This is a genomic window from Streptomyces sp. NBC_01233, assembly GCF_035989305.1.
Lineage (GTDB): Bacteria > Actinomycetota > Actinomycetes > Streptomycetales > Streptomycetaceae > Streptomyces.
The window spans coordinates 2232501-3137235 of record NZ_CP108514.1 but is presented as its reverse complement, the minus strand read 5'-3'; the positions used below and the strand labels follow the sequence as shown (position 1 = coordinate 3137235).

General features: G+C 71.3%; 877 protein-coding genes, 5 tRNA genes, 1 rRNA gene, 1 other RNA gene, 21 pseudogenes and 4 riboswitches (2 of these 909 only partly in view). Of the genes and pseudogenes, 467 read left to right on the top strand and 438 right to left on the bottom strand.

Annotated elements, in window-relative coordinates; genetic code table 11:
• A protein-coding gene (locus OG332_RS14745; RefSeq protein WP_327413913.1) for an ABC transporter ATP-binding protein crosses the window boundary here: on the bottom strand, positions 1–1690 show its 5' portion. The gene continues 44 nt to the left of window position 1, outside the view; only the first 1690 of its 1734 coding nucleotides appear in the window; it begins with the start codon at positions 1688–1690; the stop codon falls past the left edge of the window.
• Positions 1691–1924: 234 nt separating this feature from the next.
• On the opposite strand from OG332_RS14745, the gene OG332_RS14740 reads away from it, so the two are divergent.
• The gene (locus tag OG332_RS14740; protein ID WP_327419062.1) at positions 1925–3088 is read left to right on the top strand and encodes an IS701 family transposase; all 1164 of its coding nucleotides are present in this window, start codon (positions 1925–1927) and stop codon (positions 3086–3088) included.
• Between the two features lie 142 nt (positions 3089–3230).
• On the opposite strand, the gene OG332_RS14735 is transcribed toward OG332_RS14740, so the two are convergent.
• Positions 3231–4682: an FGGY family carbohydrate kinase gene (locus tag OG332_RS14735; RefSeq protein WP_327413912.1), complete on the bottom strand. Its 1452-nt coding sequence runs from the start codon at positions 4680–4682 to the stop codon at positions 3231–3233.
• 98 nt (positions 4683–4780) lie between these two features.
• Positions 4781–5080, bottom strand: coding sequence for a YtxH domain-containing protein (locus OG332_RS14730; RefSeq protein WP_327413911.1), 300 nt, complete (start codon positions 5078–5080; stop codon positions 4781–4783).
• Between the two features lie 145 nt (positions 5081–5225).
• Between OG332_RS14730 and OG332_RS14725 the strand changes: the two genes are divergently transcribed.
• The 3 genes from OG332_RS14725 (at position 5226) to OG332_RS14715 (ending at position 5639) form a co-directional block, all read left to right on the top strand.
• Positions 5226–5298: transfer RNA gene (locus OG332_RS14725), tRNA-Asn, on the top strand.
• A 5-nt stretch (positions 5299–5303) separates the two neighbouring features.
• Positions 5304–5376, top strand: a tRNA-Asn gene (locus tag OG332_RS14720).
• 189 nt (positions 5377–5565) lie between these two features.
• Positions 5566–5639: transfer RNA gene (locus OG332_RS14715), tRNA-Ile, on the top strand.
• A 157-nt stretch (positions 5640–5796) separates the two neighbouring features.
• On the opposite strand, the gene OG332_RS14710 is transcribed toward OG332_RS14715, so the two are convergent.
• Positions 5797–7668: a tyrosine-type recombinase/integrase gene (locus OG332_RS14710; protein WP_327413910.1), complete on the bottom strand. Its 1872-nt coding sequence runs from the start codon at positions 7666–7668 to the stop codon at positions 5797–5799.
• A gap of 171 nt (positions 7669–7839) precedes the next feature.
• On the opposite strand from OG332_RS14710, the gene OG332_RS14705 reads away from it, so the two are divergent.
• Both OG332_RS14705 and OG332_RS14700 read left to right on the top strand, forming a co-directional pair.
• Complete coding sequence (locus OG332_RS14705; protein WP_327419225.1) at positions 7840–8043, top strand: helix-turn-helix domain-containing protein; 204 nt, start codon at positions 7840–7842, stop codon at positions 8041–8043.
• A 107-nt stretch (positions 8044–8150) separates the two neighbouring features.
• Complete coding sequence (locus tag OG332_RS14700) at positions 8151–9122, top strand: recombinase family protein (protein ID WP_327413909.1); 972 nt, start codon at positions 8151–8153, stop codon at positions 9120–9122.
• Here the strand turns inward: OG332_RS14700 and OG332_RS14695 are convergent.
• Positions 9112–9885, bottom strand: coding sequence for a hypothetical protein (locus OG332_RS14695; RefSeq protein WP_327413908.1), 774 nt, complete (start codon positions 9883–9885; stop codon positions 9112–9114). The two genes, OG332_RS14700 and OG332_RS14695, sit on opposite strands and share 11 nt — an antisense overlap.
• Positions 9886–9894: 9 nt before the next feature.
• Positions 9895–10419, bottom strand: coding sequence for a hypothetical protein (locus OG332_RS14690; RefSeq protein ID WP_327413907.1), 525 nt, complete (start codon positions 10417–10419; stop codon positions 9895–9897).
• Between the two features lie 663 nt (positions 10420–11082).
• On the opposite strand from OG332_RS14690, the gene OG332_RS14685 reads away from it, so the two are divergent.
• The 11 genes from OG332_RS14685 to OG332_RS14635 all read left to right on the top strand — a co-directional run bounded on the left by OG332_RS14685 (position 11083) and on the right by OG332_RS14635 (position 19713).
• Complete coding sequence (locus OG332_RS14685; RefSeq protein ID WP_327413906.1) at positions 11083–12207, top strand: ParB/RepB/Spo0J family partition protein; 1125 nt, start codon at positions 11083–11085, stop codon at positions 12205–12207.
• A 58-nt stretch (positions 12208–12265) separates the two neighbouring features.
• The gene (locus OG332_RS14680) at positions 12266–12607 is read left to right on the top strand and encodes a hypothetical protein (RefSeq protein ID WP_327413905.1); all 342 of its coding nucleotides are present in this window, start codon (positions 12266–12268) and stop codon (positions 12605–12607) included.
• The gene (locus tag OG332_RS14675; RefSeq protein WP_327413904.1) at positions 12604–13410 is read left to right on the top strand and encodes a methyltransferase domain-containing protein; all 807 of its coding nucleotides are present in this window, start codon (positions 12604–12606) and stop codon (positions 13408–13410) included. Before OG332_RS14680 ends, OG332_RS14675 begins: the two co-directional genes overlap by 4 nt.
• A gap of 252 nt (positions 13411–13662) precedes the next feature.
• Positions 13663–13854, top strand: coding sequence for a hypothetical protein (locus tag OG332_RS14670; RefSeq protein WP_327413903.1), 192 nt, complete (start codon positions 13663–13665; stop codon positions 13852–13854).
• Positions 13851–13997 carry a hypothetical protein gene (locus OG332_RS14665; protein WP_327413902.1) on the top strand — a complete coding sequence of 49 codons (147 nt, stop codon included), beginning with the start codon at positions 13851–13853 and terminating at the stop codon, positions 13995–13997. The genes OG332_RS14670 and OG332_RS14665 overlap by 4 nt, the downstream gene beginning before the upstream one ends.
• Before the next feature lie 126 nt (positions 13998–14123).
• Positions 14124–14795 (top strand): ParB/RepB/Spo0J family partition protein, encoded by a 672-nt coding sequence (locus tag OG332_RS14660; protein ID WP_327413901.1) that lies wholly within the window; start codon positions 14124–14126, stop codon positions 14793–14795.
• Positions 14788–16197 carry a ParB N-terminal domain-containing protein gene (locus tag OG332_RS14655; RefSeq protein WP_327413900.1) on the top strand — a complete coding sequence of 470 codons (1410 nt, stop codon included), beginning with the start codon at positions 14788–14790 and terminating at the stop codon, positions 16195–16197. Before OG332_RS14660 ends, OG332_RS14655 begins: the two co-directional genes overlap by 8 nt.
• Before the next feature lie 117 nt (positions 16198–16314).
• The gene (locus tag OG332_RS14650) at positions 16315–16773 is read left to right on the top strand and encodes a hypothetical protein (RefSeq protein ID WP_327413899.1); all 459 of its coding nucleotides are present in this window, start codon (positions 16315–16317) and stop codon (positions 16771–16773) included.
• Positions 16774–16926: 153 nt separating this feature from the next.
• On the top strand, positions 16927–17463 hold the full coding sequence (locus OG332_RS14645) for a hypothetical protein (RefSeq protein WP_314250997.1): 537 nt from the start codon (positions 16927–16929) through the stop codon (positions 17461–17463).
• On the top strand, positions 17463–19001 hold the full coding sequence (locus OG332_RS14640) for a terminase large subunit domain-containing protein (protein WP_327413898.1): 1539 nt from the start codon (positions 17463–17465) through the stop codon (positions 18999–19001). The genes OG332_RS14645 and OG332_RS14640 overlap by 1 nt, the downstream gene beginning before the upstream one ends.
• 511 nt (positions 19002–19512) lie before the next feature.
• Positions 19513–19713: a hypothetical protein gene (locus OG332_RS14635; protein ID WP_327413897.1), complete on the top strand. Its 201-nt coding sequence runs from the start codon at positions 19513–19515 to the stop codon at positions 19711–19713.
• Here the strand turns inward: OG332_RS14635 and OG332_RS14630 are convergent, their stop codons facing one another.
• On the bottom strand, positions 19714–20634 hold the full coding sequence (locus OG332_RS14630; protein WP_327411594.1) for an IS3 family transposase: 921 nt from the start codon (positions 20632–20634) through the stop codon (positions 19714–19716). It lies immediately after the preceding gene.
• Positions 20631–21134, bottom strand: a complete 504-nt coding sequence (locus OG332_RS14625; protein WP_327411595.1) for a transposase — start codon at positions 21132–21134, stop codon at positions 20631–20633. Before OG332_RS14625 ends, OG332_RS14630 begins: the two co-directional genes overlap by 4 nt.
• On the opposite strand from OG332_RS14625, the pseudogene OG332_RS14620 reads away from it, so the two are divergent.
• Together OG332_RS14620 and OG332_RS14615 are read left to right on the top strand one after the other, a co-directional pair.
• Positions 21060–22687, top strand: a pseudogene (locus OG332_RS14620) (IS4 family transposase). The gene OG332_RS14625 and the pseudogene OG332_RS14620 overlap by 75 nt on opposite strands.
• A 241-nt stretch (positions 22688–22928) precedes the next feature.
• Positions 22929–24440, top strand: a complete 1512-nt coding sequence (locus OG332_RS14615) for a hypothetical protein (protein WP_327413896.1) — start codon at positions 22929–22931, stop codon at positions 24438–24440.
• Between the two features lie 173 nt (positions 24441–24613).
• Here OG332_RS14615 and OG332_RS14610 read toward each other — a convergent pair whose 3' ends face one another.
• The 5 genes from OG332_RS14610 to OG332_RS14590 form a co-directional block, all read right to left on the bottom strand.
• A complete protein-coding gene (locus OG332_RS14610) occupies positions 24614–24889 on the bottom strand; it encodes a hypothetical protein (RefSeq protein ID WP_327413895.1) in 276 nt (91 codons plus the stop codon).
• 65 nt (positions 24890–24954) lie between these two features.
• Positions 24955–26883 carry an ABC transporter ATP-binding protein gene (locus tag OG332_RS14605; protein ID WP_327413894.1) on the bottom strand — a complete coding sequence of 643 codons (1929 nt, stop codon included), beginning with the start codon at positions 26881–26883 and terminating at the stop codon, positions 24955–24957.
• Positions 26884–26939: 56 nt separating this feature from the next.
• The gene (locus OG332_RS14600; RefSeq protein ID WP_327413893.1) at positions 26940–27653 is read right to left on the bottom strand and encodes a lasso peptide biosynthesis B2 protein; all 714 of its coding nucleotides are present in this window, start codon (positions 27651–27653) and stop codon (positions 26940–26942) included.
• A complete protein-coding gene (locus OG332_RS14595; protein WP_327413892.1) occupies positions 27650–29518 on the bottom strand; it encodes an asparagine synthase-related protein in 1869 nt (622 codons plus the stop codon). Before OG332_RS14595 ends, OG332_RS14600 begins: the two co-directional genes overlap by 4 nt.
• A 118-nt stretch (positions 29519–29636) precedes the next feature.
• The gene (locus OG332_RS14590; RefSeq protein WP_327413891.1) at positions 29637–29765 is read right to left on the bottom strand and encodes a hypothetical protein; all 129 of its coding nucleotides are present in this window, start codon (positions 29763–29765) and stop codon (positions 29637–29639) included.
• 146 nt (positions 29766–29911) lie between these two features.
• Here OG332_RS14590 and OG332_RS14585 point away from each other — a divergent pair, with 146 nt between their 5' ends.
• The 5 genes from OG332_RS14585 to OG332_RS14565 all read left to right on the top strand — a co-directional run bounded on the left by OG332_RS14585 (position 29912) and on the right by OG332_RS14565 (position 34932).
• On the top strand, positions 29912–30859 hold the full coding sequence (locus OG332_RS14585) for a helix-turn-helix domain-containing protein (RefSeq protein ID WP_327413890.1): 948 nt from the start codon (positions 29912–29914) through the stop codon (positions 30857–30859).
• Positions 30856–31419, top strand: a complete 564-nt coding sequence (locus OG332_RS14580; protein WP_327413889.1) for a peptide deformylase — start codon at positions 30856–30858, stop codon at positions 31417–31419. Before OG332_RS14585 ends, OG332_RS14580 begins: the two co-directional genes overlap by 4 nt.
• A 214-nt stretch (positions 31420–31633) precedes the next feature.
• Positions 31634–32092: a hypothetical protein gene (locus OG332_RS14575; RefSeq protein ID WP_327413888.1), complete on the top strand. Its 459-nt coding sequence runs from the start codon at positions 31634–31636 to the stop codon at positions 32090–32092.
• Positions 32064–32702: a hypothetical protein gene (locus OG332_RS14570; protein WP_327413887.1), complete on the top strand. Its 639-nt coding sequence runs from the start codon at positions 32064–32066 to the stop codon at positions 32700–32702. The genes OG332_RS14575 and OG332_RS14570 overlap by 29 nt, the downstream gene beginning before the upstream one ends.
• 418 nt (positions 32703–33120) lie before the next feature.
• Complete coding sequence (locus OG332_RS14565) at positions 33121–34932, top strand: hypothetical protein (protein ID WP_442816152.1); 1812 nt, start codon at positions 33121–33123, stop codon at positions 34930–34932.
• 65 nt (positions 34933–34997) lie between these two features.
• Here OG332_RS14565 and OG332_RS14560 read toward each other — a convergent pair whose 3' ends face one another.
• Together OG332_RS14560 and OG332_RS14555 are read right to left on the bottom strand one after the other, a co-directional pair.
• Entirely contained in the window at positions 34998–35228 is a 231-nt protein-coding gene (locus OG332_RS14560) for a hypothetical protein (RefSeq protein ID WP_327413885.1), read from the bottom strand.
• Positions 35229–35410: 182 nt separating this feature from the next.
• Entirely contained in the window at positions 35411–35929 is a 519-nt protein-coding gene (locus tag OG332_RS14555) for a hypothetical protein (protein WP_327413884.1), read from the bottom strand.
• Between the two features lie 488 nt (positions 35930–36417).
• Here OG332_RS14555 and OG332_RS14550 point away from each other — a divergent pair, with 488 nt between their 5' ends.
• From OG332_RS14550 to OG332_RS14525, 6 genes are all read left to right on the top strand, one after another.
• A complete protein-coding gene (locus OG332_RS14550; protein ID WP_327413883.1) occupies positions 36418–37095 on the top strand; it encodes a hypothetical protein in 678 nt (225 codons plus the stop codon).
• Between the two features lie 126 nt (positions 37096–37221).
• Positions 37222–37638, top strand: a complete 417-nt coding sequence (locus tag OG332_RS14545) for a head decoration protein (RefSeq protein WP_327413882.1) — start codon at positions 37222–37224, stop codon at positions 37636–37638.
• 10 nt (positions 37639–37648) lie between these two features.
• A complete protein-coding gene (locus tag OG332_RS14540; RefSeq protein ID WP_327413881.1) occupies positions 37649–38704 on the top strand; it encodes a major capsid protein in 1056 nt (351 codons plus the stop codon).
• Entirely contained in the window at positions 38704–38994 is a 291-nt protein-coding gene (locus OG332_RS14535; RefSeq protein WP_327413880.1) for a hypothetical protein, read from the top strand. The genes OG332_RS14540 and OG332_RS14535 overlap by 1 nt, the downstream gene beginning before the upstream one ends.
• Positions 38995–39059: 65 nt before the next feature.
• Entirely contained in the window at positions 39060–39386 is a 327-nt protein-coding gene (locus OG332_RS14530) for a hypothetical protein (RefSeq protein ID WP_327413879.1), read from the top strand.
• A 5-nt stretch (positions 39387–39391) separates the two neighbouring features.
• The gene (locus OG332_RS14525) at positions 39392–40201 is read left to right on the top strand and encodes a hypothetical protein (RefSeq protein ID WP_327413878.1); all 810 of its coding nucleotides are present in this window, start codon (positions 39392–39394) and stop codon (positions 40199–40201) included.
• A gap of 87 nt (positions 40202–40288) precedes the next feature.
• Here OG332_RS14525 and OG332_RS14520 read toward each other — a convergent pair whose 3' ends face one another.
• A complete protein-coding gene (locus OG332_RS14520; protein ID WP_327413877.1) occupies positions 40289–41350 on the bottom strand; it encodes a UDP-N-acetylmuramoyl-tripeptide--D-alanyl-D-alanine ligase in 1062 nt (353 codons plus the stop codon).
• Between the two features lie 228 nt (positions 41351–41578).
• Here OG332_RS14520 and OG332_RS14515 point away from each other — a divergent pair.
• The 3 genes and pseudogenes from OG332_RS14515 (at position 41579) to OG332_RS14505 (ending at position 44431) form a co-directional block, all read left to right on the top strand.
• A pseudogene (locus tag OG332_RS14515) lies at positions 41579–43206 on the top strand (IS4 family transposase).
• Entirely contained in the window at positions 43203–43514 is a 312-nt protein-coding gene (locus OG332_RS14510; protein ID WP_327419224.1) for a transposase, read from the top strand. Before OG332_RS14515 ends, OG332_RS14510 begins: the two are co-directional and overlap by 4 nt.
• Positions 43511–44431: an IS3 family transposase gene (locus OG332_RS14505; RefSeq protein WP_327411594.1), complete on the top strand. Its 921-nt coding sequence runs from the start codon at positions 43511–43513 to the stop codon at positions 44429–44431. The genes OG332_RS14510 and OG332_RS14505 overlap by 4 nt, the downstream gene beginning before the upstream one ends.
• On the opposite strand, the gene OG332_RS14500 is transcribed toward OG332_RS14505, so the two are convergent.
• From OG332_RS14500 to OG332_RS14470, 7 genes are all read right to left on the bottom strand, one after another.
• A complete protein-coding gene (locus tag OG332_RS14500) occupies positions 44428–44781 on the bottom strand; it encodes a Mur ligase domain-containing protein (RefSeq protein WP_327413876.1) in 354 nt (117 codons plus the stop codon). The two genes, OG332_RS14505 and OG332_RS14500, sit on opposite strands and share 4 nt — an antisense overlap.
• Positions 44782–44788: 7 nt before the next feature.
• Positions 44789–45412, bottom strand: a complete 624-nt coding sequence (locus OG332_RS14495; RefSeq protein WP_327413875.1) for a C39 family peptidase — start codon at positions 45410–45412, stop codon at positions 44789–44791.
• 19 nt (positions 45413–45431) lie between these two features.
• Entirely contained in the window at positions 45432–46397 is a 966-nt protein-coding gene (locus OG332_RS14490; RefSeq protein WP_327413874.1) for a D-alanine--D-alanine ligase family protein, read from the bottom strand.
• Between the two features lie 136 nt (positions 46398–46533).
• Positions 46534–46992, bottom strand: coding sequence for a hypothetical protein (locus tag OG332_RS14485; protein WP_327413873.1), 459 nt, complete (start codon positions 46990–46992; stop codon positions 46534–46536).
• Positions 46989–47210 (bottom strand): DUF5999 family protein, encoded by a 222-nt coding sequence (locus OG332_RS14480; protein WP_327413872.1) that lies wholly within the window; start codon positions 47208–47210, stop codon positions 46989–46991. Before OG332_RS14480 ends, OG332_RS14485 begins: the two co-directional genes overlap by 4 nt.
• Positions 47211–47352: 142 nt before the next feature.
• Positions 47353–47646, bottom strand: coding sequence for a hypothetical protein (locus OG332_RS14475; protein ID WP_327413871.1), 294 nt, complete (start codon positions 47644–47646; stop codon positions 47353–47355).
• 288 nt (positions 47647–47934) lie between these two features.
• Entirely contained in the window at positions 47935–48315 is a 381-nt protein-coding gene (locus tag OG332_RS14470) for an ATP-binding protein (protein ID WP_327413870.1), read from the bottom strand.
• 413 nt (positions 48316–48728) lie between these two features.
• Between OG332_RS14470 and OG332_RS14465 the strand changes: the two genes are divergently transcribed.
• The 43 genes from OG332_RS14465 (at position 48729) to OG332_RS14255 (ending at position 84772) form a co-directional block, all read left to right on the top strand.
• Complete coding sequence (locus tag OG332_RS14465) at positions 48729–49652, top strand: helix-turn-helix domain-containing protein (protein WP_327413869.1); 924 nt, start codon at positions 48729–48731, stop codon at positions 49650–49652.
• Positions 49652–49855, top strand: a complete 204-nt coding sequence (locus OG332_RS14460) for a DUF397 domain-containing protein (protein WP_327413868.1) — start codon at positions 49652–49654, stop codon at positions 49853–49855. The genes OG332_RS14465 and OG332_RS14460 overlap by 1 nt, the downstream gene beginning before the upstream one ends.
• A gap of 145 nt (positions 49856–50000) precedes the next feature.
• Positions 50001–50783, top strand: a complete 783-nt coding sequence (locus OG332_RS14455; RefSeq protein ID WP_327413867.1) for a glutamate racemase — start codon at positions 50001–50003, stop codon at positions 50781–50783.
• A 95-nt stretch (positions 50784–50878) separates the two neighbouring features.
• Complete coding sequence (locus tag OG332_RS14450; protein ID WP_327413866.1) at positions 50879–51316, top strand: DUF6093 family protein; 438 nt, start codon at positions 50879–50881, stop codon at positions 51314–51316.
• Positions 51313–51735 (top strand): DUF6093 family protein, encoded by a 423-nt coding sequence (locus OG332_RS14445; protein ID WP_327413865.1) that lies wholly within the window; start codon positions 51313–51315, stop codon positions 51733–51735. The genes OG332_RS14450 and OG332_RS14445 overlap by 4 nt, the downstream gene beginning before the upstream one ends.
• Before the next feature lie 41 nt (positions 51736–51776).
• The gene (locus OG332_RS14440; RefSeq protein ID WP_327413864.1) at positions 51777–52184 is read left to right on the top strand and encodes a hypothetical protein; all 408 of its coding nucleotides are present in this window, start codon (positions 51777–51779) and stop codon (positions 52182–52184) included.
• Entirely contained in the window at positions 52168–52599 is a 432-nt protein-coding gene (locus tag OG332_RS14435) for an HK97 gp10 family phage protein (protein WP_327413863.1), read from the top strand. Before OG332_RS14440 ends, OG332_RS14435 begins: the two co-directional genes overlap by 17 nt.
• Positions 52600–52668: 69 nt before the next feature.
• On the top strand, positions 52669–53109 hold the full coding sequence (locus OG332_RS14430; RefSeq protein WP_327413862.1) for a hypothetical protein: 441 nt from the start codon (positions 52669–52671) through the stop codon (positions 53107–53109).
• Between the two features lie 148 nt (positions 53110–53257).
• Positions 53258–53749 (top strand): phage tail tube protein, encoded by a 492-nt coding sequence (locus tag OG332_RS14425; RefSeq protein WP_327413861.1) that lies wholly within the window; start codon positions 53258–53260, stop codon positions 53747–53749.
• Positions 53750–53761: 12 nt separating this feature from the next.
• The gene (locus OG332_RS14420) at positions 53762–54364 is read left to right on the top strand and encodes a hypothetical protein (protein ID WP_327413860.1); all 603 of its coding nucleotides are present in this window, start codon (positions 53762–53764) and stop codon (positions 54362–54364) included.
• Between the two features lie 26 nt (positions 54365–54390).
• Positions 54391–54702 carry a hypothetical protein gene (locus OG332_RS14415; RefSeq protein ID WP_327413859.1) on the top strand — a complete coding sequence of 104 codons (312 nt, stop codon included), beginning with the start codon at positions 54391–54393 and terminating at the stop codon, positions 54700–54702.
• A complete protein-coding gene (locus tag OG332_RS14410) occupies positions 54699–59519 on the top strand; it encodes a phage tail tape measure protein (RefSeq protein WP_327413858.1) in 4821 nt (1606 codons plus the stop codon). Before OG332_RS14415 ends, OG332_RS14410 begins: the two co-directional genes overlap by 4 nt.
• The gene (locus OG332_RS14405; RefSeq protein WP_327413857.1) at positions 59516–60406 is read left to right on the top strand and encodes a phage distal tail protein; all 891 of its coding nucleotides are present in this window, start codon (positions 59516–59518) and stop codon (positions 60404–60406) included. Before OG332_RS14410 ends, OG332_RS14405 begins: the two co-directional genes overlap by 4 nt.
• 12 nt (positions 60407–60418) lie before the next feature.
• Positions 60419–61345, top strand: a complete 927-nt coding sequence (locus OG332_RS14400; RefSeq protein ID WP_327413856.1) for a hypothetical protein — start codon at positions 60419–60421, stop codon at positions 61343–61345.
• Positions 61342–62448: a hypothetical protein gene (locus tag OG332_RS14395; protein ID WP_327413855.1), complete on the top strand. Its 1107-nt coding sequence runs from the start codon at positions 61342–61344 to the stop codon at positions 62446–62448. The genes OG332_RS14400 and OG332_RS14395 overlap by 4 nt, the downstream gene beginning before the upstream one ends.
• A complete protein-coding gene (locus tag OG332_RS14390; protein WP_327413854.1) occupies positions 62445–65381 on the top strand; it encodes a hypothetical protein in 2937 nt (978 codons plus the stop codon). The genes OG332_RS14395 and OG332_RS14390 overlap by 4 nt, the downstream gene beginning before the upstream one ends.
• A gap of 65 nt (positions 65382–65446) precedes the next feature.
• Positions 65447–65767, top strand: coding sequence for a hypothetical protein (locus OG332_RS14385; RefSeq protein ID WP_327413853.1), 321 nt, complete (start codon positions 65447–65449; stop codon positions 65765–65767).
• Between the two features lie 38 nt (positions 65768–65805).
• Positions 65806–66681 carry a peptidoglycan-binding protein gene (locus tag OG332_RS14380; protein WP_327413852.1) on the top strand — a complete coding sequence of 292 codons (876 nt, stop codon included), beginning with the start codon at positions 65806–65808 and terminating at the stop codon, positions 66679–66681.
• A 25-nt stretch (positions 66682–66706) separates the two neighbouring features.
• Positions 66707–66958 carry a hypothetical protein gene (locus OG332_RS14375; protein WP_327413851.1) on the top strand — a complete coding sequence of 84 codons (252 nt, stop codon included), beginning with the start codon at positions 66707–66709 and terminating at the stop codon, positions 66956–66958.
• 151 nt (positions 66959–67109) lie between these two features.
• Entirely contained in the window at positions 67110–67691 is a 582-nt protein-coding gene (locus OG332_RS14370; RefSeq protein ID WP_327413850.1) for a hypothetical protein, read from the top strand.
• Positions 67692–67913: 222 nt separating this feature from the next.
• Positions 67914–68264 carry a hypothetical protein gene (locus OG332_RS14365; protein WP_327413849.1) on the top strand — a complete coding sequence of 117 codons (351 nt, stop codon included), beginning with the start codon at positions 67914–67916 and terminating at the stop codon, positions 68262–68264.
• Between the two features lie 26 nt (positions 68265–68290).
• Positions 68291–69391, top strand: a complete 1101-nt coding sequence (locus OG332_RS14360; protein WP_327413848.1) for an AAA family ATPase — start codon at positions 68291–68293, stop codon at positions 69389–69391.
• Positions 69391–70527: a hypothetical protein gene (locus OG332_RS14355; RefSeq protein WP_327413847.1), complete on the top strand. Its 1137-nt coding sequence runs from the start codon at positions 69391–69393 to the stop codon at positions 70525–70527. The genes OG332_RS14360 and OG332_RS14355 overlap by 1 nt, the downstream gene beginning before the upstream one ends.
• A 93-nt stretch (positions 70528–70620) precedes the next feature.
• Positions 70621–71664, top strand: a complete 1044-nt coding sequence (locus tag OG332_RS14350; RefSeq protein WP_327413846.1) for a helix-turn-helix domain-containing protein — start codon at positions 70621–70623, stop codon at positions 71662–71664.
• A gap of 63 nt (positions 71665–71727) precedes the next feature.
• Positions 71728–72387: a hypothetical protein gene (locus OG332_RS14345; protein ID WP_327413845.1), complete on the top strand. Its 660-nt coding sequence runs from the start codon at positions 71728–71730 to the stop codon at positions 72385–72387.
• Between the two features lie 58 nt (positions 72388–72445).
• Positions 72446–72601, top strand: coding sequence for a hypothetical protein (locus OG332_RS14340; protein WP_327413844.1), 156 nt, complete (start codon positions 72446–72448; stop codon positions 72599–72601).
• 57 nt (positions 72602–72658) lie between these two features.
• Positions 72659–73072, top strand: a complete 414-nt coding sequence (locus OG332_RS14335) for a hypothetical protein (RefSeq protein ID WP_327413843.1) — start codon at positions 72659–72661, stop codon at positions 73070–73072.
• Between the two features lie 53 nt (positions 73073–73125).
• Positions 73126–73611, top strand: coding sequence for a hypothetical protein (locus OG332_RS14330; RefSeq protein ID WP_327413842.1), 486 nt, complete (start codon positions 73126–73128; stop codon positions 73609–73611).
• Between the two features lie 78 nt (positions 73612–73689).
• Positions 73690–75177 carry a DNA cytosine methyltransferase gene (locus OG332_RS14325; protein WP_327413841.1) on the top strand — a complete coding sequence of 496 codons (1488 nt, stop codon included), beginning with the start codon at positions 73690–73692 and terminating at the stop codon, positions 75175–75177.
• 29 nt (positions 75178–75206) lie between these two features.
• Positions 75207–75599, top strand: coding sequence for a hypothetical protein (locus tag OG332_RS14320; protein WP_327413840.1), 393 nt, complete (start codon positions 75207–75209; stop codon positions 75597–75599).
• 12 nt (positions 75600–75611) lie between these two features.
• On the top strand, positions 75612–75854 hold the full coding sequence (locus OG332_RS14315; RefSeq protein WP_327413839.1) for a hypothetical protein: 243 nt from the start codon (positions 75612–75614) through the stop codon (positions 75852–75854).
• 41 nt (positions 75855–75895) lie between these two features.
• Positions 75896–76252, top strand: coding sequence for a hypothetical protein (locus tag OG332_RS14310; protein ID WP_327413838.1), 357 nt, complete (start codon positions 75896–75898; stop codon positions 76250–76252).
• A 63-nt stretch (positions 76253–76315) separates the two neighbouring features.
• Positions 76316–76651: a hypothetical protein gene (locus OG332_RS14305; RefSeq protein ID WP_327413837.1), complete on the top strand. Its 336-nt coding sequence runs from the start codon at positions 76316–76318 to the stop codon at positions 76649–76651.
• Between the two features lie 64 nt (positions 76652–76715).
• Positions 76716–77381 carry a hypothetical protein gene (locus tag OG332_RS14300; RefSeq protein WP_327413836.1) on the top strand — a complete coding sequence of 222 codons (666 nt, stop codon included), beginning with the start codon at positions 76716–76718 and terminating at the stop codon, positions 77379–77381.
• A 114-nt stretch (positions 77382–77495) separates the two neighbouring features.
• The gene (locus OG332_RS14295) at positions 77496–77792 is read left to right on the top strand and encodes a hypothetical protein (protein WP_327413835.1); all 297 of its coding nucleotides are present in this window, start codon (positions 77496–77498) and stop codon (positions 77790–77792) included.
• A gap of 277 nt (positions 77793–78069) precedes the next feature.
• The gene (locus OG332_RS14290; protein WP_327413834.1) at positions 78070–78636 is read left to right on the top strand and encodes a hypothetical protein; all 567 of its coding nucleotides are present in this window, start codon (positions 78070–78072) and stop codon (positions 78634–78636) included.
• A gap of 56 nt (positions 78637–78692) precedes the next feature.
• The gene (locus OG332_RS14285; RefSeq protein ID WP_327413833.1) at positions 78693–79763 is read left to right on the top strand and encodes an N-6 DNA methylase; all 1071 of its coding nucleotides are present in this window, start codon (positions 78693–78695) and stop codon (positions 79761–79763) included.
• Positions 79764–79852: 89 nt separating this feature from the next.
• Positions 79853–80152 carry a hypothetical protein gene (locus OG332_RS14280; protein ID WP_327413832.1) on the top strand — a complete coding sequence of 100 codons (300 nt, stop codon included), beginning with the start codon at positions 79853–79855 and terminating at the stop codon, positions 80150–80152.
• 52 nt (positions 80153–80204) lie between these two features.
• Positions 80205–80876, top strand: a complete 672-nt coding sequence (locus OG332_RS14275; RefSeq protein ID WP_327413831.1) for a hypothetical protein — start codon at positions 80205–80207, stop codon at positions 80874–80876.
• Positions 80877–80956: 80 nt separating this feature from the next.
• Positions 80957–82375 carry an IS21 family transposase gene (gene istA / locus OG332_RS14270; protein ID WP_327411910.1) on the top strand — a complete coding sequence of 473 codons (1419 nt, stop codon included), beginning with the start codon at positions 80957–80959 and terminating at the stop codon, positions 82373–82375.
• Positions 82372–83145: an IS21-like element helper ATPase IstB gene (istB, locus tag OG332_RS14265; RefSeq protein ID WP_327411911.1), complete on the top strand. Its 774-nt coding sequence runs from the start codon at positions 82372–82374 to the stop codon at positions 83143–83145. The genes istA (OG332_RS14270) and istB (OG332_RS14265) overlap by 4 nt, the downstream gene beginning before the upstream one ends.
• 989 nt (positions 83146–84134) lie before the next feature.
• A complete protein-coding gene (locus OG332_RS14260) occupies positions 84135–84368 on the top strand; it encodes a type II toxin-antitoxin system VapB family antitoxin (RefSeq protein WP_327413830.1) in 234 nt (77 codons plus the stop codon).
• Positions 84365–84772, top strand: coding sequence for a PIN domain nuclease (locus tag OG332_RS14255; RefSeq protein WP_327413829.1), 408 nt, complete (start codon positions 84365–84367; stop codon positions 84770–84772). The genes OG332_RS14260 and OG332_RS14255 overlap by 4 nt, the downstream gene beginning before the upstream one ends.
• Positions 84773–85231: 459 nt before the next feature.
• Here OG332_RS14255 and OG332_RS14250 read toward each other — a convergent pair whose 3' ends face one another.
• The 9 genes from OG332_RS14250 to OG332_RS14210 form a co-directional block, all read right to left on the bottom strand.
• Positions 85232–86758 (bottom strand): hypothetical protein, encoded by a 1527-nt coding sequence (locus OG332_RS14250; protein WP_327413828.1) that lies wholly within the window; start codon positions 86756–86758, stop codon positions 85232–85234.
• Positions 86759–87066: 308 nt separating this feature from the next.
• Positions 87067–87219 carry a hypothetical protein gene (locus OG332_RS14245; protein ID WP_327413827.1) on the bottom strand — a complete coding sequence of 51 codons (153 nt, stop codon included), beginning with the start codon at positions 87217–87219 and terminating at the stop codon, positions 87067–87069.
• Positions 87220–87589: 370 nt separating this feature from the next.
• A complete protein-coding gene (locus OG332_RS14240) occupies positions 87590–88753 on the bottom strand; it encodes an IS701 family transposase (protein WP_327419097.1) in 1164 nt (387 codons plus the stop codon).
• Between the two features lie 291 nt (positions 88754–89044).
• Positions 89045–89371: a hypothetical protein gene (locus OG332_RS14235; RefSeq protein WP_327413826.1), complete on the bottom strand. Its 327-nt coding sequence runs from the start codon at positions 89369–89371 to the stop codon at positions 89045–89047.
• Between the two features lie 332 nt (positions 89372–89703).
• On the bottom strand, positions 89704–89835 hold the full coding sequence (locus tag OG332_RS14230) for a hypothetical protein (protein WP_327413825.1): 132 nt from the start codon (positions 89833–89835) through the stop codon (positions 89704–89706).
• Complete coding sequence (locus OG332_RS14225; RefSeq protein ID WP_327413824.1) at positions 89832–90902, bottom strand: hypothetical protein; 1071 nt, start codon at positions 90900–90902, stop codon at positions 89832–89834. The genes OG332_RS14230 and OG332_RS14225 overlap by 4 nt, the downstream gene beginning before the upstream one ends.
• Positions 90899–92797 (bottom strand): hypothetical protein, encoded by a 1899-nt coding sequence (locus OG332_RS14220; protein ID WP_327413823.1) that lies wholly within the window; start codon positions 92795–92797, stop codon positions 90899–90901. The genes OG332_RS14225 and OG332_RS14220 overlap by 4 nt, the downstream gene beginning before the upstream one ends.
• Positions 92794–95184 carry an FAD-dependent oxidoreductase gene (locus OG332_RS14215; RefSeq protein ID WP_327413822.1) on the bottom strand — a complete coding sequence of 797 codons (2391 nt, stop codon included), beginning with the start codon at positions 95182–95184 and terminating at the stop codon, positions 92794–92796. Before OG332_RS14215 ends, OG332_RS14220 begins: the two co-directional genes overlap by 4 nt.
• Positions 95185–95396: 212 nt before the next feature.
• The gene (locus tag OG332_RS14210) at positions 95397–96554 is read right to left on the bottom strand and encodes a carboxylate-amine ligase (protein WP_327413821.1); all 1158 of its coding nucleotides are present in this window, start codon (positions 96552–96554) and stop codon (positions 95397–95399) included.
• Between the two features lie 215 nt (positions 96555–96769).
• Between OG332_RS14210 and OG332_RS14205 the strand changes: the two genes are divergently transcribed.
• A complete protein-coding gene (locus tag OG332_RS14205) occupies positions 96770–98032 on the top strand; it encodes an MFS transporter (RefSeq protein WP_327413820.1) in 1263 nt (420 codons plus the stop codon).
• A gap of 81 nt (positions 98033–98113) precedes the next feature.
• Entirely contained in the window at positions 98114–99277 is a 1164-nt protein-coding gene (locus tag OG332_RS14200) for an IS701 family transposase (protein ID WP_327419120.1), read from the top strand.
• A 653-nt stretch (positions 99278–99930) separates the two neighbouring features.
• Here OG332_RS14200 and OG332_RS14195 read toward each other — a convergent pair.
• A complete protein-coding gene (locus OG332_RS14195; RefSeq protein ID WP_327413819.1) occupies positions 99931–100293 on the bottom strand; it encodes a cupin domain-containing protein in 363 nt (120 codons plus the stop codon).
• A 48-nt stretch (positions 100294–100341) separates the two neighbouring features.
• Between OG332_RS14195 and OG332_RS14190 the strand changes: the two genes are divergently transcribed.
• Positions 100342–101175: an AraC family transcriptional regulator gene (locus OG332_RS14190; protein ID WP_327413818.1), complete on the top strand. Its 834-nt coding sequence runs from the start codon at positions 100342–100344 to the stop codon at positions 101173–101175.
• Between the two features lie 7 nt (positions 101176–101182).
• Positions 101183–101794 (top strand): esterase-like activity of phytase family protein, encoded by a 612-nt coding sequence (locus OG332_RS14185; RefSeq protein ID WP_327413817.1) that lies wholly within the window; start codon positions 101183–101185, stop codon positions 101792–101794.
• Here OG332_RS14185 and OG332_RS14180 read toward each other — a convergent pair.
• Both OG332_RS14180 and OG332_RS14175 read right to left on the bottom strand, forming a co-directional pair.
• Positions 101791–103140, bottom strand: a complete 1350-nt coding sequence (locus OG332_RS14180) for a carboxyl transferase domain-containing protein (protein ID WP_327413816.1) — start codon at positions 103138–103140, stop codon at positions 101791–101793. The genes OG332_RS14185 and OG332_RS14180 overlap by 4 nt on opposite strands.
• Entirely contained in the window at positions 103137–103394 is a 258-nt protein-coding gene (locus tag OG332_RS14175) for a hypothetical protein (protein ID WP_327413815.1), read from the bottom strand. Before OG332_RS14175 ends, OG332_RS14180 begins: the two co-directional genes overlap by 4 nt.
• Before the next feature lie 108 nt (positions 103395–103502).
• Between OG332_RS14175 and OG332_RS14170 the strand changes: the two genes are divergently transcribed.
• On the top strand, positions 103503–103721 hold the full coding sequence (locus OG332_RS14170; protein ID WP_327413814.1) for a hypothetical protein: 219 nt from the start codon (positions 103503–103505) through the stop codon (positions 103719–103721).
• 195 nt (positions 103722–103916) lie between these two features.
• Here the strand turns inward: OG332_RS14170 and OG332_RS14165 are convergent, their stop codons facing one another.
• Positions 103917–104816, bottom strand: coding sequence for a hypothetical protein (locus OG332_RS14165; RefSeq protein ID WP_327413813.1), 900 nt, complete (start codon positions 104814–104816; stop codon positions 103917–103919).
• A 69-nt stretch (positions 104817–104885) separates the two neighbouring features.
• Here OG332_RS14165 and OG332_RS14160 point away from each other — a divergent pair, with 69 nt between their 5' ends.
• The gene (locus tag OG332_RS14160) at positions 104886–105326 is read left to right on the top strand and encodes an Lrp/AsnC family transcriptional regulator (RefSeq protein WP_327413812.1); all 441 of its coding nucleotides are present in this window, start codon (positions 104886–104888) and stop codon (positions 105324–105326) included.
• Between the two features lie 15 nt (positions 105327–105341).
• Here the strand turns inward: OG332_RS14160 and OG332_RS14155 are convergent, their stop codons facing one another.
• On the bottom strand, positions 105342–106991 hold the full coding sequence (locus OG332_RS14155) for a GAF domain-containing protein (protein ID WP_327413811.1): 1650 nt from the start codon (positions 106989–106991) through the stop codon (positions 105342–105344).
• Positions 106988–108025 carry a rod shape-determining protein gene (locus OG332_RS14150; protein WP_327413810.1) on the bottom strand — a complete coding sequence of 346 codons (1038 nt, stop codon included), beginning with the start codon at positions 108023–108025 and terminating at the stop codon, positions 106988–106990. The genes OG332_RS14155 and OG332_RS14150 overlap by 4 nt, the downstream gene beginning before the upstream one ends.
• Before the next feature lie 211 nt (positions 108026–108236).
• Here OG332_RS14150 and OG332_RS14145 point away from each other — a divergent pair, with 211 nt between their 5' ends.
• The gene (locus tag OG332_RS14145) at positions 108237–108947 is read left to right on the top strand and encodes an esterase/lipase family protein (RefSeq protein ID WP_327413809.1); all 711 of its coding nucleotides are present in this window, start codon (positions 108237–108239) and stop codon (positions 108945–108947) included.
• A gap of 13 nt (positions 108948–108960) precedes the next feature.
• On the opposite strand, the gene OG332_RS14140 is transcribed toward OG332_RS14145, so the two are convergent.
• Positions 108961–109518 (bottom strand): hypothetical protein, encoded by a 558-nt coding sequence (locus OG332_RS14140; RefSeq protein WP_327413808.1) that lies wholly within the window; start codon positions 109516–109518, stop codon positions 108961–108963.
• A 78-nt stretch (positions 109519–109596) separates the two neighbouring features.
• On the opposite strand from OG332_RS14140, the gene OG332_RS14135 reads away from it, so the two are divergent.
• Positions 109597–110316 (top strand): SCO2400 family protein, encoded by a 720-nt coding sequence (locus OG332_RS14135; RefSeq protein WP_327413807.1) that lies wholly within the window; start codon positions 109597–109599, stop codon positions 110314–110316.
• 18 nt (positions 110317–110334) lie between these two features.
• On the opposite strand, the gene OG332_RS14130 is transcribed toward OG332_RS14135, so the two are convergent.
• The gene (locus OG332_RS14130) at positions 110335–110760 is read right to left on the bottom strand and encodes a MarR family winged helix-turn-helix transcriptional regulator (RefSeq protein WP_327413806.1); all 426 of its coding nucleotides are present in this window, start codon (positions 110758–110760) and stop codon (positions 110335–110337) included.
• A 95-nt stretch (positions 110761–110855) separates the two neighbouring features.
• Between OG332_RS14130 and OG332_RS14125 the strand changes: the two are divergent.
• A pseudogene (locus OG332_RS14125) lies at positions 110856–111032 on the top strand (NADP-dependent oxidoreductase); the annotation flags it as partial.
• A gap of 1245 nt (positions 111033–112277) precedes the next feature.
• On the opposite strand, the gene OG332_RS14120 reads toward OG332_RS14125, so the two are convergent.
• From OG332_RS14120 to OG332_RS14100, 5 genes are all read right to left on the bottom strand, one after another.
• A complete protein-coding gene (locus OG332_RS14120) occupies positions 112278–112769 on the bottom strand; it encodes a hypothetical protein (RefSeq protein ID WP_327413805.1) in 492 nt (163 codons plus the stop codon).
• Between the two features lie 263 nt (positions 112770–113032).
• Positions 113033–113890 (bottom strand): helix-turn-helix domain-containing protein, encoded by an 858-nt coding sequence (locus OG332_RS14115; protein WP_327413804.1) that lies wholly within the window; start codon positions 113888–113890, stop codon positions 113033–113035.
• Positions 113874–114383 carry a DUF6879 family protein gene (locus OG332_RS14110; protein WP_327413803.1) on the bottom strand — a complete coding sequence of 170 codons (510 nt, stop codon included), beginning with the start codon at positions 114381–114383 and terminating at the stop codon, positions 113874–113876. Before OG332_RS14110 ends, OG332_RS14115 begins: the two co-directional genes overlap by 17 nt.
• Entirely contained in the window at positions 114367–114567 is a 201-nt protein-coding gene (locus tag OG332_RS14105; RefSeq protein WP_442816151.1) for a hypothetical protein, read from the bottom strand. Before OG332_RS14105 ends, OG332_RS14110 begins: the two co-directional genes overlap by 17 nt.
• A gap of 106 nt (positions 114568–114673) precedes the next feature.
• Positions 114674–116248: a recombinase family protein gene (locus tag OG332_RS14100; RefSeq protein ID WP_327413802.1), complete on the bottom strand. Its 1575-nt coding sequence runs from the start codon at positions 116246–116248 to the stop codon at positions 114674–114676.
• Between OG332_RS14100 and OG332_RS14095 the strand changes: the two genes are divergently transcribed.
• From OG332_RS14095 to OG332_RS14085, 3 genes are all read left to right on the top strand, one after another.
• Positions 116229–117221, top strand: coding sequence for an NADP-dependent oxidoreductase (locus OG332_RS14095; RefSeq protein WP_442816351.1), 993 nt, complete (start codon positions 116229–116231; stop codon positions 117219–117221). The genes OG332_RS14100 and OG332_RS14095 overlap by 20 nt on opposite strands.
• Before the next feature lie 64 nt (positions 117222–117285).
• Positions 117286–117708 (top strand): organic hydroperoxide resistance protein, encoded by a 423-nt coding sequence (locus tag OG332_RS14090; RefSeq protein ID WP_327413801.1) that lies wholly within the window; start codon positions 117286–117288, stop codon positions 117706–117708.
• A 77-nt stretch (positions 117709–117785) separates the two neighbouring features.
• On the top strand, positions 117786–118586 hold the full coding sequence (locus tag OG332_RS14085) for an EI24 domain-containing protein (protein ID WP_327413800.1): 801 nt from the start codon (positions 117786–117788) through the stop codon (positions 118584–118586).
• A gap of 31 nt (positions 118587–118617) precedes the next feature.
• Here the strand turns inward: OG332_RS14085 and OG332_RS14080 are convergent, their stop codons facing one another.
• Positions 118618–119505, bottom strand: coding sequence for an NAD(P)-dependent oxidoreductase (locus tag OG332_RS14080; protein WP_327413799.1), 888 nt, complete (start codon positions 119503–119505; stop codon positions 118618–118620).
• 97 nt (positions 119506–119602) lie between these two features.
• Here OG332_RS14080 and OG332_RS14075 point away from each other — a divergent pair, with 97 nt between their 5' ends.
• From OG332_RS14075 to OG332_RS14065, 3 genes are all read left to right on the top strand, one after another.
• The gene (locus OG332_RS14075; protein ID WP_327413798.1) at positions 119603–119941 is read left to right on the top strand and encodes a winged helix-turn-helix transcriptional regulator; all 339 of its coding nucleotides are present in this window, start codon (positions 119603–119605) and stop codon (positions 119939–119941) included.
• Between the two features lie 203 nt (positions 119942–120144).
• Complete coding sequence (locus OG332_RS14070) at positions 120145–121827, top strand: hypothetical protein (protein ID WP_327413797.1); 1683 nt, start codon at positions 120145–120147, stop codon at positions 121825–121827.
• A 13-nt stretch (positions 121828–121840) separates the two neighbouring features.
• Positions 121841–123430 (top strand): DUF2142 domain-containing protein, encoded by a 1590-nt coding sequence (locus tag OG332_RS14065; protein WP_327413796.1) that lies wholly within the window; start codon positions 121841–121843, stop codon positions 123428–123430.
• 9 nt (positions 123431–123439) lie between these two features.
• Here the strand turns inward: OG332_RS14065 and OG332_RS14060 are convergent, their stop codons facing one another.
• Positions 123440–124156 carry a carbon-nitrogen hydrolase family protein gene (locus OG332_RS14060; RefSeq protein ID WP_327413795.1) on the bottom strand — a complete coding sequence of 239 codons (717 nt, stop codon included), beginning with the start codon at positions 124154–124156 and terminating at the stop codon, positions 123440–123442.
• A 153-nt stretch (positions 124157–124309) separates the two neighbouring features.
• Here OG332_RS14060 and OG332_RS14055 point away from each other — a divergent pair, with 153 nt between their 5' ends.
• A complete protein-coding gene (locus OG332_RS14055; RefSeq protein ID WP_327413794.1) occupies positions 124310–124975 on the top strand; it encodes a hypothetical protein in 666 nt (221 codons plus the stop codon).
• Here the strand turns inward: OG332_RS14055 and OG332_RS14050 are convergent.
• Complete coding sequence (locus tag OG332_RS14050) at positions 124972–125550, bottom strand: TetR/AcrR family transcriptional regulator (RefSeq protein ID WP_327413793.1); 579 nt, start codon at positions 125548–125550, stop codon at positions 124972–124974. The two genes, OG332_RS14055 and OG332_RS14050, sit on opposite strands and share 4 nt — an antisense overlap.
• Before the next feature lie 153 nt (positions 125551–125703).
• Between OG332_RS14050 and OG332_RS14045 the strand changes: the two genes are divergently transcribed.
• A complete protein-coding gene (locus OG332_RS14045; protein ID WP_327413792.1) occupies positions 125704–128160 on the top strand; it encodes a beta-glucosidase family protein in 2457 nt (818 codons plus the stop codon).
• A gap of 135 nt (positions 128161–128295) precedes the next feature.
• Here OG332_RS14045 and OG332_RS14040 read toward each other — a convergent pair whose 3' ends face one another.
• Positions 128296–129192 carry an SGNH/GDSL hydrolase family protein gene (locus OG332_RS14040; protein ID WP_327413791.1) on the bottom strand — a complete coding sequence of 299 codons (897 nt, stop codon included), beginning with the start codon at positions 129190–129192 and terminating at the stop codon, positions 128296–128298.
• Positions 129193–129441: 249 nt separating this feature from the next.
• Between OG332_RS14040 and OG332_RS14035 the strand changes: the two genes are divergently transcribed.
• Complete coding sequence (locus OG332_RS14035; protein ID WP_052875531.1) at positions 129442–129936, top strand: DUF3145 domain-containing protein; 495 nt, start codon at positions 129442–129444, stop codon at positions 129934–129936.
• 67 nt (positions 129937–130003) lie between these two features.
• On the opposite strand, the gene fabF is transcribed toward OG332_RS14035, so the two are convergent.
• The 5 genes from fabF to OG332_RS14010 form a co-directional block, all read right to left on the bottom strand.
• Positions 130004–131269, bottom strand: a complete 1266-nt coding sequence (fabF, locus tag OG332_RS14030) for a beta-ketoacyl-ACP synthase II (protein ID WP_327413790.1) — start codon at positions 131267–131269, stop codon at positions 130004–130006.
• A 79-nt stretch (positions 131270–131348) separates the two neighbouring features.
• On the bottom strand, positions 131349–131597 hold the full coding sequence (locus OG332_RS14025) for an acyl carrier protein (protein WP_327413789.1): 249 nt from the start codon (positions 131595–131597) through the stop codon (positions 131349–131351).
• Positions 131598–131652: 55 nt separating this feature from the next.
• Positions 131653–132657 (bottom strand): ketoacyl-ACP synthase III, encoded by a 1005-nt coding sequence (locus OG332_RS14020; protein WP_327413788.1) that lies wholly within the window; start codon positions 132655–132657, stop codon positions 131653–131655.
• Positions 132658–132676: 19 nt separating this feature from the next.
• Positions 132677–133594 (bottom strand): ACP S-malonyltransferase, encoded by a 918-nt coding sequence (locus tag OG332_RS14015; protein WP_327413787.1) that lies wholly within the window; start codon positions 133592–133594, stop codon positions 132677–132679.
• A gap of 89 nt (positions 133595–133683) precedes the next feature.
• Entirely contained in the window at positions 133684–134901 is a 1218-nt protein-coding gene (locus OG332_RS14010) for a PucR family transcriptional regulator (RefSeq protein ID WP_327413786.1), read from the bottom strand.
• Between the two features lie 93 nt (positions 134902–134994).
• On the opposite strand from OG332_RS14010, the gene OG332_RS14005 reads away from it, so the two are divergent.
• Positions 134995–135648 carry a pirin family protein gene (locus OG332_RS14005; protein ID WP_327413785.1) on the top strand — a complete coding sequence of 218 codons (654 nt, stop codon included), beginning with the start codon at positions 134995–134997 and terminating at the stop codon, positions 135646–135648.
• On the opposite strand, the gene OG332_RS14000 is transcribed toward OG332_RS14005, so the two are convergent.
• Positions 135645–136463 (bottom strand): serine hydrolase domain-containing protein, encoded by an 819-nt coding sequence (locus OG332_RS14000; protein WP_327419222.1) that lies wholly within the window; start codon positions 136461–136463, stop codon positions 135645–135647. The two genes, OG332_RS14005 and OG332_RS14000, sit on opposite strands and share 4 nt — an antisense overlap.
• Before the next feature lie 78 nt (positions 136464–136541).
• Between OG332_RS14000 and OG332_RS13995 the strand changes: the two genes are divergently transcribed.
• Together OG332_RS13995 and OG332_RS13990 are read left to right on the top strand one after the other, a co-directional pair.
• Positions 136542–136925: a MerR family transcriptional regulator gene (locus OG332_RS13995; protein ID WP_319721477.1), complete on the top strand. Its 384-nt coding sequence runs from the start codon at positions 136542–136544 to the stop codon at positions 136923–136925.
• A complete protein-coding gene (locus OG332_RS13990; protein WP_327413784.1) occupies positions 136922–137953 on the top strand; it encodes an aldo/keto reductase in 1032 nt (343 codons plus the stop codon). Before OG332_RS13995 ends, OG332_RS13990 begins: the two co-directional genes overlap by 4 nt.
• Before the next feature lie 22 nt (positions 137954–137975).
• Here the strand turns inward: OG332_RS13990 and OG332_RS13985 are convergent, their stop codons facing one another.
• From OG332_RS13985 to OG332_RS13960, 6 genes are all read right to left on the bottom strand, one after another.
• The gene (locus tag OG332_RS13985) at positions 137976–138893 is read right to left on the bottom strand and encodes an ABC transporter permease (protein ID WP_327413783.1); all 918 of its coding nucleotides are present in this window, start codon (positions 138891–138893) and stop codon (positions 137976–137978) included.
• Positions 138890–139738, bottom strand: coding sequence for an ATP-binding cassette domain-containing protein (locus OG332_RS13980; RefSeq protein WP_442816350.1), 849 nt, complete (start codon positions 139736–139738; stop codon positions 138890–138892). Before OG332_RS13980 ends, OG332_RS13985 begins: the two co-directional genes overlap by 4 nt.
• Before the next feature lie 35 nt (positions 139739–139773).
• Complete coding sequence (locus OG332_RS13975) at positions 139774–140160, bottom strand: GntR family transcriptional regulator (protein WP_327413781.1); 387 nt, start codon at positions 140158–140160, stop codon at positions 139774–139776.
• 121 nt (positions 140161–140281) lie between these two features.
• On the bottom strand, positions 140282–141127 hold the full coding sequence (locus OG332_RS13970) for a DUF4429 domain-containing protein (RefSeq protein ID WP_327413780.1): 846 nt from the start codon (positions 141125–141127) through the stop codon (positions 140282–140284).
• A 76-nt stretch (positions 141128–141203) separates the two neighbouring features.
• Entirely contained in the window at positions 141204–142343 is a 1140-nt protein-coding gene (locus OG332_RS13965; RefSeq protein WP_327419221.1) for an alpha/beta hydrolase, read from the bottom strand.
• 218 nt (positions 142344–142561) lie between these two features.
• Complete coding sequence (locus OG332_RS13960; protein ID WP_327413779.1) at positions 142562–143233, bottom strand: TetR/AcrR family transcriptional regulator; 672 nt, start codon at positions 143231–143233, stop codon at positions 142562–142564.
• Positions 143234–143618: 385 nt separating this feature from the next.
• Here OG332_RS13960 and OG332_RS13955 point away from each other — a divergent pair, with 385 nt between their 5' ends.
• Positions 143619–144014 carry a peptidase inhibitor family I36 protein gene (locus OG332_RS13955; protein ID WP_327413778.1) on the top strand — a complete coding sequence of 132 codons (396 nt, stop codon included), beginning with the start codon at positions 143619–143621 and terminating at the stop codon, positions 144012–144014.
• On the opposite strand, the gene OG332_RS13950 is transcribed toward OG332_RS13955, so the two are convergent.
• Together OG332_RS13950 and aceE (OG332_RS13945) are read right to left on the bottom strand one after the other, a co-directional pair.
• Complete coding sequence (locus OG332_RS13950) at positions 143995–144852, bottom strand: potassium channel family protein (RefSeq protein WP_327413777.1); 858 nt, start codon at positions 144850–144852, stop codon at positions 143995–143997. The two genes, OG332_RS13955 and OG332_RS13950, sit on opposite strands and share 20 nt — an antisense overlap.
• A gap of 150 nt (positions 144853–145002) precedes the next feature.
• A complete protein-coding gene (aceE, locus tag OG332_RS13945) occupies positions 145003–147735 on the bottom strand; it encodes a pyruvate dehydrogenase (acetyl-transferring), homodimeric type (protein ID WP_327413776.1) in 2733 nt (910 codons plus the stop codon).
• Between the two features lie 436 nt (positions 147736–148171).
• Between aceE (OG332_RS13945) and OG332_RS13940 the strand changes: the two genes are divergently transcribed.
• The 6 genes from OG332_RS13940 (at position 148172) to OG332_RS13915 (ending at position 152639) form a co-directional block, all read left to right on the top strand.
• Positions 148172–148603, top strand: coding sequence for a DUF3052 domain-containing protein (locus OG332_RS13940; protein ID WP_319721465.1), 432 nt, complete (start codon positions 148172–148174; stop codon positions 148601–148603).
• Positions 148604–148742: 139 nt separating this feature from the next.
• On the top strand, positions 148743–149201 hold the full coding sequence (locus OG332_RS13935) for a peroxiredoxin (protein WP_327413775.1): 459 nt from the start codon (positions 148743–148745) through the stop codon (positions 149199–149201).
• Between the two features lie 138 nt (positions 149202–149339).
• Positions 149340–149915, top strand: coding sequence for a TerD family protein (locus tag OG332_RS13930; RefSeq protein WP_327413774.1), 576 nt, complete (start codon positions 149340–149342; stop codon positions 149913–149915).
• Positions 149916–150057: 142 nt separating this feature from the next.
• Complete coding sequence (locus tag OG332_RS13925; RefSeq protein ID WP_327413773.1) at positions 150058–150633, top strand: TerD family protein; 576 nt, start codon at positions 150058–150060, stop codon at positions 150631–150633.
• 25 nt (positions 150634–150658) lie between these two features.
• Positions 150659–151774 carry a DUF475 domain-containing protein gene (locus OG332_RS13920; RefSeq protein ID WP_327413772.1) on the top strand — a complete coding sequence of 372 codons (1116 nt, stop codon included), beginning with the start codon at positions 150659–150661 and terminating at the stop codon, positions 151772–151774.
• Positions 151775–151898: 124 nt separating this feature from the next.
• Positions 151899–152639, top strand: a complete 741-nt coding sequence (locus OG332_RS13915) for a TerD family protein (protein ID WP_327413771.1) — start codon at positions 151899–151901, stop codon at positions 152637–152639.
• Positions 152640–152678: 39 nt separating this feature from the next.
• Here OG332_RS13915 and OG332_RS13910 read toward each other — a convergent pair whose 3' ends face one another.
• Complete coding sequence (locus OG332_RS13910; protein WP_327413770.1) at positions 152679–153434, bottom strand: TerD family protein; 756 nt, start codon at positions 153432–153434, stop codon at positions 152679–152681.
• A 194-nt stretch (positions 153435–153628) separates the two neighbouring features.
• Between OG332_RS13910 and OG332_RS13905 the strand changes: the two genes are divergently transcribed.
• The 4 genes from OG332_RS13905 to OG332_RS13890 all read left to right on the top strand — a co-directional run bounded on the left by OG332_RS13905 (position 153629) and on the right by OG332_RS13890 (position 158857).
• Positions 153629–154795 (top strand): HpcH/HpaI aldolase/citrate lyase family protein, encoded by a 1167-nt coding sequence (locus tag OG332_RS13905; RefSeq protein ID WP_327413769.1) that lies wholly within the window; start codon positions 153629–153631, stop codon positions 154793–154795.
• 83 nt (positions 154796–154878) lie between these two features.
• Positions 154879–157374 carry a phosphoribosyltransferase gene (locus OG332_RS13900; protein ID WP_327419220.1) on the top strand — a complete coding sequence of 832 codons (2496 nt, stop codon included), beginning with the start codon at positions 154879–154881 and terminating at the stop codon, positions 157372–157374.
• A complete protein-coding gene (locus OG332_RS13895) occupies positions 157371–158201 on the top strand; it encodes an HAD family hydrolase (RefSeq protein ID WP_327413768.1) in 831 nt (276 codons plus the stop codon). The genes OG332_RS13900 and OG332_RS13895 overlap by 4 nt, the downstream gene beginning before the upstream one ends.
• Positions 158198–158857, top strand: a complete 660-nt coding sequence (locus OG332_RS13890) for an O-methyltransferase (protein WP_327413767.1) — start codon at positions 158198–158200, stop codon at positions 158855–158857. The genes OG332_RS13895 and OG332_RS13890 overlap by 4 nt, the downstream gene beginning before the upstream one ends.
• A 29-nt stretch (positions 158858–158886) precedes the next feature.
• Here the strand turns inward: OG332_RS13890 and OG332_RS13885 are convergent, their stop codons facing one another.
• The 3 genes from OG332_RS13885 to OG332_RS13875 form a co-directional block, all read right to left on the bottom strand.
• On the bottom strand, positions 158887–159102 hold the full coding sequence (locus OG332_RS13885) for an FmdB family zinc ribbon protein (protein WP_327413766.1): 216 nt from the start codon (positions 159100–159102) through the stop codon (positions 158887–158889).
• A 77-nt stretch (positions 159103–159179) separates the two neighbouring features.
• Entirely contained in the window at positions 159180–159737 is a 558-nt protein-coding gene (locus OG332_RS13880) for a DUF4383 domain-containing protein (RefSeq protein WP_327419219.1), read from the bottom strand.
• 374 nt (positions 159738–160111) lie between these two features.
• Positions 160112–161356, bottom strand: a complete 1245-nt coding sequence (locus tag OG332_RS13875) for a hypothetical protein (RefSeq protein WP_327413764.1) — start codon at positions 161354–161356, stop codon at positions 160112–160114.
• 105 nt (positions 161357–161461) lie between these two features.
• On the opposite strand from OG332_RS13875, the gene OG332_RS13870 reads away from it, so the two are divergent.
• Positions 161462–161536, top strand: a tRNA-Val gene (locus OG332_RS13870).
• A 68-nt stretch (positions 161537–161604) separates the two neighbouring features.
• Here the strand turns inward: OG332_RS13870 and OG332_RS13865 are convergent.
• Positions 161605–161892: pseudogene (locus OG332_RS13865) on the bottom strand (tyrosine-type recombinase/integrase); the annotation flags it as partial.
• A 239-nt stretch (positions 161893–162131) separates the two neighbouring features.
• Here OG332_RS13865 and OG332_RS13860 point away from each other — a divergent pair.
• The gene (locus OG332_RS13860; RefSeq protein WP_327413763.1) at positions 162132–162269 is read left to right on the top strand and encodes a hypothetical protein; all 138 of its coding nucleotides are present in this window, start codon (positions 162132–162134) and stop codon (positions 162267–162269) included.
• A 640-nt stretch (positions 162270–162909) separates the two neighbouring features.
• Positions 162910–163356, top strand: a complete 447-nt coding sequence (locus OG332_RS13855) for a hypothetical protein (protein WP_327413762.1) — start codon at positions 162910–162912, stop codon at positions 163354–163356.
• Between the two features lie 420 nt (positions 163357–163776).
• Here OG332_RS13855 and OG332_RS13850 read toward each other — a convergent pair whose 3' ends face one another.
• The 3 genes from OG332_RS13850 to OG332_RS47835 all read right to left on the bottom strand — a co-directional run bounded on the left by OG332_RS13850 (position 163777) and on the right by OG332_RS47835 (position 164785).
• Complete coding sequence (locus OG332_RS13850) at positions 163777–164220, bottom strand: hypothetical protein (protein ID WP_327413761.1); 444 nt, start codon at positions 164218–164220, stop codon at positions 163777–163779.
• Positions 164221–164250: 30 nt separating this feature from the next.
• Entirely contained in the window at positions 164251–164586 is a 336-nt protein-coding gene (locus OG332_RS13845) for a restriction endonuclease fold toxin-2 domain-containing protein (RefSeq protein WP_327413760.1), read from the bottom strand.
• 124 nt (positions 164587–164710) lie between these two features.
• The gene (locus OG332_RS47835) at positions 164711–164785 is read right to left on the bottom strand and encodes a 50S ribosomal protein bL37 (protein WP_442816349.1); all 75 of its coding nucleotides are present in this window, start codon (positions 164783–164785) and stop codon (positions 164711–164713) included.
• Between the two features lie 147 nt (positions 164786–164932).
• Here OG332_RS47835 and OG332_RS13840 point away from each other — a divergent pair, with 147 nt between their 5' ends.
• Positions 164933–165157: a DUF2277 domain-containing protein gene (locus tag OG332_RS13840; RefSeq protein WP_327413759.1), complete on the top strand. Its 225-nt coding sequence runs from the start codon at positions 164933–164935 to the stop codon at positions 165155–165157.
• 21 nt (positions 165158–165178) lie between these two features.
• Here OG332_RS13840 and OG332_RS13835 read toward each other — a convergent pair whose 3' ends face one another.
• The 4 genes from OG332_RS13835 to OG332_RS13820 form a co-directional block, all read right to left on the bottom strand.
• A complete protein-coding gene (locus OG332_RS13835; protein ID WP_327413758.1) occupies positions 165179–165697 on the bottom strand; it encodes a hypothetical protein in 519 nt (172 codons plus the stop codon).
• 423 nt (positions 165698–166120) lie between these two features.
• Positions 166121–166750 (bottom strand): DedA family protein, encoded by a 630-nt coding sequence (locus OG332_RS13830; protein ID WP_327413757.1) that lies wholly within the window; start codon positions 166748–166750, stop codon positions 166121–166123.
• A gap of 250 nt (positions 166751–167000) precedes the next feature.
• Positions 167001–168659 (bottom strand): alkaline phosphatase D family protein, encoded by a 1659-nt coding sequence (locus OG332_RS13825; RefSeq protein ID WP_327413756.1) that lies wholly within the window; start codon positions 168657–168659, stop codon positions 167001–167003.
• 95 nt (positions 168660–168754) lie between these two features.
• Complete coding sequence (locus OG332_RS13820) at positions 168755–169399, bottom strand: HNH endonuclease family protein (RefSeq protein WP_327419218.1); 645 nt, start codon at positions 169397–169399, stop codon at positions 168755–168757.
• Between the two features lie 611 nt (positions 169400–170010).
• Here OG332_RS13820 and OG332_RS13815 point away from each other — a divergent pair.
• Together OG332_RS13815 and OG332_RS13810 are read left to right on the top strand one after the other, a co-directional pair.
• Positions 170011–170592 carry a TMEM165/GDT1 family protein gene (locus OG332_RS13815; protein WP_030711384.1) on the top strand — a complete coding sequence of 194 codons (582 nt, stop codon included), beginning with the start codon at positions 170011–170013 and terminating at the stop codon, positions 170590–170592.
• Positions 170593–170828: 236 nt separating this feature from the next.
• Positions 170829–171368 carry a DinB family protein gene (locus OG332_RS13810; protein WP_327419217.1) on the top strand — a complete coding sequence of 180 codons (540 nt, stop codon included), beginning with the start codon at positions 170829–170831 and terminating at the stop codon, positions 171366–171368.
• Positions 171369–171425: 57 nt separating this feature from the next.
• On the opposite strand, the gene OG332_RS13805 is transcribed toward OG332_RS13810, so the two are convergent.
• Positions 171426–172109, bottom strand: a complete 684-nt coding sequence (locus OG332_RS13805) for an HAD-IA family hydrolase (protein WP_327413755.1) — start codon at positions 172107–172109, stop codon at positions 171426–171428.
• A gap of 133 nt (positions 172110–172242) precedes the next feature.
• The gene (locus OG332_RS13800; protein ID WP_327413754.1) at positions 172243–173121 is read right to left on the bottom strand and encodes a peptidoglycan-binding domain-containing protein; all 879 of its coding nucleotides are present in this window, start codon (positions 173119–173121) and stop codon (positions 172243–172245) included.
• Between the two features lie 190 nt (positions 173122–173311).
• Between OG332_RS13800 and OG332_RS13795 the strand changes: the two genes are divergently transcribed.
• Entirely contained in the window at positions 173312–175381 is a 2070-nt protein-coding gene (locus OG332_RS13795) for an MDR family MFS transporter (protein WP_327413753.1), read from the top strand.
• Between the two features lie 50 nt (positions 175382–175431).
• Here the strand turns inward: OG332_RS13795 and OG332_RS13790 are convergent, their stop codons facing one another.
• The gene (locus OG332_RS13790; RefSeq protein ID WP_327413752.1) at positions 175432–175992 is read right to left on the bottom strand and encodes a GNAT family N-acetyltransferase; all 561 of its coding nucleotides are present in this window, start codon (positions 175990–175992) and stop codon (positions 175432–175434) included.
• Between the two features lie 108 nt (positions 175993–176100).
• Here OG332_RS13790 and OG332_RS13785 point away from each other — a divergent pair, with 108 nt between their 5' ends.
• On the top strand, positions 176101–176496 hold the full coding sequence (locus OG332_RS13785) for a nuclear transport factor 2 family protein (protein ID WP_327413750.1): 396 nt from the start codon (positions 176101–176103) through the stop codon (positions 176494–176496).
• A 62-nt stretch (positions 176497–176558) separates the two neighbouring features.
• Here OG332_RS13785 and OG332_RS13780 read toward each other — a convergent pair whose 3' ends face one another.
• Positions 176559–176915, bottom strand: coding sequence for an antibiotic biosynthesis monooxygenase family protein (locus tag OG332_RS13780; RefSeq protein WP_327413749.1), 357 nt, complete (start codon positions 176913–176915; stop codon positions 176559–176561).
• 107 nt (positions 176916–177022) lie between these two features.
• Between OG332_RS13780 and OG332_RS13775 the strand changes: the two genes are divergently transcribed.
• Positions 177023–179035, top strand: a complete 2013-nt coding sequence (locus tag OG332_RS13775; RefSeq protein ID WP_327413748.1) for a bifunctional glycosyltransferase 87/phosphatase PAP2 family protein — start codon at positions 177023–177025, stop codon at positions 179033–179035.
• A gap of 546 nt (positions 179036–179581) precedes the next feature.
• Here OG332_RS13775 and OG332_RS13770 read toward each other — a convergent pair.
• A complete protein-coding gene (locus OG332_RS13770; protein ID WP_327413747.1) occupies positions 179582–180826 on the bottom strand; it encodes a cytochrome P450 in 1245 nt (414 codons plus the stop codon).
• 242 nt (positions 180827–181068) lie between these two features.
• Between OG332_RS13770 and OG332_RS13765 the strand changes: the two genes are divergently transcribed.
• Entirely contained in the window at positions 181069–182238 is a 1170-nt protein-coding gene (locus OG332_RS13765; RefSeq protein WP_327413746.1) for a steroid 3-ketoacyl-CoA thiolase, read from the top strand.
• 140 nt (positions 182239–182378) lie between these two features.
• Here OG332_RS13765 and OG332_RS13760 read toward each other — a convergent pair whose 3' ends face one another.
• The 7 genes from OG332_RS13760 to OG332_RS13730 form a co-directional block, all read right to left on the bottom strand.
• Positions 182379–182822, bottom strand: coding sequence for a transglycosylase SLT domain-containing protein (locus tag OG332_RS13760; RefSeq protein ID WP_327413745.1), 444 nt, complete (start codon positions 182820–182822; stop codon positions 182379–182381).
• 258 nt (positions 182823–183080) lie between these two features.
• Entirely contained in the window at positions 183081–183980 is a 900-nt protein-coding gene (locus tag OG332_RS13755) for an ECF transporter S component (RefSeq protein WP_327413744.1), read from the bottom strand.
• Complete coding sequence (locus OG332_RS13750) at positions 183977–185692, bottom strand: ABC transporter ATP-binding protein (RefSeq protein ID WP_327413743.1); 1716 nt, start codon at positions 185690–185692, stop codon at positions 183977–183979. Before OG332_RS13750 ends, OG332_RS13755 begins: the two co-directional genes overlap by 4 nt.
• Positions 185689–187071: an energy-coupling factor transporter transmembrane component T gene (locus OG332_RS13745; protein WP_442816348.1), complete on the bottom strand. Its 1383-nt coding sequence runs from the start codon at positions 187069–187071 to the stop codon at positions 185689–185691. The genes OG332_RS13750 and OG332_RS13745 overlap by 4 nt, the downstream gene beginning before the upstream one ends.
• 254 nt (positions 187072–187325) lie before the next feature.
• A complete protein-coding gene (locus tag OG332_RS13740) occupies positions 187326–187991 on the bottom strand; it encodes an SCO2322 family protein (RefSeq protein WP_327413742.1) in 666 nt (221 codons plus the stop codon).
• Positions 187991–189256, bottom strand: coding sequence for a prenyltransferase/squalene oxidase repeat-containing protein (locus tag OG332_RS13735; RefSeq protein ID WP_327413741.1), 1266 nt, complete (start codon positions 189254–189256; stop codon positions 187991–187993). The genes OG332_RS13740 and OG332_RS13735 overlap by 1 nt, the downstream gene beginning before the upstream one ends.
• Before the next feature lie 138 nt (positions 189257–189394).
• Positions 189395–189463, bottom strand: a riboswitch (cobalamin riboswitch).
• Between the two features lie 148 nt (positions 189464–189611).
• Positions 189612–190661: an MBL fold metallo-hydrolase gene (locus OG332_RS13730; RefSeq protein ID WP_327413740.1), complete on the bottom strand. Its 1050-nt coding sequence runs from the start codon at positions 190659–190661 to the stop codon at positions 189612–189614.
• Between the two features lie 192 nt (positions 190662–190853).
• On the opposite strand from OG332_RS13730, the gene OG332_RS13725 reads away from it, so the two are divergent.
• Together OG332_RS13725 and OG332_RS13720 are read left to right on the top strand one after the other, a co-directional pair.
• A complete protein-coding gene (locus OG332_RS13725) occupies positions 190854–192317 on the top strand; it encodes an aldehyde dehydrogenase (protein WP_327413739.1) in 1464 nt (487 codons plus the stop codon).
• Positions 192317–192550 (top strand): ferredoxin, encoded by a 234-nt coding sequence (locus OG332_RS13720; RefSeq protein WP_327413738.1) that lies wholly within the window; start codon positions 192317–192319, stop codon positions 192548–192550. The genes OG332_RS13725 and OG332_RS13720 overlap by 1 nt, the downstream gene beginning before the upstream one ends.
• 280 nt (positions 192551–192830) lie before the next feature.
• Here the strand turns inward: OG332_RS13720 and OG332_RS13715 are convergent, their stop codons facing one another.
• From OG332_RS13715 to iscB, 3 genes are all read right to left on the bottom strand, one after another.
• Complete coding sequence (locus OG332_RS13715; RefSeq protein WP_327413737.1) at positions 192831–193205, bottom strand: VOC family protein; 375 nt, start codon at positions 193203–193205, stop codon at positions 192831–192833.
• 71 nt (positions 193206–193276) lie between these two features.
• Positions 193277–193900 (bottom strand): TetR family transcriptional regulator, encoded by a 624-nt coding sequence (locus OG332_RS13710; protein ID WP_327413736.1) that lies wholly within the window; start codon positions 193898–193900, stop codon positions 193277–193279.
• Positions 193901–194004: 104 nt separating this feature from the next.
• Entirely contained in the window at positions 194005–195315 is a 1311-nt protein-coding gene (gene iscB / locus OG332_RS13705; protein WP_327413735.1) for an RNA-guided endonuclease IscB, read from the bottom strand.
• A gap of 571 nt (positions 195316–195886) precedes the next feature.
• Between iscB and OG332_RS13700 the strand changes: the two genes are divergently transcribed.
• From OG332_RS13700 to OG332_RS13690, 3 genes are all read left to right on the top strand, one after another.
• Positions 195887–197200 carry a glycosyltransferase family 4 protein gene (locus OG332_RS13700; protein WP_327413734.1) on the top strand — a complete coding sequence of 438 codons (1314 nt, stop codon included), beginning with the start codon at positions 195887–195889 and terminating at the stop codon, positions 197198–197200.
• A 75-nt stretch (positions 197201–197275) separates the two neighbouring features.
• On the top strand, positions 197276–198010 hold the full coding sequence (locus OG332_RS13695) for a class I SAM-dependent methyltransferase (protein WP_327413733.1): 735 nt from the start codon (positions 197276–197278) through the stop codon (positions 198008–198010).
• Entirely contained in the window at positions 198007–199089 is a 1083-nt protein-coding gene (locus tag OG332_RS13690) for a prenyltransferase (protein ID WP_327413732.1), read from the top strand. Before OG332_RS13695 ends, OG332_RS13690 begins: the two co-directional genes overlap by 4 nt.
• A 13-nt stretch (positions 199090–199102) precedes the next feature.
• On the opposite strand, the pseudogene OG332_RS13685 reads toward OG332_RS13690, so the two are convergent.
• Positions 199103–199430: pseudogene (locus tag OG332_RS13685) on the bottom strand (hypothetical protein).
• A 179-nt stretch (positions 199431–199609) separates the two neighbouring features.
• Here OG332_RS13685 and OG332_RS13680 point away from each other — a divergent pair.
• Together OG332_RS13680 and OG332_RS13675 are read left to right on the top strand one after the other, a co-directional pair.
• Positions 199610–200182, top strand: a complete 573-nt coding sequence (locus OG332_RS13680) for a hypothetical protein (RefSeq protein WP_327419216.1) — start codon at positions 199610–199612, stop codon at positions 200180–200182.
• Positions 200183–200235: 53 nt separating this feature from the next.
• A complete protein-coding gene (locus tag OG332_RS13675; protein ID WP_327413731.1) occupies positions 200236–200637 on the top strand; it encodes a hypothetical protein in 402 nt (133 codons plus the stop codon).
• A gap of 66 nt (positions 200638–200703) precedes the next feature.
• Here the strand turns inward: OG332_RS13675 and OG332_RS13670 are convergent, their stop codons facing one another.
• From OG332_RS13670 to OG332_RS13645, 6 genes are all read right to left on the bottom strand, one after another.
• Positions 200704–200919, bottom strand: a complete 216-nt coding sequence (locus tag OG332_RS13670) for an N-acetylmuramoyl-L-alanine amidase (protein WP_327413730.1) — start codon at positions 200917–200919, stop codon at positions 200704–200706.
• A gap of 2 nt (positions 200920–200921) precedes the next feature.
• Positions 200922–201116 carry a hypothetical protein gene (locus tag OG332_RS13665; RefSeq protein WP_327413729.1) on the bottom strand — a complete coding sequence of 65 codons (195 nt, stop codon included), beginning with the start codon at positions 201114–201116 and terminating at the stop codon, positions 200922–200924.
• A 177-nt stretch (positions 201117–201293) separates the two neighbouring features.
• Positions 201294–202304 (bottom strand): LLM class F420-dependent oxidoreductase, encoded by a 1011-nt coding sequence (locus OG332_RS13660; protein ID WP_327413728.1) that lies wholly within the window; start codon positions 202302–202304, stop codon positions 201294–201296.
• A 114-nt stretch (positions 202305–202418) separates the two neighbouring features.
• The gene (locus OG332_RS13655; protein WP_327413727.1) at positions 202419–203243 is read right to left on the bottom strand and encodes a hypothetical protein; all 825 of its coding nucleotides are present in this window, start codon (positions 203241–203243) and stop codon (positions 202419–202421) included.
• 152 nt (positions 203244–203395) lie between these two features.
• Positions 203396–204400: an N-acetylmuramoyl-L-alanine amidase gene (locus OG332_RS13650; RefSeq protein ID WP_327413726.1), complete on the bottom strand. Its 1005-nt coding sequence runs from the start codon at positions 204398–204400 to the stop codon at positions 203396–203398.
• Positions 204401–204488: 88 nt separating this feature from the next.
• On the bottom strand, positions 204489–205133 hold the full coding sequence (locus tag OG332_RS13645; protein ID WP_327413725.1) for a class I SAM-dependent methyltransferase: 645 nt from the start codon (positions 205131–205133) through the stop codon (positions 204489–204491).
• Positions 205134–205407: 274 nt separating this feature from the next.
• Between OG332_RS13645 and OG332_RS13640 the strand changes: the two genes are divergently transcribed.
• The 7 genes from OG332_RS13640 (at position 205408) to OG332_RS13610 (ending at position 214896) form a co-directional block, all read left to right on the top strand.
• Positions 205408–206256 (top strand): helix-turn-helix domain-containing protein, encoded by an 849-nt coding sequence (locus tag OG332_RS13640; RefSeq protein WP_327413724.1) that lies wholly within the window; start codon positions 205408–205410, stop codon positions 206254–206256.
• Positions 206216–206482, top strand: coding sequence for a DUF397 domain-containing protein (locus tag OG332_RS13635; protein WP_327413723.1), 267 nt, complete (start codon positions 206216–206218; stop codon positions 206480–206482). Before OG332_RS13640 ends, OG332_RS13635 begins: the two co-directional genes overlap by 41 nt.
• A 43-nt stretch (positions 206483–206525) precedes the next feature.
• Positions 206526–208163: a serine/threonine-protein kinase gene (locus OG332_RS13630; protein WP_327413722.1), complete on the top strand. Its 1638-nt coding sequence runs from the start codon at positions 206526–206528 to the stop codon at positions 208161–208163.
• A gap of 155 nt (positions 208164–208318) precedes the next feature.
• On the top strand, positions 208319–209857 hold the full coding sequence (locus OG332_RS13625) for a serine/threonine-protein kinase (protein WP_327413721.1): 1539 nt from the start codon (positions 208319–208321) through the stop codon (positions 209855–209857).
• Positions 209854–211413 carry a serine/threonine-protein kinase gene (locus OG332_RS13620; RefSeq protein WP_327413720.1) on the top strand — a complete coding sequence of 520 codons (1560 nt, stop codon included), beginning with the start codon at positions 209854–209856 and terminating at the stop codon, positions 211411–211413. Before OG332_RS13625 ends, OG332_RS13620 begins: the two co-directional genes overlap by 4 nt.
• Positions 211414–211513: 100 nt before the next feature.
• Positions 211514–213679 (top strand): acyl-CoA dehydrogenase, encoded by a 2166-nt coding sequence (locus tag OG332_RS13615; RefSeq protein WP_327413719.1) that lies wholly within the window; start codon positions 211514–211516, stop codon positions 213677–213679.
• Positions 213680–213699: 20 nt separating this feature from the next.
• The gene (locus tag OG332_RS13610; protein WP_327413718.1) at positions 213700–214896 is read left to right on the top strand and encodes a lipid-transfer protein; all 1197 of its coding nucleotides are present in this window, start codon (positions 213700–213702) and stop codon (positions 214894–214896) included.
• A 127-nt stretch (positions 214897–215023) separates the two neighbouring features.
• Here the strand turns inward: OG332_RS13610 and OG332_RS13605 are convergent, their stop codons facing one another.
• From OG332_RS13605 to OG332_RS13590, 4 genes are all read right to left on the bottom strand, one after another.
• Positions 215024–215452 carry a hypothetical protein gene (locus tag OG332_RS13605; RefSeq protein ID WP_327413717.1) on the bottom strand — a complete coding sequence of 143 codons (429 nt, stop codon included), beginning with the start codon at positions 215450–215452 and terminating at the stop codon, positions 215024–215026.
• A gap of 202 nt (positions 215453–215654) precedes the next feature.
• A complete protein-coding gene (locus OG332_RS13600; protein WP_327413716.1) occupies positions 215655–215954 on the bottom strand; it encodes a hypothetical protein in 300 nt (99 codons plus the stop codon).
• Positions 215941–216486: an RNA polymerase sigma factor gene (locus OG332_RS13595; protein WP_327413715.1), complete on the bottom strand. Its 546-nt coding sequence runs from the start codon at positions 216484–216486 to the stop codon at positions 215941–215943. Before OG332_RS13595 ends, OG332_RS13600 begins: the two co-directional genes overlap by 14 nt.
• Positions 216487–216644: 158 nt before the next feature.
• Positions 216645–216998, bottom strand: coding sequence for a DNA-binding response regulator (locus OG332_RS13590; RefSeq protein WP_327419215.1), 354 nt, complete (start codon positions 216996–216998; stop codon positions 216645–216647).
• A gap of 219 nt (positions 216999–217217) precedes the next feature.
• Here OG332_RS13590 and OG332_RS13585 point away from each other — a divergent pair, with 219 nt between their 5' ends.
• The 4 genes and pseudogenes from OG332_RS13585 to OG332_RS13570 all read left to right on the top strand — a co-directional run.
• A complete protein-coding gene (locus OG332_RS13585; protein ID WP_327413714.1) occupies positions 217218–218072 on the top strand; it encodes a MaoC/PaaZ C-terminal domain-containing protein in 855 nt (284 codons plus the stop codon).
• Positions 218073–218104: 32 nt separating this feature from the next.
• Positions 218105–219181 (top strand): Zn-dependent alcohol dehydrogenase, encoded by a 1077-nt coding sequence (locus OG332_RS13580; protein WP_327413713.1) that lies wholly within the window; start codon positions 218105–218107, stop codon positions 219179–219181.
• 36 nt (positions 219182–219217) lie between these two features.
• Complete coding sequence (locus OG332_RS13575) at positions 219218–220159, top strand: 3-oxoacyl-ACP reductase (protein ID WP_327413712.1); 942 nt, start codon at positions 219218–219220, stop codon at positions 220157–220159.
• Between the two features lie 176 nt (positions 220160–220335).
• Positions 220336–220686: pseudogene (locus OG332_RS13570) on the top strand (transposase); the annotation flags it as partial.
• Here OG332_RS13570 and OG332_RS13565 read toward each other — a convergent pair.
• Complete coding sequence (locus OG332_RS13565; protein WP_327419581.1) at positions 220627–221136, bottom strand: hypothetical protein; 510 nt, start codon at positions 221134–221136, stop codon at positions 220627–220629. The pseudogene OG332_RS13570 and the gene OG332_RS13565 overlap by 60 nt on opposite strands.
• The gene (locus OG332_RS13560) at positions 221136–222365 is read right to left on the bottom strand and encodes an MFS transporter (protein WP_327419214.1); all 1230 of its coding nucleotides are present in this window, start codon (positions 222363–222365) and stop codon (positions 221136–221138) included. The genes OG332_RS13565 and OG332_RS13560 overlap by 1 nt, the downstream gene beginning before the upstream one ends.
• Before the next feature lie 218 nt (positions 222366–222583).
• Between OG332_RS13560 and OG332_RS13555 the strand changes: the two are divergent.
• Positions 222584–223340: pseudogene (locus OG332_RS13555) on the top strand (transposase family protein).
• Between the two features lie 422 nt (positions 223341–223762).
• Here the strand turns inward: OG332_RS13555 and OG332_RS13550 are convergent.
• Positions 223763–224827 (bottom strand): hypothetical protein, encoded by a 1065-nt coding sequence (locus tag OG332_RS13550; RefSeq protein WP_327413711.1) that lies wholly within the window; start codon positions 224825–224827, stop codon positions 223763–223765.
• Positions 224828–225254: 427 nt separating this feature from the next.
• Here OG332_RS13550 and OG332_RS13545 point away from each other — a divergent pair, with 427 nt between their 5' ends.
• The 3 genes from OG332_RS13545 to OG332_RS13535 are packed head-to-tail and all read left to right on the top strand — an operon-like array spanning position 225255 to position 228165.
• Positions 225255–226112 (top strand): Nif3-like dinuclear metal center hexameric protein, encoded by an 858-nt coding sequence (locus tag OG332_RS13545; RefSeq protein ID WP_327413710.1) that lies wholly within the window; start codon positions 225255–225257, stop codon positions 226110–226112.
• Entirely contained in the window at positions 226109–226852 is a 744-nt protein-coding gene (locus OG332_RS13540) for a zinc ribbon domain-containing protein (RefSeq protein ID WP_327419213.1), read from the top strand. Before OG332_RS13545 ends, OG332_RS13540 begins: the two co-directional genes overlap by 4 nt.
• Positions 226852–228165 carry a bifunctional RNase H/acid phosphatase gene (locus OG332_RS13535; RefSeq protein ID WP_327413709.1) on the top strand — a complete coding sequence of 438 codons (1314 nt, stop codon included), beginning with the start codon at positions 226852–226854 and terminating at the stop codon, positions 228163–228165. The genes OG332_RS13540 and OG332_RS13535 overlap by 1 nt, the downstream gene beginning before the upstream one ends.
• 270 nt (positions 228166–228435) lie before the next feature.
• Here the strand turns inward: OG332_RS13535 and OG332_RS13530 are convergent, their stop codons facing one another.
• Both OG332_RS13530 and OG332_RS13525 read right to left on the bottom strand, forming a co-directional pair.
• The gene (locus tag OG332_RS13530; RefSeq protein WP_327413708.1) at positions 228436–228636 is read right to left on the bottom strand and encodes a hypothetical protein; all 201 of its coding nucleotides are present in this window, start codon (positions 228634–228636) and stop codon (positions 228436–228438) included.
• 276 nt (positions 228637–228912) lie between these two features.
• Complete coding sequence (locus tag OG332_RS13525; RefSeq protein ID WP_327413707.1) at positions 228913–229149, bottom strand: hypothetical protein; 237 nt, start codon at positions 229147–229149, stop codon at positions 228913–228915.
• 113 nt (positions 229150–229262) lie between these two features.
• On the opposite strand from OG332_RS13525, the gene OG332_RS13520 reads away from it, so the two are divergent.
• The gene (locus OG332_RS13520; RefSeq protein ID WP_327413706.1) at positions 229263–229493 is read left to right on the top strand and encodes a helix-turn-helix transcriptional regulator; all 231 of its coding nucleotides are present in this window, start codon (positions 229263–229265) and stop codon (positions 229491–229493) included.
• A gap of 426 nt (positions 229494–229919) precedes the next feature.
• Here the strand turns inward: OG332_RS13520 and OG332_RS13515 are convergent, their stop codons facing one another.
• Entirely contained in the window at positions 229920–230114 is a 195-nt protein-coding gene (locus OG332_RS13515) for a hypothetical protein (protein ID WP_327413705.1), read from the bottom strand.
• Between the two features lie 133 nt (positions 230115–230247).
• Here OG332_RS13515 and OG332_RS13510 point away from each other — a divergent pair, with 133 nt between their 5' ends.
• The 4 genes from OG332_RS13510 to OG332_RS13495 are packed head-to-tail and all read left to right on the top strand — an operon-like array spanning position 230248 to position 232282.
• Entirely contained in the window at positions 230248–231519 is a 1272-nt protein-coding gene (locus tag OG332_RS13510; RefSeq protein ID WP_327413704.1) for a Twin-arginine translocation pathway signal, read from the top strand.
• A gap of 1 nt (position 231520) precedes the next feature.
• Entirely contained in the window at positions 231521–231835 is a 315-nt protein-coding gene (locus OG332_RS13505; protein ID WP_327413703.1) for a 4a-hydroxytetrahydrobiopterin dehydratase, read from the top strand.
• Between the two features lie 18 nt (positions 231836–231853).
• Positions 231854–232018, top strand: a complete 165-nt coding sequence (locus OG332_RS13500) for a hypothetical protein (RefSeq protein ID WP_327413702.1) — start codon at positions 231854–231856, stop codon at positions 232016–232018.
• 9 nt (positions 232019–232027) lie between these two features.
• On the top strand, positions 232028–232282 hold the full coding sequence (locus OG332_RS13495) for a hypothetical protein (protein WP_327413701.1): 255 nt from the start codon (positions 232028–232030) through the stop codon (positions 232280–232282).
• A gap of 176 nt (positions 232283–232458) precedes the next feature.
• On the opposite strand, the gene OG332_RS13490 is transcribed toward OG332_RS13495, so the two are convergent.
• Entirely contained in the window at positions 232459–232662 is a 204-nt protein-coding gene (locus OG332_RS13490) for a hypothetical protein (RefSeq protein ID WP_327413700.1), read from the bottom strand.
• A gap of 121 nt (positions 232663–232783) precedes the next feature.
• Here OG332_RS13490 and OG332_RS13485 point away from each other — a divergent pair, with 121 nt between their 5' ends.
• Both OG332_RS13485 and OG332_RS13480 read left to right on the top strand, forming a co-directional pair.
• Entirely contained in the window at positions 232784–233134 is a 351-nt protein-coding gene (locus tag OG332_RS13485) for a hypothetical protein (protein ID WP_327413699.1), read from the top strand.
• 470 nt (positions 233135–233604) lie between these two features.
• Positions 233605–234198 carry a DUF4352 domain-containing protein gene (locus OG332_RS13480; RefSeq protein WP_327413698.1) on the top strand — a complete coding sequence of 198 codons (594 nt, stop codon included), beginning with the start codon at positions 233605–233607 and terminating at the stop codon, positions 234196–234198.
• Between the two features lie 102 nt (positions 234199–234300).
• Here OG332_RS13480 and OG332_RS13475 read toward each other — a convergent pair whose 3' ends face one another.
• Complete coding sequence (locus OG332_RS13475) at positions 234301–234558, bottom strand: hypothetical protein (protein ID WP_327413697.1); 258 nt, start codon at positions 234556–234558, stop codon at positions 234301–234303.
• Positions 234559–234615: 57 nt separating this feature from the next.
• Between OG332_RS13475 and OG332_RS13470 the strand changes: the two genes are divergently transcribed.
• Together OG332_RS13470 and OG332_RS13465 are read left to right on the top strand one after the other, a co-directional pair.
• Entirely contained in the window at positions 234616–235332 is a 717-nt protein-coding gene (locus tag OG332_RS13470; RefSeq protein WP_327413696.1) for a hypothetical protein, read from the top strand.
• Complete coding sequence (locus OG332_RS13465) at positions 235325–236419, top strand: tyrosine-type recombinase/integrase (RefSeq protein ID WP_327413695.1); 1095 nt, start codon at positions 235325–235327, stop codon at positions 236417–236419. The genes OG332_RS13470 and OG332_RS13465 overlap by 8 nt, the downstream gene beginning before the upstream one ends.
• A 95-nt stretch (positions 236420–236514) precedes the next feature.
• On the opposite strand, the gene OG332_RS13460 is transcribed toward OG332_RS13465, so the two are convergent.
• From OG332_RS13460 to OG332_RS13445, 4 genes are read right to left on the bottom strand one after another with little or no spacing between them, the layout of a single operon-like run.
• Positions 236515–236847 (bottom strand): hypothetical protein, encoded by a 333-nt coding sequence (locus tag OG332_RS13460; RefSeq protein WP_327413694.1) that lies wholly within the window; start codon positions 236845–236847, stop codon positions 236515–236517.
• Entirely contained in the window at positions 236837–237271 is a 435-nt protein-coding gene (locus tag OG332_RS13455) for a hypothetical protein (protein ID WP_327413693.1), read from the bottom strand. The genes OG332_RS13460 and OG332_RS13455 overlap by 11 nt, the downstream gene beginning before the upstream one ends.
• Complete coding sequence (locus OG332_RS13450) at positions 237272–237628, bottom strand: hypothetical protein (RefSeq protein ID WP_327413692.1); 357 nt, start codon at positions 237626–237628, stop codon at positions 237272–237274. It abuts the gene before it with no gap.
• A gap of 12 nt (positions 237629–237640) precedes the next feature.
• The gene (locus tag OG332_RS13445) at positions 237641–238210 is read right to left on the bottom strand and encodes a 3'-5' exoribonuclease domain-containing protein (protein ID WP_327413691.1); all 570 of its coding nucleotides are present in this window, start codon (positions 238208–238210) and stop codon (positions 237641–237643) included.
• A 146-nt stretch (positions 238211–238356) separates the two neighbouring features.
• Here OG332_RS13445 and OG332_RS13440 point away from each other — a divergent pair, with 146 nt between their 5' ends.
• Complete coding sequence (locus tag OG332_RS13440) at positions 238357–239568, top strand: tyrosine-type recombinase/integrase (protein ID WP_327413690.1); 1212 nt, start codon at positions 238357–238359, stop codon at positions 239566–239568.
• 84 nt (positions 239569–239652) lie between these two features.
• Here the strand turns inward: OG332_RS13440 and rnpB are convergent.
• An RNA gene (gene rnpB, locus OG332_RS13435) (RNase P RNA component class A) lies at positions 239653–240054 on the bottom strand.
• 77 nt (positions 240055–240131) lie between these two features.
• Here rnpB and OG332_RS13430 point away from each other — a divergent pair.
• Together OG332_RS13430 and OG332_RS13425 are read left to right on the top strand one after the other, a co-directional pair.
• Positions 240132–240875, top strand: coding sequence for a MerR family transcriptional regulator (locus OG332_RS13430; protein WP_327413689.1), 744 nt, complete (start codon positions 240132–240134; stop codon positions 240873–240875).
• Complete coding sequence (locus OG332_RS13425) at positions 240872–241699, top strand: hypothetical protein (RefSeq protein ID WP_327413688.1); 828 nt, start codon at positions 240872–240874, stop codon at positions 241697–241699. The genes OG332_RS13430 and OG332_RS13425 overlap by 4 nt, the downstream gene beginning before the upstream one ends.
• 15 nt (positions 241700–241714) lie before the next feature.
• On the opposite strand, the gene OG332_RS13420 is transcribed toward OG332_RS13425, so the two are convergent.
• Complete coding sequence (locus tag OG332_RS13420) at positions 241715–243157, bottom strand: RNB domain-containing ribonuclease (RefSeq protein ID WP_327413687.1); 1443 nt, start codon at positions 243155–243157, stop codon at positions 241715–241717.
• Positions 243158–243258: 101 nt separating this feature from the next.
• On the opposite strand from OG332_RS13420, the gene yaaA reads away from it, so the two are divergent.
• The gene (gene yaaA, locus OG332_RS13415) at positions 243259–244062 is read left to right on the top strand and encodes a peroxide stress protein YaaA (RefSeq protein WP_327413686.1); all 804 of its coding nucleotides are present in this window, start codon (positions 243259–243261) and stop codon (positions 244060–244062) included.
• A gap of 141 nt (positions 244063–244203) precedes the next feature.
• Here yaaA and OG332_RS13410 read toward each other — a convergent pair whose 3' ends face one another.
• Positions 244204–244953: a bifunctional DNA primase/polymerase gene (locus tag OG332_RS13410; protein WP_327413685.1), complete on the bottom strand. Its 750-nt coding sequence runs from the start codon at positions 244951–244953 to the stop codon at positions 244204–244206.
• A 170-nt stretch (positions 244954–245123) separates the two neighbouring features.
• The gene (locus tag OG332_RS13405; RefSeq protein WP_327413684.1) at positions 245124–245735 is read right to left on the bottom strand and encodes a TetR/AcrR family transcriptional regulator; all 612 of its coding nucleotides are present in this window, start codon (positions 245733–245735) and stop codon (positions 245124–245126) included.
• A 97-nt stretch (positions 245736–245832) separates the two neighbouring features.
• Here OG332_RS13405 and ddaH point away from each other — a divergent pair.
• A pseudogene (ddaH, locus tag OG332_RS13400) lies at positions 245833–246687 on the top strand (dimethylargininase); the annotation flags it as partial.
• On the opposite strand, the gene OG332_RS13395 reads toward ddaH, so the two are convergent.
• Both OG332_RS13395 and OG332_RS13390 read right to left on the bottom strand, forming a co-directional pair.
• Positions 246684–247694: a small ribosomal subunit Rsm22 family protein gene (locus tag OG332_RS13395; protein WP_327413682.1), complete on the bottom strand. Its 1011-nt coding sequence runs from the start codon at positions 247692–247694 to the stop codon at positions 246684–246686. The pseudogene ddaH and the gene OG332_RS13395 overlap by 4 nt on opposite strands.
• A gap of 83 nt (positions 247695–247777) precedes the next feature.
• The gene (locus OG332_RS13390) at positions 247778–249076 is read right to left on the bottom strand and encodes a Bcr/CflA family multidrug efflux MFS transporter (RefSeq protein WP_327413681.1); all 1299 of its coding nucleotides are present in this window, start codon (positions 249074–249076) and stop codon (positions 247778–247780) included.
• A gap of 108 nt (positions 249077–249184) precedes the next feature.
• On the opposite strand from OG332_RS13390, the gene OG332_RS13385 reads away from it, so the two are divergent.
• A complete protein-coding gene (locus OG332_RS13385; protein ID WP_327413680.1) occupies positions 249185–249946 on the top strand; it encodes an SDR family oxidoreductase in 762 nt (253 codons plus the stop codon).
• A 42-nt stretch (positions 249947–249988) separates the two neighbouring features.
• On the opposite strand, the gene OG332_RS13380 is transcribed toward OG332_RS13385, so the two are convergent.
• Positions 249989–250282: a hypothetical protein gene (locus tag OG332_RS13380; protein ID WP_327413679.1), complete on the bottom strand. Its 294-nt coding sequence runs from the start codon at positions 250280–250282 to the stop codon at positions 249989–249991.
• Positions 250283–250402: 120 nt separating this feature from the next.
• Between OG332_RS13380 and OG332_RS13375 the strand changes: the two genes are divergently transcribed.
• The gene (locus tag OG332_RS13375) at positions 250403–251269 is read left to right on the top strand and encodes a PhzF family phenazine biosynthesis protein (protein WP_327413678.1); all 867 of its coding nucleotides are present in this window, start codon (positions 250403–250405) and stop codon (positions 251267–251269) included.
• Between the two features lie 328 nt (positions 251270–251597).
• Positions 251598–252167 (top strand): GNAT family N-acetyltransferase, encoded by a 570-nt coding sequence (locus OG332_RS13370; protein WP_327413677.1) that lies wholly within the window; start codon positions 251598–251600, stop codon positions 252165–252167.
• 45 nt (positions 252168–252212) lie between these two features.
• Here OG332_RS13370 and efeU read toward each other — a convergent pair whose 3' ends face one another.
• The 6 genes from efeU to OG332_RS13340 form a co-directional block, all read right to left on the bottom strand.
• Positions 252213–253061, bottom strand: coding sequence for an iron uptake transporter permease EfeU (efeU, locus tag OG332_RS13365; protein WP_327413676.1), 849 nt, complete (start codon positions 253059–253061; stop codon positions 252213–252215).
• Between the two features lie 24 nt (positions 253062–253085).
• Positions 253086–254408, bottom strand: a complete 1323-nt coding sequence (gene efeB, locus OG332_RS13360; RefSeq protein WP_327413675.1) for an iron uptake transporter deferrochelatase/peroxidase subunit — start codon at positions 254406–254408, stop codon at positions 253086–253088.
• Positions 254409–254439: 31 nt separating this feature from the next.
• Positions 254440–255594, bottom strand: a complete 1155-nt coding sequence (gene efeO / locus OG332_RS13355; RefSeq protein ID WP_327413674.1) for an iron uptake system protein EfeO — start codon at positions 255592–255594, stop codon at positions 254440–254442.
• 199 nt (positions 255595–255793) lie between these two features.
• Positions 255794–256657 carry a heme ABC transporter ATP-binding protein gene (locus OG332_RS13350; RefSeq protein WP_327419212.1) on the bottom strand — a complete coding sequence of 288 codons (864 nt, stop codon included), beginning with the start codon at positions 256655–256657 and terminating at the stop codon, positions 255794–255796.
• Positions 256658–256665: 8 nt separating this feature from the next.
• A complete protein-coding gene (locus OG332_RS13345; RefSeq protein ID WP_327419211.1) occupies positions 256666–257739 on the bottom strand; it encodes a FecCD family ABC transporter permease in 1074 nt (357 codons plus the stop codon).
• A gap of 265 nt (positions 257740–258004) precedes the next feature.
• The gene (locus tag OG332_RS13340; RefSeq protein ID WP_327413673.1) at positions 258005–259021 is read right to left on the bottom strand and encodes a heme/hemin ABC transporter substrate-binding protein; all 1017 of its coding nucleotides are present in this window, start codon (positions 259019–259021) and stop codon (positions 258005–258007) included.
• A gap of 116 nt (positions 259022–259137) precedes the next feature.
• Between OG332_RS13340 and OG332_RS13335 the strand changes: the two genes are divergently transcribed.
• From OG332_RS13335 to OG332_RS13320, 4 genes are read left to right on the top strand one after another with little or no spacing between them, the layout of a single operon-like run.
• Complete coding sequence (locus tag OG332_RS13335) at positions 259138–260508, top strand: HtaA domain-containing protein (protein WP_327413672.1); 1371 nt, start codon at positions 259138–259140, stop codon at positions 260506–260508.
• Between the two features lie 46 nt (positions 260509–260554).
• On the top strand, positions 260555–261967 hold the full coding sequence (locus tag OG332_RS13330; RefSeq protein ID WP_327413671.1) for an HtaA domain-containing protein: 1413 nt from the start codon (positions 260555–260557) through the stop codon (positions 261965–261967).
• Positions 261968–261986: 19 nt separating this feature from the next.
• The gene (locus tag OG332_RS13325; RefSeq protein WP_327413670.1) at positions 261987–262664 is read left to right on the top strand and encodes a PhzF family phenazine biosynthesis protein; all 678 of its coding nucleotides are present in this window, start codon (positions 261987–261989) and stop codon (positions 262662–262664) included.
• Positions 262665–262688: 24 nt separating this feature from the next.
• Positions 262689–262958 carry a hypothetical protein gene (locus OG332_RS13320; protein ID WP_327413669.1) on the top strand — a complete coding sequence of 90 codons (270 nt, stop codon included), beginning with the start codon at positions 262689–262691 and terminating at the stop codon, positions 262956–262958.
• Between the two features lie 46 nt (positions 262959–263004).
• On the opposite strand, the gene OG332_RS13315 is transcribed toward OG332_RS13320, so the two are convergent.
• Positions 263005–263652, bottom strand: coding sequence for a biliverdin-producing heme oxygenase (locus OG332_RS13315; protein ID WP_327413668.1), 648 nt, complete (start codon positions 263650–263652; stop codon positions 263005–263007).
• A gap of 150 nt (positions 263653–263802) precedes the next feature.
• Positions 263803–264660, bottom strand: coding sequence for a type I methionyl aminopeptidase (gene map, locus OG332_RS13310; RefSeq protein ID WP_327413667.1), 858 nt, complete (start codon positions 264658–264660; stop codon positions 263803–263805).
• Positions 264661–264732: 72 nt separating this feature from the next.
• Here map and OG332_RS13305 point away from each other — a divergent pair, with 72 nt between their 5' ends.
• A complete protein-coding gene (locus OG332_RS13305; protein WP_327413666.1) occupies positions 264733–264969 on the top strand; it encodes a hypothetical protein in 237 nt (78 codons plus the stop codon).
• A 43-nt stretch (positions 264970–265012) separates the two neighbouring features.
• Here the strand turns inward: OG332_RS13305 and OG332_RS13300 are convergent, their stop codons facing one another.
• On the bottom strand, positions 265013–265618 hold the full coding sequence (locus OG332_RS13300) for a hypothetical protein (RefSeq protein WP_327413665.1): 606 nt from the start codon (positions 265616–265618) through the stop codon (positions 265013–265015).
• 95 nt (positions 265619–265713) lie between these two features.
• Here OG332_RS13300 and npdG point away from each other — a divergent pair, with 95 nt between their 5' ends.
• Together npdG and OG332_RS13290 are read left to right on the top strand one after the other, a co-directional pair.
• Positions 265714–266418: an NADPH-dependent F420 reductase gene (gene npdG / locus OG332_RS13295; RefSeq protein WP_327413664.1), complete on the top strand. Its 705-nt coding sequence runs from the start codon at positions 265714–265716 to the stop codon at positions 266416–266418.
• Between the two features lie 91 nt (positions 266419–266509).
• Positions 266510–266692, top strand: a complete 183-nt coding sequence (locus tag OG332_RS13290) for a hypothetical protein (RefSeq protein ID WP_327413663.1) — start codon at positions 266510–266512, stop codon at positions 266690–266692.
• A 19-nt stretch (positions 266693–266711) separates the two neighbouring features.
• Here the strand turns inward: OG332_RS13290 and OG332_RS13285 are convergent, their stop codons facing one another.
• Positions 266712–267506: a site-2 protease family protein gene (locus OG332_RS13285; RefSeq protein ID WP_327413662.1), complete on the bottom strand. Its 795-nt coding sequence runs from the start codon at positions 267504–267506 to the stop codon at positions 266712–266714.
• A 73-nt stretch (positions 267507–267579) separates the two neighbouring features.
• On the opposite strand from OG332_RS13285, the gene OG332_RS13280 reads away from it, so the two are divergent.
• Positions 267580–271278: an AfsR/SARP family transcriptional regulator gene (locus tag OG332_RS13280; protein ID WP_327413661.1), complete on the top strand. Its 3699-nt coding sequence runs from the start codon at positions 267580–267582 to the stop codon at positions 271276–271278.
• A gap of 56 nt (positions 271279–271334) precedes the next feature.
• Here the strand turns inward: OG332_RS13280 and OG332_RS13275 are convergent, their stop codons facing one another.
• The 3 genes from OG332_RS13275 to panB form a co-directional block, all read right to left on the bottom strand.
• Positions 271335–272186, bottom strand: a complete 852-nt coding sequence (locus tag OG332_RS13275; protein ID WP_327413660.1) for an ABC transporter permease — start codon at positions 272184–272186, stop codon at positions 271335–271337.
• Positions 272183–273196, bottom strand: coding sequence for an ATP-binding cassette domain-containing protein (locus OG332_RS13270; RefSeq protein ID WP_327413659.1), 1014 nt, complete (start codon positions 273194–273196; stop codon positions 272183–272185). Before OG332_RS13270 ends, OG332_RS13275 begins: the two co-directional genes overlap by 4 nt.
• 162 nt (positions 273197–273358) lie before the next feature.
• The gene (gene panB / locus OG332_RS13265) at positions 273359–274228 is read right to left on the bottom strand and encodes a 3-methyl-2-oxobutanoate hydroxymethyltransferase (RefSeq protein ID WP_327413658.1); all 870 of its coding nucleotides are present in this window, start codon (positions 274226–274228) and stop codon (positions 273359–273361) included.
• Positions 274229–274515: 287 nt separating this feature from the next.
• On the opposite strand from panB, the gene OG332_RS13260 reads away from it, so the two are divergent.
• Positions 274516–275544, top strand: coding sequence for an endonuclease/exonuclease/phosphatase family protein (locus tag OG332_RS13260; RefSeq protein WP_327413657.1), 1029 nt, complete (start codon positions 274516–274518; stop codon positions 275542–275544).
• A gap of 73 nt (positions 275545–275617) precedes the next feature.
• On the opposite strand, the gene OG332_RS13255 is transcribed toward OG332_RS13260, so the two are convergent.
• The 4 genes from OG332_RS13255 to OG332_RS13240 form a co-directional block, all read right to left on the bottom strand.
• Positions 275618–277372 carry an NAD+ synthase gene (locus tag OG332_RS13255; RefSeq protein WP_327413656.1) on the bottom strand — a complete coding sequence of 585 codons (1755 nt, stop codon included), beginning with the start codon at positions 277370–277372 and terminating at the stop codon, positions 275618–275620.
• A gap of 73 nt (positions 277373–277445) precedes the next feature.
• Positions 277446–278807 (bottom strand): DUF4190 domain-containing protein, encoded by a 1362-nt coding sequence (locus tag OG332_RS13250; RefSeq protein WP_327413655.1) that lies wholly within the window; start codon positions 278805–278807, stop codon positions 277446–277448.
• A gap of 187 nt (positions 278808–278994) precedes the next feature.
• On the bottom strand, positions 278995–280611 hold the full coding sequence (locus tag OG332_RS13245; RefSeq protein ID WP_327413654.1) for a multicopper oxidase family protein: 1617 nt from the start codon (positions 280609–280611) through the stop codon (positions 278995–278997).
• Positions 280612–280853: 242 nt separating this feature from the next.
• Positions 280854–281405, bottom strand: coding sequence for a hypothetical protein (locus tag OG332_RS13240; RefSeq protein ID WP_327413653.1), 552 nt, complete (start codon positions 281403–281405; stop codon positions 280854–280856).
• Between the two features lie 73 nt (positions 281406–281478).
• Here OG332_RS13240 and OG332_RS13235 point away from each other — a divergent pair, with 73 nt between their 5' ends.
• The gene (locus tag OG332_RS13235; protein WP_327413652.1) at positions 281479–282180 is read left to right on the top strand and encodes a DUF998 domain-containing protein; all 702 of its coding nucleotides are present in this window, start codon (positions 281479–281481) and stop codon (positions 282178–282180) included.
• Between the two features lie 143 nt (positions 282181–282323).
• Positions 282324–283157 carry an alpha/beta fold hydrolase gene (locus OG332_RS13230; RefSeq protein WP_327419210.1) on the top strand — a complete coding sequence of 278 codons (834 nt, stop codon included), beginning with the start codon at positions 282324–282326 and terminating at the stop codon, positions 283155–283157.
• Here OG332_RS13230 and OG332_RS13225 read toward each other — a convergent pair.
• The 4 genes from OG332_RS13225 to OG332_RS13210 all read right to left on the bottom strand — a co-directional run bounded on the left by OG332_RS13225 (position 283142) and on the right by OG332_RS13210 (position 285592).
• Positions 283142–283561 carry a CBS domain-containing protein gene (locus OG332_RS13225; RefSeq protein ID WP_327419209.1) on the bottom strand — a complete coding sequence of 140 codons (420 nt, stop codon included), beginning with the start codon at positions 283559–283561 and terminating at the stop codon, positions 283142–283144. The genes OG332_RS13230 and OG332_RS13225 overlap by 16 nt on opposite strands.
• A 185-nt stretch (positions 283562–283746) precedes the next feature.
• Positions 283747–284427, bottom strand: coding sequence for a DUF305 domain-containing protein (locus OG332_RS13220; RefSeq protein ID WP_327413651.1), 681 nt, complete (start codon positions 284425–284427; stop codon positions 283747–283749).
• Entirely contained in the window at positions 284424–285125 is a 702-nt protein-coding gene (locus tag OG332_RS13215) for a DUF3105 domain-containing protein (RefSeq protein WP_327413650.1), read from the bottom strand. The genes OG332_RS13220 and OG332_RS13215 overlap by 4 nt, the downstream gene beginning before the upstream one ends.
• A gap of 53 nt (positions 285126–285178) precedes the next feature.
• A complete protein-coding gene (locus OG332_RS13210) occupies positions 285179–285592 on the bottom strand; it encodes a hypothetical protein (protein ID WP_327413649.1) in 414 nt (137 codons plus the stop codon).
• Positions 285593–285764: 172 nt separating this feature from the next.
• On the opposite strand from OG332_RS13210, the gene OG332_RS13205 reads away from it, so the two are divergent.
• Entirely contained in the window at positions 285765–287126 is a 1362-nt protein-coding gene (locus tag OG332_RS13205; protein ID WP_030772013.1) for a glutamine synthetase family protein, read from the top strand.
• 70 nt (positions 287127–287196) lie between these two features.
• Here the strand turns inward: OG332_RS13205 and OG332_RS13200 are convergent, their stop codons facing one another.
• From OG332_RS13200 to OG332_RS13190, 3 genes are all read right to left on the bottom strand, one after another.
• A complete protein-coding gene (locus tag OG332_RS13200) occupies positions 287197–288435 on the bottom strand; it encodes a hypothetical protein (protein ID WP_327413648.1) in 1239 nt (412 codons plus the stop codon).
• Between the two features lie 65 nt (positions 288436–288500).
• Complete coding sequence (locus tag OG332_RS13195; RefSeq protein ID WP_327413647.1) at positions 288501–290561, bottom strand: PIG-L family deacetylase; 2061 nt, start codon at positions 290559–290561, stop codon at positions 288501–288503.
• Between the two features lie 292 nt (positions 290562–290853).
• A complete protein-coding gene (locus OG332_RS13190; protein WP_327413646.1) occupies positions 290854–294339 on the bottom strand; it encodes a PIG-L family deacetylase in 3486 nt (1161 codons plus the stop codon).
• A gap of 169 nt (positions 294340–294508) precedes the next feature.
• On the opposite strand from OG332_RS13190, the gene OG332_RS13185 reads away from it, so the two are divergent.
• The 5 genes from OG332_RS13185 to OG332_RS13165 all read left to right on the top strand — a co-directional run bounded on the left by OG332_RS13185 (position 294509) and on the right by OG332_RS13165 (position 300452).
• Positions 294509–297496 carry a bifunctional [glutamine synthetase] adenylyltransferase/[glutamine synthetase]-adenylyl-L-tyrosine phosphorylase gene (locus tag OG332_RS13185; RefSeq protein WP_327413645.1) on the top strand — a complete coding sequence of 996 codons (2988 nt, stop codon included), beginning with the start codon at positions 294509–294511 and terminating at the stop codon, positions 297494–297496.
• Positions 297497–297622: 126 nt separating this feature from the next.
• On the top strand, positions 297623–298123 hold the full coding sequence (locus OG332_RS13180) for a hypothetical protein (RefSeq protein ID WP_327413644.1): 501 nt from the start codon (positions 297623–297625) through the stop codon (positions 298121–298123).
• A gap of 30 nt (positions 298124–298153) precedes the next feature.
• Positions 298154–299461: a hypothetical protein gene (locus OG332_RS13175; protein WP_327413643.1), complete on the top strand. Its 1308-nt coding sequence runs from the start codon at positions 298154–298156 to the stop codon at positions 299459–299461.
• A 29-nt stretch (positions 299462–299490) separates the two neighbouring features.
• Entirely contained in the window at positions 299491–299985 is a 495-nt protein-coding gene (locus OG332_RS13170; RefSeq protein ID WP_327413642.1) for a hypothetical protein, read from the top strand.
• 2 nt (positions 299986–299987) lie between these two features.
• Positions 299988–300452 (top strand): hypothetical protein, encoded by a 465-nt coding sequence (locus OG332_RS13165; RefSeq protein WP_327413641.1) that lies wholly within the window; start codon positions 299988–299990, stop codon positions 300450–300452.
• Between the two features lie 76 nt (positions 300453–300528).
• On the opposite strand, the gene OG332_RS13160 is transcribed toward OG332_RS13165, so the two are convergent.
• The 6 genes from OG332_RS13160 to OG332_RS13135 all read right to left on the bottom strand — a co-directional run bounded on the left by OG332_RS13160 (position 300529) and on the right by OG332_RS13135 (position 304919).
• Entirely contained in the window at positions 300529–301290 is a 762-nt protein-coding gene (locus OG332_RS13160; RefSeq protein ID WP_327413640.1) for a CAP domain-containing protein, read from the bottom strand.
• 472 nt (positions 301291–301762) lie between these two features.
• The gene (gene merB, locus OG332_RS13155) at positions 301763–302386 is read right to left on the bottom strand and encodes an organomercurial lyase (RefSeq protein WP_327413639.1); all 624 of its coding nucleotides are present in this window, start codon (positions 302384–302386) and stop codon (positions 301763–301765) included.
• A 144-nt stretch (positions 302387–302530) separates the two neighbouring features.
• Positions 302531–302833 carry a transcriptional regulator gene (locus OG332_RS13150; RefSeq protein ID WP_327413638.1) on the bottom strand — a complete coding sequence of 101 codons (303 nt, stop codon included), beginning with the start codon at positions 302831–302833 and terminating at the stop codon, positions 302531–302533.
• Positions 302833–303285 (bottom strand): hypothetical protein, encoded by a 453-nt coding sequence (locus tag OG332_RS13145; protein ID WP_327413637.1) that lies wholly within the window; start codon positions 303283–303285, stop codon positions 302833–302835. The genes OG332_RS13150 and OG332_RS13145 overlap by 1 nt, the downstream gene beginning before the upstream one ends.
• Before the next feature lie 81 nt (positions 303286–303366).
• The gene (locus tag OG332_RS13140) at positions 303367–304251 is read right to left on the bottom strand and encodes a helix-turn-helix domain-containing protein (RefSeq protein WP_327413636.1); all 885 of its coding nucleotides are present in this window, start codon (positions 304249–304251) and stop codon (positions 303367–303369) included.
• A 203-nt stretch (positions 304252–304454) separates the two neighbouring features.
• Positions 304455–304919 (bottom strand): ATP-binding protein, encoded by a 465-nt coding sequence (locus tag OG332_RS13135; protein WP_327413635.1) that lies wholly within the window; start codon positions 304917–304919, stop codon positions 304455–304457.
• Positions 304920–305029: 110 nt separating this feature from the next.
• Between OG332_RS13135 and OG332_RS13130 the strand changes: the two genes are divergently transcribed.
• The 5 genes from OG332_RS13130 (at position 305030) to OG332_RS13110 (ending at position 307664) form a co-directional block, all read left to right on the top strand.
• Positions 305030–305878, top strand: coding sequence for a helix-turn-helix domain-containing protein (locus tag OG332_RS13130; protein ID WP_327413634.1), 849 nt, complete (start codon positions 305030–305032; stop codon positions 305876–305878).
• Positions 305875–306132 (top strand): DUF397 domain-containing protein, encoded by a 258-nt coding sequence (locus tag OG332_RS13125; RefSeq protein ID WP_327413633.1) that lies wholly within the window; start codon positions 305875–305877, stop codon positions 306130–306132. Before OG332_RS13130 ends, OG332_RS13125 begins: the two co-directional genes overlap by 4 nt.
• 121 nt (positions 306133–306253) lie before the next feature.
• Positions 306254–306826 carry a hypothetical protein gene (locus tag OG332_RS13120; protein WP_327413632.1) on the top strand — a complete coding sequence of 191 codons (573 nt, stop codon included), beginning with the start codon at positions 306254–306256 and terminating at the stop codon, positions 306824–306826.
• Complete coding sequence (locus OG332_RS13115) at positions 306814–307152, top strand: hypothetical protein (RefSeq protein ID WP_327413631.1); 339 nt, start codon at positions 306814–306816, stop codon at positions 307150–307152. Before OG332_RS13120 ends, OG332_RS13115 begins: the two co-directional genes overlap by 13 nt.
• Positions 307149–307664 carry a GNAT family N-acetyltransferase gene (locus OG332_RS13110; RefSeq protein WP_327413630.1) on the top strand — a complete coding sequence of 172 codons (516 nt, stop codon included), beginning with the start codon at positions 307149–307151 and terminating at the stop codon, positions 307662–307664. The genes OG332_RS13115 and OG332_RS13110 overlap by 4 nt, the downstream gene beginning before the upstream one ends.
• Here the strand turns inward: OG332_RS13110 and OG332_RS13105 are convergent.
• From OG332_RS13105 to OG332_RS13095, 3 genes are all read right to left on the bottom strand, one after another.
• Positions 307661–308548 carry a phosphatase PAP2 family protein gene (locus OG332_RS13105; protein WP_327413629.1) on the bottom strand — a complete coding sequence of 296 codons (888 nt, stop codon included), beginning with the start codon at positions 308546–308548 and terminating at the stop codon, positions 307661–307663. The genes OG332_RS13110 and OG332_RS13105 overlap by 4 nt on opposite strands.
• A 74-nt stretch (positions 308549–308622) precedes the next feature.
• Positions 308623–309663, bottom strand: a complete 1041-nt coding sequence (locus OG332_RS13100; RefSeq protein WP_327413628.1) for a LacI family DNA-binding transcriptional regulator — start codon at positions 309661–309663, stop codon at positions 308623–308625.
• A gap of 26 nt (positions 309664–309689) precedes the next feature.
• On the bottom strand, positions 309690–312410 hold the full coding sequence (locus tag OG332_RS13095) for an alpha-amylase family glycosyl hydrolase (protein ID WP_327413627.1): 2721 nt from the start codon (positions 312408–312410) through the stop codon (positions 309690–309692).
• Positions 312411–312632: 222 nt separating this feature from the next.
• Here OG332_RS13095 and OG332_RS13090 point away from each other — a divergent pair, with 222 nt between their 5' ends.
• Genes OG332_RS13090 through OG332_RS13070 form a run of 5 tightly spaced genes read left to right on the top strand, consistent with a single transcriptional unit; the run spans position 312633 to position 318489 of the window.
• A complete protein-coding gene (locus OG332_RS13090; RefSeq protein WP_327413626.1) occupies positions 312633–313904 on the top strand; it encodes an extracellular solute-binding protein in 1272 nt (423 codons plus the stop codon).
• A 7-nt stretch (positions 313905–313911) separates the two neighbouring features.
• Complete coding sequence (locus OG332_RS13085; protein WP_327413625.1) at positions 313912–314952, top strand: carbohydrate ABC transporter permease; 1041 nt, start codon at positions 313912–313914, stop codon at positions 314950–314952.
• Between the two features lie 2 nt (positions 314953–314954).
• The gene (locus tag OG332_RS13080) at positions 314955–315794 is read left to right on the top strand and encodes a sugar ABC transporter permease (RefSeq protein WP_327413624.1); all 840 of its coding nucleotides are present in this window, start codon (positions 314955–314957) and stop codon (positions 315792–315794) included.
• A gap of 47 nt (positions 315795–315841) precedes the next feature.
• The gene (locus tag OG332_RS13075) at positions 315842–317491 is read left to right on the top strand and encodes a glycoside hydrolase family 13 protein (protein ID WP_327413623.1); all 1650 of its coding nucleotides are present in this window, start codon (positions 315842–315844) and stop codon (positions 317489–317491) included.
• Positions 317488–318489, top strand: a complete 1002-nt coding sequence (locus OG332_RS13070) for a LacI family DNA-binding transcriptional regulator (RefSeq protein WP_327413622.1) — start codon at positions 317488–317490, stop codon at positions 318487–318489. The genes OG332_RS13075 and OG332_RS13070 overlap by 4 nt, the downstream gene beginning before the upstream one ends.
• Before the next feature lie 65 nt (positions 318490–318554).
• On the opposite strand, the gene OG332_RS13065 is transcribed toward OG332_RS13070, so the two are convergent.
• A complete protein-coding gene (locus tag OG332_RS13065) occupies positions 318555–320360 on the bottom strand; it encodes a multicopper oxidase family protein (protein ID WP_327413621.1) in 1806 nt (601 codons plus the stop codon).
• A gap of 451 nt (positions 320361–320811) precedes the next feature.
• On the opposite strand from OG332_RS13065, the gene OG332_RS13060 reads away from it, so the two are divergent.
• Positions 320812–322509: a carbohydrate-binding module family 20 domain-containing protein gene (locus tag OG332_RS13060; protein WP_327413620.1), complete on the top strand. Its 1698-nt coding sequence runs from the start codon at positions 320812–320814 to the stop codon at positions 322507–322509.
• A gap of 95 nt (positions 322510–322604) precedes the next feature.
• Positions 322605–327950: a pullulanase-type alpha-1,6-glucosidase gene (gene pulA / locus OG332_RS13055; RefSeq protein WP_327413619.1), complete on the top strand. Its 5346-nt coding sequence runs from the start codon at positions 322605–322607 to the stop codon at positions 327948–327950.
• Here pulA and OG332_RS13050 read toward each other — a convergent pair.
• The 8 genes from OG332_RS13050 to OG332_RS13015 form a co-directional block, all read right to left on the bottom strand.
• Positions 327937–328473: a GNAT family N-acetyltransferase gene (locus OG332_RS13050; RefSeq protein WP_327413618.1), complete on the bottom strand. Its 537-nt coding sequence runs from the start codon at positions 328471–328473 to the stop codon at positions 327937–327939. The genes pulA and OG332_RS13050 overlap by 14 nt on opposite strands.
• A 77-nt stretch (positions 328474–328550) precedes the next feature.
• On the bottom strand, positions 328551–329267 hold the full coding sequence (locus OG332_RS13045; RefSeq protein ID WP_327413617.1) for a TetR/AcrR family transcriptional regulator: 717 nt from the start codon (positions 329265–329267) through the stop codon (positions 328551–328553).
• Positions 329268–329290: 23 nt separating this feature from the next.
• A complete protein-coding gene (locus OG332_RS13040; protein WP_327413616.1) occupies positions 329291–330337 on the bottom strand; it encodes a PDR/VanB family oxidoreductase in 1047 nt (348 codons plus the stop codon).
• Positions 330334–331230 carry a metal-dependent hydrolase gene (locus OG332_RS13035; protein ID WP_327413615.1) on the bottom strand — a complete coding sequence of 299 codons (897 nt, stop codon included), beginning with the start codon at positions 331228–331230 and terminating at the stop codon, positions 330334–330336. The genes OG332_RS13040 and OG332_RS13035 overlap by 4 nt, the downstream gene beginning before the upstream one ends.
• 77 nt (positions 331231–331307) lie before the next feature.
• On the bottom strand, positions 331308–332708 hold the full coding sequence (locus OG332_RS13030; protein WP_327413614.1) for a hypothetical protein: 1401 nt from the start codon (positions 332706–332708) through the stop codon (positions 331308–331310).
• Between the two features lie 186 nt (positions 332709–332894).
• Positions 332895–334826, bottom strand: a complete 1932-nt coding sequence (locus OG332_RS13025; RefSeq protein WP_442816150.1) for a hypothetical protein — start codon at positions 334824–334826, stop codon at positions 332895–332897.
• 108 nt (positions 334827–334934) lie between these two features.
• Positions 334935–335732, bottom strand: coding sequence for a tyrosine-protein phosphatase (locus tag OG332_RS13020; RefSeq protein ID WP_327413613.1), 798 nt, complete (start codon positions 335730–335732; stop codon positions 334935–334937).
• A gap of 34 nt (positions 335733–335766) precedes the next feature.
• Positions 335767–336354, bottom strand: coding sequence for a rhomboid-like protein (locus tag OG332_RS13015; protein WP_327413612.1), 588 nt, complete (start codon positions 336352–336354; stop codon positions 335767–335769).
• Positions 336355–336422: 68 nt separating this feature from the next.
• On the opposite strand from OG332_RS13015, the gene OG332_RS13010 reads away from it, so the two are divergent.
• Together OG332_RS13010 and OG332_RS13005 are read left to right on the top strand one after the other, a co-directional pair.
• The gene (locus OG332_RS13010; RefSeq protein WP_327413611.1) at positions 336423–337295 is read left to right on the top strand and encodes a hypothetical protein; all 873 of its coding nucleotides are present in this window, start codon (positions 336423–336425) and stop codon (positions 337293–337295) included.
• 79 nt (positions 337296–337374) lie between these two features.
• Positions 337375–338862, top strand: coding sequence for a PepSY-associated TM helix domain-containing protein (locus tag OG332_RS13005; protein ID WP_327413610.1), 1488 nt, complete (start codon positions 337375–337377; stop codon positions 338860–338862).
• An 86-nt stretch (positions 338863–338948) separates the two neighbouring features.
• Here the strand turns inward: OG332_RS13005 and OG332_RS13000 are convergent, their stop codons facing one another.
• Together OG332_RS13000 and glnII are read right to left on the bottom strand one after the other, a co-directional pair.
• Positions 338949–339542: a winged helix-turn-helix domain-containing protein gene (locus OG332_RS13000; RefSeq protein ID WP_327413609.1), complete on the bottom strand. Its 594-nt coding sequence runs from the start codon at positions 339540–339542 to the stop codon at positions 338949–338951.
• Between the two features lie 585 nt (positions 339543–340127).
• Positions 340128–341147 (bottom strand): glutamine synthetase, encoded by a 1020-nt coding sequence (glnII, locus tag OG332_RS12995; RefSeq protein ID WP_327413608.1) that lies wholly within the window; start codon positions 341145–341147, stop codon positions 340128–340130.
• A gap of 212 nt (positions 341148–341359) precedes the next feature.
• Between glnII and OG332_RS12990 the strand changes: the two genes are divergently transcribed.
• The gene (locus OG332_RS12990) at positions 341360–342277 is read left to right on the top strand and encodes a Gfo/Idh/MocA family protein (protein ID WP_327419207.1); all 918 of its coding nucleotides are present in this window, start codon (positions 341360–341362) and stop codon (positions 342275–342277) included.
• 13 nt (positions 342278–342290) lie between these two features.
• On the opposite strand, the gene OG332_RS12985 is transcribed toward OG332_RS12990, so the two are convergent.
• Together OG332_RS12985 and OG332_RS12980 are read right to left on the bottom strand one after the other, a co-directional pair.
• A complete protein-coding gene (locus OG332_RS12985; protein ID WP_327413607.1) occupies positions 342291–342824 on the bottom strand; it encodes a hypothetical protein in 534 nt (177 codons plus the stop codon).
• A 47-nt stretch (positions 342825–342871) separates the two neighbouring features.
• Entirely contained in the window at positions 342872–343378 is a 507-nt protein-coding gene (locus tag OG332_RS12980) for a MarR family winged helix-turn-helix transcriptional regulator (RefSeq protein WP_327413606.1), read from the bottom strand.
• 240 nt (positions 343379–343618) lie between these two features.
• Here OG332_RS12980 and OG332_RS12975 point away from each other — a divergent pair, with 240 nt between their 5' ends.
• Positions 343619–344293 (top strand): alpha/beta fold hydrolase, encoded by a 675-nt coding sequence (locus OG332_RS12975; protein ID WP_327413605.1) that lies wholly within the window; start codon positions 343619–343621, stop codon positions 344291–344293.
• Here the strand turns inward: OG332_RS12975 and OG332_RS12970 are convergent.
• Positions 344290–344661 (bottom strand): ArsC/Spx/MgsR family protein, encoded by a 372-nt coding sequence (locus OG332_RS12970; protein WP_327413604.1) that lies wholly within the window; start codon positions 344659–344661, stop codon positions 344290–344292. The two genes, OG332_RS12975 and OG332_RS12970, sit on opposite strands and share 4 nt — an antisense overlap.
• Before the next feature lie 107 nt (positions 344662–344768).
• On the opposite strand from OG332_RS12970, the gene OG332_RS12965 reads away from it, so the two are divergent.
• A complete protein-coding gene (locus OG332_RS12965; RefSeq protein ID WP_327413603.1) occupies positions 344769–345020 on the top strand; it encodes a hypothetical protein in 252 nt (83 codons plus the stop codon).
• Positions 345021–345034: 14 nt separating this feature from the next.
• Here the strand turns inward: OG332_RS12965 and OG332_RS12960 are convergent, their stop codons facing one another.
• Positions 345035–346120 carry a PP2C family protein-serine/threonine phosphatase gene (locus tag OG332_RS12960; protein WP_327413602.1) on the bottom strand — a complete coding sequence of 362 codons (1086 nt, stop codon included), beginning with the start codon at positions 346118–346120 and terminating at the stop codon, positions 345035–345037.
• A gap of 89 nt (positions 346121–346209) precedes the next feature.
• On the opposite strand from OG332_RS12960, the gene OG332_RS12955 reads away from it, so the two are divergent.
• The 3 genes from OG332_RS12955 to OG332_RS12945 all read left to right on the top strand — a co-directional run bounded on the left by OG332_RS12955 (position 346210) and on the right by OG332_RS12945 (position 349459).
• Positions 346210–346962, top strand: a complete 753-nt coding sequence (locus OG332_RS12955; RefSeq protein WP_442816149.1) for a VIT1/CCC1 transporter family protein — start codon at positions 346210–346212, stop codon at positions 346960–346962.
• A gap of 163 nt (positions 346963–347125) precedes the next feature.
• Positions 347126–348013 carry a TIGR01777 family oxidoreductase gene (locus tag OG332_RS12950; RefSeq protein WP_327413601.1) on the top strand — a complete coding sequence of 296 codons (888 nt, stop codon included), beginning with the start codon at positions 347126–347128 and terminating at the stop codon, positions 348011–348013.
• A gap of 174 nt (positions 348014–348187) precedes the next feature.
• Positions 348188–349459 carry an NAD(P)/FAD-dependent oxidoreductase gene (locus OG332_RS12945; protein ID WP_327413600.1) on the top strand — a complete coding sequence of 424 codons (1272 nt, stop codon included), beginning with the start codon at positions 348188–348190 and terminating at the stop codon, positions 349457–349459.
• 112 nt (positions 349460–349571) lie between these two features.
• Here OG332_RS12945 and OG332_RS12940 read toward each other — a convergent pair whose 3' ends face one another.
• The gene (locus OG332_RS12940; protein ID WP_327413599.1) at positions 349572–351011 is read right to left on the bottom strand and encodes a regulator; all 1440 of its coding nucleotides are present in this window, start codon (positions 351009–351011) and stop codon (positions 349572–349574) included.
• 174 nt (positions 351012–351185) lie between these two features.
• On the opposite strand from OG332_RS12940, the gene OG332_RS12935 reads away from it, so the two are divergent.
• The 5 genes from OG332_RS12935 (at position 351186) to OG332_RS12915 (ending at position 354605) form a co-directional block, all read left to right on the top strand.
• A complete protein-coding gene (locus OG332_RS12935; RefSeq protein WP_327413598.1) occupies positions 351186–351506 on the top strand; it encodes a hypothetical protein in 321 nt (106 codons plus the stop codon).
• A gap of 76 nt (positions 351507–351582) precedes the next feature.
• Positions 351583–352383 carry a lipoyl(octanoyl) transferase LipB gene (lipB, locus tag OG332_RS12930; RefSeq protein WP_327413597.1) on the top strand — a complete coding sequence of 267 codons (801 nt, stop codon included), beginning with the start codon at positions 351583–351585 and terminating at the stop codon, positions 352381–352383.
• A gap of 110 nt (positions 352384–352493) precedes the next feature.
• Positions 352494–353444 carry a lipoyl synthase gene (lipA, locus tag OG332_RS12925; RefSeq protein ID WP_327413596.1) on the top strand — a complete coding sequence of 317 codons (951 nt, stop codon included), beginning with the start codon at positions 352494–352496 and terminating at the stop codon, positions 353442–353444.
• 254 nt (positions 353445–353698) lie between these two features.
• A complete protein-coding gene (locus OG332_RS12920; RefSeq protein WP_327419205.1) occupies positions 353699–353896 on the top strand; it encodes an SCO2195 family GlnR-regulated protein in 198 nt (65 codons plus the stop codon).
• Between the two features lie 10 nt (positions 353897–353906).
• Positions 353907–354605: a DUF4191 domain-containing protein gene (locus tag OG332_RS12915; protein WP_327413595.1), complete on the top strand. Its 699-nt coding sequence runs from the start codon at positions 353907–353909 to the stop codon at positions 354603–354605.
• A gap of 96 nt (positions 354606–354701) precedes the next feature.
• On the opposite strand, the gene OG332_RS12910 is transcribed toward OG332_RS12915, so the two are convergent.
• The gene (locus OG332_RS12910; RefSeq protein WP_327413594.1) at positions 354702–355169 is read right to left on the bottom strand and encodes an RDD family protein; all 468 of its coding nucleotides are present in this window, start codon (positions 355167–355169) and stop codon (positions 354702–354704) included.
• 184 nt (positions 355170–355353) lie between these two features.
• Here OG332_RS12910 and glnA point away from each other — a divergent pair, with 184 nt between their 5' ends.
• Together glnA and OG332_RS12900 are read left to right on the top strand one after the other, a co-directional pair.
• The gene (glnA, locus tag OG332_RS12905; RefSeq protein ID WP_327413593.1) at positions 355354–356763 is read left to right on the top strand and encodes a type I glutamate--ammonia ligase; all 1410 of its coding nucleotides are present in this window, start codon (positions 355354–355356) and stop codon (positions 356761–356763) included.
• A gap of 222 nt (positions 356764–356985) precedes the next feature.
• Positions 356986–357417 carry a hypothetical protein gene (locus OG332_RS12900; protein ID WP_327413592.1) on the top strand — a complete coding sequence of 144 codons (432 nt, stop codon included), beginning with the start codon at positions 356986–356988 and terminating at the stop codon, positions 357415–357417.
• An 84-nt stretch (positions 357418–357501) separates the two neighbouring features.
• Here the strand turns inward: OG332_RS12900 and OG332_RS12895 are convergent, their stop codons facing one another.
• Complete coding sequence (locus OG332_RS12895) at positions 357502–358155, bottom strand: TetR/AcrR family transcriptional regulator (RefSeq protein ID WP_327413591.1); 654 nt, start codon at positions 358153–358155, stop codon at positions 357502–357504.
• A gap of 87 nt (positions 358156–358242) precedes the next feature.
• On the opposite strand from OG332_RS12895, the gene OG332_RS12890 reads away from it, so the two are divergent.
• Positions 358243–359013 carry an SDR family NAD(P)-dependent oxidoreductase gene (locus tag OG332_RS12890; RefSeq protein WP_327413590.1) on the top strand — a complete coding sequence of 257 codons (771 nt, stop codon included), beginning with the start codon at positions 358243–358245 and terminating at the stop codon, positions 359011–359013.
• On the opposite strand, the gene OG332_RS12885 is transcribed toward OG332_RS12890, so the two are convergent.
• The 6 genes from OG332_RS12885 to OG332_RS12860 form a co-directional block, all read right to left on the bottom strand.
• The gene (locus OG332_RS12885) at positions 359014–359532 is read right to left on the bottom strand and encodes a DUF4240 domain-containing protein (RefSeq protein ID WP_327413589.1); all 519 of its coding nucleotides are present in this window, start codon (positions 359530–359532) and stop codon (positions 359014–359016) included.
• A 114-nt stretch (positions 359533–359646) separates the two neighbouring features.
• Positions 359647–362331, bottom strand: a complete 2685-nt coding sequence (gene aceE / locus OG332_RS12880; RefSeq protein WP_327413588.1) for a pyruvate dehydrogenase (acetyl-transferring), homodimeric type — start codon at positions 362329–362331, stop codon at positions 359647–359649.
• Positions 362332–362551: 220 nt separating this feature from the next.
• The gene (locus tag OG332_RS12875; RefSeq protein ID WP_319725692.1) at positions 362552–363175 is read right to left on the bottom strand and encodes a GntR family transcriptional regulator; all 624 of its coding nucleotides are present in this window, start codon (positions 363173–363175) and stop codon (positions 362552–362554) included.
• A 257-nt stretch (positions 363176–363432) separates the two neighbouring features.
• Positions 363433–365202 (bottom strand): 2-oxoglutarate dehydrogenase, E2 component, dihydrolipoamide succinyltransferase, encoded by a 1770-nt coding sequence (gene sucB, locus OG332_RS12870; RefSeq protein WP_327413587.1) that lies wholly within the window; start codon positions 365200–365202, stop codon positions 363433–363435.
• Between the two features lie 53 nt (positions 365203–365255).
• Positions 365256–366644, bottom strand: a complete 1389-nt coding sequence (lpdA, locus tag OG332_RS12865) for a dihydrolipoyl dehydrogenase (RefSeq protein WP_030707524.1) — start codon at positions 366642–366644, stop codon at positions 365256–365258.
• A gap of 295 nt (positions 366645–366939) precedes the next feature.
• Positions 366940–368475, bottom strand: coding sequence for a leucyl aminopeptidase (locus tag OG332_RS12860; RefSeq protein WP_327413586.1), 1536 nt, complete (start codon positions 368473–368475; stop codon positions 366940–366942).
• 346 nt (positions 368476–368821) lie between these two features.
• On the opposite strand from OG332_RS12860, the gene OG332_RS12855 reads away from it, so the two are divergent.
• The 5 genes and pseudogenes from OG332_RS12855 to OG332_RS12835 form a co-directional block, all read left to right on the top strand.
• Positions 368822–370849, top strand: a complete 2028-nt coding sequence (locus tag OG332_RS12855; protein ID WP_327413585.1) for a hypothetical protein — start codon at positions 368822–368824, stop codon at positions 370847–370849.
• 127 nt (positions 370850–370976) lie between these two features.
• The gene (gene pelF / locus OG332_RS12850) at positions 370977–372512 is read left to right on the top strand and encodes a GT4 family glycosyltransferase PelF (RefSeq protein ID WP_327413584.1); all 1536 of its coding nucleotides are present in this window, start codon (positions 370977–370979) and stop codon (positions 372510–372512) included.
• Positions 372509–374050, top strand: coding sequence for a hypothetical protein (locus tag OG332_RS12845; RefSeq protein ID WP_327413583.1), 1542 nt, complete (start codon positions 372509–372511; stop codon positions 374048–374050). Before pelF ends, OG332_RS12845 begins: the two co-directional genes overlap by 4 nt.
• Positions 374047–374739 carry a spherulation-specific family 4 protein gene (locus OG332_RS12840; RefSeq protein WP_327413582.1) on the top strand — a complete coding sequence of 231 codons (693 nt, stop codon included), beginning with the start codon at positions 374047–374049 and terminating at the stop codon, positions 374737–374739. The genes OG332_RS12845 and OG332_RS12840 overlap by 4 nt, the downstream gene beginning before the upstream one ends.
• A pseudogene (locus tag OG332_RS12835) lies at positions 374736–375548 on the top strand (endo alpha-1,4 polygalactosaminidase); the annotation flags it as partial. The gene OG332_RS12840 and the pseudogene OG332_RS12835, both read left to right, overlap by 4 nt.
• Positions 375549–375914: 366 nt before the next feature.
• On the opposite strand, the gene OG332_RS12830 reads toward OG332_RS12835, so the two are convergent.
• The 5 genes from OG332_RS12830 to OG332_RS12810 form a co-directional block, all read right to left on the bottom strand.
• The gene (locus tag OG332_RS12830) at positions 375915–377126 is read right to left on the bottom strand and encodes a sensor histidine kinase (RefSeq protein WP_442816148.1); all 1212 of its coding nucleotides are present in this window, start codon (positions 377124–377126) and stop codon (positions 375915–375917) included.
• Between the two features lie 30 nt (positions 377127–377156).
• The gene (locus tag OG332_RS12825; protein ID WP_327413581.1) at positions 377157–377858 is read right to left on the bottom strand and encodes a hypothetical protein; all 702 of its coding nucleotides are present in this window, start codon (positions 377856–377858) and stop codon (positions 377157–377159) included.
• On the bottom strand, positions 377855–379768 hold the full coding sequence (locus tag OG332_RS12820; protein ID WP_327413580.1) for a phosphatidylglycerol lysyltransferase domain-containing protein: 1914 nt from the start codon (positions 379766–379768) through the stop codon (positions 377855–377857). The genes OG332_RS12825 and OG332_RS12820 overlap by 4 nt, the downstream gene beginning before the upstream one ends.
• An 83-nt stretch (positions 379769–379851) precedes the next feature.
• The gene (gene cobT, locus OG332_RS12815) at positions 379852–380916 is read right to left on the bottom strand and encodes a nicotinate-nucleotide--dimethylbenzimidazole phosphoribosyltransferase (RefSeq protein WP_327413579.1); all 1065 of its coding nucleotides are present in this window, start codon (positions 380914–380916) and stop codon (positions 379852–379854) included.
• Between the two features lie 157 nt (positions 380917–381073).
• A complete protein-coding gene (locus OG332_RS12810) occupies positions 381074–382288 on the bottom strand; it encodes a bifunctional adenosylcobinamide kinase/adenosylcobinamide-phosphate guanylyltransferase (RefSeq protein WP_327413578.1) in 1215 nt (404 codons plus the stop codon).
• Between the two features lie 103 nt (positions 382289–382391).
• Between OG332_RS12810 and OG332_RS12805 the strand changes: the two genes are divergently transcribed.
• Positions 382392–382604, top strand: coding sequence for a hypothetical protein (locus tag OG332_RS12805; RefSeq protein ID WP_327413577.1), 213 nt, complete (start codon positions 382392–382394; stop codon positions 382602–382604).
• A gap of 197 nt (positions 382605–382801) precedes the next feature.
• Here the strand turns inward: OG332_RS12805 and OG332_RS12800 are convergent, their stop codons facing one another.
• Positions 382802–383509, bottom strand: coding sequence for a class I SAM-dependent methyltransferase (locus OG332_RS12800; RefSeq protein ID WP_327413576.1), 708 nt, complete (start codon positions 383507–383509; stop codon positions 382802–382804).
• Positions 383510–383583: 74 nt separating this feature from the next.
• The gene (locus OG332_RS12795; RefSeq protein ID WP_327413575.1) at positions 383584–384192 is read right to left on the bottom strand and encodes a DUF3043 domain-containing protein; all 609 of its coding nucleotides are present in this window, start codon (positions 384190–384192) and stop codon (positions 383584–383586) included.
• Between the two features lie 261 nt (positions 384193–384453).
• On the opposite strand from OG332_RS12795, the gene OG332_RS12790 reads away from it, so the two are divergent.
• Together OG332_RS12790 and pspAA are read left to right on the top strand one after the other, a co-directional pair.
• Entirely contained in the window at positions 384454–385248 is a 795-nt protein-coding gene (locus OG332_RS12790) for a PspA/IM30 family protein (protein WP_078987145.1), read from the top strand.
• A 13-nt stretch (positions 385249–385261) separates the two neighbouring features.
• Positions 385262–385540 (top strand): PspA-associated protein PspAA, encoded by a 279-nt coding sequence (gene pspAA, locus OG332_RS12785; protein WP_327413574.1) that lies wholly within the window; start codon positions 385262–385264, stop codon positions 385538–385540.
• 96 nt (positions 385541–385636) lie between these two features.
• Here the strand turns inward: pspAA and OG332_RS12780 are convergent, their stop codons facing one another.
• A complete protein-coding gene (locus OG332_RS12780; protein WP_327413573.1) occupies positions 385637–386413 on the bottom strand; it encodes a hypothetical protein in 777 nt (258 codons plus the stop codon).
• Positions 386414–386483: 70 nt separating this feature from the next.
• Between OG332_RS12780 and cobS the strand changes: the two genes are divergently transcribed.
• From cobS to OG332_RS12765, 3 genes are all read left to right on the top strand, one after another.
• Positions 386484–387305 (top strand): adenosylcobinamide-GDP ribazoletransferase, encoded by an 822-nt coding sequence (gene cobS, locus OG332_RS12775; RefSeq protein WP_327413572.1) that lies wholly within the window; start codon positions 386484–386486, stop codon positions 387303–387305.
• 71 nt (positions 387306–387376) lie between these two features.
• A complete protein-coding gene (locus OG332_RS12770) occupies positions 387377–388114 on the top strand; it encodes a response regulator transcription factor (RefSeq protein WP_327413571.1) in 738 nt (245 codons plus the stop codon).
• A gap of 138 nt (positions 388115–388252) precedes the next feature.
• Positions 388253–391390, top strand: a complete 3138-nt coding sequence (locus OG332_RS12765; protein WP_327413570.1) for an efflux RND transporter permease subunit — start codon at positions 388253–388255, stop codon at positions 391388–391390.
• Between the two features lie 99 nt (positions 391391–391489).
• Here OG332_RS12765 and nadA read toward each other — a convergent pair whose 3' ends face one another.
• Positions 391490–392677, bottom strand: coding sequence for a quinolinate synthase NadA (gene nadA / locus OG332_RS12760; protein ID WP_319721042.1), 1188 nt, complete (start codon positions 392675–392677; stop codon positions 391490–391492).
• 293 nt (positions 392678–392970) lie between these two features.
• Between nadA and erpA the strand changes: the two genes are divergently transcribed.
• On the top strand, positions 392971–393327 hold the full coding sequence (gene erpA, locus OG332_RS12755; RefSeq protein WP_030010511.1) for an iron-sulfur cluster insertion protein ErpA: 357 nt from the start codon (positions 392971–392973) through the stop codon (positions 393325–393327).
• 99 nt (positions 393328–393426) lie between these two features.
• Here the strand turns inward: erpA and OG332_RS12750 are convergent, their stop codons facing one another.
• Both OG332_RS12750 and OG332_RS12745 read right to left on the bottom strand, forming a co-directional pair.
• A complete protein-coding gene (locus OG332_RS12750) occupies positions 393427–394875 on the bottom strand; it encodes a hypothetical protein (protein WP_327413569.1) in 1449 nt (482 codons plus the stop codon).
• Between the two features lie 77 nt (positions 394876–394952).
• Positions 394953–395192, bottom strand: a complete 240-nt coding sequence (locus tag OG332_RS12745) for a hypothetical protein (RefSeq protein ID WP_327413568.1) — start codon at positions 395190–395192, stop codon at positions 394953–394955.
• A 131-nt stretch (positions 395193–395323) separates the two neighbouring features.
• Here OG332_RS12745 and OG332_RS12740 point away from each other — a divergent pair, with 131 nt between their 5' ends.
• Positions 395324–396298 carry a carbohydrate kinase family protein gene (locus OG332_RS12740; RefSeq protein WP_327413567.1) on the top strand — a complete coding sequence of 325 codons (975 nt, stop codon included), beginning with the start codon at positions 395324–395326 and terminating at the stop codon, positions 396296–396298.
• Positions 396299–396585: 287 nt separating this feature from the next.
• Here the strand turns inward: OG332_RS12740 and OG332_RS12735 are convergent, their stop codons facing one another.
• On the bottom strand, positions 396586–397965 hold the full coding sequence (locus OG332_RS12735; protein WP_327413566.1) for a cysteine desulfurase/sulfurtransferase TusA family protein: 1380 nt from the start codon (positions 397963–397965) through the stop codon (positions 396586–396588).
• Positions 397966–398256: 291 nt separating this feature from the next.
• Between OG332_RS12735 and ctaC the strand changes: the two genes are divergently transcribed.
• The 4 genes from ctaC (at position 398257) to OG332_RS12715 (ending at position 402728) form a co-directional block, all read left to right on the top strand.
• Positions 398257–399228: an aa3-type cytochrome oxidase subunit II gene (ctaC, locus tag OG332_RS12730; RefSeq protein ID WP_327413565.1), complete on the top strand. Its 972-nt coding sequence runs from the start codon at positions 398257–398259 to the stop codon at positions 399226–399228.
• On the top strand, positions 399225–400958 hold the full coding sequence (ctaD, locus tag OG332_RS12725) for an aa3-type cytochrome oxidase subunit I (RefSeq protein WP_327413564.1): 1734 nt from the start codon (positions 399225–399227) through the stop codon (positions 400956–400958). Before ctaC ends, ctaD begins: the two co-directional genes overlap by 4 nt.
• Positions 400955–401353: a cytochrome c oxidase subunit 4 gene (locus tag OG332_RS12720; RefSeq protein WP_327413563.1), complete on the top strand. Its 399-nt coding sequence runs from the start codon at positions 400955–400957 to the stop codon at positions 401351–401353. The genes ctaD and OG332_RS12720 overlap by 4 nt, the downstream gene beginning before the upstream one ends.
• 127 nt (positions 401354–401480) lie before the next feature.
• A complete protein-coding gene (locus tag OG332_RS12715; protein WP_327413562.1) occupies positions 401481–402728 on the top strand; it encodes a L,D-transpeptidase in 1248 nt (415 codons plus the stop codon).
• 51 nt (positions 402729–402779) lie between these two features.
• Here OG332_RS12715 and OG332_RS12710 read toward each other — a convergent pair whose 3' ends face one another.
• A complete protein-coding gene (locus OG332_RS12710; protein ID WP_327413561.1) occupies positions 402780–403184 on the bottom strand; it encodes a hypothetical protein in 405 nt (134 codons plus the stop codon).
• A 199-nt stretch (positions 403185–403383) separates the two neighbouring features.
• On the opposite strand from OG332_RS12710, the gene ctaE reads away from it, so the two are divergent.
• The 6 genes from ctaE (at position 403384) to OG332_RS12680 (ending at position 410632) form a co-directional block, all read left to right on the top strand.
• Positions 403384–404004 (top strand): aa3-type cytochrome oxidase subunit III, encoded by a 621-nt coding sequence (gene ctaE, locus OG332_RS12705; protein WP_030036314.1) that lies wholly within the window; start codon positions 403384–403386, stop codon positions 404002–404004.
• Between the two features lie 76 nt (positions 404005–404080).
• On the top strand, positions 404081–404890 hold the full coding sequence (gene qcrC / locus OG332_RS12700; protein ID WP_327413560.1) for a cytochrome bc1 complex diheme cytochrome c subunit: 810 nt from the start codon (positions 404081–404083) through the stop codon (positions 404888–404890).
• The gene (gene qcrA, locus OG332_RS12695; protein ID WP_327413559.1) at positions 404887–405945 is read left to right on the top strand and encodes a cytochrome bc1 complex Rieske iron-sulfur subunit; all 1059 of its coding nucleotides are present in this window, start codon (positions 404887–404889) and stop codon (positions 405943–405945) included. Before qcrC ends, qcrA begins: the two co-directional genes overlap by 4 nt.
• Positions 405942–407567, top strand: a complete 1626-nt coding sequence (gene qcrB, locus OG332_RS12690) for a cytochrome bc1 complex cytochrome b subunit (protein ID WP_327413558.1) — start codon at positions 405942–405944, stop codon at positions 407565–407567. Before qcrA ends, qcrB begins: the two co-directional genes overlap by 4 nt.
• Positions 407568–407732: 165 nt before the next feature.
• Positions 407733–408797, top strand: coding sequence for an anthranilate phosphoribosyltransferase (trpD, locus tag OG332_RS12685; RefSeq protein WP_327413557.1), 1065 nt, complete (start codon positions 407733–407735; stop codon positions 408795–408797).
• Positions 408798–408893: 96 nt separating this feature from the next.
• Positions 408894–409010: riboswitch (SAM riboswitch) on the top strand.
• 230 nt (positions 409011–409240) lie between these two features.
• Positions 409241–410632, top strand: coding sequence for an aminotransferase class V-fold PLP-dependent enzyme (locus OG332_RS12680; protein WP_327413556.1), 1392 nt, complete (start codon positions 409241–409243; stop codon positions 410630–410632).
• Between the two features lie 346 nt (positions 410633–410978).
• On the opposite strand, the gene OG332_RS12675 is transcribed toward OG332_RS12680, so the two are convergent.
• Both OG332_RS12675 and OG332_RS12670 read right to left on the bottom strand, forming a co-directional pair.
• A complete protein-coding gene (locus OG332_RS12675; RefSeq protein WP_008738815.1) occupies positions 410979–411260 on the bottom strand; it encodes an Lrp/AsnC family transcriptional regulator in 282 nt (93 codons plus the stop codon).
• Positions 411257–411979 carry a rhomboid family intramembrane serine protease gene (locus OG332_RS12670; protein ID WP_442816147.1) on the bottom strand — a complete coding sequence of 241 codons (723 nt, stop codon included), beginning with the start codon at positions 411977–411979 and terminating at the stop codon, positions 411257–411259. Before OG332_RS12670 ends, OG332_RS12675 begins: the two co-directional genes overlap by 4 nt.
• A gap of 188 nt (positions 411980–412167) precedes the next feature.
• On the opposite strand from OG332_RS12670, the gene OG332_RS12665 reads away from it, so the two are divergent.
• From OG332_RS12665 to OG332_RS12625, 9 genes are all read left to right on the top strand, one after another.
• A complete protein-coding gene (locus OG332_RS12665; protein ID WP_008738811.1) occupies positions 412168–412407 on the top strand; it encodes a hypothetical protein in 240 nt (79 codons plus the stop codon).
• A 40-nt stretch (positions 412408–412447) separates the two neighbouring features.
• Positions 412448–413812, top strand: a complete 1365-nt coding sequence (locus tag OG332_RS12660) for an NYN domain-containing protein (protein ID WP_327419203.1) — start codon at positions 412448–412450, stop codon at positions 413810–413812.
• Positions 413813–414064: 252 nt separating this feature from the next.
• Positions 414065–415093, top strand: coding sequence for a C40 family peptidase (locus tag OG332_RS12655; protein WP_327413554.1), 1029 nt, complete (start codon positions 414065–414067; stop codon positions 415091–415093).
• 221 nt (positions 415094–415314) lie between these two features.
• Positions 415315–416376, top strand: a complete 1062-nt coding sequence (locus OG332_RS12650; RefSeq protein WP_327413553.1) for a C40 family peptidase — start codon at positions 415315–415317, stop codon at positions 416374–416376.
• A gap of 69 nt (positions 416377–416445) precedes the next feature.
• Positions 416446–417564 carry a hypothetical protein gene (locus tag OG332_RS12645; protein ID WP_327413552.1) on the top strand — a complete coding sequence of 373 codons (1119 nt, stop codon included), beginning with the start codon at positions 416446–416448 and terminating at the stop codon, positions 417562–417564.
• A gap of 23 nt (positions 417565–417587) precedes the next feature.
• The gene (locus OG332_RS12640) at positions 417588–418730 is read left to right on the top strand and encodes a glycosyltransferase family 4 protein (protein WP_327413551.1); all 1143 of its coding nucleotides are present in this window, start codon (positions 417588–417590) and stop codon (positions 418728–418730) included.
• Between the two features lie 157 nt (positions 418731–418887).
• Positions 418888–420504: a GMC oxidoreductase gene (locus OG332_RS12635; RefSeq protein WP_327413550.1), complete on the top strand. Its 1617-nt coding sequence runs from the start codon at positions 418888–418890 to the stop codon at positions 420502–420504.
• 106 nt (positions 420505–420610) lie between these two features.
• Positions 420611–421282: an FAD-dependent oxidoreductase gene (locus tag OG332_RS12630; protein ID WP_327413549.1), complete on the top strand. Its 672-nt coding sequence runs from the start codon at positions 420611–420613 to the stop codon at positions 421280–421282.
• A gap of 101 nt (positions 421283–421383) precedes the next feature.
• The gene (locus OG332_RS12625; protein ID WP_327413548.1) at positions 421384–422871 is read left to right on the top strand and encodes a Dyp-type peroxidase; all 1488 of its coding nucleotides are present in this window, start codon (positions 421384–421386) and stop codon (positions 422869–422871) included.
• Positions 422872–422938: 67 nt separating this feature from the next.
• Here the strand turns inward: OG332_RS12625 and OG332_RS12620 are convergent, their stop codons facing one another.
• Positions 422939–423463, bottom strand: a complete 525-nt coding sequence (locus tag OG332_RS12620; RefSeq protein WP_327413547.1) for a Vgb family protein — start codon at positions 423461–423463, stop codon at positions 422939–422941.
• Positions 423464–423638: 175 nt separating this feature from the next.
• Complete coding sequence (locus OG332_RS12615) at positions 423639–425435, bottom strand: AMP-dependent synthetase/ligase (protein ID WP_327413546.1); 1797 nt, start codon at positions 425433–425435, stop codon at positions 423639–423641.
• Positions 425436–425679: 244 nt separating this feature from the next.
• Here OG332_RS12615 and OG332_RS12610 point away from each other — a divergent pair, with 244 nt between their 5' ends.
• The 6 genes from OG332_RS12610 (at position 425680) to OG332_RS12585 (ending at position 430696) form a co-directional block, all read left to right on the top strand.
• The gene (locus tag OG332_RS12610) at positions 425680–426531 is read left to right on the top strand and encodes a metallophosphoesterase family protein (RefSeq protein WP_327413545.1); all 852 of its coding nucleotides are present in this window, start codon (positions 425680–425682) and stop codon (positions 426529–426531) included.
• A gap of 136 nt (positions 426532–426667) precedes the next feature.
• The gene (locus tag OG332_RS12605) at positions 426668–427108 is read left to right on the top strand and encodes an SRPBCC family protein (protein WP_030707427.1); all 441 of its coding nucleotides are present in this window, start codon (positions 426668–426670) and stop codon (positions 427106–427108) included.
• 90 nt (positions 427109–427198) lie between these two features.
• Positions 427199–428332 carry an ArsA family ATPase gene (locus tag OG332_RS12600; protein WP_327413544.1) on the top strand — a complete coding sequence of 378 codons (1134 nt, stop codon included), beginning with the start codon at positions 427199–427201 and terminating at the stop codon, positions 428330–428332.
• A 75-nt stretch (positions 428333–428407) separates the two neighbouring features.
• Positions 428408–428863: a DUF5304 domain-containing protein gene (locus OG332_RS12595; RefSeq protein WP_327413543.1), complete on the top strand. Its 456-nt coding sequence runs from the start codon at positions 428408–428410 to the stop codon at positions 428861–428863.
• 61 nt (positions 428864–428924) lie between these two features.
• Positions 428925–429866 (top strand): ROK family glucokinase, encoded by a 942-nt coding sequence (locus tag OG332_RS12590; RefSeq protein WP_327413542.1) that lies wholly within the window; start codon positions 428925–428927, stop codon positions 429864–429866.
• A gap of 68 nt (positions 429867–429934) precedes the next feature.
• Entirely contained in the window at positions 429935–430696 is a 762-nt protein-coding gene (locus OG332_RS12585; protein WP_327413541.1) for an endonuclease/exonuclease/phosphatase family protein, read from the top strand.
• Between the two features lie 258 nt (positions 430697–430954).
• On the opposite strand, the gene OG332_RS12580 is transcribed toward OG332_RS12585, so the two are convergent.
• Together OG332_RS12580 and OG332_RS12575 are read right to left on the bottom strand one after the other, a co-directional pair.
• Positions 430955–431530 (bottom strand): hypothetical protein, encoded by a 576-nt coding sequence (locus OG332_RS12580; protein WP_327413540.1) that lies wholly within the window; start codon positions 431528–431530, stop codon positions 430955–430957.
• Entirely contained in the window at positions 431523–432302 is a 780-nt protein-coding gene (locus tag OG332_RS12575) for an alpha/beta hydrolase (protein ID WP_327413539.1), read from the bottom strand. Before OG332_RS12575 ends, OG332_RS12580 begins: the two co-directional genes overlap by 8 nt.
• Before the next feature lie 170 nt (positions 432303–432472).
• Here OG332_RS12575 and OG332_RS12570 point away from each other — a divergent pair, with 170 nt between their 5' ends.
• From OG332_RS12570 to OG332_RS12555, 4 genes are all read left to right on the top strand, one after another.
• Positions 432473–433204, top strand: a complete 732-nt coding sequence (locus OG332_RS12570; protein ID WP_327419202.1) for a lysophospholipid acyltransferase family protein — start codon at positions 432473–432475, stop codon at positions 433202–433204.
• 33 nt (positions 433205–433237) lie between these two features.
• The gene (macS, locus tag OG332_RS12565; protein ID WP_327413538.1) at positions 433238–434449 is read left to right on the top strand and encodes a MacS family sensor histidine kinase; all 1212 of its coding nucleotides are present in this window, start codon (positions 433238–433240) and stop codon (positions 434447–434449) included.
• The gene (locus OG332_RS12560) at positions 434446–435123 is read left to right on the top strand and encodes a response regulator transcription factor (RefSeq protein ID WP_327413537.1); all 678 of its coding nucleotides are present in this window, start codon (positions 434446–434448) and stop codon (positions 435121–435123) included. Before macS ends, OG332_RS12560 begins: the two co-directional genes overlap by 4 nt.
• Before the next feature lie 165 nt (positions 435124–435288).
• Complete coding sequence (locus tag OG332_RS12555; protein WP_327419201.1) at positions 435289–436317, top strand: 6-phosphofructokinase; 1029 nt, start codon at positions 435289–435291, stop codon at positions 436315–436317.
• A 186-nt stretch (positions 436318–436503) separates the two neighbouring features.
• Here the strand turns inward: OG332_RS12555 and OG332_RS12550 are convergent, their stop codons facing one another.
• Positions 436504–438408: an anthranilate synthase family protein gene (locus tag OG332_RS12550; protein ID WP_327413536.1), complete on the bottom strand. Its 1905-nt coding sequence runs from the start codon at positions 438406–438408 to the stop codon at positions 436504–436506.
• Positions 438409–438736: 328 nt separating this feature from the next.
• On the opposite strand from OG332_RS12550, the gene OG332_RS12545 reads away from it, so the two are divergent.
• Entirely contained in the window at positions 438737–440092 is a 1356-nt protein-coding gene (locus OG332_RS12545; protein WP_327413535.1) for a class II 3-deoxy-7-phosphoheptulonate synthase, read from the top strand.
• A gap of 157 nt (positions 440093–440249) precedes the next feature.
• The gene (locus tag OG332_RS12540; RefSeq protein WP_327419200.1) at positions 440250–440516 is read left to right on the top strand and encodes a (2Fe-2S)-binding protein; all 267 of its coding nucleotides are present in this window, start codon (positions 440250–440252) and stop codon (positions 440514–440516) included.
• A gap of 57 nt (positions 440517–440573) precedes the next feature.
• On the opposite strand, the gene bfr is transcribed toward OG332_RS12540, so the two are convergent.
• Complete coding sequence (bfr, locus tag OG332_RS12535; RefSeq protein WP_030010525.1) at positions 440574–441050, bottom strand: bacterioferritin; 477 nt, start codon at positions 441048–441050, stop codon at positions 440574–440576.
• A gap of 202 nt (positions 441051–441252) precedes the next feature.
• Between bfr and OG332_RS12530 the strand changes: the two genes are divergently transcribed.
• The gene (locus tag OG332_RS12530) at positions 441253–441885 is read left to right on the top strand and encodes a sulfite oxidase-like oxidoreductase (RefSeq protein ID WP_327413534.1); all 633 of its coding nucleotides are present in this window, start codon (positions 441253–441255) and stop codon (positions 441883–441885) included.
• A gap of 14 nt (positions 441886–441899) precedes the next feature.
• On the opposite strand, the gene OG332_RS12525 is transcribed toward OG332_RS12530, so the two are convergent.
• The 6 genes from OG332_RS12525 to thiO all read right to left on the bottom strand — a co-directional run bounded on the left by OG332_RS12525 (position 441900) and on the right by thiO (position 447638).
• The gene (locus tag OG332_RS12525) at positions 441900–442421 is read right to left on the bottom strand and encodes a DUF4396 domain-containing protein (protein ID WP_327413533.1); all 522 of its coding nucleotides are present in this window, start codon (positions 442419–442421) and stop codon (positions 441900–441902) included.
• 92 nt (positions 442422–442513) lie between these two features.
• Positions 442514–443371, bottom strand: coding sequence for a deoxyribonuclease IV (locus OG332_RS12520; protein WP_327413532.1), 858 nt, complete (start codon positions 443369–443371; stop codon positions 442514–442516).
• Positions 443372–443380: 9 nt separating this feature from the next.
• On the bottom strand, positions 443381–445291 hold the full coding sequence (gene pknB, locus OG332_RS12515; RefSeq protein WP_327413531.1) for a Stk1 family PASTA domain-containing Ser/Thr kinase: 1911 nt from the start codon (positions 445289–445291) through the stop codon (positions 443381–443383).
• Positions 445292–445459: 168 nt separating this feature from the next.
• Positions 445460–446254, bottom strand: coding sequence for a thiazole synthase (locus OG332_RS12510; RefSeq protein ID WP_327413530.1), 795 nt, complete (start codon positions 446252–446254; stop codon positions 445460–445462).
• A 5-nt stretch (positions 446255–446259) separates the two neighbouring features.
• A complete protein-coding gene (gene thiS / locus OG332_RS12505) occupies positions 446260–446472 on the bottom strand; it encodes a sulfur carrier protein ThiS (RefSeq protein WP_327413529.1) in 213 nt (70 codons plus the stop codon).
• On the bottom strand, positions 446469–447638 hold the full coding sequence (gene thiO / locus OG332_RS12500) for a glycine oxidase ThiO (RefSeq protein ID WP_327413528.1): 1170 nt from the start codon (positions 447636–447638) through the stop codon (positions 446469–446471). Before thiO ends, thiS begins: the two co-directional genes overlap by 4 nt.
• A riboswitch (TPP riboswitch) is annotated at positions 447636–447747 on the bottom strand. It overlaps the preceding gene by 3 nt.
• Positions 447748–447828: 81 nt before the next feature.
• Here thiO and OG332_RS12495 point away from each other — a divergent pair.
• The 5 genes from OG332_RS12495 to OG332_RS12475 all read left to right on the top strand — a co-directional run bounded on the left by OG332_RS12495 (position 447829) and on the right by OG332_RS12475 (position 452290).
• On the top strand, positions 447829–449061 hold the full coding sequence (locus tag OG332_RS12495) for an NAD(P)/FAD-dependent oxidoreductase (protein ID WP_327413527.1): 1233 nt from the start codon (positions 447829–447831) through the stop codon (positions 449059–449061).
• Positions 449062–449233: 172 nt separating this feature from the next.
• Positions 449234–449599 (top strand): Rv2175c family DNA-binding protein, encoded by a 366-nt coding sequence (locus tag OG332_RS12490; protein ID WP_327413526.1) that lies wholly within the window; start codon positions 449234–449236, stop codon positions 449597–449599.
• A 77-nt stretch (positions 449600–449676) separates the two neighbouring features.
• On the top strand, positions 449677–450312 hold the full coding sequence (thiE, locus tag OG332_RS12485; RefSeq protein ID WP_327413525.1) for a thiamine phosphate synthase: 636 nt from the start codon (positions 449677–449679) through the stop codon (positions 450310–450312).
• 148 nt (positions 450313–450460) lie between these two features.
• Complete coding sequence (metF, locus tag OG332_RS12480; protein ID WP_327413524.1) at positions 450461–451375, top strand: methylenetetrahydrofolate reductase [NAD(P)H]; 915 nt, start codon at positions 450461–450463, stop codon at positions 451373–451375.
• Between the two features lie 51 nt (positions 451376–451426).
• Positions 451427–452290 carry a hypothetical protein gene (locus OG332_RS12475; protein WP_327413523.1) on the top strand — a complete coding sequence of 288 codons (864 nt, stop codon included), beginning with the start codon at positions 451427–451429 and terminating at the stop codon, positions 452288–452290.
• Between the two features lie 52 nt (positions 452291–452342).
• Here OG332_RS12475 and OG332_RS12470 read toward each other — a convergent pair whose 3' ends face one another.
• From OG332_RS12470 to OG332_RS12450, 5 genes are all read right to left on the bottom strand, one after another.
• Positions 452343–453761 (bottom strand): phytoene desaturase family protein, encoded by a 1419-nt coding sequence (locus tag OG332_RS12470; protein WP_327413522.1) that lies wholly within the window; start codon positions 453759–453761, stop codon positions 452343–452345.
• 37 nt (positions 453762–453798) lie between these two features.
• A complete protein-coding gene (locus OG332_RS12465) occupies positions 453799–454425 on the bottom strand; it encodes a DUF4126 domain-containing protein (protein ID WP_327413521.1) in 627 nt (208 codons plus the stop codon).
• Between the two features lie 126 nt (positions 454426–454551).
• Positions 454552–454953: a DUF3040 domain-containing protein gene (locus OG332_RS12460; protein WP_327413520.1), complete on the bottom strand. Its 402-nt coding sequence runs from the start codon at positions 454951–454953 to the stop codon at positions 454552–454554.
• Positions 454954–455248: 295 nt separating this feature from the next.
• Positions 455249–456007 (bottom strand): class I SAM-dependent methyltransferase, encoded by a 759-nt coding sequence (locus OG332_RS12455; protein WP_327413519.1) that lies wholly within the window; start codon positions 456005–456007, stop codon positions 455249–455251.
• Positions 456008–456095: 88 nt separating this feature from the next.
• Entirely contained in the window at positions 456096–456590 is a 495-nt protein-coding gene (locus tag OG332_RS12450; protein ID WP_327413518.1) for an SAV_6107 family HEPN domain-containing protein, read from the bottom strand.
• Between the two features lie 172 nt (positions 456591–456762).
• Here OG332_RS12450 and OG332_RS12445 point away from each other — a divergent pair, with 172 nt between their 5' ends.
• From OG332_RS12445 to OG332_RS12435, 3 genes are read left to right on the top strand one after another with little or no spacing between them, the layout of a single operon-like run.
• On the top strand, positions 456763–457737 hold the full coding sequence (locus tag OG332_RS12445) for an ATP-binding cassette domain-containing protein (RefSeq protein ID WP_327413517.1): 975 nt from the start codon (positions 456763–456765) through the stop codon (positions 457735–457737).
• Positions 457709–459802 (top strand): YhgE/Pip domain-containing protein, encoded by a 2094-nt coding sequence (locus OG332_RS12440; RefSeq protein ID WP_327413516.1) that lies wholly within the window; start codon positions 457709–457711, stop codon positions 459800–459802. The genes OG332_RS12445 and OG332_RS12440 overlap by 29 nt, the downstream gene beginning before the upstream one ends.
• Positions 459803–459831: 29 nt before the next feature.
• The gene (locus OG332_RS12435) at positions 459832–460464 is read left to right on the top strand and encodes a TetR/AcrR family transcriptional regulator (RefSeq protein WP_327413515.1); all 633 of its coding nucleotides are present in this window, start codon (positions 459832–459834) and stop codon (positions 460462–460464) included.
• A 697-nt stretch (positions 460465–461161) separates the two neighbouring features.
• Here the strand turns inward: OG332_RS12435 and OG332_RS12430 are convergent.
• The 4 genes from OG332_RS12430 to OG332_RS12415 all read right to left on the bottom strand — a co-directional run bounded on the left by OG332_RS12430 (position 461162) and on the right by OG332_RS12415 (position 466717).
• Entirely contained in the window at positions 461162–463582 is a 2421-nt protein-coding gene (locus tag OG332_RS12430; RefSeq protein ID WP_327413514.1) for a transglutaminase family protein, read from the bottom strand.
• On the bottom strand, positions 463579–464955 hold the full coding sequence (locus OG332_RS12425) for a DUF58 domain-containing protein (protein ID WP_327413513.1): 1377 nt from the start codon (positions 464953–464955) through the stop codon (positions 463579–463581). Before OG332_RS12425 ends, OG332_RS12430 begins: the two co-directional genes overlap by 4 nt.
• A complete protein-coding gene (locus OG332_RS12420; protein WP_327413512.1) occupies positions 464955–465965 on the bottom strand; it encodes an AAA family ATPase in 1011 nt (336 codons plus the stop codon). The genes OG332_RS12425 and OG332_RS12420 overlap by 1 nt, the downstream gene beginning before the upstream one ends.
• Before the next feature lie 137 nt (positions 465966–466102).
• Positions 466103–466717, bottom strand: a complete 615-nt coding sequence (locus tag OG332_RS12415; protein WP_442816146.1) for a beta-class carbonic anhydrase — start codon at positions 466715–466717, stop codon at positions 466103–466105.
• A 278-nt stretch (positions 466718–466995) separates the two neighbouring features.
• On the opposite strand from OG332_RS12415, the gene rsmH reads away from it, so the two are divergent.
• The 16 genes from rsmH (at position 466996) to OG332_RS12335 (ending at position 485166) form a co-directional block, all read left to right on the top strand.
• A complete protein-coding gene (rsmH, locus tag OG332_RS12410; RefSeq protein ID WP_442816347.1) occupies positions 466996–467925 on the top strand; it encodes a 16S rRNA (cytosine(1402)-N(4))-methyltransferase RsmH in 930 nt (309 codons plus the stop codon).
• The gene (locus OG332_RS12405; protein ID WP_442816145.1) at positions 467922–468464 is read left to right on the top strand and encodes a hypothetical protein; all 543 of its coding nucleotides are present in this window, start codon (positions 467922–467924) and stop codon (positions 468462–468464) included. Before rsmH ends, OG332_RS12405 begins: the two co-directional genes overlap by 4 nt.
• 138 nt (positions 468465–468602) lie before the next feature.
• Entirely contained in the window at positions 468603–470612 is a 2010-nt protein-coding gene (locus tag OG332_RS12400; protein ID WP_327413509.1) for a peptidoglycan D,D-transpeptidase FtsI family protein, read from the top strand.
• Positions 470613–470656: 44 nt separating this feature from the next.
• Positions 470657–472384 (top strand): UDP-N-acetylmuramoyl-L-alanyl-D-glutamate--2,6-diaminopimelate ligase, encoded by a 1728-nt coding sequence (locus tag OG332_RS12395; RefSeq protein WP_327413508.1) that lies wholly within the window; start codon positions 470657–470659, stop codon positions 472382–472384.
• Positions 472381–473811, top strand: coding sequence for a UDP-N-acetylmuramoyl-tripeptide--D-alanyl-D-alanine ligase (locus OG332_RS12390; protein ID WP_327413507.1), 1431 nt, complete (start codon positions 472381–472383; stop codon positions 473809–473811). The genes OG332_RS12395 and OG332_RS12390 overlap by 4 nt, the downstream gene beginning before the upstream one ends.
• Positions 473808–474878, top strand: coding sequence for a phospho-N-acetylmuramoyl-pentapeptide-transferase (gene mraY / locus OG332_RS12385; RefSeq protein WP_327413506.1), 1071 nt, complete (start codon positions 473808–473810; stop codon positions 474876–474878). The genes OG332_RS12390 and mraY overlap by 4 nt, the downstream gene beginning before the upstream one ends.
• Positions 474860–476353, top strand: a complete 1494-nt coding sequence (gene murD, locus OG332_RS12380) for a UDP-N-acetylmuramoyl-L-alanine--D-glutamate ligase (protein ID WP_327413505.1) — start codon at positions 474860–474862, stop codon at positions 476351–476353. The genes mraY and murD overlap by 19 nt, the downstream gene beginning before the upstream one ends.
• Positions 476354–476422: 69 nt before the next feature.
• Complete coding sequence (gene ftsW, locus OG332_RS12375; RefSeq protein ID WP_327413504.1) at positions 476423–477784, top strand: putative lipid II flippase FtsW; 1362 nt, start codon at positions 476423–476425, stop codon at positions 477782–477784.
• A 6-nt stretch (positions 477785–477790) separates the two neighbouring features.
• Positions 477791–478885, top strand: a complete 1095-nt coding sequence (gene murG / locus OG332_RS12370) for an undecaprenyldiphospho-muramoylpentapeptide beta-N-acetylglucosaminyltransferase (RefSeq protein ID WP_319721756.1) — start codon at positions 477791–477793, stop codon at positions 478883–478885.
• 29 nt (positions 478886–478914) lie between these two features.
• Positions 478915–479769 carry a cell division protein FtsQ/DivIB gene (locus tag OG332_RS12365; RefSeq protein WP_442816144.1) on the top strand — a complete coding sequence of 285 codons (855 nt, stop codon included), beginning with the start codon at positions 478915–478917 and terminating at the stop codon, positions 479767–479769.
• Between the two features lie 279 nt (positions 479770–480048).
• Positions 480049–481254: a cell division protein FtsZ gene (gene ftsZ / locus OG332_RS12360; protein WP_327413503.1), complete on the top strand. Its 1206-nt coding sequence runs from the start codon at positions 480049–480051 to the stop codon at positions 481252–481254.
• Positions 481251–482039, top strand: a complete 789-nt coding sequence (gene pgeF / locus OG332_RS12355; protein WP_327413502.1) for a peptidoglycan editing factor PgeF — start codon at positions 481251–481253, stop codon at positions 482037–482039. The genes ftsZ and pgeF overlap by 4 nt, the downstream gene beginning before the upstream one ends.
• Positions 482026–482745 carry a YggS family pyridoxal phosphate-dependent enzyme gene (locus OG332_RS12350; protein WP_327413501.1) on the top strand — a complete coding sequence of 240 codons (720 nt, stop codon included), beginning with the start codon at positions 482026–482028 and terminating at the stop codon, positions 482743–482745. Before pgeF ends, OG332_RS12350 begins: the two co-directional genes overlap by 14 nt.
• A gap of 149 nt (positions 482746–482894) precedes the next feature.
• Entirely contained in the window at positions 482895–483512 is a 618-nt protein-coding gene (locus OG332_RS12345; RefSeq protein WP_030707332.1) for a cell division protein SepF, read from the top strand.
• A gap of 60 nt (positions 483513–483572) precedes the next feature.
• On the top strand, positions 483573–483869 hold the full coding sequence (locus OG332_RS12340; protein WP_327413500.1) for a YggT family protein: 297 nt from the start codon (positions 483573–483575) through the stop codon (positions 483867–483869).
• An 82-nt stretch (positions 483870–483951) separates the two neighbouring features.
• Positions 483952–485166, top strand: coding sequence for a DivIVA domain-containing protein (locus tag OG332_RS12335; RefSeq protein WP_327413499.1), 1215 nt, complete (start codon positions 483952–483954; stop codon positions 485164–485166).
• A gap of 461 nt (positions 485167–485627) precedes the next feature.
• Here the strand turns inward: OG332_RS12335 and ileS are convergent, their stop codons facing one another.
• Positions 485628–488774 carry an isoleucine--tRNA ligase gene (gene ileS, locus OG332_RS12330; RefSeq protein ID WP_327413498.1) on the bottom strand — a complete coding sequence of 1049 codons (3147 nt, stop codon included), beginning with the start codon at positions 488772–488774 and terminating at the stop codon, positions 485628–485630.
• Positions 488775–489344: 570 nt separating this feature from the next.
• Between ileS and OG332_RS12325 the strand changes: the two genes are divergently transcribed.
• The 5 genes and pseudogenes from OG332_RS12325 to OG332_RS12305 all read left to right on the top strand — a co-directional run bounded on the left by OG332_RS12325 (position 489345) and on the right by OG332_RS12305 (position 494223).
• Positions 489345–490199 (top strand): TraR/DksA family transcriptional regulator, encoded by an 855-nt coding sequence (locus tag OG332_RS12325; protein ID WP_327413497.1) that lies wholly within the window; start codon positions 489345–489347, stop codon positions 490197–490199.
• Between the two features lie 111 nt (positions 490200–490310).
• Positions 490311–490871 (top strand): signal peptidase II, encoded by a 561-nt coding sequence (gene lspA / locus OG332_RS12320; RefSeq protein WP_030707323.1) that lies wholly within the window; start codon positions 490311–490313, stop codon positions 490869–490871.
• 65 nt (positions 490872–490936) lie between these two features.
• On the top strand, positions 490937–491878 hold the full coding sequence (locus tag OG332_RS12315) for an RluA family pseudouridine synthase (RefSeq protein WP_327413496.1): 942 nt from the start codon (positions 490937–490939) through the stop codon (positions 491876–491878).
• Between the two features lie 44 nt (positions 491879–491922).
• Positions 491923–492345, top strand: coding sequence for a GNAT family N-acetyltransferase (locus tag OG332_RS12310; RefSeq protein ID WP_327419197.1), 423 nt, complete (start codon positions 491923–491925; stop codon positions 492343–492345).
• 281 nt (positions 492346–492626) lie between these two features.
• A pseudogene (locus OG332_RS12305) lies at positions 492627–494223 on the top strand (Na+/H+ antiporter).
• Here OG332_RS12305 and OG332_RS12300 read toward each other — a convergent pair.
• On the bottom strand, positions 494220–494723 hold the full coding sequence (locus OG332_RS12300; RefSeq protein WP_327413495.1) for an SRPBCC family protein: 504 nt from the start codon (positions 494721–494723) through the stop codon (positions 494220–494222). The pseudogene OG332_RS12305 and the gene OG332_RS12300 overlap by 4 nt on opposite strands.
• A gap of 62 nt (positions 494724–494785) precedes the next feature.
• Here OG332_RS12300 and OG332_RS12295 point away from each other — a divergent pair, with 62 nt between their 5' ends.
• Positions 494786–495364: a TetR/AcrR family transcriptional regulator gene (locus OG332_RS12295; protein WP_327413494.1), complete on the top strand. Its 579-nt coding sequence runs from the start codon at positions 494786–494788 to the stop codon at positions 495362–495364.
• Here the strand turns inward: OG332_RS12295 and OG332_RS12290 are convergent.
• Both OG332_RS12290 and OG332_RS12285 read right to left on the bottom strand, forming a co-directional pair.
• A complete protein-coding gene (locus OG332_RS12290) occupies positions 495361–496359 on the bottom strand; it encodes an SDR family NAD(P)-dependent oxidoreductase (RefSeq protein WP_327413493.1) in 999 nt (332 codons plus the stop codon). The genes OG332_RS12295 and OG332_RS12290 overlap by 4 nt on opposite strands.
• On the bottom strand, positions 496356–497546 hold the full coding sequence (locus OG332_RS12285; protein ID WP_327413492.1) for a UDP-N-acetylglucosamine--N-acetylmuramyl-(pentapeptide) pyrophosphoryl-undecaprenol N-acetylglucosamine transferase: 1191 nt from the start codon (positions 497544–497546) through the stop codon (positions 496356–496358). Before OG332_RS12285 ends, OG332_RS12290 begins: the two co-directional genes overlap by 4 nt.
• A 73-nt stretch (positions 497547–497619) precedes the next feature.
• On the opposite strand from OG332_RS12285, the gene OG332_RS12280 reads away from it, so the two are divergent.
• Together OG332_RS12280 and OG332_RS12275 are read left to right on the top strand one after the other, a co-directional pair.
• The gene (locus OG332_RS12280; protein WP_327413491.1) at positions 497620–498315 is read left to right on the top strand and encodes a response regulator transcription factor; all 696 of its coding nucleotides are present in this window, start codon (positions 497620–497622) and stop codon (positions 498313–498315) included.
• On the top strand, positions 498312–499703 hold the full coding sequence (locus OG332_RS12275; protein ID WP_327413490.1) for a sensor histidine kinase: 1392 nt from the start codon (positions 498312–498314) through the stop codon (positions 499701–499703). The genes OG332_RS12280 and OG332_RS12275 overlap by 4 nt, the downstream gene beginning before the upstream one ends.
• A 256-nt stretch (positions 499704–499959) precedes the next feature.
• Here the strand turns inward: OG332_RS12275 and OG332_RS12270 are convergent, their stop codons facing one another.
• Entirely contained in the window at positions 499960–501003 is a 1044-nt protein-coding gene (locus OG332_RS12270; RefSeq protein WP_327419196.1) for a mechanosensitive ion channel family protein, read from the bottom strand.
• A gap of 70 nt (positions 501004–501073) precedes the next feature.
• Here OG332_RS12270 and OG332_RS12265 point away from each other — a divergent pair, with 70 nt between their 5' ends.
• On the top strand, positions 501074–501643 hold the full coding sequence (locus OG332_RS12265; protein ID WP_327413489.1) for a dienelactone hydrolase family protein: 570 nt from the start codon (positions 501074–501076) through the stop codon (positions 501641–501643).
• Positions 501644–501737: 94 nt separating this feature from the next.
• On the opposite strand, the gene OG332_RS12260 is transcribed toward OG332_RS12265, so the two are convergent.
• The 5 genes from OG332_RS12260 to OG332_RS12240 form a co-directional block, all read right to left on the bottom strand.
• On the bottom strand, positions 501738–502691 hold the full coding sequence (locus OG332_RS12260; RefSeq protein ID WP_327419195.1) for a zinc metalloprotease: 954 nt from the start codon (positions 502689–502691) through the stop codon (positions 501738–501740).
• A 243-nt stretch (positions 502692–502934) separates the two neighbouring features.
• Positions 502935–504596, bottom strand: a complete 1662-nt coding sequence (locus tag OG332_RS12255) for an alkaline phosphatase D family protein (protein WP_442816143.1) — start codon at positions 504594–504596, stop codon at positions 502935–502937.
• Between the two features lie 128 nt (positions 504597–504724).
• Positions 504725–505519, bottom strand: coding sequence for a DsbA family protein (locus tag OG332_RS12250; RefSeq protein WP_327413488.1), 795 nt, complete (start codon positions 505517–505519; stop codon positions 504725–504727).
• A gap of 76 nt (positions 505520–505595) precedes the next feature.
• Positions 505596–506285, bottom strand: coding sequence for a hypothetical protein (locus OG332_RS12245; RefSeq protein WP_327413487.1), 690 nt, complete (start codon positions 506283–506285; stop codon positions 505596–505598).
• 62 nt (positions 506286–506347) lie between these two features.
• Positions 506348–507682, bottom strand: coding sequence for a DUF2252 domain-containing protein (locus tag OG332_RS12240; RefSeq protein WP_327413486.1), 1335 nt, complete (start codon positions 507680–507682; stop codon positions 506348–506350).
• Positions 507683–507849: 167 nt separating this feature from the next.
• Here OG332_RS12240 and dnaE point away from each other — a divergent pair, with 167 nt between their 5' ends.
• Positions 507850–511395, top strand: coding sequence for a DNA polymerase III subunit alpha (gene dnaE / locus OG332_RS12235; protein WP_327413485.1), 3546 nt, complete (start codon positions 507850–507852; stop codon positions 511393–511395).
• Between the two features lie 87 nt (positions 511396–511482).
• On the opposite strand, the gene OG332_RS12230 is transcribed toward dnaE, so the two are convergent.
• On the bottom strand, positions 511483–511650 hold the full coding sequence (locus tag OG332_RS12230) for a hypothetical protein (RefSeq protein WP_327413484.1): 168 nt from the start codon (positions 511648–511650) through the stop codon (positions 511483–511485).
• Between the two features lie 221 nt (positions 511651–511871).
• Here OG332_RS12230 and OG332_RS12225 point away from each other — a divergent pair, with 221 nt between their 5' ends.
• From OG332_RS12225 to OG332_RS12205, 5 genes are all read left to right on the top strand, one after another.
• Positions 511872–513179, top strand: a complete 1308-nt coding sequence (locus tag OG332_RS12225; RefSeq protein WP_327413483.1) for an NYN domain-containing protein — start codon at positions 511872–511874, stop codon at positions 513177–513179.
• Between the two features lie 28 nt (positions 513180–513207).
• Complete coding sequence (locus OG332_RS12220) at positions 513208–514245, top strand: ABC transporter ATP-binding protein (protein ID WP_442816142.1); 1038 nt, start codon at positions 513208–513210, stop codon at positions 514243–514245.
• A complete protein-coding gene (locus OG332_RS12215; protein ID WP_442816141.1) occupies positions 514242–515057 on the top strand; it encodes an ABC transporter permease in 816 nt (271 codons plus the stop codon). Before OG332_RS12220 ends, OG332_RS12215 begins: the two co-directional genes overlap by 4 nt.
• A 47-nt stretch (positions 515058–515104) precedes the next feature.
• A complete protein-coding gene (locus OG332_RS12210) occupies positions 515105–515740 on the top strand; it encodes a hypothetical protein (protein ID WP_327413482.1) in 636 nt (211 codons plus the stop codon).
• 189 nt (positions 515741–515929) lie between these two features.
• On the top strand, positions 515930–516772 hold the full coding sequence (locus OG332_RS12205; protein WP_327413481.1) for a hypothetical protein: 843 nt from the start codon (positions 515930–515932) through the stop codon (positions 516770–516772).
• Here OG332_RS12205 and ybaK read toward each other — a convergent pair.
• Genes ybaK through OG332_RS12190 form a run of 3 tightly spaced genes read right to left on the bottom strand, consistent with a single transcriptional unit; the run spans position 516769 to position 519645 of the window.
• Complete coding sequence (gene ybaK, locus OG332_RS12200) at positions 516769–517263, bottom strand: Cys-tRNA(Pro) deacylase (RefSeq protein ID WP_327413480.1); 495 nt, start codon at positions 517261–517263, stop codon at positions 516769–516771. The two genes, OG332_RS12205 and ybaK, sit on opposite strands and share 4 nt — an antisense overlap.
• Positions 517264–517274: 11 nt before the next feature.
• Entirely contained in the window at positions 517275–518012 is a 738-nt protein-coding gene (locus tag OG332_RS12195; RefSeq protein ID WP_319721778.1) for an LON peptidase substrate-binding domain-containing protein, read from the bottom strand.
• Between the two features lie 34 nt (positions 518013–518046).
• The gene (locus OG332_RS12190; RefSeq protein WP_327413479.1) at positions 518047–519645 is read right to left on the bottom strand and encodes an oxidoreductase; all 1599 of its coding nucleotides are present in this window, start codon (positions 519643–519645) and stop codon (positions 518047–518049) included.
• Between the two features lie 125 nt (positions 519646–519770).
• Between OG332_RS12190 and hisD the strand changes: the two genes are divergently transcribed.
• From hisD to hisF, 8 genes are read left to right on the top strand one after another with little or no spacing between them, the layout of a single operon-like run.
• Complete coding sequence (gene hisD / locus OG332_RS12185; RefSeq protein WP_327413478.1) at positions 519771–521093, top strand: histidinol dehydrogenase; 1323 nt, start codon at positions 519771–519773, stop codon at positions 521091–521093.
• A complete protein-coding gene (locus OG332_RS12180) occupies positions 521090–522196 on the top strand; it encodes a histidinol-phosphate transaminase (protein ID WP_327413477.1) in 1107 nt (368 codons plus the stop codon). The genes hisD and OG332_RS12180 overlap by 4 nt, the downstream gene beginning before the upstream one ends.
• Positions 522193–522786, top strand: a complete 594-nt coding sequence (gene hisB / locus OG332_RS12175; protein WP_030707279.1) for an imidazoleglycerol-phosphate dehydratase HisB — start codon at positions 522193–522195, stop codon at positions 522784–522786. Before OG332_RS12180 ends, hisB begins: the two co-directional genes overlap by 4 nt.
• 2 nt (positions 522787–522788) lie before the next feature.
• Positions 522789–522956 (top strand): hypothetical protein, encoded by a 168-nt coding sequence (locus OG332_RS12170; RefSeq protein WP_327413476.1) that lies wholly within the window; start codon positions 522789–522791, stop codon positions 522954–522956.
• The gene (gene hisH / locus OG332_RS12165; protein WP_327413475.1) at positions 522953–523594 is read left to right on the top strand and encodes an imidazole glycerol phosphate synthase subunit HisH; all 642 of its coding nucleotides are present in this window, start codon (positions 522953–522955) and stop codon (positions 523592–523594) included. The genes OG332_RS12170 and hisH overlap by 4 nt, the downstream gene beginning before the upstream one ends.
• Complete coding sequence (priA, locus tag OG332_RS12160; protein WP_327413474.1) at positions 523594–524331, top strand: bifunctional 1-(5-phosphoribosyl)-5-((5-phosphoribosylamino)methylideneamino)imidazole-4-carboxamide isomerase/phosphoribosylanthranilate isomerase PriA; 738 nt, start codon at positions 523594–523596, stop codon at positions 524329–524331. Before hisH ends, priA begins: the two co-directional genes overlap by 1 nt.
• The gene (locus OG332_RS12155; protein WP_327413473.1) at positions 524328–524714 is read left to right on the top strand and encodes a RidA family protein; all 387 of its coding nucleotides are present in this window, start codon (positions 524328–524330) and stop codon (positions 524712–524714) included. Before priA ends, OG332_RS12155 begins: the two co-directional genes overlap by 4 nt.
• Complete coding sequence (hisF, locus tag OG332_RS12150; RefSeq protein ID WP_327413472.1) at positions 524711–525466, top strand: imidazole glycerol phosphate synthase subunit HisF; 756 nt, start codon at positions 524711–524713, stop codon at positions 525464–525466. Before OG332_RS12155 ends, hisF begins: the two co-directional genes overlap by 4 nt.
• A 157-nt stretch (positions 525467–525623) precedes the next feature.
• Here hisF and OG332_RS12145 read toward each other — a convergent pair whose 3' ends face one another.
• Positions 525624–526256, bottom strand: coding sequence for a TIGR03085 family metal-binding protein (locus tag OG332_RS12145; RefSeq protein WP_327413471.1), 633 nt, complete (start codon positions 526254–526256; stop codon positions 525624–525626).
• Between the two features lie 91 nt (positions 526257–526347).
• Between OG332_RS12145 and hisI the strand changes: the two genes are divergently transcribed.
• The 12 genes from hisI to OG332_RS12085 all read left to right on the top strand — a co-directional run bounded on the left by hisI (position 526348) and on the right by OG332_RS12085 (position 537027).
• Positions 526348–526716 (top strand): phosphoribosyl-AMP cyclohydrolase, encoded by a 369-nt coding sequence (gene hisI, locus OG332_RS12140; RefSeq protein WP_327413470.1) that lies wholly within the window; start codon positions 526348–526350, stop codon positions 526714–526716.
• Positions 526717–526731: 15 nt separating this feature from the next.
• A complete protein-coding gene (locus OG332_RS12135) occupies positions 526732–528222 on the top strand; it encodes an anthranilate synthase component I (RefSeq protein ID WP_327413469.1) in 1491 nt (496 codons plus the stop codon).
• A gap of 14 nt (positions 528223–528236) precedes the next feature.
• Entirely contained in the window at positions 528237–528923 is a 687-nt protein-coding gene (locus tag OG332_RS12130; protein WP_327413468.1) for a TIGR02234 family membrane protein, read from the top strand.
• Between the two features lie 111 nt (positions 528924–529034).
• Positions 529035–529286: an HGxxPAAW family protein gene (locus OG332_RS12125; protein WP_327413467.1), complete on the top strand. Its 252-nt coding sequence runs from the start codon at positions 529035–529037 to the stop codon at positions 529284–529286.
• A 73-nt stretch (positions 529287–529359) separates the two neighbouring features.
• Positions 529360–529875, top strand: a complete 516-nt coding sequence (locus OG332_RS12120; RefSeq protein WP_327413466.1) for a DUF2752 domain-containing protein — start codon at positions 529360–529362, stop codon at positions 529873–529875.
• A 173-nt stretch (positions 529876–530048) separates the two neighbouring features.
• Positions 530049–530858, top strand: coding sequence for an indole-3-glycerol phosphate synthase TrpC (gene trpC, locus OG332_RS12115; RefSeq protein ID WP_327413465.1), 810 nt, complete (start codon positions 530049–530051; stop codon positions 530856–530858).
• A gap of 9 nt (positions 530859–530867) precedes the next feature.
• Positions 530868–531092: a tryptophan biosynthesis modulator TrpM gene (gene trpM / locus OG332_RS12110; RefSeq protein ID WP_327413464.1), complete on the top strand. Its 225-nt coding sequence runs from the start codon at positions 530868–530870 to the stop codon at positions 531090–531092.
• A gap of 204 nt (positions 531093–531296) precedes the next feature.
• Positions 531297–532538 (top strand): tryptophan synthase subunit beta, encoded by a 1242-nt coding sequence (gene trpB, locus OG332_RS12105; protein ID WP_327413463.1) that lies wholly within the window; start codon positions 531297–531299, stop codon positions 532536–532538.
• A complete protein-coding gene (gene trpA, locus OG332_RS12100; protein WP_327413462.1) occupies positions 532535–533347 on the top strand; it encodes a tryptophan synthase subunit alpha in 813 nt (270 codons plus the stop codon). The genes trpB and trpA overlap by 4 nt, the downstream gene beginning before the upstream one ends.
• A gap of 121 nt (positions 533348–533468) precedes the next feature.
• Positions 533469–534449 (top strand): DsbA family protein, encoded by a 981-nt coding sequence (locus OG332_RS12095; RefSeq protein WP_327413461.1) that lies wholly within the window; start codon positions 533469–533471, stop codon positions 534447–534449.
• Positions 534450–534536: 87 nt separating this feature from the next.
• Positions 534537–535532: a prolipoprotein diacylglyceryl transferase gene (gene lgt / locus OG332_RS12090; protein WP_327419191.1), complete on the top strand. Its 996-nt coding sequence runs from the start codon at positions 534537–534539 to the stop codon at positions 535530–535532.
• 109 nt (positions 535533–535641) lie between these two features.
• Positions 535642–537027: a glycosyl hydrolase family 28-related protein gene (locus OG332_RS12085; protein ID WP_327413460.1), complete on the top strand. Its 1386-nt coding sequence runs from the start codon at positions 535642–535644 to the stop codon at positions 537025–537027.
• On the opposite strand, the gene OG332_RS12080 is transcribed toward OG332_RS12085, so the two are convergent.
• The 7 genes from OG332_RS12080 to OG332_RS12050 all read right to left on the bottom strand — a co-directional run bounded on the left by OG332_RS12080 (position 537017) and on the right by OG332_RS12050 (position 546094).
• Complete coding sequence (locus OG332_RS12080) at positions 537017–537832, bottom strand: HpcH/HpaI aldolase/citrate lyase family protein (RefSeq protein WP_327413459.1); 816 nt, start codon at positions 537830–537832, stop codon at positions 537017–537019. The two genes, OG332_RS12085 and OG332_RS12080, sit on opposite strands and share 11 nt — an antisense overlap.
• A complete protein-coding gene (locus OG332_RS12075; protein ID WP_327419190.1) occupies positions 537829–539004 on the bottom strand; it encodes a CaiB/BaiF CoA transferase family protein in 1176 nt (391 codons plus the stop codon). Before OG332_RS12075 ends, OG332_RS12080 begins: the two co-directional genes overlap by 4 nt.
• Positions 539005–539117: 113 nt before the next feature.
• Positions 539118–540119, bottom strand: coding sequence for a ribokinase (gene rbsK / locus OG332_RS12070; RefSeq protein WP_327413458.1), 1002 nt, complete (start codon positions 540117–540119; stop codon positions 539118–539120).
• The gene (locus OG332_RS12065) at positions 540116–541864 is read right to left on the bottom strand and encodes an ADP-ribosylglycohydrolase family protein (protein ID WP_327413457.1); all 1749 of its coding nucleotides are present in this window, start codon (positions 541862–541864) and stop codon (positions 540116–540118) included. Before OG332_RS12065 ends, rbsK begins: the two co-directional genes overlap by 4 nt.
• A complete protein-coding gene (locus tag OG332_RS12060) occupies positions 541861–543006 on the bottom strand; it encodes an ADP-ribosylglycohydrolase family protein (RefSeq protein WP_327413456.1) in 1146 nt (381 codons plus the stop codon). Before OG332_RS12060 ends, OG332_RS12065 begins: the two co-directional genes overlap by 4 nt.
• On the bottom strand, positions 543003–544427 hold the full coding sequence (locus OG332_RS12055) for an ADP-ribosylglycohydrolase family protein (RefSeq protein WP_442816346.1): 1425 nt from the start codon (positions 544425–544427) through the stop codon (positions 543003–543005). Before OG332_RS12055 ends, OG332_RS12060 begins: the two co-directional genes overlap by 4 nt.
• Before the next feature lie 680 nt (positions 544428–545107).
• Positions 545108–546094: an ADP-ribosylglycohydrolase family protein gene (locus tag OG332_RS12050; protein ID WP_383575509.1), complete on the bottom strand. Its 987-nt coding sequence runs from the start codon at positions 546092–546094 to the stop codon at positions 545108–545110.
• Positions 546095–546354: 260 nt separating this feature from the next.
• Here OG332_RS12050 and OG332_RS12045 point away from each other — a divergent pair, with 260 nt between their 5' ends.
• The 12 genes and pseudogenes from OG332_RS12045 (at position 546355) to OG332_RS11990 (ending at position 560103) form a co-directional block, all read left to right on the top strand.
• Positions 546355–547086 carry a VIT1/CCC1 transporter family protein gene (locus OG332_RS12045; protein ID WP_327413454.1) on the top strand — a complete coding sequence of 244 codons (732 nt, stop codon included), beginning with the start codon at positions 546355–546357 and terminating at the stop codon, positions 547084–547086.
• A gap of 384 nt (positions 547087–547470) precedes the next feature.
• Positions 547471–552009, top strand: a complete 4539-nt coding sequence (gltB, locus tag OG332_RS12040) for a glutamate synthase large subunit (RefSeq protein ID WP_327419188.1) — start codon at positions 547471–547473, stop codon at positions 552007–552009.
• Entirely contained in the window at positions 552002–553462 is a 1461-nt protein-coding gene (locus OG332_RS12035; protein WP_327413453.1) for a glutamate synthase subunit beta, read from the top strand. Before gltB ends, OG332_RS12035 begins: the two co-directional genes overlap by 8 nt.
• A gap of 217 nt (positions 553463–553679) precedes the next feature.
• On the top strand, positions 553680–554516 hold the full coding sequence (locus OG332_RS12030; protein WP_327413452.1) for a helix-turn-helix domain-containing protein: 837 nt from the start codon (positions 553680–553682) through the stop codon (positions 554514–554516).
• Positions 554501–554701, top strand: a complete 201-nt coding sequence (locus OG332_RS12025; protein WP_327413451.1) for a DUF397 domain-containing protein — start codon at positions 554501–554503, stop codon at positions 554699–554701. The genes OG332_RS12030 and OG332_RS12025 overlap by 16 nt, the downstream gene beginning before the upstream one ends.
• Before the next feature lie 33 nt (positions 554702–554734).
• Positions 554735–554893, top strand: a pseudogene (locus tag OG332_RS12020) (VOC family protein); the annotation flags it as partial.
• Between the two features lie 22 nt (positions 554894–554915).
• A complete protein-coding gene (locus OG332_RS12015) occupies positions 554916–555593 on the top strand; it encodes a GAP family protein (RefSeq protein WP_327413450.1) in 678 nt (225 codons plus the stop codon).
• A gap of 406 nt (positions 555594–555999) precedes the next feature.
• Entirely contained in the window at positions 556000–556407 is a 408-nt protein-coding gene (locus OG332_RS12010; protein WP_327413449.1) for a GntR family transcriptional regulator, read from the top strand.
• Entirely contained in the window at positions 556404–557003 is a 600-nt protein-coding gene (locus tag OG332_RS12005; RefSeq protein ID WP_327413448.1) for an ABC transporter ATP-binding protein, read from the top strand. The genes OG332_RS12010 and OG332_RS12005 overlap by 4 nt, the downstream gene beginning before the upstream one ends.
• Entirely contained in the window at positions 556952–557299 is a 348-nt protein-coding gene (locus OG332_RS12000) for a hypothetical protein (protein ID WP_327413447.1), read from the top strand. The genes OG332_RS12005 and OG332_RS12000 overlap by 52 nt, the downstream gene beginning before the upstream one ends.
• Entirely contained in the window at positions 557296–558330 is a 1035-nt protein-coding gene (locus OG332_RS11995) for an ABC transporter permease (RefSeq protein ID WP_327413446.1), read from the top strand. The genes OG332_RS12000 and OG332_RS11995 overlap by 4 nt, the downstream gene beginning before the upstream one ends.
• A 483-nt stretch (positions 558331–558813) precedes the next feature.
• Entirely contained in the window at positions 558814–560103 is a 1290-nt protein-coding gene (locus OG332_RS11990; protein WP_327413445.1) for a DUF1906 domain-containing protein, read from the top strand.
• Between the two features lie 9 nt (positions 560104–560112).
• Here OG332_RS11990 and OG332_RS11985 read toward each other — a convergent pair whose 3' ends face one another.
• From OG332_RS11985 to OG332_RS11975, 3 genes are all read right to left on the bottom strand, one after another.
• Positions 560113–560682, bottom strand: a complete 570-nt coding sequence (locus tag OG332_RS11985; protein WP_327413444.1) for a pyridoxamine 5'-phosphate oxidase family protein — start codon at positions 560680–560682, stop codon at positions 560113–560115.
• A 36-nt stretch (positions 560683–560718) separates the two neighbouring features.
• Complete coding sequence (locus OG332_RS11980) at positions 560719–561447, bottom strand: VWA domain-containing protein (protein ID WP_327413443.1); 729 nt, start codon at positions 561445–561447, stop codon at positions 560719–560721.
• Between the two features lie 223 nt (positions 561448–561670).
• Positions 561671–562264, bottom strand: a complete 594-nt coding sequence (locus OG332_RS11975; protein WP_327413442.1) for a PadR family transcriptional regulator — start codon at positions 562262–562264, stop codon at positions 561671–561673.
• A gap of 255 nt (positions 562265–562519) precedes the next feature.
• Between OG332_RS11975 and OG332_RS11970 the strand changes: the two are divergent.
• From OG332_RS11970 to OG332_RS11960, 3 genes and pseudogenes are all read left to right on the top strand, one after another.
• Positions 562520–562738, top strand: a pseudogene (locus OG332_RS11970) (LLM class flavin-dependent oxidoreductase); the annotation flags it as partial.
• 3 nt (positions 562739–562741) lie between these two features.
• A complete protein-coding gene (locus OG332_RS11965) occupies positions 562742–563473 on the top strand; it encodes a glucose 1-dehydrogenase (RefSeq protein ID WP_327413441.1) in 732 nt (243 codons plus the stop codon).
• A gap of 310 nt (positions 563474–563783) precedes the next feature.
• Positions 563784–564131: a hypothetical protein gene (locus OG332_RS11960; protein WP_327413440.1), complete on the top strand. Its 348-nt coding sequence runs from the start codon at positions 563784–563786 to the stop codon at positions 564129–564131.
• A 6-nt stretch (positions 564132–564137) separates the two neighbouring features.
• Here OG332_RS11960 and OG332_RS11955 read toward each other — a convergent pair whose 3' ends face one another.
• Positions 564138–564599, bottom strand: coding sequence for a hypothetical protein (locus OG332_RS11955; protein WP_327413439.1), 462 nt, complete (start codon positions 564597–564599; stop codon positions 564138–564140).
• Positions 564600–564653: 54 nt separating this feature from the next.
• Here OG332_RS11955 and OG332_RS11950 point away from each other — a divergent pair, with 54 nt between their 5' ends.
• Positions 564654–565385, top strand: a complete 732-nt coding sequence (locus OG332_RS11950) for a class I SAM-dependent methyltransferase (protein ID WP_327413438.1) — start codon at positions 564654–564656, stop codon at positions 565383–565385.
• Positions 565386–565619: 234 nt separating this feature from the next.
• Here the strand turns inward: OG332_RS11950 and OG332_RS11945 are convergent, their stop codons facing one another.
• From OG332_RS11945 to OG332_RS11935, 3 genes are read right to left on the bottom strand one after another with little or no spacing between them, the layout of a single operon-like run.
• Positions 565620–566606 (bottom strand): acyl-CoA dehydrogenase family protein, encoded by a 987-nt coding sequence (locus OG332_RS11945; protein WP_327413437.1) that lies wholly within the window; start codon positions 566604–566606, stop codon positions 565620–565622.
• On the bottom strand, positions 566606–567751 hold the full coding sequence (locus OG332_RS11940) for an acyl-CoA dehydrogenase family protein (RefSeq protein ID WP_327413436.1): 1146 nt from the start codon (positions 567749–567751) through the stop codon (positions 566606–566608). Before OG332_RS11940 ends, OG332_RS11945 begins: the two co-directional genes overlap by 1 nt.
• Complete coding sequence (locus OG332_RS11935; RefSeq protein WP_327413435.1) at positions 567751–568608, bottom strand: enoyl-CoA hydratase; 858 nt, start codon at positions 568606–568608, stop codon at positions 567751–567753. Before OG332_RS11935 ends, OG332_RS11940 begins: the two co-directional genes overlap by 1 nt.
• Before the next feature lie 46 nt (positions 568609–568654).
• Here OG332_RS11935 and OG332_RS11930 point away from each other — a divergent pair, with 46 nt between their 5' ends.
• The 6 genes from OG332_RS11930 to OG332_RS11905 all read left to right on the top strand — a co-directional run bounded on the left by OG332_RS11930 (position 568655) and on the right by OG332_RS11905 (position 573695).
• Positions 568655–568843, top strand: a complete 189-nt coding sequence (locus OG332_RS11930) for a hypothetical protein (RefSeq protein ID WP_327413434.1) — start codon at positions 568655–568657, stop codon at positions 568841–568843.
• Positions 568840–569622 (top strand): SDR family oxidoreductase, encoded by a 783-nt coding sequence (locus tag OG332_RS11925; RefSeq protein ID WP_327413433.1) that lies wholly within the window; start codon positions 568840–568842, stop codon positions 569620–569622. The genes OG332_RS11930 and OG332_RS11925 overlap by 4 nt, the downstream gene beginning before the upstream one ends.
• A gap of 15 nt (positions 569623–569637) precedes the next feature.
• On the top strand, positions 569638–570276 hold the full coding sequence (locus OG332_RS11920; protein WP_327413432.1) for a TetR/AcrR family transcriptional regulator: 639 nt from the start codon (positions 569638–569640) through the stop codon (positions 570274–570276).
• 23 nt (positions 570277–570299) lie between these two features.
• The gene (locus tag OG332_RS11915; protein WP_327413431.1) at positions 570300–571457 is read left to right on the top strand and encodes an acetyl-CoA C-acetyltransferase; all 1158 of its coding nucleotides are present in this window, start codon (positions 570300–570302) and stop codon (positions 571455–571457) included.
• A gap of 247 nt (positions 571458–571704) precedes the next feature.
• On the top strand, positions 571705–571911 hold the full coding sequence (locus tag OG332_RS11910; RefSeq protein ID WP_030707191.1) for a cold-shock protein: 207 nt from the start codon (positions 571705–571707) through the stop codon (positions 571909–571911).
• 101 nt (positions 571912–572012) lie between these two features.
• Positions 572013–573695 (top strand): DEAD/DEAH box helicase, encoded by a 1683-nt coding sequence (locus OG332_RS11905; RefSeq protein ID WP_327413430.1) that lies wholly within the window; start codon positions 572013–572015, stop codon positions 573693–573695.
• A 57-nt stretch (positions 573696–573752) separates the two neighbouring features.
• Here OG332_RS11905 and OG332_RS11900 read toward each other — a convergent pair whose 3' ends face one another.
• From OG332_RS11900 to OG332_RS11880, 5 genes are read right to left on the bottom strand one after another with little or no spacing between them, the layout of a single operon-like run.
• On the bottom strand, positions 573753–574688 hold the full coding sequence (locus OG332_RS11900; RefSeq protein WP_327413429.1) for a tyrosine-protein phosphatase: 936 nt from the start codon (positions 574686–574688) through the stop codon (positions 573753–573755).
• Between the two features lie 30 nt (positions 574689–574718).
• A complete protein-coding gene (locus OG332_RS11895; RefSeq protein WP_327413428.1) occupies positions 574719–575792 on the bottom strand; it encodes an NAD(P)H-dependent flavin oxidoreductase in 1074 nt (357 codons plus the stop codon).
• A 4-nt stretch (positions 575793–575796) separates the two neighbouring features.
• Positions 575797–576543, bottom strand: coding sequence for a CoA-transferase subunit beta (locus tag OG332_RS11890; RefSeq protein WP_327413427.1), 747 nt, complete (start codon positions 576541–576543; stop codon positions 575797–575799).
• Positions 576540–577403 carry a CoA transferase subunit A gene (locus OG332_RS11885; protein WP_327413426.1) on the bottom strand — a complete coding sequence of 288 codons (864 nt, stop codon included), beginning with the start codon at positions 577401–577403 and terminating at the stop codon, positions 576540–576542. The genes OG332_RS11890 and OG332_RS11885 overlap by 4 nt, the downstream gene beginning before the upstream one ends.
• On the bottom strand, positions 577400–578149 hold the full coding sequence (locus OG332_RS11880; RefSeq protein WP_327413425.1) for an enoyl-CoA hydratase family protein: 750 nt from the start codon (positions 578147–578149) through the stop codon (positions 577400–577402). The genes OG332_RS11885 and OG332_RS11880 overlap by 4 nt, the downstream gene beginning before the upstream one ends.
• 56 nt (positions 578150–578205) lie before the next feature.
• Here OG332_RS11880 and OG332_RS11875 point away from each other — a divergent pair, with 56 nt between their 5' ends.
• From OG332_RS11875 to OG332_RS11855, 5 genes are all read left to right on the top strand, one after another.
• Positions 578206–578970, top strand: coding sequence for an SDR family oxidoreductase (locus tag OG332_RS11875; RefSeq protein WP_327413424.1), 765 nt, complete (start codon positions 578206–578208; stop codon positions 578968–578970).
• Between the two features lies 1 nt (position 578971).
• Complete coding sequence (locus OG332_RS11870) at positions 578972–579883, top strand: SDR family oxidoreductase (protein ID WP_327413423.1); 912 nt, start codon at positions 578972–578974, stop codon at positions 579881–579883.
• Positions 579884–579965: 82 nt separating this feature from the next.
• On the top strand, positions 579966–580409 hold the full coding sequence (locus OG332_RS11865) for a VOC family protein (protein WP_327413422.1): 444 nt from the start codon (positions 579966–579968) through the stop codon (positions 580407–580409).
• Between the two features lie 245 nt (positions 580410–580654).
• A complete protein-coding gene (locus tag OG332_RS11860) occupies positions 580655–580912 on the top strand; it encodes a 2Fe-2S iron-sulfur cluster-binding protein (protein WP_327413421.1) in 258 nt (85 codons plus the stop codon).
• Between the two features lie 93 nt (positions 580913–581005).
• A complete protein-coding gene (locus OG332_RS11855) occupies positions 581006–582268 on the top strand; it encodes a Gfo/Idh/MocA family protein (RefSeq protein WP_327413420.1) in 1263 nt (420 codons plus the stop codon).
• Between the two features lie 457 nt (positions 582269–582725).
• Here the strand turns inward: OG332_RS11855 and OG332_RS11850 are convergent, their stop codons facing one another.
• Both OG332_RS11850 and OG332_RS11845 read right to left on the bottom strand, forming a co-directional pair.
• Complete coding sequence (locus OG332_RS11850) at positions 582726–583397, bottom strand: HAD family acid phosphatase (protein WP_327413419.1); 672 nt, start codon at positions 583395–583397, stop codon at positions 582726–582728.
• Positions 583398–583530: 133 nt separating this feature from the next.
• Positions 583531–584457, bottom strand: a complete 927-nt coding sequence (locus OG332_RS11845) for a hypothetical protein (protein ID WP_327413418.1) — start codon at positions 584455–584457, stop codon at positions 583531–583533.
• 173 nt (positions 584458–584630) lie between these two features.
• On the opposite strand from OG332_RS11845, the gene OG332_RS11840 reads away from it, so the two are divergent.
• Both OG332_RS11840 and OG332_RS11835 read left to right on the top strand, forming a co-directional pair.
• Positions 584631–585383, top strand: coding sequence for a S1 family peptidase (locus OG332_RS11840; protein WP_442816345.1), 753 nt, complete (start codon positions 584631–584633; stop codon positions 585381–585383).
• Positions 585384–585624: 241 nt separating this feature from the next.
• A pseudogene (locus OG332_RS11835) lies at positions 585625–586241 on the top strand (response regulator).
• A 133-nt stretch (positions 586242–586374) separates the two neighbouring features.
• Here OG332_RS11835 and OG332_RS11830 read toward each other — a convergent pair.
• Together OG332_RS11830 and OG332_RS11825 are read right to left on the bottom strand one after the other, a co-directional pair.
• Complete coding sequence (locus tag OG332_RS11830; RefSeq protein ID WP_327413416.1) at positions 586375–586737, bottom strand: winged helix-turn-helix domain-containing protein; 363 nt, start codon at positions 586735–586737, stop codon at positions 586375–586377.
• A complete protein-coding gene (locus OG332_RS11825; protein WP_327413415.1) occupies positions 586734–587156 on the bottom strand; it encodes a hypothetical protein in 423 nt (140 codons plus the stop codon). The genes OG332_RS11830 and OG332_RS11825 overlap by 4 nt, the downstream gene beginning before the upstream one ends.
• Before the next feature lie 282 nt (positions 587157–587438).
• Between OG332_RS11825 and OG332_RS11820 the strand changes: the two genes are divergently transcribed.
• The 5 genes from OG332_RS11820 (at position 587439) to OG332_RS11800 (ending at position 594224) form a co-directional block, all read left to right on the top strand.
• The gene (locus tag OG332_RS11820) at positions 587439–587804 is read left to right on the top strand and encodes a chorismate mutase (RefSeq protein ID WP_234323432.1); all 366 of its coding nucleotides are present in this window, start codon (positions 587439–587441) and stop codon (positions 587802–587804) included.
• A gap of 93 nt (positions 587805–587897) precedes the next feature.
• On the top strand, positions 587898–590438 hold the full coding sequence (gene pepN / locus OG332_RS11815; protein ID WP_327413414.1) for an aminopeptidase N: 2541 nt from the start codon (positions 587898–587900) through the stop codon (positions 590436–590438).
• Positions 590439–590787: 349 nt separating this feature from the next.
• Positions 590788–592188, top strand: coding sequence for a pyridoxal phosphate-dependent decarboxylase family protein (locus tag OG332_RS11810; protein WP_327413413.1), 1401 nt, complete (start codon positions 590788–590790; stop codon positions 592186–592188).
• Positions 592185–593594: a lysine N(6)-hydroxylase/L-ornithine N(5)-oxygenase family protein gene (locus OG332_RS11805; RefSeq protein WP_327413412.1), complete on the top strand. Its 1410-nt coding sequence runs from the start codon at positions 592185–592187 to the stop codon at positions 593592–593594. Before OG332_RS11810 ends, OG332_RS11805 begins: the two co-directional genes overlap by 4 nt.
• Before the next feature lie 48 nt (positions 593595–593642).
• Complete coding sequence (locus OG332_RS11800; protein ID WP_327413411.1) at positions 593643–594224, top strand: DUF1963 domain-containing protein; 582 nt, start codon at positions 593643–593645, stop codon at positions 594222–594224.
• 88 nt (positions 594225–594312) lie between these two features.
• On the opposite strand, the gene OG332_RS11795 is transcribed toward OG332_RS11800, so the two are convergent.
• The gene (locus OG332_RS11795) at positions 594313–596115 is read right to left on the bottom strand and encodes a bifunctional metallophosphatase/5'-nucleotidase (RefSeq protein ID WP_327413410.1); all 1803 of its coding nucleotides are present in this window, start codon (positions 596113–596115) and stop codon (positions 594313–594315) included.
• Between the two features lie 128 nt (positions 596116–596243).
• Between OG332_RS11795 and OG332_RS11790 the strand changes: the two genes are divergently transcribed.
• Together OG332_RS11790 and pyk are read left to right on the top strand one after the other, a co-directional pair.
• Positions 596244–596945 (top strand): SIMPL domain-containing protein, encoded by a 702-nt coding sequence (locus tag OG332_RS11790; RefSeq protein WP_327413409.1) that lies wholly within the window; start codon positions 596244–596246, stop codon positions 596943–596945.
• A gap of 146 nt (positions 596946–597091) precedes the next feature.
• Positions 597092–598519 (top strand): pyruvate kinase, encoded by a 1428-nt coding sequence (gene pyk, locus OG332_RS11785; RefSeq protein ID WP_327413408.1) that lies wholly within the window; start codon positions 597092–597094, stop codon positions 598517–598519.
• Between the two features lie 99 nt (positions 598520–598618).
• On the opposite strand, the gene OG332_RS11780 is transcribed toward pyk, so the two are convergent.
• Positions 598619–598870, bottom strand: a complete 252-nt coding sequence (locus OG332_RS11780) for an EF-hand domain-containing protein (protein WP_327413407.1) — start codon at positions 598868–598870, stop codon at positions 598619–598621.
• A gap of 64 nt (positions 598871–598934) precedes the next feature.
• Between OG332_RS11780 and OG332_RS11775 the strand changes: the two genes are divergently transcribed.
• Positions 598935–599390, top strand: coding sequence for a MarR family winged helix-turn-helix transcriptional regulator (locus tag OG332_RS11775; RefSeq protein WP_327413406.1), 456 nt, complete (start codon positions 598935–598937; stop codon positions 599388–599390).
• A 13-nt stretch (positions 599391–599403) separates the two neighbouring features.
• Here OG332_RS11775 and OG332_RS11770 read toward each other — a convergent pair whose 3' ends face one another.
• From OG332_RS11770 to OG332_RS11760, 3 genes are all read right to left on the bottom strand, one after another.
• A complete protein-coding gene (locus OG332_RS11770) occupies positions 599404–599934 on the bottom strand; it encodes a GNAT family N-acetyltransferase (RefSeq protein WP_327413405.1) in 531 nt (176 codons plus the stop codon).
• A 30-nt stretch (positions 599935–599964) separates the two neighbouring features.
• A complete protein-coding gene (locus tag OG332_RS11765) occupies positions 599965–600741 on the bottom strand; it encodes a helix-turn-helix domain-containing protein (RefSeq protein ID WP_327419187.1) in 777 nt (258 codons plus the stop codon).
• A gap of 99 nt (positions 600742–600840) precedes the next feature.
• Positions 600841–600913, bottom strand: a tRNA-Leu gene (locus OG332_RS11760).
• 100 nt (positions 600914–601013) lie between these two features.
• Here OG332_RS11760 and OG332_RS11755 point away from each other — a divergent pair.
• Complete coding sequence (locus OG332_RS11755; protein ID WP_327413404.1) at positions 601014–601667, top strand: ANTAR domain-containing response regulator; 654 nt, start codon at positions 601014–601016, stop codon at positions 601665–601667.
• Positions 601668–601736: 69 nt separating this feature from the next.
• On the opposite strand, the gene OG332_RS11750 is transcribed toward OG332_RS11755, so the two are convergent.
• From OG332_RS11750 to OG332_RS11715, 8 genes are all read right to left on the bottom strand, one after another.
• Positions 601737–602453 carry an ABC transporter ATP-binding protein gene (locus tag OG332_RS11750; RefSeq protein WP_327413403.1) on the bottom strand — a complete coding sequence of 239 codons (717 nt, stop codon included), beginning with the start codon at positions 602451–602453 and terminating at the stop codon, positions 601737–601739.
• Positions 602450–603406 (bottom strand): ABC transporter ATP-binding protein, encoded by a 957-nt coding sequence (locus tag OG332_RS11745; protein ID WP_327419186.1) that lies wholly within the window; start codon positions 603404–603406, stop codon positions 602450–602452. Before OG332_RS11745 ends, OG332_RS11750 begins: the two co-directional genes overlap by 4 nt.
• A gap of 5 nt (positions 603407–603411) precedes the next feature.
• Positions 603412–605133 (bottom strand): branched-chain amino acid ABC transporter permease, encoded by a 1722-nt coding sequence (locus tag OG332_RS11740; protein ID WP_327413402.1) that lies wholly within the window; start codon positions 605131–605133, stop codon positions 603412–603414.
• 5 nt (positions 605134–605138) lie between these two features.
• Positions 605139–606071, bottom strand: coding sequence for a branched-chain amino acid ABC transporter permease (locus tag OG332_RS11735; RefSeq protein WP_266597815.1), 933 nt, complete (start codon positions 606069–606071; stop codon positions 605139–605141).
• 107 nt (positions 606072–606178) lie between these two features.
• Entirely contained in the window at positions 606179–607411 is a 1233-nt protein-coding gene (locus OG332_RS11730; RefSeq protein ID WP_327413401.1) for a branched-chain amino acid ABC transporter substrate-binding protein, read from the bottom strand.
• A 542-nt stretch (positions 607412–607953) separates the two neighbouring features.
• Positions 607954–608352 carry a hypothetical protein gene (locus OG332_RS11725; RefSeq protein ID WP_327413400.1) on the bottom strand — a complete coding sequence of 133 codons (399 nt, stop codon included), beginning with the start codon at positions 608350–608352 and terminating at the stop codon, positions 607954–607956.
• Between the two features lie 176 nt (positions 608353–608528).
• Complete coding sequence (locus OG332_RS11720; RefSeq protein ID WP_327413399.1) at positions 608529–609023, bottom strand: PaaI family thioesterase; 495 nt, start codon at positions 609021–609023, stop codon at positions 608529–608531.
• Positions 609024–609077: 54 nt separating this feature from the next.
• Positions 609078–611348 carry an FdhF/YdeP family oxidoreductase gene (locus tag OG332_RS11715; RefSeq protein WP_327413398.1) on the bottom strand — a complete coding sequence of 757 codons (2271 nt, stop codon included), beginning with the start codon at positions 611346–611348 and terminating at the stop codon, positions 609078–609080.
• A 199-nt stretch (positions 611349–611547) separates the two neighbouring features.
• Between OG332_RS11715 and polA the strand changes: the two genes are divergently transcribed.
• Complete coding sequence (gene polA / locus OG332_RS11710) at positions 611548–614268, top strand: DNA polymerase I (protein WP_327413397.1); 2721 nt, start codon at positions 611548–611550, stop codon at positions 614266–614268.
• A gap of 33 nt (positions 614269–614301) precedes the next feature.
• On the opposite strand, the gene OG332_RS11705 is transcribed toward polA, so the two are convergent.
• Positions 614302–615153, bottom strand: coding sequence for a DUF4184 family protein (locus tag OG332_RS11705; RefSeq protein ID WP_327413396.1), 852 nt, complete (start codon positions 615151–615153; stop codon positions 614302–614304).
• 196 nt (positions 615154–615349) lie between these two features.
• Between OG332_RS11705 and OG332_RS11700 the strand changes: the two genes are divergently transcribed.
• Positions 615350–616567: a lytic transglycosylase domain-containing protein gene (locus OG332_RS11700; protein WP_327413395.1), complete on the top strand. Its 1218-nt coding sequence runs from the start codon at positions 615350–615352 to the stop codon at positions 616565–616567.
• Positions 616568–616611: 44 nt separating this feature from the next.
• On the opposite strand, the gene OG332_RS11695 is transcribed toward OG332_RS11700, so the two are convergent.
• A complete protein-coding gene (locus OG332_RS11695; RefSeq protein ID WP_327413394.1) occupies positions 616612–617598 on the bottom strand; it encodes a hypothetical protein in 987 nt (328 codons plus the stop codon).
• A 226-nt stretch (positions 617599–617824) separates the two neighbouring features.
• On the opposite strand from OG332_RS11695, the gene OG332_RS11690 reads away from it, so the two are divergent.
• Positions 617825–617965, top strand: coding sequence for an SPW_0924 family protein (locus OG332_RS11690; RefSeq protein WP_327413393.1), 141 nt, complete (start codon positions 617825–617827; stop codon positions 617963–617965).
• Positions 617966–617979: 14 nt separating this feature from the next.
• Entirely contained in the window at positions 617980–618960 is a 981-nt protein-coding gene (locus OG332_RS11685; RefSeq protein ID WP_327413392.1) for a DUF3068 domain-containing protein, read from the top strand.
• Here OG332_RS11685 and OG332_RS11680 read toward each other — a convergent pair.
• Together OG332_RS11680 and OG332_RS11675 are read right to left on the bottom strand one after the other, a co-directional pair.
• Positions 618950–621577, bottom strand: coding sequence for an ATP-dependent RNA helicase (locus OG332_RS11680; RefSeq protein WP_327413391.1), 2628 nt, complete (start codon positions 621575–621577; stop codon positions 618950–618952). The genes OG332_RS11685 and OG332_RS11680 overlap by 11 nt on opposite strands.
• A gap of 4 nt (positions 621578–621581) precedes the next feature.
• Positions 621582–622442, bottom strand: a complete 861-nt coding sequence (locus OG332_RS11675; RefSeq protein ID WP_327413390.1) for a class I SAM-dependent methyltransferase — start codon at positions 622440–622442, stop codon at positions 621582–621584.
• Positions 622443–622794: 352 nt separating this feature from the next.
• Here OG332_RS11675 and rpsA point away from each other — a divergent pair, with 352 nt between their 5' ends.
• From rpsA to OG332_RS11655, 4 genes are all read left to right on the top strand, one after another.
• Positions 622795–624303, top strand: a complete 1509-nt coding sequence (gene rpsA / locus OG332_RS11670) for a 30S ribosomal protein S1 (protein ID WP_327413389.1) — start codon at positions 622795–622797, stop codon at positions 624301–624303.
• Positions 624304–624535: 232 nt separating this feature from the next.
• Positions 624536–625474, top strand: a complete 939-nt coding sequence (locus OG332_RS11665) for a PAC2 family protein (protein WP_327413388.1) — start codon at positions 624536–624538, stop codon at positions 625472–625474.
• A 49-nt stretch (positions 625475–625523) separates the two neighbouring features.
• A complete protein-coding gene (coaE, locus tag OG332_RS11660) occupies positions 625524–626132 on the top strand; it encodes a dephospho-CoA kinase (protein WP_327413387.1) in 609 nt (202 codons plus the stop codon).
• A gap of 66 nt (positions 626133–626198) precedes the next feature.
• Positions 626199–626585, top strand: a complete 387-nt coding sequence (locus tag OG332_RS11655) for a tetratricopeptide repeat protein (RefSeq protein WP_327413386.1) — start codon at positions 626199–626201, stop codon at positions 626583–626585.
• 77 nt (positions 626586–626662) lie between these two features.
• Here OG332_RS11655 and OG332_RS11650 read toward each other — a convergent pair whose 3' ends face one another.
• Together OG332_RS11650 and OG332_RS11645 are read right to left on the bottom strand one after the other, a co-directional pair.
• Entirely contained in the window at positions 626663–626923 is a 261-nt protein-coding gene (locus OG332_RS11650; protein WP_327419185.1) for a DUF6343 family protein, read from the bottom strand.
• 66 nt (positions 626924–626989) lie between these two features.
• The gene (locus OG332_RS11645) at positions 626990–627619 is read right to left on the bottom strand and encodes a hypothetical protein (protein WP_327413385.1); all 630 of its coding nucleotides are present in this window, start codon (positions 627617–627619) and stop codon (positions 626990–626992) included.
• 172 nt (positions 627620–627791) lie between these two features.
• Between OG332_RS11645 and OG332_RS11640 the strand changes: the two genes are divergently transcribed.
• The 3 genes from OG332_RS11640 to OG332_RS11630 all read left to right on the top strand — a co-directional run bounded on the left by OG332_RS11640 (position 627792) and on the right by OG332_RS11630 (position 633283).
• The gene (locus tag OG332_RS11640; RefSeq protein WP_327413384.1) at positions 627792–629093 is read left to right on the top strand and encodes a helix-turn-helix domain-containing protein; all 1302 of its coding nucleotides are present in this window, start codon (positions 627792–627794) and stop codon (positions 629091–629093) included.
• Between the two features lie 174 nt (positions 629094–629267).
• Entirely contained in the window at positions 629268–632069 is a 2802-nt protein-coding gene (locus OG332_RS11635) for a DEAD/DEAH box helicase (RefSeq protein WP_327419184.1), read from the top strand.
• Positions 632066–633283: an SWIM zinc finger family protein gene (locus OG332_RS11630; protein ID WP_327413383.1), complete on the top strand. Its 1218-nt coding sequence runs from the start codon at positions 632066–632068 to the stop codon at positions 633281–633283. Before OG332_RS11635 ends, OG332_RS11630 begins: the two co-directional genes overlap by 4 nt.
• Here OG332_RS11630 and OG332_RS11625 read toward each other — a convergent pair.
• The 3 genes from OG332_RS11625 to OG332_RS11615 all read right to left on the bottom strand — a co-directional run bounded on the left by OG332_RS11625 (position 633261) and on the right by OG332_RS11615 (position 643125).
• Positions 633261–635531, bottom strand: a complete 2271-nt coding sequence (locus OG332_RS11625; protein WP_327413382.1) for a UvrD-helicase domain-containing protein — start codon at positions 635529–635531, stop codon at positions 633261–633263. The genes OG332_RS11630 and OG332_RS11625 overlap by 23 nt on opposite strands.
• A complete protein-coding gene (locus tag OG332_RS11620; RefSeq protein ID WP_442816344.1) occupies positions 635531–642367 on the bottom strand; it encodes a DEAD/DEAH box helicase in 6837 nt (2278 codons plus the stop codon). The genes OG332_RS11625 and OG332_RS11620 overlap by 1 nt, the downstream gene beginning before the upstream one ends.
• 326 nt (positions 642368–642693) lie before the next feature.
• Positions 642694–643125 (bottom strand): hypothetical protein, encoded by a 432-nt coding sequence (locus OG332_RS11615; protein ID WP_327413380.1) that lies wholly within the window; start codon positions 643123–643125, stop codon positions 642694–642696.
• A gap of 5 nt (positions 643126–643130) precedes the next feature.
• On the opposite strand from OG332_RS11615, the gene OG332_RS11610 reads away from it, so the two are divergent.
• A complete protein-coding gene (locus OG332_RS11610; protein ID WP_327413379.1) occupies positions 643131–643631 on the top strand; it encodes a hypothetical protein in 501 nt (166 codons plus the stop codon).
• Between the two features lie 41 nt (positions 643632–643672).
• Here the strand turns inward: OG332_RS11610 and OG332_RS11605 are convergent, their stop codons facing one another.
• The 3 genes from OG332_RS11605 to OG332_RS11595 are packed head-to-tail and all read right to left on the bottom strand — an operon-like array spanning position 643673 to position 648419.
• Positions 643673–644830 carry an AAA family ATPase gene (locus OG332_RS11605; protein WP_327413378.1) on the bottom strand — a complete coding sequence of 386 codons (1158 nt, stop codon included), beginning with the start codon at positions 644828–644830 and terminating at the stop codon, positions 643673–643675.
• The gene (locus OG332_RS11600; protein WP_327413377.1) at positions 644827–646143 is read right to left on the bottom strand and encodes a DUF262 domain-containing protein; all 1317 of its coding nucleotides are present in this window, start codon (positions 646141–646143) and stop codon (positions 644827–644829) included. Before OG332_RS11600 ends, OG332_RS11605 begins: the two co-directional genes overlap by 4 nt.
• Before the next feature lie 41 nt (positions 646144–646184).
• Complete coding sequence (locus OG332_RS11595) at positions 646185–648419, bottom strand: hypothetical protein (RefSeq protein ID WP_327413376.1); 2235 nt, start codon at positions 648417–648419, stop codon at positions 646185–646187.
• 133 nt (positions 648420–648552) lie between these two features.
• Between OG332_RS11595 and OG332_RS11590 the strand changes: the two genes are divergently transcribed.
• The gene (locus OG332_RS11590; protein ID WP_327413375.1) at positions 648553–650139 is read left to right on the top strand and encodes an NnrS multi-domain protein; all 1587 of its coding nucleotides are present in this window, start codon (positions 648553–648555) and stop codon (positions 650137–650139) included.
• Here the strand turns inward: OG332_RS11590 and OG332_RS11585 are convergent.
• Both OG332_RS11585 and OG332_RS11580 read right to left on the bottom strand, forming a co-directional pair.
• On the bottom strand, positions 650121–651590 hold the full coding sequence (locus OG332_RS11585) for a hypothetical protein (protein WP_327413374.1): 1470 nt from the start codon (positions 651588–651590) through the stop codon (positions 650121–650123). The two genes, OG332_RS11590 and OG332_RS11585, sit on opposite strands and share 19 nt — an antisense overlap.
• Positions 651591–651608: 18 nt before the next feature.
• A complete protein-coding gene (locus tag OG332_RS11580) occupies positions 651609–652067 on the bottom strand; it encodes an ATP-binding protein (protein ID WP_327413373.1) in 459 nt (152 codons plus the stop codon).
• A gap of 117 nt (positions 652068–652184) precedes the next feature.
• On the opposite strand from OG332_RS11580, the gene OG332_RS11575 reads away from it, so the two are divergent.
• From OG332_RS11575 to OG332_RS11565, 3 genes are all read left to right on the top strand, one after another.
• Complete coding sequence (locus OG332_RS11575; RefSeq protein ID WP_327413372.1) at positions 652185–653018, top strand: helix-turn-helix domain-containing protein; 834 nt, start codon at positions 652185–652187, stop codon at positions 653016–653018.
• Entirely contained in the window at positions 653015–653218 is a 204-nt protein-coding gene (locus OG332_RS11570) for a DUF397 domain-containing protein (RefSeq protein ID WP_327413371.1), read from the top strand. Before OG332_RS11575 ends, OG332_RS11570 begins: the two co-directional genes overlap by 4 nt.
• Positions 653219–654146: 928 nt before the next feature.
• Positions 654147–659021, top strand: a complete 4875-nt coding sequence (locus OG332_RS11565; protein WP_327413370.1) for a DUF3320 domain-containing protein — start codon at positions 654147–654149, stop codon at positions 659019–659021.
• Here the strand turns inward: OG332_RS11565 and OG332_RS11560 are convergent.
• Positions 658984–659550, bottom strand: a complete 567-nt coding sequence (locus OG332_RS11560; protein WP_327413369.1) for a hypothetical protein — start codon at positions 659548–659550, stop codon at positions 658984–658986. The two genes, OG332_RS11565 and OG332_RS11560, sit on opposite strands and share 38 nt — an antisense overlap.
• Before the next feature lie 163 nt (positions 659551–659713).
• Between OG332_RS11560 and OG332_RS11555 the strand changes: the two genes are divergently transcribed.
• Positions 659714–660388, top strand: coding sequence for a chaplin (locus OG332_RS11555; protein ID WP_327413368.1), 675 nt, complete (start codon positions 659714–659716; stop codon positions 660386–660388).
• Here OG332_RS11555 and OG332_RS11550 read toward each other — a convergent pair.
• Positions 660381–661037, bottom strand: a complete 657-nt coding sequence (locus OG332_RS11550) for a DUF2293 domain-containing protein (protein ID WP_327413367.1) — start codon at positions 661035–661037, stop codon at positions 660381–660383. The two genes, OG332_RS11555 and OG332_RS11550, sit on opposite strands and share 8 nt — an antisense overlap.
• A gap of 137 nt (positions 661038–661174) precedes the next feature.
• On the opposite strand from OG332_RS11550, the gene OG332_RS11545 reads away from it, so the two are divergent.
• Positions 661175–661579, top strand: a complete 405-nt coding sequence (locus OG332_RS11545; protein WP_327413366.1) for a cupin domain-containing protein — start codon at positions 661175–661177, stop codon at positions 661577–661579.
• On the opposite strand, the gene OG332_RS11540 is transcribed toward OG332_RS11545, so the two are convergent.
• The gene (locus OG332_RS11540) at positions 661532–662986 is read right to left on the bottom strand and encodes a WGR domain-containing protein (protein ID WP_327413365.1); all 1455 of its coding nucleotides are present in this window, start codon (positions 662984–662986) and stop codon (positions 661532–661534) included. The two genes, OG332_RS11545 and OG332_RS11540, sit on opposite strands and share 48 nt — an antisense overlap.
• Positions 662987–663079: 93 nt before the next feature.
• On the opposite strand from OG332_RS11540, the gene OG332_RS11535 reads away from it, so the two are divergent.
• Positions 663080–663727: a uridine kinase gene (locus OG332_RS11535; protein WP_327413364.1), complete on the top strand. Its 648-nt coding sequence runs from the start codon at positions 663080–663082 to the stop codon at positions 663725–663727.
• Between the two features lie 146 nt (positions 663728–663873).
• Here OG332_RS11535 and OG332_RS11530 read toward each other — a convergent pair whose 3' ends face one another.
• Together OG332_RS11530 and OG332_RS11525 are read right to left on the bottom strand one after the other, a co-directional pair.
• Positions 663874–664773 carry a carbohydrate kinase family protein gene (locus OG332_RS11530; RefSeq protein WP_327413363.1) on the bottom strand — a complete coding sequence of 300 codons (900 nt, stop codon included), beginning with the start codon at positions 664771–664773 and terminating at the stop codon, positions 663874–663876.
• An 11-nt stretch (positions 664774–664784) separates the two neighbouring features.
• Positions 664785–665729: a pseudouridine-5'-phosphate glycosidase gene (locus OG332_RS11525; protein WP_327413362.1), complete on the bottom strand. Its 945-nt coding sequence runs from the start codon at positions 665727–665729 to the stop codon at positions 664785–664787.
• A gap of 82 nt (positions 665730–665811) precedes the next feature.
• Here OG332_RS11525 and OG332_RS11520 point away from each other — a divergent pair, with 82 nt between their 5' ends.
• Positions 665812–666597: a class I SAM-dependent methyltransferase gene (locus OG332_RS11520; protein WP_327413361.1), complete on the top strand. Its 786-nt coding sequence runs from the start codon at positions 665812–665814 to the stop codon at positions 666595–666597.
• A 65-nt stretch (positions 666598–666662) separates the two neighbouring features.
• Complete coding sequence (locus tag OG332_RS11515; RefSeq protein WP_327413360.1) at positions 666663–667031, top strand: cupin domain-containing protein; 369 nt, start codon at positions 666663–666665, stop codon at positions 667029–667031.
• Between the two features lie 6 nt (positions 667032–667037).
• Here the strand turns inward: OG332_RS11515 and OG332_RS11510 are convergent, their stop codons facing one another.
• From OG332_RS11510 to OG332_RS11500, 3 genes are all read right to left on the bottom strand, one after another.
• Entirely contained in the window at positions 667038–668333 is a 1296-nt protein-coding gene (locus OG332_RS11510; RefSeq protein ID WP_327413359.1) for an MFS transporter, read from the bottom strand.
• A gap of 156 nt (positions 668334–668489) precedes the next feature.
• Positions 668490–669053: a methylated-DNA--[protein]-cysteine S-methyltransferase gene (locus OG332_RS11505; RefSeq protein WP_327413358.1), complete on the bottom strand. Its 564-nt coding sequence runs from the start codon at positions 669051–669053 to the stop codon at positions 668490–668492.
• Between the two features lie 87 nt (positions 669054–669140).
• Positions 669141–670049, bottom strand: coding sequence for a glycerophosphodiester phosphodiesterase (locus OG332_RS11500; RefSeq protein WP_327413357.1), 909 nt, complete (start codon positions 670047–670049; stop codon positions 669141–669143).
• Positions 670050–670282: 233 nt separating this feature from the next.
• Between OG332_RS11500 and uvrB the strand changes: the two genes are divergently transcribed.
• The 4 genes from uvrB (at position 670283) to OG332_RS11480 (ending at position 676375) form a co-directional block, all read left to right on the top strand.
• On the top strand, positions 670283–672439 hold the full coding sequence (gene uvrB, locus OG332_RS11495) for an excinuclease ABC subunit UvrB (RefSeq protein ID WP_327413356.1): 2157 nt from the start codon (positions 670283–670285) through the stop codon (positions 672437–672439).
• Between the two features lie 88 nt (positions 672440–672527).
• Positions 672528–673106, top strand: coding sequence for a TerD family protein (locus tag OG332_RS11490; protein ID WP_030762430.1), 579 nt, complete (start codon positions 672528–672530; stop codon positions 673104–673106).
• A 55-nt stretch (positions 673107–673161) separates the two neighbouring features.
• On the top strand, positions 673162–675153 hold the full coding sequence (locus tag OG332_RS11485) for a TerD family protein (protein ID WP_327413355.1): 1992 nt from the start codon (positions 673162–673164) through the stop codon (positions 675151–675153).
• A 238-nt stretch (positions 675154–675391) separates the two neighbouring features.
• A complete protein-coding gene (locus tag OG332_RS11480; protein ID WP_327413354.1) occupies positions 675392–676375 on the top strand; it encodes a TerC/Alx family metal homeostasis membrane protein in 984 nt (327 codons plus the stop codon).
• Between the two features lie 14 nt (positions 676376–676389).
• On the opposite strand, the gene OG332_RS11475 is transcribed toward OG332_RS11480, so the two are convergent.
• Complete coding sequence (locus tag OG332_RS11475; protein ID WP_327419183.1) at positions 676390–677706, bottom strand: MFS transporter; 1317 nt, start codon at positions 677704–677706, stop codon at positions 676390–676392.
• 210 nt (positions 677707–677916) lie between these two features.
• A pseudogene (locus OG332_RS11470) lies at positions 677917–678102 on the bottom strand (MBL fold metallo-hydrolase); the annotation flags it as partial.
• An 18-nt stretch (positions 678103–678120) separates the two neighbouring features.
• Here OG332_RS11470 and OG332_RS11465 point away from each other — a divergent pair.
• Positions 678121–679635 carry a recombinase family protein gene (locus OG332_RS11465; protein ID WP_327413353.1) on the top strand — a complete coding sequence of 505 codons (1515 nt, stop codon included), beginning with the start codon at positions 678121–678123 and terminating at the stop codon, positions 679633–679635.
• A 30-nt stretch (positions 679636–679665) separates the two neighbouring features.
• Here OG332_RS11465 and OG332_RS11460 read toward each other — a convergent pair whose 3' ends face one another.
• From OG332_RS11460 to OG332_RS11430, 7 genes are all read right to left on the bottom strand, one after another.
• Complete coding sequence (locus OG332_RS11460; RefSeq protein WP_327413352.1) at positions 679666–679824, bottom strand: hypothetical protein; 159 nt, start codon at positions 679822–679824, stop codon at positions 679666–679668.
• Between the two features lie 400 nt (positions 679825–680224).
• Positions 680225–680761: a hypothetical protein gene (locus OG332_RS11455; RefSeq protein ID WP_327413351.1), complete on the bottom strand. Its 537-nt coding sequence runs from the start codon at positions 680759–680761 to the stop codon at positions 680225–680227.
• 91 nt (positions 680762–680852) lie between these two features.
• Positions 680853–681215 (bottom strand): hypothetical protein, encoded by a 363-nt coding sequence (locus OG332_RS11450; protein ID WP_327413350.1) that lies wholly within the window; start codon positions 681213–681215, stop codon positions 680853–680855.
• On the bottom strand, positions 681215–681394 hold the full coding sequence (locus tag OG332_RS11445) for a hypothetical protein (RefSeq protein WP_327413349.1): 180 nt from the start codon (positions 681392–681394) through the stop codon (positions 681215–681217). The genes OG332_RS11450 and OG332_RS11445 overlap by 1 nt, the downstream gene beginning before the upstream one ends.
• A complete protein-coding gene (locus OG332_RS11440; RefSeq protein ID WP_327413348.1) occupies positions 681391–681621 on the bottom strand; it encodes a hypothetical protein in 231 nt (76 codons plus the stop codon). The genes OG332_RS11445 and OG332_RS11440 overlap by 4 nt, the downstream gene beginning before the upstream one ends.
• Positions 681618–682013: a helix-turn-helix domain-containing protein gene (locus OG332_RS11435; RefSeq protein ID WP_327413347.1), complete on the bottom strand. Its 396-nt coding sequence runs from the start codon at positions 682011–682013 to the stop codon at positions 681618–681620. Before OG332_RS11435 ends, OG332_RS11440 begins: the two co-directional genes overlap by 4 nt.
• 106 nt (positions 682014–682119) lie before the next feature.
• Positions 682120–682614 (bottom strand): hypothetical protein, encoded by a 495-nt coding sequence (locus OG332_RS11430; protein WP_327413346.1) that lies wholly within the window; start codon positions 682612–682614, stop codon positions 682120–682122.
• 366 nt (positions 682615–682980) lie between these two features.
• On the opposite strand from OG332_RS11430, the gene OG332_RS11425 reads away from it, so the two are divergent.
• A complete protein-coding gene (locus tag OG332_RS11425) occupies positions 682981–684183 on the top strand; it encodes a tyrosine-type recombinase/integrase (protein ID WP_327413345.1) in 1203 nt (400 codons plus the stop codon).
• Positions 684184–684676: 493 nt separating this feature from the next.
• Here OG332_RS11425 and OG332_RS11420 read toward each other — a convergent pair whose 3' ends face one another.
• On the bottom strand, positions 684677–686932 hold the full coding sequence (locus tag OG332_RS11420; protein ID WP_327413344.1) for a hypothetical protein: 2256 nt from the start codon (positions 686930–686932) through the stop codon (positions 684677–684679).
• Between the two features lie 208 nt (positions 686933–687140).
• Here OG332_RS11420 and ssb point away from each other — a divergent pair, with 208 nt between their 5' ends.
• Positions 687141–687611 (top strand): single-stranded DNA-binding protein, encoded by a 471-nt coding sequence (gene ssb, locus OG332_RS11415; RefSeq protein WP_327413343.1) that lies wholly within the window; start codon positions 687141–687143, stop codon positions 687609–687611.
• A gap of 552 nt (positions 687612–688163) precedes the next feature.
• On the opposite strand, the gene OG332_RS11410 is transcribed toward ssb, so the two are convergent.
• From OG332_RS11410 to OG332_RS11400, 3 genes are all read right to left on the bottom strand, one after another.
• Positions 688164–690566, bottom strand: a complete 2403-nt coding sequence (locus OG332_RS11410; RefSeq protein ID WP_327413342.1) for a 2OG-Fe(II) oxygenase — start codon at positions 690564–690566, stop codon at positions 688164–688166.
• A gap of 263 nt (positions 690567–690829) precedes the next feature.
• Positions 690830–691483, bottom strand: coding sequence for an MBL fold metallo-hydrolase (locus OG332_RS11405; RefSeq protein ID WP_327413341.1), 654 nt, complete (start codon positions 691481–691483; stop codon positions 690830–690832).
• A gap of 9 nt (positions 691484–691492) precedes the next feature.
• The gene (locus tag OG332_RS11400; protein WP_327413340.1) at positions 691493–692188 is read right to left on the bottom strand and encodes a maleylpyruvate isomerase family mycothiol-dependent enzyme; all 696 of its coding nucleotides are present in this window, start codon (positions 692186–692188) and stop codon (positions 691493–691495) included.
• Positions 692189–692375: 187 nt separating this feature from the next.
• Here OG332_RS11400 and uvrA point away from each other — a divergent pair, with 187 nt between their 5' ends.
• Entirely contained in the window at positions 692376–695354 is a 2979-nt protein-coding gene (uvrA, locus tag OG332_RS11395; protein ID WP_327413339.1) for an excinuclease ABC subunit UvrA, read from the top strand.
• A 340-nt stretch (positions 695355–695694) separates the two neighbouring features.
• Here uvrA and OG332_RS11390 read toward each other — a convergent pair whose 3' ends face one another.
• The gene (locus tag OG332_RS11390; protein ID WP_327413338.1) at positions 695695–696345 is read right to left on the bottom strand and encodes an NAD(P)-dependent oxidoreductase; all 651 of its coding nucleotides are present in this window, start codon (positions 696343–696345) and stop codon (positions 695695–695697) included.
• A gap of 72 nt (positions 696346–696417) precedes the next feature.
• Between OG332_RS11390 and OG332_RS11385 the strand changes: the two genes are divergently transcribed.
• On the top strand, positions 696418–697029 hold the full coding sequence (locus tag OG332_RS11385; RefSeq protein ID WP_327413337.1) for a TetR/AcrR family transcriptional regulator: 612 nt from the start codon (positions 696418–696420) through the stop codon (positions 697027–697029).
• Here OG332_RS11385 and OG332_RS11380 read toward each other — a convergent pair.
• Complete coding sequence (locus OG332_RS11380) at positions 697019–697900, bottom strand: carbohydrate kinase family protein (protein WP_327413336.1); 882 nt, start codon at positions 697898–697900, stop codon at positions 697019–697021. The genes OG332_RS11385 and OG332_RS11380 overlap by 11 nt on opposite strands.
• A 126-nt stretch (positions 697901–698026) precedes the next feature.
• Here OG332_RS11380 and OG332_RS11375 point away from each other — a divergent pair, with 126 nt between their 5' ends.
• A complete protein-coding gene (locus tag OG332_RS11375) occupies positions 698027–698458 on the top strand; it encodes a Rieske (2Fe-2S) protein (RefSeq protein ID WP_327413335.1) in 432 nt (143 codons plus the stop codon).
• A gap of 11 nt (positions 698459–698469) precedes the next feature.
• On the opposite strand, the gene OG332_RS11370 is transcribed toward OG332_RS11375, so the two are convergent.
• Positions 698470–699399 carry a hypothetical protein gene (locus OG332_RS11370; RefSeq protein ID WP_327413334.1) on the bottom strand — a complete coding sequence of 310 codons (930 nt, stop codon included), beginning with the start codon at positions 699397–699399 and terminating at the stop codon, positions 698470–698472.
• A 231-nt stretch (positions 699400–699630) separates the two neighbouring features.
• Here OG332_RS11370 and OG332_RS11365 point away from each other — a divergent pair, with 231 nt between their 5' ends.
• From OG332_RS11365 to pgi, 14 genes and pseudogenes are all read left to right on the top strand, one after another.
• On the top strand, positions 699631–700227 hold the full coding sequence (locus OG332_RS11365) for a papain-like cysteine protease family protein (protein ID WP_327413333.1): 597 nt from the start codon (positions 699631–699633) through the stop codon (positions 700225–700227).
• A 5-nt stretch (positions 700228–700232) separates the two neighbouring features.
• Entirely contained in the window at positions 700233–701030 is a 798-nt protein-coding gene (locus OG332_RS11360; RefSeq protein ID WP_327419182.1) for a hypothetical protein, read from the top strand.
• A 280-nt stretch (positions 701031–701310) separates the two neighbouring features.
• Positions 701311–702516: pseudogene (locus OG332_RS11355) on the top strand (IS4 family transposase); the annotation flags it as partial.
• A gap of 454 nt (positions 702517–702970) precedes the next feature.
• Complete coding sequence (uvrC, locus tag OG332_RS11350) at positions 702971–704971, top strand: excinuclease ABC subunit UvrC (protein ID WP_327413332.1); 2001 nt, start codon at positions 702971–702973, stop codon at positions 704969–704971.
• 33 nt (positions 704972–705004) lie between these two features.
• Complete coding sequence (gene rapZ, locus OG332_RS11345) at positions 705005–705952, top strand: RNase adapter RapZ (protein WP_030720410.1); 948 nt, start codon at positions 705005–705007, stop codon at positions 705950–705952.
• Positions 705949–707013, top strand: a complete 1065-nt coding sequence (locus tag OG332_RS11340) for a gluconeogenesis factor YvcK family protein (protein WP_030762466.1) — start codon at positions 705949–705951, stop codon at positions 707011–707013. The genes rapZ and OG332_RS11340 overlap by 4 nt, the downstream gene beginning before the upstream one ends.
• A complete protein-coding gene (whiA, locus tag OG332_RS11335; RefSeq protein WP_030009075.1) occupies positions 707004–707999 on the top strand; it encodes a DNA-binding protein WhiA in 996 nt (331 codons plus the stop codon). Before OG332_RS11340 ends, whiA begins: the two co-directional genes overlap by 10 nt.
• A gap of 142 nt (positions 708000–708141) precedes the next feature.
• A complete protein-coding gene (locus tag OG332_RS11330; protein WP_327413331.1) occupies positions 708142–711102 on the top strand; it encodes a M14 family metallopeptidase in 2961 nt (986 codons plus the stop codon).
• A 231-nt stretch (positions 711103–711333) separates the two neighbouring features.
• Positions 711334–712341, top strand: a complete 1008-nt coding sequence (gene gap / locus OG332_RS11325) for a type I glyceraldehyde-3-phosphate dehydrogenase (protein ID WP_327413330.1) — start codon at positions 711334–711336, stop codon at positions 712339–712341.
• Positions 712342–712472: 131 nt separating this feature from the next.
• Positions 712473–713687 (top strand): phosphoglycerate kinase, encoded by a 1215-nt coding sequence (locus OG332_RS11320; protein WP_327413329.1) that lies wholly within the window; start codon positions 712473–712475, stop codon positions 713685–713687.
• An 18-nt stretch (positions 713688–713705) separates the two neighbouring features.
• The gene (tpiA, locus tag OG332_RS11315) at positions 713706–714482 is read left to right on the top strand and encodes a triose-phosphate isomerase (RefSeq protein WP_327419181.1); all 777 of its coding nucleotides are present in this window, start codon (positions 713706–713708) and stop codon (positions 714480–714482) included.
• A gap of 130 nt (positions 714483–714612) precedes the next feature.
• The gene (secG, locus tag OG332_RS11310) at positions 714613–714843 is read left to right on the top strand and encodes a preprotein translocase subunit SecG (RefSeq protein WP_189973883.1); all 231 of its coding nucleotides are present in this window, start codon (positions 714613–714615) and stop codon (positions 714841–714843) included.
• 181 nt (positions 714844–715024) lie between these two features.
• Positions 715025–715360, top strand: a complete 336-nt coding sequence (locus tag OG332_RS11305) for an RNA polymerase-binding protein RbpA (RefSeq protein ID WP_010352468.1) — start codon at positions 715025–715027, stop codon at positions 715358–715360.
• 151 nt (positions 715361–715511) lie between these two features.
• Positions 715512–717218 (top strand): glucose-6-phosphate isomerase, encoded by a 1707-nt coding sequence (pgi, locus tag OG332_RS11300; RefSeq protein WP_327419180.1) that lies wholly within the window; start codon positions 715512–715514, stop codon positions 717216–717218.
• A gap of 58 nt (positions 717219–717276) precedes the next feature.
• On the opposite strand, the gene pgl is transcribed toward pgi, so the two are convergent.
• The 5 genes from pgl to tkt all read right to left on the bottom strand — a co-directional run bounded on the left by pgl (position 717277) and on the right by tkt (position 724168).
• The gene (gene pgl, locus OG332_RS11295) at positions 717277–718056 is read right to left on the bottom strand and encodes a 6-phosphogluconolactonase (RefSeq protein WP_327413328.1); all 780 of its coding nucleotides are present in this window, start codon (positions 718054–718056) and stop codon (positions 717277–717279) included.
• 269 nt (positions 718057–718325) lie between these two features.
• A complete protein-coding gene (gene opcA, locus OG332_RS11290; protein WP_327413327.1) occupies positions 718326–719381 on the bottom strand; it encodes a glucose-6-phosphate dehydrogenase assembly protein OpcA in 1056 nt (351 codons plus the stop codon).
• Positions 719378–720904 carry a glucose-6-phosphate dehydrogenase gene (gene zwf / locus OG332_RS11285; RefSeq protein WP_442816140.1) on the bottom strand — a complete coding sequence of 509 codons (1527 nt, stop codon included), beginning with the start codon at positions 720902–720904 and terminating at the stop codon, positions 719378–719380. Before zwf ends, opcA begins: the two co-directional genes overlap by 4 nt.
• A 5-nt stretch (positions 720905–720909) precedes the next feature.
• Positions 720910–722028 carry a transaldolase gene (tal, locus tag OG332_RS11280; RefSeq protein WP_327413326.1) on the bottom strand — a complete coding sequence of 373 codons (1119 nt, stop codon included), beginning with the start codon at positions 722026–722028 and terminating at the stop codon, positions 720910–720912.
• Positions 722029–722062: 34 nt separating this feature from the next.
• On the bottom strand, positions 722063–724168 hold the full coding sequence (gene tkt, locus OG332_RS11275; RefSeq protein ID WP_327413325.1) for a transketolase: 2106 nt from the start codon (positions 724166–724168) through the stop codon (positions 722063–722065).
• Positions 724169–724501: 333 nt separating this feature from the next.
• Between tkt and OG332_RS11270 the strand changes: the two genes are divergently transcribed.
• From OG332_RS11270 to OG332_RS11260, 3 genes are all read left to right on the top strand, one after another.
• Entirely contained in the window at positions 724502–725443 is a 942-nt protein-coding gene (locus OG332_RS11270; RefSeq protein WP_327413324.1) for a heme o synthase, read from the top strand.
• A gap of 24 nt (positions 725444–725467) precedes the next feature.
• Entirely contained in the window at positions 725468–725836 is a 369-nt protein-coding gene (locus OG332_RS11265; RefSeq protein ID WP_327413323.1) for a hypothetical protein, read from the top strand.
• 94 nt (positions 725837–725930) lie between these two features.
• Entirely contained in the window at positions 725931–727025 is a 1095-nt protein-coding gene (locus OG332_RS11260; RefSeq protein ID WP_327413322.1) for an amidohydrolase, read from the top strand.
• A gap of 56 nt (positions 727026–727081) precedes the next feature.
• Here OG332_RS11260 and OG332_RS11255 read toward each other — a convergent pair whose 3' ends face one another.
• The 4 genes from OG332_RS11255 to OG332_RS11240 form a co-directional block, all read right to left on the bottom strand.
• Positions 727082–728071, bottom strand: coding sequence for a COX15/CtaA family protein (locus OG332_RS11255; RefSeq protein WP_327413321.1), 990 nt, complete (start codon positions 728069–728071; stop codon positions 727082–727084).
• Positions 728072–728075: 4 nt separating this feature from the next.
• Positions 728076–729209: a hypothetical protein gene (locus OG332_RS11250; protein WP_327413320.1), complete on the bottom strand. Its 1134-nt coding sequence runs from the start codon at positions 729207–729209 to the stop codon at positions 728076–728078.
• 68 nt (positions 729210–729277) lie between these two features.
• Positions 729278–730060, bottom strand: coding sequence for an ABC transporter permease (locus OG332_RS11245; protein ID WP_327413319.1), 783 nt, complete (start codon positions 730058–730060; stop codon positions 729278–729280).
• Positions 730057–730983 carry an ABC transporter ATP-binding protein gene (locus OG332_RS11240; protein WP_327413318.1) on the bottom strand — a complete coding sequence of 309 codons (927 nt, stop codon included), beginning with the start codon at positions 730981–730983 and terminating at the stop codon, positions 730057–730059. The genes OG332_RS11245 and OG332_RS11240 overlap by 4 nt, the downstream gene beginning before the upstream one ends.
• Before the next feature lie 389 nt (positions 730984–731372).
• On the opposite strand from OG332_RS11240, the gene OG332_RS11235 reads away from it, so the two are divergent.
• From OG332_RS11235 to OG332_RS47825, 10 genes are all read left to right on the top strand, one after another.
• Positions 731373–732134 carry a helix-turn-helix transcriptional regulator gene (locus OG332_RS11235; protein WP_327413317.1) on the top strand — a complete coding sequence of 254 codons (762 nt, stop codon included), beginning with the start codon at positions 731373–731375 and terminating at the stop codon, positions 732132–732134.
• Positions 732131–733546, top strand: a complete 1416-nt coding sequence (sufB, locus tag OG332_RS11230) for a Fe-S cluster assembly protein SufB (RefSeq protein WP_214930288.1) — start codon at positions 732131–732133, stop codon at positions 733544–733546. Before OG332_RS11235 ends, sufB begins: the two co-directional genes overlap by 4 nt.
• A 60-nt stretch (positions 733547–733606) precedes the next feature.
• A complete protein-coding gene (gene sufD / locus OG332_RS11225) occupies positions 733607–734785 on the top strand; it encodes a Fe-S cluster assembly protein SufD (protein ID WP_327413316.1) in 1179 nt (392 codons plus the stop codon).
• Positions 734785–735102: a bifunctional 3-phenylpropionate/cinnamic acid dioxygenase ferredoxin subunit gene (locus OG332_RS11220; protein ID WP_319723179.1), complete on the top strand. Its 318-nt coding sequence runs from the start codon at positions 734785–734787 to the stop codon at positions 735100–735102. Before sufD ends, OG332_RS11220 begins: the two co-directional genes overlap by 1 nt.
• 7 nt (positions 735103–735109) lie before the next feature.
• Positions 735110–735874, top strand: a complete 765-nt coding sequence (gene sufC / locus OG332_RS11215; protein ID WP_327413315.1) for a Fe-S cluster assembly ATPase SufC — start codon at positions 735110–735112, stop codon at positions 735872–735874.
• Positions 735871–737127 (top strand): cysteine desulfurase, encoded by a 1257-nt coding sequence (locus OG332_RS11210; RefSeq protein WP_327413314.1) that lies wholly within the window; start codon positions 735871–735873, stop codon positions 737125–737127. Before sufC ends, OG332_RS11210 begins: the two co-directional genes overlap by 4 nt.
• A 36-nt stretch (positions 737128–737163) precedes the next feature.
• A complete protein-coding gene (sufU, locus tag OG332_RS11205) occupies positions 737164–737625 on the top strand; it encodes a Fe-S cluster assembly sulfur transfer protein SufU (protein WP_319723175.1) in 462 nt (153 codons plus the stop codon).
• Positions 737622–737966, top strand: a complete 345-nt coding sequence (locus OG332_RS11200; protein ID WP_030388904.1) for a metal-sulfur cluster assembly factor — start codon at positions 737622–737624, stop codon at positions 737964–737966. The genes sufU and OG332_RS11200 overlap by 4 nt, the downstream gene beginning before the upstream one ends.
• 221 nt (positions 737967–738187) lie before the next feature.
• Positions 738188–738634 (top strand): hypothetical protein, encoded by a 447-nt coding sequence (locus tag OG332_RS47830; protein ID WP_442816139.1) that lies wholly within the window; start codon positions 738188–738190, stop codon positions 738632–738634.
• Positions 738613–739056, top strand: coding sequence for a hypothetical protein (locus tag OG332_RS47825; protein WP_442816138.1), 444 nt, complete (start codon positions 738613–738615; stop codon positions 739054–739056). Before OG332_RS47830 ends, OG332_RS47825 begins: the two co-directional genes overlap by 22 nt.
• On the opposite strand, the gene OG332_RS11190 is transcribed toward OG332_RS47825, so the two are convergent.
• Entirely contained in the window at positions 739040–739882 is an 843-nt protein-coding gene (locus OG332_RS11190; RefSeq protein WP_327413313.1) for a hypothetical protein, read from the bottom strand. The two genes, OG332_RS47825 and OG332_RS11190, sit on opposite strands and share 17 nt — an antisense overlap.
• Positions 739883–740008: 126 nt before the next feature.
• Here OG332_RS11190 and OG332_RS11185 point away from each other — a divergent pair, with 126 nt between their 5' ends.
• Together OG332_RS11185 and OG332_RS11180 are read left to right on the top strand one after the other, a co-directional pair.
• Positions 740009–740329, top strand: a complete 321-nt coding sequence (locus OG332_RS11185) for a DMT family transporter (protein ID WP_319723170.1) — start codon at positions 740009–740011, stop codon at positions 740327–740329.
• A complete protein-coding gene (locus OG332_RS11180; protein ID WP_327413312.1) occupies positions 740329–740988 on the top strand; it encodes a TetR/AcrR family transcriptional regulator in 660 nt (219 codons plus the stop codon). The genes OG332_RS11185 and OG332_RS11180 overlap by 1 nt, the downstream gene beginning before the upstream one ends.
• Here the strand turns inward: OG332_RS11180 and OG332_RS11175 are convergent.
• The gene (locus OG332_RS11175) at positions 740985–741860 is read right to left on the bottom strand and encodes a winged helix-turn-helix transcriptional regulator (protein WP_327413311.1); all 876 of its coding nucleotides are present in this window, start codon (positions 741858–741860) and stop codon (positions 740985–740987) included. The genes OG332_RS11180 and OG332_RS11175 overlap by 4 nt on opposite strands.
• A 94-nt stretch (positions 741861–741954) precedes the next feature.
• Between OG332_RS11175 and OG332_RS11170 the strand changes: the two genes are divergently transcribed.
• Both OG332_RS11170 and dapD read left to right on the top strand, forming a co-directional pair.
• Complete coding sequence (locus tag OG332_RS11170) at positions 741955–743184, top strand: MFS transporter (protein ID WP_327419178.1); 1230 nt, start codon at positions 741955–741957, stop codon at positions 743182–743184.
• Positions 743185–743193: 9 nt separating this feature from the next.
• Positions 743194–744174 (top strand): 2,3,4,5-tetrahydropyridine-2,6-dicarboxylate N-succinyltransferase, encoded by a 981-nt coding sequence (gene dapD / locus OG332_RS11165; RefSeq protein WP_327413310.1) that lies wholly within the window; start codon positions 743194–743196, stop codon positions 744172–744174.
• Positions 744175–744388: 214 nt separating this feature from the next.
• Here dapD and OG332_RS11160 read toward each other — a convergent pair whose 3' ends face one another.
• A complete protein-coding gene (locus OG332_RS11160) occupies positions 744389–745072 on the bottom strand; it encodes a TetR/AcrR family transcriptional regulator C-terminal domain-containing protein (protein WP_327413309.1) in 684 nt (227 codons plus the stop codon).
• 144 nt (positions 745073–745216) lie between these two features.
• On the opposite strand from OG332_RS11160, the gene OG332_RS11155 reads away from it, so the two are divergent.
• Complete coding sequence (locus OG332_RS11155; RefSeq protein ID WP_327413308.1) at positions 745217–745921, top strand: DUF4386 domain-containing protein; 705 nt, start codon at positions 745217–745219, stop codon at positions 745919–745921.
• Between the two features lie 163 nt (positions 745922–746084).
• Here the strand turns inward: OG332_RS11155 and OG332_RS11150 are convergent, their stop codons facing one another.
• The 3 genes from OG332_RS11150 to OG332_RS11140 form a co-directional block, all read right to left on the bottom strand.
• Positions 746085–746336 carry a hypothetical protein gene (locus OG332_RS11150; RefSeq protein WP_327413307.1) on the bottom strand — a complete coding sequence of 84 codons (252 nt, stop codon included), beginning with the start codon at positions 746334–746336 and terminating at the stop codon, positions 746085–746087.
• Between the two features lie 143 nt (positions 746337–746479).
• Positions 746480–746998 (bottom strand): GNAT family N-acetyltransferase, encoded by a 519-nt coding sequence (locus tag OG332_RS11145; protein ID WP_327413306.1) that lies wholly within the window; start codon positions 746996–746998, stop codon positions 746480–746482.
• A gap of 70 nt (positions 746999–747068) precedes the next feature.
• Positions 747069–748910, bottom strand: coding sequence for an endonuclease/exonuclease/phosphatase family protein (locus OG332_RS11140; protein WP_327413305.1), 1842 nt, complete (start codon positions 748908–748910; stop codon positions 747069–747071).
• Between the two features lie 392 nt (positions 748911–749302).
• On the opposite strand from OG332_RS11140, the gene OG332_RS11135 reads away from it, so the two are divergent.
• Together OG332_RS11135 and OG332_RS11130 are read left to right on the top strand one after the other, a co-directional pair.
• Positions 749303–750835 carry a hypothetical protein gene (locus OG332_RS11135; RefSeq protein WP_327419177.1) on the top strand — a complete coding sequence of 511 codons (1533 nt, stop codon included), beginning with the start codon at positions 749303–749305 and terminating at the stop codon, positions 750833–750835.
• A gap of 281 nt (positions 750836–751116) precedes the next feature.
• Positions 751117–752556 (top strand): alkaline phosphatase PhoX, encoded by a 1440-nt coding sequence (locus OG332_RS11130; RefSeq protein ID WP_327413304.1) that lies wholly within the window; start codon positions 751117–751119, stop codon positions 752554–752556.
• Between the two features lie 57 nt (positions 752557–752613).
• Here the strand turns inward: OG332_RS11130 and OG332_RS11125 are convergent, their stop codons facing one another.
• The 4 genes from OG332_RS11125 to OG332_RS11110 all read right to left on the bottom strand — a co-directional run bounded on the left by OG332_RS11125 (position 752614) and on the right by OG332_RS11110 (position 756187).
• Entirely contained in the window at positions 752614–752790 is a 177-nt protein-coding gene (locus OG332_RS11125; RefSeq protein ID WP_327413303.1) for a hypothetical protein, read from the bottom strand.
• A 102-nt stretch (positions 752791–752892) separates the two neighbouring features.
• Entirely contained in the window at positions 752893–754155 is a 1263-nt protein-coding gene (locus OG332_RS11120) for a TerD family protein (RefSeq protein WP_327413302.1), read from the bottom strand.
• A 62-nt stretch (positions 754156–754217) separates the two neighbouring features.
• Positions 754218–754451 (bottom strand): hypothetical protein, encoded by a 234-nt coding sequence (locus tag OG332_RS11115; protein WP_327413301.1) that lies wholly within the window; start codon positions 754449–754451, stop codon positions 754218–754220.
• Positions 754452–754663: 212 nt separating this feature from the next.
• Complete coding sequence (locus OG332_RS11110) at positions 754664–756187, bottom strand: aldehyde dehydrogenase (NADP(+)) (RefSeq protein ID WP_327413300.1); 1524 nt, start codon at positions 756185–756187, stop codon at positions 754664–754666.
• Between the two features lie 127 nt (positions 756188–756314).
• Here OG332_RS11110 and OG332_RS11105 point away from each other — a divergent pair, with 127 nt between their 5' ends.
• The 7 genes from OG332_RS11105 to OG332_RS11075 all read left to right on the top strand — a co-directional run bounded on the left by OG332_RS11105 (position 756315) and on the right by OG332_RS11075 (position 762545).
• Entirely contained in the window at positions 756315–757097 is a 783-nt protein-coding gene (locus tag OG332_RS11105) for an IclR family transcriptional regulator (RefSeq protein WP_327413299.1), read from the top strand.
• 110 nt (positions 757098–757207) lie between these two features.
• Positions 757208–758188 carry a hypothetical protein gene (locus tag OG332_RS11100; protein WP_327413298.1) on the top strand — a complete coding sequence of 327 codons (981 nt, stop codon included), beginning with the start codon at positions 757208–757210 and terminating at the stop codon, positions 758186–758188.
• Positions 758188–759471, top strand: coding sequence for a sensor histidine kinase (locus OG332_RS11095; protein ID WP_442816343.1), 1284 nt, complete (start codon positions 758188–758190; stop codon positions 759469–759471). Before OG332_RS11100 ends, OG332_RS11095 begins: the two co-directional genes overlap by 1 nt.
• Positions 759468–760181, top strand: coding sequence for a response regulator transcription factor (locus OG332_RS11090; protein WP_327413296.1), 714 nt, complete (start codon positions 759468–759470; stop codon positions 760179–760181). The genes OG332_RS11095 and OG332_RS11090 overlap by 4 nt, the downstream gene beginning before the upstream one ends.
• A 62-nt stretch (positions 760182–760243) precedes the next feature.
• Positions 760244–761692: a peptidoglycan D,D-transpeptidase FtsI family protein gene (locus OG332_RS11085; protein WP_327413295.1), complete on the top strand. Its 1449-nt coding sequence runs from the start codon at positions 760244–760246 to the stop codon at positions 761690–761692.
• Between the two features lie 66 nt (positions 761693–761758).
• A complete protein-coding gene (locus OG332_RS11080; protein WP_327419176.1) occupies positions 761759–762307 on the top strand; it encodes a GNAT family N-acetyltransferase in 549 nt (182 codons plus the stop codon).
• Positions 762308–762338: 31 nt separating this feature from the next.
• Positions 762339–762545 carry an antitoxin gene (locus tag OG332_RS11075; RefSeq protein ID WP_327413294.1) on the top strand — a complete coding sequence of 69 codons (207 nt, stop codon included), beginning with the start codon at positions 762339–762341 and terminating at the stop codon, positions 762543–762545.
• A 341-nt stretch (positions 762546–762886) separates the two neighbouring features.
• Here OG332_RS11075 and OG332_RS11070 read toward each other — a convergent pair whose 3' ends face one another.
• The 11 genes from OG332_RS11070 to OG332_RS11020 all read right to left on the bottom strand — a co-directional run bounded on the left by OG332_RS11070 (position 762887) and on the right by OG332_RS11020 (position 771507).
• On the bottom strand, positions 762887–763429 hold the full coding sequence (locus OG332_RS11070) for an NUDIX hydrolase (protein ID WP_327413293.1): 543 nt from the start codon (positions 763427–763429) through the stop codon (positions 762887–762889).
• Positions 763430–763433: 4 nt separating this feature from the next.
• Positions 763434–764555, bottom strand: coding sequence for an adenosylhomocysteinase (locus tag OG332_RS11065; RefSeq protein WP_327413292.1), 1122 nt, complete (start codon positions 764553–764555; stop codon positions 763434–763436).
• A 25-nt stretch (positions 764556–764580) separates the two neighbouring features.
• On the bottom strand, positions 764581–764805 hold the full coding sequence (locus tag OG332_RS11060; protein ID WP_327413291.1) for a DUF7848 domain-containing protein: 225 nt from the start codon (positions 764803–764805) through the stop codon (positions 764581–764583).
• A 2-nt stretch (positions 764806–764807) separates the two neighbouring features.
• A complete protein-coding gene (locus tag OG332_RS11055; RefSeq protein WP_327413290.1) occupies positions 764808–764996 on the bottom strand; it encodes a hypothetical protein in 189 nt (62 codons plus the stop codon).
• A 92-nt stretch (positions 764997–765088) separates the two neighbouring features.
• Positions 765089–765937: a helix-turn-helix domain-containing protein gene (locus tag OG332_RS11050; protein ID WP_327413289.1), complete on the bottom strand. Its 849-nt coding sequence runs from the start codon at positions 765935–765937 to the stop codon at positions 765089–765091.
• Positions 765938–765968: 31 nt separating this feature from the next.
• Positions 765969–766499 carry a DUF6879 family protein gene (locus tag OG332_RS11045; RefSeq protein WP_327413288.1) on the bottom strand — a complete coding sequence of 177 codons (531 nt, stop codon included), beginning with the start codon at positions 766497–766499 and terminating at the stop codon, positions 765969–765971.
• Entirely contained in the window at positions 766465–766758 is a 294-nt protein-coding gene (locus OG332_RS11040; RefSeq protein ID WP_442816342.1) for a hypothetical protein, read from the bottom strand. Before OG332_RS11040 ends, OG332_RS11045 begins: the two co-directional genes overlap by 35 nt.
• Before the next feature lie 136 nt (positions 766759–766894).
• Positions 766895–767311 (bottom strand): phage terminase small subunit P27 family, encoded by a 417-nt coding sequence (locus OG332_RS11035; RefSeq protein WP_327413287.1) that lies wholly within the window; start codon positions 767309–767311, stop codon positions 766895–766897.
• 1106 nt (positions 767312–768417) lie between these two features.
• A complete protein-coding gene (locus tag OG332_RS11030) occupies positions 768418–768915 on the bottom strand; it encodes a hypothetical protein (RefSeq protein ID WP_327413286.1) in 498 nt (165 codons plus the stop codon).
• Positions 768916–768917: 2 nt separating this feature from the next.
• Complete coding sequence (locus OG332_RS11025; RefSeq protein WP_327413285.1) at positions 768918–769154, bottom strand: hypothetical protein; 237 nt, start codon at positions 769152–769154, stop codon at positions 768918–768920.
• A gap of 643 nt (positions 769155–769797) precedes the next feature.
• Complete coding sequence (locus OG332_RS11020; protein ID WP_327413284.1) at positions 769798–771507, bottom strand: recombinase family protein; 1710 nt, start codon at positions 771505–771507, stop codon at positions 769798–769800.
• Between the two features lie 324 nt (positions 771508–771831).
• On the opposite strand from OG332_RS11020, the gene OG332_RS11015 reads away from it, so the two are divergent.
• The 4 genes from OG332_RS11015 to OG332_RS11000 all read left to right on the top strand — a co-directional run bounded on the left by OG332_RS11015 (position 771832) and on the right by OG332_RS11000 (position 775993).
• Entirely contained in the window at positions 771832–772530 is a 699-nt protein-coding gene (locus OG332_RS11015) for a DsbA family oxidoreductase (RefSeq protein ID WP_327413283.1), read from the top strand.
• 70 nt (positions 772531–772600) lie between these two features.
• Positions 772601–773659, top strand: a complete 1059-nt coding sequence (locus OG332_RS11010) for an aminotransferase class V-fold PLP-dependent enzyme (protein WP_327413282.1) — start codon at positions 772601–772603, stop codon at positions 773657–773659.
• 29 nt (positions 773660–773688) lie between these two features.
• Complete coding sequence (locus tag OG332_RS11005; RefSeq protein ID WP_327413281.1) at positions 773689–774774, top strand: amidohydrolase family protein; 1086 nt, start codon at positions 773689–773691, stop codon at positions 774772–774774.
• A gap of 280 nt (positions 774775–775054) precedes the next feature.
• On the top strand, positions 775055–775993 hold the full coding sequence (locus OG332_RS11000; RefSeq protein ID WP_327413280.1) for an SCO1860 family LAETG-anchored protein: 939 nt from the start codon (positions 775055–775057) through the stop codon (positions 775991–775993).
• Positions 775994–776166: 173 nt separating this feature from the next.
• Here OG332_RS11000 and OG332_RS10995 read toward each other — a convergent pair whose 3' ends face one another.
• Together OG332_RS10995 and cobC are read right to left on the bottom strand one after the other, a co-directional pair.
• Complete coding sequence (locus OG332_RS10995) at positions 776167–777414, bottom strand: CapA family protein (protein ID WP_327413279.1); 1248 nt, start codon at positions 777412–777414, stop codon at positions 776167–776169.
• Between the two features lie 177 nt (positions 777415–777591).
• Positions 777592–779046 carry an Rv2231c family pyridoxal phosphate-dependent protein CobC gene (gene cobC / locus OG332_RS10990; protein ID WP_442816137.1) on the bottom strand — a complete coding sequence of 485 codons (1455 nt, stop codon included), beginning with the start codon at positions 779044–779046 and terminating at the stop codon, positions 777592–777594.
• A 129-nt stretch (positions 779047–779175) separates the two neighbouring features.
• Here cobC and OG332_RS10985 point away from each other — a divergent pair, with 129 nt between their 5' ends.
• Entirely contained in the window at positions 779176–779901 is a 726-nt protein-coding gene (locus OG332_RS10985) for a ZIP family metal transporter (RefSeq protein WP_327413277.1), read from the top strand.
• A gap of 2 nt (positions 779902–779903) precedes the next feature.
• On the opposite strand, the gene OG332_RS10980 is transcribed toward OG332_RS10985, so the two are convergent.
• From OG332_RS10980 to OG332_RS10950, 7 genes and pseudogenes are all read right to left on the bottom strand, one after another.
• Positions 779904–781322, bottom strand: a complete 1419-nt coding sequence (locus tag OG332_RS10980) for a cobyrinate a,c-diamide synthase (protein WP_327413276.1) — start codon at positions 781320–781322, stop codon at positions 779904–779906.
• Entirely contained in the window at positions 781316–781915 is a 600-nt protein-coding gene (cobO, locus tag OG332_RS10975; protein WP_030716897.1) for a cob(I)yrinic acid a,c-diamide adenosyltransferase, read from the bottom strand. The genes OG332_RS10980 and cobO overlap by 7 nt, the downstream gene beginning before the upstream one ends.
• Complete coding sequence (locus OG332_RS10970; RefSeq protein WP_327413275.1) at positions 781915–784056, bottom strand: putative cobaltochelatase; 2142 nt, start codon at positions 784054–784056, stop codon at positions 781915–781917. The genes cobO and OG332_RS10970 overlap by 1 nt, the downstream gene beginning before the upstream one ends.
• A gap of 130 nt (positions 784057–784186) precedes the next feature.
• A pseudogene (locus tag OG332_RS10965) lies at positions 784187–785704 on the bottom strand (cobyric acid synthase); the annotation flags it as partial.
• Positions 785701–786660, bottom strand: coding sequence for a cobalamin biosynthesis protein (locus OG332_RS10960; RefSeq protein WP_327413273.1), 960 nt, complete (start codon positions 786658–786660; stop codon positions 785701–785703). The gene OG332_RS10960 and the pseudogene OG332_RS10965, both read right to left, overlap by 4 nt.
• Before the next feature lie 58 nt (positions 786661–786718).
• A riboswitch (cobalamin riboswitch) is annotated at positions 786719–786804 on the bottom strand.
• A 159-nt stretch (positions 786805–786963) separates the two neighbouring features.
• Positions 786964–787185, bottom strand: coding sequence for a hypothetical protein (locus OG332_RS10955; RefSeq protein ID WP_030012731.1), 222 nt, complete (start codon positions 787183–787185; stop codon positions 786964–786966).
• A 40-nt stretch (positions 787186–787225) separates the two neighbouring features.
• Positions 787226–788494, bottom strand: coding sequence for an inorganic phosphate transporter (locus OG332_RS10950; protein ID WP_327413272.1), 1269 nt, complete (start codon positions 788492–788494; stop codon positions 787226–787228).
• A gap of 355 nt (positions 788495–788849) precedes the next feature.
• Between OG332_RS10950 and OG332_RS10945 the strand changes: the two genes are divergently transcribed.
• The gene (locus OG332_RS10945) at positions 788850–789980 is read left to right on the top strand and encodes an alpha/beta hydrolase (RefSeq protein ID WP_327413271.1); all 1131 of its coding nucleotides are present in this window, start codon (positions 788850–788852) and stop codon (positions 789978–789980) included.
• A gap of 132 nt (positions 789981–790112) precedes the next feature.
• Complete coding sequence (locus OG332_RS10940) at positions 790113–791615, top strand: hypothetical protein (protein ID WP_442816136.1); 1503 nt, start codon at positions 790113–790115, stop codon at positions 791613–791615.
• Between the two features lie 208 nt (positions 791616–791823).
• Here OG332_RS10940 and OG332_RS10935 read toward each other — a convergent pair whose 3' ends face one another.
• Both OG332_RS10935 and ypfJ read right to left on the bottom strand, forming a co-directional pair.
• Positions 791824–792219 carry a VOC family protein gene (locus OG332_RS10935; protein ID WP_327413269.1) on the bottom strand — a complete coding sequence of 132 codons (396 nt, stop codon included), beginning with the start codon at positions 792217–792219 and terminating at the stop codon, positions 791824–791826.
• Between the two features lie 63 nt (positions 792220–792282).
• Positions 792283–793173: a KPN_02809 family neutral zinc metallopeptidase gene (gene ypfJ, locus OG332_RS10930; protein ID WP_327419174.1), complete on the bottom strand. Its 891-nt coding sequence runs from the start codon at positions 793171–793173 to the stop codon at positions 792283–792285.
• A gap of 290 nt (positions 793174–793463) precedes the next feature.
• On the opposite strand from ypfJ, the gene OG332_RS10925 reads away from it, so the two are divergent.
• From OG332_RS10925 to amaP, 8 genes are all read left to right on the top strand, one after another.
• Positions 793464–795062 carry an ABC-F family ATP-binding cassette domain-containing protein gene (locus tag OG332_RS10925; protein ID WP_327413268.1) on the top strand — a complete coding sequence of 533 codons (1599 nt, stop codon included), beginning with the start codon at positions 793464–793466 and terminating at the stop codon, positions 795060–795062.
• Positions 795063–795457: 395 nt separating this feature from the next.
• A complete protein-coding gene (locus tag OG332_RS10920; protein WP_030010789.1) occupies positions 795458–795679 on the top strand; it encodes a helix-turn-helix domain-containing protein in 222 nt (73 codons plus the stop codon).
• Positions 795680–795846: 167 nt separating this feature from the next.
• Positions 795847–796626, top strand: coding sequence for an enoyl-CoA hydratase/isomerase family protein (locus OG332_RS10915; protein ID WP_327413267.1), 780 nt, complete (start codon positions 795847–795849; stop codon positions 796624–796626).
• 169 nt (positions 796627–796795) lie between these two features.
• The gene (locus OG332_RS10910; RefSeq protein ID WP_327413266.1) at positions 796796–797233 is read left to right on the top strand and encodes an Asp23/Gls24 family envelope stress response protein; all 438 of its coding nucleotides are present in this window, start codon (positions 796796–796798) and stop codon (positions 797231–797233) included.
• Between the two features lie 16 nt (positions 797234–797249).
• Positions 797250–797435, top strand: coding sequence for a hypothetical protein (locus OG332_RS10905; RefSeq protein ID WP_030716925.1), 186 nt, complete (start codon positions 797250–797252; stop codon positions 797433–797435).
• Positions 797436–797440: 5 nt separating this feature from the next.
• Positions 797441–797809 carry a hypothetical protein gene (locus tag OG332_RS10900; RefSeq protein WP_327413265.1) on the top strand — a complete coding sequence of 123 codons (369 nt, stop codon included), beginning with the start codon at positions 797441–797443 and terminating at the stop codon, positions 797807–797809.
• On the top strand, positions 797710–798360 hold the full coding sequence (locus OG332_RS10895) for a DUF6286 domain-containing protein (protein WP_442816135.1): 651 nt from the start codon (positions 797710–797712) through the stop codon (positions 798358–798360). Before OG332_RS10900 ends, OG332_RS10895 begins: the two co-directional genes overlap by 100 nt.
• Positions 798361–798365: 5 nt before the next feature.
• Positions 798366–798923: an alkaline shock response membrane anchor protein AmaP gene (gene amaP, locus OG332_RS10890; RefSeq protein ID WP_442816134.1), complete on the top strand. Its 558-nt coding sequence runs from the start codon at positions 798366–798368 to the stop codon at positions 798921–798923.
• A 50-nt stretch (positions 798924–798973) separates the two neighbouring features.
• Here the strand turns inward: amaP and OG332_RS10885 are convergent, their stop codons facing one another.
• The 6 genes from OG332_RS10885 to OG332_RS10860 all read right to left on the bottom strand — a co-directional run bounded on the left by OG332_RS10885 (position 798974) and on the right by OG332_RS10860 (position 805432).
• The gene (locus OG332_RS10885) at positions 798974–799729 is read right to left on the bottom strand and encodes an SDR family oxidoreductase (protein WP_327413262.1); all 756 of its coding nucleotides are present in this window, start codon (positions 799727–799729) and stop codon (positions 798974–798976) included.
• A 9-nt stretch (positions 799730–799738) separates the two neighbouring features.
• Positions 799739–800527: an SURF1 family cytochrome oxidase biogenesis protein gene (locus OG332_RS10880; protein ID WP_327413261.1), complete on the bottom strand. Its 789-nt coding sequence runs from the start codon at positions 800525–800527 to the stop codon at positions 799739–799741.
• A gap of 125 nt (positions 800528–800652) precedes the next feature.
• Positions 800653–800886 carry a hypothetical protein gene (locus OG332_RS10875; protein ID WP_327413260.1) on the bottom strand — a complete coding sequence of 78 codons (234 nt, stop codon included), beginning with the start codon at positions 800884–800886 and terminating at the stop codon, positions 800653–800655.
• Between the two features lie 107 nt (positions 800887–800993).
• Positions 800994–801971 (bottom strand): DEDDh family exonuclease, encoded by a 978-nt coding sequence (locus OG332_RS10870; RefSeq protein WP_327413259.1) that lies wholly within the window; start codon positions 801969–801971, stop codon positions 800994–800996.
• A 44-nt stretch (positions 801972–802015) separates the two neighbouring features.
• Entirely contained in the window at positions 802016–804667 is a 2652-nt protein-coding gene (locus OG332_RS10865) for an MXAN_6230/SCO0854 family RING domain-containing protein (protein ID WP_327413258.1), read from the bottom strand.
• 141 nt (positions 804668–804808) lie between these two features.
• The gene (locus OG332_RS10860) at positions 804809–805432 is read right to left on the bottom strand and encodes a TetR/AcrR family transcriptional regulator (protein WP_327413257.1); all 624 of its coding nucleotides are present in this window, start codon (positions 805430–805432) and stop codon (positions 804809–804811) included.
• A gap of 125 nt (positions 805433–805557) precedes the next feature.
• Here OG332_RS10860 and OG332_RS10855 point away from each other — a divergent pair, with 125 nt between their 5' ends.
• From OG332_RS10855 to OG332_RS10840, 4 genes are read left to right on the top strand one after another with little or no spacing between them, the layout of a single operon-like run.
• Positions 805558–806355 (top strand): acetoacetate decarboxylase family protein, encoded by a 798-nt coding sequence (locus OG332_RS10855; protein ID WP_327413256.1) that lies wholly within the window; start codon positions 805558–805560, stop codon positions 806353–806355.
• Between the two features lies 1 nt (position 806356).
• Positions 806357–807241, top strand: coding sequence for an SDR family NAD(P)-dependent oxidoreductase (locus tag OG332_RS10850; protein WP_327413255.1), 885 nt, complete (start codon positions 806357–806359; stop codon positions 807239–807241).
• Positions 807242–807253: 12 nt separating this feature from the next.
• The gene (locus OG332_RS10845; protein WP_327413254.1) at positions 807254–808543 is read left to right on the top strand and encodes an amidohydrolase family protein; all 1290 of its coding nucleotides are present in this window, start codon (positions 807254–807256) and stop codon (positions 808541–808543) included.
• Entirely contained in the window at positions 808543–809769 is a 1227-nt protein-coding gene (locus OG332_RS10840) for an amidohydrolase family protein (RefSeq protein ID WP_327413253.1), read from the top strand. Before OG332_RS10845 ends, OG332_RS10840 begins: the two co-directional genes overlap by 1 nt.
• An 18-nt stretch (positions 809770–809787) precedes the next feature.
• On the opposite strand, the gene OG332_RS10835 is transcribed toward OG332_RS10840, so the two are convergent.
• A complete protein-coding gene (locus OG332_RS10835; RefSeq protein ID WP_327413252.1) occupies positions 809788–812910 on the bottom strand; it encodes an NACHT domain-containing protein in 3123 nt (1040 codons plus the stop codon).
• Between the two features lie 114 nt (positions 812911–813024).
• Between OG332_RS10835 and OG332_RS10830 the strand changes: the two genes are divergently transcribed.
• Genes OG332_RS10830 through OG332_RS10815 form a run of 4 tightly spaced genes read left to right on the top strand, consistent with a single transcriptional unit; the run spans position 813025 to position 816039 of the window.
• A complete protein-coding gene (locus tag OG332_RS10830) occupies positions 813025–813966 on the top strand; it encodes a sterol desaturase family protein (protein WP_327413251.1) in 942 nt (313 codons plus the stop codon).
• 50 nt (positions 813967–814016) lie between these two features.
• The gene (locus OG332_RS10825) at positions 814017–814652 is read left to right on the top strand and encodes a lysoplasmalogenase (protein WP_327419173.1); all 636 of its coding nucleotides are present in this window, start codon (positions 814017–814019) and stop codon (positions 814650–814652) included.
• A gap of 55 nt (positions 814653–814707) precedes the next feature.
• Positions 814708–815781, top strand: coding sequence for an alcohol dehydrogenase catalytic domain-containing protein (locus OG332_RS10820; protein WP_327413250.1), 1074 nt, complete (start codon positions 814708–814710; stop codon positions 815779–815781).
• 18 nt (positions 815782–815799) lie between these two features.
• Positions 815800–816039 (top strand): helix-turn-helix domain-containing protein, encoded by a 240-nt coding sequence (locus tag OG332_RS10815; RefSeq protein ID WP_327413249.1) that lies wholly within the window; start codon positions 815800–815802, stop codon positions 816037–816039.
• Between the two features lie 160 nt (positions 816040–816199).
• Here OG332_RS10815 and OG332_RS10810 read toward each other — a convergent pair whose 3' ends face one another.
• The 37 genes from OG332_RS10810 to OG332_RS10630 all read right to left on the bottom strand — a co-directional run bounded on the left by OG332_RS10810 (position 816200) and on the right by OG332_RS10630 (position 843567).
• Positions 816200–816580: a hypothetical protein gene (locus tag OG332_RS10810; RefSeq protein WP_327413248.1), complete on the bottom strand. Its 381-nt coding sequence runs from the start codon at positions 816578–816580 to the stop codon at positions 816200–816202.
• Positions 816581–817157: 577 nt separating this feature from the next.
• Entirely contained in the window at positions 817158–817460 is a 303-nt protein-coding gene (locus OG332_RS10805) for a DUF6415 family natural product biosynthesis protein (protein ID WP_327413247.1), read from the bottom strand.
• Positions 817461–817568: 108 nt separating this feature from the next.
• Complete coding sequence (locus OG332_RS10800) at positions 817569–818753, bottom strand: helix-turn-helix domain-containing protein (RefSeq protein ID WP_327413246.1); 1185 nt, start codon at positions 818751–818753, stop codon at positions 817569–817571.
• A 96-nt stretch (positions 818754–818849) separates the two neighbouring features.
• On the bottom strand, positions 818850–820427 hold the full coding sequence (locus OG332_RS10795; RefSeq protein WP_327413245.1) for a hypothetical protein: 1578 nt from the start codon (positions 820425–820427) through the stop codon (positions 818850–818852).
• Positions 820428–820437: 10 nt separating this feature from the next.
• A complete protein-coding gene (locus tag OG332_RS10790; RefSeq protein WP_327413244.1) occupies positions 820438–820806 on the bottom strand; it encodes a hypothetical protein in 369 nt (122 codons plus the stop codon).
• Positions 820796–821230 carry a hypothetical protein gene (locus OG332_RS10785; RefSeq protein ID WP_327413243.1) on the bottom strand — a complete coding sequence of 145 codons (435 nt, stop codon included), beginning with the start codon at positions 821228–821230 and terminating at the stop codon, positions 820796–820798. The genes OG332_RS10790 and OG332_RS10785 overlap by 11 nt, the downstream gene beginning before the upstream one ends.
• On the bottom strand, positions 821230–821610 hold the full coding sequence (locus OG332_RS10780) for a hypothetical protein (protein ID WP_327413242.1): 381 nt from the start codon (positions 821608–821610) through the stop codon (positions 821230–821232). Before OG332_RS10780 ends, OG332_RS10785 begins: the two co-directional genes overlap by 1 nt.
• A 3-nt stretch (positions 821611–821613) precedes the next feature.
• Positions 821614–822483 (bottom strand): peptidoglycan recognition protein family protein, encoded by an 870-nt coding sequence (locus OG332_RS10775; protein WP_327413241.1) that lies wholly within the window; start codon positions 822481–822483, stop codon positions 821614–821616.
• Positions 822484–822548: 65 nt separating this feature from the next.
• On the bottom strand, positions 822549–823010 hold the full coding sequence (locus OG332_RS10770; RefSeq protein WP_327413240.1) for a hypothetical protein: 462 nt from the start codon (positions 823008–823010) through the stop codon (positions 822549–822551).
• Between the two features lie 66 nt (positions 823011–823076).
• Positions 823077–825806 (bottom strand): hypothetical protein, encoded by a 2730-nt coding sequence (locus tag OG332_RS10765; RefSeq protein ID WP_327413239.1) that lies wholly within the window; start codon positions 825804–825806, stop codon positions 823077–823079.
• 18 nt (positions 825807–825824) lie between these two features.
• Complete coding sequence (locus OG332_RS10760; RefSeq protein ID WP_327413238.1) at positions 825825–828149, bottom strand: phage tail tape measure protein; 2325 nt, start codon at positions 828147–828149, stop codon at positions 825825–825827.
• 153 nt (positions 828150–828302) lie between these two features.
• Positions 828303–828713, bottom strand: coding sequence for a hypothetical protein (locus OG332_RS10755; RefSeq protein ID WP_327413237.1), 411 nt, complete (start codon positions 828711–828713; stop codon positions 828303–828305).
• 8 nt (positions 828714–828721) lie between these two features.
• Complete coding sequence (locus tag OG332_RS10750; protein WP_327413236.1) at positions 828722–829228, bottom strand: hypothetical protein; 507 nt, start codon at positions 829226–829228, stop codon at positions 828722–828724.
• Entirely contained in the window at positions 829228–829638 is a 411-nt protein-coding gene (locus tag OG332_RS10745; RefSeq protein WP_327413235.1) for a hypothetical protein, read from the bottom strand. Before OG332_RS10745 ends, OG332_RS10750 begins: the two co-directional genes overlap by 1 nt.
• 72 nt (positions 829639–829710) lie before the next feature.
• Positions 829711–829902 carry an HNH endonuclease gene (locus tag OG332_RS10740; protein WP_442816133.1) on the bottom strand — a complete coding sequence of 64 codons (192 nt, stop codon included), beginning with the start codon at positions 829900–829902 and terminating at the stop codon, positions 829711–829713.
• Positions 829903–830401: 499 nt separating this feature from the next.
• A complete protein-coding gene (locus OG332_RS10735) occupies positions 830402–831136 on the bottom strand; it encodes a hypothetical protein (protein WP_327413233.1) in 735 nt (244 codons plus the stop codon).
• 4 nt (positions 831137–831140) lie between these two features.
• Entirely contained in the window at positions 831141–831590 is a 450-nt protein-coding gene (locus tag OG332_RS10730; RefSeq protein WP_327413232.1) for a hypothetical protein, read from the bottom strand.
• Positions 831591–831601: 11 nt separating this feature from the next.
• On the bottom strand, positions 831602–832195 hold the full coding sequence (locus OG332_RS10725; RefSeq protein ID WP_327413231.1) for a phage gp6-like head-tail connector protein: 594 nt from the start codon (positions 832193–832195) through the stop codon (positions 831602–831604).
• A 9-nt stretch (positions 832196–832204) separates the two neighbouring features.
• Positions 832205–832495 (bottom strand): hypothetical protein, encoded by a 291-nt coding sequence (locus tag OG332_RS10720; protein WP_327413230.1) that lies wholly within the window; start codon positions 832493–832495, stop codon positions 832205–832207.
• An 11-nt stretch (positions 832496–832506) separates the two neighbouring features.
• A complete protein-coding gene (locus OG332_RS10715) occupies positions 832507–832911 on the bottom strand; it encodes a hypothetical protein (protein ID WP_327413229.1) in 405 nt (134 codons plus the stop codon).
• A 65-nt stretch (positions 832912–832976) separates the two neighbouring features.
• Entirely contained in the window at positions 832977–834245 is a 1269-nt protein-coding gene (locus OG332_RS10710) for a phage major capsid protein (protein WP_327413228.1), read from the bottom strand.
• A 210-nt stretch (positions 834246–834455) separates the two neighbouring features.
• Positions 834456–835127 (bottom strand): HK97 family phage prohead protease, encoded by a 672-nt coding sequence (locus tag OG332_RS10705; protein ID WP_327413227.1) that lies wholly within the window; start codon positions 835125–835127, stop codon positions 834456–834458.
• Between the two features lie 10 nt (positions 835128–835137).
• The gene (locus OG332_RS10700; RefSeq protein WP_327413226.1) at positions 835138–836412 is read right to left on the bottom strand and encodes a phage portal protein; all 1275 of its coding nucleotides are present in this window, start codon (positions 836410–836412) and stop codon (positions 835138–835140) included.
• 13 nt (positions 836413–836425) lie between these two features.
• Positions 836426–837970 (bottom strand): terminase, encoded by a 1545-nt coding sequence (locus OG332_RS10695; protein WP_327413225.1) that lies wholly within the window; start codon positions 837968–837970, stop codon positions 836426–836428.
• Positions 837936–838181, bottom strand: coding sequence for a hypothetical protein (locus OG332_RS10690; protein WP_327413224.1), 246 nt, complete (start codon positions 838179–838181; stop codon positions 837936–837938). Before OG332_RS10690 ends, OG332_RS10695 begins: the two co-directional genes overlap by 35 nt.
• Before the next feature lie 12 nt (positions 838182–838193).
• Positions 838194–838835 (bottom strand): HNH endonuclease, encoded by a 642-nt coding sequence (locus OG332_RS10685; RefSeq protein WP_327413223.1) that lies wholly within the window; start codon positions 838833–838835, stop codon positions 838194–838196.
• 241 nt (positions 838836–839076) lie between these two features.
• Positions 839077–839355, bottom strand: a complete 279-nt coding sequence (locus OG332_RS10680; protein WP_327413222.1) for an HNH endonuclease — start codon at positions 839353–839355, stop codon at positions 839077–839079.
• A 141-nt stretch (positions 839356–839496) separates the two neighbouring features.
• Positions 839497–840081, bottom strand: a complete 585-nt coding sequence (locus tag OG332_RS10675; RefSeq protein ID WP_327413221.1) for a DUF4352 domain-containing protein — start codon at positions 840079–840081, stop codon at positions 839497–839499.
• A 453-nt stretch (positions 840082–840534) separates the two neighbouring features.
• Positions 840535–840999 carry a DUF6221 family protein gene (locus OG332_RS10670; RefSeq protein ID WP_327413220.1) on the bottom strand — a complete coding sequence of 155 codons (465 nt, stop codon included), beginning with the start codon at positions 840997–840999 and terminating at the stop codon, positions 840535–840537.
• Positions 841000–841007: 8 nt separating this feature from the next.
• The gene (locus tag OG332_RS10665) at positions 841008–841145 is read right to left on the bottom strand and encodes a hypothetical protein (protein WP_327413219.1); all 138 of its coding nucleotides are present in this window, start codon (positions 841143–841145) and stop codon (positions 841008–841010) included.
• A gap of 79 nt (positions 841146–841224) precedes the next feature.
• Positions 841225–841467: a hypothetical protein gene (locus OG332_RS10660; protein ID WP_327413218.1), complete on the bottom strand. Its 243-nt coding sequence runs from the start codon at positions 841465–841467 to the stop codon at positions 841225–841227.
• A 20-nt stretch (positions 841468–841487) separates the two neighbouring features.
• Positions 841488–842153 carry a hypothetical protein gene (locus OG332_RS10655; protein ID WP_327413217.1) on the bottom strand — a complete coding sequence of 222 codons (666 nt, stop codon included), beginning with the start codon at positions 842151–842153 and terminating at the stop codon, positions 841488–841490.
• Positions 842150–842419, bottom strand: coding sequence for a hypothetical protein (locus OG332_RS10650; RefSeq protein WP_327413216.1), 270 nt, complete (start codon positions 842417–842419; stop codon positions 842150–842152). The genes OG332_RS10655 and OG332_RS10650 overlap by 4 nt, the downstream gene beginning before the upstream one ends.
• Positions 842420–842427: 8 nt before the next feature.
• A complete protein-coding gene (locus tag OG332_RS10645) occupies positions 842428–842574 on the bottom strand; it encodes a hypothetical protein (protein WP_327413215.1) in 147 nt (48 codons plus the stop codon).
• 50 nt (positions 842575–842624) lie between these two features.
• Positions 842625–842993: a hypothetical protein gene (locus OG332_RS10640; RefSeq protein WP_327413214.1), complete on the bottom strand. Its 369-nt coding sequence runs from the start codon at positions 842991–842993 to the stop codon at positions 842625–842627.
• Entirely contained in the window at positions 842990–843217 is a 228-nt protein-coding gene (locus OG332_RS10635) for a hypothetical protein (protein WP_327413213.1), read from the bottom strand. Before OG332_RS10635 ends, OG332_RS10640 begins: the two co-directional genes overlap by 4 nt.
• Positions 843214–843567, bottom strand: coding sequence for a hypothetical protein (locus OG332_RS10630; protein WP_327413212.1), 354 nt, complete (start codon positions 843565–843567; stop codon positions 843214–843216). The genes OG332_RS10635 and OG332_RS10630 overlap by 4 nt, the downstream gene beginning before the upstream one ends.
• Before the next feature lie 139 nt (positions 843568–843706).
• Here OG332_RS10630 and OG332_RS10625 point away from each other — a divergent pair, with 139 nt between their 5' ends.
• Positions 843707–844033, top strand: a complete 327-nt coding sequence (locus OG332_RS10625; protein ID WP_327413211.1) for a hypothetical protein — start codon at positions 843707–843709, stop codon at positions 844031–844033.
• Complete coding sequence (locus OG332_RS10620; RefSeq protein WP_327413210.1) at positions 843990–844433, top strand: hypothetical protein; 444 nt, start codon at positions 843990–843992, stop codon at positions 844431–844433. Before OG332_RS10625 ends, OG332_RS10620 begins: the two co-directional genes overlap by 44 nt.
• Positions 844434–844485: 52 nt before the next feature.
• Here OG332_RS10620 and OG332_RS10615 read toward each other — a convergent pair whose 3' ends face one another.
• The 27 genes from OG332_RS10615 to OG332_RS10485 form a co-directional block, all read right to left on the bottom strand.
• Positions 844486–845193, bottom strand: a complete 708-nt coding sequence (locus tag OG332_RS10615) for a hypothetical protein (RefSeq protein ID WP_327413209.1) — start codon at positions 845191–845193, stop codon at positions 844486–844488.
• A 403-nt stretch (positions 845194–845596) separates the two neighbouring features.
• Positions 845597–846028: a hypothetical protein gene (locus tag OG332_RS10610; RefSeq protein ID WP_327413208.1), complete on the bottom strand. Its 432-nt coding sequence runs from the start codon at positions 846026–846028 to the stop codon at positions 845597–845599.
• Positions 846029–846224: 196 nt separating this feature from the next.
• Positions 846225–846536 carry a hypothetical protein gene (locus OG332_RS10605; protein WP_327413207.1) on the bottom strand — a complete coding sequence of 104 codons (312 nt, stop codon included), beginning with the start codon at positions 846534–846536 and terminating at the stop codon, positions 846225–846227.
• The gene (locus tag OG332_RS10600) at positions 846533–846925 is read right to left on the bottom strand and encodes a hypothetical protein (RefSeq protein ID WP_327413206.1); all 393 of its coding nucleotides are present in this window, start codon (positions 846923–846925) and stop codon (positions 846533–846535) included. Before OG332_RS10600 ends, OG332_RS10605 begins: the two co-directional genes overlap by 4 nt.
• On the bottom strand, positions 846922–847224 hold the full coding sequence (locus tag OG332_RS10595; RefSeq protein WP_327413205.1) for a hypothetical protein: 303 nt from the start codon (positions 847222–847224) through the stop codon (positions 846922–846924). Before OG332_RS10595 ends, OG332_RS10600 begins: the two co-directional genes overlap by 4 nt.
• A gap of 71 nt (positions 847225–847295) precedes the next feature.
• Positions 847296–847529 carry a hypothetical protein gene (locus OG332_RS10590; RefSeq protein ID WP_327413204.1) on the bottom strand — a complete coding sequence of 78 codons (234 nt, stop codon included), beginning with the start codon at positions 847527–847529 and terminating at the stop codon, positions 847296–847298.
• Positions 847530–847574: 45 nt separating this feature from the next.
• Positions 847575–847898, bottom strand: a complete 324-nt coding sequence (locus tag OG332_RS10585; RefSeq protein ID WP_327413203.1) for a hypothetical protein — start codon at positions 847896–847898, stop codon at positions 847575–847577.
• 10 nt (positions 847899–847908) lie between these two features.
• On the bottom strand, positions 847909–848520 hold the full coding sequence (locus tag OG332_RS10580; RefSeq protein WP_327413202.1) for a zinc finger domain-containing protein: 612 nt from the start codon (positions 848518–848520) through the stop codon (positions 847909–847911).
• Positions 848520–849467 carry a mucin-2 gene (locus OG332_RS10575; RefSeq protein WP_327413201.1) on the bottom strand — a complete coding sequence of 316 codons (948 nt, stop codon included), beginning with the start codon at positions 849465–849467 and terminating at the stop codon, positions 848520–848522. Before OG332_RS10575 ends, OG332_RS10580 begins: the two co-directional genes overlap by 1 nt.
• 97 nt (positions 849468–849564) lie before the next feature.
• Complete coding sequence (locus tag OG332_RS10570; RefSeq protein ID WP_327413200.1) at positions 849565–849852, bottom strand: hypothetical protein; 288 nt, start codon at positions 849850–849852, stop codon at positions 849565–849567.
• Positions 849852–850079 carry a hypothetical protein gene (locus tag OG332_RS10565; RefSeq protein ID WP_327413199.1) on the bottom strand — a complete coding sequence of 76 codons (228 nt, stop codon included), beginning with the start codon at positions 850077–850079 and terminating at the stop codon, positions 849852–849854. The genes OG332_RS10570 and OG332_RS10565 overlap by 1 nt, the downstream gene beginning before the upstream one ends.
• Positions 850076–850684 carry a WhiB family transcriptional regulator gene (locus OG332_RS10560; RefSeq protein WP_327413198.1) on the bottom strand — a complete coding sequence of 203 codons (609 nt, stop codon included), beginning with the start codon at positions 850682–850684 and terminating at the stop codon, positions 850076–850078. Before OG332_RS10560 ends, OG332_RS10565 begins: the two co-directional genes overlap by 4 nt.
• Positions 850681–850953: a WhiB family transcriptional regulator gene (locus tag OG332_RS10555; RefSeq protein ID WP_327413197.1), complete on the bottom strand. Its 273-nt coding sequence runs from the start codon at positions 850951–850953 to the stop codon at positions 850681–850683. The genes OG332_RS10560 and OG332_RS10555 overlap by 4 nt, the downstream gene beginning before the upstream one ends.
• Positions 850950–852236 carry a DNA cytosine methyltransferase gene (locus OG332_RS10550; protein ID WP_327413196.1) on the bottom strand — a complete coding sequence of 429 codons (1287 nt, stop codon included), beginning with the start codon at positions 852234–852236 and terminating at the stop codon, positions 850950–850952. Before OG332_RS10550 ends, OG332_RS10555 begins: the two co-directional genes overlap by 4 nt.
• Positions 852233–852862, bottom strand: a complete 630-nt coding sequence (locus tag OG332_RS10545; RefSeq protein WP_327413195.1) for a hypothetical protein — start codon at positions 852860–852862, stop codon at positions 852233–852235. The genes OG332_RS10550 and OG332_RS10545 overlap by 4 nt, the downstream gene beginning before the upstream one ends.
• A complete protein-coding gene (locus OG332_RS10540; protein WP_327413194.1) occupies positions 852859–853071 on the bottom strand; it encodes a hypothetical protein in 213 nt (70 codons plus the stop codon). The genes OG332_RS10545 and OG332_RS10540 overlap by 4 nt, the downstream gene beginning before the upstream one ends.
• A complete protein-coding gene (locus tag OG332_RS10535; RefSeq protein ID WP_327413193.1) occupies positions 853068–853397 on the bottom strand; it encodes a hypothetical protein in 330 nt (109 codons plus the stop codon). The genes OG332_RS10540 and OG332_RS10535 overlap by 4 nt, the downstream gene beginning before the upstream one ends.
• Complete coding sequence (locus OG332_RS10530) at positions 853397–854224, bottom strand: exonuclease domain-containing protein (protein WP_327413192.1); 828 nt, start codon at positions 854222–854224, stop codon at positions 853397–853399. The genes OG332_RS10535 and OG332_RS10530 overlap by 1 nt, the downstream gene beginning before the upstream one ends.
• On the bottom strand, positions 854221–855264 hold the full coding sequence (locus OG332_RS10525) for a recombination directionality factor (RefSeq protein ID WP_327413191.1): 1044 nt from the start codon (positions 855262–855264) through the stop codon (positions 854221–854223). The genes OG332_RS10530 and OG332_RS10525 overlap by 4 nt, the downstream gene beginning before the upstream one ends.
• Before the next feature lie 2 nt (positions 855265–855266).
• Positions 855267–856106: a hypothetical protein gene (locus OG332_RS10520; RefSeq protein ID WP_327413190.1), complete on the bottom strand. Its 840-nt coding sequence runs from the start codon at positions 856104–856106 to the stop codon at positions 855267–855269.
• A complete protein-coding gene (locus OG332_RS10515) occupies positions 856103–856600 on the bottom strand; it encodes a hypothetical protein (protein WP_327413189.1) in 498 nt (165 codons plus the stop codon). The genes OG332_RS10520 and OG332_RS10515 overlap by 4 nt, the downstream gene beginning before the upstream one ends.
• Complete coding sequence (locus OG332_RS10510) at positions 856597–856914, bottom strand: hypothetical protein (protein WP_327413188.1); 318 nt, start codon at positions 856912–856914, stop codon at positions 856597–856599. Before OG332_RS10510 ends, OG332_RS10515 begins: the two co-directional genes overlap by 4 nt.
• Positions 856907–857404, bottom strand: coding sequence for a hypothetical protein (locus OG332_RS10505; RefSeq protein WP_327413187.1), 498 nt, complete (start codon positions 857402–857404; stop codon positions 856907–856909). Before OG332_RS10505 ends, OG332_RS10510 begins: the two co-directional genes overlap by 8 nt.
• Positions 857401–857874: a hypothetical protein gene (locus OG332_RS10500; RefSeq protein ID WP_327413186.1), complete on the bottom strand. Its 474-nt coding sequence runs from the start codon at positions 857872–857874 to the stop codon at positions 857401–857403. Before OG332_RS10500 ends, OG332_RS10505 begins: the two co-directional genes overlap by 4 nt.
• Positions 857871–858203: a hypothetical protein gene (locus OG332_RS10495; protein ID WP_327413185.1), complete on the bottom strand. Its 333-nt coding sequence runs from the start codon at positions 858201–858203 to the stop codon at positions 857871–857873. The genes OG332_RS10500 and OG332_RS10495 overlap by 4 nt, the downstream gene beginning before the upstream one ends.
• An 80-nt stretch (positions 858204–858283) precedes the next feature.
• A complete protein-coding gene (locus tag OG332_RS10490) occupies positions 858284–858460 on the bottom strand; it encodes a hypothetical protein (protein WP_327413184.1) in 177 nt (58 codons plus the stop codon).
• Complete coding sequence (locus tag OG332_RS10485; protein WP_327413183.1) at positions 858457–858756, bottom strand: helix-turn-helix transcriptional regulator; 300 nt, start codon at positions 858754–858756, stop codon at positions 858457–858459. Before OG332_RS10485 ends, OG332_RS10490 begins: the two co-directional genes overlap by 4 nt.
• Before the next feature lie 279 nt (positions 858757–859035).
• On the opposite strand from OG332_RS10485, the gene OG332_RS10480 reads away from it, so the two are divergent.
• Positions 859036–859479: a helix-turn-helix domain-containing protein gene (locus OG332_RS10480; RefSeq protein WP_327413182.1), complete on the top strand. Its 444-nt coding sequence runs from the start codon at positions 859036–859038 to the stop codon at positions 859477–859479.
• A 221-nt stretch (positions 859480–859700) separates the two neighbouring features.
• The gene (locus tag OG332_RS10475; RefSeq protein ID WP_327413181.1) at positions 859701–859895 is read left to right on the top strand and encodes a hypothetical protein; all 195 of its coding nucleotides are present in this window, start codon (positions 859701–859703) and stop codon (positions 859893–859895) included.
• Here the strand turns inward: OG332_RS10475 and OG332_RS10470 are convergent.
• On the bottom strand, positions 859892–861373 hold the full coding sequence (locus OG332_RS10470) for a recombinase family protein (protein ID WP_327413180.1): 1482 nt from the start codon (positions 861371–861373) through the stop codon (positions 859892–859894). The genes OG332_RS10475 and OG332_RS10470 overlap by 4 nt on opposite strands.
• 8 nt (positions 861374–861381) lie before the next feature.
• On the opposite strand from OG332_RS10470, the pseudogene OG332_RS10465 reads away from it, so the two are divergent.
• Positions 861382–861717, top strand: a pseudogene (locus OG332_RS10465) (IMP dehydrogenase); the annotation flags it as partial.
• A gap of 99 nt (positions 861718–861816) precedes the next feature.
• On the opposite strand, the gene OG332_RS10460 reads toward OG332_RS10465, so the two are convergent.
• Positions 861817–863361 (bottom strand): S8 family serine peptidase, encoded by a 1545-nt coding sequence (locus tag OG332_RS10460; protein WP_327413179.1) that lies wholly within the window; start codon positions 863359–863361, stop codon positions 861817–861819.
• 257 nt (positions 863362–863618) lie between these two features.
• On the opposite strand from OG332_RS10460, the gene OG332_RS10455 reads away from it, so the two are divergent.
• The 3 genes from OG332_RS10455 (at position 863619) to moaA (ending at position 866775) form a co-directional block, all read left to right on the top strand.
• Positions 863619–863984 carry a DUF485 domain-containing protein gene (locus tag OG332_RS10455; RefSeq protein WP_327413178.1) on the top strand — a complete coding sequence of 122 codons (366 nt, stop codon included), beginning with the start codon at positions 863619–863621 and terminating at the stop codon, positions 863982–863984.
• Positions 863981–865606 carry a solute symporter family protein gene (locus OG332_RS10450; protein ID WP_327413177.1) on the top strand — a complete coding sequence of 542 codons (1626 nt, stop codon included), beginning with the start codon at positions 863981–863983 and terminating at the stop codon, positions 865604–865606. The genes OG332_RS10455 and OG332_RS10450 overlap by 4 nt, the downstream gene beginning before the upstream one ends.
• Positions 865607–865785: 179 nt before the next feature.
• A complete protein-coding gene (gene moaA / locus OG332_RS10445; RefSeq protein ID WP_327413176.1) occupies positions 865786–866775 on the top strand; it encodes a GTP 3',8-cyclase MoaA in 990 nt (329 codons plus the stop codon).
• Here moaA and OG332_RS10440 read toward each other — a convergent pair.
• On the bottom strand, positions 866772–867005 hold the full coding sequence (locus tag OG332_RS10440; RefSeq protein ID WP_327413175.1) for a hypothetical protein: 234 nt from the start codon (positions 867003–867005) through the stop codon (positions 866772–866774). The two genes, moaA and OG332_RS10440, sit on opposite strands and share 4 nt — an antisense overlap.
• A gap of 157 nt (positions 867006–867162) precedes the next feature.
• Entirely contained in the window at positions 867163–867441 is a 279-nt protein-coding gene (locus OG332_RS10435; RefSeq protein WP_361757390.1) for a DUF3099 domain-containing protein, read from the bottom strand.
• Positions 867442–867680: 239 nt separating this feature from the next.
• Between OG332_RS10435 and OG332_RS10430 the strand changes: the two genes are divergently transcribed.
• Positions 867681–867956 carry a GlsB/YeaQ/YmgE family stress response membrane protein gene (locus tag OG332_RS10430; protein WP_327413173.1) on the top strand — a complete coding sequence of 92 codons (276 nt, stop codon included), beginning with the start codon at positions 867681–867683 and terminating at the stop codon, positions 867954–867956.
• A gap of 86 nt (positions 867957–868042) precedes the next feature.
• On the opposite strand, the gene tyrS is transcribed toward OG332_RS10430, so the two are convergent.
• The 3 genes from tyrS to OG332_RS10415 form a co-directional block, all read right to left on the bottom strand.
• Positions 868043–869311 (bottom strand): tyrosine--tRNA ligase, encoded by a 1269-nt coding sequence (gene tyrS / locus OG332_RS10425; RefSeq protein WP_327413172.1) that lies wholly within the window; start codon positions 869309–869311, stop codon positions 868043–868045.
• Positions 869312–869376: 65 nt separating this feature from the next.
• A complete protein-coding gene (locus OG332_RS10420; protein WP_327413171.1) occupies positions 869377–870780 on the bottom strand; it encodes a metallopeptidase TldD-related protein in 1404 nt (467 codons plus the stop codon).
• Positions 870777–872339, bottom strand: a complete 1563-nt coding sequence (locus tag OG332_RS10415; protein WP_442816132.1) for a TldD/PmbA family protein — start codon at positions 872337–872339, stop codon at positions 870777–870779. Before OG332_RS10415 ends, OG332_RS10420 begins: the two co-directional genes overlap by 4 nt.
• Positions 872340–872484: 145 nt before the next feature.
• Between OG332_RS10415 and fabG the strand changes: the two genes are divergently transcribed.
• The 3 genes from fabG (at position 872485) to OG332_RS10400 (ending at position 874617) form a co-directional block, all read left to right on the top strand.
• The gene (gene fabG / locus OG332_RS10410; RefSeq protein ID WP_030717003.1) at positions 872485–873204 is read left to right on the top strand and encodes a 3-oxoacyl-[acyl-carrier-protein] reductase; all 720 of its coding nucleotides are present in this window, start codon (positions 872485–872487) and stop codon (positions 873202–873204) included.
• Positions 873205–873209: 5 nt separating this feature from the next.
• On the top strand, positions 873210–873980 hold the full coding sequence (fabI, locus tag OG332_RS10405) for an enoyl-ACP reductase FabI (protein WP_030016880.1): 771 nt from the start codon (positions 873210–873212) through the stop codon (positions 873978–873980).
• Positions 873981–874185: 205 nt separating this feature from the next.
• Positions 874186–874617 carry a hypothetical protein gene (locus OG332_RS10400; protein WP_327413169.1) on the top strand — a complete coding sequence of 144 codons (432 nt, stop codon included), beginning with the start codon at positions 874186–874188 and terminating at the stop codon, positions 874615–874617.
• Here the strand turns inward: OG332_RS10400 and OG332_RS10395 are convergent.
• The gene (locus OG332_RS10395) at positions 874598–875302 is read right to left on the bottom strand and encodes a FadR/GntR family transcriptional regulator (protein WP_327413168.1); all 705 of its coding nucleotides are present in this window, start codon (positions 875300–875302) and stop codon (positions 874598–874600) included. The two genes, OG332_RS10400 and OG332_RS10395, sit on opposite strands and share 20 nt — an antisense overlap.
• Positions 875303–875359: 57 nt before the next feature.
• Here OG332_RS10395 and OG332_RS10390 point away from each other — a divergent pair, with 57 nt between their 5' ends.
• The 4 genes from OG332_RS10390 (at position 875360) to OG332_RS10375 (ending at position 877841) form a co-directional block, all read left to right on the top strand.
• Positions 875360–876700, top strand: coding sequence for a CynX/NimT family MFS transporter (locus tag OG332_RS10390; protein ID WP_327413167.1), 1341 nt, complete (start codon positions 875360–875362; stop codon positions 876698–876700).
• Positions 876701–876705: 5 nt separating this feature from the next.
• Positions 876706–876825 carry an SGM_5486 family transporter-associated protein gene (locus OG332_RS10385; protein ID WP_267882100.1) on the top strand — a complete coding sequence of 40 codons (120 nt, stop codon included), beginning with the start codon at positions 876706–876708 and terminating at the stop codon, positions 876823–876825.
• Between the two features lie 182 nt (positions 876826–877007).
• Complete coding sequence (locus tag OG332_RS10380; protein WP_327413166.1) at positions 877008–877235, top strand: hypothetical protein; 228 nt, start codon at positions 877008–877010, stop codon at positions 877233–877235.
• A gap of 84 nt (positions 877236–877319) precedes the next feature.
• Positions 877320–877841 (top strand): SixA phosphatase family protein, encoded by a 522-nt coding sequence (locus OG332_RS10375; protein WP_327413165.1) that lies wholly within the window; start codon positions 877320–877322, stop codon positions 877839–877841.
• 89 nt (positions 877842–877930) lie between these two features.
• On the opposite strand, the gene serB is transcribed toward OG332_RS10375, so the two are convergent.
• Positions 877931–879130 (bottom strand): phosphoserine phosphatase SerB, encoded by a 1200-nt coding sequence (gene serB / locus OG332_RS10370; protein ID WP_319729030.1) that lies wholly within the window; start codon positions 879128–879130, stop codon positions 877931–877933.
• Between the two features lie 254 nt (positions 879131–879384).
• Complete coding sequence (locus OG332_RS10365; RefSeq protein WP_327413164.1) at positions 879385–880911, bottom strand: streptophobe family protein; 1527 nt, start codon at positions 880909–880911, stop codon at positions 879385–879387.
• Positions 880912–881143: 232 nt separating this feature from the next.
• Between OG332_RS10365 and OG332_RS10360 the strand changes: the two genes are divergently transcribed.
• Positions 881144–883660, top strand: a complete 2517-nt coding sequence (locus OG332_RS10360) for an FHA domain-containing protein (RefSeq protein ID WP_442816131.1) — start codon at positions 881144–881146, stop codon at positions 883658–883660.
• Between the two features lie 136 nt (positions 883661–883796).
• Here OG332_RS10360 and OG332_RS10355 read toward each other — a convergent pair whose 3' ends face one another.
• From OG332_RS10355 to OG332_RS10345, 3 genes and pseudogenes are all read right to left on the bottom strand, one after another.
• Positions 883797–884453 (bottom strand): transglycosylase SLT domain-containing protein, encoded by a 657-nt coding sequence (locus OG332_RS10355; RefSeq protein WP_327413163.1) that lies wholly within the window; start codon positions 884451–884453, stop codon positions 883797–883799.
• A 284-nt stretch (positions 884454–884737) separates the two neighbouring features.
• Positions 884738–885898, bottom strand: a complete 1161-nt coding sequence (locus OG332_RS10350) for an S-adenosylmethionine:tRNA ribosyltransferase-isomerase (protein WP_327413162.1) — start codon at positions 885896–885898, stop codon at positions 884738–884740.
• Between the two features lie 362 nt (positions 885899–886260).
• Positions 886261–886968: pseudogene (locus tag OG332_RS10345) on the bottom strand (SDR family NAD(P)-dependent oxidoreductase); the annotation flags it as partial.
• A gap of 173 nt (positions 886969–887141) precedes the next feature.
• Here OG332_RS10345 and OG332_RS10340 point away from each other — a divergent pair.
• The 3 genes from OG332_RS10340 (at position 887142) to OG332_RS10330 (ending at position 889352) form a co-directional block, all read left to right on the top strand.
• Positions 887142–888302, top strand: a complete 1161-nt coding sequence (locus tag OG332_RS10340; RefSeq protein WP_327413161.1) for a GAF domain-containing sensor histidine kinase — start codon at positions 887142–887144, stop codon at positions 888300–888302.
• Positions 888295–888957: a response regulator transcription factor gene (locus OG332_RS10335; RefSeq protein ID WP_327413160.1), complete on the top strand. Its 663-nt coding sequence runs from the start codon at positions 888295–888297 to the stop codon at positions 888955–888957. Before OG332_RS10340 ends, OG332_RS10335 begins: the two co-directional genes overlap by 8 nt.
• Positions 888958–889106: 149 nt before the next feature.
• Entirely contained in the window at positions 889107–889352 is a 246-nt protein-coding gene (locus tag OG332_RS10330) for a chaplin (RefSeq protein ID WP_319732101.1), read from the top strand.
• A gap of 350 nt (positions 889353–889702) precedes the next feature.
• Here OG332_RS10330 and OG332_RS10325 read toward each other — a convergent pair whose 3' ends face one another.
• The gene (locus OG332_RS10325; protein ID WP_327413159.1) at positions 889703–890476 is read right to left on the bottom strand and encodes a hypothetical protein; all 774 of its coding nucleotides are present in this window, start codon (positions 890474–890476) and stop codon (positions 889703–889705) included.
• 133 nt (positions 890477–890609) lie between these two features.
• On the opposite strand from OG332_RS10325, the gene OG332_RS10320 reads away from it, so the two are divergent.
• The 4 genes from OG332_RS10320 (at position 890610) to OG332_RS10305 (ending at position 893824) form a co-directional block, all read left to right on the top strand.
• Positions 890610–891413: an ABC transporter ATP-binding protein gene (locus tag OG332_RS10320; protein ID WP_030717054.1), complete on the top strand. Its 804-nt coding sequence runs from the start codon at positions 890610–890612 to the stop codon at positions 891411–891413.
• Positions 891414–891464: 51 nt separating this feature from the next.
• Complete coding sequence (locus OG332_RS10315) at positions 891465–891893, top strand: NfeD family protein (RefSeq protein WP_327413158.1); 429 nt, start codon at positions 891465–891467, stop codon at positions 891891–891893.
• 84 nt (positions 891894–891977) lie between these two features.
• Positions 891978–892964: an SPFH domain-containing protein gene (locus tag OG332_RS10310; protein ID WP_327413157.1), complete on the top strand. Its 987-nt coding sequence runs from the start codon at positions 891978–891980 to the stop codon at positions 892962–892964.
• Positions 892965–893053: 89 nt separating this feature from the next.
• Complete coding sequence (locus tag OG332_RS10305) at positions 893054–893824, top strand: sulfite exporter TauE/SafE family protein (RefSeq protein ID WP_327413156.1); 771 nt, start codon at positions 893054–893056, stop codon at positions 893822–893824.
• 59 nt (positions 893825–893883) lie between these two features.
• Here the strand turns inward: OG332_RS10305 and OG332_RS10300 are convergent, their stop codons facing one another.
• From OG332_RS10300 to OG332_RS10290, 3 genes are all read right to left on the bottom strand, one after another.
• A complete protein-coding gene (locus OG332_RS10300) occupies positions 893884–894387 on the bottom strand; it encodes an HNH endonuclease (protein ID WP_030717062.1) in 504 nt (167 codons plus the stop codon).
• Between the two features lie 149 nt (positions 894388–894536).
• Positions 894537–895070, bottom strand: coding sequence for a YbhB/YbcL family Raf kinase inhibitor-like protein (locus tag OG332_RS10295; RefSeq protein WP_327413155.1), 534 nt, complete (start codon positions 895068–895070; stop codon positions 894537–894539).
• Between the two features lie 62 nt (positions 895071–895132).
• The gene (locus OG332_RS10290; RefSeq protein WP_327413154.1) at positions 895133–895915 is read right to left on the bottom strand and encodes a sporulation protein; all 783 of its coding nucleotides are present in this window, start codon (positions 895913–895915) and stop codon (positions 895133–895135) included.
• Between the two features lie 114 nt (positions 895916–896029).
• On the opposite strand from OG332_RS10290, the pseudogene OG332_RS10285 reads away from it, so the two are divergent.
• Both OG332_RS10285 and OG332_RS10280 read left to right on the top strand, forming a co-directional pair.
• Positions 896030–896287: pseudogene (locus OG332_RS10285) on the top strand (DNA-3-methyladenine glycosylase); the annotation flags it as partial.
• Positions 896288–896301: 14 nt separating this feature from the next.
• Entirely contained in the window at positions 896302–896913 is a 612-nt protein-coding gene (locus tag OG332_RS10280; RefSeq protein ID WP_327413153.1) for a DNA-3-methyladenine glycosylase, read from the top strand.
• Positions 896914–897199: 286 nt separating this feature from the next.
• On the opposite strand, the gene OG332_RS10275 is transcribed toward OG332_RS10280, so the two are convergent.
• From OG332_RS10275 to OG332_RS10245, 7 genes and pseudogenes are all read right to left on the bottom strand, one after another.
• Positions 897200–897658: a DUF5753 domain-containing protein gene (locus OG332_RS10275; RefSeq protein ID WP_327419171.1), complete on the bottom strand. Its 459-nt coding sequence runs from the start codon at positions 897656–897658 to the stop codon at positions 897200–897202.
• A 384-nt stretch (positions 897659–898042) separates the two neighbouring features.
• Positions 898043–898858 carry an IS21-like element helper ATPase IstB gene (gene istB / locus OG332_RS10270; protein ID WP_327411501.1) on the bottom strand — a complete coding sequence of 272 codons (816 nt, stop codon included), beginning with the start codon at positions 898856–898858 and terminating at the stop codon, positions 898043–898045.
• Positions 898855–900485, bottom strand: a pseudogene (istA, locus tag OG332_RS10265) (IS21 family transposase). Before istA (OG332_RS10265) ends, istB (OG332_RS10270) begins: the two are co-directional and overlap by 4 nt.
• Before the next feature lie 180 nt (positions 900486–900665).
• Positions 900666–901082, bottom strand: a complete 417-nt coding sequence (locus tag OG332_RS10260; protein WP_327413152.1) for a helix-turn-helix domain-containing protein — start codon at positions 901080–901082, stop codon at positions 900666–900668.
• Entirely contained in the window at positions 901079–901603 is a 525-nt protein-coding gene (locus OG332_RS10255; RefSeq protein WP_327413151.1) for a DUF6879 family protein, read from the bottom strand. Before OG332_RS10255 ends, OG332_RS10260 begins: the two co-directional genes overlap by 4 nt.
• Positions 901587–901793 (bottom strand): hypothetical protein, encoded by a 207-nt coding sequence (locus OG332_RS10250; RefSeq protein WP_327413150.1) that lies wholly within the window; start codon positions 901791–901793, stop codon positions 901587–901589. Before OG332_RS10250 ends, OG332_RS10255 begins: the two co-directional genes overlap by 17 nt.
• 256 nt (positions 901794–902049) lie before the next feature.
• Positions 902050–903498 (bottom strand): recombinase family protein, encoded by a 1449-nt coding sequence (locus tag OG332_RS10245; RefSeq protein ID WP_327413149.1) that lies wholly within the window; start codon positions 903496–903498, stop codon positions 902050–902052.
• Between the two features lie 68 nt (positions 903499–903566).
• On the opposite strand from OG332_RS10245, the pseudogene OG332_RS10240 reads away from it, so the two are divergent.
• Positions 903567–903962 (top strand): annotated as a pseudogene (locus OG332_RS10240) (DNA-3-methyladenine glycosylase); the annotation flags it as partial.
• Between the two features lie 556 nt (positions 903963–904518).
• A 16S ribosomal RNA gene (locus OG332_RS10235) occupies positions 904519–904735 on the top strand (it continues 1308 nt past the right edge of the window).

The following is a 904735-nucleotide window of genomic DNA, read 5'->3' as shown; positions in this document are numbered from 1 at the left end:
GGTAGGTCTCGTTGCCGGCCATCAGCTCGTGGTGGCGTCCCTCGCCCACCACCTGGCCCTCGTCCAGGACGATGATCCGGTCGGCGTCGCGGATCGTGGAGACCCGCTGGGCGACGATGACCACGGTCGCGTCCTCGGTCTCGCGGGAGAGCGCCGCGCGCAGCGCCGCGTCCGTCGCGTAGTCCAGGGCCGAGAAGGAGTCGTCGAAGAGGTAGATCTCCGGGCGCTGCACCAGGGTGCGGGCGATGGCCAGGCGCTGGCGCTGGCCGCCGGAGACATTGGTTCCGCCCTGGGTGACGGGGGCCTCCAGGCCACCCTCCAGCGCGGACACGAACTCCTTGGCCTGCGCCACTTCCAGCGCCTGCCACAGCTCTTCGTCACTCGCGTCCGGGCGCCCGTAGCGCAGGTTGGAGGCGATGGTTCCGGAGAACAGGTACGGCTTCTGCGGAACCATGCCGACCGTCTGGGCCAGCAGCTCCGGGTCGAGCCGGCGTACGTCCTCCCCGTCGACCAGCACCTCGCCGCCGGTCGCGTCGAACAGCCGCGGGACCAGGCCCAGCAGCGTGGACTTGCCGCTTCCGGTGGAGCCGATCACCGCCGTGGTCTCGCCGGGGCGGGCCACCAGGTCCACCCCGCGCAGCACCGGGGCCTCGGCGCCCGGGTAGCGGAAGTCCGCGCCGCGCAGCTCCAGGCGCCCGCGGCGGGCGAGTTCGCGCACCGGGTCGGCGGGCGGCACCACGCTGGACTCGGTGTCCAGGACCTCCTGGATGCGCTCGGCGCAGACCTCGGCGCGCGGCACCATCATGAACATGAAGGTGGCCATCATCACGGCCATGATGATCTGCATCAGGTAGGCGAGGAAGGCCGTCAGCTGGCCGATCTCCATGCCGCCGCTGTCCACGCGCATCGCACCGAACCAGATGACGGCGACGCTGGAGATGTTCACGACCACGATGACCGTGGGGAACATGTACGCCAGGAGCTTGCCGGAGGCCAGCGAGACGCCGGTCAGGTCGGCGTTGGCCTCGCGGAAACGGTCCTTCTCGTAGTCGTCGCGGACGAAGGCCCGGATCACCCGGTTGCCGGTGATCTGCTCCCGCAGCACCCGGTTCACCGTGTCCAGGCGGTCCTGCATCTGGCGGAACAGCGGCCGCGTCTTGAAGACGATGGCACCGACCGAGATCCCGAGCACCGGGACCACGGCGAGCAGGACGCCCGACAGCCGCACGTCCAGAGAGAGCGCCATGGCGATGCCGCCTACGCACATGATCGGGGCCGAGACCATCAGGGTGAACGTCATCAGCACCAGCATCTGGACCTGCTGGACGTCGTTCGTCGTACGGGTGATCAGGGACGGGGCACCGAACTGGCCGAGCTCCCGGGCGGAGAAGCTCTGCACGCGGTCGAAGACGGCCGCGCGGACGTCCCGGCCGAAGGCCGCCGCCGTACGGGCGCCGTAGTAGACGGCTCCGACGTTGCAGACGAGCTGGACGAGGGAGACGCCGAGCATCAGGGCGCCGAAGCGGAGGATGTAGCCGGTGTCGCCGTTGACGACACCCTTGTCGATGATGTCGGCGTTCAGTGTGGGCAGGTAAAGGCTGGCGCTGGTCTGCAGCAGCTGCAGCAGGACCAGCACCGCGATCGGTTTCCGGTACGCACCCAGATGGGTGCGCAGAAGTCGTATGAGCACGCGCAGGCTCCGGTCGGCATGATCGAGGGGGTTCACCCCATCTTGGGCCAACCGGCCCATCGATCCCCACCGGATTTCGCAAAGGCCGGTCAAAAGGAGGAGGCCCCCGGGCGCGGCCCTAGGCCCCCGGGCCGAGCCCCCCGCGCCCCCTAGTACTGCAACCGCATGTGGCGTGACGGTCGGTGAGGTTGCTCGTTGTTGTGACTGTGTGATGAATCGCTGACGGTTGAGCAGATCGAGTCGTGGTCCGAGGGTGTAGCGGGGTTGCATGCCCGGTTCGGGCATCGTTTTGGCAGGTCGGAGCCACGTGATCGGGCTCTGGACTACATGACGGGCCTGCTTGCGCCGCTAGAGAAGAAGAACGGGTGGACGCTGGCCGAGCAGGTCGGCCAGCTCCGCCCGGACGGTGTGCAACGCCTGCTCAACCACTCCGAATGGGACGAGAACGCGGTCCGCGACGATGTCCGGGACTTCGTCGTGGAGACCATCGGCGCCAAGGATGGCGTGCTCATCGGGGACGACACCGGGTTCCTGAAGAAGGGCACCAGGTCAGCAGGGGTCCAGCGGCAGTATTCCGGCACCGCTGGCCGCACCGAGAACTGCCAGATCGGCACCTTCCTCGCCTACGCATCCGCCAAAGGGCGGGCGCTGATCGACCGGGAACTCTACGTCCCGAAGTCCTGGACGGACGACCGCGACCGCTGCCGGGCAGCCGGGATCGACGACACCGTGCCGTTCGCCACGAAGATCGAGCACCTCAAGTGGATGCTGCAACGCGCCATCGACGCGGCTGTTCCCTTCGCCTGGGTGACCGCGGACGAGGCATACGGGCAGGTCAAGCACTTCCGCGCCTGGCTGGAAGAACGCCAGGCCGCGTATGTGCTGGCCACCAAGGTCAACGACACCGTGATCACCGCCGACGGCCGGGACGCCCGCGTCGACGAGCTGATCGCGGCCCTGCCGAAGCAGGCATGGAAGCGGATCTCCGCCGGAGCAGGCGCCCACGGCCAGCGGATCTACCACTGGGCCCGCGTCGCGATCCGGCCCGCCTGGGAGGGCGGATTCGGGCACTGGGTGCTCGCCCGCCGCAACCTGTCCGACCCCACCGACATCGCCTACTACGTCTGCTATGGCCCCGTCACTTCCCGGCTGAAAGACCTGGTCAGGACCGCCGGAGCCAGGTGGGCGGTGGAGGAATGCTTCCAGACCGCGAAGGGTGAATGCGGGCTCGATCACTACCAGGTGCGGCTCTACCGGGCCTGGTACCGGCACATCACCCTGGCCATGGCCGTCCTGGCCTACCTCACGGCCATCCGTGCCGCAGAAGCCGCAAAAGGGGCAGCGGAGATGACGAGCAAGACCTCATACCCCTCAGCGTCCCGGAGATCCGCCGGATGATCGGGCACGTCGTCGTCACGCCCCGCTGCCACAGCAACGAGCACCGTCTGCACTGGTCACGCTTCCGGCGCCGCAGCCAGGCCCGAGCCCGCCGCTGCCATTACCAACGCCGAGGCCACGACCCACACATGCGGTTGCAGTACTAGAAGGCCCCGGGGTGGATCTGCTCCCGCGTCGCGATGTACTGCTGGCGCACCCCCTGCCACGCCGGGAACTCCGCGCCCGGTTCGAAGACCTGCGACGCCGAGGGCGCCGGCCAGACCGGCGGGGTGTGCGGGGAGAGCGTGCCCTGCGCCACCCCGAGCGCCCAGGCGGCCTGCCGCGCCGCGCCCAGCGCCGCGTAGTCCGCCGGCGCCGGTACGACGACCTGCGTCCCGAACAGCCCCGGAGCCGCGGCCTGTACGGCGGGCAGCTCGGCCGCCGCGCCCAGCAGGAACACCCGGCGGATCTCGACCCCGCGCGAGCGCAGCACGTCCAGCGCGTCCACCAGCCCGCACAGCATGCCCTCGAAGGCGGCCCGGGCCAGGTGCTCCGGCTTCATCGAGTCCCGGCGCAGCCCGGACAGGGTCCCGGCGGCGTGCGGAAGGTTCGGCGTCCGCTCACCCTCCAGGTACGGCAGGAGTACGAGGCCGTGCGCGCCCGGCGTCGACTTCAGCGCGAGCTCGGACAGCCCCTCCAGATCGGTGCCGAGCAGCTCGGCGGTGCCGCGCAGGGCCCGTACGGCGTTGGAGGTGTTCACGACCGGCAGGTGCATGCCGGTGGCGTCGGCCAGGGAGGTGATCAGCCCGCCCGGCTCCGACAGCGCCTCGTGGTGCACCGCCATCACCGAACCGGAGGCGCCGAGCGAGACCACCGCGTCGCCGGGGCCCAGACCCAGCCCGAGCGCGGCGGCCATCGTCTCGCCGGTGCCGGCGGATATGAGCAGCCCCTCGGGCGTGGTCCCGGCGGCGTCGGCCGGGCCGAGCACCTCGGGCAGCAGCGCCCGGTGCCCGAGCGCCAGCTCCACCAGGTCGGGGCGCCAGGATCCGGAGGCCGCCGACCAGTACCCGGTACCCGAGGCGCCGCCCCGGTCGGTGGTCCGCCGGGCCGGCCGGCCCAGCAGCTGCCAGACCAGCCAGTCGTGCGGGGACATCAGCACCGCCACCCGGCGGGCCGCCTCGGGCTCGTTGCGGGCCAGCCAGGCGAGCTTCGCGACCGGCTGGGCGGCGTGCGGGACCGAGCCCACCGCCTCGGCCCAGGCGTGCCGGCCGCCGAGGGCCTCGGTGAGGTCGGCGGCGGCGACCTGAGGGCGCTTGTCGTTGCCGACGAGGGCGGGGCGGACCAGGCCGCCCTGCGGGTCCAGCGGCAGCAGGCCGTGCTGCTGTGCGGAGACCCCTATGGCCTGGACCCCTTCGAGGAGCCCGCCGCCGGCGGCCTCGCCGAGGGAGAGCAGCCAGGCCTGCGGATCGGTCTCGTAGGGGTTCGCGCCGTCGGGTTCGCCCGTGGGCTGCGGATGGGGGGCGTACCCCTGGCGCAGCACGGCGCCGGTCTCGGTGTCACAGACGACTATGCGTGTGAAGGCGGAAGAGCTGTCCAGCCCGGCGACTATCCCCATGTGGAGGATTCTGCCGCACGCGGGGCCCGTCTCGACCGTTCCGGAGCCCCCGGAACCTCACAGGTCCCGGGAACCCCACGCCGTGGACTTCGGACGCCTCAGGTGTTGCTCGTGCCCCAGTCGTCCTCGCCGGTCCCGGACCGGTCGCGCAGTCCGCGTACCCGCCCGGCCAGCGAGGCGGGCACGGCGTCGCCGACCTTCTCGCTCACCACGGCGAAGGCCTTGCCGGCGTACTCGCGCCCGGTGTGGCCCGCGGTCTCGGCGGCGTTGCGCACCGCGGGGTTCTGCGCGACTTCGCGCGCCGACTTCTTCATCTGCTCGTAGCGCTCGCGCCCGGCCCGGGTTCCGAGCACGTACCCGAGGGCCAGTCCGACCACGAACGTGACCTTGTACCGCATGCCTGCCACCCTTCGTCGTGTGGTGCCCGGCCTGCTGTCGATACCGATTGGCGGAGCACCCCCCTGCTTGCGCTAATCTATGACTCGCAACGGGCGCTCGCCCCCCGGCAAGGCCGGAGGTGGGCTGTTCGATGCACCGCAGCAATCCCCTGTAGCTCAATTGGCAGAGCAGCCGGCTGTTAACCGGCAGGTTACTGGTTCGAGTCCAGTCGGGGGAGCGCGGTCCCCTGTAGCTCAATTGGCAGAGCATTCGGCTGTTAACCGGAGGGTTGCTGGTTCGAGTCCAGCCGGGGGAGCAGGAAGAAGAAGAGGGCCCCACGGGGTCCTCTTCTTTTCTTTGTTGACCCATTTGGGAACCGGGCAGCCCTCGGCGCGGTCTCTCTGAACAGGCGAAGCCGATCATGCGAGGCATCCGAGGCAGGAGATCGTATGAGCGGCTATGCTGCGGCAGACGGCGCGCACACGTGTACGCGCCACGCCGTGAAGGGGCGGTAGCTCAGCCGGTTAGAGCAGCGGACTCATAATCCGTCGGCCGTGGGTTCGAGTCCCACCCGCCCCACTGCACACCAGGTGTGCAGAAACGATCTGACCAGCATCTTTGCTGGCGGCGCGAGTCGCTACGGTGATCTTGGCGGCCCTCCGGGGCCGCCTTTCGCGTTCCGGGGGCGCTGCGGGGACACAGCGGGGACGCGGGGGCGCGGACGCGGGGACAGGCGTCACCCAGTGCCGACGGAAGCCTTTCCGGTGCCTGCCAGGAACCGGCTCACCGGCTCGTCACCGCTACTTGCCGATGTACGGTCGATCACAAGACGAACCAGCGCCAAGGTCGTCTTCTGGTCCTCCGGGATCCGGTCCACGAGATTCTCGCTTCGGATGACCTCGTAGCCCTGATCCGTGCAGTACGTCCGAAGCCACGCCTGGGCCGCCTCGACTGCACGCTCAGCCGCTTGGACCTCCGTGTGGATCCGGCCGAAGACCTCACCGCCGGCGGTCGCCTGAACCTCAACGGCCCACCGCGACTTCGGCCCCGTGCTGGCCGCGCTGGCGAACAGCACCGCCACATCCTGCGCGAAGACGCTGTTGGGGATCTTGAGGGCCTTCTTGACCGTGTAGGAGACCTCACCGCCGCGAGGCACGACTGCGACCGTCGACTCGGCCTCAGTCCGGAACAGCTCGGGCAGGACGCTGGTGTAGGTGTCCGAGGTGATCTGCCGCGAGCTGTGGCCGAGGCGCTCTTGAACCACCTTGATGTCGGTACCGGCGAGCAGGGCGAGGCTGGCCGAGAGGTGGCGCAAGTCGTGCAGGCGTACGGGCGGGAGGCCGGACAGCTCGACCAGCCGCTTGAACCGCCGACTGATCCAGTCAGGGTGGAGCGCGGCCCCGTTCTCCATGGTGAAGACGCAGCCCGATTCGACCCACGCCTCCTCGCCTTCCCACTCGGAGCGTTCGTGCTCCTGGTGGGCCCGGTGCGTGGTGAGCACTAGGCCGGAGTGCGTGCTGATGCTCATGGTGCGGACGCTGTCGGCCTTTGGTTCCTCGCCGTAGACGCGGTATGCGACTTCAACGAGCTGGGCCGAGATTCGCATGGACAGGGCAGTGAGGCTTACTTCCGTCCAGGGGAGGGCTGCCATCTCGCCGCGGCGCGGGCCGAGGAAGGTGAACGTGTCCCACAGGGCGTAGAGGCGGTCGTCCGCCACGAAGTCCAGGAACGCCCCGGCTTGCTCGGGCGTCCAGACCATCACCGGGCCGGGCTTCTCGCCCGTGCGCTGCCAGTGCTCAACGCGCTCGGGCGTCCACACCAGCGGCTTCGGCCGCTTGACGGGAGGCAGCTCGATGAGCGACGCCCAGTTGGTCTGGTATTCGAGCCGCTTGATCCCGCTGTTGAGGAACGAACTCAGGGTGGCGTTGATGCGGTGGAGCGTCGCCGGCCCTGTGATCTTCCGCAGGCCCCGACGTCCCTCCATCAGCGCAGCGTTGGCGCCGAGGTAGGCACTGCGAGCCTGGCGCCGTTCCTCACCCTTTCCGGAGGCGCGTATCCAGGCTTCCTTTGCGGCGTCGCGTGCCTCGGTGAGCTCTACGACTTGGCCGTGGTGGAGCAGGCGTTCGGCGTTCTCCTTCTTGATGGCGGCGTACATCGCTTCGATGTGCCGAGCGTGGAGGTCCTTGCGCTTGATGTGCCCCAGGTGGGGCATCAGGTAGAGCCGGATGTGCCCCTCGTACCCGTGTGAGGTGGTGCGGGCGAGGCTTCCCTTCCGCTCCACCCAGGCGGTGAGGTCATCTCCCACGGTGGCTGAGCTCAGGACGTCTGTGCCGCCCTCGGCCTTCTTCAGCTCCTTCTTAGCCGCCACCTTGGCATCGTCCTGCGTCTTGAAGCCGCCGCGGCGGAGTCGCCGGCGCTTGCCGTTCTCGCCGGACTCCAGTTCGAAATAGAAGTACCAGGTCGAGTGCCCCTTCTGCTTGAGCTTTGGGCAGGTGGCTCCGACCTCCTTCATCTTGGGCGTGCCGTCGGCCAGGAGCACCGGCTCGCCGGCGTTGTCGAGGATCGGGACCTTGCACGGGCACCTCCGGAAGTAGCTGATGTCGGTCACTGCTCTCCCCCTGCTGATGTGGGCGGCGTGCTGATCTTTGCCGCTCTGTGAGACATGTTGCCCCAACACTGGAGTGTTGGAGTATTCTTATGTCTACGTTGGCGCGGGGGAGAACGCGACGACGAGATGACAGTGAAAGAGAGTTCGGGAACCGGCTCCGCAGCCGCTGGGATGACCTTGGAGGAGCTGCTGGCCCTTCCGCCGACGGTGAACGTGTCGACGGCGGCTCGGGCGCTCGGCATCGGTGTGCACAAGGCCTACTCGTTGATCAGGTCAGGTGACTTCCCCGTGAAGACGTTGCCGCTCGGCGGTACGACGCGCGTGCCAGCTGCTGCCTTGTGGCGTGTGCTGGGCGTTGAACCGCCGGGCCGCTAGCTGCGGCGATGGCTGTCGATCTTGAGGCGGAGCGTGCCATTGGTACGGACCGTGACCTAGGATCGGCCCGCCACGGGGGAGAACAAGAAGAGATCGGACGGAACCGCATGCCACGGCTCTACGGATTCGAGGACAACTCGCGGCGCCGCCTCCACGAAGACGAGGTCGGGCCGCTGCGAGAGATGGCCAGCCGCGCCCTTCTGGACCCTCCGCAGTCCGATGGGGATATCGCCGTGTGGGCCAACGCCCAGGGCTACCGGGGGACCCTCGGGGGTGAGTGGAAGGACGCGAGCATCGGCCGCCTCCTCAAGAACCCCGCCATCGCCGGGCTGCGGCGAGACGAGAACGGCGAGCTGGTCGACGCCGGCCACCCCGGGGCGATCACCCCTGACGAGTTCAAGGCCCTGGAGGAGCGTCACGCCAAGCGGAAGAGGGCAACGCCCGACGCCCCCTACTCCTATCTCCTCACGGGAGACGTAGGCGGCATCGCTTCGTGCGGCAAGTGCAAGCAACACCTGACCGGAGCCCGCAACAACGCGGGGAGCCCCGGGTACCGCTGCCGTCCGAAGGACAAGCAGGGAGCGGGCGGATGCGGAGAGGTCCGTGTGAACGCGGAGCTCCTTGAGACCTACGTCGCCGAGTACCTCGTTGCCGAACTGCTCAAGCCCGACGTGCGGGCGAGCATTGAGGCCGCACAGGAGGCCGCTCGCGCGCAGGTCGAGGACCTCAAGAAGGCGATTGCGGAGCAGGAGGAGCGAGGACGCGAGGTCGCCGAAATGTACGGCCGTCGGCAGATAGGCCGAGACGCCTTCCTCGCTGCTCAGAACGCCGCGACCGACGAGCTGAAGGTGAGCCGAACACGCCTCCGGTTCGCGGAGCAGATGGCCAACTTCAAGCTGGGCGACGCCCAGGACCTCGTTCGGTGGTGGAACACGGCCCCGCACGCCTCCAAGCAGGTCATCGCCTTGCTGCTCCTGGAGGGCGTGCGGGTGTTCCCGGCCAGCGCGAAGGGCGTGCGAACGATCGAGCCCGGCCGCGTGGTGTTGGACTGGCGGAAGGGTCGAGCCGTTACGCGGTGACCTGGTCAGCCTTCCGCTGAGTGAGCCGTCGGCCGACCATGGCCATCGTGAGACCGGTGATCAGAGCCACCGTTGCCAGGCCGGCGAGGAGGGGGGAGATGATCTCTTCGTACCGCAACGGCCAGGGGTGCTGGAGGTAGTGGAGCACCAGGTACGAGCCCTTGCTGATCGCGTAGGCGACGCCGAGGACGGCTGCGGCCGCCGAGGTGGCGAGACCTCGGGAGGTCCAGGTGTGGCCGCGGCGAGACGTCGACAGGGCCATGCCGGAGCAGAGGAAGGCGATTTCGCCGCACGTGATGGCGACGTAGGTCAGGTAGACCAGGAGGTAGACGGTTACGCCAGGTTCCGCCGCGAAGGCGGTGGTGAACTCCATCTCGGGCCCGGTGGTCGCGATGAACAGCGGCAGCATCGCGGCCAGCACGGCGATGCCGAGAGCAACCCGCGCGTACAGGCTGGCCTTGAGCACCTCGTAGTTGTACGACCAGTCCACCAGCATCAGCTGGAGGCTTCCGCACCACAGCACGGCGCAGATGTGCGCGCTGAGCTTGGCCGAGTTGTTCATGCCGGTCAGGTCTTCGAGCAGGCCCTCGACCGCCGGCACGGCCAGGAGGACGCCGACCGTGCAGACACCGAAGGCAACTGCGCGGGCGGCGCGGGCGATTCGGTACTCGCTGCGGTCGCGCAGCCGCCAGGCATCTCGGGCGGAGTACCACGTCCCCACGATCCCGACCAGAGTGCATATGCCAAAGACGATGCCGTCCATGATGGTCTTTCAGAGTCCTTCCAAATCAGAGACGGCCCGATCGGCAGCCTCGGTAAACGACAGACGGCGACGCCGGCCGGGTCGCGGCGGCTCCACTATGGGCGGCAGCTCCGGCACCTCCGGGATGTTGGTGTCGGTCTTACCGTGTCGTATTCGGATAGCGCGCGCGGCCTCCAGCAGCTCCGCGGCGCCCTCTTCCCCCAGGTCGTGGATCAGCCGCAGCGCCTCCCGGGCGTCCGTCTGCCCTTCATAGACCTCCAAGGAGGTCAGGCCGTTGTACCCGGGAAGGAAGAAAGCTACCGGAGCGTCGAATGCGCGTGCGAGTCCGAGGGTCTGTGATGTTTTCGGGTCGGTCTTCTCGCCGTTGAGGAGGTCCGCGATGACCTGGTGGGTCATCGCCGGCTTGCCGCCTGGGGTGGCTGCCGTGGCAGCCTCCAGGGCTCGCAGGCTGGGGCTCTTACCGGCGCGGCCCGCCTTCCGGCGCAGCAGCAGTGCCAGCTTGCTCGCCAGTGGGGTGTCGGGGCCGGGGGGCATAGGCGGGTCCTTCGTGGCGGCCACCCGAGCGGCCGCGATGGATGGTGGCGGTTTGGCTGAGTTGCGGCAGCCAGGGCTAGTTGGGAACCTATCGGTCCGATCTATTGTCTATCTTCATTGACATTAGGTCACTCTCCGAAGCAGGATCGTTGTAGATCCGTTGGATCATGATGCTAGAGGTGCGGGCATGCCCGCACCTCTGGGCTGTGGCGGTGCTGGGTGCACCGATGTACGCCGAGGTGTGCCGCGTACGTAGGTGTGTCGGGATCTATGTCCTGCTGCGGAGGGTGGGGGAAGCGAACGTGCGACACGGAGGGGTGCGGTGTGGCGGTCGAACTGGAAAGGGTGCTCGCGCGACTGGGGGAGTCGCGCGGCGAGCGGTGTGTAGACCTCGGGGGCAATGGGGCGCATGAACTGCTCGGCGCCCTCGCGATCGTCGCCCCTGCGGCGGTTCCCCGCCGACCATCAGGTCCAACCCGCGTGGCTGCTGCGGCGTACCGGGGTACAGAGTGAGCCGGGCCCGGCGTGACCTTCTGGTCGCGCCGGGCCTTTGACGTGCAGAAACTTTCAGGCAAATGTGGACCCACCTCAGGAGTGCATATAGAATAGAACCAGAAGGAGCGGGGAGGAAACCTCACTCCGAACGACCTCTTGGAGAATCAGATGGGTACCAAGAACGCCAGCCTGAAGCTTTCTCAGATCCACCGCAACGAGAGCCAGCCCCGCGAGCACTTCGACGAGGTCGAGCTCCAGGAGCTCGCCGACTCGATCAGCGAGCACGGCCAGCTCCAGCCGATCGTCGTCCGCAAGCGCGCGGCAGGCGGGTACGAGATCGTCGCCGGCGAGCGCCGCTTCCGGGCCCACGAGATCGCGGGCAAGATCACCATCGACGCCCGCATCATCACCGGCGCCAACGGTGAGGCCGTCGACGACGCGGCCGCCTTTGAGAAGGCAATGGTCGAGAACATCAACCGGGCCGACATGCTGCCGCTCGAAGAGGCCAGGGGGTTCAAGAAGCTGGTCGACATGCAGGGCCCGGACGTCGTGCTCAAGGACGCGATTCAGATCGTCGCCAAGAAGGTCTCGAAGACGGTGCAGTACGTCAACGTGCGCCTCGCCCTTCTCGGCCTGAGGCCCGAGGTCGCCGCCGCCGTGAACCTGGGCCACATCGGCACCCAGGCCGCTGTCCAGATCGCCGCGCTGACCAAGGACAACCAGAGGGGCATCTTCGCGAAGTGGAAGAAGGACGACCTGACCGACAACCAGCTCGTCCACATCGCCTTCGCCATGCGCAAGCAGGAGACGGCGGCGACCCAGGAGTCCATGGTTGCCGTCGAGGAGATGACCCCCGAGCAGAAGGCCGAGCGGACCAAGGAGACCACCAAGGTCAAGTCCGCATTCGACGAGATCGAGCGCCTGTGCGGCCTGCTGGAGGGCATCACCAAGACCGACGACCAGCACCTCTCCAAGCTCCTCGCCGGTGAGGTCGGCCAGCGCCTGGAGCAGCTGGACCGTGCCGCCAAGTTCCTGGCGGACGCCCGGTTCCAGGTCCGCCAGGCCAAGGCGCACGCGGAAGCCAGCGACATCATCGTCAACGCCGAGGCGGAGGCGCCTGACCTCGCCGCCGAGGCGGAGGCCCTGATGGCGGCTGCCGCCGAGCCGGAGGGTGACGTCGACGCGGGATCGTCCTCCGAGCAGGAGTCGGAGGACGGCGCCACCCCGCAGGTCGCCGACGAGGAGCCGGACACGGAGACGGTCGACGCGGAGTCGACCGAGACCGCGGCCTGATCGACCAGTCCAGGGTGGGCGGCCTCCGAGGCCGCCCACCCTTTTTAAGGAGCTCGCAGTGATCAACGACATCCACCACATGCGCAACGTCAACCGGTGCCTGTTCTCGACCGCGGAGGCAGGTAACGCCCTCAAGGAGTACGACCCGGAAGCACAGGAGCTCGTCGAGCACGCAGCCGGACGCCTCGTCCTCGCCCGCGCCGGCCAGCGGGACGACGTCGCTCAGGAGGCGGACGAACTCACCCGTGCCGCCACGGCCGAACTCCTGCGCGCGGCCGGTGGTTCCGTCTCCGTGCGATTCGCGCTCATGGTCGCGGCCCGTCTCGTCGAACTCGAAACCGAGCTGATCCAGGCGCGCGCCGCCGCCACCGGCGAGCCCGGGATCGGGGGCCGGTCGTGAAGATCGATGCCGACGTGCTCGATGCCATCAGGGCTGCCCGCTGCGACGGGTCGGCCCTGTTCCTCAGCGGCCAGCTCGCAGACCGTCTGTACCAGCGCGTGAACCTCGCCCTCTCGGCGGTCGGGGGAAAGTGGGACCGATGGAAGCGCGCCCACGTCTTCCCCGCCAACGCGGCTGACGCCGTCGCCGGTCTGCTCGCAGAAGGGGAGGTGACCACGGACGCCGAGCGCGGCTACTTCCCCACGCCGGCCGCGCTGGTCGATGAGATCCTCGACCTCGCCGACCTGAGCGCCGGACACGAGGTCCTTGAACCTTCGGCCGGTACGGGCGCCATGGCCGAGCGGGTCGCGGATCGTGGGGGCGTAGTCGACTGTGTCGAACTGGACCCGGGGCGCGCGAAGGTTATCCGCGACAAGGGCTACGCCCGGGAGGTGATCACCTCAGACTTCCTCACGCTCCCGGTGTCCGCCCGTTATGACCGTGTGGTGATGAACCCGCCGTTCGCAGGGCAACTCGACATCCAGCACGTCCAACGCGCCCTGCGCTGGTTGCGCCCCGGCGGACGGCTCGTGGCGGTCATGTTCGGGAGCCTCACCTTCCGTACGAATGCACAGGCGCTGGACTTCCGCAGCCGAGTGCGCGAGGCCCGTGGCACCATCACGCCGCTCCCGGACCACTGGTTCAAGGGTGTCAGCACGGTCGTGACCGTGATTCCCGTGAGCCCACTGCCTGAGCTGGTAGGGAGCCGCACCACCCAAGTGTCAGCGTCAGGGCAGAAGGCATCTCAGGACGGCCTCTTCTGACACCAAAAGATAGATACCAACACTGCTTAGTGTTAGTATCTACTTGCTGGTCGGCGGTACGAGGACGCCGACCAGCGACGCCGTGGCATGCGGCAACTCCTCGGTGCCTGGCGGGTGGCCAACCCCCCGCGCCCTGCCCGCCAGGCACCGGCCTCGTTCCAAAGCGAGACCAAGGAGCAGCCCGCCACCTTCCTCACGACCGTGATGAATCCGCCCCCATCGGGGGCGGATTCCGCGCAGAAGGAGCGTCACGTGGGCGACGACCACGTCGATCCGAACTACCGCGGCGACCCCGCGGACTACCCGCTCTACCTGCGGCTCCTCGCCGAAAGGGACAGGCTCCCGGCCAAGCTGCGGCCCCGTGAACCTGATCCGGAGGGGCCGCGCAACCTGGCCGCACTCGAAGCGGCGATCAGCACCCGATCCAGGAAACGAGCATCATGACCAAGGGCAAGCCGACCAGCACCTCCGGGGCCGGGCAGATCAGCGCCCCCGACCGGACGCCGCCCGTACCGGGCGCCATGTGGTGCAACTCGTGCTCCTCGTGGTGCCTGCCGCCCGGCATCTGCCGCTGCAACAACCGCTGACACCGAAGCCGCGAAGCGGGCGCCCTGATCGGCGCCCGCTTCCGCGTCCCCGTGTCCAAGCGAGCGCGGCTAGGCTTGATCTTCTGTAGGGCGCGGGGAACGGCCTACAAGAGGGACGCCACGCCCGTGAACGCCACGCCCGCCAACATCCCCGACGAGCTGCTGCCCCTGGCGGTGCCCGTCGCCGACCTCACGCCGTTCCACCGCAACCCCAGGAACGGTAACGTCGCCTCCATCCGCGAATCGCTGACGGTCAACGGCCAGTACAAGGCCATCGTCGTCAACCGGGGCACCCACACCGGGCGCCCCAAAGAGATTCTCGCCGGCAACCACACCTTCCAGGCCGCCATCGAACTCGGGTGGGAGACCATCGCGGCCACGTGGGTCGATGTCGACGACGAGGCCGCCACCCGGATCGTGGTCGTCGACAACCGAACCTCGGACCTCGCCGGCTACGACTCGGCCCTGCTGGCCGAGATCCTCGAGGAACTCCCGGACCTCCACGGCACCGGCCACGACGAGACGTCTCTCGACGAGCTCCTCGACACCTCCCTGCCCGCGGTCCTCCCCGCCGAGACCATCGCCGGCGAGGGAGAGAAGATCAAGGACGAGCACCTCCAGTGGGGATTCATCCAGTGGGGCACCACCCGGGTCCAGATCACCGCGGACGAGGTCGAACGCCTCAACACGACCCACACCGCGTACTACGAGCGGCGCGGCACCGACTCCGGTTTCGGTCACTACCTCCTCGACACCGGCGCGGCCGCCAGCGACGACCAGGAGGCCGTTGATGCCTGATTTCGTCGCGGACTTCCCACTGGCCGGACTTAAGCCCGCTCCCTATAACCCGCGGCGCCTGTCCGAGAACGCTTTCGAACGCCTCAAGCAGAGCCTCGCCCTGTTCGGCTGCGTCAAGCCGGTCATCGTCAACGGCAACGGCATCCTCATCGCCGGCCACCAGCGAACCAAGAGCCTCAAGGCCAATGGCGAACGGACCGTGCCAGCCCTCCTGCTGGCCAGGCACGTGACCACCCACGACGAGGTCCAGTTCAACCTCCTCCACAACTCCGTGGAAACCGATGGCTCTCGGGTCCGTGCCCCTGTCGCAGCCGACGACGTCCACGGGTGGGAGTGGATCGAGCCCCAGGACATCGCCATCGCGGCGCGCGGCAACGCCGCCATCCAGGAAGAGATCCGCCGCCTTGTCACCCGGTACGGGCCTTGGGGATCGATCGTGGCCGACTCCGCAGGTCGCGTCATCCTCAACAACGACTACGCAGTCGTGGGCCACGACCTGAAATACCCGGTGCTGTGCTACCGCGTATCCGTACAGGAGGCAGACGAACTCATCGAATGGTTGGAAGGCGACTACGGCGTCTACGACTACACCCAGCTCGGCATCAAGGCGTACAACCAACACTGGTGCCAGATGCACCGCCTCGGCGGCGACGAAGGGGACTCCCACAAGTCCACCACCTACGAACGCTACGTGCTGCCCGAAATCAAGCGGGGGCAGCGCATCGTCGACTTCGGCGCCGGCGAAGCGGCGTACATCAAGCGCCTCAAGGAACAGGGGCACGACGCCCACTGGTACGAGCCCCACGTGAAAGCCTCCGGCAAGAAGAACGCACTCGACATCGCGGCGACCGTGTCCCACATCCGGGACCTGCAACGCGACGTCCAGGCCAACGGGCTCTACGGCGTCGTCGTCCTCGACAGCGTCCTGAACTCCGTCACCTCGCTGGAGTTCGAAGAGCACGTCATCGCCTCCTGCAACTCGCTGCTCAACGCCTCGGGCGTCTTCTACACCGGCACGCGCTCCCTCGGCTCCGTCGAACGCAAGCTCGCGGGCCGCAAGCACCGGAACAACGGCAACTACCGGCGAGCCCTGGAGTTCCTGGACGAGAACGGCTTCGCCGCGACCTTCCGCAGTGGGGTGTGGACCATGCAGAAGTTCCACACCCCAGAGACCCTGCATTCCCTGCTGTCGAGCTACTTCGCCGACGTGGAGATCCTGGGCAATCCGAACGGCGGGAACATCTACGCCCGCTGTCGCCGGCCGCTCCCCATCGACCCCGCTGTTCGTCGCGAGTCACTCGAAGTCGAATTCAACATGGAGTACCCGCAGGGATACCGGCACAACCGGCACAAGCCGCTTGTGCAGACCCTCTTGGACATGTGTGAGCGACGAAATACATAAATCGGAATTCCCTCCAATTCTTATATAATTAGAGGGTGAATGTTTCATTTCCGAGGGGGGAATTCAGTGAAGTTGCCGACAATTCGAATTGAACGCGGGGAGAGGCTTTACCACTACTTGTGGCTCAAGTACGTCACGGGTATCGACCTCACCCAGCACTGCGCCCGCTCCCTGCACGGCCCCTACAGTCGGGACGTACAACAGGACGGCCCGCAGGACCTCACCACCACGCTCGACGCGAACCGGTACGCCATCGCCTACTACCTGTGTGGCGTCACCACCGGCCCCCACCGATGGGAGGACAACCCACACCTCGCCTTCGAGCGTGCGCCCGGCTATCACGTGGAGATCCAGGTCAAGGACCTCAAGGTCACCCTCACCGACGCCCGGCCGATCCCGTTCACCGACAAGCACATCCCGCCCGACGACCCCAACGCCGGCGACAAGCGGTTCGCCACCTGCCGGAACTGGCAGTTCGCTCACCACCTGCGCGCCACGGGCGTCGTGACGATCCCAGGCGAGCGCCCGCGCGGCCTCGGAACGGGCAGCGTCCCCGGACAGATGACGCTGATGTAGCAGCGGACCGTCCGGCCCCTCCTCCGGGGCCGGACGGTCCCAGCCGCTCTGCCCGAACCGTGAACCTCACCGACGTTCCATCCGGGCAACCCTGTTGGAGTGCGATCATGGTTCCGGGCGCGGGGGCGCACCGAGCTGTGGAGGAGCCCCGCGGTGGGACGCCCTGACAAAGCCGCGCGTGCGGCCATCGCGCGCCGCCGCTCGGACGCCATCGACCTACGCCTCGCCGGCGTCGACTGGCTGACCATCGCCAGGAAGCTGGCCGCAGACCCAGCCGTGAACGCTGACGGGGTGGCCTACCCCCAGGGCTACGGCATCGAGCGGTATCGCAAGGGCCAGGAGCACCCGGACGACCAGGCCCTCATCCACGCCGCCTGCCGGGACGTCCGCAAGGCCCTCGACGACCGGCGGACCGAACTGAACCACGACGTCGACGAGATGCGGGCCCTGGAGGCGGACCGGCTCGACCGTCTCTTCCTGGTCGCATACAGGAAGGTCGTACGCGACCAGGACCTCACCGCGATCGACCGCGCCCTTCGCGTCATGGAACGGCGCGCACGCCTCCTCGGCCTCGACATGCCCACGAGGACCGAGCTCGCCGGCCCCGAGGGCGGACCGGTCCAGATCGCGAACACCACCGTGGACGAACTCGCCGCGCTCATCGACCTCACCGACCAGGCCGACAGCTGATGACCGGCCGAGACCGCGAGGCACTCCTCGCGCACTACCGCACACTGCCCCCAGACCAGCGCCGCGCCATCGCCGCACAAGCGTCCCCGGAACTCCGCGCCCAGCTCGTCGTCGTGGAGAAGTGTCTCGCCATGGACCGCTCTCCGGGCGCCTTGGCCGCCGTCCTCACCGACGGCCGCGAGATGCAGGCTCCGCACCTCGATCTCATCGACAAGGCGTTCATCGACATGGCCGAAGGACGCCTGGACCGCGTCATGCTCACCATGCCCCCTCGGCACGGCAAGAGCCGCCGAGCCAGCCGGTGGGCCCCGCTCTGGTACCTGCGACGCAACCCAGGCCACCGGATGATGATCGCCAGCTACTCCTCCGACCTGGCCGACGACCACGGCCGTTGGATCCGCGATGCCATCCTCACGTGGGGCGAAGACCTCGGCATCCACCTCAAGGCGGGCAGCTCCGCCGCGAACCGGTTCGACATCGCCGGCGGCGAAGGTGGTCTCCTCGCCGCAGGCATCGGCGGCGGCCTCACTGGCCGCGGCGCCCACATCGCCATCGTGGACGACCCCGTCAAAGACATGGCCGACGCGGACAGCCCGACCATGCGCAAGCGGGCGTGGGACTGGTGGACCTCCGTCCTCCAGACCCGCATCGAGCCCAACGGGGCGATCTGCGTCATCCAGACCCGCTGGCACGAAGACGACCTCGCCGGCCGCATCCTCGCAACAGAACGGGAGGCCTGGCACGTCATCGACCTGCCCGCCCTCGCCGACAGCCCCGAAGACCCCCTCGGTCGCCCCCTTGGCCAGCCCCTCTGGCCCGAGCGATTCGACACGACCCATCACGCCAAGACCCGCAAGCGCGTCGGTGAACGAGTCTGGGGAGCCCTCTACATGCAGAAGCCGCGCCCGCCCGAGGGAGGCGTCTGGAAGCGGAAGTGGATCGAGGCCGCCCGCATCAACGCCGTCCAGTTCTCCGGCCTCGACATGGCCCGGATCGTCGTCGCCGTCGACCCCGCCGGAGGCGACTCGACCGTGAACGACGAGACCGGCATCATCGGCCTTGGCCGCGACTTCGACCGGCACCTCTACCTGCTGGCCGACAGGTCCGGCCCCATGGGTGCCAACGACTGGGGCATAGCCGCCTGCCGCCTCGCCCTCGAACTCAAAGCAGATGCCCTCGTGGTCGAAAGCAACTACGGCGGTGACATGGCCAAGCAGATTCTTCGGCAGGCGTGGGAGCAGCTCCGCACTGACGGCGTCACCAAGGGCTTGCTCATGCCGATGATCCTGGAAGTCACTGCCAAGGTCGGCAAGCGGCTCCGAGCCGCGCCCGTGGCGCAGCTGTACGACCAGGGACTCGTCCACCACGTCGGCGAGTACACCGAACTCGAAGACCAGATGGTCACCTGGGTCGAAGGCATGGACAGCCCCGACAGGATGGACGCTGCGGTACACGGCCTGACGGAGCTCGCGGACCCCGACCAACTCGACGTCATCGTCAACGACACCGAGGACGGTCGCTTCGATGGGCGGAGATAGCCCAGGGGAGTCGTGGATATCCCCAGCCCTGTGGAAACAGAGCCGAAACGGCCCGATGAGGAAACGGCCCCCCGTGTAGCGTCGCGATCATGCTGATGAGCGGAAGAGCGGCACGGGCGGCCGCTGTTGGGATGGTCCTCTGGGCAGGGCTGATGGCGTGTGCGGGCGCATCTAGAGAACCCTCCTTCGACGAGAAGCGGGACCGGCACCTTGCCGAGCTGAAGGCTGCGGGTGACCAGGGCCGCCGGGAAGGGCTACTCGCCCAACGTCGCAAGCTGGCCGACGGCGTCCCAGCGACTGCAGCAAGCCCCACCCGCGCCGAGTGCGAGCAGCGGTGGACGGACGCGGGCCGGAAGGAGAGGACGGCCGGCGCACGTGACGCATTTGTCGGCGCCTGCGCGAGCTTCCCCGTCCCCGGCCTGCCTGGCCATCCCGCGGCCGTCGCCGAGGCAGAAGCGGTTACGCCGTAACCTGAACAGGCGGCGCGGGGGCCGACCGCCTGGAGAACGCTGTGGGCCTGCGCAAGCTGATCACCGACGTATGGAGCTGGCTCGACTACAAGCCGGTCATGGCCGACCCCCGCCGCGGCCGCAACGCCTGGTCCGACCTCACGTCGTCATGGGTCCCAGACGAGGACCTGCGGCGCCTGTCCGCCTACCGGCTACTGGCCGCCTACGACTCTGAGGTTCCCCCGCACTGCGGGAGGGGCTGACTAGCTGGTCAGGGTGGGTTGACGTGGTTTCAGGTTCACTTGTTCGGTCGCTGCCTGGTTGGCGTAGTGCTTCTCCTCGTACTCGATGGGGCTGAGGTAGCCGAGCCGTTTCTGGATGCGGCGGGGGTTGTAGAAGCCGTCGATGTACTCGAAGAGCGCGAGGTTCGCCTCGGCCCTGGTGGCGAAGACGCGGCCGCGGATGCACTCGGTCTTGATGACCATCCACAGGTTCTCCGCGAGGGCGTTGTCGTACGAGTCGCCGACCGAGCCCATGGAAGCCTGGATCCCGGCCCTGACCAGGCGTGTTGTGAGCTTCACGGACGTGTATTGACAGCCGTGGTCGGCGTGGTGAATAAGCTCTCCGGGGGCGACCTCGCGGCTGGCCAGGGCGTATTCCAGCGAGGTCAGGACCAGATCGGCGTCGGCGCGGGCGGAGGTCTCCCAGGCCACCACCCGGCGGGAGAACGCGTCGCGGATCGCGGACAGCCACAACGGCCCCTCCCCGGTGGGGATCATGGTCAGGTCGGTAACCCACAGCCGGTTCGGCCCGGCCGCGGTGAAGTCGCGTTGCACCAGGTCAGGGGCCAGATCGGCGTCCGGGTCACGGCGAGTGAAACCCTTGCCCCGGCGGGGACTGATCCCGGCCAGGCCGGCCTGGCGCATGAGCCGCTCGACGCGCTTCCTGCCGACGTGGACGCCCTCACGCTTGAGGACGGCGTGCACGCGGGGTGAGCCGTAGATCCCGCCGGACTCCTCGTGGACCTGCCGGATCCTGCTGGTCAGCTCGGCATCCCGGCGGCGCCGTTCGCACGGTTCGGTCTCGGCCTGGCGCCACCGGTAGTAGGTGGAGGAGGGGATGTTCAGTTCCCGGAGTACGGGCTCGACCCCCAGATACGGGTGCTCGTCAACGAGCGCCGTCACCTGGGCCGGGTCGGGTCGAGCTGGGCCGCGAAAAAAGCCGAGGCCGTCCGCAGGACCTCATTCGCACGCTTGAGCTGTGCATTCTCCTTCCGCAGGGCGGCAAGCTCCTCCCGCTCGCCAGTGGTGAGCACGTCGTCGCGTTCGCCGGCGTCGGCCTCTGCCTGCCGGATCCAGTTGCGCAGAGCCTCGTGGTGCACGCCGAGTTCCTCGGCCATGCGGCGGATCACGGGCTTCGGCTCGGCGGTCCGGTACATCCGTACCGCACGCTCACGCAACTCCAGCGGATACTTCCAAGACCACGGAGTTATGGCTTGTCGGCCGCTGTCAACAGGGGCGAGGTATTTGGGAGAAGTGCCGGTCAGGGCAACGGGACTCCTGGTAGAGCGAGGAAGCCGACCAAGGTCTTCCCGCCTGAAGGAGCCCCGTTGCCCGTTCAGTGTTCCACCGTCACGCTCACGTCGTCCATCACCGTCGCCGACGGGGTCTTCGCTCCGGGGCATCTGGGCGAGCTGACCCGGCACCTGCCCTTTGAACTGGTCGATGACGTGCTGGAACGTACTGGCGGAACCCAGCGGAGGCTGAGGCTGCTGCCGTCGAGGGTGGGTGTCTACTTCGTGCTGGCACTGGTTCTCTTCCCGCAGCTGGGCTACATGCGGGTGTGGGACAAACTCACCTGCGGCCTGCGCGGGCTCCTTCCACCGCGTCCGTCGGAGAAGGCGCTGCGAGAGGTGCGCCGGCGGCTGGGCGCCGCGCCGCTGCGGCTGCTCTTCGAGACACTGGCCGGTCCCGTGGCACAGCCGATCACACCAGGGGTGCGATACAGGTGCTGGCGCACAGTCGCCTTCGACGGCTGCAGCTCCACCAAGGCCCCTGACCGGCCGCGAGTCTGCGCCTGGCTGGGCAAACACAAGCATCGTTACGGCACGGACGGATATCCGATGCTGAAGATCATGGTGCTGTGCGAGACCGGAACCCGGGCCCTGCTCGGTGCGGTCTTCGGACCGACGCCCGAGAAGGAGACCGGCTACGCCGAGCAGCTGCTACCACTGCTGGACAACAGGATGCTGCTGCTCAACGACCGGGGCTTCGACTCCGACGACTTCCTCGCGAAGGCCGCGGCCACCGGCGCCCAGCTGCTGGTACGCCTCAAGGGAACCCGGACACCCGCACGCTGGGCACTACTGCCGGACGGGTCATTCCTGACCAGGATCAACGGGACCCGGCTGAGGATCATCGATGCGCACATCGCGGTGACGACCGCCAAAGGGCTGAGGCTGGAAGGCCACTACCGACTGGCCACCACGCTGACCGATCACCGTCGCTACCCCGCCGCAGAGCTGGTGGAGCTCTACCACGAGCGATGGGAGATCGAGTCCGCGTTCTACTCGCTTCGGCACACCCTGCAGCACGGCCTGGTGCTGCGATCCCAGGACGCGACCGGGATCCAACAAGAACTCTGGGCTCACCTGACCGTCTACCAGGCACTGCGCCGCGCGATGGCCGAGGCCGTCGAGACCCTCCCCGGCACCGACCCGGACCGCGCCTCCTTCACCGTCGCCCTGGAGACCGCAAAAGACCAGCTCATCGCCGCAGCCGACGTACTGCCCGACACCGGACCGGGACGAATCACACCGGCCCTGCTGCACGATCTGCTCCCACCCCGCCGGGCCCGCGTCAACCCACGCCGCGTCAAATGCCCGATCTCCCGCTACGCCGCCCCGCCCCACCAGGCACAAGTCCTGGGCGCATCCAGGATCACCAGCATCAGTGTCACCGTGAACCCCTCCGCTGGCCCAGGCCCCGACGGACGCCGCGACCGCACACTGCAACTCCTGCGAACCGATCCCCACCGCACCTGGCGCGCATGTGAAATCGCCCGCGGTATCGGACTGGAGGATCCCCAAGGACTACGCGCAGAACTGGGACGCTGGGTCCGCGAAGGAATCCTCCGCCGCACCGGCCGGGGCCTCTACACCCTCGACCCCGAGTGGACCACCCCAACCTCCACAAGCCCCTGTCCCCGCCCCTGTTGACAGCGCCGGACAAGCCATAACTCCGTGGTCTTGGGATACTTCCTCGGCGCAGGCATCGTCTGGGCTCCTCTCATGAGACCCATCTGACCCTCTGTCACCCATCCCCGCATCTCGGGGGAAGCTCACTCCAACCAGGCCGGCCAGGTTGCCGCGATCACCGGTGACGACGTCGCGGGCGGGGAGCGGCGGGAGCTGGGTGACGCGAGCAAGCTGATCGATACCGCCCTGGGCTACCTGCTCGGATCGGAGCAGACGATCATCGTGCCCGGTGCGGAGCAGGCCGCCGGCGAGCAGCCCGAAGGGCATGCCGAGACCGCCGCCGTGCAAGAGCGCCTCCGGGACTGGGCGGAGAAGGAGCTTCTGCCGCTGCGCCTCCAGCAGGCCGAGCGGACCGCACTGCTCCTTGGCGACTCCGTCTACTCCCTGGCCTGGGACCCAGCCAAGGGCCGCGTCCTGCTCCGAACCTGGGACCCGGGCCTCTACTTCGCCGAGTGGCCGGACGACGAGCAGGACTCAGGCGAGTTCCCAACGCGCGTGCACCTCGCCTGGGAGATCCCCGAGGACGTACGCCGCGGCACCAAGGCCAGGCTGCGCCGCATCACCTACGAGCTCGCACCGATCGCGCCGGCCAGCCGCCCCGCCATGACCAAGGACGGAGCTCACGTCCGGGAGCCGGTTGCCGGAGACGACGGCATCGCCCTGCTCGTGCCAGGCGATGCCCAGGACGCCAAGACCGGGGTCATCACCCGCACCTACCCGTGGGCGGTAGGACGGCCCTCCGCATACACGTGCTACCTCACCGACGCCGAATGGGACCTCGATGACCTCAAGCACTCCGACCTGCTGTACGACCTGCCCCTCCACAAGGCGACCTTCCGAGCCCGCTCCGACGGCGAAGTCCTCGACCGGCTCGACCTCCAGGTCGACTTCATCCCTCTGATCCACATCACCAACAGCATCCCCCACTCCGGCGACCACTGGGGCAAGCCCACCTTGGCGACCGTCCTTCAGGCCCTCGATGAGCTGTCCGCCACTGACACGGACTCGTCGGCAGCCAGCGCCACGACCGGCTCCCCGATCATCGGGCTCGCTGGCGCCCGGCTCCCCATCGATCGCAACACCGGTCAGCCCCTCCCGGTGAAGGTCCGCGCGGGTACCGTCTGGCAGCTCAACGATGGTGGCCGCATGGACGTCCTCGACACCTCCGCGCAGCTCGCCGAACTCCGGTCCCGCGTCGATCACGTCCTGGACCGCATCGCCGCGAACAGCCGGCTCACCTCGGCCGGACTGGGCACGCTGGACCCGACGGCCCTGCCCTCTGGCTACGCCCTCCAACTCGCCCTCGGCCCACTCGACTCGCTCGTTGCCGCGATGCGGCTGGCCAGGGCCCACAAGTACGTGATCCTGCTGCGCATGGTCCAGAGGCTCCACCAGGCAGGCCAGGCATCCGGCTGGCCGGCGGGCGAATCTGTGCCAGCCCAGCTCGCCTGGGGGCCTCACACCCCCACCGACCGAGCAGCTGTTCTCGACGAAGTGGTGAAGGGCGTGGGTGCCGGAGTGCTGTCCATGGAAACCGGCGTCCGGATGCTGCAAGACGCCGGGTACCCGATCGACGACGCGCAGCACGAGATCGAGCTCATCCAAGCGCGGGCGTTCGACGCGGCCGCGCGTCTCGCTGACGCGACCGCCGATAACGCGGCGGTGCGCGCCTACCTCGGGCTGCCTGAAGCCGATCCGGACACGCTGCGCGTTCCCCTGCCCGAGGCGCAGTGACGCGCGAGGCAGAGATGCGGGGCGCGCGGGCCAGGTCCGAGCCCGCTGTGGGCACGGGGCTTTGGGGTCCCGGAGACACGACAGCGCGGGCCGCCACCGGGTGGTGGCGGCCCGCGCTAGGGCTCGTCAGGGGGTTCTCTCAGGCGGCGGACGTAGACGGGCCGACAGCCGCGCTATGAGTTGACTACCGCTTCCTTCTTGCCCTGCACCTTGGCGAAGGCCTCCAATGCACGATCCTGGGCGAATTTGGCGGCCCCGAACGGGACATTGGGCTTGGCCTGCCCAGCGGCCCCAGCGATGGCTGCTTCGGGCACCTTGTCGGCGGTGATGTCGCCAAGCCCACTGGGGCCGTCGGCGAAGGCAGGAACGGCGACAGTGAGGGGGACTGCGGCCAACAGGGCGACAGCGAGGATGCGCGGCAGGGGCTTCATACGCTGGAAAACGATCAAGCCCCGGGAACGTCACCACCGTTTGGGCGCCATGACGGCTACGTGCCCGCGGAAGCAGGCTGAGGTCAGGCGGTCGCGCCGCTGTAGGTGGCGGCCTGCTTGCGCCACATTGCCGCGTACGCGCCGTCTGTGGCGAGTAGCTGTTCGTGGTTGCCTTCCTCGAGAACCCGGCCGCTGCCGAGGACGAGGATGCGGTCGGCGGTGCGGGTGGAGCCGAGGCGGTGCGTGATGAGGATGACGGTGCGGCCCTGCGCGAGGGATCGGATCCGCTCGTACATCGCTTCCTCCGCGTGCGGGTCGAGGGCGGAGGTCGGCTCGTCGCACAGGAGGACGGGGCGGTCGCGATGGAACGCGCGAGCGGCGGCGAGGCGCTGCCATTGGCCGCCGGACAGGTCCCGTCCGCCCCACTGGGAGGGCGACAGATCGGTGTCGAGGCCGTCGGGCAACTCCGCAAGGACCTCGTCGGCGCCAGCAGCACGGGCAGCTGCGAGCACGGCTGCATCGTCCGCCCCCCCCTGGCCGAGGGTGATGTTGTGGCGGGCAGTGGTCTGCCATCGGGCGATGTCTTGGGGCAGCATCGCGAGCCGGGCGTGGACTTGCTCGGGGTCGGTCTGGGCAAGGTCGGTGTCGTCCCAGGTCACGGTGCCTGAAGTCGGGGTGTAGAGGCCCGCCAAGAGCTTGGCCAGAGTGGACTTCCCGGCCCCGTTGGCGCCGACGATCGCCAGGACCTCGCCGCGATGGACCGCTACGGACACGTCGGTCAGGACGGGGCGGCTGCTGCCGGGGTAGGAGAAGGAGACGTGGTTGGCACGCACCACCTTCGGCCGGTCCGGTACGGGCGTGGAGATAGCGGAGGACCGAGTTCGGGCGGTGGCGTCCGTGATGAAGGTGCTCCAGTCGGCGAGGTACAGGCCGACCTTGTAGCTGGTGTTGATCCCGTTGACCAGGCCGGTGAGCAGGATGCGGCTGGTCTGGGTGGCGATGAGAGCGGCGCCGGCGGAAGAGAGGGGGATGCGTCCGGAGGTCACGAGCCACAGTAGGGACGCGTACACGACGACCATGGAGGCGCCGGCGATGGCGTCGCCGGTGAGCTGGAAGCGGGCGGTGCTGCGCCCGACGCGCGCGGCGTGCCGTTCGAGGCGTCCGGTGACGTCGGAGAACTGGTCCAGCAGCCAGGAGCGCATGGTGTTCACCCGGACGTCGAGCGCGGTGGCTCGACCGGCGGTGTGGTACATGAGCGTGTGCCTCAGGCGCCGGTCGGCCAGGGTGTGGCGCTCGGCGTGGTGCGCGGCGCGAGCTGCGTAGACGGCGGCCACACCGCGGGGGATGACGGCGAGGATGAGCAGCGGCAGCAGCATGGGGTGGAGCGCGGCGAGGATTCCGGCAGCGGCTGCGATCCCGATCAGGGAGGCGGTGACCATGGCCAGTGCCTCGGTCATCAGGTGCAGGTCCTTCGAGGCTCGGTTCGCCGCTTCGGAGTGATCGCACCAGTCGGGATCGTCGTACGAGGCGAGGGGAACCCGGGTAGCGGCATCCAGGTAGGCCAGCTCGGCGCGGCCGTCGACACGCGGTCCGATGCGTGCGTTCACGGTGATTGCGGCGGCGGAGGTCAGGGACCGGGCCGCAGCGGCGGTGGTGATCAGGATCAGCGAGGGCATGGCCTGCTGGAGCCGTTCCGGGACGGGGCCGGCGGCGAACATCGGGGCGAGGGCTCCACGTGTGCCGTAGAGGGCAAGGGCGGTCAGAGCACCGCCGACGAGCTGGAGCACGCCGAGCCACAGCACCGCGCGCCGGTCAGCGGCCCACGCGAGGCGCATGGCGGTGGCGGCGAGCTGGGGAAGTTGCCGCAAGATCACCGGGAACGAGGCGTCGAGGGCGGCGTCGTGCCGCTCGGCGCTCACCTTGTACTGGGGCAGGACATCGCCCGCCCCCGGCTTGCCGGGGCGGGCGGAGGTGCGTGGGCCGGTCGCGCCGGCCGTGGTTGCATCGGTCACGAACGGCTCAACCGGTCACCCTTACGGGTGGTTCTCCTGGCGAAGGGTGGCGAATTTCAGTTCGGATGTTCCACCTGAAGGGCGGCGGCATACGGCCAGACGCGATCCGCCGCGTCCTGACCGATGACGGTGCCCTCCGCCTCGACCCAGGCATGGGCGTTGCGGGGCATGAACGACGCACCGAGCACCCAGCGCACCCGTCGACCGGAGAGCGCGGCGGCGAGGTACACGGCCAGCGACTCCTCCAAGCACGCTGCCCGGCCCGGCCACGCCCGGGTGGCTCGCTGTACGGCGGAGTGGAGCCGTTCGGCGTCGGCGATGGTGGCGTGACGCCCCGGCAACCGGGTAGCAGTCATGGCAGCGGCGATCGTGAAGCGGATCGGCAGGCAGCGCAGCAGAACAAGAGCGAGCGCGAGCCCGCCTTGAGCTGCGATCTGGTCCCGCAGCGTTCCGCCGACGGTCCCGGCGAACCGGACGATGGGGGGATCAGACCGGGGACCAGGGCGACAGGCGGCAACAAGCAGCTCGGCCTCGTGCAACTCGGCGGCCACGCGGTTCAGGTCAGCGCGAACCTGGTCCGGATCCACTCCTCGGAGCTGCCAGGCGTGGACGAGGTCTTCGATCGCCTCATCGGTGGCCTGGCCGGCGGCCACCTTCGACCACAGCTCGGCGCTGACGGGATCGAGGAAGTGCCAGCGGCCCCGACCACGGCGGACATCCATCAGCGCCACACCGTCAGCGGTGACTGCTGCGTGTACGAGCGTGCTCACGCCGCCTCCTTCACCGGAGCCAACTCCCACCACTGCTCGCGGCCGAGGCGGAGCGTGCTCAGCCAGAGCTCGATCACCACCAGGAGGTGCACGGCATACAGGAACGCCGGTTCACCTCGCGCGCCGCTCTGAAGTTCGGCCACAGCCTGACCCGAGTCGATCAGGCCGGCCTCGGCGAGCCGGGAGCCCGCGATGATCCGCTGGAGCATGGGCAGGTTGTCCCGCAGGCCGTCATGTACGCCTCCAACGTGGTGAGTCTTGGTTCGCCGCTGCAACAGGACGGCGGGGACCAGTCCGGTGAACGCGGCGCGGGCCAGGGGCTTGTAGTCACCCGGCACGGAGCGTTGCCAGCCGGGGACCGCGTGGCAGACATCCACCACGGCGTTGTCCATGAACGGTGCGTGGATGGGCAGCGTCCACAGCTGGCGGCTGATCTGGTCGTATGTGGCGTGCTCCTCGCCCATGCGTTCCAGGGAGATTCGCTCGTGGAGCCGCCCGGGCCGCTCGCTGCTCGCGGCGACGGCCGCCTGCTCGGCGACGACGGCAGCCGTCGCCATCCGGCCGGCCGGGGTGAGCCAGGCGGCGGAGGCGAGGGGAAAGCACCACGTCAACAGGTCGGATGGGGGCCGGTGACGGGGAGGAGCCAGCGTGGACGTTCCGCCCAGCAGGGCAGCGAGTCCCGCCAGAGCCCTCGGGTACGGCTCGGCGCAGGTGCGCGCGGCGCGAGCCAGGACCCGGTGAGGGGAGGTGCGACGCGACCGAGCGAATGCCCAGGCCCGGCCCGCAGCCGCGCCGCGATGCCCCGCGAGGTACTGGTCGATGAGCATCGGCGCCACGGCGTCCAGGACATCGTCACCGCCCCGGCCGGTGAGGTGCAGCCGAGAACCGGCGGCAACGGCAGGGGCCAGCTGGGCAGCCTTCAAGCTGAGCAAGCCCAAGGACAGAGAAGGGCTGTCCGTGATCGGCAGGGCTTCCAGGTCGTTGAGCTGGTCGAAGTGGCGTACCTGCTGCGTCGCCCCGTGAACAACGCGATGCGTCAGATGAGGCAGCTCGGCCGCGACCCGGGCGGCATAGACCGGGTCATCGGACTCGGCCATGTGCCGATCGGTGTAAGTGATGCCCAGCAGCGAACCGCGAGCCGCAGCGAGCGCCGCAAGGGTACTGCTGTCGAGACCCCCCGACAGGTCGGACGAAAGGCTCGCCGCGCTCGCAGCCCGGCGGGTAACAGCCGTCGTCAGCGCCTCCCGCAGCATCGGAGCGGCATCAGCGAGCGCCAGCGCCTCCCGGCGGCCGGGAACAGGGACCGTACGAGGCGGCCGGCCAGGCGACAGAACCAGGGCAGAGCCCGGCGGGACGCGGTGGACGCCGGAGAACAGGCTGCCGCTTCCGAGGTGATCGACGCCTCGCACGGTCAAGGCGGCGAGGAGCCGACCGCAGTCCGGCGTCCGGCCGTGCAGCGCAGCCAGAGCCGTGGCCGAGGTAGACCACCACACCAGCTCACCGTCCGCCACCCAGTACACAGGATGGACCCCTGCCCGATCACCGAACACCCACACCGTCGTCCCGTGGCGCACCAGCGCGACGAAGCTCCCGGCCAAGCGGGCCGTGTGCTCCCACTGGCCACGCTCAGCGGCGTCTCTGGCCTCCGACAGCTCCTTCGACGCGGCCAGGCACGACCCGACGCAGACAACCTCGGCGCTCCCGCCAAGCGCAGGACCCGTACGGATGTCGAGACCCGCGTGCCCGACCGTCCACATGCGCAACGGACCCTCAACGGCAACCTCTTCACCGTCCTGCGGTCGCCAGGATCCGGCTTCGAGTAACCCGTCCGGCCCGTGGCCGAACACGCCCGCGGTGAACCTCACGGTGTCTTGCTCCTTTGCGTACGTCGAACCGGACAGACGAGCGCCCGGGACGCAGAGCAGGAGCCTCTGCGTCCCGGGCGCCGGTGTTCAGCTGTTCACGCCCTCGCGGCGCGCGGGATCACTCGAAGTACTGGGTGTCGTCCGCGTTGTTGTTGCCGGCCGAGCCGAGGGTGGCCTTGGTGACGGTGCCGAGGACCTGCACGGCCGGGGTGACGTACACGGGCTTCTGGTCGACGTTCTCGGGCATTGATGCCTCCGGGCTCAGATCGGATAGGGATTGTTCGTACCGGGCCGGTGATTGAAGGAAACAGGCAGCAGCCAGGTTGACGGAATGGTGAACTTGGATCACTCACAGGTCATGCATGCAGTCAACTGGCAGTCAGGGGCAGACCGTTGACCGAGGCACAGGAGCAGACCGCCGCCGAGTTCGCGGCGGAGGTCGCGTTCTGGCGGAAGAAGCGCAAGGTCAGCCAGAAGAAGTTGGCGGCCGACATGGGGTTCGACCCCTCCTACATCAGCAAGGTCGAGGGCGGGCACAGCAAGCCCACGGCCGACTTTGCCCAGCGCGCCGACGGCCGCCTCCAGGCCGGCGGCGCGATCATCGCAAAGTGGCAGGCGTACGAGGCCACGAAAGAGGACGCAGACGGCCCGGTGCGAGCGAGCACCCCGCCCTCCATCGGCAGCTCCGCGCTCGTAGTCGAACAGGACGAGGCCCGGCTCGACTACGACGGCAGCCGCTACACCCTCACCATGCGCCGCAAACTCCGCAACACCGGAGACCAGCCGGTCACCCGCTACCTCATCCGTATCAGCGTCGACCGCTACCCCGAAGACCCTGCCCGCTCGAACGCCCACTACCGCGAGCACCCCCTGACCTGGGACATCCTCACGCTGACCGCGCACTGCGCAGGCGAGCCGATGGCCCAGGCCGTGAAGCTGGACCGTGACGCGACCAAGGAAGTCTGGCTGCTCTTCGAGAACGCCGAAGGCGAAGGGCGCTTCCCCCTCTACCCCGGCGAATCCGTCTGGATCGAGTACAGCTACTTCGTCCCCGACACGCACTGGGGCCGGTGGTTCCAGCGCGCCGTGCGCCTGCCGACGGAGCACCTGCTGGTCGAGCTCGCCTTCCCCGCTGTCCTCGACCCCGTTGTCTGGGGCACCGAGACCTCCATGACTGCCGAGTCAGCCCCACTACGAACAGCCCTCTCGCGTCGTGAAGAGGACGGCGTGCGGATCTTCCGGTGGGAGACAGCCACCCCCGACCTCCACGCCCGATACCGTCTGGAGTGGCGCCTCCGCGCCCGACCGGAAAAGCCCAACACGACACGGGAGTTAACGTGAGCGACGCCCGCCCCAGCGACACCATGCGCGCCCTCGGCGTCGTCCAGGCGGAAGCCCCGATCCTCCACCAGCCGGCCCGCCCCTTCGACCTCCCTGCCGAGCACGACGCCGCTCAGCAGGCCCTCGACGAGCTGTTCGCGGCAGCCGACCGGATCGGCCAGGTCCATCCCTTCGCCAAGGGGATGGGGATCGCTGCCCCGCAGATCGGCCTCGACCGGGCCGCCGCCATCGTCCACCCCGCTGAACCCGGCGCCAGCCCGATCACCCTCCTAAACCCGCGCATCATCAGCCGTTCCGACGAGACGGACGAGCAGTACGAGGGCTGCCTGAGCTTCTTCGACGTACGCGGGCTCGTACCGCGGCCCCTGACTATCACCGTCGAGCACACCAGCCTCGACGGCAGCACGATGGTGACCACGTACCGGCAGGGCTTGGCCCGGCTCGTCCACCACGAGATCGACCACCTCGACGGCCACCTCTACGAGGACCGGATGCGCGACGGCGTCACACCCATCCCGGTCGCCGAGTACCGCCAGACGGGATCCGCATGGAGCTACTGAGAGGTCGCGTCGGCCGGACCACGTTGCAGCGGCGCGAGGCTCAACCCTCTCGCCTCGCTTGCGCCACGGCCGTTCGCGGGTTGGCGGCCGTGGGGCCGGAGATGCCAGAGATCAGCTTCCGCAGTTCGGATTGAAGGCGACGACCAGCGGACTCGTATTGCAACACGCCGCCATGACATCATGACTATCTGTACGCAGAATGAGGGGTTGGGTAATGGCTGACGTGTTGATCAAGCGGGGGGTCTCTGGTCTGCCGAGCGTCTCGCGGGAGGCTCCCGGCAGGTATCCGTATGAGTCGATCAAGGTTGCCAAGCTGCTTCGATCCGCTGGACTGGAAGTCGGCTTTGAGGACGAGCGAGCTGATCGTAGCTACTTGACCCATGACGCTGCAGAGTATTGGCTTCCGGTTCTCGAATTCGCCCAGGGTTTCACAAAGGACATGGTTGTTGGGGTTCTGAGTAGCCTCGTGACGGTCTACATCACAAAGAAGACGGGAAGCGGCGAAGCTGCTGAAATAGCAGCGCCGCCTCCCGTGCTGCATATCGAGGTGACGCGGGAGGGGGATCCCACCAAGATCGTCCTCGACGGGCCAGCCGACGTGGTCCTTGAGGCGATCGCCAACCTTGAGGGATGGGGGGACGGGAGTGTCCGCAGCCAGCCCCCCGAGGCCTGAGCGGGGCCTCTTCCTCCAATGCCAGGAGGAACTCGATCAGGTCCGATCTTCATCTCATCCGGACCCGGCAGCACGGGCGACGCTGCTGAAACTCCGCGGTGAGCTCCGGGAGGTAATGGATCGTTCCGAGGTGCATGCCCCCAACCTCTTCGAAGAAGCGCACATCCTGCTGGATGAGGTGGGGGGACTCCTGCGCCGTAACTACCCTAAATCCTGCGGCCTTGTGTACCAGGAGGGCTCCTACTTTCGGGAGTGCCCGGTCGACCTAGGGCATTTGAGGGTCGGGCTCAGTCCTGAAATGCGTGTGATTGAATCCGAATGCTCGATCTGTCGGCTTGATCCGGAAGAGTGCGATCACATCCCGGGGGAGGTGTACGGCGAGGAAGAATGCCTGAGCATCATCACCAAGTGGGAGTTCGAGGCGGTCGCACTTGTGGCGAACCCGCGATGGCAGATCACGCGGTTTACCAGCTTGGGAGTGGGCACCGCGCAAGAGCTGACCGCAGCTCTGGGAGTTGAGTTCAGGCCGGGGACGAGACTTACCTGTAACAGGTGCCTAACCAGCTGCGGCGGCCTGAACAGGCACTTTGAAGGGGCGACCCATGGCTGAGGGCATGTCAGATGGGCGGGGAACCGCTCCTGAGCCTGGTCGTACCCGTCGGGGGCCTAGGCCTGGTCGGAGTGGTCTCTCCGGAGGCATGGCTTGTGCGTTTGCGGGATGTGCCCAGTCGATGAAGAGTGGGTCTTGATGGCATGGGCACCGTCGAACTGTGGATCTCCGGTGACCTGAGCCCTGTCAGCCTCAAGGGGGCCAAGTCCGCAAGGGACAAAGAAGCACCTCCGAACTCGCATCCGGAACCCTCATGGCACGAACCGCCCGGCGACACGTCTCCCGCGTTTTTGGCGCATCCTGCTTGGCTGCCGCGCTCACGCTGCCGACTGGGGTGACGACTGCTGGGGTGGCGCCACAAGCCCTCGGTGGGGCCACGACCGCAGCACCGGCCCAGACGCCAGAACCCCCTGAGCCCGTGGAGCCGGTCGAGCCCGTGGAGCCGGTCGAGCCGGTCGAGCCGGTCGAGCCGGTCGAGCCCGTGAAACCGGTTGAGCCCGTGAAACCGGTCGAGCCGGTCGAGCCGGTCGAGCCCGTGAAACCGGTCGAGCCGGTCGAGCCCGTGAAACCGGTCGAGCCCGTGAAACCGGTCGAGCCCGTGAAACCGGTCGAGCCCGTGAAACCGGTCGAGCCCGTGAAACCGGTCGAGCCCGTCGAGCCGGTCGAGCCCGTGAAACCGGCCGAGCCCGTGAAACCGGCCGAGCCGGTCGAGCCGGTCGAGCCCGTGAAACCGGCCGAGCCGGTCGAGCCGGTCGAGCCCGTGAAACCGGCCGAGCCGGTCGAGCCGGTCGAGCCCGTGAAACCGGTCGAGCCCGTGAAACCGGTCGAGCCCGTGAAACCGGTCGAGCCCGTGAAACCGGTCGAGCCCGTGAAACCGGTCGAGCCCGTGAAACCGGTCGAGCCCGTGAAACCGGTCGAGCCCGTGAAACCGGTCGAGCCCGTGAAACCGGTCGAGCCCGTCGAGCCGGCCGAGCCCGAGAAACCGGCCGAGCCCGAGAAACCGGCCGAGCCCGAGAAACCGGCCGAGCCCGAGAAACCGGCCGAGCAAAGGGAGAAGCTGGAAGAGCTAACGCCGGAGCTGTACACGGAAATAGACGAGCTGACGGACCAGCAGGGCATCCCCGACGAGCTGCAGGGGACCGTAGAGCAGCTGAATACCACGTTGGAAGTAGTGGAAGACCCGAAAATTCCGCTGGAGGACCGGGTCACGCTCGCGCAGACCTTGCAGAAGGTGACCTCCACGTTGGAGGTAATCGAAGACCCGAAGACGCCATCGGAGGCGAGGAAAGAGCTCACGAGAATCGTGGAGCAGGTGGGCGGCACACTGAAGGTGATCAACCATCCGAAGACGCCGCCGGAGGTGCGGAAGAAGCTCACGCAGATCGTGGCGCCACTGATCGACACATTGTCGATAATTAACAACCCGAAGACGCCGAACAAGCAGCGGGATAAAATTCGGAAGACGGTGGAACCGCTGATCAACACGCTACCGACAATTAACAACCCGAAGACGCCGCCGGAGGTGCGGAAGAAGCTCACGCAGATCGTGGAGCCGGTGATCGACACGCTGCCGATAATTAATAACTCGAAGACGCCGAAGCAGCAGCGGGATAAGCTCACACGAATCGTGCAGCCGGTGACCACTGCGCTGCCGATAGCTATCGACCCGAAGACGCCGAAGAAGCAGCAGGATCAGCTGACAACGATCGTGGAGACGTTGAGCGACACGCTGCTGATACTCAATGGTGCGAAGCCGCTTATTTCGCCGAAAGAGAAAGTAGAGGCGCAGAAGACCGCGGATAAGAAAACCGACGAATTGAACAAGCAGCTGGACAAGGCATTTGGTGAGTCGGTCAATTTCTGCGCTGCTGCGATTTTTAAGGCCGTGGGTAACAAGGCTATCACCCAGGGTCTAGGGAAGCTCCTTCCGGGGACATGGCGCAATATTGGGGTAGATGACGCCATGACGATTGCCTATGCGGGAGATAACCAGGTGAAGCTGATCGTCCAGTGGGAGAACGGGGAGCACGTCAATGCTCTATTTGACGCTGGACAGCTCATCATTAGCCTCGCCGGCATCGTCCCCGCAGGTCTCCTATTCGCAACAATCGGCGCTCCGGCGCTCTCCTGCCTGCAGGCCGCCTGGTACCTTGATCAGCAGTTGGGGATAGCGGCCGGGACCTGGCTCAAGCTGGCTCTCCAGAAGCAGAGCGAAGGGCAAAAGAACTGAGCATCTTCACCAGCGGTCATTGACGGAATAAGCGTGCCTTGGGTGATTCTTTGCCCCAGCTAAGATTATTCGGGTGGGGCCTCCGCGTTCGCCGCCGTCTTCACGGCCTTCTCCACCTCATGCCGGGACTGTCCAGTCTCCTTCGCGTACTTGGTCACCGCGACGTGGACTGCGTCGACGGCGTCCAGCCACGGCTTCCACCCCTCCGCGCTGTACGCATCGGTCGTCGCTTCCCTCCGCGCCGCGTTGGCTGCACGCTGAAGTTGCACAAGTTCGTCTGGAAGTTCGATCGCCACCAGCCGATCGTACGAGGTCGATCACGACGGAAGCCGGAGGCCGATCCGTGCGCGCAGCGCGTCGGCCGCCCACCGCACTTCGTCACAGTGGCCATCGTCGTCCAGCAGGGTGAGCAGGCCGACTCGTGTCGCTTGTCCCGTGCCACTGATCCTTGAGTGATGTGCCAGCGAATGCCGAGACTTCACCGCCGCATCCTCACCGCGGCAACGGCAGCCCTGAGGATGCCTCGCGGCCTGTCGGTCTTCAGCTCAAGACGGATCTGCTTGCGCAGAGACTCGCTGGCTGCATTGCGCGCTTCTACCAACGGCGCGATCTCCAGCTCCTCCCTCTCGGTCGGGTGGAGCGGATCGCCTATCACTTCGCTGATGTAGAAGCTCACGTCGAAGACGCGCTGCACGGTTGTGCTCCACAGTCTCGATACGTGCTCGGAGGCGAAGGCATCGACTCTCGCGGACAGCGACTGAACAAGTGCCCGTTCCTCCGACGTCTGTGGACCGAAGTAGTGTCGAACGGACGGATCCACGTCCGGCTCGGCAAGGTACGGACGCTGGTTAGCGAGTAGATCTACGTACAGCGCCGCCTGCCGTTCCCACAGCCGCGCCTGTTCGCTCGTGCGCTGCTGATGCCGCAGGCTGTAGATGGACGTCGCGGCTGTGGCAGTAATCGCGAGCGCCGGGATCAGGGTCGTATCCACATTCACGCCCGTAGCGTCACACGTCACGGAACGGATGACGATCGTTTTGTCGAATCAAGTGGCCCGTCCCCACGGATTAATGTTCGGTGGCACGCACTCAAGGTTCAGTGGCACAGGACATCGCTGTCCGGTGGCACCCGGGCAGCAGCCCCCGAGTTGATCAAGGCTCCTGTGGTCAAGGGCGGGCAGACGGCTACCGGGCCCCGCAGAACGCCAGCCCTCCTGCCTCGATCGCGGCTGTGGGACAACGGCGGCGGGGGCGGGGCGAGCTTACGACCCCGTTCGGCGCGCTCCTGGTGGAGGAGCGGGTTACTGATGGGCGGCCCTGCCCCCGTCGTCGCACCTCATCGCGACACGATCAAGCTAACAGCCTCGCGAGAATCCGCCGGGCGTGCGCACGCGCTTACGGCCCGATCAGGAAACGGCCCGGTCTGGAGGCGGGGCTAAACTGATCAACGGCGTGGGGGCGCTGGAGACCTTGACGAGGTTCACGCATGACGCGCCCGCTCCCTTCGCCGCTCGCGCCGGTCGGCTACCGCCGAGACGGCCGCCCGATCTACCCGATTCTCGGTGCTGCCCCGAACGACCCCTCGTCCGACCCCGCAGACCCGGCGGATCCGCCCGCCCCGACCGTGTCCCAGGACGACCTGAACCGCCTTCTTGCCCGGGAGAAGACCCAGGGCGGCCGAGCAGCCGTGAAGAAGCTCTTGGGGGACCTCGGATTCGACACCCCGGAGGCACTGGGCGCGTTTATCACCACGAAGCGCGAGGCGGACCAGGCCGCCCTGTCGGAAGTCGAGCGCCGCGAGCAGGCGGCGGCCGAACTGGAGCGGCAGGCCGGCCAGCGCCTCGCCGACGCCGAGGCCCGGGAGCGGGCAGCGGTCCGCCGCGCCGTGCTCGCCGGACTGGGGGCAAGCGGCGAGGACTTGGCTGACGCCGTCGTCCTCGTCGAGCGGGCTCTCGCCGATCAGCCGGAAGCCGACGAAGCCGCCGTCACCGCCGTTGCGGAACAGCTCAAGGAGCGACGGCCGAGCCTCTTCGGGCAGCAGACCCCGCCGCCGGCGCCTGGAGGCTCGCCCGCTGGGGGCCCGCCGAGCCGTGGGGGAGTGCCGCCGCGACCGGGCGCCGCCGGTCTGGAGATGGCCCGCCGCCGCGGTTTCGTTGCCGGGTGAGCCACCCGGCAACCACTCTCACCGGCGGGCAAGCCGGACCAGGGGACCACGCCCCGCTCTTCCGTGGACGACGCCACCGCCCTGGTGTGCGCCTGCCCCGCTTCGCGTCCCACGGAAGGACAGGCTGTGACCATCCAGCCCATTACGACGTCGGTGTCGTACACCGCTGACCGGTCCTGGCTCGGCAGTCTGCACGGCACGGACTCCACCGAGACGATCACCCTCGACGTCTCCAAGCTTGCCGCCGCGCACATCCAGGCATCCACCGACACCAGCCAGCCGTACGGCCGGGTCCTGTCCGGAGCGCCGGTTGGGAAGATCACCGCCTCGGGCCTCTACGGGTCCTTCGACCCGGCCGCAGCCGACGGCCGCCAGAACCTGGCCGGCTTCGTATTCGCCGAGACCCTGTACGCCCCGTCGGCGACGAAGGTGCCCGCGCCGCTGCTGTGGCACGGCGTGGTCGTCACGGCGAAGGTGCCCGGCGGCATCGACACCACCAAGGTCACCGCGTCGGTGACCGGCCCGCAGATCCGGTTCGTGTGAGGAGACGACGATGACCATTCAGGACCTGATCAAGAACGTCTCGGTCAATGACCTGACCACGTTCGCCCGTGCCATCCCCTCGCAGGCGGACCACCTGCTCTCCAAGGCCGGCGGGATCATCCCGACCCTGGAGCAGGACGAGGTGAAGTGGCGGGTCAAGGACAACGGCCGGTACGTCAACGTCGCCAAGTACCGGGCCTTCGACGCGTCCGTGCCGTTCGCGACCCGCGAGGCGTGGCAGACCACCCGCGAAGGCATGCTGCCCCCGCTCGGGCAGAAGCTTCTCGTCGGCGAGCAGGAGCAGATCCTCCTGGAGGCGTCGCGCGGTGCGGACGAGGACCGCTTGATCGAGCTGCTGTACGACGACACCGAACGCCACGTCGAGGCCGTCCGCTCCCGCATCGAACTCGCATGGGGCGACGTGCTGACCGACGGCAAGTTCACCCTCGCCGCCGAGAACGGCCTGACGATCGAAGTGGACTGGGGGGTCCCGGCCGGCAACATGCCCACGGCGCCGAAGCTGTGGAGCGACCCGACGTCGGATCCGATCAAGGACGAGCTGGCCTGGATCCAGTACCTGGACGACCGAGGCGCGCCGGCGCCGGAGATGGTGTTGACCAGCCGCAAGGCGTTCTCGTTCCTCGCGGCCAACAACTCCTACCGCGCGGCGTACTACGGCAGCGTCAACCCCTCCAACACGCCGACAGCGACGCTCACGCCGCAGCAGATCAACGTGGTCCGCGACAACTACGGCCTGCCGCCGGTCACCTTCTACAAGGGCCAGGTCCGTGTCGACGGCGTGCAGACCAAGGTGCTGCCCGAGGACCGGTGGATCCTGCTGCCCCCGGACCGCTCCAAGTGGGGCCAGACCATCTTCGGCGTGACGGCCGAGGCCCTTGCCCTCTCGCGGGGCACGAACCCGGAGATCACGAAGGAGGACCGGCCGGGCATCATCATCACCCGCGGCGCACAGGACGACCCGGTTCAGATCTGGACCAAGGGCGCTGCCGTGGGCATGCCGGTCCTGCACACCCCGGACGCCCACATCGTTGCGAAGGTGATCTGATGGCCCGCCTCTCTGCCGCCGTCCACGTTCAGCACCCGACGACTCGGGAGTGGGTGGTCCTGGAGCCCGGTGAGGAACCGGCACCCGAACTCGCTGCCGAGATCACCAACCCCGACGCCTGGGAGAACGGAGTGCTGCCCGAGCCCGAGGACCAGGCGGAGGACGAGGGACCGCCTCCCTTCGGCTTCGCCCCGGAGGAATCGTCCCAGCCGGAGCCGGAGCCGGAGCCGGACGCCGATCCGGAGTCAGCGCCTGCTCCACCGCGCCGCCGCAAGACCGCTACCACGTAGCCGTACCCGACTGGGACCGCCGACTCGCCAAGAGCGGCGGTCCCCCTGCTACGCAGGGAGAGCCCGTGAACCCCGCCGTCCTCGCTTGGCTCCTCGCCCAGCTCGGGCCCGCCACCGATCAGACCGACCTCATCGCCCGCTACGCGCGACTCGCCAGTGCCCGAGAAGTTGCGCGCGAGGTCCTCTCCGAACGCCGCGCCAAGCTGCTGGCCGAGCCGCTGCGGATGACGGTCGACGGCGTCGTCACCATCGACCAGAGCAACAACCTCCAGGGCCTCGAACGCCAGCTGACCGCGCTCACCCAGACCCCGGCCCCTGACGATCCGGCCGCTGGCGAGCCTGGCATCGAGCTGGTCACCGCGCCGCTCGTACAGGCCCACCGAACTCGGTAACCGACGTGGCCTACGACTGGCCGCCGCTGGTGCCCGGCGACCCAGACGATGTCGCCCGGCGGGTCGCGGCCGTACTCGACGAAGCCTGGCGCCGACTCGCCGCGCAGCAGGAACGCGTACTCAAGACCTTCGAACAACAGCCTCGCGCCCGCCTGGTGTTGATCACATTGGAGGAGTTCAAGCGCGCCGTCCAGGCGTTCCGCCGCGAGGTCGACACCGAGGCCCTCGCCTTCGTTCGCCGGCAGCTTCCGCACCTCTACCAGCAAGGTGCCGAGCAGGCTGCCGTACGGCTCGGCGCCCGGTTCACGTGGACGATGATTCACCGAGACGCGCTGCTCAGCCTGGCCAGCGACTCGTACGCAGACTTCCTCCGCCGATCCGAAGAGGCCGAGCGGATGGCCACTGCGTTCTACCGCGCCGCGCGGGCAGCGGCACGCCGCGAAGTCCCGCTCTTGGCCGCAGGGAACGTCACCGCGAAGCAGGCAGCCGCGAGCCTCGCAGCGCGGCTGCGCGACGATCACGAGCTGGCTCACGTCGTCTACCGCAACGGAGCCCGAGTTCCGGTCAGCGTGTGGGCGGAGGCGGCGACCCTGGCGAAGAGCGCGGTGGCCTACAACGCGGGCACCCTCAACCGCACCCGCGAGGCCGGTGTCAGGAACGTGGAGGTCTTTGACGGTTTGGACTGCGGGTGGGTCAGCCACCAGGACCCCGACAAGGCAGCGCGGACCATCCGTACGGTTGAGGAAGCGGCCGAGTTCCCCATCGCGCACCCGCGCTGTCGCCGGTCCTTCGGCCCGCGTCCGGATCTTGAGTGAAGTAGGCATCCCTGCGCCGGTGTCAGCCGCCGGCAGCCCCGCTGCCCGGACGGCGCAGCGGGGCGGGCACACCAGGGCTGAGACCGACTACCGAGCCGTGGAGGCAGCCAGAACCCGAGCGACGGCTTCGAGCCCAAGTGCGTTGGCGCCCTTGACCAGCACCACGTCGCCAGGCACCAGGACCCGGGTGATCTCCTCCGTGAGCACGTCGGCCTCAGCCTTCGTGGCCGTCAGACCAGCCTTCTCCATCGTGGCGAGCATTCGGTTCATGTGATCGGCACCGATGCCGATCACCACGTCCGGCCGCACATGGACGACCTGCTCGGCGACCCGCGCGTGCCACGCTTCTGCCTCATCGCCGAGTTCGGCCATCTCACCGAGGACCGCGACCTTGCGCCGGGTCGCACCCGCAATGTCGGACAGCGCGCCCAGGGCAGCGAGCACAGACTCGGGGCTGGCGTTGAACGCGTCGTTGATGACGGTGACCCCATCCGATCGGGTGGTCACCTCCATCCGGCCGCCGCTGGAAATCTCTGCCTCCCGCAGGCCCTGCGCGATGCGGTCAGCGGGGATCCCGGCGGCGGTCGCGGTGGCGGCCGCTGCCAGGGCGTTGAGGACGTTGTGTCGGCCGTGGACTCGCAGGTCGATCCGGCGGCGGGTGCCCCCGTGGACGAGGATGAAGTGCGGGCGGCCGTCGAGCTGGATGCCGACCTGTTCCGCTCGTACGTCGCAGTCCTCGCCGAACCCGAATGTGATCACGTTGGCGTCCGTCTCGTTGGCCATGGCGGCCACGAGGGGGTCGTCGCCGTTGAGGACGGCGGTGCCGTGCACGGGCAGGGCCCGGACGATCTCGGCCTTGGCGTCGGCGATGACGTCGCGGGAGCCGAACTCCCCGATGTGTGCCGATCCCACGCCGAGGACCGTGGAGATCGTCGGGCAGGCGATGTCGCACAGGCTGTCGATGTGCCCCAGGCCGCGGGCGCCCATCTCCAGCAGCAGGTATCGGCTGTCCGGCTTGACCCGCGAGACGGTGACGGGGAAGCCGATCTCGTTGTTGAAGGACCTGGGTGTGGCAACGGTGGGACCGTCGAGCTCGAGGATCGAAGTGAGCAGGTCCTTGGTGCTGGTCTTGCCAGCGGATCCGGTCACCCTGAGCTTCCCCCGAGATGCGGGGATGGGTGACAGAGGGTCAGATGGGTCTCATGAGAGGAGCCCAGACGATGCCTGCGCCGAGGAAGTATCCCAAGACCACGGAGTTATGGCTTGTCGGCCGCTGTCAACAGGGGCGAGGTATTTGGGAGAAGTGCCGGTCAGGGCAACGGGACTCCTGGTAGAGCGAGGAAGCCGACCAAGGTCTTCCCGCCTGAAGGAGCCCCGTTGCCCGTTCAGTGTTCCACCGTCACGCTCACGTCGTCCATCACCGTCGCCGACGGGGTCTTCGCTCCGGGGCATCTGGGCGAGCTGACCCGGCACCTGCCCTTTGAACTGGTCGATGACGTGCTGGAACGTACTGGCGGAACCCAGCGGAGGCTGAGGCTGCTGCCGTCGAGGGTGGGTGTCTACTTCGTGCTGGCACTGGTTCTCTTCCCGCAGCTGGGCTACATGCGGGTGTGGGACAAACTCACCTGCGGCCTGCGCGGGCTCCTTCCACCGCGTCCGTCGGAGAAGGCGCTGCGAGAGGTGCGCCGGCGGCTGGGCGCCGCGCCGCTGCGGCTGCTCTTCGAGACACTGGCCGGTCCCGTGGCACAGCCGATCACACCAGGGGTGCGATACAGGTGCTGGCGCACAGTCGCCTTCGACGGCTGCAGCTCCACCAAGGCCCCTGACCGGCCGCGAGTCTGCGCCTGGCTGGGCAAACACAAGCATCGTTACGGCACGGACGGATATCCGATGCTGAAGATCATGGTGCTGTGCGAGACCGGAACCCGGGCCCTGCTCGGTGCGGTCTTCGGACCGACGCCCGAGAAGGAGACCGGCTACGCCGAGCAGCTGCTACCACTGCTGGACAACAGGATGCTGCTGCTCAACGACCGGGGCTTCGACTCCGACGACTTCCTCGCGAAGGCCGCGGCCACCGGCGCCCAGCTGCTGGTACGCCTCAAGGGAACCCGGACACCCGCACGCTGGGCACTACTGCCGGACGGGTCATTCCTGACCAGGATCAACGGGACCCGGCTGAGGATCATCGATGCGCACATCGCGGTGACGACCGCCAAAGGGCTGAGGCTGGAAGGCCACTACCGACTGGCCACCACGCTGACCGATCACCGTCGCTACCCCGCCGCAGAGCTGGTGGAGCTCTACCACGAGCGATGGGAGATCGAGTCCGCGTTCTACTCGCTTCGGCACACCCTGCAGCACGGCCTGGTGCTGCGATCCCAGGACGCGACCGGGATCCAACAAGAACTCTGGGCTCACCTGACCGTCTACCAGGCACTGCGCCGCGCGATGGCCGAGGCCGTCGAGACCCTCCCCGGCACCGACCCGGACCGCGCCTCCTTCACCGTCGCCCTGGAGACCGCAAAAGACCAGCTCATCGCCGCAGCCGACGTACTGCCCGACACCGGACCGGGACGAATCACACCGGCCCTGCTGCACGATCTGCTCCCACCCCGCCGGGCCCGCGTCAACCCACGCCGCGTCAAATGCCCGATCTCCCGCTACGCCGCCCCGCCCCACCAGGCACAAGTCCTGGGCGCATCCAGGATCACCAGCATCAGTGTCACCGTGAACCCCTCCGCTGGCCCAGGCCCCGACGGACGCCGCGACCGCACACTGCAACTCCTGCGAACCGATCCCCACCGCACCTGGCGCGCATGTGAAATCGCCCGCGGTATCGGACTGGAGGATCCCCAAGGACTACGCGCAGAACTGGGACGCTGGGTCCGCGAAGGAATCCTCCGCCGCACCGGCCGGGGCCTCTACACCCTCGACCCCGAGTGGACCACCCCAACCTCCACAAGCCCCTGTCCCCGCCCCTGTTGACAGCGCCGGACAAGCCATAACTCCGTGGTCTTGGAAGTATCCGCTGGAGTTGCGTGAGCGTGCGGTACGGATGTACCGGACCGCCGAGCCGAAGCCCGTGATCCGCCGCATGGCCGAGGAACTCGGCGTGCACCACGAGGCTCTGCGCAACTGGATCCGGCAGGCAGAGGCCGACGCCGGCGAACGCGACGACGTGCTCACCACTGGCGAGCGGGAGGAGCTTGCCGCCCTGCGGAAGGAGAATGCACAGCTCAAGCGTGCGAATGAGGTCCTGCGGACGGCCTCGGCTTTTTTCGCGGCCCAGCTCGACCCGACCCGGCCCAGGTGACGGCGCTCGTTGACGAGCACCCGTATCTGGGGGTCGAGCCCGTACTCCGGGAACTGAACATCCCCTCCTCCACCTACTACCGGTGGCGCCAGGCCGAGACCGAACCGTGCGAACGGCGCCGCCGGGATGCCGAGCTGACCAGCAGGATCCGGCAGGTCCACGAGGAGTCCGGCGGGATCTACGGCTCACCCCGCGTGCACGCCGTCCTCAAGCGTGAGGGCGTCCACGTCGGCAGGAAGCGCGTCGAGCGGCTCATGCGCCAGGCCGGCCTGGCCGGGATCAGTCCCCGCCGGGGCAAGGGTTTCACTCGCCGTGACCCGGACGCCGATCTGGCCCCTGACCTGGTGCAACGCGACTTCACCGCGGCCGGGCCGAACCGGCTGTGGGTTACCGACCTGACCATGATCCCCACCGGGGAGGGGCCGTTGTGGCTGTCCGCGATCCGCGACGCGTTCTCCCGCCGGGTGGTGGCCTGGGAGACCTCCGCCCGCGCCGACGCCGATCTGGTCCTGACCTCGCTGGAATACGCCCTGGCCAGCCGCGAGGTCGCCCCCGGAGAGCTTATTCACCACGCCGACCACGGCTGTCAATACACGTCCGTGAAGCTCACAACACGCCTGGTCAGGGCCGGGATCCAGGCTTCCATGGGCTCGGTCGGCGACTCGTACGACAACGCCCTCGCGGAGAACCTGTGGATGGTCATCAAGACCGAGTGCATCCGCGGCCGCGTCTTCGCCACCAGGGCCGAGGCGAACCTCGCGCTCTTCGAGTACATCGACGGCTTCTACAACCCCCGCCGCATCCAGAAACGGCTCGGCTACCTCAGCCCCATCGAGTACGAGGAGAAGCACTACGCCAACCAGGCAGCGACCGAACAAGTGAACCTGAAACCACGTCAACCCACCCTGACCAGCTAGTCAGCCCCTCCCGCAGTGCGGGGGAACCTCACCCCGATCACTGTTCCGGTGTAGCTGACGGCCACGCGGGCCGCGATCTGCCCCATTGCCAACAAGACGTCGGGGACCACGATGGCAGGGCCTTCGACGGGCTGGTCAGCGAGGACGGCCACCGCACCATCCGCGATGGCCTGTGCGGCGAACGCGTGCCCGTCGACCGAGCGGCCCTTCAGACAGCAGAACAGCGAGCCGGCCGTGATGTCGCGGGAGTCGAACACGAGCGGTCCGGTGATCAGCTGGCCCGGGTCGTGGGCTCCGGTCAGGCGGCCGTTGGTGACGAGCGCGGCGTCTTGGAGGGAAAGGGGGATCACGATGCTCCTACTGGGCGTGGCCCAGGACGACCCCCCGGCCGGCGAAGAACCGACCGAGGTCCGCCTTGGGGACTTGGTGGAACTGCTGTGACTGCTCCGGGAACCCGGAGGGGTTATGGATCGCGATGTGGTCGGGGCCAGAGCCGACGGCGAGCACCAGGTGCCCGCCGCGGGCCTTGGGCTGGGGATCGAGGGTGCGGATGGACTTGTGCACCGACAGGAGCACCAGCCGCCCGCGGGACACCTCGGCGTCCACCTGGTCCACGGACAGCTGCGGCCGGGCTTCGGTGAACAGGCCCCACCGGGAAGCCACCCACGCGGCGAACGGGGCATAGATCAGTCCTTGGACCTGGTCGCCGTCGCGTACGTACGCGCCGGCGGTCAGTGCATCGCGGACCAGCGGCACCGACGGGGGCACAGGCTGCCCGAAGTGGCCCAGAGCCATCCGCAGGCACGCCATGCCGCACATTCGGGGCGCCCAGAAGGCGTACTCCTCGGGCGTGTCAGCACCGGAGGACTCCCACAGCGGATCATGGGCTGCGGCGGTGGTGCCCGAGACGAACTCGGGCACCAGAGCAGCGGACTCCCACTGGGAGAAGTAGGGGACATGATGGGTCGTGGCAACGGTCATGCCGCCTACTCTGCCGTCGTCAAGGCACGTACGAGACCTTGGTGAAAGCCGTGTCCAGCACCCGCTTGATCAGCTCGACGTACGACACGCCCGCCGCGGCCGCCATTGTTGCGAGGTTCCCGTGCTCCGACAGGCCCGGAACCGTATTGACCTCCAGCACCGGGCTCCGGCCGTCCGGGCAGATGAGGAAGTCCACTCGGCTCACCCCGTGCGCGCCGATCAGCCGGTGCACCCGCAGCGCGGTCTCCATCACCCGCTGTTCCACCTCCTCGGGCAAGGTGGCCGGGCAGGTCTCGCGACGAAGCCCCCGGTCGTGCTTTGCCTCGTAGTCGTAGAACGCACGATCCGTCTCGCAGGTCAGCAGCGGCAGCACGACAGGCCCGCCCTGGTCGAGGATCCCCACCGTGCACGGGATCCCGTCGATGTACTCCTCGACCATGTACTCGGCGTACGGCTGATCGCGCCGTGCCCGCAGCAGCTCCGCGAGTTCCTCGGCGGTGCGGGCGATGCCGGCGCCGAGGCTGCCGCCGCCGCCAGCGGGCTTCACGAACACCGGGTAGCCGAGGTTCAGCTCGACCGTGGTCAGCGTGCTCTCCACGGAGTGCTCGGGCAGCACGCTGATGGACTTGGGCGTGTCGATGTTCAGAGCGGCGAGCAGGGTCTTGAACGTCGGCTTGTGCATGCCGAGCGCGCTGGCGAGGACACCCGAGCCGGTGTAGGGGATACCCAGCTGCTCCAGGTGGCCCTGCACCTTTCCGTCCTCGCCTCCCGGCCCGTGGCAGGCAAGGAGGGCGACGTCGATGCGGTCCCGCAGGCCCGCGCCGAGTTCCCGAACGTCGGCGAGGTCGATCATCTCGGCCTGCATGCCGACGTTCGCCAGCGCCTTGAATACGGCTTCTGCGGAGGCCACAGATCCAGGCCGTTCGGGGGAGTCCCCGCCGTACAGAACACCAATCCGGCCCAGGTAGTGGGGCTGGTCAGACATGTACGCTCCTCGTGATTGGGGTGATGCTCCGATCGAAGGCGTCCCGGCCCGGTGCCGTGCCCGCTCATGCGGTGGAAGGCTGACGGGCCGCCTACCCGAGCCGGGACGCCGTGGCTGAGCCCAGAAGGGCGCAGGGTCAGGTGGGTTGCTGCTCTTGGCCCAGGTGCCCCATGGCCCAAGCACGTTTGATTGCGTACGCCGGCCTGTCGGCGGCGTCGAGGGCCTCCAGCAGATCGGCGTAGGCGTCACGAAGCCGGTATTCCGGCCAGGAGACGCGCGCCCGCATGTCGGCTGCGGTCAGCCCCTCGGAGAGGTAGCCCAGCACCTGCATCTGGTCTGCGGACAGCGGTACAGGCTGTTCGGTTGCTGGCGGGGGCAGCTGCTTCGAGGCGTAGACACTGTGGACCAGGGCAGTGGTTCTGGGGGCACCTGACTTCAGCCGGGCGAACTTCAACCTCGACTGCACTGCTCCGTAGGTGACCGTCAGGCGTCTCGCGATCGAGTGGAGCGTCAGCCCGTCGGCGGCCAGGGCCACGGTCTGCAGCTCACGCTCGGTCAGTAGAAATTGGTCGCGGGGTTTCGCTCGTCCGCTCACGCCGCAGCCCTCGCGCCGCCAGTGGGCCGGTGAGGGGCAACCATGCTGCCGTCCGGCAGCAGTTGACCAGTGTCCTCGAACTCCAGTACGCCATTGCAGAGCAGGTTCCACCCCTGTTCAGGGTGCGCGGCCACGATCCTGGCCGTCCCGCGGCAGTGGTCCTCGGGCGGAGGGCAGGGCGGGGAGTGCGGGCACTTCGGTGGTGTGGATTGGTCCACAGGAATCCTCTTCTGGCTGGGTCCGCCCCATCCGAGACGGTGTACGTGGACGCCCGTGCACGTCTGACCGGACGGGGCACGGCCTGCGCGGGCGGCAATTGCGAGGGGTGGCGTCGGCGGTCCGCCCTCCAAGGCGGCGACGCTAGGGGTGCAGCGGAGGTAGGGGCGGCCACGCCGACTTGCCGGTGCCAGCAGCCAACGCGGAGCGCAGCAGGCCTGCACCGACGAGGCGGTGACGGTCCCAGGGCCGGACCCAGAAGGGCCCGGGCGGCCGGTCGCGGTCGAGCGGCGGCATCACCACGCGGCCGTGGGGGACACAGCGGCCGAAGCCGTTCTCCCAGCGACTCGCGGTGCCGGGAGGAACGAGCCAGTAGCGGAACGGGCGGCCCGGGTCATCCACGACGGGGCCGCACCCCTCGGGCTGCCACATGTCCATGAGCGCCAGGGCGTGATCGGAGCGTCGACCCCGAGTGGTGACAACAAGCTCGAAAGTCCGTGTGCCGAGGCGGAGTTCCACTTCGCCACTGGCCTCTTGGTGCAGGAGGCGGCGGACGGCAGCGGCGAGGTCGGCGGCGTCGGATGCCGGTGCGCATGGCGGCACGGCTAAGACTTCCGCAGGCAGACTCATGCCGCTTCCCCATGGTCGACCGACCCCAGGACGCACGGGGTGTTGGCATCCGGGCGTGGCGGGAGGGAGGACTCCGGTAAGCCCTCGGGGGCCTCCTCAGGCATGCCGCCCCTCCTTGGAGATCGGAAAGGTGCACCACGTGGTCGTGCCGTCTTCGCTGAACCCCAAGTCGCCGCCGGCGCCACGGACCAACTGGTCCACGATCTGCATCCCTCTCCCGCGTTCTGCCAGGAGATCAGCTGCCTGGATGCTGGGTTGCTGCGGATTTCCGTCGTCAACCGACAACTTGAGAAGGTCGACCGACGGTTCCAGGCGGAACCGGATGGTGCTGGCAGTGCCGTACCGAATCGCGTTCGTCAGGAGCTCCGTGGCGGCCAGCGCGATCAGGTCAGCGGCTTGCTCCTCGTCAGCCAATCGAAGCCAGGCGCTACACAGTCGGCGAGCGCGGCCGGGGAGAACCGCGTCCACTTCGCCCACCTCGTGGGAGCTCCCACGGCGGCCACGGACCGGGAACTGCAGGTCCAAGCCAGTGGGGAAGCGTCGGGAGGGACTCCCCTGGTGATTGATGTCGCGCAACGGCATGCCGCACCTCGTGTCGGTCGGTGGCGGATCCGGGCGGCCCGCCTCCTTGGATGGCAGGGCACACCACATCTCAAGATCACGTTCAGTCGCGTCACTCGGACCCAACGTGCTGAACGGGGACCAGCATGGCAGCGCAACAGCTACCGTGGAAGCGTTCTCGCAGAATTCTGCGAAGGGGATTTTGCGGTCGAACTTCCGTGCGTGACAAGGCAGTTGCGGCCGCAGCTCGAACATTCCGCGAAATGGTAGAAGTAGCGTTGCGCAGCTCGAATCTTCGCCGTCAGACTGTGGGGAACAAGGAGGGGAGGGTGATCGTGAACGACCTCAGCCCGACGGCTGCTGCTGGAACTTCCGAGGGGCCCGTCATCGAGTCCGCATCTCCTGCGCTGTGTCGACTCCAGCTTGGTGTGGAACTACGTGCTGCTCGCGTGGCCGCCGGCATGAAGGCGGCCGAAGTTGCTCGACACTTCTCCTGGGCAGCGTCGAAGCTGACCCGGCTGGAGACTGCGGACAACGGGATAGTCGAACCGTCCGACGTGGCGGCACTGTGTCAGCTCTACGCCGTCCCGCCTGAGAAGGCCGCCCTGTTGGGCGACTACGCCACGGTCACCAAGACGAAGCGGGACTGGTGGCAGCGCCAGGATGTCCGCGACACGATCCAGCCCGGCTTCAAGGCGTACCTCGGTTTGGAGGGAATCGCGGAGCTGTCCTTCAACTACGAGGGGGAGTTCGTGCCTGGGCTGCTCCAGATCGACGCGTATGCGCAGGCCATCATGGAGCGCGGCAACGAAGGGCTTCCCGCCGATCAGATCGATCTTCGTGTGGCCATCCGCATGACCCGGCAGGAGGTGCTACGGCGCAGTACCTCCCCGATGGAGTTCACGGCAGTCATCAACGAGGCCGTCCTCCGCCGGCAGGTCGGCGGGGCGGAAGTGATGCGCGCCCAGCTGGCACACATCGTTACGGTCGTCGAAGAGCTCCCCAACGTGAAGGTCCAGGTCGTCCCCTTCGACCGTGGAGCCCACCCGGGGATGAACGGCTCCTTCACCTACCTCCGGTTCACTCAGCCTCTGAAGCCGATTGTCTACCTGGAGAACCTGGCGGGCGCCGGCGTCTCGCGAAGAGAAGAGGATGTTCGGAAGTACGAAGCGGCCATCCGAGACCTGCAAGCCATCGCTCCGGGGTACGAGGAATCCCTGGACATGATCAGAAAAGCCAGTAAGGAGCATTAATGTCCATTCGAGCCGACCAGCTGCCCGTCGACTGGTTCTCGTCCAGCTACAGCAACGACCAGAGCGGCCAGTGCGTTCGAGGCGGCCGCTTCGACAACGGAGACATGGCTGTAAGCGACTCCAAGGTCCCGGACGGCGCTGCCTTCGTTGTCGGACCTCAAGCCTGGCGATCCTTCATCGACAAGGTGAAGCACGCCGACTGATCCAGGCCCGAACGACGACCGGGGCCGTCCTCCTCAAATCAGGTGAGGAGGGCGGCCCCACTCAACTCTGAACTGCCTTACGGCTCGTGGCAACTGTCAACCGACCTCCCGGCGCAGAGAGCCGGGAACACCGCCGAGGTGACACATGAAGATCGCGCTCATCGATTCCGGCATCGGCCTTCTCGCAGCAGCAGCGGCCGTAAGGCGCTTACGGCCTGACGCCGACCTGATCCTCGCCTCTGACCCGGATGGAATGCCCTGGGGTCCCAGGCCGCCGCACGACCTCCGACAGCGGGTCCTGGCCACCGCGCTCGCCGCCGCCGCGCTGGAGCCAAACGCCCTCGTCATCGCCTGCAACACGGCCACTGTGCACGCGCTCGCTGACGTGAAAGCGGCTCTCGAACCCGTCATCCCTGTCACCGGCACGGTCCCCGCGGTCAAGACCGCCGCCGCGACCGGCGGTCCCATCGCTATCTGGGCGACTCCGGCCACCACTGGGAGCAGCTACCAGGGCCAGCTGATCGGTCGGCACGCCGCCGCTATCTCCGTCACCCAAGTCGCATGTCCCGGACTTGCGGATGCCGTTCAGCAGGCCGACCCCAGCGCCATCAGTGAAGCCGTAGCGGACGCCGCCCGCCATACGCCGATCGGCGTCACCGACGTGGTCCTCGGCTGCACCCACTACGAGCTCATCGCCAGCACGATCCGGTCTGCCCTCAGCCGCCCGTGCCTTCTCGCGCCGGTCCTGCGCGGCTCCGCCGAAGCCGTCGCGGCGCAAGCCCTTCGCCGCGTCAGTCCTGCTGCGACGGCGCGAAGGGGTAGCGCCTCTCTGCGTGTGCTTCTGAGCGGTAGGGAAGCGTCCCTGCCCGACGCGGCCCGCCACTATGAGGCAGGCCGCCGGCTGCTGAGTGCTGCGGCGGTTGCCTGACTTCCCAGCCCTCAGGGGCCATGCACGTTGGCGGGCCCTGGCAGTCGAAAGCGCCCGTGGCGGGCGGTGTCAGCGGTTCGGCATACCCTCGGATCATGAGCACTCCCACTGAGGGGCTGACTCTGGGGGGCGTCAGCGCGATCGTCGAGAAGAAGATCCTCACCAGCCGGGTCAGGATCGAGCGCAAGGGTGAGCCGGTGTTCAACCCGGACACCGGTCAATACGAACCAGGGCCTCCGGTCGTGGTCTATGAAGGGCCCGGTGCGCTCTTTCCCGCTGACGGGCCTTCCGTGGTTCTCCACCTGGCAGGGCAGGCGTACGTGGACGACACGCGCTCCCGGTACAGGCTCCTGACGCCCCTCGATGCGCCGGTCGCCTCCAGGGAAGACATCGTTCGCGTCATGCAGGCGGCCGACCCGTCAGCGATCGGCCGCACCTGGCGCGTGCTGGACATAGGTGAGACCGCCACCCTCAGCGTGGTCCGCACGACATGGGTCGACCAGGACACGCAGCGAACGGGTGGAACGCCGTGACGACAGGCATCGACCCGGAAGAGGTGCGCCGTCACCTTGAAGCTGCCCTTCTGGTCGACACGGTCCACATCACCCGGCCAACGGGAACCGCTCCGCTTGACCCGGCCACCGGACTCGTGGGCGAGGTGCCGGTAGAACACGTCTACGAGGGCCCCGGTGCCGTCCTGTCCGGGCATGGGCAGGTGACGGCAGAGGGGATCGTCGGACGGCAGTGGCTGGACGACACGGTCTCCTGGTACCGACTGCTCACCCCACTGGGAGCTCCCCTTCCAGGCCGGTACGACCGGGTACAGGTCATCGCCGCGAGATCGGGAAGTCCTGCGACGCTCGGCCGGGTCTGGCAGGTCCTCGACCCGTCAGAGGCATCGACTGTTGAGCTGGTCCGAGTGACTCGCCTCGACGAGGTCACCCCGCCCTAGAGCGAATCCGGGCCGCCCGAGATCGCGCATACGCTCGAATCATGGAGATCGCGAACAGTCCGCTCACAGATCCTCACCACGTCCGAATCACGTCCCACGCCGGCGGCGGGGCAGTCGCCCTCGACGGGGTGGACATCTCCAGCCTCGTCCACGGCTACAGCCTGCACCACGTAGCCGGGCAACCAGCTCAACTGGTCCTCCAGTTCGCGCCCGGGCGTCCTGTCACGGAGTACAACGGTCTCGCCCAGGTCGCAGTCGGCATCCCCCACGAACCCGGCGAGGCAGCCGAACGCTTCCTCGCGGCGATCGACATCCCGCTCCTGGAACAGGCCGCCATGCACCGATTGGACTTGGCCGGCGGGCGGCACGGGTTCACAGCAGCCATCGTCGAACAGCTTCGGCAGTGGGCCCGAGGCGAGGAGGAGGAGCCCGATGCCCTCCGCGTCTAACCCCCACCCGAACGCCCACGGCGCCGCAGGCGTCTACACGAACGCCGCTCAGATCGCGGCGCTCCTGGACGCCCGGGCGGTCCGGACTTTGCCGGAAACGCTCTCGGTCGTCCAGCACCACGCCATGCTCCTTGAGACCCGTATCAAGGCCCGGGCCTCCGGACGGCCGGGGCCCAACGCACCCACCGGCGACTACCGGCGCAGCTGGACCCACGAGGTCTCGACAGACGGCGTCACGGTGACCGCCACCGTCGGCACGAACAAGCCCCAAGCGCGCCGCTTGGAGTACGGCTTCGTCGGCGCGGACAGCCTCGGCCGGATCTACAACCAGGCTCCGCTGCCACACGTCGGACCCGCGATCGAAGAGATACGGCCCATCTTTCTCGCCGCCCTCGGCGACTCAATCAGTGACTGACCGGCCCGACGTGCAGTCGCCTAACGGACCACGCCTGCGGCCAGGTTCCGCAGCCAGATAGGAGGAGCAGTGCCCGTCTCCGGCCGCGAGGTCTCCCTCGCCGTACAGAAGATGCTGGCGACCGCCACGACCAGGAGCTGCGGGTACGGCACCGCGCCAACGGCGTCCAGCACGCCCACCGGTGCCCAAGTCCCGTACGCGGTTCTCTACCCCCTCGGTCTGACAACCGACGGGCCGCCGTACGGCCAAGCCGACGGCGACGCCCGCGCCCTGCTGCAAGTCACGAGCGTGGCCACCACAGCTGAGCAAGCCGAATGGATGGCCGACCGTGTCCGGACCGCCATGCTCGGGCGAAAGAGCAGCGGAAGCGGCGCCTACACCACCGACATCACCATCCCGGGATGCGCTGTGCTCCGCCGTGGACTGGACAAGGAGGAGGGCGTTGCTGTCTCCGGCGGCATATACAGTTACGTGCAGCGGTATGTGGTCGAGGTGACGTCGCTCTCCTGACCAGCACCGCCCTCACCGCGGAGGCCCCCTCGCGGACGTCCGGCCGATTCCGGTACGGGCTGATTCCCCTGTCGCGCTGTGCGCGGCGTCGTGGGGACGGGCCTCCGGTGCGTGCCGCTCCAGGGGTGTCCCCGGAGAGCGAGAATCAGTGGGTACCACCCAGCAGCGGTTCATGCGGCGTGGAACGACGCAGTTCTACTTCCTGAAGGCGATTGCCGCAGCCTCGAACATCCCGACCCGGCCGGAGCTGACTGGCACCAATGCCACAGACCTCGCCGAGGCCATCTCGGACATCGAGGGATGGGCCCTGGAGAACGTCCCCATCGAAACGCCGGACATGGCATCGGAGTTCACGACGTCCATCCCCGGAGAGGACAAGGCGGACAACAGCTCCTTCACCCTCTACGAGGACAAGGTCGACGACACCCTGGAGACCCTCCTGTCCAAGGGCAGCGAGGGGTACGTGGTCATCCTCCGCAAGGGGGACATCCCGCAGTCCAAGTCGATGGATGTCTTCCCGGTGCGTGTGGGCAGCCGGTCCGCCACGTACACCGCCGGCGCCGAGCCCGCCAAGTTCAAGGTCAGCTTCGGCATCACGGCAAAGCCCACCCTCGACGCCGCGATCCCGGCGAAGGCGTAAGGGGGAAGCCGCATGTCCACGCACACTCCGCCCCCTGCCGCGATTGCCCGAGACCCCCACTGGGCAGCGAAGATGGAGCGCCTGCGCGCGCGCCGCCTGGCCGAGCGCACCCTGTCGATCTGCGACGACCCGACGCTCAAGGCAGCCGTCACCGAATCCGCCCTCCGCCTCGCACGTGCCCGCACCGAAGCCGGGTCCGCCTCAATCGAACAGGGCATCGCGGAGGCGGCCCGTTCCGAGTGGGTGGCTCAGCAGCCTGAGGTGCTCGCAGCCGAGGGCGAGCTTGACGACGCCCAGCGCGAACTCGACGCCGCGACGCTACGGCTGACCTTCCGAGCACTGCCGCGTCCGGCGTGGGAGCAGCTGCTGCGGGATCACCCGCCCACGGAAGCCCAGGCTGATACCGGCATGGAGTACAACGTCGAGACGTTCCCCGCCGCCCTGATCGCCGCGTGCCACCTCGAACGCGACGACACTGGCGCCGAGGTGCCGAGCATGAGCGAGACCGACGCCCAGGAGCTCCTCGACGTCTGGGCGGACGCGGACGCCAAGGCGCTGTTCACCACCGCCCTGGTCGTCAACCAGACCCTGCGCGCTGACCTGGGAAAAGGCTGATCGAAGACCCGGCCTTCCGGGCTGAGATGCAGCTGTGCGCCTCATACGGGATCCCGCACAGCCACTTCTCGGGAGCTGGGGACGGCCGCTGGTCGGCGCTGGACCGGGCGAAGGCGCTCGCCTACCTCGCCTACACGCAGGCGTCATGCGACGGCTGCGGCACACGCTCCGCCGAGTGGGACGAGCGAGTGGGTGGGGACCGGTTCGCGTACGTCCCCGAGCCGTACCGCTGCCCGGGCTGCGAGCTGATCGAGATGGAGCGCGAGCAGGTCCCCGATGGGGCCGAGGGCCGGGGGATGAAAATCGGGCTGCGGCCCCGGAAGGACGTGACGCCGTGAGCGGCGCCTACAACCTCTACGTCAATCTCATGGCCAACACCGGCGGCCTGACCACCGGGCTCCGAGGCGCCGCCGGCCAGCTGAGGAGCTTCGACGGCGGGCTGGCCGGAGTCGGCACACGCCTGGGATCGGTACGTGCCGCGACCGAAGCCCTGGCCCGCGCGCAAGCTGCCGCCTCCGCAGAAACGCTTCGCTCGCAGGCCCGCGCCACCCAGGCAGCAGAGCGAGCAGCTGCCGCACAGCAGGTCGTATCCCGGGCACACCGTGCGCAGTCCCTCTCCTTGTCCCTTGCGACCAGGGCGCAAGAGGCGCACACGGCCGCCACCCTCGCCGGCGAGCGCGCCGCACGAGCTCAGGCGCTCGCCCAAACCATGGCGGCACGTGCGCAGGCCGCCGCTGGTAGCGGTGCGGCGGCCGCCGCACGCACGGCGCAGGCCGCCCAGGTCGCCGCCGACCGCGCCGCACAGGCTCACACCGCCGCGCAGAGCCGAGCCGCCGCCGCGACTCTCGCCGCCACCCGCGCCAGCGGGCTGGCTCAGCGCGCCTCCACGGGTCTCGCGGATGCGGAGAACCGCGCCCGCACTGCGGTCACCGCCCGGGATGAGGCCCAGCGCGCCGCAGCACGCACCGCGCAAGCCTCCGCACGCCAGATAGCCGACGCCGAGAGGGGAGTAGCCGCCGCGTCGGCAGCCCGGGCCACAGCCTTCGCCCAGGGCGGGCTCATCATCGGTGCCGCACTGGGCGTGGGCGTCGCCAACGCGATCCAGCTCGAAAAGGCGATGGCGAACGTCATGACGATCTCCCAGGAGATCACGGCGAAGAACGTCCAGGCCTTCACTGACGAGATCGTCCGCCTGTCCACGGAGCTCCCTCAGACAGCAGAGCAGCTTGCCGAGGGCCTCTATCAGATCGTGTCCACCGGCTTCGACGGTGCCGAGGCCATGTCCATCCTGCACGTCTCCGCCCAGGGCGCGTCCGCCGGCCTGACCACAACGGAGACCTCCGCGCGCGCACTCCTCGGGGTGTTGAAGGCGTACGGGCTGCCGGCGTCCGCCGCCACGGACGTGATGGACACGATGTTCCAGACCGTCAACCTGGGTGTTGTCTCCTTCGAGGAGCTCGCCCAGCAGCTCGGCGACGTCGTGCCGATGGCGGCCGCAGCAGGCGTCGAGTTCGACGACCTCAGCTCGGCCCTGGCCGCGATCACCCTGGCAGGCATCCCCGCGGCCGAGGCCGCCACCGCGCTCAACATGATGATGACGCGGATGGTGAAGCCCACCCGAGAGATGCGCGACGCCATCAAGGACCTCGGGTACGAGTCCGTGGCGTCCGCCATCGCCCAGGACGGGCTCTACGTCGTCGTCAACAAGCTCCGGGAGGTCACCGGCGGCTCGGCAGACGCCATCGCCAACATGTTCAAGGACATCCGGGCGACGAGGGCGATGCTGGCGCTGTCCGCCGCGGACGGGAAGAACTACGCCGACACCTACAAGGGCATCGCGATCGAGGTGGCACGGGCGGGCGCCGCACAGAAGGCGTACGCCATCCAGCTGGACACCACCGGCGGGCAGTGGGCGCTCTTCCGCAATCAGGCAACCGCCCTGGGCATCGACCTCGGCAGGGCCCTCCTTCCTGCCCTTCAGACCATCGGCGAGTACTTCAAGGTCCTTGCCGGGGCGATCAACGACCTTCCCGGCCCGGTGAAATCGCTGATCGGCGGGTTCCTCGCCCTCGCCGCGGCGGGTCTCCTCCTGCGCGCGGCCGTGGAGAAGGCCGGCGTGCAGCTCGCCACGTTCCGCACCCAGGTAGCCGCCGCACGCGCGGGCGGGTCGGCACTGCCAGCCGTGCTCTCTGGGGCGGGCCTTGCCGTTACCGGCCTGGCCGCGCTCCTGACGATCGGTGTTGCCGCCTACGCCGCGTACTCGGCCTCCAAGCAGAAGGCGAAGGCTGCAACGGAAGAACTCGTGGAAGCACTCCGAGCCGAGAGGAGCGAAGGAGAACAGGGCGCAGGTCTGCGGAAGTTGACCGAGCAGCTCACGAGCGGCGGCGACGTGGACAAGCTGCGCAAGGCCGGCGTCGAAGTGGAGGAAGCTCTCGACGCGATCCTCAACGGAGGAAAGCGGTACCAGGACCTCCTCGATGAGCTGAACGCGAAGAAGAACGCGTCCGCGCGAGAAGTCGGCAAGGCCGTCACCTACGACGACAGCTTTGACCGGGCCCGGGATGTCCTGACCAAGCAGCACAAGATGTGGGACGACGCGGTGAAGAAGGAATCCGCGCTCGCCGCCAACATGGACATCGTCAACGCCAAGATCAAGAACAACCGGGTCGAACTCGCCGGAATGTGGGACCTGACGGCGACGCTACCCGTCGACAAGAACGGCGCACCCAAGTTCAGCGAAGAGATGCAGGCCATGGGCAAGGCCCTGGCCGACATCGTCGATCCGGCGAAGGCCTGGAAGGCGGCTCAGGACGAGGTCGCAGAAGCCAACCGCAAGGCCGGGCGGTCAGCCGACTCGGCGAAGGCGAGCCTGGCCGACTACATGGAGCAGCTCCGCAAGCAGCTGACCGCGCAGAGGGACTGGCAGAAGAACCTCGGCGCCCTGGCCGCCAGCGGCCGGCTTGAACTTGTCGACCACTTCGCCAAGCTCGGCGTCGACGCCGCCCCGATGCTCGACGAGCTCGTACGCCAACTCGGCAAGGGCGGTACGAAGGTCGCCGACGAGCTGGAGGCGATCATCCAGGAAGGCGCGGCCCGCTCCACACCGGCCTTCCGGGCCGGCCTGGAGCAGCTCCCGGCGATCGCCGAGAAGTACGGCAAGGAGATCGCGCAGGCATGGGCGGACGCCTCCGCCACCAACAATCCCGGGCAGCTCTCCCAGGTCATGCAGCGCATGGCGCTGGCCGACATGGGGCGGGCCGCGCAGAAGCTGCCGCAGGATGCCCGGGCAACGATGCAGCAGGGCATGAAGATGCTGGCCGAGACAGCCGCCCGCGGCGGCAAGGACGCCGCGGAGGCCATGAAGACCGCTCTCCTCAGCGGTGACCTCGAAGGGGTCCGGACACAGCTCCAGAACATCTTCGGCGCCGACATGCCCATCAGCGCGCCGGACCTCTCCGCCGTCGTCACGGCATTCCAGTCCGCCGGCAGCCAGGCGAATATGGAGTGGAGTGGCGCTCTCACGCTGATCCAGACGGCGGCGGCGACAAAGGGAACCGCAGCAGCCCAGGCCCTGACTTCTGCCCTGTTGTCCGGGGACATGGCCGCTGTGAAGTCGACGCTGGACGCCATCGGCTTGTCCGTGCAGAACATCCCGGGCTCGAAGAGCATCTCGGTCAACGTGACCGCCAACCAGCCGCCGCCGGTCGTCATCTCGATCCTGTACCGCCGTACCCCGATGCCGAACGACAAGGACGGCAACGGCATCTCCGACTACATCCAGGCCCCGCAGGCGAACGGCAGTGTGCTGTCCTTCTTCGCGAGTGGCGGAGTCAGAGAGCAGCACGTCGCGCAGATCGCCCCGGCTGGTGCCTGGCGCGTGTGGGCTGAACCGGAGACCCACGGCGAGGCGTACGTGCCTCTGGCGGAGTCGAAGCGCCCCCGATCCAAGTCGATCGTGGAAGAGGTCGTCCGGCGCTTCGGCGGAGAGGTCTCCTGGTACGCCAACGGCGGACTGTCCGGATGGTCCTACCGGCCGGGAGCGGCAGAGCTGTCCTCCCTGTCCTCGATCCGTACGGACTCCATGCGCAAGGTGAAGAAGGGGGGTAAGGAGGAAGAGGTCTTCGACCTGGACCTGTTCGAGAGGAACCTGGACAAGGCTGCGAGCAAGGCCGCCGCCTGGCGCCGTGACCTGGCCACCGTGGCACGACGCGCCGGCCAGGACGTCGCCGACGCCCTTCAGGACATGGGCGAAGACGGTGTCGAGCTGACCAAGCGGATGGCGAACGGCAGCTCGAAGTACATCCAGGACATGACCGACGACCTCCAGGCGCTGGGAAAGGTCGCCCGAGCATCCCTGGGTGACTTCACTACGCAGCTGAAGGCGGCCATCGAGAACCAGGAGGCCTTCGAGGCGAACCTGGCCAAGATCGCTGCCTGGGGCTACACGGATCTGGCGACCCTCTTGGCCGAGCAGGGGGACAAGGCGGCCGAGACGGTGGCCGCCGAGGCCGCGCGTTCGCAGGGAGCGGCGCGGGATGCCAACGACGTGAGCAAGCGGGCCAAGGAAGTCGTATCTGGTGATGCCCTCACCGACCTCATTCAGATCATCGGCGCGATTCGCTCAAGCGGGACAGGCATTCACGACGTCGCCGACGCAACGAAGCTGGACGAGGACCGCATCATCGAGGTCGCTCTCCTTGGTCAGGCGCGCATTCAGCAGGTCCTGGGCAGTACCGCGGCGAAGTTTCTGGAAGACCTCGCGCGGGCGAAGCGCGGGCTGTCCTACGCGAACGGCGGCATCCTCACGCCCGGCGTCTACGCCACGAGCAACGGCATCGTCCGCTTCGCCGAGCCCGCCACGGAAGGCGAGGCGTTCATCCCGCTTGGGGCCTCCAAACGGGGCCCGGCTCAGCGGGTGCTGGCCGACGTGGCTGGCCGGTTTGGATACCAGCTGGGACACGCCGGGGCGAACTCACCTCGGGTGGTGGAAGCCAGGCCCGAAAGCCGAACCGTCGTCATCCTCCGAGACGAACGCCCGACGCCCCTGATCGGGACCCAGCACATCCGCATCGACAGGCCCGGCGCGACCGAGCAGCAAATCTCCGCCGCGGTCGGGTACCAGCTGCGCCGCGCCAAGCGAGGTGGCGTCCGATGAACGCCGTCCTCAAGGATCACCGTCACGAGCTCGGCGGCGTCGCCATCGGCTCCGGAACGCCGGTCGTGATCGCCACAATCGAAGGCCTGGGGCGTCCCGAAGTCCGTACCGGGGACGTGGACCCGCCGCACGCCGACGGCGTCTGGCTCGGCGCCGACTACTACGCTGGCCGAACGGTCCGCATCGACGCAGCAATCAAGACTCCAGGCGACCAGGCAGCCGCCCTCGACATGCTCGCTGCACTTCAGCACGTCCACGACGAACCCAGCCTGCGCCTGACCGGAGGGGCAACCACCGACCTGCGGCTCAAGTTCCCCGGCCGGGACGTACGCATCCTCAAGGGCCGTCTCCGCCGGCTCGACGCCGACCTGACGTCCTTGGCGTACGGCTGGGTACCCCTGGACCTGGAGTTCTTCGCGGCCGACCCGCAGTTCTACAGCGACGCCGTCCAGCAGGTCACCTTGCCGCTCGGCATGATCGCTGACGGCGGCTTCACCGCCCCCCTGGTGCCGCCCATCGTGGTCAACCCTGGCCCAGACGCAAATCGCAGACCAGGGTGGATCAACGTCGAGGGGACAGCACCGGCCTGGCCCGTGCTCCGGATCACCGGTCCCTGCGCCAACCCGTCCATCACGCATGTGCAGACCGGGCGCGTCCTTCAGCTGAACACCGTGATCGACGCCGGCGACTGGATCGAGATCGATACCCGCCCCACCTGGCGATCCGTCCTGCGCCGCAACGGCGGCAGCGTGAACCTCACCCCACGATCACGAATCGACACCTTCAACCTCTTGCCCGGCCGCAGCGAACTGCGCTGGCAGGCCCTCGACCCCACCAATCGCGCTCAGCTGACCGTCACCTGGCGGCCGGCCTGGCCCACGCTCTGATCGGGAGCCTCCGTGACCCTCACCCCCGTCCCTCTTCTCACCAACGGCGGCACCCACAGCGCGCAGAGCTTCCGCATGATGGTCCGCGACCTTGCCCGAGGAGCCGAGGGCGTCACTGAGGGCAGCGACCTGAAGGTCACGCCGCTGACCGTCCCGGCCGGAGGAGTCCTCGTTGGCGACGGCTCCGGAGTCATTCGCGGCCGAGCAGTGCCGTGGCAAGGCCACTACACCGCGTACAACATCGGCACAGAATCCGTTCCGGTCGCCCCCACTGGCGGCACCCCACGCGCAGACATGGTCGTGATGCGCGTACTCGACCCGGAGTACGAAGGCACCCGCAACCCGGCGAAGGACAAGATCGTCGCATTCGAGGTGATCCCGGGTGTCTCTGTAACAGCAACCGCCCCGCCCCCGGGCTTCTCCGCGATACCGCTGGCCCGAATCAACCTGCCGGCCAATACGGGTACTGTCACCGCCGCGATGATCACCGACCTGCGGCGCATCGCCAACCCCCGCAGGGAGCGTCGGATCCAGATGATCCGCGGCTTCCCCTACAGCCAGTCCCCGACTGCCGTCGACAAGTGGGCCGACTGGCCCACCGAGGCGCGCGTCCAGGTCGAAGTCCCATCCTGGGCCGTCACCGCGAACATCGTCACCCAGATCGGCGTGCGGTTTAGCGGAGACCCGCACATACGCTGGCGCCACAAGTTCGGCGCGACGTTCGGCGCCGAGATCACCATGGATGACGACGCTGTCACAGGCTGGTCCCGCGAGAACATCATGCTCGGCGACACCCCGCAGATCACCCCGGCGCTGCGCGGAACCGTCCAGACCCTCAGCCTCCAGACCAACCCCAATGCCGGGTCCACCTTCACCCTGGACGTCAATGGCGGCTCCAACTGTGTCTTCGACGTGGAGTTCGTCGAGGGGGTGCTGTGACGCGCACCGGATACCGCTACATCGCACAGCACGCACTCACCGGCGAAGTCCTGGACCCGGACCTTCCTCTTACCGACGTCGAGTACGGGCCCGAGCTGAACGGCCCGGGAGCCCTCACGGCCACCCTCGCGCCGCGGTTCGGGCGTTCGCGACCCGAAATCGTCGACGAGGGCAACACGCTGCTGTACGTGGAGCGGGAGGGCCATCTGCGATGGGGAGGAGTCCTCTGGCAGGTCACGCCGGAAGACCGCACGCTCTCCCTCGAAGCCGCCGGCTGGTCCAGCTACCTCCAGCGGCGACACGACATCCACGGCGAGTACGACGGACGGGGCCCGTACGTCTACGCGGACCCCTGCCAAGTCATCCGCGACATCTGGGCGTACGCGCAGTCCCTCCCTGACGGCGACCTCGGCGTCGTGGTAGACCCCACCGTGTCGACCGCGAAGGTCGGCACGCCGGCCGATCCGCTCAAATCAGCATGGTGGGAGGAACCGGTCCTCGGCGACGCCGTGGATGACCTTGTTGCCGCCGTCGACTCCCCGGACTACACCTGCGATACCCAGTGGGGAAGCGACGGGACCATCCGCCGGCGGCTACGGCTCGGATATCCCCGCCTGGGCACACGTCGTACGGACATCAGCTTCACCAGCGGAGTCAACATCCTGAACTCCCCAGCCATCCCGCGCTCCGCCGACGAGTTCGCGCAGACCGTCATTGCGACCGGCGCTGGTGAGGGCCGATCCAGGCGGCGGCATATCGACTCTGTCCGCGACGGCCGCCTGCGCATGGAGACAGTCCTTGCCCTGCCGGAGGTGAAGGGAACCGACGTCCTCGCGCGCCGCGCCACAGCGGAACGCACCCGCAGACAGCTCCGTGGCACCGTCGAGCAGATCAGCATCCGCCCCGATCATCCCGCCGCACCGCTCGGCAGTTTCCAGGTCGGGGACGATGTGTTCACGACGGTCAGCAACGACTGGATCGACTTCGCCAGCTGGATGCGGATCGTCGGATGGAGCGTACGGACCGGTGGAGCGGACGGCGAGACCGTCACCGTCCTACTGGCCCGCGCGGACTCCTTCCACTACGGGGAGGCGAGCTCATGAGTAACATCGACATCGGCGGCCGCCTGGCTGCCCTGGAACGGCAGATCGCCAACCTTCAGCGGTCGAGCCGCCTCGGCCACTCCTCCATCGAAGACGCCGCGATCCAGGTCTACGACGACAGCGGCTCCCTGCGCGCCGTCATCGGGCAGCAGGCAGACGGCACCTCCGGCGTCGTCGCCGTCAACGGACCGCAGCCACCCCAGCCGTCGCGCCCGTACGTCTCCTCTGTCCTCGGCGGCATCGCAGTCACCTGGGACGGGACCTTCCTCGAGGCGGTCGCGGCACCGCTCGACTTCGCCCGCGTAGAGATCCACATCGGCGCCACGGACGGCTTCATCATCAGTGAGACCACCCTCCGCGCGACGATCGAGTCCCCGCGGGGCGGCACGCTCATCGTTGCAGCGAGCGCCCCGATGTACTTCCGGCTGATGGCGCGCACTACATCGGGCACAGCCTCCGACCCGTCGCCGCAGGCAGGCCCGATGGGCCCGGCTGCCGTGGTGGCCCAGGAGGTCCTCGACGGGATCATCACCGAAACCGCGCTGGCCGAAGAGGCCGTGGGCCGGATGCACCTCCAGGTGGGCGCCGTTGGGCACACCCAGCTCGGTATCGGAACGGGGAACCTCCTGCCCGACCCGGGCTTCGAGGGGCCCTACACCGACCAGAACCTCACTGGCAAGACCGGATGGAGCCTGACCACCGGCAACAACTCCGCACGAGCCCTGCAGGCGGGGCCGAAGGGGCCTCCCCCAAGCACAGGGAGGGCCCTGATGATCACGGAGCTACCCGTCTCTCCCGGCGACCGCTTCTTCCTTGCCATCGACTACCGAGTGTCGGCGGACTGGGCTGGTGACTCTATCCGGCTCTTCATGGAGTGGCAGGACGCCCAGGGCGCCGTCCTGAGCTACGGCATCCTTGCGGTGACCCCGGCGCCAGGCGGCCCCTGGACGAGGACCAACCGCCAGGTGCAGGCCCCGGCCGGGGCGGTCAAGGCGGCAGTCTGGATCAAGAACCACGAGGCGACCGCCGGGACCGCCGACTTCGACAACGCCGAGGTCCGCACGGTCATCGGCGCCGGCATGGTCCTGGCCGACTCCATCGGCACACCCGAGCTCGCGGCAGGTTCCGTCGTAGCGTCCAAGGTCGCAGCCAAGACGCTCACCGCGCGCGAACTCAAAGCCCTGTCGATCACCGGGGCCGAGATAGCAACCAACACCCTCGTCGCCCGTCACATCGCAGCCGGTGCCCTCACAGCCGCGCACCTGGCCATTGGTGTGGACGGCAACTTGATCGCTGACCCCTCCTTCGAGGGCGCCATCACCACGGGCCGCCTCGGTACCGACTGGACCGTGGTCGCTCCGGGCAGAGACAGCCCCAAAGCCCTGCGTGTGGACTGCACCTCGGCGACGCCGGTCGACAAGACCATCACGCTCGGCACGTTCCCCGCGATGCCTGGCCAGCGTGTTTGGCTCTCCGCCGACTACCAGCTCTCGACCGACTGGGTGGGGACCCGGGTGAATGTCTACGTCCGCTGGGAAGACGCTGCTGGAGCTGTCCTTGCTTACAGCACGATCACCAGCGGCAGCGCCGCGGCGGGGTCCGGCTGGAAGGCGATGTCTGGAGCACCGGAGACGGCCGCTCCCGCTCAGGCCGTGCTGGGGCGGATCAAGCTGGCCGCCGACGACGGCAAGGCCGGGTCGGTCCTCTTCGACAACTCGACTTGCCGCATCGTGATCGGCTCCCAGCCGAGCGGAACCCGAGCCGAGATCTCCCCTGCTGGCCTCGTCCTCTTCGACGAGGGAGGTGACGAGCGCGTCAGCCTGGTCACAGGCAGGGCCAACTTCCTCACGCTGTCGGGCACCAACGGTGGGGCGGTCGCGACGATCGACGAGCGGGGCAACGCTGGCTTCAACGATGTTTCCGTCGCCGGCGGGCTCACCGTCGGCGGCATCCGACTCGACTCGCGCCTCGCGGAGTCTCCCCGCGGTCTGGTCGCGATCAGTCGCGCGTACAGCGCGGTCACCGGCAGCTCCAACGAGATGGGGTTCGTCGAGCTGGCCTTCCAGTCAGACGTGACGCGGATGTACCGCATCGTCGTGGATTGCTCTGTGACCGCGTCAGCCGAGACGGGAGAGGTCCACGTAACCCTCCGCGACGGCGGTGCATTCACTCCCACCGTCAGTAGTCCCGTCATTCAGAATCGTGTTTTCCCGATCAATGGCCTGACCTGGCGGTCGGTCCGGGTCGAGCTGATCAGGTCCGGAGCGAGCCTCGGGGGCGGCCTTCATCGGCTTCTGTCGACGTTCCATGCCCAGTGGGCGCCGGGCGGAACCACCGTGACGCTGTTCGGTAAGAGCGAGCAGCCAGCCCACATGTACGTGGAGGACATAGGGCCGGCGATCCCTGACACGGGCGTTTACAACACCGGTGGTGGCGTGGCGACCCCTCCCAAGCAGCAGTACGAGCGGACCTACACCGCTGCTTGGTCGGGCAGTTACGCCAACCGGGGCGCGTACAACTCGTACTACGGCTCCCAGTGCATTCAGGGGTACTACTCCAGCAACAACGGGGTGCAGGCTGCCCTGATCGGATTCCCGTCGTCCTTGGCATCGGACCTGGCGGGAGCTTCAATTCAGAAGGTCGAGCTGTACCTGTACTACGCCCACTGGTACTACAACGCTGGCGGAAAGGCCGTGATCAAGGCACATGGTCACGAGTCGAGGCCGGGGACCTTCAGTTGCGACGGCGACTCTCGGACGATCGACTGGGGCAAGAACGTCGGCAAGTGGATCGACATCACCTCGATCTTCGACTCGACCAGCTGGAGGGGAGTGGCACTTGACCCCAACAGCACCTCCCTGGACTACTACGGGCGTGCCGAGGGCGTGGGGGAAGAGCACCCGCCGCAGCTCAAGGTCACGTACGTGAAGTGAATCGGCGTGATCGCGGACAGCCGTAGAATGAGGACCGGCGTGGGGCCGACTGACTGGGGAGCATCGTGACCGGCCCGACCCAAGATCCCACGCCCTGGGAGCTGCTGCGCGCGGTCCAGCAGCTGCGTGACGATCTTCGCGCCGATTTTGCCGCTCTGGCCAGCCGGCTGGAGCAGATGGTCACCAAGGACGTGTACGCCGCGGACCAGAGGGCTGTCGAGCAGCGGATCGGCACCCTCGAAGGTGACCTCGGCGAGCTCCGGGAACAGCGCGAACGCGAGGCGGCCGACGCCCGGACCAACCGGCGCCTGGCTCTCTCCGCTCTCGTTGCGCCCGTGGTGGTTGCACTTCTGGTCGCGGTACTGCTGGCCAAGCTGGACATCTAACACCCATCCCGGCGCGGGGGAGTTCGGGAAAGCGCCTGATGGCAACACCGCTCACTGCGGACCGAGTCCTGTCCGCGTTCAAGGCCGCCGGCCTCACCGTCGAGGAGGTGGGCGACTGGCGGAACCACAACAGGAACCACCGAGGGCCGTTCGGCCCCGTCCACGGCGTCATGATCCATCACACGGTCAGCCGGGGCACCGCCTACTCCGTTGAGCTCTGCTACGACGGGCACAGCGACCTGCCGGGCCCGCTCTGCCACGCCGTCATCGACAAGGCTGGCGTGGTTCACCTCGTCGGCCACGGCAGGACGAACCACGCCGGCAAGGGCGACGGTCGGGTCCTCCAGGCCGTCCGCACCGAGTCCGAGCTGCCGACCGACAGCAGGGCCGACACCGACGGCAACACCCACTTCTACGGCGCCGAACTCGTCAACATGGGTGACGGCGAGGACCCCTGGCCGCCGGAGCAGGTCGAGGCGGCCGCGCAGTGGGCGGCCGCCCTGTGCCGGGCGCACGGGTGGACGGCGGCCTCCGTGATCGCCCACAAGGAGTGGCAGCCCGGCAAGGTCGACCCCACCTTCGATATGGATGACTTCCGTGCCCGGGTGTCGGAGATCCTGGCCGACTCCGGAAGCAAGCCGCCCACCGGCACCAAGCCCCCGCAGGGGGGTGGAGCCCCGGCGTTCCCCGGCCGCAACGCGTTCGGCCCGGGGAAGTCCAACGAGCACATCCTGCGCCTGGGCCAGCAGCTCGTGAAGCGCGGCTTCGGCTCGCACTACCGCGTCGGCCCGAGTCCCGAGTGGGGCGAGGCCGACCGGCTCAACACCGCCGCCTTCCAGCGGGCGCAGGGGTGGAGCGGCGACGACGCCGATGGCTTCCCCGGCCCCGAGACGTGGCGACGTCTCTTCGCCTGACCGACCCTAACTTCGAGGAGCAGCCTTGAACCTGTACGCATCCCTGATCCGCACCGGCGTTCCGGCGGCCGTCGGCTGGCTCGTAGCCTTGGCGCTGAAGGTCGGCCTGGACCTTCCCGCCGATGCGGTCACCGGGGTCCTGACCCCGGCGTTCATCTTCGCCTACTACGGCCTGTTCCGTCTCGCCGAGGAGCACGTCTCTCCGCGGTTCGGCTGGCTGCTGGGTTACGCGCGGCCGCCGAAGTACGACGCGCCGAGGCCGACGCCGGCCGCCTGATCCACCTTCGGACATGGAAGAGGGCCCCCGCCTCACGGCGGGGGCCCTCGACCTCTTGGAACCACCACCATACCAAGCTGACCGCCGCATCGGACCCCCCGACACCGTGGATACAATCTATATGCATAGTCGGCGCGTGGGAGGAGCAGCAGTGGTTCGTCAGGCGAAGGACGGCAAGCCGTACCTGGTGGGGGTCAAGGAGTTCGCGGCGCTCTACGGAGTGCGCCCGCTTCAGGTCAGCCAGTGGATCAGCCGAGACAAGCGGCTCGACTACGAGTACGCACGGATTATCTCGGGTTCGCCGTACTGGCTGCTCGACTTCGCGAAGAGGTACGGCACGACGACCCCCCGGCCGAAGCAGCTGGACGAAGCCGTGCTCCAGCGTCTCGTGAAGGAGCAGCAGCCAGGGTATTGGGAGTCGCGCGTCGAAGACCTCCCTGCGCTGGTGGGGCAGTCGGAGATCGCGGTGCTGTTCGGGCTCTCCGACAGCGCGGGCGTCCGCAATGCGGCGAAGACGGGGCGGCTCCGCCCGGCGGACTACACCCTCTCGGGTTCGCCGATCTGGCTCCTCGAACCTCTCATCGAGGACGCGCCGGCGCTCAGGGCGAGCGCCCGCGGCGGTGGGTGGACGATCAACGAGAGCGTCCGTGACGCGCTCCTCGCGGGCATGTACGACGGCCACGGTTCGAGGATCATCCCCCGCGGGCCGGGAGCCGCAAAGGACGCCGAATAAGCACCATTTGAGGCGATCGGTTCTTGTTTCCACCCCCAATTGCATATAGAATAGAGGTACGTTGTCGCGTTCGAGCGGTGGCGTGAGCCGCAAATCGACCGCCATGGAGGCGTGCATGCGAGACCCGCCGGAACCTGTCGAAGCTGTTCGAGATCGACATGACCCCACATCGAAAGATAGATTCCAACACTGAACCGTTGGTCAACATCTTGAGGGGGGATCATGTCGCTTGAGCAGCCCACCCTGTTCGGGCTGGACGACATCCAGCCCGTGCGCCTCCCGGAATCCGTCCGCGATCTCACCATCCAGCAGCGGTTCGAGGCCTTCCACGCCTTGAACCCCTGGGTGATGCGTCACCTGGAGAACCTCGTCCAAGACGCGATCGGCAAGGGATTCCAGCGAATCGGCATCGGAATGCTCTTCGAACTCCTGCGCTACCGATACGGCGAAGCGACGCGAGGCGATGAGTTCCGGCTGAACAACGACTTCCGCAGCCGCTACGTGCGCGAACTCATCGGCGCCCGCCCCGACTGGGCGGACCTCTTCGAGACCCGTGCACTGCGCGCTGCCTGACCCACACCACGACCTCTTGGAGAGACGTGTCCCAGCAGCAGGCGCCGGCGCGACCGGCGTCCCCCAAGCTCAAGACCCGCAAGCCGACCGGCCAGGTCCCATATCCCCTGGTCCTCATCGAGGGCGAGGAAGGGAGCGGCAAGTCCTACGCCGCCGCCCAGTTCTCGGCCTCCCCGCTCACCGGGCAGACCTACTGGATTGACCTGTCCGAAGGATCCGCCGACGAGTACGCCGCCATCGACGGCGCCGACTACCTCGTCATCGACCATGACGGCAGCTACCGCGACATCCTGGAGCAGGTGGAGGCCATCCACGCAGAGGCTTGCCGTGCGGCCGAAGCCGGTGATCCGCCCGTGGTCCTCGTCATCGACTCCGGATCCGCGCTGTGGCGCATGCTCACCAACTGGACCCAGGAGAGGGCCAGGCGGACGCGGAAGAACAAGGTCGTGCTTGCCTCGGACCCCGACGCCGGCATCGACATCCCCATGAACTTGTGGAACGACGCCGTGGACCGCTGGGGGCGGGTCATGCACCTCCTCCAGACCCTTCCCGGAATCGCGATCGTGCTTGCTCGCGGCAAGGAAGTCTCTGCCGTAGACGACAACGGCAACCCCATCTCGGGCCGTAAGGAATGGAAGGTCTCCGGCCACAAGGACCTCGGATTCGACTCCACCGTGTGGGTGCGCATGAAGCGCGACGAAGACCCGCACATCATCAAGGCGAGGTCGCTTCGCCTCCGAGTCGAAAAGCGCCGCCCGATGCGGCTGCCTGACTTCTCCATCGAGGACTTGGTCTTCAACCGGCTGGGCTGCTCCGCGAAGTCCCAGCCTCGCGTCATGCCCGTGCTCGCCGGCGACAGGCTGGCGCCGTGGCTCAAGCGCGTGGAGGAGACCTCGGCGAAGGAAGCCCTCGCCGAGCTGTGGCGCGAGACGCGGCCGGACACCTCGGGCCTCACCAGGCAGGAGGCATCGACCATCCAGGCGGCCATCAGTGACCGACTCGTGCAGATCGAGAACCCCCGTGACGACATGGACCAGGCGCTAGGCGACGACGTCGCCGCAAAGCTGCGTGCAGCCGTCGAGCGCGGCAAGAGCGTCGACGGCGCGTCCGAAGGGGAGGCGGCCTGATGACCGCCCAGCCTGTGAGCAGCCCGTCTCTGTGGCCAGCAGCGCACATACAGGACGCGCGGCGCCCCCGGTCGCAACAGCGTCAGCTGGGAGCTTCCGACACCGTATGCGAGCGCCGAGCCGCCTACATCCTGTCGGGCGCCGAACGTACGGACACCTCCGACAAGCGAGCCGCGATCCTGGGCACTTACCTCCACGAGGGACTCCTCGGATCGGCCCGTTCGGAGTACGGCTGGCTGGTGGAGACGGCGGTGGCCGACGACAGCATCCGTGGCCACGTCGATGCCGTCCACCTCGACGCGTCCACCGCCGCCCGACTTCCCAAACGCCTGCGGCCGACGACGCCGGCCGACGTGGTCACCGTCGAGGACATCAAAACGAAGAGCACCTTCCTGTGGGACCGGGTGATCCGGTACGGCGCCACCGAGGCCGAGATCCGCCAGGCGTACCTGTACGCCGACCTTCTACGCACGGTGGGCTGGTTGGACATCCACGGGCAGAAGCCGATGGCCCGGCTCGGCCCGATCGACGTCCGCCGCATCCGGTTCCGCTTCGTAAACCGGGACAACGGGGCTGAGTACGTCCAGGAGTTCCCCTTCGACAAGGCCGAAGCCACCCGCGCGCGGTGGTGGGTGCAGCGCGTCATGGAGTACGAGAGCCCCGAGGAAGCCACCCGGTCGTTCGACGGGCCGGGGCTGGACCCCATCTGCGACAACTGCCCCTTCCGGACGCCCTGCTGGGGAGAGCCCAAGACTCCCGGAGCCGCCGTGCAAACGGTACTCGTCCACGACGACGCGGACCGCGAGACGGCTCTGTCCGAATACGTACGCGGACACGAGATGGAGGCCGAAGGCCAGCGGGTCAAGAAGAAGGCCCGCGCGAAGCTCGACGACTCACCGGCGGGCATCTACGGCCCGAACCAGCTGAGATGGACCGGAGGCAACCCGGTCCAGGAAGTCGACCGCGAGGCCATGATCGACACCTTCGACGTCCTCGGCGTGCCGATCCCCGAGAAGACCGGCGCCGACTTCCAGCGCATGGAGGCCGTGATGAAGGAGGCCGGGGTCGCGATCCCCATGAGAACGGCCGCGAAGAAGACAACGCGCGCCATCCGGGTCACCGCCGTTCAGCGGTAGCCCAGGCCCCGCCCGCCTTCCAGCCCCGCCACCGCGACTGCCGCGGTGGCGGGGCCCCCTGTCCTGCCAGAAACACCGCCTCCGAGGGGCCCCGTGTCTATCCACCTGATGGTCGTTGCCAGCTACCTGCCGAAGGAAGTGATCACCCAGAGCCAGAAGCTCGCGCTGCAGAAGCTCGCCGACTCCGCCGATGACGAGACCCGTCTGTCCCGTCCGGGCCTGGCGCGGCTGGCCGCGTGGGTCGGCGTCAACGAGAAGCGGGCCATCACTCTGGTAACCGAGCTTGTCGCCAAGGGCCTCGTGGAGCGTGTCCAGACGGGCAAGGCCGGGCGGGCTGCGGTTTACCGCGTCTTCCCGAACGGCATCCCTCCGATCCCCAGCACCGCCGACCTCAAGGCACGCTTGGAGACCCAGCGGGCCGCCCCGAAGAACCCCGCCAAGGCGCGGCAGGGCGTCAAGCGGGCGGCTCCGGCCAAGCCGGCGATGACCGCCCAGGACGTCGAGGACCGAGTGAAAGGCAAGGCGCAGGCCCCGCAGGAGAAGCCTCCACAGGGTGGGTTCCACGAGGGGAACCCTGGGGGAGCCGAGGGTCAGGTTCCACACGTGGAACCCGGGGAGTTCCAAGCGGGGAACCCTGTCGGTTCCACCGGTGGAACCCCTTCCTTCCTTGGTTCTTCCTCTTTTCTTCCTTTCCCCCCTACCCCCGCGGCTGTCGCCGCAGGGGAGCCTTCCGGCGACGTCGGCACCACCGACCAGCAGGCTGCGCCGCAGAAGTCGGGATGCTCCAAGCACGCGGGCAACCCCGCTTCCTCCTGCCGCGCTTGTGGCACGAACCCGCGCGCGGAACGCAAACGGCAGCAAGCCCGGGAGCGCGCCGCCGAGCAGCGGGCCAACGATGACCACTGGGACCAGTGGCACCGGGACGCGGACGAGCGTCGGCGTCGCGCCGACCTCGGCGCCGGCACGGTGCTGGAGGCGCGGAGTGCTGCCAGGAGCGCGGTCCGGAACTGGAAGGACGCGGCCCGGGAAGAAGTTCCGTCCCGGGGGCGAAAGTCCCGCAGGAATGTGGACACCCCCACGGATGCATATAAAATAGAAGAAGCAGGGGAGGGGTTCGGTTCCGCGAAGGCGCCCTGAAACGCCTTCAAAGATAGATCCCAACTCTGTACTGTTGGCCACCAAAGACCTCTTGGAGAGATCATGAACAGCGAGGCTTCTCAGCTCGCCCCGATGCCGGACCACGGCGCCACCGGCGACCCGCTCTGGCAGGCCCTGTGGTCCGCGTACGAACCGGTCATCACCGCGCTGCGCCGCATCCCGCTCATCGCCGACGTCGAGCTGTGCGGAGGGATGTTCGGCATCACCGCCGAACTCTCCGACTACAGCTACCTCCTCATCACGTCGGACGACGTGCTGCCCACCGACCCCAACCGGGTGCGGGGCTGGCACGTGCAGCGCCTGAGCGACCACACCCCGACGATCCGGGAGATCGTCTACGACTCCACCGCGGATGGCCCGCAGGCTGCCTACGGCAACGACCACGTGCCGCTGTTCCATGCGTTCGAGACGTACGTCGCCCGCCGTGGCCTCGGACTCAGCTTCCGCCCGATCAAGGCCGTCAGCATCTCCGGCCTCCGGAGCGACCACTCCGCCATCGAGCACATCTGCGACTGCTTCCCCAGCTCCCTGGACGCTGTCACCCGCTACCACCGGGAGGTGGTCACCCTCCGGGCCATGGGATGGCAGCCCATCCACCAGCAGGGCGGCAACGAATGGCCGCTCTCCGTCTGGGTCCACGACGGGGCGGTCGTCACCGTAGCCGTCACCCTGGCGGGCTGGAACGCGGAGCGTGCGGCATGAGCGACCCCCAGCCCCAGAGTCCCGAGCCCGCCTGCGACGTACGCGACGGGAGGCGACCGTGACCGGCCTCGCCTGGCTCCTCGCCTTCGCCTGCGGCATCGCCGCCGGGCTCGCCGTCCTCGTCGCTCAGGAGCTGCGCTACGAGGCCCGGATGAGGGCCCCGCGCTGCATGACCTGCGGCGGACAGCACCGCATGCACGCCGCTCACAAGTAGAGCCCCGCCCGGCCGCCATCACGGCGGCCGGGCCACACAGACCTCTTGGAGACCCTGATGACCCAGAACGCCGGGCAGAGCTACCAGCTCCCCGACGGCCTCCACCTGGCCCAGGCACTCGATCGTGCCGAGGCACCGGATGCTCCGGCCGCCGACATCGCCCGCTCCATGTGCCTGCTGCTCGCGGCCACGGTGCGCGACATCCTCACCGACCACGACCACAACGCCACGGGCCTGGAACTCCTCTTCTCGCTCGCCAACAGCACCGTCAACGCCTCCGGCTCCTACTGGACCGGCGACGGCACCCGACGCGAGTTCGCGGGGACCGAGGACACCTACCACCTCAACGGCTGGGCCCACTCGCTCGACGAGACCAACCGCGACACGTGGGCCTCGCTGTGCGAAGTCCTCGGCGAGAACGGCCACACGGTCCGCTACCGCCTCGACCTCACCCGCGCCGCCGCGCTCTGACACCCCGCCCGGCCGCTGCGGCGGCCGGGCCCCAGACCTCTTGGAGACCGAACATGGGCTACGACTTCTTCATCGTGGGTGAGAACCGCGCCATACGCGGGACCGGCCCCAACGACTCCCTCTACCTGTCCGCCTTTCAAGGCGCAAGCGTCATCGACACCATGGCCCACTTCGGCATGACGGTCGAGAAGGACCGCCCGCAGTGGCCCACCTTCGAGGAGTACGGCGTGGACCCCGCCGACTTCTCGGACACGGCCGACCTCACCGAGGAGCGGCAGAAGGCTAAGGCCGCGTTCGTAGCCGCCTACCAGGCCGTTCGTGAAGCAGCCGACGACGAACCGGACGCCATCCCCGCGTACAAGCTCCGTTTCTGCGACGGGTTCTGGGTCACGCCGAGCGAAATCGCCGCCGCGCTCAACCGCTACGAGGCGCACCCGAACTACGACTGCGCCGAATTGCCCTTCGGCGACCAGACCTGGGCCCGCTGGATTGCCTTCCTCCGCGTCGCCCAGGCCGCGGGCGGCCTGCGCACCGTCTGACCCCTCACCCGCCTTACCCCCGCCCCGGCGCTTCCCGCCGGGGCGGGGCCCCGGCAGACCTCTTGGAGCACCACCACCGTGAACCGCGTCATAGACCTTCTGTGCGGCGCCGGCGGCAGCAGTACCGGCCTCACCGAAGCCGGATACGAGCTCGTCCTCGGCGTCAACCACTGGCAGCTCGCCATCGACAGCCACGCCGCCAACCACCCCAACGCCGACCACGCCTGCATCGACATCACCGGCTTCCCCATGAAGTACCTGCCCCGCGCAGACGTGCTGTGGGCGTCGGTCATCTGCACCGAGATCAGCCCCGCCGGCGGGCGCCGCCGCGAATCCGAACAGCTCGACATGCTCGACGGCCTCGACGGCTGGAACTCCCTGCCCAAGGACGCCTTCGAGCGGACCCGCGCCACCGCATGGTGTGTCGTCCGCGCGGCCGAGGCCAAGAAGTTCAAGGCCGTCATCGTGGAGAACGTCGTCGAGTTCGGCCTCGACTGGATCCTCTTCCCCGAGTGGATCGCCACCATGGACAAGCTCGGCTACCGCGCACAGATCGTCTCCGTCTCCAGCGCCCACGTCGGAGACGAAACGAATCTGCGCGCCCCGCAGTGGCGCGACCGCATGTACGTCGTCTTCACGCTCAAGACCATGCGCGCCCCGAACGTCGAGCCCCGCCCCCTCGCCTTCTGCATGGACTGCGGCGAGGACGTTCACGCCCGCCAGTCGTGGAACAACGAGAACCAGCGCATCGGCAAGTACCGGCGGGACTACATCTACTGCTGCCCCAACACGGCCTGCCGCCATGCCATGGTCGAGCCCTACGTCCGGCCAGCCAGCGACATCATCAACTGGGGAGACCTCGGAACCCGCATCGGCGACCGCCGCAAGCCGCTGGCGGACACCACCATGGCCCGGATCCGCGCCGGCCTGGCCAAGTTCCCCCACGAACCGAGCGGCATCAACCTCGTCCACGGCAAGAACGGAGGAGACCGCGCGTTCGCAGTAGGACGTCAGCCGCTGCCGACCCGCACCGTCAAGCAGGGCGACGCGCTCCTCGTCCCCACCGGCGGATCGTGGAACACCGAGGCCGCGTCGGTTGACGTCCCGCTGCGCACCCGCCTCACCCGGGAGAGCGAGGCCCTGGTGACCGTGGACCCGTTCATCATCGAGTACCGCAACAACTCCACGGCGTCCCGGGCCACCGACCCGCTGGCGACTGTCACAGCGCAGGGCAACCACCACGGGCTCGTCGTGCCCGGCGGTGTGGCCCCGGCCATCGCCCGAAACGCCCTCGTCATCCCCTACCGCAAGGCCGCCGTCAAGACCGCGGCCGAACCGATCCACACCCTCGCCACCCGCGACTCCGCCGGCCTCGTGCGCACCGCACCCGCCGTCGAGGACTGTTACTTCCGGATGTTGAACCCGCGCGAGCAGCTCCTCGGGCAGCGGTTCCCCGAGAAGTACGTCGTCTACGGCACCCAGGCCGAGCAGACCATGCAGGCCGGGAACGCCGTCTCGGTGAACGTCGCGAAGTGGCTGGGCCAGCAACTGGAGGCCGTCCTGTGACCGGACCACGGCAGACCACCGAAACCCACGTGACCGCTCACGCCCCCTGCTTCGGCGACGACGACTTCTCGCCCGCCGCAGACCGCTGGACGGACATCAGCGGCCTCCGCGACATCTGCGACCCGCTGTTGTACGTCTGCGGCCGCTGCCCGTTCCGCGCCGCCTGCATCCGCCAGGTCAACCCGGCGAAGGCCGCGTTCGACGGCGTGTGTGGGGGCCGGATCTGGAACGACGGAACCATCCTCGCCGCGGTCGACGGAGCTGACGACAGCGAGCTCCTGCCGCCCGTCAGCCGCCAGTCCTGCGGGAGCAAGCAGGGCGTGCGCGCCCACCGACGAGCCGCTGAACGCATGTGCACCAAGTGCGACAACCACCTCAACCGTCACGAGCAGCTCGCGCTCGTCCTCGACGAAGCATCCTGACCAGGAGCCACCATGCCGAAGCACCTTGTACCCGGAACCCCCGTCACCTACTACCCCGGGGGCGGCCACCGTCCGGAGGACTACTGGCTCGGAACCGTGGTCGAGCACCGGCGCGACGCCGACGGCGCTCTGATCGGCCTCACCGACGTCGAATGCACTGATCCGTGCGGCTTCCTCAACAACCGGGTTGGCCTGGTCACCACAGTCGAAACGCGCAAGCTCCGGCCTGCCGATGACGAAGGCCACTCCGCCTGACCGCCCGAAGCATCAACCATCGCCGCATTCAAGGAGCGACCTTGACTGACCTCACCATGCGCGACCTCCTCGCCCCCGTGGCCGCCATAGCCCTGATCGCCCAGGCCAACCCCGACCTTCCGGTTCCTCGGATCGACCTTGGCCCCGTCTTCGACGACACGGACGCCCACTCGATCGGCGTCCACCTCTACTTCGACCAGCCCGCCCCCGGCACGTACGAGCGGTGGGCCAACCTCATCGGCAGCGAGAACCCCGACTCCCACACCAGGCCCTCCAGCGCGTACCCGAACACGCTCATCCGACGCACCTACGGCGCATACGCCGGCGTCGCCATCGAGGCCACCGCTCACCAAGCGGACGACCCCGCAGGGCGAGCCGTCACCGCCGACGCCGCCTGACCTGCTCCACGGCCGCCCCGGGCCAATCCCGGGGCGGCAACCCGAAGGGGAACCTGCCACCCGATGACAGAACATGTTGACCCTGTCGCTGACCCGCAGACCAGAACCGTACGGATCTGCGCCGACCGATGCACCACGTGCATCTTCCGCCCCGGCAACCTGATGCACCTGGCGCCCGGCCGCCTCGCCCGGCTCATCGCCCAAGCCATCGCAGGCGAGGGGCACATCGTCTGCCACGACACCCTCGGCACGGGCGCTGGCTCCATCTGCGCCGGGTACGCCGCCCACCCACAGGGCGCGGAACGCTCCCTGGCACTGCGACTCGTACGCGCCGGCGCACTGTGCGCCACGTTCACCGGGCCAGCCGCCACCGCGATCCCGACCAGCGAAACCCCCTGAGACACCCAGACGGAGGGCCAGAACCCGCCCTCCGTCTACCCCCCTCAGCAGCAAGGAGCTGACCATGACCCACATCTGGCCCGGCCGGACTTTCGTCTCCTGCCACCCGGTGGACCTGGGAGACGTCCGGCTGCGCGTGGTCAGCTACACCGAAGGCGACGCCCGCGCCGTCGTCGTCGACGCCAACACCGGCAAGCGCCGCCGAGAGATCCTCACCGTGTCGCTGCACCCGACCGCACGAACCCGCACCGGCAAGCCGAGGCTGACCGGCTACGCGCCCGCCAGCGAGGACGAGGCCCCGGCCGACCTGCCCGACGCGGGAGCCACAGAGAAGGACTGGTTCGACGGCCTGCCCGGCCGACGCTTCCTTGTCCGCCTCCCGACGGGCCTGGACCTGCTGAACGCCAACGACCGGCTGCACCACCATCAGCGCGCGCAGAAGACCCGCGCCCTGCGGCAGGCCGCGCGCTTCGCCTCGCGCGGCCTGCCGAAGCTCGACCGGGCCCACGTCATAGGCGTATTCCACCCGCAGGACCGCCGGCGCCGCGACCCGGCCAACTGGTACCCGAGCTTCAAGGCGCTGCTGGATGGCCTGGTGGACCAGGGCGTGCTCCAGGACGATGACCACACACGGCTCGTCGGCCCCGACATGCGCATCGGAGAGGTGGCCGCCAGCCCCCGGCTCGCCCTCCACATCCGGGAGCTTGTGGCCTCTGACCAGGGCAAATAAATCTGTCCTCGGGTGAATTTTCTGCCTGGCGATCTTTGTCGACCCGTCGGTTGCATATAGAATAGAAACAGGAGGAAGGGGGGAGCCCTTCCAATATCAGGGGAGGTACGCACGATGATCGGCACCTATCGGCGCGAGGACGTCGAGACCAAGCTGCACGCCGACGCCCGACTCAATGGCCCGGAAGTCGGGGCGCTGGTCGACCTGATCGACGAAGTTCTCACCGAGGCGGCCGAGTGCATGCTCCGCTCCGCCGACGCCGACTGGCAGGGCCTTTTCGCCGACGAGGTGGTCGACATGCTCGTCGAACTCCTTATCCCCATTGCTGACCGCCCGCACGTCTCCGGTGAGCTGGAGTCGGCCGCCGTCATCTTCCGGGCCCTGTGCAACACCCTCATCCGTCGCGGCTGACCCCCGCTCCCGGGCGGCCGCCGCCGGCCGCCCGGGGCCTGATCCGACCGAAAGGCGTCCAGTGACCCTCCAGCAGATCGCCCTCGGCCTCCTGGGCTGGATCGGCATCGACATCCTCATCGTCGCCGCGTACGCCTACATCCGAGCCCGCGAACGCTCCTGACGCCCTGCGGCTCACCCCCTCCGCACCCTTCCGCACGCCGCCCACCCTTGCCCTGAATGCCTATAGAATAGACGTCAGGGAGGGTGGGTGGGCCTCACCCATCCAGGAGTCACCGTGAAGCGGCACGAACCCGCCTCCATCCCCACCCACGCGCACCACCTCGGCACCATGGCCCTACTTCTCTTCGTTCACCAGCCGGACGAGCACCACCTGAAGGCCGCGCTGAGCAACATCGAGAAGGCCCTTGACCGCAGCTGGCGAGACAGCCCCGACGGCCTGGCGAACCTCCCGCTCACCCACTACCGGGACCTGCTGCGCTACTTCGCCGCCCCTCAGCTGCTCGACCTCGCCTTGCAGCTCGGCGGTGCCGACGCCGTCCCCCGCCTGGCCAGCGAGGCGCAGGCCCACCTCGCCGCGGTGCTGGCCCTCTACCCTCCCCGCCCCATCTGGTGGGTCATCTTCCGCGCAGACGGCAACACCATCCGCCCCGTGACCGTCGAGCGGCCGCCGGTCGGGGGTGCCGCCCACGACAGTCGGCTTCAGCAGATCGAGGACGACAGCCTCGCCGTCGCCGCAATCAACGCCCCCACCAAGGAAGACGCCCTCCGCGAGATGACTCGCCTGTGGGGCCAGCTCGTGGCGAACGGAAGCCCCGCCACCCGCCCCCTCGGCCACCAGTAGCCCCCAGGTGAGGGCGGCTGTGGCCCGGCCGCCCTCACCTCAACGAGAGAGACCACATGCAGCTCGATCTGTTCAGCGAAGACCAGCCCCGCAAGGCTCCCGCACCCACCCCGCCGGCCACCTTTCGTCCTGCGCTCGCCGACCTGCCCCCTCCGCCTGCCCCCGTCACCATCGCCATCCCGACTCGCCGCCCGCACCAGGCCGCCAAGCCGACCCCGCCCGCATCCCGCCCGTCGAACCGGCGCTACGTACCCCTCCAGCGCAACCCCCACCACGCCGCACACGACATTGCCGAAGCCGTCGAAGCCGCCTGGTATGGAGCCCAGGGCGGCAACCGGATCGAGATACCCGTAGGTGTCATCGCCGCCCTCGCCCTCTGGCCGCTGCGCGGGCCGGACGCACCCCTGGCCGCCCACTGGTGGCTCGACCTGAGCGACGACGACTTCCTCGCTGCCCTCCGGGAGTGCTGGACCTACTGGTGGATCCGGCGACCCGACCTCATCGACCGATCTGCCGTCCTCTCCGGCTGGCTCGACGACGAACGCCCTGAGCGCAACCGCATCCAAGCCGTCCGCGCGGCCGCCCGCGCCGCCCTGACCGGCGGCCTGCTCCACCTCACCAGCGCAGCCCGAGACGCCGGAGGCAACTCCGACGCGGATGTGCTCGGCGCGGTCATCACCGTCATGAGGTCCCACGGGGCCCGCGACGCGCTCGCGGAGTTCCACACTCCGCCCGAGCTCAGCGACCTGATGGCGCGCATGCTGCTCACCGACAAGCCGCCGACCCCGGGGATGAAGTTCAACGACCCGTGCAGCGGCACCGGAGGGATGTATCGCGCCGCGGCCCAGTGCCTGCGCGACCGGGGGATGAACCCCCATGACTTCGGCTGGGCCATGACGGACGTCGACCCCTTGGCCGCCGCCGGCGCTGCCGTCAACGCCATCCTGTGGGATCTCGGCCCGCACGTCTTGGTGGCCTGTGCCGACACGTTGGTCGAAGGTGACCCGTACGTTCGCGCGGCGACCGAGTATCGGAAGTCGCATGAGCGCCGGGATTGGATGGTGAAGGGCGCTCAGTTCCTGGCGCGCATCCGCCGTCTGGAAGCTGGCCTGACGGGTGCCGCATAGGGCTCTGACCTGGTGAAACTTCTTGTGACACGTTCTTGCGCCCCTCATGAATGCATATAGAATAGAATTAACGAAAGGGAGGGAACCACATGAACCGCAACCAGGCCGTCGCCGTCCAGATCCACGCCGACCGCTACACGATCATCGGCGACAACATCCTCATCACCCCCAGCGACGGCGACATCCGCCGCGTCAAGGCCCGCCTGGCGCCCAACCGCGACGGCGACGTCGCCATGCACCTCGCGCTCATCCACCCCCACCGCGGCCCCATCGACGCCATCGAGACCGCCTACGGCCGCAACACCCCCGCCAGCCGCTTCGCCGGCATCGTCGACGACTACATCGGCTTCTGGTTCGGCGACCAGACCGGCACCTACTCCGAGCTCTAACCCCAACCCGCGGGCCCGCCCCTCCCCGGGGCGGGCCCTCCCGTACGACCTCTTGGAGACCGAAGTGCTCATCAACGACGAAGCCACCCGGCAGGTCGCCGAAACTGTCGGCAACGCCCTGGGTATCGGCTTCACCATCCGCAACGCGGTCCTCGTCGGCGGCGCAGCCGAACTGGGCTACCCGGACGGCCGCGTCCTGGGCTTCCGCCCCATCTTCGGCGGCGCCTTCGTCCAGCTGTGGATCATCGGAAACGCCAAGCCCGCCGGCGAAGGCGAACCTCCCACCCTCGGCCTGCTCGACGGCCAGCTCTACCACGCAGCCATCTCCCTCATCGACGCCGAGGACACCGACCCGGCGGACCTCATCCTCGAGAAGATCACCAACGACCTCCTCCCCGCCTTCGAGTTCAAGCCCCGCTACGTAGGCCACCGCCCCTGGGAGGACGCCTTCAACAACGCACTCGCCGACGCCATCGCAGAGCAGGGCAACCGCAGCCGCAACGCCGACGAAGGCCCGACCGGCGAGGAGGCGCCTGCGAAGCCCCCCATCGACGCCGCCCCCGGCCCTGAGTCGGATGCATCGGCCCCCGCGTCCACTGATGAACCGACGACGGTCGATGAGCCCGCGGCTGGGCCCGATGTGACCGAAGGGGAGGTGCAGGAACCGGTTGTCGGCGTACGGGCTCTGATGCAGAGGTGCGTACGGGTTGATCTACAGAGGTGACTCGGCGTGTCGGGGTGGGGCCCGGCTCGATGAGAGGAGCCTGACGCTGATCTTGTGAAGCGTCGAGGAGGGCCTGTCGGATGTTGCTGGAACCGGGGCGGTGGCTGGAGCTGCGGCGTTTCCGGGCTCTGCATGAGGCGGGCGCGAGCATCTCGGAGATCGCTCGGGAGACCGGTCTGAACTGGCGTACGGTCAAGAAGTATCTGGAGAGCGACGGTCCTCCGGTTCCGCCGGCTCCGGCGCCGCGCTCGGATCTCGGCAACCAGGTGATCAAGCCGTGGGCGCATGTGATTGATGCGTGGCTACGGGCTGAGGTGCTGCTGAAGGCCGCGGTCATCCATGAGCGTCTGGTCGAGCAGTATGCCTTCCCGCACCACTACCAGCGCGTCAAGATGTACGTGCAGCAGGCCCGACCCCGCATCGCCGAGGAGTTGGGATATACCCCGCGCGAGCTGGCGAAGTTGCACCGCCGCTTCGAGGTGGTGCCCGGCGCCCAGGCCCAGGTCGACTGGGGCGACGAGGGCAACATCCTGGCCCATGTCGGCATCCCGAAGGTCTACTCCTTCCACATGACCTTGTCCTACTCCCGAGATCCGTTCTGCTGCTTCACCACCAGCCAGAATCTGGCATCGTTCTTCGAGTGCCACCGGCGGGCGTTCGCGCACTTCGGCGGGGCGCCCGGGGTGATCGTCTACGACCGGACCAAGACTGTCGTGCGCCGTCACGTCGCCCCGGGCGAGGCGGTCCCGTTGCATCCGGAGGCCGTGGCGTTCGCCGGGCACTACGACTTCGACATCGACGTCTTGGCCGCCTACCGGCCGACGGGGAAGGGCCGCGTCGAGCGCCAGGTCCTCATCGTCCGCGATCATGTGCTCGCGGGGCGGTCCTTCTCCAGCCTGGATGACATGGACGGGGCGTTCATGGCCTGGGTGCCCCAGCGCCGGGCGCGTACGCACCGCACCCACGGCGAGGTGATCGGCGTGCGGGCCAAGCGGGATCACGCCGCGCTGCGGGCGCTGCCCGCCAAGCCCTACATCGTGGCCGATCGGCACCTGCGACACGTGGCCAAGGACTGCCTGGTCGCCTTCGACGCCAACCTCTACTCGGTGCCCGCCACCAAGGTCCGCCACCGCCAGCTCGTCGAGGTCAGAGCCTCCGCAGGCACCGTGGCCCTGCATTCCACCGTGCCCGACGCGCAGGGCATCACGCTGCTGGCCGTGCACTCCCGCGCGGTCGGACGCAGCGCGAGGATCGTGGATGAGGCCCACTGGAAGGCCCTGCCCGACGGACACACCCGCGCCACCACCACCGACCTTCCGCCACCCGTGAGCAGGCCGGCCCGCTCCGGCGCCGAGGAACCGGGCGGTCTGATCTCGCTGCTGACCCGGGCCAGAGCCGCGCAAGTCCACGTCGGCACCCGTCCGCTGGCCCTCTACGACCAGATCGCCGGCACCCGCCCGTTCAACCCCGCCCCCATCGACCCCAAGGACATGCGTTGAGCGAGCTGGTCACCGCCCGGATCCGCACCACCGCCACCAAACTCGGCCTGCCCCACCTCACCGAGGCCCTGGCCGAGCACGTCGGCCGGGCCGACGCCGCGTCGATGGCCTACCTCGACTTCCTCGACCTGGTCTTGGAAGAAGAACTTGCCGTCCGTGAAGAACGCCGCTTCCGCCACGCGCTACGGGTCTCCCGCCTGCCACACCACAAGACGATTGAGGAGTACGACTTCTCCTACCAGCCCGAACTCGACCCCAGGAAGGTCAAGGACCTGGCCACCCTCGCGTTCGTCGAGGCCAAGTCCAACGTCGCGCTGCTGGGCCCGCCCGGGGTCGGCAAGACACATATCGCCGTCGCGCTGGCTGTCGCCGCCTGCCGGGCCGGCTACTCGATCTACTTCACCACCCTCGACGACATGGTCCGCCAGCTCAAGGCCGCCGACTCCATCGGCCGCCTGGCCAGCAAACTCCGCACCTACCTGCGGCCTCACGTTCTCGTGGTGGACGAGGTCGGCTACCTCCCGCTGGAGCGTGACGAGGCAAACCTCGTCTTCCAGATGCTCTCCAAGCGCTACGAGAAGGGCTCCACCCTGCTGACCTCGAACAAGAGTTTCAGTGAGTGGGGTCAGGTCTTCGGCGACGACGTCCTGGCCACTGCCATCATCGACCGCCTACTCCACCACTGCGAGATCCTCGCCATCAACGGCGCCAGCTACCGCCTGAAGAACCGCCTCACAGCCATCGAAGGCGGCATCACTGCGGCCAGCTGACACAGGATCAAGCTCTGCACATCAGCCCGTACACACCTCTGCACTACAGCCCGTACGCCGACACCGGTGGCCGAAGAAGTGGAGATGGCGCCGGCCCGACCCCGCAGGTCCCGTCGCCGGACACCGGCCGCGTCCAGCACCAGCTGAGCCGACGGGACTCGCCACGCATGAGTCGTTCGAGATAGGCTGACCGGGACGTGAGGCCGAGCAGGCCATGAGGCTCCACCCCCTCGAACTGAGGGGGTGGAGCCTCTTCGCGTTGGAAGTGGAATCCGCTGCTCGGGAGTTTGGCGCCCGTCTCTGACCGTGGGCTTCCCGAATCGGGGGGGAGCCCGGGGCGCCGCGCGAGGACGTGCAGAGGACGCCAAGGGGACGCTACGGGGACACAAGGACAGGAAGAGACCGGCAAAGACCGGAAAGGGCAGGCGCAGCGCATGTCATCTGACCTGGGAAAACGTCACGAATCGGCGTTGATGCGCAAGGGCCGCCAAGATCCCAAGAGGACTCATAATCCGTCGGCCGTGGGTTCGAGTCCCACCCGCCCCACCACCGCTTGATGGAGCAGAAACGTTCTGACCAGCGTCTTAGCTGGTAGGGCCGGAAGCTCTGGGGAGTCTGATGACTCCCGTCGATCAAAGTTTCATGATCGACAGGACGCGCTGTGGACGCTGGTGTCCGTCATGTCGGATGTAGCCCAAAGGGCCTGAAGCGTGGTCCGGTTGAGGCGGGTCTCACCCGACCGGATCGGGTTCGCTGTAAGCGGGGCGCCTTCGCCGCCGGGTGCCCGAGTCGGACCCCGTGGCCGGCTGGGCTGGGGCTGATCTCCTCCTTGTGAACCTCCATCTCGAACGCGCCGATGGTGGCCGGTCGCGCATCTGAATCACCGGGCCTCCGTCTTCATCCGGCGACGGGGATCTGTCGTTCCCTGCCGCGATGAATGTTGGCGATGTATCGTGGATGCATACATTGCCCTCAGGGAGGTGGTTGCTGTGTCGGTGACCCAGATCGATCTCGATGACGAGGCGTTGGCTGAGGCCATGCGGTTGATGGGCGTCACGACGAAGAAGGAGACGGTCAATGCAGCCTTGAGGGACTACGTGAACCGGGTGCGGCGGCTGGAGGCCGCGGAGAAGCTGGCTGCCCGCGGGGCGCGGGGCGAGTTTGAGCAGGCCGCTGCCGCATACGACGCCGCGAAGCAGGCGCGGCGGGCGACCTTCGAGTGATCTCCTACCTGCTCGACACTTCTGCGCTCTGGTATCTGTTCCGTACTCCAGGGGCGCTGCAGCCTTGGGAGGGGCATATCGCGGCCGGGGTGTTCCGTGTCTGCGAGCCCACGAGGGCCGAGTTCCTGTACTCGGCCACCAGCCCCTCCCACAGGGATGAGCTGGCCGAGGAGTTGGACGCGTTGTGTCCACTGTCCGCGGTGCCGAAGAGCGCGTGGCGCTGGGTGGATACTGCCCAGTACAAGCTCACCCAGCGCGGCCAGCACCGCGCCGCCGGGCCGATCGACCTGTTGGTGTGCGCGACCGCGGTCCATCATGGCCACACTGTGCTCCACGTGGACAACGACTTCGCAGCCGTGGCGAGTGTCCTCAAGGACGTGCAGCAGCGGGACATCCGCACCTGAGCCGGTCGCGGGTGCCGGGCGCCGAGCAAGCCGTCACGCGGCTCCGCGCCCGGTTCGCCTGGACGATGATCCACCGCGACGCGCTCCGCAGCCTCGCCGGCAAACGTGTACGGAGACTTCCTGCGCCACTCGGAACGGGGAAGGCCCGTACTGGCCGACGGCCTCGCCCGCCCAGACCGGCAGGGCTGGAATCGCCCCTCGTGCCACCTCGTCCCGGTAGTCCTGACGGGCTTGGGAGTCGCCGGCCAAGCCCTCCTGGCACTGCTTGGCGGGTCGCACCCCCGAGCTGCCAAGAGGCCCTGTCTTCATGCCCGCACCGCCGGAAGATCGCCCAAGCGGGTAGCCTGTTCGGCCTGCACCTTCCAAGATCGATTGAGGAGCGGCTTCGTACAGACAGCCACTTCGTGACCGGCCCACGACGTTAAGTGCTGGGACCTCATCACGCACATCCATCCCCGGCTACCCGCTGGGAGACGGAGACGATGACGGCGACCCCGTTGAGGGGCTCGGGCATGTTGACCCGCCGATGGACTTCGGGATGTACGCGCCGCCCTTGCAGGAGGCCACTTGGTAGATGAAGAGGGAGCCTTGGGTTCCCATCATGTACACGCGGCCGCCGTAGCCGATGTTGATCAGGCTTCCCGAGGTCGTCGCGGGGGAGGCATCGCCCTGGGCGAGGGTCTTACCGGTCTTCTCGTCCAGCCACATCAGGGTTTCCTGGTAGTTGGAGTCCTCGGCGTATGCCTTCGCGGGCGTGTTGTCGATGACGTTCTGGGTGAGGAGCACCCGCTGGTCGGCCGGCCCGATCGCGACGAAGTAGTCACCCATGGTGATGTCTTCGCGCTGCCACTTGACGTTCATCTCACCGGTTGTCTGGTCGATGTGTACGGCCCAGATGCCCGGCACGAGCCAGTCCTGCATGAAGATCAGGCTGTTCTCGGGGTCGGTGGAGAAGGAGGCCAGGGTGTTGCTCGTACTCGCGCCGCGGACCGGCATCTTCTCGCCCCACGGACACAGCCGGCTGGAGACGTTCGGGTCGTCCTGGCTGACCGCGAAGGCGCAGATGGGAACCGTCTTCGACGGGTTGGCGTTGGAGTTGGCGATGATCCATTTGCCGACCGCCGCGGGGGCAGCCCCCGGGCCCTGGCCCTCCAGCAGGTACGCGGGCGCCCAGGACGTGTCCTCGGTGAGCTTCTTCGCCTCCGGGTCCCACCGAACGTGCATGAGGGTCTTGGTCCCGGAGAGGTAGGCGTAGATCTTGCCCTTGTACGTCGTCACGATCGTCCGGGCCACGATGGCCTGGCTCAGCTTGATCTCGTCGACGACCGCGAGCGTGACCGGGTCGAGAACCGCAATGGTCGTCTTCGGGTTGGCGTCGGGGGCCCCGGGGCACGCGCCCAGCGCGAAGTTGCCGTAGGTGCGGCATCCGGGTACGCGGTTCTGGGTTTTGATCAGGATGTGGCCCTGCGCGTCGGGCACGATGTGGAACCCGTCGAAGTTGGCGTCGGTCTGCGGCCCGTCGAGCATCGGCACTTCCTCGTGGGCGAGGATCGCCCCCGAAACGGGGTCGAGCCGGTAGACGTGCGGGCCGAAAGCCGCGTAGACGCCCTCCTTGCCCACGGCCATGCTCGGGGCGGGGTTCCACTGGCCGTTGACGTTGATGTTCAGCAGCGGCTGACGCCAGATCTCCCGGCCGGTCGAGGGGTTGAACTTCGACACGTACGGTCCGGGCGCGTAGACCTCCAGCCCGCTGCTCCCGGCGATCAGGTAGGCGTCGTTGGGTCCTCCGAAGGTGACGAAGACGATGCCGCCCGGGTAGTTGGACTCCGACTTGTACGAGAAGACCTGGTTGGGGCCCTTGGAGTCGCCGGTCCACGTGGCGCACGGGTAGACACCGCTGTGGATCGCGTCGGTGTGCTCCGGCGCTCCGATCACAGGCGGGTAGTTGACCATGTTGTTGGCGGGGTCGGCCGCATAGCTCTTCATGCACGCGACCTCTTTGGGGATCGCGTTCAGGTCACCCACGAGCGGCCCGGTGTTCGCCAGTGGGCTCTCGGCGAATCCGCTGAGACGAGGGGCCGCGGTCTTGGCCGCGCGTACGGGCTGTAGTGATCGTCACCGCCGGCCTCGGTCTTCCGGGTCTCACCCTTACGCCCCACTCCGGATGCCGCACTCAGCAGGATCCCGCGGTGATCGAGATCGCCGATTCCAGGAGCAGCTCGACGGCACCCGCGGACGGAGCGTCCGCCGGGAGACCCGCTCGGGGAACAGCATGCGCGGGAGGCCTCGAATGGTCACGGCAGCGCCGTCTGCCAGGTGGCATTGACGCCTTCCTCGTCCCGGCCGCCTCGCGCGTCGTCGCGCTCGTCGCCGCGAGAGAAGCCGTCCGGCAGCGGTGGACGGCCCTCACCGGACGGGAGGCAGGGCTTCTTCCATCGGCTCGTCACCCAGTCCACCACGGTGATCAGCGCAGAACCGGCCCCGGCTCGACCTGCCAGCGGTGCTGCTGGACAGCGGTCCGGCGGGCCTGTCCCGGGGCGGTATGAGCAGACCGGGCCGAAACGCCGGAGTACTCCCCCCGCCGCCGGCCGCGCCAGGGGCTGAGCCGCGTCCCTGGGCCGTCGCCGACGGGAGATTCCAGCTCGCCGTCAGTGCGTCCGCAGAGCGCGCCTTAGTACTGCAACCGCATGTGTGGGTCGTGGCCTCGGCGTTGGTAATGGCAGCGGCGGGCTCGGGCCTGGCTGCGGCGCCGGAAGCGTGACCAGTGCAGACGGTGCTCGTTGCTGTGGCAGCGGGGCGTGACGACGACGTGCCCGATCATCCGGCGGATCTCCGGGACGCTGAGGGGTATGAGGTCTTGCTCGTCATCTCCGCTGCCCCTTTTGCGGCTTCTGCGGCACGGATGGCCGTGAGGTAGGCCAGGACGGCCATGGCCAGGGTGATGTGCCGGTACCAGGCCCGGTAGAGCCGCACCTGGTAGTGATCGAGCCCGCATTCACCCTTCGCGGTCTGGAAGCATTCCTCCACCGCCCACCTGGCTCCGGCGGTCCTGACCAGGTCTTTCAGCCGGGAAGTGACGGGGCCATAGCAGACGTAGTAGGCGATGTCGGTGGGGTCGGACAGGTTGCGGCGGGCGAGCACCCAGTGCCCGGATCCGCCCTCCCAGGCGGGCCGGATCGCGACGCGGGCCCAGTGGTAGATCCGCTGGCCGTGGGCGCCTGCTCCGGCGGAGATCCGCTTCCATGCCTGCTTCGGCAGGGCCGCGATCAGCTCGTCGACGCGGGCGTCGCGGCCGTCGGCGGTGATCACGGTGTCGTTGACCTTGGTGGCCAGCACATACGCGGCCTGGCGTTCTTCCAGCCAGGCGCGGAAGTGTTTGACCTGCCCGTATGCCTCGTCCGCGGTCACCCAGGCGAAGGGAACAGCCGCGTCGATGGCGCGTTGCAGCATCCACTTGAGGTGCTCGATCTTCGTGGCGAACGGCACGGTGTCGTCGATTCCGGCTGCCCGGCAGCGGTCGCGGTCGTCCGTCCAGGACTTCGGGACGTAGAGTTCCCGGTCGATCAGCGCCCGCCCTTTGGCGGATGCGTAGGCGAGGAAGGTGCCGATCTGGCAGTTCTCGGTGCGGCCGGCGGTGCCGGAATACTGCCGCTGGACCCCTGCTGACCTGGTGCCCTTCTTCAGGAACCCGGTGTCGTCCCCGATGAGCACGCCATCCTTGGCGCCGATGGTCTCCACGACGAAGTCCCGGACATCGTCCCGGACCGCGTTCTCGTCCCATTCGGAGTGATTGAGCAGGCGTTGCACACCGTCCGGGCGGAGCTGGCCGACCTGCTCGGCCAGCGTCCACCCGTTCTTCTTCTCTAGCGGCGCAAGCAGGCCCGTCATGTAGTCCAGAGCCCGATCACGTGGCTCCGACCTGCCAAAACGATGCCCGAACCGGGCATGCAACCCCGCTACACCCTCGGACCACGACTCGATCTGCTCAACCGTCAGCGATTCATCACACAGTCACAACAACGAGCAACCTCACCGACCGTCACGCCACATGCGGTTGCAGTATTAGGCCGACCCTGGCCAGTTCGGCGGCCGCCTCGACATGGTCCCGGAAGCCGTGCGCGCCGAACGGGCTCCACCGACGCCAGCGTCCGGGCCGCGTCGAGCAGCCCCATGCCGAGTTCCCCCGCACTCCCGTCGCCCGCCGAGAAGGCCAGGGTGCGGGCGACGGACCACAGGTCCAGACCCTGGTCGTCGGCCAGCTCGCGCCCGGGCTCACACCTCCTGCCATGTTCCGTTCGGCCTGGCGCGCGCGACGTACGTCAGCCCGCCGTTGTCCGACTCGATCCGCCCGTCGGCCAGCAACGCCCGCCCGCCCCAAGGCTCGTGGTCGACGTGGCCCACCAGGCGCGCTCCCGGTGAGGTGGCGCCGCCGATCTCGCCCCGCATGCACTCCCGGAACCGCACTCCGCGGGGCGCGTCCCGCATCGCCGTACACGTCGGGTCCTTGGCCACGCCCGAGGGCTCGGCGCTGTCCAGGTAATCCCACGCGTCTCGGTAGCCCATCGCCACCAGGGCGTCCGCCGAGATCCGTCCGGCCATGAACTCCGGGTCGCGCGGCAGCGGGTGCCGCCCTTCACGGAGACCTCGCTGCTCACCGGCAGGTCCACGGCGTGCTGCCCGGTGCCGAACGCGCCGCATGGCAGCCCCGGCAGCAGTGGCGGAGCCGACCGGCTGCCGTGTGTGCAGGCGATCGCGATGGAGTACTCGATGTACCGGCCGATGTCGGTGCGGACGTAGTTGACCACCGTGATGACGAGCAGCCCCTTTCCGGCCGGGAGCGCCATCGGATGCAGCTCGCCACCGGGCAGCAGCCGGGCCGCCGCCGCCGCGAGATCCACGGGGAACCCGGCCATCAGGGCAGGCGTGTCGACCTAGTCGACCGGAAGATCGAACGGGATGTCGTCGACCAGCGCGTGCCGTCCGGAGAGCCGGCGCCGGCGGCGCGGGACGGGCGATGGCATGACCGACATGCCCATCCGGGCAAGGGACGGGATCCGCTTCATCGAGCGAGCTCCTCAAGGATCACCGGGTATGTGTCCACCGCCGCGCGGCGGCCGATGAAGACGTCGAGGTGGCCGTAGCCGGGCAGCAGGTGCAGGCTGTCGCGGCCGGGCCTGTGCCTCTGCAGGAAGTCGAAGGTGCGTCGCTGGCTCTCCGCCGTGAAGCAGTGGTTGTCCTCGCCCGCGAGGAGCACGATCCGTGCGTCGGTCCTCGGCGCCTGCGCGACGAAGGACCGCGGCAGAGACTCGATGCCGTCCGTCGGCACCAGGTGGCCGGCCCGGATGCACCGGTTCATCTGCTCGAAGAACGTCATCGGCACTTCGGCGAACTCGCCCCGGATCCAGTCGTGCGTCGCCTCATCGAGATTCGCGTGGGACCACAGGGCCGGCCAGCCGCTACCGTACGTGAAACTGACCATCCGGCAGACTGAATTGCGGCACTCCGGATGTGTCGCGCGCACGCACCAGACCAGCAGCCGGGGCAGCGGTCCCCGCGGACGGTCTCCCCAACCGGGCGAAAGGTACGGGAGCGCGTGGCGGATGACCGGCGCGAGGTAGCCGATCTTGAACGTCGACAGGCGGGGCACGACCGTGTGCAGCGACACCGCGTTGCTGACCACGGTTTCCACTTGGGGGAGCAACCCGGCCGTCAGCGCCATCATGAACGACGTCGAGCCCTGACAGTGCACGACCGCCTTGAGCCGCTCGGCGCCCGTGGCGGCCAGCACATGGGCCACCGCGGCGGGATGGTCGTACGCCGCCGCCTGATCAAGCGTCCAGGCCATCGGGGCGAGGTCGATCGAAGCGCGCCAGTTGAGCAGCCAGACGTCCCAGCCGTCGTCGATCAGGGCGTCCACGAACGTGCGGGGCAGCGGCGGCCGGAACAGCTCGGCCCGCACCCCCGCACCGTGCACGACGAGGACCGGACCGCGGGTCGGTGGGTGCCTGCCCTGAACGTGCACCAGAGTCAGGGGTCTGCCGTCGAGCGCGGTCAGCGGCTGGACCTCGGTTACGTGGTCACGGCGGGTCGTGGGCTGGGTCGGTGGGTCCGGCTGCGGAGCGCCGGTCATGGGCGTGCCGCCTCTCGATCGATCACGATGGGGGCCTCGATCAGCCTCACGGCTGGCAGCTTCCGGGGCACCGGCCGCATCCCGCCGGCGGAGAGGTCCTGTACGTCCCAGTCGCGGCAGATGCCGTCGAGCGCGAGCGGGTAGAGGGTGAGGGTGCCCGACTGCGCGATGTGGATGCGGACGAACCCCTTGTGGTCCTCGATCGACTGGCCGGACATCGGCCACTCGGCGACCACACCGTCGTGTACCGACAGCGTCCACAGCGCGAAGGCCTCGGAGCCCACGGCCGCGCCCGTCAGGGCGGCGACGAACAGGCACGCCAGCACTACAATCCACCCGGAGCAGGCGGGCGGGAACGGAATCGCCACGGTGATGGCCAGGGCCACCAGCGCGACCGCGAGCTGGAGCAGGACGGCGGTCGTCGTGCGGGACGGTGCGGCGAGCTTACGTTTGCGGATCAGCCGGGCGGCGCAGCCGAGCACGACCAGCACCAGCTCCGCGAAGAGCACGATCGCGACGAATCCGACGATGTCACCGACACCGGCCCTGCGTACTGCGTCGACGGGCTGCGGGGCGCCCTCCGCCAGCGCGAACAGGAAGCTCATGAGGAGGAACAACCCGACGTGCAGCCCCGCGGCGGGCGCGGCGAATCCCGGATTGCGCCAGACCAGCCAGTTCCGGTTCCACGGCAGCGCGATGTGCCGGGCGATGCGGCGGGACTCCTCGGCACTGGGGTAGGTCTCCCGCGCGAGGGCGAACGCCGGCGGCGGGTCGTCCTTGGACCGCATCCGCGAGTCGCCGGGCGGCAGGCGCAGCACGGGTGGCAGCCGGTGCGTCGCCGCCAGGAACGCACCGCCCATGCCGCACGTCACCATCTGGCGCCGCCGGGGGTCCGGCGGCAGGCCGTCGGATCCGGCCGGGTCCTCCCCGGGCAGCTGTTCGGCATACCGGGCGTAGTGATGCTTGTCGCCGGTCAGCCACAGCCGGATCGACGCGCCCGTCGGCACCGGCTCTCCGGTCGTCGGATCGGTCTTGGTCCGGATGATGTTGCGGTCGAACCAGTGCAGCGCGTTGAAGGCATCGGATTTCCGGTCCTCGGCACTCTCTACCCAGGTGGGCTCGGCGGAGCAGACGATCACGCCGTCACCGGGTTGCAGGTTCGCCGACAGGTGGGTCTGGAAGTAGTGCAGCTGGGGGTCGTCGAAGTACGAGCCGAGCTGGCTGTCCAGGCCGATGAGCCACCACTGCTGCGGCAGCCGCACGGCGAAGTAGCTCCGCTTCTGCCGGGTCTGCCAGCCGCCGATGGACCGCTCCTGGACGAACATCCGGAGGAACGAGGTGAGGCCGTCGTACCAGTCGTGGTTGCCCGGCAGCGCGACCATGAGCGGCTGGTCGGCCGCCGTCTCGTGGTTGCCCGGCGGCGCGACCATGGGCGGCTGGTCGGCCGCCGTCTCGTGGTTGCCCGGCAGCGCGGCACGGTACGGGCCCTGCAAGCGGTCCTCGTACCCTGTCGCCGACGCGACCGGGTACACCTGGTCGCCGCCGAGGACGAGCAGCGAGCCCCGGGGCAGCGGCGTCGCGCCGTTCTCGCAGGTGATCATCTGCGCCGCCAGGGTGAACGCCACCGAGCTCGTCGCGTCGAAGCCGTCACCGAGGTCGGCGACGAAATCGATCCAGATCTCCTCGGCATCGGGTTTGTCCGGCGGCGCCGACAGGAGATCTGCCTCGTCGAGCGCGCCCTGGATCTCCCGCTTGTCCGAGTAGTTGGCGAAGACGGCTGCCAGCGCGGCCTTCACCGCCGTACGAGCCAGTTCCTTCGGGGCCAGCCACCGCACCTGCTCCTGCGGGGTGAAGCCGAGCTGCTTGGAGAGCTTGCGTAGCTCGCGCACGTTCACGTCGACTCCTCGGTGGGCATGCAGTGCGAACCGTAGACGGACCACAGCTCGCCGAGGAAGAGCCGGCCGAAGCTCTCCAGTGCCCGCCGGGGATGCGGGCCGACGGCACGGAACGTGGTCAGCTGCCGGACGAAGTCATCGACCAGGATGACGACGATCCCCGCGCCGAGTACCGGGGCGGTTTCGTCGCCGGCCGGCACGACGTGCCCGGCGAGCAGGCGGAAGTAGAGCGTCGAGGTGTCACGCCACACATCGATGCCGGGATCGTCGTGCACCTCCTTGTGCCCGACGAGTGTGAGCGGATTGCCGCCCGGGTCGCGGAGGTGCAGCCGGTACAGCATCCGCCGCAGACTCGGGTCGCCGTCCCGGGTGAACAGGTTGAACCAGCCGCGTTCGACCGGCAGCCGACCGCCCAGGACGTCGCAATCCACGTGGCCGGCGGCTCTGGCCGGGTGGTCCGGGTCGACGACGAAGCGGTCCACGTCGGCGGCGGTGATCGTGAGACGGAACACAAGCCGCTGGTTCAGGGACCGGCCGAGCTCCTGTCCCTCTTCGGGATCGCCGACGTCGAGTGCGACATGTCCTTTCATCTCCTCCGTGAAGGAGAGACTGGTGGGCCGTTCACCGTTCGCGGAAGCGGCCACGTCCGCAAACGGCGCGGGTGCGGCCGCGGCGGCCCGCGGCGTGGAGCGCTCCGCGAGGATGCGGTCGCAGGCGCGGTCGGCGAACGCGGCGATCGTGAGCGAGGGGTTCGCGCCCACCGGCCCGGGCAGCGCCGCGCCGTCGAGTACGTGCAGGCCCGGATGGCCGAAGACCTCGCCGAAGGAATCGCAGACGCCCTCCGCGGGATGTCGGCCGATCGGGGCGCCGCCGAGCGGGTGCACGGTGATCACCCGGCGCGCCCACCACAGCGGGTTGTCGTGGAATTGTCCGCCGAGCGTCTCGGCCATGTCGCGCATGGTCGAGCGGACTCGCTCGAAGTAGCGGCGTGACGTCTGCGTGGTCCAGTCCACGTCGAGGTAGCCCCGGCGCAGGCCCATCCGGCCGTCCGGCAGATCCCGTCCCATGCCGAGCAGCGGCAGCGACGAGTCAGAGAACACTCCGGGTCCGAGCAGCAGGGCGAGTTGCCTGCTGATGTTGCTCTGCGGGCTGAACCCGAGCCGGGACCGCAGCCGGTGCAGGCCGAACCCGGCGGTGCGGCGGATACTTCCGGGCACCTGCGTGGCCTCGGCGAGCCAGTTGACGAACGCCGGGTAGCCGGCGTCCTCGATGTAGAAGCCGCGCCCCGGCTGGCCGTCCTCGTCGAGTTCGTCGGCGACGCGGATGGCGCTGGTGATCACCGGGCCCGTACTGCTCGCGATCGTGCGGGGGCCGTGCACCTCGGCGCCGCCGGTCGCTTTGGCCACCAGCCCGAGCACGTCGCCGTTGCCGCAGAACCGGGTGCCCAGGGCCTGGCTGATGCCAGGCAGCGCGGCGCGGTTGCGCAGCAGCAGGTACGTCGATCCGAACGAGCCGGCCGCCAGCACGAGACGGTTGCAGGTGATCCGCTGCACCGGGAGCCGGCTGGTGGCGGTGCGACGGCCCTCACGGGCCGGGTCGTGGACGACGTACCGGACCTCGTAGCCGCCGCCGGGCAGAGGCGTGAAGCCGCGCACCTCGCAGCGCGTGCGGATGTCGGCGCCGTGGTGTCGCGCGGCCGACAGGTAGGTGTGGTCCAGGGTGTTCTTGGCGCCGAAGTTGCAGCCGATGTCGCACTCGCCGCACAGCCGGCAGGTGTCGCGCGGCAGGCCGTGGAGGTTGCCGTACTCGGGCTCGGGGACCGGTGCTCCCGGAACCGGCCCCTCGCCGGGCCGGGGCGAGAACGTGACGGCGAGCGGCGGACGCGACGCGTGCAGGCCGAGCTTGTCCGCGGCCTCCTCCATCGCGACGGTCTTTGGCGTGTCGGTGTACGGGTACCGCGTGGCGCCGAGCATGCGTTCGACGCGCTCGTAGTGCGGGTCGAGGTCGCCCCGGCCGATCGGCCAGTTCTCGTAGCCGCCGCCGGGCAGCGGTGACTCGTGCACGAACCACCGCTCGTCCTTGCGGAGCAGGACATTGGCGTAGATCAGCGAGCCGCCGCCCAGGCCACTGGAGACGACCCCCTCCAGGCCGCGGAACGACCAGATGTCGAACAGCCCGTGCATGCCCTCGCTCGGGTCCCAGAAATTGCGGCCCATGGCGGCCGGCGTGCGGGGGAAGCTGCCGGGAGGGTACGGCTTGCCGCGCTCCAGAACCACCACGGACAGGCCGTCCTCGGCGAGACGGTAGGCGGCGACGGAACCCCCGAATCCCGAACCGACGACGACGACATCGACTGCGTCTTGGCTACGGACCCGTTCGTTCGCCATCGGGTTTCCTAACAGGCTCTATAGGAACATTCCTATGCGAACCAGGACGTTAGCCTCTTCTTCGTCAGCGCACCAAACAGCCGGTGCGTATGGGGGACGGGGACGTTCCATGAGGCTGAGAGCGAGATCGGGGCACCCCAAGAGGCTCTGCCTCCAGAGAGCGGTGGCAGAGCCTCGACGTATGGGACTGACGGCGTTTCCCCGGTGCCCGGCTAGAAGTCCTCCGTTTCGTCCGCGAGGTGGCGCAGTACGTCCGTCAGGTCCTGGCGGCGGGCGAAGGCCACGCGCTGGCGGTGGGCGCCCGAGCCGTCGCGCAGGAGGCCGGCCAGGGTCTTGGCCGCGTGGTCGAGGTCGCCGGCGGCGGCCAGGTCCGGTGCGACCAGGTCCAGCAGGGCCTCCGCGAGGTCGGCCGCGGGGAGTTCCACGCCCGTGTACGGGTCGAGCCCGAAGCCCTCCAGCCCGTCGTGGGCCGCCCGCCAGCGCGCGAGGTGCAGTACGTCGTCCCGTACGGCCGGCTCGGGGCGGTGCTCGTCGATCTCGCGCAGGGCCGTGGAGACCAGCGCGCGGGCCAGTTCGGCCTGGAGGATGGCGGAGTCGATGTTCGGGGACATGTCGGGCGCCCGGATTTCCAGCGTCGGCCAGTGCCCGGACGGGCGGAGGTCCCAATAGACCATCTTGATGTCCAGGGCCGCCCCGGAGCCGAGCAGGGTCTGTACCGACCGGCGGAAGTGGGCCGTGGACGTGAAGTGCGGCGGCAGCCCCGCCGAGGGCCAGCCGGACCAGGCCATCGCCCGCCAGCTGGCGTGGCCCGTGTCACGCCCGCCCCAGAACGGCGAGTTGGCCGCCAGGGCGATCAGTGTCGGCAGCCACGGTCTGATCCTGTTGGACACCGCCACGGCGGTGTCCACGTCGAGCGTGCCGATGTGGATGTGGCGGCCGCAGCTGACCAGCGTGTCGGTGAGCGCGCCGAAGCGGCGGTGCTGCTCGCGCTGGCGCGGCTCGTCGTCGGTCAGGTGCAGCGGACCCTCCACGGCGACCACCGGCGAGGGCGCGGCCAGCAGCCGGCAGCCGTGGGCGCGGGCCGCCCGGCCGAGGGTGCGCCGCAGGGCGGCGAGCTCGGCGCGCAGCGAAGCTGCCGAGTGGGCTATCGGAGTGGACAGCTCCACCTGGTAGCGGGTGCCCTCGGGGTGCAGCTCGCCCGGCAGCCCGCCGGCCGTCGCGAGGACGAGCGGGGCGGCGGGGACCACCCGGAACGTGCGGGCGTCGACGAGCAGGAACTCCTCCTCGACGCCGACGGTGAGGGGGACGGTGGGGCGCACCGTGTTCTGCGTCGTGCCGGTGCTCGTGGTGCTGTTGCCAGGTTCGATCACTACGCCTCCCTGGACATACGAGTCTTTTCATCATGAGCTGAACACGAGGCGAGGAGCGCACGTCGATTCAGTCAAATGTCAGGTGATAGTGGCGGGTTACCGGCAAGAGGCCATCCGCGGCGGGACCGCGGGGCCGGATGGGGCGACTGTTGCCGGTGTGTGAAGCGGCGGAATAACCCCTCGGGGTGCAGGACGGCCGGCGGTTAGGATCCCCTGTGCCCCCGACGACAGCTCCCACCCGCCCCCGGCGGCGCATATTCGCCGACCTCACCCCTCTGCGCACGTCCGCGGACTACCGGCGGCTGTGGGTCGGCGGCACGATCTCCTGGGTCGGCCAGGCGATGACCGCCCTCGCGATCTCGCTCCAGGTCTACGACATCACCCGGTCCAGCTTCTCCGTCGGGCTCGTCGGGCTCTTCTCGCTCGTCCCGCTCGTCGTCTTCGGGCTCTACGGCGGCGCCATCGCCGACACCGTGGACCGGCGCAAGCTCGGCCTCTACAGCTCCCTCGGCGCCGCCGCCCTGTCGGTCGCACTCGCCGGGGCCGCGCTGCTCGACTACCACCGGGTCTGGTTCCTGTACGGCGTCGTCGCCCTCCAGGCGGTGTGCGGGGCGCTCACGGGACCGGCGCGGGCCGCCATGATCCCGAGGCTGCTGCCGGCCGAGCAGCTGCCCGCCGCCAATGCCCTGAACTCGGTGACCATGACCTTCGGGACGATGGTCGGGCCCGCACTGGGCGGGCTGATCGTCGCGCTCGGCGGCTACCAGTCGGCGTACCTGATCGACGCCGTGACCTTCACCGCCGCCCTCTACGCGATGTGGCGGCTGCCGTCGATGAAGCCCGACCGCGGAGAGGAGGCGCGGGGGCGGGCCTCCGTCGTCGACGGACTGCGCTTCCTCGGGACCCGGCCCAACATCCGGATGACCTTCTTCACCGACATGGCCGCGATGGTGCTGGCGCAGCCGAAGGCGCTGTTCCCGGCCACCGCCGCGCTCTGGTACGGCGGCGACGCGAAGACGGTCGGACTGATGGTGGCCGCGATCGCCGCCGGGGCGCTGCTGGGCGGGCTGTTCTCCGGCTGGCAGGGCCGCGTCCAGCGGCACGGGCTGGCGATCCTGCTCTCCGTCGCCGGCTGGGGACTGGCCATCGCCGTGTTCGGACTCACCCGGAACCTGTGGCTCGGTTTGTTCTTCCTGGCCCTCGCCGGGGCCGCGGACACCGTCTCGATGGTGTTCCGCAGCACGATGCTCCAGGCCGCCACGCCCGACGAGATGCGCGGCCGCCTCCAGGGCGTCTTCATCGTGGTCGTCGCGGGCGGGCCCCGCCTCGGGGACTTCATCGCCGGGAGCACCGCCGACCTGACCTCCCCGACCGTGGCCGTCACGGGCGGGGGGCTGGCGTGCGTGCTCGTACTGGGCCTGCTCGCGCTGCGGTGGCGGAACTTCGCCCGCTATGACGCACGGTCCCCGCAGGCCTAGTACTGCAACCGCATGTGGCGTGACGGTCGGTGAGGTTGCTCGTTGTTGTGACTGTGTGATGAATCGCTGACGGTTGAGCAGATCGAGTCGTGGTCCGAGGGTGTAGCGGGGTTGCATGCCCGGTTCGGGCATCGTTTTGGCAGGTCGGAGCCACGTGATCGGGCTCTGGACTACATGACGGGCCTGCTTGCGCCGCTAGAGAAGAAGAACGGGTGGACGCTGGCCGAGCAGGTCGGCCAGCTCCGCCCGGACGGTGTGCAACGCCTGCTCAATCACTCCGAATGGGACGAGAACGCGGTCCGGGACGATGTCCGGGACTTCGTCGTGGAGACCATCGGCGCCAAGGATGGCGTGCTCATCGGGGACGACACCGGGTTCCTGAAGAAGGGCACCAGGTCAGCAGGGGTCCAGCGGCAGTATTCCGGCACCGCTGGCCGCACCGAGAACTGCCAGATCGGCACCTTCCTCGCCTACGCATCCGCCAAAGGGCGGGCGCTGATCGACCGGGAACTCTACGTCCCGAAGTCCTGGACGGACGACCGCGACCGCTGCCGGGCAGCCGGGATCGACGACACCGTGCCGTTCGCCACGAAGATCGAGCACCTCAAGTGGATGCTGCAACGCGCCATCGACGCGGCTGTTCCCTTCGCCTGGGTGACCGCGGACGAGGCATACGGGCAGGTCAAACACTTCCGCGCCTGGCTGGAAGAACGCCAGGCCGCGTATGTGCTGGCCACCAAGGTCAACGACACCGTGATCACCGCCGACGGCCGCGACGCCCGCGTCGACGAGCTGATCGCGGCCCTGCCGAAGCAGGCATGGAAACGGATCTCCGCCGGAGCAGGCGCCCACGGCCAGCGGATCTACCACTGGGCCCGCGTCGCGATCCGGCCCACCTGGGAGGGCGGATCCGGGCACTGGGTGCTCGCCCGCCGCAACCTGTCCGACCCCACCGACATCGCCTACTACGTCTGCTACGGCCCCGTCACTTCCCGGCTGAAAGACCTGGTCAGGACCGCCGGAGCCAGGTGGGCGGTGGAGGAATGCTTCCAGACCGCGAAGGGTGAATGCGGGCTCGATCACTACCAGGTGCGGCTCTACCGGGCCTGGTACCGGCACATCACCCTCGCCATGGCCGTCCTGGCCTACCTCACGGCCATCCGTGCCGCAGAAGCCGCAAAAGGGGCAGCGGAGATGACGAGCAAGACCTCATACCCCTCAGCGTCCCGGAGATCCGCCGGATGATCGGGCACATCGTCGTCACGCCCCGCTGCCACAGCAACGAGCACCGTCTCCACTGGTCACGCTTCCGGCGCCGCAGCCAGGCCCGAGCCCGCCGCTGCCATTACCAACGCCGAGGCCACGACCCACACATGCGGTTGCAGTACTAGTCGCTGGGACCGCTGGGCCGGGCCGGTCGGCGGCGCCGCTGGTGCGGGGCCGGTTCGTGGGGGGCCGGTTCGTGCGGTGCGGTTCGTGGGGGGCCGGTTCGGGTGGGGGCGCGCGCGCCGGGGCGTCTCCTCGGGCGCCGAACGTGGCGGGGGTTCGGAGGGCCGAGGGGATTGCGTTCGGCGCCCTGCGGGGAGCGCCCCGGCACACGCCCGGCCCGGCTGAACCGGCGGTCCGGGCTCCGGGCGTGTTGCGTTTCGGCCGGCAGGGCCACCGGCACACGCCCGGCCCGGCGGAACTGGCGGTCCGGGCTCCGGGCGTGTTGCGTTTCGGCCGGCGAGGCCATCGGCACACGCCCGGCCCGGCGGAACTGGCGGTCCGGGCTCCGGGCGTGTTGCGTTTCGGCCGGCAGGGCCACCGGCACACGCCCGGCCCGGCTGAACCGGCGGGCCGGGCTCCGGGCGTGTTGCGTTTCGGCCGGCGAGGCCATCGGCACACGCCCGGCCCGGCTACGCGTCCACCGGCTCCCGGGTGCGGTCGCCGCCCGCGTTGCCGGTGTTCGTGGTGCCGGTCGGCTCGAACAGCAGGATCGCCGCCTCCTCGTCCGCCGCCGGGCAGTGCTCCACCCCGCGCGGGACGACGTACATCTCGCCGGGGCCCAGCACCACGTCCCCGTCGCGCAGGCGGATCGTCAGGGTGCCGGCGACCACGAGGAAGAGCTCGTCGGTGTCCTCGTGGCTGTGCCACACGAACTCGCCCTGGAGTTTGGCGGCCTTGACCTCGTAGTCGTTGACGCGGGCGATGCGGTGCGGGGCCCACTGCTCGGTGAAACCGGCCAGCTTCTCGGCGATGTTGACCTTGTGTGTCGTCATGCGGGCAGCCTGCCGGAGCGAACGCGGGCGGTCTTGTACGTTCCTGACATGCCCGCGATACGCCCGCGCAGCACCGTCTCCGCCTGGCAGCCGCCGGTCCCGGGGATCGCCGAGGTCTTCCACGCCCGGTTCACCGACCACGCCTATCCGGCGCACGTGCACGACACGTGGGCGCTGATGATCCTGGACGGCGGGCGGGTCGACTTCGCCCTGGACCGCGAGCGGCACGGCGTCGGGCTCCGGGACGCCGTGGTCCTGCTGCCGCCCGGGGTGGTCCACGACGGGCGGACCGTCACCGAGGCCGGCTTCCGCAAGCGGGTCCTCTACCTCGACACCTCCGTCCTGCCCGAAAGCCTCACCGGCGCCGCCGTCGACGCCCCCCTGCTGCTCGACCCGACCCTGCGGGAGCGCGTCCACGGGCTGCACCGGGCGCTCGGCACGCGGGAGCTGCCGGCCGGGGCGGTCGAGCGGCTGGAGGCCGAGTCGCGGCTGGCCTTCGTACGGGAACGGCTGCACCGGTGGCTCGCGGGACGCGCGCCGGCGGCGTACGGGGCGCCGGGCGCGGGCCTCGCCGTACGGCTGCGCGAGCTGCTCGACGCGCGCGTGACCGAGGGGCTCGGCCTGGAGGAGGCCTCGGCGGAGCTGGGCCGCGTCCACCCCACCCACCTGATCCGGAGCTTCCGGACGGCGTACGGGCTGCCGCCGCACGCCTACCTCACCGGGCGGCGGGTGGCGCTGGCGCGGCGGCTGCTGCTGGCGGGGATGCGGCCCGCCGAGGCGGCGACGGCCGCGGGCTTCTACGACCAGGCGCACCTGACGCGGCACTTCGGGCGGCACGTGGGGATCAGCCCGGCGCGGTTCGCCCGATCCGGCCGGACGTGAAGGGGAGTTGGCCGGTTCGTTGCAGCCCGGGCGGCCGGGGTGTCCCCGCGCCCCACCCGGGCCGCTGGCCGGCGACGGCAAGGACGCGCAGGGGCGCACCCTCCAAAGGATCCAGGCCTGGGAGCGGGGGCGGAATGGCGAGTTCCGGCTGGGGTGCCAGTACGCCTGCCCGGTCGACGCGGCGCGCGGCCTCGTCGAGCTCACGCCGACCCGCGACGGCCGGCTGATCGTCCTGGAGCGGGGCTTCAGCCAGCAGTTCAAGATCACCAAGCGGCTGTACCTCGCCGACCCATCCCCCAGACTCCGTCCGGGGGGACCCCCAGGTGCGACGGACACCTCGAAGGTGGACGTGCTGGCCGAGGGGCCGCGGCTGCGGGTGGCCCGCAAGACCGCGCTCGGGGACTTCGACGACTGCCCGACCCCCGGGGCGCCGTCGAAGCTCCCGCAGAACCACCCGCTGGTGGACAACGCCGAGGGCATGGTGGTGACGGACGCCGACGACACCGGCGGCGTCGGGCGGGTACGGCTGCTGCTGGTCAGCGACGACAACGAGCTCGCACAGCAGGTGACGCGGCTGTACCGGATGGACGTCCGGCTGCCGGCGCGCCGGAGCCGCTAGGGCTGCTTCCCGCCGACGATGCCGCAGGCGACCCCCAGCGCGACCAGGTCCTGGGGGCGGATGCGGAGTTGGTCCGCGGTGGCCGGGGCGGCCGACGGGGGGCGCTTGAGGATGGCCGCCGCCAGTTCCGGGGCGATGACGGAGAAGTAGCTGTCCGGGGTGACCCAGGTGTTGCCCGGCGCGGCCAGGGCGAGGGCGCCGCCCGAACCGCCCTCGCCGATCAGCAGGGTGGTGACGGGGACGGAGGCACCGGCCAGCGCCGCGAAGGTGTCCGCGATGGCCGCGCCCGCCCCCGCGTGTTCGGCGGCGGCGTCGTTGGCCGCGCCGGGGGTGTCCACCAGGGTGAGCACGGGGATGCCGAGCCGGTCCGCGAGGCGGATGACGCGGGCGGCCGTACGGTAGCCCGCCGGGCGGGTGGCGGTGCCGCACTGGGCGGTGTAGGCCACGGCCCGGCCCTCCCGCAGCCCGAAACCGCACAGCATGCCGGGGTCGGTGCCGCCCGCCCGGTCCCCGGAGAGGGGCAGGCGGAGTTCGAAGTACGCGTCCAGGTACGCCCCGGCGCGCGGGCGGTCCGGGTGACGGGCCTGACGGACGGCGTCCCAGCCGGTGGCCGGCGGCGCGGCGTCGGCCAGTGCGGCCGGGGGCTCGACGGGCCCGGAGGGGCGGGGCGCGGCCAGTACGCGCAGCCAGTCGGCGAGGGTGCCGGCCAGCCCGGCGGCGGGGACCACGGCGTCCACGTGACCGGCGGCGTACTGGCCCTCGGCGGAGTAGGCCGCCGGATCCGCGTCCGCCGGGCGCACCCGGGAGCCGGCGAAGCCGACCTGGGCACCGGGCAGCGCGAGGACCACGTCGGCCCCGGCCCCGAGGGTGGCCCAGCCGCCGCCGGTGGTCGGATCGCGCAGGACGGCCAGCTGGGGGAGGCCCGCGGCCCGCGTCAGGACGCTCTGCCGGGCCACGCGCTGGAGCTGGGTCAGCGCGAGCATGCCCTCCTGCATGCGGGAGCCGCCGGTGGCGATGAGCGAGACGAGGGGGAGGCGGTGCGCGCGGGCGTGGGCGTACGCGGCTTCGAGCCGGTCTCCGGTGCGTTCGCCGAGGGACCCGCCGAGGAAGCCGAACTCGAAGGAGACGAGCGTGGCTTCGCGGCCGCCGATGCGGGCGGTGCCGACGACGACGGACTCGTGCTCGCCCGTGCGGTCGGCGGCGCGGGCGCGGGAGTCGTCGTAGCCGTTCCAGGCCAGGGGGCCGTCGGCGGGGGACTCCCGCCGGGGGGCGGGGAGTTCGGCGAAGCTGCCGGGGTCGGTCACGGAGGCGATGGCCGCACGGGCCGAGAGGCGGGTCGTCGTCACGGGGTCACCCTAGGGGGTGGGGTGCCGGTCGGGCCGGGCGCTGCGCAGGGGCAGGGGGCGTCCAGGGGGCGGGCCGCGGGTCGGGTCGGGGGGAAGAGGGCCGCGGCGAAGAAGAGGGCGCCGAGCGGGAGCAGGTCGAGGCTGACGGCGGTGGCGGCCGTGCCCAGCACCACCATGACGGGGCGCCAGGGGCTGATGCGGCGCTGGACGGCGAGCTGGACCAGGAGCCAGACGAGTCCGACGTAGAAGAGCATGGGGCCGACGGTGTAGACGGCGGGCAGCACCCGGGGTGGCTCTGGACCTCCTCGAAGAGCCGTTCCATGCCCGGCCGGTCGGCGGCGCGGAAGCCGACGACGAGGTCGATGACCGCCTGGACGACGACCGCCAGCGTGCCGGCGAGGCCGAACAGGGCGGCGGCGGACGCGCTCAGCCGGCCCGCCCGGGTGGTCGGCCCGGTCATCCGGCGCAGGGCCGGGAAGACCACGGCGAACAGCGACACGCCGACGAGCAGTGCGATGTGGCCCGCGGTCCAGGCGGGGCCCGGGCCGTGGTCGGGGTCGCTGAGCCGGATGATCCCGTAGGCCGGCATGCAGAGGGGTGCGGCGAGGAAGGCGGCCCGTGTGACGGTCGTCCGGCGGTGCCCCTGCGGTGGATTGGGCATGTACCGATCATGTTCGGCGGGGGTGCCGGGCCGTATCCGGCATCGCCCCGAGGTCACCCCCCAGGTCACCCCGAGCCGTCCCCCGGTACCCCCGACCGCCTCCTCCCGAACGCCTTCAGGGGAGGGGCGGGAGGGGGAAAGCGATCTTCAGGGCGTAGGCGGCGACCAGGCCGTAGCCGAGGCGGAAGGTCCAGACGCGGGCGGTGTCGGAGATGCGGGTGCCGGCGAGCGAGCCGAGTACGACGAGGGTCTGCTGCCAGAGGAGCGAGGCCGCGCCGACGCCGAGGAGGAAGGCGGCTCCGGCCGGGCCGGTGCCGAGGGTGGCGCCCTGGGCGGTGGTGAGGGCGGCGAAGTAGAGGGCGGTGGTGGGGTTGAGGGCGGTGAGGCCGACGTAGCGCGCGAATGCCCTTGCCGCGGGGCGCGTGCCGGTGCGGTTTTCCGGGCCGGACCCGGGGCCCGGCCCCGGCCCCCGCGCCACAAGCGCCGGCGGGGCTGCACGATCGGGGCTTGGCCCCGGGCCGGGCGCCTCAAGTGCCGGCGGGGCTGCAAGATCGGGGCTTGGCCCCGGGCCGGGCGCCTCAAGTGCCGGCGGGGCTGCAAGATCGGGGCTTGGCCCCGGGCCGGGCGCCTCAAGAGCCGGCGGGTCGGGGCTCGGCCGCGGGCCGCGCGCCTCACATGCCGGCGGGGCCGGAGCGGCTCCAGGCGAGGTTGGGGTGGCTCCCGACCGGGCTGAGGACGAGAGGCCGTGGGCCGCGATGGTCAGGAGGACGGCGGCCGAGGTCAGACGGACCCAGGCTTCCACCGGGGAGACGTGGGCGGCCACCCATGGGCCGACGGCGGTGGCGAGGGCCGCGTAGCCGAGGTCGACCACCGCGATGCCCGCGGCCGAAGCCATCGCCGTACGGCGGTGCCGCATGGCCTCCTGGAGCAGCAGTACGCTCATCGCCCCCATCGGCATCGCCACGCCCAGGCCCGCGACCGCGCCCGCCAGGGCCGGTGTCATCAGTTCGCTCATACGGCGAGAGTCGGCCCCGGACCTCGCGGGATGCGCGCGAATACCGGGCCCGGCTGCGAGAATCGCGGCATGGACCGCCTCGACAGGGAAATCCTCGGCATCCTGCAGCAGGATGCGCGGATCTCGTACCGGGACCTCGGCGTCCGCGTCGGCCTCAGCGCCAACGCCACCGCCGACCGGGTGCGGAGGATGCGTCGGGAAGGGGTGATCCGCGGGTTCACCGTCGTGGTGGATCCGGCGGCCGACACCGCCGGCGGGCTCGTCGTCTTCATCGACGTCACCCTGCGCCAGGACACGACCAACGAGGAGTTCGAGCGACAGGTCGCCAAGCTCCCCGGGATCACCGAGGCCGTGCACGTGACCGGCGAGCACGACTACCTCGTACGCGCCCGGGCCGCCGACCCCGCCGCCCTCGACGGGCTGCTCCGCCGGCTGAAACGGGAGGCGGGCGTGGCCCAGTCCAACACCCGGCTCGCCCTCCGCGCCGCCAAGCGCCCCGGCCAGCCGTAGGCCCCGCCCGGCTTCCTACAGCGCCGACTCCCACGTCACCGGCGTGCCCCGCGTGCCCGACTCCGTACGGCCGTCGTCCGCCACCGTCAGGCGGACCCGGGACGGGGTCGCGTCCACCACCACCTCGATGGAGGTGACCCCGCTGCGCCGGTGCGCCGCGGCCAGGGCCGTGCGCAGGGCGGCCAGGAGGTCGGCCGCGACCGGATCCGGCAGCAGGGCGTCCACCGCGCCCGCGAAGTGCACCGACGGCTGGAAGCCGAGCAGGACCGCCGCCCCGCCCGTCTCGCGCAGGACCCGCCCCCGGAAGGTGGTCGGGGCTTCGGTCGGCGGCTGCTGGAGGGCGAAGATGGTCGTGCGGACCTCCTGGATGGTGGAGTCCAGTTCGTCGACGGCGTGGCCGAGTTCGTCGCCCACGGTGTCTCCGGACGGGGCGTTCGCGGCGCGCCGCCGGGTGCTCTCCAGCATCATCTCGGTGGCGAAGAGCCGCTGGACCACCAGGTCGTGCAGGTCCCGCGCGATCCGGTCGCGGTCCTCGTACACGGCGAGCTGCTCCCGGTCGTGCTGGGCGTCCGCGAGGACGAGGGCCAGTGCGGCCTGGGAGGCGAACTGCGAGGCGAGCAGCCGGTCCACCGCGTCGTACGGGGGACCGCCCCGGGCGCGCGGCAGGGCCAGGGTGCCGATCAGCTGGCCGCCACTCTGGAGGGGGAGCATCATGCTCGGGCCGAATCGTTCCCGCACGTGCGTGGTCATCCGGGGGTCCGTCGCCGAGTCCTCGATGAAGACCGGCTCGCCGCCGAGGAGTTGCGTGAGGACCGGGCTGCCGGGGGCGATCGCGGTGCCGAGCAGGTCGCCCGGGTCCCCGTGGGTGGAGGCGGCGACGATCTCCATGCCGCCCTCGGGGGTCGGCTGGAGCACCACGCCGGCCGCGGCGTCCGCGAGCAGCCGGGCCCGTTCGGCCACGCACCTCAGGGCGTCGGCCGCGGGGCGTCCGGCGAGCAGGGCCGTGGTCACCGCGGCGGCGCCGTCGATCCAGCGCTCCCGGCGGCGCGCGGTCTCGTACAGGCGGGCGTTGCCGATCGCTATGCCCGCCTGCGAGGCCAGCACGCGCACCAGGGCGAGGTCCTCGTCCGTGAACGGGCCGCCGCCGCGCTTCTCGGTGAGGTAGAGGTTGCCGAAGACCTCCGTGTGCACCCGGATCGGGACGCTCAGGAAGCTGTGCATGGGAGGGTGCCCCGGCGGGAAGCCGGCGGCCCGGGGGTCCTGGGCGAGATCGTCCAGCACGAGCGGGCGCGGGTCGCTGATGAGGGCTCCGAGCAGCCCGGAGCGCCCGTCCGGGAGGTGGGGGATCGCCGCCCGCTCCGCCTCGCTCAGACCGGCCGTGAACAGCTCGGTCAGCCGGGCGCGCTCGGGGTCGACGACCCCGAGCGCGCCGTACCGCGCCGAGCACAGCTCGGTCGCCGAGTCCACGATGTGCTGGAGGGTGGCGTGCAGTTCCAGCTCGGAGCCGACGCTGAGGACGGCCTCCAGCAGCACCGGGAGGCTCGCGCCCTCCTCGTCGAACTCCTCGCCGACCTCCTCGCCGAACTCCGGGTCGAACTCCTCGTCGGGTTCCTTTCCCGGCTTCCCGCCGGGACCTTCCTCGGGCTCCTGCCCGGAGTCCGTCATTCGGCCAGCGGGTTGAGAAGCATGGGGGCGATCTTCCCTTCGAGCATCGCGCCGAGACCGAGCACGGCGCACACGTCCGGCCGTTCCGCGATGGCGACGGGCATTCCGGTGGCGTCCCGCAGCATCTGGTCCAGGCCCGGCAGCAGGGCGCTGCCGCCCACCATCATGATCCCCCGGTCCGTCAGGTCGGCGACCAGGTCCGGCGGGCAGTCCCGCAGCACCTTGCCGATGCCGTCGAGGACGGCGGTCAGCGGCGTGTGGATGGCGTCCCGTACGGCGGCGGTGTCGACGTGGACGGAACGGGCCAGTCCGGTGGCCACGTCGCGGCCGTGGATCAGGGTGGAGGCCGGTCCCTCGGCGGTGATGCCGTTTCCGTGCAGGGCCAGTTGGAGCGGCCGGACGGCCTGGCTGGGCAGCATCAGCTCGTGCGCGTGCCGCAGGTGCTGGACGACCGCGTGGTCGATGGCCTCGCCGCCGACCGGGATCCGCTCGGCGGTGACGATCGAGCCGAGGGAGAGGACGGCGACCTGGGTGGCCGCGGCCCCGCACACCATGATCATCGTCGCGGTCGGCTGCTCCACGGGCAGTCCGCAACCGACGGCTGCTGCGATCAGGGTGTCGACCAGTTCGACCCGGCGGGCGCCGAGCCCGACGAGGGTTTCCACGGTGGCCCGCTGGGCCAGCGGGTCCGCGTCGTGCGGGGTGCAGGCGGCGGCCCGCAGCCGGGGTTTGCGGCGCAGGGCGCGCCGCAGCTTCTCGCCGAGGAGGTGACGCAGCATCCGCTGGGCCATCTCGATGTCGACGACGGTGCCGCCGGAGACGGGGCGCACGACCCGGATGTAGTCGGGCGTGCGGCCGGTCATCCGCTCGGCGAAGGTTCCGACGGCGATGAGTGCACCGGTACGCGTGTTGACCGCGGCGACGCTGGGCTCGTCGACCACGAGGCCGGCGCCCTTGACGTACACGCGGGTCCTTGCCGCCCCCAGGTCGACGGCGACGTGGCAGCGGCGCAACTGCTCAAGACTGACGGTCACGGCAGATCCTCCCGAGAGCGCTGACGCAAGAGGACCGGCGGAAATGCCGGTCATTTTTCATATCATCTCGGACATTTGGGTCTAACCGCCCGTTGGGCTGCTCCGGCCGGGGGTGCGTCGCGCCTGCATGGGGGTGGATTTCTGTACCGACAGGCAGCACCATGCCCGCACCGCACGCGCTACTCACGCGTAACAAGGTAAAGGGGACTCGATGCTGACGGCCCGACAGAGACGGCTGGCACTCCTGACGCTCTGCCTGGCGCTGGCGGCGCCGATCTCCGCCCATGCCGCCGACCGGGTCCCGGCCCCCACCTCTGACCAGGCGTCATCGCGCAATCCGGTGATCTTCGTGCACGGCTACAACGCCGATCCGGGCGTCTGGGGAGCCCTGCGCGGGGACCTGCGCGCCGCCGGGTACGCCGACTCCGAGCTCTTCTCCTGGGGCTACGACACCCACCAGTCCGTCAACGAGGTCCTCGCCGGGCGGCTCGGCGCCTACGTCGACCAGGTCCGCCGGGACACCGGAGCCGCCCGCGTCGACGTGGTCGCGCACTCCTTCGGCTCGCTCGTGAGCCGCTGGTACGTGAAGTTCGCAGGCGGCACGGCCACCGTGGACCACTGGGTGTCGCTGGCCGGCCCCAACCGGGGCACCTCCACCGCGTGGGCCTGCGCCCTGTGGGACCAGGCCTGCCGGGACATGACCCCCGGGTCGTACGTGGTGAAGAACCTGAGCGGCGGCGACGAGACCCCGGGCGCGGTGAAGTACGCGACCTTCTGGTCCGACTGCGACGAGGTGGTCAACCCGGACGACAGCGTCCCGCTGACCGGAGCCGCCAACACCCCGGTCGGCTGCCTCAAGCACAACGACCTGCTCGGCGACGACGGCACCTCGGCGGGCGTGCGCGCCTTCCTCGCCTCCTAGGAGCCGTCCGGTCCTAGGCGCCGTCCACCGCGACCCGCTGGAGCAGGCCGTACGTGAACTCCGCCACGCACGGCCTGCCCCGCGCGGCGAAGGCGAGGCGCCAGCGGGTCGGGGCGGTGCCCTCCATCGGCCGGACCGGGGCGAAGGCCCGCGCCACCTCGTCCACCGTCGCCGACCAGGGCCGCAGGTCGTCCGGCGACTCCAGTACGGGCCCCCGCGCGCCCGGGGCGCGCACCAGCCATTCGTTCCACACCGCCCCGTCCGGCGCGGCCAGCACCTCGAAGCGCAGGTCCGGCCAGAGCGGCAGTGGCCACAGCAGGGCCTCGCACTCCAGATCGCCGATCGTGCGGTGCTCGGCGGACTCCGGCGGTCCGAGCACCGAGCGGTACCGGGCCAGGGCGCCGCGGGAGCGGGGCGACCTGACCATCGCCTGCCAGTGCTTGTTGGCCTCCCGCTGGTCCGCGAGCGAGGCGCCCAGCCGGCGGCGGGCCTCGTCGGCGAGTTCCGGCTGGAAATCCGACATCCGCCGCAACAGCACCAACTGGAAGGCGGCGGGACCGAAGGAAGTCATGGAAGGAACGATTCCACACAGGATCCTTACGTTCTCGGAATGCGGCTGTTGCCGCTCACCACGTAGCCTGCGGGCGCCATGAACTACTGCCACGCATGCCGGAGGCACCTCAACGGCGCACTGGCGTGCGCCGGATGCGGAACGCCCGCCGAGTACCTGATACCCGCCGCGCCCGCCGCCGCGCAGGCCGCCCCCGTGGCGTCCGCACCGGAGCCGCCGCCGGTGCTGGCCGACGTGTTCGCCGACTCGCTGGTCGTGCTGTCCGCCCCGAACGAGCGCAGGCCCGGTGCGCGCCGCCGGGTCACGCACCGCAGACGCCGCCGGACCGTGCTGACCATCGGGCTCGGGCTGGCGGTCGCGCTCGGGGGTTCGCTGGCGGTGGCCCACATCGCCACCGACGGGCAGCGCACCGACCGGGCCGCCAACGTGGTGCTGACCGACGACGGCCCGCAGCAGCCCGCCCCGCTGCCGGACGGGCCGACGGCCGGGGCGCCCACGGGGTCCGGGAAGGCCACTGCGAAGGCCGCCCCCGCGGGCACGAAGAAGTCCGGGTCCGGGGCGCCCTCCGGGGCCGTCACCCAGCCGGGTCCGAGCCCGTCCGCCCCCGCCCCCGCGTCGTCGGGGCCGGCGTCCGGCACCCCCGGCCCGGGGGGATCCGTACAGCCCAGTGCGTCGGGCAGGCCCTCCCAGAGCATCTCCGGCACCGCGCAGACGCCGCCGCCCCCGGTCCCGCCGAAGCCCACGCCCACGCCGCCCAAGGACTGCGGCTTCCTGGGCATGCTCTGCTGGGGCGACTGACCGGGGGCGTCTCGCCCCCTACCCGCCGAGCATCCGCTTGAGCAGGTCCCGCAGCATCGCCCGCTCCGCCGGGGACAGTCCGGCCAGCGGTTCGCGCGCGAACTCCAGCGACTCGCGCAGCCGCTCCGCGGTCTGCAGGCCCTCCTCGGTGGGAGCGGCCATCTTGACCCGCCGGTCGGCCGGGTCCGGGCGGCGCTCGACCAGGCCGCGGGTCTCCAGCCGGTCGACGATCCCGGTCACGTTCGAGGGCTCGCACCTCAGCTTCTGAGCGATGCGGCGCATCGGTGTCGGCTCCAGGGAGAGCATGTTCAGCACCCTGGCCTGCGCGCCGGTCAGCTGATGGCTGGCGGCCGCATGCTCGTACTCCATGTGGTAACGGGCCACGACGTCGCCGATGAGCTCGACGACCTCGACGGTCACTGGGTCTACGCGACGACTGGGCATGGAACCAGCGTACCCATTTACTTGACAACATGAAATATCCAGGCGCATGGTTGTTTCACCTAGTGAAGCAATTTCGTTCTTACCAGGAGCGCCGCATGTCTGAGATCCCCGCCGTGAGCCGCGAGTGGCACCTCGTCCGTCGCCCGCAGGGCTGGCCCGTAGCCGAGGACTTCGCCCTGCGCGAGGCCCCCGTGTCCGCCGAGCCCGCCGCCGGCCGGATCCTCGTACGCAACCTCCACATGTCCGTGGACCCCTACATGCGCGGCCGGATAACGGCACTCTGACAACTTCTACCCAGAGTGACGATGTAACTCACGCTGTGCACATGACTCCTTACGCTCTGTGTATAGACTGGGGGTAATGATCGGAACTCTTTCCGTGTGAACCGCTCGGAGCGCCTTCCCTCGATCCTGTACGGGTTCCAGGAGTTCCGTAACGGCCCCTGAGGGGCTTTCTCCCCCCTACTGTGGCCCTAGCGCCAGCGTGACCCCATAGGCCGCCAGAGAGCCGTACAGGGCTTCCTGTGGCTGTCGCTTGGGCCTGTGGTGCCGACGCCGTGACATCAACCGGCTTCGGCTGACTCCTTCATGTGATCCCTGTCTCCCTTTGAGCCTTGGCTGTCCCAGTTCCCTCCAGAGGACAGGTACGTTTTCTGTGAGGGGTTTTCTATATCTGTCTGTAAGCACTTGAGCCGGCCCCGGGGTACGGACTTCTTTTGGCCCCACCCTCGAACCGATGGTCGACGGCTCACCCGAGCCCCTGACGGCCTCTTCTCGCAGGCCATGTCTGTGCATCAGCCCATCACCGGCCCGGCGGTCGAACGTCCGTCGGAGCCAAAAGAACTCCGTGCACTGGAGCCCAAACAAGTGCTTACAAACACTATATCTATAGATACTTACTAAGTACCTATAGAGGCATCCCCCCAAAGGGATGCCCTCTGTGAGACTCCTCCTCTGAACGTAAAGAAGCCCCGGCTCTAGTGGCCGGGGCTTGCTTGTTGCTTCGACTGCTTGAGAGCTGGGTTAGGTACGACTGAGTGAGAGTGGTTCCAGGAGAACCACCTGACAACCGTTCACGCGCCCGTTCGACGTGTTCCAGCGGATTCCGATTTCACCACCGCCGTACTCTGATCTGTTCGGGCGCATTCCGGCTTCGTGCCACCCGGGGTGATTGAACCGCAGGCCGCAGGTTGCGGAGTTGTTGACCCACCCTTCATAGCGCGGTGTTCCGGGGATTCCGCGCCGAACGGCCCACACCTGATAGGGGTACAGTTCCGCCCAGGCCCCGCACTTCACGGGCTTCTCGATCCTGACACTTACAAGGGGCGTGGACACGTACGTTCCTTCCGGGGAGGACGGTTTCTAGCATTCGGCGTAATACGCCTTCGCTGATTCCAAGCTGTGCAGAAAGGTGGACGTAGCTTTCGCCGTCGGCAAGCCGTTTCCTGAGCTTGTCCTCATGGGCCGCTATGTAGTCGCGGTTCTCTTTCATTTCTTGGGCAGTGAGTCTGGGCATTCTCAACCACGCCCCGAGTGCCTGCCCTCGTGGCCGATCGGAAGATTGCAGCCAAGGCAATAGAAGTCGCGCGGGTGGTTGCACGCGCTGTGTCCACAGAACGGCATCTGACGGACGACCGGTGACCCGCGCTGCCCCCAGATCATCCACAGCGCGCCACGCCCGTGTTCGTTGTCGTAGCTGTAGGAAAAGTGGCTGACGTGCTTCCCCCGGTGCCCTGCCCAAAGAACGCACAACTCGGGGCTGTCCCACGAGGGCATTTCGGAGTCTTTCCCAAGTCCGTAGTCTGCCTTGACGGCATCCATGATGGGTGACATCTGTTTGACGACCTGCTCGGGAATCGCCATGTCAGCGAGGCACGCATTTTCCGCCTGTTCCATCGCTCGGTTCACGGTGGCCTCGTGTGACGAATACGACGGCTGCGCCAACTCGGCTCCCTTAGCCCGGAAGGCGTCCACGGGGATTACCGTCAGCTCCGGCCGTTCATGCGTCATGCCCCTGAGTCCCTTTCTCGGCCGCCTCAGCGGCTGCACGCACAAGGGCAGGGATAGCGGCCCGTACGGCCGATGCCCACTCCTGTGCTTCCCGCTCCGCCAAGATCCGGGCAAGCCCCGCGTCCAGCTCCGCGCGCTCTTCAGCAGTGAAGCGCAACAGGGTTTGTCTGGCCCTCTCCACGGCGTTCACAGCCACTCTCTGCCTCCCCGGCTTGAACATCTCCGGGTTCCATTCTCACCCGCTTCTGAACTACCCAGGGCACCTAGTCACGTTGTCGCATAAAGTCGCCTGCCGCCCTACGCAGAAAGGTGGTTGCATCCGTTCCTCGCAGAGCATGACTTAGGAAGAGGTCAAACAGGCCAAGGTGATGAGAGATGTCCCGAGGGTCACGCAACACCACTTCCCCGGAGAACAGTTCCACGGTCACCAGGCGATCGTCATAGACAACGAACACATTCAAGGGGGTGCCCGGAACCTGGGCAGTCTGCGGAATGATCGCTATCTCTACGTTCGGTTTCAGGGACACGGCTGCCATGTGGTAGCACTGAGCGGCCATGGCCTCTGGAGTGGCCCGACGCCACCTGACAGCCTGCTCAGTGAGTAGGAACGTGAACGAACGGGAACGGTCATCCAAGACGGCCTGACGGTCCATGCGGGCCTGTACGGCTCTCTGTACGTCCCTGGCCGGATCGCTAGCCACCGTCTTGGACAGGGTCTGTTCCGCGTATTCACGGACATGCAGGAGACCCGTCGGGATCGCTGGCAGGAAGTGGCGCATTTCCCGAGAGGAACGCTCAAGCGCCTTTAGCTCTGCCTGCTTGTGATAGAGCCCGACACGGGCATAGGCCCGCCAGGATGCGTAATCGACGTTCGCTCTCCGGGCAAGCCTAAGAATCTCCTGGGCCACCTCTTCGGGCACTTCCAAGGCGCTCAGGATCTGCTCAACTTCAAGAACGGTCGGAATGTGTCTGCGGGTCTCAATCCGACTGATCTTGGTCTGGCTCATGTTGCAGCGAACGGCCAAGCGTTCACCGCTCAGGCCGGAGGCTTGGCGGAGGCCCCTCAGAATCTCCGCCAAGTCCTTCCGTTCTTGTTCTTGACTCTCAGGCTCGATACTCACCGAATGGAACAGCGTTCTCTAGGGCTACGTCTCGCCAACGAAGATACTTACTAAGATCCGGGGACTCGATCAGTTCCCGATTGATCTGTGTCCCGTCCGGGCGGTAGTTGAGGTGGACCATCGTGGACTCATCGAACATCCAGAAGTCTTGGTCCGGTAGGTCCAGGTCCCTGCCTGTGAGGTCAAGCACCTGGATGTCCTCCCCGGCCTGGATGTTGCCAGGGACGCCCCAGGCGAACTGATAGCGCTGATAGTCGGTCAGAGGCTGCCTTACGACTCTCACCCTCCCGAAGCTCTTCCCGGCCTCCACAGCGGCCCTGACGGTCCCGTGCCAGGCAGCGTTGTGGGTCTCCGGCTTGGGCTCTCCCCGCAGGAAGCGGGCCAGGCTCTCAGCCTCTGCGGGCATGGTGTAAGTCGGCTGCACTTCGAGCCGCCACGCCGACCGCTTGAAGTCTCGGAAGTACGCCTGCCAGGCGTCACCATCCAAGAGCACGGAATGCCTCCCTCAGCACGTTCTCAGGGATGGTCACGACGGCTTCCCCCTCGGGGGTCGGGTGGTCGGTCAGGTACCCCTGTACGGCGATCGTGCCCGGCCGGTCCGTGGTGAACACGTTGGCGCAGTCTCCCGAGTCGCACTCCGGGTCTTCCCCGGCAATCTTGGTCAGCTTCATGTCCATGCGCACCCCTCCCGTAGTGGTTGTCTGCAAGCTACGGAGCGACGTACCCAGAGGCAAGGGTGATCAGACCTCTAGTCACGTTCTCGCATAGATCCGTAGGCCCTGGTCACAGGCCCCTGAGGTTGAGAGGGTCGTTTGCCCTGGTGGTGTGGAACGCCTCTACACGTTCCCTTTCCTCATGGGTCAAGGTTTCCCATTTTTCCTTGCGTTCCTGCCAGGTATCCGGCTCCGGCGAAAAGGCGAAAGTCTTCTTACCCACCATGACCTTGTATCCGGATTCGATGAGCTGTTTCCGCCTGCCCTCCATATCGAGCTTAGGCCAGAGTTCCCCAAAGGTCATTCCCTGGTCTTCATCCTCCCATCCGCCGGGTACGACCGGCTGAGACTCCAATTCCTTCTTACGGGCCTTGTACTGGCTCATGCGGAATCGGTAGCCCTCTTGGTCGTCGTCCCAGTCCCCTTCCTCATCCTGCTTCCGCAGCCGTTCCATGCGCTTAGTGATGTCGGTAAGTTCCTTGGTGCTGTCGGAACCCTGGACCCATACCCGCTTGGTTACGCGCACAGCGCTGAACTTCTGAAGGAAATGGATTTCCATCATTTCTTCGATAGCCTCTGCCCGGCAGGAAATCCCGACGCATCGGTCACTCTTAGGCCAAGCACCACAGTTGTAGTAGCGGTAGGTCACGCCCCGGACATGAGAAACCTTGTGTACGGCCTTAGAGCCGCATCGGCCGCAATGGGCAACCCCGTACATGGGGCTAGTGCCGTTGATGCGCCTTTCCTTGGTGTGCGTGCGCCGCTGTACGGCAGCCTGCAATGACTCCCATTCGTCCGGAGTGAACACGGGGTCAGCCATTTGGATAGGCTGTCCGTCCATGCCATAGATGATCTCTCGGCTGTGCTTCTTCCGGCCCATGGTGGATTCGTCGGTAAGCAGCTTCTTTACAGAAGTCTCAGACCAGCGTTCCGGGGTTCCTTCTTCCCCGCCACGTGCCTTTACCGGCTTGCCCTTGGCGACACGTGCCCTATCCCTGGCAGTGAGAACACCCCGGTCATTGAGATCCTTCGCCACCCCTACAAATGATTCTCCGCTGATGACCTGTTCCCGCATGTCCCGTAGTTCAGCGGCCATGTCGTCATCAAGTTCAAGGTGTGCGGCTGTCTTGCCGTCCTCATACAGCTTGACGACACGGTACCCAAAGGGAGCGATACCCCCCGGCCAACGGTTGGTGAATCGCCTACGCTCGTGAGATTCCTTGTTGCGAATCTTGATCCGATCCAATTCCTTCGCAGGGCCAAGGGCCTTTGCGTGAAGGATGAGCCTTCCCTCAGCGGTGTGCATCTGCTCGTTGAACTGAGGGTCATCAAGCACAATGACAGTCTTCTGCCATTCGATGACACGGAACACAAAGGCCATGAAATGCATGTCGTCACGGCTCAACCGGTCCTGAGTGGTTACCCAAAGCTCATCCCACTGGGAGAGCCCTTCCGGCGTGAGCCACTGCCCCAGCTTAGGCCGGTCGAACATGTTCACACCGCCGGATACGGACAGATCAACTGCCGCGCCGACGATCGTCACGTTCCCCTCTGCCACGGCCCTTGTGCGGAGCTTCATGTCTTGAGCCTCTACAGACTCGGAGCGCTCTCCCTTGTCGTCTGAGATCCGCTCTGCAAGCAACACCCGGCGCATCTTGGCTGTCCCTCCCCTTGCACTGCTTCCCGCAGTGCTCCCCGTGCCGTCCCTGTGTCTCTGTGCTGGTCACAGCCTAGTGCATGTTTGTCACTCAGCCAACATCCGGGGCCGGATGAACGACCTGAAGTCCTGCATCCCGCCGTTCCAGCTGGACGAGCCGATGCAGGGCGGCGCCGTCGGTGAGGTCGTCGCCTCCGCCGCCGAGGGCTTCGCCGTCGGCGACCACGTGCTGCACCACCTGGGCTGGCGCGAGTACGCGGAGCTCGACGCGAAGTTCGCCACCAAGGTGGACGCCTCGCTGGCCCCGCTCTCCGCCTACCTCGGCGTCCTCGGCATGCCGGGCCTGACCGCCTACGCGGGCCTCTTCGAGGTCGGCTCCTTCAAGGAGGGCGACGCCGTCTTCGTCTCCGGCGCGGCCGGTGCGGTCGGCGGCCTCGTCGGCCAGTTCGCCAAGATCAAGGGCGCCTCCCGGGTCATCGGCTCCGCCGGCTCGGACGAGAAGGTGACGCTGCTCACGGAGAAGTACGGCTTCGACGCCGCCTTCAACTACAAGAACGGCCCCGTCGCCGAGCAGCTGCGGGAAGCCGCCCCCGAGGGCATCGACGTCTACTTCGACAACGTCGGCGGCGACCACCTGGAGGCCGCCATCTCCTCCCTGAACGTGAACGGCCGGGCCACCCTGTGCGGCGCGATCGCCGGCTACAACGACACCGAGGCCGCCCCCGGCCCGCGCAACCTGATGCAGGTCATCGGCAAGCGGCTGCGGCTCCAGGGCATCCTCGTCAACGACCACGCCGGCCTGCAGCCGCAGTTCGTCCAGGACGTCGCCGGATGGCTGCGTTCCGGTGAGCTCCGGTACGACGAGACGGTCGTCGAGGGCGTCGAGAACGCGACGTCCGCCTTCCTCGGCATGCTGCGCGGCGAGAACACCGGAAAGATGATCGTTTCTTTCACCGGTTAGGCTCACTGCACACCGTCGTGACCGTGGGCGCGAGTCGCGGCGATTACCAGGAGGATTTCCTTACATGTCCATCCAGCAGTCCGACGTCGCGTACACCGCCGTAGCCACCGCCGAGAACGGCCGTGACGGTCGCGTCGCCACCCACGACGGCCAGCTCGACGTCGTCGTGAACCCGCCGAAGGAGCTCGGCGGCAGCGGCGCCGGCACCAACCCGGAGCAGCTGTTCGCCGCCGGCTACAGCGCCTGCTTCCAGGGCGCCCTGGGTGTCGTCGCCAAGAACGTGAACGCCGACATCTCCGGCTCCACGGTCACCGCCGAGGTCGGCATCGGCAAGAACGACGAGGGCTTCGGCCTGATCGTCAAGATCTCCGCCGTGATCCCCAACGTGGACGCCGCCACCGCCAAGGACCTCATCGAGAAGGCCCACGAGGTCTGCCCGTACTCCAAGGCGACCCGCGGCAACATCACCGTCGAGCTCGCCGTCTGATCCGGCACCGCTCGGCGAAGGCCGCACTCCGGCAGGGGTGCGGCCTTCGCCGTGCACCGCAGCCTTAAACTGGCCGCATGCGCGATCTTGCGGGGGGCTTCCGGTATCTGCTGGCCGGACAGCGATGGGTGTTCCGGCACGGCCGGTGGCTCGGGTTCGGGCTGCTGCCCGGGCTCGTCTCGCTGGTCCTCTACGCCGGCGCGCTGATCGGGCTCGGCTACGGGGCCGACGACCTGAGCGCCTGGGCCTCCCCCTTCGCCGACGACTGGTCCAGGCCGTGGCTCGGGCTCTTCCGCGGCTTCCTGACCGCGCTGGTCTTCAGCCTCGGTCTCTTCCTCGCGGTGATCACCTTCACCGCCGTGACCCTGCTGATCGGCCAGCCCTTCTACGAGTCCCTCTCGGAGCAGGTCGACCGCGCCGAGGGCGGCGAGGTCCCGCAGTCCGGGCTGCCGCTCTGGCGGGAGCTGTGGATCTCGGCCCGCGACAGCGTGAAGGTGCTCGCGCGGGTGCTGCTCTACGGGATCCTGCTCTTCGCCCTCGGTTTCATCCCGGTGATCGGGCAGACCGTGGTCCCGGCGCTCGGGTTCTGCGTCTCCGGGTACTTCCTGACCCAGGAGCTCACCGCCGTGGCCCTGCAACGGCGCAAGGTGGACCTGCCCCGGCGGCTGGAGCTGCTGCGGTCGCGGCGGATGCTGGTGCTCGGCTTCGGGGTGCCGCTGGTGCTGTCGTTCCTGGTACCGCTGGTCGCCGTGTTCCTGATGCCGGGCGCGGTCGCCGGGGCCACGCTGATGGCGCGGGACCTCCTGCGGACCGACGAGACTCCGGCTGCCGAAACCACCCCCGCGGGGTTCGGACCGCCGCCGCCCGCGTACTCGTAACCGCCGGGTCGCGGCCCGGGGCCCGGCCCGGCTACCGCTTCAGCAGCAGGATGGCCCCCGTCGTGTCCTCCCCGCCGTGCGCGGCCGGGTCCGCGGCCAGCCGGCGCCGCAGCAGGTCCACGTACGGGGAGATCAGCTCGGTGCTGACGCCTTGCTCCTCCGCCGTGCGCAGCATGGTGGCGCTGCCCGCGACCTGCATCGCAAGGTTGGACACCACCCCCGAGGTGAAGTCGCGCGAGGTCAGTCGCTCGGCGGCGTTGCCGACGAAGAAGCCCATCGCGCCGAGCCACTCGGACAGCAGCGGAGCCAGGTCCTTCGGGGCGATGTCCTCGCCCTCGGTCAGCGCATAGGCCTGCGAGATACCGGCGAACATCCCCCACATCGCGCTGAGCAGCGCCACGTCGTGCAGGGCGGCGTGCCCGGGGTTCTCGCCGACGAAGCGGGCCCCGGCCGGGACCTCCAGGACGGCCCGGTGGGCATCGAAGAGCGCGCGCGAGCCGCTGTAGAAGACGTACCCGCCGGCCTCGGGGACGCCGATCATCGTCGGCGTGGCCATGATCCCGCCGTCCATGAACCGGGCCCCGCGCTCCTCGGCCCAGGCGGCCCGCGCCCGGCCCTCGGCCGGGGTGCCCGTGGTCAGGTTCACCACGTCCTTGCCGGTCAGGTCGATGCCGTCCAGGGCGGAGCCGACGGAGGGGTCGTCCAGCAGGCAGACCACGACGAGCCCGTTCGCGGCGACGGCCTCGGCGGCGCTCGCGGCGACGAGGGCCCCTTCGGCGGCCAGCGCCCCGGCCTTGGCGGCGGTGCGGTTCCAGACGGTGAGCCGGTGGCCGGCGGCGAGCCAGGTGCGGGCGAGGGCGGTGCCCATGTCGCCGAGTCCGAGCAGGGTGAGCGAGTGCTGAGGTGTGTTGTCAGTCATGGCGTTTAGCCTGCTGGCAGGCTGTGAAGCGCTCAAGTACGCACTTTGGAGTGGGTGGTTACCCCAAGGTGAGCGAACAGGTGGGGAGGGGTGCGCGATGGCGGTGACACGAAGGCCCGGTGCCGATCACTGCGGGATCGCCGCGGCGATGTCGGTGATCGACGGCAAATGGAAGGTTTCGCTCCTGTGGGAGCTGGAGCGGAGCCCGCGACGCCGTTTCGGTGAACTGCGCAGGCTCGTCCCCGGCGTCTCCGAGAAGGTGCTCGCCGCTCAGCTGCGTGAACTGGAGACGGACGGCATCGTCCACCGCGAGGTCCACGCGGAGGTCCCGCCGCGCGTCGAGTACTCCCTGACCCCGCTGGGGCAGAGCCTGAACGCGGCCCTGGAGTCCCTGGGGGAGTGGGGTGCAAAGCATCTGCTACCGGACTCCGCGTAGCCGACTCGTGATCGGCCGGCGGCCTCCGTCACCCCTTGGCGGGCCCGTAGTATGCATGGCGGCAGCAAGCGCCGAGGTCGTCTCTCACTGCCCTTGAGTCCGCCCTGGCCGGGAGCTTCGGAAGAAGCCCGGAGCCGGGCAGCGGCTTGCCGAGCCACGACCGGCCGTCGGGCCGAGGACCGACCAGCAGTAGGGACACAGCAGTGACAGTCAGTACCGAGGGCACGGTCACCGTGCTGCCCCCGGGCGGACCGGCCGCGCCCGCCCGCCCGATACCGGCCGTCCGGCGCGGGCTCGGTTCCCGGGGCACGCTCCTGCTCCTCGAAGCCGCCGTCGCGTTCGGCGCGGCGCTCGTGCTCCCGCTGCTGGCCGTCCGCTTCAGACTCGACCCCCTGGACCGGATCGCGCAGGTCAGCGGCCTCGCCGCGATCCAGCTGCGGTTCGCGCTCGTCGGTCTGCTGTTCATCGCCGCGGTGGCCCTGGCCATGCGGCTGCGGGGAGGCCGGCACTTCGACCTGGCCGCCCGGATCGCCGCCGCCGCCCTCGCGGGCCTGGCCAGCGGCTTCGTCGCCGCCGGCGCGGTCGTCGCCCTCCACGGGACGCCCTGGCCGATGTTCGGCCTCAACGGCGACAGCGGCCGCATCGTCGAGTGGGCCCACGCGGTGGCCAACGGCCGCCCCTCGGGCTCGCCGGTCTACCCGCCGGCTCCCCTCTACACCCTCGGCTACTACGCCGAGTGGTTCCGCGGCGGCAACACCGCGTACGCGTTCAAGGACCTCCAGATCCTCGGCGCCGCCGCCTTCGGGCCGCTGGTCTACCTCTGCTGGCGCATGCTCCTCGGCCCGGTCCGGGCCCTCGCCTTCGGCGTGGCCCCGGCCTTCGCGCTGATCGACGCGTACAAGCCGTACAGCCAGACCGTGCTCGTCGTGCTCGTGCCCGTCCTGGTGGCGATGGTGGTGTCGCTGAGCCGCAGCGGCACACAGGCCTGGCGGCCGCTCCTGCTCAAGGGCGCCGGATTCGGCGCGCTGCTCGGCGTGCTGTTCCTCACCTACTCGGGCTGGTTCCTGTGGAGCGCGGCCGGTGTCCTGTTCGCCGCGCTGCTGTACTTCCCGTGGCGGACCGGCCGGCTCGGCCGGCTCAAGGGAGCGGCCTTCCTCGGCGCCTCCCTGGCGGCCTTCCTCGTGGTCGCCGGCCGCTACCTCGCGGTCATGCTGACCGAGGGCCAGACCACCAAGGACTACAACTTCCGGTTCGACAACTTCACCGACCCGGCGTACTACCTCATGTGGCGCACGGACATGCCCGGCAAGGTCGGCGAGTGGCCGCCGCCCGGCGAATACGGCGGGGTCGGCCTGTTCGCCCTGGTCACCTTCGTCTGCCTCGGCGCCGCGATCTGGCTGGGCATCCGCAGGCCGATGGTGGTCACCGTCGCCGCGATGTTCATCAGCGCGTGGGTGATGCGCATGTACATCGCCTCGCACATGTACGAGACGCAGACCGTCCAGCTCTACACCCGCACGAACAACCAGCTCCTCTACTGCGGGCTGCTGCTGTGCGCTCTGGTCGTCCACCTGGCCTCGCAGCGGATGGGCGCGCGCCGGGCGGAGTCCGCGGCCGGCTCCGAGACCGTGAGCGGTACGGCCGGCACCGGCTTCCCCGGCCGCGAGGGCGCGGTGATCGGAGCCCTGTGCGCCCTCCTGCTGCTCCTCGGCACCGTCTCCTCCTCGATGGCCGACCGCTACATGCCGGCCAAGGAGAACACCTACCGGATCCTGCCGTGGGTGTCGCACACCATCACGGAGCAGGACGGCGGCTGCCCGAAGTACGCGCCTGGAGGCACCTGCTCCAAGGACGGCGACCAGAGCTGGCTGAGCTTCATCCGATGACCCGGGGGAACCGATGATCTCCGCACTGACGCGGCTGGCCGACTGGTCCGCCAGGACACCCAGGCGGCTCTGGCTGATCTCGTTCGCGCTGTTCTTCGCGCTCGCGGGCTCCTGGTCCGCCGCCAGCCCCATCGGCGGCTCTCCCGACGAACACGCGCACTTCGTCCGTGCCGCGGCCGCCGCCCGGGGCCAGATCAGCGGACCCCTGGTGATGGTCCCGCACCGGGTGGCGGGAATCGACGGGCAGTTCGCCGAGGCCGGGATGCAGCTCCCGGAGTGGTACGGGAACCTGGCCACGGTGCACGAGTGCTACGCGTGGCGCCAGTCCCAGCCCGCGTCCTGCGCTCCCTCGCTCGGCGGCTCCGAGAAGATCGTCCAGGTCCCCACGGCGGCCGGCCGCTACCACCCGGCGTACTACCTTGCGACCGGCTGGCCGAGCCTGCTCGCCGACGGCCCCAAGGGGCTGTACCTGATGCGCTTCATGTCGGCGCTGCTCTGCTCGGCCCTGCTGGCGAGCGCGGTGGTCACGGCCGCCGAATGGCGGCGCCGCTCGCTGGCCGTGCTCGGCGTGCTCGCCGCTGCCACGCCGATGACGCTCTACATGTCCGGCATGCTCAACCCCAGCGGCGGCGAGATCGCCGCCGGGATCCTGGTGTGGACGGCCCTGCTGTCGGTCGTCCTGTCGCCCGACCCGGTGCTGCTGAACCGGCGGCTGGCCAGGCTGGGCACCGGCGGCCTGGTCCTGATCAACATCCGGCCCCTCGGACTGATCTGGTTCGGCGGAGCGGTGGTCTTCTGCCTGCTGCTGACGCAGCGGCGCGGAGTGCTGGGATCCGTGCTGCGCCGCAAGGCCCTGTGGCTCTGGACGGCCCTGCTGGGCCTGGCGTCGGCCGGTGCGCTGTACTGGGCGGCGAGGCACCCGGACCGTTCGAAGATAGACATCCCCGACTCGCTCACCGCGGCCGTGGCCGCGAAGCGCACGCTCGGCAGCACCGACTTGTACATCAAGCAGATGGTCGGGTTCTTCGGCTGGCTGGACACCCCGGGCCCGGCCCTGCTGTACCTGGTGTGGACGGCGGTGCTCGCGACGCTCGTCGTGCTGGCGCTGGTCTACGGCCACAAGCGCGACGTGGTGGCGGTGCTCGGCATGCTGGTGGCCATCGTGATGGTGCCGGTGGCCGCGCAGGCCTCGGAGGCGGAGCGGATCGGCATGGTGTGGCAGGGCCGCTACCTGCTGCCCTTCGCCGTCGGCCTGCCGCTGATGGCCGTGCTGATCTGCGCCACGCGCGTCCCCGGGCGCGGTTTCCCCTGGCGGCGGCTGGTCGGCCTGTGCGTCGGCGGTCTGGCGCTGGCCAACGTGGCGGCGTTCTACTGGACGCTGCGCCGGTTCGCCGTCGGCAACAAGGCTTCGTGGGTGCCGACCTCGGCGCACTGGGCGCCGCCCGGCGGCTGGGTCTTGTGGACCGGCGTGTACGCGGTGGCGGCCCTCGCCGTCGTCGTGCCCGCCCTGGTCTCGGACCGCAAGGCCGCCGCGCCGCAGCTCCCGGACCTCGACGCCCCGCGTTCGGACCGCGAGGCGACGCGGGTGCCCGAGCCCGCCTGACGCACCCCGTCAGACGGCGCGGCCGACCTCGGCGGTCACCACCGACGGCGTACGGTCGTCCGCCTCGGCGAGCAGGGAGCCGCCCGGCGCCCACACGGCCGCGCGGCCGCAGCCGGTCCACGGGCCCGCCGGGCCGACGTGGTTGGCGAGGACGACGTACAGGCCGTGGTCCTTCGCGATCCCCGGGTACACGGTGGCGCGCTCGCCGATCCCGTCGCCCGTCCCGTACAGGGAGCTCGCCAGGTGCACCCGGCAGCCGTCGGCCGCGCCCCGGCCGGGCAGTTCGGGGAAGTGGTTGTCGTAGCAGACGCCCAAGGAGAAGCGGATCCCGCCGAGTTCGAAGCGCCCGTCGTCCGTGCCGGGCGCGAAGACGTCCTGCTCGCGGCGGAAGAGGTGCTGCTTCGCGTACGTCGTCAGGTGCGCGCCGTCCGCGTCGTGCACCAGCGTCGCGATGGCGGGGCGCGGGCCGGCGGTGGGCAGGGCGACGTTGACGGCGGTGGCGATGCCGGCGGAGCGCAGCGGGTCCAGGCGCGGGTCGTCGGAGGCCGTCCACAGGCCGGGGTCGGAGGCCAGCGCGTCCAGTTCGTAACCGGTGAGCGTGAACTCGGGGAACACCACGAGTTCGGCGCCCTGTTCGCGGGCCGCGGCGGCGAGAGCGGCGGCCCGCGCGACGTTGGCGGGGACATCGGCGGGGACGCAGGTCATCTGGGCTGCGGCGATCTTCATTGGGCCGAGGATGCCAGCCGGGTGGTGCCCGGGTCCTTCCGGGGGGTCGACGTACCGGCGGGGCGCAGGGATGCTGTAACGGCGTGCTCACGGAGCGCGCTCGGCGGTTGCGGCGGGCGGGGGGTATCCGATGCGACGTGACGGTTCGGCCTGGTGACGGCCCCCGACTGGGTCCAGCCGGTCCTCACCGGCGCCTTCCTGGTCCTCGCGTACCGGGTCGTGCGGACTTCCGGCGCGGGGCTGCGGGTGGCCGTGGCCTTCATGCTCGTGCTGAACGTGGGAATGCTGTGGCTGCTGTGGGACGACGGGCCGCCGTGGGCGGTGCCGGCCGTCGTCGCGGTCTCCCTGGTGGCCGCGGTGGTCAACGCCGTCGCCGCGGCCCGGACCGCGCTCGAACGCATCGAACGCGTGGACACCGCCCGCTTCCGGGACCTCGTGGGGCACGTCGCGCGTTCCGAGGGGCCCCAGGTGATGGGCGTGTGCGTGACCTACACGGGCGCTCTGGTCCTCACCGCCTTCGGCAGCGACGCCCGGCCGGAGGGCCGGCAGTTCCACCTGCCGCCCGGCCCGGACTGCCCGTTCTGCCTGGTGGAGGATCAGATACGGGGGTTCCTCGGGGCGGTGGACCCGCTGCTGGGCGAGTACCGCAGGCACCTGGGGGCGGGCAGCAGCCGGCACCTCCTCGTCAGGCGTCCGTCCACCGCGGAGCCCTGGACGGGCCGGTTCCGCGACCGGGCGTACTACCGGGTGCCCCGCCGCCGGCCGTCCTGCCCGGTCCACGACCCGCTGCTCGGCCCGCCCTGGCCCGGCCGCCCCTAGGAGTCCGCGGTGCCCCGCAGGAGGGTCAGGAAGGAGCGGAAGGCGGCGGGCATGTCCACCGACTCGGGGGCGAGCAGCCACTGGTACTGGAGTCCGTCCATGACGGCCGTCAGCAGGGGGGCCGCCTGTTCCGGGGTGAGGCCCGAGGGGAGGCGGTCGCCGAACTCGGCGCGGAGCACCGCCGCCATCTCCGCGCGGACCTGGGCGTAGCGCTCGGTGAAGAACTCCCGCGCCGGGTGCCCGTCCGTGACGCTCTCGCCCAGCAGTGCCGAGAAGGTCTGCACGATGCCCGGGCGCATCGCGTTGTACTCCACCAGCGAGGCCAGCAGGTCGAGGCGCCAGGTGTCGGCCGCGGCGCGCGAGCCGCCGCCGGTGTCCCAGCGGTCGCGCTCCTCCAGCACCGCGACCAGCAGCGCCTCCTTGGTCGGGAAGTAGTGCAGCAGCCCCTGCTGGGTCAGGCCCACGCGTTCGGCGACCGTGCCCAGGGACGCGCCCCGGTAGCCGCGCTCCGCGATCACCTCCACGGCCGCGCGGACGATCTCCCCGCGGCGCTCCTCGCTCCTCGCCCTGACCATCGCCCCGGCACCCCTTCCCGTACGACACCTGCCAGCAGGACCGTACGTCACCCTGATGTCACGAAAGAATTACGAACCCTACCGTTCAACAGGTAACAGGTCCACGATGGGGGCACCGCACCGCACCACCGCACTCAACGAGGAGGCACGGCCGTGACCGATGCCGATCAGGTCCGCACCAGCGTCGTCGAAGTGGCGCTCGGGAGGCTCGATCTCGACACCAAGGCCCGACTGCTGGCCGGGCAGGACATGTGGTCGCTGCCCGCGATCCCCGAGATCGGGCTGCAGTCCCTGGTCATGTCCGACGGCCCCATCGGGGTCCGCGGCGTGCGCTGGACCGCCGACGACCCGTCCATCGCCCTGCCCTCCCCGACCGCGCTCGCCGCCGCCTGGGACCCCGAGCTCGCCCGCCGCGCCGGCCGGCTCCTCGCCCAGGAGGCCCGCCGCAAGGGCGTCCACGTCCTGCTCGCACCCACCGTCAACCTGCACCGCTCCCCGCTCGGCGGCCGCCACTTCGAGTGCTACTCCGAGGACCCGTACCTCACCGGGGTCATCGGCAGCGGCTACGTGAACGGCGTCCAGGACGGCGGGGTCGGCGCCACCGTCAAGCACTTCGCCGGCAACGAAGCCGAGACCGACCGGTTCACCGTCGACTCCGTCATCGCCCCGCGCCCGCTGCGCGAGCTGTACCTGGCACCCTTCGAGGCCATCGTCGCGAACGCCCACCCGTGGGGCATCATGACCGCCTACAACCAGGTCAACGGCACGACGATGACCGAGCACCGGTACCTGGTGAACGAGGTCCTGCGCGGCGAATGGGGCTTCGACGGGTACAACGTCTCCGACTGGATGGCCGCCCGCTCCACCACCGGCGACATCGAAGGCGGCCTGGACGTGGCCATGCCCGGCCCCACCACCGTCTACGGGCCCGCCCTCGCCGGGGCCGTCCGCGCCGGGGAGGTCCCCGAGTCCGTCGTCGACGACGCCGTGCGCAACGTCCTGCGCCTCGCCGCCCGCGTCGGCGCCCTGGAGGGCGCGCCCGCCGTCGTCGAGGCCGCCCCGGCCCCGGTCGACGGCCAGGCGCTGGCCCGCGAGCTCGCCGCCCGCGGCTTCGTCCTCGTGCGCAACGAGGCCGTGCCCGGCAGGAGCGCCGCCCTGCCGCTCGACGCCTCCGCCGGCCGCACCGTCGCCCTCTCCGGCGCCGCGGCCCGTGACGCCCGCGTCCTCGGCGGCGGCAGCGCCACCGTCTTCCCCGAGCGGATCGTCTCCCCGCTCGACGGCCTCACCGCCGCCCTCCCGGACGGGGCCCTGACCTTCACCGTCGGCGCCGACCCCTCCGACGAACCGGTCCCCGCCGACAAGGGCTTCGAGCTCCGCGCCGTCTGCCGCGACGCCTCCGGCGCCGTCATCGGCGAGGGCAGTCTGCCGACCGGCCAGGTCCAGTGGATCGGGGACGACCTGCCCGCCGGCGCCACGTACGAGACCATGGCGAGCATCGAGGTCTGCGGTACGTTCCTCCCGCGTGAGAGCGGCGAGCACGCCTTCGGCACCCGCGGACTGGGCGCCTTCAGCCTCGCGGTCGACGGGCGGACCCTCTGGGAGGGCGTCCAGGAGATGGGCAACGAGGCCGACCCCTTCGAGGCCTTCTTCGGGGCCCCCAGCGAGCGCGCCCGCGTCACCGTCACCGAGGGCGAGCCCGTCGAGGTGTCGCTGACCTACCAGGTCCCCGACGTGTCAGCGCTACCGCTCAAGGCGATCATGTTCTCGCTGCTCCACCTCGGCCCGCGGAGCGACGCCGACGAGCTGATCGCCGAGGCCGTGGCGGCCGCCCGCGTCGCCGACACCGCCGTCGTGGTCGTCGCCACCACCGAGCGCGTGGAGTCCGAGGGCTTCGACCGGCAGGACCTCACCCTCCCGGGCCGCCAGGACGACCTGGTGCGCGCCGTCGCCGCCGTCAACCCGAACACCGTGGTCGTCGTCAACGCGGGCTCCCCGGTGGAGCTCCCGTGGCGCGAGGACGTCGCCGCCGTGCTGCTGACCTGGTTCCCCGGGCAGGAGGGTGGGGCCGCGCTGGCCGACGTACTCCTCGGCGACGCGGAGCCCGGCGGGCGGCTGCCCACCACGTGGCCCGCGCGGTTCGCGGACGCGCCCGTCACCGAAGTCGTCCCCACCGAGGGGCGCCTGGAGTACCGGGAGGGGCTCTTCATCGGCTACCGGGCCTACGAGAAGCACGGCGTGGCCCCCGCCTTCCCCTTCGGGCACGGCCTCGGCTACACCGACTGGGCGTACGAGTCCCTGGAGGCCACCGCCGACACGGTCCGGGTCCGCCTCACCAACACCGGTACCCGGCCCGGCCGCGAGGTCGTCCAGGTCTACCTCGCCCCCGTCTGCGACCCCGTGGAGCGCCCGGCGAGCTGGCTGGCGGCCTTCGCGGGCGTCTCGGCGGGACCCGGTGAGACCGTCGAGGCCGTGATCGCCCTGCCCGCCCGGGCTTTCGAGATCTGGGATCAGGAGACCTCCGGCTGGCAGCGGATCGGCGGCGCCTACGAGGTCCGCGCGAGCCACTCGCACGGTGACACGCGGCTGACGGCCACGCTCGACATCGCGTAACACACCGTAACCGTCGGAAATGGCCGGAAATCACCCCTGAAACACCCCTGAAAGCCGGTCCGGGGGCGAGCCCTGACTCCCCCGGCTACCGCTGGGAGGTGCCCCCAGCCCCCGGGCCCTCCGTGCACAGCGGCGTCAACGTGGCGGTTCGGCGGCCGTCACCTGGCGGTGCGCCAGTTCCGCCAGCCGTGCCTGTCCGTCCTTGCCCGGATGGAACCAGTCCCAGCGGCTCAACTGATCCGCCGCGAAGGGGTACTGGAACACCGCCCCGCCGTCGTAGCGGCACAGCGCGTCCTTCGCGCAGACCTCGCGCAGCACCTCGTTGTACTCGACCACGCGCGCCCGCACCTGCTCGCGCCGGGCCGTCGCCCCCGTCGCCGCCGACAGCGGGTCGGCGAGCATCGACTGACAGATGCCCAGCTTCCAGATCTGCCGCACCATCGGGAGGTCCTTGCCCTGCTCCCACAGCCGTTGGAGGTCCGGCACGCTGGAGACGTACACCTGGGAGGAGGGGGACGCGGCCCGGAGCCCGGCGAGGGCCTTCTCGAATCCGTCCCGGAACTCCGCCACCGGCGTCATCGACGAAGCCGTGGGCCGGCAGGCGTCGTTCGAGCCCACCATGACCGTGACCAGGTCGGGCTTGTGCGCGGCGGCCCCCGCCAGCTGTCCCGGCAGGTCCGCCATCCGTGCGCCGGTCACCGCGTAGTTCCAACTGCGTGCGGGCACCTCGGCGTCCCCGAGCAGCCGGGCGGCGAGGGAGCGGACCGCGGGGTCGTTCCCGGTGGCCCAGGAGACCTCCGGGCAGTCGGCCAGGACCGAACAGGCGTCGAAACCACGTGTGATGGAGTCGCCCACGGCCGCGACCGAGGCCGGCGCCGTGTTCCAGCGCGGAGCGGCCTGCGCCCCGCGCTCGCCCTCGCCGCCCGACCCGCCCGAGCCGCACCCCGTTGCCGTGCCGACCAGCAGCACGACCGCCGCACCCGCGCCCGCGAGGATCCGGCGCGCGCGGCGGCGCGGAGCGGTGGTGCGCATGGGAAGGGTTCCTCCTTGTCGCCCCCGCATCGTTCGGGGGGTCCTGCTGAGTGAAAGCTCTGTGTTTACGGGCCTTGGAGCGACCGTACGTCACACCATGACCCCTGGCGCACGGTAGCTTTTTCCCGTGGCGTTTCGGCCGCAGGTCCCGTAGCGCAATGTCAAATAATTTCCGTTACATTACATCACGTCACATACTGTCCGTTTTCTGGAGTTTATTCCCGACCTCGTCCACCACTGGAGGTCCCGGTGACGACACGTGGAGTTCTGTACGTGCATTCCGCACCGCGCGCGCTCTGCCCGCATGTGGAATGGGCTGTTGCGGGCGTGCTCGGGGTGCGGGTGAACCTCGACTGGATCAGGCAGCCCGCCTCCCCGGGCACCTGGAGAGCCGAGTTCTCCTGGCAGGCCGAAGCGGGCACCGCCTCGAAACTCGCCTCCGCGCTGCGCGGCTGGCACCTGCTGCGCTTCGAGGTGACCGCGGAGCCGTGCCCGAACGCCGAGGGCGAGCGCTACAGCTCCACCCCGGAGCTCGGCATCTTCCACGCCGTCACCGGCATGCACGGCGACATCCTGATCCCGGAGGACCGGCTGCGCGCCGCCCTCGCCCGGTCCGCGCGCGGCGAGACCGACCTGGAGGCGGAGATCGCCAAACTGCTCGGCAAGCCCTGGGACGACGAACTGGAGCCCTTCCGCTACGCGGGCGAGGGCGCGCCCGTCCGCTGGCTCCACCAGGTGGTCTGACCCCGTACGACGCGAAGGGCCCCGCACAGCAGTCGCTGTGCGGGGCCCTTCGTCGTGCAGTACGGGATCAGACGCTGCGGAAGGCGAGCGTCACGTTGTGACCGCCGAAGCCGAAGGAGTTGTTGATCGCGGAGATCGGGCCGTCGGCCGGCAGCTTGCGGGGCTCGCCGCGCACGATGTCCGCGTCGATGTCCTCGTCGAGGTCGTCGATGTTGATCGTCGGCGGGGCCAGCCGGTTGTAGAGCGCCAGCACGGTCGCGACGGTCTCGATACCGCCCGCTCCGCCCAGCAGGTGACCGGTCATCGACTTGGTCGCGGAGATCGCGATGTGGTCGAGGTCGTCGCCCAGCACCTTGCGCAGGGCCTTCAGCTCGGCCGTGTCACCCTGCGGGGTCGACGTGGCGTGCGCGTTCAGGTGGACCAGCTCGGCCGGGTCGAGACCCGTGTTGTCGAGCAGGTTCTGCACCGCGGCCGCGACACCGCGGCCGGTCGGCTCCGGCTGCGCGATGTGGTGGCTGTCCGCGGACAGACCCTGGCCCAGCACCTCGCAGTAGACCCGGGCGCCGCGCGCGGCGGCGTGCTCGGCGGACTCCAGGATGACGACGCCCGCGCCCTCGCCCAGTACGAAGCCGTCACGGCCCTTGTCGTACGGACGGGAGGCCTGCTCGGGGTTCTCGTTGTTCTTGGACATCGCCATCATGTTGGCGAACGCGGCGATGGGCAGCGGGTGGATCGCCGCCTCGGTGCCGCCCGCGACGACCACGTCGGCACGGCCGGTACGGATCATCTCGACGGCGTAGCCGATGGCCTCGGCGCCGGAGGCGCAGGCGCTGACCGGAGTGTGCACGCCCGCCTGGGCGTTGACCTCCAGGCCGACGTTGGCCGACGGGCCGTTCGGCATGAGCATGGGGACGGTGTGCGGGGAGACCCGGCGCACACCCTTTTCCTTCAGTACGTCGTACTGGTCGAGCAGGGTGGTGACACCGCCGATACCGGAGGCGATCACGGTGCCCAGGCGCTCGGGCCGGATCTTCTCGTCCTCGCCCGCCGGGGCGGTGTAGCCGGCGTCGGCCCACGCCTCGCGCGCCGCGATGACGGCGAACTGCGCCGAGCGGTCGAGCTTGCGGGCCAGCGGCCGGGGCAGGACCTCGCTCGGGTCCACGGCGGCACGGGCGGCGATGCGTACCGGGAGTTCGGCGAAGCGCTCGCCCTCCAGGGGCGTTACGCCGGAACGGCCGGCAAGCAGACCTTCCCAGGTCGAAGCGCTGTCGCCACCCAGCGGAGTGGTTGCGCCGATACCGGTGACGACCACGGTGCGATTGGTCGGGCTCACAGGAATTCTTTCTCCACGTCTCAGGGGGTGCTGAATTGTCACGGCGCCACCGCCAGGTGGCGACAAACGCTCGTCAGGCTCAGGCCTGGTGCTTCGCGATGTAGTCCGCGGCGTCGCCGACCGTCTTGAGGTTCTTGACGTCCTCGTCCGGGATCTTGACGTCGAAGCGCTCTTCGGCGGCGACGACGACCTCGACCATGGACAGCGAGTCGACGTCCAGGTCGTCGGTGAAGGACTTCTCGGTCTGGACGTCCTCGACCGGGATGCCCGCGATCTCGTTGACGATCTCCGCGAGACCGGCGACGATCTCTTCCTGCGTGGCGGCCATGTGGCGCTCCTTCTCTGGGTAACTGGGTAGACGGACCGGGATGTGGATCCCGGCCCTAGGGGAGGGTAACGACCGTCGCGGCGTAGACGAGTCCCGCCCCGAAGCCGATGACGAGCGCGGTGTCGCCGCTCTTCGCCGCTCCGGTCGCCAGGAGCCGCTCCATAGCGAGCGGGATCGAGGCGGCCGACGTGTTGCCGGTTGTCTCCACGTCACGGGCGACCGTGACGTGCTCCGGCAGCTTCAGAGTCTTCACCATCGAGTCGATGATCCGCATGTTCGCCTGGTGCGGAATGAAGACGTCCAGGTCGTCCGCGGTGATCCCGGCGGCGTCGAGCGCCTGCTGGGCCACCTTGGCCATCTCGAAGACGGCCCAGCGGAAGACCGCCTGGCCCTCCTGCGTGATGGCCGGGAACTTCTCGGCGGTGTCCTTGGTGCGGAACTCGTCCCACGGCACGGTCTGCTTGATCGTGTCGGACTTGTCGCCCTCCGAACCCCACACCGTGGGGCCGATGGCCGGCTCGTCCGAGGGACCGACGACCACGGCACCTGCGCCGTCGCCGAACAGGAAGGCCGTCGCACGGTCCTCCAGGTCCGTCAGGTCCGAGAGCCGTTCCACGCCGATGACGAGGACGTACTCCGCCGAACCTTCCACCACCATGCCCTTGGCCAGGGTCAGACCGTAGCCGAAACCGGCACAGCCCGCGGAGATGTCGAAGGCGGCGGGCTTGACCGCGCCGATCCGGTGCGCGATCTCGGTCGCGACGGCCGGAGTCTGCTTGAAGTGCGAGACCGTCGAGACGATCACGGCACCGATCTGCTCGGGGGAGACACCGGCATCGGCCAGCGCCTTGCCCGAGGCCTCCACCGACATCGCGGCGACCGTCTCCTCGGGCGAGGCCCAGTGCCGGGTCGCGATGCCCGAGCGGGAGCGGATCCACTCGTCGGACGAGTCGATGGTCTCGAGGATGACCTCGTTGGGCACCACGCGGGTCGGGCGGTAGCCGCCGACTCCGAGGATGCGGGCGTACGGGGAGCCCTTGGCCGGCTTGATCTTGGACATGCTGTGTGGGCTCCTTCTCTCAGGCCGTCAGTTCGGCGACGAGCGCCGCGGCCTTGTCGAGATCGTCCGGGGTCTTCAGAGCCACGCTCGGTACGCCCTTCAGCGCGCGCTTGGCCAGACCCGTCAGGGTGCCACCGGGGCAGAGCTCGATGATCCCCGTGACGCCCAGTTCGGCGAACGTCTCCATGCACAGGTCCCAGCGGACCGGGTTCGCGACCTGGCCGACCAGGCGGGCGACGACGTCGGCGCCCGTGGTGACGACAAGGCCGTCCTTGTTCGAGACGTACTTCAGCACCGGGTCCGCCGGGGAGAGGGCCTCGGCGGCCTTCTCCAGCGTGGCCACCGCGGGGGCCATGTGGTGCGTGTGGAAGGCGCCCGCGACCTTGAGGGCGACGACCTTCATGGAGCCTTCGGGCTTGTCGGCCTCCAGGGCAGCGATCTGCTCCATGGTGCCGGCGGCCACGATCTGGCCCGCGCCGTTGATGTTGGCCGGGGTCAGACCCAGCTTCTCCAGGTGGGCGACGACCACGTCGCGGTCACCGCCGAGGACCGCGGCCATGCCGGTCTCGGTGACGGCGGCGGCCTCGGCCATGCCGAGACCGCGGGTCCGGACGAACGACAGCGCGTCGGCCTCGGACAGCACGCCGGCGTAGGCGGCGGCGGTGATCTCACCGACGCTGTGGCCCGCGACGGCACCGAAGGTCAGGGAAGCGGGCAGCGCCGAGGCGGACAGCAGGCCCGCGGCGACCAGCAGGGGCTGGGCCACGGCCGTGTCGCGGATCTCGTCGGCGTCAGCGTTCGTGCCGTAGTGGGCAAGGTCGAGCCCGATGGCGTCGGACCAGGCGGCGACGCGGTCAGCGGCACCGGGGAGGTCGAGCCAGGGAGTCAGGAAGCCGGGCGTCTGAGCGCCTTGGCCGGGAGCGACGAGTACGAGCACCCTCACACTCTCTCTTGTGGATGGTCCCGGCCGCCGGTGGGGACAGGGACGAAGAACCGTCGGGGTAATTGTTGATGTCCGACAAAAGTCTAGGACTGGAGATCGCCGTCGGCCAGACGCCCGAGAATCAGGGCGATTCGCAGCGTGAACGCCGAGCGGACATCGGAGGGTGACCATCCGGTGACGTCGGTCACACGTCGCAGCCGGTAGCGCACCGTGTTGGGGTGCACGAACAGCATCCGCGCCGCCCCTTCGAGGCTGCTCGCCTGCTCCAGGTACACGCTCAGCGTCTCCAGCAGCGCAGACCCGGCCTCTTCCAGTGGCCTGTAGATCTCCTCCACCAGTTGTTCCCTGGCAGCGGGATCGGAGGCGATCGCGCGCTCCGGCAGGAGATCGTCCGCCAGGACCGGGCGCGGGGCGTCCTGCCAGGCCGTACAGGCCTTCAGCCCGGCCGCCGCGGCCTGCGCCGACTTCGTCGCGTTCAGCAGGTCGGAGACCACCGGGCCGGCCACCACCGGACCGGCCGCGAACGGCCCGATCAGCGACTTCGCCACCTGCATCGGGTTGTCGCTGCCGCCCGCGATGACGACCAGCCGGTCCCCGAGCACTCCGGTGAGGACCTGCAGTTTGTGGTGGCGGGCCGCGCGCCGGATCGCCTCCACCGTCAGCTCGCTGTCCCCCTCCGGCGCGGTGCCGAGCACCACGCACACGTGCTCGGGGGAGTTCCAGCCCAGCGCCGCCGCCCGGGAGAGTGCACCCTCATCGGCCTCGCCGGACAGCACCGCGTTGACGACCAGGGACTCCAGCCGGGCGTCCCACGCCCCGCGCGCCTCGGCGGCCTGCGCGTACACCTGGGCCGTCGCGAAGGCGATCTCCCGGGCGTACACGAGCAGCGCCTCGCGCAGGATCTGCTCGTCACCCGGGGCCGCCACCTCCTCGATCGCGGTCTCCATGACCTCGATCGTGGTGCGGACCATCTCGACGGTCTGGCGCAGGGTGATCGCCCGGGTCAGCTCGCGCGGAGCCGTCCCGAACACGTCGGTGGAGATCGCCTGCGGGGTCTCCGGGTGCCGGAACCACTCGGTGAACGCGGCGATGCCGGCCTGCGCCACCAGGCCGATCCAGGACCGGTTCTCGGGTGGCATCGCCCGGTACCACGGCAGGGTCTCGTCCATCCGCGCGATCGCGTTGGCGGCGAGCCGGCCGGAGGACTTCTCCAGTCGGCGCAGCGTCGCGGTGTGCGGATGGGCGGGAGCGGGATGCGCGGCGTGTGTGGCGGGCGAATGCTCACGTTCGGGTTGAGGCACGTGACAAGACTGCCTTATCGGGACGGGTGCGCGGAGTCCGGTACCGGGCCGGGCCCGCGACCCCGTGCCGCGACTGGGTCTACCGTGGCCCCCATGATTGATGTACGCCGAGCCGCCGACCGGTACGAGGGCGGGGACCCGGCCGCAGGGATCACCACCCGGCACGCCTTCTCCTTCGGGTCGTTCTACGACCCGGACAATCTGCGCTTCGGCCCCGTCCTGGCCTGCAACGAGGAGGTCCTCGCCGCGGGTGCCGGATTCGACGAGCACCCGCACAGTCACACCGAGATCGTGACCTGGGTCTTCGAGGGAGAGCTCACGCACCAGGACAGCACCGGCGAGAAGGGCCTGGTCCGGGCCGGGGACGTGCAGCGGCTGAGCGCCGGATCCGGCGCGCGGCACGTGGAGCGCAACGACGGCGACGGGCGGCTGCGCTTCGTGCAGATGTGGCTCGCGCCCCTCGCCGCGGGCGGCGAGCCCTCGTACGAGGTGGTCCGGGACATCGCCGACGGCACGCCCTACGAGGTCCCCGCGGCCGGCGCCGTACTGCACGTGCGGCGGCCCGGCGCGGGCGAGCGGGTGGTCGTGCCGGCGGCGGAGCGGGTGTACCTGCACGTGGTGCGGGGGGACCTGCGCCTGGACGGGGAGGAACTGGGCCCCGGGGACTCGGTGCGGATCACCGCCGAGCGGGACCTGGAGATCACCGCCGGGTCCCCGGGGGAACTGTTGATCTGGGAACTTCCCTAGGCAGAGCGCAGTTCGGCCAGGACCGCGTCCGTGAACGGGGTCCAGGCCGCCACGGCCCACGGGCCGAAGGCGCGGTCCGTCAGCGCCACGCACGCGGCGCGCGCGTCCGGGTCCACCCACAGGAAGGTGCCGGCCTGGCCGAAGTGGCCGAAGGTGCGGGGCGAGGAGGACAGGCCCGTCCAGTGCGGGGACTTGCCGTCGCGGATCTCGACTCCGAGGCCCCAGTCGTTGGGCGACTGGTGCCCGTACCCCGGCAGGACGCCCTTGAGCCCGGGGTGCACGACGGAGGTCGCCGCGGCGACCGTACGGACGTCGAGCAGCCGGGGCGCCTGCAGCTCGGCGGCGAAGCGCAGCAGGTCGGACACGGTGGAGACGCCGTCCTTGGCGGGCGAGCCCTCCAGGGTGGTCCGCGTCATGCCCAGCGGCTCGAAGACCGCCTGGTGCACGTACTCCGCGAAGGGGATGCCGGTGGCCTTGGCGATGTGGTCGCCGAGCACCTCGAAGCCGGCGTTGGAGTACAGCCGGCGCTCCCCGGGCGGGGCCGACACCCGGTGCTCGTCGAAGGCCAGGCCGCTGGTGTGCGCGAGCAGGTGACGGACCGTCGACCCCTCGGGCCCGGCCGGCTCGTCCAGCTCGATCGCCCCTTCCTCGTACGCGACGAGGGCGGCGTACGCGGCCAGCGGCTTGGTCACGGAGGCCAGCGCGAAGCGGTGGTCGACGGGCCCGTGGGCGCCGGCGAGGCTCCCGTCGGCGCGTACGACGGCCGCCGCGGCCGTGTCCACCGGCCAGGTTTCGATGATCCGCAGGCTTTCCATGCCGTTGACGGCCTCCATGCTCTCCATGCGGCCGAGCCTACTTGCTTGGAGTGCACTCCAGGGTTTTAGCGTGGGGTCATGAGCCAGAGCCTGACGCAGACGCGGTACACGATCAGCGAGGTCGAGGCCCGGACCGGTCTGACCCAGCACACCCTGCGCTGGTACGAGCGGATCGGCCTGATGCCGCACGTGGACCGCTCCCATTCGGGGCAGCGGCGCTTCACCGACAAGGACCTCGACTGGCTGGCCTTCGTGGGCAAGCTGCGCGCCACCGGGATGTCGGTGGCGGACATGGTCCGGTACGCCGAACTGGTCCGTGAGGGCGCGCACACCGTCGGGGAGCGCCGCGAGCTGCTGGAACGGACGCGGCACGAGGTGCGGGCGCGGATCTCGGAGCTCACGGACGCGCTGGCCGTACTGGACTACAAGATCGGCATCTACTCGGGGAAGGCACAGCCATGACGGAAGCCACGAAGATCGACCAGGTCGAACTCGGCAAGGGCGGCCCGCTGGCCGGCGTCCAGGGCCTCGGCTGCATGGGCATGAGCGAGTTCTACGGGGACACCGACGAGGTGGCCGCCCGCGAGACCCTGGACGCGGCGCTGGCCGCCGGGGTCACCCTCTTCGACACCGCGGACGTCTACGGCCGGGGGCGCAACGAGGAGTTCCTCGCCCCGTTCGCGGCCGCTCACCGGGACGAGATCACCCTGGCGACGAAGTTCGCCATAGAGCGCACCGACGACCCCGCCCACCGGGGCGTGCGCAACGACCGCGCGTACGTCCGCCGGGCCGTCGAGGACAGCCTGCGCCGCCTCGGCGTGGACGTCATCGACCTCTACTACATGCACCGGCGCGACCCCGCCGTGCCGTTCGCCGAGTCGGTCGGCGCCATGGCTGAGCTGGTGCAGGAGGGCAAGGTGCGCCACCTCGGGCTCAGCGAGGTGACCGGCACCGAACTGCGCGAGGCGCACGCCGTCCACCCGATCACGGCGCTCCAGTCGGAGTGGTCGCTCTTCAGCCGGAGCGTGGAGCGCAGCGCGGTGGCCGCGGCGGCGGAGCTGGGCGTGGCGCTGGTGCCGTACTCCCCGCTGGGCCGCGGCTTCCTGACCGGGGCCTTCGCGGACGCCACCGCGGAGCTGTCGCATGACGACTTCCGGCGCCACCAGCCCCGGTTCACCGGCGAGAACGCGAAGGCCAACGCGGCGCTGCTGACCCCGGTCCGGGAGATCGCCGAGGAGCTGGGGGCGACCCCGGCGCAGATCGCCCTGGCCTGGGTGCAGCAGCGGGCGCAGGTGCACGGGCTGACCGTGGTCCCCATCCCGGGCACCCGCAAGCCGGGCCGGCTGCGCGAGAACACCGCCGCGACCCGGATCGCCCTCACACCGACGCAGCTGGCCCGCCTGGAGCCGATCGCAGCCCGGGTCGCGGGCGACCGCTACCCGGACATGAGCGCGACCTCGGAGGCCCGCGAGGGCGAGGACCTGAGCTGAAGGCGGGCCCTGGCCGCGCGCCTCAGCGGTGCCGGGTGCGCAGGACCGCGAAGGCGGCCCAGAGGGCGAGGGCGGCCAGGGCCAGGACCACCGCCGTCTCGATGGACTGGGTCGGCCAGTAGTGCGTGGCCGGGTGGTAGTCGAGGTACCACCCGGTCACGTTCAGGTCGTCGGGACACACGTTGCTCCTGTGGGAGCGTGCGAAGCAGGTCCACTCGGGCAGGCGCTCGCCCGAGGCCGTGGTGAGTCCGGAGTCCATCATCAAGGTGTCGCCCGCAGGCATCGGCACCCCGGTCTCGGCCGACGACGTGGTGAGGGTCCGTACCGGCAGGAAGGACCACCGCAGGGCGCCGAGCAGCGCGATCACCAGGCCGGTGACGAGGCCGGTGACCGACATGGCGGCGAGTGTGCGCCGTACGAGCTGGCCGACCAGGGCTCCGACGGCCACGCCCAGGAGGCAGTACGCGACGAGCACCGTGCCGAGCGCTTCGTACGGTCCCCGGTCCGCCCAGGAGAACTGGTGCGTGCCGTCGAGCGGGAACCAGCCGATGCGGTAGACCCCGGCCAGGGCGGCCGAGCAGGCCACCGCGGCCACGGCGGCCACCGTGATCTTCGAGGCGAGCCAGGCCCGGGGCGTCGACGACTGGGTCAGGGCGAGGCGGTAGGTGCCGCTCTCCAGCTCGCGGGCGACCATCGGGCCGGCCACGAAGGCCCCCAGCAGCAGGGGCAGGAGCAGCAACGCCATGCCGGCGTACTCCATCCCCACCCGCAGCGGGCCGTCCGGGTTGTCCGAGCGCAGACCGGACGGGAGGCTCGCCCACCAGCGCAGCGCGACGACGACGGCGAGGCTCACGGCGAACGCGGCGGGCAGCGCCCACAGGGCGCGCCGGTGCTGGCGGACCGTGACCCAGCGCGGGCCCTTCAAGGTCAGCACGCTCATGCTTGCGCCCCTTCGGTGGCGAAGGGACCGATGGTGAGGGCCGGGGCCCCGGGAGAGCGCAGGTGGGCGAGCAGGACTTCCTCCAGGGACGGGTGGGCCGTCTGCCAGGTGTCCGTGTCGACCGGGCCGCGCAGCCTCGCGAGGGCGGTGAGCTGGCGGCCCGCCGTACGGGACTCGACGACGGTGTGCGCGGCGAGGTCGGTGAGGGCCGTGGCGGGCCCGGTGAGCAGGCGGTGGGCCGCGACGACCTCGTCGGCGGGGCCGGAGAGGCGGATCCGGCCGCCGTCGACGAGCAGCAGGTGGTCGCAGGCACCCTCCAGCTCGGTGAGGATGTGCGAGGACATCACCACGGACGTGCCGTTCTCGGCGGCGTCGGCCATCAGCGTCCCCATGAGCTGGTGCCGGGCGAGCGGGTCGAGATCGGCCATCGGCTCGTCCAGCAGGAGCAGGCCGGGGCGCTTTCCGAGGGCGAGGGCCAGCGCGACCCGGGTGCGCTGGCCGCCCGAGAGGGTCCGGACCTTGGCGGTGCGGTCGAGCCCGCCCTCCTCGACGATCCGCTCCGCGCTCTTCGCGTCCCAGCGGCCGGGGTTGAGCTCGCGACCCATGCGCAGGGTCTCGTCGACGGTCAGCTGCGGGTAGAGGGGCTTGTCCTGGCCCACGTAGGCCGTCTCCTCGCGCGGCGGCGCGTCGATGGTGCCCTCGGTCGGCCGGAGCAGTCCTGCCGCGAGGGCGAGCAGGGTCGACTTGCCCGCGCCGTTGTGGCCGACGAGCGCGCAGACCCGCCGGGCGGGCAGCTGGAAGGAGCAGTCGCGCAGTGCCCAGCCCCGCCTGCGTCCGTAGCGCACGCCGAGTAGGGACGCCTCGATCACCGGATCATCCGTCACGCGTCTTCCCCCTTGAAGTGTTGGTCCAGTACGGATGTGAAGAGCGCGGCCACGTCGTCCCGTTCCATTCCGGCGGCGTGCGCGCGCCGTGCCCAGTCGGCCAGTTCCTCCCGCAGGGGGGAGTCGGCCGGCGCGCCGCCCAGGGACCTCCGCACGAAGGTGCCCATGCCCCGCCGCCCTTCCACGAGGCCCTCGCGTTCCAGCTCCCGGTAGGCCTTGAGCACCGTGTTCGGGTTGATGGCCGTCGCCTCGACGACCTCGCGCGCGGTGGGCAGCTTGTCGCCCGGTTCCAGTAGTCCCAGGCGCAGGGCCTGCTTGGTCTGGTGGACGATCTGCAGATAGGTGGCCATGCCGCTGCGCCGGTCGATGCGGTATTCCAGCACGTGCAGCACCCTTTCGCTAGTTAAGTAGTGAAAGAATGCTGCACGAGACGGATGCTGTCAACGGGGCTCTGCGTCGGGCGTGTTGGTACGGACCTCGACGCCCGGACACCCCCTGGCGGGACTAGGCCCGGAAACGGTCCAGCAGCTCCACGTACTCGGCGTCCGTGAGGAGTCCCGCACTGTGCAGCTCGTCCAGGTGTCGCATCCGGTCGCCCCCGGTGCGCGCCGCCGGGACGGATCCCACGGCGGCGACGCGGGCGCGGCCGCGCAGCGCGGCCAGGACCGCGGCCGCGAACGGCAGCGACTCGTGCACCGCCCCGTAGCCCACGCCGAAGACGGCCGCCGTCAGGTCGTGGTCGGGGCGCGGATCGGAGGGGGTGTCCCGCATGCGGAGCCTCAGGTGGCCGCCCGGGCCCTCCGGGGAGTACCACTCGACGCCGGTGAGGGCGGCCAGCGGGACGCGCTGATCGCCGGCTTTCCACTTGGTGCTGGTGGCGCCGGTACGGGACCACTGGAAGGTGACCGCCGATCCGTCGAAACCCACCCGGGCGTCGAACGCCTTCAGGTGGACCGGCGGCTGCGGTACGTCGACCAGGAAGCGGTCGGCCGGTTCGGCGGCCTCCGGCCCCAGCCGGGAGCGCAGGGCGTCCGCGAACGCGGCGGCGTGCGGCGCCCGGTCGCCGGGCAGCACCAGCCGGTACGGGTCGCAGTTCTCCTTCAGCTGCCCGGCGGCGGCCTCCATCAGCGGATCCGCGCCCGGCCGCGGGACGGCACGCAGAACCACCGTGTCCCGCTTCCCGGCGGTCACGGTCACCTCGGACACCACTTCGAGGGGGATCCGGCGCGAGCCGAGGGCGTGCAGGAGCCTCGGCACTCTCGGCGTTCGTATCCCCCGTGAGAAGCGGATGAGCACCGAGTCCGAGTCGAACTCCCAGACGGCATGATTTCCGGCCAGTACGTCACCCATGCGGCACATCGTAAAGGGCGGCGCCCCCGCACGTCCCCCCTCGGTGCCGGGCCCGTTTTCCGCGCCTCTACGCGCGTCAGTCCGCCTCTGTCCCGGAAATTCCACGCCGGCAGGCGTCGTCCCCGGTCGCGCAGACAACGGAAGCGAACGCGCCGGTTCCGATCTTGGCGAAGTTCTCCACCGAGTCCGTCTCTGGCGCGAAATAGCCGGTGTGGCTCTTGGCCCTGGCCGAGGACAGCAGCCGAGCCCCGAACTCCGGGGACACCGGATCGGCGCCGTGGCCGACCCCGCCGACCTCCAGGTGCGGTACGTCCGCGATCCAGTCGCCCTCGTCCCGCGTCGCCCAGACCCGGGCCGAGGTGTGCAGGCCCTCGACGCTCGAAGCGCGCATCCCGGGGCTGCCCGCCACCACCACGTCCGTCACCCGGGCCGGCAGCTCGTGCGCGGCGACCCCGCACACCACCGATCCGTAGCTGTGGCAGAACAGCGCCACGCCCGAGCCCCCGGGCAGGGACGCGGTCAGCGCCTTCAGCCGGACCGCGCCGTCGACGGCCATCCGGCCCGTGGCGGCGTCCACCCCCACCCCGGTGGGCGCGGTGTAGCCAGCCCAGGCGATGACCGCCGTCCGGCTGTCCGGCGCGACCGCGCGCTGCGCCGCGTACAGGGACTCGGCCATGCCGACGGGTGAGGTCAGGCGGCGCTGGGTGCGCTCGAAGGTGAGCGCGTCGGTGTCGACACCGGGCACGATCACCGAGACCCGGCGGGCCCGGTCGAGGTCACCGAAGACCTCGGCCACGCGGCCGCCGCCGGTGGGATCGAAGGTGAGGATCTGCCGGCCGGGGTCGGCGAGCGAGGCGAAGCGGTGGGAGCGACGGGTGGCCTCCGCCCGGTCGGCCGGGGTCAGGGCCACGTCGCGGCTGCGGGCGTCCTCGACCCGGCGGGCCTGCTCCAGGCCGTGCAGGTTGGCCCGGTAGCGGGTGGCGGCGGGAGCCCCGTCGAGGTTGCCCACGACGAAGGGGTAGCCGTCGGCGAGCCGGGCCCGCTGCGCTCCGTCGAGGCCCGCGAAGAACCGGGCCACCGTCCGTACGGGGGCGTCCGCGGGCGGCACCGGGCGGCCGTCGATCCGGGCCTTGGTCCAGGCCTGGAGCGCGGCGGCCCGCAGCGGGGTGCCCCCCTCGGGCCGGTGCACGGCCGTCCAGCCGGTGGTCGCCAGCATGATGAAGACCACCGCCAGCGCGAGCAGCGCGCGCAGGGCGGCAGGGCGCGGGTCGGCGCCGGGAACGGGGGGATGGGCGAGGCCGGACAGATTCACTGGGACCAGCGTAGGAGACCTCCACGGGCAGTGGCGCCCTGGGTGACAGGACTCACGGCCGACCGTGGGACCCCTTACGGAACGCGGGTGATCCGCTACAACTCCCCCGGGAGTCCTGGCGATCAGGTCCCGGCCGCCTCCGGGCGCCAGCCCGCGGCCAGCGACGGGCCGATGCGGTCGAGGTAGGCCTCCGTCAGCCGCCGGATCGCGGCCACGCTGGTGTCGTCGCCCTGCCCCCAGAGCCGCCCCGTGACCCGCATCACGCCGCAGAACGCGGCGACGGCCACCCTCGGCCGCGGATCGGCGTCCACGTCCAGGCCCTCCCGGGCGGCGATCAGCCGGGAGATCCGCTCCTCCAGCTCGGTGGAGCGCCGCAGGTGCACGGCGAGCAGGGCCGGGGTGCACTCGATCAGCCGGCAGCTGCGCATGTAGAGGTCGACGGGGACCACGTCGGCGAGGGCCTCCTCGACGGTGTCCCAGGCGGCGAGCGCCGCGCCCCGCATGGCTTCGAGGGGGCCCTCGGCGGCCGGCCGGGCGTGCAGGGAGGCGACGAAGTGCGCCTCGGTCAGGTCCTGGACGGCGAAGACGACCTCCTCCTTGTTGGCGAAGTAGCGGAAGAAGGTGCGCTGGGACACGTTCACGGCGTCGGTGATCTCGTCGACGGTGGTGCGCTCGTACCCCTGGGAGAGGAAGAGCGGGAGCGCGGCGCGCAGCAGCGCGTCCCGGGTGCGGCGCTTCTTGCGTTCACGCAGTCCGGGCACCGGTGCCGCCGGCGCCGACCGCTCGTCGATCATCACTCCGGGGCTCCCTTCCGACGCCGAGTGGGCGGTCAGCGTACCGGTGACCGGCGGGCCGCGACCGTCGCGTTAAGCCGTTTGCGAAGGGCCGTCCGCCGCCGCGGGCCCGCGCGTGCGACCGGCCGCGCATGACACGTTCGGGTCGGCCGCCGTCCGGGGCGCCACCCCCGCCGGAACGGGCGCGGGCCCGCTCCGACGGCTCCCGGAAGCGTCAACTCCATACGTACGACGGCCCCGCCGGACGGTTCCGGCTGGGCCGTCGCCTATCCGGGTGGACCCGCCCGGGGCCCCTTCCGCCCGCCCGTCACCGCAGGTCAGCGTGGTGTCAGCGAGGCCTCGGAATCGGTCCGGGCGCCCGCCGTCCACAAGGAGTTGACCCGTCATGCGTACGTGTGGAACCACGCGCGTCACCACGGTCCTGGCCGCGACCGTCCTGGCCCTCACCGCCCTCATCCCGAGTACGGCCACCACGGCCCAGGCTGCGGGCCCGCCGACCCTCGGGGCCTGCGCGACCGGGCAGCTGTGCCTGTGGGCGAAACCGGAGTTCAAGGGCACCAAGCGGACCCACGAGCTCAGCACCCTGGCCGTCGACAGCTGCACCGCGCTGCCCGCCGGGACCAGCGCCCAGTCGCTCACCAACCGCACCGGGCGGCCGGTGACCACGTACCAGTCGGCGGAGTGCGCGGAGACCGGCGAGTTCCAGACCTACCCGGGCGACGGGGTCTGGCTGCCCCAGTCGCCCTACCAGGTGCGGGCGTTCAAGGTGTGGGAGAGGTAGCTCCCCGCTGCGCCGGGGCGTTCGGCCGGTCGGGTGCGGGTGCGGGTGCGGGTGCGGGTGCGGGTGCTGGTGCCGGTGCCGGTGCGGCTCCGGCCGCGGCCCCGCCCGTGGCCCCCGCGCCGCCCAGCCGGGCGACCTCGCCGCGCAGCGCCCGCACCTCCTCCCGGAGCTCCCGGATGGCCGCCAGCTGGAGCCGATCCGCCTGGTCGTCGCGGTCGAAGCGGGAGATGAACCAGGCGGCGATGTTGGCGGTCACCACACCGAGCAGGGCGATCCCCGACAGCATCAGGCCCACGGCCAGGACCCGGCCGAGTCCGGTGGTGGGCGAGTGGTCCCCGTACCCGACCGTCGTCATCGTGGTGAAGGACCACCACACGGCGTCGCCCAGGTTCTTGATGTTCCCGTCGGGGGCGTCCCGCTCCACGCTCAGCACCGCCAGCGAGCCGAACATCAGCAGCCCCACGACCGCCCCGGCCACGTACGTCGTCAGCTGGATCTGCGGGGCCATCCGGGCTCGCCGGCCCACCAGCATCAGCGTGGCGACCAGCCGCAGCAGCCGCAGCGGCTGCACGAGCGGCAGCACCACGGCCGCCAGGTCCAGCCAGTGGGTCCGCACGAAGTGCCGGCGGTCCCGCGAGAGCCCGAGCCTGACCATGTAGTCGAGGGCGAAGGCCCCCCACACCACCCACTCCGCGTGCGAGCACGCCCGGTGCACTCCCGCGTCCGCGTCGGGGGCGACGATCGGCACGGCGTACGCGACGGCGAAGGCCAGGGCGAGCACCAGCAGCGGGGCCTGAGTACGGCGTTCCCACTGCGCCTGACGGGAGGGTTCCTTCATGCCGAGCATCGTAGGCAACGCGTAAAGAAGCGCGGGCCCCGGCCGGAGCCGGGACCCGCGCCGGGTCCGCACGCCGTGCGCGCGCGGGGCGGGGCGGGGCGGACCGGGACCCGCCGGCCCGCCCTCACCCCGCCGGGCACGCCGCAGGCGTCAGGCGTCTCCGCCCGCCGCGCCCGGGTCGGCCGCCGCCACGTCCAGCAGCTGGTACCGGTCGACGGCCTGCTTCAGCACCGAACGGTCGACCTGACCGGTCTTCGCGAGCTCGGTGAGCGTCGCCAGGACCACCGACTGCGCGTCGATGTGGAAGAACCGCCGGGCCGCACCGCGCGTGTCCGCGAAACCGAAGCCGTCCGCGCCCAGCGAGGTGTACGGCCCGGGCACCCACCGCGAGATCTGGTCCGGGACCGAACGCATCCAGTCCGAGACCGCCACGAACGGCCCCTCCGCACCCGACAGCTTCCGCGTCACGTACGGAACGCGCTGCTCCTCCTCCGGGTGGAGCAGGTTGTGCTGCTCCACCTCGACCGCCTCGCGGCGCAGCTCGTTCCAGGAGGTCGCCGACCAGACGTCCGCCCGGACGTTCCACTCCGCGGCCAGGATCCGCTGCGCCTCCAGCGCCCACGGCACCGCCACGCCCGAGGCCATGAGCTGCGCCCCGACGATGCCCGAGGTGCCCCGCGACACCCGGTGGATGCCCTTGAGGATGCCGTCCACGTCGACGTCCGCCGGCTCGGCCGGGTGCTGGATCGGCTCGTTGTAGACGGTCAGGTAGTAGAAGACGTCCTCCGCCTCCGGCCCGTACATGCGCCGCAGACCGTCCTTGACGATGTGCGCGATCTCGTAGCCGTAGGCCGGGTCGTACGCCACGCAGCCCGGGTTCGTCGAGGCGAGCAGCTGGGAGTGACCGTCGGCGTGCTGCAGGCCCTCACCCGTCAGGGTGGTCCGCCCGGCGGTCGCGCCGAGGACGAAGCCGCGCGCCAGCTGGTCGGCCATCTGCCAGAACTGGTCACCCGTGCGCTGGAAACCGAACATCGAGTAGAAGACGTAGACCGGGATCAGCGGCTCGCCGTGCGTCGCGTACGCCGAACCCGCGGCGATCAGCGAGGCCGTGCAGCCCGCCTCCGAGATGCCGTCGTGCAGCATCTGGCCGGTCGGCGACTCCTTGTACGCGAGCAGCAGGTCGCGGTCGACCGCCTCGTACTGCTGGCCCAGCGGGTTGTAGATCTTGGCACTCGGGAAGAACGCGTCCATACCGAAGGTGCGGTACTCGTCGGGCGCGATCAGCACGAACCGCTTGCCGATCTCCTTGTCCCGCATCAGGTCCTTCAGGATGCGGACGAAGGCCATCGTGGTGGCGATCGACTGCTGGCCCGAGCCCTTCTTGGCGGCCGCGTACGTCGCGTCGCCCGGCAGCTCCAGCGGCTTGGCGCGCACCACGCGGGTCGGCACGTAGCCGCCCAGTGAGCTGCGCTGGTCGTGCATGTACTGGATCTCGGGGGAGTTGCGGCCCGGGTGGTAGTACGGCGGCGCCCCGCCCTCCAGCTGCTGGTCGGTGATCGGGATGTGCAGGCGGTCGCGGAAGCGCTTGAGGTCGTCGACCGTCAGCTTCTTCATCTGGTGCGTCGCGTTGCGGCCCTCGAAGTTCGGGCCGAGCGTCCAGCCCTTGACCGTCTGCGCCAGGATCACCGTCGGCTGGCCCTTGTGGGCCTTGGCCGCCGCGTACGCCGCGTAGACCTTCTTGTGGTCGTGCCCGCCCCGGCCCAGGTGCTGGATCTGGTAGTCGGTCATGTTCTCGACCATGGCGCGCAGCCGCTGGTCGTCCCCGAAGAAGTGGTCGCGGATGTACGCGCCCGATTCGGTGGCGTACGTCTGGAACTGCCCGTCCGGGGTGGTGTTCATCTTGTTGACCAGGATGCCGTCGCGGTCCTGGGCCAGCAGCGGGTCCCAGGACCGGTCCCAGATCAGCTTGATGACGTTCCAGCCGGCCCCGCGGAACTGCGACTCCAGCTCCTGGATGATCTTGCCGTTGCCGCGCACCGGGCCGTCGAGCCGCTGCAGGTTGCAGTTGACCACGAAGGTCAGGTTGTCCAGGCCCTCGCGGGCGGCGATCGACAGCTGGCCGAGCGACTCCGGCTCGTCCATCTCGCCGTCACCGAGATACGCCCAAACGTGGGACTTGGAGGTGTCCGCGATCCCGCGCGCCTCCATGTACCGGTTCATCCGGGCCTGGTAGATCGCGCCGAGCGGGCCGAGGCCCATCGAGACGGTCGGGAACTCCCAGAAGTCCGGCATCAGCCGCGGGTGCGGGTAGCTGGAAAGGCCGTACGGGGCCTTCGACTTCTCCTGGCGGAACGCGTCGAGCTGCTGCTCGGAGAGCCGGTCCAGGAGGTAGGCGCGGGCGTAGATGCCGGGGGAGGCGTGGCCCTGGAAGAAGATCTGGTCGCCGCCGTCGCCCTCGTCCTTGCCCCGGAAGAAGTGGTTGAAGCCCACGTCGTAGAGGGAGGCGGAGGAGGCGAAGGTGGCGATGTGGCCGCCCACCCCGATCCCGGGACGCTGGGCGCGCGAGACCATGACGGCCGCGTTCCACCGGGTGGCGTTCAGAACCTTGCGCTCGATCTCCTCGTTGCCGGGGAAGAACGGCTCGTCCTTGGTGGCGATCGTGTTGACGTAGTCCGTGCTGCGCATTTCGGGAACGGCCACGCGCTTCTCGCGGGCCCGCTCGATCAGCCGCAGCATCAGGTAGCGGGCGCGTTCACGGCCCCGCTCGTCGACTGCGGCGTCCAGGGAGTCGAGCCACTCCTGCGTCTCCTCCGGATCGAAGTCCGGGACCTGACTCGGCAGGCCGCCAATGATGATCGGATTGCGATCGGATGCGGAAGCCACGCTGTTCCTTCGCTGTCGGGGGAGTCGTGCTGAAGCCGTATCTGGGGGGCGCCGCCTCCCATGCTCTTACGCTCGGCCGAAATCGTCATCTTTACCACCGGGTAATGGCCGGAAGATCGGTGGCGGGTCCAGACAGACCGCGATCTTACGCCCGAGCCGGACGCCGGCTCCGTGAGACCGTTCGTCGCTCAAACAGGTAGGAAAGCCGGCGAGGGCCGCCGATGATGCCGAATGAGCTGGAATGGTGTGGGATGAGTCACCAGAGGTGCACACGGGAACGCTGAAAGTTGCGGCGAGACGGCCGCAATCGTCACCGTTTCGACGGTCTCGGCGGCCGGGTACTTGCGCGATCCGCCGCGCCCGTGTGGACTACGCCCAATGCTGCGCGTACGCGCGCCGCCGAAGACATTCACCGAACATGAGCAGGAGGCACCCCGTGAGCGCGACCGCGGACCACGCGGAGAGCCTGGCCGCCCGGCTGGGTTTCCAGTCCGAACAGGTGGTCCAGGAGATCGGCTACGACGACGACGTCGATCAGGAATTTCGTGATGTCGTCGAGGAGCTCGTCGGCGAACTCGTCGACGAGGACTACGACGACGTCGCGGACGCCGTACTGCTGTGGTTCCGAGAGGAACCCGACGCCGACGATCTGGCGGACGTACTGGTCGATGCCACCGAGCTGATCGAGGACGGCGCACTGATCCTGCTGCTGACCCCCAAGACGGGCCGTCCCGGCTACGTCGAGGCCAGCGACATCCAGGAAGCCGCGGAGACCGCAGGTCTCTCGCTGGCCAAGGGCGCTCCCGTCGGCAAGGAGTGGGCCGCCACCAAGCTGGTGACGCCCAAGACTGCCGCCAAGAAGCGCTGAGCAGCGTCCCTCGAGGACATCTCGTACACCCCGTCGACCCCGGTCGGCGGGGTGTACGCGTTCGAGGCCCCGGCCGCCCTAAGCTGTCTCTCACCCGAACAGCCCAACGCAGTCATGCAGGAACGAAGGGATGCGACAGATGGCGATCGAGGTCGGCGACAAGGCCCCGGACTTCGAGCTCAAGGACAACCACGGCGCCACCGTGCGGCTCTCCGACTTCCGCGGCGAGAAGGCCGTGGTGCTGCTCTTCTACCCGTTCGCCTTCACGGGAGTCTGCACCGGCGAGCTGTGCGAGCTGCGCGACCAGCTCCCGCGCTTCCAGAACGACGACGTGCAGCTCCTCGCGGTCTCCAACGACTCCGTGCCGACCCTGCGGGTCTTCGGGGAGCAGGAGGGCCTGGACTACCCGCTGCTGTCGGACTTCTGGCCGCACGGGGAGACCTCCCGCGCGTACGGCGTCTTCGACGAGGCGAAGGGCTGTGCGGTCCGCGGCACCTTCATCATCGACAAGGACGGCGTGGTGCGCTGGACCGTGGTCAACGGGCTGCCCGACGCACGTGACCTGAACGAGTACATCAAGGCGCTCGACAGCCTCTGAGCGAGTCTGCCCGGGCCGTACGCGCAGTTCCCTGCGAAAACCGCTTACGGGCGGGAACCCGTCACTAGGATCGAAACGTTGATCCGGTAGCAACCGCACGACGGGGCACCGCCCCACACAGAACCCAATGGAGGACCCGTGGGAGTCAGCCTCAGCAAGGGCGGCAACGTCTCGCTGACCAAGGCCGCGCCTAACCTGACGGCGGTCATCGTCGGTCTGGGCTGGGATGCTCGCACCACCACCGGCGTCGACTTCGACCTCGACGCCAGCGCGATCCTGACCACCGACCAGGGCAAGGTCACCAGCGACGCGAACTTCGTCTTCTTCAACAACCTGAAGAGCCCCGACGGCTCGGTCGAGCACACCGGTGACAACACCACCGGTGAGGGCGAGGGCGACGACGAGGCGATCAAGGTCAACCTCGCCGGCGTTCCCGCCGACGTAGCCAAGATCGTCTTCCCGGTCTCGATCTACGAGGCCGAGAGCCGCCAGCAGAGCTTCGGCCAGGTCCGCAACGCGTACATCCGCGTCGTGAACCATGCCGACAACACCGAGCTCGCCCGCTACGACCTCTCCGAGGACGCCTCGACCGAGACCGCCATGGTCTTCGGCGAGCTGTACCGCAACGGCGCGGAGTGGAAGTTCCGCGCCATCGGCCAGGGCTACGCCTCCGGTCTGCGCGGCATCGCGCAGGACTTCGGCGTCAACGTCTGACCCCGAGCAGTCCATCCGTCCGGCGCCGTGCACTGTGTGTACGGCGCCGGACGCGCTTCACCACATCGCTGTACACGTGCACTGCACCGCCACACCGCCACACCGCCACACCGCCACACCGTCGTCCGGGGAGGACCACAACATGGGCGTCACACTCGCCAAGGGGGGCAATGTCTCCCTGTCCAAGGCCGCACCGAACCTCACCAGGGTGCTGATCGGTCTTGGATGGGACGCGCGCTCGACCACGGGAGCCGACTTCGACCTCGATGCCAGCGCGCTGCTCTGCAACAGCGGCCGGGTGCTGGGGGACGAGTACTTCGTCTTCTACAACAACCTGAAGAGCCCCGACGGCTCCGTCGAACACACGGGGGACAATCTCACCGGCGAGGGTGACGGCGACGACGAGTCGATCATCATCGACCTGACCAAGGTGCCGGCCCGGGTGGACAAGATAGTCTTCCCGGTCTCCATCCACGAGGCGGACAGCCGCCGGCAGAGCTTCGGCCAGGTCAGTAACGCCTTCATCCGCGTGGCGAACCAGGCCGACGGCCAGGAACTGGCCCGCTACGACCTCTCTGAGGACGCCTCCAGCGAGACCGCGATGATCTTCGGCGAGGTCTACCGGTACGGGGGCGAATGGAAGTTCCGTGCGGTGGGGCAGGGGTACGCGTCGGGGCTCCGAGGCATCGCTCTAGACTTCGGGGTCAACGTTTCGTAAAGCCGTACAAGACGATGGGGTGCCAGTGGTTCTCAAAACCTTCGGCTGGTCGTTCGCAATCACTGCGCTCGGTCTGGTCGCAGCGGTGTTCTACGGGGGGTGGCAGGCCTTCGGGATCGTGGCGATCCTGTCCGTCCTCGAGATCTCGCTGTCCTTCGACAATGCGGTGGTCAACGCCGGAATCCTGAAGAAGATGAATGCCTTCTGGCAGAAGATCTTCCTCACCATCGGCGTGCTCATCGCGGTCTTCGGTATGCGACTGGTCTTCCCCGTTGTGATCGTCGCGATCAGCGCCAAGATCGGGCCCATCGAGGCCGTGGAACTGGCCATCAACGACAAGGAGATGTACGAGCAGCTCGTCACCGACGCTCACCCGTCCATCGCCGCGTTCGGTGGCATGTTCCTGCTGATGATCTTCCTCGACTTCATCTTCGAGGACCGTGACATCAAGTGGCTCGCCTGGCTGGAGCGTCCGCTCGCCAAGCTCGGCAAGGTCGACATGCTGTCCGCCTGCATCGCGCTGATCGTTCTGGCCATCGCCTCGATGACCGTCGGGGCCAACGCCCACCAGCACGGTGGCATCCACGTGGACAAGGCGCAGACCGTCCTGATCTCCGGCATCCTCGGCCTGATCACCTACATGGTCGTCGGCGGCCTCTCCGGCTACTTCGAGAACAAGCTGGAGGAAGAGGAGGAGGCCGAGCACGAGGCCGAGGAAGAAGCCAAGCGGAGCGGCAAGCCCGTCTCGGCCGTCGCCATGGCCGGCAAGGCCGCCTTCTTCATGTTCCTCTACCTCGAGGTCCTCGACGCCTCCTTCTCCTTCGACGGGGTCATCGGCGCCTTCGCCATCACCAACGACATCGTGCTCATGGCCCTCGGCCTCGGCATCGGTGCCATGTACGTCCGTTCGCTGACCGTCTACCTGGTCCGCCAGGGCACCCTCGACGACTACGTCTACCTGGAGCACGGCGCGCACTACGCCATCGGCGCCCTCGCCGTGATCCTGCTCGTCACCATCCAGTACGAGATCAACGAGATCATCACGGGTCTCGTCGGCGTGCTGCTCATCGGATGGTCCTTCTGGTCCTCGGTGCGCCGCAACAAGCGCCTGGAACTGGAGGGTTCCACCGCCGAGGCATGACCGCGGCGGTAATGCGGAACGCTCAACTGCGGGGCGGTCCACCGGGTCCACGGACCCGGAGGGCCGCCCCGCTTCCGTAGGCTCCACAGGGATCAGGGGACCAGGGGATCAGGGGGGTAAGGGGATGGGCTTCTTCGACGGCATCATGGGCAGCCGCGCCGTGCAGTTCCAGTCGGGCAGCGCCTCGTCGAACGCGATCGAGCTGACCAAGCGGCACGCGACGGTGTCGCTCACCAAACAGGGGGCCGTCCACGGCAATCTGCGCGTCAATCTGTCCTGGCGGATGCGCACCTCGGACATCGGCGGTCGCTCGGGCCAGAGCGGCCAGCTCTTCCGGCACCCGTTCAAGCTGTTCAAGCCGGACATGGTGCAGGCGCACACCCAGGGCATGGTCAACGTCGACCTCGACATGGGCTGCCTGTACGAGCTGACCGACGGCACCCGTGGCGCCGTGCAGCCGCTGGGGAACCTGCTGGGCGACCTCAACGACCCGCCGTACGTCAAGCTCAGCGGGGACGACCGGTTCGGTTCGGCCTCAGGGGAGACCCTCTACATCAACCTCGACCACGCCGACGAGATCAAGCGGCTGCTGGTCTTCGTCTACATCTACGACCAGACCCCGGCCTTCGACCGGACGCACGCCATGGTGACCCTCTTCCCCGTCACGGGGCCGAGGATCGAGATCCCGCTGGACGAGCGGCACCCGCAGGCCCGCTCCTGCGCGGTGGTCTCCCTGGAGAAGGTCAAGGGCGAGCTGGTCGTGCGGCGCGAGGTGAAGTTCGTGTACGGGTTCCAGGCCGAGCTGGACCGGCTGTACGGCTGGGGGCTCCAATGGGGGCGGGGCTACAAGAGCACCAAGAGCTGACCGGAGCCCCGGCGGCGTCACCGACGGGGCGGTACCGGCTCAGCGGCGGATGAACTGCGGACCCTGCACCGGCAGCCGGAAGGACGGGTCGCCGCCCGGACCCGGCACCGGCGCCGGCGACACCGGCTGCGGGTACCCGTAGGCGGGCTGGACGGGCGGCGGGGCCTGCGTGGGCGGAGCCGGCGGGGCCATCGCCGTCGTCTGCTCGGAGGTGGGCCCCGCCGCCGGGCTCGCGGCGGCCTCGGCGGCGTTCTCGTCGACCGAGATCCCGTGGTCGGTGGCCAGGCCCACCAGCCCGTCGGAGTAGCCCTCGCCCAGCGCGCGGAACTTCCACCCCTCGCCCCGGCGGTACAGCTCCCCGCAGATCAGCGCCGTCTCGGCGCCGGTCTCGGGCTGTACGTCGAAGTAGGCCAGCGGTTCGGAGCCACCGGTCGCGGTGGCGTCGTAGAGGAGGATCCGCAGGTCGTGGACCCGCTGGAAGGGGACGTCCTCGGCGGAGGCGACCACCAGGATCCGGTCCACCGTCGGCGTCACCGTCCGCAGGTCCGCCTGGACGGCGTCGGTGATCGCGTCGCCGATCTGCTTCTTGCCGAGCCGCCAGACGGCTCCCGAGGGGTGCCGGGGCTGGTTGTAGAAGACGAAGTCCTCGTCCGAACGCACCCGGCCGTCCGGGCCCACGAGCAGCGCGGAGGCGTCCACGTCCGGCACCTCGGGGCCGCCGGTCCAGCGCAGCACCGCCCGGACCGCCACGGCGGCCACCGGGATGTTCGAGCCCTTCTGCATCGCGTGCGTCATGCACGTCATCCTGCCCTCCCGGGGTGGAGCGGGACAATGCGGCCCCCCGTAGGGCCTTGTCTCGAACGGGAGACCTGGGCATGGTGCAAGAGGGTTACCTGAACTTCATGTGCTTGAGGAACTCTTGACTCACGTTCGTACGTACTATTACCGGCCATGCCAGTTGGGCCGCCGAGGCAGTACGGGGGAAGCACATGCGTCACTTTGGGCACATAACGCCCACCGTCCGTAAGGACCTCTTTCATCAGGAACCGGCGGAATTCACCGGAGCCTCGCCCGCCCGCGTCCTCGCCGCCGCGCTGGGGGCCACGCTCTACAGCCCGGCCACCCGCCCCGCACTCGCCGCGGACATCCGCAAGCAGGCCGGCCGCGGAGTCGTTTCCATGGTCCTCTGCCTGGAGGATTCCATCAGCGACGCCGATGTCTGCGGAGCCGAGGAGAACCTCGTCCGGCAGTTCGCCGAGCTCGACGCCGACGAAGCGGAGCTCCCGCTCCTCTTCATCCGCGTCCGCACGCCCGAGCAGATACCCGACCTGGTGCGCCGCCTGGGAGGCTCCGTGCGGCGCCTGGCCGGATTCGTACTCCCGAAGTTCGACGAGAGCCGGGGCATCGCCTTCCTCGAAGCCGTCGCCCAGGCGGAGGCCGTGAGCGGACTGCCCCGGCTGTATGCCATGCCCGTCCTGGAGACCCCGGACCTCCTGCACCTCGAAACCCGCGTCGAAGCCCTCGCCGGCATCTCCCGCACGGTCAACAGCCACCGCGAGCGGGTCCTGGCGCTCCGGCTCGGCGTGACCGACTTCTGCTCGGCGTACGGACTGCGCCGCACCCCCGACATGACCGCCTACGACGTCCAGATCGTGGCCGGCGTGATCGCGGACGTCGTGAACGTCCTCAGCCGCGCCGACGGCACCGGCTTCACCGTCACCGGCCCCGTCTGGGAGTACTTCCGCAGCCAGCAGCGCCTCTTCAAGCCCCAGCTGCGCCGCAGCCCCTTCCTGGAGGAGGGCGTGGAGGAGCTGCGCACCGCCCTCATCGAGCACGACCTGGACGGCCTGCTGCGCGAGATCGAACTCGACCGGGCCAACGGACTGCTCGGCAAGACGTGCATCCACCCCGCCCACGTCACGCCCGTGCACGCCCTCTCGGTGGTCTCGCACGAGGAGTTCTGCGACGCCCAGGACATCCTCAGACCCGAGCGCGGCGGCGGCGGAGTGATGCGTTCCGCCTACACGAACAAGATGAACGAGGTGAAGCCCCACCGGGCCTGGGCCGAGCGCACCATGCTGCGCGCCGAGGTCTTCGGTGTGGCGAAGGAGGAGGTCGGCTTCGTCGACCTCCTCACGGCCGGGCTCCAGGTGTGAGCAGGCCCTCGGAGCAGCAGAGCCGGACACGGACGAACGCGCCGGCGCAGAGGAACGCGCCGACGACGAGGAAAGGCAAGACGATCGAAGCAGTGTGGTCGGGTACCTGGGTCGCGGAGCGGCTGGGCGTCAGCCTGGAGGACTCCGAAGGGGGTCCGCGGCTGACGGAGCTGCTCGGGCTGGCCCTGCGGCGCAACCCCAAGCGGGCGCACCTGCTCGTGTCGCAGGTGCTGGGCAAGCACGTCCCCCAGTCCCCGCAGACGGTGTACGCCGCCGGGTACGGGCTCGGCGAACGCGTACGGGCGCTGCTCGGCGAGGACGGGGCCGCCACGGCGGTGGTCCTCGGCTACGCCGAGACCGCCACCGGACTCGGCCACTGCGTGGCCGACGGCCTGGGCCGCGCCCCCTACCTGCACTCCACCCGCCGGCCCGTGCCGGGCGTGGAGCCGGCCGGCGGCTTCGAGGAGGCGCACTCGCACGCCACCTCGCACCTGCTGCTGCCCGAGGACCCGCGGCTGCTCGCGGGCAGCGGTCCGCTGGTCCTCGTCGACGATGAGTTCTCCACCGGCAACACGGTCCTGAACACCATCCGCGACCTGCACGCCCGCCACCCCCGCTCGCACTACGTGGTCGTCGCCCTCGTCGACATGCGCTCCCCGGCCGACCGCGACCGGCTCACCGCCTTCGCCGCCGAGCTGGGCGCCCGGGTGGACCTCGTCGCCCTCGCCTCGGGCACGGTCTCCCTCCCCGACGGCGTCCTGGCCAAGGGCCAGGCCCTGGTCGAGGAACACGAGGCGGCCGAGGGCTTCCCCGCAGCCGGGCACATCGAGCCCCTCCGGCGTGTGAAGAGCGGGGGCCTGGGCGCAGCCCCGGCAGACGGCCCGCAGCCGATCACGCGCGTCGACCTGAACTGGCCCTCGGGGGTCCCCGAGGGCGGCCGCCACGGCTTCACCCCCGCCCACCGCGCCCGCCTGGAGGCCGCCCTGCCCGAACTGGCCGGCCAGCTCGAGGCCGCGCTCGGCACCGAACCCGGACGGGTCCTCGTACTCGGCAACGAAGAGCTGATGTACGCGCCGCTGCGCCTCGCGAAGGCCCTGGAGGAGGCGGGGGCGGCCCGCGAGGTCCGCTTCTCCACCACCACCCGCTCGCCGGTGCTCGCCGTGGACGACCCCGGCTACGCCATCCGCACCCGGCTGGTCTTCCCGGCCCACGACGCTCCCGCCGACGGCCCCGGCGACCGCTACGCCTACAACGTCGCGGGCGCCGGCTTCGACGCCGTCGTCGCCGTCGTCGACTCGGCCGGCGACACCCCCGAACTCCACGCCGGGCTGCTCGCGGCCCTCGCCCCGCACACCGGCCGCGTCGTACTGGCCGTCGTCCCGTCCTGCATACCCGGCACGTCAGCCACATCCGGCATATCCGAACGGCAGGAGCCGACCATGCCCGAGCCCCTGCGCGGCCCCGCCTTCTCCTCGTACGCCCCCGAGGACGTCGGCTGGCTGCTCCAGGACTTCTCCGACGTCGAGCTGGAGGCCCCGACCGAGGAGCGGGAGGAGGCCATCCAGGCGGGCGGCGCCCACTACGCCGAATCCCTCCCCGTCGAGTACCAGCCGTCCCCCCAGTACCAGGAGCTTTACCAGAGCGCCCTCACGGCCTCCGCCGCCCGCATCGCCCGGGCCGTCGGCACCGTCACCGAGACCGTCCTCGCCGAGCGCTCCCCCTCCCCGGTCCTGGTCTCCCTGGCCCGCGCCGGCACCCCCGTGGGCGTACTGATGCGCCGCTGGGCCCAGACCCGGCACGGCCTCGACCTGCCGCACTACGCCGTCTCCATCGTGCGCGGCCGCGGAATCGACGCCAACGCCCTGCGCTGGCTCGCCGCCCACCACGACCCCGCCGACGTCGTCTTCGTGGACGGCTGGACGGGCAAGGGCGCCATCACGCGAGAGCTGCGCGAAGCCCTCGCCGAGTTCGAGGGCTTCAACCCGGAGATCGTGGTCCTCGCCGACCCGGGCTCGTGCGTGGACACGTACGGCACCCGCGAGGACTTCCTGATCCCCTCCGCCTGTCTCAATTCCACCGTCTCCGGTCTCATCTCGCGTACGGTTCTGAGGTCCGACCTGGTCGGTCCCGCCGACTTCCACGGCGCGAAGTTCTACCGCGAGCTCGCCGGAGCCGACGTCTCCGTCGCGTTCGTCGACACCGTCGCCGCCCACTTCGACGATGTGGCCGACGCCGTCGACGCAGAGGTCAAGGAGCTGCTCGCGGCCGACCGCACCCCGATCTGGGAGGGCTGGGCGGCGGTCGAGCGGATCAGCGAGGAGTACGGCATCCACGACGTGAACCTCGTCAAGCCCGGCGTCGGCGAGACCACCCGCGTGCTGCTGCGCCGGGTGCCGTGGAAGATCCTGGCGCAGCGCGGCGCCGGGGCCGACCTGGACCACGTACGGCTGCTCGCCGAGCAGCGCGGGGTCCCGGTGGAAGACGTCGACGGGCTTCCCTACACGTGCGTAGGACTCATCCACCCCCGATTCACGCGCGGCGCCACCGGCGCCGACGGAAAGGCTGTGGCCTCGAAGTGACTGTCCTCGTAGCCAGTGATCTCGACCGTACGCTCATCTACTCGACGGCCGCCCTCGGCCTGACCATGCCCGACCCGGTGGCCCCGCGGCTGCTGTGCGTAGAGGTCCACGAGAGCAAGCCGCTGTCCTACATGACCGAGACGGCGGCGGGACTGCTGGCGGAGCTGACGGCCGACCCCACGGTGGTCTTCGTGCCCACCACCACCCGCACCCGCAAGCAGTACCAGCGCATCCGCTTCCCCGGCCGCCCGGCCCCATACGCGATCTGCGCCAACGGCGGGCAGCTGCTCGTCGACGGGGTGCCGGACCGGGACTGGCGGCGGCAGGTCGCGGCGCGCCTGGCACGCGAGTGCGCCCCGCTGGAGGAGGTCCACCAGCACCTGCTGTCCACGGCCGACCCGGCGTGGCTGCGCAAGGCGCGGGTGGCGGAGGACCTCTTCGCGTACCTCGTCGTCGAGCGGGCCCTGGTCCCGGACGAATGGCTCAAGGCGCTGACGGAATGGTCCGAGAGCCGCGGCTGGGCGGTCTCGCTCCAGGGCCGGAAGATCTACGCCGTCCCGCGCCCGCTCACGAAGAGCGCCGCGATGCACGAGGTCGCCCGCCGGACGGGGGCGACCACCACCCTCGCCGCCGGCGACTCGCTGCTGGACGCGGACCTGCTGCTGGCGGCGGACGCGGGCTGGCGCCCGGGCCACGGCGAACTGGCCGACGCGGCCTGGACCGCGCCTTCGGTGACGGCCCTGACCACGGCGGGCGTCCTGGCCGGTGAGGAAATACTCCGCGCGTTCACCCGTGAGGCGGTCCGGCTCGGCAGACTGGGCGCATGACCAAGGGCAACAGCACCAAGATCACGGACGAGCTCTACCGGTACGTGCTCGGCCACAACCCCCCGCTGGACGCGGTCCAGCGGGGGCTGGTGGCGACGACGTACGCGAAGTTCCCCGACGTCGCCGGAATGCAGTCGGCCGAGGAGCAGGGGCCGCTGCTGGCCTTCCTGGTCCGGCTCACGGGCGCGCGCCACATCGTCGAGGTCGGCACCTTCACCGGCTTCTCGGCCCTGTCCATGGCCCAGGCCCTGCCGGCCGACGGCCGCCTCATCGCCTGCGACGTCTCCGAGGAGTGGACGGCGTACGGCAGGCAGGCCTGGGAGGAGGCGGGCGTCGCGGACCGCATCGAGCTGCGGATCGCACCGGCCCTGGAGACCCTGCAGGCGATGCCGGCCGAACCCCACATCGACATGGCCTACGTGGACGCGGACAAGCAGAGCCAGATCGCCTACTGGGAGGAGCTGGTGCCGCGGCTGCGTCCCGGCGGCCTGATCGTCACGGACAACACGCTCTACCACGGCACGGTCCTCGACGAGTCGGCCACGGGCGCGGCCGCGGGCGTCCGCGCCTACAACGAGCACGTCGCTGCGGACCCGCGCATGGAGTCCGTCCTGCTGGCGGTCTCCGACGGCCTCACCCTCTCGCGCAAGCGCTAGGGCGCCCGGGCTTCGGCGCCGGCTCGATCTCAGCCGCAGCCGCCGCCACCGCAGCAGCCTCCGCCGCCCGCCGCCCGGGCGGGCGCGGGGGCACTGCTGGTCCCGCCGACGGCGACGGCGGACAGCAGCTTGACGGTGTCGGCGTGCCCGGAGGGGCAGTCGGCGGGCGCGGAGGACTCCGCCATGGGCCGGCTGACCTCAAAGGTGTCGTCGCAGGTCCGGCAGCGGTATTCGTATCGAGGCATGCGCACAGGCTAAGCGCGCCCGGCTACCGCGCGCTACGTACCGCGCGGCTACGGACAGCGGCCTGCGTACCGCGCGGCTACGGACAGCGGCCGTGCACTACGGGTGCCCGCCCCCGAGTGCGCCCCGCCCGGTCCTCCCGGGCCGCCTGCTCGGGGTGGCGGGCACGCCAGTACGGATTGTCGTGCGGCAGGGCGCTGCCCACCCGCCCGTACATCCCGAACCACATCAGCATCACGCCCACGACGAAGCTGAACAGCACGTTCTGGATCTCGAAGGCCAGGAAGTTCAGCTCCGTGTCCAGCAGCGCCAGATTCACGAACCCGCTCGCGATGAACAGCACGCCCAGCACGATGTTCAGGGTCGAGGCGAAGGTGCCGCCCACCACCATCCCGAAGAACAGCAGCGCACCGATGCAGATCGACAGGACGCTCAGCGCCCCGTTGGTGTTGAGCGCGAGCACCGTGTCCCCACCGGTGTCGAAGAACCCGATCTGATCGATCAGCCCCAGGATCCCGAACACCACCAGGAGCAGGCCCGTCAGACCCGCCCCGACCCGGTACACCTTGCTGAGCTTGTGGTCCGTGGGCAGATGATCGTCGAGCCGCGCGTTGACCGGATGCAGCGCGCGCTGCATGCGTCGGGAGACCGTGTCGGCGAAGCGCGGCGGAGCCGGGGCATCGGGATCGGGCTCGTGAGCGATGTAGGGCGCGTAGTGCTCATGCGGCTCGGTGCACCCGTACGCCGCATGCGCCACGTACGGCCCCGGTTCCCGGGCCGCTGTCGTGCGCGCTGTCGTACGAGGCTTGTGGAAGATGTGGGCAGCCATGGTGCCCTCCTCTGCTCCGTTCCCGGCACCTCCCAGCATCCGCCGCCGGAGGCCACGAAACAAACGGGGCCGCTTCCGGACCGGACAAACGGGGGCCCCTTCCGGACCGGCCGGCGTTGCCGCGCGGATCAGGCCGGGCTCACCGGGCTCACACCGCCCGACACGCATGCCCGTCCCGTCCGCTAGCCCTGCCCGCGCTCGGCCCGGATCCCGCTCACCACCCGGTTCACGGCCGCCCGCACGTCCTCCATCTCATGGAGGAACGCCCAGTAGTCGGGGTGCCGGCCCTCCAGCCCCTCCAGCGCCCGGCCCACCCGCGCCACCGCATCGTCCAGCGGCCGCGCATGCCGCGGATCCGGCACACTGCGGCCCGCCATCGCCAGCCGCTGCGCGTCCCGGATCGCGAACCGGGTCCGGTCCACCTCCGCCTGCGGATCCCGTGCCACCGCCTCCAACCGCGTCAGCCGGTCCTGGGCCGCCGACACCGCCTCGTCCGTCGCGTCCAGCGAGCCGCGGACCGCCTCGATCAGCACCCCCACGTCCGCCCAACGCTGCTCGTCCCGCGCCCGGCCGGCCTCCTTGAGCCGGTCCTCCGCCTCGGCGACGTCCCGTACCGCCTGGTCCGGAACGTGCTGCAGGTCCTGCCAGCACGCCGCACTGAACCGCCGGCGCAACTCGCTCAGCACCGGATCCACCCGGTCCGCCCGGTTGCGCAAGGCCTGCGCCCGCGTCCGCAGGCTCACCAGCCGCCGGTCGATCTCCGCCGCCCGCTCCGGCAACCGCGCCACCTCGGCCCGTATCGCCTCCGCGTCGCGCAGGATCCGGTCGGCGCGCTGCACCGTCTCCTGCACCCCGTGCTGCGCCGCGCCCTGGTTCAGCTTGGTCAGCTCCGGACCGAGCGCCGCCAGCCGCGCCGCCAGATCATCGGCCCGCATGCCCTTGGCCCGTACGGCGTCCAGCGCGTCACTGGCTCCGATCAGCGCGGCCCTGGCCCGCTCCCGGGCCGGCGCGATCCGGGCGAGCTGCGTCTCGGCCTTGTCCAGCAGCGGCTGCAGCCCCTGCGCGAACCGGTCCAGCTCCCCCTTGACCCGCACCAACTCGTCGCGCGCCCGCGTCAGCTCCTCCCGGGCCCGCGTCGCCACGGAACCCTCCAGCTCGGGCCGGTCCAGATCGTGCGCGTCGACCGCCTCGATGTAGACATGACTGACCTGGTCGATCCGCTGCCCGAGCGCGGCGAACCCCTCGGTCGCCTGCCGCGCGGCGGGCGACCCGTCCGCCGCGGCGATCGTCTCGATCGAGATCCGCAGATCCCGCTGTGCCGTATCCAGCTCGTAGAACGCGGCGGCGGCGGCATCTTTCGCCGCCTGCGCATCCGCCCGCCGACTCTCGTCCCGCCCACCGAACCACCGCCGGGATGCCGTCGTCACAATCCCTCTCCCGTACCGCGTCCGCCATGCCCCGATCCATTCTCCCCCACGGCAACGGGTTTGCGTGGGGGGCGTGCACGCCATGTAGGCTGTCCACTCATCCACGGGTGCGTAGCTCAGGGGTAGAGCGCTGCTCTTACAAAGCAGATGTCGGCGGTTCGAAACCGTCCGCGCCCACCAGTGAAAAGGCCCCCGACCAGCAATGGTCGGGGGCCTTTTGCATCCACGTCTGACATCAACGGGAGCAGTCAGGGACGGCCGGGCCGCTGCCTGAGCAGCCGGTCCATATGCCCGATCGCCTCCCTCTGCGTGTCCTGCACGACGTGGGCGTAGACGTTCATGGTCACGGCGATTTGCGAATGCCCGAGGATCTCCATCACGACCCGGGGTGGCACGCCGGCGGCAGTCAACAACGTGGCCGTTCCATGCCGTGCGTCGTGCAGGCGAATCACCCTCAGCCCGGCGTCCTTGGCCACGCGGGTGAAGGACCGGTAGACGTTCCGCGGCTCGATGGGCCGCCCGGTTCCGGTGATGAACCGTCCCGTCCTCCCGCAGGGCCACGGGCACCCGGAGTCCCTCAGAGGGCACGGCCGCCGGCATGCGCACCCGCTTGAGTACGTCGTAGCCGGTCATGCGCAGCTCGACGACGGAGCGGATCTCCTGCGAGACGACGTTGTGGAGGGCGAAGGAGTGCCGCAGCCGGTCGGAGGATGCGGAGAAGGTGAACGCGTCCTGGCCGGGCCGGAGTTTCAGCCGCAGGACCAAGCCTGTCGCAGTGAGCTTCAGCCTCAGGATCCGGGGCGAACGCGCTTCCGGGACAGGACGGTTGGCGACCCTGGCGACCCTGGCGAGCGCCATCCGCCAGCGGGAGGGCGGGACGGTGAGCCCGCAGGCATCCATCACCGAGCGGTAGCGGATCAGGACGCGGACCGTCGCGAAGGTGACCCCGAAGGTCATCCAGTACCAGGTGGGCCACTGCCACTGCCACCGCAGGACGCACGCGACGGCCGGGACCACCAGCAGCGTGATCCATAAGGCGTCCATCGTCAGCCCGCCTTGGCGAGCGAGGTGACGCGACGGCGCGGAAACCAATCCCGTGGCGCCAGGCCTCGACGGAGAGATTGAAGATCATTTCCCCGCTGGGGTGGCGGTGGAAGCTGACGTCTGCCTGACCGTGATCGACGGTCATGAACTGCTGCCCGCCCGGCGCCAGCGGGGCTGCTGCCCCACCCGCCTGCAGCTGGTGTGGCACCACTTCCCCAGAAGTCAGATGCAGGGCGCGGGGCCCGTGCTTCAGAGGCCAGCCTTCCCGGCGGGGGTGGCACAGCCTCCTCGGGATAATCCCGTCGGCCGCTCAGCCACCGACCGGCTACAACACACCAGGGCCCCACTGTCCTCTTCACCTCACTCCCCCTGCCCGAGAGATCGCAGACAAGGACCGGGCGCAGTGCCTGCCTTCCGACGGCTGCCGCCTTGACGATCTCGCCGGCTGGCGGCTACCTTCCCTTCTTTTCGACTATCGCCCCAAATGGGGTGAAGATACGGGGAGTTCTGTGCCCAAGGTCCTGAGAAGCCTTGTCGTCCTGATGTCCGCTCTGACGCTCGCCTTCGTTGCGGCGGGTCCTGCCTCGGCCGCGTCCTGGGGCAGCCCCAATCTCTCGGGCAGCCGGGCGTGCAGCGCGAAGCAGTACCACCGTGGGACCTCTACGGTGGCGATGTACGCCTGCTACGTCCTGCTACCCAACTCAAGGTCCCAGGTCGTGATGATCGTCGGCAACGGCGGAGGCAAAGCTGTCCCGATCGGCGGCGAGATCATTACCATGGACGGTTCGCACGACACCTGCCCCAATAGCTATCTCAGCGCGAAGAAGAGCACCGGGTGTTATGCCCGGGCCACCGAAATCAACTGCAACTACTTGCACGGGACGGTGACGCTGAGGATCAACGGTGTCTCGCACACGATGCGCACCCCCAAATTCAATGCCGGGAACGGTTGCTGACGGTCAGCGCAGTGGCCGGAGGGCTGCAAGCCCGGCTTGAAGCACGGCGGCTTGCTGGCGCGCCGGCACGTACGGCGAAGTAGACAAGAAGCACTGGATTCGCATCCACGTCCGACGGCGCATCGCGGGCGCGGCCCTGACATTTCACGACAGCGCGGGCCGCCACAGGGTGCTGGCGGCCCGCGCTGGGGACGTCGGAGGCGGTCTCTCAAGCGGAGGACCACAGGAGCTTTGACAAAGGGTTTCTGCCCGCCAGCTTGCCAGCTCCAAGGCCAGGTTCGCGTTCGGAGACGCACCGTCCTCCGAAAGCTGGGTGACATCGGCCTTGGGATGTCCGTAGGGGTCTCGACGGCCGCGCCGTCCAGGGCACCCCGCAAGTTCTTGCGCACCGCGGCGGCTGTTGTAGCGCCCCCGGTGCACTCAGTCCAGGCCGAGGGTCTCAGGGTGGGCGAGGAAAGCCGCGACGAGCCGGGGGCGCGTGACATCGGGTACCGGGGAGTCTGGGATCTGTCCTTCGATTCCCCAGTCGGTGTTGAAGGTGATGGCTTTGTCCTGCGGCACCACTGCGTCCCGGAGCCAGACGGCGAAGTTCGCGGCCGCGTGGGCGGTGCAGTCCCTGATGGCCACCCCCTCGGGCGTCAGCGCTGCGAAGCCTTCCAGCACCTCGTCATCCAACGTGATCCCGAAATGCAATGAGGCTCTGCGGACCGGCCCCGTGCGGCCTTCGTCGAGCCGAAGAAACTCGTTCGGATTTCGCGCAAGCAGGTGAGACCTGAACCCCTCGAACGTAAGCCCCCAGGTTTCCCCGTCGGCAGGGCTGAAGACGTACATGGTCCGGAGTTCGGCAAGGTCGGACGGGTCCAATGGCTTTCTCCTGTGACGTGGGGATGTGGATCAGGGAACGTGGCGGGCATAGCCCTTGACAGCGTAGGCGGCCATCATCACGCGCCAGTAGGAAACGGAGTCGCTGTTGTTGGTGGCAACTTCGACTCCACGCATCTCCGTGTTGCGGGGGTCTCGGAGGGCCGCCGCATACTTGGTCAGCTCCTCACGGTCCCCGATGTGGAGAAAGTCCTTCTTGCCAGTCCGATGATTTGCGCGGAGCTCGTCCAACGACCGATAGCACGGCTTGACGCCGACGAGGATCGCCGTACGCGCGTGCCCGTGCGGCGCGGCGCGGCGCAGGGGGTGGCAGGAGGGAGGGGGCGACCTCCTGGAGCAGTCGGACACCTCTGGGCCATCCGTGTGCGGGAGTACGTGAAGGAGCCCGTGCGGCGGGTGGCGGCGGGGCGCGGGTCCCGTTCATGCGAAGACCCCCGGCCGGTGGTGGTCGGGGGTCTTTCGGTGGGGCGGTTCAGGCGTTGGGGCGCTTGCCGTGATTGGCCTTCTTCTTCTTGCGGGTCCGACGCTTGTTGCCTCGTTTGGCCATGGTGCGAGTCTCCTTCAATTGGTGACTTTTCATGACTTCGCCAGTCTAGATTCGGCCCTAGACCTCCGCATCAGCTCCGCCCCGACGGCGACTCGAATCATGAAACTGGGCGGGGCCGAGCTGCGCCGGCAGCGGGATAGTAGGGGTATGTGCCGTTCCATTAAGACCTTGCGCCCGCCCGCCATCCCCGAGAAGGCCACCGAGGAGGAGATCCGCGCCGCCGCCCTGCAGTACGTACGGAAGGTGTCCGGGTTCCGGGTGCCGGCCGCGCACAACCGCGAGGTGTTCGAGGCGGCCGTGGACGCCGTCGCCGAGGTCACCGCGGCGCTGCTCGACGGGGTGCACGTACGGGGGCAGGCCGCCCCGGCATAACCAGAACCCGGCCTACGCCGCCTACGCGGCCCCGGTCCCCGCGGCGCGCCGGCGCAGCACCCAGACCCCGGCGCCGAGCGCGCCCGCGGCGAGGGAGCCGCCGACGGCGATCTGCCCCGGGCTCATCGAGTTGATGCTGCCGCCCGTACCGCCGCGTGCCGCGCCCGCGGTGACCTGCAGCGATACCGTGACGCGCTCGCCGCCCGGGCCGCCGCACTCGAAGGTGACGCGGTGCGTGCCCGGGTTGGCGTCGCGGAAGACGGTGGCGCTGCCGAAGAGGTTGGTGGCCTCCAGGCTGCCGGGGGTCAGCCGTACCTCCCCGAAGGCGGTCGACGTGGCCCGGGCGATCTTGGTCCCGCAGCCGTCGACGTTGAGGGCGACCCGGGCGCCCGGGGCGACGTTGGTGGGGGAGACGCCGGCGGAGGGGGCGGCGTACGCGAGCGTGGCGGGAGCGGTGGCGGCGACGATGAGGGTCGCGGCCGCGACGGTCATCAGACGTCGGGATGTGACGGGTGACGTGGCAGGCGGCTTGGCGGGCATGGAGAGAACTCCTCGGCTCCTCGAAACGGCGCGGCCAGGGCACGGATGTGACGCGGATTCGGTTGCGCACCGTGCTGTGGACGCTAGGAGCCCGGGCCGGGGGCGGCGATCGGGGCCGGGTGAACGGGTGAGCCACTGCTCCGCCCGGGGGAGGCGGCCATGGACTTCCCGCCTGCGGGCGCCTTGCCCGCGGCGTTTCGCCTGCGGGCCCCCTGCCTACGGGGGTCTTGCCTGCGAGCCTCCCGCCTACGGGCGTCTTGCCCGCGGGCCTCCCCTCTACGGGCGTCTTGCCCAGGGGGCTCCCGCCTGCGGGCGCCTTGCCCGCGGGCGCCTCGCCCACGGCGCCTTGCCCGCGGAAGTCGTGCCCGTCGACCTCCGCCCGTCGATGTCCGCCGTGGACGTCCCAGTCCGGGAGGGGCGTGCCTACGCCGCGGGAGCCGTCGTCGTGGTCGGGCGGCGGACGAGGAAGGCCGCCAGGGCGCCCGCCGCGAAGAGGGCGACGAGCGAGAGCGCGGTGCCGAGCCACTGGGTTCCCAGCCACTGGGTGCCGAAGTAGCCGAGGGCGACGCTGTAGCCGGCCCAGGCCATGCCCGCCAGGACCGACCAGGGCAGGAACTCCGCCACCTTGCGCTGCGTCTTGCCCGCGCCCAGGGACACCACCGACCGCCCGGCCGGGGCGAACCGGGCGATCACCACGAGGGCGCCGCCGCCGCGTGCCAGGGCCGTGCCGAGGCGCTCATGGGCCCGGGTGAGCCGGCGGGAGCGGGCGATGGCCCGGTCCAGCCGGGCTCCGCCGCGCCGGCCCAGCCGGTACGCGGCCATGTCACCCAGCACCGAGGCCGTCGTGGCGATGACGAGGAGGAGCAGGATGTCCGGCACCTGCGCGGGCACCGGCACCGGTCCCGCCGCACCGGCGGCCGCGGCGGCCGCCGCAGCGGTGATCACCAGGACCCCGCTCGGCAGTACCGGCAGGAAGACGTCCAGCACGACGGACACCGCCACCAGGGCGTAGATCCATGGGCTCGCGGTCAGCGACCCCAGCGTCTCAAACAAAGCGGGACTCCCCAGTCCGATTGACGTGCTGCGGCATGAAGCGCCGCGACGTCGCGGGGGAGCGGCAGGAGCGGCTGACAGCCATACAGCGTACGCCCGACCCCCGTATCCCGGGTGCCCGGGGCGGTTGCCACACCGCCGCCGCGTCAACTCCACCAACCGAAACCGCCCGAACCCCATCGAACCCGCCGGATCCCCCTACTCCACCTGCTCCGTCGCCCGACCCGCCGAGTCCCTTACTCCGCCGGTCCTACTCCGTAGCCGTGAGGTCCCGGTCCAGCACCGTCACCAGCCGGGCCCCCTCGCGCTTCTTCCGCGCCTGGTCCAGCCGCAGCCGCGCCGACCGTCCCGACAGCGCCAGCGTCATCAGCTGGTTCCCGAACCACGGCCCACCCGTACGCCGCCAGTTCAGCGGCGGCCGCCCCGTCCGCGCGTGCAGCGAGAAGCCGCGCCCCAGCCACCGGCCCGTCCGCGACCAGCCCAGCCGGAATCCCCACTTCACCGCGGTGTGGATGGAATTGTGAACCGGCGAGCACGTCAGTTGGAACACCCGCGCCGTACTCGGTATTCGAGGCTCGGCGACATACGCGTGATGCACGTCCCCGGAGAGCACGCACACCGTCGCCGGTGCCCGCGGCCCCGTGCCCACCTCCTCGATCAGATCGGCCAGCGCTGCGAACGAGGCCGGGAACGCCGCCCAGTGCTCCAGATCGCTGCGCCGGCGCAGATCCTCCCCGATCCGCGCCCACCGCGGCCCCCGGTCCCCACGGCACAGCGCGGCATTCCACGTCTCGGCATCGTGGATCAGCGGCGGCATCAGCCAGGGCAGCGAGGACCCGATCAGCAGGTGGTCATAACCCCCGTGCCCGGCGAGGGCGTTCTCCCGGAGCCACTGCTGCTCCGCCGGATCGAGCATCGCCCGCCCGTCCTCGGCCAGCACCCGCGCGGCCCGGGTGTCCACCATCAGCAGGCGGGTCCGGCCGAAGTCGCGACGGTAGCTCCAGCGCACCGTGCCCGGATCGGCATCCGCCGCGGACGCGAAGGCCCGTAGCGCGTCCGTACCGTCGGGGGTGCCCCGGACCGCCCCGTACAGTTCGTCGGCGGCCAGCTCGGACGGCGAGAGATTGCCCAGGTGCTGGTACACCCAGTACGACATCAGCCCGCTGAGCACGCGCTCCCGCCACCACGGCGTCGCCCGCATCTCCGCCAGCCACGCCGCGCTCGTGTTCCAGTCGTCGATCACGTCGTGGTCGTCGAATATGTGCAGGCTCGGCACGGTCGACAGCAGCCAGCGGATCTCCGGATCGAGCCACGACTCGTAGTAGAGCCGCGTGTACTCCTCGTAGTCCGCGACCTGGGCGCCGGGCGCCTCCCGAAGATCCCGCCGGGCCGCGAGCCACTGCCGGGTCTCCTTGGACAGCGCGTCGGCGTACACCTGGTCACCGAGCAGCAGCAGGACGTCCGGGCGGACCGCTTCCGGATCGGCCGCCAGCCGCGCCGCGAGGGTGTCGAGCGCGTCCGCGCCGTGCGGCCCGTGCCGGCCGGCCGGCGGCGCGGCCTGCCGGCAGGAGCCGAAGGTGACGCGCAGCCCGGGCGCCGGCCGGCCGGGGCCCGCCACCGCCGGAGCGGTGATCGTGCTCGGCGGGAAGCCGCTGTCGGGCAGCGGCCACACCTGGCGGCCGTCGAGCAGCACCTCGTACGTCGTCGTCGCGCCCGGGGTCAGGCCGGTCACCGGCACGAGCGCGTAGTGGTGACCGGCTATCTGGAAGGTACGGACACTGCCGCCCGCCCCGTCGGCGCACCGCACCTCGGCCGTACACGGGCGGTCCGCCTCGACCCATATCGTGGCCGATCCGCCCGTGTCCCAGTCGACGTGGCGCAGCAGTGGCCCCAGACGCAGTCCGGCCATGCAACTCCCCCTCCTCCGTAGCCCCTTCGATCACGGTACGACGGGAGGGGGGAGCGACGCCTCCCCCTGGCGGGGGAAAGATCGGCCGGCTGGGGTCAGCAGCCGTTCAGGATGTTGACCAGGGCCGTCTTCTCGCCCGAGTCCATGCTCAGGCCCCAGTACTGCTTCACGTCGACCCACATCCGTGCGTACGTACAACGGTAGGCCGTCCGCGGGGGCAGCCACTTGCCGGGGTCGAGGTCGCCCTTGGCCTGGTTGACGTTGTCGGTGACCGCGATGAGCTGCGGGCGGGTGCGGTCGTTGGCGAACTGCTGGCGCTTGCTGGTGGTCCAGGAGTTGGCACCGGAACGCCAGGCCTCGGCGAGCGGGACGACGTGGTCGATGTCGAGGTCGGAGGCGGCGGTCCAGGTGGCTCCGTCGTACTCGGAGTACCAGCTTCCGCTCACCGCGGCGCAGGACGAGTCCTGGACGACGTTCACGCCGTCCCGCTTGAGGACGGTCTCGCGGGTGTTGCAGGTGCCCGAGACGGTGCTCCAGTGCGGGAAGAGGTCGCGGCTGTAGCCGCTGGTGGACCCTTCGGTCTTCGGCGTGACCGTGGCCAGGTATGCGCGGGCGGCCGAGGCGCTGATGGGGGTGGGCGGGGCGGCCTGGGCGGCCGGGGCGTTGAGGAGGGAGGTGAGCGCGGCAAGGGCGGCCGCTGACGCGAGCACGCCAACTCGACGCGCGTAGACGTTGGATATGAGTGCCATGAGGGGCTCCCTGGGTGCGGGGGGTGTGGCCGTGCGGCCCCGGCGGGGCGTGGCCATGTTGGCGGCGCCGGGTTTCGCGGGGATGGGCGCCAGGTGACAGCGTGGCGACATGAGCACGTCACATCAAGTCGAGCAAGGGGCCTGATTTAAATGGAAGTTGAGATTCCGCAGCCTTGGGCGGCGGGCGCCGCGGCCGGGAGGCCGGTGCGGGGGCGGCGCTGGAGGCGGTGCGGCGCGGGTCAGGGCGGGGTCAGGGTCGTGCCGGGGGCGGTGCGGCAGCGGAGCGGTGGGGGGCAGGGCGGGACCAAAGGCCCATTCCGGCCCGCCGCGGGCGTCGCGTAGTCTGTTCGGAGCAGAAGGGGAGTAGCTCTTCGCCGGACCGTCGACATACTGCTGGGTCACCCCAGCCGGCGCCCGGAGGCAGGCCGCGCACAGCGGTCGGTCAGCGAGACCTTCGGCCGCAGTGTTCTGTTTCACGCGTGGACGCGTTTCTTACGCGCACACGCATGCCAGGGCGCCGCCGAGCCGAAGCGACCCCTGAAACACCCCAGGTCTCTCGGTACCGATGGCGTCCTGCCCGACCGATTGAGGTTTCCACCCCCGTGTTCAGCTTCAGCATCACGGCGATCGCCTTCGGCGTCGTCTTCCTTGCCGAACTCCCCGACAAGACGGCCCTCGCCGGCCTGATGCTCGGCACGCGCTACCGCGCCTCCTACGTCTTCGCGGGCGTAGCCGCCGCCTTCGCCGTACACGTCGCCCTCGCGATCGCCGCCGGCAGCGTGCTCACCCTGCTCCCGCACCGCCTCGTCCAGGCCGTCGTCGGCATCCTCTTCCTCCTGGGCGCGGCCATGCTGCTCCTGAAGAAGGACGACGGGGAGGAGGAGGTCAAGCCGCCCGCCGACCAGTCCTTCTGGAAGGTCTCGGGGGCCGGCTTCATGCTGATCCTGGTCGCGGAGTTCGGTGACCTGACCCAGATCATGACCGCCAACCTCGCCGCCCGGTACGACGACCCCGTCTCCGTCGGCATCGGCGCGGTGCTGGCCCTGTGGGCGGTCGCGGGCATAGGCATCCTGGGCGGGCGCACCCTGATGAAGTACGTGCCGCTGCGACTGATCACCAAGATCGCGGCCGCGGTGATGGCGGCGCTGGCCGTGTTCTCGCTGTACGAGGCGATCGCGGGCTGACGGGCGGGCGAGGGCGTGCGGGCGAGCGAGGGCGCGAGGGCGGGCTGCGGAGCGGGTGAGGGGTGGCGGCGCGGGTCGAGCCGCAGGTGGCGGGGGATATTCCGTTGCGGGCCGTACGCGTACGGGTCACGCTCGGGCCCGTGACCGACACCGCCGCCCCCACGGGCCCCTCCGCCCAGCCCGCGCCCCAGTCCGTACCCGCGTCCTCCTCGGACCGGCAGTTCGGCTGGTCCAACATGTTCGTCCACCCCGACGAGGACACCCGGACCGACGGGGGGTTCCAGGGCGAACGCGCCGTACTCGCCGGCTACCTGCGCGACCAGCGGCTGACGCTGGAGCTCAAGTGCGCGGGGCTCGACGCGCAGGCCCTGGCGAAGCGCTCGGTGGAACCGTCCAACCTGTCCCTCCTGGGTCTCGTACGCCACCTCGCGGGGGTCGAGCAGCACTGGTTCCGGCAGGTCATGGCGGGCCAGGACGTACGCCGCCACTACCGCTCGGAGGAGGATCCCGCGGGTGAGTTCACCGGCGCGGTGGCCCACCCGGCCGTGGTCGCGGACGCGTGGGCGACCTGGCGAGCCGAGGTCGCCTTCGCGGAACAACTCGTCGCGCAGGCCCCCAGCCTGGACATCACGGGGGACGCCGGGGGCGCGGGGGGCACGGGCGACGAGCCGATGGAACTCCGCGAGGTCCTGGTCCACATGATCGAGGAATACGCCCGCCACAACGGCCACGCGGACTTCCTGCGGGAACGCATCGACGGGAGGGTGGGGCAGTAGGGGCGGGAGCTCCCGCCACCCCGAAACCCTGCCCGGCCGGCCCTCAGGCCCCGATCCTCAGGCCCCCGCTCCCACCGTGATCCGGATCGTGCCGTCCTGGGTGGTCGTCACGGCCAGGGTCGTCAGGTCCGGGACGTGGGTCGTCGGGGCGTGGGCGGCTGCGCGGGGGCCCACGCCGATCACGCGCATGCCCGCCGCGCGGCCGGCGGCTATGCCCGCGGCCGAGTCCTCGAAGACGATGCAGTCGGCCGGGGCCACGCCCAGTGCGGCGGCGCCCTTGAGGAAGCCCTCGGGGTCGGGCTTGCTGGCCCGGACGGACTCGGCCGTGACCCGTACCGCGGGCATCGGGAGGGCGGCGGCCGTCATCCGGGCCGTCGCGAGGGCGGCGTCCGCGGAGGTGACCAGGGCGTGCGGCAGGGCGGCGATCGCCGTCATGAACGCCGGGGCGCCCGCGACCGGGACCACTCCGTCGGTGTCGGCGGTCTCGCGGGCCAGCATCACCGCGTTCTCGGCGTGGTTGACGTCCATCGGGCGGTCCGGCAGGAGGACGGCCATGGTGGCGTAGCCCTGGCGGCCGTGCACCACCTTCAGGGCCTCCTGCGGGTCCAGGCCGTGGGACAGCGCCCAGTCGCGCCAGCAGCGCTCGACCACCGCGTCGGAGTTGACGATCGTGCCGTCCATGTCCAGGAGCAGGGCCTTGGCGGTGAGGACGACGGGGGCGGTGGTGGTGCTGGCCGGCATTGCGGGGCTCCAGACGGGCGGAAAAAGAGAACAAGTGGTTCCGTCCACCGGTCAGGGAATGAGGACGGAACCACTTTGTTCCCACACGATACAAAACGAAGGGCGGTCCGCGCCACCAGCCGAGGTGTGACCCCTATCCCTCCAGCGCCTTGCGGGTCACGGGGCCGTAGACGCCCCACTCCTGGTCGTCGATGCCGTGGTCGTACTGGAACTGCGACAGCGCGTCCTCCACCCGCCAGTCGAACTTCCCATGGATCTTGCCCCGGTACAGACCCTGCGCCGACAGCAGACGTTGCAGCTTCTCCACCTCCGGACCCGAGTCCCCATACCGCAGGATCGGGGCCTGCGAGGCAGGCGGGGCCGACGAGCGGCCCGCGCTGGGCGACGGGCTCGCGGACGGCGGCGTTGACGAGCGGGACGTGCTCGGTGAAGGGGACGGCGAGGCCGACTTCGAGGCGCTCGGCGACGGGGAGGCCGAGGCGGACGGGCTGGCCGAGGCCGGGGTCCGGGTCGGGGACGGCGCGGGCAGGGCGGCGCTCGCCGCCGGGGCCGGCGCCTTCGCGTCGACCAGGGCGGCATCGCTCCCCGAGGGGCTCGGCAGCACCCACACCGCCATGGCCGTCCCACTGAGGGCGACCACCGCCGCGGCCCCGATCAGCAGCGCCAGCGGCCGGCGTGAACCGGAGCCGGGTCGCTTCTCCGGGCCCCCGCCCCCGCCCCCACCCCCTCCGCCGCCTCCGTATGTGTGCTCCGGTTCCGGGATCGCCCGGAGCCGGGCCGTCTCGGCCGGGTGCGGGGCGTGCCCCGGCGGCCCGTCCTGCCACGGTCCCGCTGCCGGCGTCACGGGTATCCCGTACGCCGGGGTGTCGTCCTGTGCCGGCACCGGCACCGGCGCCGGGCGCGGGTCCGGGGTGACGATGCCCGATACCGGCGGCGGGGACACCTCGGTGTCCGGCTCGCCCGGGTCGGACAGCGTCACGTACGGACGGATGCGCAAGGGGTTGAAACCCACACCCGGCGCACACCTGCAGCCGGCGCCGACAGCGCCGCAATCTGGACAGTGCTCACCGCTCACTGGACTCCCTCCCTGGCCGTTGCCTGCGATTATGCAGACCCGCCGGGGCCCTCCCAACCGGCCCGGGAGGCCATAACCGGACACACCGCTCAGTATGGAGATGTTGATCCGGCCTGAGGAGGTATCGATGGCTCAGGATGTGACCGAGGATGCCGTGGACCCCGGTTCCGGCCCGCAGAAGTCCGGCCCCGCCACCGAACACACCTCCCGCGAGGTCCTCGTCTCCATCGGCGCACTGCTGCTGGGCCTGCTGATCGCCGCGCTCGACCAGACCATCGTCTCCACCGCCCTGCCGACCATCGTCAGCGAGCTCGGCGGCATGGCGCACCTGGCCTGGGTGGTCACCGCCTACATGCTCGCCTCCACCGCGGCCACCCCCCTCTGGGGCAAACTCGGCGACCAGTACGGACGCAAGAAGCTCTTCCAGTACGCCATCGTCATCTTCCTGATCGGGTCGGCACTGTGCGGGCTCGCACAGGACATGCCCCAGCTCATCGGCTTCCGCGCCCTCCAGGGCCTGGGCGGCGGCGGACTGATGGTGCTGTCGATGGCGATCGTCGGCGACATCGTCCCGCCCCGCGAACGCGGCAAGTACCAGGGCCTCTTCGGCGCTGTCTTCGGTGCGACCAGCGTGCTGGGCCCGCTGCTGGGCGGTCTCTTCGTCGACCACCTGTCCTGGCGCTGGGTCTTCTACATCAACCTCCCCATCGGTCTCGTCGCGCTCGTCGTCATCGCCGCCGCCCTGCACATCCCGGCACGCCCCTCCAAGCACACCATCGACTACCTCGGCACCTTCCTCATCGCCTGCGTCGCCACTTGCCTCGTCCTCATCGCCTCCCTCGGCGGCACCTGGGGCTGGGGCTCGGCCCGGATCATCGGCCTCGCCGTCCTCGGCGCCGCACTGCTCGCCGTCTTCCTCCTCGTGGAGCGCAAGGCCGCCGAACCCGTCCTGCCGCTGGGGCTGTTCCGCATCCGCACCTTCACCCTCTGCTCGGCGATCAGCTTCGTCGTCGGCTTCGCGATGTTCGGCGCGATGGTCTACCTGCCGACCTTCCTCCAGGTCGTCCAGGGCGTCTCACCGACCATGTCGGGCGTCCACATGCTGCCGATGGTGATCGGCATGCTGATCTCCTCCACCGCCTCCGGCCAGATCGTCAGCCGCACCGGCCGCTGGAAGGTCTTCCCGATCGCCGGCACCGCCGTCACCGCCATCGGCCTGCTCCTCCTGCACCAGCTGCACCGCACCAGCTCCACCTGGGAGATGAGCGTCTACTTCTTCGTCTTCGGCGCCGGTCTCGGCCTGGTCATGCAGGTGCTCGTCCTGGTCGTGCAGAACGCCGTCAGCTACGCCGACCTCGGCGTCGCCACCTCCGGTGCCACCTTCTTCCGCTCCATCGGCGCCTCCTTCGGCGTCGCGATCTTCGGCACGGTCTTCACCGACGGGCTCGCGGACAAGCTCGCCGCCTCCCTCGCGGGTGTGCAGCTGCCGGCCGGGGCCAGCGTCGCGCAGCTGGAGGCCGACCCGCGGGCCATAGCCGCGCTCCCGGCCGATCTCCGTCCCCGCGTGCTCGACGCCTACGCCACCGCCATCACGGACGTCTTCCTGTACGCCGTGCCGATCGTCCTGGTCGCCTTCGTGATCGCCTGCTTCCTGAAGGAGGACAAGCTCCGCACCTCCGTCACCGCACCCGATGTGACCGAGACCCTGGCCTCCAACCCGGTCCAGCGCTCCTCCCGCGACGAGGTCGCCCGCGCACTGTCGGTCCTCGGCACCCGCGAGGGCCGCCGCCACGTCTACGAGAAGATCACCGAGAAGGCGGGCTACGACCTGCTGCCCGCCGCCAGCTGGCTGCTGCTGCGGATCAACAAGTACGGCTCGACCCAGCCGGCCATCCTCGCCGAGCGCACCAACGTGCCGCTGAAGGTCGTCACGGACGCCGCCCGCCAGGTCGAGGAGCGCGGGCTCGCCACCCGGGACGGGCTGGCGCTGGTCCTGACCGACCGGGGACGCGAGACGGCCGCGAGGCTCGCAGAAGCCCGGCAGGAGTCCCTTGCCGAACTGCTCGGCGACTGGTGGGGCCCGGACCGCCCGACCGACCTGGTCAAGCTGGTCCAGGAGATCAACACGGAGCTGTGCGGATCCGACGCGGAGGAGCCCTACGACGCGGCGCCGCGACGGGACCACGCCGCGCACTAGCCCGGTGCCCGGTGCCCGGTGCCCGGCGCCGGGTGGTGGCCCGGGCGGGGTCAGACCAGGCGCTTCTCGAACCAGTGCTGTGCGTAGGGGCCCGAGCTGTACGCGGGTATCTCCGCGTACCCGTGGCGCGCGTACAACGCGCGGGCTTCGACGAGATCCGTCCGGGTGTCCAGCCGGACCCGCTCGGCGCCCAGCGCACGGCCGTGCGCTTCCAGGGCCTCGAGCAGCGCCGCCCCGCCGCCGGTACCGCGGGCGCGCCGGTCGACGTACACCTTGGTGAGCTCGGCGGTGACGGGGTCGAGCAGTCGCAGGCCGCCGCACGCCAGCGGCTCGCCGCCGCGCCGCCCCACGACGAACCGGCCCGTCGGCGGGACCAGATCGCCGTCCGGGAAGTCCAGCAGTCCCTGGTCGATCTCAGCCTCCGTGACCTGCCGTTTCCAGTACCGGCCGGCGACCTCGGCGTAGTAGGCGCGGCGCAGGAGGGTGGCGTCACGGGAGGTGACCGGTTCGGGGGCCACCGTCCACGACGCGGTGGCCGTGTGGTGGTCGTCGAAGGGGTTGTTGAGGTGGTCGCCGAGCTGACTGCCGAGCTGGTCGCTGTAAGTGTTCATGGCGTCATTGTGGGGTTGGCGGCGGATCTGCCGCGTGGAATATCCACAACACCGGGCCGATGATAGGAAAAAGGACAAATCCCGCGTACCTGGAGGGTGTGAAACGCCATGTCAGAGCATCCCGACTGTGCCCTGGTCCGCCGCGGCTACGAGGCCTTCGGCAAGGGCGACCTGGAAACGATGAGCACGCTGCTGACGGCCGATGTCATCCACCACGTGCCCGGCAACAACCCCATGTCCGGGCACCACAAGGGGCGGGAGAACGTCCTCGACTTCTACCGCCGGCTCGGCGAGGAGACGAAGGGCACGTTCCAGGTCCACCTGGAGTCGGTTCTGGCGGACGGGCGGGGGCACGTGATGAGTTTCCACACGGCGCGCGGTGACCGCGGCGACCGCGGCATCGAGATCCGCGAAGGACTCTTCTTCACGATCGTCGGCCACAAGATCACCGACATCGACCAGTGCACCGCGGACATCGACGAGGAAGACGCCTTCTGGAGCTGACGCACCCGGCGAGCCCCCGACCGAAGCGGGGCGCGGGGTCCGGGCCCCGCGCCCTCACCGGGTCAGGCCTTCTTCGGCGCGGCCTGCTGCACGACCTCGAACGACCACACCGTCGACGCCGAAGCCGCCGGCTTCGGCCGCTCGCCGCCGCCCTCGCCGCCCTCGCCGCCCGCACCAGCCGCGCCGCCGCCCTGGTGAGCGGCCTTCATGGGCCCCTCCATCCACGCCTGGAAGTCCTCCTCCGAACGCCAGCGCGTGTAGACGAGGTACTGGTCGGTGCCCTCTACCGGACGCAGCAGCTCGAACCATTCGAACCCGTCCGAACCCTCCACCGTTCCGGCCCGAGAGGCGAAGCGCCGCTCCAGAACTTCCCGCTGTTCGGCGGGGACCGTCAGTGCGTTGATCTTCACGATGCTCATGGGAGCCATCCTAGGTATCCCGCGGGAGATATCGTCGTGCGGGTAATGGAGCGCGGCAGCCAGGCGAAGTCAGGGTTGCGGTCAACAGGGCGGGAGGCCGGCGAGGCGTGGCTAACGCGGCAGAGCACAGCGGTGCGAACGGACATGCCGGGGTCATAGGCGATAACGGCAGGCTCGGGGCGGCACGCCTCCTGCTGTGGGCGCTCGCGGGCGCCCTCGCCGTCAGACAGGCGGCCGCGGTACTGCGGGTGCCACCCGGCGAGTGGCTGAGCGGCCTGCACCTTCCCGCCGCCCTCCCCGGCTCGCTCTACGACTCCGGCCAGTTCGCCGGCACCCCCTTCGCCGGGCTGGTCCTGAAGCCGCTCGTCGGCCTCGCCGCCCCGTCCCTGGAGGTGGCCTGGACCTGCGTGACGCTGCTGTTCGTCGCCGCCATCGGGCTGGTCGCCGCGCGCGGCCTGCCCGATCCCGTGCCGCGACGCACCGCACTGCTCGCCGCGCCCGTGCTGACGGCCCTGCTGATGGTCTCGCTGCCCGTCCGCGAGGCCGCCTCACCGGGCCAGACCGCCGTCCTGCCCGTGCTGCTGGTGCTGCTGGCCGTCTTCCGCGTGCCCGGCGACCGGCCCGCGGGCTTCCTCGTCGGCCTCGCGGCCGCGCTCCAGCCTGCCCTGCTGCTGTTCGCCCCGCTGCTGTGGCTGACCGGGCGCCGCCCGGCCGCACGCACCGCCGCCGTGACCTTCGCCGGAGCCACCGCGCTGTCCTGGGCCGCCATGCCGCGCGACTCGTGGACGTACTGGGCCGAGCACCTGGCCGGCACCGGCCTCGGCGGGGCCCCCGACAGCCGCTCCAACCAGTCCCTGCACGGCGCGCTGCTGCGCCTGGGCCTGAGCGGCCCCGCCGAGATCCTGCTCTACGCCGCCCTCGCCGGCGCCGTCGTCTGGTTCGGCCTGCGCCGCGCGGTCCGCTACGCCCGCGACGGCCAGGTGCTGCTCGCCGTCGCCGTCACCGGCTGCGTGGCCGTCGCCGTGGCCCCGACCGGCTGGCGCCACCAGCTGCTGTGGGTGCTGCTCGCCGTCGCCGGCAAGGTGGGCAAGCAGGCCGCCGACCGGCGCGTGTGGCCGGTGGCCGTGGTCCTCGCCCTGACCCTGCCGAGCTCCGTGCTGCTGCCGAATCTGGCCGCGCTGGCCCCCGTACGCGACAACGTGCTGCTGCTCGCCGCGCTGGCGGCGGCCTGCGCGGTGCCGTTCCTGCCGCGCTCGTCGCCGTACTGGCGCGAGCCCGTACCGACCGCCTACGGGCGGCCCGCCGCCGCCCGCTGGCAGCGCGTGCCGCTGCTGCCGTTCTGGCGGCGCGTGCTGTCCCGCCCGAACCTGCTGCTGGAACTCCTGCTGATAAGGGTCGGATACTCGCTCTACTCGCACATCCGGGCCGCCGCGCCCACCAGCCGCACCCTCGCCGAGGGCAACGGCAGCCAGATCCACGGCATCGAGAAGGCCCTGGGCATCGACATCGAGCACGCCGTGAACCACGCGGTCGTGAACACGCCCTGGCTGGAGGCGTTCTTCAACTTCTACTACACCTCCTTCCACTTCGTGGTCCCGCTGACGATCCTGGGGGTGCTGTACTGGCGGCGCCCCGGCGACTACCGCTGGGCCCGCGCCTCCCTGGGCCTGGCCACGGTCCTCGCGCTCGTCGGCTTCTGGCTGTACCCGCTCGCTCCGCCGCGCCTGATGCCCGGCCTCGACTTCATCGACACGGTGCACGGACCGCAGGACCTGGCCAACCCCTCGTACGGGGCCATGACCGCGATCTCCAACCAGTACGCGGCGATGCCCTCGCTGCACTTCGGCTGGTCGCTGTGGTGCGGGATCGTGATCGTCGTGCTGGCGCCGAAGGGGTGGCAGAAGCTGCTCGGGGCGCTGCACCCGCTGATCACGGTGTGCGCGATCGTCGCCACCGCCAACCACTGGGTGCTGGACGCGGTGGGCGGCGCGGTCGTCGTGGCCGCCGGCTTCGGGCTCGTGTACGTGCTGTCCGGGCCGCGGAGGCTGCAGGTGAGCCTGCCTGGGCAGCGCCGGAGCGACGAGGAGCAGCCGGTGGGGGCTGCGGCGCGGACTGCGTAGGCGGACGTCGTGCGCCGGACTCGGCGGCGCGTCGTTCTCGCCCGTGGCGTCCGGCCCGGGCCTGTTGCGGGCCGAAGGGGCGCCGGGGCGCACGTGCCCCGGCGCCCCTTCGGCTGGATCGCCGCTGTCTGTCAGGATCGCCCGGTTCGGGCGGGGCCGCCACTCGAACGGGCGTGGGCCCGGCGCCTCAAACGCCGGCGCGGCTCAAGATCGGGGCTCCGCCGGCGACCCCTGCCGGCGGGGCTCGGTGGGTGACGGTGGGCTGGAGCGTGCGGCGCCGTTGCGGGGGCGCTGCCCCCGAGCCCCCGCGCCTCAAACGCCGGCGGGCCTGGAGTGGATCGGCGGCGCCGGATCGTGCCTACCAGGCTGGATTGGGTGCCACGGGGCCGGAGGGTGCGGCCTTCAAGATCGGGGCTCCGCCCCGGACCCCGCGCCTCGAACGACGGCGGGGCTGGAGTGGGCCGGCGGGGCTGAAAGCGAGAGGTGGCCAGGGGCGGCAGGGGCCGGGGCGTGGGTGGAGGGGGCCCCTGCCGTCCTGGGGCCGGGTCAGCCGTGGGTGACCCGGAGTTCCTTGATGCCGTTGAGCCAGGCCGCGCGCAGGCGGCGCGGGTCCTCGCCCGTCAGGCGGAGGTCCGGCAGGGCGTCGGCCAGCGCGTTGAAGATCAGGTCGATCTCCATCACCGCGAGGGACTTGCCGAGGCAGAAGTGCGGGCCGCCGCCGCCGAAGCCCAGGTGGGGGTTCGGGTCGCGGGTGATGTCGAAGGCGTCCGGGTTCTCGAAGACCTCGGGGTCGTGGTTGGCGGAGGAGTAGAACATCCCCACCCGGTCGCCCGCCTTGATCTTCTGGCCGCCGAGTTCGGTGTCCTGCGTGGCGGTGCGCTGGAAGGACACCACCGGGGTGGCCCAGCGCACGATCTCCTCCGCGGCGGTGGACGGCCGGGTCGCCTTGTAGAGCTCCCACTGGTCGGGGTGGGTCAGGAAGGCGTGCATGCCGTGGCTGATGGCGTTGCGCGTGGTCTCGTTGCCCGCGACCGCCAGCAGGAGGACGAAGAAGCCGAACTCGTCCGAGCCGAGGTTGCCCTGGCCCTCCGCCGCGACGAGCTGGGTGACGATGTCCTTGGCCGGGCACTCCTTGCGCTGGGCGGAGAGGTTCATCGCGTAGCCGATGAGCTCCATGGCCGCGTTCGCGCCGACCTCCTCGGTGATCGCGTACTCCGGGTCGTCGTAGGCGATCATCTTGTTCGACCAGTCGAAGATCTTGGCGCGGTCCTTCTGCGGTACGCCGATCAGTTCGGCGATGGCCTGCAGCGGGAGCTCGCACGCCACCTGCGTGACGAAGTCGAAGCTGCCGTCGGCGGAAACGGCCAGGGCCTCCTCGACGATCTTCCCGGCGCGGTCCCGCAGTGCGTCCTCCAGCCCGCGAATGGCCCGCGGGGTGAAGCCGCGCTGCACGATCTGGCGCACGCGGGTGTGTTCCGGCGGATCCATGTTCAGCATGATCAGTCGCTGGGCATCTATCGCATCACGCTGGATGTGCTCGTTGAAGCGGATGATCGCCGTGTTGGTGGTGGAGGAGAAGAGCTCCGGGTGCGTGGAGACGTACTTGACGTCCGCGTGCCGGGTCACGACCCAGTAGCCCTCGTCGTCGAAGCCGGTGACGCCCCGCCGCTGCGGGCACCACCACACGGGTGAGGTCTGCCGCAGCTGCGCGAACTCCGGGAGGGGGACCCGGCTTTGGAGCAGGTCGGGGTCGGTGGCGTCGAAGCCTTCGGGCAGCGCGGGACAGGGCATCGGGGCAACTCCAAAGTCTGACGGCCCATCAGAAGTTGGCTTGAAGGTAGTAACGAGTTCTAGAAGTGACAAGGGTCGCGGCGGCAACTGTTGCGTGTGGAATCCGTGCAGGGCGCGTGCAAGACCCTTGCGTGGCGGGGCCCCAGGTCATAAGACTGCGGGGAGAACTAGAACGCGTACTAGTTCGGGCGGGGCGCCGGGACGGCCCGCCGCGCTGGCGCTGTGCAGGAGAGGACGAGCTCATGGCCGCGGAACCCGTCATCGTCGAAGCCGTACGCACCCCCATCGGCAAGCGCGGGGGCGCGCTCGCCAACCTCCATCCCGCCTACCTGCTGGGCGAGACCTACCGCGAGCTGCTGGCCCGTACCGGAATCCAGCCCGACTGCGTCGAGCAGATCGTCGGCGGCACCGTCACCCACGCCGGCGAGCAGTCGATGAACCCCGCCCGCAACGCCTGGCTCGCCATGGGCCTGCCGTACGAGACCGCCGCGACGACGGTGGACTGCCAGTGCGGCAGCTCGCAGCAGGCCAACCACATGGTCGCCAACATGATCTCCGGCGGTGTCATGGACATCGGCATCGCCTGCGGCGTCGAGGCCATGAGCCGGGTGCCGCTGGGCTCCGGCTCCAAGCACGGCCCGGGCAAGCCCTTCCCGGACGAGTGGAACGTCGACCTCCCGAACCAGTTCGAGGCCGCCGAGCGGATCGCCCGCCACCGGGGCCTCGGCCGCGAGGACGTCGACCGGCTCGGCGTGCTCTCCCAGGAGCGGGCCGGGGTCGCCTGGGCCGAGGAGCGGTTCAAGCGCGAGACCTTCGCCGTGCAGGTGCCGACGACCGAGGAGGAGCAGGCCGCCGGGCAGGGCATGTGGCGCCTGGTCGACCGGGACGAGGGCCTGCGGGACACCAGCATGGAGGCGCTGGCCCGGCTCAAGCCGGTCATGCCCACCGCCGTGCACACCGCCGGGAACTCCTCGCAGATATCCGACGGGGCCGCCGCCGTGATGTGGGCCTCCCGCAAGATGGCCCGCGCGCTCAAGCTCAGGCCGCGCGCCCGGATCGTCGCCCAGACCCTCGTCGGCGCCGACCCCCACTACCACCTGGACGGGCCGATCGACGCGACCCGGGCCGTGCTCGGCAAGGCCGGGATGTCCCTCAAGGACATCGACCTCGTCGAGATCAACGAGGCCTTCGCCTCCGTCGTCCTCAGCTGGGCCCAGGTCTTCGACCAGGACCTGGAGAAGGTCAACGTCAACGGCGGGGCCATCGCCCTCGGCCACCCCGTCGGCGCCACCGGAGCCCGGCTGATCACCACGGCACTGCACGAGCTGGAGCGCCGCGACAAGGAGTTCGCGCTGATCACCATGTGCGCGGGCGGCGCGCAGGCGACCGGCACGATCATCCAGCGCCTGTGAGCCTTCCGCGCAGGCGCCTCTGAACCCCGTGGGATGGGATGCAGAAGGCCCCGGCGGCCGGACCTGGGGAGGCCGGCCACCGGGGCCTTCGTATGTCTGCGACTGCCGGTGCTGCTGCGTCTGCTGTGTGCCGGTCGGTCTTAGTACCAGTGGTTGGCGGACCAGAAGTTCCAGGCGCCGACGGGGCTGCCGTAGCGCTCGTTCATGTAGTCCAGGCCCCACTTGATCTGGGTGGCCGGGTTGGTCTTCCAGTCCGCGCCCGCGGAGGCCATCTTCGACGCCGGCAGGGCCTGGGCCAGGCCGTAGGCGCCGGAGGAGGCGTTGGTCGCGGTGTAGTCCCAGCCACTCTCACGCGAAATGATCTTGTCGAAGGCGGCGAACTGGGCCGGGTCCTTGATCATCTGCTGCGCGATCGCCTTGGCGCTCGTCGGGGCAGCCTGCGCGGGAACCGCGGCAAGCATGGAACCGGCGACGCCCAGGGCGAGGACGGAACCCGCGAGGGCCTTCTTCGAAGCGGCGATGCGGCGGATGACGGTGTTGGACACGGATTGACCTTCCGAAGGGGACAGAGACGGTCGCCGCATGCCGAAGACATGCGTGAACCACTCACGCAGTGGAGAGGGGAACCGCAGGCGGCGGGTGAAACACCCGTGCCGCCCGGCGACTCATCCAGTTCTACCGACGGCCCGGCGGCCTGGCAAAGGCCCCGCTTACTAGCCGGCCTCGCAGCCGGGACGGAACGGCCGCTGCGCTGCGTTGCCATGGGCCCTGTACGGCCGACTATCCCGGTTCGTATGTGACCTGGGTCCTGTGGGGCGCCTCACCGCCGAGGGCCCCGAATGTCACGCTCCGCCACCGTCCGTACTCCTTTCGAGGGCAGGCCCGGGGCCCGTGACGGCCCCCGAATCGAAGGAGACGGGTGCGTCGAACGCGGCTTTGCGCGTCGCCCGCCGCAGCGCCTTCAGCAGGGTGGCCCCCAGCGTGAGCGTCAGCACGACGGTCAGCGCCGCCCGGCCCAGGTCCCAGCCCACCGAGGTCGCCAGGCAGTACGCGACGAAGCGCGCCAGATTCGCGGCGACCGGCTCCCCCGGATGGAAGGAGATGCCCTGCCCCATGCCCTGCAGGATCACCCACCCCTGCAGATTCATGACCGTGCCGTACGCGAACGAGCCCAGGAAGCCGTAGGCCGCCAGCATCAACAGCTCCGCCCGGCCGCGTAGCCGCTCCGGACCCGGCAGCAGCCCGGCCCCCAGCGAGAACCAGCCCATGGCCAGCATCTGGAACGGCATCCACGGCCCGACCCCGCCCGTCAGCAGGGCGGAGGCGAACATCGTCACCGAGCCCAGGACGAAACCGAACCCGGGACCGAGGACGCGGCCGCTGAGCACCATCAGGAAGAACATGGGCTCCAGCCCGGCCGTGCCCGCGCCCAGCGGTCTCAGCGCCGCCCCGACCGCGGCGAGCACTCCGAGCATCGCCACCGCCTTGGCGTCCATGCCGTTGTCGGCGATCGTCGCCACGACCACGGCCACGAGGAGGGGCAGGAGCGCGGCGAAGAGCCAGGGGGCGTCCTGGGAGTGGGCGAGCCCCGACTGCCGGTCGGCGAGGAGCGGCCAGCCGAAGGCCGCGATGCCGATGAGGGTGACGAGGACCAGGGCGGCAGCGGCCCGGGGGCCGATGCGGACGGGGCGGACGGGGCGGGCGGGGCGGGTGGGACGGGTGGAACGGGCTGGGCTGGTCACCGGGCCTCCGCCGCATCGAGGGCCGCGGCGACCTGGGCCACCGTGAGCCAGTGACCCGGGGCCAGGATCTTCGCCACCTGCGGCGCGAAGGCGGGCGAGGAGACGACGACCTCGGCGGTCGGGCCGTCCGCGACGACCTCCCCGCCGGCCAGGATCACCACGCGGTGGGCCAGCTCGGCGGCGAGCTCCACGTCGTGGGTGGCGAGGACGATGGCGTGGCCGTCGGCGGCCAGGCCGCGGAGGATCTCGATCAGGCGGACCTTGGCGGCGTAGTCCAGGCCGCGGGTGGGCTCGTCGAGCAGCAGCAGGGCCGGGCGGCCGGTGAGGACCAGCGCCAGGGCCAGGGCCAGGCGCTGGCCCTCGGAGAGATCCCGCGGGTGGATGTCGTCGGGGACGTCCGGAAGCAGCGCCGACACGAGATCCCGGCACGTGCCGGGGGCCGCGCCGGCGTCGGAGTCGGCGGTGGCGCACTCGGCGGCGACGGTGTCGGCGTAGAGGAGGTCGCGCGGCTCCTGCGGGACGAGGCCGACGCGGCGCACCATCTCGGGCGGCGGCGTGCGGTGGGGGGTGCGGCCGCCGACGGTCACCTCGCCGGTGGTGGGGGCGAGCGTGCCGACGAGGGTGGCGAGGAGGGTGGACTTGCCGGCGCCGTTGCGGCCCATGAGGGCGACGGTCTCGCCCGCCGCCACCGTGAGGTCGATGCCGCGGAGCACGTCCGTGCGGTTGCGGCGGACGCCTAGGCCGCGGGTGTGGGCCGGGGCCCCTGCCGGGGCGGGGACGGGGCTCGGGCCCGGCGTGCCCCGGCGCAGCAGGCGCGCGACGAGCCGGGCCGCGCCGCCGCCGGGGCCGGTGGGCTCGGGCGGATGGTGTGCGGGGTTGGCGGCGGCCCCGGCGGGAGCCGACAGGCGGGCCCGGAGCGGAGCGGCGCGGCGGCGGGCGTCGCGGACCGAGAGGGGGAGCGGGGACCAGCCCGCGAGGCGGCCCAGGGAGACCACCGGGGGGTGGACCGGGGAGACGGCCATGATCTCCGCCGGGGGCCCCAGGACGGGCGCTGCCCCGGGGGACGGCAGGAGCAGCACCTGGTCGGCGTACTGGACCACCCGCTCCAGCCGGTGCTCCGCCATCAGGACGGTGGTGCCGAGGTCGTGGACGAGGCGCTGGAGGACCGCCAGGACCTCCTCCGCCGCCGCGGGGTCCAGCGCGGACGTCGGCTCGTCCAGTACCAGGACCTGAGGGTGCGGGGTCAGGACCGAGCCGATCGCGACCCGCTGCTGCTGGCCGCCGGAGAGCGTGGCGATGGGCCGGTCGCGGAGTTCGTTCAGGCCGAGGAGGTCCAGGGTCTCCTCCACGCGGCGGCGCATCACCGCAGGTGGCAAGCCCAGGGACTCCATCCCGTACGCGAGCTCGTCCTCGACCACGTCCGTCACGAAGTGCGCGAGCGGATCCTGGCCGACCGTGCCCACCACGTCCGCGAGCTCGCGCGGCTTGTGCGTGCGCGTGTCACGGCCCGCGACGGTGACCCTGCCCCGGAGCGTGCCCCCGGTGAAATGGGGGACCAGGCCCGAGACGGCCCCGAGCAGGGTGGACTTGCCGACTCCCGACGGGCCGACCAGGAGGGTCAGCTCGCCTTCCGGGATCACCAGGTCGACGCCCTGGAGGGAAGGCCCGGCCGCGCCCTCGTAGGTGACCGACACCTGCTCGAAGCGGATCACAGCGACGCCTCCTTGGGCGGTACGGGTGCCACGAACGCGGGCAGCAGGCCGATCAGGATCGCCGCCGCCGGCCACAGCGGCAGCGTGGGCGCCACCAGCGGGACCACGCCGGGGTGCAGCGCGGCGGGGTCGACGGTGCCCGCGCGGATGAGGAGCGCGGCGACGGCCGCGCCCGACCCGGCCACCAGCCAGGCGCGCGGCCCCCAGCGGTCGGGCCGGTAGCGGGTCCGCACCGACCGGCGCCCGCCGAGGCGCAGGCCCGCGAGGGCCAGGACGGCGCCGATGCCGAGCACGGGGAGTCCGTACGCGGCGCCCTGCGCGGCCAGCAGCCCGTACGTGCCCGCGCACATGCCGAGGAGCCCGCCGAGGGTGAGGACGTTGGTGGTGTGCCGGACGGCCGGCGGGACCTTCGCCGTGCGGCCGTAGCCGCGCGCGTCCATCGACGCGGCGATGGCGACGGAACGCTCCAGGGCGCCCTCCAGGACCGGCAGGCCGATCTGGAGGATGGCCTTCACCCCGCCGGTGGGGCGGCCGCGCAGCCGGCGGGCGGTCCGCAGCCGGACCACGTCGGCGACCATGTTCGGCGCGAAGGTCATGGCGACGACGGCGGCGACCCCGGCCTCGTACAGGGCGGCCGGCAGGGACTTCAGCAGCCGCGCCGGGTTCGCGAGGGCGTTCGCGGCGCCCACGCAGACGAGGAGGGCGGCCAGCTTCGCGCCGTCATAGAAGGCGAAGGCCAGCTGTTCGGCGGTGACCTTCCCGCCGAACCGGATGCCCTGCGCCCAGGCGGGCAGCGGGATCTCCGGGAGCGTGAAGAGGGTGTGCGCGCCGGGGACGGGGGAGCCGAGGAGCACGGAGAAGAGCAGGCGCAGGCCGATGACGACGAGGCCGAGCTTGAGGAAGGCCCCGTAGGAACGCGCCCAGGGCGCGTCCGTGCGGCGGGCCGCCACCACGTACCCGGCGACGCCGACGGTCAGTCCGAGGAGCAGCGGGTTGGTGGTGCGGGAGGCGGCGGTGGCGAGCCCGAGGGCCCAGAGCCACCAGGCCCCGGCGTGCAGGGCGGTGGCCCGGCCGGCGAGCGGTGCCTGCCATTTCCTGTACGTCGACCGGTGCGGCGGGTCCTGCGCCGCGGGGAGGCTCCGGCGGGCCGGGGACGCGTCGTCGGGTGCGGCTCCGGTGGGGGTGCGCCCGGCCTCCGGCCGGCCCGCGTACCCACCCGCACCATCCGTGCGGCTCGCACTCCGGCCGCGGGTGGCCCCGGCGGCTGCCTGAGCACCGTCGGCGGCTGCCGCACCACCGCCCGGTGTCGGGCCGGAGCCCGGATGCGGGACAGGGAGCCGCCGGGCGGCCGTGGCCGACCGCCCGCCGCGGCCCGGCAAGGCTCCGCCGCGCCCGGCCGGCGCCGCCCCAGCCGCCTCGGCTGCGCCCGGTCGGCCCGGCTGGGCCGCGTCAGTCCCGGTGGTGCCCGCCTCGCCCGCCTCGCCTGCGGCGACTGCGCCTGGCGTGCGTGCCTGGGAGTTCTGGGCCGTGCCCGCCTCGCCCGTCACCGTCGCGCCTGCCTCGCCCGTGCCCGGCTTGGCCGTGCCTGCCTCGCCCGTGCCCGGCTTGGCTGCGCCCGGCGGAGTCGGGGCCGTCATCGGGTGCGGCGGCGGGACTGCCAGATGCCGGCTGCGGCCAGGGCGGCCACGGCTGCGAGGCCCGCCAGGAGGCCCGCCGACGGGCCGCCGTCATCCGGGGCCGGGGCGGCGGGCGCCGCCGACGTGCTCGGCGCCGGGGTGTCCGCCATGGGTTCGCCGCAGCCCTGCTTCGGGTAGCCCGAGATCGCGCACAGCAGCGCCGCGCTGTTGTAGCGCAGCGGCTTCGCGACCGAAGCCAGCGCCTCGGCCGCCGTGGCGTCCGGGGGCACCTGCGCGCAGGCCGTGCGCGGCGCGTCCTGCGGCGGGGCCTCGCCCGCCGGGGCGTCCGCCGGGACGCCGAAGTCGATGACGAGCGCGACCCGCTTGCGGCCCTCCGCCGGTGCGGTGGACCCGCAGACGGCCTCGAAGCCGGCCGCGGCGCGCGGCCGGGCCGCCTCGGCCGCCGCGTCCTTGCTCACCGAGAAGCGGAAACCCTGGACGGAGCCGTCCGCCGGGCGGGCCATCGAGGGGCCCTGCGTGGCGTACGACCACTGGCCGCCGCCCGAGCCGTCCCAGAACGACCAGTAGCGGTAGCCCGCCGCCATCGCAGGAGCGGCGGCCAGTACGGCCAGGACGATCCCGAGGGCGAGAACCAGGGCCACGGCGGGCCGGCGGCGGCGCATCAGAGCTGGTTCTTCTTCCGGCGGCCGCTCAGCAGGATGCCGATGCCGACGCAGGCCGCGCCGCCCGCGCCGATGATCCACCAGAGGTTCTGGCCGCCGGACGACTCGTCCTTCCCGCTCTCCACGGCCGTCGCGTCCGCGTCCGCGCCCTGCGGGGCCGGGCCGGTCGCGTTCAGTGCGGCGACGAGGTCGGTGCCGCCGAAGGACTTCGGGTCGGTGCCCGTGGCGTGTGCGGCGAGGACCAGGGTGCCGAGGGCGGCCGGGTTGCCCTTCGCCCACTGCGCGGAGTTGGCCTTCAGCCACTCCAGCGCGCCCGCCGCCGACTGCTTGTGCCCGGCCGCGGCCAGGGCGATCACCGCGTCGACGGTGTTGCCGGTGTCCGGGGTCGGCTGGTCGGCGCCCGGGGTCACGGCCGTCAGGTGGCCGTCCTTCTTGAGGGCCTCGGCCAGGTAGCCCGCCGCGCCCTGGGCCGCTGCCGCCGGGTCCGCGGTGCCCGCCGCCGGGCAGGTCAGCGCCGTGGCGGGGGTGTCCGTACCGGACGGGACGACGGCCGAGCCCTTACCGAGACCGGCCAGCGCGGCCGCGGCCGTGGCGTCGCCGTTCGCGAGCAGCTTGCCGTCGACCGGCTGGAACGCGAAGGCGCCCCGGTCGGTGGCCGGCTCGGCGGCGCAGCCCAGCTGGAAGGAGAGCAGCGCCTCGTAGGGGGTCTTGCCCGCCTTCGACTTGGTCTCGGCCGGCTTCTCGCCGGCCGCGGTCAGGGCGCTGATCACGATGGCGGTCGAGTTGGCGTCGGTGCCGTTGTCCATGGCGCCGCCGGGGTTGGAGTTCCAGCCGCCGTCCTCGTTCTGCACGGACTTGAGCCAGGCGAGCGCCTTCTTGACGCTCTCACCGTGGCCGCCGAGCGCGGTCAGCGCCTGTACGGCGGCGGCGGTCGCGTTGGAGTCGATATACGCCGTCGCGTCGCAGTCCTTGGTGGTGTCCGCGCGGAAGGCGGGGAAGGAGCCGTTCGCGCACTGCTGGCCGACCAGCCAGTCCACGGCCTGCGCGGCGGGCTTGACGCCCACGGTGTCCTGGGCGAGCAGCGCGAAGGACTGCCGCCACACGCCGTCGTACGCGGGGTCGTCCTTGCCGTAGAGGCCGGAGGGGATGACCGGGGGTGCTGAGGGGGAGGCGGGCGGCGCGGTGTCGGCGAGGGCTGCGGGGGCGACACCCACGCAGAGCACGGCGGAGGCGGCGAGCGCGGCTGCGCTGCGGCGGACGTTCATGGGGGAGGGTGCCTCTCCTGCTGGGGAACCGGAGGCGGGCACGCACTGGCACCGGGCTCCGGCTCCGTTTACCTCGACGGTGCCGACCGCCGGAGGATCCGGCGGCGCGAGCCGCGCACTTCCGGTACGGGGCATTCCGGCTCCCCGCCCGGTCGGTGCCGGAGCGGGTCACGGTTGCGGGTCAGCGCCGGATTCGCACCGGCTTCCCCCCGGACGGAAGTGTGGACGACGGCTTCACTCTACCGGCCCGTAGCCTGCGGACTCCGGGGCGCCGGGGGTCCGAGCCCCTTACAGGTCGGGTCCGAGCGCCGTGCCGGGCCGGGCCCGGGCCCCGTACGGCGCCGCGTCGCGGCCCTTACGCGGCCCGGTACGTCACCGGGTCGGTGCCCGGGACGGCCTCCGCGCGGCCCTGCTTGACCAGGCGCCGCAGGTGGGCTTCCGCTTCCGAGACGGCGATGGTGCGGGAGCCGAACGGGATCTGCTCCCAGGGCCGGTTCCACTCCATGCGCTCCGCCAGCCCCCACGGGGTCAGCGGTTCGGCCAGCAGGGCCCACAGCCCGGACAGCCGTTCCTCGTGGTGGTCCAGTAGTTCCCGTACGCGGGCGGGTGCGTCGGTGAAGGCGTGCTGGTGGGCGGGGAGCACCTCGGCGGGCGCCAGCCGGCCGATGCGTTCGAGGGAGTCGAGGTAGTCGCCGAGGGGGTCGGTGACGCGGGTGTCCTCCGGGGCCTCGTACAGGCCGATGTGCGGGGAGATCCCGGGCAGCAGGTGGTCCCCGGAGAAGAGGCGGCCGTTGCCGGGCAGGTTCGCGGGATGGGCCTCCTCCAGGTGCAGGCAGACGTGGCCGGGCGTGTGCCCGGGGGTCCAGATCGCGCGCAGCCGGCGGCCGGCGAGGGGGAGGAGTTCGGCGGGGACGATCTCCCGGTCGGGCACGGCGGCGCGCAGCCCGGGCAGGGTCCGCATGCGGCCGCTCGTGCGGGCGGCGCGCAGGGGGGCGATGTGTTCCTCGGGGGCTCCTGCGGCGGCGAGTTTCGCGCTCATGTAGTCGAACCAGACGCCGGGCTCGGAGGCGCGGGTGCGGACGACGACCTCGGTGTCGGCGGCGTGCATGGCGATCCAGGCGCCGGACGCCTCGCGGACCTGGCCGGAGAGCCCGTGGTGGTCGGGGTGGTGGTGGGTGATGACCACGCCGTGGACGTCGGCGACGGCGATGCCGAGCGCGGCGAGGCCGGCGACGAGGGTGTCCCAGGACTCGGGGTCGTCCCAGCCGGTGTCGACGAGGACCGGGCCGCGGTCGGTGTCGAGGACGTGGACGAGGGTGTGCCCGAGGGGGTTGTCGGGGATGGGCACCTTGATTCCCCACACGCCTCCGCCGTGATCGGTGACCTGTGACGTGTCCTCCGGCATGAGCCCTCCGCCCGTTGCCGCCCTCTGACGAGAACGTGTTTCAGTAGTAGCCCAAGTCGACCACCTCCGGGCTTTTCTGACTAGTCGTTGGATCTTCTCCGCTGTTCCGTCCTGGCCGTGGACTCCTCGAACTAGAACTGGTATCAGTTCTGGAACGCCAAGCCGCAGGGCAAGCCGCAGGAGGCCTCAGCCATGACCGAGCTCGTGGAACACGGACAACTGTTCATCGGCGGGGAGTGGACTGATCCGCTGGGCACCGACACGATCCGGATCGTCTCCCCCCACACCGAGCAGGTCATCGGCTCCGTCCCGCACGCCTCGAAGAGGGACGTGGACCGCGCCGTCGCCGCCGCGCGCAAGGCGTTCGACGAGGGGCCCTGGCCGCGGATGACGCTCGACGAGCGCATCGCCGTCGTCACCCGGATCAAGGACGCCATCGCCGTCCGGCACGAGGAGATAGCCCGCTCGATCAGCTCCCAGAACGGGTCCCCGTACTCCTGGAGCGTCCTCGCCCAGGCGCTGGGCCCGATGATGGTCTACGACGCCGCGATCACCGTCGCGCGCGCCTACCCGTACGAGGAGCACCGCCGGGGCGTGCTCGGCCCGATCCTGGTGCGCCGGGAGCCGGTGGGCGTGGTCGCCGCCGTCATCCCCTGGAACGTCCCGCAGTTCGTGGCGGCGGCCAAGCTGGCCCCCGCCCTGCTGACCGGCTCCACGGTGATCCTCAAGCCGTCCCCCGAAGCGCCGCTGGACTCCTACATCCTGGCCGACATCGCGCGGGAGGCCGGACTCCCCGAGGGCGTGCTGTCGATCCTGCCCGCCGACCGCGAGGTCAGCGAGTACCTGGTCGGCCACCCCGGCATCGACAAGGTCGCCTTCACCGGCTCGGTCGCCGCGGGCAAGCGCGTGATGGAGGTCGCCGCGCGCAACCTCACCCGCGTCACCCTCGAACTCGGCGGCAAGTCCGCCGCCGTGATCCTCCCCGACGCGGACCTCGACACGGCCATCGCCGGGATCGTGCCCGCGGCCTGGATGAACAACGGCCAGGCGTGCGTGGCCCAGACCCGGATCCTCGCCCCGCGCAGCCGGTACGAGGAGGTGGCCGAGGCCCTCGCGGCGGCGGCCGGCGCGCTGGTCGTGGGCGACCCGCTCGACCCGGCGACGCAGCTCGGCCCGCTCGTGGCCCAGCGGCAGCAGCAGCGCTCCCTGGACTACATCCGGATCGGCCAGGAGGAGGGCGCGAAGGTCCTGTCGGGCGGCGGCCGTCCGGCGGGCCTGGACCGCGGCTGGTACGTGGAGCCCACCCTCTTCGGCGACGTGGACAACTCCATGAGGATCGCGCGCGAGGAGATCTTCGGCCCGGTCGTCTGCCTGATCCCGTACGGGGACGAGGCGGAGGCGGTACGGGTGGCCAACGACTCGGACTTCGGCCTGAGCGGCAGTGTCTGGACCGGCGACGTCGAGCACGGCATCGACTTCGGGCGGCGGATCCGCACCGGAACCTTCAACGTGAACACCTTCAGCCTGGACATGCTCGGCCCGTTCGGCGGCTACAAGAACAGCGGCGTGGGCCGGGAGTTCGGCCCGGAGGGGCTGAGCGAGTACCTGGAGCACAAGATGATCCACCTCCCGGCAGGCTACGAGGCGGGTGCCTGATGGGTGACCGCTGGCAGGTCGAGGTGGACCGGGCGGTCTGCATCGGCTCGGGCATGTGCGTGAACCACGCCCCGGACGGCTTCGTCCTGGACTCGGCGCGACAGTCCCACCCCCGCACCGCGCAGTCGGACGCGAACGAACCGATCCTCACGGCGGCGGAGGGCTGCCCGGTGGAGGCCATCCTGATCACCCTGGCCGGCTCGGGCGAACCCGTCTTCCCGCCGGAGGAGTAGGGGCGTCGTGGGGTCGAAGTGGCGCTTCCGGCGCCGCTTCGACCCCACGGGACTCCGGGGCTGGAACCGCTGGTTCCGGCCCCGATCGACATGCCCGGGAACCGTCGTTGACCGGAAACGAGCGCCAGTGGCGCAAGGGCACGGAAAGGTCGCGGCCATGAGATGCCGCCGTCCGCATCGGTTGCCCGGCCGCTCTCGTGGCCTGCATGCGGGAATCCGGGCCCGGTCCCTGATCCCCGTCCCGTCCCGTCCCGCCTCGTGTCCGGGCGTCCGTCGAGGCCTACTTCGCCATTTCGGCGGCGCTCCGCTCGACGCAGAACTCGTTCCCCTCGGGGTCGGCGAGGGTCACCCAGCCGCTCCCGTCGGCCCGCCGGTGGTCGCCGACGAGGGTGGCGCCCAGGGCCACTATGCGCTCGACCTCCTCGTCACGCGTGCGGTCCTGCGGCTGGAGGTCCACGTGCACCCGGTTCTTCACGGTCTTGGTGTCGGGGACCGTCACGAACAGCAGGGTCGAGCCGGGCGCAGTGACCAGTGCCTCGGGGTCCCCGGGGAAGTCGTCGTCGGCGAGCGAGCCGTCCAGGACGGCGGCCCAGAACTGCCCGAGGCGGTAGGCGTCGGAGCAGTCGATGGTGAGGTGTCGCACAAGAGAGGCCATGCGGCGGACTATCGATCACGGGCCCGGCCGCTGTCCACCGAAATTGTCCGGGGCGTGCCCCAGCGGCTGCTTCAGGCCTTTTCCGGGGCCGTCAGGTCGATCAGGCGGCACACCATCTCGATGTCGATCTTGACCTGGGCGATCGAGGCACGGCCTGAAAGCCACGTGATCAGCGCCGAGTGCCAGGTGTGCTCGATGACCCGGACCGCCGAGAGCTGTTCAGCCGTCGGCGGGTGCTCCAGGCCCATCGCGTCCAGGATGATCGCTGTGGTCAGCCGGGACACCGTGTCCACCTCGGGGCTCACGCTACGGTCCGCGAAGGTCAGCGCCCGCACCATCGCGTCGGCCAGCTGCGGTTCCCGCTGGAGGGCGCGGAAGGCCCGCATCAGGGTCTCCGCGACCCGGGCCGCCGGGTCCTCCCCGGCCGGCGGGCGCTTGCGCAGCGTGGTGTGCATGTGCTGGAGCTGGTCCTGCATGGTGGCGACCAGCAGGTGCACCTTGGACGGGAAGTAGCGGTAGAGCGTGCCGAGCGCCACGCCGGCCGCCTCCGCGACCTCACGCATCTGGACGGCGTCGAAACCGCCCCGGCTGGCCAACTGGGCACTGGCGTGCAGGATCCGGCGGCGGCGCGCCTCCTGGCGCTCCGTCAGGGGAGGCGACGCCGGTGTGATGACGGCCTTCACTTCCGCTGGCATCGGCCTTCTTTCGTGGAACCCCCCTGCTTCAGCTGGGGGAGGGAGCGAATCCTTGGGGCACAGGCGCGGAGCGCCGGAGGTCTCTTCGTTGCTGTCGGTGGCGGTCAGGTGGTGTCCGGAGGTCCTTCGGGTCGGGTGGTGTAGGCGTAGCCGTCGGCTCGTTGGATGAGGCGGAAGTGTTTGTGCCCGATGCCTTGGATGAGGCCGTGGGCGGTTTTGATGTTGAACCTGCCGGTGGCGCGGACGGCGATCCGTCCGGTGTGGGTGCCGGCCTTCTTCCCGGTGGGGACGACTGCGCGGGTGAGGTCTCCGGTCTGGTAGCCGAAGAACGTCTTTTGCCTGGGCAGTCGCAGGCGGGGGAAGCCGTACTTGTCGGTGCGGGTGCGGGTGTATGTGCCGCGTCCGGTCGCGGTGACCGCGAGGACGCGGGCCGGGGTGCGGGTGACGGTGTCGAGCACGCCGACGCACAGGGCGTCGAGGGTATGGGTCTTCGAGGTGCCGGTCCGCTGACGGTTCCATTTGGTGCGGCCCCCGGATGCGGTGTGCACCGTGGGGAATGCGGCGCCGAGGGCGCGCCAGAGGGCCCAGCGGGTGGCGTTGACGGCTGCCGCGTCGTTGAGAGGGGCTTTGGCCTGGGCGAGGATCCGGGTCAACGTGCCTGGGGAATGCTTGAGGAAGTCCTTGAGTGGCTGGTTGGACTTCTTCTCGTTGCATGGGATGCACGCTGTGCACAGGTTGGAGATGCGGTCGCTGCCGCCGCGTGAGCGGGGGTGGATGTGGTCGATGTTGAGCGGGACTTCGGTAGCGCCGCAGTAGGCACAGGCCCGGCCCCACTTGGCCAGCAGGTATTCGCGGACTTCTGTGCCGCACAGGGTGCCGTGCTGGTACTCGGCCCCCTCCAGCTGTCCGCCATTGGACATGGCGTGAGTGTCGAACGCGACCCGCTCCACATGCACCGCGCGAACGGGTGCCCAGCGTGCGAGCCGTGTGGTCCACGACATGGTGGTGTCCACACGGTGACGCAGCGACGGCGCGAGCCAGCCCTTGGGTCGGGTGCGGTTGGAGAAGCGCGGAGCGCGATGACGCAGGTTGCGGGTTCGCCTGCCACGCCGGTAGGCGGCGCGAGCGGTGAGCTTGTCCCGGATGCCGCCGCCCCGGTGGGTCAGCTCGACCGCGTACAGGCCACGGCGCTCACCGTCCTTCGCGGTGAACACGGCGATGCCTGTGCACTTCGATCCGGGGTCGATTCCGAGCTCCACACCGTCCACCTGCGACTCGGAGACCGTGCGGTCTTTGAGGCGGATCACGAACGGAGTGTGCCGCGCAACGGCAGCCCGGCCCTTCTTGAGGAGCTCGCGGGCCCTGGCGGGTGTGGTCGGTTGCAGCGGTGTGCCGTGCTTGTCCAGGACGAACACGACAGGGTGGCCATCACGGGCCCTCTCCCCAACCTCGCGGTTGGGGGTGACGTGCCCGCCGCCAGGTGAAGCGTCGGGCATCTCCCCTCGCACATGTACCGCGCCGGGTGCCTCACGGCGTTCGAGTCCCGTTTCGTCCCCGATCCGGGGGGTGTCTGCTGACTCCAATTCGAGAGCAAGCTGCTGAGGAAGCACAGCTCGGTCGGTCTTCTGTCCTACGCGGTACGTAGCCAACTTCGTTCACCTCCACACATGTGTTGGCTGGTGCTGGTAACGGCGGCTCTTAGCCAGTGCGGCTGAAAGCCCCCTCCTTCCGGAGGGGGATCCCGTTACGTGTCCCGTTCCGTGGCCCTCCGTGTCGTTGCGCGGGCTGATTCCGGGCTGAATCCGGCTGGTCCGCAGTCAGCATGGCAGGCGCCGCAGTCGTGGCGCGAATCACCTGCTCCGCCTCTTACGGTGTAGTTTCCGGCCGGTAGATTCAATGCTCTTCGACGGATCAAGTCTGAAACTTGTTCTACATTATCCGAGCGGTTACGCTCCGGCGAAAGTTGCAGGGAGAAGGGGGCCGAGAGTGACCGCTGAGGCCATGGTGACGAGCCCTTTCGCGGGTTCCGCCACCGACGGCGACCGCCCGCTGCGCATTGCACTCCTCACCTATAAGGGGAACCCGTTCTGCGGCGGCCAGGGCGTCTACGTCCGCCACCTCTCGCGCGAGCTCGTACAGCTGGGGCACTCCGTCGAAGTGATCGGCGCGCAGCCCTACCCGGTGCTCGACACGGGCGCCTCGCTCACCGAGCTCCCGAGCCTGGACCTGTACCGCAGCCCCGACCCCTTCCGTACGCCGGGGCGCGAGGAGTACCGGGACTGGATCGACGCCGTCGAGGTCGCCACCATGTGGACCGGCGGCTTCCCCGAGCCGCTGACCTTCTCGCTGCGCGCCCGCCGCCATCTGGCCGCGCGCGCGGGGGACTTCGACGTCATCCACGACAACCAGACCCTCGGGTACGGCCTCCTCGGCGACCTCGGCGCACCGCTGGTCACGACGATCCACCACCCCATCACCGTCGACCGCAAGCTCGACCTCGATGCCGCGCAGGGCCGGGTGAAGCGGGCGTCCGTGCGCCGCTGGTACGCCTTCACCCGCATGCAGGGCCGCGTGGCCCGCAGGCTCCCGTCCGTCCTCACCGTCTCCGGATCCTCCAAGCAGGAGATCGCCCAGCACCTGGGCGTCCGGGACGAGCGCATCCACGTCGTGCACATCGGCGCCGACACCGACCTGTGGTCGCCGGACGCCTCCGTCGCCGAGGTCCCCGGCCGCATCGTCACCACCTCCAGTGCCGACGTCCCCCTCAAGGGGCTCGTGTACCTCGTCGAGGCCCTCGCGAAGCTGCGCACCGAGCAGCCCGAGGCCCACCTCGTCGTCGTCGGCAAGCGCGCCGAGCAGGGGCCGGTCGCCCGCGCCATCGAGACGTACGGGCTCCAGGACGCCGTCCGCTTCGTCAAGGGCATCACCGACGCCGAACTCGTCGACCTCGTCCGCAGCGCCCAGATCGCCTGCGTCCCCTCCCTCTACGAGGGCTTCTCGCTCCCGGCGGCCGAAGCCATGGCCACCGGCACCCCGCTCGTCGCCACCACCGGCGGTGCGATCCCCGAGGTCGCCGGACCCGACGGCGAGACCTGCCTCGCGGTGCCCCCGGGCGACGCGGGCGCACTGGCCGCCGCGCTGGGCCGGATGCTGGGCGACCCGCAGCTGCGGGCCCGCCTCGGCGCCGCCGGGCGCGAACGGGTCCTGACCCGCTTCACCTGGGCCAAGGCCGCCGAAGGCACCGCCGCGCACTACCGCGCCGCCATCGAGCAGGCCGCCCGTACCCGCCGCGCGCGGTGACCTGCCGCGCGCGGTGACCCTCCGCCTCATCCACACCCCCGCCCCACACCCCCGCGACCGCGAAGGCAGGACCCCGTGCTGACCGTCGATTTCTCCCGGTTCCCGCTCGCCGCAGGCGACCGCGTACTCGATCTGGGCTGCGGCGCAGGCCGGCACGCCTTCGAGTGCTACCGGAGAGGCGCCCAGGTGGTCGCCGTCGACCGCAACGGCGAGGAGATCCGCGAGGTCGCCAAGTGGTTCGCCGCCATGAAGGAGGCCGGCGAGGCCCCCGCCGGGGCCACCGCCACCGCCATGGAGGGCGACGCCCTCGCCCTGCCCTTTCCCGACGACTCCTTCGACGTCGTGATCATCTCCGAGGTCATGGAGCACATCCCCGACGACAAGGGCGTGCTCGCCGAGATGGTGCGCGTGCTCAAGCCCGGCGGGCGCATCGCCATAACCGTCCCGCGCTACGGCCCCGAGAAGATCTGCTGGGCGCTCTCCGACGCCTACCACGAGGTCGAGGGCGGCCACATCCGCATCTACAAGGCGGACGAGCTGCTCGGCAAGATGAGGGCCGCGGGCCTCAAGCCGTACGGCACTCACCACGCGCACGGGCTGCACTCCCCGTACTGGTGGCTCAAGTGCGCCTTCGGCGTCGACAACGACAAGGCGCTGCCCGTCAAGGCGTACCACAAGCTCCTGGTCTGGGACATCATGAAGAAGCCGCTGGCCACGCGGCTCGCCGAGCAGGCCCTGAACCCGCTCATCGGCAAGAGCTTCGTGGCGTACGCGACCAAGCCCCACCTCCCCGTCGGCGCGACCCAGTGAGCTCGCCCGGACGCACCGAACACCTGGTCCTGGACGGCGTACTGACCGCCGAGCAGGCCGCCGCGACGGTGGCGGGCATCCTCGCCGCCCAGCGCGCGGACGGGGCCATCCCGTGGTTCCGCGGGCACCACCTCGACCCGTGGGACCACACCGAGGCCGCGATGGCGCTGGACGCGGCCGGCGAGCACGAGGCCGCCGAGCGGGCGTACGCGTGGCTGGCGCGGCACCAGAACCAGGACGGCTCCTGGTACGCGGCCTACGCCGACCGGCCGCAGGGCGTGGACACCACCGAGCCGCAGGACGCCAGCCGCGAGAGCAACTTCACCGCCTACATAGCCGTCGGCGTCTGGCACCACTACCTGTCCACCGGCGACGACACCTTCCTCGACCGCATGTGGCCGGCCGTCTACGCGGCCGTGGAGTGCGTCCTGACGCTCCAGCAGCCGGGCGGCGAGATCGGCTGGAAGCGGGAGGCCGACGGCACCGCCGTCACCGACGCCCTCCTCACCGGCTCCTCCTCCATCCACCAGGCACTGCGCTGCGCCTTGGCCATCGCCGAGCACCGCGAGGAGCCGCAGCCCGACTGGGAGCTGGCCGCGGGCGCCCTGCGGCACGCGATCCGGCGCCACCCCGAGCGGTTCCTCGACAAGAACCACTACTCGATGGACTGGTACTACCCGGTCCTCGGCGGCGCCCTGACCGGCGCCGAGGCCACGGCGCGCATCGAGCAGCGCTGGGACGAGTTCGTGGTCCCAGGCCTCGGCGTGCGCTGCGTCCTGCCCAACCCGTGGGTGACGGGCGGCGAGTCCTGCGAGCTGGCGCTCGCGCTGTGGGCGACGGGGGAGTCCGACCGGGCCCTGGAGATCCTGCGCTCGATCACCCACCTGCGCGCCGACAACGGCATGTACTGGACGGGATACGTCTTCCAGGACGAGGCCGTCTGGCCCGTGGAGCAGACCACCTGGACCGCCGGGTCCCTGCTGCTCGCCGTGGCGGCGCTGGGCGGGGACGAGGCCACCACCGAGGTGTTCGGCGGGACCTCGCTCCCGGCCGGACTGGAGCCGGACTGCTGCGGCTGAGCCGCGGCCGGCGTCAGCGCCGGTAGAGCCAGCCGGCTACGGCGTGGCCGACGAGGAGGCAGACCACGGCGGCCACGCCGTAGCCGAAGACGACCTGGACCCTCCCCCAGCTACCGCTGGGGGTGCCCCCAGTGACTGAAGGTGAACAGGTCGTAGGACCAGCCGGCCAGCCGGCTGGCGGTGTCGTGGACGAACTCCACGAGCTCGTTGCCCCGGTTGGCGTCCAGCAGGTACATCAGGATCCACAGGGCGATGACGAAGGCCAGTACGCCCGCCACCAGTGCGACGGCCCGCCCGGCCTGACTGCTTCCGCGTGCGCTTGCCCGGGTGTGTGTGGGCATGCTCCGCGTGTTGCCGCGTAGGCGGACGGCAAACCCGAACGGGTCCCCGCGAGTGGCGGGGCCGCGGGGCAGGGGTGAGGCTGCGGGGGACACCTCAGTCCCCGGAGGAAACCGTGTCCGTACCCACGACCGTCCGATTCCGTCGCGCCGTCACGGCGGTGGTCCTGTCCACCGCGCTGATGGTCGGCGCCACCGCCTGCGGCAGCGGCGGGAGCGGCCCGCGCGAGGAGCTGTCCGCCGCGTCGATGGGGGAGCTGGCCGCGCTCGCGGCGGCGGAGCCCGTCGCGGCCGAGGCCGACGAACTGGCCGCGGTGGCGCCGTCGCCCAGCACGTCCGCCGAGAAGCAGAAGTTCGCCAAGACGCGCTTCGTCGCCAACGCCGGGCTCGCGGCCGGAGCGACGTACCAGTGGATCATCAAGCCGTACCGTGCGGGCAAGTTCAAGAAGGGCGCCAAGGGCCGTACCTTCGCGCTCATCAAGGCCGGCCTCGCGGGAGCGTTCGCGTACAACCGGCTGAAGGCGGCGGCCGACAACGCCAAGGGCGACCCGCTGCTGTCGAAGGCGATGGCGCCGCTGACGGCGGGCATCGCGTCCCTCAAGGGCCTCGGCACCAAACTGCGCAAGGGCGAGGCCGGCGACGCCGACATCAACTCCTTCGACGACGTCATCAGCAGCGTCAAGGAGGCGGGCAAGAGCGCGGGCGCCGAGGTCGTCGACAAGGTACCGAGCACGTCCCAGCTGAGCGGCGGCTGAGCCGGCCGGCCCGCCCGGCCCGGCGGCCGGTTCCGGCCTGTTTCAATGGGCGGATGATCGAGTACGTGTTCCTCGCCGCCGGGGCAGCCGGAGCCGCGTGGCTGTTGCGGCGCAAGCACCTCGCGCGGACGGCCGCCGGCCCCGTGCCCGGGATTCCCGGGATGGCGCGCCGGCCCGCCGGCGAAGGGCGCTGGCGGGCCGGCCGGGTGTACGCCGACGGGGGCGCGGCCCGCTGGGTCCCCGAGCGCGGCGAGCCCGTACCGCTGCCCGGCGGCCGCGCCACCGGGGTGCGGGTCCCCTCGGTGAAGGAGGGCATCGTCATCAACCCCGGCTCGCGGATCGTCACTTGCACCTACGAGGGCGGCGGGAGCATCGAGATCGCCGTCATGCCGCTCGACGTGCGCGAGCTGCTGGAGGCCGTCCCCCGGGCGGACACCGACACCCCTTCGTCCTGACACGCCGGGAGCCCCGGTCACCGCGGTGTGCGCGGTGACCGGGGCTCCGGTGTGCTGCGGGTGGGGTCAGCCCCGGGTGAAGTGGCCGAACAGGTCGGTGATCACGTGGTTGCTGCCGTCGTAGCTGTTCCGGATGCCGGCGCGGCCGTCCGCCACGGGGGTGGTGACGTGGTTGGGGACGGTCTCGCCGGGGCGCGTCTGGAGGCTGCTCGCCTCGGGCCGCGTGCCGCCGTGTCCGTAGACGGTCAGGAAGCCGGGGCCGGTGGTGTCGGTGGTGGTCACGTTCAGGGCCGCGCCGACGGAGCCTGCGGGCAGGCCGGCGACCGAGGCGGTGGCGCCGGGGGCGAGCAGCCGGAGTCGGAGGCGTTGTCCACGTAGAGGTTGATCGGGGTTTCGGCGGCAGCCGCAGTGGCGGGCAGGCCGAGGAGGGAGACGAGGCCCGCGGTCAGCAGGACTGTCGCACGAGTGGGGCGCAGCAAGGGTTTCCTTCGAGCAGAGGACGGCGTGGCCGCGGCGGGCGCGGCGCATCGCGACCGGTCTGCGGCCGGTTGCCCCCGGCGCCAGTCGGGCGCACGCGAAACCCGTAGCGGCGACGATCGTCATCCACTTTCAGCCAGCCACTGTCACTTCCGATGATCCCATCGGCGGGGCGTCCCCTAGCTGTTGAGTTCCGCCAGCACCCGGAGGGTGTGCGGGTCCGGGGCCGTCACGAGGAGGTCGGTGACAGGGCCCTTGCGCCACAGTTCCAGGCGTTCGGCGATCCGCTCCCGCGGGCCGATCAGGGAGATCTCGTCGGCGAAGGCGTCGGGGACGGCCAGGACCGCCTCCTCCTTGCGGCCGGCGAGGAACAGCTCCTGGATGCGGCGGGCCTCCTCCTCGTAGCCCATCCGGGCCATCAGGTCGGCATGGAAGTTGCGGGCCGCGTGGCCCATGCCGCCGATGTAGAAGCCGAGCATCGCCTTGACCGGGAGCAGCCCCTCGGCGACGTCGTCGCAGACCTTCGCGCGGGCCATCGGCGCGATCATGAAGCCCTCGGGGAGGTCCGTCAGCGCGGCCCGGTAGACGTCGGTGCGGGTCGGCGACCAGTACAGGGGCAGCCAGCCGTCCGCGATCCGCGTGGTCTGGGCGATGTTCTTCGGTCCCTCGGCGCCCAGCAGGAGCGGCAGGTCGGGGCGGAGCGGGTGGGTGATGGGCTTCAGGGGCTTGCCGATGCCGGTGCCGTCCTCGCCGCGGTACGGGTGGCTGTGGAAGCGGCCGTCCAGGGCGACCGGGCCCTCGCGGCGCAGCACCTGGCGGATGACGTCGACGTACTCGCGGGTCGCGGTGAGCGGGCTCGCGGGGAAGGGGCGCCCGTACCAGCCCTCGACCACCTGCGGGCCGGACAGGCCCAGCCCGAGCATCATCCGGCCGCCGGAGAGGTGGTCCAGGGTGAGGGCGTGCATGGCGGTGGCGGTCGGGGTGCGGGCGGCCATCTGCGCGATGGCCGTGCCGAGGCGAATCCGAGAGGTGTGCGCGGCGATCCAGGTCAGCGGGGTGAAGGCGTCCGAGCCCCACGCTTCGGCGGTCCACACCGAGTCGTAGCCGAGGCTCTCGGCCTCGGTGGCGAGGTCGAGGTGGGCGGGCTGGGGGCCGCGGCCCCAGTAGCCGAGTGCGAGTCCGAGGCGCATGTACGTCCCTCCGCGGTGCCGACAGCCATACCTGACGATGCGTCAGGTGACTGTAGGGCAACGGCCCCCCCGCCCGGAAGGGCGGGGGGGCCGTCGTGTGCGCGGGAGCGGGACTCAGCCGCGCTGGATGCCCGAGGTGTCGTTCAGGATGCCGCGGCGGCCGTCCTGGGTCTGCGCGACCAGGGTGGCCGGGCCGCGCTGCTCGACGGCCAGGTACCAGGTGCCCGGGGCGAGTTCGGCGATCGGGGTGGGGGTGCCGTCCTCGGCGAAGAGGGGGCGGGCCACCGGGACCGCGAACCAGAACGGCGTGAAGTCCGCAGCCGGGGCGGGCGTCGGAGCCGGCTGGTGGGCCTCCTGCGGGGCCGGCGTCGGGGTGCCGCCGTACGGCGGGACCGGCTGCGGGGTGGAACCGTAGGGCTGCTGCCCGCCCGGGTAGCCGTACCCGGCGCCCGGCTGGGGCTGGCCCGGCTGGCCCGGCTGGCCCGCGTACGGCGGGACGGCGGCCGGCTTCGGCTCCGGCACCAGCTGGCCCGCGAGGGCCGGGATCTTCGCACCGGCCACGGCCACGCCGGCCAGCGCCAGGGTGGCGAGGAAGGCGAGGACGGCGCCCGCGCCCAGGTCGAGCTGGCTCGGGCAGGTGATCAGCGCCCACAGCGCCGACCAGGCCGCCGAGACGGCGAGCACGGTGCCCCACGCCGTCAGCGGCAGGCCCAGGACCTTGCGGGTCTCCGGCTGGAAGCGGCCCGCGATGAGCAGGCCGGCGGCGATGAAGCCGAGCAGGAAGACGCTGGGGAGCACCAGGCGGTAGGAGTCGGTGTCCCACGCGCTCGGCAGGTCGCCACCCGTGGTGGAGTAGAAATCGAGGAACGAGGCGATGAACAGCAGCGCCGCTGCTCCGATCACCACGCCGTCGCCTCGAGTGAGGGAGCGGATGTTCACGTCTTAGGTGTCCTTCTCGGTCTCGGTCGTCTCGTGGTGCCGCGGTCGCAGATCGCGCCTGCACAGGGCGGGCGGCACCATGGTACGGAGGTTCCCCGCGGCCGAGAGGATCGGGGCGGCGAGCAGCCCCGAAACGGGGCTGCCGAGGTGGACTACCCGCCCAGGAAACCGACGATGCCGTCCGCGATGCCCTGCGCCGCCTTCTGCCGCCACTCCGGACTCGTAAGCTGCGCCGCGTCCTTGGCATCACGCATGTTGCCGCATTCGATGAACACCTTGGGCCGAGTTGACAGGTTCAGTCCGCCGAGGTCGTCACGAACGACCAAACCGGTACCGCTGCCGAGGTAGTTGGCGGGGGCCGATCCGGTGGTGCGGGCGAAGTTCCCGGCGATCCGCTCGCCGAGCTCGCGGGAGGGTCCGACGATCTTCGCGGTGTCCGCGGCGCCGCCCTTCACCTTGGCCGGCAGGATCACGTGGAAGCCGCGGCTGCCCGCGGAGACCCCGTCGGCGTGGACGGACACGACGGCGTCGGCGTTCGCCTCGTTGCCGATGCGGGCCCGCTCGGTGATGCACGGGCCCCACGGGCGGTCCTGCTGGTGGGTCAGGACCACCTTCGCGCCCTGGGCCTCCAGGGCCGCCCGCAGCCGCAGGGACACGTCGTAGGTGAACTCCGCCTCCATGTAACCGGAGTTGGTCGTGGTGCCGGTGGTATCGCACTCCTTGTGACCCGTACCGATGTCGACCTGCTGGTCGATCTCGTCGGTGTGCTTGAAGTTGCCCGTGTTGTGGCCGGGGTCGACGACCACGGTCTTGCCCGCGAGCCGGCCCTTGGCGGGCGCGGGAGCGGGTACGGGGGCGGCCGCGGGCGAGCTCGCGTCCGTACTCGGGCTGCCGCTCGGGCTGTCGCTCGGGGTGGAGCCGGGCTTCGCGTCCCGCCCGCCCGGCGACAGGGACGAGTGCGAGGCGGGCAGCGGCCGGGGCTGCTGCCCGTCGGGCTCGGATCCGGACAGCACCTGGGTCAGCACCCAGCCCGCCAGACAGGCCGGGGCGAGCGCGGCGACCCCGACGACGAGCGTGGAGCGTCGGGTGAACCAGGGCCGGTCCGGACTGACCGAGGAACCGGACTCGGGGGGCGGGTAACTGTCGTCTTTGCGCACGCGGCGATGCTAGACCGCCCCGCTGCCGCCCGGCCGGAACTGGGCCATCCGGGGGCGTGGTGCGATTGTCGGCCCGGCGTTCGTAGGCTCAGATGCCCGGCCCCGTGCGGCGCAGTACGCGCAGCGAGTCGGTGACCGAGATCTCCTCGAAGGCGCCGGAGGCGAGGGCGCGCAGGTAGATCCGGTACGGGGCCTGCCCGCCGTCGGCCGGATCCGGGAACACGTCGTGGATGACCAGCGTGCCGCCCTCCGCGACGTGCGGGGCCCAGCCCTCGTAGTCGCCGGTGGCGTGCTCGTCGGTGTGGCCGCCGTCGATGAAGACGAAGCCGAGCTTGCCGCCCCAGGCGGCGGCGACCTGCGGGGACCGGCCCACGATCGCGATCACGTGGTCTTCGAGACCGGCCTTGTGCAGGGTCCGGCGGAAGGTGGGCAGCGTGTCCATCAGGCCGATCTCCGGGTCGACGACCGTCGGGTCGTGGTACTCCCAGCCCGGCTGCTGCTCCTCGCTGCCGCGGTGGTGGTCGACGGTGATCGCCGCCACGCCGGCCTCGCGGGCGGCGTCGGCCAGCAGGATGGTGGACCGGCCGCAGTACGTCCCGACCTCCAGCAGCGGCAGCCCGAGCCCGGCCGCGGCCGCGGCCGCCTCGTACAGCGCGAGCCCCTCCCGTACGGGCATGAACCCCTTGGCGGCCTCGAAGGCGGCGAGGGTCTCCGGCTTGGGGTGGGCGGCCATGTGTTCCTCCTGAGCTGCGACTGGTCGGCCCATGCTGCCCTACCGCCGGGTAGGGGTCCATGCCGGGGCCCGGGCGGGCGGCCCCGGCCGGTTCTGACTGGTCCTGGCGGGGACGGCGCGCGGTGCGCCCGTTTCGCTCCGCGGGCTCTCCTTCCCACGCGTGAGCTGTGCGGACTGACCGGAGCCGGGCCGATTGCGTGATTCGGGCCACCTGTCCGCAGCCGGACGATTACGCTCGGCTACGGAACCACAACTGGCTTGGGGGTGACCGTCCATGGTCAGCACGCGCGATCTTGATCCCAGCGCCTCGCCGCTGGATTACTACGGCTACGAACTGCGCCGGCTGCGCGAGGGCGCCGGGCTGAAGCAGTCGCAGCTGGGCGACATCATCTACTGCACCGGCTCGCTGATCGGCCAGGTGGAGAACACGAAGCGGGTGCCGACGCGGGACTTCTCGGAGCGGGTGGACGCGGCGCTGGGGACCGACGGGCACTTCTCCCGGCTGGTGGGGCTGGTCCTGCGGAGCGTGCTGCCGACGTGGTTCCAGGCGTACGCGGAGATGGAGGCCAGGGCGGCGTACATCTCCACCTTCCAGGCGCAGTTGGTTTACGGACTGCTGCAGACCGAGGAGTACGCGCGGGCGGTGCTGGGCGTGCGGAGCGACGGGGACCTCGACGCGAAGGTGGCCGCCCGGATGGAGCGCCAGCGCGTACTCGACCGCGAGAACCCGCCACTGATGTGGGTGGTGTTGAGTGAGGCCGTGCTGCACCAGGAGATCGGTGGCCGGGAGGTCATGCGGAACCAGCTCGCCCACTTGTTGGACCTGCGGAGGCGGGAGTGGGTGCAGGTGCAGATCCTGCCCTTCGATGCGGGCGCCCATGCCGGACTGCCTGGCTCGTTCACCGTCCTGAGGTTCGATGACGACCCGGACATCGTCTATACCGAGGACTTCGTGCAGGGCCATATGACGGCCAATCCTCAGGCTCTCAGGGAAGGTTCGCTCCGATACGATCATCTGCAGGCCGCCGCGCTCTCCCTGGATGACTCGGCGGCGCTGATCGCCCGCGTATTGGAGGAGCGTTATGGACACCAACCAGCACCTGACGGGCGCAAAGTGGCGTAAGTCCTCGTACAGCTCCGACACCGGCGGAGAATGCGTCGAGTGTGCCCCCCTCGGCACCGCCGCCTGGCGCAAGGCCTCGTACAGCGGCGACACCGGCGGGCAGTGCGTCGAGGTCGCCGCTCAGCCCTGTCTTGTCGCCGTCCGGGATTCCAAGAACCCCGACGGGCCCGTCTTCACCGTCCATCCCGCGGCTTTCGCCACCTTCGTGAGGGCCGTCTCTGTATGATCCGCTCCCGACTGGGGGCAGGGGATTCGGGGGAGCAGAGGCTATGGAGCACGTAGGGCCGGGCGGTCCGGCGCACGTGGGGCCGTTCGAGGTCGTCGGCGTGCTCGGGCAGGGTGGGATGGGCCGGGTGCTGTTGGGTGCCGGGCCGGACGGGCGGCTCGTCGCCGTCAAGCAGGTGCTCGCGCACTTCGCGGACGACGAGGGTTTCCGGGCCCGGTTCCGGCGTGAGGTCGCCGCCTCGCGCAAGGTGTCCGGGGCCTACACGGCCGCCGTGATCGACGCCGATCCGGACGCGCCGACACCCTGGCTGGCCTCGGTGTTCGTGGGCGGACCCTCCCTGGCGGCCGTGGTCAGGGCGGACGGGGTGCTGGACGGGGCCGTCGTCCACCGGCTCGCGGCGGGGCTGGCGTCGGCCCTGGCGGAGATCCATCGGGCGGGGCTGATCCACCGCGACCTGAAGCCCGACAACGTACTCCTCGCCGAGGACGGGGTACGGGTCATCGACCTCGGCATCGCGCGGGCGACCGAGGGCGAGTCCGAAGGCGACGCCGGGCTGACGCGCACCGGCTGGGTGATCGGTTCGCCCTCCTTCATGTCGCCCGAGCAGGCCGAGAGCAAGCCGCTGACCCCGGCGAGCGATGTGTTCTCGCTCGGTTCGGTGCTGGTCATGGCGGTCACCGGCAGCAGTCCCTTCGCCGGGACCTCGACCCTGCAGACGCTCTACGACGTCGTGCACTCCACGCCCGACCTCGGAGCCGTACCCGCGGGGCTGCGCGGGATCGTGGAGCGGTGCCTGGCCAAGGACCCGGCCGAACGGCCGACCCCGGCGCAGTTGCTCGGACTCCTCGGCCCGGTCGCTCCGGCGGGGCGGCAGTGGCCGCCGGCCGTGTACCGGATGCTCGCCGAGCAGCGGGCGGACATCGACCGGCTGCTCGGCGGCGGCCCGGACGGCGAGGTGGAGCCGACCGGCCCGGAGCCCGTGTACCTGCCCGAGCCGGTCGCCGTACCCGCATCCGTACCCGTACCCGTTCCCGTACCCGTACCCGTACCGGAGGGTGGACCGGTCGCGCCGACGCCGACTCGGGACGCGCCGGTGCCTGTCCCTTCCCGCCCGGAGCCGTCGCCCCGGAGCCCGTGGCGCGGTCCTCGCCGGATCGCGGCCCTGGCGGCGGCCGGTGTGCTCCTGGTGGCCGGTACCGGGGTGGCGCTGTACGTACGGGACCGGGTCACGGCTCCCGTCGCCTACACGGCCGTCCCCAGCTGCCAGGTGGCGCGCAGGGAGTTGCAGCCGCAGTTGCTGCTGTCGACCACGGACACCAGGTCCGAGACGGCCGCGGGCGTGAAGTCGAGCTGCAGCGCGAGCGGCGGTACCGCCGCGTCGCCGACCGCGCTGGTCCGGTGGGACCTGAGCCTCGGCGGCAATGCGGACACCAACGCGGTGACGCAGAAGGCGCGTTTCCAGTCGGAGGCGGCCGGTCAGCGCGAGGCGCCCCGCCTCGGGTTCGGCACCGAGGCCTACTGGGGGTCCGGCGGGGCCGACTGGACCTGCGTCCTCGCCGTACGTGAGGGCAACCTCTCCGTCTGGGTGGGCCTCCGGGCGAAGTCGTACACCAAGGGCGCCTGCGAGACGAAGGCGAAGGAGGTCGCCCGCGGCGCCCTGAAGGCCTCCCCGCGCCGCTGAACGTTCGGATCCCGGGAACCAGCGGGCCTGCACGCTCGTCGTCCGTGACGAGAACCTGACCGTCCGGGAGGTGGCGGAACGCGCATGACGGCTCCTCGTCCGCATGGTGACGGTTTGTAGGATCCACGCCGCTATCGGGGAGGGGCAGTACAGGCATGGGGAGATCAGAGCTGTCCGCGTCGGAGTTCGTGGGGCCGTTCCGGACGGTCGCCGTGCTCGGCCAGGGCGGGATGGGCCGGGTGGTGCTGGGGGTCGGGCCGGACGGGCGGTACGTCGCGGTCAAGCAGGTGCACGCCGAGCTGGCCGAGGACGAGGGGTTCCGGGAGCGGTTCCGCCGCGAGGTGGATGCCTCGCGGCGGGTGGCAGGCGGCTACACCGCGGCGGTGGTCGACGCCGATCCCGACGCCGAGACGCCGTGGCTCGCCTCGCAGTTCGTGCCGGGGCCCTCGCTGAGCCAGGCCGTGGACGCCGCCGGGCCATTGCCCGAGGAGGCGGTGCGCCGGCTGGCCGCCGGGCTCGCGCACGCCCTCGCCGACGTACACCGGGCGGGGCTGATCCACCGGGACCTCAAGCCGTCCAACGTGCTGCTAGCGGAGGACGGCGTACGGGTCATCGACTTCGGCATCGTGCGCGCGGTGGGGGACCAGACCCGGATCACGCACGCGGGCGCGCTCATCGGCTCGCCCGCGTACATGTCGCCCGAGCAGGCCCTGGGGCAGGAACTCACTCCGGCCACCGACGTGTTCTCGCTCGGCGCGACCCTCGTCATGGCCTGTACGGGGAAGCCGCCGTTCGCCGGGAGCTCGGTGCCGCGGATCCTGCACGAGGTCGTGCACTCCGAACCGGAGCTGGGTGACGTACCGGCCGGGCTGCGCGGGATCATCGCGCACTGCCTGGCCAAGGATCCGGCCGACCGGCCGACCCCCGGCGAGCTGCTGAGCGCGGTCGGCGAGCTGGCGCCCTCGGCGCGGCCGTGGCCGGAGGCGGTGAACACGCTGGTCCACGAGCCGCTCGCGGTGACGGGCGGGCTGGTCAGCGGGACCACGGCTCCCCAGACGGCTCCCCGGACGTCCCCCCGGTGGCGTCGCCCGTGGCCCCGGCAGCGGATCGTGCGGGTTGCCGTGGCGGGCGTCGTGGCCGTGCTGGCGCTGACCGTGTGGCGGCCGTTCCTCGGGGACACCTACCGCGAGTTCATCGCGGATGTCCGGTCGACAGGGCTGGATCAGAAGCAGGACAAGTACCCGGCGAAGCCCCCGTCCTGCCAACAGGTCTGGGACGAGCTGCGCGTGCCGTCCGGTTTCGCCCAGCCGGCCGGGTTCGGACCGGTCGAGAAGTACGGCTCGGCCTATGCCCGCTGCACCTGGACCGACCGGACCGGTGACGCGATCGAAGCGGAGTGGCACTTCTTCACGACCGGCCAGGGCGAGGGCACCGGGGCCGAGCAGGCGAAGAGGTACTACGAGCGCTCCCACGAACCCGGCCGGACCCGGCGTGACATCGACCTCGGGTTCGCCGACGAGGGGCTGTGGCAGAGGCCCCAGGGCGAGGGGTATCCGAACTGCCGTCTGTACGTACGGGAGGTCAATCTCGTGGCCAAGGTCTCGGTGACGGGCCCCCGCTACCCGTCCGGCACCTGTGAGGCTGTCGCGCGGGAGCTCGCCGCCTCGGTCGTGGAGTCGGTGGGGAGCCGATGAGACCGCTCAAGACCTCGGATCCGGCCACGGCGGGACCGTACCGGCTGCTCGCCGAGCTCGGCCGGGGCGGCATGGGCCGCGTGCTGCTCGGCGCCGCACCGGACGGGCGGCTCGTCGCCGTCAAGCAGGTGCACGCCCGGCTCGCCGACGACGACGGCTTCCGCATCAGGTTCCGGCGCGAGGTCGCCGCCTCGCGGAAGGTGTCCGGCGCCTTCACGGCCGCCGTCCTGGATGCCGACGCGGACGCGGACTCACCGTGGCTGGCCTCGGTGTTCGTGACCGGGCCCTCGCTGGGGGCCGCGGTGGAGCGCGCCGGGGCGCTGCCCGAGGAGACCGTACGGAGGCTCGCCGCCGGGCTGGCGGCGGCCCTCGTCGAGATCCACCGGGCGGGGCTGGTGCACCGGGACCTCAAGCCCGACAACGTGCTGCTCGCCCGGGACGGGGTACGGGTGATCGACTTCGGGATCGCGCGGGTGGCCCGGCCAGGCGAGGTCACCGAGCTGACCCAGGCCGGGACGGTGATCGGCTCGCCCGCGTTCATGTCGCCCGAGCAGGCCGAGGGCGGTGAACTGACCCCGGCGAGCGACGTGTTCTCCCTCGGGTCCGTCCTGGTGCTGGCCGCGACGGGGCGCAGTCCCTTCGTGGCGGCGTCGGTGGCACTGACCCTGTACAACGTCGTGCACGCCGAACCCGACCTCCTCGGCCTCCCGCCGGGGCTGCGCGAGCTCGTCACCCGGTGCCTGGCCAAGGATCCGGCGGCCCGGCCGTCCCCGGCGGAGATCCTGGGCCTGACCGGCGCGGCCGACGGCACGCTGTGGCCGCCCGCGGTCGAGCGGATGGCCGTCGCCCAGCAGGAGGAGATCGACGGGCTGCTCCGGGATCCCGACGGCCCGGCCCGCGCGCCCGGAGACCCGGACGTGGACCCGGAGGCGCCGACCGCCACCGCCCCGCAGGCCGTCGGCCCGGCGCGCTCCCACGCGCCGCGCGGCCGGCGCCCGCGGCTGCGCCCGCGGTACCTGCTGCCGCCCGCGGTCGTCCTCGTGGCGGCCTGCGCCGGGGCGGCGTACGCGTTGCTCGGGGAGGAGCCGCCGGTGGCCCCGGCGGACCGGTATCTGAGCGTGCCGCGGTGCGCGGAGGTGGCCGGGAAGCTGCCGCTGCCGCCGCTGGAAACGCGCCAGTCCGGCGAGAACGAGTCACCCGTGAAGTCGTCCGTGGGCTGCAACTGGGTGGCGGCCTTCGACGCGGTCGGCGGCGAGGAGGAGCCGAAGCCGCACACGTCCGTCAGCTGGTCCCTGGAACGCAGCGGCCGCCTCCCGGGCAGCGGTACCTCGCGGACGCGGTTCAACCTGGGCAGCGGGCGGCCGGAGACCGGTGTCGGGGCGGGGGACGGCGCGAACTGGTCGACTCCGGGGACCGGGGAGACCTGTGCGCTGGGCGTGACCGACGGCAACCTCCTGGTGCGGGTGACGCTCGGCGGTCCGCAGCACCCCGCCGAGACCTGTGAGACCGAGGCGAAGGAGATCGCCCGGGCGGCGCTGGCCGCCGTGCCACGCTGAGCCGCGTCGCCGCAGGGCGTGCGGCGCGTGCCGGGGTGGCCGGGAAGAACAGTGGTATCTGACCTTCCGTCAGATTGGAACGTGTTCTAGTCTGCCGCGCATGGGCATCGGAATCACGCAAGAGCAGCGCGAGTTGGCCGGGGCGGTGCGGGGCTGGGTCGCGCGGGCGGTGCCTCCCGAAGAGGTGCGCAAGCTGCTCGACACCCCGCCGCAGACCGGGGTGCGCCCCGCCTACTGGGACGCGATGACCGCGCAGGGGCTGCTGGAACCGCACCTGGACGGCGGGACCCTGCTCGACCTGGCCGTCGTCGTCGAGGAGGCCGCCCGGGCCGCGCTGCCCGGGGCCTACCTGCCGAGCGCGCTGGCCTCCGTACTGCTGCAGCGGGCCGGCGCCGAGCCGCTCGCCGGGCGGGTCGGCGCGGTCGCGCTGGGGCCCGGAACCCTGACCGCCGTGGCCGTCGAAGGCGGCGGGTACCTGCTCGACGGTCTCGCGCCGCCCGTGCTCGGCGCCGGCGAGGCCGACCTCGTCCTGCTCGCCGCCGAAGCCGCCCACGGCACCCGCTGGTTCGCCGTCGACGCCGCCGCGCTGGACATCCGTACGCACGAGAGCGCCGACCCGACCCGCCCCACCGCGGAGGTCCGGGCGCGCGGGGTCGCCACCACCCCGGACCGGCTGCTGGAACTGGACGCGTCCCTCGTCCGCGACCTGGCCTGCACCCTCTTCGCCGCCGACGCCTGCGGCACCGCCGCCTGGGCCCTGCACACCGCCGCCGAGTACGCCAAGGTGCGCGAGCAGTTCGGCCGGCCCATCGGGCGGTTCCAGGGCGTCAAACACCTGTGCGCCGACATGCTGGTCCGGCTGGAACAGGCCCGGGCGCTGGCCTGGGACGCCGCACAGGCCGTGGACGAACCCGCCGACGTGCGCTCGCTCGTCGCCGCCCTCGCCGCCGGGAGCGCCCTGGACGCCGCCTACACCTGTGCCAAGGACTGCATTCAGATCCTCGGCGGCATCGGCTTCACCTGGGAGCACGACGCCCACCTCCACCTCCGGCGGGCGCTCGTCGCCCGCCAGCTGCTGGGGCCCGGCGACGGACACCGCCTGCGGGCCGTACGCCTCGCCGCGGGCGGAGCGCGGCGCGAACTGCGCCTGGAACTCCCCGCGGAGGCCGAGACCCACCGCGCGAAGGCCCGTACCGCCCTCGCGGACGCGCGCGGGCTCGACCCGGCCGCAGCCCGGCGGATCCTGGCCCCCACCGGCTACGCGGCCCCTTACCTCCCGCCGCCCTACGGTCTCGGCGCCGGCCCCGTCGAGCAGCTCGTCGTCCAGCAGGAACTGGCCGCGGCCGGGGTCAAGCTAGCCGACCTCGGGATCGCCACCTGGGTCGTGCCCTCCCTCCTCGCCTACGGCACGCAGGAGCAGCGGGAGGCCTACGTCCTGCCGACCCTGCGCGGGGACCTCACCTGGTGCCAGCTCTTCTCGGAGCCGGGCGCGGGCTCCGACCTCGCCTCGCTGAGCACCAGGGCCGAGCGGACCGGGGACGGCACCTGGAAGGTCAACGGGCAGAAGGTGTGGACGAGTTCCGCGCACAGCGCCGACTACGGGATCCTGCTGGCCCGCACCGACCCGGACGCGCCCAAGCACAAGGGGCTCGGCTACTTCGTCGTCGACATGAAGAACACCCCCGGCATCGACATCCGGCCGCTCAAGGAGATCACCGGCGAGGCCCTCTTCAACGAGGTCTGGTTCGACGACGCGGAACTCCCGGCGGACGCCCTGGTCGGGGCGGCCGACGGCGGCTGGAAGGTCGCCCGCAACACCCTCGGCAACGAACGGGTCCACATGGCCGACCAGATGACCTTCGACACTCCCCCTGGGCCTGGCGGCCCGGGAGGTACCCCCAGCCTGGAGGCGCTCCTCGCGCGCGCCGCCGACCTCGATGGCACGTACAGGGCGCGGATCGGCGCCCTCGCCGCCGAGGCGCACGCCCTGGCCTGCATCGGGCTGCGCACCACCCTCCAGCAGGTGTCGGGGCTGGAGCCGGGCGCGGGCGCCTCCGTACGCAAGCTCGTCCAGACCCCGCACCTGCAGCGGACCGCCGAGCTCACGCTCGAACTGCTGGGACCGGCGGGCGCCGTACGGGAGGGGGCCGGGGCACGGGCGGTGCACGGCATGCTCATGTCCCGCTGCCTGACCATCGCCGGGGGCACCACGCAGGTCCAGCTCAACGTCGTCGCCGAGCGGATTCTCGGCCTCCCCAGGGACTAAGGGACTAGGAGTCATCGGGCATGAAGTCGCACAAGTCGTACATCGTGGGCGTCGGCATGACGAAGTTCGAGAAGCCGGAGTCGCGGGACTGGCAGTACTGGGACATGGCGCAGGAAGCCGGCTCCGCGGCGCTCGCCGACGCGGGCGTGGACTACGGGCTGGTCGAACAGGTGCCCGTGGGCTACTGCTTCCAGGCCTCCACGGCCGGCCAGCGGGCGGCGTACGAGCTGGGGCTGAGCGGCGTCCCGGTCTACAACGTCAACAACAACTGCGCCACGGGCTCGACCGCGCTGATGATGGCGCGGCAGTTCGTGGAGGGCGGACTGAACGACTGCGTGCTGGCGCTGGGCTTCGAGAAGATGAAGCGCGGAGCGCTGGGGGGCGGGGCGGACGGGGGCGACTTCAAGACCTCCCCGGTCGCCCGGCACTACGGGATCATGGCGGCCGGCCACGGCTTCGAGATGTCCCCGCCGACCGCGCAGATCTTCGGGAACGCGGCGCGCGAGCACATGGAGCGGTACGGGACCACGGCCGCGCAGCTCGCGATGGTGGGCGCCAAGAACCACCGGCACTCGGCGAACAACCCGAACGCGCAGTTCCAGGACGTGTACTCGGTGGAGGACATCCTGGCGGCGAAGGAGATCCACGCGCCGCTGACGAAACTGCAGTGCTCGCCGACCTCGGACGGGGCCGCGGCGGCACTGGTGGTGTCGGAGCGGTTCGTGGTGGCGCACGGACTGCACGACAAGGCGGTGGAGATCGTCGCCCAGGCGATGACCACGGACACGGAGGAGTCCTTCGCGTCGGGCTCGTGCATCGACGTGGTCGGCAAGCCGATGACGGCCGCGGCGGCGCGGCGGGTGTACGAGGACTCGGGGCTCGGCATCGAGGACGTGGACGTGGTGGAGCTGCACGACTGCTTCTCGATCAACGAGCTGCTGACGTACGAGGCGCTGGGCATGTGCGGGGACGGGGCCGCGGGCAAGCTGGTGGAGAGCGGGGCGACGACGTACGGCGGGCGGTGGGTGGTGAACCCCTCCGGGGGGCTGATCTCCAAGGGCCACCCGCTCGGCGCGACGGGGCTGGCGCAGGCGGCGGAGCTGGTCTGGCAGCTGCGGGGGGAGGCGGCGGCCCGGCAGGTTCCCGGTGCCCGTGTCGGGCTGGCGCACAACATCGGGCTGGGCGGGGCGGCGGTGGTGACCCTGCTGCGGAGGTGACGGGCCGCGCCAGCTCCTGGGACTCCGCCCCAGACCCTCCCCCAGACTCCGTCCGGGGGGACCCCCACGCCTCAAACGCCGGCGAGGCTGCATTTCAGCCCCGTCGGCGCGGCCCGGGCCGGCCCGGTCAGAGCTTTTCGATGTCCTTGTGCACCACGTCGGAGCCGGGGTGGTCGCCGGCCAGGCGCACCTTGAGCGGGTGGCCGGCCGGCGCCTTGATGATCCGGTCGGGGTGCTCCACCAGACCGGTGCCGTTGCAGGAGGGCTCGCTGGTCAGGTTGGACCAGCCGTTCACGTCGCGCGGATCGTTCCACGCCACCCAGGCGCAGTCGCGCTCGCCGCTGGTGATGTGCACCGAGATGATCCGGACCGAGTTCACCGCGCCGTCGACGCGCTCGTAGAACACCGTCCCGATGTTGTGGTGGAAGCCCTTGCCGGCCTCCAGGTCGACCTGGAGGACCGGGCCGGCCGGGGTGTCGGCAGCGGCCGGGGCCGCGCCTCCTGCGAGGGTCGCGACCACGAGGGCGGCGGTGGCGGACAGGGCGGATACGCGCATGGTTTCTGCCTCCACGAAGCTTGGGTTGAAGGGGTCTCATCCTGGTCCAGCAGGTGGACGCGCGCTGCGGCGGAATCCGTCAATCGGTGGCCGGGATAGAACGGTTGAGTCCATGTCGGGCCGGCCCGTGCCCCGCCGTGCGCTGCCCGGACCCTCCCCCCGGACTTCGTCCGGGGGGACCCCCACTCAAACGCCGGCGGGGCTAGGTTGCAGCCCGGCCCGGTTTCAGTTCGCAGCGGCCGTCCACGCACTCCCGTCGGAGCCGGCCACGGGAAAGGGTCTGGGCCAGGCCGATCGCCCAGCACGTCGGGCAGCCGCGCAGGGCGACCAGGCCGACGGGGGCGAGGAGCAGGGTGGCCGGGCCGAAGGCCGGGATCAGGGCGAAGGCCGCGATCAGCGCGCCGAAGCCCACCGCGCCGCGCGCCAGGTGCCGCGGCACGGACGCGCTCGCGAAATCGGAGCCCGAGGCGGACCGGGAGGAAGGGGCGTCAGTGGAGGGCACGGGTGTCTCCCAGGGAGTGCTGAACGGCCGCGCGGGCCCGGTGGAGCCGCGACTTCATCGCGGCCGTGCTGAGACCGAGGGACTCCGCGGCCATCCGTCCGCTGTAGCCCTGGACGTCCCGCATGATCAGTACGCGCCGCTGGTCCGCCGGCAGCGCGGCGATCGCCTCCGCCACCCGCCCCGCCTCCAGACGCTGCAGCACCTCGTCCTCGGCCGACAACACGGCGGTCTCGGGCAGCTGCGCCCGCTCCCGCGGCATCAGCCGGGCACGGCGCAGGCACTCGTTGCGGACGATGCGGAACATCCACGACGCCAGTGCCCCGGACGCCCTCAGCATGCCGATCCTGCGGTACAGGATGATCAGGGCTTCCTGGGCAGCGTCCTCGGCGTCCTCGCGCGACGCGCACAGCGAGTGCGCGAAGCGCCGTACGTTCGGATGCGATCCGGTGACCAGGGCGGTGAGCGAGTCGAGGTCACCGCCCTGCGCGGCGACGATCAGGGCCTCGCCGGGCCAGTCCGTCCGGTCAGCCACGGGTCCGGCCCCGTCCACGGCGCACCACGAGGACGCACGTGCAGAGCAGGACGAGCACGCCGGCACCCACGAGAACAGCGATCACGACAACCTCCAGGTCATGTGCCGACCTTGGCATCGGCACGTACACACAAGAGGCGCGACCCCTGCGAAAGGATTCACCCCAGGCTCGGGTCGACCACCGTCTCGCCCATCGAGGCGCGGCGGATCGAGTCCGCCAGGTCCTCGATCGGGCCGTCGCGCAGGATCAGCCCCGCGGCCCCGGCGTCGAGCGCGGCCTCCGGCAGACCCGGGTGCGCCGAGCCCGTCAGGACGAGGATCCGGCACTCCGGGTCCTCCGCCAGCAGGGCCGTCACGGCCGCGACCTCCTCGACCAGTGCCACCGCCGGCCGGGCCGTCAGGTCCCGCACGACCTCGATGTCCGGCACGAGGCCGAGCTGGAGCGCCAGGGCCGGGTTCTGCGGATGCAGCAGGACCCGTAGGGCACGGGCCTGGCGGTGTTCCACGGGCATTTCGTCCACCGGGAAAGCCTATCTGACGTGAAGTCAGGAGTCTTCCCGACTGGTCTTCCCAACTGCGGGGGCGTGCGTTATACATTCCCTCACCGGCCGGCCCTAGAACGCGTTCTAGAACCGGCCCCCGTATACGACCTCGGTGCGGCCGACGGTGCGGACGGCCGCACCGAGGTCTTCCAGGGCAGCGACACTCCAACGACAGGGAGCCGCATCCTCATGCCGATCGATGCCGCCAGGGCCCTCGCCGCCGACCCCCGCCAGGGGAACATCGGCTGGGACCACAAGGACATCCAGCTCTACCACCTCGGCCTCGGCGCGGGCCTGCCGGCCACCGACCCGGACGAGCTCCGCTACACCCTCGAATCCAAGCTCCACGTCCTCCCCAGCTTCGCGACCGTCGCCGGCGCCGGCATGGCCATGATGGGCGGCCTCGCCGCACCCGGGATCGACGTCGACCTCGCCAACGTCCTGCACGGCGGCCAGTCCATCGAGCTGCACCGGCCCATCCCCGTCAAGGGCAGCGCCACCTCCTCCGCCAAGGTCGCCGCCCTGTACGACAAGGGCAAGGCGGCCGTGATCGTGCTGCGCACCGAGGTCGCCGACGCCGACGGGCCGCTGTGGACCAGCGACGCGCAGATCTTCGTACGGGGAGAGGGCGGCTTCGGCGGCGAGCGCGGCCCCTCCGTCAAGGAGGAACTCCCCGAGCGCGCCCCCGACCGCACCGAGGAGCGCCGCATCCGCGACGAGCAGGCCCTGCTCTACCGCCTCTCCGGCGACTGGAACCCCCTGCACGCCGACCCCGAGTTCGCCAAGCTGGCCGGCTTCGACAAGCCCATCCTGCACGGCCTGTGCTCGTACGGGATGACCCTCAAGGCCGTCGTCGACACGGCCCTCGGCGGGGACGTCTCCCGGGTCCGCGCCTACCGCACGCGCTTCGCCGGGATCGTCTTCCCGGGCGAGACGCTCCGCATCCGGATGTGGCAGGAGCCCGGCCGCCTCCTGGCGTCGGTGACCGCCGTCGAACGGGACGACGCGCCGGTCCTCGCCGACACCGTCGTCGAACACTCGTAGCACCGGACCGCACCCACACAAGGAGCCGCACCGTGCGCGCAGCACTGCAGAGCGAGATCGGCCAGGACAAGCTCGAAGTCGTCGACGACATGGAGGCCGTGGGCTTCGGCCCCGGCAAGGTCAGGATCCGCATCAAGGCCACCGGCCTGTGCCACTCCGACCTCTCCGCGATGAGCGGCGTACTGCCCCAGCCCGCCCCCTTCATCCCCGGCCACGAGGGCTCCGGCGTGATCGTGGACGTCGGCGACGGGGTCACCAGCCACAAGATCGGCGACCGGGTCCTCGTCTGCTGGCTGCCGCCGTGCGGGCACTGCCCCTCCTGCAAGCGCGGCCAGGGACACCTGTGCCTGGAGGCCTTCGGGAACGTCGCCACCCCCAACTTCAAGCGGGCGGCCAGCGACATCTTCGGCTTCGCCGGCACCGGCACCTTCTCCGAGGAGATGGTCGTACCGGCCGCCTGCGCCATCCCGATCCCCGACGACCTGCCCTTCGACATCGCGGCGCTGATCGGCTGCGGCGTCACCACCGGGCTCGGCGCGGCCATCAACACCGCCAAGGTGGAGGCCGGCTCGTCGGTCGCCGTCATCGGCTGCGGCGGCGTCGGCATATCCGTCATCCAGGGCGCCAAGGTCCAGGGCGCCGCGCAGATCGTCGCCGTGGACCCGGTCGCGTCGCGGCGGGAGGCGGCGCTGCGGTTCGGTGCCACCGAGGCGGTCTCCCCCGAGGAGTTCGCCGACGCCAAGAACCGGATCACCGCCGGCGAGGGCTTCGACTACGTCTTCGAGGTCGTCGGCAAGTCCGCGACCGCGCAGAAGGCGTACGAGATGACGCGGCGCGGCGGTTCCGTGGTCATCGTCGGCGCGGGCGCCCTCGACGACAACTTCCAGATCAACATGTTCTCGCTGTTCTTCGACGAGAAGAAGCTCCTGCCGTCGATGTACGGCGGCGGCGACGTGCTCCGCTCCTACGAGCGCACCATCGCGCTGTGGCGGGCCGGCCGCATCGACCTGGAGAACCTGATCACCCACCGGGTGGGCCTCGCCGAGATCAACGAGGCCCTCGACCAGATGCGCACGGGCGTCGCCCTGCGCACCTGCATCGAACTCTGACCACCCGTTCTGCCGATTCCGAGGGGAACCGTACGGATGTCACTGCCACTTGAGGGACTCTCCGCCATCGTCACGGGCGCGGGCCGCGGGCTCGGCCGGGCCGAGGCGATCGAGCTCGCACGGCTCGGCGCGAGCGTGGTCGTCAACGACTTCGGCCAGCCCGGCCGCGACGGCTCGGGGGAGGCCTCGGCCGCCCCGGCGGAGGAGGTCGCCGCGGAGATCCGCGCCGCGGGCGGCCGGGCGGTGGCGCACCTGGGCGACGTGGCCGACTTCGAGCAGGCGCGCGAACTGGTCGAGCTGGCCGTGAGCAGCTTCGGGAAGCTCGACGTCCTGGTCAACAACGCGGGCATCCTGCGCGACCGGATGGTCTTCTCGATGTCGGAGGAGGAGTGGGACTCGGTGATCCGCGTCCACCTCAAGGGCCACTTCAACACCACCCACTTCGCCTCCGTGCACTGGCGCGAACGGTCGAAGGCGGCGGGCGGCCCGGTCTACGGCCGGATCGTCAACACCTCCTCCGAGGCCTTCCTGGGCGGCTCGGCCGGCCAGCCGAACTACGCGGCGGCCAAGGGCGGCATCGTGGGCCTGACCACCTCGACCGCCCTGGCCCTCGCCAAGTACGGGGTGACCGCCAACGCCATCTGCCCGCGTGCCCGCACCCGGATGACCGAGGACGTCTTCGCCGGCTTCGAGGTCCCGGAGGAGGGCAAGCTGGACGCCCTGGCCCCCGAGCACGTCTCCCCGCTCGTCGGCTACCTGGCCTCACCCGCCTCCGCCAAGGCCAACGGCCAGCTGTTCGTCGTACACGGCGGCATCGTCGTCGTCATGGAACGCCCGAAGGTGGCCGCCAAGTTCGACACGGGCAAGGAGGCCTTCTCCTACGAGGAGCTCGACGAGGTCCTGACCCCGCACTACGACGCCCGCCCGGTGAACGAGACCTTCGCCGCGACGGAGGTCCTGGGCCTCAAGCACGGCTAAGCGGGGTGTCCAAGTCAGCGGCGGAGCGGACGTCGACCACCTCGGGCCGATGCTCGCGCTCCACCGGCGCCAAGGCCGCCGTCGGCCAGACCCTCACGATCGCCGACGGCGTCCGCCACGTCGGCTCGGGTATGACGTGCCGGCGGCTGCGGGACGGGAACGAGGCTGGCGGGCACGGCACCCCGCTCGCGGTCCTGCTGACGGGCGGCAACCGTAACGATGTCACCCAGCTGCTGCCTCTGCTCGACGCGATCCCGCCGGTCCGCGACCGCGTCGGCCGCCCGCGCTGCAGACCCGATTCACTCTTCGCCGATCGTGGCTACGACCACGACATCTACCGAGATCAGGTCCGTGCTCCGCGGCTTCGTGCCGGCCATCGCCCGCCGCGGCACCTGCCACGGCGGGCGCCTCGGTACCTACCGGTGGGTGGTCGAGCGCACCTTCGCCCGGCTCACGGCTTCCGACGCCTACGTATCCGCTGGGAACGACGAGCCGACATCCACGAAACGTTTCTCGGGCTCGCCTGCTGCCGCGAGCGAATGGGCCTTGACCTGCGTCAGCTTGGCCGTGCCCATCTCTTCGTCGCGGCTTGTCTCACTGAACACGCGCTCCTCATAGGACCCCTTGAGCAGCAACGTGACCGCAGGATAACGATGATTGTGTACAGGCCCGAACTCCGCACCTTCGGCGCCGCAAGGATGGAAGCGGTGGACCCGCACCACGAACCTCTCTTGCGGGTCTCGGTACAGAACGAATTTATCTCGACGCCGGTGCGGAAACTCGGAATGCGGCACCAGCTCGTCCATGAGCTTTGGCGACCGCGAGATGGTGGAGAATCGCTCCTGAACAAGGCTGGGATGACGTGCCAACTTTTCACGCAGGAAATCGCCGACTCGCCATACCACACTGTCATCCTCGGACGAGTCCCAATCGACGTCCGAGGACAGGAATCGCACCACGCCGTCGAAGTCGTCCATCACTTCTCCTCACCATGTGAAAGCGGCAACGCGGAGTCTCGCTTGGACCACAAAAGAAGGCAACTGATTCCGCCGGCCGCCATACAGAGCACTGCCGGCAGTATCAGTGTCATCTCAGAACCGATCACTGCCAGACCCCCGACGAGCAAGGTGCCAACGGGAACACACCCGATGGTGACTGTAGAGAGCATCCCCACCCAGCGCGCACGGTCGTTTCCGCTGGTTGCTGACCGGAGGTAACCCATTGATGCGACCGTGAACGATGAATAGGCTGCACCGCACGCGAACGCGAACGCACAGTAAACAGCCAATTGATCACTCACGCCCATCAAGAGCTCAAATGCTCCAAAACATGCGACAATTGCACACAGGCTTCTTGCTCCAGAAAGTTTCGCACCCAGCCATGGGCCCAGAATTCCGCCTACAGCAACTGCGGCTGAAATGACCCCGAAATCCATGCTGCCAGTAACGGATAGCCTGTCCAGGGACAACAGATTCGTTACGGGAAACTGATACCCGAGCGCGCCGATACAGAATCCCATAGCCAGGACAGGGAAAAGAGTTGCGCCCAGAGGTGGACTCCCTGCGTCACCCTCAGGCTTCGAACCAGCAGCTTCGGCCACCGCGGGGTCAAAAAACTTCAGTGCAACGAAAAAGACGAGCCCAAAACTGGCCGCGTTGACCAGGAACACGCTGCCGGTAGGTAGGATCGCGATGAGCGCTCCACCCGCCAGGGGCGCCACTGTCGAAATGCCGCGACTCGTGGCGGTAAAAGCCGCGTAGCCAGTCGAGAAGCTGTCCTCCAGGTGATTCATCAGAGATGTCTGCCGTGAGGGAACCTCAATGGCCTGAAGCACTCCGATGAAAATGGCGTACAGTACAACAATGAGATAGTCGGGCATCCCGAAAAGCAAAATTGCAGCACCGAACAGAGAGCAGGCCGCTGCTTCACCCAGGAGACATGTGCGCCACAGGAAATTGGCTCCCCACCGCGCGGCTATACGTCCATAGAGCGGGCCGACGACCAAGAACGGAAGGAACAGGGCGCCGGTAATTGCGGCAAAGTAGTGCGGCGGCAAATCCATCTGCTGAGGAGACAGAGTCAGCCAGCTCAGCGCCAAAATCTCGATGGCGGTAAATCCGTTCGAGAGCGACTGTGCCGCAATGAACGACACCGTTCCACGAGGCAAAGCGCGAGGGCGGGAATCGGCTTGTCGCTGGAACAGCATCACGTTATTGCCTTAGAGAGAGACTGGACGGCCCACGGGTGCAGCAGGTGGGTCTTCCGCAAGAGCTGCACCAACGCATGCTCAGCCGGCAGCAGCGGCTGATAGTGAGCCTTCCAACCTGACGGTGCTGGCCGCGTGTTGGACGGATCTGCGGAACGGTAAAGCTCCAGGTAGACGGGTTCTCGACCAAGTTCGCCCGCAGCCACCAGGAGTTTCGCGTGCTTGTCTACCCGTCGTCGATCGACCTGTCCAGTCGCACCCTGCGGTGCCTGACCGGACACCTCGCTGCCAGGCGAGGGGAGATCGGGACCCGATGGCGGCGGCTGACCGCCGGTCGTCAGGCTCTCCTCGCCCTGGCCCATCTGCGATGCGGTGACACCTACGCCCAACTCGCCGCCGGGTTCGGTATCGGCATCGCGACCGTATACCGCTACATACGCGAAGCCGTCGAGGTACTGGCCGGCCTCGCGCCCACCCTGGCCGAGGCCATGCGCATCGCGCGGACCAAGGCGTTCGTGATCCTGGACGGCACCCTGCTGCGGATCGACCGGATCGCCGCCGACACCCCGTACTACTCGGGCAAATACAAACGTCACGGCATGAATGTTCCAGGTCCTGACCGATCCGTTCGGGCGGCTGCTGTGGGCCTCGCCCGCGCTGCCCGGCTCCACCCACGACCTGACCGCCGCCCGCACCCACGCCATCGTCGACGCACTCACCGACGCCGGCCTCAAGTGCTGGGCCGACAAGGCGTACCAGGGCGCCGGCGGCTCCATCCGGGTGCCCTTCCGCGGCCGTCGCCTCAAGCGGTGGCAGCGCCGGCACAACAGCACGCACGCCAAGATCCGCTGCCTCGGCGAGCAGGCCATGGCCACCCTGAAGGGCTGGCGCCTCCTGCGGAAGCTCCGCTGCAGCACCAACCGCATCACCGCGATCGTCCAGGCCGTCCTCGTCCTTCATCACGCGTCAGCCTGAGGTTGGAAAAGGCTCAGTGGGTCGGTTCGGCTGCACTTGCGGGTAGAAATAGACGGATTCCCTGTCATCCCTGCGTTGCCGGGGTCCGCGGCCTGCCCGGTCTCGGCGAGGCCGGCCTGCATGCGAGCGGATGGCCCGGGCGTGGTTTCAGGACAGTTCTGATTCGCCGGCACCGGCACGTGTACGTCACCAAGGCACCGGGACGGTGACGCTGCCGTCGGCGGCCAAGTTCTCCACCGGCGAACGTCAATCGCCGGCCGGCGTTCGCAACACGCGGAATGACCTGTGGCTGAGACGGCCAAGGGCGCCCCGGCGCCCTTGGCCCCATGCCCCGGTGCTGGGGGCCCATGAGGGAGAGGTGGGGTTGATCGGGATACTCCGTCGCCGCCGGCGAGGCCGCTCGGAGAGGGGTCGGGGCCCCGTCAGTGCAGCGGAGCCTGCTGGAGGGGGACCGGGCGGGGCGGAGCCGGCGGCGGGTCCAGGCGGACCGGTGGGGGAGGGGAGACCGGCAGGGTCAGACCGACGATCCCGCAGGGCACTTCGGGGGTCGCGTACGGGAGGTGCAGGCGGCCCTGGGGGCTCCACAGGCCCGTACCGCCGAGCCAGCCGGCCGGGGCGGCCAGCCGGAACACGTGCCGGTCGGCGGGGCGCCAGAGGGCGACGTCGCCTTCAGGCAGCCGCAGCGCCACCCCGCAGGTCTCCGGCATCAGGGCCTGCCCCGGCTGCGCGGCGAAGGGGAGCGCGTCCCCGAGCCGCAGGCACTCCGGGAAACGGACCGGGCGCGAGCTGCCCAGCACTCCCCAGCCCAGGCGCGGTTCGCCCGGGGCGTCGGAGCGGATCAGCAGCAGCCCGCTGTCCGGGTCCGCCAGCAGCAGCCGGTCGTCACTGTCCTCGGCGATCTGCAGCAGCGGGGACACCTCGCCGCGCCCCAGGTCCACGGCGACGGCCTTGGTCGTGCCCTCCAGCTCCCGGTCCAGGGCCAGCAGCCGGCCCCCCCGGTCCAGCCACACGCCACCGGAGCACCGCCCCGGGATCCGGGCGACCGGCTGCGGCCCGAAGGAGCACCCGGCCACCTGCCAGACCGTGGTCACCCCGTCCGCCGCGGCCAGCGCGAAGGCGCAGGATCCGTCCGGGGACGGCGGGAGCAGGCGCACCCGTACGCCCTCCTCCACGTCCACCGCGCCCAGCTGCAGCTCACCGGTGCGCGGCCCGGCCGCGGCGCCCGTCGGGTACAGCAGCGCGAAGGCGTGCCGCTCCGCGACCCGCCGGTGGATCAGCACCCGCCCGTCGGCCAGCGGCAGCACCTCGCTGTCGGCCTCCTCGGGCTGCGCGAGCGGCAGTGGAACCGCATACGGCTCGGGCCCGGCCAGGGTCCAGCGCTCCACGAAGCGCGCCTCCCCCTCCCCGGCGAGCCGGGCGGCGTACGACCCGTCCGCCGCGATGGTGAACGGGACCAGGGTCGTCATCTCGATGGCACAGACAGTCATCCGTGCTTCACCTCCGGGGGAGGAAGCTAGTTTTCGGGGTCCTGCCGAACAACACCACCAACCCGGCTTCACACATACGGGTGTCCGGGAAGCGATTCGTTTGTGGTGGACGAGGCGATTGTGCTGTGCGATATCGGGGCGTTTGGGATGGGGCGAAGCCAGGTACGCCTTACCGGATCCCGATTCTCGGCTGCCGGCTGCCGGCTGCCGGCTGCCGGCTGCGCGTCGCGGACCGGTACCCCGCGCTCTCGAAGATCGCCCCGACCGCGTTCTCCGTCCGCCCCGGCCTCCCACGGAAGGACCTCGCCGCCGAAGTCGGCCCGGAGCGCATGGACGAGGCGCCCCCGAGAAGGCCTCGACGACTTGCTCGGCTTCCTGGTAAAGCAGTCCGGGCGGGTCGTGGTGACGGGGACGGTAGCCTTGGCCCGTGCCCCGTCTCTCTGAAGTCATCGCAGCGCTGGACGCTCTCTGGCCCCCCTCGCGGGCCGAGCAGTGGGATGCCGTCGGAACCGTCTGCGGCGACCCCGAAGCAGAGGTCGGCCGGGTCCTGTTCGCCGTGGACCCCGTACAGGGGATCGCCGACGAGGCGGTGAAGCTGGGCGCCGACCTGATCGTCACCCACCATCCCCTCTATCTGCGGGGCACCACCACCGTCGAGGCCGGCACCTTCAAGGGCCGCGTCGTGCACACGCTCATCAAGAACGACATCGCGCTGCACGTCGCCCACACCAACGCCGACACCGCCGACCCCGGGGTCTCCGACGCCCTCGCCGGGGCCCTCGACCTGCGGATCACCGGCCCGCTGGTGCCCGACCCGACCGACCCCGAGGGCCGCCGCGGCCTCGGCCGGATCTGCGCACTGGACCACCCCGAGACCCTGCGGGAGTTCGCGGCCCGCGCGGCCGCCTGGCTGCCGCAGACCGCGCAGGGCATCCGCTTCGCGGGCGACCCGGACGCCCTCATCCGTACCGTCGCCGTCAGCGGCGGCTCCGGCGACAGCCTCTTCGAGCAGGTCAGGGCCGCGGGCGTGGACGCCTTCCTGACCGCCGACCTGCGCCACCACCCGGTGTCCGAGGCCCGCGAGCAGAGCCCGCTCGCCCTCGTCGACGCCGCCCACTGGGCCACCGAGTGGCCCTGGTGCGAGCAGGCCGCCGCGCAGCTCGACGCGATCTCCGAGCGCAAGGGCTGGGGTCTGCGCACCCATGTCTCGCGCACGGTCACCGACCCCTGGACGGCGCACGCGCCGTCCGTCACACACCCTTCTATCCCTGGAGCCCCCAACTGAACGCCGAGCCCGCCGACCAGATCCGACTTCTCGACGTCCAGGCGCTGGACGTCCGGCTGTCTCAGCTCGCCCACAAGCGCAAGTCGCTGCCCGAGCACGCCGAGCTCGACTCGCTCACCAAGGACCTGACGCAGCAGCGCGACCTGCTCGTCGCCGCCCAGACCCAGGCCAGCGACACCGCGCGCGAGCAGACCAAGGCGGAGCAGGACGTCGACCAGGTGCGCCAGCGCGCGGTCCGCGACCAGCAGCGGCTGGACTCCGGCGTGGGCATCTCGGCCCGGGACCTGGCGAACCTGCAGAGCGAGGTCGTCTCCCTCGCCAAGCGCCAGGGCGACCTGGAGGACGTGGTCCTGGAGGTCATGGAGCGCCTGGAGGCCGCGCAGGAGCGGGTCACCGAGCTCACCGAGCGCGTCTCCGCCCTGGAGGCCAAGGTGGCGGACGCCACCGAGCGCCGGGACGCGGCCACCGCCGAGATCGACGCCGAGGTCGCGAAGATCACCAAGGACCGCGAGGTCATCGTCACCTCCATGCCGGACGACCTGATGGCCCTGTACGAGAAGATCCGCGTCAAGCAGGGCGGGGTCGGCGCCGCGCGGCTCTACCAGCGCCGCTGTGAGGGCTGCCGGCTGGAGCTGGACATGGCCGAGGTGAACGAGATCAAGGCCGCCGCCCGCGACCAGGTCGTACGTCACGAGAACTGCGGCCGCATCCTGGTCCGTACGGCGGACTCGGGCATCTGATGCCGCGGTTCGTCGTGGAGGCGGACGGCGGGTCCCGGGGCAACCCGGGGCCCGCCGGCTACGGTGCGGTCGTCCTCGACCCGGCGACGGGCGAGACGCTGGCCGAGCGCGCGGAGTACATCGGTGTCGCGACGAACAACGTGGCCGAGTACAAGGGCCTGATCGCCGGGCTCAACGCGGCCCGCGAGCTCGCGTCGGACGCGCAGATCCTGGTCCGGATGGACTCCAAGCTCGTCGTCGAGCAGATGTCGGGCCGCTGGAAGATCAAGCACCCGGACATGAAGCCCCTGGCGGCGGAGGCGGCGAAGATCCTGCCCCGCGCCCAGGTCACGTACGAGTGGATCCCGCGCGAGAAGAACAAGCACGCGGACCGGCTCGCCAACGAGGCGATGGACGCGGGCAAGCGCGGCAAGCAGTGGGAGCCGTCCGACTCCACGGCCGCCCTCGACGCCTCGGCGGCCCGGACCCTGGCGGTCCCGCCACCGTCTGGCCCGCCCGGGGACGCCGCGGCGGGCGCCGCGGCCGTCCGCGCCGCCCTCGCCTCCGGCGGTGGTACGGCCGCCCGCGGCGCGGCCGAGCCGGCTGCCGCCGACACGCTGTTCGCGCCGGACGAGGCGCGCGTTCCCGCCCTGACAGAGGCCCCGGCCTCGGCCCCGGTCTCCGGCGGCACCGGCTGGGGCCCGGACATGGGTGCCCCGGCCACCTTCGTACTGCTCCGGCACGGGGAGACCGCCCTCACTCCGCAGAAGCGCTTCTCCGGCAGCGGGGGCAGCGACCCCGAACTGTCCCCGGCCGGCCGCCGCCAGGCTGCCGCCGTGGCCGAGGCACTGGCCGCCCGCGGCACCGTCCAGACGGTCATCAGCTCCCCGCTGCGCCGCTGCCGCGAGACGGCCCGGACGGTCGCCGACCGCCTCGGCCTCCCGGCCACCGTCGAGGAGGGCCTGCGCGAGGTGGACTTCGGCGCCTGGGAGGGCCTGACCTTCGCCGAGGTGCAGGAGCGCTTCCCGGACGACCTCCAGGCCTGGCTGGACTCCCCGAGGGCGGCCCCCACGGGCGGCGGCGAGAGCTTCACGGCCGCCACCCGCCGGATCTCGGCCACCCGCGACCGGCTGCTGGCCGCGCACGCGGGCCGCACGGTCCTGCTGGTCACCCACGTGACCCCGGTCAAGATCCTGGTCCGCCTCGCCCTGGGCGCCCCGCCCGAAGCGCTGTTCCGCATGGAACTCTCGGCGGCCTCCCTCTCGGCCGTCGCCTACTACGCGGACGGCAACGCCTCGGTCCGCCTCCTGAACGACACCTCACACCTGCGGTAGGCCTCGCCGGCCGGAACGCAGCGGCCACGGGCCGGGGCGGCAGGCTTCGACGGTGCCGGCCGGGGCCGGGCGCGCGCCGGGGCGTCTCCTCGGACGCCGAACGTGGCGGGGGGTCGGAGGGCCGAGGGGATTGCGTTCGGCGCCCTGCGGGGAGCGCCCCGGCACACCCCCGACCTGTCGGAGCCACCCCGGCACGGCCGCCCAAGGGCTCGGCCCCGCCGGAACCGCCTGGTCGCCCAAGGGCTCGGCCCCGCCGGAACCCGCCCGGCCCTATTCGCCGCCGTCGCTGTTTCCGCTGCCCCCGCTGCGGCCCCGCCGTCCGCTCTTCTGAAGGCCGCGCGCCACCGCCGCGATGCCGAGGGTCACGCTCGCCACGATGCGGACCCAGCGCGGCCCGCCGCGCTCCGCCCACACCACGCAGACGGCCCCGCCGACGGCGGCGGCCAGGAGCAGTAGGACCAGAACGGTCATTTCCCCACCTCTGATTCGTGTCGGGCGGTGAGACAGAACCGCCCCGGACCGGTGAAAGCGGTTCGGGGCGGAAGTGGCAGACGAGCCGGCCTGTACGCCGGGTTCTGTCGCCCGGTGACCTCGCGGTCTGCGACGATCACGCCCAGCTACCTCATCTGGCCTGTGACCTGCTGAGATTGAGTTTCCTTGAGTGGGATTGAGTTTCCTTGAGTGAGGCATCTGAGTCTCCCCTGACGCCCCCCACTCCCCAGATTCTCCCCAGCCGCTCCCCCTGAATCAGGGGCTGCAGCCCAGGTGGCCGGGCTCGTACACGCTCCCCGACCGCACTGCCGCGCGCTCGCGCTGCGCCTCGAGTGTCATCACGCATTCCCGGCAGCCCCGGATGTCGAGCTCTTCACCGGTGCGCGGATGGAGGGTCTTCAGGTGCGCTGTCTCCACCTGGCCGAGCCCCGGATGCCGGAAGCAGGTACCGGCCGCCCACTCGTAGAGCGGAAGCAGCTCTGCGGGTTCCATCGCGTGTCTCCTGACTTGCTCGTGGTGCCTGTCGGTCGGGCGATCCGCCTTGATCACAAAATGCGGAATGTATACCGCAGACAAAACGATCTTGATGTTTGAGTGTCTAGTGGGTGCAACCCGCTACACCGCCGTGGATCCAGCAGGCCAGGATCGAGCTGGGCAATCGGATCCGTGACGCCCGCCTGCAGGCAGACCTCACCCAGGAGAAGCTCGCCGAACTGGCCGGCGTGGACCGAACCACGGTCCAGAACGCCGAGTCCGGCAAGGTCGACCCCAAGTTCAGCCTGTTACTTCGCCTTGCGCGCGCCCTACGCCTCCCGGCGAGGGATCTCATGCCATAGCCGTGTGCCCAGTTTCGGTCACACGGAACACCCTTCATCCTGCCTGGCATATGCCAGCATCGGTAGGTGTGCGGCGCATATATGCATACGGAGTGTTCGCACCCCGTGTGAATCCGTCACGCTTGCCATGTCCGTAACGCTCGTTCACGCCTGCCGCGTCGAACCTACGGGCGGTTATAAGCGGAGTCAACAGTTCGCAAGGTGTCTGGTTCCCGCCCGCCCCGGTAGCCGCCGCATCGGGACGGGCGGGGGCTTAGGGGCGTCCCGGAAGATATCGGGCCAAGGTCGACCGCTGTGACTCTCGAGGCGGGCAGGGCCCGGCGTGTACGAGGTCGTTGGGGCGGACTCCGCTCATGCTGTGCCGGATGATCTGCCTGGCCTCGCCGCGGATGGGCTGGTCGCACTCGCAGCAGATCCGGCCGGCGGTCACGATGCGGTCCCGTGCTGCGGGCAGGCGCGGGGGAACCAGCGGACGGAGGAGCCGGCGCGGCTGGCGCGTTGCTCGCCGAGGTCGACGGCGGTCGCGTTGTCGAGATGGACACCGCAGTGGACGCAGGCTGCCCCGCGGACCTGCTGCTCGGACAGCTCGGACAGACAGGGCAGGTCGTTAAGCCGTTGCACTTCCATGATCCCTCGCGGTTCTTCGGCGGCCGGTAGCGGTGTACATAGATGATGTCCAGGCACGCAGACCGGCAGATAGGCCATGGCGTGGCCACACGTGGCCACGTGGCGGCCATGGCCCGAGGTGACCGCGATGAGCCCCCAGACTGACTTCATGAGCCACCGCAACGACGCGCTGAGAGCCGCCCGGCTACGGGCCGGCTGGCGCACGATGGACGCCGCGGCGGCAGCCCTGCAGGCGCACGGGCAGCAACTCCTCGACGACCCGCACTACACCGTGTCGGGGCGAACGTGGCGCCGCTGGGAAGGCCGTGCCGACGACCGGCGTTGGCCGTCGGAGGAGACGGCGATCGTGCTGCATGACGCGCTCGGCCGCTGGCCCGAGGACCTCGGATTCCCGGCGCCCGCCGGATGGATCCGCCCTGAGGCACATCAAGAGGATGACGTGAAGCGACGCGCTTTCGTATCTGTGACCGCGGCCGCGCTGGTGCCCGGCCCGACTGCCGGCCAACATGTGGATCCAGCACTGATCGACTACTTCCAGTCCCAGCTGGAGGGCCACTACCGGGCGGACATGCTGCTCGGCCCCCATGACCTGATCGGTACCGTCTCAGCCCAGTACCAGCTGATTGACAAGCTGATCCGGTCCGCGAAGGGCGAGACCCGCCGCGGTCTTCTCCGTGTCGGTGCCGCCTACGCCGCCCTGGTCGGCTGGCTGTACCAGGACGCTGGCGACCTTGGCGCGGCAGCGTTCTGGCGGGGGATAACGCAGGAGATCGCGGCCCGCTCCCGGGACCCGCACCTCGTCGGGTACTCCCTCGTCAACCTGGCCCAGGTCCGGACTGACCTCGGTGACGGGCACGGCGTCATCGACCTGTGCGAGGCCGCTCTCGATGACAACCGCATCTTTCCGAAGGTGCAGATCATGGCGCTGCAGCAGCAGGCGCACGGGGCGAGCCTCACCGGCGACCGGACGACAGTGGACCGGCTCATCGACACCGCGGACGGCCTCCTCATCCGCGTCGACGACGACCTGCCGTGGGGCAACGCCTGTAAGCGGACGCCGGGCTACCTGGAGGTGCAGCGGGCAACCTGCTACGGCCGGCTGGGCCTCGGCCGGGAAGCGGACGGCCTGTGGCGGCAGGTGCTCGCCGCGGTGCCGTCGACTGCCCGCCGGGACCGCGGCGTCTACCTTGCCCGGCATGCTGCCGCGGCGGCCGTATCCCGGGAGCCGGACCATGCTGTCGAGATCGCCAGGGAGGCCGCGACGATCGCGGTGGAGACCCGATCCGCGCGGATGGCCCGCGAACTGCGGGCTCTGGAGCGGGCGATGAGGCCGTGGCAGGATGCGCCGGTGGGCCGGGACCTCGCCGAGGTCCTGGCGCCCGTGACCGAGGGGAGCTGACATGGGTGCGTTGAGGCTGCTGTCTGACGAGGACATCGAGCAGGAGCTCGCAGGCCTGCCGGGCTGGGAACGGAAGGGTGACGAGATCACCCGCACCTACGAGATCCGCTACCACGCCGCGGTCGCCGCGATCGTGACGATCGCGGACCGGTCGAGGCGGATCCACCACCACGCCGACCTGGACCTACGGATCGACCACCTGCGGGCCTCCATCACCACTCACGATGCCGGCCACCGGCTGACCGCGGCGGACTTCGACCTGGCCCGGCGGATCGACGACATCGTTGCCGCGCATCAGGCCCTTCCGCTGGACTGAGCCCGATAGCCTGTTCGCATGTCCCCCACCCCCGCTGACCCTGGCTCTGTGCGCCCGCTCGCGGAGATCAACCGCGAGATTCGGGCGCTCGTTGCCGCGGGCGGGGCCGGGTCGGTGCGGTACGAGGAGCTGCTCGCCGAGTGGGCCGCGGCGATCCGGGTGACTGTCACACCCGCCGCCTAGGATCCGGCCGTGGCAGACGAACAGGTAGACGAAGCAGCAGGTAGAGCGCGACTGGTCGAGCTTAAGCTGGCCAGCGAGGCGGCCCGGGTCGAGGCGCAGCAGGGCCCGTACTCGGCGGAACAGTGGCGGCCGTGGCTGGAGGCCGCCGCGGCGTTCCAGGAGGCGGTGACGGCCCACGCCGAGCAGTACGGGCTGGAGAATCGTTTCGAGCTGGAGAAGGACGTCGTGACGCGGGCCCTGCATCCGGCGCCGGCTGAGGCCTGACAGCACTCCGCCCCGCCGGGCGCTGTTCCGGTGGGGCGGGACCGTGCAGCTGCAGCCCGCAGCATCCCCCGCGTACTCGGGGATTTGATGTGTCCACGTTAGCTCCACCCACTGACAATGGGCCTGGGCGCGGGAACGCCTGCCCCAGCTGGATGCGGGGGCGGGCGTCAGGACGGTCAGGCGCCAAATGCGCCAGGATTTGAGGCCTCTGAGGTCTGCTCGCGCCGCTTCTTCCGTACCCAGTCGTGCACTGCCTCGATGAGGACGTCGGACCTCGCTCGCCCCTCCGCCTCGGCCAGCGCGTCGAGCTCCTCGCGGAGTGCGACGGGCGGGCGGAACGAGACGACAGGCGTCTTCCCGGTGGCAGGTCGTCCCACCATCTCCCCCTCCTTCGTTGATGTCATACAGAAATTAGCATCCACCTGCCCTTCAGGCTTGACAAGAGGTCACGGTCGGAGCATTCTTGTATTACAGAAACTAGGGTCAGGCAGGGGAGACGAAATGAAGAAGATGCCCGAGTCGACCACACCCACCAAGCCGTGGGCCCCGGCCCTCAACCTCGCCGTCCCCCTCCGCTTGATCGCCGAATACTGGGCGGCGCAGCGCCGAGCACACCACGAGTCCGGCTACCACGGCCGGTTCTACCTGGGACAACGCGTCCGCATCACCGTCGACACCCTCGACATATTCCCCGGAGCCCTCCACGTTCCGGCCGGAACCCTCGGCACCATCGCCATGCCCCTCGACGAATGGGGCGACTACGCCGTCATCGTGGACAACGACCCGGCCCGTCGGCGCCGCCCATACGGGGACAACGAGCTCACACCGGTGGAAGCTTCGGTCGAGCAGTAGATCATTGTGCCCCTCATATCCGACAGCGGGGCACCAGTGTGGCGGAAGTGTTCGGTCCGGCGCCGGGCAACCGAACCGAACAACTAGCGGCAGTGGCTGCACGGCGCTACACCGCACAGCGAGTGGTCACGGCGGCGACCAGCCGATCGAGCAGCCTGCGCAATCGACCTGTCCACGATCTCCGCCACTTCGCACTCGACGTTGCAGAACGGATCCCGGTTCTCGCCTTCACTCCAGACGACCTTCGGATCGGCGCCCTTCAGTGGCATCCCGCAGAACGTGCACTCCATCGTGTCCTCCTCGGCGGATCGGTCTTCACTGAGGACGGACGACGTAACTCGACCCGCGACGCACGGCGGGCCCTTGCCGAGTCGTTGAATCTTCGATTGTCACGGTTCGGATACCGGCGCCCGCACGTCCGCTTGTGCGCATACGGTGACCGGACTTGCACACGTCCCCTGGGGGTTTCCATGTCGCAGCAGTTCCCGCCGCCCGGCCAGCCGCAGCCCGGTTACGGCTACCCGCCCCCGCCGCAGCCGAAGAAGAACAGCGCGGGGAAGATCGTCGGCTTCTCGTGTCTGGGCATCGTCGGCCTGTTCGTGCTGATCGGCATCATCGGTGCGCTCCTCGGCGGTGAGAGCAGCGACACCGCGAAGGAGCCGGCCGCACCGGCCGCGGGCGCGTCGTCTGCGCCGGCGAAGGCGCCTGAGTCGAAGCCTGCCGAGCCGGAGAAGAAGGCCGCGGTCGTCGTCGTGGCGAAGAAGGCGGAGTTCAAGAAGACGGTGTTGGCGCAGGGCGACGGCTATACGAGCGTGTCGGTGACGGTCACGAACAACAGCTCGAAGCCGATCAACGTGAACCCGCTGTACTTTGCGATCACCGACACGAACGGCACCAAGCACAATGCGGAGCTCGCCGTCGACAAGGACCAGATCGGCACGGTGGAGCTGGCGCCGGGCGAGAACGTGACCGGTGCGATCACCGGAAAGGGGTCGTGGACGGCGAAGTCGGTGACGTACACGGACGGGCTGATCGGGAAGTCGGTCCGGGCCGACGTGTCCTGACCCGCAACACGCGACGCCCCCTCAGCCGTCTGGCTGTGGGGGCGTTCTGCTGCCTCAGGCGGTCGGGGCCTGGCGCAGGGTGGCTCCAGTGTGGCAGGGCGGTCAGACGGCGGTGCGCGCCCGGAAGAGATGACCACAGGGCTTGAAGCCCACCTGGGCGTAGACGCCGTCGACGTCGAAGACGGGATCCTCAACCCACTGCCTGATCTCCGTTGGCTGGACGTCACACTCGGGGCAGCCGGGCAGCGGCGGATAGTCCGGCTGCTGGAGAACGAAGCGCACGATCTCGTCCTCGCGTCGCCGGGCCTCCTCGTCTAGCTCGGCAAGCCACGAGGTGGGCATGTCGATCGGAGTGTTCACTGGAGCCTCCTTCGGGTGGGTAGCGCATAACGTCTTGTTAAGTGTTAGAATTTGAGGATGCATCAGCACCCGGACGACCGTGATGGATTGCTGCGCTACGACGAACTTGCCGCACGCGTGTACGGCGAGCGCCGGATGCCTCAGGGCACCCGAGACCTCATTCTCTCCCTCGGCTGGGTCACTCTTCGAGACCCGCGTCGCCACGACCCGACCCTCACCACATGGGCCCGGACCCGCGACATGATGAACGCCGACAACCGCACCATGTGGAAGCTCATCGCCGACGACGCTCCGCGCTACGACTCCGGCATCAGCGAAGCCGGGGACCCGACTGGCTGCCAGGCTCCGATGATCCGCGCGCCCCGCCTCTGCGGCAGGACGACCATGCACGGCTTCAGCGAGTTCGACCCTGCCACGGGCTGGTCCCGGTCCTGGGGGTTCTGCAACCGGCCGCGCTGCCGTGAGTACGCCAAGCCGATCTGGGATCGTGCGCGCCACAGCTTCACCGTCCGGCCCGAGCCGATCCCGAACCGTGGTGGCCTGCTCCCTCTGTTCTTCACCTGGAACTGGCAGGCGAAGTACGAGAAGGCGACGGAGCTCACCGTGGGCGCCAGGGGGTGGACGCCTCCGTCGTATGGGCTGTCCGCCGACGAGTGGCCGGAGGTCGCAGGGCAGGAGAAGCCGAAGGCGTTCCCCAAGCTGAGGCTCATTGCTTCAGGCGGAGAGGTCATCGCCCGCCAAGGGCCTGCACTCGTAGGCGGCCCGCGTGGCTGAGACGCCGTACCTGCCGCAGCAGGCGACGACCCGCACGATCGCCCTGCCCGGCTCCAGCTTGTTCGACGTCGTTCGCCAGAAGCTCCTGGACGACCTCGGCCAAGTCCAGGTCGAGCGACGGGGGCAGGAGCGTATCTACCGGCCGCGCGCCGAGATGCTCGCCGAGGTCGTCACCGCCGACACCTGGATCATGATGCTCGACTGGCTGTCGTCCACCCGTCGCAGCAGCGTGAACACCAAGCGGGCTTACGCCGACGACATCCGCCGAGTCTGGGCCGCCTACGCCCAAGAGCTCGGCCACGAACGCTTCGCCCTCGGCATTTTCACCCGCGACCACATCCGCGCCTGGCGCATCCGAGAGGAGGCCAAGGGGACCCCGCTCACCACGATCGCCCGCTACCTGCGCGCGCTCTCCTCGCTGCACGTGTACGCCTCGGAGCGCATCGACCTGCCCCGGAACCCCGTCACGCAGGACGACACCCCTCGGATCGAGAACGGCAACACCTCCCGCAGCACGCCGGTCCTCGAAGTCGCCGAGATCCAGGCGGTCATCGCCGAGGCCAAGGACGAGTTCGACCTGCTCGTCGTCACGCTGCTGTACGCGCTCGCCGGCCGCATCGGCGAGATGTGCGCCGCAGACGTAACGGATCGGGTCGAGCGGGGCCGCAGGTCGTACCTGGACGTGACGCGCAAGGAGAACAAGGAGCGGCTCCTGCCGTTGCCGTTGTCCGTGGCCGAGCTCCTGGACAAGCACACCGAGGGGCGCGAGTCCGGCCCCCTGCTGCTGGACTCCGAAGGGCGGCGGCTCGACCGGCACGACGTCGGCCGGATGCTCGCACGCATGGGCCGCAAAGCTGGGGTTCTGCCCGAGCGCAAGCTGACCCCGCACGTCCTCCGGGCCAGCCGCATCACGCACATGCTCGACGATGGCGTGCCTCTCGCCGAGGTCCAGGCCTTCGCCGATCACGACAACCCGGGTACGACCATCGGCTACTGGGACCGGCGGAACAAGGGCCAGCGCAACGCTGCCCACGTGGACGCGGCCGAGGCCGTCTTCGCGGACGTGGTCCCCAAGTTCCGGCGCTGACCAGGGGATATGGCATCTTATCTGGGCTCAATTCCCGCGCCGGGCACAGCAAAACGCCCCCACCGCACGGGTGGGGGCTGCTCGCACTCCAGTTCTCACACGTCGATGTGGTGGAGGTAGTCGCGGACGCGATCTGACATCGGCGGAGGCGCTGGCGGCTCCATGCCGGCCTTGCGGATGTAGGCGACGAGAGATCGGACGCGGACGACGAGATAGCTGAGGGCTTCGGCCTGGTCGCCGACGAGCTTGCGCTGGTCCTCCATCTCCTCCTTCAGGTCGTCGATCCGCTCGTTCAGCGCGTCCTTCAGTGTGGTGAAGTCGTCGCGGTTCTCCTGCCGCCTCGACCGCCGTGCCGCGCGGCCGACGAACGCGGCGGCAACCGTGGTGGCTGTACCGGCGCCGAGCTGCACCCACGTGTCAGGGTTCATAAGGGGGTTCCGCTCTCTTACGGCGGGGCGGCTCTGGCCATCCCGCCACGACCAAGACCGGGACGGTGATCACCATCCAGATCGCTGCCGCCACCCAGCCGCGGGGCAGATCCCCGAGCAGCCAGGCGACCAGGTAAGTCGCCGTCCATGGCACCACGATCAGTACCAGGGAGACGAAGCCGACAGCGTCGCGGCCCGGCGGAGCCCACGCGCACGCCAGTGCTATCGCACCAGCGACTATCCAACCCCAGCCCCACACTTCGAGAGGCATCAGCGACAGGGCGAGCCTGAGGCCGCGCTGGTCGGGCTGGGGTGTAACCAGCTGCCCGTACCCGTAGAGGAGCCAGACGGCTCCGTAGCAGGTGAGGATGGTGCCGCGGCGGCCGAGCCTGCGCTTGAGCCGCCGGACCGCACGGCACCGCACCTACACGCCCGAGAGCGGGCGGGCGACCGCGGCGGCCGGCGCCGGCGCTGTGATCTGCGTCCGGTCCCACATGGCCACCACGGCGGCAGCGGCGGCGAGGGCGACAGCCTGCTGCTCAGCAGACCAGTCCAGGCCGAATCCCACGGCCAGAGCGAGAGCGGCCTGGGCGAAACCGAGGACCGCGGCACCGACAGCGTCGTGCGCCATGACGGCGAGGACAAGGCCGACAAGGGCAGCGGCGACCGCGTTGATGACGGCCTGCTGCTCGGCGGACACGTCCATGCCGAACGCGGCGAGGAGCTTGACGGCGATGGCGACGAGGCCGAGCCAAAGTGCAGGTTCTCTCTTGAAGAGCATGGCGATCCGTTTCTAGGCGCGTTCGGCGAGCCAGCGCCGGACGGTCTGGTTGTGGCGGGCGTCGGCGAGCGCGTTGTGCTCGCCGCTCTCCTGCTGGGGCAGGTCATCCCAGGCGAGGCCGAGACGGGACCGTTCCTGCTGGATGTCGTTGGTGAACATCGGGACACCCTCAGGCAGGTCGATCATCCGGCCCCACAGCTGCGCGAGGGCGACGTGGTCGTAGGCCCCGTAGTTCGCCCACAGCTGGACGTTGGGACCGGCCGCACGGATGAAGTCCATGACCTCATCCGCGATCTGCGCGCGGGGCTTCACCGCAGGGTCCTCGTAGTTGAACAGCCAGGACTGCGGCATGTGGTTGCGCCAGTCGCCGTGGGCCTGCGGCAGGCCGGGGATGACGTTCGCCATGAGCCAGCCGTGCTGCCGAATGCGGCGCCGTAGCCGCCGGCCGCTCCAGGTTCGGGCGCCGAGATCCGCGCTGACCGCGTAGTACTCGCGGCCGTCGTCGCAGACCATGCCGATCGAGATCAGCTCGATCGTGCGGCCGTCTTCCAGGAACTCAAGGTCGTAGTCGATACCCGGCATGCCGACCCTCTCAGCCCCGGAGGGTCTTGTCGTAGGCGAACAGCTGCAGGTACTCGGCGTCGTTGCCGGTGGGGATCCAGTATCCGAAGACGGGCAAGCCCACGCGGGTTGAGACCGAACGGCACGGCCAGGGCAAGCGGTGGCGGGTGGCCGGGATCCCCGGCGCACGCGACCGCAGCTTCGAAAAGCTTGAAGGCCCGGACGGTGCCAAGAAGTGGCTGAAGGACTCCGCCACCGATACCAGCCGCGGGACCTTCTACGATCCGCGTGACGGCAACATGCTTCTCGACGAGTACGTCCGGACGCATTGGTGGCCGAACCTTCGGCAGCCGCCCACCACCAAGCAATCCATGAAATCCCGCGTCTTTCGGCACATCCTTCCCCACGTGGGGCACCTGCCCTTGAACCGCATCGGCCACGACGAAGTCCGGCGCTGGCTCACCCGCGTTGAAGAGGACATCGACGTCAACACCGTGCGCACCACGTGGCGGCACTTCTCCTCGATCATGCAGGCCGCGCACAAAGCCAAGCGGATCCCCGAGAACCCCTTCAGGGACGCTGATCTGTCGGCTCCTGCGTCCCCGCCGTCGAAGGCACAGGCGTGGGCCAAGGAGACGGTTGCCGCGATGCGGAAGGCCCTCGGGTCACGATACGACATCCTCCTGAACCTGGCAGTCGGCGCGGGCCTGCGGCAGGGGGAGTGCTTCGGCTTCTCCCCGGACGACGTGAACGGCGACGAGATCAACGTCGTGCGCCAGGTCGTCTTGGTGGGCGGCCGGCCAGCCTTCGCACCGCCGAAGGGAAACAAGACTCGAACGGCTCCGTGCCCGCCGGAGCTGGCTGCCGCCATTACGGATTACGCCAAGGTATTCCCGACCATCGAGGTGACGCTGCCCTGGGTGGATCCAGACCGGCCCAATCTTGAGTGGGCGAAGCGCCCGAGACGGACAGTACGTCTACTAGTGACCACCGCAAGGACCGGCGGTGCCGGCGGCGGAGCCATCAATCGCAGCACCTTCGACGAGAAGAACTGGAAGCCCGCGCTCGTCCGGGCGAAGGTGATTCCGGAGCCCGAATATGAGTGGGTGCAGGGGAAGGGTAAGAAGCCGTGGAAGCGGACGGCGTGGAAGATGCCGCGCGAGGAGGGCTTCCACGTCACCCGGCACACCTTCGCTAGCGTCGTCCTGGCTGAGGGTGAGACCATTACCCAGCTGGCTGCGTGGCTGGGCCACACCGATCCGGCGTTCACGCTGAGGACTTACGTGCACTTCATGCCGAAGTCGGGGCGCCGGGCGCTCGCGGCCCTGGGCGCCTGGATGGTGCCGGCCGAAGAGGCCGAGCCCCCCGAAGCTTCCTAGGGAAGTGGATCTCCCCAGATTCCGCCCACGATGATTCTGGATCATGAAAAAACGGGCTCCTGGGCAGGTCAGGAGCCCGTTGGGCAGACGAGCCGGCCTGTACGCCGGGTTCTGTCGCCCGGTGACCTCGCGGTCGCCGGGGAGACGGCCATCCATCTAGGACCGGTGTTGCCACCGGCCTCGTGCGGTCTACCCGCGAACTCGGGCGGGCAGCCCTCGATCGTTCGCGCAGACCCGTCCGGGGACGGATCCTCTTGACCTTGCTCCGGGTGGGGTTTACCTAGCCGCCTGAGTCACCTCAGGCGCTGGTGGTCTCTTACACCACCGTTTCACCCTTACCGAGGACCGAAGTCCCCGGCGGTCTGTTTTCTGTGGCACTGTCCCGCGGGTCACCCCGGGTGGGCGTTACCCACCACCCTGCCCTGTGGAGCCCGGACGTTCCTCGGCGGGATCTGAGGATCCCGACGCGGCCGCCCGGCCGACTCGTCTGCCGTGGTGGACATGCTACCTGCAACGTGTCAGCACTTGACCTTGACGCAACGGCAGGGTTTCTACTGGGGCTCATGCGGATCGGAGAGATCGCCGCGGTCGTCGGGGTCACCACCCGGGCGATCCGGCACTACCACCATGTCGGGCTGCTCCCGGAGCCGGAGCGGCGCCCCAACGGATACCGGGCCTACAGCGTCCGCGACGCGGTCCTGCTCGCCCGCGTACGCCGCCTCACCGAGCTCGGGCTCAGCCTCGACGAGGTGCGCGACGTCCTCGCGGACGACGCCGGGCGCGAGCTGGCCGACGTACTCGAAGAGCTCGATGCCGACCTGGCCCGGCAGGAGGCCGAGATCGTGGAACGGCGCCGGCGGCTCGCGGTGCTGCTCGCCGCCGGGCCGGGGGAGGGCGAGCCCCTCTCGCCCGCGCTCGCCGAACTGCTGGCGAAGGCGCCGCCGACGGCCTCGCCGACCGCCGCGATGGACCGGGAGCACCTCACGCTGATCGACGCCGCGGGCACGGGCGGCCAGGAGCTCTACGCCGCGCTCGGCCCGCTGGCCGCCGATCCCGCGGTGCTCGTGCTGTACGAGCGGCTGGACGAGCTCGCCGACGCCGCCGTGGACGATCCGCGGATCCCGCCCCTGGCGGCGGAGCTCGTGGCGGCCGTCCCCGACGAGGTGTTCGCCGCGATTCCCTCCGACGGGGTGGTCGTGCCCGGGTTCAAGGAGGCGCTGCTCGCCGAGTACGCGCCCGCGCAGGCCGAAGTCGTACGCCTGGTCATGGAGGCGTTCATGGAGAAGGGGAGGGGAGGAGCGCGATGAGCACGATACGTGCGGCGCGGATCGCCGCCACCGCCGTCGTCCCGGCGGAGCTGGGGCTCGTGATGTGCCTGGCGGCCGGGGTCCGGCCGCCGGGGTGGGCCCTGGCCGCCGCCGAGGTCCTCGTCCTCGGGGTCGTCCTGCTGGAGGCCTGGGTGCTGCGCGGGTTCTACTCCGCCGCACGCGCCCGCGGCGCCGCCCGCGGGGAGGCCGGCCGGGAGGCCGTGCGCGCCGTGGTCCCGGTTCAGGTCCGGCGGCTGCTGCGGCACGAGCTGCACGCCCTCGCCGCCCTCGGGAGGTGGATCGTGCGCAGGCGGCACGGGGTCCGCCCCGGCGACCTCGCCGCCGCGTACACCGGACCGCAGACGGCCATGATGTACGGGATGCTCTTCGTGTCGGTGGTCGAGACGGTGGCCCTGGCCTTCCTCATCCCCTGGCCGGCGGTCCACCGGGTGGTGCTCGTGCTCGACGTGTACGGGATCCTCATCGTGCTCGCCCTGCACGCCGCCTGCGTCACCCGGCCGCACGTGGTCCGCCCGGACGGGTCCCTGCTGATCCGCTACGGCGCCCTCTTCGACCTCGCCGTACCGCCGGACGCGGTGGCTTCGGTACGGGTGGAGCGCCGTTACCCCGAGGGCCGGCTGGTCACGCTGTCCGAGGACGGGGTGCTCGACCTGATCGTCGGCAGCCAGACCACGGTGACCCTGGAGCTGAACCGGCCCCTCCCCTTCACCCGCCCGCTCGGCGCCACGGCCGAGGCGCGGACCGTCCGCTTCCACGCCGACGACCCGCGCGCGCTGGTCACCGCCCTGCGGCAGCCCGCGTAGGACGCGGAGCGGTCCTCAGGCCGGGGCGAAGAGGACCTTCGCCGAGCCGGGGTCGGCCTCCGTCAGCCGGACCCGGATGCGGTCGCCCAGCGGCAGCTCCCGCGTGGTGGACTCGACGCGTCCGACGACCGCGGGGTCCTCCAGGTGGACGGTGCCGACCAGCGGCTCCCGGTCGTCGACGTCGATGACCGTGGCCTCGAAGGTCTCGCCGACGCGGTCCTTGAGCACGGCCGCCTCGACGAGGTCCACCGACTCCCGCTCGGCCATGTTCGCCAGGCGGGTGCCGACCGCCATCTCCCGGGGGAGCGCGTCCAGGGCCGCCACCGCCCACTGCGGGGGCTCGGCCCCGGCGACCGCCGCCACGCACAGCTCGCCGGCGTACCGGTCGGCGAGCCGGCGCAACGGCGCGGTGCAGTGGGCGTACGGGGCGGCCACCGCGGAGTGGATCGCCGGGTCGGGGGTCTCGCCGCCGGTGAAGACGGTGTAGCCGGCGCCCCGCAGCAGGGCCGTGCACTCCTGGAGGAAGGCGGCGTGGACGGGGCGGTGCGGATCGAGTGAGCGCACGAGTTCGGCGTACGGGACGTGGTGCGGCCAGTCGATCCGCAGCGCCTTCGCCGCCCGGCGGAGCCTGCCGACGGCGCCGTCGGGGGCGCTCGGCAGCGTACGCAGGATGCCCGTGCCGGTGGCCAGCATCAGATCGGCCGCGGCCATGCCGGCCATCAGGGAGATCTGTGCGTTCCAGCCGTCCGCGGGGAGCGGGGCGCGGTAGGACAGGGAGTACGTGCCGTCGTGCTCGACGACCTCCTGCTCGGGCACGCTGAGCGAGATGCCGCCGCGCTCCTGTTCCAGGGCCTCGCGGAGCCGGCCGACGTCCTCCAGCAGGGCGAGCGGCTCCTCGGCCGTGCCGGTGTCGATGGCCTTCTGGACGCCGTCGTAGTCGAGCTTGGCCCGGCTGCGGACGAGGGCGCGCTGCACGTCGACGGTCTCCACGCGGCCGTCGGGGTCCAGGTCGAAGCGCCACAGCAGTGCGGGACGGGTCTGACCGGGCAGCAGGCTGGCCGCGTCCTCCGAGAGCACGGGCGGGTGCAGCGGGACCCTCCCGTCGGGGAAGTAGAGGGTGGCGACGCGGCGGTGGGTCTCCTCGTCGAGCGGGCCGCCGGGGGTGACGAAGGCGGCGACGTCGGCGATGGCGTAGTGGACGCGGTAGCCGCCGGAGGAGCGCCTCGCCAGGTGCAGGGCCTGGTCGAGGTCCACGGAGGACGGCGGATCGATCGTGAAGAAGCGGATGTCGGTGCTGTCCAGGGCTGGGAGGTGGGGGTGCGCGGCCGCGTGCTCGGCCTCCGCGAGGAGCGCCGCCGAGAAGTCCGCGGACACCTCCAGCTCCGTCCGCAGTTCACGCAGTGCGGCCCGCAGAGCAGCCCCGTCTGCGCCGGTCATGTGCATCTGACGGCGTGGCATGGACCGAGCCTATGGTCGGGCGGCCCGGACGGCACGGCGAGCCGTCTACCCTGGCCGGGGGCCGCATCCCCTGCGCCGTGTCGTATTGAAGGAGAACCACCGTGCTCGTGCTGCTGCCGCCGTCCGAAGGAAAGGCCGCCGGCGGCTCCGGCGCACCGCTGAAGCCGGAGTCGCTGTCGCTGCCCGGTCTGGCCCCGGCCCGTGCGGCGGTGCTGGAGGAACTGGTCGAGCTGTGCGCGGCGGACGAGCCGAAGGCGCGCGAGGTGCTGGGGCTGAGCGAGGGCCTGCGGGGCGAGGTCGCGAAGAACGTGGAGCTGCGCTCGGCGGTGGCCCGCCCGGCGGGGGAGATCTACACGGGCGTGCTGTACGACGCGCTGGGTCTGGCCGACCTGCCCGCGGCGGCACGCAAGCGCGCGGAGGACGCGCTGCTCGTCTTCTCGGGGCTGTGGGGCGCGGTGCGGGTCACCGACCGGATCCCCTCGTACCGCTGCTCGATGGGCGTGAAGCTGCCGGGGCTCGGCGCGCTCGGCGCGTACTGGCGGGGGCCGATGGCTTCCGTCATGCCCGAGGCGGCGGGGGAGGGGCTGGTCCTGGACCTGCGGTCTTCGGCGTACACGGCCGCGTGGAAGCCGAAGGGGGAGGTGGCGGGGCGGACGGCGACCGTGCGGGTGCTGCACTCGCAGGTGGTGGACGGGGTGGAGAAGCGTTCGGTGGTGAGCCACTTCAACAAGGCGACGAAGGGCCGCCTGGTCCGGGATCTGCTCCTGTCGGGCTCCGCCCCCCGCTTGCCCGCCGAACTGGTCACGGCCCTGCGGGACCTGGGCTACGTGGTCGAGGCCGAGGCCCCTGCAAAGCCGGGCAAGGCGTGGTCCCTCGACGTGGTCGTCACCCAGATCCACCACTGACGCGCCGTTGCCGGGGGCTCTGCCCCCGGTCTGGGGCGGAGCCCCAGGAGGCCCGGGCGCAGCCCGGGGACGCTTGCGCAGTGGCGTCGTACCCGGGCTGGGGCGGAGCGCCGAAGAGTCAAGCGGCGGCGGCCGCCGGGGCTAGTGGCCGAGGGGCCAGGCGACCGTGGCCGGGGTGCGGTCGGCGGCGCCCGCGTACGTGGCGCAGGCGTCCGTCAGGGTTTCGAGGAGGGTGAGCGGGTCCGGCAGGGGGTGCTCCATGCCGCGCAGCCAGGTCACCGCCAGGTCACCGGGGAGGGCCGCCGGCGGGACCAGGACGTAGCTGCCGCGGCAGTGCCAGCGCAGGCCGGGGTGTTCGTCCATCGTCTCGGGGTGGCAGTCCAGTTCGCACGGCCACCACTCGTCCTCGTCCTCGGGGGTGCCGCGGGTGGCGGTGAAGAAGAGCATCCGGGCCTGCTCGCCGGTGCCGCCGGACTCGGCGACGGGGCCGACCTCGATGCCGGCCTCCAGCAGGCGGGCCAGCGCGGCGGTGCCGGCTTCCAGCGGGACGTCGAGCACGTCGTGGACCATGCCGGTCGCGGTGATGAAGTTGGCCTGGGGCTGGTTGCGCGCCCAACGTTCGACCTGGGCGCGGTCGGTGGTCGACTGGGTCTGCCAGGCGAAGGAGACGGGGTGCCGTGCGGGCGTCGGACAGCCGATCCGGTCGCACGAACATCGGTAACCGGCGGGATGGGCGGCGGGGGCGAGCGGCAGACCGGCGGCGGCGACGGCCAGGAGGAGCGCCTCACGCTCTCGTGCGGGGTCCTCGGCGGTGGGTTTCTGCCGCCGGCGCAGCCACTGGGAAATCCTGCTCTGCTCGCCGCGTTTGACGCGGCCGGACTCAGACCCCATCTATCCCCTCACCTCACCGTATCCCCGGCGGACCTTCACATCGTCCCACCATCCTGCGCCCCGGGTGACCGCTCTTGACGACCGGGGGGCCGGGGATGGGTGAGCGGTAACCCCCGTATACCCCCATCATCAGGGCAAATGGTCTCGGGTGGTCGCCGGTCACCGGCCGGCTAGCGGGCGGTGACGTTGGCCACCCCGCCCAGCACCCGGTCCACCAGAGCGTCGGTGTAAGCGTGCGTCAGGGGCGCGGTGCGCATGAGCCAGCGGTACGTCAGCGGTCCGAGCAGCATCTCCACCGTCAGCCGCAGATCGGTGTCCGGTGCGAGTTGGCCGGCCTCCCGGGCCGTCTTCAGCCTGGCCTCGTACAGGGCGAGCTGTGGCTCCAGCAGCTGCTCGGTGAAGCGGGCGCCGAGTTCGGGGTCGGTGGCCCCGGCCGCCGTCAGGGCGCGCGCGGGAGCCTCGTACTTCTCGTCGTTGAACTCGTCGACCGTGGCCCGCAGCACGGACTTCAGGTCGGCCGCGAGGTCCCCGGTGTCGGGGAAGCCGGTCCACCCGCCCTCGGTCTCCGCGTCGCCGGCGAGAGCCAGCGAGGCGTCGAGGAGGACGGCGGCCTTCGACGGCCACCAGCGGTAGATGGTCTGCTTGCCGACGCCCGCGCGGGCGGCGATGGCCTCGATGGTCAGCTTGTTGTAGCCGACCTCCCCGACGAGGGTGAGTGCGGCGTCGAGGATGGCGCGCCGGGAGCGGTCGCTGCGGCGGGTGGCGTCAGGGGTCTTGGTCATGGCCCGAAGCTATCAAAGCGAGACGTCTCGTCTTCCTATGGTTGCGTAAACCACCCGGTCAGTTCACTGTGTCGTCCAGCGGGAGGAGAGACGATTCTCTTCCGCACTCGTCCCGAGTCGTGAAAGTCGTGAGGAGCCTTCTTTGCGCAGAGACGCCACACCCCGGCGCTACCTGATGTGCGCACCCGCACACTTCAAGGTCACGTACTCCATCAACCCGTGGATGGATCCCACGAAACCGGTGGACCTGCCCCTCGCACACGCCCAGTGGGAAGACCTGAGGGACCGCTACCGCGCCCTCGGCCACACCGTCGAGACCCTCGTACCCGAGCCCGACCTGCCCGACATGGTCTTCGCGGCGAACGGGGCCCTGGTCGTCGACGGCCGGGTGCTCGGTGCCCGGTTCGCCTACCCGGAACGGGCCGCCGAGGCCGAGATCCACCTCGACTGGTTCCGCAGCCACGGCTACCAGGACGTCCACGAGCCGTCCCACGTCAACGAGGGCGAGGGCGACTTCGCGGTCACGGCCACCTACATCCTGGCCGGCCGCGGCTTCCGCTCCAGCCCCCTCTCGCACGACGAGGCCCAGGAGTTCTTCGGCCGGCCCGTCATCGGCCTCGACCTGGTGGACCCGCGCTACTACCACCTGGACACGGCACTCAGCGTCCTCGACGGCGACGAGATCATGTACTACCCGGACGCCTTCTCGCCCGGCAGCCAGGGCGTGCTCAGGCGCCTCTTCCCGGACGCCCTGATCGCGGACGCCCGGGACGCGGCCGCACTCGGCCTGAACGCGGTCTCCGACGGCCGGCACGTCCTGCTCCCGCAGGCGGCCACCGGCCTGCTGGCGCCGCTGCGGGACCGGGGGTTCGAGCCGGTCCCGATGGACCTGGGCGAACTGCTCAAGGGCGGCGGCAGCGTGAAGTGCTGTACGCAGGAGCTGCGGCCCTAGTCCTCCTCCTCGGAGGGCGGCGGCCAGGCCTGGCCCCAGTCGGCGTCCCGCGCCGCCTTGTAGAGGTCGCCGTGGCGTTTGGTCACGTTGACCCGGGTCAGGCCCTCTCCTTCGGGGCCGCACAGTTCCAGCAGGACGAGCCCCTTCCGGATCTGCGGCCTGCGCGTGATCCGGAAGGCGGTCGGCTCCACCGGGAAGCGGGTCGCGGCGACGTAGCTGAACTTCTCGTCCTCGTACGGGAGCGAGCCGCCCTTGACCTGCCGGTGCAGGGAGGACCGGCTGACCCGCGCCGAGAAGTGGCACCAGTCCTGGCCGACCTCGATCGGGCAGGTCCCGTCGTGCGGGCACGGGGCGGCGACCCGCAGCCCGGCTGCGATCAGCTGGTCGCGGGCCTCGCGGATGCGCAGGTAGCCCTCCGGCGTGCCCGGCTCGATCAGCACCACCGCCTGCCCGGCCCGCGCCGCCTCGGCGACGACCGCCGTACGGGCCTGCGGGGTCAGCTCGCCCAGGACGTACGAGACCGTCACCAGGTCGGCGTCGGGCAGGGACAGCCCCGAGCCGATGACGGCCCGACGCCACTGCGCCGCGCGGAGCACGGGCGAGGCGGAGGCCCGCGCCAGCTCCTGGCCGAGCTTCAGCGCCGGCTCCGCCCAGTCCAGCACCGTGGTCTCCCTCGGGCCGTCCCAGGTGGCGTCCACCGCCCAGGTCGCGGCGCCCGTGCCGCCGCCCACGTCCACGTGCGAGCCCGGCGCCCAGCCCGGCGCCGCCTCGGCCAGCCCGTCCAGGGCGGCCCGTACGGCCTCGAAGGTGGCCGGCATCCGGTACGCCGCGTACGCCGCCACGTCGGAGCGGTCGCGCAGTACGGGCGCGTCGGTCGGGGTCTGCCCCCGGTAGCTGGCGATGAGCCGCTCGACGGCGGCCGCGGCCTGCTTCGGCGGGAGCCCGTCGAGCAGCCCGCCGAGCGTGCTGCGGAGGGTCTCGGCGGTGGTGGGGGCAAAGGCGTTCACCTGCGAAGTTTATGCCGTGGGCTGCAGTGGCACCGCCGGCCGGGCTGCGCCCGGACCCGGGGCTCCGCCCCCGACCCCGCGCCTCACACGCCGGCGGGGCTGGATTGCCAGGGGCGGCAGAGGCCGAGGAAGGCACTCAGGGCCAGGACGGCGCACACCAGTTGCACCAGGGCCATCGGGACGGCCGTGTCCTCGCCCGCGATCCCCACCAGGGGCGAGGCGATCGCGCCGATCAGGAAGGAGGACGTGCCGAGCAGCGCGGAGGCGGAGCCGGCGGCGTGCGGGGTGCGCATCAGGGCCTGGGCGTTGGTGTTCGGCAGGACCACGCCCATCGCCGACATCAGGACGAACAGCGCGGCGGCGATCGGGGTCAGCCCGACCTCCCCGAACACGCCCGTCGACATCAGCAGCAGGGCCACCGTGGCGGCCATGACGGTCCCGAGCCCGACGGCCAGGATCTTGTCCAGGCTGACCCGGCCGACGAGCAGCTTGCCGTTGATCTGGCCGACGATGATCAGGCCGACGGAGTTGAGGCCGAAGAGCAGGGCGAAGGCCTGGGGCGAAGCCCCGTAGATCTCCTGCACCACGAACGGGGAGGCGGAGATGTACGAGAAGAGGGCGGCGAAGGCGAAGCCGCCGGTCAGGGTGTAGCCGGTGAAGACGCGGTCGCCGAGCAGCCCTCGCATCGTCCGCAGGGCGGAGCCGACGCCGCCGGTGTGCCGCCGCTCGGGCGGCAGGGTCTCGCCGAGGCTGCGCCAGACCATCAGGGTGAGGACCGTGCCGACGCCGGTGAGGACGACGAAGACGCCCCGCCAGTCGGCGAAGCGCAGCACCTGGCCGCCGATGAGCGGAGCGATGATCGGGGCGGCCCCGGATATGAGCATCAGGGTGGAGAAGAAGCGGGCCATCTCGTCACCGTCGTACAGGTCGCGTACGACGGCGCGTGCGATGACGATCGCGGCGGCGCCGGCCAGGCCCTGGAGCAGCCGGAAGGAGATCAGCAGCTCGGCGGTCGGCGCGAGGGCGCAGATCGCGGTGGCCAGGACGTAGACGACCATGCCGGCGAGCAGGGGCCGGCGGCGGCCCCACTTGTCGCTCATCGGGCCGATGACGAGCTGGCCCAGGGCCATGCCGGCGAGGCAGGCCGTGAGGGTGAGCTGGATGGTCGCGGCGGGGCTGTTCAGGGCATCGGTGACCTGCGGCAGGGCCGGCAGGTACATGTCCATGGACAGCGGGGGGAGGGCGGTGAGCCCGCCGAGTATGAAGGTGACGAGCAGGCCCGTGCGGCGTGCTGCAGCCAGGGGCTTCGTCGTGGCGGGGGCGGAGGGCGATTCGGGCGACGAGTCGTGCGAGGCGGCCGTCGCGGGGCCTCTCTCCGACATGCGGAACTCCAGTCTTCTCATCTGCTTTACGCACCCCTGACCGACCCATGCTCTCAGCAATCGGAACGTCCGGGGACCGGGCCGCGGTGTGACGTACCCTGCGGCCCCATGGACGAACGTACGAAGAAGATCGCCGTGGTGACCGGCGCCGGATCCGGCATCGGCCGCTCCGTGGCGCTGACCCTGGCCGCGGCGGGCTGGTCCGTGGCCATCGCGGGCCGCCGGACCGAGCCGCTGGAGGAGACCGCCGCCGCGGCCGGAGCCGACGCCGACGTGCTGTGCGTACGGGCGGACGTGAGCCACCCGGACGACGTGACTGCGCTGTTCGAGTCAGTGCGAGCCCGGTACGGGCGCCTCGACCTGCTCTTCAACAACGCGGGCACCTTCGGGCCCGGCGGGGTCCCGCTGGAGGACATCACCTACGAGGCCTGGCGCTCGGTCGTGGACGTCAACCTGACCGGCGCCTTCCTGTGCGCACAGGCCGCCTTCCGCCAGATGAAGCAGCAGGACCCGCAGGGCGGCCGCATCATCAACAACGGCTCCGTCTCGGCGCACGTGCCGCGCCCGAACTCCATCGCCTACACCGCCACCAAGCACGCGATGACGGGCCTGACGAAGTCCCTGTCGCTGGACGGGCGTCCGCACCGGATCGCCTGCGGCCAGATCGACATCGGCAACGCGGCGACCGAGATGACCGAGCGGATGCAGACCGGCATCCTCCAGGCCAACGGACAGCTCGCCGTCGAACCGGTGATGGACGCCGCGGACGTGGCCCGTATGGTCCTGCACATGGCGGAGCTCCCGCTGGAGGCGAACGTGCAGTTCGCGACGGTGATGGCGACGTCGATGCCGTACATCGGGCGGGGGTAGAGGGGGCCCTGGCGGCTCCTGGATCCCGGCTCCGGACCGGACCTAGTCGGTCCCGTGCCGGGTGCGAGCCGTGAGCAGGCCCTGGACGAACGGATCGGCGTCCGGGGCGTACGGGCCCCGGTGCGCGGCCAGGTGTTCCTCAATGCGCTCCCACTCGGCGACGACGGCCGGGTCGGCGCCCTCCGCACGGGCCGCCTCCAGCGCGGCCTCCGCCTGGTGGTGCCCCATCCCGACGGCCTCGGCGCGCACCCGGTCGACGCCGGCGCGCTCTCCCGGGGCCGGGTCGTGCGGCTCGTGGGCGGCCTCCACGGCGGCCTCGTCAGGATGCCCGGTCATCGTCGTCCCCGTTCTCGCGGTGCGTGCCGGTCGCCCTGCGCGTACCCCGCCGCGGGTCGTCCACCCCGCCCGGCACGAAAGGCCTGGACCCCGCACGGCACTCCGGACGATCATGGCCGCATGACCGATACCGAGGTACTGCGCTACACCGCCTTCTCCCACGACCCCGACGGCGGCAACCCCGCCGGGGTCGTGCTCGACGCGGCCGGGCTGGACGACGGCGCGATGCTCGCGATCGCCGCCCGGCTGGGGTACAGCGAGACGGCCTTCCTGACCGCCCCGCCCGAGGCGCTCGGCGCCCCGTCGGACCGGTCCTTCACCGTGCGGTACTTCAGCCCGAAGGGGGAGGTCCCCTTCTGCGGGCACGCCACGGTGGCCACGGCCGTGGCACTGGCGGAGCGGACCGGGCCGGGGGAGCTGCTCCTCGCGACCCGGGCGGGCACCGTGCCGGTGTCCGTCACCGCCGAGGACGGCGGGCGGCTGCGGGCCACGCTGACCAGCGTCGAGCCGCACGTCGAGGAGATCGGAGCGGCCGACCTCGCCGAGGCGCTGGCCGCGCTGGACTGGCCGGTGGGGGACCTGGACCCGGCCTTCCCGCCCCGGATCGCCTACGCCGGAGCCCGCCACCTGGTGCTCGGCGCCGCCACCCGGGCCCGGCTCGCGGACCTCGCCTACGACTTCGCCCGGCTGGAGGCCCTGATGCGGCGCCTGGACCTCACCACGGTCCAGCTGGTGCACCGGGCGGGCCCCGCGGAGTTCCACGTACGGGACCCGTTCCCGGTCGGCGGCGTCGTCGAGGACCCCGCCACGGGGGCCGCCGCGGCCGCGTTCGGCGCGTACGCCCGGGAGCTCGGGCTGGTACCGGCGGACGCCGTGCTCACCCTCCACCAGGGCGAGGACATGGGCCGCCCGGGGGTGCTCACGGTCGAACTGCGTGCGGGTGACCCCCGGGTCAGGGTCGGCGGCGAGGGCGTCCGCATCGCGTGAGCACGTACACCGGCCCCGGGGACAGCCTGCGCGGCCCGACCGCCGGGGCTCCGGCCCAGACCCGGACCGCCGGTCCGGGGCCGAGCCTGCGCGCCGCCACGTGGGCTCCGCCCCGGGGCCGACCGGATGTCAGCCCGTGCGGCCCAGCTGCTGGGGCTCCGCCCCAGACCCCGCTCCTCAATCGCCGGAGGGGCTGGACTTGGCGCGCTGGAGTGCCCGCAGGGCAATTCCAGCCCGCTCGGCGTTCGAGGGCCGGGGGTTCCCCCGGACGAAGCCTGGGGGCGGGGTCCCCGGCAGCGGCGCTGCACTCGAGTCAGAAGGGGCGTCCATGAGGGTGGTCGGTTTTGCCGAGGCGGATCTGCCTGCGGGGCTGGCTCGGCAGGTGGCCGCGTTGGAGGACGCGGCCTGGCCGGGGGCCGAGCCGGGGCACGATCCGGCCCTGGCTCCGCGCGCCCTGCTCCTGCTGGCCGCCGACGGCACCGTGGCCGCCTCGCTGGCGCTGCTGTTCAAGGAGGTCCGGCTCGCGGGGCGAACCTACAGGGCGGCCGGGCTGAGTGCGGTCGTGACCCGGCCCGCGCTGCGCGGCCGGGGGTACGGGGCCCGCCTGGTGGCGGCGGCCCGCGCCGAACTCGCGGCGGACCGGGCCGTGGACCTCGCGCTCTTCAGCTGCGACCGCCCGCTGGCGCCGTTCTACGAGGCGGCCGGCTTCGCACAGCTGCCCGGCACGGTGCTGCTCGGCGACGCCCCCGGGGATCCGGAGCCGCTCGCCACCGACGCCCCCGGCTTCGACAAGGTGGTGCTGGCGGCCTTCTTCACGGACGACCCGGGCCGGGACCGCGCGGCCTTCACCGGGGTCCGCGTACCGCTCCACCCCGGACGCACCGACAGGCTGTGGTGAGCGGGCCGAAGAGCCCTCACCACAGCCTGTCGGCCGGTCGGTCGGTCAGCTCGCGGGTGCGGCGTCCGCCGGCTGCGCCTTCGGGCCCGCCGGGCGGCTGCGGTCGACGAGGAACAGCACCAGCACGGGGAGCACGTACAGCGTCCACACCGTGAGCTGAAGGACGGTGGGGTCCGGCTGGAAGTTGAAGACGCCCTTGAGCAGCGTCCCGTACCAGCTGTCCGGCGGGACGGTGGAGCTGACGTCGAAGGCCTTGTTCCCGAGGCCGCCCAGGAACCGGGCCTCCTGGAGGTCGTGGACCCCGTACGCGAGCACGCCCGCGGCCACGACGACCAGCATGGCGCCGGTCCACTTGAAGAATTTCGCCAGATTGATCTTCAGGGCGCCCCGGTAGAACAGGTAGCCCAGCACGATCGCCGTCGCGATGCCCAGCAGCACACCGATCAGCGGCGCCGAGGAGCCCTCGCCGCTGGCCCGTACCGACGCCCACACGAACAGCGCGGTCTCCAGGCCCTCGCGGCCGACGGCCAGGAAGGCGGTGGCGACCAGCGCGCCGGTGCCCATGGCGAGTGCCGTGTCGAGCTTGCCGTGCAGCTCGGCCTTCAGATGCCGCGCGGTGCGCTTCATCCAGAAGACCATCCACGTCACCAGAGCCACCGAGATGATGGAAAGGGTGCCGCCGAGCAGCTCCTGCGCCTCGAAGGTCAGCTCCTGGGTACCGAATTCGAGCATCGCGCCGAAGGTGAGCGAGAGCCCGCAGGCGATCCCGATGCCGAGCCACACGGGACGCAGGGCGTCCCGGCGCTCGGTCTTCACCAGGTACGCGACGAGGATGCAGACGACCAGGCTGGCCTCCAGCCCCTCGCGCAGGCCGATCAGATAATTGCCGAACACGGCGGTTCCTTCTCTCCGACTGGCTTACGCGAACAGCGTCCGGCCCCACCAGTCGTCCTTGTCGCGGACGCCCGGCGGGACGGCGAAGATCGCCGAACCCACGTGCTGGATGTATTCGTTGAGGACGTCGGCCTTCGCCAGCTGGCGCTGGATCGGGATGAAGCCCTTGCGGACGTCGCGCTGGAAGGCGAGGAAGAACAGGCCCGCGTCGAGGCGGCCCAGACCGTCCGTGCCGTCGGTGAAGGAGTAGCCGCGGCGCAGGATCGTCGCACCGTTGTTGGTGTCCGGGTGCGCCAGGCGGACGTGCGCCTCCGGCTTCATCGCCTTCAGGAAGGGCTCGTCGCGCTCCTTTGACTTGCCGACGGGGGCGCCCTCGCCCTTGTCGCGGCCGAAGATGTCCTCCTGCTCCCCGAGCGGAGTGCGGTCCCAGGTCTCGATGTTCATCCGGATCCGACGGGCCACCAGGTACGAGCCGCCGGTCAGCCAGTCGCTGCCGTCGCCCGCGCCGACCCACACGTGCTTCTCCAGGGCCGCCTTGTCGGTGCCCGAGATGTTCCGGGTGCCGTCCTTGAAGCCCATCATGTTGCGCGGGGTCTGCTCTTCGGGCGTGGTCGACGAGGTCTTGCCGAAGCCCAGCTGCGACCAGCGCACCGCGGTCCTGCCGAACCCGATGCGGGCCAGCTGGCGGATGGCGTGCACGGCGACCTGCGGGTCGTCGGCGCAGGCCTGGACGCACAGGTCGCCGCCGGAGCGGGCCGGGTCCAGGTTGTCACCGGGGAACAGCTCCAGGTCGACCAGCGCCTCGGGGCGCTTGCCCTCCAGCCCGAACCGGTCCTTGGCGAACAGGCCCGGTCCGAAACCGATGGTCAGGGTCAGGCGGGAGGCCTTCAGGCCCAACGCCTCGCCCGTGTCGTCCGGCGGGGCCTCCGGGAGACCGCCGAAGCCGCCCTCGCCGACCGGCAGACCGGCCGTCATGCGGCGGGCCGCCTCGGTCCACTCCTTCAGGAGCTTGACGAGCTCCTCGCGGCTCTTCGTCTTCACGTCGAAGGCCGCGAAGTGCAGGCGGTCCTGCACGGCGCTCGCTATACCGGCCTGGTGCTCGCCGTGGAAGGGCACGGCGGCCCCGGCCGCGGCGGCCGAGACCATGTCCGACCCGCCGCCGAAGGCGGCCACCGCGCCGCCGGCCGTGGCCGCGCCGAGCGCGAGCCCGGCACCGCCCCAGCCCAGGACGGAACGCCGCGAGGGCGCCGCCTGCGGTGCGGCGTCGGCCGGGGACGCGCCGGCCTCCTGATGGGGGTGCTGCGGCTCGGACGCCGTCGGCTCCGACTGCGACTGCGACTCGGTCATGGTGCTCTCCTGCCTCCCTCTGTCCCTGCTGTTACTTCGTGACCGCGGCGGCGAGCTTGGAGAGCGGCTCACCGAGGGCGCTGACCGCGTCCGAGAGCTCCTTGCGCTCCAGCTCGCCGACCTTGTCGTACGCGGTGAACTCGTAGGACGCCTTGTCCGTCCGGTACTTGTCCAGCAGCACCGTCATCGCCGCGAACTGGGTGTCCAGCTGCTTGACGAGCTCCGGGTCGTTCTTCGTGGCGATCGGCTTCAGCAGCTCGTACGCCTTCTGCGCACCCTCGATGTTGGCCTTGAAGTCGACCAGGTCGGTGCGGGAGTAACGCTCCTCCTCACCCGTGACCTTGCCGGTGGCGACCTCGTCGAGGAGCTCCTTGGCGCCGTTGGCCATCGAGCTGGGGGTGATCTCCGCCGTGCCGACCTTCTTCTGCCAGTCGGCCAGGTCCGCCATCAGGGTGTCGGCGAGCTTCTTCTCGTCGTCGCCGATCTTGTTGTCGGCCCACAGGGCCTTCTCCAGACGGTGCCAGCCGGTCCAGTCCTTCGCCGGGTCCTGGCCGGCCTCCAGACCGTCCTCGCGGACGTCGACCTTGGGGTCGATGTCGCCGAAGGACTCGGCGACCGGCTCGGTGCGCTCCCAGCCGATGCGCGAGGGGGCGTACAGCTTCTTCGCGGCCTCGATGTCGCCGGCCTTGACGGCGTCGGCGAAGGCCTGTGCCTTGGGGAGGGTCTCCTCGGCCTGGGCGATCACGTAGGCGCGGTAGGCGGCGACCGCGGCGTCCGCCTCGGGGCTGCGCTTCTCCTCGGCGGCGCCCTTGCCGGTGGCCTTGACCTTCTTGGCTATGCCGTCGCCCTTCATGCCGGGCTTGCAGACGATCTCGTAGTCGCCCGCCTTGATCTCGGCGGTGATGGAGGCCTTGGTGCCGGGGCCGATGTTCTCGCGCTCGGTCACGATGCGGGCGTCCGGGAAGAGGACGTAGACCTCGGTGACCTTCGAGCCCTTGTTCTCGACGTCGATCTGCACCTTGCCCGACGGGAACTCCGTCTTCGACACGTCGCAGGCGCTGTCGGAGGCCGCGACCTTGATCACGTCGTCGCCGCCGGCGTCGCTCTTCTGGGAGCAGCCGGTGACGGCGGTCAGGGCGGCCGCGACGGAGGCGGCGGCGATGACGGTGAGGCGGGCGGGGCGCATGGCGGGCTCCTGGGCGTCGGACGATGGGGCCGTCCCAAGGGGGAGAGGCCGGTGAGGCGGACCTAACTTAACCGAGGCTTACCTGAGTCATACCCACGCGTCCAGTGATTCAGCTCTCACCTTCCCGCGGCGGGCACCGGCCGGACACGGGCCCGTCACGGACCTTCCACGGCCACCCCATGGCCAGGTCAAGTCGAGGTCAAGCCGGCTGGTCCTTCCGTACTGCGGAAGGCTCCGCCGCCCGTACGGGGACCACCAGCGGGGCACCGGTGCGCGGGTGCGGGAGCACCTCCACCGGCTGCCGGTAGACCCGGCTGAGCAAGGCGTCCTCGAACACCTCGGCCGGCGGGCCGGCCGCGGCGATCCGGCCGTCGTGCAGGACGGCGGCCCGGTCCGCGTAGGCGGCGGCCAGACCCAGGTCGTGCAGGACGACGACCACCGCGTCCCCGGCCGCGGCCCGCTCCCGGCAGATCCGCAGCACGAGCTCCTGGTGGCGCAGGTCGAGCGCGGCGGTGGGCTCGTCGAGCAGGAGCAGCGGGGCCCCCTGGGCCAGTACGCGGGCCAGTGCCACCCGGGCCCGCTCGCCGCCGGAGAGGGCGGAGAAGGGGCGGGCGGCGAACTCCGTCACCTCGGTGGCGGCCATCGCGGTGGCCACCGCCTCCTCGTCCGCCTCGGCGAGGAGAGTGCCGGCCCAGGGGGCGCGGCCCATCCGTACGACGTCCTCCACCGGAAAAGGGAAGGACAGTGCGGCCGACTGGGGGAGTACGGAGCGGCGCAGCGCCAGATCCGGGGTGCTCCAGTCGCCCACCGGGCGGCCGTCGATCCGGACCTCCCCGGAAGCGGCGGGTAGGTCGGCGGCGAGTGCGGCCAGCAGGGTGGACTTGCCGGCGCCGTTGGGGCCGACCAGCGCCAGTACCTCGCCGGACCGGGCGGTCAGGTCGATGCCCGAGAGGACCTCGCGCCCGCCGAGGCGGACGTGCAGGTCCACGATCTCGGCGAGGGGCGTGCCGGGGGCGGGGCGGGGTGGGAAGGTGCGCTTGTTCCGGGCGATCAGCCCGATCAGCCTGCTGGTCACGCCCAGCCTCCTTGCTTGCGGCGGGTGCGGCGCAGCAGCCAGAAGAAGAACGGGCTGCCGATCAGGGCGGTGAGCACACCGAGGGGCAGCTCGGCGGGCTGGGCGAGGGTCCGGGCGGCCAGGTCGCCCGCGACGAGGACCACGGCTCCGGCGAGCGCGCTGCCGGGGACGAGGAAGCGGTGGCCGGGGCCGTTGGCCATGCGCAGCAGGTGCGGGACGAGCAGCCCGATGAAGGTGATGACCCCGGCGACGGCCACGGCGGCGGCGGTCAGCAGTGCGACGACCAGGATGAGGGCGAGGCGCAGCCGCTCGACGTCGATGCCGAGGTGGCGGGCCGGGCGTTCGCCGAGGGAGAGCAGGTCGAGGCGGCGGGCGTAGAAGGGGGCGATCAGCAGGCCGGCGAGGGCGCAGGGCAGGACGGCGAGCACCTTGGGCCAGGTGGCCTGGGCGAGGGAGCCGAGCTGCCAGAAGGTGATCTGGTTGACCTGGCCGCTGTCCGCGAAGAAGACGAACAGGCCGATGAGGGCGCCGGCGAAGGCGTTCACGGCGATGCCGGTGAGGATGAGCGTGACGACCTCGGTCTTCCCGCCGTTGCGCGAGAGGAGGTAGACCGAGCTGACGGTGATCAGGCCCGCGATGAACGCGCAGACGGTGATCGTCCAGTTGCCGAGGAAGCCGAGGCCGAGGCCGATGGCGGCGACTGCGCCGACGGCGGCGCCGGCCGAGATGCCGATGACGCCGGGCTCGGCCAGGGGGTTGCCGAAGACGCCCTGCATGAGCGCGCCCGCGCAGCCGAGGCTGGCGCCGACGAGCAGCGCGAGGACGACGCGGGGGAGGCGTACGTTCCACAGCACGCTCTCGCCGACGCGGTCGAGGGGGGTTCCGCCGAGGCCGATGCGGTGCTGGACGGAGGCGAGTACGTCGGGGGTGGGGATGCGGTAGGCGCCGGTTCCGGCGGAGACGAGGGCGAGGAGGAGCAGGGTGGCGACCAGGGCCGCCGTGAGCAGGAAGGCCTTTCGGCCGCGCGGCTTGGCGGGGGCTGTTCCGCCGGGGCCCGGCGGTTGCGGCAGGGCCGAGCCCCGGGCGGCCGTGCCGTTGTCCGTGCCGGGGGCGGTCGGCGGGGTGGGGCCGGGCACGCGCCGGGGCGCCTCCTCGGGCGCCGAACGTGGCGGGGGGTCGGAGGGCCGGGCCACCTTGCGTTCGACGCCCTGCGGGGAGCGCCCCGGCACACACCCGTCCCCGGCGGGAGCGGTGGGCGGGTCGGTGTCGGGCGGCGGCGCCTGCGTGGCCCCGTCGGAGCCGGTGGTGGGGTGCGTGGGGTCGTAGAGGGGCACTTCAGGCGGCCTTGCCGTAGAGCTGGGTCACCAGGGAGGACAGCACCTGGTCGGTGCGGGGGCCGTAGTTGAGGAGGACGCCGTCGTCGACCGTGACCACTCGGCGGTCCATGCCGGCCGGGGTCTGGGCGACGCCCGGGATCTTCACCAGGCCGTCGATGCCGCCGACCGATTCGAGGCCCTTGGACATGACCAGGATCGCGTCGGGGGCGGCGGCCGCGAGGGCCTCGCTGGTGATCGGGGTGAAGTCCTTGCCGAGGCCGGACTCCTTGCCGGTGTCGACCGCGCCGGCCGCTTCCAGCAGGGAGGCGGCGCCGGAGTCCGAGCCGCCCAGCAGGTAGACGGAGGCGGTGCCGCGGAGGTAGAGGAAGGCCACCCGGGGCTTCTTTCCGGAAGCGGTCGGAATGTCCTTGCGGGCCGCCGTGATCCGGTCGGCGGTGCGCTGGGTCAGCAGGGTGCCCGCGTCCTTGACGCCCAGGGCGGTGGCGACCGTGTCGATGCGCTTCGGCACGTCGTCCAGGGACGTGGCCGGGGCGACGACGAGGACGGGGATGCCCGCGTCGCGGATCTGCTGGATCGCTTCCGCGGGGCCGCTGGTGGTCTCCGCCATGACGAGGGTCGGGCGGAGGGACAGGACGCTCTCGGCGGAGACGTCGTGGCCACGTGTCACCACCGGCAGGTCCGCGGCCTGTTCGAAGGTGGCGGTGATGTCCCGGGCGACGACCTGCTTGCCGAGGCCGAGTGTGTGGACGATCTCGTTGAGGCTGCCGGTCAGCGGGACGACGCGGTCCGCGGAGGTGATGGTGACCTGGGCGCCGTCGGCCGAGGGCACCGTCACCGGCAGTGCGGGCTGCGGCGCCGGAGCGAGTGGTTCCACCCGGTCCGGGACGGCGGCTGCGCTGGGGGCCGATGAGCCCGGGGTGGTGGCCGTACCTCCGCAGCCCGTCAGTGCGAGTGCCAGTGCTGCCACGGCGACTGCGAGACGGGGAATGCGGTGTGACGCGGCGGGCGTAGGCACGAAGGCACCGTCCTGGTCGTCCGACTGAGGTTCTGGGGACCGGGGGGTTACGAACCCGGCCGCGCTTAACTTAGGTTAGCCTAACCTTGCTTAGCCAGACCCGGGAGGGGACGTTCATGTCCGCAAGACCCGTCCGCGCGTTCGCCGTCACGCTGTTGGCGGCCCTGTTGGGGGCCCTGCTCCCGGCGACCGCCGCCCACGCGGGCACCGTGCAGGGGGGTCGGCTCGACTGGGGTATCAAATCGTCTTTCCAGAGTTATGTCACCGGTCCGGTCGCAAAAGGCGGTTTCACGCTGAAGAGCGGAGCCGCCACGGTCGGCGGCAGTCTGTTCCGGTTCCACTCGGCGGCCGGCTCCTACGACCCGGGCTCCGGCACCTTCGAAGCCTCCTACTCGGGCGGGGTGACCTTCCGGGGACACCAGAAGCCCGACGGGGTCCACGAGCTGGACATGACCGTCAGCCGCCCCACCGTCAAGATCAGCGGGGGCAGCGGCACCCTGTATGTGGACGTCTCCAGCAAGGCCAAGGACACCGGCGCGGTCAGCAACCAGTCCCAGGTGCCCTTCGCCACGCTCGGCCTCGGCGGCATCAACATGAAGGGCGGCGCCAGCCCGCTGACCCTCGCGAACATCCCCGCCACCCTCACCGCGCAGGGCGCCCAGGCCTTCGCCGGCTACTACGCGGCCGGCACGCAGCTCGACCCCGTCTCGCTCTCCGCCGACGTCAAGGCCGCCCCGGCCGAGGAGCCCTCGCCGTCGGCGACCCCGCAGCCGGGCGCCACGGCGCAGACCCCGCAGACGCAGGGCGCCTTCGCCGACGCCGCCGTCGACTGGGGGGTGCGCCGCACCTTCCGCGAGTACGTCACCGGCTCGGTCGGCCAGGGCGAGTGGACCCTCGCCGAGGGTGCCCAGGACGGCGGCGCGCTGTTCCGCTTCCCGCAGGGCAAGGGCGCGTACGACGGCGGGAAAGGCACTCTTGACGCGGCCTTCTCCGGCACCGTCCAGTTCACCGGCGCCCATCTGGACCTCAAGCTCGGCAAGGTGGGCGTCAAGGTGGACAACGGCAAGGGCGTCCTGTCCGCGGACGTGACCACCGGCGGCGAGACGAAGAACGCCGTCCCGCTGGTGGAGTTCGACGCCAAGGGCCTGAAGACCGAGGGCGGACTGGCCACCCTGACCGAAGCGCCGACCGTCCTCACCGAGGGCGGATCGCAGGCCTTCAACTCGATGTACAAGGCGGGCACGGAGATGGATCCCGTCTCGCTCGCCGTCGCCCTCGACGCCACCGCGAAGCTGCCGGCGCTGCCCGACCTGGGCTCCACGGCCTCGCCCGCGCCCGCGTCGCCGGCCGCCGAGCCCGCTCCCGCCGCGAAGGCCGAGCAGTCCTCCAGTACCGGGCTGTTCATCGCCCTGGCCGTGGCCGTACTGGTCCTGGCCGGCGGCGCCGCCTTCCTGGTGGTCCGCAAGCGGCGTGCGGCCGCCGAGTAGTTCCCCTTCCTCCTTCCCCTTCCTTGTCCCCCGGGAGTCCCCAGCCATGTCGTCCATCCGCCGCCCGATCGCCCTCGCGGCCGCCGTCCTCACCGCCGCCGCGCTCGGCTCCACCGCCTTTGCCCTGCCCGCCACCGCCGCGGGCGGGCCCCCGACCGCACCGATGGAGATCATCGGAGGCTCCCTCGACTGGGGCGTGCTCGCGAGCTACCGCGCCTACGTGACCGGCATGGCCAAGGGCACCATCACCGTGGCGGACGGCGCCAGGCAGAACGAGGACGGCACGCTGCGCTTCGTCGAGCCGACCGGGCAGTACGACCCGGCCGGCGGCCACGTGGTGAAGGCGGCCTTCAAGGGCAGCGTCACCTTCTCCTCGCCGGCCCCGCCGACCGGCCACGGCTTCGAGGTCACGCTCTCGGACTTCCGTATCGACACCGGCACCGGGAAGCTCACCGCGGACGTCACCAAGGCCGGTACGACGACGCAGGACGTGCCGCTGGCCAAGGTGGCCTTCGCCGGCCAGGCGATGACCAACCTGGCGACCACGCTCACCAAGGAGGCGGCCGACGCGCTCGGTTCGCCGGGCTACGAGGACAAGGCGGGCGACCCGCTCACCGCGAAGCTGGACTTCAAGCAGCCCACCCCGGACCCCGAGCCCACCCCGCCGAAGCCCACCCCCACGAAGCCCGCGCCCACCGCCCCGCAGCCCACCGCTCCGGCCGACGGCGTGCAGAAGGTCCTCGGCGGCAAGCTGACGTGGGGCGTGAAGGAGTCCTTCCGCAGGTACGTGCTGGGCGCCGGCTCGATCACCCCGGCCGGCGGGGCCGCCAGGAACGGAGAGCTGTACGACTTCGCCTTCGGCAAGGGTGAGCTGGACGTCAAGAAGCAGAAGCTGAACGCCTCCTTCGAGGGCAACCTCCGCTTCCAGTACGCGGCCCACGGCATCGACATGACCTTCGCCAACCCCCGCATGGACGCCACCGGCAAGGCCGGCACCCTCTATCTGGACGTCAAGAACGCCTCGGGCAGCAAGACGGCCGTCCCCTTCGCCACGCTCGACCTGTCAAAAACCGACTACAAGACCAAGAACGGCGTGCTCGCCCTGAACGCCGTCCCGGCCGCCTTCACCGCCGAGGGCGCGGCGGCCTTCGCCAACGACACCACCGGCTCCATGTACAAGGCGGGCGACGCGATCGACCCGCTCACCTTCTCCGTGGCCGTGGACAAGGACGCCACCCTGCCGACGACGACGGGCGGCACGACCGGCGCTGCGGGGGGCACCGGCACCACGGGCGGTACGGGCGCCAGCGTGGGCGGTGGCGGCTCCGCCGGCGGCAACCTCGCCGACACCGGCGCCGAGATCCCGGCCGCGGTCCTGCTCACCACCTCCGGCGTGGCCGTCGCGGCCGGCGCGGGCGCGATGTTCCTCGCGCGCAGGCGGCGCACGGCCCAGGTCTGAGCCGTGCTTGAATTCCCGCGTGAACGATCTCGACGTGCTGAAGGTCTTCTGCGCGGGTGACGGCCGGTACGGCAACCTGCTCGGTGTCGTACGCGACGGCCGGACCTGCCCCGACGACGCGTCCCGGCAGGCGCTGGCCGCCGAACTCGGATACAGCGAGACGGTGTTCATCGACGACCCCGAGCGCGGGGTCGTCGACATCCGCACCCCCGGCACGCGGATGTCCTTCGCCGGACATCCGCTGGTCGGGGTCGCGTGGTTGCTGGACATCGAGGAGCTCCAGCCGCCCGCCGGATCCGTATGGGCCCGGGACGACGGGGAGTTCACCTGGATCACGGCCCGCGCCGAGTGGGTCGAGGGCAAGCGCACCGAGCAGTACGGATCCGTCGCCGAGGTCGAGGCGCTCCCGGCCCCGCCGCCGGGCGAGGGCTGGCTCTACGCCTGGGCGTGGGAGGACGAGACCGCGGGCCGCGTGCGGGCCCGAGGCTTCCCGCGCCGCCCCGACGGGATCATCGCCGAGGACGAAGCCACCGGCTCGGCCGCGATCCTGCTGACGGCCCAGCTGAACCGCGCCCTGAACATCACCCAGGGCGCCGGCTCCCAGATCCTCACCGCCCCCGGCCCCGACGGCACCGTCGAGATCGGCGGCCGCGTCCGCTTCGCCCGGGCGGTCACACCGGTGGCCCCCCACGGGTGATCGTCTGCCGTCAGGCTGCCGCGCGTGAGCGGAATGGCCCTCGGCCCCCTGCGCACCTCCGCCCTCATCGTCGACGGGGACGGGCGCTCGGTGATCTCGCCCGGGTCCGTCGCCGCCCGGGTACTGGACGGCGACGTCGAACCGCCCGCGGAGATGCCGGCCTGGCGGGAGGAGATCGCGGCCGAGGAGGACCGGGTGCGCGAGGCGGGCGACCGGGTCCCGGTGTGGAACGGCCCGCGCTGTGCCGTCGAGTCCCTCGACGTCTCGCGGACGGCCCTGCGCCGGCTCCGCTGATCGGCGGGGGCCGGTCCACTGATCGGCGGGGCCGGCCCCGCCGGGGCTACGCGCTGAGCCGGAACTCCTCGCCCAGCTCGCGGAAGACCGCGCCGTTGAAGTCGAAGGCGCGCTTGCACTCGTCGATGATGCGCTGCTTCTCCAGGTCGTCCGCGGCGATCGCGTCCAGCAGCTCGCGGTAGGTCCGCTTGAAGGCCGCCGGATTGGAGATGTCCGCGAAGACGTAGAACCGGACGCCGTCGCCCTTGCGCTCGAAGCCCCAGGTGCGCTCGGCCTTGTCGCGGATGATCTGGCCGCCGGAGAGGTCGCCCAGGTAGCGGGTGTAGTGGTGGGCGACGTACCCGCCCGGCCACTCGGCCGCGCACTCGGCCACGCGGGCGGCGTACGCCTGCGTCGCGGGCAGCGCCACCACGTTCTCCCGCCAGTTTGGGCCCAGCAGGTGGGCGAGGTCGCGCTCGATCTCGGCGACGCGCATCAGCTCGGGCCGGATGAACGGGCCGGCCACCGGATCGTTCCTGAGGGACTCGGCCGCATCCTCCAGGGCCCGGTACACGAACCACAGCTGTTCGGTGTAGCGCGTGTACGCGTCCACGCCGAGCCGTCCGCCGAGCAGGTCGCTCATGAAGGTCGACGTCTCGGCCTCGGTGTGCTGCTCGTGCGAAGCGACGCGGATGACCGTAGAGAAGGCGTCCAAGGCGGACCTCCAGGAAGAGGAAACAGGCGTGGCGGCAGTGCCGCCACGCCTGATCCTCCTACTTAGGCTTGCCTAAGTCAATGTGTTCCCGACGTCTTGTCGGCAAAAAGGTCCGCCCCGGGGATCCGGCTGGGATCCCGCCGGGACCCGCTACGGCAGGGTCAGGATCTCCGCCCCCGAGTCCGTCACCACCAGCGTGTGCTCGAACTGCGCGGTCCGCTTGCGGTCCTTCGTGACGACGGTCCAGCCGTCCGCCCACATGTCGTACTCGTGGGTGCCCAGGGTCAGCATCGGCTCGATGGTGAAGGTCATGCCGGGCTCGATGACGGTCGTGGCGTGCGGGCTGTCGTAGTGCGGAATGATCAGGCCGGAGTGGAAGGAGGAGTTGATGCCGTGGCCGGTGAAGTCCCGGACCACGCCGTAGCCGAAGCGCTTCGCGTACGACTCGATGACCCGGCCGATGATGTTGATCTGGCGGCCCGGCTTGACGGCCTTGATGGCGCGGTTCAGCGCCTCGCGGGTGCGCTCGACGAGCAGCTTCGACTCCTCGTCCACCTCCCCGCACAGGTAGGTGGCGTTGTTGTCGCCGTGCACCCCGCCGATGTACGCGGTCACGTCGAGGTTCACGATGTCGCCGTCGCGCAGGACGGTGGAGTCCGGGATGCCGTGACAGATGACCTCGTTCACGGAGGAGCACAGCGACTTCGGGAAACCGCGGTAGCCGAGCGTCGAGGGATAGGCGCCGTGGTCGCACATGTACGCGTGGGCGACCCGGTCGAGCTCGTCGGTGGTCACCCCCGGCGCGATCAGCTTGGCGGCCTCTTCCATCGCCTGGGCGGCGATCCGGCCGGCGATGCGCATGGCCTCGATGGTCTCGGCCGTCTGCACCTCCGGTCCGGTGTACGGAGTGGGCGCGGGCTTGCCCACGTACTCGGGCCGGCGGATGTTTCCGGGAACGGAACGGACGGGAGAAAGCTCGCCTGGTACGAGCAGCGACTGGCCAGACATGCAAGCGAGTGTATCCAGCGGGGATGGGGCAGCATGGCGGCAGAGAGCGGTAACGAGAGGAGCCTGACAACGATGGCCCTGTTCAAGAAGCGCCAGGTGGGCAAAGCGGGCGAGTGGTACTACTGCCTGGTCCACAACAAGGTCGAAGAAGGCCCCGAGTGCCCGGCGAAGGACCGTTTCGGCCCGTACGAGACGCCCGAGGCGGCGGGCCACGCCATGGAGACGGCGCAGGAACGCAACCTCGAATGGCAGAACGACCCCAAGTGGAACGACAAGACCCGCGAGGAAGAAGAGGGCACGCCCTCCTGACGGTCCGGCGCCACCGGCGGCCGGGCAGCGCGCGCGGTCCCGGCTACCAGCGGCTGGGCGGCGGCGCGGTCAACTGGTCGGCCAGCCGTGCCAGCCGGTCCCGGAAACGGCGCGGCCCGCGCTGCACCGGCAGGCCGTTCTCCCCGGCCGCCGCGCTGACCAGGTGCTGCACCGTGTCCAGGTTCAGTTCGGCGCCTGCCTCCGGCACCGACAGCACCTCGTGCGCGAGCGTGCCCAGATCCGGATCCCCGCCGTCCAGGGACAGGACGGTCGCCCCCGCGCGCCGGGCTTCGTGGACGCGCTCCAGCAGCCCCTCGCCCGGCTCCCCGGGCGCCACCACCAGCAGCGTGTGCCCGCGCCGGGCCGCCGCCAGCCTGCCCAGCCCCACCGACAGGTGCGCCGGCTCTCCGGGCCGCACCCGGTGGCGTACGAGCGTGGGCGCCAGCTCCGGCAGACCCGACCATGCGGCCTCGTCCACCAGGTGCGCCGCCAGATGCCAGGGCTCGTAGCCCTCCGTCCCCACCAGCAGCAGGTTCCCGCCGGCCGGTACGACGGACCGGCGCAGCGAACCTGCGAAGCGGCGGGCGGCGCCCGGCCACTGCGTACCGGCGAGCACCTCGCGCAGCAGCGCGACCCTCACGGCGTCCATGGCGGCATCCTGCCGCATGGAAGGGACATAGGGGAGCAGTACGGGAGCGTTCCCTCCCCTTCGACTGTGGCCTACCCGGCAGTACCCTCGCCCCCATGACTTCCTCAGACAGCACGCAGAAGCCGCCGGTCAAGGACCCGTGGGAGCTGCCGGACGTGTCCGGCCTCGTCGTCGGCGTCCTCGGCGGCACCGGCGACCAGGGCCGGGGCCTCGCCTACCGGCTCGCCAGGGCCGGCCAGAAGGTGATCATCGGCTCCCGTGCCGCCGACCGCGCCCGGACCGCCGCCGGCGAACTGGGCCTCGGGGTGGAGGGCGCCGACAACGCCGAGTGCGCGCGCCGCAGCGACATCGTGATCATCGCGGTGCCGTGGGAGGGCCACGCCAAGACCCTCGAAGCCCTGCGCGAAGACCTCGCGGGCAAGCTCGTCGTGGACTGCGTCAACCCGCTGGGCTTCGACAAGCAGGGCGCCTACGCCCTCCAGGTCGAAGAGGGCAGCGCCGCCCAGCAGGCCGCCGCCCTCCTCCCCGACTCCCGCGTCACGGCGGCCTTCCACCACCTCTCGGCGGTCCTCCTGCAGGACGAGTCGATCGACGAGATCGACACCGACGTGATGGTCCTCGGCGAATCCCGCGCCGACACGGACATCGTCCAGGCCCTCGCCGCCCGCGTCCCCGGCATGCGCGGCGTCTTCGCGGGCCGCCTGCGCAACGCCCACCAGGTCGAATCCCTGGTCGCCAACCTCATCTCCACCAACCGCCGCTACAAGGCCCACGCGGGCCTGCGCCTCACGGACGTCTGAGCCGGGCGGCCGGACCTTACGGCAGCACTGCGGGGCATGGGGGACACTGGAGGGGCTCGACCCCGTTCAGTGTCCCCGAGGAGCTCTTCCCATGCCCCGCCTTGCCGTCTTCGCCGTTGTCGTCTGCGTCCTTGCGGTGGCCGCGGCCGTCGTCGCCTTCGTGGAGGGCAGCTACCTCGGGATCGTCTGGGTGCTGCTCGCGGGGCTCACGTCCAACCTGGCCTGGTACTACCTGCGCAAGGCGAAGGCCGAGAAGGCCGCGCGGACCTCGTAGGGGGCCGGGCGGGGCCGCGTCAGGGGGCCTCGCAGAAGCTGCCGGCGTCCTGCCAGAAGCGGTAGAGGGCGTGGCCGCAGTCCGTCTCCAGGCCCGACACGCCCAGTGCGGACAGCAGGTCGCGCACCACGCCGAAGAAGAAGACGTTGACCTCCGGGATCCACAGCAGGGCGAAGACGGCGATCAGGCCGAACGGCGCCAGCGGCTCCACCTCGCGGCGCACCCGGTGCGACAGCCAGGGTTCGATGACCCCGTAGCCGTCGAGGCCCGGAACCGGCAGGAAGTTCAGGATCGCCGCCGAGACCTGGAGCAGGGCCAGGAAGGCGAGGGCGTAGCGGAAGGGCATCGGGACCCCGTCGAGGGCGTCCAGCCAGAACGGCGCCGTGCAGATGACGGCGAACGCCACGTTGGTCAGCGGGCCCGCCGCCGAGATGAGGCTGTGCTTCCAGCGCCCCCGGATCCGGCCGCGCTCGATGTAGACGGCGCCGCCGGGCAGGCCCAGCCCGCCCAGGATCACGAAGAGCACCGGCAGCACGATGCTGAGCAGCGCGTGCGAATAATTCAGCGGATTCAGCGTCAAGTAGCCCTTGGCGCCCACCGAGAGGTCGCCGCTGTGCAGGGCGGTGCGGGCGTGCGCGTACTCGTGCAGGCAGAGGGAGACGATCCACGCCGACGTCACGAAGAGGAACACCGCGAGCCCGGTGCTCGTCGAGTACCCCGTCCACACGGCCCAGCCGGTGACGGCCATGACGGCGAAGATGCCGAGGAATACCGAACTGATCCGCCGCTCGCCGCGGCTGCCCTGATGACCCATGCCGGGAAACCTATCCCGGCCGCCGAAGGGAAAATTGTTCGGGTCCGGGGCGGGCTGCGGGGACAATGGGCCGGTGCGTTACGGAATTCTCGGCACCGCCCAGGCCATCCACGACGACGGGACCCCCGTCGCCGTCGGCGGAGCGCGCCTGCGGGCGCTCCTGACCGCGCTCGCGCTGCGGCCGGGGCGGGTGGTGCCGGCCGCGCTGCTGGTCGCCGAGGTGTGGGACGGCGACCCGCCGGCCGACGCGGTGGCCGCCCTGCAGGCGCTGGTCGCCCGGCTGCGGCGGGCCCTCGGGCACGCCGCCGTGCGCTCCGCGGAGGGCGGCTACCAGCTCGCCGCCGAACGCGAGGACGTCGACCTGTACCGCTTCGAGCGCCTCGCACGGTCCGCGGCCGAGACGCGGGACCCGGCCGAGGCCGCCGCCCGGTACGAGGAGGCCCTCGCCCTGTGGCGCGGACCGGCCCTCGCCGACCTGCCGGACCCGGGCGCGGAGTCCGCGCGCTGGGAGGCCGTACGGATGGACGCGCGCCGGGGCCGGCTCGCGGCGGCCCTGGCCCTGGGCGGGGCCGAGCGGTCCCTGCCGGAGCTGACCGCGCTGTGCGCGCAGCAGCCGCTGGACGAGCCGCTGCAGGCCCTGCGCATCCGGGCGCTGCGCGACGCGGGCCGCCCGGCGGAGGCGCTGGCCGCGTACGACGCCGTACGCCGGGACCTGGCGGCCCGGCTCGGCACGGACCCGGGCCCCGCCCTGCGCACCCTGCACACCGAGCTCCTCACCCCCTCGACGCCCCGTCGACCCGAGCCCGCCCCCTACCCGGCCGACACCGGTGCCGCCGCGCACCCGGCACCGCCCGAGCAGGACCCCGCCGCCGGAACGCCGCCCGGACCCGGGCCGCACGGCGCCGCACCCCGCGCCGCACGGCAGCCGGGCGCCCCCGACCCCACCCCGGGCGGGCATCCGGCGCAGCCGGGCCAGGGCGCCGCCCCCTACGCCGCGGGTCATCCCGGGTCCGGGCCAGGCCCGTATCCGCCGTCGGCGCCCGGGGCGATAGGGCAGCCGGGCCAGGGCGCCGCCCCCTACGCCGCGGGTCATCCCGGGTCCGGGCCAGGCCCGTATCCGCCGTCGGCGCCCGGGGCGATAGGGCAGCCGGGCCAGGGCGCCGCCCCCTACGCCGCGGGTCACCCCGGGTCCGGGCCAGGCCCGTATCCGCCGTCGGCGTCCGGGGCGTCCCGGCAGGCCGGTCGGGGGAGCGGGAATCTGCGGGCTCGGCTCACCACCTTCGTCGGCCGTGAGGACGACATCCGCGTCATCGGGGAGGATCTCGCGCGGGCGCGGCTCGTCACGCTCCTCGGGCCCGGCGGGGCCGGCAAGACGCGGCTCTCGCAGGAGGCCGCCGAGGCGCACGACGCGCACGGCGGATGGCCCGACGGCGTGTGGTTCGTCGAGCTGGCCCCCGTGGACGACCCGGAGGACGTCGCCGAGGCCGCGCTCGCCGCGCTCGGAGCCCGGGAGACCAAGCTGCGCGGCGCCGCCGCCGAGGAGCTGCGCGCCCTGACCGACCGGACCGGCGACGCCCCGCTGGACCGGCTCGCCGAGCACTGCGCGCGGCAGCGGCTCCTTCTGCTGCTCGACAACTGCGAGCACGTCATCGGGGCGGCCGCCGAGCTGGCGGAGGAGCTCTTGGCACGCTGCCCGGGTGTGCAGATCCTGGCGACGAGCCGTGAACCCCTGGGCGTGCCGGGGGAGTCGCTGCGCCCGGTGGAGCCGCTGCCCGATCCCGTGGCGCTGCGGCTGCTCGGTGACCGCGGGGCCGCCGCCCGCCCGGGGTTCCGTACCGACGACGACCCGGCCGCGGCGGCCGAGATCTGCCGGCGCCTGGACGGTCTGCCGCTCGCCATCGAGCTGGCCGCGGCCCGGTTGCGGCTGCTCACCCCGCGTCAGATCGCCGACCGCCTCGACGACCGTTTCCGGCTGCTGACCAGCGGGGCCCGTACGGTCCTGCCCCGGCAGCAGACCCTGCGTGCCGTCGTCGACTGGTCCTGGGACCTCCTCGACGAGCCCGAACGCACCGTCCTGCGCCGTCTGTCCGTCTTCGCCGGCGGCTGCGACCTCGCCGCCGCCGAGGCCGTCTGCGCCGACCCGTCCTACGACACCGCAGACGTCCTCGGCTCCCTCGTCGACAAGTCCCTCGTCGTCGCCGCCCCCGGACCCGACGGCTCCGGCATGCGCTACCGCCTCCTGGAGACCGTCGCCGAGTACGCTGCCGAGCGCCTCGCCGCCGCCGGGGACGACCGCGAGCACACCGAGCGCCGCCACCTCGTCCACTACCGCGAACTGGCCCGCACCACCGAGCCGCTGCTCCGCGGTCACGGCCAGCGGGCCGCCACCGAGCGGCTCGTCACCGAGTACGAGAACATCCGTACCGCCCTGCGCCGCGCGGTCGCCGCCCGCGACGCCGGCGAAGTGCTGTGCCTCGTCCACTCCCTGGGCTGGTACTGGCACATGCACGACCTGGCCACCGAGTCCCGGCACTGGTCCGAGGCGGCCGCCGCGCTCGGCCCCAACCCCTTCGCGGCGCCCTCCGTCCCCGCCGAGCCCGTCCACGAGCGGATCGTCGACACGCCCCCGCCGTACAGCGGCGAACTCCTCACCGAGGCCTGGCGCGGCATCCAGCTGATCCGGCTGGCCGCCCGCGACCAGAACAGCGACACCTGGGACACCCCCGAGGTCCGTGCCCAGATCGACGGCGTGCTCGCCGCCTACCGGCCCGGGCTGCCGCAGACCTGCCGGTCCCCTGCCTCCCTCTGGATCTACGCCGTCATGATCGCGGGCGACCCCCGGCTGCTGCAGCGCGTCGTGGACGAGACCGTCGAGACCGCCCGTTCCTTCGGCTACCGCTGGGAGCTCGCCTCCGCCCTGCAGCTCCGGGCCAACATCCTCGCCAACCGGGCGGACTGGGCCGGCGACGCCTCCCGCGACGCCGAGGAGAGCCTGGCCCTCTTCCGCGAGCTCGGCGACGACTGGGGCTGCGCCGAGGCGCTGTCCGCGCGGGCCGAGTCCCGGGAGAAGCGCGGTATGTACGCGCCGGCCGCCGAGGACTTCCGGGCCGCGATCGAGCACGCCGAACGCCTGGGTGCCAAGGCCCAGGTGACGGTGTTGCGCGTACGGATGGCCGGAACGCTGGTCGAGAACGGGGAGGCCGAGGAGGCCGAGGCGATCCTCACCGAGATCACGGCACGGTGGCAGGGGTACGGCAACGAGGCCATGCCCGCCGCCCGGATGTTCCTCGCGGGCCTCCTCGGCCGCACCGGCCGGATCGCCGAGGCCCGGGCCCAGCTCGAGGCGCTGCGCGAGGACTTCGCGCTCGGCGCGTACGCCGTCTTCGACGTGTTCCTCCTCGCCACGATGGCCTGGCTGGACAACCAGGACGGCGAGTACGAGGAAGCGCTGGTGCGGATCCGCGAGGCCGCGGCCAGGGTCCGGGACCCGCTCGTGATGATGGTCGCCCCGCAACTGCCCGCCGTGTACCTGCTGACCGGGGCCGTCTCCCTCGTCTCGCTCGGCGGCCCGCGGCGCGAGTACGACGCCGCCCGGCTGTTCGGCGCCTACCGGACCCACCTCCCGCCCGGGCACTTCCCGATCACCACGGAACGCGAGGACGCCGCCCTCGTCGAGGAGCTGGCGAGGGCGGCGCTCGGCGACGCGGCCTACGAGAAGGCGTACGCCGAAGGCGGCGGCCTCACCATGGAGGAGGCCACCGCCCTCATCTGATCCGGCCCCCGGCCGGTGTCCGTCCGGGACGCGATCCGAACGGATCGGTCCGCGGATCAGGTCTTCTGGCGGAACTTCCGTACCGCGAGCGGCATGGTGACCGCGGTGATGGCGACCGACCAGGCCAGGGTCATCCACACCGAGTCGCCGACCGGCGCGTCGTTGATCAGGGCTCGGGCGGCGTCCGCCAGGTTCGACAGCGGGTTGTAGTCCGTGAAGGACTGCAGCCAGCCCGGCATCGTGGTCGGCGGGGCGAAGATCGAGCTGCCGAACTGCAGCGGCATCAGGACCATCATCGCCATGCCCTGGACCGCCTGCGGGGTCTTCAGGGTGAGACCGAGCAGGACGAAGATCCACATCAGCGAGGCGCCGAAGACGGCCGAGAGCCCGATGGCGAGGAACAGGCCCAGCACCGGTCCCTTGATCGACAGGCCGAGCAGGAAGCCCACGGCCAGCAGGATCGCGATGGCGACCATCATCCGGCCGAGCTCGACGACGATCTTGGCGATCAGTACCGAGGACCGGGCGATGGGCATGGACCGGAACCGGTCCATGACACCCTTCTTGAAGTCGTCGTTGACACCCGTGCCGACGCCCATGGCGATGTTCATGCCCATCATGGCCATGAGGCCCGGGACCACGTAGTTGACGTATTCCGCCTGGTTGCCCTTGCCGGAGATCGCGCCGCCGAAGACGAACACGAACAGCAGCGTGAAGATGATCGGCATGAACACGACGTCGAACATCGACTCGGGGTCCTGCTTGATCTGGAGGGCGTTGCGACGCACCAGGGCGCCGATGTGCCGCAGGTTGCCCCGCAGGCCGATCCGGCCCTCGCCGGGGTCCGCGGCCACCGGGGCCGGACCGGGCGCGGTGGGCGCGGGCTTCGTCGTGGTTACGGTGCTCATGCCGCGACCTCCTCGGTCTTCTCGGTGGGGACGGAGTCCTCGACGACGGTGGGCTTCTGGCCGGTGATGGCCAGGAACACCTCGTCGAGGCTGGGCAGGTAGGTGCCGAGATCGGCGATGGCGTACCCGCGGGCGGCCAGCAGGCCGACCACGGCGGTCAGCTGCTCGTCGCTCAGGATCGGGACCAGCAGCACGCCCTCGTCCGGTACGGCCTGGGTGCCGGCCACGCCGTCCAGTCCGGCCTCGGCCAGCGCGCGGGCCATGCCCGGCAGGTCGGCGGAGGCCACGGGGCGGATCTTCAGGGTGCGGCCGCCGACGCGCGCCTTCAGCTCGTCGACCTTGCCGTTGGCGATGACCTTGCCGCGGTCGATGACCGTCAGCTCGCCGGCGAGCTGCTCGGCCTCCTCCATGTACTGGGTGGTGAGCAGCACGGTGGCGCCCTCGGCGACCAGCCGCTGGACCTCGTCCCACACCTCGTTGCGGGTGCGCGGGTCGAGACCGGTGGTCGGCTCGTCCAGGTAGAGCACGGCCGGGTTGCCGATCAGGGAGGCGGCGAGGTCGAGCCGGCGGCGCATGCCGCCGGAGTAGTTCATGGCGGCCTTCTTGGCCGCCTCGGTCAGGGAGAACCGCTCCAGCATCTCGTCCGCGCGGCGGCGGGCGTCCTTGCGGGAGAGATCGAGCAGCCGCCCGATCATGTAGAGGTTCTCCCAGCCGGAGAGCTTCTCGTCGACCGAGGCGTACTGGCCGGTGAGGCCGATGGTGCGGCGCAGCTGCCGCGGCTGGCGGACCACGTCGTACCCGGCGACGACGGCCGTGCCGGAGTCGGGGGTGATCAGGGTGGAGAGGCAGCGGACCAGCGTCGTCTTGCCGGCGCCGTTGGGGCCGAGGACCCCGAGGACCGTGCCCTCCCGGACGTCCAGGTCGACACCGTCGAGGGCCTTGGTCTCGCCGTAGTGCTTGACCAGCCCCCGTACCTCCACGGCGTTGGGCTTGTTGTCGTTTCGCGTCATGCCCCCATGGGAGCAGCCGCCACTGACAAAGCACCGACAGCCGACCGACAAACGTACGACAGGCATACGACAGCCCGCCGACACACGGTCGGCGGGCTGTCGGTGGAGCGGTCGACGAGCGGTCGACGGGCGGTCGGCGGGCCGCCGGAGCGGCCGCCCCCGTCAGTGGAAGGCGTGCTCTTCCTGCGGGAACGTTCCGCCGACCACGTCCTCGGCGAAGGCCTTCGCCGCGTCGCCCATGGTCGCCCGCAGGTTCGCGTACTGCTTCACGAACCGCGGCAGCTTTCCGCCGGCCAGGCCCATCATGTCGGTCCACACCAGCACCTGCGCGTCGCACTCCGAGCCGGCGCCGATGCCGACCGTCGGGATGTGCAGGGACCGGGTGACCTCGGCGGCCAGCTCGGCCGGGACGAGCTCCAGGACCACCGCGAAGGCGCCCGCGTCCTGCGCCGCCTTCGCGTCGCGCAGCAGCTGGTGCGCGGCCTCGTCGCCGCGGCCCTGCACCCGGTAGCCCATGGCGTTGACGGACTGCGGGGTCAGGCCCAGGTGGGACATGACGGGGATGCCCGACTGCACGATCAGCTCGGTCTGGTGCAGCGAGCGCTCGCCGCCCTCCAGCTTCACCGCTCCGACCCCGGCCTCCTTCACGAGACGGGTGGCGCTGCGCAGCGCCTGCACGGCGCCTTCCTGGTACGAGCCGAACGGCATGTCGCCGATGACCAGGGCGCGGCTCGTGCCCCGTACGACGGCCGCCGAGAGCATGGCCATCTGGTCCATCGTCACCGGGACGGTGGAGTCGTAGCCGAGGTGGCAATTGCCCATGGAGTCGCCGACGAGGATGACCGGGATGCCGGACTCGTCGAAGACGGACGCGGTCATCGCGTCGTAGGCCGTGAGCATGGGCCACTTCTCGCCGCGTTCCTTGGCGAGGGTCAGGTCGCGGACGGTGATGCGCCGGGTGCCCGTGCCTCCGTACAGGGTGGGGGAGGCCGCGGATGCGGGTTCGCGGGCAGGCGAAACGGCATGCGTCATTGCAACTGCTCCTTGTGTCATCTCGAGGCGCCCTCACGGCGTCCCCGGACTCACCCACCATGGTGGCATCCGCGGGGCCGAAGGCGGAAGTGGTGTGGGGCGCACACCGGCCCGGAGGATCCAATGTGCGCGTTTCGTGACAAGCGGAACCCCCTGCGCACGGCCGTTCGTCTTCCCGGACGTACGAGCGCGACGGACGGTCGTGACGTACGACACGGAAGGCTTCGTGCATCGCCTAGGGTCAAGGGGCGGGGACGGAGCGCGAGCACGGCAGTGAGGGCAGTGGCATGGCACAGGCGTACATGACGGAATCGGGGAACGGCGGCTCGGAGCCCGAGCCCTCCGGATCCCGCTTCCGGCGCCGGCTGGCCGAACTGAGCAAGGACCCCGGGATCTGGCGGCGCGGAGGGGTGATCGCCGCGATCGCCGTACTGATCTCGCTGGTGATGATCTTCCACGCGGAGCTGCCCAACGACGTGGGCAACCTCGGCAGCCTCACCGAGACCTTCCTGCCCTGGCTGGGCCTGGCCGTCCCGCTCCTGCTGGCCGGCGCCGTCCTGCGCAAGTCCGCGACCGCGCTCATCGCCCTCGTGCTGACGGGCGCGGTCTGGGTGAACCTCTTCGGCGGCCTGGTCACCGACAAGTCCGGCTCCGGCGGCAACCTCGTGGTCGCCACCCACAACGTCGACGCCGACAACCCCGACCCGCGCGGCACCGCCGAAGCGGTCGCCAAGTCCGGGGCCGACATCCTGGCCCTCACCGAGCTCAAGGGGAGCGCCGTCCCCGTCTACGAGAAAGCCCTGGCGGGCACGTACAAGTACCACGCGGTCGAGGGCACGGTCGGCGTGTGGAGCAAGTACCCGCTGAGCGCGAGCGCGCCCGTCGACATCAGGATGGGCTGGACCCGGGCCATGCGGGCCACCGTCGACACCCCGCACGGCAAGGTCGCGGCCTTCGTCGCGCACCTCCCCTCGGTCCGGGTCAAGATGAACGCCGGCTTCACCGCGAACCAGCGCGACGACAGCGCCGACGCGCTGGGCGCCGCGCTCGCCGCCGAACCGCTGAAGAAGGTCATCCTGCTCGGCGACCTCAACGGCACCATGAACGACCGCGCCCTGTCCGAGGTGACCTCGCAGATGCGCTCCACCCAGGGCGCGGCGGGCGACGGCTTCGGCTTCAGCTGGCCGGCGCAGTTCCCGATGGCCCGGATCGACCAGATCATGGTCCGCGGGATCCGGCCGGAGGCCTCGTGGACCCTGCCGCGCACGGGCAGCGACCACCTTCCGGTCGCCGCCCGGGTCACGGTCAAGCCCTGACCAACGCGGCTCCGGGCCCGGCAGCCGGGCCCGGAGCCGGGCCCGGAGCCGCGTGCACCAGCCGGGCGGGCCGCTACGCCTGCTCGCGCCAGCCGTTCGTGATCGGCAGCCGGCGGTCCTTGCCGAAGCCCTTCGCGGAGATCTTCGTGCCCGGCGGGTACTGGCGGCGCTTGTACTCCGCCGTGTCCACCATCCGCAGGGTCCGGGCGACCAGCTCACGGTCGAACCCGGCCTCCACGATCGCCTCCATGCCCTGGTCGCGGTCCACGTACAGGGCCAGGATCGCGTCGAGCACCGGGTAGTCCGGCAGCGAGTCGGTGTCCACCTGGCCCGGGCGCAGTTCGGCGCTCGGCGGCTTCACGATGGAGTTCTCCGGGATCGGCGGGCTCTCGCCGCGTTCGGCGGCGGCCCGGTTGCGGTACTGCGCGAGCCGGAAGACGTCCGTCTTGTAGACGTCCTTGATCGGGCCGTACGCGCCCACCGAGTCGCCGTAGAGAGTGGAGTAGCCGACGGCCAGTTCCGACTTGTTGCCCGGGGCCAGCACGATGTGGCCCTCCTGGTTGGAGACCGCCATCAGCATGGTGCCGCGCAGCCGGGACTGCAGGTTCTCCTCGGCCAGGCCGGTGAGGCCCAGCGAGCCCATGTACGCGTCGAACATCGGCTCGATCGGCACGGTCCGGAAGTTCAGGCCGGTCCGCTCGGCCAGGTCGGCCGCGTCCCCCTTGGAGTGGTCCGAGGAGTACTTCGAGGGCATCGAGACGCCGTACACGTTCTGCGCGCCGATCGCGTCGCAGGCGATGGCGGCGACGAGGGCGGAGTCGATGCCTCCGGAGAGCCCGATCAGGACGGAGCGGAACCCGTTCTTCTTGACGTACGCGCGCAGGCCCACGACCAGCGCGTCGTAGATCTCCTCGTCGTCGTCGAGGCGGTCGGCGTAACCGCCGGTGACCACGGCCTCGTACGGCTCCACCGGCTCCTCGGACAGGATCACGCGGTCGATGCGCAGCCCGTCGTCCACCACGCCCTCGGGGGCGTCGGCGCGCGCGGCGGGCAGGTCGAGGTCGACCAGGACGCAGCCCTCGGAGAACTGCGGGGCGCGGGCGATGACCTCGCCGTCGGCGTCGACGACGATCGAGTCGCCGTCGAAGACCAGCTCGTCCTGGCCGCCGATCATCGCCAGGTAGGCGAGGGTGCAGCCGGCCTCCTGGGCCCGCTTCTGGACCAGTTCGAGGCGCAGGTCGTCCTTGTTGCGCTCGTACGGTGACGCGTTGACGGAGATCAGCAGTCCGGCCCCGGCGGAGCGGGTGGCCGGGACCCGGCCGCCCTCCTGCCAGAGGTCCTCGCAGATGGCCAGGGCCACGTCGACGCCGTGCACCCGGATCACGGGCTGGGTGTCGCCCGGCACGAAGTACCGGAACTCGTCGAACACCCCGTAGTTGGGCAGGTGGTGCTTGGCGAAGCGCAGGACGACCTGCCCGCGGTGCAGCACGGCCGCCGCGTTCTCGGGGGAGCCGGCCGGCTTGCCGAGCCGGGGGACGGCCTTCTCGGTGCGGTCGAGGTAGCCGACGACGACCGGCAGTTCGCCGAGGCCCTCGGCCGCCAGCCGCTCCGCGAGCCCGCGCAGCGCGGCGCGGGAGGCCTCGACGAAGGAGCCGCGCAGGGCGAGGTCCTCGACGGGGTACCCGGTCAGCATCATCTCCGGGAACGCCACCAGGTGGGCACCCTGCTCGGCGGAGTGCCGGGTCCAGTGCACGACCGAGTCGGCGTTGGCGGCGATGTTGCCGACGTGCGAGTCGATCTGATTCAGAGCGAGGCGTAGTTGAGGCACGGGGCCCAGTCTAATCGTCTTTCTGACGCGATGTCCTGGGCCCCGCCTGTTTTCCCTTGCGGGGACTGCTTCGTCAGCCGATCGGGCCGGCGTACTTCACGTCGTCGAGCAGGGTTCCCGCGGAGATGTCCGCGGTGATGCTCTTGGTGCCCTCGGGGACCTCGAAGGCCACGATCCCGCTGGCGGACGCGCCCGGCAGGATGGACCCCTTGATCATCTTCGGAACGCCGCCGCCGGAGCCGCCGCTGTCGAAGACCATCTCGGCGGTCATCCCCTGCTCGTCGCGGACGTTGGGCATGGCGTAGATGACCTCGTGCGGCGAGGACGAACCGTTGGTGATGGTGACCGTCAGCTGGATCGCGTTCTTCACCTGCTCGCGGGCGATGATGCCCTTCGGCTCGTACTTCGTCGGCGCCGACAGGCTCACCTTGACGCCGTTCGGGTAGGTGAAGGTCTCGCCGAACGGCAGCGCGCTGGTCAGACCCGGAACCTGGGAGGGCGACCGGGAGGCGGACGGCCAGGGCTCACCGCTGGGGTAGAGGCCCTCGAGGTCCATGTCGTCCTCGCCGATGTCGATGCCCTGCTCGTGGCGACCGGAGGTGTTCTCGAGGAAGGTGGTCGTGATGAAGAAGCCGCCGATCGAGGCGGCGAGGCCGAGCACGCCGAGGGCGGTGCCGACGACCGCCATCGTCTTGTTCGGGGCGCCGTTGTTGGCGCGGACGACGGCGCCGATGCCGAGACCCGTGGCGACGACGGCCATCAGGGCGCCGGCCCAGAAGAAGAAGGGCACGACGGCGGTCATGACGCCGAAGCTGGCCACGATCACGGCGGCGACGGCCAGGCCGTTGGTGGCCGGCTTCGGCTGCGGGTAACCGCCGTACGGGCCCGCGCCGAAGCCGGGCTGGCCCCAGGCGGGGGCGCCGGGCATGCCGGGGGCGGTCGGGGCGCCCGGCACGGTCGGCGCGCCCGGGGCGGGCGTGGCGAACGGGGACGGGGTGGAGCCCGGGGCGGGCGTGGCGAACGGCGACGAGGCGGCGCCCGGGGCAGGGGTGGCGAACGGCGACGGCGCGGGCGGGGCGAACGGCGACGGGCCGGGGGCGGCCGGGGCCTCGGGGGCGGCAGAGTCCGCAGGGGCGGCCGGGGCCTCGGGGGTTGCCGGGGCGGCGGGCGCTTCGGAAGTCGCGGGAGCAGGAGTTGCCGGGGCCTCGACGGGGGCCGGTGACTCCGCGGGGGCCGGCTGCTCCGCGGCTGCCGACGCCTCGGGAGCCTCTGCGGCCGATGCCTCGGGAGCCTCGGTGGCCGCCGAGGGCGGGGTCTTGTCGAGCGACAGCGGCTGCACGGGCGCCGGTATGGAGGCCGTCTCGGGTATCGGGGTGTCCGCCGGCTCCGTCGGGGGTCCGGCGGGGGTGCTGGGCGGGTTCGGCGGGGTGCTCATACCGGCGGGGGCGTCCTTTGTCGCAGCTGCTGTGATCACCGCAAGGGTGCCATGCCCACGACCCGCGCCCATCCGAATTCCCGCCCGGCCCCCGCCCGGGGCCCGCCCGGCCCCCGCCCCGCCCCGCCCCGCCCGGGGCCCGGGTCGGCCCGCCGAAGGAGCCGGCCCGGGACCGTACGGCCGCTGCCTACAGCTGGTAGCCCAGTACCGTCATCATTCCGGACTCCGAGTGGTAGACGTTGTGGCAATGGACCATCCACAGCCCGGGGTTGTCCGCGTCGAAGTCCGCCGTCAGCCTCCCGCCCGGCAGGACGATCGCGGTGTCCTTGCGCGCCCCGCCGGCCCCTCCGCCCAGCGCGAAGGTGTGGCCGTGCAGATGCAGCGGGTGCCACATCGGCGTCGCGTTGCGGAACTCCAGCCGGACCCGCTCGCCCGCCTTCACCGGGTGCCGCTGGTCCGGTGTGTACGGCTTGCCGTCGAAGGCCCAGTTGTACCGGGTCATGGAGCCGGTCAGGCGGATCTGCACCGTACGGTCCGGCTCGCGCGAGGCCAGTACGGCCGCACCGGCGGCCTTGAACGAGTCCGCCGCCGGCGGCCGCGCGTCCAGTTCGGCCGGCCGGGTCGCGGCCGTGGGCGCCGTACCCGCCCCGGTGCGCAGCACCGCCAGCGCCGACTGGCCCTTGCCCTCGGCCAGCGCGGTGAGCGGGAACACCCCGTCCTGGGCGGTGACCAGGACGTCGTACCGCTCGCCCATGCCCAGGAGCAGCGAGCCCGTCTTCACGTGCTCCACCGGGTAGCCGTCGGTGTGCGTGACCGTCAGCTCGTGTCCGCCGAGGGCGATCCGGAAGGCGGTGTCTGCGCCGGCGTTGATGATGCGCAGCCGGATCCGGTCCCCGGGGCGGGCGGTGAAGACCGACGGGTCCTGCGCCACCCGGCCGTTGATCAGGTAGTAGGGGTAGGCGACGTCGCCCGCGTCCTTGCCGAGGATATCGCTGTCGGCGCCCATGAGGACGTGCGAGCGGCCGCCGGGGCTGCTCGCACCCGGGGCGGGCGGGGCTCCGTGCCCGGCGTGGCCGCCTCCGCCTCCGCCCCCGTTGCCGTTCCCGCTGTCGCCCATGCCCTTGCGGAGTTCGGCGAGGACGGCTTCCGGGGTGGCGCCGTCCACTCCGTCGATCCAGTCGTCCAGGACCACCACCCACTCCTTGTCGTAGGAGAGGGGTTCCTTCGGGTCCTCGATGACGAGCGGGGCGTAGAGGCCGCGGTCCTGCTGGACTCCGGTGTGCGGGTGGAACCAGTACGTCCCGGGCTGCGCGACGGCGAACTTGTACGTGAAGGATCCGCCCGGGGCGATGTCCCGCTGGGTCAGCCCGGGGACCCCGTCCATGTCGTTGCGCAGCGCGAGCCCGTGCCAGTGCAGGGAGGTGGCCTCGGGGAGGTTGTTGGCCAGGGTGAGGGAGAGGGTGCCGCCGGCGGTGGCCCGGATCTCCTGGCCCGGCAGCTTGTCCCCGTAAGCCCAGGAGCGGACGGTCCGCCCGGCGCCGAGGTCGAGCGGGGTGGCGGTGGCGGTGACCTTGACCTCGGTGAGCGGGCCGGTGGCCTTGCGGGCCGCCTCGGCGGCGCGGACCTCGGGTCCGGCCGGGTCCACGTACCCCTCGGGGCCGTCGGCGGCGGAGCCGCCGTGGTTCATGGAGCCGTGGTCCGTGCCCGAGGAACCGGATGAGCCGGAACAGGCGGCGAGCAGTCCGGAGCCGGCGAGGGCCGCGGATGCGCCGAGGACGGCGCGGCGGGTGGGGAGAGAGCGCATGGGAGCACCTCGTGGGTCTGGTGTTACGGATTCATGGGCGCGGTTCGGCGCCGCCTCGCGGGCGTACGGGCGTACGGGCGTACGGGCATGCGGGAGTACGGCATGCGGGCGTACCGGGACTGGGGCACCGCGGGCGTGCGGGTGCCTTGCGCACGGGCACGAAGGCATGCGGGCGCACAGACGTACGCGCATGCGGACGTACGGACGCATGGGCATGCGGAGGCGACGGCCGGGGGCCGGGCCTATACCCGCAGGACCGCCAGCCGGGTCAGGAGCTCGCGGGGCGAGGGCGGATCCGGGCCACCGGACCGGCCCGGTATGCGGGCCGCGCCCCCGAGCGGCGCGGCGTCGCGGGAGCCGGCCGGTCCGGCGCCGAGGTACAGCAGGACGAGCCCCGCGAGCACGGCGGAGCAGACGGACATGGGGTCCATGCCGGTACCGGGCCACTGTGTCCCGGCGGCCTGCGCCGGTTCCAGGCCCGCTTCCAGGGCCGGGGCCGGGACCGGGGCGGGTACCGGGGCCTGGGCCGGTGCGTGCGCCGGTTCCACGACCGGCAGGTGGCCCTGCTCCCGGTCCGGCGCCACCGGCACGGACGCCGGGGTGTGGTGCGCGCCACCGTCCGCCGCAGGCCCGGGCGACCCGGCCGAGGCAACGGAGTGGGCCGCGGACACGTCCTCCATGGCATGGGAGGCGGACGGATGGCCGAGGGTGTGCATGGTGACGATGCCCAGCAACAGCGCGGCGAGCAGCAGCAACCGGGACCCCGGGGCGGCTCGCTCAGCACTGCGCGTCATGGCCGGAACCCTACCCGGGGCGGGTATCCGATCATAGGACCGACCCCCGGGTCTGCTTAGGATCAGTCACACTATGTCCCCACATGGCCTCTCTCCGCGGACCGCTTGGCCGGTCGCCGTCCTGATCGGTCTCGCCGGCGCCGCCTACACCGCGTGGGTCCTCGAAGTCGTCGTCTCCACGGGCCTCAACCCCATCGAGACGTACGTCAGCGAGCTCGCCGCCCAGGACCAGCCGCTCGGCGGCCTCTTCCGGGCCACCGACTTCACCGCCGGGCTGCTCGCCTTCGCCGGCGGACTGCTGGCCCTGTTCCGGCTGCTGAAGTACGCCGAGTCGCGCCGCCTCTGGGCGGTCGTCGGCTGGGCCGGGGTCACCCTCTTCGGCGCGGCCACCGCCGCCGACGCCTGGCTGCCGCTGAGCTGCACGCCCACCGTGGACCCCGAATGCGCCGCCCTGGAGACCGCCGGCCTGGTCCCCGCCACCCACCGGGCCCATGCCGTCAGCAGCAGCCTCGCCATGACCGGTGCCCTCGTCGGCCTGGTGGCCCTGACCGTCGCCGCCCGCCGCTACGGCTGGTTCGCCCCGCTCGCCCGCTACGGCCCCGCCCTCGTCGCCCTCGAACTGCTCGCCACCGCGTGGACGCTGACCGCCATCGCCATGTTCACCGCGGGGCACGGGACCTGGGCCCTCGGCGCCGGGCAGCGGCTCCAGGTGCTGCTCGTGGCGCTCTGGCTCGGCCTGCTCGCCTACTCGGTCCACAAGGAAGGCCGTACGTGACGCCGCCCGTGCCGGGCCCCGAGCCACGGCCCGAGCCGCCGCGCGTGCCGCCGTACGCGACTGCCTACGCGGACTCGCACGCGACTCCGTACGCGGCTTCGTACCCGGCTTCGTACGCGCGCGCCACCGGCCGGTTCGTCCGCGTGGACGGGGTGCCGCTGCACGTCGTCGTCGAGGGCCGGGGGCCCGTGTGCGTGCTCAGCGCCGGGCTCGCCATGGCCTGGTTCGACTGGGACCCGGTCGCCGAGCTGCTCGCCGCCGCGGGCCGCACCGTCCGCTTCGACCGGCCCGGCCACGGCCTCAGCGGCCCGGCCGTCGAGCCGCCGACCACCGCCGGGGAGGCCCACCGGATCGCCGGCCTGCTGGACGCGCTGGGCTTCACCGGCCCGGTCACCGTCGTCGGGCACTCGATCGCCGCGTTCCACGCCGAGGCCTTCGCCCGCCTGTACCCGCGGCGCACCGCCGCCCTGGTCCTCCTCGACGGCAGCGTCGAGGAAGACCCCCGTACGGTGCTGCCCGCCGCGCTCCGCACCGGCGCCGCCCGTGCGCTCGGCCGGGCGGTGACCGCCGCCGGGCTGCCGGCCGCCCTGGGGCCGCTGGCCCGGCGCGCCACCGTACGGGCCTCCCGCACCGGCGGTCCCGACCCGGCCGCACGGGACCTCGTACGCCGCTGCTACCGCACCGGCCGCGTCTGGCGCGGCGCCCTGCTGGAGAACTCCCGCTACCCGGACATGGCCGCCGAGCTGCTCGCCCTGCGCGGGACGCACCCGCTGGCCGCCCCCGCCACCGTCCTCGCCGGTCACGGCGGCTCGGCCGGGCGGTCCGCCCTGCGCTGGCTGGCCCGCCAGGCGGACCTCGCCGACGTGCTGGGGGCCCGCTTCGAGGTCGCCGAGCCCTCCGGGCACCTGGTCATGCTCGACCGCCCGGACCAGGTGGCCCGGGCGGTCCGCGAAGCCGGCGGTCAGCTCCTCGCGTAGACCTTCTCGGCCCAGCCCGCGATCTGCTCCTCGGAGAGGTGCTTGGCCAGGTCGGCCTCGCTGATCATGCCGACCAGCTTCTTGTTCCTGATCACCGGCAGCCGGCGGATCTGGTGGCTCTGCATCTCCTCCAGCACCTCGGAGACGTCCGCGCCCGCGTCGATCCAGCGCGGCGTTCCCCGGGCCATGTCACCGGCCGTGATCTTCGACGGGTCGTGGCCCTTGGCCACGCAGCCGACCACGATGTCGCGGTCGGTCAGGATCCCGCAGAGCCGTTCGTCGGAGTCGCTGATGGGCAGCGCGCCCACATTCAGCTGACTCATCAGCTGGGCGGCCCGGTCCAGGGTCTCGTTGGCGGGGATCCACTGGGCCCCCTTGTGCATGATCTCTCCGGCGGTGGTCATCGCATCAACCTCCTGAGCGCCGTACGAGCGGCGGGGCGCGGCTGCGCCCGCCTCGGCGCCCCCCGCCCAGGGCTCGTCGTGCGACTCCACGCGCGGGAGCGCGGGAGCACACGCCCGTACGGGTGAGAGGGCGCCCTCTCACCACCGTACGGGCGTGTCCCGGCACTCGCGCGGCGCGTCTCCCGTCACCCGCGCGGCGCAGCCCCGCGCTTCCCCAGCATGTCCGCCATCAGGGTGAGCTCCGAGCGCTGCGCGTCGACCATGCCCTGGGCCAGCGCCCGCTCGACCGGGGTCACGCACTGCTGCGCACAGCCCTCGGCCATCGCGACGCCGCCCTTGTGGTGGTCGGTCATCAGCTGGAGGAAGAGCACCTCGGCGTCCCGCCCGGAGGCGGCTCCCAGCTGCTCCAGCTCCTCCTTGGTGGCCATGCCGGGCATCAGCGCGCCGGGCTTGGCGGCGCCGTGGCCCGCATGGTCTCCGTGGCCTCCCGAGGTCCCCATCCAGGACATCGGGGGCTCGTCGGCCACCACCTTCGGCAGCCCCCACAGGTCCAGCCAGCCGAGCAGCATGCCCCGCTGGTTGGCCTGGGTGTTGGCGATGTCGAAGGCGAGGGTGCGTACCGGCTCGTCCCCGGTGCGGTCCCGCACGATGAAGGACATCTCCACCACCTGCTGGTGATGCACCGCCATGTCCCGGGCGAAGCCGGCGTCCGGGGAGTGGAGCCCCGGGGTGGCGGGGGCGGGCCGGGGGCGCGCCGCACCGGGATCGCCGTTCGCGGCGGCGACCGTGGCCGCCGCCGCGAACAGCAGCGCCAGCAGGACGGCCGTGCCCGCGACCCAGTACGTACGGGGCGTGCGGCCGGTCACTTGGCGGCCAGCCCGCTCGTGCAGGCCGCGCCCGGTTCCGGGGTCTGCTCGCCCTGCACGTACTTGGTGAAGAACTGCTTCACCCGCGGGTCGTCCGCCGTCTCCACGGTCAGCTGCTTGCCCCACGCGCTGAGCATGATCGCCCCGGTCTGCTCCTTGATCGGGCTCATCAGCGTGTACGGGGTCTTGCCGACGGTCGCGGCGAGCTTGTCCACGTCGGCCTTGGCGGCCTTCTCGTTGTACGTGACCCAGACGGCCCCGTGCTCCAGCGAGTGCACGGCGTTCACCTCGGGCAGCGGGTTCTTGTAGACGTCGCCGTTGCAGTTCATCCAGCGGGGGTGGTGGTCACCGCCGACCGGGGGGTTCGTCTCGTACTTCACCGGGGTCTCGACGTGGTTGCGGCCCAGGTTCTTCGCGTCCCAGACCTGCTCGCCCTCCACCGGCTTCTTGCGGACCTCCTCGGCCTCCTTGCGGATCTGCTCCGCGGCCTCCTTCTTGCGCTGCTCGGTCTGCTTCTGGTCGATCAGCACCCAGGCGCCGAAACCGACCAGACCGGCGACGATGACCGTCGAGGTCGTGATCGCGATGGCCTTGTTGCGCCGCTCCCGGATCTTGTCGGCGCGGCGCATCTCGGCTATGCGCGCCTGGCGGGAGTGCGGGTCGGTGTTCTCGTGGGTCCTGCCGGACTTGCTGGCCATGTGCCCTGGTTCCTTCTGCTGAGGGGGGTGGGTGGAACGCAAAACCGGACCCGTCAGGTCCGCAGCACTTGGAGGGCATGCAGGTCGGGGGCGCGCGCGAGCGGCTCGGGCGGCCGGGTCCGGCCCGCCCCGGAGGCCTCGGCGGCGGGCGGCGGCTCGCCGCCCGGTACGGTTACGGCGGGCGGCGGTACGGGCAGGACGCCCGGGGGCACGTGCGCGAGGGAGGAGCAGCCGGGCAGGTCGTACGGGGACGCGCAGACGGCGTGCGTCGTGCCGTGGGCCCCCGGCTCGGCCTGCACGCCTGCCGGCGCGGGCGCGGAGACGGAGGGCTCGCCCGACCGGGACGCGCACAGGAACAGCGCGCCGGTCAGCACCCCGACCAGCGCGCCGAAGACCGTCAGGAGGAGGGCGCGCCGAAGCCCGGGACGTCCCCGACGCCCCGGCTGTACGTACTGCAGGCCCCCCATGGGCGCAGATGGTAATGCTCATGACCGCTCCGAGGTCAGTGCGGGGGTGCCGTGAGCTTTCCCGGGTGCGTAATGTGGCGGAAACCACCACTGGCGATACTGGGCCGGCCCGACTGTGCCCCGACCCGTGAGGCGGTGGTGCACAGGTCGTCTGAACTGCGAGGATGAAGGTATGGACAAGCAGCAGGAATTCGTCCTCCGGACGCTTGAGGAGCGCGACATCCGCTTCGTGCGCCTGTGGTTCACCGACGTACTGGGCTTCCTCAAGTCCGTCGCGGTCGCCCCCGCGGAGCTGGAGCAGGCCTTCGACGAGGGGATCGGCTTCGACGGCTCCGCGATCGAGGGCTTCGCACGGGTCTACGAGTCCGACATGATCGCCAAGCCGGACCCGAGCACGTTCCAGATACTGCCGTGGCGCGCCGAGGCCCCCGGGACCGCCCGGATGTTCTGCGACATCCTCATGCCGGACGGCTCCCCGTCCTTCGCGGACCCGCGCTACGTCCTCAAGCGCATCCTGGCGAAGACCTCCGACCTGGGCTTCACCTTCTACACCCACCCGGAGATCGAGTTCTTCCTGCTGAAGGACAAGCCGCTGGACGGCACCCGCCCGGTCCCGGCCGACAACTCCGGCTACTTCGACCACACCCCGCAGAACGTGGGAATGGACTTCCGCCGCCAGGCGATCACCATGCTCGAATCGATGGGCATCTCGGTCGAGTTCAGCCACCACGAGGGCGCCCCCGGCCAGCAGGAGATCGACCTCCGCTACGCCGACGCCCTCTCCACGGCCGACAACATCATGACCTTCCGCCTGGTCATGAAGCAGGTGGCCCTCGAGCAGGGCGTCCAGGCCACCTTCATGCCGAAGCCGTTCTCGGAATACCCCGGCTCGGGCATGCACACCCACCTCTCCCTCTTCGAGGGTGACCGCAACGCCTTCTACGAGTCGGGCGCCGAGTACCAGCTCTCCAAGGTCGGCCGCTCCTTCATCGCGGGCCTGCTGCGCCACGCCGCCGAGACGGCAGCGGTCACCAACCAGTGGGTCAACTCCTACAAGCGCATCTGGGGCGGCTCCTCCCGCAGCGCCGGCGCGGGCGGCGAGGCCCCCTCGTACATCTGCTGGGGCCACAACAACCGCTCCGCCCTGATCCGCGTCCCGATGTACAAGCCGGGCAAGACGGGCTCCTCCCGCGTCGAGGTCCGCTCGATCGACTCCGGCGCCAACCCGTACCTCACCTACGCCGTCCTCCTCGCGGCCGGCCTCAAGGGCATCGAGGAGGGCTACGAACTCCCGGCGGGCGCCGACGACGACGTCTGGGCCCTCTCCGACGCCGAACGCCGCGCCATGGGCATCGAACCCCTCCCGCAGAACCTCGGCGAGGCCATCTCCCTGATGGAACGCAGCGAACTGGTCGCCGAAACCCTCGGCGAACACGTCTTCGACTTCTTCCTCCGCAACAAGAAGCAGGAGTGGGAGGAGTACCGCTCGGAGGTCACGGCCTTCGAACTCCGCAAGAACCTCCCGGTCCTGTGACCGTCGGCCGCTGACACGGCCAATGGAGCGGCCCCCGACCTTGGTCGGGGGCCGCTTGTTCTTGACGGCTTCACTCGGCTCGGGAAGGTGGGATCCCTGGGCGCGGCTCCCCGTCGGGAGTGGCTTCCCCACGAGGGGGCGGCAGTTCGGGTCGGTCCGTCTCGCCGCCGGACAACATGATCGGGGGGCTGATCTCGTCCCCGAAGTCAGGAACGTTCTGAACGATGGCTATGAGGTTGCCGATGGCTGACCCGAGGTGCTCGCTTCTCCAGCGCAGGACGCCTTGGAGCCGCATCAACGCCGCGGTCAGCTCGGTGTCGCCGGCTCTCTCCGAGTTTTCGATCAGGAGGACGAGGTCCTCTTGGATGTCCGGGTCCCTCGGCAGGTCGGGAATCTCCGCGTCATGCGTGGCCAGGCAGCGCACGATGTAGGCCAGCTGGTCGATCCCCTCGTACTCGCCCCTCTGTACCGCTCCCTGCCCCCAGAGGACATAGCCGACCATCCATGCGTGCAGGGAGAAGAGCCAGTTCCGAGCCTGCCGGCGGGCCTCTTGTGTCTTCTCGCTCATCAGCGGAGAACCGAGATGCCGAACGGTGATGACACCGGCTGCGAGGGCGAAGGTCGCACCGCTGAGGGCGAGGGCGTCTTCGATGCTCTGGCCGAAGCCCAGGTAACTCGTGGCCATGGTCAACAGACCCGTGGCCAGCGAATTGACCGCGTCCTGGAGCAGCCGGTAGCGCTCGGCGCGGGCGTCGTCCGACATCCCGTGGAGGATCTCGTTCGCCATCTCGATGCGGATGGCTTCCTCGTCATCGGACGGCCCGCGCGAGTCGATCAGGAGCCCGTAGGTGGCCACTGAGAACCGTCGGCCGAACAGGGCCGCCCGCTGAGGACCGGGCGGGACACCCGCGAGGTCGAGGGCTTCGCCTCCTTTCTCGCTCTCGGCGACCCGCTGCCCCCAGAGGGTGAGACGCCTGAAGAACGTGGTGTTCATGCCGTCACGCCACTCCGGGAACCGGATGCCGTGGGTCACGTTTTCCTGGATCCGGCGCCGCATGCCTCTCATGAGCCCGCGGCTGCGTTCCTCCGGGATCTCGACGTAGTCCAGCTCGTCACACAACAGCTTCGCTGCCTGAGAGATGGTGGACGGGATCGGATGGTCCCGCTTGCGGCCCGGATAGAGGGCCTCGACAACTGCTCGGTATCGGATGTCGGCCAGTAGGGATCGCTGGTGGATCACGCGCTTCGCGATCTTGAAACCGCGATACGCCCCCCTACCAGTCCGCCCGGCCTCCCCCAAGGTGGTCATGAGTCAACAGGCTAGTGATGAAAGCCACTTGTGCGCCAATCAATCAAGCAAACCAAGGTGTCGGCTCAGCGGACCGCGCGGTGCCAGGTGGGGCGAGTGGGGGTGGTGGGGGCTGTCGTGGTGTGGAGTTCGGCGTCCAGGCCCAGGACGGCTGTTGTCGTGGTGCCGGTGGGTTCGAGGACGGCCGAGGGGGCGCCTGCGAAGAGCATGCGGGATTCCACCCAGGCAGGGGGGCCGCCGAGGCCCGTGGTGCTGATGGTGCCGCTCTCGCCGCGGCCCGCGACGAGGCGGCCCGCGGCGCCGACCGCGCCGTAGCCGGCCCGGCCGCCCGCCTCGGCGACGCTGGAGACCTGGGGCCTGGCCGCCGGGCCCGCCGTGATCAGGGCGGTGCGTACGACGCCGGAGTCCGGGCGGCGGAAGTACAGGCGGACGCCCGCGCCGTCCGGGGAGGCGGAGAGGGGGACCGTCGTTGCGGGCAGGCCCGTCGGCGAGGGTCCGGCCAGTGCGGAGCCCGGGGCGGGCTGGGTCCAGGCCAGGACCGACTTGGTGGTGGTGGCGTACACGTGGCGCCGGCCGGCGGTGTCGACCGCCGTCACCGGGTCGCCCTGCAGGTCCTCGCCGCCCAGGCGCTGCCAGGGGGAGAAGCCGCCGTCCGGGAGCTGGGCCGTGGCGCGCAGGGTGCGGCGGGAGTCGCGCACGTAGACCGTGAGGAGGCCCTGCGCGTCCACGGCGGCTGCCGGGGCGCTGATCGCCGAGGTGCCCTCCTGGTCGGTCCGTTCGGGGGTGCCGAGCGACTGCCACGGCCCGAACGGACCGTCGGGCGCGGACTGGACGGCGTACACGACGTCGCGCCGGTAGTCGGTGGGCGCGGAGCCGAAGCCGGTGCGGGTGGCGAGGACGGCGATGCGCCCGTCGGGGAGGCGGGCGGTGGCCGCGCCCGGGTCGATGCCCGTGCCCGGGAGGAGGACCGGGCCCGCCCAGTCGCCGCCGGGTCCCCGCGTCCAGTACGCCATCTGGCCGTCGAGCGCGGCGAACGCCCAGAGGCGGCCGGGCGTTCCCTGCGTCAGCCAGGAAGTGCTGTCGGCGCGGGTGTAGCGCAGCGACTGGGCCCAGTTGCGCCCGGTCGGGTTGCCCGCGACCTTGCGGTCGCCGCACCCCGAGGGGCTGCCGCAGTGGTCCTGGTGGTCCTGCCAGGCGTAGGTCCGCAGGTAGCCGGTCTTCGTCTCGGCCGTCTGCGGGTCGAGCGAGTGGGGGAGGGTGCTGTTGTGGTAGCCGAGGTAGCTCTGCACCGAGAAGCGGGGGCGGCGCTGGACCTGGGCGGCGTAGGCGGCGGTGGCGGCCTGTACGAAGCGCGCCCCGTACATGTGGTCCTGGTGGTCGGTGTACCGGCCGTTGTCCCCGTACCGGTTCGGCGTCGGGTCCTGCATCCGTATCGTCGTCGGCCGGTACCGGTCCAGGACTCCGGCCATCGACTGGACGAGCTGGTCCTTCGTGTACGAGAACGGCTGCTTGACCGGGGTGCCGGAGGTCAGCTGGGAGTCCAGCGCGGTTATCCGGCCGTCCCACAGGCCGCGCAGGCTCTCGGGGGTGTCCCCGCCGGTGCTGCGGGCCTCGCGCAGCATCAGCCACACCAGGTTGACCTGCGGCTTCGCTATGAGGACGTCGAGCTCGGCCCGGCCGCCACCGTCGGTGGGTATGACCGTGCGCTTCCACGCGCTGGTGCGGTCGCCGGTGGCCATCTGCGCGTACGCGGAGCGGATGCCGTTCTGCCGGGCCTCCGCGTAGTGGGTGCGGTCGGCGGGCTGCTCGGGGTCCTTGACCGCGCCGCCGCCGGCCTCGTTGCGGCCGTCGGACTCGCCGGAGGTGAGGTACGCGGTGGTGACCTGGGTGCCGGCCAGCAGGGAACGGCTGAGGTCCGGGTTCATGAAGAAGAGGTCGTCGTCGGGGTGCGCGACGATCTGGACGACCGACCCGGTGGTGACGCTCGCGGGCAGGACGGCGGTCGGGCCCTTCTCCTGGGTGGCCTCGGCCGAGGTCTGCTGGCCGGTGGCCACGGAGAGCACGCCGGTGGCGCCGGCTGTCAGCACGGTGAGCAGGGCCGCGAAGCGGCGACGGGTCACGGGCATCGGGTCACGCCTTGGGTTCGGTCGGGGCGGAGAAACCGCTTGAGCAGTCAGAGAGAGGCCAAATCGGGGAACTTGGTTCACCGATTCGGCCGATGACTGCCACTTTCCGAAAGCGACCGGATGTGACGGTGTCCTATTGGGGTTTTGATCCCGGTATGCGACCCGAATGTGGAGGCACTTCGTCCGCCTCTGGCCCCTTTCCGCGAGGCCCCTTTCTGCGGGGTTCCTTCAACAGGCCCGTTCAACAGGCCCGTTCAACAGGCCCCTTCCCCAGGCCCCTTCTACGGCCCTCCTACGGGGCCGTGTTGCGCGGCCCCACCGGCTGCCACGGCGCCAGGTGCGCGTCCGGCGCGTCGGCCGACGAGGTCACGTACAGCCGTGCGTCGAGCCCCACCACCGCCAGGCTGACCATGCTCTTCCCAGTCATCACGGAGGAGGGCGCGCCGACGAACATCAGCGGCGACCGCTCCCACGGCCGGCCCGGGCCGATCTCCGTGCCCAGCTGCCCGCCCGCCGAGCGGCCCGCCAGCACGTGACCGCTCGCCGTCACCGAGCCGAAGCCCTGGAGCCCTCCGAGGTCGGTCATGTTGTTCAGCTTCAGCCCGCCGTCGCCCGTCATCAGGGCCGTACGGACGTTGCCCGACCCGGGCTTGCGGAACCACAGCCGCACCCCGCCCTCGCGTCCCTCCGCGGTCAGCGGGAGCGTGGTGTCCGGCAGCCCCGTGGGCGTGACCGGGCCCAGCGGGGCACCCGGCTTCGGCTGCACCCAGCCCACCACCGTCTTGGAGGTGGCGGAGAAGACCATGCGCCGCCCGGCGCCGTCGGTCGCCGTGGCCGGAGTGCCGTGCAGATCGGCGCCGCCGTACTTCTCCCAGGGCCCCCAACCGCCGTCCGCGCGTTGCACCCGGCCGCGCAGGGTGTACGAACCGTCGCGGACGTACGCCGCCAACTGGCCCGTGCCGTCGATCGAGACGGCCGGGGAGCTGATGTCGGAGGTCCAGGTCTCGTCCGCGGTCTCGGGGGTGCCGAGCGACTGCCACTCCCCGAACTCCTTGGCCCCCGCCGCCTTCTGGACGCTGTGGACGACCTCGCGCTTGTAGTCGGTGGGCTTCGCGCCGAAGGAGGTGCGGGTGCCGAAGACCGCTATCCGGCCGTCCTTGAGGGTGACGGTGCCGACGCCCGGATCCATGCCGGTGCCGGGCAGCAGGTCCGGCCCGGTCCAGCGGCCGACCAGACCGGGCCGGTGCCAGACCGCGACCTGGCCGTCGAGCACCTTGAAGGCCCACAGCCCGTGCTCCTTGTCGGAGGTCAGCCAGGTGGTGCTGTTGCCGCGGGCGTAGTTGATGGAGTCCGACCACCGGTTGCCGGCCGGATGGTCGGCGACCTTGAGGTCGCCGCAGCCCGCGTCGCTGCCGCAGTGGTTCTGCCGGTCGAGCCAGGCATAGGTGTCCAGGATGTCCAGCTTCTCCTTGGCCTCGTCCGGGTCCAGCGCGCTGGGGAGGGAGCCGTTGAAGTAGCCGAGGTAGTTCTGCACCGCGAAGTGCGGGCGGTCCTTGACGTCCTTCGCGTAGGCGGCGGTGGCCAGTTGCACGAAGCGGGCGCCGTAGAAGTGGTCCTGGTGGTCGGTGTACCGCTTGGTGTCGGGGAGGCGGCCGGGTGTCGGGTCCTGGGAGCGGACGGTGGTCGGCTTGTACTGCTCCAGCACGCCGACGAGGGTCTGGACGACCTGGTCCTTCGAGTACGAGAACCTCTGCTTGACCGGGGATCCGGAGGCGAGCATCGAATCCAGCCGGGCGACCTTGCCGTCCCACAGGCCGTGCAGGCTCTCCGGGACGTCGGCGAAGGTGTTGCCGGCCTCGCGGAGCTGCAGCCAGACCAGGTTGACCTCGGGCTTGGCGACGAGGACGTCGACCTCGGCGTGGCCGCCGCCCTTCGTCGGGACGACGCTGCGCTTCCAGGCGCTGCTGCGGTCGCCGGTGGCCATCTTGGCGTAGGCGGCGCGGATGCCGTTCTGGCGGGCCTCGGCGTAGGCGGCCTTGTCGGGGGTGGTGGTGGCCTCCTTGGCGGCGCCCGCGTTGATGCCGTCCGCCTCGCCGGAGGTGAGGTAGACCGAGGTCACGGGGTGACCGGTGGATATGGAGTAACGGAGGTCCGGATTCATGAAGTACAGGTCGTCGTCGGGGTGCGCGATGATCTGGAGCACCCGGCCGGGGTCCGGGGCGTCGGCGACGGCCGCGGGGGCGGAGGCCGCGCTGTCGGGGTCGGTGGGGGAGGCGAGGCCGTCGAGGGCCGCGTTGCCGCGGAGCACGAGCATGCTGCAGGCGGCGGTGGCGGCGCAGAAGGCGACGGTCTTGACGAGGCGGGCCCGGTGGTGGCGGGGGTTGGGCGCTTCGCGGTCGCCCGCCGCCGCCTCGGGACCGGGCCCGTCCGCGCCGCCGGAGCCGTCCTTGCCGCGGGCGCGGCGGCGCCCGCGTGCGGTCCGCGGCGCGGCGGGGGCCTCCGCGCGGCCGCGCCGGCCGCCGCCACCGGTACCTTCGGCCTCACGGGCCGCCCGCGCGGCCTTCCGCCCGCCGGCCGGATCCTCGGCCTCCAGAACCTCGCCCTCCGGATCCTCCGGGGCCTCCTGGGCCTCATCGGGCCGGCGGGCCTGGCGGGGCGGGGTTTCCCGCGGGACCTGCTGTTGCCGGTGAGCCGGGGCCTGCTCGGCCCGGGGAGAGGGGTAGGCGTGCGGGGTCGGCTCCGCGTCATGGTGCAGGTCGGCCTGGTGGGACGGGTGGGTCTGCTGGGGCCCGTGGGCCTGGGCCGCTCCCGCCTGGTGGGGCACGGACGCGTGGGGGGCCTGCCCGGCCTCGGGGTGCGGGTCGGCCTGTCGGGTCTGCCGGGGCCCGCAGGTCTCGGGCTCGCGGGCCTGCTGGGGCGCGTAGGGCTCGCTCGCCTGGTAGGGCAGGCGGGGGTGTTGGGTCTGCTGGGTTCCGTGAGGCGGGTACGCGTGGGCCTCGGCCTCGTGTGGCGGGTACGCGTGAGCGTCGGATCCGTGAGGCGGGTAGGCCTGCTCGGCCTCGTGAGGCCCATGGGCCTGGTAGGCGTGTTGGGTCGGGTCGGCCTGGTGGTACGCGTGGGCCTGCTGGGTTTGCTGGGGCCCGTGGGCCCGGGCCTCCCCGGCCTGGTGGGGCAAGTGGCCGTGCCGGCCCGGCTCTGTCCCCTGGTACGGGTGGGCCTGCGGGTCCTGTTGGGACTGCCGGGGCCGGTACGCCTGGTTCTCCCCGGCCTGCTGAGGCCCGTACGTCTCGGGCTGGTACGCCTCGGGCCCGTACGCCTCGGGCCCGCCCGTCTGGTGGGTCAGGTGGGAGTGCTGGGCCTGCTGGGCCCCGTGCGGCTGGGATGCGTGGGCCTCGACCCCGTGCGGCGGGTAGGCCTGTTCGGCCTCGTGAGGCCAGTGGGCCCGGTAGGCGTGCTGGGTCGGCCCCGCCCTGTGGTGCGGAGAGGCCTGCTGGGTCGGGTCGGTCTGGGGGTACGGGTAGGCCTGTTGGGGCTGTTGAGGTGCGTAGGCATGGCCGGGCTCGTCGTGCGCGCAGGCGCGCTCGGCCTCGTGCGGTGCGTGGCCAGGCTCGGGCTGGTGCAACGCGTAAGGGTGTTGGTGTTGGTGAGAGTGGTGGGTCGGGTGGGGCTGGAGGGGATCGGCCTGGTAGGTCTGGTAGGTCCGGTCCTCGGGCCCGTCGGGCGACGGCCAGGCCTCCGGCCGGCCGTTCCGGCCGGGGCGGGGGTGTCCGTCGGACATGGGGCTCCTCCTGGCCGGTCGGCGGGGAGCGGGCCCCATCACACACCAAATATTCGGATAATCCGATAATCCCCGTCATGGTACTGCCGGTGAGTCGAACGCCTGCTCCGGCTACGCTCACCACAGGCACGCCAGGGCAGTGGCAGCGACAACCGCAGGAGGCGGCGGGATGACAGTCCCGGGACGCAGGAGCAGCACCTTCATCCGGCTGCTCCGCAGCGGTTTCACCGACCCGTCCGCCGCCGCCCGGCTGCTCGACGCCGAAGCGCTGGCGGCCGTACGCGCCGATCCGGTGCTGCTCGACGCCCTCGGGGCGACCGCCGACCCCGACCTCGCCCTCCTCGGACTCGTCCGCCTCGCAGAGGCGCAGCCGTCCGGCGAGCTCCCCGGCCTCCTCGACACCCTCGTCAGCGCCAAACCGCTGCGCGACCGCCTCCTCGGCGTGCTCGGCGCCTCCGAGGCCCTCGGCGACCACCTCGCCCGCCATCCCCGCGACTGGCTGACCCTCGTCACCTACGAGGCCGCCGACCTGCACCCCGGACTCCCCGAGTTCGAGCGCGGGCTCGCGGACGCGCACGACCCCGTCGCCCTGCGCGTCGCCTACCGCCGCTGCCTGCTCTCCATCGCCGCCCGCGACGTCTGCGGCACCATCGACGTCGCCGAGACCGCCGCCGAGCTCGCCGACCTCGCCACCGCCACCCTGCGCGCGGCGCTGCGCATCGCCTCCGCCGCCGCCCCCGAGGACGCGGCGCAGTGCCGCCTCGCCGTCATCGCGATGGGCAAGTGCGGCGGCAACGAGCTCAACTACGTCTCCGACGTCGACGTGATCTTCGTCGGTGAGGCGGTCAACGGCACCGACGAGGGCAAGGGCATCCAGGCCGCCACGCGCCTGGCCTCCCACCTCATGCGGATCTGCTCCGAGACCACCGTCGAGGGCACCATCTGGCCCGTCGACGCCAACCTCCGCCCCGAGGGCCGCAACGGGCCCCTCGTCCGCACCCTCGCCTCCCACATCGCCTACTACCAGCGCTGGGCCAAGACCTGGGAGTTCCAGGCCCTCCTCAAGGCCCGCGCCGTGGCCGGCGACCCCGACCTCGGCGGTCAGTACGTCGACGCCATAACGCCCCTGGTCTGGCAGGCCGCCGAGCGCGAGAACTTCGTGCCCGACGTCCAGAAGATGCGCCGCCGCGTCGTCGACAACATCCCCGCCGCCCAGGTCGACCGCGAGCTCAAGCTCGGCCCGGGCGGCCTGCGCGACGTCGAGTTCGCCGTCCAGCTGCTCCAGCTCGTGCACGGCCGCAGCGATGCGACCCTGCACTCCGGCACCACCCTCGACGCCCTGCACGCCCTCGCCGCCGGCGGCTACGTCGGGCGCGCCGACGCCGCCCAACTGCACGACGCGTACCGCTTCCTGCGCGCCATGGAGCACCGCATCCAGCTCTACCGGCTGCGCCGCACCCACCTCGTCCCCGAGGACGAGAACGACCTGCGGCGCCTGGGCCGCTCCATGGGCCTGCGCACCGAGCCCGTCGCCGAACTCAACAAGGCCTGGCGCCGGCACGCCTCCGTCGTCCGCCGCCTGCACGAGAAGCTCTTCTACCGGCCGCTGCTCGACGCCGTCGCCCAGCTCACCCCCGGCGAGACCCGGCTCTCCCCGCGCGCCGCGGGCCAGCGCCTCGAAGCCCTCGGGTACGCCGACCCGGCCGCCGCCCTGCGCCACCTCGAAGCGCTCGCCTCCGGCGTCACCCGCAAGGCCGCCATCCAGCGCACCCTGCTGCCGGTGATGCTCGGCTGGTTCGCCGACTCCGCCGATCCGGACGCCGGCCTGCTGAACTTCCGCAAGGTCTCCGACGCCCTCGGCAAGACCCCCTGGTACCTGCGGCTGCTGCGCGACGAGGGCGCCGCCGCCGAGAACCTCGCCCGCGTCCTGTCCGCCGGCCGCCTCGCCCCCGACCTGCTGATGCGCGCTCCCGAGGCCGTGGCCCTGCTGGGCGACCCCGAGGGCCTGCAGCCCCGTACGCACGAGGCCCTCGAACAGGAGGTCATGGCCGCCGTCGGACGCGCCGAAACCGCCGAGGCCGGCGTCGCCGCCGCCCGCGGTGTGCGCCGCCGCGAGCTCTTCCGCACGACGGCGGCCGACATCATCGGCTCGTACGGTACGGAGGACAATCCGGCCGAGGATGACCACGGCGCCCTCGTCGACCGGGTCGGCGGCGCCGTCTCCGACCTCACGGCCGCCACCGTCGCCGGAGCCCTGCGCGCCGCCGTCCAGAACCACTACGGCGACATGCTGCCCACCCGCTTCGCCGTGATCGGCGTCGGCCGCTTCGGCGGGCACGAGCTCGGCTACGGATCCGACGCCGACGTCCTCTTCGTCCACGAACCCCGCGAGGGCGTCGACGAACAGGAGGCCGCCAAGGCCGCCCAGACCGTCATCGCCGAGATGCGCCGGCTGCTCCAGCTGCCCACCGCCGACCCGCCGCTCCTCATCGACGCCGACCTGCGCCCCGAAGGCCGCTCCGGCCCGCTGGCGCGCACGTTCTCCTCCTACGCCGCCTACTACCGGCGCTGGTCCCTGACCTGGGAGAGCCAGGCCCTGCTGCGCGCCGAACCCGTCGCGGGCGACGCCGACCTCGGCAGCCGCTTCATCGAGCTCGTCGACCCGCTGCGCTACCCGATGGAAGGCCTCGGCGAGGACGCCGTACGCGAGATCCGCCGGCTCAAGGCCCGCATGGAGTCGGAGCGGCTGCCGCGCGGCGCCGACCCGACCCTGCACACCAAACTCGGCCGCGGCGGCCTCAGCGACGTCGAGTGGACCGTGCAGCTGATCCAGATGCAGCACGCCTGGGCCGAACCGGGCCTGCGGACCACCCGTACCCGCGAGGCGCTCGCGGCCGCCCACGCGGCCGGACTGATCCCGACCGACGAGGCGCAGATCCTCGACGAGGCCTGGGTCCTGGCGACCCGGGTCCGCAACGCTGTGATGCTGGTCCGCGGCCGCGCCGGGGACACCTTCCCGTCGGAGGCCCGCGAACTCGGGGCGGTCGGCCGCTACCTCGGATACGCCGAAGGCACGGTCGGGGAGATGCTGGACGACTACCGGCGCATCACCCGCCGTGCGCGGGCGGTGGTCGACGAGCTGTTCTACGGCGCGTAGCCGCTCCCGGGGGCACGGTCGGATGCCGCCCGGGGCCGGGGGTCGGGGCGCCCAACTGGCCGCCAGGCTCTGGCCGATGCGTTCGCATTTGCATATGATCACCCTCAACTACGGGGAGGCGTGAGCATGTCAGATGATCTCGGCCAGGTGGGTATGCGGTTAAACAGCGGGCCGCCGGTGGGCCCGTACGCTCCGGGCGTCACCGCACCGCCGCCCGGCCCGTACGCTCCGGGCGTCACCGCGCCGTCGGTGGTTCCGTACGCTCCGGGGGTCACCCCGCCGTCGTCGGGGCTGTTCACTCCGGGCGGCTCCAAGGACTTCGCCTCGACGCCCGCGGAGAAGAGGGCGGCGGCGGAAACGATCGAGAACGAGCTGGAGCACGCCACCAAGACGGCCGCGGAACACGCGGACGACGCCACCGGCAACGCCCAGAAGGGCTTCGAGGGCTGGGAGACGGCCGCCGGCCTGAAGAAGGTGGCGGACACGTGGGACCAGCAGGTGAAGACCTTGATGGGCCGCCTCGCCGGGGAGAAGACCGCGCTGCGCGGCGCCTCGGGCTACATCACCCGCAACGACACCGGGCTCGGCAACCAGTTCCTGTCGCAGTCGCAACTGCACGGCGTGTAGGGGGCTGCGGTGCTGACCTATCACGAAGTCATGACCACGGACCTGGGCCTGTTGACGACGGCCGCCGCCAAGTGGGAGGCGATGGCGGGCGAGCTGAAGAAGGTCGAGACCCGCTACGGCGACACCGTCCAGAGGATCACCATGGGCGACAGCTGGTCCGGCCTCAGCGTCGAAGCCGCGCGGGTGAAGTTCACGGCGACCCGCTACGAGTACTCCGCCGCGCAGAACCAGGCCAAGGCGGTGGCGAGCCTGTTGCGGGGCGCCCACGAACAGCTCGTCGACCTCAAGAAGAAGCTGGAGAGCGCCCGCGACGACGCGATCGCCGCCGGCATGACCGTCTCGGAGCAGGGGCGCGTCGCCTTCGACTACTCCAAGCTCACGCCCGCCGAGCGCAGTGCCTACCACCACGACCCCGACGGCCAGGAGACCATCCGCACCGCCGTCGGCAAGTGGCAGAAGCACGTCGACGACCGGGTCAAGGCCGCCTCCGACGCCGACCAGCACGTCAAGGACGCCCTCGTGGCGGCCGTGAACGACAGCAACAGGGATGCCCTGGGCCAGGGGACCGGCGCCGACGAGACCCTCACCGGCTTCAACAACTACGCCGAGGGCGACCTGGCGAAGGCCAAGAAGCTCGAAGAGGTCAAGATCAGGACGAGGACCGACGGCTGGGATGCCGGCGTGAGCACCACCGGCCCGGGCCAGTACGGCAAGGAGGCCTCGGTCAAGGCCTACGTCGACCTCTTCCACGAGACCGCGAAGGGAGAGGGGAGCCTCGGGTCGTTGAAGCTGTCCGGGATCGCCGACATCTACGAGGGAGCCCGGGCCACCGCGAACGTCGGCATCACCGACAAGGGTTTCGTGGCCAAGGCCGAGGGGTCCGCGGGAATCCGGGCACTGGCCGAGGGCCGGGCCGGAGGCGAGTACCAGAGCGTCTACGGGCGGGCCGAGGGATTCGTCGGTGGCGAAATCGGAGGCAGCGCCAAGGTCACCAGGGAAGAAGTGACGGTCGGCGCGAAGGCGTTCGCCGGGGCGAAGGGCAGTCTCACCGGAGGCGTGGAGTCCGGCGGCATCGGCGTCGGCCTGACGGCCGAAGGATGGGCGGGTCCCGGTGCCGAGGCCTGGTGGGGCTACAAGAAGGACGAGGAGACCGGCGTGTGGAAGCTCGGCGGCAAGGCAGGCGCCTCACCCTTCCTCGGCGGCTCCCTGGGCCTGGAGATCACCGTCGATCCTGAGAAGGTGGCCAAGACCGCCGGTGACGTGGCCGACGCGGTGGGCGATACGGCGCACGCGGTCGGCGACGCCGCAGGCGACTTCAAGGACTGGTTGCTCGACTGATGTCCGTTTCCATGGAAGGAGGGCCCCGGATGCCCACGACACTGCCGGTGCCGATCGAGTTCCGGCTGCCCGAGGGCTGGCTCCCGGCCCGTCCGGAGGGGTTCGACCCGGGAGTGGCCTTCGCCGCGGTGCATCCGCAGCCGGACGCCGGGTTCACCGCCAACATCACCGTCGACGGCGGGTTCCCGAAGGACGGGGTGACCCTGGCCGAGATCGCCGACGCGTCGGTGGAGCGCCTGCGTGAGTTCGCCGAGTCGGTGGAGGTGGTCCACCGCCGCGAGGTCGGTTCCGAGGACGCGCCCGCCCTGACCCAGCGGCTGAGCTTCTCGGCCGTGGCCGACGGCGCCCGCCACGAGCTCGTCCAGTCCCAGGTGTACCTGTCCCTCGTGGACACCGGGGACCCGCACAAGCGGGCGATGATCCGCCTGGCCCTGACCGCCACCACGGCCCGGCACGACGAAGTCCTGGAACAGTTCCAGGACTTCGTGCGCTCGGTGCGCCCGGACAACGGGGCGGGGAGCTGACGGTGGGCCGTTTCTGGGACAAGCGCACGGGCACCAGGCACCCGGCCCGTAGTGTCACGCCGGGGGCCGCCGCGGAGCTCCGGGACGCGCTGCTCGCGCTGGGTGGCCCGGACGGGCTGTTCGCCGTCCGTGAGGGCACCCCGCGAGAACGTGCCGACCTGGTGGTGGAGTGCCGCGTCAGCGAGATGCGCCTGACCCTCAAGACCAGCATGCGACTGGTCCCCGCGAAGCACGAGGTGCGCGTACTCGAAGAGCGGTGGGAGCCCTCATTGGAGCACTCCGGCGAGCAGTACGGCCGGGGGCCGGGGAAGGCGGTCTACCGGCAGTGGGAGTTCCAGCGGGGCGCTGACGGCCGCCGCCGCAAGGTGGAGACGTTCCGCTTCGACACGGGGCTGATGAAGAACCCCCTGCAGAACACGGTCCTCAGGGCTGGCTGGACCTGGCGCGGAGTGCTGTTCAGGCTGTGACCGGCCCGCGCCCGCCACGGCGCCCGGTGGTGCGACCGGCAGGGTGTGCCGGTCGCACCAGCGGTCCGGCGTGGGGTCAGCGCGCCGTGCCGAAGTCCTGAGTCCAGTAGTTGCCGGGCTGGGCCAGGCCGATACCGATCTCCTTGAAGGAGCAGTTCAGGATGTTCTCCCGGTGGCCGGGGCTGTTCATCCAGCCCTCCATGACCTTCTCGGGCGTGCTGTAGCCGTAGGCGACGTTCTCGCCGTACGTGCTCCAGGTGTACCCGGCGCGGGTGATGCGCGCGCCCGGGTCGGAGCCGTCGGAGCCGGTGTGGGACATGTTGCTGTGGGAGGCCATGTCCGCACTGTGGTCCTGCGCGGCCTTCGTGAGCTTCGCGTTGAGGGCGACGGCCGAGCATCCGGCGGCGGCGCGCTCCTGGTTCACGAGGGCGAGGACCGCGGCGACGGAGCCGGAGGCCGGCGGGGCCGACGGGGCCGAGGTCTTCGGGGGCTCGGGCGCCTGCGGCTTCTCGGTGGCGACCGGCGGCTTCGCCGGCTTCGGCTGCGCGGGCGGGGAGGTCTGTACGACGGGCTGCGCGGGCGCCGCGGCGGGGCTGCTCGGCTCGGCGGCCGGGGCGCTGCTCGGCGCCGTCGGGACGTCCACGGGGGCCGGGGTGCTCGGCGTGGCCGAGGGCGCGTAGCGCCACGGGCGCTGCCCCTGGTGGCTCGCTGCACGGGTCCGGCCGCGGTCGTCCGTGTCGAAGCAGGCCATGGCGGCCGTCGGAACACCCACGATGGCCAGGGCGCCGACGCCGATGACTATTTTCCGGTACGGCTTATTCTTCCGATGCTTCTGCATGCGTGACCTCATTCGGTGATCGCGAAGCTCCCGGCGCCGGAACTGCGGGACGCCGGAATAGCCGCCATTCTTAGAACTCGGCCAATGACCTGGCAAGTTTCCGCTTCGCGTTGGCGCTGGGCATTCGACACCCGGCTTGAAACGGGCCGATGATCGTGCATGGTCACGATCAGGTCACTTGCACAACCATGTGATGTGTCTTCAGGAATGCCCGTGACCAGGGAAGTCGACGACAAGTCCGGCGGTAGCACGGATTCCGTTCCCCCCGGAGAGGGGAATGTCGAATCCAAAACGGACAAATGTCGAAATGTCGATGACGTGGCGTACTCGGGAAGATGGCCGGCGCCGAGGTGTGCACTGTGACGCATGTCACGCAACCGTGCGTCGGGTCATGGCGTCGGCGGGCGCGGTGAAGAGCGCGCCGAGAGCGTGCCCATTTCCCGCGGCTCCATTCGGAGGAATTGCCCGGGGGTCAGAAAAGATCGGCGAGGCGCTTGCCGATGGCCCAGGCCTCGCCGACGGAGCAGGCGGCCAGATCGCTGTCGCGTTCCGCGGCTGCCCCGGCGAGATGCGCAGTGGCATGGAAGTTCACGCGGTTGCAGAAGACTTCGCGAATATCCGCGCCGGTGGCGGGAGCGAGGGTGATCGACGCGGTGGAAGGACTCGGGTCGTGTACCCCGTCCGGATTGACGGTGAGCGTGATCGGCTCGCCGGTGGTGGCGCAGTACGAGGTGACCGTACTCGCCGGCTCCTTGAGGACGACGGGGAACATCAGCACGTCCATGGCGCACCAGCCGTACACGCGCTGCCCCTGGAGCTGCATGCAGTGGGGACGCCGGTCGTCGAGGGAGACGCCCGCGCCGATCACGCGGCCCCGGTCGTCGGTCTCCAGGTCGAACTCCATGGCGTGGAAGCGGTCCAGGACCTCGTCGGCGGGCCAGTCCAGCAGCCTGCCGGCCTCCTGGAGGCTGAGCGGCCCGTAGGCGAGGAGGCCGCCGACCAGGACGGCCCCCGCGACCATCAGCTCGACGCCCTGCGGCGAGGTCCACTTGGCGACCAGTTGGTCGGACAGCTGCCGCACCCGAGCATTCGACATTTCGGTCCTTTCCCGTGAACCGAGCCTCTCTCTCAGCCTGAGGGACCGTGGAGCGACGCGGCCGACGTCACTCCCGTCTCATTCGTTCGGGGGTGGCTTCGTTCGGCATACCGGCATCTCGACGATCGGCGGATGCCGTGCTTGCTACTCCAGGGGTTTGCGCGCCGCCGCCACGATCCTCTCCAGCGCCGAGGCGTGCCGCTGGAATGCCTGGCGCCCGTGCGGGGTGAGGCGGAGGTGGGTGTGCCGTCCCGTGCGGTTCCGTGTTTTCCGGGCCTCGACGTACCCGGCGTCCGCCAGCGCGGCGACCTGCTTGGACAGGGCCGAGTCGCTGGTGCCCACCGCGTCCCGGACGAAGCCGAACTCCACCCAGTCGGCCGGAGCCAGGAGCGCGACGATCGAGAGTCGCGCCGGAACGTGCAGGAACTCGTCGAAGTCGGGATCCATCAGCCGTGGCCGTTCCTGCGGAGGATGGTCCCGAAGACCGGGCGCAACGCGTACGAGGCGACCACGGCCGCCAGGGCGGTGACAGCTGCGGCGAGCGTGTGCCGCGCCGGGAGGCCGAGGAAGTGGGCGGCGATCGCCACCGTCCAGAAGAGTGCGAGAAGGAGGACCCCCAGGGCCACATAGAACAGCGCCTCCGACCCGGCGGCCTTCCGGCGGACGGGGGCCCGGCGCTGGTGCACGAACAGCCCGCCCAGAGTCAGGCCGTTCCCCGCCAGGATCGCGGCGGTGTTCCAAGGGCTCGGGAGATCGAAGGACGAGCACACGGCGAACAGGCCCAGCGCCGAAATGATCAGGTAGGGACGGGACTGGGCGTGGCGCACGTAAGCGTCGAACGTCTGCTCCCGACGGTGGTGTATGGCGTCGAGGGCGGTCTGGGCGTCGTAAGCGGTCATGGGTGGCGTCCCTGGTCATCGATCTTCCGAGTACTTTCTCGTGAGGAAAGTACCACCTTCTTTCTGGACGGGAAAGAAGGTCTAGGCGGCAGGTGCCGCCGTGGCCGACGGCGGGGCGCAGTTCCGGCAGCGGCCGGGGGCGGGGGAGCGGAAGGCGCGTTCGCAGCCGTCGCACGTGCGGAGCGGGTGGACGGCGCGGTCCGGGCCGGGCGCGTGGGCTGCCCAGGGGTCCGGCAGCCGGGGCGGCAGCAGTTCCCGCAGGCGGTGGGCGAGCAGCGCGGCGGGCGCGTGGATCGCCGCCGTCGGAAGCGAGCGCGTGAGAGCCGCCGTGACGGCGCTCGGCGCCAGCCCGCGCTCCAGCCATACGGCCGCGGCGGGCGCCAGCCGTACCGTGTCTCGCTCGGACAGCAGCAGCCGCGGGTCGCGCAGGCGCAGCCGGGCCAGCAGTTCCCGCGCCTCCCACTCGACCTCGGGCGCGACGGGTTCGGGCGCGGGTTCCGGGCCGGGCTGAGGCTCCGGTTCGGGCTCAGGCTCCGGTTCGGGCTCCGGATCCGGGTCCGGCTGGGGGGCGGGCTTCGGCTCGGACCGCCGGGGTGGGACCTGCGGCCCGCGGGTCGCGTCGGCCATCGCGGGCGGGTTGTTGTACGAGACCGTGCAGGTCACGACGCGCCCCGACGGAAGCCGCTCCTGGAAGCGGGCCAGGTAGCCGTGCCGCTCCAGCTCGCGCAGGGCGGTGGCGATGCGGACCTCACCCTCCGGAAAGCGCTCGGCGAGGGCCTTGATGGTCACCTTGGAGCCGGTCGGGAGCGACTGGATGTGCGTGGCCAGGCCGATCGCCGCCATGCTCAGTTGGCGGTGCTGGGCAAGGTGGTTGCCGATCTTGACGTAGCCGCGGCGGTGGTCGTGGTTGACGTGTCGGATTCCCGACGGGACGCGCGCAGGCGCGCTAAGCTGCTGGTCAGCCATGGGGAAGGTCTACTGCTTCCGCTGTGGTCAGGCCCTCGCCCGGGATTGCCGTCCCGGCCGGGGGCCGAATGCGTTTATGGGGTTGTCGGGAGTCAGAGTGCCCGGCGAATTGCCCTGCGCGCCAGCCCGGTTGAGGTGATTCACCCGACCGGGTGAGAGGGGAGGGGGAGGTATGGAAGGTCATTTCCCCCGGTTATTAGTCTTTAGGCGTCGTGCGGCACCGGGTATTGATCCACCGGGTCGTGGAAACCTCGATCCGGTGAAATCGGACTCGCCACATCAATTTCCGCCCAGACCGTCTTCAGCGGCGCAGGCCCGTGATCCGTTCCCCACCGCACGGCGAGCGCGGACACCAGCACCAGCCCCCGCCCCGACTCCGCCTCGGCGTCCGGCGCCCCGTGGGTCGTGGGCGGCCCGAACTCCCTGCGGGTGTCCGAGACTTCGATACGGAGCGTAGGCCCGGGCGCGAGGCGCAGCGCGAGCCGGAAGTCCCGCCCGCGCACCCTGCCGTGGGTCACGGCGTTCGCGGCGAGTTCGGCGACGACCTGTGCCGCATCCTCGAACGGAAGCCTTCGTTGCGCGAGTTGGGCCACGGTGAGAGCGCGGGCGGCGCGGGCGCCGCGCGGGGTGGAAGGGAGCGTGGCGACGAGGGAGATTTTCTGATTCACGTGACTCAGCGTGCCCATCCGTGCGTACGCTGAACAGAGTTGAGGATGCTGTGTACGACGGTTGTCCAGAGCGGTCCCGTGGTGTCCTCGCGGTCCAAGGGGAGGCGGATGTGAACACGGACGGCGCCGACGAGTCGAGCTGGGAACTCGACCCGGAGGACGAATCCGGGGCGGTCATCGCCACGGTGGGACGCCAGTTGAAAATGTGGCGCGAGGCGGCGGGGCTCGACCGGGCCACGTTCGGTGAGCGGATGGGATACGGGGCGAACCTGATCTACAAGATCGAACGCGGAGCCCGTATTCCGCGCCCGGAGTTCCTGGACAAGGCGGACGAGGTCCTTGGGGCGGGCGGGAAAATCGCCGCCATGAAGGCGGACATCCAGCAGGCCCGATATCCCAAGAAGGTTCGGGATCTGGCCAAGTTGGAATCCGAGACGGTCGAGATCGGCGCGTACGCCAACATCGTCGCGCATGGGCTTCTGCAGACAGAGGAGTACGCCCACGCCCTGTACGGGTTGCGGCGTCCCGCCTACCCCGAAGAGGAGGTCGCGCGCCTCGTTGCCGCTCGCATGGACCGCCAGAAGGTACTCCGCCAAACTGCGGCCCCGTTGCTGACCGTTGTGCAGGAAGAAGCCGTGCTTCGACGGCCCATCGGGGGCAGGATGGTGTTGCGTCGCCAACTGGAGCACCTGCTTGAGGTGGGCAGGCTACGGCACGTCGAGATTCAGGTGATGCCCACGGCCGTCGAGGAGCACGCCGGTCTCGCCGGATCGCTCCAGCTGATGCGTCTCAGGGATGGAACGACGGTCGGGCACAACGAAGTTCAGCTGGTCAGCCGTTTGATCACTGAACCCAAGGAGGTCCAGGTCCTGGACATGCGCTATGGCATGATCCGAGCACAGGCTCTGACGCCTCGCGAATCGCTGACGTTCATCGAGAAGGTATTGGGGGAGACATGAGCATCAAGCCGTCGGGCGAGGACCTCTCCGCACTGACGTGGGTGAAGAGCAGCTACAGCACCAACGACGGGCCTGAGTGCATCGAGGTCGCCTGGACCAAGAGCAGCTACAGCACGGCCGATGGGCCCGACTGCGTCGAGGTCGCCCACACGACCGGCACGGTCCTCGTCCGGGATTCCAAGAGGCCTGCGGGCGCCCGCCTCACCGTCACCCCGGACGCCTGGACCGGTTTCGTCGCTCACGCCGCCGCGTGACCCGACTTGCCGAAACTGCCAAGGCCGTCCTCGCTACCGGCGGTCCGAGCCGTGGTGCTGGGAGGTCGTGGTCGAAGCCGTCTGCGGCGACACGCACGCCGGCTTAGACGCCGATTACGCGGTGTCGCAGGCTGGCAGAGCCGTCGCCGGGCACGTCGACCTGATCGCCGAGTGCCTCGGCCGCGGCTCCGCGTACACCGGCGAAGTGCTCACGCTCGCCCTCGCCGGGATGGGCGACTCCGTGCGCTGCCCGTCCTGCGGCGGCTGGCCGATGCCAACCAGCTACCGTCCGACCGTCCCGGCGCACGCATCCTGGCCGCGCTGCCCGCCGCGGAGCTGCTCCCCGTCGTGCGGTCCGTCCTGCGGCGCAACCCGGAGAACACCGCCCTCCTCGAACTCCTCCCCCTCTGGGAACCCGCTGCCGCGCCCGCCGTGCCCGAGGTGGTGCGGATCCTGGATCCGCCGTACCCCTACGACACCCCCGGCCGCCGTCGCCGCCGAGCGGCTGGCAGCGTACGGCCGCACCCACCTGCGGCTGGCCGCCTGGGCGCACTGGAAAGCCACCGGCGACCCCACCCTCGCCCTCGCCGTGCGTGGAACGGCCGTGCGGTCCGGGACGGCGAGCCACGGCCTGCCCTACCTCGCCGATCTCGGCCCCTGGCCGCCGTACACGCGGACCCAGTGCGCCGCCTGATGGAGTCGCCCGGCGCGTGGACCAGGACCTACGCCGCGCACGCGTACTGGCGGATCACGGGCGACCCGGAGCCGGTCGTACCGGTGCTGCTGGCGGAGGTGGACCCGGCCTGGACGGGCCGGCCGGGCCTGTCGGTGCCGGAGGCGGTCCGCCGCCGCGGGGAGGTCGGCGCCCCGGCCGAAGCCGCGGTGTCCCGGCTGCGCCGGATCCTGGCGCAGCAGGAATGGCTCAGCCGGCCCGTCGCCGGGGTACGGATCCTCGCCGACCAGGCTTATGTCCGTACGCTCACCGAGGCCCTGGAACGGATCAACAGGTGGTGGAAATGACGTTCACGGTTCGTCGCGCAGGCCCCTACGACGGGGACGTCCTCGGCGAGATCCATGCCGCCGCCTGGGAGGCGGCGTACGCGCCCTTCTTCGATCCCGGGTTCGCCGCGGACGGGATCGCCGGCAGGCGTACCCGCTGGCACGCACGGCTCGCGCGGCAGGACTCCACGATCCTGCTGGCCGAAGGGGAGGACGGCCGGCCGGTGGCCCTGTCCGTCCACCGCTCGTCCTCGACCCGGCCGGGCTTCGCCGAGATCCTCTCCTTCTACAGCCACCCCGACAGCTGGGGCAGCGGCGCCGCCGCCGTGCTCATGACGGGAACGCTGGAGGACCTGCGCGGCGCCGGGTTCGCCCGGGCTCACCTGTGGACGCTGCGCGACACCCCCCAGTCACGGCGCTTCTACACCAAGGCCGGTTTCACCGAGAGCGGCGCCACCCGCACCTACGACTTCGGCGACGGGCAGCCGCTGACCCAGGTCGAATACGAGCGCACGAGCCCCGTGCCGAACTAGCGGGTGCGGAAGCGGTTGAGCATCTGCGCCGCCGGGTGCGGGCCCGTGTGCTCGGGGTGGCGGGGCAGGCGGTGCGGCATCGAGCCGTACCAGGACCGCGAGACCGTGTAGCCGAAGGCCAGGCAGATCATGCCGCCCACGGCGTCGAGCCAGAAGTGGTTGGCGGTGGCCACGATGACGACGAGGGTCGCCGTCGGGTAGAGCAGGCCCAGGATGCGGGCCCACGGGGCCGAGGCGACCGCGAAGATCGTCAGCCCGCACCAGAGCGACCACCCTATGTGCATGGACGGCATCGCAGCGTACTGGTTCGACATCTGCTTGAGGTTCCCGGAGGCCATCGAGCCCCAGGTGTGGTGGACCAGCACGGTGTCGACGAAGTTCTGCCCGTTCATCAGCCGGGGCGGCGCGAGCGGATAGAAGTAGTAGCCGACCAGGGCGACACCGGTGGTGGCGAAGAGGACCAGGCGCGTGGCGGCGTACCGCCCCGGATGGAGACGGTAGATCCAGACCAGCACGCCGATGGTCACGACGAAGTGGAGCGTGGCGTAGTAGTAGTTCATGCCCACGACCAGCCACGTCACGGAGTTGACGGCGTGATTGACCGACTCCTCGATGGCGATGCCGAGGTTCCGCTCCACCCCCCAGATCCAGTCGGCGTTCGCCAGGGCGATCGTCTTCTGTTCGGGCACCGCGTTCCGGATCAGCGAGTACGTCCAGTAGCTCACCGCGATGAGCAGGACCTCGAACCAGATCCGAGGCCGGCGCGGGACGCGCAGCCGGGAGAGGAGGGCGCTGTCGGAACCCGGGCGGGTCTCCGTCTCGACCGCAGTGGGTGAGGAGACATCCGTCCGGGTTTCCAGTGTCTTCACGCTCGATTCACCCATGGGGAGAGAGTCTGCCAGATGCGTTCTCGCCTCCGATCATCCCTCGGGACGGTCTTCGGCGCAGCCGGTCCCTCTCAGGTACGAGACGCTGCGCGCCGCTGCCCCGGGCCGGAGGCCGTGGAGCCGCGCACCACCAGTTCCGGCAGGAACACGAACTCGCTGTGCGGGGCCGGCGTACCGCCGATCTCCTCCAGCAGGGTCCGCACCGCCGCCTGCCCCATCGCCTGCACGGGCTGGCGGATGGTGGTCAGCGGCGGGTCCGTGAACGCTATGAGCGGGGAGTCGTCGAAGCCGACCACCGACACGTCCTGCGGCACCCTCAGCCCCTGCTGGCGGGCGGCCCGGATCGCGCCGAGCGCCATCATGTCGCTCGCGCACACCACCGCTGTGCAGCCCCGCGAGATCAGCGCGGCCGCGGCGGCCTGGCCGCCCTCCAGCGAGTAGAGGGAGTGCTGGATGAGCTCCTCGATCTCGGCCTCGCCGAGTCCGAGCCGCTCCTTCATCCCGAGCCGGAAGCCCTCGATCTTGCGGAGGACCGGCACGAAGCGCTTCGGACCGACCGCGAGGCCGATCCGGGTGTGGCCGAGCGCGGTGAGGTGGGTGACGGCCAGCTGCATCGCGGCCCGGTCGTCGGGGGAGACGAAGGGGGCCTGCACCTTGTCGGAGAACCCGTTGATGAGGACGTACGGGACGCCCTGCCCGCGGAGTTGGTCATATCGACCCATATCGGCCGTGGTGTCGGCGTGCAGGCCGGAGACGAAGATGATCCCGGAGACCCCGCGGTCGACCAGCATCTCGGTCAGCTCGTCCTCGGTGGACCCGCCGGGCGTCTGCGTGGCCAGCACCGGCGTGTACCCCTGCCGGGTCAGGGCCTGGCCGATGACCTGGGCGAGCGCCGGGAAGATGGGGTTGTCCAGCTCGGGGGTTATCAGACCGACGAGTCCCGCGCTGCGCTGGCGCAGGCGTACGGGCCGTTCGTAGCCGAGTACGTCGAGTGCGGCCAGTACGGATTCACGGGTGCCGGCGGCCACACCGGGCTTGCCGTTGAGCACGCGGCTTACTGTGGCTTCGCTGACCCCCGCCTGGGCTGCGATGTCGGCTAGCCGTGCGGTCACGGGATTGGACTGTACCGGGCGGACACTCAAATTGCCCACCACGTGCACGAATCCGGCGGAAGGCGGACGGTGCGGCCGTCCGTCTCCACGGGGGAGCTGGAGAGTACGGGACGTCCGGGCGCGGGAAGTTCGACCGGGTCGGGGCGGCTGTTGAGGGTGCAGGCGAAACCGGGGCGGGTGAAGAGGAGCACTCCCTCGGGTGCGGGCAGCCAGCGCATCCCGGAGAGGTACGGGGCTTCGGCGGCGGGACCGGTGCCCGCCTCCGGGGCGCCGAGGCCGGGCATCGCCCGGCGCAGTTCCAGGGCGGCGCGGTAGAGCTCCAGGGTGGAGTGCGGGTCGCCGGTCTGGGCGGCGACGGTGAGACCGCCCCAGCCGGCCGGCTGCGGGAGCCAGCTCCCGGTCGGCCCGAAGCCGTACGGCGGCTCCGCGCCGCACCAGGGAATCGGCACCCGACACCCGTCCCGCAACCCCTCCTGCCCGTCGGCCTCCGGCCCGGACCGCAGATCGACTCCTGGCCCGACGCCTACTCCGGCCTGCGGCCCGGCACCCGCCTGCGCGTGGGCCTCCGGCCCGGTCTGCGGCTCGGCCTCCGGCCCGGCACCTACTCGGGCCCGCGGCCCGGGACCCCTCCTGGCTTCGGGCCCGGTGCCTGCCCCGGCCTGCGGTCCGGTGCCTGCCCCGGCCTGCGGTCCGGTGCCTGCCCCGGCCTGCGGTCCGGTGCCTGCCCCGGCCTGCGGTCCGGTGCCTGCCCCGGCCTGCGGTCCGGTGCCTGCCCCGGCCTGCGGTCCGGTGCCTGCCCCGGCCTGCGGTCCGGTGCCTGCCCCGGCCTGCGGTCCGGTGCCTGCCCTGGCTTCGGGTCCGGTGCCTGCCCCGGCCTCGGGCCCGACGCCTGCCCCGGCCTGCGGTCCGGTGCCTGCCCCGGCCTGCGGTCCGGTGCCTGCCCCGGCTTCGGGCCCGGTGCCTGCCCCGGCTTCGGGCCCGGTGCCTGCCCCGGCCTCGGGCCCGGTGCCTGCCCCGGCCTCCGGCCCGGTGACCACGTTGGCCTGCGGCCCGTCGGTGCGTCCGGCCTGTGCCGTCGGACCCGGCCCTGCGGGGGACTGTGCCTGCGGCGCGGGTGCCGATACGGACGCGGTCCGGCTCGTGGCCGCTTGCACGGGAGCGATGGGGCCGGTGCCCGCCCCGGCCTGCTGCCCGGCGTGGACGCCGGTTCCGGCGGCGGGTTCGGATACCACCCGCTGCTCGACGATCGGTCCGGCGGGGGACTGTGCCTGCGGCACGGGTGCGGACACGGACGCGGTCCGGCTCGTGGCCGCGTGCGTGGCGGTGGCAGCGGCGGGGCCGGTTCCGGCCTGCGGCTCGGCCTGGACGCCGGTTCCGGCGGGGGCTCCGGGCACGCCCCCCGGGCCGGCAGCGGGCTCGGCCGGCGGCGCGGCTCCGCTGAGCGGAGATGCGGCTGGCCCGGTTCCCGGGGCGAGCTCGGGCTCGGCCCCGGGGATCTGCCGGCGGCGCCCGCGGCGGAAGGCCGGGTCGCGGCGGGATTCGTCCGGGAGGTCCAGGACCTCCGGGAGGCCGAGTTCCTCGCCCTGGTAGAGGTACGCCGAGCCGGGGAGGGCCAGCATCAGCAGGGCGGCGGCCCGGGCCCGGGCCAGGCCGCGGGCTCCGCCCCCGTACCGGGTCACATGGCGTACGACGTCGTGGTTGGACAGCACCCACGTCGTCGGGGCGCCGACCGAGGTGGTGGCGGCCAGTGACTCGTCGATGACGGTGCGCATCGCGGCGGGGTCCCACGGGCAATTGAGGAAGCGGAAGTTGAAGGCCTGGTGGAGTTCGTCGGGGCGGACGTACAGGGCGAGGCGCTCGGAGGTGGGAGCCCAGGCCTCGGCGACGCCGATGCGGTCGCCCTCGTAGGAGTCCAGGAGCCGGCGCCACCCGCGATGGATCTCGTGGACCCCGTCCTGGTCGAAGAAGGGGAGCGGTTCGGTCCCGATCAGGGTGGCCTGCGCGCCGCGGCCGATGTCCGGCAGGCCCGCGGCCTTGACCATGCCGTGGGCCACGTCGACGCGGAAGCCGTCGACGCCGAGGTCGAGCCAGAACCGCAGGACGGACGCGAATTCGGCGGCGACCTCCGGGTGGTCCCAGTCCAGGTCCGGCTGCTCGGGGGCGAAGAGGTGCAGGTACCACTCTCCCCCAGCCTCCGGCTGGGAGGTGCCCCCATCGCCTGCCGGCGCCGCGACCCGGGTCCAGGCCGGGCCGCCGAAGATCGACTCCCAGTCGTTCGGGGGCTCCGAGCCGTCGGCCCCCCGCCCCGGGCGGAAGAGGTAGCGCGCCCGCGCCGCCGGATCCCCGGCGAGGGCGGCGCGGAACCACGGGTGCTGCGCGGAGGTGTGGTTCGGCACCACGTCCACGATGACCCGCAGCCCCTGCTCGTGCGCGGCGCGGACGAGCTCGTCGGCGTCGGAGAGGTCCCCGAAGAGCGGGTCGACGGCCCGGTAGTCGACGACGTCGTAGCCGCCGTCCGCCTGCGGGGAGACGTAGAAGGGGGTGAGCCACACGGCGTCGACCCCGAGGCGGGCGAGGTGGGGGAGGCGGGAGCGGACCCCGCGCAGGTCGCCGACGCCGTCGCCGTCGCTGTCGGCGAAGGAGCGCACGTACACCTGATAGATGACTGCATCGCGCCACCAGCCACCCCTCGCGGTCGCGTTGCTGGAAGAGCTTGCAAGCTGGACGGCCGTCGACTCGTGGGTCATATCGGGGTCAACGCGGATACACGCCCCCTGGTTGCGGGCCCGGGCAGTCGAAGGTGACTCGAACTAACAGCAAGCTGCGGCAACCGTACGGACACACGGATGTAACGATCGCCTCCGCTTGCAGAAAGTTTGCGCAAGGTCTTTCGGTCCTCTTTCAGTCTTGTTACGTTCCTGGCAACTCGGGACCGCGAGGGCGCGGCCGGGATCATCGAAGGAGTTCATATGCGGCGTGGCATAGCGGCCACCGCGCTGGTCGCGACCCTGGCGCTCGCGGCGACGGCTTGCGGCGGTGACACCAAGGACGACGGCGGGACCAACGCCGGCGGCGAGCTTTCCGGCACGGTCACGTGGTGGGACACCTCGAACGACGCCGAGAAGGCCAGCTTCCAGAAGATCGCCGAGGCGTTCACCGCGAAGCACCCGAAGGTGACCGTCAAGTACGTCAACGTTCCGTACGGCGATGCGCAGAACAAGGTCAAGAACGCCTTCAGCAGCGGCTCCGACGCGCCTGACGTGATCCGCGCCGATGTCGGCTGGGTCGCGGACTTCGCCTCGCTGGGCTACCTCGACGAGGTCCCGGCCGAGACGGCGAAGAAGGTCGACGCCGAGTTCCTGCCGCAGGCCGCGGCCAGCGGCAAGTACGAGGGCAAGACCTACGCCGTGCCGCAGGTCATCGACACCCTCGGCCTCTTCTACAACAAGAAGATGCTCGCTGACGCCGGCGTCCAGCCCCCCAAGACGCTGGAGGAGCTGAAGAGCACCGCCGCCGCGATCAAGGCGAAGTCCGGCAAGGCCGGCCTCTACCTGCGCGGCGACGACTCCTACTGGTTCCTCCCCCTGATCTACGGCGAGGGCGGCGACCTGGTCGACGCGAAGAACAAGACGGTCACCGTCGACAACGCGGCGGGCGTCAAGGCCTTCAAGACCGCTCGTGACCTGGTCACCTCCGGCGCGGCGGTCACCAACGCCACGGACGGCTACACCAACATGCAGACGGCCTTCAAGTCCGGCGAGGCCGCCATGATGATCAACGGTCCGTGGGCCGTCGCCGACACCTACGCCGGTGACCAGTTCAAGGACAAGGCCAACCTCGGCGTCGCCGCCGTCCCGGCCGGCTCCGTCAAGGCCGGCGCCCCGCAGGGCGGCCACGACCTCGGCGTCTACGCCGGTTCCAAGAACCGCGCCGCCGCGCACGCCTTCGTCGAGTACATGACCTCGCAGGAGGTCCAGGTGCAGTCCGCCAAGGACCTGAGCCTGCTGCCGACCCGTACCGCCGCCTACGAGCAGCCGGACGTCAAGGGCAGCGAGATGGTCCAGTTCTTCAAGCCGGCCGTGGACAAGGCCGTCGAGCGCGCCTGGATCCCGGAGAACGGCTCCCTCTTCGAGCCGCTGAAGGTCGAATACACCAAGGCGATCACCGGGGCGTCGAGCCCGGAGGACGCGGCCAAGACGGCCGGCGTCGAGTTCCGCAAGATCCTCAAGGGCTGGAAGTAACGAAACCATGGCTGCTCACACCAGCCAGTCGGTGGCGAAGGCCGCGGGCGACGACGTCGAGAACGACGCCGCCGCCCGCGGCCTGAGCCGCAGGACTGACAGCAAGGCCCCCGGTGGGACCAAGGGGGGACTGGGGCGCGCCCTCGCCACCCACTGGTACGCCTGGACGATGATCGCCCCGGTGGTGCTCGTCCTCGGCGTGATCATCGGCTGGCCGCTGGTCCGCGGCATCTACCTGTCGCTGACCGACGCCAACGAGCGCAACGTCTCGCGCACCATCGGCGCCCGCCACATCGAGGCCACGTACGAGTTCGTCGGACTCGACAACTACGCGGCCGTGCTCAGCGACCCGGTGTTCCTGCAGCGGCTGGTGTGGACGGTGGTGTGGACCGTCGCGTGCGTGTCGATCACCTTCACGCTCGGCCTGGTCCTGGCCAACATGCTCAACCGGGACTTCCGGGGCCGCGCCGCATACCGGATGGCGCTGATCCTGCCCTGGGCCGTCCCCGGCTTCGTCTCGGTCTTCGCGTGGCGGTTCCTGTTCAACCGCGACAACGGCATCCTCAACAAGATCCTCGACGGCGGCGGCATCGCCGCGATCCCGTGGCTCGACGACCCGACCTGGGCCAAGTTCTCGGTCGTCGCCGTCAACGTCTGGCTCGGCGTCCCGTTCATGATGGTCGCCCTGCTCGGCGGACTGCAGTCCATCCCCGGTGAGCTCTACGAGGCCGCCGAGATGGACGGCGCGAGCGCCTGGCAGCGCTTCCGGCACATCACGCTGCCCGGGCTGCGCGCGGTGAGCATGACGGTGATCCTGCTCTCCACCATCTGGACCTTCAACATGTTCCCGGTGATCTTCCTGCTCACCCGCGGCGGACCCGGTGACTCCACCGAGATCCTGGTGACGCAGGCCTTCCGCGAGGCGTTCGTCGCGAGCCCGCGCGACTTCGCCGGCTCCGCGACCTGGGGCGTACTGATCCTCGCCCTGCTCATGATCTTCGCGCTGGTCTACCGGCGCTCGCTGCGCAAGCAGGGAGAGGTGTGGTGACCATGACCACCCGCACTCGGGGCGCCCGCGCCCCGCTCGCCTCCGTCGGCCTGCACCTCACCCTGCTCGGCGCGTCCGTCATCGCCGTGTTCCCGGTGCTGTGGATCCTGCTGACCTCGCTCAAGCCCGCCGAGCACGCGGTCACCACGGACTTCATCAAGGAACCGTCCCTCGGCAACTACACGTACCTGCTGGAGTCGAGCCACTTCCTCAGCTGGTTCGGGAACTCCGTCCTGGTCGCCGGCGTCACCACCGTCCTCGGTGTGTTCATCGCCGCCACCACCGGATACGCGGTCAGCCGCTTCAAGTTCCCCGGCATGAAGCCGCTCATGTGGACCCTGCTCATCACGCAGATGTTCCCCATGGCGATCCTCATCGTGCCGCTCTACAACCTGATGGGCGACCTCGGCCTGCTCAACCAGCCGGTCGGCCTGATCATCACCTACCTCACCATCGCCGTGCCGTTCTGCGCCTGGATGATGAAGGGCTTCTTCGACACCATCCCGGTGGAGATCGACGAATCCGGCCGGGTCGACGGGCTCAACCCCTTCGGCACCTTCTGGCGGCTGATCCTGCCGCTGGCCAAGCCCGGCCTCGCCGTCACCGGCTTCTACGCCTTCATCACCGCCTGGGGCGAAGTCGCGTACGCCTCCGCCTTCATGGTCGGCGAGGAGAACCTCACCCTGGCCGGCGGACTGCAGACCTTCGTCACGCAGTACACCTCCAACTGGGGTGCGATGAGCGCCGCCTCAGTCCTCATCGCCATCCCCGCGGCGATCTTCTTCGTTTTCGCCCAGCGTCACCTCGTCGCCGGAATGACCGCAGGCGCCACCAAGGGCTGACCACCCGCCTGCTCCCGCATCACCGCCCCGACCTCTCCAAGGACGACATGACCCAGCACCTCGCCGACGCACTTCCCACCTCCACCGGCACCCTGCCCGGCTGGTGGAGAGACGCGGTGATCTACCAGGTCTATCCGCGCAGCTTCGCCGACTCCAACGGGGACGGCATGGGGGACCTCGAAGGCATCCGCAGCCGCCTGCCCTACCTCAAGGAGCTGGGCGTCGACGCCGTCTGGCTCAGCCCCTTCTACGCCTCCCCGCAGGCGGACGCGGGCTACGACGTCGCCGACTACCGGGCCATCGACCCGATGTTCGGCACCCTGCACGACGCCGACGCCGTGATCCGCGAGGCCCACGAACTGGGCCTGCGCATCATCGTCGACCTCGTCCCGAACCACTGCTCCGACCAGCACGAATGGTTCAAGCAGGCACTGCGCGAAGGCCCCGGGTCCCGGCTGCGGGAGCGCTTCCACTTCCGTCCCGGCAAGGGTGAGAACGGCGAACTGCCGCCCAACGACTGGGAGTCGATCTTCGGCGGGCCCGCCTGGACCCGGATCGCGGACGGGGAGTGGTACCTGCACCTCTTCGCACCCGAGCAGCCCGACTTCAACTGGGAGCACCCGGCCGTCCGGGACGAGTTCCGCTCGATCCTGCGCTTCTGGCTCGACCTCGGCGCCGACGGTTTCCGCGTCGACGTGGCCCACGGCCTGGTCAAGGCGCCCGGCCTGCCCGACCTCGGTGGCAAGGACCAGCTCAAGCTGCTCGGCAACGACGTCATGCCCTTCTTCGACCAGGACGGCGTCCACGAGATATACCGCTCCTGGCGCCGGATCCTCGACGAGTACGAGGGCGACCGCGTCCTGGTCGCCGAGGCATGGACCCCGACCGTCGAACGCACGGCCCGCTACGTCCGCCCGGACGAGATGCAGCAGGCGTTCAACTTCCAGTACCTGACCAGCGACTGGGAGGCGACCGCGCTCCGCGAGGTCATCGACGGCTCGCTGGCCGCGATGCGCCCCGTCGGCGCCCCCACCACCTGGGTGCTGTCCAACCACGACGTCACCCGGCACGCCACCCGCTTCGCCAACCCCGCCGGCCTCGGCACCCAGCTGCGCGAGCCCGGCGACCGCGAGCTCGGTCTGCGGCGGGCCCGCGCGGCGAGCCTGCTGATGCTGGCGCTGCCCGGTTCGGCGTACGTCTACCAGGGCGAGGAGCTCGGCCTGCCCGACGTCACCGACCTGCCGGACGAGGTCCGCCAGGACCCGTCGTTCTTCCGCGCGGCGGGACAGGACGGCTTCCGCGACGGCTGCCGGGTCCCCATCCCGTGGTCGGGTACGCAGGCCCCGTACGGCTTCGGCACCGGCGGCAGCTGGCTCCCGCAGCCGGACTCCTGGGCGGAGCTGAGCGTGGAGGCGCAGACCGGCGACCCGTCCTCCACCCTGGAGCTGTACCGGGCCGCCCTGCGGCTGCGCCGCGAGCGCGACGACCTGGGCGCGGGCGAGTCGGTGGACTGGCAGGAGGCTCCCGCCGGCGTTCTGGTCTTCCGCCGCGGGGACTTCCTCTGCACCGCCAACACCACCGGCACGGCGGTACGGTTCCCCGTCGCCGGCGAGGCCCTGCTGTCCAGCGGCGAGGCGGTCGCGGACGGCGTGCTGCCGGCCGACACCACGGTGTGGTGGCAGGTGACGTCGGGGTGACCTCCCCCCTCCGGCTCACGGACATCGCCGCGCAGGCCCAGGTCAGCGAGGCGACCGTCAGCCGCGTGCTCAACGGCAAGGCGGGCGTCGCGGCCGGCACCCGGCACAAGGTGCTGGCCGCCCTCGACCTGCTGGGCTACGAGCGGCCCGCACGGCTCAAGCGACGCAGCAACGGCCTGGTCGGGCTGCTGATCCCGGAGCTCACCAACCCGATCTTCCCGGCCTTCGCGCAGGTCATAGAGCAGGCGCTGGCCGGGCACGGATACACGCCGGTGCTGTGCACGCAGACCCCGGGCGGGGCCACCGAGGACGAGCTGGTGGAGCAGCTGGAGGAGCGCGGCGTCACGGGGATGGTCTTCCTGTCGGGCCTGCACGCGGACTCCCACGCGGACCCGTCCCGCTACCAGCGGCTCGCCGCGCGCGGGGTCCCCTTCGTACTGATCAACGGCTTCAACGAGCAGATCAGCGCGCCCTTCGTCTCCCCGGACGACCGGGCGGCGGCCGACATGGCCGTGCGGCACCTGGAGGACCTGGGCCACCGGAGGATCGGTCTGGCGATCGGCCCGACGCGGTACGTGCCGTCGGCGCGCAAGGAGCAGGGGTTCCTGGCCGCCGTGCCGGAGGCCGAGGCGGAAGGCCTGATCCAGCGCACCCTGTTCACGGTGGAGGGCGGCCACGCGGCGGGCATGGCCCTGCTGGACCGCGGCTGCACGGGCATCGTGTGCGGCAGCGACCCGATGGCGCTGGGCGTCATCCGCGCGGCGCGCGAGCGGGGCCTGCGGGTGCCGCAGGACGTGTCGGTGGTCGGCTTCGACGACTCCCCGCTGATCGCGTTCACGGACCCGCCGCTGACGACGGTCCGCCAGCCGGTGCGCGCCATGGCGACGGCGGCGGTGGGCGCCCTCCTGGAGGCGGTCTCGGGCACCCCGGTCCAGCGCACGGAGTACGTGTTCCAGCCGGAGCTGGTGGTCAGGGGCTCCACGGCGCAGGCACCGTAGACCTCCCGGCGGGGCGGTGCGGGCCTGTTCCGCCCCGCCGGGAGCCCGCTGGACGATCGATCCCGTCAGTGGCCGTGGCCGCCGCCGTGGCCGCCGTCACCGCCCGGTTCCACGTCGGGGGCGTCGGGGTCGACGATCGTGAACGGACGCATCAGGTCGTCGTCCTCGTGTTCGAGGAGGTGGCAGTGGTGGACGTACGTCGCCGGGAGCTCCGTCCCGCTGTCCGGAATCGACGCGATCGGCTCCATCGGCGGGCTCCACGGGTCGGTGATGATCCTGGTCACCGTCTCCGGATAGGACTTGACCGTGTCCTTGTAGGACAGTGCCTCGTCCGGGTCCGGCGGGATCGGCGGGCCGGTGAAGTACCTCGCCAGCACCGGCTTGTCCGCCGCCTTGCGGCCGCCGTCGATCCACTTCTCGTAGTCCGCCTGGTAGGCCGCCGCGTCGATCGGCTGCCGGTTCAACACCTGGAAGTTGACGAGGTGGACGTGCATGGGGTGGGCGTCGTGGTTGGGATTGACGTACTCCCAGATCTCCTTCGAGCCCGCCTCGATGAAGTCCTGGGACGGCTCCATGAAGGGCACCGCGTTGAACGTCATGGTGCTGAAGAGCTTGTGCTGGTACACGACCCATTCGCGTCGGCGGATCTGCGGTTCCGGCTCGTTGGGCACGACCGCCGGCAGCTTGAGCTTCCCGGGCGGCGTGGTCCTGTCCGCACCGGACAGCTCTTTGGTGACCTGGAACTGCATGACCTCCGAGATCTCCGGTCCCTGGCCGGGCACGCCGGGGTAGTGCACCGGCGCGTGGTAGTTCGTCAGCGTGACCTTCGAGCCCATGGGCAGCCGACTGAAATCGACGATCAGGTCGTACCGTTCGGCCGGCCCGATCAGGAAGTTCAGCATCTGCAGCGGAGCGCGGAATCCGCCGTCGGTGCCGATCAGCCAGAACGGAAGATTGGGCTGGAGCACCACGTCCCGGGGAGGGTCGAACCTCAGCCGCCAGAAACGCTCGTTCGAGGCGTTGAGGATGCGCAGCCGGTAGCGCCGCGGCTCCACGGCCAGGAAGGGGTACGCCTTGCCGTTGACGACCGGGGTGTCCTCGCCCTCCTGCTGGGTCATGGTGTAGGCGAGTCTGCCGTCCGGGTGGAAGGTCCGGTCCTGCAGGATGAGGGGGACCTCGAATTCGCCTTGCGGCAGCCCGAGCCGCTCGTCGGCGGGGTCGCGGATGAGGTACAGGCCGGCCAGGCCCGCATAGACGTTGACGCTGGTCATCCCCATGCCGTGATCGTGGTACCAGAGCATGGACGCGCGCTCGTGGTTGGTGTACGCGCAGATCGCTTCGTTGCGCTTGACGCGGTCCGGATCCAGGGTCGTGTAGGACTCGGCGTGGATGCCGTCCGGGCTGAACGAGTGCAGCGGCATGCCGTCGGACTGCGGTGGTGTGAAACCGCCGTGCTGGTGCACGACGTTCCAGACGTTGACGTTGTCGGGAAAGGGCGGCTGGCTCTCGTAGGGAGGCGGGGCGATCGGGGCGAGCTCGGGGTTCCCGCTGCGGATGTCGTCGATCACGAACTGGAACAGGTGCGTGGTCGGCAGCTTGTTGCGGTACTTGACGACCGTCGGCTGGTCCTTGATCACGCTGATGGTCGGCCCGAGATAGCCCATGCCGATCGGCTGGTGACGATCGTCCGGGTTCCTGGCCCAGTAGCCCCACACGTCCGCCGGCCCGAGGTCCCGGTGGAATCGCCAGGTGCCCGGCCGCATCGTGAGCTCGTAGTAGTCGGCGCCCGGATAGGCGGACGTGTCCGGGACGGCCGTCTCCGGCGTGGGCAGCGGGTCGACGAACTTCTCCAGCGGAGGGGTCTTCGGCACCGGGGCGTCCCCGGGCGCCGGTTCGTGGCCGTGATGACGGCCGGGACCCGGATCCGCGTGCGCCTGTGCTCCCGGACCGCTCCCCGCGAGCATGGCCGCACCTCCGGCGGCACCGGCCATGAGGAAATTCCTTCGCTCGACCATCGTCTCCAGCCTTCCGCAGACGCCGTGTGTCACGGCAGGCATACAGCGGTGGTCGCGGGGCGTCGCCGCAGCGCGCCGGTCCGGTTCGAGAAGCGCCCGATGAGCCCATATGGGCAGTAATTGGGCAGGAATTGGGATCGAGTGATTGTCACCGGTCTCGCCGTGCCGGGGCCGGTGTCCAGGAGCCCCGTCCGACAGGACACGCCTCGGAAACAATTCTGCAATCTCTTGCGCAAACTCTTGCAGGGCTCCTACCTGGCCCCTACGGTCGCTCCAATCCCCACCTCTTCCGCCAGGAGGCCCCCGCATGCCTGCCAGAGCCGTCAGAGCTGCAACTCTTTTCGCCACCACCGCACTTGCCGCCGCCACGCTCACGGCCCTCGGGCCGCAGGCCGCCGCCACGCCCCCCGGCGACAAGGACGTCACCGCCGTCCTCTTCGAGTGGAAGTTCGCCTCCGTGGCCGCCGCCTGCACCAACGCGCTCGGGCCCGCCGGGTACGGCTACGTGCAGGTGTCGCCTCCGCAGGAGCACATCCAGGGGCCCCAGTGGTGGACCTCGTACCAGCCCGTCAGCTACAAGATCGCCGGGCGGCTGGGCGACCGCACCGCCTTCAAGGCCATGGTCGACACCTGCCACGCCGCCGGTGTGAAGGTCGTCGCCGACTCCGTCATCAACCACATGGCCGCCGGCGACGGCACCGGGACCGGCGGGAGTTCGTACACGAAGTACAACTACCCCGGCGTCTACTCCGGTTCCGACCTGGACGACTGCCGGGCCACCATCTCGAACTACCAGGACCGTGCCAACGTCCAGAACTGCGAGCTCGTGCAGCTCGCGGACCTGGACACCGGCGAGGACTACGTGCGGGGCCGGATCGCCGGGTACCTCAACGACCTGCTCTCCCTCGGCGTCGACGGCTTCCGGATCGACGCCGCCAAGCACATGCCGGCCGCCGACCTCGCCAACATCAAGTCCCGGCTGACGAACCCCGGCGTCTACTGGAAGCAGGAGGCGATACACGGCGCCGGCGAGGCCGTCTCGCCGAGCGAGTACCTCGGCACCGGGGACGTGCAGGAGTTCCGGTACGCCCGGGACCTCAAGCGGGTCTTCCAGAACGAGAACCTCGCCTACCTGAAGAACTTCGGCGAGGCCTGGGGCCACATGCCCAGTGGCCAGGCCGGGGTCTTCGTCGACAACCACGACACCGAGCGCGTCGGCGACACCCTCAGCTACAAGGACGGTTCCGCCTACACCCTCGCCGGCGTCTTCATGCTGGCCTGGCCCTACGGCTCCCCGGACGTGCACTCCGGCTACGAGTGGACCGACAAGGACGCCGGCCCGCCGAACGGCGGTGCGGTGAGCGCCTGTTACGCCGACGGCTGGAAGTGCCAGCACGCCTGGCGGGAGATCTCCTCCATGGTCGGCTTCCGCAACGCGGCCCGCGGCCAGTCCGTCACCAACTGGTGGGACAACGGCGGCGACCAGATCGCCTTCGGGCGCGGCTCCAAGGCGTACGTCGCCATCAACCACGAGGGCTCGGCCCTCACCCGCACCTTCCAGACCTCCCTTCCCGCCGGCGACTACTGCGACGTCCAGAGCGGGCGCGCGGTCACCGTGGGCGCGGGCGGGCAGTTCACCGCCACCCTCGGCGCCGGTACCGCCCTCGCCCTGCACGTGAACGCCCGGACCTGCTCGGGCACCCCGGCCGGACCCGCCGGAGCCTCCTTCGCCGTCAGCGCCACCACCGTCCCGGGCCAGAACATCTACGTCACCGGTGACCGGGCCGAGCTCGGCGGCTGGAACACCGCCGCCGCCCCCAAGCTCGACGCGGCCGCCTACCCGGTCTGGAAGCTCGACGTCACCCTCCCGGCCGGCACGTCCTTCGCGTACAAGTACGTCCGCAAGGACGCCGCCGGCAACGTCACCTGGGAGAGCGGCGCGAACCGTACCGCCACCGTCCCCGCGAGCGGCAAGGTCACGCTGACCGACACCTGGCGCAACTGAGCCGCCGCTCCACCGACCAGGGCCGCCCGGCACCACTCTCCCCGCCACCGCCGGGCGGCCCTCATCCGTGCGACACGTACACAAGGAGACCAGCCTTGATACGCCCTGCCGCAGGAGTGCTCGCCGCCGCCCTGGCCGTGACGCTCCTGCCCGCCCTCCCCGCCGCGGCCGATGCCGCCGCGAAGCCGCCCGCCCCGCCCTCGGACGCGAAGCTGGCCGCCGAACCGGCCCGGCACGACCTGACCCGGGATCAGTTCTACTTCGTGCTCCCCGACCGGTTCGCCAACGGCGACCCGCGCAACGACCGGGGCGGCCTGACCGGCTCCCGCCTGGAAACCGGCCTGGACCCGACGGACAAGGGCTTCTACCAGGGCGGCGACCTCAAGGGGCTCACCGACCGGCTGGACTACATCAAGGGGCTCGGCACCACCGCCATCTGGATGGCGCCGATCTTCAAGAACCAGCCGGTGCAGGGCAAGGGCGACGACGTCTCCGCCGGCTACCACGGCTACTGGATCACCGACTTCACCCAGGTCGACCCGCACTTCGGCACCAACGCCGACCTGGAGCGGCTGATCGACACGGCGCACGGGAAGGGGATGAAGGTCTTCTTCGACGTCATCACCAACCACACCGCCGACGTCGTCGACTACCGGGAGGCCTCCTACTCGTACCTGTCGAAGGGGGCGTTCCCGTACCTGACGAAGGACGGAGTGCCGTTCGACGACGCCGACCATGCAGGCGGGAAGGGGAAGTTCCCCAAGGTCGACGGGGAGTCCTTCCCGAGGACCCCCTTCGTGCCGGACGCGAAGAAGAACCTCAAGGTCCCCGCCTGGCTCAACGACCCGACGATGTACCACAACCGGGGCGACTCCACCTTCGCCGGCGAATCCTCCGACCAGGGAGACTTCTTCGGCCTCGACGACCTGTGGACCGAGCGTCCCGAGGTCGTCGAAGGGATGGAGAAGATCTACGGGAAGTGGGTCAAGGACTTCGGCATCGACGGCTTCCGGATCGACACCGTCAAGCACGTCAACACCGAGTTCTGGACGCAGTGGGCGACCGCACTCGACCAGTACGCGGCGAAGCGCGGCCGTGACGACTTCTTCATGTTCGGCGAGGTCTACTCCGCCGACACCGCCGTCACCTCCCCCTACGTGACGCGCGGCCGCCTCGACGCCACCCTCGACTTCCCGCTGCAGGACGCGATCCGCGCGTACGCCTCGCAGGGCGCGGGAGCCGGCCGGCTGGCCTCCGTCCTGGGCGACGACTACCGGTACACCAGCGACAAGGCCAACGCCTACGAGCAGGTCACCTTCCTGGGCAACCACGACATGGGCCGCTTCGGCACCTTCCTGAAGCAGGACCGGCCGGGCGCGGGGGAGCAGGAGCTGCTGGACCGCTACCGGCTGGCCAACGAGCTGATGTTCCTCTCCCGGGGCAACCCGGTGATCTACTCCGGTGACGAGCAGGGCTTCACGGGCGCGGGCGGCGACAAGGACGCCCGCCAGCCGCTCTTCGCCTCACAGGCCGCCGACTACCTGGACGACGACCAGCTCGGAACGGCGCGCACGCATGCGAGCGATGCCTACGATCCGGAGCACCCCCTCTACCAGCAGATCAGTGCTCTCGCGAAGCTGACCAAGGCCCACCCCGCCCTGCGTGACGGCATCCAGAGCGAGCGCCTCGCCGACGGCTCCGTCTACGCCTTCGCACGCACCGACGCGCGCAGCCGCACCGAGTACCTGGTCGCCGCCAACAACGGAGCCGAGTCCCGCACCGTCGAGATCGACGCCCCGGCCGGCGCCCAGTACCGCACCCTCTACGGCGGCACCGCCCTGCTCCGCGCCTCCGCGGCGGGCAAGCTCACCGTCGTCGTCCCCGCCTCCGGCTCGGTGGTCCTCCAGGCCGTCGCCCCCCTCGCCGCCCCCACCGCCAAGCCCGCCCTCACCCTCAAGGCCCCGGCCCCCGGCGCCACCGGCACCGTCGAGCTCTCCGCCGACGTCACCGGCGGCGGCCTGAACCGGGTCGTCTTCGCCGCGCAGAGCGGCAACGAGAAGTGGCAGGTGCTCGGTTCCGCCGACCACGCCCCCTACAAGGTCACCCAGCACGTCACCGCCCCGGCCGGCACCGCCCTGCGCTACAAGGCCGTCGTGATCGACGCCGCGGGCCGCACCGCGAGCGCCCTCGCCGAGTCCGCCGCCGGCCAGGCCCCGCCCGTCGGGACCCCCACCGCCACCCAGCGCGACTACGCCGTCGTCCACTACAACCGCCCCGACGGCGACTACGCGAACTGGCGGCTCTACGCCTGGGGCGACCTCGCCGACGGCGAAGCCACCCCCTGGCCCGAGGGCCACGGCTTCACCGGCCGCGACGCCTACGGCGCCTTCGCGTACGTCAGGCTGAAGCCCGGCGCCTCCTCCGTCGGCTACCTCGTCATCGACAAGGACGGGAACAAGGACGTCGCCGCCGACCGCACCATCGACGTGACGAAGACCGGCGAGATCTGGCTGGAGCAGGGCAAGGAGCCCGCCCGCACCGACCGCCCGGCCTACCCGCCGCAGGACCAGGCCAAGGCCGTCCTGCACTACCAGCGCCCCGACGGCGCCTACGACGGCTGGGGCCTGCACGTCTGGACCGGCGCCGCGAGCCCCACTGACTGGTCCAAGCCGCTGCTCCCCGCCCGCACCGACTCCTACGGCGCGGTCTACGAGGTCCCGCTCGCGGCCGGCGCCACCAGCCTGAGCTACATCCTCCACAAGGGCGACGAGAAGGACCTCCCCTCCGACCAGTCCCTGGACCTGAAGGCCACCGGCCACGAGGTCTGGATGCTGGGCGGAAAGGAGAAGTACCTCCTGCCGCAGCCCGCCGGCTCCTCCGCCGCCCTGGACCTCACCAAGTCCCAGGCGGTCTGGATCGACCGCGACACGCTCGCCTGGAACGCCCCCGCGGCCGCCGCCTCCGTACAGCTCCTCGCCTCCCGCGAAGGCGCCGTCAAGGCGGACAACGGCACGCTGACCGGGCCCGCCCGGTGGCTGCGGCTGAACCGGGCCGAGCTCACCGCCGCCCAGAAGCAGAAGTTCCCGCACCTGGCCGCGTACGCCGCGTACACCGTCGACCCGCGCGACCGCGACCGGGTCCGCGAGGCCCTGCGCGGCCAGCTCGTCGCCAGTGCCCGCGCCGCGAACGGCGCCGTCCTCGCCGCCACCGGCGTCCAGCTCGCCGGCGTCCTGGACGACCTGTACGCGACGACCACGGCCCTCGGCCCGGTCTTCAAGGACGGCCGCCCCACCCTCTCCGTCTGGGCCCCCACCGCCCAGCAGGTCTCCCTCGAACTCGACGGCCGCACGGTCGCCATGCGCCGCGACGACGCCACCGGCGTCTGGTCGGTGCGCGGCGAGCGCTCCTGGACCGGGAAGCCGTACCGCTACGCCGTCACCGTCTGGGCCCCGAGCACCGGGCAGATCGTTCGCAACCTCGTCACCGACCCGTACTCCACCGCCCTGACCGCCGACTCCACCCACAGCCTGGCCGTGGACCTCGCCGATCCGAAGCTCGCCCCGCCCGGCTGGAAGGACCTGCGCAAGCCCGCGCCCGTCCCCTTCACCTCCGCGCAGATCCAGGAGCTGCACATCCGCGACTTCTCCGTCGCGGACCGCACCAGCACCCACCCCGGCCAGTACCTCGCCTTCACCGACACCGCCTCGGCGGGCATGCGGCACCTGCGCGACCTGGCCACCGCCGGAACCTCGTACGTCCACCTCCTCCCGGCCTTCGACATCGGCACCATCCCGGAGAAGCCGGCGGACCGCACCGAGCCCGCCTGCGACCTCGCGGTGTACGCGCCGGACTCGCAGGAGCAGCAGGCCTGCGTGGCCGCCGCGGCCGCGAAGGACGCGTACAACTGGGGCTACGACCCGCTGCACTACACCGTCCCCGAGGGCAGCTACGCGAGCGACCCGAACGGCACGGCCCGTACCGTCGAGTTCCGCAGGATGGTGCAGTCCCTGAACGGGTCCGGGCTGCGCACCGTGATGGACGTGGTCTACAACCACACCGTCGCCGCCGGCCAGTCGGACAAGTCCGTCCTCGACCGCATCGTCCCCGGCTACTACCAGCGGCTGCTGGCCGACGGCTCCGTCGCCACCTCCACCTGCTGCGCGAACACCGCCCCCGAGAACGCCATGATGGGCCGGCTCGTCGTGGACTCGGTCGTCACGTGGGCGAAGGAGTACAAGGTCGACGGCTTCCGCTTCGACCTGATGGGCCACCACCCGAAGGCCAACATCCTGGCCGTCCGCAAGGCCCTCGACGGCCTGACCCTCGCCAAGGACGGGGTCGACGGCAAGAAGATCGTGCTCTACGGGGAGGGCTGGAACTTCGGCGAGATCGCCGACGACGCCCGCTTCGTGCAGGCCACGCAGAAGAACATGGCCGGGACCGGCATCGCCACCTTCTCCGACCGGGCGCGCGACGCGGTCCGCGGCGGCGGCCCCTTCGACGAGGACCCGCGCGTCCAGGGCTTCGCCTCGGGCCTGTTCACCAGCCCCAACTCCTCGCCCGCCAACGGCACCCCGGCCGAGCAGAGGGCCCGCCTGCTGCACGCCCAGGACCTCATCAAGGTGGGCCTGTCGGGCAACCTCGCCTCGTACGCCTTCACCGACACCACCGGCCGCCGCACCAAGGGCTCCGAGCTGGACTACAACGGGGCCCCGGCCGGCTACGCGGCCGCCCCCGGCGACGCCCTCGCCTACGCCGACGCCCACGACAACGAGACCCTCGCCGACGCCCTGACCTACAAGCTCCCGCCGGCCACGAGCAACGCGGACAAGGCCCGCATGCAGGTCCTGGCCATGGCGACGGCCACCCTCTCGCAGGGCCCGTCCCTCTCCCAGGCGGGCACGGACCTGCTGCGCTCCAAGTCCCTGGACCGCAACTCCTACGACAGCGGCGACTGGTTCAACGCGATCCAGTGGGACTGCCGCAGCGGGAACGGCTTCGGCCGGGGCCTGCCCCCGGCCGCCGACAACGCCCCGAAGTGGCTCTACGCGAAGCCGCTCCTGACGGGACCGGCCCCCACCTGCGGGGACATCACCGCCACCGCGGCGGCCCACCGCGACCTGATGAAGATCCGCACCACCGAGCCGGAGTTCGCCCTCACCACGGCGGAGACGGTCCAGTCGCGGCTGGCCTTCCCCCTCTCGGGCAAGGACGAGACCCCGGGCGTGATCACCATGACCCTGGGCGACCTGGTGGTGGTCTTCAACGCCACCCCCACCGCCCAGCCCCAGCGCGTCCCCGCCCTCGCGGGCACCGCCTACCGGCTGCACCCGGTCCAGGCCGCCGGCTCCGACCCCACGGTCAAGCAGTCCGCGTACGACACCACGACAGGAGAGTTCACGGCCCCCGCCCGCACCGTCTCGGTCTTCAAACGACGGTGAGTTCGTCCAGCCGCTTCTCCATCAGGATCACCCCGTAGGTCCTGCCGTCCTTCCCCTCCTTGTTGGGGAGCTCCCCGACCACCCGGTAGCCCGCACCCCGGTAGTACGCGAGCAGCCGGGGGTTGGTGGAGACGCAGTCCAGCCGCGCCCGCTCCCGTCCGGTCCTGGCGATCCGCCGCTCGGCATGTTCGAGCAGGCGGCGCCCGGCGCCGGCGGGGGCGGCCTCGCGCTCCACCATCAGGCGGTGGACGTACCCGGCGACCGGAGGCTGGACGCCCCAGGCCTCCTCGTCGGACCACCACAGCTCGTACGCCCCGACCACCCGGCCGTCGGAGTCGCCGCCGAGCCACACCTCGCCGTCGCCCATGCGCGCGCGGAAGTGGGCGGCGTCCTTGTCACCGGGCTTCCACTGGTCGATCCCGTGCTTGCGCATCCAGCGGGCGGCCTGGTCGTACAGCCGCACCAGCGTGCCGGCGTCCTTCTCCGCGGCCCGTCGGAACAAGATCCCGTCGTCAATGATCACGCGGGCATTATCGGTGATCGGGTGCCGCCGATGATCAAGGGATGCCGATGATCGGGGCCGCCCCGGCACCGGCCCGGTCACCGCGGCTGCGGCACCTCGCCCGGGACGAGCGCGCCGAGGCGCCCGACCAGCTCCCCGAACGGTCCGTCGGCCGGCTCGTCGGCCAGGATCCGTACGAGGATCCCCGCCATCTCCGCGTCGTAGGCGGCGCTCACCGCGGCCAGCGCGGCGAAGTCGTGCACCAGCTGCAGTTCCAGCTCGCCCCGCGGGATCCTGCGCCCGTCCAGCCAGATGAGGGCCGTGGACTCGGCGAGCGACACCCAGGACCGCACCACGAGCTCCAGCCGCGCCGGGGGATCCTCCAGCCCGATGCCCAGGTGCGTGAGGATCTGCTCGTACGCCGCCTGCCGGACCTCGTCGATCATCGCGTTGGCCCGGCTGCTGCCGGCCGCCGGACCGCCCCGCATCAGCGCCGAGAAACCCGGCCCGTGGTCGTCGACGAAGGCGAAGAACCGCCCCATCACCCGCAGCAGCCGCGCCCCGAGCGGCCCCTCCCGGGGCTCCACGAACCGCAGTGCCAGCTCGTCGGCCGCCCGGCGCAGCGCGGCCTCGTACAGGCTCAGCTTGCCGGGAAAGTAGTGGTAGACGAGCGGCCGGGATATCCCCGCGGCCGCCGCGATCTCGTCGATCGACACATCGTCGGGCGAGCGGTGGCTGAACAGCTCCAGGGCCACCCCGATCAGCTGTTGCCGCCGCTCCTCGACACCCATCCTGCGTCGCACCCCGGTTGTCATGCGGACACCCTACTGGGGAGCGTTCACAGGTCCAGGACGAGGCGGTCCCCCTTGGCGCGCGAGACGCACAACAGCATCGAGTCCGCCCGCTCCCGGTCCGTGAGCAGCTCGTCGCGGTGGTCCACCGCGCCCGACAGGACGCGGTGTTGGCAGGTCCCGCAGAAACCCTGCTCGCAGGAGTACGGGGTGGCGGGCAGCTCCCGGCGCACCGCGGCCAGGGTGGTCTCGTCCGCCGCGACCTCGACGACCCGTCCCGAGCGGTGGAGTTCGACGGTGAACGGCTGCGCCGGGCCGGGCTCCGCCGCCGGAGAGAAGCGTTCCAGGCGGACCGCCGCCGTGTCCGGGGCCGCCGCCGTGACGGCCAGCATCAGGGGTTCCGGCCCGCAGCAGTAGACCAGGGTGCCGGGCGGCGCCGCGGCGAGCGGGGTCAGGTCGGGCAGGCCCACCTCGTCTTCGGGATGGACCGTGACCCGGTCGCCGTAGGTCGCGAGGTCGTCCAGGAAGGGCATCGAGTCGAGGGAGCGGCCCCCGTACAGGAGGGTCCAGTCGGCGCCCGCCGCCGTGGCGGCCCGGAGCATCGGCAGGATCGGGGTGATGCCGATGCCGCCCGCGACGAAGACGTACGAGGGCGCCGGGACCAGCTCGAAGCGGTTGCGCGGCGGGCGCAGCTCCAGCTCGGCGCCCTCGACCAGCTGGTCGTGCGCCTCGCGGGAGCCGCCGCGGCCGTCCTCGACCAGCCGGATCGCGATCGTGTACCTGCCGCCGTCCGCCGGGTCGCCGCACAGGGAGTACTGGCGGACCAGGCCCGAGGGCAGGGTGACGTCCACGTGCGCGCCCGGGGTCCACGCCGGGAGGTCCGGGGATTCCAGTGCCAGGTGCAGCACGCCCTCGGCCGGCTCCGTACGGGAGACGATCAGTGCGCGCAGCGCACGGCGCGGGGAGTGGCCCGAGACCGGTGTCTCCAGGGCGGGCAGGGGCCAGAGCGGGGACTTCCCGATGCGGCGGTTCAGGGCGCGCCTGGTCACCCAGGCCGCACCGGCCACCGCCGTGACCGCGAGGGCGCGCTTCATGCCCGCGCACCGCCGTTCGCACCGGGGGAGGCGGCGAGGTAGGCCACCGCCTGGGCCGTCGAGCCCTCCTGGGAGGGGTGGTACGTGCGGGAGAGGTACTTCGGTATGGACTTCAGCATGGCGCCGGTGGACGGCAGGACTCCCTGCTGCCCCGCCCGGAAGAACTGGCCGAAGGAGGCCTTGGAGGCCACCAGTTGCGGGTCGTTCTCCATGAAGAAGCGCACGCCGCGCTGCCACAGGAAGACCAGGGCCGTGAAGGCGGTGGCCCAGGTCCGGGCCCGGCGGCGGTAGTTGCCGTCGACGTGCATGAAGAGGTCGAAGGCCACCGAGCGGTGCTCGACCTCCTCCGCCCCGTGCCAGCGCAGCAGGTCGAGCATGGTGGGGTCGGCGCCCCGCCGGTCCAGGGCGTCGGCGTTCAGCACCCAGTCGCCGAGGAACGCCGTGTAGTGCTCGATCGCCGCGATCATCGCGACCCGTTCCATCAGCCACCAGTGCCGGGCCCTGCCCGGCGGGAGGGTCCGGTCGCCGAGCAGCTTCTCGAACAGCCAGTCCACCTGCGCGGTGTACGGGGTGGGGTCCAGCCCGAGCCTCTTCAGGTGGGGGAGCACGTCGTCGTGCGCGGCGGCGTGCATGGCCTCCTGGCCGATGAAGCCGACCACGTCCGCCCGCAGTCGCTCGTCCTTGATGTGGGGGAGGACCTGCTTGTAGACGTGCACGAACCAGCGCTCCCCCGCGGGGAGCAGCAGGTGCAGCACATTGATCATGTGCCCGGCGAAGGGTTCGCCGGGAAGCCAGTGGAGCGGGGTGTCCTCCCAGCCGAAGGACACGTTCCGGGGCCTCAGGTCCACGTGTTCCGACGCCACGGGGGCGGGCGCGAGCGGCGTATTAGACATGATGTCAATGTACTGATGGGTACAGGGGGTGAGAAGCCCCCTGCGCCGACTTCTCGCGCCCGCCCGCCGCCGCGCGGCTACCGCCCGGTGCTTCCGCTCGCGAGCGCCCACTCGCGGTTCAGGGCGCCCAGCGGGATCTTGCGCTCGAACACGGGCGTGCCGAACAGGGACAGCTGGAGGTGGAGCTGCCCGCTCAGGTCGAATCCGCCGTACAGCGCCCAGGCGCCGTTGAGGGAGGTCTTGCCGTCGCCGGACGCGGTCGCCTTGGCGTCGGCCTCGCCGCGCAGGTAGGGGGCGAAGTCGGCGGTGACGCCGACGGCGCCGTAGAGGCCGACGGACGCCTCGGCGCCGAGCGCGCCCTTGACGCGCCCGGTGGCGGTGACGGTCGCCTGGACCGGCGTGCTCTGGACGTTCGACGTGCTGACCGGCGTCCAGCCCTTGCCGGAGGCGTAGCTGCCGCCGACCTTGAAGTCGCCCTTGACGTCCTGCTGGACGTCGAGGGTCACGCGGCCGTCGGCCTCCACCTGGATGTAGCAGGTCAGGTCGAGGTTGACGACGACCGGAACCGGGCCGACCTGGATGACCGGAGAGCTGTGCAGCTTCGCGAAGGGGATCCGCTTGGGGGTTCCGGTGCTCGCGGCGGCGCGGCCCTGGAGCTTCCACTGCGAGGACCAGTCGCCGCTCATCCCGAGGAAGGCGCCGCGCGGGCCGGCGCCGCCGCCCGGGGTGCCGTCGTACGAGAACTCGACCTGGGGGGCGAGCTGGACGAAGCCGGTCACCGAGGCGCCGGCCGAGGCGGGCGCGTCCGGGGCGGTGTCGACGGAGGCGTCGACGTCGAGCCGCAGGTTCCCGAGCGGGAGCTTCGCGCCCTCGGGGCCGAACTTCAGGCCCTGGCTCTTGGCCCAGGAGAAGGTGACGCCCTTCATCAGGGGCTCGACGGTGACCGATGCCGGGTCGACGGGGACCTTGCCGTCGGCCTTGTCGTCGCCCAGGACGGAGTTCAGCGTCGTGGCGGCGGTCTTGACCTCGGTGCCCCGGTCGGTCTTGCCGACGACCTCGGTGACCTTGGCGAGCAGGCCGTTGGGTGCGCCCGGTGCCGGGGCGCTGGCGATGACGTCGCCCGCCGCGACGGGCTTGGCGGCCTCGGGGGACTTGCCCGTGGACGGCGCGCGGGTGGGCCCCTCGGGGGCCGTGGATATGACGGCCCGTCCGCTCTTGCTGTCGTAGGAGGCGACCTTCAGCGAGGACTTCTCGGTCTTGCCCTTGCCGTCTGCCCGGGACACGGCCGCGGGTGTGGGCGAGCCCTGTGGCGCCGCGGCCACGTCGAGCTGCTGGGACGCGCCGTCGGCCGACGGGGTGAGGGGGGCGGGGGCGGCCGGTTCGGCGGCGCCGGTGTGGGGTGTCGAGGAGCAGCCGGTGGCGGCGAGCGCGAGGGCGGTCAGGCCGGGGAGCAGGAGGCGTCGGGCGAGCATGCGCACGTGGTTGACCTTCAGGCGGGTGAGGGGTGTGGGGGATTACCGAGCGGTAACCGGAATCCGATCATGCCATGTGCGCGCTACGACCGTCATGTCCGGATCCCGCCAACTCCTCGGCCGGGCTTGGTCGTTGAATCTTCACCCGCCTCTGCAGCCCGGCCCGCCGCCTCCTCCTGGTGCGGTCCCCGCCTAACGCAGCGTCCCCGCCTTCGTCCCGTCCGTCAGCCTGCCCGACAGGTCCACCTGCGCGCCGGCCGGAGCCTTGACCGCCAGCCGGCTGCCGTTCGCCGTCCCGCTCACCCCACCGCCCGACACCGACAGCGAGGCGAACTGTGCACTGCCCGCCGCCAGGACGTACCACTGGCCCGCCCGCGACTTCCACAGCACGCCCGCCAGCACCCGAGGCTCCCGCAGCCCGCACGCCGCGGACCCCTCGGACTTGGCCGCCTGCGCCGCCATCGCCGAGCCCGGGGCCAGGAACTGCACCTGCACCCGGTCCGCCGCGCCCTGCCAGGTCTCGGCCCGGGTGCAGAGCCAGGTCGCCGTACCGTCGCCCTCCGGCAGCGGCTGCTTCGCGTACGTCCAGGCGTTGACCGTACGGACCCCGTGCGAGCGGACCGAGGGCAGCAGACAGGCGATCTTCGACCAGTCCCCGAGTTCCGCGGCCTCCGTCACGTCCCGCTCGGCGCCCGGCGCGCCCGACGTCAGCCGGGCCGGGGTCAGTTCGCCGAGGTCGGTGATCAGCCGGGTGGCGCCGTCACCGGTCAGGGACAGGGCGTTCCAGCTCGTACAGCTGCCCGCCGGGGCCGGGCTCGCGACCGGCGGGGTCACCCCGTCCGGGGCCGGCTTCAGCACCGCCGCCGGGCCGCCGGGCTTGAGCAGGTCCCGCAGGGCGGCGCCGGTGACCCAGGGGGCGGTGAGGTAGCGGACGTTGCCGTCGACCCGGCTGAGCACCAGCGCGGTCGCGGTGTCGGCCGAGGCGCCGTCGGTCCGGGCGAAGTCGAGGGCGGCGCCGGCGGTCCCCGTGCGCGGTTCGGCGTAGCGGACCACCCGCAGGCCGTCGTGGAACAGGACCACGACGGCCTGGTCGACGGCGCCCGCGAACAGCAGCTGCGCCGGCCCCATCGGCGGTCCGGCGGGCGTCCCCGGCGTGGCCGAGACGACCACGGAGGAGCCGGGCCGGGCCCAGGCCGCCAGCGCCCGGCGCAGCAGGGCGGTGTCGTCGGCGCGGTCCCCGCGGGCGGGCCAGGTGGAGAAGTCCGTACGGGAGGACGTGCGCCACAGCGCGGGCGCGGCCCGGACCAGCTTCCCGGGATCCAGGGCCTGCTCGGCCGCGGCGTTGCGGGAGTAGAGCGGGGCGGCGGCCCCGTCCGAGCCCCAGCCCCCGCCGGGCAGCGCGAGCAGCGCCCCGCACACGGCGAGGGCGGCCGCGGCGGCCAGCGCGGCCCGGCCGAGCCGGCGCCGCCGCAGCAGGTCGGTGGGACGGGCCTGGAGCACGCACGGGTCGAACTCGGGGGAGGCGAACAGGGCGTCGTTCGCCGGATCCCCGGACTCGGCGACGGCGGCGGCCGGATCCGGCACCCCGGCCTCGTCGAGCACCCGGAGCACCTCCGGCTCGGGCAGCCGCTCCAGGGCCCGCAGCACGCAGGCGGCCCGGCCGGGCCCGTCGAGGGTGGCCAGCCACTGGTCGAGGGCGAGTTCCTCGGCCCCGCCCGAACGGGGGAACAGCCGCAGCCCCCAGACCTGGGGGAGCAGCGGCGGGAGCTGCGCGCGCCGGGGCAGCGCCCGGAAGGTCAGCGCGATCCCCGCCTCCAGGGCGGCGCGCAGCACGCGCAGCCGGACGTAGGCGTAACCGGAGTCGGCCGCCCCGGCCCGCTGGCCCGGAACCCCGCCCTGTACGGCCGCCGCGGCCGCCGCCGAGTCCCGCCGCCCGCGCGGCAGCGCCCGCTGGACAAGCGAGTGGGCGGTGAGCACCCGCCGGTTGCGGCCGAGGGCGGGCGGCAGCACCAGATAGGCGAGCCGCACCAGCCGCGGATAGTGCTCGACGATGGCGGCTTCGGCCTGCTCGACGTCCGGCGGCACGGGAGGCAGGGGGCGGTTGGCGGTATCCGGCGCAGTCACGTTCAGCAGAACGAGCGAATCGTCGGATGGTCACCCGTCCGGAGGGCCTCTCGCCCCCTCCGCGGGGGTGCCGGGTCGGGCCGCAGGGCGGGCGACCCGGCTACGGGGTCAGGCCACCAGGCGGGCGCGCAGTGCGTCGACGGTCTCGTCGGGGACGCCGAGTCCCTCGCGGACGTACTTCTCCATGGAGCCGTAGCGCGTCTCCATCTCGTCCAGCGCCGCCTCCAGGTAGGAGGGGAAGACGCCGATCAGGGCGAGCGCGATGTCCGGGTCGCCGCCGGCCGCGGTGAAACCCTCGATCATCGGGGCGAAGGCCTGCTTGACCGCGGGGTTGACGGAGAGGTACTCGGCCATCAGGGTCTCGTCGTCCGCGCCGAGCAGCGCCAGGATGACCGTCGCGCCCCAGCCGGTCCGGTCCTTGCCGGCCGTGCAGTGGAAGAGCAGCGGGCCGGCCGTGGGGTCGGCTGCCTCGGTGAGCAGCATGCGGTACGCGGCCTGCGCGGAGACGGAGTTCACGAAGGACCGGTAGGTGTCGGCGAACAGGGCCTGGGCCTTGCCCCCGCCCAGGTGCTCCTCGGCCACCGCCGGGTCGGACAGCAGGTGCTTGAGCTGCGACGCGGCGGGCTTCTTGCCGGCCTCCCTCAGCTTGTCCGCGAGGACGTCGCCGATCAGCAGCCGGGCCCCGCCGGGTATCCGGTCGGGGTGGTCGGCGCGCTCTGCGTCCGTGCGGAAGTCGATGACGGTCCGCACGCCCAGCGCGGCCACCACCGGATCGGCGTCGAGGTCGAGCCGGTCGAGCTGGCCGGAGCGCAGCACCAGGCCCGGGCGGACGGTGCGGCCGCCGGGGAGCGGGGTGCCACCCAGGTCGCGGAGGTTGGCGACGGTGGTGGAGGGAGTGACGGTCATCGTGGCGGCTCCAGCGGTACGGTCATGCGGCGATTCAGGCAATTTTCTGATGTTTCGCACCGGAAAGACAATCGAGGGCCAGTGAGACCCCGATGCCGATCCCGAGCGCCGCCAGGTGTCCGGCGTCGGTGAAGGTCCGCCCGCGCTTCAGTACGGGCGCCGCGGCGAGCGCGAGCAGGCCGGCCCGGGCGGCGGTGCGGACCGCTCCGCGCGGCAGGGCCGAGGTCAGTGCGCCGAGCACGGCGTTGAAGCCGTAACTCGTCCCCACGTCCAGGGCGCGCCGGGTTCCCGGATCGGCCGTCCTGCGCAGGGCGCCGTACACGAGGAGGGTCGCCGTGGCGTGCCCGAACAGGAACACCGCGGCCGTCCACCAGGCGCCGTACGCGTACTCGGCGTACCCGAGGACCGCGACGAGCAGCAGGGCGTAGGGCAGGGGCATCGGCTCCTCGACGACGACGGCGCTGCTCAGCAGCGTCTCCCAGCGCCCGGCGGCGAGGTTGTCGACGTTCGTCGAGCAGTTGCGCAGCAGCCGATCCCGCTCCGCCGCCCCCATCCGCTCCAGGGCGTACGCCCCGAGCTGGACTCCGCCGGCGTACACCGCTCCCAGTGGAATTGCCTTCACGCTTCCATGATCGGATACCGCCCTCTGGCGGGCGCCACCGGGCCGCCCCGTGCGAACATGTCCCGGCCATGTCTGAGGAATCCGCGCCCCTGCGCGCCACGCGGGCCGCAATATTCGCGGCGATGTGCGTGGCTTTGGGTGCGGTGGGGCATTCGTACATGTCCGGTACGGATATCCCCCTGGTCGGTCTTCTGAGCGCTTTCGCCGTGACCGGCGGGCTCGCCTGCCTCGCCGCCGGGCGGCGGCGGGGGCCCGTGGGGATCACCGCGGCCGTGCTCGCCGTCCAGGGGGTGCTGCACCTCGTCTTCTCGGGGAGCCGGGCCGCGGTGCACGTCGCCGCCGCCCCCGCGGCGGCGGAGGGGCACCACCACCACATGCCCGCGGCCGGCATCCCCGGTGCGGGGGACCCGGCTGATGTGGCGGGCATGGCCCACGCGGCCGGGACGGCCGATGCCGCCGGGGTTGCGGACGCGGCTCGGACGGCCGATGTCGCCGGGATGCCGGACGGGGCCGGGATGGCCGATGTCGCCGGGATGCCGGACCCGGCCGGGATGGCCGATGCGGCCGGGACGGCCGATCTGGCGGGCATGGCCGACATGGCCTGGATGGCCGCCGACGGCGGCGTCGGGATGATCGCCGCGCACCTGCTCGCCGGACTGCTCTGCGCCGCCTGGCTGGCGCGCGGCGAGGCCGCCGTCTTCCGGCTGGCCCGGGTCCTGGGCGCCGCCGCACTGCACGCGGCCCGACCGCTCGCCCGCGCACTCGCCCTGGTGCGGGCGCGGGCGGCCGCCGTACCGGCCCCGCCCGCCTTCCCCGCACCCTGCGAGCGGCCGCGCCGCCTGCGCGGGGCCGTGCACGCCCACGCCGTGGTGCGCCGCGGGCCGCCCGGATCCGGCCCGGTCCCCCGCTTCACGGCCCCCGGCCGTCCTGCCCGCGCCTGAACCGGCGCTCCCTCGGCGAGAGGGGTGGCGAGACCTGGGGCCGATGTCCCCATGCCTTCGCCGACACCGAGGAACCACCATGTCTCTTGACGAGGTTCAGGACGTCCGGACCCCGGACGCCGACCCATCCGGCATACCCAAGAGCCGCGGCGGCCGGGCCGCCCTGCGGCCGCTGCTCCTGCGCATGCACTTCTACGCGGGCCTGCTCATCGCCCCCCTGCTGTTCCTCGCCTCCGCCACCGGCCTGCTCTACGCGGCCTCCTGGCAGGCCGAGAAGATCGTCTACTCCGACGAGCTGACCGTCGCCCGCGTCGGCGAGAGCGTCCTGCCGCTCAGCGCCCAGGTCGAGGCGGCCAAGGTCGCCGCCCCCGAGGGCTCGGTCGTGTCCGTGTGGCCGGCCCCCGACGCCGAGGCCACCACCCGGGTGATCATGGAGAGCGAGGGGCTCCCGGAGGGCGGGACCCTCACCGTGTTCGTCGATCCGTATACGGCCGAGGTCCGCGGGCAGATCGAAACCGTCGGTGACGCGCTGCCCCTGCGCGCCTGGCTGAGCGAGTTCCACTCCAGCCTCCAGCTCGGGGAGTTCGGCCGGAACTACAGCGAACTCGCCGCGAGCTGGATGTGGGTGGTCGCGCTCGGCGGCCTCGCCCTGTGGATCGGCCGCCGCCGCAAGCGGAAGTCGCTGGGGGCACCTCCCAGCGGTAGCTGGGGGATCGTCCTCCCGGACCGCAAGGCCACCGGCCGCCGCCGCACCCTGTCCTGGCACGGGGCCGTCGGCCTGTGGTCCGTCGCCGGGCTCGTCGTCCTCTCCGCCACCGGCCTGACCTGGTCGAAGTGCGTCGGCGAGAACATCGGGCAGCTCCAGGACAGTCTCGGCGGGGCCACGCCGGCCGTCTCCGCCAAGCTGAAGCCGGGGGCGGAGTCCGGCGGCGCCGACGAACACGCGGGCCACACCATGCCCGAGGGCACGCAGATGCCCGCCCATGCGCCCACGGCCGACGTCGGCCTCGACCGGGCCGTGGACGCCGCCCGGGACGCCGGAGTCACCGAGGCGATCCGCGTGACCCTGCCCGCCAAGGGCAAGGGGTACGTGATCAAGGAGCAGGACAAGCAGGTGCCGGTGCACCTCGACGCGGTCGCGGTCGACCCCGCGGACGGCCGGATCATGGACGAACTGCGCTTCGCCGACTACCCCCTGCTCGCCAAGATGACCCGCTTCGGCATCGACCTGCACATGGGCCAGACCTTCGGGCTCGCCAACCAGATCGTGCTGGCCGCGCTCGCCGTCGCCGTGATGTTCCTCGTCTTCTGGGGCTACCGCATGTGGTGGCTGCGCCGGCCGACGAAGGACCGCAAGCTGTCCGTGGGCCGGGCGCAGCCGCGCGGCGCCTGGCGGAAGCTGCCGGTGACCACGCTGCTGCCGCTGGCCGCGGTGACGGGCGTGGTCGGCTGGTTCATCCCGCTGCTCGGGATCAGCCTGGCCGTCTTCCTCGTGGTCGACGTCCTGCTGGGCTTCGTCGCGGGCCTGCGCGCCAAGGCCGCCGCCCGAGCCGCCTCGGCCGCCTGAGCCGCCTCGGCAGCTGACCGTCCGACGCGCGCGGGCCCGTACTCCACCCGGGAGTACGGGCCCGCCGCGTACGGTCGACCGGCCGGTCAGGGGGCGTACTTGTAGCCCACCCGGCGCACCGTCTGGATCGCACCGCGGTGGGCCGCGCCCAGCTTGCGGCGCAGACGGGCGATGTGGACGTCCACGGTCCGGCCGTCGCCGACGTGCCCGTAGCCCCAGACCGTGGTGACCAGCCGGTCCCGGCTGTGCACCCGGTGCGGGTGCTGCACCAGATGGGCCAGCAGCTCGAACTCCAGGTACGTCAGGTCGAGCACCCGGCCGTCGACCTCGGCGGTGCGCCGCGCCGAGTCGATGCGGACCAGGGCGTCGCCCGCCAGGGCCGTCGCGGTCGGGGCCGGGGCGGGCGCGAGCGGGGCGGCCACGGTGTGCGGGGCGAAGCCGATCGGCGGCTGCTGGTCGGCCGGTACGAGCACCAGGTAGCCGACCATCGGCGGCTGCCCCGGGAGCGTCGGGAGGGTGTGCTGCGGCGCGGGCAGCCAGGTGGCCCCGGGCGGGAGCAGGTCCACGACCCGGGCCGCCTCGTCCCGGTCCACGGAACGCAGCCGGTGGCGCGGATGAGGCGGATAGGTCAGGGAGGCGGTCGCAGCGGGGGCGGAGGTGAGGGAACGGGTGTTCGCCATGAGTGGTCAGCTCTTTCACGCGGAGTGGTCGGCAGGGAGACGTACGTACGTCATCGATGTCGCACCGCGCAGACCGAAGGCCTGGGGGAAGGTCGGTAGGAGATCCCGGAGGCTTTAGAGGGCCGGCGCGTTCTTCGCGCGGCAACACTCCCGGTCGTAGTCGTGATCCTGACGGGAGGGCCAGAACGGCTCGAGGTCGCTGCGACCTGACGAGGTGTGCGAATGGCTGGCCATGGCCCCATTCAAGCAGATGTCCTCCCGCCGGGGCAGGCTACGTCTCATATCATGGATCGGAATCTCACATCCCGCCCCAAGTGCCATCCAAACCGGGACAATCCACCAACCGCCCGGCCGCTTCCGCCAGTCCAGCTCGACCATCCGTATCGCATCGTGGGCAGAACGTGGGCAGAACGTGGGCAGAACGTGGGGACAACGTGCCGAGCGCGGGCCGCTCGCAGGACTCGCCGCGTTCCGTCTGGATCCTGATCGCCGGCATGAGCACACCGTGGCACGCGGCACCGACAACGCCCGCCGGGCCTGTGGGGGCTCGGCGGGCGTCGGGGGTGGGCTCGGGTGACCGGACGGTCAGACCAGGCCGTCCTTCTCCAGGCCGGTGCAGCAGGTGTCCGTGATGAGGCGGGTCACGACGTACGGGTCCACGTTCGCGTTCGGGCGGCGGTCCTCGATGTAGCCCTTGCCGTCCTTCTCCACCTGCCACGGGATGCGGACCGAGGCGCCGCGGTCCGAGACGCCGTAGCTGTACTCGTTCCACGGGGCGGTCTCGTGCAGGCCCGTCAGGCGCTCGTCGATGCCGGCGCCGTAGTTCTTCACGTGGTCGAGCGGCTTGCTGCCCTCGCCCAGTGCCTCGCAGGCGGAGATGATCGCGCGGTAGTCCTCGCGCATCGCCTTCGTGGAGAAGTTGGTGTGCGCGCCCGCGCCGTTCCAGTCGCCCTTGACCGGCTTCGGGTTCAGCGTCGCGGAGACGTTGAAGTCCTCGGCGGTGCGGTAGAGCAGCCAGCGCGCGATCCACAGCTGGTCGGAGACCTCCAGCGGGCCGACGGGGCCGACCTGGAACTCCCACTGGCCGGGCATGACCTCGGCGTTGATGCCGGAGATGCTCAGGCCCGCCGCGAGGCAGTGGTCCAGGTGCTTCTCGACGATGTCGCGGCCGAAGATCTCGTCCGAGCCGACGCCGCAGTAGTAGCCGCCCTGCGCCGCCGGGAAGCCGTTGACCGGGAAACCGAGCGGGCGGGTGCCGTCGAAGAACGTGTACTCCTGCTCGATGCCGAAGATCGGCTCCTGAGCGGCGAACTTCTCGGCGATCGGACGCAGCAGCGCGCGGGTGTTCGACTCGTGCGGGGTCATGTCGATGTTCAGGACCTCGCACAGTACGAGGAGGTTGTCCCCGCCGCGGATCGGGTCCGGGCAGGAGAACACCGGGTTGAGCACGCGGTCGGAGGCGTGGCCCTCGGCCTGGTTGGTGCTCGATCCGTCGAAGCCCCAGACCGGCAGCGCGTCGCCGTCCGCCAGGATCTTCGTCTTGGAGCGAAGCTTCGCCGTCGGCTCGGTGCCGTCGATCCAGATGTACTCAGCCTTGTAGCTCACGGGCCCCATCCTCAGACTCTGCGGGTGCTGCTGGTCGCTGCTTCATCGCTGCGGTGATGACCGCAGCGTGCCCGCCCGCGATTTCCCCTCCGTTGCCCGTGTGTGAACCCCGTGTTACCGAGGTTTACGCCGCAGGTCGGGTGGGCTGTGCGGGGCGCGAGCGGGTTGGTGGCGGAGTGCCCGTCCGGGTGGGGCAGACTGAACGCGTGAGCATTTCGTCTGATTTGAACCCTGCCGGAGACCCCCGACCGCGGGTCGGACTACTGGGTACGGGCCCCTGGGCCCACCGCACCCACGCGCCCGCCCTCGCCGCGCACCCCGGCTCCGACTTCGCCGGAGTGTGGGGCCGCCGGCCCGAAGCCGCGGCCGAGCTGGCCCGCGCGTACGACGTGAAGGTGTACGAAGACCCCGACGAGCTGTTCGCCGAGTGTGACGCCGTGGCCTTCGCCCTGCCGCCCGACGTCCAGGCCCCGCTCGCCGTGCGCGCGGCCGCCGCCGGCTGCCACCTGCTGCTCGACAAGCCCGTCGCGACGACGGCCCGGGACGCCCGGGCCGTCGTCGACGCGGCCGCCCGCCACGGGGTCGCCTCCGTCGTCTTCCTCACCCTGCGCTTCGCCGAGCCCACCGCCGGCTGGGTCGCGGAACAGGCCGGACGCTCCGGCTGGTTCACCGCGGCCGCGCACTGGCTCGGTGCCGTCTTCCCGCCCGACGGCACGCCCAGCGCGTACGCCGACTCGCCCTGGCGCAAGACCAAGGGCGGGCTGTGGGACGTCGGCCCGCACGCCCTCTCCGTGCTGATCGCGGTCCTCGGCGACGTCACCGGGATCAGCGCCACCCGCGGCCCCTCCGACGTGGTCCAACTGGCACTGCGGCACGCCTCCGGTGCGGCCAGCACCGCCGTCCTCAGCCTGGGCGCGCCGCGCGCCGCCGCCGGAGTGGGCCTGGAACTGCGCGGCACCGAGGGCGTGTACGAGCTGCCCGGCTGGAGCGACGTACCGGGCGCCTACGGCCGCGCCCTGGACGCGCTCCTCACCGCGGCCCGCACCGGCGTGCCGGATCCGCGCGGAGCGGAGTTCGGGGCCCGGCTGACGGAGATCCTCGCGGAGGCGGAGGCGCAGCTCCCCGGGTGACGTGAGGGCCGCGCTACTTGATGACCGCGTTCGCCACGATGATGGCCAGGCCGATGGTGGCGTCCGCCAGGCCGATCAGCAGGGCGGAGGTCATCCGGTAGCCCACGCGGAGCGCCACGACCGAACCCCACGCGAACAGCAGCGCGGTGTTCAGGCCGAGCCCGACGGCGGTCACCCCGTACGAGTCCCAGTCGACGATCCCCGAGACGACCAGCAGCAGGACCGTGGGGAGGGTGGCCGCGATCATCGGCCACTCGTGCCACAGCGCCAGGACCAGCAGCCGCCACCGGTGCGAGGCGGAGTCCTGCTGGTGGGAGGCCATGTGGTGTGCGTAGCCGTGTGCGAGCGCGGCGGTGGCGGCCGTGACGAGCACCCAGCTGGCGTCGTAGAACGGGGTGAAGTCCCCGCCCTTCTGGTCCAGCGCGGCCAGCAGCCCGCTGGCCAGGACCGTTCCGTAGACCCCGCCGAACATCCAGTCGGCGCCCCGCCGTCGCGGCGCGACCGGAGGTACGCCGGGGCTGGTCTGCGGCTGCTGCTGCTCGTTCACGACAGGTCCTTTGGTGTGCTTCGTCCCTCTTTGGTACGGAGGCCACCCTACGAGGTGCGAGGTGGGGGCGAGATGAAGGCCGTCGCGCCCGTCCCCGCGAACACGGCGTGGGTGGCCGTCAGGAAGCGGCGTACGGTGTCCCGTTCGGCGGGTTCGAAGGAGTCGAGCACCTGGAGCACGCCGTCGATCAGGGGGCCGAAGAACTCCCGGCCCAGGCGGATCGCGGCCGGCTCCACGCGCAGCAGGATCCGCCGCCGGTCGCGCTCGTCGCGGATCCGGGCCACGTGGCCGAGCCGCTCCAGCCGGTCGATCACGGAGGTGGTGCCCGCCGAGTTGAGACCGAGCCGGGCGCCGAGCAGGCCGGCCGTGGCCGGTTCGTCCGCGCGGGCCGCGTCGAGCAGGCAGATCAGAGCCCGCACGTCGGTGGCGTGCATGCCGTTGCGGGCGGCGAACTCCGCCTGGCGCAGGCCGAACTCGACGGTCACCGCCCGCAGGAGGTGCACCAGCTGCAGGTTGTCGGGCTCCCGGGTGCCGGGTTCCTGGTTGTCGTCCACATCGCCTCCGCCTAAGATCTCTCGCTGAGCGAGATTATCGCCCAGCGAGACATCGGAGCCAGTCATGTCCCGGACCTCCTCCTTCCGCGCCGCCTACGACGAGGTGCTCGGCCAGTGGCCCGGGCCCGTCGAGACCGTCGACCTGCCCACCCCGTACGGGGTCACCCGCGTCAACAGCTGCGGACCGGCCGGCGCCCCGCCGCTGGTGCTGCTGCCCGGCGGCGGGTCCACCTCCACCGTGTGGGGCGCCTGCGCCGCCGCCGGGGCGGCCCGCACGCACCGGATGCACGCCGTGGACCTGGTGGGCGACCCCGGGCTCAGCGTCCCGGCGCCGGGGCGGCGCTCCGGTCCGTCGCGGACCTGGTCGGCTGGCTCGACGCGGTCCTGGACGGGCTCGGCCCGCACGGGCCGGTCGCGCTCGGCGGGCACTCGTACGGGGCGTGGATCGCCGCCCACTACGCCGCCGCGCGCGCGGCCCGGCTCGGTCGCCTCGTGCTGCTCGACCCGACCCGGGTCTTCGCCGGGCTGCGCCCCGGGTACGTACTGCGCGCGCTGCCCGTACTGGTGCGGCCCACCCCGGAGCGGATCCGCTCCTTCCTCGGCTGGGAGACCCGCGGGGCCGCCCTCGACCCGGCCTGGCTGCGGCTGCAGGACGAGACCGCCGACTTTCCCGCCGTACGCCCGGTCGCCGGGCCGCGCCCGGACCTGGGCGCGCTCGCGGAACCGCCGGGCGTGCAGGTCGACGTCCTGTTCGCGGAGCACGCCCGCTGCCACGACGCGGGCCGCGCGGCCCGGGCCGCCCGCCGGGCGCTGCCGGGCGCGCGCGTCGACGTACTGCCCGCAGTCGCGCACCACGCGCTGCCGCTGACGGCGGCCGGGGAGATCGCCCGCCGGCTCGCGGGGCAATACAGCTAGGCCTTGCGGGAGAGGGCCTCGCGGACCGCGTCCTCGGAGCGGGCGACCACGGCCGTGCCGTCCTCGGCGGTGATGACGGGGCGCTGGATCAGCTTCGGGTGCGCTGCCAGGTGGGCGATCCACAGCCCGCGCGCCGCCTCGGTCTCCTCGCGCGGCAGCTCCCGCACGCCGGTCTCCTCGGCCAGCGGGTCCGAGGTGCGCGTGATGTCCCACGGCTCCAGCCCGAGCCGGCCGAGAACCTCACGGATCTCCTCCTCGGAGGGCACGTCCTCCAGGTACCGGCGCACGGTGTAGTCGGCGCCCTCCGCGTCCAGCAGGGTCAGTGCGCTGCGGCACTTGGAACAGGCGGGATTGATCCAGATCTCCATGCCGCCAACCCTATCCAGGGCCTGTCTGGCCAGGGGCTTTTGTCAGTGGTCCCCGGTAAAATCGAGGGAGAACGACAGGAAGCCAACTACCGTTTGGGAGGCTGTAGATGGCCACTGCCACCACCGTCCAGCCCGTCAGGAAGAAGCCGCTGCCGGCGGGCCTGCCCCGCGAGTGGTACGAGAGCCACAACCGCCGCCTGAAGGCCATGCGGCTGGCGATATCCCTGCTCGACTCGGGGACGTACGACCCTCGTCGCGCCACCAACCGGAAGATCCGGACGATGGCCGTCCGGACGGGGATCCACCGGCCGTCCAACGTCACCTGCAAGATGGTGCGCGCGTTCATCAAGGAGTCGTAGGCCGGGCTGCCGGGTCATCCCGGTCCGTCCAGGGAGAGCAGCAGCAGGGCCACGTCGTCGCGCGGACCGCCGTCCGTGAAGGCCGCGAGGTCCCGCCACACCGCCCGGACCAGGCCCCCCGGGTCCCGTGCCAGTACGGGCACCCGGGCGGCCAGCGGGTAGAAGTGCCCCGCCGCGTCCCGGGCCTCCGTCACGCCGTCGGTGTGCAGCAGCAGCTGGTCCCCGGGCCGCAGCGGCAGCTCCGCCACCGTCGCCGGCGTCGGCCCCGCGAACCCCAGGCCCAGCGGCGGGCCCGGCTCCACCGCCAGTTCCTCCACCGCCGCCCCGCGCAGCCGCAGGGCGGGCGGATGCCCGCACGACACGATCCTCACGAGGTCCAGCCCGGGCGGGAACTCCAGCAGCACCGCCGTCGCGAACAGCTCCGGGTGCTCGACGGAAGCGGCCCTGGCGTCCGCCACCAGCCGCCGGTCCAGCCGGCCCGCGACCGCCGCCAGCCCGGCGTCGTCGATCACGCCCTCGCGGAAGGCCCCGAGCAGCGCCGCCACGGTGGCCACCGCCGCCAGGCCGTGTCCCTGCACGTCCCCGACCAGCGCCCGCACACCGTGCGGCCCGGCCCGTACGTCGTACAGGTCGCCGCCGACCAGGGTGCCGCGCTGCGCCGCCCGGTAGAGGCCCGAGCAGCACACCCGGCCCACCCGTTCCGGTACCGGCGGGAGGACCGCCAGCTGGGCCGCCTCCGCCACCGTCCGCACGCTGACCAGCTGTGCGTCCCGGCGCTGCCGGACCAGGGCGATCACTACGCTCAGCACGCAGACGACGGCCACCGTGGCCAGGTCCGTCCCCCGGGCATGGGCGACGCCGAGCTGGTGCACACCCAGCAGCAGCAGGACGATGGCGGCGAAGATCGCCGTCCCGAGCGCCCCGTAGGCGAAGGCGGCCACCGGTGGCAGAGCCGCCAGGAAGAACCCGAGCTCCACATCGCCCGGGGTGAGCACCTGCGCGAGGACGAGCACCACCAAGGCCACCACGGGAGCGATGCGGGCCCAGCGCGGCGGCGGCTCCCCGCGCAGCCAGCCCGGCTCCTCGCGTCCGCGTTTCACCCTTCCACCCTGGTACGCGGGACGGACCCGCGCACCCCGGACCGGCCCGCCGGGTGGCCTCGTACGGCCCCAGCCGGGAAAGTGGTGGCGTGACGGCAGACGAGGGCTCGGGGAAGGCGCCCAGCCGGGCGCACATCGAGGCACACGGCACGGGCGACGGCGCGCAGAGCGCGGAGATCAGCACGCGGCTCAACTGGCTGCGCGCGGGAGTGCTCGGCGCCAACGACGGGATCATCTCCACCGCGGGCCTGGTCGTCGGCGTGGCCGGGGCCACCACCTCCCGCTCCGCGATCCTGACGGCGGGCGTCGCCGGGCTGCTGGCCGGCTCGCTGTCGATGGCGGCGGGGGAGTACGTCTCCGTCAGCTCGCAGCGGGATTCGGAACGGGCCGCGCTGGACCTGGAACGGCGGGAACTGGCCGAGGAGCCGGAGGCGGAGCTCGACGAACTCACCGAGCTGCTCGCCGCGCGGGGGCTGAGCCGGAGAGTGGCGCGGGAGGCGGCCGAGCAGCTGACGCGGCGCGACGCGTTGCGGGCGCATGCCCGGGTGGAGCTGGGGATCAACCCCGACGAGCTGGCCAATCCCTGGCACGCGGCCTTCGCCAGCCTCGTCGCCTTCACGGTGGGGGCGGTGCTGCCGCTGCTGGCGATCGTCCTGCCGGGGCCGTCCGCGCGGGTGCCGGTGACGGTGGCGGCCGTTCTCGCCGCGCTCACCCTGTGCGGGGTGCTCAGCGCGCGGCTGGGCGCGGCACCGGTGCCGCGGGCCGTCCTGCGCAACGTGGCCGGGGGCGCGCTGGCGATGGCCGTCACCTACGCGGTGGGCACCTGGCTCGGCACCGTCTGAACCGGGCTCCGCCGGCCCCGGGGCGCTGCCCTGGACCCTCCCCCAGACTCCGTCCGGGGGGACCCCCACGCCTCAACGCCGGCGGGGCTGGATTTTCCAGCCCCGCCGGCGTTTGAGGCGCGGGTGCGGAGCGCCGTGTCGTGATGCCCGGCAGGATGGGGGCATGCGTATCGCAGTCACCGGCGCGACCGGGCTCATCGGCAGTGCACTCGTGCGGTCCCTCCGGGCGGACGGGCACGAAGTGGTGCGGTTCGTGCGGCGGGAGCCGGTGGGCGCGGACGAGGCGCGGTGGGATCCGGCGCGCGGGTCCGTCGACCCCGCGGGGCTGGCCGGCTGCGGGGCCGTCGTGCACCTGGCCGGGGCCGGCGTCGGGGACCACCGGTGGACGGCCGCGTACAAGAAGGAGATCCGGGACAGCCGGGTGCTCGGGACCGCCGCGATCGCCCGGGCCGTGGCCGCGCTCGACGAGCCGCCGGCCGTGCTCGTCAGCGGTTCCGCCGTCGGCTACTACGGGGACACCGGCGACCGGGCCGTCGACGAGGACACCCCCGCCGGGCAGGGCTTCCTGCCCTCGGTCTGCGTGGAGTGGGAGGCGGCCGCCGCGCCCGCCCGGGACGCCGGGATCCGGACCGCCTTCGCCCGTACCGGCCTGGTCGTCGCCCGCGAGGGCGGCGCCTGGGGCCGGATGTTCCCCCTCTTCCGTGCCGGTCTCGGCGGCCGGCTCGGCAACGGCCGCCAGTACTGGTCGTACATCTCCCTCCGGGACGAGGTCGCGGCCCTGCGCCACATCATCGACACCCCCGGCATCGAAGGCCCCGTCAACCTCACGGCCCCCGAGCCGCTGACCAATCGCCAGGTCACCGCGGCCATGAGCCGGGTGCTGCGCCGGCCCGCCCTGCTGCACGTCCCGGCGCCGGCCCTGCGCATCGTGCTCGGTGAGCTCTCCGGGGACGTGCTGGGCAGTCAGCGGGCCCGTCCCGCGCGGCTGCTGGAGTCCGGCTTCGCCTTCCGCGACCCCGGCATCGAGCAGGCCATCCGCGCCGCCCTCTGAGCGACGGGACCACAGGACCCGCGGCGTGCGACCGCCGTGCGACCGTTCGTGACCCGGATGCGACCGTCGTGCGACCGGAGTTGACCGTAATACCCGACCGAACTCGGGTTCCCGTGGAGCCGGTTGGGGGAAGGAGGATCCCCACACAGCCGCGCCGACCTCGGGGAGGGGCACGTGCTCAGCAGCGCACACCATGCCGCGCACCATGCGGACGTCGTCATCGTAGGAGCCGGAGTCTCAGGACTCGCGGCCGCGCAGCACCTGATCGCAGCGGGAGTCACGGTCACCGTCCTGGAGGCCGCGGACGACCCCGGCGGCCGGATGGCCACCGAGTCGGCCGACGGGTTCCGGCTGGACCGGATCGGCCAGCTGCTCAACACCTCGTACACGGAGCTCGAACGCACCCCCGGCCTGCAGGCCCTGGCCCTGCGCCCCTTCGTGCCCGGGGTCCTGGTCCACACCGACGGCAAACAGCTGCGGGCCGGGGCGCTCACCCCGGCCCGGGCCCTCGCCAGCGGCTCCCTCGACCAGGCCCGGCTCAGTGCCGCCCTCGGCCGGCTCGCCGCCCTGCCCGAGGACAAACTGCTCGCCCGTCCCGAACGCACCGCGCACACCGCCCTGCGCTCGCGCGGGTTGCCGCCGCGCACCCTCAACGGGGTGCTCCGGCCGCTGCTCGCGGCCCTGCTCCGCGATCCGGAGCTCACCACCTCCAGCCGGGTCGCGGACCTCGCCCTGCGCACCTTCGCCCGCGGCCGCCTCGCGGTGCCCGAGGGGGGCGCGGCGGCCCTGCCCGACCAGCTCGCCGCCGCCCTGCCGCCCGGAACCGTCCGGACCGGGGTCCGGGTCCGGTCGGTGGCGACGAACCTGGTCACCACCGAGGAGCACGGCGACTTCAGCTGCCGCTCCGTCCTCCTCGCCACCGGCGCCCGCGCCGCCGCCGAGCTGCTGCCCGGCCTGCGCGTGCCCGCCTTCCACGAGGTCACCGTCCTGCACCACGCCACCGCCGCACCCCTGCCCCGGGACGGCTCGCTGCTCCTGGACGGGGCCCCCGACTGGCCCGTCTCGCACACCGCCGTGATGAGCGCGGTCGACCCGACACGGGCCCCGGCCGGCCGGAGCCTGGTCACCACGACCGTGCTCGGGCCGCCGCCGCCCGCGCGCACGGTCGCCTCGCGCCTCGCCCGGCTCTACGGCACCGCAACCCGGGAGTGGGAGCTGCTGGCCGTCCACCACACCCCGGAGGCCGTCCCCGCCATGCCCCCGCCCCACGACCTGCGACGCCCGGTACGCGTACTGGCCGGGCTGTACGTGTGCGGCGACCACCGGGACGCCAACACCGTCCAGGGCGCCCTGCACTCGGCCCGCCGGGCCACCGGCGCCCTCCTGCGCGACTTCGGCATCCCGCTCCCGGCCACCCCGGAGCCCGCACTTCCGGTGGCGGCCTGAGAACCACCCCACAACCGCCCCGCGCTTCAGGGCCGCGCACGGCGATTCCAGCCCGGCCGGCGTCTGAGGCGCGGGGGACCGGGGCAGAGCCCCTGGCAGCCGACCCGCAGGGTCACGACAACGCTGCCACCCGGTCCCGGTACGTCCGCACGGCCGACGCGTCCCGGTACGGCTCCAGCCGCCGCTCGAAGTCCCGTACGTACTCCACCGCGCGCACCGAGCGCATCTCCGACGCCTGCTGCGCCGCCTCCGCGCCCAGCGCGCACGCCTGGTCCAGCTCGCCCAGCCCCAGCCGGGCCGTGGCCAGCACCACCCGGCAGAACAGCCGGGACCGCGCGTACCCCGGCGCCCTCAGCTGCAGGGACCGCTCCGCGTGCTGGGCCGACGCCCGGTACTGCTGGAGGTCCCGGTGGCAGTGCCCGAACTCGTCCGCGAGCTGCGCCTCGTCGTAGAACCGCGCCCAGTGCGGTACGTCGTCCCCCGGCCGGGCCGCGCCCAGCGCACGCTCGGCCCGCACCAGTGCGGCCGTCGACGCCCGGACCTCGCCGAGCACGGCGTGCCCCCGCGCCTCCGCCGCGTGCAGCAGCGCCTGCACCACCGGCGGCGGGCCGGAGCCGACGCCCTGCTGGGCCACCCGGGCCAGCTGCACCGCCTCCCGGCCGTGGCCGAGGTAGACCGCCTGCCGGCTCATGGTGACCAGCACGTACGAGCCGTAGGGGCGGTCCCCGGCCGCCTGCGCCAGCCGCAGGGCCTGCACGAAGTACCGCTGGGCGAGCCCGTGCGCGGCGATGTCGTACGAGGTCCAGCCCGCGAGCCGGGTCAGATCGGCGGCGGCCGAGAACAGCCGCCGCCCGGTGGTCTCGCCGTAGGTGCCGCGGAGCATCGGCTCGGCCTCGTGTTCCAGGTAGCGCACCAGCGCCTGCCGGGCGTGCCCGCCGCCGTAGGCGTGGTCGAGGGTGCGGAACAGCTCGCTCACCGACCTCAGCGCGGCGATGTCCCCGCCGGTCACCCGCTGCCCGGGCCCCCGGTCGATCTGCCGCTGCCGGGGCACCGTGGCCCGGCCCTGCACCGGGACGCGGGCCGCCGCCTGGTCCGCGCCCCGGCCCACCCGCTCGTCGGACCGCCCGATCAGCCAGTCCCGGCTGGGCACGACCAGCCCGGCCGGGGTGAAGGCGATCTTCCGGAGCTCGGCGTGCGAGCCGGAGTCCTTGCGCCACAGACCGCTCGCGATGTCCACGGCCTCCTCCGGCGTGGCCGCGAACTCCAGACCCGCGTACACGGGCGCGCAGGCGTCCAGCCCCAGGTCCTGTGCGGACAGCCGCCGCCCCAGGCGCCGGGTGAAGACCTCCGCGATCAGTGCGGGGGTGGTCCCCCGCGGCTGCTGCCCGCGCAGCCATCGGGTCACGGAGGTCTTGTCGTACCGCAGATCGAGACCGTGCTCCAGGCCGAGCTGATCGACGCGGCGGGCGAGCCCGGCGTTGGAGAACCCGGCTTCCGCGATCAGCGCCGCGAGCTGCCGGTTGGGGACGCGCTGGGCAGGTCGTTCCGTCATCGGCTCCACGGTCTCCTGACGTGACGGACCGGAGTCCCGGCCCTGTGAACGGCGTGAATGTAGCGGCGAACTTCGCTCATGCCGCCCTCTCTGCCCCACATTCATCCGATCGTGTGCAGAATGCGGAGGGCTCTTTACGGACCGCCCCCCCTCCGCCCGCATAGGCTGCGGGCCATGACCCCTCGGCCCCACAGGGCGCACCTCCCCGAGGAGCGAACCGAATCCACCGCACCGCTGCCGCCGCCCGAACTGACCGAGGCGGAGTGCCGGCGCTGCGGCACCTACATCGCGGGGCTCGACGGGCGGTACGCGTGCGGGGTGTGCGGCTGGGTCAACGACCATGCGGAGGGGCACCGGCGGCTGCCGCGCGCGGACGAGGACCCGGACCGGCCGCCGAAGGGCCGGCGCCGGCCGAAGCAGCTGCCGTGGCCGCCGCCGTCGCCCGGCCCGGAGCTCGCGCCGGGGCCCGCCGCGGAGCCCGGCCCGGGGCCCTGAAGGGGCCCGCACGGGTCGCCGTACCCTTGCTCAGTGAAGTACGTGCACACAGCAGGTTCAACGAGGAGGCGCTGCGGTGGCTGAGCTTGGGTTTGTCCATCTGGGCTTCGGGCCGGAATCCGTCGAGTACACCCGGGCCTGGGAAGAACAGCGCAGGGTGCACGCGGCCCGCTTCGCGGACGAGATCGACGACACCTGCCTGCTGCTGGAGCACCTGCCGGTCTACACGGCGGGCCGGCGCACCGACCCCAGCGAGCGCCCGCTCGACGGCACGCCCGTCGTCGACGTGGACCGCGGCGGCAAGATCACCTGGCACGGCCCGGGCCAGCTGGTCGGCTACCCGATCATGAAGCTGCCCCGCCCGGTGGACGTGGTCGCGCACGTCCGCCGCCTGGAGGACGCGCTGATCCGCACCGCCGCCGAGTTCGGCCTGGAGACCACCCGGGTCGAGGGCCGCAGCGGCGTCTGGGTCCTCGGGGACCCGGTCGAGGACCGCCCCATGATCGGCGGGCTCTCCCTCGACCTCGACCCGCGGCTGCACGACGAGGAGTTCGACGCCCGGCTCAACGGCCCCGAGTACGCGCCGTCCAACGCCGGCCAGCGCCGCGAGGACCGCAAGCTCGCCGCGATCGGCATCCGGGTCGCGAAGGGCGTCACCATGCACGGCTTCGCGATCAACGTGAACCCGGACAACACCTGGTTCGACCGGATCGTGCCCTGCGGCATCCGGGACGCCGGTGTGACCTCGCTCTCCTGCGAGCTGGGCCGCGAGATCACCATCGCCGAGGTGCTGCCCGTCGTCGAACGGCACCTGAAGGACGTACTGGAGCACGCGGAGCTGCGGCCCCGCGAAATAGAGCCGGCGGCCGGCGCCTGACACGTCGGGAATGCGGTCGGCCCCTCGCAGGTTGGCCGACGTAAGAGCGTACGAAATTACGGGCGTACCCTGGTGGGCGCCCGAACAATCGAAGTCACAGGGAGCCGGTCGTGTCCGCAGTCGCACCCGACGGACGCAAGATGCTGCGCCTGGAGGTCCGTAACGCCCAGACCCCCATCGAGCGCAAGCCCGAGTGGATCAAGACCCGGGCGAAGATGGGTCCCGAGTACACCAAGATGCAGGCCCTGGTGAAGGGCGAAGGACTGCACACGGTGTGCCAGGAAGCCGGCTGTCCGAACATCTACGAATGCTGGGAGGACCGCGAGGCCACCTTCCTCATCGGTGGCGACCAGTGCACCCGGCGCTGTGACTTCTGCCAGATCGACACGGGCAAGCCCGAGGCCCTGGACCGGGACGAGCCGCGCCGTGTCGGCGAGTCCGTGGTCACCATGGACCTGAACTACGCCACCATCACCGGCGTCGCGCGCGACGACCTGGCCGACGGCGGCGCCTGGCTGTACGCGGAGACCGTGCGCCAGATCCACCAGCAGACGGCGGGCCGTGAGACCGGCCACACCAAGGTCGAGCTGCTGGCCCCCGACTTCAACGCGGTCCCCGAGCTGCTGGAGGAGGTCTTCGCCTCCCGCCCCGAGGTCTTCGCGCACAACGTCGAGACGGTGCCGCGGATCTTCAAGCGGATCCGTCCCGGCTTCCGCTACGAGCGCTCGCTCGACGTGATCACCAAGGCCCGCGCCTACGGCCTCGTCACCAAGTCGAACCTGATCCTCGGCATGGGCGAGGAGCGCGAGGAGGTCTCGCAGGCCCTGAAGGACCTGCACGAGGCCGGCTGCGAGCTCATCACCATCACCCAGTACCTGCGGCCCTCGCCGCGGCACCACCCCGTCGAGCGCTGGGTGAAGCCGGCCGAGTTCGTCGAGCTGGCGAAGGAGGCCGAGGAGATCGGCTTCTCCGGTGTGATGTCGGGCCCGCTGGTCCGCTCGTCGTACCGGGCCGGGCGTCTCTACAACCAGGCGATGGAGAAGCGCGCCGCGAGCGTGTGAACTCGGGCACAAAGGCTTACTAGTCGGTAACACCGCGTCGGCGCGGCCCCTAGGCTCTTTTCAGGAAGAGCCCGGCGGGCCGCGTCAATGTTTCGTCACGTTTGACCGACAGGTCATGCGCTGGTAACACCAATCAGTGACGCTGGGTCCACGCACCGCACACACTGCGGTACGCACGTACCGCAGTACGCACGCACGCACGCACGCACGTTAGAAGCACTGCCGACGCGAGTTCCGTGAAAGGGATCGACATCATGCAGGCCGCGCCCGTACGCGCCATCGCCATCCCGTCCTTCTCCGACGCCTTCCGGGGCATCGAGTCCCTGTTGATGAGCGGCGCCCGCCGGAACGCCTGGACGGCGGTCCTCGAAGACCGCCGCAGGGCCAAGGACCGGGTCGAAACCGAACACGTACTTGAGGCCGCGGCTACCCGAACCCCGCAGGCCACGTAAACTTCGCTGTATGGCGAGGAAGTCAAACGCAGAGACTGCTGCGAACCCCGGGCGACTGAAGCAGATCGCCCTCACGTACAAGATGACGCGCAAGGCCGACCCGAAGGTCGGTCTGATCGTCGCGGGCGTGGGAATTGTCACCTTCGGTGTCCTTCTTGCGATCGGGTTCCTGTTCGGGCACGAGCTCTACCTGGGCATCCTGGGCCTCCTCGTGGCGTTCCTCGCGATGGCGATCGTCTTCGGACGACGGGCCGAGCGAGCTGCCTTCGGGCAGATGGAGGGACAGCCGGGCGCGGCCGCGGCCGTATTGGACAACGTGGGCCGTGGCTGGACGACCACCCCGGCCGTCGCGATGACCCGGCAGCAGGACATCGTCCACCGTGCCGTCGGCAAGGCCGGTGTCGTGCTGATCGCCGAGGGCAACCCCAACCGGGTGAAGCCGCTGCTCGCGAACGAGAAGAAGAAGCTGGCCCGGATCATGCCGGACGTGCCGGTGCACGACTTCATCGTGGGTACGGGCGAGGGCGAGGTGCCGCTCAAGAAGGTGCGCACCACCCTGCTCAAGCTGCCGCGCGTGCTGTCCGGTCCGCAGATCACCGAGATCAACGACAAGCTGCGTGCCATGGGCGACCTCATGAGCAACATGCCGCTGCCGAAGGGCCCCATGCCCAAGGGCATGAAGATGCCGCGCGGCGGAAAGATGCGCTGATCCGCTCACCTGATTTTCGTATACGACACAGAGGCGCCCCCCGAGCCGACCGGCTCGGGGGGCGCCCCTGTGTCACGTGCGTGAGGGCCGCTGCCGCTAGATGCGGACCTGGACGGCGCGCGCCAGCCGGTCGTGCAGACCGCGGCCGTCGCGGTCCCAGATCAGCGCCGGGATGACCAGGGCCAGCAGCAGCGTGCGCAGGAGCACCCGGAAGACGCCGAGGCGGCCGCCGTTCTCCGAGATCACCCGGAGTCCGAGGATCCGCTTACCGGGGGTGAAGCCCACGGTGCCGATCGTCAGGACGCTCAGGGCCAGGAAGAGCCAGAGGGTCCAGTTGCCCGCGGCGGTCAGGTTGCCGCCCGTGATCAGCCCGTACGCAATGAGCTGACAGCCGATCCAGTCGATCGCGACGGCGCCGAGCCGGCGCCCGAAACGTGCCACCGAGCCGGGTCCCTGCTGGGGCAGGCCCAGCCGCTGACCCGGATGGCCGAAGTCGACGCCCATCTCCTCGGCGGCCGCGCGGGGGCCGGAGAGCCAGGATCCGATTGCCTGTCTGTTGTCCACCCGACCACGGTACCGGTGGCGTCGCACGGCACTCCGGCGGGACCCTGGTTAACTTGTGCGAAACAAATGGGTCATGCTTGAGAAATCCCTTGTGCTTATGGTCGGGTCAGCGTGCGGCACCGCACTGACGCACCACGAGCTATAAAGCCCGCCCTGCCCCGGGGCCGGGAGTAGGAGGAGTTGGATGTTCCAGAACGCCGACGAAGTGAAGCAGTACATCGAGGAGAACGACGTCAAGTTCGTCGACGTCCGCTTCTGCGACCTGCCTGGTGTGATGCAGCACTTCACCATCCCGGCGCGGGCGTTCGACCCGGCGGAGGAGCTCGCCTTCGACGGCTCCTCCATCCGCGGCTTCCAGGCGATCCACGAGTCCGACATGGCGCTGCGCGCCGACATCACGACCGCGCGCCTGGACCCGTTCCGCAAGGACAAGACGCTCAACATCAACTTCTTCATCCACGACCCGATCACGGGCGAGGCCTACAGCCGCGACCCGCGCAACGTGGCGAAGAAGGCCGAGGCGTACCTCGCCTCCACCGGCATCGCCGACACCGCGTACTTCGGCCCCGAGGCCGAGTTCTACGTGTTCGACAGCGTGCGCTTCGCGACCACCGCGAACGAGAGCTTCTACCACATCGACTCCGAGGCCGGCGCCTGGAACACGGGCTCCGAGGAGAACAACCGTGGTTACAAGGTCCGCTACAAGGGTGGTTACTTCCCCGTAGCCCCGGTCGACCACTTCGCCGACCTGCGCGCCGAGATCTCCCTCGAGCTGGACGCCCAGGGCCTCCAGGTCGAGCGTCAGCACCACGAGGTCGGCACCGGCGGCCAGGCCGAGATCAACTACAAGTTCAACACGCTGCTGGCCGCGGCCGACGACCTGATGCTCTTCAAGTACGTCGTGAAGAACGTCGCCTGGCGCAACGGCAAGACCGCGACCTTCATGCCGAAGCCGATCTTCGGTGACAACGGCTCGGGCATGCACGTGCACCAGTCGCTGTGGGCGAACGGCGACCCGCTGTTCTACGACGAGGCCGGCTACGCGGGCCTGTCGGACACCGCGCGCTACTACATCGGCGGCATCCTCAAGCACGCCCCGTCGCTGCTGGCCTTCACCAACCCGACGGTGAACTCCTACCACCGCCTGGTGCCGGGCTTCGAGGCGCCGGTCAACATGGTGTACTCGCAGCGCAACCGCTCCGCCGCCATGCGCATCCCGATCACGGGCTCGAACCCGAAGGCCAAGCGCGTCGAGTTCCGCGCCCCGGACCCGTCCTCGAACCCGTACCTGGCCTTCTCGGCGCTGCTGCTCGCGGGCCTCGACGGCGTGAAGAACAAGATCGAGCCGATGGAGCCGATCGACAAGGACCTCTACGAGCTCTCGCCCGACGAGCACGCGAGCGTCCCGCAGGTCCCGACCAGCCTGGACGCGGTCCTCAAGGCCCTGGAGGAGGACCACGAGTACCTCCTGGCCGGCGGTGTCTTCACCCCCGACCTGATCGAGACCTGGATCGACTACAAGCGCACGCACGAGATCGCCCCGATCGCACTGCGTCCGCACCCGCACGAGTTCGAGATGTACTTCGACCTCTAGGCCGTGATCGCTCGGAACGAGCGTCATGCCTGATGGGAGGCCCCCCGCCACTCTCCACGGAGAGCGGCGGGGGGCCTTTCCCTTTGACAGGGCCGCGGGGGCGGGCGAGGGTGGAATTACCTAAATACCGTATAAGCGAGACACGTACGGAGGTGCATGAAGATGCGCCGAAGGATCGTTGCAGCATGCCTGGCGGGGGCGGCCGGAGTCACGATCGGCCTGATGCCGGTCGCCACCGCGTCGGCGAGCACCGTCACCGGGGGCGGCGGCAGCTGGAGGTGCTCGGACAACAACTGGCGCGACTGGCGCTGGGACGAATGCTGCAACCGGGACTGGCGCGACCGTCCGAGCTGGTGCTGGGACGACAGCGGGGTCGGCGGCAACGGCGGACGCCACTACTGGAACAACTGGAACGACTCGAACTGGCGTGACTCGAACTGGAACGACTCCGGTCGCGGCGGCAACGGCGACTGGGGCTGGAACGACGGTGACTGGGGCGGCGGTCGAGGCGGCGACGGTGGTCGCGGTGGCGACGGCGGCTGGGGCGGTGTCCGCGGAGGCGACGGCGGCGACGGCGGCGACGGCGGCTGGAGCGGTGGTCGCGGAGGCGACGGCGGCAACGGCGGCGGCAGCGGCTGGGGCGGCGGTCACTGAGGCCGACCGGGACGCGCAACACACGCAACACGCGCAACACACGTAGGACCGCGGGTCCGGGCCGATGCCCCTGCCGCGCTGGACTCAGCGCAGCAGGGGCATCGCGCCGGTGAGGTCGCGCAGGCACCGGACCGCGAGTTCGGCGGGGGAGCCGGGGCCCGAGACCGGTGCGTCGGTGGTCGACCACAGCTCCAGTGCGACGCGGATCGCGTCCGTGGCCGCCGCGGCGAGCAGGCGGACCTCCAGGGGATCGGCGTCCGGCCCGGCCAGCCGGGCGATGACCGGGACCAGGTGCTCCTCGGAGTCCTGGTTCACGCGGTACCAGACGGCCCGCAGGGCCTGGTCCCCCGCCGCCGCACGCAGCAGGCCGCGGGTCACCTCCAGGCCCTCCTCCACGGCCTGCAGTCCGCTCAGTGACCGGGTGACGGCGCGCTCCAGCGCCTCGGCGAGGGGCGTGCCGGGGTCCTCCTCGGCGAGCAGTGCGCGCCAGGCGTCACCGCCGCCCGCGAGCAGCGGCGCCACCGCCTCCTGCTTGTTGCGGAAGTAGCGGTAGAACGTGCGCAGTGCCACCCCGGCGCGGTGGGCGATGTCCTCGGCGGTGGTGCCGTCGGGGCCGTGTTCGGCGAAGAGTTCGCAGGCCGCGCGAGCGATGTCGAGCTGGGTGGCCGCCTTGCGGCGCTCGGTCAGCGACTGGGCTCCGGGGCCGGCCTGGGGAGAGTACGGGCGAGGGGATCTCACGGGGTGAAGCGTACCCCCCGCGCCCCGCGGCAATGACATTTCCTGACAGCATGGCAAAATGTGCCATTCCTTCGGTACGCTCGCGCCATGAACCGTTACGAAGGACGTCGTGTCCTCATCACCGGCGGCGGCTCCGGCATCGGCCGGGCCACCGTCCACCGCATCCTCGCCGAGGGCGGCCGGGTCCACACCGTGGACGTCAGCGAGGCCGGGCTGAAGGTCACCGCCGACCGCGCGGCCGCCGAGGGCCACCAGGACCGGCTCACCACCGCCGTCCTGGACATATCCGACGAGAACGCGGTCAAGGAGGGCGTGGCCGCCGCGACGCTCGCCCTCGGCGGGATCGACGTGCTCGTCAACGCCGCGGGCATCCTGCGCTCCGCGCACACCCACCAGACCACGCTCGACCTCTGGAACCAGGTCATCGGGGTCAACCTGACCGGCACCTTCCTGATGATCCGCGAGTCCCTGTCGGCCCTGCTGGCGGGCGACCGGCCGGCCGTCGTGAACTTCAGCTCCACCTCGGCGTCCTTCGCGCACCCCTACATGTCCGCCTACGCGGCCAGCAAGGGCGGCATCCAGTCCATGACCCACGCGCTGGCCGCCGAGTACAGCAAGCAGGGGCTGCGCTTCGTCTCCGTCGCCCCCGGCTCCATCGAGTCCGGCATGACGACCGGCAACGGCCCGGGCCTGCCCGAGGACACCGACTGGAGCCTGTTCGCCAAGCTCGCCCCGGCCCTCGGCCAGGGCTTCGCCGGTCCCGACACCGTGGCCGGCGTCGTCGCGATGCTGGGCTCCGAGGACGGCGCCTTCATCACCGGTACGGAGATCCGCATCGACGGCGGCACCCACTACTGATCACGCGCGAAACCGGTCCCACAGCCGGGGGAAGCGCTCCGCGAGCACGGCTTCGTTCTCGAAGTCCAGCGGGGCGCCCTCCGGCTCCGCCGCCTGCAGCGGGATGCCCAGGTCGGGTGCCACCGCCCCGGTCAGCTGCTCGTACGCCTCGTCGGCCGCGTACCCCAGCTCCTCGCCGTCCCCGTCGATCTCCTCGTCGAACTCGCCCAGGAGCTCCGCCAGATGGTCCGGATCGTGCACTCCGCCCTCGAAGACCTCCCGCCCCTGCCCGATCAGCCAGCAGCGGAAGTAGTCGAAGGCGTCGTCGCTCGCCCCGTCGAGCAGCACCCAGGCAGCACCCCACAGGTCCCAGGTGTACGCCCGGTTGTAGCGCGACTCGAAGTGCCGGGCGAAGTCGAGGACGGAATCCGGGTCGAGCTGGGCCAGCCGCTCCACGAGCAGCTCGGCGTGTTCCTCGGGGTCGCCGTCGGCGGCCTCGCGGGTACGGTCCACGATCTCCCAGAACTCCGTCTCGTCCATCACCGCTCCAGCATCACGGGTGCGCCCCCGCGCCGCCACCGCTCATACGGCGAAAGGCCGGTGTCCGACCCCCGCGGGGGTCGGACACCGGCCTTTCGCCTGTCACTCGGAGCCTCAGAGGCCGTAGCGCTCCCGGGCCTCCTTGACGGCTGACGCCGGCACCTCGCCGCGGCGGGCGAGCTGGGCCAGCGCGGCCACCACGATCGACTGGGCGTCGACACCGAAGTGGCGGCGGGCGCCCTCACGGGTGTCGGACAGGCCGAAGCCGTCCGTGCCCAGCGAGGTGTAGTCCTGCTCCACCCACTGGCTGATCTGGTCCGGGACCTGACGCATCCAGTCGGAGACGGCGAGGACCGGGCCCTGGGCGCCTTCCAGCGCGCGGGTGACGTACGGGGTGCGCACCTCGCCGCGCAGCAGCGCCTCGTCGCACTCCAGCGCGTCGCGGCGCAGCTCGCCCCAGGAGGTGGCGGACCAGACGTCGGCCGACACGTTCCAGTCGGCGGCCAGCAGCTGCTGCGCCTGAAGGATCCAGTGGATCGCCGTACCGGAGGCCATCAGCTGGATCTTCGGGGCGTCCGCCGCCGGGGCCGCGTCCGCCAGGTCCGCCGCCGTGTTGAAGCGGTACAGGCCCTTGAGGATGCCTTCCTCGACGCCCTCGGGCATCGCGGGCTGCACCTTCGGCTCGTTGTAGACCGTCAGGTAGTAGAAGACGTCCTCGGGCTGCTCGCCGTACATCCGGCGCAGACCGTCCTTGACGATCACCGCGATCTCGTAGGCGAAGGCCGGGTCGTAGTTGAGCGACGCCGGGTTCGTGGACGCGATCAGGTGCGAGTGGCCGTCCGCGTGCTGCAGGCCCTCACCGGTCAGCGTGGTGCGGCCGGCGGTGGCGCCGACGATGAAGCCCTTGCCGAGCTGGTCGGCGAGCTGCCACATCTGGTCGGCGGTGCGCTGCCAGCCGAACATCGAGTAGAAGATGTAGAAGGGGATCATCGGCTCGCCGTGCGTCGCGTACGACGTGCAGGCGGCGATGAAGTCGGCCATGGCGCCGGCCTCGGTGATCCCCTCGTTGAGGATCTGGCCGTCCTTGGCTTCCTTGTAGTACATGAGCTGGTCGCGGTCGACCGGCTCGTACGTCTGGCCCAGCGGCGAGTAGATGCCGGCCGACGGGAAGAGGGACTCCATACCGAAGGTGCGGGCCTCGTCGGGGACGATCGGCACCCAGCGCTTGCCGGTCTCCTTGTCCCGCATCAGGTCCTTGACGAGGCGGACGAAGGCCATGGTGGTGGCCATCTCCTGCTTGCCGGAACCCTTGAGCAGCGGGGCGAAGGAACGGTCGGCCGGAGCCGGCAGGGCGACCTGCTTGACCTTGCGGGCCGGGGCCGGGCCGCCGAGCGCCGCGCGGCGCTCGTTCAGGTACTGGACCTCGGGGCTGTTCGCGCCCGGGTGGCCGTAGGGCACGACGCCGTCGGCGAAGGCGCTGTCCGGGATCGGGAGGCCAAGGAGGTCACGCATGTCCTTGAACTCGTCGATCGTCAGCTTCTTCATCTGGTGGTTCGCGTTCTTCGACTCGAACCCGGCACCCAGCGTGTAGCCCTTGACGGTCTGCGCCAGGATGACCGTCGGCGCGCCCTTGTGCTCCAGGGCGGCCTTGTACGCGGCGTAGACCTTGCGGGGCTCGTGGCCGCCGCGGGAGCTGTGGAAGCACTCGGCGATCTTCGCGTCGGAGAGCACGCCGGCCAGCTGCACGAGCTCGGCGTTGGCGCCGAAGAAGTGCTGGCGGATGTAGGCCACGTCGCGGGTCGCGTACGTCTGGAACTGCGCGTCCGGTACCTCGCGCAGGCGGCGTACCAGGGCGCCCGTGGTGTCGAGCTGGAACAGCTCGTCCCAGGCGGAGCCCCACAGCGACTTGATGACGTTCCAGCCGGCGCCGCGGAACTGGGCCTCCAGCTCCTGGACCACGCGGAAGTTGGCGCGGACCGGACCGTCGAGGCGCTGCAGGTTGCAGTTGATGACGAAGGTCAGGTTGTCGAGCTGCTCGCGGGAGGCGAGGGCCAGGGCGGCGGTCGACTCGGGCTCGTCCATCTCGCCGTCGCCCAGGAAGGCCCAGACGTGCGAGTTCGCGGTGTCCTTGATGCTCCGGTTCTGCAGGTAGCGGTTGAAGCGCGCCTGGTAGATCGCGGAGAGCGGGCCGAGGCCCATGGAGACCGTGGGGAACTCCCACAGCCACGGCAGGCGCCGCGGGTGCGGGTAGGACGGCAGGCCGTTGCCGCCGGACTCCTGGCGGAAGTTGTCGAGCTGCTGCTCGGAGATGCGTCCGTCGAGGAAGGCACGGGCGTAGATGCCGGGGGAGGCGTGGCCCTGGATGTAGAGCTGGTCGCCCGATCCGTCGGCCTCCTTCCCGCGGAAGAAGTGCTGGAAGCCGGTCTCGTACAGCCACGCGGCGGAGGCGAAGGTGGCGATGTGGCCGCCGACGCCGTACTTGGAGCCGCGGGTCACCATGGCGGCCGCGTTCCAGCGGTTCCACGCGGTGATCTTGGCTTCCATCTCCTCGTCACCGGGGAACTCGGGCTCCGCGGCGGTGGGGATGGTGTTGACGTAGTCCGTCTCCAGCAGCTTGGGGAGCGCGAGGCCGGCGGCCTCGGCGTGCTGGAGGGTGCGACGCAGCAGGTATTCGGCCCGGCGTGTACCGGCGGCCTTGGCGACGGCGTCGAGGGAGGCCGCCCACTCGGCGGTCTCCTCGGTGTCGCGGTCCGGGAGCTGGTCGAGCTCGCTCGGAAGCTTTCCTACGGGGTCGGACATCGCTGTGCGCCGCCTTCCGGGTAATGGAGAGGTGGTGAAAAAATCCCTGACGGGCAGGACAGGGTCGGTGGACCTGGTTGAGGTCCGCGACGACTGTAAATCGCTGATCGATGATCGATCAAATAAAAGTGACAAAGAAACGTCCATCTGACGAAAGTCGGCACCGCGTGCCAGTAAGAAAGGCACGCGGTGCCGGTCAAATGGGGGCGAAGCGGACGGATCACGCCCTCGGGGCGCACCCCAGGACATGCCGCTTCACCAGCAGGCCGATGTCCGGATCCTGACTGCGGAACGCCTCGACGAGGGCCTCGTGCTCCTCGGCGTAGGACTTCTGGACGGTTCCCAGCCAGCGGATGGACAGGGCCGTGAACACCTCGATGCCCAGGCTCTCCCAGGTGTGCAGCAGCACGCTGTTCCCGGCCGCGCGGACCATCTCCCGGTGGAACCCGACGGTGTGCCGTACCTGCGCGGTCCCGTCCTCGGTGCGGTCGGCCTCCCACAGGGCCGCCACGTGCGGCTCCAGCGCCGAGCAGTCGGCCGCCAGCCGCGGCGCGGCCAGCTCCGCCGCGATCTGCTCCAGACCGGCCCGGACCGGGTAGATCTCCTCCAGGTCGGCCGCGGAGAGGTTCCGTACGCGTACGCCCTTGTTCGGCGCCGACTCGATCAGCCGCAGGGTCTCCAGCTCGCGCAGGGCCTCCCGTACGGGCGTCTGGCTGACCTCCAGCTCCACCGCGATCCGGCGCTCGACGATCCGCTCCCCGGGCTTCCAGCGCCCGCTGACGATCCCCTCCACGATGTGCTCGCGGATCTGCTCGCGCAGCGAGTGCACGACGGGTGGGGTGATCATCGGCGGTTCATCTCCTGGGTGCGGGTGCAGGGGTGGTCCGGGGCTGATGCGTAGACAATACGGCGGAGTAGGCCGACGCGATGCGTTCCCGGTCAGGGACGCCGGGTGAGGCTGGTTACAGGGAACCGACGCCCCGTCCCGCCCCGCCCGGCCGGAGCGTTCGCGGTAGGGGCGGGAAGACCACGGCGCCCCCGTCCGGAGGGGATTCCGGACGGGGGCGCCGTGGTGCGACAGCCACTGCTGCGCGGTGAGCCTTACAGGCCGAGCTCGACCTCGAACTCGCCGGCCTCGAGGATCGCCTTGACGGCCGAGAGGTACCGGGCCGCGTCCGCGCCGTCCACCAGGCGGTGGTCGTAGGACAGGGTCAGGTACGTCATGTCGCGGATGCCGATGTTGGTGCCCTCGGCGGTCTCGATGACCACCGGGCGCTTCACCGTGGCACCGATGCCCAGGATGGCGACCTGGTTCGGGGGCACGATGACCGTGTCGAACAGCGCACCGCGCGAGCCGGTGTTGCTGATGGTGAAGGTCGCGCCCGACAGCTCGTCCGGCGTGATCTTGTTGCCGCGGACCTTGGCGGCCAGGTCGGCGGTCGCCTTGGAGATGCCCGCCAGGTTGAGGTCACCGGCACCCTTGATGACCGGGGTCATCAGGCCCTTCTCGGAGTCCACGGCGATGCCGATGTTCTCCGAGTCGAAGTAGGTGATGGTGCCCTCGTCCTCGTTGATCCGGGCGTTGACGACCGCGTGGGCCTTCAGCGCCTGGGCAGCGGCCTTGACGAAGAACGGCATGGGCGAGAGCTTGACGCCCTCACGGGCCAGGAACGCGCCCTTGGCCTTCTCGCGCAGCTTCATGATCTTGGTGATGTCCACCTCGACCACGGAGCTGAGCTGAGCCTGCGAGTGCAGGGCCTTCATCATGTTGTCGCCGATGACCTTGCGCATGCGGGTCATCTTGACCGTCTGACCGCGCAGCTCGGAGACCGCGGCGGCCGGAGCCTTGGCGGCCGGAGCGGCAGCGGCCGGCGCCGGGGCGGCGGCCGCGGCCTTGGCGGCCTCGGCGGCGGCCAGGACGTCCTGCTTGCGGATGCGGCCACCGACACCGGTGCCCGAGACCGCGGACAGGTTGACGCCGGACTCCGAGGCGAGCTTGCGCACCAGCGGGGTCACGTACGCGCCCTCGTCACCGGCGGAGACCGGGGCGGCGACCGGGGCGGCGGGAGCGGCGACGGGGGCGGGAGCGGCGACGGGGGCCGGAGCGGCGACCGGGGCCGGAGCGGCGACGGGGGCCGGAGCGGCGGGGGCGGCCACGGCCGGAGCCGGGGCGGCGACCGGAGCGGCAGCCTGGACCGGAGCCGGGGCGGCGGCGGCCGGGGCCGCTGCGGGGGCGGCACCGGCGACGCCGATGACGGCCAGAACGGCGCCGACCTCGGCGGTCTCGTCCTCGCCGATCCGGATCTCCAGCAGCGTGCCGGAGACCGGCGCGGGGATCTCGGTGTCGACCTTGTCCGTGGAGACCTCGAGCAGCGGCTCGTCGGCCTCGACGGACTCGCCGACCTGCTTCAGCCAGCGGGTGACGGTGCCCTCGGTGACGGACTCGCCCAGGGCGGGGAGCACGACATCGGTACCGGACGCGGCGGGCGCGGCGGCGGCGGGGGCCTCGGCGACCGGAGCCGGGGCCGCGGGGGCCTCGGCGACCGGGGCCGGAGCGGCCGCGGGGGCCTCGACAGCGGCGGCCGGCTCGGCGACTGCGGACTCTGCAGCCGGGGCTGCAGCAGCGGCGCCGGAGCCGTCGTCGATGACGGCCAGCTCGGCGCCGACCTCGACGGTCTCGTCCTCGGCGACCTTGATGGAGGCCAGGATGCCGGAGACGGGCGACGGGATCTCGGTGTCGACCTTGTCGGTCGATACCTCGAGCAGCGGCTCGTCGGCCTCGACGCGCTCGCCCTCGGCCTTCAGCCAGCGGGTGACAGTGCCCTCGGTGACGCTCTCACCGAGCGCCGGAAGGGTTACGGAAACCGACATGGTTTCAGTTGCTCCTAACGAATGTGCGGAAGTGGTCGTCGCGCCCGTGACGATTAGTCGTGGGAGTGAAGCGGCTTGCCGGCCAGGGCCAGGTGGGCCTCGCCGAGCGCCTCGTTCTGGGTCGGGTGCGCGTGGATGAGCTGCGCGACCTCGGCCGGCAGAGCCTCCCAGTTGTAGATCAGCTGGGCCTCGCCGACCTGCTCGCCCATCCGGTCACCGACCATGTGGACGCCGACCACGGCACCGTCCTTGACCTGGACGAGCTTGATCTCGCCCGCGGTCTTAAGGATCTTGCTCTTGCCGTTGCCCGCCAGGTTGTACTTCAGGGCCACGACCTTGTCCGCGCCGTAGATCTCCTTGGCCTTGGCCTCGGTGATGCCGACGGAGGCGACCTCGGGGTGGCAGTAGGTGACGCGCGGGACACCGTCGTAGTCGATCGGGACGGTCTTGAGACCGGCCAGACGCTCCGCGACCAGGATGCCCTCGGCGAAGCCGACGTGCGCGAGCTGGAGGGTCGGGACGAGGTCACCGACGGCCGAGATGGTCGGCACGTTGGTCTGCATGTACTCGTCGACCAGGACGTAGCCGCGGTCCATCGCGACGCCCTGCTCCTCGTAGCCCAGGCCCTGCGAGACCGGACCGCGGCCGACCGCGACCAGGAGCACCTCGGCCTCGAAGGTCTTGCCGTCGGCCAGCGTCACGCGGACGCCGTTCTCCGTGTACTCGGCCTTGTCGAAGAAGGTGCCGAGGTTGAACTTGATGCCGCGCTTGCGGAAGGCGCGCTCCAGCAGCTTGGAGCTGTTCTCGTCCTCGACCGGCACGAGGTGCTTGAGGCCCTCGATGACGGTGATGTCCGAGCCGAAGGACTTCCACGCCGAGGCGAACTCGACGCCGATGACGCCGCCGCCCAGGACGATCGCGGACTCGGGCACGCGGTCCAGGACCAGCGCGTGGTCCGAGGAGATGATGCGGTTGCCGTCGATGTTCAGGCCCGGCAGCGACTTCGGCACGGAGCCGGTCGCCAGCAGGATGTGGCGGCCCTGGATGCGCTGGCCGTTCACGTCGACGGAAGTCGGGGAGGAGAGGCGGCCCTCTCCCTCGATGTAGGTCACCTTGCGGGAGGCGACCAGGCCCTGCAGGCCCTTGTACAGGCCCGAGATGACCTCGTCCTTGTACTTCTGGACACCCGCGATGTCGATGCCCTCGAAGGAGGCCTTGACACCGAACTGGGCGGCTTCACGAGCCTGGTCCGCGATCTCGCCCGCGTGCAGCAGAGCCTTCGTGGGGATGCAGCCGTTGTGCAGGCAGGTGCCACCGAGCTTGTTCTTCTCGATCAGGGCAACGTCCAGACCCAGCTGGGATGCGCGCAGCGCCGCGGCGTAACCGCCACTGCCACCGCCGAGGATCACTAGGTCGAAAACGGTGCTGGCGTCGTTCGCCACGTCACGTCCTCCATGCATGTGCGCCGGGCACCGGTCCTCTGTGACCGGGCGGCGGCTGGTAATCGGCCGCTTGTTTCTTCGGCCCTGTGGTGGGGGCCCTGTCCTGCCGAGAACCCATCTTCGCATTTGTCGGGGGAACGCGGGACGCCGGGCCCGGACTGTGGACGGAGCTTCTGTCCGAGGTGAGGGTTACCGATGCGTAGAAACATACGGTTCCCCGATGTTTCGCCATAAGCCGAACGCACCCCGGGCCCTGAAGGGGGCCCGAGGTGCGTCACGTCTCACATCCGGGCCGTCAGCCCAGGTCGCCCGTGGCGGTGCGCTCGGCCAGCCGCACCAGGGTGCGCACGGCCGAGCCGGTGCCGCCCTTGGGGGTGTAGCCGTGCGGCGCGCCCTCGTGGAAGGCCGGGCCGGCGATGTCGAGGTGGGCCCAGGTGATGCCCTCGCCGACGAACTCCTGCAGGAAGAGGCCGGCCACCAGGCCGCCGCCCATGCGGACGCCCATGTTCGCGATGTCGGCGGTGGGGGAGTCCATGGTCTTGCGCAGCTCCGCGGGGAGCGGCATCGGCCAGGAGGACTCGCCGACCTCCTCGGCGATCTCGTGGATCGACGTGCGGAAGGCGTCGTCGTTCGCCATGATCCCGAAGGTGCGGTCGCCGAGGGCGAGCACCATGGCACCGGTCAGGGTGGCGACGTCGACGATCGCGTCCGGGTTGTCCTCGGAGGCCTTGGTCAGCGCGTCGCCGAGGACCAGCCGGCCCTCGGCGTCCGTGTTGAGGACCTCGACGGTCTTGCCGCTGTACATGCGCAGGACGTCACCCGGCTTGGTGGCCGAGCCGGACGGCATGTTCTCGGCGAGCGCGAGCCAGCCGGTGACGTTGACCCGCAGACCCAGCTTCGCGGCGGCGACGACGGAGGCGAAGACGGCGGCGGCGCCGGCCATGTCGCACTTCATCGTCTCGTTGTGGCCGGCAGGCTTCAGGGAGATGCCGCCCGAGTCGTAGGTGATGCCCTTGCCGACGAAGGCCAGGGTCTTCTCCGCCTTGGGGTGCGTGTAGGTGAGCTTCACCAGGCGCGGCAGGTTCTCGGAGCCCTTGCCGACGCCCATGATGCCGCCGTAGCCACCCTTGACCAGGGCCTTCTCGTCCAGCACCTGGACCTTGATGCCGTTCTCCTTCGCGGCCGCGGAGGCGACCGCGGCGAAGGCCTCGGGGGTCAGGTCGTTCGGCGGGGTGTTCACCAGGTCACGGGCGACGTTGACCTCGGTCGCGACGACCGCGGCGCGCTCGGAGGCGGCCTTGTGCTCCTTGTCGCGGGGCTTGGCGCCCAGCAGGGTCACCTCGGCGAGCGGCTGCTTCGGACCGGAGTCCTTGCCGTTGCCGGCCTTCTTCTCGCCGCCCTGGTAGGCGGTGAACGCGTACGCGCCCAGCAGCGCGCCCTCGGCGACGGCGGTGACGGCCGAGGCGTCCTCCAGCGGGAGGGCGAAGCCGGCCTTCTTGCTGCCGTGCAGCGCGCGGGCGGCGGCGCCGGCGGCGCGGCGCAGCACCTCCTCGTCGAACGACTCGTCCTTCTCCGGGACGGAGCCGAGCCCCACCGCCAGCACGACCGGGACCTTGAGGCCTGCCGGAGCCGGCAGCTTGGTGATCTCGCCTTCGGCACCCGAGGCGCCGAGCGCTTCGAGGACGCCGGCGAGCTTACCGTCGTACGCCTTGTCCACGGCCTCGGCGCCGGCGGCCACCAACGGGCCCTTGGGGCCCTTCGCGACGCCGACGACGAGGGCGTCGGCGCGGAGCGTCGCCGCGCCGGCAGTGCTGAGAGTCAGAGCAGTCACGGTGGTGAAGTCTCGCTTCCGTTTGTGTGTGTGGGCCGAGTGGGTGGACGGCCATCCGTAGCGATCGTATTCGGGCCCGACGGCCGCCAGAAATTGAGCCTACGCGTACGGGCTCGCCCGCACGCCACTCGAAGGTTTGGCAAGTTGTTCGATCAAGAGGCTGCCGGGTTCACCCATCCGTGGACTCTGCTCCAGGTTTGCCTCGTAGACCTGACGAGGTCCGAGAGACTCGGTCCACTCTCGCAAGGGGACTCGGGGTTCCTTTGCATGATTTCCACAGAGCCTCCCCGGCCCGGCCATCCGCCATGGGCCGTGTCGAGGGATGCCTGCGGGGGGAAAGGCCGAAATGGTCAACAAGAATCGGATGAACAGGCTTGCCGCCGTCATGGCTGCCGCAGCCCTGGTGTCCGTGGCAGTACCCGCCTCGACCGCTCAGGCGGTCGAGGCGCCGCGGATCGACCTGAAGGTGCTCGTCGTCGACGACGGCGGCAGCTCGGTCCAGGCGGTCACCGCGGAGCTCCGGGACACCGGAGTCCCGTACACCCGCGTCGAGCTGGGCAGTGCGAGCCGCCCGGTCATCAACGCGGCGTTCCTCAGCGACACGCTCGACGGCCGGCCGCGCGCCAAGTACCAGGGCGTCGTCCTGCCGAACGAGAACCCCTTCGGCGAGGGCTCGGCCGAGATGGCCGCGCTCGCCGCGTACGAGACGACGTACGGGATCCGCCAGGTCGACGCCTACACCTGGTCGCACCCGGGCGTCGGGCTGGAGTACACCGACAACGGCGGCTACAGCGGCCAGCTCGACGGCACCCAGGCCGCGGTCACCCCGGCCGGCAAGGCGGGACCCTTCGCCTACCTCGGCGGACAGGTCACCTTCGAGGACAACTCCGCCCTCGTCCCCGAGAGCTTCGGGTTCATGGGCAAGCCGCGCCCCGGCTACACCAGCTACCTCGACGCCCCCGTCGGCTCTGGGCGGGCCTCGCTCGTCGGCCAGTACACCCACGACGGGCGCAACGAACTGGTCGTCACCTTCGGCTACAACCAGTACCAGCAGCAGTTCCGGCTGCTGGCCCGCGGCATCGTCGACTGGCTGACCCAGGGGGTCCACCTCGGCCAGAGCCGCAACTACCTCGCGGTCCACGTCGACGACGTCTTCGCCCCCGACGCCCGCTGGAACAAGGACCTGAACTGCACGCCGGGCGACTACGCCTGCGCGGGCGGAGAGGGCAAGGAGAGCACCATCCGGATGACCGCCGCCGACGCCGTGTACGCGGCACAGTGGCAGACGTCCAAGAACTTCAAGCTCGACATGCTCTTCAACGGGGGCGCCGGCGAGGAGTGGAAGGCCGAGAACGGCGGGGTCGACGCCCTGACCGCCCAGCTCGTCGCCGACCGTGCCAAGTACCGCTGGATGAACCACACCTACACCCACCCGTTCCTCGGCTGCGTCCAGAACACCGCCGTCGTCCCCTGGACGTGCACGAAGAACGCCCAGGGCGTCGTCCAGTACATGAGCCGCGCCGACATCGCCGCCCAGATCCGCGACAACAACAACTGGGCCGCCTCCAAGGGCATCGCCACCGACAGGAGCGAGCTCGTCACGGGCGAGCACTCCGGCCTCAAGACCGCACCGCAGCAGCCCGTGGACAACCCCAACCTGGCCGGCGCCCTCGCCGACACCGGGGTCAAGCGGGCCGGCAGCGACAACTCCCGCGAGCCCGCCCAGCGGGCGGTCGGCGCGGCCCTCACCGTCCCCCGGCACCCGATGAACGTGTACTACAACACGGGCACCAACGCCGAGATGGCCGACGAGTACAACTGGATCTACACCAGCCGCGCCGCCGGCGGCAGCGGCGCCTGCGAGGACAACCCGGGGACCTCCACCTGCCTGCCGGCCGCGCTCGACGTCAACACCGGCTACCTCCAGTACATCGTCCCGCAGGAAGCCCGGACCGCCCTGCGCCACGTGCTGGCCAACGACCCCCGGCCGCACTACGTCCACCAGGCCAACCTGGCCGAAGACCGGACCCTCTACCCCGTGCTCGACCAGGTCCTCGACACCTACCGCACCCTCTACGCGCCCAGCGCGCCAATCGTCAACCAGTCCATGAAGGACACGGGCGTCGAGCTCCAGCGCCGCGCCGCCTGGGACAAGGCGCTCGCGGACGGCAAGGTCACCGCCTACCGCATCGGCACCACCGTCACCGTCAAGGCGCCGTCCGGAGTCGTCGCCCCGGTCACCGCCCCCACCGGGACGAAGAAGCAGATGCTGCTCGGCACCGCCGACTTCGGCACCGCGTACGCCGGCAGCCGCTCCGCCTGGGCCGCTCCGGAACTGCTGCAGAGCGCCGTCACGCTCAAGCTGCCCAGCTGACCGCCCGTCACGCTCACGCTGCTCAGCCGACCGTCCGACCCGCAAGCCGCCACGAGTAACACCCAGCGCCGGCGCTCCGCACACCCACGGGCGCCGGCCCCTTTTCCGTCCTGGGGGGACACACCGTATGAGTCATGGGCGTCACGTCACCATGCTCACCGAAGGCACCTACCCGCACGTCCACGGGGGCGTCAGCACCTGGTGCGACCAACTGGTACGAGGGATGCCCGAGGTCGACTTCAACGTCATAGCCCTGACCGGCTCCGGACGAGAGCCGGTCACCTGGGAACTGCCGCGCAACGTCTACCGGCACACCGCCTTCCCGCTGTGGGGTCCACCCCCGTCAAAGGGGCGTCTCGGCCGCCGTTCGGCCCTGCGCGGCAAGGCCCACCGCCGCTTCACCGAGGTCTACGAGGCCTTCCTGCTCTCCCTGCTCGACCCCGCGGGCGGCCCCGCCCGGCACGGATTCTCCGCGGCCCTGCGCGAACTGGCCATCCTCGCCCGGGCCGGAAAACTGGCCCCGGCCCTGCGCTCCGAATCGGTCCTGCGGCTGCTGATGACCGTATGGACCCGCCCCGGCCTCACCACCGCCGCGGCCGAGCCCACCATCCACGACGCGCTCACCGCCACCGACCTGCTGGAACACGCGCTGCGCCCGCTCGGCGTACGGATCCCGCCCGACAGCGTCGCCCACGCCGTCAGCAGCGGCCTCGCCACCCTCCCGGCCCTCGCCGCCAAACACCTCGACGGGGTCCCCTTCCTGCTCACCGAGCACGGCATCTACCTGCGCGAACGCTACCTCGGCTACCGCAGCGCCGGACAGCGCTGGCCCGTCAAGGCGCTCATGCTCGGCTTCTACCGCGAGCTCAACACCGAGGGCTACCGGCAGGCCGACCTGATCACCCCGTGCAACCAGTACAACCGCCGCTGGGAGGAGCGCGGAGGCGCCGACTCCGATCGCATCCGCACCGTCTACAACGGCGTCGACCCGCACGCCTTCCCCGAGGCCGGCCCCGAACCGGACGTGCCCACCCTCAGCTGGTGCGGCCGCATCGACCCCATCAAGGACCTCGAAACGCTCATCCGGGCCTACGCCTTCATATGCGAGGAACTGCCCGCCCTGCGGCTGCGCCTCTTCGGGCCGGTCCCGGCCGGCTGCGAGGAGTACAAGCTCCGGCTGGAGAACCTCGCCGCCGAACTCGGGGTGAGCGACGGGATCACGTACGAGGGCCGCATCGAGCAGGTGGCCCGGGCCTACGAGGCCGGCCACATCGTGATGCTCTCCAGCATCAGCGAGGGCTTCCCCTTCAGCATCATCGAGGCCATGTCCTGCGGACGCACCACCGTCTCCACCGACGTCGGCGGGGTCCGCGAGGCCGTCGGCGACACCGGCCTGGTCGTCCCGCCGCGCGAGCCCGAGACCATGGCCCGCGCCACCCTCGCCCTGCTCCGCGACGACGAACGCCGCGCCGAGCTCGGCCGGCTGGCCCGCAAACGGGTGGTGGAGAAGTTCACCCTCCACCAATCCGTGGACGGCTTCCGGCACATCTACCGGGAACTCGCCGGCCAGCCCGTGCTGCCCGTCCACGCCGGCGACAGCTGGACCCAGCGGCTCGCCGACCCCTGGTACCGCGAACTCGCCGCCGACGGGAGCCTGTGGTGAGCGGATCCCTCTGGCTCAAGCCGCCCGGCGCGGACTCCGGCGCCGACACGCTCCCGGCCATCCCGCGCCCGCGCCGCGACGGCCCACGCCCGGCCGCCGACCCGATGGACGAACTCGCCGAACGCCTCGGCGCGTTCGTCTCCGCCGCCGTCCACCCCGACGAGATCGCCGCCATCCTCGAATCCGACGGCATGACGGACGAACACATCCGGCTCACCTACGGCCGGCACGACTCCTTCAGCCTCGCCGAGGAGCTCTACGCCAGAGTCTCCCGCTCCTTCCCGGACCCGGGCGCCGCCCCCGACCCCTGGAAGGTCTCCCTCACCGCCTGCCTGCTGCGCGGAGTGATCTTCGCCCTGCCCGGCCTCGCCTACCTCCTCGGCGCGCCCCTCCTCGAAGGCCCGCAGGACCGGCTCGGCCTGCCGGCCGGGACGCTCACCCTGCTCGCCGGGGCGCTCATCGGCTGGGTCTGGGACCAGACCCTGTCCCACCGGGCCTACTCCTGGCTCGGCCTCGGCGACCGGGCAGCCGCCGGGCGCACCCTGCTCGTCGGCGCCCCCGCCGGATCCCTGCTCGGTACCGCCGCCGCGCTGGCCGTGCCCGGAGGGCCGCCGTTCTCGTACGCCTTCGCCGCCGGACAGGCCCTCTACGTCGGGGCCGCGACCGTCCTGCTGGTCCTCGGCCGGGAGCGGGTGCTGCTCGTCGCACTCGGCCCGATGGCGGTCGGGGCGCTGCTCGCGCTCTTCGTCGACCTGCCCGTGCCGGTACGGGTCACGCTGCTCGTGGTGTCCCTGTTGGCCGCCTGCACCCTGGCCGTACGGGAACTGCCGCTGGCCGACGGGATACGGGCCGCCGTGCTCCGGGTCCGCGGCTGGGCGGTGCGCCGGCCCGGCAAGGGCCCGGTGCGCTGGCAGATGCTGCGCGGCGCCGAGGAGGAGATCGCGGCCCGCGGGCCCCGGCTCGGGGACTCCGTGCCGTACGGGGTCTTCGGCCTCGGCACCGGTCTGCTCGTGCTGTACGCCGCCCTCGGGGAGGTGCTCGCCGGCGGCCCCGCCGAAGCGGTCGCCGCCCCCTCGGCGGTGGCCCTCACCCTCAGCATGGGTCCCGCCGAATGGCTGCTCCACCGCTTCCGCAGCGGCAGCCTCTCCGGGCTCCAGGGAGCCCGCTCGCCCGGCGCCTTCCGGCAGCGGATGCTCGGGACGCTGGCCCGGTGCCTCGCCGTCTACCTGGCGGTGCTGCTCCTCCTCGGCCTGGCCGGAACCCTCCTGTGGCCCGGCGCCCCCGGCCTGACCGGGATCCGGGTCGCCACCCTGCTGCTGCTCGGGGCGGTGATGTGGACCGGGCTGCTCCTGCAGTCCTTCGGAGCGGTCCGGCCCGCCGCCGCGGTCTGCGCCTCGGCCGCCGTCGCCCAGAGCCTGGCCCTGCTGACCGGGCTGGGCCAGCCCCGGGCCGTCCAGCTGGTGGTGGCGGGCACCGCCGCCGCCGTCCTGGCCGTCCTGGTCTGCCTGCTCCTCGGCCGCGCCACCGCCCACCGATGACGTACGAGACGTCCGAGACGCAGGAGAAGAAGGACCCCATGCTGCTGGTGCCCCTCTACGAGCACCCCGCCGACCGGCCCGAGGCCTGGGAGCGGCTCATCCACTCCGCCGGCCGGCTGCACTCGGTGGTGCTCAACCCCGACAGCGGGCCGGGCGCCGCCCCCGACGAGCGGTTCGCCCAGGTCGCCGAGCGGCTGCGCGAGGCCGGGGTACCCGTCCTCGGGTACGCCGACACCGACTACGGGCGGCGCCCGCACGCCGCGGTGGTGCAGGACCTGCTGCGCCACCGCGACTGGTACGCCACCGACGGAGCCTTCCTCGACCAGGCGTCCGCCGACCCGGAACTCCTCCCGCACTACGGTCGGCTCGCGGTCGCGGCGCGGGCCGCGGGCGCCCGCACCCTCGTCCTCAACCACGGGGTCCACCCGCATCCGGGCTACGCCGAACTCGCGGACCTGCTCGTCACCTTCGAGGGCCCCTGGGACGCCTACCGGGACGCGGCCGCCGTACCGCCCTGGACCGTGGACCATCCCGCCCAGCGGTTCTGCCACCTCGTGTACGCCGTCCCGCCGGGCGCGCCCGCCGCCGAACTCGCCGAGGAGCGGAGGGCGGGGGTGCACTGCGCGGTCCCCGGCACCGGCGCACACCCGTGGGGGACCCTCCCGTACGCCCTGGAGGCGGCGGGATGAAACGGCTCGGACTCCTGCTGCTCCTGCCCCTCCTGCTTCTCGCCGCCTGTACCGCGGAGCCGCCGGACGACGGCGAGGACGAGCCGTACCGGTGGCCCGACCAGGCGCCGGGGGAGCTGTGGCGGCCCCCGCCGGGCGTCGGCTGGCAGTGGCAGCTCACCGGGAAGCTCGACACCTCGGTGAAGGCGCCCGTGTACGACGTCGACGGGTTCACCACCACCAAGGAGCAGGCCACGGCGCTGAAGAAGGCCGGGCGCAAGACCATCTGCTACCTCTCCACCGGAGCCTGGGAGGACTTCCGTCCCGACGCGGAGGCGTTCCCGAAGGACCTGCTCGGCAAGGGCAACGGGTGGGAGGGGGAACGCTGGCTGGACATCCGCCGCGTGACCGAGCTGGAACCGCTGATGGCCAAACGGTTCGACATGTGCCGGGACAAGGGCTTCGACGCGGTCGAGCCGGACAACATGGACGCCTACCGCAACACGTCCGGCTTCCCGCTCACCGCCGACGACCAGCTGCGCTACAACCGGCTGATCGCGAAGCTGGTGCACGACCGGGGGATGGCGGTCGGCCTCAAGAACGACCTGGACCAGATCCCGGAGCTCGTCGGCGAGTTCGACTTCGCGGTGAACGAGCAGTGCGCGCAGTACGAGGAGTGCGAGCGGCTGACGCCGTTCGTCGAGGCGGGGAAGGCCGTCTTCCACGCGGAGTACGAACTCCCGACGGGCCGCTTCTGCGAGCGCTCGCGCGAGCTGAAACTGAGCTCCGTGCAGAAACACTACGACTTGGACGCCTGGCGCCGCGCTTGTCATTTAACCACTCCGGCCGCGCCGGGCCAACCAGGCTGCGCCGCGCCAACCAGGCTGCGCCGGGCCAAACCGGCCGCGCCGGATCAACCAGGCCGCGCCGGGCCACTCCGGCTGCGCCGCGCCAACCAGGCCGTTCCGCGCCAACCAGGCCGCGCCGCGCCAAACCGGCTGCGCCGGGTCAACCAGGCTGCGCCGGGCCAAACCCAGCCTCTCCGGCGTTTGAGGAGCGGGGTCTGGGGCGGCGCCCCAGGAACCCGGCTCCGCCGGGCACCGGGCTCCGCCCGGACCCTCCCCCAGACTTCGTCCGGGGGGACCCCCACTCAAACGCCGGCCGAGCCGGAAGGGTGCGGGCGGGGCCCGGGGAGGTCAGGCGGGGAGGATGGCGTGTACGCGGTAGCCGCCGCCGAAGCGGGGGCCGGCGAAGCAGGAGCCGCCCAGGGCGCCGGCCCGCTCCCGCATTCCGAGCAGCCCGTGCCCACCCCCCGGCTCCGAGGCGGGCGCGGACGGCTCCGCGCCCCCGTCGTCCAGCACGGTCACCTCCACCGAGGGTCCGACCCGGACCACGCTGACCTCGGCCCGGGCCCCGGAGCCCGCGTGCTTGCGCACGTTGGTCAGCGCCTCCTGGATCACCCGGTACGCCGCCAGGTCCACCGCCGCCGGCAGCGGTCCCGCCTCGGGTTCCAGCTGGACGATGACCTTCACCGGGAGCCCGGCGTGCCGGAAGGTGTCCACCAGCTCCTCCAGGACACCCAGCCCGGGCGCGGGCTCCGTCGGCGCCTCCGGGTCACCGGACTGCCGCAGCAGCCCCACCGTGGCCCGCAGCTCGTTGAGCGCCGACCGGCTGGCGTCCCGTACGTGGGCCAGCGCCTCCTTGGCCTGGTCCGGCCGCTTGTCCATGACGTGCGCGGCCACCCCCGCCTGCACGTTGACCAGGGCGATGTGGTGGGCGACCACGTCGTGGAGGTCCCGGGCGATCCGCAGCCGCTCCTCGGCGACCCGCCGCCGGGCCTCCTCGTCGCGGGTCCGCTCGGCGCGCTCGGCCCGCTCGCGGATGGCGTCGACGAAGGCCCGCCGGCTGCGCACGGCGTCGCCGGCGGCCGCGGCCATGCCCGTCCAGGCGAAGATCCCGATGTTCTCCTGCGCGTACCAGGGCAGCGGCCCGGCGAGCATCGCCACGCCCGTCAGCCCGGCCATCGTCAGCAGCCCGATCCGCCAGGTCGTGGGCCGGTCGGTGCGGGCGGCCACCGTGTACAGGGCGATCACCGTGCACATGGCGACGGGCGCCCGCGGCTCCCCGGTGGTCAGCTCCAGCAGCGAGAGCCCGCAGGTCACGGCGAGCACGGCGCGGGGCTGCCGACGCCGGAACACCAGGGCCGCCGCGCCGAGCAGCATCAGCAGCAGCGAGAACGGATCGGGGGTGCGCGTCCCGAAGGTGGGCCCGTGCGGCCCGTGCGGATCGGCGAAGGAGCCGACGACCATGGCGGTGAACGCCCCGAACGCCAGCACGGCGTCGGTGGCGAGCGGATGGGCCCGCATCCACTGCCGGGTGGGGGCGAACCGCCCGAGGTCTGTCGTCACCCCGATACGGTACGGCCTGCCCCGCACCGGTCACGGCGGCGGTGGCTGCCCGAGGACGGCGCGGGTGCGCACCGGGGGCCACTGGGCCCGCACCACGCACACCGCCATGACCGCGAAGATCGCAGCCAGGTGCTCCTTGCCCGCCAGGTTGTCCTTGACGAGCACCTCGCCGATCATCGCCAGGATCACGAGGGCGCCGGTCAGGTACGCCCGGTAGCGCCAGCAGACGTAGATGGCGAGCCCCACCACCGCCGCCGAGGGCCCGGTGTCGTTGACGATCCGGTCGGACACCGGCAGGCCGAAGGGGTGGTCGTGGCCCAGCGCGAGCCCGATCCGCGCGTACGTGGTCCCGGCGAGGGTGGCGACGTAGCCGATCAGCAGCGTGCGCCACCAGCCGATGCAGATCTCCGAGATCCCGAAGACGAGCAGCACCTGCGCGAGCGCTCCCCACACCGGCAGGTCCAGGGCCGGGACGAACAGCGACAGGGGGGTCCGCAGCAGGGCCAGCCAGAGCGGGTCGGCGGCCTTGACCGACCCGAGGTTCTGGACCGGCTGGAAGCCCCAGGAGGTGTTCTGCACGATCTGGAAGACCGAGGTCAGACAGACCGCGCCGATGGTCATGGGGATCGCCCGCCACTTGTCGCGGACGAGCGCGTTCCGGACGGTCCGGAACAGGGGCCCCCACTCACGGTGGGCGAACCGCCGGAGTGGGGAGGCGTTCCACGCTGTCAACGGCGGGTCTCCAGGTGTCTGCGGTGCAGCCACTTCGGAAGGCCGGGGGCCTCCAGGAAGCCTTCGGCCCGGCCGGCCGCGACACCGATCCGCAGCAGGTCCGAACTCTTCTCGAAGAGCATGAACCGCGGTTCCCAGATCGGCCGGTATTTGGCGTTGGCCCGGTAGAGGGACTCGATCTGCCACCAGCGGGAGAAGAAGCTCAGCAGCGAGCGCCACATCCGCAGCACCGGACCCGCGCCGAGCCGGGAACCGCGCTCGAAGACGGACCGGAACATCGCGAAGTTCAGCGAGACCTGGGTGACCCCGATCTCCTTGGAGCGTTCGAGGAGTTCGATGACCATGAACTCCATCAGGCCGTTCTCGGAGTCCCGGTCGCGGCGCATCAGGTCCAGGGAAAGGCCCTTGGGGCCCCACGGCACGAAGGACAGCACGGCCCGCAGTTCGCCGCTGCCGTCGGTGCACTCCAGCATCACGCACTGGCCGTCGGCGGGATCACCCAGCCGGCCCAGCGCCATGGAGAAGCCGCGCTCGGTCGCGCCGTCGCGCCAGTCGTCGGCGCGCCGCACCAGCTCGGCCATCTCCTCGGCCGGGATGTCGGCGTGGCGGCGGATGCGGACCGTGTACCCGGCCCGCTTGACGCGGTTGAACGCCTGCCGGACGGTCCGCATGGCGCGGCCCTCCAGGGTGAACTCGGCGGTCTCGACGATCGCCTCGTCACCGAGCTCGAGCGCGTCCAGGCCGTGCCGGGCGTAGATCTGCCCGGCCTCCTCGCTCGCGCCCATCACGGCCGGCACCCAGCCGTGCTCGCGGGCCTCGGCCAGCCACGGGTCGATGGCGCCGGGCCAGGCCTCGGGGTCGCCGATCGGGTCGCCGGAGGCCAGCGAGACGCCGCCGACGACGCGGTAGGTGACGGCGGCCTTGCCGGTGGGGGACCAGATGACGGACTTCTCGCGGCGCAGCGCGAAGTAGCCGAGCGAGTCGCGGTCGCCCTGCCGGGCCAGCAGGGCCCGCAGCCGCTCCTCGTCCTCCTCGCTGATCGGGTCGACGGCGCGGCGCGAGCGGAAGGCGGCGAAGAGCACGGCGAGCAGCAGCAGCATCGACATGACGTTGATGACGACGTCCACCCAGCCGGGCGTGGTGATCGCCTCGTAGGCCCGGTCGTCCGGGGCGAGGGTGATCAGGCGCATCACGCCGTACTTCCAGCGCGCCAGGAAGGTGGCCTCGGAGCTGTGCGGGGCGGTGTTGGCGGCGCCGACGAGCAGGGCCGCGACCAGCGAGGTGACGAGCAGGCCGACGGCGGCGACGGCGGTGGCGAGCGCCGGGTTGGAACGGTCGCCCTTGGCGTAGAACTCGCGGCGGCCCAGCAGGAGGGCTCCGGCGAAGGCTGCGGTCAGGGCCAGGGAGACCCAGTTCTGCGGATGCTCGCGGATCTCCTCGTACGCGTAGAGCGCGTAGGCGAGCAGCAGCGCCAGCAGGCCGCTGAGGACGAGGTTGAGGATCCAGGAGGCGCGCTTGCGGCGGCCGAGGGTGACGGCGAGCAGCAGTGTGAAGAGCCCGGAGGCGAAGCCCGCCGTGAGCATGTACGGGGTGTAGAAGTCCTCGACGTTGTGGCGCCGCAGGTCCTGCCCGAGCGAAACCCACACCGCGCTGAGGAAGTTGATGAAGGTGACGGCGCGCAGGTACCAGACCGCGAACGCGGCGCCGCGCCGTGAGCGGGGGGTCCCCCGGCCCGATTCCCGTCCGGCCTCCCGGTCCCGTCCGGCCTCCCGGTCCCGTCCGGCCTCCCGGCCGCCCCCAGCCGCCTTGCCGGCGGGATCGCCGCCGGTCTCTTTCCTGCCGGATGACGGACCGGTCGCCGGTGAGGCGGTGCGGTCGGTCTCTGCGCTGGTCAAACGGACCTCTCCCATAAAAAGCGATCATATGGGGCGCCGCTGTCCGTGGTTGGGCGGTCGGGGACCACGGCCTGGTCAGGACCGCGGGCCCCGGTGGCTCATTCCGTCGGCTCCGCCGCCGCCCGCTCAGGAAGTTCCGCCGCGAGTGCGGCGGCCGCCTGGACGAGGGGGAGAGCCAGCAATGCCCCGGTACCTTCGCCCACTGTGACGCCGTGGTCGAGCACAGGGTTGAGTGCCATCCGGTCCAGTGCCTTCGCCTGGCCCGGTTCTCCGCTGGCCTGACCGGCCAGCCACCAGTCGGGCGCCCGGAACGCGGCCCGCTGGGCCACCAGTCCGCAGGCGGCCGAGACGACGCCGTCGAGGATGACCGGCGTACGGCGCACCGCGCACTGGAGCAGGAAACCGGTGATGGCGGCCACGTCCGCGCCGCCGACCGCGGCCAGCAGCGCGACCTGGTCGCCGAGCACCGGGCGGGCCCGGCGCAGCGCGTCGCGGATCGCCGCGCACTTGCGCATCCAGGCCAGGTCGTCGATGGGCAGTCCGCCGCGGCCGGTGACCACCGAGGCATCGGTTCCGCACAGGGCGGCGACGAGGGTCGCGGCGACGGTGGTCCCGCCGACGCTGAGGTCCCCGAGGACGACCAGGTCCGTCCCGGAGTCGGCCTCCTCGTCGGCGATCCGCATCCCGAGCCGCACCGCAGCCTCGGCCTCCTCGGCCGTCAGCGCGTCCTCCACGTCGATCCGGCCGCTGCCGCGCCGGACCCGGTGCCCGGTCACGTCAGCGGGGAGCAGCCCGGGATCGCAGTCCAGCCCGGCGTCGACGACCCGTATCGTGGCGCCGAGCCGGCCGGCCAGGATGGCGACGGGGCTGGTTCCGTCCAGCACGGCCCGCACCAGCTCGTGGCCGGTGGCGGCGGCCCGCGCGGAGACGCCTGCTGCGGCGATCCCGTGGTCGGCGGCGAACAGCACCACGCGGGGGCGCTCGATCGGCTTGACCGGCACCTGCCCCTGCGCGGCGGCGAGCCACTCGGCGAGCTCGTCCAGCCGGCCCAGCGCGCCGGGCGGTACGGCGAGGCGCTCACGGCGTTCCTCGGCATCACGCCGGACGCCCCCGTCGGGGCGCTCGATCAGATCGGAGAAGTCGTCGAGATTCAGCGTGCTCATCTGCCAGAGAGTACAGCCGGTGAGGCACACCCTCAGGCCTTGGGCGAAGGCCCCGCGTTCAGGTCCCGGGAGGCCCGTTCCGGGCCGGCCGCAGGGCGCCGGGACGGACGCCGAACAGGACGAGCGGGGCGCCCGGCGGCAGCGGACCGGCCGTCAGTCACCCCGGTGGTTCCTTGAGTACGTCCACCTGCCCCGCGACGACCAGCAGCACGTGCTCGCACTCGCCCGCGACCCTCGCGTTCAGCCGGCCCAGCTCGTCGCGGAAGCGGCGGCCCGAGGACGTCGCGGGGACGACGCCCGATCCGACCTCGTTGCTGACCAGCACCATGTGGCGGCGGGTCGCGCGCACCGCCGCCACCAGCTCGGCGATGCGCTCGCCGAGCTGCTGCTGCCCGCCCTTGGCCCAGACGGCGTCGTCCCAGGCCCCCGCCCGGTCCATCGCGTCCGTCAGCCACAGCGCCAGGCAGTCGATCAGCAGCGGCGGCCCGGCCTCGGCCAGCAGCGGGACCAGTTCACAGGTCTCCACCGTCCGCCAGCTCACCGGCCGGCGTTCCCGGTGCAGGCCGATCCGCTGCGTCCACTCCGCGTCACCCTCCCGGGTGCCGCCGGTGGCCACGTAGACCACCTCGGGGAAGGACTCCATCCGGCGCTCCGCCTCCACGGACTTGCCCGAGCGGGCCCCGCCCAGCACCAGGGTCCGGCGCGGCGGTTCCGGCACCGCGCGGTACTCCCCGACGGCCACGGTGGTCCCGTCCGGCACCGCCCGGGCACCGGCGGCCGCGCACCGGCGCTCCAGCTCCCGGCCCGGCGCGACGTCGTGGTCCAGGTGGACGGCGATCACGTCCGTGGCGGGGCCGACGGCGCCGCTCGCCCGCAGCCGGGCCAGCGCCTCGGGCCGCCCCAGCACGTCGGCGAGCACGATGTCGTACGGACGCCGGCCCGTCGCCCCGTTCGTTCCCGCCGGAGCCCCACCGGGCGGCAGGTACAGCATCCGGCCGCCGTCCGGGCCGGTCACCTCGTACCCGGTGCCCGGCGCGTCCATCGACACGGCCCGCACCCGGTGTCCGGAGATCACCGCGAGCTCCCGCCCGTCCGGGACCCGCCCGGCGGCCGGCAGACCGGGCGGCAGCTCGACCGCGGGTCCGTCGTGCGGGTGAGTCAGCAGGACCTGCCGCACGCCGGCCAGCGAATGCCCGGCCCGGGCGCCGGCCAGCACCGCACCGGGGGTCAGGTCGAGGAGCAGTGCCCCGTCGACCAGGACGGCCGTCGCGGCGCGGGAGCGCCCGCCGACGGAGACCGCGCAGGCCGCACAGGGGCAGCCGGGGCGGGGCAGGCCCTCGGGTGTGCCGGTGCCGAGCAGAGTGAGTTCCACAGGATGATCCTCCCGCGTCGCCGAGACTGCTGCGCGCCCGGTTACTCTGCGGGCAGACTCAAGGCAGAAGCGTGCGAGCAGCGGACGAGCAACGGAGGCGGACATGGCGTGGACGTGGCGGTTCGAGACGGCCGACGGCACCGAGACGAGCCCGTCGGTGGTACCCGAGGAGTTCACCACGCAGGGGGACGCGGAGTCCTGGATCGGCGAGTACTGGAAGAACCTGCTGGAAGGCGGCACCGAGCAGGTGAAGCTGTCCGACGACACCGGGACCGAGCTCTACACGATGAGCCTGCGCTCGGCCCTGGAGGCCTGACCCTGCCGGGGGCTCGGCGGCCGTGATCGGGAGCCGCCGGGCAACCTCGGCCTCGCCGGCGTTTGAGTGGGGGTCCCCCGGACGAAGTCTGGGGGAGGGTCCGGGCAGAGCCCGGTGCCCGGCGGAGCCGGGATTCCTGGGGCTCCGCCCCGGACCCCGCTCCTCAAACGCCGGAGGGGCTGGGTGTGCCGCGGGGGTCAACCCCGTACACCGCACAGGTGCAGCAGCGCGGCGACGCCGCGGTACGGGTCGGTCCGCCCCGCGCGGTCCTCGGCGGCCAGCAGCCGCTCCAGCTCCTCGTCGGGCGGCAGGACCTCGCCCGCCTCGGTGCCGTCGGTGAAGACGCGTACGCCGTACCAGGCCCCCAGCGGTGCGCCGATCCCGGACAGCGTGGCCGTGAGCCCGGCCAGCCGGTCGGCGCGCACGTCCAGGCCCAGCCGGTTCGTGTAGTCGGTGCCGTCGAAGGCGTCGAGGGCGCCCTTCCAGTCGCCGTCCAGCCCGGGCCGCATGGCGAGCGCGTCGCCGTTGCGCACCAGCAGGGACAGCAGACCGCCGGGTGCGAGCATCCGGGCCAGCCCGGCGAGCATGGCGTCCGGCTCGGGCACGTACATCAGCACCCCGTGGCACAGCACCACGTCGAAGCTGCCCGGCAGGAAGTGGGCGCCGGTCTCGCGCCCGTCCCCCTCCAGGAGCTGCACGCGGTCGCGGATCCCGGAGGGCTCCTCGGCCAGCGCCTCACGGGCGACGGCCAGCATGCCGGGGTCCTTCTCCAGGCCCGTCACCTTGTGACCGGCGCGGGCCAGCCGCAGCGCCTGGGTGCCCTGGCCCATGCCGACGTCGAGGACGCGCAGCCGCTGCCCGACCGGGAAGCGGTGCGCGATCTGCTCGTCGACCTGGCGGCCCACCAGTTCCTGCCGGACGGCGTTACGGAGTCCGCCCAGGCCCTCGAGCCAGATCCGCGCGCCCTCGGAGAATCCGCTCAGGGCCTTTCCCCGCGCTTGACCTGCGGCTTCGGCAGACGCAGCCGGCGCATCTGGAGGGTGCGCATGAGGCCGTACGCGATGGCGCCGCGGCGGGGCTCGTCCGGGAAGCGCGTGCTCAGTGCCTTGCGCAGGCGGAACACCAGGCCGATGGAGTCCAGGATGATCAGGGCGATCACGCCGAGCCACAGCAGCAGCGCGATGTTCTGGATCTGCGGCTGCCGGACCATGCTGAGGACCAGGATGACCACGGCCAGGGGCAGGAACATCTCGGCGACCGAGAAGCGGGAGTCCACGAAATCGCGGACGTACCGGCGCACGGGGCCCTTGTCCCGGGTGGGCAGGTAACGCTCGTCGCCGCTGGCCAGCGCCTCGCGCTGCTTGGACATCTCGGCGCGGCGGCGCTCACGGGCTCGCTTGGCATCCTCCTTGCGGTTGCCGGTCGAGGCCACCACGGCCTTGCGCTGCGACTGGGCCACAGCACGCTTCGGCGTAGGGCGGCCCTTCGGGGCCTGCGGGTCACGGGGCTGCGAGAGGTCGGCGCTCACCTTGTCGGTGGCGGCGGCCTTCTCTTCCTTGGAGGAGCGGCTACCAAACACAAAACCCAAGCCTACGTGGTTGCGGGCACGGGCCCCACCCCGCTGGGGAACGATCCGGCAACGGCGGGCGTCTTCCCATTGCACGGTGTGTGCGGTGGCCGCCTCTCCTGGGATCACCTACTCCTTACGCCTGATACGGCGCGGGTGTAGTCGTCCTGGAGGAGGAGCGCATCCGTACTCGAACAGTGCGGTAATGGAGACAGGGCCCGTACTGTGGGTTCTGTCGGTGACCTGGAGCACAGTCCGTCTAGAAGGGGGCGCGCGAAGCCCATGAGCGGTGTCATGAAGCGTATGGGGATGATCTTCCGCGCGAAGGCGAACAAGGCCCTTGACCGGGCCGAGGACCCGCGCGAAACCCTCGACTACTCGTACCAGAAGCAGCTGGAGCTGCTGCAGAAGGTGCGCCGCGGGGTCGCCGACGTGGCGACCTCCCGCAAGCGCCTGGAGCTGCAGCTGAACCAGCTCCAGGGGCAGTCCGCCAAGCTGGAGGACCAGGGCCGCAAGGCCCTCGCCCTCGGCCGCGAGGACCTGGCCCGCGAGGCCCTGTCCCGCCGCGCCTCGCTCCAGCAGCAGGTCAGCGACCTGGAGGTGCAGCACCAGACCCTGCAGGGCGAGGAGGAGAAGCTGACCCTCGCCGCCCAGCGGCTCCAGGCCAAGGTGGACGCCTTCCGGACGAAGAAGGAGACCATCAAGGCCACCTACACCGCGGCCCAGGCGCAGACCCGGATCGCGGAGTCCTTCTCCGGCATCTCCGAGGAGATGAGCGACGTCGGCCTGGCCATCCAGCGGGCCGAGGACAAGACCGCCCAGCTGCAGGCCCGCGCCGGCGCGATCGACGAGCTGCTGGCCTCCGGCGCGCTCGACGACCAGAGCGGGCTGGGCTCCAAGGACGACATCCAGGCCGAGCTGGACCGCCTGTCGGGCGGCACGGACGTGGAGCTGGAGCTCCAGCGCATGAAGGCCGAGCTGGCGGGCGGCCCGTCCGCGCAGCAGCAGGCCATCGAGGGCGGTGCCCCGGGCAGCGCCCAGCAGCCGCAGACCCAGCACCGGTTCGACAAGCAGTAGGACGGGGCCCGTCATGATTGTCCGCATCATGGGGGAGGGCCAGGTGGAGCTGGCCGACAGCCACTTCGCCGAGCTCAACAAGCTGGACGACGAACTGCTCGCGGAGATGGAGAGCGGGGACTCGGAGGGCTTCCGGCGCACGCTGGGCGCCCTGCTCGAAGCGGTACGGCGGCTGGGCGAGCCGCTCCCGGACGACGCGCTGGAGCCGTCCGAGCTGATCCTGCCCGGTCCCGACGCGAGCCTCGACGAGGTCAGGGAGATGCTCAGCGACGACGGGCTGATCCCCGGCTGATCCCGGGCGGACGTACCGCACACACGGACACACCGACGACACGACGGGCCCTTCCCTTCCGGGGGAGGGCCCGTCGGCGTCACTGCCCCGTCGGCGTCACTGCGGGGGCGGCTTCTCCAGGGAGACCGCGGTCCGCTCGGGGTCGGGGGTGCCGCCGATGAAGTTCTCGAACTTGCGGCGCGGCCCCGCCCACCGCCGGTCGTGGTGGAAGGCGCGCAGTCCCGATTTGGCGCGGGCGCGCGGGCGGTTCGCGTAGAACCTCTTCGCGTACGGGGAGCCGGGCCGGGCCAGCCGGATCGCACCGACCAGTGCCACGAACGGGACGATCACGCCGAAGAGCGCGGTGCGCGCCTTGCCCTTCCACAGGGCGATCAGGGCCAGGAAGAAGTTGCCGGCCGCGTTCATGGCGACCAGTCCGCGGCTCTGGCGTTCCTCGGGGGTCAGGTCGTTCACCCCGAAGGGCACGAACCCGCCCAGGACGAGGGCCACGACCGCCGCCGTCACGACCACGATCTCCACGCTCTTGCGGCCCTGCTCGCTCCAGTAGACGTCGTCGAGGTGCAGGATCAGCGCGAACTCGTCCAGGACCAGGCCCGCGCCCAGCCCGAAGATCACGGCCGAGAGCGCCCCGGCGAAGCCGTACCGGCCGGCGCCGACCGCGCCGAAGCCGCCGATGATCACGAGGATCACGCCGGGGACGACGTGGTGGATGTGCAGACCGCCGGGGGTGACGTTCTTGAACGGGCCCCGGCCGGCCCGGATCATCCGGGTGATCACACGGGTGACCAGGAACGACATCACGAAGGAGACCAGAGCGAGCAGCAGGGGGAGCTTGCCCGGTTCGACGATGTTCCGATACCACCAGTGACCCATCCCACGGACTCCCTATTTGGCACGTAATGGGTAATTTACCGCTCACGCCGAGGGGGTAGCGTTCCCGCCGATGACAGATTCGTTCGATGGTCCGCCCCTGACGCCGCCCCCGGAACGCGCCTCGTTCCCCGACGGCCTCCGCTTCGCGTTCGGCACCCTCACCGTGCTGCCCGCCCGCATCACCCGCTGGGACCGTCCCGCCGCCCGCACCGGGATGGCCTGCGCCCCGCTCGCCGGGCTGGTCGTGGGCGTGCTCGCGGCCGTGCCCGGGGTGCTCCTGCTGGTGCTCGGCGGGGGCCCGCTGCTCGCGGCGGCCGTCACCGTCGCCGTACCGGCCGCGCTGACCCGGGGACTGCACCTGGACGGGCTCGCCGACACGGCGGACGGCCTGGGCAGCGCCAAACCGGCCGACGAGGCCCTGCGCATCATGAAGCAGTCCGACATCGGCCCCTTCGGCGTCGTGACCCTGGTGATCGTGATGCTGGTGCAGGTGGCGGCCCTGTCCGACGTGTACGCCGACAGCTGGATCCGCGGCGCCCTCGCCGCCGTGGTCGCCGCCGTGACGGCCCGCCTCGCCATGACCCTGGCCTGCCGCGAAGGCGTCCCGGCCGCCCGCCCCGGCGGGCTCGGCGCCGCCGTCGCCGGGGTGGTCCCGCGCGCCGTCGCCGCCGCGATCGCCGTGCTCGTCGTCGCGGCGGCCGCGGCCGCGGCCCTCCCGCTGGGCCTGCCCGCCGCCGGCCGGCAGGCGGCGGCGGTCCTGGTGGCCCTGCTCGCCGCGCAGTTGCTGCTCCGCCGCTGCGTACGCCGCTTCGAGGGGGTCACCGGCGACGTCTTCGGCGCCCTGGCCGAGGTCGCGGCGACCGCCGCCCTGATCGTCCTGGCCCTGGGCTGATCCACCCGAGCGTCGTCCGGTCCGGCGGGACCCGTGCGGCCGGCCCGGGCGGGCCCGCGTACGCTCACCCCGTGGACGACACGCCGACGGACCTGCCCGCCGCCGCGCCCATCAGGGTGCTGCTCGCCGACGACCAGGCACTGTTGCGCAGCGCCTTCAAGGTGCTCGTCGACTCCGAGCCCGACATGGAGGTCGTCGGTGAGGCCTCCGACGGGGCGCAGGCCTTCGAACTGGCCCGCCGCACCCGCGCCGACGTCGTGCTCATGGACATCCGGATGCCCGGTACCGACGGACTCGCCGCCACCCGCATGATCAGCGCCGACCCGGAACTCGCCGCCGTGCGCGTGGTGATGCTGACGACCTTCGAGGTCGACGAGTACGTGGTCTCGGCCCTGCGGGCCGGCGCCTCCGGCTTCCTCGGCAAGGGCGCCGAGCCCGAGGAGCTGCTCAACGCCATCCGCGTGGCCGCCGCCGGCGAGGCACTGCTCTCCCCGGCCGCCACCAAAGGCCTCATCGCCACTTTCCTCGCGCAGGGCGGCGGCGCCGACCCGGCCGCCGGCGGAGCCTCAGCCGGGATGCACGCGCAGCGGCTCGCCGCGCTGACGGTCCGGGAGCGCGAGGTCCTCGTACACGTCGCCGCGGGGCTGTCCAACGACGAGATCGCCGGACGGCTGGAGGTCAGCCCGCTCACCGTCAAGACCCACGTGAACCGGGCCATGGCCAAGCTCGGCGCCCGCGATCGGGCGCAATTGGTGGTCATTGCCTACGAATCGGGCCTGGTCCGGCCGCGCGCGGAGTCCGCGGAGTAGCACCGCAGTACTGCGGCGTACTGCGGACGCGGTATGCCGCACATAAGGACGGCACCTGGGAGCGACGAAAACGCGCCGCCGTGTGGGACAGGGTGGGAGTGCCCTCGCGTTCGTTCCCTGCAGAGAGATCTCATACCCATGTCGTGGCTGTCCCGCTTCAGCCTTGCCCAAAGAGCGTTGGTCGGCCTCGTGTCGATCGTCGCGCTCCTCTTCGGCGCCATCGCCGTCCCGCAGCTCAAGCAGCAGCTGCTGCCCTCCATCGAACTGCCGATGGTGTCCGTGCTCGCGCCGTACCAGGGCGCCTCGCCCGACGTGGTGGAGAAGCAGGTCGTCGAACCGATCGAGGCCATGCTCAAGGGCGTCGACGGCATCACCGGCATCACCTCCACGGCCAGCGAGGGCAACGCCCTCATCATGGCCACCTTCGACTACGGCGACAGCGGCACCAAGCAGCTCGTCGCCGACGTCCAGCAGGCCGTCAACCGGGCCCGCGTCCGGCTGCCCGCCGAGGTGGACCCGCAGGTGGTGGCCGGTTCCACCGACGACATCCCGACCGTCATCCTCGCCGTCACCTCCGACAAGGACCAGCAGGCGCTCGCCGACCAGCTGGAACGGTCCGTCGTCCCCGTCCTGTCGGACATCGAGGGCGTCGGCCAGGTCAGCGTCGACGGCGTCCAGGACCTCCAGGTCACCGTCACCCCCGACGAGGCCAAGCTCGCGGCCGCGGGCCTCGACGGCGCCGCGCTCGCCCAGGGCCTCCAGGCGGGCGGCGCGGCCGTACCCGCCGGCTCCTTCGACGAGGCGGGCAAGAACCGCACCGTACGGGTGGGCGCCGGCTACACCTCCCTCGCCCAGGTGGAGGACCTGCGCCTGAGCCCCGGCCCCGGCAAGCCGGCCGTCCGCCTCGGCGACGTCGCCACCGTGAAGCAGGAGGCGGCCAAGGCCGACTCCATCACCCGTACCAACGGCAAGCCCAGCCTCGCCCTCGTCCTCACCATGGACAAGGACGGCAGCGCCGTCGCCATCTCCGACGCCGTCAAGGACAAGCTCCCCGAGCTGCGTTCCACCCTCGGCGCCGGCGCCGACCTGACCGTCGTCAGCGACCAGGGCCCGGCCGTCGCCAAGTCCATCTCCAGCCTCACCACCGAGGGCCTGCTCGGCCTGCTCTTCGCGGTGATCGTGATCCTGGTGTTCCTGGCCTCGCTGCGCTCGACGCTGGTCACCGCGGTCTCCATCCCGCTGTCCGTCGTCCTCGCGCTGATCGTGCTGTGGACCCGCGACCTGTCGCTCAACATGCTGACCCTGGGCGCCCTCACCATCGCCATCGGCCGCGTCGTCGACGACTCGATCGTGGTCCTGGAGAACATCAAGCGCCACCTCGGCTACGGCGAGGAGCGCGAGGCCGCCATCATCACCGCGGTCAAGGAGGTCGCCGGCGCGGTCACCTCCTCCACGCTCACCACCGTCGCCGTCTTCCTGCCCATCGGCCTCACGGGCGGCATGATCGGCGAGCTCTTCGGCTCCTTCTCGCTCACGGTCACCGCGGCCCTGCTGGCCTCGCTGCTCGTCTCGCTGACGGTCGTGCCGGTGCTCTCGTACTGGTTCCTCAGCGCACCCAAGGGCGTCACGGCCGGGGACGCCGAGAGCACGGCGAAGGCCCGGCGCGAGGCCGAGGAGAAGGAGGCGCGCAGCCGCCTGCAGAGGTTCTACGTACGGGTCCTCGGCTTCGCCACCCGGCGCCGCCTGACCAGTGTGGCCATCGCCGTGGTCGTCCTCTTCGGCACCTTCGGGATGACCCCGATGCTGAAGACCAACTTCTTCGACCAGGGCGAGCAGGAAGTCCTGACGGTCAAGCAGGAGCTCGCCCCCGGCACCTCGCTGGCCGCCTCCGACGAGGCGACCCGCAAGATCGAGAAGGTGCTGGCCTCGGTCGAGGGCGTCAAGAGCTACCAGGTCACCGTCGGCTCCTCCGGCTTCCTCGCGGCCTTCGGCGGCGGTACGGGCTCCAACCAGGCCTCGTACCAGGTCTCGCTGAAGGACGCGGGCGACGGGGAGGCCGTGAAGAAGCAGATCGAGGACAAGCTGGCCGGGCTCGACGGCATCGGCGACACCCGGATCTCGGCGGGCGACGCCTTCGGCAGCCAGAACCTCAGCGTGGTCGTCAAGGCCGGCGACGGCGAGGTCCTCGCCAAGGCCGCCGAGCAGGTCCGCGCCGAGGTGGCCGAGCTGGACAACGTCACCGACGTGCAGAGCGACCTGTCCCAGTCCGTGCCCCGCATCTCGGTGACCGCCACCCCCAAGGCCGCGGAGGCGGGCCTGAACCAGGCCGCCCTCGGTGCGATCGTCGCGCAGGCCGTACGGGGCAACCCTGCGGGCAAGGCCGTACTGGACGACACCGAGCGGGACATCGTCATCAAGTCCGCGCAGCCGGCCACCACCCTGGCCGAACTGCAGGCGCTCCCGGTCGGCCCGGTCAAGCTCGGCGACATCGCCGAGGTCAAGGAGGTCCCCGGCCCGGTCGCGATGACCCGGATCGACGGCGCCCGCGCCGCGACCGTCACCGCGAGGCCGCAGGGCGACAACACGGGCGCGGTCAGCGCCGAGCTCCAGACGAAGCTCAAGGCCCTGGACCTGCCCGAGGGCGCCACCGCCTCCATCGGCGGCGTCTCCGAGGACCAGGACGAGGCCTTCGGCTCGCTCGCCCTGGCCATGCTCGCGGCCATCGCGATCGTGTTCATGCTGCTGGTCGCGACCTTCCGCTCGCTGATCCAGCCGCTGATCCTGCTGGTCTCCATCCCGTTCGCGGCGACCGGCGCACTCGGCCTGCTCCTCGTCACCGGCACCCCGATGGGCGTCCCGGCGATGATCGGCATGCTGATGCTCATCGGCATCGTGGTGACCAACGCGATCGTCCTGATCGACCTGGTCAACCAGTACCGCGCCCAGGGCCTGGGCGTCGTCGAAGCGGTCATCGAGGGCGGCCGGCACCGTCTGCGCCCCATCCTGATGACGGCCCTGGCGACGATCTTCGCGCTGCTCCCGATGGCGCTGGGCGTCACCGGCGAGGGCGGCTTCATCTCGCAGCCGCTCGCGGTCGTGGTGATCGGCGGCCTGGTCAGCTCGACCCTGCTGACGCTGCTCCTGGTGCCGACCCTCTACACGATGGTCGAGCTCCGCAAGGAGCGCCGCCGTGCGAAGAAGCGCGCCCGCCTGACGGTGGTCCCGACCCCGCAGGAGTCCGCGGACGAGACGGACGGCGAGCCCGCGAAGGTCTGACGGCAGGCGCGGGCCCTCGGGCCCGCGCCTGCCCACCGACCGGAACGCCGGAGGGGCGCCCCCAGCTGGGGGCGCCCCTCCGGCGTTCCGGCACGACGGTTACGGCAGGGCGAGCATGCGCTCCAGGGCGAGCTTCGCGAAGCTCTCCGTCTCCTTGTCGACCTGGATCTGGTTGACCAGGGTCCCCTCGGCCAGGGACTCCAGGGTCCACACCAGGTGCGGCAGGTCGATGCGGTTCATGGTCGAGCAGAAGCAGACCGTCTTGTCGAGGAAGACGACCTCCTTGTCCTCCGCGGCGAATCGATTCGCCAGGCGCCGGACCAGGTTCAGCTCGGTACCGATGGCCCACTTGGAGCCGGCCGGGGCCGCCTCCAGCGCCTTGATGATGTACTCCGTCGAGCCGACGTAGTCCGCGGCCGCCACGACCTCGTGCTTGCACTCGGGGTGGACCAGGACGTTCACGCCGGGGATGCGGGCGCGGACGTCGTTGACCGAGTCGACCGAGAACCGGCCGTGGACCGAGCAGTGCCCGCGCCACAGGATCATCTTGGCGTTCCGCAGCTGCTCGGCGGTCAGGCCGCCGTTCGGCTTGTGCGGGTTGTAGAGCACGCAGTCGTCCAGGGACATGCCCATGTCGCGGACGGCGGTGTTGCGGCCCAGGTGCTGGTCCGGGAGGAAGAGCACCTTCTCCCCCTGCTCGAAGGCCCACTCCAGGGCCTTCTTCGCGTTGGACGAGGTGCAGATCGTGCCACCGTGCTTGCCGGTGAAGGCCTTGATGTCGGCGGAGGAGTTCATGTAGGAGACGGGAACCGTCGCACCGGCGATGCCGGCCTCGGTCAGTACGTCCCAGCACTCCGCGACCTGCTCGGCGGTGGCCATGTCGGCCATCGAGCAGCCTGCGGCCAGGTCCGGCAGGACCACCTTCTGGTCGTCCGAGGTCAGGATGTCCGCGGACTCGGCCATGAAGTGCACGCCGCAGAAGACGATGTACTCGGCCTCCGGCTTGGCGGCCGCGTCCTTGGCCAGCTTGAAGGAGTCGCCGGTGACGTCGGCGAACTCGATGACCTCGTCACGCTGGTAGTGGTGGCCGAGGATGAAGACCTTGTCCCCGAGCTTCTCCTTGGCCGCGCGGGCACGCTCCACGAGGTTCGGGTCCGAGGGCGAGGGCAGGTCGCCGGGGCACTCCACCCCGCGCTCGCTCTTGGGGTCGGCCTCGCGGCCGAGCAGCAGCAGGGCAAGGGGCGTCGGCTGGACGTCCAACGGCTGGGCGGTGGTCACGACACGCACCCTTTCTGTTCTGCGACAAGGGACTTCTGGATCATCGCTTCGACTTCTCGTCTACTTGACGTTATCTATCATAACCGCTTCACGTCAGTTTGACGATGCCCGATAGTGTCAATGTGACGCATCAGCCCTCGATTCGTCGAACCCGCCCCGCGCGCGGTGTGCGAGCATGGAATATCTGAAACAAGCGTCGGGTCCCGGAATGAATCCGCGGTCCCGCTCGTTGCCACCGACGGCAAGAGTCCGACGTTTCCCCGTCTCCGGCGGGGAGCCGCCCACTTCGGGAGTGAATGCAGATGTCCGTACAGGACGACAAGACCACCGTGAGCGACGGCATCCTCCTGTCCGACGCCGCCGCCGAAAAGGTCAGGACCCTGCTGGAGCAGGAAGGCCGCGATGACCTGGCGCTGCGCGTCGCCGTCCAGCCCGGTGGCTGCTCCGGCCTGCGCTACCAGCTCTTCTTCGACGAGCGCTCCCTCGACGGCGACGTCGTGAAGGACTTCGACGGTGTGAAGGTCGTCACGGACCGGATGAGCTCCCCGTACCTCCACGGCGCGTCCATCGACTTCGTCGACACCATCGAGAAGCAGGGCTTCACGATCGACAACCCGAACGCCACGGGCTCCTGCGCCTGCGGCGACTCGTTCAGCTAAGCCCCGGACGCTCCGTACGTCCTAGGACGAGGGCCCGCCTCCGGTCGCATCGACCGGAGGCGGGCCCTCGTCGCATGCCCGGGAGCCGGGCGCCCGCTCCTACTGCCGGGGGAGCGGCTTGCCCGAGGTCGCGTCGAGCACCTTCCGGTCGCCCAGCGGCTGCTGCAGCGTGGCCGTCAGGGACATCTCCTGCGCGAGCATGATGCAGGCCTGACCCGGCTTGTTCGGGGTGTCCGTGATCTTCACCAGGACCGAATCGGCCGACTCCCGCGCCTCCAGGGCGTAGGTGCTGCACACGCTGCCCCAGAAGTTCACGGTCAGCTTCCGGTCGGCTTCCGCGTACGAGAATCCGGGCACGGTACGACCGCCCTTCGGGCCGGGGGCGCTCTCCTCGGCGGCGGCCGGCTGGGCCACCGTGTGCGCGGGCGCCCCGCCGCGGCCCGCCACCTCGAAGAGCCAGGCCGGGACCAGGCCCCGCGAGCCGTTCACCGTGCCCGGGGCCAGCCCGAGCACCGCACCCTGGACCGTCTCCGTCCGCGGGGGCTTCATGGGCCGCGGCTCCGGGTTGCACGGCACCGTGTCGGTGGCCGCCACCGGGGCGTCCGGCCCCAGCGGGACCGCGGTGGCGCAGCCGCTGGGGTCGGGGCCGCCCTCCCTGCCGCTCGACTTCGCGTTCAGTTTGGCCAGCGCCTCCACGGCCCCGACCACCGGCTGCTCGGCCGCCCGTACGGGGGCCTTCAGCTCGCCGCTGCCGCCCACCACCGAGCCGTCGCCGGCCACGCTCACCTTCGTGGACCAGCCCTGCGTGGGCAGCCCGCCGAGCACCGGATCGGCGCTCACCACCCGCACCGAACCCTGGGCCAGCCGGGCGTCCAGCTTCGCCCCGTCCAGCCCCGCGGCGGCCAGTACGGGCGCCGCGGCGGCCTTGGCCGCCTCCTCGGACACCGGCTTGGCCGAGGCCGCGGGCTTGTCCGCGCCCGGTACCGCGCCGCCGTCCTGCGGGACGGTCGCGGGCCCGCAGGTGTCCTTGCCGCGGGCGCAGTCGTCCCCGGTGCCGTTGGTCGGCGCCTGGAAGCGGGCGAAGTTCCAGGTCCCCGGAGCCGTACGGCTCACCGTGAGCCGGGGACCGGAGCCGTCGGCGGCCTCCCCGGCCAGCCAGACGTCCCCGGCGAGCCGCGGCTCGCCCGGAATGCCGAGTGCCGCGGCGAGCCGGGCCACCTCCGCCGAGGTGACCTCGCCCGACGCGGCGAAGGCCGGCGCGGAGGCCGGGCCCTCCGGGAGCTTCACGTCGGCCCGGTAGACCACCCCCTCGCCGGAGGGATCGGGCTCACCGGGCGCGATGCCCGGCCCCGAGGGGTCTCCCGCGTCACGGGGCGCGGAGGCCGCGCTGTCACCCGTACGGTTGCCCGGCCCGCCGTCGCCGTGGGCGGTGGACGCCCAGTACGCGGTGCCGCCGCCCGCGAGCAGCACCGCGGCCGCGATCGAGCCGACGGCCCAGGCGGGCCGCCGTCGTGTGCCGCGTGATGTGTCGGGTTGTTCGCTGGTCACCGCATCGCTCCTTCACCGGTCCCGCCGTGTCTGATGCGGGTGTGACGGAACAGGGGCGCAACCGGTTCCCCGGCCTCCTACTGGTCCCCGTACGCCGCGGTGGAGGCGATCAGCCGCGCCGAGGCCGAGGGGACGCTGATCCCGTGGATCTGCGAGGGCGCCACGCGGGCCGGACGGGGGTCCGCCGGGACCGCCCAGTGCGGGGCCATCCGGGCGCAGTCGCCCAGCAGCCGGGCGAAGCCGGGCTGCCGGGGGGCTTCCGTGCCGCGCTTGTCCGCGGTGTACTCGCCGTAGCCGTAACCATCGGTATAGGTCATGAAGGCACCGTAGGCATCGGGGCTCTCGCGAAGAAAGAGCTACTAAGGGGTAGTTTCTGGGGTTCGGCCTGGGGTCGCTTACCGGGTAGTTTTGACTGTCCCTCGCCGTCCTCAGCAGGAGCGTCCACGCCGTGCGCATTGCAGTCACCGGCTCCATCGCCACCGACCACCTCATGACCTTCCCCGGCCGTTTCGCCGACCAGCTGGTCGCCGACCAGCTGCACACGGTCTCCCTCTCCTTCCTCGTCGACAACCTCGACGTGCGACGGGGCGGCGTCGGCCCGAACATCTGCTTCGGCATGGGGCAGCTCGGCAGCCGCCCGATCCTGGTCGGAGCCGCCGGCTCCGACTTCGACGAGTACCGCGCCTGGCTGGACCGGCACGGCGTCGACACCGAGTCCGTCCGGATCTCCGAGGTGCTGCACACCGCGCGCTTCGTGTGCACCACGGACGCCGACCACAACCAGATCGGCTCCTTCTACACGGGCGCGATGAGCGAGGCCCGCCTGATCGAGCTGAAGTCCGTGGCCGACCGGGTCGGCGGGCTGGACCTGGTCCTGATCGGCGCGGACGACCCCGAGGCGATGCTGCGCCACACGGAGGAGTGCCGGACGCGGGGGATCCCCTTCGCCGCCGACTTCTCGCAGCAGATCGCCCGGATGGACGGCGACAACATCCGCACCCTGATGGAGGGCGCGACGTTCCTCTTCTCGAACGAGTACGAGAAGGGCCTCATCGAGTCGAAGTCGGGCTGGACGGACGCGGAGATCCTCGCGAAGGTCGGCACGCGGGTGACCACGCTGGGCTCCAACGGCGTCAAGATCGAGCGGGTCGGCGAGGCCCCGATCGTGGTCGGCTGCCCGGAGGAGACCGCGAAGGTCGACCCGACGGGTGTCGGCGACGCGTTCCGCGCCGGGTTCCTGACGGGGCTGGCCTGGGGTGTGGGCCTGGAGCGGGCGGCGCAGCTGGGCTGCATGCTCGCGACGCTGGTCATCGAGACGCTCGGCACCCAGGAGTACACCCTGGCCCGGGCCCACTTCATGGAGCGCTTCACGAAGGCCTACGGCGAAGAGGCCGCCGCCGAAGTCCGCGCCCACCTGGCCTAGTCGCTGCCGCTGTGCCCGAGCGGTGGGGGTCTCCCGCCCCCGCCGCCGGGACGCGCCCCGGACCCCGCTCCGCCGAACGCAGAGCTTGCGCTGCGCGCACGCGAGGGCTGACGCCGGCAAAATCCGGCCCCGCCGGCGATTGAGGCGGCGCGGGTCCGGGCGGAGCCCGGTGCGCCGGCGGAGCCGGTGGTCCTGCCCGATGCCGGGTGCGGCGCCGCCGCCGGGGGCGCCGCACCCGGACCCCCACTCAAACGCCGGCGAGGCTGAAACACGGGCGGAGCCCCGGGTTACAGCAGGCGGCGGACCGTGTAGGCGGAGCCGGTGTCGCGGGGGGATTCGCCCACGTACTCGTGGCCCCGCATCGCGCACCACGCCGGAATGTCCAGCCGGGCCACCTCGTCGTCGGAGACGACCGTGACCGTGCCGCCCACCGGAACCCGGAAGATGGCCCGGGCCAGTTCGATCACCGGCTGCGGGCACCGCAGGCCGAGCGCGTCGAGTTCCAGGAAGTCCGCCACCGGCTGCACCGCCGGCGGCTGCGAGACGCCGAGCCGCTCCCGTACGCCCGCCACCGCACCCGGCAGCACCTCCAGGAACGCGTTGACCTCCTCCGCCGTGGTCCCCGGCGGCAGGGACACCCGTACGTTCCCCTCCGACAGCACGCCCATCGCCCGCAGCACGTGACTGGGGGTCAGTGTGGAGCTCGTGCACGAGGAGCCCGAGGAGACCGAGAAGCCCGCCCGGTCCAGCTCGTGCAGGAGCGTCTCCCCGTCGACGTACAGGCAGGAGAAGGTGACCAGGTGCGGCAGCCTCCGGTCCGCGTCGCCGACCACCTCCACGTCCGGGACCAGCCGCACCACCCGCCGCCGGATCCGGTCCACCAGGATCCGCAGCCGGGCCGCCTCCGCGTCGGCCTCGGCCCGTACGGCCCGCAGGGACGCCGCCGCCGCCACGATCGCGGGGAGGTTCGCGAACCCGGGGGAGCGTCCCGACTCCCGCTCGTCAGAAGGGTGTTGGGGGGCGAATCGGGCCCCCTTGCGGACCGCCAGCAAGCCCACGCCGGGCGGGCCGCCCCACTTGTGGGCGCTCGCGGCCAGGACCGACCAGGCGCCCTCCACCGGACCCCAGCCCAGCGACTGCGCCGCATCCACCAGCAGCGGCACCCCGGCCGCCGCGCAGACCTCGGCCACCTCCGCCACCGGCTGGACCGTGCCCACCTCGTGGTTGGCCGACTGGAGGCAGGCGAGGGCGGTCGTCGGGATCAGCGCGTCCGCGTACCCGGCCGCGGTCACCGCGCCCGACCGGTCCACCGGGACCTCGGTCACCGTCCCGCCGTGCGCCTCGTGCGCCGCCGCCGCGTGGAGCACGGAACTGTGTTCGACCGCGGACACGGCCAGATGACCGCCGACGCGCCGGCGCCCCGCGAGGACCCCCGCCACCCCCGTGTGAACCGCGTGCGTCCCCGAAGGAGTGAACACGAGCTCGTCGGGGCGGCATCCAGCCGCTTCCGCCGCGGCCTCCCGCGCCGCGTCCAGCAACAGCCGGGCACGCCTGCCCTCCCGGTACAGCCTGGCCGGATCGGCCCAGCCCTCGTCCAGGGAGGCCTGCAACGCCTGCCGGGCCACGGGGTGCAGGGGGGCGGCGGACGCGCTGTCGAAGTACGGCATCCGGCCACCGTAAGGCAAGGCGGCGGGTCTGGGAGCGTCCGAGGTCAGGGGGCGTCAGTTGTGCTCCGGAGTCCGCCATTCAGGGCCGCATCCGCCGTCCCCCGGACGGCGGATCCATCCCTTCGGGGGCTGTAGCGGCGCGTTGGGCACCCTCCCCGCGCGACCCCAAATAGCGTCCAGTAGGGTTTGGTCCGCATAAACATCCAAACCCCTGCCTGCGTCAGGGCCGGCGACCGACCCGAACACGGCCGCGGCCGGCCGCGCGGGCCGAGACTCTCGGGAAGGCGCTACGTGAGTCCCTACGGCTCCGACCGCTCGCCGCGGCGCCCGATGCGGCGGAAGCTGCTGCAGGCGCTGACTGCGGGCGTGGTCCTGGCGACCGCCACTGGTTGCTCGTATACATGGCAAGACTTTCCCCGCCTCGGAATGCCGACTCCGGTAACCGAGGAGGCGCCGCGCATCCTCTCCCTGTGGCAGGGATCCTGGGCGGCCGCGCTCGTCACGGGCATCCTGGTCTGGGGCCTGATCATCTGGAGCGTCATCTTCCACCGGCGCAGCCGGACGAAGGTGGAGGTCCCCCCGCAGACCCGGTACAACATGCCCATCGAGGCGCTGTACACCGTGGTCCCGCTCATCATCGTCTCGGTGCTCTTCTACTTCACCGCGCGTGACGAGTCGAAGCTGCTCGCCCTCTCGAAGCCGGCGCACACGATCAACGTGATCGGCTTCCAGTGGAGCTGGGGCTTCAACTACGTCGAGAACGTCGACGGCGATGCGGCGACCCCGAGGACGGGCGAGGTCCCCAAGGAGCTCGCCTCGATCCCGGACCGCTTCACGAAGGCCTTCCCGGCGGGCGCCGAGGGCGTCTACGAGAAGGGCGTCCCGGGCGACAAGAACCCCCAGACGGGCAACCCGGGCCCGACCCTGGTTCTGCCCAAGGGTGAGAAGGTCCGCTTCATCCTGTCGTCCAACGACGTCATCCACTCCTTCTGGGTGGTCCCCTTCCTGTTCAAGCAGGACGTCATCCCGGGCCACACCAACGTCTTCGAGGTCACCCCGAGCCAAGAGGGAACCTTCATGGGCAAGTGCGCCGAGCTCTGCGGCGTCGACCACTCCCGGATGCTCTTCAACGTCAAGGTGGTCTCGCCCGAGAAGTACCAGGCGTACCTGAAGGAGCTGGCCGAGAAGGGCCAGACCGGCTTCCTGCCCGCCGGCATCCAGCAGACCGACCCGGCCCGGAATGCGGAAGTGAACAAACTGTGAGCATCCTCAACGAATCCCAGGGTGCCGCCGCAGCTGACTCGTACGAGAGCGAGCTGCCGGTACGGCGCAAGCAGCCGGGCAACGTGGTCGTGAAGTGGCTCACCACCACCGACCACAAGACCATCGGCACGATGTACCTGCTCACGTCGTTCGTGTTCTTCATCATCGGCGGCATCCTGGCGCTCTTCATGCGCGCCGAGCTGGCCCGTCCGGGTACGCAGATCATGTCGAACGAGCAGTTCAACCAGGCGTTCACCATGCATGGCACGATCATGCTGCTGATGTTCGCGACCCCGCTGTTCGCGGGCTTCGCGAACTGGATCATGCCGCTGCAGATCGGCGCGCCCGACGTGGCGTTCCCGCGGCTGAACATGTTCGCGTACTGGCTGTACCTCTTCGGCTCGACCATCGCGGTGGCCGGCTTCGTGACGCCGAACGGCGCCGCCGACTTCGGTTGGTTCGCCTACTCCCCGCTGTCGGACGCGGTCCGCTCGCCGGGCATCGGCGCCGACCTGTGGATCATGGGTCTGGCCTTCTCGGGCTTCGGCACGATCCTCGGCTCGGTCAACTTCATCACCACGATCATCTGCATGCGCGCACCCGGCATGACGATGTTCCGCATGCCGATCTTCACCTGGAACGTGCTGCTGACCGGTGTCCTGGTCCTGCTCGCCTTCCCGGTGCTGGCCGCCGCGCTCTTCGCGCTGGAGGCCGACCGCAAGTTCGGTTCGCATGTGTTCGATGCCGCGAACGGCGGCGCATTGCTGTGGCAACACCTCTTCTGGTTCTTCGGACACCCAGAGGTGTACATCATCGCGCTGCCGTTCTTCGGAATCGTTTCCGAGATCATTCCGGTCTTCTCGCGCAAGCCGATGTTCGGTTACATCGGTCTGATCGCCGCGACGATCGCGATCGCCGGCCTCTCGGTGACCGTGTGGGCCCACCACATGTACGTCACCGGCGGTGTGCTGCTGCCGTTCTTCTCCTTCATGACCTTCCTGATCGCGGTACCGACCGGTGTGAAGTTCTTCAACTGGATCGGCACCATGTGGAAGGGCTCGCTGTCCTTCGAGACCCCGATGCTCTGGACGATCGGCTTCCTGGTCACCTTCACCTTCGGTGGTCTGACCGGCGTCATCCTGGCCTCGCCCCCGATGGACTTCCACGTCTCCGACTCGTACTTCGTCGTCGCGCACTTCCACTACGTCGTCTTCGGCACCGTGGTCTTCGCGATGTTCGCCGGCTTCCACTTCTGGTGGCCGAAGTTCACGGGCAAGATGCTGGACGAGCGCCTCGGCAAGATCACCTTCTGGACGCTGTTCATCGGCTTCCACGGCACGTTCCTGGTGCAGCACTGGCTGGGCGCCGAGGGCATGCCGCGTCGTTACGCGGACTACCTCGCGGCCGACGGCTTCACCACGCTGAACACGATCTCCACGATCAGCTCCTTTCTGCTCGGCCTGTCGATGCTTCCGTTCATGTACAACGTCTGGAAGACGGCCAAGTACGGCAAGAAGATCGAGGTCGACGACCCGTGGGGTTACGGCCGTTCGCTCGAGTGGGCGACCTCCTGCCCGCCGCCGCGGCACAACTTCCTCACCCTGCCGCGGATCCGCTCCGAGTCCCCGGCGTTCGACCTGCACCACCCGGAGATCGCGGCCCTCGACCACCTCGAGGACCACAGCGCGGCCGCCCAGGCCGTCACCGGTGGCAAGGAGGCCGGCAAGTGAAGATCCAGGGCAAGCTGTTCCTCTGGCTTTCCGTCTTCATCCTGATCATGGCCGTCGTGTACGGCGTGTGGTCGAAGGAGCCCGTCGGTACCACCGCGCTCTTCCTGGGCTTCGGCCTGAGCGTCATGATCGGCTACTACCTGGCCTTCACGGCCAAGCGCGTCGACGAGATGGCCCAGGACAACCTGGAGGCCGACGTCGCCGACGAGGCCGGCGAGCTGGGGTTCTTCTCCCCGCACAGCTGGCAGCCGCTCTCGCTGGCCGTCGGTGGCGCGCTCGCCTTCATGGGCGTCATCTTCGGCTGGTGGCTCATGTACTTCTCGGCCCCGATCATCGTGATCGGCCTGTGGGGCTGGGTGTACGAGTACTACCGCGGTGAGAACGCGAACCAGTAGGCAGCACCCGCGCGCGGCCGTGCCGCGCGAGCACTTGGGGCCCGGACACCTCTTCGGAGGAGTCCGGGCCCCTCGTTTGCAGTCATCCCGCGCGCCGTAATTGTCATATCTTCATAGCGTTGGCCCCATGAAGCACTCACCGCGTCTTTGGACGGTACTCGGCTGCTCCCTGCTGGTCGCGTCCCTCGGGGCCGGCGCCACCGCATGCGGGTCCGGCGACAAGAACCCGCTGTCCGCCCGCCCGTACGACGCGGGCGATCAGGTCGCCTCCAACCAGACCGCCGGCAGCCGCCCCGTGGATCCCGACCGACCCCTCGAAATCACCGCCAAGGCCGGTGGCGGCCGGATCACCGACGTGCTGGCCGTGGACACCCACGGCCGCCGCCTGGCGGGCGAGCTGAGCGCCAACGGCGACCGCTGGCACAGCACGGTCCCGATGGCCTCAGGAGTCCGCTACACGGTCACCGTGAGCACCGAGGACGAGCGGGGCGCCCCGGGGCAGCGCACGCTCACCTTCAACACGACCCCGTCGAAAGGGGTCCTGAAGGTCGAATTCGGCCCGGACGAGGGCAAGTACGGCGTCGGACAGCCCCTCACCGCCGAGCTCAGCGAGCCCGTCAAGGACAAGGCCGCCCGCGCGATCGTGGAACGGGGCCTGATCGTCGACGCCCCGCCCGGAGTCGAGGGCGCCTGGCACTGGGTGGACGACAAGAACCTGCACTACCGCCCGAAGGACTACTGGCCCGCCAACTCCGCCGTCTCCGTACGGAGCAACCTGGAGGGCATCAGGATCACCGACGAACTCCACGGGGTCGCGTCGAAGCCGCTGAAGCTGGAGATCGGGGACCGGGTCGAGGTCACCACCGACGCCTCCTCGCACTACCTGACGTTCAAGCGCAACGGAGAAGTGATCAACACCATTCCGGTGACCACCGGCAAGCCCGGTTTCTCCACCCGCAACGGGGTCAAGGTGGTCCTCGGCAAGCAGTACTTCGTCCAGATGCGCGGCGACACGGTCGGCATCGGCGGCAGCGAGTACTACAACCTGCCCGTCTACTACGCCACCCGTGTCACCTGGAGTGGTGAATACGTCCACGCCGCGCCGTGGTCCGTCGGCTCCCAGGGCTACGAGAACGTCAGCCACGGCTGCACCGGTATGAGCACGGGCAACGCCGCCTGGTTCTACGAGAACATCACCGAGGGCGACATCGTCCAGGTGATCAACAGCATCGGCGACGACATGGACATCTTCGGCAACGGCTTCGGCGACTGGAACATGGACTGGAAGGACTGGCGCCAGGGCAGCGCCCTCCTCAAGGGCACCCAGGAAGGCCGCCACCCGATGGACCAGGCCCGCCTGCGGCCCACTGTGTGACGGGAAGCGCGCTGCGGGCCCACGGGAACCCGTGGGCCCGCAGGCGCTCCGTCAGGCGGCCGAGGAGGAGAGGCGGGAGCGCAGAACGCCCGCCAGGGCCTCCGCGAACTCCACCGGGTCCACCGGAAGGGTCACGGCGGCGTCCGCGCGGCTCCACGTGGCCAGCCAGGCGTCCTGGGGGCGTCCCATCAGCAGCAGCACCGGCGGACACCGGAAGATCTCGTCCTTGATCTGCCGGCACACGCCCATGCCCCCGGCCGGAACCGCCTCGCCGTCGAGCACGCACGCGTCGATGCCGCCCGCGTCCAGCTCTGTCAGGACCGCCGGCAGCGTCGCGCACTCCACGAACTCCACCGGCGGCAGGTCCGCGGCGGGCCGGCGTCCGGCCGCCAGCCGCACCTGCTCTCGGGTGCCCGCGTCGTCGCTGTAGACCAGAACCCGCGCAGTCGCCCGCATTTCGTTCCTCCACGTGTCCCGTGAATCACGTTGATGTTGCGCGGGATGCTACTCCTCCCGATGCGCTGTCAACATCGGTTCGGACATGTGCACGGGACATCCCACCGAGGTCATCTGATGGGCCGTTCGGGCCTTGCACACGCCGCTGACACTCCGAACGGCACCCCCCGGGGTGAGGGCGGGATAAGCGACCGACATAATGTCGGTCGTGGCGACAGCAACGACAGTAGATACCGGGCACGCGCACCCGACGGTCAACCGGCCGAACCTCGTCAGCGTCGGAACCATCATCTGGTTGAGTTCCGAGCTGATGTTCTTCGCGGCCCTCTTCGCGATGTACTTCACCCTGCGATCCGTGACAGGCCCCGAGTACTGGACAGAGCAGGCTTCGGCCTTGAATCTGCCCTTCTCGGCGACGAACACGACGATCCTGGTGCTTTCCTCGCTCACCTGCCAGCTCGGCGTATTCGCCGCAGAGCGCGGTGACGTGAAGAAGCTCCGGACGTGGTTCATCATCACGTTCGTCATGGGTGCGATCTTCATTGGCGGCCAGGTGTTCGAGTACACCGAGCTGGTCAAGCACGAGGGCATGAGCCTCTCGTCCGGTCCGTACGGCTCGGTCTTCTACCTGACCACCGGGTTCCACGGTCTGCACGTGACGGGCGGTCTCATCGCCTTCCTGCTGGTCCTCGGCCGGACGTACGCGGCCAAGAGGTTCACCCACGAACAGGCCACGTCGGCCATCGTCGTGTCCTACTACTGGCACTTCGTCGATGTCGTCTGGATCGGCCTCTTCGCCACGATCTACCTGATCAAGTAGCGAACACGTCACCGGGCCCGACCCGGCACTCCATCCAGACACACCGACGCAGAAGATCCTGACACCGGGGTAATCCGTGAAAAAGCTCTCCGCACGACGACGCCATCCGCTGGCGGCGGTCGTCGTTCTACTCCTCGCGCTGGCGGCCACTGGGGGGCTGTACGCCGCCTTTGCTCCCGCGGGCAAGGCGCAGGCCGATGAAACCGCCCAGTCCCTCGCCATCGAGGAGGGCAAGAAGCTCTACGCCGTGGGTTGCGCAAGCTGCCACGGAACCGGCGGTCAGGGTTCCTCTGACGGCCCGAGCCTGGTCGGCGTCGGCTCCGCGGCCGTCGACTTCCAGGTGAGCACGGGCCGCATGCCCGCCCAGCAGCCCGGCGCCCAGGTGCCGAAGAAGCCCGTCATTTACGAACAGGCGCAGATCGACCAGCTGGCGGCGTACATCGCGTCCCTCGGCGCCGGTCCGATCACGCCGACCGCAAAGCAGTACGACCCGGCAGGTGCCGACATCGCCAGGGGTGGTGAGCTGTTCCGCAACAACTGCGCGCAGTGCCACAACTTCACCGGTGAGGGCGGCGCGCTGACGAACGGCAAGTACGCCCCCAACCTTGAGGGCGTCGACCCGAAGCACATCTACGAGGCCATGCAGACCGGCCCGCAGAACATGCCCTCCTTCCCGGACCAGACCATGCCGGAGCAGCAGAAGAGGGACATCATCGCGTACCTCCAGAACGTGAACGGCGAGAAGTCGGTCAGCCCTGGCGGCCTGAAGCTCGGTGGCCTCGGCCCCGTCTCCGAGGGTCTGTTCGGCTGGATCTTCGCGCTGGGTGCGCTGATCGCTGTCGCCGTCTGGGTCGCGGCCCACACCGCTAAGGCCAAGAAGTCATGAGTAGCCAAGAGATTCCCGAAGAGAAGCACCTGCCGAGCGAGCAGGGCGACGCGCACCACGGTGCCGTAGCGGTCGCGGACGACCCGTTCGCCGACCCGGGCCTCCCGGTCCACAAGCCGCGTATCCAGGACATCGACGAGCGGGCGGCGAAGCGCTCCGAGCGCACCGTCGCGATGCTGTTCACGCTGTCGATGCTGGCCACGATCGGCTTCATCGCGTCCTACGTGATCTTCCCGGTCGACAAGATCGTCTACATCTTCCCCATCGGGAAGGTCAGCGCGCTCAACTTCGCCCTGGGCATGACGCTGGGCCTGGCCCTCTTCTGCATCGGCGCGGGCGCGGTCCACTGGGCCCGCACCCTGATGTCCGACGTGGAGGTCGCCGCCGAGCGCCACGAGATCGCGGCGCCGCCGGAGGTCAAGGCGCAGGTCCTGCAGGACTTCGCCGACGGTGCGAACGAGTCCGGGATCGGCCGCCGTCCCCTGATCCGCAACACGATGCTGGGTGCGCTGGCCATGCTGCCGCTCTCCGCCGTCATGATCATGCGCGACCTGGGCCCGCTGCCCGAGGAGAAGCTGCGCAAGACCGTGTGGGCCAAGGGCAAGCTGCTCATCAACGACAACACGAACGAGCCGCTGCGTCCCGAGGACGTGCTCGTCGGGTCGCTGACCTTCGTCAGGCCGGAAGGCCTGGAGGAGGAGCAGCACGACTTCCAGGTCCAGATCGCCAAGGCCGCCCTGATGATCGTCCGTATCCAGCCGGAGGACATCAAGGACAAGCAGGAGCTGGAGTGGTCCCACGACGGGATCGTGGCCTACTCCAAGATCTGCACCCACGTCGGCTGCCCGATCAGCCTGTACGAGCAGCAGACGCACCACGTGCTCTGCCCGTGCCACCAGTCCACCTTCGACCTCTCCGACGGCGCCCGTGTCATCTTCGGCCCGGCCGGTCACGCGCTTCCGCAGCTGCGGATCGGCGTGAATGACGAAGGCTTCCTCGAAGCGCTCGGCGACTTCGAAGAGCCCGTCGGTCCTGCATTCTGGGAGCGCGGATGAGCACCAGCGACAACAACGAGCGCAAAGCGCCGGCCGGCGAGCGCGTAGCGGACTGGGCGGACAGCCGCCTGGGCATCTACGGCCTGGCCAAGGCCAACATGCGCAAGATCTTCCCGGACCACTGGTCCTTCATGCTGGGTGAGATCTGCCTCTACAGCTTCATCATCATCATCCTCACGGGTGTGTACCTGACGCTGTTCTTCCACCCGAGCATGAACGAGGTCGTGTACCACGGCTCGTACGTGCCGATGCAGGGCGTCATGATGTCCGAGGCCTTCGCCTCGACGCTCGACATCAGCTTCGACGTCCGCGGTGGCCTGCTGATCCGTCAGATCCACCACTGGGCGGCGCTGATCTTCGTCGCGGCGATGATCGTGCACATGATGCGCGTCTTCTTCACCGGCGCGTTCCGCAAGCCGCGCGAGGTCAACTGGATCTTCGGCTTCCTGCTGCTGGTCCTCGGCATGTTCACCGGCTTCACCGGTTACTCGCTGCCGGACGACCTGCTCTCGGGTACCGGTGTCCGCTTCATGCAGGGCGCCATCCTGTCCGTCCCGGTCGTCGGCACGTACCTGTCGATGTTCCTGTTCGGCGGGGAGTTCCCGGGCGGCGACTTCGTCGCGCGGTTCTACTCGGTGCACATCCTGCTGCTGCCCGGCATCATGATGGGCCTGCTCGTGGCCCACCTGATCCTGGTCTTCTACCACAAGCACACCCAGTTCGCGGGTCCCGGCAAGACGAACAACAACGTCGTCGGCATGCCGCTGCTGCCGGTCTACATGGCCAAGGCCGGAGGCTTCTTCTTCCTGGTCTTCGGTGTCATCTCGGCCGTCGCGGCCATCGCCTCGATCAACCCGATCTGGGCGCTCGGCCCGTACCGCCCGGACCACGTGTCCACTGGTGCGCAGCCCGACTGGTACATGGGCATGCCGGAAGGCCTGATCCGTGCCATGCCCGGCTGGGAGATCAACCTGTGGGGCCACACGCTCGTCCTGGGCGTGTTCATCCCGCTGCTGCTCTTCCCGCTGGTGCTGGGTGCGATCGCCGTCTGGCCGTTCATCGAGTCCTGGGTCACCGGGGACAAGCGCGAGCACCACATCCTGGACCGCCCGCGCAACGTCCCGACCCGTACGGCCTTCGGTGTCGCCTGGATCGCGGAGTACATCGTGCTCCTCATCGGCGGCGGCAACGACATGTTCGCCCAGTACTTCCACCTGTCGATCAACTCGATCACCTGGTTCGTCCGGATCGGCTTCTTCGTCGTCCCGGTCCTCGCCTTCATCGTCACCAAGCGGATCTGCCTCGGCCTCCAGCGCCGGGACCACGACAAGGTGCTGCACGGTCGCGAGACCGGCATCATCAAGCGTCTGCCGCACGGTGAGTTCGTCGAGGTCCACGAGCCGCTCCCGCAGGGCAAGCTGCACACCCTCACCGCGCACGAGCAGTACAAGCCGATCGAGATCGGCCCGACGGTCGACGAGAACGGTGTCGAGCGCAAGGTGAAGGCCACGGAGAAGCTGCGCGCGAAGCTCAGCAAGGGCTTCTACGCCGAGAACAACCAGATTCCGAAGCCCACGGTGGAGGAGTACAAGGAGATCCAGGCCGGCCACGGCCACCACTGATCCCCTGCACGACCGAATGAGGGACTGATTCAGGTCAGTCCTGGTGTCGCCACGGCGAGAGCCCCGTCCAGTGTCTGGACGGGGCTCTTTGCCGTCTTCGGGGCTGGATAGGCTGAACCCGTTCCCATCCGACGTGGAAACCTTGACGAGCAGCAGGAGCGGACCATGAACGTGGTGACCCCGGCAGGCGGCGACAGCGTGGCGGCCCGTGGCTGGCCGGGCGTCCTCGAGGCTCTGCTGACCGGCCAGGACCTGCGTGCGGACGACACCGCCTGGGCCATGGACCGGATCATGCGCGGGGAGGCCACCGACGCCCAGATCGCCGGCTTCACCGTCGCGCTGCGGGCGAAGGGGGAGACGGTCGCGGAGATCAACGGCCTCGTACGGGCCATGTACGGGCACGCCAACCTGATCGAGGTGCCGGGCCGGACGGTGGACATCGTCGGCACGGGCGGCGACGGGGCCAAAACGGTGAACATCTCGACGATGTCGGCGGTCGTGGTGGCCGGAACCGGTGCCAAGGTCGTCAAGCACGGAAACCGGGCGGCCTCCTCCGCGAGCGGCTCCTCGGACGTCCTGGAGAAGCTCGGGGTGAACCTCAACCTCAGCCTGGCGCGGGTCGTGGAGGTCGCCGAGGAGGCCGGCATCACCTTCTGCTTCGCGGTGAAGTTCCACCCGGCGCTGCGGCACGTGGCGGCGGCCCGCAAGGAACTGGGCATCCGGACCTTCTTCAACGCGCTGGGCCCGCTGACCAACCCGGCCCGGGTGCGCGCCCAGGCGACCGGCGTGGCCGACCCCCGGATGGCTCCGATCATCGCGGGCGTGCTCGCCGAACGGGGCTCCTCCGCGCTGGTCTTCCGCGGTGACGACGGCCTGGACGAGCTGACCACGACGGCGACCTCGCGGGTGTGGTGGGTCCGGGACGGCAAGGTGGCGGAGCAGGTCTTCGACCCGCGCGACATCGGCATCGACCTGGTCGACGTCTCGGCGCTGGCCGGCGGCGACCCCTCGTACAACGCGGACGTGGCGCGCCGCCTGCTGGCCGGCGAGACCGGCCCGGTCCGCGACGCCGTGCTGCTGAACTCGGCGGCGGCCCTGGTGGCCCTGGACCCCGGTACGGGCACGCTGGAGGAGCAGCTCGCCGCCGGCATCACCCGCGCGGCGGAGTCCATCGACTCGGGTGCGGCGCGTGCGGCACTGGAGCGGTGGGTGGCGGCCAGCAACGCCTGATCCCGACGGCCCGCCGATCGTTTCGAGCCAAGGCCCCGGTCCGCCATTCGGACCGGGGTCTTGCGCGCGGAGGATCATGTGGCAGGATGCTGACCAGGTCACGAGTGACAGCGTTTAGGCCCCGGCTTGCTGTCCGGCAACCCTCCTTCCGTGGCGGGGTGCCCCGGGTGATGACCAGGTCGTAGGCAGCAAGGCCTACGGCAAGCGCGGATCCCTCGATACCAGGGGTCCTGGTCTTCTCGAGGAGCGTTTTCCGTGAGCAAGCGAATGCGATAGGGCGACTCCGCCCCTACTTCACCCCTCGGATCAGGGTCACTTCCGTGTACCCCCGCCGACCGTCAGGTCCGGCCCGAGGGCTTTCCCGTACCCCGGACGGCCGCACGGCCGCACCCGCGTACGGACACACCGAAGCCATTCAGCCCTGCCTGCCGGGAGATACCGCCATGTCCGCATTCCTGAACGCCGCCACCACCTCCGTCGCCACCGACACCGCCGAGGGCCCCGCCTGTGCCGAGCCGCTGCCGGTGCTCGGCCGGGACGTCACCGTTCCGCTCGTCACCGGCGGCGAGGTCACCTACGCGGCCCTGGACTACGCGGCCAGCGCCCCGGCGCTCCAGCGGGTCTGGGACGACGTGGCCGCCTACGCCCCGTACTACGGCAGCGTGCACCGCGGCGCCGGGTACCTCTCGCAGCTCTCCACCGACCTCTTCGAGCAGAGCCGGGTCACGGTCGCCGAGTTCCTCGACTGCCGCCCCGCCGACCAGGTGATCTTCACCCGGTCCACCACCGACTCGCTGAACCTGCTCGCCGCCGTGCTTCCCGCCGACTGCCAGGTGTTCGTCTTCGAGACCGAGCACCACGCCTCGCTGCTGCCGTGGACGAACGCGCAGGTCACCTACCTCAACGCCCCGCGCACCCCGGACGAGGCCGTCGCCACCCTGGAGCGGGCCCTCGCCGACCGCGAGCCTTACGGCCCGGCCCTGGTCTGCGTCACCGGCGCCTCCAACGTCACCGGTGAACTGTGGCCGGTGAAGGAACTCGCCGCCGCCGCGCACGCCCACGGCGCGCGGATCGTCCTGGACGCCGCCCAGCTGGCCCCGCACCACCCCGTCTCGGTCCAGGACCTGGACGTGGACTGGGTCGCCTTCTCCGGACACAAGCTCTACGCGCCCTTCGGCTCGGGCGTGCTCGCCGGCCGCGCGGACTGGCTGCAGCAGGCCGAGCCGTACCTCGCGGGCGGCGGTGCCTCCCGCAAGGTGGCCCGGCGCGAGGACGGCGGCGTGGACGTCGAGTGGCACACCACGGCCGCCCGCCACGAGGCCGGTTCCCCGAACGTCATCGGCGTCTACTCCATCGCCTCGGCCTGCAAGGCCCTGACCGGGGCGGGCTTCGACAGCCTCGTCGCCCGCGAGCGCCACCTCATCGCGAAGGTGCGCGAGGGCCTGGCGGAGGTCCCGGCGGTCCGCGTCCTGTCCCTCTTCGGGGACGAGGCCCCGCGCGTCGGCGTCATCTCCTTCGTCGTGGACGGCTGGAACAGCTCCCACTTCGCCGCCGCGCTGTCCGCGGAGTACGGGATCGGCGTCCGCGACGGCCTGTTCTGCGCCCACCCGCTGGTCCGCACCCTCCTGGGCAGCGAGCCGCAGGCCCAGGGCGAATGCGGCGCCCCCGAGGCGGCCCCGGGGGAGCGCTCCCTGAACGCGATCCGCGTCAGCTTCGGCGCGGGCACCCCGGACGAGCACGTGGAGCGCTTCGTCCGCGCGGTGAAGGAGCTCGTCGCGGACGGCGCCAAGTGGCAGTACCGCACGGAGGAGGGCCGCTGCGTCCCGGCCGTCTGAGCGTGCGGCGCCGTCGCACGGGGCTCCGCCCCGGACCCCGCGCCTCAAACGCCGGCGAGGCTGGAATTTCACCCCGGCTCGGCGTGCCGCAGGCGGGTGGGGGAGCGGGGGCACGCAGGGACGTCCCCGCAGGACGAGCGCGCAACCGCCCTCAGCGGCCTTGACGTGCCCGCAGGCGCGAGCCGAGGAGACGTCCCGGAGGGACCCCGGGACGGCCGGGCCTACGGGTCCTGCTTCAGGGCGCCGTCCCAGCCCCGCCGGCGCTTGAGGCGTACCGAAGCCGGGGCCGCGCGCGGGTATCGGGGCGGGGCGAAGCCCGGGCCGGCCGCAGACCGCGCCGGAGGCTCTACGCGTCCAGGCCGATCGCGAACGCCGCTTCCAGGTCGTGCTGGGAGTAGGTGCGGAAGGCCACGTGGGTGTCCGTCGCCTCGACGCCCGGGATCTTGCTGATGCGGCCGGGGATGATGTCCGCCAGGTTCTCGTGGCGGGCCACGCGGACCAGTGCGATCAGGTCGTACGTCCCCGTGACGGAGTAGACCTCGCTGACGCTGTCCAGCGCGGCGATGGACTCGGCGATCTCGGGGATGCGGTCCACGCTGGTCTTGATGAGCACGATCGCGGTGATCACGGCTGGCTGTCTCCCTCGGTGGCCGTCGCTGGTCGCCTCACTCTAGTCGTACCCCGATAGCGGGCCCACGCGTAGAAGAACCCGACCGAGAAGCCCACCAGGTGGGCCAGGTACGCGACCCCGGGGCCGCTTCCCGCCCGGTGGGCGGCCACCCATTGGAGGGCGAACCAGAACAGCAGCACGAGCCACGCCGGGAACCGCAGCGGCAGGAAGAACAGGAAGGGGAACAGGCTCGTCACCCTCGCCCGCGGGAGCAGGTAGAGGAAGGCGCCCAGGACCGCCGAGATCGCTCCGGACGCCCCCACCAGGGTCTGCGGGGATCCCGCGTTGGCCGCCGCGTACGCCGCCAGCGCCACGTACCCCGTGCAGATGTAGAAGACGAGGAACGCCGGTCGGCCCATCCGCTCCTCCGCCATCGCCCCGAAGACGTAGAGGAAGAGCATGTTCCCGAGCAGGTGCAGCCAGCTGCCGTGGACGAACAGCGCCGTCAGCGGGGTCAGCCAGGCGCGCGGGGTGGCCGTGAAGAGCTCGTCCGGGACCACGCCCCAGCGCCGGAAGTACGCGGTGCCGGCGGCCAGCAGCTCGTCGCCCGTCCCGTAGACCGGATTGAGCCCCGAGGCAGGACCGAGTACGAACACCACACCGCAGCCCGCGATCAGCGCATGGGTGACCACCGGTCCCCGGGCAGCCTCGCGTACGGCCCGCCACCTTACGATCATGTGACAGAGCATGACGCAACGGGACCCACCTGAGGCGGTGGCAGGCCGTAGGGTTACGAGCTGCGGTCCGCCGGCCGGTGAAGACAGACGCAGACAGACGCAGACAGACGCAGACAGACGCGGAGAGCTGCGCGGACGGCGGCGCGGACGGCTTTAATTGAATCAGCTACGAAGGAGAGAGCGGCCTGATGACGGTTCCCCTGCCGACCGACACCACCCGGTGGCGTTGCACCCTGTGCGGCAACCTCACGCGCTTCGACGTCACCCGTTCGTCGAAGGTCGTCGAGTACGTCCACCTGGACCTCGCCGGGGAGCCCAAGGTCGAGGAACGCGAGGTGGTCAATGAGACCATCGAGTCGGTCCGCTGCCGCTGGTGCAACGCGGTGGACCAGATCGAGCTCGTGGACAGGCCGGGCGCGGACTCCTGACGGAGGCGTGCCCACACGTAGATCACGGTAGGGGTGACGGATTGTGGAGCCAGCAAGCGGCGCTGAGCCGGCCGATGCGGCCGGCGACGCCGCCGAGGCACTCGACCGCCCGCTGCCGGAAGGCGTGCGGCGGCGGGTCGTCGCGCTCGTCTCGGACGCCTTCGGCGCACTGACGGTCGCGGACCTGCCGGCGCAGTTGCGCCAGTACGCCCGTTTCACCCCGACCCGGCGCGCCAAGTTCGCGGGCAATGCCATGGCCACGGCGGTCGAGACCGACGCCGTGTTCCGCAGCCGGGTCGCCGAGAAACTGCGCGAGGCGCAGGCGGAGCTGGCCGCCGCGCTGGAGTCGGGTGCGCCGCCCGCCGCCGCGGATCCGCTGGACGTGGCGGCCGCCGCGTTCGTGCTGAGGCCGGCCGGCTGGGTCAAGCTGGTGGCCGCCGCGGGCGAGGAGGCGCAGCGCGCCGACGCCGAGCGGGTCGGCGAGGAGACCCGGCGCGAGCTGGAGCGGCTGCGCGAGGAGCTGGCCCACGCCCGGGAACTGCAGCGCACGGGCGGCGAGCACGTGCGCGTGGAGCTGGACGCGGCCCGCAAGGAAGCGGAATCGCTTCAGCGCAAGCTGCGCAGCGCCCTCAGCGACGTCAAGCGCGGCGAGGCGGCCCTGCGCAAGCTGACCGCCGAGGTCGACGGGATCCGCGGCGACGCGGCCACCCGGGTGGCCGCCGCCGAGAGCGAGAGCCGGCGGCTCAAGTCCCGCCTCGCGGAGGTGGAGGCGGCGCTGGAGACCTCGCGCCGGGCCACCCGCGAGGGGCGCAGCATCGAGGACATGCGGCTGCGGCTGCTGCTGGACACCGTGCTGGACGCGGCCCAGGGACTGCGCCGCGAGCTGGCGCTGCCGCCCGTGAACACGCGCCCGGCCGACACCGTGGACGCGGTGGAGCCGGGCCGGATGACGCCGAAGGACATCGCGGCGCGCGCCCTGTCCGAGACGGATCCGGCGCTGCTGGACCAGTTGTTGGCGCTGCCCCAGGCACATCTGGTGGTCGACGGCTACAACGTGACCAAGACCGGCTATCCGACGATGCCGCTGGAGAAGCAGCGGCTGCGGCTGCTGGGCGGGCTGTCGATGCTGGCCGCGCAGACGGGCGCGGAGATGACCTGTGTCTTCGACGGGGCGGAACTGGCGGCCCCGGTGCTGCTCGCCCCGCCGCGCGGGGTGCGGGTGCTGTTCTCCAAGGCGGGGGTGACGGCGGACGAGCTGATCCGTCAGCTGGTGCGCGCCGAACCGCCCGGCCGGCCGGTGGTCGTGGTCTCGACGGACCGGGAGGTCGCCGACGGGGTGGCCAAGGCGGGTGCGCGGCCCGTGACGTCCGCTTTGCTCCTGAAGCGGCTTTCGCGCGTTTCGTAACTACCCGCCGGAATGCCGGAATTGACCGGCGCCGCAGTGAACGTACCGTCAAGTGCCCGGCACAGAGCGTGCGCTGTAGGTAAAGAACCTGGTCGGAGAGCGGGTTTTTACCCGGCGGGATTTGAACTGATCACAGCAAGGTCACTAGGGTGCGGTCAAACCTTCGTGCGGTAGATCACTCATTCGGAGTGGCGGCGGAGGTGCTGCCGAGTTGCGTTCTTCGGTGGCTCTAGGAAGAAGGAGCTCGCCTCCGTGGCGTCCCACCGTCGACCCAAGCAGCCGAACCGCACTCGTGTGACCGTGCTCGGCGCCACCGCCGCCGCCGTGGTGGCCCTCACCTCCCAGAGCGCCTCCGCCGCTCCGGCCAAGCCGAGCAAGGACGAGGTCAAGACCCAGGTCGACGCCCTCTACGAAGAGGCGGAGCAGGCCACCGAGAAGTTCAACGGGGCCAAGGAGCGCCAGGAGAAGCTGGAGAAGGAGATAGCCCAGCTCCAGGACCAGGTCGCTCGCGGCCAGGGCGACCTCAACGAGCTGCGCAGCACCCTCGGTTCGATGGCCAGCGCCCAGTATCGCAACGGCGGCATCGACCCCTCCCTCGCCCTCCTCCTCTCCGAGGACCCCGACAGCTACCTCGACAAGGCCTCCTCCCTGGAGCACTTGAGCGGCAAGCAGGTCGAGGCGGTCCAGAAGATCCAGGCCAAGCAGCGCAGCCTCGCGCAGCAGCGCCAGGAGGCCGCCGGCAAGCTCGCCGACCTCGACGCCACCCGCAAGGAGCTCGGCGAGAAGAAGAAGGTCTCCACGGAGAAGCTCGCCGCGGCCCAGGCCCTGCTCAACACCCTGACCGCGCAGGAGCGCGCGGCCCTCAAGGACGACGAGGTGCGCGCCAGCCGCGCCGACAGCCAGCGCGTCGACCTCGGCAACGTCAGCGCCTCCGGCCGCGCCGGAGCCGCCCTCGCCGCCGCGAAGACCAAGCTGGGCTTCACCTACCAGTCCGGCGGCACCGGGCCCAACGTCTACGACTGCTCCGGGCTGACGCAGTGGGCGTACAAGCAGGCCGGCGTCAGCATCAGCCGCACCACCTTCACTCAGATCAATGACGGCACCCGCATCAGCCGCAGCCAGCTCCAGCCCGGCGACCTGGTCTTCTTCTACGACGACCTGCACCACGTCGGCCTCTACGCCGGCAACAACATGACGCTGCACGCTTCGAACCCGCGCAGCGGCATCAAGTACGAGTCCATGGACAACATGCCGTTCCAGTTCGGCGTCCGCGTCGGCTGACGCGCCGCACACCGCCCATCCGGGCGAATTCCGCGGCCCCTTTGCGACCACACGCCCCGCCGGTGACCTGCGTCTCCTGCGGGGCGTCGCCGTGTGTGCCCTCCGACGGCCGTTGGTCGGCATGTGACCGTCCGGCTACTGTCTGCCAGCGCGGAACCCGGCACAAGGCCGTCCACGGCGGGCGGACCCGGGCCACACACAGCGGAAGGGAGCGGTTTCACGTGGCGTCCCATCGCCGGAGCGGGCTCGGCAGCCTCGACCGGAACACGAAGGTCACCGTCCTCACCGCCGCCGCCGCCGCGGCCACGGCCGCGGCCGTCATGGCGGGGGCACCCGCGAGCGCCGCCCCCGGCCTCCCGTACGAGCCCGGCGGCGCAGCGAGGACGGGCGTCAGCGCCCAGGTCGACCGGCTCTTCGAAGAGGCCGAACAGGCCACCGAGCGCTTCAACGAGGCGGGCGAGAAGGCCGACCGGCTGCGCGCCGAGGTCAACCGGGCCCAGGAGGCGGTGGCCCGCGGACAGGAGCGCATCAACACCATGCGGGGCGTCCTCGGCACCTTCGCCGGGGCCCAGTACCGCAGTGGCGGCATCGACCCCGCCATCGGCCTGATGCTGGCCGAGGACCCCGACGCGTACCTGGAGCAGGCCGCCGCCCTCGACCGGCTGACCGGCCGTCAGGCCCGGCAGCTCGACGAACTCCGCGAGGAGCAGCGCGAGCTCGGCCAGGAGCGCCGGGAGGCCTCCCGCAAACTCGCCGAACTCGACGCCCTGCGCTCCGACGTGGCCCGGCACAAGCGCTCCGTCACCGCGAAGCTCGCCGCCGCCCGGCGGCTGCTCAACACCATGCCGTCCGAGGAACGGGCCGACTTCGAGCGCTCCTCGCGCTCCGGCGGCCGCGCCGAGGAGCTGCCCGAGATGCCCTCCTTCGGCCCGTCCTCGGGGCGCGCCGCGGCCGCCGTGATGGCGGCCCGGTCGGCGGTCGGCCGCCCCTACGTGTGGGGCTCCACCGGCCCCTCCGGCTTCGACTGCTCCGGGCTGATGGTCTGGTCGTACCGGCAGGCGGGGGTCTCGCTGCCGCGCACCTCGCAGGCCCAGCGGCACGCCGGCCGGCACGTGCCGCTGTCGCAGGCCCGCCCGGGCGACCTGGTGACGTACCGCTCGGACGCCAGCCACGTCGGCATGTACGTCGGCAACGGCCAGGTGGTGCACGCCCCGTACCCGGGGGCCCGGGTGCGCTACGACCCCGTCGGGATGATGCCCGTCTCGTCGGTGACCCGCCCCTGACCGCGCTCGCGGCCCCGCCCCCGGCCCCGGTCCGGGACCCCTCGTGCGGACCGTGCGTACGATCGGCGGATGCTCCCGGGTCGCCGTCTCGTCCGCGTACTGCCGCTCCTGCTGTGCGTGCTGCTCGCAGGCTGCGCGGCGCGGCCCGCCGACACCACCGGGCGCGACGTCCGCCGGGCCGTGGCCGACTGGTCGCGGGTGCCGCCCGAGGCGCTCTCCGGGATCCCCCTCGACGACTGGACGTACGAGGTCGCCTCGGTGCGGCAGGACGGCGCACGGGCCCTCGTACGGGCCGAGCTGCGCTACCGGCTGGCCGGCTACGACACGGCCCCCGGCGGCTCGGTGCGCGAGCTGGAACTCGAACGCGCGGCGGGCGGCGGGCCCTGGCTGGTGCGGGCCGACCGGCCCGCACCGGGCGCGCCGCCGCAGCTGTGGGACCAGGGCCCGGTGTCGGTGGCCCGGGGTGCGCACTCCCTGGTCCTGGGCGGCGCCGGGCAGTCACCCGAGGCGTTGGCCGGGATCGCCGCCGAGGCCGATCGGGCGGTGCCCGCGGCGAGCGCGGCCTGGCCCGGGCCCTGGGCGGGACGGGTGGTCGTGCTGGTCCCCGGATCCCTGGAGCGGATGGCGCAGCTGTTGGGCCGGCCCGCCGACGAGTACCGGGGCATGGGCGCCGTCACCACCGGCCGGGTCGGCGCCGGACCGGCCCCCGCGGACCGGGTGGTGATCAACCCGGAGGGGTACGCGGAGCTGGGCGAGGCGGGCCGGCGGGTCATCCTCACCCACGAGGTCACCCACGTGGCCACCCGGTCGGCGACCTCCGCCACGACCCCGCTGTGGCTCTCCGAGGGCTTCGCGGACTGGGCGGCGTACCGCGCCGCCTCCACCACCCCGGAGCAGGGAGCCCCGGCGCTGGCCCGGGCGGTACGGCGCGGCGAGGTGCCGGCCGGGCTTGCGCGGGCGGAGGACTTCGCCTTCGGCGGCGACCCGGAGGCGCTGGCCAGGGCGTACGAGGGGGCGTGGCTGGCCTGCCGGCTGATCGCGGACCGGTGGGGCGGGGCGGCGCTGGTGGACCTGTACGAGAAGGCGGGGCGTGAGCCGTGGCCGACGGCGTTGCGGGAGGCGCTCGGGACGGACCCGGCCGGGCTGACGAAGGAGTGGCAGGAGGCCCTGCGGAAGGAGTTCCGCTGAGGGCGTCCGGTACGTTGGCAGCGATGCACAAGACGCTGATCGTGACCAACGACTTCCCGCCGCGACCGGGCGGCATCCAGGCCTTCCTGCACAACATGGCGCTGAGGCTGGATTCCGACCGGATCGTCGTCTACGCCTCCACGTGGAAGCACGGCGCGGAGGGCCGCGAGGCCACCGCCGCCTTCGACGCGGAGCAGCCGTTCCAGGTGGTCCGCGACCGTACGACGATGCTGCTGCCGACCCCGCGCGTGACGCGGCGGGCGGTGGGCCTGCTGCGCGAACACGGATGCGAGTCCGTGTGGTTCGGGGCGGCGGCCCCCCTCGGTCTGATGGGCCCGGCGCTGCGGCGCGCGGGCGCCCGGCGGATCGTGGCGACCACGCACGGGCACGAGGCGGGCTGGGCCCAGCTGCCGGCGGCGCGGCAGCTGCTGCGGCGGATCGGCGAGGGCACGGACACGCTGACCTACCTGGGGGAGTACACGCGCTCGCGGATCGCCTCCGCGGTGACGGACCGGGCGGCGGCCCGGATGGTGCAGCTCCCGCCGGGGGTGGACGAGAAGACCTTCCACCCGGAGTCGGGCGGGGCGGAGGTCCGGGCGCGGCTCGGGCTGACCGACCGGCCGGTGGTCGTCTGCGTCTCGCGCCTCGTTCCCCGCAAGGGGCAGGACACGCTGATCGAGGCGATGCCGCGGATCCTGGCGGCGGTGCCGGACGCGGTGCTGCTGATCGTGGGCGGGGGGCCGTACGAGGCGGACCTGCGCGCGTTGGCCGCCTCGACCGGGGTCGCGGACTCGGTGGTCTTCACGGGGGCGGTCCCGTGGTCCGAACTGCCCGCCCACTACGGCGCGGGCGACGTCTTCGCGATGCCGTGCCGGACCCGGCGGGGCGGGCTGGACGTGGAGGGGCTCGGCATCGTCTACCTGGAGGCTTCGGCCACGGGCCTGCCGGTGATCGCGGGCGACTCCGGCGGGGCGCCGGACGCGGTGCTGGACGGCGAGACGGGCTGGGTCGTCCGGGGCGGCGCCCCCTACGACGCGGCGGACCGGATCGTCGCCCTCCTGCGGGACCCCGAACTGCGCCGCCGGATGGGCGAGCGGGGCCGTGAGTGGGTCGAGGAGAAGTGGCGCTGGGACCTGTTGGCGGACCGCCTGCGCGAGCTGCTGTAGTTCTCCGGCCGTGCCGCCGCTGCCGGGGCGGAGCCCCGGGAAACGGCGGAAGGGCGGGGCGGGGGCAGGCTCCGCGCAGCGCCACGTCTGACTGTTCCTCAGATGTCTGTCAATACCGCGTCTGGGCGGACGGCTGGATTCCGCCCATGATGCGGCCATGACACCCAATCTGACGCGCCGTCACCTCCTGGGACTCGGCGCACTCTCGACCGCCTCCGCCCTCGGGTTCACACGGATCGGCCTGGCCTCCGCCGCCGCTGCCGAGCCGGCCGCGGCCCAGTACGCGCCCGCCATGGTCGTCGGCTCCGGTTACGGCTCCGCCGTCGCCGCGCTGCGGCTCGGGCAGGCGGGCGTGCGGACCGTCGTCCTCGAAATGGGCCGGCTCTGGGACACCGCCGGGCCCGACGGCAAGGTCTTCCCCTCCACCTCCGCGCCCGACCACCGCTCCATGTGGTTCCGCACCCGCACGGAGGCCCCGCTCGCCCAGTTCCTCTGGCTCGACGTGGTCAACCGCGACATCAGCCCGTACCCGGGGGTGCTGGACCGGGTGAACTTCGGCGACATGTCCGTGTACGTGGGCCGAGGCGTCGGCGGAGGCTCGCTGGTCAACGGCGGCATGGCGCCCACGCCGCGCCGCTCGTACTTCACCGAGGTGCTGCCCCGGGTCAACGCCGACGAGATGTACGGCACGTACTACCCCCGAGCCCGCGCCATGCTCGGCGTCAACGACATCGACCCGGCCTGGTTCGAGTCCACGGAGTGGTACCGCTTCGCCCGGATCTCCCGCAAGCACGCCCAGAACACCGGCCTGAAGACCGTCTTCGTCCCCAACGTCTACGACTTCGCGTACATGAAGCGCGAGGCGGCCGGCACCGCCCCCCGGTCGGCGCTGGCCGGGGAGGTCATCTACGGCAACAACCACGGGAAGAAGAGCGTCGACAAGACCTACCTCGCCGCCGCCCTCGGCACCGGCAACGTCACCATCGAGACCATGCAGCGCGTGGTCGGCGTACGGCAGGACCCCGCCGGGGGGTACGTGCTGACCGTGCAGACCAGCGACGTGACCGGGCGGGTCACCCAGGTCCGCGAGCTCGGCTGCAGGCAGCTCTTCCTCGGAGCGGGCAGCCTCGGCACCACCGAGATCCTGCTGCGGGCCCGCGAGACCGGGACGCTGCCCGCGCTCGACGGCAAGGTCGGGCGCGGCTGGGGCCCGAACGGCAACGTCATGACCGCCCGCGCCAACCACCTCTGGGACACGGTCGGCGCCAACCAGGCCACCATGCCCGCCATGGGCATCGACGACTGGGACAACGCGGCCAACCCGGTCTTCGCCGAGATAGCCCCGCTCCCCATGGGGCTGGAGCACTGGATCTCGATGTACCTGGCCATCACGAAGAATCCGGAGCGCGGGCACTTCACCTACGACGCCGCCACCGACTCGGCCCGCCTCAACTGGCGCAGGGACCAGAACACGCCCTCGGTCAACGCGGCGAAGAACCTCTTCGACCGCATCAACCGGCGGAACTTCACGATGTACCGGTACGACCTCTTCGGCGGCAACAAGGCCTTCGCCGACAACTTCACCTACCACCCGCTCGGCGGCTGCGTACTCGGCGAGGCCACCGACGCGTACGGACGGGCGAAGGGCTACCAGGGGCTGTACGTCGTGGACGGCTCCCTGATCCCCGGGTCGCTCGGCGTGAACCCGTTCGTGACCATCACCGCCCTCGCGGAGCGGAACATGGCGCGGATCCTCGCCGAGGACCCCAGGTGACAGGGGCCGAGCAGAGCGCGCCCCTGCGGCTCGCCCGTCGGCCCGCCGGCGGCGAGATCTGCCCACGAGGCCGGAGCAGGCCACCCCGGTGGAGGGCGGGCACGGCGTGATCGACGTTGCGGTCATCGGCGCCGGGGTGTCCGGCGCGTACGCCGCCTGGCGTCTGCTCGGCCCGGAAGCCGGGCACAGCAGCGTGCTGGAAGAGCTTCGGCGGCGGCGCGGCAGTCCCCTCGCGGTGGGCCTGTTCGAGGGCAGCGAGCGCGTCGGCGGCCGTCTCTTCTCCGTAACCCCGCCCGGTATGCCGCACCTGCACGCCGGGCTCGGGGGGATGCGATACCTGAGCAACCATCCGGTCGTGGCCGACCTCGTGGATCATCTCGGGTTGCCGTCAGGTCCCTTCCCGGTCGACGAGCCGCAGAACCTCGCCTACCTGCGCCAGCGCCGCTTCACCCTGCCCCAGTACTCCGACCCGGAGGTCGTGCCCTACGACGTGCCGGCCGCAATCCGGGGCAGGACGCCGGACGACGCGCTCCTGTCCGACATCGAGTGTTTCGTCCCCGACGCCGCCGGCACCAGACGATGCCCGAGGAGCTCGTTCGGCGGTTCGTGGCAGAGGGCGGGACCGTGGCCGGCCTCCAAGCTCTTCCTCGCCTACGACCGACCATGGTGGGAGGACATCGGCCTGAATGCCGGCCGCTCAACGACCTCAGCGACCGAGGCCGCCGTCCTGTCAAGCGACGAAGGCCATGCGTTGGGTTCCCCCGGGCACCCGGAGTAATTGCACACCTGACCCGTTAGCCGTCGCGACCGGCATGGGAACGGAGATCAGAGCCCGCTGTCCCCGGGCTCCCTGTTCTCTCACCGACGGAGTGGTACGCCATGTCGCTCGACCTCTCGAACAAGTCGCCGATCGGACCGAAGGACCCCTCCTCCGACCTCCCGTCCGACCTCGACAAGTACCTGAAGGACATCCAGGGCAACATCCTCAAGAGCCACGGGCGTGACCACAGCCAGCACCTGTTCATCCAGTTCACGGACCCGGCCAAGGCAAAGGGGTGGCTCGTCTCCATGGCGGGCCGCGTGACATCGGCGTCGAAGCAGTGGAAGGACTCGCTGCAACGGCGCAAGATCTTCGCCGAAGCGGAGAAACAGTCCAATCCGGCAGCCTGGCGCGAGGCACGACTCGAGAAGCAGGCGGGTGACGTCTTCATCAACGTGCTGCTGTCCAAGAAGGGGTACGACAGGCTCGGCATGCCGGCGGGACGGATCCCGCAGGACGCGGCGTTCGTGCGCGGCGCGCAGGCCGAGGAGACGATCACCATGCTCGGCGATCCTCCGGTCACGGCTCCCGCCGGGCGCGACCAGTGGGAGACCGGGTTCCAGCAGGACCTGCACGCCCTCGTCAGCGTCGCTGACGACAGCCCGGCCGAGGTCGCGCAGGAGGCCGAGCGGATCAGCGACGAGGTGGGGAAGAACGGCGGAAGGGTCGTGCACAGAGAGATCGGCACCGTCCTGCGCTACGGGGAGAACGGCCCGGTCAGGGAGCACTTCGGGTTCGTCGACGGGGTCAGTCAGCCTTTGTTCTACGCCGCGGACGTCGAGAAGGCGAAGCCCGTCGGGAAGTTCCGGTATGACCCCACGGCCCCGCTGGGGCTGGCCCTGGTCAAGGACCCGGGTGGCGACAAGGAGACCGGATACGGCTCCTACTTCGTCTACCGCAAGCTCGAACAGAACGTCCCCCAGTTCATGCACGACAGGTTCGTCCTGGCCGCCGCGATCGCCCATGCGGACGGCCGGGAAGCGGCCAACGAGTCCGACAAGGAGCTTGCCGGCGCCTACATGGTGGGACGTTTCCGCGACGGCGCTCCGGTGGTGGAGTACGCCTCGGAGAGCGGAGTCGGCAAGGACATCCCGAACAACTTCAACTACGAGACGGACCTGAACGGCGACAAGTGCCCGTTCCAGTCGCACATCCGCAAGACCAACCCGCGGGGCGAAACCGGGAGCCCGCTTGAACGGGACGTCCGCATCGTCCGCCGGGGCATCAGCTTCGAAAGGGACGGAAAGGTCGGCCTGCTGTTCCTGTGTGCTCAGGGCAACATCCAGAACCAGTTCGAGTTCATGCAGAAGTCCTGGTGCAACAACTCCGAATTCCTGCGTCCCGAGGTGAAACCGAATCCGGCGGGCGCCCTGGACACCGGGCTCGACCCGATCATCGGTCAGGGTGGGGTGACAGAACAGGAATGGCCGAAGAAGCACGGCGAGGATGAGCGGATCAAGGCCACTCTGAAGCAATCGGTCATGATGAAGGGCGGCGAGTACTTCTTCATGCCCAGCCTGAGTTTCCTCAAGAAGGCCGGCGCGTAGCGCGCTGCACATCCGGCTCCACCCGAGGGTTCCGGGTGGAGCCGCCGGGGCTGCTACAAGTCCGGGCTCACACTGTCGGCTCGGGACGCCGGCGCGGGGTGGGACAGCCGGTGGTGATGGAGCCGACGGTGTCGGCAGCGAGTTCGGTGAACCACATGGAGCCGTCCGGGCCGGAGATGATGCGGTGGCCGACCGGGGCGGTGGTAGGCAGTGTGCAGCGGCTGACGGTCAGGTCCGGGCGGACGCGGTCGATCAGTCCGGGCAGGTTGTACCGGACCCACAGGTTGCCGAAGCAGTCGAAGTCCAGCGCAGCCAGCTTGGCACCCTCGACATCGGTGCGGTGCTCGGTGATGAGGCCCGTGACGGGGTCGAGTTCGGCGTACGCGGCGCCGGCCTCCTCGGTGACCCAGACATGGCTGCGCCGGTCCACGTCGATGCCGTGGGGTCCGCTGTCTTCGGGGAAGTCGGTGGTTCCCACCACGCGGCCGGTCGTGGATACGCGCAGGACGCGGTCCTCGAGTTGCCGGGAGACCCATACGTTGTCGGGCCCGATGACCAACTCGCGTGTGCTGCCCAGCCGGGGGAGGGGCATCCACCCCCCCCCAACCAGGAGCCGCGCCCACCTCACCAGGCTTCCTCGAAATGACCGGAATGCCCGTCGTGGCCGAGGTTAGCCCAAAGATCGCCCCACGCCGGGCGCGACGGCCCGGGATCACCGCGCGGCGCCGCCTGGTGCTGTGACCCGGTGAACCTTGCCGGTCACAGCACTAGCCCCGGTAGAGCGCCTCGATCTCGTCCGCGAAGTCCTTGGCCACCACGTTGCGCTTCAGCTTCAGCGACGGCGTGATGTGACCCGACTCCTCCGTGAACTGGGAGGGCAGAATGCGGAATTTCCGCACCGATTCCGCCTTGGACACCGCCGCGTTGCCGTCGTCCACGGCCTTCTGGACGGCGGCGACGAGGTCCGCGTCCTCACGCAGCTCGGCCGCGGTCACCCCGGCCGGCTTGCCGTTCTCGGCCGCCCAGCGGCCCAGGAACTCCTCGTCGATGGTGACGAGGGCCGCCACGAACGGCCTCGCGTCGCCGACGACCATGCACTCCGCGACCAGCGCGTGCGCCCGGATCCGGTCCTCGATCACGGCGGGCGCGACGTTCTTGCCGCCCGCGGTGACGATGAGCTCCTTCTTGCGCCCGGTGATCGCGAGGTAGCCGTCCTCGTCGAGGGTGCCGACGTCGCCGGTGTGGAACCAGCCGTCGGTCAGCGCCTCGGCGGTAGCCGTCTCGTTCTGCCAGTACCCGTTGAAGATGTGCTCGCCGTGCAGGAGCACCTCGCCGTCGTCCGCGATGCGCACCACGGAGCCCGGCAGCGGCTGGCCGACCGTACCGATCTTCGTCTTGTCCCACGGGTTGAAGGCCGTGGCCGCGCAGGACTCCGTCAGGCCGTAGCCCTCCAGCACGGTGAAGCCGATGCCGCGGAAGAAGTGGCCGAGCCGCTCGCCCAGCGGGGCGCCGCCGGAGATCGCGTACTCGCCGCGCCCGCCGAGCACCGTGTGCAGCTTGCTGTAGACCAGCTTGGAGAAGATCTTGTGCTTGAGCTTCAGGCCGAAGGACGGGCCACCGGGGGCGTCGAGCGCCCGGCTGTAGGCGATCGCCGTCTCGGCGGCGGCGTCGAAGATCTTCCCCTTGCCGTCGGCCTGCGCCTTGGCGCGCGCCGAGTTGTAGACCTTCTCGAAGACGCGCGGCACGCCGAGGATCAGCGTGGGCCGGAAGGCCTGCAGCTCGTCGGTCAGGTTCTTGATGTCCGGAACGCAGCCCAGGCGGATCGGCGCCAGTACGGCCGCCACCTCCACCAGGCGCCCGAAGACGTGCGCGGCCGGGAGGAAGAGCAGCACGGAGCACTCGCCGGTGCGGAAGAGCGGGCTCAGGCGCTCCACCACGTTGCCGCACTCGGCGAAGAAGTTGCGGTGGGTCAGCACGCAGCCCTTGGGGCGGCCGGTGGTGCCCGAGGTGTAGACGATGGTGGCCGGGTCGTCGGCGTTGGCGAGGCTGCTGCGCTCCTCGACCTCGGCGTCGGAGATCTCCGCGCCGGCGGCCTTCAGCGTCTCCAGCGCACCCTGCTCGATCTCCCAGACCTCGCGCAGCTCCGGCAGCCGGTCGCGCAGCGAGGCCACGGACGCGCTGTGCGCCGGGCTCTCCACGACGACCGCCACGGCGCCGGAGTCGCCGAGGATCCACTGGACCTGCTCGGGGGAGCTGGTCTCGTACACGGGGACGGTGACGCCGCCCGCGCTCCAGATCGCGAAGTCGAACAGCACCCACTCGTAGCGGGTGCGGGAGATGAGGGCGACCCGGTCGCCGGGCCGGATGCCGGCCGCGATGAGGCCCTTGGCCGCGGCCCGGACCTCGGCGAGGAACTCGGTCGCGGTCACGTCCTGCCACCGGCCGTCGACCTTGCGGCTCATGACGGCGGTGTCTGGATGCTGAGCGGCGTTGCGGCGGATGAGATCCGTCAGGTTCCCGTCCGACGGGACCTCGTACAGGGCCGGAAGGCTGAACTCGCGCAAGACTGCTGCTCCTCTGGGCGCCATCGCCACCATGTGGACCGACCGGACGTTACCCACCGGTAGTGGGTTCCCGATAGAGGGAACCGGCCAGATGTTCCGTGCGTCACATTCTGTACTTGCACCGCCTGGCCCTCACGTGCCGACAGTAGTCGACCCCTCTTGCGACTCGGAAGTAACCGCAGGTCCGCCCGGCCCTCCCACCCCCTCTACCCCGCAACTGCCGGGCCCCCCTAGGGTTGTCCGCATGGGTGGCAGCAGGCGGAGCGGGCAGGGCGGTACGAGCGGATCGAGCCGACCGGGCGGATCGGGCCGGACGACCGCACCGGGCCGCACGCGGGTCCACGTCGTGAGCGACGTGCACGGCAGCACCGAGGCCCTCGCCCGGGCCGGAGAAGGGGCCGACGCCCTGATCTGCCTCGGTGACCTCGTCCTCTTCCTCGACTACGCCGACCACTCGCGCGGGATCTTCCCCGACCTGTTCGGCGTCGAGAACGCCGACCGGATCGTCGAGCTGCGCACCGCCCGCCGCTTCGAGGAGGCCCACGCCTTCGGGCGGCGGCTCTGGGCGGGGCTGGACCGGGAACGGCTGATCGAGGGCGCGGTGCGCCGCCAGTACGCCGAGATGTTCGCCGCCTTCCCGAACCCGACGTACGCCACCTACGGCAATGTCGACATCCCGGGTCTGTGGCTGGAATACGCCGACCGCGACGGCCTCACCGTGCTCGACGGGCAGCGGGTGGAGATCGGCGGCCGGGTCTTCGGCTTCGTCGGCGGCGGACTGCCCTCGCCGATGCGGACCCCGTACGAGGTGAGCGTCGAGGAGTACACGGCCAAGGTGGAGGCGCTCGGCGAGGTGGACGTACTGTGCTCGCACATCCCGCCGGAGGTGCCCGAGCTCTGCTACGACACGGTCGCGCGCCGGTTCGAACGCGGCAGCGACGCCCTGCTGGCCGCCATCCGCCGCACCCGGCCCCGGTACGCGCTCTTCGGGCACGTGCACCAGCCGCTGGCACGGCGGATGCGGATCGGGGCCACGGAGTGCGTGAACGTCGGCCACTTCGCGGCGACCGGCCGGCCGTGGGTGCTGGAATGGTGACCGACGGCCGGTTCGCGACGGCCCCAGCGGGGCCGCGGGAGGCCCTGGAGTGGCGGAGTCCGCACGCGCGGTAGCCTTCACGCGGCGGCCGGAGGCCGCACACATCCTCGAAACACTCCACGGAGGAGCGACCGCGATGGCGGAACACACCAGCTCAAGCATCACGATCGAGGCTGCGCCCAGCGACGTGATGGCCGTGATCGCCGACTTCGCCCGCTACCCCGAATGGACCGGCGAGGTGAAGGAGGCCGAGGTGCTGGCCACCGACGCCGAGGGGCGCGCCGAGAAGGTCCGCCTGCTGCTCGACGCCGGCGCGATCAAGGACGACCACACCCTCGCCTACACCTGGAAGGGCACGGACGAGGTCAGCTGGACGCTGGACAAGTCCCAGATGCTGCGCCAGCTGGACGGCTCGTACCGGCTGGCCCCGGTGGACGGCGGCAAGCGTACCGAGGTCACCTACCAGCTGACCGTGGACGTCAAGATCCCCATGCTCGGCATGATCAAGCGCAAGGCGGAGAAGGTCATCATCGACCGAGCGCTGGCGGGCCTGAAGAAGCGCGTCGAGTCCGTCTGAGCACGACCGTGTCGGCCCCGCCGGCATGCGGGGCGCGGGGGCGGGGCCGAGCCCCGAATCCTTGAGCCGCGCCAGAGAGAGCACCGGTAGATGCACATCCTGCTGATCACCGGCCCCGGCGGGGCCGGACGGACCACCGTGGCCGCGGCCACCGCACTCGCCGCGGCACGCGACGGCCGGCGGGTGCTGCTGGTGACCGGTGATCCCCTGGCGCCGCAGGACGAGCGGCTGCGGGTGGCACGGGTCGACTCCGGCGAGGAGTTCCGCGAGGAGCTCGTCGCCCTGCAGGAGCGCGGATCCGCGCTCCTCGCCATGGTCGGGGCCCGCCCGCTCGGCGCCGAGGAGCTCACCGAGCTGCCCGGCGCCGAGCAGTTCGCCCTGCTGCGCGCCCTGCGGCGGGCCGCGGCCGCACCCGGCACCGACCTCGTCGTCGTCGACATGCCCCCGCTCCACCAGACCCTCTCCACCCTGGCCCTGCCCGCCCAGCTGCGCCGCTACCTCGCCCGGCTGCTCCCCGCCGAGAAGCAGGCCGCGCGCGCCCTGAGGCCCGTACTGGCCCAGCTCGCCGGTGTGCCCATGCCCGCACAGTGGCTCTACGAGGCCGCCGCCCGCTGGGACGAGGAGCTCGCCGCCGTCCAGGCCGTCGTCGAGGCCGACACCACCGAGCTGCGCCTGGTCGCCGAGCCGGGACCGGCGGCCGCCGACGCGCTGCGGCTCGGACGGCTCGGGCTCGCCCTCCAGCAGCTGCCCGTCTCCGGCCTCGTCGCCAACCGGATGGTGCCGCAGGGCTCCGCCGACCCCTGGCTCGCCGGGCTCGCCGCCCAGCAGGAGAAGTACGTCGCCGAATGGGCCGCGGACCTGCCCGTCGTCATGCTCGCCCACCTCGGCCGCGACCCGCGCGGCCCGCAGGACCTCGACCGGCTCGCCGCCGCGGACGGGCTGCTCCCGGCGGCGCCCGCACCCCGCAGGGCCTGGGCCGTCGAGGACCGGCTGGCCGCGGACGGGGTGCTCGTCTGGGTGGTGCCGCTGCCCGGTGCGCACAAGAGCGACCTCGACCTCGTACGCCGCGGCGACGAGCTGCTGCTCACGGCGGGCCCGTACCGCAGGATCGTTCCGCTCCCCGCTGCGCTGCGCCGCTGCGCCGTCTCCGGCGCCGCCCTGGCCGCGGGCGAGCTCCGCATCCGCTTCACCCCGGACCCGGGACTGTGGCCCCGCGCGCAGTGAACGGCGTACCCCCGTTCGGGTACCGTCGAAGGTAGCCCGTACGCACGCCCAGCAGCCGCCGCAGGAGAGTCCGCCATGAGCGAGGCCACCGACCGCCCCACCGACGACGACGCCTGGGCCAAGGCCTGTGCCGAGGACCTCGCCGCCGAGAAGGAGCGCCTGCGCGGACGGGACCGGGCCGGCTCGGCCGGCACCGGAACCGCCGCCGAGGAGCTGTTCAAGCTCTTCGAAGCCGTCGCCGACAAGGTCTCCGGGCTGAACAACCCGCTGATCGGAGCCGCCGCCCAGGGCGCGGTCCGCCAGATCGTCGACCAGGCCAAAACCGCCGCCAAGCCCGTCATCGAGCGCAACCCCCAGGTCTTCGACCACCTCGCGGCCGCCGGCTCCGAGCTCCTCGCCGCCTACCGCTCCGCCGTCGAGGGCCACGAGCTCCGCTGGACCCAGGACACCCCTCCCGCGCCCCGCCGGGAGCGCAATCCCCGCGACGACGGCCCCGACGCGGGGCCGGCCGAGCGGATCGATCTCGACTGAGGGCCCGCCGCCCTCGGGTACCGTTGGCCGTGGCGGGGTTTGACCGGAAACCGAGGGACTAATGGGACTCACCATCGGCGTCGACATCGGCGGCACTAAGATCGCGGCCGGCGTGGTCGACGAAGAGGGCACGATCCTTGAGACGTACAAGGTGCCCACCCCGCCGACCGCGGACGGAGTGACAGAGGCCATCTGCGCCGCCGTCTCCGAGGTCAGCAGCAACCACACCATCGACGCCGTCGGCATCGGCGCCGCCGGATACGTGGACGACAAGCGGGCGACCGTACTGTTCGCGCCGAACATCAACTGGCGCCACGAGCCGCTCAAGGACAAGGTCGAGCAGCGCATCGGCCTGCCCGTCGTCGTCGAGAACGACGCGAACTGCGCGGCCTGGGGCGAATACCGCTTCGGCGCCGGCCAGGGCCACGAGGACGTCATCTGCATCACGCTCGGCACCGGCCTGGGCGGCGGCATCATCATCGGCAACAAGCTGCGCCGCGGACGCTTCGGCGTCGCCGCCGAGTTCGGGCACATCCGGGTCGTCCCGGACGGCCTGCTGTGCGGCTGCGGCAGCCAGGGCTGCTGGGAGCAGTACGCCTCCGGGCGCGCGCTCGTCCGGTACGCGAAGCAGCGCGCGAACGCCACCCCCGAGAACGCGGCGATCCTCCTCTCGCTCGGCGACGGCACCCCCGGGGGCATCGAGGGCAAGCACATCAGCGAGGCCGCCCGGCAGGGCGACCTCGTGGCCATCGACGCCTTCCGCGAGCTGGCCCGCTGGGCCGGTGCGGGCCTGGCCGACCTGGCCTCGCTGTTCGACCCGTCCGCGTTCATCGTCGGCGGCGGGGTCTCCGACGAGGGCGACCTCGTCCTCGACCCGATCCGCAAGTCCTTCAAGCGCTGGCTGGTCGGCGGCGCCTGGCGACCGCACGCGCAGGTGCTCGCCGCGCAGCTCGGCGGCAAGGCCGGCCTCGTCGGAGCGGCGGACCTGGCCCGCCAGGGCTGACCCCTTCCACCCGGACCGCCCGCCGCGCCCCTTGGGGGAGCGGCGGGCGGCTGCGTATCTTGCGGTGCATGGACCAGTTGCTGCCCTCGCTGCCGAAGTCCCGTACGGAGCCCGACGGTTCTGCCGTGATCCGGGTACTCAGCTACAACATCCGCTCGCTGCGCGACGACGAGGAGGCGCTGGCCCGGGTCATCCGGGCCTGCGAGCCCGACCTCGTCTTCGTCCAGGAGGCGCCAAGGTTCTTCCGCTGGCGCAAACACGCGGCGCGGCTGGCCGCGAAGTGCGACCTGGTGGTGCTGGGCGGGGGAGCGACGGCGGCCGGGCCGCTGCTGCTGTGCTCGCTGCGGGTCTTCGTGGAGCGGACCCAGGACGTCCTGCTGCCGCGCACGCCCGGCCTGCACCGGAGGGGCTTCGCCACGGCGGTCGTCCGCATCGGCGCTGCCCGCGCGGGGCTGGTCTGCGCGCACCTGTCCCTGGACCGGGCGGAACGGCAGGCCCAGGCCGAGATGCTGTTGGACTGCGCCGCGGCGATGGACGTCCCACACGTGATCGCCGCGGGCGATGTGAACGAGGTGCCGGGCGGCCCGGCCTTCGGGCAGCTCGCGGGCACGTTGCAGGACTGCTGGCCGGCGGCCCCCTGGGGAGGGGAACGGACCTTCCCGGCGTCGGCGCCGGACCGCCGCATCGATGCGGTGTTCGCGAGCGGGGGCGTGGAAGTGCTGGCCTGCGGTGTCCCCGCGGGGCTGCCGGGTGTCTCGGCCACCGACCTGCGGTCGGCCACGGACCACCTTCCGGTCCTGGCGGCCCTCCGCCTGCCGGCCGCGCCGTAGCTCCGCGGTCAGGGCGCGCCGCCGTCGCCGGGGGCCGGCCCCCGACCCCCCGCGCCTCAAACGCCGGCGAGGCTGGATTCGGCCGGCGTCCGCCTGCAAGTGCCTGCGGGGCTGGATTGCGCGGAGCGCAATTTCAGCCCTTCCGGCGTTTGAGGAGCGGGGTCCGGGGCGGAGCCCCGGTATTTCAGCCGCGCCGGCGTTTGAGGCGCGGGGTCTGGGCCGGAGCCCCGGGGTCTGGGCGGAGCCCAGGTCGGACGGTCAGACCACGGCTCCGCGGCCGGGGTCGTCATCTTCGTCGTCGCCGTGCTGCATGCGTGCGACCAGCGCCGCGAACCCGCCCAGGAAGCCGCCGATGCCGAGCGTCGTCAGCCACCAGGTCATCTCCCACTGCAGCAGCACCGCGAGCAGCAGCAGCACCGGCCCGCCGACGACCGCCAGCCACGCGAACTTCGCCGTCGTGTCCGCCGGCGGCAGCTCCGGTTCCGGCTGGACGAAGTGGCCCTCCTCCGCCGGAGTCAGGTCGTCCTCCTGCGGTTCCGCCAGCGAGTGGTCGCGGGGGCCCGTCATGCCCACGCCCGGGGCGAAGACCACCGAGCTGCCCAGCGCCGCAGCCGGCGGCGGCTCGGGCTCGGGCGTGGCCTCGGGCTTCGTCTCCGGCTCCGACGGCAGCGGCTTGACGTCCTCCTCCGGCAGGAGGAGGTTCTCGATCGGCTTGAACGGCCGGGCCCCCGGCGGGTCCGGCGGCTCCTGCCCGTACCCGGCGACGATCGCCGCCCACGCCGCTTCCTCGTCCAGCGGCGGGACTCCGCCCGACTGCTCCTCGTGCTCAGCCACCGGCCTGCGCCCCCTCCCTGCCCACGCTCTCCGCCAGTCGGCCGACGAACGCATAGCTGTCCGCGAAGATCCGCTCCGCGTCATGGTCCAACGTCGCGACGTGGTAGCTCTGTTCCAGCAGGGTCTCGGTGACATCCGTCGAGGAGACGCGGGCCAGGATCCGCTCGGAGTCGACGGGCGGTACGACGTGGTCCTGCGGGCTGTGGAGCAGCAGCAGCGGCTGCGTGACCTGCGGCAGGTCGGCGTCCACCAGCTGCAGGAACTTCCGCAGCGAGTGCGCGGCCCGGGTCGGCACCCGGTCGTAGCCGACCTCCTCCGAGCCCGGCTTCGCGATGTCGCTGGCGATGCCCGGCGTCGACCGGATGAAGTGCTTGGCCACCGGGAGGGCGACGGCCAGCGGGTCGTGCACCTTGTTGGCCGGATTGACGAGGACGATGCCGCTGATGGCGTCCCCGTGCTTGGCGGCCAGCCGCAGGGTCAGCGCGCCGCCCATCGACAGCCCGAACACGAACACCCGCTCGCACCGGTCCAGCAGTTCCCGCAGGGCGCGGTCGACCTCGGCGTACCAGTCCTGCCAGCCCGTGAGCTGCATGTCCTGCCAGCGCGTCCCGTGTCCGGGCAGCAGCGGCAGCGACACCGTGAGGCCCTGCCCGGCGAGATACTCGGCCCAGGGGCGCAGCGACTGCGGGGAACCGGTGAAGCCGTGGCAGAGGAGGACGCCGACCTCTCCGCCCTCGTGGCGGAACGGCTCGGCTCCAGGGAGGACGGGCACCGGGGTCTCCTTGATCATGATGTGCGTCGGGTGGGTGCGTTGCTCTGTGTGACTTCACCGTACGCGACCGGGGTGGCACCGGCCAGGGTCGTCGGGCCCCTGCCGGGGGAGGCACGGGATATGGTCTGTTCGACAGACACAGGAAGGCTTTCGAGTTGATCTACGGCGCAATGAAGTTCTCCATCGGCGGTTCACTGAAGCTCGCTTTCAGGCCGTGGGTGGAGGGCCTCGAGAACATTCCCGCGGAGGGGCCGGCGATCCTCGCGAGCAACCACCTGTCCTTCTCCGACTCCTTCTTCCTGCCGGCCGTGCTGGACCGGAAGGTCACCTTCATCGCGAAGGCGGAGTACTTCACCTCCCCGGGCGTCAAGGGCAGGCTGACGGCCGCCTTCTTCAAGGGCGTCGGCCAGCTCCCGGTGGACCGCTCCGGCGCCCGCGGGGCCGGCGAGGCCGCCATCAAGAGCGGCATCGAGGTCATCGAGCGCGGGGAGCTGTTCGGTATTTACCCCGAGGGCACGCGTTCACCCGACGGACGCCTGTACCGCGGCAAGCCCGGCGGTCTGGCCCGTGTGGCGCTGGCCACGGGCGCGCCCGTGATTCCCGTGGCGATGATCGACACGGAGAAGATCCAGCCGCCGGGCAAGGTCGTCCCCAAGCTCATGCGCCCGGGCATCCGGATCGGCAAGCCGCTGGACTTCAGCCGCTACCACGGCATGGACGGCGACCGCTTCATCCTCCGCTCGGTGACCGACGAGGTCATGTACGAGATCATGAAGCTCTCCGGCCAGGAGTACGTCGACATCTACGCGACGGCGGCCAAGCGCCAGATCGCCGATGCGGAGAAGGCCGAGAAGGCCGAGAAGACCGCCAAGGGCGAGAAGGCCGACGGGACGGCGGAGTAGGTCGGGCGGTACCGCCCGCAAGGGGTGGGGGAGATGGCGAAACGCGAACGCGTCGTACGCATGTCGGTCGAGCAGCCGCTCTGGCGTGCCCTGACGGTGTACCGGCTGCTGACCATGGTCTACGCGGTGCTGCTGTTCGCCTCCGCCTACAAGCGGTACCCGCACCCCTGGGTCGCGGCCGGCTACCTTGCCTTCCTCGCCGTCTGGACCCTGGCCACCACCTCGAAGGTGGCCAACGCCGCCAGCTGCACCAAGGGCTTCCTCGTCGCCGACCTCACCGTCGCCATCGTCGGGATCGGGCTGACCCCGCTCGCCGACACCTACGAGAGGATCACCGGGGGCGGTCCCACCCTGCCCACGATCTGGACCGGGGGCGCGGTCCTGGGCTTCGCCATCAAGGGCGGCTGGCGCTGGGCCTGCTTCGCCTCCACCTTCGTGGCCGCGGCCACCATCCTCATCCACGGCGGCCAGCCCACCCGGGACGCCCTGCACAACGTGCTGCTCGTCTGGGTCTCCTCCGTGGCCATCGGCTACGTCGTCGAGGTCGCCCGGGCCAGTGAGAACACCCTCGCCCGCGCCCTGGAGATCGAGGCCGCCACCCGCGAGCGCGAGCGCCTCGCCCGCGACATCCACGACGGGGTCCTCCAGGTCCTCGCCATGGTCCAGCGGCGCGGCACCGAACTGGGCGGGGAGGCCGAGGAGCTCGGCCGGATGGCGGGGGAGCAGGAGGTGGCGCTGCGCACGCTGGTCTCCACCGGGCTCGTGCACCCCTCCCGGGTCTCCTCCGACCAGTCGCGCGGCGCGCTGGTGGACACGTACGAGGTGGAGGAGCCGGGCGCCGACGACGGCGAGCTGGACCTGCGCACGCTCCTCGCCCCGCACGCCGGATCCCGGGTGAGCTTCGCCGAGCCGGGCACGCCGGTGCCGCTGCCGGTGCCCGCCGCGAAGGAGCTGGCCGCGGCGGTCGGCGCCGCCCTCGACAACGTGCGCAAGCACGCGGGCGAGGGGGCCAGGGCCTGGATCCTGGTCGAGGACTGGGGCGACGAGGTGATCGTGACCGTCCGCGACGACGGCCCGGGCATCCCGGCGGGCCGGCTCGACCAGGCCGAGGGCGAGGGCCGGATGGGAGTCGCCCTGTCCATCCGCGGCCGACTGCGTGACCTCGGCGGCAGCGCCGATCTGGTGTCCGTCCCCGGGCAGGGCACCGAAGTGGAACTGAAGGTACCCAGGGGGAGGACCCAATGAGCACGAAAGAACCGCACGAGATCAGGGTGATGGTCGTCGACGACCACCCGATGTGGCGGGACGCGGTCGCCCGCGACCTGGCCGCCGCGGGCTTCGACGTGGTGGCCACCGCCGGCGACGGCCCCGAGGCGGTACGCCGGGCCCGCGCCGTCACCCCCGACGTCCTGGTCCTCGACCTCAACCTGCCCGGCATGCCGGGCGTGCAGGTCTGCAAGGAACTGGTCGGAGCCCACCCGGCGCTGCGCGTCCTGGTCCTGTCCGCCAGCGGTGAGCACGCGGACGTCCTGGAGGCGGTGAAGTCCGGCGCGACCGGCTACCTGCTGAAGTCCGCGGGCGCCCAGGAACTCATCGACGCGGTCCGCCGCACCGCGGCCGGCGACCCGGTCTTCACCCCCGGCCTGGCCGGTCTGGTGCTCGGCGAGTACCGGAGGCTGGCCACCGACCCGGTGCCGACCGCCTCCGACGAGCCGAAGGCACCCCAACTGACCGACCGCGAGACCGAGGTGCTGCGCCTCGTCGCCAAGGGGCTCTCGTACAAGCAGATCGCGGAGCGGCTGGTCATCTCCCACCGCACCGTGCAGAACCACGTCCAGAACACCCTGGGCAAGCTGCAGTTGCACAACCGGGTGGAGCTCGTCCGGTACGCCATAGAGCGGGGCCTCGACGACGCGTAGGCCCCGTCCGGGGCGGCCCGCACCGCCCGTCGATCGTACTTACGTCCTCGTACGAGTGAACGGGTGTACGCAACGCCCCGCGATTCCACCGGAATTGCCCCCCTCAGGACCCTTGCTGTGACCTGCGTCACCACTAGCGTGACCGTCATGGCGAAGGGAGATTCCATGAAGGTCGGAGTGCTGACCGGTGGCGGCGACTGCCCCGGGCTCAACGCGGTGATCAGGGCCGTCGTACGCAAGGGCACCCAGGAGTACGGCTGCGAGTTCGTCGGGTTCAAGGACGGCTGGCGGGGCGCGGTCGAGGGGAGGACCGTCCCGCTCGACATCTCCGCCGTCCGCGGCATCCTGCCCCGCGGCGGCACCATCCTCGGCTCCTCGCGCACCAACCCGTTCAAGACGGAGAACGGGGTGCGCGACATCAAGGACAACCTCGCCAAGTACGAGGTGGACGCGCTCGTCGCGATCGGAGGCGAGGACACCCTCGGGGTGGCCGCCCGGCTGTACGAGGAGTACGGCATCCCCTGCGTCGGCGTGCCCAAGACCATCGACAACGACCTGTCCGCCACGGACTACGCCTTCGGCTTCGACACCGCCGTCGGCATCGCGACCGAGGCCATCGACCGGCTGCACACCACGGCCGAGTCGCACATGCGCGTCCTGGTCGTCGAGGTCATGGGCCGGCACGCCGGCTGGATCGCCCTGCACTCGGGGCTCGCGGGCGGCGCCAACGTCATCCTCATCCCGGAGCAGCGCTTCGACATGGACGAGGTGTGCGCCTGGGTGACCTCCCGCTTCAAGGCGAGCTACGCCCCGATCGTCGTGGTCGCCGAGGGTGCGATGCCCAAGGACGGGGACCTGGTCCTGAAGGACGCCACCAAGGACTCCTTCGGGCACGTCCGGCTGTCGGGCGTGGGCGAGTGGCTGGCCAAGGAGATCGAGGCGCGGACCGGCAAGGAGGCCCGTACGACCGTGCTCGGGCACATCCAGCGGGGCGGCACGCCCAGCGCCTTCGACCGGTGGCTGGCGACCCGGTTCGGGCTGCATGCCATCGACGCGGTGCACGACGGGGACTTCGGCAAGATGGTCGCGCTCAAGGGGACGGACATCGTCCGGGTCCCGATCGCGGAGGCGACGGCGAAGCTGAAGACGGTGGACCCCGCGCTCTACAAGGAGGTAGGGGTCTTCTTCGGCTGAGCTCCGGCTGAGCGGCGACGCGCAACCATGGGCCGTACGGTGACGAACGGCCCATGGTGTGACGTACGGAGCAGACGAGGCCGGATCTTTCAGTCCGTCCGGCGTTTGAGGACCGGGTCCGGGCAGGGCCCGGTTTCGGGAAGGGGCGGGGCGGGGGGAACCGCTCCGCGCAGCGGCGGCCGGCGGCTACGCCGGGGCGGGGGTCGTCACGCCGGTCAGGAGCTCGCGCAGCAGGTCCGCGCCGCGCAGGCTGAGCACCGACTCCGGGTGGAACTGGACCCCCGCGAAGCCCGCCGCCGAGCGAAGGGCATGGACCTCGCCCGTCACCGGATCGCGGGCCACCTCCACCCCGTCCACGGCGAGCCGAGCGGCCAGCGCCTCGTCGCAGTGCGCCGTGTACGTGTTGTAGAAGCCCACCACCTCCTGCGCCCCGAACAGGTCGATCCGGACCTGCGCCCCCTGCGCCGGCTCCGCCTTGCGGATCAGCGGCAGTCCCAGCTCGGCCGCCAGCAGCTCGTGCCCCAGGCAGACCCCGACCAGCCCGTGCCGGTGCCCTTCCAACAGTTCCGCGGCCAGCGCGCGCAGCATCCGCATCTTGGGGTCCGAGGCATCCGCCGGGTTGCCGGGGCCGGGGCCCAGGACGATCGGACCCTCCCAGGACAGGGCCGCCGCCCGCAGCCCCGGATCGTCGTAGCGGCGTACGGTCACCTCCAGCCCGGCCACCCGCAGGACGTGCGCCAGCATCGCCGTGAAGGTGTCCTCGCCGTCCACCACCAGCGCGTGGCCGGTCAGGGAGGAGGGCCGCTCCTGCATGCGCAGCCAGAAGGGGGCCAGGTCCGAGCGCCGGGCCGCGAGGGCCGCCCGTACCCGCGGGTGGTCCGCGAGCCGCGCCCCCTCGGAGGACGGCCGGGGCGCGGCCGGCCGTACCCCGAGCGCCGCCAGCACCCCCGCCGCCTTCGCGTGCGTCTCCGCGACCTCGCCCGCCGGATCGGAGTGCCGCACGAGCGTGGCGCCGACCGGCACCCGCAGCGCGCCGTCCGGGGCGATGTCGGCGGTGCGGATCAGGATGGGGGAGTCGAGGGTCTGCGCCCCGGCCGCGTCCTGGCCGAGCAGGGCCAGGGCCCCCGCGTAATAGCCGCGGCCCCCGCTCTCGTACCGCTCGATGACCCGGCAGGCGTTCTGCACCGGCGAGCCGGTGACCGTCGCCGCGAACATCGTCTCCCGCAGCACCTCCCGCACGTCCAGCGAGGAGCGCCCCCGCAGCTCGTACTCGGTGTGCGCGAGGTGGGACATCTCCTTCAGCCGCGGTCCGACGACGACTCCGCCGCGGTCGCCGACGGTGCACATCATCTTGAGTTCCTCGTCGACGACCATCGACAGTTCCTCGGTCTCCTTGCGGTCGCCGAGGAAGGCGAGGAGGGAGTCCACGGTGGGTCCCCCGGCCGGGTGGCGGTACGTCCCGCTGATCGGGTTCATCACGACCGTGCCCCCGGACATCCGCACGTGCACCTCGGGGCTCGGCCCGACCAGCGTCCGCTCCCCGGTGTGGACGACGTACGTCCAGTACGCGCCGCGCTCGCCCAGCAGCAGCCGCCGGAACAACGCCAGCGCGTCGGCCCGGCCGAAGCCGTCGATCCGGCCCTCGTAGGTCCGCCGGATGACGAAGTTCGCGCCCTCCCCGCGGCCGATCTCGTCCTCGATGACCCGCTCGACCGTGGCCGCGTACTCCGCGTCGGGGACGTCGAAGCCGCCGCCCTCGACCCGCACCTCGTGCGCGGGCAGCGCGGCCAGCGCCTCGGCGAGCGGGATCTCGTACGCCTCCTCGGCGGCCAGCACGCTCAGCGGCGTGCCGTCGTCGCGTACGTCGAATCCGCGCTCCCGGATCTGCCGGAAGGGGACGAGGGCGAGGGTGGGCAGCTCACGGACGGGCAGGTCGGCGAGGTGTTCGGCCTCGTGGACCGCGCCGATCAGCACCTCGACGGTGTCGTGGTCGCGGCCGGGGGTCCGCCGGCGCAGCAGGGCGAACGGCGGGCAGGAGTCGTCGAGCAGGCGGCTGAGCCGGCTCGGTCGGTTCGGGTGCCGGGGGTCCATGGGCGGGGCGTCCTTCCGGTGGGAGGAGCGGCGCCCGCGTCGGAGAACACGCAAGGCCGCCCCTCGGGGCGGCCTTCGCGTCGTTGCGTGTCTTCTAGGTACGCGCGAGAAGTGGGCCGCCGGGAGCGGGCCACCACCAGTTCTGGTTCGTGTGCGCGTACATGGGAGGCACCCTAGCCCAGCGGGGGCCCGCGGCGCCGGATCCGTCTCACGGCGTGGGCTGAACCATGGATTCCGTTCCGTTGGGGTCCCCCTGCCTTCGAGCGGGACCGTCTCACGTTGTGGGCGGAGGGCGGGATGAGACGTATGACGCCGTAATGTGTACGAGGTGACCGTGAACGCTGAAACCCAAGCCCCCGCCGCCAAGGCGACCTGGCGAGACCTTCCCGCGGCGCAGCAGCCTTCGTACCCCGATGCCGAGGCTCTGCGCGCTGTCGTCGCGGACCTCGAGTCGTATCCTCCGCTCGTTTTCGCGGGCGAATGCGACCAGCTGCGTGCCCGTCTGGGAGCCGTCGCCAAGGGCGAGGCGTTCCTCCTCCAGGGCGGCGACTGTGCCGAGGCCTTCGACGGCGTGTCCGCCGAACACATCCGAGCCAAGCTGAAGACGCTGCTCCAGATGAGTGCCGTACTGACGTACGCGGCCTCCGTGCCGGTCGTCAAGGTCGGCCGCATCGCGGGCCAGTACTCCAAGCCGCGCTCCAAGGACACCGAGACCCGCGACGGCGTCACCCTGCCGACCTACCGCGGCGACTCCGTCAACGGCTTCGCCTTCACCGAAGAGGCCCGGATCCCGGACCCCGAGCGGCTGAAGCGCATGTACAACGCCTCCGCCTCCACGCTCAACCTGGTGCGCGCCTTCACCACCGGTGGTTACGCCGACCTGCGCCAGGTGCACGCCTGGAACCAGGACTTCGTGAAGTCCTCCCCGTCCGGTCAGCGGTACGAGCAGCTGGCGCGGGAGATCGACAACGCGCTGAACTTCATGAAGGCGTGCGGCACCGACCCGGCCGAGTTCAAGGCCGTCGAGTTCTACGCCTCCCACGAGGCGCTGCTGCTCGACTACGAGGGCGCGCTGACCCGCACCGACTCGCGTACCGGCAAGCTGTACGACACCTCCGGCCACATGGTCTGGATCGGTGAGCGCACCCGCCAGCTGGACCACGCGCACATCGAGTTCTGCTCGCAGATCGCCAACCCGATCGGCGTCAAGCTCGGCCCCACCACCACGGTGGACGAGGCGCTGACGTACATCGACCGCCTGGACCCCGAGCGCGAGCCGGGCCGGCTGACGTTCGTCGTCCGCATGGGCGCCGACAAGGTCCGCGACAAGCTCCCCGAGCTGGTCGAGAAGGTCACCGCCTCCGGCGCGGTCGTCGGCTGGGTCACCGACCCGATGCACGGCAACACCTTCGAGGCGGCCTCCGGCCACAAGACGCGCCGTTTCGACGACGTGCTCGACGAGGTCAAGGGCTTCTTCGAGGTCCACAAGAGCCTCGGCACCCACCCGGGCGGCATCCACGTCGAGCTCACCGGTGACGACGTCACCGAGTGCGTGGGCGGCGGCGACGAGATCTTCGTCGACGACCTGCACCAGCGCTACGAGACGGCCTGCGACCCGCGGCTCAACCGCAGCCAGTCCCTGGACCTGGCGTTCCTGGTCGCCGAGATGTACCGCGACCAGTAAGGATCAACCAGTACCTTCCTACGACTGTGGGGCGCGGATCGATGTGATCCGCGCCCCACAGTTGTATCCAGGGCTTTTAGGTCACCCTAACTTTGGGTACGGTTAGGTAAGCCTCACCGAATAGGGGATGGCTCGTCGAACCATTCCGCCCAGGGAGGTGAACCGCGTGTACGTCTGCTCTTGCTTCGGGATCACCGACAAGCAGGTCAAGGACCACGCGGCCGCCGGGGCCTGCACCCCGCGCCAGATCGCCTCGGCCACCAAGGCCGGCACCGACTGCGGCTCCTGCGTGCGCACCATCCAGGGCATCCTCGGCCGTGGCGCCTGCCCGCGCCGGGAACTGCTGGAGAAGGGTGACGCGGCGGTCGTGCTCGCCGCGGCGACGGAGCCGGCACGTTCGCCCGCAATGGCGGAAGCGGCCTGATCGGCCCGGTGGGACCGGTCGGCCCCGGAACGGCGGGCGACGGGGACGGACGGGCTGCTAGCTCGGCTGCTCGATCAGCTGCGCGATGTAGAGCGGCTCGCCCAGCGACTCGATGAGCTCCAGCTGGGTGTCGAGGTAGTCGATGTGGTGCTCCTCGTCCTCCAGGATCTCCTCGAAGAGACGGGCCGAGGTGATGTCGCCCTTGCCGCGCATGACCTCGATGCCGCGCTTGAGCCGGTCGATGGCCTCGACCTCGACCTGGCGGTCCGCCTGGAACATCTCCGTGAGCGTCTGCCCGACGCGCACGTGGAAGAGCCGCTGGTAGTTCGGAAGACCGTCGAGCATCAGGATGCGCTCGGTGATCTTGTCCGCGTGCTTCATCTCGTCGATGGATTCTTCACGCGTGTACTTGGCGAGCTTGGTCCAGCCCTTGTTGTCCTGGATGCGGTAGTGCAGCCAGTACTGATTGATGGCCGTCAGCTCGCCGGTCAGCTGCTCGTTCAGAAACTCAAGGACCTCGGGGTCGCCCTGCATCGCAGAGGCTCCTTCCAGGCAATGTCAGTTACGTGACGGGGCTGGGGGTACCTCCCAGTGCTCACTGGGGGATCTGCGCGCATCCTTGCACTGCCGCCGGAGGCCGTCCAGTAAGTGCCTCCTTAGTGGGAGTTGCCGTGACTTGCCCGAATCGGTCCAGACCTGGTCATGACCACCCCGCCCAGTCTGTCACCATGGAGTCATGGGTCAGCCGGAAAGCCGGGAATCTCCGGGAGCAGAGCCGCTGGAGCTTCCACCGGGGCAGCGGCTGCAGAGGGGCTGGCCGGTCACCCATTACGGGCCCGTGCCCAAGTTCAAGCCGGACCGCTGGGAGTTCCGGGTCTTCGGCGCGACGGCCGACGGGGACAAGCACTGCTGGAACCACGAGGAGTTCACGGCCCTGCCGTTCGACTCCGTCGTGGCGGACCTGCACTGCGTCACCAAGTTCAGCATGCAGGGCGCCGAATGGGGCGGTGTGCTCGCCCGCGAGATCCTGGCCCTGGCGCCGCCCGCGCCGCAGGTCACGCACGTGATGGTGTGGGCCGAGTACGGCTTCAGCTCCAACTTGCGGCTAGCCGACTTCGCATCCGAGCGGACCGTCTTCGCCACCCACCAGGGCGGTGAACTCCTCACCGCCGAGCACGGTTTCCCCGTGCGGCTCGTGGTCCCGCACCTGTACGCGTGGAAGGGCCCCAAGTGGGTCCGCGGCGTCGAGTACATGACCGCCGACCGCCGCGGCTTCTGGGAGGAGCGCGGCTACCACAACATCGGCGACCCCTGGCGCGAGCAGCGCTACTCGTACCAGGAGGAGCCGGGGGACGGCCCCGAGTTGTAGGGGGCGTCCGGCCCTCAGTGGTGGTACTGGTGGACGACCGCGTGACCCTTGCCGCGGCCGATCATCCACTTGTTGACCGGGACCGTGACCGCGAAGGCGACGGCGAGCGAGATCGCGAGCACCGCCCAGAACAGCGGCTCCGAGAGGTGCGCGTCCATCGCGCCGGGCCACAGGGCGATCACCCCGTTGTCGATCAGCTCCATGACGGCGATCGACAGGGTGTCGGCGGCCAGGGCCACCCGGATGGCCGTACGGAGGTCGACACCGGCGGAGAGTATCCCGCGCAGGGTGAGGGCGTAGCCGAAGAAGAACGCCAGCACGATCGCAAGGGTCATGGTGGGCACGTTCCCCCAGCCGAGTGCCGTGCCGATGACCATGCCCAGCACCTCGCCGATGGCGCATCCGGTGAGGCAGTGGAGGGTGGCCCGGGCGGCCATGGCCCAGCCGGCCTTGCCGGAGCTGCTGCCGGCGTCGTGCCCGTGCCCGTGTCCGCCGTGGTGCTGGTGGTGTTCGTGGTCTGTGTGTGCCTGCTCCATGACGACCCCCTGATGGGAAATGCCGAGTAGCGGTTCTGTCGATGTGGCAGAACCGTATACCCCCCCGGGGTATTCCTCAAGGGATCACCGGATCACTGCGGGCCGCGCAGCTCCTTCAGCAGCGCCACGTCCGCCGCATGCCCTTCCTTGCCCCCGGGCGTCTCGATGATCAGCGGCACGCCGTCCATCGCGGGGTGCGTGATCAGCTCCGCGAAGGCGTCCCGGCCGATGTGCCCCTGGCCGATGTTCGCGTGCCGGTCCCTGTGTGCGCCGACGCCCTCCTTGGAGTCGTTCGCGTGGACCAGCTTCAGCCGACCCTCGCCGACCGTGTCCACGAGCAGGTCCAGCATCAGCTTCGTCCCGCCCGGCTCGGCCAGGTCGTGACCGGCCGCGAAGACGTGGCAGGTGTCCAGGCAGATGCCCAGCTTCGGATGGTGGTCGAGCGCATCGAAGTACGGGCCGAAGTCCTCGGCGAGCGAGCACAGCGAGGAGCCCTGCCCGGCCGTCGACTCCAGCAGCAGGAACGGGTCGTCGTCGTGGGTCAGCTCGTCCAGCAGCGGCAGCATGTGCTCCCTGATCTGCGCGTACGCCACCTCCCGCGGGCGGCCCCCGGTCGCCGACCCGGTGTGCACGACCACGCCGAGCGCGCCGATCTCCCGGCCGCGGCGCAGTGAGTGGCGCAGGGACTCCACCGACTTCTCCACGGTGGCCTCGGTGTGCGAGCCGAAGTTGATCAGGTACGGAGCGTGCACGTAGGCCGGGACGGACGCGTCCGCGCACTGGGCCCGGAACCGCTCGTCCTGCGCCGGGTTGCCGACCGGGGTGGCCCAGCCGCGCGGATTGGCGACGAAGACCTGGACGGCCTCGGCGCCCATCTCGCGGGCGTAGGTCAGCCCGACCGAGGCGAGGCCGCCCGCCACGGGGACGTGCCCGCCCACTGGATTGCGCATCACTGCCGCCTACAGCCCCTTGGTCCGGATGGTGATCGTGCTGCCCTCGGGGGCGTTCAGTCCGGCCAGCACCGACTGGCTGTCCACCGTGTTGCTGAACGAGATCAACGGCCGGTCCACCTTCACCTTGAAGCCCGCGGCCTCCAGGATCTTGCGGGCCGCGTCCACCTCCTGGCCGGTCACGTTCGGCACCGGGAGCTGGCGGGGGCCCTTGGACGCGGTCAGCGTGACCGTGTCACCGGCCGCGGCCTGGGTGCCGGCGCCGATCGACTGGTTGGCGACCGTACCGGCCGCCGAGGGGGAGTTGACCTGCTCGGGAGCCGTCGCCACCTTCAGTCCCAGCGCCTCCAGGCTGGCCCTCGCCTGCTCGACGGGGAGCCCGGTCACGGTCGGGACGGGCACCGGCCGGCCCTTGCTGACGACGAGCGAGACCGCCGTGTCCGGCGCCCGCTTCTCGCCGCCCACCGGGTCGGTGGCGATCACCGAGCCCTGCGCGACGTCCTGGCTGAAGGCCTGCGTGACGATGCCGGGAGCCAGCCCGGCCCTGGTCAGCTCGGCCTGGGCCTCCTCCAGCGGCCTGCCCTTGAGGTTGGGCACGGCCACGACCTCGGGGCCGCGGGAGATGGTGAGGGCCACCGCGCCGTTGCCGCGGATCCGCCGGCCGCCCGGGGGATCGGTGTTCATCACCGTCCCGCGGTCGAAGGCGTCGCTGAACTTCCGGTCGATCCCCTTCACGCCGAGCCCGGCCGCCGACAGCTGGGAGCGGGCCTGCGCCTCGGTCTTGCCGAGCAGGTTCGGCACCTTGGTGAACTGGCCGGAGTTGATGTACCAGACGCCGGTGCCGACCCCGAGGGCGAGCAGTACCCCGGCGATGACGAGGAACACGCTGCGGCGGGGCCGCCCGGCGGGCGCCGGCCGGTGCGCGGGCGGAGCGGACGGCGGCGGCAGCGTCTCCAGCCGGGAGGTGTGGTTCACGGGCTGCGCGGCCACCGGGCGGGGGATCACTCCGGTGCGGTCCTCGGCGGATGACCGCACCTCGGCGCGCGCCTGCGGCGGTACGGCGTCCAGCTCGGCGTCGCTGAGCAGGGCGCGGGTCTCGCGGGTGAGGCCGAGCAGCGCGGCGGCGTCGTAAGGGCGCACGTCGGCGTTGCGGGCGGTGGCCTGCGCGACCAGCTCGTCGAGCCCGACGGGGAGGCCCGGGACCGTGGTGGAGGGAGGCGGGACGTCCTCGTGGAGGTGCTGGTAGAGGACCTGCGCGGGGGTGTCGCCGAGGTGGGGCTTGGAGCCGGTGAGCATCTCGTAGAGGACGACACCGCAGGCGTAGACGTCCACGCGGGTGTCGGCGACGCCGCTCTCGATCTGCTCGGGGGCCAGGTAGGAGACGGTGCCGAGGACGGAGCCCGTGGTGTTGGTGACCGAGTCCACGGACCGGACCAGCCCGAAGTCCGCCACCTTGACCCGGCCGTCGTCGCCGATCAGGACGTTCTCGGGCTTCATGTCGCGGTGGACGAAGCCGGCCCGGTGGGCGGCGCCCAGGGCGGCGAGCACGGGTTCCAGGATGTCGAGGGCGGCCCGCGGCTGGAGCGCGCCGCGCTCGCGGAGCACGTCGCGCAGGGTGCAGCCGGAGACGTACTCCATGGCGAGGTAGACGTACGGCCCGTCCGTGCCCTGGTCGAAGACGGCGACCACGTTGGGGTGCGCGAGCCGGGCCACGGACTTCGCCTCGCGGATGAACCGGTCCACGAAGGCGGCGTCGGCGGCGAGGGACGGGTGCATCACCTTCAGGGCGAGCACCCGGTCGAGGCGGGTGTCGACGGCCCGGTAGACCGTGGCCATGCCGCCGGCCGCGATGTGGGCGTCGATGCGGTAGCGGCCGTCGAGCACGCGCCCGACGAGGGGGTCATCCAGGGTCGTATCCACCCGAGGATTCTACGAGCCGCTCGGCTACCGCCGGTCTGGGCGGGTCGCGTTGCAGCGCACCTGTGACGTCCGCGGGCTGCGGCGCCGTTGCGGGGGCCCTGCCCCCGAGCCCCCGCGCGCGGAGCGCCGTAGGGGTCCGGGGCGGAGCCCCGGGAGCGGACCTGCAGGTCAGAACGCCGGGCGCTCCGGGTCCAGGGCGGCGCGGCCCTCCGCAGGGGAGGAGGCTTCGGCGAAGCGGCGTTGCGGGATGCGCCCCGCGCGGAACGCGAGCCGCCCCGCCGAGACGGCGTCCCGCATGGCGGACGCCATCAGGACCGGCTCCTGCGCCCGCGTCACCGCCGAGGCCAGCATCACCGCCGCGCACCCCAGCTCCATGGCGAGGGCGGCGTCCGACGCCGTGCCCGCGCCCGCGTCCAGGATCACCGGCACCGACGCCCGCTCCGCGATCAGCTCGAAGTTGTGCGGGTTGCGGATGCCCATCCCGGATCCGATGGGCGACCCCAGCGGCATGATCGCCGCGCAGCCCACGTCCTCCAGCTTCCGCGCGAGCACCGGGTCGTCGTTGGTGTAGGGGAGGACCGTGAAGCCCTCGTCCACCAGGATCTCGGCGGCGTCCAGCAGCTCGACGCCGTCGGGCAGGAGGGTCCGCTCGTCCGCGACCACCTCCAGCTTGATCCAGTCCGTGCCCAGCGCCTCCCGGGCCAGCCGGGCCGTGAGCACGGCCTCGCCGGCCGTGAAGCAGCCCGCCGTGTTGGGCAGGACCGAGATGCCGAGCTTGGTCAGGACGGAGAGGACGGAGCCCTGGACCGTGGGGTCGAGGCGCCGCATCGCGACCGTCGTGAGTTCGGTGCCGGACGCGACCAGGGAGCGTTCCAGCACGTCCAGGCTCGGGGCCCCGCCCGTGCCCATGATCAGGCGGGAGGAGAAGGTCCGGCCGCCCAGGGTGAAGAGGTCGTCCGCCATGGCGCTCAGCCTCCCTGGACCGCGGTGAGGATTTCGACCCGGTCGCCGGCGCGCACCGGCGTGGCCGGCCACTGCCCGCGCGGGACCACGGTCTCGTTGAGCGCGGCGGCGACGCCGGAGGGGGCCGTGGTCAGCGTCGCGACCACGGTGTCGAGCGTGGTGCCGGCCGCGACCTCGCGCGGCTCGCCGTTGACGGAGACGGAGACGGGGAGGGTCATGCGTACGACTCCTGACGTGCGGCGGAGAACCGGCGGGGGGTGAAGGGGCGCGCGATCTCCGGCACTTCGCCGGTGGCCAGCAGCTCGGCGAGCACCTCGCCGGTGAGCGGGGTCAGCAGTACCCCGTTGCGGTAGTGCCCGGTGGCCAGGTGCAGGCCCGGCAGGTCGGTCGGGCCGAGCAGCGGGGCGTTGTCGGGCGAGCCGGGGCGCAGTCCCGCACGGGTCTCGGTGAGGGGGAGTTCGGTGATGCCGGGGACCAGTTCGTGGGCGTCGCGCAGGAGTTCGTAGACCCCGCCCGCGGTGACCGTGGTGTCCCAGCCGAGTTCCTCGCTGGTGGCGCCGACGACGAGTTCGCCGTTCTCGCGCGGCACCAGGTAGACGTGGCTGCCGCGGACGACGGCCCGGACGGTCCGGGACAGGAACGGCGCGTAGGCCGGGGGCACGGACAGGCGCAGGACCTGGCCCTTGACCGGCCGTACGGGAGGCAGCACCTCCGGCGGTACGCCCGCCAGCCTGCCGCTGAGCGAGCCCGCCGCCAGGACCACCTGGGCGGCGCGCAGCTCCGTACCGTCGTCGAGTGCGGCCCCGGCCGCCCGGTCGGCGGTGACCAGCAGCCGTTCCACGGCGGCCCGGTGGATGATCACGCCGGCGCGCTCGCAGGCGGCCAGCAGGGCGGCCGCGAGCCGGCGCGGGTCGACCTGGTGGTCGCCGTCCACGCGCAGGCCGCCGCGTACGCCCGGCGCGAGCATGGGCTCCAGGCGGCGGCACTCGCGGCCGGTGAGCCACTCGGACTCCAGGCCGCAGCGGCGCTGCAGCGCGTGCAGTTCCCGCAGGTGGAGCCGGTCGTCGGCGTCGAGGGCGACGGCGAGGGTGCCGCAGGCGCGGAAGCCGATGTCCATGCCGCCGCTCGCATCGGCGAGTTCGGCGGCGAACTCCGGGTAGCGCGCGGCGGAGGCGAGGCCGAGGCCCAGCAGGGCTTCCTCGCCGAAGTGCAGTTCGGTGACGGGGGCGAGCATGCCGGCCGCGACCTGGGCGGCGCCGCCGCCGGGCGCCGGGTCGGCGAGTACGGTGCGCAGCCCGCGCGCCGCGGCCCGCCAGGCGGTGACCAGGCCGATGATCCCGCCCCCGATGACGAGGACGTCGGATCCCTTCCGAGATGAGTGCATGGGCGTCCAGCCCCTCCCTTCGCCGGCATGACCCGGATCAGGTTCGTACGGTCGGAGGCCGGCCAGCCTCCCTCTCAGCCCGGTGCGCCGGACTCCCGCGATAGGTACGGTGGCCAGAGTATCCCGGCCCCGGACGGCCGGTAAGGCGGCACCTATTCCTGACGGGGCGTCAGATGATTAGGGTGGCCGGGTGAGCGAGCAGACGGAACACAATCAGCGCGGCGTCGTGATCGCCGGCGCCGGAATGGCCGGGGTGCAGACCGCGGTCGCCCTGCGCGAGCAGGGGTTCGCCGGCCCCCTGACCCTGCTGGGAGCCGAACCCCACCAGCCCTACGACCGGCCCCCGCTGTCCAAGGCGGTCCTGCTCGGCAAGGCCGAGGACTCCGCCTTCGACGTGGACTTCGACGGGCTCGGCATCGAACTGCGGCTCGGGACGGAGGTCACCGGCCTCCGGGCCGCCGACCGCGAACTGGACACCGAGGCCGGCCCGGTCCCGTACGAGGTCCTCGTGCTGGCGACCGGCGCCGAGCCGCTGACCCTCCCCGGCACCGAGGGCGTCCCCGGCGTCCACCTGCTGCGCACGCTGGACGACGCGGCGCGGCTGCGCCCGGTCCTGGCGGCCGCCCCGGCGACGGTGGTCGTCGGGGCGGGCTGGATCGGCGCCGAGTTCGCCACCGCGGCCCGCGAGGCGGGCTGCGCGGTGACCGTGGTCGAGGCGGCGGACCGGGTGCTGGCGGGGGCGCTGCCCGCCGAGGTCGCCGAGCCCATGGCGCGCTGGTACGAGGAGGCCGGCGCCGGGCTGATCACCGGCGCGAAGGTCGCCGGGATCGAGGAGGGCCGGGTCCTGCTCGCGGACGGGCGCGCCCTGCCGGCCGGCGCGGTCGTCGTGGGCATCGGCGCGCGCCCCGCCACGGGATGGCTGGCCGGGACCGGTGTGGAACTGGGCCCGGACGGCTCGGTCACCGCCGACGCCTACCTGCGCACCTCCCTGCCCGGGGTGTACGCGGTCGGCGACTGCGCCTCCTTCCCCTCCGGGCGGTACGGGAAGCGGCTGCTCGTGCACCACTGGGACAACGCGCTCCAGGGGCCGCGGACGGTGGCGGCGAACATCCTGGCCGGGGCCCGGACCGGGGAGCCGGCCCAGGTGTACGACCCGGTGCCGTACTTCTGGTCGGAGCAGTTCGGGCGGTTCGTGCAGTACGCCGGACACCACGGCGGGGCCGACACCCTGCTCTGGCGCGGAGACCCGGCCGGTCCGGCCTGGTCGGTGTGCTGGCTGCGGGGCGGCGCGCTGGTCGCGGTCCTGGCGGTGGGCCGACCCCGCGACGTGGCGCAGGGCCGCAAGCTCATCGAGACGGGCGTCCCCGTGGACCCCGCCAAGGTCTCCGACCCCGCGACCGCGCTCAAGTCGGCCACGGCCTGACGGCCCGGGCGGGGCGCGCGCGGGTGCCGCTGCGCGGAGCCTTCTCCCCGCCCCCGCCCCTTCTCCGTTTCTCCCCCGGCCACCGCTGGGCGGTGGCCCCAGGATACGGGCCGCGACCCGGACGGGGCTGCCCAGGTACCGGCGGCGGAGCCGAGATGGCAGGCTTGTGTCCGTGACCGAGATTGACGCAAAGATCGATGCCCTTGTCCCCTCGTGGCTGTACCTCCCCGACATCGCGGAGATGCTGAACATCGAGGTGACCCGGGTCCGCCAGATGGTCAAGGAAGGGCAGCTCATCGCCGTACGCCGGGGCGAGAACCGCGCCCTGCAGGTGCCGGCCCCCTTCATCGACGGCGACAAGGTCGTCAAGGGCCTGGTCGGTCTGCTGACCGTGCTGCGCGACGACCGCTTCACCGACGAGGAGATCCTGGAGTGGCTCTTCACCGAGGATCCGACCCTGCCCGGCACTCCCGTGCAGGCGCTGAGCGAGAATCGCGGCACGGAGGTGAAGCGCCGCGCTCAGGCGCTCGCCCTCTGACCTGATCCGCAGTTCGCTCCACCGCGGTGTACGGGCCCCGCGCCCGTACACCGCCTCCACCCACGGGGGGTTCACCCATGCAGCTGTCCGACGCCCGGCTCTACCTCTGCACGGACGCCCGCAAGCGGCAGGGTGACCTCCCCGAGTTCCTCGACGCCGTCCTGGCCGCAGGCGTGGACATCGTCCAGCTGCGGGACAAGGGCATGGAGGCGGGGGAGGAGCTCGAACACCTCCAGGTTTTCGCCGAGGCCGCACGCCGCCACGGCAAGCTCCTCGCCGTGAACGACCGCGCCGACGTCGCGCACGCCATCGGCTCCGACGTCCTGCACCTCGGCCAGGGCGACATCCCCGTCCCCGCGGCCCGCGCCATCCTCGGCGAGCGAGTGCTCATCGGCCGCTCCTGCCACGCGGAGGACGAGGTCGACGCGGCCGTGGCCGAGCCCGGCGTGGACTACTTCTGCACCGGCCCCTGCTGGCCCACCCCCACCAAGCCCGGCCGCCACGCCCCCGGCCTGGAGCTGGTCCGGTACGCGGCCTCGCTGGAGCAGGACCGGCCCTGGTTCGCCATCGGCGGCATCGACGGCACGAACCTGGACGAGGTGCTGGACGCCGGCGCCACCCGCGTCGTGGTCGTCCGCGCCCTCACCGAGGCCACCGACCCCGGTGCGGCCGCCGCGGAACTCGCCAAGCGGGTCCGGGCCCGGCTCGGCTGAGTCCTGTCCGCCCGGACAGAGGGGCGGCCTGCCGCTCTTTAACGTGTCAGGCCCCGCTTGACCAGGGGCGCACCCCCAAGTGTCCAAAAACGTGTCCAAAAGGCGGACAGCGCTTCGGTGACCGGCCGGCCGCGTCTAACCTGCCCACATGGCCTCTGGTACCGCTTCCACCTGGTCGGACCGTGCACACACGGTCCGCGACCTCCTCGCGTCCGGGCGCTCGTACTCCTTCGAGTTCTGGGCCCCGAAGACGGAGAAGGGCGAACGCAACCTCTGGAACGCCCTGCGCCGGGTCGAGGCGGTATCCCCCAGCTTCGTGTCCGTGACCTACGGAGCCGGCGGCTCCACCCGCGGCGGCACCGTCAAGGCCACCCAGGAGATCGCCGCGGACACCACCCTGACGCCCGTCGCGCACCTCACCGCCGTGGACCACTCGGTCGCCGAGCTGCGCAACGTCATCGGGCAGTTCGCCGATGCGGGGATCCGGAACATGCTCGTCGTGCGCGGAGACCCGCCGGGCGACCCGATGGGCGACTGGGTGGCGCACCCCGACGGCGTGCACTACGCCGCCGACCTGGTCCGCCTCGTCAAGGAGTCCGGCGACTTCTGCGTCGGCGTCGCCGCCTTCCCCGAGATGCACCCGCGTTCGACGGACTGGGACACGGACATCCGGCACTTCGTGGACAAGTGCCGCGCGGGCGCCGACTATGCGATCACCCAGATGTTCTTCGATCCGGAGAATTATCTGCGGCTGCGCGACAGCGTCGAGAAGGCGGGCTGCGAGACCCCGATCATCCCCGAGGTCATGCCTGTTGTGGCGATCAAGCAGCTCGACCGGCTGCCCCAACTCAGCAACGCGGCCTTCCCCGCGGATGTGAAAGAGCGCATGCTCGCGGTCAAGGACGATCCGGCCGCTGTACGCTCCATTGGCATCGAGTTCGCCACGGAGTTCTGCGCGCGGCTGCTGTCCGAGGGTGTCCCGGGGCTGCACTTCATCACGCTGAACAATTCCACGGCGACTCTCGAAATCTACGAGAACCTGGGCCTGCACCAGCGGGCCTGAGCGGCCGCCCCCCGTTTCCCGCGCCGGCGGCCGTACCGAGAGGGGCCATGCATGGGAATGACGGTCCTCTACATCGCGTTCGGTTTCGTCGCGCTGTGGCTGCTTGCCGAGGTCCTGATGCAGTACAAGGCCCGGCTCCGCTGGCGCCTGCTCGCCTTCGCGGGATTCCTCGGCGTGGTGGCCGGGGTGGTGCTGCCGTCGGTTCCGGTCATCGGGGCCGGCGCCGCGGCGTTCGCCTTGGGCCAGACCCTGGTGACGCTCTCCTTCCGCAAGGGCTTCGTCGCCGGCTGGGCGCTGCGCCGCGGCGGGGAGCCCGTACGGCAGTCCAGACGGCGCCGGTCCGGCGGCGCGGTCCAGCAGGAGCCGGCGCTCCAGGTCACCGCGCTCGCGTACGAGGACGCGGACGGAGCGGCGGACGCGCGCCCGTTCCAGGCCGCGGCCGAAGAGGTCTACAGCCCGGAGCCGGTGCCCGAGGAGACCGGGTCCTACGGCATACAGAGCTTCGCACCGGCCCCCGAAGCCGCCCAGACGGCGGCCTTCGCCTCACCGTTCACCACCGCGGAGCAGGACGCCCACCAGTACGCGGCGTACTACGACCCGCAGAACCAGGGCGGCGGGTACGACTACTCCGGCGACTACCCGACGGGTGGCCAGCAGCAGGTCTACGCCGCCTACTCGGACCCGTACATCGGCACCGGCGGCGGGGTCGCCCCGCCCCAGCCCTACGACTACACCGCGTACGCCGGCTACGGGCAGCAGCAGTACTCCACGGACACCCCGCCCGGCGGGGTCTGGGTCCCCCAGCAGCGGTCCACCGACGGGGGCGGCCAGCCCTACCCGGCGGAGGAGCAGGCCGAGCCGCCGCAGCAGTACCCGTACACCCAGCCCGGCGAGTACGAGCAGTACCGCTACTGACCCCCGCGCGGACCGGTCCGCGGACCGGTCCGCCCACCCTTCACCACAGCGGTCACTGCGAGCCGCGGAACTCCGCGCCCTCCACGATCAGCCCGGCCACCAGGGCCCCGGTCATCCCGGCGTGCGGCAGCCCACCGCCGGGATGCGCCCAGCCGCCCGCCAGGTAGAGCCCGGGCACGGCCGTGGTGTTGGCCGGGTGGAGCAGCCGGCCGCCGGCCCCCGCGAGGGCGGGCGGCGGCACCGCGCCCCCCTGCGCACCGGTCGCCGCCTCGACATCGGCCGGGGTGCGCACCTCCTGCCACAACAGCCGCTCCCGCAGCCCCTGGACGGCCTTCTCCGCGAGGTTCAGCAGCTCCGCGGGCTCCGGGGTCCCGGGCCCGTACACGGCGCTCACGGTGACCGCCTCGTGCTCCGCGTCGGGCCGGGTGGCGGGGTCGTCCGGGCGCAACACGGTGACCTGCGCCCCCGGGGCGTGCACCAGGGTGCGGTGGACGGCCGCGGCGGGGCGCGCGCCGCGCAGCGCGAGCAGCAGCGTGATCCGGCCGGGCACGTCCGCACCGCGGGCGGGGACCGCGTCCGCCGGCCACCGCAGCGAGCCGGCGGGCAGCTGCCGGGGGTCGATCGCGCAGACCACGTGGTCTGCGGCCACCTCACTGCCGTCGGCCAGCAGCAACCCGGCCGCGCGGCCGCCCGGGACCAGGACCTCGCGCACGTCCGCCCCGAACGCGAAGACGACCTTCCGCTCCAGGCAGCGCTCGTACACGGCGGTGGCCAGGGCGCGCATCCCGCCGCGCACGTACCAGCTGCCGAAGGTCTGCTCCATGTACGGGAGCACGGCGGCCGAACCGGGCGCGGTGGCCGGGTCGATCCCGTAGGTGCGCACGAGGCCGGTCAGCAGCTCGGCGAGAGCGCCGCCCAGCTCCCGGTCGGCCACCTCGGCGAGGGTCGGCGGCCGGCGGCGGAACAGGCCGCTGCGGCGCAGGGCCGGGTACGGGTCGCCGCCCAGCGCCTGCCGGGCCCCGTCGCGCAGCGGCTCCTCCAGCAGCGGGCGGCGGGTGGCGTCCCAGGCGTCCCGGGCGCGGCCCAGCAGGGCGTTCCAGAGCTCGCCGGAGCCCTGGCCGAAGGCGGTGTCGAGGGCGGCGGCGACCCCGCCGCGCGAGGCGCCCGGCAGGGTGACGTCGATGCCGTGGTGGGGGAGGACGTGCCGGACGGCGGGGTCCACCTGGACCAGGTCGACGCAGTCCTCCAGCGGCCGCTTTCCGGTCTTCACGAACAGGTCGCGGTACACGGCGGGCAGGTGGAGCAGACCGGGCCCGGTGTCGAAGGCGAAGCCCTCGCGCTCGTACCGGCCGACGGCGCCGCCGTAGGTCGCCCCGCGCTCGTACACCGTCACCTGATGCCCTGCCACGGCCAGCCGGGCCGCCGTCGCCATCGCGCCCATCCCGGCGCCGATCACCGCAATTCGTGCCATGCGGCCGAGCCTATCGACCCCCTCGGGCCGGTCGTGGTCAGAGGGGTGGGGCCCCGGTGGCCTCGCGGGCCTCGGTGGCCAGCCGCTTCTCCTCGCGGCGCTGGGCACGGCGGCGCAGGAAGCGGCGGATCCGGCTCCAGAGGAAGACGAGTATGGCCAGTCCGGCGGCCAGCAGGACGGCCGCGATGATCGCGGCGGCCTCCGGGTTGAATATCGCGAAGGTGACGAGACCGGCCACGCCGAGGTCCTCGGCGATGCTCATGGCCACGTTGGTGAACGGCTCGGGCGAGGTGTTGATCGCCATCCGGGTGCCGGCTTTGACGAAATGGCTGGCCAGCGCCGTGGAGCCGCCGATCGCGCCGGCGGTGATGTCGGACAGCGAGCCGCTCTGCCCGGCCAGCAGCGCACCGATCACCGCTCCGGCGAGCGGGCGGATCACGGTGTGGACGGTGTCCCATATCGAGTCGACGTACGGGATCTTGTCGGCGACGGCCTCGCAGAGGAAGAGCACCGCGGCGACGATCAGCACGTCCGTGCGCTGCAAGGACGCCGGGACCTCGTCGCTGAGGCCGGTCCGGCCGAAGACGCCGAGCAGGAGGACCACGGCGTAGGCGTTGATCCCACTGGCCCAGCCGCTGGTGAAGACCAGGGGGAGCACACTCATTGGATCATCATGTCGCACGGGTGCCGATGCGACGGACGGAACGCGGACACGGAGACAGAACCGGGACAGAACAGTGAGGGGACGGTCGCCCGGCGGCGGCCGTCCCCTCACTCACACTGTTGGGGGCTACTGCCCCTGCTCGTCACGGCGGCGCTGCCACCGTTCCTCGATGCGGGTCATCATCGACCGACGCTGCCGGTTCCGGCCATGGGCCGAACCGCCTGTACTTCCGGAGACGGGCTGCTCGCCAGGCTTGGGTGCCTTGCGCCAACCGGTGACCACCAGGACCGTACATCCCAGCATGACGAGGAATCCCACCACGCTGATCCAGAGCACGTTCGGAATGATCACACCGGTCATGAGGAGCGCGATACCCACCACAATGCCTGCGACTGCCGTGTAGACCCGTCGCCGGGTGTACGTACGCAGTCCGCTTCCCTCAAGCGCTGTCGCGAACTTGGGATCTTCGGCGTACAGCGCTCGCTCCATCTGCTCGAGCATTCGCTGCTCGTGCTCCGAGAGCGGCACGGGAGTCCTCCTCATCCGTCGGTCGCGGGGGGTAGCGACCAGGGGTCCCCTTCAGGATAGGCGGGGAATCGCCCCCGTGACACCCGCCCTCTACGCCACGTTCCAAAAAGACACAGCCCAGAAAAGACGCAGCCGGTAAAAGCACTGCTCGAAAACCGTACCGCCGCGGGAGCGGTCACTGAGGCCCTTATTCCCCAATGGTCCGTCCACCATGCCGGTCACTGCACTCGATCATACGGGGCCGACCGCCGGTTCGTCGGGTGTGCGGCAGACTCCGTCCGCGGAAGATCGCAGTTCAGGCCTGCTTCTGGCCGAGCACGTGCAGTTGCGTGGCGACCGCGTGGAAGGCGGGCAGCTCCGCCGCGGCCTCCTCCAGACGCAGCAGCGCCTCCACCGCGCCCGGCTCGGTGTCCACCAGGACCCCCGGTACGAGGTCGGCGAAGATCCGCACGCCGTGGACCGCGCCCACGGCCAGGCCGGACCCGCCGACGAGCTCGGAGAGCTGTTCGGCGGTGAAGCGCCGCGGCACCGGGTCGCCGGAGCCCCAGCGGCCGGCCGGGTCGGTCAGGGCGGTACGGGCCTCCGTGAAGTGCCCGGCCAGCGCGCGGGCGAGCACGGCCCCGCCGAGGCCTGCGGCCAGCAGGCTGAGCGTGCCGCCGGGGCGCAGTGCCGCGACCGCGTTGGCCACGCCCTCGGCCGGGTCGTCCACGTACTCCAGCACGCCGTGGCAGAGCACCACGTCGTACGCGTCCCGCTCGACGACGTCCAACAGGCCCTGGGCATCGCCCTGGACGCCGCGGACCAGGTCGGCGACGCCGGCCTCGGACACCCGGCGCTCCAGCCCGAACAGCGCGTTCGGGCTGGGGTCGACCACGGTGACCCGGTGGCCCAGACGGGCCACCGGCACGGCGAACTTGCCGGTGCCGCCACCGGTGTCGAGCACGTCCAGCACGTCCCGCCCGGTCGCCTTCACCCGGCGGTCGAGCGCCTCCTTGAGGACCTCCCACACCACGGCGGTGCGAAGGGAGGCACGGGGGCGGGAAGTGTCCGACACGACTGATGGCTCCTCGGCGCGGTAGGGAAGGGGTGAGCGGTCCGTGCCCCACCCCGGTCTACCTTATGGCCTTCCGCAGCCGGGCAGCTCATCGCGCGTCCGGACGCTCCGGACGCGGCTGCGGGAGGGCCTGCTGCAGGCTCGGAGCGGGTGCCCGGGCGGCGAGCATCCGCTCCACCAGGCGCAGGAACATCGAGGCGGCCCGCACCAGATCGTCCGCCTCCCGGCCGCTCGCCGCGTCCGCTATGCCCGCCTCGGCCCGGGCCCGGCGGGCCGCGCCCGAGGCGAAGAGCGCGCTCCACTCGGCGAGCTCCGGCGCCAGTTCGGGCAGCAGCTCCCACGCGCTGCGGATCCGGGGCCGTCGCCGCGGGTTCACCGGCTCGGGCCGGCCGCGCGCGGCGAGCACGGCCGCGGCGGTGCGCAGGGCGGCGAGGTGGGCGGTGGCGTACCGCTCGTTGGGCCGGGCCAGCAGGGCGGCCTCGGCCAGGCCGCTGCGGGCCTTGGCGAGCAGGTCGAGCGCGGCCGGGTCGGCCGTCGACTTGCGCAGGACGGGGTGGACAGGGGATGGGGACGGTGTGGCCATGACGAACCTCCTGTCGATGCGTTGCTCCCATCGTGACCGGCCCCACTGACAATCGCCCTGACCTGCACTTTTACGGTCGTATCCCACGCAACTACCCCCTCCTGCACACCTGGTGCGGCAGAGGATGCTAGTTTTTGAACTGACCGGTCAGTTCAAAAAGAAGGGGGACGGCGTGGACAGCCCGCACGGCGCGGCCGTCAAAGCCGAGGACTTCGGACTCAAGGGCCCGCGCGGCTGGGTCTTCCGAGGAGTCGGCATCGACGCGGCGCCCGGCTCGCTCATCGCGGTCGAAGGCCCTTCCGGCAGCGGCCGGACCTGCCTGCTCCTGGCCCTCACCGGACGGATGAAGGCCACCCAGGGCCACGCCGAGATCGACGGGCACCGGCTGCCGAAGCGGATGGCCACCGTCCGCCGGATCGCCGCCCTCGGCCACGTCCCCGGGGTCAACGACCTCGACCAGGCCCTCACCGTCGCGGAACAGCTGCGCGAGGGCGCCCTGCTCCACCGCCGCTACGACGGCCCGGTCCGCGCCCTGCTGCGACCCCGCGCCGAGCGCCGCGCCCAGGCCGCGGCCCGCATCGACGAGGCCCTGGCCGCGGCCGGACTGGACCTCGACACGCTGCCCAAGGGCGCGCGCACCTCCGTACGGGACCTGGAACGCCTGGAGGCCGTACGGCTGTCCGTCGCCATCGCCCTGCTGGGCTCCCCGCGGCTGCTGGCCCTCGACGACCTCGACCTCAAGCTCTCGGACACCGAGCGCACCGAGGCCTGGGCCCTGCTCCGCTCGATCGCCGCCCGCGGGATCACCGTCCTCGCGGTGTGCAGCGAGGGGCCGGCCGACGCGGTGGCCCTGCGGACGAGCCCGAAGGAGCAGGACGCGCAGGACGCGCCTGAAGCACCGGACGCACCTGAGGTGCCCGGCACCGCAGCGCAGGCCGCCGACCGGAAGATCACCTGGGGAAGCTCCGCGAAGAGCGCCCCTGAGGCGGACGGGGACGCGGACGCCGACGCCGATGCGGACACCGGCCCGGAAGCCGACGCCGCCGCCGAGAACGACAGCGGCAGCGACGCCGACGCCGACGCCGACACCGAGAACGACGACACGAAGGGGGAGGACGATGCGCTCGCCGAAGCTGGCCGCGCTTGAGATGAAGCGGTTCGGGCGGGGGAAACTGCCCCGGGCCGCCCTCGTCGCGCTGCTCCTGCTCCCGCTGCTCTACGGAGCCCTGTACCTCTGGTCCTTCTGGGACCCGTACCACAACCTCGACAAGGTGCCCGTCGCCCTCGTCAACTCCGACCGGGGCGCGACCGTCGACGGCAAGCACTTGGACGCGGGCGGTGAGCTCACCAAGAAGCTCCGCGACAGCAAGACCTTCGACTGGCGCGAGGTCAGCCCCAAGGAGGCGGCCGAGGGCCTGGAGAACGGGACGTACTACCTGACCCTGACCATGCCCGAGGACTTCAGCGCGAAGATCGCCTCCAGCGCGGGCGAGGACCCCGCCACCGGCGCCCTCCAGGTCCGCACGAACGACTCCAACAACTACGTCGTCGGCTCGATCTCGCGCTCCGTCTTCTCCGAGGTCCGCTCGGCGGCGTCCACCAACGCCTCCCGCGGTTTCCTCGACAAGATCTTCGTCAGCTTCTCCGACCTGCACGACAAGACCGCCGAGGCCGCCGACGGCGCCGACAAGCTCAAGGACGGGGCGGGCAAGGCCCAGGAGGGCGCCAAGGAGCTCGCCGACGGCCTCGACACCGCCGAGGAGAAGAGCGGCGAGCTCAACAACGGCCTGAAGAAGCTCAACTCGGCAGCCGCCAAGCTGGAGACCGGCACGAGGGACGTCGCGAACGGCACCCAGGCCGTCGCCGACAAGGTCAACGGCGCGGCCGACAAGGCCCGTCCCTTCGTCAAGGACCCCAAGAGCCTCGCGGCCACCGCCGAGCTGGTCGCCGACAGCGCGAAGGTGGTCAACAACCACCTCGACAAGTTCGCCGAGAAGGCCCCGGCCGCCGCGGCCGCCGCCAAGCGGGCCTCCACCGGCGCCGACGCCTACTACACCAAGCACTGCGTCACCCCCGGCGCCGAACCGCACCTCGCCTCCTGCCCCGACCTGAAGAGGGTCAGGGACGACACGGCGGAGGCCGCCGAACTCAGCGGCGACGTCAGCGCCCTGGTCAAGAACGCCAACGGGGACGTGTCCAAGCTCCGCACCCAGCTGACCGACCTGGAGAACAAGGCCCGCGACCTCGCCGACAAGGCCCCCCACCTCGCAGCCGACCTCGACGCGGCCGTGGCCAAGGTCAACGCCCTCAACACCGGCGCCCACAAGGTCGCCACCGGCATGGCCCAGCTGCACACGGGCCTCGGCTCCGCCACCACCGGATCCGGCAAGCTCAGCGACGGCGTCGGCAAGCTCGGCGACGGCGCCCACCGCCTCGACGGCGGCATGTACAAGCTCGTCGACGGCACCGGCGAGCTCGCCGGCGGCCTGCACGACGGCGCGGGGAAGATCCCCGACTACGACCAGCAGCAGCGCGACGCCCGCACCGAGGTCATGGCCGACCCGATCAGGCTCGCCAACCAGTCCCTGCACAAGGCGCCGAACTACGGCACCGGCTTCGCGCCCTACTTCATCCCGCTCTCCCTGTGGGTCGGCGCGATGGTCGCCTACATGCTGATCGCGCCCATGAACCGGCGGGCCCTGTCCGCGGGCGCCTCGCCCTGGCGGATCGCCCTCGCCGGCTGGCTGCCCGTCGTCGGGATCGGCGCCGCCCAGGTCGCCCTGCTGATGTCCGTGCTCCACTGGGCCCCGGACCTCGGCCTGAAGATGGCCTACCCGGCCCTCACCATCGCCTTCCTGCTGCTGGTCAGCGCCTGCTTCGCGGCGATCATCCAGTGGCTCAACGCCAAGTTCGGCGCGGCCGGGCGGATCCTCGTCCTCGCCGTCCTGATGGTCCAGCTGACCTCGGCGGGCGGCACCTACCCCGTGCAGACCAGCCCGGACTTCTTCAACGCCGTCCACCCCTACCTGCCGATGTCCTACGTGGTCGAGAGCCTGCGCCGCCTCATCACCGGCGGCGACCTCGGCCCGGTGTGGCAGGGCTTCGCGGTCCTGACGGCCTTCACGGTCGGGGCCCTCGCCCTCACCTCGCTCGCCGCCCGCGGCAAGCAGGTGTGGACCATGGACCGACTGCACCCCGAACTGAGCCTGTAGGGACGTGTTGACCTGTGACAATCAGCGCCATGGACAGCAGCAGCACCGGTACGGGTACCGGCGGGAGCCGTCGGCAGGCCACCCGGCAGAAGCTCTACGAAGCGGCCGTGACCCTCATCGCGGAGCAGGGCTTCTCCGCGACCACGGTCGAGGAGATCGCCGAGCGGGCGGGCGTCGCGAAGGGCACCGTCTACTACAACTTCGCGAGCAAGAACGACCTCTTCGAGGAACTGCTGCGGCACGGGGTCGGGCTGCTGACGGTCTCCCTGCGGACGGCGGCGGAGGAGACGGAGGCGCGCGGCGGCAGCCGGGTCGAGGCCCTCGACGCGATGATCCGCGCCGGCCTCGTCTTCATCGACCGCTACCCGGCCTTCACCCAGCTCTACGTCGCCGAGCTGTGGCGGACCAACCGCGCGTGGCAGTCCACGCTGATGGTGGTCCGGCAGGAGGCGGTGGCCGTCGTGGAGAAGGTGCTGCGGGAGGGCGTCGAGCGCGGTGAGCTGAGCGCCGAGATCGACGTGCCGCTCACCGCGGCCGCGATGGTCGGGATGGTGCTGGTGGCCGCACTGGACTGGCAGTCCTTCCAGAGCGAGCGGTCCCTCGACGACGTCCACTCGGCGCTGTCGCTGCTGCTGCGGGGCCGGGTCAGCGGCAACCGCTGAGCCCGTCCGGCGCGGCGACCACCCCCCAGTCGGCGGTGCCGCGGGGGCGCGGCAGCCCGTACAACTGGTGGGGCCTGCCGCGGCGGCTGAGTATCCGTACCTAGGCGCGGAAATGAGTACGTGCGCGGATGGGCTCCCACCTGCGCGGACGCCAGACTGGGAGCAACGGACAGGAGACCCGGTCCGCACCGCCGACACGGGGCTGCGGAGCGGACCGGGTACCTCCTACCGTGGCCGGGCGGGGGATTCGAACCCGGTGACGCAGTACGCGAACGCGGCGGGGCTCGGGGGGATCGAGCCTCGCCGCGTTCGCGCGTCCGCGGGTTCGGCCGCCTCTTCCTCGGCTCTGCCCCCGGCTGCCCTCAAAGACCGGGGCTCCGCCCCGAACGCTGCGCCTCAAGCGCCGGCGGGGCTGGTTCGGCCCGGCGGGGGCGCAAAGAGCTGGGGCTCCGCCCCAGACCCCGCTCCTCAAACGCCGGAGGGGCTGGAAGGGCCTCCGGCCGGTCCGGCCGTGTTTGGCGGACGGGCATCGGCCGAATCCCCAGCCCCGCTCGCCGCTGGAGGGGCCCGGCGGGGCTGAAGGCGGCCTCCGGCCGGTCCGGCCGCGTTTGGCGGACGGCATCGGCCAAATCCAGCCCGCCGGCGTTTGAGGCGCGGGTCTGGGCGGAGCCCGGGAAGACGGCCGAAGGCTCGGATGTCAGCTGCGGCCCCGGAGGGGGAGCCGCAGGCGTAGGGCGGTCAGGCGGGTTGATACCGCTGAGGTGAGCGCGGACCAGCGGGTCGACGCCGACCAGGCGAGGCGGGTCGCCGAGCGGGGGAGGAGCAGGGCGCGCAGGCGGGCCGGACGGCTCGCCGCGGCCAGCAGGCCCGTGCGGGTCAGCAGGACGTCGTCCGCCAGCCCCGGGTACGAGACCTCCGCGCCCGGCGGCGCGTACAGGGCCCGTTCCACCGCGCCCGCGACCCGGTGGACCGCTTCCGCGGCCTCCGGATCCAGGCGGCCCAGGTCCACGACCCGGCCCGCCGCCCGGCGCGGGGACAGTGCCTCGTCGGGGACCACGCCCACGTCCCAGGCGGCGTCGCCCAGTTCCCGCCACGCCGTCAGGACCTCCCCGGTCCCCAGGCGGCGGGCCCGCAGCCGGTTCCGCCACAGCATCGGCAGCAGGGGCAGGGCCAGTACCGCCAGCACGGCCGCCACCCAGCCGAGGACCGTCGTCGCCGACGGCCCGTCGCCGCGGGTCGGGCCCTGCGCGGCCGCGGGCGCCGCGCACTCGCCGAGCTTCTTCAGCTCGGGCGGGCACGCGGCGGACGCCGACGGCGCCGCCGACGGCTGTGCGGAGCTCTGCGAGGGCAGCGGCGCCGGTGCGGACGGCTGCTGGGCCGTCGGCGTCTGCGGGCGGGAGTAGTCCGGCACGTTGATCCCGGACCGCGGCGTCGGCTCGAACCGCGTCCAGCCCACGCCCTCGAAGTACAGCTCCGGCCAGGCGTGCGCGTCCCGCATCGACACGTTCACGCTGCCGTCCGACTGCTTCTCACCGGGCGTGAAGCCCACCGCCACCCGTGCCGGGATGCCCAGGGTGCGGGACATCGCCGCCATCGAGAAGGCGAAGTGGATGCAGAAGCCCTCCTTGTCGTCGAGGAACCGGGCGACCGCCTGCGGGCCCGTGCCCGAGGCCGTCCTCGTGTTGTAGCGGAAGCCGCCGTTCACGGCGAAGTAGTCCTGCAGCTTCACCGCCCGCGAGTAGTCGTCCTTCGCCCCCTGCGTCACCTGGCGGGCCCTGTCGGCGACCACCGGAGGCAGGTTGTCCGGCACCTTCGTGTACTCGTCGCGGATCTCCGGATTCGGCTCCGGAGCCTTCTGCAGCTGCTGTGCCGTCGGCTTCAGCAGCAGACTGCGCACCAGGTACTGGGCGCCCTGGACGTTCTGGAACCTGTCCCGGCCCAGCTGGTCCCCGACCAGGGTCCGGCCGACCGGCTCGAAGCGCCACTTGCCCTCGATGTCCACCGACGTCGCCGGATACGGCATGGGGAGGTAGCGCTGGACGTAGCTGTCCGCCGCGGAGACGGTGGTGGCCACCTCCGTGGCGGTCGCGCGGACCTGGTCGCCGAGCCCCGGCGGGGGCGGCAGCTGCTTCGGCACGTCGCTCAGGGACCGCCCGGAGGCCTCCCACTTCACGCCGTTGAACTCGTCCAGCGCGACGATCCGCAGGTACTGCTCGCTCTGCTGCGGGTTCTCCGTCCGGTACTTGAGGATCACGCGGTTTTCCTGCGTGTTCAGGTTGCTCTGCAGGGAGACCAGCGGGTTGACGGCCGAGATCGTCCCGCCCGCACCGCTGCCGCTGTCGCCACCGTCCTGATCGCCGCCCAGCAGCCCGCCGCCGAGCGCCGGCAGCGCCGCCGGCACCGCCAGCGCCACGCCCAGGGCGATCGCGCCGATCCGCCGTCCGAACCGCGCCGGGGCCGTCGCCTGCCCGCCCGAGCCGCTGCTGAGACCGGAGTCGGCGGCGCCCCGTCCGCGCGGGGCCGCGCCGAAGACCCGGCCCCACTGGGCGAGCCGGTCGCGGCCCTCGGCCAGCAACATCAGCAGGTATCCGCAGCCCGCCAGCAGGAAGGAGAGCCAGGAGGCCTCCCCGCCGCCCGACAGGCCCGCGGCCACCGAGTACAGCGCGAGCAGCGGCAGTCCGGCCGCGGCGGCCGTCCGCATGGCCACCGCCAGCGTGTCCACGAGCAGCCCGATCAGCAGCATCCCGGACACCAGCAGCAGCCGGATGCCGTCCGTCAGCGGCGCCGGGATCGCGTACTCGCCCACGTCCCGGACGCCCTGCCCGAACAGCGAGCCGAAATCGTCCACCAGGTACGCCAGCGGCCCGCTCCCCTGGGACTCGCCCTTGCCGGCGAAGAGGAAGACGAGCAGCAGCAGGGACACCAGCAGCTGCGCGGCCACGGTCAGCGACCGCGCCAACGGCACCCGCCGGGCCCCGGCCCCCACCGCGCTCTGGACGGCCAGCAGCAGCGCCCCCTGCAGCAGCCACGCCTGTGATTCGACCAGCGGGGCCAGCGACCACGAGGTGAGCAGCGTCGCCAGTGCCGCGAACAGCGTCAGTTTCGCCCGCCCGCTCATGCCCGACCTCCGGAAGTCCCCGTACCGACGCGAGCGGTGCCGGCCTGTCGCCACAGCTCGCCGAAGGCCACCCCGGGCGGGGCGGCCAGTGCCGTCCAGCCCGCGTCGCGCAGCCTGCGCAGCCGCTCCTCCAGCGGGGTCACGGCGTGACCGGGTGCGGGCTGCCCGCCCCAGGCCGCGGAGTCCAGTACGAAGGCCACCGCACCCGAGGTGCGCTGGCGCATCTTGGCCGCCAGGTCCGTCTGTACGTCGTCCAGGTCGCCGAGGAAGGCGATGAGGAGCCCGTCACCGCCGCCTCCGCCGAAGCTTCCCGCGCCACCGCCGCGCACCGCGTCGTAGGCCCGTGAGAGGCCGGCGCCGTCGGAGTGCCCGACCACCGCGAGCGTGTCCATCATCAGCCCGGCGGCCTCCGCGGACTCCTGGCCGCCGGCGGAGAAGCCGCCTCCGCCGTCGCCGGGCACCGAGTCGCCGGTGTCCGTGAGCAGCCGCGCCGAGAAGCCCTGCTCCAGCACGTGCACGAGGCTGGAGGCGGCCGCCGAGACGGCCCACTCGAAGGCGGAGTCGGGGCCCGCGCCGTCGAAGGCGAGGCGCCGGGTGTCCAGCAGGACGGTGGCCCGGCTGCGCTGCGGCTGTTCCTCCCGGCGGACCATCAGCTCGCCGTAGCGGGCCGTGGAGCGCCAGTGCACCCGGCGCAGGTCGTCGCCGCGCCGGTAGCCGCGCGGGATCACGTCGTCGTCACCGGCCAGGGCCAGCGAGCGGCGGCTGCCGTCGCCGTAGCCGTTGGACTCGCCGGTCAGCCGGACCGGCGGCAGGGGCTCGGTGCGCGGGATGACGGTGAGGGTGTCGTAGGTGCTGAAGGAGCGGGTCAGCTCGACCAGTCCGAAGGGGTCGGTCAGCCGCAGCTGGAGCGGGCCCAGCGGATAACGGCCGCGCAGGTCGGAGCGGACCCGGTAGGACACCTCGCGGCGCCCGCCGGGCTCGACCCGGTCCAGGACGAAGCGCGGGCGCGGGCCCAGCACGTAGGGCACCCGGTCCTGGAGCATCAGCAGGCCGGTGGGCATCCGGGAGACGTTGTCCATGCGCAGCTGCACCCGGGCCTCGGCGCCCGCGGGCACCCGTCCGGGGCTCAGCCTGCGGCTGCCGGAGACCCGGTAGCGGGTGCGGTGCAGGGCGTAGACGCAGATCAGCGGCAGGGCGGCGAGCAGCAGGCCGACCCGGAGCAGTTCGCCCTGGCCCAGGACGTAGGCGCAGGTGGCGGCGGCTATCCCGGCGGCCACGAACGAGCGGCCGCGGGTGGTCAGCCCGGACAGCGACGCGCGGAACCCGCCGCCGTCCCCCGGGCCGCCGGCGCCGCGCGGGGCACCGGCGCTCATCAGAAGCCCCGGATGCCCGCGCCGGGCGGCATCTCGCCGCGGGCGTGCGCGGCCGGGACGGGGGTGCGCTGCAGGATGTCGTGGACGACCTGCTCGGCGGTGCGCCGGTTCAGCTGGGCCTGGGCGGTGGGCAGCAGCCGGTGCGCGAGGACCGGGGCGGCCAGGGCCTGGACGTCGTCGGGCAGGACGTAGTCCCGGCCGGCGAGCGCGGCGGAGGCCTTCACGGCGCGCAGCAGGTGCAGGGTGGCGCGGGGCGAGGCGCCGAGCCGCAGGTCCGGGTGGCTGCGGGTGGCGGCGACCAGGTCGACGACGTAGCGCCGGACGGGCTCGGCCACGTACACCTCGCGGACGGCCTCGATGAGCTTGATGATCTCGTGGGCGTGCGCGACGGCCGTCAGGTCGTCGAGCGGGGAGACCCCGCCGTGCACGTCGAGCATCTGGAGCTCGGCCTCGGGGCTGGGGTAGCCGACGGAGACGCGGGCCATGAAGCGGTCGCGCTGGGCCTCGGGCAGCGGGTACGTGCCCTCCATCTCCACCGGGTTCTGGGTGGCGACGACCATGAACGGGCTCGGCAGCGCGTAGGTCGTGCCGTCGATGGTGACCTGGCGCTCCTCCATCGACTCCAGCAGCGCGGACTGGGTCTTCGGCGAGGCGCGGTTGATCTCGTCGCCGATCACGATCTGCGCGAAGATCGCGCCGGGCTTGAACTCGAACTCGCGCAGCTGCTGGTCGTAGATGCTGACACCGGTGATGTCGGAGGGCAGCAGGTCCGGCGTGAACTGGATGCGCTGAACCGAGCAGTCGATGGACTTGGCCAGCGTCTTGGCGAGCATCGTCTTGCCGACGCCGGGGACGTCCTCGATCAGCAGGTGCCCCTCGGCGAGCAGCACGGTCAGCGCGAGGCGTACGACCTCGGGCTTGCCCTCGATCACGCTCTCGACCGACTGGCGCACCCGCTCCGCCGTGCTGGTCAGATCCGCGAGGCTCGCTCGGTCGTCATACGTCGTCACCTTGGTTCTCCTCGGCCCATTCCCAGGGCCGACGCCCTTGGCGCATGACCGGCCCACCCCGAAACACGGACACCGGTTCCGGGGGATCCCGGGTGGTGCCACCCCGCATTCTTGACGGCGTTACGGCCTTGTGTCACTCAAGAGCTGGGATCGATCTCCCGCAGGAGCCCGGTGTGCACGTCGAAGACGAAGCCTCGCACATCGTCCTTGTGGGGCAGGAACGGGTTGGTGCGAACCCGCTGCATGGACTGGCGGACGTCCTGGTCCACGTCCCGGAAGGCCTCGACGGCCCAGGCCGGACGCTGGCCGACTTCGTCCTCCAGCTCGTGCCGGAAGTCCTCGGTCAGACTTTCGAGACCGCAGCCGGTGTGGTGGATGAGTATCACCGTGCGGGTGCCGAGGGCCCGCTGGCTGATGGTGAGGGAACGGATGGTGTCGTCCGTGACCACGCCGCCGGCGTTGCGGATCGTGTGGCAGTCGCCGAGCTCCAGGCCGAGCGCCTTGTGCAGGTCGAGGCGGGCGTCCATACAGGCCACCACGGCGACGTGGAGCACCGGGCGGGCGTCCATCCCGGGGTCGGTGAACTCCGCGGCGTAACGCTGATTCGCCTCGACCAGCCGGTCGGTGACGGATCCGCCGACGGATGCCTCGGACGCGGACTCTGCAGGCAGGGATGCGGAAGTCGTCATGCCTACGACGTTAATGGTCACGGCCGGTAAAGGCCTCGCGTGAGGGCGGACAAAGAACGTCAACGAGCCTTGTTGTGAGCTAACCCACAGGGGTGGGCATGAGGCGGCCGTCCGGGTGATTCGCGGCTTTTGCCGGTTCGGTCCGAGAGCCGTGCACGCCGCGCGGGGCGGTTCGTTGACCGCGGCGACCGTTGCACTAAAGTGACGCGAACCGGCCGGAGCCCGGCCCTGACCGGCCGCCCGGCCCCCTGGTAACACTCCGCGTGCGCGGCGCGGCGTATGCCTGCCGCGCCGTTATCTGAGAGGGCGCTTTGACTAGCGAGTCCCGACATGTCCCGGTGATGCTCCAGCGGTGCCTGGACCTGTTGGCCCCGGCGCTGGAGAGGCCCGGGGCCGTCGTCGTCGACTGCACCCTCGGCCTCGGCGGCCACAGCGAGGCCCTGCTGACCCGGTTCCCCGAGGCCCACCTGATCGGCCTCGACCGCGACAAGGAAGCCCTGCGGCTCTCCGGTGAACGCCTCGCACCCTTCGGCGACCGGGCCACCCTCGTCCACGCGATCTACGCCGACCTCGCCGAGGTCCTCGACGGGCTCGGCATCCCCACCGTCCAGGGCATCCTCTTCGACCTGGGCGTCTCCTCCATGCAGCTGGACGAGGCCGACCGCGGGTTCGCGTACGCGCAGGACGCGCCGCTGGACATGCGCATGGACCAGACGACCGGCATCAGCGCCGCCGAGGTCCTGAACACCTACGCGCCGGGCGAGCTCGTCCGGATCCTGCGCCAGTACGGCGAGGAGAAGCAGGCCAAGCGCATCGTCTCCGCCGTCGTCCGGGAGCGGGACAAGGAGCCCTTCACCAACAGCGCCCGGCTCGTGGAACTGATCCGCGACTCCCTGCCGCAGGCGGCCAAGCGAACCGGCGGCAACCCGGCGAAGCGGACCTTCCAGGCCCTGCGGATCGAGGTCAACGGCGAGCTCTCCGGCCTGGAGAAGGCCATCCCGGCGGCGGTGGACCGGATCGCGGTCGGCGGCCGGATCGCGGTGCTCTCGTACCACTCGCTCGAGGACCGCCTGGTCAAGCAGGTCTTCGCGGCCGGCGCGGCCTCCACGGCCCCGCCCGGGCTGCCGGTCGTACCGGAGAAGTACCAGCCGAAGCTGAAGCTGCTGACGCGCGGAGCGGAACTGCCGACCGAGGAGGAGATCGCCGAGAACCGGCGGGCCGCCCCGGCGAGGTTCCGCGGGGTCGAACGCATCCGGGAGGCGCGGCTGTGACCAAGGCCGGGAAGGTCGCCACGCTGACCCGCGGGCAGGCGGCCCGCCTCGGCCGGGCGCTCGGCGGCCGCCCGGCCCGGCCCCGCCCCGGCGGGCAGGCCGCGCGGATGCCGTTCGTCGTGCTGGTCGTGGCGCTGCTCGGCGGCGGCCTGATCAGCCTGCTGCTGCTGAACTCGGCGCTGAACGAGGGCTCCTTCCAGCTGACCAGGCTGAAGAAGGAGACCACCGCGCTCACCGACGAGGAGCAGGCGCTGCAGCGGGACGTGGACGCCCACTCGGCGCCCGACGCGCTGCAGCGCCGGGCGCAGGAGCTCGGTCTGGTCCCGGGCGGCAGCCCCGTCTTCATCGGCCCGGACGGCAAGGTCGCCGGCACCGCCGTCCCGGCCGAGGCCTCCCCGTCCCCGACCCCGCCGGCGGCTCCGGCCGCCTCCCAGGCCCCGGCCTCCCAGGCCCCGGCCTCCCAGGCCCCGGCCTCGCAGGCCCCGGCGGGCCCGCCCCCGGCCCAGCCCTCGCAGCCCAGCCAGACCCCTGGAAGGTGACGTCGTGAAGCGGACCCCTGCGGGGCTTCCCCCGGCCCCGCCCTTTCGCCGTTTCTCCCCCAGCTCCGCTGTGAGGTGCCCCCAGGGCTCGGCCCAGCACCCCGGCGGCGGCATCGGCACGCCGCGGGCGGTGGCCGCGTGAGCCCGCAGGAGCCGCCTCGGCGGCGGGTACCGGGACCGGCCAGGCCCCCCCGCCCGGGCGACCGGGCCCGGGCGGGCGCCCGCCCGGCCTCCCGCCCGGCGACCCGCCGGCCCGCGGCGGCCACACGGCCCCACACCATCCGGCTCGGCAGCCCCCGCCCCCGGCTCCGCCTCGTCAGCGTCGGCCTGACCCTCGTCATGCTCGCCTTCGTCGTCCGGCTGCTCCAGGTGCAGGCCGTCGACGCCTCGACCTTCTCCGCCGAGGCCTCCAAGAACCGCTACACCAGCGTCAAGCTGGCCGCCGAGCGCGGCGAGATCACCGACCGCCGCGGCGTGGCCCTCGCCACCAGCGTCGACGCGTACGACATCACCGCCGACCCGAAGATGTTCACCCCGCAGGAGAGCAAGGCCCCGGACGCCCCCGCGCAGGCCGCCGCCCTCCTCGCGCCCATCCTCGGCAAGGACGCCAAGGAGCTCACCGCCAAGCTGAGCGCCAAGAACAGCCGGTACGTGATCCTGGCCCAGCGCCAGACCCCCCAGGTCTGGAACCAGATCAAGGACCTCCAGCGCGTCTTCCGGGACAAGGCGGCGGCCGACAAGAAGAACAACGGCCCCGGCGCCAACGTCCTCGCCGGCGTGTTCAAGGAGGACAGCAGCAAGCGTGTGTACCCGAACGGCGACCTCGCCGCCGGGATACTGGGTTACGTCAACGCCGACGGCAAGGGCGGCGGCGGCCTGGAGTCCTCCCTCGACAAGAAGCTGTCGGGCAAGGACGGCGAGATCACGTACGCCCAGTCCGGCGGTCGCAAGGTCCCCACGGCCGGCTCCAGCGAGAAGCCCGCCGTCCCCGGCGAGGACATCGCGCTCACCATCGACCGGGACATCCAGTGGGCGGCCCAGAGCGCCATCGCCGAGCAGGTCCAGAAGTCCGAGGCCGACCGCGGCTACGTCATCGTGCAGGACACCCGCACCGGCGAGGTGCTGGCCATGGCCAACGCCCCCGGTTTCGACCCCAACGACCTGAGCAGGGCCAGCTCCGCCGCCATGGGCAACGCCGCGCTCCAGGACGTGTACGAGCCCGGCTCCACCGCCAAGGTGATGTCTATGGCCGCCGTGCTGGAGGAGAAGAAGGCCACCCCCGAGACCCGCGTCGAGGTCCCCAACCGGCTGCACCGCGGCGACCGGCTGTTCAAGGACGACATCGACCACCCGACCTGGTACCTGACCCTCAACGGGGTCCTCGCCAAGTCCTCCAACATCGGCACGATCCTGGCCACCGGCCAGCTCGGACCCACCCAGCCCGAGTCCAACAAGGTCCTGCACTCCTACCTGACCAAGTTCGGCATCGGCCGGCCCACCGGGCTGGGCTATCCCGGCGAGTCCCGCGGCATCCTCGCCGAGCCCAAGGACTGGTCCACCTCCCAGCAGTACACGATTCCTTTCGGCCAGGGCCTGTCCCTCAACGCCATGCAGGCGGCCTCCGTGTACTCGACCATCGCCAACGACGGGGTCCGGATCGAGCCGACCCTGGTGCGCGGCACCAAGGGACCCGACGGCCGCTTCACCCCGGCCCCGGCCCCCGAGCAGCGCCGCGTGATCAGCTCGGAGACCGCCAAGACCCTCGCCGCGATGCTCGAATCCGTCGTCGACGACCAGGAGGGCACCGGCACCAAGGCGAAGATCCCCGGCTACCGGGTCGGCGGCAAGACCGGCACCTCCAACCGGGTGGATCCGGCCACCGGCCGCTACAAGGGCTACACGGCCTCCTTCGCCGGCTTCGCACCCGCGGACAACCCGCGGATCACCGTCTACTGCGCCATCCAGAACCCCACGAAGGGCAGTTACTTCGGCGGCCAGATCTGCGGCCCCATCTACAAGAAGGTCATGGAGTTCGCCCTCAAGACCCTTCAGATCGCCCCCACCGGAACCGCCCCCGCCGGGCTGCCGGTCACCTACGAACCCGGCCCGCAGCCCGCCCCGCAGCCCAGTCCGCAGCCCGGTCCGTGACCTACAGCCCGGTCGGCCCGCCAGAAGAGCGTGAGGCGCCATCAGTGACAACGATCACCCCGAAACCCGGGAACCGGCCGGTTGCCGACGCCGAGGCCGGGCCCTCGCTTCGCGACCGGCCCGCCGCGCCCGGTACGCTCACCGCCGTGCCCCACGCTGATCAGCCCAGAACCACCCGGAAAGACGCCCCGGCAGTGCCGCCGGGAGCGCCCAGGCCCCTGTCCGCCCGCCCGACCCCCCTGGGCGAGCTGGCCACCCTGCTGGGCATCCCGGCGCCCGCCGCGGCGCAGATCACCGGGATCACGCACGACTCCCGTGCGGTCCGTCCCGGTGACCTGTACGCGGCCCTGCCGGGAGCCAGGACGCACGGCGCCGACTTCGCCGCCCAGGCCGCCGGCCTCGGTGCCGCCGCCGTGCTGACCGACCCCGCGGGGTCGGAGCGCGCCGCGGCGACCGGCCTGCCGGTCCTCGCGGTCGACGACCCGCGCGGCCGGATGGGCGAGCTCGCCGCCGCGATCTACGGCCGCCCCGGCGACGACCTGCTCCAGATCGGCATCACCGGAACCTCCGGCAAGACCACCACGGCGTACCTCGTCGAGGGCGGTCTGCGCGCGGCGGGCCGCAGCACCGGACTGGTCGGCACCGTCGAGATGCGCATCGGCGACGAGCGCATCAAGTCCGAGCGGACCACTCCCGAGGCCACCGACCTCCAGGCCCTCTTCGCGGTCATGCGCGAACGCGGCGTCGAGGCCGTGGCGATGGAGGTCTCCAGCCACGCGCTGGTGCTCGGCCGGGTCGACGGCTGCGTCTTCGACGTCGCCGTCTTCAACAACCTGAGCCCCGAGCACATGGAGTTCCACTCCGACATGGAGGACTACTTCCAGGCCAAGGCGGGGCTCTTCACGACCCGCCGGGCCCGCCTGGGCGTGGTCAACTTCGACGACGAGTACGGCCGCCGCCTGGCCAAGGAGGCGACGATCCCGGTCGTCACCTTCTCCGCCGCCGGCGACCCGGGCGCCGACTGGCGCGCCGAGGACGTCGTGTTCGGGCCGGCGAGCTCCACCCTGACCCTGCTGGGCCCCGAAGGACAGCGCGTACGGGCCGCCGCGCCGCTGCCCGGCCCGTTCAACGTGGCCAACACCGTCGCCGCGATCGTCACCCTCGCCGCCGCCGGCCTCGACCCGCAGACCGCCGCCGACGGCGTCGCCGCGGTCCCCGGGGTCCCCGGCCGGCTGGAGCGGGTGGACGCGGGACAGCCCTACCTCGCCGTCGTCGACTACGCGCACAAGACGGACGCCGTGGAATCGGTCCTGCGCGCGCTGCGCGAGGTCACCGAGGGCAAGCTGCACATCGTGCTCGGCTGCGGCGGCGACCGCGACACCACCAAGCGCGCCCCGATGGGCGCCGCGGCCGCCCGGTACGCCGACGTGGCCGTCCTGACCTCCGACAACCCGCGCTCCGAGGACCCGCTCGTGATCCTCGCCGCGATGTTCGAGGGCGCCGTGTCCGTCCCGCCCGCCGAGCGGGGCACCGTCCTCGTCGACGCCGACCGGGCCGCGGCCATCGCCGCCGCCGTCGCGCGCGCCCGGCCCGGCGACACCGTGCTGGTGGCGGGCAAGGGCCACGAGCAGGGCCAGGACACCGCCGGTGTCGTACGGCCCTTCGACGACCGAGCCGTGCTCCGCGCCGCGATCGAGCACCAGGCCGTACTCGATCAGGCGGCCGTGCCCGATCGAACGACTAAGGTCCGACAGGCCGAGGTGAACCAGTGATCGCCCTTTCCCTCGCCGAGATCGCCGACATCACCGGCGGGCGGCCCCACGACATACCGGATCCGTCCGCACAGGTCACCGGTCCCGTGGTCTACGACTCCCGCGAGGTCCGGCCGGGCAGCCTGTTCGCCGCCTTCGTCGGCGAGCGGGTCGACGGCCACGACTACGCCGAACGCGCACTGGCCGCCGGGGCCGTGGGCGTCCTCGCGACCCGGCCCGTGGGCGTACCGGCGATCGTCGTCCCCGACGTGGTGGCCGCCCTCGGGGCGCTCGCCCGGGCCGTCGTCGCCCGCCTGGGCACCGACGTCGTCGCCCTCACCGGCTCCGCGGGCAAGACCTCCACCAAGGACCTCATCGCGCAGGTGCTGCAGCACCACGCGCCGACCGTGTGGACCCCCGGGAACCTCAACAACGAGATCGGCCTGCCGATCACGACGCTGCGCGTCACCGAGGAGACGCAGCACCTGGTCCTGGAGATGGGCGCCCGCGGCATCGGCCACATCAGCTACCTCACCGGGCTGACGCCCCCGCGGATCGGCCTGGTCCTCAACGTCGGCACCGCGCACATCGGCGAGTTCGGCGGCCGGGAGCAGATCGCCCAGGCCAAGGGGGAGCTGGTCGAGGCGCTGCCCGCCGAGGCGGAGGGCGGTGTCGCCGTCCTCAACGCCGACGACCTGCTGGTTCGCGCCATGGCCGGGCGCACGAAGGCCCGTACGGTGCTGTTCGGCGAGGCCGAGGACGCCGAAGTCCGGGCCACCGAAGTCCGCATGACGGACAGGGGACAGGCTTCCTTCACATTGCGAACACCGACCGGGTGCAGCGACGTGACCTTGCGGCTGTACGGTGAGCACCACGTGTCGAACGCGCTCGCCGCGGCCGCCGTTGCCCATGTACTGGGCATGTCCGCCCCGGAGATCGCCACGGCGCTCTCCGGGGCGGGCACGCTGTCCCGGTGGCGGATGGAGGTCACCGAGCGCGCGGACGGTGTGACGATCGTCAACGACGCCTACAACGCGAATCCCGAGTCCATGCGGGCCGCACTGCGCGCGCTCGCCGCGATGGGCGGTGCCGGCAGGGCGAACGGGGGACGCACGTGGGCGGTGCTCGGCCCGATGGCCGAGCTCGGGGACGAGGCTCTCGCCGAGCACGACGCGGTCGGGCGGCTTGTCGTCCGGCTCAACGTGAGCAAGCTCGTCGCAGTCGGGGGCAGGGAAGCCTCGTGGCTGCAACTGGGCGCATATAACGAGGGTTCGTGGGGTGAGGAGTCGGTGCTCGTGTCCGACGCGCAGGCGGCGGTCGACCTGTTGCGCAGTGAACTGCGCCCGGGTGACGTCGTGCTGGTGAAGGCTTCCAGGTCGGCCGGTCTGGAGCGGGTGGCCCAGGCCCTGCTCGAGGGCACTGTCGAGGGCGAGGTCGCCGGTCGATGAGGCAGATCCTGTTCGCCGGTGTCATCGGCATGTTCCTCACCGTTGTCGGCACCCCGCTGCTGATCAAGCTGCTGGCCCGGAAGGGCTACGGCCAGTTCATCCGCGACGACGGCCCGCGCGGCCACGCGGGGAAGAAGGGGACGCCCACCATGGGCGGTATCTCCTTCATCCTGGCCACGCTCGTCGCGTACGCCCTGACGAAGGTCATCACCGGTGAGGCGGTGAGCTTCTCGGGCCTGCTCGTGCTCTTCCTGATGGCGGGCATGGGGGTGGTCGGCTACCTCGACGACTACATCAAGATCGTCAAGCGGCGCTCGCTCGGTCTGCGGGCCAAGGCCAAGATGTCCGGCCAGCTGATCGTCGGCATCGCCTTCGCGGTGCTCGCGCTCCAGTTCAAGGACTCGCGCGGGCTGACCCCGGCCTCCACGAAGCTGTCGTTCGTGACGGACTTCGGCTGGTCGATCGGCCCGGTGCTGTTCGTCGTCTGGGCGCTCTTCATGATCCTGGCGATGTCCAACGGCGTGAACCTGACCGACGGTCTGGACGGCCTCGCCACCGGCGCCGCCGTGATGGTCTTCGGCGCCTACACCTTCATCGGCGTCTGGCAGTTCCAGGAGTCCTGCGTGAACGCGCAGACCCTGCCCAGCCCGAACGCGTGCTTCGAGGTGCGCGACCCGCTCGACCTCGCCGTGGTCGCCTCCGCCCTGATGGGCGCCTGCTTCGGCTTCCTGTGGTGGAACACCTCGCCCGCCAAGATCTTCATGGGTGACACCGGCTCGCTGGCCCTCGGCGGCGCGCTCGCCGGTCTCGCGATCTGCTCCCGCACGGAGTTCCTGATCGCCCTGCTCGGCGGCCTCTTCGTCCTCATCACCATGTCGGTCGTCATCCAGGTCGGCTCCTTCAAGATGACCGGGAAGCGCGTCTTCCGGATGGCCCCGCTGCAGCACCACTTCGAACTCAAGGGGTGGTCCGAAGTCCTCGTGGTGGTCCGCTTCTGGATCATCCAGGGCATGTGCGTGATCGTGGGCCTCGGTCTCTTCTACGCGGGATGGGCAGCCGACAAGTGACCTCCTGGCAGGGCAGGAACATCACCGTGGCCGGTCTCGGCGTGAGCGGCATCAGTGCCGCCCGCGCCCTGGCCGGCCTCGGCGCCGTCGTGACCGTCGTCGACGGCGGTGACGGCGAGGGCCACCGTGCCCGCGCCGCCGAACTGGGCGAGCTGCGGATCTCCGTACGCCTCGGCGACGCCGAGACCCTCCCCGAGGGCACCGAGCTGGTCGTCACCTCTCCCGGCTGGAAGCCCGACAGCCCGCTGTTCGCGGCCGCCGCCGCGGCCGGCGTGGACGTCGTGGGCGACGTCGAGATCGCCTGGCTGCTCCGCGAGGTCGGCCAGGAACTGCGCGCCGCGCGGTCCGGCGAGCCCGCCGGTGAGCCCCGCAGGGAACCGGCGCCCTGGCTCGCCATCACCGGTACGAACGGCAAGACCACCACCACCCAGATGCTCGCGTCGATCCTGAAGGCCGCCGGCCTGCGGACCGCCGCCGTCGGCAACATCGGCACGCCCATCATCGACGTGGTGCTCGGCGAGCAGGAGTACGACGTGCTCGCCGTCGAACTCTCCAGTTACCAGCTGCACTGGGCGCCCTCGCTGCGCGTCCACTCGGGCGCCGTCCTCAACCTGGCCCCGGACCACCTCGACTGGCACGGCTCGATGGAGGCGTACGCCGCCGACAAGGGCCGGATCTACGAGGGCAACACGGTGGCCTGCGTCTACAACGTCGCCGACAAGGCCACCGAGGACCTCGTGGTCGAGGCCGACGTGGAAGAGGGCTGCCGGGCGATCGGCTTCACCCTCGGCGCCCCCGGCCCCTCCATGCTCGGCGTCGTCGACGGCATCCTCGTCGACCGCGCCTTCGTCGAGAACCGGCAGAAGAACGCGCAGGAGCTCGCCGAGGTCAAGGACGTCAATCCGCCGGCCCCGCACAACATCGCCAACGCGCTCGCCGCCGCGGCCCTGGCCCGCGCCTTCGGCGTGGAGCCGCGCGCGGTCCGCGACGGGCTGCGCAACTTCCGCCCCGACGCCCACCGGGTCGCGCACGTGGACGAGGTCGCCGGGGTCACGTACGTCGACGACTCCAAGGCCACCAACACGCACGCGGCCGAGGCCTCGCTGGCCGCCTTCGAGCCGGTCGTGTGGATCGCCGGCGGTCTCGCCAAGGGCGCGACCTTCGACGAGCTCGTGCAGAAGTCGGCCGAGCGGCTGCGCGGTGTGGTGCTGATCGGTGCCGACCGGGCGCTGATCGCCGAGGCACTGGCGCGACACGCCCCCGAGGTCCCGGTCGTCGACCTCGACCGGACCGACACTGGGGCGATGCTCGCAGCGGTCCGGGAGGCGGCCGCGCTCGCCGAGCCCGGCGACACGGTCCTGCTGGCACCTGCCTGTGCCTCGATGGACATGTTCGCGAACTACAACAAGCGTGGGGACGCGTTCGCCGACGCAGTGCGCGAACTGGCCGCCGAGAGCGCTGCGGACACGGTCTAGGCCGGGGCTCCGGGGCAGGTTCCCTCCGGCCGGCTGCTCGCCTCGTACGAGTGGAGGGGAAGATCACAGATGCCGGCCAAGCAGATGCTGCCGGGGCGGCGGCCGTCCGCCGTGAAGGCGCAGGGCCGCAAACGGCCCGTGGTGCGTGTGAAGCGGCCCGCGGGGCGCGGTCCGCGGGCCGGCCTGCGGCGTACGCAGCGGCAGTTGCGCAAGGCCTGGGACCGCCCGCTCACCGCCTATTACCTGATCTTCGGCAGTTCGCTGCTCATCACCGTGCTCGGCCTGGTGATGGTGTACTCGGCCTCCATGATCAAGGCCCTCCAGCTCGGCCTCGGCGACGCGTACTTCTTCAAGAAGCAGTTCCTGGCGGCCCTCATCGGCACCGCACTGCTGCTGGTCGCCTCCCGGATGCCGGTCAAGCTGCACCGGGCGCTGTCCTATCCGGTGCTCGCCGGCACGCTCTTCCTGATGGTGCTGGTCCAGGTCCCCGGGATAGGGGTCTCCATCAACGGCAACCAGAATTGGATCTCCCTTGGCGGTCCGTTCATGTTGCAGCCCAGTGAGTTCGGCAAGCTGGCACTGATCCTGTGGGGCGCCGACCTGTTGGCGCGCAAGGGCGACAAGGGGCTGCTGAGCCAGTGGAAGCACCTGCTGGTGCCGCTGGTCCCGGTGGCCTTCCTGCTGCTCGGTCTGATCATGCTGGGCGGGGACATGGGCACCGCGATGATCCTCGGTGCCATCCTGTTCGGTCTGCTCTGGCTGGCGGGCGCCCCGACCCGGCTGTTCGTCGCGGTGCTGGCCTTCACGGGTGCGATCGTCGCACTGCTGATCAAGACCAGTCCGCACCGGATGGACCGGCTGGAATGCCTCGGCGCGACAGACCCGGGCAAGAACGACCTTTGCTGGCAGGCCGTCCACGGGATCTACGCCCTCGCCTCGGGCGGATGGTTCGGTTCCGGGCTGGGTGCAAGTGTGGAAAAATGGGGGCAACTACCCGAAGCCCACACCGACTTCATCTTCGCCATCACCGGGGAGGAACTGGGTCTCGCGGGGACGCTGTCGGTGCTCGCCCTGTTCGCGGCTCTAGGCTATGCGGGTATCCGCGTGGCCGGACGCACGGAGGATTCCTTCGTACGGTTTGCCGCGGGAGGCGTGACCACCTGGATCACGGCCCAGGCCGTGATCAACATCGGTGCGGTGCTCGGCCTGCTGCCGATCGCCGGAGTCCCGCTCCCGCTGTTCTCCTACGGAGGGTCAGCCCTGCTGCCGACCATGTTCGCGGTCGGACTGCTCGTCGCCTTCGCGCGTGAGGAGCCGGCGGCGCGCGCGGCCCTCGCGATGCGGCAGCCGAAGACCGGCTGGTGGCGGACCGGGGTGAGATGGAAGTCGATGAGACGGCGCGTCAAGAAGCGTCCGTCCGGAGAGCGGTGAATTTCGGTGCATGTCGTACTCGCCGGTGGGGGGACCGCCGGCCACATCGAGCCGGCGCTCGCCCTCGCGGACGCCCTGCGCAGGCAGGACCCTTCAGTGGGCATCACCGCCCTCGGCACCGAGCGCGGACTGGAAACCCGCCTGGTGCCGGAGCGCGGCTACGAACTCGGGCTGATCCCCGCCGTGCCGCTGCCCCGCAAGCCGACCCCGGAGCTGATCACCGTCCCCGGACGGCTGCGCGGCACCATCAAGGCCGCGGAGGAGATCCTCATCCGCACCAAGGCCGACTGCGTCGTCGGCTTCGGCGGCTACGTGGCCCTGCCCGGCTACCTCGCGGCCAAGCGGCTCGGGGTGCCGATCATCGTCCACGAGGCCAACGCCCGGCCCGGACTGGCCAATAAGATCGGCTCCCGGTACGCGCACGCCGTCGCGGTCTCCACCCCCGACAGCAAGCTGCGCGGCGCCCGCTACGTGGGCATCCCGCTGCGCCGCTCCATCTCCACCCTCGACCGGGCCGCGGTGCGCCCGGAGGCGCGCGCCGCCTTCGGCCTGGACCCCAACCTGCCGACCCTGCTGGTCTCGGGCGGCTCCCAGGGTGCCCGTCGCCTCAACGAGGTGATCCAGCAGGTCGCTCCGACCCTCCAGCGCTCCGGGGTCCAGATCCTGCACGCGGTCGGGCCGAAGAACGAACTGCCGCGTGTCGACAACATGCCCGGGATGCCGCCGTATGTGCCGGTACCGTACGTGGACCGGATGGATCTCGCGTACGCCGCCGCCGACATGATGCTGTGCCGCGCGGGTGCGATGACCGTCGCCGAACTCTCCGCCGTCGGGCTCCCGGCCGCCTACGTCCCGCTGCCGATCGGCAACGGCGAACAGCGGCTCAACGCCCAGCCGGTGGTCAAGGCCGGCGGCGGCCTCCTCGTGGACGACGCGGAGCTGACGCCCGAGTGGGTGCTCGGCCAGGTCCTCCCGGTGCTGTCCGACCCGCACCGCCTGTACGAGATGTCCCGCGCCGCCGGTGAGTTCGGCCGCCGGGACGCCGACGAGCTGCTGGTCGGCATGGTGTACGAGGCGATCGCAGCCCACAGGAACCGCTGACGCGGAGCCCAGACGCAGGAGGCACAGGAGTGGCCGGAGCGACGACCGCACAGCGCGGGACCCCGGGTTCCGGCGGGTCCGGCCGGCCCGCCCGCAAGGGCGCCGGCTCTCCCAAACCGCCCAAGGCCCCCAAGTCCGGCAAGTCCGTGAAGGGATCCGGCCCGCAGGGCCCCGGCGCACGCCTGCGCCGGGGCCCCGTGCTGGCCTCCCTGGCCGCCGCGGTGCTCCTCGTCGCGGGCGGCACCTGGGTGCTCTACGGCTCCTCCTGGCTCCGCGTCGAGAGGGTCACGGCGAGCGGCACGGAGGTGCTCACCTCCGAGCAGGTCCTCTCGGCCGCGGCCGTGCCCGTCGGCGCGGCCCTGGTGAGCGTGGACACCGACGAGATCGAGAGCCGCGTCCGCGGCCGGCTGCCCCGCATCGATTCGGTCGACGTGGTGCGGGCCTGGCCGCATGGAATCGGGCTGAAAGTGACGGAACGCAAACCTGTCCTGCTCATCAAAAAGGGCGCCGACTTCGTCGAAGTGGACGCTTCGGGTGTGCGATTCGACACGGTTCCGAAAGCGCCCGCGGGCGTTCCGGTCCTGGAATTGAACGCCGCACGATCGCCGAGCGCCCGCCGCTTCGACGAGGAACGGCTCCTGCACGAGGCCGTTCTCGTCGCCGGCGCCCTCCCGGAACCGGTCGCCAGGGAAACCGTGCAGGTCAAGGTGGGTTCCTATGATTCGGTGGTCCTGGAGCTGACCGGGGGCCGGTCCGTGACGTGGGGGAGCGGCGAACAGAGCGAGGCGAAGGGGCGTGCGCTGACCGCTTTGCTGAAAGCCGCGCCCAAGGCCGCTCACTTCGACGTGAGCGTCCCCACCGCCCCTGCAGTGTCCGGGAGTTGACTCCCGGTCGAACAACGACGCACCCTGGTTGGCCAGCGATACGGGTGATCACATAGGGTGAAAAGAAAAACGGGAGGTTCGGCGTGTTCGTTGAACGCGCGCTACTTGTCGACTTAGTGTCCTGTTCGGAAGAGTCCAAGGAACAGACACACCCCTAACCCTAAACTTCAGGGTGAGGGTTCGGGTCGGCGCGTTCGGACCGTCCCTATTTCGGCATCAGTCGTCGCAACGCAGGCCCGCGAGGCGGCGACACGTAACTCGAGGCGAGAGGCCTTCGACGTGGCAGCACCGCAGAACTACCTCGCAGTCATCAAGGTCATCGGTGTCGGCGGCGGTGGTGTCAATGCCATCAACCGAATGATCGAGGTCGGTCTCAAGGGCGTCGAGTTCATCGCCATCAACACGGACGCCCAGGCGCTGTTGATGAGCGACGCCGACGTCAAGCTCGACGTCGGCCGTGAACTCACCCGGGGCCTCGGCGCCGGCGCCAACCCGGCCGTCGGCCGCAAGGCGGCAGAGGACCACCGCGAGGAGATCGAGGAGGTCCTCAAGGGGGCCGACATGGTCTTCGTCACCGCCGGTGAAGGCGGCGGCACCGGCACCGGCGGCGCACCCGTCGTCGCCAACATCGCGCGCTCGCTGGGCGCCCTGACGATCGGTGTGGTCACCCGGCCGTTCACCTTCGAGGGCCGGCGCCGCGCGAACCAGGCGGAGGACGGCATCGCCGAGCTCCGCGAAGAGGTCGACACCCTCATCGTCATCCCCAACGACCGACTGCTGTCCATCTCGGACCGCCAGGTCAGCGTGCTCGACGCCTTCAAGTCGGCCGACCAGGTCCTGCTCTCGGGCGTCCAGGGCATCACCGACCTCATCACCACCCCGGGTCTGATCAACCTCGACTTCGCCGACGTCAAGTCCGTGATGTCCGAGGCCGGCTCGGCCCTGATGGGCATCGGCTCGGCCCGCGGCGACGACCGCGCGGTGGCCGCGGCCGAGATGGCGATCTCCTCGCCGCTGCTGGAGGCGTCCATCGACGGCGCCAGGGGCGTGCTGCTCTCCATCTCCGGTGGCTCGGACCTCGGTCTCTTCGAGATCAACGAGGCCGCGCAGCTGGTGAGCGAGGCCGCGCACCCCGAGGCGAACATCATCTTCGGTGCGGTCATCGACGACGCGCTCGGCGACGAGGTACGGGTCACCGTCATCGCGGCCGGGTTCGACGGCGGACAGCCCCCGGCCCGCCGGGACAACGTCATCGGCGCGGCGTCCACCAAGCGCGAGGAGCCGGCCCCGGCTCCGGTGCGTGCCGCCGAGCCGGCCCGCCCGGCCTTCGGCGGACTCGGCACGGTCACCCCGCGCGAGGACCCCCCGGCCCCGGTCGAGCCGGCCCCGGTCGAGACCCAGGCCCCCGCGCCGCAGGTCCCCACGGCCCGCCCGTACCAGGACAGCCCGGCCGAGGAACTGGACGTCCCGGACTTCTTGAAGTGACACCGGAGCAGCACCACGTGGGCGGCGCCCACTTCGCCTTCACCGACCGGTGGGGCGGGGTGAGCGCCGTTCCGTACGAAGAGCTCAACCTCGGCGGCGCGGTCGGAGACGACCCGGCCGCCGTTCTGGCGAACCGGGCACTGGCCGCGGGGTCCCTGGGGCTCGCCCCGGACCGGGTGGTCTGGATGAACCAGGTCCACGGCCGCGACGTCGCCGTGGTGGACGGGCCGTGGGGCCCGGACGCCGAGGTCCCCGCGGTGGACGCGGTGGTGACCGCCCGTCGGGGGCTCGCCCTCGCGGTGCTCACCGCCGACTGCACGCCCGTCCTGCTGGCGGACCCCGTCGCCGGGGTCGCGGGGGCCGCCCACGCGGGGCGGCCCGGACTGGTCGCCGGGGTGGTGCCCGCAGCCGTCGAGGCGATGGTCTCCCTCGGGGCCGAGCCCGGGCGGATCATCGCCCGTACCGGACCCGCGGTCTGCGGACACTGCTACGAGGTGCCCGCCGAGATGCGGGAGGCGGTGGCCGAAGTGGTGCCCGCAGCCCGGGCCGAGACCAGCTGGGGGACACCGGCCGTGGACGTGGTCGCCGGAGTGCACGCGCAGCTCGCGGAGGCGGGGGTGGTGAACAGCCGCCGTTCACCGGTCTGCACACTGGAGTCACGGGACCACTTCTCGTACCGCCGCGACCGGGTGACCGGACGGCTTGCCGGATATGTCTGGTTGACGGAGCTTTCCCGGGGGACGACCCCCGGACCCCCGGGGGAAAAGAAGAATGACGGATCGTAAGTCGGAGCTCGCCGAGAACCTGGCGCGGGTGGAGGAACGTATCTCGTCCGCCTGCGCGGCGGCGGGCCGGGCGCGGGACGAGGTGACGCTCATCGTGGTCACCAAGACCTATCCCGCGAGCGACGTACGACTGCTGGCGGAGCTGGGCGTCCGTCATGTTGCGGAGAATCGCGACCAGGATGCCGCCCCCAAGGCCGCGGCCTGCGCGGATCTGCCGCTCAGCTGGCACTTCGTCGGTCAGTTGCAGACGAACAAAGTCCGTTCCGTGGCGGGATACGCGCATGTGGTGCAGTCCGTCGACCGCCCCAGGCTCGTGACCGCCCTCTCGGCCGCCGCCTCGAACGCCGGCCGGGAGCTCGGCTGCCTCGTGCAGATCGCCCTCGACGCCGAATCGGGGGAGCGCGGGGCCCGCGGCGGCGCGGCGCCGGAGCAGCTCGCGGAGTTGGCGGACCTCGTCGCCGCCGCACCGGGGCTGCGGATCGACGGGCTGATGACCGTCGCTCCGCTGTCCGGCCCCTACGCGGGACGCGAACAGGCCGCTTTCGAGCGGTTGATGGAATTGTCATCCCGCATGCGCGCGGACCATCCTGCTGCCACGATGGTGTCGGCCGGGATGAGCGCAGACCTGGAACAGGCCGTTGCGGCCGGTGCGACACATGTACGCGTCGGCACTGCGGTACTCGGCGCGAGACCCCGGCTCGGGTAACGTCGCGAAGAAAGTCGGACCACAGCAGAAAATATGGTCATTCCCGCCGATGAGCGGGCAGACCACGTGGATCGCGGGCAGTTGGTGACATTCGTGACACGGCGGCACCTGCGACAGGGCGATCCACCACAGAGCGGAGGACTCGGAGAATGGCCGGCGCGATGCGCAAGATGGCGGTCTACCTCGGCCTCGTGGAGGACGACCGGTACGACAACCCGGGGTACGACCCCGACGACGAGTTCGAGCCCGAGCCGGAGATGGAACGGGCTCGGGAGCGGGATCGCCGACAGCAGCCCGTGCACCAATCGCCCATTTCGGACGAACCGGTACGAGCCGTACAGCCTCCGGCGCAGCGGGAACCCATCCCAATTCCGGTGGAAAACGGACGTCCTGCGCGAATTGCCCCCGTGGCATCCATCACACCTGATCGCACCAACCTGGAGAAGAACGCCCCCGTGATCATGCCCAAGGTCGTCTCCGAGCGGGAGCCGTACCGCATCACGACGCTGCACCCCCGGACCTACAACGAGGCCCGTACCATCGGGGAACACTTCCGTGAGGGCACTCCGGTGATCATGAATCTCACGGAGATGGACGACACGGACGCGAAGCGTCTCGTGGACTTCGCCGCCGGACTCGTCTTCGGTCTGCACGGCAGCATTGAACGCGTGACACAGAAGGTGTTCCTGCTGTCGCCTGCTAACGTCGATGTCACGGCGGAGGACAAGGCTCGCATCGCGGAGGGCGGGTTCTTCAACCAAAGCTAGACCGATCCGTCAGATACGGGGCCGGGAACAGAGCGGGAAACGGGGAGAGGGAAGCGCGGGATGGGCGTCGCACTACAGGTGGTCTACATCGCGCTGATGTGCTTCCTCATCGTGCTGATCTTCCGACTGGTCATGGACTACGTGTTCCAGTTCGCACGTTCATGGGCACCCGGCAAGGCGATGGTGGTCGTTCTGGAGGCCACCTACACTGTCACCGACCCACCGCTCAAGCTTCTTCGGCGGTTCATCCCGCCGTTGCGTCTCGGGGGCGTGGCACTCGACCTGTCCTTCTTCGTTCTGATGATCATCGTTTACATCCTCATCAGTCTCGTCAGCGGTGCTGCGAGAAGCGTATGAACGATGAACTTCTCCGCGCGCGCGGGGACGATCCCGATACGGTCTTGCCGACTGCCGACGACTACGTAGAGGTGAAGAAGACATGCCGCTGACTCCCGAGGACGTGCGGAACAAGCAGTTCACGACCGTCCGCCTCCGAGAAGGCTATGACGAGGACGAGGTCGATGCCTTCCTCGACGAGGTCGAGTCCGAACTGACGCGCCTGCTGCGCGAGAACGAGGACCTGCGCGCCAAGCTGGCAGCCGCCACGCGTGCCGCCGCGCAGAACCAGCAGCAGCAGGGCATGCGCAAGCCCGAACCCCAGGACCAGCGCGGCCCCGGCGCCCCCGTGCCCGCGGCCATATCCGGCCCGCCGCAGCAGCAGCAGCCGCAGATGGGCCCGCCGCAGCTCCCGGGCGGCCAGCCGCAGCTCCCGCCGGGCCCCGGCGGCCAGGGCCAGCAGGGCCCCGGCCCGATGGGCGGCCCCATGGGCGGCCCCATGCAGCAGCACCCCATGGGCGGACCGCAGGGCATGGGTCAGCAGCAGCAGATGCAGCAGCAGTCGATGGGCGGCCAGAACCCGCTCGGCCAGCAGATGCAGCCCATGGGGCAGCAGATGCAGCCGATGGGCCAGCAGATGCAGCCCATGGGCCAGCCCATGCAGCAGATGCAGCAGCAGCCGCAGCTCCCGCAGCAGGGCCCCGGTGGCGACAGCGCCGCCCGCGTCCTGTCGCTGGCGCAGCAGACCGCCGACCAGGCGATCGCGGAGGCCCGCTCCGAGGCCAACAAGATCGTCGGCGAGGCCCGGTCGCGCGCCGAGGGCCTGGAGCGGGACGCCCGCGCCAAGGCCGACGCGCTGGAGCGGGACGCGCAGGAGAAGCACCGCGTCGCGATGGGCTCCCTGGAGTCCGCCCGCGCCACGCTGGAGCGCAAGGTCGAGGACCTGCGGGGCTTCGAGCGTGAGTACCGTACGCGTCTGAAGTCCTACCTGGAGTCGCAGCTGCGCCAGCTGGAGACCCAGGCCGACGACTCGCTGGCCCCGCCGCGGAACCCGGCCGGTCCCGCGCTGCCGCCGTCGCCGTCGCCCTCGATGGCTCCGGCCGGTGCGATGGGGCACTCCATGGGTGGTCCCTCGATGGGCGGCCCGTCGCCCATGGGCGGTCCCCCCCCGATGGGCGCAGGCCCGTCGTACGGCGGCCAGCAGCAGATGTCCCCGGCGATGACCCAGCCGATGGCTCCGGTGCGGCCGGCTGCGCCGCAGCCGATGCAGGCGCCGTCGCCGATGCGGGGCTTCCTGATCGACGAGGACGACAACTAGGCGCCGCCGCCGTTTCTGCGGTCGGCAGCCGCTTCACGGGCCGGGCCCGGGTTCCTTCTGGAACCCGGGCCCGGCCCGTTTGCATACCCGTGTGCGGCGCCGTCGCGGGGGCGCCGCCCCCGAGCCCCCGCGCCTCAATCGCCGGCGGGGCTGGAAGGTGCGGCGGGGCCGCAAGATCGGGGCTCCGCCCCGGACCCCGCGCCTCAATCGCCGGCGGGGCTGAAAGACCGGGGCGCCGCCCCCGAGCCCCCGCGCCTCAAACGCCGGCGGGGCTGGAAGGTGCGGCGGGGTCGAGCTTTCGGCCCGTCCGGCGTTTGAGGGCCGGGTCCGGGCGGAGCCCTGGGGGCACCGCCCAGCGGTAGCTGGGGGAGAAACGGTGAAAGGGCGGGGTGGGGACAGAGAAACGGCCCGTAGCCCCCGTCCCGGGAGGGAGGGGGGCTACGGGCCGCTCGGCCTCGGGGTTACGCCTTGCGGAGGCGGAAGGTGAGGGACAGGGGCTCGTCCGTGAAGGGGTCGCCGTAGGCGGCGTCGGAGTCGCCGGACGCGAAGTCCGTGGCGAGGACCTCGTCCGCGATGAGCCCGGCGTGGTCGGTCAGGGCCGTCACGACCTCCGGGTCCGAGGAGGACCACCGCAGGGCGATGCGGTCCGCCACGTCCAGGCCCGAGTTCTTCCGGGCCTCCTGGATCAGCCGGATCGCGTCACGCGCCAGACCCGCCAGCCGCAGCTCCGGGGTGATCTCCAGGTCCAGGGCCACCGTCGCGCCCGAGTCCGACGCCACCGACCAGCCCTCGCGCGGGGTCTCCGTGATGATGACCTCCTCCGGGGAGAGGGCCACCTCCTCGCCGCCCACCGAGACGACCGCGGAGCCCGAGCGCAGGGCCAGGGACAGCGCCGCCGCGTCGGCCGCGGCCACCGCCTTGGCGACGTCCTGCACGCCCTTGCCGAAGCGCTTGCCCAGGGCCCGGAAGTTCGCCTTCGCCGTGGTGTCCACCAGCGAGCCGCCGACCTCCGAGAGGGAGGCCAGGGAGGAGACGTTCAGCTCCTCCGTGATCTGGGACTGGAGCTCCGGCGACAGCGCGTCGAAGCCGACCGCGCCGACCAGCGCCCGCGACAGCGGCTGGCGGGTCTTCACGCCCGACTCGGCACGGGTGGCGCGGCCCAGCTCGACGAGGCGGCGCACCAGCAGCATCTGCTGGGACAGGGTCCGGTCCACCTGGGTGGCGTCCGACTCCGGCCACGCCGACAGGTGCACCGACTCCGGGGCGTCCGGGGTGACCGGGACGATCATGTCCTGCCAGACCCGCTCGGCGATGAAGGGGGTGAGCGGGGCCATCAGGCGGGTGAAGGTCTCGACGACCTCGTGGAGGGTGCGCAGCGCGGCCTTGTCGCCCTGCCAGAAGCGGCGGCGCGAGCGGCGGACGTACCAGTTCGACAGGTCGTCCACGAAGGAGGACAGCAGCTTGCCGGCGCGCTGGGTGTCGTACGCCTCCATCGCGTCCGTGACCTCGGCGACGAGGGTGTGGAGCTCGGAGAGGAGCCAGCGGTCGAGGACCGTGCGGTCCGCCGGTGCCGGGTCGGCCGCGGAGGGCGCCCAGTTCGACGTACGGGCGTACAGGGCCTGGAAGGCGACCGTGTTCCAGTACGTGAGGAGGGTCTTGCGGACGACCTCCTGGATCGTGCCGTGGCCCACGCGGCGGGCCGCCCACGGGGAGCCGCCGGCCGCCATGAACCAGCGCACCGCGTCCGCGCCGTGCTGGTCCATGAGCGGGATCGGCTGGAGGATGTTGCCCAGGTGCTTGGACATCTTGCGGCCGTCCTCGGCGAGGATGTGACCCAGGCAGACCACGTTCTCGTAGGAGGACTTGTCGAAGACGAGGGTGCCGACCGCCATCAGCGTGTAGAACCAGCCGCGCGTCTGGTCGATGGCCTCCGAGATGAACTGCGCCGGGTAGCGCTTCTCGAAGATCTCCTTGTTCTTGTACGGGTAGCCCCACTGCGCGAACGGCATCGAGCCCGAGTCGTACCAGGCGTCGATGACCTCCGGCACGCGGACCGCTTCGAGGGAGCAGCCCTCGGCGGTGCAGGTGAAGGTGACGTCGTCGATGTACGGGCGGTGCGGGTCCAGGGCGGACTGGTCCCGGCCCGACAGCTCGGTCAGCTCCGCGCGCGAGCCGACGCAGGTGAGGTGGTTCTCCTCACAGCGCCAGATCGGCAGCGGGGTGCCCCAGTAGCGGTTGCGGGAGAGCGCCCAGTCGATGTTGTTTTTCAGCCAGTCGCCGAAGCGGCCCTGCTTGACCGAGTCCGGGAACCAGTTCGTCTTCTCGTTCTCCCGCAGCATCGCGTCCTTGACGGCGGTGGTGCGGATGTACCAGGACGGCTGCGCGTAGTAGAGCAGGGCCGTGTGGCAGCGCCAGCAGTGCGGGTAGCTGTGCTCGTAGGCGATGTGCTTGAAGAGCAGGCCGCGCGCGTCGAGGTCGGCGGTCAGCTTCTCGTCGGCCTTCTTGAAGAAGACGCCGCCGACGAGCGGGACCTCCTCCTCGAAGGTGCCGTCGGGGCGGACCGGGTTCACGACGGGCAGGCCGTACGCGCGGCAGACCGCGAGGTCGTCGGCGCCGAAGGCGGGGGACTGGTGGACCAGACCGGTGCCGTCCTCGGTCGTGACGTACTCGGCGTTCACGACGTAGTGGGCCTCGGCCGGGAACTCGACGAGGGAGAACGGGCGCTCGTACGTCCAGCGCTCCATCTCCTTGCCCGTGAAGGACTCGCCGGTGGCCTCCCAGCCCTCGCCGAGCGCCTTCTCCAGCAGCGGCTGGGCGACGACCAGCTTCTCTTCGCCATTGGTGGCCACCACGTACGTGACGTCCGGGTGCGCGGCGACCGCGGTGTTGGACACCAGGGTCCACGGGGTCGTCGTCCAGACGAGGAGGGCGGCCTCGCCCGCGAGGGGGCCGGAGGTCAGCGGGAAGCGGACGAAGACCGACGGGTCGACGACCGTCTCGTAGCCCTGGGCCAGCTCGTGGTCGGAGAGGCCGGTGCCGCAGCGCGGGCACCAGGGGGCGACGCGGTGGTCCTGGGTGAGCAGACCCTTGTTGAAGATCTCCTTCAGCGACCACCACACGGACTCGACGTACTCGGGGTCCATGGTCCGGTAGGCGTCGTCCAGGTCGACCCAGTAGCCCATGCGGGTCGTGAGCTCGGTGAACGCGTCGGTGTGGCGGGTCACGGACTCGCGGCACTTGGCGTTGAACTCGGCGATGCCGTACGCCTCGATGTCCTGCTTGCCGTTGAAGCCGAGCTCCTTCTCGACGGCGAGCTCGACGGGCAGGCCGTGGCAGTCCCAGCCGGCCTTGCGGGCCACGTGGTAGCCGCGCATGGTGCGGAAGCGGGGGAAGACGTCCTTGAAGACGCGGGCCTCGATGTGGTGCGCGCCGGGCATGCCGTTCGCGGTGGGCGGGCCCTCGTAGAAGACCCACTCGGGGCGGCCCTCGGACTGCTCCAGGGTCTTGGCGAAGGTCTTGCTCTCGCGCCAGAAGTCGAGGACCGCGTGCTCGAGGGCAGGCAGGTCGACCTGGGCGGGTACCGGGCGGTACTGCGGCGGTGTGGTCATGAGGCTGAACTCTTCCTCCGGCGGGGTGTCACTTCCGTCCGGAGGGACGAGAGCCGAATGCTGCTCCCGCGGTACCACCCTCCTTGGCCGCCGGACGGATCCGGTGGCCCCCTCATTGGGGTGCGAAGCCGGTTCTACTCGCCGTACGGGGATCCGTGCGGGCTTTCTTCCGGCGGCTCAGGGGTGATCCTTCACATCGCGCTCGCCCCCGGGCTCTCACCGTCCCCGGGTCGCTCCTGGCTGCGTACGGCGCTACTCGTCCCCGTCCATGCCTTTCGCTGGGGCCAGTGTACGGGCCGGGCGGGCGCTCGGCAGACCGGTTTACGGGGGCCCGTGCGGGGGGCGGCGCCACGGCGTGGCGGGGGCGCGGCCGGCGCGCGGGGGGAGGCAGGGGCGGGCCCGCGCGTGACCCGAACGGGCCTGGGCGCCGGTACGGACGCGGGTGGGGCGGGAGTGGCGGATTACCGGGGCTCCGGATGGGCACAACGGATGCAGGTTGACCTCGACGGATGCGTGCCCCGTTGCCGCGGGGCTGGAGGCGATTTATCGTTCCGGCACGATTCGCGAGCATTGATCACAGTATGTGAAGGGGCCGCGGCCATGGTGGCGAAGAAGACCGCCGGGAGTACTGCCAAGAAGGCTGTCGGGAAGGCCGCGGGAAAGGCGGAGGCCTCCGAGGACGCGGCTCCCGCCAAGAAGGCGACCGCTGCCGGGAAGACCGCTGCCGCCACCCGTGCGCCGGCCACGAAGGCGCCGGCGAAGAAGGCGCCGACGAAGAAGACTCCGGCGAAGAAGGCGCCGGCCAGGACGGCGACGGCCGACAGGGCGACCGCCGTGAAGAAGACGACCGCCGTCGAGAAGCGGACGGCCACGGCCAAACAGGCCGGGGCCGAGGGGGCGGCGCATGCCGCGAAGAAGACGGGAGTCCGCAAAGTGGTTGCCAAGAAGAGCACCGGTACGGCGAGGAAGACGGCCGCCGCGGCCACCAGCGGGCTGCCCAAGGTTCGGGCCACCGCGGCCCTCACCCCCGGCGAGCTCGCCGTACGGCCCGGTGAGGACCCCTGGACCCAGACGGAGGTCGACGAGGCCCGCAGCGAGCTGACGGGCGAGGTGCTGCGGCTGCGCGCCGAGCTCGACGCCTCCGAGGTGGCGATCACCGGCCTGATGCGGGACTCGGGCGACGGCGCGGGCGACGACCAGGCCGACACCGGCACCAAGAACATCACCCGCGAGTCCGAGCTGGCGCTCGCGGCGAACGCGAGCTCGATGCTGGAGCAGACCGAGCGGGCCCTGGAACGGCTGGAGGCGGGGACGTACGGCCTCTGCGAGAACTGCGGGCAGCCCATCGGCAAGGCCAGGATGCAGGCCTTTCCACGGGCCACCCTGTGCGTGGACTGCAAGCAGAAGCAGGAGCGGCGGCACTAGGCGCCGCCGTCAGGTGGAGGTGGGGCAGGCGGTGTGCGGGGGCCCTGACGTACCCTCGTGTCTCGTCAGGGTCCAGGAGGAGCCTGGTTCGAGCTAGTTCGAGGGACTCACGTGGCAGAGGCGGAGCGCATCATCGGTACGCCGGAGGTCGGGGACGACGCCCAGCCGGAGTCCGCCGTGCCCAAGGGGCGTCGGCGGATCGCGGCGCTGCTCGTCGTGGCGGTGCTCGCCTACCTGCTGGACCTCGGCACCAAGATGCTCGTCGTGGCGAAGCTGGAGCACCAGCCGCCGATCGAGATCATCGGTGACCTGCTGAAGTTCGAGGCGGTCCGCAACCCGGGCGCCGCCTTCGGCTTCGGCGAGGCCTTCACCATCATCTTCACCTGCATCGCGGCCTCCGTGATCGTGGTGATCGTGCGGCTCGCGCGCAAGCTCTACAGCCTGCCGTGGGCGATCGCGCTGGGCCTGCTGCTGGGCGGTGCGCTGGGCAATCTGACCGACCGGATCTTCCGTTCGCCGGGTGTGTTCCGGGGTGCGGTCGTCGACTTCATCGCGCCGGCCCATTTCGCCGTCTTCAACCTGGCCGACTCGGCGATCGTGTGCGGCGGCATCCTGATCGTCCTGCTGTCGTTCAAGGGCCTCGACCCGGACGGCACTGTCCACAAGGACTGATCGCGCAACTGATCGCGGGACCGCTCGCGGAACTGCCCGGCTGCCGAGTCCTGCATACTCGACGGGTGAGTACGATTCCCGAGATCCGCACCCTGCCCGTTCCCGATGGCCTCGAAGGCGAGCGTGTCGACGCCGCCATCGCCCGTATGTTCGGTTTCTCCCGGACGAAGGCGGCCGACCTCGCGGCCGCGGGGAAGGTGTCGGTCGACGGCAGTGTCGTCGGGAAGTCCGAGCGTGTGCACGGTGGCGCCTGGCTCGAAGTCGAGATGCCCGAGCCGCCGCGGCCGGTCGAGGTCGTCGCCGAGCCGGTCCCCGGCATGGAGATCGTCCACGACGACGACGACATCGTCGTCATCATGAAGCCGGTGGGCGTCGCCGCCCACCCGAGCCCCGGCTGGACCGGCACCACCGTCATCGGCGGCCTCGCCGCGGCCGGCTACCGCATCTCCACCTCCGGCGCTTCCGAGCGCCAGGGCATCGTGCACCGCCTCGACGTCGGCACGTCCGGCCTGATGGCCGTCGCCAAGTCGGAGCGCGCGTACACCTCGCTGAAGAACCAGTTCCGCGAGCGGGTCGTGGACAAGCGCTACCACGCGCTGGTGCAGGGCCACCCGGACCCGATGAGCGGCACGATCGACGCGCCGATCGGCCGCCACCCGAGCGCGGACTACAAGTGGGCCGTGACGCAGGACGGCAAGGACTCCGTCACGCACTACGACCTGATCGAGGCCTTCCGCGCCGCCTCGCTGCTGGACATCAAGCTGGAGACCGGGCGTACGCACCAGATCCGCGTGCACATGTCCGCGCACCGGCACCCGTGTGTCGGCGACATGACGTACGGCGCGGACCCGACGGTCGCCAAGCGGCTGGGCCTGACCCGGCAGTGGCTGCACGCGGTGCGGCTCGGCTTCGAGCACCCCTCCGACGGGCAGTGGGTGGAGTTCGAGAGCGGCTACCCGGCGGACCTGCAGCACGCACTGGACGTGATCCGGGCGGAGAGCGAGTGACCGCCGTCGGCTTCGAGGTGCGGGTCGCGGACTCCGAGGCCGACATGGCGGCGTGCTTCGCCGTGCGGGCCGAGGTGTTCGTGGTCGAGCAGTCCGTACCGGAGTCGATCGAGTACGACGCGTACGACGCGGACGCGGTGCACGTACTGGCCGTGGGGCCGGACGGGGCGCCGCTGGGCACCGGCCGGCTGCTCCACGGCGCCGCCGCGCTGGCCAAGACGGGCGACCCGGCGGTCGGCTCCCTGGGCCGGCTGGCCGTCGCCAAGTCCGCGCGCGGCCTCGGCGTGGGCGTGGCCCTGGTCCGGGCGATCGAGGACGAAGCGGTCCGGCTCGGACTGACGGGCGTCGACCTGGGCGCGCAGACGCATGCGCTCGGCTTCTACGAGCGCCTCGGATACGTGGCCTACGGCCCGGCATTCCAGGACGCGGGCATCCCGCACCGCGCCATGCGCCGCCCCCTGCCGTAGCCCGGCCCCCGACTGCGCCGCCACGGCGGGGGCCCCGCCCCCGAATCCCCCACGCCTCAATCGCCGGCGGGGCTGGATGTGGCCGAGCTGCGCTGACGGGTGCCGCCCGGCGGGCTGGACTGCCGCGGAGCGGCGATTTCAGCCCCGCCGCCGTTTGAGGCGCGGGCGCGGAGCGCCGTAGGGGTTCGGGGCGGAGCCCCGTGGGGTTCGGGCCGGGCCCGACACGCGGGTCGCCGTGGTCACCGCCCGGGCCGAGCGCAGCGGACTGGCAGGGTGGGGGAGTGGATCAGCTTGCCCTGCTGTTCGTGCTGTTGCTCGGCGCCGTGGTCATGGTGCCGCTCGGGGACCGGCTGGGACTGCCCGCGCCCGTCCTCATGACCCTCGGCGGGGTGGTCCTCGCGTTGCTGCCGGTCGTGCCGGAGGTCGAGGTCCCGCCCGAGTTCATCCTGCCGCTGGTGCTGCCGCCGCTGCTGTACGCCTCCGTGCAGCGGACCTCCTGGCGCCAGTTCGCCGCCAACGTGCGGCCCATCCTCCTGCTGGCCGTGGCCCTGGTGTTCGTCACGACCGCCGCCGTCGCCGCCGTCGCGTACACGGTGGTGCCCGCGCTGCCGCTCGCCGCCGCCGTCGCGCTCGGAGCGCTCGTGGCCCCGCCCGACCCGGTCGCCGCCACCGCCGTCGCGGGATCGCTCGGGCTGCCCCGCCGCATGGTGTCGATCCTGGAGGGCGAGGGGCTCTTCAACGACGTGACGGCGATCGTGCTCTACCACGTGGCGATCGCCGCGGCCGTCAGCGGCAGCTTCTCCTGGCCCGACGCGCTGGGGGAGTTCGTGCTGTCCGCCGTCGTCGCCGTGGTCGTCGGCCTGGCCCTCGGCTGGACCACCCACCGGTTGATGGGCCGGCTCGACGACGCCACCCTCCAGATCGGGCTGACGCTGCTGGTGCCGTTCGTGTCCTACGTGGTCGCGGAGGAACTCCACGGGTCGGGGGTGCTGGCCGTGCTGACGACGGCCCTGTTCCTCGCCGAGTACGCGTCCGACGCCGACGACGTGCTGGGGCGCCTCGCCGGGCACACCTTCTGGGAGGTCGTGGACACGCTGGTCACCGGGGTGGCCTTCGGGCTGATCGGGCTGGAGCTCCACAGCGTCTTCGCGACGGCGCAGGACCGCGAGTGGGAGATGGCCGGATGGGCGGCGGTCGTCGTCGCGGTGGTGGTCGGCGTGCAGCTGGTGTGGCTGCTGCCGGCCGGCCGGCTGGCTCGCGAAGAGGCTGCACCAGCGGCGCGACTACGACGAGGAGATCCCGCTGAGCTGGCGGGAGAGCGTGGTCATGTGGTGGGCCGGGATGCGCGGGGTGGCCTCGGTGGCCCTGGCCCTGGCCATCCCGCTGAAGACGGACTCCGGCGAACCCTTCCCGGCGCGGGACGAGATGATCTTCATCGCGTTCGCGGTGATCATGGCGACCCTGGTGTGCCAGGGGCTGACCCTGCCGTGGCTGGTGCGGCGGCTGGGCGTGGAGGAGGACCACGACGTGCGGCGGGACGCCGAGCGTCAGCTGGCGATCCGCGCCGCCAAGGCCGCGAAGCGGCGGCTGAAGGAGATCGACGAGGCCGAGGGCCTGCCGGAGGACCTGATCGAGCAGCTGACCCGGCGCGCGTACGACGTGGGGGCCAGGATCAGCCCGGACATGGTGGACGAGGAACGGCGCGAGGCGTACGCGAAGCGGGTGCAGCGGCTCCGCGACATCCAGCGGATCCAGCGGGAGATGATGTCGGCCGCCCGCCACGAGGTGCTGGCCGCCCGCAGCGAACCCGGCTCCGACCCGGAGGTCGTCGACCGGGTGCTGCGGCACCTGGACGTACGCAGTCTGCGCGCCCCCTAGGCAGGCCGGGACACCAGTCGCTCCAGCGGCCGGAGGAAGCGGACGTAGGGGGACCAGCGGGCCGGGCGGGCGATCGTGCCCGTGCAGGCCAGTTCGGCGCGGTCCAGGCTGTCCTCCAGGCAGGCGTCGTGTCCCTGCCGGAAGGCGAGGGGCCAGGCGATGCGGGAAACGCCGCTGACGGACATCGCGAGGGTGTGCCGCAGCACGGTCCGTTCCGCGTCGATGGCCAGCGCGGTGAACTCGTGGAAGCCGTGGAACCCGCGGGGCCCGGTGAAGGCGAAGCGGACCCAGGTCCCCGGCACGTACGCGGTCACGGTGTAGCGCACCGGTCCGTGTCCGCCCGCCGCGCCGACGCCCAGGGGGCGGTCGAACTCCATCTCCTCCCACAGATGGCCGGGCCACAGCCGGTCGTCCTCCCCGCTGGACAGCGTGTCGATGAGCGCGCCGACCTCGCTCTGCTTGGCCCCCAGCAGGCGTTCGTGCACGTTGTAGACGCCCATGCGTCCTCCCCTCAGATTATTAGAGATCACCCTCTAATAATCTGGAGGGTACTCTCTGATTCATGGCGAGACCACCCCGCTTCGACACCGACCAGATCCTCGACGCCGCCGTCCGGCTGGCGGCCTCGGCCGGACCGGGCGGCGTGACCATGTCCGCCGCGGCCCAGGCGGTCGGCGCGCCGAGCGGCTCCATGTACCACCGGTTCGCCGGGCGGACCGCCCTGCTCGCCGAGGTGTGGCTGCGGACCGTCGAGCGGTTCCAGGAGGGCTACTTCGCCATGCTCCACAGCGACCCCGACCCCCGCCGGGCGGCCCGCGCGGCCGCCCGGCACGTCGTGGCCTGGAGCCGTGCCCACCCGCAGGAGGCCGCGCTCCTGCTGTACGGCCCCGCGGAGTTCGGCCGCGCCGGCTGGTCCGAGGAGCACACCCGGCGGGCCGACTCCGGCAACCAGCGCGTGTACGCCGCCCTCGGCACCCTCGCCGACTCCCTCGGCGCGACGGACCCCCAGGGCCGGGACCGCGTCACCCTCGCCCTGATCGACCTGCCGCTCTCGGTCGTCCGCCGTCACCTGCGCGCCGGCGGTCCGCTGCCGCCGCACGCCGAGGACCTCGCCGAGGAGTGCGCGGCGGCCCTGCTCTAGACCTGGTAGCGGTCCGGGGCGAAGAGGTGCGGGTTCGCCGCGATCCAGTCCGAGGTCCGGCGCAGGCCCTCGGCCAGGGAGACCTCGGGCTTCCAACCCGCCCAGTCGCGGGCGCGGGTGTTGTCCGAGAGGAGGCGGTGGACCTCGCTGCCCGAGGGACGCAGGCGGGAGGGGTCCACCACCACCTCCGCGGCCCGGCCCGAAGCGGTGATCAGCGCCTGGGCCAGGTCGCCGATGGAGATCTCCTCGCCCGTGCCGAGGTTGACCACCTCACCCAGCGCCCGGTCGCACTCCGCCACCGCGAGGAAGCCCGCAGCCGTGTCCGTCACGTACGTGAAGTCGCGGGTGGGGGAGAGGGAGCCGAGGCGGATCTCCCGCGAGCCCGCGTGGAGCTGGGCCAGGATCGTCGGGATCACGGCGCGGGCCGACTGGCGCGGGCCGTACGTGTTGAAGGGGCGCACCACCGTCACCGGCAGTTCGAAGGCGTGGTGGAAGGAGAGCGCCATCATGTCCGCACCGATCTTCGACGCGGAGTACGGGGACTGCGGCTGGAGCGGGTGGCCCTCGGAGATCGGGGCCGTCAGGGCCGTCCCGTAGACCTCGCTCGTGGAGGTGTGCACCAGGCGGCGAACGCCGTGGCGGCGGCACGCCTCCGCCACGTTCTCCGTGCCGGTGACGTTCGTCTGCACGTACGCGCCCGGCGAGGCGTAGCTGTACGGGATCCCGATCAGCGCCGCCAGGTGGAAGACGGTGTCGCAGCCGGCGACCGCGTCGCTGACGCGGCCCGCGTCGCGGACGTCTCCCGCCCACATCTCCACTGGGCCGTCCGGGTCCGCGAGGTAGCGCGCCAGGTGGCCCTTCTCCGCGTACGGCTTGTAGTGCACGAAGGCGCGCACCCGGGCGCCGCGGGCCACGAGCAGGTCCACCAGCGTCGAGCCGATGAACCCCTCGGCGCCGGTGACGAGGACGGTGCGGTCGTTCCAGTTCAGGGTCATGCGTGCTCCAGGGTGGGGAGGCGGACGCCGGCGACGCGGAGGACTTCCGCGGCCAGCAGGTCGGCGGCCCGCGCGTGCGGGCCGGGGTCGGCGGCGCCGGCCATCGAGGCCAGCCGGACCGGATCGGCCAGCAGCGGGCCGATGAGATCGCCGAGGCGTTCGGCGGTGGTCTCCGCGTCGGGCAGCAGCAGCCCGGCGCCCGCGTCGGACAGCACCCGGGCGTTGTGGGTCTGATGGTCGCCGGGGGCGTGGGGGTAGGGGACGAGCACCGCCGGGACACCGGTCGCCGCCAGCTCCGCCACCGTCGCCGACCCGGCCCGGCACACCACCAGGTCGGCGGCCGCGTACACCAGGTCCATCCGGTCCAGGTACGGCACGGCCCGTGCGATCCGGCGCCCTCCGGAGGCCGCGAGGTCGGCGAGGGCGTCGTCCAGCGCCGCCGGCCCCGTCTTGACCAGCAGCTGTACGTCGTCACGCCCCTGCCAGAGCCGGGCCAGCGCGACCGCGGCCCCGGTCAGGCGGACGGCGCCCAGGCTGCCTCCGTTGAAGACCACCAGCCGCCGGCCCGCGGGGACCCGCAGGGCCCGCCGGGCCTCGGCGCGCAGCGCGACGCGCTCCGGTCCGGCCAGTTCCGCGAGCCCGGCCAGGGCCGCGGAGATCGGCATTCCCGTCGTCAGCGCCCGGTCGCCGCCAGCCAGATGGACGCGGCTGCGGTTGAAGGCCACCGCGACGTGCGGGGTGAGCCGGGCCGCGAACTGGTTGGCGCGTCCCGGTACGGCGTTCGACTCGTGGATCACGGCGGGCAGCCCCGCCAGCCGGGCGCCGAGCACGGCCGGCGCGCTCGGATAGCCGCCCATGCCGACGACGGCGTGCGCGCCCTGCGCCCGGATCACGGCACGGGCCTGGTGCGCCGAGCGCAGCAGGGCCGCGGGCAGCAGGTACCGCTTCGCGCCCAGCGCCGGATCGAAGGGGATCATGTCGACGGTGTGCAGGCGGTAGCCGGCGCCCGGGATCAGCTCGGTCTCCAGGCCCCGCTCGGTCCCGATGAACGAGACCACGGCGCCGGGGACGGCCGCGCGCAGGGCCTCGGCGAGGGCGAGCCCCGGGTAGATGTGGCCGCCGGTGCCGCCCGCACCGATCACGACGGACAGGGCCGCGGTGGTGTCAGGTGTGTGTCGAGTGGTCATGGCCGCACCCTCCCGGTGCGCCCTAAGAACGTTCTAAGAGGTTCACGGCCAAGCCTTTGGCAGGCTTTGCCCCATGAGCTCCCTGAACAGGCATCGGATCCTGGTGGTCGACGACGAGCCCGAGGTGCGCGCCGCCGTGGAGGACGGCCTGGCCGTCGAGGGGTACGAGGTGCGCGGAGCGGCGGACGGACTGGCCGCGCTGTCCGAGGTGGCGGCCTGGGAGCCGGACGCCGTCGTGCTCGACGTGATGATGCCGGTGCTCGACGGGCTCGGGGTGTGCCGGCAGCTGCGGGCGATGGGTGACCGCACGCCCGTCCTCGTGCTGACCGCGCTGGACTCCGTCAGCGAACGCGTCGACGGGCTGGAGGCCGGGGCCGACGACTACCTCGTCAAGCCGTTCGCACTGGACGAGCTGATCGCACGGGTACGGGCACTGCTGCGGCGGGCCGCGCCCGACCCGGCCGGAGCGGGCCCGCTGGGCTTCGACGACCTCGTCCTGGACCCCGGGACGCGGACCGGGCGGCGGGGCGGGCGGCCGCTGGAGTTCAGCCGGACCGAGGCCGCGCTGCTGGAGCTGCTCCTGCGCCACCCCGGCCAGGTGCTGCCGCGCGAGGTGATCCTGGAGCTGGTGTGGGGGCGGGACTTCGGGCCGGACTCCAACTCCCTCGCCGTCTACGTCGGCTACCTGCGGCGGAAGCTGGAGGCCGGGGGCGAGCCCCGGCTGGTCCACACCGTGCACGGGGTCGGCTACCGGCTGGACGCGGCGTGAGCGGATCGGGGCGCCGGGGGCTCGGCGCCGCCTGGAGACGGCGACGGCCGCTGCGGACCCGGCTGGCACTGGCCGTCACCGCCGCCGTGGCCTTCGTGGCCGTGGTGGTGTGCGCCGCCGCCTTCCTCGTCGTACGGTCCGCGCTCTACCGGCAGCTCGACCTCAGCCTGACCCAGTCCGCCCGGCTCGCCGCGCAGCGCAACCCGGGCGAGGCGCCGGGCACGCTGGCCGGGGAGTGCCGCTTCCTGGCCGCCCCCGCGTGCGCCGAGGTGGTGGCGGCCGACCCGGCCAAGGACCCCCGTGCGCCGGGACTGCTCCCCGTGGACCCGGCCGCGCGGGAGGTCGCCGACGCGGCGCGGGCCCCCTACTACACGAACATCACGGTGGCCGGACACCCCGCACGGATGCTCACCACCGACTACGCCGAGGGGCGGGCCCTCCAGGTGGCCCTGCGCGCCGACACGGTGGAGTCCGGCATCGCGGAGGCCGCCCGGTGGCTCGTCCTGACGGCGGCGGCCGGGGTGCTGCTCGCCGCCGTACTGGGCTACTGGGTTTCCCGGACCGGCCTCGCACCCGTGACCCGGCTCACGGCGACGGCCGAGCGGATCGCGGCGACCAGGGACCCGCGGCACCGGATCGAACTCCCGCCGCCGGGGCCCTCCGGGCGGGAGGACGAGATCACCCGGCTGGCCGGGAGCTTCAACACCATGCTCGGCGAGCTGGAGCAGTCCGTCACCGCCCAGCGCCGGCTGGTCGCGGACGCCTCGCACGAGCTGCGGACCCCGCTGACGGCGCTGCGGACCAACGCGGAGCTGCTGGCGAAGGCCGACCGGCTGACCGTCGCGCAGCGCGAGCGGGCGTCGGCCGCGCTGGGGCGGCAGCTGCGGGAGGTGACGGGACTGGTGAACGACCTGATCGAGCTGGCGCGGGACGAGGAACCGACGCCGCTGGTGGAGCAGGTACGGCTGGACGCGCTGGTGCGGCACGGGGTGGACGCGGCGCGGGCGCACTGGCCGGCGGTGGAGTTCCGGGTGCGGGTGGCGCGGGGGGCGGTGGTCGTGCCGGGGGTGCCGGCGCGGCTCAGCCGGCTGCTGTCGAACCTGCTGGACAACGCGGCGAAGTTCAGCCCTGCCGGGCTGCCGGTGGAGGTGGAGCTGGCCGTCGTCGGCACGGGGCCGGAGGTGACCGTACGGGACCACGGGCCCGGGATCGCGGAGCAGGACCTGCCGTACGTCTTCGACCGGTTCTACCGGGCGGGGGCCGCGCGGGCCCTGCCGGGGTCGGGGCTGGGCCTTGCCATGGCACGGCAGATCGCGCGGGCGCACGGGGCCGAGCTGGTGGCCGAACCCGCCCCGGGCGGCGGCGCCCTGTTCCGGCTGACGTTCTGAGCCATGGCCGAGCGCCGCTTCCCGGGGCTCCGCCCCCGGCCCCCGCGCCTCGAACGCCGGCGGGGCTGAAGGATCGGGGCTCCGCCCCGGACTCCGCGTCGGCGGGGCTGGAAGTTCCAGCCTGTCCGGCGTTTGAGGACCGGGTCCGGGCAGAGCCCGGGTGGGGGCCCCTCCCGGGCGAAGTCTGGGGGAGGAGGAAGGGCGGGGCGGGGACAGCTCAGCGCAGCGACACCCCGCGCCCCGCCCGAGCCGGGCGTCAGGCCTCCGGCCTCGGGGCGGCTTCGGCGGTGGTGACGCGGGGGAGGGCGTAGGGGTGGTGGGTGACGAGCCAGTCGATCAGGCGTTCGCGGACCGCGCAGCGGAGGGTCCACAGGTCGTCCGCGTCCTTCGCCGTGACCACCGCGCGGACCTGGACGGTGTGCGGTGTGGTGTCCGTCACGGCCAGGCCGCCGCCGCGGCCGTCCCACTCCGGGAGTTCCTTCAGGATTTCCTGGAGCTGCTCCCGCATCAGGGCGAGCGGTGCCCTGTGGTCCAGGTGCCAGAAGACCGTGCCGGTCATCTGCGCGCCGCCGCGCGACCAGTTCTCGTAGGGCTTGCTCGTGAAGTACGAGACCGGCATCGTGATGCGGCGCTCGTCCCAGGTGCGGACGGTCAGGAAGGTCAGGGTGATCTCCTCGACCCGGCCCCATTCCTTGTCGACCACCACCGTGTCGCCGATGCGGACGGTGTCGCCGAAGGCGATCTGCAGGCCGGCGAAGAGGTTGCCGAGCGAGGCCTGGGCGGCGATGCCCACCACGATGCCGAGGACGCCCGCCGAGGCCAGCATCGAGGCGCCGAACGTACGCATCGGGGGGAAGGTCAGCAGCATCGCCGCCACGGCGACCACGACCACCACCGCCGTGACCACCCGCTGGATCAGCGTGACCTGGGTGCGGACCCGGCGGACCCGGGCATCGTCCTCGGTCGCCGCGGCGTAGCGCGCGTACGCCGAGTCGACGGCGGCGGTCGCGATGCGCACCGCCAGCCAGGCCACGGAGGCGATCAGCACCAGGGTGAGGAAGCGGCCGACGCCGAAGGGGTGGTCGGGCAGGACCCCCGCCCAGCGGTAGGAGCCTCTGAGCAGCGAGGCGCAGAGCACCACCTGGAAGGGCAGCCGGCAGCGGCGCAGCAGGCCCCACAACGGGGTCTCGGTGTGCCGGGCGTCGGCCCGGCGCAGCAGCAGGTCCAGCAGCCAGCCCGCGATCAGGGTGGCGACCAGGGCGCCGCCGATGACGAGGACGGGGCGAAGGAAGTTCTCCATCTCCATGGGACGAACGTAGCGGGAAGCGGTCCGCGGGCACCTTCCGTTCGGCGGCTGGCACGATGGAGGCATGAACATCATGCTTTTCCATTCGACGTACGGGCTGCGGCCCGCGGTGCACGCGGCGGCCGACCGGCTGCGCGCGGCCGGGCACCAGGTCCAGGTGCCGGATCTCTTCGAGGGACGCACCTTCGAGACCGTCGAGGAGGGCATGGCCCACCAGGACGAGATCGGCCGTGACGAACTGCTGAAGCGCGCGGTGCTGGCCGCCGCCCCCCACTCCGACCAGGGCCTGGTCTACGCGGGCTTCTCCTTCGGCGGCTCCGTCGCCCAGCACCTGGCGATGGCCGACGAGAAGGCGCGCGGGCTGCTGCTCCTGCACGGGACGGCGGACCTGGAGGAGGGCGCCTCGGTGGACGAGCTGCCGGTGCAGCTGCACATCGCGGACCCGGATCCCTTCGAGCCGCACGACTGGCTGACCGCCTGGTACCTGCGGATGCAGCGGGCCGGGGCGGACGTGGAGGTCCACAGCTACCCGGGTGCCGGGCACCTGTTCACCGACCCGGACCTGGACGACTACGACGCGGAGGCCGCCGAGCAGTTGTGGAAGGTCGCGATCGGCTTCCTCGACAGCCTGTAGGCGGTACGGCCTGTAGGCGGTACGGACAGGGCAAGGGCAAGGGCACGGCCGGCAGATGCCGACCGTGCCCTTGTCTTCAGCCTCGTCGCCGAGGTCAGCCGGCGCGGTACGCGGTCCAGCTGCTGCTCATGCGGGCCACCTGGCCGGCGGTGAACTGGTACATGCAGGAGTCGTACGTGTAGTCCATGAAGTTGCGGATCGGGTCGGCGCCGGGCTTGCTCGCGCAGCTGTCGCGCCCGGTCGGGCACTCGTACGCGGCGCTCTTCTCGGCCGGGGTGTCGGAGACGTAGTCGCCGTTGCCGTTACAGCCGCCCTGGAAGGTGTGGTAGAGCCCCATCCAGTGGCCGACCTCGTGGGTCGCGGTGTCACCCTCGTTGTAGTTGGCCGCGGAGCCGCCGGGCAGCGAGCTGTCCAGCACGACCACGCCGTCCATCTTGGGGGCGGAGTTGTACGAGGTCGGGAACGTCGCCCAGCCCAGCAGGCCGCCGGAGAGCTTGGCGGTGTAGAAGTTGAGCGCGCCCGGGCCACCCTTGCGCAGGGTGTTCTTCATGTCCTTCTCGGCCTGGGAGCCGGAGGCCAGGTTGTACCAAGAGGCGTTGTCCGTGTAGTCGGTGGCCGCAAGGGTGAACTGGAAGTTCGTGTTGACGTTGCCGGTGCCCTGGCCGCTGTAAGCCGCGTTGAGGACCGACAGCTGGTTGTTGATGTCCGTGGCCGACAGCTTGCCCGTGGTGCCGGAGTGCACGACGTGGAAGTACACGGGGATGTTCACGACGGCCTCGGCGGCCGCCAGGCTGCGCTGCGGCTGGTTCTTGAGGGCCTTGTCCAGCTTTGCCTTGAGGTCGGCGTCCATGGCCTTCGCCTGGGCGTCGGTGACCTCGTTGGGCTCGTCCGCGTGCTCGTCGTGGGCGCGGGTCACGCGGGCGTTGGCCGCGCCGGCGGCGGCGGGCTGCTCGGCGCACAGTTCGGCGGGGGTCTTGGCTGCCGCGAGCGTGGTGGGGGCCGCGAGCGGAGTGAAGGCCAGGGTTCCGGCCAGAACCGCCGTGCCCATCAGGCGGCGGCGAAGAAGGGGGGATATGCGGGCAATTGCGCGCACGTGTGCTCCTCGCGGGTGGGGGGTGGTGGGGGGTGATGGCCTGAAGGATCTTCTTCAGCTGGCGGGAAGCTTATGTGTGCATGACATATTCAGGTCAAGTGTCTTGCGTAAAAGATTTGTTGCGAGAAACGCACATGGGGCGCCTGGTATGTACCAGGCGCCCCATGTGTCAGGAGAATTGACGGTCAATCAGGTGAATCAGCGGACGGGTTGGTACGACCGCTCCACCTTCTGCGTCCCGTTCAGGGTCCGGTAGGAGCGGGTCCACGCGGCCGTGGCGTCCTGCCGGCGCTTGTCGGACACCACGTAGTAGTCCATCTGCGAGCGTTCCGCGGTCACGTCCAGCACCCCGTATCCGTGCGCGTCCATGTCGAGCCACTTCACGTGCCAGTTGGCGGCCTTGACGGCCGTCTCGGCGACCAGCGAGGCGGTGTCCGCGGGCACGTGCAGGATGTCGTCGATGTTGTCGGAGGTCACCGAGGTGACGACGAACTCGGTCGCGGCGGTCCCCGAGCCCGGGTAGGTGGCCATGTTCACCGGGACCTCGTTGGCCCACGCCATGTGGATGTCGCCGGTCAGGAACACGGTGTTCTTGACGTTCCGGTCCTTGAGGTGGCCCAGCAGCTCCTTGCGGTCGTCGGTGTACCCGTCCCACTGGTCCACGTTGACCGCTATGCCGCCCTCGGGCAGGCCGAGGAGCTTGGCCAGCGGCTGCAGCAGGTGCGCGGGCAGCGAGCCGAAGGCCACCGGCGAGATCATCACCGAGGTGCCGACCAGCTTCCAGGTCGCGTTCGAGCCCGCGAGGCCCGACTTGAGCCAGTCCAGCTGGGCGCGCCCGGTGATCGTGCGCTCCGGGTCGTCCACCGCGCCGCTGCCCACCTTGGCCTGCTGTGAACGGAAGGAGCGCAGGTCCAGCAGGTGCAGATCGGCGAGGGTGCCGAAGCGCAGCCGCCGGTAGACGGTGCCCGCGACGGAGGTGCGTACGGGCATCCACTCGAAGTACGCCTGCTTGGCGGCGGCCGCGCGGGCCGCCCACTCGCCCTCGGCGTCCGGCGTGTGGTTCTCGGCGCCGCCCGCCCACGTGTCGTTCGCGAACTCGTGGTCGTCCCATATGGCGATGACCGGGTGCGCGTGGTGCAGCGCCTGCAGGTCGCCGTCCGTCTTGTACTTGCCGTGCCGCGTGCGGTAATCGGCCAGCGAGACGATCTCGTGCTGCGGTTCGTGCCGGCGCACGACGTACTTCTCCTCCGGGTAGCCCCCGGTCTGGTACTCGTAGATGTAGTCGCCCAGGTGCAGGATCGCGTGCAGATCGGTGCGCGCGGCCAGGTGGCGGTACGCGGAGAAGTAGCCGGCCTCCCAGTTGGCGCAGGAGACCACACCGAAACGGACCCCCGAGGTCGTCACGTCGTGGCCCGGGGTGGTCAGCGTGCGGCCGACGGGGGAAACGGTGGCGCCGGAGGTGAACCGGTACCAGTAGGGCGTCTGCGGCTGCAGCCCGCGCACGTCCACCTTGACCGTGTGGTCCGTGGCGGCGCTCGCCGTGACGGTGCCGGAACCGACGATGCGGGAGAAGGCCTGGTCCGAGGCCACCTCCCAGCTCACCTGGGTGGCCGGGCCGAGGCCGGAGCCGGGTACGGCCTCGGGGGTCGGGGTGACGCGGGTCCACAGCAGGACCCCGTCGGGCAGCGGGTCGCCCGAGGCGACGCCGTGCAGGAAGGAGGGCGCGGCCTGCGCCGCGTGGGCCGCCGAGGCGCCGAGCGAGGTCAGCGGGGCCAGCGCGGCCGTGGCCGCGGCGGCGAGAACGACCGTACGGCGACGGGGAGTCGCCGGGGTCTGAGAAGGGATGAGATGACTGGTCACGACGGGTCACATTACCGACGGGTACACCTGATGGAACAGATGTCGGAATGCAACGGGCGGGCGAACTCTGGGAGTTCGCCCGCCCGATGGTGCGGCCCTTCCGGAAGGTGTCCCGGAATGTCAGGAGATCAGCCCTGCAGGGCCTTGTCGATCGCCGCCGTGAACTGCTCCGCCGTCCCCGGGGTGTCGATCTTCTTGCCGTCCATCTTCAGCGTGGGGGTACCCGTCACGCCGGACTTGTTGAAGGCCTTCGACATGTCCATCGCCCACCGGTCGTAGGTGCCGTCCTCGACGGCCTTCTTGAACTCGGCGTTGCCCTTGAGGGCCGGGACCGTGTCCGCGACCTTCAGCAGGTACTCGTCCTTGGCGAAGCTGTCGACGGTCTCCTCGGGGTGCTGCTCCTTGGAGTACAGCGCCCCCTTGTAGTCGAGGAAGGCCTGCGGGCTGACGTTCAGCGCCGCGCCCAGCGCGCTCAGCGCGTTCTTCGAGCCCTCGCCCTTGACGGCGTTGTCGATGAAGGTGGCGCCGAAGTACCGGAGCTTGTACTTGCCCGCCTCCACGTCCTTCTTGATCTGCTCGCCGGCCGCCTGCTCGAAGCCGGCGCAGGCCGGGCAGCGCGAGTCCTCGTACAGCTCCAGCGTCTTCTTGGCGTCGGACTTGCCGATGACGACCGTGGTGCCGTCCTCGCCCTCGGTGTTCTTCGGCTTGACCAGCTCGGCCTTGGCGGCCTTGTCCCAGTAGCCGGGCTGGTTGGACTGCACGATCGCGTAGCCGACGACGCCGACCAGGCCGAGCCCGGCGACGAGCGCGCCCGCCACGATCACCTGGCGGCGGATCTTGTCCTTCTTGGCCTGGGCCTCGCGCTCGGCGCGCAGCCGCTCGCGGGCCGCTGCCTTGTTCGCGTGGCTGTTGCGTGAACTCATCGTGATCTCCGTGGGGTGTGCCGTGTCAAAGGGACTGTCCCCCAGCTACCGCTGGGAGGTGCCCCCCGTACGTGTGTCAGGCGCGCGCGAGCGCGCCGAGCACGGGAGGTCCCCGTCGGCCCACGGAGTGTGCGGGGAATCGCGTACGGGCCCCCGTGCCCGCGAGGACCGGCCGCAGCAGCCGCCGCGCCGGACCGGAGACGGCCGCCACCGAGGCCACCGCCAGCAGCAGCGGCCGGAACGCGAAGGCGGCCACCGCGCGCAGCAGCTGCTCCAGGGCCCGCTCGCCGTGGCGCAGCCACCCGGCGGCGAGCAGTCCGACCGAGACGTGGGCGCCGAGCAGCAGCCAGGGCGTCCACGGCCCGGGCGCGGCCAGCAGCGCGGCCTGATCGGCGACGGGCCCGGTCACCTCGGTCAGAGGTCCGCCCACGGGCGTGCCCCCGCACAGCTCGTCCAGGCCCATCGCGCGCAGCGGACCCGAGACGGGGCCGCCGGCCGGGCCGTAGCAGAGGTGCTGCCCGGCGGTGAAGACGGTGTCGGCGGCCAGCTCCAGCGGAACGAGCAGCCCGGCGATGGGGCCGAAGCCCCGTTCCCGGCCCGCGAGCGCGTACGCGATCGCGAACACGGCGGCGAAGGCCCCGCCCACCAGCGCGGGCGGCAGCGGAACGCGGGACATGAGGACGTGCGAGCCGGCCGAGAGCAGCACGACGAGCGCGCTGAACAGCGCGGCACGCAGCCCTCGAAGCCCCACTCCTGAAATGTCCATCGTCGCGAGTCTGCCATGCGTACCTGTGAAAGCCGCGTCCCGGCCCCGGCCACGGGCACGAACTACGAGGTCAGACGCCCGTTGCGGAAGAGATCCACGAAGATCTGGTGGTCGGCGCGGGCCCGGGCGCCGTACGCGTGGGCGAAGTCCACGAGCAGCTCCGCGAAGCCCTCCTCGTCGGCCGCGATCGCCGCGTCGATGGCCCGCTCGGTGGAGAACGGGACCAGGGAGTGCCCGCTCTCGGCCTCGTCGGCCGACGCGTGCATGGTCGCCGTGGCCCGGCCGAGATCGGCGACCACGGCCGCGATCTCCTCCGGGTCGTCCAGGTCCGACCAGTCCAGGTCCACCGCGTACGGGGAGACCTCGGCCACCAGCTGCCCGGCCCCGTCCAGCTCGGTCCAGCCCAGCCACGGGTCGGCGTGGGCCTGCAGGGCGCGCTGCGAGATCACCGTGCGGTGGCCCTCGTGCCGGAAGTACTCCCGCACCGCCCGGTCCGTGATGTGCCGGGACACCGCGGGGGTCTGCGCCTGCTTGAGGTAGATCACGACGTCGTTCTCCAGGGCGTCGCTGTGCCCCTCCAGCAGGATGTTGTAGGAGGGCAGACCGGCCGAGCCGATCCCGACGCCCCGGCGTCCCACCACGTCCTTGACCCGGTAGGAGTCGGGCCGCACGAGGGACTCGTCGGGGAGGGTCTCCAGGTACCCGTCGAAGGCGGCCAGCACCTTGTATCGGGTGGCGGCGTCCAGCTCGATGGAGCCCCCGCCGGACGTGAAGCGGCGCTCGTAGTCCCTTATCTCCGTCATCGAGTCCAGCAGGGAGAAGCGGGTGCGGGAGCGGGCCGAGCGCAGCGCGTCCAGCAGCGGGCCCTCGGCGCTGTCCAGGGTGAAGGAGGGCACCTCGTCCTTGTCAGGGGCCTCGCCCCGGACCACGAGACGGTGGATCCGCTCCCGGTAGGCGCCGGCGTAGATCCGCACCAGCTCGCTTATCTGGCCGTCGCTGAGCGCCTTGGTGTAGCCGATCAGGGCGACGGAGGCCGCGAAGCGCTTCAGGTCCCAGGTGAAGGGGCCGACGTAGGCCTCGTCGAAGTCGTTGACGTTGAAGATCAGCCGGCCGTTGGAGTCCATGTACGTGCCGAAGTTCTCGGCGTGCAGATCGCCGTGGATCCACACCCGGCCCGTCCGCTCGTCCAGGTACGGGCCGCCGTGCCGGTCCCGCTCCAGGTCGGAGTAGAAGAGGCAGGCCGTGCCCCGGTAGAAGGCGAAGGCCGAGGCCGCCATCTTGCGGAATTTGACCCGGAAGGCAGCGGGGTCGGCGGCGAGCAGCTCACCGAAAGCGGTGTCGAACACGTCGAGGATCTGCTCGGCGCGCTGCTCGTCGGTCGTCTCGGGAACCGCCATGGCGGATGCCTCCTGGTGGTGCGGGGTGGATCGCTTACGGATCGCATTTCGGACAGGTGCCCTTGGTTCTGCAACGCACGACCGTACCCGTCGGTGCCCGGGAAATGTCACCCGGTCGACGTAGGATTCAGAGCTGCCGCCCCTCTCTCCCCTCGGAGGCCCCCACCGTGACCAAGACGCCGTTCACGCACCTGCACGTCCACACCCAGTATTCGCTGCTGGACGGTGCCGCGCGGCTGAAGGACATGTTCAACGCGTGCAACGAGATGGGCATGACGCACATCGCCATGTCCGACCACGGCAACCTGCACGGGGCCTACGACTTCTTCCACTCCGCGAAGAAGGCCGGGGTCACCCCGATCATCGGCATCGAGGCGTACGTCGCCCCCGAGTCCCGGCGCAACAAGCGCCGCATCCAGTGGGGCCAGCCCCACCAGAAGCGCGACGACGTCTCCGGTTCCGGCGGTTACACCCACAAGACGATCTGGGCGGCGAACGCCACCGGCCTGCACAACCTCTTCCGGCTGTCCTCCGACGCGTACGCCGAGGGCTGGCTCACCAAGTGGCCGCGCATGGACAAGGAGACCATCAGCCAGTGGTCCGAGGGGCTGATCGCCTCCACGGGCTGCCCCTCCGGCGAGGTCCAGACCCGGCTGCGCCTCGGCCAGTTCGACGAGGCCCTCAAGGCCGCCTCCGAGTACCAGGACATCTTCGGCAAGGGCCGCTACTTCCTGGAGCTGATGGACCACGGCATCGAGATCGAGCGCCGGGTCCGCGACGGGCTGCTGGAGATCGGCAAGAAGCTCGGCATCCCGCCGCTGGTGACGAACGACTCGCACTACACCTACGCGCACGAGGCCGGCGCCCACGACGCCCTGCTCTGCATCCAGACCGGCAAGAACCTCTCGGACCCGGACCGCTTCCGCTTCGACGGCACCGGCTACTACCTGAAGTCCACGGACGAGATGTACGCCATCGACTCCTCGGACGCCTGGCAGGAAGGCTGCGCCAACACGCTCCTCGTCGCGGAGCAGATCGACACCACCGGCATGTTCGAGGCCAAGAACCTCATGCCGAAGTTCGACATTCCGGAGGAGGGCTACACCGACACCACCTGGTTCAAGGAGGAAGTGCGGCGCGGCATGAACCGCCGCTACCCCGGAGGTGTCCCCGAGGACCGCCAGAAGCAGGCCGAGTACGAGCTGGACGTCATCATCCAGATGGGGTTCCCGGGGTACTTCCTCGTCGTCGCCGACTTCATCATGTGGGCCAAGAAGAACGGCATCGCGGTGGGCCCCGGCCGCGGCTCCGCCGCCGGCTCGATCGTCGCGTACGCCATGGGCATCACGGACCTCGACCCGATCGAGCACGGGCTGATCTTCGAGCGGTTCCTGAACCCCGAGCGCGTCTCCATGCCCGATGTCGACATCGACTTCGACGAGCGTCGGCGCGTCGAGGTGATCCGGTACGTGACCGAGAAGTACGGCGAGGACAAGGTCGCCATGATCGGTACGTACGGCAAGATCAAGGCGAAGAACGCCATCAAGGACTCCGCGCGCGTCCTCGGCTACCCGTACGCCATGGGCGACCGCCTCACCAAGGCGATGCCCGCCGACGTCCTCGGCAAGGGCATCGACCTCAACGGCATCACCGACCCCTCGCACCCGCGCTACAGCGAGGCGGGCGAGATCCGGGCGATGTACGAGAACGAGCCGGACGTGAAGAAGGTCATCGACACCGCCAGGGGTGTGGAGGGCCTGGTCCGGCAGATGGGCGTGCACGCGGCAGGCGTGATCATGTCCAGCGAGCCCATCGTCGACCACGCCCCGGTCTGGGTGCGGCACACGGACGGTGTGACCATCACGCAGTGGGACTACCCCCAGTGCGAGTCGCTCGGCCTGATCAAGATGGACTTCCTGGGCCTGCGCAACCTCACGATCATGGACGACGCCGTCAAGATGGTGAAGGCCAACAAGGGGATCGAACTCGACCTCCTGGCCCTCCCGCTGGACGACCCCAAGACGTACGAGCTGCTCTGCCGCGGTGACACGCTCGGCGTCTTCCAGTTCGACGGCGGCCCCATGCGTTCGCTGCTGCGCCTGATGAAGCCCGACAACTTCGAGGACATCTCCGCCGTCTCGGCCCTGTACCGGCCGGGCCCGATGGGCATGAACTCGCACACGAACTACGCCCTGCGCAAGAACAAGCAGCAGGAGATCACTCCGATCCACCCGGAGCTGGAGGAGCCCCTCAGGGAGGTCCTCGACATCACCTACGGCCTCATCGTGTACCAGGAGCAGGTGCAGAAGGCCGCCCAGATCATCGCCGGGTACTCCCTCGGCGAGGCCGACATCCTGCGCCGCGTGATGGGCAAGAAGAAGCCCGAGGAGCTGGCGAAGAACTTCACCATCTTCCAGGAGGGCGCGAAGAAGAACGGCTTCAGCGACAAGGCCATCCAGGCGCTGTGGGACGTGCTGGTGCCGTTCGCCGGCTACGCCTTCAACAAGGCGCACTCCTCCGCGTACGGCCTGGTCACGTACTGGACCGCCTACCTCAAGGCGAACTTCCCGGCCGAGTACATGGCGGGGCTGCTGACCTCGGTCAAGGACGACAAGGACAAGTCCGCGGTCTACCTGAACGAGTGCCGACGCATGGGCATCAAGGTGCTCCCGCCGAACGTGAACGAGTCGGAGGCGAACTTCGCCGCCCAGGGCGACGACGTGATCCTCTTCGGCCTCACCGCCGTGCGCAACGTCGGCAGCAACGTCGTCGAGTCGATCATCAAGACCAGGAAGGCCAAGGGGAAGTACTCCACCTTCCCCGACTTCCTGGACAAGGTCGAGGCCGTCGTCTGCAACAAGCGGACCGTCGAGTCGCTGATCAAGGCGGGCGCCTTCGACGAGATGGGCCACACCCGCAAGGGCCTCGTCGCCCACCACGAGCCCATGATCGACAACGTGGTCGCCGTCAAGCGCAAGGAGGCCGAGGGACAGTTCGACCTCTTCGGCGGAATGGGTGACGAGGGCGCGAGCGACGAGCCCGGCTTCGGCCTCGACGTGGAGTTCTCCGACGTCGAGTGGGAGAAGTCCTACCTGCTCGCGCAGGAGCGCGAGATGCTGGGCCTCTACGTCTCCGACCACCCGCTCTTCGGCCTGGAGCACGTGCTCTCCGACAAGACGGACGCCGGAATCTCCCAGCTGACCGGCGGCGAGCACTCCGACGGCGCGGTCGTCACCATCGGCGGCATCATCTCCGGCCTCCAGCGCAAGATGACCAAACAGGGCAACGCCTGGGCCATCGCCACCGTCGAGGACCTGGCCGGCTCCATCGAATGCATGTTCTTCCCCGCGACCTACCAGCTCGTCTCCACCCAGCTGGTCGAGGACACGGTCGTCTTCGTCAAGGGCCGCCTCGACAAGCGCGAGGACGTCCCCCGCCTGGTCGCCATGGAGATGATGGTCCCCGACCTCACCTCGGCCGGCACGAACGCCCCGGTGGTCCTCACCATCCCCACCGTCAAGGTCACACCGCCGATGGTGACCCGTCTGGGGGAGATCCTGCGCCACCACAAGGGCAACACCGAGGTGCGCATCAAGCTCCAGGGGCCGCGGACCACCACCGTGCTGCGCCTCGACAAGCACCGCGTACAGCCCGACCCGGCCCTCTTCGGCGACCTCAAGGTGCTGCTCGGGCCGTCCTGCCTGGCCGGATAGCGACGCTCGCCAACCGGCGCCGTACGTACGGAAGGGCCCGCCCGGCGTTCCCGGGCGGGCCCTTCCGTTACATCACGTCGCGCGTCGTCAGTTGTGGCCGAACTTCTTCTGCTTGCTCTTGTGGGCCAGATCCATCGGACTCGGCGACGGATTCACCGACTCGGACGGGCTGTCCATCGAGCTCTTCGACGGGTCCTGCGAAGAGCGGGCCTGCTGCTGCTTCGACGGCTGCTTCTGATTCTTGTTCTTGGCCATGGTGGAACCTCCGTGAGGGTCTAGGGGCCAGGACCGCCTTCACACTCACACAGCGCCCGAAACAGCGCATTTTGGATCATTACTGCGCGTAGCCGAACGGCCCTTCCCGGCCGCCCCGTGAGATCCGCCACGCCGATGATCGAGTTCCGGCCTTCAACACCCTTGAGGTCGGGCAGACTCGGGGCACCCGCCGAAAACACAGAGGACCCCCAGGGAAGAGGGTGGAACGCGTGGACCGCTGCGTCGTCCTGGTGGACGCCGGCTACCTGTTGGGCGCCGCCGCCAGCCTTCTCGCCGGGGAGCCCTCCCGCTCCCGGATCACCGTGGACCATGCCGCCCTCATCCAGGGCCTGCGCGAGCGGGCCGAGGCCGACACCGAGCAGCCCCTGCTGCGCATCTACTGGTTCGACGGTGCACCCGACCGGGTGCCGCAGCCCGAACACCGGCGGCTGCGCGTCATGCCCCGCGTCACCGTCCGCCTGGGCGCACTGACCCGCAGCGACGGCCGCTGGGCCCAGAAGGGCGTCGACGCCGCCATGCACGCCGAGCTCACCGAGCTCGCCCGCAACCGCGCCTGCTCCGACGTGGTCCTGGTCACCGGCGACGGCGACCTGCTGCCCGGCCTGATGTCCGCCAAGGAACACGGCGTCGCCGTCCACCTGTGGGCCGTCCAGGCCGCCGACGGGGACTACAACCAGTCCGAGGACCTCGTGGCCGAGGCCGACGAACGGCGCGTCCTGGACCGGGCCTGGATCACCCGGGCCGTCCGCGCCAAGGACCTCACAGGCCTGTGCTCGCCGCCGCCCGCACCGCGCCCCGACATCGCCGCGATCCTCTCGGCCCCGCTGCCCGAGGCGGCGCTCGCCGAGGCCGCCCGCAACGGCGCCGCCGCCGCGGGCGACGACGACCGAGAGGGAGCGGCCGTACCGGCGCCGGCCGCCCCCGGGGGCAAGACCGTGCCCACGCCCAAGGACCTCGCCGGAGCCCTGCGGGCCCCCGGCCCCCAGAGCGGCCCGCAGACCGGGTCCGGCAGCGCACCGGGTCCCGCCAGCGCCCTGCGCTGGTCCTCCGACAAGGGCTGGATCGACCGGGCCGGGCCGCTCGGCGAACCCGCCGAGACCGCCTCGCTGCCCACCCTCGCCCAGCTCACCAGCGCGGAACAGCGCTGGGCGGACCGCGAGGAGGACATCACCACCGTCGGCGGGGACCCGTTCGAGGTGGGACAGGTGTTCGCCCGACGCTGGATGGAACGGCTCCCCGAGACCGTGCACCTGCAGAAGCTGGCCACCATGTACCCGCGCATCCCGCACCGCATCGACGGCGAGCTGCTGCGGTACGCCGCCCGCTTCGGGCTGCTCGCGCACAAGGACGACCAGATCGACGAACACGACCGGTACGCCATCCGTGCCGGGTTCTGGAGGGAGATCGACGTCCGCGCGGCCGCCGAGCACGTGGCCGCCGTACCGGCCGCCGCGCCCGGATCCGGTCCCGGCGACCTCGCTGCGCCGCTGACCCCGGCGGCCGAGTAGGGGCGGGAACCCCGTAGGCTGCTCCCTCGTGAGTACGGGCACAGCACAGGCGGAAAACAGCACGGCGGCGGCCGCGGGAGCGGCTCCGGACGTGATCTGCGCGGTGCGTGACCTGGTCAAGACGTATCCCGCCGTACGCGGCCGGCGCGGGGTTCCCGCACTCCCCGAGACCCGCGCCAACGACGGCGTCTGCCTGGACGTGCGGCGTGGCGAGATCTTCGGGCTGCTCGGCCCCAACGGCGCCGGCAAGTCCACGCTGGTCCGCCAGCTCACCGGCCTGATGCGGCCCGACGCGGGCACCGTGACCCTCCTCGGCCACGACCTCGTACGCCACCCCGAGCGGGCCTCGCGCCTGCTCGCCTACCTCGGGCAGGAGTCCACCGCCCTCGACGAGCTCACGGTGGCGCTGGCCGCCGAGACCACCGGCCGGCTGCGCGGGCTCGACGCACGGGCGGCCCGGGCCGCGCGCGACGCCGTACTGGAGGAACTCGGGCTGACCGAGATCGCCGGGCGGCCCCTGAAGAAACTTTCCGGCGGACAGCGACGCCTCGCCTGCTTCGCCTCCGCACTGGTGGGGGAGCGGCCCGTACTGGTCCTCGACGAGCCCACCACCGGCATGGACCCGGTGGCCCGGCGGGCCGTCTGGTCGGCCGTGGACCGGCGGCGCGCACAGCACGGCGCGACGGTCCTCCTCGTCACCCACAACGTCATGGAGGCCGAGACCGTCCTCGACCGGGTCGCCGTCATCGACCAGGGCCGCGTCATCGCCTGCGACACCCCGGCCGGACTGAAGGCCAAGGTCTCGGGCGAGGTCCGGCTGGAGCTCGTGTGGCGGGAGACCGCCCCGCTGGACGTCCCTGAGGTCGCGGCGCTGCGCGAGCTCGCCGTCGAGTCCGGACGGCGCTGGGTCCTGCGGCTCGGCCCGGACGAGGCCCGGGCGGCCGTCGCCTCGGTGACCGGTGGGCCGGCCTTCGCCGCCCTGGACGACTTCACGCTGGCCACCCCGAGCCTCGAGGACGTGTACCTCGCGCTCGGCGGAAAGACGAAGGGCCTGGTGAAGTCGTGAGCGACCGTCCGGCAAGCGCCGTCCTGCCGACTCCGACTCCGGTCGAGGAGCCGGCCGCCGCGCCGCTGGCCCCGCGCGCACGGTTCCTGCCCGCGCTGGCCGCCGTGTACCGGGCCCAGCTGTCCCGGGCGCGGGTGGCGCGGATCCCGCTGCTCTTCGTGGCCACCTTCCAGTCCGTCGGGATCATGATCCTGATGCGGGGCGTGGTGGACGGCGGCTCGGAGGCCCGGGCCGTCGTGGCGGGTTCCTCCGTGCTGGTGGTCGCCTTCGTCGCGCTGAACCTGCTCGCGCAGTACTTCGGGCAGCTGCGGGCGAGCGGCGGGCTCGACCACTACGCCACCCTGCCGGTGCCGCCCGCGTCGGTGGTGCTGGGCGCGGCCGCCGCGTACGCCTCCTTCACGCTGCCCGGGACGCTGGTCACCGCCGTCTTCGGGTGCGTGCTCTTCGGCCTGCCGATGAGCGGGCTGTGGATCCTGGCCGCCGTGGTGCCGCTGGCCGGGGCGGCGCTGGCCGGGCTCGGCGCGGCGCTGGGGCTGCTTGCGCCGAGGCAGGAGCTGGCCACGCTCGCCGGGCAGCTCGGGATGTCGGCGGCGCTGCTGCTGGGGGTGCTTCCGCCCGAGCGGATGCCGGGCGTGATCGTGTGGGCGCGGGACCTGCTGCCGTCGACGTACGGGGTGGAGGCGTTCGCGCGGACCTTCGCCCCCGAACCCGACTGGGCCGCCGTCGCCTTCGACCTCGGCGTGTGCGCAGCCGTGGGCGTGCTCTCGCTGGCCGCCGCCACTTGGGCGTACCGGCGGGCCGCGGTCCGCTGAAGCGGTCCGGCGGCGCCGCCGCCGGACACACCTGGCACGATGTGGGGGTGACCGAAGCCGTGACCCCGCCGTCTCCTTTCGACCCGCCGTCGCTCCCGCCCGAGAAGCCCGGCGGAAACGCCTCGGCCATCACCCCGGACGACATCCGGGACGGAGCCGTCGTCGCCCTCGCGGTAGGGGTGGCCGGCCTGCTCCTCGGCCTGCTGTGGGTATGGCTGGCGCCGCGCGTGCAGTACGTCGCCAACGGGAACGCCGTGTTCCTGCGCAACAGCGAGAGCGAGGCGCGGATCGCGTCCGACGGAACCTTCTTCCTGCTGTCGGTGGGGCTGGGCGTGCTGAGCGCCGTCGGCGTGTTCCTGTGGCGCCGGGCCGGGGGCGTGCCGCTGGTGATCGGACTCGCGGCCGGATCCGGCTTCGCCGCGCTGGTGGGGTGGCGGTTCGGGCTGTGGCTGGGGCCCTCCTCGGACCTGGCGGCCGCCGCGGCCAAGGCGGGGCAGGGAGTGCCGTTCGACGCGCCGCTGCAGCTGCTGGCGCACGGGGCGCTGCTGGCGTGGCCGATGGCCGCGGTCCTGGTCCACCTGGGCCTGACGGCCCTGTGGGCCCCCCGCGACCCCGACCCGGCCCCGGTCTACGGCTGGTCCGGCTACTACCAGCCCCCGCAGTCCGAGCCGCCGCGCAGCTGACCCGCCGCCTCTCGGGGCTCCGCCCCGGACCCCGCGCCTCAAACGCCGGCGGGGCTGGATTACCGGGGCTCCGCCCCGGACTCCGCGCATCAAGCGTCGGCGGGGCTGACATATCGCGCCGCGCACGCCACCGGGGCTGCGGGGGCGCGGCTCGGCCGCGGGCGTCGTACCTGGGGCTACGCTCGGGCCGTGGGACAGCCTGAGCAGCGCGCCGAAGGCGCAGGACCGTTCACCACCCGGCTCACCTGGTACCGGCCCGAAGGGGAAACGGTGGTGTGGGAGTCGCGGCTCGCGCGCAGGCGCGGGGCCCTCTCGGTCCGCGGTCCGGGAGGGACGGCCGACCGGACGACCACCGCCGACGCCGGGGCCCTCCGCCGCCTTCGCAAGCTCAACGCCCTCGCCTCGGGGGCGTTCGTCATCGGGGGAGCGCTGTTCGCCCTCGGCGCCGCGGTGTCCCAGTTCGGCGCGGGCGACGCGCTGGAGAGTGCCGCGATCTACTTCGCGGGGGGCCTGTTCTTCAACACCGGGGGTTACACCTCGCTCCTGCAGGTGCTGAACGCGCCCCGCCACTCCCCGGGGGGCGGCGGACTGGTCACGTCCGACTGGAGGTGGTGGGGGTACGAGCCGACGCGCCTGGACTGGCTGAGCACGTTCGTGCTGTTCGTCGGGACGCTCGTGTTCGGCGTCAACCTGCTGGACTCGTTCCTGCAGGGGCTCAGCGTCCAGCAGGTCAACCGGCTGATCTGGACTCCCGACGTGATCGGATGCACCCTGTTCCTGGTCTCGGGGCACCTGGCGTTCGCCGAGATCTGCCATCGGCCCTGGCCGTGCCTGCGCTCGCGCAGCCTCGGCTGGTGGATCGTCGCGGTGAACCAGCTCGGGTCGGTGCTGTTCATGCTCTCGGCACTGGCGGCCTTCACCCGGCCCGCCACCGGAAGCCCGGTCAACACCGACATCGCCAACTGGGGGACGCTGACCGGAGCCCTCTGCTTCTCCCTCGGTGGTGTGCTCCAGGCCTTCGAACGGCCTTAGGGGCGGGCGATCGGGGCCAGGACCGCCGACGTGAGGGAGGCCAGGTCCGACGGGGCGAGCTCGACCTCCAGGCCCCGGCGGCCCGCCGAGACGCAGATGGTGGCGTGCCCCGAAGCCGACGCGTCGATCACCGTGCGCAGACGCTTGCGCTGCCCCAGCGGCGAGATGCCGCCGCGCACGTAGCCCGTGGTGCGCTCTGCCAGCGCGGGATCGGCCATCGCAGCCCGCTTGCCGCCGGCCGCCGTCGCCAGCGCCTTCAGGTCCAGCGACCCCGAGACCGGGACCACCGCCACCGTCAGGACCCCGTCCACGTCGGCGACGAGGGTCTTGAAGACCTGCGAGGGCGAGACGCCGAGCGCCTGTGCCGCCTCCTCGCCGTACGAGGGGTGCGCCGGGTCGTGCTCGTACGCGTGCGTGGTGAACGGGACGCCCGCCGCCGTGAGGGCCACGATCGCCGGGGTGCCGGCCGCCTGCTTCGTCTTCTTCGCCATCGCCTCGTCCGTCAGTTCGGGCTGGTCGGGGAACGGGTCAGGTCCACGGCCGGCAGGGACGGGAGGTGGCGGATCACCGCCGTCTCCGTACGCAGCAGCTTCAGTTCCTCCGCCAGCCGGGTCGCCGTGTCCGGGGCCTGCAGCAGCCGCTGCTTCGCGGGGATGTCCAGCACCGCCGCCGCGGCCACCAGGTAGGAGACCACCGAGGGCTCGTCGGGGAGTTCCGCGCCCGTCAGGGACCTCTCGCGAGCCCCGGCCAGCCGCTTCTGGTAATTGCGGAACGCCCGCAGCACCCCCTCGGCCAGGACCCCCGCGCCGTCGCCCGAGTCCTCCGGGAGCTCTTCCAGCTCGGCCGTCAGGAAGGGGCCCGAGGAGTCGACCGAGAGCAGGCGGACCCGGGTCGTGCCGGTCGCCAGGACCTCGAAACTGCCGTCCTCCCGCTCCCGGATCGTCGCCGCGTCCGCGATGCAGCCCACCCGGTGGAAGGCCTGGATCGGGTCGGAGCCGAAGCCCGCGGCGGGGCCACGCTCGGGCAGGGCGGTCTGGTCCGGCAGACCGGGCGCGGTCGGTGCCACCTCCCGGCCGTCGCGGATCGCGACGACGGCGAACCGGCGCGGTTCCTCCTCGCCCGTCTTCAGCAGCTCGCGCATCATGGCGCGATAACGCTCCTCGAAGATGTTCAGCGGGAGGACGAGTCCCGGGAACAGCACCGAGTTCAGCGGGAAGAGGGGCAGGCGAACGGTGGTCACGAGGCACAGGGTAGTGGCCCGGGCACAGGACCCGTCACCCCCGCCGCAGCAGCCGGGACGCCCCCGCGGCCACCGTCGTGGCCAGGATCCAGCCCATGATGACGAGGCCTGCCGCCCCCCACTGCCAGCCGCCCTCCAGCTTCCACTGGCCCTGCTGGCCGAGGTCGATCACCGGGAGCAGCAGATCCAGCGCGTACAGGGCGGCGCTCCACTGCGGATGCTCGTCCTCCTTGATGGCCGGCGGATCGAGCTGGGAGAACAGCAGCGCGCCCGCCGCCCACAGCACCGCCATCCACAGCGCGGCCCGGCCCGGGCGGTACCCGTAGACCACCGTCCAGTCCTGCAGGTACCCCCACGCCTTCGGCCCCGGCGGCAATGTGGCCCGGCGCCGGCGCTGCTTGGCCAGCAGCACCTCGCGGGCGTCCGCGTCCTCGCCGCTGGCGCGCAGGACGGCGGCCAGCCGCTCGTACGGTTCCGGCGAGTACTCGGGGGTGGCCGCCGCCACCCAGGCGAGGCGCCGGGCGAGGGGGAAGTGGCCGCGCGGCGCGAGGTTCTCGTAGACGAATCCCTCGATGGACACCCCGCCCGGGCCCGGCCAGCTCGTGGTGGTGTCGACGAGCTTGACCACCTTGGCCCCGGACACCACGACACGCCCGCGCTCCGGCCGCTCGCCGACGAAGCGGAACTCGGGGGACTGGATCCTGCGCAGGGATATCTCCTGCTCGTCCGTGAGCTCGAACCGCGCGCCGTAGAAGTCGATGGCGTCCCCGAATCGGCCGTCGTCCAGCCGCAGCCCGCCCCGGCACTCGAAGCGCTGCGCCCGCTGGCCGCGCGCCGGGGTCGGCCCCAACCCGTACGGGGGAGTGGAGGAGCCGTCCCCGCCCTGTACGTAGCCCAGCGCGATCGAGGTCAGGTACAGGGTCCGCTCGACGGTCAGCTGCGGCGCGTTCAGCGCGTACCGCCCGGAAGGGTTGCGCAGGCGCGCCCCGCGCAGGTTCATCGACACGCCGACCTTGGCGCCGCGCAGGCTCACCTCCCCGTACGTCTCCAGCAGCTCGCCCTGGAAGTCCTGCGCGACCGTCATCCCGTCGGCGGCCACGGCCCGGCCCTTGCTGTCCCGCTGCACCACGGCCTGGCTGACCAGCAGGTCGGTGCCGATCTGCGCGTCGGTCAACCGGATCCCGCGGGCCACCCGGCAGCGCGGCAGGTGCAGATCGCCCTCGGTGTGCAGGCGGGCCGCCTCCAGCCGCGGAATCGCGCAGTTGATCAGGCGCAGGGTGCCGAAGCGGGCCTCGGACAGCTGGATCTCGCTGTCGAAGCGGCAGGACTGGAGCTCTACGTACGGGGCCACCGTGCCACCGGACAGATCCAGCCGCCCGGTGATCCGCACGCCGCGCAGCTTGAGGGAGGCCACCCGGCCCGGCACCGGCGGCGGCCCGTGGAGCAGCAGCAGGGCGACCACCCGGGCGCGGACGCTGCGCCCGGGCCCCCAGACGTGGTCGGCGTGCGGATCGTCCTGCTCGGCGGTGCGGGCGCTGAGGTCGCAGATGCTGCCGGTGCGGAACGCCTCCCACATGCGGCGCTCGGAAGCGGTGAGATCCGCCGGTTCCTCGCCCGCGCGTGCCTCGGTCACGGCGGCCCCCCTCCGCTGGCATGTACGTGTAGGGGAACGCTAACGGGCGCCTGTGACATCCGGGGCGTGTATCAGCCAGTGATACGGGCGAACAGTGGCGCGAGGCGGTCTGAGAGAATTGGGAGGTGATCTCTCGTATCGACCTGCGCGGTGACGCCCTCCCCGAGGGTGGCGCCCTGCGCGATCTGCTGCCCCGTGCCGAGTTCGACGTAGAAGCTGCCCTGGAGAAGGTGCGGCCCATCTGCGAGGACGTCCATCATCGTGGCACGGCGGCGCTGATCGAGTACGCGCAGAAGTTCGACGGAGTCGAGCTTTCGCAGGTCCGGGTACCCGCGGAGGCCATCAAGGCCGCCCTGGAGCAGCTGGACCCGGCCGTCCGCGCCGCCCTGGAGGAGTCGATCCGGCGCGCCCGGATCGTGCACCGCAACCAGCGCCGCACCGAGCACACCACCCAGGTGGTCCCCGGCGGAACCGTGACCGAGAAGTGGGTTCCGGTGGAGCGCGTGGGCCTGTACGCCCCGGGCGGCCGCTCGGTGTACCCCTCCTCCGTCGTGATGAACGTCGTACCGGCCCAGGAGGCGGGCGTCGAGTCGATCGCGCTCGCGTCCCCGCCGCAGAAGGAGTTCGGCGGCCTGCCGCACCCGACGATCCTCGCCGCGTGCGCGCTGCTGGGCGTCGACGAGGTGTACGCGGCCGGCGGGGCCCAGGCCGTCGCGATGTTCGCGTACGGGACCGAAGAGTGCCTGCCCTCCAACATGGTGACCGGCCCCGGCAACATCTGGGTCGCCGCCGCCAAGCGCTACTTCACCGGGAAGATCGGCATCGACACCGAGGCCGGCCCGACCGAGATCGCGGTCCTCGCGGACTCCACGGCCGATCCGGTGCACGTCGCCGCCGACCTGATCAGCCAGGCCGAGCACGACCCGCTGGCCGCCGCCGTCCTCGTCACCGACTCCGCGGAGCTCGCGGACGCGGTCGAGCGGGAGCTGGAGCCCCAGGTCGCCGCGACCAAGCACGTCGAGGACCGGATCAAGCCCGCGCTCGCCGGCGAGCAGTCCGCGATCGTGCTGGTCGACAGCCTGGAGGACGGGCTCAAGGTCGTCGACGCGTACGGCGCCGAGCACCTGGAGATCCAGACCGCCGACGCCGCCGCCTGGGCCGCCCGCGTCCGCAACGCCGGCGCGATCTTCGTCGGCCCGTGGGCCCCGGTCTCGCTCGGCGACTACTGCGCCGGGTCGAACCACGTGCTGCCCACCGGCGGCTGCGCCTGCCACTCCTCGGGCCTGTCCGTGCAGTCCTTCCTGCGCGGGATCCACATCGTCGACTACACGCGGGACGCCCTCGCCGAGGTCACCCACCACGTGGTGACCCTCGCGGAGGCCGAGGACCTGCCCGCGCACGGCGCCGCCCTCAAGGCCCGCTTCGGATGGAAGGTTCCTCAGGCGTGACCGGCATCGACGACCTCCCCATCCGGGACGAGCTGCGCGGCAAGACCCCGTACGGCGCCCCCCAGCTCGACGTGCCCGTCCAGCTGAACACCAACGAGAACCCGTACGAGCTCCCCGCGGAGCTCGTCGCACGGATCGCCGAGCGGGTGGCCGAGGCCGCCCGCACCCTCAACCGCTACCCCGACCGGGACGCGGTCGAGCTGCGCACCCAGCTGGCCGCCTATCTCACCCGTACGGCCAAGCACCCGGTCGCGCGGGAGAACGTATGGGCCGCCAACGGCTCCAACGAGGTCATCCAGCAGCTGCTGCAGACCTTCGGCGGGCCCGGCCGCACCGCCCTCGGTTTCGAGCCCTCGTACTCGATGCACGCGCTGATCTCCCGCGGCACCGGCACCCGCTGGATCTCCGGCCCGCGCCGGGAGGACTTCACCATCGACGTGGCGGCGGCGGAGCGGGCGATCGCCGAGAACGCCCCCGACGTCGTCTTCATCACCTCGCCCAACAACCCCACGGGTACCGCGGTCGAGGCGGAGACCGTCCTCGCCCTCTACGAGGCCGCGCAGGCGGCCAAGCCCTCGCTGGTCATCGTGGACGAGGCGTACGTCGAGTTCAGCCACCGCGACTCGCTGCTGCCCCTCATCGAGGGCCGCCCGAACATGGTGGTCTCCCGGACCATGTCCAAGGCCTTCGGCGCGGCCGGCCTGCGCCTGGGCTACCTGGCCGCGCACCCCGCCGTCGTCGACGCCGTCCAGCTGGTGCGCCTGCCGTACCACCTGTCGGCCGTCACCCAGGCCACGGCGCTGGCCGCCCTGGAGCACACCGACACCCTGCTCGGCTACGTCGAGCAGCTCAAGGCCGAGCGGGACCGGCTGGTCGTCGAACTGCGGGCCGTCGGCTACGAGGTCACCGAGTCCGACGCGAACTTCATCCAGTTCGGGAAGTTCGACGACTCCCACACCGCATGGCAGAAGATCCTCGACCGGGGTGTCCTGGTCCGTGACAACGGCGTACCGGGGTGGCTGCGCGTCACCGCCGGCACCCCGGCAGAGAACGACGCGTTCCTGGAAGCGGTTCGCGCACTGAAGAAGGAGCAGCACGCATGAGCCGCATCGGACGGGTCGAACGGACCACCAAGGAGACCTCGGTCCTCGTCGAGATAAACCTCGACGGCACCGGCAAGGTCGACGTCTCGACGGGCGTGGGCTTCTACGACCACATGCTCGACCAGCTCGGCCGCCACGGCCTCTTCGACCTCACGGTCAAGACGGACGGCGACCTGCACATCGACAGCCACCACACCATCGAGGACACCGCCCTCGCGCTGGGTGCCGCCTTCAAGCAGGCCCTCGGCGACAAGGTCGGCATCTACCGCTTCGGCAACTGCACCGTGCCGCTCGACGAGTCCCTCGCCCAGGTGACCGTCGACCTGTCCGGCCGCCCGTACCTCGTGCACACCGAGCCCGAGAACATGGCGCCGATGATCGGCGAGTACGACACCACGATGACCCGGCACATCCTGGAGTCCTTCGTCGCGCAGGCCCAGATCGCCCTGCACGTCCACGTCCCGTACGGGCGCAACGCCCACCACATCGTGGAGTGCCAGTTCAAGGCCCTCGCCCGGGCCCTGCGCTACGCCGCCGAGTTCGACCCGCGCGCGGCCGGCATCCTGCCCTCCACGAAGGGCGCCCTCTAGCCGTGAACGGCCTCAACACCATCCTGATCGTCCTCGGCCTGTTCCTGGCCGGCGGCGTCTACTCCTTCAAGAAGCAGGAGATGCCCCTGGGGGTCATCGTTCTGCTCGCCCTCGCCTCCGCGATGTGCCTGGCCGCCGGAGTCCTTCGAATCCAAGGGATCTGGGCATGACCGCAACCAAGAACGTCGTCGTCTTCGACTACGGCTTCGGCAACGTCCGCTCCGCCGAGCGCGCCCTCGCCCGCGTCGGCGCCGACGTCGAGATCACCCGTGACTACGACAAGGCCATGGACGCCGACGGACTCCTCGTCCCCGGCGTCGGCGCCTTCTCCGCCTGCATGAAGGGCCTGCGCGAGGCCCGCGGCGACTGGATCATCGGCCGCCGGCTCTCCGGCGGCCGCCCGGTCATGGGCATCTGCGTCGGCATGCAGATCCTCTTCGAGCGCGGCATCGAGCACGGCGTGGAGACCGAGGGCCTGGACGAGTGGCCCGGCACGGTCGGCCCGCTCAAGGCCCCGATCGTCCCCCACATGGGCTGGAACACCGTCGAGGCCCCGGCCGACAGCCAGGCCTTCGCCGGCCTGGACGCCGAAGCCCGCTTCTACTTCGTGCACTCCTACGCGGCGCGCGAGTGGAGCCTGGAAGTCACCAACCCGCTCATCCGCGCCCCCAAGGTCACCTGGGCCACCCACGGCGAACGCTTCGTCGCGGCGGTGGAGAACGGGGCCCTGTGGGCCACCCAGTTCCACCCCGAGAAGTCCGGCGACGCCGGCGCCCAGCTCCTCACCAACTGGATCGAGACCCTGTGATGACCGTGTCCTCAGCGAAGCTGGAACTCCTCCCCGCGGTCGACGTCCGCGACGGTCAGGCCGTCCGCCTCGTGCACGGGGTGTCCGGCAGCGAGACCTCCTACGGCTCCCCGCTGGAGGCGGCCCTCGCCTGGCAGCGCTCCGGCGCCGAATGGCTGCACCTGGTCGACCTCGACGCCGCCTTCGGCACCGGTGACAACCGCGCCCTGGTCGCCGAGATCACCGGCGCCATGGACATCAAGGTCGAGCTCTCCGGCGGCATCCGCGACGACGCCTCGCTCGCCGCGGCCCTCGCCACCGGCTGCACCCGCGTCAACCTCGGCACCGCCGCCCTGGAGACCCCCGAGTGGGCCGCCAAGGCCATCGCCGACCACGGCGACAAGATCGCGGTCGGTCTCGACGTACGTGGCACCACCCTCAAGGGCCGCGGCTGGACCAGCGAGGGCGGCGACCTGTACGAGACCCTCGCGCGCCTCGACTCCGAGGGCTGCGCCCGGTACGTCGTCACCGACATTGGCAAGGACGGCACGCTCACCGGCCCCAACCTGGAGCTGCTGAAGAACGTCTGCGCGGCCACCGACCGGCCCGTCGTCGCCTCCGGCGGCGTCTCCTCCCTGGACGACCTGAGGGCCCTGGCCGGGCTGGTGCCGGTGGGCGTCGAAGGCGCGATCGTCGGCAAGGCCCTGTACGCCAAGGCCTTCACCCTGGAAGAAGCCCTGAAGGTGGTCTCCGCATGAGCTCCGCAGAAGTACGCCGCATCTCCGCCGGTGGCCCCTACGAGGACGTCATCGCGTACTCCCGTGCCGTGCAGCTGCCGAACGGGCTCGTGCTCGTCTCCGGCTGCACCGCGGCCGACGCGGGCGGCCCGTACGACCAGAGCATCGCGGCCTTCGGCGTCGCCTTCAAGGCCCTCGCCCAGGCCGGGCTCGGCCCCGAGGACGTCGTCCGCACCCGCATGTACCTGACGCACGCCCGCGACGTGGACGAAGTGGGCCGCGCGCACAAGGAACTCTTCGACGCGGTCCGCCCGGCCGCGACCATGCTCATCGTCTCCGGCTTCGTCGACCCGTCGATGGTCGTCGAGGTGGAGGTCGAGGCGTACAAGGCGGTGTCCGGATGAGCCTCGCCGTACGCGTGATCCCCTGCCTGGACGTGGACAACGGCCGGGTCGTCAAGGGCGTCAACTTCCAGAACCTGCGCGACGCCGGTGACCCGGTGGAGATGGCCAAGCTGTACGACGCCGAAGGCGCCGACGAGCTGACCTTCCTCGACATCACCGCCTCCTCCGGCAACCGCGAGACCACGTACGACGTGGTGCGCAGGACCGCCGAGCAGGTCTTCATCCCCCTCACGGTGGGCGGCGGCGTCCGCACGGCGGACGACGTCGACAAGCTGCTGCGGGCCGGAGCGGACAAGGTCGGCGTCAACACCGCCGCCATCGCCCGCCCCGAGCTGATCCAGGAGATCGCGGAGCGCTTCGGCCGCCAGGTCCTCGTCCTGTCGGTCGACGCCCGCCGGACCGGGTCCGGCACCTTCGAGGTCACCACGCACGGCGGCCGCCGGGGCACCGGCATCGACGCCGTCGAGTGGGCCCACCGGGCGGCCGAGCTGGGCGCGGGGGAGATCCTGCTGAACTCGATGGACGCGGACGGCACGAAGGACGGCTACGACACGGAGATGATCGCGGCCGTACGCAAGCACGTCACGGTTCCGGTGATCGCGTCGGGCGGGGCCGGCAAGCTGGAGCACTTCCCGCCGGCCATCGAGGCGGGCGCCGACGCGGTCCTCGCGGCGTCGGTGTTCCACTTCGGGGACCTGCGGATCTCCGAGGTCAAGGCCGCCCTGCGGGAAGCGGGCCACCCGGTCCGCTAGGGCCGCTGCGCGGAGCCTGGGCTCTGCCCAGACCCGCGCCTCGAACGTCGGCGGGGCTGAAAGATCGCCTCAAACGCCGGCGGGGCTGGAAAATCCAGCCCCGCCTGCGTTTGAGGACCGGGGTCCGGGGCGGAGCCCCTGGAGGCGGCCCGCAGGATCAGATGCCCAGCTTGGCCACCGTCAGCTTGGCGACCGCCTCCTTCTCGCCGTCCAGAGAGACGTCGGCCGAGTCCTGACGGCCGAAGCAGAACAGGGTCAGTTCGCCCGGCTCGCCCGTCACCGTCACCACCGGCGCCCCCTTGTGCGCCACCGCCGTCTGGCCGTTCGGTCTGCGCAGGACCAGGCCCACCGGGGAGCGGCGGCCCGTCAGGCGGGCCATCTTCTCCAGGCGGGACCACAGGGAGTCCGAGAACACCGGGTCCAGTTCCCGCGGGGACCAGTCCGGCTGCGCCCGGCGGACGTCCTCCGCGTGGACGAAGAACTCCACCGCGTTCGCCGCCTCGTCGATCTGCTTCAGCGCGTACACCGACATCCTCGGCGGCCCGGTCCGGATCAGCCGGATCAGTTCCTCGTACGGCTTGGCCGCGTACTCCTCCATGGCCTTGTCCAGGCGGGCCTTCAGCACGTTCAGCAGGATCCCGCCCGCCGCGTCCGGCCGCCGCTCCCGGACGACGACGTGCGCGGCCAGTTCGCGGCAGGTCCAGCCTTCGCACAGCGTGGGGGCCTCCGGGCCGGCCGCCTCCAACAGGTCCGCCAGCAACAGTCGTTCACGCTTCGCATGGGTAGACATGCAGGCCAGCCTACGGCCGGAACCCGCCGCGTGCCCGCCCACCAGGCGGACGCGGATCATCACCGCCATCCCGGCCCGGCACAATGTCCGTATGAGTACGTCCTCCCGCCCCGGCTCCCTCGATCCCGCCATCGCCGCACGGCTCAAGCGCTCCGCCGACGGACTGGTACCGGCCATCGCCCAGCAGTACGACACCGGTGAGGTGCTCATGCTCGGCTGGATGGACGACGAGGCCCTGCACCGCACCCTGACCACCGGCCGCTGTACCTACTGGTCCCGCAGCCGTCAGGAGTACTGGGTGAAGGGGGACACCTCCGGCCACTTCCAGCACGTGAAGTCCGTCGCTCTCGACTGCGATGCCGACACCGTGCTCGTCAAGGTCGACCAGGTCGGAGCCGCCTGTCACACCGGGGCACGGACCTGCTTCGACGACGATGTCCTCCTCCGCGCAGCCGACTAGGTAGGGTCCCACGCAATGGATCTTGAGACGTTCCGCAAGCTCGCGGCCGACCGCCGCGTCATCCCCGTGAGCCGCAAGCTGCTGGCCGACGGGGACACCCCCGTGGGGCTCTACCGCAAGCTGGCCGCCGAACGCCCGGGCACCTTCCTGCTGGAGTCGGCCGAGAACGGCCGCTCCTGGTCCCGGTACTCCTTCATCGGCGTCCGCAGCGACGCGACGCTGACCGCCCGGGACGGCCGCGCGCACTGGATCGGGACCCCGCCCGTCGGCGTACCCACCGACGGCGACCCCTTGGACGCCCTGCGCGCCACCGTCGGGGCCCTGCACACGCCCCGCGACCCCGCGGGCGGGATGCCGCCCTTCACCGGCGGCATGGTCGGCTACCTCGGCTACGACATCGTGCGCCGCCTGGAGCGGATCGGCGAGCACACGGCCGACGACCTCGAACTGCCCGAGCTGACCATGCTGCTCACCTCCGACCTGGCGGTCCTGGACCACTGGGACGGCACCGTCCAGCTCATCGCCAACGCGATCAACCACAACGACCTCGACACCGGCGTGGACGAGGCCCACGCGGACGCCGTGGCCCGCCTGGACGCCATGGAGGCCGACCTCGCGCGGCCCGCCCCCTACACGCCGGCCCCGCTGCCCGCCTCCGAGCTGCCGGAGTTCTCCGCGCTCTGGGGAGGCGAGAAGTACCAGGCGGCCGTCGAGGACATCAAGGAGCGGATCCGGGCCGGCGAGGCCTTCCAGGTGGTGCCCTCGCAGCGGTTCGAGACCGCCTGCCGGGCTTCCGCGCTGGACGTCTACCGGGTGCTCCGGGCCACCAACCCGTCCCCGTACATGTACCTCTTCCGCTTCGAGAACGGCTTCGACGTCGTCGGCTCCAGCCCCGAGGCGCTGGTCAAGGTCGAGGACGGGCGGGCCATGGTCCACCCCATCGCGGGCACCCGCCACCGCGGAGCCACGCCGCAGGAGGACCACGAGCTCGCCGAGGAGCTGATGGCCGACCCCAAGGAGCGGGCCGAGCACCTGATGCTCGTCGACCTGGGCCGCAACGACCTCGGCCGGGTCTGCGAGCCGGGCTCCGTCGAGGTCGTCGACTTCATGAGCGTCGAGCGGTACTCGCACGTCATGCACATCGTGTCCACCGTCACCGGGCGGGTCGCCGAGGGCAGGACCGCCTTCGACGTGCTCACCGCCTGCTTCCCGGCCGGCACCCTCTCCGGCGCGCCCAAGCCCCGCGCCATGCAGATCATCGAGGAGCTGGAACCCTCCCGCCGCGGCCTCTACGGCGGCTGCGTGGGCTACCTGGACTTCGCCGGGGACTCCGACACGGCCATCGCCATCCGCACCGCGCTGCTGCGCGACGGCACGGCGTACGTGCAGGCCGGCGCCGGTGTCGTCGCCGACTCGGTGCCCGAGCTGGAGGACAAGGAGTGCCGCAACAAGGCGGCCGCGGTGCTGCGCGCGGTGGCAGCGGCGAACCGCCTCCACGGCTCCTGAGGGCGTAGGGGATAGTGGGGTACGTGAGTGCCGTACCCCCGCCCCGAAACGATGCCGCGTCCGAGCCCGAGGCTCCCGACAGCCGCAGCGCCCGCCGCAGCGTGGCCGTCGCGCTGCTGCTGGGCGCGCTCGGCGCCACCGTCGTCCTGCTCGCCTCCGGTCGGACCTGGGCCCGGGGCACCGCCGCCATCGGCGGTGACTCGCTCCAGCTGGCCGCGGACGGCCGCGCCGTCACCGGTCTCCCGGCCGCCCTGGCCATCGTGGGCCTGGCCGCGCTGGTCGCCGTCTTCGCCGTACGGGGCAAGAGCCGCCTGCTGGTGTCGGGCCTGCTGGCGCTCAGCGGCCTGGGCGCCGTGCTGTCGGCGCTCCTCGGCTCGGACGGCCGTCGGGCCCTGGACGCGCAGGCCGCCCGTTCGACCGCGGACAGCGCCGCGCACGTGGCCGGGCTGACCCAGACGACGTGGCCGTACGTCACGGCCGCGGGCGCGGTCCTGATCCTGGCCGCCGGACTGCTGGCGCTGCGCTTCGGCCGGAGCTGGCCCTCGATGGGAGGCCGCTACGAGCGTGACGGCAGCCCCCGTCAGCGCGCCGTCGCGGCGGTGGATCCGGACCGGCCCGAAGATCTGTGGAAGGCTCTGGACCGGGGCGAGGACCCGACCACGGACCCGACCACGGACCCGACCGCCGGCCCGGCCCGCTGACCCGACCCCCCCGGACGGCGAGGCCGCCCGGTGCGGGACAATGGTCACCGAGCGTTCGACACAGACCGCACGTTCGACACAGCAGCGCGACAGAGCAACGAGGAGCAACTCATGGCGGGCACTAGCCACGGACACACCCCGGCCGCCTGGACCGGTGTCATCATCGCCTTCATCGGTTTCTGCATCTCCGGCGCCTTCATGGTGATCGCGAACCCGCTCGGTTTCTGGGCCGGTCTCGTCGTCGTCGCGCTCGGCGGTGTCGTGGGCATGGCGATGAAGGCCGCGGGCATGGGTGCGCCGAAGGCCGCTCACAAGGACCTTGCCGCGGTCATCGCCGCCAACCAGGTCCCTGCCAAGGTCTGACGCGACCGACGAGGTCCGCGACGAGATGCAGCGCAGCCGAAAGGCGTGGCCCCGCCGGGCTGCGCCTTTTGTCATGACCGGAGAGAATCACCGGGTGGACGCCTCTCGCACCCCCGATGTCCTGCCGCCGGCCGTGCCCCGCGCGGACCCGGCGTACCAGGCGCCCCCTGCGCCCCCTGCGCCCCCGCGGTCCCGGGCGCGCAGGCTCGCCGTCCCGGCGTCCTACCTGGCCGGGGCCGTGGCCGCCTTTGCCTACGTGGGCACCGTGGACCCCAACGAGCCGGGCCACTATCCGGTCTGCCCGCTGCTGCGGCTGACCGGGATCCTGTGCCCGGGCTGCGGCGGCCTGCGCAGCGCGCACGCGTTCGCCCACGGCGATCTGGTCACGGCTTTCGGGGCGAATGCCCTCGCCGTCACGGGCTACTTCGTCTTCGCGGGGTTCATGACCCTGTGGCTGGTACGCGCCTTCCGCGGCGGCCCGGTCCCCAGGATCGTCCTGAGGCGGCCGTACTGGTGGGGGCTCGGCGCGCTGGCCCTGGTCTTCGTCGTCGTCCGAAATCTTTCTTTCGGCTCGATGCTGGCCCCCTGAGCCCTTTGAGCAGCCCATATGGAGCCCGGGTTCCGGATGTCCAGGTACTGGGACGCCGTCAACCACGTGCGGAGGGCAACGCCTCCTGCGGATACCATTTGAATTGCCGACCTTGCAGTTGTACGTGTCTGCAAGGCGGCCGACCGTCATCGACCCGGAAGGGGGCCGCTCGCGTGAGTGTGCTCGACGAGATCATCGAAGGGGTCCGCGAAGACCTTGCCGAACGGCAGGCCCGCGTGAGCCTCGACGAGCTCAAGGAGCGTGCCGCCAAGGCGCCCCAGGCCAAGGACGGCGTCGCTGCCCTGCGCGGCGACAGCGTCAAGGTGATCTGCGAGGTCAAGCGCTCCAGCCCCTCCAAGGGCGCGCTGGCCGCGATCGCGGATCCGGCCGGGCTCGCCGCCGACTACGAGGCGGGCGGTGCGGCGGTCATCTCCGTCCTCACCGAGCAGCGTCGTTTCGGCGGCTCGCTGGCCGACCTGGAGGCCGTCCGCGCCCGCGTGGACATCCCGATCCTGCGCAAGGACTTCATCGTCACGGCGTACCAGCTCTGGGAGGCCCGCGCCTACGGCGCCGACCTCGCGCTGCTGATCGTCGCGGCCCTGGAACAGGAGGCCCTCGTCTCCCTCATCGAGCGGGCCGAGTCCATCGGCCTCACCCCGCTCGTCGAGGTCCACGACGAGGAGGAAGTGGAGCGCGCGGTCGCCGCCGGCGCCAAGATCATCGGTGTCAACGCCCGCAACCTCAAGGACCTCAAGGTCGACCGCTCCACCTTCGAGCGCGTCGTCGGCGAGATCCCGGCCCACATCGTCAAGGTCGCCGAATCCGGCATCCGCGGGCCGCACGACCTGATCGCCTACGCCAACGAGGGCGCAGACGCCGTCCTCGTCGGGGAGTCCCTGGTGACCGGCCGCGACCCGAAGTCGGCCGTGGCCGACCTCGTCGCCGCCGGCGCGCACCCCGCCCTGCGCCACGGGCGGAGCTGACCCGTCCCCATGGCCCACGACCTCCCCTCCGTCCGCACGCAGTCCGCGCCGCCGGCAGCTCGCCGCGGCCCGGTCGGCGTGCCGACGGCGCACGCGCCCCTGGCGCGCGGCTGCCGCCCCCGCGGCTGCCGTGCCCCGGCCCGGCGCGTGCACGGGCGGCGGGTCCGGTACGTGATCGGCTCCGAGCCCGGTCAGGTCAACGGCATGCGATGGCGCCGCGGAGGCGCGCTGTAACGAGGGCCGCCGCGGCCCGGTACGCCGGACGTACCGCGCCGCGAGCTGCTCCCGTACGGCCTGCCGCCCGAGCCGGCCGGCTCCGGGCGCGGGCCGCTCCGCACGTACGCGCGACATCCCCCAGCGGGGTGTGCGCAGTACTTGCGGACGGCGCAATACGGTGAATCCACCCCGCCGCATCTCGCACCCGTAGGAGCACTGGACATGTCCAGCGAGTTCTTCATTCCGGACCCGGAGGGTCACGTTCCCAACGCCGAGGGTTACTTCGGCGACTTCGGCGGCAAGTTCATCCCGGAGGCGCTCGTCGCCGCCGTGGACGAGGTGGCCGTCGAGTACGAGAAGGCCAAGGACGACCCGGCCTTCGCGGCCGAGCTCAACGACCTGATGGTCAACTACACCGGCCGCCCCAGCGCCCTCACCGAGGTGCCCCGCTTCGCCGAGCACGCGGGCGGCGCGCGGATCTTCCTCAAGCGCGAGGACCTGAACCACACCGGCTCGCACAAGATCAACAACGTGCTGGGCCAGGCGCTGCTCACCAAGCGCATGGGCAAGACCCGGGTCATCGCCGAGACCGGCGCCGGCCAGCACGGCGTGGCCACCGCCACCGCCTGCGCGCTCTTCGGCCTCGAGTGCGTCATCTACATGGGCGAGATCGACACCCAGCGCCAGGCGCTGAACGTCGCCCGCATGCGGATGCTGGGCGCCGAGGTCATCGCCGTGAAGTCCGGCTCCCGGACGCTCAAGGACGCGATCAACGAGGCGTTCCGCGACTGGGTCGCCAACGTGGACCGGACCCACTACCTCTTCGGTACGGTCGCCGGCCCCCATCCTTTCCCGGCCATGGTCCGCGACTTCCACCGGGTCATCGGGGTCGAGGCCCGCCGCCAGATCCTGGAGCGTGCCGGCCGGCTGCCCGACGCCGTCGCGGCCTGCGTCGGCGGCGGCTCGAACGCCATCGGCCTCTTCCACGCCTTCATCCCGGACGCCGACGTCCGCCTGGTCGGCTTCGAGCCCGCCGGGCACGGCGTCGAGACCGGCGAGCACGCGGCCACCCTGACCGCCGGCGAGCCCGGGATCCTGCACGGCTCCCGCTCGTACGTCCTCCAGGACGAGGAGGGCCAGATCACCGAGCCGTACTCCATCTCGGCCGGTCTGGACTACCCGGGCATCGGCCCGGAGCACTCCTACCTCAAGGACTCCGGCCGCGGCGAGTACCGCGCGGTCACCGACGACGCCGCGATGCAGGCCCTGCGCCTGCTGTCGCGCACCGAGGGGATCATCCCGGCGATCGAGTCGGCGCACGCCCTCGCGGGCGCCCTGGACCTCGGCAAGGAGCTGGGCAACGACGGCCTGCTGGTCGTCAACCTGTCCGGCCGCGGCGACAAGGACATGGACACGGCGGCCCGCTACTTCGGGTTGTACGACGGCGAGGGGGAGACCAAGTGAGTGGGAACATCCAGCTGCTGAGCGACACCCTCGCCAAAGCGAAGTCCGAGGACCGCGCGGCCCTCGTGGCCTACCTCCCGGCGGGCTTCCCGACCGTCGACGGCGCCATCGAAGCGGTCAAGGCCGTCATCGAGGGCGGCGCGGACGTGGTCGAGATCGGCCTCCCGCACAGCGACCCGGTGCTGGACGGCGCGATCATCCAGACCGCCGACGACATCGCCCTGCGCGGCGGAGTCAAGATCGCCGACGTGATCCGTACCGTCCGCGAGGCCCACGAGGCCACCGGGGCCCCGGTCCTGGTGATGACGTACTGGAACCCCATCGACCGCTACGGCGTCGAGCGGTTCACGGCCGAGCTGGCCGCGGCGGGCGGCGCCGGCTGCATCCTGCCCGACCTGCCGGTGCAGGAGTCCGCGCTGTGGCGCGAGCACGCCGAGAAGCACGGTCTGGCGACCGTCTTCGTCGTCGCGCCCAGCAGCAAGGACGCGCGGCTGGCCACCATCACGGCCGCCGGTTCCGGCTTCGTCTACGCCGCCTCCCTCATGGGGGTCACCGGCACCCGCGAATCGGTCGGCAACCAGGCCCAGGACCTGGTCCGGCGCACCCGCGCCACGACCGAACTGCCGGTCTGCGTCGGCCTCGGCGTCTCCAACGCCGTCCAGGCCAAGGAGGTCGCCGGCTTCGCCGACGGGGTGATCGTCGGCTCGGCCTTCGTGAAGCTGCTCCTCGACGCGCCGGACCTGCCCGCCGGTCTGGACGCCGTACGGGCGCTCGCGGGCGAGCTCGCGGAGGGCGTCCGCAGGAGCTGACGGGCCCCGACGGGCCCCGTTCGATCGAAAGCGCGGAACTCTGACCGGGTTCGGTAGCCCGATCGGGTGGAAGTGGGAGCAGGGAGGCACGCGAGTGCCTCCCTGCTTCGTTTGGCCGAACGTGAGCGAGAAGAACGACGGTGCCAACCGCGATGCGACGAAACGATCGGCTCGGGAGCGACTCCAGGAGGAGCGCCAGCGGCAGAAGACCCGGGACAAGCGCCGACGGACCCTCATCGTGGCGTCGGCGGTGGTCGGCGTCCTCGGTCTGGCGACCGTCGTCGGCGTGATCGCGGCCAACACCGGCAAGAGCGGCGGCTCCAAGGCGGGCCCGGTGGTCGCCCCCTCCGGGGCCACCGGCAAGGACGCCCTCGCCATCCAGACGGGCAAGGCCGAGGCGAAGTCCACCCTCACCGTGTGGGAGGACTTCCGCTGCCCCGCCTGCAAGTCCTTCGAGGACAGCTACCGGAAGACGATCCACGAGCTGGAGGCCAAGGGCCTGCTCAAGGTCGACTACCACCTGGTCACGCTCATCGACGGGAACATGGGAGGCAGCGGTTCGCTGAAGGGTGCGAACGCGGCGGCCTGCGCCCAGGACGCCGGCAAGTTCACCGAGTACCACGACGTCCTCTTCCAGAACCAGCCGCAGGAGGTCGACGACGCCTACGGCAAGAACGAGAAGCTGCTGGAACTGGCGGGCCAGGTGAACGGGCTGGACACCCCCGCGTTCCGCAAGTGCGTCGAGGACGGCACCCACAACAGCTGGGTGGGCAAATCGCACGAGGCCTTCATCGCCGGGAAGTTCCGGGGCACCCCGACCGTGCTGCTGGACGGCAAGAACATCTTCGCCGACGAGGCCAATCCGGTGACCCCGCAGAAGCTGAAGGAGCAGGTGGAGGGGGCGGCCAAGGGCTCCGGCGCGACCGCGGCCGACAAGGACGCCGACAAGGACGCCGACAAGGGGGCCGACAAGGCGGCGGGGAAGGCCTCGCCGTCGGCGGGATCCGGGACGAAGGCCGGAGCGAAGGCCTCGCCGTCGGCCTCGAAGACGGCGTCGAACGGCTCCGCGAACCGCTCTTCGACCGGCTCCTCGGGGGACTGACCTCCGGCCGGTCCATGTCTGGATTTGGTTTCGTCTTGCCGGGCGGTTGCCGTAGGCACCGCCCGGCAGGGTAGCGTCATGTCTGCCATGGACCTTGCTTACATCCCCAGTCCGTCGACCGGCGTGATCCATCTCGGACCGATCCCGCTCCGCGGCTACGCGTTCTGCATCATCATCGGCGTCTTCGTCGCCGTCTGGCTCGGCAACCGTCGCTGGATCGCGCGCGGCGGCAAGCCGGGCACGGTCGCGGACATCGCCGTGTGGGCGGTGCCCTTCGGCCTGGTCGGCGGTCGCCTCTACCACGTGATCACCGACTACCAGCTGTACTTCGGCGAGGGCCGCAACTGGGTCGACGCCTTCAAGATCTGGGAGGGCGGCCTCGGCATCTGGGGCGCGATCGCGCTGGGCGCGGTGGGTGCCTGGATCGGCTGCCGGCTGCGCGGGATCCCGCTGCCGGCCTGGGCGGACGCCCTGGCCCCCGGCATCGCGCTGGCCCAGGCCTGCGGCCGCTGGGGCAACTGGTTCAACCAGGAGCTGTACGGCCGGGCCACCGACCTGCCGTGGGCGGTGGAGATCACCGCGGGCCCGAACCGCGACGCGGGCACCTACCACCCGACCTTCCTGTACGAGTCGCTGTGGTGCATCGGCGTCGCGCTGCTGGTCATCTGGGCCGACCGCCGCTTCACGCTCGGCCACGGACGGGCCTTCGCGCTGTACGTCGCCGCGTACTGCGTGGGCCGCGGCTGGATCGAGTACATGCGCGTCGACGAGGCGCACCACGTCCTGGGCGTGCGGCTGAACGTCTGGACCTCGATCGTGGTCTTCGTCCTGGCCGTGGTCTACCTGCTGCTGTCGGCGAGGCTGCGGCCGGGCCGGGAGACGGTGGTCGAACCGGATACGGCTGCGGATGTCTCCGGCGGCAAGGACGGTGACGCCGGGGCCAAGGACGCCGACGGCAAGAGCACCGAGGCCGAGGAAGCCGAGACCAAGGGAGCGGACGCCAAGGACGGCGAGGCGGGCCCGCCCAAGGCCGATCTGCGCAAGGCCGAGCCGGCCGAGGCCCCGGGGGCCGAGAAGGGCTGACCGGAAGAGTCACGAAGAGGGGTGCCGCGTACCGCGCGGCACCCCTCTTCGTCTGTCGGCGGCGACTGACATGATCATCTGCGATGGCCGTCGTCACGAGAGGGAGACCATGACCGAACAGTTGCCGAAGACCGCCCGCCGGGCCCTGCTGAGCGGAGCCGTGGCCGGACTGGCCGGAGCCGCGGTGATATCCGGCGGCGGGCCGGCCACCGCAGCGGGCACGGGCACGGGCACGGCCACGGGCACGGGCACGCTGGACTGGTTCGACGTGAAGGGCCACGGCGCGGTCGGCGACGGAGCCACCGACGACACCGCCGCCGTCCAGCGCGCACTCGACGCGGCAGCCGCCGTCGGTGGCGGCACCGTGTACTTCCCCGTCGGGAAGTACCTGGTCAAGCCGGCCGCAGGCGCCCCGGCCCTGGCCGTCAAGGCCGACGGCATCCGTCTCGTCGGCGCCGGGGCCAAGGCCGCCACCCTGGTCAAGGGCGGCGACGGCATCCTGCTGCGGATGTCCGGTACGGGGGCGGCCTACTCCACCGGCGCCACGCACCGCCGCCACTGCGCCGTGGAGAACCTCGGCTTCAACGGCAACCGCAAGACCGGTCTGCTGGTGGAGCTGTACTACAACAACAACTCCGCCTTCCGCGACGTCTTCATGTCGTCGAACAACGACATGTGCATCGACGCCGTGGAGTTCTGGGACTCCCGCCTCGCCAACCTGGTCATCGAGGACTGCACCGGCACCACCGGCAGCGCCACCCAGCCCAACATCTGGCTGCGCAACGCCTCCTCCGCCACCGAGGGCGCATGGGGCCACAGCAAGGACAACATCAACCAGATCCACTTCATCGGCTGCCGCCTGGAGGCCTTCGGCACCGGCGCGCTGTGGATCGGGCAGGGCGCGGTCACCACCAACAACCCCAACGGCATCTACCTCACGGACTGCAAGTTCGAGACCTCCCGGATGCAGGGCGGCCCGCACCTGAAGACCGACGCGGGCTGCAAGCACGTCTACGCGAACCACATCTACTGCTATGCGGGCGACTTCGCGGCCGGTACCCCGGCCACCGCGCGGAACATCATCAGCTGGGCAGCGAGCTCCAGCGCGCTGGAGAACGTGGTCATCGCCAACCGCGACCGGGCCACCGTCAACGCGGGCGTGGCCCTGTACTCGGGACCCGGGTCCACCGCCGTGCTGCGCAACGTCGTCGGGCTGTACGGCACCGCGCCCACCGGCACCCACATCTACTACGAGCAGTCCTCCACCGGCGACTTCCGGGTGGAGAACAGCTACGGCACCCTCGGCGCCCAGGCCACCGGCACGATCCCGGTCAAGAACGCGCCGAACCCGCCGCTGCGGCTGGTACCCGGCCCGGTCAGCGACGCCTCCTTCACCCGCCCGCCACTCGACGGCACCATGGCCGTGGATTCCGCCGACAAGAGGCTCTACGTCCGGGTCGGCGGCCAGTGGCTCTGGTCGGCGCTCAACGCGTGACCACCCGCCGCGACAGGGCCAGGGTGCGGTGGGCCGCCGCCACGACGGCCGGGTCCACGAACCGGCCGTCGGGCAGGGCCAGCGCACCCGGGGTGGCCCGGGCGGCGCTGAGGATCTCCTCGGCGGCCGTCACCTCCTCGGGCACCGGGAGGTAGGTCCGCTCGATCACCGGCAGCTGGCGCGGATGGATCGCCGCCCGCCCGAGGAAGCCGAGGGACCGGCCGCGGACGCACGAGGCGGCCAGCGCCTCCAGGTCCCGGATGTCCGGGAACACCGACTGCGCGGGGGGCGCCAGCCCCGCCGCACGGGCCGCGACCACCACCCGCGACCGGCACCAGTCCAGCCCGGTCTCCGCGCTGACGGCCAGATCGGCCCGCAGGTCCGCCTCGCCGAGGGAGAGCCCGCGCAGGGCGGGGTGCGCGCGGGCGATCTCGTACGCCCGCTCCACGCCCAGCGCCGACTCCAGCAGGGCGTGGAGCCCGACCCCGCCGGTGCGGTCGGCGATGGCGCCGATCTGCTCCGGGGCGCTGATCTTGGGCAGCCGCAGCCCGGCGAGCCCGCGCAGCCCGCCGAGCGCGTTGAGGTCGGCGCCGCCCCACGGGGAGTCCAGGGCGTTGACGCGGACGTACACGGGGACCGGGGGCCGCTCGCCGAGCAGTTCGGCGGTGGCGGCGCGGGCGTACTCCTTGCGGGAGACCGGTACCGCGTCCTCCAGGTCGACGATCACGGCGTCCGCCCCGCAGCCGAGGGCCTTGGCGACCACCGCGGGGCGGTCGCCGGGTGCGTACAGCCAGGTCAGGATCACAGGGCCCCCTCGGTCCGCAGCGCGGTGATCTCGGCCCGGGTCAGCCCGAGCTCGGTCAGGACCTCGTCGGTGTCCGCGCCGTGCGGGCGGCCGGCCCAGCGGATCCCGCCGGGGGTCTCGGACAGCCGGAAGAGGATGTTCTGCATCCGCAGCGGGCCCAGCTCCGGGTCCTCGATCTCGGTGACCGTGTCGAGGGCCGCGAACTGGGGGTCGGCCATCACGTCGCGGATGTCGTACACCAGGGCGACGGCCGCCTCGGCGTCCTCGAAGGCGGCGACGACCTCCTCGGCCTTGTGCCGGGCGATCCAGCCGCCGACCGCCTCGTCCAGGACGTCCGTGTGCCGGGCCCGACCGGCCCCGGTCGCGAACCAGGGCTCCGCGATCAGCTCCGGCCGGCCGACCAGCCGTACGACCCGCTCGGCGATGGACTGCGCGGAGGTGGACACGGCCAGCCAGCGGCCGTCGGCGCTGGGGTAGGTGTTGCGGGGGGCGTTGTTCGCGGAGCGGTTGCCGGTGCGGGGCTGGACGTAGCCGAGCTGGTCGTACCAGAGCGGGTGCGGGCCGAGCACGGTGAGGATCGGCTCGACGATGGCCAGGTCCACGACCTGGCCGTGCCCTGTGCGGTCGCGCCCGGCCAGGGCCGTCATCACGGCGTACGCGGTGGTCAGCGCGGCGATCGAGTCGGCGAGCCCGAAGGGCGGCAGGGTCGGCGGCCCGTCCGGTTCCCCGGTGATCGCGGCGAAACCGCTCATAGCCTCGGCCAGGGTGCCGAACCCCGGGCGGTGGGCGTACGGGCCCTGCTGGCCGAAGGCCGTCACGCGGGCCAGGACGAGGCGCGGGTTGGCGGCGGACAGCTCGGGCCAGCCGAGGCCCCACTTCTCCAGCGTGCCGGGGCGGAAGTTCTCGATGACCACGTCGGCGGTGGCCGCCAGCCGCAGCAGGGTGTCCCGGCCGCCCGGAGTGGACAGATCGAGGGTCATCGTCCGCTTGTTCCGGCCGAGCAGCTTCCACCACAGGCCGATCCCGTCCTTGGCGGGGCCGTGGCCGCGGGAGGGGTCGGGGATGCCGGGGTGCTCGACCTTGACGACCTCGGCGCCGAAGTCGCCGAGCAGGGTGGCGGCGAGCGGCCCGGCGAACAGGGTGGCCAGGTCGAGCACGCGCAGCCCGTCCAGCGGCCCCCGCCCCTGCCCTGGCCGGGCGTCGACCGGGGCGGCCTCGCTGCTGCGCCCGGGGCCCGCCACCGCTCCTGCCGTACCCGGCGCCGCGTCGGCGCTCACGCCGTGGCTCACGCGGTGGCTCCGGGGGCGGCCTCGGGCCCGTTCCCGGGTGTGCGGCCGGGGTGGGCAGGACCGGAGGGCCGGGCGGGGGGCCGGGCGGGTTCCGGATCCGGCCCGGCCAGGGCAGCGGCGGCGTCGGTTTCGGCGCGGGTCGGCATCGAGTCCTGGGCGCCGGGGCGCTGCACGGAGAGCGCGGCCGCCGTCGAGGCCCAGCGCAGGGCGTCGGGCATCGGCCGGCCCTCGCCCAGGGCCACGGCGAGGGCGCCGACGAAGGTGTCCCCGGCGGCCGTGGTGTCCACGGCCCGGACCCGCGGCGCGGGCACTGCGAGGGGCGCACGGCCGCGGGCGGCGTACAGGACTCCGGCTGCGCCGAGGGTGATCACCACCTCGGGCACGTCGCTCAGCAGGGCCTCGGCGGCCTGGCCGGGGTCGGTGAGGCCGGTGAGGGCGGCCGCCTCGTGCTCGTTCGGCACCAGGAGGTCGGTGGCGGCGAGGAGTTCGGGGGGCAGAGGCTGGGCCGGGGCCGGGGTGAGGACCGTACGGACGCCGTGCGCGCGGGCGGCGAGGGCGCCGGCGAGGACGGCGGTGAGGGGGAGTTCGAGCTGGAGGAGGAGGGAGTCGGCGGCCGCGATCCGGGAGTCGTCCCCCGCCTCCAGGCCGGTGACGCGGGCGTTGGCGCCGGGGATGACGATGATGCTGTTGGCGCCCTCGTCGTCCACGGTGATGTGGGCGGTGCCGCTGGCTCCCTCGACGGTGCGCAGGGCCGCGGTGTCGATCCCGTCGGCGGCGAGCGCGGAGCGCAGCCGCACGCCGAACTCGTCGGTCCCGACCGCGCCGATCATCACCACCTCCCCGCCGGAACGCGCGGCGGCGACGGCCTGGTTGGCGCCCTTGCCGCCGGGAACCGTGCGGAAGGACCGCCCGGTGACGGTCTCCCCGAGGCGCGGGGCCTTGGGGACGTAGGCGACGAGGTCCATGTTCGTACTGCCGAGCACGGCGATTGCCGTCATGAGCGTGCTGCCTCCTGTGCGGTGAGGTGGGCGAGGGTGTCGAAGCCGATGCCGTCGAAGCCGAGGACGGTGGTGGCGAGACGGTTCTTGAGGGGAGCGGTCCAGCGGTGCGGGAGGGCGCTGGGGGAGCCCGCGACCAGAGCGGCGAGGGCGCCGGCGGTGGCCCCGTTGGAGTCGGTGTCCCAGCCGCCGGACACGGCGCGGCAGACGGAGCGGGTGAAGTCCCCGTCGGCGTGGGTGAGGGCGGCCGCGATCAGGGCGGTGTTGGGGACGGCGTGGACCCAGTGGTAGTGCCCGAAGCGCGCGTGCAGCCGGTCGACGACGAGGTCGAAGTCCGCCTCGTCCGAGGCCGCCCGGATTCCGAGGCGGACGGCCTCGGCGAGGCGGGAGCGGGGCGGTACGACGGCCAGCCCGGCCCGGAGCGCGGTGTGGACGTCCGCCCGGCCGGTGGCGGCCTCGGCGGTGGCGGCCGCGATGAAGAGGGCGGCGTAGACGCCGTTGCCGGTGTGGGTCAGGACGGCGTCCCGGTACGCCTGTGCCGCGGCGGCGGCCGGGTCGCCGGGGTTGGTCCAGCCGTGGACGTCGGCGCGGATGAGGGCGCCGATCCATTCGCGGAAGGGGTTGTGGTGGGTGGCGGTGGCGGGCGGCTCCAGCCCGAGCAGGAGGTTGCGGTACGCGATGCGCTCGGCGGTGAAGGTCCGCCCGGCGGGCAGTTCGTCGAGCCAGAGGCGGGCGACGTCGGCGGTGGTGAAGCCCTTGCCGTGCCGCTGGAGCAGGAGCAGGCCGAGCAGGGGGTAGTTGAGGTCGTCGTCCTCGGGCATGCCGTCGATGTTCTCGGCGAGCGAGGTGCGGGCGGAGCGGCGGTTCCAGGGGTGCGCGGCCAGCACCTCCGGCGGTACGCCGCGTTCGCTGAACCAGTCGTTCAGCGGCCAGTTGCCGGTGGCGCGGGCCAGCGCCCGGACCCCCTCCAGGGGGAGCTTCTCGACGGGCTTGCCGAGCAGGCAGCCGACGGCCCGGCCCAGCCAGGCGGCTTCCAGCCGGGTCCGCAGGTCCTGTCCGGCCCCGGCGGGGTTCCCCTCTGCGGCTGGAGCGCCGGGGCGGCAGTCCGGCCGGTGTCCGGCCGGGTCCCGGGCCTGCCCGGTGGCCTGCGGCCGGCTCCGCGCATGGTGTGCGGCCCGGGCGGGGTGTTCTTCCGGGGTTGGGGTGGTGGGGGCGGGGTTCGGGGTGTTTCCGCTGCGGGCCCGGTCCTCCGGGGTGGTTTCGGGCTGGTCTTGCGCATGGTGTGCGGCCCGGGCGGGGTGTTCTTCCGGGGTTGGGGTGGTGGGGGCGGGGTCCGGGGTGTTTCCGCTGCGGGCCCGGCCCTCCGGGGTGGCTTCCGGCCGGTCCTGCGCATGGTGTGCGCCGGGCGCGGGTGTGCGGCGGGTGGCGGGTGGGGGCCAGTCCGGGCAGGCTGCGACGATCGCCCCCCAGGGCTGCGGCTCGGCGGCGGCCAGCGGGGACGTCTGCGCGGCGAGCTCGTCCAGCAGGCCGACCGCGAGGGCGCGGAGCTCCAGCGCCGCCGGGGTCGGGGAGGCGCCGGCGCGGTCCGGGGCCGGGCTGCCGCCCGCCGCCAGCCAGGCGCGCCGGGCGGGCTCCGGGTCCCGGCCGTCCTCGGCCGCCTGACGCAGCTCGTGCCCGACGAGGTCCTCGGGCTGGGCCCACGTGAGCCGGACGGAGTCCGGGGCGCAGGCCGCGGGCGCCTTCACCGCGGGGCCGAGATCGCGGTGAAGGCCGACTCGTGGGTCCGGCGGCGGGCCCGGTCGAGGGCGAAGACCTCGCGGGCCACGGCGGCCATCGCCAGCGCCGGTGCGTGCAGGTCGAGGCGGCTGGCCTCGGCGACCTGCTTGGCCCACACGGCCGGGACCACGGCCTCGCCGCCCAGGGCCCCGGCGATCGCCCCCGCCATGGTGGCGATGGAGTCGCAGTCCCGGCCGTAGTTGACCGCGCCGAGCACCGAGGCCTCGTACGCGCCGTCCGCGACCAGCAGCATCCCCAGCGCGACGGGGAGTTCCTCGATGGAGTGCAGCCGGGAGGGGCGGCGGGCGTCGAGCGAGGGGGCGCGGTAGTCCGGGCCGACCGAGTCGTACGGGGCCACCGCCGCCCGCAGCGGGGCCAGCGCCGACTCGAAGTCCCGGTGGGCGACGGCCACTTCGCGTACGGCGGAGATCGCGGCGCGCGTGCCGTCCTTGGCCAGGGACAGGGCCGTGTCCACCACCGAGGCGGCCGTCGCCCCGGGCACGCACGCGGCGGCCACCGCCGCCGCGAACACGCCCGCCGCCTCCCGTCCGTACGAGGACTGGTGCGCGCCGGCGATGTCGAGCGCCTCGGCGTACGCGCCCGCCGGGTTGCCCGCGTTGGCGAGGCCCACCGGCGCCATGTACATCGCGGCCCCGCAGTTGACGATGTTTCCGCTGCCGGCCTCGCGGGGGTCGACGTGCGCGTAGTGCAGCCGGGTCACGATCCACTTCTCGGCGAGGAAGATCCGCTGCAACGGCAGGGCCTCGGCCTCCAGTTCGGGGATCCAGCGGGGGTTGTTCATCAGGTCGGGGACCAGGTGCTCGGCGATCGCGTGGGAGTCGAGGTGGTCCCGTACGGCCTCGTAGACGCGGACCAGCGCGTGCGTCATCAGGGTGTCGTCCGTGACGTGTCCGTCGCCCTTGTGGTACGGGGCGATGGGGCGGGCCGTGCGCCAGTTCTCGTGCCACGGGCCGACGATGCCGTGCACGCGGCCGCCGTGCCGTTCCACGATCTGGTCCGGGGTCCAGCCCTCCACCGGGCCGCCGAGCGCGTCGCCGACGGCGGCCCCGACGAGAGCGCCGCAGGCCCGGTCCTCCAACGTGAGCGTCATGTCCGAATCATCCCTTGAGGTTTGGGTGAAGTGAGTTCCGTACGCGCCAGGAGCGAGGCGAGTTCCACGAGGTCGGTGCCGGCGAGGCGGGGGAGGGCGCAGCCGGACAGGGTGCGGCAGGCCTCGCGCCAGGCGGCGGGGATCGAATCGCCGCCGCCGAGCACGCCGGTGAGCGCGCCGGCGAGGGCGGGGGCGGAATCCGCGACGCGGGACAGACAGGCGGCCGCCGGGACGGCCTCGGTCACCCTGCCGCGGGCGGCGGTCGCGAGGGCGAGGGCCACGGGGACGGTCTCGGCGGCGGCGATCCCGTAGCTGTAGACGTGGTCCACGATCTCGTGTTCGAGGATGGGGACGATGGCGAAGGCGCCGCCGCCGTCCGTGCGGGTACGGGCGAGGTCCACGGCGTGGCGGGCGTTGCGGCCGATCTCGGTGGCCTCGGGGAGCTGGGCGAGGGCGGCCTCCACGGCGGCGTCGACGTCCGCGGTGGCGAGGGCGGTGGCGATGGCCGCGGCCATGGCGCGGGCGCCGTGGACGCCGTCGCCGTCCTGGGTGTAGCGGGCGTCGAACTCGGCGAGGTCGGCGGCGGCCCTCGCGTCGCCCGGGTGGACGACGGCGAGCACGCAGGCGCGGATGCAGGCGGCGTCGTCGAAGTAGTGCGGATTGTCGTGGCCGGTGGCGGGCGGGCGCAGGCCGGTGGCGAGGTTGCCGAGGCCGGCGCGGACGGAGATCCGGGCGCGGAGGGGGAGGACGGCGGACTCGACCTCGGGCGCGCGCTCCGCCGCCGCGGCGACCTCGGAGGCCAGGGCGTTCCACGCGAGGTCGATGGCGGCGCGCATGCGGCGGGACCGGGAGAGGTCGCTGAGCAGGACGCCGGCGGCGGTGAGCACGGACTCGGCCACGAAGGCGGCCCACTCGGCGTCGTCGGACGGGCCGAGGCGCAGGGGCTCGGGGGGCTGGTTGAGGGCGATGGGGACGGGGAGGGTGGTGGTGGCGTTCTGCTCGGCGAAGGTGTCGAGCTCGCGGGTGAGACGGCGGGTCCACTCGGGCATCCGGCTGGCGCGGTGGCGGGCCGCGGGCCACCCGGCCGCGTCGCCTGCGGCGAGCCCGAGGAGGAGCCCCTCGATCCGCCGGGCCCCGGCGGGGAGCTCGGCGGGTGCGGAGGCCGCCGGCCCGGCGGGCCGCTCGACGACCCGGACCCCGGCGATCCGGAGCCCCGGCCCCGCGCCGAGCACCCCGAAGGCCACATCACCGGCCCACCCGCGCGCCGCCCCGACCAGGGGTCCGCCTCCGCCCCCGGCCACGGCCAGGGGTCCGCCTCCGTCCCCGGCCACGGCCAGGGGTCCGCCTCCGTCCCCGGCCACGGCCAGGGGTCCGCCCCTGTCCCCGGCCACGGCCAGGGGTCCGCCTCCGCCCCCGGCCATGGCCAGGGGTCCGCCTCCGTCCCCGGCCACGGCCAGGGGTCCGCCTCCGTCCCCGGCCACGGCCAGGGGTCCGCCCCTGTCCCCGGCCACGGCCAGGGGTCCGCCTCCGCCCCCGGCCACCGCCAGGGGTCCGCCCCTGTCCCCGGCCACCGCCAAGGGCCCGCCCCCGCCCCCGGCCACCGCCAGGGCCCCGACCCCCGCTCCGGCCGCGGCCACGCCCCCGACCCGGGCCCCGGCCTGGCCTCCGGCGAGGGCTCGGCCCCCGGCCCCGGCTCCGCCTGCGGCCGCGGATGCGCGGGGATCCGGGTGCGGGCCGTCGGCGGGGGCGGAGATTTCCCCCACCCCGCCCCTTCCCGTAACCGGGTGCGGGCCCCCGGCCCCCCGGTTCCCGGTGTCCTCGGTCAGGGCTGCGTGCGTCTGGTGGCCGGGCTGTGGTTCTGCTGGTGCGGCCGGGTGCCGTTCCGGGTGGGGGCCCCTGGTCTCGTGGTTCCGGGTGTTCTGGGTCAGGGTTGTGTGCGGTGGGATGCCGGGCTCCGGTTCCGACCGCGCGGCCGGGCCCGCCGCGCGCGGTCCTGGGCCCGGAGTCCGTTCCGTCGGGCTCGGCGGTGGGGTGGGTGCCGGTGCCGCGGGCAGGGTGGCCGGTGGGAGGTGGGGTGGCTGCGGGGTGGGGTCCGGCGGCGTCATCGGGGGGCCTCGTATTCGGGGGTGAGGAGGTCCGCGATGTCGAGGACGTGGTAGCCCCGCATCGAGGGGAGGCAGCTGCCGCGGACCGGGCCGATGGCCGAGGACCAGGCGGCGGGGATCGCGGCGGCGCCCGACATCGCGCCGGACAGGGCGCCCGCCACCGCCGCCGTGGTGTCCGCGTCGCGGCCCATGTTGACCGCGGTCAGGACCGAGGAGGGGAAGTCGCCCCGGCACGCGGCGAAGGCGCCGAAGGCGAGGCCGACGGCCTCGGGCGCCAGGTCCGTCCACGGGTAGCCGCCGATGACCACCGCGGAGCGCACCGCCCGTTCCCCGCGCGGGGCGGCGGTGACCGCCCGGCGCAGGGAGCGGGCCGTCCAGGAGTCGGACGGGATGACGGAGAGGGCCGCGGAGACCACGGACGCCGGGCTGCCGCCGGCCATCGCCGCCGCCACGCCCGCCGCCACCGCCTGGCCGCCGTAGATGCCCTCGCCGTCGTGGCTGACCGTGCCGTCGATGGCGACCAGCCGGGCCGCTTCGGCGGGCCGGCCGGCCGCGAAGACGCCGAACGGCGCCGCCCGCATGGCGAGACCGTCCGACCACGCGTGCCGGTGCTGGGCGGAGATGGGGGCGGCCAGGCCCCGCCGGAGGTTTTCGAGGGTGCCGCGCTCCGAGAACCCGGCGCCGCGGAACGGGCCTTCGTCGAGGTCCGCGATCCAGTGGTGCCAGGCGCGTTCCACGTGGGAGACGGTGAGCGCAGAGCCGTGGCGGGCCAGCAGCAGCCCGGAGAAGATCGCGTACTCGGTGTCGTCCGTGCCCGCCGGGTCCTCCGACACGAAACCCTCGATGCGGCCCCATTTCGCCCGGATCTCCGACGGCTTCATGTTCTCCGCGGGGGCGCCCAGCGCGTCGCCCACCGCGAGCCCGAGAAGAGCGCCCCTGGCCCGTTCGAGGAGGACCTGCGGATTGCATGCAATCAGCTTCACCGGCTCCATGGCGCGCCTCTCCCACATTGGATGGGGCTCATCATGAGCCCTTGGGGGATTTGTGCCACGTCATGTGGTTTGTCGCTCGTCGCGAAACACCCCGCGAAGCCCGTCGTCACCCGGTCGCCGACCCACAAAACCGCAGGTAAGTACGGCCTTCCTTGCTGGCGGGCGGCAGAAATCGTGCGTAGTTTCGAGGTGTTCAGGGGGCGCGGGGTGTCTCGCGGCGCCCGTTCGCACAAATGGGGAGATATCTCGGCATGTCCATCATCGACATCGAAGCACCGCTGCACACCGCGCACCGGGACAACCACACCCACCGCGACGTCAACGGCGGATGGCTGCGCCCGGCCGTCTTCGGTGCCATGGACGGCCTCGTCTCCAACCTCGCCCTCATGACCGGCGTGGCCGGCGGCGCCGTCGCCCCGCAGACCGTCGTCATCACCGGACTGGCGGGCCTCGCGGCCGGCGCCTTCTCGATGGCGGCCGGCGAGTACACCTCCGTCGCCTCGCAGCGCGAGCTGGTCCTCGCGGAACTGGACGTAGAGCGGCAGCAGTTGCGCAAGCACCCGGCCGACGAGATGGAGGAGCTGGCCGAGCTCTACGTCTCCCGCGGGGTCGAGCCCATGCTCGCCCGCGAGGTCGCCATGCAGCTGTCCCGCGACCCCGAGCAGGCGCTGGAGATCCACGCCCGCGAGGAGCTCGGGATCGACCCCGACGACCTGCCCTCGCCGATCGTCGCCGCGGTCTCGTCCTTCGGCTCCTTCGCGCTGGGCGCGCTGCTCCCCGTACTGCCGTACCTGCTCGGCGCCACGGCCCTGTGGCCGGCGGTGCTGCTCGCACTGGCCGGGCTCTTCGCCTGCGGCGCGGTGGTCTCCCGGGTCACCGCCCGGTCCTGGTGGTACAGCGGCGTGCGCCAGCTCGTCCTGGGTGGCGCGGCCGCCGGTGTGACGTACATCCTGGGAACCTGGATCGGCGGAGCCATAGGCTGACCGGCCTTGCAGTGAGACACTATGCAGTGCACCACATAAGTAGTCCATTACCCGGCGGTTTCGATCCCGTGTCCGCCGGGCATCAGTCCAGGGCTCCGGGCAACGATGCCCGCCCTGCATCCGGGACCTTCGCCTCGTGCTGCGCCGGTCTGCGTCCGCAGAACGCCGCGAAAGTCTCCTCTTCCTGCCTTGTGCAGTGTCCGCATGCTGGAATGGCATATCCGCTTCTCGGGATTGTCGTCATCATGTAATCTGCACGAAATTTCGCAGAGGGCCAACGTCGTCCCTCGGCTATGCACATATGCCACGACGACGACGGGAGAGCCGATGCGTTCCGCATCCACGCACTCCGCGACCGGCTTCAGCACCACCGCCTGGTCGCCCATGGACGGTCGCCCCGCCCAGCAGGGCATGTACGACCCGCGCAACGAGAAGGACGCCTGTGGCGTCGGATTCGTGGCGAACCTCACCGGCGAGGCCACCCACACCCTCGTTGAGCAGGCCCTGACCGTATTGCGGAACCTCGAGCACCGCGGCGCGACCGGCTCCGAGCCGGACTCGGGCGACGGCGCCGGAATCCTCAGCCAGGTGCCGGACGCGTTCCTGCGCGAGGTGGCCGGCTTCGAGCTCCCCGAGGCCGGCGCGTACGCCGTCGGCATCGCCTTCCTCCCCGCCGACGGCACCGCACAGGCCGTCGCCGTGGAGCAGATCGAGGCCATCGCCGCCCAGGAGAACCTGACGGTTCTCGGCTGGCGCGAGGTCCCGGTCACCCCGGACCTGCTCGGCAACGGCGCCCGCGCCACCATGCCGGCGTTCTCGCAGCTGTTCGTGTCCAACGGCAGCACCGGCATCGAGCTGGACCGCAAGGCCTTCGTGCTGCGCAAGCGCGCCGAGCGCGAGGCCGGGGTCTACTTCCCGTCGCTCTCCGCCCGCACCATCGTCTACAAGGGCATGCTGACCACCGGCCAGCTGGAGCCCTTCTTCCCCGACCTCTCCGACCGTCGCTTCGCCTCGACGCTCGCCCTGGTCCACTCGCGGTTCTCCACGAACACCTTCCCGTCCTGGCCGCTCGCCCACCCGTACCGCTTCGTCGCGCACAACGGCGAGATCAACACGGTCAAGGGCAACCGCAACTGGATGAAGGCCCGCGAGTCCCAGCTGGCCTCCGAGGCCTTCGGCGACGGCGTGCTGGACCGGATCTTCCCGATCTGCACCCCGGACGCCTCCGACTCGGCCTCCTTCGACGAGGTCCTGGAGCTCCTCCACCTCGGCGGCCGGTCGCTCCCGCACAGCGTGCTGATGATGATCCCGGAGGCGTGGGAGAACCACACCTCCATGGACCCGGCCCGCCGCGCGTTCTACAAGTACCACTCCACCCAGATGGAGCCCTGGGACGGCCCGGCCTGCGTCACCTTCACCGACGGCACCCAGGTCGGCGCGGTCCTCGACCGCAACGGTCTGCGCCCCGGCCGCTACTGGGTCACCGACGACGGCCTCGTCGTCCTCGGCTCCGAGGTCGGCGTGCTCGACATCGACCCGGCCAAGGTCGTCCGCAAGGGCCGCCTGCAGCCCGGCAAGATGTTCCTCGTCGACACCGCCCAGAAGCGGATCATCGAGGACGACGAGATCAAGAACGAGCTGGCCGCCGCCGCCCCGTACGCGGAGTGGCTGGAGACCGGCGAGATCGAGCTGTCGGACCTGCCCGAGCGCGAGCACATCGTGCACACCCACGCCTCGGTCACCCGCCGCCAGCAGACCTTCGGCTACACCGAGGAAGAGCTGCGCGTCATCCTCGCGCCGATGGCCCGTACCGCCGGCGAGCCCCTCGGCTCCATGGGCACGGACTCCCCGATCGCGGCCCTGTCCGAGCGCCCCCGGCTGCTCTTCGACTACTTCACCCAGCTCTTCGCGCAGGTCACCAACCCGCCGCTGGACGCCATCCGCGAGGAGCTCGTCACCTCGCTGCTGTCCTCGCTCGGCCCGCAGGGCAACCTGCTGGAGTCGACCGCCGCGTCCTGCCGCAGCGTCACCCTGCCCTTCCCGGTGATCGACAACGACGAGCTGGCCAAGCTCATCCACATCAACGCCGACGGCGACATGCCGGGCATGAAGGCCGCCACGCTCTCCGGCCTCTACCGGGTCTCCGGCGGCGGCGAGGCGCTGGCCGCGCGGATCGAGGAGATCCGGGGCGAGGTCGACGCGGCCATCGCGAACGGCGCGCACCTGATCGTCCTGTCGGACCGCCACTCGGACGCCGAGCACGCGCCGATCCCGTCGCTGCTGCTCACCTCCGCCGTGCACCACCACCTCATCGCCACGAAGCAGCGCACCCAGGTGGGTCTGCTGGTCGAGGCCGGTGACGTCCGCGAGGTCCACCACGTCGCGCTGCTGATCGGCTACGGCGCCGCCGCGGTCAACCCGTACCTGGCCATGGAGTCCGTCGAGGACCTCCTGCGCGCCGGCACCTTCCTGACCGGCCTGGAGCCGGAGCAGGCCATCAAGAACCTGATCTACGCGCTCGGCAAGGGCGTCCTGAAGGTCATGTCGAAGATGGGCATCTCCACCGTCGCCTCCTACCGCGGCGCCCAGGTCTTCGAGGCCGTCGGCCTGAACGAGGACTTCGTCGGCACCTACTTCGCGGGCACCGCCACGAAGATCGGCGGCGCCGGCCTGGACGTCATCGCCAAGGAGGTGGCCGCGCGCCACGCCAAGGCGTACCCCGTCTCCGGCATCGCGGCCACGCACCGCGCGCTGGAGATCGGCGGCGAGTACCAGTGGCGCCGCGAGGGCGAGCCGCACCTGTTCGACCCGGAGACGGTGTTCCGCCTCCAGCACGCCACCCGCAACCGCCGGTACGACATCTTCCGGCAGTACACGGACCGCGTGAACGAGCAGTCCGAGCGCCTCATGACGCTCCGCGGCCTCTTCGGCTTCAAGAGCGACCGCCCGTCGATCTCCATCGACGAGGTCGAGCCGATCTCCGACATCGTCAAGCGCTTCTCCACCGGCGCCATGTCGTACGGCTCCATCTCCAAGGAGGCGCACGAGACCCTCGCCATCGCCATGAACCAGTTGGGCGCCAAGTCCAACACCGGTGAGGGCGGCGAGGACCCGGACCGCCTGTACGACCCGGCGCGGCGCTCGTCGATCAAGCAGGTCGCCTCCGGCCGCTTCGGCGTCACCTCCGAGTACCTGGTCAACGCGGACGACATCCAGATCAAGATGGCGCAGGGTGCCAAGCCCGGCGAGGGCGGCCAGCTGCCCGGCCACAAGGTCTACCCGTGGGTCGCCAAGACCCGGCACTCCACCCCGGGCGTCGGCCTGATCTCCCCGCCGCCGCACCACGACATCTACTCCATCGAGGACCTGGCTCAGCTGATCCATGACCTCAAGAACGCCAACCCGGTCGCCCGCATCCACGTGAAGCTGGTCTCCGAGGTCGGCGTGGGCACGGTCGCCGCGGGTGTCTCCAAGGCCCACGCGGACGTCGTCCTCATCTCCGGCCACGACGGCGGTACGGGCGCCTCCCCGCTCACCTCGCTCAAGCACGCGGGCGGCCCCTGGGAGCTCGGCCTCGCCGAGACCCAGCAGACCCTGCTGCTCAACGGGCTGCGCGACCGGATCGTCGTCCAGACGGACGGCCAGCTCAAGACCGGCCGCGACGTGGTCATCGCCGCGCTGCTCGGCGCCGAGGAGTTCGGTTTCGCGACCGCGCCGCTCGTCGTCTCCGGCTGCGTCATGATGCGCGTCTGCCACCTGGACACCTGTCCGGTCGGCATCGCCACGCAGAACCCGGTCCTGCGGGACCGCTTCTCCGGCAAGCCCGAGTTCGTCGTGAACTTCTTCGAGTTCATCGCGGAGGAGGTGCGCGAGCTCCTCGCCGAGCTGGGCTTCCGCACGATCGAGGAGGCCGTCGGCCACGCCGAGCTGCTCGACACGACGAAGGCCGTCACGCACTGGAAGGCGCAGGGTCTCGACCTGGAGCCGCTCTTCTACGTGCCGGAGCTGCCCGAGGGCGCGGTGCGCCACGCCCTGATCGAGCAGGACCACGGTCTGGAGAAGGCGCTCGACAACGAGCTCGTCGAGCTCGCCGCCGACGCGCTGAACGCCGACTCGGCGGAGACGGCCCAGCCGGTCCGCGCCCAGGTCGCGATCCGCAACATCAACCGGACCGTCGGCACCATGCTCGGCCACCACGTCACCAAGAAGTTCGGTGGCGCGGGCCTGCCCGACAACACGATCGACCTGACCTTCACCGGTTCGGCCGGCCAGTCCTTCGGCGCCTTCGTGCCGAAGGGCATCACCCTCCGCCTGGAGGGCGACGCCAACGACTACGTCGGCAAGGGCCTCTCCGGCGGCCGGATCGTGGTCCGCCCGGACCGCGGCGCCGACCACCTCGCCGAGTACTCCACCATCGCCGGCAACACCATCGGCTACGGAGCCACCGGCGGCGAGATGTTCCTGCGGGGCCGCACCGGCGAGCGCTTCTGTGTCCGCAACTCCGGCGCCCTGGTCGTCTCGGAGGGCGTGGGCGACCACGGCTGCGAGTACATGACCGGCGGCACCGCGGTCGTCCTCGGCGAGACGGGCCGCAACTTCGCGGCCGGCATGTCGGGCGGCGTCGCGTACGTCATCGACCTCGACCCGAACAACGTCAACGTCGGCAACGCGGGCGCCGTAGAGGCCCCGTCCGACACCGACAAGCAGTGGCTGCACGATGTGGTGCGCCGCCACGAGGAGGAGACCGGCTCGACCGTGGCCGCGAAGCTCCTGGCTGACTGGTCCGTCGCGGTGGACCGCTTCAGCAAGATCATCCCGACCACGTACAAGGCAGTGCTCGCCGCCAAGGACGCCGCTGAGCTCGCCGGACTCTCGGAATCCGAGACCACGGAGAAGATGATGGAGGCGGCGACCCATGGCTGACCCGAAGGGCTTCCTCACCACCCAGCGCGAGACCGCCTGCACCCGTCCTGTCACCGACCGGCTGAAGGACTGGAACGAGGTCTACGTTCCGGGCTCGCTGCTCCCGATCATCAGCAAGCAGGCCGGCCGCTGCATGGACTGCGGCATCCCGTTCTGCCACAACGGGTGCCCGCTCGGGAACCTGATCCCCGAGTGGAACGACTTCGCGTACCGCGACGACTGGTCGGCGGCGAGCGAGCGCCTGCACGCCACGAACAACTTCCCGGAGTTCACCGGGCGGCTGTGCCCGGCCCCGTGCGAGTCGGCGTGCGTCCTCGGCATCAACCAGCCGGCCGTCACGATCAAGAACGTCGAAGTCTCGATCATCGACAAGGCCTGGGACAACGGCAACGTCACCCCGCAGCCGCCGGAGCGCCTCTCCGGCAAGACGGCCGCCGTCATCGGCTCCGGCCCGGCGGGTCTCGCCGCGGCCCAGCAGCTGACCCGGGCTGGCCACACCGTGGTGGTGTACGAGCGCGCCGACCGCGTCGGCGGCCTGCTGCGCTACGGCATCCCCGAGTTCAAGATGGAGAAGGTGCACATCAACCGCCGCATCGAGCAGATGCGCGCGGAGGGCACCAAGTTCCGTACCGGCATCGAGGTCGGCCGCGACATCACCGCCACCGACCTGTGCAAGCGGTTCGACGCGGTGGTCATCGCGGCGGGCGCCACGGTCTCCCGCGACCTTCCGGTTCCGGGCCGCGAGCTGAACGGCATCCACTTCGCGATGGAGTACCTGCCGCTCGCGAACAAGGTGCAGGAGGGCGACTTCATGGCGCCCCCCATCACGGCCGAGGGCAAGCACGTGGTCGTCATCGGCGGTGGCGACACCGGCGCGGACTGCGTGGGCACCGCCCACCGCCAGGGCGCGGCCTCGGTCACGCAGCTGGAGATCATGCCGAAGCCGGGCGAGGACCGTAACGCCAACCAGCCCTGGCCGACCTTCCCCATGCTCTACAAGGTCACCTCGGCGCACGAGGAGGGCGGCGAGCGGGTCTACTCCGTCTCCACCACCCACTTCGAGGGCGACGAGGACGGCAACGTCAAGGCCCTGCACCTGGTCGAGGTCGAGTTCGTCGACGGCAAGCTCGTCCAGAAGCCCGGCACCGAGCGCGTCCTCCCCGCGCAGCTGGTCACCCTGGCGATGGGCTTCACGGGCACGGACCAGGCCAACGGTCTGGTCGACCAGTTCGGCCTGGAGCTGGACGCCCGCGGCAACGTCGAGCGCGACGCCTCCTACGCGACCAACGTCGACGGCGTCTTCGTCGCCGGCGACGCGGGCCGCGGCCAGTCGCTCATCGTCTGGGCCATCGCGGAAGGCCGCTCGGCCGCCCGCGGCGTGGACCGCTTCCTGACCGGCACCAGCGCCCTCCCGTACCCGGTCAAGCCGACGGACCGCTCGCTGACCGTGTAACACCGGCAGTACCCCGCCCTTCGTGGGCGGGACCCCTCATACGGTCCGTACAACGGCGTACGGAACTCCCGACACAGCGCCCGCCACGTCCCCGACCAGGGGTGGCGGGCGCTGTGGCGTTCTGTAGCCGTATCGATGCGTTCCGTTGTCCCGGTGTCGCGTTGAGGACTACGCTCTTCCGCGGAGCGAGGGCACTGCGGGAGCGGGGAGTTGGCTCATGGCCAAGCCGAAGGACGAGGGTGGGGCGCAGACGCCGGAGGAGTTCCCCCGTGAGGAACTACGGCGTCGGCGTGAGGCGGCCGGACTGACCCAAGCGGCTCTAGGGGAACGGATCTACGCCACCGGCTCCTATGTCGGACAGATGGAGAACGGCCAGCGCCGACTTCGCCCCGAGATCGCGGCACTCATCGACCGGGAGCTAGGCACTGGGGACTACTTCTTGCGGCTGGCCAGAGCGTTCAAGTCCAAGCACGTCGAGTACTTCGCCGCCGCGGCCGAGTTGGAAGGTCTGGCGACGGCCATCTACGAGTACGCCCCCACGCTGGTCCCAGGGCTGCTGCAGACGGAGGACTACGCCCGGGCGGTGATCCGGGCCGCCAGCCCGACCGCCCTTGCCGAGCGTGTTGAAGACCTGGTCGCGGCACGCATCGAACGCGCACGGCTCCTCGGTGATCCGGAGACCCCCGAGCTGTGGGTCGTCCTGCACGAGTCGGTGTTGCGGACGGTGGTTGGCGGGCCTGCGGTGATGGCCGCTCAGCTGCGGCACATCTCGTCGTACGTTCGGGCCCACCGGATCACCGTGCAGGTGGTGCCGTTCGCAGCCGGGGCCCATGGCGTCCTCGACGCGGCCGTGAGAATCATGCAGTTCTCTGACGCGCCGGACGTGGCCTACACCGAGGGGCCTCACGCGGGGCAGTTGCTCGACTATCCGGCCCTGGTCCAGCGCCACTGGAAGTCATACGATCTTGCCAGGGCTGCTGCGTTGTCGCCGGAGGCGTCCCTGACCTTGATCGAATCAGTGGCGGAGGAGCACGCGACATGCGCGCAGACATGAACGGCCTGTCCTGGCGGAAGTCCTCGTACAGCAACGGGGAGGGCGGCAACTGCGTAGAGGTATCCGACGACCTCCCCGGCCTGGTCCCCGTCCGCGACAGCAAGCTGGCGGGCGCCGGCCCGGTCCTCGCGTTCCCGGATTCCGCGTGGGCGCCGTTCATCGAGGCCGTGAAGTGCCGAGCCTGATCTCGTACCGCACCCCCTTGGTACGTTGCGCCGATGGCGGCGATCGAGAAGTTCCAAGTCGCCTTCGACTGCGCGGAACCTGAGCGCCTCGCTCGCTTCTGGTGCGAAGTGTTGGGGTACGTCGTGCCGCCGCCCCCGGAGGGGTTCGCCACGTGGGACGAATTCAAGCGCTTGCAGGCACCTGAGGAGCAGGCATGACGTGGAAGGGGATTCGTTGCTCAGCCAGGCAATGGGGGCCATGCTGCCGGCTGCGTTGGCGGTCGCGCTCAGTCCCTTCCCGCTCATCGGAATTGTCCTGATCCTTTCCGGCTCGCAGGGCCGCCGTAACGGCCTGCTGTTCGCGGCCGGGTGGATCACCGGCCTTGCGATCGCGGCGACCCTCGTCGCGGTGCTCTTCGGCGGGGCCGACGACCCCGACAGCACATCGTCGGCGATCGCGGACTGGGGACGGGTACTGGCCGGAACAGCCCTCATCGTGCTGGGGGTACGCAAGTGGTGGAAGCGCCCGCGCGCCGGTGAGCAGGCAGAGACACCCCGCTGGATGGCCTCGCTCGACGACGCCACGGCCGGACGGGCGCTACTCCTCGGGGCGCTGTTGTCGGGCGCCAACCCCAAAAACCTCGTCCTGACAGCGTCGGCCGCCGCCTCGATCGTCGAGGCCGGCGCCCACGACGTCGGCCTCGCCGCGGCAGTCGCCGTCTTCGTACTCATTGCCTCCTGCACGGTGCTGGGAGCCGTCGCCATCCATCTCGCCGGAGGACAGCGCGCCGCGTCGTTCCTGGACAGCGTCGGACAGTTCATGGTCACCAACAGCACCGTGATCACCGTGATCGTGCTGCTCCTCCTGGGCGCAAGCATCCTGGGTGACGGGCTGTCCGGTCTCGGCCGCTGAGACTTCCACGCGACCGCCGTCGAGGTCCGGGAAGCACCCGCTGAGATCCCAGGCACCTTCAGGGACAGGCCCGGAGTGCTGAAGGGAGCAGACAGGCGATCTACTCCTCAGACAGCCGCCCACGACCAGCGTGAGCAGCCCGAGAGCCGGTCACGCCAGCCCTTTGACCTGCGTCTTCAAGTTGGCGGAGGCTCACTGGTCCCGCTCGGCGCGGTGCACGTGACAACGCCTTCGCTCCGCGTCGCAGTGACCGGCTTGCCGAACACCCGCGGGCTCAGCCCCGTGAACGGGGCCTCTCATGTGCCAATTCACTCTCCTCGCACCCGTGTTGAGGCGTATCTCCTTGACAGTGATCGCAGACGTAGAGTCCTATAGTGCTAGGAAGCTAGATGAATAGAGGAGGACAGTGATCGAGTTTCACCTCGATGCCCGTTCCGGTGTCGCTCCGTACATGCAGCTCATCCACCAGGTCCGGCAGGCCCTGCGGCTGGGGCTGCTGGCGGAGGGAGACCGGCTGCCGACGGTCAAGGACGTCGCCGCCAAGGTGGCGATCAACCCGAACACGGTGCTCAAGGCGTACCGCGAGCTCGAATACGAGGGGCTGGTCGCGAAGAAGCCCGGGGTGGGCACGTTCATCTCCGGAACGCTCAGCGACGACTCGCTGTCCGAGCACGGGCCGCTGCGCCAGGAGCTGCAGCACTGGCTCGACAAGGCGCGGGCCGCCGGGCTGGGCGAGGAGAGCATCGAGGCCCTGTTCCTGAGCACCTTCCGCGCCCGAACCGGCACGGAGACGCACACCGAAGAGGAGAAATGACCGCCATTTTGGAAGCCCGCGCGCTGGGCAAGCGGTACGGCCGCAAAGAGGCGCTGAGCGACTGCACCCTGAGCGTGCCGGCCGGGCGGGTCGTCGGTCTGGTCGGGCCCAACGGGGCCGGCAAGTCGACCCTGTTGCAGCTGGCCTGCGGGCTGATCGGCCCGAGCTCCGGCAGCATCGAAGTGCTCGGCGGCCGGCCCGCGTCCGGGCCCGGACAGCTGGCCAAGGTCGGCTTCGTCGCCCAGGACACGCCCACGTACGCCGGTCTGTCCGTCGCCGACCACCTGAAGCTGGGTGCCCGGCTCAATCCGGGATGGGACGCCGCGTTCGCCGAAGGGCGGATCCGGCGGCTCGGCCTGGACCCCGCACAGAAGGCCGGCAAGCTCTCCGGCGGCCAGCGCGCCCAGGTGGCCCTGACGCTCGCCGTGGCCAAGCGGCCCGAGCTGCTGATGCTCGACGAGCCGGTCGCCGCTCTGGACCCGCTGGCCCGGCGGGAGTTCCTGCAGAGCCTGATGGAGTTCGTGGCCGAGGAGGGGTCACCGTCGTGCTCTCCTCGCACCTGGTCTCCGACCTGGAACGGGTCTGCGACCACCTGATCTCGCTGGTCGCCTCCCGGGTCCAGGTGGCAGGGGGCGTCGACGACCTGCTCGCCACCCACTTCCGGCTCACCACCGCGCGCCGGGATGCCGCCACCCTGCCCGCGGGCATGCACGTCATCCAGGAGACCCACACCGAGCGGCAGAGCACGTTCATCGTGCGCTCCGACAAGGCGGTCCAGGATCCTTCCTGGATCCTGGAGCCCCTCAACCTGGAGGACTTGGTCCTCACCTACATGAGTCGGGCCTCCACGGCCGGGCGCGGCCCCCGACCCACTCCGGAGGACCAGCGATGATCTGGCTGACCTGGCGCCAATACCGTGTCCAGACGCTCGTGGCCCTCGCCGCCCTGGCCGCGCTCGCGATATTCCTCGTGGTCACCGGTCTCCAGATGCGCGACCTCTACGACAGCACCGTCGCGCACTGCCGGGGCGACTGCGAAACGGCCAGGAACGCACTGGTCGTCGAGTACCAGACCCTGACCTACTACGTCACGAGCCTGCTGCTCGCCGCGCCCGGCATCACGGGGGTCTTCTGGGGCGCCCCGTTGATCGCCCGTGAACTGGAGACCGGCACCCACCGGCTCGTCTGGAACCAGAGCATCACCCGCGGCCGCTGGATCCTGGTCAAGCTCGGGGCCGTCGGCCTGATCGCCGTCGCCGTCACCGGGGTGCTCAGCCTCCTGGTGACCTGGTGGGCGGATCCCATCGACCGGGTCAACCTGGACCGCTTCACCCCCCTCATGTTCAGCGGCCGCGCGATCGTGCCCCTCGGCTACGCGGCGTTCGCCTTCACCCTCGGAGCCTGCGCCGGGCTGCTGATCCGGCGCACCGTGCCCGCGATGGCGGCGACCCTCGTCGCCTTCGTCGCGGTCCAGATCCTCGTGCCCTTCGCGATCCGCCCGCACTTCGTGACGCCGGAGCACACCGAAGTCACGCTCAGCTCCCTCGTCGTGGCGCCGGTCGGCGGTGGCGCGGAGTCCGGTGCGCCGAAGGACGGCTGGAACGGGAACCACGTCCAGCTGAAGGGTTCGGGTGACGACTCCTACTTGCGGGTCGGGGTCCTCAAGCCCGGCGTCTGGGTGGTGTCCGATCCCGGCGCGGTGCTCGACGCGTCTGACCGGGAGGTCCGCGGTGCCCCGGGCTGCGCGGACCGCTCGACGGACCCCTTCGAGTGCTTCGCCACGTCGAACCTCCACCTAGCGGTCGACTACCAGCCCGCCGACCGCTATTGGCCCTTCCAGTGGGTCGAGACGGGGATCTTCCTCGCGCTCTCCGGTCTGCTGGCCGGGTTCTGCTCCTGGTGGCTGCGCCGCCGGACGGCCTGACCGGGACGAGGAAAAGGGGCGGCCGAAGCCAACGCAACTGGCTTCGGCCGCCCCCTCGACTCTACGGCTACCGGGCCCGCGCCGTGGCGCGATAGGCGCTCGGGGCCAGGTGGCCGTGCCCGCCGTACCGGCCGGTGGTCGGCGTACGGGCCGCCGAACTGGATCACGTGCTCCAGGAGTTGGTGTCGACCGGGCCGTCGGCGCGGAGCGGGTGGTGACACCGCCGAGCGCGGCTTCCCGGGCCTGCGCGGCGTACCGGACGACGGGGCCGAGCTCGATTCGCTCGTGCGGGTGATGCCCGACAGGGGAGGGCGGGGGACGCGCCTGCCGTTCGTCGAGCTCGGGGAGGAGGGGAGGGGCGGATCCTCGCGACCGACCCGGCGGGTGCCCGCGGACCCGCCCGATCCGGCCTAGGCCGGACGGACCATCCGGGGGGAATCGCCGCACAGTTGAGGGCCGTGCCGTCTGGTAACCATCTGCAGCATGGCCCCCACCCGAACCCTGCTGAGCGGGCTGCTCGGCGCCGCCGCGCTGCTGCTCTCCGTCCAGCCCTCCGTAGCCGCCGCCGACCGGCAGACCGTCGACTACCACGGGCTGCGCCTCACCCTCCCCGCCGACTGGCGGGTCGTCGACCTCGACCGCGACCCCGGCGCCTGCCTCCGGCTGGACCTGCCCACCCTGTACCTCGGTCACGCCGGCACCCAGAGCGAATGCACCGGCCGGGCCGTCGTCAGCCGCGCCGACACCCTGCACCTCGAACCCCTCGACGGGGCTGCCGAACGCGCCGACGTCCCCACCGTCACCGTGGAGACCGCCACCGCGCTGCCCGAAGCCCCCCACCCCTCCGCCAGCAACGAGCTGCGCTACGCCCTGCTCCGGCCCGGGGTCATGGCCACCGTCTCCTACGGGGCCGCGCCCGACGCCGTACGCAGGGTCCTCACCCGAGCCCGCGCCCTGGGCCCCGCCACCCACGCCCCGCGCCCCGCGGCGCCCGCCGTGGCCCACGGCGGCGCGGACCAGCGCGGCGTCCAGGCAGCCTTCAAGGGCGAGGGCTTCGACGCCTGCACCGCCCCGACCCAGAAGGCCATGGACACCTGGCGCGCCGATTCCCCCTTCCGTGCGATCGGCATCTACATCGGCGGCCGCGCCCGGGCCTGCGCCCAGCCGCGGCTCACGGCCCGCTGGGTCGAACGGCAGGCCGCCGCGGGCTGGCACCTGATGCCCATCTGGGTGGGCCCGCAGCCCTGGCACAACGCCGACACCGGCCTGTCCACCGACCCTTCCGAGGCCAACGGGCAGGGCAGGGAGGCCGCCGAGGGCGCGGTGGACGCGGCCCGGTCCCTCGCAATGGCCGAGGGCACGGTGCTCTACAACGACCTGGAGAACTACACGGACCGCGCCACCTGGGACGCCCCCGTCGTCGCCTACCTGACCGCCTGGACGCAGCGGCTGCACGAGCTGGGCTTCCGCTCCGCCGCCTACGTCTCGGTGAGCTCCGGGGTCAAGGCGCTGAGCGCCCACCACCACCAGGCACCCCAGGCCATGCCGGACGTGCTGTGGGCCGCCCGCTGGAACCTCTCGGCCTCCGTCGGCAACGCCGACATGGGCCTGCCGGCGGGCACGGCCCAGTGGGCCGGCCCGCGCCGGGCCCACCAGTTCCGCGGCGACCACAACGCCACGTACGGCGGGGTCACCATCAACATCGACCGCAGCTGGGTGGACGTGGACCCGGCGGCCCTCGGCCCGATCGGGGGCGTCCTCCCGCTCAGCTAGCCGACCCGCTCAGCCGGCCGCCCCGCCCGGCGCCGGCCCTTGCGGAGCCGAGCCGTCCGCCGCCGGGTCGCCCGGCTCCGGGTCCTCGCGCGGCGGCTCGTCGTCGTTGCCCCGGCGGACGGTGTGCGTGCCGCGCGCCGGGGTCCACGACCGCAGCACCAGGTCATCGCCCTCGACGCGGACGTGGACGACCTCCGTCAGATCGGCGTAGAAGAGGTGGAAGGGGTGCGGGGTCTCCGTCTCCTCCGCGTACCGGTGCAGCTCGGGCGGGTCCACCAGCTCCACCGCCCGCCCGGAGACGCGTACGTCCCCGTCGGGCATCTCCTCGCCCTGGCCCGGATTGGTGTGCAGGGCGAAGCGCGGGTCGTGCTGGAGGTCCCTGGCCTTCATCGAGCCCGCCATCATGCCGAGCCACAGCTCACCGCCGCGGATGTCGACGTTCAGCCCCGACGCCCGGGGGGAGCCGTCCTTGCGGAGCGTGGCCAGGACGTGGTGCGGGTACTGCGCGAAGCGCGCCTGGACGGCTGCCGCGAACTCCGGCTCCGCCTTCTCGAAGACTGCCCAGCTGGTGTGCGTCATGCCTCCATGAAAGCGCGTGGCCCGGGCGGTCCCGGGTCAGGCGCGCACGATGCCCGCGCCGCGCGCAGCCGCCAGCCAGGCCGGGAACTCCCCGACCAGCCGGTCGTACAGTTCCGCGTCCGGGACGGTGCGCGGATCCGGGCCCGCGTGGAAGTAACCGGCGTTGTCCACCGCGCGACGGGACGGCACGGGCAGTTCGTCCAGCCGGCGCAGGAAGTCGAACTGCGTGCTGCGCGTGTTGCCGAAGCCGACGAACTGCCAGAAGAGCGGCAGCCGCGCCGCCTTGCACAGGTACTTCTCGGCCGCGAGCTTGTTGATCGGCCCGCCGTCGGTCTGGAAGACGACGAGGGCCGGCTGCGTCGACCCCGAGTCCAGATAGTGGTCGATCACCGCGTCCATCGCCGCGTGGTAGGCCGTCTTGCCCATGTGGCCGAGACGGGAGGCGATCTCGGTGACCCGCCCCTCGTGCCCGGCCAAGGAGATCTCCTCCACCGCGTCGACCTCGGTGGAGAAGAAGACCACCGGTACGCGGGCGTCGTCGTCCAGGTGCGCGGACAGGCCGAGCACCCGGTCGGCGAAGTCCTGCACACTGCCGTCCGCGTAGTACGGGCGCATCGACCCGGAGTAGTCCAGCACCAGGTAGACCGCCGCGCGCCCGCCCTCCATGCCGTACTTGCGCAGGGAGACCCCGGCGCTCTTGTAGAGGCTCACGAGCGCCGGAGCCGTCTCCTCGACCTTGCGGAGGTCCATCGCACTGCCCGTCATGGGGCGAGGGTACGGCAGACCCCTTCGCCGAAACCCAGGTCGGCCGCGAGCCGGGCCCCGTGCGCGGCCGGTGAGCCGAAGAGGAGGGCGCAGGCGTGGGCCCATGCCCGCATCGGGCGCTGCCTCACGTCGGGGACCGGGCGCCCCGCCGGGTCCGGGGCCCGCCTTCGGCGCCGCGCCCGGTCCGGGCTCGGGGACCGCTTCGGGTCGGCTTCCGCCGTTCCTACGGCAGCTTGCCGAGCTCCCCGAGTGCGGCGAGCTCGTTGATGTCTTCGAGCATTTCGGCTGCGAGGTCGCGCTCGGAGGCGTAGTACCGCTCCGCCCACTTGAGGGCGAGCGTCGGGTACGCCCACGCCGCCTCGTCCTTGGCGCCCTCCACGTCGGCCACCGCCCGACGGCGCATCTGCTCCGCGAACTCCTGGTGCTGCAGCAGGACTTCGCGCATCTGCTCCGGCTCCAGCAGGTGGCCCAGCCACAGCCGCAGCATCGGCCCGTGCTTGAGGACGGGCGGATCGACCGGGGCCTCGCGGGCCCATTCCCGCACGGCCGCCATGCCCTCCTCGGTGATCCGGTACACCCGCTTGTCGCGGGTCCCGCTGTCCTGGGCGACCATCCGCGAGGAGGCGTAGCCGGCCTTCTCCAGGCGCTTGAGCTCGCTGTAGATCTGGCTGAACGACGGGCTCCAGTAGAAGAACCGCAGCGACCAGTCCGACCACTTCTTCAGGTCGTAACCGGAGAGCTCTTCTCCGAAGGAGAGCAGCCCGAGCACCGCCCAGCTGGTCGCGGGGAGCGCGCGCTTGTTCGCCTCGTCTGCCACGCAGCGCAGTCTACGACCGGCCCCCGCGGCGGCCTTCCCTCTGCGCAATATGACTGCTAGAAGTATTCCTATTCGACATATAGGCCTGCCCCGAACCTACGGAGGCCCCGTGAAGTTCTCGATGATCTTCGAGGCGCAGCTCGTCGACCCCACCCAGGAACGGGAACGCCAGGTCATCCACGACTGCGTCGAACAGGCCGTCTTCGCCGAGGAGACGGGCTTCGACCGGATCTGGGCGGTCGAGCACCACTCCCTATCCCGGCCCGCCCGGTCGACACGGGCACCTACAACGCGGAGCACGCGTACGGCAGCGCCGAGACCGCCATCGCCTACGTCGAGCAGCTGCGCGAGATCGGCGTCGACGAGGTGATGTGCCTGATCCAGATGGGCACGGTGCCCCAGGAGGCGTGCATGGAGACCATCCGCCAGTGGGGCGAGAAGGTCATCCCGCACTTCCGCGCGCTGGAGGGCTGAGCCGTGGGTGTCCCACTCGACGGGAAGGTGGTCGTGGTCACCGGCGCCGGGCGCGGCCAGGGCGCGGCCGGCGCCCGCCTGCTCGCGGAGGCGGGGGCGCGGGTGGTCGTCACGGACGTACGGGAGGACGAAGGCCGGGCCGTGGCCGCGGAACTCGGCGACCAGGGGCTGTACGTCCGCCACGACGTGGCCGACGCGGCGAGCTGGGCGGCGGTGGTGACGGAGTCGGTCCGCGCCTTCGGCACCGTATCGGCGCTGGTCAACAATGCGGCCCTGTGGCGCACCGCCCATGTGGAACAGCAGACGCTCGACGACTTCGAGGCCCTGCTGCGGGTCAACCTGCTGGGGCCGTTCCTCGGCATCCAGGCCGTGGCCCCGGTGCTGCGGGCGGGTGGCGGCGGCTCGGTCGTCAACATCTCCTCCACCGCCGGACTGGTCGGGATACCGGGCCACGCGGCCTACGGGTCCACCAAGTTCGGGCTGCGCGGACTGACCCGGTCGGCGGCGCTCGACCTGGCCGGGGACCGGATCCGGGTCAACTCGGTGCACCCGGGGGCCATCGACACCCCGATGGTCGCCGAGGCGGTTGCGGGCCGGGACTGGTCGCACGTACCGCTGGGGCGGGTGGGCCGGCCGGAGGAGGTCGGGGAGCTCGTCCTCTTCCTCTGCTCGGACGCGTCCTCGTACGTGACGGGCGCCGAGTTCACCGTGGACGGAGGGATGACGACGGCATGAGCGACCTCCGCATGCACGACGGCGGTACGGGCCCCCACGGCGTGAGCGATCCCCTGTCGCCGGCGGCCAGGCTGCTGTGCGACGCGATGACCGCGGGCTTCCCGGGGCCGGGCGACACGGCGGCCCTGCGGGCGGCGGCGGCGTCCGCCCGGCCGGGCCCGGCCGTGGCCTCGGTGTCCGACACGGCCGCGGGCGGGGTCCCGGTCCGGATCTACGATCCCGCGCCGGACTCCCGGGACCGCCCCCCTGGTCGTCTTCCTCCACGGCGAGGGCTGGGTGATGTGCGGCCTGGACACCCACGACTTTCGCGGTGGGGATCGTGGTGCTCGCCGGGATCACCTGGGACCGGCACACCCTCCACGAGCGCGGCCGGGAGGAGACGGCCGTCGTCGCCTCGCGCACGATGGTGGAGGACGGCTCCGGCCACACCCCGTCCCTGCGCCTGCGTACGGAGACGGGCCGCGACCTGCCCGGACCGGTGGCCCTGGACCTGCAGGTCGGAGCCCGCCTGACCGTGACGACGGACCCCGACGGCGGGTCCTGGTCCCTGGGAGGCCGCCCGGACCGCCCCCTCTGGCAGGCGGCCGGCACCGCGGCGCTGCTCCTGCTCCTGCTCCTCACCCTCGGCGCGCTCTGCCTGCGCCGCCCCCGCACCTGAACCGCGTTACTCCTTGATGATGTAGGAGCAGCCCTTCGTGTTCTTGACGCCGTCGCTCTCCGCGACCTGCTTGCCGTCGATCTTGATGGTGCACGGGGCCTGCTGGAGCTTGCCGTCGGCGCCCGTGATCGTGCCCGGGATGACGTGCACCAGATAGCCCACCTTCCGCTCGGCGGCGGTGAGTTCGGCGGTGCCCGACTTCGACCACGGCAGGGTCTGCTCCTCGAAGCCGCTGTCGATGCCGCTGTACATGACCGCCGTCTTGCCGGTGCCCCCGACCTCCAGCGTCACCTCGTGGGTCGCGCCGCCGGCCTTGGCCGCCGGCGCGGACGACGCGGGGGCCGGGGAGGCCGCGGCGGGCTTGCCGCTGTCGGCGGCCGGCTTCGGGGCGTCGCTGCCGCAGCCCGTGAGGAGCACCGCCGCCGCGCACAGCGTCATCGCGGACATCGCGGTCTTCGTGCTTCGCATGTTCCTGATACCTCGTCCTTGTTGCTCGATTGCTTGATCGAAAACAATGGACGCATGACGACACGCGCCCGTTCCTTCGATTCCGCAGCAGCTCTGTACGCCGCGAACCGGCCCGGCTACCCGCCGGCCCTGTTCGACGCCCTCGAGGAGCTCGCCGGGCGGCCGCTCGCCGGGGCCTGCGTCGCCGACGTAGGGGCGGGGACCGGGATCGCCACCGCGCTGCTGCACCAGCGCGGGGCCGAGGTCGTCGCCGTGGAGCCCGGGGACGGGATGGCCGCCGAGTTCCGGCGGGCGAACCCCTCGATCCCGCTCGTGCGCGGGGACGGGGACCGGCTGCCCCTGGCGAGCGGCGCGTTCGACCTCCTCACCTACGCCCAGGCCTGGCACTGGACCGACCCGGCCCGCTCCGTCCCCGAGGCCCGCCGGGTGCTGCGCCCCGGCGGCGCGCTCGCCGTCTGGTGGAACGACACGGACTCCGGCGTCCCGTGGATCGCCGAGCAGGAGGAGCGGCTGCGCGTCTTCTTCCGGGCCGCCGAAGGGGTGAACGGCCACCGCACCCTGCCGGAGGGGCTGGGCGAGTTCACCACGCGCACCGTGCGCTGGTCCCGCCGCATCACGCTCGACGCCCACCTCGCCAACCTCGCCAGCCACTCCGCCTTCCTGGTCCTCGGCGAGTCCGGCACCCGGGAGTACTTCGCAACGGAACGGGAGCTTCTGGCCCCGCTCTTCCCGGACGGCACCGTCGAGGAGCAGTACGTCGTGACCCTCAACCTCACGCGGGTGTGACGGGCCCGGCCGGCCGGAGCGCAGCAGCCCCGGACGACACCCGGCCCACCGGTTCCGCCAAGGTCGGGTGTGTGCCGGGCGCTCCCCGCAGGGCGCCGAACGCCATCCCCTCGGCCCTCCGCCCCCCCCCGCCACGTTCGGCGTCCGAGGAGACGCCCCGGCGCGCGCCCGACCCCACCTCTCCCACAGGCCCCGGCCCGGCACGAGCGGCGCAGCCGACCGGTACGCCACCCCCTACCCCGCCCGCGACCGCAGGACCTCCGCCCGGCAGGCCGACGGCGTTCCCCACGCGTCCCGCAGCGGGCGGGCCTTGCGCAGCCACAGGGACAGGTCCAGCTCCTCCGTGTAGCCGACCGCGCCGTGCAGCCGGAGCGCCGTCATCGCCGCCCGGTAGCACGCTTCGCCGGCCGACAGCTTCGCCGCCGCCACGTCGGCCGGGGACAGCGACAGGGCGGCCGCCCACAGCAGGGGCCGGGCGAACTCCAAGGCCAGCAGGGTGTCCGCCAGGCGGTGCTTGACCGCCTGGAACGAGCCGATCGGCGTGCCGAACTGGGTGCGCTGCTTCGCGTACTCCACCGTGCGCGCCAGCAGTGCCTCGCCCACGCCGAGGCACTGGGCCGCCGTCAGCAGCCGTGCCCACCGCCCGGCGACCCCGGCCGCCGCCGTGACGGCGGGACCCGCCGCGAGCACCGCCCCGGCCGCCAGGGGGCGGGAGAGCCTGCGGGCCGGGTCGAGGGAGGCCAGCCGTTCGCCCACGATGCCGTGGGTCAGATGGAGTCGGCCCTCCGCCGACACCGTGAAGCAGTGCGTCACCGCGTCCGCGTCCAGCGCGTACGGGCTCCCGCCCGGCAGGGTCAGGGTGGCCGAGCTCTCGCCCGAGGCCAGTCCCGGAAGGAAGAGCTTGGCCAGGGACTCGTCGCCCAGCTCGGAGAGCAGTACGGAGGCGGCCGCGCTCTCCACCGCCGGCCCCGGCACCCCCGCCCGCCCCAGCTCCACGAAGCCCAGGGCCAGTTCCAGTGGCAGCAGGCCCGCTCCGTCGTACGCCTCCGGCACGGCCAGCGCGAACAGGCCCGTCTCCGCCAGGCGGGCCCACACCGACCGCCCGGGGTTCAGGTCGCCGGCCGCCCAGGCCCGTACCGCCGCCGGCACCTCGGCCGTCCCCAGCAGGGAGCGCAGCGTACGGGCGAAGTCCGACTGCTCGTCGGTCAGCAGGAAGCGCATCAGCGGCGGCCCTTCGGCAGGCCGAGCAGCCGCTCGGCGATGATGTCGCGCTGGATCTCGTTCGTCCCCGCGTAGATCGGTCCGGCCAGGGAGAAGACCCACGGCTCGGCCCACTCGCCCTCCGCGAGCTCCGCGTCCGCGCCCAGCAGGTCCAGCGCCGTCTCGTGCAGGGCGACGTCGTACTCCGACCAGAACACCTTGTTCAGGCTGGACTCGGCGCCGATCGTCTCCCCCGCCGCGAACCGGGAGGCGCTGGCCCAGGTGAACAGCTCATAGGCGCGCGCCCCGACCACCGCGTCCGCCACCCGGTCCCGCAGCGCGGTGTCGGAAGGATCCCCCTGCGCCCGCCACAGCCCGGTCAGCCGGTCCGCCGCCGCGAGGAAGCGGCCGGGGGAGCGCAGGGTCAGCCCCCGCTCGTTGCCGGTCGTCGACATCGCGATCCGCCAGCCCTGCCCCGGCTCCCCGATCACGTCCTCGTCCGGTACGAAGACCCGGTCCAGGAAGAGCTCCGCGAAGGCCGGCTTGCCGTCGAGACGGCCGATGGGCCGCACCGTCACCCCCGGCGACCGCAGGTCGAACATCAGGTACGTCAGCCCCTGGTGCGGTTTCGGGGTGTCGGGGCCGGTGCGGAAGATGCCGAAGGCGCGGTCCGCGAAGGCCGCCCGCGAGGACCAGGTCTTCTGCCCGGACAGCAGCCAGCCGCCCTCCGTCCGCACCGCCCGCGACGTCAGCGAGGCCAGGTCCGAGCCCGACTCCGGCTCCGACCAGGCCTGCGCCCAGATCACCTCGCCGCTCGCCATCGACGGCAGCACCCGCGCCTGCTGCTCCGCCGTCGCGTGGTCGAGGAGGGTGGGGGCGAGGAGGTTGATGCCGTTCTGCGAGACCCGGCCGGGCGCGCCCGCCGCCCAGTACTCCTCCTCGAAGACCAGCCACTTGACGATGTCCACGCCGCGGCCCCCGTACTCCTCGGGCCAGGACACCACCGACCAGCGGTCCGCGTGCAGCAGGGCCTCCCACTCCCGGTGCGCCGCGAAGCCCTCGGCCGTCTCCAGGGAGGGCAGCGGCCGCGCCGGAACGTGCCCGGCCAGCCAGGCGCGCGCCTCGGCCCGGAACTCCTCGACGTCCGGCGTGTGTGCGAGCTCCATCAGTGGTTCGCCTCCTTCATCACGGCGCCCTTCATGGCGGACACGTCCATGCCGCCGAGCGGGTCCGCGGCCGTCTCCGCGTTGTGGGCGTGCGCCAGGTGGTGCAGGCCGAACACCGAGTCCATGCCGGTGTGCAGCCCCTGGAGGTCCTCGGCCTGGTTGACGGCCCGCTTGGTCAGGGCCAGTCCGAAGCCGGGCATCTCGGCGATCCGCAGTGCCAGCACGTCGGTGGCCTGCGTCAACTCGGCCCGCTCCACGACCCGGTTGACCATGCCGACCTCGTACGCGCGCCGGGCGGGCATCCGGTCTCCGGTGTAGAGGAACTCCTTGGCGATGCGCGGCGGCATCGCCCACGGGTGGGCGAAGTACTCGACGCCGGGGATGCCCATCCGGACGACCGGGTCCGCGAAGAAGGCGTCCTCGCTCGCCACGATCAGGTCGCAGACCCAGGCCAGCATCAGCCCGCCCGCCACGCAGGCCCCGTGCACCGAGGCGATCACCGGCTTCGGCAGCTCCCGCCAGCGCCGGCACATGCCCAGGTACACCTCCGACTCGCGCGCGAAGCGGGATTCGGCGCCCGCCCGGCCGGAGTGGTCCCACCACAGGCCGGCCCGCCGCTCGAAGGGGAGATGGGCGTCGCGCTCCGGGGTGCCGATGTCGTGGCCGGCGGAGAAGTGCTCCCCGGCCCCCGCCAGGACCACCACCTTGGCCTCGGGGTCGTCGGCGGCGCGGTAGAAGGCGTCGTCCAGGGCGTAGGTCATGGCGCTGTTCTGCGCGTTGCGGTAACGGGGGCGGTTCATGGTCACGTACGCGACCGGGCCGCGCCGCTCGTACAGCACCGCCGGGGTTTCGGGCATGCGGGGATCCTTCCCTAACAAGTGTTTGGTAGGTTAACGTACGGCCATGAGCAGCGTCGAGGAGTTGCGCACCGAGGTCCGGAGTCGGCTACGGGCCCACCCCACCGGCACGCCAAGCTGCACCGGGCCCGCCGGCACCGCGACCTCCGACACGGTCTACGCGGGCTCGGACGAGATCCGGCGCACCCTCATCGCCGAGCGGATCCTCGGCCTTCCCAAGGAGGTACGGGCGTGAGCACCCCCGACTACGTCCCCGGACACGGACTGCTGAAGGACCGCACCGCCGTCATCACCGCGGCCGCCGGGGCCGGCATCGGCGGGGCCACCGCCCGCCGCTTCCTGGAGGAGGGCGCCCGCATCGTCATCGGCGACGCCCACGCCCGCCGCCTGAAGGAGACCGAGGACGCGCTCGCCGCGGAGTTCGGGGCCGACCGCGTCGCCTCCCTGCCCTGCGACGTCACCGACGAGAACCAGGTCGCGGCCCTCTTCGCGCTCGCCGAGCAGACCCACGGCCGCCTCGACGTCGTCGTCAACAACGCCGGACTCGGCGGTACCGCCGCCCTCGTCGACATGACCGACGAACAGTGGGGCAAGGTCCTCGACGTCACCCTGAACGGCACCTTCCGCTGCACCCGCGCCGCGCTGCGCTCGTTCAAGGCGTCCGGCGGGGGCGGGGTCGTCGTCAACAACGCCTCCGTCGTCGGCTGGCGGGCGCAGACCGGCCAGGCCCACTACGCCGCCGCCAAGGCCGGGGTGATGGCGCTGACCCGCTGCGCGGCCCTGGAGGCCGCGGAGTTCGGCGTACGGATCAACGCGGTCGCCCCGAGCCTGGCCATGCACCCGCACCTGGTGAAGGTCACCAGCGAGGAGCTGCTGGCCGAACTCACCGCCCGCGAGGCCTTCGGCCGCTACGCCGAACCCTGGGAGGTCGCCAACGTCATCGTCTTCCTGGCCAGCGGCTATTCGTCGTACATGACGGGCGAGACCGTGTCGGTCAGCAGCCAGCACGCCTAGGCCGAGAATGGACGCGTGCCAACGAACCAGCCGAACCAGCCGACACCCAAGAAGAAGCCGCAGGTGACGGCCTCGCCCGAGCGGCGCCGCGAACTCCTCGACACCGCCGCCGAGGTCTTCGCGGCGCAGGGGTACAACGCCACCACCGTCCGCAAGATCGCCGACGCCGCCGGCATGCTCGCCGGCAGCCTCTACTACCACTTCGATTCCAAGGAATCGATGCTCGACGAGATCCTCTCGGCCTTCCTCACCGAACTGTGGCAGGGGTACGACACCGTCCTCGCCGCGGGCCTCGGCCCCAGGGAGACCATCGAGGCCCTCGTCACCGAGTCCTTCCGGGAGATCGACCGGCACCGCGCCGCCGTCGCGATCTACCAGAAGGAGTCCCGGACCCTCTCCGCGCAGCCCCGCTTCCACTACCTGTCCGACTCGCAGCAGAAGTTCGAGAAGGCCTGGCTGGGGACGCTGGAGCGGGGGGTCTCCGCCAAGGTCTTCCGCGCCGACCTCGACATCCGCCTCACCTACCGCTTCGTGCGCGACACGGTGTGGGTGGCGGCGTCCTGGTACCGGCCGGGCGGACAGCACAGCCCCGAGGAGATCGCCCGCCAGTACCTGTCGATGGTGCTGGACGGGATCGCCCTACGCCCCACGTGACCGATCCGATCCGAGGAGTCCCGATGCCCGAGGCCTACATAGTCGATGCGGTGCGCACCCCCGTGGGGCGGCGGGGCGGCGGACTGTCCGCCGTCCACCCGGCCGACCTGGGCGCGCACGTCCTGAAGGCGCTGGTCGAGCGGTCCGGGGTGGACCCGGCCGCCGTGGAGGACGTGGTGTTCGGCTGCCTCGACACGGTGGGGCCGCAGGCGGGCGACATCGCGCGGACGGCCTGGCTGGCGGCGGGCCTCCCGGAGGAGGTGCCCGGGGTCACCGTCGACCGCCAGTGCGGGTCCTCGCAGCAGGCCGTGCACTTCGCGGCGCAGGGGGTGCTCTCCGGGACCCAGGACCTGGTCGTCGCCGGCGGCACCCAGAACATGTCGATGATCCCGATCGCCTTCGCCTCGCGGCAGGCGGCCGAGCCGCTGGGCCTCACCGAGGGCCCGTACGCGGGATCGGCGGGCTGGCGGGCCCGGTACGGGGACGCCCCGGTCAACCAGTTCCACGGCGCCCAGCTGATCGCGCAGAAGTGGGGCATCACCCGTCGGGACATGGAGGAGTTCGCCCTCCGCTCCCACCAGCGGGCGCTGCGCGCGATCGACGAGGGGTGCTTCGCCCGCGAGACGGTGGCGTACGGGGACGTGGCGGTGGACGAGGGCCCCCGCCGGGACACCACGCCGGAGAAGATGGCCGCCCTCAAGCCCGTCGTCGAGGGCGGCACCATCACCGCAGCCGTCTCCTCCCAGGTCTCGGACGGCGCGGCGGCCATGCTGATCGCCTCCGAGCGGGCCGTACGGGAACACGGCCTGCGGCCGCGGGCCCGCATCCACCACCTCTCGGTCCGGGGCGAGGACCCGATCCGCATGCTGTCCGCGCCGATCCCGGCGACGGCGTACGCGCTGAAGAAGACCGGCATGTCGCTGGCCGGCATCGACCTGGTGGAGATCAACGAGGCCTTCGCCCCGGTGGTGCTGGCCTGGCTCAAGGAGACCGGGGCCGACCCGGAGCGGGTCAACGTCAACGGCGGCGCGATCGCCCTGGGACACCCCCTCGGTGCGACGGGCGTGAAGCTGATGACCACGCTCCTGCACGAGCTGGAACGCACCGGAGGGCGCTACGGCCTCCAGACGATGTGCGAGGGCGGCGGCCAGGCCAACGTGACGATCATCGAGCGGCTGTAGCCCGGGCCCGGCGGGGCCCCGACACCCCCGGCGGGGGCCGGGGTCCCGCCGGGAGTTTTCACGCGGACGACGCAGGTCACACGTCTGCGGTCACATCCCCGCACGGAGGTGTGCTAGCTTAGAGCTCGTTGCAGTTGTGGTACCCATGAACTTTATGTGCGCCTGACGGGAATGCTCCGCAGGCGCTTTTATTGTTTTGCCGGAATCTCCGGATGGGGCCCTTTGCCGCCTATTCAGGAGATTCAAAATGGCACTTGGCACCGTGAAGTGGTTCAACTCGGAAAAGGGCTTCGGCTTCATCGAGCAGGACGGTGGCGGCCCGGACGTCTTCGCCCACTACTCGAACATCGCCACCCAGGGCTTCCGTGAGCTCCAGGAGGGTCAGCGCGTCTCCTTCGACGTGACCCAGGGCCAGAAGGGCCCCCAGGCGGAGAACATCCTCCCCGCCAACTAAGTACGTCAGCTTGCCGGGGTCCGCACCGTGAGGTGCGGGCCCCGGCTTGTCTGCTGTCTCGACCTTTGTTTTACCTGCCGGTTTCAGGAGGGCTTTCTCGCATGACCCAATCCAGCTCCGCACGACCCAGCCGCCGCCCCACCCGGGGCCGAGGTGCGGCCCAGGGGCGTCCGAAGGCTGGCGCGGGACGGCAGAAGTCCGCCCCCGTTGCCAGGCCCCAAGAATTCACCATGCCCGAACCGCTGACCCCGGCGCTCCCGCCGGTCGCCGCGTTCGAGGACATGGACATGCCCGAGGCGCTGCTGAAGACCCTCGCCGCCCAGGGCGTCACCGAGCCGTTCCCGATCCAGGCCGCGACGCTGCCGAACTCGCTCGTCGGCCGTGACCTGCTCGGCCGCGGCCGTACCGGCTCCGGCAAGACGCTGGCCTTCGGCCTGGCGCTGCTGGCCCGTACCGCCGGCCACCGCGCGCAGCCGAAGCAGCCGCTCGCCCTGGTCCTCGTACCGACCCGCGAGCTCGCGCAGCAGGTCACCGACGCCCTGGCCCCGTACGCCACGGCCGTCAACCTGCGCATCGCGACCGTCGTCGGCGGCACGTCGATCAACCGGCAGTCCGGCGCCCTGCGCCGCGGCGCCGAGGTGCTCGTCGCCACCCCCGGCCGCCTGAAGGACCTCATCGACCGTGGTGACGCGGACCTCTCGCAGGTCTCGATCACCGTCCTCGACGAGGCCGACCAGATGACCGACATGGGCTTCATGCCGCAGGTCACCGCGCTGCTCAAGCAGGTCCGGGCCGACGGCCAGACCATGCTCTTCTCGGCGACCCTCGACAAGAACATCGACAAGCTCGTGAAGATGTTCCTGCACGACCCGGTCGCCTTCTCCGTCGACCCGTCCGCCGGCGCGGTCAGCACGATGGAGCACCACGTCCTGTACGTCATGGACGAAACCGACAAGAAGGCCGTGGCGACGCGTATAGCCGCTCGCGACGGCCGGGTGATCATGTTCGTGGACACCAAGCGCGGGGTCGACCGCATGGTCAAGAAGCTCCTCGCGGACGGCGTCCGCGCCTCCGGCCTGCACGGCGGCCGCTCCCAGCCGCAGCGCAACCGCACCCTGGACTGGTTCAAGACGGGCGAGGTCACCGCACTGGTGGCGACGAACGTCGCGGCGCGCGGCATCCACATCGACGACCTCGACCTCGTCGTCAACGTGGACCCGCCCACCGATCACAAGGACTACCTGCACCGCGGCGGCCGCACCGCCCGCGCCGGCGAGTCCGGCAGCGTGGTCACCCTGGTGCTGCCCGACCAGAAGCGGGACATGACCCGTCTGATGTCGGACGCCGGGATCTCCCCGCGCACCGCACAGATCAAGTCCTCCGACGAGGAGCTGTCCCGGCTGACCGGCGCCAAGGAGCCCTCGGGCATCCCGGTGGTGCTGGACGTGCCGCAGCCGACCGCGCCGAAGCCGCGCAACGGGTCCGGCTCGGGCTCGGGCTCCGGCTCGCGCCGCCGGTCGGGCGGGCCGCGCACCGGCTCCGCCACGGGCGGCGCCCCGGCCGCCGGCGGCCGCGGCCGCCGTTCCGGTGGCAGCGCTTCCGGGCAGGCCCCGGCGGCCTCCGGGTCGGGCCAGGCCCGCCGCGGCGGCCAGGGCGGCGGCGGGGCCGCCGGCTCCGGCGAGCGCGGCCGGCGTACCGGTGGCGGCGCCACCGGTGGTGCGGCCGCGGCGTCCGCGCGCAGCCGGGTCGGCTCCGCGGGACAGGGCCGCCGCCGCGCGGTCTGACCGTACGGACTCCACGCCGGGCAGTGCATCACGCACTGCCCGGCGTCGTCGTCTCCGCTAGCGGACCATCTTGTTCTGGAGCTTCGCCAGCGTCCGCAGGTCCAGGCCGAGGCCCTGCGTCAGGTAGCCGTAGAAGCTGCCGTAGTCGGCCTCCATCCGGGTCGCCGCGGCGTCCAGGTAGTCCTGGCGGACCTCCTGGAGCGGGATCAGCAGGTCGGGGTTCTGCATGCGCCCCGACTGCTTGAGGCCCGCCCGCACCCGGGCGTCGTAGGCGGCGCGGAAGGTGTTCGACGCCAGGTAGTCGCGCTCGGCGGTGTCCTCGGGGACGGCCAGCGCGCGCAGCAGGACGTAGCTCGTCCAGCCGGTCCGGTCCTTGCCGGAGGTGCAGTGGTAGAGCATCGGCCCCTGGGAGCCGTCCGCGACCTCCCGCAGGGTCGCCGCGAACTGCGCCCGGTTCTCGGGGCTGGTCACGAAGGTCCGGTAGATGTCGCGCATGTAGGCCTCGGCGCGGCCGCCGCCGAGCATCTGCTCCTGTGTGACGGGGTCGCCGCTGGCGATCGCGCCGACGAGGGTTCCGTAGAGGCCGAGGTCGCTGACCGGGCGGGAGGTGGGGGCGAGCCCGGACGGCAGCCGGTCGGCGCCGTCGTACTGGAGCTCCATGGGGATGCGGAAATCGACGACCTTCGTGAGGCCGAGACCGGAGACGGTGGTGACGTCGGCGTCGGTCAGCTTGCTCAGTGCGTCGGAGCGGTAGACGAGCCCCTGGCGGACCGTGCCGCCGGTCCAGGTGCGGTAGCCGCCGATGTCGCGGACGTTGACGGCGCCTTGGAGGGGGATCTGACGGATCGTTTCTGCTTGCGGGTGGGACTGGTGGTGCCGGGCACTGACCCCGGCTCCGGGCGCCGCCGCCGCGTGCGCGGAGGCGGGCAGGGTCCCGATGGCGAGAGCGGCGGCGGCCGCCGCGGTCGCCAGGCGGATTCGGGCACGGCTCATGGGGGCGACTCCTGTGACGGAGAAGGGGGATCACCCTGGTGGTGGCAGGGTGCGGAGCGAGTGCAGTGCTTCGAGTGCCTGTTGTGCCTCGGCCATGACCCGGGAGACGAGCTCCGCGCAGGACGGGAGATCGTCGATCACCCCCGCGACCTGGCCCGATGCCATGACGCCGAGGTCCGTACGGCCCTCGACCATGGACGCCTTGAGGAGCATCGGAGTGTTCGCGGCGAGCAGGACCTGGCTCCAGGACAGGTCCTTGCCGTGTTTCATCGCGAGGCCGTCGCGGACCATCTGCGGCCAGCTCAGACCGGACAGCTTCCGGAAGCCGGCCGCGTGCCGGACCGCCCGGGCCAGTGCCCGCGTGCGGCCCGCCCGCTCCAGGGAGTCGACCAGCGCCGTGCGCAGCATCCGGTGCGGCAGCCCGTCCACGGCGGTGGTGACGGTGACGTCCTTGACGGTGGCCTTCAGGTACTCGGCCTTCACCGCGTCCGGGACGGTGGAGTCCGAGGTCAGCAGGAAACGGGTGCCCATGGCGATGCCCGCGGCCCCGTACGACAGGGCCGCGACCAGGCCGCGGCCGTCGCTGAAGCCGCCCGCCGCGACCACCGGGATGTCCACGGCGTCCACCACCTGGGGCAGCAGCACCGTCGTGGCCACGTCCCCGGTGTGGCCGCCGCCCTCGCCGCCCTGCACGATCACCGCGTCGGCGCCCCAGGCCGCGACCTTCTCGGCGTGCCGCCGGGCCCCGATCGACGGGATGACGACCACACCCGCCTCCTTGAGCCGTCCGATCAGCTCCTTGGAGGGCGCGAGCGCGAAGGAGGCGACCCGTACCCCCTCGTCGATGATCAGCTGGGCGCGCTCGGCCGCGTCCCCGGCGTCCGCGCGCAGATTGACCCCGAAGGGAGTGCCCTCCGGGACCCGGGACCTGACCTCGCGGACCGCCGACCGCAGCTGGTCCACGGTCATCGTCGCCGAGGCCAGGATCCCCAGCGCCCCCGCGTTCGCCGCGCCCGACACCAGGCGGGGGCCGGCGACCCAGCCCATGCCGGTCTGCACGATCGGGTGCTCGACGCCGACCAGCTTGGTGAATGCCGTCTCCATCGGATCAGCCCCGCACTTCGCGCTCGCGCAGCCCCTTGGGGTCGATCACCTCGCGGATCAGCCGCAGCTCGTCCGCCGTCGGCTCCCGGGTGTACGGGACCTCCTCGGCGGCGGCCAGCTCGAACCCGGTGGCCGCCCGGACCTCCTCCACGGTGACCCCGGGGTGCACGGAGACCAGCCGCATCGCGTGGCCGGGGCCGCCGAAATCGAAGACGCCGAGATCGCTGACCACCCGGGGGAGGCGGTGGAAACGGGTCACCCCGGCCGCCTCGGCCCGGTCGTAGCCGACCCCGCTGACCATGTCCACGCGGTCGACGAAGACCCGGGTGGAGTGCTTGGGGATCCAGTAGCTCACCGGATTGTTCAGGGTGTTGACGGGGGCGCCGCGCACCCCGAGGAGCTGGCGGGCCGGCCGCTCCCAGTCGCCGATGCAGGAGATGTTCTGGTTGCCGTAGCGGTCGATCTGGCTGGCGCCCATCATCACGTGGCGCCTGCCGCCGGTGACCATGGTCAGGTGGCGCCGGTACGGGAGCCAGCCCTCGGCCGTGCCGTCGAGGCCGACGAGCAGGGCCTCGCCGTCGGTCAGGAGCAGGTCGGGGGAGAAGGTCCGCTTCGCGAGCCGGGCCCCGAAGGAGGGGATCAGGCCCATCGGGCTGGCGAGGACCTCGCCGTTGTCGCGCCAGGCCTCGGCGCAGGCGATCACGCAGTGTTCGGCGCGGGTGACGGTCGCGGTGGTCGGCGTGGTGGTCACGGCTGCTGCTCCTCGTGCCAGGTCCGTACGGCGGACTGGTAGTCGTGCTCGCCCGCCCCGGAGAGGAAGCGCTCGGCGAACTCGGGCCAGGGGGTGGTCGCGTAGAGCTCCTGGAAGGGCTCGTCGCGGCCGTAGTCGGGGACGCAGGAGGTGAAGTGCGCGCCGTTCGGGGTCTCCACGACCCCGGTGACCGAGTGGCGGCTGACGAGCAGGGACTGCGGGGGGCCGGCCTTGGCGAGCTCGGCGGTCTCGACGAGCTGCTCGCAGGAGACGTAGGCGGCGTCGGCGGCCTCGCAGAGGAGGTCGTCGAAGTAGGGGTCCGGGCCCAGGTACTGGGCGTTGCCGAGGCGGTCGGCCCGGTTCAGGTGGACCAGGGCGGCGTCCATGCGCAGGGCGGGGACGGCGACGAGCTCCTCGCCGTCGGCGTAGGGGGAGGTGACCGTGCGCAGCTCGGGGTTGACCCGCATCACGTCGGAGCCGAGGCCGGCGCGGACGGGGAGGAAGGGGAGCCGGTTGGCGGCGGCGTGCAGGCCCCACATGAACATGGCCTCGTCGAGCTCGGTGAGGGTGAAGGCGGCGCGCTCGCGGGCGGCCCGGAAATGGGGCTCCAGCGGGATGGAGTCGAGGGTGGCGAAGGGGGCGACGAGGTGGCGGATGCGGCCGGCGGCGGCCAGCAGGCCGACGTCGGGGCCGCCGTACGAGAGCACGGTGAGATCGGCGATCTCGGAGCGGAGCAGCGCCCGCACCAGGGCCATGGGCTTGCGCCGGGATCCCCAGCCGCCGATGCCGATGGTCATGCCGCTGCGCAGCTGTCCGACCACCTCGTCGGGGGTCAGTACCTTGCCCGTCCTGTCGGTCATGCGCGCTCTCCCTTCCCGAAGGCGTCGCGGACCCGGTCGGCCACTCCGCTGAGGTTGGCCTCGAAGGTGAAGCCCTGCTCGAAGCGGTAGCTGCGGCGCACGTCCACGGGGTCGATCCCGTTGATGGCCGCCTTGGCCAGCCGGATCAGGTAGCCGTCCTTGCGCGCGATCTCGGCGGCCAGTTCCAGGGCGGCGGAGCGCAGTTCGGCGCGCGGGACCACCTTCCAGACCGAGCCGTGCGCCTGGAGTTCGGCGGCGGTTGCGGTGCGCGAGGTGTAGTACAGCGCGCGCATCAGGTGCTGCGGGACCAGCCGGGCCAGGTGGGTGGCGGCGCCGAGGGCGCCCCGGTCGAGCTCGGGGAGGCCGAAGGTGGCGTCGTCGGAGGCGACGATCGCGTCGGCGTTGCCGACGAGGCCTATGCCGCCGCCCAGGCAGAAGCCGTTCACGGCCGCGACGACCGGCACCTCGCACTCGTAGACGGCGGCGAAGGCCTCGTAGCAGCCCCGGTTGGCGCCGATGAGGGCGGTGTGCCCGGTGTCGCGCTGCATCTCCTTGATGTCGACCCCGGCATTGAAGCCGCGGCCCTCGGCGGCGAGGACGACGCAGCGGACCTCGGGGTCGCGGCCTGCGCCGCGGACGGTGTCGGCGAGGTCGTACCAGCCCTGCACGGGCAGCGCGTTGACGGGCGGGAAGTCGACTGTGACGAGTGCGATGCCCTTGTCCGGGCTGGAGGTGGAGACACCCATGAGCGGATCAGCTACCTTTCCACCAAACATTTGTTAGGCGAGGAAGGTAGCAGCCTATGGAGCTCGACGGGAGGGTTGTCGTCGTCACCGGGGGAACCCGGGGCGTCGGCGCCGGGATCGCCCGGTCGTTCCTCGCGGCCGGCGCGGAGGTCGTCGTCTGCGCCCGGCGGCCCCCGGAGGAACCGGTCTCGGCGGGCGGCCGGAAGGCCTCCTTCACCGCCGTCGACCTGCGCGATCCCGCCGCCGTGCAGGACTTCTTCGGCGCGGCCGCGAGGCGGTACGGGCGCCTCGACTGCCTGGTCAACAACGCGGGCGGCACCCCGTACCGGCTGCTGGGGGAGGGCGAGGCGGAACGCCACGCGCGGGTCGTCGAGCTGAACCTGGTGGCGCCGATGACGGCCTCCCTGGCGGCGTACCCGTGGCTGCGGGAGGCCCGCGGCTCGGTGGTGATGATCGGCAGCGTCAGCGGCACCCGGCCCTCGCCGGGGACGGCGGCGTACGGGGCCGCGAAGGCCGGCCTGGAGAACCTGGCCCGGTCCATGGCCGTGGAATGGGCGCCCGGGGTACGGGTGAACTCGCTGGTCCTGGGCATGGTGCGGACCGAGCTGGCGCACCTGCACTACGGGGACGAGGCCGGGGTCGCGGCCGTGGCCGCGACCGTCCCGCTCGGGCGGCTGGCGCAGCCCTCGGACGTGGGGGAGGCGGCGGTGTTCCTGGCCTCCGGCCGGGCGGCGTACGTGAGCGGGGCGAGCCTGCTGGTGCACGGGGGCGGGGAGCGCCCGGCCTTTCTGGATGCGGCGACTGTGAACAAGGAGAGCTGAGATGGCGGGACTGTGCGAGGGCCGGGTCGTGGTCGTGACGGGCGCGGGGCGGGGGCTGGGCCGGGCCCATGCGCTGGCCTTCGCGGCCGAGGGGGCGCGGGTCGTCGTCAACGACCTGGGGGTGGGGCTGGACGGGCTGCCGGGGCCGGACGGCCCGGCGGCGCAGGTCGTCGCCGAGATCGGGGCACTGGGCGGGGAGGCGGTGGCGCACGGCGGGGACATCGCGACCTCCGAGGGCGCGGCCTCCCTCGTGGAGACGGCGCTCGGCGCGTTCGGACGCCTCGACACCCTGGTCAACAACGCGGGGTTCCTGCGGGACCGGATGCTGGTCAACCTGGACGAGGACGACTGGGACGCGGTCATGCGGGTCCACCTGAAGGGGCACTTCCTGCCGCTGCGGGCGGCGGCCGCGTGGTGGCGGGCGGAGGCGAAGGCCGGCCGGCAGACGGCGGCCCGGGTGGTCAACACCTCCTCGGGCGCCGGGCTGCTGGGCTCGGTCGGCCAGGGCAACTACAGCGCGGCCAAGGCCGGGATCCTCGGCCTCACGATGGTCGCGGCGGCGGAGATGGGCCGCTACGGGGTCCAGGTCAACGCGATCGCCCCGGCGGCCCGGACCCGGATGACGGAGGAGACCTTCGCGCAGACCATGGCCGCCCCGGAGGAGGGCGGCTTCGACGCGATGGCCCCGGAGAACGTGTCCCCGCTGGTGGTGTGGCTGGGCTCCGACGCCTCGGCCGGGGTCACGGGCCGGGTCTTCGAGGCGGAGGGCGGCCGGATCACGGTGATGGAGGGCTGGCGGCCGGGCCCCACGGCCGACCGGGACTCCCGCCGGACCCCCGCGGAGGCGGGCGAGACCACGCTGAAACTCCTCGCCGCGGCGCAGGCTCCGCTGCCGGTGTACGGCGCGCGGTAGCGGTCCCGGTCCGGTCCCGGCGGCGGGGGCGGAGGCTAAGGTTCCTGCTCCGGGACAAGCGCCGAAGGGACACGAACCGACGATGGCCGTCACGCCGACCCCGCAGAAGATCACCACGTTTCTGATGTTCGAGGGGCGGGCCGAGGAAGCCATGGGCTTCTACGTCTCGCTCTTCGACGACGCGCAGGTGCTCGCCATCAGCCGCTACGGCCCCGACGAGACCGGACCCGGGGCCGGGCCCGAGGGAACCGTGCGCCACGCGACCTTCTCCCTGGCCGGCCAGCAGTTCATGTGCATCGACAGCCCGGCCAAGCACGCGTTCGGCTTCACGCCCGCCGTGTCGCTGTACGTCCAGTGCGAGGACGAGGCCGAGATCGACCGCCTCTACGGCGCGCTCGCCGAGCAGGGCCAGGAGCTGATGCCCCTGGGCTCGTACGGATTCAGCCACCGGTTCGGCTGGGTGAACGACCGCTTCGGCGTCTCCTGGCAGCTGAACGTCGCGGCCCCGCCCAGCGCGGGCGCGTGACGGGCCGGGCTCAGGAGCCCGCGCCTCCCGGCCGGGGCTGGTCCAGGCCCGGCACCCCCCGGGCCGAGTCCCCCTACGCCCGGAACGGCACGCAGGGTTCGGCCCCGGGGCCGACCCGGCGGTAGACCTCCGGCGCGACGGGGCCGCACACGCGGCCCCACGCGCGCGGCGGCGTCGACCGGGCCGATCCCCGTACGCCGCCGGGCCCGCCCGCGGCCGGGGCAAAAGCCCGCACCACCGCCGAGGTGGAACTCGACGGGACCCGGCACACCGTTCCCCGGCCCGACGGGACCCCGCTGCTCGACGCGCTGCTCGCCGCGGGCCTGCCGGCCCCGTACTCCTGCCGGGAGGGCGCCTGCAGCGCCTGCTGCTGCCGGGTCGTCGAGGGCGAGGTCGTGACGACCCGCAACGAGGTCCTCGACGAGACGGACCCGGCCGAGGACCACGTCCTGGCCCGCCAGGCCCTCCCGCTCGGCCCCGCGGTGCGGATCACGTACGGGTGAAGGGGGGTGTCGGGCAGGACGCGCGGCCGCTAGCTTCTCCGGGGAAAGCGCTTGCTGCGCGCGGCAATCGGTCCGGGAAGCGGGGCTGGGCCCATGTCCGACACCATCACGCTCGCCGTCGTCGGGGCGGGGGACCGGGGGAGCGGCTACGCCGGATGGGCCCTGGCTCATCCGGAGCGGGCCCGGGTGGTCGCGGTCGCCGAACCGCGCGCGCCCCGGCGGGAGCGGCTCGCCGCCGCCCACGGCATCGACGCCCACCACGTGCTCGGCGACTGGCGGGAGCTGGCCGCCCTCGGGCGGATCGCGGACGCGGTGCTCGTCTGCACCCTGGACCGCGACCACCTGGAGCCGGTCCTCGCGTTCGCCGCGCTCGGCTACCACATCATGCTGGAGAAGCCGATGGCCCTCACGGAGGACGAGTGCCGGCGCATCGTCGACGCCGTCGAGCGGGCGGGCGTCATCCTCTCCGTCGGGCACGTCCTGCGCTACACGCCCTACACGCGGACCCTCAAGGACGTCGTCGACTCCGGCCGGATCGGCGACGTCGTGAGCGTCCAGCACCTGGAGCCGGTCGGCTTCTGGCACCAGGCCCACTCGTTCGTACGGGGCAACTGGCGGCGCGCCGACGAGGCGACGACCATGCTGATGGCCAAGTCCTGCCACGACCTGGACTGGCTCCAGTACGTGCTGGGGCGCCCGCCCGTACGGGTCTCCAGCTTCGGCCGGCTCTCCCACTTCCGGCCCGAGAACAGGCCGCCGGGTGCGGCGGACCGCTGCCTGGACTGCGCGGTCGAGCCGGACTGCCCGTACTCCGCCGTGCGCGAGTACGGCGACCGGCTGGCCGACGGCCGCCACCGCTGGCCGCTGAGCGTGCTGATCGACGAGTTCACGCCGCGAGCCCTGGAGGCCGCACTGCGGGAGGGGCCGTACGGGCGGTGCGTGTACGCGTGCGACAACGACGTCGTCGACCACCAGGTGGTGGCCATGGAGTTCGACTCCGGGGCGACGGCCACCTTCACCATGACCGCCTTCACCGAGCGGGCGGACCGCCACACCCGGATCTTCGGAACCCGCGGCGAACTGCGGGGCGACGGCCGCAGCATCACGGTCTACGACTTCCTGACCCGCGCCGAGGAGCAGGTCGCCATCGGCGCGGGCGGGCCGATGGACGCCGCGGGCGGGCACGGCGGCGGCGACGCCGGCCTCATGGACGCCTTCGTCGCCGCCGTCGCCACCGGCGACCCGGGTCTGGTCAGGTCCGGCCCACAGGAGTCACTCACCAGCCACCTGACCGTCCTGGCCGCCGAACGGGCCCGCTGCTCCGGCACGGTGGAGCCGGTCGGGCCGCCGCTCTAGGAGGCACAACGAAGCGGGCCCGGCCCCCTGGCGAGGGGTCGGGACCGGGTCTTCGTTTCCTGCGGTGGGATATGACTACCCGCTACATCCACTCGCTGAACCGCAGTCAGCCCAACATGTTGTCCATCGCCTGTTCCGAGACCGCCGGCTCCGGGTCCCGGGGCCGTGCGGCAGAGGCCGCCCGGACCCGTCCCGGCCCGGACAGCTCGCCCACACCGCCCGCCCCCGAAACCGGGCCTCGTCACGGACGGGACGGCCGGGTGCTCCGCGAGGACGGCGCGCCGATCGCCGGCCTCCACGCCTGAGGGAACTGCTCGGCTGCGGTGATGGGCGGGACCTACCCGGGCCCGGGCGCCACGATCGGACCGGCGATGGCCTTCGGCCGGGCGGCGGTCAACGCCGTCGCCGCGACCCTCGAACCCTCGGGTGAAGAACCCTCTGGTGAAGAACCCTCGGGTCAGGACAGCTTGCCGTTGTAGTCCGGCAGCTTGACGGTGCGTTCGGCGTGACCGCCGACGAGGTCGGTCGGGCTGTTGCCGATGTTGGCGATGATCGTGTAGCCGCGGGCCTCGATCTCCGCGCGCTTCTCCGTCTTGTAGGCGCTGACCTCGTCGAACAGGTCGGGCAGGTCACGGACGTAGAGCCCCGAGACGGGGTAGCCGACCGCCTTGAGGTTGCGCTCGGTGAGGGACTGGATGATCCCCGGGCGGGCGGTGACGAAGAAGACGGCGACCCCGCGGGCGTTCGCGTACTGGGTCAGGGCCAGGACCTTGGCGATCGCCGGGGTCGGGAAGGTCCAGAACCAGTGGAAGTCCGTCTCCAGCGAGGTGTTGTCGATGTCCAGGACGAGCGCCGGCTTCTCACCGGCGGGCGAGGCGGCGATGCGCTGCTCGATGCCGGGGCGGGCCGCGTCGATGACGGCGGCCACGTCCCGCTGCCAGGTGGCGTAGTCGATGCCGAGGATCGCGGCGTTGCCGCCGGGCGCGGAGGCGGACACGGAGACGGCGGCGGGCGCGGCGGCGGGGGCGGCCTGGGCGGCGGTGGCCGGAACCAGCGTCATGACGGTGGCTGCTGCGGCCACGCCGACGGCGGCGGTACGGGACATACGGGTGCGGCGGGTGCTGCGCATGGGGGGCGCTCCTCGGTCACGAATTGACGTGTACGCGACCAGAGTTGGCGAGATCCGCCCCCATGTCTACTGGCCGGTAAGAAACTTTTCGTGGCCGACCGGTGAATGAAGATCGTCCGGATGCCCCCTGTTGCTAGGTGTCGCAGTCGAGAACGGTGCGGCACAGACCGCACCGGGCCCGGAGTCGCCCGCGCACCGGCAGTCGCAGCCCCTGCCCGCACACAGGGCAGGGGAAGCTCACCCGCAGTCCGGGTCCGGGGTGGGAGTCCTCGCGCTCGAAGCGGTACCCCGGCCCGTCGGCCGACGAGTCCGCCGATCCGCCCGCCGGGGTGGGCCCGGTGCGCCGCGCCTTCGCGTACCGCCGCCGCGCCAGCGCGCCCGCGGCCGCCAACGGGGGCCGGCGGTGGTCCCGCTCGGCCAGCGCGCGCCCGCGCACGTACGCCTCATACGCCTGCGGGCTGGTGAACAGGGTGGAGGGGTCCTCGCCGAACAGGGCGGCCCGTTTGGCGAGGACGTAGCCGAACTCCTCCGGGGTGAGGTAGCCGAACTTCTGGTGGGTGAGCGCGTCCTCGCGGTAGGCGTCGAGCAGCAGCCAGCCCGCCCCGAGGTAGACGGCGGCGGTGTCGGTGAGGATCTCGTTCTCCTCGGTGCCGGGGAAGCGCAGGTCCAGCCGGTGCAGCAGGACGTGGGCGACCTCGTGGGACAGGGCCGCCGCCAGGTCCCGGCGATGGGTGCGGAAGCGGTCACTGACCTCGACGAAGTACTCGGGGCCCGCGGCCGGTTCCACGGTGGCCGCCTGCTCCATCGGCCGGAAGGCGACCACCACGCGCGCATCGGGCAGCCGGAGCGCGCGCACCATCGCCGAGGCCACCCGCTGCGCACCCAGGTGCAGGTCGTCGGCGGCGTCGAAGGCGGCGTCGGCGGGCGCGAAGCTCGTGTCGTAAGCGCGGATGCCGTCGGCCGACAACCGCCGGAAGAGCGCGGTGATCGAGGCCCGCACCGTCGCCAGATGTGGAAATCCGTGCTCGATCGGCCCGCCCGGCCCGCCCTTCTGCGTCACCGCGCCCCCTCCGCCGCAATCCCTGTCGCTCGAACGGATGACTGGCCGAAAATGCGTTCTTGATGGCGCCCGCACCTCTGATGTGTCATGGACCCGTCATTCACCCAATGGCACGCACGGCCCAACCCCCCACGAAAGGCAGTGTGTTGACTGTGACCACCCTTGTGCAGTTCATGAAGCGCAGCCTCGCAGTCGGAGCGGTCGCCCTCGCGGCCGTCAGCCTCCAGCCCGGCTCGGCCTCCGCCGGCACGGCCCCCGTCGTCGGCGGCACGCGCGCCGCCCAGGGCGAGTTCCCCTTCATGGTGCGCCTCTCGATGGGCTGCGGCGGCGCCCTCTACACCCAGCAGATCGTCCTCACCGCCGCCCACTGTGTGAGCGGCTCCGGCAACAACACCTCCATCACCGCAACCGCCGGAGTCGTCGACCTCAACAGCTCCAGCGCCATCAAGGTCAAGTCCACCAAGGTCCTGCGCGCCCCCGGCTACAACGGCAGCGGCAAGGACTGGGCCCTGATCAAGCTCGCCAAGCCCATCAACCTGCCCACCCTCAAGATCGCCGAGACCAAGCAGTACGACAACGGCACCTTCACCGTCGCGGGCTGGGGCGCCACCCGCGAGGGCGGCGGCCAGCAGCGCTACCTCATGAAGGCCAACGTCCCGTTCGTCTCCGACGCCAGCTGCCAGGCCTCGTACGGCAGCTCCCTCATCCCGGCCGAGGAGATCTGCGCCGGCTTCGACCAGGGCGGCGTCGACACCTGCCAGGGCGACTCCGGCGGCCCGATGTTCCGCCGCGACAACAACAACGCCTGGATCCAGGTCGGGATAGTCAGCTGGGGCGAAGGCTGCGCCCGCCCCGACTACCCCGGCGTCTACACCGAGGTCTCCACCTTCGCCGCCGCGATCAAGAGCGCCGCGGCGAGCATGTAGCACCCCCTCGTCCTTCCGGCCGGGCACGAACGCCGCGAACCGGCCGGAAGGGCGAGGCGCCCCGGCCGGCCCGTCCGCAGGGTCGGCTGGAGCACCGCACGAGCCACCCGGCGGTCCGCCGTGCGGTTGCGGGCCGACGCGCGCACCGGCCCCATGGGAAGCGACCGGAGGCGGCAGCGGCGGGCGAGAGCGGGGCAGGTGGCGCAGGGCGATCAGGGTGGTCATCGCGGACGACCAGGACATGGTCAGAACCGGATTCCGGATGATCCTCGAAAGCCGGCCGGACATCGAGGTCGTCGCCGACGTCGTCGACGGCGAGGCGGCCCTCGCCGCCGTGGCCGAGCACCGCCCCGACGTCCTCCTCCTCGACATCCGCATGCCGAAGACGGACGGCCTCGAAGTCACCCGGCGCCTGTCCGGCAGCGACACCCCACACATCGTCATCGTCACCACCTTCGACCTCGACGAGTACGTCCACGCGGCGCTCCACGGCGGAGCATCCGGCTTCCTCCTGAAGGACGCCAGCCCGGCCATGCTGGTTGAGGCGGTCCGCGCGGCAGCCGTCGGCGACTCCCTCGTCTCGCCCGCCATCACGGTGCGGCTGCTGCGCGAAATGACCCGCGGACCCCGGCCTCCCAGGCCCGCCGCCCCGCCGAACCCCTGACGGAACGCGGACGCGAGGTCGTCCGCTGCCTCGCGCGCGGTCTGACCAACGCCGAGATCGCCGCGGAACTCTTCGTCTCCCTGTCCACCGTCAAAACCCACCTGGCCAACGTCCAGGCGAAACTCGACGCCCGCAACCGCGTCGAAATCGCCGCCTGGGCCTGGGAAAGCGGCCTGGCCGCCACCACGGCGTGACGCCGCACCCCCAGCAGCCCGAGCCGCCCCGACCAGGGCCTCCGGCCGCCCTGTGCACGCCCCGGCCCCGGCCCCGGCGCGCGTCCGGCCCGGCCCCCCGGCTCCGCATGAGCGGCGCAGCCCCCGGCACGGTCTAGCCCAGTGCGATCGCCCGCAGCGCGGCCAAGTGGCGCTCGTACACGGTCCGGCCCTCGGGGGTCAGCGAGAGCCAGGTGCGCGGTCGGCGCCCCACGCGGCCCTTGCGGACCGCCACCCAGCCCGCCTCCTCCAGCGCCGCGACCTGCTTGGACAGCGCCGAGTCCGTGACCTCCACCAGGTCCCGTACGAAACCGAACTCGGCCTTGTCCAGCGGAACCAGCGCCGCCACCACCGAGAGCCGTACGGGCGCGTTGAGCAGCGGCGCCAGGTCGTGCCGCGGATGACCGGCCCGCTTCGCCTCCGCCGTCCCGGCCGGGCCCTCAGCCCCCGCTGCGCCCGTGGTCTCCCCGCCCGTCATGCCGCACCCCGCATCTCGGTCCACGCGCCGAGCGCGAGCGGCAGCGCACACGCCAGCGCGGCCCCCGCCGCGAACGGCACGCTGCGGCCGAACACCGTGGTGCCGAGGAGGACCATCAGGGCGAAGACCGTCGCCCAGGACCCGATCAGCAGCCCGTGCTTCACTCCGAAGCCCCGGCGCACGACGCGCTGCCGCGCCGCGTACACGCTGAGCCCGCTGACGAGCAGCACGTTGATCACCGCCATCACCGTCACCGCGACCGGACCGCGCCTCAGCACGGCCATCGGTACGAGCACCAGCTGCCCGGCGGCGAACGCCCACAGGTAGCGCGCGTACCAGCCGCTCCGCGCCCGGGCCGCCTTCTCCATTCCGGCCGCCCGGCCCAACGCCCCGGCCGCCGCCACCGTCGCCTCGTTCATGCTTCCCCCTCGTTCGAACACGGATGAACATCCCATCGGTCAATTTCCAATATGACGAGTACTTTCCATCTTGGCAAGTATGCGGCGCCCGGGAATGCCGACGGCCGAAGCCACCCCCGAAGCACGGCCCGAAGCACCCCCCAAAAAAAGCACCCCCCAAGCCCCCCGAAGCACAGCCCGAAGCACCGCCCGGACGCCCGCGCCCCGCCCCGAGGCCCGCCCCCGTCTCACAGGCCGACTGCCCGGAGACTCACCGGCCGCCGCCACGTATTCTCGGGAACCATGAACATCAGCGACCTCGACAACGGCGCGGGCCCGGGCGCGGGCACCGGCAAGGGCGCCGCCGGCGGCATCGACGAGAGCGTCACCGCCGAACTCGCCCGCCTGCGGGACAGCATCGACAACATCGACGCGGCCGTGGTCCACATGCTCGCCGAACGCTTCAAGTGCACCCAGCAGGTCGGCCACCTCAAGGCCCGGCACCAGCTGCCGCCCGCCGACCCGGGCCGCGAGGCCAGCCAGATCGCCCGGCTGCGCCAGCTCGCCGAGAACGCCAAACTCGACCCCGCCTTCGCCGAGAAGCTCCTCAACTTCATCATCGCCGAGGTCATCCGCCACCACGAGACGATCGCCGCGGGCGAGGAGTAGCCGCTCGGGAGCCGCGGACCGGAGCAGTCGCCGCGCAGCGGAAGAGGGAAACGGAAGATCGAGCTCCGTCGCCCGCTGGGGCAGCATGGCCCCATGTCCGCACTGACGCGCAACGAAGCGCAGCTCCGAGCCCGGCTCCTCGACGTCCACCACTACGCCGTCACCCTCGACCTCACCGGCGACGACGGCGAAACCTTCGACTCGACCACCGTCATCCGGTTCGCCGCCCGCACCGCCGGAGACACCTTCGTCGAGCTGAAGCCGGTGGAGCTGCGCTCCGTCACCCTCGACGGGCGCCCCCTCGACCCGGCCGCCCTCGACGACAACCGCCTCCCGCTCACCGGCCTCACCCAGGGCCCCCACGAGCTGCAGCTCGACACGCGCATGCGCTACTCCCGCACCGGCGAGGGCCTGCACCGCTTCACCGACCCCGCGGACGGGGAAACGTACGTCTACAGCCAGATGTTCATGGACGACGTCCAGCGCGTCTTCCCGGCCTTCGACCAGCCCGACCTCAAGGCCGTCTTCGAGTTCACCGTCACCGCCCCCGCCCACTGGACCGTCCTCGCCAACGGCATCACCACCCGCACCGGCGACCGCACGGGACATCCGTCCGGCGCCGGCGCCGGCATCTGGACCTCCGCCCCGACGCCCCTCATCTCCACCTACCTCGCCGCCGTCGCCGCCGGCCCCTGGCACAGCGTGACGACCGAACACGCCGGACTGCCCTTCGGCATCCACTGCCGCCAGTCCCTCGCACCCCACATGGACGCCGACGCCGAGGAAATCCTCTCCATCACCAAGGACTGCTTCGACCGGTACCAGGAGAAGTTCACCGAGCCCTACCCCTTCGACTCCTACGACCAGGCCTTCGTACCCGAGTTCAACGCCGGCGCCATGGAGAACCCCGGACTCGTCACCTTCCGCGACGAGTTCATCTACCGCTCCGCCGTCACCGACACCGAACGCCAGTCCCGGGCCATGGTCATCGCCCACGAGATGGCCCACATGTGGTTCGGCGACCTCGTCACCCTCGCCTGGTTCGACGACATCTGGCTCAACGAGTCCTTCGCCGAGTACATGGGCTACCAGACCCTCACCGAAGCCACCCGCTTCACCGACACCTGGACCGACTTCGGCGTCACCCGCAAGCCCTGGGGCTACGACGCCGACCAGCGGCCCTCCACCCACCCCGTCGCCCCCGCCCCCGACGACGTCCCCGACACCGCCTCCGCCCTCCTCAACTTCGACGGCATCTCCTACGCCAAGGGCGCCTCCGCCCTGCGCCAGCTCGTCGCATGGCTCGGCGAGAAGGACTTCCTGGCCGGCATCAACACCCACTTCGCCCGCCACAAGTTCGCCAACGCCTCCCTCGCCGACTTCATCGACTCCCTCGCCGCCCACACCGAACGCGACGTCCGCGCCTGGGCCGACATCTGGCTGCGCACCACCGGCATCGACACCCTCGTCCCGCGCATCGAGGAAGCCCCCCACGGCGCCGACGGAGCCGCCGGCTGGACCCTGACCGTCGACCGCCACGGCAGCCGCCCGCACCACATCGCCGTCGGCATCTACGACCGCGCCCCCGCCGACGGCCGCACCCTGGAACCCCGCGAACACCTCGCCCTCGACATCCCCTCCGACGAGGTCGTCTCGGTGAGCGGCCCCCGCCCCGCGCTGCTCCTCCTCAACGACGGAGACCTCACCTACGCCAAGGTCCGGCTCGACGAGACCTCCCTCGAAACGGTCCTGCGCGGCCTGTGCGCCATCCCCGACGCCCTCACCCGCGCCGTCGTCTGGAACGCCCTGCGCGACATGGTCCGCGACGGCGAACTGGCCCCGCAGGACTACCTGCTGACCGCCGAAGCGCACCTGCCCGAGGAACACGACCTGGCCATCGTCCAGGGCGTCCTCTCCTTCGCCCGCACCCAGGTCGCCGTGCGCTACGTCGCCCCCGAAGACCGGACCGACGCCCTGGCCACCCTCACCACCACCGCCCGCGACCTGCTGCGGCGCACCGAGGACGGCTCCGAGCCCGGCATGCGGCTCAGCGCCGTACGCGTCCTCATCGACAGCGCCACCCAGCCCGACACCATCGCCGCCTGGCTCGCCGACGGCACCGTCCCCGGCGGCCCCGCACTCGACCCCGAGCTGCGCTGGCGCATCCTCGCCCGCCTCGCCGTCCTCGGCGCCGTCGAGGAGAGCGACATCGACGCCGCCCTCGCCGCCGACCCCAGCGCCACCGGCCAGGAAGGCGCCGCCCGCTGCCGCGCCGCACTCCCCACGGCGCAGGCCAAGGCCGCCGCCTGGGACCGGCTCTTCCACGACGACAGCCTGTCCAACTACCTGTTCAGCGCCACCGCCCAGGGCTTCTGGCAGCCCGAACAGGCCGACCTGGTCGCGGAGTACGTCACCCGCTACTACCCCGAGGCCGTCGCCCTCGGCGCCCGCCGCGGCCCCGCCATCGGCGAAGCAGCCGGCCGCTACGCCTTCCCCGCCTACGCCATCGACGAGGCCAACCTCCAGGCCGGCCACGCCTGCCTCGCCGACCCGGACATCCTCCCGCTCCTGCGCCGCAAACTCGTGGACCAGCTCGACGACCTCGCCCGCGCCCTCCGCGTCCGCACCGCCTGACCAGCCTCACCCACCCCTGTGCGGGTCCTAGGGCGCCGGCGCCCACCCGGCCCTCCTGGGCCGGGTGGATCCGCTCTGCACCCTCCCCCCCCAGACCCCGTCCGGGAGACCCCCGCGCCCCAAGCGCCGGCGGGGCTGAAAGATCCAGCCCCTCCGGCGTTCGAGGAGCGGGGTCCGGGGCGGAGCCCCGGTTCTTTGAGCCCCGGCGGCGATTGAGGCACGGGTCCCGGCAGGCAGCGGCACACCGACCGGAAACTCCGGACAAACCCTGGCGGTTACCCCATTCGGGTCTGATCGTTGTACTGGCAGGGTGCCCCGCCCCGCACCCCTCCCAGCCCCGGAGGACCCGATGACCGCGCCGCCCGGCACAGGCACAGGCACACCGCCCCCGCTCGCCGGCGGAGCCAACGGCCCCGCGGCCCTGCGGCCCCTCCTCGACACCGTCCTCGAAGCCCTGGCCGCCGGAGCCCGGGACCGCGGCGGGCCACTGCCCGCCGGCGGCCCGAGCGCCCAGGCCGCCCGCGTCCGGGCCGCACTCGGCGACGTACTCCCCGCACACGGAACCGGCGACCACGAGGCGCTCCGCACCCTCGTCCACACCCTCGCCGCAGGCGCCGCCGACCCCGCCGACCCCCTCTGCGCGGCCCACCTGCACTGCCCCCCGCTCGCCGTCGCGGCCGCCGCCGACCTCGCCGCCAGCGCCCTCAACCCCTCCCTCGACTCCTGGGACCAGGCGCCCGCCGCCTCCGCCGTCGAAGCCCTCCTCACCCGCACCCTCGCCGCCGAGTTCTACGACACCCCCCACGCCGACGCCCTCGTCACCACCGGCGGCACCGAAGCCAACCAGCTCGCCCTGCTCCTCGCCCGCGAACGCCACGGCCCCGCCCTGACCGTCCTGCACGGAGCCAACGCCCACCACTCCGTCCCGCGCGCCGCCTGGCTCCTCGGCCTCCCCCCGGCCACCGAACTCCCCACCCCCGCCGGCGTCCTCGACCCCGCCCGCCTCGCCCAAGCCCTCGCCGCCGCACCCGGCCCCACCCTCGTCACCGCCACCGCCGGCACCACCGACGCCGGACTCGTCGACCCCCTCCACCCCATCGCCGACCTCTGCGACCGGTACGACGCCGACCTCCACATCGACGCCGCGTACGGCGGCCTCCTCGCCCTCAGCCCCCGCCACCGCGACAAACTCGCCGGACTCGGCCGCGCCCACTCCCTCACCATCGACCTGCACAAACTCGGCTGGCAGCCCGTCGCCGCAGGACTCCTCGCCGTGCCGGACACAGCCCTGCTCGCCCCCCTCGCCCACCAGGCCGACTACCTCAACGCCACCGACGACACCGAAGCCGGCCTCCCCGACCTCCTCGGCCGCTCCCTGCGCACCACCCGGCGCCCCGACGCCCTCAAGATCGCCACCACCCTGCGCTCACTGGGCCGCGACGGCCTCGCCCGCCTCATCGACCGCACCTGCGAACTCGCCCAGGACCTCGCCGCACTCCTCGACGCCCACCCCGGCTTCGAACTCCACTCGGCCCCCACCATCAGCACCGTCCTCTTCCGGCCCACCCACGCCGACGACGACCAGCTCGCCACCCTGCGCCGCACCCTCCTGCACGAAGGCCGCGCCGTCCTCGGCCGCACCCACGCCGACGGCCGCCTGTGGCTCAAAGCCACCCTGCTGAACCCGCACACCACCGCGGGGGACCTGGACACCCTCATCGCCCTCCTGGAAGGCAGCACCCACCGATGACCGCCCAGCTCGATGCCCCCCACGACCTCGTCGGAATCGGCATCGGCCCCTTCAACCTGTCCCTCGCGGCCCTCGCCCACGGCCTGCCGCAACAAGGCGCGGGCGAACTCGCCACCGCCTTCTACGACCAGCGCCGCGACTTCCGCTGGCACCCGGGACTCCTCATCGAAGGCGCCACCCTCCAAGTCCCGTTCCTCGCCGACCTCGTCACCCTCGCCGACCCCACCAGCCCCTGGAGCTTCCTCAGCTACCTCAAGCACAAGGAACGGCTCTTCCCCTTCTACTTCGCCGAGCAGTTCCACATCCACCGCGCCGAATACGACGCCTACTGCCGCTGGGTCGCCGGCCGCGTCCCCGGACTCCACTTCGGCCACCAGGTCGACGCCGTCCGCTGGAACCCCGAACGCGACCTCTTCGAAGTCGACTTCACCCAGCTCGACGCCGGCGGCGAAGCCGAAGCCCTCGGCCGCACCTACACCCGCCACCTCACCCTCGGCATCGGCACCGCCCCCTACATCCCCGAACCCCTGCGCCCCCTCGCCGAAGCCCCCACCGTCCCCGTCATCCACTCCGCCGACTACCTCGACAACCGCCAGCGCATCCTCGGCGCCGACCACGTCACCGTCATCGGATCGGGCCAGTCCGGCGCCGAAGTCTTCCTCGACCTCCTCCGCGCCCGCCCCGCCGGCCGCGAACGCCTCACCTGGCTCGCCCGGACCCCCTCCTTCGCCCCCATGGAGTACTCGAAGCTCGGCCTCGAACACTTCACCCCCGACTACACCCGCTACTTCCACTCCCTCCCCGAACCCGTACGCAACCAGCTCGTCCCCGCCCAATGGCAACTCCACAAGGGCATCGACGCCGACACCATCGCCGCCATCCACGCGGAGCTCTACCGCCGCACCCTCCACGGCGGCTGGCCCGACGCCGTCCTCACCCCCGGCGTCAGCGTCCGCACCGCCGGCCGCGTCGCCACCGCCAAAGTCGAACTCCACCTCGAACACGTCGAGCAGGGCACCCGCTCCCGCCTCACCACCGACGCCGTCATCCTCGCCACCGGCTACCAGGAACGCCCCCACAGCGGCCTCCTCGCAGGCCTCGACCCCTACCTGCGCAAGGACTCCGCCGGACGCCCCCGCATCGACGACCGCTACCGGATGATCCTCGACCCCGCCGTCACCGGCAGCATCTTCGTCCAGAACGGCGAACGCCACACCCACGGAGTCGGAGCCCCCGACCTCGGCCTCGCCGCCTGGCGCAGCGCCGCCATCCTGAACACCCTCACCGGCAAGGACCCCTACCCCCAGCCCGCGCGAACCGCCTTCACCACCTTCGGCCTCGAACAACGCGAGCACACCCGCCCCCGACCCGCAGGCGACCTGCTCCCGCTCGTCGACCACCCCTGACCGACCCCACCACCCAGCCCGCCGCACCGCCGCGCATACATTCCCGGCATGACGACGCTCCTCCTCGACGGCGGGCCGGTCGCCCCGGACGCCCCGGTCACCCGCACCGGCGGCACACCCCTGGCCCCCGCCGGCACCGCATGGCCGACCTGCGCCCCATGCGCCGCACCCCTGCAGTTCCTCGCCCAGATCCACCTCGGCGACCTCCCCGGCCACACCCCGGGCGTACTGGCCCTCTTCATGTGCGCGAACCGCCCCGGCCAGTGCGAACAATGGAGCCCCACCGCAGGCGGCAACCTCGCCCTGCTGCTCCCCGCCGACCGCCTGGAACCCGTACGGGCCCCCGGCGAGGCGGACCAGGACCTCCTCCGACTCGGAGCCGTCCGCGCCGCCGTACCCGCCCGCACGGCACCCGCCACCGCGACGATCCTGGGCCGGCTCGGCGGCACCCCCGACTGGCTCCAGTACGACGAGACGCCCGACTGCCCCGCCTGCGCACGGCCGATGGACTTCGCCGCCGAACTGACGGAAGGCCCCGACCCCGCCACCGCCATGAACTTCGGCTCCGGCCGCGCCTACGCCCACACCTGCACCCCCTGCGCCCGCGCGACACTCCTCTGGCAGTGCTGACCCCCCACCCGACAGCCGCGGCCCGGCCCCACGCACAGCGGCCGGGACCCCGCCACAGCAGGACCCGGCCGCACGACCCGCGAACGGACTAGAACACCGGCACGCCGGCCCGCGTCAACCGCCAGTCCACCGAAGCGAACTGCGCCGGGTCGATCGTCCCCTTCGCCTTCACCCACTGGATGATCGTGTTACGGATCTCGTCGGAATTCGACCACAGCTGCTTGGCCTGCGGCACGTGCGGGAAGTTCCCCCCACCCGAGGCCCGGTAGTTGTTCACCGCGAACACGAACTGCGCCGCCGGATCCACCGCCTTCCCCTGGAAGGCCAGCCCCGTGATCCGCGAACCCGCCGGCTGCGCGATGTCGATGTCGTACGCCAGCCCGTACACGGCGTCGTAGTTGTAGTCCGGAATGCTCTCGGCGTTCGTCAGCTTCGCCGGATCCACCGCATCACCCGGCGCCGTCCGCACGAAGTACCGCGCCGAGTACTCCAAGTAGTCCTTCAGCTGCGCACCCGTCAGCAGCCGTGCCTCCATCGTGTTCTCGAACGGGTACAGACCCGCCGCGTCCCTGATCGTCACCTGGCCCGCCGGGATCGCCGCCGTCCGCGAGAAGCACGAAGCCTGCGACAGCACCGGAAGCGCCGCCCACTCCGTACCCGCCAGCGCCGCCTTCACCGTCTCCGCCTGCACGTGGTTGATCAGATCGATGATCGCCACGTCCTTGACCGGCCCCTCCGCCGAGGACATCGCCTGCGTGGACGTACCGATCACCTGGTTCACGTACGCCACGACCTTGCGGTGCTCGTCCGACAGCAGCCCCGTGATCTTCGGGTCCTCGGCGACCACGTTCGAGTTCAGCACCTTCGCCGCGACCTTCGCCACCGACCAGCGGCCCTTCTCCCACACCAGCTCGAAGTCGAACAGCGTCAGCCGCTGCCCCCACTTCAGCGGCTCCGACAACACCACGTCCTTGCCGGTCGCCTTGTTCTTCACCCGGTACTCGGGAATCTCCGTGTGCGCATGCCCCACCAGGATCGCGTCGATCCCCGGCACCTGCTCCGCCACCAGCCCCGCCGCGTTCTCGATGTGGGGCAGCTGGTCCCCGTACGAGGACGTCCCGCTCGACCCCGAGTGCGCCGACACGATCACCACGTCGGCGCCCATCGAACGGAGCTTGGGCACGTACTTCGCCGCCTGCTCCTCCAGCCCCGGGAACGTCATCCTGCCCTGCACATTGGCCTTGTCCCAGATCGCGATCCCCGGGTTCGTCAGCCCCAGCACCGCCACCTTCACATCCCGCCCGCAGGGCGTCCGCAGCCGGTGCACGCTGTACGGCGGGAACGCCGGCCGCAGCGTCTTCGCGTCCAGGGCGTTCGCCCCCAGCAGCGGGAAGTCGCACTGCTCCTCGAACTTGCGCAGCACCGGTATCCCGTAATTGAACTCGTGGTTCCCCAGCGCCGCCGCGTCGTACCCGATCGCGTTCATCGCCTGCGCCATCGGATGCACCGGACCGCGCCGGGCCGTGATCGGGTCCACCTTGGCGTAGTAGTAGGACAGCTGCGTGCCCTGGATCGTGTCACCGGCATCGATCAGCAGCGTGTTGCGCCGCCCCTTCTCCGCCCGCACCTGGTTCACCAGCGTGGAGATCTTCGCCAGGCCGACGTCGTTGTGCGCCTTGTCGTCGAACTCCTTGTCCGTGAAGTAGTCCCAGTTGAAGACGTTCCCGTGCAAGTCGGTCGTGCCCATCACCGTGAACGCGTACGTCCGCGACGCCGGGCCCCTCACATCCTGCTGCTGTGCGGCGGCCGGGGTGCTCGTGGCCCCCGCCAACGCAACGGCCGCACCTGTCGCGGCCGTGGTCCCCAGAAAAGTCCTGCGGTCGAACGCCATGCCATCTCCCCTTTTGAGGCCTGAACAACGCGCGTAGATTCTGACCCACTGGTAACAAGCAGCAACACCCCCGTCAGGTTTCGATCCGATGACCACACCCGTACGAGCGACAGTGCGAGAGTGAATCCATGACCCAGGACGCATCGCACCAGCCCTACGGCACCCCCGAAGTACCCCGCGTCGCAGTCCGCGGCGAAGCCCGCATCGAAGTCGACCCCGAGATCGCCCGCATCGGCATCACCGTCAGCGCCCGCGGCACCGACCGGCGCACCGCCCTCGAAGACCTCACCCGGCGCAACAACACCGTCCTCGACCTCATCAAGAGCTACGGCGACCCCGTCGAAAAACTCGAAACCGGCTCGTTCTCCATCACCCCCGAACTCACCCGCCACGGCCGCGCCGAACGCATCCGCGCCTACCACGGCCGCGTGCACATCACCGCCGAACTGAGCGACTTCACCACCCTCGGCGAACTCACCACCCGCCTCGCCGACCTCGAACTCACCCAGGTCGACGGCCCCTGGTGGGCCCTGCGCCCCACCTCGCCCGCCCACGGCCAGGCCCGCCGCCAAGCCGTGCTCGAAGCCGTCCAGCGCGCCCGCGAATACGCCGAAGCCCTCGGCGCCCGCCTCGCCGCCCTCGTCGAACTCGCCGACCTCGGCGCCGAAAACGCCAACCCCTTCCCCGCCGCCCCCGGCGCCGGAATGCGCACCATGGCCTTCAGTGCCGCCGAAGACGCAGGCCCCCCGCCGCTCGACCTCGAACCGCAGCGCCAGACCGTCTACGCCCAGGTGAACGCCCGGTTCACGATGACCCCTCCGCAGCTCTGAAGAACCGACGAAAACGGGGCCCGGGGGTGCTCATCGGAGCACCCCCATGCACATTCAACAGTTGTCAACAACCTTTTGCTCAAAGGTTGTTGAGTGGACACCCGGAAGCGATTACCTACTCTCTGGTAGGGGAATACGCTCGCCTCATGCGCCGAGCGAAAATCGTATGTACCCTGGGCCCCGCCACCGACTCATACGACCAGATCAAAGCCCTGGTCGAAGCCGGAATGGACGTCGCCCGCTTCAACCTCAGCCACGGCACCTACGCCGAACACGAGGAGCGATACGAGCGCGTACGCAAGGCCTCCGACGAGACCGGCCGCAGCGTCGGCATCCTCGCCGACCTTCAAGGCCCGAAGATCCGGCTCGGCCGCTTCCGCGAAGGACCCGTACTCCTTGAACGCGGTGACGAGTTCACCATCACCGTCGAAGACCACGAAGGCGACCGCCACACCTGCGGCACCACCTACAAGGGACTCGCCACCGACGTCACCACCGGCGAGCGCATCCTCGTGGACGACGGCCGCGTCACCCTCGAAGTCACCGCGGTCGACGTCCCCCGCGTCCACACCCGCGTCGTCGAAGGCGGCATGGTCTCCGACCACAAGGGCCTCAACCTCCCCGGCGTGGCCGTCTCCGTCCCCGCCCTCTCCGAGAAGGACATCGAAGACCTCCGCTGGGCCCTGCGCATCGGCGCCGACGTCATCGCCCTCTCCTTCGTCCGCAGCGGCCGCGACATCGAAGACGTCCACCGCATCATGGACGAGGAAGACCGCCGCCTCCCGGTCATCGCCAAGATCGAAAAGCCCCAGGCCGTCGAGAACATCGACGACATCGTCGCCGCCTTCGACGGGATCATGGTCGCCCGAGGCGACCTCGGCGTCGAAATGCCCCTGGAACAGGTCCCGATCGTCCAGAAGCGGGCCATCAAGCTCGCCAAGCGCAACGCCAAGCCCGTCATCGTCGCGACCCAGATGCTCGACTCGATGATCGAGAACTCCCGGCCCACCCGCGCCGAGGCCTCCGACGTCGCCAACGCCGTCATCGACGGCACCGACGCCGTCATGCTGTCCGGCGAGACCAGCGTCGGCAAATACCCCGTCGAAACCGTGCAGACCATGTCCCGCATCGTCGAAGCCGCCGAAGAGGACATCCTCGACAAGGGCCTGCCGCCCCTGACCGACCGCAACAAGCCCCGCACCCAGGGCGGGGCCGTCGCCCGCGCGGCCGCCGAAGTGGGCGACTTCCTCGACGCCAAGTTCCTCGTCGCCTTCACCCAGAGCGGGGACACCGTCCGCCGGCTCTCCCGCTACCGCTCGCCCATCCCGCTCCTCGCCTTCACCCCCGACCCCGCCACCCGCTCCCAGCTCAACCTCACCTGGGGCGTGGAAACCTTCCTCGGCCCCCACGTCGACTCCACCGACGCCATGGTCGCCCAAGTCGAGGAAGAACTCCTGCGGATCGGCCGCTGCGTACCCGGCGACACCGTCGTCATCACCGCCGGCTCACCCCCCGGCGTCAGCGGATCCACCAACCTCGTCCGCGTCCACCACATCGGCGACGCGGTCCGCTGAACCCGCCCGCCGCGGCAGCCGCGGCAACCGCACCTCACGTACGAGACGCACCGCGTCGGGCAGCTCCCACCGGCCCGACGCGGTCACCCGCACCCGGCACTACCAGCCGAAGCGCCGGTCGACCACGGCCGTGAACTCCTCGAGGGTCAACACCTCGTCCCCGTTCGCATCAGCCGCATCGAACAGCGCCGACGACGCATCGGCGTCCCCGAGGCCCCAGAACGGCAGATCCCCGCGCGCGGCCAGCGTCGGCCCCTTCGACCGCAGGGCCGAGATCACCTCCACCCGGGTCAGTTCACCGTCCTCGTTCAGATCGAGCGCGTTGAACAGCTTCCGGGCCTTCTCACTCATCACAGAGTCCCCTCTTCGTTGTCGACCTTGACCTCAACCTAGCCTGAGCTCATACGGTCCTCACATGACGATCAAGGAATACCCCCAGGAGCAGCTCGCCGCCCAGCCCGTCGGCTACTGGACCCGCGCTGCGGCCGATCTGGTCATCGGCGGCCTCCGCGCCGCCCTCGCCGAGGAGAACCTCACCCAGCCCCACTGGTGGACCCTCAACCACGTGGCCGGCACCCCCGGGGAATGGACCCGCCCCGCCCTCACCGCGAAGCTGGCCCCGTTCGACGACCAGAACACCGACTTCGAAGCCCTCTACGCCGACCTCACCGCCCGCGGCTGGATCACGGAGGCCGACGGCCGCCTCACCCTCACCGAAGCCGGCGAGGCGGGCCGCCTCCGCGCCCACGACCGCAACGCCAAGGTCCACGCCCGCATGCGGGAGGGCATCGACGACGCCACGTACGCGGCCACCATCGACACCCTCCGCCTCCTGGTCGCCAACCTCGGCGGCAACGGCGACCTCCCCTAGAGGGGTGGGTCCGTCAGCAGACGCGCCGGGCCAGCACCTGCCCCGGCCAGTCCTCGGACAGGAAACGCTCGGTGGGGGCGAAACCGTTGCGCTCGTAGAACGCGACCAGGGCGCCTCCGCCGCCCGCCCAGCAGTCCACCCGCAACAACTCCACACCCGCCCGCCGGGTCTCCTCGGCGGCGTGGGCCAGCAGCGCCGCCCCGATCCCCCGCCCCGCGTACCGCCGGTCGGAGACCAGCAGCCGGACGTACCGTTCCGGCTCGCCGGCCGGCGCGATCGGCATCTGCGGGCTCGGCCCGGAGTCCAACACCAGGGCGCCGACCGGCACTCCGTCCAACTCCGCGACGTAGGGCGCGTTCTCGGTCGTGTACCGCTCGACCCGTGCCACCCCGCCGGGCCGCTGCGAATACGGCGTCGTGCCCCACTGCCCGGTATTGCCCCGCGCGTTCATCCAGGCCACGGCGCAGTCGAGCATCCCGAGAATGTCCACCGCGTCTGCCGGGCCGCCCGGTCTGATCCGTATGCCATGTGTCGTGTCGTTCACGGTGGCAAGCCTAGGCAGCAGTGCCGCGCCTCAGTGCTTGGGCCCGATGTGGGCGTCCATCAACGCCACGGACTCCCGTCGGGCGATGGACACGTTGAGCGGGTCGCTGCCGCGCGCGAGGATCGTCCACCGGACGCCGACCTTGGTGAGCGTGTCCGTGCACAGCTTCCGGATGTCGTCCGACTTGTTGGTGAAGAAGTACCGCGGGTACTCGTAGCGCTTGCCGTTCCGGACGGTCCAGTTGGTGACCCGACACCCGTCGGAGTGGATGAGCCCCCGGAGGAACTCCCAGGGGTGCGCGTCGACGATCTCCTGCTGCCAGCCTTCTAGGGCGATCCGCCGCTCGTGCTTCTTGCCGGGCCCGTGCTGGGGGAAGAGGCATGTCCAGTGCCAGGTGTACGACTTGACCTCGACGCAGCCCTGTCGCTGCCTTCGCCCCACTTTGGGCTGGGGCATGACGAGGTGCATGGCTTCGGCGGCGGCGTCGATGAGCCCCGGCCGCGACGCGTCGCAGAAGATGGACAGGTGGTGCTGCTTGTACTTCGAGACGATGTGGCCGTCGCCGAGATAGAGGCCCAGGAGGTAGCCGTACGCGGACCTATCAAACTTCCGGCCCGTGCACTGCGGGCAGTCGGTCGGCTGCACGTAGACCTCGCCGCGGCGTTTGCGGTCCTCGTGCCGCCACCAGCCGACAGTGCCTCGAGGGATGCCCAAATGCTCGGCCACGACTCTGTTGGTCACGCCACGGCGTAACAGAAGGACTGCTTCTTCGCGTATCGCAGGATTGTGCTCCACGTCCGGGAGCATCGCCACTATTCGTCCGGTTGGCCGCAATTCGAAGTTTCGTTCACCGTGACGAGTGAAGATCGCAGAATCTGCTTGGCGACCTTGAAATTAAAGGAGAAGTGCCCCGGGTCGGATTCGAACCGACGCTGAATGGGTTTTGAATCCATTGCCTCTACCGCTGGGCTACCGGGGCCCCTTCGAAACGAAGGATACCGAAGACCCTCCGTGTCACAAACATACAGGAGCTAGGTAGGCTCGGGGGAGCTGAATCGCCTTGCAACAAGGAGCCCCCCGTGACCGCCGAGCACGAGTCGACGCCCACGCCCGACGCCGACCAGTCGCACGTTCCGCCGCTGACGACCCGCGTCGTCATCGCCGAGGACGAGGCGCTCATCCGCCTGGACCTGAAAGAGATGCTGGAGGAGGAGGGCTACTCCGTCGTCGGCGAGGCCGGCGACGGCCAGACGGCCGTGGAGCTCGCGCGTGAGCACCGGCCGGATCTCGTCATCCTCGACGTGAAGATGCCCGTCCTGGACGGGATCTCCGCCGCCGAGAAGATCGCGGAGGAGTCCATCGCCCCCGTGCTCATGCTCACCGCGTTCTCGCAGCGCGACCTCGTCGAGCGGGCCCGGGACGCCGGGGCCATGGCGTACCTCGTGAAGCCGTTCAGCAAGAGCGACGTGGTGCCCGCCATCGAGATGGCCGTCTCCCGCTTCGCGGAGCTGCGCGCGCTGGAGAAGGAGGTCGAGGACCTCTCCCAGCGGTTGGAGACCCGCAAGCTGGTGGACCGGGCCAAGAGCATCCTGCAGACGCAGTACGGGCTCACGGAGCCGGCCGCGTTCCGCTGGATCCAGAAGTCCTCCATGGACCGCCGGATGTCCATGCAGCAGGTCGCCGAGGTGGTCATCGAGGACGCCGAGGCGAAGAAGAAGGACAGCGGCAAGTAGGAAGACCCCGCACATGCGTGAGGCCCGCCTCCCCCCGAGGGGAGGCGGGCCTCACGCGTACGGGACGGCTCAGTCCTCGCCGAGGTAGGCCTTGCGGACGTCCTCGTTGTGGAGGAGGTCCCGGCCGGTGCCGGAGAGCACGATCTTGCCGATCTCCATGACGTGAGCCGTGTCGGAGAGCGAGAGCGCCGCCTGGGCGTTCTGCTCGACGAGCAGGATCGTCATGCCGGAGGCCTTGAGCTCCTTGATGGTCGCCATGATCTTCTGCATCATCAGCGGGGAGAGGCCCATGGAGGGCTCGTCCAGCATGAGCAGCTTGGGCTGGGACATGAGCGCGCGGCCCATGGCGAGCATCTGCTGCTCACCGCCCGAGAGGGTGCCGGCGGCCTGCTTGCGGCGTTCGCCCAGGATGGGGAACATCTCGTAGGCGCGCTGGACGTCCTTCTCGATGCCCTCCTTGTCGGTGCGCAGGAAGGCGCCGAGCTGGAGGTTTTCGGCGATCGTCAGCCGGGGGAAGATGTGTCGTCCCTCGGGGGAGTGGGCGAGGCCCAGGGAGACGATCTTGTGGGCGGGGACGGCGGCGAGGGGCTGGCCGTCGAAGGTGATGCTGCCGCTCTTGGGCTTGATGAGCCCGGAGAGGGTGCGCAGGGTGGTCGTCTTGCCGGCGCCGTTGGTGCCGACGAGGCAGACGATTTCGCCTTCGTTGACTTCGAAGGAGATTCCCTTGACGGCTTCGATCTTGCCGTAGGCGACCTTGAGGTCCTCGACCTTGAGCAGTGCGGTCACTTGGCCTCTCCTTCCGTGCTGGTGGTGCTGGTGGTGCTGTCCGCGTCCGCCGGAGCGTCGGCGTCCGCCTCAGGCTCGGCGTCGGCCTCCGCGTCGTCGGACGTGGCAGCCGCCGCGGCTTCCGCCGCCACGACCTCGGCGTCCTCGGCGGCGCCCGGGTCGCCCTCGAAGGGCTCGCCCAGGTAGGCGGCGATGACGCGCTCGTCGCCCTGGACCTCGGACGCGGTGCCCTCGATGAGCTTCTCGCCCTGGACGAGGCAGGCGACGCGGTCGCAGAGATTGAAGATGAAGCGCATGTCGTGCTCGATGACGAGGACGGCGATGCCCATGTCGCGGATGGCGAAGATGAGTTCTTCGGCAGCGCGGGTTTCCTGCGGGTTCATGCCGGCGGTGGGCTCGTCCAGGAGGATGAGACCGGGGTCGCTGGCGAGGGCGCGGGCGATCTCCAGCTTGCGCTGTTCGCCGTAGGGGAGGTTCTTGGCCAGGTGCTGGGCCTTGTTCTCCAGCCCGATGAACTCGAGGAGTTCCATGGCGCGCGCTTCGCTGGCGGCTTCGGCCTTCTTGAAGCCGGGGCCGCGCAGCAGGGCGGACCAGAGGCCTTCCTTCGTGCGGGTGTGGCGTCCGACGAGGACGTTCTCCAGCACGGTCATGTTGTGGAAGAGCCGGATGTTCTGGAAGGTGCGGGCGATGCCGGCCTCGGTGACCTTGTGGGGCTTGGGAGGCAGGACCGTGCCCTTGTAGCTGACGGATCCCTCGGTGGGGACGTACAGCCCGGTGAGGCAGTTGAAGAAGGTGGTCTTGCCGGCGCCGTTGGGGCCGATGAGTCCGACGATCTCGCCCGCGTTGACCTGGAGGTCGACGCTCTTGACGGCGGTGAGGCCGCCGAAGCGCATGGTGACGCCCTTGGCTTCGAGAACCGTGGTCTTGGTGGTGGTGTCCGTGGTGGTCGTCATGGTGTTCACGCCCCCGCCTTGGCGGTGGCCAGGTCCGTGGGGGCCTGGTCAGCGGTGTCGTCGTGGAACTCGAGCTGCGCGCGCTTGTTGGCGATGAGGCCTTCGGGGCGGAAGCGCATGAGCAGGATGAGGGCGATGCCGAAGGCGAGGAGCTGGTAGTCCTGGAGGAAGGCCAGCTTCGCCGGGATCAGGAAGAGCAGTGCGGCGCCGAGGATGGGGCCGCGGATGGTGCCCATGCCGCCGAGGATGACGGCGGCGAGGAGGAACGCGGAGTTCGGCGGGACGGGCCCGGCGAAGACGTAGTTCTCGGGGACGACCGTGCTGTTGACGTGTGCCTGGACGGTGCCGGCGAGGCCGGCGAGGGTGGCGCCGAGGGCGAAGGCGATCAGCTTGACCTTGAAGCCGTTGATGCCCATGGCTTCGGCGGCGGTCTCGTCCTCGCGGATGGCGACCCAGGCGCGTCCGATGCGGCTGCTGCCGGCGCGGGCGAAGACCAGGACGACCAGGGCCATGACGAGCAGCATCAGGAAGTAGTAGTTGGCGTAGGCACCGAGGGTGATGCCGCCGACTACGTGGGATTCCCCGAAGTTCCACCCGAAGAGTTCGAGGTGGGGGATGTTGGGGATGCCGTTCGGGCCGTTGGTGATGTCCGGGCCGGAGGTGCCGTCGAGGTTGCCCATGGCGATGCGGAAGATTTCTCCGAAGCCGAGGGTGACGATGGCGAGGTAGTCGCCGCGCAGGCGCAGGGTCGGTGCGCCGATGACCACGCCGAAGATGAGGGAGGCGAGGGCGCCGACGATGACCGCTGCCCAGAAGGGCAGGTGGATGCCGAAGGCGGAGGCGGTGCTGCCGGAGACCAGGGCCGCGGCGTAGGCGCCGACGCCGAGGAAGGCGACGTAGCCGAGGTCGAGGAGGCCGGCGAGGCCGACGACGACGTTGAGGCCGAGGGCGACGGTCGCGAAGATCAGGATGTTGACCGCGATGAGCGTGTAGGTGTCGCCGCTCTGCTGGATGAACGGGAAGGCGATCGCTGCGGCCGCGGTCCCGATGAGGGTGACCTGGCGGTGCTTGGCGGTGATGCCGGAGAGGCGGGCGAAGAGGCCTGCCTTGTTCAGCGCGAGGGCCGCGAAGCCGACGTTGAGCAGGTAGGCGACGAAGAGCTGCGGTTCCTTGTCATCGGTGTCGATACCGAAGGTGATGACGAAGAGGCCGAGCGCGAAGACGCCGGTGATGACGAGGATTTCGGCCCAGGAGGGCAGCTGCTTGGCGGGGGCCGCCTTGCGGGTGTCGTCCGGGAGCTTGTACGCGGCGAGGGCCGGGATGAGCGAGGCGACGAGGGCGACGTAGGCACCGGGTTCGAGGTTGATCACTCCACCGAGGACGACGGTGATGGAGACGACCGTGAAAGCGGTGGCCAGGAAGTTGCCGACGGCCAGGAACTCGATGGCCTTGCGGGAGCCGGCGGGGGTGAGCCAGCCGAGGCCCTTGACGCCGAGCGCGGAGAGCGCGAAGGCGAGGGTGAGGGCGGCTCCGACGAGGGTGACGTACTGGAGGCCCGCGGGGCTGCCGTAGTAGGTCAGGTCGCCGGGGAAATCGGCGGTCCACGTCCACGCGAGGAAGGCGCTGACGATGGTGAGGAGGCTGCCGCCGATGACCGCGTACAGGAGCGTGGTGGGCGCGGGGCCCTGCTTCACCGTGTCGGTCTGCGGGGTGGTGTTGGTGGTCATGGTTCTCACGCCCGATCCGCGACGCGCTCACCGAGCAGGCCTTGTGGCCGCACGAGGAGGACGACGATGAGGAGTACGAAGGCCCAGACGTTGGACCAGGCGCCACCGCCGAGCTGCGACATGCCGGGGATCTCTTCGATGTAGGCGATCGAGAGGGCTTCGGCGAGTCCGAGGACGACGCCGCCGACCATGGCTCCGTAGATGTTGCCGATGCCGCCGAGGACGGCCGCGGTGAAGGCCTTGAGGCCGAGGATGAAGCCCATCTCGAAGTTGATCTGGCCCTTGTCGAGGCCGTAGGCGACGGCGGCGACGGCGGCGAACGCTGCACCGATGGCGAAGGCCATGACGATGATGCGGTCGGTGTTGATGCCCATCAGCTTCGCGGTGTCCGGGTCCTGCGCGGTGGCCTGCATGGCGCGGCCGCTGCGGCTCTTCTGGACGAAGACGCCGAGGGCGAGCATGCAGAGCGGGGCGAGGATGAGGACGAAGAGGTCCGCGCGCTGGATCGCCAGGCTGTCGGTGATCTTGAAGGCGGCGCCCTTGAACTCAGGGAAGCTGACGGCCTTCTTGGCGTCCGGGTAGAACTGCCAGACGAGCTGCTGGAGCGCGATCGAGAGGCCGATTGCGGTGATGAGGGGTGCGAGCCGGGGGGCGCTGCGCAGTGGGCGGTAGGCGAAGCGTTCGGCTGCGCAGGCCACGGCTACGGAGGTGGCGGCACCTCCGACGATCATGACGGGTATCGCGATCAGCAGGGAGGTGCCGGTCGGGAGGATGGCGTAGGCGCTGAGCGCGCCGAAGCCGCCGATCATGAAGATCTCGCCGTGGGCGAAGTTGATGAGCTGGACGATGCCGTAGACCATGGTGTACCCGATGGCGATGAGACCATAGAGAGCACCGAGGGCCAGGCCGTTGGCCAGCTGTTGCGGCAGTTCGTGCACCGCAGGGCCTCCGATGAGCGTGTCGGATAAGACTCCGCGCGAGGGCGCTGTTTGCGCCCTCGCGCGGCGTTGGTTCAGGTGGTGCTGGTGTTACTGGGGACTACGGCTTACTGGTTGAAGGTGTCGCTCTTGACGTCGACCCACTTGCCGCCCTCGACCTTGTAGACGGTGAGCTGCTTGTTGGTGGTGTCGCCGTACTCGTCGAAGGCGACCTTGCCGGTCACGCCCTCGAAGGAGACCTTGCCGAGCGCCTCGACGACCTTGGCGCGGGCGTCGGTGGGCAGCTTGCCGCTGTTGGCGGCGACGGCGGCCTTGACGGCCTGGATCACGGCCCAGCCGGCGTCGTAGGAGTAGCCACCGTAGGCGGCGTACGGGTCCTTGTAACCCTCGGCCTTGTAGTCCTCGATGAACTTCTTGGCGGTTTCCAGCTTCTCGACCGGGTAGCCGATGGAGGTGGCGAGGTCGCCCTCGTTGGCCTCACCGGAGGCGCTGATGAAGGCCGGGTCCTGGATGCCGTCGCCGCCCATGAGGGGGATGTTGGCGCCGGTCTTCTTGATCTGGTCGGCGAGCAGGCCGCCCTCGGGGTACTGGCCGCCGAAGTAGACGGAGTCGGCGCCGGAGGACTTGACCTTGTCGGCGGAGGAGGAGAAGTCGGTCTCCTTCACCGTGACGTGGTCGGTGCCGACGACCTCGCCGCCGAGCTTCTTGAACTCGTCGGCGAAGATCGCGGCGAGGCCGGCGCCGTAGGTCTGCTTGTCGTCGACGATGAAGACCTTCTTCTTGCCGGCGTCCTTGAAGAGGTACTGGGCGGCGAACTTGCCCTGGACCACGTCGGTGGCGGCGGTGCGGAAGTAGGTCTTGAAGCCGCGCTTGAACTCGCCCTTGCCCCAGTTGTCGCCCTGGCTGAGCGCGGGGTTGGTGTTGGCGGGCGAGACCTGCGCCAGGTTGGCGGAGGCGAAGACGCCCTGCATCTGCTGGGCGACGCCGGAGTTCAGCGGGCCGACGACGCCGAGGACGTCCTTGTTGCCGACGAGCTTGGTGGCGTTGGCCTGACCGGAGGCGGGGACGGCCTGGTCGTCGAGGGCCTCGACCTTGAACTCGATGCCCGGGACCTCGTTGTTCTTGTTGGCAGTCTTGGCCGCGAGGTCGACGGAGTTCTTGATGCCCTGGCCGAGCGCGGAGAGCGAGCCGGTGAGCGGGGCGTCCACGCCGATGACCACGACGGTCTTCTTGCCGCCGCCGTTGTCCTTGGAGTCTCCGTCGCGCGATCCGCAAGCGGTGAGGGTCAGTGCTCCCGTGGTGATCACGGTGGTGAGGACGAGCAAAGAACGGTGTCGCACGATTCTTCCTTTCCCTGGCGCGGCTCTCTCGTGAGAGGTGCCGTTAGGTCGCCGGGCCGCACTGGGAGGTCCACGGCCGTGCTGATTCGCGCCCTGCGGCGCGGTGACTGGCCGTGACTCTAGGCCCGAGGTGACGAGCACCGGGAGGCGGGAAAGGAGGATGTGACGCTCTTGTTATGCCAAGGCCAAGAATGCGTGGCGAGAGTGTGGACAGAACGGACATTTCGTGACGGTGCATAGTGTCCGCATCTTGAGAAATACCTGTTTGCCTAAGGGGCTTGAGGCCTTCATGCACCTGTCTTGGATCAAATTCGGCCGAATGTGGCGGTGTGTGTCTGAAAGAATCCTCCGAGTGGCGATTCTCGGAGGAAAAGACGGATTGCGTACGGCATGTGCATTACTCAGAGTAATGAAATGCGTGATGCGCCCCGGCCGAATGGATCTTGTCCAGGGTGGCGGCATGGCCTCCGACCTGCGGTTCGGTCCTTCGCGCGGATCTGCCCGGAAGACGGACAGTGCGCTCGGGAATGCGGTGACCCGGGTCACGTCGGGGGTCGCCGGTTCTCCGAACTGCCGGTCGCGCCGTCCTGCTCGGCGCAGCGTTGGGCCACGAAGCGGTCGATCAGCTCAAGTGCCGTGGCCTGTCCGGCAGTTCGCTCCTCCGTGCGGCCGGCGGCGACCGCGTCCTCGTGGATCGCGTACTGGTCGTTCGACAGGCCCTTCTGCTCCCAGTCGAGGCCGGACCATTTGGTGCCCAGGAGGGTCTCCTTCGCCCAGTACGACACGAGGCCCGTGCAGACCTGCACGGGCGAGGGCGGGCCGGCGGAAGGGGTCTCCGGGGCCGCCGCCGGCGGTGGCGCGGAGGAGGAGCATCCGGACAGGGCGAGCGCCGCGAGGAGGGTGAGGGCGGCGTACCGGGCCGTGCGTGGCATGGTCCCCATGAGGGGAAGGTAGGCGCGTCACCATCGGTGACACAACAGATGTCACCGTGAAGTGTGCGGAGTGGCGGATTCCGGGCGGTTGGCGGGCGCGGCCCGGTCCGATAAAAGGCGCAGGCCCGGATCCGCCGCCGGGTGCGGGGCGGGATCCGGGCCTGTCGGCGGGTGCGCGCGGCCGGTCAGGCCTGCGCGGGGGTGCCGGAGGAGGCTCCGGCGGCCTCGCCGGCGTCGCGCAGCAGGCAGGTCAGGCGGGCGGTGCAGATCCGCTTGTCCTGCTCGTCGGTGATGACGATCTCGAAGGTGGTGGTCGAGCGGCCGCGGTGCACGGGGGTGGCGACGCCGGTGACGATGCCGGTGCGGGCGCCCCGGTGGTGGGTGCAGTTCAGGTCCACGCCGACGGCGATCTTGGTGATGCCGCCGTGCATCATCGCGCCGATCGAGCCGAGGGTTTCGGCCAGTACCGCGGAGGCCCCGCCGTGCAGCAGTCCGTACGGCTGGGTGTTGCCCTTGACGGGCATGGTGCCGACGACGCGGTCGGCCGCGGCCTCCAGGATGCGGATGTCCATCCGCTCGCCGAGGTCTCCCGCCGAGAACAGTGCGGGGAGGTCGATGCCCAGGGCCGTGTACTCGTCGAGGACCTCCTGCGGGAACTTCACTGCGTGCTGCTCGCCCATGGTCAGGCTCCGTTCGTCAACGCTCGTTAACCTTCTTGTCCTGAGGTCGTTCTATCAGGCCGGTTCGAAACGCACGACGACGGACTTGCTCGCAGGGGTATTGCTGGTGTCCGCGGTGGAGTCCAGCGGGACCAGTACGTTCGTCTCGGGGTAGTACGCGGCGGCGCAGCCGCGGGCCGTCGGGTAGTGCACGACGCGGAAGCCGGGCGCGCGCCGCTCCACGCCGTCCCTCCACTCGCTCACCAGGTCGGTGTACGAGCCGTCGGCCAGGCCCAGCTCGGCCGCGTCCTCGGGATTGACCATGACGACGCGGCGGCCGCCGGTGATGCCGCGGTAGCGGTCGTCGAGCCCGTAGATCGTGGTGTTGTACTGGTCGTGGCTGCGCAGGGTCTGCAGGAGGAGCCGTCCCTGCGGAACCGTGGGGTACTCCACGGGCGCGGCGGTGAAATTGGCCTTGCCGGTCGTGGTGGGGAAGCGGCGCTCGTCGCGCGGGGCGTGCGGCAGCTGGAAGCCGCCGGGGCGGGCCACCCTGGCGTTGAAGTCCTCGAAGCCGGGGACGACGCGGGAGATCCGGTCGCGGATCGAGGCGTAGTCCCGCTCGAACTCCTCCCACGGGGTGGCCGAGGCGGCGCCCAGGACCGCGCGGGCCATGCGGGCCACGATCGCGGGCTCGGAGAGCAGGTGCGGGGAGGCGGGGGCGAGGTTGCCGCGGGAGGCGTGGACCATGCCCATGGAGTCCTCGACCGTGACGAATTGCTTGCCGGCGGCCTGCACGTCCTTGTCGGTGCGGCCGAGGGTGGGCAGGATCAGGGCGCGCCGGCCGGTGACCGCGTGGGAGCGGTTCAGCTTGGTGGACACGTGCACGGTCAGGGCGGTGCGGCGGATCGCGGCCTCGGTGACCTCGGTGTCGGGGGTGGCGCCGACGAAGTTGCCGCCCATGGCGAAGAGGACCTTGGCCCTGCCGTCGCGCATCGCCTGGATGGAGCGGACCACGTCGAAGCCGTGCCCGCGCGGCGAGGTGATGCCGAATTCCTTGTCGAGGGCGTCGAGGAAGGCGGGCGCGGGCCGTTCGAAGATCCCCATGGTGCGGTCGCCCTGCACGTTGGAGTGGCCGCGGACCGGGCAGACGCCGGCGCCGGGCCGGCCGATGTTGCCGCGCAGCAGGAGGAGGTTGACGACCTCGCGGATGGTGGCGACGGCGTGCTTGTGCTGGGTGAGGCCCATGGCCCAGCAGACGATGGTGCGCTCCGAGGCCAGGACCATGGCCAGCGCCTGCTCGATCTCCGGCCGGGTCAGGCCGGTCGCGGTGAGGGTCTCCGCCCAGTCGGCCTCCCGGGCGGCGGCGGCGAACTCCTCGTAGCCGTGGGTGTGCTCGCGGATGAAGGCCTCGTCGGTCGCGCCGCCCGCCTCTATGACCAGCTTGTTCAGGAGGCGGAAGAGGGCCTGGTCGCCGCCGATGCGGATCTGCAGGAAGAGGTCGTTGAGGGCGGTGCCCTTGAGCATGCCGAGGGGGGTCTGCGGGTTCTTGAACCGCTCCATGCCGGCCTCGGGCAGCGGATTCACCGAGATGATCTTCGCGCCGGAGGACTTGGCCTGTTCCAGGGCGGAGAGCATGCGCGGGTGGTTGGTGCCGGGGTTCTGCCCGGCGACGATGATCAGGTCGGCCCGGTGGAGGTCCTCGAGGGAGACGCTGCCCTTGCCGATGCCGATGGTCTCGTTCAGTGCGGAGCCCGAGGACTCGTGGCACATGTTGGAGCAGTCGGGCAGGTTGTTCGTGCCGAACTCGCGGGCGAAGAGCTGGAAGAGGAACGCGGCCTCGTTGCTGGTGCGGCCCGAGGTGTAGAAGAGGGCCTCGTCGGGGGAGGCGAGGGCGGTCAGCTCCTCGGCGAGGACCTCGAAGGCCCGCTCCCAGCTGATCGCCTCGTACCGGTCGCCGCCCTCCGGCAGGTACACGGGGTGCGTGATCCGGCCCTGCTGCCCCAGCCAGTAGCCGGAGCGGGTGGCCAGGTCGGCCAGCGGGTGCGCGGCGAAGAACCCGGGGGTGACCCGGCGCAGGGTGGCCTCCTCCGCGACGGCCTTGGCGCCGTTCTCGCAGAACTCGGCGGTGTGCCGCTTGTCGCCCTCGGGCCAGGCGCAGCCCGGGCAGTCGAAACCGTCCTTCTGGTTGACCTTGAGCAGGGTGCGGGCGGTGCGGGCCACGCCCATCTGCTGCTGGGCGATCCTCAGGGTGTGCCCGATCGCGGGCAGGCCGGCGGCCGCGTGCTTGGGCGGCGTGACCTGGGGTGCGTCCTGCACCGGATCACCTGTGGGCGGCTTGGTCGCCATCGCGCTCCCCTTCGAGCGAACATACGGATGCAGCACGTGTGGCCGCGTCCTTCGATCCTTGCACGGACCACGGAATCCGGGGAGGGCGGTCCGGTGCTCACGCCCATGGGGTGGGTGCGCCGGGGGCGCCCGGTGGGGTGGATGCGCCGGGGCAGGCGGCGGGCCGGAATTGTCGGTGGGGGCGCCTAGGATCGGGGGCGTGGCAGAGACAGCATCGAAGAAGACCGACCAGACGACCGCAGCGGACCGCCCCCGCCTGATGCTCATGGACGGGCACTCCCTGGCGTACAGGGCGTTCTTCGCGCTGCCCGCCGAGAACTTCACGACCGCGACCGGCCAGCCGACCAACGCCATCTACGGCTTCGCGTCCATGCTGGCGAACACGCTGCGCGACGAGGCGCCCACGCACTTCGCGGTGGCGTTCGACGTCTCGCGCAAGACGTGGCGCTCGACGGAGTTCCCCGAGTACAAGGCGAACCGCTCCAAGACCCCCGACGAGTTCAAGGGGCAGGTCGAGCTGATCGGCGAGCTGCTCGACACGATGCACGTGCCGCGGTTCGCGGTCGACGGCTTCGAGGCCGACGACGTGATCGCGACCCTGGCGACGCAGGCGGAGGCCCTCGGCTTCGACGTGCTGATCGTCACCGGCGACCGGGACTCCTTCCAGCTGGTGTCCGAGCACACCACCGTGCTCTACCCGACCAAGGGAGTCTCCGAGCTCACCCGGTTCACACCGGAGAAGGTCGAGGAGAAGTACGGGCTCACCCCGCAGCAGTATCCGGACTTCGCGGCCCTGCGCGGCGACCCGTCCGACAACCTGCCGGGCATCCCGGGCGTCGGCGAGAAGACCGCAGCCAAGTGGATCACCCAGTTCGGGTCGTTCGCGGAGCTCGTGGAGCGCGCCGAGGAGGTCAAGGGCAAGGCAGGGCAGAACTTCCGGGACCACCTGGAGGCCGTCAAGCTCAACCGGGTCCTGACCGAGATGGTCAAGGACGTGGAGCTGCCCAAGACCCCCGCCGACCTGGTGCGCGTCGCGTACGACCGGACCGCCATGCTCGGCGTGCTGGACGTGCTGGAGATCCGCAACGCCTCGCTGCGCGAGCGGCTGCTCGCCGTGGACCCGGGCGCGGCCGAGGAGGAGCCCCCGGCTCCGGCGGCCGGTGTGGAGCTGGACGCCTCCGTACTGGGCACGGGCGAGCTGGCGCCGTGGCTGGAGGCCCACGCGGGCGGACCGCTGGGCATCGCGACCGTCGACAGCTGGGCGCTGGGCGCCGGCCGGATCACCGAGGTCGCGCTGGCCGCGGCGGGCGGGGCGGCCGCCTGGTTCGAGCCGCTGTCCCTGGACGAGGCCGACGAGCTGGCCTTCCGCGCCTGGGCCTCGGACGAGGCCCGCCCCAAGGTCGTGCACAACGCCAAGGCGCTGTGGCGGGTCTTCCCCGAGCACGGCTGGTCGCTGGCCGGCGTGGCCATGGACACCGCGCTCGCCGCGTACCTGGTCAAGCCGGGCCGCCGGTCCTTCGGCCTGGACGTCCTGTCCATGGAGTACCTGCACCGCGAGCTGGCGCCCGCTGCCGCCGACGGCCAGCTGGCCTTCGGCGCCGACGACACGGCCGAGGCCGAGGCGCTGATGGCACAGGCCCGCGCGGTCCTCGACCTGGGCGACGCCTTCACCGACAAGCTCTCCGAGGTGGGTGCGGCCGAGCTGCTGCACGACATGGAGCTGCCGACCTCCGAGCTCCTCGCCCGGATGGAGCGGTTCGGCATCGCCGCCGACCGGGACCACCTGGAGGCGATGGAGCAGCAGTTCGCCGGCGCCGTGCAGCAGGCGGTGAAGGAGGCGCACGCGGCGGTCGGCCACGAGTTCAACCTCGGCTCGCCCAAGCAGCTCCAGGAGGTCTTCTTCGGCGAGCTGGACCTGCCGAAGACGAAGAAGACCAAGACCGGGTACACCACGGACGCGGACGCGCTGGCCTGGCTGGCCACGCAGACCGACCACGAACTGCCCGTGATCATGCTCCGCCACCGGGAGCAGGCCAAGCTGCGCGTCACCGTCGAGGGCCTGGTCAAGACCATCGCCGCCGACGGCCGGGTGCACACCAGCTTCAGCCAGACCGTCGCCGCGACCGGCCGGCTGTCCTCCACGGACCCCAACCTGCAGAACGTGCCGGTGCGCACCGACGAGGGCCGGGCCATCCGCCGCGGCTTCGTCGTCGGCGAGGGCTTCGAGTCCCTCATGACGGCCGACTACAGCCAGATCGAGCTGCGCGTCATGGCCCACCTCTCCGAGGACGAGGGCCTGATCGAGGCCTTCGCGACCGGCGAGGACCTGCACACCACCGTCGCCTCCCAGGTGTTCGGCGTGGAGCGGTCCCAGGTCGACGCCGAGATGCGCCGCAAGATCAAGGCCATGTCGTACGGCCTCGCGTACGGGCTCTCCGCCTTCGGCCTCGCCCAGCAGCTGAACATCGAGCCCGCCGAGGCGCGCGGCCTGATGGAGACCTTCTTCGAGCGCTTCGGCGGGGTCCGCGACTACCTGCAGCGCGTCGTGGACGAGGCCCGCGCCACCGGATACACGGCGACGGTCTTCGGCCGCCGCCGGTACCTGCCCGACCTCAACAGCGACAACCGCCAGCGCCGCGAGGCCGCCGAGCGGATGGCGCTCAACGCCCCGATCCAGGGCACGGCCGCCGACATCGTCAAGGTCGCGATGCTGCGCGTGGACAAGGCGATCGCCGGAGCCGGCCTGCAGTCGCGGATGCTGCTCCAGGTCCACGACGAAATCGTGCTGGAGATCGCCCCGGGGGAGCGGAAGCAGGTCGAGGAGCTGGTGCGGCGCGAGATGGGCGCCGCCGTCGAGCTCCGGGCCGCGCTGGACGTGTCCGTGGGCGTCGGCCCGGACTGGGAGTCCGCCGCACACTGAGGCCCGTACGGCCAGGGCAGCGCCCGTCCCCGCTCAGGCGGTGGGGACGGGCGTCCGCGTTTCCTCGTCCGTACGGGCGCGGTCGCCGCGGTGCCGCAGCCGTACGAGCACCCCGTACAGCAGCAGGGCCACGGCCAGGGCGCCGCCCGCACCGAAGCAGACGGTCGGGATGATGTCGAGCGGCGTACGGATCCGGTCGAAGAAGGTGAAGAAGCGGATCACGCGCATCGTGACCCCGACCGCGACGCACCCCACGACGAGGGCGAGCGCGCCCCAGATCTCCGCCCGGCCGAGCACCGGCACGGACGCGGGGGCGGGGGAGGCGGGCAGCCGCCGCAGGGCGGTCGCCGTGAACCAGAGCAGCGCGCAGGCCGCGACCGCCGAAGTGCCGTACTGCAGGTACGAGTAGAGGGGCAGGCCGAAGGCCAGGGGCTCTTCGAGCTCCGGCACCGCGTCCGTTCCCCAGCGGTCGATGTGCGTGAAACTGTCCCACACCACGTGCGTGAGGGAGCCGGCGACGGCCGACACGTAGAACCAGGCGGCGAGCGCCGGCAGTCGGCGTCCGCTCCAGTGCTCGCCGCGTACGAACGCATGGACACGGCCCCGCCAGCCGCGCGGCAGCAGCGCGATCAGCGGCTCGCGCAGCAGCAGCCAGCACCCCACGAGGGCGGCGGTGAGCACGGCGTCCAGGGTGAACACCCCCGGCAGAGAATGCGTGAAGCTCCCGTAGGCCATGACCCCCTCGACGATCGCGTCCGTGAAGTAGAAGGTGTCCGGCGCGAACGACCCGAGGACCAGGGCCGAGGCGACGAGGGGGCCGCGCGCACGCCCGGTCCGGCGGATGGCCGGAAGTACGGCGGCCGCATGGCTGAGCGTGAACGGCATGGCACCCCTCCTGGACGAACTCGTGGATGTTCTCGTGGACGTTCCCTACTTCGGGCCATTGCGCCCGAAGGGTCCCGACAGTATGCGTGACCTGCACACGGACGTGGCGATGTGGTGAATTCCGGCCCACTGTCCGTGCCCCTTGAAGCGAGTTGACGTATGGTCACGCGGACGTCGAGGGGGAGGGGTCCGGCTCATGTCGGCTCGAATAATCGGACGCAGGCTGCGCACGGGGGCGGCAGCCGCCCTGGTCTCCGCGCTGGTGGCCGCGGCGCTGACCGCTTCGCAGGGGCCGGCGGGCGCCGGGGAGGACCGGACGGCCGCGATCGGTGAGGGCGGGCCGGCCCTCCCGGCGGAGGCGAGCGGTGGTGACTCCGCCTACTTCACCGAACTCCCGCCGCTGGCGAGCCCGGAGCCGCCGGCCGTGGTGCTGCCGGACGAGGCGCAGACCACGCAGCCGCAGGCTCCGGAGACGGCGGCGGCGGCGGTGTCCGCCGGAACCGGACCGGCCGAAGGGGCCCAGGGCATACCGGCGAGCGTGCTCGCGGCCTACCTGCGGGCGGAGAAGACGGTGGGGCGGAGCGACCCCGGATGCGGACTGCGCTGGCAACTCCTCGCGGCGATCGGCAAGGTGGAGTCCGGTCAGGCGCGCGGCGGCCAGGTCGACGCGGCCGGGACCACCCTGCGGCCGATCCTGGGGCCGGTGCTCGACGGCAACGGCTTCGCGAACATCTCGGACACGGACGCCGGGGCCTACGACGGGGACGCCCGCTACGACCGGGCGGTCGGGCCGATGCAGTTCATCCCCTCCACGTGGGCGGCATGGGGTCAGGACGCGGACGGCGACGGCCGGCGCAACCCGAACAACGTGCACGACGCGGCCCTCGCGGCCGGGCGGTACCTGTGCGCGGGCACCCGGGACCTGCGGACGGACGCGGACCTGGACCGGGCGGTGCTCTCCTACAACCACTCCACGGAGTACCTGCGGACGGTCCGGTCCTGGTTCACGTACTACCTGAAGGGGACGCACGAGATCCCGGACCGGCCCGGTACGGGGGCGGGCACGCCCACGGCACCGACGCCGACGCCCACACCCACCCCCACACCCACTCCGAAGCCCACGCCCACGCCGACGCCCACGCCCACGCCGAAGCCCACGCCCACGCCGACGCCGACCCCGACTCCTACGCCGGACCCGAAGCCCACGCCGACTCCCACCCCTACGCCGACCCCGACACCTACGCCGACGCCGGACCCGAAACCCTTGCCGACCCCGACCCCGACCCCGACGCCCACACCCACGCCGACCCCGACGGCCGGCCCGACGCCGAGCTCCTCAGGCACGCCGAAGCCCACCGCGTCTGCGTCCTCCACGTCGGCGGCGCCCCGGCCGACCCCGGGGCGACACACCTAGGCTGTGTCTTGTGGACCGTGCCGGGCGCGCGGATCGAGCCCGGGTCAGTTCGTGCAGCCGGGAACCGACCCGACGGGCCGGCAGTTGTTGGGCGTGTTCTCGACGATCCGGCTCCTGACGAGGGTCAGGGCGGTGCCGGCGGAGGTTCCTTGCCAGACGCCGCCGCCGTTGAGCGCGATGTTGCGCCGCACCTTTGTGTCCGTCAGCGTGGTGGTGCCGTCATTGGCGATGCCGCCACCCGTTTGGCCCGCGCGGTTGTCCGCGATGGTCGTCGAGGAGATGTCCAGCGGAGAGCGGTCGTTGTAGATTCCGCCGCCCTGCTGGAAGGCGCGGTTGTCGTCGATGTGCGAGTTCTTGATGGTCATGGAGACCCCGGCGGTGAAGACGCCGCCCCCCAGCTCCGTGGCCTGGTTCCGCACCACTTTGGTCTTCTGCAGCAGGGTGGTGCTTCCCGGCCCGTTGTAGATGGCACCACCCCGCTGGCCAGCACTGTCCCGCACGACGCTGTCGTACATCTCAAGGGTGCTGCTCTGGTTCACGAAGATGGCGCCCCCCTGGTTCGCCGTGCTGTTGGTCACGGTGCTGTGCTTGAGGATGAGCGTCCCTCCGTCCGTGGGCAGGTAGGTGCCGGCGTAGTCGAGATAGCCGCCGCCGGTCGCGGTGACACCCTCGACGGTCAGGCGCCCGCCGGGGCCGTCGATCTGCGCGATGCGGAAGCCCTCGGCCGCGTCGGGATCCCGTCGGATGGTGGTCTTGTTCCCCAGCAGCGTGACGGTGCCCGTGATCAGGGGCAGGGCGTTGGGGCCGAGACCGCCGGTCGACGCGGGAGTGAGGACGTTGTAGACGCATCTGGGTGCGAGCCGGATGGTGTGCGGTCCGGTGTTGTCGTTCGCGGCGACGATGGCGTTGTTGAGTGCGGTGACGTCGCACGGAATGGCCGCCAGGGAGGTCGCGTCCGCGGTGTTGCCGAGACTGAGCGCGGCCACGACCGGCACAACCAGGGCCGCGGCCTTGAGCTGACGTCTGTGCATCACTTCTCCTATCGCCATATGTAATCATTTGATTACATTCTGTTGGTGATCAGGGTTCCATGGGGCGGGTGTCCCGCCGTGCGCAACGCGGGGGTGGGTGTGCCGGCGGGCGCCGAGATCCCCCGGGCGGCCCAGTGGTGATCTGCGGCCCGAACGGTTCTCATCTCACCCCCGCGTTGCTACGGTGCCCCATCTCTGACGCCTCATCAGATTTCGGAGCCCCGGCATGCGCGCATTCGTCGCCGCCGCCATCGGCCTCGCGGCCGCGCTGGCCCTCGTGTTCGCCATCACGGCGTTCGGGGTGCCCGAAGGCGAGACCTCACCCAGGCCCCTGCTCACCACCGCGCCCCCCGCGCCCGGAAAGTAGAGGAGGGCCCGGCCTTGCGACGCAGAGCGAGCCTTGTCCTGCTGGCCCTAGCCGTGTTCTGCGCAGCCCTCGCGCCGCTGCTGCGCTGGTACGCGTACCCCCGCCTCGCCAAGATCCCGCCGAGCCAGTACCAGGAGATGGTCCTGGAGGCGAAGGACGCGACCCTCCTCGACTACACCGGCGGCATGCAGCCGAAGAAGGTCGACAAGGTCACGATCGTCCAGACCCTCAAGGGGAACGTGGAGGCGTCGAAGGAGATCGAGTCGAGCGCGGGCAAGGACGTCGTCGTCTGGGACACGCTGTCCTACATCATCGGCCCCGACGGCAAGATGGTCTCCCAGATCCCCGAGCGCTACATCTTCGACGCCCACACCCAGGACCCGGTGCACGCCACCGGGGAGATGGTCGACGGGGACGCCGTCAAGCGCGAGGGCATCGAGTTCAAGTGGCCGTTCTTCACCGAGCCGCGCGACTACCTGTACTTCGACGCGCAGACCCGCACCTCCTCGCCGATCCACTACGTCGGACCGCGCACGTTCAAGGGCATGGAGGTCTACTACTTCGAGCAGACGATCCCCTGGACCAAGGTCGCCATGCCGAAGAAGATGCCGATCGAGGGCATCGACCCGTCGACGATCGAGGCCGTCACCGGCACCACCCTCTGGTACACCGCCAAGGTGAGGTTCTGGGTCGACCCGGTGACCGGGGCGCCGGTCAACGCCGAGCAGGACATCCAGCAGGAGATGCGGGGCGGCATCGCGGCCGGCGGCCCCGACGGCAAGCTCACCGCCTTCGCCGGGCACGTGACGATGCGCGAGGACTACTCCGACTACACCGTCGACCTGGTCAAGTCGAACCGCATGAAGGTCCTCGCACTGCACACCTACGCGCCCATCGGCCTCGCCGGCGGCGGGCTCGCGCTGCTGGGGCTGGCGCTGTGGCTGGAGGCCCGCGGACGCCGGGTGCGGGAAGAAGGGGAAGGGATCAGCGCCTGAGCCGGGCGTTCGTGTGACGGGTGGGCTCGGCGGTGGCCGGGTCCTCCGGCCAGGGGTGCTTGGGGTAGCGGCCACGCAGCTCGGCACGGACGGCGCGGTAGCCGCCCTGCCAGAAGGAGGCGAGGTCGGCGGTGACGGCGGCGGGCCGTCCGGCGGGCGACAGCAGGTGCACCAGCACCGGCACACCGGCCACCTTCGGGGTCTCGGCCAGCCCGAACAGCTCCTGGAGCTTCACCGCGAGCACCGGCTGCCCGTGCTCGGCGGAGTAGTCCAGCCGGATCCGGGACCCGCTGGGCACCTCCAGCCGTTCCGGAGCCAGCTCGTCCAGCCGGGCGGCCTCACCGGTGGACCACGGCAGCAGCCGGTTCAGCGCCTGCCCGGCGTCGATCCGCCCCAGGTCCGCCCGGTGCCGGGCCCGCGACAGCTCGGGCTCCAGCCAGTCGTCGGCCCGGTCCAGCAGGGCGCCGTCCTCTTCTACGTCGGGCCACGCGCCGCCGAGCGTGCGGTGCAGGAAGCCCAGCCGGGCCCGAAGGGCCTGCGCGTCCGGGGACCAGCGCAGCAGGCCGAGGCCCTCGGAGCGGAGCCCGTCGAGCAGGGCGGCCCGTACCAGCGCCGGGTCGGGGGTGCGCAGCGGGCGCACGGCCAGCTCGATCGCCCCCAGCCGCTGCGCCGCGCGGGCGATCAGGTCCCCGTCCTCCCAGTGCACCTCTTCGTCCTCGGTCCGCAGGTGGGCGGCGGCGGCCAGGGCGGTGTCCTCGTCGATGACCGCGGCCAGCCGGATCCGTGCGGAGGCGGAGTGCGGGGGCCTGTCGGCGACGGCGACGGCCAGCCAGGGCGCGCGGCGCAGCGGTGAGCCATCGGTGAGCTCGGCTCCGGTGCCGTTGGCCATGAGGAAGGCGTGCTCCCCTTTGGCCTTGGCCACCCGCTCGGGGAACGCGAGTGCGGAGACGAGCCCGGCGGCGAGGTCATCGGGTGTGGCGCCGCCGCTGGGGCTCCGCCCCGGAGCCCCCGACGGGTCCGGGGCGGGGCCCCGGGAGCGGCGGCCGGGGTCGCCAGCCCCGGCTTCGGGAAGGGGCGGGGTGGGGGAGAGCCCCGCAGGGTCCGCGCCGGCCGCGCGCTCCAGCCGGCGGGCCTCCGCGCGCCAGCGGGGCGCGTAGCCGTCGCCGCCCGCGCGGGCCCGCCGCCAGGCCGCGGCCAGGTCGTCCCCGTACTCGCGCGGCGGCTCCTCGCTGAGCAGGGCCACCAGCTCCGCCGCCCGCCGGGCACCGAGCGCGGCCGAGCCGTCCAGCAGGGCGCGGGCCAGCCGCGGGTGCAGCCCCAGCCGGGCCATCCGCAGGCCGCGCGGGGTCGGCCGGCCGGCGGCGTCCACCGCGCCGACGGCCACCAGCACCTCCCGCGCCGCGGCCATGGCGCCGGCCGGCGGCGGATCCGGCAGCGCCAGCCCGGACGCGTCCGGGTCGCCCCAGCACGCCGCCTGCAACGCGAACTGCGCCAGGTCGGCGATGCGTATCTCCGGCGAGGGGAACGCGGGCAGCCGGCCGTCCTCCGCCTCGGCCCAGCAGCGGTACACCGCGCCCGGCCCCTCACGTCCGGCCCGGCCCGCCCGCTGCCGCCCGGCCGCGCGGGAGGCCCGTACGGTCGCCAGCGCGCCCAGCCCCCGGGCGTGGTCCACCCGGGGCTCGCGGGCCAGCCCCGAGTCCACGACCACCCGTACCCCGGGAACGGTCAGGCTCGACTCCGCCACCGCGGTGGAAAGGATCACCCGGCGGTGGTCCGAGGCCGTCAGCGCCGCGTCCTGCACGGCCGCCGGGGCCCGGCCGTGGACCTGCAGCACCTCCGCGTCCACACCGCCCAGCTGCCCGGCGACGCGGGCGATCTCGCCGACGCCGGGCAGGAAGCACAGGACGTCTCCCTCGCGCTCCGCCAGGGCCCGCCGCACCACCGAGGCCACGTGCGTCAGCTGCGCCGGATCCACCCGCATCCCGTGCGGGGGCCGCACCGGCCGGGCCGGCGGGGCCCACACGGTCTCCACCGGGTACGAGACCCCCGCGGCCTCCACCACCGGCGCGTCGCCGGGACCGCCGCGACCGAGTACGCGCGCCCACACGGCCGCGTCGGTCGTCGCCGAAGCCGCCACGAGCCGGAGCTCCGGGCGCAGCGTCTCCCGTACGTCGAGGAGGAAGGCGGCGACCGTGTCGGCGTCCAGGTGCCGCTCGTGGCACTCGTCCAGGACCACCACGTCCACGCCGGCCAGCTCCTGGTCGCGCTGGAGCCGCTGGAGCAGCACCCCGGTGGTGACCACCTCCACCACCGTGCCGGGACCCGCCACCCGCTCCCCGCGCACCGTGAAGCCGACCGAGCAGCCGACGGCCTCGCCCAGCAGCCAGGCCATGCGCCGGGCCGCGGCCCGGGCGGCGATCCGCCGCGGCTCGGCGACCACGACACGGCGCCGGGGCCCACCGCCCACCAGTCCCGCCAGCACCAGCGGCACCAGCGTGGTCTTGCCGGTGCCGGGCGGGGCGCAGAGCACCGCGGCGCCGTGGCCGTCCAGCGCGGAGACCAGCGCGGGCACGGCCTCTCTTACGGGGAGGGCGTCGAGGGCGGCCTGGCGGATCAAGGGATCAGGCCCTCTCGCACACGAAGATCGCGGTGCCCGGGATCAGGTTGCCGCGCAGCGGGGACCAGCCGCCCCACTCCTGGCTGTTCCACTCGGGCCACTCCGGCTCGACCAGGTCGACCAGGCGGAAGCCGCCCGCCACCACGTCGCGGACCCGGTCGCCGAGGGTGCGGTGGTGCTCGACGTACACCGCGCGCCCCTGCTCGTCCTGCTCCACGTACGGGGTCCGGTCGAAGTAGGAGGCGGCGACGGACAGCCCCTCGGGGCCGGGCTCGTCGGGGAAGGCCCAGCGGATCGGGTGGGTGACGGAGAAGACCCAGCGGCCGCCGGGGCGCAGGACGCGGTGCACCTCGCGCATGACGTTGACCGGGTCGGCGACGAAGGGGACGGCGCCGTAGGCGGAGCAGGCGAGGTCGAAGGAGCCGTCGCGGAAGGGGAGCCTGCCGGCGTCGGCCTCGACCAGCCGGGGCCCCGGCACGTCGCCGCCGCCGATGCGCAGGGCGTGCTGGAGCTGGCGGTGGGAGAGGTCGAGGGCCACCGGGCGGGCGCCCTGCGCGGCCAGCCAGCGCGAGCACTGCGCGGCGCCGGCGCCGATCTCCAGGACGTCCTTGTCCTTGAGGGAGCCGGCGGGGCCGAGGAGGGCCGCCTCCGCCTCGTCCAGTCCTTCGGGTCCCCATACGAAGCGGTCGTCGCCGAGGAAGGCGCCGTGCTCGCTCTGGTACTCGTCGGCGTTGCGGTCCCACCAGCCCCGGCTCGCCCGGCTGCTCTCCGTTTCCCCCGCGTCACGCCGTGTGGCCTCGGCGTCTTCCGCGGAGCCCGGATCGGCTTCGTACGCGTCTTCGGAGGCGTAGTCCTCTTGGTTCATGGGGCCCGTCGTCGTAGTCTGCGAATGTCTTCAGAAAGTGGCAGGAAGCGTCAGGAAGGTGCTCCCACCCACGAATTGTGCCGGTTATGCGGTGATCCGCCCGGGGTGTGCGCCTTCGCGCATTGACCCTGTCCGGCCGTCCCCGTATGCTACAAGTTGCGCTGCGAGCCTGTGCTCCTCAGACCTAGCAGGCTGCGCTTGTATCTGTTGATGTCCCCTCGGTTTTCGAGGCCCCGCCGCGTTTCGCGGAATGGGGGTCTCCTTGGCTGTCCGGCTGTCGGCAGATGCCGATAAGGGCTCCCGGCGTAGCAGTACCTACGACTTTCTGTCCGTAACCGGAGCCCTTTCCCACATGACGAGCAGCACCGAGACCACCTCTACCACTCCGCAGGTAGCGGTCAACGACATCGGTAACGAGGAAGCCTTCCTCGCCGCGATCGACGAGACGATCAAGTACTTCAACGACGGCGACATCGTCGACGGCGTCATCGTGAAGGTCGACCGGGACGAGGTCCTGCTCGACATCGGTTACAAGACCGAAGGCGTGATCCCGAGCCGTGAGCTCTCGATCAAGCACGACGTCGACCCGAACGAGGTCGTCAAGGTCGGCGACGAGATCGAGGCCCTGGTTCTCCAGAAGGAGGACAAGGAAGGCCGTCTGATCCTGTCCAAGAAGCGCGCTCAGTACGAGCGTGCCTGGGGCACGATCGAGAAGATCAAGGAAGAAGACGGCATCGTCACCGGTACCGTCATCGAGGTCGTCAAGGGTGGTCTCATCCTCGACATCGGCCTCCGCGGCTTCCTGCCGGCCTCTCTCGTCGAGATGCGTCGTGTCCGCGACCTCCAGCCCTACGTGGGCAAGGAGCTCGAGGCGAAGATCATCGAGCTGGACAAGAACCGCAACAACGTGGTCCTGTCCCGCCGTGCCTGGCTGGAGCAGACCCAGTCCGAGGTTCGCCAGACGTTCCTCACCACCCTGCAGAAGGGTCAGGTCCGCTCCGGCGTCGTTTCCTCGATCGTCAACTTCGGTGCCTTCGTGGACCTGGGTGGCGTCGACGGTCTCGTCCACGTCTCCGAGCTGTCCTGGAAGCACATCGACCACCCGTCCGAGGTTGTCGAGGTCGGCCAGGAGGTCACCGTCGAGGTTCTCGACGTTGACATGGACCGCGAGCGCGTCTCCCTGTCGCTGAAGGCGACGCAGGAGGACCCGTGGCAGCAGTTCGCCCGGACCCACCAGATCGGTCAGGTCGTCCCGGGTAAGGTCACCAAGCTGGTTCCGTTCGGTGCGTTCGTCCGCGTGGACGAGGGCATCGAGGGTCTGGTCCACATCTCCGAGCTGGCCGAGCGCCACGTGGAGATCCCGGAGCAGGTCGTCCAGGTCAACGACGAGATCTTCGTCAAGGTCATCGACATCGACCTCGAGCGTCGCCGGATCTCGCTGTCCCTGAAGCAGGCCAACGAGTCCTTCGGTGCCGACCCGGCGTCGGTCGAGTTCGACCCGACCCTGTACGGCATGGCCGCGTCGTACGACGACCAGGGCAACTACATCTACCCCGAGGGCTTCGACCCCGAGACCAACGACTGGCTCGAGGGCTACGAGAAGCAGCGCGAGGCCTGGGAGACCCAGTACGCCGAGGCGCAGCAGCGCTTCGAGCAGCACCAGGCCCAGGTCATCAAGAGCCGCGAGGCCGACGAGGCCGCTGCCGCCGAGGGTGCTGCCGCCCCGGCCGCCGGTGGCAACGCCGGTGCGGGCATCTCGGGTGGTTCGTACTCCTCGGAGTCGGACGAGACCTCCGGCGCCCTGGCGTCGGACGAGGCCCTGGCCGCGCTCCGCGAGAAGCTGGCCGGCGGCCAGAGCTGATCGCAGCGCGCATCACACTCCGGTGTGAGCAGAGCTGAGCTGAGTTGAACGGTGAGGCCCGTCCCCTTCGGGGGGCGGGCCTCACCGCGTTTCCCGCTGGAGCTGGACCGCCGTCGATCCGCCGTTGACCGGCCGTTGATCCGTTGCGTTCGCGTGAATGCGGCCAACTGGGGAATGGCGGCGCCGTCTTGGACGTTCTTGGCAGAGAACGCGGCGAGGAGGAGTGGTGGCGGTGCTTGATCCACAGGGTTTGTACGAATGGGATGCCAAGGGCCTGGCGGTGGCCGACCTGGCGGTCGCCCAGGACTCGGCCGGGCTGGTCATGCTGTACCACTTCGAGGGGTACATCGACGCGGGTGAGGCCGGCGAGCAGATCGTCGGGCGGCTTCTGGACACCCTGCCCCACCAGGTCGTCGCCCGCTTCGACGCGGACCGGCTGGTGGACTACCGGGCACGCCGCCCGCTGCTGACCTTCCAGCGCGACCACTGGACGGAGTTCGAGGAGCCCCGGCTGGAGGTCCGGCTGGTCCAGGACGCCACCGGTGCACCCTTCCTGCTGCTCTCCGGCCCGGAGCCGGACGTGGAGTGGGAGCGCTTCACCGTCGCCGTCCGGCAGATCGTCGAGCGCCTCGGGGTCCGGCTCTCGGTCAACTTCCACGGCATCCCGATGGGCGTTCCGCACACCCGGCCCGTGGGCATCACCCCGCACGGCAACCGGACCGACCTCATGCCCGGCCACCGCAGCCCCTTCGACGAGGCGCAGGTGCCGGGCAGCGCGGAGTCCCTGGTGGAGTTCCGTCTGGCCCAGGCCGGGCACGACGTGCTGGGTGTCGCCGCGCACGTACCGCACTACGTCGCGCGCTCCCCGTACCCGGACGCCGCGCTGACGGTGCTGGAGGCGATCACGGCGGCGACCGGACTGGTCCTGCCGGCCGTGGCGCACGCGCTGCGGACCGAGGCGCACCGCACCCAGACGGAGATCGACCGGCAGATCCGGGAGGGCGACGAGGAGCTGGTCAGCCTGGTGCAGGGGCTGGAGCACCAGTACGACGCGGCCGCCGGAGCCGAGACCCGGGGCAACATGATCGCCGAGCCCGCGGAGATTCCGTCGGCGGACGAGATCGGGCGCGAGTTCGAGCGGTTCCTGGCGGAGCGCGAGGGCGAGAACTGACGCCCACGGGGCTGTAGGGGCGCGGGGGGCCGGGGTTTAGGCTGCGGGCATGCTGAAAGTGGGCCTGACGGGCGGAATCGGTGCCGGCAAGAGCGAGGTCTCGCGACTGCTTGCGGGGTACGGGGCGATCGTCGTCGACGCCGATCGGATCGCGCGCGAGGTCGTGGAGCCCGGTACGCCGGGGCTCGCGGCCGTCGTGGCGGTCTTCGGGGAGTCGGTGCTGACCGCCGAGGGGGTGCTGGACCGGCCGAAGCTCGGGTCCATCGTGTTCTCGGACCCGGCGAAGCTCCAGACGCTCAACGCGATCGTGCACCCGCTGGTCGGGGCCCGGTCCGCCGAGCTGGAGGCCGCCGCGGGGGCCGACGCGATCGTGGTGCACGACGTACCGCTGCTCGCGGAGAACGGCCTGGCGCCGCTCTACGACCTGGTGGTCGTGGTGGACGCGGCGCCGACGACGCAGCTGGCGCGGCTGACGGCGCTGCGCGGGATGGCCGAGGAGGAGGCGCGGGCCCGGATGGCCGCGCAGGCCACGCGGGAGCAGCGGCTCGCGGTGGCGACCCTCGTGATCGACAACGACGGGCCCCTGGAGGCGCTGGAGCCGCAGGTGCGCAAAGTGTGGGAGGAGCTCACGGCGAGGGCCGCCGACGGCACCCCCTGACGTGTGCATGGAATACCGGCCGTGGTGGGGGCGTTGAACGCGCCCGTAGAGGGAAGGATTCCGACCGTGTCCGAGACCACGCGCCCCACGCCGCCCAGCCCGGAAACCCACGTCATCGACTACCGGGCCGCCGAGCAGCTGCTGGCCGCACGCGACCCGCGCGGCGCGGTCAAGCTGCTCGACTCGGTCATAGCCGCCCACCCGGAGAGCACGGCGGCCCGGCTGCTGCGGGCCCGGGCCTTCTTCGCTTCGGCCCAACTGCGCCCGGCGGAGCTGGAGTTCGAGCTGGTGCTGGAGCGGGAACCGGACAACGCCTTCGCCCACTTCGCACTGGCCCGCACCCACGAGCGCGCGGGCCGGCCCGAGCAGGCGCGCAAGCACTTCCGCCTGGCCGCCGCCCTCGACCCGCAGCCGGAGTACCTGGCGGCGGCCCGTTTCGAGGACCAGGCCTGAGCAGACCGTCCTCTGCCCGACCGCCCGACCGTCCGCCGCCCGACCGTCCACCGGCCGCCGGTTCACCAGCTGCCGGTTCACCGGCCGCGGGGCGGGTCGTACGGCGGGACGTCCCGGCCGGGCTGGTAGTGCGGCCCCTGCCGGATGTGGCGCACGATCATGGCCAGGTCCACGGCCACGATGACCGCCAGCGCCCCGCAGGCGGCCGCCCATCCGGGACGGCCCGCCAGCGAGAAGGCGGCCGTCCCGCCGGCGGCCCAGACCAACCCCCAGACACCCAGCCAGAACCGCAGCCGCAGCGGGCTGCGCGCGGTCACCGGCTCGTTCCCGGAACGCATGGACATCGCCTCTCAGGTCCATGGTGCCACTCCGGCCGGCCGGCCGGCGGCCGGGGCGTGGCCGGGCTACGGGTTGAGCTTGTTCACGGCCGTCGTGGTCGTCTTCTCGAACGCGGCGACCGGGGCCTGGGACAGGTCGCCCATCTCGCCCCACTTCACGACGGTCACCGTGGAACCGTCGCGCCCGATCCCGTAGAGGTGCACGCCCGGCTCCGAGTCGGGGATCGAGGTGTGGACCCCGTAGACGTGCGCGCCCTCCTCGACGGGGAGCGTTCCGTAGTCCTCCCAGGAGGCGGTGCCGCCCGGGGTCGTCCGCAGCCAGTCGGCTGCGCAGGCCGCGACCTTGCGCTCCAGCGTGCCGACGAGCTTGGCGGCGGCGGAGGCCGAGGAGGACCGTACGGAGACCTGCACGGCGCCGGTGTCGAACTCGGTGCCGAAGGTGCGGTGCCAGCTGCCCGCCGCCGGAAGCACGCCCTCCAGGCAGAACGGCGCGAACTCGGGCAGCCCCTTGGTGACCTTGCCCGGGTACCAGGCAGAGCCGGGGTGCGGAGGCAGGTCGGTGCCGGCCAGGAAGCCGGGCGCGGTGGCGGCCGCGGCGGCGGCCGCGGCGGCGGTCGAGGTGGTGAGGACGAAGGCGGTCGCCGCCGCGACGAGCGCGGTGGCGAGGGTGGCGACGGTGTCGGTGCGTCGGAACATGAACGGTCTCCCCGTGAGTGGTTCGGTGTGCCTGACGAGCCTGTTCCCCGGGCCGCCCGGCCGGCCACGGTTTGGGGCGAATTCGGGACGCTGGAATGGCCGTACGCACTGTCACCTGGGGGAACACCTCAGGCATGGAACGCAGTCACGGGACGCCGGACGGGGGAACGCGGTGAGCGAGGCCGAGAATTTCGCGCGGCTGATGCGGGAGCTGAAGGAGCGTGGGGGACTGAGCTACGGGGCCCTGGCGCGCCGCCTGCACACGAGTACGTCGACCTTGCACCGCTACTGCAACGGGGATGCGCTGCCGGCGGAGTTCGCGGTGGTGGACCGGTTCGCACGGGCCTGCGGGGCATCGCCGGGGGAGGCGGTGGACCTGCACCGGGCGTGGCTGCTGGCCGATGCGCGGCGGCGTGCGGGGGCGCCACCGGGGCCGGGTCCGGGGCTGGAGTCGGAAGCGGAGTCGGGGCCGGAGTCGGACTCGGAGCCCGCCGTCGTCGTCGTGGGGGAGCCGGCCGTCGTCGCGGAGCCTGCGGGCGGCAGGCCCTGGTACCGGAGGAGGGCGGCCGTGGTCGCCGGCGCCGGGGTGGCGGCGGGCGCGGTGGCCGTGGCCCTGCTCGCGGCGGCCGGCCCCGAGCCCCGTGCGCCGCGGGCCGGAGCCTGGACGGGGACGGGGAGCGGACCCGGGGCGGGTACGACGGCGCCCGGGGCATCCGCAGGCGCCTCCGGGACCGCGTCCGCCCCGGCGTCGGCACCAGGGACCACGACCACACCGGAGCCCTCGCCGCCGGCCGGTGGCCCGGGTCCGGCGTCCGTCCCGCCCTCCGCGTCACCGCCGGTCCCGGCCCCGCCCCGGGCTCCGGCAGCGCCCCTGAGGGCGGCAGTCCGGTCGCACGTGTGGACCGCGGGCTGCGATCACGCCTACTTGTCCGAGCGGGGTCCGGGGGCGGTGCCGGCGCCGCCCGTGGAGGCGGACGCACCCGCCTGGGCGTCGGCGCAGCGCGCCGTGCACGCCGGGAAGCAGATCGTGGAGGTCACCCTGCACGGCACGGGCCCGGGCGCCGTGGTCCTGGAGGACCTGCAGGTCCGGGTGTCGGGCCGCCGTACCCCGCCGGCCTGGAACGTCTACGAGATGTCGCAGGGCTGCGGCGGGGCACTCACCCCGGCCGTCTTCGCCGTCAATCTGGACGCGCCGCGCCCGCTGGCCCGCCCGGTCGCCGGGAACGACGCCGGGGACACGCTGCCGGCCCCCGCCTTCCCGATGCGCGTCTCGGCGGCCGAACCGGTCGTCCTGCGGGTGGAGGCGGTCACCACGGGCTGCGACTGCGACTGGTCCCTCGACCTCCGGTGGTCGGCACCGTCCGGCTCGGGCACCCTCCGCATCGACGACGACGGGCGGCCGCTGCGCACGAGCGCGGCCCCCGGCCGGCCGGTGTACGGGTACACGACGGACCAGGGTCGCTGGGGGCGGTGATCCGCAGGTCAGGGGCGTTGTCGGTGGTCGCGCCTAGACTCGTCGGCAGAGCGGACCAGCAGATCCGCAAGCGCATCGACGGAAGAGACGGGGGGAGGGGGCACCGTGACACCGCAGCCGCAGCCGCAGCCGCAGCCGCAGGCATCCGCGCAGGCATCCGCGCAGGCATCCGCGCTGCTGCGCCACGCCGCCGTCTTCCTGCCCGCAGCCGTCCCCCGCCAGGGACGGGTCGCCTTCTGGGCGCCCGAGGGGGACGCCCTGCCCGAGGCGGGTATGCCGACGCCGCTCACCGTCGTGCGCCCGCACGGCGACGGCGTCCGCAGCCGGACCGTGCCCGCCGTGACCTTCTCGGTCGCCTCCGCCCTGCCCCTGCTCGCGCGGGCGCCCCACAGCCCCGCCGCGCATCCCGCCACCCGCGCCTGGGGGACCGCCGCCACGCAGGCGCTCACCCTGGCCGCCCGCGGCCGGCTGCTCCCCGGACTCACCCCCGAGGGGGTGGACGCCTGGCGCGCCGGGCCGCTCGACGCCGCCGACATCGATCACCTCCGCGCGGTCGCCGCAGCCCTGCCGTACGAGGGGTACGCGACCCCCCTGCCCGGTCGCCGTCCGCTCCAGCTGCCCGAACCGGAAGCACTGGTCCGCGCGTTCCTCGACGCCGTCGCCGACAGCCTGCCCCGCACCCCGGCCGCGGCCGTGGCCGCCGGGCGGCCGTTCGCCGCGCGGGAGGCGCAGCAGGTGCCGGGGATACAGGACTGGGCCGCGCAGGTCGCGGCCGGCTCCGACACAGGCGTCGGCATCTCGCTCAGGCTCGACCTGTCCTCCTTCCGCCTCTTCGACGAGGCCGAGGGCGAGGACGTCCGGCGCGCCGGGGCCGCCGTCGTCCAGGTGCACAGCCTCGCCGATCCGACCCTGGTCACCGATGCCGGGCAGCTGTGGGCGGGCACGGCGGCGGCCGGGTTCGGTCCCCGCGCCCGGATCGACGCCGTGCTCGCGCTGCGCCGGGCCGCGCGGGTCTGGCCGCCCCTGCTGCGGCTGCTGGACCAGCCCGTGCCCGATTCCCTCGCCCTGTCCGACCCGGAGCTCGAGGACCTGCTGGGGGTGGCCGCGAGCCGGCTGGCGGCTGCCGGCGTCCTGGTCCACTGGCCGCGCGAGCTGGCCCGTACGCTGTCGGCGACCGCCGTCGTACGGTCCACCGCGCCCGGTTCGGCAACCGACGGGACCGCCTTCTTCGACGCCGAGCACCTCTTCGCCTTCTCCTGGGAGCTGGCGCTGGGCGGCGACCGGCTCACCCCGGGGGAGATGGACGCGCTGGCCCAGGCGCACCGGCCGGTGGTCCGGCTGCGCGACCGGTGGGTGCGGGTCGATCCGGAGCTGGTGCGCAAGGCGCGCAAGCGGGAGCTGGGCGTACTGGACCCGGTCGACGCGCTGGCCACCGTACTGTCGGGGACGGCCGAGATCGACGGCGCGACGGTCGAGGCCGTGCCGGTGGGGGCACTGGCCGCCCTGCGGGACCGCCTGACGCGCGAGCAGGCCCCGCTGCCGCAGCCCGCCGCCCTCAAGGCCACCCTCCGCGACTACCAGGCCCGCGGCCTGGCCTGGCTGGACCTGATGACCTCGCTCGGTCTCGGCGGCTGCCTCGCCGACGACATGGGCCTGGGCAAGACCGTCACCCTGATCGCACTGCACCTGCACCGGGACCGGCCCGAGCCGACGCTCGTGGTGTGCCCCGCGTCCCTCCTGGGCAACTGGCAGCGGGAGATCGAGAAGTTCGCCCCCGGCACGCCCGTGCGCCGCTTCCACGGCGGCAGCCGCAGTACCGAGGACCTGACGTCCTGCGCGGGCGGGTTCGTCCTCACCACGTACGGGACGATGCGCGCCAGCGCCGCCCTGCTCGCCGAACAGAGCTGGGGCATGGTCGTCGCCGATGAGGCGCAGCACGTCAAGAACCCGCATTCGGCGACCGCGAAGGCGCTGCGCACGGTGCCGGCCCCGGCCCGGGTGGCGCTGACCGGTACCCCCGTGGAGAACAACCTCTCCGAGCTGTGGGCGCTGCTCGACTGGACCACGCCGGGGCTGCTGGGACCGCTCACCGCCTTCAGGGCCCGTCACGCCCGCCCGGTGGAGCACCAGACGGAGGAGGACGGCGGCAACGAGGCGGCGGTCGCCCGGCTGTCGGCGCTCGTCCGGCCGTTCCTGCTGCGCCGCAAGAAGTCCGACCCCGGCATCGCGCCCGAGCTGCCGCCGAAGACGGAGACGGACCATCCGGTCTCCCTCACCCGGGAGCAGGCCTCGCTCTACCAGGCGGCGGTGGACGAGGCGATGGCCGTGATCGAGTCGAGCGAGGGCATGGAACGACGCGGCATGATCATGAAGCTGCTGGCCTCGCTCAAGCAGATCTGCAACCACCCGGCGCAGTACCTCAAGGAGGAGCAGCCCAGGATCGGGCACCGCTCGGGGAAGCTCGCCCTGCTGGACGAGCTGCTGGACACGATCCTGGCCGAGGGCGGCGCGGTGCTGGTCTTCACCCAGTACGTGACGATGGCCCGCCTGATCGAACGGCACTTGTCGGCCCGGGGGATCTCCCACCAACTGCTGCACGGGGGGACTCCGGTGCCGCGCCGGGAGGAGCTCGTCGACCGTTTCCAGGCGGGCGAGGTCCCCGTCTTCCTGCTGTCCCTGAAGGCGGCGGGCACGGGTCTGAACCTCACCCGGGCCGGTCATGTCATCCACTTCGACCGCTGGTGGAACCCGGCCGTCGAGGAACAGGCCACCGACCGTGCCTACAGGATCGGCCAGACCCAGCCCGTACAGGTCCACCGGATCATCGCCGAAGGCACCGTGGAGGACCGGATCGCCGAGATGCTGGAGGCGAAGCGGGCCCTGGCCGACGCGGTCCTCGGCTCGGGCGAGTCGGCGCTGACCGAGCTGACCGACCGCGAGCTGGCCGACCTCGTCTCCCTGCGGAGGCCCTCGTGATCACCGCGCGGGACGACCGCCGCCGCACCTTCGAGACCGTGCCCGCCGGGGCCGCGGCGGTGAGCTGGTGGGGCCGGGCCTGGGTGACGGCACTGGAGGAGGTCTCCCACGACACGGCTCGCCTGGCCCGCGGCCGTGCGTACGCCGCGGAGGGGCACGTCGACGCGGTGACCGTCACCCCCGGCCGGATCGTGGCGTACGTCCGGGGCAGCCGGCCCCGCCCGTACCGCACCGAGCTGACCCTGCCCGCCTTCGCGGACCGGGAGTGGAGCGAACTGCTGGAGGCCGTCGCGGCCGACCCCGCGGCGCTCGCCGCCCTGCTGGAGCGGGAGGTCCCTCAGTCGCTCGCGGAGAGCATCCTGCCCGGCGCGGGCGAGCTCGTCCCGCACTGCTCCTGCCCGGACTTCGGGCGTCCGCCGTGCAAGCACGCGGCGGCCCTCTGCTACCGGGCGGCCCGGCTCCTGGACGAGGACCCCTTCGTCCTGCTGCTCCTGCGCGGCCGGGGGGAGCGGGAGCTCCTCGACGAGCTCACCCGCCGCAATGCCGCCCATGCCGCGCGCGAACAGCCCGATGCGGCGCCCGGCTTCCCCGGCGTTCCGGCCCGGGCGGCGCTCGCCCGGACCGGTCTGCCGCTGCTGCCCGCGCCGCTTCCCGTGCCGGCCGCGGTGGGCCTGCCGCCCGCCTGCCCGGCCGACCCGGCGGCGCCGGACCCGCTGGCACTGGACCAGCTCGCCTCCGACGCGGCCGCCCGCGCCCTCGCCCTGCTCACCACCGGAGAGGACCCGATCGCCGGGCTCACCCTGTGGCAGGACGCCGTCCGGCTGGCCTCCGCGCACCCCACGGCCGGACTGACGGGCGCGGCCCGCACCCTCTACCGGGACCTGGCCCGGGCCACCGGCCGCAGCACCACCGACCTCGCCCGGGCCGCAGCGGCCTGGCGCCAGGGCGGCCGCCCGGCCCTCGACGCCCTCGAAGAGCCCTGGGACCCGCCGGCCGGTCCCTTCGACCGGGCCCGCCCGGCGCTCCTCGCCGCAGGCCAGGGCACCTTCCGCCCCGACCGCAACCGCCTGACGATCCACACCCGCCAGCTCCGCCTCGGCCGCGACGGCCTCTGGTACTGCTACGAGGACCGCCACGGCGACCAGGACTGGTGGCCCGTGGGCCACCCCTCCCCGGACCCGGTCAGCGCTCTCACCCGGCGCGCAGACTCATGAGCGGCTCCAGGAACGGACTCGGCCGACCGTGCCAGAAGATGGCGAGGCTGTCCCTCGACCGGGTCGCCGCCACGAAGAGCAACGAGCGCGCCCGCTGCAGTTCACGGCGGTAGCGGACGGCATCGGTGGTGCGAAGGTGCGTCACGGCCTCCCGGGGGACCAGTCCGTCCCGAACACCAGCGATGATCATCCGCTGGTACTCGAGACCCTTGAACCGGTACATCGTGCCGATGTGTACGCCGTCGTCGCCGCGCGGCCCCTCGGGCCCGATCTCCACCGCCCTGATGCCTCGCTCGCCCAGAGCGAGCCCGACCTCGCGCGCCATGTCGTTGGTCGGGACACAGATCGCGATCTGTACGAGGGGGACATCGGACCAGTCGGAAATGAGATCGGCGATCGCGGCGCGCTCGCTTTCCCAGTCCTCACAGCCGTGCAGCCGGGGCAGACCGCCAGTGAGGACCGAGCGGTAGCCGTCGAGGTCTTCGCTGCTTCCGTCCAGGTCGTCGAAGGTCTCTCCGCTCAGCACCCCGAGTGCGGAGCCAAGGATCTGCCGAGTTGTGCGGTAGCTGAGGGTCAGCTTCGAGGAGCGTCCACGGATGTTGATGCCGAGGCTGCCGAGCGTCACCGGGTTGTTGTAGATGCGCTGGTGCGTGTCGCCGACGAGGAAGATGTCGTTGCTCGTGCGCGGGACCATGGCGCGGAGCAGCTTCCAGTGCGCGGCGCGCAGGTCCTGGGCCTCGTCGACGACGATGTGCCTGTACCGGTGTCGGAGCCAGCCGGCCGAGCCGGCCTGAAGATGGACGTTGTCCAGGCCGCCAGCCTCCTCGCGCTGCTGTTCGATGGCCTGGATCCGCTGTGCCCGTTCCATCTCCAGACGCGCCGCACGTTCCGCGACCTGCTCCCATGTCTGCCGTCCGAGGCGGTCGAGCCGTTGGGTGAAGCGCTCGGCGAGCTGCCAGATCGCAGCGCGCTCCGGGCGGCCGATGTTCTTCCCACGTCCGGCTCTGCGTGCACGGAAGTACTCTGTCCTTGAGACGACGGCCTGCCCCAGGATGACCTGCGACCATTCGTCGTGCAGGAACTGTGCATCCCAGCCCGTCTCGTTCAACTCGTCGAGCATCGCGCGCCACTCGCGCAAGGTCTGGCTCTCGTCCAGGGTCTGCTTGCTGCTTCCCGGCTCCGCCTCGCGTACGACGCGCAGCGCCAGCTGGTCCACGTGGCTGATCTCCACACGTGACAGCAGCGCTTCACCGCCGAGTTCGAGGAGGCGGGACCTCAGATCGGCAGCGAGGTTCTTGTTGTACGTGGTAAGGAGCACCGGCTTGGTCCGGCCCGGCGGAAGCTGCGCGACGAGGTGCTTCACCCGGTGGAGCGCGACGATCGTCTTGCCGGTGCCCGGCCCGCCGCCGACCCTGGCAGGACCGGAGTATTCGCGTTCCACCAACCGTGCCTGCGTCGGGTGGAGGAACACCTTCCAACGGCTGAAGTCGCCACCCTCCAGGGCCTCACGAAGCGCCTCGTCGGTGGTCGTGACCATGGTCGCGGGTCGCTCGGCCGCCGCTCGGAAGTCCTCGGGGTCGACCGGCTCCGGCGCGGTGACGGGGGCGGTGACCTGGTCCAGAACCTCTTCGTAGGACTTGCCGTCGTGCAGTGCGAGCAGCACCTCGGAGGTCAGCTGTGGAGTGTACTCGGCGAGGCCGAGCAACTGGTCCTCGGTGGTGAGGGTGCGGACGACGGGCACCAGAGGCGCGGCAACGCCGAGGTCGGTGAGCTGTCCGTCGGAGAACGCATCGAACAGCGCTACCGAAGGGGCGAGTCCGGCAGCGAGCTGTTCAGGTGCTGGTTCAGGTACGGGTTCAGATGCCCGGGTCGGACGAGGTACCGCGCGGCGCAGCACGCTCTCCTCGACCACCTGGAGGTCGACGTACTCGATGCCGCCGGTGACCTGGTTGATGCCGTACGAGAGGCGGTCGAGCTTCTCGTACACCTCTTTGCGGTGCTTGACCGAGACGATGAGCCAGTCGCTGTCGGCCAAGTGGAGCAGCAGGGCCCGGTATTCGTCGGTGATCCGGGCCGACCAGAGCCTGTCGTGCCCTTCGAGCTGCTTCAGCCGGAGGCCTCGCGCCTGCGGATTCTCCTTGAACTTGTGCTGGAAGTCGTAGATCGCACCCTTCACCGCACGGGGCAGCTTGAGGATCTCTTTGTCCGCCTTGTCGAGCAGGCGCAGGGTCACGCCTCTGGTCGTCATCACTGTCGCTCTCCGTGGGTGCGGTATGTGCCGTTGTCGTGGGCGGCGGCCAGACGGTCTGCGATGTCCGCGGCGGTGCAGTCAGCGGCAGTGGTGACCCACCAGCCCGCCCCGGCGAAGGCCCTGTCCCGGTCCTCGGCTTCGTAGTCCCGCTCTTCGCCCACCGGGCGGGGAGCGGTGACCACTGCGATCCGGGCAGCAGGCCAGGCCAGTTCGGCCATCCAGCCGTGCTCGTCGAGCTCGTGGCCGGCGTGCGGGGCAGGGACCGACAGCGCCGCCAGGTCCGTGGCCAGCCGTGCCAGGCCCGGTTCGTCAGGATCGAGGAACTCCATGACCTGGTCCCATTCCGAGTCTGCCGTCACCAGGGCCTTTTCAGTGCCTGACGGCACAGGCGGCACAGGCGGTACAGGCGCTTCAGACGGTTCGACGGGTGCGGTCGTCGCGGCCACCGCATCCGGGACCACCCGGTCGACGCGGCTCGACGCCAGCCAGCCGGCGCCACCCGTGACGGCGAGGCTGTCGGGGCTGAAGCCATCCAGCATGCTCGTCGTCAGTTGGGTGCTGTCACCACCTCCGTGCTCAAGGAATTGCAGCACGTTGCTCCAGTACAGCCATGCCTGCCAACGACGCTTGTGCGCGGATTCGTCCGACAGCGCCTGCGCGCTGTCGTCCAGTACGGTCAGCGCAGTCCAGACGGGGGGCCTATGGCGCCCGTCGGCGGCCGCCGTCACCGAGCAGCCCGAGCCGTCCAGGGCGGTGAGCAGCTGGACGGCTCCCTTCGGTCCCTGTGGTGCGGCGCCGCGGAGGACTGCCGTGATCTGCTCCCCTACGACCTGCGGGTCGATCGGTGCCAGCCGGGCGCCGGCACCGGTCAGCCCGGCGACGGCGGCCTCTGCACGCCACTGCCAGAGATCCGCGTCAGGTGCACGGAGGTAGGCGAGCAGCAGGTCCGCCGGATTGATCCAGACCGTTGCGGCGAGCTCACCGGGCAGTCTGCGGCGCACACCGGCGTAGTACTCGCGTGCCCTCTTCTGGCCGCTCTCTCCGTAGGGGATCCAGACGGGGTCCTGCGGGCCGGTACCGGCATAGCCAGTGTCGTGCACCCGGGTGCGCCACTCCTTCACATCGAAGTACGTGAGCTGGAAAACGCGGAGCCCGTCCGAGCGCAACCGGGTGCGCTTCGCGGCGTCGGCAGCCGCTCGGTCGATGTGCTTCGGGCTTGCGTGGTACTCGTACCCGTCGAGGTAGAGAGCGATCCGCTGACCGGGAGCGTCGGTCCGTTCGAAGAGCACATCGGGGCGGGTCCCTTCCAGGACCCGTTGCTGGGAGACCCGCCAGCTGATGGTGGCTCCGTCGGCTCCGGTCAGCCTCAGGTCCAGCGAGTACGTCCCAGCCGTCGTCGTGTACGCGTCAGCACTGGCCTGGGACGAGGGCTGCTGGGCCCATGCGCCCAGCGTGTCGATGAACATGACCTCGAGGTCGCTCTCCGCCTGACGCTCCAACGAGATGTGGTGCGTCGCGGCCACGGGTGAGGTCGACCAGGCCTCGCCGTCGTCTCCGAGCAGCTCGTCCAGCATCTGGCGGACCTCGTTGCGGCTGACCTTGTCGTAGTCACCGGCCGGCACTCGGCGCAGCAGACAGCGGTGGCATCCGTCGAGGCCCTTCTCGATGCAGGTACAGGTCTCGATCACCTCCCGGGCCTTCAGCAGCACCTCACGGAAGCCCTCGGCGGTGGCGAGGCGGTGAAGGTAGCCGGTTCCGCCGGGCAGGCGGTCATAGACGACGAGGAACTGCCGGGGCCAGTCGGAGTCGCTGCCGTCCGGCATGGAGGCTGCAGCGATGTCGATGTGGTCCGGGTCGCCTCCGTACCGTGCGGCGATGCCGGCGAACATGGCCGCGGTGAAGGAAGCAAGCCGTTCCTTGGCACGGGCGACGGAAGCCGGCAGCAGGATCCGGACGGCCTCGGTCACCAGCTCGTGCGCGAGGAGCAGGGGGACGTCGCTGCCCTTGCCCTGCCCTTCGGCCGCCGTGGAGCGAACCTTGCGGCGCGGGCACCACAGCAGGTGGTGAGAGCTTGCCTTGGTCGCTGCCGCGAGAGATTCGGTCAGCGCGTCCTGGGGCCGGTCGATGACGGGACGGCCTTCGCTGGTGGCACCGCCACAGCTTTCGCACACGTAGAACGGGTTGATCCGCACGTCGGCGCCGGCGAGCGGGGCGGTGCTGCTTCCGTCTTGGCGGTCAAGCCCCAGGTTCAGGGTCCGGACCACCGCCTGCCGGGAGAAGTCCACACCGAACACCGCGCTGTCGTGGCGCCATGAGTCGGGAGCGAGGTGCACGGGGTCGATATCGACGGTGGTGAGCATCGCGTAGCGCTTGCTCTCCCGCTCGTCCTTGTCGTCCCGGACCCGGGCGTCGTCACGCTTGTCGCGGGCAAGAACCCGCTTGGGTGCCAGGACCCGCTGCACACAGCCCGCATCGGCGATCTCCCGTCCGCCGCACCGCGGGCATGGAGAAGCGTCGGTCTGCGCATTCTCGGTGCGCACGTAACCGCATGCCGGGCACATCCGCCACACCGACCAGGCGCGCCGTTCGGGACTGCCGATGTCCAGTGCCCGCACCACGTGCTTGTAGCCGTTGACGTAGAAGCTGTTGCCGGGTGCCAGCTCGGACAGAGCGAGCTTGCGTGAGCGCTCGTAGTCCCGCACCTCGCTCCGGTAGATCTTCTTCGCGCCCTCGCTCTCGGGCTCCTCGGTCCAGTAGAGGGTGGCTTCCAGCTGTGTGGTGGTGTCGGCGAGGCTGTAGTTGGGCAGCAGACCGAGTTCGACGAGTGCGCCATGGGCGCTCGTCTGGTTCAGGTCGCGCAGCAGATTGCCGGTCGCGTACCGCTCGGCGCGCAGCTCCCGCCATTCCCTGTCCTGTTCCGGGTCGCTGCGGACCAGCAGGCCCATCGCCTCGTCGATGGAGTGGATGCGGCGCCGCAGCTCCTCGCCCCGGCCCGTCCAGTCCTCTTCGGCCTCCTGTAGCGCGCGGGCGATCCCGCTGGTGGCATACGTCCGCAGTGTGTCGGCGGCGTGCGGGGTGATGCCTGTTCCTTCGATGCCCGGGAGAGAAGGAAACAGGCCGAGGAAGGCTTCGACGAGCGAGGCGCCGTGCGTGAGCGCGGCGTCCGTGAGGTCCTGGCACCAGCCCGAACTGCCGAACAGCGCGGACACCAGGCGCGGGGCGGGCTGCAGCCGCTCTCCGTCACCCGTGGACAGTTGGCCGCGCGCCGCGAGGTCGAGCAGGTGCGCGGTGTACTGACGGCGCAGGATCTCGACTGCGGAGAGGTAGCAACCGGGCGGGACGATGTCCCCGGCGATCATCTCGCGGGGATCGTCGAGGTAGTACAGGTCGCGTGGACGCCGGCCGCCGAAGGCGACGACGAGGGCATTACCGGTCTTGCGGCCGGCCCGGCCTGCACGTTGTACGTAGTTGGCGGGTCCCTTGGGCAGGGAGCCCAACAGGACGGCGGACAAGTCGCCGATGTCGATGCCGAGTTCCAGGGTCGGGGTGCACGACAGCACATTGGGGTCCGTGTAGTGCGTGCCGTCACGGAACGACCGTTCCACGCGCTCGCGCTGCGGTCGGGTGAGCATGCCCGTGTGCTCCGCGGTGACGACCCGGAAGGCTCCGCCGGTCCGGTATAGCTGCCGGTAGTAGTCCTCTTTGTAGTCACGGGGCCGGGTGCCGCCGAAAGTGGTGGATCCCGACATCGACATCCCCGGCTGGGGTGCGGTGATGCGGCCCTGGCAGCGGTAGCGCGGGCAGGGGTGGCCGTACCAGCGAGTGCGGCGGGAGGGGTGCACGACCTGCTGCCAGCCACAGCGCTCACAGCTCACGAATGCCTTGTTGACGATGTCGTCCTCCAGGAGCCACACGTGGATGTGGCCCGGCTGCAGCCCGTACACCCGTGTCGCCCGGTCCTGTGCCGTGCGCACCGCGAGCAGGCCTTCCTCGGCGAGAGTGGGCAGCAGACGGCGGAGGTACTCGGCGGCGCCGGCCGCATCGAGCCCGAGACAGCGCTGGGTCCAGTCCTGGTACCAGCCGGAGCGGGCGGCGGCAGCGTCGAAGTCCGACCTGTCCTTCGGGTTGTCCAGCAGGAAGCGCGGGGCGGCCACACCATCGGGGAAGGCCGGCATCCCATCGGGCCGGCCGCCCCAGATCTTGAACCGGGCCACCCCCGAGTCCTTCATCCAAGGCTCCAGCCAGCGGTGTCGGACTCCACCGCGCAGCCGGACCCGCTCCAGCAGTCCGCGGACAAAGGCAAGGTAACGCTCCGCGGTCGGCAGTCCCTCCCCGACGATCAGTTGGCCGGGCAGGGTCAGGTGCACGTCGCGCGCGAGCATCGTGATGCGGTGCTGGTTCTCGATCGCGACTTCGGCAGCGGCCGTGCGGGTCAGTTCCAGGGTCCGCCCCTGGCGGGAGCGCAGCCCGAACTCCATGACGGTGGAGAAGGCGAGCCGCTCCCCGATCAGTTTCCAGGTTCGCACGTCACCCTTGCCGCGCCCGGACAACAGCCGGTCCACGCCGGGCTCGTCGTGCAGATCGGGTGGCACGACCGCCGCGAGAGCCTCCGGATCGTCCACGGACTCCAGCACGTTGGCGATGAGGTCGTTGAGGGCGAGCGGCTGCCCCGACTCCTCGAGGTTGTGGGTGAGGAGCGAACGCAGGGAGAAGGTGAACGAGCGATTCGCCACGTACCCCGCCCGGTGCGCGGCATCCTGCGTCGAGTCGTTGAACAGGAGCGTTTTGCGCTCCTCCGGTACGAGGGCGACTTCTCCCCCCGTGAACAGCTGCGTGACGGTCGCCGAGGCCAGGGCGGCAAGTCGGGTGCCGAGGAAGCGCATCGCGTTGTCGGCGCCGCAGACGGGGCAGCGCTGGTCGAGGGCTGCCTTGTCCGCCGACTTCTTGTCGGTGACGGCGAAGACGAACCAGGCGTCCTGCAGGCTGCCGGCATCCTCCGGTACGGGCAGCCGGTACACACCTTGGGCTCCGTCGAGCACCAGCGCGGGGATCGGGCTGCCACCCGAGGTGGTCGGAGCAGCCGAGTCCAGAGCGGCCAGGGCCTCCGCCCTCTCCGATTCGGTGGCCGCGATGAAGTATCTGATGCGACGCTTGTCACGGCCGACGCTGGCGCGCCAGATCTTGTCGTGGGCCATCACCAGCTGCTGGGGGTCGGCCTCGGGGGAGATCGCGGCCCAGCCGGAGCGTCCGCAGTTGCGGCAGTAGGCGGCGGGCAGCCGTATCGCGGCCTCGCGCATCGTCGTGTCCGCACCGACCGCGGGCTGCGCGCGCAGGGAGCCGGACGCAGGGCGGCTGCCCGATGCGTGTTCGGCTTCCTCGGCAGTGCCGTCCGGGGGTGCGGTCGCCAGGGCGGCTCGACGCGCGCGGTCATCCTCGTACCAGTGGAATTCCGGCCTGCCGGGGCCCACTCCGCGGACGATCCGGCCCACCGGACGCACCCACAGATGTGACTCCACATGGAGCAGGGGCCGGGGCCGCTGCTCGTCCGAGTCGGGATCACGCGCGGCGGACAGGAGGGCCACGAAGCGTGCGAGCGCCGACAGGGCGAGCCGTGGGTTCTCACGCGCGGCTCGCCCCCAGGCATAGCCGAAGCGGCCGAGGCGGTCCCGGAGCTCCCATTCACTCAGGGGTTCGCCGTCCAGAAGCGAGAGCACACCCTGGGTGAAGTCATGCTGCTTGAGCAGACGGCCGATCTCGAACGCCGTCAGCCCGTGCTGCCCCAGCAGCCTGGCTGCCAGAGCGTTGAGATCCAGATTGTCCGGCCGAGCCACCACGTCGGAACCGCCGGAGCACGCGATGATCTCTTCGGGCGAGGGCGGTTCCGGCAGGGCGTAGTTCACCGGGCCGGTGAACTGCTCGGCCGGCAGCCGTTCCTCACCGACCAGTGCGTCCGCGGGGAACGGCATCCCGAAGACCTGCGAGGCCACCTCCAGGATCCCCCCGGACGAGGCCGCAGGACCGGGTTCGCCGAGCGTCGCCGAAGTCGCCACCGGGCAGATCCCACCCAGCGGACGTCCCGGCTCGCTCTGGCCCGTCGTCATCGCCAGCCTGCGCAGCAGCATCGCCACATCGGTGCCCTGGGCCCCGTCGTACGTGTGGAACTCGTCGAGCACCACGTACTGGACGAGGGCGTCCTCCCACAAGGCCCGGTCCTCGCTCCGCTGCAGCAGGAGGTCCAGCATCTTGTAGTTGGTGATGAGCAGGTCGGGCGGCGACTGACGCATCTCCTCGCGCCGGGTCATCACCCGGCGGAAGTCGGTGTCGGGGCGGTCGCCGATGTACAGGCCGGCCGTTACCTGGGCGAGCTCCGGCTGGGCGAGATACTCGCCGATGCGGCTCGCCTGGTCGGTGGCCAGCGCGTTCATCGGATAGAGAAGAACGGCCTTCACCCCACGCCGTCCCCGGGCCTTCTCCCGGCGGCAGTGGTCGAGCGCCGGAATCAGGAACGACTCGGTCTTGCCCGATCCCGTGCCCGTGGTGATGAGCGTGGGCAGCGCCGGACCGTGCAGGGTGCTCAGCCGCTCGAACGCCTTCGCCTGGTGCCGGTACGGAACGAATCCCGGAGTCCACTCCAGATGCTTGCGCCAGCCGTCCTCGGCCTTGTGGAACGGTGTCCTGATCCGGAGGTACGGCCCCCGGAACATGCCGGTCTCCGGGTGCTCCAGGAACCGTTCGAGTGCACGTCGGGTGTCTTCGTCCGTCAGCGCGTACGTCGTCGTGAGGTACTGGGTGAGACTGCCCCGCAGCTGCGCGGCGGCCAGCGTGGGCCTCACGACGTTCTCCTTCGATTCGTCCAGGTGGATGATCTGCGACAACGGTATATGCAGCCCCCGACATCCCTCCTCGTACCGGTCGGTGACGGCTGATTCCGGCCACTGCCCGATCGGGCTGTCCTGGAAGGTGCTCGCGGAGGTCTGGAGACTGCGGGAGGACCGGACGGCCCGGTGAACGCCGACATCGGCCCCCGGGGACCTGATGGAGCGCACGGGCAGGGAACGCCCGGGGTGTCAGCCATGCCGTGTCGAGGCAGGGTGGCGGGCCGGAGAGTGAGGTGGATCGCGGCCCCGTCCGGGCCCGTCGGCTCCGGTGAGCAGCTCGGCTATCGGGCGTTGCGCGGCACGCCGGCCGTGAGCCGTTTGCGGCCGATGTATCCCACTCGGATCTTGCCCTCGTCCGTGATCAGCCGGAGGTGGATACGGCCCTGGTGCGGCTGGTACCGGACGTGGAGGCTGAAGAGCTGCTTGCTGCCGTCGAGGTCGGTGAAGTTGCACAGCCCTTGGTTGATGCGCGTGTCGCTTTCGGGAACGACCCTGACTGCCCACGCGGGCTCCGACTCCCCGGGAGTCCAGGCCTCCGCCGCGGCGTTGAGGCGAAACAGCTCGGCTCGCACGTTGGGCACGGCCACACCAGGCAGTTCGCGCAGGTTCTCTTCCACGCCCGGCACGAACTGGAGGCATGGAAAGAGGGTTTCACGCTCCTCCCACAGTGTGCTCCGGTGGCGGCGGCGGAGGCGGCCGTGTCGCGGATCCACTGCTCGTGCTCCTGCACATGCCCGCTCTCGGAGGCATGGCGGACGTCTGCGCTCGACGCGGTCAGCTCATCCTCGTCGAGCAGCTCGTAGTCGACCTTGAGCCACGGAGCCTCCCAGACGGGAGAGGTGGGGAGGCTGACAGCCAGTGTGTTCATCAGATGGGCTGCGGCCAGCCCGAGGACCGGGTCGCCTTCGTGGCGGTATTCGCTCTCCTGGTCCTCCGGCGGTTTGGGCAGTACCCCGGACAGTGGAGCCTTGCGCTGGAGGACCCTGCGCATGAACTGCCAGGCATCGCGGTTGCCGGCCTCGTTGCGCCATTGCTGGAGGTAATAGCCAGGAGCGATCTCCAGGTCTTCCAACTTGACCTCGCTCACCAGCGTCGCCCCGTTGTGGACGCGCCAGACCTCCCTGCAGACATCGATGAAGTCACGCATGGCCTTGCCGGCCTCGGCCTGGGTGCAGTCGGACACACAGGACTTCTCGTTCAAGAACATGAGCACCACTGAAGTACTCCCCCCTCGTGGCTCTCGGATCGACGACGGCGCGGTCAGCCCAGCAGCTGGTCCAGCGTGTGGTCCGACTCGTCGAAGAATCCTTCGGGCCATTCCGAGAGCGAGCCGTCCTCGGCGATGGTGGGGGTGACGATCTGTACGCCGGCACCGTTGCCGCGGAAGTAGTGGATCGCGGTGTCCGAGGCCGCCAGCCGTCCCTGCTTGACCGCGAGCCGGGTCCCGTCCAGCACATGGTCGCTGTGCGTCTCGACGATCACCTGAGCCCCCGCGGCCGCCGCGGTCGCGATGAGCATGGCCATACGGGACTGGCCACGCGGGTGCAGATGGGCCTCCGGATTCTCCAGGAGGATGAGGCTGCCGGTGGTCGCGGCCATGCACGCCACGACGATGGGAAGCGCGTAGGTCAGACCGAAGCCGACATTCGTGGGACGCCGGCGGCGGGTGGAGTTCAGCCCGGTCGTTCCGCCGAACCCGTAGCTGAGGCGAACCGAGTCCACTCCTGGGATCTCGTCGGCCTCCAGGTTCACACCGGGGCAGAGCTCCTGCATCCAGGCGACCACCTGATCCAGCATCCTGTGTCCGGCAGCCTTCGGATGGCGCAGCGGACCCTCGGGGACGACATCCTCGGCATGGTGCCTGAGGAAGTTGGCGGTGTGCTCGCCGCGCGCGCCGAGGAAGCCGCGACCGATCGCCTGGTGATGGGATCTCGGGTAGGTGGTGGCCGGGACGATCCGATCGGCCTTCAGGTACTGGAATCGACGGGAGAACAGGGGCAGATCACCCCATCGTTCCCGATCCCCTTCTCCGGACGGCACCGTCTGCCGGAGGGGAAGTACGTCCTGTTCCGGCGAGTACCGGGCGGACCACGCGAAGATCTGTCCCTCGGCGCGGAACCCGACCGCGATCAGCGGGTCGGGTTCCGACTCGACCTGGATGAAGTCCTCGTGCAGGAGGTCCTGCCCGGTGCCCAGTTCCACCAGCTCGCCGTCGAGGAGGAAACCCCCGAGGCTCTTGGAGTCTCCGTCGGTGTGCATGAGCGTGCCGGAGTCGTAGGACTGGCGCAGCAACGCCAAGGACTGGAGGACCGTGCTCTTGCCCGAGGAATTGAGGCCGGTGAGCAGAGTGACCGGGGCCAGCCTGATGTCCGCGGACCGGAACGCCTTGAAGTTGGTCAGCGACAGTTGCTCGATCACTGCGCAGTGCCCCCGTTGCTCTCCAGCACGGTACGGAAGAGGTCACGGACCTGGGCGAACCGGGTGACCACCTTGGCCCGGTCACCCGTTCCGACGGACACAGCACGCTCGAAGTCCCGGTTGGCCATGAGCTGCTGGAAGCCCTCGACCACCTGTTGGCGTGACGCTACCAGCGTCGAATGATCTTGGTCCGGGAGGCGGGCGAGGTTGACCGACACTGACTCAAAAATGGCCTTGTTGACCGGAGATCGACGGACCTGCCCCGGATACAGCTTGCGGAAGGCGTGGCCGTCGAAGATCCGCTCAGCCGTCACCATGGCGCGCTTGAAGTCATGGGCATGCGCTTGGCGTTCTTCGGCCGGCAGACGGTTGATCTGGCGCATGGTGAGCGCCAGGAACTGGTCGAAGTCCTGCGCCCTGAAGGTGTCGGGCGGTGAGATGAGGAAGGCGAGGAAGCGCAGGACCATCTCCCGGTCGGCCATGCGCTCGCTGTACACGCCGTTGCTGGTCGCCGACCGGAACTCTGCCGAATCCGCCAGCGAGGACAGCAGTTCACGGGCCGGCCCGGGAACGAGAGCGTGACGGATCTCCTGTCGGGTGAGAGGCAGTCCGCCGGTGTTGATCCTGGCGAAGATGTTGAACTTGACCTCTTCCGGAGTCCCCGGGCGGATGACGTGAACGACGACCTGCGTCTCGTTGAGCCGGATCTGCAGGCGGCCGGAGAGATCGGTGTAACCCTTGCCCTCGAAATCGTCACGCAGGTACTCCAGCCCGCGTAGCGGCAGGGGTCCCGCATCGATGCCCGCCACCTGTGCCAGGGCGTCGGGTGCGATGAACCGGGCGATGGCCGTCAGGCGCTGGATGCCGTCGACGATGGCCCAGGAGCTGTCCTGAGCCCAGGAACTGTCGTCGAGCTCCGCCGCGTAGAAGGACGGGATCGGAATGCGGAGCAGGAGGGACTCGATCAGTCGGCTCTGCTGCTCGTCCGACCAGATGCCGGCCTTCCTCTGAAAGTCCGGGGCGAGGTCGATCATGCCGTTGATCAGCCGGGACATCAGAAGGTTGATCGTGGGATTGCTGGTCTGGATCTCGATCTTGGACGGATCGTAGGGAGCGTTGATGTGGTCCGATTCGCTCTCGGGCTCCGTATCGGGGAGCTCGAGCTCGACGTCCGTGCTCCGCCCGTCGGCGCCGACCTCGACGAGGAAGCCGCCGCTGTCCTCACCTGACGGATCATCCAGGTAGCGTCCGTACAACGACAGCTGGTCCTTCGCGCCTGCTGCTCGATTGGCACCGCTGTCCTCAAACGACATGTGTCCTCGCGTCCCGTTCCCTCGCCCGACCGTTCTGGCTCTCAGCCCGTCCGATTCTGCCCGACGGCATCCGGCCGGTCGGTGAGCTCCACAAGATCGACGGCTTTGAGCTGAGCCCAAGCGGTGCCTGCGAGCGTGCTCAGCAGGCAGACGGCAAGACAGCCGACCAGCGTCATCTCCGGGCGTAGCTCCCAGGGGAGTCCGTACGCCTGGGGGGCCGGGGGACCGGATGCCGCGAGGAGCAGGATCAACCCCAGCAGCACCGACCACCGCTTGCGCACGGGGTAACCGGCCGCTGTGGCACATGCGATGAGCAGCAGGCCGGCGGCGATGAACACCAGCAGGGGCCAGGCAGGCCAGAGGGTTGCGTCTCCCTGCCGGATGGACGCCAGGGAGAAGCGTGCACAGCCGAAGAGGGCGATGACGCCGCCGGTCGCCGCGGCGAGCGCGGGAACGGCTCGGGCTCCCGTGGGGACGATACGTACCTGCCAAGCCTTGGCGGCGCGCTGCAGCTTTCCGGTCAGGCGGGATGTGAAGGTGCGTGCGGCGCGGCGTGCGTTGAGGTGGCTGATCCCGGTGAAGAGCACGGTCAGGAGCAGCAGCCAGACGGCGAACGGGAACCAGGCGCGGAGGAGGGCCTGCACGATTGATGCCTGCACCAACACGAGGGGAGCGATGACCGCGGCTGCACCCGTGCCCAGGATCAGGCCGTGCAGTGCGCGGCGGCGGGAGGCCTGCCGGCGTTTGGCTGCGTCGAAGCCTCCGGCAGCCCGCTTCCATTCGTCCGCCGCCCGAGCGAACTCGTCTCCCTGGGCGACAGCGAGATCCGCGAGTAGATCCGCCGCCAGCCGCCGAGGCAGAACGCCGGTCGGGTGAAAGTAGAGGACGTGGTCTCCGAGCGGATGCCCCGCGCCGGAGATCCAGGGCTGGTCGACATCCTCGGGCACCCCGGGGCTCAGGATCCGCCCGACCATGTCGTGGGGACTGGTGTACTCGCGCCACTCGATGCGGCGTCGGTCGTGGTCGAGGGATAGGGAGTAAGGCGGACGGGCGAGGAGCGCCGCGTGGATCAGTCGTCCGGTGAGAACGGCAAGACTGAGCGATCCGGCGACGGCGGCGCCGTGGGCCAGGTCCAGGTGCGGAGCAGGGATGCCTGCTACTGCCCGCAGAGATTCGTGCGCGACAGCCGTCCACCACTGGCGGGACCCTTCGGGATCGGACAGGACGGCGGCAGGCACCAGAGACGTGTGAAGCGCAGCAGAGCACACGCGTACCAGGGCCCGGAGACACCCGCCCACCGGCTCCCCGACCAAGGGCCAGACACCCCAGATCCATCCAGGCATCACGAGGATGCCGGACCACAGGAGCGTCGTGAGGCCGCTGCGGTCGAACGAGCGGAGCAGGCCGATCGGTTTGAGGCCGGACCCGACTCCGATGAAGCGCCGGACCTTCGGACGGGACCGGTTCGCGGTGGGCGACAGGACGCGGTGCATGAGGTACCCGCCCTGAGAGTGCGCGACCACCACCACCTCGTCGCACTGCGCCTCCATCCAGTGCAGCTTCCGGTGGAGGTGCGACAGCAGGGCCTGCGTACGCTCCTCGTCGAGAGCGGCGACGCGTACGTGCCAGAGGAGGTTCATCCGAGAGCGGGCCAGCCAGGCCAGGCCGGCCAGCACGACCGCCGACCCCACGAGGGCGGTAGTCGATCCGGCGAGCGCGAGTGCGACACCGTATCCAAGGGCCAAGGTCAGTACTGCCAGCGTCGCAAGGCGCCAGAGGAGCCGGCCCAATGCGTACGTCTCCGGATGGAGGGCGAACCAGCGGGCAGGGCCGCGGGCAGGTGCAAGCGCTCGAAGGTCCCGATGGTCCGGCCCGATGATCCAGAGGAGAAGCGGAAGACCGGACAGGACGAAGACGAGGGTCCGCCAGGCGGAGGGCCTTCCCAGTTCGGCGAAGCGTCTGGACCACAAGGCCTCGGCGAAGAGCACAGTTCGTCGTGCTCCGCCGATGTCGAGCACGACCTCGGCGTGGCGTGTCTCCCGGTCCGCACGGGTCTCCGAGAGCGGTTGATCCCGCCAGGCGACGGCCTGTGCCCCGTGAACGTCCTGGAGTGTTCCGATAACGTTCCTGCCCCACTGGAGGGCGTCGCCCGGCTTCTGATGGCCCACCCCGTGGACGAAGAGATATCCCACGCGCCAGCGGGTTGCGGGGGTGCGCGGGGCCACCGGGTGGCGGGGCCGCGGTACATGACCGGGACGCTTCCTGGTCTTGGCCAACGGGGCTGCTCCTCGGGGGCGGATACCTGGAGCATTCAAGTTTGCAGCAAACGGTTCCGGTGGAGTAGCGAATATCGGGCCTGGGGAGACACGTACTTCTGTGCGGTGCGGTGTGATGAGGCGGGGTGGGCAGATGAGACGGGTGCGGTACGACCAGAGGGTGCTGGTCCTGGTCGAGGTGAGGGGTGAGCAGCGGGACTGGGACCAGGCGGAGCGGGAGTTCGAGGAGCAGGGATGGCCGGTCGTCAGCTGGTTCGCTCGTGGGGAGGACGTGTCGGCCGGTGTTCTACGGGCGGATCCTGCTTCGCGGTTGTACGCCGTCGAGGTGCGCCTCTTCGGGACCCGCAACCGGCGTACCGAGCGGGCCGCCGCCTGGCGGGTGCAGTGGCTCGCCCGCAGGGCCCGCCTTGAGATGTACGCCAGGCGCTGCGACCTGGTCGACCAGGACCGCGAGCAGCTGACTGAGTGGAGGCTCCACACGGTCGGGCACCGGCCACCCCGCGCTCCGGATCCGGGGGCCTTGACCGTGGCGCAACGGCTGCGTCGACGCTGGACGCTCGCCCGGGCCCGGTCCACCGAGCGGCGCGGGCGTCACGACACCGGGCACGTCGTGACCGGCACCGCCTCCGAGGCGCGGAGGCTGTCACGGATGCCGATGCCCGGTGGGACCGCGGCCGGGCCGGCCACCGACGTACGGGCGCTGTACGGGCGGGAGCGCAGCCACATCGTGCCGCGCAGGGAGGAGGACATGCGCCGACGGATGTACCGGTTCTTCGGCTGGCTGGTCGTGATGGTCCTCTGCGCGGTGTTCGCCCGCCATCACAGTGGGGCACGCACCTGGTTCTGGTCCCTGGCCGCCGTGGCTTGCTTCGGCGGGGCCATGCGCGTTGCGTTCGGGGTGTTCGCGCAGGGAGGGCGGTGGCACAGCCTCTTCGTAGCCGTGGTGGCCGCCGCCGTTTTCCTCTCCTCAGGGCTGGGCCTGACCGCGCCCGACGGCAAGCCGTTGACCCCGGTCCAGGTCCTCCAGGTGCTGGCCGTAACGGCCTCTGTCCTCGGGCTGTGGCTACTGGTCCGGCAGTGGAGCTGGGGTGAGTGGCTCACGTGGGGCGCCCCGTTGGCATTCGGGGCTGTCGTCTCGTTCGCGGTCACGTCAGGGTCGGTGCTGCATGCCATGTACGCCGACGAGCTCGACCTGACGGTGGACGACCTGGACGTGCCGGGCATCTGGCAGGCCACCTCCGCGGCCAAGCTGCTGAGCCTGCTGAGTGTCGCTCTGTGCGTACCGGCGGCGTGGGGGATCGCGAAGCACCTGCACGTGCCGATCGTGAGTCCGGTCGAGCGGCTCGGCATACCCCTCTACGTCCTGGCCCAGGTCGCGGTGGCCGCCATCTGCGCCGGCTTGGCGTTGGATTCTGCGGGGAACGCGGCCACGGCGGTGAAGTCGGCAGCGGAGAGCAAAGGCCCGGCGCCGTCGTACTTCGGGGTCGAGCCGGAGTGGACCTGCGTCGAACCGACGGTTCCGGCCGCCGAGCTGAACACGCAGGGCGGAACGCTCCGCCCCGAGCACCCCTACCTCTCCTTCGGAGAGGCGGACGGGACGGTCGCGTTGTGGAATGCGGCGGCCGACAAGCCGTTGAAGGTGCCGGCGGGACAGGTGCGGCTCCTGCCCGTGAACAGCGGAAGGACCGCGTGCTCGTTCACTTACGACGGCCACTCGTAGGAGGACGTGTCCTCATCACCGTCGTCGAAGGACATCTGGCCCGATGGAACGGTCGGGCGCTTGGGCTTCGGCTTCTTCTCCGGCCCTCGGGAGCGGGCACGCTGCTGGCGCTCGCGGACGACCTGTCCGGGCTCCCCGTATGCGAGCTCGGCGGCGATCGCGACGGAGTTGCCCTCGCGAGCCCGTTGCTTGGCAAGGGCGATCACCTCGTCGCGGGTGGTGCCCACCGTCCCAGTGAGCCCGTGCTTGACCAGCTCGATGAACTGGGTGTGCACCAGGTGACGGTCGGCGTACCCGTAGCCGAGGCGCCTGCCGTCTCCCGGCCCGAGGGTGCAGTCGTCCTGGAGGAGCAGCCGCACGTAGGAGAGGGGCAGGATCATGCCCGGCGCCGGGCCGTTGGGGTCTGCTCGGCGGTCCTCCGGCCAGTACGCGAGTTTGAGGAAGCACGCGTCGTTGCTGAGGCGCCATTCATGGGCAGCGATCGGCTGTCGGCTGAGGTTCGCGACGGCTTCGAGCCGGTCGAGCTGGCCGAGGAGCTGCTTGTTGGCGTACACCCAGCGCTCGAGGGCCGGCAGACGTTTGTACTGAACGAGGGTGAGGCTCTGGGTCGCGACGTGGTAGTAGATCAGGTCGGTGCCGGTGCGGTTCTCGACCTCGGACGCGTTCACGTTGACCACTTCGATGCGGCGTCCACGGTGCTCGAACACGTGAATATCGCAGCGGAAGTCGGATTCGAGCTCCCCGGTGTCAGGGTCTTCCCAGACCTCGAAGATCCGCGGGCCCGGCAGTGAGTGGGCCACGTCATGCTCGATCAGGCTCTGTTCCGTCGGCTCTCGGACGATGCCGGCGAGGAACGGTGCGTGGCGGTCGGCCGGCCGACGCCAGGCCGCGAGCAAGGACGGTGGGAAGCCGCCGATCTGGAGCCCCGTGCGGGTGGCGTCGGACTGCTCCTGCCAGGAACGGTCCTCTGTGCGTGCACTGTCGAGGAGATCAGGCTGGGCGATGGTCTCCAGAAAGTCGAGGAGCGACGCGAGCCTGGGGTGGAGTGAGCGTAATGCGGTGATCACACTGTCGCCGAGCTCGTCGGGGAGTGCGGTCACCTCGGCCGTGAGCGCGGTGGCGAGAGCCCCGGCGTGGTCTTTGGAGAGCACCGACCGCAGCTGGGCCAACCTGATCCGAGCCGGGCTCCGGCGCAGCGGATCCACCTTGATCCGGACATCGCGCAGGGCGACCTTCTCGCCCCTGGGGTTCTGGGCGACACCGAGCCAGCGGAGTTCGTAGTCCGCGGCGGCGGGAGACTCCCCGCCGCGCGCGAAGACCAGCGTGATCCGAGGTGATGGATCGCGGGTTCTCTGGGGCATGCCGAGGGTCTTCGTCATCGACTGGTCGCACTCCAACTGCCAGTCGATCGCTTCGTATTCGTCGGCCGGGAAGGCAATCGCGTAGACCACGCCGGAAGCCTATCCGGATCAAGGGCGGACGATCGTGTCGAGTCGGGCCCAGACGGTCTTGCCGGGTGCGCCGGTGCGTGGGGTGGTGCCCCAGTGGGTGGCGAGGGCGGCTACGAGGAGCAGACCGCGGCCGGCCTCTGCGTCGGGGGCGGGGGTGGTGGGGATGGGCGTGAGCTCGGTGCGGGTGTCGGTGACCTCGATGCGGAGGGCGGCGGCATCGCTGGTGAGTCGGAGGTGGAAGTCCCGGCCGGGGACGTGGCCGTGGCGCACGGCGTTCGCGGTGAGCTCGGCGGCGATGAGGGTGACTGTGTCGTTGACGGTGGTGTTGTACGGGTACCCCCAGTCGTGGAGGCGGTGCGAAACGAGACGGCGGGCGAGCCGTGCGCCGCGTGGGGTGGAAGTGAAGCGCATCTCGAACTCGTGGGTGAGGGCGGTTGACTGGGCCGTTGCTGAATGCGGGGGAGTTGTCGACTTCATGCCGCCTACGGTGGCGTTGCGTGAGTAACGTTGACCAGGAGTGACGCGCCTACGGGTACGGGTTGTACGCGGGTGGGGCGCGGTCGTACGCGGTGTGGCGCGACGGAGGTACTGGGCGTGGACGATCAGCAGCAGGCGGAGTGCGAGACCGAGCCCGGCTCGGGGATCCTGTTCGTCTTCGGGCGACAGCTGAAGCGGTCCCGGGAATGGGCAGGCCTGGAGCGGGCCGAGCTCGGCTCGAAGACCGGGTACTCGGCGTCGACCATCGCCTCGTTCGAGCAGGGCCGGCGAATCCCGCTGCCGAAGTTCATCGACGAGGCGGATCAGGTGCTGGGGGCGCGGGGGATGCTGGTCGAGCTGAAGGAGGAGGTCGCGCGGGCGCAGTATCCGGCGTTCTTCCGTGATGCGGCTCGGTTGGAGGCGGGTGCGGTTGAGCTCCACGTGTACGCCAACCAGGCGGTTCCGGGCCTGTTGCAGACCGAGGAGTACGCGCGGGCCGTATTCAGCATGTGGCGGCCTCTGCTGGACGAAGACACGGTCGCGCAACGGGTCGTGGCCCGCTTGGCACGACAAGAGATCCTCTCTCGGGCGCCCTTGTCCACCATCAGCTTTGTCATCGAGGAGTCGGTGCTGCGGCGCCCGCTGGGTGGGACCAGTGTGATGAGGGGGCAGCTGGAGCATGTCCTGCTGGCCGGGCAACGGCGGAACGTGGAGATTCAGGTGATGCCCACGAACCGTGAAGAACATGCCGGACTGGCCGGACCCTTCACGTTGATCGAGACGAAGGAAGGGCGGAGGATCGCGTATGTAGAGGTGCACAAGCACGGCCGCCTCTACACGGAGCGGAAGTCGGTCCGGGAGATCGAGGAGCAGTACGGTCTTCTCCGTGCGCAGGCGCTGACTCCGCGCGAATCGCTTGCCGTCATCGAGAAGTTGCTGGGAGAGGCATGAACGTCGAACAGCCTGGGCAGGCCGTGCCCGATTCGGCTTGGTTCAAGAGCAGTTACAGCAGTGGTGCGGGCGGCGAATGCGTGGAGGTGGCTCGCGGCTCAGAGGTGGTGCACGTCCGCGACTCGAAGAACAAGGTCGGAGCGGCGCTGAGCGTGGGCGCGGAGAGCTGGACGAGGTTCGTCGCGCTCGCGACGAGCTGACCGGCGCTACAACGCGGGTGGTCCCCAACCGAGGTTGGGGACCACCCACATTGTCATGTGCGCCAGGCTACGCCTCTGCCTTCGCGGGCGGGGTCCACCGGCCGGCGGCGATCTCCGCGTCGAGCCGCGCGGTGAAGTGCGCGTGCGCGCCTCGCATCTCGGTCTCCCGATCGGCCTTGTAGAAGGGGGCGGTGTACCCCTCGGGCGGCGGAACGCTGGCCGGGTTGTCCAGGTGGTCGAGGAGAGCCGGGTAGGTCTCCTTGGTCTGGCCGTGCCCGTATGCATAAGGGTCGCACGCAATTCGACGCCCGTGGGAATCGAACCATATTCCGGCCTCCCTGTCGGCCAGGATCGTGTACCGCGATTTGTAGATGGCGACGAGCTGATCTGGACCTCGATCTCCTGGGCGAACCTCTGCCGGGTCTCCGAGTCCACCACGGAAGGCTTGATCACCTTCACCGCGACGGCCTCGCCCGCCGCGGACTCGCCCAGGTACACCTGACCCATCCCGCCGTGCCCGATCCGCCCGGCCAGGAGGAAGCCGCCCAGCTCGGTCGGATCTTCCGGGCTCAGCGGTGTCGTGTTCACTCTGCTCCTCGTCCAGTGGTCGGTGGGCATGCGGGCAAGCCGATGCGCTGACCAGGGTATCGGGGGGTGCGGACAGCACGGATGGTCCTGAGGACCGAGGCCGAAACCTTCGCCTGCAGGCGGGCCGGCGCGAAGGTCCGGGCGTGCGGGCCGATCGTCCTGATCCGTGAGATCCGGGCGTTCTGCATGGCGTGGTGTGATTGGGTGATCCAGCACCTGACAAGGGCTGAACCCTTCTGTCCGGTCCTGTCGTTTTCTGCCCCGGAGGTACCCCCAGATGCACGGCCGGACGGCGCATGCCGAGCCTTTCGACGCAAGTGCCGACCCGGGGCCGGCGCGTTTGAGGGCCGTACTGGGCGGCTGGCGCGAGTCGCTCATCGACATGGGCGGCCGCAACAGACTGCTGAACTTCCGCCACACCAGGTCCTCCACGTTGGAGATCACCTCGCCCGGTGCCGGCCCCCTGCTGGAGAAGCTGGACCGTGGGTGGGACTTCGCTCCCGTCGAGGAGGCCGAGGAGGAGCAGTCCGGCATCAGCCTGGACAAGGCGCCGCGTGGAGCGGCCCCAGCCAGGGCGGGCGACGGGATCCTCACGCAGAAACAGACCCAGCAGGCCCTCGACAGCGCCCTGCGGCAGTTGCGGCAGAAGTCGAACCAGACCTTCAACGACTTCGGATTGTGGGTGCTCTGGATCGGCGTCGGAATGCTCGACTGGTGCGAAGAGGGAGCCCACGAGAGCAGCTCGGCACCCCTCGTACTGGTCCCGGTGCAGCTCGTGCGCGACCGGACGGGCAGGATCCGGCTGCACGAGGCCGAAGAGCAGGACGCCGTGCACAATCCGGCGCTCGCAGTGAAGCTCGCCCAGCTCGGCGTCGACTGGACGCCCGTCGCGGACACCGACTGCCTCGACGCGGCCGCCGTGCTGGCGCGGGCCCGGGCGGCGGCCGCGGGCCAGACCGGCTGGGTGGTCCGTGACAGCGTGGTCCTGGCCATGTTCGCCGCCCACAAGGAGGCCATGTACCAAGACCTCAAGGAGAACGAGGCGGCGATTCTCGCCAGCCCCCTCATCCGGGCGATCGGGCTGGGACCGGACGCGGGCCTCGCGGACGACGTCATAGGTTTCGAGCCGCCCGCGATCGAGCGGATCGACGAGGTCCAGCTGCCCGAGCGGACTCCGCTGGTCCTGGACGCCGATGCCTCGCAGCGCCAGTGCATCGCGGCTGCCATGGCGAACCGGTCGTTCGTGATGAGCGGCCCGCCCGGCACCGGCAAGAGCCAGACGATCACCAACATGATCGCGGCCCTGATGCATTCCGGCCGCACCGTCCTGTTCGTCAGTGAGAAGGCCGCGGCGCTCGACGTCGTACGCAATCGACTGACCGACGTCGGCCTCGGGGACTTCGTCCTGGCCCTGCACAGCAGCGACACCAGCAAGAAGGCCGTCGCCCAGGAACTGGACCGTGCGCTGACGACCGAAGTGCGGGCTTCCGGGGCGGCCGAGCACGAGCTCGACGAAGCCAGGCGGCTGCGCGAGGAGCTGTCTGCCTACGCCGCTGCGATGAACGAGGAACGGCAGCCGCTCGGCCGCACCCTGCACGACGTACTGGGCCGGCTCGCGCTGCTCGGCCGGCAGGAGGTTCCGCAGCTGACGCTCACCTCCGGGGCCGCCACCGTCACCGACACGCTCAGCGCCGCCGCACTGCACGAGGTGCTCACGGCCGCCCGATCGGTCGCCCGGTCCTGGCGGCCCGTGGCGGAAGGCGACTCCTTCGCCTGGTGGGGGCTACGCGACCCCGAGGCGATGGGCGGAGGCTCGGCGACCACGGCGCTCGCCGATGCCGCCGACGCCCTGCAGTCGCTCCGGGCGGCCGCGGAACGCAGACCCTTGTCGGCCGACGCGCCCCTTCCGAAAACGGCCCGGGACGTCCGGCGGATCGCGGACGAGCTCCGCGCGGGGCTGCCCGTCCGCACCTCGGGCTCGACGAACGCGCCCTTCGAGGACCACTCGCCCGTCATCGCACAGCTCGCCGAGGGCTTCGGCCTGGACAAACCGCGGGACATCGGGTCCGTGCTCGCGCTGTTCGAGCTCGTCGACCTGGAGGATGCCGAGCACCGGCCCCCGCTGCACTGGTTCGACGTGGCGAACATGCGTCAGGCGCGGGCCGCGGCGGAGCAGCTCAAGGAGGCTGCCGGCGAGGAGGACGCGGCGCGCGGCGCGGCGCAGGACGTGTTCGGACCGCAGGTCCTGAACTACGAGGCCCTCGCCGATCTGGTGCGCCGGTTCGCCGAGGACCACCACGGGCTCACCGCCCGCTTCAAGGGGCAGTACCGTGCCGACCGGGAGGCAGTGACCGCCCTCACGGTGACCGGAGCCTGGGACAAGCACCTGCCGGGACGGCTCGCACAGGCGCTCGCCTGGCAGCAGGCCCATGACCGGGTGCTGCGGCTGACCGAGGAGCACCGGGCGCTGCTGGGTCCTTACCTGCCCGGCGGCGCCGACGGATTCGCGGCGCTCGACGAGGCTCTGGCCAACGCCGCCCGGATCGCGGAGCTCACGGCGGAGAGCAACGAGCCGGGCGTCGTGGCCGACCGCCTCGCGTACGGAGCGGACACGGACCACGGCTACGCAGGGCTGCAGGTCCAGGCCGTCCGCGGTTCCCTCGCCGACTGGTGCGATGCCGTGGACCTGCGTGCAGCGCGATGGACCGAGACCTCGTCGCGGCTCGCCGCGATGTTCGAGGACGGGCGCCGGCTGAAGCTGTTGCCGGCCCTGGGCGGCACGCTGGAGGAGGCCGACCGCGCTCTCGCCGTCCTGGCGGCGGATCCGTCGGGCCCGGGGGAATGGCACACGTACCGCAGCGCACTCTCGGTGCTGACGGGCCGCGGGCTCGACGACCTCGTCTCCCGGGCCGCGGAGCGGGGCATCGACGCAGAGACCTTTCCCCAGGTCGTCGAGCGCGCCTTGCTCCAGCTCTGGGCCGACACGCTGCTCGCCACCGACGGCAGGCTGCGTACGGCGCGTGCCGCGGAGCTCGACGCCCGGGTACGGAGCTTCCGTGAGGCCGACCGGATGCTGGTGGCCGCGGCGAGCGGCGCCGTCATCGCGTCATGCAACAGCCGCAAGCCCAAGGCATTCGGTGCGGGCGGGGCCTCGCTGATCCGCCGCGAGGCGGAGAAGAAGACCCGGCACATGGCCGTGCGGGAACTCCTCGGCAAGGCGCGGGAGGTGGTGCAGGCGGTCAAACCCTGCTTCATGATGAACCCGCTCTCGGTGAGCCAGTACCTTCCGGCCGACTACCGCTTCGACGTGGTGATCTTCGACGAGGCTTCGCAGGTCAGGCCCGGTGACGCGGTCAACTGTGTCTACCGGGGCCACTCCTTGGTCGTCGCCGGCGACGAGAAGCAGCTGCCGCCCACCTCGTTCTTCGACTCGGCCGTCGGGGACGAGAGCGATGAGTACGACGAGGAGGTGCCCGACTCCTTCGAATCGCTGCTTCATGCGTGCAAAGCGGGAGCGATGCGCGAGCTTGCGCTGCGCTGGCACTACCGGAGCCGCCACGAGGACCTCATCACCTTCAGCAACCGGTCCTTCTACGGCAACGGCATGGTGACCTTCCCCGGGGCGGTGGAACGTGGCCCGGACATCGGGGTGGAGTTCTTCAAGGTGGACGGCTGTTACGACAGGGGCCGCCGCCGGGACAACCGGCGCGAGGCGGAGGCCGTGGCGCAGCGCGTGCTGCACCACTTCGACACCCGGCCGGGCCGCAGCCTCGGCGTGGTGGCGCTGTCGCAGGCCCAGGCGACGGCGATCGACGAATGCGTGCAGCAGGCCCGGCTGACCCGCCCGGACCTCGACCACTGCTTCACCGAGGACCGCCTCGACGGATTCTTCGTGAAGAACCTGGAGTCGGTCCAGGGCGACGAGCGAGACGTCATGATCATGTCGCTCGGTTACGGGCCGGACGAGCTGGGGGTGCTGAGGGTCAATTTCGGTCCCATCATCAGGGAAGGCGGCTGGCGACGCCTCAACGTCGCCGTCACCCGAGCCCGGTTCCGTGTGGAGGTGGTCGCCTCGTTCCACGGATCCCAGCTCAAGGACGGCCCCAACGAGAGCGTGCAGCACCTCAAGCGCTACCTCGAATACGCGGAGAACGGGCCCGCGGTCCTGGCCAGGGACACCGTGGTGGCGGACGCCGAGCCGGACAGCCCCTTCGAGGAGTCGGTGCTCGCAGTGCTGCGCGACTGGGGATACGAGGTGCAGCCGCAGGTGGGCGTCGCGGGCTACCGGATCGACCTCGGCCTGCGGCACCCGGCGGCGCAGGGCTCGTTCGCGCTCGGCATCGAATGCGACGGGGCGATGTACCACTCGTCACGTGCGGCCCGCGACCGTGACCGGCTGCGCCAGCAGGTACTGGAAGGCCTCGGCTGGACCCTGCACCGGATCTGGGGCACCGACTGGTACCGCAACCGTCCGGAGGCGGAGCGCCGGCTGAAGGAGGCGGTCGAGGCGGCGGTGGCGACCGACCCCTTCGCGAGACCGGAGGCGGTACGGCTGCCTGATCGCAGCACGCTCGGCAAAGACACGGCGTCTGCCGAGACGCGAATCCCGACACCCCGCCCGGAACCGGAGCGGATTCTCCTGGTGGACCGGGCGCCGGTACGCGACTGGAGCACGCGGTACGTGCTCGCAGAGGTCGGCGTGGACGCCTGGGCAGTACCGGAGTTTCACACTCCGGAGGCACGTCCCGTACTCCGGAAGGTGCTGGCGCAGATCATAGAGGCGGAGGGGCCGATCCATCAGGACCTCCTGGTCCAGCGTGCGCGGGAAGCCTGGGGGCTCGGCAAGTCGGGCAGGCGGATGGTGGAGAACGCCCAGCAGGTGCTGCATGCCCTGGTACGTGCCGGGATTGCGGAGTACGAGAACGGCTTCGCCGACGTCGCCGGTCGGCGGCTGCGGGGTGCCCGCACACCGCTGGACGACCAGCCGCGCAGGATCGCCCATGTTTCACCGGCCGAGCGTCAGCTGGCAATGCGGGAGCTGGCCCTGGAGTGCCCGGGCATGACCACGGAGGAACTGCTCCAGCAGACCCGGGAGCTCTTCGGCTGGAAGCGCATGGGGTCCGACATCCGGAACGCGCTCGAAGCAGACGTCAGGGACCTCCTCGCCCGGGGCGACCTCACAGGGACGCCGGACCGGCTGGTCGCCACTCGCTGAGCCCGGCGGCCCAGCGGGTCAGGGTGGCGAAGTCCCGGTCGCGCAGGCCGTGGCGGGGGTGAATGCGCAGCAGGAGGGCCGGAGCCGGGTGGTGTTCGGCGACCCAGGCGCGGTCGCGCGGGGTGATCATGTCGTCGACCCAGGCGAAGGGGCGGCCGGCCGCCCAGTCGCGGAGGTGGCGGGTCTTCCAGGAGAGGCCGTCGGGGTCATCGGCGAAGAGTTCCGGCCATTCGACGACGGAGAGGTCTCCGGGCAGTCCGATGTGCGGGGCGATCAGCGTGTTGGCCTGGTGCGTCCAGGCGGTGGCCCAGGCGAGCTCGAAGGGCAGGGCCAGCAGCCGGGCCCCGTGGGAGGGGTGGAGGCGGACCCGTGCGCCGCGCCGGGCGCTGCGCGACTGCGGGTCGCGGTAGGAGAGCCAGACGTCCGGCCGCATCCGGTGGCTCCGGTAGCCGCGCAGACCGGCGAGGGGAGAACGGAAGGGATTGAGCGGTCCGTCCACGTCGAGGAGGAGCAGCGGGCGATCAGTCATGAAGTAGGCACTACCCAGTACACGATGGAGTGAAATGCCTACCGGCTCTATAACCCGAATGGGTTTACCGCGTTATCTCCGGTGCGGGTGATGCGCCCGCTGGATCCTCCGGAAGGCAGGGAAACTGATGCGTCACAGTCGTCGGAATGGCGTGATCGCGGCGGTGGTTGCGGGAGGTGGGCTGGCGGCCCTGGGCGTGAGCGGGTTCGCCTACGCCGATGCGGACGCGGGCGGGCGGGCCGAGCGCTCGCCGGGGCTGCTGTCCGGGAACCTGGTGCAACTGCCGGTGCACGTCCCGGTCAACGTCTGCGGGAACACCGTGAGCGTGGTCGGAGTGCTCAACTCGGCCGCCGGGAACCGCTGTAGCAACGAGACGCCGGGAGGCGGTGGCGGGCATCCCGGGCAGGGGTCCTCGCATCCGGCGAAACCAGGAGCCGGAAACGGCGGAGGGGCCACGGCAGAAGGGCGCGGAAAGGATTCGTCGGGGGTGCTGTCCGGCAACGGCCTGCAGCTTCCCGTCGAGCTGCCGCTGAACCTCAGCGGCAACTCCGTGAGCGTGGTCGGCGTCGGCAACTCCTCGCACGGCAACACCTCCGTCAACGGCGAGGAACCCACCGGAGGCAAGCCCGCCCAGCCGCCCGTCGTCGAACCGCCCGTCATCGAACGGCCGGTCATCGAACGGCCGGTCATCGAACGGCCGGTCACCCCGCCCGCACCGCCGCACCACACCGAGGCCCTCGCCCGCACCGGGGCCGACGGCCTCGGATACCTTCTGCCCGGCAGCGGAGCGCTCCTGCTCGGCGGTGTCCTCCTCTACCGCCGCTTCCGCCTCAACTAGGCTCGGAGCGCCACCCGTCGAGGATGGCGTCGATCCGCGCGGCCAGCCGGGCCCGGGCCGCGAACCGGGGGACGCCCGCCATCAGCAGGGCGTCGTACTCGGTGTCGGTGTGCCGCACCGCCGCCCGTACCGCGACCGAGACCGCCAGCTCGTCGAGGGCCCGGCCGGCCGCGGTGCGGCCCACCCGGCCGCTGCCGCGCACCGAGGCGTGCGTGGCGATCGCCACCGCCCGGTCGGCCGGACACCCGGGGAACAGCCGCACTATCTCGGCGGCGAAGGCCGCCGTGAACCGGGTGTCCTCGGCCGCGCGGCGCAGCCGGTCGCGCTCCCGGCGGCGCGCCCGTGCCTCGGAGTCCGCGAGACAGGCGCGCTCCGCGCGGGCCAGGGCGGCATCCTCGACGAGGAGCCCCCGGCGCTCGTACCGGCGGCGCCGCTTGTGGAAGCGGACGACCACCGCGGAGAGCGAACTGGCCTCGCGGGAACGGCGGGTGAGCGCGGCGTCCCCGCGCGGGAGGTAGACGAGGTGCCCGAGATCCGCGCAGTCCAGGCAGCGCGGCACGCCCGCCTCGCGCACCAGGTGCCGGAGCGGGCCCTGCCGGCACTCGGCGCAGTGGATCTGTTTGAGAGACTCGAACACCACCAGGCTCATACAGGGGTGATACCGCGATAGGGGCCTCATATCACCTGCTGGGGAGGGGCGGTTGATGTTTCATCAACTCTTCCTCGAGACCGGAACCCCTTCTACGGTGGGGCCGTGGGCCGGGGTGAGTCCGCGGAGGAGGAGACATGGGTGGAAGACAGGCGACGACGGCACCGCCGGGCAGGGCACGTGGCGCCGGGGCCCCGTCGGGCCGGAAGATCGTCATCCTGCCAGGCGGCTGCACCGGCTGGCACTTCCACCGGGTCCGGCTGGACGCGGTGGTGCTGGCCGGGACCCTGACCCGGATCCTGCACGACCGCACCGTCGTGGTGCACCGTGCCGGGACCACCTTCGTGGAACCTGCGGGCATCGGGCACATCCACCTGGGCCACAACCTCGGCACCGAGCCGGTCGTGCTCTACGTGACCCCCGCGCTCCCCGCGGGGACCCCCTTCGCGATACCCACCCCGGCCCCGCCCGGTGCCGCGCCGGCGGCCTGCCGCTCACACAAGCCGTCGTATCTCTCCGCGGACCCGGTAGAAGCCCCCTGAGGCGGCGTGCAGCCCCTCGACCACGTACCGGGCGCCGGGCTCCCGTATCCCGCGCGGGAACTGGACGTTCCACGAGGGCTCGAAGCCGTCCGAGACCACCTGCACCCGCATCCGGCCGCCCTGCTGGACGCACTCCACCACCACACCGCCGGCCGGCTCCGAGGCCACCACGGCCATCGAAACCGTCGCCACGGCCGAGGCCGACGCGGCCGGGGTGAACACCGGCAGCGCCGCCGCAGACTTCACGTCCACCGGCGCGGGCACCGAGCCCTGCTGGGCCGCAGCGATCGCCTGCTCGCTCGCATCCACGCAGAGCAGCGAACCGTCCGTGGTGACCAGGTACAGCCGATCGTCCAGGTACTGCATGGACAGCGCCGACCCGCTGCCCGTGCCCAGCTTCCACAGCCGCTGCCCGTCGGCGTCGAAGCAGTACACCGAGGAGGAGAGGTCACCCGCGAAGACGTGCCTTCCGTCCGGTGAGGTCGCACACGAGTACACCGCCGCGTCGCACCGGTAGGTGGCCTCCACCGCGCCCGTCGCCTTCGACAGCCGCTGCACGGTGTTCCGCCCGGTGCCCGCGTACACCGCGTGGTCCTCCTGCCAGCCGAACAGCACCGAGCCGTTGGTCGCGGTGTGCCACAGCTCCCGGCCGCCGTCCGGCGCGTACGCCGTCACCCCCTTGCTGTGCCCGTGGTAGACGGCGTCCGCGTCCGCCCGGACCATCCACGCGTTGGAGCCGGCCGAGCGCCTCGACCACTGGAACTCGTCCTCGTGGTCGATGACCGTCAGCCCGCCGTTGCGGTCGGAGACGTTCAGGACGCCCTCGCGGATGTCGAGCCAGAAGATGTCCACGTCCTCCGCGATGTCGTACGCCCCGAAGGGAACCTTCGACGACAGGTCGTACACCGTGCCGTCGTCGCAGCCCGCGTATATCCAGAACTCGTCCGCCACCAGGCACTTCACCCCGTCCGGCAGCGAATACCTGGCCAGCACCTCACCGCCGTGGCTCAGCGTGTAGACGTCACCGGCCTGGTTGCCGACCCAGCAGCGGTCCTCGTCCACATGGATCCCGAAAGCCGAGGAGCCGGTGCGGAAACGCCACAGCACCGGGGCCACCGCGCGCGCCGTCGACGGCGCCGACGTCACCTGGCGGCGCGTCACCGACCGGGCCGCGCGCTGCCCCTGCACGGCGGGGGCGTACCCCTTGCGGACCTTCTCCCCGATCTTCTTCGCGGCGGCCGCCCGGGCCTTCTCGGCGGTGGGGAACGAGGAGCTCTGCAACTGGCCGTCCGCGCCGATGCGTCCGTACCGCACGGAGACGGCCGTGCCGTCCACGGTCACCTCGTAGAACTTGTGCGCCCCGCCGCCGTCCTGAGACAGCTCCAGATACGTCGTCTCCCGAGCCATGACAAACCCCTCCCCGAAGGCCGGGCCGCCGGCTCCGTTTCCGCCGGTGATCCCTCGTGAAAAACGCTAAGGCCGACCACTGACAATGGGCCGGTGAAGTGGGAAGCGATCACATGGCAGCGGATGGCCGAGCGGCTCGCCGGTCACCTCGACGACCCTGACCACAGGCCCGAGCAGGGCAGTTGGCAGCGGGTGGGCATCGACGGAGCACCGGCCGCCGGGACCGGCGTGCTGGCGGAGGAGCTCGCGCAAGCGCTGCGGAGGCGCGGACGTGCGGTGATGGTGGTGGCGACCGACGGATTCCTGCGGCCCGCCTCCCTCCGCTTCGAGTTCGGCCGGCAGGACGTGGACGCGTACCTCGACGGCTGGTACGACAGGGCCGCGCTCTGGCGGGAGGTGTTCGGACCGACGGATCCCGGCGGGACCGGACGGGTGCTGCCGGACCTGTGGGACCCCGTGACCGACCGGGCGACGCGCAGCCCGTACGCGGAACTCCCGGCCGGCGGGGTGCTGCTGGTGCACGGTCCGCTGCTGCTGGGGCAGTGGTTCCCCTTCGACCTGAGCGTCCACATCCGGCTGTCGCAGGGGGCGCTGGGACGGCGGACGGAGGAGTCGGCGCGGTGGACGGTGGCGGCGTTCGCGCGGTACGAGGCGGAGGTGGATCCGGGGGCCGGCGCGGATGTGGTGGTGCGGGCCGATGATTCCAGGCATCCCGCCTGGACGGGGGTTCGGGGGCGGTGACGCGGGTGCGGGGGCGGGTGCGGGTGCGTCGCCGTTCCCGGGGGCGCTGCCCCCGTGCCCCCCGCGCCTCAAACGCCGGCGGGGCTGAAAGATCGGGGCTCCGCCCCGGACCCCGCGCCCCAAACGCCGGCGGGGCTGGAAGGTGGTCAAGGGCGGCCGCCCGGGCGGGTTACCGACAGGGCGGCCGTGCGGCAGCCGGCTCGGGTGGCTTCCACGGGGTCCGCGCCCTGGAGGCGGGCTGCCAGGAAACCGCCGGTGAAGGCGTCTCCGGCGCCCGTGGAGTCCACCGCCTCGGCCGGCTCGGCGGCGACTTCGGCGGTGATCCGGCCCCGTTCGGCGACCAGCGCGCCGGCCGATCCCAGGGTCACCACCACCAGCGGTATCCGTCGGCTGAGTTCCACCGCCGCCCGGGCCACCCCGGCCGGCTCCGGCAGTCCGGCCAGCAGCCGGGCCTCGTCCGCATTGGGCAGCAGCACGCACGCTCCGGCCACCGCGTCGAGGAAGCGCTGAGGCCCCAGGGCCTGCAGGAAACCGGCCGAGGCGGGGTCCACGCTCACCGGCACCCCGCGGGTCCGGGCCGCCCGCAGCGCGACCATGGCCAGCTTCCGGCTGCTGTCGGCGAAGAACAGGTAACCGGACAGGTGGAGGTGGGCCGCCCCGTCCAGCAGCGACGGAGCCCAGTCGGCGGGGCACAGCCGCAGCGAGGCCCCGCTGTCGGTCAGGAAGGTGCGTTCCGCGTCCTTGCCGACCAGCGCGACGACCGTCCCGGTCGGTTCCTCCGGGTCGATGACCAGCCGCGGCCGCACCCCGGCGTCCACCAGCGCGCGTTCGTGCCACCGCGCCGTCTCGCTGCCCACCCGTGCCAGGAGGCGTACCTCCACGGTCCCCGTACGGGCCGCCCAGCAGGCGGCGTTGGCCCCGGCGCCACCGGGCAGGGTCCGGATGAGGGCGGCGGTGTCCGTGGCCGGAGCGAGTGGCTCCGGGTGTATCGCCACCACGTCCGTCACCACGTCCCCGACGACGACCAGTGCGCCCGTCCCGGTCATGCCCGCCCCGGTCATGCCCGAGCCGCCCAGGCCCCCGCGATCCGGGCGCCGAGCCGCACATTGCCGCGCACCGCCGCCAGGTTGGCCTCCAGCGAGGCGCCGCCGGTGGCCCGTACCAGGAACCCCAGCAGGAACGGGGTCACCGCCTGCCCCGTGATCCCCCGCTCACGGCAGTCGGCGAGCGCCTCCGCGAGCACCCGGTCGTGCAGCTCCGGGTCCAGCTGCTCCGCCTCGGCCACCGGATTGGCCACCAGCAGCGCCGACTCCGGTCCGCCCAGCGCGTCCTGGGCGGCCATCACCGCCGCGACCTCCTCGGGCCGGTGCACCGTCCAGTCCACCGGCTCACCGGAATCCGCCAGGTAGAACCCGGGGAAGCGGTCGGTCCCGTACCCGAGCACCCCGACCCCCAGCGTCTCCAGCCGCTGCAGCGTGCCCGGCACGTCCAGGATCGACTTCACCCCCGCGCACACCACCGTGATCCGCGTCCGCGACAGCAGCGCGAGGTCCGCCGACTCGTCCTGCGTCTGCGTCCACTCCCGGTGTACCCCGCCCAACCCGCCCGTGGCGAAGACCCGCAGGCCCGCCCGCGCGGCCAGGAAGGCCGTCGCGGACACCGTCGTCGCCCCGGTCGCCCGCGTCGCCAGCGCGGGGGCCAGGTCCCGGTGGCCGAGCTTGCGGACGCCGTCGCCGCCCGCGATCCGCTCCAGCTGCGCCTTGTCCAGGCCCGCGTACGCCACCCCGTCCACGACTGCCACCGTCGCCGGAACCGCGCCTTCCGCACGGACCAGCGCCTCCAGTTCGAGTCCCACCGCCAGGTTGCGGGGGCGGGGCAGGCCGTGCGCGAGGATCGTCGACTCCAGGGCCACCACCGGCTTGCCCCGGGCGAGCGCCTCGCGCACCTCTTCCGACAGGACCGGTCCGCCCGACGGGGGTGCAGTTGCTGTGTGCTGTGACATGTCCCCATCCATGGCACGGGATCAGCGCCCCCAAACGCACTCCCGCCACACCCGTCCCAACCTGTCCGAGTAGCGTTCCCCCATGGACACGCGCGGGTTCTACGACGAGCTGGCCGACCGCTACGACCTCATCTACGCGGACTGGGACGCGTCCGTCACCCGGCAGGGCCGGGCCCTCGACGCCCTCCTCACGACCGCGCTGGGCGCCGGACCGCACACCGTCCTGGACAACGCCTGCGGCATCGGCACACAGGCACTGGGCCTCGCGGCCCTGGGCCGCCGGGTCACCGGGACCGACCTGAGCCCCGCCTCCGTGGCCCGCGCCGCCAGGGAGGCCGCCGACCGGGGACTCGACCTGCCCGTCGCGGCCGCCGACATGCGGGCCCTGCCCTTCGCGGACGCCTCCTTCGACGCCGTGGTCTGCGCCGACAACGCGCTGCCGCACCTGCTCACCGCTCGGGACGTGTGCGCCGCGCTGGCCGAAACCCGGCGGGTCCTGCGCCCCGGCGGACTGCTGCTGCTCTCCACCCGCCCGTACGGCGAACTGCTCCGGGCCCGCCCGCAGAGCGAGGCCCCGCGCGTCCGCACGGGACCCGACGGGCGGACCATCACCTTCCAGCTGTGGCACTGGCACGCCGACGGGGAGCGCTACGACCTGGAGCTCTTCCAGCTGCTGCCGACCGGCGGCACGTGGACCACACGGACGTCGAGCGCGACGTACTGGGCGCTGCCGCAGGAGCGGACCGCCGAGTTCGCCCGGGAGGCCGGCCTGCGCGGGACGGTCTGGCACGCACCGGCGGACACCGGGTTCCTCCAGCCGGTCCTCACCGCCCGGCGCCCCGGTCCGACTGGACAGGGTGACGCGTAGGCCGGGCCGTTCCTGGACGCTGTGGTCACCGCGCCCTGCGGGGGGCCGGACTAGGCTGGCGCGCCATGAGCACCAGTGATCACTCCGCCGCCCCGGCCTCCTTCTCCGTCTCCGTCGCGGACGTGGAACTGGAGCCCGAGGACCTCGACCCCGCCCAGATCGTCTCCGGGGAGCCCGTCGTGACGGGCAAGGTGCTCTGGGAGTCGCCGGACGGCAGCCAGGTGCGCGGGATCTGGCAGATCACCCCTGGCGTGGTCACCGACACCGAGGCGGACGAGCTGTTCGTGGTGGTCAGCGGCCGCGCCACCGTGGAGGTCGAGGGCGGCGAGACCCTCGAGGTGGGCCCCGGCTCCGCCTGCGTCCTGCGGGAGGGCGACAAGACCACCTGGACCGTGCACGAGACGCTCCGCAAGGCCTACCACATCAGCTACTGACGCCCTTCAGCCACCGAGTCCCTTCGCGGCGACGGGGTGGCGGCGCGCGGTGAACAGGGCGAGCGCCGCCATCGGCAGCAGCAGCGCGGCGCCGACGGCGTTCAGCCAGCCGTAGCCCGCCTGGGACATGACCAGGCCGGCGGCCGCGCCGCCCACCCCCGCGGCCGCGTTCATGGTGAGGTCGCTCAGGCCCTGTACGGCGGCCCGCGCGGGCTGCGGCACCGAGTCGGTCAGCAGGGCCGAGCCGGACACCATCCCGGCGGACCAGCCGAGCCCGAGCAGGAACAGCCCGAGCGCGCTCCGGCCGTGGCCGGCCCCGGCCGTCCCGGCGAGCAGCGCGGCGACCGACAGGAGCCCGGCGGCGAGGCCGATCACGGACAGCCGTCCGAGCCGGTCCGCGAGCCACCCCATCAGCGGGGAGAAGGCGAACATGCCCGCGATGTGAATGCTGATGACCAGCCCGATGAGCTCCAGGCCCGCGCCGTGGTGGCCCAGGTCCATCGGGGTCATCACCATGATCGAGACCATGACGGTGTGCGACACGGCGACGGTGACGAGTGCGAGCCGGGCCCGCGGGGAGGCCTTGACGGCGGCGAATCCGGCGCGCAGCGAGCGGCCCTCGCGGGTCTGTTCCGCCGGCGCGGCGAGCGCCCGGGCCGTCAGCAGCGGGTCGGGGCGCAGGAGTACGCCGATCAGCGTGCCGGTGAGCAGGAAGACGACGGCGGCCCACACGAAGGGGCCCGCCGTCTCGGGTATCGCGGTCCCGGCGAAGCTGCGGCTGGCCGGCGCGGAGAGGTTGGGGCCGAGCACCGCGCCGAGGGTGGACGCCCACACGACGACGGAGATCGCCCGGGCCCGGCGGTCCGGGGCGGCGAGGTCCGCGGCGGCGAACCGGGCCTGCAGGTTGGCGGAGGAGGCGGCGCCGAAGGCGGCCATGCCGAGCAGCAGCAGCGGGAAGTTCTTGATGGTGGCGGCGAGGACGACGAGTCCCGCTCCGACGGCGCCGATCGCGTAGGCGAGGACCAGGCCGGGGCGGCGGCCGCGTGCGGTCATCAGGGCGGCGAGCGGCAGCGAGACCAGGGCGGTGCCGATCACCGCGGCGGTGGAGGCGAGGCCGGACAGGGCCTCGGTGCCGCTGATCTCGGTGGCGAGCACGGGTGCCAGGGCGATGCTGATGGGCACGCCGAGACCGCCGAGGATCTGGCCGGCGATGAGGACCCGGGAGGTGCGCCGCTGCAGCCGGGCCACGTCCGGCAGGCCGAGCGGCGGAGCGGGCCGGTCCGTGCCGGGGGAGGCCGTCATGCGGCACCTCGCTTCCGCGGGTGCGTGACGCGGGGCCCGGAGGGCGCGGTGAGGCCGGGTGCGGCGGCAGCAGTAGTCACCGCCGCAGTGTGCCACCCCTTACCGCCCGGCGGAACCGTACCCGCGTCCCGGCCGGCACACAGGTCAGGACCCCGCTCAGAACAGCGGCTGCGGGAGCACGCCCTCCAGCGCGAGCAGCTGTCGCTTGGTCTCCACCCCGCCGCCGAATCCCCCGATGCCCCCGTCGTTCTCCACGACCCGGTGGCAGGCCACCACCAGTGGCAGCGGATTCGAGCCCATGGCGTTGCCCACGGCCTGGGCGGCGCCGGGCTGTCCGGCGCGGGCGGCCAGTTCCCCGTAGCCCACGACCGATCCGTACGGCACGGAACGGTCCAGTTCCTGGAGCACCTGCCGGTTGAAGCCGGAGCTGAGGCGCCAGTCCAGCGGCAGCTCGAAACGCCGCAGCGTGCCGGCGAAGTACGCCTTGAGCTGGCGTATGGGCTCGGCCAGCAGCACCTCCTCGCCCGGCGCCGGCCGCCGGGCGTCGGCGCCCAGCCGGGAGACGAGCGGGCCGATCATCTTCTCCACCCGGTCCGGGGTGGCATGGAACTCGACCCGGACCAGACCCTCCGGGGTCGCGGCCAGGAGCAGGGGACCGATGTCGCTGGCGACGACGGCCCATTCGAGGTGCGGCCCGCGGGGGCGCTCGGTGGTGTCCACGCGTCCACCGTACGGCTCCCCCCTGACAACGCCGGCCGCTTCGGCCCCATCGCCCGCATCACCCACGCCGCCCACGGCCCCGCGGGCTCAGAACCCGCCGACCGCCTCCTGCACCACGTCCGGGGCGTTGGTGATGATCCCGTCCACGCCCATGTCCTGGACCTTCCGGGCGGTCGCCGCGTCGTCCACGATCCAGGTGTCCACCTCCATGGTCTTGCCGTGGGCCCCGAGCAGGCCGTGCACCGCCGCGACCCAGTCCGCCGAGATCGTGGTGTGCCACGGGTTGATCCGGTCGGTGAACTCCGCGTACAGCGGCAGGTCGGCCACGGCGGGGGTGCCCAGGAAGGCCGTCACCAGATCCGGGCGCAGGCGGTGCACGATGCGCACGCAGTCGGCGCTGAAGCTCTGCACCACCAGGCGCTGCGTCACGTGCCGCTCGTCGAGCCAGCCGGTCTCCTCCAGCACCTTCAGGGTCTGCTCCTCGATCCCCGGGTAGAGCTCCGGCTTCTTGATCTCCAGCAGCAGCTTCTGCTGGTTGCGCTGCACCCGGTTGAGGTACTGCCGCAAGGTCGGCACGCGGGCACCCGCGTACTCCTCGCCGAACCAGCTGCCCGCGTCGAGCCGGGCGATCTCGGCCGCCGTGAAGTCCTTGACCTTCCAGGGGGAGCGGCCCGGGAACACCTGCTCGACGTTCGTGGTCCGGGCCAGGGTGTCGTCGTGGATCACCACCAGCTCGCCGTCCTTGGTGCGCTGCACGTCGTTCTCGACCCAGTCGAAGCCCAGCCGCATCGCCAGGTCGATCGCGGCCAGGGTGTTCTCGGGGGCGTACGCCGAAGCCCCCCGGTGGGCGTACACGACAGGGTCCCCCGGCACTGCCCGGCCGGTGGCGGATCCGGGGCCGGCGGCGGCGTACGAGGCCGTCCCGCCCAGCAGCGTGAGGGTGAAGCCCAGGAACGCGGCGGCGGCCGCGGCGGCGGGTCGGACTCGGACGTACATGTGCGTTCTCCTCGGGTCGTGAGCCCTGTTCCTGCGTCAGACGGGTGCGGAGCGGCAGACGTTGTGGCGATGCACTTCACGGCGATCATGGGGTTGAAGATCACCGAGCCGCCACCGAACTACGACAAACGGACCAGAACGAATGACGGGCCCCCTGGCGTCCTGAGCCGCCGGAGCGCGCCGCGGACCGGCGCGGATGCGTGAGTGTCAGTGGGGGGTCGTACGGTTGAGTCATGCGGCCCGTATCGAAGATCGAACGCACGGTGGCGCCTTTCGAGGTCGTCAGCCCCTACCAGCCCAGCGGCGACCAGCCGGCGGCCATCGCCGACCTGGAGAAGCGCATCCGTGCAGGTGAGAAGGATGTCGTCCTGCTGGGTGCGACCGGCACCGGCAAGTCGGCGACCACCGCCTGGATGATCGAGAAGCTTCAGCGCCCCACCCTGGTCATGGCGCCGAACAAGACGCTCGCCGCCCAGCTGGCGAACGAGTTCCGCGAGCTCCTGCCGAACAACGCCGTCGAGTACTTCGTCTCGTACTACGACTACTACCAGCCCGAGGCGTACGTACCGCAGTCGGACACGTACATCGAGAAGGACTCCTCGATCAACGAGGAGGTGGAGCGGCTGCGCCACTCCGCGACCAACTCGCTGCTGACCCGGCGCGACGTGATCGTCGTCGCCTCCGTGTCCTGCATCTACGGTCTCGGCACCCCGCAGGAGTACGTCGACCGGATGGTCTCCCTCAAGGTCGGCGAGGAGATCGACCGGGACCAGCTGCTGCGCCGCTTCGTCGACATCCAGTACACGCGCAACGACGTGGCCTTCACCCGCGGCACCTTCCGGGTGCGCGGCGACACCATCGAGATCTTCCCGGTCTACGAGGAACTGGCCGTCCGCATCGAAATGTTCGGCGACGAGATCGAGGCCCTGTCCACCCTCCACCCGCTGACCGGTGAGGTCATCAGCGAGGACCGCGAGCTGTACGTCTTCCCCGCCAGCCACTACGTCGCCGGCCCCGAGCGCATGGAGAAGGCGATCACCGGCATCGAGGCCGAGCTGGCCGAGCGCCTCGCCGAGCTGGAGAAGCAGGGCAAGATGCTGGAGGCGCAGCGGCTGCGCATGCGCACCACGTACGACCTGGAGATGATGCGGCAGATCGGGTCCTGCTCCGGCATCGAGAACTACTCGCTGCACATGGACGACCGCGAGCGCGGCTCCGCCCCGAACACCCTCATCGACTACTTCCCGGAGGACTTCCTCCTGGTCATCGACGAGTCGCACGTGACGGTGCCGCAGATCGGCGCCATGTACGAGGGCGACGCCTCCCGCAAGCGGACCCTGGTCGACCACGGCTTCCGGCTGCCGTCCGCCCTCGACAACCGGCCGCTGAAGTGGGAGGAGTTCCAGGAGCGCATCGGCCAGACCGTCTACCTGTCGGCGACCCCCGGGAAGTACGAGCTCTCGCGCGGCGACGGCTTCGTCGAGCAGATCATCCGCCCCACCGGCCTCATCGACCCCGAGGTCGTGGTCAAGCCCACCGAGGGGCAGATCGACGACCTGGTCCACGAGATCCGGCAGCGGGTGGAGAAGGACGAGCGGATCCTGGTCACCACCCTCACCAAGAAGATGGCCGAGGACCTCACGGACTACTTCCTGGAGCTCGGCATCCAGGTCCGCTACCTGCACAGCGACGTGGACACCCTGCGCCGCATCGAGCTGCTGCGCGAGCTGCGGGCCGGCGAGTACGACGTCCTGGTCGGCATCAACCTGCTGCGCGAGGGCCTCGACCTGCCCGAGGTGTCCCTGGTGGCGATCCTCGACGCCGACAAGGAGGGCTTCCTGCGCTCCGGGACCTCCCTGATCCAGACCATCGGCCGAGCGGCGCGCAACGTCTCGGGCCAGGTCCACATGTACGCGGACAAGATGACCCCGGCGATGGAGAAGGCCATCGACGAGACCAACCGGCGCCGGGAGAAGCAGATCGCCTACAACACGGCGAACGGGATCGACCCGCAGCCGCTGCGCAAGAAGATCAACGACATCGTCGCCACGATCGCCCGCGAGGAACTCGACACCGAGGAGCTCCTCGGCACCGGATACCGGCAGGCGAAGGACGGCAAGGGGGCCAAGGCTCCGGTGCCGGCGCTCGGAGGCCGGTCCGCCCATGCCAAGGCGGGCGGCAAGGGCGCGAAGGGGGCCAAGGCCGCCAAGGGCGCCGAGGTGCTCACCGACCGGCCCGCCGAGGAGCTGGCCTCGCTCATCGAGCAGATGACCGAGCGCATGCGCGGGGCGGCCGCGGAGCTGCAGTTCGAGGTCGCGGCCCGGATCCGGGACGAGGTGGGCGAGCTGAAGAAGGAGTTGCGGCAGATGAAGGAGGCGGGCCTCGCCTGACCCGGAGCGGGTCAGTAGGGTTGAATCACAGCCGCAGGTACACCCTGCGCGCCCGTTAATGGGGCGGGCCATGGAGAGGGGACAGCTCGTGACGGTCAATATGACCAAGGGTCAGGCCATCAGTCTGCAGAAGGCGGACGGGGGCACGCTGACCGCGGTCCGGATGGGCCTCGGCTGGCAGGCGGCGAAGCGCCGCGGACTGTTCGGTTCGCGGACGCGGGAGATCGACCTCGACGCGTCGGCGGTGCTCTTCGCCGACAAGCAGCCGGTGGACGTCGTGTTCTTCCGTCACCTCCAGAGCGACGACGGCTCGGTGCGCCACACCGGCGACAACCTCGTCGGCGGCGTCGGCCAGGGAGGGGACGACGAGGCGATCCTCGTCGACCTCCAGCGCGTGCCGGTCCACATCGACCAGATCGTCTTCACGGTGAACTCCTTCACCGGCCAGACGTTCCAGGAGGTGCAGAACGCGTTCTGCCGCATCGTCGACGAGACCAACGGCCAGGAGCTGGCCCGCTACACCCTCGACGGCGGCGGTCAGTACACCGCGCAGATCATGGCGAAGGTGTCCCGCGCGGGCGCCGGCTGGCAGATGACGGCCCTCGGAAACCCGGCCAACGGCCGCACCTTCCAGGACCTCATGCCGGCGATCCTGCCGCACCTGTAGAAGTACCGGCGAGAAGAAGGCACGAGAGAAGAAGGCGCGGGGGAGGGGCTGCACGATGACGGCCGAACTGGTCCGGGGGCAGAACCACCCCGTGTCCCACAGCCGGGTGGAGATCAGGGTCTCGGCGGGCACACCCGTGCTCGCCCTGGCCTCGCTCGCCGACGAACAGGGCCGGTTCGCCGGCGACGCGGTCCTGGCCCACCCGGGGGCCAGGTCCCTCCCCGGCGTGCAGGCACCCGGGGAGCTCGCCGACCGGCACACCTTCGCCGTCGACCTCGACGCGGTCGCGGCGGACGTCCACCGGGTCGGCGTGCTGCTCGTCCTGCCGCCCGGCGGCCCGGCACGCTTCGGCTCCGTCCCGGCCTCCTACGTGGCCGTGGCCGACCCGGCGGGCGCCGAGCTCGCCGGCTACACCCTGACCGGGCTGGAAGCCGAGACCGCCGTGGTCGCCCTGGAGCTGTACCGGCGCCAGGGCGCCTGGAAGGTCCGCGCCGTGGGCCAGGGCTACGCCGACGGCCTCGGCGCCCTGCTGTCCGACGGCGGACTCCCCGCGGCGGACGCCACCGCGCTGGCCGCAGCCGCGCTGCGCACGGCGGCCCCGGCCGCGCAGGGCGACGGCACGCTCGCGGCCCTGCGGAGCCCGGCCCGCGACCTGCGCGCCCCGCAGGCCCCGGCCACCCCGGCCCAGAACCAGGCCCAGGGCCCCGCGGCCGCCCCCGAGCCGCCCGGCCCGGTCCCCGTCTCCGGGGCCCCGTACGCCGGTACGCCCGGGCCCGCGCCCGGCGGCGACACCGGGGGCTCGCCGCCCACCATCAGCTACGCCCACCCGAGGCGACGCCGCACCAGCACGGAGCCGCCCGAGCCGGCGCCGCGGGCCGCCGCGCCGCAGGAGCCCGGACAGCCCCCGCGTCCCGTGGCCGGGGATGCCAGCGGCTGGTCCATGGAGGAGCGGCTCTACAACCAGGTCTGGGGCATGTTCGAGGACCTGGCCCGCACGGTGGCCGCCTACCGCAGCGCCGTCGAGTTCGCCGACTCCCGCATGGACCGCGAACTCGACGAGGCCCTCTCCGACCCGCGCCACCGCCTCGGGGGCTCCGGCAACGCCGCCCGTGACACCGCCCGCGCCCGCCGCGAGGAGCTCGTCGCCCAGGCCCAGGCCGTCCTCGGCCGGGACCTCGCCCAGCTGATCGCCGAGTCGGAGGTGGTCGAGCCCGCGCTGCCGGCCGCGTACGCCCGCTGGGACAACCCGGTCTGGCACGACAGCCGGGCGACCGCGCCGCCCGAGGAGAACCCGCTCGCCCTGCGCCTGGGCGACCTGTACCTGCCCGAGCGCCCCGACCTGCGGATCCCCATGCTGATGAGGGTCCCGCTGGAGCGCGGGATCTGGATCGACAACGGCCGTACCGGCTCCGAGGCCGCGATGGCCATGGACACCGACCGGCTGCGCCGGGCCGCCATGGACATGGCCGTCGCGCACGCGGTGCGGATGCTCGCGGTCCATCCCGGCGACCGGTTCTCCGTCCACGTCATCGACGCGGCCGGGGCGGGCGCCGCCTCCCTGGCGCCCCTCGTCCGCGCCGGGGTGCTGGCAGGGCCGCCCGCCGCCGGGGCCCACGGGGTCACCCAGACACTGGCGCGGCTGACCCGGCGGGTGGACCTCGTACAGATGGCGCTGCGGGCCGGCGCCCCCGAGGACCTGCCGCCGGACGTGGACACGGCCGACCAGCTGCTGCTCGTGCACGATTTCCCGCACGGTTTCGACGACCGGGCCGTGACCCAGTTGCGCTACCTCGCCGACGAGGGCCCGGCGGTCGGCGTGCACCTGCTGATGGTCGCCGACCGCGACGAGGCCTCGGCCTACGGGCCGCTGCTCGACCCGCTGTGGCGCTCGCTGATGCGGCTGTCGCCGGTTCCGGACAGCCATCTCGCCGACCCTTGGGTCCACCATGCCTGGACCTTCGAACCGGACCTTCCGCCGCAGGGCAGCCGGGTCCTCGAACAGGCGCTGGACCGGGTGGCGCAGACCCGCCGCACTACCGGTCCGTGACCATCCTTTGGCATTCTCTTTACCCAATCGGCCCCTGACGGGTATGCTCGTGTGTGCGGAGGGGAGTATTCCTGCTTTCCTGCTACGGCGTACCCGTCAATACGGACCACTGCGGTGAAGTGAGTGCAGTCGGTCCCGGGGCGTCGGCCCACGGCCTCCAGGCCGCCCGGGTGGAAGAGACCTCCGGCAGCGATGACGCTGACGTAGTCCTGAGCCATCCGCCGGAGGCGTGTTCACCATGGAAGTTTCCTGGGCCCTGTGGGCCGCGACCATTCTCGGTCTCTCCCTCCTCATCGGTGCCGATTTCTTCATCGGCCGCAAGCCCCACGACGTGTCGATCAAGGAAGCCGGCATCTGGACGGTCGTATGGATCGTCCTCGCCGCACTCTTCGGCCTCGGCCTGTGGTTCTTCGGCAACCCCCAGGCGTCCCAGGAGTTCTTCGCGGGCTTCATCACCGAGAAGTCCCTGAGCGTCGACAACCTCTTCGTCTTCGTCCTGATCATGGCGAAGTTCGCGGTGCCCTCCCACCTCCAGCAGCGCGTGCTGCTCATCGGCGTACTGATCGCCCTGGTCCTGCGTGCGGTCTTCATCGCCGCCGGCGCCGCGATCATCGCCAGCTTCTCCTGGGTCTTCTACATCTTCGGCGCGTTCCTGATCTACACCGCGTGGAAGCTGATCCAGGAGGCCCGCAAGGACGAGGACGACGAGGAGTTCGAGGAGAACCGTCTCCTCAAGTCCGTCGAGAAGAAGTTCGGCGTCGCCGACCAGTACCACGGCACCAAGCTCTTCATCGTCAACAACGGCAAGCGCGTGCTGACCCCGCTGATGGTCGTCATGCTCGCCATCGGCACCACCGACGTGCTGTTCGCCCTGGACTCCATCCCCGCGATCTTCGGCCTCACCCAGGACCCGTACATCGTCTTCACGGCCAACGCCTTCGCCCTGATGGGCCTGCGCCAGCTGTACTTCCTCATCGGCGGCCTGCTGAAGAAGCTGGTCCACCTCAGCTACGGCCTGTCGATCATCCTGGGCTTCATCGGAATCAAGCTGGTGCTGCACGCCCTGCACGAGAGCGGGGTGCACGTCCCGGTGATCTCCATCCCGGTCTCCCTCGGTGTCATCTGCGGTGTCCTGGTCATCACCACGATCACCAGCCTGATGGCCTCGAAGAAGCAGGCGGCGGCCGAGGCCGCCGCCCACCAGGAGAGCGTCGACGCGTAACCGGAACGACGGAGCTACGCGGGGGCGGCCGCTTCGGCCGCCCCCGTTTCCGTTTCCCTGCCGGCGCCCGACCGCGCCCGTACGACCAGCGGACTGGTCTCCGGGAGCAGTGCGAAGCAGCCCAGGCTGAGCAGGGCGATCCCGGTCAGGTACACCGCGACGCCCCACGGCGGACCCGAGCCGTCCGCCAGCGCCGTCGCCACGATCGGGGTCAGCGCCCCGCCCAGCACGCCGCCCAGGTTGTAGCCGACGGCCGCGCCCGTGCAGCGGATCCGCGGGGCGTACAGCTCCGGCAGGTACGCCCCCACCACCGCGAACATCGTCACCATGGCCAGCAGCGCCCCCGTGAAGCCCAGTGTCATCAACAGCGGGTCGGCGGTACCGAGCAGTGCCACCAGCGGGACCATCAGCAGGGCGCAGGCCGTGCACCCGGCCAGGCACAGCGGCCGGCGGCCGTACCGGTCGCCGAGCACCGCCACCAGCGGGGTCACCAGGCCCATCAGCGCCACGGCGCCCATGATGCAGGCCAGCACCACCGTCCGGCCGAGGCCCAGGCGCTCGGTGGCGTACGCGAGGGCCCAGGTGGTGACCGCGTAGAAGACGGCGTAGGCCACGGCGAGCGCCCCGCCCGTCAGCAGGAGCAGCCGCCAGTGGCCGCGGACCACCTCGGCCAGCGGTGCCTCGGCGCGCCGCCCGGTTTCGGTCAGCGCCCTGAACTGCGGGGTCTCCTCCACCGAGCGGCGCAGCCACAGCCCGGCCAGGGCCAGCAGCCCGGCGGCCCAGAACGGCACCCGCCACCCCCACGAGGTGAACTGCGCCTCGCTCAGCGACGCGGACAGCCCCAGCAACAGGCCGTTGGCCAGCAGGAAGCCCACCGGCGGTCCGATCTGCGGGAAGCTCGACCACAGCCCGCGCCGCTGCTCGGGCGCGTGCTCGGCGGTCAGCAGCACCGCGCCGCCCCACTCGCCGCCGAGCCCGAGGCCCTGCAGGAAGCGCAGCAGGAGCAGCAGCACGGGCGCGGCCACGCCGATCGATCCGTACGTGGGCACGCAGCCGACGGCGACCGTGGCGAGGCCGGTCAGGAGCAGGGAGGCCAGGAGCACCGGGCGCCGGCCGTAGCGGTCGCCGATGTGGCCGAAGACCGCCGATCCGAGCGGGCGCGCGAGGAAGCCGACGCCGAAGGTGCCGAAGGCGGCGAGGGTTCCGGCGAGCGGCGAGAAGGAGGGGAAGAACAGCGGGCCGAGCACGAGGGCGGCGGCCGTTCCGTACACGAAGAAGTCGTAGAACTCGATCGCGGTCCCGGCGAGTGCGGCCGAGGCGAGCCGCAGCATGCCGGGGCGGGCCGCGTCCTCGGCCTCGACGGGTCGAGCGGCGCCGGGGGCGGGGGCGGCGGGAGGGGGAGTGGGGGAGGACGCGAGGGGCGGGGAGGGGTCCTGGTGCATGCTGCACCAACTACCCGCTCCCCGTCCCTCGGGACGTGCGTTCGGCCGCCAACGACCGGAAGGAGTGCGTCGCGTACCGAAGTTGACGCGTTGCGCTGCCTACCAGCCGCGCTCGCGCCATTCCGCCAGGTGCGTACGCTCCGAGCCGAGCGTGGTGTCGTTGCCGTGGCCGGGGTAGACCCAGGTCTCGTCCGACAGCTGCTCGAAGAGCTTGTGCTGGACGTCGTCGATCAGGCTCGCGAAGGCCTTCGGGTCGCCCCCGGTGTTGCCGACGCCGCCGGGGAAGCCCTAGGGTCCTGTACCGTGAACACTAAGACGCTCCCGCGCCGTACTGTCGCCTTCCTGTACGCCCGGATCTCCGAGGACCCGCGCGACCGCCGACGGGGCGTCAATCGGCAGATGAGCGACCTGCGCACGTTCTCCGAGGAGAACGAGTGGGAGGTCGGCGGCGAGTACATCGAGAACGACGTCTCCGCCCACTCGGGTGAGGAACGCCCCGGGTACGACCGCCTGATGGCCGACGCCATCGAGGCCGCCCGGGAGCCGGGGGTCCGCGTCATCGTGGTCGGCTACCACCCTTCACGAGTCTGGCGGCGCCGTGTCGAGCGCGCCCAGGCCATCGAGGACCTGCGTCACGCGAAGTGCTGGGTGGCCTTCGAGTCCGGCGGCCTGTTCAACATGGCGAAGGCGTCCGATCGGTCGCAGCTCGCCAACCTCGGTGAGTCGGACACCGCCGAGTCAGAGGTGAAGTCGGAACGCGTCGCCCGCGCGGCCCTGGAGCGCGCCCAGGAGGGCCGGGCGAACGGGCCCGTGGCGTACGGGTGGAGGCGCCAGTACGAGTACGACGCCCGCGGCCAGGTCGACGGGTTCCATGACGTCGAGGACCCCGAACAGGCCGCCATCGTCCGCGACATCGTCACCCGCCTGCTGTCCGGAGCGAGCCTGATCGGGATCACGGCGGACCTGAACGCGCGCGGGGTGCCGGCGCCCGGCGCGGGGATGCGCCTCAAGCGGCGGGCGGTCGGGCAGAACGAGGAGGGGTCGTTGTGGAACAAGACCTCCGTCAAGAAGCTCGCGCTGCGCCCGGCGAACGTGGGGCTTCGCGTCCACCAGGGCGTGGAGTACAAGGCGGCATGGCCGGCGCTCATCACGGACGAGCAGCACGCGCAGCTCCGGAACCTGTTCGCGGAACGGGCCGTCGTGCGGGAGCTGCCGGGGGCGCGGAAACACCTGCTGACGTGGGGCGAGGTAGCGACGTGCGGGCCGTGCGGGTCGGTGCTCCGGGTCGCACTGAAGGGCAACGCGTCGCGCGGCCGGAAGCAGCCGACGTACGTCTGCGACGCGGGCGGCTGCGTCGGCCGGAATGAGGAAGCCCTCGACCGTTTCGTGGGGGAAATGGTCGTGGACATCCTGTCGCAGCCTGGCGCGGCCGAGACGTTGCGTGGGGATGACTCGGCGGCCCTGGCGGCCCTGGAGCGGGCGGAGGGCCTGAAGGCGCGCCAGGAGGCGGCCGCCGACGACTACGCAGACGGGATCATCACCCGGGAGCAGCTGCGGCGCATCACGGTGAACCTGGCGAAGCAGATCACCGAGGCGCAAAACGAAGCGCGCAGGTTGCGGCCGGCCTTCGACCTCAGCGTCTTCGACGGCCTCGTGGGGCCGCGGGCCGGGGCAGGGTGGGAAGTGCTCGAAGTGCCGCAGAGGAGGCGGGTCCTGGACGGCCTTGGCCTGCGGCTGAAGGTCCACCCGGCGGCGCGGCGCGGCCCCGGGTTCGACGGGACCACCATTGAGTTCCACTGGGCGCGCGCAGGCGCCTGAGGGCGGGGACGGCGTCAGGGTCCGGCGGGGTCATGCTCTGCCGGGCCCTCGGAGTTCTTCCCAGAGGGTGCCGGCGTTCTCGACGAAGTCGTGCATGCGCTGCTCGCGTGCTTCCCGCTGCGCCTCGGTCTCGTCCTCCGGGAGTTGCACCCCCACCTCGGGGGCGGGCACGCCCAAGTCGTGGGCCATTCGGTACACGAGCAGTTTCGGCCCGGGCTCTCCTCCGGCGCGGCCTTTCACAGCAGGCGCCAGCCACCCCTCCTTGCGGGCTCGGGCGAGCCATGTGCGGATGGTCTCTGTCGGCCGGTCGAACCGTGCCGCGACGCGTCTCAGGGCACCGGCCGGTTTCCCCGCGGCGGTCTCCTCCAGGTACGCCTCTGCGAGTTTGTTTGTAAGCACTTGTTTGGGCTCCAGTGCACGGAGTTCTTTTGGCTCCGACGGACGTTCGACCGCCGGGCCGGCTCAAGTGCTTACAGACAGGCCGGGGCCCTTTTTGCGTTCCGGGCCCGCGCTGCAGGAAACGGTTCGGTCGAACCGTTTCCCCGGCAGGTGATTCGACCGAAACACCTGCCGACGCCCGGGCGTCTGGTCAGACCGCGGCGGCGGTGATCTCCTCCACCAGGGCGTCGACGTCCTCGCCCGCGGCCAGCGCGGCCAGCAGACGGCCGAGGAGGGCGTCCTCCTCGTACAGAACCGTCATCGCCCGTCCGGTGGGGATCTTCGGCCCTGGGAAGACGCGCGTACCGAGGCTGTTCAGCACCTCCTCGTGCGTGCTGACGGTCCGGCCGTCGTGCGGGGCCTGCTCCCGTGCCCACATCTGCGCGTGCAGCGTCGGCATCATCGCCTCGCGGACCGCCTCGGCGGACACCGCCATGACGCCCCCGGAGGTGATGACCTGGACGATGAGCTGATGTGCCGGGTCCTCCTGGTTGAACGGCCGGGCGGGCAGGGAACGCCCGCACCGCTGTTGCAGGACGGAGCAGGCGGCCGCGATGAACGGGGCGTGCTGCTCGCCGATCCTGACTGCGCGCCGGGCGGTGGACAGGAGATCGGCGAGGAGTTCGGGGGTCGTCATCGCCCGGCATGCCTGCTGCACAGGGTGGGCCGGGGCGGTCGTGGTCGGCATCGTGCCTTCCTCTCGGTAGGGGTGGGTCAGTGCCTGCGGTGGAGGGGTGCGGGGCGCCCTGGTGGTGACCGCCCGGACCGGGGCCGGCCTTTCACTGCCCGGCCTGCGCCTCGGCCTCGCGGCCTTCCTCGATGAGCCGCATCAGGTCCTCGGCGGTGACGGTCCCGCCCTTCGACTCGGGCATGGCCGTGGTGAGGCCGAGTAGGTCGGCCTGGCGGTCGATGAGCCGCGCGGCCAGCCCGGCCGCCGTCACGTCGCCGCCCATGGCTTTGGGCCACACCCGGGCAAGCAGGGTCTCCAGTCGGGCATTCAGCAGGACGCGCTGCTCGGCGTCGGTCGCGTCGGGGGTGTCCATCAGCGCGGCGAGCGTCGCCAGTTCGGGCAGCGGCGGGAGGTCGCTGCAGCCCGGTGCGCCGGCCTCCAGCCGGGTCAGCCGGGCGGGGATGCGGGACATCAGCGGGTCCTCTCACGGGTGGGGATGGTGGCGGACAGTCGGGGGAGGAGGGCGGCGTATCCGGCCGGGTCGTCGCGCTCCAGCTCGGCCAGGAGTGCCAGCACCTCGGCGCCCAGGGCGGCGGCCTCGGCGCGGGGGCGCTCCAGCCGCAGCAGTCGGGTTCGCAGGCCGGCGCTCACAGCAGGGCCCGCCCGTCGACACCCGGCACGACGTAGCGCAGGACCCGGCCGCCGGTGATGGTGGTCAGCTCCAGCCGCTCCGGGCCGAGCCACGCGTACGAGCGGTAGAGGGCGTTCCCAGGGGCGAGGGGCGGCCCGTAGAGGACGGCCTCCGCCTCAGGGTCGAAGGGGACCCGCACGGGGGCGGTGACGCGCTCGAGGCGCTGCACGCGGCGGGTGAGGCTCACGACGCCCCGCCCTCGTCCCGGCACGACGTCGCCGCCTCCAGCAGCGCCACCCGCTCCTCCAGCTCCACGTGCTCGGCGATGCGCGGCAGGATCGTCAGGACCCCGAGCGCGGCCCGCACGCGGATCGTGGGCGAGGCGGAGCCGTCGATCAGGATCTGACCGAGGACGCTCACGGCGTTGCGGCTGATGGTCTCCAGCGCCCGCAGGGTCTCCCCCAGCGCCGTGCGCCGGATCTCCTGCACCTTCTCCGCGTACACGGGATCTTCGAGCCAGCGGCGGACCGTGCGGCCGGTGACGTCGACCTGGCGGGCGACCTGCTCGGCATTCAGGCCCCGGGCCAGGAGGACCGCCGCCCGGTCCTTCCTGCCCTCAGCTGAGACATTCACGGGCATGTGCGGACACCTCCAGCGGTAGGACGGGCAGGGTCCGGGCCGATGGTTCCGGTGCTGCTGCTGGTCATGGCGTGCTCTCTCTGGCGGGGCGGGTCGGGTACGCGGGTCAGGGCGAGGTGATGCGCCGGCCGTACCGGAGGGCGGCACGCGCGGCGGCGGCGTGCGCGGCGGGGTCGGCGGCGGGCGGTCCGGCCGAGGAGGTCGCGCACCGTATGCAGACCGGGCGGGGCCAGCGCGAGGAGGCGTGGACAACCGAACCGGCCTGTCCACACCGGGCGCACCTCGACGTGGACGTGTCCCTGCTCCTGGCCGTCGCCGTCGTGGGGGCGGCCGCCCTGCTGCGGGTGGGGAGTCGGCGAATCCGCGCGGCCAGCACTGCCTCGTGCGAGCGAATCCCGTCTGGCCATGCGGTGAGCAGGTCGCGCAGGGCGGGGCCGAGTGACCAGCCGCGGGCGCTGGCGGTGTCGCGCAGGGCCGGGGCGAGGGACTGCGCGACACCGGGCCACGGCGTCCACGGGGCCGGGAGGTCGAGCAGGAACGCCGCGGCCGCGGTCAGGCTGGCACCGGGGGCTGCGGCGGGGTGGGGGCGGCTGGTCGGCATGACGGGGCCTCCGCACGAACGCGTCAGAGGTGCCCCGGCCCATAACCAGCGAGCGGCGGGTGAGACCTACCCGCGCCCATCACGGTACCGCTGACGGACGGTCAGCGGACAAGAGTGGACGCGGAGGGACACGGCCGGACGGTGTGGGGGTACGGGATGCTGCGCAACCGCTACACCTGTGCCCCGCCCCCAGCCGTAGCCCTGGCGGTGCGTCAAGGCGGTTGCGTACCGGGGCCGCTGTACGTCATCGCGTCCTCCCCGGCCGGGGTCGTCACCCGGTGTCCCGAGGTCAGCGGGTGGGTCGACACGGACGCTGAGATTTGAAAGCGCACGCATAACGTGTCTTATGCGGGTATGGTCTGAGGCATGGTCAACTCCCCCAGACACCGTCCCGGCGCTGAACTCGCCACGGCCCCGAACCGCGCGGAGGACGCCTACGCCCGGCTGCGCGGACAGCTCGGCACCGTCGCCCCCCGCGACCCGGTGTCCAACCGCCTCGGGCCGCGCCGTGACCGCCTGGAGCTGCTGGCCGAGGTCTGCGACCGGGAGACGTTCGTCCTCGTCGCGGACTGGCTGTCCTCCACCGCGGTCAAGACCGTGGATAGCAAACGCAACTACGCCGACGACGTCCGGCACTGGGCGGCTGTCGTCATCGAGGACGGGCACCCCGGGTTCACCCTGGACGCCGTCACGCCCGGCCTGATCCGTACGTGGCGCCTCTCGGAGGAGGAGCGCGGCCGGTCCGCGGGCACGATCAACCGACGATTGTCCGCCGTGCAGTCCCTAGCCGACTACCGCGCCCACCGTGACGGCCGTCAGCCGGTGCGCCTCGTGACCCGCTTCGACCGCCCGAAGGAGGACCGTTCGGCCGGCGCCGCCCGTGCCACGCCCGTCCTGGAGGCGGACGAGCTCCAGCGACTCATGGACGCGTGCGCCGACGCTCACGAGACGCTCGCCGTCCTGATGACGTACACCCTCGCCGGGCGCGTGAGCGAGCTGTGCACCGCCGACCTGTCCGCGCTCCAGAATCGCGGCCGCACGTGCCGCCTCGACCTGACCCGCAAGGGCGGGAAGGTCCGCGTGTTCACCCTCCCGCCCGAGCTGTGCGAGCTCCTGGACGACGTCCTCGACGGCCGGACCAGCGGACGGCTGCTGCTCCGCGCGGACGGCCGCCCGTACACCCGGCACGACGTCGACACGATGCTGACCCGCCTCGGCCACGGGGCGCGCATCCTCACGTGCCCCGACGCCTACACCGGCCGGGGCCGGCGCCCGGCCGGTGCTGAGCCGCGCCCCCGGCACTCCTTCCGCACCTGCAAGCGCTGTCGAGACGTCACCCCCCACGTGCTCCGGGCGTCGAAGCTGACGCACATGCACGACCAGGGCGTGCCGCTGGAGGAGATCCAGCAGTACGCCGACCACGCCGACCCGGCCACCACGCTCGGGTACATCCGTCAGCGCGATGACGAGGCGGTGAAGGCCCGCAACGCGCAGGCCTCAGTGAACCTGTACCAGCACGTCCTGGACCGCTGGCTCCGCCCTGATGAGACGGCGGGGGCGGCGCGATGACCGATACCCGAACCGCCCCCGAGCACGCGGGCCGATGGAAGGCTGACGGGGGCAGGTCCCGCACTACGCCACTGGATATGAGCGGTGGGGGACGTGCCTCGCCTGCCCGCCGCTGGACGGCTGCGACTCTTTGGCACCACGAAGCCCGGCCGATGCCCCGTCCGCTCCGGCCGTGCTGGGGGCCCTGGTGCGCGAGCACACCGCCGGGCACACCCTGGCCGACGTTCCTCGCCTCTCTCACCGCTGTGCGGGACGCCACGGCCGTCGTGAACGCGGCCAATGAACGGGCGTGGGACGTCGTCCGCCTCCGCCGCCAGTAGGCCGCCGAGCGTAGCGAGCACCCGTACTCCGAAGAGGTGGCACAGCAGTTGTCCGCCGCCCTCGTTGGACACGAGGATCACCAGGGCGTGCGTGACCAACTCGAGGACGTCGTCTGCGGCTGACTCCCGCCGGATATGCCGAGGCCTCACACCCTGGCATAGGGGGCCTCCGGTCAACCGCGGCGCCGCTTGCGGCTGCTCCTGGGGCTGTTCTTGCCGTGCCGGTCCGTCGGAGCGGCACGTTGTTTTCCGGGCTGGGCTGTCGGGCGGGGCAGAGGGCGCCCTTGCAGTTGATCGGCCAGGGTCCGCAGCTCGTCAAGCCCGGTGTGGTCGGGGTGTCCGGAGTCCAGTGCTGCGCAGAGGGCGGCTTGTGCTTCTTGCAGGCCGAGGGATTCCAGGAAATCAGTGGCGGCCTGGCGGCCGGAGATCTCCATGGAGCTCAGGATGGCCTCGGTCATCACCAGTTGCTGCTCCACCTCGGTCAGGTCTTCTTCATTCAGCAGGTCTTGGTGGATCAGTGCGGTGAGCGCGGAGGGGCCCAGGGCCGGGTCATCACGCAGGGAGTGCAGGAGACCGTGTTGCTCGGCCTCGGGCAGGATCCCGCACACAACGGCGAGCATGTCCTGTGCCCGGATACGGAACGGGGTCTGGCGGACGGCGTCCAAGAGGCGGTCGAAGGCTTTCAGCCAGCCTCCGTGCGCGTTCGTCCAGGCTTCTACTTCCTGCCGGGCGGCCTCGACGGGGTAGTGCTCGGCGAGGACACCCAGCAGTTCGGGTGCGGTCGCCTGGGTGAGTTCACCGACCATGGGCGCGTCCCGTCCTTCGCCCAGCAGCCGCTCGCGCACGGCCCAGGTACCCAGGTCTGTGAGAGCGATCAGCTCGACGGGGCCGGCCGACAGTTCCGCCCGCAGGGCCCGCGCCTGCTCCTGTGATGCGGCATCTTCCGGCACCAAGACCTCGGGCCCGTGAACGGGCATGGCAAGGAGGCGGGCCAGTTCGGGCGGGATACCGGCCGGCAGCGGCGGAAAGGAATCGTGGCCCCCGGCGGTGGGTACTGCGTGCGGTGCGTTACCCGAGCCGAACAGGCCGGGGCCGGTAAAGCTTTCCGGCCCTCCCCCGGGCGCCTGGCCGTTCAGGTCGGCCAGGAAGACCTCGGATGCCATGCCCTGGGCACGTTCCAGTACGCCGAGCTGCTCCAGCACCGCGAGGACTTTGCGCAGGTCGGTGTCCGCGTGCCCCAGCCAGACGCTCCGCCGACGCGGATCGATGCCGTCGAGGTCGTAGGCGGACCGGTAGGCCAGATGGACGGAGTCGCGCAGCCGGGGCCAGGGCATGGGCTCGGGGAGGCTGTAGAGGGTGTTGAGGACATCCGGCAGTGTCTCCTCGTACACGTCGTACAGCATCGACGGGGCCGGTGCCCAGCCGCCTCGTGAGCCCAGCAGGACTTCTCCCAGCTCTGCCACTGCCCCGAAGGCGCGTTGCCACAGCGTCAGCGGGTCCGCGAGCAGGGGTGCGGCCTTGGCCACCTGTACCAGCCGGCCCTTGACGGTCCGCACCAGCCGGGCCTTCCTGGCCCACTCGAAAAGCCGGTGTACTTCCGGCAGGTCGGCACTGGAACGGGTGCGGTGCCTCACTCCGGCATGGACCGGATCGACGGTATCGCCGGTGCCGAGCAGGCCCACCAGTTCCCGCGCATCGGCCATCTGCAGCCTGCCCGTCGTGGTGAGCTTGCGCCCGCCCGGACCCACCCACGCGGTGAACACACGAAGCTGCTCCACTACCACGGACCGCCCCGCCTGATCGCGCAGTTCCTCCAGCGGGGGCAGCGCCACGGGCAGCTGCGGCAGAGCCCTGCCGACGAACGGCCCGTCGGCGAACCGGCGCTGCATGATCCGGCCGGCCAGGGCCTCGTCGTAGGGAACCTGACCACGCTGCGCGCGTTCGCTGAAACGTTGCATGGCGTGCGGATCGGTGATGTCCACGCCGTGCTCGGCGGCGGTGGTGGCCCAGAACTTGGCCGTTCCCCAGAGCTCACGGTCGGCCATCGCGGCCCGGAACTGCCCGGACGCGGTCTCCAGGGCCGCCTGGTTCGCCGCGAGGGTGCCGCCGCGCGGGTCACGCAGGCCCGTCTCATCGAAGTAGCGCAACAGGGCGGCCATAGTTCCGGGCCCGTCGGGAAGCTCTTCACCGGGCTGCACGGTCAGCCGGCGCGGCATCCACTCCAGCAGGAACTCCCGCACATGGACAGGAGACCACAGCGTGAGCCGACCGTCGGGGGTGTCCGCGTGCCGGTAGTCCCAGGCCGCCTCCGCCACCCACGGATCGACGGGCAGGCCCTGCCGCTCGGCCCACACGGCGAAACGCCGCACCATCAGCTCCTGAGCAGCCTCGAACTCTTCTCTCTGCTCAGGCTCGAAGAATGTACGCACCGCTACCCGGTCCTTTCGAGGCCATCCGGGGCCAGCAGCTACCCGACGCCACTGATGATCTCGATCGCCCGGGACCCCCGATCAGACCTCCACCGTACCGAACCGGCGCGCACACCCTCCAACCGACCAAGAACCGCCCGCGCCCACGTGCCCGACCAGGACGAGAGCGCAGTGCGATTGTCACAGGGCTGTGCCAGGCTTCCACCTCATGCGCAACGACATTCCACTTACAGTCATCGGGAACCTCGTCGAGGACCCGGAGCTGCGGTTCACCCCCAACGGGGTACCGGTGGCCCGGTTCACCATCGCCTCCACCCCACGGACCTACGACCGGGAAGCGGCCGCCTGGCGAGACGGCGAGCCCACCTTCATGGACTGCACCGCCTGGCGCCACCTCGCCGAAAACCTCGCCGCCTCGGCCGGCAAAGGAGCCCGGCTGGTAGTCACCGGCAGACTGCGCACCGACCGGTGGGAGACCCCCGAAGGCGAGAAGCGCTCGAAGGTGGTGATGGACGCCGACGAAGTGGGAGCCTCCATGACATTCGCCACCGTCATCATCGCGCGCACCACCCGCACCACCCCGCCCAGAGAGGCGGCCCCGGACGACCCGTGGACCACCGCCAGCCCCACCCGACCCGACCCTACGGCTGCCACGGGACCGGCGGACCCACCCTTCTGAGGCGTGGCTGCGCCCCGTTCCCGGACGGGAGCGGGGCGCGGTCTGCCACGGGGTCCAGGGCGGATCAAGCGGTCTCGTAGCTGGATAGGCGCCCGCCCCAAGGGATTGATCTCGGTGCCGACATAAGTGACTATTTGGATTGCATCTTCCGCCGCCCGTTGCCCACCTGTGAGGAACTCGCCTCGCTGGTGGCCGTACTACGTGCCGAGCTGGTGGTGGCTCGAGGCCAGGTCACGGACCCGTAGGACCGGCTGGCCAGAACTCGGCGAATTCCTCGAAGCCCCACCCTCGGACGGTCCATTTAGCCAAGCCTGAGCGGAAGCGCTGGGCGGGGGACGTTCGGGCGTGGCCCCGGGCGTCCACAGGGGGCAGCACGGCACTGATTCCTTCGGGTCGGATCCGAAAACTCACCCGCCAACTGCGGAAGTCAGGAGCGAGATCCAGCCGCACTGCACGAACGACACCTCACACCCTCACGGACCGTCACATTGCGGCAGCCACCGCCGCGCGCCGGTTACCCGCTGAATCGATTGCTTACGAATGTGTCACCTCTCAGCCGCGCGACCGGGGCCACTTGTATCGCAGCCACGCCAGGTCGGTCTCGGCGCGGGTGCGGGTCGCTTGTTCGCGGGTGAAGACGGCGTCAGTCTTGGTCAGGACCAGGACGTAGGGGCGCCCCTGGCGGCGGGTGGTGTGGGAGACGGGCAGGCCGGCCTGGTCGATGCGGCTGTGGAGGTGGCGGCGTCCGTCCGTCGCGAGTGGCCACTCCATGACGCGGCGGGTACGGGAGGTGAGGAAGGCGTCCAAGTCGGGGCAGAGTCCGCAGCCAGTCCGGCATGTCCCGGCCGGGGTGAGGGACCAGTCGTCGGCCGCGCGTACGGGGCGGGTGAGGGCCGCGGTGAGCCGGTTCTCGCAGTGGTCGGCGAGGGTCTGGAAGACGCGGGCGGCGGGTGCGCCGTCGCGTAGGGTCGTCGGTTGGCGGGCCGCGGTGCGCAGGGCCGGGAGCAGGCATTCCAGGGCGGTGTCCGGAAGGCCGAGTAGCGTGGCGGCGATGGTGTCGGCGGTCCGGGGCCCTGCCGCCTGCAGGACGTGGGCCAGTGATGCGCCGAGCCGTTCCATGCCTGTACGGCGCTCCGTCTCGCGGCCTACGCTGAGCCAGCTGGTGAGCTGCTGCTTGACTGCTTGCCAGGCGCCCTCGGCCAGCGGCGAGGCCATCGCGTCCCCGTCGCCGTCGGCGGCGCGTAGCGCGGTGCACAGGCCGGGCAGCGACTCGAGCCACGCCGCGCGGTCGGCCCCGGTGTACGCGCCCACCGTGCCGAACCAGCTGCTGACGGCCCCGCGGGCCCACGTCCCTCCGTACCGTGTGGCCGCTGCCGCCAGACCCGGGGCGTGCTGCTCGCCCAGGGTCTCCACTCCGAAAGGCGCGAGGAGCATCGTGGCGGTGTCCGCTTCCCGTAGTCCCTCCGCGACGGGCAGGGCGGCGGCGAGGAGCGACGCGGCCGACTCGCCCGAACCGTGGTGCTTCCAGAACGGTGCGAGCGACCGGGCGAGCGTGCGTGCCCGGTCGAGGTCCCCGGCGTCCAGGTGGCCCTGGAGTTCGCGCAGTGCGCCCTCGGAGCCGGCCTCGGCGCGGGCCGTGAACGAGCGCTTTCGGGGCCACAGGACCACCGCGGCCCGCCGGTACCAGCGGTCGAGGGTGTTGCCGTAGTTGCCCATGTAGCCCTCGTACTCGGACTGGTAGGGCGTCAGGTCCTTGTTCTCGGTGGTGGCGCACACCTCGGCGTACGCGACGGGCAAGTTGATCTGCTCGCCGCCGGTGCCGTCCGGGCGGGTCCACCAGCTCAGCGTGATCTCGTCGTCGACCAGCTCGTTCAGTTCGTAGTCGGAGAAGTCGCCGCTGCGGCGGCGCTCGGCACCGGGTTCCCCGTCGGGGTCCAGGAGGCATTCACCCTCGCACTCCTCGTCCTCGCAGCCGTCGTAGTGCTCGATCTCTCCGTAGTGGTCGTCGTAGCGGTCGTACGGCGCATGCGCGTCCCAGGTCTCCTTCACCTCGGCCAACGCCAGGACCGCTTCACAGTCCGCCTCCGCGGCGGCCTGGCGGAGCAGGGTGGTGCGGGTGGCATCGGCTCCCTTGAGACGGTCCCAGTCCAGGCCACGCTGGGTGTACTCGTGGTCGAGGAGGTACACAAGACGGTTCGGTGGCGCGGCCTTCTGCCGGCCGTAGGCGTAGCGCTCTTCGGCCGGCTCGGTGAAGTGCTTGGTCAGGCAGTGGGCCAGGTCGGCGACCGAGCCCCCGTCGTCTTCGCCAGCCGGGCGAATGCGTTCAGCGAGGAGGTTCATGGTGAGGGTGACGCGGTAGCCGGACTTCACGGGCTTGACCTCGTGCAGGCAGTCCGCGTAGAAGGCGGCGAAGGTCAGCTTCTCCCGAGACGCCTGGTGGACGACGCTGCGGCCGGCGTGCGAGACAACGAGTTCGCCGCCGGTGTGGTGCGAGGGCAGCGAGACGACCAGGGTGCCCACCATGGAGTCGTCCTTCTCAGAGTCCTGGTGCGGCAGGAAGAACTGGCCCTTGCCGTAGACGAGCAGCGCGTGCGGCTTGGCACGCAGGACGGTGGTGGGCGGCAGACCGAGCGCGGTACGGACACCGTCGAGAACGCCGTCCAGGGTGCGGTCCCAGTCAGTGCCGCCGAGCGTGATGCAGTCTGGAGTGATCTCCCAGGTGTCGCGGACGCTGGTGTCAGACAGGGTCTGCTCGCCACGCCCGAAGGACGCCTGCCGGGCCCGCGCGATCAGTTTCTTGGTCACCGGGGCACGCAGCGGCAGCGGCAGTTCCCCCACCCCGTCGACCTCGATGCGCAGCGCGCGGGCCGACATCTCGATACGGGTGCTGAAGTCCCCGCGCCGCTGTACGTCGCCGAGCAGCTCCGCCAGCTGCTTCCGCGCTCCGTGTCCCATACTGTTTCGTCCCCAGGTGTACAGCGTGCCGTATGGCCTGTCCCGGAAACCCTAATGCCGCGGTGACTGGATAGGTGTCTCTGGTCGGAAGCATGGGTGGTCTACGACCAGAGACACCCCACCTATCCCGTCACCGCGGTCTCTTTGATCGCCTGCAGAACGCGAAGTGCACGTGCCCCCGCGCGTTGCCCCGGGGCAGGGTCGGTGCGCCCGGTGCAGGCGCCGCTATCGGACAGGGCAACACGGCCGGGGCGCTGTTATCGTCACCAACCGCGAGCGCGCCACTCCGACAGGTGCGGGCGCTCGGCGCCGAGCGTGGTGTCGTTCCCGTGGCCCGGGTAGACCCAGGTCTCATCCGGGAGGGCGCCGAATACTTTGACCTCCAGCCCGTCCATGAGGGAGTTGAACTCCTCCGGCCGTGTTGTCCGGCCTGGACCGCCCGGGAAGAGGCAGTCGCCGGTGAACACGTGCGCGTGGCCGTGCGGGTCGTCGTAGATCAGCGCGATCGAGCCGGGGGTGTGTCCGACCAGGTGGCGGGCGGTCAGCTTGACCCGCCCGACCTGGATCGTGTCCCCGTCCGCCACGGCCACGTCGGTCGTCACCGGGATGCCCTCGGCGTCCTGGGCGCCCGCGTAGGTCCGCGCGCCGGTCGCCGCGACGACCTCCTCGAGCGCGCCCCAGTGGTCGCCGTGCCGGTGGGTGGTGACCACGGACGCGATGCCGTCGTCCCCGATCAGGTTCAGCAGCGTGACGGCCTCGGCGGCAGCGTCGATGAGCAGCTGCTCATCGGTGGCCCGGCAGCGCAGCAGGTACGCGTTGTTGTTCATGGGGCCCACCGCGACCTTGGAAATCATCAGGTCCGCGAGCTCGTGCACGTCGGCCGGACCGCCGACCTTGACCTCTCCGGTGTACGTCATGCCTTGATCCTAGAGCGGGGGGAGCTCGGGGAGGCCGTCGCCGGCCATGACGGCGAGGTGGGCGCCCTTGAGACCGCGCCCGGCCAGCCAGCCGAGCAGTTCGTCCTTGGGGCCCTCGAGGACCACGGGAGTGCCCTCGGTGCCGCCGGTGTGCCAGACCTGGCCGCCGTAGGAGGCGTTCAGGGTCACCGGCGGCACCTCCGGACGCCCGGACCAGCGGTCGGCGAGGAAAGCGATCTCGCGATCGGTGAACTCCTCCGGGAGGTGGTGGAGCTCGTAGCCGATGTTCAGGTCGACGTGGTGCAGGTCGACCTCGACCCAGCGGCGGAACGGCACGTTGGCGGCGAGGTCGGTGATGCCGTTGCGCAGCTCGACGGTGCGGGACCAGTCCTGGTCGGGCTCCGTGGTGGCGAGGAAGCGGGCCCCGGAATCACGGAGGTCCGTCAGGTGTTGTTCCAGGGGTCGGCCGGCGTCGCGTGCGATGTCCGCGTCGCGCGCGGAGGCGCTCTCGTACATCGGGCGCCCCTCGAGGACGTTCACGAGGGCGTCGGCGTTGCGCGCGAGGTGGGCCAGGATGTGGCCGCGGGTCCAGCCGGGGAGGTGTGACTCCCCGGCAAGCGCTGCGTTGTCCATTTTCGCGACTGCGGTCAGCAGCCGGTCCGTGGCTTCACGTACAGATCGCAGGTCGTGCACATGATCAGTCATGACGGCGAGCCTAGTGGCTCACCGGGCAGGGCCACACGATTGGGTGAAGCGGTCTGTGGAGTGCCGTAAATCGAATGTGCGTGCTATACGCTCGGAAGTCCAGGGACCCAGTCCATCGCAGAGGCGCCCCCCATACCCTGGGACGGGGGCCCGTGCCCCCGCTCTCTCAAGAAAGGTGCGGACCGGCGTGACCGACCGTCTCATCGTTCGTGGCGCTCGCGAGCACAACCTGAAGAACGTCTCGCTCGACCTGCCCCGCGACTCACTCATCGTCTTCACCGGACTCTCCGGGTCGGGCAAGTCCTCCCTGGCCTTCGACACGATCTTCGCCGAGGGCCAGCGCCGCTACGTCGAGTCGCTCTCGTCGTACGCCCGCCAGTTCCTCGGGCAGATGGACAAGCCCGACGTCGACTTCATCGAGGGCCTCTCCCCGGCCGTCTCGATCGACCAGAAGTCCACCTCGCGCAATCCGCGCTCGACCGTGGGCACCATCACCGAGGTCTACGACTACCTCCGCCTCCTCTTCGCCCGCATCGGCAAGCCGCACTGTCCCGAGTGCCGCCGCCCCATCTCGCGCCAGTCGCCGCAGGCGATCGTCGACAAGGTGCTCGCGCTCCCCGAGGGCAGCCGCTTCCAGGTGCTCTCGCCGCTGGTGCGCGAGCGCAAGGGCGAGTTCGTCGATCTCTTCGCCGACCTCCAGACCAAGGGCTACAGCCGGGCGCGGGTGGACGGGGAGACCATCCAGCTCTCCGAGCCGCCGACGCTGAAGAAGCAGGAGAAGCACACCATCGAGGTGGTCATCGACCGCCTCACCGTCAAGGACAGTGCCAAGCGCCGGCTCACCGACTCCGTGGAGACGGCCCTCGGCCTCTCCGGCGGCATGGTGATCCTGGACTTCGTCGACCTCGCCGAGGACGACCCTGAGCGTGAGCGGATGTATTCCGAGCACCTCTACTGCCCCTACGACGACCTCTCCTTCGAGGAGCTGGAGCCGCGCTCCTTCTCCTTCAACTCGCCCTTCGGCGCCTGCCCCGAGTGCACCGGCATCGGCACGCGCATGGAGGTCGACCCCGAGCTGATCATTCCGGACGAGGACAAGTCCCTGGACGAGGGCGCGGTCTCGCCGTGGTCGCTCGGCCACACCAAGGACTACTTCCAGCGGCTGATCGGCGCGCTCGCCGGGGAGCTCGGCTTCCGGACCGACATCGCGTGGGCCGGCCTGCCGGCGCGTGCGAAGAAGGCCCTGCTCTACGGGCACAAGACGCAGATCGAGGTCCGCTACCGCAACCGGTACGGGCGGGAGCGGGCGTACACGACGGCCTTCGAGGGCGCCGTGCCGTTCGTCAAGCGGCGGCACGCGGAGTCGGAGAGCGACGCCAGCCGCGAGCGCTTCGAGGGCTACATGCGCGAGGTGCCGTGCCCGACCTGTGAGGGCACCCGCCTCAAGCCGATCGTGCTCGCGGTGACGGTGATGGAGAAGTCCATCGCCGAGGTCGCCGCCATGTCGATCAGCGAGTGCGCGGACTTCCTGGGACGGATGCGGCTCGACGCCCGCGACAAGAAGATCGCCGAGCGGGTCCTGAAGGAGGTCAACGAGCGGCTCCGCTTCCTCGTCGACGTCGGTCTCGACTACCTCTCGCTCAACCGGGCCGCCGGCACCCTGTCGGGCGGCGAGGCCCAGCGCATCCGGCTCGCGACGCAGATCGGCTCCGGCCTGGTCGGCGTGCTGTACGTGCTGGACGAGCCCTCCATCGGCCTGCACCAGCGGGACAACCACCGGCTGATCGAGACGCTGGTGCGGCTGCGGGACATGGGCAACACGCTCATCGTGGTCGAGCACGACGAGGACACCATCAAGGTGGCCGACTGGGTCGTGGACATCGGCCCGGGCGCGGGTGAGCACGGCGGCAAGGTGGTGCACAGCGGTTCGCTGAAGGAGCTGCTGAAGAACACCGAGTCGATGACCGGGCAGTACCTGTCGGGCAAGCGCTCCATCGCGATCCCGGACGTGCGCCGGCCCGTGAACGGCGAGCGCAGGCTCACCGTCCACGGCGCCAAGGAGAACAACCTGCGGGACATCGACGTGTCCTTCCCGCTGGGCGTGCTCACGGCCGTGACCGGTGTGTCCGGATCGGGCAAGTCGACGCTGGTCAACGACATCCTCTACACGCACCTGGCGCGCGAGCTGAACGGCGCCCGCTCGGTGCCCGGGCGGCACACCCGGGTGGAGGGGGACGACCTCGTCGACAAGGTGGTCCACGTCGACCAGTCGCCCATCGGCCGGACGCCGCGGTCCAACCCGGCGACGTACACCGGCGTCTTCGACCACGTGCGCAAGCTCTTCGCGGAGACGATGGAGGCGAAGGTGCGCGGCTACCTGCCGGGCCGCTTCTCCTTCAACGTCAAGGGCGGCCGGTGCGAGAACTGCTCCGGCGACGGCACGATCAAGATCGAGATGAACTTCCTGCCGGACGTCTACGTCCCGTGCGAGGTCTGCCACGGCGACCGGTACAACCGGGAGACGCTGGAAGTCCACTACAAGGGCAAGTCCATCGCCGAGGTCCTGAACATGCCGATCGAGGAGGCGCTGGACTTCTTCGAGGCGGTGCCGACGATCGCGCGTCACCTGAAGACGCTCAACGAGGTCGGGCTGGGCTACGTCCGCCTCGGCCAGTCGGCGCCCACGCTGTCGGGTGGTGAGGCGCAGCGCGTGAAGCTGGCCTCCGAGCTGCAGAAGCGGTCGACGGGCCGGACGGTGTACGTGCTGGACGAGCCGACGACGGGTCTGCACTTCGAGGACATCTCGAAGCTGATCAAGGTGCTGTCGGGGCTGGTGGACAAGGGGAACTCGGTGATCGTCATCGAGCACAACCTCGACGTCATCAAGACCGCGGACTGGGTCATCGACATGGGCCCGGAAGGCGGCTACGGCGGCGGCCTGGTGGTGGCCGAGGGCACGCCGGAGCAGGTGGCGTCGGTGGGCGCGAGCCACACGGGCAAGTTCCTGCGGGACATCCTGGGGGCGGACCGGGTCTCCGACGGCGCGCCTCCGGCGGTGGTCGGCCAGCGGAAGGCTCCGGCCAAGAAGGCTCCGGCCAAGAAGGTTGCCGCCAAGAAGGCTGCCGCCCCGGCGAAGAAGGCGACGGCGCGGGCCCGCAAGGCGTAGTCGCTGCGCTGAGCTCGGCGGGAGGGGCTCGGCTGCGGCCGGGCCCCTCTTCGTCTGCGGCGCCGCCGCGGGGGTGCTGCCCCCGGCCCCCGCGCCTCAATCGCCGGCGGGGCTGGGAGACGTGGGGCTCTGCCCCCGGCCCCCGCGCCTCAAGCGCCGGCGGGGCTGGGAGACGCAGGGCTCCGCCCCGGACCCCGCGCCTCGAACGCCGGCGGGGCTGGATTGTGCGGCGGGGCTGCGAGACGTGGGGCTCTGCTCCGGACCCCGCGCCTCGAACGCCGGCGGGGCTGGGTTGTGCCCGCGGGCGCGGAGCGCCGTCGGGGTGCGGGGCGGCGCCCGGCTAGGAGGCGACGCCCAGTGTGTGGGCGGTGTAGGCCGGGTTGGTGAGGGTGGTGAGGAGGGCGTCGGCCACGTCCGCGCGGGGGATGGCGCGGCCGCCGCGGACGTTGGCGTCGATCGCGCGGCGGTACGTGCCCGTGTGCGGCTTGTCGCGGAGCATCGGCGGGCGGATGACCGTCCACTCGGCTCGGCTCGCGCGCAGCTCCGCCTCCATGACCGCGAGGTCCGCGTAGAGGTCCCGCAGCAGTCTGCGCAGCAGCGGGTAGAGCACCGCCCGGGTGAGCACGCTCTCGCCCTGCGCCGGCGGGCCGACCGGGGCCGCGCTGACGGCCGAGAGGCGGGTCACGCCCGACCGGTCCATGGCCGCGAGGATGGCCCGTACCGCCGGCCCCGTCACGGGGGCAGCCTTGGCCTGCTTGTTGCTCGCCGCGCCGAGGGCCGAGATCACCGCCGACCGGCCCGCCAGAACGGGGACCAGTGCGTCCTCGTCCGTCAGGTCGCCGACGACGGCCACCCGGAGGCGGTCGTGGGCCGGCACCGTCAGCCGGGCCGGGTCGCGGACGACCGCTGTGACCTCGTGTCCCGCGGCCAGTGCCTGCTTGACGACCTCGTGGCCGACGCCGCCCGTGGCTCCGAACACCGTGAGTTTCATCCTGGCTCCCGACGTGTGGGCAGGTGGGTGGGTGAGCGTTCACTCACCCCTTCCGGCCCTTAGAGTGAGTGAATGCTCACCCCGAAGTCAAGCCGTCCCACCCCCGAGCGGTTGCTCGACGCCGCCGAGAAGCTGATGCGCACCAGTGGCCTGGCCAACGCCACCACCAAGGCCATCGCCCGCGAGGCCGGCTGCTCGGAGGCAGCGCTCTACAAGTACTTCGCGAACAAGGAGGAGCTGTTCGTCCGCGTGCTGATGGAGCGCACCCCCAACGCCGGCCCGCTCATGGCCGCCCTGGGGGCCGATCCCGATCCGGGGGAGCAGGGGGTCGAGGAGGCGCTCACCGACATCGCCCGGCACGCCTCGCTCTTCTATGCCGACGCCATGCCCATGGCCGCCTCGCTCTTCGCGGAGCCGGCTCTGCTCATCCGTCACCGCGAGGGCGTGCAGAAGATCGGCTCCGGGCCCCACGTGGTCCTCGACGCCCTGGCCGGCCGGCTGCGGCGCGAGCTCGCCGCCGGGCGGCTGCGACCCGACGCCGATCCGGCGGCCGCCGCCGCCCTGCTGCTCGGCGCCTGCTTCCAGCGGGCCTTCTTCCTGCACTTCTCCGGCGCGCAAGTGGTCCAGCCGGTCGAGGAGTTCGCCCGGGCCGTGGCCACGGCCGTGTGGGCCGCTATCCGCTGAGCTCCGCCGCGTACGGAGGCTCCGCGCCGGCCCGCGTGCAGGTCAGGGCCGCCGCGTGGGCGGCGTAGGCCAGGACGTCCGGCCAGTCCACCGGGCGCCCCGGCTCGCCGGCGAGCCGGTGCAGCAGGGCGGCGTTGACGGTGTCGCCGGCCCCGATGGTGTCGGCCACCACGACCCGGCGGGCCGCCGCCGAGTGCTCCTCGCCCTCCCGCGTCCAGACGGTCAGGCCCGCCGCGCCCCGGGTCAGCACCACCGCCGAGGGCCCCGCCGCCAGCCAGTCGCGGACCCCGCCGCCCAGCCAGGCGGCGTCCTCCTCGGACAGCTTGAGGACGGTCGTGCTCGGCAGCAGCCGCTCCCGCAAGCGCGCGCGGTACGCCGCCGGGTCCGCGATCAGCGCCGGCCGGATGTTGGGGTCCAGCAGGGTCAGCAGCCCGCGCCCCGCCTCCCGGCGCAGCAGGGCCTCGTACGCGCTCGCGCCCGGTTCCAGGACCAGCGAGCAGGTGCCGAGCGCGAGGGCCCGTACCCCGTCGGGGAGAGCGGGCGGCAGGGTGAACAGCCGGTCCGCCGTGCCCTCGACGTAGAAGCCGTACGAGGCCGAGCCGTCCGGGGCCAGCGAGGGCACGGCGAGGGTGGTCGGCTCGGGTCCGCGCTGGACCAGCGACACGTCGACCCCGGCCGACCGCAGCCCGGCCAGCAGGCTCTCGCCGAAGCCGTCCGCCGAGACCCGCGAGCAGAAGGCGACCTCGGCGCCGAGCCGCCCGAGGGCGAGCGCGGTGTTGTACGGTCCCCCGCCCGGCCGGGGCAGCAGTGCGCCCGGCGGCCGCGCCGCGGGCACCAGGTCGATGAGGGCTTCTCCGCCGACGACGATCACGCGGGGAAGGTACCCCGTGCGGCGGCGGTATCGTCGGGTGGGCCGGTGCCCCGGCCGGGCTCCGCCCGTGCCCGGCCCGCGCCCCGTCCGTACCGTCCCCACCGTGCCCGACCCCAGGAGAACCGCATGCCCGCGCCGCAGCCAGCCGCCCGCCGTACCGTCCTCAAGGGCGCCGCCGCGCTCGCCGGGGCCGCCGGGGCCGGAGTGACGCTCGCGGCCTGCTCCACCGAGACCAACAGCGGGGGCGACACCCCCGCCACGCCCACCGCGCCCGTGGAGCTCGGCGCCGCGGCCGACGTCCCGGTGGGCGGGTCCAAGCTGTACCGGGAGCGGAAGCTGATCGTCAGCTGCCCGGCGGAGGGCCGGTACACGGCGTTCAGCGCCCAGTGCACCCACGCCGGCTGCGTCCTGGACAAGATCGTCGAGGGTCAGGGCAACTGCCCCTGCCACGGCAGTCGCTTCGACGTGGCCACCGGCAAGGTCCTGCGCGGCCCGGCGTCCGCCCCGCTGCCCGCCGTCCCGGTCCGGGCCGAGAACGGCAAGCTCATCGCGGGCTGACGCCGCGCCGGTCACTCCCAGTCCCAGGTGATCCCGAGGATCCCGCGCCGCACCGTCTGCTCCACCAGGTGCACCGCCCGGTGCCGGCCGCCGGGCGTCAGGTCCACGAGGCCCGTGCGCGGGGCCTTCGGTCCGCGGGCGAAGCGCCGGCAGCGCACCGGCAGGGCCGCCTCGTCGAAGCGGACCTGGAGCATGTACTGGCCGCCCGCGTAGCTGAATCCGCGCACGTACTCGCCGCTGCGGGCGCCCGTGCCGTCCTCGATGCCGTAGCCGAAGACGTAGGTGTCCCCGCGCCGCAGCCGTGCGTCGAAGAGCAGCTCCGCGACCACCACCCCGGCCTCCGGATGGCAGCGCACCCGGCCCGTACGGCAGTTCTCGTACGCCGTCACGCGGATCCGGGACACGTCGCAGCCCGGGTCGCCGTGGTGGACGGCGAGGTAGCGGTCGACCCCGTCGCGGTGCGCCCGGACGATCTGCTGTGACGCGCGGACCCGCAGCTCGCCCGCCGGGCCGATGCGGACCCGCTCGTGGTGGCCGAGCGAGTGCAGCCCGCCGTCCGGCGGCAGCTCCATCCCGTCCAGCAGCCGCTCCACCGTGCCGCCCATGCTGAACAGGGCACGGTACGAGCGGGTGGCCGGACGGGCCGGCCCCGGGGCGGGGTGCGGTGCGGCGAGCAGGCGGACGAGGGCGCCGTCGGGCAGCTCCAGGATCTGCTCCAGGGCGGTGACGGCCCGCAGCGACTCCGGGTGCCGTGGCCGGCGGGCGCCCTGCTGCCAGTAACTGAGGCTGGTGACCCCGACCTTGATGCCCCGTGCCGCCAGCCGGTGCTGTATCCGGTGCAGGGGCAGCCCGCGGGCGGCGAGGGCGGCGCGCAGGGCGAGGTGGAAGGGGCCGCCGCGCAGCAACCGGCCGAGTTCGGCCGTGTCCCCGGTCGGCGCCATCGCGACTCCTCTGTGAACGTTCACACGCCTCGGCGCGGAGGATCGCGCCGGAGGCTCCGGGGGACCAGGTGAAACGACAGCAACCGTTCACACCGCAGCCCCACCGTTCACACTGCAACGTCACCGCGTATTGAAGCGTGTTGACCTGATCGCGACAACTGCTTGATGCTCCTCCACAGCGTCCGGACGCGCTCCTCCACCCCCCCACTCCCCCCCATCGGGAGGAACGCGATGCGCAACCGAAACCGGCGGCTTTCCCTGGCCGCCCTCCTCACCGCCGTGCTGTTCACCCTGCCCGTCGGCACCGCCACCGCCACGGCAGCCGAGGCCGGCACCGATTCCGCACTGGCCTACAAGCGCCTGAACATCACCATGCAGGCGCAGCAGAAGACCAACTGGTGCTGGGCCGCGGGCGGCAACACCATCGCCACCTGGTTCGGCCGGAACCACACCCAGAACCAGTTCTGCAACGCCGCCTTCAACCGCCAGCAGGGCTCCGAGTGCCCCAACAACCAGGCCACCCTCGGCAACGTCCAGACCGGACTGCGCTGGGCCGGCATCAACCCCGGCTCGTACGTCAACGGCTGGCTCCAGTACTCCACCGTCCAGACCGAGATCAATGCCGACCGGCCGGTCGAGACCCGGATCCAGTGGTCGAACGGCGGCGGCCACATGCACGTGGTCTACGGCTACGACACCGCCGGCAACTGGGTCTACTGGGGCGACCCCTGGCCCTCCAGCGACCGCTACAACTGGGCCTCGCACGCCTGGTACGTGAACAACAGCACCTTCTCCTGGACCCACTCGCTCTACCGGATCGGGGCGTGACCGCCATGACCCTGCGCGCCACCGCCACCGCCGCGGTCCTCGCCGCCACCGCCCTCCTCGGGCTCGCCCCGCAGGCCCTCGCGGCCTCCCCGGTCCCCGTGCCGCAGCCGCAGACCGCCACCGCCGAGCACAAGGCCGCCGCCGCGCAGGCGGCGACCGCCCCCGACACCCTCGCCACGCTGTCCCGCTTCTTCGCCCGGGAGGGCAAGGTCTCCCCGACCGCCGCGCAGCCGCGCGTCGAGGGTGAGGCGGTACCGGTCCACCACCTCTCCCCGGACTTCGTCGCGGGCCGGGCGGGGGCGTCCGTCGCCCGCCTGGAGTTCCTCGCGAGCAAGGCGGTCTCCTCCGACGGGCAGCAGGCCGCGCTGTGGACGGCGCGGACGGAGGCGGGCTGGCAGGTGGTGAACATCGCCACCGGCGACGACGAATTCCACTACGCGCAGCTGGGCGCGGAGAAACTGCCCGGCGGGACGGTGTTCCGGGAGCCGCAGATCGACGCGTGGTACGTGGCCGGGGGCGGTCGGGTGCTGCCGCTGGACGAGGACGCCGTACGGGCCGTGGGCGCCGGGGGCGCCAGCCTCGACGGGTACCGGGTACGGGTCGCCGCCGCGTACGGGGACAAGCTGCCGGGCTCCGCGTATGCCTCGCGGGGCATGGCGGGCGGTTACGCCGACGCCGCCGACGCCGCCGCCTCGGCCGAGGGCGCTGGGACTCCGGTCGCGGTGGTGGCTGCCGCCGGGGCGCTCGCGCTGGGCGGGGCCGGGGTACTGGCCCTGCGCCGCCGCCGAGCCGTCGTGGCGTAGCCGCCACCACCTGTCTGCCCGGCTCCGGCCAGGGGCCGGGCAGACCGCCCGCCGCCACCTGGCCCGCCGTGTCCTGGGGCTCCGCCCCAGACCCCGCGCCTCAAGCGCCGGCGTGGCTGGATGGTGCGGCGGGGCTGAAAGATCGGGGCTCCGCCCCGGACCCCGCGCCTCAAGCGCCGGCGGGCTGGATGGTGCGGCGGGGGTGGGAGATCGGGGCTTAGCCCCAATACCAGTGACTTAAGGATCTCGGCTGGTAGGGTGTTGGCCAGGAGGTGTCTGGATGCCACGCCCTGGACAGGTCAAGCCGGAGACGGACGAGCGGTTGTCGGATCGGATCGCGATCGGACTGCTGACGCGGACGTTCCCGCCGGAGCTGGTGGACCGGGTCGTGGAGGAATCCGGGAAGGCCGGGCAGCGCAACCGGCTGCTGCCTCCACGGGTGGTCGTCTACTTCGTGCTGGCGATGTGCTTGTTCTCCGGTCAGGGCTACGAAGAGGTCGCACGGCTGCTCACTCAGGGTCTGGCCTGGGCCAAGCACTGGTCGGGTTCGTGGCAGGTGCCTACGCCCGGTGCGGTTTCCCGGGCCCGGGCCAGGCTCGGGCCCGAGCCGCTCAAGGCTCTCTTCGAGCAGTCCGCCGGGCCTGTGGCGACCGAGTCCACTCCCGGTGCGTGGTACGGGTGTTGGCGTCTGATGGCGGTCGACGGGACCACGTTCGACGTGCCGGACAGTGAGGAGAACGACGCCCGGTTCGGTCGTCCCGCCACCCACCGGGGCGAGCGGACCGCGTTCCCGCAGGTGCGGGTGGTGGCGCTGGCGGAGTGCGGCACGCACGCCATCACCCGCGCGGCTCTGGGGCCGTTCACCACCGCGGAGTCCGTGATCGCGCGGGAGCTGTTCGACGCCCTTGGACCGGATGACCTGCTGATGGCCGACCGGGGCTTCGCCGGGCTGGAGCAGTGGCGAGCGGCATCGGCCGGCGGTGCGGACCTGCTCTGGCGCATCAAGTCCAACGCCGTCCTGCCCGTGCGGCGCGAGCTCCCCGACGGGTCCTACCTCTCCGACATCGTGGCGGCCAAGGACCACCGCAAACGCACCGATCCCACCGTGGTGCGGGTCATCGAGTACACCCTGGACGACCCCGGACGCCCGCAGCACGACGCCCCGTACCGGCTGATCACCACCATCCTCGACCACGAAGCCGCACCCGCGGCGGAGTTGGCGGCCCTCTACAACGAGCGATGGGAGATCGAGACCACACTGGACGAGCTGAAGACCCACCAACGCGGCCCCGCCCAGGTCCTGCGCTCCCGATCGCCCGACGGCGTCGAACAGGAGGTCTGGGCCCACCTCCTCGTCCATCACGCGATCCGCCAGCTCATGCACACCGCCGCCCGGGACACCGACACCGATACCGACCGGCTTTCCTTCACCCGCACCCTCCGCCTCGCCCGACGCCAGGTCACCGCGCAGGCGGCCTTTTCCCCTGACCGCCTGGCCACAGCCCTCACCGACGGGATACGAGAGATAGCCCGTCACCTCCTGCCACCGCGACGACAGCGGTCGAACGCCCGCGTCGTCAAACGCAAGATGTCCAACTTCGGCGTCAAGCGCACCGCACACCGGCTCTGGCCACAGCCGACACTCGACCCAGCCCGAGCCGTGGCCATCGCCCCACACCACAAAACGGCCCCGACCAACCCACCGAAGACCCCAGGCACCCCGGACCCTTAAATCACTGGTATTGGGCTTAGCCCCCAGGCTCCGTCCGGGGGACCCCCACCGCCTCAAGCGCCGGCGGGGCTGATTTTCAGCCCGTCCGGCGTTTGAGGACCGGGTCCGGGCGGAGCCCGGGAAGGCCCGCGCGGCGGACCACCCGGAGGCGCACACCGGGCCGGAGGCCTGCGGTCGGTTGTCAGACGGCGCCAGTAGGGTGGTTGGCATGGCCGACCCTTCCAGCTACCGCCCCCAGCCGGGACAGGTCCCCGACTCCCCGGGGGTCTACAAATTCCGCGACGAGCACCGCCGGGTGATCTACGTCGGGAAGGCCAAGAGCCTGCGCCAGCGCCTGGCCAACTACTTCCAGGACGTCGCCGGCCTGCACCCCCGTACGGCCACCATGGTGACCACGGCCGCCTCCGTCGAGTGGACCGTGGTGTCCACCGAGGTCGAGGCGCTCCAGCTGGAGTATTCGTGGATCAAGGAGTTCGATCCGCGGTTCAACGTCAAGTACCGGGACGACAAGAGCTACCCCTCCCTCGCCGTGACGATGAACGAGGAGTACCCCCGGGTCCAGGTCATGCGGGGGCCCAAGAAGAAGGGCGTGCGCTACTTCGGTCCGTACGGGCACGCCTGGGCGATCCGCGAGACCGTCGACCTGATGCTGCGGGTGTTCCCGGTACGGACCTGCTCCGCCGGAGTGTTCAAGCGCTCCGCCCAGATTGGCCGCCCCTGCCTGCTCGGCTACATCGGCAAGTGCTCCGCGCCCTGCGTCGGCCGGGTCACTCCCGAGGAGCACCGCGAACTGGCCGAGGACTTCTGCGACTTCATGGCCGGGCGGACGGGGACGTACCTCTCCCGCCTGGAGAAGGAGATGCACGAGGCCGCCGAGGAGATGGAGTACGAGAAGGCCGCCCGGCTGCGCGACGACATCGGGGCGCTGCGCCGGGCGATGGAGAAGAACGCCGTCGTGCTGGCCGACGCCACCGACGCCGACCTGATCGCGGTCGCCGAGGACGAGCTCGAAGCGGCGGTGCAGATCTTCCACGTGCGCGGCGGCCGCGTCCGCGGCCAGCGCGGCTGGGTCACCGACAAGGTGGAGGCGGTCGACACGGCCGGGCTCGTCGAGCACGCCCTCCTGCAGCTGTACGGCGAGGAGAAGGGCGAGGCCGTCCCCAAGGAGGTGCTGGTCCCGGCGCTGCCCGAGGACACGCCCGCGCTGAGCCAGTGGCTCGCCGACCGCAGGGGGTCCCAGGTCAGCCTGCGGATACCGCAGCGCGGCGACAAGAAGGCCCTCATGGAGACCGTCCACCGCAACGCGCAGCAGTCCCTCGCCCTGCACAAGACCAGGCGCGCCAGCGACCTCACCACCCGCTCCCGGGCGCTGGAGGAGATCGCCGAGGCCCTGGAGCTCGACAGCGCCCCGCTGCGCATCGAATGCTTCGACATCTCCCACCTGCAGGGTGACGACGTCGTCGCGTCGATGGTGGTGTTCGAGGACGGGCTGGCCCGCAAGAGCGAGTACCGGCGCTTCCAGATCAAGTCGTTCGAGGGGCAGGACGACGTCCGCTCCATGCACGAGGTGGTCTCGCGGCGCTTCCGCCGCTACCTCCAGGAGAAGCTGAAGACGGGCGAGTGGGAGGCCGAGGAGGGCGAGGGCGCGGTGCCCGAGGACGACGGGCGGCCCAAGCGCTTCGCGTACCCGCCCCAGCTGGTGGTGGTCGACGGCGGGCAGCCGCAGGTCGCCGCCGCCAAGCGGGCCCTGGAGGAGCTCGGGGTGGACGACGTCGCCGTGTGCGGCCTGGCCAAGCGGCTGGAGGAGGTCTGGCTGCCCGGCGAGGACGACCCGGTCGTGCTGCCCCGCACCAGCGAGGGCCTCTACCTGCTCCAGCGGGTGCGTGACGAAGCCCACCGTTTCGCCATCCAGTACCAGCGCAACAAGCGCGGCAAGCGCCTGAAGTCGGGCCCGCTGGACGAGGTGCCCGGCCTCGGCGAGAGCCGCAAACAGGCCCTGGTCAAGCACTTCGGTTCGGTGAAGAAGCTGAGACAGGCGACAATCGACCAGATCTGCGAGGTCCCGGGCATAGGACGGAAGACGGCCGAGACCGTGGCCGCGGCCCTCGCCCGGGCGGTCCCCGCCGGCCCTGCCGTCAACACGGCCACAGGAGAGATCATTGAGGATGAGAACCCCGCCCCCGCGGGTGGGGGCACCTCCCGGCGGTAGCCGGGAGCCATCGTCCGAACGGGGGACCGAGCAATGACCGAGCACGAGACCACGCACGACCGAGACGGAGCACAGGTGAGTACGGGCACGACAGTGGAGCCCGGCGAGACCGCCGAGGCGGCCATCCCCGAGCTGGTGATCATCTCCGGCATGTCCGGGGCCGGCCGCAGTACGGCGGCCAAGTGTCTGGAGGACCTCGGCTGGTTCGTCGTCGACAACCTCCCGCCGGCGCTGATCCCCACCATGGTGGAGCTCGGTGCCCGCTCGCAGGGCAACGTGGCGCGCATCGCCGTCGTCGTCGACGTCCGCGGCCGCCAGTTCTTCGACGCCCTGCGCGAGTCCCTCGCCGACCTCGACAGCAAGGGCGTCACGCGGCGCATCGTCTTCCTGGAGTCCTCCGACGACGCCCTGGTCCGGCGCTTCGAGTCGGTCCGCCGCCCGCACCCGCTCCAGGGCGACGGCCGCATCACCGACGGCATCGCCGCCGAGCGGGACCTGCTGCGCGAGCTGCGCGGCGACGCCGACCTGGTGATCGACACCTCCAGCCTCAACGTCCACGAGCTGCGCGCCAAGATGGACGCCCAGTTCGCCGGGGACGAGGAGCCGGAGCTGCGGGCCACCGTCATGTCCTTCGGCTACAAGTACGGCCTCCCCGTCGACGCCGACCTGGTCGTCGACTGCCGCTTCATCCCGAACCCGCACTGGGTTCCGGAGCTGCGCCCCTTCACCGGGCTCAACGAGGAGGTGTCGGGGTACGTCTTCAGCCAGCCCGGCGCCAAGGAGTTCCTCGACCGCTACACCGAGCTGCTCCAGCTCATCGCCACCGGCTACCGCCGCGAGGGCAAGCGGTACGTGACCATCGCGGTCGGCTGCACGGGCGGCAAGCACCGCAGCGTGGCCATGTCCGAGAAGCTCGCCGCCCGCCTCGCCTCCGAGGGAGTCGAGACCGTCGTAGTCCACCGGGACATGGGGCGCGAGTGACCGCACGGACCCCGCGGCTGAGCCGCCTGCGCCGCCTCACCCCGGGACGGGGCGAGGACGGCGGGGGCCGCTCCGGCCGCTCCGGCCGCCGACGCGGCGCCACGCCCAAGGTGGTGGCGCTCGGCGGCGGCCAGGGCCTTTCGGCCTCCCTCGCCGCCCTGCGCCGGATCACCGGTGACCTCACCGCGGTGGTCACCGTCGCCGACGACGGCGGATCCAGCGGCCGGCTCCGGGAGGAGCTCGGCGTGCTCCCGCCCGGCGACCTGCGCAAGGCGCTGGCCGCGCTGTGCGGGGACGACGACTGGGGCCAGACCTGGGCCCGGGTCATCCAGCACCGCTTCCAGTCCGAGGGCGACCTGCACGGGCACGCGGTCGGCAACCTGCTGATCGTCGCCCTGTGGGAACAGCTCGGCGATCCCGTCCAGGCCCTCGACCTGGTCGGCAAGCTGCTCGGGGCCCAGGGCCGCGTCCTGCCGATGTCGGCGGTGCCGCTGGAGCTCCAGGCCCTGGTCAGGGGGCACGACCCGGCCCGCCCCGAGGACGTGGACACCGTCCGCGGGCAGGCCACGGTGGCCCTGACCCCGGGCGAGGTGCTCTCCGTACAGGTGGTGCCGAGCGACCCGCCGGCGGTGCCGGAGGCCGTCGCCGCGGTCCTGGACGCCGACTGGGTGGTGCTCGGGCCGGGGTCGTGGTTCTCCTCCGTCATTCCGCACCTGCTGGTGCCGGAACTGCTGGACGCGCTGATGGAGACGAAGGCCCGGCGGGTCCTCTCGCTGAACCTCGCGCCGCAACCCGGCGAAACAGAGGGCTTCTCTCCGCAGCGTCATTTGGAGGTTTTGGCCCGACACGCCCCTAAACTCGCCCTGGACGTGGTGCTGGCCGACGAGGCCGCCGTGCCCGACCGCGAGTCCCTCGCCGATGCCGCGAAACGGTTCGGTGCCGCGGTCGAGCTGGCGCCCGTGGCCAGGCAGGACGGTTCTCCGAAGCACGATCCGGAGCTGCTGGCCGCCGCGTACGACCGTATTTTTCGGATGCATGGAAGGATCGGCCCATGGCGATGACGCCCGCGGTGAAGGATGAGATCTCCCGCCTCCCGGTCACCCGGACCTGCTGCAGGAAGGCGGAGGTCTCGGCGATCCTTCGGTTCGCGGGCGGCCTGCACCTGGTGAGCGGCCGCATCGTCATCGAGGCGGAGCTCGACACCGGGATCGCGGCCAGACGCCTGCGCAAGGACATCCTGGAGATCTTCGGCCATTCCTCGGACCTGGTGGTGATGGCCCCCGGCGGACTGCGCCGCGGCAGCCGCTACGTGGTCCGCGTCGTGGCCGGCGGCGACCAGCTGGCGCGCCAGACGGGCCTCGTGGACGGCCGCGGCCGCCCCATCCGGGGTCTTCCCCCGCAGGTGGTCTCCGGGGCCACCTGTGACGCCGAGGCGGCGTGGCGCGGCGCCTTCCTGGCCCACGGCTCGCTCACCGAGCCGGGCCGGTCCTCCTCCCTGGAGGTCACCTGCCCCGGCCCGGAGGCCGCCCTGGCCCTGGTGGGCGCCGCCCGCAGGCTCTCCATCGCCGCCAAGGCGCGCGAGGTGCGCGGCGTCGACCGCGTCGTCGTCCGCGACGGCGACGCGATCGGCGCCCTGCTGACCCGCCTCGGCGCCCACGAGTCGGTGCTGGCCTGGGAGGAGCGGCGGATGCGGCGCGAGGTCCGCGCCACCGCCAACCGCCTCGCCAACTTCGACGACGCGAACCTGCGCCGCTCGGCGCGTGCCGCGGTGGCCGCCGGAGCCCGTGTGCAGCGTGCACTGGAGATCCTCGGCGAGGAGGTCCCCGAGCACCTCGCCGCGGCCGGCCGGCTGCGCATGGAGCACAAGCAGGCCTCCCTGGAGGAGCTGGGCGCGCTCGCCGACCCGCCGCTGACCAAGGACGCGGTCGCCGGCCGGATCCGCCGCCTGCTGGCGATGGCCGACAAGCGCGCCCAGGACCTCGGCATCCCGGGCACCGAGTCGAACCTCGACCTCAGCGAGGAGATGGCCGACAACATGGCCGGTTAGCCGATGACGCCCCTGTACGGCAAAGGGGTCCGTGCGATCACTCGTGCGGGCCCCTTTGCCGTAGGCCCCATTGACATGAGCATGGGCCGGTCTTGAGTCTGGCGTCCGAAGCTTTCGTGGCAGACGACGCCCAGGGGGGCACATGAGGCACCGCGCGAGATCGATCCTCGCCGCAAGCGCACTCGTCTTCGCAAGCACACTCGCCGCACTACCCGTGGCGGCCCAGGCCCAGCCCGGCTCCGGCACCGCACCCGGCGCCGACGAGGTACGGGTCTACGACGCCGACATCACCCGGGAACAGGTCCCCCTCGTCCTCGCCGCCGGCCAGGACGCCCACGAGCTCACCGAGCGCGCCCCGGAGACCGGGACCGCCCGGGTCGAGCTCTTCCTCACCGGCGGCCAGGCCAAGGAGCTCGCCGCCCAGGGCGTCACGCTCGCCGAGCGGAAGATCGGGGCCCAGGGACTGGCCCGCGCCAAGGCGGCGGGCGACGGCGTGTTCCGCCCGTACAGCGGCAAGGGCGGCCTCCAGGAGGAGATCCTGCGCACCGCGCAGGAGAACCCGGCGCTCACCAAGGTCGTCTCCATCGGCAAGACCGTCCAGGGCAAGGACATCCTCGCCCTCAAGGTCAGCAAGAACGCCAAGAAGACCAAGGACGGCGACAAGCCCTCCGTGCTCTACATGTCCAACCAGCACGCCCGTGAGTGGATCACCCCCGAGATGACCCGGCGGCTGATGCACCACACGATCGACAACTACGGCAAGGACCAGCGGATCACCAAGCTGGTGGACTCGACCGAGCTGTGGTTCCTGCTCTCCGCCAACCCGGACGGGTACGACTTCACGCACGCGCCGGACGGCGAGCGGCTGTGGCGCAAGAACCTGCGCGACAACAACGGCGACGGCAAGACCAGCGCCGGCGACGGGATCGACCTCAACCGCAACTTCGCCTTCAAGTGGGGCTACGACAACGAGGGTTCCTCGCCGAACCAGGCGAGCGAGACCTACCGCGGCCCGAAGGCCTCCTCCGAGCCGGAGACCGCCGCCCTCGACGCCTTCGAGAAGCGCATCGGCTTCGACTACGCCATCAACTACCACTCCGCCGCCGAGCTGCTGCTCTACGGCGTGGGCTGGCAGGTGGCCACCCCCACCCCCGACGACGTCGCGTACGAGGCGCTCGCCGGCACCCCGGAGAACCCCGCGGTCCCGGGCTACTACCCGCAGGTCTCCTCCGAGCTCTACACCACGAACGGCGAGGCCGACGGCCACGCCTCCAACGTCAACGGCATCATGATGTTCACGCCGGAGATGACCACCTGCCAGACCGCCTCGGCGGCCGACCCGAACGACCAGTGGAGGCCCGAGGACTGCGCCTCCGGCTTCAACTTCCCGGACGACGAGAAGCTCATCCAGGCGGAGTTCGCCAAGAACGTCCCCTTCGCCCTCTCGGTGGGCGAGAGCGCCGCGCAGCCGGACCGCCCGGTGTCCTCGGTGGGCCTGAGCGCCGCGGACTTCACCCTCGACCCCTTCACCACCTCCTACGTGGCCCGCGGCGAGGACCAGACGGTCTCCGTCACGGCCCGCAAGGCGCTGAAGGACAAGGAGCTCAACTTCCGGATCAACGACGGCCGCACGCACGACGAGGAGCTCAAGGCCTGGAAGGGCGGCGAGGTCTACGGCGGCGACGACAACAACTGGTTCGACGAGTACCGCGCCAAGGTGGACGGCGCGAAGCCCGGCGACAAGGTGGAGGTCTGGTTCACCGGCCGCGACCGCTCCGGCAAGGCCGTCTCCAGCGAGCACTTCACCTACACGGTGGCCGGGCGGCCACGCGCGGACGTCCTGGTGATCGCCGAGGAGGGGGCCAAGGCGCAGCACGCACAGGGCTACGTCGACGCCCTGCGCGCCAACGGGAAGTCCGCGGCGGTCTGGGACGTGGCGACCCAAGGTGCGCCGCACCACCTGGGCGTGCTCTCGCACTTCCGCACGGCCGTTCACTACACCGGGGCCAAGGCCCCGGGTGGCGACACCCAGCTGGCGGTGCGCGACTTCCTCAACGAGGGCGGCAAGCTGATCGAGGCCGGTGAGCTGGCGGGCGGCAACGCCCAGGTCGGCCGCGCCGTGACCAACGACTTCAGCCAGTACTGGCTCGGCGCGTACAGCCGTACCAGCACTCCCGGTGCCAGCGGCTTCACCGGCGCCGGCTCCCTGAGCGGGGCGAAGGGCGGCCTCGGCGACGCCGCGGGCAACCCGCTGAACGCCCCGGGCGGCTACACGGTCACCTCCGAGACCCTGGCCCCCGCGCAGTTCCCGCAGTTCAAGAGCGCCCAGGCGGGCCAGTTCACCGGGGTCGTGAACCCGTACGCCCCCTACGCGGGCACCGGGATGGCCTCGGCCCTGCACGCGGACGACGACTGGAAGCGCCTCGTCCGCACGATCGACCTCACCGGCGTCACCGCGGCCGACAAGCCGCAGCTGAAGCTCGCCCTCAACTGGAACGTCGAGGAGGGCTACGACCACGCCGCGCTGGAGGCCCGTACGGCCGGCGGCGACGACTGGACGACGCTGCCGGACGCGGGCGGCCTGAGCAGCACCACGGTGCCGGAGGAGTGCGCGGCCGGGTTCTTCATGAACGGCCACCCGTTCCTGCGCCGCTACCTCACCCTGGACTCCGGCGGCTGCACCGCGCAGGGCACCAGCGGTGCGTGGAACAGCTTCACCGGTTCCTCGGGCGGCTGGAAGCAGGTCTCCTTCGACCTGAGCGCGTACGCGGGCAAGAGCGTCGAGGTCTCGCTCTCCTACATCACCGACCCGGGTTCGGGCGGCCGCGGCGTCTTCGCGGACGAAGCGCGCCTGTCCGTCGGCGGAGCGGACCAGGCCGTCGAGGGCTTCGAGTCCTCGCTCGGTGTCTGGACGGCCCAGGGCGCACCCGCCGGAAGCCCTGAAGTTCCCGGCGATTGGTCCCGGTCCGGCGAACTGTTCAAGTCCTTCGCGGCGGTCACTACCCGTGACACCGTCCTGCTCGGCTTCGGCCTGGAGCACGTGCCCGCCGCGGCGGACCGCGCGCTACTCGTCGGTAAGGCACTGCGCACGCTGAACCGCTGATCAGCGGTCCCTTTGTTACTCACCCTGAGTGACAAGGGCCAAAGTCCCCCGGTCCGGTTCCGGAGCGTCAGGTACGGGGCCGGGTGGGGGTCCCCCACGGAGTAGGGGGAGTGTCAGGCCCCGACCGATGTCACCCAAAAGCTCACGGAGAGGTAGGGTCGTAAGCGGTCGGGGACATCCCATTTCAGCTCGCCGGCGCACTAACCGGCGCACCAACGAGGAGATCGGTTCGTGACGATCCGCGTAGGCATCAACGGTTTTGGCCGCATTGGCCGTAACTATTTCCGGGCGCTCCTGGAGCAGGGAGCGGACATCGAGATCGTCGGTGTCAACGACCTGACTGACAACGCGACCCTGGTGCACCTGCTCAAGTACGACACCATCCTGGGCCGGCTGAAGCACGAGGTCAGCCACACCGACAACAGCATCACCGTCGGTGGCCAGACCTTCAAGACCTTCGCCGAGCGCGACCCCGCGAACCTCCCCTGGGGTGAGCTGGGCGCCGACATCGTCATCGAGTCGACCGGCATCTTCACCAAGAAGGCCGACGCCGCCAAGCACATCGCGGCCGGCGCGAAGAAGGTCCTCATCTCGGCTCCGGCCAAGGACGAGGACATCACCATCGTGATGGGCGTCAACCAGGACAAGTACGACGCGGCCAACCACCACGTCATCTCCAACGCCTCCTGCACCACCAACTGCGTGGCGCCGATGGCCAAGGTCCTCGACGAGAACTTCGGCATCGTCAAGGGCATGATGACGACGGTCCACGCCTACACGAACGACCAGCGCATCCTGGACTTCCCGCACTCGGACCTGCGCCGCGCCCGCGCCGCCGCCGAGAACATCATCCCGACCTCCACCGGTGCCGCCAAGGCCACCGCTCTGGTCCTGCCGCAGCTCAAGGGCAAGCTGGACGGCATCGCCATGCGCGTCCCGGTTCCGACCGGTTCGGTCACCGACCTGGTCCTGGAGCTCTCCCGCGAGACCACCGTGGAAGAGATCAACGCGGCCTTCCAGAAGGCCGCCGAGGGGCAGCTCAAGGGCATCCTCGACTACACCGAGGACGCGATCGTCTCTTCCGACATCGTGAACTGGCCCGCGTCCTGCACCTTCGACTCCTCCCTGACCATGGTCCAGGAAGGCACGCAGGTTAAGGTCGTCGGCTGGTACGACAACGAGTGGGGCTACTCCAACCGTCTCGTCGACCTCACCGTCTTCGTCGGCGGTCAGCTCTAAGCACGTAGGCAAGGCACCACGATGTGAGCACAGGGTCCGAGCAGCGCGACGAAGCGCCGCACGGGCCCTGTTGCTTGCCTCGTTCTCCCTTCCTCGCCCTTCGAGTGAAGGACACAAAGGAGTAGGTACACATGAAGACGATCGATGAACTCCTCGCCGAGGGCGTCAAGGGCAAGCGGGCCTTCGTCCGCGCGGACCTGAACGTCCCGCTGGCCGAAGGCACCATCACCGACGACGGCCGCATCCGCGCCGTCCAGCCCACGATCGCGAAGCTCGCCGCCGCCGGCGCCCGCGTCATCGTGGCCTCGCACCTGGGCCGCCCCAAGGGAACCGGCGTGGAGCCGGCCTTCTCGCTCGCCCCCGCCGCCACGCGCCTCGGCGAACTGCTCGGTGCGGACGTCGCCTTCGCCGCCGACACCGTCGGCGCCTCCGCCAAGGAGACCGTCGCGGCCCTCGCCGACGGTCAGGTGGCCGTCATCGAGAACCTGCGCTTCAACGCCGGTGAGACCTCGAAGGACGACGCCGAGCGCGGCGCCTTCGCGGACGAGCTCGCCGCGCTCGCCGACGTCTACGTCGGCGACGGCTTCGGCGCCGTCCACCGCAAGCACGCCTCGGTCTTCGACCTGCCCGCGCGCCTCCCGCACGCGGCCGGCTACCTCATCGCCACCGAGGTCGGCGTCCTGAAGAAGCTCACCGCCGAGGTCGAGCGCCCGTACGTCGTGGTCCTCGGCGGCGCCAAGGTCTCCGACAAGCTGGCCGTCATCGACGAGCTGCTCGGCAAGGCCGACCGCATCCTCATCGGCGGCGGCATGGCCTACACCTTCCTCTACGCCAAGGGCTACGAGGTCGGCATCTCCCTGCTCCAGAAGGACCAGGTGGAGAAGGTCAAGGAGTACATGCAGCGCGCCGAGGACACCGGCGTCGAGCTGGTCCTCCCGGTCGACGTGCTGGTCTCCGCGGAATTCCCGGACCTCAAGCACAAGACCCCGGCCAACCCCGAGACCGTCGACGCGGACAAGATCCCCGCCGACAAGGAGGGGCTGGACATCGGCCCGAGGACGCGCGAGCTGTACGCGTCGAAGATCGCCGATGCGAAGACCGTCTTCTGGAACGGCCCGGTCGGCGTCTTCGAGCACCCCGACTACGCCGGCGGCACCACGGCCATCGCCCGGGCACTGCTCGACAGCAGCGCCTTCACCGTCGTCGGCGGCGGAGACAGCGCCGCCGCGGTCCGCATCCTCGGCTTCGACGAGAATGCTTTCGGCCACATCTCGACCGGTGGCGGCGCCTCCCTCGAATACCTCGAGGGCAAGACGCTCCCCGGCCTCGCCGCCCTGGAGGGCTGACCCCTTATGTCTGACGCTGTGAACGGCCGTACCCCGCTGATGGCGGGCAACTGGAAGATGAACCTCAACCACCTCGAGGCCATCGCCCACGTCCAGAAGCTCGCCTTCGCGCTCGCCGACAAGGACTACGACGCCGTCGAGGTCGCGGTCCTGCCGCCCTTCGTCGACCTGCGCTCGGTCCAGACCCTGGTCGACGGCGACAAGCTGAAGATCAAGTACGGCGCCCAGGACCTCTCCGCGCAGGACTCCGGCGCCTACACCGGCGAGATCTCCGGCTCCATGCTGGCGAAGCTGAAGTGCACGTACGTGGCCGTCGGCCACAGCGAGCGCCGCCAGTACCACGGTGAGACGGACGAGATCTGCAACGCCAAGGTCAAGGCCGCCTACCGGCACGGGATCACCCCGATCCTGTGCGTCGGCGAGGGCCTGGACGTCCGCAAGGCCGGCCAGCAGGTGCCGTACACGCTGAGCCAGCTCGACGGCGGCCTCAAGGACGTCCCGGCCGAGCAGGTCGAGTCCATCGTGATCGCCTACGAGCCCGTCTGGGCCATCGGCACCGGCGAGGTCGCCACCCCCGACGACGCCCAGGAGGTCTGCGGGGCGATCCGCACCCGCCTCGCGGAGCTGTACTCGCAGGAGCTGGCCGACAAGGTCCGCATCCAGTACGGCGGCTCGGTGAAGTCCGGGAACATCGCGGCGATCATGGCCCAGCCCGACGTCGACGGCGCCCTGATCGGCGGCGCGGCGCTGGACGCGGACGAGTTCGTCAAGATCGTCCGCTTCCGCGACCAGTGAGTATGCGGTAGGGCCGATCCGTCGTACCCTTGCGGGGGCCAGGGGCTGGACCATCAGCCACTGGCCCCCGCGCACATCCCGCAAAGCCGGAAAGCCTGAAAAAGCCAGAAAGTAGGAATCAGCCGTGATTATGGGGTTCTCGATCGCCCTGATCGTCTTCAGCGCCCTGCTGATGCTGCTCGTGCTGATGCACAAGGGCAAGGGCGGCGGCCTCTCCGACATGTTCGGCGGCGGAATGCAGTCGTCGGTCGGCGGTTCCTCCGTCGCGGAGCGCAACCTGGACCGCATCACCGTCGTCGTGGGTCTGCTGTGGTTCGCGTGCATCGTCGCGCTCGGTCTGCTCATGAAGGCGAGCAGCTGACCGTTCTGGCCATTCCGGCAGTCCTGTCGGTGGTGCCCGGCCTATCATGAGGTCCGGCGTTCAAGCGCGGAATCAGTAACTCCGCTCACTGGACGTGCGTTGGGCCTTACGTAGACTTGGGCGCTCCGCGGCGGAAATTCCACTCACACTCCGCGGCACCATCACGCAGGGAGTTACGACCGTGGCAAGTGGCAACGCGATCCGTGGTAGCCGGGTCGGAGCGGGGCCGATGGGTGAGGCAGAGCGCGGCGAGTCCGCGCCCCGCCTGCGCATCTCCTTCTGGTGCTCGAACGGGCACGAGACGCAGCCGAGCTTCGCCAGCGACGCACAGGTGCCGGACACCTGGGACTGCCCGCGCTGCGGGTTCCCGGCCGGCCAGGACCGGGACAACCCGCCCGCGCCGCCGCGCACCGAGCCGTACAAGACGCACCTGGCGTACGTACGGGAACGGCGCTCGGACGCCGATGGCGAGGCGATCCTCGCCGAAGCGCTCGCCAAACTCCGCGGCGAGATCTGACACCGCCCCAAGTATGTGACGTGAGGCCCGGCCCCGCAGGAACCATCTCCTGCGGAGCCGGGCCTCTTTGTGTGCGTTGCGCCGCTTCTGATCCCTTAGGTTGGAGAACGGCGGGGCACGACAGGACGGAAGAAGTGGGTTGATGTCCGAGATGAACGCAAATCAGGCCGCCGCGCGAAGCGCGTCAAGCGAGGGTGGTGGTGGGCGACGGGAGGGACGTACGAAGCTCAACCGGATGCCCGAGTGGCTTGCACTCGGCAAGCACCGGGAGGAATTCGGGCAGACGCATCTGCGGGAGCTGTTCGAGGAGAATCCCGGCCGCGGCGCCGGCTACACCCTGCGGGTCGGGGACCTGCACATCGACTACTCGAAGCACCTCGTGACCGACGAGACGCTCGCACTGCTCCGCGAGCTGGCCGCGGCCACGGGCGTGGCCGAGCTGCGCGAGGCGATGTTCCGCGGCGAGAAGATCAACACGACCGAGGACCGGGCGGTGCTGCACACCGCCCTGCGCGCGCCGAAGGACGTCGTCGTCGAGGTGGACGGCGAGGACGTGGTCCCCGGCGTGCACGAGGTCCTGGACAAGATGGCCGCCTTCGCCGACCAGGTGAGGTCGGGGGAGTGGACCGGCTTCACCGGCAAGCGGATGAAGAACGTCGTCAACATCGGCATCGGCGGATCCGACCTCGGTCCGGCCATGGCCTACGAGGCCCTGCGCGCCTTCGCCGACCGCGGCCTGACCGTGCGCTTCGTGTCCAACGTCGACGGCGCGGACCTCCACGAGGCCGTGCGGGACCTGGACCCGGCCGAGACGCTGTTCGTCATCGCCTCCAAGACGTTCACCACCATCGAGACCATCACCAACGCCACCTCGGCGCGCGGCTGGCTGCTGGCGGGTCTCGGCGGCGACCAGGCGGCCGTGGCACGCCACTTCGTCGCGCTGTCGACCAATGCCGAGAAGGTCACCGACTTCGGCATCGATCCGGCCAACATGTTCGGGTTCTGGGACTGGGTCGGCGGCCGCTACTCCTTCGACTCGGCCATCGGCCTCTCCCTGATGATCGCGATCGGCCCGGGCGCCTTCCGTGACCTGCTGGCCGGCTTCCGCCTGATGGACCAGCACTTCCGCACGGCCCCGGCGGAGGAGAACGCCCCGCTCCTCATGGGCCTGTTGGGGATCTGGTACGGCGCCTTCTTCGACGCGCAGTCGCACGCGGTGCTCCCGTACAGCCACTACCTCTCGCGCTTCACCGCGTACTTGCAGCAGCTGGACATGGAGTCCAACGGCAAGTCCGTGGACCGCGACGGCAATCCGGTCGAGTGGCAGACCGGCCCGGTGGTCTGGGGCACGCCCGGCACCAACGGGCAGCACGCCTACTACCAGCTGATCCACCAGGGGACGAAGGTGATCCCCGCGGACTTCATCGGCTTCGCGAAGCCGGTGGCCGAGCTGGAGGCGGCCCCGGCGGCCCAGCACGACCTGCTGATGGCCAACTTCTTCGCACAGACCCAGGCGCTGGCCTTCGGCAAGACGGCGGACGAGGTGCGCGCCGAGGGGGCGTCGGAGTCGCTGGTCCCGCACAAGACCTTCCACGGCAACCACCCGACGACCACCGTCCTGGCGACCGAGCTCACCCCGGGGGTGCTGGGCCAGCTGATCGCGCTGTACGAGCACAAGGTGTTCGTACAGGGCGCGGTGTGGAACATCGACTCCTTCGACCAGTGGGGCGTCGAGCTCGGCAAGGTGCTCGCCAAGCGCGTCGAGCCCGCCCTGACCGAGGGCGCGGACGTGCCGGGCCTGGACGCCTCGACGAAGGCACTGGTGGCCACGTACCGGAAGCTGCGCGGCCGGAGCTGACCGGCAACGACGGAGGGGCTCGCTCTCCTCGGGAGAGCGGGCCCCTCCGTCATACCGGTCAGGAGGCCGGGGGGTACATCCCGGTCGGGAGCTTGGCCGCCGCCGCACGGTCCAGCAGCCACAGGGTGCGGGAGCGGCCGTAGGCGGCCGCGGCCGGGGCCTGGACCTCGCCCGCGCCGCCGAGGGCGATGGACACCGCACCCGCCTTGTCCTCGCCCGCCGCCAGCAGCCAGACTTCACGGGCCGCCCGGATCGCCGGAAGCGTCAGCGAGATCCGGGTGGGCGGGGGCTTCGGGGCGCCGTGGACGCCGACCACCGTCCGCTCGCTCTCGCGGGCCGCCGGGTGCTCCGGGAACAGCGAGGCCACGTGCGTGTCCGGGCCCACGCCCAGCATCAGCACGTCGAAGCGGGGGACCGGACCGTGGTCCTCGGGGCCGGCCGCCTTCGCCAGCTCGGCCGCGTAGGCGGCCGCGGCCGCGTCGACGTCGGCCCCGTACGGGCCGTCCGAGGCCGGCATCACGTGCACGCGGGCGGGGTCCACCGGGACCGAGTCCAGGAGGGCCTCGCGGGCCTGGGTGTGATTGCGCTCGGTGTCGTCGGCGGGGACGTACCGCTCGTCGCCCCACCAGAGGTCCAGCCGCGCCCAGTCGACGGCGTCGCGGGCGGGGGCGGCGGCCAGTGCCGCGAGGAGGCCGTTGCCGTTGCGTCCGCCGGTGAGGACCACGGACGCGGTGCCGCGGGCCGCCTGCGCGTCCACGATCTTCGTGATGAGCCGGGCCGCGGTGGCCTCGGCCATCAGTTCCTTGTCCCGGTGGACGACGACCTGAGGAGTCGTCATACCCATGTGCTGCCGCCTTTTGTGTAGTTCCGGGGTGCGGTGGTGCGGGTGCCGCTGTGCGGGGCCCTTCCCCCACCCCGCCCCTTCCGGAAACCGGGGGCTCCGCCCCCAGACCCCCAGCGCCTCAAATGCCGGCGAGGCTGAATCTCTCAGCCCGTCCGGCGTTTGAGGACCGGGGTCTGGGGCGGAGCCCCTGGGGGCACCTCCCAGCGGTAGCTGGGGGAGAAACGGTGAAAGGGCGGGGTGGGGGAGAGCCCCGCAGGGCCCCGTTACTTGTTCGCGGCCTTCTTCGACGGCTTCGCGGCCGGCTTCGGGGGCTCCGGCTTGGCCTCGGCCTCCGGCTTGGCCTCGGCCTCGGGCTTCGCCGGGGCCTCGGGCTTGGCCGGAGCCGGGGGAGCCGACGGCTGCAGCTTCGCGACGCCGAACTTCAGCGCGGACTCGTACGTGTTGTCCGGGTCCAGCCGGCGCAGCTCCTCCGCCAGGAGCTCGGCCGTGTCGCGGCGCTTCAGCGCCACCGCACGGTCGGGCTGCCCCGGCATGCACAGCGTGGCCAGTGCCCCGTCCGCGCGGTCCAGGACGATGTCGCCGTCCTTGGTCGACAGGCGTACCGCCGTCAGGCCGGGGCCCGAGGACAGCGTGCGCGTGACCGGGACCTTGAGCCGGTCCGCCAGCCACATGGCCAGCAGTTCGCAGCTCGGGTTCTCGTCCTCGCCCTCGACGGTCGCCGAGGTGACCGACAGCTGCTGCTGGTCCAGCGCGGCCGCCAGCATGGAACGCCACGGGGTGATGCGGGTCCACGAAAGGTCCGTGTCCCCCGGGGCGTACGCCGCCCCACGGGCGCTGAGTTCCCGGGTCGGGTCCTCGCACGAGTACGTGTCCGAGATCCGGCGCTGGCCCAGCGTCCCCAGCGGATCGCCCGCCAGGTCCGCAGGCGCACCGTCCGGCCACCAGACGACCACGGGGGCGTCCGGCAGGAGCAGGGGGAGAACCACCGACTGGGCGTGGTCGACCAGTTCGCCGTGAAGGCGGAGCACGACCGTCTCACCGCTGCCGGAGTCCGCCCCGACGCGGACTTCCGCGTCGAGCCGGGCGTCGCGGCGGCTGCGGGGGGAGCGGCTGGCCCGCCTGATGACGACGACGATCCGCGAGGGGTGTTCGTGGGACGCGTCGTTCGCCGACTTGAGCGCGTCGTACGCGTTCTCCTCGTCGGTCACGATCACCAGCGTGAGGACCATGCCGATGGCCGGCGTGCCGATGTCCCGGCGCGCCTGCACCATCGCGGCATTGATCTTGCTGGAGTTGGTCTCCGTGAGGTCGATCTTCATGGCCGGCGCCAGCTCCGTCCGTCTCGTGCGAGCATCTCCTCCGCCTCGACCGGCCCCCAGGTGCCCGACGGGTACTGCGCGGGCTTGCCGTGCTTGTCCCAGTACTCCTCGATCGGGTCGAGGATGTTCCAGGAGAGCTCGACTTCCTGGTGACGCGGGAAGAGGTTCGCGTCGCCGAGGAGCACGTCGAGGATGAGCCGCTCGTACGCCTCGGGGCTCGACTCCGTGAAGGACTCGCCGTAGGCGAAGTCCATCGTGACGTCCCGGACCTCCATGGAGGTGCCCGGGACCTTGGAACCGAAGCGGACCGTCACGCCCTCGTCCGGCTGGACCCGGATGACCAGGGCGTTCTGCCCCAGCTCCTCGGTCGCGCCCGACTCGAACGGCAGGTACGGGGCGCGCTTGAAGACCACGGCGATCTCGGTCACCCGGCGGCCCAGGCGCTTGCCGGTCCGCAGGTAGAACGGGACGCCCGCCCAGCGGCGGTTGTTGATCTCCAGCCGGATGGCCGCGTAGGTGTCGGTCTTCGACTTGGGGTCGATGCCGTCCTCTTCGAGGTACCCGACGACCTTCTCGCCGCCCTGCCACGCCGCCGCGTACTGGCCGCGCACGGTGTGCTTGCCCAGGTCCTCGGGCAGCTGCACGGCGGTCAGCACCTTGAGCTTCTCCGCCACCAGCGCCTTGGGGTGGAAGGAGCCGGGCTCCTCCATCGCGGTGAGCGCGAGCAGCTGCAGCAGGTGGTTCTGGATGACGTCACGGGCCGCGCCGATGCCGTCGTAGTACCCGGCCCGGCCGCCGATGCCGATGTCCTCGGCCATGGTGATCTGCACGTGGTCGACGTACGACCGGTTCCAGATCGGCTCGAACATGGTGTTGGCGAAGCGGAGCGCCAGGATGTTCTGGACGGTCTCCTTGCCGAGGTAGTGGTCGATCCGGAAGACCTCGTCACGGGGGAAGACCTCGTGAACGACCTTGTTGAGCTCCTCGGCGCTCTTCAGGTCGTGGCCGAAGGGCTTCTCGATGACGGCACGCCGCCAGGAGCCCTCCTTCTGGGCCAGCCCGTGGTCCTTGAGCTGCTGGACCACCTTCGGGAACCACTTCGGCGGGACCGACAGGTAGAAGGCGAAGTTGCCGCCCGTGCCCTGCGCCTTGTCCAGCTCGTCGATCGTCGCCTTCAGGGTCTCGAAGGCCGCGTCATCGTCGAAGTCGCCCTGCACGAACCGGCAGCCCTGCACCAGCTGCTGCCAGACCTCCTCCCGGAACGGGGTGCGCGAGTGCTCCTTGACGGCCTCGTACACCTCCTGGGCGAAGTCCTCGTGCTCCCACTCGCGGCGGGCGAACCCGATCAGCGAGAAGCCGGGCGGGAGCAGGCCGCGATTGGCCAGGTCGTAGACGGCAGGCATCAGCTTCTTGCGCGACAGGTCACCCGTAACGCCGAAAATGACCAGGCCGGACGGCCCCGCGATGCGCGGGAGCCGCCGGTCCTGTGCGTCACGAAGCGGGTTCGCTCCGTTCACAGACAAGGTGTTCAGGCCTCCGTGGGGGCAAGGCGCTCAAGCTCCGCCTCGGTCGACTTGAGCAGGTCGTTCCAGGACGCCTCGAACTTCTCGACGCCCTCGTCCTCGAGCAGCTGGACCACATCGTCGTACGAAATGCCCAGCTTCGCGACCGCGTCGAGTTCGGCACGGGCCTGCTCGTAGGTGCCGCGCACGGTGTCACCCGTGATCCGGCCGTGGTCGGCGGTGGCCTCCAGAGTGGCCTCCGGCATCGTGTTCACCGTGTTCGGGGCGACCAAATCGTCCACGTACAGGGTGTCCTTGTACGCCGGGTCCTTGACGCCCGTCGAGGCCCACAGCGCGCGCTGCTTGTTGGCGCCGACGCGCTCCAGGGCGGCCCAGCGGTCCGAGGAGAACACCTCCTCGTACGCCTCGTAGGCCAGACGGGCGTTGGCGAGCGCCGACTTGCCCTTGAGGGCCTTCGCCTCGTCGGTGCCGACCGCGTCCAGGCGCTTGTCGATCTCGCTGTCCACGCGGGACACGAAGAAGGAGGCGACCGAGTGGATCAGGGACAGGTCCAGGCCCGCGGACTTGGCCTTCTCCAGGCCCGCCAGGTACGCGTCCATGACCTCGCGGTAGCGCTCCAGCGAGAAGATCAGCGTCACGTTGACGCTGATGCCCTTGCCGATGACCTCGGTGATGGCCGGCAGGCCGGCCTTGGTCGCCGGGATCTTGATGAGCGTGTTCGGGCGGTCCACCAGCCAGGCCAGCTGCTTGGCCTCGGCGATGGTCGCCGGCGTGTTGTGCGCCAGGCGCGGGTCGACCTCGATCGACACGCGGCCGTCCTGGCCGTCGGTGCGGTCGTAGACCGGGCGCAGGATGTCGGCGGCGTCGCGGACGTCCGCCGTGGTGATCATGCGCAGGGCCTCTTCCACGGTTACCTTGCGGGTCGCGAGGTCGGTGAGCTGCTGCTCGTAGCCCTCGCCGCCGCTGATCGCCTTCTGGAAGATCGCCGGGTTGGTGGTGACACCGACCACGTGCGACTGGTCGATGAGCTCGGCCAGGTTGCCGGACGTGATGCGCTTGCGGGACAGGTCGTCCAGCCAGATCGCGACGCCTTCGTCGGAGAGGCGCTTGAGTGCGTCTGTCATGGGATTACATCTCCTACTTGGTTCTGGACCGGCGTCAGCGCGCGGCGGCGGCGAGGCCACCGGTTTCATCGAGGGAAGCCTTGGCGGCGGCGGTCACGGCCTCGGCGGTGAAGCCGAACTCGCGGAACAGCACCTTCGCGTCGGCGGAGGCGCCGAAGTGCTCCAGCGACACGATGCGGCCGGCGTCGCCGACGTACCGGTGCCAGGTCAGGCCGATGCCGGCCTCGACCGCGACGCGGGCCTTCACCGAGGAGGGCAGGACGCTGTCCTTGTACTCCTGCGGCTGCTCCTCGAACCACTCGACGGACGGCATGGAGACGACCCGGGTCGGGACGCCCTCGGCCTGGAGCTGCTCGCGGGCCTCGACGGCGAGGTGGACCTCGGAGCCGGTGCCGATGAGCACGATCTGGGCGGGGCCGCCCTCGGCCTCGAAGAGCACGTACCCGCCCTTGGCGGCGTCCTCGTTGCGCTCGTAGGTCGGCACGCCCTGGCGGGTGAGCGCCAGACCGTGCGGGGCGCCCTTGCCGAACACCTTGGTGTGGCGCTTGAGGATCTCGCGCCAGGCGATGGCGGTCTCGTTGGCGTCGGCCGGGCGGACGACGTTCAGGCCCGGGATGGCGCGCAGCGAGGCCAGGTGCTCGACCGGCTGGTGGGTCGGGCCGTCCTCGCCGAGACCGATGGAGTCGTGCGTCCACACGTACGTCACCGGCAGGTGCATCAGGGACGACAGGCGCACGGCGTTGCGCATGTAGTCGGAGAACACCAGGAAGGTGCCGCCGTAGACACGGGTGTGGCCGTGCAGGGCGATGCCGTTCATGGCCGCGGCCATGGCGTGCTCGCGGATGCCGAAGTGGAGGGTGCGGCCGTACGGGTCGGCCTCCGGCAGCGGGTTGTCCTTCGGCAGGAACGAGGAGTTCTTGTCGATGGTGGTGTTGTTGGAGCCGGCCAGGTCGGCCGAGCCGCCCCACAGCTCCGGGATGACCGCGCCGAGCGCCTGGAGCACCTTGCCGGAGGCGGCGCGGGTGGCGACGCCCTTGCCGGCCTCGAAGACGGGGAGCTCGTCCTCCCAGCCCGCGGGCAGCTCGTTGGCGTTGATGCGGTCGAACGAGGCGGCGCGCTCCGGGTTGGCCGTGCGCCAGGCGGAGAAGTCCTTCTCCCAGGCGGCCTTGGCCTCGCGGCCGCGGTCGAGGGCCTTGCGGGTGTGCGCGATGACCTCGTCGGAGACCTCGAAGGACTGCTCCGGGTCGAAGCCGAGGACGCGCTTGGTGGCCGCGACCTCGTCGTCGCCGAGCGCGGAGCCGTGGGCGGCCTCGGTGTTCTGGGCGTGCGGGGCGGGCCAGGCGATGATCGAGCGGGCCGCGATGAAGGACGGGCGCCCGGTCTCGGCCTTGGCGGCCTGGAGGGCGGTGAACAGCGCCTTCGGGTCGAGGTCGCCGTTCTCCTGCTGCGCGACGCGCTGGACGTGCCAGCCGTACGCCTCGTAGCGCTTGATGGTGTCCTCGGAGACGGCCGTCTCCGTGTCACCCTCGATGGAGATGTGGTTGTCGTCCCACAGCAGCACGAGGTTGCCGAGCTTCTGGTGGCCGGCCAGCGCGGACGCCTCGTGGGAGATGCCCTCCTGGAGGCAGCCGTCGCCCGCGACCGCGTAGACCATGTGGTCGAACGGGGAGGTGCCCGGGGCGGTCTCCGGGTCGAACAGGCCGCGCTCGTAGCGGGCGGCCATGGCCATGCCCACCGCGTTGGCGACACCCTGGCCGAGGGGGCCGGTGGTGGTCTCCACGCCGGCGGTGTGGCCGTACTCGGGGTGACCGGGGGTCTTGGAACCCCAGGTGCGGAACGCCTTGAGGTCGTCCAGTTCGAGCCCGAACCCGCCGAGGTACAGCTGGGTGTAGAGCGTCAGGGACGAGTGCCCCGCGGAGAGCACGAAACGGTCGCGGCCCACCCACTCGGGGTCCGCCGGGTCGTGCCGCATCACCTTCTGGAAGAGGGTGTACGCGGCGGGGGCCAGGCTCATCGCCGTACCGGGGTGGCCGTTTCCGACCTTCTGGACCGCGTCAGCGGCCAGGATGCGGGCGGTGTCGACGGCCCGCTGGTCCAGTTCGGTCCACTCGAGCTCTGTGGTGGTCGGCTTGGTGCTCACCGTGGGTCAGGGCTCCTCTCCACATGTATGAATCCCGGTGACGAACGGTGCACCGGCGCGATTCCGAGCCTACCCCCGCAACGGCGTGCAGCTATTCGAGTGCAGGCAGTCCGTCACCGTGCCGCCGACCCGTGTTCACCCGCGCACGGGGGCCCGGACCGCGGCGTCCCCCGTAGGTATGCACGGTCCGATCGGCCCAACACGAGACGACCCCGGCGCCGGGCGACGTAAGTGCAACGTCTACAGTGGCGTGGTACGCGCAAGCCTCAACCGGGCCTTCATGTTGTGAATGGCCCGAGTCGGAGCTTGCTGGATTCTCTCTCAGGGGTGTGCGTGACGGCCGTCGAATCCCGTCCAGCGGCGTTGCTCGGGACGAGCCCCGGTCACCGGCCGTTCGGGACCCGCGTCATGGCTTTCGTGGCATTGACCAAGCCGCGGATCATCGAACTTCTGCTGATCACCACAGTGCCGGTGATGTTCCTCGCCGAGCAGGGCGTGCCCTCACTGTGGCTGGTCCTCGTGACCTGCTTCGGCGGCTACTTGTCCGCGGGCGGCGCCAACGCGCTGAACATGTACATCGACCGCGACATCGACGCGCTGATGGACCGGACCTCGCAGCGCCCGCTGGTGACCGGGATGGTCAGCCCGCGGGAGTGCCTGGCCTTCGGCCTCACCCTCGCGGTGGTCTCCACCCTGTTCTTCGGCCTGCTCGTCAACTGGCTGTCGGCGGCCCTGTCGCTCGGCGCGCTCCTCTTCTACGTCGTGGTCTACACGATGCTGCTGAAGCGGCGCACCGCCCAGAACATCGTCTGGGGCGGCATCGCGGGCTGCATGCCGGTGCTCATCGGCTGGTCCGCGGTCACGAACGAGCTCTCCTGGGCCGCGGTCATCCTCTTCCTCGTCATCTTCTTCTGGACGCCGCCGCACTACTGGCCGCTGTCGATGAAGGTGAAGGACGACTACGCGCGCGCCGGCGTGCCGATGCTCCCCGTCGTGGCGGGCAACAAGGCCGTGGCGCGCCAGATCGTCCTCTACAGCTGGGTGATGGTGGCGGTCTCGCTGCTGCTGACCCCGCTGGGGTACACCGGCTGGTTCTACACCGCGGTCGCGCTGGCGGCGGGCGGCTGGTGGCTGTGGGAGGCGCACGCGCTGCACGCACGGGCCAAGGCGGGCGTGACGGGCGGGAAGCTCAAGGAGATGCGCCTGTTCCACTGGTCGATCACCTACGTGTCGCTGCTGTTCGTGGCGGTGGCCGTGGATCCCTTCCTCCGCTGATTACTCGCCGGTAGCATGCCCTCCATGGGAGACACCGCAGACACCGCAGACACCGCAGGCGCCGCGGACACCGCAGGCGCCGCGGACAAGAAGCAGGACCGTACGGCGGCGAAGCTCGCCAAGCAGATCGGCGCCTTCGCCAAGCGGCACGGCGGCGCCGAGGGCCAGCTCGCCCACATCGGCCAGGTCGGCACCCGGATCGTGCTCGTGGGTTCGGACGGCGGATGGGGCGACCTGGTGGCGCCGACCTTCGCGGTGGCGCAGCTGGCCGCCGAGAAGGCCGGGCTGACCCTCCACGAGGATTTCGACGGGGAGTTCGCGGCGCGGGTGCGCACCGGCCCCTACGAGTGGACGCGCATGGCCGGCATCCAGCTCGGCGGACGCGAGAACTAGGTTCTCGGTCAACAGCGCGAGCAACACCTCACACCCCGCTCACCCGTTAGGACGTGTGGAAGCCCCTTCCTCACGTCCGCAACGGGATGCCCGGATGATCGAAACGCCGCCCCTGGTGGACCAGTACTGCCACGGAGTGCTCCGTACGGAGCTGGGCCTCGGCACCTTCGAGGCCCAGCTGGTCCGCTCGGCCGGCCCGCCCGCCGCGGGCACCACCTTCTTCGACACCCAGACCGGTTTCGCGGTGCGCCGCTGGTGCCCGCCGCTGCTGGGGCTGGAGCCGCACGCCGCCCCCGCCCGCTATCTGGCCCGGCGGCGCGAGCTGGGCGTGGCCGAGACCGCGCGACGGCTGCTCAGAGGGTCCGGGGTCGCCGCCTACCTGGTCGACACCGGGGTGGCCGGGGACCTCACCGGGCCCAAGGAGCTGGCGCTCGCCGGGGACGCCGAGGCCTTTGAATCGGTCCGGCTGGAGTTACTGGCCGAGCAGGTCGCCGACACCTCCGGCACGGTGTCCGCCTTCCTCGCCAATCTCGCCGAGGCCGTCCACCACGCCGCCGCCGGGGCCGCGGCCTTCACCTGCGCGGCCGCCTTCGACCGCGCGGGCGCCCCGGCCCTCGCGCCCGATCCGCCCGGTCCGGGCGAGGTGCGCGGGGCGGCCGGACGATGGCTGGCCGGGCGGTCCAGGGGCGGGGCCGTACGGGACCCCGTACTCCTGCGGCACCTGTTGTGGAGCGCGGTGTCGTCCGGGCTGCCGCTCCAGCTGCACACGGACGCGGGTGATCCGGCGCCGCTGACGGAGTTCGTACGGGCCACCGCGGGCCTGGGTGCGCGGCTGGTGCTGCTCGGCGGACATCCGCACCACCACCGGCACGCGGCGCGGCTCGCGGCGGCCTTCCCGCACGTCTACGCCGACACCGGACCGGCCCTCGGGCGGACCGGGGCGGGGGCCGCGGCGGTCCTGGCCGAGCTGCTGGAGCTCGCGCCGTTCGGGAAACTGCTGTTCTCCAGCGGCGGCCGGCGGCTGCCGGAACTGCACGCGGTGGGCGCACTGGTGTTCCGGGAGGCGCTGGGCCGGGTGCTGGGCGGCTGGGTCGCGGAGGGGTCCTGGTCCTGGCGGGACGCGGAGCGCGTGGCCGCCATGGTCGCGGCGGGCAACGCCCGCCGCGTCTACCGACTGGACGGGCCTTAGCCGGGCGCCCCTCACTCCTTGCGCTGCCTGCCCACGGGCCCCTCGGCCCGTACGGCTCAGACGGCGGAGAGCTGCGGGTCGCCCTGGGCCGGGGTCCCCGCCTGCTCGGACGGCCGCTCGCGCAGGCTCAGCGCGACCCGGAGCACGGCGATCCACACCAGGCAGGAGCCCAGCATGTGCGCGGCGACGAGGATCTCGGGCAGGTCGGTGAAGAATTGCACGTAGCCGATGCCGCCCTGGGCGAGCAGCACGACCAGCAGGTCGCGGGCGCGCGCCCGGGTGTCGACGGGGGCGTCGACCACGCGCAGCACCAGCCACATCGCGACGGCCAGCGCGCACACCAGCCAGGCGGCGACGGCGTGCACGTGGGCGATGGCCGTCCAGTCGAACGGCATCCGCCTGATCTCGCTGCTGTCGCCGGCGTGCGGTCCGGAACCGGTGACCACCGTGCCCGCCGCGATCAGCACGAGGGTGGTGGCGATCAGTGCCCACGACAGCTTGCGGACCGGGCCCGGTACGCGCGGGCGGGGGGCGGTGTCGCCCTCGGCCGTGCGCTGCCAGGTGACGGTCGTCACGGCGATGAGCGCGGTCGCGAGCAGGAAGTGCCCTGCCACGCTGTACGGGTTGAGGCCCGTCATGACGGTGATGCCGCCGAGCACGGCGTTGGCCATCACGATGACGAACTGGACCCAGCCGAGCTTCGTCAGCGAGTGGCGCCAGGGCTTGGCCGAGCGCGCCGCGAGGATGATCCAGCCGACGGCGGCGCTGAGGACGTACGTCAGCATCCGGTTGCCGAACTCGATGGCGCCGTGGAAGCCCTGGGCCTGCGTCGCGATCAGGCTGTCGTCGGTGCACTTGGGCCAGGTGTCGCAGCCGAGACCGGATCCGGTCAGCCGCACCGCGCCGCCGGTGACGACGATGGCAACGCTCATGACGAGGGCGGCGAGTGCCGCGCGCCGGACGATCCGGGGTGACGGAGTCCAGCGGTCGGCGATGTAAGCGAAGGGGTTCAACACGGCACCTATCGTAGGCGGCGCCTTGTGCAAAGTTTCACGAGGGGGTGCCGACGGGTGCGTCGGGGCCCGCGACCAGCCGGAACCTCGCCCCGGCCGGGTCGCCCTCCTCGTGCCACCACACGCGGATGCGCCAAGGGACGCCGTCGCCCGGGTAGTCCGCCGATCCTGTGAACCCCCGCACCAATTCGCCCGCTACGTCCTCGGCCGTCCGGTTCCTCACCTCTGTGGTGCTGTGCCATGGATGGGCGAGTACGTTCCACAGCCCGTCAGGACCGCGCACCTCGACGCGCCACACCGCGAGCCAGGGCGTGACCTCCAGCATCGTCCGCACCTGTTCGGGGTCGAGGCGCAGCCGGGCCGCGACCTCGGACTCCTCCACCCCCTGGATACGGGCGGCCACCACGGCCTGCGGCAGCAGCCGTTCGGGCATCAGCCCCCGGGCGCGCAGGCCGACCAGGGACTCGAAGGCCAGGAAGCGCAGCCGCAGTTCCAGCTGGCGGCCGATGTGGTCGAGGGCCTCCTCGGCCTCCTCCGACTCCTCGGCGCCGGGATCCGCGAGCAGCAGCTGCCGGAAGTCGGACTCCGCGTCCACGGCCCAGGCCACCGAGTCCTCGGCGAAGCCCAGCTCGGCGAGGCGGTCGCCGAGGAACACCTTGGCCTGGGCGAGGCCCCGCCGGTTGACCGGATCGTGCTGGTCCAGGCCCGCCCACACCTCCACCGCGGTCCGGGTCAGATCACGGGCGCGCTCACCGGCCGCCCGCTCCATGGCGCTCGGACCCTCGCTGGCGGCCGGGCCCAGCGGGTGCTTCGGCAGCCGGGCCGCGTCGCTCAGCGGCCAGGCCAGCCACACCCCGTGGTTGATCAGCCCGCGGGCGTACCAGCGGGCGAACTCGGCGGAGTGCCGGGCCGCGCGCTCGGAGCTGCGCAGCCCCTCCTCGATCGTGGCCAGCGCGCCCGCCCGGTCCCCCGCGGCGAACCGCAGGGCGGCCCGGTCGGCGAGGCGAAGCCCGAGCAGCGCGGTGCACTGCGGGTCGTCCGTGAGGGCGCGCAGGGCGGCGATGAGCTCGTCGAGGAGCCGTTCGCGCTCCTCCGGTCCCGCGTGCGCCGCCCCCGACCGCACCTGTGCCCACTGCTCGTCCAGCCGAAGTACGGCCTCCCGCTGCACCATGTCCGCCCCCCGGCTTCATGTGTGGAGGCGCCCATCCTCGCGGCAATCTCAGCGGGAGGGGAAGGGTTTCATTCCCAGCGGAAGAGCCGCGCGGCGGCGCCCAGACCGAGTACGGCCCAGCCGGCGAGCACGGCGGCGTCGCCCCACGGCAGCGCGGCCCCGTGCTGGAGCACCTCGCGCAGACCGTCGGAGAGGGCCGAGATGGGCAGCAGCCCGAGGACGGACTGCGCCGCCTCCGGGAACTTCTCCAGGGGCACGATCACCCCGCCGCCGACGAGCAGCAGCAGGAAGACCAGGTTGGCGGCGGCCAGGGTCATCTCGGCCTTGAGCGTGCCCGCCATCAGCAGCCCCAGGCCGGAGAAGGCGGCGGTGCCCAGCAGGATCAGCGCGGCGACCGACAGCGGGTTCCCGTGCGGGGACCAGCCCAGGGCGAGGGCGATCACCGTCAGCAGGGCGATCTGCAGCACCTCGGTGACCAGCACCGACAGGGTCTTGGCGGCCATCAGGGCCCAGCGGGGCAGCGGGGAGGCCCCGAGCCGCTTGAGGATCCCGTAGCGGCGGTCGAAGCCGGTGGCGATGGCCTGGCCCGTGAAGGCGGTGGACATCACGGCGAGCGCCAGGATGCCGGGGGCGAGGAAGTCCACGGACTTCCCGGAGCCCCCTTCTCCGACGGGCAGGGTGATGATGTCGACGGCGGAGAAGAGGGTCAGCAGCAGCGCCGGGATGATCACGGTCAGCAGCAGCTGCTCCCCGTTGCGCAACAGCATCCGGGTCTCCAGAGCCGTCTGCGCGAGGATCATGCGGGACACGGGTGCCGCCCCCGGATTGGGGGTGAACGTACCGGCGCTCATGCGCGCAGCTCCTTACCGGTCAGTTCCAGGAACACGTCTTCGAGGGTGTGCCGCTCCACCGTGAGGCTGTCCGGCATCACGCCGTGCTGCGCGCACCAGGAGGCGACGGTGGCCAGCAGCTGCGGGTGGACGTCGCCGGTGACCCGGTAGGTGCCCGGGATCAGCTCGGCGGCCTGGGTGCCGTCGGGCAGCGCCTTCAGCAGCGAGGCGAGGTCGAGGGAGGGGCGGCCGGTGAAGCGCAGGGTGTTCTCGGCGCCGCCCCGGCAGAGCTGCTCGGGGCTGCCGTGGGCGATGACCCGGCCCGCGTCCACGATGGCGACCTCGTCCGAGAGCTGCTCGGCCTCGTCCATGTAGTGGGTGGTGAGGACGACGGTGACCCCGTCGGTGCGCAGCTCGCGTACGAGGTCCCAGGTCGCGCGGCGGGCCTGCGGGTCCAGGCCGGCGGTGGGCTCGTCCAGGAAGACCAGCTCGGGGCGGCCCACGACGGCCATGGCCAGGGCCAGGCGCTGCTGCTGGCCGCCGGAGAGCCGGCGGTACGCGGTGCGGCCGCAGCCGCCGAGTCCGAGGCGTTCCACCAGGGTGTCGACGTCGAGCGGGTCGGCGTACAGCTTGGCCATGTGGCGCAGCATCTCGACCGCGCGGGCTCCGGAGTAGACGCCTCCGGACTGGAGCATCACGCCGATCCGCGGGCGCAGCGCCCCGGCCTGGGAGACCGGGTCGAGGCCGAGGACGCGGACGGTGCCGGCGTCGGGGCGGTGGTAGCCCTCGCAGGTCTCCACCGTGGTCGTCTTGCCCGCGCCGTTGGGGCCGAGGACCGCGGTGACGGAGGCCGTACGGACGGTGAGGTCCAGGCCGTCCACCGCTGTCTTGGTGCCGTACCGCTTCACCAGACCGCGGATCTCCACGGCGGGGTCGTTGCTCATGACGGGTGAGTCTACGGAGCCGGAGGAGGGTCCGCGGGCCCCGGGGGCGAGGGGCCGGGGAACCCCGGTGGGGTGTGTGCGGGCCGCTCGTTCATGACCACGGCGTAGTGAATGAGTGCTCTTTTCGGTCGGGCTGTCCTGGATGGCCCGACCGCTTTCCGTGATCTTCTACGGAACTCGACGTGCACCGCCCCGGGAAACACCATGGGCGGAGGTGTGCTGGTGGGAGCGGTGTATCGGCTGACCCGGGGCGGTCGGAAGAATGGCGGAATACCTCCCTCCAAATAACTCTGCGTCGATAGATAAGGTAACCCTTAGTGATGGAGGCCACCAGGAGTGGCGTCCGTCACGGCTTGTCGGGGCTCGACTAATTACGCAACAATGGCGTTGTGAAATACGGCGAACGGCAGATCGAGACCCCCCAGGGGGAGCTCGCCACCGGGGAGCGGTCAACCCGCAACCGAGTGGCGCGCTCGATCCTGGACCACGGTCCGTCCACCGTCGCCGACCTCGCCCAGCGTCTTGGCCTCACCCAGGCCGCCGTCCGCCGCCACCTCGACACGCTCGTCACCGACGACGTGGTCGAACCCCGTGAGCAGCGTGTGTACGGTGCGCGCACCCGGGGTCGGCCCGCCAAGGTCTTCGCGCTCACCGACTGCGGCCGCGACGCCTTCGACCAGTCCTACGACACGCTCGCCGCGGACGCGCTGCGCTGGATCGCGCAGTCGGTCGGCGGCGGTGAGCAGGGCGAGGCGGCCGTCGCCGCCTTCGCCAAGTCGCGGATGGAGACGCAGGCGCGCGCCTACCGGGAAGCGATGGAGGCGGCTGCTCCCGGGGACCGCGCGGAGGCCCTGGCCAAGGCGTTGACCGCAGACGGGTACGCTGCTACGGCGAAGAGCGCTCCCGGTCCGCACAGCGGTGAACAGCTCTGCCAGCACCACTGCCCGGTCGCCCATGTGGCCGAGCAGTTCCCGCAGCTCTGTGAGGCGGAGACCGAGGTCTTCTCACGCCTGCTCGGGACGCATGTGCAGCGCCTCGCCACGATCGCCCACGGCGACGGGGTGTGCACGACGTTCATTCCGCGAAGCGCGAGCACCACACAGACCGACACATCAGTATCTGCAAGTACGGCCGGGAGGAACCCCGCATGACCACGGAGACTGCTCACCCTGAGCTCGATGGCCTGGGCACCTACGAATACGGCTGGGCCGACTCCGACGCGGCCGGCGCCGCTGCCAAGCGGGGTCTGTCCGAGGATGTCGTCCGCGACATCTCGGCGAAGAAGTCCGAGCCCGAGTGGATGCTGAAGCTCCGCCTCAAGGGCCTCAAGCTGTTCGACAAGAAGCCCATGCCGAACTGGGGTTCCGACCTCTCCGGCATCGACTTCGACAACATCAAGTACTTCGTGCGTTCCACCGAGAAGCAGGCCGCTTCGTGGGAGGACCTGCCGGAGGACATCAAGAACACGTACGACAAGCTCGGCATCCCGGAGGCGGAGAAGCAGCGCCTCGTCGCCGGTGTCGCGGCCCAGTACGAGTCCGAGGTCGTCTACCACCAGATCCGTGAGGACCTGGAGGAGCAGGGCGTCATCTTCCTCGACACGGACACCGCGCTCAAGGAGCACCCGGAGCTCTTCCAGGAGTACTTCGGCACGGTCATCCCGGTCGGCGACAACAAGTTCGCGTCGCTGAACACCGCCGTGTGGTCCGGCGGGTCGTTCATCTACGTCCCCAAGGGCGTCAAGGTCGACATCCCGCTCCAGGCCTACTTCCGCATCAACACGGAGAACATGGGCCAGTTCGAGCGGACGCTGATCATCGTCGACGAGGACGCCTACGTCCACTACGTCGAGGGTTGCACCGCCCCGATCTACTCCTCGGACTCGCTGCACAGCGCCGTGGTCGAGATCATCGTCAAGAAGGGCGGCCGCTGCCGCTACACGACGATCCAGAACTGGTCGAACAACGTCTACAACCTGGTCACCAAGCGCGCCGTGGCGTACGAGGGCGCGACCATGGAGTGGATCGACGGCAACATCGGTTCCAAGGTCACCATGAAGTACCCGGCCGTCTACCTGATGGGCGAGCACGCCAAGGGCGAGACCCTCTCCATCGCCTTCGCGGGCGAGGGCCAGCACCAGGACGCCGGCTCCAAGATGGTCCACATGGCGCCGAACACCTCCTCGAACATCGTCTCCAAGTCGGTGGCCCGAGGCGGCGGCCGCACCTCGTACCGAGGCCTGGTCGAGATCGGCGAGGGTGCCCACGGCTCGAAGTCCAACGTGCTGTGCGACGCGCTCCTCGTCGACACCATCTCCCGCTCGGACACGTACCCGTACGTGGACGTCCGCGAGGACGACGTCTCCATGGGCCACGAGGCCACCGTCTCCAAGGTCTCCGACGACCAGCTCTTCTACCTGATGAGCCGCGGTCTGACGGAGTTCGAGGCGATGGCCATGATCGTGCGCGGCTTCGTCGAGCCCATCGCGCGTGAGTTGCCCATGGAGTACGCCCTGGAGCTGAACCGGCTGATCGAGCTGCAGATGGAGGGTTCGGTCGGTTAGTCCCGGCCGCCCGAGTCCCGCAGACATTCTTTGACGTAGGAAGAGAGCACGAAGACAGCCATGGCTGAGGCTCAGAACATTCCGGCGGGTTCGACCACCGCCGGCGCGATCGCGGTGGCCGCCGAGTCCACCGTCGCCACCCGGATGAGTGCCCCCCCGTCCTTCGACGTGGCGGACTTCCCCGTGCCCCACGGCCGCGAGGAGGAGTGGCGCTTCACTCCGCTGGCCCGCCTGCGTGGTCTCCACGACGGCACCGCGGTCGCCGACGGCGCCATCAAGGCCCAGATCGACGCGCCCGAGGGCGTCACGGTCGAGTCGGTGGAGCGCGGCGACGCGCGCATCGGCAAGGCCGGCACCCCGGTGGACCGGATCGCCGCCCAGGCGTTCTCGTCCTTCGCCAAGGCCACGGTCGTCACCGTGCCCAAGGAGGCCGTCCTGACCGAGCCGGTGCGCCTCACGCTGCACGGCGAGGGCGGCACCACCTTCGGGCACACCGTCTTCGACGTGCAGGCCTTCGCCGAGGCCGTCATCGTCATCGACCACACCGGTGACGCCGTGCGCGCCGCCAACGTCGACTTCCTGGTCGGCGACGGCGCCAAGCTCACGGTCGTCTCCGTGCAGGACTGGGACGACACCGCCGTCCACTGCTCGCAGCACAACACGCTGGTCGGCCGCGACGCGACCTTCAAGTCGATCGTGGTCACCTTCGGCGGCGACGTCGTCCGCATCCACCCGCGCATCAGCTACGCAGGCCCCGGCGGCGAGGCCGAGCTCTTCGGCCTGTACTTCACGGACGCCGGCCAGCACCAGGAGCACCGCCTCCTGGTGCAGCACGACGCGCCGCACTGCAAGTCGAACGTGGTCTACAAGGGCGCGCTCCAGGGCCAGGACGCCCACGCGGTCTGGATCGGCGACGTGCTCATCGAGAAGACCGCCGAGGGCACCGACACCTACGAGATGAACCGCAACCTGGTCCTCACGGACGGTGCGCGGGTCGACTCGGTGCCGAACCTGGAGATCGAGACCGGCGAGATCGTCGGCGCCGGCCACGCCTCGGCGACCGGCCGCTTCGACGACGAGCAGCTCTTCTACCTGCAGGCCCGTGGCATCCCGGCCGACGAGGCCCGCCGCCTGGTCGTCCGCGGCTTCTTCGCCGAGCTCGTCCAGCAGATCGGTGTCCCGGACATCGAGGAGCGCCTGCTCTCCAAGATCGAGACCGAGCTCCAGGGTTCCGTCTGATGAATTACGTCAAGGCCTGCACGCTGAGCGAGCTGGAGGAGAACACCCCGAAGCGGGTGGAACTCGACGGCACGCCGGTGTCCATCGTCTCCACCGACGGGGAGGTGTTCGCGATCAACGACATCTGCTCGCACGCGAACGTCTCGCTCTCGGAGGGCGAGGTCGAGGACTGCATGATCGAGTGCTGGCTGCACGGGTCGGCCTTCGACCTGCGCACCGGCAAGCCCTCCGGTCTGCCCGCGACGCGCCCCGTACCCGTATACCCCGTAAAGATCGAAGGGGACGACGTGCTCGTCTCCCTCACCCAGGAGTCCTGAGGTATCCATGGCAACGCTTGAAATCCACGACCTGCACGTCTCCGTCGAGGCCGAGAACGGCGCCCGCGAGATCCTCAAGGGCGTCGACCTCACCGTCAAGCAGGGTGAGACGCACGCCATCATGGGTCCGAACGGCTCCGGCAAGTCCACCCTGGCGTACTCGCTCGCCGGTCACCCGAAGTACACCGTCACCGGTGGCACCGTGACCCTCGACGGCGAGGACGTCCTGGAGATGTCCGTCGACGAGCGTGCGCGCGCCGGCGTCTTCCTCGCGATGCAGTACCCGGTCGAGGTCCCCGGCGTCTCGGTCTCCAACTTCCTGCGCACCTCGGCCACCGCCATCCGCGGCGAGGCCCCGAAGCTGCGCACCTGGGTGAAGGAGGTCAAGTCCGCGATGGAGCAGCTCTCCATGGACCCGGCCTTCGCCGACCGCAACGTCAACGAGGGCTTCTCCGGCGGTGAGAAGAAGCGCCACGAGATCCTGCAGCTGGAGCTTCTGAAGCCGAAGATCGCGATCCTCGACGAGACCGACTCCGGCCTCGACGTCGACGCGCTGCGCATCGTCTCGGAGGGCGTCAACCGCGTCCGCGAGAGCGGCGAGGTCGGCACCCTGCTGATCACCCACTACACGCGCATCCTGCGCTACATCAAGCCCGACTTCGTGCACGTGTTCGCGAACGGCCGTATCGCCGAGTCCGGTGGCGCCGAGCTCGCCGACCAGCTGGAGGCCGAGGGCTACGACAAGTACGTGAAGGGTGGCGCGACCGCGTGATTCAGCTGCCTGGCCTCCTCGACATCGAGGCGATCCGCAAGGACTTCCCCCTGCTGGATCGTGTGGTCCACGACGGGAAGAAGATCGTTTACCTGGACAACGCGGCGACCTCGCAGAAGCCGCGCCAGGTGCTCGACGCGCTGAACGAGTACTACGAGCAGCACAACGCCAACGTCCACCGTGGCGTGCACGTGCTCGCCGAGGAGGCCACGGCGCTGTACGAGGGTGCTCGCGACAAGGTCGCCACCTTCATCAACGCACCGAGCCGCGACGAGGTGATCTTCACCAAGAACGCCTCGGAGTCGCTCAACCTGGTCGCGAACATGCTCGGCTGGGCGGACGAGCCCTACCGGGTCGACCGCGAGACCGAGATCGCCATCACGGAGATGGAGCACCACTCCAACATCGTGCCGTGGCAGCTGCTCTCGCAGCGCACCGGCGCGAAGCTGAAGTGGTTCGGCCTCACCGACGACGGCCGGCTCGACCTGTCCAACATCGAAGAGGTCATCACGGAGAAGACGAAGATCGTCTCCTTCACGCTGGTCTCCAACATCATGGGCACGGTCAACCCGGTCGAGGCGATCGTCCGGCGCGCCCAGGACGTCGGCGCCCTGGTGCTGATCGACGCTTCCCAGGCCGCTCCGCACATGCCGCTGGACGTGCAGGCGCTCGGCGCCGACTTCGTGGCCTTCACCGGCCACAAGATGTGCGGCCCGACCGGCATCGGCGTCCTCTGGGGCCGCCAGGAGCTCCTGGAGGACCTGCCTCCGTTCCTCGGCGGCGGCGAGATGATCGAGACCGTGTCGATGCACGCCTCGACGTACGCCCCGGCGCCCCACAAGTTCGAGGCCGGTACGCCCCCGATCGCCCAGGCCGTCGGCCTCGGCGCGGCCGTGGACTACCTGTCCGCGATCGGCATGGACAAGATCGCCGCGCACGAGCACGCGATCACCGAGTACGCGATCAAGCGCCTCGCCGAGGTGCCCGACCTGCGGATCATCGGCCCCACCACGGCCGAGGACCGCGGCGCCGCGATCTCCTTCGTCCTCGGCGACATCCACCCGCACGACGTCGGCCAGGTGCTGGACGAGCAGGGCATCGCGGTCCGCGTGGGACACCACTGCGCGCGCCCCGTCTGCCTGCGCTACGGAATTCCGGCGACGACGCGAGCGTCTTTCTATCTGTACTCCTCTCCGGCCGAGGTCGACGCGCTGGTCGACGGGCTGGAGCACGTACGGAACTTCTTCGGGTGACGACGAGTCGACGACGATGAGGCTGACGAGGACGCTGTGAAGCTGGATTCGATGTACCAGGAACTGATCCTGGACCACTACAAGCACCCGCACGGGCGTGGCCTGCGCGACGGCGACGCCGAGGTGCACCACGTCAACCCGACGTGCGGCGACGAGATCACGCTGCGCGTGAAGTACGACGGCGAGACGCTGACCGACGTCTCGTACGAGGGCCAGGGCTGCTCCATCAGCCAGGCCAGCGCGTCCGTACTCAATGAGCTGCTGGTCGGCAAGGAACTGGCCGAGGCGCAGAAGATCCAGGCTGTCTTCCTGGAGATGATGCAGTCCAAGGGCAAGATCGAGCCGGACGAGGCCATGGAGGACGTGCTGGAGGACGCGGTCGCGTTCGTCGGCGTCTCCAAGTACCCGGCTCGCGTGAAGTGTGCTCTGCTGAGTTGGATGGCGTGGAAGGACGCGACCGCCCAGGCTCTGGGCGACGCGGAGAGGAAGACGGCATGACCGAGAACGCGACGCCCGAGGCGTCGATCAAGCCCGCCACCGAGGAAGAGGTCCGCGAGGCCCTCTACGACGTGGTCGACCCCGAGCTGGGCATCGACGTCGTCAATCTGGGCCTGATCTACGGCATCCACATCGACGACGCGAACATCGCCACCCTCGACATGACGCTGACCTCGGCGGCCTGCCCGCTGACGGACGTCATCGAGGACCAGGCGAAGTCGGCGACGGACGGCATCGTGAACGAACTTCGGATCAACTGGGTCTGGATGCCGCCGTGGGGTCCGGACAAGATCACGGACGACGGTCGTGAGCAGCTCCGCGCGCTCGGCTTCAACGTCTGATCACCGCCTGCGGATGAGGGCCCCCGGCACGGTCGTGCCGGGGGCCCTCGCTGTTCTCCGGAGCGTCCCGGATCAGGGTTTCCGGCTGGGTCCCGGCTGGGTTCCCGGATCCGGAAGGCTGTTCTCCGGCTGGACGGATGGCGTGCACCCGGAGTTGTCCGCCGTCACCGAACCTTCTCGACGGCCGTCACGACGTGGCGCCGCATACGAGAGGACCCCCTGTGACCGTTCGTTTCGCCGCCGGGACAGCCGGCGCCGCCGCCCTGCTGATCGTCGGGCTGACCGCGCCCGCACAGGCCGTGACGTACGGGACGCCGACGATCGCCCTGTCCGCGTCCTACCTGTCCGGGGCCGTCGGGGCGACCGGGGACCCGGTCGTGAACGTCACCGTCGGCCAGAGCGGGGCCGACGTCTCCGCCCTGACGGTCAGCGCCTCGGCGTCGAGCAGGGCCTCGGTCGCCGGGACCGGGGACGTCACCGTCACCGGCGCCGGGGCGGTGCGGCAGCTGGCCGTCGCCGCGCGCGGCCGCGGCTACACCAACCTCACCGTCAAGGTGACCGGGCTGGGAACGTGGAGGGGCTGGAGTTCGCGCCCGGCTCCACGACCACCGCCTACCTGGGCTTCCGGGCCCCGCTGGCGCCGGCCGTGCCGGGCGGCAAGGCCCTGATCGTGCCGGTCACCAACTTCGACCAGGTCCTGGCGAGCGGGGCCAAGGCGGTCTTCGGGACGGGCATCGAGCTGGACCTCGGCGGACTCTCGGTCCGGGACCTCCGCAAGAACGCGGCCGGGCAGTACCTGATCCTGGCCGGCTCCTGGGCCGCGGACGACAACTCCGACCCGTACGCGCTCTACCAGTGGGACGGCGTCGCCGGACACGCCCCGGTCAGGCGGGCCGACCTGCCGACCACCGACCCGGGCGGCTGGGAGGCCGTCGTGGACGTCCCGGACCTGACGGCCGCGGGAGCCCGGGTGCAGCTGATCACCGACAGCGGGTCCGCGGACCTCTACGGGGACGGCACCGAGGCCAAGGACCTGACGCACGCCGAATGGAAGAAGGCGCGGGCCGCCTGGTTCACGCTGAACCCGTGACCGGGAGCTCCGCCGTGAGCGACCCGGCGAGGTGCTCACGGCGCAGCCGCCGGTCGGCGTAGAACAGGCCGACGGTCAGCTGGGGGAAGGTCAGCAGCAGGGCCGGCGCGAGCAGGACGCCCAGGGCCCCGAACCAGTGCAGGAGGGCGTACGCGGCCCCCAGCGCGAGCGCGCCCGCCGGAGCCGTGACGCACAGGGTCCGCCACCAGCCGCCGCGCACCAGGCCGGCCGACCGGCGCAGGGCCGCCACGGGGCCGAGTCCCTCGTACCCGGCGGCCGTGGGCGCCAGGGCGAAGAGCACGGCGAGCCACAGGGCGACCGGGGCCAGGGGAAGCAGCGCGAGCGGAGGCAGTCCGGCGGCGAAGGCGGCGGCGCCCGGTCCGGCGGCGGCGAGCAGGGACAGCAGCCGGGTGCCCAGCACCGCCGGGGTCCGGGGCAGGGCCGCGCGGAGCAGCTCGCGCGCCGCCACGCGCCGCCCGAGCACGGCCGGCCGGAGCAGGGCCGCGGCCAGGGCGCCGGCCAGGGCCCAGCTGAACAGCAGGAACAGGGCGACGGCCGGGACGAGGGCGTAGACGAACGCCCGGCTGCCGGCGGTACGGGTCAGGGAGGCGAGGGTGGCCGCCCCGGCGACGGCGGCGACCAGCAGCAGCCCGCCGAGCTGGCCGAGGAGCAGGGCGCCGACCAGCCGGCCGCCGTGGCGGCGCAGGGTGGCGAGGGCGCCGATGAGGATCTCCCGCGGTGCGAGCGGGCGCAGGGGTATCACCCCCGGCCGGGGAGAGCAGGGGGGCAGCCAGCCGCCCCCCTGATGGGTCCAATGCTGCGCCATGCGCGGGCCGCCCCTTCGTCTCCCCAGGAGGCGGACAGGGTAGCGCCGCGGGCCGCAGGAGTCCCGGGTCATGCGGCGGGTCGCTTATGTGTACGGGTGTACGCATCAATGTGTACCCTTGTACACATGCCCTACGCACTGCTTGCCGCGGCCATCGCCGCCGAGGTCGCCGGAACCACCGCCATGAAGTACAGCGACGGTTTCACCAAGCTCTGGCCCTCGCTGGGCACCCTGCTGGGGTACGTCATCGCCTTCACCCTGCTCGCGCAGACGCTGAAGTCGATGTCGGTCGGCACGGCCTACGCCATCTGGGCGGGCGTCGGCACGGCCGCCATCGCCGCCATAGGCATCGTGTTCATGGGGGAGGCGGCCACCGCCGCCAAGATCGCCGGGATCGCCCTGGTGATCGGCGGGGTGGTCCTGCTGAACCTCGGCGGAGCGCACTGATGCCCCCCGGCGTGCGGCGCTACGACCCGGACCGGCGCCAGCGGATCATCGACGCGGCGATCCGCGTGGTGGGCGCCAAGGGCATCGCGGGGCTGAGCCACCGCAGCGCGGCCGCGGAGGCCGACGTACCGCTCGGGTCGACGACGTACCACTTCAAGACCCTCGACGATCTGCTGGTCGCGGCGCTGCGCCAGGCCAACGAGGGCTTCGCGCGGGCGGTGGCGGACTCGCCGGCGCTGGCCGATCCCGACGCGGACCTCGCCCGGGCCCTGGCCCGTCTGCTGGGGGAGTTCCTGGCGGCGGACCGGGGCCGGGTCGAGCTGGAGTACGAGCTCTACCTCGCGGCCCTGCGCCGCCCGGCGCTGCGGCCGGTGGCGGCGCAGTGGTGCGAGGCCGTGTCCGCCGGGCTGGCCTCGCGAACGGACCCGGTGACGGCGCGGGCGCTGGTGGCGGTCATGGACGGCATCGGCCTCCAGGTCCTGCTGACGGACGCCGCGTACGACGAGGCGTACGCCTGCGAGGTCCTGGGGCGGGTGCTGCGTACGACGAGGCCGGATCCTTCAGCCGGTCCGGCGTCTGAGGACCGGGTCAGGGCAGAGCCCGGGGAGCGGAGGAAGGGCGGGGCGGGGAGCGGCTCCGCGCAGCGGCGGCCCGGCTAGCCCGCGGAGCGGACGGCGGCCAGCGCCGCGGCCACGCTCGCCTCGATGTCCTGGATCGGGTAGATCACCTCGCGGACCGTGCGGTCGCGGTCCACGACCAGGGTCAGCCGCTTGATCCGGGTCACGCCCGCCGCCCGGAACGTCGGCAGCCGCAGCGCCGCCGTCAGCGCCAGGTCCGCGTCCGAGAGGAGCGGGAAGCGCAGCCGCTCGTGCTCCGCGAACTCCCGCTGCTCGTCCGGGCGCTGGGCCGACACCCCGTGCACGGTGGCGCCGGCCGCGGTGAACTCCGCGAGCTGGTCGCGGTAGGTGCACGACTCGAACGTGCAGCCCTTGGCCCCCGGGATCCCGGCCCAGCCGGGCGGGTAGGACTCGGCGCGCGCGTACGCGCCCGGGAAGCAGTACAGGACCGTGAACGGGGTGTCCGCCACCGGGTCGCTCAGCCCGCCGAAACGGTCCGGCAGCAGCAGTCCCGGCACCCGCGTGCCGCGCAGCGCGTGCACCCGTTCCGCCTCCCGCGAGGCCTCGTCGGTCGTCGCCGTCATCTCTCCCTCTCCCAGGACCCAGGTGTCTCCCCAGTCCTGGAGGGCCACCAGGACCGGCAGCAGCCCCCGCCCGCGCGGGGTCAGCCGGTACTCGAACCGCACCGGGCGCTCCTGGTACGGCTCGCGCGTCAGCACCCCGGCCTCGACGAGCATCTTCAGCCGCTCCGTCAGCACCTTGCGGGACATCCCCAGCTCGCGCTGGAGCTCGTCGAAGCGGTGCAGGCCGCGCGCGGTGTCGCGCACGATCAGCAGCGTCCACCAGTCGCCCACCACGTCGAGGGCCTGGGCGATGGCGCAGTCCGCGTCGCCGAGGTGTGTGCGCTGGGCCATGGGAACTCCTTTGTCCGTTGACCCAAGGCTGTCATGCTGACATAGTCAGTTCCCAAAAGGAACTAACACGTCGGAAGCGGGGGACACGGGTGTGCTGCAGGGGTTCAAGGACATACCGAAGGTCGTGTGGCTGCTGGCTGCGGGGGTGTTCGTCAACGCCGTCGTCAGCTTCACCTTCGTCTTCGTCTTCCTCTACCTGACCGGCCCGCGCGGACTCGGCGCCGCCCAGGCCGGCCTCGTCACCGGGATCGGCGGCATCGGCCTGGTCGCGGGCAACTTCAGCGGCGGCTGGTACGGGGACCGCTTCGGCCACCGCCGGGTGCTCCTCGCCGCCGCCACCCTCGCCGGGGTCACCCTCGCGGCCCTCCCGCTGCTGCCCACGCCGCTCCTCTTCGCGGCCATGCCGGTGGCCGAGTACGCCTCCGGCGTGATCCGGGCCGCCAACTCCGCGCTGGTCGCCGTCACCGTCCCGGAGGGAGCCCGCCGCCAGGCCTTCGCACTCGTACGCTGCGCGTCCAACGGCGGATTCACCCTCGGGCCGCCGCTGGGCGCCCTGATCGCGACGGGGCTCTCCTACGACTGGCTCTTCGTCGCCGACGGCGTCGGAACCCTCGCCTTCGCCCTCTGGACCGCCCGCGCCGTCCCGGCGCGCGGCGCCCCCCGCAAAGCATCCGCGGTCCCGGACGGGGGTCGGGGCCGCGGACTCGCCGCCGAACTACGGGCCCGGCCCGCCCTCCTGGTGCTGCTCGGCGCGATCCTGGTGACCGACGTCGTCTACCGCCAGCAGTACGCCACCTTCCCCGTCTTCCTCACCGACCACGGCCTGGACCCGCGCGCCTTCGGGCTCGTCATCGCCCTCAACGGCGGGGTGATCCTGCTGCTGGAGCTGCCCGCCGCCGTCGCGCTGCGCGAGCGGCCGGCGCTGCCGGTGATCGCCGCCGGGCTGGTGCTGGTCGGGGCCGGGTACGGGGCGCTGCTGTTCGGGGCGGGGATCGCGAGCGCCGTGGTGATGATGGTCCTGCTGAGCCTCGGGGAGATCCTCTACAAGACCACCGCCACCGCCTACGTCGCCGACGAGGCGCCCGAGCACGCCGTCGGGCGGTTCCAGAGCCTGTACGCGGGGATCTCGGTCAGCGGGGTCGTCATCGGGCCCCCGCTGGGCGGTGCGCTGTACTCCGCTGCGCCCGGTCTGCTGTGGCCACTGTGCGCCGGGCTCGCGGTGGCGGCGGGCGGGGCGGTGCTGTGGGCCTGGGCACGGCAGCGCCGACACGCGCTCAGACCGGCACATGAGACCGGTTCGCAACCTCAGGCCGTCGCCGGTTAGGTTTCGGATATGACTGCTACGCGTACCACCGGCGCCGTCGCCGCCGGACTTGCCACCCTCACCGCCGACGGCACCGTCCTCGACACCTGGTTCCCCGCCCCCGAGCTGGTCGCCGAGCCCGGCCCGGCCGGCACCGAGCGCCTCACCGCCGAGCAGGCCGTGGAGCTCCTCGGTGCCGCCGCGGCCAAGGCGATCCGTACGGACGCGGTCCGCGGGGTCGAGGTCGTAGCCGTCCGTACGGTGATCGCTTCCCTGGAGGACAAGCCGCTGGACGCGCACGACGCGTACCTGCGCCTGCACCTGCTCAGCCACCGCCTGGTCAAGCCGCACGGCCAGAACCTCGACGGCGTCTTCGGGCTGCTCGCCAACGTCGCCTGGACCTCGCTGGGCCCGGTCGCGATCGACCAGGTCGAGACCGTCCGCCTCAACGCGCGCGCCGAGGGCCTGCACCTCCAGGTCACCTCGATCGACAAGTTCCCGCGGATGACCGACTACGTCGCCCCCAAGGGCGTGCGCATCGCCGACGCGGACCGCGTCCGCCTCGGCGCGCACCTCGCCGAGGGCACCACCGTCATGCACGAGGGCTTCGTCAACTTCAACGCCGGCACCCTCGGCACCTCCATGGTCGAGGGCCGCATCTCCGCGGGCGTCGTGGTCGGCGACGGCTCCGACATCGGCGGCGGCGCCTCCACCATGGGCACCCTCTCGGGCGGCGGCAAGCAGGTCATCTCGATCGGCGAGCGCACCCTGATCGGCGCCGAGGCCGGCGTCGGCATCGCGCTGGGCGACGAGTGCGTCGTCGAGGCCGGCCTGTACGTGACCGCGGGCACCCGCGTCACCCTGCCGGACGGCCAGATCGTCAAGGCCCTGGAGCTCTCCGGCGCCAGCAACATCCTCTTCCGCCGCAACTCGGTCACCGGCGCCGTCGAGGCCCGCCCGTACAAGGCGGCCTGGGGCGGCCTGAACGAGGTCCTGCACAGCCACAACTGACGCCCCGCCGCACCGACCCGCGGCCCAGTCACCGATCAACTGGCCGACCGGCGGCTGAGCTGTCGCCAGTCGTCGGAGCGGGTCACCACTGAGCGCCCTCCCACGGCCCCGCCACGGCCCGAGGAGGGCGCTTCCCTTTCCTCCTCTGCTCGACGGGGCGCGTTCTGACCCCGAGCGCTGAACCGCGTTGTCGTTCACCGTCGTTTGAGCCCCGCTAGGCCTTCCGCACGGACGTCCAGCCCTGGCGGCGGAGGCTTTCGAAGCCGTCCAGGAGGAGGTCCAGGGCGAATTCGAACTCGAACTGGTCGTCGCAGCCGCCGCCGACCGTGGAGCCCCCGTCGTGCGCGGCCGTCGCGGCCAGTTCCGCGATGTGCGGGTAGCGCGCCGCCAGCCCGGGGTCGGGCGGGCCGGAGGGGCCCGAGGTGTCGAACAGTTCCTGGCTGAAGCCGAGCAGGCGGCTGCCCATCGCGTGCATGACGTGGTGCGTGAGGTCGGCGGAGAGGCCGCCGTCCCGGAAGCTCCCGGCCATCGAGTCCAGGTACGCCAGCACGGCCGGGGTGGGGCCGGTCCGCGACTCGATGACCCGGGCCGCCCAGGGGTGGCGCAGCAGGACCCGCCGGGCCGAGAGGATCCGCCCGCGGACCATGCGCTGCCAGTCGGGGTCCGCGGCCGGCGGGTCGATCTCGCCGACGACGGCGTCGGCCATGCCGTCGAGCAGCTCCTCCTTGTTGGCCACGTGCTTGTAGAGGGCCATCGGTACGACGTCCAGCTCCTGCGCGAGCCTGCGCATGCTGAGCGCGTCGATGCCGGTGGCGTCGGCGAGCGCGACGGCGGCGCGCAGGACGCGGTCCCTGTTCAGGGGGATCCGTTGCGTGTGCGTGGCTTCCTGCCAGGTCATTCCGGTTCGGCCCCTTTCCTCCTCGACAGCACCCTCTCCTTGACGAGTGTACGTCGTACACCTATAGTCGCTGTCAGGTGTACGGCGTACACCTGCTGCTTGGTGTACGGCGTACACCGCCAATGAGCGAGGGGTGCCGAGAAGATGAGTCCGGACCGGAGAACCGCGGTGGCCGCCGGGTCGCTGTTCCTGCTGACCGAGGTCGCCGCGATGGCCGGGGCGGCTCTGTACCGCCCCCTGCTGGGCGCGGCGGACGGCCGGCTCGCGCAGGGAGCCGACACGCGGGCGCTGCTCGGGGTGCTCTGCGAGGTGGTGCTGGTGGTGGCGGTGGCCGGTACCGGGGCGGCGCTGTTCCCCGTCCTGCGGCGCCACGGCGAGGGGCTCGCGCTCGGGTACGCCTTCGGGCGGCTGCTGGAGGCGGCCGTCATCGCCCTCGGAATCGTCGCCGTCCTGGCGCTCGTCACCCTGCGGCGGGACGCGGGGGCGGCGGACGGCGCCGACGTCGCGCTGGCGGCCGTGCACGACTGGACGTTCCTGCTCGGGCCCAACATCGCCCTCGGCCTGAACGCCGTCCTGCTTGCGTACCTGGCGTACCGCGCACGGCTCGTGCCGCGCTTCATCGCCGTGCTCGGGCTGGTCGGCGGGCCGCTGATCTGCGCCTCGGCCGTCGCCGTGATGTTCGGGGCCTACGCGCAGCTCTCCGTGGCGGGGGCGGCCGCCGCCCTCCCGGTGTTCGCCTGGGAACTGGGGCTGGCCGGGTGGCTGATCGTCAGGGGGTTCGGGCCCGGCTCGGGCGCCGCGTCCCGGGCCGACGGAGAAGTGGCCGTTCCGGCCGGTGTCCGCCGGTGAGGCCGACCCGAGCTTGACGGCGGTGCCGTCCGCTGCGAAGCGACCGTGGTGATCGCAGCCATCCGGCAGCGGACGTTCGTGGCGACCGCGGCCGCGGCTTGCGACTGAGCGCCCTTCCGGTGGACCGGGAGGGCGCTCGGCGTACGTGCGGACGCGTCGGGCGTCAGTGCAGGGGGATCGTCCGGATCAGGCCGGCGAACGCCTGCTGTTCCGCCTCGGTCAGTTCCACCGACTCCATCGGGTGCGAGGCGGAGCTGCGCTGGGCCGGGATCATCGGCAGACCCTCGTGGGCGACGGGCTCCGGGCGGTGGAAGCGCCTGTCCCGCAGCATGTGGCGGAGGCCGACGACCCAGACGATCGCAGCCACGAGCACGGCGAGGCCGATTTCCTGGGCGAGGGGGATGGAGGGGAGCACGCGGATCCTCCAGGGAGGGGGCGGTACAAGCCGGGGCAAGATCGGGCGTGGAGACACTCAACACCACAACCGGTGGATTCGGTAGGGATGTGTCGAGCGTCACGCCAGGGCCGAAAGTCCCCACCTTGCCCGGAAAGGGCCCGTTACGGCTTCAGCTGCAGCTTGAAGCCCTCGTGGCTGCGTGCGAAGCCCAGCCGCTCGTAGAAGCGGTGGGCCGCCGTGCGCCGCTTGCTGCTCGTCAGCTGGACCAGGCCGCAGCCGCGCTCGCGGGCCCGCTCGACGGCCAGGCGCATCAGCTCCGCGCCGAGTCCCGCGCCCCGCCGGTCCGCGCGGACCCGTACGGCCTCCACCACGGCCCGCTCCTGCCCGTTCTGGCCCAGGCCCGGTATGTACGTCAGCTGGAGGCAGCCGAGGACGATCTCGTGCGCCTCGTCCGACGCGTGCGCCCCGTCCGCCCCGTCCGACGCGTGCACCCCGTCCGCCCTGTCCGCTCCGCCCGTGAGGACCAGCATCTCGTTGCGGGGGTCCGCCTCGATGGCGGCGAAGGCCCGCTCGTGCGCCTCGCCGACCACGATCGAGGCCGGGTCGAGGACCTGGTCCTCGTCGGCGAGCAGGGCGAGTACGGCGGGCAGGTCCCGTCGGGTGGCGGTGCGGAAGGTCATGGCCGGATTGTGGCAGGGGGGCCGGCCAGGACGGCGGCCGGACCCCCTGCGGCTCGTGGGAGCGGGGGAGTTACGGGCGGAAGCGCAGCACCTGCGGGTCGTGGTCGCTGTTCTGCGCCGCGAACTCCGCGTTGATGTGCACGCTGTCGTACGTGAACTTCTTGATCGCCGGGCTGGTCAGGATCTGGTCCAGCACCTGCGCGTTGCCCTGGTAGACGTACGAGTAGCGCTCCGCCTTCGGCAGCGACTTGATCGCCGGGTACAGGGCCCCGCCGTCCGCGAGCGCGTCCGTCGTCGCCGAGAACTCGAAGTCGTTGATGTCACCGAGGACCAGGACGTTCGCGTTCTTGTCCGCCGCCAGGATGTCCTTGACGAAGCCGTTCACGGCCTGCGCCTGCAGCAGCCGCTTGGCCTCCGAGGAACGGACCGGCGGCTGGTGGTGCGAGGTCAGGCCCTCGTCGCCACCCTTGGAGCCGAAGTGGTTGGCGATCACGAAGACCGTCTTGCCGCGGAAGACGAACTCGCCCGCGAGGGGCTTGCGGCTGTCCGCCCACGCCGGGTTCGCGGGGTCGACGCGGCCGGGGGAGTGGGTCAGGGCGGCCTTGCCGTTCTCCTTGACCACGCCGGTCGCCGTCACCGCGTCGCCCGGGGCGCGCTCGGTGAAGGAGACCCGCGCCGGGTTGAAGAGGAAGACCTGGCGGATGTTGCCGCCGGGCTCGCCGCCGTCCTTCTTGTCCTCGGGGTTGACGGTCCGCCACTGGTAGGCCGGGCCGCCCGCCGCCGTGATCGCCGCGGTGAACTTCGTCAGCGTCTGCTCGGCGGAGACGGTGCCGTCGTTCTTGGCGCCGTTATCGTCCTGGATCTCCTCCAGGGCGAGGATGTCGGGGGCGGCCAGGTTCTCGACGACCGCCTTCGCCAGCGCGTCGAACTTCTCCTGCGGGTCGGTCGGGTCGAGGTTCTCCACGTTGTACGTGGCCACCGCGAGCTCCTGCGCGACCTGCGGCTTGGTCTTCTCGGGGGCGAGGGTGCCCGCCTTGACGGTGCCGAGGGTACGGGCCACCAGCGTGTAGCCGCCGAACTGGTTGAAGTCCAGCGGGCCTTCGGTGGTGCCGGTCAGCTTGTCGCCGACGTTGGCCACCGGGAAGGGCTGCTGCGCGAGGGGCGCGAGCTGCTGGATCTTCAGGCGGCCGGTGTTCTGGGACTCGTAGGAGCCGTAGACGGTGCCGCCGCGCCTGGCGGTGTTCTCCCAGCCCTTGACCGTGACCCACAGCTCCGAGTGCGGGGTGGTGGCGCCGACCACGCGCGAGGTGCCGATGCGGACGTTCATGCCCTCCAGGGACTCGTAGAAGTCCAGGGCGTAGCGGGAGGGTTCCAGGGCCAGGCCGTTGATGCTGCCGCCGGCGGCCGGGTCGCCGGCCGGGGCGTACTCGGCGGGCACCGTGTACTCGTTGACCGCGGTGGCCTCGGGCAGCGCGTTGCCGGAGGAGACCACGGTCACCGTCGGCTTGGAGATCTGGGTCACCGACTGGTTGCCGGAGGTCAGGCCGCCGGGGACGTACTCGCCGACGGTGCCGGAGGCCTTCACCGCGTCGCCCACGGCGACGGTCGGAACGGAGCTGGTGAAGACGAACACGCCCTCACTGGTGGCGTCGTTGTCGTCGGCGTCCGGGTCCTGGATCCAGAAGCCGCGCGAGCCGTACGTCCGCACGCCCGTCACGATGCCCTCGACGTCGGTGACCTGCTTGCCGTTCAGCGGGGATATCCGGGTGGTGCCCTGGATGTCGTGGATGCGTATCGGATCGGCGGACACGGCGCCTTCGGCCGCGTCGGCGGAGCCCGCGAGCAGGCCGGTGGCCAGTGCGGTGGCGACGAGGGCCGCGACGGCGGCGGAACGGGGATGCGAGGAGCGCATGGGCAGGAACTCCGGTGTGGGAGAGGGAAAGGAGGGGCGCGGCAGCGGGGTCGCAGCGAGATCTGCGGGAGGTGTGCCGCTCCCGATACATCTACGCGCGTCAATTTCCTGTGTGGCCAGCAAAGTTGTCAAGCCCTCCAGGGAATACGACAGCTGACTGTGGGATGAACCAAAGGTGATGGCCCACCGGATGGTCCCGAAATGCGTCTACGCTGGAGCGCCGAACGACGGCCACCGCTGTCATCTGCGCCACACCTGCCCTGCGCCGCCCTGCCTGTCATGTCGGCCATGTCGCCGATGTCCGCGCGCACATGACGGACCAATCGGTCGTCACGGCCCGCCGGCCCGGCTGCGCGCCCGGCCCCCACCGCGTCCGCGAGGAGAACAGCACCATGTCCGCAGAGTCGCACCCCACGCTGCCGCCGGTTCGGCTGCACTCCGGCGCGGAACTGGCCCGCGACGCCCTCGTCGCCCCGCTGTTCGCGCGCGCCGTGCGCCTCGCCCGCTGGGCCGGACCCGAGACGCGCGTCGGCATCGGCGGTGAACTCGTCGCGGACCAGCTGCCGGAGGCCGTCGCGGCGCTCGGCCTCGACGCCGCCGACGCGGACTCCGCGGGGTACGCGAGCCAGGCCTGGCGGGTGGCCGTGGACACCGGCCTGGTCGACGTGACGGAGCCGGAGGAGGAGGCCGGTCAGGACGCCGGTCAGGACACCGGTCCCGGCGCCGGTCAGGGCGGTGAAGAGCGGTTCGGCACGGCTGCGCCCGGCGAGGACCTGGCGCTGGTGACGAGCGGTGCGCCCGGCGATGTGCTCGACCTGTGGCTGGCGGCCCTGGACATGGTGCTCGCCGACGCGGCGGTGCCCGACCTGGACGGCCTCGTCGACGCGCTGGACGCGGGCGGCGAGATCGACTTCGACCGGCTGGACTGGAACCCGGGCCGCGAGGCGGACTTCCTCGACGGGGTCCTCGCCAACCTCTACCTGCTCACCGTCACCGAGGGCGGGGCGGCGGACCGGCCGGTTCCGCTGCCGGTGCTCGCCGCGTCCATGGTCGTCCCCGACGGCATGGGCGAGCCCACCGACGCCGTGCTGGAGCAGGTCTCGGACGCGATGATGCGCCTCGACGACCAGTTCAGGCAGCTGGAGCCGATCGGGCTGGTCGAATTCCGGCCCGTCGACGAGGAGCTGATGGCGGAGGCCGACGACGAGGAGATCCCCGCCGGCGCGTCGCAGGCGGGCGGCCCGGCCGCCGTGGACGACGAGGACGTCTCCCGCTACGGCATGGTCCGCCTCACCCCGCTCGGCCTGTACGGGATCCGGGCCCGCATGCTGGAGGCCGGGGTCGAGGCCCCCGCCGTCGGCGAACTGGCCGACAAGGGCGCCGACGCACTGCTCGACGCGGTCTCCTTCTACCCCGAGAACGCTGCCCAGGCCGAGATCGAACAGTGGCTGGCCGGCCGCGAACTGCCCGCCGCGGTCGCCGAACTGCTGGCCGCCGCCCGCGGGGACGACGAGGGCGGCCCGCTGCGCCGGCTCCGGTGCCAGCAGGCCCTGGCTCCGGCCGGGCCGGAGGCCGAGCCGGCGGTCCGCGCGGTGCTGGACGACGCGGAGCTCGGCGGGCTCGCCCGGGTCTGGCTGGCGGAGCGCGGGGTGGCCGACGTACCGGCACCGGACCCGGAGATGGTGTTCTGGCTGACGGTCGACACGATTGCGGCGCAGCTGGCCGCCGACGGGGAGACGGACGAGCTGCCCCTCCTGATCGAGACGCTGACCGCCCATCACGCGGGGTTCTTCGAGCAGGTGTGGCGGGTGGAGCACCCGGCGACGGCGTACGTCCTGGAGGCGATGGGCCGGCTGCACCCGGACAAGAAGGCGGCGAAGGAGGCCCGCAAGGCCGCGTTCAAGGCACGTTCCCGCCGCCCCTGAGCCGAGCCGGGCGGTGGGGGCGTTGTGGCGGGGGCCGGAGGTGGCCGGTGGGGCCGGTAGGGCTGGTGGGGCCGGTAGGGCCGGGCGGCCCGAGCGTCTCCGGTGTCCCGGCCGGGATGGCGACAATGCGCCGTTCCTGGGGCCGGAGTTGGCCATTCCGGCCACCGGCAAGGGGACTGATCCTCTTCGTGGGTAGTTCAGCCGCCGTTCACGTGCGGGCGAGAGCGTGTGCGCCGACGACCGCACGACAGGCGCACCACCTCCCCACCCCAGGAGCCCCGATGCCGCTCAGCCGTAGAGACTTCACCGCCCGCACCGTCATCGCGGGCGCGGGAGTCGCGCTCACCGGCACGGTCGGCGCCCTCGCCACCGCCCCGGGAGCGCTGGCGGCCGACGACAGCACCCACCGCGACGAGCACGGGCGGCCCTGCGAGCCCGGCTACGGCCCGCTCGTCCCCGACCCGGCCGGCATCCTCGCCCTCCCCGCCGGCTTCAAGTACCGCGTGATCACGCACAGCGGGGTCACCACCCTGGAGTCCGGCGAGAGCACCCCGTCCAACCACGACGGGACCGCCGCCTTCGAGGGCCACCGAGGAGTCACCCTCCTCGTCAACAACCACGAGCTCAAGGGCCCCCGTTCGGGCTGGACCCACCCCGTCCCGCTCGCCGAGGGCCTGGTCTACGACCCGGCCGCGGCCGGCGGCTGCACGGTCGTCGAGGTCCGGCGCGGCGGCGAGGTCGCCGAATGGGTGGGCATCGCCGGTACGTCCACCAACTGCGCGGGCGGCTCCACCCCCTGGGACACCTGGCTGACCTGCGAGGAGAACTCCGACCTCGCCGGCAAGAACGGCATGACCAAGGACCACGGCTACGTCTTCGAGGTCGACCCGCACGACCGGCGCGCCAACCGCGACCCGCGCCCGGTCAAGGCCTTCGGCCGCTACGACCACGAGGCCGTGGTCATCGACCCGCGCCAGGGCCACGCGTACCTGACCGAGGACGCCTCCGGCCCCAACGGGCTGCTCTACCGCTGGACCCCGCCCCGCGGCTTCCAGCACGGGCGCGGCAGGCTCCGTACCCTCGCCGCCGACGCCGGCGTGCTCCAGGCCGCCAAGTGCATCGACAGCTCGGGCCGGTTCGTCGACGACTTCTCGCGCGCCACGAAGATCGGCACCGTCTACGGGGTCGACTGGGTGGACGTCCAGGACCGCGACGCCCGGACCGTGCCGGTGCGCAAGCAGTTCGCGGACGGGGTGGTGACGCGCGGACGCAAGCTGGAGGGCATGTGGTGGGCCGACGCAGGCGCGTACTTCGTCTCCTCCTACGCCCGTGCGGAGAGCCCGGGCGCGGCACACGACGGCCAGGTGTGGTTCTACGACCCGAAGCGGCGCACGGTCCGGCTGACCGTCCTGATCGGTGTCAACGCGGATCCGGCGGTGGACGGCGGCTACGACGGCCCGGACAACATCACCGTGTCGCCGTACGGAGGGCTGGTCATCGCGGAGGACGGCTCGGGGCTGCAGCACCTGTTCGGCGCTACCGACTCGGGCCGCACCTACCCGCTGGCGCGCAACGAGCTGAACATCGGGTCGGCCGAGGAGCCGGAGTACTCCGAATTCACCGGTGTCTGCTTCTCCCCGGACGGGCGCACGCTGTTCGCCAACCTCCAGAGCCCGGGCATCATGCTGGCCGTCACCGGGCCGTGGCGGCGCGGACACTGACGCGGGCGGAGCCCGGCGTGCCCACGGGTGCGGGCGCGGGTGCCTGGGCACCCGCGCTCACCGGCCTGCGGAAACCTCCGCATGCGAGCCGTCGGCCCACTCGGTGAGCAGGAACTCATACGCCTCCGAGGGCCACTCGCCGTCCACCCGGGTCTCGACGAGGAGCCGTATCGCCTCGTTCGCCTCAGCGGCGGACGGGCGGGCGGGTCCCGCGGGCGTGAGTGTCTGGTGCATGGTTTCAAGGCTACGGGCGGGCACTGACAGCAACGTACGGATCACGCGTGGCATCCATCACCCGGGATGCGCCGCCGTGGCTGCCGGTGCCCGCCCACCTGCTCAGAGTGCCTGCGCGGCGGGCTTGACCATGCCGCGCACTGTGCGCGACTTCACAAACTCTCCCATGGCCGTCATCTCCCACTCGCCGCTGAACTGCTTGATCAGCTTGGCCATCATCACGCCGGTCTGGGGCTCGGCGGTGGTCAGGTCGAAGCGCACCAGCTCCTCGCCGCTCGCCGCGTCGATCAGGCGGCAGTAGGCCTTCGCCACCTCGGTGAACTTCTGGCCGGAGAAGGAGTTGACCGTGAAGACCAGGCCGGTGGCCTCGGCGGGGAGCCGGCCGAGGTCCACGACGATCACCTCGTCGTCGCCCGCGCCCTCACCGGTGAGGTTGTCCCCCGAGTGCTTGACGGAGCCGCCCAGGATGGACAGCTTGCCGAAGTAGCAGCTGTCGATGTGGTTGCGCTGGGGGCCGTACGCGATGACGGAGGCGTCGAGGTCGATGTCGCGGCCGCCGAAGGCGGGCTCCCAGCCCAGGCCCATCTTCACCTGGGAGAGCAGCGGGCGGCCGCCCTTGACCAGGGAGACGGTCTGGTTCTTCTGGAGGCTGACCCGGCCCTTGTCGAGGTTGATCTTCCCGGTGCCGGGCGGGGCGGCCGGGGGTGCGGCGGGCGCCGCCGGCGGGACCGGCGCGGCCGGAGTGACGGGGACCGTCGGGGTCGTGGCGCCGCCGAGCCAGGGGGAGGGCGGGTAGGAGACCGGCGGGGCCGGCGGCGCGGGGGGTGCCGGGGCGACGGGCGGGGTGACGGCGGCGGCCGCGGGAGCCGGCTCGTCCTCCACGGAGACCCCGAAGTCGGTGGCGATGCCGGCGAGGCCGTTCGCGTACCCCTGGCCGACCGCGCGCACCTTCCACACGCCGCCGCGCAGGTAGATCTCGACGACGACGAGCGCCGTCTCGGAGCCCAGCTGCGGCGGGGTGAAGGAGGCGATCACCGCGCCGCCGTCGGCGCTCCGCACGGTGGCCGTGGGCTCGATGCCCTGGAAGCTCTGCCCGGCGGCGTCGGGGCTGGCCGTGACCACGATCCGTTCGATGCCCGGCGGCACCGCGCCGGTGTCCACCGTGATCGAGTCCGGCGCCGCACCGCCGCCGGACCGGTAGCTGACACCGGGGCCGGCGGGCTGGTTGAAGAAGATGAAGTCGGCGTCGGAGCGCACCTTGCCGTCGGCCGTCAGGAGCAGGGCCGATACGTCGAGCCGCACCGGCGCAGCCACGTCCACCGTCACGCGGACGGTGTTGAGCGGCAGGTTGGAACCAGGGGTCATAGCGGTCATGCCCGGAGAACGACCGGAGGGGCTTTGCCGTTCCCTTACCCTCGCGCGAGATTTCAGCGCCGGTTGCGGGGGCGGTTCCGCGCCGTGCGCTCGTTCCCGAACGTGTACGAGCCGTTCCAGCGGGCCATGACCAGCTGCGCGTCGCCGGACCCCACCTCGGCGGGGAACTTCTCCGCCCGTGCCCCGCGCGGGGTGGCGGCGGTGCGGCCCGGGTGGGTGATGACGAGGCACTGGGCGCCCAGTCTTTCGTACATGAATTCGTACGTGAATCCGTGCGGCTTCGGCATGGGGCGCAGCCTGCCCCGCCGCGAGCGGGGCGGGCAACGGGTTCAGGGCGGCGGCCCCGGCCTGGGCACGGGCCCGGATGTGGGCACGGCCCCGGCCTGGGCACGGCCCCGGCCGGGGTGTGGCCCCCTCGGTGAGGTGTGGCCCGGCCGGGGCCCACCCCGGCCAAGGTGGGCCCCGGCCAAGGTGGGCCCGGCCGGGGCATGGCCTTCGCTCAGACGCCCGTGACCCGGCGCGGGAGCCCCAGCGGGTTGGCCTCGCGCAGCTCCGCCGGAAGGAGCGCGTCCGGCACGGACTGGTAGGCCACGGGCCGCAGCCAGCGCTCGATCGCGGTCCCGCCCACCGAGGTGGAGTGCGAGGTCGCCGCCGGGTAGGGGCCGCCGTGGTGCTGGGCCGGGGCCACCGCCACGCCGGTCGGCCAGCCGTTGACCACGATCCGGCCCGCCAGCTCCGTGACCTGCCCGATCAGCTCGGCGGCCGGGCCCGGTGCGCCCTCCGTCTCGACGGCCGACAGCTGGAGCGTGGCGCTCAGGTTGCCGGGGAGCCGGCCGAGCACCGCGCCCGCCTCGCCCTGGTCGGCGTACCGCACGATGACGGTGACCGGGCCGAAGCACTCCTCCAGGAGGAGGTCGTGGGCGCCGCCCCCGAGCAGGTCCCCGGCACGCACGGTCAGGTAGCCGGCGCCGACGGTGTGGTCCCCGCCGGAGCCCGGGGTGACGGGCACGTCGACGCCGGGCAGTCCGGCCCGCTCGCGCACCCCGGAGACGAAGTTCTCCCGCATCCGGTGGTCGAGCAGCACCCCGGGCTCGGTTTCCCCGAGCGCCTTGGTGAGCGCGCCGGTGAGGCGATCGCCCGCCGCGCCCTCGGGGACCAGCACCAGCCCGGGCTTCACACAGAACTGGCCGAGGCCGAGGGTGACCGAGCCCGCCAGCCCGGCGCCGATCTCCTCGGCGCGCTCGGCGGCCGCGGCAGGGGTGACCACGACGGGGTTGAGGGAGCCCAGCTCGCCGTGGAAGGGGATCGGCACGGGCCGGGCGGCGGCCGCGTCGAACAGCGCGCGCCCGCCCCGGATGGAACCGGTGAATCCGGCGGCGGCCACCAGCGGGTGGCGGATCAGCTCCAGGCCGGCGTCGAACCCGTGTACCACGCTCACCACTTCGGCCGGGAGTCCGACGGCGGCCGCCGCCCGGCGCAGCAGCGAGGCGCACAGCTCGGAGGTGGCGGGGTGGTCGGGGTGCGCCTTGACGACCACCGGGCAGCCGGCGGCCAGCGCGCTCGCGGTGTCCCCGCCGGGGACGGAGAAGGCGAGCGGGAAGTTGGAGGCGGCGTAGACCGCGACCACGCCGAGCGGGACCTTGTAGCGGCGCAGTTCGGGGCGGGGCGGGCTGAGGGAGGGGTCGGCGCGGTCGATCCGGATGTCGAGGTAGGCGCCCTCGTCGACCGCGTCGGCGAAGGCGCGCAGCTGGCCGGTGGTGCGTGCCAGTTCGCCGGTGAGCCGGCCCGGGCCGAGCGCCGTCTCGGCGTCGGCGGCCTCGATGACGTGGGCGGCGGCCTCGTCGAGCAGCGTGGCGGCGGTGCGCAGGAAGGCGGCGCGGACGGTGGCGTCGGCGAGCGGGCCACGGGCCGCGTGGGCCGCCCGTACGGTTTCGGCCACTTCCTGGGACGTGGCCTCCACCGCAACCTGCTCGCGCTGCTTCCCGGTGCGGGGGTCCACACTCCAGACTGGTGTCGTTGTCATGGCCCACTGCCTCCTGGATCGTTCAGTATTCTGAACGCGGTTCCGGTGGATGAATGATCACATCTGCTGCGGACTTTATTTCCGCGTCCTCCGCGTGACAAGAGGCGACCAGAGGGGAAGCAGGAGCATGACGACGACCGAGTCGGGGATCCCGGTTGCGGCGGCGCCGGTCAAATCGGCGGTACGGACCGTCCTGCTGCTGGAGCACTTCGCGGCGCGGCCGGGGCTGCACAGCCTGGCGGACATCCAGCACGACCTCGACCTGCCCAAGTCCAGCCTCTACATGCTGCTGCGCACGCTGGTGAACCTGGGATGGGTGGAGACGGACGCGACGGGCACGCGGTACGGAATCGGCGTACGGGCCCTCCTGGTCGGAAGTTCGTACATCGACGGCGACGAGGTGGTCGCCGCCGCCCGGCCCACCCTGGACCGGCTCTCCGACGACACGACGGAGACCATCCACCTGGCGCGGATGGACGGGACGAGCGTGGTGTACCTCGCCACCCGGCAGTCCCAGCACTACCTGCGGCCCTTCACCCGGGTCGGCCGGCGACTGCCCGTGCACTCGACGGCGCTCGGCAAGGCGCTGCTGGCCACGCACACGGACGAAGAGGTACGGAGGCTGCTGCCGCGGCGACTGGAGGCGGTCACCGAGCACACCATCACCGACCGGGAGCACCTCGTCGAGGAGTTGGCGCTGGTGCGGGAGCAGGGGTACGCGGTGGACCGGGAGGAGAACACGCTCGGGCTGCGCTGCTTCGGGGTGGCGGTCCCGTACCGGACGCCTGCCCGGGACGCGGTGAGCTGCTCGGTTCCGGTGGCGCGGCTGACGGCGGGGCACGAACAGGTCATCAAGGCGGCGCTGTTCGAGGCACGGGACCGGCTGTCGGTCGTGACGCGGCGCATGTGACGCGGCGGTGCGTGTGACGCGGCGGTGCGTGTGGTTCCTCCCCCGCGCGGGGGAGGCGGTTCCCCTTTGAGGGGGAGGTGGCGGGGCGGTTGGCGCGGGACCGTTGGGTCATGAGCACACGAGCCGTTCGGACGGCGTACGCGACGAGGCCGCCGGCCCCCGCCCAGGGAGCCGGGCGGCGGATCCCGGGGGCGGTGGCCATCGCGGCCACCGTGCCGTACCTGGCGCTGAAGACCGCCTGGCTGTCCGGGAGCCGGATCGGGATACCGGACGGCAGCGTGCTGCTGGAGGCCGGGCCGTTCCTCACCGCGGCCAATTCCGTCACGCTGGCCATGGACGCGAGCGTCATCCTGCTCGTCCTGGTGCTCACCAGGCCCTGGGGCATACGGGTGCCCGCCTGGCTGCTGGCCGTCCCGGTGTTCGTGGCCACGGGACTGCTGACCCCGATCATCACGGCGTTCCCGGGCCAACTCCTCATACGGGCGCTCGGTTTCGGGGCGCACCCGGCTGGGGCGGCCGCGCGGGAGCCGTTCCTGGACCCCTGGGTGTTCAACGTGGTCTACAGCGGTTTCACGGTGCAAGGACTCGCCCTGACCGCGCTGTTCGTGCCCTATGCGCGAGAGCGCTGGGGCCGGCTGTGGCAGGGCGTGACGGTGCGGCTGCCGTCGTCCACGGGGGTGGTGGCGGCAGCCGCGGCCGCGGCCGGCCTGGCGGTCGCGGCGGTGTACGCGTACTGGGCCTTCGGCGGCACGGCCGGGCTGGGCGGCGAGCAGGCGGCCGCGCACTCCGCGGAAACGGGTGTGGTGTCCGCGGTCCACGGGATGTGCGCGCTCGCCGCCGGGGCGGGGGCGCTGCTGCTGGCCCGTGGCGGGGGGCTCCGGGTGCGGTGGCCGCTCGGCCTCGCCTGGGTCGGAGCGGGGGCGGCCCTGACCTGGGGGGCCTGGATGCTGATCGCTTCGCTGGGGCCGCAGCTGGACGGTGGCGAAGGACCGTCCTCCGCAGCCCTGTTGGCCTACGCTGGCCAGATGATCACCGGATCGCTCGCCGCCGCCGTCCTCACCCGGTTCCTCATATCCCGCAGCGAAGGATGATGCGCGGCGCACCGGGCCGGCTGCTGGGCGCGCGGGCCCGGCTGCGCTGGATCCACCTGATCCTCGGCGGGGCGCTGCTGATGCCGTACTTCCTCCTCGCCCAGGTGGGGGTCGGTATGGCCGCCGGCGGGGTCAATGCCCTCAACTCCTTCCCGCTGGCCCTCGCCGCCTATGCGGCGGCCCTGCCGGTGGTCGCGGTGACGGCCGTCTTCGGGCTGGTCCGGCCGCTGTCCGTGGCCGCCGTCCGGGCCATGTGCGGGGTGCCGGGGGAGCGGCTGGCGGAAGGGCCGGCGCGGTCCTGGGCCGCGCGGGGGCGGGCCTCGGCGTGGTGGACGCTGCACCTGGGGGTCGGCGCGGTCGTCAGCGCCCTGACCCTCGCGGTGCCGCCGTGGGCGGCCGTGCTGATCGTGCTGCCGTTCGTGAGCGGATTGCAGGACGCCGAGCTCGGAGTGGGCTGGTTCACCACCGAGGCCGATCCGTACGTGGCCCCCCTGCTCGGGATCGCACTGCTGGGCGCGCTCGTCCTGTGCGCCGCCGGGGCCGGGGCGCTGCTGGCCCGGATGGCGCCCGTACTGCTCGGGCCGACGGCGGCGGACCGGTTGGCCGCCGCCGAGGAGCGGGCAGCCGACCTGGCCGTGCGCAACCGGCTGGCCCGGGAGCTGCACGACGCGGTCGGGCACGCGCTGAGCGCCGTCACCCTCCAGGCGGTGGCCGCCCGGCGGATGCTGGAGCGCGACCCCGAGTTCGCACGGGAGGCGCTGGCCGCGATCGAGGACACCACCCGGCGGACGGTGGGCGAGCTGGACGCCGTACTGGGCCTGCTGCGGGACGGGGACCCGGCCCGGCCGGACGCCGCGCCGGCCCCCACCCTCGCCGCCGACCTCGACGGGCTGCTGGCCCGTACCCGGGCCGGCACCACCGTCACCGCACACCAGGACCCCGGCCCCGGCGGGGACTGGGCAGGGCTTCCGGCGATCGCCTCCCGCGAGGCGTACCGGATCGTCCAGGAGGGACTCAGCAACGCCCTCCGCCACGGCACCGGCCCGGTGGATCTGCGGATCCTGGTACGGGCCGGCCACGAGAGCGGACACCGTGAACTGGAGATCACCATGACCAATACGCCCGCCCCTCCCGGCGAGGGGGAGACCCGCACCACCGGGGGCCGGGGACTGCACGGCTCGGCGGAACGGGCCGCGCTGCTCGGCGGCAGCGTCGAGGCCGGACCGTACGAGGACCTGTGGCGGCTGCGGGCCGTGCTCCCGCTCGCCGGAGGCGACCGATGAGCGCGCCGACCCCGCCGACCGAGGCGACCCCGCCGACCCCGGCGGGCCGGCCGCCGCTGCGCATCGTGCTCTGCGACGACGAGCGGATGGTCCGCACCGCGCTGCGGGTCATCCTGGAGGCCGAGCCCGACCTGCAGGTCGTCGGCGAGGCAGCCACCGGCGCCGAAGCGGTCCCGCTGGTGCGCTCGCTGGCACCGGACGTGGTGCTGATGGACGTCCGGATGCCCGAGATCGACGGGATCCGGGCCACCGAGCAGATCCTCGCCACCATGGCCGCGCCGCCCCGGATCGTGGTCGTCACCACCTTCGAGAACGACGCCTACGTGTACGACGCGCTGCGCGCGGGAGCCGTGGGCTTCCTCCTCAAGCGCGCCGACCCGGACGAGCTGATCGGGGCGGTCCGGCTCGTCGCCCGCGGCGACTCGCTGCTCTTCCCCGCCGCGGTGCGCTCCCTCGCCGCCGCCCACACGGCCGGCGGCGCCCCGCCCGCCACCGCGCCCTGGGTGGCCCGGCTCACCGACCGCGAGGCCGACGTACTGCGCCTGATGGCCACCGGGCTGTCCAACCACGAGATGAGCGAGCGCCTCGGCGTCGGACCGCAGACGGTCAAGACGCACGTCGCGGCGGTCCTCACCAAGACCGGCTCCCGTGACCGCACCCAGGCGGTCATCGCGGCGTACGAGGGGGGCTTCATCATGAAGAAGGGCTGAGAACCCCGCCACAATCGGGGCAGAGCGGAACGGCCGGGGTCACCGGGACGTCCTTCTGGGGGATGAACAAGACGATCAGGCGTGCGTCGGTCTTCTGTCTGCTTCTGGTGCTGGCCCTGCTGGTCCGCGTCACCTGGGTGCAGGCATACCAAGGCCAGGCCCTCGCAGAAGACAAGCACAACCGCCGGAACCTCATCGGGCAGTACGAGAACCCGCTGGGCAACATCATCGTGGGCGGGGAGGCGATCACCGGCTCGGTGAAGACGGGCGGCAAGGACTTCGGCTACAAGCGGACGTATGTCGACGGCCCCCTCTACGCGCCGATCACCGGGTACAGCTCCCAGGCCTACGGCACGACGATGCTGGAGGGCATCTACAAGAACGTCCTCAACGGTTCGGACAGCCGTCTGAAGACCGTGATGGACATGCTCACCAACAAGCGGGCCGCCCCCGGCAACGTCCTGACCACGATCGACAAGGGCGTGCAGAAGGCGGCTTACGACGCGCTCCAGGGCAAGCAGGGCGCCGCCGTGGCCATCGACCCCGCGACCGGCGAGATCCTCGCCGTGGTGAACAACCCCTCCTTCGACCCGGGCAGCATCGCCGGCGCCAACGACGAGAAGGCCTGGAGCGAACTCTCCGCGGACAAGGGCAAGGCCCTGGAGAACGTGGCGCTGCGCAAGCCCCAGGCGCCCGGCTCCACCTTCAAACTGGTCACCCTCGCCGCGGCCATCGAGAACGGCCTCGTCGGCAACCTCGACCAGCCGACCGGCATCGCCGACCCGTACACGATTCCCGGCACCCGCACCCTGCTGCCCAGCGAGGCGGGCTCCGCGGCCTGCAACAACGCCTCCGTGCGCACCGCCCTGCGGCTGTCCTGCAACAACGTCTTCGCCGAGCTCGCGTCCAAGCTCGGCCAGGACAAGATGCGCGCGACGGCCGAGAAGCTCGGATTCAACGTGCAGATCGACACTCCGGTCCGCACCAACCCGCCGAGCAAGTACCCGTCGAAGAAGATGTCGGTCGACCAGGTCGCGCAGACGGGTATCGGCCAGTTCGACGTGCAGGCCACCCCGCTCCAGATGGCGATGGTGACGGCCGCGATCGAGAACGGCGGCAAGCTCGTCGCCCCGCACATGGTCTCCGAGGTCACCGACGGCAACGGCGACGTGCTGGAGAGCTTCAAGGACCCGAAGTCCCAGCAGGTCATGAGTGAGAAGACCGCTTCGATGATCCGGGACGCCATGCGCACGGTCGCCACCGAGGGCGGCGGCAAGCCGGCCCAGGTGGCGGGCGCCGAGGTGGGCGGCAAGACCGGTACCGCCCAGCGCGGTGTCAACAACAGCCTCGCGCCGCTGGCCTGGTTCACCTCGTACGGCAAGCTGGGCGGCAAGCAGATCGCGGTCGCCGTGGTGATCGAGAACTCGGACACCGACCGCTCCGAGATCGGCGGCGGCAAACTGGCCGCCCCCATCGCCCAGAAGATGATGGAGGCGTGGCTGAAGAAGTAGCCACGCGGGCGGCACAGCCGACGCGCCGGGAACCGCTCGGGTTCCCGGCGCGTTTCCCTTCCCGCGATCAGAGCCGCGGAGCCCGCAGACCTCGACGCCATCGCCGCCCTGCACACGCGGGCCCGGGCCACGTACTACCGGGGCCACATCCCCGAACAGGCCTACGCGGGTGACGCCGAGCTCCACCGGACGCGCGAGGGCTGGTCCCGTGCCGTCGCCCGCGACCCCGCCGAGGGCGCGGTGCTCTGCGCCGAGCACGACGGCCGGCTCACCGGGGTCGCCGCCTTCCGCACGGAGGGCGGCGAGACCACCCTCACCCAGCTCCACGTCGACCCGGTCCACTGGCGCCGCGGCACCGGCGCAGCCCTGCACGCCGCCTGCCTCGAGGTCTGGCGCCGCGCCGGAGTCAGCCGGGTCCGCCTCGAGGTCTACGAGCACAACCTCCGCGCCCAGGCCTTCTACGCCACCCACGGCCGGCGACCGGCTCCCTCCACCCCCCACGCGGGCACCCACCGCATCCTCTGGCTCCAGATCGGTCCCCCGCCCGTCGCGGACCCGACCGGGGGGTCCGCGCAGGCTCCGGGTGCGGACACCGGCCTTCGCGGAGAAGCTTGAAGCGACCGGCATTCCGTAGAGAGGACGCCCCATGTCCATGCTCGACAAGCTCAAAGACCTGATCAAGGGACACCCTGACCAGGCCCGCCAAGGAGTCGAGAAGGCCGGAGATGCCTTCGACGCGAAGACCGGGAGCAAGTACCAGAGCCAGGTCGACACGGCACAGCAGAAGTTCAACGAGCAGATCGGCGGCAACGAGCCCCCCACCCCCGGGGACCCCCGACCGCCCCAGCGCTGACGACACGCCTGGGACCCATGCCCACGGGGACTGCGCCCGACCACACGGCGGCGCGGTCCCCGCACGCTGCCCGTACGTCCGCTCCCCGGCGTGTCCGGGGAATGAGACGGGGCAGCGGGTGGTTGAAGGGGAAACCGTTTTGTCCCCCGACCCCGGAGAGAAGAAGGATCATGCGCGTCGAGATCTGGAGCGACATCGCCTGCGCGTGAACCAACGGAACCATAGGTTACCGCGAGGCTCTGACCTGCGTCTATGGCAAGGGAGTTGGGGCAGCGGAAAGCCCCGTCCTTCCGCGGCGGGGGACGCGGGCGGACGGGGCGGACTGAGGGTGTGAGGCGGGACTATCGCAGTGATGCGGTGACCCGAGCCCGCAGGGTCTCGTCAGCGATGGTGTCCACGCTGCGCCACGCGTAGCCGCTGACTTCCTCCTCTTGGAGCGTCACGGGCTGGTCGCCGGTCACGCGGAAGACGTACCGGAAGTCCGCGTGCCAATGGGCACCCTCACCCTTGCTGTCGTTCGCGGGGATCGGGTGCACGTCGATGTGCACGGGTGTGGTCTGAACGGGGGCGAGGCTGAGCGCCACTCCCGTCTCCTCGACCAGCTCGCGGAGCGCTGCAACCAACAGGTGCGTGTCCTCGGGCTCAAGGTGCCCGCCAGGGGTCAGCCACTTGTCGAGCGCGTTGTGATGGATGAACAGCGCTTCGCCTCGGTCGTTGACGAGCACGGCGCCCGCCGTGACGTGTCCGCGGAACTCCTTCCGGCTGGTCACGTCTGCGCCCTCGTCCAGCAGCTCAGTCAGAGGGGCAAGTGCGTGCTTGTCCTCGGGGTGCGCGTCGGTGTACTCGGCGAGGGTCGTACGGATGTGGTCTGCCGTGATGGGCATTCGATCACCTGTTGTAGTAGTGGAGCCAGGTAGCCGCGATGGCTTCCCGGTCGGCGGTGGGCACCTCGTGCATGGCGGCGTCCAGCCCGCCGCGAGCCAGCATGGCCGCGCCCGCGAGGATCTCGGCCTGAACGAGGAAGATGAACGGTCCAACGCTCGCGCCGTGGATGAAGTTGACCGCCTCGCCCCCATTCAGCAGATAGAAGTAGTGCCCGGTCGTGCTGTAGCGGCTCACGTGTTCACCGGCACTGTCACGGATGTAGCCCGAGGGCAGTCCGCCCAACTCCAACTCGTCTTCCGAGCTGGTCACGGTCGCCACGTAGGCCCCGTTCTTGAGCTGCGGGAAGTCCTCGCCGCGTAGAGACAGCGCCCCCGTCGCGCAGAGCACGAGTCCAGCCGTGGCTATGGCCTGGTCCCGGTCACGAGCCACCTCGAACCCCTGAGACATGGCCTGTGCCCGCCGCACGGGGTCGATGTCGTAGACGATCACCCGCACACCCTTGACGTGCAGCAGCCGGGCAATCGAGCTGCCGAGCTTGCCGAACCCGAGAACCAGGGCCGGGCGCCCGTGCAGGATGTCCCCGCGCTGCCGCAACAGCGCTTCGGCGGAGAACACGACGGACTGTCCGACCAAGAAGTCTTCCGGGTCTTTGAGCGGGCTCCGGGCCACCGAGACGACCGGGCACGGCAGCTTGTCCCGGTCGGCATAGCGCTTGTGGCCGTTCTCGGTGTCCTCGACCACGCCGAGGATGGTTCCCGAGAACCGTTCACACAGCGCGTCCAGCGAGGGAGCGAAGTACCCGCCCACGTCGAGCAGGACGATGCTTTCGCCGGCTGCCCTCGTTTCCAGGTACGTCACGGCGGTATTGGGGTCGCTGAACATGTCGCGGGACAGCTCGTCGCACGCCACGGTCCGTTCGATCTCTCGGCGGGCACTCGCGTGGATGGACTTCGGCTTGGGCAGAACGGCACGCAGGTGCGACACCTTGCCCACGGCCCCGACGAACGCGGGTCGCTCGGGCAGCAGATGAGTGATCAACAGCGAGGACGGACGCTCGGGCGGCGCGAATGCTTCGGCAACCTTGCCAAAGTATGTGTCGAGCCGCGCACGATCGGCTGTTTCCATGGGCACCCTTTCTAGTTGTCGTCGGTCACGGGATGCGCTCCACCACGGCCACTTCGGAGAACTCCCGGAGGAAGGTCATGTGCCCCGTGCGGCCCGTGTGCTGAATGCACATGTCGGTGCACACGTCCGCGTTGCCGGTCGGTGCAGCGGTCCAGCGGCAGTCAGGGTTCAGACAGCGCGCCGTCGCCGTGGTCTCGGCGGACGGGTGGCGGTGCATGACGTAGCTGACGTACCGGAGTACCGCTCTCACGCTCATGCCTGACTCTGGCGGTGCGGGTGGTTGCGCAGTTCCGCGTTCTGCACAGCGACGGCGCACCGGTCGCCGACTTCCCGAGCGATCTCGCGGGCGGTGACCAGCGCGAGACAGACCCCGCATCCGCTCACGGGCACGGGTTCGAGCGGCCCGGTTCGTTCCGCCTGTTGCTGTGCTGCCGCTGCCATGCCGCACCCCTCCGCGTTGCCTGCCGGACGATGACCACGCTAGAAACAGCGGAGGGGAGCTAGCTACGTTGTTACACGAGATTGCACGCGAGTTACCCGAGCGAGGTAATAGCGTCGGTCACCAGCGCACGGGCCCGACCGCCGTAAACGGCCATCTCCGCCAGTTCACCGAAGGCCCGTACGTACAGGGCGACTTCGGATGGCGCGGTGACTGTCACGTCTGCCGATAGCAGTTCCACGGCCGCCCGCTCGTCATCGAACACCATGAACGTCTCGATCGGCCACATGCGGCGCGGGGTGGTGCGCGGAATGACCCCCAGCGAGATGGACGGCAGCGACATGACGGCCAACAAGTAGCCAAGCTGACCAGCCATGACCTCAGCGTCGCCGAAACCGTAGTACAAGACGTCTTCCTCGATGATCAGCGCGAAGCGGTGGTCCCCCTCGCGGATCACGTGGGATCGAGCCATGCGGGCCTCTACTGCTTGTTCCACGTCGTTGGGAATCTGGCGAAACTCCGTGATTGATGTCAGGAGCGCCCGTGCGTAACCGTCTGTCTGGATCAGTCCGGGGACGACGTTGGAGCAGTAGACGCGGAAGTGTCGCGTTCGCTCGAACAGGGGCACCGCTGATTCTTGGAGCCTACGCAGTCCCGTTCGCTGCTTCCTGCGCCATTCGACGTACATCGAGTCAGCGGAACGGTTCGCCGCGATCAAGTCGGCAGTCTGCTCCGCAGCTCCACAAGCCACGCACCACGCCCTGATGTCGGCGTCTGAGGGTGGGGTCTTGGCGTTCTCGATCCGGGATGCTTTAGCCGTGCTCCAATCGGCCCGGGAAGCTAGCTCGCGCCCCGTGAGGCCAGCGTCCAAGCGCAGGTCACGAAGGCGTGCGGCAAGTGCCTCGCGGGCAGCCTGCGCGCTGGACGATGGCGATACGGGCATGAGCTAGCTATCCAGGTTGCGAATCGAGTTGTCAGACCTTGAAATCCTCGTGTGGCGTAGCGCGTCGCCACACCGCCTCAAAAGCTGACGAGCACAGCTCGGCAACGGCGGGTGCTTCCGTCCACTCCTCGCCCAGGTACTCGCCATCTCCTGAGAAGTGGCCGAAGCGAACGATTCCGCCGTCGAATACCCAGAAGTCGTTACCGGGCAAGGCCAGGTCGGACGACTGCCGTCGCGGGAGCCAGCGCACAAGCTCGCCTGCTGCCACGTTCATGAACGTGCCGTCGTACTCGAACCGGATGTACTCCGAAACCGGCTCGGAGACGATCCGGGCCCGGCGGACCACAACGCCTCGCGCCACGGTCTCAGTGACGAGCGAGTGCCACGGGCGCCACCACGATGGGCGGTCATCCGGGTCGTGGCGCTTACCCGCCTTCCACTCGGCGTAGCGGCCCGTCTCGTTGTCCACCGCGTAGGAGTCGCGCATCTCAAGATGCACAGCGGAGCGGGTGCTACGAGCTAGCACCTCATCGAAGTCGAACACCGGCCCGCTCTGCTTCATCGCACGCCTTCCTGATAGCGGCCACCATGCGCAGGGGCAGCCGGACCACTGCTTCGCTGTCCGGGATGGGGCCAGTCAGCAGGCACTCGGCCAACCTCGCCTCATCAGGCTTCCACCCTTGGAACAGCATCTCTTCCGCTTCCACGTCGACCCACACGGTCGGGCAGTTTCGCTCATCCGTATCGGGGTCCTTCGCGATGAACACTAGGGCCATGACTACCTCCCGCAGCGAGGGGGTTACACCTGATTGCACGACCATCACCCGCACGACTGGCAGCGTCAAGAGGGCAACCAGCCAGGGAAGTTGAGGAGTGAGGGCGCGCGAAAGCCCCCGCACCCGCCGCCCGCTGAAGGGAGACGAGCACGGTGGCTCTGTAGTGAGGTTGCCGCCTGAGCTAGTCCCAGACGTCCGAGTCGTCTTCCTCGGATTCCGGCAGGGTGATGCTGGTTCGCGCACTCGGCGAGAGCCCCAACTCACGGATGTAGCGGGAAAGTTGGGTCCGGTACTGGCCTGCGATAGTCGCGGCCCCGTTCTTCACGGTTCCACGCTCGGCGGTCACGATGAGCCCGCGCTCGGATAGGTCCCGCTCCGCCTGGTCGATCCGGGCGACGCACACGCACAGGTCCTTGACCGTGGTGTGGTCCACCTCGCCGATGCCTGCTGCCACTTCGAGGATCGGGACGATGCGCCGCCACTCCTCCGACGCGACCGCACGGCACCGGACGTTCGCCGGCTCGACAGCGGGATCGGGCGAGGACTTGAAAATCTCGGACCAGTCCGGCTCGGCGAGGATGGCCCGGGGAACGATCACGCCTTCCTTAATCGGGGTCTTTGAAGGGTTCCCTTCCCGCGCCCGCTGAACTGCTGACTTCGGCCTGTATCTGTCGGCCATACATTCTCATTCCTGTTTTGCCCCTGGTTCGGGTTTCCAAATTCTTGCGCTGCACCGGTGCGAGTTTCTTGTCTCCCTGTCGATCAATGGCGGAAGGATAGAGGGATACCCCCCTGGTAGGGCGCGAACTATGACCGAATTGGCCTCACATTTGCCGCTGCCCAACCGCCCGGTTGACGCTTAGCGGTCTCGCGGTTGTGACACTGCGTGCACAGCGGACGCAAACGATGCGACGCGTCCGGATCGGACACCCCTTGCGCAACCAACTGCCTGCGAGACAGCGGGAAATGGTCGGCAACCGTCGCCATGCGACCGCACAGCAGACACCACGGATTGCGGTACAGGTAAGCGCGCCGAACACGCTGCCAACGCGTCGCATAGCCCCGCTCGGCGGTACTCTCGCGCTGTTGCTCGGCCTCGCGGCGGTGAGCCTCACAGCGGCCACCAGTGGTCAACTCGGGGCACCCGGGGACGGAGCAAGGGGGGCGGGGCTTACGAGGCATTATTCTCCGATCTCATGCCGTGAAGTAACAGAATGCACAGATGCCCCGGAGGTGAACTGGTGCATCCGGGTGGGGTATCCCATTCCCTATTAGCTGCTCCCGAGTCCGGGGGAAGTGCTGCACCAGCTCGGCCCGCTCCTCGCTGCATACCTGACACGCTGGATACATGCCGAGGAATCTGCGGCGAATATCGCTCCAATCAGCCCTGCCGTCCACTGAGTGGGCAGAGTGCGGAATATTCGGCATGCCTTCCGGATTACGTCGCATCGCCCGCCCTCGGAGAGGTTACGGGCGGATTGATCGGCTCCCCGTTCGGATGCCGGGGCGTGACGTCCACAGTCACCAGCCGGCCCGGATGCTCAGGGTCCTTCATTCGCTGAATCCCGCGCGGCATAGGTGCCCCACCGTTCACCACTGGAAGACCTGTCGGAGCATCGGACCACACCGGACGACCCATGACATCACGAGGGAAGTGCGGGAAGTTCCCTTCCGGACCTGGATCGAGCGCGTCAACAGCCATGATCAGTCGGTCCCCGAAATGTAGGCGTCGCGCTTATCGCTCAACTCCTGGTCGAACTCGATAGCCAATTCCTCAGCCTTCTTGTCAGCGTTCGACACGATGTCTTCCAATAGGCGTGCGTCATACCAACGCTGTTCAGGAACAGTCGATACCTCACCCAATGCGGACTGCGCCCGCTGCGCCTCAGTCAGCACATGTCCACGCTTGTGCCGGGCGGCGCGGTATTCAACGTAGGCAGCGAACCACGGCTCAGCGGACAGCGCAGCGAGGAACCGTTCCCGGGCAGCGTGACCGGAACTGGCAGCCCCCTCCGCCCGCTCCCGGTACGTCGCGACTACCTCACGGTTGTAGTCCGTCGCACGCTCAGCACGTCGAGCGGACTCGGATTCCTCCGCTGCCTGCAACAGCGCTTCGGCATCCGCAAGCGGACCCGACACCTTTTCCGCCTGCGCTCGCAGCTTGGCGACCTGTGCAGCGGCCTTCTCGATCTCAGTAGACATACTCACTTACCACCCTTGTTTACGTCGCGCCCGTACTGTGCGGCGATCTTCTTGTCGTTCTCGTAGTGACCAAGGCTCATGTGGACCATCGGCCCCATGCGGTCATAGAGATCCGGGTTGGATGAACGGATAGACGCAATCCGCTCCATCGCTTCATCCCGCTTCCATGCCTCAGCGCGGTTCTGTTCCTTGTTGCGCTTTCGATCCAGGAAGGCGTATCGGTTAAGACTGTCGTTCACGATCACTCCATCTTTCTGTTTGGGCATGAAAAATCCCCCGTGACTCGTCAAGGGGGACGAACGGCATGACGTCATGTGGTTGTTGGACTAGCACTCGGAGTAGGTGTGGCTTCCAGTACTGGAGGTGGCCGACCCGCCAGCCCTGGACGCGCTGCCTGCGGTCTGGCCGATGCTGATGAGCTGTGACGCGGTGCTGACTGTGGCATCGATCCCTCTTCTTCTATATTTTTTTACGTGCTACTAAAAAACTGATGTAAATCAACACCCCATCACTCCTTGCCCCTCTCGACCCGCTGTCGGGCGCTCCGGGCGGCCCAGTCTCGGCAACTACGGGAGCAGTACAGGGGACGGCGCCCACGGCCCCCGTAGGGCACGTCGTTGGTGCACGCCGGGCGTCCGCAGTTGGGGGGCCCGGAGAGGCCCTCAGCGGCATTCAGGGTGTCGCTGATGAGGGATCGCACCTCGGCGGTGTCCAGGTGGCGCAAGCGGGCAAGCTCTCGCGCTGCCGCGTCTGCGCGGCGTAGAAGGGCCATAAGCCTTTGGTTTGGCATTCGTGCCTCGCTGATATCGCAATTGATTATGGGCAGAAGGAAGCCCCGGTGACCGCCTGGCCTTCCGGGGCTTCCTGTTTGGGGATTGTGGGCTATGCGGCTGTGCGCTTAATCCTGGATTTCTCGACGTGAGCAAAGGCCTTGTCTAGCGGAGTCTCGCCAGCAGCTTTGTCTATCCAGTCAATTTCCAGGCGCTTGTGGAGCGGTGTGCGATCCCCGCGACCTTTCGGAGGACTCAGGATAATCTTTCGCATCGCTGCCCGCAGCAGCGCTCGCTGACCGCTGGCGCCTGCACCTTCCCACAGCAGAGCCAAGGGTTCGGGGTGAACGAGCGTGGTTAGGTCGGCACTCTTCGCCAGTTCCTTTAGCTCAGCCTTCATTGCCGATATCTGCTCTGAGAGTTCACGTCGTAGTGAATCGTAAAGGGTTTCGTTCATCCCGCCCCCAAGGAAGAACTCTTTTTGGAGCTTAAGTTCTCGTGATGCCGCGCTTTCCAGCGCTGCGGTCACTTCCTGCTTTCGCTTCTCCTTTGCGGGGTCCTTGTAGTCGAGCCACTTGCGGGCGATTGCGTGGATGACATCTGACTCCGGGGAGAGGCTGAGAATGTGGGTTTCCCATAGCCCGGCTATCTCTTTGTCGATCCTGGCGCGGTCGGTTGAAATTCCCTTGCACGATGATTCGCCCTGTCGTTGCCGAGCCTGACAGCGGTAATTGATTCCGCCGTTTTCCATCGGTCCCTTGCAGCGTCCGCAGCGAAGAATGTCCGTGAGGATAGCGACTATCTCGTGCTTCCCTCGGGAGCGGTCTCCAATGGTTGTTCCGGGCTGGGCGCGGTCGGCAAGGATGCGGGAAATCTTGACGTGCTCGGAGAAAGAGATAACGCCCTCGCCCAAGGAGATCGGGTGCCCCTTTTTGTCGAGCAGCGGTGTTCCTCCCCGATGGTACTTGTCGAGTTCGTTTCCGTGCTTGTCCTTCATCCTTTCTCGGTTGGCAACGAGGCCGGCCCACGTGACAGAGTGCGCAAGGCTGATGATTCCCGAGTCTGTCCACTTGCGACCGTGTCGTGTGAGCAGCGCTTCCCCATTCAGCTTGTTCGCTATCCAGGCCGGAGTCATGCGATTGAGCAAGTAGACGGCAATTCGTCGGGCGGTCGGATACTCCTTCGGGTTGCGGGCTAGCTTGCCGGAACCCTTGGGCGAATAGAGGCCGTACGGCGCTACTCCGCCCGTCCACTTACCCTCGGCCTTGTTCGCTGTGATGCTCAGCTTCGCGAACTGGGCAATGTCTGCGGCCTGCTCTCGTGCTTGCTCCGAGAGAATGGCAAGGATCATGCGCGATTTGGACGAGTCGATCCGCTCTGCCGTCACACATATTCGTGCCTTCCGTGCATCGAACTCGTCCAGCAATAGACCAACCTGCCCCATTCCTCGGCGCGAAAGTCGGCTGGTCTTGTAGACGTAAAGCGTCTTGGAGAGTCCGTCAGTCACTGCCCCCGTGGACTTCTCGAATTCCTCGCGTCGCACGCTCGCCTTACTGGCGCTCCGCTGCTCAAACCACAGATGGCGAATGGTCTTGTTCTCGCTGCGAGCATGGCCGCACATTTCCCTTACCTGCTGTCGCAGGGAAGTGAGGGTGTCTTTCTTCTTGCTCCGGCGCACGTACATCTCTGCCAGCTCGGAGGGGGCGCCTGTAGCAGGCTTCCAAAGCCCCAGTTCCCGCAACTCGTCGTCTTTGAATCCGAGTGAGCGCAGCGTGGTGAGGTCGTCGCGTTCCATGGTCATCCGTTCGCCGAAGGTGACCACCTCCTGAGTCTGCTGCTCGCATGGCTGGTGCCCTGGTCCTGGTATCAGTGGAGGGCAGGGCTTGCCTCCCCCCGTGGGAAGGAAGGGTCGCTCGGCCCCCGGTTTAGGTAGGGAGCGGAGGTTGCCCCCCTTGCCTGTGGAGGGCGGAGGTTGCCCATCCCTCCACAGGCTCACGGAGAACAAAACTCCTCCGCCCCTCTACTTAGTTAGGGAGAGCGGAGGTTGCTTCCCCCTCCTCACCCGTCAGGATCGAAGAGTTCTTCTCTCGGCCTTAGTGGAGAGCGACGGTTTCCAGCACGTGCGTTTTCGCAGGTCAGGCGTGGTATGGCTCCGTTCGTCCACGCCTGCCCCTGGTGCTACATCGGCAAGGCCCGTTTCACGAAGGGACTGGCCGGGTTCGCGCACCGTGACGAGGTGGAGGTCGTGTTCCGGTCCTTCGAGCTCGACCCGGGCGGTGCCAAGGGGGTCACCGCTCCCGTCGTGGAGATGCTCGCCAAGAAGTACGGCCGCACCCTCGACGAGGCGCGCGGCATGGAGGAGCACGTCGCGGCCAGCGCCCGCGCCGAGGGGCTGGCGTACCGGACCGACGGCCGCGACCACGGCAACACCTTCGACATCCACCGACTGCTGCACCTCGCCGGTGCCCGCGGCCGGCAGGAGGAACTGCTCGACCTCGCCTACCAGGCCAACTTCGGCGAGGAGCGCTCCGTCTTCGACCCCGAGGTGCTGGTCGCGCTCGCCGTCGAGGCCGGGCTGGAGGAGGCCGAGGCGCGCGCCGTGCTCGCCGACGACTCCGCCTACGCCGCCGAGGTCCGGGTCGACGAGCGCGAGGCCGCCGAGCTGGGCGCCAACGCCGTGCCGTTCTTCGTCCTCGACCGCCGCTACGGAATCTCCGGCGGGCAGCCGGCCGAGGTGTTCACCCGGGCCCTGGAGCAGGCGTGGGCCGGACGCGAGATCGAGGAGCCGGCCGTCGGGGCCGAGGCGTGCGAGCCCGACGGGGCCTGCGCCGTCCCGCAGACATAAGGATGGCTTGGGGTGAACCTAGGAAACTCGGCAATGGACTTTGGGTCGTTCCTGACGCAGAGTTGAAGGCATGGATCTTCTCACCGAAGCAACCCGTGCCGAGTTCGCCCACTCCACCACCTACCTCAACACCGCCAACTGCGGGGTGCTCCCGCGTTCCACCGTCGCGGCCGTACGGGAGCTGGCCGAGGCGGCGGGGGCCGGAGTCCCCGCCGGCTTCGGCGACTTCGACCGCGTGAACCGCTCCCGGGCCGCCTTCGGCCGCCTCGTCGGGGTGGACGCCGAGCGGGTGGCCGTCGGCTCGGCCGTGTCCACCCACGTCGGCCTCGTCGCGGCCTCGCTGCCGCCCGGCGCCGAAGTCCTGTGCCCGGAGGGCGACTTCGCCTCCGTGATCAACCCCTTCGTGGTGCGGGGCGACCTCAAGGTCTGCTTCGCGCCGCTGGAGTCCCTCGCCGAGGCCGTCGGCCCGGACACCGCCCTGGTCTCGCTGAGCGCCGTACAGTCCGCGGACGGGCGGCTGGCCGACCTGTCCGCGGTGCGCGCGGCGACGACGGCGCACGGGGCCCGGATGCTCGTGGACGCGACCCAGGCGGCGGGCTGGCTCCCCTTCGACGCCTCGTCCTACGACTACACGGTCACCGCCGGCTACAAATGGCTGCTCGGCGCCCGCGGTGCCTCGTTCCTGACCGTGTCGCAGGAGGCCCAGCCCACCCTGACCCCGCTGCACGCCGGCTGGGTGGCGGCCGAGTCCATGTGGGACGCCACCTATGGGCCGATGCCGCAACTGGCCCACGGGGCAAGGCGGTTCGACGAGTCCCCGGCCTTCCTCGCCTACCATGCGGCCGAAGCCTCACTGGCTCTGATCGAGCGGATCGGCATCGACGTCATCCACGCCCACGACACGGCCCTCGCCGCCCGCTACCGGGCCGGGCTCGCCCGCCTCGGCCACGAGCCCGTGCCCGGCGGGGCCGCCATCGTCTCGGTGCCGGGCCTCGCGGACCGGCAGCCCGCCCTGCAGGCGGCCGGCATCGCCACCTCGGCCCGCGCCGGCGCCCTGCGGGCCTCGTTCCACCTCTACAGCACGGAGGCGGACGTGGACCGGCTGCTGGACGTCCTCTCCGCGTCCTGAGGCGGCGGGCACGCACGTACAGTGCCGGCATGAGTGATGTGCTGCACGTGAAGGGGCGGGTGCTGGTCGGGCCCGACGAGGTCCGCGACGAGCTCTGGGTGGTCGGCGGGCGGGTCTCCTACGAGCGCCCGCCCCGGGCCCGCGAGATCACCACGGTGGCGGGGTGGGTACTTCCGGGACTGGTCGACGCGCACTGCCACGTGGGACTGGACGCCCACGGCCCGGTCGACGCCGAGACCGCCGAGCGTCAGGCCCTCACCGACCGGGACGCCGGCACCCTCCTCATCCGCGACGCCGGATCGCCCTCCGACACCCGCTGGATCGACGACCGCGAGGACCTGCCGAAGATCATCCGGGCCGGCCGGCACATCGCGCGCACCCGCCGCTACATCCGCAACTACGCGCACGAGATCGAGCCGGCCGACCTGGTCGAGTACGTGGGCCGCGAGGCGCTGCGCGGCGACGGCTGGGTGAAGCTCATCGGCGACTGGATCGACCGCGACGCCGGGGACCTGGCGGCCTGTTGGCCGCGCGCCGAGGTCGAGGCGGCCATCGCCGAGGCGCACCGGCTGGGTGCCCGCGTCACCGCGCACTGCTTCGCCGAGGACTCGCTGCGCGACCTGGTCGAGGCGGGCATCGACTGCATCGAGCACGCCACCGGCCTCACCGAGGACACCATCCCGCTGTTCGCGCAGCGCGGGGTCGCGATCGTCCCGACCCTCGTGAACATCGCGACGTTCCCGAAGATGGCGGCGGGCGGAGAGGCGAAGTTCCCGCGCTGGTCGGCGCACATGCGGCGGCTCCACGAGCGGCGGTACGACACCGTACGGGCCGCCTACGACGCGGGCATCCCCGTCTACGTCGGCACGGACGCCGGGGGTTCGCTGCCGCACGGCCTGGTCGCGGCGGAGGTGGAGGAGCTGGTGAAGGCCGGGATCCCGCCGCTGGACGCCCTCTCGGCGACGGCCTGGGCGGCGCGCGAGTGGCTCGGCAGGCCCGGTCTCACGGAGGGGGCGCCGGCGGACCTCGTGGTCTACGGCGCCGACCCGCGGGCCGACGTCCGCGCGCTGGCGCAGCCGCTGCGGGTCGTCGTGAACGGCGAGGTCAGGGCCTGAGCCGCGCCGCGGCGTCCTGTTGACGCCACGTGACGTCGGGGGCCCGTCGGTCGTTGGAGACGGCCGCACGGGCCGTCCGTCCGTGACGGGAGGGCACTCGCGTTCCTCCTGAGGCGTCACAAATCGAATACAGAGATGGAAACCACCCTTTGGGGTGAACTCGCATCAGGTAGCCACCCGTTCACTCACAGTGCGTAAAGATTCCGGGGTCGAGGCCGTCGGCGCGCGCAATGTCCCCCATTGGCGGCGCGACGGCACCCATCTCCCCGGGGGTTCCACCTTGAACAGCAACACCTTCCGCACGCCCGCGGCCGTCCTGCTCGCCACGGGAGCGATGGCCCTGCTCACCGCCCCGCCCGCCCTCGCCACGGGAGGCGGCGGAGCCGGGGCGGGCGGCGAGGGCAAGGCCGGCGCCGTGGTCCTGCGCGCCGGACTGGACGTGGGCCTGCTCAACAAGACCGTGCACGTGCCGCTGAAGGCGACCCTCAACGAGGTCAGCGCACCGGCGACGGCCGAGAAGACCGCGCTGACCGTCACCCTGGACGGGGTCGAGGGGAACAAGCCGGTCAGTGTCCTGCGCGCCGATGTGGCCACGTCCAAGGCGACCGCGGACAAGAACCGGGCCGAGGCGGAGGCCAACCTCGCCAAGGCCTCCGTGCACGTGCCCGGGCTGCCCCTGCTCTCCCTCGTCGAGGTGGAGAAGGTCACGTCCAAGGCCGTGTGCGAGGCGGGCAGGAAACCGGTGGCCAGCGCGAACGTCCTCGGGAAGGTGACGGCGCTCGGCAAGAAGGTCACCCTGTCGGCGGGCGGCCCCACCAAGCTGGAGGTCCCGGGAGTGGGCGTGGTCGACCTGGAGCTGTCCGGTACGCAGACCACCTCCACCACGGCCGCCGCGGCCGCGCTGCGCCTGAAGGTGTCGGTGAACCCGCTGAACCTGAACGTGGCGCAGGTGGAGGGCGAGATCGTGCTCGCCGAGGCGCACTGCGAGACACCGGCGGGCCCCGCGCCCTCGTCGGCCCCGCCGGCGGCGAACCCGGACATCAAGCCGCAGGCCGGGACGGGGACGGGTTCCGGCATCGCCTCCGGTGTCACCACCGACGCCAACCTGGCCGAGACCGGCGGCGGTTCACTGACCCCCTACGTCGCGGGCGGGGCGCTGTTCCTGCTCGGTATCGGCGGGGTCGCGCTCCTGGTGACCCGCCGGGGCAGGACCTCGTAGGACCACCGGCCCGGGACTCGGCCCGGGACTCGGCCCCGGACATGAACCCGGACCCGGCCCCGGACATGAACCCGGACCCGGCCCCGGACATGAACCCGGACCCGGCCTCGGACTCGAACCCGGATCCGGACCGAGCCGGGCCGCCGCCCCGAGGAGCACACGGAGGGGAGTGCTCAGCGGGGGCGTGCCGCTCTGCGGGTGGCGTGCTCCAGCCCCTGCCCGCCCGCGCCGCGCGACAGCACGGCCTCGGTGACCTGCTGGTCGATCCGGGCGTACTCGCTCCGCTTCGCGGCGGGCAGGGAGGTGTCGGAGGCCGCGCAGGAGGCGCAGACGACACGGAACGGCGGCCCCATGTCCGAGTACTGCGTGAGGTACTCGGCCTTCACCACCTCCCAGCGGCCGCGGTGGGCCGCCGCCGGGGCGAAGGTGAAGCGGGGGACCGAGGACTGGTTGCCGCGCAGTTTGTCGGCCGGTACGAAGCTGGCGACCTGGTCGCCCATCCCGAAGACCACCCACGTGCCGTTGATCTTCTCGTAGGGCTGCGGCACGTGGTTGTGCGTGCCGATGATCAGATCGATGTCGGGGAGGCCGTCGGCCGAGCGGGAGGCGGTCAGCGCCCGCGCCAGTTCCTTCTGCTGCTCGTCGGGCGCCGTCTGCCACTCGGTGCCCCAGCGGACGCTGAGCACGACCACGTTCGCGCCGCCGGCCCGGGCGGCGCGGGCGTCGGCGATGATCCGGTCCTTGTCGATCAGGTTGACGGCCCACGGCTTGTCCTGGGGGAGCGGGATGCCGTTCGTGCCGTACGTGTACGAGAGCTGGGCGACCTGCGCGCCGCCGGCCGCGAGCCGGGCGGGGGCCTTGGCCTCCTCCGCGCTGCGGGCCGAGCCGACGTGCGGGATGCCGACCCGGTCGAGGTGGTCCAGGGTGCGGGCGAGGCCCTCGTAGCCGTCGTCGAGGGTGTGGTTCGAGGCGGTGGAACAGCCGTCGTACCCGGCGTCCTTGAGGGCGTCCGCGAGCTGGTGCGGGGCCTTGAAGGTGGGATATCCCGTGTAGGGGCCGCCGGGGCGCCCGTACGGTATCTCGTGGTGGCATATCGCCAGGTCGGCGGCGGAGACCAGGGGTTTGACCCCGGCGAGTATCTTCCGGAAGTCGTACTCCCCGGCCTCGCCGGCATCGTCCGCAGACCGCTGGACGATCGACGGGTACGGGATGATGTCGCCGGTCGCCACCAGGGTGAAGGGCTGTCCCGCGGAGCCGGCACCCTCCGGCGGGGCGGACGCGGCCCGGTCCGGCCGGCCTTGGAGCCGCTGTTCCGTTCCGGGCGCCGCGCCGCGGTCGAACAGCTGCGGCACGGCGTAGAGACAGCCGCCCACGACCGCCAGCCCGGCCAGCGCCGCGGATATCTTGGCGGATGCCTTCATCTCCGACCCCCCGATGTCATGCACCGATGCGGGGATCCTGACCCGGCCCCCGCCCCCGTGGCCATAGTAGGGGGACCGATCGGGTGACGCCGCCACAGGCTGAGGGAAGGCGCGCAGGTCAGGAGGGGTTTTGAGCCGGAGGAAGCCGCCGGAGGGGCGCGTGCTCGGCGGAGGCCGTCAGCGGGCGGTCAGGGCGAGGGCGTGGTCCAGGGCCTGGAGCAGCCGGCCCGTCGTCGCCCGGTCGCGGACCGCCAGCCGCAGCCAGGAGCGGTCCAGCCCCGGGAAGGTGTCCCCGCGGCGGACGGCGAAACCGAGGGCGCGCAGCCGGGTGCGGACCTCCGCGGCCCGGGCCACCCGGATCAGCACGAACGGCCCCTCCGCCACCCCCACGACCGTCACCTCGTCGAACTCCGCGAGTCCGGCCAGCAGATGGGCCCGGTCCACCGCGATCCGCCGCGCCGCCTCCTCCGCCTCGGCCAGCGCCGCCGGAGCCAGACAGGCCTCGGCCGCCACCAGGGCCGGCGTCGACACCGGCCACAGCGGCTGGGCGCCCGCCAGCTTCGCGATCACCTCGGGCTCGGCCAGCACGTAGCCGATCCGCAGCCCCGCCAGCCCCCAGGTCTTCGTCAGGCTCCGCAGCACCACCAGCCCCGGCAGGTCCATCCGCCCGGCCAGGGCCTCCCGCTCGCCCGGAACGGCGTCCATGAAGGCCTCGTCCACCACCAGGATCCGGCCCGGCCGGGCCAGCGCGGCCAGCATCGCCGCCGGGTGCAGGACGGACGTCGGGTTGGTCGGGTTGCCGATCACCACCAGGTCCGCGTCCTCGGGGACCGCCGCCGGGTCCAGCCGGAACCCGTCCTGCGCCCGCAGCACCACCCGTTCCACCCGGTGGCCCGCGTCCCGCAGGGCCGCCTCCGGCTCGGTGAACTGCGGATGCACCACCACCGGCCGTACGGCGCCCAGCGCCCGCGCGATCAGGACGAAGGCCTCCGCGGCCCCCGCCGTCAGCAGCACCCGCTCGACCGGCAGCCCGTGCCGGGCCGCCACCGCCGCCCGGGCCGCACGGCCGTCGGGGTAGGCGGCGAGATCCCCGAGGGAGGCGGCGATCCGCTGCTTGAGCCAGGCCGGCGGGGTGTCCGCCCGTACGTTGACCGCGAGGTCCACGAGCGCGGAGCCCGCGTCGATCACCTCGGCGTCACCGTGGTGGCGCAGGTCGTGCGCCTGCGCCGTGGCCACCGCGCAAGTGGCCGCCACCGACCGTCGCTTGGGCACGAGGAGTTCCCCGCCCGCCGCGAGGGCCGCGGCCTCCGCCACCGAGGGGGTACCGGCGGCGGTGCGCGCCGCCTCGGAGGGGTGCGGCACGGCGATCGCGGCCAGCTGTTCGGCGGGGTAGCCGACGAGGGGTACGCCGAAACGTTCCGCCGCGCCCGCGATCCCCGCCTCGCCCACCTTCGAATCCACCGTTGCCAGGGCCGTGACCGCGTCCGCGGTCAGCCCGGCCCCCCGCAGCGTCTCCTCGACCAGCGCGCAGACCTCCGCGACGGAGACCCCCGCACGTCCGCCGATCCCGACCACCAGGTGCGTCGCGTAGTCGCCCACCGGGAGTCCTCCCTCCGTAGTCACCGTCACCAAATCCGTCACCGCCGCAGCCGCCGGCCCGCCACCCGCACGTCACCGGCACCGGTCGGTCGTCAACACTCCGATGCCCGCCACCTGCGCGCGGGCGTGCGCGCGGCGCGAGGAGTCTGTATTCAGGGGCACATGGCCGTGATCGTGGCGTTGGGTGCGTTCCTGATGACCCTGGCGGGCGGATGGGCGGCGCAGCGCGTCACCGACCGCCGCCACCTCGTGCTGGGCCTGGCGGGCGGGCTGATGCTCGGCGTCGTCGGCCTCGACCTGCTCCCGGAATCCATCCACGCGGCGGGCGACGAGGTGTTCGGCGTCCCCCTCGCCCTGCTGCTCTTCGTGGCCGGATTCCTCGTCGCCCACGTCGTGGAGCGGCTCCTGGCGGTCCGCCAGGCCGCGCACGGCACCGAGGACGGCGCCCGCGTCCCTCAGGTCGGGCTCACCGCGGCCGCGGCGATGGTCGGCCACAGCCTCGCCGACGGAGTGGCCCTCGGCGCGGCCTTCCAGGTCGGCGGGGGGATGGGCGTGGCCGTGGCGCTGGCCGTCATCACCCACGACTTCGCCGACGGGTTCAACACGTACACGCTCACCAGCCTGTACGGGAACGACCGCCGCAAGGCCCTGATGATGCTCTTCGCGGATGCCGTGGCCCCGGTCGTGGGCGCGGCGTCCACTTTGCTGTTCACCCTTCCGGAGGAACCCCTCGGCGCGTACCTCGGATTCTTCGGCGGCGTCCTGCTCTACCTCGCGGCCGCCGAGATCCTGCCCGAGGCCCACCACAAGCACCCCGCCCTGTCCACACTGATGTGCACGGTGGGCGGGGTGGCCGGGATCTGGCTCGTGGTGGGCATCGCGGACTGATCTCACGGCCGGGCCGCCGCCGCTTCGACGAAGCGGAGCGCGACGGACGGCTCCGCCGCCCAGTGCGTGTGCAGGTAGCTGGCGTGCACACCCTGCTGTACGAAGCCCTCGACGCGGCGTTCGGGGTGCGTGAACCCCCACGCCGGCGCGGCCCCGGCGCCCGGTTCGATCACCGTCCGGTGGAACTCGTGCCCGCGCAGCCGGGTGCCGTTGGCGGCGAGCGCGCTGTCCGACACCGCGACCGCCTCGCGGTAGCCGAGGGTGAGCCGTTCCGACATCCGGGCGTCGGCGTCCAGCACGCCGCACATGGGCTTGCCGTCCAGCGACTGCGCGAGGTACAGCAGCCCGGCGCACTCGGCGGCCACCGGGCCGCCGGCCTCGGCGAACCGGGCCACGGCCCCGCGGAGCGGTTCGTTGGCGGACAGCTCCGGCGCGTACACCTCGGGGAAGCCGCCGCCGATCACCAGGCCGGTGGTTCCCTCGGGCAGTGCCTCGTCCCTGAGCGGATCGAAGGTGACGACGTCCGCGCCCGCGGCTCGCAGCAGCTCCGCGTGCTCGGCGTAGGAGAACGTGAACGCAGGTCCGCCCGCGACGGCGACCACCGGTCGTATGGCGGGATGTGCGGGTGCGGCGCCGTTGCCGGGGCTCCGCCCCAGACCCCGCGCCTCAAACGCCGGCGAGGCTGAATCTGGCGCCCACGCCTCGCACGTCAACGGCGGGGCCGTGCGGGCCAGCGCCATCAGGGCGTCCAGGTCGCAGCCCCGGCGGACCTGCGCGGCCAACGCCGCAACCGCGGCCAGCGCATCCGCGCGCCGCTCGGCCACCGGCACCAGGCCCAGGTGGCGCGAGGGCGTGGCCACCTGCGGAGCCCGCCGCAGGACGCCGAGCACCGGCATCCCCGCCTCCTCCAGGGCCTCCCGCAGCATCACCTCGTGCCGGTCGGAGCCGACCTTGTTCAGGATCACGCCCCCCAGCCGCACCTGCGGGTCGAAGGACGCGAAGCCGTGTACGAGCGCCGCCACCGACCGCGACTGCGAGGACGCGTCGACCACCAGCACCACCGGCGCCCGCAGCAACTTCGCGACCTGCGCCGTCGACGCCAGTTCACCCCGGCCCGCCGCCCCGTCGTAGAGCCCCATCACGCCCTCGACCACGGCGAGGCCGCACCCGGCCGCCGCGTGCGCGAACAGCGGAGCGACCAGCTCCGGCCCGCACATGAAGGCGTCGAGGTTGCGCCCCGGCCGGCCGGTGGCCAGCGCGTGGTAGCCGGGGTCGATGTAGTCGGGCCCGGCCTTGTGCGGGGACACGGCGAGGCCGCGCTCCGCGAAGGCCGCCATCAGGCCCGTGGCGACGGTGGTCTTGCCGCTGCCCGACGAGGGCGCGGCGATGACCAGCCGGGGAACGTGGAACGAGGTCACCACTCGATGCCCTTCTGGCCCTTCTGGCCGGTGTCCATCGGGTGCTTGACCTTGGTCATCTCGGTGACGAGGTCCGCGAACTCCACCAGCTTCTCCGGCGCGTTGCGGCCCGTGATCACCACGTGCTGCGTACCGGGACGGTCGCGCAGCACCTCGATGACCTCGTCGACGTCGATCCAGCCCCAGTGCATCGGGTACGCGAACTCGTCCAGCACGTACAGCTTGTGCGTCTCGGCGGCCAGATCGCGCTTGACCTGCTCCCAGCCCTCCTTGGCCGCCTGCTCGTTGTCGAGCTGCGCGTCCCGCTGGACCCAGGACCAGCCCTCGCCCATCTTGTGCCAGGCGACCGCGCCGCCCTCGCCCGAGGCGCCGAGCACCTTGAGCGCGTTCTCCTCGCCGACCTTCCACTTCGCCGACTTGACGAACTGGAACACCCCGATCGACCAGCCCTGGTTCCAGGCGCGCAGGGCCAGCCCGAAGGCCGCCGTGGACTTGCCCTTGCCCGGGCCGGTGTGCACGAAGACGAGCGGGCGGTTGCGGCGCTGGCGCGTCGTGAGTCCGTCGTCCGGAACGACGGACGGCTGTCCCTGAGGCATTACGCGGCCCTCCTGTTGCTGTCGGATGTCACTGCGGTACGTACGTTCTTCACGAGCCCGGCCAGCGAGTCGGCCCGCAGTCCGTCGAGCGTGACGGCGGGTCCGCCGAGATCGGCGGCCAGTACGCCGGCCAGCCCCAGCCGGACCGGTCCGGATTCGCAGTCCACGACTACCGAGGCGACGCCTGCGGCCTGCAGCAGGCGCGCGCTGCGCCCGGCGAGTTCCCGCGGGGTGCTGTCCGTCCGGCCCGCGGCGGTCCCGGCCGAGGTGGCCCGGCCGTCGGTGACGACCACCAGCAGCGGCCGGCGCGAGGGATCCCGCAGCCGCTCGATCCGCAGAACCTCGTGGGCCTTCAGCAGCCCGGCGGCCAGCGGGGTGCGGCCTCCGGTCGGCAGCTGCTCCAGCCTGGCCGCGGCCGCGTCCACCGAGGAGGTCGGGGGCAGCGCCAGCTCGGCGGTGGCCCCCCGGAAGGTGATCAGGCCGACCTTGTCCCGGCGCTGGTAGGCGTCCAGGAGCAGCGACAGCACGGCGCCCTTGACCGCGCTCATCCGCTGGCGGGCGGCCATCGAGCCGGAGGCGTCGACGAGGAAGAGGACGAGGTTGCCCTCGCGGCCCTCCCGGGTGGCCTGGCGCAGGTCGTCCTTGCGGATGACCAGCCCGCGTCCGTCCCGGCCGCGGGCCCTCTGGTGCGGGGCGGCCGCGTGCACGGTGGCCATCAGGTGCAGCTTCGTCAGGTGGCCGCGGGGGCGCTGGGCGCCGGTGGTCCGGCCGTGCGCGGTACGGGCACGCGAACGGCGCCCGGCGGCGCCCTCGCCGAGACCGGGCACGCTCAGCATCTTCGTCCGGAACGGCTCGGCGGCCCGTACGGCGGCCTGCTCGGGCCCGCCGGCGTCCTGGGCGGAGGGCTGCGGGGACTCGGGGGCGTCCGAGGGGGCCTCGGCGGGCGTCTCGGTGGGTCCGGTGGTGTCGGTGGAATCCGCCGGGGCGTCCGAGCCCTGGGGGCCGCCGCTCTGCGGGGGCACGCCGCCACCGCCGTCGGGACCACCGCCGTTGTCGTCCGGGCCCTCGGAATCCGGGTCGGCGTCCGGGTCCGGGCCCCGGTCGGGCTCCGGGTCGGGCTCGGGCTCCTCGTCGGGGAACCGGTCGAGGATCTCGTCCAGCTTGTCCTCGTCCAGGCCCGGCGCGTCGAAGGGATTGCGGCGCCGCCGGTGGGGGAGCGCCAGCAGCGCGGCCTGCCGGACGTCCTCCTTCAGCACGGTGGTCCGGCCGGCCCAGGCGGCCAGTGCGGTCGCGGTGCGCGCCATGACGATGTCGGCGCGCATGCCGTCGACCTCGAAGCCGGCGCAGGTCGCCGCGATCTGCAGCAGTGCCGTGTCCCCGAGCACGACCTGCGGGAGCAGCGCCCGCGCGGCCACCACCCGGGCGCGGACCTCGTTCTCGTCCCCGGCCCAGCGGGCGGCGAAGCCCGCGGGGTCGTCCTCGTACGCGAGCCGGCGGCGCACCACCTCCACCCGCTGGGCGGGTTCGCGGGAGGCGGCGACCTCGACGGTCAGCCCGAAGCGGTCGAGCAGCTGCGGGCGGAGCTCGCCCTCCTCGGGGTTCATCGTCCCGACGAGCAGGAAGCGGGCCGCGTGCCGGACGGAGACGCCCTCGCGCTCCACGTACGAGGCGCCCATGGCGGCGGCGTCCAGCAGCAGGTCGATCAGGTGGTCGTGGAGGAGGTTGACCTCGTCGACGTAGAGGATCCCGCGGTGGGCGTCGGCGAGCAGGCCGGGCTCGAAGGCTTTCACGCCCTCGGCGAGCGCCCGTTCGATGTCGAGGGCGCCGACCAGGCGGTCCTCGGAGGCGCCGACGGGCAGTTCCACCATGCGGGCGGGCCGGGTGCTGCCGGGGCCGGGCTCGTGCGGGCCGTCGGGGCAGGCCGGGTCCGGCGCGGCAGGCGCGCACGAGAACCGGCAGCCGGGCACGACGTCGACCTGTGGCAGCAGGGTCGACAGCGCGCGCACGGCAGTCGACTTGGCGGTTCCCTTCTCGCCGCGCACGAGCACACCACCGACCGCCGGGCTCACGGCGTTGAGCAGGAGCGCCAGCCGCAAGTCGGCTTGGCCGACCACTGCGGTGAACGGATAGGGCGTGCTCATGCGTTGCTCACTCCTTGGAAGCTGCGGACCGTTGCCGGGGCTGCGCCCCAGACCCCGCGCCTCGAACGCCGGCGGGGCTCGACCTGTAGGGGGCGCGGTGGGGGAGAGCCCCGCAGGGCCCGGCCCGTCATGGCGCACCCGGGGGGAGGAAGGGGAGGTCCGCCGGGGCGCCGGACTCGATCAGCTTCAGCAGCGCGTCCGTGTCCGCGTGCTCCTCGATCAGGTCGCCCAGCAGGTCCAGCTGTTCCTCCCGCAGGGTTGCGAAGGACGTGTCCGGCGCCGGTACGAACCGACGCCCCGAGGCTGCTGCCACTTCCCGGAGGAAGGCGCGGCGGAAGCCGTCCGATTCCAGCGAGCCGTGCCAGTGGGTGCCCCACACCGACCCGACCCGGCAGCCGTCCAGGAAGGGCTCCCCGCCGAGGACCTCCGCCACGCCGTGGTGGATCTCGTACCCCTCGACCGGTTCCCCGAGCGCCGAGCCCACCGGCCGTGCCAGGGTCTTCTCCCGTTCGAAGCGGACCCGTACGGGGAGGAGTCCGAGGCCGTCGACGTCTCCCGCCCGCGATTCGACCTCGTCCGAGATCCGCTCGCCCAGCACCTGGAACCCGCCGCAGATGCCGAGCACCGGCCGTCCCTCGGCGGCCCGCCGCAGCAGCGCGTCCGCGAGCCCGCGTTCGCGCAGCCAGGCGAGGGCCTTCACCGTGCCCCGGGTGCCCGGTACGACGACCAGGTCCGCGTCGGCCAGCTCCTCGGCCCGGTCCACGAACCGCACCACGACCCCGGGCTCCGCCGCGAGCGCGTCGACGTCCGTGAAGTTCGACATCAGCGGCACCGCGCACACGGCGATCCGCAGCACGTCCTCGCCGACGGGCGGTGCCACCACGGACTCCCGTACCGCGCCCCGCAGGGAGACCCGCAGGCCGTCCTCCTCGTCGATGCCCAGACCGTGCTGGAAGGGCAGCACCCCGTACGTGGCCCGTCCGGTCAGGCCGCGCAGCATCTCCATGCCCGGCTCCAGCAGCGACACGTCGCCGCGGAACTTGTTGACCACGTACCCGGCGATCAGCGACTGGTCCTCGGGGGACAGCAGCGCCGTCGTCCCGAAGAAGGACGCGAAGACCCCGCCCCGGTCGATGTCCCCGACCACGACCACCGGGAACCGCGCGGCCCGCGCGATCCCCATGTTCACGATGTCGGTCCGGCGCAGGTTGATCTCGGCCGGACTTCCCGCCCCCTCGCAGATCACGGCGTCATACGTGCCCCGCAGCTGCTCCAGGCAGTCCGTCACGATGCCGAGCAGCTGCTCCTGCCTGCCGCCGTGGTAGCCGCGGGCGCTCATCTCGCCCACCGGCCTGCCCAGCAGCACCACCTGGCTGCTGCGGTCGCTGCCGGGCTTGAGCAGCACCGGGTTCATCAGCGCCGTCGGCTCCACGCGGGCCGCCTGGGCCTGCATCGCCTGGGCGCGTCCGATCTCGGCGCCCTCCCGCGTGACGAAGGAGTTCAGCGACATGTTCTGCGCCTTGAAGGGCGCCACCTTCACGCCCTGGCGGGCCAGCCAGCGGCAGATGCCCGCCGTGACCACGCTCTTGCCGGCGTCCGACGTGGTTCCGGCGACCAGGAGTCCGCCGCCGAGCTTCGCGCCGCTCATCGACGTCCCTTCCTCGTCCTGCAGGAGACCAGCGTCCGGGCCGCCACACAGGCCCCGAGCGCCAGCCAGGTCACCTGTCGCGACAGCCGTACCGCCCGTTCGATGTCCGCGACCTCCACCGGCCGTCCGGCCTCGCCGTTCAGCACCGCCCGGTGCTCGACCCGGCCGCCGTACGCGAGGGTGCCTCCCAGCCGTACGCCGAGCGCCCCCGCGAAGGAGGCCTCGACGGGACCGGCGTTCGGGCTCGGGTGCGCGGCCGCGTCCGCGCGCCAGGCCCGTACGGCTCCCCGCCGGTCGGGGCCGGCCAGTACGGCGGCGGCCGCGGTCAGCCGGGCGCCGGGCCAGCCCGCCAGGTCGTCGAGGCGGGCGGAGGCCCAGCCGTAACGGAGGTAGCGGGGGGACTTGTGGCCGACCATCGCGTCCAGGGTGTTCACGGCGCGGAAGGCCAGCAGGCCCGGAACACCGGCCACGGCGCCCCACACCAGGGCCCCGACCACCGCGTCGGAGGTGTTCTCCGCGACCGACTCCACGACGGCGCGGGCCATCTGCTGCCCGTCCAGGGCCTGCGGGTCGCGCCCGCACAGGTGCGGCAGCCGCTCCCGGGCCACCTCGGTGTCCCCGGCGGCGAGGGCGCCGCCGATGGCGCGGGCCTCCCGGCCCAGCGAGGTGCCGCCCACGACGGCCCAGGTGGCGGCGGCGGTGAGGGCGATACGGGCGGCCGCGGGCCGGGAGCGCACGGCGCGGGCGCCCAGCGCTCCCACGGCGGCCGCGCCTCCGGCGCACACCAGGGTGTGCACGAGGCCGCGGGCGCGGTCGTCGCGCCACAGGGCGCGTTCGACGGCGGCGGCGGCCCGTCCGAAGGCGGCCACGGGGTGCCCTCGGCGGGGATCACCGAGGATCCGGTCGCCGATCAGGCCCGCCGTGGCGCCGTACGCGAAGACGCGATCGGCACGCATGGTGGCAGGTATGTCCTCACTCAGGGTCCGCGCCCTGGTTCGACGTGTCCGGCGGCGAGAGTTCCTGGCTCCCGGGACGCACGCGCGGCGTGCGCTCCCCGGTGACAGTGGCGGGACCGCGCCGGATTCGCACCGGACTTCCTCTCCATGCCGCCGTATTGGCTCGCGCAGTCCACCACGGGCCGAGAAGGCCCGTCAACTCGCCGTTGACCTGCGGCGCGGCAGAGGCGCGGGATGCGAAAAGCTCCCTCCGGGACAAACCCGGAGGGAGCCTTCACGCCTGGTCGGCCGCGGGGCGGCGGATCAGGCGACGATCAGGTAGATCCCGTAGCCCACGGCCGCCGCGATGACCGCGAAGCAGGCGTACGCGCCGCTGCGGGCGAGGGTGGCGGTGCCGCCCTGCTCGGTGGCGGTCTCGTGCTTGGACAGGCCCACCAGGCCCAGGGTGAAGAGGGCCACGAGGGCGACGGTGGCGAAGAGGCTGACCCCGAAGACGGAGCCGAGCGCTTCCCAGTCGATCTTCATACTGCCGCTTTCTGAATGTCCGGGTCTCTGTGTGTCTCGGTCAGACCGCGGCGGCCGGAGCCGCCGGGGTCTGCGCCGCGGCCGGGATGGTGGCCTTGAGGTCTTCATCCGTGACCGCGGCGGTGGTGCCGGCGGCGGCGACGGTCGGCGGGACGGTGACCGCGGCCATCGCCGTGGTGACGACGCCCGGCTCCTCGGCGCGGGCCGGCTCCACCTCGTTGACGTTGTTGTGGTCGACGACCTGGCGGCGCGAGATGAGCCAGATGGCCAGGCAGGAGCCGATCAGGAAGAGCGTGACCGCGGCGATGCCGACGTCACCGATGCGCATGACCAGCTCGGCACCGGCCGACACCAGCGCGGCGGCCGGCAGGGTCAGGCCCCAGGCGACGAACATGCGGGTCGCGGTGGACCAGCGGACCACGCCGCCCTTGCGGCCCAGGCCCGCACCCATGACCGCACCGGAGCACGAGTGGGTGGTGGAGAGCGAGAAGCCCAGGTTGGAGGAGGCGAGGATGACGGACGCGGCCGAGGTCTGGGCGGCGAAGCCCTGCTGCGGGTGCAGGTCGGTCAGGCCGCTGCCCATGGTGCGGATGATGCGCCAGCCGCCCAGGTAGGTGCCCATCGCGATGGCCATGCCTGCGGAGACGATGACCCAGACCGGCGGGTTCGCGTCGGGCGCGATCGCGCCGCCGGCGATGAGGGCCAGGGTGATGATGCCCATCGTCTTCTGCGCGTCGTTGGTGCCGTGCGCGAGGGAGACGAGACCGGCCGAGGCGATCTGACCGGCGCGGTAGCCCTTGGCGGAGGTCTTCTCGCCGACCTTGTTCCCCAGCTTGTACGTGACCTTGGCGGCCAGGTACGCGGCGATGCCGGCCACCAGCGGGGCGGCGATCGCGGGGATGAGGACCTTGGTGACGACGACGCTGCCGTTGACCGCGCCGATGCCGGCAGAGGCGACCGCGGCGCCGATCAGGCCGCCCATCAGGGCGTGCGAGGAACTGGAGGGCAGTCCGACCAGCCAGGTGACGAGGTTCCAGAGGATCGCGCCGACCAGGGCGGCGAAGATCACTTCTGGCTGGATGCCCTCTTCGTTGACCAGTCCCTTGGAGATCGTCTTGGCGACCTCCACGGACATGAACGCGCCGACGAGGTTGAGCACGGCGGACATGGCCACCGCCGTCTTGGGCTTGAGGGCGCCGGTCGAGATGGTGGTGGCCATCGCGTTGGCCGTGTCGTGGAAACCGTTCGTGAAGTCGAACACGAGAGCGGTAATGATCACGATCCCGAGGAGAAGCGTTATGTGCTCCATTTACCCAGGCTTCTGTTTGACGTCAGTGGCTCGGCGACCGTAGGCAATCTGGATGAACGGAAGGTGAACTGACTCGGGCGGAGCGGTGTACTGGCTCGGGGTGCGATCGGAACATTCGTCCTGATTCTGACGTAGATATCTCGATAAATGCACGTCAAAGCCGGGTGAATCTGCCCCTCCGCACCAAACCGGAGGCGGAGGCGCCCCCCGTCCGGGGCGTCCGAATGAGACCTAGATCACTCCGCTCTCGGCGGCGGTGCGACGGTCAGCGGAGCGATCTCCTCCGGTGGCGCTCCGGTGGCGCTCCGGTGGCGCTCCGGTGGCCCTCCGGAGCCCCCGCCGGGACACTGGAACGGTGCGTACCGCGACAGCAACGGCAGCGGCCGTCACCACGACCCTCCTCGGCGCCGGTGCGGCCGCCGTCGCGGTCGGCCGGTACGCCGCCGACGCGGCCCTCCGTCCCGAACCGGGACGCCCGCTCCCCGGCGGGCCACGGCTCAGCGTCCACTCCACCGACGCCGGCCGGGTCGCCCTGACCCGCTCGCTCGCCTCCCTGCGCCCCGGCACCTACGGCCTGGTCGCACCCGGTGTGCACGCGGTCGTCGGGCCCGTGGTCTCCGACGCTGACCACTACCCTGACACCGTCGTACGGCAGCTCCTCACCGTCAGTCACGGCACCCTCGACCCCGGCACCCGCGTCACCCTCACGCCGCAGGTGTACCTGGGCGACCCGCGCACCGCCCTCGGGCTCGACCACGCCGACGTGGACATCCCCGGGGAGCTCGGGGCGCTGCCCGCCTGGTTCGTGCCCGCCGCCCGGGACACCTGGGTGATCACCGTGCACGGGCTCGGCGGCACCCGCGAGCACCCGATGGTGGTGATGCCCTTCCTGAACCGGCACCAGCTGCCCGTCCTGGACCTGGGCTACCGCGGCGACCTCGGCGCTCCGGCCCCGCCCGACGGCCTCGGCCACCTCGGCGAATCGGAGTGGCGGGACCTGGACGCCGCCATCCGCTACGCCGTGCGCTACGGCGCCCGGCGCGTGATCCTGCACGGCTGGTCCACCGGCGCCGCCATGGCCCTGCACGCCGCCGAACGCTCGGCGCTGGCCGACCGGATCTCCGGGCTGGTGCTGGACTCGCCGGTGCTCGACTGGCACGCGACCCTGCGCGGGCTCGCCGCGGCGCGCCGCACCCCGGCCCTGGTGCTGCCGCTGGCCGTCCGGGCCGCCGAGGGCCGTGCGGGGCTGCGCGCCGACCGCCGGCCGCCGGGGGCGGACCCCGGAGCCCTGCGCGTCCCCGTACTGATCTTCCACGGCCCGGACGACGCCCTCGCCCCCTGGGGCCCCTCCCGCCGGCTCGCCGCCGCCCGCCCCGACCTCGTCACCCTGCACACCGTGCGCGGGGCCGGCCACGGGGCCATGTGGAACGCCGACCCGGCCGGCTACGAGGAGGCCCTGCGCCGCTTCCTCACCCCCCTCATGTGAGGGCCTGTCATGTGAAGGCCGTGTGACGGAGCGGTGCCTGCGGGCGTGTTGTCCTGGTCTGCACCGCAGGCGGGCGGTGGTAACGGCTGATTCCGTTTGGGCTTTCGGCCAGTGACGGGCGAGACTGCTTCCGTGACGTCCCGAAAGCCTGATGAGCAGTTGGCTCGCGACTCCAGACTCCGACTCGTCTACCCGAGGTCCGTCGGTACAGCCCGCAAGGCGGTGACCGACCGACGCACCCGGCCCGCCCCGAGGCCCCCGGCGGGCACCCCCGCCACGGCCGACCTCGCGAACCGGGCCCGGGCCTCGCTCGCCGACGCCGTACGCCTGACCCGCTGGGCCGAGCGCAACCTCGGCGCCGGAGACGGCGGACGGCCCGCCCCCACCGGCGCCCTGCCGGCCTCCGACGTCGAACGCGCCGCCGGGGAACTGGGCCTGACGCACGGGCAGATCCGGGTCGGCTGGGACCGCGCCCGGCTGGCCGGCCTGGTCGAGGTGCACGGCGGTCACGCCCGGCCCGGCTGGCGGCTGCGGGCCTGGGACCGCGACGACACCGCCGTACTGCGCGGCTGGGTCGCCCTCTTCGACGCCTGGTCGCTCGTCCACCCCGCCCCCGCCGACATCGCCCCCTCGGCCGTCGCCGAGGTCGTCGAGGCGATGCCCCAGCTCCTCTCCCTGCTCCAGCTGTCCGCCGGCCCGGTGACCGTCCCCGACCTGCTGGACCTCCTCGGGCAGCGCGTCACCGAACTGCGCGACGAGCGGTGCGAGATCCCCTACGACGCCGAGCCCGCGGCGGCCCGCACGGCCGCCGGCGAGCCGGACGAGCCGGACGAGCGCCCGGCTTCCGCCCAGGACGTACCCGGGCAGGACCGGTCCGCGGCCGCCGGAACAGGCTCCGCGGAGGCCCGCCCCGTCCCCCTCGCCCGGCTGCTGCGCTGGGCGCTCGGCGGACTCGCCGCCGTGGACGCCGTCACCCTCGGCCCCGCCCGGGCCACGCTCACCCGGCTCGGCAGCTGGGCCGTCTGGGTCAAGCTGGAGCAGATCTGCGTCGCCGCGCAGAGCCCCGCCGGGAACATCGAGCAGTCCGCCGCCGCCATGCTGCACGGCTGCGCACGGCTCACCCCCGGCCCGGCCCGTGCCGAGTACCGGGCCTGGCTCGCCGCCCGGCCCGTCGGCCACGCCGTGACCGAGCTCCTGCAGGCCGCCCGCGGCGAGGACGCCCTGCTGCGCGGCCTCGCCTTCGAGGCGCTGCGCGTCGTCGGCGCCCCCGCCGAGCCCGAGGTGCGCGCCGCCGTGCGCGAACCCGCCCTGCGCCCCTACGTCCTGCTCTGGCTCGCCGAGCACGACGGGATCGACCCCGACGAGGCGCAGGACGTGCTCACCGCCGAGGAGTCGACCTGGCTCTGGGTGGACACCGCGGCCGCCATCGCCGACCACGGCGAGGCCGAACTGCTGGCGCGCCACCTGGACTCGGCCGTCCGGACCACCGTCCCCCGGCTGCTGGACGAGGTCCGCGCGGTCGGCCATCCGCGCACCGTGCAGGTCCTGGTCGCGCTGGCCGCCGCACACCCCGACCCGGCCCTGGCCAAGGCCGTCCGCCGGGCCGCCTTCCAGGTCCACACCGGCGGCGCCTGAGGCCCGGCCGGGCGCCGTGCGGTGAGAGGCTGCCGTGCCCGGGCCGTCCCTGCGCCGGGCCGCGTACCGCTGGCCGCCGGGCCGCGTACCGCTGACCCGCACAGACATCCGTGCCGCCGTGCTCCGGCCGGGGCGCGGCGGGGCACGGCCCGCGCAGACAGCCGTCCAGCCGTGCCCCCGGCCAGGGCGCGGCACGGCGCCGCAGGTGTCAGACCTGCGGCGCGTACGTGCCGAAGCTCCAGATGTTGCCCTCGGCGTCCCGGGCCATGTAGTCGCGCGAGCCGTAGTCCTGGTCCTTGGGTTCCATCACGATCTCCACCCCGTGCTCGGCGGCCCGCCGGTGGTGGGCGTCCACGTCGTCGACCACGACATAGATCCCCGAAGGGCCCGCCCCCTCCATGGCCTTGTCGAAGACCCCGCCGGTGCCCTTGCTGCCCAGCATCACCACACCGTTGCCGTAGGCCAGCTCCGCGTGCACCACCGAGCCGTCCTCACCCTCGTACACCTCGACCTGGCTGAACCCGAAGGCTTCGGTCAGCAGCCTGATGGCGGCCTTCGCGTCGCGGTAGACCAGTGTGGGACAGATGGACGGAACGCCTGCCATGACGATCACTCCCTCTCGTGACGGTGACCCGCGTCACACCAGAATGGCAGGCGGAGGCGACAGTCAGCGGAAGGTGTTGCACTGGGCCATGTCGCCCGTGCGGTAGCCCTGGTAGAACCACTGCCGGCGCTGCTCGGCCGAGCCGTGCGTCCAGGACTCCGGGGTCACCCGGCCCTGGAACCGCTCCTGGATCCGGTCGTCGCCGACCGCGGCCGCCGCGTCCAGTCCGTCCCTGATGTCCTGGTCGGTCAGGTTGGTGATCAGCGGTCGCCCGGTGGACTCGTCCGGGGTGCGCGTCGCGTTGTGCGCCCACACCCCGGCGTAGCAGTCGGCCTGCAGCTCGACCTTGACCGCATTGCTGTCCGCCCCCTGCCGGCCGTCCTGGGAGCGCTGGAGCGTCCCGAGCAGGTTCTGGATGTGGTGCCCGTACTCGTGGGCGACGACGTAGGCCTGGGCGAAGGGGCCGCCGCTCGCGCCGAACTTCGTCCGCAGCTCGTTGAAGAAGCCCAGGTCCAGATAGACCTGCCGGTCGGCGGGGCAGTAGAAGGGGCCCACCGCCGAGGTGGCGGTCCCGCACGCGGTGTTCACCCGGCCGGTGAAGAACACCGTCGACGCCGGGCTGTACTGGCCGCCGCGCCGGGCGAACTCCTGCCTCCAGAAGTCCTGGGTGCTGTTGACCACCGCGACCAGCCGGCAGTCCTCGCGCGCGTTGGCGTCCCGCCCCGTCCTGCACTCCTGCTGCACCTCGTTGACGGAGGATGCGGCCGGCCCCGGCTCCTGGTCCCCGGAGGACAGCCCCAGCTGCTCCGGACCCACGCCGAGGAGCAGTCCCAGGATGAGCGCGACGATGCCGACGAGGCCGCCGCCGACCGTGGCCCTCCCGCCGGGGATGCGGCCGCCACGCACATCCTTCACCTCGGAGGTGTCCAGGTTGGCGTCGTCGTCGAACTGCATCCCCGCACCGCCCTCTCTTCGCGGGACCAGGTGGGTCACACGGCCGCTTCTGCGGCGAGTATCGACCCATTCCTCCCCGTACGCGCTCGGGCCCTCCCCGGGGTCCCTGGGCCGAACGGGGGACACGGAGCGGCGGCTCCCGCCCGCCGGGCGGCCCGGCCCGCGCCCGGAAACCAGTTGCACACCCCCGGTAGAATGTCTCCCATGGCAAATCTCCTCGCGGATTAGCGGCGTCGAAGCATCGCGTCCTGCCCCCCTTCCGCCGTCCCGACCCGCCCTGGAGTATTTCCGTGATCACCGCCACCGGCATCGAGCTGCGCGCCGGCGCCCGCATCCTCATCGAGTCCGCTTCCTTCCGCGTCGCCAAGGGCGACCGCATCGGCCTGGTCGGCCGCAACGGAGCGGGCAAGACCACCCTCACCAAGTGCCTCGCGGGCGAGGGACAGCCCGCCGCCGGCTCCATCGCCCGCTCGGGCGAGGTCGGCTACCTCCCGCAGGACCCGCGCACCGGCGACCTCGACGTCCTGGCCCGCGACCGGATCCTGTCCGCGCGCGGACTCGACGTACTGATCAAGAAGATGCGCGCCAACGAGGAGCGCATCGCCACCGGCGCCGGCGCCACCCGCGAGAAGGCGCTCAAGCAGTACGAGCGCCAGGAGACCGAGTTCCTGACCAAGGGCGGGTACGCCGCCGAGTCCGAGGCCGCCACCATCTCCGCGGCGCTCAGCCTGCCCGACCGGGTGCTCGGCCAGCCGCTGCACACCCTCTCCGGTGGTCAGCGCCGCCGCGTCGAGCTCGCCCGGATCCTCTTCTCGGACGCCGACACCCTGCTCCTCGACGAGCCCACCAACCACCTCGACGCCGACTCCATCGTCTGGCTGCGGGACTACCTGAAGAACTACCGCGGCGGCTTCATCGTGATCTCCCACGACGTCGACCTGGTCGAGACCGTCGTCAACAAGGTCTTCTACCTGGACGCCAACCGGTCCCAGATCGACGTCTACAACATGGGCTGGAAGCTCTACCAGCAGCAGCGCGAGGCCGACGAGAAGCGCCGCAAGCGCGAGCGTCAGAACGCCGAGAAGAAGGCCGCGGCCCTGAACTCGCAGGCCGACAAGATGCGCGCCAAGGCCACCAAGACCGTCGCCGCGCAGAACATGGCCAAGCGTGCCGACCGGCTGCTCGCCGGCCTGGACGCCGTCCGCGTCTCCGACAAGGTCGCCAAGCTGCGCTTCCCGGACCCGGCGCCCTGCGGCAAGACCCCGCTGACGGCCGAAGGCCTCTCGAAGTCGTACGGCTCGCTGGAGATCTTCACCGACGTCGACCTGGCCATCGACAAGGGCTCCCGCGTCGTCATCCTCGGCCTGAACGGCGCCGGCAAGACCACCTTGCTGCGCCTGCTGTCGGGCACTGAGAAGCCGGACACCGGCACCGTCGTCCCCGGGCACGGCCTCAAGCTCGGCTACTACGCCCAGGAGCACGAGACCCTGGACCCGGACCGCACGGTCCTGGAGAACATGCGCTCCTCCGCGCCGGACCTGGACCTGGTCGCCGTGCGCAAGACGCTCGGCTCCTTCCTGTTCTCCGGGGACGACGTGGACAAGCCCGCCGGGGTGCTCTCCGGCGGTGAGAAGACCCGCCTGGCCCTGGCCACGCTGGTCGTCTCCTCGGCGAACGTGCTGCTGCTCGACGAGCCCACGAACAACCTCGACCCGGCCAGCCGCGAGGAGATCCTGGGCGCCCTGCGCACGTACAAGGGCGCGGTCATCCTCGTCACGCACGACGAGGGCGCCGTCGAGGCGCTGGAGCCGGAGCGGATCATCCTGCTCCCGGACGGCGTCGAGGACCTGTGGGGCCCGGACTACCGGGACCTGGTGGCGCTCGCCTGACCCGGGCACGGTCCCGCCCGGCCCCTGGTCGTCCCCGGTCCGGAGTCACTCCGGACCTGATCCAGTTCCTTATGGATCATTCGGCTCAGGGGTGATCCATCATCTGAGTGAGACGGTCTCGTACCGTTGCGCGTCGTACGACGGCCCCGGCCGCACCAGCGAAGGTGCGCGGCCGGGGCCGTTCGTTTTCCGCCGCCCCGCCTCTGACCTGGCGATTTCCGGTGGGGGCGGCGAAGTGTGACGGAAGTCATGTGGCGGAAGAGAAGATTCCGTTCTGCTCGGGCGTCCACGGCTCGAGAAATGCCGCCGTACCGACCTTGCTGAATGGGTGGCCAGGAAGCGTGGGAGGGGTGATCATGAGAAGTCCAGAGCGCACTTCCCATGAGGAGGCACGGGTGGCCGAGACTCTGAAGAAGGGCAGCCGGGTAACCGGCGCCGCGCGCGACAAGCTCGCGGCAGACCTGAAGAAGAAGTACGACTCCGGTGCGAGTATCCGGGCGCTGGCCGAAGAGACCGGTCGGTCCTACGGATTCGTCCACCGGATGCTCAGTGAGTCCGGGGTTTCGCTGCGCGGTCGCGGTGGCGCGACGCGGGGCAAGAAGGCGGCTACGGCCTGACCCTGGTCCCATCGGTTCCAACGCTCCAACGCTCCAACGGCTTCAAAGCTCACATGTTCCGACGGTTCCTTCGGTGACCCCCGGTCGGCCTCCCGGTCGGCTGGGTGGTTACTGTGCAGTCACTTAGGCCGGGCTTGCGGCCGACTGCACACCGGAGGCATACACAGATGGCTCTGCTCGACAAGGACGGCGTACGACTCACCGTCGACGACACGGTCGCCACGGTGACACTGACCAATCCGGCCAAGCGAAATGCCCAATCCCCCGCGCTCTGGCGGGCTTTGGCCGAGGCCGGGAGGTCGTTGCCGGGCACCGTCCGGGTCGTTGTGCTGCGCGGTGAGGGCCAGTCCTTCTCCGCCGGGCTCGACCGGCAGGCGTTCACCCCCGAAGGTTTCGAGGGCGAGCCGTCCTTCCTCGATCTGGCGCGTGGATCGGACGAACTGCTCGACTCCACGATCGCCGAGTACCAGGAGGCATTCACCTGGTGGAGGCGTAACGACATCATCTCCGTCGCCGCCGTGCAGGGGCACGCGATCGGCGCCGGCTTCCAGCTCGCGCTCGCGTGCGATCTGCGCGTGGTCGCGGACGACGTGCAGTTCGCCATGCGCGAGACCAGCCTGGGCCTGGTCCCCGACCTGGCCGGAACCCAGCCCCTGACCTCGCTGGTCGGCTACGCCCGCGCGCTGGAGATCTGCGCGACGGGTCGCTTCGTGCATGCCGAGGAAGCGGAGCGGGTCGGCCTCGCCAACCTGGTCGTCCCGGCCGACGAGCTCGACGCCGCCGTCCAGGACCTCACCACCGCGCTGCTGGCTCCGCCGCGCGACGCCGTGATCGAGACCAAGGCGCTCCTGCGCGCCGCGCACTCCCGCCCGTACGACGACCAGCGCGCCGCCGAGCGCGCCGCCCAGGCCCGCCGCCTGCGGGACCTGGCGGGGCTCTCCGACTAGCCCGCGCGCCTCACACGCCGGCGGGGCTGGATTTGGCGCGGCCCGATCCAGCCCCGCCTTGGGGCGCGCGTGCCACCGGTTCCGGCCGAGCGGCGTAGTCCCGAGGCGCGGGCGCGGCCACGCGCTTAACGTGGTGCGGAGTGAGTCCGCACGCGCGAAGGGACACGCCATGACCGAATCCGCATCAGGCCGCGGTGGCTCCGCCAAGGAACCCGGCGACCGGGGACGCACGAGCATCTCCGACGGCGTGGTCGAGAAGATCGCCGGGCTGGCCGCCCGCGAGGTGGTCGGCGTACACGCCATGGGCAGCGGCACCGCCCTCTCCCGTACCTTCGGCGCCGTCCGCGACCGCGTGCCCGGCGGCCAGAAGGCCTCCGTCAGCCGCGGGGTCAAGGCGGAGGTCGGCGAAGTCCAGACCGCCCTCGACCTGGAGATCGTCGTCGACTACGGCGTGTCGATCCGCGACGTGGCACGGGCGGTCCGTGAGAACGTCATCTCGGCGGTCGAGCGGATGACCGGCCTGGAGGTCGTCGAGGTCAACATCGCCGTCAGCGACGTCAAGCTGCCCGACGAGCCCGACGAGGAGCCGGAGCCCCGTCTCCAGTAGCCGAGAGGAGCCCGCAATGAGCATGGCGATCGCAGGCCTGTTCGCCGGAATGGCCCTGGCGTTCGCCGGGTACTTCGGCGGTTTCGGCGCCTTCCTCCTGGTGGCGGCCCTCGGCGCCCTCGGATTCGTCGTAGGACGCTTCCTCGACGGGGACCTGGATGCCGGGGACCTGTTCCGCCGCCGTGACGACCGGCGCGGGTGAGGCCGGTGAGCACGACTCAGCCCCGGGCCACCCCGCCACGGGTGGCCGCCGCCGACCGCGGGTCCACCCTCATCGCCGACCGGGTCGTCGCCAAGATCGCGGCCCAGGCCGCGAGGGAGGCGCTCGCCGCCCCCTCGGGCGCGCCCCCGCACGCCACCGTCACGGTGCACCACGACATCGCACGGGTACGGGTGAGCCTGGAGCTCGACTACCCCTCCGACCTCGCCGCCCAGTGCGCCGCCGTACGCGCCCGGGTCGCCCTCCGCGTCGAGGAGTGCGCGCAGATGTCCGTGCCCGAGGTGGACATCGACGTCGAGCACCTGCACTCCCCCCACACCCGGACCGCCGCCGGGCGGGACCGGCGGCTGCGGTGACGGCCCCCGGGTCCGGCCGAGCCCACCGGTTCCGCTCCACCCGGCGGGTGCCCGCCGCGCTCACCGCCCTGGCCGTGCTGGGGGTGGCGGGGCTGTTCCTGTACGACCTGGCCGCCGTACGGGCCGGCCGGCCCGCCATGAGCTGGCGCCGCGACCTCGCCCACTGGCTGGAAACACGGACCCCGGCCGACCTGTCGGTGCAGGTGACCGGCGGGGCCCTGGCCGTGGCCGGGGCGGTCCTCCTGCTGCTGGCGCTCACCCCCGGGCTCCGCCGGATCCTGACCATGCGGACGCCCGGCCAGGGCGCCGCGGTACGGGCCGGTCTCGGCCGCAAGGACGCCGCGCAGGTCCTGCGGGACCGGGCCATGGAGGTGTCCGGGGTGCGCTCGGTCCGGGTCAAGGTGGGCCGGTCCCACATCGGGGTGCGGGCCACCTCGCACTTCCGCGAGCTGGACGACGTACGGGCCGACCTGGACGCCGTACTCGCCGTCGGCGTCGAGGAACTGGGCCTCGCGCACCCGCCGCAGCCGCGCGTACGGGTCAGGAGGTGAGCGGGATGCTCGGGACGGTGAACCGGATCCTGCTGGCGGTGTCCGGAGCGGCCCTGCTGGCGGCCGGGGCCGTGCTGCTGACGGGCTCGCGGCCGCTGCACGGGCGGCACGCGCCGCTGCTGACGGCCGAGGCGAGGCGCCGGTACTGGCACGCCGACGGCTGGTGGCCGTGGGCGGTGCTCGCCGGACTCGCGGTGGTCGTGCTGCTGGCACTGTGGTGGCTGCTGTCCCAGCTGCGGCGCCCGCGACTGCCCGCGGTGGTCGTGGACACCGGGGACGGGGCCTTCGCCCTGCTGCGCGGGCGCGCCCTGGAGGAGGCGGTGGCCGCGGAGGCCGGCGCGCTCGACGGGGTCGCCGGCTGCCGGGTGGTGCTGCGCGGGCGGCGCGGGTCGCCCGCACTGCGGGTCGCGCTGGAACTGGAACCCCACGCGGTCCCCGCCGACACGCTCGCCGCCGTGGCGGGCCCGGTGCTCACCCACGCCCGCGCCTCGGCGGGCCTCGCCGATCTCCCGACGGAGGCCCGCCTCAAGGTGACGTCGCACCGGGCGCAGCGGGTCACTTAGGCCCTCTCTTTCGACCTGGCCCGAACGGTCCGCAGCCCCGGTACGGCGGGTCAGAAGCCGTGCCGGGAGCCGCCGTCGACCGGGAGCATGATGCCCGTCAGGTACGAGGCCGCCGGGGACAGCAGGAAGGCCGCCGTGCGGCCGAACTCCTCCGGGGCGCCGTACCGCCGCAGCGGGATGCGGGACTCGTTCCCGGCGCGGGCCGCGTCCGCGTCACCGCCCAGCGCGTCGAGCTCCCGCACGCGGTCGGTGTCGATGCGCGCCGGGAGCAGGCCGACGACCCGGATCCCGCGCGGGCCGAGCTCCACCGAGAGGGACTTCGCGAAGCCCGCCAGGCCCGGGCGCAGGCCGTTGGAGATGGTCAGCCCGGGGATCGGTTCGTGCACCGAGCCCGACAGGACGAAGCCGATGACCCCGCCCTCGCCCAGTTCGGCCGCCGCCGCCCGCGCGAGGCGGACCGCGCCCAGGAAGACCGACTCGAAGGCCGCCGACCACTGTTCGTCGGTGTTGTCGGCCGCGAAGCCCGGGGCAGGGCCGCCGACGCTGATGAGGATGCCGTCGAGGCGGCCGAAGCGCTCGCGCGCGGTGGCGACGAGCCGCCCGGCCACCGCCGGGTCGGAGTTGTCGGCCGCCACACCCACGGCGTTCGGGCCGAGCGCGGCGGCGGCGTCGGCCGCCCGCTTCTCGTCCCGGCCCGTCACGAGGACCTGCGCGCCGTCGGCGGTCAGTTCCCGGGCGGAGGCGAAGCCGAGGCCGCGCGTGGCCCCGGTGACGATGTAGACACGGTCTTTCAGTCCAAGATCCATGCCGACACGCTACGCGGTCGCCGGCTCCTGTTCGGTGGCTTCGGCCTTGGCGGCCGCCTCCTCGCGGTCGCGCTTCTCCCGCCGTACGAGGACCACCCAGCCCACCGGCACCGCGGCCGTGAACAGCCACCACTGGACGGCGTACGCCATGTGGGGGCCGATCGAGTCGTGGTCGGGATCGGCGACGGTCTCGGGGCCGGCCTCGGGGGACGGAGCGGTGAGCTCCAGGTACCCGCCGAGAACCGGCCGGCCCAGGTACTCCGCCTGCTGCGCGCTGTTGATCAGCATGACCTGGCGGTCCGGCAGGCCCTTGCGGTCCTTGATGCCGCTTCCGCCGCTCGTCTCGTCGGCCTTCAGCCGGCCGGTGACGGTGACCTCGCCCGCGGGCGCGGCCGGCACCGGCGGGTAGGCGCGGGGGTCGTCGCCGCCCGCCACCCAGCCGCGGTTGACGAGCACCACCCGGCCGTCGCCGAGGACGAGCGGGGTCAGGACGTGGAAGCCGACCTTGTCGTCGTTGTCGGTCCGCATCCGCACGACCACCTCGTGCGCACTGTCGTACGTGCCGGTCGCGGTGACCGCACGCCAGAAGTCCGCGCGGGGGACCCGGTGGCCGGGGGAGGTGACCTCGGTCATGGGGACCGGCTTCGCCCGCAGGTTCTCCTCGATCAGCTGGTTCTGCGCGACCCGGTGCTCATGGCGGTGGTACTGCCAGAACCCCAGCTTGATCATCACGGGGATGAGGGCGAGGGTGACGAGGGTGAGGCACACCCACTGCCGGGTCAGCACAAAGCGGTACACGCCCACGACGGTACCCCCAGCGCGGAGGACCCCGGCGGCCGGGTGGCCGTCCGGGGTCACGGGTACGGGATCGGGGGAGGGACGAGGGGGGAGGGGCGGGGAGGGGCGGGGAGGGGGTGGGGGAGTCAGACGCGGTCGACGATGCCCACCTTCCCCTCGGCGCGGGCGCAGTGCGCCCCGCAGAACCACTGCCCCTCGACCTCGACGCCCTGCCCGATGATCGAGACCCGGCAGTGCTCGCAGACGGGCGCCATGCGGTGGATGGCGCAGGAGAAGCAGTCGAAGACGTGCACCACACCTTGTGCATGAACTTCGAAGGACATGCCGTAATCGTTTCCGCAGACCTCACAACGTGCCATGCGCCGAATGCTGCGCACGGGGAGGGACCGGAACAAGATCCAGCGGGGTGAGTCGCCGCGCCTGCACCCGCCCGGCGCAACGGCACTCCCCGTCCCGGCGATCGGGCTCAGGACTCCGCCGGGGCCACGTCCCGCAGCAGCTGGGTGAAGGCGGCCTCGTCGACGACCGGAGTGCCGAAGGCCTTCGCCTTGACCGTCTTCGACGTCGCCGAGTCGGGGTCGTTCGTCACCAGGAGGCTGGTGAGCCGCGACACGCTCGTCGCGATGTGCAGGCCCGCCTCGACCGCGCGGTCCTCCAGCAGCTCCCGCTCCACCGAGGTGTCACCGGAGAAGGCGATCCGCATGCCCTGCTTCAGAGGCTCGCCGTCCTCGTAGCGCCCCGGATTCGGGTGCGGGCACGGCGGCCGCTTGCGCGAGGGCCGCCAGCCGCTGCCCCGGTACGAGGACTGGTACCCCACGCGCGGGGCGGCGGCCGAGTCCGACCACTCCGTCAGCGGCCGGCATTCCAGCAGGGGCAGCCGCACGCCGCCCTGCGCGGCCGCGTGCAGCGACGGGCGGAACGCCTCCGCCAGCACCCGGGCGTCGTCGAGGGCGTGGTGGGCGCGCTGCTGGACCACGCCGAAGTGCGCGGCGAGCGACTCCAGCTTGTGGTTGGGCAGCGGGAGGTTCAGTTCCTTCGACAGGGCGATGGTGCACAGCCGCTGACGGACCGGCGCGGTCTCGGCGGCCCGCGCGTACTCCCGGGCGATCATCTGCCAGTCGAAGATGGCGTTGTGCGCGACCAGCACCCGGTCCGCGAGCCGGCCGGCGAACTCCTCGGCGATGTCCTTGAAGAGCGGCGCGCCGGCGAGCACCTCGCTCGTCAGGCCGTGGATCCACACCGGCCCCGGGTCCCGCTGCGGGTTGACCAGGGTGTACCAGTGGTCCTCGACATTGCCCTGCGCGTCGAGCCGGTAGACGGCGGCGGAGACTATCCGGTCGTCGCGGGCGAGCCCGGTCGTCTCCACGTCGACGACCGCGTACCCCTGTGGGTACGCGGTCGGCCACGTCGTCTCTGCGGTCGTACGGTCGTCGAGCATGGTCACAGAGGATATCGGCCCCGACTGACAGCCGTGGCCGCGATGCCTCCTCAGCCCAGCTCCGAGACCAGTTCGCCGGCACTCACGAGGGTGAAGGCGCCTGCCGGTTCGACAGGCCCGGGGAACAGCCGGAAGGCCGTCCCCGAAGCCCCGTGCGGGGCCACGCTCGCGTGCACCAGCGCCAGGAACACCCGCTTCCCCGCCGCCACTTCGGCGGCCTCCGCGTCGGCGTCCGCGCGCGGGCGGCGCTCCTGCGGCGGCTCCAGCGCCGCGACCCGGGCGGCGAAGGCGGCCACCGGCTCGCCGTCCCCGGCCCGGTACAGCCACAGCTCGTCGAGCAGGCCCGGAAGTGCTGCCCGCCGTACCACGGCCACTTCACGGGTGCGGGCCGCAGCCCGCCACACCGCGAGGTCCCACAGGGTCGTGCGGGTGCCGGAGTCGAAGGACTCCCAGACCTCGGACGCCACCACGGCCAGTTGGTCGCCGTGCGAGCCGACGCTCTGGAACCCGCCCGAGGGCGGCAGGTGGACGTCCGTCCACAGCGCCCTGCGGGCGGTCAGGTCCACCACCATCGGCATGCAGACCCGGGACCGGCCCGCCAGGTCGAAGCGCTGGCGCACGGTGCGCGGGTCGTACGAGGCGTCGCGCGGCCCGTCGGCGGGCAGCGCCATGAAGCCGGCGAAGGCGTCCGTCAGCTCCTCGAAGGGCACGTTGTTGAAACTGAAGACCAGCGGGACCGCGTACACGTCGCCGTGCGCGGCGAGCGCCACGAGGTCCAGGTCGACGTACTCCGTGGCCCCGAGCGGCGCCGGAGCCGAGGTGAGGTCGCCCGAGTGCACGGCGGCCCGGTCCGGCCCGTGCACGAGGTTCGTGTAGTCGCACAGGCCGGTGAAGTTCCAGTCGGCGTCGAAGAAGGCGACGGACAGGTCGAGGTCGGTACGCGTGCCCGCCGGTTCCGTCCAGTGCAGGAACAGCCGCAGCACCTCGCCCTCGGGCAGGGTCTGGACGCTGCCCCGGGGCACGGCCACCAGGGCCTTGGCGGCGGTGCGCTCGCCGAAGGGCACGGTGAGGTCGGCGAGCCCGGAGTCGAGGACGGCCAGGTCGTACGGGCCCGCCCCGGCCCCGGCCGCCGCGAGCCGGCGCAGCACCTCCGCCTCCAGCAGAGCGACCACTGCCGCGACGAGCCGCTCGGGCAGCGGCGGGCGCACCTCGGTCACCGACTGGGCGGAGGCGACCTGCCCGGCGGGGAAGAAGACGCGCCGGCTGCCCCTGCGGTCCTCGGCGCGCACCCGCAGTGCGCCGAATGCCGAGAGCAGCGGGCCCGCGCCGGCCTTGGGCAACCCGCGTTCGAGGGCCTTCTCCAGTGCGGGCACGAGCTCCGGCCCGGTGTGCAGGCGCAGCAGGTGGTCGAGGCGGCGTACGAGTTCACCCGGGCGCTGTCCGGCGAGCGCGGCGGCGGCTCCCGCGTCCCCGTCGGCGAGGGCCTGTTCCAGCCGGCCGGCCCAGGTGGCGGGCCGGATCCGGCTGCCGTCCACGCGCACGGCGTCCGGGTGCGCGGCGGCGGTCTCCAGCAGCGCCGCCCCCAGCGGGGTGCCGGGCGTCACCGTGGTGCCCCGCAGCACGGCGAAGGCCAGCGCGGCGCGCGGGTGGCGGCCGTGCTGTTCGAAGGGGTGGAGGGCCTCGGCGGCACGCTTCCACGCGGTCGGATGCCGCAGCACGTCCTCGACGAGGTACTCCGTGGGCAACGCGTCGAGCACACCGAGCAGTTCGCGGCGCAGCGGCCGGCCCAGGCTCGCGAAGCGCGGCAGCGGGGCCAGGCCGGCTTCCCCGCCGGACAGGACGGCGAGCAGCCGCAGCACGTCGGTGGCGGTGCCGAGCCGTCCGAGCAGCGCGGTCCTGTCGGAAGCGCCGGGCAGCAGGGTGCCCAGCACCAGGGCCTTGGTCTCGCGGACCGGGATGTCCTCGGGCAGCCGGTCGAGGTCCGCCGGGGCGACGGCCAGCAGGACGGTGAGGTCCTCGCGGTCCTGCGGCGAGAGCGGGGTGCTCCGGGTGAGCAGGGCCTGCAGGACCGGGACCGCGTCGGCGGCCGGGTCGGTGCCGTGCCGCAGCAGCCGGAGCGGGCCCTCGGAGCGCACCTTGGGGGCTCCGACGGCCCGTACGGGGCGCAGGAACGGGTCGGCGGAATCGATCCGCCGGTGGCACAGCGGACAGCCCGAGTAGTCGGCGCCGTCCCAGCAGAGCCGGCACACGAGATGGGCGCAGGGCGACACGGGAAAGACGGTGCGCTGCTCCCCGCACAGCACGCACGGCTGGTCGGGCTGCTGGAGCAGGTGGGCGAAGACCCGGTCGGTGTAGAGCCGCTCGGTGCTGCGCGGGACGACGCCCGGGAAGCGGCGCAGGAGCGGGACGTGGGTGCGGTCGGAGCCGAGCAGCTCGTCGGCGAGGCCGACCAGCCGGGCGTGGGTCGCGGGGAGTTCCCCGGAGGGGAGCGCGGCCAGGGCCGCGTAGAGGCTCGGCGAGAGGGTGCAGCCGCGGTCCAGGAGCTCGGATTCGAGCCTGCGCAGGCCGGGTCCGGCGGTGGGCCGGTCCCCTTCGGGAGCGGCGCCCTCGGGAGCGGGGCCTTCCGGCGCGGGGCCTTCCGGCGCGGGGCCGACGTAGACGGTCTGGAGCCGGCGCAGCAGCACGGACTCGATGGCAGACATGCGTGTGCTCCCTCCGCGTACGAAAACGGGGGCGGAGAGTGGGCGCGCTGAATTCACTGGAAGAAGGGGAGAAGGATGCGCGCCGGGGAGCCGCCCCCGTACCGCAGATCCCATCACGGAGGCGGGTGCCGGGCCAAGTGCTTATCCGCCCGGCGCGAGCAGGGCGTGCACGAGGGCCCGTACGGACAGCAGGAACAGCCGCTCCGGGTCCGCCGGGCGGGCCAGGGCGCGGGCGAGGGCCGGGTCGTGGGGGGCCGCGGCCGGGTCCCAGAGCTCGCTCTCGGCCGGGGACTGCGCGGGGGAGCGCTCGCGGTTGCGCTCGACGAGCAGGAAGCCGACGATCTGGAACTGGATCGCGCGCACCGCGTCGGCCGCCCGGGCGCCGCGCAGTCCCGCGGCGTGCACCTCGTGGACGAGCGCCTGCTGGGCGGGCAGGAACATCCGCTCGGTGAGTCCGCGCTCGTGGACCATCGCGATCAGGTGCGGGCGCTCGCGCAGTTCGCGGCGCAGGGTCCGGGCCACCGACAGGATGCGGTCGGCGGGGGTGCGGCCCACGGGCCTGATCGCGCCCATGTCCTCCACGGTCCGCCGCACGAGGGCGTCGAGCAGCGATTCGCGGTTGCCGACGTGCCAGTAGATGGACGTCACCGCGGTGCCCAGCTCGGCGGCGAGCTTGCGCATGGTGAGGGCGGCCGGACCGTGCTGCTTGACCAGGGACGCGGCGGCGTCCAGCACCTCGTCGCGGGTCAGCGCTGATCTGGCCATGTCTGCGGGCCGCCGATCTGTCGGAGTGTCAGTTCTGGTGCGTGCACGGGTCTTTACCCTTCATCGGTGGCGGTGTAACTGTGTTACAGAACCGACTCCCCCCGAGACGAGGGATGGTGCGAGACATGGCACGCGTACGGTACGGAGCGCGGACCGAGGCCGAGATCGCGGCGTCGCGCGAGAAGAGTTCCAAGCTCCCCGACATCTGGTCCACCGGTGTGGTGGCCGTCTGGGAGAGCGACCCCGACGTCGTGGCGGCGGTCCTGCCGCCACCCCTCAAGCCTGCCGACCGGCCCCTCGTACGGGCCAACATCAGCAAGGTCGACCTGCCCGGCTACCCGCTCGGCGCCGGCTCGGTGGCCGTCGCCGCCCAGCACGGCGGGGTCGAGGGCTGGTACCCGCTGGTCATGCCGATGACCCACGAGCGCGCCCTGACCGGCGGCCGCGAGGTCTTCGGCGAGCCGAAGAAGCTCGGCGAGGTCACCGTCGAGCGCGACGGCCTCGTCGTCCGGGCCGCCCTCGCCCGGCACGGCATCGCCTTCGTCGAGGTGCGGGGGGCGGTGGACCGCGCACTGCCGCTGCCCGAGCCCACCCGGAAGACCGACTTCTACTTCAAGTTCCTGCCCGCCGTCGACGGTTCGGGCTTCGACGCCGACCCGGTCCTCGTGCACTGCACGCGCAACGAGAAGGTCCGCAAGCTGGAGCACGTCACCGGGGACATCGTCCTGCGCGAGTCGATGTTCGACCCCGTCGCCGACCTCCCGGTCCGCCGGATCGTGGAGATCACCATCGGCGAGAAGACCACCGACCAGAAGGGCCGGGTCGTCGAGCGGGTCAGCGCCCAGGCCCTGCTCCCGTACATCCACCAGCGCTACGACGACCCGATGCAGATCCTCGACGGCCCTCCGGAAGGCAGTGTCTGACATGCGCATCGAGCCGGGACAGGTGGCCGTCGTCACCGGAGCCGCCGGCGGCATCGGCCTCGCGATGGCCCGCCGCTTCGCCGCCGAGGGGCTGAAGGTGGTCCTCGCCGACGTGGAGGAGGGCGCCCTGCGCAAGGCCGCCGACGAACTCACCGCGGACGGCGCCCAGGTGCTGGCCGGCACCGTCGACGTCAGCGACCGCGACTCCGTGACCGCACTGGCCGACGCGGCGTACGAGGCCTTCGGCGCCGTGCACGTGCTGTGCAACAACGCGGGCGTCGGCTCCGGCGCCGAGGGCCGGATGTGGGAACACGAGCCCAACGACTGGAAATGGGCCTTCTCCGTCAACGTGTGGGGCGTCTTCCACGGCATCCAGGCCTTCGTCCCCCGCATGATCGCGGGCGGTGAGCCCGGCCACGTCGTCAACACCTCCTCCGGCGACGGCGGCATCGCCCCCCTGCCCACCGCCTCGGTCTACGCCGTCACCAAGGCGGCCGTGGTCACCATGACCGAGTCGCTCTACGCCCACCTCAAGGCGGAGGGCGCCGCCGTCGGGGCCTCCGTCCTCTTCCCCGGACCGCACATGCTGCGCACCGGGCTGTGGGAGTCGCACCGCAACCGGCCCGAGCGGTACGCGAAGGAGCGGCCGCGCAAGTCCCCGTACCGCAGCCTCGACCAGTACGAGGCGGCGATGAAGCAGGCCGGCCACGAGGTGAACTTCACCCCCGTCGAGGAGGTCGCCGAGCACGTCCTCGACGGCATCCGCGCCGACCGCTTCTGGATGCTCCCGGCCAGCGAGCACAGCGACCGGCAGATCCGCGCCCGCTCGCAGTCGATGCTCGACCGGGCCAACCCCGCCTACCTGGAAAGCTTCATCCTCGACTGAGGGGCGTTCGTCGTGAGCGACACACCGTACGAAGACCCGTACCTGATCATCTCCTCCGACTGCCACGCGGGCCTGCCCACGGAGCAGTACCGCCCCTACCTCGATTCCCGCTTCCACCCCCAGTTCGACGAGTTCCTCGGCGAGCGCGACGCCCGCCGCGCGGAGGCCACCCGGCTCGGCGTCCGCAACGAGGCCTTCGCCGAGAAGTGGTTCCACGACCACGAGGAAGGCCTGAGGGGCGGCTGGGACACCGGGCAGCGGCTGAAGGAACTCGACGGCGACGGCGTGGCCGCCGAGGTCGTCTTCCCCGACGCGGACGCCGTCGACAGCCAGACCGCGGCCCCCTTCGGAGTGGGCCTCGGCCTCTCCGGCGACCAGGACCCCGAGCTCGGCATGGCGGGCGCGCAGGCGCACAACCGCTGGCTGGCGGAGTTCGTCTCCGAGCATCCCGAGCGCCACTGCGGGGTCGCCCTGCTCCCCATCACGGGCGAACCTTCGAAGGTCGTCGCCGAGATCCACCGGGCCAAGGAGTCCGGGCTGGGCGCGCTGATGATCCCCGCCATGTGGGTGGACAAGGCGCCCTACCACGACCGCCGCTACGACCCCGTGTGGGCGGCGGCGGCCGAGACGCGGATGCCGATCGTCACCCACTCCGGGTCCTCGCCGCGCCACGAGTACGGCGACCACCTGGGCATCTTCGTCTCCGAGGTCACCTGGTGGCCGGCCCGCCCGCTGTGGTTCCTGCTCTGGTCGGGGGTCTTCGAGCGCCACCCCGGCCTCAAGTTCGGCGTGGCGGAATCGGGCTGCTGGTGGCTGCCGAACCAGCTGTGGTTCATGGACCGCCTCTACCTCGGCGCGCACGGCGGCAAGAAGCTCTCCCCGTTAGAGGAGCTGAAACGGCCGCCGAGCGAGTACCTGGACCGCCAGGTCTTCGTCTGCGCGACGAACACCAAGCGGCGCGAACTGGCCCAGCGCTACGAGATCGGCGTGGACAACATCCTGTGGGGCTCGGACTTCCCGCACCCGGAAGGCACCTGGCCCGACACCCGCAACTGGCTGCGCAGGACCTTCCACGACATCCCGGTCGACGAGACCCGCCGGATGCTCGGCCTCGCGGCGGCCGAGGCCTTCGGCTTCGACACGGAGAAACTCGCTCCCGTCGCCCGCCGGATCGGCCCCACCCCGGCCGAGCTGGGCCAGTCGCCCGACCAGGCGGCGGTGGCGGCCTCCTGGGCCCGCTCCCGCGAGAGCGGCCGCCACTGGCTCACGGGCGGCGACTTCCCGGTACTGGGGGTCTCGTGATGACGCAGGACCAGGACCGCTACACGGTCATCTCGGCGGACTGCCACGCGGGCGCCGACCTGCTGGACTACAAGCCGTACCTGGAGAAGCGGTACCAGGACGACTTCGACGCCTGGGCCGCCACCTACGTGAACCCGTACGAGGACCTCCTCGCGGACACGGCCGACCGCAACTGGAACTCCCGGCGCCGGCTCTCGGAGCTGGAGGCGGACGGCATCGTCGCCGAGGTCGTCTTCCCGAACACCATCCCGCCGTTCTTCCCCAAGGCCTCCCTGATGGCGCAGCCGCCCACGGCCGCCGAGTACGAGATGCGCTGGGCCGGGCTCCAGGCCCACAACCGCTGGCTGGCGGACTTCTGCGCGGACGCGCCGGGCCGGCGTGCGGGCGTGGTGCAGATCCTCCTCAACGACGTGGACGCGGCGGTGAAGGAGATCCGCCGCACGAAGGAGGCGGGGCTCACGGGCGGCATCCTGCTGCCGGGCGTCCCGCCCGGCTCCACGGTCCCGGAGCTCTACTCGGCCGCGTACGACCCGATCTGGGCGGTGTGCGACGAGCTGGACGTCCCGGTCAACCACCACGGCGGCTCGGCCTCCCCGCCGCTGGGCGACGAACCGGCCGCCCGCGCGGTCTTCATGGTGGAGACCACCTGGTTCTCGCACCGCGCCCTCTGGCACCTCGTCTTCGGCGGCGCCTTCCGCCGGCATCCGGGCCTCAAACTGGTCCTGACGGAACAGGGATCCGGCTGGATCCCCGGCGTGCTGGAGATGCTGGACTACTACCACGGCCGCCTGGTCGCGGCCTCGGCCACGGCCGAGGCCAAGTTCGGGGCGGGCCTCGCGGAGTCGATGGGCAGCGGCCCGAGCGAGGTCTGGCGGGAGAACTGCTTCGTGGGGGCCAGCTTCATGCGCCCCCACGAGGTCCCGCTCCGGGACCGGATCGGCCTCGACAAGATCATGTGGGGCAGCGACTACCCGCACGACGAGGGCACCACCCCCTTCTCCCGCGAAGGCCTCCGCATCGCCTACGCGGGCCTCCCGCGCGCGGAGGTGGCGGCGATGGCCGGCGGCAACGCGGCCCGCGTCTACGGTTTCGACCTGGCCCTCCTGGACCCGCTCGCCGCCCAACACGGCCCGCTGGTCTCGGAGATCGCCGAACCCCTGACACGGGTCCCGCCCGAGGCCACCAGCCCGGCCTTCGCCAAGGGGGGCTCGGTCCGGGTCTGGTAGCGCTGCCGCCGACGCGGCTCACGCTCCGGCATAGGTGAGCTGCGTCGGCGCCAACGCGTGCGTCCCCCGTACCGGGGTGTCCCGGTGGACCACGACCTGCAGCTTCTCCAGCCCGGCCAGGGGCGCGAGGTCCAGCGGCCCGTCGCACGCGCTCAACGTCAGCGTGGCGAGCTCGGGCAGCTCCGCCAGCGCCTCCAGCCCCGAAGCGAGCGAGCAGCCGGCCAGGAACAGCTCGCGCAGCCCCCGGTACCGGGTGAAGGCCGTGAGGTCCAGCTCCGAAGTACTCGTCACCTGCAGGAAGGAGAGGGGAAGGTCGTAGGGCAGCTTCGCGAGCCGGCCGGCCTGCCGGTTGCCCGAGACCGTCAACGAGGACAGCCGGGGCCACCGGTCGAGGCCGTCGAGGTCGAGGAGACAGCCGCCGCTCACCAGCCAGAGACCGGTGAGCCCCTCGGGGGCCGGCAGCGTGCCCACACAACGGTGCCCCCAGGCCGAGTCGAGACCCAGCAGCGTGAGGCGGTGCAGGTCCCGCAGCGGCTCCAGGGCCAGGCGCCCGGGCATCCGGGTGAGGAAGAGCCGCTGCACCGCCGTGCCGCAGAGCGGCGACAGGTCGAACAGGGACCGGCACGATTCGAGGCTGAGGTATGCGAGCCGGTCCAGTGCCCGGAGCGGTGCGAGGTCGACGAGGGCGCCGTTGTCGGACAGCTGCAGTCCGAGCAGGTTCTCCCGCGAGACGATCTCGTCGGTGAGCCGGTGGTCCCCGGTCAGGCGCAGCCGCAGGATGTGCCGCAGTCTCGGAAGGACGGCGAGCTGCCGGGCCGTGCGCACGTTCAGGAACCCCTGGGTCAGGGACGAGCCGGAGAGCACCGTGTCCGCGTAGTCCTGGGCCTTGAACCTCCCCCAGGAACCGTTGAGCTCGGCCATCACCCCGAGCCTGGCGTCGTCCCGGAACCGGCCGATGACCTGCAGCGCGTGCGCGCCTCCGATCAGCGCGGCCGTCCGGATCACGGCGGCCGCCTCGGTCTCCGTCACCTCGTCCGGCCCCGGGAGCAGCTCCAGCGTCAGCCCGCCGGCCCGCGCCAGCTCCTCCGCCTCGTTGAACGTGCGCGGAGGAACGAGCTGCGCCGCGCGCGTCTCGATCTCGTGCCGCACGTCGGGGGCCAGCTCGGGGGAGTGTTCGAGGCAGGTCGCCGCGAGCAGGACGAGCCGGTTGTCCAGGTCGGGTTCGTGGGCGGCGCGGTCGAGCACGCGCCGCAGGATCTCCGCCCGTTCGTCCGAACGCGCGTGCCCGACGGCCATGCGTACGACGTCGTCCCACGTGTCGTCGTGCGTGTGGCGGACCAGCACGCCGAAGTCCCTCGCCTCCACCGCGGCCTTCGCGCCGAGGTAGTCCTGGAAGGTGCGGTGCACGAAGGTCACGGAACCCTTGGTGGGCTCGCGCAGCAGGCCGGACCGGATCAGCAGGTGCGTGACGACCTGCTCGGCGGTGCCCTGGGCGCGCACCTGCGGCATCAGGTCCAGCCACCCGTCGACCAGCCCCACCACCTCCCCGATCGAGGTCTCCGCCTGCCCGTTGCGGATCAGCCAGTACGCGAACCGCTGGAGCAGCAGGATCTGTTCGTCACGGGTGAGGTAGACCCCCTCGACCGCGCTGATCTCGCGTTCCGTGTCACGGCGGACCAGGAGCATTTCGAGGGCCGCGTCGTACAACTCCTTGCGCGCGCGGGGGAGGTGCATGCGGCGGTCGCGGTTGAGGGCGCACAGCAGCGCGCACATGAGGGGATTGGTCGCCAGCCGGCTCAGGTCGCGGCGGGTCCCCACCGCGCTCATGAGGGACCCGGCGTACGAGTGCAGCTGCGCCCTCTCCTCCTCGGAGGAGCACTCCGCCCGGGCCGAGGCGTGCCATTGCGCGATGAACGCGCGGATGTCCTCCCGTTCCATGGGGAGGAGGGAGTAGTGGGTGAAGTCCTGCCGCGAGAGCCAGTCCTCCGGGACCGCCGACGGGCGCGTCGTGACCACGTACCGCGCCTGCGGATAGGCGGTGATCAGCGACCGGAGCCAGTCCTCCGTCCGCTTGCGCAGCCGCAGCGGCACCTCGTCCACCCCGTCCACGAGGATCAGGGCGCGGCCGCTCCCGAGGAGCCCCTCCACCCAGCCCTCGGGCGCCGGGAGCGGCACTCCCGCCGCCGACAGGAACTCGCCGGGCATCGGCAGGGACTTGGCCGAGGTGAAGGAACGCAGCCGCAGGACGAACGGGACCAGCACGTTCCACGATTCGAGTCCGGGGCCGAAGGTGCGCCGGGCCGCGTTGAGCGCCAGCCACTGCACCACGGTGCTCTTGCCGGAACCAGCGGCTCCGCGCAGCAGGATCCGCTCCGACACCGACAGGGTCTGCTCGATGCGCACCTGCTTGCCCTGCACGGAGTGGGAGAAGCCGTAGGAGTCCAGCGCCGACGTCTCCGCGCTCACGGCGAGGCTGATGTAGGCGAGGTCCAGCGGCCAGTCCTGGCGCGACTGGCCGAGCGTGACGCCGAACAGCTGGAGGCGTCCGTGCTCCTCGGCCATGTACCGGGCGTACCGCTCCTCGAAGGCGTACGCGGCCCCGTCCGCGCCCCGTTCCAGCCGTTCCAGCCGTTCCACCGAGCGCGTCAGCTTCCCGGTCCGGCGGACCAGCTCCACATCCGTCCGGGCGCCGAAGCCCGGCAGGGTCGTCGCGTACTCCACCGCGTGCTCGCAGCACAGCCGCGACAGCCTCCGGCAGAGCGCCTCCGCGCCCTGGCTCAGGCCCGGCGGGGGAGGCGGCAGGGTCGCGGCGAGGGCCTCCGGGTCGAGGTCCGCGGCGAACAGGGCGTCCGCCTCCAGCGGGCCCAGGGCCGCGAAGGCGTCGCCGACCGCGTCCAGTGCCGCCAGGCGTTCGGGCTCCGGGAGCGCCGCGCAGGCCGGGCCCATGCGGGCCGCCAGGATGTCGGCCAGGCGCCGGACCTCCGCGGGTCCGAGCTCCGCCGCCGGTTTGCGCCAGGCCGGCACCGGGCGGGCCGGGTCGGCCGTCAGGCCCGCCCCCGGGGTGCGGGCCAGGAGGGACTTCAGCAGGGTGCTCGCCGCCGTGCCCGCGACCCGTAAGAGAACCGTCTCGATACCCGTCATTCCACAGCCTCCCCCTCGGCTGGACATCATCTCGCGAACCTGCGGTAACCCGGTCGGATACCGATCGGTAACAACCCCTAGCGGAGCCCCCGAGGGCGCCTCTATGGTGCGCTCATGCCGAACCTGCCCGATGTCGTGCTGTGGTCCATACCGGCCTTCGTGCTGCTCACCGTCCTGGAGGTGGTGAGCTACCGGATCCATCCCGACGACGACGCGGCCGGCTACGACACCAAGGACGCGGCCACGAGCATCACCATGGGGCTCGGCAGCATCGGGTTCGACCTGTTGTGGAAGATCCCCGTCGTCGCCGTCTTCACCGCGGTCTACGAACTCACCCCGCTGCGGCTGCCGTTCCTGTGGTGGACCGCCCTGCTGATGCTGCTCGCCCAGGACTTCCTCTACTACTGGCAGCACCGGCTCCACCACGTGATCCGCATCCTGTGGGCCTGCCACGTGGTCCACCACAGCAGCCGGCGGTTCAACCTCACCACCGCCCTGCGCCAGCCCTGGACCAGCGCCACCACCTGGTGGTTCTACCTGCCGATGGTGGCCCTCGGCGTGCACCCCGCAGCGATCCCGTTCTGCTACGGACTCAACCTCCTCTACCAGTTCTGGGTCCACACCGAGCGCATCGGGAAGCTGCCCCGCGCCTACGAGTACGTCTTCAACACCCCCTCCCACCACCGCGTCCACCACGCCTCGCAGGGCGGGTACCTGGACCGGAACTTCGGCGGGATCCTGATCGTCTGGGACCGGATGTTCGGCTCCTGGGTGGGGGAGACGGAGCGGCCCGTCTACGGGCTCACCAAGAACATCGACACCCACAACCCGCTGCGCGTGGCCACCCACGAGTACGCGGCGATCGCGCGGGACGTGCGGGCCGCCGCGAACTGGCGCGAGCGCGCCGGACGTGTCTTCCGCGGCCCCGGCTGGCAGCCCGCCGCGCCCGCCGCCGAAGCCGTCGCCCCCGCTGCCGAAGCCCCCGACCCCGCCGGAGCGACCGCCGTGGACGCCGCCGCCGACGCCCGGACCTCCGTACGGGAGACCACCGCGTGAGCACCGCACCGTCCCCCGAACGCCCCGCCCCGTCCTGGGCCGCCGGCCGCATGCCCGCCGGCCGGGACCGCCTCGGCCGCTCCGCCCTCGCGGCCTTCGCCGCGGCCACCGCCGTCGACCTCGGGTCGCTGCTGGCCGACTGGCACCTCGGGCACCTCATCGCCAAGCCGCTGCTGATGCCGCTGCTCGTCACCTACGTGATCACCCGAGGCGCGCCCCGGCTGCTGGTCGCGGCCCTGCTCTTCGGCTGGGGCGGCGATCTGGCCCTGCTCTTCGACGCCGAGGCCGCCTTCCTCGTCGGCATGGGCTCCTTCGCCGTCGGGCACGTCTGCTACCTCGTCCTCTTCGGCAAGCGGCCCGCGAACCCGCTGCTCGGGGGCGCGTACACGCTCGCCCTCCTCGGGACCGTCGCCCTGCTCTGGTCCGACCTGCCGGCCGACCTGCGGATCCCGGTCGCCGGCTACAGCCTGCTGCTCACCGCCATGGCCTTCCGCTCCAGCGCCCTCGGCCCGCGGGCCGGGATCGGCGGGGCGCTGTTCCTGCTCTCCGACACCCTCATCGCCTCCGGCGTCGCCGAATGGCCCCAGCTGCCCCGCCCGGACTTCTGGATCATGGCCACCTACCTGGCCGCCCAATACCTCCTGGCCACCGGTTCGACAACCACCCGGGAAGCAGGCGTACCGTAGGGCGGCCATCAGTCGTACAAGACTGAACAATCCCGAGCCGGAGGACTGCACCACCATGCGCGCCACCGTCATCCACGCCCCGCACGACATCCGCGTGGAGGAGGTGCCCGACGCTGCGATCCAGCGCCCCGAGGACGCCGTCGTCCGCGTCCTGCGTGCCTGCATCTGCGGCAGCGACCTGTGGGCCTACCGGGGCGAGGCCGAGCGCCAGCCCGGCCAGCGCATCGGCCACGAGTTCCTGGGCATCGTCGAGGAGACCGGCCCCGCCGTGTCCGGCCTGCGCGCCGGCGACCTGGTCGTCGCGCCCTTCATGTGGTCGGACGGCACCTGCGAGTACTGCAAGGAGGGCCTGTTCACCTCCTGCGACCACGGAGGTTTCTGGGGCTCGGTCGGCCACGACGGCGGCCAGGGCGAGGCCGTCCGCGTCCCGCACGCCGACGGCACCCTGGTCAAGCTGCCCGCCGAGGCCGTCTCCGACGACCACCTGCTCACCGGGCTGCTCGCGCTCTCCGACGTCATGGGCACCGGGCACCACGCGGCCCTGGGCGCGGGGGTGCGCCCGGGCTCCACGGTCGCCGTCGTCGGTGACGGCGCGGTCGGCCTGTGCGGCGTCCTCGCCGCCAAGCGCCTGGGCGCCGAGCGGATCATCGCACTGGGCCGCCACACCGTCCGTACGGACATAGCCAGGCTCTTCGGAGCCACCGACGTGGTCGCCGAGCGCGGCGAGGCCGCCGAGGCGGCCGTGCGCGAGCTCACCGGCGGCCGGGGCGCACACGCGGTCATCGAGGCGGTCGGCACCGAGCAGTCAAATCCTCCACCAAGACAGTGTTTTGCTGCGAGTGAGCCCCGGTCATCGACCGGGGCTCACCTGCTATTACGCCCAATTCGCAGGCTGCACCGGGTAGTACGCGGGATCACTCAACCGGGTACGGGATCGACTCCTCCAGGCCGTCCGCCTCGATCCGGGGCTGGACATGACTACGCCCCCGACGCGTCCGCCGGGGGCGTAGCCGGCCCTCCCGCCGCCTGGGGGGCAGGGCAGGGAGGGCCGGTCTGGTGTGCAGGCTCCTGCCCGCATATATGCAAGATCACGCAATGTAGGATTTGGCCAACTGACAAACGATCATGACTGCCCGAGCGTGGACAGGTGCCGCGCTCCGTACCGCCCTCCGACGACGTGCTCGCCCGTCGAAGACGGATCGCGCTCCAGATCCGGGCCGCGCGAGAGCACCGGAACCTGACTCAGGAGCGGGTGGCCAACTCGATGGGCATGGACCGGCCGTCCTACACCCTGCTCGAACAGGGGCGGGTCAGTCCGCGGCTCGATACTCTCCTGCGGATCTCCGACGCGCTCGGCGTACCGCTGTCGGAGCTGGTCAGGGAGTAGGGCCTCGGCGGGCCGCAGGTAAGGCCCGCGTCAGGTGCATGCAGCAACCATACGGATTACGCCGCTGAACGGAAGACCCAATTTCGCAACGAAGCCAGCGGACCCCTTGCGCGGTAGCCCCGGCCGACGGGGAGGCTGTCAGCCGGGGCTACGGTCGTGGTTAGCCCGCCATGTTCCCGCAGTTGCTGCACACGTACGGGCCCATGCCAATCGGGTTGCCGTGCTCGTCAGTGTCGACGGTGCGGTACATGGTGCCGCCGCACTTCGGGCATCCGGCGGTCTGGATCGTCTGTCCCATGGTGGACTCCATCTCAGCGGTGGTCTGTCGGTCGGTCGCGCACTGTTCTTCGGCCCCCCGGTGGCGCGCCGAACCCGCGAGCGCCATGTCCAGCAGCGCCAACACGCGGGCCGTCTCGGCCTCCCGGGCCGTCACCTGATCGGCCGTCTCAGCGACATCCCGGTAGGTGCCACACGCGCACCACAGCCGCCCCGGTGTCCGAGAGTCCTCGTACATCTGAGAGCCGCAGGCGTGGCAGGTCATCGGGTGTCCTCTACGTGGCCGCAGCGCGAGCAGACCCACACATCACGCTGCCTCCACATGGTCTGGCGACAACGGGTGCACCCCTTGGTGTGGATGCCGTGCGGGCCGTACGGGGGCGGGTCGGGGGTACTTGCGGCGTACTCAACGATGCGGGCTCGGAGCCGGTCGTCGTGGGTGGCCGCCATGCGGAGGAGACGGGCTACTCGGGAGCGGGCCTCATCGGCGAATTCGGTGGTCATCTCAACCACAAACTAGCCGTTCCTCACCGCGGCGGGGGTGCCCGTTGACTCGAACGGGTCATGCGGTTCACCGGGCGGTGCCGAGGATGATCGCGCCGCCGATGGCGAGCGCGATGACGACGTACAGGACTTGCTCGCGCCACGGCTGGCGCGATCCGCTCACCGGCCGGCCCTCGGGGCCTGTCGCCCGGTCGAGCCCTGCCGGCGGCCCTGATGGCCGCATCCGGGGTGGGCGTACATCGGCGGCCGGACCGCGGACGCCGAGAAGTCAGAGCCCACGCGGTTCTCCTCGACCGCCGCGACGTGCTCGTCGCAGTACACGCAGTGCTCGGCCGCGCTCACTGGGCGGCCGCGTTCAGGAGCTCGGTCATCCGGCGGACCGTGCGTGCCAGGCCACGCGCATACGTCCAGGTGCCCAGCGGGCTGTTCTCGGCCCCGCTGGTCGTGAGGAGCTCCCAGTCAGCGAGCGCAGCAGCCGACCCGGGCACGTCGGCGACCTCGGCGACGAGGAGCGCCCCGTGCTGGAGGAGCTGACCGGTCAATGCGGCAATGTCGTCCTCCGACGGCCGCTGATCGAAACGGACGAGGGCGGCCACCACGAGGGCGGTTGTCGCCTCCATCTCGGCGCGTGTGCTGCTCATACCCGTGCTCCCTACCGTCGTCAGCGGGTGGTGAGACGAGTGTGGGAGCACGACAAGACCCCGACTATCACGGCATGTTGATAGTCGGGGCCAAGGGATTACGGAACGTCAGATGCCCAGCCAGGAGCCGTAGGAGAGGAAGCTGTCAGGCAGCTGGCGACGGGCCGCCTCCAGCCCCGCATACGTCTCCCGGACCGTCTGGTGATAGCGGGCCTGCTGCGGCGCAGACTTCCGCGCGCGCAGCAGGTTCTGGAATGAGCCGTCGAGGTCGCCCGTCCACATCTGCGCGCGGGCCAGCTCGGCGAAGTGGTGGCTCTTGCGGGACTTCGGCCAGTCCTGCGGGATCGTCATCCCGCGGCCGGCCTGCGCGGCCTGCCCGTACTCGTCCAGCTCGGCCAGCACGCTGACCCGGTGCACCTTGACGTTCGTCGGGCCGAACGCCAGCCAATGCGTCTCAACAGCCTCCCCGGTGCCAGCCGCGATCCGCTCTGCCTCGTCGAGGTGTCCGTCCGCGCGCCCGCGGTCCTTCGACCGGCCGGCCATCACCGCGGCGCCCAGGTGTAGCTGCCCCGTGACGACCTCCCGTTCCCGGGACGCGTCCGCCTGCTCGAGCGTGCGCAGCCCGAGCTGAACGAGGCGCTCGCCGGTGCGGTACTCGCCGTCGCGGAGGTAGGTCAGGGCCCGCATGTAGCGGTACATGCCGCCGACCACGGCGTCTGAGCCGCGCTCGGCCGCCCAGTCCATGCGCGCCAGGGCCAGCGCGGCGAGGTCGTAGTAGCCCAGCTTGCTGGCGACGTCGTAGGAGGTGCGGTAGAGGCTGGCGAGGAGCAGCCACCCGTCCCGCCCTGGGGCCGTGTGCGCGGCCGTGGTGGCCTCCTGGATGAGCCCGGGCAGTTGGCCGGCGGTCTGCTTGATCTCCCCGGCCCGGACCGCAACGAGGAGCGCCTCCGCGTCGTCGGCGAGCAGCTGGTGCGCGCGTGGGGTGATGTCCGGGTCGGCGCCGAGGTCGTAGACGTCGAGGGCCTCGCGGATGGGCCGGATCAGAATGTCCAGCTCGTCCGCCCGGAGTTCGGTGGTGTACGGCTGGCCGGTGACCGTGGCGACGGAGACGCGGAGGGCTCGGGCGAACGCGGCGATCAGGTACGGGGACGCCGCGATGACGCCCTGCTCCGTCTTCGTGTACGTGCTGTACGGGACCTGGGCGAGGTCCGCGACGGCTCTTTGGGTGAGGTGGCGTTCGAGGCGCAGGCGCTTCATGCGCGCGCCGGTGTGGTCGTGAGGTAGAGAGTGCATACTGGCTCCCAGTTCTGACTCGACACCAGAACGGTACCGGTACACGACAAAAACGCCCCCTCCCAGCCCGCAGGCTGAGAGGGGGCGATGTGCTGTTCAGGAGAGGCCGTACCACTGGCTGGCCCAGCCGGTATTGATCGTGCTCGTGGCCTGGCCGGACAGAGTCAGGCTGGCGGGCAGCGAGGTCTGGCCAGTGAGGATCGTGCTGTACCGGAGGCTGGGCGCGGTGAGCCCGGCGTTCACTGAGATCCCGGCGCCCGTGGCCTTGAAGTGCAGGCTGTTGGTGGTCCAGGTCCCGTTGAGGAGCATGGCGATGAAGTAGTGCCCCGGCGCCGCGACGAACGGTGTGACGAGCGGCAGCGCCTTCGCGGTGGCGCCGGTCATCAGCGACGCCGAAATGTCCGCGGTGACGCCGACCCGGTTGCCGGCCGCGTCGTAGAGACCGAGGTAGCAGTTCGACAGGACGGCGGCCGCGTCGATGCCGGACAGACCGAGCCAAATGTTCGAAATGGTGACCTGCTCGCGGATCGGGATCTTCACCAATGTGATCCGGCCTGCGACGCCGCCCGAGGACTGCGCGGTGACGTGCCCGGCATCGTTCGGATCGCCAGTCCACGTAATGAGGCCCTGCTCGGACGGGCGTGGCAGCCACGACCCGGCCGCCGAACCGCCGGGCGGGCCGAGGTTTTCCAGCAGTATCCGCCAGGGGTAGACGCTGTTGGCATACACCTTGCCCGAGGTCGTGCCGGAGTGGACCAGCGCCACCGTGGCGTTTCCGGACCCGTCGATGTGGCCGGCGCCGACCGTGAACATGCCCGCGCTCGCGGCCTTCGAGAACGACACGCTCGGGTAGAACTCGGGGGCGCCTTCCGCGAGCGGAGTGCCCGTGCCGGAGGCGCCGTACTCGGAGATCGCGCCCGCTCCGGTGAGGAGCGCCAGGTCGAGGAAGTGGCCGCCGACGTACATCATGCTGAGGTGGACGCGGATGCGGTCCCCGGCGGCCGCGGGGATGGAGCACTGGAGCGGCGTGCCCACGCTCGTTGTGGCGATGATCCACGGTGTGGACGAGGTGAGGTCGGCGACCGCGCCGTCCGTGATCCGGGCCTGCGCCACCGTGATGACCGTGCCGGAGGCGCCCATCGCGCCCTGGGAGCCGGTCGCGCCGGTGGCACCCGTCGCGCCTGCTGCGCCGGCGGCGCCGTCAGCCCCAGCCGGGCCGGTCGCCCCGGTCGCCCCAGCGGGGCCCGTCGCCCCGGTGGCTCCGGTTGCCCCGGTGGCTCCGGTCGGGCCGGCAGGTCCGGTCGGGCCCGTAGGCCCGCGGGTGTAGCCGACGTCGGCCGGGTCCGCGTCGACGAGGTCGGTGATGTCGATGCTGCCAACCCCGGCATCGAGTACGAACGGGCGGCGCCGGTACGGCCGGCCGTCGACGCGCTCCTCGAAGATCCACACCCGGCCGGTGGTCGGCTCGACGCCGGCGGCGTCGGTGGTGACGAGGGTGACGGAGAACGCGCCCGCGACGAGCTCGACGGTGGCGCCCCCGGTGAGCACCTGGTCCCCAGTCTCATCCGTCCACACGCCCGGGTACGGGGCCAGGACGACCCGCCCGGTACAGGCGGCGCCGGTGGCCGGGTTGACGTAGTGGCCGGTGACGACGCGCGTCGTGGGCAGCGGCATGACCGCCTCCTCAGTCGATCGAGTACGGGATCAGCTCGGGCGGGATGGGCTCAGGGTCCAGGCCCGCCTTGCGCAGACGGGTGTTGCAGCGGCGGATGACGCGCATGGCCTGGCGGAGGAGGCGTTCCAGGGTGCCGACGCGGACCGTCTGCTGCTCGACGAGGTCGGTGAGGTGGTCCACCTTGGCCTCCAGATTGGTGATCTTCCCGCTGAAGTGGGACCAGATCTCAGGACTGACCTCCAGCGCGGGCGGAACCTCGTCGGGCTCCGGATGCCCAACAGGTTGCGGGCGGGGCACGGACACCCGCGCAACAAGCACCGACCCGATCACACCCACCACGGCTATCACGACGCCCAGAACAGTTCCTTCAGTGCCCATCAGGCGCCCCCTCATCACACGTGCACGAGCGCCTGCGACCCCCCGTCAGCGCAGCGACGACAACGACCAGCAGAACGATCGCGGCGTACAGTGGCGCGGTGGCCCACGCGACCTCATACGTGCCGGTTGCGGAGGCGCCGACGAATGCGAGCCCCCACACCGTCGGCGGCAGGAACACCCCGGCAAATCCGGCGATGTCGCGGCCGGGCCGGAGCAGGCCGCAGGCCACCCCGGCGACGCCGCAGACCATCCACACCCCGCCCCAGCCCTCCACGCCCATCAGGCGGATCAGCGGGGCCGTGGCGGCGACGAGGCCCGGCCGGGCGGTGACGATGAGGCCGATGCCGTAGGCGATCCAGCACGCGCCGACACCGGCCAGGGTCAGGCCCCGCCATTGGAGGTGCCGCCACAGGGCGGCCCACATCAGACCGCCCGGGGCGCGGACTTGACCGGGCTGGACTGCTCGATCGCCAGCCGGGACACCGGCGCCTCGACCTGCCCATGCGACACCACGGCGAGGACTGCCGAGACGAGGGACATCCAGCCAGCCTGCTCGGTCGCGGACATGTCCAGGCCGAAGCCAGCGAACAGCGCGAGCGCGGCCTGGGCCAGCTGCAGCACTGCGGCGCCGGCCGCGCCCGTCCTGAGGACGACGGCGGAGGCCAGCGCGACTGCGCAGGCGAGAACGGTGTTGATGAGGGTCTGCTGCGTGTCGGAGACGTCGAGGCCGTAGGCCGCGGCGAGCTTCAGAGCGACGGCGATGACGGCAAGGATGTAGACGGGCTCGCGTCCGAAGATCTTCATGGGTCAGGACTCCTGGGGGGTCGGGGTTCCGGTGACGGTGACGTCCACGTCGATGACGGCCTCGGCGATGGCCGCCCGGACCGCGGCAACCACGGTGGCCGTGTCGACGCCGTCGAGCTGGCCGAGCTGCGCCGCGAGCGCGGTGATCGCGGCCTGCATGGCGGCGATCTGGCGGCCCGTGGTCTCGGTCTGGTTGTTGTGGACCTTGTCCATCCAGGCCATGACGGCGCCCATGTCGACGGGGCGGCCGGTGGCGGCGTTGGTCTCGGTGTGGCGCCAGACGCGCTGCTCGATCGCGTCGAGATCGGCCGGGGTCAAGGGCATGTCGTCCTCCTCGGACGGTTGGCCGGTGGCCCGGGCGACGATGCCCGGGAAGATGACGTTCCTGAACTGCGCGACCCGCGCGTCGCCGGGGCAGGCAGTGCCGCCCTTCGCCCAGTCCGCGTGAAGACGGTGGTAGCCGTAGCCGGGGTCGGACGCGGTGCGACAGATGCGGAGCGGGATCCCGTGCTGACGGTGCAGCCAGACACCGAGACTGATAAGCCCCTCGACCTGGGCGTCCGTCCAAGGGTCGGTGTGGTCGAGATTTGAGGCGGTCTCGATGGCGACGGCGCCGGTCCCGTCGGGCCGGCGGTTAGCCAGGTAGGTGGCATCGGCGCGGGTCTCGGTGCCGATGTACTGGGCGATGCTGCCGTCGAAGGACTGGCCGAAATGACTTTCGAGGTTGGTGCTGTCGCGCCAAAACTCGAAGGTCCGCTCCTTCGTCCACGGGGCAGCGATCGAGTGCAGGACGAACTGAGTCGGGATGATCGCGGGCTGGTCGTCGGACTCCGGCTGGAGCTCCATCCGGACCGCGCCGGGATACCACGCCATGAGGCCTCCAGGGCATGAGAAAAGCCCCGGCCAACAGGGCTCGGGGCGAACGGGGAGAGGCGAGATCAGGAGACGCGGAGGAGCCGTATCCACGACCCGGCGTACAACGTCGTGGCCGTGGCATGCGAGGAGTTCTGTGCCCACCGCAGGGTGATGTTCCCGGCCGTGCCGGCCACTGTCAGATAGCCGCGCGGGCTGGCTGCGTTCCGGACGCCGCCGGCGCCGGCCACACCGTAGGTGCCGACCGACAGGGTGGTTCCCGCGGCAGCCGAGGTGCTGACGTGCTTCTGGGTGGTGTCCCCGCTGGCATTGCCCAGTGCCGCCCAGCGGATTGCGGCGCCGGACGGGAGTGTCCAATCGAGCTTCATATCGCCCGTGCCGCCGAAATTCCCGTCGTACTCCAGGAATCCGTCGAGCAGATAGGTGGCGCTCGCTGACACGGGGATCACAAGGTGTGGATCGCTGGCAAGCGTGGTCGTCGACGCGCGGGACGTGTTCGCCGACTTCACCATGGTGACGGGCTGCATGGCGGTGAGCAGAGCCGCGGTGACCCGCTGCCCTGCCGACCACGTGGGGTATGGCACGGGGCCCCCTTACAGGGAGAGGATCATGGGCTGGGCCAGCCGGACATCTGCCGCACTGGAGTGGGCTTTGACCACGGCGTTGACCGAGCGGGTCACGGTGAACGTCTGCGGCGACGAGGCTCCGGAGACCGCGGTGACGGTCATGACTTCCCCGCCGACTCGAATATCGAAGGGGGTCTCGCCGGACGTCGCCCACAGCGGGCCGCTCGGCGTTGCCACCGACAGCGACGTCGCGGTGGACGTGACGCCCGACGCGAGAGTCGAGCCGGCCGTGTCGCCGCGTCCTGTCGTCACGTCGTCCAGAACTCCGACCGCCCACGGTCCCGCGGGCGAGCAGTTGAGAATGATGTCCCAGTCGTTGGGGTGCCCGATGACCTCGGTGTAGCCCTCGATGGTCAGGTCGATCGGGCCGGGTGGCAGCCAGTCCGGGGGATTGGTGATCTGGATGCGGTCCCCGATATCGAGCGCCAGAACGTCCGGGATCAGGGACGGTGCCGCAGCCAGATTGATATGAACCGTCGGGTATCGGGCCTCGTCCCAGGTGCCCAGGTACAGCGACCACTGGGCGATCGGTTCCACCTGGCTGTCGTAGCGCACGTTCAGAGTGCGGCTGTCGTCGTAGGGGCCCACCCCCAGCGGCGGCGCCTGCACCGACAGAGCGCTCGTCTCGTCCACGGCCCGGGCGGAGGAGCCGCCCGTGCGTGTGACGGTGCGGTCGTTGCGGACCCGCTGGTCGTCGTCGACTGGCTCCAGCGGTGGGGCCACGTGTCCGTCGGCGGTGTAGTCGAGGGTGAGCGCTACCGGCCGGTTGTAGTACGACTGCCGTGACCGGTAGTGCAGGGCGATCCGTTCACGATCTTCGTACAGCACGCCGCCGTCTGCCGCCTCGCACTCGGCGAGGAGGGAGAGCAGGGAGCCGGGCCGTTGTGCGCCCATCGCCGTGTCGGCGTACCCGGCGGTGAGCGGCACGTTCTCCTCACTGCCGAGGCGCGCGATCCGGTGGCCCGTCAGCTCGCCGCCGTACCCGTTGTCCGAGCCGCCCCACACGTTCAGGTCGGACGAGGGGAAGACGGACAGGTGCCCGATCTTCATCCCGGAGAAGTCGGCTCCGAACTCGGTGTCGAAGCGCTCGACGAGGCCGACGGTGCCGGGCTCGGACCAGTCCCACGCGCCACCGGTCCCGTCAACCTCGACCCAGCCCGCGTGGAAGTCGACGTTGCCGCCGTTCTGCTGGGCGGAGAAGTCGAAACGGAACCACCGGCCGGGGCCGTAGGTGTCCGAGTTCGAGAACGACTCGTTGATGATCAGAGTGTTGGCCGAGTCGTAGCCCTCGATGCCAATGGTGGTCGGCGTGTACTTCACAACGAGCCCGGCCGCGGTGCCCGTTGTCCGAAAGGCCAGCCACGACTGAAGCGTGCTGCTCGGGGCGTCGAGCTGGTAGATCAGCGAGATCAGGTAACCGCTGGTCGGGCTGGTGTACGCGGGTACGGGGCCGGCCATGATGGCGGCGCCGTTGATGGACGGCAGGGCGCCCGATCCGGGACAGCTGTCGTCCTGGCCGAAGGTGAAGCCAGTCACGGGCAGCGGGGCGCAGCCGACGAGCGGGGAATAGGCCTGCGTCGCTTCGCGGCCGTCCTCCATCGGCCAGTAGGCCACCGGCTCCTGTGACGGAAGCCGACGGGCCAGCGTGGACGCGAGCGCTTTCTGGCCCTGGCCCAGACGGCGCAGGATCCCGGCGGCCTCGACCGGTACGTAGATGTCCTTGCCGGACACGTCCGCGCGGGCAGGCCAGGACGACACCTCGGCGTGCAGCCGGTACTCGCGGTTGGTGATCTCGGCGTCGCCCGCCACGGTCCAGGTGCGGCCAGCAGAGTCTGCCCAGGAGCCGGTACCGACGGCGAGGGCGCGCGTGTCGGGGCTGGCGATGACGGTGCCGCCGATGCTGGACCGGACCTCGGCCCGGTGGAGGCGGCCACGCCACGGGTAGCGGGTCAGCGTTGTGGTGATCTGGGTGGGCGCGATCTCTAGAGGCGCGGTGCCGCTGAAGATCGACGTTACGCCGGCTCCGGTCGCGGTCCCGGCGAGGGTCCACGGTCCGGCGAGAGTCTCGGCCCAGTACAGGGTGACGGTCCAGCCGGACGCACCGTTGTCCACGTCGAGGGTCGCGCGCAGGGCCGCCCTGTGGGGCAGCTGCGGCAGCTCGACGCTGGCGGTGATCGCGCCTGCCGACAGGCCGGTGGGTGACCACACGAAGTGGCTGAAATTGTTGAGGGTCCGCCAGATCCACGAGCGGTTGCCGTCGACCGCGGACCACTTGCCGATCAGGGTCGGGCCGGTCAGGGCTTGGGCGCTGACCTCATCCCAGTTCTTCGTCAGCTCGATCCGCACGTCGATGTCACCGACGATGTCGAGCGACGCATGGTCCGGGGTGGCGACGATGTCCCCGGACACGCCGGTGGTGGCGAGGTACGACTCCGGCCCGGCGACCGAAAACCTGACGGGAGTGTTGCGGCCGATGAGCCCGTAGTTCGCCGAGCGCGGGTTGCGCGGGCTGTACTTGTTGGCCCGGTTATTGAGCTGGAACGTGGCCTTCGACGGGTCGACGCGGGTCGCCTCATCCGGACGGCCCCGCTCGATGGTGAGCGGCGCCCGCCGGTACAGGTCCCCCGTCATGTCCGTCCACGTCCCGCCGACCTGCATCTCGGCGAGGAGCTCGATCGGAGTCTGCGGGAACGCCACGACGGCGCCTCCTTCCTGCTACTGGCCGTATGCGTTCTGCACGGACCCCTGCCCGACGACGCGGACGTTCTGACGGAAGAACTTGGTCAGCGCGCTCTCGCCACCGGTGACGTCGAAGACAACCCGCACCTGCTGCGGGCCGAACCCCGGCCGCATCAGCGGGCTCCCGGCCTGGCCGCCGGCGAGTTGCTGACCGGCGAGCATCGACTGGCCGGCGCCCATGGTCGGCACGAGAGTGGCCATCGCCTGGGCGACGTCGTCCTGCCGGGCCTCGATGCCGAGGACAACACCGGCCGGGATCCACTGGCCGATCTGGTCGGCCATGACCTTGGACGGGGACGCGATGCCGAGTGCTTTCGCGATCGGCCCCGGGATCAGGTTGCGGGCCCAGCCCATGAGGGTGGAGCGGAGCCAGCCGCCCATCCCCTGGATGCCATGCCACAGCCCCGTGACGATGTCCCGGCCGTGCCCGACGAGGAGGTTGCCGAGGTCGCCTAGTGCGCCCGTGATCATGCCGGGCAGGCTCCGGACCCAGGCCACGAGCTCACTCCCCTTGCGCACCGCGCCGTCCTTCATGGACTGCCAGTGCTGGATGAACAGGCCGATCAGCGTGAAGTCGAGGAACGCCTGGTACAGCCAGCCGGGGATCCCGCCGAGCCAGTTCATCAGCCACGTCCACGCGGCCAGCGCCCCGGCCTTGATCTCTTCCCAGTGCTGCCAGATGATCCCGCCGAGCATCCACGTGACGAAGAAGTTCCAGATCTGATCGACGGCCCACTTGATGCCGGTCCAGATCGCGCCCCACGCGGCGACGGTGAACGCCTTGATCTGGTCCCAGTACGTGTAGATCAGTGCCGCCAGGGCGATCACCCCGAGGATGATCCACCCGATGGGGCCCATGGCGATCAGCCATTGTGCGGCCATCGTCGCCGCCCACACCACAGCTCGGGCGGCCATCATGACGAACTGTCCTACGGCCGCGGCGCCCGCCCGGATCACGGCCATGACCCACGTGCCGATCGAGGTGAGCGCCGAGCCCACCCACGCGGCCGAGGTTGTCGCCGCGGACACCACTGCCGCGCCAGCGATGCGGGCATACATGCCGAGCCCGATCGCGTTCATCCGGATCCAGTTCCCGATGACTGTCCAGGCGCTGGCGCTGATGATGGCGTTGGCTCCGGCGACGACCGCAGCGACCGCCGAGTAGGTGATCATCGCCGCCTTGACGACGAGGACCGTCGTGGCCAGCCCCATCAGCGTGTACGCGAGCGGCTCGAACACCGTCTGGTGCTTCATGGCGAACTGCACCATGACACCGCCGACCTCGGACAGTTTGCCCATGGCGTCGCGCTTGAACGTCTCCAGCGCGGCCGCCGGCGAGCTGCCGACCGTGTTCGCCATGGCATCGGCAGCCCCGGCGACTTGGCCGAGCGCGCCCACGGCGGCGTCCGGGTCGAGGGCGTACAGGGCCTGCCCCAGGTCTTCGGCCTGTGTACCGAACAGACCCACCGCAGCAGCCGACTGCGCTACGGGGTCCTTGATGCCGCGGAGTTTGTCGAGGACGAGGCCGAGCGCGGCCTCGGCGCTGTCGCCGCCCTGGCCGATCTTCGACATCATGTCGTCAGCGTTCAGGCCGAGGGCCTTGTACGCGTCGGCGGCACCCTTCGAGCCGTCGATGGCCCGGATGCTGAATTCCTTGATCGCGTCGGCGACGATATCCGCGTCGCGGGCGCCCGCCTGCAGGCCCTGCGTGAGGAGCCCGGTCGCGGTCTGCCCGTCCAGGCCGAACTTGCGGAATTGTGTGCCGTACTCGTTCATCGTGTCGAGGAGGTCTTCGGCCTTGTCCGCGCCGGACTGGAAACCGCGGGTCAGGATGTCGAGGGCCTCGTCCGCGTCCTTCGCGAGCCCCGTTTTGATCATCTGGCCCACGGCCTTCGTGACGCCGCCGAGGTCCTGGTCGAATGTCTGCGCGAGCGCCATCACCTTCGTGGTGACACCCTCCAGGCCGCCCTGGAGATCGCTGGTGTCGCCGATCTGCTGGTAGACGCCCTTGATAGCCTCGTTGACCTCGGCCGTCGACTCGCCCCACGCGTTCGCGTACACGCTGGCGGAGACCTTCGACAGCTCGGCCGCTTCTGCCGGACCGATGCCGAGCTGTGCGGCGAGCTTCGCATTCGCGGCGGACGCGTCCAGGTTCGCCGCGATGCCAGCGCCCAGGGCAGCGCCGACGCCGGCCGCGATGCCCGCGGACGCGGTGGTGATGCGCTCCTGGAATTGCTGGATCGTCGCGGACGCGCGGTCGCGGGCGATCAGGTTGAAGACGAGGGAGGTATCGGACGCCACGTCATCGCCCCCTCTTCATCTTCTCGTTGGCCTCGTTCTGGGCTTTCTCGTATCCGTCGAGCCAGTCCAAGAGCCCGTCTTCCTCCTCGACCGTGAGGAGCCGCCACTCCCAGGGCCGGACACCGAGGAGGTGCGCGGCATCGCCGAGCCGTCTCAGGCGACGATCGGCGGCAGGACTTTTCCCCCGCCTTCGGACCCGTCGTCCTCGGCCTCGGCGATGGCCTGATCGAGGCCTTCGAGCATGGCCTCACGCTGCTCCGGGGAGGCGTGCTCGGCGGCCTGCTCGCGGATGAAGATGAGCTCGGCGCGGGTCTGGACGAGGGTGAGCTCGTCCCACGCAAAGTCGACGTCCTCGTACCGGACGCCGGGGTGCTCGCGCTTGAGGTACATGTGCAGCAGCGCGCGCCGGCATCCCGAGTTGCCGTTGGCAACGGCCTTGGTGAAGTCGGAGAAATCGCGGCCGGTGCGCTTCTCCAGGGCTTCCCGTTCCGCCGACATGATCTTGCGCGGGTTGTACTCCCAGCGCTGCTCATCCGACCCTTCGGGCTTGTAAACCAGGTACATCTCGTCCCCTATCCGGCCCGGTCGGCGATCCGCCGGGCCATGTTCTCCATGGCCTCGTGCACGGCCTGGGTGTAGCGGTTCGTGTCGCCCTCCATGGCGTGGTCGAACCAGAGGGTTTTGCCGTGCTGTTGGACCCACGGCTCCTGGCCGTAGGTCAGGTGTCGCCAGCCGCGGGCGCGATTCGTGCGCTTGGGCGCGTTGGCGAAGCCGCGGATGTTCCTCGTCTTGAAGGCCTTGATCCGAGCCCCGGACCAGCGTCCGCCGAGCTTGACCTCGGGCCTGATCTTCTTGGCGATGGCCGAACGGAGCGCCGGCGCAGTGCTCGGGCCGGCCGAGGACATCGCCATGATTCCGCTCTTGGCCTGCACGGCCGCCGGTTTCAGGGCCTCGCGCATCCCCTTGGCGAGCTCCTTGCGGAGCTCTTTCCCGTCGGCCTCGGCCCGCAGCGCCCGGGCCAGAGCGTCGAGGCCCTCGTGCGTGCACGTGAGCTCGAACGGGGGCCCGCCGCCGGACATCAGGCGACGGCGCGGGCCACGGCGCCGGACGTTGGGTAGCCGACGCCCACGCTCGCCTCGTCACCGATCGAACCCTCGATCGGGTTCCACTGCTTGATCAGCACGTTCCCCGAGTAGCTCGGGTTGGACGCGCCGACCGCGGCCTGGTCGGCGCGGGTCACGAACGGGACCACGGTGCCGAACAGCGGCCACATGATGCTGTCGATCTCCGTCGCAGCGACGTCCTGGAGGAACTCGATGGAGAGCTCGCCGGACTTGAGGCCGCCGAGGACTTCCTTCCAGCCGAGCGACGAGTAGGTGGTGACGTCCTTGTCCTCCACCTCCATCGTCAGCTCCGCTTTGCGGACGTACTCCGAGACGTCGGTCCCGTTGAGGGACAGGAACTGTGCGAGCAGGACCATCTTGGCCATGGCGGATCACCTTTCTGGGCACGACGAACAGCCCGGGACCAGTGGTCTCCGGGCTGAGGCGGGTGGGGCTTTCTACTTGATGCGTTCCGGTGCGTAGCGGGCCAAGATCTCCAGGGCCCAGGCGACTTTCTCGTCGACTCGCTGGCCCTTCGGGTGGCGCGACGACCACAGCTCCAGGTTCTCGGGTCTGTTGTCGTCGCGCACGCCGTTGATGTGGTGAACCGTCTCGTCCTCGAACAGGTCGCGGCCGAGGGTTTGCTCCATCACGTACCGGTGTTCTGCACGGTACCGGCCGCCGCGCAGGACCATTCGGTACCCCTGTGGCGTCAGGTATCCGTTGCTCTCGCCTGTATGCAGGGCATGGGCTGGCCCGGGGTTCCCCGTGCGTTTGACTCGGGCCCGGTGCAGAGCGCAGTAGACCTTCCCGCGCCGCGGCTTGTCGCAGCCATCCACAGAGCAGGGCTGCGGCGTCTTCCTCTTGGGCCCGCACGGCTGGGCTTCGACAGGCCCCGCCTCGCCATGCCGCCGCCACCTCCGGTAATGGGTGTCGCAGTACCCACCAGAAGCGTGCGCGCGATCGCACCCATCCACGGAGCACGCTTTGAGAGGGGTCTGTGACCGGTGCGGTGCATCAAGCGGGCGGCCTGCCCGTACTCGCTCGTAGTGCAGCTTGCAGTAGCTCTTCGCGAAGTGTCTCTCTTCGCAACTGTCCACGGCGCAGGGTCGGTTGGGCATATGGCATTCTATCGCGCAACCCGGACTGTTAGCGCACGCCCAATGAAACTGCGAATATGAAGCTGGGCGACGTGCCGGAGATCGTCCAAGCGACCCGGAACCAGGTGTCCGTGATGGCACTGCCCGTGGTCCGCAGGATCTGTCCGCCGGCGGCCGTGGCCGCGGTGAACGTCAGCTGCGTGGTCGGGCTGGCGAACGTGTTGTCGACGTCGGACTCGATCCGGGCTGTGATCGACGGGGTGGTCCCGGATGCGGAGAGAACGTGCAGCCCGGCGTACAGCCGCTGTCCGGCAGCCGCGGCGCCCAGCTCCACGCCGGTCCCGGTGCCGGTCGACGTCCGGGCGGTCCCGGCCGGGTGCCCGATGACGCCGCGCACGAGCGGCCACGAGCTCTTGGCGGTGCCGGTCCACGGGGCGACCTCGCCCACGGCTTCGCCCTGCGTGTAGTCGGCGCGCATCGCCTTGGTGATCCAGGCGAGGGAGCCGACCGTGGCCAGGTTCGGGCAGGCCGTCCACGGGCCGGTGCCGCCGAGCTGGGACCAGGACGCGTTGTCGACGAGGGAGTCGTCGCCGGCTTCCCACTGGCCCTCGCCGCTGATCTCTGCCGAGCCGAGCCCGGCCATGACTTCCTTGTGACCGTTGGACAGGTAGTTGGTGGTCTCCTTGTCCTCGTACTCGGCCGTGATCTCAATCTTGTTGGATGCGCCGCTGAGGTCCGCGCCGACAGCGAACAGGCGGCAGTTGAGCAGTACGAACTTGCTCACGGGGTCAGCTCCTTCCGTCGCCGATGATGCGGATGATCAGCTCGGCCCCGACGTACTGCGTGCCCTGGTGCTCGTACCATCGGTAGCCCTGCACTCGGGTCACGTGCAGGTCGTGCGCCAGGCCGCCGAGCGCGTACTCGCCGGGCGCCCCGCGGGCTGCTTCGATCGCGGCCTTCAGTGACGCCGGCCCGGATCCGGAGAGCAGCGCGTCGAGGGTGCGCTGCGCAGACACGTCGTCGGCGCGGCCGACCAGCACACGGCACGTCAGCTCGGCCTCGTCGAGTGCGCGGCCCATCGCCTTGTCGAATTCGAGGCTGTACTCCGCGGCAAAGAAACAGGGGGCGGTGATCGAGTCCGGGGTGTAGCCGTGGCAGGTCAGCTTGGGCAGCCCGGACGGGAGGACGACCTCGCGGGCCGCGGCAGCGATGGCCTCACGGACCGCGGACATCTGCATGACGGCGCCCCCTATCCGAAGCCGGGCAGGACGAAGTGCTCGATGAGCGCCCACACGTCCGGGTCCCGGCGGGACAGGCGGACGACGCCCCACTCCGCGGACCCGGTCACGCCCTCGGGCGAGTCCTTGCGCTTGAACAGCCGCGAGGCCTGGATCACGGTGGCCTGCACGATCTCGTCCGGCACGGCCGGCCAACCCCACTGCGCGGTCACCCGCACGCGGGTCGGGCCGCGCCCCCAGGACGCTGTGCCCTGCAGCAGGGACACGATCGGGCGGCCGCGGGCGAGCGCGTTGTCCGGGCCCGTCTCGTACCCGGTGACGGCCGTCCAGGACCCGGCTGCGCCGGTCTCCACCAGCGTCGGGGCTACGCCCGCGTCGTCGATGAGGAGCCGCTCGCCGTCGTCGCCGCACACGCTCCGGCCGGACGGGTTGTACGTGCGGGCGGACGCCACTCCGTCGAGCCAGAAGCGGCGGCCCGTCGCGGTGTCGATGCTGCGGGACGCGGACGCCAGGGCCGCGGCCAGCAGGACGTCGCGTGTGTCGTCGTCGTCCTCCAGGCCGAGGCTGGCCTTGAGCACGGACAGGTCTGCGTACTCGTTGGCCACCGGCCTACCTCACTCTCGGACGATGTTGCCCTGGCCGTCGCGCGGCTTACGGGGCCGGCCGCGGCCTCGCCGCTCCTCGGTCTCGGGCAGCGACGCGTCCTCGGGCGCCGGCGGCGCGGGCGCCTCGGGCGCCGGGGCGGTCGCGGTCTCCACCGGCGGGTCGTCGGGCACCGCGACGGCGATACCGGCGCCGACCAGGTGCGCGGCTTCTGTGGTGGGGAGTTCGGCGATCTCGCCGCGTGCCGGCCAGGGCACGCCGTTGCGGGTCCCGGACATGGCCACGGTCATGCGGATACGCATCAGGTCTCCTCTCACGACCGGGTCACGGGCGCGTACCGGGGACGGCCGAGGAGGATCGCCGCCCCGAACAGGCCGCCGGTGGTGGCGCCGGTGGTGACGGCCACGACCCGGAGGTAGCGTCGGGTCGCCCGGACGCCGACCTCGTACACGGTGTCGTCGTTCGCGGCGACGAGCGTGGGTGTGCTGCCGTCGAGCTGGGCGGCGGCGACGGCCTGCCAGTCGGTGGATCCGTCGGCCGAGTCCTGGATGGCGACCGCGTGGGAGCCGTCGGTGACGGTGCCGGTGGATACGAGCACCACGGCGTCCTGCATGCCGCCGTTTGCTGCCCGGTCGACAGCCACACCGCTCGCGGTGCCGTCGGTCCGCAGCGCCGGAGAGAGGCTGCGCTTGAACAGGGTCTGGTTGTACGTGGACATGGAGGGTCTCCTATCCGGGGCAGGGCAGCCCCCGGGGACGGTGGGGGCTGCCCTGCCGCGGGCTCTTAGGCGGTGCCGCCGGTGAACGTCTTGATGGCGCCGGTCAGGTCGACGAGCGCCGCGTCCGCGCGCATCAGCGCCCGGAACGTGACAAGGTCGTTGCCGAACGCGAACTCGTCGGACCGCTCGAAGCGCACGCCGCCCGCGAGGCGGACGAAGTACTGCGAGAAGTCACCGAACGCGATCGACTCCGCGCTCGCAGCAATGGCTGGCATGTTCGGGTCGGTGAGCACGGGCTTGCCGAGGATGGTGTCCGGCTGACCGGCGATCACCGAGGGCTGCCAGATGTACTGGCCCTCGGCGGTCTTGATCTTCCGGACCGCGCCCGCGGTGCTGTCGGCCATCAGCCAGCGGCACGCCGAGGACATGCGGTACGGCGAGATCACCGAGTGGAAAAGCGTGATGAGCAGATCAGCGCCCTGGTCCGCCGTGCCCTGCGCACCGAACCCGCCGACCGGGGTAGCCGCGTTCGGTCCGGTCGCCCCGGCCGAAGCGTCGGTCAGGACACCGCGCGGCTTGGACGATCCGTCGCCGGTGATGGCGTGCGCACCGAAAGCGTTGCCGAGCGCGCGCCCGGCCTGCATGGCGAGGTAGCCCTCCAGGTCCACGCCCGTGTCGGTGAGGAGCTCGCGGGAGACCTGGATGAGGGTGCCGTACTTGTACGCGCCGAGCGAGACCTGGCCGAACGCAGGGTCGGACTCGCCGATCGATGCAGCCTCGGTGACGATCCCGCCGCTGCTGTGAGCCGTGGTCTTGGGAACCTGGATGACCTCGCCGGACGCGGTGTTCAGGACGGTGGCACCGGCCTGGAGGATCGCCGAGGTCTCGATGAGGTGGGCGACGAGTCGGTCGTAGAAGCTCGTCGGGACGGTCGCGCCGCCCGCGCCCGAGCTCAGCTTGGACAGGTCACGGAAGTTCACCGGGCCGGACGGGTTGACGTCGATGGCGCGCGGGCCCTCGCCGCGCAGGAAGTTCCGCAGCGCGACGTCCCCGCCGCCCTCCGGCCCGCCCTGGCCGCCGGCGCCGCCCTGCTTGCGGGGCTCGCCGCGGAGCGCCGACATGGCGTCCTCGGCGTCCTTGGCGCGCTGCTCGCCGTCGAGCACCGCCTTGATACGCACGTCGAGCGCGTCCAGCTCGCTGTTCAGCGCGACCCAGGACTTCTCTTCCTCGCCGGAGAACGCACGGTTCTCATCGGCCGCACGGTCGGCCAGTTCCTTGGCCTGCTCCCACACGTTGGCACGGCGCTCGCGCAGCTTCTTGGCAACTTCGGACATGGAAATGCTCCCGTCGGGATGTAGCTGGACGGGAGCCCACGACGCCCCGCACCAGGGTCTGGTGCCTGCGGCCGACGCGTGCTGCAATCGGCGGTCGTCTGATCACTGCTCCGTGCTGCACGTGCCGACGGGGTTTCCAATCGGCAGGCCCGGCCGGATGCCGGACCCCCGCCGCTAGGCGGGCGTACCTCGTGCTCACTGCACCCCACGTCAGGCGTAGGGGTCGGACTTCCGGGCCAGCAGCTGCATGCGGGCGGCCGCGCCGTAGCTGGTCTTCTCCTGCACCTTGGGCTTGCCCGTGGTGCGGTCGGTGCGGACGAAGAAGCGGCGCAGCTCGTCCTCGTCGGCGAGCTTGCGGACCTCCTCGAAGTCCGCGCCCATGTGCCGGGCCAGCGAGCGCAGGCCAGCCGTGCTGTCGGGGTACGCCGGCGTGTTGACCGGGGCCACGTCGACGAGCTGGACGCGGAGCAGGGTCCGCATCGGGAACCCCTGATCGGTGGTGCCCCACTCGTCCTCGATCGTGCGGAACGCGAAGCTCGACTTGCGGACGTCGCCACGCTGGACGAGTTCGAGGATGTCCGCGCGGGCCTTGGGCGGGTCGACCTCATAGTCGAGGCCGGTCCCGTCCACCATGATCCGCAGCGTCCCGGACCCGGTGGAGCCGAGGAGCATGTTGTCGTCGTGGTTGTAGCGGGCGATCACGTCCGGCCAGCCGTCGCCGCGGGACGCGTTGAACGCGGCCGCGTCGACGACCTCGACGAACCCGCCCAGGTTCGACGACTGCCGGTTGAAGACGGCCGCGTAGCCACCAATGGTGGTCTTCTTCTCGGATGCCCGCAGCTCGACGGGCACCTTGGTAAAGCGCCGCTCGGTGTCGGTCACCGGGGCCTCCTCACTCAGATGGGTTGCCGCCCGCCGGCTCTTCGTCGGGCTGGGATTCGGCCGCGGCCAGGAGAGCCACGGGCATGTAGGTGTCGCCGTGCTGCCCGGCAGGCAGCGGCGACAGGTCTTCGATCGCGCGGACCTCGTCGCGGTTGCGCCAGCCGTCCTGAAGCGCGATGCGGTGCGCCTCGTACCGGGTACGCAGGTCCACACGGATCATCGCGTCCACGTTGAAGCGGACAAACTCGCGGCCCGGCATCAGCGCGGACAGCTTGGCCTCAAGCCGGGCGAGCCACGGCCGCAGGGTGAACCCGACGAAATTCAGCGCGTTCTGCTCGACGTTGGCGTACGTCATCGAGCCGCCAGAGTCGCCGCCAACCATCTCGGGCGGGACACCGTAGATCGCGGCGATCTGCGACGCGTTGAGCCGCATCGTCTCGATGAACTGCGACTCCTCGGGGCTTACCTTCAGCGCCTCAAAGTCCCAGTCCGAGCCGAGCACAAGCGGCTTGCGGGCACGGACCCGCGCGGACAGCCGGTCGGAGATCTCCGCCGACTCGTCCGGGGTGATCGTCTTAGCGCTGTTCTTCAGCACGCTGGGCGGGGTGCCGCCGTTGTCGAACCAGGACAGCCCGTACTCGGTGGCGGAGAGGCCCACGCCGATCGTGTGCGCGAAGTAGCTGACGGGGGAGAGGCCGACGACCTTGCCGGGCATGACCACCCACGGGATGTGGACGATCTGCTCGCGGGGCACCTCGATGCCCTGCCAGTAGAAGACGGGCAGCGTCGGCCGCAGCTCGTCCACCCACACGTCGTCCGGGTTGAGCCACTCGATCATCGTGGGGAAACCGAAGTCGTCCCGCTGCGTGATCAGTCCGTAGGCGTTCCCGCGCAGGGCAAGCGACACCACGCACTTGTGGAGCCACTCGAACAGGTTGTCGCGGGCCGCCGGCGCGAACAGCAGCGACGGTACGAACGTGAGCATCTCCCGCGACGCGCCGTTGCGCCGGTACGTCTGCACCGGCAGCGACGCGATCGAGTCGGCGAGGATCCGCACGCACGCGAACAGCGGGATCAGCTGGAGCGCGCGGGCGGCCGCCGTCGACTGCGAGGTGGATGCGCCGCCGCTCAGCCAGGGCAGCGAGGTGATCGCCCGTTTGCTGACGCCGCCCATCCACCGGAAGGGCGCGGTCAGCGCGCGGCCCATCCTGCGCCAGCCGCCGGGCTCCGACGGCGGGGCACCGCCCGGGTACCACACCCCATCGGGGCCGAGAGTCGGGCCCATCAGTTCCCCCTCCTCACAGCACCGAGCTGAGTACGTCGTAGTCGTCGCGGACCAGCGGCCCGCGTGTGAGCAGCGCCCACCGGGCTTGCACCGCGGCGACGAACGGGCTGACGTCGACGAGGGACTTACGCCGGTCCAGCACCCATGCGTCGCCGACGGGCCGGGTCATGGCTCCGTTCACCGCCGCGGTGAGCGGGGCTTGGTCGATGTGTCGGACCGTGCCTTGCGTCATCGCGTCGGCCATCTGCCCGGACGCCTCGACCATGTCGCCGGTCCGCATCACCACGAGGTGGCCCGGAAGGGGACGGTTCTTCTCGTCGCCCTCGGGCGCGCGGATGCCCGCGGCCACGAGGTCGTCAATCAGGGAGGAAGAGGGGGAACCGGACGCGGAAATGGCCACGGCCACCGGATTGTGCAGCTGCCGCAGCCGTATGACGGCAGGCACCGCCCAGTCCGTGCCGGCCCGCCGGTCGATGACCTCCAGGTGGACACGCCCGTCCGGCCGGAGCCCGGCCAACGCGATCGTGGACGTGGTGCGGTCCTGGGACACCTCGACCGCGAGCGCGAGCTCGGCGCCGGGCCGGGACCGCTCGTCGACGAGCCCGGACCACGCCGCCTTGGGCACGTTCGGGTCCGACGGCGGCGCCGCCTTCCGCGTGCGATTCAAGTACGCCCGGTCGAACTCGCCAGGGTCCAGCTTCTCCAGCTCGGCTCGAATGATGTCCTCGGTGACCGTGTGGCCGAGCGCGGGCAGCGTGCGCCGCCACGTGGACGGCTGGTCCCGAGGCAGGTGGTCGGGGGCGAACCACTCGAAGTAGGCGACCCGGGGCCGGTGGCCGGTCGCCCACATCTGCTGGATCAGCTCGCGGCCGGCCTCACGCTTCTTGTTCAGCCACACGCTGCGGTCCGTGCCGCCCGCGCTCGCCCACCAGAGCTGAGCCATCGGCTTCGTGAGCATCGCGGGGGAGAAAGCCTGCTCCAGGCGGTCATCCTCGGCCGCGAAAGCCTCGTCGATGACCCCCAAGTCCAAGGGCGGCCCGTGGCCCGCCTTCTCGGTGTTCGAGGTGATGCCGAGCAGCGAACGGGTGCTGCCCCAGATGATCGCCTCATTGCCCGTGGTCTTGCGCGGCCGGTACCTGCCGAACAGCGCCGACCCGTCGAGCGTGGCGAGGAACTCGTCCTCCCACCGCTTCTTGGCCATCGTCCGGTTCTGCGCGGCGTAGGTGACGTTCTGCCGCTCCCACGCCATGATCCGGTGCACCATCACGGCCAGGATCTGCTGAGTCTTGCCCTGCTGCCGCGGAACGCTGAGGCCGACCTCGCGGTGCGCGAACAGGCCGGTGGCCGGGTCCAGCTCCAGCGCCACGTCGAGGACGTACCGCTGCCAGGGCATCGGCTCGAAACCGAGCCGCTGCATGACCTTGGCCGCCTTCCCCCCGAGCGTGGGGCAGCCGGGGCGCCGCGGTGTTCCCCACCAGGGCGCGCACTCCAGCCCGTACAGCTCTCGGAGCTGCTCGCCGAACTCAGTCGGGGCTTCCCAGATCGGAGAGGTCGTCATCTTCGTCCTCCGCCGGCCGCCCGTCGACGAGCTGCTTCAGCGTGGCCCGCAGCTCCTTGTTCAGCGCGGGCAGCAGCCGCCCGTCGTCGCCTCCGCCAGCGTCCATGTCGGCCGCCAGGCGGTACGCCATCTCGGCGAGGGTGGGCTCGACGCCGACCAGGCCGCCGATCGCGTCGATGTCCTCGCGGACGGCCTTCTCCACCGGGCCCATGACGGCCGCCTTTCAGCTCAGCGCAGGTTGGACCAGGGCGCGCGTACCGCGTCGGGAGTTGCACCCGCGGTGCGCGAGCGCCAGGTTCGACGCCTCGTCGGTGCCGCCAGCGGACACCGGGACCAAGTGGTCCAGAGTTGCCGCGTCCCGGTGCTGGAAGTACAGGGTCGGATCGACCAGCCGCGCACAGAGGTGGCAGCGCCAGCCGTCGCGGCGGGCTACGTCCTCCAGCAGCGGACGGGGGCCGACCACCGCCGCGCCGCGCCTTACCGCAGCCGCACGCCGATCCTTGGCCCGACGCCGGGCGCGGGCGCACGCCTCGCAAAAGCGGCCCTGCTGGTTCCGGCCGCGGGCGGTCAGTTCGCCGCAGGTGTCGCACGGCATGGGCTGTTCGGGCACGTCGTTGAGGCGGCGGAGGTTGGTGCCCATCCCGCGTCGGGCGCAGGCCAGCGAGCAGGTGCGCAGCGCCGGATCAGTGAATGGCCGGCCGCACTGGGAGCACGGACGCGGCACGTGCAGCTCGGGCCTTGAGTACGGGTGCGGCTGCTCGCGGCGGCAGGCGCGGCAGACGGCTTGTCCCTCCGGCAGTGAGCCGCGGCCCCGCCACAGCAGGGTGCCGCAGCGGGCGCAGGGAAGGTCGGGGTGACGAGGCATGGACGGTCTCCAGGGCATGCGAAAGCCCCGGCGCCTGGAGACGCCGGGGCTCTCTTCCCGCGCGGATCAGGCGCAGGCGACTGCTGGGTTCAAGATCGCTTCGGGGGGTTTCGCCTCGCACGCGTAAAAATAAAAGCTGGGCGCGGGGCTGGGAAGATGATCTTCCCAAAAAATCAGCCGGATTTCCTGGCTCGGATCTTCAAGATCTCAACATTCGTGCAGGTCAAAGCCTTGTGATCATTTACGAATACCAGTCGCGAGACGTCTTCAGCCCGCTGGTCAGCGGCTTGTTGCTGCGCTCGCCGTTGCAGTTCCGCCCGCAGGTCGGGCAGCGGTTGACCCCGTGCGCCGGCGCCTGGTTCTCGGGGTCGAGCGGGTCGCCGCCTCGGCTCACCGGGGTGAGGTGGTCGACGACGTCGGCGCCGGGGTGGCCGCAGAGGTGGCAGACGTCGGACTCGGCGAGGAGACGGGCGCGTTGCTTGCGGTAGGCGTAGGTGGTGAGGTCGCGGCGCTTGGCCATGCCGGCGCCTCCTCGTCTGCGGGTTGCCGCCCGGGGCCCTCGTCCCGGGCGGCTGCACCCGCACCCACTCCGCACTGAGTGGTCATGGGTGAGCTCGGCCGCGCTGGTGCGGGACCGGGCTCAGCGGTGGTAGTCGTGGGGTTACTTGATGGTCCACTGTCCGGTCTGTGAGGCGAACCCGGAGTTCATTGTGAACTGGACGGTGGTGATCTTCGAGTCCTGCGGAACCTCGTAGACGATCCAGCCGAGGACCTTGGCGCCGGGCGCGACCTTGGCCGAGCTGGTCATCGCGGGACCGGCCGTGACCTCACCGAACGTGGTCTGGAACTGCTGGCCCTGGTCGTCGGCGACCTGCGTTCCGTTGCTCGGGCTGTCGCTGTATACGGCGGTGCCGGTGTTGACCAACTCGAACTGGGCAGCTACCCAGCGCTTCCCGTCTTCGGGCTTCGTGTACTGGTCGGCGCTCTTGGCGGGGTCGGCCCACTGCTTGATGGTGACGGCCAGCTGCTCGCCGTCATTGTTGCCCTTGAGGGTGACGGTGTCGCCGATGGTGGCGGCCTGGCTGGCCGGCGGGGTGCTGGGTGCGGCACTGGCGGGGGCGCTGGTGGCCGGTGCACTGCCGATCGGGGCGGCGTCGGGCTTCGTGGTGATTTCGCCTGGACCGCAGCCTGTGAGGGCGAGTGCGGTGACGGCGGCGAATGCGGCGGCGGTGGCGCGGGTGTTCATGGGCCCCCCAGGGCGGCGTGGTGTTGACACCGCATCATGCGGAGAGGTGAGCGGCTGGGGTGGCGTGGTGTCTGAATCGTGACATGCGAAAGCCCCGCACTCTGGCGGGGCGTTGTGTCCGGGCACGCGGGACGTGAGGCCAGGATGGGGCACGGGCGCCGGTTTTGCAACTGGGTGCAGAAGAGCCCCAGCCGCGTGTGAGTGCGGCTGGGGCTCTCCAGGGGCGGGCCCCACCATCAGCGTGGGGTTCACGCTACGCCTGAGTCGCCTGGAACAACACCCCTGCGGGAAGGGGTTCGGGGAATGGGAGAGCCCCGCCGCACGGGGGGACGTAGCGGCGGGGCTCATCGGGTGGCATCACCTTGGGGAGTGCAGCCACCGTGCCTCCGAGGGCGCAGGGCTCACGCTACGCCCGGGGTGGCTGGAACAACACCCCTCGTGCGTGGCCGAATCTCAGCCGTCCGAGGGTCGCCACTCCTCGCGGTAGTCCGGGTGGTCGGCGTAGGGCAGGGCAAGCGGGCGGAGTGTGCGGCAGGCGCCTTCAGGCACGTCGTCACGGCGCTGGTAGTGCGCGTGCTTGGGGACGCAGAGGCCACAGACGGGGATCTCGCCGTGCTTCTCCTCGCCGTCCGCCAGCCAACCGATCTCGCGATGGACGATGCCGTGCAGTTCGACGATCTGCCGCTTGGCGTCGACCTCGGCGAGGACGCGCGCCGGGTCGTGGCGGACGATGCGCTCGGCGATCCCCGCCCAGTTGCCGTTCGCGCACTCCTCGGCACGCTTGCCGTCCGAGGCCACGATGACGCCCGTGCCGCCGATCTGCCTCCAGGCCAAGGGCGGCTCGTCGGCGTCGCCGATACGCGCGATCTGCTCGTCTTCATCGAGGCGGGCGCGGAGGAACTGCACGAGGTCGTCCATGCCGCCCATCATCCCTCCTTGCGGGTGCCCGGGACGGGCTTCGGCGACGTCTGCATGTGGCCGCCGCGGCTGGCCTGGTAGTCGGTCGCGTGCTTCGGGTCGGGCCGGGTCTCCGGCGCCATGGGCATGGTCTTGCGGAGTGCCATGATGGCGGTCCTGTCTCTCGTGAGGTGACGGGGTGTCCGGGGCGGCCGATGTCTTGGCGGATGGCGGCCGCCCCGGCGATCAGATAGTCCAGATGGAGCCGCGCACCACCGCAGCGGTCGGCCAGCCGGTGGCATCGCGGATCCACGCGAGGGCCTCGGTGGTGACCTCCTCGGCGGTCAGTGCCCTGTCGGTGGTGAGGCTGCCGTTGCACTGGCGGCCACGCGTCGGAAGCTCGGGCGTATCGGCGACGTCCACAGCCCAGGCGTAGCGGCCCGGCTGGAGGATGAAGTCGGCGTTCGGGCCGAATTGGAAGGCGGTCATCGGGTTCTCCTTCGGGGTGGTCAGACTTTGTACGCGCGTCGCTCGGCCGGGTCGCGGATGATCGTGATCCCCGCTCCCTCCTCGACGGCGAGCTGTAGCTCGACGGGTGTAGCTGGGGCTGTAGTCGCCCCTGTAGGCGTTTCCTGACCTGCGACAACTACAGCTACGGCCGGATCTGGAGAGGGGTCCGAAGAGGGGTCGGGGAGGTCGGCGAGGCGGACCCCGGTGGACACCCCGCGGCCGGGCTGGCGGACGCTTCCTGTGACCGGGATTTTGAGGGCGTCGCAGGCGGCCCGGACGGCGGCCGTGTTCCACGGGTGGCCGGTGCTCTCGGTGAGGTGTTCGGCGAGGGCGGCGAGGTGCGCGCCGTGGCCGCCCGCGGCGAGGGCCTGGACCGCGGGCACGAGGTCGTCCGGGCGGGGCGGTTCGGTGGCTTCCTCGGCCCCGGCCGGCGGTGGCTCCTCGCGCTCCGGGACGGTCTGCGGGCGGCCGGCCCACCATGCGGCGCCAAGCCAGCCGACCAGCCCCGCGGGTGCGATGTACGGGTACGGCTGGAGCTCGGCGAACAGGTACGGGCTGACGTACGCGGCCGCTCCCCCGCGCAACGCGACGGACTGCCAGGACCCGCCAAGGGCCCGCCGCGTGAGGACGGCGGTGCCGATGGCGACGCGGGCGGCGTGATTCATCGGCCGGTGGTGGTGCCGGTGATGGTCTGCCCGACCCCGTCACCGGCCTGCCGGGTGCCCTGCATCACGGACCCGATGAGGCCGCCGGCGCCGCCGAGGAGGATCGCAGCGACGGCTACCAGGGCCATGGCCTTGCGGGTCTCGGAGTTGATGTGCTTCCAGCGGCCGACGAGGAACGCGACGAGGAGCAGGCCGATGATGACCGATCCGGAGCCGATCCCGGCCGAGTTGATGCCCGCTTCGGGGGCGGCGATGTTGATGTTCATGAGGGCGCTCATTTCGATGCGGCGTAGAGGACGAACCAGATGACGAGGAGCCAGCCGAGGAAGCGGCGTGCGCGACGGTTGACGAGGGCCAGGGCCGCGAGCGGGAACAGGGCGAGGAACGCCCAGTACGAGACGACGTAGAGGCTGATGAACACGACTCACGTCCGGCTGAGACGGTGTGGCGCACGGCTGACGCAGGGCTGGCTCATGCGGTGGCGCACGGGTAGTACTCGGCGAATGCGTCGGCCTGCTCCGCGAGTGCGTCGGCTGCGGCGCGGAGTGCGCCGCACCAGCGCCGGGCTGTCGCATCGTCGGTGATCATGTGCGACGGTCGGGCGTCGATGACGGCCTGAACTGCGGCGCTTGCCTGGCTCACGGCCTGCTCCGCCTGCGCCAGCTTCCGCGCCCGCAGGGCCGCGCGCGTATGCGCCAGCGCTTCCGGCTTGGCGAGGTCGCGGAGCACGGTGTCCTTGGAGACGCCGATCTGCGCCGCGATCTCGCGGGAGGATGCGCCACCCTGCGCCAGCTGGCGCACCTTGGCGCGCCGGGTGGCGATCTCGGTGGGAGTGGTCATCGGCCGGCCTCCAGGGCGGGACATTCGAGGCAGTGAGCCGCGGGCTGGTTGTGGTAGCGGCACAGGGCGGCCACGTAGGAGCCGGGTGGCGCCCAGCCGCCGGCGGCGGCGAGGACGTGTTCGGCGCGTGCCCAGGTCTCGGCGGCGGTGTTGCCGGTTGATGAGATGGCGAGGCAGGTGTCGTCCGGGCCGAAGATGCCGTGGAAGACGAGGGGGCGGGTCATGGGCGGGCGGCGGCGCGGAGGCGGAGCGCGTACTCGCCGCGGGTCTCGTCCGGGCGGCTCGGTGCGTCGTCTTCGTCGTCGCGCGGGCCGGGCAGGGCAGCCATCAGGGCGGCCTGGAGGGCGGTGTGTCGGCCCCGGTCAACGCGGCCGAAGCGGCTGACGCGCTTGAGGTGGGTCCACGCGTGCTGGGCGGCGAGGTCGTCGATGGCCAGGGGCGTGATGGGGCCACCGGGGTTCTCGCCGCTGATCCACTGGGCGATGCGCTCCATGAGGATGCGGAGCGTGGCCGGGTCGCTGTCGGCCTGGCGGAGGCCTTCATCCGGCTGGCTGGGGTGGGTACGGTGTGCCATGGCTGTTCCTCCTGGTGATGCAGGTGGGATGGCTGGCCCCGGCCGGAGGTGCGAACTCCGTCCGGGGCCGTTCTGTTGGTGCCGTACCGAGCGTAGCTACTTCCTTGTTTTAAAACAAGGAAATTGAGAGGATGGAGCCATGCCCGACTCCCCACCGGAGGAAGTCGCAGAGACGGGAGGCCCGGAGTTGATCTCATTCCCGGACATGCCCGCGCGCATGGAGGCGGCTGGCCTCAAGCGCGTGAGCGTGCAGCGCTGCCGTCAGCTCGCGGAGGAAGACCCGGCCTGGCCGGCGCCCGTGATGAAGGTCGGCCGGATGCGGCTCTTCGACTGGCGCGTGGTCGAGACCTACTTCCGCAACCGCACGTCTCGGCAAGGGCAGCGACCGAACCGGCAGACGCCATCAGCGGAAGGCAGTCCTCATGACACAACCCAGCACGACCAGCCCGGCGACGCAGGATCGTAGGGCCGCCGCTGTGTACCGGCTGTACGGCGCGAGCGATGAGCTGCTGTACGTCGGCTCCGCGTACGACCCGGCCGAGCGCTGCAAGGAACATCGGCGGCAGCCCTGGTGGGGCGAGGTGGTGCGCAGGGTCGACGAGTGGCACCTGTCGCGCGGGCATGCGTACGAGGCTGAGATGCGGGCGATTGCCGCCGACGAGCCCCGGTGCAACGTGATGGGGACCGAGGCGTACCGGGAGAAGTGCAGCCGCTTGGCCCGAGAGGAAGGTCCGATCAGGCAACGGAATCGAGCCGGGTCCGCTGCCGCTCTGGGCGCTCCGCCTGAAGTCGTCCAGGCCATCCGGCACGGCCGTATCGAATCATGGGCGGCCTGGAAGGCCAGCGGCAAGCCGCCCGTTGAGTAGCCGCGCGCGACGGAGCCCCCGGTCCCTGGCGGATCGGGGGCTTCGCGCTGCCCTACGCGGCCCTCGTGTCGGCCATCGTCCAGACCCGTCCGCAGCTCCCGCATCCGGCGAGCGGTGGTGCGCCGGCGCCGGTGCGGAGCCGGATGGGTCCGCCGCAGTCGGGGCAGGGCTGTCCGTGGTCGGTGTCGCGGGCGAGGAGGCCGAGGGCGGCGTCGACGCGGGCCCGGCAGCCGGCGGCGACGTTGGTGATCTGCTGGGCGTGTGCGGGCGTGAGCGCCGAGCAGGGGCCCAGCCGGTGCTCGATGCGGGCGCACAGCCACAGGGCGGCGTAGGGGGCGGTGCGGAGGCCCACGTACCGCCAGCGTCGCGGGTCCTGCGCGGACTCGGCGGCGGCCTCGTCGCGGCGCATCTTGTCCCGGACGGTCCAGCCGCGCGCGAGCCAGTTCGTGGGCGCGGGGGCGAGGACGTCGTGCTGCACCTCGGCGGCGATGGTGTCGGCGACGTGGATCAGGGTGGTCTCGACGAGGCGGAGGGTGTCGAGGATGTCGATGCGGAGCGGGGCGCGGGTGGCGCCGATCTGCCGCGGGTCGCGCTCCTCGGCGCGGGCGGCCGCTGCGTCGTGCTCGTCGAGCGCGGCGAGGTAGTCGGCCATGCGGCCGGCCGGGGGCCACTCGGCGTGCCCTTGGGTGTCGAGGGCGGTTTCCAGGTCGGTCCAGCGGAGGGCGATCGTGCGGAGGTTGGCGGCGGGGCTGGTGGTCATCGCGGTGCTCCTGGGGCTGGGCGGGGTACGGTGGTGACCACTTGTGGGGCGTGCCCGGTCTTGGCGGACGGATGGGCACGCCCCTCGCGCGTTGTTCAGGCCGTCTGGCTGGAGGCGCCGCATTTCGTACAAGCGAAGCCAGGCGGGGGCGCTCCCGCGCACGTGGCACAGACCAGCGCTCCTTCGGCCACTGCCGCTTCCTGCCTGGTGAGTTCCTGGTGGCGCCGAAGCAGGGCCCATGCGTCGTCCGAAGTGAGGATTCCAACCTCGACCGCCTGACGGAAGAAGAAGTCCGCGTCCTGCCCGGGCAGCGGCCTTGTGCCTTGGTGCCACTCAACGGCCCTATGGCGAGGGACCTGGACGTTCGGCGTGATGCTGACCAAGTCGTTCGGGTTGAGGCGGCTCACGGGCGGGGCTCCTTGGGCTCGTCGAGGGCGGCGCGGACCATGGCGAGGGCGTGTCCTCCGGCGGCTTCCCCGGTGGCGAGGAAGTGCAGGCGCCACTTCTCCTCGACCTCACGGGCGCGGGCGATGGCGGCCTGGTCGCGCCCGGACTGCTCGGCGAGGGCGACGTGCGCGCGCTTCAGTGCGGCCTTGGCGGCCTCGGCCTGCTCGGCGCGCTGCTCGGCGGCGAGGTAGTCGGTCAGCGCCTTCGCGGCGTCCCGGGCGGCCGACTCTGCGACGCGCTCGGCCTTCTCGGCCCGGTTGAGGGCTTCGGTACTGGTCTGCTGCACGTTGGCGAGGAGGTGCCGGGCGAGGCCGAGTTGCCCGTACAGCTGGTCGAGGTCGTTGTCGGTGATCGTGTCGACGGTGTGCCGGACAGGCTGCTCGCTCATCGGCGGTGTCTCCTCGGTCGAGTGCGGGTCGGGCTCTTGCGGCCCCATGACGCGGCGTGCCTGCGTGCTGTGAGGGCTCGGGCGCGCGCGTCGTGCTGGCGGCGCGCCCGTCGGTTTCCGGCGGTGAGGAAGGCCAGCAGGGGTGTGACGAGGGCGAGCCAGGCCGTGACCGAGAGGCTGGCCACCGCCCAGCCGCTCACCGCGGGCCCCTGTCGGGCGGCCAGGGGTTGACGAGGACAGGCGCCGGGGAGCGCGGGGGCGGTGGGTCGTTGCGGGTCCGCCAGGCGTGCAAGGTCTTGCGGGGCTGGGTGGCGAGCATCCAGACGAAGATGGGTGCGTAGATGGCCTCGCGGACCCACCAGCGCCACTCGCGGCGGCTGACGGGCGGGCGGCGGTAGTCGAGGCTGTCAGCCCAGTCGATGGCAGTCCGGCCGAGCCAGCGTGCGGGGCGGGCGCGGCCGACGAGGTAGCCGGCCACGACCGCCACGGCGAGGAGGACGGCGGTCACCGGGCTACCTCGTCGAGGAGCGGCTCCCACGTCGCACGCATCGTCTGCGCGCACTCAGCCAGCCACGCGCGGATCACAGGCTCGTCCGCGTCGGTGACGCGTACGCCGGCGGAGCACAGCCAGGCCTTTCGCTGGAGCACGAAGAACAGCAGCAGCTCGTCCTCGGCGTCGTCGTCCTGGAGCATCGGGTCAGGGTCGCGGCGGTACGACTTCCAGTCCCAGCGGATGAGCAGGTTCAGGTCACGGTCACCGCTGTGGAAGGTGGTGTCGGTGAACTCGGCCCAGGAGTTGAACCGCGTGTGCTGTCCGGCGCTGTGCCAGTTCCCTTCGGTGCAGTAGTACGGGTGGTCGATCTCCCAGAGGTGCAGGGCGGTGGGCTGCTGGCTCATGCTCCGGCCTCCTCGGCGGCGTGGAGCGCCTGCGCGGTGATGCGGGCGCCGGGTGGGAGAACGGCGGCTGCGTGGGCGCGCTGCTCGTCGGTGATGCGGGCGCCGGGGAGCGGGCCGGTCTGGCGGGCCATGTCGCGAAGGCCCGCGATGACCTCCTCGACGTGGTGGAGGGGGATGCGCAGACAGGCTGTGTCGTCCTCGCCCTGCGTGCCGAGGATCAGCAGGACGGAAGGGCGCGCGGGGACAGGCTCGATGCGGAGGCGATCGCCATCGGGGTCGGTGTACTCGAAGTGGCTCACGTGAGGGTCCTTCCGTGGATGCTGGTGGGGTGGCCGCCCCGCACTGCCCGCGGGGCGGCCGGCAGACGGGGTCAGGCGGTCGGAACGGCGTCGGGGCAGGGCCACGGCGTCGTCTCGTCGTAGAAGCCGTGGTCCGACTCAACGGAGCACAGGCCACAGACGACGGTGGTGGTGACGTGCGAGCAGCGTTCGACGGCCGGGTCGTAGTAGCCCTCGGAGGTGAGGTACTCGGGGCACTCGCGTTCGACGCAGTTGATGGGGCCGAAGAGCAGGGTCATGGGCGTGTGAGGCGGGGGCTGAACCATCGGGGTCTCCTTATGCGCGCGGTCTGCTGGAACCGAGTCGGCCGGTCAGTTGTCGAGGTCGGCGGTGAGGAACCAGCCGGGCGCCGGAGCGTCGGAGTGGCCGAGGGCTTCGGCTGCGGTCTTGAGGGCGGTGTCCCAGGTGGCCCGTTCGCGGCGGTCGTTGAGCGTCTCGGGGGCGAGGCCGAGGTATTCGCCGGCGTCTGCGCTGTGGCATTCGGTGGTGAGATAGGTCCGTTCGTCGCCGAAGCGGCCTGCGTTGAGGTAGCCGACGCCGTTGTCGAGGGCCTGGAGGGTGTCTTCGAGGTGGTCGGGTTGGGTGTCGGGGATTTGGATTCCGTAGGCGAGGTAGGCGGTGCTGTAGAGGCGCATGGGGTGCCTTTCAGGCGGCGTTGGGGTGGCTGCGGGCGCCGTGTGGTGTGGCGCGGTTGGTGCGGGTTTTGGCGGTGGTGCAGTGCTGGCCGGGGCGTGCGCCGCATTGGGGGCAGCGGTGGGCGAGGACGCCGAGGGTGCGCTGTTGGGGCCAGAACTGGGCGAGCTGCTCGCGAGCGGCGGCGGGGACGTATTCGCCGACGGCGTCGAGGCGGGCCTGTACGTCTGCGGGGACGGCGCCGGTGATGGCCTTCAGCGGGGTGGGCTCGGTCTGGCCCGTGATCACGGCGCGGCGTTCCGCCCGCAGAGTCTGCTGGAAACCCTCGATGTCGTCGGGGTCGAGCTCGGGGTATCGGGTGGGCTCCAGCGTCCCGGTGTGCCGGTCCATGCGGTCGCGGACGGTGGCCGCCCACCGGGTGGCGATGTCGGCGGGGAGGATCGGCCAGGCCTTCACCGCGTAGTGGGCCTGCGCGGCACGGATGGCGTAGTCGTACGGGACGTCGGCGAGGATGCCGGCCCACATGTCGATCTGTGCGGTCTGCTCGACGGGGTCCTCGACGCGGACGCGCTTGTCGGCGAGGGCGATGCGGGCGATGAGTTCGGGGATCTGCTCGGGGTTCATCAGGCTCCTCCGGCGCTCTGCTGGCGCAGTCGTTCGGCGTGGGCGGACATCTGGGCGAGGTAGGACTGGGCGGGCGAGGGCGGGCCAGTGATGGCGCGGGGGCCGGTGTAGGCGGTCTCGGCTTCCAGGGAGGTCCAGCCGGGGTAGAAGTAGCGGGCGCTGTAGGGGGTGTTCTTGGCGTTGCGCCAGGCGCGGGCGGCGTGCTCGATGAGGAGGGGGACTCCGACGCGGCGTACGGCGTCGCGGAGTTCGATCCATTCGTCGGGCTGGAAGCCCCAGGAGACGTTCATGCCGTTGGTGACCATGGCGGCGATGAGGGGTTGGACTTCCCCTCTCCCTGAGACGTTGGCGACCTCGGTGGACGGTCGTACGGAGGGGGTGGGGGGAGGAGGTACTTCCGTAGGAAGTACCTGGATAGGCGTGGAAGAGGCTTGGGGGTGTGCACCCCCCTCAAGGCCTGTGCGCTGTGACAGGTGGTCCTGATCTGCGGTGGAGTCAGAGAATTGGGGTGCGTTTCGTTCGCGATCCGCGTCCGGTTCGTCGTCGATTCGCGCGCGATTCGCATCCGATTCGCGCTCGATTCGCTCCCCCTTTTTGCCGTCGCGGTGCTTCGCGGCCCGCTCGGCGGCCCCCTTCCGGGAGGCATCGACCTGCGCGCGGGTGGCGTTGCGGCCGCCCTCGAAGAAGTCGTGCACGACGTAGCCGGCGGCGGGCTGCGGGCAGCGGGGGCAGTCGTGGCCGGGCTCGTGCCACAGACCGACGGCGACGAGTTTGCGGGCTTGCGGCGGGGTGCCGTAGGCCTTGGCGACGGCGGCCGGGACGTGCCCTTCGGTGAGGTGTTGGGCGGAGTACGCCCCGCAGCGCAGCCACAGACCGAGCGCCGCGTTCCCGGCCGCCATGAACTTGGGGTGGCTGTGGGATGCGTCATCGATCTTGAACCAGGGCATCGGGTCGGTCTCCGTTCGGTGGAGCGGGTGCGGGTGGTGAGTGCCCGCCCGGGGCGTCGAACCCCGGGCGCCGGCCTGGCTACCGGTGGGCGGTGGGTCAGCGGGTGGATTTGGCCGCGGCGATGGTGCGTGCCATCGCGTTGAGTTCGCCGACCAGTGCGGCTGCATGTCCGATGCAGGAGCGGCACCAGGACAGGCCTGCGGGCGGTTCTGCGGGTAGCGGGTCGATGACGATCGGCGGGGAGTGTGTGACGCCCCAACCGGGGGTGCCGCACAGGCCCTGTCGTCCGGCGAACTTGCCGTCCTCCCGCATCACGTGGACGTTTCGGACCTGCTGGGCTCGGCGGCCGGTTGCGGCGCTGTACCCCTTGTAGAAGGCGCGCATCAGAGCTGTCCGTTCTGGTAGGCGGCCGTCGCGCGTTCTGCGCGCTGCTGGAGGGCTTTCTCGGCGCAGACCTTGTCGGCGGGGAGGTTGTCGTCGTCGCGGAGGAACGTGGGGGTCCGGCAGTACCGGCAGGGGGCTTGGACGCGGGCCCAGTGGCGGCGGTCGGACCAGTCGAGGAGCTGGCCCTCGGCCGGCGGCGGGGCGCGGCGTGGGCGGCGGGCGGTCACGCGGTCTGCCTGGAGCGGTAGCGGTTGTTGGCGTCGCGCATTACCTCGTCGGTGAGGTGCTCGGCTGCGACGCATCCGGCGAGCCCGCACGCGGTCCGGAGGATCCCCTGGGGCTTCCGGTTCGTTGACACGGCCCATGCGAGCTGTGCCCCGGTGTACTGGCGGCCCTCGAAGGTGATGTAGGAGGTGTTCACCGTCCAGCGGACGTGTCCGTCGTCGAGGGCCTCCGTGCGGCGGAGGTACTGGTCGATGAGCGTCAGCGGTTCGGGAACCTTGCGGCGCTGCCGCTTGTAGCGGGCGGCGCGTTCCTGGGGGGTGAGGCCGCCGCGGACGCCGGCCCGGCCGTTTTCGACGTAGCCGTATTCGGTTGTCATGGCGTTGTCGAGGCAGGTGTCGAGGACGGGGCAGCGGGCACAGATCTTCTTGGCGGCGGTGGTCCTGGCGGCGGACTCCGGGCCGAACTCCTTCTTAGGCAGGAAGAGCGCGCCGAGGTCCAGGCAGGAGGCCAGGTCACGCCAGTCGGGTTCGGTCTCGGCGGTGGATACCGATCCGGGGACGGCGCTGAGGGCCCGGCCGAAGCGGCGGGTGTAGATGGATGTGGTCATGCGGCACCTCCGAGGGCCGTCGTGGTGGCGGGGGTGGTGAGGCGGTGGCGTTCGCGTTCGGAGAGGCCGCCCCAGACGCCGTACTCCTCGCCGTTGGTGAGGGCGTAGTCGAGGCAGTTGGTGCGGACGTCGCAGGCGGCGCAGACCTTCTTGGCGACCGCGACGGAGCCGCCCCGGTCGGGGTAGAACTCAGTCGGGTCGGTCTGTGCGCAGAGGCCGTCCGACATCCATTCCGGGGCCGTGGCTCGAACGCTCGTACGGGACTTCATACGAGCACCGCCTTGACTCGCTCGCCGATCCAGCGGGCCGCGTTCACGGACACCGCGTTCCCGGCCTGGAGGATTCGCTCCTCTTGGTTGCCGTGGACGATGTAGCCCTTCGGGAACCGCTGGGCCTGCATCAGCTCCTCGGTGGTGAACATGCGGAGCGTGCAGTCATCGACCTCGGCCGCCGTCCGGACGATCGAGTGATGGGGCTTCGTCGCCACGGTCGTCAGCGGCTCGCCCGTGGTACGTGGTGCGCCCTTCCGGCCGATCGGGATGACGAGGGCGTGGTGGCGGCCCTGCGCTGACAGGGCGGGGACGGGGCCGGTGACCGGGACCGCGGTGCCGTTGCGGCGGAGCATCGCCACGTGCGGGGCGTTGCCGAACATCTGGAGGCCGCGGGCCACCCGGGCGCGGGTCGTCGGCGCGTAGGGGGTGAACGCCCGCCGGTCTGGGCGGCCGTCACCGATCCGAGTGCCGGCCTTGTCCCAGTCGATGATGTCCGCGATCGGCCGGACTGTGGGGTCGAGGATGAGGTGACCGCAGGCCCGATTGGGGCAGCGGTAGTCGTACTGAACACCCCACTTGCCGATCTTGCGGCGGCGCGGGTTGCGCCACACCTGGTGAGCCTGGACAGGACCGCACTCGGGGCACAGAGCCTCCGGCCGTACCTCCAGGTTCGGCAGGGGGATGCCCTTGCGGGTGAAGACGACGTAGATCCGGTCCCGGTACTGCGGGGCCTGCGGGTTGTCGCCGCCGCCGAGGTGGGCGGAGGAGGCGCTGACGATCTGGTGGTTGTAGCCGAGGATCGTCATGCCGCCGATCCACCAGTCGAAGAGCTCCCAGTCCGTGGCGAACTCGACGACGTTCTCGCACAGCACCGCGTCGTACCGGTGGACCTCGGTGGCCGCGACGATGTCAAGCGCGGTCGCCCTGGTCCTCGTGAACGTCTCGGCCGACGCGATGCCGTCCTCGTTGTCCTCGCCGTCCATGGCGATGGCGACCTGACCGCGGCTGCGCTTGCGTCCGCCGGCCGGTGCAATTTCGGTGCAGATCGGGGAGCCCCACAGCACCCGGGTGCGGGGCAGGCTCCGCTTGTCGAACGCGTTGATGTCCTCGCACAGGTGCTTGGCCATCGGGTGATTGGCCATGTGGGTGCGGATGCTGACGGGACTGTGGTTCATGGCGAGGCCGAGGATGTAGCCGGTCTCGATGAGGCCGGTCGTGGATCCTCCGCCGCCGCAGAACAGGTCGGTGAAGTCGAGGCCGCTGTCGTGTCGGAACTTCATCGGGCCACCGCCGGGATCGTGTCGGGCCACTGCACGGTGTCCAGGGCGCGCCGCTGCTCGGGCGGCAGGGGGAGGAGCGGGTATCCGAGCCAGTCGAGGCCCATCGCGGCGAGCACGGCCGCGTCTGCGGCGTCGTACTTGCCGACGCCTTCGCAGAACACACCCAGCTGCTCGACGACGAACGTGTGGACCATGCCCTTTGCGATGCGGGCCCGCTGCTGTTTGGGGTGGCCCTGGGCAGGGTTGGCCCGGCCGGTGGCGTAGATCGTTCGCAGGTGCGGGTTGCACACGGCGTACGGGATGCCGCGCTTGTACAGCGCCCGCGTGATGAGCCACCACAGGCCGGCCCGTTCGTGGTGGCCGGGCTGGAGCTGCTGGGCGTAGGCCGGGCCCTCGATGACGGCGAGGTCGGCGAGTTTCACGCGGTCGGTGACCTCTTCGAGGATCCAGTCGAGCCGGGCGTGCCCGGTGATGTTCTTCGGGCGGAGGGCTTCGGCCCAGTCGCCACCGGCGATGCCGGTGGACGTGAGGCTGGTGTCGAGGCCCACCACGAGGGGGCGGGGGCCCGCCCCGGCCGGAGGGGCCGGGACGGGGGCCGCGGTGGCCAGGTCGAAGAGGGCGCTCATGCTCCGGCCTCCGTCACGGTCGAGCACGTCCAGCAGCGGCGGGCGCCGTCGGCCTGCACGGCGTGATACCGGACGACCTGCTCGGCCGGGCACACGGCGAACTCGCCGGGCTCGGCGTCGAGGTCGAGCGCGATCAGGACGGCCGGGGTGGTGGCGCGGTGCCGGCCGGACGGGACCAGCGCGCGGAGGACAGCCAGCGGGCCCCTCACGCCGACACCGGCCGGGCGGCCTTGGCCAGGTCGTATGCCTCGCGGGCCGCGCCCTCGTTCGCGGTCTGGAGCAGGTCGATCTGCTCGGCGAGGAGCGCGCGGGCCGTCTCGGACTCGCGGAGCATCCGGGCGAGGACGGCCTCGCCCTGGTTGAGGGGGCGGGCGATTAGGGCGCGGTTGCGGTCGGACAGCCCACGGACGACGTCGCGAGCGGCGTCGCGTTCGGCGACCACCTCACGGAGCTCAGCGAGCAGCTGGGCGTTGTCCTTGAGGAGCTGGTGGAAGTCGGCCTGGAGCTTCTGGTGGCGGCGTCCGGATACGGGCATCACTGGTCTCCGTCCTGCTGGTGGGGGATGAGGGGCCACTCGCCGCGGACCACGGCGTTCGGGTCGTGCTTGGCGCCGGCCTTCGCCGGGTCGCGGAGGAACCGCTGGAAGGACTCGGCGTCCCGGCGCGCCCACTGCGCCTGCGCGGCGTGCAGGTCGTCGAGGCTCACGGCGAGGGAGTCGAAGCGCTCCGTGCGCAGGGCCCGCACCCAGTCGGGGCGCTCCAGCCGCGGCCGGTGGGCGATGTTGCCCATGTGCCAGGCGGCCCGGGCCGACATGAGGGCGTCGTAGTCGGCGCCGTGCGCCGCCTTGTCGTCCCAGCCCAGGGCGTACCGCTGTGCGGCCGTCTTCAGCTGGTACGGGCCCTGCGTCTCCGACACCCGCGACCGGAATGGGGCGGCCTGCTTGTCGAGGACGAGCGTGTCGATGACCCGCATCCGGGCCGCAGCGTCCGGAATGGTCTCCGTGAGCGGGGCGCCGAGGTGCCGTACCGATTCGTGGGAGAGGAGGTTCAGGTCGTAGCTGCCGACGTTGTGCCCCACGATCGGGATCCCGGCCGCGATGACCTCGCTGAGCGCCTTCACGATCTCCGTGACGCCCTGCTCGGCGGGCTGCCCGTGCTCGGCGGCGTATTCGTCGGTGATGCCGTGTACGGCGATCGCGCCGGGTTCTTGGGGGATGCCGGGGTTGAGCAGCCAGTTGCGGTAGTCGGTGGGCTGTCCGCCGCCGACGAGGATGAGGGCGCAGGTGACGATGCGGGCGGTCTCGTGGTGCTTGTCGCTGGATTCGAAGTCGAGGGCGGCCATCCGGCCGGAGTGCCAGCTCATGAGCGGGCCCCCGATCCGGGAGCGGCAACCGCCGGCCAGCCGACAGCCGTCGGCGGCTCGTCGTCCTCGACGATCTCCACATCGACCACGCCGTCGTCGTCGAGGTCGTCGTCATCGGAGTCCAGCGCGCCGGTCTGCGGGTCGACACCGCGGGCGATGTCCGCCGCGATCTGCTTCAAGTCCTCCAGCAGTTCCGGCGACCCGTGCCCCGCACCGTCGGCCTTCCGCCACACCATCTGCACGTCGGCCTCGGTCCGGCACCCCCGGGCGTCAGCCAGGTAGTCCGGGCGGGGCGCCTCGATCGCGGGCCGGTCCACCAGGACACCCGGGTCCAGGGCGGCCGCAGTCGACAGCGGACCGGACAGGGCGTGACGCAGCTTCGGCAGCGACGGCACCACCATCACGACCGGGAACTGCTTGGTCTTGCCCTCCCGGACCGCGGTGCGCTGCTCGATCCACATCCGGACCGGCATCATCGACCGGCCCTCGGTGGCCTGGAGCACGATGTCGAGCCCGCCCGCGATGGCGTCGGCCGCGTAGTACGACTTCGACTCCAGCCGCCACACCCCGAGGTCCGGCAGGTCCGGCAGCATCACGTTGATGCGGCTCGTCGGCCGGCACACCTGCTGAGGGGAGCGGAGGTGCCAGTCGATCCCGTACTGCGCCAGGCACAGGCACGCCTTGCGGGTCTTCTGCTCGGTCTCGCCGTCGCACCGGCGGGAGCAGCCGCCACCGGACCACATCTCGTAGGACTGGGACAGCGGGTCCCCGGCCGGGAGAATCGCGCGGATCCCCGTGGCCTTGGAGATCACCCGGTACTGGGCGATCTTCTGGTTCTGCGGGGTCCACGCCTCGACGTCCCCGCCCCACAGCTCGGCGGCCGCGGCAACGTAGGCCTGCGAGTGGGAGCTAAACACGAACGTCTTCGACTTGATCGGGACCGGCCGCTTGCTCGGGTCGGAGTTCGGCCGGCTGAAGCCGGTGCGGATCCGCCCCAGCTCGGCGGCCTGCCGCTTCATCGTCAGAATGCGGGAGCCCATGGTCAGGCTGCCTTTCGGTCGGTGGATCCCGGCGCCCAGGGCGGCAGGATCGTGGGGTACGCGGATGCGGTGGGCGCGCCGTGCACGTAGCGGGCGGTGCGGACCGCGCCGAGGAAGGCGCGGAACACCGGGCGTCCGGACGGCACCTCGATGAGGCGGTGGCTGCGGGGCCGCAGGTTCAACAGCGCGGTCCGGTGCACCCGCGGTGCTTCGATGTCCGTGTCGTCGGCGAGGAGCGCGACCGGCGCGTGCCGCAGCGCGGCGAGCTGCATCGGCTGCTCCACGTAGACGGTGTGCACCGGCTTCTTCGCGCTGGTCTTGTAGTCGATCAGCCACAGCTGACGGCGCCGGAACCGGCCGGTCGGCAGCCACAGCCACAGGTCACCGGTGCCGGCGTACCCGTACTTGCGGTGGAAGACCGTGGTCTCGGTGGCCTCGACGTCGCGGTCGAAGTCGACGCGCCACAGTCGGAAGAACCGGGCGAGCTGCTGGGCGTAGGGCTCGACTTCCGGGTCGGCCGGGTACGGGGTGCCGAGGACGAGGTGCTCGGCGCGCTTGTGGACGCGGGTGCCGAGGTTCGAGGCTTTCTCGGAGTTGCCGCTGGGGAGCGCGACGAGCATCTTGCGGAGTGCCGCGTGCTCGGTGCGGGCCCGGCGGGCGGTGCCGATGGGGTCGGCGATGACGTGGTCGGCGACGAGTCCGGCGCCCCATGGGACGAGCGCGAAACTCTTGTTGACGGCTGTGCCGAGAACGTTGGTGACGGAGATGAGGTCGGGGCCCCCGGCGGGGTCGCTGTAGTAGCGACCCCGCTCGGTGTCCCGCGCGTGGCGCGGGTTCGTCATCGGCCACCGCCCGCGGCCAGCGTGTAGTACCGGCGGTCCGACTCGTGGTGCATCTCCAGCTCGCCAGCCGCACAGAGCGCGGCGAGTTCGCGGCGAATGGTGGACCGGAGGACGTGGCCCTCGCAGTAGCGGCCGTAAAGCCGCTTCACGCGGCCCACGGTCCACTGCCCGCGCTCGCTGCGGATCACCGACAGCAGCCAGTGCCGGCGCTCCTCATCCGTCCGGCGCGGCCGTACGACGGCGGGAGCCGCGCCGAGGAGCGGCTCCTCCAGCTCGGTCCACCCCGCGAAGTCGCCCTCGTCGAGGAAGTTGCCGTGCCAGGTCGCGCCGGTCGCACCGGACCGGGCCCAGCCGATCGCGCGGAGGTGGCCCCGCTCCGGGTGCCGGGTGATGTGCTCGGCGTGGAAGAAGGCGGTGAGCTCGGGGGCCCGGAAGCCGTTGCCGTCGGTGTAGGTCCGGCCAGCCTCGAAGAACTCGGGCTTCGGGTCGCTCATGACGCCCTCCGGTCCTGCTGGCCGGGGATGCTGCGCTCCTGGCCGAGGCGGTCCAGCTGGGCGGCGACCGTGACGGCCTGCCGGCCGGTCAACGCGACCTTGGTGGCGAGGCGGGCGACGAGCTTGGCGTGCAGCTCCTCGAAGGCGAGGCCGTCGGCGGTGTCCAACTCCATGAACGCGTCGAGGAACTCGTCCTGGAGGAGGTTGAGGAGGTCGTGGACGTTGGCCGAGACCAGCGGGGACGCATCGAGCGTCACCAGCAGCGGGGTGGCCTCGACGTACAGCGGGCCGCGGGCGGGCTTCGGGTCAGGCATGGGGCACCTCGGGGAGGTCGTGGCCGAGCCGGTAGGTGTGGTGCAGCAGGGAGTCGTGCGGGTCCTCGACGGCCAGCCGCCGGGCGAGCGGCAGCGCCTCGGCGAGGGTGAACCGTGCGTCGTCGCGGAGGTGCTCATCGGCGCTCCCGCCGAACTCCGGGCACCAGCCCACGTGACGGGTCCAGCGCCGTCCGGTCCGGTCGCAGATGGCCCACCGGTCGGCGTAGCCGTGGATGCGCTGGAGGAGCAGCGGGAAGGCGTTGCCGGGGCGGGGGATCTCCAGAGCGGAGGTGAGCGTCTCCAGCTCGGACACCCGGGCCCGCAGCATGTCCAGCTCGGCGGCCGTCTCCGGGGACTGGAGCAGCTGCGCGGAGCCGAGGGCGAAGACGATCGTCGACGCGAAGTCGGCGTAGACGTCCGGCGAGTTCAAGAGCGCGGCGTTCGCGGTGCGCAGGGCCAGCAGCTCCGTCGGGGTCGGCGAGTGCGTCATGCCGCACCGCCCCACGACGGCATCGGGATGCCGCGCTCGGTCCGGAACTCCTCGATGGCCTTGCCGCAGCACACCGGCTCACCCTCGACGCTGTGCTTGTCCTGGTTGGTGGAGTAGTCGGCCGCCTCATCGGCGGTCAGCTCCTCCCACCCCAGGTGGCAGTGCGAGCACGTGTGGGTCTCGGTGCAGGTGACCCGACCGCCCTTCACGTGCGGCCGCTTCAGCAGCTCGGCGAGGAGTCCCTCGCAGCGGCGTCGGTAGTCGCCGTCAACGTCGCGGCTCGCGAGGGAGTCGCTCATCGACACCCAGCCGAGATCACCGAGGCGCTGCGGGGCGATCTCCAGCTCGAAGGGGTCGCCGACGATCTGTCCTTCGAGGCCATCGAATCCGAGGGCGCTCAGGGGGATGCGGGTGGCGAGCGGCTTGATCTCGATGATCACGCGCCAGTCGTCGCGGTACGTGCGCTTCATGCCGCCACCGCCGAGAGCTCGGGCGCCAGCTCGATGCCGTACCCCGAGAGGCGGATCTGGACGCCCTGGAACACCGCGGCCGCCGCCAGCCAGTTGTCACCGGCGTACGACTTCAGCTCGATGGCCTCGGCGGGGACCGTGAGCGCGGTGCGCCACTGCTCGAACCCGTCGGGGGTGCTGAGCTGGAAGTCGATCGTGGCCGACTCGTAGGTGTGGATGGTGACGTACGGGGTGGGGAGACCGGCGTACATCTCCGTGAGGGAGACCAACGCGGCCGCTGCGGCGCGCAGGCCAGCGGTCGGAACGGTCGGGCTACTCTGGTGGTTCATGGTGTTCCTCGTCTTCTGTGGTTGGTGAGGAATGCCGGGGTCGTTCCGGATAGCCGTCCGGGCGGCCCCGTCTTTTTGGGTCAGGCGGCCATCGGCAGGGCCGGCGTGCTCGCGACGCCGGGCCGGAACAGTCCGCGGATGCGGGCTTCCTGCTCGGCGGTCAGCGGCGGCGCGGCGGCCACGACCTTGGCGATGTGGGCCTCGTACGGCGTCATCGGCTCGACGGGGGCCGTGGTGGACGGCGCGGAGCCGGTCATCCTGCGGCCCGCACGAAGGCGATGGGGACCTCGGCGCGGGGGACCGGTACGGACCGGCCGGTCGGGGCGAAGAGCACGAGGACGTCGACTCCGATGACACGAGCAATGCCGTGTGCGGTGCTGACGAGGACGCACTCTTTCCGGCCACTGACGAGATTGCCTACGGCGGTGCTGGAGCAGCCGGCCTGTTTGGCGAGTTCGCGGATCGTGATGCTCTGGCCGGTGCCGGTGCGCTGCATGAGCAGTCGCAGCAGTTCCACGTTGAGCAGCCGATACAGGGGCTCGCTCGGAGACATGTCCACCTCCCTGGACTTATTGTCCACCGGGGTGGACATGAGAAGCATGCCACGGGGGTGGACAGCTTGTCCACTCCCGTGGACAAGATCTCCATGTCGACTCCGCGAGTGCCTCAATCCGGTCAAAAATCCCGGGCGCTCTGGCGCCGCCGTCCCCCAGCGTGGACACTCTGTCCATGCTGGAGGGCACCTCTGCCCACGCCACCAGCGATGATGTGGACCAACTCACGCTGGCAACAGGGACACCTACCGGCGCACCGCCCACTGGGGAGTGGCAAGATGACCGTCATGGTCGAGGACAACAGCGCAAGCGCGCCCGCACGGACGGACCTGTCCGACCTGCTGCGCGACCGCAGAGCCGAACTCCGCCTCTCCCTCCGGCAGGCCGAGGAACGCACCGGCCTGCGCGAGGACGGCACGCCGTTCATCCGCAAGAGCACGCTGGACAACCTGGAAAAGGCCACGCCCCGGATGACCTGGACCCCGCGGCTGCCTGAACTCCAGGCGCTTGCGCGGGCGTACGAGCTCCCCCTGGGGCGGGTGCAGGATGCCGCCGGCGCCCAGTTCATGGGGATCGACTCGGTGTGGAGCGGCTCCGGCCGGGCGCGCGCCCTGGTGCAGAACGCGGAGAGGCTCACCCCGCGGCAGCTGGAGCTGCTGGAGGAGCTTGCCGAAACTTTCGCAAATGAGGGGCCTGATGGGACATCAGTTACTCAGGAGTGAACAGTTTCGATTTGTAGTAGTTATGCGCTGTGTGTAGTCCGCCGCTGACTGAGATGACACGCTGAGCTTTCCGCCTGGGGGGCGTGAGGTCAGATAGCCTGTATCTGCGGCTCGATCGAACATGTGATCGATTCCGGCGGTACACCCAAAGCATGGGGGTTTTGATGGCAGACGCAGACGGTGAAGTCTGTAAGGCGAATATGCCGCTGGCATGCGTACCCATGGTGCGAGACTCCCGCGTCCCCGACGGCATGGCCGCAGTCCTACTCCACGCCGAAGACGGCCGGCTATGCCTCGCCGTACACCCTCTCGAAGTCAGCCAGCAGGCCGTAGACGAGTACAACCGGGCCATGGAACACGTAGGCAGACATGGCATCGGCACCGCCGACCTCGCCCGACCCCACCCCCAGGTCTAGCCCCTCCAGCGGATATCGATCCGCTCCACATCCATCTCCACACCCTTCGGCATACGGCCACGCCGCGCCGGGAGAATCCATACTTCCAGGAGGGCATCGACCACCGCGCGCTGCCGCGACAGGTCGATGCCCTCCCACTCTGCCGCCACATCCGCAGCGCCGACCAACCCCACCAGCGGGTTCGTCACCGAGGCCAGCGACAGCAGCTCCTCGGCGCGCCGCTTCCGCTCCCGCGCCTTCGCTGCCGCGGCCTGGTACTCCGCCTTGTCCATCTCGCCATCGCCGAACAGCTCGGCCAGGTCCTGGAGCCGCTGCCGCGCTGCGGTCAGCTCGGCGTCCGCCGCCTTGAGGTCGACCGGGTCGTCCTCGCGCTGGGCCAGCAGGTGGACCGCGTCCTTCCGTGAGAGCCGCGCGATCACCACCGCCCGCACGTAGTCGTCCAGCGGCTGCGCCCGCCGGGTGATGTGTGTGCCGCTGGAGCAGCGGTAGGCCGCCACGTGTCGGTGGCCAGCCCCCGTGCCCGAGGTGGAGCACCGTACGGGCAGACCGCATTCCGTCTCCTCCACCAGGTGGGCGCAGCGGTAGAGCCCGGACCCGAGCCAGCGGCGGGCGTTGCTCACCGCGGTCAGCCGCGTGGGGTCCTTCAACTTCGCCACGACCCCTCGCCAGACAGGCTCGGGAATGATGGCGGGCCACGCGGCCGCCCCGCGCTCCTCGCCGCGGTGCGAGAGCAAGCCGGCGTTGCGGTGCCGCAACAGCAGCGTCCGCAGCTCGCTGGCCGACCACTCCCGTGACACCGGCTCCCCGCGCGTACCGTCCTCCTGGCGATACCGGCGTGGCACCGTGCGGACCCCGGCCTCCTGCCACTCCCGGGCGATCGACTTGATCGATGCCCCGGCGAGCACCGCCTCGGCGGCCTCACGCAGGTGACGGGCCTCCGACTCGCGGACCGTGACCCCGTCCGCCTCGTACCCGAACGGGCGCGGCCCGCCGCGGTATCCGCCGGCCGCGAGGGTCTGCGCCTTCGCATCCTTGACGCGTTCGCCGATCTCCTCGGACTCGTACTGTGCGTCGATCGCTGCACGCCGCGCATCGCGTCGGCCCTCGGCGGTCGTCAAGTCGTACCGGCCCTGCTTGATCGTCTCGACGTGCACACCGCGATCGGTGATGAGGTCGAAGAAATCGAACGCGTCGCCGATGCGCCTATACAAGCGCTTCGGGGTCAGCGCCAGGACAGCGTCGGCCATCCCGGCCCGGAGCATGCCGAGCATCTGCTCATACTTGGGGCGCCGCTTCCCGCTGTACGCCGAGAGGTCGTTCTCGACGAACACCGCGGCCACGGCCCATCCGTGCTTGGCCGCGCGGGCCCGGCAGGCTTCCTCCTGGCGGGCGACGCCGGCGCCCCGGCCTTCGCGGTCGTCGCTGATGCGACAGTAGATGATGACGCGGAGGCGTTTGCCGTCGTGGTGTGTCCCCATGGGCGTGAAGTGTACGACGCTTGAAGCGTCTTGACGGAGGCTTTGTCCAGTCCATGCGCACCGCGGTGAACATCACCCGCGACGGCGGGGCCGTCGGCTACGTGGGCGTCCCGCACGGCAGCGGCACCGGCCTCGACCTCGGCGTCATGTTCGACCGCAACATCACCCTGCGCGGCGGGGTGGCCCCCGTCCGCGCCTACATCCCGGAGCTGCTGGAGGACGTGCTCAGCGGCGCGATCGACCCGGCGCCCGTCTTCGACCGCGCCGTGTCCCTGGACGAGGTCCCGGACGGCTACCGCGCGATGGACGACCGCACCGCGCTCAAGGTGCTGATCAAGCCCTGACCGGATGACCGGATGACCGGATGACCGGACGGGCCGGGCGGGGTGATCCCCGCCCGGCCCGTCCTCGTTCCCGCGCTCCGCCGCTGCCGGCGGACCGCCCTACTTGACGGTCTTGAGCGCGTCGACCACGCCGGAGCCGTAGTAGCCCGTCTGGCCCCACTTGGCCTTGCAGGTGGTGGCGTTGATCAGCGCGCCCGCGGCGTGGTAGATCTGCGTCGGGCAGGCGGCCTTCGTGGACTGCGCCTTGAGCATCGCCTGCAGCTGGGAAGGCGTGGCGTACGGGTGGGCGCTCTTGAGCAGCGCCACGACGCCCGCGACGTGCGGGGCGGCCATCGAGGTGCCCTGCTTGTAGCCGTAGCCGCCGCCCGGGACGGTCGACAGCACGCGCCCGTTGGCGTCCGGGGTGGCCGGGACCTGCCACTTGTCACCGCCGGGGGCGGCGACGTCCACGACCCCGAGGCCGTAGCTGGAGTAGTACGAGCGCAGGCCCTTGTCGCCGGTCGCCGAGACGGTGACCACACCCGGCAGCTGCGTGGGCAGGTCCAGGCAGACGCTCGGGTCGATGGTGCGCGGCACCGGGGTGGTGTCGTTCGGGCTGGTCTCGTCGACGAGGGATTCGGCCGCCAGGTCCTGGTCGGAGTTGCCGGCCGAGGCCACGTGGAGCGTGCCCTTGCGCTCGGCGTACTTGGTGGCCCGGCCGATGGCCTCCACCAGCGCCTTCTGGTCGTCGTCGGTCTTGCAGTTGAAGAGGTACGGGTCGACGTAGTAGCTGTTGTTCGTGACCTCGATCCCCTTCTCGGCGGCGAACATGAAGCCGCAGACGACCGCCTCGGTGTAGAAGAGGCTGGTCCCGGGCTCGCTCACCTTGATCGCGGCGATCTTCACGCCGGGCGCGACACCGCTGATGCCGAGGCCGTTGCGCGCGGCGCCGATGGTGCCGGCCACGTGGGTGCCGTGGTCGCTGCCGTCGGCGTACGGGCGCCAGGCACCCTCGGTGGTGTCCGCGACGCCGCCGACGCAGTTGGCCGACTGGCCCTTGGAGAAGTTCGGGGCGAGATCGGGGTGGGTGTCGTCGACACCCGTGTCGATGATGCCCACGGTGACGTCCCGGCTGCCATCGTTGATCTTGTGAGCCTCGTCGGCCTTGATCGTCCGCAGGTCCCACTGGTTGGGCTCCAGCGGCTCCTGACCCTCCTGGGCCTGCGCCGCGGCCTTGGCGGCGTCCGCCGCGCCCAACCGCTGCGTCGCGCCTTCCTCGGTGGTCTGCACCGCCTGCATCGGAGCCGTCCGGGTGGCGCCGACCGACACGAACAGACCGCGCTGGGCGCGCAGCTGCTTGGCGAAGTCCGGGTTCTGGGAATGTGCGACGACGACCCCGATCTGCTCATAGGCCGTCACCACCGTTCCGCCGGCCCGCTCGACGGCCTTCTTCGCCGCGTTCATCGTGGCGTACGCGTTCAGGTTCGCCACGTACGACAGCTTGGGCCCGGAGGTCGAGGGCTTCGCGGCCGTCGCCACGTCCGCCGTGTCGCCCAGCGGCGCGGCGGAGGCCGCGACCGAGGGCAGGAAGGCGAGCGAGGCGGTGAGCGCCAGGCCGGCCGGCACGGCGAGGGCGCGCCGGCGGACGGGTCCCAGATGAGCCATGGGTTCTCCAGATCATCTTCGAAAAAGCCGCCCGTACGCGGTCGCGTCGGGCGGGTTCATGACAAGCGAACCTAGCGCTGCCGTTCCCCACTGCGCCATCAGTTCGAGAAATCAGTTTCCGAAGAATCCATGGGTGTTGAACCATCCCGACGCGCCGCACGTGCCGTTGACAGGGGGGCTCGGCACCACCGGCCCCCCACACGGAGGTTGTTTTGTCCGTCGTCCCCACCGCACCCGCGTCACAAGGAGATCCCCCCGTGACCACCGAAGCAGCGCCGCCGCCGGGCAGCGCGGGAACGCCACTGGCCGGCCCCACGGCCGAAGACTTCGCGAGCGTCCAGCAGAGCGCCGAATTCGCCGAACTGCGGAGCTCCTACCGCTCCTTCGCCTTCCCGCTCACCGTGGCCTTCATCGCCTGGTACCTGCTCTACGTCCTGCTGTCGAACTACGCGGGCGGCTTCATGGGGACCAAGGTCTTCGGCAACATCAACGTCGCCCTCGTGCTCGGCCTCGCCCAGTTCGCGACGACCTTCCTCATCGCCTGGCTGTACGCGCGGCACGCCGCCACCAGGCTCGACCCCAAGGCAGAGGCCATCAAGGCGCGGATGGAGGCCGCGGAATGAGCAGCGCGCTCCACCTGACGACGGCCGCGGGCGCCTCCGAGCACCGCCCGCTGATCATCACCCTGTTCGGGCTGTTCGTCGTCGCCACCCTGATCATCACCGTCTGGGCCGGCCGCCAGACCAAGGACGCCGCCGACTTCTACGCGGGCGGCCGCCAGTTCACCGGCTTCCAGAACGGTCTCGCCATCTCCGGCGACTACATGTCCGCGGCGTCCTTCCTCGGCATCGCCGGGGCCATCGCCCTCTTCGGCTACGACGGCTTCCTCTACTCCATCGGCTTCCTCGTGGCGTGGCTGGTCGCCCTGCTCCTCGTCGCCGAGCCGCTGCGCAATTCCGGCCGCTACACGATGGGCGACGTGCTCGCGTACCGGATGCGCCAGCGGCCCGTCCGGACCGCCGCCGGCACCTCAACCATCGTGGTCTCGATCTTCTACCTGCTCGCCCAGATGGCCGGAGCCGGCGTGCTCGTCTCGCTGCTCCTGGGCATCACCAGCGACGGCGGCAAGGTCGCCATCGTCGCGCTGGTCGGCGTCCTGATGATCGTCTACGTCACCATCGGCGGCATGAAGGGCACCACCTGGGTCCAGATGGTCAAGGCCGTCCTGCTCATCGTGGGCACCCTCCTGATCACCTTCCTGGTCCTGGTGAAGTTCAACTTCAACATCTCCGACCTGCTGGGCAGGGCCGCGGAGAACAGCGGGCAGGGGGCGAAGTTCCTCGAGCCGGGGATGAAGTACGGCAAGGACCCGACCTCGAAGCTGGACTTCATCTCGCTCGGCATCGCCCTGGTCCTGGGCACCGCCGGCCTGCCGCACATCCTGATCCGCTTCTACACGGTGCCCACCGCCAAGGCCGCGCGGAAGTCCGTGAACTGGGCCATCGGCATCATCGGCGCCTTCTACCTGATGACCATCGCCCTCGGTTTCGGGGCCGCGGCCCTGCTCGACCGGGCCGAGATCATCAAGTCCAACAAGGCGGGCAACACGGCGGCGCCGCTGCTCGCCCAGGCGGTCGGCGGAGGCCCCGACTCCACAGGCGGCGCGATCCTGCTCGCCGTGATCTCCGCGGTCGCCTTCGCCACCATCCTCGCCGTGGTGGCGGGCCTCACCCTCGCCTCCTCCTCGTCCTTCGCGCACGACCTGTACGTGAACGTGATCCGCAAGGGCAAGGCCACCGAGAAGGAGGAGGTGCGCGCCGCCCGCTGGTCCACGGTCGTCATCGGGGCCGTCGCCATCGGCCTGGGGGCCCTGGCCCGCGACCTCAACGTCGCCGGGCTGGTCGCGCTCGCCTTCGCGGTCGCCGCCTCCGCCAACCTGCCGACGATCCTCTACAGCCTCTTCTGGAAGCGCTTCACCACCCAGGGCGCGCTCTGGTCCATCTACGGCGGCCTGATCTCGGCGGTCGGCCTGGTGCTCTTCTCCCCGGTCGTGTCCGGCAAGCCCACCTCGATGTTCAAGGACGCGGACTTCTTCTGGTTCCCGCTGGAGAACCCGGGCATCATCTCGATCCCCCTCGGGTTCTTCCTGGGCTGGCTGGGAACCGTCCTCTCCAAGGAGAAGGCCGACCCCCAGAAGTTCGCCGAGCTGGAGGTGCGCTCCCTCACCGGAACAGGGGCGCACTGACATCGTCCGAACACCCAGCGTGGCCGCGTCGTAGGTCCCTACGACGCGGCCGCGTTACGTCTCGTTTCATTTGGGCACCTCTTCACGACACAAGCGTCGCGTAGGCTCGGAATAGAACGCGTGAAGTAGATCCAAATGTTGCGCGTACCTCTAGATCCGGACAGGGGAGGGGGCCCACAGTGCTTCTCGACACCTACGGCCGTGTGGCCACTGACCTGCGCGTCTCACTCACCGACCGGTGCAATCTGCGCTGTACCTACTGCATGCCCGAAGAAGGGCTGCAGTGGCTCGGCAAGTCCGATCTGCTCAGCGACGACGAGATCGTCCGGCTGGTCCGCATCGCCGTCACCCGGCTCGGCATCACCGAGGTCCGCTTCACCGGCGGCGAGCCCCTGCTCCGCCCCGGCCTGGTCGGGATCGTCGAGCAGTGCGCGGCCCTGGAGCCCCGCCCCAAGATGTCGCTGACCACGAACGGCATCGGCCTCAAGCGCACCGCCCAGGCCCTCAAGGCCGCCGGCCTGGACCGGGTGAACGTTTCCCTGGACACCCTGCGGCCCGAGGTCTTCAAGACCCTCACCCGCCGCGACCGGCACAAGGACGTCATCGAGGGCATGGCCGCGGCCCGCGAGGCCGGCCTCACCCCCGTCAAGGTCAATGCCGTGCTCATGCCCGGGCTCAACGACGACGAGGCCCCCGACCTGCTGGCCTGGGCCGTGGAGAACGAGTACGAGCTCCGCTTCATCGAGCAGATGCCGCTCGACGCCCAGCACGGCTGGAAGCGCGACGGCATGATCACCGCCGGGGACATCCTGCAGTCCCTGCGCACCCGCTTCACGCTCACCGAGGAAGGCGCCGACGAGCGCGGCTCCGCCCCGGCCGAGCGCTGGGTGGTCGACGGCGGCCCGGCCACCGTCGGCGTCATCGCCTCGGTCACCCGCCCGTTCTGCAGCGCCTGCGACCGTACGCGGCTCACGGCCGACGGCCAGGTCCGTACGTGCCTGTTCGCCACCGAGGAGTCGGACCTGCGCGCCGCCCTGCGCTCGGGCGCCCCGGACGAGGAGATCGCCCGGCTGTGGAAGGTGGCGATGTGGGGCAAGAAGGCCGGGTCCGGCCTCGACGACCCGTCCTTCCTGCAGCCCGACCGCCCGATGTCCGCGATCGGCGGCTAGCGCTCCGAGCCCTCCGGCTGCACCCACTCGTCGAGCTTCACGACGTCTTTGAGGAAACCGCGGACGCCCAGGAACTGGGAGAGGTGTTCGCGGTGCTCCTCGCACGCCAGCCACGTCTTGCGCCGCTCCGGCGTGTGCAGCGTCGGGTTGTTCCACGCCAGCACCCAGACGGCCGCGTCGCGGCAGCCCTTGGCGGAGCAGGTGGGGGTCTCGGTATCAGGGGAGGTCACGCCTCAACCCTACAAACCCCCGGAGCGGGCCCGGACCGGAAAGGCGACGCCGAGCAGCCACGGGGGGAGCTGCCCGGCGTCGGTCCGTCGCTCCGACGGGGGATGCGGAGCGCGTGAGCAGTATGTCACGCAGGACCCGGTGCAGTGCACCGGAACTTCATGATTGATCTGAGCTTTTCTTGAGGTTTCCCGCGTCCAGCGCCGGCCGCACCGGAGCGGGGATGAAGTGGGAGGGCAGCGAGGGCGTCGACTCGCGCCCCGCGTTCGCGATGACCACGGCCACGTAGGGCAGCAGGGCTCCCGCGACGAGCGTCACGATGGCCACCGGGCGCTGCACGTTCCACAACAGTACGGTCGCGATGACCGACAGGGTCCTGATTCCCATCGAGATCACGTACCGGCGCTGGCGGCCCCGCACGTCCTCGTCGAGACCCATCCGCGCACCGGTGATCCGGAACACCTCGGCCCCGTTCCGCTTCTGCCGCTTCGTCTGTTCCACGCTCCACCGCCTGATCGCCCGCCGGGCGCTCCCCGGCCCGGACCCTTCCCACGGTACGCCGCCCCCGTATCCGCCAGGAGAGGGGGCACCCCCATGGGGGTGCCCGAAATGCGCTGTACGCCGGACGGGCCGAGACTGGCCCCACGTGCGCACAACGCGCCAGGAGGAGGCTCGACATGTCTTGGTTGTGGGCGATCATCGTCGGTTTCGTGCTGGGACTGATAGCCAAGGCCATCCTGCCGGGCAAGCAGCATCAGCCCCTCTGGCTGACCACGCTCTTCGGCATCGCCGGCGCGGTCCTCGGCAACGCCGTGGCCACCTGGATCGGCGTCGGCGAGACCCGGGGCATCGACTGGACCAGGCACCTGCTCCAGCTCGCCGGAGCGGTCGCGATCGTCGGGCTCGGCGAGATGATGTACGGAGCGATCAAGGGCAAGCGGCAGATGACGTGACGCACCGCGGGTCATGACGAAGGGGCCGGCCGGACCAAGCGTCCGAACCGGCCCCTCCGCAGTGCTCCGCGGCGTCCTGCGAGGCCTCAGGCCCCGGTGACCTCGACGGCCGCCAGGTTCTTCTTGCCCCGGCGCAGCACCAGCCAGCGCCCGTGCAGCAGGTCCTCCTTGGCGGGGACCGCGTCCTCGGCGGTGACCTTCGCGTTGTTCACGTAGGCGCCGCCCTCCTTCACGGTCCGGCGGGCGGCCGACTTGCTCGCGACCAGGCCCGTCTCCGCGAGCAGGTCCACGACCAGGCCCAGCTCCGCGACCTGCGCGTGCGGCAGCTCGGACAGGGCCGCGGCCAGCGTGGCCTCGTCCAGGTCCGCCAGCTCGCCCTGACCGAACAGTGCCTTCGAAGCGGCGATCACGGCGGCGCACTGGTCGGCGCCGTGCACGAGCGTGGTCAGCTCCTCCGCCAGCGCCCGCTGCGCGGCACGCGCCTGCGGCCGCTCGGCGGTCTGCGTCTCCAGCGCCTCCAGCTCCTCACGGGACTTGAAGGACAGGATCCGCATGTAGGTGGAGATGTCCCGGTCGTCCACGTTCAGCCAGAACTGGTAGAACGCGTACGGCGTGGTCATCTCCGGGTCGAGCCAGACGGCCCCGCTCTCGGACTTGCCGAACTTGGTGCCGTCCGCCTTGACCATCAGCGGGGTCGCCAGCGCGTGCACGACCGCGCCCGGCTCGACGCGGTGGATCAGGTCGAGCCCGGCCGTCAGGTTGCCCCACTGGTCGGAGCCGCCCTGCTGGAGCACGCAGCCGTAGCGCCGGTACAGCTCCAGGAAGTCCATCCCCTGGAGCAGCTGGTAGCTGAACTCGGTGTAGCTGATGCCCTGGTCGGAGTCGAGCCGCTTGGCGACCGAGTCCTTCGTCAGCATCTTGTTGACCCGGAAGTGCTTGCCGATGTCCCGCAGGAACTCGATGGCGGACATGCCCGCCGTCCAGTCCAGGTTGTTCACCATGAGCGCCGCGTTCTCGCCCTCGAAGGACAGGAACGGCTCGATCTGGGTGCGCAGCCGCGTCACCCAGTTCGCGATGGTCTCCGGGTCGTTCAGGGTCCGCTCGGCCGTCGGCCGCGGGTCGCCGATCTGCCCGGTGGCCCCGCCGACCAGCGCCAGCGGCCGGTTCCCGGCCAGCTGGAGCCGGCGCACGGTGAGTACCTGCACCAGGTGCCCCACGTGCAGCGAGGCGGCCGTCGGGTCGAAGCCGCAATAGAACGTGACCGGACCGTCCGCGAAGGCCTTGCGCAGCGCTTCTTCATCAGTGGACTGGGCGAAGAGCCCACGCCACTTCAGTTCGTCGACGATGTCCGTCACGGTCGCTCGACTCCTTCGGATGATGGAAAATGCAACACTTCGTTGCAACGGTCAGTCTAGGCCGGTCAGACGCCCTTGCTGACCGAACTCATGTTGAAATCCGGGATGCGCAGCGCGGGCATCGCGGCCCGGGTGAACCAGTCGCTCCACTCGCGCGGCAGCGTCTTCTCGGTCCGGCCGGCCTCCGAGGCCCGCGACAGCAGGTCCACGGGGGACTCGTTGAACCGGAAGTTGTTGACCTCGCCGACGACCTGACCGTTCTCCACCAGGTAGACGCCGTCCCGGGTCAGCCCCGTGAGCAGCAGCGTGGCCGGGTCCACCTCGCGGATGTACCAGAGGCAGGTCAGCAGCAGACCCCGCTCGGTCCCCGCCACCATCTCCTCCAGGGACTTCTCGCCGCCCCCGTCGAGGATCAGGTTCCCGAAGCCGGGGGAGAGCTGCATGCCGGTCAGACCGGCGGTGTGCCGGGTCGTGGTCAGCCGGGCCAGCTGCCCGTCGCGGATCCACTCGGTCGGCGGGACCGGCAGGCCGTTGTCGAAGACCGAGGCGTCGTCGCCGGAGCTGTGCGCGATCACGAACGGCGCGGTCTCCAGGCCCGGCGCGTTCGGGTCGCTGCGCAGCGTCAGCGGCAGTTCGGACAGCTTCTCGCCGAGCCGGGTGCCGCCGCCGGGCTTGGAGAAGACCGTACGGCCCTCCACCGCGTCCCGGGCCGCCGCCGACCACATCTGGTAGATCAGCAGGTCCGCCACGGCCGTCGGCGGCAGCAGGGTCTCGTACCGCCCGGCGGGCAGGTCGATCTTCCGCTCCGCCCAGCCCAGGCGCACGGCGAGCTCCGCGTCCAGCACGGTCGGGTCCACGTCCTTGAAGTCCCGGGTGGAGCGGCCGGCCCAGGCCGAGCGCTGCCGGTCCGGGGACTTCGCGTTGATCTCCAGCGTGCCGTTGGGCTGGTCGTGGCGCAGCCGCAGCCCGGTGGAGGTGCCGACGTACGTGGAGACCAGCTCGTGGTTGGCGAAGCCGTACAGCTCCCGGCCGCCGGCCCGGGCCCGGGCGAAGGCCTCGCCGAGGGCCGGCGCGAAGTCGGCGAACACCGCCGAGGTGGTCTCGGCGGGGGCGTCGGTGAAGTCCGGCGAGGCCGGGGTCCCGGTGACCAGCGGCTGGGCGTCCTCCGCCGGGCCCGCCCCGCGCGCGGCCGCCTCGGCGGCCCGCACCAGCGGCTCCAGGTCGGCCGCGGTCACGGCGGAGCGCGAGACGACCCCCGAGGCCGTGCCCTCCTTGCCGTCGACCGTGGCGATGACCGTCAAGGTCCGGCCGCGGGTGACGCCGTTGGTGGTCAGCGCGTTGCCCGCCCAGCGCAGGTTGGCGCTGGACTCCTCGTCGGCGATGACGACGCAGCCGTCGGCGGTGGACAGCTCCAGCGCCCGCTCGACGATCTCGTGGGGCTTGGTGCGTCCGTTCGAAAGCGTGCTCATCGGCCGGCCTCCTGCGTGGTGTTCAAGATGTTCACGTCGCGGAACAGCGCGGACGGGCAGCCGTGCGAGACCGCCGCGACCTGCCCCGGCTGGGCCTTGCCGCAGTTGAAGGCGCCGCCCAGGACGTAGGTCTGGGGGCCGCCGACCTTCTCCATCGAGCCCCAGAAATCGGTCGTGGTGGCCTGGTACGCCACGTCGCGCAGCTGTCCGGCCAGCCGGCCGTTCTCGATCCGGAAGAACCGCTGCCCGGTGAACTGGAAGTTGTAGCGCTGCATGTCGATCGACCAGGAGCGGTCGCCGACCACGTAGATCCCGCGCTCCACCCCGCCGATCAGGTCCTCGGTCGAGAGGCCGCCCGGATCCGGCTGCAGCGAGACGTTCGCCATCCGCTGGACGGGCACGTGCCCGGGGGAGTCGGCGTAGGCGCAGCCGTTGGAGCGGCCCAGGCCCGTCAGCCTCGCGATCCGCCGGTCCAGCTGGTAGCCGACCAGGGTGCCGTCCTTGACCAGGTCCCAGGACTGCGCCTGGACGCCCTCGTCGTCGTACCCGATGGTCGCCAGACCGTGCTCGGCCGTGCGGTCACCGGTCACGTTCATGATCGAGGAGCCGTACGTCAGCTTGTTCAGCTGGTCGAAGGTGGCGAAGGAGGTCCCCGCGTACGCCGCCTCGTAGCCCAGCGCCCGGTCGAGCTCGGTGGCGTGGCCGATGGACTCGTGGATGGTGAGCCACAGGTTGGACGGGTCCACCACCAGGTCGTAGCGGCCTGCCTCGACGCTCGGCGCCCGCATCTTCTCGGCGAGCAGGCCCGGGATCTGCTCCAGCTCGGAGTTCCAGTCCCAGCCGGTGCCGGTCAGGTACTCCCAGCCGCGGCCGGCGGGCGGGGCGATGGTGCGCATGGAGTCGAACTCGCCGGTCGTGCCGTTCACGGCGACGGCGGTGAGCTGCGGGTGGATCCGCACCCGCTGCTGCGTGGTCGAGGTGCCCGCGGTGTCGGCGTAGAACTTGTTCTCGTGCACGGCGAGCAGCGAGGCGTCCACGTGCGCCACGCCGTCGGCCGCCAGCAGGCGCGCGCTCCAGTCGGCGAGCAGCGCCGCCTTCTCCGCGTCCGGCACCTCGAAGGGGTTCACGTCGTAGGCGGAGATCCAGGTGCGGTCCGCGTGCACCGGCTCGTCGGCGAGCTCCACGCGCTCGTCCGAACCGGCGGCCTTGATCACCTGGGCGGACAGCTTCGCCATGGCCACGGCCTGCGAGGCCACCTTGGCGGCGGCGTCCATGGTCAGGTCCACACCGGAGGCGAACCCCCAGCTGCCTCCGTGCACCACGCGGACCGCGAATCCGAGGTCGGTGGTGTCGGACCCGCCGGCGGGCTTGGCGTCGCGCAGGCGCCAGGAGGCGCTGCGGATCCGCTCCAGCCGGAAGTCGGCATGCTCGGCGCCCAGCGCGCGGGCCCGGGCGAGCGCCGCGTCGGCGAGCGCCCGCAAGGGAAGCGCGGTGAAGGCCGCGTCGATGGAATGGGGCACGGAAGTCCTCCCGGGGTCGGGGCCGGTCGCCCCGATCATGTCGCGATCGGGGCTCTCGTGCCTACATCTTTCTGTAGGGACTCGACAGAGCCCGCCGCGAGGCCCTGTCGGGGGTCGATTCTCCGTACGAGCGGTGCGACCTATAGGTTTTTGGTATTCAGACCGCTAGCGAAAGGGTGATCCGTTGAGCCGCTCGGTTCTCGTCACCGGAGGAAACCGGGGCATCGGCCTCGCCATCGCCCGAGCCTTCGCGGAGGCCGGCGACAAGGTCGCGATCACGTTCCGGTCGGGTGAGCCGCCGGAGGCGCTCACCTCGCTCGGTGTCCTGGCGGTGCGGTGCGACATCACCGACTCCGAGCAGGTGGAGCAGGCCTACAAGCAGATCGAGGACGCGCACGGCGCGGTCGAGGTGCTGGTGGCCAATGCCGGCATCACCAAGGACACGCTGCTGATGCGGATGTCCGAGGAGGACTTCGCGTCCGTCGTCGACACGAACCTCACCGGCACGTTCCGGGTGGTAAAGCGCGCGAACCGTGGCATGCTCCGTGCCAAGAAGGGCCGCGTCGTCCTGATCTCCTCGGTCGTCGGACTGCTCGGTTCGGCCGGCCAGGCCAACTACGCCGCTTCGAAGGCCGCGCTGGTCGGCTTCGCCCGCTCGCTCGCCCGTGAGCTGGGCTCCCGCAACATCACCTTCAACGTCGTCGCCCCCGGTTTCGTGGACACCGACATGACGAAGGTGCTCACCGACGAGCAGCGCGCGGGCATCGTGGGCCAGGTGCCGCTCGGCCGTTACGCGCAGCCCGAGGAGATCGCGGCAGCCGTCCGCTTCCTGGCGTCCGACGACGCCGCGTACATCACCGGAGCCGTCATTCCCGTTGACGGCGGATTGGGCATGGGTCACTGATCACCATGAGCGGAATTCTCGAGGGCAAGCGCATCCTCATCACGGGTGTGCTGATGGAGTCCTCCATCGCCTTCCACACGGCCCGGCTGGCCCAGGAGCAGGGCGCCGAGGTCATCCTCACCGCCTGGCCGCGCCCGTCGCTGACCGAGCGCATCGCGAAGAAGCTGCCCAAGCCGGTCAAGGTGATCGAGCTCGACGTCACCAACGACGAGCACCTGGCCCGTCTGGAGGGCCTCGTCCGCGACGAGCTCGGCGGCCTCGACGGCGTCGTCCACTCGATCGGCTTCGCGCCGCAGGACGCCCTCGGCGGCAACTTCCTGAACACCCCGTTCGAGTCGGTCGCCACCGCCATGCACGTTTCGGCGTTCTCGCTGAAGTCGCTGACCATGGCCTGCAAGCCGCTCTTCCCGGCGGAGGGCGCGGCCGTCGTCGGCCTCACCTTCGACGCGCAGTTCGCCTGGCCGCAGTACGACTGGATGGGCCCGGCCAAGGCCGCCCTGGAGGCCACCAGCCGTTACCTCGCCCGCGACCTGGGCAAGGAGAACATCCGCTGCAACCTGGTCTCGGCCGGTCCGATCGGCTCCATGGCCGCGAAGTCCATCCCGGGCTTCGGTGAGCTGGCCGAGGTCTGGAACTCCCGCTCCATGCTGGAGTGGGACATGAGCGACCCGGAGCCGACGGGCAAGGGCGTCGTGGCCCTGCTGTCCGACTGGTTCCCGAAGACCACCGGCGAGATCGTCCACGTGGACGGCGGCCTGCACGCGATGGGTGCCTGACCTCCGGTCAGGGCTCCTGCGTCCGTACGGCGGCGGCCGCGCTTCCCTCCGGGGAGGCGCGGCCGCCGCCGTTTCACGTGGCCGGGCCGCTGGTCGCTCGTATGTTCACCGGCCGACCGGATCTTCCCGAGTCGAAAACTAGGACAGATGCCTGCAAACTGGCCAGGTCGGGATCTTCCCGGCTCCTGCGGGGAGGAGGGTAGGAGTGCGAGCGAGGCCGAGCCGAACGGTATCGATGCTGGTCACCTCGGTGATCCTGACCGGACTCCTGGTCCCCGGAGCGGCCGCGCAGCCCGTGGGAGACGAATCGGCGCCCGGCCCCGAAGCGGTGGCGCCGGCCGTCGTGGAACTCGCCGACATCCCCGCCGAGCCCCCAGCCCAGCCCTCGCGCCCCACCGGGCGGGAACTCTTCGGAGCCGACTGCGACACCACGATCGAGGGCTCGCAGGTGACGGCGAACTGCCACAACGCCTACCCGGAGACCGACCTGCTGCGGCTGCACGTCGAATGCGACCGCTGGTGGGACGTGGACGGGGACGGCGCCGCCGTGGCCGTCGGACCGGCCGGCCGGGTGGAGCTCACCGGCCGCTGCTGGAAAGAGGTCCGATCGGCCTGGGTCAGCCACCAGCGGGCGTGAGCGGGTCCCCGGCCTTGTTCCTGCCGAGGCAGGCGAAGGGGTGGCCCGCCGCCTCCGAAGCCGCCGCGTCCCTGTCCCCGCGCCGGATCGCCTCGATCAGCCGCGCGTGGTCCAGATGGGCCGACGGATGCAGCTCGGTGCCCACGTCCGCCCGCAGCCAGTCGGCCACCAGGTCGCCGAGGTCCGCGTACAGCCCGATCAGCACCTCGTTGTGCGAGGCCGTCACCACCGCCATGTGCAGGCTCACGTCCGCGGCCACGAAGACCTCCGCGTCCCCGCCCGCCCAGGCCTCCTCACGGCGCGCCAGCAGCGCGTCCAGCTGTACGAGGTCCCGCTCGGTGCGCCGCTCCGCCGCCAGCCGGGCCGCCGAGGACTCCAGCGTCGAACGCAGCTCGGCGATGTGCCGCGGCTCGGCGCCGGCGAACCGGCGGTGCATGACGCCGGCCAGCTCGCTGGTGGCGATGACGTACGTGCCCGAGCCCTGCCGGATGTCCAGGAGGCCGTTGTGCGCCAGCGCCCGCACGGCCTCGCGCACCGTGTTGCGGGCGACGCCGAGCAGCTCGACGAGCTCCGGCTCGGTCGGGATGCGGGCGCCGACCGGCCACTCGCCGGAGGTGATCTGGTTCCGCAGCTGGGCGATCACCTGATCGACGAGTGCGGAGCGCCGTGGCGACGTCAGCGGCATGGGTTCCTCTCAAGAGCGACTGGACAACCAATCATCCCATGATTCTATGATGGCTGGATGTCCGACGAAGAACTCCAGACGCTCGACCGGCCCGCCGGGAGCCACCCGCCCCCGCGGCAGGCCGCCCGCGAGGCCGTGGACCGCGCTGCGGCCGCCGCCACCCCGCACGCGACGGCGCAGCCGACCTGGCTCGGCCCGGTGCTCATCGTCGGAATCGTGCTGGCCGCCCTCAACCTGCGGCCCGCCATCACCAGCCTCGGCGCCCTCTTCGAGGAGACCCGCACGGGTCTCGGCATGAGCGGCACCGTCGCCGGACTGATCACCTCCGTCCCCGCCCTCTGCTTCGCCGTCTTCGGCGTCACCGCGCCCCGGCTCTCCCGCCGCTTCGGCCCGGCCGCCGTCGTCTGCGCCGGCATGGCCGCCGTCGCCACCGGCCTGCTGATCCGCCCCTTCACGAGCGGAGCCGCGGGCTTCCTGGCGGCCAGCGCCCTCTCCCTGGCCGGCATAGCCCTCACCAACGTCCTGCTCCCGGTGATCGTCAAGCGCTACTTCCCGGACCGGGTCGGCACCATGACCGGCCTGTACTCCATGGCCCTGGCCGCGGGCACCTCCCTCGCCGCCGCCGCGACCGTCCCGCTGACCGGCGCCCTCGGCGGCAGCTGGCGCACCGGCCTGCTGATCTGGGCCGTGCTCGCCCTGGTCGCCGTACTGCCCTGGCTGCCCATCGCCCGCGCCTCCCGGCGCGCCGAGCGGGCCGCGACCGCAGCCGCCTCCGGCGCGGGTACCGCCGTACGGGCCGACGCGGGCCCGCGGGTCGTCCGCAGCCGCACCGCCTGGGCCCTCGCCTGCTACTTCGGCCTCCAGGCCACGGGCGCGTACATCACCATGGGCTGGCTCCCGCAGATCTTCCGCGACGCCGGGGTCTCCGCCTCCACCGCCGGTGTGCTGCTCGCCGTCACCATGGTCATGGGCGTCCCGCTCGCCTTCGTCATCCCGGGCCTCGCAGCCCGGATGAAGAACCAGGGCGTCATCGCCGCCGTCCTCGGCGTCTTCGGGCTCACCGGCTACCTCGGGCTCTACTTCGCCCCCGCCGCGGGAGCCTGGGCCTGGGCGCTCCTGCTCGGCATCTCCAACTGCGCGTTCCCCCTCGTCATCACCCTCATCGGGCTGCGCGCCAAGTCCCCCGCAGGCGTGGTCAAGCTCTCCGCCTTCGCCCAGAGCACCGGCTACCTCATCTCCATCCCCGGCCCCCTCCTCATCGGCGCCCTCTACCAGCACAGCGGCGGCTGGGACCTGCCGCTCGCCCTGATGGCGGGCCTGCTCGTCCCGCAGATCGCGCTGGGAATCCTGGCAGGCCGGGACCGCACGATCGAGGACGAATGCGGCATGCGAGACTGACCGGCATGTCGCCCGTACTTGAACCGAACCCGCAGGACGGCCGCAAGAAGCTCGGCCTCGTGCTCGGCGCGATCCTCGGCATCACCGTGATCATCTCGGTGATCGCCACGATCGCCTCGCCCTGAGGACGCCGCCGAGGACGCCGCCGAGGACGCCCGCCTCCCCCTGAGGGTGGGGACAACCCCACCACCCCTAGGGGGTCAGGCTCAGGGTGAAGTGGGGTGTGCCCCGGATGGGACCGGCCGCACCGGATCCATAGATTCGTGAACAGCGAGCCAGTCCCGTCCGCACACCCACGGAGGCGGCCATGTCGGCCCCCATGCACACCCGGTCCCTCCCGTCCGTCACCGCCCCCCGGGCCCGCGCCACCGCCGGCGCCAGCGCCCGGCTGCATTGGTGGGCGCTGGCCCTGCCCGCCCTCGCCTTCGGCCTCCTGCTGACGCTCCTGGCCGGCTCCGGCGAGGCCCACGCGGCCACCGGCGAGGTCTCGTCCCTGGTCCAGGTCGCGGAGCAGCTCCTGCGCGCCGTCGGCTGACCTCCCGAGCGCCCCTCACCTCCCGGGGTGAGCCCCCCCCAACACCCTGCGCCCCGTGGCTCGTTTCATGCGAAGCTGGGAGTCATGAGCGCCGACACACCCCGCAGGATCGCCCTTCTCCGGCACGCCAAGGCCGACTGGCCCGAGGTGTCCGACCACGACCGCCCGCTGGCGGAACGAGGCCGCACGGACGCGTCGGCCGTCGGTCTGAAGCTCGCCGAGACCGGCACCGTCTTCGACCTGGCCCTCTGCTCCACCGCGGCCCGCACCCGAGAGACCTGGAAGCTCGCCGTCCAGGAGATGCCGCACCGGCCCAAGACCCACTACGAGGAGAGGCTCTACGACGCCTCGCTGGGCGAGCTCATCGCCCTGCTGAACGAGACCTCCGACGAGGTCTCCGATCTCCTCGTCATCGGCCACAACCCCGGCATACACGCCCTCGCCGACGCCCTCTCCGGGCGTGCGGAGGGAGAGACCCTCGCGAGGATGACCCGTACGGGATTCCCCACCGCGGCCCTCGCCGTCGTCTCCTTCACCGGATCGTGGAAGTCCGTGGAGCACGGGGTGGGCACCCTGCTCGACTACTGGACCCCCAAGGGACACTGACCGGCCCGACCGGCCGCGTACGCGCGAACGGGCCCCGGCAGCCGCATCGGCCTCCGGGGCCCGTTCGCATCCCGTTCGTGTCCCGAGGGTCAGGCCAGATCGGCGGCCTCGACCTCCTCGCGGGTGATCCCGAGCAGGTACAGCACCGCGTCGAGGAAGGGCACGTTCACCGCCGTGTGCGCGGCCTCGCGGACCACCGGCTTGGCGTTGAAGGCCACGCCCAGCCCGGCCGCGTTCAGCATGTCCAGGTCGTTGGCCCCGTCACCGATGGCCACCGTCTGGGCCAGCGGCACCCCGGCCTCGGCGGCGAAGCGGCGCAGCAGCCGGGCCTTGCCCGCCCGGTCCACGATCTCGCCGGTGACCCGGCCCGTCAGCTTCCCGTCGACGATCTCCAGCGTGTTGGCGGAGGCGAAGTCCAGCCCCAGCCGCTCCCGCAGATCGTCCGTGACCTGGGTGAACCCGCCCGAGACCACGCCCACCTGGTAGCCGAGCCGCTTGAGCGTGCGGATCAGGGTCCGGGCACCCGGGGTCAGCTGCACCTCGGCGCGGACCTTGTCCACGACGGAGGCGTCCAGGCCCGCCAGCAGCGCCACCCGGGCGTGCAGCGACTGCTCGAAGTCCAGCTCGCCGCGCATGGCCCGCTCGGTGACCTCGGCGACCTCGGCCTCGCACCCGGCGTGCGCGGCGAACAGCTCGATGACCTCGTCCTGGATCAGGGTCGAGTCCACGTCCATGACGACCAGGCGCTGGGCCCGGCGGTGCAGTCCGGCCGAGACCACGGCCACGTCCACGCCGATGTGCGCGGAGGCGGTGGCCAGGGCGGTGCGCAGCGGCTCGGTCTCGACACCGGAGACGGCGAACTCCACCGCCGTCACCGGGTACTTGGCGAGGCGGAAGATGCGGTCGATGTTGCCGCCGGTCTCGGTGATCCGGGAGGCGATGGCGGCCGTGGACTCGGCGGTGAGCGGGTGCCCGAGCACGGTGACATGGGAGCGGCCGCTGCCGCGCGGCCGGTTGTCACCGGTGCCGGAGAGGATCTCGGCCTGCATCTTGAGGGACTCGGCCCAGCTGTGGACGGTGGCCCGCAGGTCGCCCTCGGCGCCGCCGGCGGGCTTGGTGACGAGGGCGCACAGGACGATGCGGCCACGGGTGACGACCTGCTCGATGTCGACGACATCGACGGAGTAGGCGGCGAGGGTGTCGAACAGCCCGGCGGTGATCCCGGGACGGTCCTTGCCGAAGATCTTGACGAGGAGGGTGGGGACGTCGGAGGTCTGCGATGCGCTCATGGTGCCCTCACCGTATCTTCCCGACCCCGAGCCCAGGACCCCCGTCCCACGTCTTGAACGGTCGCGCCGACCAAGCGAACGACCCGGTGCGGCACCGCTGCACATGCCGGCGAGCCTGAAAGATCGCCTCAATCGCCGGAGGGCTGGATCTTCCAGCCCTCCGGCGATTGAGGAGCGGGGTCTGGGGCGGAGCCCCTGGGAACGGTGGAAGGGCGGGTAGGGGACGGCTCCGCGCAGCGGCCCCCCAGCCCACCTCATCGCGGAGGCTTCGGCGGGGGCGGGGGCGCTCCCGGCGGCGGAGGCGGGGTGAAGGGCTCCCGGCGGGGCGGCTTCGGAGACCTGGGTGACCAGGGCGGGATGCCGGTCACGGTCACGTCCCACGAGCCGTCCGCCTCCCCGGCCGCCCCGGGCTGCGGGCCGCGCGCGGGCCCGCCGTACGGTACGGCGGCGGGGTACGAGGCCGTCGGCGCCTCGGGGTCGGGCCACTCCCGGACGGGGCCCGGCACGCCGGGGAGGGCCGCCCGGGGCCGGGGTGCCAGGACCGCGCCCGCCGCCCCGGCGACCGCTCCCCACACCGCGCCCAGTACGAGGGCGAGCGGAAGGGACCCCCGCAGCTCGACCCCGGCGTCCACCGCGTCCACCCCCAGCACCGCCAGCGACGCGTCCGCCGAGAGCCCGGTCAGCCACACCAGCCCCGCCAGGGCCGCCGCCGTGACCGCCGACAGCCGCGCCGCGCATCCGAGCACCCCGCGCCCCGCAGCGCGTACGGGTGTCCGTACGGCCGCCAGCACGCCCGCGTAGAGCAGCAGCAGGGCCACCCCCGCGACCAGCAGCCAGACCCGGCCGTCGTACTCCGCGAGGCGGGCCACCGTCACCGGCTCCTGCGCGGACACGGCCAGCAGGTCGTCCAGCGGATCGGGCAGCAGCCGGGCCGGCTCCCCCTCGGCCCGGCCGCGCACCGGCACGAACAGCCCCAGCAGCACCCCCAGCCAGCTTCCGTTCGGCGCCCCCAGCAGTGCGGCCCCGATGACCCGCCGCGGATGGGCGTCGCCCAGCGCCGCCCACACCGCCGCGGCCAGCCCGGCCGCCACCGCGACCAGCAGCATCGCCACCACCGCCGAGGCGGCCGGGCGGATCCGGGCGAGCGCGGCCGGCCCGCGCCGTGAGACCAGCAGGGCCACCGCCAGCACGGCGAGCGCCCACAGCCCCGCGCCCAGCAGCGTCGGCCCGGTCTCCACCGAGAACCCGACCCGGGTCCGCGTCTCGATCAGGTCCCCGATGCGGTCGGGGAGCAGCCCGCCGATGTCCCCGATCCCCGGGATCTCCACCTTCGCGGGGGTCTTGGGCAGCACCGTCCCGTCGAGGGTGACCACGTCGTGCCCGGCCCACGCCAGCGCGCCCGCCGTCGCGACGAACAGCGCCGTGAGCACGAGGACCCGGGCGGCCGTCTCACCGGGGCCCGCCCCGGCCCGCAGCGAGCGCACGAACACGCACCCCAGGACCAGCGCCCCGGCCAGTGCCACCCCCAAGGGCATGACGTCCAGGGAGGTTTCGGCACCCGCCCCGACGACTCCGAAGGCCGACACCTCACCCGAGGGGGTTACGGTGCCGCCGACCGCGAGGACCACCACGGCGGCCGTCATCGCCCCGAGCGACCCTCCCGCGGCGTCGGCGCCCAGCAGGTGCAGCCCCAGCCCGGCCACCCCCGCCATCACGATCAGGCACCAGCCCACGGCGGCGGCCGCGGACACGAGCACGTCTCCCCAACGAATGCGGCGCATGCGGTGAACCCCCGATGCCTACCGAGCGGTACGCGAGGGGACCTCCGGGCGAGAAGTCCCGTATCTCACTCTCCGGGTGACTTTCGCCCCCGTCAACGGGCAGTCGTAGACGCCCCGGCAAGGCCCGGATTCCACATACGGCTGCGGGCCTGAAATAGTTCCCCCGGATGTTCGCCATCCCTAGACTCCCTGACGTCATGGGGGATTCTCGGGGGACTTAAGTGGGGCTGGAGTGCCGGAACTCGTACTGGAATTGAATGGAAGGACCTGGACGCTCGATCCGTCCAGGTCGTACTCGCTGGGGCGTGATCCCCAGGGAGACGTGGTGATCGACGACGCGCGGGTGTCGTGGCGGCATGCCACCATCGCCTGGAACGGCCAGAGTTGGGGCATCGAGGACCACGGCAGCACCAACGGCACCTACGTGCACGGGGCGCGGGTCCAGCAGACCCAGCTCGTGCCCGGCACGCCGGTCCACCTGGGCAACGCGACCGACGGCCCGCGGCTGAACCTGAGCGCCGCCGCCGCGCCGCAGCCGGCCGTGGCCCAGCAGGCCCAGGCGTACGCCCAGCCGCAGGCCCCGGCGTACCAGGCTCCGCAGCAGCAGCCCCAGCAGCAGGCCTGGGAACAGCAGCAGCAGGCTCCGTACCAACAGCAGCCGCAGGCGCACCTCCCGCACCAGCAGGGCGGCGGCGCGCCCCGCCCGGCGCAGGGTGGGGCCCCGGCCTACGGCGACCGCAGCCCGACGACGTTCCACCAGCTCTCGCTGGGCCACGTCATGCGGATCGGCCGTGCGCTGGAGAACGAGCTGGTGGTCTCCGACCTCCAGGTCTCCCGCCACCACGCCGAGTTCCGCTCGATGCCCGGCGGCCGCTTCGAGATCCACGACCTCGGCAGCCACAACGGCACCTACGTCAACGGCCAGCCGCTGGCCAAGTCCGGCACCGCGCTGCTCGGTCCGAACGACATCGTCGGCGTCGGCCACTCGACGTTCCGCATCGTCGGCGACCGCCTCGAGGAGTTCGTCGACACCGGCGAGGTCTCCTTCTCGGCCCGCCACCTCACGGTCACCGTCGACGGCGGCAAGCAGATCCTCAAGGACGTCACCTTCGGCGTCCCGGAGAAGTCGCTGATCGGCGTCATCGGCCCCTCCGGCTCCGGCAAGTCCACCCTGCTCAAGGCGCTGACCGGTTACCGGCCCGCCGACCAGGGCGACGTCCTCTACGACAACCGCAACCTGTACAAGCAGTTCGCGGAGCTCCGCCAGCGCATCGGCCTGGTCCCGCAGGACGACATCCTGCACAAGGAGCTGAAGGTCAGCACCGCGCTCAAGTACGCGGCCAAGCTCCGCTTCCCCGGGGACACCGCCGAGTCCGAGCGCGCCGCCCGCATCGACGAGGTGCTGCGCGAGCTCAAGCTCGACATCCACAAGGACAAGAAGATCACCGCGCTCTCCGGTGGTCAGCGCAAGCGCGTGTCCGTGGCCCTGGAGCTGCTCACCAAGCCCTCGCTGATCTTCCTGGACGAGCCGACCTCCGGCCTCGACCCGGGCATGGACCGCGACGTCATGCAGCTGCTGCGCGGCCTCGCCGACGACGGCCGCACGGTCCTCGTCGTCACCCACTCGGTCGCCGAGCTGGCCATCTGCGACAAGCTGCTGGTCATGGCCCCCGGCGGTTCGGTCGCGTACTTCGGTCCGCCGGACGAGGCGCTGAACTTCTTCGGCTACACCACGTGGGCGGACGTCTTCTCGGCCTTCGAGAACTACCGCGACTACGACTGGGCCGGCCGCTGGAAGGGCTCGCAGCACTACCAGCTGTACGCCGCCGACATCGACGCGGTCGCCCCGCAGTCCGTCGCGATGCCGTCGCCCCAGCAGATGATGCCGCCCAAGCCGCAGGGCTGGGGCTCGCAGCTGTGGACGCTGATCCGCCGCTACGTCTCGGTGATCGCCTCCGACAAGGGCTTCATCGGCCTGATGCTGATCCTGCCCGCGGTGCTCGGCGTGGTCTCCACGGTCATCCCCGCGACCTTCGGCCTCGCGCCGCCGAAGCCGCCGTCCCAGTTCAACGGCGACGCCGGCACGATCATGCTGATCCTCGCGGTCGGCATGTGCTTCTCGGGCGCCGCCAACTCGGTCCGTGAGCTGATCAAGGAACGCGTCATCTACGAGCGTGAGCGCGCGACCGGCCTCTCCCGGTCGGCGTACCTCATGTCGAAGGTGATCGTCCTCGGCGTCATCACGGCCATCCAGGGCGTGATCATCTGCGGGATCGGCTTCTTCCCGCGCGACCTCCCGACCGAGGGCCTGCTGATGCCGCCGGCCGTCGAGCTCTGCCTGTCGGTCATCGCGCTCGGCTTCACCTCGATGATGTTCGGCCTGGTGATCTCCTCGCTGGTGAAGACCGCCGAGAAGACCATGCCGCTGCTGGTCATGTTCGCGATCGTCCAGGTCGTCTTCACCGGCATCCTCTTCCAGGTCTACGACTCCCCGGGCCTGGAGCAGTTCGCCTGGCTGATGCCGTCCCGCTGGGCCGTCGCCGCCGCCGGCACCACGCTGAACCTCGGCAAGCTCATGCCGCCGTGGGACCGCGACAACCCGACCAACACCGACCCGCTCTGGGACGCCACGGTCGGCCAGTGGAGCCTGAACATCACCGTTCTGCTGCTCCTCGGCATCGCCTGCGGCTTCCTGGTGCAGCGCCTGCTGCGCCGCCACGAGCCCGAGGTCATGCGCGCCGGCAAGTAGTCCGCGGCAGGGCCCGTACGCAGGGCTTGCAGGCAGGGCCCGTACGCAGGACCTCACGCACGAAACGCCTCAGGGCGGCACCCGGAAGTCCGGGTGCCGCCCTGAGGCGCATGGGGGCTGGGGATACGCCAGTGGCCTAGTAGGCGCTGTTGACGTTGTCCATCGAGCCGTAGCGGTCGGCTGCGTAGTTGCAGGCGGCGACGATGTTGGCGACCGGGTCGTACTGGTCGAACTTGGTGCCCTTGACGTGGTAGGCCTTGAAGGTCGGAAGGATGACCTGGAGCAGACCCTTGCTGGGGATGCCGTTCTGGGCGTTGATGTCCCAGTTGTTGATCGCCATCGGGTTACCGCTGGACTCGCGCATGATGTTCTTGTGGATTCCGGCGTAGGTGCCCGGAATGCCCTCCTTCTTCATGATGAAGAGGGCTTCCTTGATCCAGCCGTCCAGGTTGTTCGCGAAGACGGGGGTGCGGGCGGCGGAGCGGCTCGCGGCCTCCTTCTGCGCGCGGGCCTTCTTCGCGGCGGCCTCGGCCTTGGCCTTCTCCGCGTCCTTGGCCTTCTTGTCGGCGACGACCTGCTGCGCGGAGAGGTGCTGCTGCACGGCCTGGGTCTGCGCGGCGTCGACGACCTTGGTCCAGGCGACGGGAGCGGCGTTGACCGTCCCGGCCTCGGCGGTGTCGGCCGGGACGAGGGAGAAGGCGAGCGCGGCGGCGCTGAACGTGGCGACGCCGGCAATGGACAGCTTGTGTGCCTTCGTCAGACGACTGTGACCGGGAGTGCGGGAAGCAGACATGGCGGGGCAACCTCTTCGAATCGCGGGAGCCGCAGGAAAGCGCCACGAGAATCCGGGATCCGCCGCGGCGCTGTGCGACGAGGGCAATTCTTAGCGGTGGCAAAAAGCTGTGGCAAAGGTGTGACGTACGATCCCGCTTAGTGGATCAGGGTCGGGCGCCGAGGCCGGAATTCCGGCCTCGGCGCTACGTGCGCCCGTGCTGACAGGACCTTTACCTGTCCACTAGGGAGCTTCGTAAGTGATGTGCGTCCTATGTGCGGGCTCACATCGGGTACGTAGCGGTCTCACCGTGCGTTGCTGAAGCAATTCAATCCGTCACGATTCTCATCCTTGAGTAGCAGATGGACGTCCCCGAACTCGTGCCAAAGGCAGAGACGGGCCAGTGCCTCGGCATACCCGAGCCGTACGGCGGCCCGCCCCGCGACCGCCTCCAGCATCAGCAGGTGGGACGCCTCCGGCTCGTGCAGCCCGGTGAGCAGCCCGTCCACCACCCGTACCCCGCGCTCCGGCGTCACCACCAGATCGGTCCACCCGCCGGCCGGGCGCACCACCCCGCGCGCGTCCGCGGCCGACTCCAGGGCCCGCACCGCCGTGGTCCCCACCGCGATCACCCTCCCCCCACTGGCCCTGGCGGCGTTCACCAGCCACGCCGTGGTCGCCGGCACCTCGTACCGCTCCGGGTACGGCGGCTCGTGCGCCTCCTGCGAGGCCACCCCCGTGTGCAGGGTCAGCGGCGCGAACTGCACCCCCCGGCTCACCAGCCGCGCCACCAGCTCCGCCGTGAAGGGCCGTCCCGCACTCGGCATCTCCGCCGAGCCCGACCCGTCGGCGGCCGGCACCGCGAACACCGTCTGGTAGGCCGACAGCGGCTGGTCCCGCTCCGTGTACCCGTACCGGATCGGCCGCCCGTACGCCCGCAGCAGCGCCGGTACGCCGTCCCGCCCGGCCCCCGCCCCTGGCGCAGGCGCTGCGCGCCGCCCCTTCCGTACGGGCCGCGCCCACCACAGCCGGTCCGCCCCCGCCGCGAGCGGCTCCTCCAGTACGAGGGCCTGCCCTCCCGGCAGCTCCACCACCGCCCCCGCGGGACCCCCGGCGCGGGGCCCGGTCGTCCCCCCGCCCGCCGGGGCGCGCAGCTCCACCGCCCAGCGGCCGTCGTCGCCCCGGGTCGAGAAGTGCACCACCAGCTCATCGCCGCCGAGCCGGGCGTCCACGGCGGCCGCCAGCGTCGTCGACGTGTTCACCACCAGTACGTCCCCGGCCCGCAGCAGCGCGGGCAGCTCCCGGAAGGCGCGCAGCAACACCTCGCCACCGACCCCGGACACCAGCAGCCGCACCGCGTCCCGCCCGAGCCCGGGCCCCCGCTGCTCGGCCGGAACGCGGGCCAGCAGCTCCGGCGGAATGTCCGGTATATGCAGTCCCCCCTCCTGAACACGCCCCGCGCTCACCGCCCACCCCCAACCCCGGCACCCGTCCCGGGCCCTGCCAGGACACCGGTCCCGGGCCCTGCCAGGACACCGGTCCCGGGCCCCGCCAGGACACCCGTCCCGGGCCCCGACCCCGGGCTCGTCCCCACGGCCGTCCCGTGAGCTGTCCCTGCGCCGGCCGCCGAGCCGGTTCCCGTGCCGGCTTCCGGGTCCCTCCGTGCACCGACCACCGGGCTCGTCCCCGTGCCGGCTTCCGGGCTGGTTTGCGTGCCGGCCGCCGGGCCCGCCCCCGCGCCCGCCGCCGGGCCGGTTTCCGGGTCGGCGGCCGCGCTCGTCCCCGCGCCCGCCTCCCGCTCCGTCCCCCCGTCGGCCTCCGGGCCCGTCCCCGCCGTTGGTCCCGCCGACAGGCCGTCCGCCGTGTAGCGCCCGCTCGGCAGGCCCTCCGCCACCAGCCGCAGCAGCGCCGGAGCCACCTCCTCCGGCGTCGGCAGCCCCGCCAGGTCCTCCCCGGGCTCGGCCGCCGCCATCATCCGCGTCCGCATCGAGCCCGGGTCCGCCCACCACACCCGCAGCCCCGGTTCCTCCACCGCCAGCACGCCCGACAGCAGATCCCCCGCTGCCTTGGTCGCCCCGTACGCACCCCACGTCGCGTACGCCACCACCGCCGCGTCCGAGCTGATGTTCAGCACCGCCCCGGCCTCCGCGGCCCGCAGCAGCGGCAGCCCCTCCTGGACCAGCCCCAGCGCCCCCACCACATTGACCTCGAACGCCTCGCGCAGCCCGTCCAGCGAATGCACTGCCAGCGGCACCAGCGGTTCCGCCCCCAGCACCCCCGCGTTGTTCACCAGCAGGTCCAGCCCGCCCAGCTCCCGCGCCGCCGCCACCAGCGCCGCCCGGTGCGCCACCGAGGACACGTCCCCGGCCACAGGCACGACCCGCACGCCTCCGGGCCGCTCCAGCGCGGCCGCCGCCTCCTGCAGCGCCGCCGCCCCCCGCGCACTCAGCACCAGGTCCCAGCCCCGCGCCGCCAGCTCCCCGGCCAGTGCCCGGCCGAGCCCCCTGGACGCCCCCGTCACGATCGCCACCGACATGACAGCTCCCTCGCCCTCTTCCATCCCGATCAGCAGATGCCCCCAACCTAGGAAGGGCCCGCCCGGCGCCGCGTCGGCCGCGGGCCCCACCCGGACGGGTCCCTTGGACCTACGTCCATCGGGGGATGCCCCGGCCCGATCCCGCAGGTCACGGCCGCGGGTACGGTGAGGCCATGACCGCAAGCCCCCTACCGGGCGGACCCCGCAGCGGCCTGGCCGCGGTGAGCACCGCACTGCTCGCCATGAGCCGCCGCCTGGAGGTCCGTGACGTCCTGCGCACGATCGTCGCGTCGGCCCGCGAGCTCCTGGACGCCGAGTACGCGGCCCTGGGCGTCCCGGACGACCACGGCGGCTTCGCCCAGTTCGTCGTGGACGGCATCAGCACGGAGCAGTGGCGCCGCATCGGCCCGCTGCCCCGCCAGCACGGCATCCTCGCCGCGATGCTCCACGAGGACGGCCCCCAACGGCTGGCCGACGTACGCGAGGACCCGCGCTTCGAGGGCTGGCCCGCCGCCCACCCCGACATGTCCGACTTCCTCGGCATGCCCGTCCGGGACGGCGAGGAGACCCTCGCCGCGATCTTCCTCGCGAACAAGCGCAGCGCCCCGGGCGGCCCGCGCGGCTTCACCGACGAGGACCAGGAGCTCCTCTCCCTCCTCGCCCAGCACGCGGCCATCGCCCTCACCAACGCCCGCCTCTACGAGCGCAGCCGCGAGCTCACCATCGCCGAGGAGCGCTCACGGCTCGCCCACGAGCTGCACGACGCCGTCAGCCAGAAGCTCTTCTCGCTCCGCCTCACCGCCCAGGCCGCCGTGGCCTTCGTCGACCGCGACCCGGCCCGCGCCAAGGACGAGCTCCAGCAGGTGGCCGCCCTTGCGGCGGAGGCCGCCGACGAACTGCGTGCCGCCGTGACCGAGCTCCGCCCCGCCGCACTGGACGAGGACGGACTGGTCGCCACCCTGCGCACGCACGTCCACGTACTCGACCGCGCCCACACCGCGCACGTCACCTTCACGTGTGACGGCGTACGGGCCCTCCCCGCGACCCAGGAGGAAGCAGTCCTCCGCGTCGCACAGGAGGCCCTCCACAACGCCCTGCGCCACTCGGGCGGCGACCGCGTCGAGGTCGCCCTCACCCGGACGCCCGCCGGCGGCGCGGTCCTCAAGGTCGTCGACTCCGGCAAGGGCTTCGACCCCCGGTTCGTCCGCCGGGCGGGCCGTCACCTGGGCCTGGTCTCCATGCGGGACCGCGCGGACGGCGTCGGAGGCCGGCTCACCGTGCACTCGGAGCCCGGTCAGGGCACGACGATCGAGATGGAGGTACCCGGTGGCTGAGAGCCCCGGCCGCAGCGGCGGCCGCGTTCGCGTACTGCTGGTCGACGACCACCAGGTGGTCCGGCGCGGCCTGCGCACCTTCCTGGAGGTCCAGGAGGACATCGAGGTCGTCGGCGAGGCCTCCGACGGGGAGGAGGGCATCGCCCGCGCCGAGGAACTGCGGCCCGACGTGATCCTCATGGACATCAAGATGCCGGGCACCGACGGCATCGAGGCGCTGCGCAGGCTGCGCGAGCTGGCGAACCCGGCGCGGGTGCTGATCGTCACCAGCTTCACGGAGCAGCGGACCGTGGTCCCCGCCCTGCGGGCCGGCGCCGCGGGGTACGTCTACAAGGACATCGACCCCGACGCCCTGGCCGGAGCCATCCGCTCCGTCCACGCGGGCCACGTGCTGCTCCAGCCGGAGGTGGCGGTGGCCCTGCTCTCCCAGGAGGACCAGAGCCCCTCGGCGGGCCGGCCCGGCTCGCTGACCGACCGCGAGCGCGAGGTGCTCGGCCTGATCGCGGACGGCCGCTCCAACCGCGAGATCGCCCGCGCGCTGGTGCTGTCCGAGAAGACGGTCAAGACCCACGTCTCGAACATCCTGATGAAGTTGGACCTTTCCGATCGGACTCAGGCCGCATTGTGGGCGGTCAGGCACGGACTCGCCGAATAAGCGACGTAAATCGGACCTCCTCCTTCCGGACTGAGATTCATACGGTCGGGTGTATGTCGCCCACATGGCGTATCCCCACCGCGGGGACCGCCGTTCTCCATGGCGTGCCGCGGCGGCTGGTCGCGGCAGACGTACTGGAGGACGAGAACGTGAAGAACTTCAAGAAGGCCGCAGCCGTCACCATGATCGCGGGCGGCCTCGTCGCCGCCGGCGCCGGTGTCTCCTCGGCGCACGGCGGTGCGTCGGCGGAGGGCGAGGCCCTGAACTCGCCCGGCGTGGCCTCCGGGAACCTGCTCCAGGTCCCGGTCCACGTCCCCGTGAACGTGGTCGGCAACACGGTCAACGTGATCGGCCTGCTCAACGGCGCCTTCGGCAACACCGGCGTCAACGCCTGACGTACCCCTCGCACTGCTTCGCAGGCTTCGGGCCGCTGAGCCCGACTCCGTCCGCCGGACGGCTGGGGCCCGCGTAGCAGCGCACCCACCACGGCCCCGCTTCCCCCCTCTCCCCGGGAAGCGGGGCCGCAGCACGTCTGCACATCCAGCCCCGCCGGCGTTTGAGACGCGGGGTCCGGGGCGGAGCCCCGGGAGCCCCGGCGCGGCCGACCCGCACCGCCCCGGCACCGCGCGGCCGACCCGCACCGCCCCGGCACCGCGCGGCCGACCTGCCCCGGCACCGCGCGGCGAGCGCCCCGGCACCGCACGGCGAGCGCGGCGCCCCGGCACCCGCGCGGCCGGCGCAGCGCCTACCGCTCCTCCACCGCCGAGTTGTACGCCGCGACGAGCGCCCGCCGGGCCACCCGCTCCACCGGCCGCAAGGCCTCCGCCCGCGCCGCCATCTCCGAGGCTGCCACCGCACCCCCGTGCCCGTTCTCGTACGCCAGCGACACCATCAGGTCCACCCGCTGCGCCAGCGCCAGCACCCGCACCGCCCGCGCCGGATACCCCGGCGCCAGCGCGTCCCGCCCCGCCTCCGCCCGCGCCCGGTACGCCGACAGCGCCGCTTCCGCCACCGGTCCGGACCCGGCCACGTCCAGCCGGGTCAGCGCCACCGTGGCCTCGCGCAGGGCCTCCGCCAGCTCCCGCTCCGCCTCGCTCAGCGACGGCACGTCGGCCGGCGGCGCCTCCCGTACCGGCAGGCAGTGCCAGGTCACCGACACGTGCACATCGCCCTCGGGCCCCACCTCGTCGACCTCGGGTACGAGCCCCAGCGCGGCCCCCGCACACACCACGGCCTCCTCGGCCTCCAGTGCCCGCGCATTGAACTCCGGCGGCCCGCTCAGCCCCAGCGGATGCCCCGGCGCCGGCAGCGCCACCCGCAGCCCCGTCGCCCCCAGCGCCCGCATCCGGCCGAGCGCCAGGGTGAGCCCCACCGGGCCCGACTCGCCCGGCAGCCCCTCCACCCGGTGCACGGCGTCCCCGCCCACGATCGACAACACGGCCTCGTCGGGCGAGACCAGACCGGCCAGCAGTGCGTTCCCCCAGGCGGCCAGCCGCCCTGCACGTGGTTCGAAAAGCATCCCCCTACTTTACGGATCGGACTGCGCACCGGGCCCCGGCCCCGGACCCCTCTCCGAGTGGCGTAGGTTTTCCCCTGGGGCTGCGTCTACCGGCGCACAGAGAACCGTGACTGCAAGGGGTGACAACACGCTCATGAGCGATGTTCTGGAGCTGGTGGACGTATCCGTGGTCCGCGAGGGCCGGGCTCTGGTGGACCAGGTCTCCTGGTCGGTGAAGGAGGGCGAGCGCTGGGTGATCCTCGGCCCCAACGGCGCCGGCAAGACCACGCTGCTGAACCTCGCCTCCAGCTACCTCTTCCCCACCAAGGGCACCGCCACCATCCTCGGCGGCACCCTCGGCAAGCCCGGCACCGACGTGTTCGAGCTGCGCCCCCGCATCGGCGTCGCCGGCATCGCGATGGCCGACAAGCTGCCCAAGCGGCAGACCGTCCTGCAGACCGTCCTCACCGCCGCCTACGGCATGACGGCGACCTGGCAGGAGGAGTACGAGGAGATCGACGAGCAGCGCGCCCGCGCCTTCCTCGACCGCCTCGGCATGACCGAGTACCTCGACCGCAAGTTCGGCACGCTCTCCGAGGGCGAGCGCAAGCGCACGCTGATCGCCCGCGCCCTGATGACCGACCCCGAGCTGCTGCTCCTCGACGAGCCCGCCGCCGGCCTGGACCTCGGCGGCCGTGAGGACCTCGTACGCCGCCTCGGCCGGCTCGCCCGCGACCCGCTCGCCCCCTCCATGGTCATGGTCACGCACCACGTCGAGGAGATCGCCCCCGGCTTCACCCACGTCCTGATGATCCGTCAGGGCAAGGTCGTCACCGCGGGCCCGATCGACCTCGAACTGACCTCCCGCAACCTCTCGCTCTGCTTCGGCCTCCCCCTGGTCGTCGAGCGCAACGGGAGCGACCGCTGGACCGCCCAGGGCCTTCCCCTGGGTCAGTAACGGGCCCCCGCACCCTGTCCGGACCGCGCCCGCCGGACCTACCATGACCACGTGGACATCGACGCATGGGTGTGGTGGCTCATCGGCGCGGTCGGACTGGGCATCCCCCTCGTCCTGACGGCGATGCCGGAGTTCGGCATGTTCGCCGTCGGCGCGGTGGCGGCCTCCGTCACCGCGGCCCTCGGTGGGGGAGTGGTGGCACAAGTCCTGGTCTTCGTCATCGTGTCGGTCGCACTCATCGCCGTCGTCCGGCCCATCGCCAACCGGCACCGCGACCAGCGCCCCCAACACCGCAGCGGAATCGACGCGTTGAGGGGCAGAACGGCCGTCGTCCTCGAACGGGTCGACGGCAGCGGGGGACGCATCAAGCTCGCCGGCGAGATCTGGTCGGCGCGCACCCTCGACACGGACACCAGTTTCGAACCGGGCCAGTCCGTGGACGTCGTGGAGATCGACGGGGCGACCGCCGTCGTGATGTGACAAGCAGCCTGCTCGCAGCCCGCGGGTCTGCGAGACTCCGCTCAACGGGGCAGCACAGACAGCCGGAAGGGCACGGGGAACCGCATGCAACCGATCATCATCGTCCTGATCATTCTGGTGGTTCTGGTCTTCATCGCACTGGTCAAGACGATCCAGGTGATCCCGCAGGCCAGCGCCGCCATCGTCGAGCGGTTCGGCCGCTACACCCGCACGCTCAACGCGGGCCTCAACATCGTCGTCCCGTTCATCGACTCGATCCGCAACCGCATCGACCTCCGCGAACAGGTCGTCCCCTTCCCGCCGCAGCCGGTCATCACCCAGGACAACCTGGTCGTCAACATCGACACGGTCATCTACTACCAGGTGACCGACGCCCGGGCCGCGACGTACGAGGTGGCCAGTTACATCCAGGCCATCGAGCAGCTCACCGTCACCACCCTCCGCAACATCATCGGCGGCATGGACCTGGAGCGGACCCTCACCTCCCGCGAGGAGATCAACGCCGCCCTGCGCGGGGTCCTCGACGAGGCCACCGGCAAGTGGGGCATCCGCGTCAACCGCGTCGAGCTCAAGGCCATCGAGCCGCCGACCTCCATCCAGGACTCGATGGAGAAGCAGATGCGCGCCGACCGCGACAAGCGCGCCGCGATCCTCCAGGCCGAGGGTGTCCGGCAGTCCGAGATCCTGCGCGCCGAAGGCGAGAAGCAGTCCTCCATCCTCCGCGCCGAGGGTGACGCCAAGGCCGCCGCGCTGCGCGCCGAGGGTGAGGCCCAGGCCATCCGCACGGTGTTCGAGTCCATCCACGCCGGCGACGCCGACCAGAAGCTCCTCGCCTACCAGTACCTCCAGATGCTCCCGAAGATCGCCGAGGGCGATGCCAACAAGCTCTGGATCGTGCCGAGCGAGATCGGCGACGCCCTCAAGGGCCTCTCCGGCGCCATGGGCAACTTCGGCCCCATGGGCGGAGGTTCCGGCTTCAACCCGCAGAGCGCGGGCAAGGACGGCGGCGGTATCCCCTCCGCACGGGACAAGGACGCCGCCGAGCGCCGCGAACAGCCCCCGATCGACTGAACGGCCATCCCCTCCTGCATGATCGGTGAGGCCCCTCGACCTTCATGGCGGGGAGGCGACTCACTCATGCAAAGGGGATGGCACAGTTCATGTCCATCTGGGAATCACTCGCGGTCCTCGCCGCCGGCATCGGCGCGGGCACGATCAACACCATCGTCGGCTCCGGCACCCTGATCACCTTCCCGGTGCTGCTGGCAACCGGCCTCCCGCCGGTGACCGCGAACGTGTCCAACACCTTGGGCCTGGTGCCCGGTTCGATCAGCGGAGCCATCGGCTACCGCAAGGAGCTCCAGGGCCAGCGGGCCCGCATCCTGCGGCTGGGCTCCGTATCCCTCGTCGGCGGACTCGCGGGCGCGGTCCTGCTCCTCACCCTGCCGTCGGACTCCTTCGACACGATCGTGCCCGTCCTCATCGGACTCGCGCTCGTGCTCGTCGTCCTCCAGCCGAGGCTCGCCGCGGCCCTGCGCCGTCGGCAGGAAGCCGCCGGAGGCGACACGAGCCACCCCGACGGCGGCCCGGTCCTGCTCGGCGGCATGCTGGTCTCCAGCGCGTACGGAGGCTACTTCGGAGCCGCCCAGGGCGTGCTCTACCTCGGCCTGATGGGCCTGCTGCTCCGGGACGACCTGCAACGGATCAACGCCGTCAAGAACGTCATCGCCGCCTTGGTGAACGGCGTCGCGGCCGTCGTCTTCCTCTTCGTCGCCGACTTCGACTGGACGGCCGTCCTCCTCATCGCCGTCGGCTCCACCATCGGCGGCCAGATCGGCGCCAAGGTCGGCCGCAGGCTCTCGCCGACCGTCCTGCGCGCGGTCATCGTGACGGTCGGCATCATCGCCATCGTCCAGCTGTTGGTCCGCTGAGCGGCGTAGGAAACCTACGCCGCTCAGCGCGCGCGACTATCCGTCGAGCGGGTATCCGACTAGGCGGAGCGCTCCAGCCACTCCGGCAGCGCCTCCCGCGCGCCCACCCCCAGGGCCAGCAGCATCGCGTCCGCCGGAGACGGCACGAAGGGCTTCCGGAGGAGCGGCATCCCCGCTTCCTCCGGAGTCCGGGCCGCCTTGCGGTGGTTGTCCTCGGCGCAGGAGGCCACGGTGTTCAGCCACGTGTCCCCGCCACCCTGGGCCCGGGGCAGCACGTGGTCCACGGTCGTCGCGCGTTTCCCGCAGTACGCGCAACGGTGCTGGTCCCGGACCAGCACCCCCCTCCGTGACCAGGGAGCATGTCTTCGGAAGGGCACCCGTACGTACCTGCAGAGCCTGATCACCCGGGGCATCGGAAGATCCATGGTGGCGGCGCGCACGCGCAGTTCGGGATGCGACTGTTCGACGACGGCCTTGTCCTGCAGTACCAGGACGACGGCCCGGTTCAGGGTCACCGTCGACAGCGGCTCGAAGCTCGCATTCAGCACCAGCGTGTCCCGCATCTCGCCCACCTCCCGTGTGCAGGCCCGCGACCACACCGGCGGCAGGGCCCGCAACCACTCTGGCCGCGCGCGCCACGCGGGACAACGCAATAAAAATGCCCGGTCCTGGCCTTCTTTAGACCAGGACCGGGCAAACGCTCGGAGAACGATCAGCGGGTGGGCGACTCGTACTCGGCGATCAGCTGAGCCCGCCCGAGGGCGTGGAACCGCAGATGGAAACCGACGGACGCCGGGGACGAGTCCTCGTCCGGGCCGAGCTGCTCCCGGTCCACCGCGTACACGGTGAACACGTAGCGGTGCCGCTCACCGCGCGGCGGAGCCGCCCCGCCGAAGTCCCTCGTGCCGTAGTCGTTCCGTGCGTGCACGGCCCCCTCCGGCAGCCCGGGGAAGTCCCCGCTGCCCGCCCCGGCCGACAGCTCCGTCACCGACACCGGCAGGTCGAAGAGCACCCAGTGCCAGAACCCGCTGCCCGTGGGCGCGTCCGGGTCGAAGCAGGTCACGGCGAAGCTCTTCGTTCCCTCGGGGAAGCCCTCCCACCGCAGCTGCGGCGAGATGTTCTTCCCCGTCAGGACCTGGGCCGCGTGCAGATCGGCTCCGTGGGAGACGTCCTCGCTGGTCACCGTGAAGGACGGCACCTCGGGGTGGAAGTCGTGCGGAAGGGGCGCCCTGCTCTGCTCTGACACTGCTGAACCTCCGGGAGGGGGAGACATCGGATCCGCGTCCGCGTACGGACGCGGTCCCGAGCCTAGAACCAGTTGCGCTGCGAACCGACGCTGGCGATCCACTGGTTCAGATAGGCCGCCCAGTCCGTGTTCTGGTACGACTGCAGACCCACCTGGAAGCAGCGGTAGGTGTCGCTGCCCTCGCTGAACAGACCCGGCTTCTTGTCCATCTCCAGGACGACGTCCATCTCCCGGCCGTCCGAGATGAAGGTCAGCTCGACCTGGTTCAGCCCGCGGTACTGCGACGGCGGCAGGAACTCGATCTCCTGGTAGAAGGGCAGCGACTGCCGCGTCCCGCGGATGTGCCCGCGCTCCATGTCCGCGCTGCGGAAGGAGAAGCCGAGCTGACGGAAGGCGTCGAGGATCGCCTGCTGCGCCGGCACCGGGTGCACGTTGATCGCGTCGAGGTCACCCGCGTCCACCGCGCGCGCGATCTCCAGCTCGGTGCTCACCCCGATGTTCATCCCGTGCAGGTGCTGACCCCCGAAGTGGGTGATCGGCGTCTCCCACGGGATCTCCAGCCCGAACGGCACCACGTGCAGCGCGCCGGCCTCCACCTTGAAGGCACCGCCGAGACGCTGCTTCGTGAAGACCACGTCCTGCTTGTACTCCTGGTCACCACCCTCGACCTCGACCCGCGCCTGCAGCCCGACGGACAGCCCCTCGATCTGCTGCTCCACGGATCCGCCCTGGATCCGGACCTCGCCCTGGACGATTCCGCCCGGCACGACGTTCGGCTCGGTGATGATCGTGTCCACCGAAGCACCACCGGCACCCAGGCTCGCGAACAGCTTCCTGAACCCCATGCTCTAACTCCCTGATACGGATCTAAGGACTGGCACTACGCCGCGCCTACCCCTTACCAACGCGGAACCTTAGGCCCCGGTTGCAGGTGTGCGCGGTCCACTACGCTCGACCGGATGAGCGCGCGCCCCGACCGTACGCCCCTGCCCCGGTCCTTCTTCGACCGGCCGGTCCTCACCGTGGCCCCGGACCTCCTCGGCCGCACCCTGGTGCGCCGCACCCCGGACGGCCCCATCGAACTGCGCATCACGGAGGCGGAGGCGTACGAGGGGGAGTCCGATCCCGGCTCACACGCCTACCGCGGCCGCACGGCCCGCAACGCATCGATGTTCGGCCCGCCCGGACACGCGTACGTCTACTTCATCTACGGCATGTCAAGGCAGTCAGCATGAACGTCGATCTCCTCGCCCACCCTGCCGAAGAAGTCGCTCCCAAGCTGCTCGGGAGTGTACTCACCTGCAAGACCCCAGAGGGCACCGTGAGCATCGCCATCACGGAGACCGAGGCGTACTCCGGCGCGGCCGACCCGGCTTCCCATGCCTACCGAGGCCAGACACCCCGTAACGCGGTCATGTTCGGACCCGCAGGACACCTGTACGTGTACCGGTCCCACGGCCTCCACTGGTGCGCCAACGTCGTCACCGGGACGGACGGCATTGCCTCGGCCGTCCTCATCCGGGCAGGCAGGGTCATCGAGGGGGAAGACCTGGCACGCAAGCGACGAGGGGAGAGGGTCGAGAGCCCACGCCTTGCCCGAGGCCCGGGGAACTTCTGTCAGGCTCTCGGCATTACGGGAGAGCACAACGGCGCAGACCTCCTGACAGGTACCTCGGTCGTGCTGTCCGAGGGGGAGTCGGTACCTGCCGCGCTCATCCAGGCTGGTCCTCGGGTAGGCGTGAGCAAGGCCCACGACTGGCAACACCGGTTCTACCTAGCCGGTGATCCGACGGTTTCGGCGTACCGACTGAGCCCGCGAGCCAAACCGCCCGCCGGAGCCTGAGCCGCTGCGCGCCTCGCTGACGGCCCGTCGGCGAGTCGGTGCGGAGTTGTGCCCGGCGATGCGTGATCGTCCGCGAGCGCGGCGCGTGACCCGTTCCTGGCTGGGCGAGTGACTGCAGACGTGCGCACCGCACCGGAGGGCTCCCTGAACGGGGTCCTCCCGCAGACGCACAGCAGTTCAGGCAGGCTCTCGGCCATACGCCGGGGGCCGTTGTCGTACGTGGACGTACAACGGCGTCTGGAGGGGTGCGCACGGGATGGCGCTTCAGTCGCGTAGTTGACTGAAGTCATGCACGGCAAGCGGCGGACCACTCGGCGAGCCGTGCCCGAAGGTCTTCGCCGAAGAGGGCGCGGTCCTCGTACCCGGCGAACTCCTTCACGTACGCCTGAACATCTCGGCCGTCGCGGAGTACGAGACTTCCCGCTGTTGTCTCGATGGTGACCAACGCGGCGTCGTAGATGGTGAACGTACTCAGAGGGGTTCGGGGCGTCGGTGCCCCTACGGGGATCACCCCGATCTGAACGTTCGGGAGGTAGGACAGGGACGCGAGCCGGTCCATCTGCTCGGCCAGTGCCAGTGGGGAGACGACCGGCCAGCGAACCGCCTGCTCGGTCAGAACGAATGTGAACCGCTTCGAGGCGTCGTAGAGGACGGCTTGCCGTCCCAGCTTCCCCGCTACGGCCTTGCTCGTGTCGGCCGTCGAGTGGGCGAGGCTCGCCCGTACGTACTCCGGCGTCGCGAGCAGTCCGGTGTTTGTAAGGACTTCTTTGGGGACCAGTGTTCGGAGTTCTTTTGGCCCCAGCGGTGGGTCGTAGGGGGCGTGCGGGAGGGTGCTTCACGCCCCTGCGGCAAGTTGTTTTGGCCCCACTTCGATCGGGTGGTTTCGCTAGCCGGGGGTGGGGTGGTGGGCGGTAGTTTTGGGGTCTCGGACAGGCTTCGAAATCGCGCCCCCGACAGGTGCGGGAGTCTGCCGACCCGACTCGGCTCAGGTCGTGGGCATCCCAGTGCTCGCGGCGTCTGGATGAGATCGGGCAATGGACCGGCCGGCACTGGGACCTCGCGGCCGGGCCCACATGGCTGCGGCCGGCGACCCCGAAGGGGTGCCGGCCGCAGTGTTGTGACGGTCAGGTCAGCGACGTCGCTTCTTCTGAGTCTGGGCGAACCGGTAGGAGTCCGTGCCGGTCTCGACGATGTGGGCGTTGAAGGTGACGCGGTCGACGATCGCGGTGCAGAGCCGGGGGTCGGTGAAGGTCTGCTTCCACTCCGAGAACGGGGCGTTGGAGGCGACGGCGATCGCGCCCCGTTCCTCACGCTCGGTGAAGATCTGGAACAACAGCTTCGCTCCGGCCTTGTCCAGGTCGAGGTAGCCGAACTCGTCCAGGCAGAGGAGATCGACGCGTCCGTAGCGGGCGATCGTGCGGGCGAGTTTCTTCTCGTCCGCTGCCTCGGCCAGCTCGTTGACCAGGTTCACCGTGGTCGTGTAGCGGACGCGCAGACCGGCTTCCGCGATGGCGGTGCCGATCCCGATCAGCAGGTGGGACTTGCCGGTGCCGCTGTCGCCGATCAGGCAGAGCGGCTGGCCGGCCTTGACCCAGGCGGGATCGGCGAGGGTGCCCAGCAACTCGGGGGTGACGTTCGGGTTCTCCGCGAAGTCGAAGTCCTCGAGCCGCTTGGGCCGGGGGAAGTTCGCGTCCCTGACCAGCCGCTGCTTGCGGCGTTCTTCCCGCTCCGCGCATTCAGCTTCCAACAGGTCCGCCAGGAAGTCTTTGTAACTGGCCCGCTCGCGGGCCGCGGCGGCGGTGATCTCCTCGACTCGGCTGCGGATGGTGGGCAGGTGCAGAGCCCGGCAGGCCTCGTCGATGACCGTTTCGACCGCCCCTTCGGCTGCGGCGTCTCTGCGGGCCGGGGGAACGAGCCCGTTCGTGGAAACGGTGGGAGTACTCATGCGGTGCCTTTCGGATGGCGGCGGGACAAGAGCTGGTCGTAGGGGGCCACCGAGGGCAGGGGACGCTTGTCCTCGGGAAGCTGTGCCCGGCGGGCGGTCAGGGAGACGACTCCGCTGGGCTCGGCCCAGGGCGGCGGATCATCGCTGTCGTCGGTCGAGTCCTCGTGCGGGGAGGCATCGGCGACGGCCCTGCGGGCCTCGACGGCCACCACCTCGGCGTTGATGGAGCCCGCTCTGATCGCGGCCGCCAGGCCCAGCTGGATGGCGGGGGCGGGCATCCGCCGGTGCAGCAGCAGGACCTCGATCAGAGCACGGGTCCCGGCGGCGTCCCCGTGGCTGGTGCGGGCCGCCGCCCAGAACGCTTCGTGGACCTCGGTGAACGTGCCGTTCTCCCGGGCGGCTGCCAGCGCGGTCGACCCGGCCATCGCGCCGGGCTTGACCATCAGGATCTCCAGGTAGTGGTCGAGCTCGTCGCGGAACTCGCCCCGCCGGGTCAGACGCGGGTGACGGGCGACGATCTTGCGGCGTTCGAAGACCAGCAGTTCGTTGCCCCGCAGCAGGACCCGCACGTTCTGGCCGATGAAGCGGGCCGGCACCGAGTAGTGGCACTGGCGGACGCTGATCCGGCTGGAACGGTCCACTTTCGGAGTCAGCGTGATGCCGCACTCGAACTCCCCCAGGGGAGCGGGGCCAGCGAGTCGGCCTCGCTCACGAAGTTGAAGCCGATCGTCGTCAGCCTGCCCTGGAGCATCCGGTCGTCCTCCGCCGCGTCGATCGCGGCGATCTTCTCGTTCAGCTCCTCGAGCGAGGCGACTTCCGGAACGGGGACCAAGTGGGTGCGGCGGAACCGCCCTCCCTCCTGTTCCACGCCGCCCTTCTCGTGGGCGCCGTCCTGGCCCGGGATGCAATAGAAGGCATCGAAGCCGTAGTGCGCCCGGAAGGTGACCCATCGCTCGGACTCCACCCGGCTGCGGCCCGTGCAGATGCGGTTCACGGCCGGTTTCAGGTTGTCGTAACGGATGTGCCGGACCGGGACGCCGCCCAGCGTGTTGAACGCCTCGACGTGGCCCTGCATGAACGACTCCTGGGCCTGCGAGGCGAACACGCGGTGGACGGCCTTGCCCGAGTACGACAGCCGCAGCGTGAACAGGTGGCACTTGGTCACGGTGCCCGCGAGCCGCACCCACACGTCCGCGAAGTCCACCTCGGCTTCCTCGCCGGGGAGATGGACCTGCGGGACCATCCCCGCCAGATGCCGGTGCCCTTCCCGGGCCTCGGTCTCGATCTCCGGCCGGCGGACCGCGACGTAGTCACTGACTGTCGAATACGACACCTCGTCGAAGCCGTGTTCCTGCGCGAGACGCTGGTGGATCCGCCGGGCCGTGTGCTTCTGCTTCCGCGGCGCGGTCAGATCCTCCCGCAGCATCTCGTCGATCCAGCCCTTGGCCGGGTCCAAGACCGATCTGCGGACCACGGGTTCCTTGCGCGGAGGCGGGACGGCCGACTCCAGCGCCTGCCGCACGGTCCTTCGGTGCACCCCGTACTTCTCCGCCAGAGCACGTTGCGACAGACCCGCATCGAGACGCCTGTCCCGACGGATCGCAGCGAACAGTTCAACGCGCGACAAACCCACCCCGGCCTCCCGACACGACCGTGACCACAACACGGCCTCCGACAGACCGTGATCGACGGACACACCCTGACGGCGGACAGCGGATGGAGCACCGCATTCACTCCAAAGAGGGCACGGCGCCACCAAGCACCGGCGAGTGGAGCCAGATCAACTTCTTACGTCAGTGGGGCCACTTCACCCTCCCGCGCTGGAGCCCAAAGAAGCCCTTACAAACAGTCCGGTAACCATCGAGAGCAGGAAGTAGCGCATGTGCGTAGAGGACGCTTCGAGCGACTTCAGCTCGGCCTGTCTGGTACTGAGCCCCTTGCGTCGAAGTTCTCGGAGGTTCCGCCACTCGGTGTTCGCCATCCTGGCGAGGGCGGAGACCTCGGCGACCAGTTCCGGCGGAGCATTCAGCGCTCGCAAGATCTGCTCGACGTCGACCAGGGACGGCCGTGTCCGGCCGTTCTCGATGCGAGACACCTTCGACTGGGACATGTTGCAGCGCGCCGCGAGCCGGTCCCCTGAGAGGCCGGCTCGCTTGCGCAAGTCCCGGAGCAGAGAGGCGAGTTCGGTGCCGGACTCGCCAAGCTGCTCAGTTTCGAACGTCACTCCGCCACGCGCTCCGCGTACTCCAGGAAGGGAACCGACTCGGCAACGGCGATGCGCTGCCACTCGACGAACGGCGCAGGGTCACCCTCGTACAGCTCTCGGCTGATCTGCGTGCCGTCGACCTCGTAGTGCATCAGGACGACTGCCGAGCGGTCGAACATCCAGAAGTCCTCGACATCCGGCAACGGGTTCTCTCGCTCGGTCACGTCAAGGATGCGGATGTCCTCCCCGGCGAGCACGTGCGGGGCGTAGTACCGGGAGAACTCGAAGCGCAGGTACTCGGAGAGCGGTCGAGTCAGGACGTGTACCCGCCCCTTGCTCTTACCCTCGCCGCGTAGCCGTTTCAGGTCTTCCGTGTAGGCGGACGAGTAGGCGTGCGGGTCGACGTGGTTGCCTGCCCGGAGGGCTTCAAGCTCTTCTGCCTCCTGCGGTACGAGGTACTGGGGCAGGGTTTCCAGTCGCCATGCTTCCGTCTGGAAACCCCGGAGCATCGCCCGCCAGTCGTCACCATCCAAGAGCACGAACGGCCTCCCGAAGAACGCTCTCGGGGATCTCCACGAGCCCTTCCCCCTGCGGGGGAGTGAAGGCGTCGGACACGTCACCCTGAACCACGATGGAGCCGGAAGCGGTGCGGTAGACGTTCGGGCAGTCGTCCTCTCCACACGTGTCGTTGCCGTTGCCAGTGAGCCGAGTCAGTTCTTCGCGTGCCATGCGGAACCCCCTTGACTCGTCGGCCCGGTCGGGCCGCCTGAGGCGACCGTACGGGGGCCGATCGCGACCGTCCATGCACAGACGTGACTCATGCACGTTGTCGCATGAACTGGGGAGCGAGAGGTGCGCACAGAGGCTCCGAGAGATGTCAGGCTCCTTCCCGCCGGGTATGACGACGGGCCCCGCCCGACTCTCGTCAGACAGGGTCCGTCGTCACTCGGCGGCCACAGCCGGATCGGCCCTCCGCCGTCGGATCTCAGGGGTTCCGGAACGTGATCCGGCAGTGCTCGCCCTTGAAGGATCGGACCCCCCGACCGCGCGGCATCAGCTCGACTCGCTCGCAGACCTGCATGACGACGGTCCGCACGTATTCGATGCGGTCGGGATCTTCGTAGTCCAGTTCCTCCCACAGGTACTCGATGTCGCCAAGGTCGACGCGCACCCGCTGCGATGCCAGGTCTGCCAGCTCGGCCCGGATCTTGGTCAGGTCGGCGTCACACCTGCCGATGCCCGTCCGCAGGGTCGACGCGTCGATGTCCCCTACGGCGAACATCTCCGCCAGGGCGGTGCGCCTCTCGGATGCGGCCGTTTCCTCGGCCAGCAGCCCGGCCTCTCGCTCCTCGTCTGCGGCATCCGTGGCCGATGCCGCGTTCCACTCCTCGGCCCTGTCGATGACCTTCCTGACCACGAAGGAGTCAAGCGGGTCCGCCGGGCAGGTGATGCACCGGCCACCCGAACAGGTGTAGATGCGGTACCGCTCGCCTGCCGCGTTCTTCTTGCTCCACCCTTGAGTGACGACGGCCTGACACTTCGAGCAGCGGACCACACCGGACAACAGGGCCTTGCGCTTGCCGCCACCGCCCGTGTTGCGCTCGGGGTCGCTCAGGTGGCGGACCAGGGCCCGGAATATGCCCTCCGAGACGATCGCCTCCCAGTTGCCCGCGCCGGTCTCCTCGGTCCGCCGCACGCGCTTCCCGTCCGGCTTCTCGACCCACTGCGAGTACGTCTGGATTCCCGCGTTCCTCGGCTTCAAGAGGACGCTCCGAAGGTTCGAGCTGCGCCACTCCTTGCCGTGCGGCGAGAGCAGTCCACGTGTGTTCCAGTCCTTCGCGATGGACCAGAGGGTGACGCCGGCCAGGACATCCCGGTACGCCTGACGCAGGGCTTCCGCCTCTGCTTCCCGGTGCCTGCCGTCCCGCTCGTAGCCGAAGGGGCGAGTACTCCAGAAGGGCCTCCCCGACTCCCTGCGCCGCTGGTGTCCGAGTACCTGACGCTCGACTCGCATCTCGGTCTCGTTGCGAGCCACCACAGCCCCGATGCGAGCAGCGAGACGGCCGGACGGCGTGGACAGGTCGAGCACTCCCTGCGCCTGCGCGGCGGCCAGCGTGACGCCGGTCGCCTCAGCCAGGTCCACCAGGTCCTCCAGGTCCCAGGGGGTGCGATACATGCGGTCGTAGTGGCGGGACACGATGGCGTCCGCCTTGCCGTTTTCCACCAGAGCCTTGACGCGCTCCCACTCGGCGCTCCGCTTGGCTCCCCGCTTTGTCGAAGCCGACGTGTCCTTCTCAACGATCGTGGCTACGACTGACCAGCCCTTCCGGTCGCACAGCGCCTGACTCAACTCGACCTGTTGTGTCAGGTTCCCACCCTTGGATTCCTCGCCCCTCGGGGTGGGGCTGAGCCTGGCGTAGATGATCGCTCGCACTGCCTGTCTCCTGCTTGTCGTCGCTTTGCCGATGCTGCCGGACCAACGACATACATGCCTAGTGAGTTACCTACGGCATGTGGTTCAGCCTCAACCTGGTGTGCGGTCCACCGGACCACGCGAGCGGGGTCCTGATCCGCGCCGGGGAGATCACAGCGGGCGCCGACCTCGCCGCCAAACGTCGACTTTCAGCCAGAAACCCGAGAGAACTGGCCAAAGGCCCGGCCCGTCTGGCCGCCGCCCTGGAGGTGGACCGCTCCCTCGACGGCGTCGACCTCTGTGCGGGTCCCGATTCCCCCTTGTCCCTCCTCGTCGGCATCCCCACCTCGCCCGAGCAGGTGAGCAGCGGTCCGCGCACGGGAGTCGGCGGAGCCGGCGCCACTCATCCGTACCGTTTCTGGATCACCCACGACCCGACGGTGAGCCCGTACCGCGCCCACGCGCCACGCCGCCGTTCAACTTGACTCGGCCCGGCCACACGCCTAACGTAGCCCGAGCCGCTTGAACGGGGCACTGCTATCAGCAGACCTCCGGAGCGGTCAACCCACTACCTACAACTTACCCCTGGCGGGGTCCTATTCGGCATGCCCGAATTCCTTCGCCGGCCACTCGATTATGAATGGCAAGGGACAAGCGCTAATGTGGTGGAGCGCCGAAAGGCAAAGACCCCCAACGGTCACCGAATTCAAATCCAAGTTCGGAAACGACGCGGAAATGATCTGGTAGAGTTGGAAACGTAAGAACACAGAACGAAAAGCCCGGAGGAAAGCCCCAGCGAATGTAGCTGCGGGTGAGTACAAAGGAAGCGTCCGTTCCTTGAGAACTCAACAGCGTGCCAAAAATCAACGCCAGAAGTTGATACCCCGTCCACTTCGGTGGATGAGGTTCCTTTGAAAAAGACCTGTCGGGCCTTCGGGTGCTGGCAGGCAATTACACAGCGAGGACGTTGTGGCGCGTCGGTCTTATTCCGACATGACGTGCCCGCTCTAAGTGATGTGTGCACCCGATTACGGGTAAACATTCATGGAGAGTTTGATCCTGGCTCAGGACGAACGCTGGCGGCGTGCTTAACACATGCAAGTCGAACGATGAAGCCCTTCGGGGTGGATTAGTGGCGAACGGGTGAGTAACACGTGGGCAATCTGCCCTTCACTCTGGGACAAGCCCTGGAAACGGGGTCTAATACCGGATACCACTCCTGCCTGCATGGGCGGGGGTTGAAAGCTCCGGCGGTGAA

What these genes read in the sequence shown, in the direction of transcription:
- OG332_RS12745 (WP_327413568.1), bottom strand. Translation starts at nt 395,192, where the DNA reads ATGACCTATACCGATGGTTACGGCTACGGCGAGTACACCGCGGACAAG.
- OG332_RS10475 (WP_327413181.1), top strand. Translation starts at nt 859,701, where the DNA reads ATGGTGCGAGACTCCCGCGTCCCCGACGGCATGGCCGCAGTCCTACTC.
- OG332_RS13880 (WP_327419219.1), bottom strand. Translation starts at nt 159,737, where the DNA reads ATGCAGCGCGCGCTGCATCCGGTCAACGCGCGGCTCGACGATCATCTG.
- OG332_RS11475 (WP_327419183.1), bottom strand. Translation starts at nt 677,706, where the DNA reads ATGCTGCGGCTCGCCTCGGCCGCACTCGCCGGGACCGCGATCGAGTTC.
- OG332_RS13780 (WP_327413749.1), bottom strand. Translation starts at nt 176,915, where the DNA reads ATGAGCATCGTGAAGATCAACGCACTGACGGTCCCCGCCGAACAGCGG.
- OG332_RS12145 (WP_327413471.1), bottom strand. Translation starts at nt 526,256, where the DNA reads ATGTCTACCCATGCGAAGCGTGAACGACTGTTGCTGGCGGACCTGTTG.
- OG332_RS12715 (WP_327413562.1), top strand. Translation starts at nt 401,481, where the DNA reads ATGAAGCACTCACCGCGTCTTTGGACGGTACTCGGCTGCTCCCTGCTG.
- OG332_RS11115 (WP_327413301.1), bottom strand. Translation starts at nt 754,451, where the DNA reads ATGCCGAAGCCGCACGGATTCACGTACGAATTCATGTACGAAAGACTG.
- OG332_RS13645 (WP_327413725.1), bottom strand. Translation starts at nt 205,133, where the DNA reads ATGGCCGCCCACCCCAAGCCGGAGACCCTCGCCGCCTTCGAGGCCGCC.
- OG332_RS13330 (WP_327413671.1), top strand. Translation starts at nt 260,555, where the DNA reads ATGTCGTCCATCCGCCGCCCGATCGCCCTCGCGGCCGCCGTCCTCACC.
- OG332_RS13490 (WP_327413700.1), bottom strand. Translation starts at nt 232,662, where the DNA reads ATGGTGGGACGACCTGCCACCGGGAAGACGCCTGTCGTCTCGTTCCGC.
- OG332_RS11790 (WP_327413409.1), top strand. Translation starts at nt 596,244, where the DNA reads ATGACCCAGGACGCATCGCACCAGCCCTACGGCACCCCCGAAGTACCC.
- OG332_RS13480 (WP_327413698.1), top strand. Translation starts at nt 233,605, where the DNA reads ATGTCGCAGCAGTTCCCGCCGCCCGGCCAGCCGCAGCCCGGTTACGGC.
- OG332_RS13225 (WP_327419209.1), bottom strand. Translation starts at nt 283,561, where the DNA reads ATGACCACCGCCGGAGAGATCATGCACAAGGGGGCCCAGTGGATCCCC.
- OG332_RS12820 (WP_327413580.1), bottom strand. Translation starts at nt 379,768, where the DNA reads ATGGGAGAGGTCCGTTTGACCAGCGCAGAGACCGACCGCACCGCCTCA.
- OG332_RS11895 (WP_327413428.1), bottom strand. Translation starts at nt 575,792, where the DNA reads ATGGAGACGGCATTCACCAAGCTGGTCGGCGTCGAGCACCCGATCGTG.
- OG332_RS13045 (WP_327413617.1), bottom strand. Translation starts at nt 329,267, where the DNA reads ATGACAACCGGGGTGCGACGCAGGATGGGTGTCGAGGAGCGGCGGCAA.
- OG332_RS11695 (WP_327413394.1), bottom strand. Translation starts at nt 617,598, where the DNA reads ATGCACAGACGTCAGCTCAAGGCCGCGGCCCTGGTTGTGCCGGTCGTG.
- OG332_RS13715 (WP_327413737.1), bottom strand. Translation starts at nt 193,205, where the DNA reads ATGGCCTCTCTTGTGCGACACCTCACCATCGACTGCTCCGACGCCTAC.
- OG332_RS13615 (WP_327413719.1), top strand. Translation starts at nt 211,514, where the DNA reads ATGGGCATCGGAATCACGCAAGAGCAGCGCGAGTTGGCCGGGGCGGTG.
- OG332_RS10840 (WP_327413253.1), top strand. Translation starts at nt 808,543, where the DNA reads ATGACGCAGGACCAGGACCGCTACACGGTCATCTCGGCGGACTGCCAC.
- OG332_RS10555 (WP_327413197.1), bottom strand. Translation starts at nt 850,953, where the DNA reads ATGAAGTCCCGTACGAGCGTTCGAGCCACGGCCCCGGAATGGATGTCG.
- OG332_RS13905 (WP_327413769.1), top strand. Translation starts at nt 153,629, where the DNA reads ATGCGTCACTTTGGGCACATAACGCCCACCGTCCGTAAGGACCTCTTT.
- OG332_RS13765 (WP_327413746.1), top strand. Translation starts at nt 181,069, where the DNA reads ATGGCCGCGGAACCCGTCATCGTCGAAGCCGTACGCACCCCCATCGGC.
- OG332_RS12025 (WP_327413451.1), top strand. Translation starts at nt 554,501, where the DNA reads ATGCGCGCAGACATGAACGGCCTGTCCTGGCGGAAGTCCTCGTACAGC.
- OG332_RS11390 (WP_327413338.1), bottom strand. Translation starts at nt 696,345, where the DNA reads ATGAAACTCACGGTGTTCGGAGCCACGGGCGGCGTCGGCCACGAGGTC.
- OG332_RS10355 (WP_327413163.1), bottom strand. Translation starts at nt 884,453, where the DNA reads ATGTCTGCTTCCCGCACTCCCGGTCACAGTCGTCTGACGAAGGCACAC.
- OG332_RS12470 (WP_327413522.1), bottom strand. Translation starts at nt 453,761, where the DNA reads ATGGCACGAATTGCGGTGATCGGCGCCGGGATGGGCGCGATGGCGACG.
- OG332_RS12885 (WP_327413589.1), bottom strand. Translation starts at nt 359,532, where the DNA reads ATGGACGAGACGGAGTTCTGGGAGATCGTGGACCGTACCCGCGAGGCC.
- OG332_RS11145 (WP_327413306.1), bottom strand. Translation starts at nt 746,998, where the DNA reads ATGACCTTCCGCACCGCCACCCGACGGGACCTGCCCGCCGTACTCGCC.
- OG332_RS14415 (WP_327413859.1), top strand. Translation starts at nt 54,391, where the DNA reads ATGCAGCTGTGCGCCTCATACGGGATCCCGCACAGCCACTTCTCGGGA.
- OG332_RS11190 (WP_327413313.1), bottom strand. Translation starts at nt 739,882, where the DNA reads ATGGCGCAGCATTGGACCCATCAGGGGGGCGGCTGGCTGCCCCCCTGC.
- OG332_RS12510 (WP_327413530.1), bottom strand. Translation starts at nt 446,254, where the DNA reads ATGGCGGACGACCTCTTCACCCTGGGCGGCCGGACCTTCTCCTCCCGC.
- OG332_RS10495 (WP_327413185.1), bottom strand. Translation starts at nt 858,203, where the DNA reads ATGAACCACCAGAGTAGCCCGACCGTTCCGACCGCTGGCCTGCGCGCC.
- ybaK (WP_327413480.1), bottom strand. Translation starts at nt 517,263, where the DNA reads ATGGCGAAGAAGACGAAGCAGGCGGCCGGCACCCCGGCGATCGTGGCC.
- OG332_RS14700 (WP_327413909.1), top strand. Translation starts at nt 8,151, where the DNA reads ATGCCACGGCTCTACGGATTCGAGGACAACTCGCGGCGCCGCCTCCAC.
- OG332_RS13965 (WP_327419221.1), bottom strand. Translation starts at nt 142,343, where the DNA reads ATGCTGGCGACCACCGGCTGGACGGCCGTGCACCGGCCCGAGGGGGGC.
- OG332_RS10580 (WP_327413202.1), bottom strand. Translation starts at nt 848,520, where the DNA reads ATGAACCCCGAGCAGATCCCCGAACTCATCGCCCGCATCGCCCTCGCC.
- OG332_RS13020 (WP_327413613.1), bottom strand. Translation starts at nt 335,732, where the DNA reads ATGACCGTCACTCCCTCCACCACCGTCGCCAACCTCCGCGACCTGGGT.
- OG332_RS11050 (WP_327413289.1), bottom strand. Translation starts at nt 765,937, where the DNA reads ATGCCCGTATCGCCATCGTCCAGCGCGCAGGCTGCCCGCGAGGCACTT.
- OG332_RS13675 (WP_327413731.1), top strand. Translation starts at nt 200,236, where the DNA reads ATGATCGAGTACGTGTTCCTCGCCGCCGGGGCAGCCGGAGCCGCGTGG.
- OG332_RS13785 (WP_327413750.1), top strand. Translation starts at nt 176,101, where the DNA reads ATGTCAGAGCATCCCGACTGTGCCCTGGTCCGCCGCGGCTACGAGGCC.
- OG332_RS14575 (WP_327413888.1), top strand. Translation starts at nt 31,634, where the DNA reads ATGGCTGACGTGTTGATCAAGCGGGGGGTCTCTGGTCTGCCGAGCGTC.
- OG332_RS14705 (WP_327419225.1), top strand. Translation starts at nt 7,840, where the DNA reads ATGACCTTGGAGGAGCTGCTGGCCCTTCCGCCGACGGTGAACGTGTCG.
- glnA (WP_327413593.1), top strand. Translation starts at nt 355,354, where the DNA reads ATGTTCCAGAACGCCGACGAAGTGAAGCAGTACATCGAGGAGAACGAC.
- OG332_RS10550 (WP_327413196.1), bottom strand. Translation starts at nt 852,236, where the DNA reads ATGAAGTTCCGACACGACAGCGGCCTCGACTTCACCGACCTGTTCTGC.
- OG332_RS13885 (WP_327413766.1), bottom strand. Translation starts at nt 159,102, where the DNA reads ATGCCTCGATACGAATACCGCTGCCGGACCTGCGACGACACCTTTGAG.
- opcA (WP_327413327.1), bottom strand. Translation starts at nt 719,381, where the DNA reads ATGAAGATCGACCTCACGGAGACCAACTCCAGCAAGATCAATGCCGCG.
- OG332_RS11010 (WP_327413282.1), top strand. Translation starts at nt 772,601, where the DNA reads ATGGATCTTCTCACCGAAGCAACCCGTGCCGAGTTCGCCCACTCCACC.
- OG332_RS12640 (WP_327413551.1), top strand. Translation starts at nt 417,588, where the DNA reads ATGCACAAGACGCTGATCGTGACCAACGACTTCCCGCCGCGACCGGGC.
- OG332_RS11385 (WP_327413337.1), top strand. Translation starts at nt 696,418, where the DNA reads ATGCTCACCCCGAAGTCAAGCCGTCCCACCCCCGAGCGGTTGCTCGAC.
- OG332_RS10665 (WP_327413219.1), bottom strand. Translation starts at nt 841,145, where the DNA reads ATGGCACTCCGCAAGACCATGCCCATGGCGCCGGAGACCCGGCCCGAC.
- OG332_RS14280 (WP_327413832.1), top strand. Translation starts at nt 79,853, where the DNA reads ATGAACCGCAACCAGGCCGTCGCCGTCCAGATCCACGCCGACCGCTAC.
- OG332_RS12550 (WP_327413536.1), bottom strand. Translation starts at nt 438,408, where the DNA reads ATGGACCCCCGGCACCCGAACCGACCGAGCCGGCTCAGCCGCCTGCTC.
- OG332_RS11820 (WP_234323432.1), top strand. Translation starts at nt 587,439, where the DNA reads ATGAACATCAGCGACCTCGACAACGGCGCGGGCCCGGGCGCGGGCACC.
- OG332_RS12280 (WP_327413491.1), top strand. Translation starts at nt 497,620, where the DNA reads ATGAGCTCCCTGAACAGGCATCGGATCCTGGTGGTCGACGACGAGCCC.
- OG332_RS11110 (WP_327413300.1), bottom strand. Translation starts at nt 756,187, where the DNA reads ATGACAACGACACCAGTCTGGAGTGTGGACCCCCGCACCGGGAAGCAG.
- OG332_RS11830 (WP_327413416.1), bottom strand. Translation starts at nt 586,737, where the DNA reads ATGACGGGCGGGGAGACCACGGGCGCAGCGGGGGCTGAGGGCCCGGCC.
- OG332_RS14080 (WP_327413799.1), bottom strand. Translation starts at nt 119,505, where the DNA reads ATGACTGACAACACACCTCAGCACTCGCTCACCCTGCTCGGACTCGGC.
- OG332_RS12680 (WP_327413556.1), top strand. Translation starts at nt 409,241, where the DNA reads ATGTCCGCATTCCTGAACGCCGCCACCACCTCCGTCGCCACCGACACC.
- OG332_RS10280 (WP_327413153.1), top strand. Translation starts at nt 896,302, where the DNA reads ATGAACGTCGATCTCCTCGCCCACCCTGCCGAAGAAGTCGCTCCCAAG.
- OG332_RS12645 (WP_327413552.1), top strand. Translation starts at nt 416,446, where the DNA reads ATGCTCCCGGGTCGCCGTCTCGTCCGCGTACTGCCGCTCCTGCTGTGC.
- OG332_RS13305 (WP_327413666.1), top strand. Translation starts at nt 264,733, where the DNA reads ATGGCCCTGTTCAAGAAGCGCCAGGTGGGCAAAGCGGGCGAGTGGTAC.
- OG332_RS10450 (WP_327413177.1), top strand. Translation starts at nt 863,981, where the DNA reads ATGAGCAGCGCGCTCCACCTGACGACGGCCGCGGGCGCCTCCGAGCAC.
- OG332_RS13605 (WP_327413717.1), bottom strand. Translation starts at nt 215,452, where the DNA reads ATGCGCGTATCCGCCCTGTCCGCCACCGCCGCCCTCGTGGTCGCGACC.
- istA (WP_327411910.1), top strand. Translation starts at nt 80,957, where the DNA reads ATGTTGCTGGAACCGGGGCGGTGGCTGGAGCTGCGGCGTTTCCGGGCT.
- OG332_RS13955 (WP_327413778.1), top strand. Translation starts at nt 143,619, where the DNA reads ATGCGTACGTGTGGAACCACGCGCGTCACCACGGTCCTGGCCGCGACC.
- OG332_RS10960 (WP_327413273.1), bottom strand. Translation starts at nt 786,660, where the DNA reads ATGCGTGCCGATCGCGTCTTCGCGTACGGCGCCACGGCGGGCCTGATC.
- OG332_RS12735 (WP_327413566.1), bottom strand. Translation starts at nt 397,965, where the DNA reads ATGCCGTACTTCGACAGCGCGTCCGCCGCCCCCCTGCACCCCGTGGCC.
- OG332_RS13185 (WP_327413645.1), top strand. Translation starts at nt 294,509, where the DNA reads ATGACAGTCCCGGGACGCAGGAGCAGCACCTTCATCCGGCTGCTCCGC.
- OG332_RS10515 (WP_327413189.1), bottom strand. Translation starts at nt 856,600, where the DNA reads ATGAGCGACCCGAAGCCCGAGTTCTTCGAGGCTGGCCGGACCTACACC.
- OG332_RS11520 (WP_327413361.1), top strand. Translation starts at nt 665,812, where the DNA reads ATGGACACGCGCGGGTTCTACGACGAGCTGGCCGACCGCTACGACCTC.
- OG332_RS12780 (WP_327413573.1), bottom strand. Translation starts at nt 386,413, where the DNA reads ATGGGTCACTGGTGGTATCGGAACATCGTCGAACCGGGCAAGCTCCCC.
- OG332_RS12005 (WP_327413448.1), top strand. Translation starts at nt 556,404, where the DNA reads ATGACCGCCATTTTGGAAGCCCGCGCGCTGGGCAAGCGGTACGGCCGC.
- OG332_RS14440 (WP_327413864.1), top strand. Translation starts at nt 51,777, where the DNA reads ATGGAGATCGCGAACAGTCCGCTCACAGATCCTCACCACGTCCGAATC.
- lgt (WP_327419191.1), top strand. Translation starts at nt 534,537, where the DNA reads ATGGACCTTGCTTACATCCCCAGTCCGTCGACCGGCGTGATCCATCTC.
- OG332_RS12435 (WP_327413515.1), top strand. Translation starts at nt 459,832, where the DNA reads ATGGACAGCAGCAGCACCGGTACGGGTACCGGCGGGAGCCGTCGGCAG.
- OG332_RS11930 (WP_327413434.1), top strand. Translation starts at nt 568,655, where the DNA reads ATGAGCAGCGTCGAGGAGTTGCGCACCGAGGTCCGGAGTCGGCTACGG.
- OG332_RS13260 (WP_327413657.1), top strand. Translation starts at nt 274,516, where the DNA reads ATGGCACAGGCGTACATGACGGAATCGGGGAACGGCGGCTCGGAGCCC.
- OG332_RS13925 (WP_327413773.1), top strand. Translation starts at nt 150,058, where the DNA reads ATGGGCGTCACACTCGCCAAGGGGGGCAATGTCTCCCTGTCCAAGGCC.
- OG332_RS13735 (WP_327413741.1), bottom strand. Translation starts at nt 189,256, where the DNA reads ATGAACGTCCGCCGCAGCGCAGCCGCGCTCGCCGCCTCCGCCGTGCTC.
- OG332_RS11805 (WP_327413412.1), top strand. Translation starts at nt 592,185, where the DNA reads ATGACCGCCCAGCTCGATGCCCCCCACGACCTCGTCGGAATCGGCATC.
- OG332_RS10695 (WP_327413225.1), bottom strand. Translation starts at nt 837,970, where the DNA reads ATGACGACCTCTCCGATCTGGGAAGCCCCGACTGAGTTCGGCGAGCAG.
- OG332_RS11725 (WP_327413400.1), bottom strand. Translation starts at nt 608,352, where the DNA reads ATGGGGACCATGCCACGCACGGCCCGGTACGCCGCCCTCACCCTCCTC.
- OG332_RS13170 (WP_327413642.1), top strand. Translation starts at nt 299,491, where the DNA reads ATGCCCACGACACTGCCGGTGCCGATCGAGTTCCGGCTGCCCGAGGGC.
- OG332_RS10575 (WP_327413201.1), bottom strand. Translation starts at nt 849,467, where the DNA reads ATGCCCTGGTTCAAGATCGATGACGCATCCCACAGCCACCCCAAGTTC.
- OG332_RS13215 (WP_327413650.1), bottom strand. Translation starts at nt 285,125, where the DNA reads ATGGCCAGCAAGTCCGGCAGGACCCACGAGAACACCGACCCGCACTCC.
- OG332_RS13935 (WP_327413775.1), top strand. Translation starts at nt 148,743, where the DNA reads ATGGCGATCGAGGTCGGCGACAAGGCCCCGGACTTCGAGCTCAAGGAC.
- OG332_RS11095 (WP_442816343.1), top strand. Translation starts at nt 758,188, where the DNA reads ATGCGCGGCGCACCGGGCCGGCTGCTGGGCGCGCGGGCCCGGCTGCGC.
- OG332_RS13425 (WP_327413688.1), top strand. Translation starts at nt 240,872, where the DNA reads ATGAGCACGATACGTGCGGCGCGGATCGCCGCCACCGCCGTCGTCCCG.
- OG332_RS10800 (WP_327413246.1), bottom strand. Translation starts at nt 818,753, where the DNA reads ATGCACTCTCTACCTCACGACCACACCGGCGCGCGCATGAAGCGCCTG.
- OG332_RS12840 (WP_327413582.1), top strand. Translation starts at nt 374,047, where the DNA reads ATGACGTACGAGACGTCCGAGACGCAGGAGAAGAAGGACCCCATGCTG.
- OG332_RS10805 (WP_327413247.1), bottom strand. Translation starts at nt 817,460, where the DNA reads ATGAGCAGCACACGCGCCGAGATGGAGGCGACAACCGCCCTCGTGGTG.
- OG332_RS10670 (WP_327413220.1), bottom strand. Translation starts at nt 840,999, where the DNA reads ATGGACGACCTCGTGCAGTTCCTCCGCGCCCGCCTCGATGAAGACGAG.
- OG332_RS13245 (WP_327413654.1), bottom strand. Translation starts at nt 280,611, where the DNA reads ATGCGCTCTCTCCCCACCCGCCGCGCCGTCCTCGGCGCATCCGCGGCC.
- OG332_RS13630 (WP_327413722.1), top strand. Translation starts at nt 206,526, where the DNA reads ATGGAGCACGTAGGGCCGGGCGGTCCGGCGCACGTGGGGCCGTTCGAG.
- OG332_RS11985 (WP_327413444.1), bottom strand. Translation starts at nt 560,682, where the DNA reads ATGACGCACACCAGCTGGGCAGTCTTCGAGAAGGCGGAGCCGGAGTTC.
- OG332_RS12250 (WP_327413488.1), bottom strand. Translation starts at nt 505,519, where the DNA reads ATGAGTTCACGCAACAGCCACGCGAACAAGGCAGCGGCCCGCGAGCGG.
- sufB (WP_214930288.1), top strand. Translation starts at nt 732,131, where the DNA reads ATGACCACGGAGACTGCTCACCCTGAGCTCGATGGCCTGGGCACCTAC.
- OG332_RS10480 (WP_327413182.1), top strand. Translation starts at nt 859,036, where the DNA reads ATGACCGTCATGGTCGAGGACAACAGCGCAAGCGCGCCCGCACGGACG.
- OG332_RS14495 (WP_327413875.1), bottom strand. Translation starts at nt 45,412, where the DNA reads ATGACCGTTGCCACGACCCATCATGTCCCCTACTTCTCCCAGTGGGAG.
- OG332_RS10325 (WP_327413159.1), bottom strand. Translation starts at nt 890,476, where the DNA reads ATGCTTTTCGAACCACGTGCAGGGCGGCTGGCCGCCTGGGGGAACGCA.
- OG332_RS11590 (WP_327413375.1), top strand. Translation starts at nt 648,553, where the DNA reads ATGAGACGGGTGCGGTACGACCAGAGGGTGCTGGTCCTGGTCGAGGTG.
- OG332_RS10570 (WP_327413200.1), bottom strand. Translation starts at nt 849,852, where the DNA reads ATGCGCGCCTTCTACAAGGGGTACAGCGCCGCAACCGGCCGCCGAGCC.
- OG332_RS12340 (WP_327413500.1), top strand. Translation starts at nt 483,573, where the DNA reads ATGGGCGTCGCACTACAGGTGGTCTACATCGCGCTGATGTGCTTCCTC.
- OG332_RS13035 (WP_327413615.1), bottom strand. Translation starts at nt 331,230, where the DNA reads ATGTCTAATACGCCGCTCGCGCCCGCCCCCGTGGCGTCGGAACACGTG.
- OG332_RS14175 (WP_327413815.1), bottom strand. Translation starts at nt 103,394, where the DNA reads ATGCTCTTCTACGTCGGACTCGTCTGGCTCCTGGTCCAGCTCGCCGTC.
- trpD (WP_327413557.1), top strand. Translation starts at nt 407,733, where the DNA reads ATGAACGTGGTGACCCCGGCAGGCGGCGACAGCGTGGCGGCCCGTGGC.
- OG332_RS13770 (WP_327413747.1), bottom strand. Translation starts at nt 180,826, where the DNA reads ATGCCCTGTCCCGCGCTGCCCGAAGGCTTCGACGCCACCGACCCCGAC.
- OG332_RS13450 (WP_327413692.1), bottom strand. Translation starts at nt 237,628, where the DNA reads ATGCTCTTCAAGAGAGAACCTGCACTTTGGCTCGGCCTCGTCGCCATC.
- OG332_RS10685 (WP_327413223.1), bottom strand. Translation starts at nt 838,835, where the DNA reads ATGCCTCGTCACCCCGACCTTCCCTGCGCCCGCTGCGGCACCCTGCTG.
- OG332_RS14215 (WP_327413822.1), bottom strand. Translation starts at nt 95,184, where the DNA reads ATGGCGAACGAACGGGTCCGTAGCCAAGACGCAGTCGATGTCGTCGTC.
- ssb (WP_327413343.1), top strand. Translation starts at nt 687,141, where the DNA reads ATGCGCAACGACATTCCACTTACAGTCATCGGGAACCTCGTCGAGGAC.
- OG332_RS10390 (WP_327413167.1), top strand. Translation starts at nt 875,360, where the DNA reads ATGTCCGACGAAGAACTCCAGACGCTCGACCGGCCCGCCGGGAGCCAC.
- OG332_RS11980 (WP_327413443.1), bottom strand. Translation starts at nt 561,447, where the DNA reads ATGACGGGCAGTGCGATGGACCTCCGCAAGGTCGAGGAGACGGCTCCG.
- OG332_RS13075 (WP_327413623.1), top strand. Translation starts at nt 315,842, where the DNA reads ATGACCCAGCACCTCGCCGACGCACTTCCCACCTCCACCGGCACCCTG.
- OG332_RS13460 (WP_327413694.1), bottom strand. Translation starts at nt 236,847, where the DNA reads ATGAACCCTGACACGTGGGTGCAGCTCGGCGCCGGTACAGCCACCACG.
- OG332_RS12425 (WP_327413513.1), bottom strand. Translation starts at nt 464,955, where the DNA reads ATGAGCGCCGGTGCCCCGCGCGGCGCCGGCGGCCCGGGGGACGGCGGC.
- OG332_RS14450 (WP_327413866.1), top strand. Translation starts at nt 50,879, where the DNA reads ATGAGCACTCCCACTGAGGGGCTGACTCTGGGGGGCGTCAGCGCGATC.
- OG332_RS12965 (WP_327413603.1), top strand. Translation starts at nt 344,769, where the DNA reads ATGGCCACTGCCACCACCGTCCAGCCCGTCAGGAAGAAGCCGCTGCCG.
- OG332_RS14390 (WP_327413854.1), top strand. Translation starts at nt 62,445, where the DNA reads ATGAGTAACATCGACATCGGCGGCCGCCTGGCTGCCCTGGAACGGCAG.
- OG332_RS10850 (WP_327413255.1), top strand. Translation starts at nt 806,357, where the DNA reads ATGCGCATCGAGCCGGGACAGGTGGCCGTCGTCACCGGAGCCGCCGGC.
- OG332_RS11185 (WP_319723170.1), top strand. Translation starts at nt 740,009, where the DNA reads ATGCCCTACGCACTGCTTGCCGCGGCCATCGCCGCCGAGGTCGCCGGA.
- OG332_RS13390 (WP_327413681.1), bottom strand. Translation starts at nt 249,076, where the DNA reads ATGTCGGAGAGAGGCCCCGCGACGGCCGCCTCGCACGACTCGTCGCCC.
- thiO (WP_327413528.1), bottom strand. Translation starts at nt 447,638, where the DNA reads ATGCACTCATCTCGGAAGGGATCCGACGTCCTCGTCATCGGGGGCGGG.
- OG332_RS11645 (WP_327413385.1), bottom strand. Translation starts at nt 627,619, where the DNA reads ATGTTCCGACGCACCGACACCGTCGCCACCCTCGCCACCGCGCTCGTC.
- OG332_RS11955 (WP_327413439.1), bottom strand. Translation starts at nt 564,599, where the DNA reads ATGCGAAGCACGAAGACCGCGATGTCCGCGATGACGCTGTGCGCGGCG.
- erpA (WP_030010511.1), top strand. Translation starts at nt 392,971, where the DNA reads ATGTCCGTACAGGACGACAAGACCACCGTGAGCGACGGCATCCTCCTG.
- OG332_RS10860 (WP_327413257.1), bottom strand. Translation starts at nt 805,432, where the DNA reads ATGGCCAGATCAGCGCTGACCCGCGACGAGGTGCTGGACGCCGCCGCG.
- OG332_RS13470 (WP_327413696.1), top strand. Translation starts at nt 234,616, where the DNA reads ATGCATCAGCACCCGGACGACCGTGATGGATTGCTGCGCTACGACGAA.
- OG332_RS11250 (WP_327413320.1), bottom strand. Translation starts at nt 729,209, where the DNA reads ATGGTGCAGCGGGAGGCCGTACTTCGGCTGGACGAGCAGTGGGCACAG.
- OG332_RS11865 (WP_327413422.1), top strand. Translation starts at nt 579,966, where the DNA reads ATGGCCGTCACGCCGACCCCGCAGAAGATCACCACGTTTCTGATGTTC.
- OG332_RS11840 (WP_442816345.1), top strand. Translation starts at nt 584,631, where the DNA reads ATGAAGCGCAGCCTCGCAGTCGGAGCGGTCGCCCTCGCGGCCGTCAGC.
- OG332_RS10505 (WP_327413187.1), bottom strand. Translation starts at nt 857,404, where the DNA reads ATGACGCACTCGCCGACCCCGACGGAGCTGCTGGCCCTGCGCACCGCG.
- OG332_RS11715 (WP_327413398.1), bottom strand. Translation starts at nt 611,348, where the DNA reads ATGGCGACCAAGCCGCCCACAGGTGATCCGGTGCAGGACGCACCCCAG.
- OG332_RS14335 (WP_327413843.1), top strand. Translation starts at nt 72,659, where the DNA reads ATGACCCAGAACGCCGGGCAGAGCTACCAGCTCCCCGACGGCCTCCAC.
- qcrB (WP_327413558.1), top strand. Translation starts at nt 405,942, where the DNA reads ATGAGCACCAGCGACAACAACGAGCGCAAAGCGCCGGCCGGCGAGCGC.
- OG332_RS10855 (WP_327413256.1), top strand. Translation starts at nt 805,558, where the DNA reads ATGGCACGCGTACGGTACGGAGCGCGGACCGAGGCCGAGATCGCGGCG.
- qcrA (WP_327413559.1), top strand. Translation starts at nt 404,887, where the DNA reads ATGAGTAGCCAAGAGATTCCCGAAGAGAAGCACCTGCCGAGCGAGCAG.
- OG332_RS13730 (WP_327413740.1), bottom strand. Translation starts at nt 190,661, where the DNA reads ATGCCGGAGGACACGTCACAGGTCACCGATCACGGCGGAGGCGTGTGG.
- OG332_RS12855 (WP_327413585.1), top strand. Translation starts at nt 368,822, where the DNA reads ATGGTCAACAAGAATCGGATGAACAGGCTTGCCGCCGTCATGGCTGCC.
- secG (WP_189973883.1), top strand. Translation starts at nt 714,613, where the DNA reads ATGGGGTTCTCGATCGCCCTGATCGTCTTCAGCGCCCTGCTGATGCTG.
- OG332_RS11625 (WP_327413382.1), bottom strand. Translation starts at nt 635,531, where the DNA reads ATGACGACCAGAGGCGTGACCCTGCGCCTGCTCGACAAGGCGGACAAA.
- OG332_RS10560 (WP_327413198.1), bottom strand. Translation starts at nt 850,684, where the DNA reads ATGACCACATCCATCTACACCCGCCGCTTCGGCCGGGCCCTCAGCGCC.
- OG332_RS11090 (WP_327413296.1), top strand. Translation starts at nt 759,468, where the DNA reads ATGAGCGCGCCGACCCCGCCGACCGAGGCGACCCCGCCGACCCCGGCG.
- OG332_RS10365 (WP_327413164.1), bottom strand. Translation starts at nt 880,911, where the DNA reads ATGCGCCGCATTCGTTGGGGAGACGTGCTCGTGTCCGCGGCCGCCGCC.
- OG332_RS11775 (WP_327413406.1), top strand. Translation starts at nt 598,935, where the DNA reads ATGACGATCAAGGAATACCCCCAGGAGCAGCTCGCCGCCCAGCCCGTC.
- OG332_RS10875 (WP_327413260.1), bottom strand. Translation starts at nt 800,886, where the DNA reads ATGGCACGTTGTGAGGTCTGCGGAAACGATTACGGCATGTCCTTCGAA.
- gltB (WP_327419188.1), top strand. Translation starts at nt 547,471, where the DNA reads ATGGACGGTCGCCCCGCCCAGCAGGGCATGTACGACCCGCGCAACGAG.
- OG332_RS11430 (WP_327413346.1), bottom strand. Translation starts at nt 682,614, where the DNA reads ATGCCGACCAGCCGCCCCCACCCCGCCGCAGCCCCCGGTGCCAGCCTG.
- OG332_RS10835 (WP_327413252.1), bottom strand. Translation starts at nt 812,910, where the DNA reads ATGACGGGTATCGAGACGGTTCTCTTACGGGTCGCGGGCACGGCGGCG.
- OG332_RS13805 (WP_327413755.1), bottom strand. Translation starts at nt 172,109, where the DNA reads ATGCCGGCCAGCACCACCACCGCCCCCGTCGTCCTCACCGCCAAGGCC.
- OG332_RS12950 (WP_327413601.1), top strand. Translation starts at nt 347,126, where the DNA reads ATGCGTATCGCAGTCACCGGCGCGACCGGGCTCATCGGCAGTGCACTC.
- hisI (WP_327413470.1), top strand. Translation starts at nt 526,348, where the DNA reads ATGAGTACGTCCTCCCGCCCCGGCTCCCTCGATCCCGCCATCGCCGCA.
- OG332_RS10830 (WP_327413251.1), top strand. Translation starts at nt 813,025, where the DNA reads ATGCCGAACCTGCCCGATGTCGTGCTGTGGTCCATACCGGCCTTCGTG.
- OG332_RS12805 (WP_327413577.1), top strand. Translation starts at nt 382,392, where the DNA reads ATGGCGTGGACGTGGCGGTTCGAGACGGCCGACGGCACCGAGACGAGC.
- OG332_RS13890 (WP_327413767.1), top strand. Translation starts at nt 158,198, where the DNA reads ATGACCAAGGGCAACAGCACCAAGATCACGGACGAGCTCTACCGGTAC.
- macS (WP_327413538.1), top strand. Translation starts at nt 433,238, where the DNA reads ATGGCGAAACGCGAACGCGTCGTACGCATGTCGGTCGAGCAGCCGCTC.
- OG332_RS11265 (WP_327413323.1), top strand. Translation starts at nt 725,468, where the DNA reads ATGGGAGACACCGCAGACACCGCAGACACCGCAGGCGCCGCGGACACC.
- OG332_RS11160 (WP_327413309.1), bottom strand. Translation starts at nt 745,072, where the DNA reads ATGACCTGGCAGGAAGCCACGCACACGCAACGGATCCCCCTGAACAGG.
- OG332_RS12625 (WP_327413548.1), top strand. Translation starts at nt 421,384, where the DNA reads ATGTCGCTCGACCTCTCGAACAAGTCGCCGATCGGACCGAAGGACCCC.
- OG332_RS11940 (WP_327413436.1), bottom strand. Translation starts at nt 567,751, where the DNA reads ATGGAGCTCGCACACACGCCGGACGTCGAGGAGTTCCGGGCCGAGGCG.
- hisF (WP_327413472.1), top strand. Translation starts at nt 524,711, where the DNA reads ATGAGCCTCGCCGTACGCGTGATCCCCTGCCTGGACGTGGACAACGGC.
- OG332_RS13200 (WP_327413648.1), bottom strand. Translation starts at nt 288,435, where the DNA reads ATGACCACCTTGGGGGAGGCCGGGCGGACTGGTAGGGGGGCGTATCGC.
- pyk (WP_327413408.1), top strand. Translation starts at nt 597,092, where the DNA reads ATGCGCCGAGCGAAAATCGTATGTACCCTGGGCCCCGCCACCGACTCA.
- OG332_RS11905 (WP_327413430.1), top strand. Translation starts at nt 572,013, where the DNA reads ATGACCCAATCCAGCTCCGCACGACCCAGCCGCCGCCCCACCCGGGGC.
- OG332_RS14060 (WP_327413795.1), bottom strand. Translation starts at nt 124,156, where the DNA reads ATGAAGATCGCCGCAGCCCAGATGACCTGCGTCCCCGCCGATGTCCCC.
- tal (WP_327413326.1), bottom strand. Translation starts at nt 722,028, where the DNA reads ATGACAGACGCACTCAAGCGCCTCTCCGACGAAGGCGTCGCGATCTGG.
- sufC (WP_327413315.1), top strand. Translation starts at nt 735,110, where the DNA reads ATGGCAACGCTTGAAATCCACGACCTGCACGTCTCCGTCGAGGCCGAG.
- OG332_RS12125 (WP_327413467.1), top strand. Translation starts at nt 529,035, where the DNA reads ATGGCGGGCACTAGCCACGGACACACCCCGGCCGCCTGGACCGGTGTC.
- efeO (WP_327413674.1), bottom strand. Translation starts at nt 255,594, where the DNA reads ATGCGCCCCGCCCGCCTCACCGTCATCGCCGCCGCCTCCGTCGCGGCC.
- OG332_RS11425 (WP_327413345.1), top strand. Translation starts at nt 682,981, where the DNA reads ATGGTCAACTCCCCCAGACACCGTCCCGGCGCTGAACTCGCCACGGCC.
- OG332_RS13175 (WP_327413643.1), top strand. Translation starts at nt 298,154, where the DNA reads ATGACCACGGACCTGGGCCTGTTGACGACGGCCGCCGCCAAGTGGGAG.
- OG332_RS12155 (WP_327413473.1), top strand. Translation starts at nt 524,328, where the DNA reads ATGAGCTCCGCAGAAGTACGCCGCATCTCCGCCGGTGGCCCCTACGAG.
- OG332_RS14665 (WP_327413902.1), top strand. Translation starts at nt 13,851, where the DNA reads ATGACCAAGGGCAAGCCGACCAGCACCTCCGGGGCCGGGCAGATCAGC.
- OG332_RS12890 (WP_327413590.1), top strand. Translation starts at nt 358,243, where the DNA reads ATGAACCGTTACGAAGGACGTCGTGTCCTCATCACCGGCGGCGGCTCC.
- OG332_RS12665 (WP_008738811.1), top strand. Translation starts at nt 412,168, where the DNA reads ATGACGGTTCCCCTGCCGACCGACACCACCCGGTGGCGTTGCACCCTG.
- OG332_RS10535 (WP_327413193.1), bottom strand. Translation starts at nt 853,397, where the DNA reads ATGCCCGTATCCGGACGCCGCCACCAGAAGCTCCAGGCCGACTTCCAC.
- OG332_RS11480 (WP_327413354.1), top strand. Translation starts at nt 675,392, where the DNA reads ATGGAAGTTTCCTGGGCCCTGTGGGCCGCGACCATTCTCGGTCTCTCC.
- OG332_RS11870 (WP_327413423.1), top strand. Translation starts at nt 578,972, where the DNA reads ATGGCGGGACTGTGCGAGGGCCGGGTCGTGGTCGTGACGGGCGCGGGG.
- OG332_RS10955 (WP_030012731.1), bottom strand. Translation starts at nt 787,185, where the DNA reads ATGAAGATCGACTGGGAAGCGCTCGGCTCCGTCTTCGGGGTCAGCCTC.
- OG332_RS13505 (WP_327413703.1), top strand. Translation starts at nt 231,521, where the DNA reads ATGGGTGCGTTGAGGCTGCTGTCTGACGAGGACATCGAGCAGGAGCTC.
- OG332_RS10905 (WP_030716925.1), top strand. Translation starts at nt 797,250, where the DNA reads ATGAGCATGGCGATCGCAGGCCTGTTCGCCGGAATGGCCCTGGCGTTC.
- OG332_RS11690 (WP_327413393.1), top strand. Translation starts at nt 617,825, where the DNA reads ATGCGCGCATTCGTCGCCGCCGCCATCGGCCTCGCGGCCGCGCTGGCC.
- OG332_RS14380 (WP_327413852.1), top strand. Translation starts at nt 65,806, where the DNA reads ATGGCAACACCGCTCACTGCGGACCGAGTCCTGTCCGCGTTCAAGGCC.
- OG332_RS10640 (WP_327413214.1), bottom strand. Translation starts at nt 842,993, where the DNA reads ATGACCACTCCCACCGAGATCGCCACCCGGCGCGCCAAGGTGCGCCAG.
- OG332_RS11245 (WP_327413319.1), bottom strand. Translation starts at nt 730,060, where the DNA reads ATGAGCGCCGGTACGTTCACCCCCAATCCGGGGGCGGCACCCGTGTCC.
- OG332_RS11825 (WP_327413415.1), bottom strand. Translation starts at nt 587,156, where the DNA reads ATGAACGAGGCGACGGTGGCGGCGGCCGGGGCGTTGGGCCGGGCGGCC.
- OG332_RS12635 (WP_327413550.1), top strand. Translation starts at nt 418,888, where the DNA reads ATGACACCCAATCTGACGCGCCGTCACCTCCTGGGACTCGGCGCACTC.
- OG332_RS14285 (WP_327413833.1), top strand. Translation starts at nt 78,693, where the DNA reads ATGCAGCTCGATCTGTTCAGCGAAGACCAGCCCCGCAAGGCTCCCGCA.
- OG332_RS10395 (WP_327413168.1), bottom strand. Translation starts at nt 875,302, where the DNA reads ATGCCGCTGACGTCGCCACGGCGCTCCGCACTCGTCGATCAGGTGATC.
- OG332_RS14490 (WP_327413874.1), bottom strand. Translation starts at nt 46,397, where the DNA reads ATGTCTGACCAGCCCCACTACCTGGGCCGGATTGGTGTTCTGTACGGC.
- OG332_RS13510 (WP_327413704.1), top strand. Translation starts at nt 230,248, where the DNA reads ATGAGCCCCCAGACTGACTTCATGAGCCACCGCAACGACGCGCTGAGA.
- OG332_RS14460 (WP_327413868.1), top strand. Translation starts at nt 49,652, where the DNA reads ATGTCCATTCGAGCCGACCAGCTGCCCGTCGACTGGTTCTCGTCCAGC.
- OG332_RS12560 (WP_327413537.1), top strand. Translation starts at nt 434,446, where the DNA reads ATGAGCACGAAAGAACCGCACGAGATCAGGGTGATGGTCGTCGACGAC.
- OG332_RS14090 (WP_327413801.1), top strand. Translation starts at nt 117,286, where the DNA reads ATGTCCATCCAGCAGTCCGACGTCGCGTACACCGCCGTAGCCACCGCC.
- OG332_RS11455 (WP_327413351.1), bottom strand. Translation starts at nt 680,761, where the DNA reads ATGCCGACCACGACCGCCCCGGCCCACCCTGTGCAGCAGGCATGCCGG.
- OG332_RS13560 (WP_327419214.1), bottom strand. Translation starts at nt 222,365, where the DNA reads ATGCTGTTCCAGCGACAAGCCGATTCCCGCCCTCGCGCTTTGCCTCGT.
- OG332_RS10610 (WP_327413208.1), bottom strand. Translation starts at nt 846,028, where the DNA reads ATGAGCGAGCAGCCTGTCCGGCACACCGTCGACACGATCACCGACAAC.
- OG332_RS13235 (WP_327413652.1), top strand. Translation starts at nt 281,479, where the DNA reads ATGTCCCCACATGGCCTCTCTCCGCGGACCGCTTGGCCGGTCGCCGTC.
- OG332_RS13105 (WP_327413629.1), bottom strand. Translation starts at nt 308,548, where the DNA reads ATGGGTGAATCGAGCGTGAAGACACTGGAAACCCGGACGGATGTCTCC.
- OG332_RS14695 (WP_327413908.1), bottom strand. Translation starts at nt 9,885, where the DNA reads ATGGACGGCATCGTCTTTGGCATATGCACTCTGGTCGGGATCGTGGGG.
- OG332_RS10935 (WP_327413269.1), bottom strand. Translation starts at nt 792,219, where the DNA reads ATGGCAGGCGTTCCGTCCATCTGTCCCACACTGGTCTACCGCGACGCG.
- ypfJ (WP_327419174.1), bottom strand. Translation starts at nt 793,173, where the DNA reads ATGCAGTTCGACGACGACGCCAACCTGGACACCTCCGAGGTGAAGGAT.
- OG332_RS10720 (WP_327413230.1), bottom strand. Translation starts at nt 832,495, where the DNA reads ATGCGTATCCGCATGACCGTGGCCATGTCCGGGACCCGCAACGGCGTG.
- OG332_RS10420 (WP_327413171.1), bottom strand. Translation starts at nt 870,780, where the DNA reads ATGAGCACGCTTTCGAACGGACGCACCAAGCCCCACGAGATCGTCGAG.
- OG332_RS13145 (WP_327413637.1), bottom strand. Translation starts at nt 303,285, where the DNA reads ATGACCGCTTACGACGCCCAGACCGCCCTCGACGCCATACACCACCGT.
- OG332_RS13500 (WP_327413702.1), top strand. Translation starts at nt 231,854, where the DNA reads ATGTCCCCCACCCCCGCTGACCCTGGCTCTGTGCGCCCGCTCGCGGAG.
- cobO (WP_030716897.1), bottom strand. Translation starts at nt 781,915, where the DNA reads ATGCCTCAGGGACAGCCGTCCGTCGTTCCGGACGACGGACTCACGACG.
- OG332_RS12335 (WP_327413499.1), top strand. Translation starts at nt 483,952, where the DNA reads ATGCCGCTGACTCCCGAGGACGTGCGGAACAAGCAGTTCACGACCGTC.
- OG332_RS11650 (WP_327419185.1), bottom strand. Translation starts at nt 626,923, where the DNA reads ATGCGTTCCGGGAACGAGCCGGTGACCGCGCGCAGCCCGCTGCGGCTG.
- OG332_RS11530 (WP_327413363.1), bottom strand. Translation starts at nt 664,773, where the DNA reads ATGACCGGGACGGGCGCACTGGTCGTCGTCGGGGACGTGGTGACGGAC.
- OG332_RS14235 (WP_327413826.1), bottom strand. Translation starts at nt 89,371, where the DNA reads ATGGCCGGACGGATCTCGGCGGACGCCCTGGTGGCGATGGGCTACCGA.
- OG332_RS10745 (WP_327413235.1), bottom strand. Translation starts at nt 829,638, where the DNA reads ATGGCCAAGATGGTCCTGCTCGCACAGTTCCTGTCCCTCAACGGGACC.
- OG332_RS13810 (WP_327419217.1), top strand. Translation starts at nt 170,829, where the DNA reads ATGTTCGTCCACCCCGACGAGGACACCCGGACCGACGGGGGGTTCCAG.
- OG332_RS13180 (WP_327413644.1), top strand. Translation starts at nt 297,623, where the DNA reads ATGTCAGATGATCTCGGCCAGGTGGGTATGCGGTTAAACAGCGGGCCG.
- OG332_RS10630 (WP_327413212.1), bottom strand. Translation starts at nt 843,567, where the DNA reads ATGGCACACCGTACCCACCCCAGCCAGCCGGATGAAGGCCTCCGCCAG.
- OG332_RS11360 (WP_327419182.1), top strand. Translation starts at nt 700,233, where the DNA reads ATGACCCTGCGCGCCACCGCCACCGCCGCGGTCCTCGCCGCCACCGCC.
- OG332_RS11005 (WP_327413281.1), top strand. Translation starts at nt 773,689, where the DNA reads ATGAGTGATGTGCTGCACGTGAAGGGGCGGGTGCTGGTCGGGCCCGAC.
- OG332_RS12345 (WP_030707332.1), top strand. Translation starts at nt 482,895, where the DNA reads ATGGCCGGCGCGATGCGCAAGATGGCGGTCTACCTCGGCCTCGTGGAG.
- OG332_RS12475 (WP_327413523.1), top strand. Translation starts at nt 451,427, where the DNA reads ATGGGAATGACGGTCCTCTACATCGCGTTCGGTTTCGTCGCGCTGTGG.
- OG332_RS14130 (WP_327413806.1), bottom strand. Translation starts at nt 110,760, where the DNA reads ATGCCCAGTCGTCGCGTAGACCCAGTGACCGTCGAGGTCGTCGAGCTC.
- OG332_RS11015 (WP_327413283.1), top strand. Translation starts at nt 771,832, where the DNA reads ATGGCTCCGTTCGTCCACGCCTGCCCCTGGTGCTACATCGGCAAGGCC.
- OG332_RS12790 (WP_078987145.1), top strand. Translation starts at nt 384,454, where the DNA reads ATGAGCGGTGTCATGAAGCGTATGGGGATGATCTTCCGCGCGAAGGCG.
- OG332_RS12030 (WP_327413452.1), top strand. Translation starts at nt 553,680, where the DNA reads ATGGCCAAGCCGAAGGACGAGGGTGGGGCGCAGACGCCGGAGGAGTTC.
- OG332_RS11085 (WP_327413295.1), top strand. Translation starts at nt 760,244, where the DNA reads ATGAACAAGACGATCAGGCGTGCGTCGGTCTTCTGTCTGCTTCTGGTG.
- pgi (WP_327419180.1), top strand. Translation starts at nt 715,512, where the DNA reads ATGAACGCAAATCAGGCCGCCGCGCGAAGCGCGTCAAGCGAGGGTGGT.
- fabI (WP_030016880.1), top strand. Translation starts at nt 873,210, where the DNA reads ATGAGCGGAATTCTCGAGGGCAAGCGCATCCTCATCACGGGTGTGCTG.
- OG332_RS11135 (WP_327419177.1), top strand. Translation starts at nt 749,303, where the DNA reads ATGTCCGCAGAGTCGCACCCCACGCTGCCGCCGGTTCGGCTGCACTCC.
- coaE (WP_327413387.1), top strand. Translation starts at nt 625,524, where the DNA reads ATGCTGAAAGTGGGCCTGACGGGCGGAATCGGTGCCGGCAAGAGCGAG.
- trpB (WP_327413463.1), top strand. Translation starts at nt 531,297, where the DNA reads ATGTCCAGCGAGTTCTTCATTCCGGACCCGGAGGGTCACGTTCCCAAC.
- rsmH (WP_442816347.1), top strand. Translation starts at nt 466,996, where the DNA reads ATGCTCCAGCGGTGCCTGGACCTGTTGGCCCCGGCGCTGGAGAGGCCC.
- rbsK (WP_327413458.1), bottom strand. Translation starts at nt 540,119, where the DNA reads ATGACGGCAATCGCCGTGCTCGGCAGTACGAACATGGACCTCGTCGCC.
- OG332_RS11550 (WP_327413367.1), bottom strand. Translation starts at nt 661,037, where the DNA reads ATGAGCCTGGTGGTGTTCGAGTCTCTCAAACAGATCCACTGCGCCGAG.
- OG332_RS10500 (WP_327413186.1), bottom strand. Translation starts at nt 857,874, where the DNA reads ATGAAGCGCACGTACCGCGACGACTGGCGCGTGATCATCGAGATCAAG.
- OG332_RS10865 (WP_327413258.1), bottom strand. Translation starts at nt 804,667, where the DNA reads ATGTCTGCCATCGAGTCCGTGCTGCTGCGCCGGCTCCAGACCGTCTAC.
- OG332_RS13725 (WP_327413739.1), top strand. Translation starts at nt 190,854, where the DNA reads ATGACCGAGCTCGTGGAACACGGACAACTGTTCATCGGCGGGGAGTGG.
- OG332_RS14295 (WP_327413835.1), top strand. Translation starts at nt 77,496, where the DNA reads ATGATCGGCACCTATCGGCGCGAGGACGTCGAGACCAAGCTGCACGCC.
- OG332_RS11450 (WP_327413350.1), bottom strand. Translation starts at nt 681,215, where the DNA reads ATGTCCCGCATCCCCGCCCGGCTGACCCGGCTGGAGGCCGGCGCACCG.
- OG332_RS13950 (WP_327413777.1), bottom strand. Translation starts at nt 144,852, where the DNA reads ATGAAGGAACCCTCCCGTCAGGCGCAGTGGGAACGCCGTACTCAGGCC.
- aceE (WP_327413588.1), bottom strand. Translation starts at nt 362,331, where the DNA reads ATGTCCGACCCCGTAGGAAAGCTTCCGAGCGAGCTCGACCAGCTCCCG.
- OG332_RS10995 (WP_327413279.1), bottom strand. Translation starts at nt 777,414, where the DNA reads ATGAAGGCATCCGCCAAGATATCCGCGGCGCTGGCCGGGCTGGCGGTC.
- OG332_RS10715 (WP_327413229.1), bottom strand. Translation starts at nt 832,911, where the DNA reads ATGTCCACGTACAACCAGACCCTGTTCAAGCGCAGCCTCTCTCCGGCG.
- OG332_RS11810 (WP_327413413.1), top strand. Translation starts at nt 590,788, where the DNA reads ATGACCGCGCCGCCCGGCACAGGCACAGGCACACCGCCCCCGCTCGCC.
- OG332_RS12230 (WP_327413484.1), bottom strand. Translation starts at nt 511,650, where the DNA reads ATGGCCAAGAACAAGAATCAGAAGCAGCCGTCGAAGCAGCAGCAGGCC.
- OG332_RS11910 (WP_030707191.1), top strand. Translation starts at nt 571,705, where the DNA reads ATGGCACTTGGCACCGTGAAGTGGTTCAACTCGGAAAAGGGCTTCGGC.
- rapZ (WP_030720410.1), top strand. Translation starts at nt 705,005, where the DNA reads ATGACCGAGCACGAGACCACGCACGACCGAGACGGAGCACAGGTGAGT.
- OG332_RS14590 (WP_327413891.1), bottom strand. Translation starts at nt 29,765, where the DNA reads ATGCCCGAGAACGTCGACCAGAAGCCCGTGTACGTCACCCCGGCCGTG.
- OG332_RS13985 (WP_327413783.1), bottom strand. Translation starts at nt 138,893, where the DNA reads ATGAGCGTGCTGACCTTGAAGGGCCCGCGCTGGGTCACGGTCCGCCAG.
- OG332_RS10590 (WP_327413204.1), bottom strand. Translation starts at nt 847,529, where the DNA reads ATGGTTCAGCCCCCGCCTCACACGCCCATGACCCTGCTCTTCGGCCCC.
- OG332_RS14190 (WP_327413818.1), top strand. Translation starts at nt 100,342, where the DNA reads ATGCCCGCGATACGCCCGCGCAGCACCGTCTCCGCCTGGCAGCCGCCG.
- OG332_RS13720 (WP_327413738.1), top strand. Translation starts at nt 192,317, where the DNA reads ATGGGTGACCGCTGGCAGGTCGAGGTGGACCGGGCGGTCTGCATCGGC.
- OG332_RS11155 (WP_327413308.1), top strand. Translation starts at nt 745,217, where the DNA reads ATGAGTCCGGACCGGAGAACCGCGGTGGCCGCCGGGTCGCTGTTCCTG.
- OG332_RS12710 (WP_327413561.1), bottom strand. Translation starts at nt 403,184, where the DNA reads ATGCGGGCGACTGCGCGGGTTCTGGTCTACAGCGACGACGCGGGCACC.
- OG332_RS10655 (WP_327413217.1), bottom strand. Translation starts at nt 842,153, where the DNA reads ATGAATCACGCCGCCCGCGTCGCCATCGGCACCGCCGTCCTCACGCGG.
- OG332_RS14690 (WP_327413907.1), bottom strand. Translation starts at nt 10,419, where the DNA reads ATGCCCCCCGGCCCCGACACCCCACTGGCGAGCAAGCTGGCACTGCTG.
- OG332_RS11175 (WP_327413311.1), bottom strand. Translation starts at nt 741,860, where the DNA reads ATGGCCCAGCGCACACACCTCGGCGACGCGGACTGCGCCATCGCCCAG.
- OG332_RS14685 (WP_327413906.1), top strand. Translation starts at nt 11,083, where the DNA reads ATGGGTACCAAGAACGCCAGCCTGAAGCTTTCTCAGATCCACCGCAAC.
- OG332_RS10790 (WP_327413244.1), bottom strand. Translation starts at nt 820,806, where the DNA reads ATGGGCACTGAAGGAACTGTTCTGGGCGTCGTGATAGCCGTGGTGGGT.
- OG332_RS13445 (WP_327413691.1), bottom strand. Translation starts at nt 238,210, where the DNA reads ATGCCGGGTATCGACTACGACCTTGAGTTCCTGGAAGACGGCCGCACG.
- OG332_RS13005 (WP_327413610.1), top strand. Translation starts at nt 337,375, where the DNA reads ATGTCTCTTGACGAGGTTCAGGACGTCCGGACCCCGGACGCCGACCCA.
- OG332_RS11365 (WP_327413333.1), top strand. Translation starts at nt 699,631, where the DNA reads ATGCGCAACCGAAACCGGCGGCTTTCCCTGGCCGCCCTCCTCACCGCC.
- OG332_RS11510 (WP_327413359.1), bottom strand. Translation starts at nt 668,333, where the DNA reads ATGACGGCCTCCCCCGGCACGGACCGGCCCGCTCCGCCGCTCGGCCTG.
- OG332_RS10250 (WP_327413150.1), bottom strand. Translation starts at nt 901,793, where the DNA reads ATGGCACGCGAAGAACTGACTCGGCTCACTGGCAACGGCAACGACACG.
- OG332_RS11705 (WP_327413396.1), bottom strand. Translation starts at nt 615,153, where the DNA reads ATGCCGTTCACGCTCAGCCATGCGGCCGCCGTACTTCCGGCCATCCGC.
- OG332_RS12940 (WP_327413599.1), bottom strand. Translation starts at nt 351,011, where the DNA reads ATGACGGAACGACCTGCCCAGCGCGTCCCCAACCGGCAGCTCGCGGCG.
- OG332_RS13140 (WP_327413636.1), bottom strand. Translation starts at nt 304,251, where the DNA reads ATGGCTGACCAGCAGCTTAGCGCGCCTGCGCGCGTCCCGTCGGGAATC.
- OG332_RS13010 (WP_327413611.1), top strand. Translation starts at nt 336,423, where the DNA reads ATGTCTGAGGAATCCGCGCCCCTGCGCGCCACGCGGGCCGCAATATTC.
- OG332_RS13085 (WP_327413625.1), top strand. Translation starts at nt 313,912, where the DNA reads ATGGCTGCTCACACCAGCCAGTCGGTGGCGAAGGCCGCGGGCGACGAC.
- OG332_RS10600 (WP_327413206.1), bottom strand. Translation starts at nt 846,925, where the DNA reads ATGAGCCAGCAGCCCACCGCCCTGCACCTCTGGGAGATCGACCACCCG.
- OG332_RS11065 (WP_327413292.1), bottom strand. Translation starts at nt 764,555, where the DNA reads ATGGAAACAGCCGATCGTGCGCGGCTCGACACATACTTTGGCAAGGTT.
- OG332_RS10510 (WP_327413188.1), bottom strand. Translation starts at nt 856,914, where the DNA reads ATGCCTGACCCGAAGCCCGCCCGCGGCCCGCTGTACGTCGAGGCCACC.
- OG332_RS14230 (WP_327413825.1), bottom strand. Translation starts at nt 89,835, where the DNA reads ATGAAGCGGATCCCGTCCCTTGCCCGGATGGGCATGTCGGTCATGCCA.
- OG332_RS12285 (WP_327413492.1), bottom strand. Translation starts at nt 497,546, where the DNA reads ATGACCACTCGACACACACCTGACACCACCGCGGCCCTGTCCGTCGTG.
- merB (WP_327413639.1), bottom strand. Translation starts at nt 302,386, where the DNA reads ATGTCGAATGCTCGGGTGCGGCAGCTGTCCGACCAACTGGTCGCCAAG.
- OG332_RS14165 (WP_327413813.1), bottom strand. Translation starts at nt 104,816, where the DNA reads ATGAGCGAACTGATGACACCGGCCCTGGCGGGCGCGGTCGCGGGCCTG.
- OG332_RS10380 (WP_327413166.1), top strand. Translation starts at nt 877,008, where the DNA reads ATGTCGGCCCCCATGCACACCCGGTCCCTCCCGTCCGTCACCGCCCCC.
- OG332_RS10985 (WP_327413277.1), top strand. Translation starts at nt 779,176, where the DNA reads ATGGCCGTGATCGTGGCGTTGGGTGCGTTCCTGATGACCCTGGCGGGC.
- priA (WP_327413474.1), top strand. Translation starts at nt 523,594, where the DNA reads ATGACCGTGTCCTCAGCGAAGCTGGAACTCCTCCCCGCGGTCGACGTC.
- OG332_RS12520 (WP_327413532.1), bottom strand. Translation starts at nt 443,371, where the DNA reads ATGCGCAATCCAGTGGGCGGGCACGTCCCCGTGGCGGGCGGCCTCGCC.
- OG332_RS12600 (WP_327413544.1), top strand. Translation starts at nt 427,199, where the DNA reads ATGCACATCCTGCTGATCACCGGCCCCGGCGGGGCCGGACGGACCACC.
- OG332_RS13090 (WP_327413626.1), top strand. Translation starts at nt 312,633, where the DNA reads ATGCGGCGTGGCATAGCGGCCACCGCGCTGGTCGCGACCCTGGCGCTC.
- OG332_RS13040 (WP_327413616.1), bottom strand. Translation starts at nt 330,337, where the DNA reads ATGAAGCGCGCCCTCGCGGTCACGGCGGTGGCCGGTGCGGCCTGGGTG.
- OG332_RS14195 (WP_327413819.1), bottom strand. Translation starts at nt 100,293, where the DNA reads ATGACGACACACAAGGTCAACATCGCCGAGAAGCTGGCCGGTTTCACC.
- OG332_RS14435 (WP_327413863.1), top strand. Translation starts at nt 52,168, where the DNA reads ATGCCCTCCGCGTCTAACCCCCACCCGAACGCCCACGGCGCCGCAGGC.
- OG332_RS12240 (WP_327413486.1), bottom strand. Translation starts at nt 507,682, where the DNA reads ATGGCGGTTCCCGAGACGACCGACGAGCAGCGCGCCGAGCAGATCCTC.
- OG332_RS14315 (WP_327413839.1), top strand. Translation starts at nt 75,612, where the DNA reads ATGCCGAAGCACCTTGTACCCGGAACCCCCGTCACCTACTACCCCGGG.
- OG332_RS10690 (WP_327413224.1), bottom strand. Translation starts at nt 838,181, where the DNA reads ATGGGCCCGGTGGAGAAGGCCGTCCGCGAGGACATCGACGCGATCGGC.
- OG332_RS11240 (WP_327413318.1), bottom strand. Translation starts at nt 730,983, where the DNA reads ATGAGCAACGACCCCGCCGTGGAGATCCGCGGTCTGGTGAAGCGGTAC.
- OG332_RS10750 (WP_327413236.1), bottom strand. Translation starts at nt 829,228, where the DNA reads ATGTCCGGCGGCGGGCCCCCGTTCGAGCTCACGTGCACGCACGAGGGC.
- OG332_RS11935 (WP_327413435.1), bottom strand. Translation starts at nt 568,608, where the DNA reads ATGCCCGAAACCCCGGCGGTGCTGTACGAGCGGCGCGGCCCGGTCGCG.
- OG332_RS12245 (WP_327413487.1), bottom strand. Translation starts at nt 506,285, where the DNA reads ATGGACATTTCAGGAGTGGGGCTTCGAGGGCTGCGTGCCGCGCTGTTC.
- OG332_RS14140 (WP_327413808.1), bottom strand. Translation starts at nt 109,518, where the DNA reads ATGACTTCCTTCGGTCCCGCCGCCTTCCAGTTGGTGCTGTTGCGGCGG.
- OG332_RS10820 (WP_327413250.1), top strand. Translation starts at nt 814,708, where the DNA reads ATGCGCGCCACCGTCATCCACGCCCCGCACGACATCCGCGTGGAGGAG.
- OG332_RS12045 (WP_327413454.1), top strand. Translation starts at nt 546,355, where the DNA reads ATGTCCATCATCGACATCGAAGCACCGCTGCACACCGCGCACCGGGAC.
- OG332_RS10775 (WP_327413241.1), bottom strand. Translation starts at nt 822,483, where the DNA reads ATGGCGTGGTATCCCGGCGCGGTCCGGATGGAGCTCCAGCCGGAGTCC.
- OG332_RS11675 (WP_327413390.1), bottom strand. Translation starts at nt 622,442, where the DNA reads ATGAACCAAGAGGACTACGCCTCCGAAGACGCGTACGAAGCCGATCCG.
- OG332_RS12610 (WP_327413545.1), top strand. Translation starts at nt 425,680, where the DNA reads ATGGGTGGCAGCAGGCGGAGCGGGCAGGGCGGTACGAGCGGATCGAGC.
- OG332_RS14345 (WP_327413845.1), top strand. Translation starts at nt 71,728, where the DNA reads ATGAACAGCGAGGCTTCTCAGCTCGCCCCGATGCCGGACCACGGCGCC.
- OG332_RS11125 (WP_327413303.1), bottom strand. Translation starts at nt 752,790, where the DNA reads ATGCACCAGACACTCACGCCCGCGGGACCCGCCCGCCCGTCCGCCGCT.
- OG332_RS14135 (WP_327413807.1), top strand. Translation starts at nt 109,597, where the DNA reads ATGAACTACTGCCACGCATGCCGGAGGCACCTCAACGGCGCACTGGCG.
- OG332_RS13565 (WP_327419581.1), bottom strand. Translation starts at nt 221,136, where the DNA reads ATGGACGACTTCGACGGCGTGGTGCGATTCCTGTCCTCGGACGTCGAT.
- OG332_RS11915 (WP_327413431.1), top strand. Translation starts at nt 570,300, where the DNA reads ATGCCCGAGGCCTACATAGTCGATGCGGTGCGCACCCCCGTGGGGCGG.
- OG332_RS14365 (WP_327413849.1), top strand. Translation starts at nt 67,914, where the DNA reads ATGTCGCTTGAGCAGCCCACCCTGTTCGGGCTGGACGACATCCAGCCC.
- OG332_RS11055 (WP_327413290.1), bottom strand. Translation starts at nt 764,996, where the DNA reads ATGGCAGCGGCAGCACAGCAACAGGCGGAACGAACCGGGCCGCTCGAA.
- OG332_RS10675 (WP_327413221.1), bottom strand. Translation starts at nt 840,081, where the DNA reads ATGAACACCCGCGCCACCGCCGCCGCATTCGCCGCCGTCACCGCACTC.
- panB (WP_327413658.1), bottom strand. Translation starts at nt 274,228, where the DNA reads ATGACGCATGCCGTTTCGCCTGCCCGCGAACCCGCATCCGCGGCCTCC.
- OG332_RS11850 (WP_327413419.1), bottom strand. Translation starts at nt 583,397, where the DNA reads ATGCGCAGCACCCGCCGCACCCGTATGTCCCGTACCGCCGCCGTCGGC.
- OG332_RS13530 (WP_327413708.1), bottom strand. Translation starts at nt 228,636, where the DNA reads ATGACCGTTCTGGTCCTACTGCTCCTGGCCGCCGCCGTCGGCGGGGCC.
- OG332_RS11800 (WP_327413411.1), top strand. Translation starts at nt 593,643, where the DNA reads ATGACGACGCTCCTCCTCGACGGCGGGCCGGTCGCCCCGGACGCCCCG.
- whiA (WP_030009075.1), top strand. Translation starts at nt 707,004, where the DNA reads ATGGCGATGACGCCCGCGGTGAAGGATGAGATCTCCCGCCTCCCGGTC.
- OG332_RS14020 (WP_327413788.1), bottom strand. Translation starts at nt 132,657, where the DNA reads ATGTCCAAGATCAAGCCGGCCAAGGGCTCCCCGTACGCCCGCATCCTC.
- OG332_RS10915 (WP_327413267.1), top strand. Translation starts at nt 795,847, where the DNA reads ATGGCTCTGCTCGACAAGGACGGCGTACGACTCACCGTCGACGACACG.
- sufD (WP_327413316.1), top strand. Translation starts at nt 733,607, where the DNA reads ATGGCTGAGGCTCAGAACATTCCGGCGGGTTCGACCACCGCCGGCGCG.
- OG332_RS11405 (WP_327413341.1), bottom strand. Translation starts at nt 691,483, where the DNA reads ATGACGTACACCGGAGAGGTCAAGGTCGGCGGTCCGGCCGACGTGCAC.
- OG332_RS13910 (WP_327413770.1), bottom strand. Translation starts at nt 153,434, where the DNA reads ATGACGCACGCGATGCAGAAGGGCTCGAACATCCCGGTGGCCGCCGTG.
- OG332_RS13275 (WP_327413660.1), bottom strand. Translation starts at nt 272,186, where the DNA reads ATGAGCACCGTAACCACGACGAAGCCCGCGCCCACCGCGCCCGGTCCG.
- OG332_RS10385 (WP_267882100.1), top strand. Translation starts at nt 876,706, where the DNA reads ATGTCGCCCGTACTTGAACCGAACCCGCAGGACGGCCGCAAGAAGCTC.
- OG332_RS13300 (WP_327413665.1), bottom strand. Translation starts at nt 265,618, where the DNA reads ATGGACGCCGTGAGGGTCGCGCTGCTGCGCGAGGTGCTCGCCGGTACG.
- trpM (WP_327413464.1), top strand. Translation starts at nt 530,868, where the DNA reads ATGGCCCACGACCTCCCCTCCGTCCGCACGCAGTCCGCGCCGCCGGCA.
- OG332_RS10785 (WP_327413243.1), bottom strand. Translation starts at nt 821,230, where the DNA reads ATGTGGGCCGCCCTGTGGCGGCACCTCCAATGGCGGGGCCTGACCCTG.
- OG332_RS11880 (WP_327413425.1), bottom strand. Translation starts at nt 578,149, where the DNA reads ATGGGTGTCTCCACCTCCAGCCCGGACAAGGGCATCGCACTCGTCACA.
- OG332_RS13270 (WP_327413659.1), bottom strand. Translation starts at nt 273,196, where the DNA reads ATGACGCGAAACGACAACAAGCCCAACGCCGTGGAGGTACGGGGGCTG.
- OG332_RS10520 (WP_327413190.1), bottom strand. Translation starts at nt 856,106, where the DNA reads ATGACGAACCCGCGCCACGCGCGGGACACCGAGCGGGGTCGCTACTAC.
- OG332_RS11945 (WP_327413437.1), bottom strand. Translation starts at nt 566,606, where the DNA reads ATGCGCTTCCTGCTGACCGACGAGCAGTCGGACTTCGCCCGTACGCTG.
- OG332_RS12465 (WP_327413521.1), bottom strand. Translation starts at nt 454,425, where the DNA reads ATGAGTGTGCTCCCCCTGGTCTTCACCAGCGGCTGGGCCAGTGGGATC.
- OG332_RS10710 (WP_327413228.1), bottom strand. Translation starts at nt 834,245, where the DNA reads ATGTCCGAAGTTGCCAAGAAGCTGCGCGAGCGCCGTGCCAACGTGTGG.
- OG332_RS13640 (WP_327413724.1), top strand. Translation starts at nt 205,408, where the DNA reads ATGGTCAGCACGCGCGATCTTGATCCCAGCGCCTCGCCGCTGGATTAC.
- OG332_RS12430 (WP_327413514.1), bottom strand. Translation starts at nt 463,582, where the DNA reads ATGAGCGGGCGGGCGAAACTGACGCTGTTCGCGGCACTGGCGACGCTG.
- OG332_RS12440 (WP_327413516.1), top strand. Translation starts at nt 457,709, where the DNA reads ATGCGCTCGCCGAAGCTGGCCGCGCTTGAGATGAAGCGGTTCGGGCGG.
- OG332_RS13380 (WP_327413679.1), bottom strand. Translation starts at nt 250,282, where the DNA reads ATGACCGGGCATCCTGACGAGGCCGCCGTGGAGGCCGCCCACGAGCCG.
- OG332_RS14475 (WP_327413871.1), bottom strand. Translation starts at nt 47,646, where the DNA reads ATGGACATGTGGCAGCCCGAGGGGTGCGGCCCCGTCGTGGATGACCCG.
- hisB (WP_030707279.1), top strand. Translation starts at nt 522,193, where the DNA reads ATGAGCCGCATCGGACGGGTCGAACGGACCACCAAGGAGACCTCGGTC.
- OG332_RS12265 (WP_327413489.1), top strand. Translation starts at nt 501,074, where the DNA reads ATGAACATCATGCTTTTCCATTCGACGTACGGGCTGCGGCCCGCGGTG.
- OG332_RS13095 (WP_327413627.1), bottom strand. Translation starts at nt 312,410, where the DNA reads ATGACCCACGAGTCGACGGCCGTCCAGCTTGCAAGCTCTTCCAGCAAC.
- OG332_RS11515 (WP_327413360.1), top strand. Translation starts at nt 666,663, where the DNA reads ATGAGCACCAGTGATCACTCCGCCGCCCCGGCCTCCTTCTCCGTCTCC.
- OG332_RS13405 (WP_327413684.1), bottom strand. Translation starts at nt 245,735, where the DNA reads ATGACCAAGACCCCTGACGCCACCCGCCGCAGCGACCGCTCCCGGCGC.
- OG332_RS14050 (WP_327413793.1), bottom strand. Translation starts at nt 125,550, where the DNA reads ATGGTCAGGGCGAGGAGCGAGGAGCGCCGCGGGGAGATCGTCCGCGCG.
- OG332_RS11700 (WP_327413395.1), top strand. Translation starts at nt 615,350, where the DNA reads ATGTCGGCTCGAATAATCGGACGCAGGCTGCGCACGGGGGCGGCAGCC.
- map (WP_327413667.1), bottom strand. Translation starts at nt 264,660, where the DNA reads ATGTCTGGCCAGTCGCTGCTCGTACCAGGCGAGCTTTCTCCCGTCCGT.
- bfr (WP_030010525.1), bottom strand. Translation starts at nt 441,050, where the DNA reads ATGCAGGGCGACCCCGAGGTCCTTGAGTTTCTGAACGAGCAGCTGACC.
- OG332_RS14655 (WP_327413900.1), top strand. Translation starts at nt 14,788, where the DNA reads ATGCCTGATTTCGTCGCGGACTTCCCACTGGCCGGACTTAAGCCCGCT.
- OG332_RS13190 (WP_327413646.1), bottom strand. Translation starts at nt 294,339, where the DNA reads ATGTCCGACGGACACCCCCGCCCCGGCCGGAACGGCCGGCCGGAGGCC.
- OG332_RS14420 (WP_327413860.1), top strand. Translation starts at nt 53,762, where the DNA reads ATGTCCACGCACACTCCGCCCCCTGCCGCGATTGCCCGAGACCCCCAC.
- cobS (WP_327413572.1), top strand. Translation starts at nt 386,484, where the DNA reads ATGACAGATTCGTTCGATGGTCCGCCCCTGACGCCGCCCCCGGAACGC.
- OG332_RS14640 (WP_327413898.1), top strand. Translation starts at nt 17,463, where the DNA reads ATGACCGGCCGAGACCGCGAGGCACTCCTCGCGCACTACCGCACACTG.
- OG332_RS14355 (WP_327413847.1), top strand. Translation starts at nt 69,391, where the DNA reads ATGACCGCCCAGCCTGTGAGCAGCCCGTCTCTGTGGCCAGCAGCGCAC.
- OG332_RS11580 (WP_327413373.1), bottom strand. Translation starts at nt 652,067, where the DNA reads ATGAAGTCGACAACTCCCCCGCATTCAGCAACGGCCCAGTCAACCGCC.
- OG332_RS10730 (WP_327413232.1), bottom strand. Translation starts at nt 831,590, where the DNA reads ATGCAGATGTCCGCGGTCCGTGAGGCCATCGCTGCCGCGGCCCGCGAG.
- OG332_RS14625 (WP_327411595.1), bottom strand. Translation starts at nt 21,134, where the DNA reads ATGCCCCGGAGCGAAGACCCCGTCGGCGACGGTGATGGACGACGTGAG.
- OG332_RS12915 (WP_327413595.1), top strand. Translation starts at nt 353,907, where the DNA reads ATGGCGAGGAAGTCAAACGCAGAGACTGCTGCGAACCCCGGGCGACTG.
- OG332_RS13290 (WP_327413663.1), top strand. Translation starts at nt 266,510, where the DNA reads ATGCCCCGCCTTGCCGTCTTCGCCGTTGTCGTCTGCGTCCTTGCGGTG.
- OG332_RS13635 (WP_327413723.1), top strand. Translation starts at nt 206,216, where the DNA reads ATGGACACCAACCAGCACCTGACGGGCGCAAAGTGGCGTAAGTCCTCG.
- OG332_RS12670 (WP_442816147.1), bottom strand. Translation starts at nt 411,979, where the DNA reads ATGATCGTAAGGTGGCGGGCCGTACGCGAGGCTGCCCGGGGACCGGTG.
- amaP (WP_442816134.1), top strand. Translation starts at nt 798,366, where the DNA reads ATGCTCGGGACGGTGAACCGGATCCTGCTGGCGGTGTCCGGAGCGGCC.
- dapD (WP_327413310.1), top strand. Translation starts at nt 743,194, where the DNA reads ATGACTGCTACGCGTACCACCGGCGCCGTCGCCGCCGGACTTGCCACC.
- OG332_RS10950 (WP_327413272.1), bottom strand. Translation starts at nt 788,494, where the DNA reads ATGGAGCACATAACGCTTCTCCTCGGGATCGTGATCATTACCGCTCTC.
- OG332_RS11795 (WP_327413410.1), bottom strand. Translation starts at nt 596,115, where the DNA reads ATGGCGTTCGACCGCAGGACTTTTCTGGGGACCACGGCCGCGACAGGT.
- OG332_RS10770 (WP_327413240.1), bottom strand. Translation starts at nt 823,010, where the DNA reads ATGCAGCCCGTCACCATGGTGAAGTCGGCGAACACGTCCCGCGCGTCG.
- OG332_RS13205 (WP_030772013.1), top strand. Translation starts at nt 285,765, where the DNA reads ATGGACAAGCAGCAGGAATTCGTCCTCCGGACGCTTGAGGAGCGCGAC.
- OG332_RS11875 (WP_327413424.1), top strand. Translation starts at nt 578,206, where the DNA reads ATGGAGCTCGACGGGAGGGTTGTCGTCGTCACCGGGGGAACCCGGGGC.
- OG332_RS13335 (WP_327413672.1), top strand. Translation starts at nt 259,138, where the DNA reads ATGTCCGCAAGACCCGTCCGCGCGTTCGCCGTCACGCTGTTGGCGGCC.
- OG332_RS14550 (WP_327413883.1), top strand. Translation starts at nt 36,418, where the DNA reads ATGACGCGCCCGCTCCCTTCGCCGCTCGCGCCGGTCGGCTACCGCCGA.
- OG332_RS12530 (WP_327413534.1), top strand. Translation starts at nt 441,253, where the DNA reads ATGGGTCAGCCGGAAAGCCGGGAATCTCCGGGAGCAGAGCCGCTGGAG.
- cobT (WP_327413579.1), bottom strand. Translation starts at nt 380,916, where the DNA reads ATGAGCACGCTGAATCTCGACGACTTCTCCGATCTGATCGAGCGCCCC.
- OG332_RS11070 (WP_327413293.1), bottom strand. Translation starts at nt 763,429, where the DNA reads ATGCCCATCACGGCAGACCACATCCGTACGACCCTCGCCGAGTACACC.
- OG332_RS11745 (WP_327419186.1), bottom strand. Translation starts at nt 603,406, where the DNA reads ATGACGACCACCACGGACACCACCACCAAGACCACGGTTCTCGAAGCC.
- sucB (WP_327413587.1), bottom strand. Translation starts at nt 365,202, where the DNA reads ATGTCGGTTTCCGTAACCCTTCCGGCGCTCGGTGAGAGCGTCACCGAG.
- OG332_RS11780 (WP_327413407.1), bottom strand. Translation starts at nt 598,870, where the DNA reads ATGAGTGAGAAGGCCCGGAAGCTGTTCAACGCGCTCGATCTGAACGAG.
- OG332_RS11040 (WP_442816342.1), bottom strand. Translation starts at nt 766,758, where the DNA reads ATGGTCGTGCAATCAGGTGTAACCCCCTCGCTGCGGGAGGTAGTCATG.
- OG332_RS12350 (WP_327413501.1), top strand. Translation starts at nt 482,026, where the DNA reads ATGACGGATCGTAAGTCGGAGCTCGCCGAGAACCTGGCGCGGGTGGAG.
- OG332_RS10375 (WP_327413165.1), top strand. Translation starts at nt 877,320, where the DNA reads ATGAGCGCCGACACACCCCGCAGGATCGCCCTTCTCCGGCACGCCAAG.
- OG332_RS10825 (WP_327419173.1), top strand. Translation starts at nt 814,017, where the DNA reads ATGCCCGCCGGCCGGGACCGCCTCGGCCGCTCCGCCCTCGCGGCCTTC.
- OG332_RS14300 (WP_327413836.1), top strand. Translation starts at nt 76,716, where the DNA reads ATGACCCACATCTGGCCCGGCCGGACTTTCGTCTCCTGCCACCCGGTG.
- OG332_RS14105 (WP_442816151.1), bottom strand. Translation starts at nt 114,567, where the DNA reads ATGGACATGAAGCTGACCAAGATTGCCGGGGAAGACCCGGAGTGCGAC.
- OG332_RS11105 (WP_327413299.1), top strand. Translation starts at nt 756,315, where the DNA reads ATGACGACGACCGAGTCGGGGATCCCGGTTGCGGCGGCGCCGGTCAAA.
- OG332_RS10650 (WP_327413216.1), bottom strand. Translation starts at nt 842,419, where the DNA reads ATGAACATCAACATCGCCGCCCCCGAAGCGGGCATCAACTCGGCCGGG.
- OG332_RS11220 (WP_319723179.1), top strand. Translation starts at nt 734,785, where the DNA reads ATGAATTACGTCAAGGCCTGCACGCTGAGCGAGCTGGAGGAGAACACC.
- OG332_RS11260 (WP_327413322.1), top strand. Translation starts at nt 725,931, where the DNA reads ATGATCGAAACGCCGCCCCTGGTGGACCAGTACTGCCACGGAGTGCTC.
- OG332_RS14075 (WP_327413798.1), top strand. Translation starts at nt 119,603, where the DNA reads ATGGCGGTGACACGAAGGCCCGGTGCCGATCACTGCGGGATCGCCGCG.
- OG332_RS13680 (WP_327419216.1), top strand. Translation starts at nt 199,610, where the DNA reads ATGGTCGGCGCCACCGCCTGCGGCAGCGGCGGGAGCGGCCCGCGCGAG.
- OG332_RS13835 (WP_327413758.1), bottom strand. Translation starts at nt 165,697, where the DNA reads ATGCCCGCCAAGCCGCCTGCCACGTCACCCGTCACATCCCGACGTCTG.
- OG332_RS13525 (WP_327413707.1), bottom strand. Translation starts at nt 229,149, where the DNA reads ATGGAACCCGCAGAGCTGCTTCCGCTCTACGAGTGGGCGGCCGGTACC.
- OG332_RS13285 (WP_327413662.1), bottom strand. Translation starts at nt 267,506, where the DNA reads ATGGGTCATCAGGGCAGCCGCGGCGAGCGGCGGATCAGTTCGGTATTC.
- ctaE (WP_030036314.1), top strand. Translation starts at nt 403,384, where the DNA reads ATGTCGGTCGTGGCGACAGCAACGACAGTAGATACCGGGCACGCGCAC.
- OG332_RS11410 (WP_327413342.1), bottom strand. Translation starts at nt 690,566, where the DNA reads ATGGGACACGGAGCGCGGAAGCAGCTGGCGGAGCTGCTCGGCGACGTA.
- hisH (WP_327413475.1), top strand. Translation starts at nt 522,953, where the DNA reads ATGACCGCAACCAAGAACGTCGTCGTCTTCGACTACGGCTTCGGCAAC.
- OG332_RS14455 (WP_327413867.1), top strand. Translation starts at nt 50,001, where the DNA reads ATGAAGATCGCGCTCATCGATTCCGGCATCGGCCTTCTCGCAGCAGCA.
- OG332_RS13195 (WP_327413647.1), bottom strand. Translation starts at nt 290,561, where the DNA reads ATGCCCGTGACCCGTCGCCGCTTCGCGGCCCTGCTCACCGTGCTGACA.
- OG332_RS13160 (WP_327413640.1), bottom strand. Translation starts at nt 301,290, where the DNA reads ATGCAGAAGCATCGGAAGAATAAGCCGTACCGGAAAATAGTCATCGGC.
- OG332_RS12935 (WP_327413598.1), top strand. Translation starts at nt 351,186, where the DNA reads ATGACCCCTCGGCCCCACAGGGCGCACCTCCCCGAGGAGCGAACCGAA.
- OG332_RS14540 (WP_327413881.1), top strand. Translation starts at nt 37,649, where the DNA reads ATGACCATTCAGGACCTGATCAAGAACGTCTCGGTCAATGACCTGACC.
- OG332_RS13610 (WP_327413718.1), top strand. Translation starts at nt 213,700, where the DNA reads ATGAAGTCGCACAAGTCGTACATCGTGGGCGTCGGCATGACGAAGTTC.
- OG332_RS10415 (WP_442816132.1), bottom strand. Translation starts at nt 872,339, where the DNA reads ATGATCGGGGCGACCGGCCCCGACCCCGGGAGGACTTCCGTGCCCCAT.
- OG332_RS13585 (WP_327413714.1), top strand. Translation starts at nt 217,218, where the DNA reads ATGCCGATCGATGCCGCCAGGGCCCTCGCCGCCGACCCCCGCCAGGGG.
- OG332_RS12570 (WP_327419202.1), top strand. Translation starts at nt 432,473, where the DNA reads ATGAAGTTCTCCATCGGCGGTTCACTGAAGCTCGCTTTCAGGCCGTGG.
- OG332_RS11525 (WP_327413362.1), bottom strand. Translation starts at nt 665,729, where the DNA reads ATGTCACAGCACACAGCAACTGCACCCCCGTCGGGCGGACCGGTCCTG.
- OG332_RS10910 (WP_327413266.1), top strand. Translation starts at nt 796,796, where the DNA reads ATGACCGAATCCGCATCAGGCCGCGGTGGCTCCGCCAAGGAACCCGGC.
- OG332_RS14040 (WP_327413791.1), bottom strand. Translation starts at nt 129,192, where the DNA reads ATGCGCACCACCGCTCCGCGCCGCCGCGCGCGCCGGATCCTCGCGGGC.
- OG332_RS13240 (WP_327413653.1), bottom strand. Translation starts at nt 281,405, where the DNA reads ATGACGCGCAGTGCTGAGCGAGCCGCCCCGGGGTCCCGGTTGCTGCTG.
- OG332_RS11130 (WP_327413304.1), top strand. Translation starts at nt 751,117, where the DNA reads ATGCCGCTCAGCCGTAGAGACTTCACCGCCCGCACCGTCATCGCGGGC.
- OG332_RS11400 (WP_327413340.1), bottom strand. Translation starts at nt 692,188, where the DNA reads ATGACTGATCATGTGCACGACCTGCGATCTGTACGTGAAGCCACGGAC.
- OG332_RS14000 (WP_327419222.1), bottom strand. Translation starts at nt 136,463, where the DNA reads ATGGAAAGCCTGCGGATCATCGAAACCTGGCCGGTGGACACGGCCGCG.
- OG332_RS14160 (WP_327413812.1), top strand. Translation starts at nt 104,886, where the DNA reads ATGGACCGCCTCGACAGGGAAATCCTCGGCATCCTGCAGCAGGATGCG.
- OG332_RS12595 (WP_327413543.1), top strand. Translation starts at nt 428,408, where the DNA reads ATGAGCGAGGCCACCGACCGCCCCACCGACGACGACGCCTGGGCCAAG.
- pspAA (WP_327413574.1), top strand. Translation starts at nt 385,262, where the DNA reads ATGATTGTCCGCATCATGGGGGAGGGCCAGGTGGAGCTGGCCGACAGC.
- npdG (WP_327413664.1), top strand. Translation starts at nt 265,714, where the DNA reads ATGACTTCCTCAGACAGCACGCAGAAGCCGCCGGTCAAGGACCCGTGG.
- OG332_RS14025 (WP_327413789.1), bottom strand. Translation starts at nt 131,597, where the DNA reads ATGGCCGCCACGCAGGAAGAGATCGTCGCCGGTCTCGCGGAGATCGTC.
- istB (WP_327411501.1), bottom strand. Translation starts at nt 898,858, where the DNA reads ATGAGTACTCCCACCGTTTCCACGAACGGGCTCGTTCCCCCGGCCCGC.
- OG332_RS14735 (WP_327413912.1), bottom strand. Translation starts at nt 4,682, where the DNA reads ATGGGGATAGTCGCCGGGCTGGACAGCTCTTCCGCCTTCACACGCATA.
- OG332_RS13590 (WP_327419215.1), bottom strand. Translation starts at nt 216,998, where the DNA reads ATGCCCGTGGAACACCGCCAGGCCCGTGCCCTACGGGTCCTGCTGCAT.
- mraY (WP_327413506.1), top strand. Translation starts at nt 473,808, where the DNA reads ATGAGGCAGATCCTGTTCGCCGGTGTCATCGGCATGTTCCTCACCGTT.
- OG332_RS11950 (WP_327413438.1), top strand. Translation starts at nt 564,654, where the DNA reads ATGACGACACGCGCCCGTTCCTTCGATTCCGCAGCAGCTCTGTACGCC.
- OG332_RS12295 (WP_327413494.1), top strand. Translation starts at nt 494,786, where the DNA reads ATGGCGAGACCACCCCGCTTCGACACCGACCAGATCCTCGACGCCGCC.
- OG332_RS13550 (WP_327413711.1), bottom strand. Translation starts at nt 224,827, where the DNA reads ATGACTGTCTGTGCCATCGAGATGACGACCCTGGTCCCGTTCACCATC.
- OG332_RS13825 (WP_327413756.1), bottom strand. Translation starts at nt 168,659, where the DNA reads ATGGCCGGACTGCGTCTGGGGCCACTGCTGCGCCACGTCGACTGGGAC.
- thiE (WP_327413525.1), top strand. Translation starts at nt 449,677, where the DNA reads ATGCAGCTGTCCGACGCCCGGCTCTACCTCTGCACGGACGCCCGCAAG.
- OG332_RS13795 (WP_327413753.1), top strand. Translation starts at nt 173,312, where the DNA reads ATGGCTCAGGATGTGACCGAGGATGCCGTGGACCCCGGTTCCGGCCCG.
- OG332_RS11570 (WP_327413371.1), top strand. Translation starts at nt 653,015, where the DNA reads ATGAACGTCGAACAGCCTGGGCAGGCCGTGCCCGATTCGGCTTGGTTC.
- OG332_RS12260 (WP_327419195.1), bottom strand. Translation starts at nt 502,691, where the DNA reads ATGGGCACGGCGGTTCTGGCCGGAACCCTGGCCTTCACTCCGCTCGCG.
- OG332_RS11990 (WP_327413445.1), top strand. Translation starts at nt 558,814, where the DNA reads ATGGCCCCCACCCGAACCCTGCTGAGCGGGCTGCTCGGCGCCGCCGCG.
- OG332_RS13150 (WP_327413638.1), bottom strand. Translation starts at nt 302,833, where the DNA reads ATGGATCCCGACTTCGACGAGTTCCTGCACGTTCCGGCGCGACTCTCG.
- OG332_RS12450 (WP_327413518.1), bottom strand. Translation starts at nt 456,590, where the DNA reads ATGGCCACACCGTCCCCATCCCCTGTCCACCCCGTCCTGCGCAAGTCG.
- OG332_RS11200 (WP_030388904.1), top strand. Translation starts at nt 737,622, where the DNA reads ATGACCGAGAACGCGACGCCCGAGGCGTCGATCAAGCCCGCCACCGAG.
- OG332_RS13535 (WP_327413709.1), top strand. Translation starts at nt 226,852, where the DNA reads ATGCCGCGGTTCGTCGTGGAGGCGGACGGCGGGTCCCGGGGCAACCCG.
- OG332_RS13430 (WP_327413689.1), top strand. Translation starts at nt 240,132, where the DNA reads ATGCGGATCGGAGAGATCGCCGCGGTCGTCGGGGTCACCACCCGGGCG.
- OG332_RS11120 (WP_327413302.1), bottom strand. Translation starts at nt 754,155, where the DNA reads ATGACCCCTGGTTCCAACCTGCCGCTCAACACCGTCCGCGTGACGGTG.
- pepN (WP_327413414.1), top strand. Translation starts at nt 587,898, where the DNA reads ATGTCCGCACTGACGCGCAACGAAGCGCAGCTCCGAGCCCGGCTCCTC.
- OG332_RS11765 (WP_327419187.1), bottom strand. Translation starts at nt 600,741, where the DNA reads ATGCTCCCGGACGTGGAGCACAATCCTGCGATACGCGAAGAAGCAGTC.
- OG332_RS10290 (WP_327413154.1), bottom strand. Translation starts at nt 895,915, where the DNA reads ATGGGGTTCAGGAAGCTGTTCGCGAGCCTGGGTGCCGGTGGTGCTTCG.
- uvrB (WP_327413356.1), top strand. Translation starts at nt 670,283, where the DNA reads ATGCGGCCCGTATCGAAGATCGAACGCACGGTGGCGCCTTTCGAGGTC.
- OG332_RS14535 (WP_327413880.1), top strand. Translation starts at nt 38,704, where the DNA reads ATGGCCCGCCTCTCTGCCGCCGTCCACGTTCAGCACCCGACGACTCGG.
- OG332_RS10740 (WP_442816133.1), bottom strand. Translation starts at nt 829,902, where the DNA reads ATGGAGCAAACCCTCGGCCGCGACCTGTTCGAGGACGAGACGGTTCAC.
- OG332_RS13995 (WP_319721477.1), top strand. Translation starts at nt 136,542, where the DNA reads ATGAGCCAGAGCCTGACGCAGACGCGGTACACGATCAGCGAGGTCGAG.
- OG332_RS14170 (WP_327413814.1), top strand. Translation starts at nt 103,503, where the DNA reads ATGACCGCCTGGACGACGACCGCCAGCGTGCCGGCGAGGCCGAACAGG.
- OG332_RS13915 (WP_327413771.1), top strand. Translation starts at nt 151,899, where the DNA reads ATGGGCTTCTTCGACGGCATCATGGGCAGCCGCGCCGTGCAGTTCCAG.
- OG332_RS12900 (WP_327413592.1), top strand. Translation starts at nt 356,986, where the DNA reads ATGCCGGTCGCCACCGCGTCGGCGAGCACCGTCACCGGGGGCGGCGGC.
- OG332_RS10755 (WP_327413237.1), bottom strand. Translation starts at nt 828,713, where the DNA reads ATGTACCTGGTTTACAAGCCCGAAGGGTCGGATGAGCAGCGCTGGGAG.
- OG332_RS13990 (WP_327413784.1), top strand. Translation starts at nt 136,922, where the DNA reads ATGACGGAAGCCACGAAGATCGACCAGGTCGAACTCGGCAAGGGCGGC.
- OG332_RS13370 (WP_327413677.1), top strand. Translation starts at nt 251,598, where the DNA reads ATGAGGGTGGTCGGTTTTGCCGAGGCGGATCTGCCTGCGGGGCTGGCT.
- OG332_RS13080 (WP_327413624.1), top strand. Translation starts at nt 314,955, where the DNA reads ATGACCACCCGCACTCGGGGCGCCCGCGCCCCGCTCGCCTCCGTCGGC.
- OG332_RS10635 (WP_327413213.1), bottom strand. Translation starts at nt 843,217, where the DNA reads ATGACCCGCCCCCTCGTCTTCCACGGCATCTTCGGCCCGGACGACACC.
- OG332_RS11500 (WP_327413357.1), bottom strand. Translation starts at nt 670,049, where the DNA reads ATGTACGTCCGAGTCCGACCCGCCGCCGCGGCCGCCGCCGCGTTCCTG.
- OG332_RS10660 (WP_327413218.1), bottom strand. Translation starts at nt 841,467, where the DNA reads ATGACCGCCTTCCAATTCGGCCCGAACGCCGACTTCATCCTCCAGCCG.
- OG332_RS14730 (WP_327413911.1), bottom strand. Translation starts at nt 5,080, where the DNA reads ATGCGGTACAAGGTCACGTTCGTGGTCGGACTGGCCCTCGGGTACGTG.
- OG332_RS12085 (WP_327413460.1), top strand. Translation starts at nt 535,642, where the DNA reads ATGACCGAACAGTTGCCGAAGACCGCCCGCCGGGCCCTGCTGAGCGGA.
- OG332_RS13060 (WP_327413620.1), top strand. Translation starts at nt 320,812, where the DNA reads ATGCCTGCCAGAGCCGTCAGAGCTGCAACTCTTTTCGCCACCACCGCA.
- OG332_RS14085 (WP_327413800.1), top strand. Translation starts at nt 117,786, where the DNA reads ATGCGCGATCTTGCGGGGGGCTTCCGGTATCTGCTGGCCGGACAGCGA.
- OG332_RS10795 (WP_327413245.1), bottom strand. Translation starts at nt 820,427, where the DNA reads ATGCCGCTGCCCACGACGCGCGTCGTCACCGGCCACTACGTCAACCCG.
- OG332_RS10470 (WP_327413180.1), bottom strand. Translation starts at nt 861,373, where the DNA reads ATGGGGACACACCACGACGGCAAACGCCTCCGCGTCATCATCTACTGT.
- OG332_RS13970 (WP_327413780.1), bottom strand. Translation starts at nt 141,127, where the DNA reads ATGGGTGACGTACTGGCCGGAAATCATGCCGTCTGGGAGTTCGACTCG.
- OG332_RS14120 (WP_327413805.1), bottom strand. Translation starts at nt 112,769, where the DNA reads ATGACGCATGAACGGCCGGAGCTGACGGTAATCCCCGTGGACGCCTTC.
- OG332_RS13110 (WP_327413630.1), top strand. Translation starts at nt 307,149, where the DNA reads ATGACGTTCACGGTTCGTCGCGCAGGCCCCTACGACGGGGACGTCCTC.
- OG332_RS14405 (WP_327413857.1), top strand. Translation starts at nt 59,516, where the DNA reads ATGAACGCCGTCCTCAAGGATCACCGTCACGAGCTCGGCGGCGTCGCC.
- OG332_RS11030 (WP_327413286.1), bottom strand. Translation starts at nt 768,915, where the DNA reads ATGTCTACTGAGATCGAGAAGGCCGCTGCACAGGTCGCCAAGCTGCGA.
- OG332_RS11100 (WP_327413298.1), top strand. Translation starts at nt 757,208, where the DNA reads ATGAGCACACGAGCCGTTCGGACGGCGTACGCGACGAGGCCGCCGGCC.
- OG332_RS12605 (WP_030707427.1), top strand. Translation starts at nt 426,668, where the DNA reads ATGGCGGAACACACCAGCTCAAGCATCACGATCGAGGCTGCGCCCAGC.
- OG332_RS13840 (WP_327413759.1), top strand. Translation starts at nt 164,933, where the DNA reads ATGTGCCGTTCCATTAAGACCTTGCGCCCGCCCGCCATCCCCGAGAAG.
- OG332_RS11435 (WP_327413347.1), bottom strand. Translation starts at nt 682,013, where the DNA reads ATGCCCGTGAATGTCTCAGCTGAGGGCAGGAAGGACCGGGCGGCGGTC.
- OG332_RS12765 (WP_327413570.1), top strand. Translation starts at nt 388,253, where the DNA reads ATGTCGTGGCTGTCCCGCTTCAGCCTTGCCCAAAGAGCGTTGGTCGGC.
- OG332_RS11855 (WP_327413420.1), top strand. Translation starts at nt 581,006, where the DNA reads ATGTCCGACACCATCACGCTCGCCGTCGTCGGGGCGGGGGACCGGGGG.
- efeB (WP_327413675.1), bottom strand. Translation starts at nt 254,408, where the DNA reads ATGACCGAGTCGCAGTCGCAGTCGGAGCCGACGGCGTCCGAGCCGCAG.
- OG332_RS10485 (WP_327413183.1), bottom strand. Translation starts at nt 858,756, where the DNA reads ATGTCTCCGAGCGAGCCCCTGTATCGGCTGCTCAACGTGGAACTGCTG.
- OG332_RS12620 (WP_327413547.1), bottom strand. Translation starts at nt 423,463, where the DNA reads ATGCCCCTCCCCCGGCTGGGCAGCACACGCGAGTTGGTCATCGGGCCC.
- OG332_RS12035 (WP_327413453.1), top strand. Translation starts at nt 552,002, where the DNA reads ATGGCTGACCCGAAGGGCTTCCTCACCACCCAGCGCGAGACCGCCTGC.
- OG332_RS12310 (WP_327419197.1), top strand. Translation starts at nt 491,923, where the DNA reads ATGGCGGCGTGCTTCGCCGTGCGGGCCGAGGTGTTCGTGGTCGAGCAG.
- OG332_RS10585 (WP_327413203.1), bottom strand. Translation starts at nt 847,898, where the DNA reads ATGCGCCTCTACAGCACCGCCTACCTCGCCTACGGAATCCAAATCCCC.
- OG332_RS10460 (WP_327413179.1), bottom strand. Translation starts at nt 863,361, where the DNA reads ATGGCTCATCTGGGACCCGTCCGCCGGCGCGCCCTCGCCGTGCCGGCC.
- OG332_RS10305 (WP_327413156.1), top strand. Translation starts at nt 893,054, where the DNA reads ATGTCCATCTGGGAATCACTCGCGGTCCTCGCCGCCGGCATCGGCGCG.
- OG332_RS11560 (WP_327413369.1), bottom strand. Translation starts at nt 659,550, where the DNA reads ATGACTGATCGCCCGCTGCTCCTCCTCGACGTGGACGGACCGCTCAAT.
- OG332_RS12920 (WP_327419205.1), top strand. Translation starts at nt 353,699, where the DNA reads ATGCAGGCCGCGCCCGTACGCGCCATCGCCATCCCGTCCTTCTCCGAC.
- OG332_RS11740 (WP_327413402.1), bottom strand. Translation starts at nt 605,133, where the DNA reads ATGACCACCAACACCACCCCGCAGACCGACACGGTGAAGCAGGGCCCC.
- OG332_RS14330 (WP_327413842.1), top strand. Translation starts at nt 73,126, where the DNA reads ATGGGCTACGACTTCTTCATCGTGGGTGAGAACCGCGCCATACGCGGG.
- OG332_RS13125 (WP_327413633.1), top strand. Translation starts at nt 305,875, where the DNA reads ATGAGCATCAAGCCGTCGGGCGAGGACCTCTCCGCACTGACGTGGGTG.
- rpsA (WP_327413389.1), top strand. Translation starts at nt 622,795, where the DNA reads ATGACGAGCAGCACCGAGACCACCTCTACCACTCCGCAGGTAGCGGTC.
- OG332_RS12585 (WP_327413541.1), top strand. Translation starts at nt 429,935, where the DNA reads ATGGACCAGTTGCTGCCCTCGCTGCCGAAGTCCCGTACGGAGCCCGAC.
- OG332_RS12270 (WP_327419196.1), bottom strand. Translation starts at nt 501,003, where the DNA reads ATGGAGAACTTCCTTCGCCCCGTCCTCGTCATCGGCGGCGCCCTGGTC.
- OG332_RS10530 (WP_327413192.1), bottom strand. Translation starts at nt 854,224, where the DNA reads ATGAGCTGGCACTCCGGCCGGATGGCCGCCCTCGACTTCGAATCCAGC.
- OG332_RS11180 (WP_327413312.1), top strand. Translation starts at nt 740,329, where the DNA reads ATGCCCCCCGGCGTGCGGCGCTACGACCCGGACCGGCGCCAGCGGATC.
- OG332_RS13250 (WP_327413655.1), bottom strand. Translation starts at nt 278,807, where the DNA reads ATGAGCACCCCGCCGAACCCGCCCAGCACCCCCGCCGGACCCCCGACG.
- OG332_RS13740 (WP_327413742.1), bottom strand. Translation starts at nt 187,991, where the DNA reads ATGCGCCGCCGCCGGCCCGCCGTGGCCCTGGTTCTCGCCCTCGGGATC.
- OG332_RS10970 (WP_327413275.1), bottom strand. Translation starts at nt 784,056, where the DNA reads ATGAGCACGCCCTATCCGTTCACCGCAGTGGTCGGCCAAGCCGACTTG.
- OG332_RS11720 (WP_327413399.1), bottom strand. Translation starts at nt 609,023, where the DNA reads ATGGGCGAGCAGCACGCAGTGAAGTTCCCGCAGGAGGTCCTCGACGAG.
- OG332_RS13760 (WP_327413745.1), bottom strand. Translation starts at nt 182,822, where the DNA reads ATGCGGCGACCGTCTCTGTCCCCTTCGGAAGGTCAATCCGTGTCCAAC.
- thiS (WP_327413529.1), bottom strand. Translation starts at nt 446,472, where the DNA reads ATGACCCTCCCCGTCTCCGTCTCCGTCAACGGCGAGCCGCGCGAGGTC.
- OG332_RS11075 (WP_327413294.1), top strand. Translation starts at nt 762,339, where the DNA reads ATGTCCATGCTCGACAAGCTCAAAGACCTGATCAAGGGACACCCTGAC.
- OG332_RS12290 (WP_327413493.1), bottom strand. Translation starts at nt 496,359, where the DNA reads ATGACCCTGAACTGGAACGACCGCACCGTCCTCGTCACCGGCGCCGAG.
- OG332_RS11320 (WP_327413329.1), top strand. Translation starts at nt 712,473, where the DNA reads ATGAAGACGATCGATGAACTCCTCGCCGAGGGCGTCAAGGGCAAGCGG.
- metF (WP_327413524.1), top strand. Translation starts at nt 450,461, where the DNA reads ATGGCCTCTGGTACCGCTTCCACCTGGTCGGACCGTGCACACACGGTC.
- OG332_RS12970 (WP_327413604.1), bottom strand. Translation starts at nt 344,661, where the DNA reads ATGGAGATCTGGATCAATCCCGCCTGTTCCAAGTGCCGCAGCGCACTG.
- pelF (WP_327413584.1), top strand. Translation starts at nt 370,977, where the DNA reads ATGAGTCATGGGCGTCACGTCACCATGCTCACCGAAGGCACCTACCCG.
- OG332_RS13385 (WP_327413680.1), top strand. Translation starts at nt 249,185, where the DNA reads ATGGACGAACGTACGAAGAAGATCGCCGTGGTGACCGGCGCCGGATCC.
- OG332_RS10700 (WP_327413226.1), bottom strand. Translation starts at nt 836,412, where the DNA reads ATGGGCCCGACTCTCGGCCCCGATGGGGTGTGGTACCCGGGCGGTGCC.
- OG332_RS10310 (WP_327413157.1), top strand. Translation starts at nt 891,978, where the DNA reads ATGCAACCGATCATCATCGTCCTGATCATTCTGGTGGTTCTGGTCTTC.
- OG332_RS14005 (WP_327413785.1), top strand. Translation starts at nt 134,995, where the DNA reads ATGATTGATGTACGCCGAGCCGCCGACCGGTACGAGGGCGGGGACCCG.
- OG332_RS14250 (WP_327413828.1), bottom strand. Translation starts at nt 86,758, where the DNA reads ATGAAGAGCTATGCGGCCGACCCCGCCAACAACATGGTCAACTACCCG.
- OG332_RS12060 (WP_327413456.1), bottom strand. Translation starts at nt 543,006, where the DNA reads ATGACGCTCACGTTGGAGGACCGGGCCTGCGGCGCTCTCGTCGGGGCC.
- OG332_RS14145 (WP_327413809.1), top strand. Translation starts at nt 108,237, where the DNA reads ATGCTGACGGCCCGACAGAGACGGCTGGCACTCCTGACGCTCTGCCTG.
- serB (WP_319729030.1), bottom strand. Translation starts at nt 879,130, where the DNA reads ATGAGCGCATCGCAGACCTCCGACGTCCCCACCCTCCTCGTCAAGATC.
- OG332_RS11885 (WP_327413426.1), bottom strand. Translation starts at nt 577,403, where the DNA reads ATGACCGACAGGACGGGCAAGGTACTGACCCCCGACGAGGTGGTCGGA.
- OG332_RS13710 (WP_327413736.1), bottom strand. Translation starts at nt 193,900, where the DNA reads ATGCCAGCGGAAGTGAAGGCCGTCATCACACCGGCGTCGCCTCCCCTG.
- OG332_RS10525 (WP_327413191.1), bottom strand. Translation starts at nt 855,264, where the DNA reads ATGGGCTCCCGCATTCTGACGATGAAGCGGCAGGCCGCCGAGCTGGGG.
- OG332_RS13625 (WP_327413721.1), top strand. Translation starts at nt 208,319, where the DNA reads ATGGGGAGATCAGAGCTGTCCGCGTCGGAGTTCGTGGGGCCGTTCCGG.
- OG332_RS10320 (WP_030717054.1), top strand. Translation starts at nt 890,610, where the DNA reads ATGAGCGATGTTCTGGAGCTGGTGGACGTATCCGTGGTCCGCGAGGGC.
- OG332_RS11460 (WP_327413352.1), bottom strand. Translation starts at nt 679,824, where the DNA reads ATGGCCCACGACTTGGGCGTGCCCGCCCCCGAGGTGGGGGTGCAACTC.
- OG332_RS10300 (WP_030717062.1), bottom strand. Translation starts at nt 894,387, where the DNA reads ATGCGGGACACGCTGGTGCTGAATGCGAGCTTCGAGCCGCTGTCGACG.
- OG332_RS12555 (WP_327419201.1), top strand. Translation starts at nt 435,289, where the DNA reads ATGAAGGTCGGAGTGCTGACCGGTGGCGGCGACTGCCCCGGGCTCAAC.
- OG332_RS13660 (WP_327413728.1), bottom strand. Translation starts at nt 202,304, where the DNA reads ATGCGCCTCGGACTCGCACTCGGCTACTGGGGCCGCGGCCCCCAGCCC.
- uvrC (WP_327413332.1), top strand. Translation starts at nt 702,971, where the DNA reads ATGGCCGACCCTTCCAGCTACCGCCCCCAGCCGGGACAGGTCCCCGAC.
- OG332_RS10435 (WP_361757390.1), bottom strand. Translation starts at nt 867,441, where the DNA reads ATGGGTCTCGACGAGGACGTGCGGGGCCGCCAGCGCCGGTACGTGATC.
- OG332_RS13485 (WP_327413699.1), top strand. Translation starts at nt 232,784, where the DNA reads ATGAAGAAGATGCCCGAGTCGACCACACCCACCAAGCCGTGGGCCCCG.
- ileS (WP_327413498.1), bottom strand. Translation starts at nt 488,774, where the DNA reads ATGACCACACCGCCGCAGTACCGCCCGGTACCCGCCCAGGTCGACCTG.
- OG332_RS10885 (WP_327413262.1), bottom strand. Translation starts at nt 799,729, where the DNA reads ATGGATCTTGGACTGAAAGACCGTGTCTACATCGTCACCGGGGCCACG.
- OG332_RS13410 (WP_327413685.1), bottom strand. Translation starts at nt 244,953, where the DNA reads ATGGGGTCTGAGTCCGGCCGCGTCAAACGCGGCGAGCAGAGCAGGATT.
- OG332_RS10620 (WP_327413210.1), top strand. Translation starts at nt 843,990, where the DNA reads ATGACACAACCCAGCACGACCAGCCCGGCGACGCAGGATCGTAGGGCC.
- OG332_RS14305 (WP_327413837.1), top strand. Translation starts at nt 76,316, where the DNA reads ATGACAGAACATGTTGACCCTGTCGCTGACCCGCAGACCAGAACCGTA.
- OG332_RS10340 (WP_327413161.1), top strand. Translation starts at nt 887,142, where the DNA reads ATGACCGCAAGCCCCCTACCGGGCGGACCCCGCAGCGGCCTGGCCGCG.
- OG332_RS14155 (WP_327413811.1), bottom strand. Translation starts at nt 106,991, where the DNA reads ATGACGGACTCCGGGCAGGAGCCCGAGGAAGGTCCCGGCGGGAAGCCG.
- OG332_RS12135 (WP_327413469.1), top strand. Translation starts at nt 526,732, where the DNA reads ATGGATCTTGAGACGTTCCGCAAGCTCGCGGCCGACCGCCGCGTCATC.
- OG332_RS13790 (WP_327413752.1), bottom strand. Translation starts at nt 175,992, where the DNA reads ATGAACACTTACAGCGACCAGCTCGGCAGTCAGCTCGGCGACCACCTC.
- OG332_RS11545 (WP_327413366.1), top strand. Translation starts at nt 661,175, where the DNA reads ATGGGTGGAAGACAGGCGACGACGGCACCGCCGGGCAGGGCACGTGGC.
- OG332_RS12055 (WP_442816346.1), bottom strand. Translation starts at nt 544,427, where the DNA reads ATGGCCGGGGGCGGAGGCGGACCCCTGGCCGTGGCCGGGGACAGGGGC.
- OG332_RS10680 (WP_327413222.1), bottom strand. Translation starts at nt 839,355, where the DNA reads ATGGCCAAGCGCCGCGACCTCACCACCTACGCCTACCGCAAGCAACGC.
- OG332_RS12590 (WP_327413542.1), top strand. Translation starts at nt 428,925, where the DNA reads ATGGGACTCACCATCGGCGTCGACATCGGCGGCACTAAGATCGCGGCC.
- pgl (WP_327413328.1), bottom strand. Translation starts at nt 718,056, where the DNA reads ATGACGACTCCTCAGGTCGTCGTCCACCGGGACAAGGAACTGATGGCC.
- OG332_RS14225 (WP_327413824.1), bottom strand. Translation starts at nt 90,902, where the DNA reads ATGACCGGCGCTCCGCAGCCGGACCCACCGACCCAGCCCACGACCCGC.
- OG332_RS14065 (WP_327413796.1), top strand. Translation starts at nt 121,841, where the DNA reads ATGATCTCCGCACTGACGCGGCTGGCCGACTGGTCCGCCAGGACACCC.
- OG332_RS11540 (WP_327413365.1), bottom strand. Translation starts at nt 662,986, where the DNA reads ATGGCTCGGGAGACGACGTATCTGGAGCTGTCTCAGGACGGCGGCGGG.
- OG332_RS13575 (WP_327413712.1), top strand. Translation starts at nt 219,218, where the DNA reads ATGTCACTGCCACTTGAGGGACTCTCCGCCATCGTCACGGGCGCGGGC.
- OG332_RS11600 (WP_327413377.1), bottom strand. Translation starts at nt 646,143, where the DNA reads ATGTCGTTTGAGGACAGCGGTGCCAATCGAGCAGCAGGCGCGAAGGAC.
- OG332_RS13000 (WP_327413609.1), bottom strand. Translation starts at nt 339,542, where the DNA reads ATGGCGAACACCCGTTCCCTCACCTCCGCCCCCGCTGCGACCGCCTCC.
- OG332_RS10615 (WP_327413209.1), bottom strand. Translation starts at nt 845,193, where the DNA reads ATGACCACCAGCCCCGCCGCCAACCTCCGCACGATCGCCCTCCGCTGG.
- OG332_RS11330 (WP_327413331.1), top strand. Translation starts at nt 708,142, where the DNA reads ATGAGGCACCGCGCGAGATCGATCCTCGCCGCAAGCGCACTCGTCTTC.
- OG332_RS13375 (WP_327413678.1), top strand. Translation starts at nt 250,403, where the DNA reads ATGACCGATACCGAGGTACTGCGCTACACCGCCTTCTCCCACGACCCC.
- OG332_RS10780 (WP_327413242.1), bottom strand. Translation starts at nt 821,610, where the DNA reads ATGAAGATCTTCGGACGCGAGCCCGTCTACATCCTTGCCGTCATCGCC.
- OG332_RS13420 (WP_327413687.1), bottom strand. Translation starts at nt 243,157, where the DNA reads ATGCCACGCCGTCAGATGCACATGACCGGCGCAGACGGGGCTGCTCTG.
- OG332_RS10625 (WP_327413211.1), top strand. Translation starts at nt 843,707, where the DNA reads ATGCCCGACTCCCCACCGGAGGAAGTCGCAGAGACGGGAGGCCCGGAG.
- OG332_RS10545 (WP_327413195.1), bottom strand. Translation starts at nt 852,862, where the DNA reads ATGAGCGCCCTCTTCGACCTGGCCACCGCGGCCCCCGTCCCGGCCCCT.
- OG332_RS11375 (WP_327413335.1), top strand. Translation starts at nt 698,027, where the DNA reads ATGCCCGCGCCGCAGCCAGCCGCCCGCCGTACCGTCCTCAAGGGCGCC.
- OG332_RS13210 (WP_327413649.1), bottom strand. Translation starts at nt 285,592, where the DNA reads ATGGGGGGCCTGCAGTACGTACAGCCGGGGCGTCGGGGACGTCCCGGG.
- OG332_RS11485 (WP_327413355.1), top strand. Translation starts at nt 673,162, where the DNA reads ATGACGGCCGAACTGGTCCGGGGGCAGAACCACCCCGTGTCCCACAGC.
- OG332_RS10810 (WP_327413248.1), bottom strand. Translation starts at nt 816,580, where the DNA reads ATGACCTGCCACGCCTGCGGCTCTCAGATGTACGAGGACTCTCGGACA.
- OG332_RS13620 (WP_327413720.1), top strand. Translation starts at nt 209,854, where the DNA reads ATGAGACCGCTCAAGACCTCGGATCCGGCCACGGCGGGACCGTACCGG.
- OG332_RS10490 (WP_327413184.1), bottom strand. Translation starts at nt 858,460, where the DNA reads ATGACCGGCTCCGCGCCGTCCACCACGGCCCCCGTCGAGCCGATGACG.
- OG332_RS11140 (WP_327413305.1), bottom strand. Translation starts at nt 748,910, where the DNA reads ATGCGCTCCTCGCATCCCCGTTCCGCCGCCGTCGCGGCCCTCGTCGCC.
- OG332_RS11995 (WP_327413446.1), top strand. Translation starts at nt 557,296, where the DNA reads ATGATCTGGCTGACCTGGCGCCAATACCGTGTCCAGACGCTCGTGGCC.
- OG332_RS12525 (WP_327413533.1), bottom strand. Translation starts at nt 442,421, where the DNA reads ATGGAGCAGGCACACACAGACCACGAACACCACCAGCACCACGGCGGA.
- OG332_RS12120 (WP_327413466.1), top strand. Translation starts at nt 529,360, where the DNA reads ATGACCGGAGAGAATCACCGGGTGGACGCCTCTCGCACCCCCGATGTC.
- ftsW (WP_327413504.1), top strand. Translation starts at nt 476,423, where the DNA reads ATGCCGGCCAAGCAGATGCTGCCGGGGCGGCGGCCGTCCGCCGTGAAG.
- murD (WP_327413505.1), top strand. Translation starts at nt 474,860, where the DNA reads ATGGGCAGCCGACAAGTGACCTCCTGGCAGGGCAGGAACATCACCGTG.
- OG332_RS11045 (WP_327413288.1), bottom strand. Translation starts at nt 766,499, where the DNA reads ATGAAGCAGAGCGGGCCGGTGTTCGACTTCGATGAGGTGCTAGCTCGT.
- OG332_RS12300 (WP_327413495.1), bottom strand. Translation starts at nt 494,723, where the DNA reads ATGGGCGTCTACAACGTGCACGAACGCCTGCTGGGGGCCAAGCAGAGC.
- OG332_RS13960 (WP_327413779.1), bottom strand. Translation starts at nt 143,233, where the DNA reads ATGATCGACGAGCGGTCGGCGCCGGCGGCACCGGTGCCCGGACTGCGT.
- OG332_RS10430 (WP_327413173.1), top strand. Translation starts at nt 867,681, where the DNA reads ATGTCTTGGTTGTGGGCGATCATCGTCGGTTTCGTGCTGGGACTGATA.
- OG332_RS11370 (WP_327413334.1), bottom strand. Translation starts at nt 699,399, where the DNA reads ATGGCGCCGACCGGGGACACGGCCGAACTCGGCCGGTTGCTGCGCGGC.
- OG332_RS11900 (WP_327413429.1), bottom strand. Translation starts at nt 574,688, where the DNA reads ATGAGCCGTGCCCGAATCCGCCTGGCGACCGCGGCGGCCGCCGCCGCT.